Origin of the sequence: Stanieria cyanosphaera PCC 7437, assembly GCF_000317575.1 — a bacterium.
In the GTDB taxonomy this organism is placed as follows: Bacteria; Cyanobacteriota; Cyanobacteriia; order Cyanobacteriales; family Xenococcaceae; genus Stanieria; species Stanieria cyanosphaera.
The window spans coordinates 4292639-5041209 of sequence record NC_019748.1; the positions used below are offsets into that span (position 1 = coordinate 4292639).

At 35.9% G+C, this 748571-nt stretch carries 687 protein-coding genes, 8 tRNA genes, 1 other RNA gene, 15 pseudogenes and 1 riboswitch (1 of these 712 cut by a window edge); of the genes and pseudogenes, 350 read left to right on the top strand and 361 right to left on the bottom strand.

What is annotated here, in order from left to right; genetic code table 11:
• The 7 genes and pseudogenes from STA7437_RS18665 to STA7437_RS18695 form a co-directional block, all read left to right on the top strand.
• Positions 1-2175, top strand: a pseudogene (locus tag STA7437_RS18665) (Swt1 family HEPN domain-containing protein); it begins 1221 nt to the left of the window's first position.
• Positions 2176-2442: 267 nt separating this feature from the next.
• Complete coding sequence (locus STA7437_RS18670) at positions 2443-2790, top strand: hypothetical protein (protein WP_015194941.1); 348 nt, start codon at positions 2443-2445, stop codon at positions 2788-2790.
• A gap of 325 nt (positions 2791-3115) precedes the next feature.
• Positions 3116-4078: a cysteine synthase A gene (gene cysK, locus STA7437_RS18675; RefSeq protein ID WP_015194943.1), complete on the top strand. Its 963-nt coding sequence runs from the start codon at positions 3116-3118 to the stop codon at positions 4076-4078.
• 134 nt (positions 4079-4212) lie between these two features.
• Positions 4213-4482 carry a glutaredoxin 3 gene (gene grxC / locus STA7437_RS18680; RefSeq protein ID WP_015194944.1) on the top strand — a complete coding sequence of 90 codons (270 nt, stop codon included), beginning with the start codon at positions 4213-4215 and terminating at the stop codon, positions 4480-4482.
• A 15-nt stretch (positions 4483-4497) separates the two neighbouring features.
• Positions 4498-5475 carry a glutathione synthase gene (gene gshB, locus STA7437_RS18685; RefSeq protein ID WP_015194945.1) on the top strand — a complete coding sequence of 326 codons (978 nt, stop codon included), beginning with the start codon at positions 4498-4500 and terminating at the stop codon, positions 5473-5475.
• A 178-nt stretch (positions 5476-5653) separates the two neighbouring features.
• Positions 5654-5956, top strand: coding sequence for a DUF2499 domain-containing protein (locus tag STA7437_RS18690; RefSeq protein WP_015194946.1), 303 nt, complete (start codon positions 5654-5656; stop codon positions 5954-5956).
• 3 nt (positions 5957-5959) lie between these two features.
• Positions 5960-6259, top strand: coding sequence for a DUF3593 domain-containing protein (locus STA7437_RS18695; RefSeq protein WP_015194947.1), 300 nt, complete (start codon positions 5960-5962; stop codon positions 6257-6259).
• A gap of 51 nt (positions 6260-6310) precedes the next feature.
• On the opposite strand, the gene STA7437_RS18700 is transcribed toward STA7437_RS18695, so the two are convergent.
• Positions 6311-7144 carry a hypothetical protein gene (locus STA7437_RS18700; RefSeq protein ID WP_015194948.1) on the bottom strand — a complete coding sequence of 278 codons (834 nt, stop codon included), beginning with the start codon at positions 7142-7144 and terminating at the stop codon, positions 6311-6313.
• A 111-nt stretch (positions 7145-7255) separates the two neighbouring features.
• A complete protein-coding gene (locus tag STA7437_RS18705) occupies positions 7256-8050 on the bottom strand; it encodes a type 1 glutamine amidotransferase (RefSeq protein ID WP_216087181.1) in 795 nt (264 codons plus the stop codon).
• A gap of 146 nt (positions 8051-8196) precedes the next feature.
• Between STA7437_RS18705 and panB the strand changes: the two genes are divergently transcribed.
• The 3 genes from panB (at position 8197) to STA7437_RS18720 (ending at position 12008) form a co-directional block, all read left to right on the top strand.
• Positions 8197-8973 (top strand): 3-methyl-2-oxobutanoate hydroxymethyltransferase, encoded by a 777-nt coding sequence (gene panB / locus STA7437_RS18710; RefSeq protein WP_015194950.1) that lies wholly within the window; start codon positions 8197-8199, stop codon positions 8971-8973.
• Between the two features lie 90 nt (positions 8974-9063).
• Positions 9064-11481 carry an exonuclease domain-containing protein gene (locus STA7437_RS18715; protein WP_015194951.1) on the top strand — a complete coding sequence of 806 codons (2418 nt, stop codon included), beginning with the start codon at positions 9064-9066 and terminating at the stop codon, positions 11479-11481.
• Positions 11482-11720: 239 nt separating this feature from the next.
• Positions 11721-12008, top strand: a complete 288-nt coding sequence (locus STA7437_RS18720; RefSeq protein WP_015194952.1) for a DUF2288 domain-containing protein — start codon at positions 11721-11723, stop codon at positions 12006-12008.
• Positions 12009-12123: 115 nt separating this feature from the next.
• On the opposite strand, the gene argS is transcribed toward STA7437_RS18720, so the two are convergent.
• Both argS and STA7437_RS18730 read right to left on the bottom strand, forming a co-directional pair.
• Positions 12124-13881 (bottom strand): arginine--tRNA ligase, encoded by a 1758-nt coding sequence (argS, locus tag STA7437_RS18725; RefSeq protein WP_015194953.1) that lies wholly within the window; start codon positions 13879-13881, stop codon positions 12124-12126.
• A 383-nt stretch (positions 13882-14264) separates the two neighbouring features.
• The gene (locus tag STA7437_RS18730) at positions 14265-14579 is read right to left on the bottom strand and encodes an Hsp20/alpha crystallin family protein (RefSeq protein ID WP_015194954.1); all 315 of its coding nucleotides are present in this window, start codon (positions 14577-14579) and stop codon (positions 14265-14267) included.
• Between the two features lie 798 nt (positions 14580-15377).
• On the opposite strand from STA7437_RS18730, the gene STA7437_RS26650 reads away from it, so the two are divergent.
• Entirely contained in the window at positions 15378-15554 is a 177-nt protein-coding gene (locus STA7437_RS26650) for a hypothetical protein (RefSeq protein ID WP_015194955.1), read from the top strand.
• A gap of 204 nt (positions 15555-15758) precedes the next feature.
• Here STA7437_RS26650 and STA7437_RS18735 read toward each other — a convergent pair whose 3' ends face one another.
• The 4 genes from STA7437_RS18735 to STA7437_RS18750 all read right to left on the bottom strand — a co-directional run bounded on the left by STA7437_RS18735 (position 15759) and on the right by STA7437_RS18750 (position 18983).
• Positions 15759-16379, bottom strand: coding sequence for a Crp/Fnr family transcriptional regulator (locus STA7437_RS18735; protein WP_015194956.1), 621 nt, complete (start codon positions 16377-16379; stop codon positions 15759-15761).
• Between the two features lie 46 nt (positions 16380-16425).
• Positions 16426-16956: a hypothetical protein gene (locus STA7437_RS18740; RefSeq protein WP_015194957.1), complete on the bottom strand. Its 531-nt coding sequence runs from the start codon at positions 16954-16956 to the stop codon at positions 16426-16428.
• A gap of 178 nt (positions 16957-17134) precedes the next feature.
• On the bottom strand, positions 17135-17473 hold the full coding sequence (locus STA7437_RS18745; protein WP_015194958.1) for a P-II family nitrogen regulator: 339 nt from the start codon (positions 17471-17473) through the stop codon (positions 17135-17137).
• A gap of 76 nt (positions 17474-17549) precedes the next feature.
• Positions 17550-18983: a sensor histidine kinase gene (locus STA7437_RS18750; protein ID WP_015194959.1), complete on the bottom strand. Its 1434-nt coding sequence runs from the start codon at positions 18981-18983 to the stop codon at positions 17550-17552.
• 271 nt (positions 18984-19254) lie between these two features.
• Here STA7437_RS18750 and coaD point away from each other — a divergent pair, with 271 nt between their 5' ends.
• On the top strand, positions 19255-19746 hold the full coding sequence (gene coaD, locus STA7437_RS18755; RefSeq protein WP_015194960.1) for a pantetheine-phosphate adenylyltransferase: 492 nt from the start codon (positions 19255-19257) through the stop codon (positions 19744-19746).
• 283 nt (positions 19747-20029) lie between these two features.
• A complete protein-coding gene (locus tag STA7437_RS18760) occupies positions 20030-20638 on the top strand; it encodes a hypothetical protein (protein WP_015194961.1) in 609 nt (202 codons plus the stop codon).
• Between the two features lie 2 nt (positions 20639-20640).
• On the opposite strand, the gene recJ is transcribed toward STA7437_RS18760, so the two are convergent.
• From recJ to STA7437_RS18775, 3 genes are all read right to left on the bottom strand, one after another.
• Positions 20641-22626, bottom strand: a complete 1986-nt coding sequence (gene recJ, locus STA7437_RS18765; RefSeq protein WP_015194962.1) for a single-stranded-DNA-specific exonuclease RecJ — start codon at positions 22624-22626, stop codon at positions 20641-20643.
• Positions 22627-22804: 178 nt separating this feature from the next.
• Positions 22805-24250 (bottom strand): LCP family protein, encoded by a 1446-nt coding sequence (locus STA7437_RS18770; RefSeq protein WP_015194963.1) that lies wholly within the window; start codon positions 24248-24250, stop codon positions 22805-22807.
• A gap of 257 nt (positions 24251-24507) precedes the next feature.
• Positions 24508-24867 (bottom strand): hypothetical protein, encoded by a 360-nt coding sequence (locus STA7437_RS18775; protein WP_015194964.1) that lies wholly within the window; start codon positions 24865-24867, stop codon positions 24508-24510.
• 45 nt (positions 24868-24912) lie between these two features.
• Here STA7437_RS18775 and STA7437_RS18780 point away from each other — a divergent pair, with 45 nt between their 5' ends.
• From STA7437_RS18780 to STA7437_RS18815, 8 genes are all read left to right on the top strand, one after another.
• Entirely contained in the window at positions 24913-25533 is a 621-nt protein-coding gene (locus STA7437_RS18780) for a molybdenum cofactor guanylyltransferase (protein WP_015194965.1), read from the top strand.
• Between the two features lie 51 nt (positions 25534-25584).
• Complete coding sequence (locus STA7437_RS18785; protein ID WP_015194966.1) at positions 25585-26490, top strand: tRNA (5-methylaminomethyl-2-thiouridine)(34)-methyltransferase MnmD; 906 nt, start codon at positions 25585-25587, stop codon at positions 26488-26490.
• Positions 26491-26763: 273 nt separating this feature from the next.
• Positions 26764-27789, top strand: coding sequence for an HD-GYP domain-containing protein (locus tag STA7437_RS18790; RefSeq protein ID WP_015194967.1), 1026 nt, complete (start codon positions 26764-26766; stop codon positions 27787-27789).
• Positions 27790-27869: 80 nt separating this feature from the next.
• A complete protein-coding gene (gene glmU, locus STA7437_RS18795; RefSeq protein ID WP_015194968.1) occupies positions 27870-29237 on the top strand; it encodes a bifunctional UDP-N-acetylglucosamine diphosphorylase/glucosamine-1-phosphate N-acetyltransferase GlmU in 1368 nt (455 codons plus the stop codon).
• Between the two features lie 239 nt (positions 29238-29476).
• Positions 29477-29818 (top strand): hypothetical protein, encoded by a 342-nt coding sequence (locus STA7437_RS18800; RefSeq protein WP_015194969.1) that lies wholly within the window; start codon positions 29477-29479, stop codon positions 29816-29818.
• 54 nt (positions 29819-29872) lie between these two features.
• Entirely contained in the window at positions 29873-32218 is a 2346-nt protein-coding gene (locus STA7437_RS25055; RefSeq protein ID WP_015194970.1) for a MotA/TolQ/ExbB proton channel family protein, read from the top strand.
• The gene (locus STA7437_RS18810) at positions 32215-33009 is read left to right on the top strand and encodes an OmpA family protein (protein ID WP_015194971.1); all 795 of its coding nucleotides are present in this window, start codon (positions 32215-32217) and stop codon (positions 33007-33009) included. The genes STA7437_RS25055 and STA7437_RS18810 overlap by 4 nt, the downstream gene beginning before the upstream one ends.
• A gap of 2 nt (positions 33010-33011) precedes the next feature.
• A complete protein-coding gene (locus STA7437_RS18815; protein WP_015194972.1) occupies positions 33012-34520 on the top strand; it encodes an EH signature domain-containing protein in 1509 nt (502 codons plus the stop codon).
• A gap of 114 nt (positions 34521-34634) precedes the next feature.
• On the opposite strand, the gene hemB is transcribed toward STA7437_RS18815, so the two are convergent.
• Entirely contained in the window at positions 34635-35621 is a 987-nt protein-coding gene (gene hemB / locus STA7437_RS18820) for a porphobilinogen synthase (protein WP_015194973.1), read from the bottom strand.
• A gap of 160 nt (positions 35622-35781) precedes the next feature.
• Between hemB and ssrA the strand changes: the two genes are divergently transcribed.
• Positions 35782-36165, top strand: a transfer-messenger RNA (tmRNA) gene (ssrA, locus tag STA7437_RS25570).
• A 73-nt stretch (positions 36166-36238) separates the two neighbouring features.
• Here the strand turns inward: ssrA and STA7437_RS18825 are convergent.
• Positions 36239-36592, bottom strand: a complete 354-nt coding sequence (locus tag STA7437_RS18825) for a hypothetical protein (RefSeq protein ID WP_015194974.1) — start codon at positions 36590-36592, stop codon at positions 36239-36241.
• Positions 36593-36939: 347 nt separating this feature from the next.
• Here STA7437_RS18825 and STA7437_RS18830 point away from each other — a divergent pair, with 347 nt between their 5' ends.
• Both STA7437_RS18830 and STA7437_RS26655 read left to right on the top strand, forming a co-directional pair.
• A complete protein-coding gene (locus STA7437_RS18830) occupies positions 36940-37179 on the top strand; it encodes a hypothetical protein (protein WP_015194975.1) in 240 nt (79 codons plus the stop codon).
• Between the two features lie 286 nt (positions 37180-37465).
• Positions 37466-37624, top strand: a complete 159-nt coding sequence (locus STA7437_RS26655; RefSeq protein WP_171815462.1) for a hypothetical protein — start codon at positions 37466-37468, stop codon at positions 37622-37624.
• A 144-nt stretch (positions 37625-37768) separates the two neighbouring features.
• Here STA7437_RS26655 and STA7437_RS18835 read toward each other — a convergent pair whose 3' ends face one another.
• Together STA7437_RS18835 and STA7437_RS18840 are read right to left on the bottom strand one after the other, a co-directional pair.
• The gene (locus STA7437_RS18835; RefSeq protein WP_015194976.1) at positions 37769-38596 is read right to left on the bottom strand and encodes a 2OG-Fe(II) oxygenase; all 828 of its coding nucleotides are present in this window, start codon (positions 38594-38596) and stop codon (positions 37769-37771) included.
• Between the two features lie 190 nt (positions 38597-38786).
• Positions 38787-39902 carry an ABC transporter permease gene (locus STA7437_RS18840; RefSeq protein WP_015194977.1) on the bottom strand — a complete coding sequence of 372 codons (1116 nt, stop codon included), beginning with the start codon at positions 39900-39902 and terminating at the stop codon, positions 38787-38789.
• Between the two features lie 80 nt (positions 39903-39982).
• On the opposite strand from STA7437_RS18840, the gene STA7437_RS18845 reads away from it, so the two are divergent.
• On the top strand, positions 39983-41587 hold the full coding sequence (locus STA7437_RS18845; protein ID WP_015194978.1) for a hypothetical protein: 1605 nt from the start codon (positions 39983-39985) through the stop codon (positions 41585-41587).
• Between the two features lie 168 nt (positions 41588-41755).
• Here STA7437_RS18845 and tnpA (STA7437_RS18850) read toward each other — a convergent pair whose 3' ends face one another.
• Positions 41756-42226: an IS200/IS605 family transposase gene (gene tnpA / locus STA7437_RS18850; protein WP_015194979.1), complete on the bottom strand. Its 471-nt coding sequence runs from the start codon at positions 42224-42226 to the stop codon at positions 41756-41758.
• 13 nt (positions 42227-42239) lie between these two features.
• On the opposite strand from tnpA (STA7437_RS18850), the gene STA7437_RS18855 reads away from it, so the two are divergent.
• The 4 genes from STA7437_RS18855 to STA7437_RS18870 all read left to right on the top strand — a co-directional run bounded on the left by STA7437_RS18855 (position 42240) and on the right by STA7437_RS18870 (position 46166).
• Positions 42240-43586 carry an IS200/IS605 family element transposase accessory protein TnpB gene (locus STA7437_RS18855; protein WP_015194980.1) on the top strand — a complete coding sequence of 449 codons (1347 nt, stop codon included), beginning with the start codon at positions 42240-42242 and terminating at the stop codon, positions 43584-43586.
• A 308-nt stretch (positions 43587-43894) separates the two neighbouring features.
• The gene (locus STA7437_RS18860) at positions 43895-44659 is read left to right on the top strand and encodes a Tic22 family protein (RefSeq protein ID WP_015194981.1); all 765 of its coding nucleotides are present in this window, start codon (positions 43895-43897) and stop codon (positions 44657-44659) included.
• 21 nt (positions 44660-44680) lie between these two features.
• Positions 44681-45571, top strand: coding sequence for a peptide chain release factor N(5)-glutamine methyltransferase (gene prmC / locus STA7437_RS18865; protein WP_015194982.1), 891 nt, complete (start codon positions 44681-44683; stop codon positions 45569-45571).
• A 1-nt stretch (position 45572) separates the two neighbouring features.
• Positions 45573-46166, top strand: a complete 594-nt coding sequence (locus tag STA7437_RS18870; protein ID WP_015194983.1) for an L-threonylcarbamoyladenylate synthase — start codon at positions 45573-45575, stop codon at positions 46164-46166.
• A gap of 9 nt (positions 46167-46175) precedes the next feature.
• Here STA7437_RS18870 and STA7437_RS18875 read toward each other — a convergent pair whose 3' ends face one another.
• Positions 46176-47510, bottom strand: coding sequence for a cytochrome P450 (locus STA7437_RS18875; RefSeq protein WP_015194984.1), 1335 nt, complete (start codon positions 47508-47510; stop codon positions 46176-46178).
• Positions 47511-47759: 249 nt separating this feature from the next.
• Here STA7437_RS18875 and STA7437_RS18880 point away from each other — a divergent pair, with 249 nt between their 5' ends.
• The 4 genes from STA7437_RS18880 (at position 47760) to STA7437_RS18895 (ending at position 49446) form a co-directional block, all read left to right on the top strand.
• Positions 47760-48368 (top strand): sigma-70 family RNA polymerase sigma factor, encoded by a 609-nt coding sequence (locus STA7437_RS18880; RefSeq protein ID WP_407696431.1) that lies wholly within the window; start codon positions 47760-47762, stop codon positions 48366-48368.
• Between the two features lie 24 nt (positions 48369-48392).
• Positions 48393-48785 (top strand): hypothetical protein, encoded by a 393-nt coding sequence (locus STA7437_RS18885; protein ID WP_015194986.1) that lies wholly within the window; start codon positions 48393-48395, stop codon positions 48783-48785.
• Positions 48786-48828: 43 nt separating this feature from the next.
• Positions 48829-49323 carry a Spy/CpxP family protein refolding chaperone gene (locus STA7437_RS25060; protein WP_015194987.1) on the top strand — a complete coding sequence of 165 codons (495 nt, stop codon included), beginning with the start codon at positions 48829-48831 and terminating at the stop codon, positions 49321-49323.
• Between the two features lie 42 nt (positions 49324-49365).
• Positions 49366-49446 (top strand) — tRNA-Leu (locus STA7437_RS18895).
• 281 nt (positions 49447-49727) lie between these two features.
• On the opposite strand, the gene STA7437_RS18900 is transcribed toward STA7437_RS18895, so the two are convergent.
• The 3 genes from STA7437_RS18900 to STA7437_RS18910 all read right to left on the bottom strand — a co-directional run bounded on the left by STA7437_RS18900 (position 49728) and on the right by STA7437_RS18910 (position 51461).
• Entirely contained in the window at positions 49728-50333 is a 606-nt protein-coding gene (locus tag STA7437_RS18900; protein WP_015194988.1) for a chorismate lyase, read from the bottom strand.
• Between the two features lie 68 nt (positions 50334-50401).
• Positions 50402-51043, bottom strand: coding sequence for an imidazoleglycerol-phosphate dehydratase HisB (gene hisB / locus STA7437_RS18905; RefSeq protein WP_015194989.1), 642 nt, complete (start codon positions 51041-51043; stop codon positions 50402-50404).
• A gap of 37 nt (positions 51044-51080) precedes the next feature.
• Positions 51081-51461, bottom strand: a complete 381-nt coding sequence (locus tag STA7437_RS18910; protein ID WP_015194990.1) for a hypothetical protein — start codon at positions 51459-51461, stop codon at positions 51081-51083.
• Positions 51462-51785: 324 nt separating this feature from the next.
• Between STA7437_RS18910 and STA7437_RS18915 the strand changes: the two genes are divergently transcribed.
• Entirely contained in the window at positions 51786-52400 is a 615-nt protein-coding gene (locus tag STA7437_RS18915; RefSeq protein ID WP_015194991.1) for a M23 family metallopeptidase, read from the top strand.
• Between the two features lie 161 nt (positions 52401-52561).
• Here the strand turns inward: STA7437_RS18915 and tnpA (STA7437_RS18920) are convergent, their stop codons facing one another.
• Entirely contained in the window at positions 52562-52969 is a 408-nt protein-coding gene (gene tnpA, locus STA7437_RS18920; RefSeq protein ID WP_015194992.1) for an IS200/IS605 family transposase, read from the bottom strand.
• A 31-nt stretch (positions 52970-53000) separates the two neighbouring features.
• On the opposite strand from tnpA (STA7437_RS18920), the gene STA7437_RS18925 reads away from it, so the two are divergent.
• The 8 genes and pseudogenes from STA7437_RS18925 (at position 53001) to STA7437_RS18955 (ending at position 60415) form a co-directional block, all read left to right on the top strand.
• The gene (locus STA7437_RS18925; RefSeq protein WP_041619576.1) at positions 53001-54167 is read left to right on the top strand and encodes an RNA-guided endonuclease InsQ/TnpB family protein; all 1167 of its coding nucleotides are present in this window, start codon (positions 53001-53003) and stop codon (positions 54165-54167) included.
• Positions 54168-54261: 94 nt separating this feature from the next.
• Positions 54262-55356, top strand: a complete 1095-nt coding sequence (locus STA7437_RS18930) for a tyrosine-type recombinase/integrase (protein WP_015194993.1) — start codon at positions 54262-54264, stop codon at positions 55354-55356.
• Positions 55357-57030 carry a tyrosine-type recombinase/integrase gene (locus STA7437_RS18935; protein ID WP_015194568.1) on the top strand — a complete coding sequence of 558 codons (1674 nt, stop codon included), beginning with the start codon at positions 55357-55359 and terminating at the stop codon, positions 57028-57030. It begins immediately after the preceding gene.
• A gap of 127 nt (positions 57031-57157) precedes the next feature.
• Positions 57158-57340, top strand: a pseudogene (locus STA7437_RS27750) (DUF6262 family protein); the annotation flags it as partial.
• A gap of 45 nt (positions 57341-57385) precedes the next feature.
• Positions 57386-57865: a hypothetical protein gene (locus tag STA7437_RS18940; protein WP_041619578.1), complete on the top strand. Its 480-nt coding sequence runs from the start codon at positions 57386-57388 to the stop codon at positions 57863-57865.
• Complete coding sequence (gene dnaB, locus STA7437_RS18945) at positions 57858-59171, top strand: replicative DNA helicase (protein WP_015194566.1); 1314 nt, start codon at positions 57858-57860, stop codon at positions 59169-59171. The genes STA7437_RS18940 and dnaB (STA7437_RS18945) overlap by 8 nt, the downstream gene beginning before the upstream one ends.
• Positions 59172-59265: 94 nt before the next feature.
• Positions 59266-59496: a hypothetical protein gene (locus STA7437_RS18950; RefSeq protein WP_041619580.1), complete on the top strand. Its 231-nt coding sequence runs from the start codon at positions 59266-59268 to the stop codon at positions 59494-59496.
• A gap of 31 nt (positions 59497-59527) precedes the next feature.
• The gene (locus STA7437_RS18955; RefSeq protein WP_015194995.1) at positions 59528-60415 is read left to right on the top strand and encodes a HEAT repeat domain-containing protein; all 888 of its coding nucleotides are present in this window, start codon (positions 59528-59530) and stop codon (positions 60413-60415) included.
• A 125-nt stretch (positions 60416-60540) separates the two neighbouring features.
• Here the strand turns inward: STA7437_RS18955 and STA7437_RS18960 are convergent, their stop codons facing one another.
• The 4 genes from STA7437_RS18960 to miaB all read right to left on the bottom strand — a co-directional run bounded on the left by STA7437_RS18960 (position 60541) and on the right by miaB (position 65452).
• Positions 60541-61797 carry an FGGY-family carbohydrate kinase gene (locus STA7437_RS18960; protein ID WP_015194996.1) on the bottom strand — a complete coding sequence of 419 codons (1257 nt, stop codon included), beginning with the start codon at positions 61795-61797 and terminating at the stop codon, positions 60541-60543.
• A 364-nt stretch (positions 61798-62161) separates the two neighbouring features.
• The gene (locus STA7437_RS18965) at positions 62162-62824 is read right to left on the bottom strand and encodes a gamma-glutamylcyclotransferase (protein ID WP_015194998.1); all 663 of its coding nucleotides are present in this window, start codon (positions 62822-62824) and stop codon (positions 62162-62164) included.
• A gap of 337 nt (positions 62825-63161) precedes the next feature.
• Positions 63162-64037: a diacylglycerol/lipid kinase family protein gene (locus STA7437_RS18970; protein ID WP_015194999.1), complete on the bottom strand. Its 876-nt coding sequence runs from the start codon at positions 64035-64037 to the stop codon at positions 63162-63164.
• Between the two features lie 41 nt (positions 64038-64078).
• Entirely contained in the window at positions 64079-65452 is a 1374-nt protein-coding gene (miaB, locus tag STA7437_RS18975) for a tRNA (N6-isopentenyl adenosine(37)-C2)-methylthiotransferase MiaB (protein WP_015195000.1), read from the bottom strand.
• A gap of 292 nt (positions 65453-65744) precedes the next feature.
• Between miaB and STA7437_RS18980 the strand changes: the two genes are divergently transcribed.
• Positions 65745-66497 (top strand): SIMPL domain-containing protein, encoded by a 753-nt coding sequence (locus tag STA7437_RS18980; protein ID WP_015195001.1) that lies wholly within the window; start codon positions 65745-65747, stop codon positions 66495-66497.
• A gap of 345 nt (positions 66498-66842) precedes the next feature.
• Here the strand turns inward: STA7437_RS18980 and STA7437_RS18985 are convergent, their stop codons facing one another.
• From STA7437_RS18985 to STA7437_RS19020, 8 genes are all read right to left on the bottom strand, one after another.
• Positions 66843-68582, bottom strand: coding sequence for a diflavin flavoprotein (locus STA7437_RS18985; protein ID WP_015195002.1), 1740 nt, complete (start codon positions 68580-68582; stop codon positions 66843-66845).
• Positions 68563-69096 carry a phosphate-starvation-inducible PsiE family protein gene (locus STA7437_RS18990; protein ID WP_015195003.1) on the bottom strand — a complete coding sequence of 178 codons (534 nt, stop codon included), beginning with the start codon at positions 69094-69096 and terminating at the stop codon, positions 68563-68565. Before STA7437_RS18990 ends, STA7437_RS18985 begins: the two co-directional genes overlap by 20 nt.
• Positions 69097-69229: 133 nt before the next feature.
• Positions 69230-70960, bottom strand: a complete 1731-nt coding sequence (locus STA7437_RS18995; protein ID WP_015195004.1) for a diflavin flavoprotein — start codon at positions 70958-70960, stop codon at positions 69230-69232.
• Positions 70961-71160: 200 nt separating this feature from the next.
• Complete coding sequence (locus STA7437_RS19000; RefSeq protein ID WP_015195005.1) at positions 71161-72342, bottom strand: aldo/keto reductase; 1182 nt, start codon at positions 72340-72342, stop codon at positions 71161-71163.
• 229 nt (positions 72343-72571) lie between these two features.
• Positions 72572-73948 carry a coiled-coil domain-containing protein gene (locus STA7437_RS19005; RefSeq protein ID WP_015195006.1) on the bottom strand — a complete coding sequence of 459 codons (1377 nt, stop codon included), beginning with the start codon at positions 73946-73948 and terminating at the stop codon, positions 72572-72574.
• 20 nt (positions 73949-73968) lie between these two features.
• Positions 73969-74538, bottom strand: coding sequence for a hypothetical protein (locus STA7437_RS19010; RefSeq protein WP_015195007.1), 570 nt, complete (start codon positions 74536-74538; stop codon positions 73969-73971).
• Between the two features lie 185 nt (positions 74539-74723).
• Complete coding sequence (locus STA7437_RS19015) at positions 74724-76229, bottom strand: UDP-N-acetylmuramoyl-L-alanyl-D-glutamate--2,6-diaminopimelate ligase (protein ID WP_015195008.1); 1506 nt, start codon at positions 76227-76229, stop codon at positions 74724-74726.
• Between the two features lie 90 nt (positions 76230-76319).
• Positions 76320-76586 (bottom strand): glutaredoxin family protein, encoded by a 267-nt coding sequence (locus STA7437_RS19020; RefSeq protein WP_015195009.1) that lies wholly within the window; start codon positions 76584-76586, stop codon positions 76320-76322.
• 389 nt (positions 76587-76975) lie between these two features.
• Here STA7437_RS19020 and STA7437_RS19025 point away from each other — a divergent pair, with 389 nt between their 5' ends.
• The 4 genes from STA7437_RS19025 (at position 76976) to STA7437_RS19040 (ending at position 80940) form a co-directional block, all read left to right on the top strand.
• Positions 76976-78334, top strand: coding sequence for an MFS transporter (locus tag STA7437_RS19025; RefSeq protein ID WP_015195010.1), 1359 nt, complete (start codon positions 76976-76978; stop codon positions 78332-78334).
• A 9-nt stretch (positions 78335-78343) separates the two neighbouring features.
• Positions 78344-78574 carry a hypothetical protein gene (locus STA7437_RS19030; RefSeq protein ID WP_015195011.1) on the top strand — a complete coding sequence of 77 codons (231 nt, stop codon included), beginning with the start codon at positions 78344-78346 and terminating at the stop codon, positions 78572-78574.
• Positions 78575-78751: 177 nt separating this feature from the next.
• Positions 78752-79300, top strand: a complete 549-nt coding sequence (locus tag STA7437_RS19035; protein WP_015195012.1) for a methanogen output domain 1-containing protein — start codon at positions 78752-78754, stop codon at positions 79298-79300.
• The gene (locus tag STA7437_RS19040; protein ID WP_015195013.1) at positions 79297-80940 is read left to right on the top strand and encodes an ATP-binding protein; all 1644 of its coding nucleotides are present in this window, start codon (positions 79297-79299) and stop codon (positions 80938-80940) included. The genes STA7437_RS19035 and STA7437_RS19040 overlap by 4 nt, the downstream gene beginning before the upstream one ends.
• A 198-nt stretch (positions 80941-81138) precedes the next feature.
• Here the strand turns inward: STA7437_RS19040 and STA7437_RS19045 are convergent.
• Together STA7437_RS19045 and STA7437_RS19050 are read right to left on the bottom strand one after the other, a co-directional pair.
• Positions 81139-81211: transfer RNA gene (locus tag STA7437_RS19045), tRNA-Arg, on the bottom strand.
• 168 nt (positions 81212-81379) lie between these two features.
• Positions 81380-82171: a hypothetical protein gene (locus STA7437_RS19050; protein ID WP_015195014.1), complete on the bottom strand. Its 792-nt coding sequence runs from the start codon at positions 82169-82171 to the stop codon at positions 81380-81382.
• Between the two features lie 297 nt (positions 82172-82468).
• Between STA7437_RS19050 and STA7437_RS19055 the strand changes: the two genes are divergently transcribed.
• The 5 genes from STA7437_RS19055 (at position 82469) to STA7437_RS19075 (ending at position 86450) form a co-directional block, all read left to right on the top strand.
• A complete protein-coding gene (locus tag STA7437_RS19055; protein ID WP_015195015.1) occupies positions 82469-83971 on the top strand; it encodes a hypothetical protein in 1503 nt (500 codons plus the stop codon).
• A gap of 145 nt (positions 83972-84116) precedes the next feature.
• A complete protein-coding gene (gene psb34, locus STA7437_RS19060) occupies positions 84117-84296 on the top strand; it encodes a photosystem II assembly protein Psb34 (RefSeq protein WP_015195016.1) in 180 nt (59 codons plus the stop codon).
• 128 nt (positions 84297-84424) lie between these two features.
• Positions 84425-84973, top strand: a complete 549-nt coding sequence (gene psbP, locus STA7437_RS19065) for a photosystem II reaction center PsbP (protein ID WP_015195017.1) — start codon at positions 84425-84427, stop codon at positions 84971-84973.
• Positions 84974-84982: 9 nt separating this feature from the next.
• On the top strand, positions 84983-85579 hold the full coding sequence (locus STA7437_RS19070; protein ID WP_015195018.1) for a Maf family protein: 597 nt from the start codon (positions 84983-84985) through the stop codon (positions 85577-85579).
• 37 nt (positions 85580-85616) lie between these two features.
• Complete coding sequence (locus STA7437_RS19075; protein ID WP_015195019.1) at positions 85617-86450, top strand: SWIM zinc finger family protein; 834 nt, start codon at positions 85617-85619, stop codon at positions 86448-86450.
• A gap of 57 nt (positions 86451-86507) precedes the next feature.
• On the opposite strand, the gene STA7437_RS19080 is transcribed toward STA7437_RS19075, so the two are convergent.
• Both STA7437_RS19080 and STA7437_RS19085 read right to left on the bottom strand, forming a co-directional pair.
• A complete protein-coding gene (locus tag STA7437_RS19080) occupies positions 86508-87200 on the bottom strand; it encodes a rhomboid family intramembrane serine protease (RefSeq protein ID WP_015195020.1) in 693 nt (230 codons plus the stop codon).
• A gap of 583 nt (positions 87201-87783) precedes the next feature.
• A complete protein-coding gene (locus STA7437_RS19085; protein ID WP_015195021.1) occupies positions 87784-88173 on the bottom strand; it encodes a hypothetical protein in 390 nt (129 codons plus the stop codon).
• Positions 88174-88314: 141 nt separating this feature from the next.
• On the opposite strand from STA7437_RS19085, the gene queA reads away from it, so the two are divergent.
• Together queA and STA7437_RS19095 are read left to right on the top strand one after the other, a co-directional pair.
• Positions 88315-89430 carry a tRNA preQ1(34) S-adenosylmethionine ribosyltransferase-isomerase QueA gene (gene queA, locus STA7437_RS19090; protein ID WP_015195022.1) on the top strand — a complete coding sequence of 372 codons (1116 nt, stop codon included), beginning with the start codon at positions 88315-88317 and terminating at the stop codon, positions 89428-89430.
• Positions 89431-89437: 7 nt separating this feature from the next.
• Positions 89438-90367, top strand: coding sequence for a lysylphosphatidylglycerol synthase transmembrane domain-containing protein (locus tag STA7437_RS19095; RefSeq protein WP_015195023.1), 930 nt, complete (start codon positions 89438-89440; stop codon positions 90365-90367).
• 9 nt (positions 90368-90376) lie between these two features.
• Here STA7437_RS19095 and STA7437_RS19100 read toward each other — a convergent pair whose 3' ends face one another.
• The 5 genes from STA7437_RS19100 to STA7437_RS19120 all read right to left on the bottom strand — a co-directional run bounded on the left by STA7437_RS19100 (position 90377) and on the right by STA7437_RS19120 (position 95625).
• Positions 90377-90823, bottom strand: a complete 447-nt coding sequence (locus tag STA7437_RS19100) for an EVE domain-containing protein (RefSeq protein ID WP_015195024.1) — start codon at positions 90821-90823, stop codon at positions 90377-90379.
• A 6-nt stretch (positions 90824-90829) separates the two neighbouring features.
• On the bottom strand, positions 90830-91999 hold the full coding sequence (locus STA7437_RS19105) for an NAD(P)/FAD-dependent oxidoreductase (protein WP_015195025.1): 1170 nt from the start codon (positions 91997-91999) through the stop codon (positions 90830-90832).
• 220 nt (positions 92000-92219) lie between these two features.
• Entirely contained in the window at positions 92220-94250 is a 2031-nt protein-coding gene (locus STA7437_RS19110; RefSeq protein ID WP_015195026.1) for an FAD-dependent oxidoreductase, read from the bottom strand.
• A gap of 277 nt (positions 94251-94527) precedes the next feature.
• Positions 94528-95337, bottom strand: a complete 810-nt coding sequence (locus STA7437_RS19115) for a prepilin peptidase (protein WP_015195028.1) — start codon at positions 95335-95337, stop codon at positions 94528-94530.
• 81 nt (positions 95338-95418) lie between these two features.
• The gene (locus tag STA7437_RS19120) at positions 95419-95625 is read right to left on the bottom strand and encodes a hypothetical protein (RefSeq protein WP_051036071.1); all 207 of its coding nucleotides are present in this window, start codon (positions 95623-95625) and stop codon (positions 95419-95421) included.
• Positions 95626-95885: 260 nt separating this feature from the next.
• Here STA7437_RS19120 and mtnA point away from each other — a divergent pair, with 260 nt between their 5' ends.
• Both mtnA and STA7437_RS19130 read left to right on the top strand, forming a co-directional pair.
• Entirely contained in the window at positions 95886-96950 is a 1065-nt protein-coding gene (mtnA, locus tag STA7437_RS19125) for an S-methyl-5-thioribose-1-phosphate isomerase (protein ID WP_015195030.1), read from the top strand.
• A 232-nt stretch (positions 96951-97182) separates the two neighbouring features.
• Positions 97183-97635: a hypothetical protein gene (locus tag STA7437_RS19130; RefSeq protein WP_015195031.1), complete on the top strand. Its 453-nt coding sequence runs from the start codon at positions 97183-97185 to the stop codon at positions 97633-97635.
• Between the two features lie 179 nt (positions 97636-97814).
• Here the strand turns inward: STA7437_RS19130 and hemF are convergent, their stop codons facing one another.
• A complete protein-coding gene (hemF, locus tag STA7437_RS19135) occupies positions 97815-98840 on the bottom strand; it encodes an oxygen-dependent coproporphyrinogen oxidase (protein WP_015195032.1) in 1026 nt (341 codons plus the stop codon).
• A 192-nt stretch (positions 98841-99032) separates the two neighbouring features.
• Between hemF and STA7437_RS19140 the strand changes: the two genes are divergently transcribed.
• Complete coding sequence (locus STA7437_RS19140) at positions 99033-99521, top strand: hypothetical protein (protein WP_015195033.1); 489 nt, start codon at positions 99033-99035, stop codon at positions 99519-99521.
• Between the two features lie 107 nt (positions 99522-99628).
• Here STA7437_RS19140 and STA7437_RS19145 read toward each other — a convergent pair whose 3' ends face one another.
• Together STA7437_RS19145 and STA7437_RS19150 are read right to left on the bottom strand one after the other, a co-directional pair.
• Positions 99629-100138 (bottom strand): pentapeptide repeat-containing protein, encoded by a 510-nt coding sequence (locus tag STA7437_RS19145; protein ID WP_015195034.1) that lies wholly within the window; start codon positions 100136-100138, stop codon positions 99629-99631.
• A 10-nt stretch (positions 100139-100148) separates the two neighbouring features.
• Entirely contained in the window at positions 100149-101402 is a 1254-nt protein-coding gene (locus STA7437_RS19150; RefSeq protein WP_171815463.1) for an LCP family protein, read from the bottom strand.
• A gap of 499 nt (positions 101403-101901) precedes the next feature.
• Between STA7437_RS19150 and STA7437_RS19155 the strand changes: the two genes are divergently transcribed.
• Both STA7437_RS19155 and STA7437_RS19160 read left to right on the top strand, forming a co-directional pair.
• Positions 101902-102963, top strand: coding sequence for a mannose-1-phosphate guanylyltransferase (locus STA7437_RS19155; protein ID WP_015195036.1), 1062 nt, complete (start codon positions 101902-101904; stop codon positions 102961-102963).
• A 367-nt stretch (positions 102964-103330) separates the two neighbouring features.
• Entirely contained in the window at positions 103331-103966 is a 636-nt protein-coding gene (locus STA7437_RS19160) for an L-threonylcarbamoyladenylate synthase (protein ID WP_015195037.1), read from the top strand.
• A 15-nt stretch (positions 103967-103981) separates the two neighbouring features.
• On the opposite strand, the gene trpE is transcribed toward STA7437_RS19160, so the two are convergent.
• From trpE to STA7437_RS19175, 3 genes are all read right to left on the bottom strand, one after another.
• Positions 103982-105511 carry an anthranilate synthase component I gene (trpE, locus tag STA7437_RS19165; protein ID WP_015195038.1) on the bottom strand — a complete coding sequence of 510 codons (1530 nt, stop codon included), beginning with the start codon at positions 105509-105511 and terminating at the stop codon, positions 103982-103984.
• A 102-nt stretch (positions 105512-105613) separates the two neighbouring features.
• The gene (gene psaD / locus STA7437_RS19170) at positions 105614-106042 is read right to left on the bottom strand and encodes a photosystem I reaction center subunit II PsaD (protein WP_015195039.1); all 429 of its coding nucleotides are present in this window, start codon (positions 106040-106042) and stop codon (positions 105614-105616) included.
• Between the two features lie 100 nt (positions 106043-106142).
• Positions 106143-108212, bottom strand: coding sequence for a DICT sensory domain-containing protein (locus tag STA7437_RS19175; protein ID WP_015195040.1), 2070 nt, complete (start codon positions 108210-108212; stop codon positions 106143-106145).
• A 331-nt stretch (positions 108213-108543) separates the two neighbouring features.
• On the opposite strand from STA7437_RS19175, the gene STA7437_RS19180 reads away from it, so the two are divergent.
• The 4 genes from STA7437_RS19180 to STA7437_RS19195 all read left to right on the top strand — a co-directional run bounded on the left by STA7437_RS19180 (position 108544) and on the right by STA7437_RS19195 (position 111470).
• Positions 108544-109395 carry a M23 family metallopeptidase gene (locus STA7437_RS19180; protein WP_015195041.1) on the top strand — a complete coding sequence of 284 codons (852 nt, stop codon included), beginning with the start codon at positions 108544-108546 and terminating at the stop codon, positions 109393-109395.
• A 161-nt stretch (positions 109396-109556) separates the two neighbouring features.
• Positions 109557-110102 (top strand): late competence development ComFB family protein, encoded by a 546-nt coding sequence (locus STA7437_RS19185; protein ID WP_015195042.1) that lies wholly within the window; start codon positions 109557-109559, stop codon positions 110100-110102.
• 79 nt (positions 110103-110181) lie between these two features.
• Positions 110182-110838, top strand: coding sequence for a sigma-70 family RNA polymerase sigma factor (locus STA7437_RS19190; RefSeq protein ID WP_015195043.1), 657 nt, complete (start codon positions 110182-110184; stop codon positions 110836-110838).
• Between the two features lie 113 nt (positions 110839-110951).
• The gene (locus STA7437_RS19195) at positions 110952-111470 is read left to right on the top strand and encodes an anti-sigma factor family protein (RefSeq protein ID WP_015195044.1); all 519 of its coding nucleotides are present in this window, start codon (positions 110952-110954) and stop codon (positions 111468-111470) included.
• 298 nt (positions 111471-111768) lie between these two features.
• On the opposite strand, the gene STA7437_RS19200 is transcribed toward STA7437_RS19195, so the two are convergent.
• From STA7437_RS19200 to STA7437_RS19225, 6 genes are all read right to left on the bottom strand, one after another.
• Entirely contained in the window at positions 111769-112107 is a 339-nt protein-coding gene (locus tag STA7437_RS19200; RefSeq protein ID WP_015195045.1) for a hypothetical protein, read from the bottom strand.
• Between the two features lie 206 nt (positions 112108-112313).
• Positions 112314-113498 carry an NAD(P)H-quinone oxidoreductase subunit H gene (locus STA7437_RS19205; protein WP_015195046.1) on the bottom strand — a complete coding sequence of 395 codons (1185 nt, stop codon included), beginning with the start codon at positions 113496-113498 and terminating at the stop codon, positions 112314-112316.
• 126 nt (positions 113499-113624) lie between these two features.
• The gene (locus STA7437_RS19210) at positions 113625-116333 is read right to left on the bottom strand and encodes a glycoside hydrolase family 10 protein (RefSeq protein ID WP_041620200.1); all 2709 of its coding nucleotides are present in this window, start codon (positions 116331-116333) and stop codon (positions 113625-113627) included.
• Between the two features lie 436 nt (positions 116334-116769).
• Positions 116770-117780 carry a GTPase ObgE gene (gene obgE / locus STA7437_RS19215; RefSeq protein WP_015195048.1) on the bottom strand — a complete coding sequence of 337 codons (1011 nt, stop codon included), beginning with the start codon at positions 117778-117780 and terminating at the stop codon, positions 116770-116772.
• Between the two features lie 113 nt (positions 117781-117893).
• Complete coding sequence (locus STA7437_RS19220) at positions 117894-118565, bottom strand: Mo-dependent nitrogenase C-terminal domain-containing protein (RefSeq protein ID WP_015195049.1); 672 nt, start codon at positions 118563-118565, stop codon at positions 117894-117896.
• A 63-nt stretch (positions 118566-118628) separates the two neighbouring features.
• The gene (locus tag STA7437_RS19225) at positions 118629-119378 is read right to left on the bottom strand and encodes a ComF family protein (RefSeq protein ID WP_015195050.1); all 750 of its coding nucleotides are present in this window, start codon (positions 119376-119378) and stop codon (positions 118629-118631) included.
• Between the two features lie 76 nt (positions 119379-119454).
• Between STA7437_RS19225 and STA7437_RS19230 the strand changes: the two genes are divergently transcribed.
• The 6 genes from STA7437_RS19230 (at position 119455) to blaOXA (ending at position 123910) form a co-directional block, all read left to right on the top strand.
• On the top strand, positions 119455-119811 hold the full coding sequence (locus STA7437_RS19230) for a ferredoxin-thioredoxin reductase catalytic domain-containing protein (protein WP_015195051.1): 357 nt from the start codon (positions 119455-119457) through the stop codon (positions 119809-119811).
• A 7-nt stretch (positions 119812-119818) separates the two neighbouring features.
• Positions 119819-120214, top strand: coding sequence for a DUF309 domain-containing protein (locus STA7437_RS19235; RefSeq protein ID WP_015195052.1), 396 nt, complete (start codon positions 119819-119821; stop codon positions 120212-120214).
• 125 nt (positions 120215-120339) lie between these two features.
• Positions 120340-120783: an LptA/OstA family protein gene (locus tag STA7437_RS19240; RefSeq protein WP_015195053.1), complete on the top strand. Its 444-nt coding sequence runs from the start codon at positions 120340-120342 to the stop codon at positions 120781-120783.
• Positions 120784-120906: 123 nt separating this feature from the next.
• Complete coding sequence (gene lptB / locus STA7437_RS19245; RefSeq protein WP_015195054.1) at positions 120907-121635, top strand: LPS export ABC transporter ATP-binding protein; 729 nt, start codon at positions 120907-120909, stop codon at positions 121633-121635.
• Positions 121636-121675: 40 nt separating this feature from the next.
• Positions 121676-122842, top strand: coding sequence for an LptF/LptG family permease (locus tag STA7437_RS19250; RefSeq protein ID WP_015195055.1), 1167 nt, complete (start codon positions 121676-121678; stop codon positions 122840-122842).
• A gap of 225 nt (positions 122843-123067) precedes the next feature.
• Complete coding sequence (gene blaOXA / locus STA7437_RS19255) at positions 123068-123910, top strand: class D beta-lactamase (protein ID WP_015195056.1); 843 nt, start codon at positions 123068-123070, stop codon at positions 123908-123910.
• Positions 123911-123938: 28 nt separating this feature from the next.
• Here the strand turns inward: blaOXA and STA7437_RS27755 are convergent.
• Positions 123939-124079, bottom strand: a pseudogene (locus tag STA7437_RS27755) (GNAT family N-acetyltransferase); the annotation flags it as partial.
• On the opposite strand from STA7437_RS27755, the pseudogene STA7437_RS25575 reads away from it, so the two are divergent.
• Positions 124076-124354 (top strand): annotated as a pseudogene (locus STA7437_RS25575) (cation transporting ATPase C-terminal domain-containing protein); the annotation flags it as partial. The pseudogenes STA7437_RS27755 and STA7437_RS25575 overlap by 4 nt on opposite strands.
• Before the next feature lie 55 nt (positions 124355-124409).
• On the opposite strand, the gene trpC reads toward STA7437_RS25575, so the two are convergent.
• Positions 124410-125294, bottom strand: a complete 885-nt coding sequence (gene trpC / locus STA7437_RS19265) for an indole-3-glycerol phosphate synthase TrpC (protein WP_015195057.1) — start codon at positions 125292-125294, stop codon at positions 124410-124412.
• Between the two features lie 67 nt (positions 125295-125361).
• On the bottom strand, positions 125362-126795 hold the full coding sequence (gene lpdA, locus STA7437_RS19270) for a dihydrolipoyl dehydrogenase (protein WP_015195058.1): 1434 nt from the start codon (positions 126793-126795) through the stop codon (positions 125362-125364).
• A gap of 499 nt (positions 126796-127294) precedes the next feature.
• Between lpdA and STA7437_RS19275 the strand changes: the two genes are divergently transcribed.
• On the top strand, positions 127295-128500 hold the full coding sequence (locus STA7437_RS19275) for a GspE/PulE/PilB domain-containing protein (protein WP_015195059.1): 1206 nt from the start codon (positions 127295-127297) through the stop codon (positions 128498-128500).
• Between the two features lie 118 nt (positions 128501-128618).
• On the opposite strand, the gene STA7437_RS19280 is transcribed toward STA7437_RS19275, so the two are convergent.
• The 7 genes from STA7437_RS19280 to STA7437_RS19305 all read right to left on the bottom strand — a co-directional run bounded on the left by STA7437_RS19280 (position 128619) and on the right by STA7437_RS19305 (position 136641).
• The gene (locus STA7437_RS19280) at positions 128619-129047 is read right to left on the bottom strand and encodes a CAAD domain-containing protein (protein WP_015195060.1); all 429 of its coding nucleotides are present in this window, start codon (positions 129045-129047) and stop codon (positions 128619-128621) included.
• Between the two features lie 224 nt (positions 129048-129271).
• The gene (locus STA7437_RS19285; RefSeq protein ID WP_015195061.1) at positions 129272-130141 is read right to left on the bottom strand and encodes a 6-pyruvoyl trahydropterin synthase family protein; all 870 of its coding nucleotides are present in this window, start codon (positions 130139-130141) and stop codon (positions 129272-129274) included.
• 101 nt (positions 130142-130242) lie between these two features.
• Entirely contained in the window at positions 130243-130962 is a 720-nt protein-coding gene (locus STA7437_RS19290; RefSeq protein WP_015195062.1) for a J domain-containing protein, read from the bottom strand.
• A 282-nt stretch (positions 130963-131244) separates the two neighbouring features.
• Entirely contained in the window at positions 131245-132942 is a 1698-nt protein-coding gene (locus STA7437_RS19295; RefSeq protein ID WP_015195063.1) for a CocE/NonD family hydrolase, read from the bottom strand.
• 286 nt (positions 132943-133228) lie between these two features.
• Positions 133229-134188, bottom strand: a complete 960-nt coding sequence (locus STA7437_RS19300) for an isoaspartyl peptidase/L-asparaginase (protein WP_015195064.1) — start codon at positions 134186-134188, stop codon at positions 133229-133231.
• A 174-nt stretch (positions 134189-134362) separates the two neighbouring features.
• A complete protein-coding gene (locus STA7437_RS25580) occupies positions 134363-134515 on the bottom strand; it encodes a DUF2256 domain-containing protein (protein WP_015195065.1) in 153 nt (50 codons plus the stop codon).
• 122 nt (positions 134516-134637) lie between these two features.
• The gene (locus tag STA7437_RS19305; protein ID WP_015195066.1) at positions 134638-136641 is read right to left on the bottom strand and encodes an NAD(P)/FAD-dependent oxidoreductase; all 2004 of its coding nucleotides are present in this window, start codon (positions 136639-136641) and stop codon (positions 134638-134640) included.
• Positions 136642-136803: 162 nt separating this feature from the next.
• Here STA7437_RS19305 and STA7437_RS19310 point away from each other — a divergent pair, with 162 nt between their 5' ends.
• Complete coding sequence (locus STA7437_RS19310) at positions 136804-137037, top strand: hypothetical protein (RefSeq protein WP_015195067.1); 234 nt, start codon at positions 136804-136806, stop codon at positions 137035-137037.
• 969 nt (positions 137038-138006) lie between these two features.
• Here STA7437_RS19310 and STA7437_RS19315 read toward each other — a convergent pair.
• The 3 genes from STA7437_RS19315 to STA7437_RS19325 form a co-directional block, all read right to left on the bottom strand.
• Complete coding sequence (locus STA7437_RS19315) at positions 138007-138963, bottom strand: lysylphosphatidylglycerol synthase transmembrane domain-containing protein (RefSeq protein ID WP_015195069.1); 957 nt, start codon at positions 138961-138963, stop codon at positions 138007-138009.
• Between the two features lie 263 nt (positions 138964-139226).
• A complete protein-coding gene (locus STA7437_RS19320; RefSeq protein WP_015195070.1) occupies positions 139227-140663 on the bottom strand; it encodes a YcjF family protein in 1437 nt (478 codons plus the stop codon).
• 143 nt (positions 140664-140806) lie between these two features.
• Positions 140807-140880, bottom strand: a tRNA-Met gene (locus STA7437_RS19325).
• 733 nt (positions 140881-141613) lie between these two features.
• Between STA7437_RS19325 and STA7437_RS19330 the strand changes: the two genes are divergently transcribed.
• Positions 141614-141904 carry a hypothetical protein gene (locus STA7437_RS19330; RefSeq protein WP_015195071.1) on the top strand — a complete coding sequence of 97 codons (291 nt, stop codon included), beginning with the start codon at positions 141614-141616 and terminating at the stop codon, positions 141902-141904.
• Positions 141905-142070: 166 nt separating this feature from the next.
• Here the strand turns inward: STA7437_RS19330 and STA7437_RS19335 are convergent, their stop codons facing one another.
• On the bottom strand, positions 142071-142856 hold the full coding sequence (locus tag STA7437_RS19335; protein WP_041619587.1) for an MBL fold metallo-hydrolase: 786 nt from the start codon (positions 142854-142856) through the stop codon (positions 142071-142073).
• 178 nt (positions 142857-143034) lie between these two features.
• On the opposite strand from STA7437_RS19335, the gene STA7437_RS19340 reads away from it, so the two are divergent.
• A complete protein-coding gene (locus tag STA7437_RS19340; RefSeq protein ID WP_015195073.1) occupies positions 143035-143412 on the top strand; it encodes a response regulator in 378 nt (125 codons plus the stop codon).
• A gap of 62 nt (positions 143413-143474) precedes the next feature.
• Here the strand turns inward: STA7437_RS19340 and STA7437_RS19345 are convergent, their stop codons facing one another.
• Complete coding sequence (locus tag STA7437_RS19345; protein WP_015195074.1) at positions 143475-144071, bottom strand: (2Fe-2S) ferredoxin domain-containing protein; 597 nt, start codon at positions 144069-144071, stop codon at positions 143475-143477.
• A gap of 20 nt (positions 144072-144091) precedes the next feature.
• Positions 144092-144355, bottom strand: a complete 264-nt coding sequence (locus STA7437_RS19350) for an Asr1405/Asl0597 family protein (protein WP_015195075.1) — start codon at positions 144353-144355, stop codon at positions 144092-144094.
• A 249-nt stretch (positions 144356-144604) separates the two neighbouring features.
• Between STA7437_RS19350 and dpsA the strand changes: the two genes are divergently transcribed.
• A complete protein-coding gene (dpsA, locus tag STA7437_RS19355) occupies positions 144605-145156 on the top strand; it encodes a DNA starvation/stress protection protein DpsA (protein WP_015195076.1) in 552 nt (183 codons plus the stop codon).
• Between the two features lie 447 nt (positions 145157-145603).
• Here dpsA and shc read toward each other — a convergent pair whose 3' ends face one another.
• The 4 genes from shc to gshA all read right to left on the bottom strand — a co-directional run bounded on the left by shc (position 145604) and on the right by gshA (position 151304).
• Positions 145604-147520, bottom strand: coding sequence for a squalene--hopene cyclase (gene shc / locus STA7437_RS19360; protein WP_015195077.1), 1917 nt, complete (start codon positions 147518-147520; stop codon positions 145604-145606).
• A gap of 225 nt (positions 147521-147745) precedes the next feature.
• Positions 147746-149329, bottom strand: a complete 1584-nt coding sequence (locus STA7437_RS27875) for a peptidoglycan DD-metalloendopeptidase family protein (protein ID WP_015195078.1) — start codon at positions 149327-149329, stop codon at positions 147746-147748.
• A 327-nt stretch (positions 149330-149656) separates the two neighbouring features.
• Entirely contained in the window at positions 149657-150127 is a 471-nt protein-coding gene (locus STA7437_RS19370) for a tRNA (cytidine(34)-2'-O)-methyltransferase (protein WP_015195079.1), read from the bottom strand.
• Between the two features lie 19 nt (positions 150128-150146).
• Positions 150147-151304 (bottom strand): glutamate--cysteine ligase, encoded by a 1158-nt coding sequence (gene gshA / locus STA7437_RS19375; protein ID WP_015195080.1) that lies wholly within the window; start codon positions 151302-151304, stop codon positions 150147-150149.
• Between the two features lie 401 nt (positions 151305-151705).
• Here gshA and STA7437_RS19380 point away from each other — a divergent pair, with 401 nt between their 5' ends.
• The 5 genes from STA7437_RS19380 (at position 151706) to frr (ending at position 155016) form a co-directional block, all read left to right on the top strand.
• Positions 151706-151891, top strand: a complete 186-nt coding sequence (locus tag STA7437_RS19380) for a hypothetical protein (RefSeq protein ID WP_015195081.1) — start codon at positions 151706-151708, stop codon at positions 151889-151891.
• A gap of 234 nt (positions 151892-152125) precedes the next feature.
• Positions 152126-153016, top strand: a complete 891-nt coding sequence (gene speB / locus STA7437_RS19385; RefSeq protein ID WP_015195082.1) for an agmatinase — start codon at positions 152126-152128, stop codon at positions 153014-153016.
• A gap of 74 nt (positions 153017-153090) precedes the next feature.
• Complete coding sequence (locus STA7437_RS19390) at positions 153091-153645, top strand: thioredoxin family protein (protein ID WP_015195083.1); 555 nt, start codon at positions 153091-153093, stop codon at positions 153643-153645.
• A 113-nt stretch (positions 153646-153758) separates the two neighbouring features.
• Positions 153759-154481 (top strand): UMP kinase, encoded by a 723-nt coding sequence (gene pyrH, locus STA7437_RS19395; RefSeq protein ID WP_015195084.1) that lies wholly within the window; start codon positions 153759-153761, stop codon positions 154479-154481.
• Positions 154468-155016, top strand: a complete 549-nt coding sequence (frr, locus tag STA7437_RS19400; protein WP_015195085.1) for a ribosome recycling factor — start codon at positions 154468-154470, stop codon at positions 155014-155016. Before pyrH ends, frr begins: the two co-directional genes overlap by 14 nt.
• Before the next feature lie 61 nt (positions 155017-155077).
• On the opposite strand, the gene rpiA is transcribed toward frr, so the two are convergent.
• Together rpiA and STA7437_RS19410 are read right to left on the bottom strand one after the other, a co-directional pair.
• Entirely contained in the window at positions 155078-155788 is a 711-nt protein-coding gene (rpiA, locus tag STA7437_RS19405) for a ribose-5-phosphate isomerase RpiA (RefSeq protein WP_015195086.1), read from the bottom strand.
• A gap of 193 nt (positions 155789-155981) precedes the next feature.
• The gene (locus STA7437_RS19410) at positions 155982-156437 is read right to left on the bottom strand and encodes an RNA recognition motif domain-containing protein (RefSeq protein WP_015195087.1); all 456 of its coding nucleotides are present in this window, start codon (positions 156435-156437) and stop codon (positions 155982-155984) included.
• A gap of 535 nt (positions 156438-156972) precedes the next feature.
• On the opposite strand from STA7437_RS19410, the gene STA7437_RS19415 reads away from it, so the two are divergent.
• The 15 genes from STA7437_RS19415 to STA7437_RS19480 all read left to right on the top strand — a co-directional run bounded on the left by STA7437_RS19415 (position 156973) and on the right by STA7437_RS19480 (position 170148).
• Complete coding sequence (locus STA7437_RS19415; RefSeq protein ID WP_015195088.1) at positions 156973-157170, top strand: NblA/ycf18 family protein; 198 nt, start codon at positions 156973-156975, stop codon at positions 157168-157170.
• Positions 157171-157209: 39 nt separating this feature from the next.
• Complete coding sequence (locus STA7437_RS27470) at positions 157210-157341, top strand: hypothetical protein (protein WP_281169235.1); 132 nt, start codon at positions 157210-157212, stop codon at positions 157339-157341.
• Positions 157334-158212 carry a universal stress protein gene (locus STA7437_RS19420; RefSeq protein ID WP_015195089.1) on the top strand — a complete coding sequence of 293 codons (879 nt, stop codon included), beginning with the start codon at positions 157334-157336 and terminating at the stop codon, positions 158210-158212. The genes STA7437_RS27470 and STA7437_RS19420 overlap by 8 nt, the downstream gene beginning before the upstream one ends.
• Before the next feature lie 215 nt (positions 158213-158427).
• Positions 158428-158763, top strand: a complete 336-nt coding sequence (gene psb28 / locus STA7437_RS19425) for a photosystem II reaction center protein Psb28 (protein WP_015195090.1) — start codon at positions 158428-158430, stop codon at positions 158761-158763.
• A gap of 131 nt (positions 158764-158894) precedes the next feature.
• Positions 158895-159404, top strand: a complete 510-nt coding sequence (locus STA7437_RS19430; RefSeq protein ID WP_015195091.1) for a MogA/MoaB family molybdenum cofactor biosynthesis protein — start codon at positions 158895-158897, stop codon at positions 159402-159404.
• 67 nt (positions 159405-159471) lie between these two features.
• Complete coding sequence (locus STA7437_RS19435; RefSeq protein WP_015195092.1) at positions 159472-160863, top strand: NAD-dependent malic enzyme; 1392 nt, start codon at positions 159472-159474, stop codon at positions 160861-160863.
• Between the two features lie 53 nt (positions 160864-160916).
• Positions 160917-161687, top strand: a complete 771-nt coding sequence (locus STA7437_RS19440) for a M15 family metallopeptidase (RefSeq protein ID WP_015195093.1) — start codon at positions 160917-160919, stop codon at positions 161685-161687.
• 23 nt (positions 161688-161710) lie between these two features.
• Entirely contained in the window at positions 161711-162130 is a 420-nt protein-coding gene (locus STA7437_RS19445; RefSeq protein ID WP_015195094.1) for a hypothetical protein, read from the top strand.
• Between the two features lie 73 nt (positions 162131-162203).
• Positions 162204-163025, top strand: a complete 822-nt coding sequence (locus tag STA7437_RS25070) for a hypothetical protein (protein ID WP_015195095.1) — start codon at positions 162204-162206, stop codon at positions 163023-163025.
• Between the two features lie 62 nt (positions 163026-163087).
• A complete protein-coding gene (locus tag STA7437_RS19455) occupies positions 163088-163852 on the top strand; it encodes a hypothetical protein (protein WP_015195096.1) in 765 nt (254 codons plus the stop codon).
• A 106-nt stretch (positions 163853-163958) separates the two neighbouring features.
• Positions 163959-164696 carry a hypothetical protein gene (locus STA7437_RS19460; RefSeq protein ID WP_015195097.1) on the top strand — a complete coding sequence of 246 codons (738 nt, stop codon included), beginning with the start codon at positions 163959-163961 and terminating at the stop codon, positions 164694-164696.
• Between the two features lie 170 nt (positions 164697-164866).
• Positions 164867-165175 (top strand): YkvA family protein, encoded by a 309-nt coding sequence (locus STA7437_RS19465; RefSeq protein ID WP_015195098.1) that lies wholly within the window; start codon positions 164867-164869, stop codon positions 165173-165175.
• Between the two features lie 308 nt (positions 165176-165483).
• Positions 165484-165879 carry a glycine cleavage system protein GcvH gene (gene gcvH, locus STA7437_RS19470; RefSeq protein WP_015195099.1) on the top strand — a complete coding sequence of 132 codons (396 nt, stop codon included), beginning with the start codon at positions 165484-165486 and terminating at the stop codon, positions 165877-165879.
• Between the two features lie 168 nt (positions 165880-166047).
• Positions 166048-168960: an aminomethyl-transferring glycine dehydrogenase gene (gene gcvP, locus STA7437_RS19475; protein ID WP_015195100.1), complete on the top strand. Its 2913-nt coding sequence runs from the start codon at positions 166048-166050 to the stop codon at positions 168958-168960.
• Positions 168961-169071: 111 nt separating this feature from the next.
• Complete coding sequence (locus tag STA7437_RS19480) at positions 169072-170148, top strand: acyl-CoA dehydrogenase family protein (RefSeq protein WP_216087065.1); 1077 nt, start codon at positions 169072-169074, stop codon at positions 170146-170148.
• 89 nt (positions 170149-170237) lie between these two features.
• On the opposite strand, the gene STA7437_RS19485 is transcribed toward STA7437_RS19480, so the two are convergent.
• From STA7437_RS19485 to STA7437_RS19520, 8 genes are all read right to left on the bottom strand, one after another.
• The gene (locus STA7437_RS19485; protein ID WP_015195102.1) at positions 170238-171308 is read right to left on the bottom strand and encodes an AI-2E family transporter; all 1071 of its coding nucleotides are present in this window, start codon (positions 171306-171308) and stop codon (positions 170238-170240) included.
• Positions 171309-171432: 124 nt separating this feature from the next.
• Positions 171433-173100 carry a CTP synthase gene (locus STA7437_RS19490; RefSeq protein WP_015195103.1) on the bottom strand — a complete coding sequence of 556 codons (1668 nt, stop codon included), beginning with the start codon at positions 173098-173100 and terminating at the stop codon, positions 171433-171435.
• A 218-nt stretch (positions 173101-173318) separates the two neighbouring features.
• A complete protein-coding gene (mtnB, locus tag STA7437_RS19495; RefSeq protein ID WP_015195104.1) occupies positions 173319-173939 on the bottom strand; it encodes a methylthioribulose 1-phosphate dehydratase in 621 nt (206 codons plus the stop codon).
• A 109-nt stretch (positions 173940-174048) separates the two neighbouring features.
• Positions 174049-174519 carry a thiol-disulfide oxidoreductase DCC family protein gene (locus tag STA7437_RS19500; RefSeq protein ID WP_015195105.1) on the bottom strand — a complete coding sequence of 157 codons (471 nt, stop codon included), beginning with the start codon at positions 174517-174519 and terminating at the stop codon, positions 174049-174051.
• A gap of 138 nt (positions 174520-174657) precedes the next feature.
• Complete coding sequence (locus STA7437_RS19505) at positions 174658-175029, bottom strand: DUF4359 domain-containing protein (RefSeq protein WP_015195106.1); 372 nt, start codon at positions 175027-175029, stop codon at positions 174658-174660.
• A 9-nt stretch (positions 175030-175038) separates the two neighbouring features.
• A complete protein-coding gene (locus STA7437_RS19510; RefSeq protein WP_015195107.1) occupies positions 175039-175743 on the bottom strand; it encodes an Npun_F0813 family protein in 705 nt (234 codons plus the stop codon).
• A gap of 259 nt (positions 175744-176002) precedes the next feature.
• The gene (locus STA7437_RS19515) at positions 176003-176875 is read right to left on the bottom strand and encodes a hypothetical protein (protein WP_015195108.1); all 873 of its coding nucleotides are present in this window, start codon (positions 176873-176875) and stop codon (positions 176003-176005) included.
• Positions 176876-177063: 188 nt separating this feature from the next.
• A complete protein-coding gene (locus STA7437_RS19520; RefSeq protein WP_015195109.1) occupies positions 177064-177540 on the bottom strand; it encodes a DUF4112 domain-containing protein in 477 nt (158 codons plus the stop codon).
• Between the two features lie 317 nt (positions 177541-177857).
• Here STA7437_RS19520 and STA7437_RS26660 point away from each other — a divergent pair, with 317 nt between their 5' ends.
• Positions 177858-178025, top strand: a complete 168-nt coding sequence (locus STA7437_RS26660; protein WP_015195110.1) for a hypothetical protein — start codon at positions 177858-177860, stop codon at positions 178023-178025.
• 79 nt (positions 178026-178104) lie between these two features.
• On the opposite strand, the gene STA7437_RS19525 is transcribed toward STA7437_RS26660, so the two are convergent.
• The 6 genes from STA7437_RS19525 to STA7437_RS19550 form a co-directional block, all read right to left on the bottom strand.
• On the bottom strand, positions 178105-178875 hold the full coding sequence (locus tag STA7437_RS19525) for an SDR family NAD(P)-dependent oxidoreductase (protein ID WP_015195111.1): 771 nt from the start codon (positions 178873-178875) through the stop codon (positions 178105-178107).
• A gap of 64 nt (positions 178876-178939) precedes the next feature.
• Complete coding sequence (locus tag STA7437_RS19530) at positions 178940-179716, bottom strand: energy-coupling factor ABC transporter ATP-binding protein (RefSeq protein WP_015195112.1); 777 nt, start codon at positions 179714-179716, stop codon at positions 178940-178942.
• 32 nt (positions 179717-179748) lie between these two features.
• On the bottom strand, positions 179749-180540 hold the full coding sequence (gene cbiQ, locus STA7437_RS19535; protein ID WP_015195113.1) for a cobalt ECF transporter T component CbiQ: 792 nt from the start codon (positions 180538-180540) through the stop codon (positions 179749-179751).
• A 7-nt stretch (positions 180541-180547) separates the two neighbouring features.
• The gene (gene cbiM / locus STA7437_RS19540) at positions 180548-181186 is read right to left on the bottom strand and encodes a cobalt transporter CbiM (RefSeq protein ID WP_015195114.1); all 639 of its coding nucleotides are present in this window, start codon (positions 181184-181186) and stop codon (positions 180548-180550) included.
• A gap of 50 nt (positions 181187-181236) precedes the next feature.
• Positions 181237-181722, bottom strand: a complete 486-nt coding sequence (locus tag STA7437_RS19545) for a carboxypeptidase-like regulatory domain-containing protein (protein WP_015195115.1) — start codon at positions 181720-181722, stop codon at positions 181237-181239.
• 86 nt (positions 181723-181808) lie between these two features.
• Positions 181809-182669, bottom strand: a complete 861-nt coding sequence (locus STA7437_RS19550) for a hypothetical protein (RefSeq protein WP_015195116.1) — start codon at positions 182667-182669, stop codon at positions 181809-181811.
• 505 nt (positions 182670-183174) lie between these two features.
• On the opposite strand from STA7437_RS19550, the gene rpoD reads away from it, so the two are divergent.
• Complete coding sequence (gene rpoD / locus STA7437_RS19555; RefSeq protein WP_015195117.1) at positions 183175-184293, top strand: RNA polymerase sigma factor RpoD; 1119 nt, start codon at positions 183175-183177, stop codon at positions 184291-184293.
• A 269-nt stretch (positions 184294-184562) separates the two neighbouring features.
• On the opposite strand, the gene STA7437_RS19560 is transcribed toward rpoD, so the two are convergent.
• Positions 184563-185672 (bottom strand): calcium/sodium antiporter, encoded by a 1110-nt coding sequence (locus STA7437_RS19560; protein WP_015195118.1) that lies wholly within the window; start codon positions 185670-185672, stop codon positions 184563-184565.
• A gap of 405 nt (positions 185673-186077) precedes the next feature.
• Here STA7437_RS19560 and STA7437_RS19565 point away from each other — a divergent pair, with 405 nt between their 5' ends.
• The 5 genes from STA7437_RS19565 to STA7437_RS19585 all read left to right on the top strand — a co-directional run bounded on the left by STA7437_RS19565 (position 186078) and on the right by STA7437_RS19585 (position 191296).
• The gene (locus STA7437_RS19565) at positions 186078-186488 is read left to right on the top strand and encodes an Npun_F0494 family protein (protein WP_015195119.1); all 411 of its coding nucleotides are present in this window, start codon (positions 186078-186080) and stop codon (positions 186486-186488) included.
• A 70-nt stretch (positions 186489-186558) separates the two neighbouring features.
• Positions 186559-188052 (top strand): cobyric acid synthase CobQ, encoded by a 1494-nt coding sequence (cobQ, locus tag STA7437_RS19570; protein ID WP_015195120.1) that lies wholly within the window; start codon positions 186559-186561, stop codon positions 188050-188052.
• Positions 188053-188059: 7 nt separating this feature from the next.
• Positions 188060-188299 (top strand): 2Fe-2S iron-sulfur cluster-binding protein, encoded by a 240-nt coding sequence (locus STA7437_RS19575; protein ID WP_015195121.1) that lies wholly within the window; start codon positions 188060-188062, stop codon positions 188297-188299.
• A 322-nt stretch (positions 188300-188621) separates the two neighbouring features.
• Complete coding sequence (locus tag STA7437_RS19580; RefSeq protein ID WP_015195122.1) at positions 188622-190238, top strand: Hsp70 family protein; 1617 nt, start codon at positions 188622-188624, stop codon at positions 190236-190238.
• Positions 190239-190498: 260 nt separating this feature from the next.
• The gene (locus STA7437_RS19585; RefSeq protein ID WP_015195123.1) at positions 190499-191296 is read left to right on the top strand and encodes a WecB/TagA/CpsF family glycosyltransferase; all 798 of its coding nucleotides are present in this window, start codon (positions 190499-190501) and stop codon (positions 191294-191296) included.
• Here STA7437_RS19585 and STA7437_RS19590 read toward each other — a convergent pair.
• The 4 genes from STA7437_RS19590 to STA7437_RS19605 form a co-directional block, all read right to left on the bottom strand.
• Entirely contained in the window at positions 191282-191974 is a 693-nt protein-coding gene (locus tag STA7437_RS19590) for an urease accessory protein UreF (protein WP_015195124.1), read from the bottom strand. The two genes, STA7437_RS19585 and STA7437_RS19590, sit on opposite strands and share 15 nt — an antisense overlap.
• Positions 191967-192413, bottom strand: coding sequence for an urease accessory protein UreE (ureE, locus tag STA7437_RS19595; protein WP_015195125.1), 447 nt, complete (start codon positions 192411-192413; stop codon positions 191967-191969). Before ureE ends, STA7437_RS19590 begins: the two co-directional genes overlap by 8 nt.
• 589 nt (positions 192414-193002) lie before the next feature.
• Entirely contained in the window at positions 193003-194103 is a 1101-nt protein-coding gene (locus tag STA7437_RS19600; protein WP_015195126.1) for a hypothetical protein, read from the bottom strand.
• A gap of 259 nt (positions 194104-194362) precedes the next feature.
• On the bottom strand, positions 194363-195238 hold the full coding sequence (locus tag STA7437_RS19605; RefSeq protein WP_015195128.1) for a dienelactone hydrolase family protein: 876 nt from the start codon (positions 195236-195238) through the stop codon (positions 194363-194365).
• Positions 195239-195514: 276 nt separating this feature from the next.
• Between STA7437_RS19605 and STA7437_RS19610 the strand changes: the two genes are divergently transcribed.
• Positions 195515-196105, top strand: coding sequence for an Hsp20/alpha crystallin family protein (locus STA7437_RS19610; RefSeq protein ID WP_015195129.1), 591 nt, complete (start codon positions 195515-195517; stop codon positions 196103-196105).
• A gap of 220 nt (positions 196106-196325) precedes the next feature.
• Here the strand turns inward: STA7437_RS19610 and STA7437_RS19615 are convergent, their stop codons facing one another.
• The 13 genes and pseudogenes from STA7437_RS19615 to STA7437_RS19670 all read right to left on the bottom strand — a co-directional run bounded on the left by STA7437_RS19615 (position 196326) and on the right by STA7437_RS19670 (position 208758).
• A complete protein-coding gene (locus STA7437_RS19615; RefSeq protein WP_015195130.1) occupies positions 196326-197285 on the bottom strand; it encodes a DUF362 domain-containing protein in 960 nt (319 codons plus the stop codon).
• A gap of 254 nt (positions 197286-197539) precedes the next feature.
• Positions 197540-198793: a methionine adenosyltransferase gene (gene metK / locus STA7437_RS19620; RefSeq protein WP_015195131.1), complete on the bottom strand. Its 1254-nt coding sequence runs from the start codon at positions 198791-198793 to the stop codon at positions 197540-197542.
• A 76-nt stretch (positions 198794-198869) separates the two neighbouring features.
• Positions 198870-199637 (bottom strand): HAD family hydrolase, encoded by a 768-nt coding sequence (locus STA7437_RS19625; RefSeq protein WP_015195132.1) that lies wholly within the window; start codon positions 199635-199637, stop codon positions 198870-198872.
• A gap of 93 nt (positions 199638-199730) precedes the next feature.
• Positions 199731-200729, bottom strand: coding sequence for a 30S ribosomal protein S1 (locus tag STA7437_RS19630; RefSeq protein WP_015195133.1), 999 nt, complete (start codon positions 200727-200729; stop codon positions 199731-199733).
• Positions 200730-201155: 426 nt separating this feature from the next.
• On the bottom strand, positions 201156-201692 hold the full coding sequence (gene nrdR, locus STA7437_RS19635) for a transcriptional regulator NrdR (protein ID WP_015195134.1): 537 nt from the start codon (positions 201690-201692) through the stop codon (positions 201156-201158).
• Positions 201693-201882: 190 nt separating this feature from the next.
• Positions 201883-201978, bottom strand: a complete 96-nt coding sequence (locus tag STA7437_RS19640) for a photosystem II reaction center protein T (protein WP_013321375.1) — start codon at positions 201976-201978, stop codon at positions 201883-201885.
• A gap of 228 nt (positions 201979-202206) precedes the next feature.
• Positions 202207-203739, bottom strand: coding sequence for a photosystem II chlorophyll-binding protein CP47 (gene psbB / locus STA7437_RS19645; protein ID WP_015195135.1), 1533 nt, complete (start codon positions 203737-203739; stop codon positions 202207-202209).
• Positions 203740-204029: 290 nt separating this feature from the next.
• On the bottom strand, positions 204030-204356 hold the full coding sequence (locus tag STA7437_RS19650) for a hypothetical protein (RefSeq protein WP_015195136.1): 327 nt from the start codon (positions 204354-204356) through the stop codon (positions 204030-204032).
• Between the two features lie 220 nt (positions 204357-204576).
• Positions 204577-206277 (bottom strand): putative bifunctional diguanylate cyclase/phosphodiesterase, encoded by a 1701-nt coding sequence (locus STA7437_RS19655; protein WP_015195137.1) that lies wholly within the window; start codon positions 206275-206277, stop codon positions 204577-204579.
• A gap of 115 nt (positions 206278-206392) precedes the next feature.
• Positions 206393-207352 carry an aldo/keto reductase gene (locus STA7437_RS19660; protein ID WP_015195138.1) on the bottom strand — a complete coding sequence of 320 codons (960 nt, stop codon included), beginning with the start codon at positions 207350-207352 and terminating at the stop codon, positions 206393-206395.
• 140 nt (positions 207353-207492) lie between these two features.
• Positions 207493-207627 (bottom strand): annotated as a pseudogene (locus tag STA7437_RS27765) (sensor histidine kinase); the annotation flags it as partial.
• 39 nt (positions 207628-207666) lie between these two features.
• Positions 207667-208094: pseudogene (locus tag STA7437_RS27770) on the bottom strand (response regulator transcription factor); the annotation flags it as partial.
• 10 nt (positions 208095-208104) lie between these two features.
• Positions 208105-208758 (bottom strand): response regulator, encoded by a 654-nt coding sequence (locus STA7437_RS19670; RefSeq protein WP_015195139.1) that lies wholly within the window; start codon positions 208756-208758, stop codon positions 208105-208107.
• Positions 208759-208829: 71 nt separating this feature from the next.
• Here STA7437_RS19670 and STA7437_RS25585 point away from each other — a divergent pair.
• A pseudogene (locus tag STA7437_RS25585) lies at positions 208830-209009 on the top strand (Txe/YoeB family addiction module toxin); the annotation flags it as partial.
• 7 nt (positions 209010-209016) lie between these two features.
• Here the strand turns inward: STA7437_RS25585 and STA7437_RS19675 are convergent.
• Complete coding sequence (locus STA7437_RS19675; RefSeq protein WP_015195140.1) at positions 209017-210123, bottom strand: sensor histidine kinase; 1107 nt, start codon at positions 210121-210123, stop codon at positions 209017-209019.
• Positions 210124-210155: 32 nt separating this feature from the next.
• Between STA7437_RS19675 and STA7437_RS25590 the strand changes: the two genes are divergently transcribed.
• The 23 genes from STA7437_RS25590 to STA7437_RS19785 all read left to right on the top strand — a co-directional run bounded on the left by STA7437_RS25590 (position 210156) and on the right by STA7437_RS19785 (position 225680).
• The gene (locus tag STA7437_RS25590) at positions 210156-210320 is read left to right on the top strand and encodes a type II toxin-antitoxin system HicA family toxin (RefSeq protein WP_071882343.1); all 165 of its coding nucleotides are present in this window, start codon (positions 210156-210158) and stop codon (positions 210318-210320) included.
• A 121-nt stretch (positions 210321-210441) separates the two neighbouring features.
• Positions 210442-210573, top strand: coding sequence for a type II toxin-antitoxin system HicB family antitoxin (locus tag STA7437_RS27475; protein ID WP_281169236.1), 132 nt, complete (start codon positions 210442-210444; stop codon positions 210571-210573).
• 145 nt (positions 210574-210718) lie between these two features.
• The gene (locus STA7437_RS19685; protein WP_015195141.1) at positions 210719-210952 is read left to right on the top strand and encodes a ribbon-helix-helix domain-containing protein; all 234 of its coding nucleotides are present in this window, start codon (positions 210719-210721) and stop codon (positions 210950-210952) included.
• A complete protein-coding gene (locus STA7437_RS19690) occupies positions 210934-211278 on the top strand; it encodes a type II toxin-antitoxin system PemK/MazF family toxin (protein ID WP_015195142.1) in 345 nt (114 codons plus the stop codon). Before STA7437_RS19685 ends, STA7437_RS19690 begins: the two co-directional genes overlap by 19 nt.
• Before the next feature lie 90 nt (positions 211279-211368).
• On the top strand, positions 211369-211593 hold the full coding sequence (locus STA7437_RS19695) for a DUF433 domain-containing protein (RefSeq protein WP_015195143.1): 225 nt from the start codon (positions 211369-211371) through the stop codon (positions 211591-211593).
• Positions 211577-211903: a DUF5615 family PIN-like protein gene (locus STA7437_RS19700; protein ID WP_015195144.1), complete on the top strand. Its 327-nt coding sequence runs from the start codon at positions 211577-211579 to the stop codon at positions 211901-211903. Before STA7437_RS19695 ends, STA7437_RS19700 begins: the two co-directional genes overlap by 17 nt.
• A gap of 275 nt (positions 211904-212178) precedes the next feature.
• Entirely contained in the window at positions 212179-213864 is a 1686-nt protein-coding gene (gene kdpA / locus STA7437_RS19705; RefSeq protein WP_015195145.1) for a potassium-transporting ATPase subunit KdpA, read from the top strand.
• 222 nt (positions 213865-214086) lie between these two features.
• The gene (locus STA7437_RS19710) at positions 214087-214563 is read left to right on the top strand and encodes a GNAT family N-acetyltransferase (RefSeq protein WP_015195146.1); all 477 of its coding nucleotides are present in this window, start codon (positions 214087-214089) and stop codon (positions 214561-214563) included.
• A gap of 100 nt (positions 214564-214663) precedes the next feature.
• The gene (gene kdpB, locus STA7437_RS19715; protein ID WP_015195147.1) at positions 214664-216751 is read left to right on the top strand and encodes a potassium-transporting ATPase subunit KdpB; all 2088 of its coding nucleotides are present in this window, start codon (positions 214664-214666) and stop codon (positions 216749-216751) included.
• Positions 216752-216785: 34 nt separating this feature from the next.
• Positions 216786-217055, top strand: a complete 270-nt coding sequence (locus STA7437_RS19720; protein ID WP_015195148.1) for a potassium-transporting ATPase subunit F — start codon at positions 216786-216788, stop codon at positions 217053-217055.
• Between the two features lie 40 nt (positions 217056-217095).
• The gene (kdpC, locus tag STA7437_RS19725) at positions 217096-217707 is read left to right on the top strand and encodes a K(+)-transporting ATPase subunit C (protein WP_015195149.1); all 612 of its coding nucleotides are present in this window, start codon (positions 217096-217098) and stop codon (positions 217705-217707) included.
• Positions 217708-217952: 245 nt separating this feature from the next.
• Positions 217953-218387, top strand: a complete 435-nt coding sequence (locus STA7437_RS19730; RefSeq protein WP_015195150.1) for a GNAT family N-acetyltransferase — start codon at positions 217953-217955, stop codon at positions 218385-218387.
• Between the two features lie 243 nt (positions 218388-218630).
• On the top strand, positions 218631-218855 hold the full coding sequence (locus tag STA7437_RS19735) for a hypothetical protein (protein WP_015195151.1): 225 nt from the start codon (positions 218631-218633) through the stop codon (positions 218853-218855).
• 2 nt (positions 218856-218857) lie between these two features.
• A complete protein-coding gene (locus STA7437_RS19740) occupies positions 218858-219127 on the top strand; it encodes a type II toxin-antitoxin system RelE family toxin (RefSeq protein ID WP_015195152.1) in 270 nt (89 codons plus the stop codon).
• 182 nt (positions 219128-219309) lie between these two features.
• Entirely contained in the window at positions 219310-219561 is a 252-nt protein-coding gene (locus STA7437_RS19745; RefSeq protein WP_015195153.1) for a hypothetical protein, read from the top strand.
• Positions 219536-219895: a type II toxin-antitoxin system PemK/MazF family toxin gene (locus tag STA7437_RS19750; RefSeq protein ID WP_041619594.1), complete on the top strand. Its 360-nt coding sequence runs from the start codon at positions 219536-219538 to the stop codon at positions 219893-219895. The genes STA7437_RS19745 and STA7437_RS19750 overlap by 26 nt, the downstream gene beginning before the upstream one ends.
• Positions 219896-219920: 25 nt before the next feature.
• The gene (locus tag STA7437_RS19755) at positions 219921-220223 is read left to right on the top strand and encodes a HigA family addiction module antitoxin (RefSeq protein ID WP_041619595.1); all 303 of its coding nucleotides are present in this window, start codon (positions 219921-219923) and stop codon (positions 220221-220223) included.
• A gap of 93 nt (positions 220224-220316) precedes the next feature.
• Complete coding sequence (locus STA7437_RS19760) at positions 220317-221441, top strand: universal stress protein (RefSeq protein WP_015195156.1); 1125 nt, start codon at positions 220317-220319, stop codon at positions 221439-221441.
• A 152-nt stretch (positions 221442-221593) separates the two neighbouring features.
• Entirely contained in the window at positions 221594-221899 is a 306-nt protein-coding gene (locus tag STA7437_RS19765; RefSeq protein WP_015195158.1) for a hypothetical protein, read from the top strand.
• 303 nt (positions 221900-222202) lie between these two features.
• On the top strand, positions 222203-224209 hold the full coding sequence (locus tag STA7437_RS19770) for a tetratricopeptide repeat protein (RefSeq protein ID WP_015195159.1): 2007 nt from the start codon (positions 222203-222205) through the stop codon (positions 224207-224209).
• Positions 224210-224227: 18 nt separating this feature from the next.
• Positions 224228-224512: a DUF427 domain-containing protein gene (locus STA7437_RS19775; RefSeq protein WP_015195160.1), complete on the top strand. Its 285-nt coding sequence runs from the start codon at positions 224228-224230 to the stop codon at positions 224510-224512.
• Between the two features lie 277 nt (positions 224513-224789).
• Positions 224790-225389 carry a superoxide dismutase gene (locus STA7437_RS19780; RefSeq protein ID WP_015195161.1) on the top strand — a complete coding sequence of 200 codons (600 nt, stop codon included), beginning with the start codon at positions 224790-224792 and terminating at the stop codon, positions 225387-225389.
• Between the two features lie 75 nt (positions 225390-225464).
• Positions 225465-225680 (top strand): hypothetical protein, encoded by a 216-nt coding sequence (locus STA7437_RS19785; RefSeq protein ID WP_015195162.1) that lies wholly within the window; start codon positions 225465-225467, stop codon positions 225678-225680.
• Positions 225681-225692: 12 nt separating this feature from the next.
• Here the strand turns inward: STA7437_RS19785 and STA7437_RS19790 are convergent, their stop codons facing one another.
• Entirely contained in the window at positions 225693-226280 is a 588-nt protein-coding gene (locus tag STA7437_RS19790) for a Uma2 family endonuclease (RefSeq protein ID WP_015195163.1), read from the bottom strand.
• Between the two features lie 336 nt (positions 226281-226616).
• Between STA7437_RS19790 and STA7437_RS19795 the strand changes: the two genes are divergently transcribed.
• Positions 226617-227081 (top strand): DUF29 domain-containing protein, encoded by a 465-nt coding sequence (locus STA7437_RS19795; protein ID WP_015195164.1) that lies wholly within the window; start codon positions 226617-226619, stop codon positions 227079-227081.
• Positions 227082-227426: 345 nt separating this feature from the next.
• On the opposite strand, the gene STA7437_RS26980 is transcribed toward STA7437_RS19795, so the two are convergent.
• Positions 227427-227570 (bottom strand): hypothetical protein, encoded by a 144-nt coding sequence (locus STA7437_RS26980; protein ID WP_216087066.1) that lies wholly within the window; start codon positions 227568-227570, stop codon positions 227427-227429.
• Between STA7437_RS26980 and STA7437_RS27775 the strand changes: the two are divergent.
• Positions 227509-227817 (top strand): annotated as a pseudogene (locus STA7437_RS27775) (calcium-binding protein); the annotation flags it as partial. The gene STA7437_RS26980 and the pseudogene STA7437_RS27775 sit on opposite strands and share 62 nt — an antisense overlap.
• A gap of 45 nt (positions 227818-227862) precedes the next feature.
• Positions 227863-228447 carry a calcium-binding protein gene (locus STA7437_RS26990; protein WP_051036073.1) on the top strand — a complete coding sequence of 195 codons (585 nt, stop codon included), beginning with the start codon at positions 227863-227865 and terminating at the stop codon, positions 228445-228447.
• Between the two features lie 135 nt (positions 228448-228582).
• Here STA7437_RS26990 and STA7437_RS19805 read toward each other — a convergent pair whose 3' ends face one another.
• Complete coding sequence (locus STA7437_RS19805) at positions 228583-233853, bottom strand: nSTAND1 domain-containing NTPase (protein ID WP_015195165.1); 5271 nt, start codon at positions 233851-233853, stop codon at positions 228583-228585.
• A 265-nt stretch (positions 233854-234118) separates the two neighbouring features.
• Here STA7437_RS19805 and STA7437_RS19810 point away from each other — a divergent pair, with 265 nt between their 5' ends.
• Together STA7437_RS19810 and STA7437_RS19815 are read left to right on the top strand one after the other, a co-directional pair.
• Positions 234119-234361 (top strand): type II toxin-antitoxin system Phd/YefM family antitoxin, encoded by a 243-nt coding sequence (locus STA7437_RS19810; protein ID WP_015195166.1) that lies wholly within the window; start codon positions 234119-234121, stop codon positions 234359-234361.
• A complete protein-coding gene (locus tag STA7437_RS19815) occupies positions 234358-234735 on the top strand; it encodes a type II toxin-antitoxin system VapC family toxin (RefSeq protein WP_015195167.1) in 378 nt (125 codons plus the stop codon). Before STA7437_RS19810 ends, STA7437_RS19815 begins: the two co-directional genes overlap by 4 nt.
• A 47-nt stretch (positions 234736-234782) precedes the next feature.
• Here STA7437_RS19815 and STA7437_RS27480 read toward each other — a convergent pair whose 3' ends face one another.
• Positions 234783-234911 carry a hypothetical protein gene (locus STA7437_RS27480; protein ID WP_281169237.1) on the bottom strand — a complete coding sequence of 43 codons (129 nt, stop codon included), beginning with the start codon at positions 234909-234911 and terminating at the stop codon, positions 234783-234785.
• 79 nt (positions 234912-234990) lie between these two features.
• Here STA7437_RS27480 and STA7437_RS26665 point away from each other — a divergent pair, with 79 nt between their 5' ends.
• Positions 234991-235137: a hypothetical protein gene (locus tag STA7437_RS26665; protein ID WP_015195168.1), complete on the top strand. Its 147-nt coding sequence runs from the start codon at positions 234991-234993 to the stop codon at positions 235135-235137.
• Between the two features lie 37 nt (positions 235138-235174).
• Here STA7437_RS26665 and STA7437_RS19820 read toward each other — a convergent pair whose 3' ends face one another.
• Genes STA7437_RS19820 through STA7437_RS19830 form a run of 3 tightly spaced genes read right to left on the bottom strand, consistent with a single transcriptional unit; the run spans position 235175 to position 236476 of the window.
• Positions 235175-235513 carry a HepT-like ribonuclease domain-containing protein gene (locus STA7437_RS19820; protein ID WP_015195169.1) on the bottom strand — a complete coding sequence of 113 codons (339 nt, stop codon included), beginning with the start codon at positions 235511-235513 and terminating at the stop codon, positions 235175-235177.
• Positions 235500-235838: a nucleotidyltransferase family protein gene (locus STA7437_RS19825; protein ID WP_015195170.1), complete on the bottom strand. Its 339-nt coding sequence runs from the start codon at positions 235836-235838 to the stop codon at positions 235500-235502. Before STA7437_RS19825 ends, STA7437_RS19820 begins: the two co-directional genes overlap by 14 nt.
• 53 nt (positions 235839-235891) lie before the next feature.
• Positions 235892-236476, bottom strand: a complete 585-nt coding sequence (locus STA7437_RS19830; protein WP_015195171.1) for an HD domain-containing protein — start codon at positions 236474-236476, stop codon at positions 235892-235894.
• Between the two features lie 83 nt (positions 236477-236559).
• On the opposite strand from STA7437_RS19830, the gene STA7437_RS19835 reads away from it, so the two are divergent.
• From STA7437_RS19835 to STA7437_RS19845, 3 genes are all read left to right on the top strand, one after another.
• The gene (locus tag STA7437_RS19835; protein WP_015195172.1) at positions 236560-237063 is read left to right on the top strand and encodes a hypothetical protein; all 504 of its coding nucleotides are present in this window, start codon (positions 236560-236562) and stop codon (positions 237061-237063) included.
• Between the two features lie 97 nt (positions 237064-237160).
• Positions 237161-237748 (top strand): gamma-glutamylcyclotransferase, encoded by a 588-nt coding sequence (locus tag STA7437_RS19840; protein ID WP_015195173.1) that lies wholly within the window; start codon positions 237161-237163, stop codon positions 237746-237748.
• Positions 237708-238235 (top strand): acyl-CoA thioesterase, encoded by a 528-nt coding sequence (locus STA7437_RS19845; protein ID WP_015195174.1) that lies wholly within the window; start codon positions 237708-237710, stop codon positions 238233-238235. The genes STA7437_RS19840 and STA7437_RS19845 overlap by 41 nt, the downstream gene beginning before the upstream one ends.
• Here the strand turns inward: STA7437_RS19845 and STA7437_RS19850 are convergent.
• Positions 238232-238501 (bottom strand): YciI family protein, encoded by a 270-nt coding sequence (locus tag STA7437_RS19850; RefSeq protein WP_071882348.1) that lies wholly within the window; start codon positions 238499-238501, stop codon positions 238232-238234. The genes STA7437_RS19845 and STA7437_RS19850 overlap by 4 nt on opposite strands.
• A 54-nt stretch (positions 238502-238555) precedes the next feature.
• Between STA7437_RS19850 and STA7437_RS19855 the strand changes: the two genes are divergently transcribed.
• A complete protein-coding gene (locus STA7437_RS19855; protein WP_015195176.1) occupies positions 238556-239671 on the top strand; it encodes an alkene reductase in 1116 nt (371 codons plus the stop codon).
• Positions 239672-239708: 37 nt separating this feature from the next.
• On the opposite strand, the gene STA7437_RS19860 is transcribed toward STA7437_RS19855, so the two are convergent.
• Positions 239709-240002: an HNH endonuclease gene (locus STA7437_RS19860; RefSeq protein ID WP_015195177.1), complete on the bottom strand. Its 294-nt coding sequence runs from the start codon at positions 240000-240002 to the stop codon at positions 239709-239711.
• Positions 240003-240086: 84 nt separating this feature from the next.
• Here STA7437_RS19860 and STA7437_RS19865 point away from each other — a divergent pair, with 84 nt between their 5' ends.
• Positions 240087-240428, top strand: coding sequence for a hypothetical protein (locus STA7437_RS19865; protein ID WP_041619598.1), 342 nt, complete (start codon positions 240087-240089; stop codon positions 240426-240428).
• 260 nt (positions 240429-240688) lie between these two features.
• Positions 240689-240910 (top strand): DUF2188 domain-containing protein, encoded by a 222-nt coding sequence (locus STA7437_RS19870; RefSeq protein ID WP_015195179.1) that lies wholly within the window; start codon positions 240689-240691, stop codon positions 240908-240910.
• A 68-nt stretch (positions 240911-240978) separates the two neighbouring features.
• Here the strand turns inward: STA7437_RS19870 and pheT are convergent, their stop codons facing one another.
• On the bottom strand, positions 240979-243414 hold the full coding sequence (gene pheT, locus STA7437_RS19875) for a phenylalanine--tRNA ligase subunit beta (protein ID WP_015195180.1): 2436 nt from the start codon (positions 243412-243414) through the stop codon (positions 240979-240981).
• Between the two features lie 500 nt (positions 243415-243914).
• Here pheT and STA7437_RS19880 point away from each other — a divergent pair, with 500 nt between their 5' ends.
• Complete coding sequence (locus STA7437_RS19880) at positions 243915-245531, top strand: serine/threonine-protein kinase (protein WP_015195181.1); 1617 nt, start codon at positions 243915-243917, stop codon at positions 245529-245531.
• A gap of 17 nt (positions 245532-245548) precedes the next feature.
• Here the strand turns inward: STA7437_RS19880 and STA7437_RS19885 are convergent, their stop codons facing one another.
• The 3 genes from STA7437_RS19885 to ureA all read right to left on the bottom strand — a co-directional run bounded on the left by STA7437_RS19885 (position 245549) and on the right by ureA (position 247330).
• Positions 245549-246340: a phytanoyl-CoA dioxygenase family protein gene (locus STA7437_RS19885; protein ID WP_015195182.1), complete on the bottom strand. Its 792-nt coding sequence runs from the start codon at positions 246338-246340 to the stop codon at positions 245549-245551.
• A 264-nt stretch (positions 246341-246604) separates the two neighbouring features.
• Complete coding sequence (ureB, locus tag STA7437_RS19890) at positions 246605-246919, bottom strand: urease subunit beta (RefSeq protein ID WP_015195183.1); 315 nt, start codon at positions 246917-246919, stop codon at positions 246605-246607.
• 108 nt (positions 246920-247027) lie between these two features.
• Positions 247028-247330 (bottom strand): urease subunit gamma, encoded by a 303-nt coding sequence (gene ureA, locus STA7437_RS19895; RefSeq protein ID WP_015195184.1) that lies wholly within the window; start codon positions 247328-247330, stop codon positions 247028-247030.
• A gap of 60 nt (positions 247331-247390) precedes the next feature.
• On the opposite strand from ureA, the gene STA7437_RS19900 reads away from it, so the two are divergent.
• The gene (locus tag STA7437_RS19900) at positions 247391-248467 is read left to right on the top strand and encodes an AI-2E family transporter (RefSeq protein ID WP_015195185.1); all 1077 of its coding nucleotides are present in this window, start codon (positions 247391-247393) and stop codon (positions 248465-248467) included.
• On the opposite strand, the gene STA7437_RS19905 is transcribed toward STA7437_RS19900, so the two are convergent.
• The 7 genes from STA7437_RS19905 to tnpA (STA7437_RS19935) all read right to left on the bottom strand — a co-directional run bounded on the left by STA7437_RS19905 (position 248445) and on the right by tnpA (STA7437_RS19935) (position 254627).
• Entirely contained in the window at positions 248445-250172 is a 1728-nt protein-coding gene (locus STA7437_RS19905) for an NAD+ synthase (protein ID WP_015195186.1), read from the bottom strand. The genes STA7437_RS19900 and STA7437_RS19905 overlap by 23 nt on opposite strands.
• Positions 250173-250269: 97 nt before the next feature.
• The gene (locus STA7437_RS19910; protein ID WP_015195187.1) at positions 250270-250593 is read right to left on the bottom strand and encodes a hypothetical protein; all 324 of its coding nucleotides are present in this window, start codon (positions 250591-250593) and stop codon (positions 250270-250272) included.
• A 113-nt stretch (positions 250594-250706) separates the two neighbouring features.
• Complete coding sequence (locus STA7437_RS19915; RefSeq protein WP_015195188.1) at positions 250707-251003, bottom strand: isochorismate lyase; 297 nt, start codon at positions 251001-251003, stop codon at positions 250707-250709.
• A 104-nt stretch (positions 251004-251107) separates the two neighbouring features.
• Positions 251108-251866: an NUDIX hydrolase gene (locus STA7437_RS19920; protein ID WP_015195189.1), complete on the bottom strand. Its 759-nt coding sequence runs from the start codon at positions 251864-251866 to the stop codon at positions 251108-251110.
• Between the two features lie 157 nt (positions 251867-252023).
• A complete protein-coding gene (locus STA7437_RS19925) occupies positions 252024-252602 on the bottom strand; it encodes a nicotinate-nucleotide adenylyltransferase (RefSeq protein WP_015195190.1) in 579 nt (192 codons plus the stop codon).
• Between the two features lie 11 nt (positions 252603-252613).
• Positions 252614-253975, bottom strand: coding sequence for a nicotinate phosphoribosyltransferase (locus STA7437_RS19930; RefSeq protein WP_015195191.1), 1362 nt, complete (start codon positions 253973-253975; stop codon positions 252614-252616).
• Between the two features lie 244 nt (positions 253976-254219).
• Positions 254220-254627 (bottom strand): IS200/IS605 family transposase, encoded by a 408-nt coding sequence (gene tnpA, locus STA7437_RS19935; protein ID WP_015195192.1) that lies wholly within the window; start codon positions 254625-254627, stop codon positions 254220-254222.
• Between the two features lie 39 nt (positions 254628-254666).
• On the opposite strand from tnpA (STA7437_RS19935), the gene STA7437_RS19940 reads away from it, so the two are divergent.
• The 8 genes from STA7437_RS19940 (at position 254667) to STA7437_RS19970 (ending at position 266294) form a co-directional block, all read left to right on the top strand.
• Positions 254667-255815: an RNA-guided endonuclease InsQ/TnpB family protein gene (locus STA7437_RS19940; protein ID WP_015195193.1), complete on the top strand. Its 1149-nt coding sequence runs from the start codon at positions 254667-254669 to the stop codon at positions 255813-255815.
• A 94-nt stretch (positions 255816-255909) separates the two neighbouring features.
• Positions 255910-257004, top strand: a complete 1095-nt coding sequence (locus tag STA7437_RS19945) for a tyrosine-type recombinase/integrase (protein WP_015194993.1) — start codon at positions 255910-255912, stop codon at positions 257002-257004.
• A complete protein-coding gene (locus STA7437_RS19950; protein ID WP_015194568.1) occupies positions 257005-258678 on the top strand; it encodes a tyrosine-type recombinase/integrase in 1674 nt (557 codons plus the stop codon).
• Complete coding sequence (locus tag STA7437_RS19955; protein WP_015194567.1) at positions 258678-259514, top strand: DUF6262 family protein; 837 nt, start codon at positions 258678-258680, stop codon at positions 259512-259514. Before STA7437_RS19950 ends, STA7437_RS19955 begins: the two co-directional genes overlap by 1 nt.
• Positions 259507-260820 carry a replicative DNA helicase gene (gene dnaB / locus STA7437_RS19960; protein WP_015194566.1) on the top strand — a complete coding sequence of 438 codons (1314 nt, stop codon included), beginning with the start codon at positions 259507-259509 and terminating at the stop codon, positions 260818-260820. The genes STA7437_RS19955 and dnaB (STA7437_RS19960) overlap by 8 nt, the downstream gene beginning before the upstream one ends.
• 595 nt (positions 260821-261415) lie before the next feature.
• Positions 261416-261568, top strand: a complete 153-nt coding sequence (locus tag STA7437_RS26670) for a hypothetical protein (RefSeq protein ID WP_015195194.1) — start codon at positions 261416-261418, stop codon at positions 261566-261568.
• Between the two features lie 223 nt (positions 261569-261791).
• Positions 261792-264815, top strand: coding sequence for an exonuclease subunit SbcC (gene sbcC / locus STA7437_RS19965; protein ID WP_015195195.1), 3024 nt, complete (start codon positions 261792-261794; stop codon positions 264813-264815).
• A 387-nt stretch (positions 264816-265202) separates the two neighbouring features.
• Positions 265203-266294 carry a D-alanine--D-alanine ligase family protein gene (locus STA7437_RS19970; RefSeq protein WP_015195196.1) on the top strand — a complete coding sequence of 364 codons (1092 nt, stop codon included), beginning with the start codon at positions 265203-265205 and terminating at the stop codon, positions 266292-266294.
• 138 nt (positions 266295-266432) lie between these two features.
• On the opposite strand, the gene STA7437_RS19975 is transcribed toward STA7437_RS19970, so the two are convergent.
• The 37 genes from STA7437_RS19975 to rplC all read right to left on the bottom strand — a co-directional run bounded on the left by STA7437_RS19975 (position 266433) and on the right by rplC (position 292980).
• Complete coding sequence (locus STA7437_RS19975) at positions 266433-266927, bottom strand: chemotaxis protein CheW (protein WP_015195197.1); 495 nt, start codon at positions 266925-266927, stop codon at positions 266433-266435.
• A gap of 34 nt (positions 266928-266961) precedes the next feature.
• The gene (locus STA7437_RS19980; protein WP_015195198.1) at positions 266962-270108 is read right to left on the bottom strand and encodes a hybrid sensor histidine kinase/response regulator; all 3147 of its coding nucleotides are present in this window, start codon (positions 270106-270108) and stop codon (positions 266962-266964) included.
• 14 nt (positions 270109-270122) lie between these two features.
• Positions 270123-272954, bottom strand: a complete 2832-nt coding sequence (locus tag STA7437_RS19985; protein ID WP_015195199.1) for a GAF domain-containing protein — start codon at positions 272952-272954, stop codon at positions 270123-270125.
• Positions 272955-273140: 186 nt separating this feature from the next.
• A complete protein-coding gene (locus STA7437_RS19990; RefSeq protein ID WP_015195200.1) occupies positions 273141-273704 on the bottom strand; it encodes a chemotaxis protein CheW in 564 nt (187 codons plus the stop codon).
• On the bottom strand, positions 273688-274050 hold the full coding sequence (locus tag STA7437_RS19995; protein WP_015195201.1) for a response regulator: 363 nt from the start codon (positions 274048-274050) through the stop codon (positions 273688-273690). Before STA7437_RS19995 ends, STA7437_RS19990 begins: the two co-directional genes overlap by 17 nt.
• 9 nt (positions 274051-274059) lie before the next feature.
• Entirely contained in the window at positions 274060-275253 is a 1194-nt protein-coding gene (locus STA7437_RS20000; RefSeq protein WP_015195202.1) for a response regulator, read from the bottom strand.
• A 736-nt stretch (positions 275254-275989) separates the two neighbouring features.
• Positions 275990-277102 carry a peptide chain release factor 1 gene (prfA, locus tag STA7437_RS20005; protein WP_015195203.1) on the bottom strand — a complete coding sequence of 371 codons (1113 nt, stop codon included), beginning with the start codon at positions 277100-277102 and terminating at the stop codon, positions 275990-275992.
• A 120-nt stretch (positions 277103-277222) separates the two neighbouring features.
• Positions 277223-277468: a 50S ribosomal protein L31 gene (gene rpmE / locus STA7437_RS20010; RefSeq protein WP_015195204.1), complete on the bottom strand. Its 246-nt coding sequence runs from the start codon at positions 277466-277468 to the stop codon at positions 277223-277225.
• Between the two features lie 36 nt (positions 277469-277504).
• On the bottom strand, positions 277505-277918 hold the full coding sequence (gene rpsI / locus STA7437_RS20015) for a 30S ribosomal protein S9 (RefSeq protein WP_015195205.1): 414 nt from the start codon (positions 277916-277918) through the stop codon (positions 277505-277507).
• A complete protein-coding gene (gene rplM, locus STA7437_RS20020; protein WP_015195206.1) occupies positions 277918-278373 on the bottom strand; it encodes a 50S ribosomal protein L13 in 456 nt (151 codons plus the stop codon). The genes rpsI and rplM overlap by 1 nt, the downstream gene beginning before the upstream one ends.
• A 41-nt stretch (positions 278374-278414) precedes the next feature.
• Positions 278415-279257, bottom strand: a complete 843-nt coding sequence (gene truA, locus STA7437_RS20025; RefSeq protein ID WP_015195207.1) for a tRNA pseudouridine(38-40) synthase TruA — start codon at positions 279255-279257, stop codon at positions 278415-278417.
• A gap of 15 nt (positions 279258-279272) precedes the next feature.
• Positions 279273-279623: a 50S ribosomal protein L17 gene (gene rplQ / locus STA7437_RS20030; protein ID WP_015195208.1), complete on the bottom strand. Its 351-nt coding sequence runs from the start codon at positions 279621-279623 to the stop codon at positions 279273-279275.
• A 15-nt stretch (positions 279624-279638) separates the two neighbouring features.
• A complete protein-coding gene (locus STA7437_RS20035) occupies positions 279639-280628 on the bottom strand; it encodes a DNA-directed RNA polymerase subunit alpha (RefSeq protein ID WP_015195209.1) in 990 nt (329 codons plus the stop codon).
• 80 nt (positions 280629-280708) lie between these two features.
• Positions 280709-281101, bottom strand: a complete 393-nt coding sequence (gene rpsK, locus STA7437_RS20040; RefSeq protein ID WP_015195210.1) for a 30S ribosomal protein S11 — start codon at positions 281099-281101, stop codon at positions 280709-280711.
• Positions 281102-281149: 48 nt separating this feature from the next.
• A complete protein-coding gene (gene rpsM, locus STA7437_RS20045) occupies positions 281150-281533 on the bottom strand; it encodes a 30S ribosomal protein S13 (protein ID WP_015195211.1) in 384 nt (127 codons plus the stop codon).
• Positions 281534-281594: 61 nt separating this feature from the next.
• Positions 281595-281708 (bottom strand): 50S ribosomal protein L36, encoded by a 114-nt coding sequence (gene rpmJ, locus STA7437_RS25600; RefSeq protein ID WP_015195212.1) that lies wholly within the window; start codon positions 281706-281708, stop codon positions 281595-281597.
• A gap of 108 nt (positions 281709-281816) precedes the next feature.
• The gene (gene infA, locus STA7437_RS20050) at positions 281817-282041 is read right to left on the bottom strand and encodes a translation initiation factor IF-1 (protein WP_041620229.1); all 225 of its coding nucleotides are present in this window, start codon (positions 282039-282041) and stop codon (positions 281817-281819) included.
• Between the two features lie 143 nt (positions 282042-282184).
• The gene (locus STA7437_RS20055; protein ID WP_015195214.1) at positions 282185-282739 is read right to left on the bottom strand and encodes an adenylate kinase; all 555 of its coding nucleotides are present in this window, start codon (positions 282737-282739) and stop codon (positions 282185-282187) included.
• A gap of 152 nt (positions 282740-282891) precedes the next feature.
• Positions 282892-284202: a preprotein translocase subunit SecY gene (gene secY, locus STA7437_RS20060; protein WP_015195215.1), complete on the bottom strand. Its 1311-nt coding sequence runs from the start codon at positions 284200-284202 to the stop codon at positions 282892-282894.
• Between the two features lie 123 nt (positions 284203-284325).
• A complete protein-coding gene (rplO, locus tag STA7437_RS20065; protein WP_015195216.1) occupies positions 284326-284772 on the bottom strand; it encodes a 50S ribosomal protein L15 in 447 nt (148 codons plus the stop codon).
• A 24-nt stretch (positions 284773-284796) separates the two neighbouring features.
• A complete protein-coding gene (rpsE, locus tag STA7437_RS20070; protein ID WP_015195217.1) occupies positions 284797-285327 on the bottom strand; it encodes a 30S ribosomal protein S5 in 531 nt (176 codons plus the stop codon).
• A 28-nt stretch (positions 285328-285355) separates the two neighbouring features.
• On the bottom strand, positions 285356-285718 hold the full coding sequence (rplR, locus tag STA7437_RS20075; protein ID WP_015195218.1) for a 50S ribosomal protein L18: 363 nt from the start codon (positions 285716-285718) through the stop codon (positions 285356-285358).
• Between the two features lie 3 nt (positions 285719-285721).
• Entirely contained in the window at positions 285722-286261 is a 540-nt protein-coding gene (rplF, locus tag STA7437_RS20080; protein ID WP_015195219.1) for a 50S ribosomal protein L6, read from the bottom strand.
• 18 nt (positions 286262-286279) lie between these two features.
• Positions 286280-286681: a 30S ribosomal protein S8 gene (gene rpsH / locus STA7437_RS20085; protein ID WP_015195220.1), complete on the bottom strand. Its 402-nt coding sequence runs from the start codon at positions 286679-286681 to the stop codon at positions 286280-286282.
• Positions 286682-286714: 33 nt separating this feature from the next.
• Positions 286715-287260, bottom strand: coding sequence for a 50S ribosomal protein L5 (rplE, locus tag STA7437_RS20090; protein ID WP_015195221.1), 546 nt, complete (start codon positions 287258-287260; stop codon positions 286715-286717).
• A gap of 94 nt (positions 287261-287354) precedes the next feature.
• Positions 287355-287702: a 50S ribosomal protein L24 gene (rplX, locus tag STA7437_RS20095; protein WP_015195222.1), complete on the bottom strand. Its 348-nt coding sequence runs from the start codon at positions 287700-287702 to the stop codon at positions 287355-287357.
• Positions 287702-288070: a 50S ribosomal protein L14 gene (gene rplN / locus STA7437_RS20100; RefSeq protein WP_015195223.1), complete on the bottom strand. Its 369-nt coding sequence runs from the start codon at positions 288068-288070 to the stop codon at positions 287702-287704. Before rplN ends, rplX begins: the two co-directional genes overlap by 1 nt.
• A 32-nt stretch (positions 288071-288102) precedes the next feature.
• A complete protein-coding gene (rpsQ, locus tag STA7437_RS20105; protein ID WP_015195224.1) occupies positions 288103-288348 on the bottom strand; it encodes a 30S ribosomal protein S17 in 246 nt (81 codons plus the stop codon).
• Between the two features lie 8 nt (positions 288349-288356).
• Positions 288357-288572 (bottom strand): 50S ribosomal protein L29, encoded by a 216-nt coding sequence (rpmC, locus tag STA7437_RS20110; RefSeq protein ID WP_015195225.1) that lies wholly within the window; start codon positions 288570-288572, stop codon positions 288357-288359.
• A 3-nt stretch (positions 288573-288575) separates the two neighbouring features.
• Entirely contained in the window at positions 288576-288995 is a 420-nt protein-coding gene (gene rplP / locus STA7437_RS20115; RefSeq protein ID WP_015195226.1) for a 50S ribosomal protein L16, read from the bottom strand.
• A 69-nt stretch (positions 288996-289064) separates the two neighbouring features.
• Positions 289065-289784, bottom strand: a complete 720-nt coding sequence (gene rpsC, locus STA7437_RS20120) for a 30S ribosomal protein S3 (protein ID WP_015195227.1) — start codon at positions 289782-289784, stop codon at positions 289065-289067.
• Between the two features lie 29 nt (positions 289785-289813).
• Positions 289814-290176 carry a 50S ribosomal protein L22 gene (gene rplV, locus STA7437_RS20125; protein ID WP_015195228.1) on the bottom strand — a complete coding sequence of 121 codons (363 nt, stop codon included), beginning with the start codon at positions 290174-290176 and terminating at the stop codon, positions 289814-289816.
• Positions 290177-290202: 26 nt separating this feature from the next.
• Positions 290203-290481, bottom strand: a complete 279-nt coding sequence (rpsS, locus tag STA7437_RS20130) for a 30S ribosomal protein S19 (RefSeq protein WP_015195229.1) — start codon at positions 290479-290481, stop codon at positions 290203-290205.
• A 28-nt stretch (positions 290482-290509) separates the two neighbouring features.
• Complete coding sequence (gene rplB / locus STA7437_RS20135; protein WP_015195230.1) at positions 290510-291337, bottom strand: 50S ribosomal protein L2; 828 nt, start codon at positions 291335-291337, stop codon at positions 290510-290512.
• Positions 291338-291398: 61 nt separating this feature from the next.
• Positions 291399-291701 (bottom strand): 50S ribosomal protein L23, encoded by a 303-nt coding sequence (locus STA7437_RS20140; RefSeq protein ID WP_015195231.1) that lies wholly within the window; start codon positions 291699-291701, stop codon positions 291399-291401.
• Positions 291694-292326 (bottom strand): 50S ribosomal protein L4, encoded by a 633-nt coding sequence (gene rplD / locus STA7437_RS20145; RefSeq protein ID WP_015195232.1) that lies wholly within the window; start codon positions 292324-292326, stop codon positions 291694-291696. Before rplD ends, STA7437_RS20140 begins: the two co-directional genes overlap by 8 nt.
• A gap of 12 nt (positions 292327-292338) precedes the next feature.
• Positions 292339-292980 (bottom strand): 50S ribosomal protein L3, encoded by a 642-nt coding sequence (gene rplC / locus STA7437_RS20150; RefSeq protein WP_015195233.1) that lies wholly within the window; start codon positions 292978-292980, stop codon positions 292339-292341.
• 657 nt (positions 292981-293637) lie between these two features.
• Between rplC and ndhN the strand changes: the two genes are divergently transcribed.
• From ndhN to STA7437_RS20165, 3 genes are all read left to right on the top strand, one after another.
• The gene (gene ndhN / locus STA7437_RS20155) at positions 293638-294114 is read left to right on the top strand and encodes an NAD(P)H-quinone oxidoreductase subunit N (RefSeq protein WP_015195234.1); all 477 of its coding nucleotides are present in this window, start codon (positions 293638-293640) and stop codon (positions 294112-294114) included.
• A gap of 101 nt (positions 294115-294215) precedes the next feature.
• Entirely contained in the window at positions 294216-294773 is a 558-nt protein-coding gene (locus STA7437_RS20160) for a salt stress protein, Slr1339 family (protein WP_015195235.1), read from the top strand.
• 99 nt (positions 294774-294872) lie between these two features.
• A tRNA-Gly gene (locus STA7437_RS20165) sits at positions 294873-294943 on the top strand.
• Between the two features lie 358 nt (positions 294944-295301).
• Here STA7437_RS20165 and ilvN read toward each other — a convergent pair.
• Positions 295302-295823 carry an acetolactate synthase small subunit gene (gene ilvN / locus STA7437_RS20170; RefSeq protein WP_015195236.1) on the bottom strand — a complete coding sequence of 174 codons (522 nt, stop codon included), beginning with the start codon at positions 295821-295823 and terminating at the stop codon, positions 295302-295304.
• 84 nt (positions 295824-295907) lie between these two features.
• Complete coding sequence (locus STA7437_RS20175; RefSeq protein ID WP_015195237.1) at positions 295908-296831, bottom strand: alpha/beta fold hydrolase; 924 nt, start codon at positions 296829-296831, stop codon at positions 295908-295910.
• A 214-nt stretch (positions 296832-297045) separates the two neighbouring features.
• Here STA7437_RS20175 and infC point away from each other — a divergent pair, with 214 nt between their 5' ends.
• A complete protein-coding gene (infC, locus tag STA7437_RS20180; protein ID WP_015195238.1) occupies positions 297046-297576 on the top strand; it encodes a translation initiation factor IF-3 in 531 nt (176 codons plus the stop codon).
• 41 nt (positions 297577-297617) lie between these two features.
• Here infC and STA7437_RS20185 read toward each other — a convergent pair whose 3' ends face one another.
• Positions 297618-298499, bottom strand: a complete 882-nt coding sequence (locus tag STA7437_RS20185; protein WP_015195239.1) for an alpha/beta fold hydrolase — start codon at positions 298497-298499, stop codon at positions 297618-297620.
• A 49-nt stretch (positions 298500-298548) separates the two neighbouring features.
• Here STA7437_RS20185 and STA7437_RS20190 point away from each other — a divergent pair, with 49 nt between their 5' ends.
• Complete coding sequence (locus STA7437_RS20190; protein ID WP_015195240.1) at positions 298549-298992, top strand: acyl-CoA thioesterase; 444 nt, start codon at positions 298549-298551, stop codon at positions 298990-298992.
• Positions 298993-299036: 44 nt separating this feature from the next.
• Positions 299037-299735, top strand: coding sequence for a hypothetical protein (locus STA7437_RS20195; RefSeq protein WP_015195241.1), 699 nt, complete (start codon positions 299037-299039; stop codon positions 299733-299735).
• A 46-nt stretch (positions 299736-299781) separates the two neighbouring features.
• Here STA7437_RS20195 and STA7437_RS20200 read toward each other — a convergent pair whose 3' ends face one another.
• From STA7437_RS20200 to STA7437_RS20215, 4 genes are all read right to left on the bottom strand, one after another.
• Complete coding sequence (locus STA7437_RS20200) at positions 299782-300783, bottom strand: PFE-CTERM domain-containing protein (protein ID WP_015195242.1); 1002 nt, start codon at positions 300781-300783, stop codon at positions 299782-299784.
• Positions 300784-300835: 52 nt separating this feature from the next.
• The gene (locus tag STA7437_RS20205; protein ID WP_015195243.1) at positions 300836-309076 is read right to left on the bottom strand and encodes a SpaA isopeptide-forming pilin-related protein; all 8241 of its coding nucleotides are present in this window, start codon (positions 309074-309076) and stop codon (positions 300836-300838) included.
• Positions 309077-310268: 1192 nt separating this feature from the next.
• Positions 310269-313001, bottom strand: a complete 2733-nt coding sequence (locus STA7437_RS20210) for a tetratricopeptide repeat protein (RefSeq protein ID WP_015195244.1) — start codon at positions 312999-313001, stop codon at positions 310269-310271.
• 296 nt (positions 313002-313297) lie between these two features.
• Positions 313298-314260 carry a PFE-CTERM domain-containing protein gene (locus STA7437_RS20215; RefSeq protein ID WP_150109094.1) on the bottom strand — a complete coding sequence of 321 codons (963 nt, stop codon included), beginning with the start codon at positions 314258-314260 and terminating at the stop codon, positions 313298-313300.
• A gap of 305 nt (positions 314261-314565) precedes the next feature.
• Here STA7437_RS20215 and STA7437_RS20220 point away from each other — a divergent pair, with 305 nt between their 5' ends.
• Both STA7437_RS20220 and STA7437_RS20225 read left to right on the top strand, forming a co-directional pair.
• Positions 314566-314763, top strand: coding sequence for an NAD(P)H dehydrogenase subunit NdhS (locus STA7437_RS20220; RefSeq protein ID WP_015195246.1), 198 nt, complete (start codon positions 314566-314568; stop codon positions 314761-314763).
• A 70-nt stretch (positions 314764-314833) separates the two neighbouring features.
• A complete protein-coding gene (locus STA7437_RS20225; protein ID WP_015195247.1) occupies positions 314834-315502 on the top strand; it encodes an HAS-barrel domain-containing protein in 669 nt (222 codons plus the stop codon).
• 58 nt (positions 315503-315560) lie between these two features.
• Here the strand turns inward: STA7437_RS20225 and STA7437_RS20230 are convergent, their stop codons facing one another.
• A complete protein-coding gene (locus tag STA7437_RS20230) occupies positions 315561-317228 on the bottom strand; it encodes a transglutaminase domain-containing protein (protein WP_015195248.1) in 1668 nt (555 codons plus the stop codon).
• 183 nt (positions 317229-317411) lie between these two features.
• Between STA7437_RS20230 and STA7437_RS20235 the strand changes: the two genes are divergently transcribed.
• Positions 317412-320174 carry a cation-translocating P-type ATPase gene (locus STA7437_RS20235; RefSeq protein ID WP_051036075.1) on the top strand — a complete coding sequence of 921 codons (2763 nt, stop codon included), beginning with the start codon at positions 317412-317414 and terminating at the stop codon, positions 320172-320174.
• 44 nt (positions 320175-320218) lie between these two features.
• Here the strand turns inward: STA7437_RS20235 and STA7437_RS20240 are convergent, their stop codons facing one another.
• The 4 genes from STA7437_RS20240 to lspA form a co-directional block, all read right to left on the bottom strand.
• A complete protein-coding gene (locus STA7437_RS20240) occupies positions 320219-321424 on the bottom strand; it encodes a glycosyltransferase (protein ID WP_015195250.1) in 1206 nt (401 codons plus the stop codon).
• A gap of 14 nt (positions 321425-321438) precedes the next feature.
• Positions 321439-323079 (bottom strand): glycosyltransferase family 39 protein, encoded by a 1641-nt coding sequence (locus STA7437_RS20245; RefSeq protein WP_015195251.1) that lies wholly within the window; start codon positions 323077-323079, stop codon positions 321439-321441.
• Between the two features lie 549 nt (positions 323080-323628).
• Positions 323629-331968: a hybrid fatty acyl-AMP ligase/type I polyketide synthase gene (locus STA7437_RS20250; RefSeq protein ID WP_015195252.1), complete on the bottom strand. Its 8340-nt coding sequence runs from the start codon at positions 331966-331968 to the stop codon at positions 323629-323631.
• Positions 331969-332129: 161 nt separating this feature from the next.
• Positions 332130-332606 carry a signal peptidase II gene (lspA, locus tag STA7437_RS20255; RefSeq protein ID WP_015195253.1) on the bottom strand — a complete coding sequence of 159 codons (477 nt, stop codon included), beginning with the start codon at positions 332604-332606 and terminating at the stop codon, positions 332130-332132.
• A gap of 151 nt (positions 332607-332757) precedes the next feature.
• Between lspA and typA the strand changes: the two genes are divergently transcribed.
• From typA to STA7437_RS20270, 3 genes are all read left to right on the top strand, one after another.
• Positions 332758-334554 carry a translational GTPase TypA gene (typA, locus tag STA7437_RS20260; protein WP_015195254.1) on the top strand — a complete coding sequence of 599 codons (1797 nt, stop codon included), beginning with the start codon at positions 332758-332760 and terminating at the stop codon, positions 334552-334554.
• Positions 334555-334667: 113 nt separating this feature from the next.
• Entirely contained in the window at positions 334668-335324 is a 657-nt protein-coding gene (locus STA7437_RS20265) for a DUF3386 domain-containing protein (protein WP_015195255.1), read from the top strand.
• A 115-nt stretch (positions 335325-335439) separates the two neighbouring features.
• Entirely contained in the window at positions 335440-335676 is a 237-nt protein-coding gene (locus STA7437_RS20270; RefSeq protein WP_015195256.1) for a NifU family protein, read from the top strand.
• 140 nt (positions 335677-335816) lie between these two features.
• Here the strand turns inward: STA7437_RS20270 and STA7437_RS20275 are convergent, their stop codons facing one another.
• The 3 genes from STA7437_RS20275 to STA7437_RS20285 form a co-directional block, all read right to left on the bottom strand.
• Positions 335817-336077, bottom strand: coding sequence for a hypothetical protein (locus STA7437_RS20275; protein ID WP_015195257.1), 261 nt, complete (start codon positions 336075-336077; stop codon positions 335817-335819).
• 470 nt (positions 336078-336547) lie between these two features.
• Positions 336548-338038, bottom strand: coding sequence for an Asp-tRNA(Asn)/Glu-tRNA(Gln) amidotransferase subunit GatB (gene gatB, locus STA7437_RS20280; protein WP_015195258.1), 1491 nt, complete (start codon positions 338036-338038; stop codon positions 336548-336550).
• 284 nt (positions 338039-338322) lie between these two features.
• Positions 338323-339612, bottom strand: coding sequence for a glucose-1-phosphate adenylyltransferase (locus STA7437_RS20285; protein ID WP_015195259.1), 1290 nt, complete (start codon positions 339610-339612; stop codon positions 338323-338325).
• A 195-nt stretch (positions 339613-339807) separates the two neighbouring features.
• Between STA7437_RS20285 and STA7437_RS20290 the strand changes: the two genes are divergently transcribed.
• The gene (locus STA7437_RS20290) at positions 339808-340248 is read left to right on the top strand and encodes a SufE family protein (protein WP_041619600.1); all 441 of its coding nucleotides are present in this window, start codon (positions 339808-339810) and stop codon (positions 340246-340248) included.
• A gap of 47 nt (positions 340249-340295) precedes the next feature.
• On the opposite strand, the gene STA7437_RS20295 is transcribed toward STA7437_RS20290, so the two are convergent.
• Positions 340296-340814 carry a transcriptional repressor gene (locus STA7437_RS20295; RefSeq protein ID WP_015195261.1) on the bottom strand — a complete coding sequence of 173 codons (519 nt, stop codon included), beginning with the start codon at positions 340812-340814 and terminating at the stop codon, positions 340296-340298.
• A gap of 271 nt (positions 340815-341085) precedes the next feature.
• Between STA7437_RS20295 and STA7437_RS20300 the strand changes: the two genes are divergently transcribed.
• Entirely contained in the window at positions 341086-341415 is a 330-nt protein-coding gene (locus tag STA7437_RS20300) for a hypothetical protein (RefSeq protein ID WP_015195262.1), read from the top strand.
• A gap of 333 nt (positions 341416-341748) precedes the next feature.
• Here the strand turns inward: STA7437_RS20300 and STA7437_RS20305 are convergent, their stop codons facing one another.
• The 3 genes from STA7437_RS20305 to STA7437_RS20315 form a co-directional block, all read right to left on the bottom strand.
• On the bottom strand, positions 341749-343209 hold the full coding sequence (locus STA7437_RS20305) for a hypothetical protein (RefSeq protein WP_015195263.1): 1461 nt from the start codon (positions 343207-343209) through the stop codon (positions 341749-341751).
• A gap of 214 nt (positions 343210-343423) precedes the next feature.
• Positions 343424-344614 (bottom strand): glycosyltransferase family 4 protein, encoded by a 1191-nt coding sequence (locus STA7437_RS20310; protein ID WP_015195264.1) that lies wholly within the window; start codon positions 344612-344614, stop codon positions 343424-343426.
• A 152-nt stretch (positions 344615-344766) separates the two neighbouring features.
• Positions 344767-346428, bottom strand: a complete 1662-nt coding sequence (locus STA7437_RS20315; RefSeq protein ID WP_015195265.1) for a DUF2079 domain-containing protein — start codon at positions 346426-346428, stop codon at positions 344767-344769.
• 383 nt (positions 346429-346811) lie between these two features.
• Here STA7437_RS20315 and trxA point away from each other — a divergent pair, with 383 nt between their 5' ends.
• Together trxA and STA7437_RS20325 are read left to right on the top strand one after the other, a co-directional pair.
• Positions 346812-347135, top strand: a complete 324-nt coding sequence (gene trxA, locus STA7437_RS20320; protein ID WP_015195266.1) for a thioredoxin — start codon at positions 346812-346814, stop codon at positions 347133-347135.
• 162 nt (positions 347136-347297) lie between these two features.
• The gene (locus tag STA7437_RS20325; protein WP_015195267.1) at positions 347298-348368 is read left to right on the top strand and encodes an LOG family protein; all 1071 of its coding nucleotides are present in this window, start codon (positions 347298-347300) and stop codon (positions 348366-348368) included.
• A 43-nt stretch (positions 348369-348411) separates the two neighbouring features.
• Here the strand turns inward: STA7437_RS20325 and STA7437_RS20330 are convergent, their stop codons facing one another.
• Positions 348412-348708: a hypothetical protein gene (locus STA7437_RS20330; RefSeq protein WP_015195268.1), complete on the bottom strand. Its 297-nt coding sequence runs from the start codon at positions 348706-348708 to the stop codon at positions 348412-348414.
• A gap of 781 nt (positions 348709-349489) precedes the next feature.
• On the opposite strand from STA7437_RS20330, the gene STA7437_RS20335 reads away from it, so the two are divergent.
• The 4 genes from STA7437_RS20335 (at position 349490) to STA7437_RS20350 (ending at position 352851) form a co-directional block, all read left to right on the top strand.
• Positions 349490-350740 carry a lipid-A-disaccharide synthase-related protein gene (locus STA7437_RS20335; protein ID WP_041620237.1) on the top strand — a complete coding sequence of 417 codons (1251 nt, stop codon included), beginning with the start codon at positions 349490-349492 and terminating at the stop codon, positions 350738-350740.
• 123 nt (positions 350741-350863) lie between these two features.
• On the top strand, positions 350864-351247 hold the full coding sequence (locus tag STA7437_RS20340) for a hypothetical protein (protein ID WP_015195270.1): 384 nt from the start codon (positions 350864-350866) through the stop codon (positions 351245-351247).
• Positions 351248-351291: 44 nt separating this feature from the next.
• On the top strand, positions 351292-352041 hold the full coding sequence (locus STA7437_RS20345; protein ID WP_015195271.1) for a class I SAM-dependent methyltransferase: 750 nt from the start codon (positions 351292-351294) through the stop codon (positions 352039-352041).
• 21 nt (positions 352042-352062) lie between these two features.
• Positions 352063-352851 carry an ABC transporter permease gene (locus tag STA7437_RS20350; RefSeq protein ID WP_015195272.1) on the top strand — a complete coding sequence of 263 codons (789 nt, stop codon included), beginning with the start codon at positions 352063-352065 and terminating at the stop codon, positions 352849-352851.
• Positions 352852-352931: 80 nt separating this feature from the next.
• On the opposite strand, the gene STA7437_RS20355 is transcribed toward STA7437_RS20350, so the two are convergent.
• Both STA7437_RS20355 and STA7437_RS20360 read right to left on the bottom strand, forming a co-directional pair.
• Positions 352932-353759, bottom strand: a complete 828-nt coding sequence (locus tag STA7437_RS20355; protein ID WP_015195273.1) for a beta/alpha barrel domain-containing protein — start codon at positions 353757-353759, stop codon at positions 352932-352934.
• 310 nt (positions 353760-354069) lie between these two features.
• Positions 354070-354390, bottom strand: a complete 321-nt coding sequence (locus STA7437_RS20360) for a hypothetical protein (RefSeq protein WP_015195274.1) — start codon at positions 354388-354390, stop codon at positions 354070-354072.
• Between the two features lie 252 nt (positions 354391-354642).
• Between STA7437_RS20360 and STA7437_RS20365 the strand changes: the two genes are divergently transcribed.
• The 4 genes from STA7437_RS20365 (at position 354643) to STA7437_RS20380 (ending at position 357619) form a co-directional block, all read left to right on the top strand.
• On the top strand, positions 354643-355263 hold the full coding sequence (locus tag STA7437_RS20365; protein ID WP_015195275.1) for a vWA domain-containing protein: 621 nt from the start codon (positions 354643-354645) through the stop codon (positions 355261-355263).
• A gap of 176 nt (positions 355264-355439) precedes the next feature.
• Positions 355440-355745 carry a putative quinol monooxygenase gene (locus STA7437_RS20370; protein ID WP_015195276.1) on the top strand — a complete coding sequence of 102 codons (306 nt, stop codon included), beginning with the start codon at positions 355440-355442 and terminating at the stop codon, positions 355743-355745.
• A gap of 57 nt (positions 355746-355802) precedes the next feature.
• Positions 355803-356699, top strand: a complete 897-nt coding sequence (locus tag STA7437_RS20375; protein ID WP_015195277.1) for an AEC family transporter — start codon at positions 355803-355805, stop codon at positions 356697-356699.
• Between the two features lie 92 nt (positions 356700-356791).
• Complete coding sequence (locus tag STA7437_RS20380) at positions 356792-357619, top strand: SDR family oxidoreductase (RefSeq protein ID WP_015195278.1); 828 nt, start codon at positions 356792-356794, stop codon at positions 357617-357619.
• A gap of 48 nt (positions 357620-357667) precedes the next feature.
• Here STA7437_RS20380 and STA7437_RS20385 read toward each other — a convergent pair whose 3' ends face one another.
• The 4 genes from STA7437_RS20385 to efp form a co-directional block, all read right to left on the bottom strand.
• Entirely contained in the window at positions 357668-358300 is a 633-nt protein-coding gene (locus STA7437_RS20385) for a GerMN domain-containing protein (RefSeq protein ID WP_015195279.1), read from the bottom strand.
• Positions 358301-358397: 97 nt separating this feature from the next.
• Positions 358398-359261 (bottom strand): LmeA family phospholipid-binding protein, encoded by an 864-nt coding sequence (locus STA7437_RS20390; RefSeq protein ID WP_015195280.1) that lies wholly within the window; start codon positions 359259-359261, stop codon positions 358398-358400.
• A 10-nt stretch (positions 359262-359271) separates the two neighbouring features.
• On the bottom strand, positions 359272-359760 hold the full coding sequence (accB, locus tag STA7437_RS20395; RefSeq protein WP_015195281.1) for an acetyl-CoA carboxylase biotin carboxyl carrier protein: 489 nt from the start codon (positions 359758-359760) through the stop codon (positions 359272-359274).
• A gap of 116 nt (positions 359761-359876) precedes the next feature.
• Positions 359877-360434, bottom strand: a complete 558-nt coding sequence (gene efp, locus STA7437_RS20400) for an elongation factor P (protein WP_015195282.1) — start codon at positions 360432-360434, stop codon at positions 359877-359879.
• A 214-nt stretch (positions 360435-360648) separates the two neighbouring features.
• On the opposite strand from efp, the gene STA7437_RS20405 reads away from it, so the two are divergent.
• The 4 genes from STA7437_RS20405 (at position 360649) to STA7437_RS20420 (ending at position 367114) form a co-directional block, all read left to right on the top strand.
• Positions 360649-361782 (top strand): peptidylprolyl isomerase, encoded by a 1134-nt coding sequence (locus STA7437_RS20405; RefSeq protein WP_015195283.1) that lies wholly within the window; start codon positions 360649-360651, stop codon positions 361780-361782.
• A 236-nt stretch (positions 361783-362018) separates the two neighbouring features.
• A complete protein-coding gene (gene thiL / locus STA7437_RS20410) occupies positions 362019-363011 on the top strand; it encodes a thiamine-phosphate kinase (protein WP_015195284.1) in 993 nt (330 codons plus the stop codon).
• A 329-nt stretch (positions 363012-363340) separates the two neighbouring features.
• The gene (locus STA7437_RS20415; RefSeq protein ID WP_015195285.1) at positions 363341-365332 is read left to right on the top strand and encodes a GAF domain-containing sensor histidine kinase; all 1992 of its coding nucleotides are present in this window, start codon (positions 363341-363343) and stop codon (positions 365330-365332) included.
• Positions 365333-365434: 102 nt separating this feature from the next.
• A complete protein-coding gene (locus STA7437_RS20420) occupies positions 365435-367114 on the top strand; it encodes an ABC1 kinase family protein (protein ID WP_041620242.1) in 1680 nt (559 codons plus the stop codon).
• Between the two features lie 206 nt (positions 367115-367320).
• Here STA7437_RS20420 and STA7437_RS20425 read toward each other — a convergent pair whose 3' ends face one another.
• A complete protein-coding gene (locus STA7437_RS20425) occupies positions 367321-367878 on the bottom strand; it encodes a hypothetical protein (protein ID WP_015195287.1) in 558 nt (185 codons plus the stop codon).
• Between the two features lie 329 nt (positions 367879-368207).
• Here STA7437_RS20425 and STA7437_RS20430 point away from each other — a divergent pair, with 329 nt between their 5' ends.
• From STA7437_RS20430 to STA7437_RS20530, 21 genes are all read left to right on the top strand, one after another.
• Positions 368208-370376, top strand: coding sequence for a Tex family protein (locus STA7437_RS20430; RefSeq protein WP_015195288.1), 2169 nt, complete (start codon positions 368208-368210; stop codon positions 370374-370376).
• 75 nt (positions 370377-370451) lie between these two features.
• On the top strand, positions 370452-372227 hold the full coding sequence (locus STA7437_RS20435; RefSeq protein WP_015195289.1) for a ShlB/FhaC/HecB family hemolysin secretion/activation protein: 1776 nt from the start codon (positions 370452-370454) through the stop codon (positions 372225-372227).
• Between the two features lie 530 nt (positions 372228-372757).
• Positions 372758-375589, top strand: a complete 2832-nt coding sequence (locus STA7437_RS20440; protein ID WP_015195290.1) for a polysaccharide biosynthesis protein — start codon at positions 372758-372760, stop codon at positions 375587-375589.
• 239 nt (positions 375590-375828) lie between these two features.
• The gene (gene murJ / locus STA7437_RS20445) at positions 375829-377205 is read left to right on the top strand and encodes a murein biosynthesis integral membrane protein MurJ (protein WP_015195291.1); all 1377 of its coding nucleotides are present in this window, start codon (positions 375829-375831) and stop codon (positions 377203-377205) included.
• Positions 377198-378328: a glycosyltransferase family 4 protein gene (locus tag STA7437_RS20450; RefSeq protein ID WP_015195292.1), complete on the top strand. Its 1131-nt coding sequence runs from the start codon at positions 377198-377200 to the stop codon at positions 378326-378328. The genes murJ and STA7437_RS20450 overlap by 8 nt, the downstream gene beginning before the upstream one ends.
• Complete coding sequence (locus tag STA7437_RS20455; RefSeq protein WP_041620246.1) at positions 378325-379428, top strand: glycosyltransferase; 1104 nt, start codon at positions 378325-378327, stop codon at positions 379426-379428. Before STA7437_RS20450 ends, STA7437_RS20455 begins: the two co-directional genes overlap by 4 nt.
• A gap of 21 nt (positions 379429-379449) precedes the next feature.
• On the top strand, positions 379450-380760 hold the full coding sequence (locus tag STA7437_RS20460; protein ID WP_015195294.1) for an O-antigen ligase family protein: 1311 nt from the start codon (positions 379450-379452) through the stop codon (positions 380758-380760).
• 177 nt (positions 380761-380937) lie between these two features.
• A complete protein-coding gene (locus STA7437_RS20465) occupies positions 380938-382404 on the top strand; it encodes a DUF4091 domain-containing protein (protein ID WP_216087067.1) in 1467 nt (488 codons plus the stop codon).
• Complete coding sequence (locus STA7437_RS20470; RefSeq protein WP_015195296.1) at positions 382401-383582, top strand: glycosyltransferase family 4 protein; 1182 nt, start codon at positions 382401-382403, stop codon at positions 383580-383582. Before STA7437_RS20465 ends, STA7437_RS20470 begins: the two co-directional genes overlap by 4 nt.
• 53 nt (positions 383583-383635) lie before the next feature.
• A complete protein-coding gene (locus tag STA7437_RS20475) occupies positions 383636-384787 on the top strand; it encodes a glycosyltransferase (protein WP_015195297.1) in 1152 nt (383 codons plus the stop codon).
• Positions 384788-384824: 37 nt separating this feature from the next.
• Positions 384825-385445, top strand: a complete 621-nt coding sequence (locus STA7437_RS20480; RefSeq protein WP_015195298.1) for a sugar transferase — start codon at positions 384825-384827, stop codon at positions 385443-385445.
• A gap of 50 nt (positions 385446-385495) precedes the next feature.
• Positions 385496-386569 (top strand): hypothetical protein, encoded by a 1074-nt coding sequence (locus STA7437_RS20485; protein WP_015195299.1) that lies wholly within the window; start codon positions 385496-385498, stop codon positions 386567-386569.
• 27 nt (positions 386570-386596) lie between these two features.
• Positions 386597-387511 carry a phytanoyl-CoA dioxygenase family protein gene (locus STA7437_RS20490; RefSeq protein WP_015195300.1) on the top strand — a complete coding sequence of 305 codons (915 nt, stop codon included), beginning with the start codon at positions 386597-386599 and terminating at the stop codon, positions 387509-387511.
• 35 nt (positions 387512-387546) lie between these two features.
• The gene (locus tag STA7437_RS25080) at positions 387547-388326 is read left to right on the top strand and encodes a hypothetical protein (RefSeq protein ID WP_015195301.1); all 780 of its coding nucleotides are present in this window, start codon (positions 387547-387549) and stop codon (positions 388324-388326) included.
• A 21-nt stretch (positions 388327-388347) separates the two neighbouring features.
• Positions 388348-389403: a peptidoglycan bridge formation glycyltransferase FemA/FemB family protein gene (locus tag STA7437_RS20500; RefSeq protein ID WP_015195302.1), complete on the top strand. Its 1056-nt coding sequence runs from the start codon at positions 388348-388350 to the stop codon at positions 389401-389403.
• Between the two features lie 28 nt (positions 389404-389431).
• Positions 389432-390556 (top strand): glycosyltransferase family 4 protein, encoded by a 1125-nt coding sequence (locus tag STA7437_RS20505; protein ID WP_015195303.1) that lies wholly within the window; start codon positions 389432-389434, stop codon positions 390554-390556.
• A gap of 108 nt (positions 390557-390664) precedes the next feature.
• Positions 390665-391639: an NAD-dependent epimerase/dehydratase family protein gene (locus STA7437_RS20510; RefSeq protein WP_015195304.1), complete on the top strand. Its 975-nt coding sequence runs from the start codon at positions 390665-390667 to the stop codon at positions 391637-391639.
• Between the two features lie 41 nt (positions 391640-391680).
• Entirely contained in the window at positions 391681-392691 is a 1011-nt protein-coding gene (locus STA7437_RS20515; protein WP_015195305.1) for an MraY family glycosyltransferase, read from the top strand.
• Between the two features lie 69 nt (positions 392692-392760).
• Positions 392761-393891, top strand: a complete 1131-nt coding sequence (locus STA7437_RS20520; RefSeq protein WP_015195306.1) for a DegT/DnrJ/EryC1/StrS family aminotransferase — start codon at positions 392761-392763, stop codon at positions 393889-393891.
• A 259-nt stretch (positions 393892-394150) separates the two neighbouring features.
• The gene (locus STA7437_RS20525) at positions 394151-396745 is read left to right on the top strand and encodes a polysaccharide biosynthesis tyrosine autokinase (protein ID WP_015195307.1); all 2595 of its coding nucleotides are present in this window, start codon (positions 394151-394153) and stop codon (positions 396743-396745) included.
• Positions 396746-396915: 170 nt separating this feature from the next.
• Entirely contained in the window at positions 396916-397278 is a 363-nt protein-coding gene (locus tag STA7437_RS20530; protein ID WP_015195308.1) for a hypothetical protein, read from the top strand.
• 60 nt (positions 397279-397338) lie between these two features.
• Here STA7437_RS20530 and pdhA read toward each other — a convergent pair whose 3' ends face one another.
• Together pdhA and dtd are read right to left on the bottom strand one after the other, a co-directional pair.
• The gene (gene pdhA / locus STA7437_RS20535) at positions 397339-398370 is read right to left on the bottom strand and encodes a pyruvate dehydrogenase (acetyl-transferring) E1 component subunit alpha (protein ID WP_015195309.1); all 1032 of its coding nucleotides are present in this window, start codon (positions 398368-398370) and stop codon (positions 397339-397341) included.
• A gap of 211 nt (positions 398371-398581) precedes the next feature.
• On the bottom strand, positions 398582-399037 hold the full coding sequence (gene dtd / locus STA7437_RS20540) for a D-aminoacyl-tRNA deacylase (protein ID WP_015195310.1): 456 nt from the start codon (positions 399035-399037) through the stop codon (positions 398582-398584).
• A 129-nt stretch (positions 399038-399166) separates the two neighbouring features.
• Here dtd and STA7437_RS20545 point away from each other — a divergent pair, with 129 nt between their 5' ends.
• From STA7437_RS20545 to STA7437_RS20600, 13 genes are all read left to right on the top strand, one after another.
• Positions 399167-399355 carry a hypothetical protein gene (locus STA7437_RS20545; RefSeq protein ID WP_015195311.1) on the top strand — a complete coding sequence of 63 codons (189 nt, stop codon included), beginning with the start codon at positions 399167-399169 and terminating at the stop codon, positions 399353-399355.
• 178 nt (positions 399356-399533) lie between these two features.
• Positions 399534-400511 carry a tetratricopeptide repeat protein gene (locus tag STA7437_RS20550; protein WP_015195312.1) on the top strand — a complete coding sequence of 326 codons (978 nt, stop codon included), beginning with the start codon at positions 399534-399536 and terminating at the stop codon, positions 400509-400511.
• 114 nt (positions 400512-400625) lie between these two features.
• Complete coding sequence (panD, locus tag STA7437_RS20555; protein ID WP_015195313.1) at positions 400626-401051, top strand: aspartate 1-decarboxylase; 426 nt, start codon at positions 400626-400628, stop codon at positions 401049-401051.
• A gap of 162 nt (positions 401052-401213) precedes the next feature.
• Positions 401214-402908, top strand: a complete 1695-nt coding sequence (locus STA7437_RS20560; protein WP_015195314.1) for an iron uptake porin — start codon at positions 401214-401216, stop codon at positions 402906-402908.
• A gap of 99 nt (positions 402909-403007) precedes the next feature.
• A complete protein-coding gene (locus STA7437_RS20565; protein ID WP_015195315.1) occupies positions 403008-403766 on the top strand; it encodes an SDR family NAD(P)-dependent oxidoreductase in 759 nt (252 codons plus the stop codon).
• Between the two features lie 707 nt (positions 403767-404473).
• Positions 404474-408787 (top strand): amino acid adenylation domain-containing protein, encoded by a 4314-nt coding sequence (locus STA7437_RS27485; protein WP_015195316.1) that lies wholly within the window; start codon positions 404474-404476, stop codon positions 408785-408787.
• Positions 408788-408812: 25 nt separating this feature from the next.
• A complete protein-coding gene (locus STA7437_RS20575; RefSeq protein WP_015195317.1) occupies positions 408813-411497 on the top strand; it encodes a response regulator in 2685 nt (894 codons plus the stop codon).
• Positions 411498-411602: 105 nt separating this feature from the next.
• Positions 411603-411743, top strand: a complete 141-nt coding sequence (locus STA7437_RS27780) for a four helix bundle protein (protein WP_407696432.1) — start codon at positions 411603-411605, stop codon at positions 411741-411743.
• Between the two features lie 201 nt (positions 411744-411944).
• Positions 411945-414140, top strand: coding sequence for a response regulator (locus STA7437_RS20580; RefSeq protein ID WP_015195318.1), 2196 nt, complete (start codon positions 411945-411947; stop codon positions 414138-414140).
• 27 nt (positions 414141-414167) lie between these two features.
• A complete protein-coding gene (locus tag STA7437_RS20585; RefSeq protein WP_015195319.1) occupies positions 414168-414539 on the top strand; it encodes a response regulator in 372 nt (123 codons plus the stop codon).
• A 6-nt stretch (positions 414540-414545) separates the two neighbouring features.
• On the top strand, positions 414546-416267 hold the full coding sequence (locus STA7437_RS20590; RefSeq protein ID WP_015195320.1) for a SpoIIE family protein phosphatase: 1722 nt from the start codon (positions 414546-414548) through the stop codon (positions 416265-416267).
• Positions 416268-416335: 68 nt separating this feature from the next.
• A complete protein-coding gene (locus tag STA7437_RS20595; RefSeq protein WP_150109095.1) occupies positions 416336-416917 on the top strand; it encodes a DUF6272 family protein in 582 nt (193 codons plus the stop codon).
• 82 nt (positions 416918-416999) lie between these two features.
• On the top strand, positions 417000-417344 hold the full coding sequence (locus STA7437_RS20600) for a slr1659 superfamily regulator (RefSeq protein WP_015195322.1): 345 nt from the start codon (positions 417000-417002) through the stop codon (positions 417342-417344).
• Between the two features lie 7 nt (positions 417345-417351).
• Here STA7437_RS20600 and cysH read toward each other — a convergent pair whose 3' ends face one another.
• The 7 genes from cysH to STA7437_RS26675 form a co-directional block, all read right to left on the bottom strand.
• A complete protein-coding gene (cysH, locus tag STA7437_RS20605; RefSeq protein ID WP_015195323.1) occupies positions 417352-418110 on the bottom strand; it encodes a phosphoadenosine phosphosulfate reductase in 759 nt (252 codons plus the stop codon).
• A gap of 215 nt (positions 418111-418325) precedes the next feature.
• A complete protein-coding gene (locus STA7437_RS20610) occupies positions 418326-419486 on the bottom strand; it encodes a hybrid sensor histidine kinase/response regulator (protein WP_015195324.1) in 1161 nt (386 codons plus the stop codon).
• Positions 419487-419556: 70 nt separating this feature from the next.
• A complete protein-coding gene (locus STA7437_RS20615; RefSeq protein ID WP_015195325.1) occupies positions 419557-420003 on the bottom strand; it encodes a response regulator in 447 nt (148 codons plus the stop codon).
• A complete protein-coding gene (locus STA7437_RS20620; protein ID WP_015195326.1) occupies positions 419975-422257 on the bottom strand; it encodes a sensor histidine kinase in 2283 nt (760 codons plus the stop codon). The genes STA7437_RS20615 and STA7437_RS20620 overlap by 29 nt, the downstream gene beginning before the upstream one ends.
• Positions 422258-422689: 432 nt before the next feature.
• Positions 422690-424144 carry a 2-succinylbenzoate--CoA ligase gene (locus STA7437_RS20625; RefSeq protein ID WP_015195327.1) on the bottom strand — a complete coding sequence of 485 codons (1455 nt, stop codon included), beginning with the start codon at positions 424142-424144 and terminating at the stop codon, positions 422690-422692.
• Positions 424144-425781 carry a Ppx/GppA phosphatase family protein gene (locus STA7437_RS20630; RefSeq protein ID WP_015195328.1) on the bottom strand — a complete coding sequence of 546 codons (1638 nt, stop codon included), beginning with the start codon at positions 425779-425781 and terminating at the stop codon, positions 424144-424146. The genes STA7437_RS20625 and STA7437_RS20630 overlap by 1 nt, the downstream gene beginning before the upstream one ends.
• A gap of 291 nt (positions 425782-426072) precedes the next feature.
• Positions 426073-426237 carry a glutathione S-transferase family protein gene (locus STA7437_RS26675; protein ID WP_171815465.1) on the bottom strand — a complete coding sequence of 55 codons (165 nt, stop codon included), beginning with the start codon at positions 426235-426237 and terminating at the stop codon, positions 426073-426075.
• 51 nt (positions 426238-426288) lie between these two features.
• Here STA7437_RS26675 and STA7437_RS20640 point away from each other — a divergent pair.
• Together STA7437_RS20640 and STA7437_RS20645 are read left to right on the top strand one after the other, a co-directional pair.
• A pseudogene (locus STA7437_RS20640) lies at positions 426289-426904 on the top strand (IS607 family transposase).
• Positions 426905-426941: 37 nt separating this feature from the next.
• Positions 426942-428168 carry an RNA-guided endonuclease InsQ/TnpB family protein gene (locus STA7437_RS20645; RefSeq protein WP_015195329.1) on the top strand — a complete coding sequence of 409 codons (1227 nt, stop codon included), beginning with the start codon at positions 426942-426944 and terminating at the stop codon, positions 428166-428168.
• 42 nt (positions 428169-428210) lie between these two features.
• Here the strand turns inward: STA7437_RS20645 and STA7437_RS20650 are convergent, their stop codons facing one another.
• Complete coding sequence (locus STA7437_RS20650) at positions 428211-428681, bottom strand: glutathione S-transferase (RefSeq protein WP_083856874.1); 471 nt, start codon at positions 428679-428681, stop codon at positions 428211-428213.
• 43 nt (positions 428682-428724) lie between these two features.
• Here STA7437_RS20650 and hisG point away from each other — a divergent pair, with 43 nt between their 5' ends.
• Positions 428725-429363, top strand: a complete 639-nt coding sequence (gene hisG / locus STA7437_RS20655) for an ATP phosphoribosyltransferase (RefSeq protein ID WP_015195330.1) — start codon at positions 428725-428727, stop codon at positions 429361-429363.
• A gap of 163 nt (positions 429364-429526) precedes the next feature.
• Here the strand turns inward: hisG and STA7437_RS20660 are convergent, their stop codons facing one another.
• Both STA7437_RS20660 and STA7437_RS20665 read right to left on the bottom strand, forming a co-directional pair.
• Entirely contained in the window at positions 429527-430111 is a 585-nt protein-coding gene (locus STA7437_RS20660; RefSeq protein ID WP_015195331.1) for a hypothetical protein, read from the bottom strand.
• Positions 430112-430175: 64 nt separating this feature from the next.
• Positions 430176-431498: an ABC transporter substrate-binding protein gene (locus STA7437_RS20665; RefSeq protein ID WP_015195332.1), complete on the bottom strand. Its 1323-nt coding sequence runs from the start codon at positions 431496-431498 to the stop codon at positions 430176-430178.
• 233 nt (positions 431499-431731) lie between these two features.
• On the opposite strand from STA7437_RS20665, the gene STA7437_RS20670 reads away from it, so the two are divergent.
• On the top strand, positions 431732-433234 hold the full coding sequence (locus STA7437_RS20670; protein WP_015195333.1) for a sensor histidine kinase: 1503 nt from the start codon (positions 431732-431734) through the stop codon (positions 433232-433234).
• A gap of 11 nt (positions 433235-433245) precedes the next feature.
• Here the strand turns inward: STA7437_RS20670 and STA7437_RS20675 are convergent, their stop codons facing one another.
• Entirely contained in the window at positions 433246-434646 is a 1401-nt protein-coding gene (locus STA7437_RS20675; RefSeq protein WP_015195334.1) for an ATP-binding protein, read from the bottom strand.
• 114 nt (positions 434647-434760) lie between these two features.
• A complete protein-coding gene (locus tag STA7437_RS20680) occupies positions 434761-435675 on the bottom strand; it encodes a histone deacetylase family protein (protein ID WP_015195335.1) in 915 nt (304 codons plus the stop codon).
• Between the two features lie 215 nt (positions 435676-435890).
• Between STA7437_RS20680 and STA7437_RS20685 the strand changes: the two genes are divergently transcribed.
• Both STA7437_RS20685 and STA7437_RS20690 read left to right on the top strand, forming a co-directional pair.
• Positions 435891-437933, top strand: coding sequence for a hydantoinase/oxoprolinase family protein (locus STA7437_RS20685; protein WP_015195336.1), 2043 nt, complete (start codon positions 435891-435893; stop codon positions 437931-437933).
• A gap of 273 nt (positions 437934-438206) precedes the next feature.
• Positions 438207-438641 (top strand): hypothetical protein, encoded by a 435-nt coding sequence (locus STA7437_RS20690; protein WP_015195337.1) that lies wholly within the window; start codon positions 438207-438209, stop codon positions 438639-438641.
• 9 nt (positions 438642-438650) lie between these two features.
• Here STA7437_RS20690 and STA7437_RS20695 read toward each other — a convergent pair whose 3' ends face one another.
• Positions 438651-439031, bottom strand: a complete 381-nt coding sequence (locus tag STA7437_RS20695; protein WP_015195338.1) for a hypothetical protein — start codon at positions 439029-439031, stop codon at positions 438651-438653.
• 282 nt (positions 439032-439313) lie between these two features.
• Between STA7437_RS20695 and STA7437_RS20700 the strand changes: the two genes are divergently transcribed.
• A complete protein-coding gene (locus tag STA7437_RS20700) occupies positions 439314-440648 on the top strand; it encodes an oligosaccharide flippase family protein (RefSeq protein ID WP_015195339.1) in 1335 nt (444 codons plus the stop codon).
• Here the strand turns inward: STA7437_RS20700 and STA7437_RS20705 are convergent.
• The 3 genes from STA7437_RS20705 to STA7437_RS20715 all read right to left on the bottom strand — a co-directional run bounded on the left by STA7437_RS20705 (position 440632) and on the right by STA7437_RS20715 (position 443943).
• The gene (locus tag STA7437_RS20705; protein ID WP_015195340.1) at positions 440632-440838 is read right to left on the bottom strand and encodes a hypothetical protein; all 207 of its coding nucleotides are present in this window, start codon (positions 440836-440838) and stop codon (positions 440632-440634) included. The two genes, STA7437_RS20700 and STA7437_RS20705, sit on opposite strands and share 17 nt — an antisense overlap.
• 106 nt (positions 440839-440944) lie before the next feature.
• The gene (locus STA7437_RS20710) at positions 440945-441454 is read right to left on the bottom strand and encodes a cupredoxin domain-containing protein (protein ID WP_015195341.1); all 510 of its coding nucleotides are present in this window, start codon (positions 441452-441454) and stop codon (positions 440945-440947) included.
• A 158-nt stretch (positions 441455-441612) separates the two neighbouring features.
• Complete coding sequence (locus STA7437_RS20715; RefSeq protein WP_015195342.1) at positions 441613-443943, bottom strand: heavy metal translocating P-type ATPase; 2331 nt, start codon at positions 443941-443943, stop codon at positions 441613-441615.
• 244 nt (positions 443944-444187) lie between these two features.
• Between STA7437_RS20715 and STA7437_RS20720 the strand changes: the two genes are divergently transcribed.
• A complete protein-coding gene (locus tag STA7437_RS20720; RefSeq protein WP_015195343.1) occupies positions 444188-445177 on the top strand; it encodes a methyltransferase domain-containing protein in 990 nt (329 codons plus the stop codon).
• 348 nt (positions 445178-445525) lie between these two features.
• Here STA7437_RS20720 and STA7437_RS20725 read toward each other — a convergent pair whose 3' ends face one another.
• From STA7437_RS20725 to STA7437_RS20735, 3 genes are all read right to left on the bottom strand, one after another.
• Complete coding sequence (locus tag STA7437_RS20725) at positions 445526-445963, bottom strand: hypothetical protein (protein ID WP_015195344.1); 438 nt, start codon at positions 445961-445963, stop codon at positions 445526-445528.
• A 37-nt stretch (positions 445964-446000) separates the two neighbouring features.
• Positions 446001-446375 (bottom strand): phasin family protein, encoded by a 375-nt coding sequence (locus tag STA7437_RS20730; RefSeq protein WP_015195345.1) that lies wholly within the window; start codon positions 446373-446375, stop codon positions 446001-446003.
• A 175-nt stretch (positions 446376-446550) separates the two neighbouring features.
• Positions 446551-448155, bottom strand: a complete 1605-nt coding sequence (locus tag STA7437_RS20735) for an NAD(P)H-quinone oxidoreductase subunit 4 (protein WP_015195346.1) — start codon at positions 448153-448155, stop codon at positions 446551-446553.
• Positions 448156-448771: 616 nt separating this feature from the next.
• Here STA7437_RS20735 and STA7437_RS20745 point away from each other — a divergent pair.
• A complete protein-coding gene (locus tag STA7437_RS20745) occupies positions 448772-449194 on the top strand; it encodes a DUF29 family protein (protein ID WP_015195347.1) in 423 nt (140 codons plus the stop codon).
• Here the strand turns inward: STA7437_RS20745 and STA7437_RS20750 are convergent.
• Complete coding sequence (locus STA7437_RS20750) at positions 449191-449784, bottom strand: GDSL-type esterase/lipase family protein (RefSeq protein WP_015195348.1); 594 nt, start codon at positions 449782-449784, stop codon at positions 449191-449193. The genes STA7437_RS20745 and STA7437_RS20750 overlap by 4 nt on opposite strands.
• A gap of 9 nt (positions 449785-449793) precedes the next feature.
• Positions 449794-451221 carry an FAD-binding domain-containing protein gene (locus STA7437_RS20755; RefSeq protein ID WP_015195349.1) on the bottom strand — a complete coding sequence of 476 codons (1428 nt, stop codon included), beginning with the start codon at positions 451219-451221 and terminating at the stop codon, positions 449794-449796.
• Between the two features lie 210 nt (positions 451222-451431).
• Here STA7437_RS20755 and STA7437_RS20760 point away from each other — a divergent pair, with 210 nt between their 5' ends.
• Positions 451432-451611 carry a hypothetical protein gene (locus STA7437_RS20760; RefSeq protein ID WP_015195350.1) on the top strand — a complete coding sequence of 60 codons (180 nt, stop codon included), beginning with the start codon at positions 451432-451434 and terminating at the stop codon, positions 451609-451611.
• Between the two features lie 135 nt (positions 451612-451746).
• Positions 451747-452490 carry a DUF561 domain-containing protein gene (locus STA7437_RS20765; RefSeq protein ID WP_015195351.1) on the top strand — a complete coding sequence of 248 codons (744 nt, stop codon included), beginning with the start codon at positions 451747-451749 and terminating at the stop codon, positions 452488-452490.
• Between the two features lie 48 nt (positions 452491-452538).
• Here STA7437_RS20765 and STA7437_RS20770 read toward each other — a convergent pair whose 3' ends face one another.
• Entirely contained in the window at positions 452539-453702 is a 1164-nt protein-coding gene (locus STA7437_RS20770; RefSeq protein ID WP_015195352.1) for a DegT/DnrJ/EryC1/StrS family aminotransferase, read from the bottom strand.
• Positions 453703-453766: 64 nt separating this feature from the next.
• On the opposite strand from STA7437_RS20770, the gene STA7437_RS20775 reads away from it, so the two are divergent.
• The 4 genes from STA7437_RS20775 to STA7437_RS20795 all read left to right on the top strand — a co-directional run bounded on the left by STA7437_RS20775 (position 453767) and on the right by STA7437_RS20795 (position 458143).
• On the top strand, positions 453767-454540 hold the full coding sequence (locus tag STA7437_RS20775; RefSeq protein WP_015195353.1) for an ABC transporter permease: 774 nt from the start codon (positions 453767-453769) through the stop codon (positions 454538-454540).
• A 122-nt stretch (positions 454541-454662) separates the two neighbouring features.
• Entirely contained in the window at positions 454663-455232 is a 570-nt protein-coding gene (locus STA7437_RS20780; RefSeq protein ID WP_015195354.1) for a Uma2 family endonuclease, read from the top strand.
• Between the two features lie 699 nt (positions 455233-455931).
• Complete coding sequence (locus STA7437_RS20790; protein ID WP_015195355.1) at positions 455932-457053, top strand: THUMP domain-containing class I SAM-dependent RNA methyltransferase; 1122 nt, start codon at positions 455932-455934, stop codon at positions 457051-457053.
• A gap of 58 nt (positions 457054-457111) precedes the next feature.
• Positions 457112-458143: a cysteine hydrolase family protein gene (locus STA7437_RS20795; protein WP_015195356.1), complete on the top strand. Its 1032-nt coding sequence runs from the start codon at positions 457112-457114 to the stop codon at positions 458141-458143.
• Positions 458144-458323: 180 nt separating this feature from the next.
• On the opposite strand, the gene STA7437_RS20800 is transcribed toward STA7437_RS20795, so the two are convergent.
• Entirely contained in the window at positions 458324-459052 is a 729-nt protein-coding gene (locus tag STA7437_RS20800; RefSeq protein ID WP_015195357.1) for a hypothetical protein, read from the bottom strand.
• A 399-nt stretch (positions 459053-459451) separates the two neighbouring features.
• On the opposite strand from STA7437_RS20800, the gene STA7437_RS25085 reads away from it, so the two are divergent.
• On the top strand, positions 459452-462601 hold the full coding sequence (locus STA7437_RS25085) for a carbohydrate-binding protein (RefSeq protein ID WP_015195358.1): 3150 nt from the start codon (positions 459452-459454) through the stop codon (positions 462599-462601).
• Between the two features lie 87 nt (positions 462602-462688).
• Here STA7437_RS25085 and STA7437_RS20810 read toward each other — a convergent pair whose 3' ends face one another.
• Positions 462689-462892, bottom strand: a complete 204-nt coding sequence (locus STA7437_RS20810; RefSeq protein WP_015195359.1) for a hypothetical protein — start codon at positions 462890-462892, stop codon at positions 462689-462691.
• A gap of 128 nt (positions 462893-463020) precedes the next feature.
• Here STA7437_RS20810 and arsS point away from each other — a divergent pair, with 128 nt between their 5' ends.
• Positions 463021-464031, top strand: coding sequence for an arsenosugar biosynthesis radical SAM (seleno)protein ArsS (gene arsS / locus STA7437_RS20815; RefSeq protein ID WP_051036077.1), 1011 nt, complete (start codon positions 463021-463023; stop codon positions 464029-464031).
• A gap of 77 nt (positions 464032-464108) precedes the next feature.
• Here the strand turns inward: arsS and STA7437_RS20820 are convergent, their stop codons facing one another.
• Positions 464109-467270: an efflux RND transporter permease subunit gene (locus STA7437_RS20820; RefSeq protein ID WP_015195361.1), complete on the bottom strand. Its 3162-nt coding sequence runs from the start codon at positions 467268-467270 to the stop codon at positions 464109-464111.
• Positions 467271-467362: 92 nt separating this feature from the next.
• Complete coding sequence (locus STA7437_RS20825; protein WP_015195362.1) at positions 467363-468697, bottom strand: efflux RND transporter periplasmic adaptor subunit; 1335 nt, start codon at positions 468695-468697, stop codon at positions 467363-467365.
• Positions 468698-469081: 384 nt separating this feature from the next.
• Between STA7437_RS20825 and STA7437_RS20830 the strand changes: the two genes are divergently transcribed.
• A complete protein-coding gene (locus STA7437_RS20830) occupies positions 469082-469660 on the top strand; it encodes a TerD family protein (RefSeq protein ID WP_015195363.1) in 579 nt (192 codons plus the stop codon).
• A 3-nt stretch (positions 469661-469663) separates the two neighbouring features.
• On the top strand, positions 469664-470254 hold the full coding sequence (locus STA7437_RS20835) for a TerD family protein (RefSeq protein WP_015195364.1): 591 nt from the start codon (positions 469664-469666) through the stop codon (positions 470252-470254).
• Positions 470255-470257: 3 nt separating this feature from the next.
• On the opposite strand, the gene STA7437_RS20840 is transcribed toward STA7437_RS20835, so the two are convergent.
• The 3 genes from STA7437_RS20840 to STA7437_RS20850 form a co-directional block, all read right to left on the bottom strand.
• Entirely contained in the window at positions 470258-470830 is a 573-nt protein-coding gene (locus STA7437_RS20840) for a salt stress protein, Slr1339 family (RefSeq protein ID WP_015195365.1), read from the bottom strand.
• 117 nt (positions 470831-470947) lie between these two features.
• Positions 470948-471685 (bottom strand): WecB/TagA/CpsF family glycosyltransferase, encoded by a 738-nt coding sequence (locus STA7437_RS20845; protein WP_015195366.1) that lies wholly within the window; start codon positions 471683-471685, stop codon positions 470948-470950.
• 72 nt (positions 471686-471757) lie between these two features.
• Complete coding sequence (locus tag STA7437_RS20850; protein ID WP_015195367.1) at positions 471758-472087, bottom strand: YbjQ family protein; 330 nt, start codon at positions 472085-472087, stop codon at positions 471758-471760.
• Between the two features lie 262 nt (positions 472088-472349).
• Between STA7437_RS20850 and STA7437_RS20855 the strand changes: the two genes are divergently transcribed.
• The 4 genes from STA7437_RS20855 to rlmN all read left to right on the top strand — a co-directional run bounded on the left by STA7437_RS20855 (position 472350) and on the right by rlmN (position 478606).
• Positions 472350-473279 (top strand): ADP-ribosylglycohydrolase family protein, encoded by a 930-nt coding sequence (locus STA7437_RS20855; RefSeq protein ID WP_015195368.1) that lies wholly within the window; start codon positions 472350-472352, stop codon positions 473277-473279.
• A 153-nt stretch (positions 473280-473432) separates the two neighbouring features.
• Positions 473433-475874 (top strand): HD family phosphohydrolase, encoded by a 2442-nt coding sequence (locus STA7437_RS20860; protein ID WP_015195369.1) that lies wholly within the window; start codon positions 473433-473435, stop codon positions 475872-475874.
• A 338-nt stretch (positions 475875-476212) separates the two neighbouring features.
• Complete coding sequence (locus STA7437_RS20865) at positions 476213-477481, top strand: inorganic phosphate transporter (protein ID WP_015195370.1); 1269 nt, start codon at positions 476213-476215, stop codon at positions 477479-477481.
• 63 nt (positions 477482-477544) lie between these two features.
• Positions 477545-478606: a 23S rRNA (adenine(2503)-C(2))-methyltransferase RlmN gene (gene rlmN, locus STA7437_RS20870; RefSeq protein WP_015195371.1), complete on the top strand. Its 1062-nt coding sequence runs from the start codon at positions 477545-477547 to the stop codon at positions 478604-478606.
• Here rlmN and STA7437_RS25615 read toward each other — a convergent pair.
• Positions 478527-478814, bottom strand: coding sequence for a hypothetical protein (locus STA7437_RS25615; RefSeq protein WP_015195372.1), 288 nt, complete (start codon positions 478812-478814; stop codon positions 478527-478529). The two genes, rlmN and STA7437_RS25615, sit on opposite strands and share 80 nt — an antisense overlap.
• A gap of 285 nt (positions 478815-479099) precedes the next feature.
• On the opposite strand from STA7437_RS25615, the gene menB reads away from it, so the two are divergent.
• On the top strand, positions 479100-479933 hold the full coding sequence (gene menB, locus STA7437_RS20875; protein WP_015195373.1) for a 1,4-dihydroxy-2-naphthoyl-CoA synthase: 834 nt from the start codon (positions 479100-479102) through the stop codon (positions 479931-479933).
• A gap of 251 nt (positions 479934-480184) precedes the next feature.
• On the opposite strand, the gene STA7437_RS20880 is transcribed toward menB, so the two are convergent.
• The 4 genes from STA7437_RS20880 to STA7437_RS20895 form a co-directional block, all read right to left on the bottom strand.
• The gene (locus tag STA7437_RS20880; RefSeq protein ID WP_015195374.1) at positions 480185-480475 is read right to left on the bottom strand and encodes a hypothetical protein; all 291 of its coding nucleotides are present in this window, start codon (positions 480473-480475) and stop codon (positions 480185-480187) included.
• 264 nt (positions 480476-480739) lie between these two features.
• On the bottom strand, positions 480740-481348 hold the full coding sequence (locus tag STA7437_RS20885; RefSeq protein ID WP_015195375.1) for a DUF721 domain-containing protein: 609 nt from the start codon (positions 481346-481348) through the stop codon (positions 480740-480742).
• A gap of 236 nt (positions 481349-481584) precedes the next feature.
• Positions 481585-482970 carry a phosphomethylpyrimidine synthase gene (thiC, locus tag STA7437_RS20890; protein ID WP_015195376.1) on the bottom strand — a complete coding sequence of 462 codons (1386 nt, stop codon included), beginning with the start codon at positions 482968-482970 and terminating at the stop codon, positions 481585-481587.
• A gap of 6 nt (positions 482971-482976) precedes the next feature.
• Positions 482977-483072, bottom strand: a riboswitch (TPP riboswitch).
• A gap of 82 nt (positions 483073-483154) precedes the next feature.
• Positions 483155-483637 carry an Lrp/AsnC family transcriptional regulator gene (locus tag STA7437_RS20895; protein WP_015195377.1) on the bottom strand — a complete coding sequence of 161 codons (483 nt, stop codon included), beginning with the start codon at positions 483635-483637 and terminating at the stop codon, positions 483155-483157.
• A 241-nt stretch (positions 483638-483878) separates the two neighbouring features.
• On the opposite strand from STA7437_RS20895, the gene hppD reads away from it, so the two are divergent.
• The 13 genes from hppD (at position 483879) to fahA (ending at position 499454) form a co-directional block, all read left to right on the top strand.
• Positions 483879-484967 (top strand): 4-hydroxyphenylpyruvate dioxygenase, encoded by a 1089-nt coding sequence (gene hppD, locus STA7437_RS20900; RefSeq protein WP_015195378.1) that lies wholly within the window; start codon positions 483879-483881, stop codon positions 484965-484967.
• Positions 484968-484985: 18 nt separating this feature from the next.
• The gene (locus STA7437_RS20905; RefSeq protein ID WP_015195379.1) at positions 484986-486179 is read left to right on the top strand and encodes a homogentisate 1,2-dioxygenase; all 1194 of its coding nucleotides are present in this window, start codon (positions 484986-484988) and stop codon (positions 486177-486179) included.
• 90 nt (positions 486180-486269) lie between these two features.
• Positions 486270-487190 carry a hypothetical protein gene (locus STA7437_RS20910; RefSeq protein WP_015195380.1) on the top strand — a complete coding sequence of 307 codons (921 nt, stop codon included), beginning with the start codon at positions 486270-486272 and terminating at the stop codon, positions 487188-487190.
• A gap of 99 nt (positions 487191-487289) precedes the next feature.
• A complete protein-coding gene (locus tag STA7437_RS20915; protein ID WP_015195381.1) occupies positions 487290-488273 on the top strand; it encodes an SDR family NAD(P)-dependent oxidoreductase in 984 nt (327 codons plus the stop codon).
• Between the two features lie 126 nt (positions 488274-488399).
• A complete protein-coding gene (gene kbl, locus STA7437_RS20920) occupies positions 488400-489611 on the top strand; it encodes a glycine C-acetyltransferase (protein WP_015195382.1) in 1212 nt (403 codons plus the stop codon).
• Between the two features lie 99 nt (positions 489612-489710).
• Positions 489711-490985, top strand: a complete 1275-nt coding sequence (locus STA7437_RS20925; RefSeq protein WP_015195383.1) for a threonine ammonia-lyase — start codon at positions 489711-489713, stop codon at positions 490983-490985.
• Positions 490986-491502: 517 nt separating this feature from the next.
• Positions 491503-491682, top strand: coding sequence for an NblA/ycf18 family protein (locus tag STA7437_RS20930; RefSeq protein WP_015195384.1), 180 nt, complete (start codon positions 491503-491505; stop codon positions 491680-491682).
• Between the two features lie 82 nt (positions 491683-491764).
• Positions 491765-493873: an AMP-binding protein gene (locus STA7437_RS20935; RefSeq protein WP_015195385.1), complete on the top strand. Its 2109-nt coding sequence runs from the start codon at positions 491765-491767 to the stop codon at positions 493871-493873.
• Positions 493866-495056, top strand: a complete 1191-nt coding sequence (locus STA7437_RS20940; protein WP_015195386.1) for a thiolase family protein — start codon at positions 493866-493868, stop codon at positions 495054-495056. Before STA7437_RS20935 ends, STA7437_RS20940 begins: the two co-directional genes overlap by 8 nt.
• A 103-nt stretch (positions 495057-495159) precedes the next feature.
• The gene (locus STA7437_RS20945) at positions 495160-495837 is read left to right on the top strand and encodes a 2OG-Fe dioxygenase family protein (protein WP_015195387.1); all 678 of its coding nucleotides are present in this window, start codon (positions 495160-495162) and stop codon (positions 495835-495837) included.
• Between the two features lie 125 nt (positions 495838-495962).
• Positions 495963-497219, top strand: a complete 1257-nt coding sequence (locus tag STA7437_RS20950; protein ID WP_015195388.1) for a cysteine desulfurase-like protein — start codon at positions 495963-495965, stop codon at positions 497217-497219.
• Positions 497220-497238: 19 nt separating this feature from the next.
• The gene (locus STA7437_RS20955; RefSeq protein WP_015195389.1) at positions 497239-498117 is read left to right on the top strand and encodes a hypothetical protein; all 879 of its coding nucleotides are present in this window, start codon (positions 497239-497241) and stop codon (positions 498115-498117) included.
• Between the two features lie 5 nt (positions 498118-498122).
• Complete coding sequence (fahA, locus tag STA7437_RS20960; protein ID WP_015195390.1) at positions 498123-499454, top strand: fumarylacetoacetase; 1332 nt, start codon at positions 498123-498125, stop codon at positions 499452-499454.
• A gap of 207 nt (positions 499455-499661) precedes the next feature.
• Here fahA and STA7437_RS20965 read toward each other — a convergent pair whose 3' ends face one another.
• The 3 genes from STA7437_RS20965 to STA7437_RS20975 all read right to left on the bottom strand — a co-directional run bounded on the left by STA7437_RS20965 (position 499662) and on the right by STA7437_RS20975 (position 503815).
• The gene (locus tag STA7437_RS20965) at positions 499662-500858 is read right to left on the bottom strand and encodes a glycosyltransferase family protein (protein WP_015195391.1); all 1197 of its coding nucleotides are present in this window, start codon (positions 500856-500858) and stop codon (positions 499662-499664) included.
• A 422-nt stretch (positions 500859-501280) separates the two neighbouring features.
• Positions 501281-502309 (bottom strand): dihydroorotase, encoded by a 1029-nt coding sequence (gene pyrC / locus STA7437_RS20970; protein ID WP_015195392.1) that lies wholly within the window; start codon positions 502307-502309, stop codon positions 501281-501283.
• 159 nt (positions 502310-502468) lie between these two features.
• Positions 502469-503815 (bottom strand): MFS transporter, encoded by a 1347-nt coding sequence (locus STA7437_RS20975; RefSeq protein WP_015195393.1) that lies wholly within the window; start codon positions 503813-503815, stop codon positions 502469-502471.
• A 251-nt stretch (positions 503816-504066) separates the two neighbouring features.
• Between STA7437_RS20975 and STA7437_RS20980 the strand changes: the two genes are divergently transcribed.
• The 3 genes and pseudogenes from STA7437_RS20980 to STA7437_RS25620 all read left to right on the top strand — a co-directional run.
• Positions 504067-504837, top strand: coding sequence for a peroxiredoxin-like family protein (locus STA7437_RS20980; protein WP_015195394.1), 771 nt, complete (start codon positions 504067-504069; stop codon positions 504835-504837).
• Between the two features lie 79 nt (positions 504838-504916).
• Entirely contained in the window at positions 504917-505738 is an 822-nt protein-coding gene (locus tag STA7437_RS20985) for a sulfite exporter TauE/SafE family protein (protein ID WP_015195395.1), read from the top strand.
• Positions 505731-505922 (top strand): annotated as a pseudogene (locus tag STA7437_RS25620) (molybdate ABC transporter permease subunit); the annotation flags it as partial. The gene STA7437_RS20985 and the pseudogene STA7437_RS25620, both read left to right, overlap by 8 nt.
• A 48-nt stretch (positions 505923-505970) precedes the next feature.
• Here the strand turns inward: STA7437_RS25620 and sixA are convergent.
• The 3 genes from sixA to STA7437_RS21000 form a co-directional block, all read right to left on the bottom strand.
• The gene (gene sixA / locus STA7437_RS20990; protein WP_015195396.1) at positions 505971-506465 is read right to left on the bottom strand and encodes a phosphohistidine phosphatase SixA; all 495 of its coding nucleotides are present in this window, start codon (positions 506463-506465) and stop codon (positions 505971-505973) included.
• A gap of 115 nt (positions 506466-506580) precedes the next feature.
• Positions 506581-507819 carry a DHH family phosphoesterase gene (locus tag STA7437_RS20995; protein ID WP_015195397.1) on the bottom strand — a complete coding sequence of 413 codons (1239 nt, stop codon included), beginning with the start codon at positions 507817-507819 and terminating at the stop codon, positions 506581-506583.
• Positions 507820-507932: 113 nt separating this feature from the next.
• The gene (locus STA7437_RS21000) at positions 507933-508430 is read right to left on the bottom strand and encodes an HNH endonuclease (RefSeq protein WP_015195398.1); all 498 of its coding nucleotides are present in this window, start codon (positions 508428-508430) and stop codon (positions 507933-507935) included.
• A gap of 286 nt (positions 508431-508716) precedes the next feature.
• Between STA7437_RS21000 and alr the strand changes: the two genes are divergently transcribed.
• Both alr and nadC read left to right on the top strand, forming a co-directional pair.
• A complete protein-coding gene (gene alr / locus STA7437_RS21005; RefSeq protein WP_015195399.1) occupies positions 508717-509880 on the top strand; it encodes an alanine racemase in 1164 nt (387 codons plus the stop codon).
• A 172-nt stretch (positions 509881-510052) separates the two neighbouring features.
• Entirely contained in the window at positions 510053-510910 is an 858-nt protein-coding gene (nadC, locus tag STA7437_RS21010) for a carboxylating nicotinate-nucleotide diphosphorylase (RefSeq protein ID WP_015195400.1), read from the top strand.
• A gap of 1 nt (position 510911) precedes the next feature.
• Here the strand turns inward: nadC and STA7437_RS21015 are convergent, their stop codons facing one another.
• The 7 genes from STA7437_RS21015 to deoC all read right to left on the bottom strand — a co-directional run bounded on the left by STA7437_RS21015 (position 510912) and on the right by deoC (position 520029).
• Positions 510912-513035, bottom strand: a complete 2124-nt coding sequence (locus STA7437_RS21015) for a putative bifunctional diguanylate cyclase/phosphodiesterase (protein WP_015195401.1) — start codon at positions 513033-513035, stop codon at positions 510912-510914.
• Positions 513036-513077: 42 nt separating this feature from the next.
• The gene (locus STA7437_RS21020) at positions 513078-513467 is read right to left on the bottom strand and encodes a response regulator (protein ID WP_015195402.1); all 390 of its coding nucleotides are present in this window, start codon (positions 513465-513467) and stop codon (positions 513078-513080) included.
• Between the two features lie 12 nt (positions 513468-513479).
• On the bottom strand, positions 513480-515465 hold the full coding sequence (locus STA7437_RS21025; RefSeq protein WP_015195403.1) for a GAF domain-containing sensor histidine kinase: 1986 nt from the start codon (positions 515463-515465) through the stop codon (positions 513480-513482).
• A gap of 329 nt (positions 515466-515794) precedes the next feature.
• Positions 515795-516940 (bottom strand): glycosyltransferase family 4 protein, encoded by a 1146-nt coding sequence (locus tag STA7437_RS21030; protein ID WP_015195404.1) that lies wholly within the window; start codon positions 516938-516940, stop codon positions 515795-515797.
• Positions 516941-517010: 70 nt separating this feature from the next.
• Positions 517011-518408, bottom strand: coding sequence for an MFS transporter (locus STA7437_RS21035; RefSeq protein WP_015195405.1), 1398 nt, complete (start codon positions 518406-518408; stop codon positions 517011-517013).
• Between the two features lie 50 nt (positions 518409-518458).
• Entirely contained in the window at positions 518459-519346 is an 888-nt protein-coding gene (gene recO / locus STA7437_RS21040; protein WP_015195406.1) for a DNA repair protein RecO, read from the bottom strand.
• The gene (gene deoC, locus STA7437_RS21045; protein ID WP_015195407.1) at positions 519343-520029 is read right to left on the bottom strand and encodes a deoxyribose-phosphate aldolase; all 687 of its coding nucleotides are present in this window, start codon (positions 520027-520029) and stop codon (positions 519343-519345) included. The genes recO and deoC overlap by 4 nt, the downstream gene beginning before the upstream one ends.
• Before the next feature lie 217 nt (positions 520030-520246).
• Here deoC and STA7437_RS21050 point away from each other — a divergent pair, with 217 nt between their 5' ends.
• Together STA7437_RS21050 and STA7437_RS21055 are read left to right on the top strand one after the other, a co-directional pair.
• A complete protein-coding gene (locus STA7437_RS21050; RefSeq protein WP_015195408.1) occupies positions 520247-521140 on the top strand; it encodes an alpha/beta fold hydrolase in 894 nt (297 codons plus the stop codon).
• A 102-nt stretch (positions 521141-521242) separates the two neighbouring features.
• A complete protein-coding gene (locus STA7437_RS21055) occupies positions 521243-522325 on the top strand; it encodes a class I fructose-bisphosphate aldolase (protein WP_015195409.1) in 1083 nt (360 codons plus the stop codon).
• A 273-nt stretch (positions 522326-522598) separates the two neighbouring features.
• On the opposite strand, the gene STA7437_RS21060 is transcribed toward STA7437_RS21055, so the two are convergent.
• The 3 genes from STA7437_RS21060 to STA7437_RS21070 form a co-directional block, all read right to left on the bottom strand.
• Positions 522599-523381 carry a 4'-phosphopantetheinyl transferase family protein gene (locus STA7437_RS21060; protein WP_015195410.1) on the bottom strand — a complete coding sequence of 261 codons (783 nt, stop codon included), beginning with the start codon at positions 523379-523381 and terminating at the stop codon, positions 522599-522601.
• A 77-nt stretch (positions 523382-523458) separates the two neighbouring features.
• Positions 523459-524061, bottom strand: a complete 603-nt coding sequence (locus STA7437_RS21065; protein WP_015195411.1) for a HEAT repeat domain-containing protein — start codon at positions 524059-524061, stop codon at positions 523459-523461.
• Positions 524062-524101: 40 nt separating this feature from the next.
• Positions 524102-525382 carry a HEAT repeat domain-containing protein gene (locus STA7437_RS21070; protein ID WP_015195412.1) on the bottom strand — a complete coding sequence of 427 codons (1281 nt, stop codon included), beginning with the start codon at positions 525380-525382 and terminating at the stop codon, positions 524102-524104.
• A gap of 320 nt (positions 525383-525702) precedes the next feature.
• Here STA7437_RS21070 and ilvB point away from each other — a divergent pair, with 320 nt between their 5' ends.
• The 5 genes from ilvB to STA7437_RS21095 all read left to right on the top strand — a co-directional run bounded on the left by ilvB (position 525703) and on the right by STA7437_RS21095 (position 530399).
• Entirely contained in the window at positions 525703-527562 is a 1860-nt protein-coding gene (gene ilvB, locus STA7437_RS21075; RefSeq protein ID WP_015195413.1) for a biosynthetic-type acetolactate synthase large subunit, read from the top strand.
• Between the two features lie 268 nt (positions 527563-527830).
• The gene (locus STA7437_RS21080) at positions 527831-528670 is read left to right on the top strand and encodes a prephenate/arogenate dehydrogenase (protein WP_015195414.1); all 840 of its coding nucleotides are present in this window, start codon (positions 527831-527833) and stop codon (positions 528668-528670) included.
• 100 nt (positions 528671-528770) lie between these two features.
• Positions 528771-529571, top strand: coding sequence for an ion transporter (locus STA7437_RS21085; protein WP_015195415.1), 801 nt, complete (start codon positions 528771-528773; stop codon positions 529569-529571).
• Positions 529572-529586: 15 nt separating this feature from the next.
• Positions 529587-530006 carry a hypothetical protein gene (locus tag STA7437_RS21090; RefSeq protein WP_015195416.1) on the top strand — a complete coding sequence of 140 codons (420 nt, stop codon included), beginning with the start codon at positions 529587-529589 and terminating at the stop codon, positions 530004-530006.
• Between the two features lie 24 nt (positions 530007-530030).
• Positions 530031-530399: a DUF2237 family protein gene (locus STA7437_RS21095; protein WP_015195417.1), complete on the top strand. Its 369-nt coding sequence runs from the start codon at positions 530031-530033 to the stop codon at positions 530397-530399.
• 276 nt (positions 530400-530675) lie between these two features.
• Here the strand turns inward: STA7437_RS21095 and STA7437_RS21100 are convergent, their stop codons facing one another.
• The 4 genes from STA7437_RS21100 to STA7437_RS21115 form a co-directional block, all read right to left on the bottom strand.
• Positions 530676-531626: a glycosyltransferase family 2 protein gene (locus STA7437_RS21100; protein ID WP_015195418.1), complete on the bottom strand. Its 951-nt coding sequence runs from the start codon at positions 531624-531626 to the stop codon at positions 530676-530678.
• A 180-nt stretch (positions 531627-531806) separates the two neighbouring features.
• On the bottom strand, positions 531807-532622 hold the full coding sequence (locus STA7437_RS21105) for a SirB1 family protein (RefSeq protein WP_015195419.1): 816 nt from the start codon (positions 532620-532622) through the stop codon (positions 531807-531809).
• 466 nt (positions 532623-533088) lie between these two features.
• Positions 533089-534639 carry an FAD-dependent oxidoreductase gene (locus STA7437_RS21110; protein ID WP_015195420.1) on the bottom strand — a complete coding sequence of 517 codons (1551 nt, stop codon included), beginning with the start codon at positions 534637-534639 and terminating at the stop codon, positions 533089-533091.
• 303 nt (positions 534640-534942) lie between these two features.
• Positions 534943-536076, bottom strand: a complete 1134-nt coding sequence (locus tag STA7437_RS21115) for a TRAP transporter substrate-binding protein (protein WP_015195421.1) — start codon at positions 536074-536076, stop codon at positions 534943-534945.
• Positions 536077-536179: 103 nt separating this feature from the next.
• Here STA7437_RS21115 and STA7437_RS21120 point away from each other — a divergent pair, with 103 nt between their 5' ends.
• The 4 genes from STA7437_RS21120 to STA7437_RS21135 all read left to right on the top strand — a co-directional run bounded on the left by STA7437_RS21120 (position 536180) and on the right by STA7437_RS21135 (position 540783).
• Positions 536180-536818, top strand: a complete 639-nt coding sequence (locus tag STA7437_RS21120; protein ID WP_015195422.1) for a TRAP transporter small permease subunit — start codon at positions 536180-536182, stop codon at positions 536816-536818.
• 9 nt (positions 536819-536827) lie between these two features.
• Positions 536828-538171 (top strand): TRAP transporter large permease, encoded by a 1344-nt coding sequence (locus STA7437_RS21125; RefSeq protein WP_015195423.1) that lies wholly within the window; start codon positions 536828-536830, stop codon positions 538169-538171.
• Between the two features lie 299 nt (positions 538172-538470).
• A complete protein-coding gene (locus STA7437_RS21130; protein WP_015195424.1) occupies positions 538471-539091 on the top strand; it encodes a DUF1003 domain-containing protein in 621 nt (206 codons plus the stop codon).
• A gap of 207 nt (positions 539092-539298) precedes the next feature.
• The gene (locus STA7437_RS21135; RefSeq protein WP_015195425.1) at positions 539299-540783 is read left to right on the top strand and encodes an alpha-amylase; all 1485 of its coding nucleotides are present in this window, start codon (positions 539299-539301) and stop codon (positions 540781-540783) included.
• Between the two features lie 93 nt (positions 540784-540876).
• On the opposite strand, the gene STA7437_RS21140 is transcribed toward STA7437_RS21135, so the two are convergent.
• The 4 genes from STA7437_RS21140 to STA7437_RS21155 form a co-directional block, all read right to left on the bottom strand.
• The gene (locus STA7437_RS21140; protein WP_015195426.1) at positions 540877-541296 is read right to left on the bottom strand and encodes a secondary thiamine-phosphate synthase enzyme YjbQ; all 420 of its coding nucleotides are present in this window, start codon (positions 541294-541296) and stop codon (positions 540877-540879) included.
• Positions 541297-541359: 63 nt separating this feature from the next.
• Positions 541360-543054 (bottom strand): GUN4 domain-containing protein, encoded by a 1695-nt coding sequence (locus STA7437_RS25090; RefSeq protein WP_015195427.1) that lies wholly within the window; start codon positions 543052-543054, stop codon positions 541360-541362.
• A complete protein-coding gene (locus tag STA7437_RS21150; RefSeq protein ID WP_015195428.1) occupies positions 543051-544025 on the bottom strand; it encodes a S1 family peptidase in 975 nt (324 codons plus the stop codon). Before STA7437_RS21150 ends, STA7437_RS25090 begins: the two co-directional genes overlap by 4 nt.
• Before the next feature lie 89 nt (positions 544026-544114).
• Positions 544115-544648 (bottom strand): COP23 domain-containing protein, encoded by a 534-nt coding sequence (locus STA7437_RS21155; protein WP_015195429.1) that lies wholly within the window; start codon positions 544646-544648, stop codon positions 544115-544117.
• 126 nt (positions 544649-544774) lie between these two features.
• Between STA7437_RS21155 and ubiE the strand changes: the two genes are divergently transcribed.
• The 5 genes from ubiE to STA7437_RS21180 all read left to right on the top strand — a co-directional run bounded on the left by ubiE (position 544775) and on the right by STA7437_RS21180 (position 550604).
• A complete protein-coding gene (gene ubiE, locus STA7437_RS21160; RefSeq protein WP_041620283.1) occupies positions 544775-545506 on the top strand; it encodes a bifunctional demethylmenaquinone methyltransferase/2-methoxy-6-polyprenyl-1,4-benzoquinol methylase UbiE in 732 nt (243 codons plus the stop codon).
• A 69-nt stretch (positions 545507-545575) separates the two neighbouring features.
• Positions 545576-546778, top strand: a complete 1203-nt coding sequence (locus STA7437_RS21165; RefSeq protein ID WP_051036129.1) for a DUF445 domain-containing protein — start codon at positions 545576-545578, stop codon at positions 546776-546778.
• Between the two features lie 200 nt (positions 546779-546978).
• Positions 546979-547407 carry a GGDEF domain-containing protein gene (locus STA7437_RS27000; RefSeq protein WP_051036080.1) on the top strand — a complete coding sequence of 143 codons (429 nt, stop codon included), beginning with the start codon at positions 546979-546981 and terminating at the stop codon, positions 547405-547407.
• A gap of 453 nt (positions 547408-547860) precedes the next feature.
• Entirely contained in the window at positions 547861-548937 is a 1077-nt protein-coding gene (gene acsF, locus STA7437_RS21175; protein WP_015195432.1) for a magnesium-protoporphyrin IX monomethyl ester (oxidative) cyclase, read from the top strand.
• Positions 548938-549278: 341 nt separating this feature from the next.
• Positions 549279-550604 carry an RNA ligase family protein gene (locus STA7437_RS21180; protein ID WP_015195433.1) on the top strand — a complete coding sequence of 442 codons (1326 nt, stop codon included), beginning with the start codon at positions 549279-549281 and terminating at the stop codon, positions 550602-550604.
• A gap of 88 nt (positions 550605-550692) precedes the next feature.
• Here the strand turns inward: STA7437_RS21180 and STA7437_RS21185 are convergent, their stop codons facing one another.
• The 7 genes from STA7437_RS21185 to STA7437_RS21215 form a co-directional block, all read right to left on the bottom strand.
• Complete coding sequence (locus STA7437_RS21185) at positions 550693-550902, bottom strand: hypothetical protein (protein ID WP_015195434.1); 210 nt, start codon at positions 550900-550902, stop codon at positions 550693-550695.
• A 53-nt stretch (positions 550903-550955) separates the two neighbouring features.
• Entirely contained in the window at positions 550956-551768 is an 813-nt protein-coding gene (gene larE / locus STA7437_RS21190; protein ID WP_015195435.1) for an ATP-dependent sacrificial sulfur transferase LarE, read from the bottom strand.
• Between the two features lie 95 nt (positions 551769-551863).
• Positions 551864-553084: an ATP-binding response regulator gene (locus tag STA7437_RS21195; RefSeq protein WP_015195436.1), complete on the bottom strand. Its 1221-nt coding sequence runs from the start codon at positions 553082-553084 to the stop codon at positions 551864-551866.
• 159 nt (positions 553085-553243) lie between these two features.
• Entirely contained in the window at positions 553244-554017 is a 774-nt protein-coding gene (locus STA7437_RS21200) for an ABC transporter permease (RefSeq protein ID WP_015195437.1), read from the bottom strand.
• Between the two features lie 89 nt (positions 554018-554106).
• Positions 554107-554922: an inositol monophosphatase family protein gene (locus tag STA7437_RS21205; protein ID WP_015195438.1), complete on the bottom strand. Its 816-nt coding sequence runs from the start codon at positions 554920-554922 to the stop codon at positions 554107-554109.
• 307 nt (positions 554923-555229) lie between these two features.
• On the bottom strand, positions 555230-555703 hold the full coding sequence (locus STA7437_RS21210; RefSeq protein WP_015195439.1) for a CYTH domain-containing protein: 474 nt from the start codon (positions 555701-555703) through the stop codon (positions 555230-555232).
• Positions 555704-555744: 41 nt separating this feature from the next.
• The gene (locus STA7437_RS21215; protein ID WP_015195440.1) at positions 555745-558906 is read right to left on the bottom strand and encodes an alpha-mannosidase; all 3162 of its coding nucleotides are present in this window, start codon (positions 558904-558906) and stop codon (positions 555745-555747) included.
• A gap of 693 nt (positions 558907-559599) precedes the next feature.
• On the opposite strand from STA7437_RS21215, the gene STA7437_RS21220 reads away from it, so the two are divergent.
• Entirely contained in the window at positions 559600-559854 is a 255-nt protein-coding gene (locus STA7437_RS21220) for a hypothetical protein (protein ID WP_015195442.1), read from the top strand.
• Positions 559855-559915: 61 nt separating this feature from the next.
• Here the strand turns inward: STA7437_RS21220 and aroF are convergent, their stop codons facing one another.
• The 3 genes from aroF to rpsO all read right to left on the bottom strand — a co-directional run bounded on the left by aroF (position 559916) and on the right by rpsO (position 561906).
• Complete coding sequence (gene aroF, locus STA7437_RS21225; RefSeq protein ID WP_015195443.1) at positions 559916-560974, bottom strand: 3-deoxy-7-phosphoheptulonate synthase; 1059 nt, start codon at positions 560972-560974, stop codon at positions 559916-559918.
• A gap of 176 nt (positions 560975-561150) precedes the next feature.
• Positions 561151-561618: a PAM68 family protein gene (locus tag STA7437_RS21230; RefSeq protein WP_015195444.1), complete on the bottom strand. Its 468-nt coding sequence runs from the start codon at positions 561616-561618 to the stop codon at positions 561151-561153.
• An 18-nt stretch (positions 561619-561636) separates the two neighbouring features.
• Positions 561637-561906, bottom strand: coding sequence for a 30S ribosomal protein S15 (rpsO, locus tag STA7437_RS21235; RefSeq protein ID WP_015195445.1), 270 nt, complete (start codon positions 561904-561906; stop codon positions 561637-561639).
• A gap of 271 nt (positions 561907-562177) precedes the next feature.
• Here rpsO and STA7437_RS21240 point away from each other — a divergent pair, with 271 nt between their 5' ends.
• Positions 562178-562696, top strand: coding sequence for a DUF29 family protein (locus tag STA7437_RS21240; protein WP_015195446.1), 519 nt, complete (start codon positions 562178-562180; stop codon positions 562694-562696).
• 56 nt (positions 562697-562752) lie between these two features.
• On the opposite strand, the gene STA7437_RS21245 is transcribed toward STA7437_RS21240, so the two are convergent.
• From STA7437_RS21245 to STA7437_RS21250, 3 genes are all read right to left on the bottom strand, one after another.
• Positions 562753-564012: a BaiN/RdsA family NAD(P)/FAD-dependent oxidoreductase gene (locus tag STA7437_RS21245; RefSeq protein ID WP_015195447.1), complete on the bottom strand. Its 1260-nt coding sequence runs from the start codon at positions 564010-564012 to the stop codon at positions 562753-562755.
• A gap of 30 nt (positions 564013-564042) precedes the next feature.
• Positions 564043-564216, bottom strand: coding sequence for a hypothetical protein (locus STA7437_RS26680; protein ID WP_015195448.1), 174 nt, complete (start codon positions 564214-564216; stop codon positions 564043-564045).
• 202 nt (positions 564217-564418) lie between these two features.
• Positions 564419-564754 carry a hypothetical protein gene (locus STA7437_RS21250; RefSeq protein ID WP_015195449.1) on the bottom strand — a complete coding sequence of 112 codons (336 nt, stop codon included), beginning with the start codon at positions 564752-564754 and terminating at the stop codon, positions 564419-564421.
• Positions 564755-565045: 291 nt separating this feature from the next.
• Here STA7437_RS21250 and STA7437_RS21255 point away from each other — a divergent pair, with 291 nt between their 5' ends.
• From STA7437_RS21255 to STA7437_RS21265, 3 genes are all read left to right on the top strand, one after another.
• Positions 565046-565252, top strand: coding sequence for a hypothetical protein (locus STA7437_RS21255; RefSeq protein WP_015195450.1), 207 nt, complete (start codon positions 565046-565048; stop codon positions 565250-565252).
• Between the two features lie 31 nt (positions 565253-565283).
• Complete coding sequence (gene accD / locus STA7437_RS21260) at positions 565284-566210, top strand: acetyl-CoA carboxylase, carboxyltransferase subunit beta (RefSeq protein ID WP_015195451.1); 927 nt, start codon at positions 565284-565286, stop codon at positions 566208-566210.
• Between the two features lie 127 nt (positions 566211-566337).
• Positions 566338-566694, top strand: a complete 357-nt coding sequence (locus tag STA7437_RS21265) for a hypothetical protein (protein ID WP_015195452.1) — start codon at positions 566338-566340, stop codon at positions 566692-566694.
• 60 nt (positions 566695-566754) lie between these two features.
• Here the strand turns inward: STA7437_RS21265 and STA7437_RS21270 are convergent, their stop codons facing one another.
• Positions 566755-567363: a TIGR04282 family arsenosugar biosynthesis glycosyltransferase gene (locus STA7437_RS21270; RefSeq protein WP_015195453.1), complete on the bottom strand. Its 609-nt coding sequence runs from the start codon at positions 567361-567363 to the stop codon at positions 566755-566757.
• A gap of 75 nt (positions 567364-567438) precedes the next feature.
• On the bottom strand, positions 567439-568641 hold the full coding sequence (locus STA7437_RS21275) for an argininosuccinate synthase (RefSeq protein ID WP_015195454.1): 1203 nt from the start codon (positions 568639-568641) through the stop codon (positions 567439-567441).
• Between the two features lie 509 nt (positions 568642-569150).
• Between STA7437_RS21275 and STA7437_RS21280 the strand changes: the two genes are divergently transcribed.
• Positions 569151-570191 carry an isocitrate/isopropylmalate dehydrogenase family protein gene (locus STA7437_RS21280; RefSeq protein WP_015195455.1) on the top strand — a complete coding sequence of 347 codons (1041 nt, stop codon included), beginning with the start codon at positions 569151-569153 and terminating at the stop codon, positions 570189-570191.
• Between the two features lie 223 nt (positions 570192-570414).
• Positions 570415-572445, top strand: coding sequence for an NAD-dependent DNA ligase LigA (gene ligA / locus STA7437_RS21285; protein WP_015195456.1), 2031 nt, complete (start codon positions 570415-570417; stop codon positions 572443-572445).
• A gap of 53 nt (positions 572446-572498) precedes the next feature.
• Here the strand turns inward: ligA and STA7437_RS21290 are convergent, their stop codons facing one another.
• Positions 572499-573083, bottom strand: coding sequence for a nitroreductase family protein (locus STA7437_RS21290; RefSeq protein ID WP_015195457.1), 585 nt, complete (start codon positions 573081-573083; stop codon positions 572499-572501).
• Positions 573084-573462: 379 nt separating this feature from the next.
• Here STA7437_RS21290 and STA7437_RS21295 point away from each other — a divergent pair, with 379 nt between their 5' ends.
• The gene (locus tag STA7437_RS21295) at positions 573463-574110 is read left to right on the top strand and encodes a response regulator transcription factor (RefSeq protein WP_041620286.1); all 648 of its coding nucleotides are present in this window, start codon (positions 573463-573465) and stop codon (positions 574108-574110) included.
• A gap of 192 nt (positions 574111-574302) precedes the next feature.
• Positions 574303-574375 (top strand) — tRNA-Thr (locus STA7437_RS21300).
• A 269-nt stretch (positions 574376-574644) separates the two neighbouring features.
• Here the strand turns inward: STA7437_RS21300 and groL are convergent.
• The 3 genes from groL to STA7437_RS21315 form a co-directional block, all read right to left on the bottom strand.
• Positions 574645-576309: a chaperonin GroEL gene (gene groL / locus STA7437_RS21305; RefSeq protein ID WP_015195459.1), complete on the bottom strand. Its 1665-nt coding sequence runs from the start codon at positions 576307-576309 to the stop codon at positions 574645-574647.
• A 262-nt stretch (positions 576310-576571) separates the two neighbouring features.
• Positions 576572-578629: a prolyl oligopeptidase family serine peptidase gene (locus tag STA7437_RS21310; protein WP_015195460.1), complete on the bottom strand. Its 2058-nt coding sequence runs from the start codon at positions 578627-578629 to the stop codon at positions 576572-576574.
• A gap of 40 nt (positions 578630-578669) precedes the next feature.
• Positions 578670-579245, bottom strand: a complete 576-nt coding sequence (locus tag STA7437_RS21315) for a hypothetical protein (protein WP_015195461.1) — start codon at positions 579243-579245, stop codon at positions 578670-578672.
• A gap of 194 nt (positions 579246-579439) precedes the next feature.
• Between STA7437_RS21315 and STA7437_RS21320 the strand changes: the two genes are divergently transcribed.
• Positions 579440-580168 (top strand): superoxide dismutase, encoded by a 729-nt coding sequence (locus STA7437_RS21320; RefSeq protein WP_015195462.1) that lies wholly within the window; start codon positions 579440-579442, stop codon positions 580166-580168.
• Positions 580169-580326: 158 nt separating this feature from the next.
• Here STA7437_RS21320 and STA7437_RS21325 read toward each other — a convergent pair whose 3' ends face one another.
• Positions 580327-580746, bottom strand: coding sequence for a hypothetical protein (locus STA7437_RS21325; RefSeq protein WP_015195463.1), 420 nt, complete (start codon positions 580744-580746; stop codon positions 580327-580329).
• Positions 580747-580821: 75 nt separating this feature from the next.
• On the opposite strand from STA7437_RS21325, the gene STA7437_RS21330 reads away from it, so the two are divergent.
• From STA7437_RS21330 to STA7437_RS21340, 3 genes are all read left to right on the top strand, one after another.
• Positions 580822-581097, top strand: coding sequence for an acylphosphatase (locus STA7437_RS21330; RefSeq protein ID WP_015195464.1), 276 nt, complete (start codon positions 580822-580824; stop codon positions 581095-581097).
• A 276-nt stretch (positions 581098-581373) separates the two neighbouring features.
• Positions 581374-584586 carry a UvrD-helicase domain-containing protein gene (locus tag STA7437_RS21335; RefSeq protein WP_015195465.1) on the top strand — a complete coding sequence of 1071 codons (3213 nt, stop codon included), beginning with the start codon at positions 581374-581376 and terminating at the stop codon, positions 584584-584586.
• Between the two features lie 312 nt (positions 584587-584898).
• Positions 584899-585783 (top strand): sulfotransferase, encoded by an 885-nt coding sequence (locus STA7437_RS21340; RefSeq protein ID WP_015195466.1) that lies wholly within the window; start codon positions 584899-584901, stop codon positions 585781-585783.
• Positions 585784-585885: 102 nt separating this feature from the next.
• Here the strand turns inward: STA7437_RS21340 and STA7437_RS21345 are convergent, their stop codons facing one another.
• Complete coding sequence (locus tag STA7437_RS21345; RefSeq protein WP_015195467.1) at positions 585886-587112, bottom strand: pentapeptide repeat-containing protein; 1227 nt, start codon at positions 587110-587112, stop codon at positions 585886-585888.
• A gap of 394 nt (positions 587113-587506) precedes the next feature.
• Here STA7437_RS21345 and STA7437_RS21350 point away from each other — a divergent pair, with 394 nt between their 5' ends.
• The 4 genes from STA7437_RS21350 to STA7437_RS21365 all read left to right on the top strand — a co-directional run bounded on the left by STA7437_RS21350 (position 587507) and on the right by STA7437_RS21365 (position 591412).
• Entirely contained in the window at positions 587507-587872 is a 366-nt protein-coding gene (locus tag STA7437_RS21350; protein WP_015195468.1) for a hypothetical protein, read from the top strand.
• 212 nt (positions 587873-588084) lie between these two features.
• Entirely contained in the window at positions 588085-588279 is a 195-nt protein-coding gene (locus tag STA7437_RS21355) for a DUF2281 domain-containing protein (protein WP_015195469.1), read from the top strand.
• Positions 588264-588593 carry a type II toxin-antitoxin system PemK/MazF family toxin gene (locus STA7437_RS21360; protein WP_015195470.1) on the top strand — a complete coding sequence of 110 codons (330 nt, stop codon included), beginning with the start codon at positions 588264-588266 and terminating at the stop codon, positions 588591-588593. The genes STA7437_RS21355 and STA7437_RS21360 overlap by 16 nt, the downstream gene beginning before the upstream one ends.
• A gap of 404 nt (positions 588594-588997) precedes the next feature.
• On the top strand, positions 588998-591412 hold the full coding sequence (locus STA7437_RS21365) for a GH116 family glycosyl hydrolase (protein ID WP_015195471.1): 2415 nt from the start codon (positions 588998-589000) through the stop codon (positions 591410-591412).
• Between the two features lie 266 nt (positions 591413-591678).
• Here STA7437_RS21365 and STA7437_RS21370 read toward each other — a convergent pair whose 3' ends face one another.
• Positions 591679-592227 carry a DUF4334 domain-containing protein gene (locus STA7437_RS21370; protein WP_015195473.1) on the bottom strand — a complete coding sequence of 183 codons (549 nt, stop codon included), beginning with the start codon at positions 592225-592227 and terminating at the stop codon, positions 591679-591681.
• Positions 592228-592486: 259 nt separating this feature from the next.
• Here STA7437_RS21370 and STA7437_RS21375 point away from each other — a divergent pair, with 259 nt between their 5' ends.
• Positions 592487-592684: a hypothetical protein gene (locus tag STA7437_RS21375; RefSeq protein WP_015195474.1), complete on the top strand. Its 198-nt coding sequence runs from the start codon at positions 592487-592489 to the stop codon at positions 592682-592684.
• A pseudogene (locus STA7437_RS21380) lies at positions 592681-592943 on the top strand (ParE family toxin-like protein). The gene STA7437_RS21375 and the pseudogene STA7437_RS21380 overlap by 4 nt, the downstream one beginning before the upstream one ends.
• A gap of 189 nt (positions 592944-593132) precedes the next feature.
• Here STA7437_RS21380 and STA7437_RS21385 read toward each other — a convergent pair.
• Positions 593133-593579, bottom strand: a complete 447-nt coding sequence (locus tag STA7437_RS21385) for a tellurite resistance TerB family protein (RefSeq protein WP_015195476.1) — start codon at positions 593577-593579, stop codon at positions 593133-593135.
• A gap of 414 nt (positions 593580-593993) precedes the next feature.
• On the opposite strand from STA7437_RS21385, the gene STA7437_RS21390 reads away from it, so the two are divergent.
• The 4 genes from STA7437_RS21390 to metH all read left to right on the top strand — a co-directional run bounded on the left by STA7437_RS21390 (position 593994) and on the right by metH (position 598882).
• Positions 593994-594251 carry a hypothetical protein gene (locus STA7437_RS21390; protein WP_015195477.1) on the top strand — a complete coding sequence of 86 codons (258 nt, stop codon included), beginning with the start codon at positions 593994-593996 and terminating at the stop codon, positions 594249-594251.
• A 1-nt stretch (position 594252) separates the two neighbouring features.
• Entirely contained in the window at positions 594253-594648 is a 396-nt protein-coding gene (locus tag STA7437_RS21395; protein ID WP_015195478.1) for a type II toxin-antitoxin system VapC family toxin, read from the top strand.
• A 150-nt stretch (positions 594649-594798) separates the two neighbouring features.
• The gene (locus tag STA7437_RS21400; RefSeq protein WP_015195479.1) at positions 594799-595014 is read left to right on the top strand and encodes a hypothetical protein; all 216 of its coding nucleotides are present in this window, start codon (positions 594799-594801) and stop codon (positions 595012-595014) included.
• Positions 595015-595312: 298 nt separating this feature from the next.
• Entirely contained in the window at positions 595313-598882 is a 3570-nt protein-coding gene (gene metH, locus STA7437_RS21405; protein ID WP_015195480.1) for a methionine synthase, read from the top strand.
• Between the two features lie 92 nt (positions 598883-598974).
• On the opposite strand, the gene STA7437_RS21410 is transcribed toward metH, so the two are convergent.
• From STA7437_RS21410 to STA7437_RS27490, 3 genes are all read right to left on the bottom strand, one after another.
• Entirely contained in the window at positions 598975-600021 is a 1047-nt protein-coding gene (locus tag STA7437_RS21410; RefSeq protein WP_015195481.1) for an AI-2E family transporter, read from the bottom strand.
• 228 nt (positions 600022-600249) lie between these two features.
• Positions 600250-600657 (bottom strand): tetratricopeptide repeat protein, encoded by a 408-nt coding sequence (locus tag STA7437_RS21415; RefSeq protein ID WP_015195482.1) that lies wholly within the window; start codon positions 600655-600657, stop codon positions 600250-600252.
• 360 nt (positions 600658-601017) lie between these two features.
• The gene (locus STA7437_RS27490) at positions 601018-601149 is read right to left on the bottom strand and encodes a hypothetical protein (RefSeq protein WP_281169241.1); all 132 of its coding nucleotides are present in this window, start codon (positions 601147-601149) and stop codon (positions 601018-601020) included.
• On the opposite strand from STA7437_RS27490, the gene STA7437_RS21420 reads away from it, so the two are divergent.
• From STA7437_RS21420 to STA7437_RS21435, 4 genes are read left to right on the top strand one after another with little or no spacing between them, the layout of a single operon-like run.
• Positions 601148-601963 carry a TVP38/TMEM64 family protein gene (locus STA7437_RS21420; protein ID WP_015195483.1) on the top strand — a complete coding sequence of 272 codons (816 nt, stop codon included), beginning with the start codon at positions 601148-601150 and terminating at the stop codon, positions 601961-601963. The genes STA7437_RS27490 and STA7437_RS21420 overlap by 2 nt on opposite strands.
• Before the next feature lie 46 nt (positions 601964-602009).
• Positions 602010-602252, top strand: coding sequence for a hypothetical protein (locus STA7437_RS21425; protein ID WP_015195484.1), 243 nt, complete (start codon positions 602010-602012; stop codon positions 602250-602252).
• On the top strand, positions 602249-602665 hold the full coding sequence (locus tag STA7437_RS21430) for a PIN domain-containing protein (protein ID WP_015195485.1): 417 nt from the start codon (positions 602249-602251) through the stop codon (positions 602663-602665). The genes STA7437_RS21425 and STA7437_RS21430 overlap by 4 nt, the downstream gene beginning before the upstream one ends.
• Before the next feature lie 25 nt (positions 602666-602690).
• Complete coding sequence (locus STA7437_RS21435) at positions 602691-604259, top strand: mercuric reductase (protein WP_015195486.1); 1569 nt, start codon at positions 602691-602693, stop codon at positions 604257-604259.
• A gap of 52 nt (positions 604260-604311) precedes the next feature.
• On the opposite strand, the gene STA7437_RS21440 is transcribed toward STA7437_RS21435, so the two are convergent.
• Positions 604312-606240 carry a S9 family peptidase gene (locus STA7437_RS21440; protein ID WP_015195487.1) on the bottom strand — a complete coding sequence of 643 codons (1929 nt, stop codon included), beginning with the start codon at positions 606238-606240 and terminating at the stop codon, positions 604312-604314.
• Positions 606241-606379: 139 nt separating this feature from the next.
• Here STA7437_RS21440 and STA7437_RS21445 point away from each other — a divergent pair, with 139 nt between their 5' ends.
• Complete coding sequence (locus STA7437_RS21445; RefSeq protein ID WP_015195488.1) at positions 606380-607441, top strand: Mrp/NBP35 family ATP-binding protein; 1062 nt, start codon at positions 606380-606382, stop codon at positions 607439-607441.
• 191 nt (positions 607442-607632) lie between these two features.
• On the opposite strand, the gene STA7437_RS21450 is transcribed toward STA7437_RS21445, so the two are convergent.
• Positions 607633-608817 (bottom strand): MFS transporter, encoded by a 1185-nt coding sequence (locus STA7437_RS21450; RefSeq protein ID WP_015195489.1) that lies wholly within the window; start codon positions 608815-608817, stop codon positions 607633-607635.
• 66 nt (positions 608818-608883) lie between these two features.
• Between STA7437_RS21450 and STA7437_RS21455 the strand changes: the two genes are divergently transcribed.
• Positions 608884-609684: an aminotransferase class IV gene (locus STA7437_RS21455; protein WP_015195490.1), complete on the top strand. Its 801-nt coding sequence runs from the start codon at positions 608884-608886 to the stop codon at positions 609682-609684.
• Between the two features lie 56 nt (positions 609685-609740).
• On the opposite strand, the gene STA7437_RS21460 is transcribed toward STA7437_RS21455, so the two are convergent.
• Positions 609741-610094 carry a DUF5615 family PIN-like protein gene (locus tag STA7437_RS21460; RefSeq protein WP_015195491.1) on the bottom strand — a complete coding sequence of 118 codons (354 nt, stop codon included), beginning with the start codon at positions 610092-610094 and terminating at the stop codon, positions 609741-609743.
• A 10-nt stretch (positions 610095-610104) separates the two neighbouring features.
• Positions 610105-610347 (bottom strand): DUF433 domain-containing protein, encoded by a 243-nt coding sequence (locus STA7437_RS21465; RefSeq protein ID WP_015195492.1) that lies wholly within the window; start codon positions 610345-610347, stop codon positions 610105-610107.
• A 355-nt stretch (positions 610348-610702) separates the two neighbouring features.
• Between STA7437_RS21465 and STA7437_RS21470 the strand changes: the two genes are divergently transcribed.
• On the top strand, positions 610703-610969 hold the full coding sequence (locus tag STA7437_RS21470; RefSeq protein ID WP_041619607.1) for a hypothetical protein: 267 nt from the start codon (positions 610703-610705) through the stop codon (positions 610967-610969).
• A gap of 437 nt (positions 610970-611406) precedes the next feature.
• Entirely contained in the window at positions 611407-613233 is a 1827-nt protein-coding gene (locus tag STA7437_RS25105; RefSeq protein WP_171815466.1) for an Ig-like domain-containing protein, read from the top strand.
• A gap of 367 nt (positions 613234-613600) precedes the next feature.
• Here STA7437_RS25105 and rpmA read toward each other — a convergent pair whose 3' ends face one another.
• From rpmA to STA7437_RS21490, 3 genes are all read right to left on the bottom strand, one after another.
• Entirely contained in the window at positions 613601-613873 is a 273-nt protein-coding gene (rpmA, locus tag STA7437_RS21480; protein WP_015195495.1) for a 50S ribosomal protein L27, read from the bottom strand.
• 34 nt (positions 613874-613907) lie between these two features.
• Positions 613908-614288, bottom strand: coding sequence for a 50S ribosomal protein L21 (gene rplU / locus STA7437_RS21485; RefSeq protein ID WP_015195496.1), 381 nt, complete (start codon positions 614286-614288; stop codon positions 613908-613910).
• A gap of 160 nt (positions 614289-614448) precedes the next feature.
• On the bottom strand, positions 614449-615459 hold the full coding sequence (locus STA7437_RS21490; protein WP_015195497.1) for a DnaJ C-terminal domain-containing protein: 1011 nt from the start codon (positions 615457-615459) through the stop codon (positions 614449-614451).
• Between the two features lie 292 nt (positions 615460-615751).
• Between STA7437_RS21490 and STA7437_RS21495 the strand changes: the two genes are divergently transcribed.
• Together STA7437_RS21495 and STA7437_RS21500 are read left to right on the top strand one after the other, a co-directional pair.
• Positions 615752-616633: an alpha/beta fold hydrolase gene (locus STA7437_RS21495; RefSeq protein ID WP_015195498.1), complete on the top strand. Its 882-nt coding sequence runs from the start codon at positions 615752-615754 to the stop codon at positions 616631-616633.
• 122 nt (positions 616634-616755) lie between these two features.
• Positions 616756-617079, top strand: a complete 324-nt coding sequence (locus STA7437_RS21500; protein WP_015195499.1) for a DUF6679 family protein — start codon at positions 616756-616758, stop codon at positions 617077-617079.
• 13 nt (positions 617080-617092) lie between these two features.
• On the opposite strand, the gene STA7437_RS21505 is transcribed toward STA7437_RS21500, so the two are convergent.
• From STA7437_RS21505 to STA7437_RS21515, 3 genes are all read right to left on the bottom strand, one after another.
• On the bottom strand, positions 617093-618748 hold the full coding sequence (locus STA7437_RS21505; RefSeq protein ID WP_015195500.1) for an MBL fold metallo-hydrolase: 1656 nt from the start codon (positions 618746-618748) through the stop codon (positions 617093-617095).
• Between the two features lie 169 nt (positions 618749-618917).
• Entirely contained in the window at positions 618918-619040 is a 123-nt protein-coding gene (locus STA7437_RS27495) for a hypothetical protein (RefSeq protein WP_015195501.1), read from the bottom strand.
• A gap of 117 nt (positions 619041-619157) precedes the next feature.
• Positions 619158-621086, bottom strand: coding sequence for a cation:proton antiporter (locus STA7437_RS21515; RefSeq protein WP_015195502.1), 1929 nt, complete (start codon positions 621084-621086; stop codon positions 619158-619160).
• A gap of 351 nt (positions 621087-621437) precedes the next feature.
• Here STA7437_RS21515 and STA7437_RS21520 point away from each other — a divergent pair, with 351 nt between their 5' ends.
• Positions 621438-623066, top strand: coding sequence for an ArnT family glycosyltransferase (locus STA7437_RS21520; protein ID WP_015195503.1), 1629 nt, complete (start codon positions 621438-621440; stop codon positions 623064-623066).
• Between the two features lie 161 nt (positions 623067-623227).
• Here the strand turns inward: STA7437_RS21520 and STA7437_RS21525 are convergent, their stop codons facing one another.
• Positions 623228-623614, bottom strand: coding sequence for an AbrB family transcriptional regulator (locus tag STA7437_RS21525; RefSeq protein WP_015195504.1), 387 nt, complete (start codon positions 623612-623614; stop codon positions 623228-623230).
• A 230-nt stretch (positions 623615-623844) separates the two neighbouring features.
• Between STA7437_RS21525 and STA7437_RS21530 the strand changes: the two genes are divergently transcribed.
• From STA7437_RS21530 to STA7437_RS21545, 4 genes are all read left to right on the top strand, one after another.
• Complete coding sequence (locus STA7437_RS21530; RefSeq protein ID WP_015195505.1) at positions 623845-624288, top strand: Rrf2 family transcriptional regulator; 444 nt, start codon at positions 623845-623847, stop codon at positions 624286-624288.
• 16 nt (positions 624289-624304) lie between these two features.
• Complete coding sequence (locus tag STA7437_RS21535; RefSeq protein ID WP_041620294.1) at positions 624305-624697, top strand: GFA family protein; 393 nt, start codon at positions 624305-624307, stop codon at positions 624695-624697.
• A 153-nt stretch (positions 624698-624850) separates the two neighbouring features.
• Positions 624851-625846: an adenosylcobinamide-phosphate synthase CbiB gene (gene cbiB / locus STA7437_RS21540; RefSeq protein WP_015195507.1), complete on the top strand. Its 996-nt coding sequence runs from the start codon at positions 624851-624853 to the stop codon at positions 625844-625846.
• A 176-nt stretch (positions 625847-626022) separates the two neighbouring features.
• A complete protein-coding gene (locus STA7437_RS21545) occupies positions 626023-626232 on the top strand; it encodes a hypothetical protein (protein WP_015195508.1) in 210 nt (69 codons plus the stop codon).
• Positions 626233-626339: 107 nt separating this feature from the next.
• Here STA7437_RS21545 and STA7437_RS21550 read toward each other — a convergent pair whose 3' ends face one another.
• Positions 626340-628145, bottom strand: coding sequence for a GAF domain-containing sensor histidine kinase (locus STA7437_RS21550; RefSeq protein WP_015195509.1), 1806 nt, complete (start codon positions 628143-628145; stop codon positions 626340-626342).
• A gap of 253 nt (positions 628146-628398) precedes the next feature.
• Here STA7437_RS21550 and STA7437_RS21555 point away from each other — a divergent pair, with 253 nt between their 5' ends.
• Positions 628399-629028: a pentapeptide repeat-containing protein gene (locus tag STA7437_RS21555; protein ID WP_015195510.1), complete on the top strand. Its 630-nt coding sequence runs from the start codon at positions 628399-628401 to the stop codon at positions 629026-629028.
• A 127-nt stretch (positions 629029-629155) separates the two neighbouring features.
• Positions 629156-629767: a Uma2 family endonuclease gene (locus STA7437_RS21560; RefSeq protein ID WP_015195511.1), complete on the top strand. Its 612-nt coding sequence runs from the start codon at positions 629156-629158 to the stop codon at positions 629765-629767.
• A gap of 211 nt (positions 629768-629978) precedes the next feature.
• On the opposite strand, the gene STA7437_RS21565 is transcribed toward STA7437_RS21560, so the two are convergent.
• Positions 629979-630926 (bottom strand): DNA-methyltransferase, encoded by a 948-nt coding sequence (locus STA7437_RS21565; RefSeq protein ID WP_015195512.1) that lies wholly within the window; start codon positions 630924-630926, stop codon positions 629979-629981.
• A 162-nt stretch (positions 630927-631088) separates the two neighbouring features.
• On the opposite strand from STA7437_RS21565, the gene STA7437_RS21570 reads away from it, so the two are divergent.
• From STA7437_RS21570 to STA7437_RS21585, 4 genes are all read left to right on the top strand, one after another.
• Positions 631089-632996, top strand: a complete 1908-nt coding sequence (locus STA7437_RS21570) for a hypothetical protein (RefSeq protein ID WP_245562059.1) — start codon at positions 631089-631091, stop codon at positions 632994-632996.
• Positions 632997-633124: 128 nt separating this feature from the next.
• Positions 633125-635209: a DNA cytosine methyltransferase gene (locus STA7437_RS25945; RefSeq protein WP_015195514.1), complete on the top strand. Its 2085-nt coding sequence runs from the start codon at positions 633125-633127 to the stop codon at positions 635207-635209.
• A 450-nt stretch (positions 635210-635659) separates the two neighbouring features.
• Complete coding sequence (locus tag STA7437_RS21580) at positions 635660-636193, top strand: universal stress protein (RefSeq protein WP_015195515.1); 534 nt, start codon at positions 635660-635662, stop codon at positions 636191-636193.
• Between the two features lie 37 nt (positions 636194-636230).
• Positions 636231-636680 (top strand): hypothetical protein, encoded by a 450-nt coding sequence (locus tag STA7437_RS21585; RefSeq protein WP_015195516.1) that lies wholly within the window; start codon positions 636231-636233, stop codon positions 636678-636680.
• Positions 636681-636790: 110 nt separating this feature from the next.
• On the opposite strand, the gene STA7437_RS21590 is transcribed toward STA7437_RS21585, so the two are convergent.
• Positions 636791-637234 carry a pentapeptide repeat-containing protein gene (locus tag STA7437_RS21590; protein WP_216087069.1) on the bottom strand — a complete coding sequence of 148 codons (444 nt, stop codon included), beginning with the start codon at positions 637232-637234 and terminating at the stop codon, positions 636791-636793.
• Between the two features lie 166 nt (positions 637235-637400).
• Between STA7437_RS21590 and STA7437_RS21595 the strand changes: the two genes are divergently transcribed.
• Positions 637401-639113: an aconitase/3-isopropylmalate dehydratase large subunit family protein gene (locus tag STA7437_RS21595; RefSeq protein WP_015195518.1), complete on the top strand. Its 1713-nt coding sequence runs from the start codon at positions 637401-637403 to the stop codon at positions 639111-639113.
• Positions 639114-639241: 128 nt separating this feature from the next.
• On the opposite strand, the gene STA7437_RS21600 is transcribed toward STA7437_RS21595, so the two are convergent.
• Positions 639242-639613: a hypothetical protein gene (locus STA7437_RS21600; protein WP_015195519.1), complete on the bottom strand. Its 372-nt coding sequence runs from the start codon at positions 639611-639613 to the stop codon at positions 639242-639244.
• 352 nt (positions 639614-639965) lie between these two features.
• On the bottom strand, positions 639966-640445 hold the full coding sequence (locus tag STA7437_RS21605) for a cupin domain-containing protein (protein WP_015195520.1): 480 nt from the start codon (positions 640443-640445) through the stop codon (positions 639966-639968).
• Between the two features lie 94 nt (positions 640446-640539).
• Here STA7437_RS21605 and STA7437_RS21610 point away from each other — a divergent pair, with 94 nt between their 5' ends.
• Positions 640540-640905, top strand: a complete 366-nt coding sequence (locus tag STA7437_RS21610) for a winged helix-turn-helix transcriptional regulator (protein ID WP_015195521.1) — start codon at positions 640540-640542, stop codon at positions 640903-640905.
• 4 nt (positions 640906-640909) lie between these two features.
• Here the strand turns inward: STA7437_RS21610 and STA7437_RS21615 are convergent, their stop codons facing one another.
• From STA7437_RS21615 to STA7437_RS21630, 4 genes are all read right to left on the bottom strand, one after another.
• On the bottom strand, positions 640910-641245 hold the full coding sequence (locus STA7437_RS21615) for a hypothetical protein (RefSeq protein ID WP_015195522.1): 336 nt from the start codon (positions 641243-641245) through the stop codon (positions 640910-640912).
• Positions 641246-641591: 346 nt separating this feature from the next.
• Positions 641592-642980 (bottom strand): glycoside hydrolase 100 family protein, encoded by a 1389-nt coding sequence (locus STA7437_RS21620; RefSeq protein ID WP_015195523.1) that lies wholly within the window; start codon positions 642978-642980, stop codon positions 641592-641594.
• Between the two features lie 303 nt (positions 642981-643283).
• A complete protein-coding gene (locus STA7437_RS21625) occupies positions 643284-643940 on the bottom strand; it encodes a glutathione S-transferase family protein (RefSeq protein ID WP_015195524.1) in 657 nt (218 codons plus the stop codon).
• A 424-nt stretch (positions 643941-644364) separates the two neighbouring features.
• The gene (locus STA7437_RS21630) at positions 644365-644883 is read right to left on the bottom strand and encodes an outer membrane protein assembly factor BamD (RefSeq protein ID WP_015195525.1); all 519 of its coding nucleotides are present in this window, start codon (positions 644881-644883) and stop codon (positions 644365-644367) included.
• 78 nt (positions 644884-644961) lie between these two features.
• Between STA7437_RS21630 and STA7437_RS21635 the strand changes: the two genes are divergently transcribed.
• The 3 genes from STA7437_RS21635 (at position 644962) to STA7437_RS21645 (ending at position 648875) form a co-directional block, all read left to right on the top strand.
• Entirely contained in the window at positions 644962-645423 is a 462-nt protein-coding gene (locus tag STA7437_RS21635) for a hypothetical protein (RefSeq protein ID WP_041619609.1), read from the top strand.
• Between the two features lie 565 nt (positions 645424-645988).
• Positions 645989-647143 carry a UDP-sulfoquinovose synthase gene (locus STA7437_RS21640; protein ID WP_015195527.1) on the top strand — a complete coding sequence of 385 codons (1155 nt, stop codon included), beginning with the start codon at positions 645989-645991 and terminating at the stop codon, positions 647141-647143.
• A gap of 598 nt (positions 647144-647741) precedes the next feature.
• The gene (locus STA7437_RS21645; protein WP_015195528.1) at positions 647742-648875 is read left to right on the top strand and encodes a glycosyltransferase; all 1134 of its coding nucleotides are present in this window, start codon (positions 647742-647744) and stop codon (positions 648873-648875) included.
• Positions 648876-648935: 60 nt separating this feature from the next.
• Here the strand turns inward: STA7437_RS21645 and STA7437_RS21650 are convergent, their stop codons facing one another.
• Positions 648936-654449, bottom strand: a complete 5514-nt coding sequence (locus STA7437_RS21650; protein WP_015195529.1) for a translocation/assembly module TamB domain-containing protein — start codon at positions 654447-654449, stop codon at positions 648936-648938.
• A gap of 237 nt (positions 654450-654686) precedes the next feature.
• On the opposite strand from STA7437_RS21650, the gene STA7437_RS21655 reads away from it, so the two are divergent.
• Positions 654687-654905, top strand: coding sequence for a DUF167 domain-containing protein (locus tag STA7437_RS21655; RefSeq protein ID WP_015195530.1), 219 nt, complete (start codon positions 654687-654689; stop codon positions 654903-654905).
• A gap of 72 nt (positions 654906-654977) precedes the next feature.
• Complete coding sequence (locus STA7437_RS21660; RefSeq protein WP_015195531.1) at positions 654978-655724, top strand: DUF554 domain-containing protein; 747 nt, start codon at positions 654978-654980, stop codon at positions 655722-655724.
• Here the strand turns inward: STA7437_RS21660 and STA7437_RS21665 are convergent.
• The 3 genes from STA7437_RS21665 to STA7437_RS21675 all read right to left on the bottom strand — a co-directional run bounded on the left by STA7437_RS21665 (position 655721) and on the right by STA7437_RS21675 (position 662606).
• Positions 655721-657862, bottom strand: a complete 2142-nt coding sequence (locus STA7437_RS21665) for an argonaute PAZ domain-containing protein (RefSeq protein WP_015195532.1) — start codon at positions 657860-657862, stop codon at positions 655721-655723. The genes STA7437_RS21660 and STA7437_RS21665 overlap by 4 nt on opposite strands.
• Positions 657863-657930: 68 nt before the next feature.
• Positions 657931-658521, bottom strand: a complete 591-nt coding sequence (locus STA7437_RS21670) for a transposase (RefSeq protein ID WP_015195533.1) — start codon at positions 658519-658521, stop codon at positions 657931-657933.
• A gap of 95 nt (positions 658522-658616) precedes the next feature.
• Positions 658617-662606 (bottom strand): magnesium chelatase subunit H, encoded by a 3990-nt coding sequence (locus STA7437_RS21675; protein ID WP_015195534.1) that lies wholly within the window; start codon positions 662604-662606, stop codon positions 658617-658619.
• A 311-nt stretch (positions 662607-662917) separates the two neighbouring features.
• Here STA7437_RS21675 and STA7437_RS21680 point away from each other — a divergent pair.
• Positions 662918-663073: pseudogene (locus tag STA7437_RS21680) on the top strand (DNA-3-methyladenine glycosylase 2 family protein); the annotation flags it as partial.
• A gap of 7 nt (positions 663074-663080) precedes the next feature.
• Here STA7437_RS21680 and bcp read toward each other — a convergent pair.
• On the bottom strand, positions 663081-663548 hold the full coding sequence (gene bcp, locus STA7437_RS21685) for a thioredoxin-dependent thiol peroxidase (RefSeq protein ID WP_015195535.1): 468 nt from the start codon (positions 663546-663548) through the stop codon (positions 663081-663083).
• A gap of 209 nt (positions 663549-663757) precedes the next feature.
• Here bcp and STA7437_RS21690 point away from each other — a divergent pair, with 209 nt between their 5' ends.
• Complete coding sequence (locus STA7437_RS21690; RefSeq protein WP_015195536.1) at positions 663758-664045, top strand: hypothetical protein; 288 nt, start codon at positions 663758-663760, stop codon at positions 664043-664045.
• 54 nt (positions 664046-664099) lie between these two features.
• On the opposite strand, the gene STA7437_RS21695 is transcribed toward STA7437_RS21690, so the two are convergent.
• The 16 genes from STA7437_RS21695 to STA7437_RS21770 form a co-directional block, all read right to left on the bottom strand.
• The gene (locus tag STA7437_RS21695) at positions 664100-665032 is read right to left on the bottom strand and encodes a phosphoribulokinase (protein ID WP_015195537.1); all 933 of its coding nucleotides are present in this window, start codon (positions 665030-665032) and stop codon (positions 664100-664102) included.
• Between the two features lie 242 nt (positions 665033-665274).
• The gene (locus STA7437_RS21700; protein ID WP_015195538.1) at positions 665275-665769 is read right to left on the bottom strand and encodes a chemotaxis protein CheW; all 495 of its coding nucleotides are present in this window, start codon (positions 665767-665769) and stop codon (positions 665275-665277) included.
• 12 nt (positions 665770-665781) lie between these two features.
• Complete coding sequence (locus STA7437_RS21705; protein ID WP_015195539.1) at positions 665782-669582, bottom strand: hybrid sensor histidine kinase/response regulator; 3801 nt, start codon at positions 669580-669582, stop codon at positions 665782-665784.
• A 69-nt stretch (positions 669583-669651) separates the two neighbouring features.
• Positions 669652-672102, bottom strand: a complete 2451-nt coding sequence (locus tag STA7437_RS25110) for a methyl-accepting chemotaxis protein (RefSeq protein ID WP_015195540.1) — start codon at positions 672100-672102, stop codon at positions 669652-669654.
• 124 nt (positions 672103-672226) lie between these two features.
• Entirely contained in the window at positions 672227-674620 is a 2394-nt protein-coding gene (locus STA7437_RS21715) for a methyl-accepting chemotaxis protein (protein ID WP_015195541.1), read from the bottom strand.
• A 91-nt stretch (positions 674621-674711) separates the two neighbouring features.
• Positions 674712-675269, bottom strand: coding sequence for a chemotaxis protein CheW (locus STA7437_RS21720; RefSeq protein ID WP_015195542.1), 558 nt, complete (start codon positions 675267-675269; stop codon positions 674712-674714).
• Positions 675270-675295: 26 nt separating this feature from the next.
• Positions 675296-675661, bottom strand: a complete 366-nt coding sequence (locus tag STA7437_RS21725) for a response regulator transcription factor (RefSeq protein ID WP_015195543.1) — start codon at positions 675659-675661, stop codon at positions 675296-675298.
• Between the two features lie 82 nt (positions 675662-675743).
• A complete protein-coding gene (locus STA7437_RS21730) occupies positions 675744-676946 on the bottom strand; it encodes a response regulator (RefSeq protein WP_015195544.1) in 1203 nt (400 codons plus the stop codon).
• Positions 676947-677167: 221 nt separating this feature from the next.
• On the bottom strand, positions 677168-677689 hold the full coding sequence (locus STA7437_RS21735; protein WP_015195545.1) for a chemotaxis protein CheW: 522 nt from the start codon (positions 677687-677689) through the stop codon (positions 677168-677170).
• A gap of 26 nt (positions 677690-677715) precedes the next feature.
• Positions 677716-680187 carry a methyl-accepting chemotaxis protein gene (locus STA7437_RS25115; protein WP_015195546.1) on the bottom strand — a complete coding sequence of 824 codons (2472 nt, stop codon included), beginning with the start codon at positions 680185-680187 and terminating at the stop codon, positions 677716-677718.
• 39 nt (positions 680188-680226) lie between these two features.
• Complete coding sequence (locus tag STA7437_RS21745) at positions 680227-680715, bottom strand: chemotaxis protein CheW (RefSeq protein WP_015195547.1); 489 nt, start codon at positions 680713-680715, stop codon at positions 680227-680229.
• Positions 680716-680731: 16 nt separating this feature from the next.
• Positions 680732-683770 carry a hybrid sensor histidine kinase/response regulator gene (locus STA7437_RS21750; RefSeq protein ID WP_015195548.1) on the bottom strand — a complete coding sequence of 1013 codons (3039 nt, stop codon included), beginning with the start codon at positions 683768-683770 and terminating at the stop codon, positions 680732-680734.
• 56 nt (positions 683771-683826) lie between these two features.
• Entirely contained in the window at positions 683827-686265 is a 2439-nt protein-coding gene (locus STA7437_RS21755; RefSeq protein ID WP_015195549.1) for a methyl-accepting chemotaxis protein, read from the bottom strand.
• 190 nt (positions 686266-686455) lie between these two features.
• Positions 686456-686818, bottom strand: a complete 363-nt coding sequence (locus STA7437_RS21760; protein WP_041620308.1) for a response regulator — start codon at positions 686816-686818, stop codon at positions 686456-686458.
• A 47-nt stretch (positions 686819-686865) separates the two neighbouring features.
• Entirely contained in the window at positions 686866-688113 is a 1248-nt protein-coding gene (locus tag STA7437_RS21765) for a response regulator (protein ID WP_015195551.1), read from the bottom strand.
• Between the two features lie 358 nt (positions 688114-688471).
• Positions 688472-689809 (bottom strand): response regulator, encoded by a 1338-nt coding sequence (locus STA7437_RS21770; RefSeq protein ID WP_015195552.1) that lies wholly within the window; start codon positions 689807-689809, stop codon positions 688472-688474.
• 209 nt (positions 689810-690018) lie between these two features.
• Here STA7437_RS21770 and STA7437_RS21775 point away from each other — a divergent pair, with 209 nt between their 5' ends.
• Both STA7437_RS21775 and STA7437_RS21780 read left to right on the top strand, forming a co-directional pair.
• Complete coding sequence (locus STA7437_RS21775) at positions 690019-690282, top strand: ParB N-terminal domain-containing protein (protein ID WP_015195553.1); 264 nt, start codon at positions 690019-690021, stop codon at positions 690280-690282.
• A gap of 45 nt (positions 690283-690327) precedes the next feature.
• Positions 690328-690981: a helix-turn-helix domain-containing protein gene (locus STA7437_RS21780; RefSeq protein WP_015195554.1), complete on the top strand. Its 654-nt coding sequence runs from the start codon at positions 690328-690330 to the stop codon at positions 690979-690981.
• A 145-nt stretch (positions 690982-691126) separates the two neighbouring features.
• Here the strand turns inward: STA7437_RS21780 and STA7437_RS21785 are convergent, their stop codons facing one another.
• The 7 genes from STA7437_RS21785 to murA all read right to left on the bottom strand — a co-directional run bounded on the left by STA7437_RS21785 (position 691127) and on the right by murA (position 694996).
• A complete protein-coding gene (locus STA7437_RS21785; RefSeq protein ID WP_015195555.1) occupies positions 691127-691246 on the bottom strand; it encodes a photosystem II reaction center protein J in 120 nt (39 codons plus the stop codon).
• Positions 691247-691294: 48 nt separating this feature from the next.
• On the bottom strand, positions 691295-691414 hold the full coding sequence (locus tag STA7437_RS21790) for a photosystem II reaction center protein L (protein ID WP_015195556.1): 120 nt from the start codon (positions 691412-691414) through the stop codon (positions 691295-691297).
• Between the two features lie 8 nt (positions 691415-691422).
• Positions 691423-691557 (bottom strand): cytochrome b559 subunit beta, encoded by a 135-nt coding sequence (gene psbF / locus STA7437_RS21795; protein ID WP_015195557.1) that lies wholly within the window; start codon positions 691555-691557, stop codon positions 691423-691425.
• Between the two features lie 28 nt (positions 691558-691585).
• On the bottom strand, positions 691586-691831 hold the full coding sequence (gene psbE / locus STA7437_RS21800; RefSeq protein ID WP_015195558.1) for a cytochrome b559 subunit alpha: 246 nt from the start codon (positions 691829-691831) through the stop codon (positions 691586-691588).
• 96 nt (positions 691832-691927) lie between these two features.
• Positions 691928-692923 (bottom strand): photosynthesis system II assembly factor Ycf48, encoded by a 996-nt coding sequence (locus tag STA7437_RS21805; protein ID WP_015195559.1) that lies wholly within the window; start codon positions 692921-692923, stop codon positions 691928-691930.
• Positions 692924-693105: 182 nt separating this feature from the next.
• Positions 693106-693453 carry a rubredoxin gene (locus STA7437_RS21810; RefSeq protein WP_015195560.1) on the bottom strand — a complete coding sequence of 116 codons (348 nt, stop codon included), beginning with the start codon at positions 693451-693453 and terminating at the stop codon, positions 693106-693108.
• A 208-nt stretch (positions 693454-693661) separates the two neighbouring features.
• Complete coding sequence (murA, locus tag STA7437_RS21815; protein ID WP_216087070.1) at positions 693662-694996, bottom strand: UDP-N-acetylglucosamine 1-carboxyvinyltransferase; 1335 nt, start codon at positions 694994-694996, stop codon at positions 693662-693664.
• 172 nt (positions 694997-695168) lie between these two features.
• Between murA and STA7437_RS21820 the strand changes: the two genes are divergently transcribed.
• Both STA7437_RS21820 and STA7437_RS21825 read left to right on the top strand, forming a co-directional pair.
• Positions 695169-695253 (top strand) — tRNA-Leu (locus STA7437_RS21820).
• Between the two features lie 57 nt (positions 695254-695310).
• Positions 695311-696102: a TrmH family RNA methyltransferase gene (locus tag STA7437_RS21825; RefSeq protein ID WP_015195562.1), complete on the top strand. Its 792-nt coding sequence runs from the start codon at positions 695311-695313 to the stop codon at positions 696100-696102.
• Here the strand turns inward: STA7437_RS21825 and STA7437_RS21830 are convergent.
• Entirely contained in the window at positions 696061-696633 is a 573-nt protein-coding gene (locus tag STA7437_RS21830; RefSeq protein ID WP_015195563.1) for a hypothetical protein, read from the bottom strand. The genes STA7437_RS21825 and STA7437_RS21830 overlap by 42 nt on opposite strands.
• Before the next feature lie 366 nt (positions 696634-696999).
• Here STA7437_RS21830 and STA7437_RS25120 point away from each other — a divergent pair, with 366 nt between their 5' ends.
• On the top strand, positions 697000-697914 hold the full coding sequence (locus tag STA7437_RS25120) for a calcium-binding protein (protein ID WP_015195564.1): 915 nt from the start codon (positions 697000-697002) through the stop codon (positions 697912-697914).
• 273 nt (positions 697915-698187) lie between these two features.
• Positions 698188-700344 (top strand): polyphosphate kinase 1, encoded by a 2157-nt coding sequence (gene ppk1 / locus STA7437_RS21840; RefSeq protein WP_015195565.1) that lies wholly within the window; start codon positions 698188-698190, stop codon positions 700342-700344.
• Positions 700345-700349: 5 nt separating this feature from the next.
• On the opposite strand, the gene STA7437_RS21845 is transcribed toward ppk1, so the two are convergent.
• The 6 genes and pseudogenes from STA7437_RS21845 to STA7437_RS21865 form a co-directional block, all read right to left on the bottom strand.
• Entirely contained in the window at positions 700350-700748 is a 399-nt protein-coding gene (locus STA7437_RS21845) for a response regulator (RefSeq protein WP_015195566.1), read from the bottom strand.
• A 431-nt stretch (positions 700749-701179) separates the two neighbouring features.
• Complete coding sequence (locus STA7437_RS27785) at positions 701180-701380, bottom strand: chlorophyll a/b-binding protein (protein ID WP_015195567.1); 201 nt, start codon at positions 701378-701380, stop codon at positions 701180-701182.
• Positions 701381-701825: 445 nt separating this feature from the next.
• Positions 701826-701951, bottom strand: coding sequence for a hypothetical protein (locus STA7437_RS27500; RefSeq protein WP_281169242.1), 126 nt, complete (start codon positions 701949-701951; stop codon positions 701826-701828).
• A gap of 15 nt (positions 701952-701966) precedes the next feature.
• Positions 701967-702260, bottom strand: coding sequence for an ImmA/IrrE family metallo-endopeptidase (locus STA7437_RS25125; RefSeq protein ID WP_051036082.1), 294 nt, complete (start codon positions 702258-702260; stop codon positions 701967-701969).
• 142 nt (positions 702261-702402) lie between these two features.
• Positions 702403-702582, bottom strand: a pseudogene (locus tag STA7437_RS27790) (type II toxin-antitoxin system HicA family toxin).
• Positions 702579-702795, bottom strand: a pseudogene (locus STA7437_RS21865) (type II toxin-antitoxin system HicB family antitoxin). The pseudogenes STA7437_RS27790 and STA7437_RS21865 overlap by 4 nt, the downstream one beginning before the upstream one ends.
• A 333-nt stretch (positions 702796-703128) precedes the next feature.
• Between STA7437_RS21865 and STA7437_RS21870 the strand changes: the two are divergent.
• Positions 703129-703614, top strand: coding sequence for a hypothetical protein (locus tag STA7437_RS21870; protein WP_015195569.1), 486 nt, complete (start codon positions 703129-703131; stop codon positions 703612-703614).
• A 70-nt stretch (positions 703615-703684) separates the two neighbouring features.
• Here STA7437_RS21870 and STA7437_RS21875 read toward each other — a convergent pair whose 3' ends face one another.
• A complete protein-coding gene (locus tag STA7437_RS21875; protein WP_015195570.1) occupies positions 703685-704257 on the bottom strand; it encodes a DUF3124 domain-containing protein in 573 nt (190 codons plus the stop codon).
• Positions 704258-704301: 44 nt separating this feature from the next.
• Here STA7437_RS21875 and STA7437_RS25635 point away from each other — a divergent pair.
• Positions 704302-704583 (top strand): annotated as a pseudogene (locus tag STA7437_RS25635) (acetamidase/formamidase family protein); the annotation flags it as partial.
• A gap of 43 nt (positions 704584-704626) precedes the next feature.
• On the opposite strand, the gene STA7437_RS21880 reads toward STA7437_RS25635, so the two are convergent.
• Positions 704627-704698 (bottom strand) — tRNA-Asn (locus STA7437_RS21880).
• A 140-nt stretch (positions 704699-704838) separates the two neighbouring features.
• On the opposite strand from STA7437_RS21880, the gene STA7437_RS21885 reads away from it, so the two are divergent.
• Positions 704839-705336, top strand: coding sequence for a hypothetical protein (locus tag STA7437_RS21885; RefSeq protein ID WP_015195571.1), 498 nt, complete (start codon positions 704839-704841; stop codon positions 705334-705336).
• Between the two features lie 32 nt (positions 705337-705368).
• Here the strand turns inward: STA7437_RS21885 and STA7437_RS21890 are convergent, their stop codons facing one another.
• The 4 genes from STA7437_RS21890 to STA7437_RS21905 form a co-directional block, all read right to left on the bottom strand.
• The gene (locus STA7437_RS21890; protein WP_015195572.1) at positions 705369-706205 is read right to left on the bottom strand and encodes a M28 family peptidase; all 837 of its coding nucleotides are present in this window, start codon (positions 706203-706205) and stop codon (positions 705369-705371) included.
• A 271-nt stretch (positions 706206-706476) separates the two neighbouring features.
• The gene (locus STA7437_RS21895) at positions 706477-706863 is read right to left on the bottom strand and encodes a hypothetical protein (RefSeq protein ID WP_015195573.1); all 387 of its coding nucleotides are present in this window, start codon (positions 706861-706863) and stop codon (positions 706477-706479) included.
• Between the two features lie 94 nt (positions 706864-706957).
• Positions 706958-707812, bottom strand: a complete 855-nt coding sequence (locus STA7437_RS21900) for a DNA-formamidopyrimidine glycosylase (protein WP_015195574.1) — start codon at positions 707810-707812, stop codon at positions 706958-706960.
• Between the two features lie 267 nt (positions 707813-708079).
• The gene (locus STA7437_RS21905) at positions 708080-708724 is read right to left on the bottom strand and encodes a DUF6391 domain-containing protein (RefSeq protein ID WP_015195575.1); all 645 of its coding nucleotides are present in this window, start codon (positions 708722-708724) and stop codon (positions 708080-708082) included.
• A gap of 312 nt (positions 708725-709036) precedes the next feature.
• On the opposite strand from STA7437_RS21905, the gene STA7437_RS21910 reads away from it, so the two are divergent.
• The 3 genes from STA7437_RS21910 to STA7437_RS27795 all read left to right on the top strand — a co-directional run bounded on the left by STA7437_RS21910 (position 709037) and on the right by STA7437_RS27795 (position 710149).
• Positions 709037-709561 (top strand): GNAT family N-acetyltransferase, encoded by a 525-nt coding sequence (locus STA7437_RS21910; protein WP_015195576.1) that lies wholly within the window; start codon positions 709037-709039, stop codon positions 709559-709561.
• Between the two features lie 68 nt (positions 709562-709629).
• Positions 709630-709703: transfer RNA gene (locus tag STA7437_RS21915), tRNA-Pro, on the top strand.
• A gap of 281 nt (positions 709704-709984) precedes the next feature.
• Complete coding sequence (locus tag STA7437_RS27795; protein WP_083856876.1) at positions 709985-710149, top strand: transposase family protein; 165 nt, start codon at positions 709985-709987, stop codon at positions 710147-710149.
• Here STA7437_RS27795 and STA7437_RS26295 read toward each other — a convergent pair.
• From STA7437_RS26295 to STA7437_RS21950, 6 genes are all read right to left on the bottom strand, one after another.
• The gene (locus STA7437_RS26295) at positions 710075-710620 is read right to left on the bottom strand and encodes a hypothetical protein (RefSeq protein ID WP_015195577.1); all 546 of its coding nucleotides are present in this window, start codon (positions 710618-710620) and stop codon (positions 710075-710077) included. The two genes, STA7437_RS27795 and STA7437_RS26295, sit on opposite strands and share 75 nt — an antisense overlap.
• A gap of 348 nt (positions 710621-710968) precedes the next feature.
• On the bottom strand, positions 710969-711457 hold the full coding sequence (locus STA7437_RS21925) for a hypothetical protein (RefSeq protein WP_015195578.1): 489 nt from the start codon (positions 711455-711457) through the stop codon (positions 710969-710971).
• Positions 711458-711463: 6 nt separating this feature from the next.
• Entirely contained in the window at positions 711464-711646 is a 183-nt protein-coding gene (locus STA7437_RS21930; RefSeq protein WP_041619618.1) for a hypothetical protein, read from the bottom strand.
• Positions 711647-711767: 121 nt separating this feature from the next.
• Entirely contained in the window at positions 711768-711965 is a 198-nt protein-coding gene (locus tag STA7437_RS21935; protein ID WP_041619619.1) for a hypothetical protein, read from the bottom strand.
• Between the two features lie 640 nt (positions 711966-712605).
• Entirely contained in the window at positions 712606-714330 is a 1725-nt protein-coding gene (locus STA7437_RS21945; RefSeq protein ID WP_216087071.1) for a ShlB/FhaC/HecB family hemolysin secretion/activation protein, read from the bottom strand.
• 220 nt (positions 714331-714550) lie between these two features.
• Complete coding sequence (locus STA7437_RS21950; protein ID WP_015195581.1) at positions 714551-718498, bottom strand: two-partner secretion domain-containing protein; 3948 nt, start codon at positions 718496-718498, stop codon at positions 714551-714553.
• A 280-nt stretch (positions 718499-718778) separates the two neighbouring features.
• Between STA7437_RS21950 and STA7437_RS21955 the strand changes: the two genes are divergently transcribed.
• Positions 718779-719093: a hypothetical protein gene (locus STA7437_RS21955; protein WP_150109096.1), complete on the top strand. Its 315-nt coding sequence runs from the start codon at positions 718779-718781 to the stop codon at positions 719091-719093.
• Between the two features lie 376 nt (positions 719094-719469).
• On the opposite strand, the gene STA7437_RS21960 is transcribed toward STA7437_RS21955, so the two are convergent.
• The 3 genes from STA7437_RS21960 to STA7437_RS26685 all read right to left on the bottom strand — a co-directional run bounded on the left by STA7437_RS21960 (position 719470) and on the right by STA7437_RS26685 (position 720502).
• On the bottom strand, positions 719470-719889 hold the full coding sequence (locus tag STA7437_RS21960; protein WP_015195583.1) for a type II toxin-antitoxin system VapC family toxin: 420 nt from the start codon (positions 719887-719889) through the stop codon (positions 719470-719472).
• Complete coding sequence (locus STA7437_RS21965) at positions 719889-720191, bottom strand: helix-turn-helix domain-containing protein (protein WP_015195584.1); 303 nt, start codon at positions 720189-720191, stop codon at positions 719889-719891. The genes STA7437_RS21960 and STA7437_RS21965 overlap by 1 nt, the downstream gene beginning before the upstream one ends.
• Positions 720192-720361: 170 nt before the next feature.
• Positions 720362-720502 (bottom strand): hypothetical protein, encoded by a 141-nt coding sequence (locus STA7437_RS26685; RefSeq protein WP_171815467.1) that lies wholly within the window; start codon positions 720500-720502, stop codon positions 720362-720364.
• A 107-nt stretch (positions 720503-720609) separates the two neighbouring features.
• On the opposite strand from STA7437_RS26685, the gene STA7437_RS21970 reads away from it, so the two are divergent.
• The 8 genes from STA7437_RS21970 (at position 720610) to STA7437_RS22005 (ending at position 727113) form a co-directional block, all read left to right on the top strand.
• Entirely contained in the window at positions 720610-720909 is a 300-nt protein-coding gene (locus STA7437_RS21970) for a hypothetical protein (RefSeq protein ID WP_015195585.1), read from the top strand.
• Between the two features lie 47 nt (positions 720910-720956).
• Positions 720957-721301, top strand: a complete 345-nt coding sequence (locus STA7437_RS21975) for a hypothetical protein (RefSeq protein WP_015195586.1) — start codon at positions 720957-720959, stop codon at positions 721299-721301.
• A gap of 290 nt (positions 721302-721591) precedes the next feature.
• A complete protein-coding gene (locus STA7437_RS21980; RefSeq protein ID WP_015195587.1) occupies positions 721592-721975 on the top strand; it encodes a hypothetical protein in 384 nt (127 codons plus the stop codon).
• Positions 721976-722250: 275 nt separating this feature from the next.
• Complete coding sequence (locus STA7437_RS21985) at positions 722251-722430, top strand: hypothetical protein (protein ID WP_015195588.1); 180 nt, start codon at positions 722251-722253, stop codon at positions 722428-722430.
• 167 nt (positions 722431-722597) lie between these two features.
• Positions 722598-723434 carry a hypothetical protein gene (locus STA7437_RS21990; protein ID WP_015195589.1) on the top strand — a complete coding sequence of 279 codons (837 nt, stop codon included), beginning with the start codon at positions 722598-722600 and terminating at the stop codon, positions 723432-723434.
• 273 nt (positions 723435-723707) lie between these two features.
• Positions 723708-726308, top strand: a complete 2601-nt coding sequence (locus STA7437_RS21995; protein ID WP_015195590.1) for a CHAT domain-containing protein — start codon at positions 723708-723710, stop codon at positions 726306-726308.
• A gap of 107 nt (positions 726309-726415) precedes the next feature.
• On the top strand, positions 726416-726778 hold the full coding sequence (locus tag STA7437_RS22000) for a type II toxin-antitoxin system RelE/ParE family toxin (RefSeq protein WP_015195591.1): 363 nt from the start codon (positions 726416-726418) through the stop codon (positions 726776-726778).
• Complete coding sequence (locus tag STA7437_RS22005) at positions 726778-727113, top strand: helix-turn-helix domain-containing protein (RefSeq protein WP_015195592.1); 336 nt, start codon at positions 726778-726780, stop codon at positions 727111-727113. The genes STA7437_RS22000 and STA7437_RS22005 overlap by 1 nt, the downstream gene beginning before the upstream one ends.
• Before the next feature lie 58 nt (positions 727114-727171).
• On the opposite strand, the gene STA7437_RS22010 is transcribed toward STA7437_RS22005, so the two are convergent.
• The 7 genes from STA7437_RS22010 to tnpA (STA7437_RS22040) form a co-directional block, all read right to left on the bottom strand.
• Positions 727172-727954, bottom strand: a complete 783-nt coding sequence (locus STA7437_RS22010) for a DUF928 domain-containing protein (RefSeq protein ID WP_015195593.1) — start codon at positions 727952-727954, stop codon at positions 727172-727174.
• 59 nt (positions 727955-728013) lie between these two features.
• Positions 728014-728433: a hypothetical protein gene (locus STA7437_RS25130; RefSeq protein WP_015195594.1), complete on the bottom strand. Its 420-nt coding sequence runs from the start codon at positions 728431-728433 to the stop codon at positions 728014-728016.
• Between the two features lie 162 nt (positions 728434-728595).
• A complete protein-coding gene (locus tag STA7437_RS22020) occupies positions 728596-730542 on the bottom strand; it encodes a sensor histidine kinase (RefSeq protein ID WP_015195595.1) in 1947 nt (648 codons plus the stop codon).
• A 159-nt stretch (positions 730543-730701) separates the two neighbouring features.
• Positions 730702-731364 carry a response regulator gene (locus tag STA7437_RS22025; protein WP_015195596.1) on the bottom strand — a complete coding sequence of 221 codons (663 nt, stop codon included), beginning with the start codon at positions 731362-731364 and terminating at the stop codon, positions 730702-730704.
• Between the two features lie 590 nt (positions 731365-731954).
• The gene (locus tag STA7437_RS22030; RefSeq protein ID WP_015195597.1) at positions 731955-732458 is read right to left on the bottom strand and encodes a hypothetical protein; all 504 of its coding nucleotides are present in this window, start codon (positions 732456-732458) and stop codon (positions 731955-731957) included.
• A 198-nt stretch (positions 732459-732656) separates the two neighbouring features.
• Positions 732657-735647 (bottom strand): Hsp70 family protein, encoded by a 2991-nt coding sequence (locus STA7437_RS25135; protein WP_015195598.1) that lies wholly within the window; start codon positions 735645-735647, stop codon positions 732657-732659.
• Positions 735648-736000: 353 nt separating this feature from the next.
• Positions 736001-736414, bottom strand: coding sequence for an IS200/IS605 family transposase (gene tnpA, locus STA7437_RS22040; RefSeq protein ID WP_015195599.1), 414 nt, complete (start codon positions 736412-736414; stop codon positions 736001-736003).
• Between the two features lie 66 nt (positions 736415-736480).
• Between tnpA (STA7437_RS22040) and STA7437_RS22045 the strand changes: the two genes are divergently transcribed.
• Positions 736481-737671 carry an RNA-guided endonuclease InsQ/TnpB family protein gene (locus STA7437_RS22045; protein ID WP_015195600.1) on the top strand — a complete coding sequence of 397 codons (1191 nt, stop codon included), beginning with the start codon at positions 736481-736483 and terminating at the stop codon, positions 737669-737671.
• A gap of 167 nt (positions 737672-737838) precedes the next feature.
• Here the strand turns inward: STA7437_RS22045 and STA7437_RS22050 are convergent, their stop codons facing one another.
• Positions 737839-738096, bottom strand: a complete 258-nt coding sequence (locus STA7437_RS22050; protein ID WP_015195601.1) for a hypothetical protein — start codon at positions 738094-738096, stop codon at positions 737839-737841.
• Between the two features lie 314 nt (positions 738097-738410).
• Between STA7437_RS22050 and STA7437_RS22055 the strand changes: the two genes are divergently transcribed.
• The 5 genes from STA7437_RS22055 to grpE all read left to right on the top strand — a co-directional run bounded on the left by STA7437_RS22055 (position 738411) and on the right by grpE (position 744713).
• A complete protein-coding gene (locus tag STA7437_RS22055) occupies positions 738411-739442 on the top strand; it encodes a C39 family peptidase (RefSeq protein WP_015195602.1) in 1032 nt (343 codons plus the stop codon).
• Between the two features lie 23 nt (positions 739443-739465).
• Entirely contained in the window at positions 739466-740029 is a 564-nt protein-coding gene (locus tag STA7437_RS22060) for a hypothetical protein (protein ID WP_015195603.1), read from the top strand.
• 158 nt (positions 740030-740187) lie between these two features.
• Positions 740188-742308, top strand: a complete 2121-nt coding sequence (locus STA7437_RS22065; RefSeq protein WP_015195604.1) for a dynamin family protein — start codon at positions 740188-740190, stop codon at positions 742306-742308.
• On the top strand, positions 742301-743902 hold the full coding sequence (locus tag STA7437_RS22070; protein ID WP_015195605.1) for a dynamin family protein: 1602 nt from the start codon (positions 742301-742303) through the stop codon (positions 743900-743902). Before STA7437_RS22065 ends, STA7437_RS22070 begins: the two co-directional genes overlap by 8 nt.
• Positions 743903-743963: 61 nt before the next feature.
• Entirely contained in the window at positions 743964-744713 is a 750-nt protein-coding gene (gene grpE / locus STA7437_RS22075; protein WP_015195606.1) for a nucleotide exchange factor GrpE, read from the top strand.
• A gap of 326 nt (positions 744714-745039) precedes the next feature.
• Here grpE and STA7437_RS22080 read toward each other — a convergent pair whose 3' ends face one another.
• Complete coding sequence (locus STA7437_RS22080) at positions 745040-745711, bottom strand: response regulator transcription factor (protein WP_015195607.1); 672 nt, start codon at positions 745709-745711, stop codon at positions 745040-745042.
• A 2-nt stretch (positions 745712-745713) separates the two neighbouring features.
• Complete coding sequence (locus tag STA7437_RS22085; RefSeq protein WP_015195608.1) at positions 745714-746355, bottom strand: hypothetical protein; 642 nt, start codon at positions 746353-746355, stop codon at positions 745714-745716.
• A gap of 527 nt (positions 746356-746882) precedes the next feature.
• On the opposite strand from STA7437_RS22085, the gene petL reads away from it, so the two are divergent.
• Positions 746883-746978 carry a cytochrome b6-f complex subunit PetL gene (gene petL, locus STA7437_RS22090; RefSeq protein ID WP_015195609.1) on the top strand — a complete coding sequence of 32 codons (96 nt, stop codon included), beginning with the start codon at positions 746883-746885 and terminating at the stop codon, positions 746976-746978.
• 37 nt (positions 746979-747015) lie between these two features.
• Here the strand turns inward: petL and STA7437_RS22095 are convergent, their stop codons facing one another.
• Entirely contained in the window at positions 747016-747918 is a 903-nt protein-coding gene (locus STA7437_RS22095) for an ROK family protein (RefSeq protein WP_015195610.1), read from the bottom strand.
• 9 nt (positions 747919-747927) lie between these two features.
• Positions 747928-748449: a peptide deformylase gene (def, locus tag STA7437_RS22100; RefSeq protein WP_015195611.1), complete on the bottom strand. Its 522-nt coding sequence runs from the start codon at positions 748447-748449 to the stop codon at positions 747928-747930.
• Positions 748450-748571 lie beyond the last annotated feature (122 nt).

Sequence of the window (748571 nt, forward strand, 5' to 3'; positions counted from 1 at the left end):
CTAGTAGTGAGTATTCCCGCCTCGGATATTGAGATTGGTGGAGACAGAGGTAAACAAGCTTTAGAACGTCTTAAAAATGCTATTGGTAGAGTAGAATCGCCTTGGCGACCTGCTACTGCTGAAGAAAGCTTTCACATCGTTCGCCGTCGCTTGTTCCAAGATATTACCGACCCTAACTTATTTACTGCCCGTGATACCGTCATTAGAGCATTTAGCCAGATGTACCGCGACCAAAAAACAGAATTTCCAGCAGAATGTCGGGAAAAAGATTACGAAAGAAGAATTAGAGATGCTTATCCGATTCATCCCGAATTATTTGAGCGTTTATATGAAGATTGGTCGAGTTTAGATAAATTCCAGCGCACTCGTGGAGTATTGCGCTTGATGGCAAAGGTTATTAGCTATCTGTGGCAAGAGAACGATAAAAACTTAATGATTCTTCCTGCTAACGTACCGATGGCAGATAGTCAAGTACAGTCAGAATTAACTCGCTACCTAGATGATAACTGGTTGCCTATCATTGATAAAGATGTAGATGGTACTAACTCTCTTCCTGTTGATCTTGACCGTCAACATTCTAATTTAGGACGCTATTCTGCCTGTCGTCGGGTAACGCGAACTATCTACATGGGTTCAGCACCACTACAAAAAGCTGCTAACAAGGGATTAGATATTCGCCGAATCAAATTAGGCTGTACCCAACCAGGAGAAAACGTTGCTACCTTTGGCGATGCTCTACGCCGACTCACCAACCAAGCGACTTATCTCTATGTTGATAGTAGCGATCGCTATTGGATCGATACCCAACCTAATGTTACTCGCACTGCTATTGACCGTGCTACTCAGTATAGAGAAGACCAAACCTGGGATGAAATAATTAGAAGACTCAAGCAAGATAAAGAAACAGGTGATTTTGCTGGAGTTCATATTGCACCAAGCTCATCATCTGATATTCCTGATGAATCAACGATGGGAGTAAGATTGGTGTTACTCCATCCCAACTTGACTCACAGTAGCAAAGTCGATAACAGTAATGCCTTAATAGAAGCCAAACAGATACTAGATACTAAAGGTTCTGCGCCTCGTTATTGTAAAAATTTGTTGATTTTTCTGGCTCTTGATGGAAGTAAACAAGAAAACTTGTTTCAAAGAATTAATGAATTCTTAGCATGGGATTCCATTGTTACCGATAAAGAGGTTCTCAATCTCAATCCATTTCAGAACAAACAAGCAACAGCTAAACTAAAAGATGCCGACAACACGGTAAAAATGCTGTTACAAGATACTTATCAATGGTTACTCGTTCCTGATCAACCAGAACCTACAGGAGATATTGAATGGGAAGAATACAGACTTCAAGGAAAAGATTCTCCTGTTCTTCAAGCTAGTCGCAAATTAGTTAACGAAGAACATCTGATTATTACTTATGCTGCTGCTCGTTTGACTCTAGAGATTCTTAATGATTATGTGTGGAAAAATTCTAACCACATCGATCTCAAAACTCTCTGGAAATATTTAACTAACTATCTTTATCTACCACGACTCAAAAATGAACAGATTTTAAGTAATGCGATCGCTGAGGGAGTAGCAAATTTACTCTGGAATGAAAACTTTGCTTACGCTAATGGTTATGACGAAACCAAACAGAAATATTTGGGTTTAGAAGTTGGTAAGCATATTACTCCTACTATGAGTAGTTCATCTTTATTAGTTAAACCTGACGTAGCACAGCAACAGATAGAAGAGGACACGTCCCTGGAGCTTGGCTCCAGGGCTCGTGATGTCCGTGAGGAACGGTTAGCCCAAGCAACAAGTTCGCCAGTCTTGTCCTCAACTTCAAATGGTAGTAATAATGGCAATCAAACAATTGTACCTCCCTCTCAACCTACCATTCGACCCGCTCTAGACCAAGAACAATCTCTAACACCTACACAAAAGAAAAAGCGACGTTTCTATGGTTCGGTAGAGTTAAACTCATTACGTTTAATTGGTGATGTTCAGCAAATAGCGGACGAAGTAGTCCAGCATTTAACTAGCCTTAAGAACGCCAAGGTCAAAGTTACCCTTGAAATTGAAGCTGAGGAAGAAGGTGGAATACCAGATAGTGTTATTCGCACAGTGAGTGAAAATTGTCGAACCCTTAAGTTTAAATCTCAGGAGTTTGAAGAAGAATAAGAAAAAACTTTGAGATTAATAGCTTAATTAGATTTGGCAATAATTTTTTTAATTCTTTATGATTTAGAGGTTGGATAAATGTTAAACAAAAGCTGCAAAAAGTAAAATGCCGACAAAGATTAAGCGCTCGCGCCCTTTGTAAATATATTCAAAACTTAGGATAAGTTTAAATAATAATCTGTTCCAGACAATCCTCTATCATATAGATATCGTCTTCTTGTATCAACCAAACCGCAACAAACTTCAATTAAGCAACCAAACAAGACTATGAGTTCCTCAAATAATCAAGATTGGCAACGTCGTATAGAAGAAATAGAAGCCGAAATCAATTATAGTGAATCTAATACTCATCAAGAAAGCACTGAAACAGTTCGTCCTCACGTAGAAATTGATCGCTCTCAATCAATAGAAAAATGGCTTAATTTCGCCAAAGATTGGTTTAACAATTTATCTTCAGAAGGAAGAATAGCAGTAGGTGTAGTAGGGGTTTTAGTCAGTTTTTCTATACTCAGTAGTTTTCTTCGCCTGATTAGTTCTTTGGTAAGTATTGCTATTCTGGCAGGCTTATTATATTTCGGTTATAAGTTTTTCCTCAATTATTCCCGAAAGGAATAAAAACATTGTTTCATTAATGTAAAAAATACTAGATATTTTTTGCCAATTTTGAGGTTGGTATTGTGGTGCTTGTTTAATTAGTTTTGATTGATAAAATATTTTGATTAATTTGCTCATTTAGCAAGGTTTTTGAACTCGATTGTAAAAATTGTTTTTAATTCGATTTCAAACAAACAAGGCTAATTGGTCAAGCCCTTGTGATAGATGTAATATTTTTTGAGCAGTTTAATAAAGCCAAAAATTTTAGTTGAATTGGTAATCAAGCGTTAAATAATTAAGAATAAGGTACAGTCTTTTTTACACAAACAATTACAAGAATTTTGCTATGCGTATTGCTAACAATATTACTGAACTGGTCGGTCGTACTCCTCTAGTACGCTTAAATAGAATTCCTTTTAGTGAAGGCTGTTTAGCACAAATCGTCGTTAAATTAGAAAGCATGAATCCCGCAGCTTCGGTAAAAGACCGTATCGGAGTTAACATGATTAATGCTGCCGAAAAAGCAGGATTAATTTTTCCTGGTCGTACAATTTTAGTTGAACCAACTTCAGGCAACACTGGGATTGCTTTGGCAATGGCAGCAGCAGCTAAAGGGTATCAATTAATTTTAACTATGCCCGAAAGTATGAGCTTAGAAAGAAGACTAATGCTCAAAGGATACGGGGCAAAATTAGAATTAACCCCTGCTAAAGAAGGTATGAAAGGGGCAATTAGCAAAGCAGCAGAATTAGTAGATAGTATCCCCAATGCTTATATGCTGCAACAATTTAATAATCCAGCCAATCCAGAAATTCACCGTTTAACTACCGCAGAAGAAATTTGGACAGATACCGATGGAGAAGTTGATATTCTCATTGCTGGAGTAGGTACAGGCGGAACAATTACAGGGGTAGCAGAAGTAATTAAACCCAGAAAACCAGAATTTAAAGCGATCGCAGTTGAACCAACTGGCAGCCCCGTGCTTTCTGGTGGTAATGCTGGTTCTCATAAAATTCAGGGAATTGGGGCGGGTTTCGTGCCTGAAGTTCTCAATTTAGATTTAATCGATGAAGTGATTACCGTTACTAATGAAGAAGCTATTAATTACAGTCGTCGTTTAGCTAGAGAAGAAGGCATTTTATCAGGTATTTCCTCTGGGGCTGCTCTTTACGCAGCAATTAAAGTAGGTAAACGTCCTGAAAATGCTGGCAAGCTGATTGTGATGATTCAACCAAGCTTTGGCGAACGTTATCTCAGTACACCTTTATTTCAAGATTTAGAGGAAGAAAAATCAGCACTACAAGTTTAAAGCTAGTAGAGACGCGATCTATCGCGTCTTTACAATTACCAACTTATCCGCCGATCAACAATCAACTATTAACAATGATTAAAATAAATGCGGTATAAAGATTAAAGTAACATTACTTAACACTCAAACTCACTATGACAGCAACAGTAGAAATTTACACTTGGAGTCGATGTCCTTTCTGTATCCGTGCTAAAGCCTTATTGGATCGTAAAGGAGTTGAGTATACCGAATATTGTATTGATGGTGACGAAGATGCCAGAGCTAAGATGGCACAACGAGCTAACGGTAGAACAAGTTTACCCCAGATTTTTATAGACGATCGCCATGTTGGTGGTTGTGACGATCTTTATGACTTAGAAAGTCAAGATCAATTAGACCCTCTGCTTGAAGGCAGTGCAGCATAAAAAAGGAAATAGGGCGTGAAATTAGCATTTATTATTGACCCCATCTCGAAACTCGATCCTGGACACGATACCAGCGTCGCTATTATGGAGGCAGCCCAAATTTTAGGACATCAGGTTTGGATTACTCAAGCGGATAGCTTATCAATTATTGAGGGGAAAGCTTGGGCAAGACTTTCTTCCTTAGAATTAAAACCAGTTCAATTAGTTGATGGATTGTGGCAAGCAGATCGGGATTGGTATCAAATAGGCAATAGCTTCCTGACTGGTTTAGAAGAGATGGATGCAGTGTTTATGCGTACCGATCCGCCCGTAACTATTCCTTATTTATATGCTACTTATATCTTGGACTTAATCGATCCGAATAAAACTTTGGTGATTAATTCTCACCATGGTTTAAGAACGGCTAATGAAAAGATGTATGCTCTTCAGTTTCCTACAGTAATTCCTGAAACCATTGTCAGTCAGGATAAATCTGTGATTACCAAATTTTTGGAAACCAAACAAAGAGCAGTTTTAAAACCGTTGGGAGGCAAAGCAGGAGAAGGAATTTTATTCTTAGCAGCAGGCGATCGCAATTTTAACTCTTTGGTTGAAATTAGTACCAAACAAGGAAAAGAACCGGTGATGGTACAGGAATACTTGCCAGCAGCTAAAGAAGGAGATAAAAGAATTATCTTACTTAATGGTGAACCAATTGGGGCAGTCAATCGTATCCCTACTGGTAATGAATTTCGAGGCAATATGGCAGTAGGTGGTAGAGTTGCTCAAACAGACATTACAGAAAGAGAAAAAGAAATTTGTAGAGTTATTGCTCCCAAACTACTAGCAGATGGTTTGTATTTTGTCGGTATTGATGTGATTGGTGGTTATCTGACTGAAGTAAATGTTACCAGTCCCACAGGAATTAGAGAAGTAGACCGCCTCAACAATGTAAACTTGGGAAAACAAGTAATTCAATGGTTAGAAGAGTATTCCCAGCGCAGTGGCAAATAATAGAGTAAAGGATGAGAGAGGGGGAGAGACGGACAAACGGAGCAAACTAGTATGATTAAATATCGAAGCTACCCTACACTCGAAGTTCCCCTGCCCTTCAAAGTGATAACTGGTGTACGGGCAAGGCAGTACCTTGCCCCCTACTGATAACTGATAACTGGTAACTGGTAACTGAAAAATGCACGCTCTTTCAATTCCCACTTGGATAGTTCATGTCTCTAGCGTCATCGAATGGATCGCTGCAATGTGGTTTATTTGGCGATATGGAGAGATTACAGGAGAAAAATACTGGTATGGTTTATCTTTTGCCATGTTACCAGCCTTAATTAGTGCGATGTCTGCTTGTACTTGGCATTTTTTTGATAATTTACCATCGCTTGAATGGTTAGTAACTTTGCAAGCAAGCACAACAGTGATCGGAAACTGCACTCTGTGTTTAGCTGCTTGGTGGATTTGGCGTTCTTCTTTACAAAAACAATAATCAATGAATAAAGATAGTTTATTTGCTCTGTCGCTGTTTCCTTATCTTGGTTTTCTTTGGTTTCTAACGCGATCGCAAAAGACTCCTCGTTTAGCTTTAATTGGCTTTTATATGTTGCTTGTGTTTGTCGCAGTTACTATTCCTGCTGGTATTTATGCTAAGGTTCATTACGGCAAAGCCTTAGCTAATGTTGATTGGTTACATGGTAGTGCAGAAGTATTTTTAACCCTTTCCAATATCTTGGTTGTGTTGGGTTTTCGTCAGGCAATTCTAGACCGACAGAAGCAGATAACAAATAAATAAAAATAAATAGATATGGACGTAGCACGCTACGCCCTAATAGTTTTTGATTGATTAAGTTTCTAGCGGAACAAAGATTTGTTCTTCTTCTAAATATCGCCAAGCAACTCCTTCAGGATCTCGACTTTGACTCCATTCAGGAAAGTCTGGTTGACTTTTACGCCTGCCGACGGTGCTAGAGTGAACTTCTAGACGATCAGATAAATCAGCTTGAGATAAGCTTAAGCTAGATTGTTCTGTGGTGGTTGCTGAATCTTGGGGTTGGGTTTCGGTTGCAGTTGCTGCTGGCATAGGAGCATCTACCTGGATTGATTCAGCAGAAGTAGATGGTTCTGGTTCTACTTGAGTAGTAGTTTGGTTTTGTTCTTGTTTGGCTTTTTGTTCTGCTAATTCTCGAAACAGAGATTTACTTGGTGGTTTACTAGCAGATCCAGCACTAACTAATTGCGGTGTAGTTGAAGTTTCTTCCTCTTCATCATCAAAATCACCAAAAGGTTCGCTGTCGTCAAAAATTCGACCAAGCGCACTAGCTGTAGGAAAATAATAAACTACGCCTTTGTCTTTTATTTGTTTAGGGGCAACACCGTATTCATCGGCTTTGCGTTCGAGGAAAACTTTAGCACTTCTCGAAGTAAGGTTGGCTACTACGGATAAATCTAAGGGTGTTAAATAACCTTTGTTATCCCTAACTAATTGATTAAAGTAAGGGTTAACTTGGGCAGACCATTTTTCCCACTGATAATTTTGCCAAGCTTTCCAAGCAACAATTAATAGGGCTAAGATTAATAGTACTAGCCAAAACTTATACAAAACCAGCACCACGAAGGCGACAGGAATAATTAAAATCAGAATGCCAGCAGAACTATTATCTAATACTCTTCCAGTCATGATTCTGGTTGCAACTTTTTGTTTAATTGCATTGCATGGTTAATAATTGCCAATCTTAAGACAAATTGCGTTGCATTGCACGCAAGGATGGCAAAGATTTATAACAATCAACTAAATTGTTGCATTGATGTTAGATAAATCTAGACGTTGCAACATTGCTTTACGGGCTGCAACAGCTAGGTTATCTTCTAGTTTAGTTAAGGAAATTTCTTGTTGATATTTTTGTTGCAAGGAAGTTTTGATTAACCAATCAGCTAGAAAAGGATTTTTTGGTAACAATGGGCCATGAGAATAGGTAGCGATCGCGTTGCGGTAAAATGCTCCTTCTGTGCCATCTTCCCCATTATTACCATAACCTTTGATTACTTTACCTAATGCAGCAACATTATTTAAATAGGTTCTTCCACCGTGATTTTCAAACCCAATTACTAGAGGTTGAGTACCTAAACTAGTTTTTAAGTCTTCTGCTAAGGGAGAAGCGGTAATTTCAAACACCACATTGCCAATACAACGTTTAGCATCAATTCCAGGGTGTTTACTGACTAAATCTAATAATCCTAAACCTTCTATTTTTTGTCCTAAAGCTGGTTCATAATAATGCCCTAATAGTTGAGGCGAACCACAAGTAAATACTCCAGGTGTACCAGTTTCGATTTTAGCTTTTAAAGCTTTAGCTTTTTCACCTTTTAAGTCGCGCATGACAATTTCTTGTTGACGATCTTGCGCGCCTCCACCAACAATGATATCTACTTGTTTAAATTGCTCTGCATCTGTTTGCCGATCTAGAGGTAAAATCTTTGCTTGGATACCTCGCCATTGACAACGCCGTTGCAAACAAATTACATTACCGCGATCGCCATAGGTACTCATTAAGTTAGGATAAAGCCAGCCAATTGTCAATTCCATCATTTACCCAAATTCCCACAAATCAAGAATTCAGTTTAACCTCTACAATCAAAATGTAGCTAACATTTCAGTTACCAGTTACCAGTTACCAGTTACCAGTCAGTAGATATTATCTAATATTGACAACTTACGATTTATTTTTTTATATGGCTATTACAATTCAACAACTCCAGAAATGGAAACGACAAGGGCGTACTATTGTTAGTCTGACTGCTTGGGATTATCTGCTTGCTAAAGTCTTGGATGAGGCAGGAATAGATTTGATTTTAGTAGGTGATTCTTTGGCGATGGTAGCTTTGGGACACAGTACGACTTTACCTGTTAGTCTAGAAGAAATGATTCATCATGCTAAAGCCGTGAATCGAGGAGTAAACAGGGCTTTAGTTGTCTGCGATTTGCCGTTTTTAAGTTATCAGGAAAGTGTTTCTCAAGCAATTCATTCGGCAGGAAAAGTTTTAAAAGAAGCAGGAGTAGGTGCAGTTAAAATTGAAGGGGGAAGTCCTCGTATTATTAATACTGTAGCTGAACTGACTGCGATCGGTATTCCTGTGATGGGACACGTTGGTTTAACTCCTCAATCTGTTCATCGTCTCGGTTATCAACAGCAGGGAAAAACTGTTGAAGAAGCTAATCGAATTATTGATGAAGCGATCGCTTTAGAAAGAGCAGGAGCTTTTGCGATTATTTTAGAACATATTCCTGGGGAATTGGCAGCAACAATTACGGCAGAAGTTACTATTCCTACAATTGGTATTGGTGCTGGGGTAAAATGCGATGGACAAGTCTTGGTTACTGCTGATTTATTAGGTTTATCGGATCGTTTACCACCTTTTGCTAAGTCTTATCTCAATTTAAGGCAAGTTATTACTAGTGCTGTTAAAGATTTTGCTACAGATGTTCAAGAGCATCATTTTCCTGAGTAAAATAGGCGTTCAAAAAATGCGTCCACAGATGAACGCGGATGAAGTTATTGTTTAGTGATGTTTTTTGTTGATAGTTGATGGCAATTAACAATGAATAATCAGCAAGATTTTTTAATTGTTGATACAGAAGGAAAGCATCAAGTAAATGAAATTGCTGTCATTAATAGTCAAGGTAATTTAATCTACGAAGCTTTTGTTCAAGAATATGCTGCTCACGATCACATTAAGTTAAATCGTAAACCTCTGCAACAAATTATTCTTGAATTTAATAATTTAGCACAGAATAAACTATTAATTTGTCATCATGCTGACCACGATTTTCAAGTTTTACAAAATAGTTTTATTGCCGTAGAAGTTCCTTGGCAAAATTTTCAATTTGCTTGTACTTACAAGTTAGCTAAAAAATATTTTCCCAATCTAATCAGTTATTCCCTTGAATATCTTAGTAAAAAACTTAATTTAAAGGTCAAGCAAAAATATTTTAATTCTCAACAAGCACATTCAGCTAGATACGATGCTGAATTTACTTATCAATTATATTGGAAAGTTATGGAAGAAATAACTATTAAAAGATTACAGAATCAACCCAATCCTTTTGGGAGTAGTAGAGTAGATACTCCTTTTCAAGAACATCTCGATTTGACTTCTATTTATAACAATCAATTTGCCACTTTAAAATCCATTATTACTGATATTAAATACGATCAAAATCATCAAAGTAAAGGAGTTATAGTTATTGGTGAGCCAGGAACAGGAAAAACTCATTTAATGATGCGATTGGCGCAAGAAGTACTCGAAGTTAATCGGTTACTTTTTATTCGTCAACCGAATAATCCAGATGCAGTTATTTATCATACTTACAGTAGAATTTTAGAATCTTTAATTGAAAAAGTAACTCAAAGCAATTACACCCAACTAGAATATTTACTAGCTAATAGTTTTAGAAAAATAATTCAAAATAATCTCATCGATAATACCAATCAAAAAGATCAATTTATTTTAGCTGCAACTCAAACTAATCCTCTCGAACTTTATGATAGTTTAGGCACGGATGGTACTCAGAAAAAACGCGACTATTGGCAACACATTGAAAAAAGAACTTTAGAATGGTGGCTAGAACATTATGGTGGAGCAGGTTATTCTTTAGAAATTATCAAAGGTATTATTAAGTTTTGTAGTTATTCAGATTTTAATTATAAAAAATTAGTCACTCGATGGCTAGCTGCTGATGAACTAGCACCAGAAGAACTAGATAAAATAAAATTAAATAATTGGAATGAAGAAATCAGTAAAGAAAATTTTTCTTTAGAAGCGATCGCGGTTCTGAGTAAGCTTTCTCTTTTAGATGAACCTCTAATTATTATTTTCGATCAACTAGAAGGTTTAGGTTTAAAGCATCACGAAAAATTGCTATTAAGTTTTGGCGAAGCAATTAAAGAAATTTTTACTCATGTCCCAAATAGTTTGATTATTTTTAATTTGTTTCCCAGTCGTTGGCAACATTTTCAACAGATTCTTGATGGCTCTATTGTAGACCGTATTTCTCAATATCAAGTTACCTTAGAGAAACCGAATTATTCAGATTTAGAACAAATTTTACAACTAAAAGCAGCTATCATTGATTTAGATGTAAAAACTTTATTTACCGAGCAAGAATTAGTAAATATTTTAGCAGGTAATTCTATTCGTGCAGTTTTAAATCGGGCTGCGGATTATTATCGTTATAAAGTCAATCAAATTCCTTTACCACAATTATCTTCTCAATCTTTAACTCATTCTTTAGCTTCAGAAGAAACAATTTTACCAAGAATTGAAAAATTAGAACAGCAATTTACACAGTTGCAAAAATTATTAGCTAATTTAGCTCAAGCTTTTAGTGGTTTTACCAATACATTAGCTGTAACAAATAAACAAGAATTACAATCAAACGAACCTAATAATTATCCTACTAATCAAGAAGTTATTGATTATCTAGAAACTCAGAAAAAGTTATTAGAACAAGACTACGATAAACTACAAATTATTAGTGATAGTGATGATATTGGTAAGTTAAAAACTATCATAGAAGCTTTTCAAACTATTGTTAATTTAGAAATAGATCATTTGAGGTTAGGTAAAAAAAAGATTCCCGATCATCTGGTAGTCAAAAAAACAAACTACACTCTGGTAATTGGATTTTTACAAATAGATGGTACTGCTTTTACGACTCGAATAAAAAACTTTAATGAATTAGTAATCAATCATAAAGAAATTAGATTTTTACTGCTTAGAGACAATAGAAAACCTAAACTTACAGGTAAAGTTGCTCAAGAAGAAATAACCAAATTAAATAATTCTGCTAATGGAAAATTTTCTCTAATTGATCGCGATAATAGAATTAGTTTTGAAGTAATTTATCGCTTAGTTACAGATATTTACAATCGAGATTTTGATGTATCTTTGGTAGAAGCTTTTAATGCTCTTAAACAACAATTAAATAATTATTGGCTAATTAAACTAATGCAATAAAAAATGTAATCAATTGGATTTAAAATTGCCTTTCTGTTTATTATTTATACCGACGTTTTTTAATTTGGTATTAATTTATGTTAAAGCTTTTCTTGTTTCTTTTACACACAAACAGGTCAAACTAATAAATTATCAGTACTCTCTATGCTTCGGCGTAAAAAAATCCAAACTTGTAAATTATCTAATTTAGTTTTAGGATCAATCAAACTACCGAGCAGTTTAGTAAAACTCTATAAATAATGCCAGAACTTAAAGATAGATTAAAGGATGAATTAGCTGAAATTAATTGGCAAGATTTATTACCTCATGCCAAAAGAGATGTAGTAATTGTTGTCAAAAAAGAATTAAATATTCTCGATGTTGCAACTGCGATCGCACAAGACAATTCGATTGCTGTCAGTAATTGGATCGAACAACAATTAATTTCTAAACCATCTTCAGAACAATTAACTAACTGGAATGGTGAACCTAATAAACAGTTTTGGACTTTAATTATTCAGCCTTTTGTTGTCATTCAAGAAATCTAATAATTTCATTTATAGCTATTAAATTCACAAAAAATCAACCCAAAAACATCACTAAACAATAACACCATCGGCGTTCATTAGTCTAAAAGCTGTGGACGCATTTTTTTTCTTTCAACTACATCCTTTCAACTACAGAAATCCCCAATAAAGATAAACCTAATTTAATAGTTCTAGCAGTCAAATCTGCCAAGATTAATCGAGAGGTGCGTGAAGGTTCTTCTACTTGTAAAATAGGACAAGATTCATAAAATTGATTGAACTTTTGACTCAGTTCATAAATATATAAACACAGACGATTAGGTAATAATTCTCGCTCAACTTCTTGAATTATTTCTCCTAACTGCAAAATATGTTTAGCTAAAATAAGTTCTGTTGATTCTGCTAAAACAATTTTGGTATGTGTTCCTAATTTTTCAAAATCAATTTCACCTTTACGACTAATACCTTGTACCCTGACATAAGCATAAAGTAAATAAGGTGCAGTATTACCTTGAAGAGCTAACATTTTTGAATAACTAAATTTGTAATCTGTAGTTCGATTTTGACTCAAATCTGCATACTTTACTGCACTAATCCCAACAGTTTGAGCAACTTGATTAATAAATTCTTCTGTTTCTTCTCTACCCTCTTCTTGCAATCTTGATTCTAGATCATTACGTGCTTGAATAATTGCTTCATCTAATAATTCTTTTAGTTTAATTGTTTCCCCAGAACGAGTTTTTAATTTTTTGCCGTCTTCACCTAAAACTAATCCAAAAGGTACATGAACAACTTCTACTTTTTCAGGTAATATTCCCGCTTTTTTAGCTACTTGAAATACTGCTGCAAAATGATTACTTTGCCCTACATCTGTAACATAAATAATTCTTTCTGCATTATCTTGTTCAATGCGATATTTTAATGCAGCCAAATCTGTAGTTGCATAGTTATAACCACCATCAGATTTTTGCACAATTAAAGGTAAAGGTTCACCTGCTTTATTAGTAAATCCTTCTAAGAAAATACATTTTGCACCTGCATCTTCTTGTAATAAACCTTGTTGATCTAATTCAGCTACAATATCCGCCAAAAAAGGATTATAAAAAGATTCTCCTCTCTCAGTTATTTTAATATCTAATAAATCATAAATTACTTGAAATTCTCGACGAGATTGTTCGCAAAGTAATTGCCAAGCATGACGACTTTCAGAATTACCTGCTTGTAATTTTACTACTTCGTTTCTGGCAGTTTCCTTAAACTCTTCATCCTGATCAAAACGAATTTTTGCTTTCTTATATAAACTAACTAGATCCCCTAAATCTAAAACATCCGCAGTTGTTAAAGCTTCTGGATAAGCTTCTTTGAGGTAAGCAATTAACATCCCAAACTGAGTACCCCAGTCTCCTACATGATTGAGACGTAAAACATCATGTCCTCGAAATTCTAACACATTCGCTATCGCATCACCGATAATCGTAGAACGTAAATGTCCTACGTGCATTTCTTTAGCAATATTGGGACTGGAAAAATCTACTATAACTTTTTGTGGCGATGGTACTGGTTCAATTCCTAAGCGTTGATCAGCTTGAATTAAACTTAATTGAGTAACAAGATAATCTGGTTTAATTGTAAAGTTAATAAAACCAGCACCAGCTATTTCTGGCTTTTGACAAATTTGATCTACTTCTAGTTTAGCAATAATTTTTTCCGCGATCGCTCTTGGTGCTAGTTTCAGTTGTTTAGCTAATGGTAAAGCAACATTCGATTGATAATCACCAAATTTAGGATTGCTAGCAACCGCCACTAAAGGATCTACATTAGCTAACTCTTCACCAAAAGCAGCTACCAAAGCTTGACTAACAGATATTTTAAGCTGTTCGAGTAGGGAATTCATAAAATCAGAGTTTGAAACTGACAGAGCAAAGATTCTAGTCGAGGTAAAAACTTAATTTATCATTCTCACTCTACTTAGGGAAACTTTTTTCTAGACTGAATTAATTATAAAATTTAAGCGATCGCATTTTATCTTTGGGAAGATCACGCTTGCAGAGTGCGTTAATTTTCTCTAGATCAGCTTATAACTATACTTAATTATTTTACTTTACTGCTACAACAATCTCCACTACCAATTAAATTGCTTTCACAATTTAACTTCTCACACTATTGGTCTAACCCAGTCCAAATGATTAAGATTTTTTCCTAATTTCAGGAATAATTAAATACCAACCATACTCTTACTTAACTAGCTTCAAACAAACTCAAAAAAATAGCAAAACTTTAACAAACTTTGGGCATAGTTATTGTTAAGATACCATCGATTAATTCTGCGATCGCTTTATGGTGACAGACTGGCATCGGTAAAGGAATAATCCTTTCAAATTTCCCATAATGCAATTCATGACACAAGTAATCATCGTTTTCTTGGTCGCATCTTTCTGTATGTTCTCCTTTAATGATAACTGATTCTTCATCAACATGAACTTGTAATTCTTGAGTTCTTACTCCAGGAATTTCTACTTTTAAAACTAGCTCTGTTTTTGTTTCTTGTAAATCGATAGCGGGTGACCAACTTTTAAGATTTTTTGTCAACATCTTAATTTACCCTCCAATCTGATAATTTGAATTTATCTACCCATGATTAGTTTAAAAAAACAATGTGAGGAAATTGTGGATAAAATCTTAACATTTTTTTGATAAGTCTTGATCTAACCATTGTGATTCAGATAAAATTGCTTTAGTGATTTTTTTTTAATTAAATCCTTTTGTTTTGACTAAAAAAATAAGTGATTGAATTCAATTATTTCTAATAATTTAGTAAAATAGTACTGAGTAATATCACTCAAAAATTTGCTTTAACACATAAATCTTAAATAAAAAAAAATCTTTTAAAGTAATAATTGTTAAACTTTGAGGATAAATAAATTGAATTGAGTAAAAAAAATCAACTAACTTTAGATAATATTTAATAATTAAGTTAAAATCTTTTTAGAACCCAAAAATAACTTGCTAAGTTTTTGTTTATTGATCCTGATGTTGGTGTTGAGCCGACAATGGTAAAACTTTAGACAATTGACAGTATTGTTTTGATACCACTTTGATCGTTAAATAAATTACCTTAGCAACAATAATTAGAAATCTAGTTAAAATCAAACAACATCTTGTTTGTAATCACAACTAAATTGCTTGCCACAGAGTAATTAATTTTTGATAATTAAAATTCACTAATTAAGAGGAGACTAATTTTTGTGCTTATTTTGTCTTAACAAAAAGCTCACCAAAGTTTAACCAGACTAGTTGAGCAAAAAAAAATCTCATAATCATAAAAAAAATGTAACAAGAGTTACAAACTTTTGAAACTAACACTTTTTAAACAATAATTATTTACTACCAATGAATTCCAATCTGATCAATCGTTCTCAACCAAACCTCCAGCGTAATTTAGAATCAATTAATCCTAATAGTAATAATTTTGATTTTGAACTTTGGGCGATCGCCGTACGTCGTCAAATGTTAACTGTCTTTGAGCCAGAAGTAGTCACAGAAACTAAGCTTGACGAAGAAGAATAACAATTTATCCCATATATAATCTGAAATACTCTAAAGTTTGCTAAGTAATCAAAAGTAGAGGAAGTAGGAGTCTTAATTTGTAGCATTCATTATTAGATTCAAGATAACTAATACTACTTAAATAACACAAAAATATCCTACTCAAGCAGAGCAGGATTGATTGTAATTTTAGCCTTAATTAGTTACTAAATTGCTACTTAGGAATTAATTACTGATTTTTAAAACGTCTTTAACGACCAAATGGCGATCGCGATCAACAACAATTAATCCTCTAGTTTGGAAATCCCCTAACATTCTAGTCACAGTAACTCTAGTAGCACAAATCATATCAGCTAAATTCTGATGAGTAAAACGTACAGTGAGACGAGTACCATTAGTAACAGTTTGTCCAATTTCTTGCTTAAGAAGCAATAATAATTCCCACAACCGGTCCTCAACTTTTTTTAATCCCGTAATCGTCAACAAATGTTCCGCAACAATTAAACGACGACTTAATTGTTCTAAAAGAATACGACTAAAATGAGGATAATTTTCTAAATCTTGAGGAGAAAGCCATCGCACATATACATCTGATAAAGCTTGAGCGCGATCAATACCAGTATGCTCTAAAATATTACCAAAAGCTGTATTTCCTGTTGCCCAACCCAAAGTTATTTCTTCACCTTTCGCATTAATTCTACTAAGTTGCACTACTCCTCGATAAACTTGCCAAAAACCTTGATCAAATAAAGGAATTTCTTCGCCTTTTTCATAAAACTGTAGTAAAAGCTTCTCTTCATTTAGATCTAAATAAAGTTTTGATGTTATTTGATTTGCGAGTAGCATAATGGGCAATTATTTCAGCTTAAAAAAGTTCCAATTCGAGTCTAAATTATTTTGGTAAAGAAATAATAATTAACAGGTTAAGCTTTGGAAATTTCTTTTTGATAACGGTTAAAAATCTGAGCCATAATCTGGCAGGATAATCGTAAAAAGTAAAAATATCACCATAAGCTAAACTAGCATTTTGATGATGTAACCAATGACGTTCAGGAGTAGTAATAAATAATAATCGACAACAAAATTTAATTACTGGGGAAGTCTGCCAATCAATTATTGAAACGTGTCGCCAAACTACGTGTAATTCACCTAAAATTAAACCCAAAACTGTCCCAAAGGTCGAAATTTGCCAAAACCAAGGTACAAAAATAAAATAAGGTAAAGCACCAAGCATTCCATCCAACAAAACTAAAGGATTTCTAGTCAAAACTGCATAATGAATAAAACTACGGTTTTTACCGTGATGAACTAAAGTATGAAATTTGCCAAAAACGTGTTCTGGAACATGATACAAAAAAGTAGATAAAAAATCTCCAATTAATAATAATAAAAATGCGACTAAAAAAATATTTACAACCGACATAGCTAACTCCTCACTCACAGGGGCTAGCTTAATTAATCAAAGTTAAAATTGTTTTAAGCTTGCTTTAAATTTATTAATTTATAGCAGTCAAAGCAAAAATTAAGAGATTCTCTATTTCCTTAGTTTAAGATTATGATATCTTCGCACTATAGTTCGCTTGCTATACTAGGAAAAAAAATTACATCGCAGCAACTCCTTGTTCACTAGTTCTAATCCGAATCACATTATTAATAGGACGGACAAAAATCTTACCATCTCCAATTTCTCCTGTACGTGCAGCTAGAGAAATTTGCTGAACAATATAATCGACTTGTTCGTCATCAACTACTACTTCAACTTTAATTTTAGAAGCAAATTCTACTTTGTATTCATTACCTCGATAACGAGTAGTCACACCTTTTTGATTACCAAACCCTTTTAATTCTGAAATAGTCATACCAATAATACCTACATTAACCAAAGCTAACTTAACTTCTTCTATTTTGTAGGCATGAATAATTGCTTCTACTTTTTTCAATTTTTTTTACCTCTAAACTTTTGACTCACTATGATTGTGTTTAATTTTATAGTAATAAATTAATTTATTAAAACAGCTAATTATAATTAATTGGAGTATCAACAGGCAAAGTTAAAATAAATTTAGCTCCTTGTCCTGGTTGGCTAAATAATTCTATTTTTCCTTTGTGAGCTTGTACGATCGCTTTAACAATTGCTAATCCTAAACCTGTTCCATCAGAATTTCTACTGTTAGTTCCTTTAATAAAACGTTCAAAAATTTGTGATTGTTCAGAAAAAGAGATTCCTGTTCCTGTATCAGTGATCCAAAAACGAACGTAACCTTGATTTATTTCTGAACCTAAAGCGATTACATCAGTAACTTGTGTGTGTTTAGTTGCATTTTGTGCCAAGTTAACAATTGCTTGGATTAATCGTTGACGATCTACTACGATTAAACCCGAGCCAACTTGCTCCAGATGCCAGTTTCGATCTGCTAAAACTGTAGACCTATCATACATTTCTTCAGTTAACTTACTTAATTGAACAGTTTCTAAATGCAAAAAATTAGGTTGTTCTGATTTAGCCAATAACATCAAATCTGCTACTAAACGACTCATCCGCTTTAATTCGTCCATAACTAATTCTAGGGTTTGACGTTGTTCTTCAGGAGTAGAGCCGATTAATTCTAGATGTCCTTGAATAATAGTAATTGGCGTTCTTAGCTCATGACTAATATCATTAAGAAAATGTCTTTGATTATTAAAAGCAGACTGAAGCCTATTCAACATTTCATTAAAAGTCATGCTTAATTGAGCAATTTCGTCCTTTCCTTGAACAGGAATACGTCTTTCTAAATTGGTTTCACTAATAGCCTGAGTAGTATTAGTAAGTAGATACAAAGGAGCTAATATTTGTCCAGCTAAAATCCAAGCCAAAATAGTAGTGCTAATTATTACAACAATAGTCACCTGGACAATAATCAGAGTCGCTTCATCAATTTCCTGGCGTTCATATCCAGCAGCAACTGCCACAACAAATACGCCTCGAACTTTTCCATTAATTTCGATGGGTTCTGCTAAATAGACAATTTGATCTTGATAGAGATAAATTTCTCCAAGCTCAGGCTCAGTAAGTGTTCGCCAATGTTGAACTATCTTTGAATTGCGATCGATTGATGGAGGTAATGCTAATGGACTCGAATAATAAAGACCGTCTGGAAGTAACGTGATGTAATATTCATTAGCTTCGGGAATATTGCGACTGAGAAATACGTTGAAAATAGCAGTAATATTTTCTCCAAACGATTGTGCTGTAGTTGGATTTTTTCCACTGATTAAAAGATGTAACTCTTGTACTTCTTGTTCGAGAGCTTGTTCGATTCTTTCTTCCAGACGCAGCAGTAAAACTCGTCGAATAGCGAAAATTGCACCGGAAAAACCAATCAGTATCAGTAGCAAATATACTGCCATAATACGACCTCGAAATCCAAAAGAAAAACTATCCCAGAACCAAAAGCGATTTTTTTTCATGTTTAATATTTTGGGACTCGATCTCAATGTACTTAAAACTTTACTGTTTTTGTCGACAGCACAATACAGCCATTAGGGATAAAGGTTGTTCGATTGTTGATTTTAAATAATTTTGATTGAGTAAACAGTACAACGCTGTTCAAAGTCGTGCTTACGTTCACTGCATCTGGGCAGTCAAATAACTGCAATTCTTATTTTTAACTAAAAGATATTAGTCTTACTCTTAATTAGTTATAAGATCAATTGCCGATCGCTTAAAAAAAATATTTCAATGATTGCTCTTTATCCAGGAAGTTTCGATCCCATTACTTTTGGTCATCTCGATATTATTGAACGAGGTGCTAAATTGTTTGAAAAGGTAATTGTAGCGGTTCTTTCCAATACGAGTAAACAGCCTTTATTTAGTGTAGAACAAAGAGTTAAGCAAATTAATATCTGTACTCAACATTTATCCAATGTAGAAATAGATAGTTTTTTTGGTTTAACTGTTGATTATGCCAAAATAAGTCAGGCAGGAGTTTTATTAAGAGGTTTGCGAGTTCTGTCTGATTTTGAAAAAGAATTACAAATGGCTCATACCAACAAAACTTTGTGCGAAGAAATAGAAACTGTATTTTTAGCTACTGCTAAAGAATATAGTTTTTTAAGTAGTAGTGTTGTTAAAGAAATTGCTCAATTTGGTGGCTCAATCGATCATCTTGTTCCTGAAAATGTTGCTCAAGACCTTTATCTGCATTATCAAAATATTAACCTTAAGTATTGACTTTTATTAATTTTTTTTTTCAAAATGAATAATTCCATCACTAAATGCTTAAATTTATTATATTTAACTTAATCTTTTCTGTTTTTAAACAGTTAATAAAGTTATTTTTTAAGTCAAACAAGTATGACTTACTTAAAATCTTAAGCATCTTTTGATTATTAAAAAATAGCTGTTTTTTTGGATTAAAACTTTCAAAGTTTTTTAATTTTAAAATTTAAATAAAATTTTCTGCAAATTTCTAAAATATTAGTATACAATGAACAATTTATAATCTAATTTACTAATGCTAAATTCATATCCTTCTCATCATTATCAATCTCCTTCTCCAACTCATAAAAGGGTAGAAAATCCTCAAACACAACCAGAATCAGATTTAAAACTAGAAAGAGAATTAGATGTTCTAAAACATTTAATTTTGAATGGAGTTAATCTACCTTTTTCTAAACTAACTATTATTGACCGCTATCGTCTCCTCAAGCAACTCGATTTAATTAGAAACCTATTACCTCAAGCTTTAAATCTAGCAATAGATATTTTAGAGCGTCGCCAAGAAATTATTGAAGAAGCAGAAAATTATAGTCAAAATTTGGTTAGATCTGCTCAAGAAAAAGCTAGTAAAATTCTGAGTGAATCAGCCATTATTCATCAAGCTGAATTAGAAGCAAATACATTAAGATATCAAGTACAACAAGAATGCGAACAATTACAACAACAAACTCAAGCAACCATAACTCATTGGCGAGAATTAGCTATGGCTGAATGTAGAGATATTCAGACTGAAGCAGATGATTATGCTGATGCAGTTTTAGATAATATTGAACAACAACTTCAACAAATGCTTCAAATTATTATTAATAGTCGTCAGCAATTAGAAGAAAATAGAGAAAATTAAACTTAATTTTTTTGAGCTTGATCTAAAGCTATCTGAGCAACTTGTATTAATTCTTGAAAATAAGGTTGAGTTAGATCAACTTGTTTTGCATTAGCTCTATTTGTTCCCAGTAAACCCGTGTTTTTTCCTGGTTCAACCGCGAGGATTTTTCCTTGTTCATTTCTAATTCTTAATTCATTCAAAGACAACCACCAACTGCAAGCATAACTTCTACCTTGATAATTAAAAACTGCTTTTTTAATCTCAGAAAAAACTTGATGAATATTTGGTAATCTTACTCCCACTATTTCTAGCTCTACAGCAATGTTTCCTTGCCAATTGTTTTCTTTTAATTTATAAGCAAGATCGAGACGATTAGGTAAAGGAAAATAATCTTTCCAACGCCAGGCGATCGCTTTAAGTTCTTGGTCTGAATTTTCTTCTTGTAAAATTAATTTGAGATGATTACTGCCAACAATTTTTTGTTCTTTAAGTAAAACATTAGCTGTCCAAAATACAGGAACATCATTCCCAATTCCCCAAGGTTGTAAACTCTCAATCTGCTGATACAAAGGTAAACTTATTTGCTCAAATTTAACTTGCGCATCTATTTTAATTAAAGGTTTTAGATGTTCTATTTTTAAACATTGATGAGCAAATTCACTTAACCTGGCTTGAAAAGATTCTAAATTACTAGCAGCTAAACTAAATCCTCCCGCTGCTTTATGTCCCCCGTATTTACCTAATAAATCCTGACAATAATTTAAAGCTTCAAAGATATTAAATTCCTCAATCCCTCTTGCCGAACCCCGAATTTTAGAAGGATCTTCTTCTTCATAAGTGCCGATAAAAACGGGTACTCCATAACGTTCTACCAAACGAGAAGCAACAATACCAATCACACCATGATGCCAGTCTTCTTTGACAACTACTAATACCCTTGCCTCTTGCCAAAGTATCGGTGTCGATTCAACTAACCAAATCGCTTCTTGTTCAATTTGTTCGCATAATTCCTGACGTTTACGATTGATTTGTTCGCATTGCATTGCCCTCTCTAATGCAATTCCAGAATCATCAGTTGTTAATAATTCAATCACAATTTGTGGATCAGCAAGTCTACCCACTGCATTAATTCTTGGCCCTAATTTAAACCCAATATCATCTGGTTTTAATTGTTTTTGTTCCTCACTGATTCCTGCTACTTGCATTAAAGCTTGAATACCTTCTAATTGAGAATTAGGTAACTGTCGCAAACCTCTTTTCAACCAGCGACGATTCACCCCAATTAAAGGTGCTAAATCAGCAATTGTTCCTAACGTAAATAACTCTAAAATTTGATTAGTTAAACCTTTTAATTGCCCCAAACTTTGGGCAGTAGCTACGGCTAAAATATAGGCTACTCCTACTCCTGCTAATCCTCGATAAGGAGAAGTTTCTGACAATAATTTAGGATTTAAAATAGCATCGGCAGGAGGTAATTTTTCAGGCAAATCATGATGATCGGTAATAATAACTGTCAACCCTAACTCCACAGCGTGCAGAATTGGTTCATAAGCAGAAATACCATTATCAACTGTTAAGATCAAACCTACATCCGTAGCTGCAAACTCCTCAACAATTCGATTGTTAATTCCATAACCATCCTTCATCCGACTGGGAATCGCATAATCAACATCCGCTCCCAAATGCTTTAAGGCACGTAATAATAAAGCAGTGCTAGTCATCCCATCCGCATCATAATCACCACAAATCGCAATTTTTTCCCCTGATGCGATCGCTTGACACAGCAACTCTACACTGACGGCTAAATCAAGAAATTCCTCTAACGGAGAAGGTAAGTTTTGAGATTCTGGTTCAACATATAAGTGAGCTAATTGAGTAGTATCAATTCCGCGATTAACAACCACTTGACTAACAATTGGCAAAAGATTTGTTGATTGACTGATTTGCTGAACTAAATCTGATTGGGTTGGCGCAATCTGCCATCTTTGCTTAGGTATATTAGTCATCGATTGTTAATATTAGCTACTGTTAAATAATTATCATATTGACCAAGCAAGTAAGAATAATTGATGAATTGTTCCTAAAAGATAAAAAAATAATTAAGCCTAACAAGTTAGACTAAATCCGATGAATAAAGTACATTTATTGGTTAGCAGGATAAATTAGCCTAAAATCCTTTAAACTCTAAAGATGATTAACTACATCATCAGAATAAACTTTGTTTTCTAGATTATTTTGATAAGTCTGCCAATCCTGACCAATTTGAATGGTCACATCTGAATCTAAAACACCAGTACTCTCTATTAAAACCTCTCCTAAACCTAGACTACGACGAAGAGAGGTAGCAGCGCGATCGTTTCCCCCTTGAGCAATAATTTTTGTTTCTGCTAGTGGTTCATGCCAAGCTTCACTCACATAAACCCTAGTATAACCAGCTTGTCTTAAGCTATTTACCATTGCTTGTTCAGCTTCGGGATTATTAATACTATCTTGAATTGCTACTCTAGCATTACTATAGTCTTGATATCCTTCGGTTAACTGATAATCACTAGTAACCACATCAAAATGTTCAGTCACTAATTGTTGAATACGGTTTTCATTCGGTAACCAATAACTAACACCTGTTCTACCATCGCCACTAAAATCACCAGGCAACATCAGCATTTGCACGTCACTTCTTTTAGTGCCACTAGCAAAATCTCCTAAGGCCATCAATTCTTTGACCGTAAGATTTGTATCAATATGAGATTGAATTACGGAAAGTATTTCGGGAATTTTAAAAATAGTAGCAGGTTGTAATGTCTGTTCTACAACCGATCGCATTAACATTTGTTGTCGTTGTACTCTAGAAATATCCCCATAAGCATCATAGCGGAAACGTAAAAACTGTACGGCTTTATCTCCATCCAGATGCTGTCTACCTTTTTTGAGATCGATATAAAGATGCTGACTGAAATCGTTATATTTCATGTCTTTGGGTACATCAACTGTGACTCCTCCCAAAGCGTCAATCAACTTTTCTACTCCTTGGACATTAACTCGCACATAACGATCAATGTTTATACCCCCCAATAACTCGCTAACTGCTGCTGCGGTTAAAGCAGGTCCACCAAAATCATTAGCAATATTAATTTTTTGTTCCCCATGTCCTTCTAAATTAACTTTGGTATCGCGGGGAATAGATAGCACTGTTAATTTTTGTCTTTCTGGATCGAAGCGCAGCAATAACATCGTATCGCTCAAACCATCAAAAGAATTAACCAAAGCATGATATCCAGCTTCTTCTGATAAAGAATCGTCAATATCCGAAGTAAGAACTTTAATACCCAAAACCAGAATATTGACAGGACGGGACAATTCAGGTACTGTCAAATTTCTTTGAGCGACAGTTTCTTCTTGACTGAACACTGCTTTTTGTTGTGGTGTTAGTTCAGTTTGTTGTAGAGGCGAAGATACCGACCAACTAATTGCTAAAATAGCTCCAGCTACAGCAGAAACCACCGATAATCCTGTTAAACCTATGCCAATTAAAACAGCGCGTCCTCGTTTTAACTTTTGAGAACGAGGTTTAATTCTCGGTTTATATTGTCTTCCAGAAGGAGTAGATTGATAAGCTTTTCTTACTGACACTGGTTTCCTCACACTTGCAAAATAAATTAAAATTGATTTTCTCAAATAATGCTAAGTATTTATACACATAAATCCCAAGTTTAATCAAGACCAATAGGATAATTACTGCATCAACCTCATTAAATAGAGCTAATTGAACTTGCTTTGATAATGGCAAGAACTTCTAAATAAATAATTAAAAAAAATTAAATTAATTTCTTTTGATTTTAACTTGATAGTTCCAGAATGACAGCAGGTACTCCCTCAATTTAGGCTCATTATTTACGTCCAATTGAATTGAACAATTTACTAATTAAAGGCAAATCGATTGATTTTCCTTTAACTAAACGCAACATTAAAACTACAAAAGTTAGAAAATAACCAGTAGTAATTAAAGCATTTAAATAAAGCAGCCGAAAAGCTAATAATTCATTTGCTTGAATTGAACCTAAATTAAGTAATAAATATATTAATAACCAACTCAAAGTTAAAATAAGACATAATCGGCTAGCTTCTTGTTGTTCTCGGTGATAATTGGGGCGAGTAATTGTCCAAAGAGAAGGAATAATTCCTACCACAGGCAAAAGATATAGCCAAAGTTGTAATTGTCTTTCTGTGATTAATTCTGGTTTATTCATCTTGGTTGAGTTGCTAGCGAATTGGTATTTAAAAAATCACTATTCATGAAAAAAGATTTTAGGCAAATTACTACCGCTATTGTGTTGGCAGGTGGTCAAAGTTCGCGGATGGGAAAGGATAAAGCATTGCTAACCATTAGCAATAGTAGCTTACTAAATCAAATTTGTACTCTAGCTCAACAATGTGCCAGTCAAGTATATATTGTTACTCCTTGGAAAGAAAAATATGAACCTATTGTTCCCACTGGATGCACATTTATTCAAGAAACTTTGCTATCTCCAAATCATGATTCTAATAGTCCTTTAATTGGTTTTGTCCAAGGATTAGAACAGGTAAAACAAGAATGGGTATTATTGCTTGCTTGTGACCTACCTCGATTAACTTCTACTGAGGTCAAACAATGGTATAATTACTTACCAGAAATCCCTGAAAATGCGATCGCTCTTGTTCCTCGTCATCCCGCTGGTTGGTGGGAGCCTTTAGCAGGTTTTTATCGCCGTAGCTGTTTATCTTTATTGAAAGAGTATCTTGCTCAAGGTGGTAAATCTTTTCAAGGTTTTTTAAATCAACATTGTGTAGCTCAATTACCAATTAGCGACTGGCAAATATTGTTTAATTGTAACACTCCTGAAGAGCTAGAGATTATAAAATTAGAGCTACAATAAACAATAGCGGTTTTGGCTCAACTGAAGCATTATTTTGGATCGCTCGTACTGATGAACGACAATTCTTTAATTCCTCAAGAAACTGAAGATGGTTCTTATACTTTCTTTTCAGATGAATTTAATGAAGCTTTTCATTCTCACTACGGAGCTAAACTAGAAGCCGAAGTTAAATTTGTCGAACCAACTCAACTAAAAATCAAAGCCCAACAATTATCTACTATTCATCTACTCGATATTTGTTATGGTCTTGGCTATAATACTGCTGCTGCCTTAGACGCTATTTGGTCAATTAATCCTTATTGTCGAGTAGAATTAATTGGTTTAGAACTAAATCCTGTAGTTCCTCAAAATGCGATCGCATTTCAACTTCTATCTTCTTGGCACGAGCCTATTCCTCAACTACTAACAGAATTAGCAACAACTCAACAAGTTAATCATCAATTTTTCCAAGCCAAACTCTTACTAGGAGATGCCAGAACTACAATTAAGCAAATTCTGCAACAGCAATGGCAAGCTGACGCTATTTTTCTTGACCCTTTTTCACCGCCAAAATGTCCGCAATTATGGACAGTAGAATTTTTAAATTTAGTTGCTCATTGTTTAAAACCTACAGGTAGACTAGCTAGTTATTCTTGTGCAGCAGCCTTCCGTAATGCCTTATCTTTAGCTGGTTTAAAATTCGGCTCTACTACTAGTGTAGGCAGAAAAGCCCCTGGAACGGTAGCTAATTTTTCGGGAGAGGATTTACCTTTGATCTCGCTTTTTGAACAAGAACATCTCCAAACTCGCGCAGCTATTCCCTATCGCGATCCTACCCTTGCAGATGTTGCCTCACAAATTCGACAAAGAAGAAAACAAGAACAACAAAGCAGTACACTTGAATCAACAAGCCAATGGAAAAAACGTTGGTTGAAATCAATTAATTTTTCATGCCAGTCAGTAATTTTAACTAATTAATGGAGATTGATTAGTAATCAATGTCAAAAATATTAACCCAATGTCCGTAGAAAAGCCGATTTCAAATGAAGAGAAAATTACCATAATGATAAACACAAATATAAAAAAAACCGATATACAATCTTTTATTTCTTGCCTAGCTCGTCAGACTCAAGCCATGCTTGAAGCATTAATCTATCTAAATTATTACTTCACACTTGTTTTGGTACAGAGACTGAAGAACTGAAAAAATTTACTAATGGCGATCAAAATTCTTCAGTAAAAGAGATAATGATGAATCAAATATCTGGCTTACGGTCCACTAATATTAATTTTTCTGCGGTGAATCATTCTAATTATGCTTCGGCTAGGATATTAGTTATTGATGATCATCCTCTTAGTCGTATGACCGCAGTAGATCTGTTGTCATTGGATGGTTATGAAGTACTAGAAGCAGACGGAGAATCTCCAATTGTCGATTTTGTCATTGAACACAAACCAGACTTAGTTCTGCTTGATGTCATGATGTCTTATTTAGATGGCTTTGAGATTTGTCGGCAATTAAAACAAGACGAGCGAATTAACGGTATACCAATTATTTTGATGGCGGTAGCAGATAATCGAGAATATCGTCGCAAAGGAGTAGAAGTTGGTAGCGATGATTTTCTGATCAAACCTTTAGACCGTTTTGAACTCGCTACTAGAGTCAAATCCTTAATTCAGCAAAAACGCCTTAATGAAGGTTTGGATCAAACTGAACAAGTATTGTTTTCTATTGCTAAAGCGGTAGAAAGTCGTTCTTCGGATAGTGGTTCTTGTGCAAGAATTGCCTCATTAGCCCAAGCTTTCGGCGAATATTTACAACTTTCCGAAGCAGAAATCAATAATTTGGTTTTTGCTGCTCACCTTCACGATATTGGCACAATTGCTATTCCTGATGCAGTGATGCTTAAAAAAGGCGAATTAACAGCCAACGAAACGGATTTAATTCGTCAACACGTTTTGATTGGTGAAAAAATCTGTCAACCCCTCAGAAACCGTCGTGGAGTCTTACCCATTATTCGCAATCATCACGAACGCTGGGATGGTAGTGGTTATCCAGATGGTTTAGTAGGTAAAGAAATTCCTTATTTAGCACAAATATTTCAAATTTTAGATATTTATGACGCTTTAACCAGCGATCGCCCTCATAAACAAGCTTACACTCCTGCTCAAGCGATAGAAATTATTACAGAGGAAACTAGTAAAGGCTGGCGAAATCCCAAAATTGCTGAGGCATTTACCGCTTTTGTGCAAACTACAATGCAGCATCAAAACTAATAATTTTTAACGAGTTTTTGCGATCGGGTCTAACTACAAGCTATACTCCAATCGAATTAACTCAACTCGATCTCATAAGCATGGTAGCGGTAGCAATATTAGCAGCAGGGCGGGGAACCCGCATGAAATCTGATTTACCCAAAGTATTGCATTCTTTAGGAGGGCGATCGCTAGTTGAACGAGTACTAGATAGTTGTCGTTTACTCCAACCAGAAAGGCAAATTGTCATTATTGGTTATCAAGGAGAACAACTCAAACAAGCCTTAAGTTCTCGTCAAAACGTTGAATTTGTCGAACAAACAGAACAATTAGGTACAGGACACGCAATTCAACAACTATTACCTCATTTACACGGATTTGGGGGAGATTTATTAGTTCTTAATGGTGATGCTCCTTTGTTACGTCCAGAAACTTTACAACATTTAGTTGAAGTACATCAAGCTGGACAGCACGCAGCAACTCTTTTAACTGCTCATTTACCCAATCCTTCTGGTTATGGCAGAGTATTTTGTGACGGGAACAATTTAGTTAATCAGATCGTTGAAGACAGAGATTGTAGTACTGCTCAAAGGCAAAATCGTCGCGTTAATGCGGGAATATATTGTTTTAACTGGCAAAAACTAGCCGAAGCATTACCAAAACTTTCTACAGATAACGATCAACAAGAATATTATTTAACTGAAGTAGTTGATTATCTTGCTCCAGTTACAGCAGTAGATGTAGAAGATTATTTAGAAATTGTTGGTATTAATGACCGTAAGCAATTGGCTACTGCCTACGATATTCTTCAGGCTAGGATTAAAGACAATTGGATGAAAGCAGGGGTAACCATGATTAACCCCGATAGCATTACCATTGATGAAACTGTTCATTTAGAACCAGATGTCATTCTCGAACCTCAAACTCATTTACGGGGTAACACTAGCATTGCTACTGGTAGCCGAATTGGACCAGGTAGTATGATCGAAAATAGCCAAATTGGGGAAAATGTCACGGTTGTATATTCAGTAGTAAATAATGCTGAAGTTAGTGCTAATACTCAAATTGGTCCTTATGCTCACTTGCGTGGTGACGTTAAAGTAGGTGAAAGTTGTCGGATTGGAAATTTTGTTGAGTTGAAAAAAGCAACCCTAGGCAATAAAACCAACGTTGCTCATCTTGCCTATCTTGGTGATGCTACTTTAGGGGAAAAAGTCAATGTAGGCGCAGGTACGATTACTGCTAATTATGATGGTGTAAATAAACACCCTACCGTCATAGGCGATCGCACTAAAACTGGAGCTAATAGCGTTATGGTAGCTCCGATTACTTTGGGACAAAACGTTACAGTAGCTGCTGGTTCAGTAGTTACTAAAGATGTTCCTGATGATTATTTAGTAATTGCTCGCGCTCGTCAGAAGGAAATACCTGATTGGCAATTACCAACTAATAGTAATCCGCAAAAATAACTTATTTCTTGTTTTTAATCGAGAAAAAATCGGCATCTCTTTAACTCTGAGTATGCCGACTAAACCTCATGAAATCAAAAAACCATAACCCATCGATAACTCTATCCGTGTTCATCTGTGTTTATCTGTGTTTATCTGTGGACACATTTTTTACTTATTAAGAAAATATTAAAATAATTAGTAACTACGTGGTTTGAAATGGGAACTCTTTAAATAGACAATTATTTTCAAACTAGCGTATGAAACTGTTAAACCCATCAATAGAACAGTTAGTTCAAGAAATAGTAGCTGTAAATCACGCTTGGAAAGAAGCAAAAGAAATATTTAATGATTCTGCTTCGCCTTTGGTAACATCTTTAAGAGACTTAAAAACACGTTTGCAGATAAGATTATTGCGTACTTATGCACCAAAGCAAGTTTATTTAGCTGAAGATCGAGAAACCGAAAGTGAAGAACCACTATATGGTTTGCTTCTTGTTAATTCAATTGAAAACTGGAAAGACGCTGCACATATTCCAGTAAGAGTAGTAAAAGAACATCTTTTAACTGAAGAAATACAACGCTACATAAGATTTCATTAGTTAAATATATCAAAATTTTACAACAACAGAATTATTTAAAAACAGGAGTAAATAATGGTACTTTTGCTCAATAACTTACTACTCAACGTAGTTTTTGTTGCTTTTATTTTTGCCGTCGCAATTTGGGCTATATGGACAGAGATAAAATCTGTTAATGATTATAAAAAAGAGTTGAAATTAACTGAAGAAGCAACCGAATGTCTTAAAAAAAATCAATTAAAACAAGAAATACCACATCAAGAAGTAGGAGAAGAAATTAGAAAATGGTTATTTAATCATGTTGATGGTCAACTTGAAAGCTCAAAATTTATTCCAAGAAAAGAAGATAATCGTTTTGTCTTGTTATCTTATCCAACTATTTTAAGTAAACCAGTACCTCGTAGCACGGTTTATTTTGTACCTACATTACTGACAACTTTGGGTATTTTTGGAACTTTTTTTGGTATTTCTGTTGGTATTTCGGGAGTAAATCTTGGAGAGTTAAATGATGCTTCGTCACTATTAACTACAAGTACTCAATTGCTTTCGGGTATGAAAACTGCTTTCTTTACTTCTTTAGCAGGACTTTCTGGAGCAATACCCTTAATGTTTATTATTGCTCGTCAGACCAAACAAAAAGAAAGAAATCGTAATCAACTGCGAAAATATTTAAGCGAGGTTGCTTTCTTAGAAACTTCCGAACGTCTTCTTTCCCGTTTCGATCATACCTCTAGTCGGGATGCTGCTAAAACACTAGAAGAGGTTGCAAAAAATCTTAAAGGTTTAAGTCAATTTCATCCCGATGCGATTGGCAATGCTGTAAAACAGGCACTTGCTTCAGAAGACAGTCTTTTAGTTCAGCAGTTAAAAGAAATTCAGAAATTACAAAAAATACAGAACGAACAATTTAATCCAGACTCAATTGCTCAAGCAATTAATCAAGAGCTTAAGTTATTAATTAATCCTATTAGTCATAAATTAGAAAAAATCGATCATTTAGTAAAAAATACTACTAATTTACCTCAATTAACCCCAGAAGCGATCGCAATTAAAACAAAACAACAACTCGAACCTCATCTAACTAAGTTACTAGCGAATACTACTAATTTACCTCAATTAACCCCAGAAGCGATCGCAATTAAAACAGCAGAACAATTTCGGTTAATTATCACACCGATTTCTCAAGATTTAGGCAAAATTAGGGAAATACAAGAAACTCAAAAACAAACTGTTGAATTATTAGTTCAACAACTCCGCAATGAATTAATTGAACCAGTTGTTGAGCGGTTAGATCAAAGTGCTAACTTAACTCAAGAAGCTTCTGAAGCTGTTAGAGAACTGAAAAATGAATTAGGCGGTATTACTCAAAGTTTAGCAGGAGCAGTCGAAACGATTCAAATCTTCCAAAAAGACACTCTTACTGAACTTCAACAATTTGCTACTAGCTTACACATTATTCTCAAAGATTTTCGTGAAGAAACTAAAGGTGTTCTAGAGCAAGTGGGTTCAGAAATTAATCAAGCAGTTGCTCAAAGTGTAGCTGGTATGGAAGCACAGAGACAAGCTTTTGCTGAAAGTGCCAATAAAGCAGCTAAAACCTTCCGAGGCATCAGGGAAGACTTGGAATCAGCATTGTCTACTCAAGCGGAACAACAAAAAGCAATGCTAGAAGGAGTTGAGTCTCAGACTAGACAGATTTTATTGGAAACAACCGCAGCTTTCCAAGATCAATCAAATACTTTAAAAACAGTTGGACAAGAAGCTTCTAGTTTAATGAATCAAGCAAAAGATAATCTGCTTGGTACTTTAAGCAATATCGATCTAATGCTGCAAAATACTCGTCAAACTGTACAACAAGAGTTAGAAAGATTCCGCCTCGACTATCAAGCTGCACTGTCAGAATTTTTTACTCAACAAAATAACTTACTCAACGATACTCTAGGTCAACAGCGTGAAGGATTAGCTCAAGTAGTTGTCAATTTACAACATACTTTCGATGAAGAAATTCAGAAACGCCAAGAAATGAGCGAACAAGTCAATCAAAGTTTAGTAAAAATCAAACATACAGTAGAAACGGTTAGTAATCTTGCCAATACCTTTGGATTAACTTCTGGTGAACGTTTAGGTCAATTAACGGAATTGGCACGAACTATTGGAAATGAAGCACATCGGGTAGAAAGAGCTTATCAAAACATGACCAATCAATTCAACGAAGCTCTTACAAAAGGAAATAAAGAGCTATTTGAATATCTTCAGCAAGCTAAGGAATCTTATAGTAACAATCTTACAGAATTAGACCTAGCTGCTGCTCAAGTCTGTCAAAAACTTGACCAAAATTCTCACGGTTTGATGAGTGTAGCGCAATATTTAGTAGCTGCTGCTAATGAACTGAAAAACGGTCAAGGGAGCATTGAATCATGAATAATTTCCCTGACTATGAAATAGAAACGGAATCAGAAGAACAGGATTCTGGAGTCTATCTATCTATTAGCGATTTAATGTCCAGTGTATTGATGATTTTTGTTCTTTTATTTATTACTGTACAAATTCAACTTCAAGCAAAAGTTAATCAAGTAAAGCAACTAGAAATACAACTTCAGGCAGAAATTGACAAAACAAAAAAATTAGAAATACAACTCCAAGCAGAAATTGACAAGGCAAAACAGTTAGAAATACAACTAAAAAAATATAAAAAAGCAGTTGATGAACTACCAATTAGAATTCTTAACGCTTTAGAAGGAAAAATAGGAGGAAAAGGTTTATTTACAGTCGATCCAACCACAGGAGATGTTAGTATAGGCGATCGCATTTTGTTTGATGAGGGAAGTGCTGAACTTAAACCAGAAGGTAAAAAGTTTCTTCAGCAATTTATCCCGACTTACAGCAACATCATTTTTTCTGATAGTATGTTTGATCGTCAAATTACTCGTGTGGTAATTGAAGGACATACCAGTTCCAAAGGTTCTGATAAAGAGAATATGGAATTAAGCTTGCGTAGAGCTTTAGCTGTTTCTGATTATATTTTGTCTAATCAATTCAAGTTTTCTACTAAAGAACGTTTCAAAAAGAAAATATTAGCATCTGGTCGTGGTGAAATTGATGCTAACCAAAAAATCGATCACTCAAGCGATCGCAAAGTTGTTTTTCGTTTTCAATTTCGCAGAGAAAATTTTGAACAATTTCTTCAGTCAAACAATACTAACAAAAAATAATAATGAATTTTCATTTTTCTCAATTAAATTTACCTCCTCTAACTCAAGTTCGTTGCGAAGAATTAATTAAATTAGCAGGAAATAACATTAATAATAATTTTCCTCAACCACTACAAATTCCATCTTGTATTACTCAAAGTTTCATAACTCAACCTCGTAGCATAGACGAAATTATTTCGGACATTCAACATGGTCAAATTGACCAAATAACTTTACTGGAGTGGATTTATTGCCTTTATCTCAAACAGAAATGGGATCTACAAAATCCAGAACAAGCAGAAAACACTTCTGAAGCAATTTGGCAAGCAGCAAATGATAATGCTTGGTTAAAGCATCGTTTATTTTGGGATTTAATACTTAATTATAATGAAGAGAATCAAACGCTAGCTTCTTCTTTAATTAACAGCTTTAGTATTTTTATTCCTAAAACTAATTCAGAAAAAGTATCAGTACAAATTATTGATGTTTTATCTAAACCATTCCCTGCTCCCGAACTAGCTAAAATAAGCTGGCAAAATTTACTTACCCCACGACAACTTTTAAACAATTATCAACTTCCTGATAAAATTGATGCTGTCAAAGAGGCTTTCAACTATGTTGCTATCCAATTTACAAAAGCTAAAAATCCTAGCAAACAACAAATTGAATGGTTGTTGAATTGTTTAAAACAAATGTCTAGCGAACAAGAATTAAAAACAGTAGATTATTTACTTATTAATACTTCTCCAGAAATAACCCACTCTCACCCAGAATTAGCTACTTGGATATCTCAAAATTATGGTTCAGGTGTGATTAATTCCCGTTGGAATGAACTTTCTTCAACTGCCAAAAATGCTCTTAAAAAATGGATTGGTGCAGTTAATTATCGAGATTTTCAAAAATTAGTTGATGTTATCTTAAAAAAATTATATTTACAAGAATACGAAGCTAAGCGACTGAGAAATAGAAAAGAATTTTGGGCTAATTATAGCGATCGCTTTGAACGAATTCGGATTTTATTACCTCAATCTTCTGTTAAAGTTTTAGGAAATAATTTTGCCGATCAAGATATCAGTATTTTAGTTGAAGATGGTAGCAGTCCAACCGAAGTTTGTATTTTTGATTTTGGTGAATGGTTTATTGTAGAATTTTTTCGAGGTAATGGTAGCGAAACTCGTTTGTTTAAAAATGATTCTATTGTAGAAAAAAAACTTTTTCATTCTCATGAATTATCTGTCAAAAGATTGCGCTGCCTGGGTGGAGAAATTCACGATCACGAATTTATATGGCAATATTATTGTGAACAATGGTTAAGAAAAAATAATATTCGTCCAAATCAAGGTACACACTATTTTATTGGTTTACCTGATAGATATAGCAAGTATCATTCTCAAACAGGACTACCAGAACCTTCTTTTGAAAATAAGCAAAAACGAAGCTACAAATTAGAATATTGGCAAAGAGAAATTAATAGATTAGAACAAGAAGCTAAACGATTTTGCCAAGACAATCAAATTTTTCAATCAGTTTAAAAGACATTTGCGCTTGCTTAACTACAATAATTTTTTTAGATGTTTGTGTAGGAGTAATTCATGAATTACCCCTACTTAAAACCCAAAATATTTATTTAATCGCCCTAGATATTTTTACGATTCATTCAGCCAACGCACCGCATCTTTGGCATGATAAGTCAAAATCAAATCTGCCCCTGCACGTTTAAAACTTGTTAAAGTCTCTAAAGTTACTTTTTTCTCATCAATCCAACCATTGAGTGCAGCAGCTTTAACCATTGAATATTCACCAGAAACATTATAAGCAGCTACAGGTAAATTAGTGATTTCTTTGACTCGCCAAATAATATCCATGTAAGATAAGGCAGGTTTTACCATTAGCATATCCGCCCCTTCAGCAATATCTAATTGAACTTCTTTGAGAGCTTCTTTGCCATTGGCAGGATCCATCTGATAAGTTCTGCGATCGCCAAATTGAGGAGAAGATTCAGCAGCATCACGGAAAGGACCATAATAAGCAGAAGCATATTTAGCTGCATAGGAAAGAATGGGAGTGTCTTGAAAACCAGCTTCATCCAATCCTTCTCTAATCGCTTGAACAAATCCATCCATCATACCTGAAGGCGCAATGATATCTGCCCCTGCTTTAGCTTGAGAAACAGCCGTTTTTTTTAGTAAATCTAGGGTTGGATCGTTTAAAACTTTACCCGTTAAGTCTCCTACTTCTAAATAACCACAATGACCATGAGAAGTATATTCACACAAACAAGTATCAGCAATCACTACTAAATCTGGTACAGCTTCCTTAACAGCAGTTGCTGCTTTTTGAACAATTCCACAATCATGCCACGCACCAGTAGCATCGGCATCTTTATTTTCAGGAATGCCAAAGAGAATAATCGCGGGAATTCCCAAATCGTAAACTTCTTTAGCTTCTTCCACAATCTTATCTACCGACAGTTGATACACTCCTGGCATAGATTTGACTTCTACTGCCACTGCTTCCCCTGGTACGGCAAAGAGAGGATAAATTAAATCATTAGCAGTAAGCACTGTTTCTTGCACCATACGGCGCAATTGAGAATTTTGACGTAAACGGCGAGGGCGATTAATAGGAAACATGATCGTATCTGGATTTACTTATCGAGTGATTTTGCAACACAATTTAATTAATATAAAGTGATCTTCTCGCGGAAAGATACCAAGATTAGTACTACTCAATCTTTTGTAACGTTGTCAGTTTTGACTAAAATCGCTACAATGATTATTAGAAAATGCACAAGGGGCCGTAACGGTTTCGACAGGTTGGCGAAAGCTAACCCGTGATACAGGTCGAGAGGGAGTCAACTCTCGGAAATCCAGGCTCAAAACAAAAAAGTAACTGCGAATAACATCGTAAAATTTGAGCGCCAGGCGGTATTAGCCTAGGTCTAAACTAGACTTGCTCGCTTTTAGTTTGACTCCGTTAAGGACTAAAAGTTTAACCCCAACGGATGCATCTTTTATTTGCCTCTGGTCAATTAAAAGGTAAAGACTTTACTAGAGAATCCCGCCATCAGGGATAAGAGATGGTTCCCGCTCTGAGGATCAGAAGAGCTAAACCTGTGAATGAGCGGAAAGTCAATATCCAGTCTGGACAGCAGTTCGACTCTGCTCGGCTCCATAAAAATTAATATGGTAAATTGTCTAGCTCACTAGTCTATAGTTGGTGTGACAATAAATTAAGCCAAATATAATTGTTATTTTGCTTCAGAAAAATTATAAACGTCTACAAGTATAGAGTAAGTAGCATCTTTACCAGTATTGCGCCATTCTGGTTGATTTTGTTCAAGAATGCGGACATTTGGTTGAGAAAGACTTAGTTGATAACTATCATCAGTTAATTCCCCTCCTCCTATGGCAAAATTCCAATCTGAGGAATTTCTGTTTTCTAATCCTTTTAAGTAACGAGCTTGATCGTCTATTGGTATCTCATGACCCTGATGATCAACTACTGTATCAGTTTGTGCCTGAGTAGTTTTAGCTGATAAATTCAGTTCCAATAGGCTAGAGATAAGAAAAATAATAGCGATCGCGTTAATGATGTTACCCATTTGTCGATCTACTAATTAAAACTATACTCTTATGCTAATACAAGACACTTTTAATGGAATTAAATTTACAACAATGTCATGATTTATTGAAATAATTCTCATTACACCAAATAAAAATAATTTATTAAAACTAACTCTTGTGATAATTAAAATAATTTACCATCAAACATAAATAATACTTTTATTTTTAATATCTATTACTCTAAACCTGTGCTAGCGTGAAGGTATTAGCAAGAGAAATTACGTAAATGAAAGAAAAACTATTATTTTCTAGATATTACTAAATTTAAGAGCAACAAATGACCTAAAGTAATGCGTAATTTTTCAAGATTAACTAAGGAGGGCTTATGTTTTTAAAACATAAACAAAGTGGTGATTTAGTAGAAATTTTAGAGATGGAAGAGATTTATGATCCTTGTAAACAATCAATCACGGGTCGATTTCATGCCGGTGAAGAAATGCAAGATCCTGAAACTTTTGCCAAATCCAATTTAATTTTTCCTTCAGGTGAATCTTTACCTCTGTGCTGGTTAGATCCTAAATATCAAGAACATTTATCTTCTCAAAAAACTGCAAGCAATGTTTAATAAAAATTAAGAGCCAATGGTGTCTTACTAATTAAATACATTTGTCTTGTCAATCATCCTTGTCTATTCACTGTCCCGAGACAATCTCCAAACTTAGACGACCGCATTAGTTGACTTAATAAGTTTCATTGTTGTTTGGTTAAAAAATCGGTACATTATAATTTTCAGATGACTCTCGTTACATCGAAAAAACGAGAGTTTTTTTATTTAATATCAAATTGCTAAATTTTTGCTACAGATTGTTAAGCGATGTAAATTGGAAAAATAAGTATCTAGGCAAAATTAATTGTGTACTTTAGGAATCAAAAGCTTAAGGAGCAAAGGAGAAAAGAAAAATATACAAAATTTATTTAATCAGGAGTATTTTGAATCTGCTTATGGCGATCTCAATGTTTATTCAGGAGAGCCGTTTACGGTTCAAGGAACAGTTTCTTGGGAGTTTTAACACCTTTAAACGACCACAATCTTTCTTAATTTTATTTGGAACTCAATCCGCAGGGATGCAACGGCAAAAAATTTAACCCTAATGTGCCGAGACAAATTAGGGTCTAATTTAAAGCGTAATCTTCTTACAGTATGGAATTAAACATTAAGATGGACTATTACCGCTCCATTTTTTTAAGATGTTTTTAATCTCCCTTTTTCGGTCGGATGCCCATACTAACGGTGTACCAAATTTAGTAAATAAAGGCATAGGAACAGGAGTCCAATAGTAGATTGAAAGCAATTTACGACTACGATCTTTAGGACAAGATAGCTTATTAGGTGCGCCATGCATTGTTTCTATCGTTGTCGGAAAAATCACAGTGCGGTTAAAAAAGGGAGGATAACTAACTTTATTTTCTGGGTTTTTGTGGTCTCCAAGAACTAATTCACCTCCCCAATTAGGATCCCAATCTCGGTTCAAATAGATCAGCAGATTAATTCGACGAATTAATGGTAATGTAAAGTGTTTGGTATAGTCGGCGTGCATTCCTAACCAGCCACCTTGATACATTTCGTGTAAACCAGCACCATGAAATACGGGGTCGCCGACAAGGTTGTCAAAACCAACAATTTTTTGTAATTCATTAATAAATTCGCCTGAACTTAACCACAAACATAAGAGTTGGGTGAAGGTAGATAAACCATTAATACCCCGTGAAGTTGTCTTTAATTCATGTTCTGTATCCCAAATTAGCCAATCTAGTCTTTGTTCAGCTTGGGGAAATTCAGCGACGATTCGATCGAGTACTTCAGGATCAAAAAGATCATCAATCACTAAATGAGGATAAGGTTTTCCTTGAGAATACGCTTGTTTAAAAGACTCAGATTCATTTTTGAGACGATCGCTTACCTTATTAAATAAGTTTAGATTTATTGAATCTAAATTGGACAGATTGGTTTCTGTCTTCACTGCATCAATTTCAATGGTCATAGACTATAATTATTAGATTTAGGAAATTGACTTTTTATTATAATTCAGAAATAATCAGACGCGATCTCGCGAAGCGAGGCGCTGCGCGATCTCGATTCAATAAAAATATTTTTGTGTTATAATTAGGTCTTTTTTTTATTTAAAAAACTTTGTTTGCTTCAGCAGATTTAAAATTGCCGAAAATTAATTTTTATCTTTGTAAATTACGAGGATCGAGGGCATCCCTTAAACCATCTCCTAATAAATTAAATGCTAATACTGTCAAAATAATTAATAAAGCAGGAGTCCAAATTAACCAAGGTTGAAGAACTAAAATAGAAGCATTAGTAGCTAAAGAAAGTAAATTGCCCCAACTAGGATCTGGTTGTTGAATTCCTAGACCAATTAAACTCAGAACAGATTCGGCAACAATAAAGCCAGGTACAGCTAAGGTAGCAGAAATAATAATATAAGTAGCAGTTTGGGGAAGAACATGACGAACAATAATATAAAAAGGATTAGCACCCATTGCTTTAGCTGCTTGAACAAATTCCTGTTCTTTTAAAGATAATACTTGTCCTCGGATTACTCTAGCTAATCCTGACCAACTAATAAAAGAAGTTATTAAAACTATTAATAAAAAACGCTGTGCGCTACTCAATCCAGCAGGTAAAACTGCTGCTAAAGCTACTAATAAATATATGCCTGGTATAGTCATTAATACTTCTACCAAACGCATTAAAATAGCATCACTCCAACCCCCAAAATAACCAGAAATTCCGCCAATCAACATTCCTAAAGGAAAAGAAATAATAATTCCTACTAAACCAATAAATAAACTAATTCTGCCACCAAAAATAATGCGACTAAATTCATCTCTGCCTTGTTCATCTGTACCTAAAAGATTGATTTTTCCTGCTCCAATTGCACCAAATAAATGACGTTCAAGAGGAATACCTGGAAAGATAGTAACTTCTTCAAATTGAGGTGGTAACGGTAATCTAATTTGAAATAAGTTATAGGGTTTACCTTTGACAAATAAACGAAGTGGTGAAGGTTGTTGCCAATCTACTTTTAACTCGCGATCGCCTGTATCTAAATCTGTTGGCCCCAAGGTGGTAGGATAAACGTGAGGACCAAGAAATTTTCCTTCAGGAGTACGCCAGTAAATGGTTGTCGGTGGTAGTAAAGAACCATCAGTTTGGGAATCATAAGGATTATAAGGCGCAACAAAATCAGCAAAAATTACAACTAGATAAAAAACTATTAATAAAATTGCTCCAAAACGAGCAAGAGGATTGTGTTTGAGTTTCCGCCACCAGTCCATAAGTTAACCAAACTGAAAATATTTATCTTTTATTTTTACTGTAGTTTAAACTATGGGTTTGATTGAATGCGTAGAAGTTCATGAATAAAAATCTTTTAGCCCAAGAAGCTTTAGCCCAACTACCTAAAATCCTTACTCTTCTAGATCGTAATCCTCATAGTCCAACTTATGGCTGTTTTGATCGTAATTTTTGGCAGTATAAAATTATTGATTTTCCGAGCGGAATGTCTCAAGAGTTTGTCTATCCTCTAGCTTTGGCATATCATACCAAAATTGAGCATAATCCTTTTTACCAACAACCAAATCTTAAAAATTGGGTAGAAGCAGGAATTCTTTACGCAGCAAAAAGTTCTCATCCAAACGGCTCTTGTGACGACTATTTTCCCTACGAAAGAGCAGCAGGTGCAGCAGCTTTTTCTCTACTTGCTTTTATTGAAAGTTATACTTTAATGGAATTAGACAATCCCCAATTGTTAAGTTTCTTTGTCAAACGAGCAGATTGGTTAGCTCATCATCAAGAAAGCGGTAGGCTCACTAATCATCAAGCTTTAATCGTACTTTGTCTAGAATTACTGTCGAAACTTTTAAAAAGCAGTCGCTGGAATCAAAGCAAACAAGAACGTTTAGAACAAGTATTAGCTTGGCAAAATCCTGAAGGTTGGTTTCAAGAATATGAAGGTTGCGATCCAGGTTATCATACTCTCACAATTTCTTGTTTAGCTCGCATCTATGAATTAAATCCTTGCAACCGATTAAAAGATGCCTTAGCTAAAGCAGTTATTCTTGCTGCTCAATTTGTGCATCCTGATGGTTCTTATGGAGGAGAATATACCAGTCGCAATACTTACAATTTCTTTCCTCACGGTTTTGAATTGGTAGGCAAATGGCTACCAGAAGCGTTGAGTATTAACGATCAATTTTTACAAGGATTAGCTAATGGTTTAGCACCTTGTTATGCAGACGATCATATTATCGGTCATCATACCTGGAATTATTTACTAGCTTGGCGAGACTTTGTTGCTGATAGACGAATGATCGAACCTCGTCCTCAAGGACGTTTTTGGTTACAAGAAGGAGGAATTTTAATAGACCGACGTGAGGATACAGAATTATACTTAGCTTTAAATAAAGGAGGAGTATTTAAATTATTTCATCAAGGGAAATTAATTGCTTCAGATACTCAATTTTCCTTACAGGTGCAGGTTGGAAATAAAATTAAAAATGCAGTAGGTCATTTAGTTAGTAATTATCAAACAGTTGTAGAAGCAGACAAAATTGTGATTAAAGGTTCATTGGGTTGGGCAAAACAAAAACAAATGAATCCTCTAAATTTAATGGTCTTGAGAATAGTGATGTTATCTGTTGGACGCTTCTTTCCAAATTTAATCCGTCAAATTTTACAGAAAATTCTCATTACAGGTAAACAAAGCGCACCGTTTCGTTTTCAACGTCAATTGCAATGGCAAAATGGTTATTGGCAAGTAATAGATCAACTCTGGGCTGATACTTGGGATAATCTTATTTCAGTTGGAATTGGCTGCGATCAAACTTCTATTTATGTAGTGATGAGTCGTACTTTTCAACTAGGACAATTGCAACCTTGGCTAGATCTAACCGAACAAATCAAACAAATATCTCCTGGTGAAACTTTTTTGCTACAACGTGATTGGGGAAAAAAAGCTTAAAAATTCTTTAAATTACCAAAATTTTGAAGTAAGTATGATGGTAAGCTCTTTTTTTGCTTGGTTTACCCGCTTATAATTAGCTTTACTTAATTAATTGGCTAGTTGCGATCGCAATATTAGACTTTAAAGATTCTTTTTTTCTAATTTGAGCGAATTCGGCCGCGCATCCTACTCTTCTACCGCAGGTGAAGAGTTAGTTAGCGGTGGTCTGAGTCTAGCGGGTTCGTCCTGATTCTCTATATACTTTAACAACGTTTGTATGTTAGCCCTTCCACCAACAGAAATAATACAATAAGCCCGATTCCAGAAGTATGACTTCCAATAGTACTGGTTTAAATGCTCTGCATATTCGTTTCGCATTCTTCTAGAAGATACTGACTTTAAATTTTTAACTAGGTCAGCTAACTGTACAGTCGGCACCGCTTCAAACAAGACGTGGATGTGGTCGCCCTCCCCTCCGAATTCGATTAGTTCGCAGTGCCACTTCAAAAGTAAGTCTTTAAATATTTCTTCTAACCGTTCTAGCATCTCTCCTGTAATACATTTATGCCTATATTTCGTAGACAACACTAAATGGTAGAAAAGACGATAAGCACTATGATTATTAGTTTTTAGTCTTGCAAATTTAGATGACTTCATTTATGATTGCACCATGGATAATTTAATTATACGGTCAGATAACTGGGATTTAAATCCCAACAAAGAACAAATCCAGTATGCTCTTGATACCGAAAAAGTTTATCGTCAATTTGCCAGAGCATTAATCGGTGTCGTGTATACTCATTGGACTTTAATAGCTAACGCTTCTAGTCCTTGTGCTGCCGTAGAAAAGTTAATCCATAAGACGAACAAAAATCCTAATCCGCGCTATCAGTACTTTACCTGTAACTTCTACAAATTTCCTTCGTACCTTAGACGGGCAGTTATTCAAGCAGCTATTGGACAAGTATCCTCTTTTGTAATTAGATACCGACAATGGCTGTCTGGTGACAGGAAAAGGAGAGATGCTAATCCACCAAAACTAAATGCAGTAACCAATTTGCGTACAGTCTTGTACCAAGGACAATGCATTCTCTTCCTAAAAAACAGCGTAAAAATTAAGTTGTACAAAGGAAAAGATTGGAGTTGGGAGACTATACCTGTTAAAAACACAGGTCAGCGACATTTGCTACCTGAGTCTAAAACAATGTCCCCCAGTATGATGGTTACAAATACTGGTATCTCGCTCTCAGTACCGTTCAAAATTAAACCACCGCAAACACCAAAAGTCAAAAAGGTTTGCTCGGTAGACCTGGGAATTAATACAATAGCAGTGGCTTCAGTCGTAAATCCCAATGGCACTGTGACGGCACGTAAATTCTTTAACTCTTGTGCCGCCGACATAGACCGAAGAGATAAGCGATTGCAAGCCATCCGCAAGAAAGCTCGTTTAACGATGGGTAAAACAGGCAAGTTAACTAAAGGCTTTTGTCGAGACATCTACCGCAAAGCTCATAACATTAACAAGCAAATAGCCCACAAAGTTTCTAGAGAACTAATTAACTTTGCTACTACCAATGGTGCTGCAGTAATCGTCTTCGAGTATATGACAGGATGGAAACCACGAGGAGGTAGACGAGGTTCGACCTTAAGACAGAGATTTCATGGGTGGTTAAAGAGCAGTATCGTTTCTTTAACGACTGAAAAATACGTAGAGCTAGGCGGAAAAACTAGCCAAGTCAATCCTCGTGGTACATCTAGCTGGGCATATGATGGCTCTGGAAAAGTTAGAAGAAACAAAAAGAACTATGCTCTAGCTACATTTGCAAGCGGTAAAAAATATAATGCCGACCTTAGCGCATCGTACAATATCGGTGCTAGGTATTGGCTAAAACTCGTTCGGAGAAATCGCAACGAGTCTGGTATGGGCCAAAGTACCCAGCCAGAACAGAGAATGCCTGGTCTACTCTGCCAATTATGGTCGGAGATAGAAGCCGCTTATGTACCCGAAGGGTCATGAGCAGAGCATTCACAGTCAATAAGCTATCATAAGCTGAAATAAAAACTAGATCAATTTCAATAGTACATAAATTTTAAAGTTGAATCATATAACACTTTTTAAGTATTTATTTTGAAGGAACACTAAATTCTCTTCAACAGTCTAATTATTAGTTTGACCAAGGAAGGAAACAAACACCCTTCACCAAGCTAAAAATGCAGTCTGATTGAAGTCAAGAAATTGTTCTATCTTAAAGGTAAATAATATTCTCTAGAAAATTACCATTTTACATACACAATAAAAAAACAAAATTGAACAAAGACAAAATCATGATTAACTCTTTATTTCTGCGCAGTGTCACTTTAGGCTTAATCGGAACAAGTTTAATTGGTTTAGGTTTAGGTCAAAATTTGAAAGCTTGGGCTTTACCTACTGAGCAAATCGTTGAAAAACTTAACCCAGTTCCAGTTTTTACCGTGGCTGATGAACAAGGAGCTCCTTTAGTTGCTTCTGGAGAAGATAACGCTAAAGTAGCAGGCGTATTTATTAGCCAAGCAGATGCTAATAATTTTATTAGTCGTTTACAAACACAAAATCCCGATCTTGCTAGTAAAGTTAAGGTAGTACCTGTCTCTTTAGGAGAAGTATATAAGTTAGACCAGGCAAATCAAGCCCAAACTAACAGTCTGAATTTTACTTATGTTCCTACTCAAACAGAAGTAGAGTCAGCTAAAACTATTTTGAGCCAAGATGGCAAACAATATCAAGGTGGAGTACCTTTGTTTGTTGCTAAAGGTGGACAAGATGATGGTTATTTAACGATTGAAAGAGACTCTGAGCAAGTAATTCCTTTCTTTTTTGAGAAACAACAGCTAGAAAGTGTTATTGAAAAATTTAAACAACAAAAACCAGAATTAGCAGATACTGTCGATATCGAAGTTGTTTTATTAGAAGGGGTAATTGATACTCTACAAAACAGTAATGATGCCATGTTGAGCAAAATTGTGCTAGTGCCTACTGCTGAATCGATCAAATTTATTCAAGAAAATGTACCTGCTCAAGAGGGACAAACCGAAACTCAGCCAGCACAGTAAACTAAACTTTTATTTAATTCTATGCTCTCTGGGCAAGAACTTTATCTTTGGCGTAAGCAAGCTCAACAAGAAGCATTAGCTGCCAAGGTATCTCCACAGGAAGTAGACTGGTTGTTACAAGAATTATTAGGGTTGAGTAATTTAACTCTTCGTTTAGAGTTGTTTTGTCAACAAACAGAAGTTTCTTCAACTCAGTCTCTTCAACAACTAACTGATTTGTGGCAAAAACGTCTTCAAGATCGTTTACCAATTCAGTATTTAGTTGGAAGAGTACCTTGGCGGTATTTTCATCTCAAAGTATCTGCTGCTGTCTTGATTCCTCGTCCCGAAACTGAGTTAATGATTGATTTTGCTCAACAAGCTATTGAGAATAGTAATTGTTCTAATCTTAGTTTGGGTAATTGGGTTGATTTAGGAACTGGTAGTGGTGCGATCGCTTTAGGTTTGGCTAGTATCTTACCTCAAGCAAAAATTCATGCGGTAGATGTTAGTGAAGCTGCATTGGCAATAGCTAAGGAAAATGCTGAAAATTTAGGATTTTCTGAGCAAATTAGTTTTTATCAAGGCAATTGGTGGTATCCTTTACCACATCTTCGAGGTAAAGTTAGTGGGATGGTTTCTAATCCTCCTTATATTCCCACTGATGAACTTGAACATTTACAGCCAGAAGTATTTAAACACGAACCTCTGCTAGCTTTAGATGGAGGTGCAGATGGCTTGGATCATATTCGTTATTTAGTCCAAGAATCGGCTGATTATCTCCATTCAGGTGGGATTTGGTTAATTGAAATGATGATTGGACAAGCACCAATTGTCGCTAAAATGCTATCTGAGACAGGAAATTATCACAATATTCAAATTTTTTCCGATCTAGCAGGAATTGAACGTTTTGTTTTAGCTTATCGTTGTTAACATGACTAGAGTTTCTCAAGAGGAATTAGTTAAAGGAGTTGCGTCTGGAAAAGTTGTCAGTTTTCCGACAGATACTGTACCAGCTTTAGCCGTTAAACCAGAATTAGCGAAACTAATCTTTCAACTCAAACAACGCCCTGCAACTAAACCTTTGATTTTAATGGCTGCCTCAATTGAAGAACTTTTACCTTATCTTGATGGCAGCGATGCAGAATTGGCAAATTGGTTGGAAATAGCTCAAAAATATTGGCCAGGAGCTTTAACTCTGGTGTTACCTGCTTCTGATTCAGTTTCTTCGACAATTAATCCTACTGACTCTAAAACAATCGGCATCAGAATTCCTCATAGCGCGATCGCATTAGAAATTTTAAGACAAACTGGGGTATTAGCTACCACTAGTGCTAATTTTTCTGGAAAACCCCCTTTAGAAACTATGGAGGCAATAGAGCATAATTTTCCAGAGGTGTTAGTACTTCAAGATGATGGTGTTAAGGAAGATCAACCAATGGGTAGCGGACTCCCTTCAACCGTAGTTCAATGGACAGAAGCAGGATGGCAAATTTTGCGTCAAGGCAGTATTGAATTATTTTTGTAAAGCTATTAGCTAAACGAGAGGAGAAAATTTGATTTTAAGCCCATCACGAGGATGAGGAGTAGGAATAGTAAGTAATTCTAAGCTTTGATTGGGTAAGAGTTCCCATTGATAATTTTTTAGTAACATCGAGGCAAAAATCCTCATTTCCAAACGAGCAAATTCTTTGCCTAAACACTCTCTTAAACCACCACCAAAAGGAATATAAGCAAAACTAGCTTGTTTATCTTCTGCTTTATCAGGGGAAAAGCGGTCAGGAGCAAAGCGATCGCAATCGGGATAAACTGCTTGATCTTTATGGGTTTGAGCAATTTGATATTGAATATTCCATCCTTGAGGAATTTGATAACCTTGGAATTCAAACGACTCGATTACTTCTCTAAAACCACCACCAACAGGAGGAATAATTCGCATTACCTCTTTTAAAACTTGTTCTAAATAAGTCATCTGTTTAAGATTTTCCAGAGTGAGAGGAGAAGCAAGAGATAATTGTTGTTGTTCCTCACGAAGTCGTTGTAAAACTTCTGGATGTTGGGCAGTCAGTAAACAAAAAGATGCGATCGCAGATGTGAGGGTTTCATGTCCAGCAAAGAGTAATAATAAAACTTGGTCTTTTAATTCTTCTAAACTAAGGCTATTTCCCTCTTCATCTTTGGCTTGAATTAATAATCCTAAAGCATCTTCGCCTGGATTTTTTGCTTGTTGACGTTTGACAACAATGTCTTCAATGTATTGAAGTAACTTTTTACGACAATATAATGCCTTACCAAATTTAGTCCAAGGAAGAGGAATCGCAAGAGTAAATAAACCAGCACACCATTCTTCAAAGTACTCTCCTAAAGGCGTTTGTGAACCACCGTCAGTACTAACCAACAAACTGCTAGCAATATCAAAAGTATAATTTCTTAATTCTGGATACCAAGTAAATGTATTTAGCTTTTCCCACTTGTTGAGATATTCTTGAGTAATATGTTCCATTGTGGGGATATAACTAGCTAAAGCTCTCGGTTGAAAAGCCTGATACAGTAATTTACGACGAGAAGTATGAAAATCCCCAGTTTTGACAGCTAAAGATGTTGAGCCTAATAATATTTTGGTACTTTTTGGCCAAGTAGCAACCACATATTTATTTTCGTTCTTAAATAAAAAAGTATTTGCTTCTGCACCAACCATCACTACCGTTGGACGACCAAAAAGACTTGTTTTAAACAGTTTACCGTATTTATTTAATCGTTTTTGATTAAAATTTGGGTCGGTAAAAAAGCTAATTGTTTCCCCCAGTAAGGGTAAACCTAAATTTCCAGGTGGTAAAGAAAGAGATTGTTTTGTTTTTTGGGAAATAGTCATGATAATAACAAATTACCAACCACAACTTAAAAATTTAATTGAGCTATTTTATTTTGTGCAAGAATTTAAATAGTTAGCAACCTCAATCAATTGTTCTCATGTAAAAATGCGATATCGCTTTAATCTGTAGATTGACAAACAGATTGTTGTTTGTGTTGGTAATTGGATTTAATAATTGAACCTTTTGGTTTTTGTTTTGGTCTAAAAAGAAGAATAAACTTTTGTTAGGAATTGGCAGTTGTGTTAGCCATCAACCAAGCTAGTATTAAAGAACTAGAAACAAAGTCAATTACAGATGAGCAATTAGTTAAAGGCTGTCAACAAGGAGACTGCCATTCTTTTCGTTTATTGTATCGCCGTTATCAGCAACGAGTTCGTTCAACCCTTTATCAACTATGCGGTTCAGAAATGCTAGAAGATTTAGTTCAAGAAGTGTTTCTAAGAGCTTGGAAAGGATTACCCCAACTACGAGAGAGTAGTTATTTTTCGACTTGGTTGTATAGAATTAGCTGGAATGTTGCAAGCGATCGCAGAAAAAAGTTAGCCAAACATCAACCACAACTTAATCAAACTAAGTCTAAATTTGACTCCGATGAATCAAACTTAAATCTAACCTCTTCTAGTTCTCAGGATACACCAGACCTGATGCGTTTACATTATCAAGATTTAGTTCAAAGAGGTTTACAAACTTTAAGTCTTGAACATAGAGCCGTTTTAATTTTGCATGATTTAGAAGACTTACCCCAACAAGAAATTGCCCAAATCTTGAACATACCTAAAGGTACAGTAAAGTCAAGGTTATATTATGCTAGAAATGCACTCAAAAAATTTCTTCAACAACAAGATATATGCCTTTAGTTTTTTTACTTAGGTACTAAAGTTATGACTAAATTACCATCAGATGACGATCATAATCTCATTAATTTTTTAAAACAAAATCGACCTTATACTCCTCAAGAAAAAGCTGGTTTTGAAGATGAATTAATTAATTTAGTACATCAAAAAAGTTTTTTTGAACATAAACAGATCGAACCTTTAGTCTGGCTTTTTCCTGGTATATTTTTGTTCGGTGTCTTGGTAGCAATTAATAGCGAACAACCTTATGGTTATCGGTTTGCTATTCGAGAGTCCAAAACTACCCCTTCAATCACTGACAATAGTGAGGAATTAGAAACCTTTTTAATTAATAGTTGGGAAAATACTATTTATCCTAACCATACCACCGAACAAGTTATTCAAAAAAACTCAGATTTATCGTTCTCCTCAGTTAAATAATGGCAACATTACGCTTAATTATTTTGAAATCTAAAAGTCAATTATGGTGATGCGCTATTTTCCTTTGATTGCTTCTGCTGCTTTTTTAGCTGCTGATAGTTTTCCAGTCTCAGCTACCTACCAAAACTCTTCACTTCAGATATTTTCGGGTAGTCAGATTAATCAACCAAGCTTATTTGAGCGTAGTGTGCCACAAATGACTATTCCATTCCACCGCAACAATAACTTGCTCGAACAATTAGATTTCAGTTTTGAGCAAACAATGGAAATTCAACAAATTAGTAGTAATTACCAGACTATCATTAATCAAAAACAGCAAAAACTTTTTCTGGCACAAAAAGAGTTAGTTAAGCTGATCAAAGAAGATGATCTTCAATTAATTCGTGCTAAACATCAAGAAATTCTGCAACTGCGCCAAACACTAGATCAATTAAATTTTGAAAGTCTTTTAGCAATCAGAGAAGTGCTAACCCCCTCTCAGCGTCAAGAATTTACCCAAATTATGGAATCTCGACAAGTTAACTCTCAACAAAATTAACTAATTAAACTTTAAATGTGATAAAGTTATAAATGCCCGTGCGCGGATGTGGTGGAATCGGTAGACACGCACGCTTGAGGGGCGTGTGGCTTTGCCATGCGAGTTCGAGTCTCGCCATCCGCATTAAATTTATTTCCCTATAGCGTCTAGCTTTCCCCCATCTTGCCTAGCAAAATAAACGCTTCATACACTCACTTATTACTCAATCTATAGGGTTTAAAGTATTTCAAAAAGGCAACTTAAAAGTGGGGTTTGAGAATGGGATTTCGTATCAGGACGCCGAAGCGCTTTTGTACAGACGTTTCATGTTCCCAAGGGTGCGAAGCAACGTCTCTACTTTTTACTTTCTGCTAATAGCCGACAACAAAAATTGACGGTATTGGTACAGAAAAATACTGGCTTGGTTAACGCATTTTTCCTAAATATTTAGATAAATAAGGAGAAAATACTTCATAAATTAAAGTTAAAGGTTTACGATCATGCCAAAATAAGTAATGACGACCCCAAAAAGGCCCTTTTTCTCCAAAAGCCAGTTCTAAAGCTCGACAGTGACCATAATAAATTCCTTGAACATCTCGATACAACTCAGTATGTAAACGAGAAAGACTTTCCCAAATAGGTAGAGAACGATTTTGTAAATATTCATCAACATGATTCGCATCCCACCAAGAAGCTGCATAAGCTAATCTTTGACCAGAGGCAGTACGTAACCATACTTGTCTTCTTAGTCGAGGTTCTGATATGGCAGCAATTCCTTCAGGCGCACCATCATCATCAGTTCCAATTAAAGACATATCAATCACATCAACTTCGGTTGGTTCCCCAGTTAGTAGTCTTAGGTGACGAGTCGGAGAACCATCTCCTAGTAATAAAATTTGCCAAGTAGGTGCTAATTGACTGTGAGGCAGTCCTTGTTTGACAATTTCTTCTCCTCCTTGCCAAATCGGTTGGAGAGAGTGCCATTTAGTAGTTCTAGGTAAGAGATTTTGTGGTTTAAGATTTGCAGTCAAAGTTCTTTACAAAAGTTTATTTTTCTTTAAGCAGATCGTAACGCTTTTTCTTGACTTTTTCTGCGGTTTTATAAAACTCCTTTCGAGCTAGGAATAGCACCAGCGCGCCTGGGATCTATTTCTACCGCCATCCTGAGAGAACGAGCAAAAGCTTTAAAAGCAGCTTCAATAATGTGATGAGAATTGATTCCATCTAGTTGACGCAGATGAAGAGTCATTTGTCCATGATTAACTATAGCAACAAAAAATTCTCTCACTAATTGAGTATCATAAGTACCCACTCTTTCGGTGGGAATAGTTAAACCATAACTGAGATGAGGTCGACCAGAAAAATCTAGTGCCACTTGAATCAAAGCTTCATCCAAAGGAGCGATAAAATGACCAAAACGAACGATTCCCTTGCGATCGCCTAAAGCTTGAGTTAAAGCTTGACCTAAAGTAATACCCACATCTTCATTAGTATGATGATCGTCGATTTCAATGTCACCTGTAGCTTTAATTTCTAAATCGATTAAACCGTGAGAAGCAATCTGATGCAACATATGGTCGAGAAAAGGTACTCCTGTGTCTACCTGACATTTTCCTTGACCATCTAAATTCAACTTTACTGCCACATCAGTTTCTTTAGTCGTCCGTTTCACTGAAGCGATTCGGGAAGGAAATAAAATTTCTGATTGCTCATCGATAACAGGACGCTGACTAACTTGCATTGTTAAAAAACCTCATTAATTAATTTAATTTTAATACCTAAGCTTGACCATCTTGATGACCTAAAATATAGACACCGCAACCTATACAAGCCATAATACCCAAGCTGAACGACCAACTTAAACCCAGACTAAGTTCTAATCCCCAATTACAAAAAAATCCTGCTACCAAAAAAGGAACAATACTAAATACCGAAGCGTAGAAAGCATTTTGTGATTCTCTGGCAGCGCGAGTAGCTTCAAATTCTTCTACAGAAGTATACAAAGAACGCTCGGCAAAATTAAACCACCGCGTTAATTGGTCAGTAATCCAATCTTTAAGAGAAGCAAAAGTAAGATAAAGAACCAAAGACCACAGACAAGCAGACGCGATCGCAACTGTATCTATCTGAAAATCAAAGGGCAAGATTTCATTAAGCATAATTTGCTGGTATTGCTACCAAATTATTGGGTAATTAAGTAATTATTCAAGAATTTTAACAAACCTCTTCCCCATAGACCTAATTTCTCTTGGTGTTATTACCTAATTTTTATCTTGCCGATTCGATAATTAGATTGTATATTAGGAAAGAATATTGATTAATGTGTATATTAATTTAAATATCTGCTAATTTTTGCGAAAAAACTACTATAAAAGCGGTTTTATTGACTCAATCTTTACATTACTCTGAATGAATTTAAGTATGACTATTACCAGTTGATTGTTGTAAAAAAAACTTTCAACTAAATTCACTTGGCAATCCAAATGACCAACGTTCTCAAGTTTAAGTGGTATCGCTCGATCTTATTAGCTTTCTTCGCTTTATTAATTTGTTTGGGATTAAATAATTTAAATCTACAGCCTACCCAAGCAACTAACCCTCCAAATCCAGACTCGATTGAAGTTGCTCAGACTGCGTGGCGATACGGTTCTTTTCCAGTAGAAAACTTTCAATCTTATACTTCTGCTTTTGGTTATCGACTGTCTCCTGTTGATGGTCAAAGACAGTTTCACAATGGTTTAGATATGGCTGCTCCCATCGGTAGTTATGTCAGAAATTGGTGGACAGGTAAAGTAATTCAAGTCTCCGATCATACTGCTTGTGGTACTTCTGTAATCGTAGAATCGGGCCCTTGGCAACACGTTTACTGTCATTTGGAAGGTCATGTTGAAACGGGAGCTAAAGGAAGTTATTTAATTGACCGCAATGGTGGATTACAGATTTGGCAAGGACAAGAAGTACCTGTCGGATCGAGAATTGGACGTGTGGGTATGACTGGACGTACCACAGGGCCTCATTTACACTGGGCTTTAAAATACAACGGAAGTTATATCGATCCTGCTTTAGTACTGAAAGAAATGTTTAAGCAACAGGCGTAAGTATCTAGGCAAAATTAATTGTGTACTTTACAACATTCTCGCCCCGTTCCCTACCCTACTTCGTTGAGGGTAGGGAACGGGGCGTTGCTATCGGGCTGCAGTGAATTCAGCCCACAGCCCCTCGGGATAGCGAACTAATTCGATGGCTCGATGCCTGAGAATTAGTCTAATGGTGTATCTTGCTCCTCGATATATTTCCTCAGTCTTTCTATCGTTACGCCACCACAGGAAGTAATATAGTACGAGCCAGACCAAAATACAGGTTTGGAATAGGTTTTCGAGACTTCAGTTTCAAATTCTTTTCTAATTATTCTACTAGATGCGCTTTTGAGACTAGCTACCAGTTGAGAGATATTGTTGTCGGGGTGAAGATCGATTAAAAGATGCACGTGATCTGATTCTCCATCGAACTGAAGCATCAAGCTTTTTTTCTTCTTGCAGATGTTTTGAAACACTTCAGTCATTCGAGCAATCATCGCAGAAGTAATTACCTTACGACGATATTTAGTCACTAGAACTAAGTGCAAATGAATTGAATAAACCGAATGCGAACCCTTGTTAGGTCTCATGTTATACTAGCTACAGGTCAGTTGGGTAACTATGTTAACACGGCGCATTACATTTAGGCTTTATCCTTCTACTGCTCAAGAACAAAAAATGTTCTGGGCAAGAAGAATGCACGCCTACTTGTATAATGCAGCAGTAGCTAACCGCAAAACTCAATATCAAAAATTTGCTCATTCAGTAGATTACTTTGAGCAACAGGCATCATTACCAGGCTTCAAAGAAACTTGGATTGAGTACAAAGAGTTAAATGCTGGTTCTTTGCAAGCGACATTAAAGCGTGTCGATTTTGCTTTTGTTAGATTCTTTCAAGGATTAGCTAAATATCCTAAGTTTAAGCCATTTAAAGCTTATTCTGGATGGACATACCCTGATGCTCGTCAAGGTTTTAAAGTTCATAGCAGTGGCAAAAATGGTTATCTAGAATTAAGAGACTTGGGTATCATTATTCAAATGAGAGGACAAGCTCGTATTTGGGGTCAACCTACTACTTGTACGATTGTCTACCGCAATAGCAGATGGTATGCCAGCGTTACAGTTAAATGCTTGCCAACCAGAGAAACAGGGAAAGGTAGTATTGGACTAGATTTTGGTTGTAAAACGGCTGTTGCTATGAGCAACGGCATTCTGGTTGAACCATCAAAATTTTTGACTAATACCCAAAATCAAATAAACCGATTATCTAAGCAACTAAGGAGAAAACGTAAACCAGAAAAGAAAAAACATAAAGCCTCTCGCAGATGGAAAAAAATACAGGCTAAAATTTCTAAACTCAAGAAAAAAGTAGCCAATCGCCGTCAAAACTGGGTGCATCAAGTGGCAGTAGATATTGTTCGGAGTAATTCCCTCATTGTCACAGAGAAACTTCAAATCAAAAATATGACCAGAAAAGCATCCTCTGGCAGCAAAAGAAAAAGACAGAAGACGGGTCTTAATCGTTCTATGCTTGATATCGGAATAGGTATGCTTAGAGATGCCATCGCATATAAAGTCAAAGAAGCTGGTGGAGTATTTCTCGAAGCTCCTACTCAAAGTTTAAAACCAACACAGCGATGCGTTAAATGTTGGGAATTAACCAAAAAAAGCTTGAGCGATAGGCTTCATATTTGTTCTAATCAAAGTTGTCGGCATACCGAAGATCGAGATATTAACTCAGCCCAAGTATGTCTCTCTTGGGCGCGGGGGCAGGTTATACAACATTAATTTAATATATTAAACAACAACAACAAAGGCAAGATAATTGCCTTTTTTAACGTTTTGTGTAAATATAAATCTTGATAATTACACAAAGCATATAATGAGAGTTCAGAAGGTCAATATTCGAGGTCAAACCAGTTGGGTTTTACTTAGTGATGACTATCTTCCTATCGAACCAGTCACAGATTATCTGCAACACCTGATGGCGTTAGGCAAAGCACCAAACACGCTGAAGAACTACGCCCACCACTTGAAATTATTCTTTGAGTACTTGGAAGCTTACAGTCTCGACTGGACACAATGTTGGGAGAAAGAGTTAGCGGAATTTATGCTCTGGCTACAATTACCCGATTCTATTCCTGGTGTTCCTTCTATTGCCCCACAAACGGCAAAAAGGACGGAAAAGACAGTCAATATCATGATGAGTGTGATTTATCAGTTTTACGAGTTTCACGCCCGAAATCAGAGGATAGAAAGCCGAGAACTGTATCAAACTAGCTACCCAGTCCAGAGAAGGTATAAGTCACTTCTCTATGAGATGAAGAAAGATAAGAGGGTAAAAACTAAGAGATTAAAAGTCAAAGAACCTAGAACTTTTCCTGGGTGTTTAACTAAAGAAGAAGTCCAAACTTTAGTTGATAATTGTGCCAATCTTCGGGACAAGTTTTTAATTGTACTTCTCTATCACTCAGGTATGAGAATTGGGGAAGCTTTGGGGTTACGCCATAGTGATATTCACAGTGAAATGGGATTGAATGAAATCCATGTAATTCCCCGTGATGATAATCTCAATGATGCCAGAGTCAAAGATGGTGAAACAAGAATTATTAGCGTACCAAGACAAACAATTCAAGCTTATGAAAATTACGTTTTAGATGATGATTTTCCTGATGTAGATTCTGATTATGTCTTTATCAATATGTGGCGTAATGAAATCGGTTCGCCCATGAGATATTCTACTGCTCAAAGTTTATTTAGAAGGTTGAGTGAAAAAACAGGAATTGAAGCCACAGCACATTTATTAAGACATACCCACGCTACAGAATTAATTAGAGCAGGAATGGATTTAATTTATGTTCAAGAACGCTTAGGTCATGCCAGTATCCAAACCACAATTGATACTTATGTGCATTTGTTAAACAAAGACCAAAAAGCTGCTTACAAACAGTATTTAGCTAAGTGCGAGGAAGATTAAATGCAAAAAATATCGATATCAAAGTCTAAAGACAAAGAAATAGTTTGTCCTAGATGTTGCAGTATAAAAGTAAAAACTTGGGCAAAATCGAAAGCAAGACAACAATATAAATGTGATGATTGTGGTCGTTTCTTCTATAAAAATCCAAAATTACAGTCTGCTAAAGATATATTACCTTCGGATATTACTCCCAAAGAAATGCGAATATATGATATATGGGACTTAAGAGTTTTTGGGAAAGAAGCAACTACTGGAGGTTTATATACAGCTAATTTCTCAATGATTAATCCTGAATGGTTTAAAAAAACTGTGAAAGATTATATCTGGTATAATTCTTCGCAATATAGCACCAGCGAGCTTTTAAGAAAATTAACAGAGTTTAGACGTTTTTCACGATATTTAACCGAAAAAAGAGCGACAGTAAAACCGCAGGATATAGATAGATTATTAGTGATTGAAGCAATTAATTATGCTTCTCAAGACTTAAAAGTATCTAAATCATTATCTATCTTTATCACTACATTAAAGTATTTTTTTGAATTTTGTAATTCTAACAATCTCATAGAGATTAGCAGTAAACAATTAATTTTTGAATCTGATTATCCTAAAGCTGAAAGAAAAATAATTAAAGAAATTCCTTCTGATGTCATTAAACAGATACGTCAACATCTTGATTCTCTTCCAAAACCAATAAAAATAGCAATTAGTATTCTTATTGAAACGGGAATGAGAATATCAGAAGTATGTAGTTTAAAGCTAAATTGTATTAGCCAAGATTCAGATGGAGATTGGTGGGTTAGTTTATATAGAATAAAGCTTAAAAAAGAAGACAGATTATTTATTAGTAAAGAATTAGCTCAAAGTATTTTACAACAGCAAGAGTTTATTAAAAATAACTTAGGAAGAGATTTTAGCTATTTGTTTTGCAGCACAGAAGGTAGTGGATGGTTTGCATCCTATACTAATACCCCAAAAAGAAGGGCAAGTGTAAAAAGAGAACTTTCTCATTTTATTCCTGTTAAAAAACTTATCAAACAACCTTTAATAAGAGGATATCTTCATCAATTGGCTCACGAACATAACATTACTGATATTTCTGGTGAAATATATCCTGTTTGGAAGTGCCACAGATTTCGTCATACTCATCTAACAGATTTAGCTAGAAAAGGTATGGGCATCGCTCACATTATGCAGCGTGGCGGTCATGCTTCTCCTTCGATGTCTATGCACTATATTCACCTGACTAATGACGACCAGAAAAAGAAAATGAAAGAAGTGTGGGACAATACCCACTTCAACATGGAAGGTGAAATAGTAGCACCTGTTAATCCTGATTTAGACACAGCAGAAATGCAATGGATAAAGAAAGGAATGGGAGTACAAACTACAGATAATGGTTACTGTACTTTACTCTGGACACAGACTTGTCCCCATCAAGATTTACCTTGTAAAAGCTGTGGTAGTTGGGTAACAACTTTAGACTTCTTAGATAGCCATAAACAGGAATTAAAAGAGACAGAAAAAATTATCGAAAATGCTCGTCAAAAAGGCTATCAAAGACAGATAGAAAAGAACGTTCCCAGAGCGGAAAGACTCAAGAGAATTATCTCTGGAATGGAAAAACACAAAACCATGAGAGGTCTTGGTCATAATGAATGGGAGGAGAAAGAATAATGTCTCGCCCTAGTAACAACTCTAAAGGCAATCCAGAGCTATTAGTCAAAGCAGCAGCAGCTAAGAAAAAGATGCAGAAGAAAGACTGGAAAAAGCGATTCAACAAGTCTTAGATTCTGGAGAAACTATTACTTTTAACGCCATAGCAGAAGCAGCAGGATTATCTGTTAGCTACCTCTATAAATATCCTGAGATTAAAAATCGTCTTGCCGAACTACGCAACCAACAAAAAGCAGCTATTGGAGGAATAGTAAATAAAACTCCTCAGTTTCAACCAGCTACAGACAAGTCTAAAGCGGTAATTATTAGTAAATTACGACAAGAAAATCGTCGGTTACGTAATGAAAACGAAGACTTGAAAAAACATATTGAAATAGCTCAAGGTAAAGTTATCGAACTGCGTCAAGTAGAAGCAGAAAATAATCGCCTAAAGGCAAGAATAAAAGAGTTAGAACAATCTTTAACTAATGCCAAAGTCACGCCAATTAATCAGAAAAAACAGAGTGATATTAGCTCCAATATTCTGACTCAATTACAAGTGGTAGGAGTTAAGTTAAATCCTACCCTGACTAAGACTATTCATACAGCTTCAGATGAAATAGTATTAGATGCGATTGAAGCTTTAAAAGACCAACTTACTAAACAAGATATTCCTAATGCTGGTGGTTGGTTGAATAAGGCAATTCAAGAAGGTTGGACTAAATCTGAAACTATTCATCAACAACCAAATCAACCCGAACAAAAGATAGTTAAGGCTGGCGACAAACCACAAAAAGAACAAGTTAGTTTGACTCAACTTAAGAAACTAAGCAGTATTTTTAACAAAGATGAATGATAATCATTTACCTCCCACTAACATTGAAGCTGAAGAAGCTATCTTAGGAGGAATATTACTCGACCCAAAGGCAATTACCATTGTTGCTGATATTCTACCAGTAGAAGCTTTTTCTATTTCTACTCATCAACAGATATACAAAGCAGCACTCTTGTTACATCACAAAGATAAGCAAGTAGATTTGATGACTGTTTCTACTTGGCTATCAGACCATAAATTACTGGAAAAAGTTGGAGGTACAACTAAATTAGCACAACTGTTAAATCGTACTGTATCAGCCGTTAATATTGACCGCTACAGTCTCTTGGTTTTAGATAAGTATCAGCGTCGTCGTTTAATTGCTGCTGGTCATGAAATAGTCGATTTAGGATACGATACAGCAATAGAATTAGAAACAGTCTTTGACTTCGCTGAATCCAAGCTCTTCGCTCTAACTACTGATAAGAAAGATAAGTTTACTACTGAACCAATTAATGACTGTCTAGCTGATATCTTCAATGAATTAGAACAAGGTTCATTACCTCTTTTTTCTACTGGTTTAACCGACTTGGATTCTTTAATTGGTGGTTTAACTAAACAGGATTTAATTATTGTTGCAGCACGTCCGAGTATGGGGAAGTCTTGGTTTGCTTGTTACCTGGCTAATCACATTGCTATTAAAGAGAAAAAGCCAGTAGTCTTCTTTTCTGCTGAAATGTCCAGAAAACAGTTGACTAAGAGATTTCTAGCGATGCACACGGGCATTGACTCTCAAAGATTAATGAACAATGTCATCTATGAAGATGAGATGGATTCTTTAGTTAATGGTTTGAGTAATTTAGCTGAATTACCCATCGAGATTAATGACACTCCAGCCGAACAATTAACCCCTGCTAAAATTCGTTCTGAGTTGAGGAAAATCCAATCGAAAAGAGGAGAACTAGGATTAGTTGTACTGGACTACATTCAGAAACTAGGAGACAGAGCAGCAGGGAATAGAGCGCAAGTTATCGGCAAATATAGTGGGGCTTGTAAGGATATTGCCAAACAGTTTAACGTACCATTTGTTGTCTTAGCTCAAATTAACCGAGGTGTTGAATCTCAAAGTAATAAGCGTCCTGCTATGGCTTCCTTGAAAGACAGTGGAGATATTGAACAAGACGGCGATCTTCTTTTAATGCTTTATCGAGATGAATATTACAAGTCGGACACTGAGGATAATGGAGTGATGGAAGTAATTGTAGGGAAGAATCGCAATGGTGCTACTGGGACTTGTAAGGTTTTATTCGACCCATCAGTCGGAGCTTTTTGTGACTATACAAGCTAGAATGGTTAGCGTTATATAATTTGACTAACTACTCTAGCTTTGCATAAAATATTCACAACACTAAAGCTTATAATCAGCAAGCTTTATAGGCGTTATGGGTGTGATAAGGCAGGAACTGTCCTCGTTTCAGACTGCTGATGAGTCTAGCTCTACTAAAAATCCCAAAGTTAAACACTGCGGAGGTTTTCAGCAACTAGCTCAAGTGAAGCGTCAGAAACTTCAGGCGCAAAGGAGAAAAGAAAAATATAAAAATAAATTTACTGAAGTACTTAAGAAAAATGAAGTTGCTCAACAACAAGTAGGAAATGATTTCATTTCGTTTTAAAATCTAGCTTGTCTAGATTTATGGAAGTCTGATGAGTAATCCCGTAACTCAATTATCCGAGACAGAAACTGATGCTTTGTTGAAGAAAGTCAATCAACAATTGAACCTCAATAGTTTTGATGTTAACGATCATCAACTGATTCAACAAATGGTTGAATGTATGGGAGATCCGCGAGGTTTAGTTAGACTTGGATTTGCGGAAGCTTTGGGTGTAGTTGGTTTCCCAGCAGTTCCTTTTTTACGAGAAGCTTTAGCTCATCATTGTAATCCAGTAGTACGTAGAGCAGCAGCTAAAACCTTAAATCTAATTGCCGATCCTACGGCTATTCCTACCTTGATTGATGCCGTTTTAAATGATGATGATGTGGTTGTTAGAGGTTCGGCAGTTGGTGCATTGGCTCAAACAGGAGAAGCATCAGTACCACCATTAATTGATATTTTAGCGTCTCCAGAAAGTACTGAAACGATTAAAGGTCATGCAGCCTGGGCATTAGCTTTTATTGGTAATAAAGCTAGAGAACAATTGTATCAAGCATTTAACTCTGATTCAGCAGAAGTACGTTCGGCGGTAGTAGGAGCGATCGCAAAAGTAGCAGAGGAACAACGAGAAGAACGCGCTTTAAATTTATTGATTGATTCTTTACAAGATCCTGCCAGTAGTGTTAGAAGTGAAGCAGCAGCAGCTTTAGGTAATTTAGCCGAGCAATCGGCAATTCCCGATTTACTGAAATTATTGCAGCATAGTGAAGGAGAAAGTCGTAAAGCAGCAGCTTTAGCTTTGATGAAAATAGGCGATCCTGCTGTTTTAGAATCATTACAAACTGCTTTGGAGCGTGAATCAGAAGCAGCTATTCAACAGATAATTAAGTTAGCTATTACTCAACTAGAGAAGAAATTAGAATCAGATGATTGGAATTAAGCACAGAAATTTAATTTATTTTGATTGATTCAGTGGAAAAAATATGTGCTTGTATCTATCGGGATAGGAACAATAATTACTTTGTCATAATCTACAGAAGAAATTAAGCAAATATTGAACTGACTTTAAACAGCAAGATTTAGTGCGAGTAATGCCGTACCATAAGCAGCTTCTGTATTAATTGCTGAAGTTACTGGTACTTGTAAGTAGCGTTGACGAATTTTACTCCAAGTTAAATTTTTTGCGCCTCCTCCTGCCGTATATACTTGAGTTAATTTATCTGCACCTAGTTGTTGTAGTTTTTGATAGCCAAGAGCTTCAATTCTTGCCATACTTTCTAATAAACCATGTAAAAATTCTACTCGATTGCTGGGACGAGGTTGTAGTTTGGGTTCTAAATTTGGATCGTTAATTGGAAAGCGATCGCCTTGGCTCAATAAAGGATAATATTCTAAAAGGCTTGGTTGTTGGGAGTCTATTTTTTGAGAAAGATTAATTAATTCTTCGTCGCTAAAGAAGTGTCTTAAAACAGCGCCTCCTGTATTCGAAGCACCGCCAGTTAACCATAAGCTTCCTAATCGATGACTATAAATTCCTGATGAGGCATCATCTATTTTAGTTGTGCTGAGTAATTTTAAAACTAAAGTAGAGCCAAGGGAAGTAACTGCTTCTCCTGGTTGACTAGCACCACTTGCTAGAAAAGCAGCAATACTATCGGTTGTACCCGTACAAACTAAACAATTAGGAGATAAACTAAAGCGATGATCGCAAATATTTGGAGTAACGGAGTCAATTATTGTTCCAGGAGCTAGTATTTGGGGTAATAAATTACTAAAAGGCAAATTTTGTAGCCAATCGGGATAGCAAAGTCGTTCGACATCGTAACCTAATTTTAAAGCGTTATGATAATCGCTAATTCCTAACCTTCCATGTAATAAAAAAGCTAACCAATCAGCTTGATGTAAAAAATATTTAGCTTCAGTAAAGACAGTTTGTTTAGACCACCAAATTAATTTTGCCAGACTTGAAGTAGCACTTACCACAATTTGATTGTCGTTAGTAAGCTTTTTGATGGTTTCTAATACTGTCACTCCTCGTCCATCATTGTATAAAATTGGTTCATCTAAAGGATTACCATAAGCATCACATAATAACACTGTAGCGGAAGTTCCATTAATTGCGATCGCTTGAAGTTGTTTACGGATCTCAAGAGGAATTTGTTCAATTAATGAATATAAGGCTGTTTGCCAACTCAAGGCTAAATTATTTTTTGATAAATGCTCTAAAGAATACTGTACTGTTAGCAGTATAGTTTTGTCTCGCTCAATTACAATTCCTCTAGCACCAGAAGTACCAAAATCAATTCCTAAATAATAGTTCATCAACTATTCTCAAAATATTGTTGTCTTTTACTATGAAGATATTAAATTTTCTGTAATAAAAAATACATTATGTTAAAAAAAGCTACGATAGAGATAGAGCAAAATCTCCTCAATAGCAAGTTTAATCGCAGGAGGAAAAGTTATGACAGTCGAACTGAGTCAAGCTTTGTCAATCATCTTAGTAATTTCTCTAGCTTGTATAATTCTCTCTCCAATTCTTTGGTGGATTTTACCTAATCGCAGACAATCAATTTAATTGCTTTATCCTGGTTAATTGATGATGATTGAGACCTACGGTAGTGCGCTTCGCTTATGTTAATTGTTAATTATTCATCCCTCATAATTAGTAATTAGTCACTGCTAACTAAGATAATTGTTTAAGAGCAACTTGCTTGTGAAGATGAAATAAATGCTTATCCTTGATCTCAGCAGCACGTAACCCCTCAATAGTTTGGTGAAGATATTCCGCAGCAGAACCTAATTGTCCCCTAGCAGTAGCAAGACAATCAACAATTATTTCGGTAGATAAATTTTTAGCATAAATTGGCGTGTTAGGATTAATAGTAAAAGCGATCGCATTAATTACTTGTTGTCCAAAAAACACTTTTACCCAACGAGGAATATAAGAATCTGCCACCATTTCTCGTCGCCATAATAACAATAACTCTTTTTCAAGATGCTCGGCAGCGATAGAATAGGCAACTCCTTGACAGCTACCACCCCGTTCTAAACCTAAGACTAATCCTGGATTTTCTGGTGTACCCCGTCCTATCGGTGTCCACAAACAAAAACGTCGATGCCAACCGTAAATTTTACCAATACAGCGATTTTCATAGCGGATACAAGGATTCCAAATTAATGAACCATAACCAAATACCCATACTTCGGAAAGATTGGGTTTTTGGTGCAAAATTTCCTGAATCGATTGTTTTAACTGGTCTTCAGTTAGGATAGGTAAATTTAAAGCTGATTTAATTAGGATTTTTTGTAAAAGTTGAGATTTAAGATCGGCGCGAGTCAATCCCATAGATAAAATTAGTCAAAACAAATGATGTTATTGTAATGGCTAAAGAGAATTTTTGATTGCAACTTTGTATACTATGTATTAACTATAGATTAGGGTAATTTTATTGATCCTAACTTGAGCTTGGACTGTCATTGTTATACTAAAAACTCTAGAGCTTGGTGTTGTAAGTATACTTGAAGCGTATCTGGTGTAGTTTGTTGAATTTTATTTATATCCTGAAAAGGGTTTTTATCATTAGCCCAAAGCTTGCTGTCTAAATGGACTTCACTACCTTCCCATAGCAGTTGTAAGTGTTTCCCTCTACGTATAGTAAAGTTGGGGACTTTTTCTTCCCCATTTAAGCAACTTGCCAGATAATGCTCAAAGGTTTTTCGTTCTTCTTCGCTAACAAAAACAACGTCAAAGTATCCGTCGCATGGACTTCACTACCTTCCCATAGCAGTTGTAAGTGTTTCCCTCTACGTATAGTAAAGTTGGGGACTTTTTCTTCCCCATTTAAGCAACTTGCCAGATAATGCTCAAAGGTTTTTCGTTCTTCTTCGCTAACAAAAACAACGTCAAAGTATCCGTCGCCAGGATCTGCTGAAGGTGCAACACAAATGTTCGGACCAATATTTTGAATATTCATTGCTTCTATAAGTAGATAGCGACCAGAACAGTCTTGTCCGTCAAGTGTAACTTGCCACGTTTGTGCGCGGTAATTGCCAAGCATTGCTTTAAATGCATTAAGATCGTATTTCAATTCCTGATCACAACTACTGAACGAATGATCTTCTTTAGCAATTGAAACTAATGGCATCATTTGGGGAAACATACCAACACCCATAGCTTCAATGAAGTGCGTCGTACCCCAAGGAGCTTCTACTACACCTACATCAAACTTTTGGTGAGTTGCTGAAGTCCATCCAGCAATTAGCTTTTCTAATGAATCAGTTATACCGAGTGTCTTGGCTATATTATTAGCAGTACCAAGTGGCAATATCCCGATAGGAATATTTCTTCCGCTCAGATGTTGAGCTACTTTATCTATCGTACCATCTCCACCCGCGATCGCGACTAATTCACCTGGTTCAGAAAGTGCTTGAGGAAAATCATCTTCATCCGTAGATTGATAGGTAGGATCGTATCCTGCTTCTCGCAGTATCTGCAACAGTTTTTCTTTTGAGTGCTGTCCTTGCCCTGCGGTAGGATTATGCATTAAGGTTATATGCATGGCTTAGTATTAACAGACATTAGTTTGATTAAGATGTTGAGCTAGTTGCTACAGACTCCAGAAACTAATTTTTTATCCACCACTTCTCCAGTTAAACTAAAAGCGCGTGCTTCAGTTATCTTGACTTTGACTGTTTTACCTTGTAACTCTTCAATCTTACCAGGAAAGAAAGTGAGACGATTGCCTCTGGTTCTACCCATTACTTGAGTAGGATTTTTCGGATTTTCTGCTTCAACTAGAACTTCTTCGATCCGACCAAAATAACGTTCAGATCTTTCTGCTGCTTTAGTTGCGACTAAATGATTTAATCTTTGCAAGCGATCGCTTTTTACTTCCTCACTTAATTGATTATCCCATAAAGCTGCTGGTGTGCCAGGACGAGGAGAGTAGGCAGCAGTGTTTAATTGATCGAAACCAATCTCTTCGACTAGTTTTAAAGTGTTTTCAAATTGTGCTTCTGTTTCCCCAGGAAAACCAACAATAGCATCAGCACTAATGGCAGCATCGGGCATATATTGACGGATTTTAGCAATAATGGAGCGATATTTTTCTTGAGTATAACCACGCTTCATTGCTTTAAGGACTTCGTTATCTCCTGACTGAAAAGGAATATGGAAGTGTTCGCACACCTTTGGTAATTCTTGACAAGCTTTAATTAGTCTTTCGGTAAAGTAACGAGGATGACTGGTAGCAAAACGAATTCGATCTATACCTGGAATATCATGAACATAGTAAAGTAGATCGGTTAAGGTGTGTTGATGTCTTCCTGTTTCAGTACTACCAGGTAAATCTCTACCATAAGCATCAATATTTTGTCCGAGGAGAGTTATTTCCTTGTATCCTTGTCGTCCTAATTCTTCCATTTCTGCCCGAATTGCTTCAGGAGTCCGAGATTGTTCGACCCCTCTTACGTTAGGTACAACGCAATAAGAACAACGTTCATTACAACCATAAATTATATTCACCCAAGCAGTAACTGTACTATCCCGACGGGGTTTGGTAATATCTTCAACAATATGAATTGGTTCGGTAGCAACTACTTGATTGCCATCAAATACCTGTTGAAGTAAATCTTCCAGTCGATTAGCGTGTTGAGGTCCCATGACCAAATCTAATTCTGGAACGCGTCTTAATAGTTGTTCTCCTTCCTGTTGGGCAACGCATCCAGCTACAATTAGAGTTAAATCAGGCTGTTCGTGTTTTCTTTTTGCTTGTCTACCTAAATAAGAATAAACTTTTTGTTCGGCATTATCTCGAATTGTGCAAGTATTGTAGAGAACTAAATCTGCTTCATTGGGGTCTTCTGCCCATCGAAATCCCATTTCTTCTAGGATACCTGCCATGCGCTCAGAGTCGGCTTTATTCATCTGACAGCCGAAAGTAACAATGTTGTATCGTTTGCTGGCTTTATCCATAGCAATCTTATTGCGAATTGTATCTAAAAGAAATATTTACTTAAATTTTTTAAAGCAAGTTCTCTATTATATCATAATTTTATGCTCAGGAATATACTTGATTGTTGGTCTGATTGTTTCTCAGTAGTTCCACTTCATTAAACATCAAATGTTATTTTTCCTACCTCCTCTACTTCCGACACTTTCCATATTTTATAAATAATTAGGTTGACTTACTTAGAACCTTTTTAAGGAACTTAGCTTACAGTTGAATCGTCATTGATCGCAAGCTACCTTTTGTGGAGCAAAATAGATGAAAGCATCTTCGGGACTAGAGCATTTTCCACAATTCTTTGCTGGATTAGCTGTACTCTCTTTTTCCTTGGTTGTGAGTTCTTTTATATTTTCCAAAGCAATTAGTGACTTTAAACAAGCCAATGATGTTTTGGTAGTAACTGGTTCTGCTAAAAGACCAATTCAATCAGACTATATTATTTTACGTTTTTCTGTATCTAGCCAAGAGCCAACTGCACAAGCTGCCTACCAAAGCTTGAAAGTTCAAATGGAGAAGTTACAAGCCTATTTGCAAGAACAACAAGTACCAAATGATGTTCTTACTTTAAGTACTATTCAATCTGAATCTATCCCAGAAATTACAGCAAACGGGAGTGCAACGGGTGCGATTTTGGCTTATCGTCTAATTCAGCAATTGGAAATTCGTTCCAATGAAGTAGAAAGATATGCGAAACTCTCTCAGCAAGCAAATGAGTTAATCAACGAAGGAATTAACCTAGTTGTCGATCCTCCCCAATATTTATATACCAAACTCAGTCAACTGCGGGTAGAAATGGTTGCTGAGGCAACTAAAGATGCTAAAGCTAGGGCTGAGGCGATTAGTCAAAGTACTGGCAATCAAGTTGGTCCGATCCGAAGTGCTACAACAGGTGTATTTCAAATTACATCCCGTAACTCAACGGATGTAAGCGATTATGGGATTTATGATACTTCTTCCCTGGAAAAAGATATTACTGCTGTAGTATCGGTTCAGTTTGCGATCGCGAATTAATTAAACCTCTCCAGAAACCCTTATTTTTGCACCCTTTCATAATAGTTTCAGCATAATTATTGGAGATGTCTATTGAGTGAACTCCTCGCGAATTAAGTGAGTGAATCTAAAGAAGTATTTAATGTGTAACTAATTCATTTGTCATAACTATGGCTTTTTAGTCAGTTTCTATACAGATAAGATCTAAACTGGTAAGGTAGGCAAAAGTATTTTTAATCAGGTTATTAAATTAAATTTGTGTTTTGCCCACCCTAATCTTTGAATCTGAAACAAAGTCAAGCTATTCTCAATCAACAATCAACAACAAAGAAGATATTACACTTAAACTAAGATAATCATTCTAAATTAATAATGACTGCCAGATTTACGATGTTGAATTGCAGTAATTCCATGATTTTCTAGAACTTCACCACAATCAATTACCGCATAAATCAAAGTTCTATCTCCTGATTCCATCCGACTATGAACGGTACATTCTAGATAAGCTAAAGCTTCTTCAATAATTAAACAACCATTGCTAGCAGTTTTGGTATTTAAATTGTTAAAAGAGTTACTACTTTGATAGGAAAAGTTTCTTCTGACATTTCTACCTTCATTGAGGATATTCAGGACAAATTTATCGCCTGGATTTCTAATTAAATCAGCATTTTGTTCTTTGGCAACGGCAATCATCAAACCAGGAGGATTAAAAGTTGCTTGAGATACCCAAGAAGTGAGAACACCGCTATGTTGGTTATCATGAAAAGTAGTTAAGACACAGAGAGAACCGACAATTCTACCGACTGCTTGTTCGGTGCGATCAATTTGAGTTTCTGTAACAGCTTGTTTGGGAGTACGTAATTTTTTGGTTTTTTTCAGTTTTTGAGTAAATTCTCTTCCTGCTTGTTGGCATTCTTCTAAAGTAGTAGCAGTAGGACTAAAACGGACACGAATTGGTTCAAATCCCAAGCTGTAATGAGCATCTCTTAGTTTATTTTCTAACACATCGATCGCTTCACCACTCCAACCATAAGACCCAAAAACCCCTGCTAATTTAGTTTTGGCTGCGTTAGCGAGGATAATTCCTAAAGCAGTTTGAATTTGAGTAGGTGCATGACCACCTAAAGTAGGCGAACCGATGATAAAACCATCACAAGTTTGAATTGCTTGGGTAATTTCTTCAGTTGAAGCAAGTTCACAGTTAATTGATTCTACCGCTACTCCCGATTGTACCAATCCTTGAGCGATCGCATTAGCCATAGTTGCGGTATTACCATAAGCAGAGGCATACAAAAGAACTACTTTTAATTCTTGAGCTTTTTGCTGTTGACACCACTGACGATAATCATAGCTAAAGCGACTGAGGCTATATTTAATTAACGAACCATGAGCAGGAGCATAGATTTTATTCGGAAAAGCCGTAAATTTGTCTAAAGCAGTTTCTAACTGTTTGGTTTGGGTGGCGTGAAGACAATCAAAATAGAAACGACGGTCTTGGTCTAATTGTTTCCAATTATCATCAAAAATAGGTTCATCGCACAAATGTGCGCCAAAGAATTTATCCGTGTAGAGGATTTTACTTTGAGGATCGTAAGTACAAAATCCATCTACCCAACGAGGAGTTGGAACACTAATAAATTGTAGTTGATGTCCTTGTCCCAAATCTAAAGTATCCCCTTCTCTAACTACTTGAATGCGAGTTTGCCATTCGGGAAAAGTTAAGGCTGCTTTGAGGGCATTAACTGCTGGTTTAGAACAAATTATTTTCGCCTGGGGTGCTTTTCCTGCTAATACTTGTACCGTTGCCAAGCGATTGGGATTAACGTGCTGTAAGATGATGTAATCTAATTTGTGCCAGTTAAAAGATTTTTCTAAAGTTTCCAGATAAATTTGCGTAAAAGATTGTCCTGGTGGATCGATCAAAGCGATTTGATCTGCTTGAATCAGATAGGAATTTGAAGTTGTACCTTTTTGACGAGAATATTCAATTTCAAACTTTAATCTATCCCAAGTACGCGATCGCAATACTTGAGTATTATTGCCAATTGTTGCTACTTGAACGTCTCTTGTTTTAGCTGGTGTTGGTTTAATAGTTGCTTGTACCATGATTTTTAATTGTTGATTGTTGATTGTTGATTGCTTGTTTTTTGTATCTTTGAGATATTTTTTGTTCTGGATCGATGCCTTCAAAGGTAGGAGGTAGCCAAACTCGGACTACTAATAAAACGGCTAAAACTAATAAAAAGGAACAAGTTGCTAATACCTGAGTCCAAGGTGTTTCTAAAATTCCTTTGACAATGATTTCTCTTAAAACTGAAACAATGGAAACTTCGACGGCAACTCCAATCGAAACTCGATGTTCTTGTAAGTAAATGATTAATAATCGAAATAATTCAACTAAAATCAGCAAAAACAAAATATCTGCTGTAACTTCGGTAAAATTTAAAGGCGGTAGCAGAGAAATAAACATCTCTTGCAACTGAATTACCATGAAGCTGAATAAACCGATACAAAGTGAGACAATAATTAAGTCTTGGATAAATTCCAAAGCTCTAACTACTCCACCACTATTGAGTAATTTGTACCAGGGAGTTGGGGAAGTGTTAATCAGTTTTTGCATTGTAGTTAGTTAATTGTTGATAGTTTGTCCACAGCCTTTACACAGATAGAGTTATCGGTTGGTATTATTTTTTTGTTGATCGCGCTACGCGCACCTTCGGTGAGGTTGATTATTCATCCCTCATAATTAGTAATTAGTAATGATTTCCTACTTTGCGATGGTGAACTGCAGTTAGGGCATCTAGTTTGGCTACTCTGCCAGTTTGCACAGTACTATAAACTATCCAGTGATCACTACATTCGATGCGACTGCTAACTTCGCATTCAATATATGCAAGAGATTCAGCAATGATCGGTGAACCGTTATTAGCAGGTACAGTTTTAATTCCTTCAAATCTATCTGCACCAGGAGGAAAACGTTTGAGAAAATGTTTAACTAAGCCCTGATAATTACCTTCTTCCAAAACATTTAGCACAAAACGATCGCCGATGTGTAGAAAAGATTCAATTGCCCTGTCTTTAGCTACTGCGATCGCAATTCCTAGGGGATTCAAACTTGCTTGGGTTATCCAAGAAGCAACCATCGCACTGGAAATTTCACCTTTTTTGGCAGTAATAATATACAAGCCGTTGCTGATTCTGCCTAAAGCTTTTTCTAAACTGTTATCAATGGCTTTAATTTGTTTAACAGTGCGATCGCGGGTTAACCATTGTCCTAAATCTGTACCAGCTTCATCGCAGACTTGATTAATGATTTGAGTGGGAGATTCTTTGACTAAAATGGGTGGAAATGCTTCAGTTAAGCCGATTTCTTGAAATTTATTGCGTAAAGGATAAATGGGTTCATCTTCTCCGCCACCAGATTCAAATAGTGCGACCGCTTGTTTACTGTGTGCTGCTGCTAAAATAGTACTGAGAATAGCGTGGGCGTTTTGGTTTGATTGTGGTGGCATACCAAGGACTAAACCTGCTGCTTGGGAAACTAATTCCCTTACTTCTTGCGGTTCGGTATCGTTCCAATCGACTAATTCTACTGCAACTCCTGTTTTAGTAATCCCATGCGCGATCGCTCTAGCTAAATAATCACTGTAACCATAATCTTCACAATAAAAGATGGCAACCAAAGTATCTGTTTTAGTTTGTGCCTGACTCCATTGGCGATAGCGTTCAACTAATTCACCACGATGGTATTGTAGTAAAGGGCCATGTCCTGTAGCAATTGTACCCAAGGAAAGTTTTTCCATTCGTTTGATGGCAGCTAAAACTGAACGGGCATTGGGTTTCATTAAACAGTCATAGTAATATTCAAAGTCTGCCTCAATTAGTTCTAAATCCTCATCAAAAGTAGGTTCATCACAATAATGCATCCCAAACGCATCGCAAGTGTAGAGAATTTGAGTTTGATAATCGTAAGTAAAAATTGTATCGGGCCAATGTAAATTAGGAGCAGAAACAAATTCTAATTGATGTCCGTTACCTAAATCAAGGCGATCGCCATTTTTAACTATTTGATGTTTAAATGACTGATGCACCATGTTTTCTAAAAACTGAATTGCTACCTTCGCACCAACTACGGTAACTTGGGGTGCTAACGCCAAAACATCTTTAACCAAACCACTATGATCGGGTTCGGTATGACTAATAATTAAATAATCTAGTTGAGATAAATCGATTAAACCTGTAAGTAATTCAAGATATAACTGACGAAACTTAGCGTGAGAAGTATCAACTAAAGCTAACTTTTCCCCTTGAATGATAAAAGAATTGTAGGTTGTACCGTTTTGTAAGCCAAATTCAATATCAAAGCGATCGCGATCCCAATCCAGACAACGAATCGCAGTAGTTTCTGGCGCAATCTCGACAGTCTGTAAAGTCAGTCTACCAGTAGATTTAGCTGTTTGATCGATATCTGTGAGTGCAACCATGAGTAACTCCTTAGAAAGTAGTTTAAATTTCTTAAGGTTTCTTCTTCTATGTTTACGTGCAACTCACGGATTTGTAAAATGCTTATTTTTTAATACATTGATTAGTTATGCTTATTATTCATAGAATCAAGTATATGGATAATAAAAAATATATACACAAAAATCAATTAATGCAAGCAATTAATCAAAACTATAATGGCTTAACTTCTAGAAAGACGCTGTACTGCTTGACCCCCTAATAAATGATCTGCTTCGATTAATAAATCAGGAATTTTATCTGCATGAGGACTATTTTTTAGACAAGGTTGCAAATTAAACTGTTTAACTCGATCCGCTTTTGCACCTGGAAACCAATGCCCACCATTACCCAAAAGGTTATACCGCATCTTGGCATACTCTACCATGTCATAGGCTAGAGCTAAATTTCTCAACCATAAAATCACAGGGATATTAATCTTACCTGGTGTTTCTTCATAATTAGGTAACCCTACATTCCAAGTACGTACCCATTCCGATCCCAAAGTTGCGATCGCAGCTTGTTCAAGTCGTTCTACAATTGGTGATAAAATTGTTTCTGCTTGGTCTAGCAAAGATAGTGCTTTAAGATGTTCATCAAAATCTGATGGTCTAGCAGCCCCTAAACTAAGAGTATGAACTTGAGGATGGGACAAACAAAATAAATCGTTAAATACCATCGGACTGAGAGGCTGACAGAGTTGCACTAATTTCTGAGGCGGATCGTAGAGTTTTCCTCCTTTATCAGAAGGACTAATAATAAATACGCCCATATCTTGACATTGGGCAGCTTCGATGGCTAACCAATTATTTTGATTGATGTAATACCAATGAAGATTTACATAGTCAAATTGTCCTGTTTCAATCGTCTTGATAATAATTTGTGTCGATCCGTGAGTTGAAAAACCAATAAATCTCACTTTGCCTTCTGCTTGCAATTTTCTCGCTTCATCTAAACATCCTCCTGGGCGAAAACTCTGTTGAAAAGTTTCCTCATTATTGATGCCATGGAGTCCTAATAAATCAACATATTCTAATTTCAAAAATTTGAGAGATTGATGAAATTGTCGGCAAAATTCTTTCGGATCAGGTTGAGGAGATATTTTGGTTTGAACAATTAGTTTTTCTCTGGGTAATTTGGGTAAAATTTTACCTAGTTGCATTTCCGAACTTCCATAACCTCTAGCCGTTTCGATATGATTAATCCCAACATCAAAGGAACGACGAATAGTTGCCTCCAGATTGCGTTGATTATCTCCAGGAATTTGCCATTGAGGTAGATCTTGCCATTTGTATTGATATCTCATGCCCCCACAGGAAAACACTGGCATTTGTAATTCTGTCCGTCCAAACCGTCGATACTGCATTGTCAGTCAAAAAAAAATATCACTAAAAGTATCAAGTTTATCTTAATATTTGTTTTACAATTAAGGTGAGTTAGCTTAAACATACGATCTAGAATTTAAACTTCAAGCTAATAACTCAATTTATTTTGTGGTGAACTAAATTGAAATTTTATGGCGATTTATTAGCAAAAATATGCTGGAGCAATTACTCCAGCCTTTATAACTAAAAATTATTTCAAGTTGCAACTCGTTAATTAAAATTAAACAAAAATGTTCTAGCAAAAAAAGCTGAGACTATAGTAAGTAATAACACTAAAATAATAATAGCCCAGTTTTTATATTTGTTAGTTTGAGTTTGCTTAGTTGTTAATCCTTGTTGTTCTTTTAATTGAATTTGTAAATTATCTAACAAAGTTTCTTGCTCTTCTAAGTCATTTTGAAGCGTTTCGTTACTAGCTATTGTTTCGGACAATTGTTTTTCTAATTGACTATTTTGTTGTTGTAAGTTTTCTTGATTGTTTTTTTCGATTTGAAGTTTTTGTGTTAGTTGATTAATATTATTTTCTTGTGTTTGTAACTTCTGTTGTAGTTGCTCATTATTTTGTTCCTGTTGTATTAGTTGTTGTTTAATTTGAGTAAGATTATCTTCTTTACTTTGTAATTCTTGTTGTAAGTTACTAACAGATTGTTCTCGTTCAGTTAGCTGTTGTTTTAAGGTTTGGTTTTGTCCTAATTCTTGTTCTAAGACAGCTTGTTTTTCGGCTAACTGTTGCTGTAAATCTTTGCTAGATTGCTCTTGAGTTTCTAACTGTTGTTGTAATTGATTAATTTGTTCTGATTGTTGAGTAACTTGTTGTTGTAATTGAACCAAGCTATCTTCTTTACTTTGTAATTCTTGTTGTAAGTTACTAACAGATTGTTCTCGTTCAGTTAGCTGTTGTTTTAAGGTTTGGTTTTGTCCTAATTCTTGTTCTAAGACAGTTTGTTTTTCGACTAACTGCTGCTGTAAATCTTTGCTAGATTGCTCTTGAGTTTCTAACTGTTGTTTTAGTTGAGCAAGATTATGTTCTGTGGTTTGTAGTTGTTGTTGTAAATTATTAGCAGATGTTTCTTTTTCGGCTAACTGTTGTTTTAACTGACTAATTTGTAGTTCCCAATCTTCAGCTAATTTCTTTTTCTTTTCGTTATTTTTTATTTGTTGAGCTTTTTCTAATTGTTGTTCTTGTTCTTTTAGTTGTTGCTTAATTTTTTCAATCAAATCATTTTTTGTTTCTAAATCTTTGTTTAATTGGGAAATATTTTCAGTTTGTTGAATTATTTTTTGATTTAACCCTTCAATATCAGAAATAGTACTAGTTTCAGGAGCAACTCCACCAGTTAAGACTGTAATCTGAGGATTGTTATCAATAGATTCAAAAGCAATAGTTTGATCTGCATTTGTACTAGCGATCGCGAGAGTTCCATTAGCTAAACTTTCAATTAATTCTGATTTATTTAAACCAGTTGCCTTCACTATTTTATTAAAATTTTCTAAAGCCGAAGGTGTTAAAGAAATGCCAATTTGTGATTTTCCAATGAGATCTGAAGCTGAAGATTTAGTAGCGGTTGCGCGTTTTTTTCTTGCCATAATATTTACCTCCGAATGCTTTAGTTAAGAACAATTGTGCTGAAATAATAAGATTTTATCAATAAAGCGACTAAAGCTATTAATGCTAATGATAACAAGACATTACTGATTAAATTATTGCTTTGATTATTTCTTTCTAAAATTATTTGCTTTAATTGTTCTTCTAACTGACTAATTTGTTGATTTTTAGCAGATAGTTCTTGTTGTAAAGATTGAAATTGATTATTTTGTTGTTTTAGTTGTTCAATTTGAGTTTGGTATGATAGCAGTTGTCTTTGCAACTGAGAATAAGCTTCTTGATCGACTACATTTTCTGACTGGATTTGACTTGATTGACAACTAGAAAAAGATAAATTTTCTGCTTGATTGCTCGCTTTCGATTCTGTATCAAAATTAATATTTTCTTTAGCTTCAACAGCAGCAATTGTAATCTCGCCTTTAGCTATTTTTTCAATCAAATTAGATTGAGATAATTTTAGCTGTTTAGCAATTTGTTCTAAGTTACGAAAAGTGCTTGGAGAAACAGGAATATTTAATTTTGTTTTAGTTACTGCTGAATCTCGCGAGTTACGACGTCTTCCCCTAGCCATATTATGTCTATTTTAGTCACAAAGAGACTGTGAAAATTAGTATATGGCAGTAGGTGTAATTAAGATAGCCAGCTTTATAATTAAGTAATCATTCTTATAAATTAGTCTGTTTGGTTCAATCTTGCCAAAAAAAAAGGGCAATTTCAAAAAACCAATTTTCTTTTTGCCCTGATTTATCGTAATAATTAATAAATTAAATTACTCAAACGAGTATTTAATGCTTCTCTAGCTTGTTCGCGGTCATCAAAATGAATTTTTTCTGTTCCTAAAATCTGATAATCTTCATGCCCTTTCCCTGCAATTAACACTCCATCTCCTGGTTGTGCATCACTAATTGCCAAATAAATTGCCGAAGCGCGATCGCTAACTACAATAGAATTAGCAGACTCAGGAATACCTGCCAAAATATCAGCTAAAATCCTTTGCGGATCTTCGGTACGAGGATTATCTGAAGTAACTATCACTACATCGGCTAAATCAGCAGCGATTTTACCCATAAGGGGGCGTTTAGTGCGATCGCGATCTCCTCCACAGCCAAAGACACAAATCATTCTGCCTTTAATAAAAGGACGTGCTGCTGTGAGAAGATTTTCTAAACTATCGGGAGTATGAGCATAATCAACAATCACGCTAACATCTTGGCGATCGCTAAATTGCACTCTTTCCATTCTGCCTGGCACACCGTTAAATTGAGGCAAATGTTCGGCAATGGTAGCTAAATCAACACCTACATTTAAAGCTGCGCCTACTGCTGCTAGTAAATTAGAAAGGTTAAATTGACCGACTAATGGCGAACTAAAAGGTATTTCGCCAACAGGAGTATGTAAAATACCGCTAACTCCATTAGGTTGATAGTTTAAATTGCTGGTACATAAATCAGCCGAAGAATCGCTCACACTGTAACTCCATACCCGATTGCGATCCAACTTTTTAATCAAACGCTCACCATAAATGTCATCTAAATTAATAATAGCTTTGCCTGGGAGATATTCAGGACTAAACAATAAAGCTTTGCAGCGAAAATAATCTTCCATATCGCGATGATAATCGAGATGATCTTGAGTCAAATTAGTAAAAACAGCCACCTCAAAAGCACAATTTTTCACTCTTCCTTGCGCCAAAGCATGGGAACTTACTTCCATGACTGCATATTTATTGCCTGCTTCAACTGCTTCAGCTAGCTGAGATTGCAACTCAACTGCAAACGGAGTAGTATGTAGTGCAGTTTGTTGATAGCCAAGCCAACGAGTATAAAGAGTACCAAATAAAGCTGTCGGTAACTGAGATTTACTTAAAAAATATTCAATCAGATGAGTTGTCGTAGTTTTGCCATTCGTTCCTGTTACTCCGATCAACTTAAGTTTTTTCGCAGGATATTCATAAAAAGCAGCAGAAATTGAAGCACAAGCAGCCACCATATCTTCCGCCTCAATTATACAAGCATCCTGGTTAGGAGGTTGTTTAGCTACTGCTTGAGGAGTAACCAAAGCTGCTACCGCACCTGCTGCTACTGCACTTTGCCAAAATTCACCTCCATCTACTCTTGTACCTGGCATCCCAATAAATAAATCTCCTGCTTGACAAGCATGAGAATTGGTACACAATCTTTTGACTTCGGTATCTAAAGCAGAATGTTCGGAGATTTTTCTCACACCAGAAATTTTCAACAGTAACTCACGCAGTTTCATCATTTTGATTTTTCAGTTGAGTAAATTTGGATGATTGGATGATAGATATTATTAGCTTGTTCCTGATTGATTGTGGCTATATTTGTAGATTGATTAAATTAAATATTTCTGTAACATTTGTTCCAATTGTTTAACAGAAGCGCGAGGAGAAAGACGGGGTAAGGGCTTTTCTCTATCTTGTAATTTTTGACACAGTACAGGAATTTCATATTGGTAAACAGCAAACCAATCTTCCCTAGTAGTAATATCACGAATTTCTAAAATAAATTTGGGCTGATTTACTTGAGTTAATTTTTCTTGTAATCCTTCACACAAATGACAGCCAGGCTTACTATAAAGAATTAAAAACGTTGAACCCATTGAAGATAATTGTATTTAAATATTTAAAATTATATATTTTTTGTTACTAACCAAGTTAGACTTAACCTTACTAATTACATGAGTTATGGCAATCCTCGAAGATTTGTGAACATAAGTTATTATCAAAAGGCAGAAGTCAGAAGGCAGAAAGTATAAAGTAGGTTAATATTTTTTCATGAATGATTGAGTACTGCTATATAAATAATTTATAAAAATAATTAAGTTTAGAGATTGTTCGTTAATTAAAAATTGCTTTGTTTTGCGCACGGAACATTTAAAATTAAACAATCGTCTAAAAACTACTGCTTATTTTTATCGCATCAAACGTAGCTTACGGGAAAAGAAAATATCTGCTACGTTAACTTTTTGGCTCATAACATTAAACAAAAATGACAATAGAAAAAACAAACAAGCAGACTCTGAGTTTCTGCCAACTCTGGAATATGAGTTTTGGTTTTTTTGGTATTCAATACGGTTGGACTTTACAAATAGCTAATACGAGTGCTATTTATGAATATCTTGGAGCTAATGCCGAACAAGTTCCTCTTCTTTGGTTAGCTGCACCGCTAAGTGGTTTATTTGCTCAACCAATTATTGGTTATTTTAGCGATCGCACTTGGACTTGTATTGGTAGAAGAAGACCTTATTTTCTGATTGGTGCTATTCTTAGTTCGATCGCACTAGTTTTAATGCCTAATTCTCCTAGTCTGTGGATTGCAGCAGGTTTGTTGTGGATTTTAGATACTTCTTTTAATATTAGTATGCAGCCTTTTCGGGCTTTTGTATCTGATTTATTACCCAAACAACAAATTACTAAAGGATATACAATCCAAGGATTTTTTATTGGCTTTGGAGCAGTTATAGCTTCTTTAACTCCATTTTTTCTCAATCACTTTTTTGGCATAACTAACAGCAGTACTTCTGAACATACAATTCCTTTAACTGTAAAAATATCCTTTTATTTAGGCGCAATCATTTTATTATTCACTGTATTTTGGACTATTTTTACTACAAAAGAAAATCCTCCAAACACCATTGAGCATAATAGTCAATCTACAAATCAATCATTGACAATTATTGGACAAGAAATTCTGCTCCTCATTAAAACCATGCCTAATACTATGAAACAATTAGCAGGCGTGCAGTTTTTTACGTGGTTAGGAATGTTTTGTGTCTTTCTCTATTTGCCAACTGCGATCGCTCATCATATTTTTGGTGCAATAATAGAAGGTTCTCCTTCATATACGGCGGGAATTGAATGGGCAGGATTTTGTATTGCTGTTTATAACGCAGTGTGTTTTATTTTTTCTTGGTTTATTCCGAAAATTGTTCGAGTTACCAGTCGTAAAGCAACCCATTCTTTGTGTCTCTTCTGTGGTGGTTTAAGTACTATTTCTTTGTTATTTATTCATAATCAGTATTTGATTCTAATACCCATGATTGGCTTTGGTATAGCCTGGGCTAGCATTTTATCAATTCCTTATGCAATTTTATCTGATAGTTTGACAACCAAAAATACAGGTTTTTACTTAGGTATTTTCAATACATTTATTGTAGCTCCGCAAATTGTAGCTTCTTTAGGTTTGGGTTGGGTGATGGTGAACTATTTACATAGCGATCGCTTATTAGCGGTAGCCTTGGGAGGTGTTTGTTTAGTTTTAGCTGCCTTCCTAGTTAAAGGAGTTGAAGATCCTGCAAACAATAACCAGATCGATCCAGAAGTTACTTGTTGCGATCTTATTTCCTAAAAGTCTTAAATGCAGTTTTGTAGAACTAGGCTTCGCTTGACTGCTTTATTGCTCAATTTACTGAGATATATTTTACTTCTGCACCCTTGGGCCTCTACCTGTTTAAGAACTGCTGTAGCTAAATCAAAAAAAAATCAGACTGTACTTTGCGATCTCGGCACAGCCGAGGCGCGTAGCGATCGCTATAGTTTTCTCCTAAAAGATTGGACTACCATTTTAAAGCACCTTAATCAAATATAAGTAGTAATAGTAGCGTTATTAGTAGCTCGGTTTTTTTGAGTATTATTGCCAAACAAAACAATCTTAAAATTAATACCCATTTTTAGTTATATTAATGTGTCACTACTGAAATTAATATGTCACTTTAATGGCATTTTTAAATAAAATTCTGCTTAACTTTATTGACGCGATATTACTATGAATAGTTTGACTAAGGCTGAAACACCAATCAAAGATATCACAATTGCTCTAGAACGAGATGTGTTTTTACGTACCTTAATTCGAGAGTTAGCAGGTACATTACAAGATATAGTCGGTTTAGAAGAAGCGTCAGGATTTATTAGTGTAGTGGGTCAAAACATGGGAAGGCAAATCAACCACGACTATAAAACGGCTCTAGAAGTATCTTATCTAACGCGAGAACAAGTAGCTGATGTTTTGGTAGATTTGAAGAAGCGAATCCAAGGTGATTTTTATATTATTGAACAAACAGATGAAAAAATTGTTTTAGGAAACCGTGTTTGTCCATTTGCCGAAAAGGTAATTGATCGCCCGGCAATGTGTATGATGACTTCTAATGTTTTTGGTTCTATTGCAGCAGAAAATTTAGGGTACGCCAAAGTAGAACTAAAAGAAACGATCGCAATGGGTGCGCCTGAATGTCAAGTGGTCGTTTATTTAAAACTCACACCAGAAGCAGAAGAAACTCAAGGAAGAGAATACTTTAAGGGAGACAACGAGGGATGACCCCCGAACAGTTTCTCGAATTCGCTAGACCCCTACCAGAACCTATGTTCCTAGTTACAAGTTCTGGTCAAATACTAGCTGCCAACCTTTCATTAACTAAGATTTTGGGGCTAAATCGTCAAATTATTCAAGAAAAGACGCTCTTTGAGGTTTTCAGCGATCCTGCCGATAAAATTAAACAGTATCTGCGTGCTTGCTCAAGCAGTAGAGAAATGGTAATTGGCTCATTAACGTTGAATAATAATGGAGAAACTTATTTATATCGCTGTGAAGGTGCGGTAATTCGCCCTTGGTCACCAGAATCACCAGCACTTATTTTGTTGCGCTTCAAAAATAGGGAATCCGCTAGTAGTCGATTTACGCTGTTAAACAAAAAAATTGATGAATTAGCCAAAGAAATTCGACAACGCCAACTAGCAGAAGAAGAACGAGCTAAACTTCTGGTGCAGGAACAGAAAGCACGAGCAGAAGCTGAAAAGCTTAATCGATTGAAGGATGAATTTTTATCAAATGTTTCTCATGAATTACGAACTCCCCTGAATGCCATTCTTGGTTGGTCTCAGCTTCTTCGCACGAGAGAGACAGATGAGGTAACCAGAAATCGTGCTTTGGAAACAATCGAGCGCAATGCTAGATCTCAGGCGCAGTTGATTGATGATCTTTTAGATATTTCACGTATTATTACAGGTAAGATTCGCCTCAATGTACAAACGATTCAGCTATTGTCAGTGATTGAGGCAGCAATTGATACAGTAAGACCTGCTGCCGATGCCAAATCCATTCGGATTCAATCGGTGCTAGATCCAGCAGCAGGACCAGTTTTAGGTGACCACGAGCGGTTACAGCAAATCGTTTGGAATCTCCTTTCCAATGCGATCAAATTCACACCTAAACACGGGCGAGTTCAGGTTTACCTACAACGCATTAATTCTCATATTGAAATTGTCGTAACAGATACGGGTCAAGGTATCAGTAGCGAATTCCTTCCTTACGTCTTTGAACGGTTTCGCCAAGCAGATATTTCCATTACTCGTTCCTTTGGTGGACTGGGGTTGGGTTTAGCTATTGTCCGTCAATTGGTAGAGTTGCATGGTGGCACAGTTCATGCTGAAAGCCCAGGACCAGGACAAGGCGCAACGTTTACAGTAAAACTTCCACTGATGGCGGTTAGAGCGACAGTAATTGAACCAGAACGGGTGCATCCAGTGGTAGGAGGCAGCGTTCCTTTTAACTGCTCCTCTCAACTAGATCAATTGAAGATACTGATTGTAGATGACGACCCAGATATGCGGGATTTACTGATCTACACAATCGAAGTTTGTGGAGCAGAAGTCATTGCAGCAGCTTCAGCAAACGAAGCAATCTTATTATTGAGCGAATCTTCACCACCGTTTGATATCTTAATCAGTGATATCGGAATGCCAGATCAAGATGGTTATGCTCTGTTGCGTCGAGTCAGAAGACTAGAACCACAACGGGGAGGTAAAATTCCTGCGATCGCTCTAACCGCTTATGCCCGAACCCAAGATCGCACGGCTGCCCTTTTAGCAGGCTTTCAATCCCATATTGCCAAACCCGTTGAACCTGCTGAATTAATCGCAGTGATTGCAAATTTGGCTGGACGAATTAGAGATATTTAAGACAACCATAAAGCTATTACTGCCCCGTTGTCCGAACCATTGAGTTTAGATACGTATTTAAAGAGTTGATGAAGTAGCTTGATTTGAGTTTTTGGGTAGGAGTAGAGTGGTGACTAATGGACGGATTTTGGACGGATATCGTCATTCTAAGGTACTAGGTTGTAGGCAAAAGTCCTACTAGCTATATAAACTATTTTACGGGTGCAGTAGGACTCGAACCTACAACCTACGCCTTAGAAGGGCGGTGCTCTATCCATTGAGCTATGCACCCAAACAGAAACTATTGTATCAGAAGCTAGTGGCTCTATTTACGGAGCTACCTATTTAAAGAGTAAAAACTGACCGTGTTTAACCACGGCTTTTTATTATACAGGATTTATTTAAAATGCAACAATCGGCTTTCTAAATCTGCTAAGAAAGCCAAGTAGGTAGTAATTATTTATTGTTCAATTCTGACTCGCTTCGTTACCATTGTAATCCCGTCTCCCCTGACTAAAATTGCAGACAACCAATGGTTTTCAGGTAGACGAGGAGCAGTTACCAACTTGTAAATCCCGCCCGCAGGTAAAGCTTCTAGTTCAAGATTACTAGGATTTAAATAGCGATCGCTTCCTGTTGGCTCTTCTACTGTTGCACCTAATAAAACCTTATCTTTTAGGGGTTCGGTGACCACTACATCAAAATTATATTTTTCTCCTACTTTGACTGTTTCTGGTGCAATAACCTCTACTTCAGGAGGATTATCCCCCGTAGTTATTTGAGTTTGCTCAGATAAAATTTCTTGGCGAACTAATTTTTGCTCTTGAAAATACTGACGAGAGTGTAAAGTTGTATCAAGGTTCATCGTTCTACCCTGAGATTGACTTGTCCCTTGAATTTGAGTTACTGTTTCAGCTACTAATTGATCTCCTGTTTGTTGCCAAGATTTAATTGTTGTGGTGTATTGCAATTGAGGATAAGTCTTCCATAGTGAAGTTAAAGCTTGAGAAAGAGAAGTAGGAGTTAAACCGTCTGTATTAGTAAAATTAGGGCTGTAATATTCCATTACTGCTTTTAAATTTTGATTGTTAGCAGCCGTATCGATTTTGGTAATAGTTTCTTGTAGTGCTGCTGGTGCATTCGCAGAATTTTCTGCTCGGATTGAATTATTTACTCCCCAACTAAGTAATAAAAAGACTGACAAGCCTAAAGATTTAACCCAGTCGCTAGATAATACATTTCTTTTTTTCATAGTCTTGATTTGGCTTTGAGCAAAGTTTATAGAATCTTTAACTTATTAAAACAGATTCTTAACGCAACCTTCATTCTTGCGGGTTCAAAAGAAAGCACAATAAAATAAAAAAGTAGGTAAGAAAATTTGAGCAAATATTAAATAAATATAAAAGTTATTTTTAGGGAGGTCTAATTTTTTTATTGAAATAAACATTCATAAGTGAACTGCATCAGTCGTCAGGATTGTTGCAAAAACTTAAGTTTCTTCCGCTCCAAATTAACTTTAAATTTCTCCCTCACACAGCCACAGAGAACAATGAAACTTATACTAACCAGGCTTCTCTCTGGCAGTATTTTGTGCTGCCTTTGTTTAAATTATCCTGCTTGGGCAGAATCAATTTATTCTCAACAATCAAAACCAACTGAGCCAATCTTTTTATCAGCAAAAACACTGAGCGATCAAAATTACTCAATTTTAGCTGCTGATTCAGATTTAAATTATCCAACTCTTAAATATTTTCTCTCGATTGATAACACAAAAGACATTTATAGAATTAATAGTATAGATAATTGGTCTGTAAATCGCAATAGTTTTAGTCCTAATTTAATTACTTCTGATTCTAAACCTTTATCTTTAGAAAAAGCTCCTTTTACTTATCATCAACAACAAGGAAATCTTGTTTTAGGATTTCAAAATACTTTTTGGTCAAGCGAAAATAAAGAAAAATATTGGGGTTTAACTGCGGTTGAGACTTGGGGAGCGGAAAACAATCATAATTTAGTTCAGTCTAATTCTTCTTTTCCTTCTTTACCAAAGGGAACTAGTTCCTTGACGGTTTCTGGTGGCGGGAAAAAAAATCTTATCGAAAAAACTGATGTCTTGGGAGAATTTCCTGATTTTCGCGGTGGTGTTGCTTTTCAACAAGGAGTATCTCAAGACGTTACTGTAGGTGTTGGTTTTGTTTATGACAATTTAGTTTTAGGTTTTACTCAATTATCTTATAAACCAAGTAACTTACCCTTGCAAACCAATATTTCTGTAAAAACAGGAAAAGAGGGAATTGAGTTACATTCTCATCTCAACTTTAAGCCATCTGATAACTTTGTTTTGAATCTTTATACTGATGAACAGGAACAAAAATTCGATCTCAAATGGGGAGTCGCATCTGGTTTAACTTTGACAGCTAAGGGGAACAGCGAACAAGATTCTCTTGAGGCAGCAATTGCATCTGAGAATTTTGTTTTAAACTTTTATACTGACGAGCAGGAACAAAAATTCGATCTCAAATGGGGAGTTGTATCTGGTTTAACTTTAACAGCCAAGGGAAATAGTAAAAAGGATTCTCTTGAAGCAGGAATTAAATTTGCTGTCAAAAATGAAAATTTTGCGCTTAATGCGATCGCGGGACTGGACAATCAGAATAATTTCCAGTGGAATATTACTTCTCAATTTGACAATTTAAAATTAGCTTATGTAAGTAATACATTCAAAACCCACTCAGAATTGAGTTACGATGTTTTAACTTTAAAAGACTCAGGTTTAATTTGTTCTCTGTTTGTTAACTATGAAAGTCGTGAAATTAAAAAGAACGATGAATATTTAACAATTGCAGGTTGGCGAGTCGCTTCTGGCGAAAAATTTGGTAATCATCAAAATAGTTGGCAATTTAACTTTGGTTATGGCGTTGGTTCCCAGGGGAAAGGAGTTGTTGCTTCTGCTGCTACTGCGGTTTCTTCCGATTTATTTTTGAAACTGACTTTGCAAGAAGTATCAGTGGTTTCTAACGAATTAAATTTTAAGTTAGAACTTGGAAAATAATTAAGTCTTAACCTTTGCTGCAATGATTTTTTTGGTACTTAGCAGTAGATAGACAAAATCTTATGTATATATTTGTTGTACGATCTAGTGAAATAAGACTAAGATTTATCAAGATTTACAACTAAAAATTGAGAGGTTTTAATTCATGCCATATACCGAAGAAGACGGGGGAAGACTCAATAATTTTGCTGTCGAACCAAGAATGTATACAGCCGAACCCCCGACTAAAACTCAACAACGCAACTATTTAGTTTTTGGCGTACTTGCTTTGTTGTTGATCGGTGGAGTAATTTCGGTAGCAGTGTTTGCTTCTAACGCAAGTTAAACGATTAGAAAAAAAATTAGTACGATCAACCCCGTGTTTTACAAACAGTTGGCTAGCGCGGGGGAATTTATATTTTTTTTGGTGTAAGTAAATTATTAAATTCAAAATTGGAGGGAAATAATCGTCAAATGTGGAAATCTTTAATTGCTAGTTTATTAATAGTTGTAAGTATAGTTCTTTCTAGTTGCTCGGCAGGAGTTAGTGGATTACAAAGTTATGTTAATCCTAGTCAAGGATACGAATTTCTTTATCCCAACGGTTGGATTCCAGTTGATTTAAAAAAACCTTCTCCTGGTGTAGATGTAGTATTTAGAGATTTAATTGAACGTGGTGAAAATCTGAGTGTAATTGTTAGTGATGTTCCTGCTGATTCTACTTTAGAAGAACTGGGAACTCCTTCGGAAGTAGGTTATCGTTTTTTTAAAATGATGAATAATCCTGAGTTTGATCGTCAGGCTGAATTTCTAACGGCTGAATCGAAAGACAGAGATGGAAAAACTTATTATCTTCTAGAATATGAAGTAGAATTACCCAATCAACAACCAAGACACAATGTTGCTAGTGTGGCAGTTAGTCGGGGTAAGTTGTTTACTTTTAATTTGTCAACTACTACTGATCGTTGGTCAAAAGTTCAAGACACCTTTGAAGTAGCTGCCAGATCTTTTACAGTTAGATAATTGTTGCTTGTGAGTGTACCAGTTTTTGTTTTAGCGTCAGCTTCTCCTGCCCGAAAAAAATTGTTGCAATTAGCAGGAATAGAACCCATAGTTTGCAGTAGTAATTTTGACGAATCTCAAATACAGTCTGAAGATGCAATTGAATTAGTCGAGACTTTGGCTAAGTGCAAAGCTGAAACTGTGGTAAATCAATTTTCTGATGCTTTAATTTTGGGCTGTGATTCTGTGTTAGAAATAGCAGGAAACATTTATGGCAAACCAGAATCTCCCCAAGACGCGATCGCTCGATGGCAAATTATGCGCGGTAAAGTAGGAATATTGTATACAGGTCATGCTTTACTAGATTTAAGACAAAATCAACAACTGGTTAGTTGTGGCATTACAAAAGTTTATTTTGCTAACCTTAGCGGTCGCGAAATAGCAGCTTATGTTGCTAGTGGAGAACCGCTTAAATGTGCAGGTAGTTTTGCTTTAGAAGGAAAAGGCGGATTGTTTGTTGAGAAAATTGAAGGCTGTCATAGTAATGTGATTGGTTTGAGTTTGCCTTTGTTGGCGCAAATGTTGGCACAATTAGGTTATAGTGTCACCGATTTTTGGCAAAGTTAATCTTTAATCAGGACAACATCAACGTGGATTAAAAATTATGGAATTAGCAAACCGTCAATGGTGGGTAGAACGTTGGTTGGAATTACTTGATTCTTATCGTTTTAAAAAACGTCTCGAACGAGGTAGAAACTACGCCAGAGAAGGTAATGTTCTCAGTATTGAGTTTGTGGGTTCACAAGTATTAGCCAAAGTGCAAGGAAGTGAAGCCCAACCTTATCAAGTATCATTGTCCCTAGCTTCTTTTACTGATGAAGATTGGAGTTTTATTACTCAAACAATGTCTGAAAAAGCAATTTTTTCGGCTCAATTATTAGCTGGAGAAATGCCTGCCAATATTGAAGATGTCTTTACGGCAAATGGTTTGAGTTTATTTCCTTTTTCTTTAACCGAAATTCGTTCCCGTTGTAGTTGTCCTGATAAAGCTAATCCCTGTAAACATATTGCTGCTGTTTATTATCAATTGAGCGATCGCTTTAGTGAAGATCCTTTTGTTTTATTTCAACTGCGAGGACGTACTAAAACTGAAATTTTGGATACACTTCGGCAATTACGTAGCAATAAAGTTAATTCTGAATCAAACACTTCTTCATTAGACTCAACCTCAGATGTAATTGCGACAGAAAAGTCATCTCAATCAACCAAAACAAAAACTTCAGAAAACACTGATTTAAAAAATTTTTGGCAATATAACGAGCCTTTAGAACCCTCTTTAGTAGTTATTACTCCTCCTACTGAAGGTAAAATTATTTTGGATTTGTTAGGAGAAATTCCTTTAGCTACTGCTGATGCCGAAGCTTTGAAACAATATTTAATTCAGGTTTATCAAACTACTTCCCAACAGGCAATTATGACGGCTTTAAATCGAGATTGAACTTAAAAGCTAGTAAGTAGATTGATGTACAGACGTTCTATGGAACGTCTCTAATATTTAACGAGGTCGAGAGCGATCGCTAAACAAACCTAATAGAGGCCCCAAAATCGCCCCAAAAATAAACCCCCCTGCGTGCGCCCAATAAGCCACCCCAGCAGTATTCTCTGGTAATCCTAAAGAAGCAACACTACTAAAAGCTTGTTGAACAAACCAAAAACCCAGAAAAAATACCGCAGGAATTCTAACTGTAGTAATAAAAAAACCTAAAGGAAGTAAAGTCAAAATTTGCGCTTTGGGATATTTTAAAATATATGCTCCCATCACACCTGCGATCGCACCACTTGCACCAACCGTAGGAGTAATAGAATTCATATCAAAAAACCAATGAGTTAAACCAGCTAAAATACCACAACCCAAATAAAAAAGCAAAAACTTGAAATGTCCCAAAGAATCTTCAATATTATTGCCAAAAATCCAAAGAAATAGCATATTAAAGCCGATATGAGCCAAACCACCATGCAAAAATTGAGAAGTAATCAGGGTTAAATATTCTGGTACAGGTTGGTTAGAAGGAGAACCAGCAAAACTCGCACTTAATTGTCTAGGAATAACAGCATAAAGCTGAAAAAAATCATTTAATTGAGAACCCAAAGACACTTGGTGGATAAAAACTGCAATATTTATGCCAATTAATACGTAGACAACTACTGGCGTTGTGTAGCTTGGATTATCATCATTTAAAGGTATCATTAGTATTTTTCCTGGAAATATTTTTTAAATGTAATATTTTTAGCTTAAGCTTGTATTTTAAACAACAAAGTTAATAACGCGAACCTGTACCGTAGGAAATTTTCCTAGGAGGTTCGCGTTGGCTGATGGAATCAAGATTTGATCCTATTTTACACTGCTGAAATTTGATTGCTATGGTGGTTGTCTGGAATAAAGGTTCGCGTGCAAAAATTAAAACCACCAGTGGCAAAGTTAAATATCTTGGCTAAAAAATTGTCAAATGTCGTCTTGCTGCGCTGACAAATTATTTGATTGCAACGCTATTAGATACAAAATTTTTACAGTAACAAGCGCTTCGACGTGTCACCGACACGTCTGTACAAAAGTAAAACTAATTTCTACTACAGAAACAATCGAAATGGTGGAATAATTGCTCATTTATCAGCTATTGACTATACCCTTAAACCTGTGGCGTTGGTGAATGAAGGTCTGATTGATTCACCAACGCCAAGTATATTTTCGCTCTCATATCCCACCAATGATATTGTCCAGTTAAATAATCATTTAAGATGATTTCTTCAAGACAAAAATAGGACATGGAGATTCAAGCTAAGGTTTCTGGACAATAGCCTAATCCCCTGGTGAATTGCTGACGAAAAGCTTCTATTTCTTTAGTATCAGGCATTCCGTGAGCTACTACTGCTACTTGATAGCGACGCATGACTTCTACAGGAGACTGTCCTGTTTCTAGACTCCAAAATACCATCTGCAAGCGCATTTCTGGGTCATAAGTAATACCTAATTCACTCATAAATGCTCTAAAATCACCATGAAGCTCAGGAGTAAGAGATTGAGGAAATCTAACTTTAACAATCCAGCCATCAATCTGATGAATAACAGTAATTGAAGCATTTCGGGCGTGCTTCATAATCCGAAGATAATTGATTGTCCGTAAAGTCAGACTGGCATTAGCTAGAAAGTAGAGGTAATCCATAAACAATTTACTGAAGCTTTACTTAATCTAGTGTCACAAAAAATTAAACCCTTCGCCTAGGGGAAAAGCACCCGATTTTCTTGGCGTACTATAGGGGAAATCACCCATTTTTCACAATCAAATTGAACTACTACTTACAGTATGAATCTAGATAAATTGCTTTCTAGCTATGGCTACGAACTACCTTCAGAATTAATTGCTCAAACTCCAGCCGTCCCAAGGGATAGTTCCCGTTTATTAGTAGTGAATTCACCTACTACCCAATTTCACAGTCGTTTTTCTGAGCTAATTGATTGGTTATTACCAGGTGATCTATTAGTTCTCAACAATACTCAGGTGATTCCGGCACGTTTATATGGTCATAAGGCTACAGGCGCACCTGTGGAAATTTTACTTTTAGAAGAGAAAAAAAACAATTGCTGGTTAGCTTTGGTGAAACCAGGAAAACGTTTTAAGTTGGGAACAGAAATTTATTTTGATTCAGTTGACAAGAGTGTAACTAAGGAAGCAGAATTTAAAGCTCAAGTAATCGAGCGAGATGAAGCGACAGGAGGAAGAATTCTACAATTTTTTTGTCCTGAAGGTAGATCTTTTTGGCAGATGTTAGAGGAGTTTGGGCAAATTCCTTTGCCTCCCTATATTAATCCTGATTCTTTTCCATCAGAACCTTCAAATTCGTTATCGCTGTCTTCACAATATCAAACTATCTTTGCTCAACAACCAGGAGCGATCGCAGCACCAACGGCAGGATTGCACTTTACTGAAGAATTATTGCAAAAATTACAAGCTAAAGGTATCAATCAAGCTTATTTAACTCTTCATGTAGGAGTAGGGACATTTCGCCCTGTGGAGGTAGAAAATATTACCGATCATGTGATGCATCAAGAATGGATTGAATTGCCATTAGCAACTGTCGAGCAAATTAACGCTACTAAAGCTAGAGGTGGAAGAATCATTGCTGTAGGAACAACTGTAGTTCGCGCTTTAGAAACTGCTGCCAAAGCTTCTCAAAATCAAACATTAAAGCCGTTTCGTGGTAAAAGCGATCTGTTTATTTATCCTGGTTATCGTTGGCAAATTGTTGATGGTTTAATTACTAATTTTCATCTACCTTATTCTAGTTTGTTGATGTTAGTTAGTGCTTTGATTGGTAGAGAACGTTTACTAGCTTTGTATGATGAAGCGATCGCAAAACAATACCGTTTTTATTCTTTTGGTGATGCCATGTTAATTTTGCCTGAAGCTAAACTAGGTTAATCGTTTTATGAAGCAAATTATTGCCCCACTCAAACCCTATTTACGTTGGTTTATTTTGGGTGGAAGTTTGTTTTTTCTGCTCAAAACTTTTAAGGATCGCTTTGCAGAAGTCACGACTATTAAAGTAAGTTCTCAAGGATGGTGGCTACTAGTAGCTGCTTTAATTATTACGTTGGTAGCGCATATTTGGTCTGGTTATGTTTGGACTTGGATTTTAGCAGTTTTTCGGCAATCTTTTAATCGATGGTGGGGCATTAAAATTTATTTGATTACTAATATTGCTAAATATTTACCTGGTAATATCTGGCATTTTTATGGACGTATTTCAGCCGTTTCTAAGGCGGGAGGTTCTTTAGGAGAAGCTACTTTAAGTGTTTTACTAGAACCATTATTAATGGCAGCAGCAGCTTTACTCATTGGTTTAGTTAGCAGTTTGATGGGTTGGGTTCACACCAGTTTTAGTATTCAAGTATGGAGTTTACAAATTCTGGCTTTAACTACTGTCTTGATTGGTATTCATCCACGAATTCTTCAACCAATTTTGCAGCGTTTAAGTCGTAGTAAAGCACAATTAACTGAAGGCAATCAAGTTCACCTTCATACGTATCCTCTTCTGCCTTTAATAGGAGAAATTGGGTTTGTTTTATTGAGGGGAGTCGGATTTATTTTGACTGTTTTCGCTTTATATTCTTTTACACCCCAGCAAATACCTAGCTTAATGAGTGCTTTTAGTTTTGCTTGGTTACTAGGATTAATTGTTCCTGGTGCGCCTGGAGGGATAGGTGTATTTGAAGCAACTGCGATCGCTATTTTAGCTGATTCTCCTATTTCTCAGGGAGTTATTTTAGCTGCGGTCGCTTGTTTTCGTTTAATCAGTATTTTAGCAGAAGCGATCGCTGCTGGTTTGGCTTGGTTACTACCTCAACTTAACAACTAGACAATTAATTTAAAAAGTCAAAATTTTTTCAGCAATTTTTTTTTCTATCGGCATTACTGATAATCGATTACCTTTTTTAATGACTAATAATTGCTCCTCACTAAACTCTTGTTTTAATTTACTCAAAGTAATAATCTCAGGAAAAATTTGCACAAATTCAACTAATACTGTTTGCCAGCGAGGAGATTCTGAAGTTGATTTAGGGTCGTAATATTGATTGTTAGGATCGAATTGAGTAGGATCGGCAAGATTATTTTTAACTATTTTCATCAAACCTACTATGCCAGGATTTTTAGTATGAGAATGATAAAAAAAAGCTAAGTCTTCTAGCTGCATTTGTCTTAAAAAATTTCGAGCTTGATAGTTACGAACCCCTTCCCAAATTGTTTGTTTTTCCTGAGCTAAATCGTTGATGCTATAAACATTGGGTTCGGATTTCATTAACCAATAATTCATTTTTGTTTATTGACAATCATTATTTAACTGAACAATAATTTGATCTTTTTTTCCTGCTACCCAATTAGCAAAACGTCTGGCTAAAGGAGGAACAAAGACTAAAGGGCTAGTAAAACCATTAAAAACATAAACTCCTGACCAATTTTTGACATTACCAATTACAGCAATTGAATTAGTTGTAAAAGCCACTAAACAATGATGAAAATTTCCTGGAATTTTTTCGACGAAAGGTAGAATCTTAGCTACTTGTTGGCGAATTTTTACTTCTGCTAAACTTTGATCAAACTTGACATTTGGATTAGTGATAATCCCACTAATTTGACCAATACATAAACTACCATCCAGAAACTGAACTGCACCTGCATCTAAAATAGATTGTATCGGTTGATCATCTAATCGATCCCAAAGAGATTGTTGTTCGATTTCACTAGCAGTTGCTTCTAAGGCAAATCTTTGTTGTCTGGCAGGCATAATAATAGAACGCAGCTTAAAATCTACAGGGGGAGTTGTAATCAGTTGGGCATGGGTAAAATAATTTTTGACTACGATATCAGATTGTTTAAGTAGTGAACGAGTTAAACCGCCTGCACAAACTACAGTATTAGCAGCGTAATAAGTATTTTGAGAAGTGACTACGCCTTGAATTAAATGTTCACTACCGAGTAATTTAATCACAGGTTCGTAGACAATTGTGCCTCCCAAACGAAGAAAAGCTTGTTGATAAGCTTGGGCAGTTTTTTGCGGATGAATATGACCATGAGGTAATTTTAATATACCCGCGATCGCTTTAGGATTTAATAATGGTTCTAGTTCACAAGCTGCTTGGAGATCTAAAAGTTCAGGAGTAACGGCAAACTGAGAGTAGTTTTGCAAGATTTGGATAGGATCATCTTCCTTGTCAATGGTTAAAACTAAATCTAATTCTCTAAATTCTGTATCTGCTTCTAATTCTTCGGATAAATTGCGATGTAACTCGATTCCTTCTTGACACAGTTGACGAGTTAATTGATTTGTTCCTGACCAATAAGCCAAACCACCATAACTGTATACAGTAGCATTATTAGGAACTACATCTTTTTCAAGCAGAAGAACTTTAAATTTTTGTTTACTCAGTTCGTAAGCAAGTGCCGAACCAGTTATTCCTGCACCAATTACTATCCAATCGTAAATTGTCATTAATTGTTATTTGAGCTTGTTACTGATTTTGTTTTTTACCAGAACAATCTTACGATCAAGACTAGTCTTTTGTTGTAATTATATTAGACATTACCCACAAGAGCGATCGCTTTTACTTACAAAAATTTCTTATCTCAATTAATGAGAAGCAAACTAATTCTCCGTGTCTCCAAGTCTCCCACTCATTCTTAACCATTAAATTAAATGATTAACAGCTTATCTAACGCCAATCATCCCAAGATTGATTAAAAATAGAAGTATTCGGAAACGCAGTTGGATTGCCACTTTCATTAAGTTTTTTCTGAAGTGCTTGTAATTCTTTTTCTTTTAAATAAATCTCGTCTACCATTTGATAAGGTAGAATTCCCTGGTCTAAAGCAAAAGCTGCCGTCATGCCTGCTGCTACACCAGAAGACCATTCAAAGGAATGTACCCGATAAGCTGCTGCTGCAATATGACTTGTCGCAATACTTTTACCAGAAACAATCAAATTATCGATTTTTTGAGGAATCATCGACCTAAACGGAATTTGAAAAGGATAAGCTAGCCCTTGTCCTCTTCTTTCTCCTGCTTTTTCTGTATTACCCGGTTTTTCAGCAGGAGATTCACTCATACAGGGATGAAAATCAATTGCGTAATGACCAATACCTACAGAATCAGGATAAATTGTCGAACGAGTTCGGCGTTTTAAAGAATCAATATCAGCATTTCGATTAAAAACAGCTTCTAAACCATCAATTAACCGCCACAAACTACGATAAGTTGTTGGAGATAAAGTATTGCGGTAATATTCATCCCGATAATCAATTCGCGAAATATCAATTTCAGAAATTGTAAATCCTTGAGAATAACCAGGATAAACTCTACCAATAATTCTTCTGCCTTCCCTCATATAAGGATACTTAGATAAACCATGAACTGTACCCATTGGTGAATCTAATCCAGTTAGTAAACGATTATTAGGATTAGGTTTTTTAACCCCGTCTCCCAATTGAGAATCAGTTGTTCCTTCTACCAACCAATAAAAATAACCGAGGGCGTGATCCTCTCCTTTTTGTAAAGTTTCTGTCCGTAAACCGCCCATCCAACCATCTGGTTCTAGTTGTCCTGTTGCTTGGAGTTGTTGGCGAGTATAAACTAAATTATCTTTTGCTGTTCCTGGACGATAATCATTGCCCCAAGTCCAGTTTTGCATCGAAATATCGCCAGGAGTTGGTTTTGTGAAAGAAATTCCCCCAAATTTATCTGATTGTCCTTTTTTTGGACTCCAAATTCTTCTATAGGTAAATACCAAATCAAAACTTGCCAGTCGTTCTAATTCATAACTGTAATATTGATGATGCTGAAGATAAAAAGGAGGCATTCTATGAACTTGTGGTTCTTCTGTTGCCTCCATCGCAAAGGTATAGGTAAATCCTTGAGTACAGTAAGGATCGTTTGTAAAACTAGAAGCAGAAGGTTCATGAGAAGAAATAGGGTCGATTCCTAAACGATAAGGAACATCTGCTAAACCAATGATTTCTCCTGTTTCAGTAGCCTCGATAACGTACCAATTTGTAGGTTGTTGAGAAGATTTTGGTACAAAACGAATAATATTTTTTTCAAAACGCTCTGAATCTTCATAGGTATATGCGTCTTCAATCGTTTGGGAAAGAGGTTCGGTGTTGAGAGGTGCTGTATTAGGTGCTGGTTGGTGTTGAATGGCAACTGCGCTAGTGATTTGTTGCCCGCCATTGACAGTATCAATATCTAAATCTTTAATTACCGTAGAAGGAAACCACTTTAATGTTCCATTTCCTTTTTTGGCTGCGTCTTGAAGTTGTTGCGAGATAATAGTGTGGGCATCATTGGGCAAAAAACAAGATTGACTAACCCAACAATCTCCTGGATTTAATTCACCGTAAAATTTCTCAATTCTTTCTCTTAATTCCAAATAACCACGAGGATAAAATAGTTGGGCGCGTTGAGTATCTCTTTCATCTAAAGCAGATGTTCCTTGAGAAGAAATTTGTCCTCCCAACCAATCGGTAATCTCTGTCAAACAAACAGTTTTTCCTGCTAGTAAACCTTCATAACTAGCTGCTGCCCCTGCTAAACCTCCTCCAACGACTAAAAGATCACATTCTACTGTTTGGTCTGGATTTGGTGATGAGGTTGCCGAGAGAGGAACAGAGAATGATTCATAAACAAATAAACTTAAAGACAGAGTAACAAAGTGTTTAAGCCATTGTTTGGTTGGTTTATAGATCATTATGCTTTTAAATTTTAGAACAATTAGTTTAATTTTTTAGCCAATTAGTTATAGCAGTACAAAAAAACATTAGGACATTATTATTGCTCGTAGGGGCGATTCATGTCTCCGAAGGTGCAGCGAAGCGGTCACCCTTACGATATTTTTGTGTCCCAACCCTATGACGTAGTGCTATAGTTATCCAAACAAACATTTCTAGCATATTAATAAATTCCTTGAGTTATTTTGTCTTAATCTTTTACAAAAATGTACATACTAAAACTTGATAAATCTTTAGTTAAAAAAAGCTTAAATAAAAAGATAAAAACCAATCACCCCAAAACAAAGTTAATGCTCCTCCTAAAGCTAAAAATGGTCCAAAAGGCATTGGTTGTTTTTGATTAAGTAAACCCAATCCCATCGCAGTAATTCCTATCAAAGCACCAACTCCACAAGCTAAAAAACTAGATAAAAAAACATATTTCCATCCCAACCAAGCTCCAATAGTTGCCATTAATTTGCCATCAGCATCACCCATAGCTTCTTGTTGAAAAATAATTGAGCCAACGATTCGGATGATTTCTAATAACCAAATACCTAATACTACACCCCCAATACCAAACATTAATTGATTGATAATTCCCGTTTCTCTTGCAACTTGCCAACCAATAATTATTTGAAATACTAATCCTAAAACTAAACCTGATTTAGTTAAAGAACTAGGTAAAGTCATGGTATCAAAATCAATCAAAGATAAAGTTAATAACCAACTAAGAAAAGTCCAATATCCTAAGGTATTAATACTGTAGCCAAATCGCCAAAAAACTAGTAGAAAAATAATTCCTGTGGCTGCTTCTACTAAAGGATAACGACTAGAAATAATAGTTTTACACCAACGACAACGACCTTGTAACCATAACCATCCTAATATTGGTACATTCTCAGTTTTACCTAATTTATGAAAACATTTAGGACAACGAGAAGAAGGATAAATTAATGAAATACCTGCTGGTAAGCGATAAACGACTACGTTTAAAAAGCTACCGATCGCAGCACCAAATGTCAAGACAAAAATACTGGCAATTACGTTTACTAGCGTTTCTACCATAGTCGTAAAGATTTAAATTGTAAGTGCTACGTTAACAATGCCCACTTACAACTTAAAATTTACAATTCGCCTGAAAATTGCTCAGTACATTTCTGCTTCTATTTGATTAATATGAATAAAACATTCTCCTGGTAACAAAATAGGCTTATCTCGGAAAATTAATTGGCCTCGATGAGTATCTCTATCTATTGCTACTCCAAATGGTTTTCGATTCATCTTAGAGTGCAAATTACAATAAGTGCGATAGATTCTCCTAGCTGCTTTAATTAAATTGGGGTCTAAAAACATAGACGATTCCTCTGCCTGACGATTATGGCTTGGACGTACCGATGAGTAAGGCACTTTAGCGATCCCAAAAAGATTCTGTTCCAATTTAGCTCAATTTTGGAACTAACATAAAGTTATAAAATGTGAACTTATGTTGCGCAGTTTTGGGAACTAAACAACTTAGTGTTGTAAAGAGTTTGTTCTAAGATTGTCAAGAGTTTAGTTACAAATTTAAAATTTTAAAAAGATCATCAATCCTTTTCTCTTCAATCGGTTATTCTATGACATCTTCTTCCGTCAATCATATTTATCCTGTAATCTGGCAAAACGACAAAGTTTTCCTCATCGATCAAACTCGCTTGCCAGGAGAATATAGCGTAGTAGAAATCAGTCTTTGTGAAGACATGGCACAGGCAATTCGGACAATGATCGTTAGAGGTGCGCCTGCCATTGGTGTAGCTGCTGCTTACGGAATGTATTTAGGAGCAAAAGAAATACAGACAACAAATCGCGAAGTTTTCCTCAAAAAATTAGAGAAAATTGCTCAATTATTACGAGAAACTCGTCCTACAGCCGTCAATCTTTTTTGGGCAATCTCGCGAATGCTCAAAATCGCTTATGAATCGGTTGGTAATGTTGAACAGATTAAGGCAATTTTACTAGAAACGGCTCAAGCTATACAATTAGAAGATCTCAAAACTTGTCAAGCGATCGGTGATAACGGTTTAATTGTACTGCCAAGCGAACCAACCAAATTAACAATTCTTACCCACTGTAATACTGGTTCTTTAGCTACTGCTGGATATGGTACAGCTTTAGGAGTCATTCGTTCTGCCTGGCGAGAAAATCGTTTAGCAAGGGTGTATGCTGATGAAACTCGTCCTCGTTTACAAGGGGCTAAATTAACTGCTTGGGAATGTGTTCAAGAGGGTATCCCTGTTACAGTCATTACAGATAGTATGGCTGCTCATTGTATGCAGCAGGGTATGATTGATGCAGTGATTGTTGGAGCGGATCGGATTGCTGCTAATGGAGATACTGCTAATAAGATTGGCACTTATTCTTTAGCAATTGTCGCTCAAGCACATAATATACCTTTCTTTGTTGCAGCACCTTTTTCGACAGTTGATTTTAGTATTAGTGATGGTAGTCAAATTCCGATTGAAGAAAGACATCCTTCCGAAATTTATCAAATTGGTAATACAGAAATTTGTGCCTCGGGTGTAGAGTTTTATAATCCTGCTTTTGATGTTACCCCTGCTAGTTTAATTAAGGCAATTATTACAGAAAAAGGAGCAATTTCTCCCCAGGAAATCATTAATTATCGTCGAGAACTTGCAATTTAGCTAAATTAATATAGTGGTTCTCAATTTTAGAGATACAGTGTTTTTGTTAATGGTTGATTGTTAATGGTTAATGGTTAATTGCTACTTGCTACTTACTAACTGATTACTGATAATTGTTAATGAAATATAGAATATAAATATTTGTACAATACAAATGTGTCTACGATTTGTTTTTAATTTTTATTTAATCAAGAATAGATATAATCAACGATCAAATTATAATTAGAGCGCAATGTCAAAATTTGAAGAATTATGTCAAGTTTATGCCAAGGCGAAACAGGAAGCAGCAGAAAACTGTCGAACTTGTCAAGATTTTACTGATGTTTTTGTTCAAAAAATGGGTGAATATTTTGACTGTTCTTTTGAGCAAGACAACATTTCTTTTGATGATCAAGGTACAATGCACTTTCAAGTTTTATTGACCTTATACGACAATCCTGAAAATTTGGAAGAGTCTACAGAGGAAAAAGTATCTATTTCTTTATCTGTAAGTAAAGTTATTGATAATTATATTGTGACTATTTTTCCTTGGATGAAAGAATTTAAATTATTTTGGGATGAGTTTAATAAATTTGAGGAAGTGTATGAATTTATTTTTGAAATAATTAAAGAATCTTATATTGGGAGAAGAAATTTTTTTTCAGAAGATTATAAAGATTTTCATAATATAGGATGGGAATTTTAAATTTTATTTGTGGTTTAATCTGAATGTTTCAATTCTAATTTTAGATCAGCAAAAATATCCATAGATACACACAGATAAACACAGGTTTAATTTTGTTAATACCTCGGCAATGATAATAATAAAAAAAGTAGGTTCAGCTTTTTACTGAACCCAATCTAAAAAAATTTTTATTTTGTTGATTAAACTGGTTGCCAATTAGCCCAATCTTGAGGCTTGAGAAATGTATTATATAATTCTGCTTCAGGAGTATTTGGTTCGGGATGATAATTATATTCCCAACGAACTAGAGGAGGTAATGACATCAAAATTGATTCGGTACGTCCATTCGTTTGTAAACCGAAGATTGTGCCTCGGTCATATACTAAATTAAACTCGACATATCTACCGCGACGATAGAGTTGAAAATTGCGTTCACGATCGCTGTATTCAGTATCTTTTCTTTTTTCTAAAATTGGTACATAAGCAGGTAAAAAGGCTTTACCACAGTCTTGTACAAAACTAAATAAGTCTTCCCAATTACGAGGTTTAATTTCTTCTAAGTCCCTACTATAGTGCGCTGCTTTTCCTTGTGGATCAGGTCCTCGATACAATTGTCCTTGTCCGTCTTGATAGTCGAAAAAGATCCCACCTATGCCTCTAGTTTCTTGACGATGTTTGAGATAAAAATATTCGTCACACCAGCGTTTAAAGACAGGGTAATATTCCGAATTATGGCGATCGCAAGCACCTTTGAAAGTCTTGTGAAAATGGGCTGCATCTTCTGCAAAAGGATAGTATGGAGTTAAATCTGCACCACCACCAAACCACCACACAGAGCCAGCTTCAAAATAGCGATAATTAAGATGGACTGTGGGAATGTAAGGATTACGAGGATGAAGTACCATTGAAGTTCCAGTCGCATAAAAACCATGTCCTTCTGCTTCGGGACGTTGTTTGAGAATTGAAGGTGGTAGTTGATGTCCCCAAACTTCAGAAAAATTAACACCGCCTTGTTCTAAAACTGCCCCTGCTTGCATAACTCGCGATCGCCCACCACCGCCTTCTTCTCTTTCCCAGCTATCTTCTCTAAATTTGCCTTCACCATCAGCTTGTTCTAAACCAGTACAAATTTCATCTTGTAGTTGTTTCATAAACTGACTCACTCTTTCTTTGGAGTCAGCAGGAGGAATAAAGGTATTGGTTATGTCTGTTTTGATAGCTGTCATTGCTTTATTGCTCAATTTGCTACGTTTAAAAGTATTGAAAAATTGTATATGCTCAAACTAATACTGAACCAGAGTAGAGGTATGGAGAGGTTAGAAACGCAAAATATCTTAATATACCCAAGACTGATCTCAGTTTAATTTTAATCGCCTACAATATGTGCCTAAGCATTTCAAGATCAAGAGGAGAGAGCTATGATTTTTTGTTTTTCCTTCAAACTCTTTGCCAACAGAGGAAAACTCTCCTGCAAATTTTTAGTATTCAAAACCTATCGTGCCGTCAGTGATGCACCTGTTGAAATTCTCTGGCAAAAACTAATCGATTTGGCTGACGTTTCTTGGCATCCTTTGTTTGCTAGTACAAATGTTCCGAGAGGATTAATTGCTAAACCTGGTTTAATTTATCAAGTAGTCACTCGCTTGACTCCCATTCCGATCCGAATGTTTGTGGAAAATGTACGTCCACTAGAATTACTCAGTATGAGGGTAATTGCGATCGCAGGATTAGAACAAAGAATAACTTATCAAGTAGAATCTACCCTTTGTGGTAGTTATATTTCCTATTCAATTACCCTCAAAGGTTGGTTATCACCGATCATGTGGTGGTTGATTCGTCCTTATTGCGATCGCGTTGCTACAGAATTAGCTCATGCAGCAGAAAATGGTTTAGCTTTAGATAGCTAATCTACAGTTATCAGTGACCAGTTACTAATTACTAATTACTAATTACTAATTATGAAGGATGAAGGATGAATAATTAACAATCAACCATTAACCATTAACTTATCGAACTATCGACAACCCAAACTGTCTCTGGTGGAAACTCCTGTGGTAGGATTTACACCTTCTGCCCGTTTACAAAGTAGATAAATTTGATAGCGATCAAGAATTGAATCGGAAAAATCTGCCCCAGTAATAGTAGCACCATCAAAATTAGTACTGGTTGCTACTGCCTCACGAATAATGGCATTGGTAAGATTAGAATTATCTAAAGCCACTCGATCCATTAAAGATTTAGTCAAATTTATTTCTGCTAAATTAGCGTTAGAAAAAACTGCTTTGGTTAAAATCGAATTACTCAGATCTGAACCTTCAAAATTTGCGCCTCTAGCATCAGCAGCAGCAAAAACCGCACCAGCTAAATCTTTATGAGAAAAATCTTGATCGCGTATTTCACTATAAGTATAGTTAACTGCACTTTCTTGCGCTAAAGCTGGGTGCGCATCTAACAAAACCCACAAAATGGCTAAAGAAAAAATAATGACTAAAGCTAATAAACTGCGGAGGAGTTTAACTAGCATTCTCTTGTAATCAATAGCGAATAAAATCATCTTCTACATTAAGATATTGAGCATCTTCTCCAATGCGAATTGTCAATTCAAAATTGGCATCGCTAGTAGGAGATAATTCTAATCTACCTAAACCCAAGCTTTTTTTCAGATAATCTGCAAAAGCGATGTTTCCTCGTTCAACAATAATTTCGGTTTGATTTAAATTGATTGGAAGATGATCGATCAAATAAACATTGCGAAAATCTCGTTGTTTAAAAAAATCAAGCAGACGACTAGCTAATTCTGGATTATCAGTGGTATTTTGTACTGCGATCGGAAGATTTTTTAATTCTAAGGAATAGTTAGTTTCCGCAGAAGCAATCTGAGCTAAATGATCATTGTCAAGCATTTTGACTGGTAAATCAGTTTTTTTAGGCTGATATTTGACATATTGTGGCACTATAGTTAAATTAATTTGTTCTGGTTCTAATTGATGAATAAAATTAGCTATAGCTAATATTTCTGCTGAAGTTAAGTTAGTATCAATATATTGTTTAAGGCTAGAAAGAATTTTAGGAATATTATTTGTTAATTCAGGAGAATGCCAATATTGATGCAATTGTTTCAAAAAAATCTCTTGTCTTTGCCAATTGGATAAGTCATTTTGATTTTTGTGAGGTTGTTGCCTAAGTTGAGTCAGAATAGTTGGATTAACATCTTTTTTTGTAATAAACCAATTATTTAATTGTTCTAAAGCCAGATAGGAAACTCTAAAATAACCATCAATAGTTAAAGGTTGGTTAGGTGAAACTCCTAAATCTGTAAAATTGTCACTAACTACTTGAGTTAAAAACTTAGCTCCACCATAACGATTAGCATTACTAATATTAGTTTGACCAATTCCAGAAATTTTTACCTGACTATCGTTAGGGATACTAATAACTCTAAGAGTTTTTTGGTGAGGTTTAAATTGTAATAGTAAAATTGTTTTGCTTGAACCAGTAAAAGTAGGAGAGTAACGATCAGAAACACTTTTTACAGGTTCAATTCCAATAAAAAGAATATTAACTGGTTGCTCAAAAGAATTAGGATTCAACTTGGCAACGGATTGATTTGGTGATAAATTAGAAGTTTTCGTTTGCTCGATAACTGTCATGATTGCATGATTAATTGGGTCAATTGAAGTTAAGCTTGCTCCAATTATTCCAGAAAGAATGGTAGTCAAACTGACAATAACTCCCCAAGATAAACCATTACGAAATGATAATAATTTTTGATGTCGATTAAAATTCAAGTTAATCTGATTTTTTTGATAAAAAGAATATTTTAAGTGTTTTAGCATTAAAGCAATTATTTATCAATGCAATCTTATTGACTCAATCAGATTATATTTGGATTAAGGGTATATCTAAATCAGTTATCAGTGACCAGTTACCAGTTATCAGTTATCAAATAGCAAGTTACCAATCAACCATCAATCATCAATCATCAACAATTAACAATTAACCAATAACAAACACCAGAATGTTGGCTGTACTTCATTACCCTCAGTAAAGCTTTAAGTTTAAACAATATCCCGATGATGAATTTTTTAATTGGATTAAAATAGCCAGATTTTTTACTAAAAAAACAGATAATTGAGAGTAAACTTTTAATTTTATTGTATTTCAGTTAAAGTTCATTTACATTACAATCATTCACTTCTGATTTGTCAATGATTTTAAGTTAATCGTAGTCAAAACAGATAATGAGAAGCGAAGATAGGAAAGATTGATACCCGAGGACAAATGGGAATGGAGACAAAGTTAGTACCAATCATTCTAGCTGGCGGAAAAGGAGAACGTTTTTGGCCACTCAGTCGCAGAAAAAAACCCAAACAATTTTTGTGTTTAGATGGTAGTGGTAGAAGTCTTCTGCAAGCAACTGCCGATCGCTTGTTAGATTTGGCAGGAGGATGGGAAAACCTCTGGGTAATTACTTCGGCTTTGATTGCTGAGGGTGTAATAGAACAATTACCCGAACTTCCAAAAACTAATTTATTAGTTGAGCCAGAAGGCAAAGATACTGCTGCTGCTGTAGCTTGGGCAACTCTAGAAGTATCAAAAGCTCACACCAAAGACGCAATTTTAGGATTTTTTCCTGCCGATCATTGGATTGGTGATTGTCGAGCTTATCTTAAAACTTTACAAGCTGCTACTCAACTCGCTAAACAACAAGACGCGATCGTTACTCTTGGTATTAAACCCGATTATCCTTCCACTGGTTATGGTTATATTGAGCAAGGAGAGACAACAGGAAAGTTTGATTCTTTAATTGCCTATAAAGTCAATCGTTTTACCGAAAAACCCGATCAATCTACGGCTCAATCTTTTATTGAAACTGGGAATTTTAGTTGGAATAGTGGCATTTTTATTTTTCGCTCTCAAGTTGTTTTAGATGAATTAACTGTTCATGCTCCCGAAATTATTCAACCTCTTATTCAAAAAGGACAAGCAGCTTATTCTCAATTAGAGAAAAAAAGTATTGATTATGCTTTGATGGAAAAAACTCAGTTGGCTTACGTTTTACCTGCTAATTTTGGGTGGGATGATCTTGGCGACTGGAATGGGGTAGAACGACTGCTTAAAGGAAAAGAAGATAATGTTGAAATGGCTACTCATCTTGGTAAAGATACCAAAGGAACAATTTTATATTCTAGCGATCGCGAAGAAGTAATTGTGACGATTGGGTTAGAAGATGTGGTTGTAGTGCGAGACGGCAATGTCACTCTGATAGTTCATAAAGATCGTACTCAAGAAATCAAAGAAGTAGTTAAATCGCTGCAACAAAATCCTCATTTTGAACATTTACTTTAAATTATTAGTTCAGTAGAAAAAACTTGATTTTTATAAGGAAGAAACTCTTGAATTTTGCAATTTTTCTAGAGCTTTTTCTTTTTTTTTTATAACTATTATTTAAGAACCAGAGGTTTGCTCATACTTTGCACTCAAAGAAGTCCGCTGGCGCAACAAGCGATCGCTGTACGACAGCGATTGTAGCAATTATTATTATAAAATTTTCTAATACTAAAAATTGAGACTACTAATCGAATTGATTGGTATCACAGCTTATTTTGGTAATAACTCTATCTTTTGATAGAAGTATGTTCGTAAAATTAGCATTTAAGATTTGAATACTGTATAAGCTGATACGATTAGCTCGCAAATCTTATAAAAAAAACTAATGATACAACAAGCAGTTCAAAAAAATTGGCAGTTAGTACCCGAAATCAAAAATCGTCTACAAGCAGGAGAGGTCATAATTCTGCCAACAGATACAGTTTATGCTTTAGTCGTCGATGGTAATAATCATCAAGCTTTAACCAAACTTAGACAGATTAAACCCCCTACATCTCCTCAACCTTTAACTATATTCACTCGTCGAGAAAAAGCTGAACAAGTAGTAATAGTCAATCGAGCAGCAGAGGAAATGATGAGCCATTTTCCTTATCCTGTAACGATGATTATGCCAGCTAAACCTTCTTTATCTGAAATTATTACTGATGGTTACAAAAGCGTATTTGTAGCTTGTCCTGACCGCTTTATTTACGATTTAGTCAACGAACTACCCTTTCCTTTAGTAGGACTTGCTGCTTCTTTTGCAGACACCAAAGTTACTGATGCTAATTTAGCTCAACGTTTTTTTGGCGACAAAGTTTCCTTGATTGTTGATGGTGGTCAATGCAAATATGGTCGCAGTGGAACTTTAATCGACTTTACTGTAGAAATGCCTACTATTATGACCTTTGGCACAGTTTCAGTTGATGATTTAAGACCTTTAGTTTCTCAAATCGTTTTACCTTCTCATCTGATGAAATAATTTCTGTCTGAGATTCTAGTTAAGACTACGAATTGCTTCTAAAAGTCCCCTAGCTTTGTTAAGAGTCTCTTGGTATTCTTGTTCAGGAACAGAATCAGCTACTAAGCCAGCCCCTGCTTGCACAGATACTAAATGACGGTTGTTTGATTGGGGACGAACTACCATCGTTCTGATTGTAATCGCGCTATTTAGTTGTCCTTCAAAATCATAGTAGCCATAAACTCCTGAATAAGGACCACGACGTTCTGGTTCTAATTCGTTAATAATTTCCATTGCCCGAATTTTAGGCGCACCACTAACTGTACCCGCAGGAAAACAAGCTTTAAGTAAATCCCAAGCCGTTTTATTGGCTTCTAACTCTCCAATTACATTACTCACAATGTGCATCACGTGGGAATAGCGTTCAATCACCATCAATTCGTCTACTGTAACGCTACCTTTGACACAAACACGACCAAGATCGTTACGTCCTAAGTCTACTAGCATTACGTGTTCGGCAATTTCTTTGGGGTCTTGTAATAAATCTTCTGCCAATGCTCGGTCTTGCGTTTGGTTGATTCCTCTTTTTCTTGTTCCTGCAATTGGTCTAAGGGTTGCTTTAATTTTGTTATTTTCCCAGCGTTCAGCTTTGACCATCACTTCTGGAGATGAACCAATCAGTTGCCAATCATTAAACTGATAATAAGCCATATAGGGAGAGGGATTGACTACTCGTAACGAACGATACAAATTAAAAGGATGACCAGTGTAAGTAGTTGATAATCGCTGCGATAAAACTACTTGAAAAATATCTCCTGCCCGAATGTAATCTTTGGCTTTTAGAACATTCTGACAAAATAATTCTTCAGAGGTGTTACTAGAATAAGTTAATGGTGGTTGTTCTGTATATTGATCTGTGGCTTTCCACTCCAAAGATTTAGCTTCTACTGGCAGCGGTAATTGTAATTTTAAAACTAATTTGGCAGCGCGATCGCAAGCCTCTTGATAAGCTTGTCGTACATCCGTGTTTGTCTCTCTGAGATCCGCATAAGCGATCGCCCAAATTTTACGTTTGACCTGGTCGAAGATAATCAAATTATCAACCTGCATCCAAACACCATCAGGTAAGTCTTCGGAAGTTGGCTCATAAACTGGTACTCTTGGTTCAATCCAACGAATTAATTCATAACCCCAAACCCCAAATAATCCGCCGATCCCTGGTGGTAATTGAGGCAATTTTACTGGTTTAATTGGTTCAAGGCATTGAGCCAAAATTTCAAACGGATTACCATTAAAGTTTTTAACCAACCCATCTCGATACGTTTGAGTGGTTACTTCTCCTCTAGCTTCTAGTACCCAAACAGGATCGCAACCGAGAAAACTATAACGACCAAGGGTTTCTCCGCCTTCAACTGACTCTAATAAAAAACTATAGGGTTGACCTGCACAAACTTTATACCAAGCCGATACAGGTGTTTCCAAATCCGCGACTAACTCTTGATAGACAGGTACAAAATTGCCTTGCTGGGCAAGGGCAGAAAACTGAGTAAAATCGGGGAAAATCATGACGGTAATTGGGGACTAAAAATTAGGGACTAGGCATGAAGCAATAACAAATCTTATCATCTTCCTTCCAGTCTCTAGTCATTAATCCCCATAAAAATAAAATTAAACTTCGTAAGTAGCTTTACCAGAGAATTTTATGGTTGCTGGATTAGGATTATCACCAATTTTTCTGTCAATTTTGCCGTTGTATTCACGACCTTCATTAACTTTTTCAGGGAAAACACCATCAGCAGGATGAAGGTATTGAACTTCCCCATTGGGATAAATGCGGTAAATTTTATAATTTTCAATTTTGGGTTTAAATTTAGTCCGCAGTTGAGCTCCCATAGCAATACATTGCTCTTTACGAGCTAAATAAAGGATATTATCACCTTCATTCATAGTTGCTGCGCCACCAGTGGGCATTTCAAATACCTGTTCTTTAGGACTCGTCCAGGTAATGGCGTATTTTTCCTCTACTTGTGCTTTATAAAGTAAACCGCCAGTGCTGCCACCAAATTGAGGTGCTTTTCCACTAAGTTGTTCTGCCATAAGAAAATTTCTCTCACAGATATATTAATTGGATATGTAGGGAATGCTATCACTGAGTCTGTGTCCTTCTCATAGCTCTGTCAAGAACTGTAACAGTTTGTTAGTTTTTTCTTTGAGTGTTATGTTTTTTTTGCGATTTTGGTTTTTTCGTAGGTTGGTTGAACTCAGCCGTAGCTTGATTATCGCCCAGACCCTCATTAAAAACAGGAATAGTAAAATGAAACTGACTGCCTTGATCCCTTCCTTCTGATTCTGCCCAAATTTTCCCACCCCAATTTTTGACAATTTGTCGGCAAATCGCCAATCCTAGACCTGTTCCTCCTGCACTACGTCTTAAAGCTCCTTCTTCTTGATAAAATCGCTCAAAAACTGTTTCTAAGCGATTTGGCTCGATACCTCTACCTGTATCAGTGATTGTGACTTCTAATTTGTTACCAACTTTAGGTTTAGCTGCAATGGTAATTTGTCCCTCACTGTTAGTAAATTTGCAGGCATTATCGAGTAATTTTGCTAATACTTCTACTAGCCATTCTCCATCTGCTTGTACCAAAGGTAATTCAGCAGGAGTCAGATTTACAATTTGCGGTAGTTTTTTTTGACTAAGACGCGATCGCACGTTACTGATTGCCAATTCAATACATTCATTGATTGATAAGGCTTCGCTATTCCACTCGACTCTGCCACTTTCTAGACGAGATAAAGTCAAAAAATCTTGAATCAGATTACGCATTCTTTCCGCATCAGCTAAAGCAGTATTAAGCATCACCTGACGTAATTCAGGAGACATATCGGGTTCGCTAGCTAAACTTTCTAAACAGACTTGAATGGTTGATAGAGGCGTACGTAATTCATGCCCTGTAATTGCCACTAAATTAGAACGAGTACGGTCTAATGCTTCTAATTGTTCGTTGAGGTCTTCCAGATTAGCATAGGATTCTGCTTGAATCAAAGCTACTCCCACTTGAGTTGCGATCGCGTCTACTAAGGCTACATCGTCTTCCTTCCAAACAATCGGAACTTCATCACAATGATGTAATTCCATCATGCCTAATAATCGGTCTTGATACAAAACTGGAACTAACAACCAAGAAGAAATCGAACAAGTCTGTACTAAATTAATTAAATATTCTCCTGTACCTTGTTGCCAAGCCTGTTGATTGATTCTAGGATCTAGACGAGTATCATCAATTCTTAAACTATCTCTTAATTCAACTACTTCTTCAAATAAAGGATTATTTTTTAACTGCCAAGTTTGTCCTTTAACCGATTTTATGCCTGAACTGATAAATTCATGATTAATAATTGCTGCGCTATCTTTTTCACTACAGCGATATACCAGACACCGACAAACGTTTAAACCTTCTCCTAGTTTTTGCACAGCAACTTGTAAAATTTCTTCCGTATCTAAAGAACGTCTAATTGCATCAGTTACTGAATTTAATAACTGTTCTTTTTGTTGTTTAATTGCTAAAGATTTATTTGCTTTAAGTAGTTTATAATGACCCGCTTGTAAATAACTTACTAATCTTTGAACAAAAGGATCGGGATTATTATTTTCTAGTTTTTTTAATTCTCTTGGTGAAAGTTTTGGAGATGATTCAATTGGATTTGTTGCCAAATAAATTTTGCGTCCCCGCTCAATTTTTTGATTTAATTCTGGTCGATATTTTAAAATACGTTGCAAAAGAAGATCGGCAGCCTTAAGACTAATTTGGCGCTCAAAAGTCCAGATACCTTCAAAACGACGACTATTATCCATTGCCGAACTAGTTTGTTTATCATTTAAAAAGTTAGTTTTTTCGTGACAAATCAAACAGCTAGCGTAATCTTCTCCAATCACCACCAAATGCCATTCTTGCGCCAAACTATCAGTAGGCTCAAAAGCAACTGTTTCATAGACATGAGAACTATGCTTAAATTCAGCTTCTGGTGCAGCTAAAACGTAAACTTGGTCAGTTTTTTGGGCAATACGTCGATAACGATGGGCTTCTTGACGATAAAAACGTTCTTTTTGAAAAGAAGCAATAATCAAGGGTGAGTCTGAACTTGCCAAAACTCGATCTTCCATCGCGTGCGATAAAGCAGTCAGAGAAGATTTAAAGTACATTTGTGGTCGCCAACTGGGAAAATGTTTCAGTAGCTGAACTACCACAGACTTAGATATGCTCATCTATAATTTCTTCTTGAAATACGAACCAATTTTGCATCAGCAACCATAGTCCTCAAACCCAACAATTACATATACATAAAATTTGCCATTAAAATTAATAGATTGATTTGAAATAGTTAGGAATGAGAGCATGGATTAGAGAAGTGCGAGCAAGCCTTGCTCCAAGGGAGACTAAGTTTGCTTGTTTTTTGTTTTTGCTCCCTATTGAACATCCTACAAAAAACTGTCTCCTTTCCTTGACTAAAAAATTATAATTCTCAACAATTACTGAGATTCTTATTTAGGTGGAATAAACTATTGACTGTTTCCATTGTCAACAACACAGGTCACTATGTTATTTAGTTTTAAACCTAGTCTAACTTGGATTAGCACCCTTTTATTGCTGACTATTGCTGCTCCTTTAAAAGCTTTAGAAGTTAAAATTACTCCTGCTCAACCTCAACTAGGCGATACAATTTCTGTCATTGTCAAAACTGACTCTAGTTCTCAACCCAAAGTTATGGTTGAACAACAAGAATATCCAGTTTTTTCTTTAGGCGATCGCTATCGAGCTTTACTACCTACTTCTCCTCTCAATCAAGCTGGTAAGTTAACTATTCGAGTTCAAGGTGATGGAGAAACCAAAAACTTGGCTGTTTGGCTCAAAAATCGTTCTTTTTCTGTCCAAAGAATCACTTTAACAGGTAAAGCTGACCGAGAAGCCACCGAAACCGAATTGAATCGAGTTGCTCAATTCAAAGCTTTAGTTACACCCCAAAAATATTGGCAAGGTTCTTTTATTAAACCTAATGCAGGTAGAATTTCTACTGAGTTTGGGATACGTCGTTATTACAATGGTGTTTTTGCCCAAGATTATTATCACAGAGGCGTAGACTACGCTGGAGCGACAGGTTCTTCAGTAGTTGCTCCTGCTGCTGGTGTAGTTAAATTAATAGGTAAAGAAGCAGAAGGGTTTCAAGTTCACGGTAATACTATCGGCATCGATCATGGTCAAGGTGTAGTTAGTATTTTTCTTCATCTTCAAGATATTTATGTCCAGGAAGGAGATGTAGTCAAGGCAGGGCAATCAATTGGAACAGTTGGTTCAACTGGAGCATCTACCGGTTCGCATTTACATTGGGGTCTGTATGTTCACGGAGTCTCGGTCGATCCAGTTCCGTGGCGATTCGGTGAAATTAACTAGAAAAAATGAGAATGTGGCTTAAATTAGTGAAGTTTATTTAGATTAAATAAACTTTTCGATAAAAACAGTAATTTAATGACGCCATTTGCGATTTTCTGGGGAAAGATTAAGATAGTCAGAAGCATTATTTTGAAATTTACACTGCCACAATTTGGGAAACTATGGGGATTCAAGCAATAGTACAACAGGCTCTTCAAGACGGCTATTTAACTCCAAGCATGGAAGCAGAAGTCGGAAAGATTTGTGATACCGCAGCAGAACTGTCGGTTGAAGAGTATATGGCTTTGGATAAATTAATGGGAGCTTTACTCACAGGGGAAGTTGTTGCTGTTCCTCGTAAACAGTTTATCAACGTGATGGAAGAATTAGTACTCAGCCAAGCTATTACCCGTGTTGCTGAAATTGAACAAACTAGCGAAGAATCTCTAGATGTAGGAGATATTGCTGCTTATGCTCTTAATCGCTTGCCTCCTCTCTACGCTACTACCGAAGAAGGTGCTAATTATCAACGGCAACGTGCCAGAGAAGAATTACAAGATTTGATCAATCAACAAGTTAATGATGCTATTGCCCGTTATCTAGACCGTCCTACTTTCTTCCCCGAAAGACAAGCTCTTAGCAAAACTAGTCATTCCGATCTTGCTGGTCAATTAAGTAATATGCTCAAAGATTATGCTCCTGATTATGAGCAAAAAGCAAATTTCTAATTAGACAATCAAGGAACTTTTTTAAAAAAATTTGGTCTAGCAACCAAGAAACCCTATCTAGATTTTTGTAGATAAGTACATGAGTCAATCTCTTCCTGTATCATGGTCAAGAGTTGAGGTGACCGATCCTAAAAACCTTGTGTCTCCGGAAAAACTCTCTAACTATGATCTGATTGTGCGCTGTCAGGAAGGCTCTCAGCCAGACCGATCCGCGTTTGCTGAATTATTGCGTAGATACCAATCTCACGTTGACCGCTTACTCTATCATCTTGCTCCTGATTGGCAAGAGAGAGCCGATTTAGCTCAAGAAGTATGGATTCGTGTTTACCGCAATATTAATCGTTTACAAGAACCAGTTAAATTTAGGGGCTGGCTAAGTCGCATTGCCACAAATTTGTTTTATGACGAATTACGCAAACGAAAACGCATAGCCGAACCAGTCTCTTTAGATGCTCCCCTTTCTATCTCTGATGGAGAAATTAATTGGGAATTGCCGTCAGATTATCCTAGTCCTGATGACGATTTGACCAGAAGAGAATTTTATGACCAACTTCGTAGAGCGATCGCAGATTTGCCAGAAGCTTTTCGTACTACTATTGTATTACGAGAAATTGAAGGTATGGCTTACGAAGAAATAGCAGAAATTACAGGAGTATCTCTAGGTACAGTAAAATCTCGAATTGCCAGAGCGAGATTAAAACTACAATCGGTATTGCAAAATTATCTTGATGGGTAGTATGTTGGTAATAGGACAAAAAATTTTCTGGCACAAATACAGTTGCTTTGGCAGTAATTTTTTCCCTGCTTTTTAAGCTCAATATTTAAGTTCTACCCAGTGGTGATGTAAGAATGACATCTAAGTTTGACGATTTTGAGTCGAGTCACAAATTTTATTTGAGTGATTGGGAAGGTGAAAATACTACACCAGATTGCTTTGAATTATTGAGCGCATATTTGGATGGCGAAGTAACACCCCAAGAACGTCAACAAGTACAAGATTGGTTGGATAATGACCCCAAAATCAGACAAATTTATCATAAACTACGCCAACTGCACTGCAAATTTGAGAGTATTCCTATACCAACTAATCAACAAGTTACAGCAGATTTGTCAGTTAATGTCTTTCAAGCAATAGACCGTTCTCAACGAAAACGGCGACTTTTGTATTGGGGAGGAAGTGCAGTAGCTGCTTTATTTGTAGCAGTCATATCTGGTTTGTCTTCTGGAGAAAATTTAGGGTTTAAGATGGCAAACTCTGTAGAGAAACAAAATCATGAATCAATTATGGTAGCTGTGGCAGTAAATAAACCTGCTGTTAAAATTCCTAAAGCATCGGTTTCATCATCTAATTTGACTGATGAGCAATAATTTGATGTATTTGATTACTTATATTGCTTCTTAAAAAATATTTACGCCTCAAAAAACTCAATCCCGTCGACAAAAAGTAGTGTCAAAATTAATAATCAAAAAAAATCCTTAACTATCGTGATTAATATCTATAATTAGTTAAGGATTAAAAATGTTTTTATATAGCGATTCTTAAATTTGTCAGATCAGCATAAGACATTGACAAGTTTTCAATTAATAATTAACCATCAACTATCAACAAAAAACTAAGATATTGACTATATTTCATTAATGTAAGAAACGCTATATATAAAAGCAACTAGTATTTAAAATATTGAGAAAAATCATTGCCACTATTTTGTAGAGAATTTTGATTGACACCTTGAGTAATATTGTTGTTTTGACCAATGGCTGCTGCTGAATTGGAAGCACCTTGAATAGATGTTTGAGTAGAAGGAGAATTAGTATAACCATCAAAATCAAATTGATTTTGAACCGAGTTTTGATTGACATCTTGACGAATGTGGTTTCCGCTACCAACTGCGATCGCAGAATTAGACGCATTTTGTTGAATAACCTGTGTTTCTTGAGCAAAAGCAGCTAAAGGAGAGAAAGTTAAAGCAACAGTAGCTAAGATACCAAAAGTAGATGTTTTCATGATTTCTAGACCTCAATAATTAAAATAGTGATTATTTACTTTGTTTTGTCACAATCTTAGATACGTTTAGGTTTAATTTACTATGCAGCTACCCAGTACAATCAATTAATTTGTGATCAAAGCCATTTAATTGGATATTAAGCCCAAAAAAAAGGTAGGTTTTATCCCACCTCAAAAACATTACGTTATTAAAACTATCGAAAGCATTAACGATCAACTGAACCCATAATAATGTCAATACTTCCTAAAATTGGCATAATATCAGCAACTTTTACACCTTTAAGTAGATGAGGCAAAATTTGCAAATTGTTAAAATCGGCTGCACGTATTTTCCAACGCCAAGGGAAAACATTGTCATTACCAACAATAAAAATACCTAATTCTCCTTTGCCACTTTCGAGACGGACATAATGTTCGCCTGTCGGAATTTTAAAAGTAGGTGCAACTTTTTTAGCTATATATTGGTATTCAAAATCATTCCACTTAGATTTACGACCTTCTGCCATTCTTTTCGCTTCAAGATTCTCATAAGGACCGCCTGGCAATCCTTTAAGTGCTTGACGAATGATTTTAACCGATTCTCGCATTTCACGAATGCGAACTAAATAACGAGCAAAGCAATCACCAGCAGTTTCCCAATGAACTTCCCAATCGAAGTCATCATAACATTCGTAATGATCAACTTTGCGCAAATCCCACTTCACTCCAGATGCTCTTAACATAGGACCAGAAAGTCCCCAGTTAATTGCTTCTTCACGAGTAACTGTACCTACACCTTCAACACGACGACGGAAAATAGGATTATTAGTAATTAATTTTTCATATTCGTCTACTTTGGGATCGAAGTAGTCGCAGAAATCTTCACACTTATCTACCCAACCATAAGGTAAATCAACAGCAACACCGCCGACGCGAAAATAGTTATTATTGACCATGCGGTAGCCTGAAGCAGCTTCCCAAAGGTCATAAATCATTTCCCGTTCTCGGAAAATATAAAAAAATGGAGTTTGCGCGCCAATGTCAGCCATAAATGGACCTAACCATAATAGATGATTGGCAATACGGTTCAACTCCAACATAATGACGCGAATATATTGAGCGCGTTTTGGTACTTCGATACCGGCAAGCTTTTCTGGAGCATTAACTGTAATTGCTTCATTAAACATCCCTTCTGCATAGTCCCAACGACTAACGTAGGGTACATACATGACGGTAGTGCGATTTTCTGCAATTTTTTCCATACCCCGATGAAGGTAACCGATGACAGGTTCGCAATCGATTACATCTTCTCCATCCAGAGTCATGATTAAACGCAATACGCCATGCATTGAGGGATGATGAGGTCCCATGTTAAGAACCATGGGTTCGGTTCTAGTTTCGATTTTTGCCATAAACTAAGCGTTCCCTCAACAAGAAATTCACAAATAATTGCTGCTACTTTTTATATATCTTATCGGGTTTGGGTTGAACAAAACTGTGTCTCTGTTTTCTATACTCAATGATTACGGTAAGGTAATCTAATTGATGGTTATTTTTGGAGTTTGATTTAAAACTCTTCTTTCTCCATAACTGAGAAGACGGTTAAGAGTGTCTAAGCGATTTTGCCAGACTTGTACTTGATAAGCACTAATAGTTTTATCTGCTTCCATCCACTCAGGAAAATCCCGACGGAACGAATTAAGAGCTAATTGGGCTGAGAGAAAATGCTTTTGAGAAGGTTCATCGGCTAATTGTTGTAAATTTAAAGCTAAATTATCTGCTTTTTTTGCCCATTGTTTTAAGCTGATTTCATCTAAAACTAATTGATTATTACTGAGAGCAAAATTCCATTCTTTTTGCAAATTTTGATAGCGAGATACTGTAGCTTGAAAAGGCTGACGATGGGGTAAAGGTTCTTGAGTTTGAGTTGTCAAACGTCCTTGAGTTCGACTGAAAATCTGTTCCAAATTAGAATTAAAATTCTCGGCTGCAAACAAAGCGTAGCCTTCTGTGGGCATACCTCTTAATAGCTGCATTTGATCTACTGCCACAACATCAGGAAGATTAAGTAACCTAATTCCTGGTAAAAGTAGTGCCGAGCCTTGACTAGATGAATTCCAAAGTGGACTTGCCAATTTTTCTAACTCTGAAGTGTCCATAGCATAGGTCATTGGGACTAGTAAATCAATCCATCCTTGTCTAATCCATTCTTCCCAGTGTTGTTGTATTTGATCTAAACGCTGTTGCCGAGGCATCGGAAATACGGCAGTCGATAGAATTAAATCAGGACGTTTTTGTTTCAAATCTTGAGAAACAGTTTGTACAAAACTATCAATTTGTTTAATCCTAAATCCAGTCCATTGTGACCAAAGAGGATCGCTTAATTGTAGTTTGACGGGATCTACTCCTGTTAGTTGTTGAAATTGCTGTCTGGCAGCAATCCCATAACCATAACTTTTACTACCAGTGTGACTTTGAAAAGGATAACGGATGTAATCAAGCTGAATTCCGTCTACTTTGTAGCGAGTAGCAATTTCTTCTAATAACAAAGAAAGATATCTTCTCACTCCAGGATTGGCTGGGTCGAGAAAAGCTTTACCAGAATTATAATGAAACTTATTTCCTTCTCGGTCTGGGTTTGCCCAGTCAGGATATCTAGATAGTAATGGCCCTAAATAATCTTGGGGTAAATTAAGGATCAGATTGTGCCGTTGGTTACCAGCAGCAAAAGCCCATACCCAAGCGTGTAGTTCCATGTTGCGTTCATGGGCGAGTTTGACGGCTGACTCAAGTGGATCCCATCCTCTGACTAAAGGATTTTGTTGGGGGGCAACTCGACTCGGATAGATTGTATATCCCGCGTTAATTGTTTCAAAAAAAACTGTATTGATTCCTGCTGTTGCCAAACGGTCAAAGATTTTGGCTAAATCTGACTCAGATCTAGCTTTGACAATTGTGCCACGGTCAAGCCAAATTGCTCGAATTTCTGGTTGTGCTACTTGTCGATCGGTGGGATAGTTATCCCAAAGATTGCGCCGTGTATCTTGCCATTCTCGTTTAGCGCGAAGATAGTCTCTTTGTGCTAGTAGACTATGAAACTTGTTGAGATTGGCTTTGGCTTCTTTGAGAGCTTGATGAGCTTTACTATTTAAGGAAATAACCTGCTGATTAGAAGACTGAACAGTATTGCCTTTGGTTTGTGGACTAAGTACTGTTTCAATATTGTTTGAGGAAACTAACTGTCGATTAAAAAACTGATAATTATTTTGTTTACTTTGTTGACTAAGTACTTGTTCGATAACTTTTTCCGTAGAATCTCCAATATTGCTAGCGTTAGCATCAGCAGTAAGCAGTGTACTGGCAAAACGATTAATTAAACCCTCTAATTCTTGAGTCATCGTTGCTGCTTGTTCTGGTGCGATCGCATTTGAGGGTGGAATCAGATTGAAGTTGGATTGTGGTGAAGGAGGCTGAATTTGCCAACCTGGTAGAAAAGGTCTTGATTCTTCAATCGATAAGCTGTTAGGGTTGCAAGGTTTTGGCTGTTGATAACCTTCAGGGTTGAATTGTCCATAGGTGCTGATGCCATAACGATTGAGTGATGCCTGTAACCAAGCGCTATCCATCGAAGCAGGAGCAACGGTATCGACTCCCCAACGCCAACCCAAGAAGGTAGAGTTGTTGGTAACAACGGCAGCAGCAGGATTACCATTAGCTAACCACACTGCTGCGGTTTGACTCTCGACGTTGGCAGGAATTACAGCACCACCAATAAATGTACGAGAAAGTTGTGGTCGATCATACCATTCTGAAGGGCTGTTAGCAGATAGTTCTAGAGTTGAAGGTGAAGAAAGAGAAAATCCCCAATAAGCTCCAAAAAGCGATCGCAATTGAGAACGAACTTGCGGTTGTGAAAGGTTTCCTGTCGGCCCGGTCACAATTACTTTGCCACCGCGATTCATCCACTGTTCTAAAGCTATGGCTTGAGAGCCTGTTAAATTTTCTACATTGGGTAAGAATAAAACACTAATATTACCCAAATCTAACTCTCTTTGCCAATTAGCTGTATCGACGATACAATAATTTACCCCTACTTGTTGTAAGCGGTTGGTAATTTCTGCCCATTGTCTAGCATTTTCTTGGCTTTTCACTACTCCCAAGACTTCTGCTGTTGCCAAGGTTGGTGTAAGTACTATACTCCACGACAGGAGAACAGACAAAATAGCGATCGGATTTTTGGCATTGATTACTCGTAAAAGAGCTAGCTTGAAACCAAGTCTTTGCCAGGAACAACCACTTACTACCACAAATTTCTCCTTCTACCTGATTGTTTACCAGTCTTTTAGCTAATTTGTGACCGCGGAAACGCGATGGGGCTTATAAAGTGCGCACACAGCCCCTTGTGAACGCAGGCTACGCCTATCATAAGCGGAGTACCGTTCACTAAAAATTACAAACACCCATTATAATCTTCTCTCTATCAAACTGTTTGAGTTGAAGAGGAGATTCTGGGAGGTAAAATGACTAGTAAATAGCATTTAATCAGAATTACACAAAGTTTCTCTGAATGATGTAGATTAATATACCTAAGTTTGAAAAAATTCAGTTTAAAAATCTGATTAAAAGCTTAATTTTAATTTAAGTTTTGAGTAAAATCTAAAAAAAAAATTAATCTCAATTTGGCTAAACTTGAACAGAAAACTCAGTTGTTTCTAAAGTAGACCAGACTGTTTGTAGTAGGTTATTTAATCCTGAACCAGTTGCAGCAGAAATGGTAAAAATCGGGTCTTTAGTGACTTGCTTCATTTGTGCGATCGCATCAGCTAAAATTGCTGGTTCTACCGCATCAATCTTATTCAAAGCAATTATTTGTGGTCTTTGAGCTAATCCTCTGCCATAGGCGATTAATTCGGCTTGAATAGTTCGATAATTACTAATAGGTTCTTCGGCAGTAGCATCAATTAAATGCAACAATAAACGAGTTCTTTCGATATGACGTAAAAAATCATGACCCAAACCAATACCTTCGGAAGCACCTGCAATTAAGCCAGGAATATCAGCAAAAACTGTGCCATCTCCTGTCGGTTTTTTGACTACTCCTAAGTTGGGAATCAAAGTTGTAAAAGGATAATCGGCAATTTTAGGACGGGCAGAAGATAAAGCAGAAATAAGTGTAGATTTACCTGCATTAGGTAAACCAATAATCCCCACTTCAGCAATTAATTTCAATTCCAAACGTAAACGCCGTTCTTCTCCTGGTAATCCTGGTAAAGCGTGTTCTGGCGCACGATTTCGATTGCTAAGAAAATATTTATTACCTAAACCTCCCTTGCCTCCTTCTGCCACACAAAGAGTATCACCAGCATTAACTAGATCACCCAATAACTCTTCTGTATCCGCATCATAGATCATCGTACCGCAGGGAACTTCAATAATGCGATCGCTTCCCTGCGCTCCAGTCCGATTATTAGGACCACCTCTTTTGCCGTCGTCGGCTTTAAATTGACGAGCATAGCGAAAATCAAGCAAAGTTTGTAAATTTTCTGCTGCTAATAAAATTACCGACCCGCCTTTACCGCCATTACCACCAGCAGGACCGCCAGCAGGAACATATTTTTCTCTTCTAAAGGCAACAATTCCATCGCCACCTTTTCCTGCGATTACTTCTATTTCTGCTAAATCAATAAATTGCATTGAAATATGATTGATAGTTAATTGTTAATGGTTGATTGTTATATGGTTAATTGTTAGTTATTCATCCTTCATAATTAGTAATTGGTAACTGCTCACTGGTCACTGATAACTGTTTAAATGTATTCAGAAATATCTTCACCGCAATCGTCAGCTAAGTAGGATAAAGAACGAAAACGCAAACTTACTAACTGCTCGTAAAGAGGATTAAGCTTACACAAAGGGGGAATATGAGCAATTGTACGTCCAAATAAGTTAATGTCTCTCTCAAACGGACATTGAGAAGGAATTACTTTGCAGACAAATCGAGCCAAACGGGGGTCTTGAACTTCCATGCCATCAAGCCAATCTTTGACTGGATGTAAAACGTCTAAACGCGGTTGAGTTTGTTTAGCAATTCTTTCAGAAGTACTTTCCTCTGGACGATAAAGAGTATTTTCTAAAGATTTAAGAGCTTCTATTTCTAGATTTAAAGCTTGGCTAAACTGCTGTAACAATTCATATTCAGGAGCAGAATAAACTCCATCAGCCACAGCTACCAAGACAGCCGTTCTTAAAAAGTTTTCAGCCGTTTCAGGGTCTTTGCCTAAAGCAATAGCTAATTCTTCAGGTTTGATCGGCTCTAACCGCTCAAAACTATCAAGATTGGCTAATTCTCTAGTTAACTGAGCAATTAACTCTTCTTCTTCAGGATCGTAATGTCCATCTGACCAAGCGATAGTATATAAACCTCGTAACCAAGCAACAATTTGGCTATCAGTATAAATAGATTGAGTTGTACTAGTCATAAAATTATTAAGCTAACCTTGCTCTTATATCAATCCTATCGTTTTCAAGTCTTTCTCTAAATACTAAGAAGTGAATTTTGGGGTAGCGATTACCGCCATTCCATAAACTTTAATGTTGTGTTTGCGTAAAACGTTTGCTGCTTGTTGAACAGTTGTTCCAGTAGTATAAATATCATCTATCAATAATACAGGAAGTTGAGGTTGTTGTTGTTGCCAAACTCTACCAAGAGTAAAAGCGTCTTGAAGGTTTTGTTTTCTTTGAAGAGGAGTTAGACCAAATAAAGCAGGAGTATCTTTAATTCTAATTAAAGCATTGGCGAACAAGCGATCGCTTGTAATCTGACAAAACCCTTGAGCAATTAATTCTGCTTGGTTAAAACCTCTAATTTTTTGTTTATTTGGATGTAAAGGAATGGGTACAACAATTAATTTTGCTCGTTTTTTAGCCATACCAGCATCTAACCATGCTTGACCTAACCATTGTCCCAACAGAATACCTAATTCAGCTTGGCGGTCGTATTTGAGTTTGCTTAAGGTTTGTTTTAATTGTCCTTCATATTTGCCCCAAGCAAAGTAAGGTAGATTGCCTGTCCACGTAGAACTAGAGGTTGATAATTGAAAGTTGTGTACTTGTTTTTGACAAAATTGACAGAGAATCGTTTCTGAGTGACGTTGGCATAAGCAACAAGGAGACTGAAGGAATAAACTAAGTAGACTTTTGAGCATAGAACCAGGAGAAAGGGAGAAAGGGGGACAATAACCGTCATCACTGGTAACTGATAACTGATAACTGGTAACTGGCGTACTTCCCATCTCAATAGCCAATTTGTCTTAGAATAAACAAAATAACTCACAAAAATTTGTTTATCTACAACAAGGTTTAAAAACTATGAGTACAGCTATAGATCAGGATAAAATCCTAGAATCAATGAAGAATTTTGCCGAACAGTACGCTAAACGAACTGATACTTATTTTTGTTCCGATCTTTCTGTAACTGCGGTAGTAATTGAAGGGTTAGCTAGACATAAAGAAGAACTAGGCGCACCTCTTTGTCCTTGTCGTCATTACGAAGATAAAGAAGCTGAGGTAAAAAATACTTTTTGGAATTGTCCCTGTGTACCAATGCGTGAACGCAAAGAATGTCATTGTATGTTGTTTATTACTGATGATAATGAATTTGCTGGAGATGAGCAAAATATCGCTCTTGAACTAATTAAAGAAGTTCGTGACAGCATGAAAGCATAAAAAAATCATGGCATTGCAAGAATTTTGGCAAGGTATAGAACAATTTAATCAACAAGAGTTTTATGCTTGTCATGATACGTTAGAGGCTCTTTGGCTAGAAGCTGTTGAGCCTGACAAAAATTTTTATCAAGGTATTTTACAAATTGCTGTTGCTTGCTACCATTTGGGTAATCAAAATTGGCGTGGTGCAGTTATTCTTTTAGGAGAAGGAATTAAACGATTAAGTAATTATCAACCTATTTATGAAGAGATTGATGTAGCTAGTTTAATCGAAGAAAGCAGTCAACTTCTCCAACAACTACAACAAATTGAACCAGAACACATCCAAGAATTTACCCGACAGTTAAATCAAACTAATTCTAACTACAAATTACCGATGATTATGACAATTAATCCTAGTTAAAATTAATGATTTTCCCAGTTGCTCTACACTAGATGGGAAACATACCATAAAATGTATGCGTCTAAACGCTTGAATTACTACTAAAAAAGTAACAAGCAAATATATAAGTTATTTTTTTGTAAATTATGATGATGTCGTCGCTATTTTTACGTCAGAGATTATCGCAATTTTTATCAATCGCAGTCGCGAGTACAATTATTTTTGCTACTCCTTCTAAAAATTTGCAAGCTCAAACTCCCACTCCAGGGGGAGGCATTACTATTCGTTCTGATGTTCAAGAAGCTAATTCTGAAACAGGAGTTTTTACAGCCAGAGGAAATGTTCAAATTAACTACCCAGCTAGACAAATTCAAGCTACTTCAACCCAAGCTCAATATTATAGTCGAGAGCGTCGTTTAGTATTAAGTGGCAATGTTTATGTAATTCAGCAAGGTAACAGTATGCGTGCTGAAACTATGACTTATTTGATTGATGAAGGAAGGTTTATTGCTGCTCCGAAAAGTAATCAACAAGTAGAATCTACTTATTTGGTTTCCGAGCCAAATTCTGCTATCGAAAACAACAATTAATCAATAATTTGGAGTAATAAAATTTAGCAAGCTAAGCAAGTAAATCATCAAATCCTATCCCTATCTCACCGCCACCAAGTCTTCCACTCATTCCTAACCAGTCAATTAAATGATTAACAGCTTATGGCTCTGATCCTGGAAAACATTCACAAAAACTATGGCAAAAGAGTGGTAGTCAACCGAGTTAATCTCAGAGTTTTACCAGGAGAAATTGTTGGTTTACTCGGGCCTAATGGAGCAGGAAAAACTACAACTTTTTATATTGCTACAGGTTTAATTAAACCCAATGAAGGTAAAGTCTGGCTAGAGGATCAAGAAATTACTACTTTACCGCTTCATCAAAGAGCGCGTTTAGGAATTGGTTATTTAACTCAACAAGCAAGTATTTTTCGTAATCTTACTGTTAAAGATAATATTCAATTAGTTTTAGAACAAACTGGTGTACCTCGTCCGGCTCAATCAATTCGTTTGCAACAACTACTTCAAGAATTTCGTCTCGAACAAGTAGATCGAGTGATGGGTTCTCAAGTATCTGGTGGAGAAAGAAGAAGAACCGAATTAGCTAGAGCCTTAGCAGCAGGAATGAACGGCCCAAAATTCTTACTACTTGATGAACCCTTTGCAGGAGTAGATCCGATTGCTGTTGCTGAGATTCAAAGTATTATTGCTAGTTTAAGCGATCGCAATATGGGTATTTTGATTACCGATCACAATGTACGAGAAACTTTAGCTATTACTAATCGTGCTTATATTATGCGAGATGGTCAAATTTTGGCTTCTGGTACGGCAGAAGAACTTTACGCTAATTCCTTAGTGCGACAATACTATTTAGGCGACAATTTTCAGATTTAGTAATCATCAATCTTTTGATTTGGCTGTAATTTTTAGGCTTATGAATATTGGTAAATTCAAATTCTTAGCTAAGTCTCATCTCGGTTTATATGTGATGGATTTATATATTGTTAAAGAATTATTCTTACCCTTTCTGTTTGGAATGGGAATGTTTACGTCTTTAGCATTATCGATTGGGACTTTATTCGATTTGGTACGAAAAGTAACAGAATCGGGATTACTGTTGAGTGTTGCCATTCAAGTTTTATTTCTTAAACTTCCTGAATTTGTAGTCTTGGCTTTTCCGATGTCGATGTTGCTAGCAGCTTTAATGGCTTATAGTAGACTTTCTAGTGATAGTGAGTTGATTGCTTTACGTAGTATTGGCGTTAATATTTATCGTTTACTTGTTCCAGTAGTAGTATTCAGTTTCTTTGTCGTTTTAATTACTTTTGTGGTTCATAATTTTGTTTCTCCTGCTGCTAATTATCAAGCTGAATTAACCTTAGAAAAAGCACTAGATAAAATTGAACCTTCTTTTAAAGAAAGAAATATTATTTATCCAGAATATGGCAAAGTAGAACTTGCCGATGGTAATAAAGAAACTGTTTTAACTCGTTTGTTTTATGCCGAAGAGTTTGACGGACAACAAATGAAGGGTTTAACTATTCTTGAGCGATCGCAAGTAGGAGTTAATCAAATTGTTACTGCTCAATCTGCTACTTGGAATATTTCTGAAAACACTTGGGATTTTTTTAATGGCACAATTTATTTAATTGCTAATGATGGTTCTTATCGAAATATTGTTCGTTTTCAACATCAAAAACTAGCTTTACCTCGGACTCCTTTAGATATTACTAAAGAAGGTAGAGATTACGGACAAATGAATATTTTGCAAGCTCAAGAATATTTAAAGATAGTTAAATTAAGAGGCGATGATAAAAAAGTTCGTAAATTAGAAGTTAGAATTCAAGAAAAAATAGCTTTTCCGTTTGTTTGTTTAGTTTTTGCTTTAATTGGTGCTGCGATCGGTACTAGACCACAAAATACTAGTAAAGCAACTAGTTTTGGTATTTGTGTTGGTTTAATTTTTGCTTATTATTTACTTTCATTTATTATTAGTTCAATGGGTGTTTGGGGAGTACTATCTCCTTTTTTAGCAGCTTGGTTACCTAATATTTTAGGTTTAGCAGCAGCAGGATTATTAATAACTAGTTCATCTCGTTAATTTTAATAAATAGTAATGAGATTGAAAGCTTCTTTATTCAAGAGATCGCGAGACAAAATTTTTGATAATTTTGGTCACTTTGATTAATATCAATTTAATTGAATCGTAAAAAAGATTGAATGAAAAAAGTAATTCTTAAAAAGACTACATTAGAAATAGTTAATACTCATAATTAGTATTCCCACATAATATATAATAGCGATTCGCTTGAATAGGAAAAGAATAATGAAAAAACTGCTCAGTCTGTTATTGCTGTTGATTTTGGCTGTAGTTGGGAGTTTGGTAGTTGAAAACCATGAGGTTTATTCTCAAACCGAGCCTCCAATAGAGCAAAGAATTGATTTTAAGCGTCATTTTGATGATTTAGGCGTAAATGGCTCGATTATCATTTATGACCTCCAAAGCGATCGCTTTTATCAACATAATCCTCGTCGCAATAACACCGCGTTTCTTCCTGCTTCAACTTATAAAATTCCTAATTCTTTGATCGCTTTAGAAACTGGCGCAATCAAAGATGATGTTGCCGTTTTGACATGGGATGGCATTGAAAAAGGTTTGAATGGTTCTCCTTTGAAAGAATGGAATCAAGATTTAAATATTCGTCTTGCTTATAAGTATTCGGCAGTTTGGTTTTATCAAGTGCTGGCGCGTAAAATTGGGCATCAAAGGATGCAAGATTTTGTTAATCAAATTCAATACGGCAATCAAAACATTGGTGCAGAAGAATATATTGATAACTTTTGGCTAGATGGAGAATTAAGAATTACTCCTCAACAGCAAATTGCCTTTCTTCGTCGTCTTTACCAAAATGATTTGCCTTTTTCCCAAAAAACTATTGATTTGGTCAAAGACATTATGATTGCCGAACAAACACCCGATTATATTCTTCGGGCAAAAACAGGATGGGCCACTTCTGTAACACCTAATATTGGTTGGTATGTGGGATATTTAGAACAAAACGACCAAGTTTATTTCTTTGCTACCAATCTCGATCTGAATTCAGAAACCGATCCAGCAGTAAGGCTAGAAGTTACGAGACTGTGTTTACAGGATTTAGGTCTTCTGTAATTTGTGTCTTTAATGCTGATATTTATTATTAGAGCTTTTTTAAGTATTTAGCAACTGGAAATAATCGAAAACTTGCTTTTTCATAAGTGTGACGTGCTGCGGAATGACCAGGATCACCTCCAGTCTCAACCATAGCAACAGACATCCCAACTTCTTTCATCTGTTTTAGTCTGGTGGAGTCATGGTTATAGTTTTGCCCAATTACAAGAAATTAGTTCGGCAATTTTATCTCATTCTGCTGATGCTAATACTACTGCGATTTATCAACAAGCAACTACCTTAACTTTGGCTACTATTGTTGCCTGTCAAGATGGTAATGTTTCTGCTTGTCGTTCAGAAAAAGTTTCTATTTTTAAATTAGGTTTTTTCAGTAATCGTTTAATTTGGATTGGTATTCTAACTGAATGGATTTTGATTTTAAGTATTATTTATTTCAAACCTTTGATTAATAATAAATATCGAAAAGTGTCAAAATAGGGTTAGGATTAAATCATTATATTTAATAACCAAAAAGCTCATAAATAGCTTGTTCTGGATCGCTTTGTTTAACCAAAGATTCTCCGATTAACACTGCATTTGCTCCTGCTTCTTTGACAAAATTCAAATCTTCTGAATTATGCAATCCTGATTCACTAACTATTAATATATTTCGTGAATTAATAACTTCTTTTCTAGATTTTAAAAGCTCATTAGTAGTTTGTAAACTAACAGTAAAATTTTCTAAATTGCGATTATTAATACCAATTAAATCGACTTCTTCAATTGCTAAAACTCGGTCTAATTCTGCCAAAGTATGAACTTCAATCAAGGCAGTCATACCTAAAGCTTTAATGATTTTAGTAAAATATTTTAAATCTTGATTTGATAAAATTGCAGCAATTAAAAGAACCGCATCCGCTCCTTTAGCACGAGCAAAATAAATTTGATAAGGATAAATAATAAATTCCTTACAAAGTAAAGGTAAATCTATTTCTTGTCTAACTAAACTGAGATTGTCAAAACTACCTTGAAAAAACTTTTCATCAGTTAAAACCGAAAGACAACTTGCCCCACCAGCTTGATAAGCTTTTGCGATCGCAACAGGATTAAAATCTTCTTTAATTACTCCTTTAGAAGGGGAAGCTTTTTTAACTTCAGCAATTAAAGCAGGATCAGTTTTGCCATTTTTTAAAGCAGCTAAAAAATTATTCGGTGGCGCTACAGTAGCTACTTGCTGACGTAATTCTAATAAAGGCAAGCGATCGCGCATTTTTGCTACTTCAGTTTCTTTATACCACACAATCTCTTCTAAAATATGACGCGGTTTGGCATCGGGAAGATTGGCTTGATAAATTACTTCTCCTGTATTGACTTGAGGGTTTGGATTAATTCTTCTAATTTGCATTTGTTTCTAAAATATTGATCATTAATTAAATTTAATGGGCGTTTAGCCAAACGCCCCTACAGATTTACTACACACCAACTACCTGGGCGCGTTTGTATGCCTCATCTAAAATTTCGGAAAGGGTAGGATGGGTATGAACATTAAAAGCAAGATTTTGAACAGATTCTCGTTTCGCGATCGCATTAGCAGCTTCTTGAATCAAATCGGAAGCATGAATCCCAATAATATGTACACCCAATAATTCACCAGTATCCTTACGATAAATTATTTTTGCCATCCCTTCGGTTTCCCCTTCCGCTAAAGCTTTAGAATTACCTTTATAGTAAGTTTTAGCAGTAGCAACGGTAAATCCTTCTTGTTGACCTAATTCTTTCGCTTGAGTTTCAGTCAAACCAACATAACTAATTTCGGGATGGGTAAAAGCTGCTGCAGGTATACAACGATAATCAATTTCTTTCGTTCTACCACAGATATTTTCTACTGCTACTACACCTTGTCCAGAAGCAGCATGAGCCAACATCATCTTACCAGTCGCGTCGCCTACAGCCCAAAGATGAGAGATAGGTTCACCATCTCGAATGACTTGCATTTTATCATTAACAGGAATAAAACCACGTCTGTCAATTTCTACTGCCAGAGATTCTAAGCCTAAGTTTTTCGTGGCAGGAATTCTTCCTGTAGCTACCAAACAAGCATCTACTTCTAAAACTTCAATAACTTCTTTGGTTTTAGCATCTGTTAATTCGATTACTACTGGTGTCCCTGGAGTAACCTTAGTCGCGAATACTCCCGTATAGGTTTCAATATCACGAGGATTAATTAAAACTCGTTGAGCAATTTTAGCAATTTCGGGGTCAAAACCAGGCATTAAATTATCTAATGCCTCAATCATCGTTACTTCGCATCCCAAGGCAGTATAAACATCAGAAAACTCCAAACCGATGTAACCACTACCAATAATTGCAATCCAGTTGGGTAAAGATTCTAATTTAACCGCCTGATCGCTAGTAAAAACCGTTTTCCCGTCTATTTCAATTCCTGGAGGTACAAAAGGAATCGAACCAGGGCAAAGCATAATATCTTTAGCAGTAAAAGTTTTCTCCCCTTGATCCGTTGCCACAGTCACCTTTTGTTTACCAGCAACTTTACCCCAACCGCGAATAATATCTACTTTCAGGCGAGTCAAACTATTAGTTAAATCATTTTGAATTTTACTAACTAAATCCAACGCATGGGCTGCAATAGTTCCTCTGTCAAACTGTACTCCTTCCACCTCAATACCCAAATCCTTAAGATGATGGGTATCTTTAAACTCTCTAACTCTCCCAGAAGCAGCTAGTAAAGCTTTAGAAGGGATACAACCACGATTAACACAAGTACCGCCCATATCTCCAGCTTCAATAATCGCTGTTTTCAAGCCACATTTAACTGCGTGTAAAGCTGCACCATGTCCGCCAACACCAGCACCAATAATAATTAAATCGTAATCAAATTCGCTCATTACTTTTTCTGCTATAGTTTGCTGCAATCTTTTATTTTAGTGTCACGCGGTACACCCAAGTTGAACTCGGGTGTCTGCGCTAACTCGTCATTCCACCAGTCAAAAGTACTCCGCCCTGAAATGATAGGGACAGACCCAGAAATTAGCTTATTTTTAAGTTAAATTAGTTTTGATTTTTTTTCTAATCAAAAAATTCTGGTTTGGTAAAGGTGGTCACAATCTAGAAGAATTGCTCAAAATTAACCTTATTGCTTCACTTAACTTCATTTTTTGCTCTATTTTTGAGAAGAATAAAACCTATCTAGTCAAAAAGCAAAGCTGGTAAACGCCATCGAATCTGATCAATTAAACGTTTTAGCTCATTGGTGAGAAAGAATTTCACTGTAGTAATCTTATTGGGTATTTTGGGTAAATTAAGTTTAGATCAAACCTATATTTCGTTTTATAAAAATTTCTACCTAAATTAAACTAAAGCTTTTCTGGGAGTGTACCGCTAAGGATGTCCTCTTACAACAATCAATCTTCCAATCAAAATCCCAATTTTGTCGACAACTTTTCCGATCATCAAATCAAATCTTTAAATTTAGATATAAATAAGATTTTTGAGTTAATTAGCCTGATCTTACCTTTAGAATGTTGCCTTCACTATCAAGTTTTACCTCTTCAGCTTCAAAATCAACATCTAACTTTAGGAATGGTCAATCTTGAAGATGAATCTGCACTCAATTTTATTGGTTTAATTATTAATTCTCTAGGTTATACTCTACAAACGAAAGAAATTGCCTATGATGAGCATCAATCAATTTTAGCAGCCTATCTAAAAGCTAATCCTGAAAATCAAAAAAAATCAAAAGCTAGAAAATTAGACCGCAATTCTAAGCTAACTGTGATGACTTCTTTTTCTGAGCAAAATTATTTAATTAATTCTGATTCTAAGTTGACTGTAGCTGATACTTCTGAAAACTTAAATAATTCTTTTAATTCTGACTATAAACCAACCTTGGCAGAAAATCCACCAGAAAATAAACCCGAGCATTCTAATTCTAATCTCCACGAAAGAGCAACTTTAATCGTAGATCAACCAGAAGATCATAATCTTCAATCAAACCTAAAACCTCAAAAATCAGCCAATAATTTAGACATAGAACCTCAACATTTATCAGAATCAGCAGATTTTTTAGCTAATTTAACTCCTCAGCAACTTTGGCAAGAGTTATTAGCCCGAATTTTAAACGGAGGAATTGGTAGACTTTTTTTAGAAAGATATCCAGAATATGGCAGAATTATTTGGGGACAAGATGGAGTAGTTCAATCTTCATTAAATGAAGTATCGATTCAAGTTTTTCAAGCTATTATCAACCAAATTAAAGCTTTAGCTAAACTGCCTCCTATACCTGTAGATAAACGCAAAAAAGTCGCCATAGAAAAATATTATCAACACGAACGTTTATTATTACGTTTAGAAGTTTTCCCTGGTCAATGTGGAGAAGAATTAACTTTACAAGTTTTACGTAGTCAAGCTCTTCAATATTATGAACAGAAACAAATCAAAAAGATGACCGAACAGGCTATAAGTTTGGCAGAACAATTAGAAAAAACTTTAAAGAGAATTACTGCTTGTGCCACTTCTAGTGAGCTTGAAGATTGGCAAAATATTATAGAAATGCAGCAAGTAATTATCCGAAAAATGAAGTTATTAAAATAATCAATAAAATAATCCCCAGAATTAATTCGTGGGGACTAAAAAATTTTGAACAGAATTTCCCAATTAATGTAGTTTAAGTCTGGTTAGATTTTTATCTACATTTATGGAAAAATGCTACTTATATGTTGGTGGTTTCATTGCCCAGAACTTGTTTTTTCAAAGCATCAAATTCAGTAACTAACTCTTGACGAGTAGATTCTTTTAAAAGATACCGATAAACAAACCAACCAGTATAGCCAAGACCAACTAGTTCAAACAAAGGAGCTAAAAGAGGAATATCATTGATCGCATCAAGGATAGCTAAAGTTAATTTAACTGCTACGATCGCACCAAACAATAATCCTAAATTAATCAGAAGTTTTCTGTTATCTGAGATAAACTCTCCTAGATAATCATATAACTTTGATAAGAAATCACTCCCTACTTCGATCCATTCTTGCCAGGGTTTATCTGCTGGTGAGGGCTTCGCGGGAGCAATCATTCCAGCTGTTTCAGTATTAAAACCAGAAGGGTTTTGCACATCTATTTTTTGAGCTTCAGATTCCATTTTCAGCACTCCTTTGGTTATATGGAACATTTTATTAGTAGTTAGCTTGCGATCTAAACAATTCGTTGACTAACTTTTGCCCATATTATCAAACACTTCTTCTTGCTTAGTGGCATTATCAAAGCAAGTATTAATAGTCCTTAAAAAATCACGAATAGTATTGTACCCGAATCGAACTAAATATTTATCTTTACAGCTTGCTGTAACTGTTTAACTGACTTGGGTTAAACGGCTACAACTGGCTCTTGCTGCTGCAAAAAAGTAACATTTTGTTGCGAACGACGGCAATAAATTTCGCAAGAGTTGTTTGGACTCTCAATCAATTTAACTTTATCTAATTCTGCTCCTAAAGTTTGAATGGGCTGTTGTAACAATTGAGTAATATAAACCGCAATATTTTCAGCCGTTGGTACTACTTCGGCAAAGTAAGGAATATCTTTGTTGAGAAAAGTATGATCAAAAGGTTCTATTACATAATCATCAATAATTTTTTGTAAAGCTCCTAAATCAACTAGCATACCAGTACGTTGATCGATTTCTCCTGTTACTGTAACCTCTAGATGATAATTGTGTCCATGACCGTTAGGACGAGCGCATTTGCCGTATATTTCGGTATTTTCTTCAAAGCTGAGGTTAGGTAAAGCCAAGCGATGAGCAGCACTAAAATGAGTTTTAACAGTTAAAGACGCTTCCATATCGTTTCCTTGATAATCTGCCCAGAGTTCGGGATGTTCAAATAATTGAATATTGACTAAAGGTAAATAAGGTGCTAATTTTTGCCAGATGACTCGGGCAATATTTTCTGTAGTAGGTAGAGTTTGTTGAAATTCTGACCAAACTTCATTTAAATAAGCGTAGTCTAACTGACTAGTCACTTCTTTTTTGATAACTTGTTTGACATGAGATAGATTTTGTACCATCCCATAGCGGTCTAATTCTCCTTTAAGAGACACATAAAGAACATAGTTATGTCCATGCCCAGGAAAACGACTACAAGCCCCAAACAAGCGTTGATTTTCTTCTGGATTTAGTTCTGGTAACCAATAACGATGACTAGCAGAAAACTTAGCTCGACGGTTAATGATACAAATCATTTTTTATATTGCGCGATCGCGATTTTATGTAAAGTTAAGTAAATATTCTTCTTTTTCAGGATAAACTAATTTTCAACATAATTTCAGAATCAGTGTTTCAACTAAATTAAAGATTTAATTGCTTCTTGTGCTTGCCAACGTAATCCTTGAGCAATTCTAAAAATTTCTTGTCCAGTATGAAGATAATGATCGTCGTAGTTGAGAGTAAACCATTCTAATTCTCTAATCCCATCACCAATCTGAGTAAGGCAATAGTACATATTAGCAGCTACTCCAGCTAATTTAGCAGGATTTGGTTGAGAGCTAAAAATGTTTGAAGCTTTTTGCCAGTAATTACGACAATTTTCTAAATATTCACAGAAATTATCCATTAATTCTTGGTCGAAAGGATCGGCTGCTAAATAATCGATTTCAGTTTCTAAAGGATTAATAATTAAACTAATTAAACGATTGATTGGACGATATACTTCTGTGAGCCATTGATGGTATTGTAGTTCTTCTTTTTTGCCTGCTTGTCGATAACGTTGATATTGTTGGTTGGCGTGAGTTGTTCTTTCTTGACGATTGATTACGGAATTAAGAGTTTGTCCAGAATCTAGTTCTAGATCGTAAAGACGGCGACTTTGGGGGTTACTGAGGATTTCATAGGCAGCATTCAGAGCAATAATTTTATTATGGTCAGCATTCTGATTTTGACTATCTGGATGAAATACTTTCGCTAAACGTCGATAAGCTTGTTTAATTTCTTGTTGAGTAGCTTTGTCGCTCACTTCAAGAGTTTGATAATGATTTTGGCTTACACCATTTTTTGATAAATTCATAAAATAATATCCTGGTAATATTAAAAAGAATTCTTATCATTGAAGTTGTTGCTTGAAACTGCCGATCTATCTTCTTTCTAGCTTTGAGAATCAAACAGGCATATTAGATTGTAGCAAGCCTAGTTTTTGTAGCGGTTTTACCGTTTAGAAAAGCCAAAAAAATGATAATTTAGTTGATATTTTGCTTAATTGTTGCGAAAAAACCGCATAAAAATTAAAATTTCGATTTTTCAGTTGACAATTGCCACCAACGCGATCGCATTACCCAATGACAACAGCATTTCAAAGTACAGATAGTTTAAGCTGTGAAGGAAAATCTAAACTAGAAGAAATCTTTAAAGTAATAATTTGAGCTTCAATTAAACGCGTTTGATCACTTAAGCTTCCTGTACCAGGGTTGACAGGATAAGCTGGAAAACAAGCTGCACTTAAACTAACCCTCAAGGAGTTTCCTAAAGGAATCAGTATACAAGTGGGTTGTAGCGGTATTGTAATTGGTGTTTGTGGTGTATCTACTCGGATATATCCTTGCGTAAGATTGAAAACTTTGCTATCGGGCGTGACTTGAGATAAAACTGCACAAAGATCGAAACTTGGAGTATCAGCAGTACAATAAACTTCTATAATAACTGTTCCTACTAAGTGCAATTCTTGTTCTAAAGGTGCAGAAGTATAAGTCAAAATATCGCTGCGACAATCTAAACTAGAGCGTTCAAAAGAACCACCTGGAAAAGTTGCATGACCACCCAAGGCAGGTACTGGTCGCCAAGGATCGTGAACTAAAATATCAGTACTACTAGGAAAATGATCTTCTGTTGTTTCTAATAAGTCAGTTGCTAATAATTCTTGAGTAGATAGAGAGTCCGAAGCGATTTCTTCTTCATATTCCCACAACATTCCGCTATCTTCTCGCATCGAAGCTAAACCATCGCTAACAAAGTAGTAAATTTTTTGTTTTTGACTAGGAAATTCTTTCCATTCACACCATTGGTTACTACCCATTTCAAACAAACAGATTGGAGATTCGTCTAAAATTCCTGTATCTTTTCTTTTTAAAAAATAATCGAACCAGCGAATTTGGGCTTCATCAATGGGGTTTTGTGCTTCACTACCATAATCGATACTGCCTAATTTTCTACCCCAAGGTAGATGCGCCCAGGGCCCTACAATTAGATGTTGAGGAAATCTACTTCTATCTGTCATAGCCTGATAAAGATTCAGTGTTCCTCGTAAATAAGGATCGAACCATCCGCCAATGTGTAGCATTGGTAAATCTACATCTTGAATGAGGTTTTTGAGCGATCGCTTTTGCCAATATTGATGATTAGGATCGTAGTATTTTAACCAAAGATGATAAAAGGAATCTGGTGCTAATTCATTAAGAATATCGGGACTGGCAGGAATGCGATCGCTTAAGGGTAAACTGTGAGAGGCTTGATACAATCGGTAATAAGCTGTTTCATCTCCCTTTAAACGGGCAGTTTCCGCAGCTAATTGAATCGCCCAACCTAAATTTGCTTGTAAACAAAACGCGCCATTTTCATACGCCCAATCGTGATAAAGATCGTAGGCAACCATGGCGGGACAAATTACTTTTAAAGCTTGGGGACGTTCTACCGCAGCGTATAGTTGAGTCATGCCCTGATAGGAGAAGCCATACATCCCTATTTCGCCCGTACTGCCTGGTAGTTGAGATACCCAATTAATCGTATCTAACCCGTCTGCTATTTCATGAGTCAATAAATCAAACTCTCCTTCAGAAGTACCTCTACCCCGTACATCTTGAATTACTACCAGATAACCTTGGGCTGCATACCAGCTAGGATGGGCATAAACAACTGTAGAAGCGATCTTTCTGCCATAAGGTTGTCGCATCAACAGGATCGGTAAATCTTCCTTGGTATCTGGACGATAAATATCTGCATCCAATCTCACTCCATCACGAGTGTACATAGATACAGTTTCTTGTTTAATTTTCATTTTTGTTTACAGTGACGGGAATTAGATCGGGTTCGCCTAAACAGTTGAATGTAATGATTGATAAGGGGACAGAGGGACGCGGAGAGGATTTATTTTAAGTTATTATCAGGACTTGATCTTACAGCATTTTTCAAAGCACTTTTAGTTCTTTGAGGTCTATCTTGGCATCTTGATGAAGGTCAAATTCTTGACTCATTGCTTCAACGTTAGAATTGCTAAGCCGAGGCACGAAGTGATCGCTGTTTGTTCAAGCCACCGATTGTAGTCTTGTATTTGTTTCATTGTTTTATAATTGATAACCGACTAATTCATCGTCTACCCATTCCAAAGTATCGTCTATTTTCTCACCATCATGATAGGCAGCCAAAAGCACTTCGCTGGTTTTTCCCCAAGCAATTTCTCCATTAGCAGCAATGGAAATAGCCCCCAACTCTCGTTGACGTTGAGAAGCTTCTTGCATCGATTTCAATATGGCTTCTTTGAGGGATAAACCATCAGTAACCCGAATAACAATTTTAGCTGCTAGACATTCATCAATAATATCTTCACCAATACCCGTACAACTAACGGCTGCAAACTGACTAGCATAATTACCAGCAGGCATAGCCGAGTCACTAACTCGACCAATTCTTTCTAACCCTTTCCCACCTGTAGATGTTCCTGCTGCCAATCTTCCCTGGGCATCTAAAACCACTACCCCAATTGTGCCTCGGCGTGCTTCATGAGGTAAAGCCAATTCTTCTTCAGCAATTACTCCTGCCATTTCCTTGCGGAAATTATCTTTTCTTTCCTGCATCCACTCTTGTAAACGTAAATCTGTAAGCGGATCGTAGATGGGAAAATTGAGTTCTCTTAATAATTCTGCTGCACCATGATCCGATAAAATGCGATCGCTTTCGTTTTGTAAGGCTTTAGCTAATTCAATGGGATTGCGGACACGAGAAACATTAATGACACCACTAAAACGTTGGGCTGCACCATCCATTAAGGAAGCACTCATGCGTATTTGTCCATCGGATTGTAAAACTGAACCTGTACCAGCATTAAAACGAGGTTCGTCTTCTAAAAGTTGACATCCTTTCAGCACTGTTTCGGTAGCACTTGCACCATTAAGGAGTAGACTATATATCTCTTCTACAATTGAGTGAAGACAGTTACGAACTGCTTCCAATCCTCCTTTACTTCTAATATGACCACCTGCGCCACCGTGAATAATTAATTTTGGTTGTACCTGATTGGATGACATAATTTTCTCTAACTAGCAAAAAAAATACTGTCTAAGTAATTTAAGATACTGAAAGACAGTAGAAGAATTGTGATTTTAGAATTTTAGCTGATTTACATTTGCTGCTTAAAATAGTTATCTATGAAAGGATCATGAATTGTATTTAGTAATACAGTTTTTATTTAAGTAATTTTTTTAGGTATCATTAGAACGACGACGACGACATCTTTCTGAACAGTATTTAACTTCATCCCAACATTTTTCCCATTTTTTTCGCCAGGTAAAAGGTCGACCACAAACAGGACATATTTTAGTTGGTAAATCTGATTTTAAACGTTGACGTGACATAGATAAATTAAAACAAAATTTTGAAAAAACTATCTTAGCAGTAAATAATTAACAGACAAATAATAATCGTACAGACGTAGCATGCTACGTCTCTGCTGCTAGCTTCGGTAGTCGCCTTTAGCCTAATATTTTAACTGATAGTTTAAACTCAATAACTTTAACCACAAGCTGGGATATTGTTTTTCTAACCAAGGTTGGGATTTTTTCAACCAACCAGCAAACCAATTTCCTAGGAAAAGTTTTTTCACCGCATCAAAACTAAACGCCCAATAAGAACCCAACCAACGAAGTAAGTCTTGAGTACCTGCCATTTGCCAAATCCACCATAATAAAGCAGGGTTTTGTCTAGCTGCGACTAAAGCTAAACGGGTAAAGGTAAACCAATCGGTACGATCTTTAATAAAAGTATCCGCTACTTCTGGTGGTTGAGCAGCAAGCAAACCAAAAAAAGTATTCAACATTGAATTAATTCGCTGTGGAGGTAAAATTTGATGAGTAGGTACCATCATTCCCTTAGAAAATAGCCAAGTAACCGAAATATTGCTTTGATAAGCCCGAATTTGGTTTAAATCTTGAGCAGTCAGTAAATCATGTTTAAGGGCAGTGTCAAGTAAAGTAGTTAAACGTTCTAAATTACGAACCAGAGAACCAAAACCCGTAAAAATTAAGGGAGATTGTAAAGAAGCTGCATCGCCAATTGCCAATAAACGATCAAAAGCGACAGTGCGATCGCTATTACTGGTGCTAAAATGACCTGGTATATAACCAAAAGTTGCTTTTTTCCAGACCAAGTCTTCCATATTACAACGGCGATACTCTGGCAGAATCGTAAAGAAGTCTTCGTACATTTCTAGTAATGAACCAGGATTTTCGGGATGTACTTGATGATAGTGAAACAGATAAAAAGTTAATTCTCCATTCCCTCCAGGAAATAACTCCCAAATCAGTTGTCTACCACGAGAAATATCTCCATGAGAATTCAAAACATCACCGTATCTTGAATCCCAAACTTCTGGGGCAAATCCGCTTTCAATTACCGCCCCTACTGTCGGACAAACACTATCAAAAGCACGTCCACCATTTAATTGCCAAGCAATTGGGGAAGCTGTACCCATCGCATCTATTAGTAATTGACCTTCGACTTGTTTTTCGGTTTGCGTAGTAAGATCTATTAATTGAACCGTAACTTTGCGATCGCTAATATCTGCCCTAACAAACTCAGTTTCATCCCAAATCACACCACCAGCTTTTCTTAACTTATCTCCACAGACTTTTAATAATTTTTCTGCATCAATAGCAATATTGAGAACTTTAGGTGTATGTAATACTGGGGCTTTTAAATGAGGAGGATTATTGGCATCAAAAAATTTACTAAATCCATCCAGATATTCTTTAGCAATTACTTCTTCAAATTCTTCAGACGTAAACAAACCTAAATTAATCAAACTCTGAAACTCATCACGAGAAATATTCCATTCCCGATTCATCCTACCAAAAGGCAATCTTTCTACTAATAAAACCCGATAACCTTTTTGTGCCATCACCGCAGCATGAATGACACCCAACGCGCCCCCAATATAGATTAAATCAAACTGTTCATTTCTTTGTCTACTGGTTTGTTCTTCTGCTACTTTAAAAATTACCTGCTTTGGCTGTTGGGGATTACAAACACTTTCTCGCCAACGTTGTTCCCACCAATAAACACGATTGAGATCGTATTCTCCATGAGGCATTTTTTGAAAAAAATGAACTGTTTGAGGATAGTAAGGCTTTAGCGCCTCAAAAATTGACTGTCTAGTTAAGTCTATGGCAGGAGGTGCAGGGTATTGGGGAGGAAAATCTTCACGAAGAGCTTTGACGAGTTGTTGTTTAATTGAAACAATTTCCCTAATAGGTTTTTCTCCCCATTGAAAAATTTTCAAGTATGTAGTACGCTGTACAGACCATACAAAGATTGACAACTCACTATTTAATTGATTCGCTTCGGACGGTGAAGAAAATTGTAGACGAATTCCATCTGGAGTCGCTATTTTTTTACCTAGCTGAGGTTGCCACTTTTGTTGTAGCCAAGTGCAAACAGCATTAGTATCTGGAGTTGGAACTTCGAGATAAAGTATTTCTTTCATTTGCAAATTATTAATTTAAGCTAAATTAGGCAAAAAGACGCAGTCAGGTTGACTAAAAATAAGTTAAACTTGCCAAATATTAATTAACTGACCATATATAACGAAAAATTACTATAAAAACATAATTTTTAATTTATTGTGAATTTTATTGATGAGCTAATTATGAATTATCCCATTCCAGCTACCCCAGAAGAAATTTTTGCTTTACGAGAACTTCCGATTGATGAAGAGTTAATCGCTACAGCCGTAGCTGGTATAGTTAAAATTGCTCGGCAACAAGGACAATCTTTAGAAGAGTTGCAAGCGGAAGTTTTACAAGATGATAGTTTGCTAGACGGATTACAGCGTAAATGGTTAAGTAATTTGCTCACTCAAGCTTGGCAAATGATTACTTAACGATTTTTCTTTCAAAAATATTTTCGGTTTAGCGATCACAGTAGCATCAGCGAGAAGCCATTTTTCCGTTGTTCAAAACATGACCGATTTATTCTCATCGTTTTTTTTTCCTGAGATAAAAAGATTAAATTTAACTCACTCCGCTTTCTTCATGAGCTTTTGAGTAATAGAGGCTTAGCTTTTTGATTGATTTGATTCTTTTTAAGAGTTAAAATACTATTCTCTCCGTGTTTTTATGTAATTGACTCAAATTATTTTTTTAAAACAGTAGATTTACGGTGTAACTTCTAAATACATAATTTTATATTTATTGTAAAAATCAGTAAAATTACGGTGTAAATCGTCAAAAGATAATTTCATAATTATTGTTATCAGAAAAAACCAACAATTTAAACAGCTAAAATTAATAGTAGTTTTTAATTGTTTTTCAATCAGTCAAAAAATATATAGCTTGACCTAGGATTTGACTAGTTATATGAAATAAAAAAAGAATGCTACATATCAATCTTAGCGTCGCTGAGTCTTCTTCTAACCGCGTCAGCCATTTGTAGCAAGCATTTAAGTATTTCATATTAGAATAGCAGAACGATGTGCTTATCTAGTGAAACTTAACTAAGCTTTGATGCAAATCATTCTAATTATTTGATTTGCTCTAGGTTTTTTATTGAAACAAATTTTAGTTGCTTTAGATGATTGAAATTTAAAGCATAATGGGATTCTACATCTCATTTTTCACCTGTTTACTCAAATTTTCTTTAGCTATAAATTGCGACAGATTTGAGGTATTTACTATGAAAAAATGTCCTTGTTGTCAAGATATTTTACTTCGCTGTATTTATCGTTCAGAAATGACTTGGTTTTGCCCTAGTTGTAGACAACAGATGCCTAGTTTAGATTCTATATTACAATCAAATCAGATTAGAAAAAAGCAAAACACAGTTATTAAATAAAATTCGATTTAGTTAATTCTTAATTAGTTTGATTGAATTTTTTAGCAGTTGCTAACATTTGTCCCAGAAAAGGCAATCCGATTACAGCAGGAAGAAAATAACGAGAAGTACAAAGTAATCCTAAAGCTGCTGCTGTTGCTTGATTAAAATATGGTTGATAAAAGAAAATTAAAGCTGCATCGCGTGTACCTACTCCTGCAAAAGTCAAAGGTAGCAAACCAGCTAAAATGGATAAAGGGGAAAGAGCTAAACTAGCTATAAATGGTGCATAAGCTTTAAGGGCGATAATAAATAACCAGATTTGTAATAAATGAAGAAACCAAATAAAAATAGATGTAACAGTAATTAGTAATAATTGTTGTTTGTTGTCCCAAAAATAATGATGCATCTCTTGCCAAGCAAGACGCATATTGTTTAATTTTTTAGCAAGTTTTCGGGGTGCTATTTTCGCTGATAATTTAAAAAATAAATCTGCAAATTGATGTGAAGATAATAATAATATCCCAATAATTAATCCGCCTGTGATGATTATTGTCATTAGCCAAAATAAATGATCTTTAGCGGGATAAACAAGTAAGCCAAATACGCACCATAAAAGTAAGGATAATAAATCACAAGCTTTTTCAAAAATTACGATTGCTAGGGAAAGAGAACCGCTAACATTATTTCTTTCGCGCATAAAATAAGCTTTGGCAATATCTCCCATCTTGGAAGGTAAAACCATATTTAAAACGCTTGACCCCAAAATTAAACGATTTGCTTCGATAAAGCTTAAATTTTTCTCTTGAGGAATTAATTGTTGTAGTCTCCAGGAGGTAAATAACGTCAAAGGAATGACCATTCCTAAGCTGATTATCATCCAAAAAAGATCGCAGTTTTTAAATATTGCTAATAATTTGGTTAACTCTATTTGGGAATAAATAATTATTAAGATAGCAACACTAATAACTATAGAAATAAATCTTTTTAAATTCATGTTATTCAATAATTAAGTACATAAAAATTAACTTGAATTCAAAATATTTTATAATAATTTTGTTTGGTAAAAGTTAGCTTTGTAAAGCTTTTCAGTCTTATTCAAGCTTGGGTGAGCCAAACGCATTTAGTATGACATATTATTTGTTTTTATAAAAATATAAATAAGGGCGAACCACTGTTCGCCCCTACAGAAAAATTATCTGTTGTTTGTTTGTTTCAAATTGATGTTAGCTTTGCTTGCTTACCTCAACCTAATATTTTTTATGCTGAAGGTGATAATTCTCCAGATAAGCGATTAACAGTTTGTTTGACAAAGTTTTGTAAGAAAGCAGTACGTTGATTTTGTTGGAATACTTGTTGCAATTTATTGGTTAATTTTTCAAGATTGATACCATTTGTATCTTCTAAATTAATCTCTTGTTCTTGTAAGTATTCAATCACACTTAGTCCAGCAATGCGAGTTAAATAAGCAGCACTTACCCCCTGTACGGCACTACCAGCAACATAAGTCCAGGCATTGGTTTTGAGTAGTCCAGCGATCGCATTTGTGGAGAGTTCAACTAATCCTAACTGCACCATCAATTTACCAAGAATACCAGCAGCGTTTTGTGCTTGAGACAAAGAAAATTTTTGTTGATAAATACCACTTAAATCTACCAACATCTGAGTGTTGACTGCTGCTGTAGCTAATAAATCTAATGCTGCTACGGGATTAGCAAAAGCTGTCGCTGCTGCAATCCATTGATATTGTTCAATTATTGGTAAAGAGCGATCGCGTCTGATTTGGTTTAAAATTTCTTTAGCTTGTTGTTTGAGTTGAATTGCTTCTCGCCAAGTAGTACTAGCAATTAATTGTTCTTTTTCTTCATTTAGTATGGTAGTTAAACGATCCACTAAATCATTAATTTCTGGTGGTTGTGTTTCTAACCATTCTTTAGTTGAACCGTCTTCTTGTTGTTGACGTACTTTAATTGGATTAGGTACAGCAGCGATCGCAAAAAGATCTGTTGAAGGAATAATTTTTGCTACTCTTTGTTGTATTTGTTGCTGAATATAAATTCTTTCTTCTAAAGCATACTGGTCTTGCTTATTAAAAACTAATAAAACTCGCTGCCGAGATTTGACTAACTGTTGCAAAATTTGCCATTGAGATTCAGTTAAATCACTAGCAACTACAAAGAAAACTAGATCTGCAGCTAAAGCAATTTCTCTAACTTCTTCTTCCAATAACTCTGCATCTGATAATAAAGCTTTAGTTTCTACCCAATCAATTTTCTGCTCGTTTGCTTGATTTTCTAAAATCTGTTTGAGACTTGTTTTACCTACATTTTTGCTTCCAGTAACGACAAATTGCAATTCTTGCCGTTTTAAATGCTCAGGTAATTGATTTATTTTTTGTTTCAGATTAACAATATCTAATGTAGGAGCTTCTGTTTCAATAGAACTAACAATTTGATTAACTTCTGCCAAAGCTTTTTCAATATCTTCGGGTTGAAGAGGTTGTAAAAGTAACTCTGATATTTGTTGATCAGATTGATTTTGTTTATACCACCAAAAACCACCACCAAGAGCTATTGTTCCTAAAGTTGCCCATTCCCCAATCTCTGCCAATGAATGATGCAAACTATTCCATAACCATAAAGCAAAAGTTAAACCTACTCCTGCTACTAAAATAGGCTTGCGTATTTCCACTGTCATTTTCCATTCCCTCTGTAAAAGATTACCCAGACCGCTACCAGCTTGGCACAATTACCTTGTCTATGGTAGATTCAAAAAATTTTCCCTCTAAAAAAAGATCCTACACTTTTCTCAAATGTAGGAGCTAAATAATTTTTTTTTAATGGCGGGAGGCGGATTTGAACCACCGACCTTCGGGTTATGAGCCCGACGAGCTACCAGGCTGCTCTATCCCGCGTCGCCTTATCGAGTATAACAAATACTCTAAAAAATAACAAACTTTTTTTTCTCGAAATTTACGTCTAGGACAAAAATGCTATTCGTTTGGCATTTGGAATTTGAAAAATCATACCAAATGCGATTGACAAATATACTAAAACTCTTAAACCTTATTAACTCCTGCCTTCTGCCTTCATCTAGCTACATCCTTTACATTTAATTTCAGTAATTTCTCTACTTATCTTGTCTAATAATTATCAACAAAAGGTGATCATCATTAATTTAACGTAAGTATTTATCTCGTCCTTATTAAAAATAAAAATAAAGCTTATAAAAATTAAAAATTAAGCAAGAGTAACTTGAGCGTTAATACTGAATCTATTTTGATATGTTAAAATCAGTATAAAAGTAGATTTTTCAGTTAGTTTTGATAAAAATTAGTTTTAGTTTCAAGTAAAAAATGAGGAAAGCAAGCTAACTTCTTGGTTATTATTACGGAAGTAATCTTACTATAATTTTTTTTTCTTTTCCCTAAGCTTCAAGATTTTTTATTACAACTAACAATAAGTAACTTTGATCAATCAGATTTGAACAGGCTTTAAACCCTTTAAATAAATAAGAATCAAGAGGACTACTTTTTTGTAAAAAAGTTCCCTAAAATTTTTTTTTATTTGAAGTAATTTCTATCAAATTTTTTACTTTTTACTCTTAATCTTAGAAAACCAAAAGAAGAAATCTTGACAGTAAATACTATGAAACTTCAATTAAAAGCTCTCTCTGTAATCTTAGGTTTGACAGCATTATTAGGTGCTTGTAGTTCTGTTAATAGCAGTACTCCTTCTACCACAACTCCTGAAGATTCTGTTCAACTTGAATCTACTGAAACTGAAACTCCTGAAGGAACTGTAGTTGAACCTGCTGCCGAAGTTGAAACCCCCGAAGAAACTGCTACCGAAGGAACTGTAATTGAACCTGCTGCTGAAGTTGAAACCCCCGAAGAAACTGCTGAACAAATGACACCAGAAACAGAACCCGCCCAATAAAAGACTGACACCACGAATAGACCATAGTGTCAGAAATTAATAGTTGATTTTTGTGTATAGTCTCCCTAATTTAGGGAGATACTTTTTTTTTAGCAAATATTGAACGGCTTAGAACAGAAATTTTGTTTTGATTTCATTACATTTTGTTAAATTACATTGCACTAATTTAGTTATTTACAATCGGTTGTCGTCGATTTAGTTTTAATTCTAAGGTTCTGCCTGATTGAGGATTAATTGCTTGAGTTGAAAGATTCTTTTCTTCTAGTAGAGATTGAAACTTTTCTACGCTTCCTTCTTCATCAATCAAGGATATTAACAAACCTTCAAAACTAACATCTCCACCTGCTGCTGTAGATAAAATATATTGAGGTTGCAACCACTGACAAGCTTTTAAAGCAGACTCTTGCCCTTTTATTACCGCACCTACTAAAGGAAGTTTTAAACTAATAATTGGGGTGATAATTACGTCAATTGATGCTAACTCTTGGAGAGACTTAGAATGATATCCGTGAGGTTCGTAATAAATGCTTTGATGAGTTTCTAAGCCTTTAATAATATAAGCATTCTCAACTAAAGTTGGACCAATTGGAGAACCAGGAAGAGCTTTAATTTCAATTCGATTTTCTAGATTAAAAGCTTCACCGTGAGTTAAGGTCGTAATTTGAGTGTAGCCTAATTCTTTAACGACTTTGGCAGCATTAGGAGAAGCTACCACAGGAATATTTCGATCTAATTGTTTTAGGGTAGGAGGATGCGCATGATCTTCTAATCCTTGAGACAGAAGAATCAGATCGATATTTTCTGGAATAGGATAGGATTGATTTTTTTTTCCTTTAAATAACCAAGGAAGATTGCCAAAGACTAAATGATCTACTAACCAGGGGTCAAGTAAAATTCTTTTGTTTTCAAATTCTATCAGCCAAGAATTGCTATCAAAATAAGTTAAATACATATTAAAGTTTTTAGTTAACTGCTTATCTATTGTAAACATTTGTGTTTTTGAGCAGGATCACTTTTAGATAGAGCAAAAAAATTATTTTGTAGTTAATTAAATATCATCCCTAGTTTTTCCCGATCGCTTTTTACAATCAAGAACTAATGTGCTGATTGATCAAAACAGGAGCAAGATAGTGAGTAAATGTGTTCTAATTGTTGATGATGAAGACGATGTTCGTGCTATTGCTAAACTAGGATTAGAAATGGCCGCAAATTGGACAGTACTTACCGCTAGTTCTGGTCAAGAAGGTTTGAATGTAGCTGCACAAAACCATCCTGACGTGATTCTTCTCGATTTAATGATGCCAGAGTGGGACGGTAGTTATACTCTTAAACAATTAAAGGAAAATCCAGATACTCAAAGTATTCCTGTAATTTTATTAACAGCCAAAGTTCAATCTCCTCTTCAAGAAAGTTTGGCTAATCTTGAGGTAGCAGCAGTTTTTACTAAACCTTTTCGTCCTTTGCAACTACCAGAACAAATTGAGCAGGTTTTAGCTAAAACAACCTAAAACTTACAATAATTTTCAATTAATTAAAATACAGTCAATTAGTTTTGTTCTTCTGTCTGATTTCAAACTAGATGCTTATCTATTAAAAGAGGAACTTGCTGTGGTTGGACTTTACTGTAATGAGTTTTATCTGGCATCATCACCAGATTTGGTCCTTTTTTACACTGTTTGAGACAACCAGTAGTTTTGATTTGAACTTGACTTGTTAAACCGCGATCGCGAAGGCTTTCTTCTAGCAACTCACAAACTGCTTTTCCTCCTCTATTCCAGCAGGTTGATTTTTTGCAGACTAATACTTTAGCTTTTGGTTTGGTAGATGAAGTGGTCTGTTCTTGTGCTTGATTTAAATAACCAACTGCTAATTTAGATTGAATCAAGTTTTCTTGCTCTTGGCGATCTACTAAAGTAACTGCTTGAGCTTTGTATTTTACTTTTCCATTTTTCCAGCTTTGTTTATATTCTCCCTGAATTTGTACCTTACACCCTAACTGTAATATTTGGCTCAAGTTATTCCCGATTTGTTTAGATACTTTGATCCAATATTCACGGCGATCAGTAGCTATTTTAAGATATTTAATTCTATTGTCAGGTTTAATAATAATATCTACTAATTGTCCGACTAAATCAAACTCTGAAACTAAATATTCCGCTCTAGACATAGTAAGCTCCTAATTTAAATTTAATTTTTTGGTTGATCGAATTTTATTTGCCAGCAATTTTCTAACCAGTGCATCAATTCGTAGCGAGATGCAGTAACTTGTCTAGCGACACTCCATAGTTGAATTGCTGTTTTAGTACTATTTATTTCTATTTGCAAAGGTTGATTAGAGCCACACTGACACTCAATTTCTAATGCTTGCAGTCGATGATATACTTGCCATCTCTCTGCCCACTTAACATTAACAACTTGCTGTGTTGCTAAATTCTGATGATTATTACCCATTTTAAATATTATTTAATTATGCTTATTGAGAATTAAACTCATTAAAATTCAACTTAAAAATAGTATAACCATTAAACGATAATAAATGTCAATAAACTGGAAAACAAATTTTGAGTTAAAGACGAAAATTACTAATAAATAAGGTTCTTGATTACCTGATTTGATAATTCTTTTAGAATCTTCTTTGTGATTTTGTGTTAGGGTTTAAGTATTATCAATAAGCCTGCCTAAATGAAAGGAGAACACACTATGGCTACTACTCAAGGTTTAGTAAGAGCTTTTGGCGAGGTAGGTAACAATCCAGTCATGCTGGACAAAAGCGTAACTGAGCCGATTTGTGAAGGTTTAAATCTTGTTTTAGCTAGTTTTCAAACACTGTACCTACAATACCAAAAACATCATTTTGTAGTTGAAGGGGCTGAATTTTATTCTTTACACCAATTTTTTAACGAAAGCTACGATGATGTTCAAGAACACGTTCACGATCTAGCCGAAAGATTAAATGGACTGGGAGGTGTTCCTGTAGCTAATTTAGCTAAACTAGCGGAGTTATGCTGTTTTGAACAAGAAGCTGATGGTATTTATCGTTGTCGAGAAATGGTAGAACACGATTTAGCAGCCGAACAAGAAATTATTCAATTAATTCGTCGTCAGGCAGCCCAAGCAGAAAGTTTAGGCGATCGCGCTACTCGCTATTTATACGAGAAAATTCTACTCAAAACCGAAGAAAGAGCCTACCATCTCGATCATTTCCTTGCTCCTGACAGTTTAACGTTAGGTTTTATCCAAACTTCAAATTAAATAGACTAAAACATCATTTACAAGCGATCTATTCTGTAGGGGCAATTATTGAATTACCCCTACACAAAAATAATTTGTTGAAAATACAACGCTTTTTAGTGACCAGTTATCAGTTATTAGAGACGCGACATGTCGCGTCTCTACACCAGTTACCTTCTGTCTTCTACTGTTTACTTTGATTATTCGCGACCGCGGATGCGCCTCGCTCGTGGACAAAATCGCGCTTTTGTACAGACGCTTCATGTTCCCGAAGGGTGCGAAGCAACGTCTCTACTTTTGTACAGACGTAACATGTTACGTCTCTACTTTTTACTTCTGCCTCCTGCCTCTTGCTTTTTACCCATCAACCATCAACAAACGAAATGAACTGTATTTCATTTAATTAACAAACGCTATATTGTTTAATTTATTTTAATCTGGCTCGCATTATTGACATAAACTAAAAAACTATTTCATTAACTTTTGATAACGTCCTAAAGCCAGAAGAGGAAAATATTGCTGATAAAGATGGTATTTTAGATAAAAATGACAGGGAAAACCAGTACCAGTAAATTCTGCTTCGTACCAAGTTCCATCATTATTTTGAGTAGCAAGTAAGTAATTAATTCCTGTTTCTATCGCTGATTGAGCATTAAAACCTGTGGCTTGATAAGCTGCTAATAAACCGATTAATGCCCAGGCTGTTTGGGAAGCGGTACTAACTCCTTTGCCTTTTAAGGTTTGATCGTGATAACTACGACAACTTTCTCCCCAACCTCCATCAGGATTTTGACAACTAACTAGCCAAGTTGCACCCCGATCAATTTCAGTTTGATAATCTTTAGGTGCAATTACAGCCAAAGCAGACAATGCCCCACTTGTACCATAAATATAATTTACTCCCCAACGACCAAACCAACTGCCATCGTTTTCTTGTTCGCTAATTAAATAAGCAATAGCGCGATTAACTTGGTCTGCTTTCATGGCAAGATGATACTGTCCTAACATTTCCAATACCCTAGCGGTTACATCGGCAGTATTCGGATCTATCATGGCTTTTAGATCACCATAAGGAATGAGATTGATCCAATCTTGATCATTATCAATGTCAAAAGCAGCCCAACCACCAGCCCGACATTGCATAGTTGCCATCCAGTTCACACCACGAGCGATCGCACTTTGTTTTTGAGCTTCGTTTGGTAGTTGAACTTCTGCCAATCCCATTACTACGACAGCAGAATCATCTAAATCGGGATAAAAACGATTATCAAATTCAAATGCCCAACCGCCAGGCTTTCCTTGTTTGTTTTTGACTGCCCAATCCCCATAATCAAGAATTTGTTTATCTAATAACCATTGTCCACCCCTAACTAAAGTCTGATGATTTGGTGGTAAACCAGATTCAACTAAAGCTCGTAAACACCAAGCCGTATCCCAAACAGGGGAAACACAGGGTTGAACCCGATAAGAATCTTCAGTTTCAATGGCAAAGTTATCAATTGCTGCTAATCCTCTTTGAATAATCGGATCATCTACTTCATAATCTAGAGTGCGTAAAGCCAAAAGAGAATTAAGCATAGCAGGAATAATGCCACCCCAATCTCCTGTAGCTTCTTGTCTTTCTAACACCCATTTTTCCGCAGCTTTTAATCCTTCTTCTCGAAAAGGAACTAGATTGAAATTTTCTGCTAGTTTACAAGCATCATCTAACCATAAAAAAACATCTGTCCAATCGTTGTTACGAGGTAATTCGTAGCGACAATTATTAACTCCCTCTGCATACAATTCATCTAAATTGATCGTTATCTTAGTCACAAAAATAGGCTTGCGATCAAAAACAATCAATAAAGGTACTGTACTTCCCCTCGCCCAACTAGACATTTCATAAATAGTGAAGGGAAAATGCTCGGGTAACAGCATGATCCAAGGTGGAATCGAAGGAAGCCCCCGCCAGTCATAACAACCAATCAACGCTAGATGTAGTTTGGTAAAAATGCGAGTTTTACTAATGCCACCACGTTGCAGAATAAATTGTTTAGCTTTAATCAAGGCTGGATCTTGGGCAGCAACTCCCAATAATCGTAACGCCATGTAAGCTTCTACCGAAGTACTTAACTCTCCGCCATCACCGTAATAGAGTTCCCAACCACCATGTTCTCTTTGTTGCGATCGCAAATAAGTTTCCGCTTTCTGTAGTGCTTGTGATCTAGTTTGATCAGTTCCCCAAATTTTGTGTAGTAAAATGACTTCGGCGGTAATCGTTACATTTGATTCTAATTCCGCCCACCAATAACCATCAGGATTTTGAATCGATAATAAATAATCTTGACTTTTCGCGATCGCAAATTGAAGTTGATCTTGAGTTACTAGATCTTGAGTTTGCATTGAGCTTCCTTCTACTCTGACATCAATAACCTCTAGCAAGTTATCACAAAAAATTGTTTATAGCAGTTCTCACGCTCTATGAGATACATACGTTCGATACTGATTGAGCGTTGATAGTTCATCCACAGCTTTTACGCCGAAGCGCTTTTTACTTCCTGATGAAAAGCCACATCTACTCAAACAATTGAGCCAACGTGGCGATCGCTATAACTTGATTCTTCGTTGTTATTTAGTTGGTAAAAAAGCAATTGGGTTAACCGCAGTTTCTCCGTTAGGACGTATTTCAAAATGTAGATGAGGTCCTGTACTAAAACCAGTACTACCCATTTCTGCAATCAGTTGTCCTTGTTCTACCTGTTGTCCACTACTAACTAAAATTTTATTGTTGTGAGCGTAAAGAGTTACACTTCCATCGGGATGTTTTAGTTTAACTAAATTGCCATAACCTCCAGAATTCCAACCAGCAGATACAACTTCCCCAGTAGCAGCAGCCATAATAGGAGTACCAATTGGGCCAGCAATATCAATTCCTTGATGCATTCGACCCCAACGCCAACCATAACCAGAAGTGAGTGTTCCTTGAGCAGGCCATAAATAACCTTCAAATTGAGCGGGACTATTAGGTAAATATTCTTCTGGAGAGGATAAAGGAGGTAAGTCTGGATTAATAGTTGCTCCAATCTGGATTGTTAAATTTTGATTATATTTATTGACATTAGTAGCAGCAGTACTGATCAAATTGGTTTGAGTATTTCTAGTTTGAGTTTGATATTGTTCTCGCAGTTGATCTAGATCGGCTCTTAGTCTAGCAATATATGGGTCTTGAGTAACTGGTAAGTCGTTTGTCTTCGTTGATGCAACGGAAGCAACTGGTACTGATTGTGAAGCAGACAAATTAGTAGGAGATTGTAAGCTAGAATTATTCTCAAAAGTACTTTGCCTTCTCACAGCAGAGCTTGCTTCGACTTCGTCAGTATTAGAAACTTGTGGTTTAGGAATAATTAACTGTTGATTAACGGCTAATAAATTAGGGTTACTCAGTTGGTTAGTTTGAATTAATTCCTCAGAAGAAGTGTTAAAAAGACTAGCAATTTTAAAAAGAGTATCTCCTGGTTTAACTGTATAGATTTGTTTGGCAAGATCTTTTTCAACACTTAAAGAAGGTAATTGAGGAACACTGTGAGGACTTTGATCCAGATTAGAAAGAATAACTACAGTTGTCTGTGGTTGAATCTGAGCATTGGGACGGAAATCTGAAGAATTGGCAGAAGGTATGTCTGCTATTTGGATGGTTTGTTCTGCGTTGAGGAGTCCTAATTGCTTTTGTTTAAGTTTATTTAAAAGGGTTGGTTGTTGTGGCGAAGCAACTGTAGAGGATAAGGGTAATGAAGAGATCGCAGATTGATTGGGAAGCAAAACTTCTGAATCTAATTTGGGTAGCTCAACAATTTGAGTATTTAGAAAAATTTGGGCTGATGAAATGGGTTGTACAGTAATTAAATTAGGAATATTTTGAGTTAAAAAAATTGGTTCTCTCGAACTTGATAAAAATCGGTCACTCACAAATGGTTCTACCGCAGCTTGAGCTTTTTGCTGGTGATACATTAAAAACATACCAGTCGTACTCAAAGAAAATAATAAACTAAACATTGCTGCCGAATAGGTGTTTTTGCGATCGCAGGTACTAGGTCGTTCAACAGTCCCGTCTGATGGAACTGGTGTTCTCCAGTGAGGCTCTTGATTAATTGGCTCTGGATGAGATGCTTCTGAGATAGAAAGATTTGAAGCAAAGGGACAATTCTGCTGCATACTTCTAAATTCCTTTTTCAGGATAATTTCCTCAAACTAATTACTTACAAAAAACTGTTTTGATATTTGATCAAAACTAGAATGATATTAAATTTATCCGACCTTTTAGGTTTTTGGTGATCGTAAAAGATTGGTTTATAAAAGATACTTATAAAACTTAATTATTTCTAGGAAAGATTAACCTGAAATTGCAAATTAGACAAGAGCCTGATTAAGTTCTTAATTTCGATAGTCAACGGATTTGCTTCAAGATTCTTGAGAGGCTGTGTACGGAAGAATTCCGCACGATAACAACGCCCCGTCGCTTTACTTAGAACCGTTGCGAAGCTAGACCCGAGTTCCTAGGTCAAGTTGACGACGAGCTTCAAATAGCCCAATTGTCACACTAACTGAGAGATTTAAGCTTCTTACTTCTGGTTGAGAAATAGGAATATAAACTTTGTAATTACAAAAATCTAGTACTTCAGTTGGTAAACCAGACAATTCACTACCAAATAGCAACCAGTCGTCAGCTTGATACTGACAATCTAAATAATGAGTAGTACCACGAACAGTAAATCCTAGTAATCTACCTCCTAATTGCTGATAATTAGACCAGAAAGCTTGCCAATCTTGATGATAATGCAGATTAACATAAGGCCAATAATCTAATCCCGCCCTTTTTAAATAGCGATCGCTAATTTCAAAGCCTAACGGCCCTACTAAATGAAGTTCTGTGTTGGTAGCAGCACAGGTACGAGCAATATTGCCAGTATTAGGAGGTATTTGTGGTTGAACTAGAACAATACGAAGCGACATTTGGACACTTTTTGCTAATTTAAGCAACTAGAATAGTTTGACATAATTTGTCTTCTAATTCTCTTTCTTGTTGTTCTGTCGTTTGAATCGCTTGCTGAATAATGTCTTTGATGTCTGTTCCTTGTTGATGCAGTTTTAACCACTGTTGAGCAGTATTGCCATTACGTAAAATTTTGTTTAAAGGCAATAAGAAACAACTATAACCACGATTTTTAGCTATGGGTAACACCTGTTGATAAAGTTCGCTAATCCAATCGCTGGCTTTGATTTTTCTGCCATCTTGCCAATGGGTTAATTGAGCATCTAAACTATCACGAGCAACTGCTAACTCATTTTCTGCCGTCACAGTAATCAAATCTTCTGCTAAATGAGTGTTAGATAAGCGACTTTGTTGTAGAGGGTCAAGCATAGGATTGTCTAGCATTTCAATTAATCGAGCTTCCAATAAAGCAGTAATTGCCAGTAAAGCGATCGGATCTACTACTAAATCACAAATTCTTAGTTCTAAACGATTAAGATTATAAGGTCTGCGATCGCCATTGGGTCGAACGGAATTCCAAAGATGACGAACGTTTTTCATTGTCCCAGCAGCAAGTTGTGTTTCCGTCCAATTGATAAAATGTGCGTGACTTTCAAACAAAGGAACATTTTCTGGGGTTTGAGGAAACATTTGCCAACGAGTTGAATGAAAACCTGTTGCTTTGCCATCTAAAAAAGGTGAAGCAGCACTCAACGCTAAATACAAAGGAGCTTCTACTCTAATCAGACGACAAGCTTGGATTAATTTTTCTGGTTCAGCAATACCAATATTAATATGAATACTCGCCGTAACTACTTTAGTTCCGTAGCTTTGTTCGATATAGCTATGATAGGGATTATTGGGGTCAGAACGTTCAAAGCGACTACTATCTCCTAGGGATAAAGTACTACCAGGAATCAAAGTGTAGTTACCCAGACTTCGTAAATAACTCCGCAAAGTTTGTCTGGGTTTTAAAATGGCACACAACAAACGGTCATAATTACAAAAAGGAGCAGTAGTATATTCCACATTGCGATTATCCGGTTCACGGACAAAACCGTCCAAATTTTTAACAATTTGGTCTGATAAACCAACTACCTCGCCTTGAGGTGTTCCTGTGTAAATTTCAATTTCAAATCCTTTGGATAGCAGTACCATGTTTCCTCTCTACAATATGGAAATATCCCAGTCTAGTTTGGTCATTAGTTATCAGTCATCAGTCAGGAGTTAAATTAGCTCTCAAATGAATAGAATCAGAGGCAAGCACTGCTTTTTCCAAACTGTGAATTCTTTAACATCTATCACGTTAGCAACCTGCTCTTTTACTCTTTCTAGTTTAAAAGACAAGTACAGTTTAAATAAATTGATATCTTTGATAAAAAAAATCAATAGTTATTGATACTCATTAATAAATGAACCGCAAATCCAGATTTAATCAGGTGTTTGGCTTGAATGACAGTTCTGAAATTGACCTAATTGACTAAACCTAATTTCTTAAATAAGCTAAAATCCCAAATTGGTGTGAGTTACATAAAATAATTAATAATTCTTTTAGTCCTATGTCGACTCTGTTGTCTTCTCCAGTCAAAAATTCAAGCGATTATTCTGTAGCAACAATTAATACAGAAAGATTGACCAAATTTTATCAAGCTGATCAACAAGTAAAATACCTGCATCTTCAAGCAGAAATTGAAGTACTACTGCAAGAATTACAAACAATTAAAGAACAAAAACTCATTAAGTAACAATTAATTGGTTTTTGCTCTAATTAGCAGCTTAAAATAATTTAGCGATCGCTTGTAGGTTCATTTTTGATTGTAGTTATCAAGCGAACACTTTTGGTTGTTGGTTTTCAAAGAGTTTTTCAGATGCTCGTTAATCAGGATAAGAGATGCTTTTCCTTTGACGTGAGGTTATGGCATTGCCCATAATCTCATTAATTAACCCTAAGTTTAAATTAAAACATATTTAAATAAATTATGAAACAATTTATTGGTTTAGAAGCGCAAGCTACCTATGCTGAAGCAAAAACAATAATCTTACCGATTCCTTACGAAAAAACCACTACTTATCGTCAAGGTTGTCAACATGGTCCGCTCGCAATTCTCGAAGCATCAGACCAATTAGAAGCCTATGACGAAGAAATTGAAGTCCAAACCTGTATAAAGACAGGCATTTATACTCATGAAGCGATCGCAGATACGACGAGCGACCCCTCTTTGACTGCGGAAGTGATGTTACAAGTTACCACTGAAACAGTAGCAAAACTAATTGCGGATGGCAAATTTGTCATTGCTTTGGGTGGTGAGCATAGTATTACCGAAGGTGTGGTGAAAGCCTATCGCCTAGCTGAAAATGAGCCTTTTACCGTCATCCAAATTGATGCTCATGGCGACATGAGGCACGAATACGAAGGTTCGATTTACAATCATGCTTGTGTGATGCGAAGAGTTTTAGACATGGGTTTACCCACCTTACCCATAGGCATTCGCAGTATTTGTCAAGAAGAAGCCACTTTAATCAAAAATCAGCAAATTCCTGTGATTTGGGCTAGAGATATTTATTATCATTCCGATTGGATTGAGAAAGCGATCGCTAAAATAACCACAGAAAAAGTGTTTATCACGATTGATTTAGATGGGATCGATCCTAGTTTAATAGGTGGAGTGGGAACTCCCGAACCAGGAGGATTAAATTGGTACGAATTAACTAGGTTTTTAAAAACCGTCTTTACCAAATATCAAGTAATTGGCTGTGACGTAATGGAACTCGCTCCCCAACAAGACTCAGTAGTCTCCGAATTTACTGCTGCCAAATTAGTCTATAAATTAATTGGTTATCAAGGTTTAAGCCAGGGTTGGTATAACTAACTATTTGCAGGTTCGTCAAATCACTCTTAGATTATTAGTGGTAAATATTATTTACTTATGGGAAATCTTATTATATGACAGTAGCTTGTAATCTTGTGGGTGATTATGCTCCTGATTTTGAATTACCAGGAATAGACAAGCAAGTTTATCATCTTGGTCGTTATTTGGAAAAATTTAAAGCCCTTGGTGTCGTTTTTTTGGGCAACAATTGTCCTTATGTCAAAAAATATTTAGAACGTCTCAAACAAATTCAAGCTGATTTTGCAACAGATGGTTTTACACTGGTGGGAATTAATTCCAACGATACCGACGGAACGATTCAAGACAGTTTTGAAAGTATGGAAAGTTTTGCTCAAGCAAATCAGTTAAATTTTCCTTATTTGCGCGATCCTACCCAAGATGTTGCTCGATCCTTTGGTGCAACAGTTATTCCCGAAGTATTTTTATTAGATAGTCAAGCAGTTATTCGTTACGCAGGCAGTATTGATGATTGTTCTGAATCAGCCGCTCAAGTCACCAATAATTATTTACGCAATAACATTTCCGCTTTACTCGCAGGAAAAGAAATTAGTCCTACCTATATTGAACCAATTGGCTCTTCAATTATTTGGCGAGCAAACAAATCGTAAATTCCTTCAGCAATTTGGCAACTTCTAACCGAACAAAGAAACAACAAATGACTAAAAACTGGTATGTTATGGGGAGGTAAATCACAAGCAAGATCGAGGTTATTTTTCTAGGGATGAGTTACCAGCGGGTTTTATTAAAACTGAGCGGTGAAGCATTAATGGGTGAACTTGGGTACGGCATTGACCCAAAAGTAGTTTCCGAAATCGCTCAGGAAATAGCGGATGTAGTCAATAGTGGTGTACAAATCGCTGTTGTCGTTGGTGGTGGTAATATTTTTCGTGGAGTCAAAGCATCTGCTGCGGGAATGGATCGAGCCACGGCTGATTATATTGGTATGATTGCTACTGTCATGAATGCCATGACGTTACAGGATGCTTTAGAACGAATTGGCATCCCCACCAGAGTCCAAAGTGCGATCGCAATGCAAGAACTAGCAGAACCTTATATCCGTCGTCGAGCTATTCGTCACCTTGAGAAAGGTCGGGTAGTAGTTTTTGGTGCAGGTTCGGGTAATCCTTTTTTTACCACAGATACCACCGCAGCTTTGCGGGCAGCCGAAATTGATGCAGAAGTGATTTTTAAAGCAACTAAAGTAGATGGAATCTACGATGCCGATCCGAAAATTAATCCCCATGCTCGTCGTTATCAAAGTCTTACTTATGGTCACGTACTAAACCACGAACTAAAAGTTATGGATAGTACCGCGATCGCCCTATGTAAAGAAAACAATATTCCTATTCTTGTTTTTGATCTTACCGTTGGAGGCAATATTATTCGTGCCGTCAAAGGTGAACCTGTTGGAACTATTGTGGGAGGTTTTTGTGAAGTTAGCTGAAATTAAAGAACATATGCAAAAGACTGTCGAGGCAACTCAACGGTCTTTTAATACTATTAGAACCGGACGTGCTAATGCTTCGTTGTTGGATCGGGTGGTAGTAGAATACTATGGTACGGAAACACCATTAAAATCACTCGCTAATATTAGTACTCCTGATGCAACTACGATTGTGATTCAACCCTATGATAAAGGTAGTATGGCGCAAATTGAAAAAGCCATTACCATGTCAGATTTGGGTTTAACTCCTAATAATGATGGTCAAGTAATTCGACTGAATATTCCACCTTTAACAAGCGAACGCCGTCAAGAATTAGTAAAAATGGCGGGAAAATTAGCTGAAGAAGGAAAAGTCGGTATTCGCAACATTCGTCGTGATGCGATCGATGCGGTACGTAAACAAGAAAAAAACAGTGAAATTTCTGAGGATGAAGCCAGAGATTTACAAGACCAGATTCAAAAAGTCACCGATGAGTATACTAAAAAAATTGATGACTTACTAAGCGCAAAAGAACAAGATATTTCTACAGTATAAAAAAATTAAACTTTTACGAGTAGGGACAATTTGAAGCAAAGTCCCTACTTTATTTTTTAGATTACATTTCGCGGATAACTGGTTGATCGTCTTTAATTTCGCCAATCAAAATAACATCAGCTACACCTACAAATAATCCATTTTCTAAAACACCAGGAATATTATTAATCGTTTTTTCTAATTCAGCAGGATTATCAATCTGCTCAAATTTGACATCAACGACCAAATTACCTTGATCGGTTACAACTGGTCCAGCTTTCTTGATTCCCATTCTTAGTTCTGGTTTACCGCCCAATTTGGCTAAACTGCGCATCACTGGTGCAATTGCCATCGGAATTACTTCGACAGGAAGTAAAAAAGTCGAGCCTAATTTATCTACCAATTTATTGCCATCAACCACGACAATAAATTCTTCTGCTAAACTATCTACCACTTTTTCGCGGGTATGAGCAGCACCACCGCCTTTGATTAAGTTTTTTTGGGGATCGACTTCATCTGCACCATCAATTGCAATGTCGATTTTGTCTACAGCATCCAAACTTGTCAACGGAATGCCATATTTTTTTGCCAATACTTCTGCTTGAAAAGAAGTAGGAATACCAACAATATTTTTAATTTCCCCTTGTTGTAAACGCTTGCCTAAATACTCAATGGCATAGGCTGTGGTTGACCCCGTTCCGAGTCCTACAATAGAATTTGATTTAACACGAGCAGCAGCAGCTTTACCTACTTCTTGCTTCATTATTTGAACAGGATCGCTCCTTTCAGCCATTGTCAATAACTCCTTATATTTGTTTGTTAATTTAGTTTTTTATTGAAGGAAGGCAAATCAATTCACACTGAAAAACTGAATTTTGCCTCCTTTGGCTAGATTTTTCACCGTTTTTGCTCATTTTGAGTTGAACTGTAAAAAGAAGGTAACTGTCAGAAAACAAGTAATTGACAGTCCTTGAAATTACAGTTAGCTAATTATTAGCTGCTGCTAGCATTTCTTTGAGTTTAGCTAGTTCATCAGCCCAACGAGGATCTGGTTGAATCGAGTCTGACTGCTGAGTAGTTTTATTGCTTGGTTTTTTACCGCCTCGCTTAGTGGTTTTTCGCTTGGGAGAAGCAGTAGTAGGACTAGTTGTTCCTTCAGTCGCTGCTTGATCTTCCTTAGTTTTGCCTTTTGAACGAGGTAAAGCTTTTTCAATTTTTAGGCTACTGTCCATAAAAGACTGACCATTATATTTCTCAATAAATTCGTCAGCTACTTCATCGGTAGGAACTGTAACAAAAGCAAACCCTCGACATTTGCCAGTTTTACGATCTTTAATTACTTTAGTAGAAACTTGGTCTCCAGCTTCAGCAAACATTGCTGCTAAAGCATCGCGTTCGATTGGTTCTTTGGGCAAATTACCGACGTAAAGACGAACAGACATGAAAAATTACCTCCTGATATAAATCCATCTCAATCTGACGTACACAACAAACATTTTTTTAGTTGCGACTGAGCCAAAATAGAATAAATTCGCCAAAGATGTTCTCATAGGATTGGTTCTTTGGCAAATTGTTTCAAGTTACAAAATATTGACTCTGTCAAAATACATTACCCTCGAAAAGCAGGTTAGTTAGAGTTTGATCGTACCTTTAACTAGCCAAATTCCTCCTCAAGAGGATTTACCTGAATTTTAGGTCTATTTTGATTATTACAGAATGTTTACACTATTAGTCAATTTATTAGTGATTATTTTCAGGTAAAAACTCTCAATTATTATTGTCAGTCTAACATTTATACCCTTATATCTATATGTACATCTTGTCAATTTGTTGTTACATTACTTGATATGGAGAAAAAAAAATGATTTCATTGATTCAACGTTCGCGGGGCTTATAGGGTGGCAAACCAAGAGACGCTTTGCGTATAAAGCTGCTACACAGCCTCTGGCAATTATCTAGTGACTAGGAGTTTAAGTTATGTTATCACCGATAAATCTATCTTTAGAACAACAGTTCAATCTCCGCTCTTTTGAAGCTCAAGTTCAACAAATGAGTCATGAACAAGCTCAAGAGTTTTTGATTACACTTTACGAGCAAATGATTGTTCGAGAAAATATGTATAAAGAGTTTATTAAACATCAATGGGGATTAGACTCTATCTTGGAACAACCATAAATTAAATTACTGATTGTCCACTGAGGAAACCTCCTTCTCTTGCCATTTTCTGAATTAGAAACTAGCTGGGGATGTTGGGGTGAATCGGAATTATTAGTTAAAAATTCTCAACGAAGAAAACTTTTTTTTGATAGGGTTAAGGGAAAAGGTAATTTTCCTGGTTATGTTTAATAGTTGTCTAATCTGTACTGATTTTAATGATGGTTTGCATCGCCTCGTTAAGTTCGTTCCCGATTTAGCTCAGAGCGGTTTAAAAAGAATTGTTTTTTTTCATAGTGTGCCTTTGTGGGAAGAAGGGGAAGTACCCCGTATAGACAAAGAAAAAATTCAAGCAGCTAAACAAAGATTATCCGAAGCATTAGAGCAAGTTCCCGAAGGAATAGAAGTTAAAATTGAAGTAGTTTCAGGAAAACCATTAGACACTATTCCCAAAATTTTAGAGGCTAATTCAATCGACGTAATTCTTACAGGTACACCGATTCGGAGTTTACTACAAGAAAAATTTTTTGGTAGTACTAGCGTTGGTTTGGCAAAACAAACTGCTCAACCACTAATGATCATTCGTCCTCAACTGATTAGTACTTATACTGAAGAAGAGTTATCTTTACGGTGTCAGCATTTGTGGCGATATCTGCTTATTCCCTACAATGATGGTCCTTCAGCGCATTATTTGCTTGAGCAAATCAAACATTATGCTCAAAATCGTCCTGAAAAGTCTTTTCAAAAATGCTTGCTGATTTGGGTGATTGATGACAGTACTAGACAAGGAATGTTGGCTAAATATCGTGTTGAAGAAGCACAACAAAAGTTAAAAACTGTTAAAGCTCAATTAGAAGAGTTAGGGATAGAAGTACATACTGAAGTAAAAGTAGGAAATCCTCTTCAACAAATACTCGAAACGGCTTTAGTTTTTGATCTTAGCGCGATCGCGGTTGCTACTGACTATCGTAATACTCTTTTACAATGGACTGTTCCTAGTTTGGCTAATGATGTTTTGCGACGTAGTTGGTTTCCTGTGCTGCTATTTTCGCCTAAAAATTAATTTAGGCTATTTTTCACGTTAATCAAATACAGTCAAAATCTTGGTATTAATGTTGATGGTTGATTATTCATCCTTCATCATTCATAACTGGTGTAGAGACGTGTCGCCGACACGTCTCTACTGCTAACTGAAATGACTGGCGCAGGAACAAAGAGCAATTTATGAGATGATGAAACAATAAATCTAGCACCAAAAATATCAAGACAAACTTAATTATGGCAGAAATTCAATTTTCTAGAGGTGTAACAGAAGAAGTTATTCCTGATATTCGCGTTACTCGTTCTCGTACTGGTAATAGCGGTACAGCTACTTTTTATTTTGAATTCCCTAAAATTTTGAGTCAAGAAAGTACTGATGAAGTAACTGGAATGTACTTAGTTGACGAAGAAGGAGAGATTGTTACTAGAGAAGTTAAAGGAAAATTTGTTAATGGCAAACCTACAGCAATTGAAGCTGTTTTAATTATGAAATCTGCCGAAGAATGGGAACGTTTTATTCGTTTTATGGATAGATATGCAGAAGAACACGATTTAGGTTTAACTAAATCATAGTTGAGATTTGGGGATTGTTTATTGTTAGCAACAATGAACTTTTTCCCCTGTATTAAATATATATATTATTAATTTTAAAATTGCTAGTTATCAGCAAATAATTACCCAAAATAAATGATAAATAACTAGATATGAATTCTACTCCTCATCCAGATAAAGATTTTTGGGAAATTGCTGGTGCGGTGATTACTATCAGCGATACTCGTACCATTGAAACCGATCACAGTGGGCAAATTATTCAGCAACTTTTGCTTGATTCTGGTTATCAGGTGGCAGCATATCAAATTGTTAAAGATGAACCAGAACAAATTATTACTCAATTAATTCAATTGAGCGGTCGCGATGATTTAGATGTTTTAATTTTTAATGGCGGAACAGGAATTGCACCTAGAGATACTACCTATGATGCGATCGCGACTCGTTTGGAAAAGACTTTACCAGGATTTGGAGAGTTGTTTCGTTGGTTGAGTTATCAAGAAATTGGTTCAAGAGCGATCGCGTCACGAGCAATTGCAGGAGTTTATCATCAAAAGCTGATTTTTTCGCTGCCTGGTTCTTCTAATGCGGTTCGACTGGCTATGTCGCAGTTGATTTTGCCTGAGTTATCTCACTTGATCAAACAATTGCAAGGCAAATCATAAAATAACCTTTCGATACAGTTTATGTTTGGGTTTTATTTTTAGAATAAGCAAAAATTTAATTTGATCAATGGTAAATTTAAACCCCAGTGCCAGCTATAGTTTAACTGTTCAACTTGAAATTCCTAATCGTCCAGGGGCTTTGGCTTCTGTGATGAGTGCGATCGCTTCAGTGGGAGGAAGTTTAGGAGATATTTCTCTTCTGCAACGTAACTTAAAATATACTCAACGGGAATTAAGTATCGATGCTTCTAGTAGTGAACACGCAGATAAAATTATTACCGCCATTGAAGCTTTACCGAGTGTCAAGGTAATTAGTTATTGCGATCGCACTTTTGCGATTCATCAAGGGGGAAAAATTTCGATGGTGAGTAAATTGCCCCTCAAGTCACAATCAGATTTGGCAATGGCTTACACTCCTGGAGTTGGTAGGATTTGTCGAGCGATCGCAGATGAGCCTGAACAAGTTTATTCTTTAACGATTAAAGGTAATACAGTTGCGGTGGTAACTGATGGTAGTGCCGTTTTAGGATTAGGAAATTTAGGGCCCCAAGCTGCCTTACCTGTAATGGAAGGAAAAGCTTTACTCTTTAAAGAATTTGCCAAGATTGACGCTTTTCCCATCTGTTTGGCTACTCAAGATACAGAAAAGATTATTGAAGCAGTTAAAAATATTGCTCCTGTATTTGGTGGCATTAATTTAGAAGATATTGCTGCGCCTCGTTGTTTTGAAATCGAACAAAGATTAAGAAAAGAATTAGATATTCCTGTCTTCCACGACGATCAACACGGTACAGCGATTGTTAGTTTAGCAGCATTGTATAACGCCTTAAAATTAGTCGGAAAAACCCTTGAAGAAATTAAGATTGTCATTAATGGTGCAGGGGCTGCTGGAATTGCGATCGCTAATTTATTTAAAAAAGCCGGAGCAACTACAATTTGGCTTTGTGATTCCAAAGGTATTCTTTCTCAACAAAGAAACGATCTTAGTGAAGAAAAAAAAGTCTTTGCCGTATCTACTAGTGGTACTTTAGCCGATGCGATGCATGATGCCGATGTTTTCCTTGGTGTTAGTGCGCCTGGAGTGGTAACACCAGAAATGGTTCATACAATGGCATCCCAACCAATTGTAATGGCAATGGCCAATCCAATTCCTGAAATCCAACCAGAATTAATTTATGATGACGTGGCTGTCATGGCAACAGGAAGAAGTGATTATCCCAATCAAATTAATAATGTTTTAGCTTTTCCTGGAGTATTTCGGGGTGCATTAGATTGCCGAGCTTCAGGTATTACGATTAATATGTATCTGGAAGCAGCAAAAGCGATCGCGGCTTTAATTAATTCGGAAGATTTAGACCGAGAACATATTATTCCCTCTGTCTTTGATCCTAGAGTTGCCGATGCTGTAGCTAGTGCTGTCAGACAAGCAGCCCTACAAGATGGAGTTGCCCGTAAATAGGGAACTTTCCAGGGGGAATTGTCGACCATTAAATCCACAATCTCCCAAGAATTATGGATGATATTCCAGAAGCAATTCGAGAAAAAGTAGATAAACAAAAGTCTACCACCATACCTTTAAATCTAATTTTAGCTGGAATCTTTAGTTTAGGCGTGACTGCCTTACTAATGAGTTTTTTCTTATCACGTTCTAGCGTCGAAGTTGAGAGCAAAATACCAAGTTCTCCGACTCCTCCACCCTCAGTATCAGCACCACCAGCTAAACCCAAACCTTCTCCCCAACCAGCTTCTGAAAAGATAGAAAATGTACTTGGACATTTACCTTATCAGGAAATTTCCCCTGATCAACTCAGTTCCATTACTGCCGATGGCAAAATTCGTCTCGAACAAAAAGCAGCCGAAAAATTTATCGAAATGCAAGCAGCAGCAGCAGCAGAAGGAATTAGTTTAACACCTATTTCTGGTTATCGTTCTATTTCCGAGCAAGATTACTTGTTTTTTGGGGTCAAAGCCGAAAGAAGTCAAAATACTAGCAAAAGAGCAGAAGTTAGTGCGCCTCCTGGTTACAGCGAACACCACACTGGTTATGCGGTCGACATCGGTGATGGTAAAGTACCTGCAACTCACGTCAGTCCTGACTTTGAAAACACGGCTGCCTTTAAATGGTTACAAAATAATGCGGGTCGCTATAGTTATGAGTTATCTTTTCCTCGTAACAATCCTCAAGGAATTAGTTACGAACCTTGGCATTGGCGTTACGTTGGCGATCGCAAAAGTTTAGAAACTTTTTACAAAGCTCGTAACCTCAAGCAGCCTAATAATTAATTATTAATTTGACTCTTAAATGTATGACAGCAATTGAAGAATTCAAAGCCAAAATTAAAGCTGGAGAAGTTTTTGATGCCCTAACTCTAGCAATGAGTGAAGCAATTGAGTTAAAAATTACTACTTGGGTATCTTCTTCAACGATGGATTTTCCCGAAGATGAACCCCAACCCGGTTATCGTTTACGTACCAGCATTAATTTGGTAGATGGCAAAGTTGAAAACGAAATTGGTAGTGAATTTATCGGCAATTCCGATTATGAAGCAATTCAACAATTACATCTAGAACAAGTCAAACAAGGACGAGAAATTTTACTTAAAAATCTTGAAAGTCTGCAAAAGATGTTTGTGGTTCTCACGGAAACTTTATCAGAATTACCCAAAACTTCATTTCCGCGATTACAATCGAAACCAGCAGCTTTATCGTCTTCTCAGACCGAATAAGATCAAAATTAATTTATGTAAGGGTTTGGCATTGCCAAACTTTTACTGAAAATCATTAATTAGGAGAATTTTTATGGCAGCCAGTGCAGAATTTAAACAAGCTCTAAGAGCGGGACAACTAACTGAAGCTTTTGTGATCGCGATGAGCAAAACTCCAGAATTAGAAATTACTACCTGGATTGCCTCTCCCAATCAAACTCAGTCTACTTCAACTCAACCCCAACCAGGACATCGTTTACGTACCCAAATTAATTTAGTTGCTGGAGAAATCAAAAACGAAATCGGCGATCGCTTTATTCATAATGACGCTGATCAACAAGTTCATCAATTTCATCTCGATCAAGTATCGAGGGGTCATCAAACTATTAAACAAAATTTACTCAGTCTACAACAGATGTTTCGTTTGATGGCAGTTTTACAAAACTATCAACAGAGTGGAGAATACCGCGAATTAAATTGGTCACCTGAAGCTCAATCGCCTCAAAATGTTCATGACCAAATTTCCCAGTCAATGTCTATTGATTCTAATTCTGTTCAATTAAATTCAGCTTCTACTATTAATCAACTTGAAGTTGAGGAACAATTAAATCGCGATCGCTATTCTACTACTTTTATCAGTGCCGAAGAAGATGATGATGAAACTAATTTATTATCTTTAGAGGATTTAGAAGCAGAGCCTGAAGATCAAGCTATCAGACAATCAGTAGAAGAAGAATGGGGAGAATGGTTACAAGAAGAGGATGATGATTCAGCAATGGCAGCAGATATTTTAGATATTGACTCTTTAGAATTAAATGAAGCTGCTCGTTGGGATGAACTTGATAACACCGAATTTTTACCCAATACTTCAGCTAGATTTTTTGACAAAAATAAGCCAAATTCCAATCATCCTTAGTAATAGCAGTTTAATAAATCGAGAACTATACTTGAAAGAATTAAAATTTTTATACTAAAGCTGTGAGCGCAAACAAATATTCAACAGCTATTGAGCAAAATAACGATCGAGGTAAACCTCCTCACTCAAAATTTCAACAGTGGCTCAACTCTTTAACAGATTCATTAGGAGAAGTTACTGCTCTAGAAATTAATACCACTTTTGTTGAAGAAATTACCAAAGAACAATTTATTCCTTGGCAAGTTTATCAAGAAATATATCTCATTTCTCGGCAACAGCTTCAACAGATTCAGATTCATTCTGATTTATGCGATCGCTATTTACAACTTCGTCGTCAGTTAGAATTAGCCTACACTTTACTTTTAATCGATCCTGCTTCTGAGTTTTATGACTCAGAACAAGAAGCTCAAGCCAAACAAAATTTAACTATTCTTAGTCAATCTAATTCTGAATGGGAACGTCTTCCTACTCAACTTCCCGAGCCGATTCCCGATCCTACTAAGCAAACAACTGTTTCGGTTTTTAATCTTTTAGATAATTATTATTTTTTACGAACTCTACGCCAGCTAGCAACTGTTAAACAAAGTTTAGATCAACAAAATCAACTTTTAAATCTTAAAAACAATAACTCTCCTGCAATTTATGCTCAGACTAAAATTCAGTTAGATGGGAAAATTTTTAATTGTTATTCTCAAGCTATTTTGACTCATCCTCATCAATCACAAATTTTAAATCTGCATCAAAATAGTATTTTTTGGGGTGAAAAACAATGGTCTTCACTTTTTAAAACTATTATTAATTTGATTGCTAAAAAAAAGAAAATATAGCGAGTTTATATTTTTAGAGATACAGTTCATTTCCTTAATTTTTGTTAATTGTTAATTGATGTACAGACGTAGCACCGCGTAGTCTCTACTGGTAACTGATAATAGTATGAAATCAGATTCGTGGATTCACATTGAAAAAATTCAAGTTAGTCGTCAGCAAAATTTACCTAACCGCGTTTGTTTTCAATTTAATGAAAATTTGCTGAGAGAAATACAATTATGGCAAGAAACCAATCGCAAGTTTCAGTTTGCTTCGGAAATTTTAACTGATTTTCGTTCCTATGTTTTACTAAATCATCAAAATAATTTTTCTGTTGAACTAAACTTTTGTTCTTTTTATCAACAAGACGAAGAAAAAACTGCCGTTATTCAAAGCACAATTTCTTTAGATGGAAAAATTGTTCAACAAATTCGCCATGATTACTTGCAAGAGTTTCAATTACTCCAACGAATTATCAATGCTCATTATTGGGTGATTGAACAAATGTTAAATCAACTCAAACTAAAATCATCAAGTAAACGCACAGGGTTGGCTTCTAAAAGTCGCAAGAAACAAACCTCTCAGTTCGCACGTCACCTTGCTCAAGAGAGCCAATTGTTGTCTTGGGGTTTATCTTTAGGTTTAACAATAATTGTAGTTTTAATGTTAATTGTAGCTTCAATTAATTTACCAGTTATTTTAATAATCACTGTTTTATTTGCTCTTTTAGCCCAAGTAGTTATTAAAAATTTTTTATTATCTAATAGCTCTGATTTAGCTTTACAAAAACTATTAAGTAAGAGATTTTTATCATCAACTAAAATAAAAAAGATTAAGTTTAATTATTTGAACAAATTAAAATAAATTTTATCTTTCAAAATTAAGTAGAGAGCCTTCCTGAATTATCTCTATCTTTTGATAGACTAATTAAGAATTAATATAGTAGTTACCGCAATTATTGGATGAGGTTATCCACACTAGGAAAATCAGAGCAATTTGTCAAAATAAAAGCAGGTTTTAATTAGGAAGAAACAATGAAATTTTCTCTTACCTCTCTTTACAACTGGTATCGTAACGCAATCCGCAACCCTAAATATCGCTGGTGGATCATTCTTGGTACTTTAATTTATTTAATCAGTCCTATTGATATTTCACCTGATTTTATTCCTATTGCAGGTCAAATTGATGACTTTATGCTCGCGACTTTATTAGTAACAGAACTATCTCAATTATTCTTAGATAAATTTAAATCTAATAAACAAGACATTGGAGTATCTCAAGAAAATGTTGGCCAAGATGTGATCGATGTAGAAGTCGAACCAGTTTCCACCCAAAAAAGCTAAATTTTAGCCTCGGTGTAACCAGTGTTTTTTGTCGATCTATGCATAGATTTTTCTAGTTTTTTTTTGGGATTGATTACAATCTCAGCAATTAAAATTATTCTTAAAGAAATTAACTGTGGGGGATAGAAAATTTTCCTCCGTATATTCAACCATAGTGTTGACTATTTTGGCTGCTTAAGATAAATTTTAATGTCTCTCTTAAATTACCTAGCCATAATGCTCGCCAATATGGTTAAACTAGTCCATAATTTGCGGTTAAATCCAAAAAACAATGTAAACTAAATCTTACTTACGAATGAGGACGTAAGATGGAACTAGAATATCCTGAAGACTTAAAATACTTGGACACTCACGAATATATTCGTTTAGAAGGAGAGATTGCTACTATTGGAGTGAGTGCTTTTGCGATCGATCAATTAGGTGACTTGGTTTTTCTCGAACTGCCAGAGGTGGGAGATGCTTTAGAAGTAGGAGAAAGCTTTGGTAGTATCGAATCTGTTAAAGCAGTGGAGGATTTGTATCCCCCCGTGTCTGGAACAGTAATAGAAAGAAATGAAGCTATGATCGAATCTCCAGAGTTAATTGCTGATGATCCTTATGGAGAAGGTTGGTTAATCAAAATTAGGGTAGAAAATCCTGATGATGATATACCCGATGCTTTATCTGCAAGCGAATATCGCGCTCAAGTAGAAGGAAACGATTAAATCAATCCTCCCTCAACTAATTTTTGGAAAAATATCTGAAAATTTTTTATTTCCTATTCTAAAAAAATTTGCTAAGGTTTGTAACAACATACCTAATTAAACATTAAGTGGTAGCGTCAAGAACCAAATTCTCGATGCGCCACTATTTTTCTAATTAAACAGACTCCTATGCTTGATTTTGATATTAACTACCATCAAACAACTATTAATAATTCGACTGATAATTTAACACAAGCAAAATTAAAGCTCACTGATAATTTTATTGCTAGACACATCGGTCCTAATTCTACAGAAATCGCGCAGATGCTCGCGGTATTAGGATACAAAAATTTAGATGAACTAATTGATCGCACTGTCCCAAGCGCTATTCGTCTGCAAGAATCATTGAATTTACCTGAAGCGAAAAGTGAAACTCAAGCTTTAGCTTGCTTGGGTGCGATCGCGTCTCAGAATAAAATTTATCGTTCGTTTATGGGGATGGGATATTACAACTGTATCACCCCACCAGTGATTCAACGCAACATTTTAGAAAATCCTGGTTGGTACACAGCTTATACTCCCTATCAAGCAGAAATTGCCCAAGGCAGACTTGAAGCGTTACTCAATTTCCAAACCATGATTATTGAGTTGACTGGGTTAGAAATTGCGAATGCCTCTTTATTAGATGAAGGTACGGCAGCAGCCGAAGCGATGAGTATGAGTTATGGTTTGTGTAAAACTAAAGCTAATGCTTTTTTCGTATCTGATGCTTGTCATCCCCAAACTATTGAAGTTGTTAAAACGAGAGCTTTACCTTTAGGAATAGAAATAATTGTCGGCGATCATCGTACCTTTGATTTCGCCACGCCTATTTTTGGCGCATTAGTTCAGTATCCTGCCACAGACGGTACTATTTACGATTATCGTGAGTTTATTAAACAAGCACACACAGCCAAAGCTTTAGTCACTGTGGCAGCAGACTTACTCAGTCTTGCTCTATTAACTCCCCCTGGAGAATTTGGAGCAGATATTGCGGTAGGAAATAGTCAACGATTTGGTGTACCATTAGGTTATGGTGGTCCTCATGCAGCTTATTTTGCTACCAAAGAAGAATATAAACGGCAAATTCCTGGAAGAATTGTTGGAGTATCTAAAGACGTTCATGGCAAACCAGCTTTAAGGTTAGCCTTACAAACCAGAGAACAACATATTCGTAGAGATAAAGCAACCAGTAATATTTGTACTGCTCAAGTTTTACTTGCCGTAATCGCTTCGATGTACGCGGTTTATCATGGGGCAGAAGGAATTAAAAAGATTGCTACCAGAGTCCATCAATTGACTGTGATTTTGGCAGCAGGAATCAAACAACTGGGATATTCAATTGCTTCCGAATCTTTCTTCGATACTTTAAAAATAGAAGCAAGTAATGCCGAAGCGATCGCCATTGTAGCAGAAACAGAAGGAATTAATTTAAGATTATTAAGCGGTCGCGCTTTAGGAATTTCTCTTGATGAGACTACTACTTTAGATGATTTAATTGCCCTCTGGCATATTTTTGCAGGAAAAAACAAATTACCTTTTACCGTTGAAGAATTAACGAGCGATTCTTCTTTACCAGAATCATTATTACGTACTAGCGACTATCTGAGCGATCCAGTCTTTAACCGTTATCATTCGGAAACAGAATTACTGCGTTATCTTCATCAATTAGAAACCAAGGATTTATCCCTAACTACTTCCATGATTCCCTTGGGTTCTTGTACGATGAAACTTAATGCTACAGCAGAAATGCTCCCCGTCACTTGGCAAGAATTTGGAAATATTCATCCGTTTGCGCCCCTTTCCCAAACTCAAGGTTATCAAAAGCTTTTTGCTGATTTAGAAGCATGGCTGGCAGAAATTACAGGTTTTGCAGGAGTTTCCTTACAACCAAACGCTGGTTCTCAAGGAGAATACGCTGGACTACAAGTAATTCGTCAATATCATCAAGACAGAGGGGACGAACATCGTAATATTTGTTTAATTCCCGAATCTGCTCATGGTACAAATCCGGCCAGTGCGGTAATGTGTGGCATGAAAGTAGTTGCGGTAAAATGCGATCGCGAAGGTAATATCGATCTTGAAGATTTACAAATTAAAGCAGCCAAACACAGCGACAACCTAGCTGCAATTATGGTAACTTATCCATCTACTCATGGGGTATTTGAACAAGAAATTACCGAAATTTGCGCAATTATCCATCAATATGGTGGACAAGTTTATATGGACGGGGCAAATATGAATGCCCAAGTTGGTTTGTGTCGTCCAGGGGATTTTGGCGCAGATGTTTGTCACCTCAATTTACACAAAACTTTCTGTATTCCTCATGGTGGAGGAGGTCCAGGCATGGGACCAATCGGGGTAGCTGCTCATTTAATTCCCTATCTTCCCGCTACTTCTCTCTCTTTTGAAGATTCTAAATCAATTGGTTTAATTTCTGCTGCGCCTTGGGGTAGTGCTAGCATCTTGACTATTTCTTGGATGTATATTGCCATGATGGGGGCAAAAGGATTAACCGAAGCTACCAAAGTAGCCATTCTTAACGCCAATTACATCGCTAAACGTCTCGAAGCTTACTATCCAGTTTTATTTACAGGGAAATTCGGTTTAGTCGCCCATGAATGTATTATTGATTTGCGTCCTCTCAAAAAGCAAGCTGGTATAGAAGTTGAAGATGTTGCTAAACGGTTAATGGACTATGGTTTCCATGCACCCACTGTATCATGGCCAGTAATCGGGACAGTAATGATCGAACCAACTGAAAGCGAATCAAAAGAAGAATTAGATCGTTTTTGTGATGCCATGATTGCTATATATCACGAAGCAGACGCGATCGCAAATGGTCAGATCGATTCTGTGGATAATCCTCTCAAAAATGCCCCCCATACGGCTGAATCATTAATTTGTGGTGAATGGAAACATCCCTATTCTCGCGAACAAGCAGCTTATCCAGCACCTTGGACAAAAGAACACAAATTTTGGCCTGTGGTAGGCAGAATTGACAATGCCTACGGCGATCGCAATTTAGTTTGTTCTTGTGAAGGTATGGACGCTTATCAATAGTTATCAGTTATCAGTTACCAGTAGGGGCGCAGGGCAATGCGCCCTTAAAAAGTTGAGTGCTATTAAATTAAAATACTGGTTTTTGTTGATATGAGGAATGAACAATTAACAATGAACAATCAACAACAAGAACTATTAGAAATTGCTCAACAATATTTACAGCAAGAAATCGCCCCAAAAGCCAATCAAATCGACCGCCAGTCAGATAAACTGCGAGTAGCATTACAAGGTTTAGGAAAACGAAATCTTTTGGCTCTCAGAGTACCAGAAAATTTAGGCGGTGCTGGTTTTAGTGAAATTGAATATCGACAGTTTCAAATTGCGATCGCATCAACTTCTGGTGCGTTGGCTTTTTTACAAACTCAGCATCAAAGCGCGGGTTCTTTTTTAGTCGCTAGTGAAAACCAATTTCTTCAGCAACAATATTTACCTCAAATGAGTAAGGGAAAAATCTTAATTGGAGTTGGTTTTTCTCAGTTACGTCGACGTGGTAAACCTATGATGCAAGCGAGGGAAGTTGAAGGTGGCTATTTGCTTGATGGTGAAGTTCCTTGGATCACAGGCTTTGATTTTTTTGATCAATTTATCATTGGTGCAGCTTTACCCGATGGTAGAGAACTTTATGGACTACTTCCGCTACAAACTCAAACACAGGATACTTCAGGAACAATTCTTCTAAGTCAACCAATGGAATTAATTGCCACAACTGCTACTAATACAGTTAGTGGAAAGATCAAGCAATGGTTTTTACCTGATCAACAAGTAGTTTCAATTAAACCACCAAATTCAATTCATGAAGGTAGCAAAAAAAATATTTTGCATCACGGCTTTTTTGCCATGGGATGTGCCTATGCAGCCTTAAATCTACTCAAACAAATTTATCAAAAAAAACAACTTGCTTTTTTAGAACAATCTTGGCAACAGCTTGATCGAGAATTAACTATCTGTAAAAAGAAAACTTTTCAAGTTATTACTCAATCTAATTCTTCAGATCAAGAAAAACTGCAACTCCGTGCTTGGGCAATTAATTTAGCCGGGCGTTGTAGTCAAGCAGCCATTATTGCTACTAGTGGTGCAGCTAACTACTTGAACAGTTCGGCGGGAAGAATTTATCGAGAAGCTCTATTATTTAGTGTTTCTGGACAAACTACTGATGTCATGGCAGAAAGTCTCAAACAATTGCTATAAATAACTCTAGCAGATAAAAACCGTGAAAAGTTTGCCCACCATCTCAACGCTTTCTTAACAGATAGACATTGCGCTTCTCGCTCACAAAGCTAAATCTCTTTCGCTTCTTTTAATAGTTTTGGTTTAGTGTAAAGATTTTCTAATAATACTGATGCACCAGCTACCCATGGTGGAACAATTAACGCACCCAAGATTCCTAGTACTTGCGCTCCACCTAAAACAGCAAGCAATTGATAAAGAGGATGCACTCTTACTGAAGAACCTACTAACAGAGGATCGAGAACATAGGTTTCTACATTTTGAATTACTACAAACAGTAAGAAAACCCAAAGAAACGTCCAACCTCCTTGAGCGATCGCAGCAATTAAAGCAGGAACTGCACCCAAAATTGGACCAAAAAAAGGAATTAGGTTGGTAAAACCAGCAATTACGCCTAAACCGAGAGCAAATTCTGATAAGCCTAAAATTCCCAAACCTAAACTAATCGCTACACCCAAAATAGCCGAAACTAAGATTCTACCCTGAAGATAGCCTCCCATTCGTCTGGCAACTGGTTCAATTTGGGCAGATAAACGTACATCCCAAGGATAAGGAAACAAATTAACTATTCCTTGTAATAAAGTATTTGAGCCAGATAACATATAACCAGAAAATAGTAATGCCAACAAAAAACCCAAGACACTGCCAATAATTCCTCTAGTAACACCATAAGAACTAATCAGCAATTGTTGACTAGAACTAATTACCCACGCAGTTAATGCCTGGGGATCGAATAATTGATTGATAATAGTAGGAGTATCCGCTTCACTCACACCAAAACGCAATGCTAATCTTTCTAATAGCGATCGCACAACTTCTAAATAAGATGGTAATCTGTTAATAAAATTTTCAATTTGTTGGGCGACTGTGGGACCAATGATTAAGCCAATTCCTGTTAAAGTGGCGATTAAACCAAGATAAACCAGAATTACGGCTAACCAACGAGGAATACTGAGTTTTTCGGCTGTTTTAATGATCGGTGCTAAAGTAGCAGCAATGACGATTGCAATCATCAACACGACAATGAGATTTTTTAATTGCCACAACAGTACTAATAGCGAACCGACAGCAGCTAGTAAAAGTACATTGGACAAAGAAAGAGTTAGACGTTGATTGGACATGAATTCAGTTATCAGTTATCAATAGAGACGTGTCGGCGACACGTCTGTACAGCAGTTATGAATTATGAGGGATGAATAATTAACAATTAACAATTAACCATCAACATTCATCTATTAATAACTGTTAATGATCAGCAACTAAGATTGATTCTTCAGATGCGGGAAAGCTGAGATCTAAATGATTCATCTTCAATGGTTTTTTTGCCAAGGCAGCTTGAACAAATCCTAAAAATAAAGGATGAGGAGTGCTAGGGCGAGAACGGAATTCTGGATGAAACTGAGTTGCGATAAAAAAGGGATGATCTTTGAGTTCAATAATTTCGACTAAGCGACCATCAGGAGATGTCCCACTAATATCGTATCCTGTTTCTAAAAAGAGATTGCGGAAGGCATTATTAAATTCGTATCGATGGCGATGACGTTCGTAAACGACTTCTTGTTGATAGAGAGAAAAGGCTAAAGTATCGGTTTTGAGACGACAGGGATATAAACCCAATCGCATTGTGCCACCTAAATCAACTACATCTTGTTGTTCGGGTAGAAGATTAATCACTGGATTAGGAGTTTCTGGTTCAAATTCTGAACTATTAGCTTGTTCAAGATTGGCTACGTTACGCGCCCATTCAATTACGGAACATTGCATCCCTAAACAAAGTCCGAAGAAGGGGATTTTATTTTCTCTAGCATAAGCGATCGCTTCTACTTTTCCATCTACACCTCGATGTCCAAATCCTCCTGGTACGATAACACCACTGACATCTTGTAAATATTTGTCTGCCCCATTAGCTTCTATATCTTCAGCATTAATCCAACGTAAATTAACTTCACTTTCTGTAGCGATCGCAGCATGACCCAAAGCTTCTACTACTGAAAGATAAGCATCACTAAGTTGAATATATTTACCAACAATCGCAATATTAATTTTAGTCTGGGGAGAGTTCATCCGTTCAACTAATTTACTCCAGCCTGATAAGTCTGGTTGTCTTAATTCTAGTTGCAATAATTCTAAGGTTACTTTGGCTAATCCTTCCTGTTCTAAAATAAGAGGTACTTCATAAATACTACTTGCATCGCGAGAAGTAATAACTGCTTCTACAGGTACGTCACAAAATTCTGAGATTTTATCTTTTAAACCTGGTTTCAAAGGGCGATCGCTACGACAAACTAAAACATCAGGTTGTATCCCAATCGAACGTAATTCTTTAACTGAATGTTGAGTTGGTTTGGTTTTCATTTCACCGGCAGCAGGAATCCAAGGAATTAGGGTAACGTGCATATAAACTACGTTATTTCTGCCCACATCCTTACGAAACTGACGAATTGCTTCTAAAAAAGGTAAAGATTCAATATCTCCGACTGTACCGCCAATTTCAGTAATAACGACATCAGAATTGGTGTTTTTAGCTACGCGATGAATTCTTTCTTTAATTTCGGTAGTAATATGAGGAATGACTTGAACAGTTCCTCCTTGATAATCGCCTCTTCTTTCTTTGTTAATTACTGCCTGATAAATTGAACCTGTCGTAACGCTATTGAGTCGCGACATAGCAGTATCAGTAAAACGTTCGTAGTGTCCTAAATCTAAATCTGTTTCAGCACCATCATCAGTAACAAATACTTCTCCGTGTTGAAAAGGACTCATCGTACCTGGATCGACGTTAATATAGGGGTCGAGTTTGAGAATTGATACAGAGTAATCTCTAGATTTGAGTAATCTACCTAAACTAGCTGCAACAATCCCTTTCCCAATACTGGAAACTACACCACCAGTTATAAATACAAATTTAGTCATTTTGATTCCCCGAAGTCCTCCGCTTCATATCATATCGATTCTTTAAACTTAATATTGATTTTCTGATGCTGTTGTTTTAAATCAACTGATATTAACATCAAAGCTCAATGCGCGATCGCGCTAGGAAAATTTTTAATATCCTTGTCGACGTAATAGCTAGATACAAAAGCTTTAACTTATATTCTGCAATTTATTATGCGCTGGTATTTTTGAATTGATCACTGATAACTGTAATTGCGAGCAGCTAAAATATAACGAAAAATATATTCAACTATTTCTAGATAATTTTGAGTTTCTTCTGGCGATCGCCCCCAGACGGTTACCCCATGATTGCGAATGAGTAAGGCAGGAATCTCAGGAAGAGCGATTGTAAAGCGATCGTATATTGCTTGGGCGATCCGAGGTACTTCTAAATAATTTTCAAACAAAGACATTTTCACTTGGGGATCTTCTTGCCAAACTCCTAATCCTTTAATCATCTCTAAAGGAGGTAAGGAAATTGCCTCGTGATTACTTAAGTTGGAAACGAGGTTAGCTTCTACCGAATGAACATGATAACAAGCTTGTGCTTCAGGAAAAAGAGTATAAATAACTTGATGAATACTAGTTTCTGCTGAAGGGCGATTATCAGGATGAGACAATTCCATCACTTCCCCTGCTAGGTTAACTCGGACAAAATCTTGTTGAGTTAATTTACCTTTAGATTTTCCACTAGCAGTAATCCAAAAACTTTTATCGTCATGACGAATCGACAAATTACCTGCCGTACCAACCATCCAACCCTGCTGATAAAATTGACGGGCAGCAGTAATCAAAGTTAAAAGGCGATCGCTCTTCATTAAATTAATTTTGCTTCTATGATTAATCTAGAGATTGCTTTGCTTTGCATGGTAAAAAGAAAAATTATGATCCCACTCTCCTAGTCAATTGATATTCGAGATCAATACCTTAATTTAATCGGCATCGTCCTGCTGAATCTTTCACTTGTTCGCGCTGGGCTACAATGGTAGCTAAATCTGGTCTACCTGTAAGTTTTAATCTCCAGTTTGCCCAAATTCCATAAAGCCAATCCGCTACAGCACCAATAATAGGTAATTTAGTAATAGCATAAAGCCAACCCATGCCTAATTCTTCATAAACCCGTCGAAAAACTTCCACATTTTTAATTACTGTACCATCGGGTAAGACTGCATGAATTCTTCCCATTGCAGTTTCATAATCAATTCCGCCGTTTGCTTCTGGAGTATAATCACGATCGGCAATATCTACAAAAGCAACTATTCCTCTACCTGCATCGCGTTGCTGCAAAAAATTAACTTCCCGCAAACACAAAGGACACTCACCATCATACAAAAGTTTAATTTTCCAAGTAGTGTTAGATTCTGGTTGTGCCTCAAACTGGTTTGAAGATAAAGTCATGAACTATCTTTACATTTTTTAAAAGTACTCTATTGGTTATTTTGACACTCCGCGCAATAAATTGACGCGGATTCTTGGTTCATAGATTCAACTTACTTTGACAGGCATTACTGCCAACCAAAATAGAGATCAGTAAGATCATTCAGTTTTTTTGAAGGTAATAAATTTACCAAATAATCCTGCGGTTTGATATTGTCGATTAGCTATATTTGTTGTGTAGAGACTTAATAAAATTAAATTTTGTCTTTGAGTATTATTATCAATGATTTGTTTAACACTTTCTTTGCCTAAATTCAATCCTAACCCTAATCCTGATTGACAAAGTTGGCTTAAGTTTTGATTGGCAAAATCAAACCATTTTTTTAGTTGAGAGTTGTTACAAAAATCTTGAGGAAGTTCTCGAATTATTTGTTCAGAAGCATATTGAACATATTGTTGCTGATTCGGATTAGTAAAAGTCATAATTCCTATGCCTAAAACTAAAGCGAGTATCCCAATAGTTTTATTCATTATGAGTAATTAAATACTACAAAGATTAACAAATTGCATACAACAATTGAGAAATTCAGGCTCATTGTATTCGGGTAGCTCCTGGAAAATTTCAAGAATTTCTTCGACAAAACTTGTATTGTTAAAGTATTTGGTAGCTAGAAAAATTAGTGAAGAAAATATTTGTTTAACTTGTTCTTGTTCCCAAGATGGTAATTGATTTTTGTTGAGAGGGTCTACCATCAGTAAAGAGTTAATTTTTTCTAAAGATTCTGTTTCAGGAAGATTAGATTTTTGAAAAATTTTGATTAGTTCTTGTTTAAAATTTTCTTTGTGTCGATTTCCCATTAAATCTTCAATATCAGTGAGTAAAATTTGAACTATTAATAGAGTAGCCTGAGTAACATATAAATTTTTAGCAGTAGTAAATGTTAATGTTGAGTTTTCACTCTCGCTCAAACTTGGCTCTTTTATTTCAGATATTGGTAAAACTTCGCTCCAAACACTAAAAATGTCTTTTTCATCGAGTAATATACATTGTTTTTGATGTTTATCAAAATAATTTTTACAAAAATTTAAGGCATTATCTTGCAAAGTTATTTTAAATGAAATATTGAGCTTTTCATAGGTTTTATTGTGATAAGTAAAAGTTAAGATTTGAGTATTTGATTCAGAGAGTTTTGTTTCAGAAATTTTAACATTCTGTCGTTGAAGAATTACAATTACTTGATTCATAATCAATAGTTTTTAAATTGAAAACAAGTTGTAGCGTTTCTCAGATTAATGAGATACAGTTCATTTTACTGGTTGAGCATTGATAGTTGAGACCTACGGTAGTTCGCTTCGCTTATGTTAACGGTTGATTATTCATCCCTCATAATTAGTAATTAGTAACTGGTAATGGTGTACCTCACCAAGAGCGAAAAAGACTACATCTAAAACATTGAGCGGTTATTTTTGTCTTCTGACTTTTACTTAAATTGTAGAAATAAAATTAGCGTAAACGCTTACGAGAACGATTAGATAAGTTATATTCTAAAGCAGCACCGATCGCAAAAAGAACACCGCTAACTGTCCAAAAACATTCAATTATTCCACCAGTTGTATAACTATCATGAGTAACAATATAGGCATATCTAAGATCTGCTAAATAATGAACAAAAATAGCACAACCAATTGCCATCCAAGTCTGAGAAAATTTGCCTCCCCAAAAAGTTATTACTATCGTTGCTGCTAAAACTAAAATAAATATATCTCCAGCAACGTAAAATAGATTGAGTGGGCTAACAATTGGTTCTAAAAGTTGTTCTGTTGCAATTACCCATCCAGGTGCTTTTTCTACAACTTGTTCAGTAATAGCGGTCGAAATTTCTACCTCAACAGTGTCTGAAGGAGAAGAAGTCCACCAACCTAAACCTATCGCGATCGCAGCAACTAAAATAATTGTTCCCCATTGCCAAGGCATTAATCTAACTTTCCGAAACATTACAGCTAGAATCATGCCTCCAATTAAAAACACATAAAAATTCACAAAAAACAAATCTGCTAAGGTAATGTTAGGAGAACGTTCTAAAATTACTTCCCAGTAGAGAAAAATTAAATCCCCTATAAAAAAAGATAAAGTTCCGATTGCTAAACAAAGCCAAATCATTCTATCACTGATAATTTTAGGATGAAAATAGTTACGTAAACACAAACAACCTGCACCTAAAAAGGCTAAAAGTTCACAAATATAAGAAGTAATTACATACCAAGTTGGTGCGCTTTGACCAAAGAAAAAAGCCAAAAAAAATCTTAATCCAGCTATAGCAATTCCTGAAGAAATAACTAATTTTAAGCTGAAATCAGATAAAATACTTTTAGTCATAAAATTTGATTTCTTAATTAAGACTACTCTGTTTTACTCTGAATTAAAAACTACAACAAGAGAGAATTAATTATAGATTTGTTTAATCTTATTAAATAAAATAACAACTATAAAATTGTTCTTAAAAAATCAATCAACTATCAACAATTAACCATAAGCTTGACTGTATTTCATTGATATGAAGAACGTCAATTAACTAAGACACCCCACAACCAATGAATTACAAATACCGTCAAAGCAGCAAATCCAATTACAATAATTGCCAACACCAAAATTAATCCTACCAAAAAAATGCGATCGCTTTTTTGATTTAAACTAGTTAGATGTAAATGACTTTCTAATAAAGCGATATTTTTAACATTCGCTTTCCAACCAATATCAAACAAATCACCTACAACTGGAACAGAACCAGCTACAGAATCGAGTAAAATATTTCCTACCATTTGCCATAAAACTGCTTTGGGTAATCCCATCCGTGCTGCCTCAACAACAATATAAGCTCCTAAAGCACCCGTTACAGTATCGCCACCACCAGGCAATAGTCCCAAAATCGGATCGAGTCCAATTCTATATTTAGTTCCTGGAATACCGATAGCGTTATCAAGCAATTGACTAAGACGACGAAGACGATCAAGTTTAGTCACAGAAGGTATAGTTTGTGGCATAAATGCAAATAATATCGAGCATAGTTTGATTCAATTATTTTTTCACCACTAAAATTCAAAATTCAACTATCTTTTGATAGCTTTGCTTGTTCTACCAATCAATCTAGATCACTGTTTCTGGTAAGCAACTAAAACAAGTATATGAAAGATTATGAAGATCTTTGAGAATATTTGCTTAAATATGGGAACTTTTGTCTTCACTTGAGCTTCAATAAAGGAAAGAATTAGTTTTGAAACAATTGCATAGAGCCGAATTCTGAACCCTATTATTAGGACAGTGAGGGCAAGTTTTAAGTGTGAGGTGTGAGGTAGGTAAGATGTTATGGTATGAAGGCAAAAAAGTAACTCTCGATCTTGTTGTTGGATTGACGATTAGTGTTATCGCTTTGGGTACAGTAGATAATGCTCGAACTCAAAACTTAGCTAATGATAATCATTCGTTAAAAACTGTTAGTGAACAGCTTGTTTCACTCCGCAACAAATAATCTTAAGTGCAATCATTATATTTTTGCTCAAAACTGAGCGGGAAAGTGTTAGTTTACTCCCGCTTAGTTGAAATTTGATCTACCAAGGTAAAACACTGCCATCCCAACTAAAAAATTTACCACTATCATTAAGATTCAAGTTTGATAGTACTATCAATAATTGATTGACAGTTCTTTCTACAGCAAACAATTTGTTTGAAGGAACATTTTTTTGAAAAGGTTGGGAAAGTTCGGTATCGGTTGTGCCTGGATGAAGAGTAACAACAATAGTTTGAGGACATCTTCGACTATACTCTATTGCTACTGTTTTCATAAACATATTTAAGGCTGCTTTGGAAGCACGATAACCATACCATCCTCCTAGTTGATTATCACCGATACTACCAACTTTGGCGGAAATAGCAGCAAAAATACTAGGTTGTTTGTGTCGCAACAAAGGTAATAAATATTTAGCTAATAAAACCGAACCCATACTATTAACTTGAAAGTAGCGGATTAAATGTTCGGGTTCAATTTGTTTAAGACTTTTTTCAGGTTGTAGTTTATCTTCGTGAAGAATACCAACACAGTTAATTACTAAATGAAGTTGAGTGATTTCTGAATTAATTTTGGCTACGGCTGTAGCTATTTGTGATTCATTAGTAACATCTAAACCAAGAATAACTAATCGATCGCAAAATTGTTCGGCTAAAGAGATTAATTCAATTGCAGATTCTTGATCGCGATAGGTAGCATAAAGTTTATTAATTCTAGTATCTAATAATAACTGACGCACAAAACCTAGACCGATACCTCGACTAGCACCAACAATGAGAACATTAAGATGGTCAATTCCAGCTAAAACAGTCATGAAGATCAATTTTATATTTAAATTTTTATTGCTTTCGTTCATGTGTCGAAGGTACTCAGACTTCTCACGGCGAACCCTGCTTTGACTTCGTAAGAGAATGAGGCACTTCTAACCCATTGGCTTCCATTAAAACCCGATCGCTCATAATTTTAGCAGGCAAACCATCCGCTACAACAGTTCCTTGATTCAGTAGAATAACGCGATCGCATATTTCTAAAATTAATTCTAAATCGTGGGAAGATATCATAATCGTTTCTGCCGAAGTTTTTAAAAAATCGATTAATCTTCTTCTTGAGCGTAAATCTAAATTAGCACTAGGTTCATCATAGAGTAAAATTTTGGGACGCATAGCTAAGACTGATGCGATCGCCACCATACATTTTTCACCACCAGAGAGTTGATGAGGAATTCTGTCTGCTAAATGACTCACGCCTGTTAAAGACAGTGCTTCATTGACACGATGTTGTACTTCTTGAGGAGACAAACCCATATTTTCTGGTCCAAAAGCAATATCATCTCTAACAGTAGGACAAAATAATTGGTCTTCAGGATTTTGAAAAACTAAACCAATTTCTGAACGAAACTCTCCAGGTTTTACTAGGCGATCAAATAATTTTATTTCGCCATAGCTAGGAGTCATAACTCCACAAAGATTTAAAAATAAAGTAGTTTTTCCTGCTCCATTAGCTCCAATTAAACCAACACTTTCTCCCAGACCAATTTTTAAATTAATATCAGTTAAAGCTGAATAATTTTGCTGATAATTAAAACACAAATTACTAACTTGCAACGCTGTAACATTTAATTTATTTTGTGGAAAAATTCTAGTTAGTTCTTTCATTCGACTTGGAGCAATAAAATAAAATCAGAATTCTAATAATTAATAGACAAAAATACTTCGGCTAAAACTAATGATAATGCTAACAACAAACATATCATCATAGCATTAAAACTATATCTATCTCTAGTGATATTTTTAATGATTACTCCAGAATTTTTTGGTTTATTTTGATAACCATAACCTCGTAAAACCATAGCTTGATAAACTCGCTGAGACTGCTCGTAACTTCTAATTAATAAACTACCAGTTAATTGAGCTAAAATTCTTAAATTACGGTAATTAAGTTTTTTACTGTCAAATCCTTTTAGTTTGATTGCTCTTTGCATTGTTACTAACATATCACCCAACTGTTCCAAATAACGATACGCCAATAAAGTCATATCTACCATAATTGCAGGAAGTCCCAACGAGCGTATTGCTTTAATACTAGTTAAAAATGGTGCAGTTCCAAATAAAACCAAACTAACAGTTAGAATACAAAAAAAACGAACAGAAACCAAAAAAGTTGCTTGTAATCCTTCTTGTTTAATTGTCAACCATCCCAATTGCCAAATTACAGTATCTCCTGCTAAAAAAGGAAGTAAAATTACTACACTTAAAATAAACCAGCCAGGATAACGTAATCTAGAAATCAAAAAAGTAAAAGGTAATTTAGACAAACCATAAATAATACCAGCAATTAATAAAATAACTGGCAATAAAATAAGTTTTTGCACAAAAGCAAAAGCAAATATTAATCCTAATAAACCGACAAATTTATAGGTCTGTCGCCATTGATGAATTGGAGAGTTTAAATAAGCATATCGATCTAAAGCTAGCTTCATTAGTCAATCACCCTTTCAGAATTTCGGGTTTAACTTTATCTAAAAACACAACCAACATCATCGTAAAAATTCCTTCTAATAAAGCTTGAATCAAATACCCAACCAAAGAAAACAAAATTAAGTTTTTTTCAGTTTGTACATTCAAATCTTGAGAAATGTTAGTAATTGTAATGACGACGAAAATTAAGGCTGATAATCCTAAAGAAACCGCACCAGCTAAAGCAGCTAAAATTCTCGTCCACAACTGTTTTCTATGATTAATACGATTTCTGAGTTGAAACAAATGATAAGCCAATAAAGCAGGAATACCCATCATGGCAGCATTAACACCTAAAGTAGATAAACCGCCATGCTGAAACATAACCGCCTGAAAAAATAAACCAATCAAAATAGCAGGAAAAGCATAATAACCCAAAATAGTTCCCATCATGCCATTTAAGACCAAATGAAGGCTAGTTGGTGGCAGAGGAATATGAATTAAAGAAGCGACAAAAAAAGCTGCTGTTAGTAGCGATGCTTTAGGAATTTGTTGAGAAGGATTAGTGGTACGGTTAATTTTGCGTAGACAATACCAAGTAACACCACCAGTAAGAGCATAACCAGCAATACAAAGACTTGGAGGAATAAAACCATCAGGAATATGCATTCAATTAGCCAAAAATAACAATTGCCAGTAGTAAAACTACATCCAAAACATCATTGTTGTGGTGCTTTTTTTCGAGAGAAAAATAAAGCTGTGCCGATAAATCCCCAAATACCAACCGCAGCCATTACTATTTTTTGTACAGGATTATAAATAGCATTATTAGAAGAAGCTAGCTCTTGGGAATTATTTGTTTCTGTTTCAGAAGCTAAAATTGCATTTTCGGGAATCGTAATTATTTTGCCATGTCCAGCTTGACGTACTTTGACATCCCAGTTACCCGATTGCTCACTATTCGGGACAAAAACAAATTTTCCTTCTTGATCGGTTGTTCCTGTCAACCAGGGACGGCTAGGATCGTTAGGAGCATAAATTACTACTTGAGCATTACTCATCGGCGTACCATCATCGTAAGTAGCTTGAATTTCTAATGCTTGAGTGGAACTATAACCAATTTGCGCACCGTGAGCTAAAACTTGCTTGCCATTTCCTAACATAGGCAATAAAACTATCAAAATTAACCAATTCCTCTTATTCATAACTAATTGATTGCTACCAATTTAAAATTGTAGAGTTTAAATTCTCGAGCTACCTGATTTTCCCCTAATTTCCTCAAGAATTTCAATTATTGGGATTTAATTGCACAATGTCCTTCTCCGACATGAGCTAATCCTGCGATCGCATTTTGCCATTTTTGATAATTGTCTGGAGATAATCTTTCTTGAAGTTGACTTTGATCGACTTCTAATTTTCCTGCTGTGGCTAACTCAGCTAATGGTTGAAAACCCAATGCTTCTTGATTCAAGACATCTGTAGCTGATGCTGATTGATCTCCGAATAAGTGATCGAAATGAAAAGTAGTTTCTAATTCTCCTGTGGCATCTGGTTGGACAATTCCTTTTCTTTCTTCTCCCACAAATTCACCGCAAACATATTCAACTGGATAATTAACTCCAATTAAAAAGTTAATTGTTTGACCATCTTTTTCTGCTATTCCATCCATATAAATTGTTTGTCCACTAGCAGGAGCATCTTGCGCCGGAACTAACTTCCAACTTGAAGCATTATACGTTCCTACAGGAGCTTCAGTTTGATTCACTACAATGGGTTCAGCTTCTGCTTCTCCTTCCGCTAAATCAACAGTTTTGTTTCCTTCCAAAAGAACAACTTCTTCTTGAGGTTTAATTTCCTGCTTGGTTTCTGGATCAAAAGGAGCTTCCGTTACATAAGCTTTGACATCCGCTAACGTTACATAAAGATGATTGAAATTTATTTGCCAGCCATCCTTAGACACAAAACCTTGACGGACAAAATCTTCACCATTTGCAACTAAAGTTAACATTCCTGTTTCAGCAGCAACCGCCTCAGTTTCATTTTTGTTAAGATTTGTTGACGGACTACAACTACTAAGCCAGGATGAAGCAATTGCGATCGCGCCGAAGGCGAGGCACTGCGTGATCGCAATTAGAATTGAGAATTTATTCATGCTGAAGTAAATAATTACACTAATATCTTTTAGTCTTCTAAATTACATCAGCCTTTTTCAATGCCCTCCTAGGGGATTTTAGCGTTTTTTTTGCCTTTATTTAATCTTTGAATCTTTAGTACAAGAGTTTGCCCAAAACTTGATTTTTAAAAGAATATTTTTATCTGTGCCATTCTTTCGTTAAATTACTTACAATGCCAAAGAGAGATCTATTAAAATTTAGTTCAAAGTTTCTTTACAATTTTCATGAATAAACAGCATAATTCCTGCGAAAACTTCACCACATTTCCAACAATCGAAGCTAAAATCGGAAAGAATTATGTTTTTTTAGTTGAAAATACCCAAAGCCAAAATTGCTTAATTAAAACTAAGCTAAGGGAAGGGGAATTTTTAGTGCTTACGCCTATTATGTGTTAGCACATTGATTAGATTGAGGTTGAGCCACAACCAAAAATAAATACAGTTAATTTTGACAAATTTACTGAAGGAGCAAGAGGAAAACGGCATGACGCAGGCAAATCAAGTACTAGCGACCATTGAAGAGCCAAAATTAGGTTGGGAATTATTAATTGATGAAGACGTTAGCGATAACGAATTAGATGTAGAGCTAGAAGATGCAGAGACTGTTAAAACAGCATTAACTGCTGCTCGTCGTGGAGAACGTGGTCGTAAAAAACCTTATACTGAAGATTCGATTAGGATTTATTTACAAGAAATTGGTCGAATCAGACTCTTACGGGCAGAAGAAGAAATTGAATTAGCTCGGAAAATCGCTGACTTACTTGAATTAGAAAGAATCAGAGAGCGGATGGCAGATCGTCTTGAGCGCTATCCTAGTGATGCTGAGTGGGCAGAAGAAGTTAACATGAGGCTGCCTGAATTCCGCCGTCGTTTATTCTATGGCAGAAGAGCGAAAGATAAAATGGTTCAATCTAACCTGCGTCTGGTTGTCTCAATTGCCAAAAAATACATGAATCGTGGTTTATCCTTCCAAGATTTAATTCAAGAAGGTTCTTTAGGTTTGATTCGAGCAGCCGAGAAATTTGACCACGAAAAAGGCTATAAATTCTCTACCTATGCTACTTGGTGGATCAGACAGGCAATTACCAGAGCGATCGCAGATCAATCTCGGACAATTCGTCTTCCTGTCCATTTATATGAAACTATCTCTCGAATCAAGAAAACTACCAAACTTCTATCTCAAGAAATGGGACGTAAACCTACCGAGGAAGAAATTGCTACTCGGATGGAAATGACGATTGAGAAGTTAAGATTTATTGCTAAATCTGCTCAATTGCCTATTTCTCTAGAAACTCCTATTGGTAAGGAAGAAGATTCTCGTTTGGGAGATTTTATCGAAGCTGATGGTGAAACTCCAGAAGATCAAGTCTCAAAGAGTCTGTTGCGAGAAGATCTAGAAAATGTGCTTGATACTTTAAGCCCTCGCGAACGAGACGTACTTCGTTTACGTTATGGTTTAGATGACGGAAGAATGAAAACTTTGGAAGAGATTGGACAAATCTTCAACGTTACCCGCGAGCGTATCCGTCAAATTGAGGCTAAAGCTTTGCGTAAACTACGTCATCCCAACCGTAACAGCATTCTTAAAGAATATATTCGTTAAGTCAAATCAATCTACTATCGTTTCCGCGTTGGCGGTAAGCGTGACGGGGCGTATCAACCGATGAGGTTTTCTCATCGGATTGCCCTTTGATATGAAGTACTTTTGATATAGTTACACCTTAGTAAATAAAAAGTAGAGACGTTGCTTCGCACCCTTCGGGAACATAAAGCGTCTGTACAAAAGCGCGAAGCGTCAGAAGCATGAACGAAGGAGCAAAAAAAGGGGCAAGCCCCTGCCCAAGAATTTTATAGAATAAAGCGAACTTGAGATCACAAATGTCTATCCATTTTTTTCTTACGTCTGGCTTGTCGTTCCTGTAACATAGCTGCAACTAAAGTAATTACAGTCAAAGGAATCACAAAGAAAAGCATGATAGTAGTGTAGACAGGTAAACTATCGTGATTAATAGCATTTAAAATTAGGTAACCAACGTAAGCCAGATAGTAAAAAACAAATAGTAATCCTTCCCAACGATTAATTTGATTACCAGAATAAAAAATTGGTAAACAGGCAAAAGCAACTGCGATCGCTACAGGAACATCAAATTCTATAATAGATTCAGAAACATTGAGTCCATTTGGTGCAACTATTCCTGCCAATCCCAATACTGCCAAAATATTAAAAATATTACTTCCCAAGACATTACCAACCGCAATATCCCTTTCACCACGAAGACTAGCAATTACAGAAGTAGCAAGTTCGGGTAAAGAAGTTCCTGCCGAAACAATGGTCAATCCAATCAACAAATCACTGACTCCCAAAGCCCGAGCGATCGTGGTTGCTGAATCAACAAGCCAACGAGAACCTAATACTAATAATCCTAAACCACCAACAATAAAAACTAAATCTTTGAACCAAATTATTCTAGAACGTTCGCCAGTATAACCATATTCTCTAGTAAATTCATCTTGCTCAGAATTATTGTTTGGTTGACGACTTTGATAAACCAAAGAAAGCGTATATATAACACCCCCCACAAAAAAAATAATTCCATCTACTCGACTGATTTTGCCATCTAGTCCAAACATCAATAGAAGAATAGATACCCCAATCATAATTGGTACATCAGAACGAATTAACTGTCTAGTTACTATCAAAGGAGTTACTAAAGCAGACAAACCAAGAATCAATAAAACATTAAAAATATTACTTCCCACCACATTACCAACCGCCAGATCTGCTTGCCCAGCCCAACTAGACATGACACTGACTGCCATTTCTGGAGAAGAAGTACCATAAGCAACAATAGTTAGTCCAATAATTAAAGGGGGGATACCTAATATCCCTGCTAAATTAGATGCTCCCTTGACTAATAATTCTGCACCAATAACTAAAAGTACCAGTCCACCAAATAAAATTAAAAATGTTATTAAAGTCATACAAAAATATCAATATTTTCAAAAAAATGTTAAGTTATTTTGTTGAAAAATATAGCTTGAAACTGGGTTAAAACAGTTTTTAGGTAAAGCTTTGATAAAAAACAGTTAATTAACCTATCTTTCCAAATTCTTCATCAAAAAACAAAGATCTGATGTTTGCTTGTTTAACCAAAACTAAGTGGAATATAATTCTCTATCTGCTCCTTCAACTTATAAGTTCCGTAAATTTTGCCAATCTTAGGAAACCAGATAAGGGTTCAAGCAATAAATCTTGACATAAACTATTTAATAGTTAAATTTCATGCTGAGTTTATTCACCAAAATAAAAGTATTTTTTTTTAAGATGAATGTATAGTTTTTTATTAAATCACAATTAAGATTATTAATTGCTAATTATATAAAAAAATGAGTTTTCTTCCTGCTAGAGCTAAACAATCAGTTTCTTATTCCAGTTTAACTATCACAAGAGCAGAAATTGCTTTATGTTGTTCTTCTTTCAAGTTAAGTTTATTCACCGCTATGCTCAATCACGGCGTACCTTTGCCAACTATTGCCGAGTCTAGCGGGTTGCAAAATAACTACACAAAAAAAGCTTTATCAGAAAATCAAGCAGAAGCACAATTAATCTGGCTGATTAAGGTTGGTGTACTCAGAAGAGAAGTAGATGGGCAAGGATTGACTGATAGTTTTCGTCTTACTCCTTTAGGAAGACAAATTGTAACTAAATGGGAAAAACAGGGTAATAGTTTGCCGAACCCTACCATGTCTGAGCGTATTATTAATCTGTTCAATCGTTGGTCAAGATTGTCACTATAATTTTCAAGCAATTCAATCTGCGTTGGTAATTGTTATAAATGTGATAAGTTTTTCAGCAGGGGATTAATCGATGAAAGCGATCATGGTGGTAGGAACAACCTCTCATGCAGGAAAATCATTCCTAACTGCTGCTTTGTGTCGTATTTTAGTAAGACAAGGTTGGCGAGTAGCTCCTTTTAAAGGACAAAATATGGCTTTAAATGCCTATGTCACGCCAACAGGAGGAGAAATTGGCTACGCACAAGCAGTACAGGCATGGGCTGCGGGAGTAATTCCCCGAATAGAAATGAATCCGATTTTGCTTAAACCACAGGGTAATATGACTTCTCAAGTCATTATTAAGGGCAATGCGGTAGGAGTTGTTAAAGCAACAGAATATTATGAAAAGTATTTTGATCTGGGGTGGGAGGTAATACAAGAGTCTCTTTATCGCTTATCAATTGAGTTTGATTTATTAGTTTGTGAAGGGGCAGGTAGTCCCGCAGAAATTAATCTCAAACATCGGGATTTGACTAATATGCGGATCGCTAAACATTTAAATGCTTCAACTATCTTAGTTGTCGATATTGAAAGAGGCGGAGCTTTTGCTCATGTAGTTGGTACGTTAGAATTACTTGAGCCTGAAGAAAGAGCCTTAGTTAAGGGAGTTGTAATTAATAAATTTAGAGGTAATAAAGAATTATTAACTTCAGGAATTGAATGGTTACAACAACGTACTGGTGTTCCTGTTTTAGGGGTCATTCCTTGGCATGATCAGATTTTTCCTGCGGAAGATTCGCTTGATTTATTAGAGCGAAGAATTCATCAACTAAATCGAGAACTTAATATCCATGTCATTCGCTTACCAAGAATTGCCAACTTTACTGATTTTGATCCTCTAGAATCCGAACCTACAGTTAGTATTAAATATATTGGTTTAAAAGATTCTCTGGGACATCCTGATGCGGTGATTATTCCGGGTTCTAAAACTACAATTGCCGATCTACTGGCTATGAAAAAAAGTGGCATGGCTGAACAAATTCAAGAGTATGCAGCAGCAGGAGGAACTGTTTTAGGCATTTGTGGTGGTTATCAAATTTTGGGAGAAAGAATTATTGACACTGAAGGATTAGAAGGAGAAAGTGGAGAATTTCAAGGATTAGGTTTGCTTCCAGTTCATACTGTAGTTACAGCTAATAAAATTGCTCGTCAAAGACAAGTTATTTCTAAATTTCCCCAAGCAGGGTTACCAGTTGATGGTTACGAAATACATCAGGGACGTACTCGTTTACTCAATTATAAAAATAGAGATTTGACTAGTGAATATCGTCCTGTTTTTGATGATACTGGATTAGGATTGGTTGATCGCAGTTTATCAGTTTGGGGTTGTTATCTTCATGGTATTTTTGACAATGGCCCTTGGCGACGTTCTTGGTTAAATCATCTTCGTAAACAGAGGGGAATGGCTTCTTTACCTACTGGGATTTCTAACTATCGAGAACAACGAGAAGCAGTTTTAAATGATCTGACTAATTTGGTGGAAGCTAATATTAATTTAAAACCAATTTTGCCTAGTCATTATTAGGAGAAATATGACTGTCACAATTCGCTTTTTACCTGATAATATTACCGTGAAAGCAGAAACTGGAGAACCAATATTACAGGTGGCGGAACGGGCTGGAGTGTTTATTCCTACTGGTTGCTTAATGGGTTCTTGTCATGCCTGTGAAGTTGAATTAAATGATGGTACTGCTATTTGTGCTTGTATTAGTTCGGTTCCTATTGGCACTAAAGAACTCACTATTAATTTATATTCTGATCCTTTATGGTAATTTAATTGTTTGTTAAAACCTGAACTTGGTTTTAAGCTGGAGCGAGTCGAAGGTACTCTGTTATATAGCTGATCAGGGCGGAGATTAAAATTCTGCCCACAGTCTTTTTAAATTTGCCTTTTGAAAAATGCGATTCAATTCAGGAGACGCAAATCAATTATTAACAAAACCCAGAGGTTTACTGTAATCTTAAACAGTGAAAAATGCTTATAGCAATCTGGCTTTGATCCTACTATCTAAACGCTACCAAATAAATGATTAGAATTTTGTTGAAGGCTACTAGAATGTTATTCTACGAGTTAAAGACAATTATCTAGATAGAATGAGCGTTACTTCTATTGAGAACAATGCTTACGCAATTGATTTTGGTACTAGCAATACAGTTGTTGCTCGTTGGAATTCGGCAATTGGTGCAGCAGAGACAGTAAAATTATCTGGATTATCGCAATTATTAGCCAATAATCCTCCTTTAATCCCTAGTTTGGTTTATGTTAAAGATGCTAGTCGAGGTAAAGTAATTTTAGGACAAGCAGTACGCGATCGCGGTTTAGACCAAACCAATGATGCTCGTTTTTTCCGTAGCTTTAAACGAGGTATTGGTACTGAAATTCAAGGTTTTTTACCCGAATTAGACGAACAATTAGTTACTTTTGAACAAGTAGGGGAATGGTTTCTCAAACAGTTAATTGCACAACTGCAAGACGATTGTCAAGCTAATCTACAATCTTTAGTTTTAACTGTACCAGTTGATAGTTTTGAAGCCTATCGCCTTTGGCTAACCGACATTTGCCACTCTCTTAGTGTCGAACAAATCAGAATTTTAGATGAACCTACCGCAGCAGCTTTGGGTTATGGTGCAGCCGAACAAGAATTAATTTTAGTAGTTGATTTTGGTGGCGGAACAGTTGATTTATCTCTAGTTCAATTGTCACGCCAAAGTCAAGCAACTCAAGGTTTTATTCTCAAATGGGGTCAAAAATTCCTTGGCGAAAGTTCTTCTCAAAAAAAGGCTACTGCACGGGTATTGGCTAAAGCTGGTCAAAATTTAGGCGGAACGGATATTGATCATTGGTTGGTAGATTATTTTGCAGCTACACAAGGTTTAACCAAATCTTCCTTAACTACCCGTTTGGCAGAAAAGTTAAAAATTCAGCTTTCGACTCAACAGGAAGCTAGTGAAGTTTATTTTAATGATGAAACTCTCGAAAGTTATCAATTAAATTTAGACCGTTCTGGTTTAGAAAAAATTCTTCAACAACAACAATTTTTTGCTCAACTTGATGAGTTAATGACTCAGGTATTACAACAAGCAAGGCGAAACGGCATTGAAAAAACAGACATTAACGCTGTTTTATTGGTAGGTGGTACAGTACAAATGCCAGCAGTGCAAAACTGGATCAAACAATATTTTGATCAAGACAAAATTAGTTGCGATCGCCCTTTTGAAGCGATTGCCACTGGCGCATTAGCAATTGCTCAGGGTATTCAAGTTCAAGACTTTCTCTATCACAGTTATGGCATTCGTTACTGGAATCGGAAACAAAATTGTCATAGTTGGCATCCAATTATTCAAGCCGGACAACCTTATCCAATGGCACAACCTGTAGAATTGGTTTTGGGAGCTTCGGTAGAAAATCAACCGAGTATCGAATTGATTATTGGTGAAATGGGTGTCAACAATGTAGGTTTAGAAGTTTATTTTGATGGCGATCGCTTGATAACCAGAAGTAATAACGACCAAACCATGACGGTGAAACCACTGAATGACAAAGCAGGCGCAAGAACAATTGCTCGATTAGAACCCTTAGGTAATCCTGGGAGCGATCGAGTTAAAATATCTTTTTGGGTTGACCAAGAGCGTTATCTACGACTTTCGGTGGAAGATTTACTGACTCAAACCATGTTATTAAATAATCAGATTGTCGCAGAATTAACTTAAGTATCATTACCGTAGTATATACTTAAATAGAATTCCTTAAAACTAGGAAATTTCAAGGTAACAATCAAGACTGTTAACCTTTATTTACCAGTTAATTTTGTACTATATTGCCGAGTATTAGTAATTATTAGGTATATTAACTCAAAGGAATGTTTTTAAGAAGCATTACTTTGCAAAAAAAGTACCTAGTAACATACATAACTTTTTAAAAACCAACCTATTTAGATCAAAGAATATACAATACTTGGCGAGGTACGACTGTGGAACAAATCAATATTTTAAGTGTTTTAATTGACAATTTTAGTATGGCTGAGTTGTTAGAAAAACTCAGATATGGAGGTGTAGTTTTTACTCCTAATGTCGACCACATCATCAAATTACAAAAAGACCGAGATTTTTATCGCATTTATAAAACGGCTGATTACCGAGTCTGCGATAGTCAATTGTTATTGTATGCTTCTAAATTTCTTGGCACACCCTTAAAAGAAAAAATATCTGGTTCTGACTTATTTCCAGCTTTCTATTGGTACTACCGTAATGACGAAAACGTCAAGATCTTTTTATTAGGCGGTGTAACACAAGATGTAGTTGAAGATGCTCATCAAAATATTAACGATAAAGTTGGGTGCAATATGGTGATTGCTTCTTATTCCCCACCCTTTGGTTTTGAAAAAGACGAAATCGAATGTCAAAAAATTGTTCAGATGATTAATAATTCTGGAGCAACTGTTCTCGCAGTAGGTTTGGGCGCTCCTAAACAAGAAAAGTGGATTTATAAATACAAAGACCAACTACACAATATCAAACTATTTTTTGCAATTGGTGCAGCGATTGAGTTTGAAGCTGGTTACCGTCAGCGCGCACCCAAGTGGATGAGTATGGTTGGTTTGGAATGGTTGTTTAGATTAATGTTAGAACCCAAACGCCTTTGGAAAAGATATTTAGTAGAAGATTTGGCTTTTTTCGTGCTGATTATGTTACAAAAACTAAATTTACGTCCTCTTAGAAGAATGCGGGGAATGAGCGCACCTTGGAGCAGAAAATTAGCTGCGAAATAAACGAACGTGTTGATGTTGGTGAGTCATACTTGCTAATCCTAGACCAAAACTACAATTACAGAGGTCATCATCTGATAAAGAAATAATTGTTGTTGTTGCTTTAACAATGTCTTGATTAAGTTGAAACAATAATTTTTGACCCTTAGTCTGACCGAAAGGAATCACTCTTACTCCTACACTAATCAAATTTGCCGTCCAACTTTGTAAATAACCGAGTAAAGCATTCTCGGAACTCAACTGCCAGCAAGCAGCACCAATGCCAAAAGCAACGCAATAGTTACATTGTCTACCGAAAATTTGAACTAATTGTTCGATGGGAAGCAACTTCTTGTCAGTTTGTGGTTGTAATTCCCTTAGTAATCGTAAAAGAGAAGTTCCCATTTGCCAACTTTGATATCGTAATTCTGAAGATTCTTTAGCAGCACTACTCCAACTATTCCAATCATCAAGAGCCTGAACATCTCCTACTTTTAAACTGAAATAGGCTCTCAGCATAATTGCTGCTTCAAGACGGATCGCACCATAATTTAATTCTCTTTTTAACCACAGAGCTAAAGAGTCGGCAGTAGAAATTGCTCCTTGAGTAATTAAAGATTCTAATCCTTCTGAATAACTATACGCTCCTAAAGGTAAACTAGGACTAGTTAATTGAAGTAAAGATAAAATTGTTTCATTCATAATTGTGAATATGACCATAAGCCCCTATTTCTGGCTGAAAGGGAGCTATTTCTTCAATAACTTCTAAACCTAATTGAATTAATAAAGAAGATAAAACTGAATCGGGAGAAATTCTGAGATAGTCAGAAGTAATTTCTAAGGCTACATGACGATTGCCTAAATGATAAGCTGCTTTGATTAAATCTAAAGTAGTTTTGCCCCGAATAGTCATAACTGGTTCTGGTTTGGCCAAAACTCTTACAATCAGTTCTCCTGTTTCTGAACGCAACAAATTACCATCGTGAAGAACTGTTCCTCTAGGTAAATAGATATATATATACTGATTAGGAGTAAGTTCTAATTTTTGTCGCGATCGCTTTCTTTCTTCAGCAGTTAAAGAGATTGTCCAGGCTGGTTCTATTTTTTCTTCAGTGGAAAAACATTCTGTTAACCTAATCATAAAATAAATTTTGACAATAATTAAACAAAAAAATTCAGGATTAAAAAATAAAAAAATTAATAATTTTTAGTCAAGTTTAATATTTTCAAGAGAATAATATGGCTGAATTTTATTAAATGAGGGATACTAAAATTAACGGTGTGATTGAGAGGAATAGTGCGATGTGGGAAAGATTATTATTAGCTATTGCAGTAACTTTTTGTTTGTGTTTTTTGGTTCAATTAAGCGGAAATTCAGCAAAACCAACATTTTTTAGAACAAATTTTCGCCAAACTTCAAGTTTCATTTTTAGCATTCCGGTTTTCTCTCGATAACAATAAATTTTGACAAAAGATGGTTTTAAAACTAATCAGATTTAGTACAAATTTATTTAAAGAGTGTTATTGCTGAATTGAGAATATTACTTCAACAAATTTTAAAAGACAATCTTTGTGTTTAATTATAGTCTTGGATCTGTGTTCTGCCTCGGTATTGATACCAAAGGGTAAAGAGATCAAGACTTTTTTTTATCGTTTATCACATGAATAAAATAGAGTCAAAACTATGGTTTGTGTTGATTTATAAATCAATTTATCAATTACCAAAACTATTAAAATGGCATTTGAACTCCCATTTTAGGAGTAATATTGCCGTTAGCATCTAAATCGGCACTCACGCCAATTGAACCAATCCCCATTTTTGTTTTCCAAGAAGCAGTTCCTCCCAAAAGATTAGTATCATCATCGATTTTGGCACTCACACCAACTAAACCAACTCCAGTATCTATCGTTAGTTCTACACTACCTTGAGTAAAATTAGCTTGTTCGTCAAAATTACCATTCAAACCAACCGAACCTAAAAATAATTTAGTTTTCCAAGAAGCATTTCCTCCGGTAAAGCTCGTCTCATCATCAAAATTGCCACTTATTCCGATTGAACCAAAGGAAGTTTCGGTATTCCAAAAAGCATTGGTACTGATAAAATTAGCTTGTTCGTCAAACTTGCTACTAACTCCGACTGAACCAAGGGAAGTTTTAGCTTGCCAAGAGGCATTACCACCAGTAAATTGCGTCTCATTATTAAAATTGCCGTTAATTCCAATTAAACCAAGGGTGGTTTTAGCTTGCCAAGAGGCATTACCGCCAGTAAATTGCGTCTCATTATTAAAATTGCCGTTAATTCCAATTGAACCAAGAGAGGTTTTAGCTTGCCAAGAAGCATTACCGCCTGTAAATTGCGCTTGAGCATTAAGATTGGCATTGATATTTAAAGAACCAAATTCAGTTGCTGTCTGCAAAAAGGCTTTCCCACCAGTAAAAGTAGCTTCTTTGTTAAAATTGCCGTTAATTCCAATTGAACCGAAAACAGTTTGTTGTTTCCAACCCGTATTTCCTGCCGTAAAACTGGCTTCTTCAGGAATAATCAGAGTTTTATCTACTCTAAGAGGTGTAAAGTTGGTAGCGGTTGGTGGTGTAATAGTAGTTGAAGTTTGGCTGAGTCTGACAGGAGTAAAATTTTGGGCAGTTGGTGGTAAAAAATTGATTTGGCGAACAAACTCACCATTAACTGCGACAGAATTCAAAAAAGTTACCATCTCCTCGGCAAGATTACCGTTGTAATCAACTAAATTGTTGAACTCGGCACTAACTTGAACTGGTTCAATGAAACTTACTGAGGTTGTCAGAAGAATACCCGTCGTAATTAGCCACATTGATATAAATCTCCAATCAATCCTATTTTATAGCCATTTTTGCTCTCACAATCTTGAAATTTAGCTAATGCTTGGCGAGAGACTGTATTTGTATAACAGTTTAATGCGATCGCTGAACAAGTGTGTTGATTTAAGACATGATGTTTTGTGATCAATCAACAACGATTAAATTAATTATTCCCAATCTTGGTGTTAGATTTTGTAAATTTATGGCTAAACAAAAAGCTGATGCGTTAGAGAAATGTCAGAGTCCAAAAGCTTATTGTAAATTTTGTGCCAAAAAGCTAATCGTTTCAGTCCAAGCCTTTTCAGCAGCTTCAGGAACATAGCGATCGCCAGAAGGATTAGCAAAAGCGTGTCCTGCATTTTCATAAACTTGAATATCTGCTTGCTTACCTAATTCTTTTAAAGTAGCTTCAAACTTTTGTACTGTCGCTAGAGGAATACTTTCATCTTCTGCCCCAAAAATCCCTAAAATAGGCATAGTAAGGGTACTTAATTGCTCTTTGGTAGCTTCACCGATTTGACCGCCATAATAAATAACCGTTGCATCTAAGGCTTCAGGAAATAATAGTGCAGTTTGTAAAGACCAACTACCACCCAAACACCAACCAATTGAGCCTACTTTTGGGGCTTGTAGTTTTTCTGTCAGATAAGTGTAAGCTTGCTGTAAATTCTCCTGAGCTAAGGTAGGATTTTGACTTACTGTAGTCATCAATTCTTTGGCTCGCTCTGGTGATTGAGCAACTTGCCCGTTATACAAATCTACTGCTAGAACGTGATATCCTTCTCCCGCTAGTCTTCTAGTAACCGCTTCAATATTGTCATTAAGTCCCCACCATTCATGAATGGCAATCACACCAGGTAAACCATCAACTGCATTTTGAGGACGAGCCAGATAACCAGTTATTTTTTGCCCATTAACCGTAGCATATTGAACTTGTTCGGTTATTACAGGAGTAGCTGGTTCAGCTTGAGCCAAGGCTGTGGGAATAGGACTGTCATTTTGATGTACTGCTGCTAAAGATAGTGCTTGATCGCGACTGCTATTATACAGATTGATACCAACTAAAAAGACAAGCGACAATAATCCTGTAATCAGGAATTTCCAATTAAAAAAGCGAGAATTGATCATAATTGCAAGTATAAATAACTCAAAAAGAATATCTAAACCGAACTGAGCGATTACAGTTTTCCCTACTCATTCTAATCATTTTTGTTTGGGAGGACACGGGGCGCGAATTTAGTTCGCGCGTTTAAGATATCCGTGCAGAAAACCACACTTGGTAATGGAAAACAACCACACTTACATTTTTTTATCTCTCTTAATAACATAAGAATTGAAGTTAAAAATAGTTGATGTAACCAATCAATTAATCGAGTAAGTATTCATATTAAAAGAGAAAGAGTTATGACAATTATCCGTTATAATCCTTGGCAAGAAATTAATTCTTTACAACGTCAACTAAACCGTCTTTTTGATGAGAACGGTATGTTTGAGGTTGCCTCATCGGAACGCATTCCCTTGCTCGGTCAGCATTCCCTTGCGCCTTACGTCGGCGTGGGGTCTGACCGCTTACCGCCGACGCGGGGTCGTTCCTCCATTTCAGCCGTCCGTGATGCTTTAACTCCTAATTCTTGGGGTGAATTTTCTAATCTAGCTAAATTTCCTGCTGCTGAATTGACTGACACTGAAGATGCTATTCATCTCAAACTTGAAGTTCCTGGGATGTCTGCTAAAGATTTAGACATTCAAGTAACAGTAGACCATGTTTCAATCAGTGGCGAACGCAAATCAGAAACTAAATCTGAAGAAAATGGTAAAGTTCATTCCGAATTTCGTTACGGTAAATTCTCTAGAGTAATTCCTTTACCGGCACGAATTCAAAACAGCAACGTTACTGCTGAATACAAAAACGGTATTCTCAACTTAACTTTGCCAAAAGCTGAAGAAGAAAAGAATAAAGTCGTCAAAGTCAATCTTGGTGAAACTACTGTGTAATTTTTTCAATCCAAGGAATAGTTCTATAAAATAGTAGAGGCAATTCATGAATGCCCTCTACCGTTTTTGATCCCGATCAAGAGTGAGATTCACTATAATTAAATAAAAAACCGCCTCTAGATTTGGGCGGTCTGAATAAGCAATCGGAGGGTAATAATAGCTTAAGCTTTAATAAGCTCCGTTTTTGTAGCCAATTTAACTAAAAACCCTCTTGTATGACTTATTTTGAGGTATAAGTTTTAATTGGTTCTTGGATAAAGCGAATATAAAAATGTTTAAAAGTGGAACGAAGTACACGAGGTAAGCCAAAATCAATCGGCATCAGCGCGTCAGGTAATTTCCAATCCTCAATCTTTAAATTTATCGGATGCTGGTAAGGAAATTGTATTTGAGCTAAATCTGAACAACATCCTAACTTTGATTGCGCCACAATGGTAGGAATTAATTCAGGATTGACATTCAAAATTTCTGCGATCGCAATATCTAAAGCAAACACATCAGCAGATGCACCTAAAATTCCTAATTGACGCGGTTCTCCACCACTAGGGCCATTTCCTTGATGACCAATGATTCCATCAACAATAGTTAAACTAGGCGCGATCGCTTTGGCTGTTTCTACTAGCATCTCACCAAAACGGTGGACATCTTTACCTGCTTCCATGTGCCACCATGCCTTCATTTTACCTGGCACACAACCAAACAAATTTTTTACTCCCATCGTCAAAGTTAATTGCAGATGAGATTTGATTTTAGGTAAATTGATCACCACATCTGCATCCATCGCTTCTTTAGATAAACGCAGATGATCGAAACCATTACTTTCTATTTGATACCGTTGACCATGAAATTCAACGATGGGCAAATTTAATTCTTCAACTAGAGGCAAATAACCATTCGCTTTAGCAACTCCTTTAGCACTACCAAAAGCGGGACTATCCCCTAAAAAAGGTTTACCACCAGCTTCTTGTACCAATTGAGCGAGACAATAAACTATTTCAGGACGTGTAATACATTCCTTCGTCGGACGACTACCCGTTAATAAATTGGGTTTTAATAAAACGCGATCGCCTTCTTTAACAAAAGCGTTAATTCCTCCTAAAGGTTCAATTAAATATTGAATTTGTTTACGTAATTCTTTTAACTCGTAAGATTGAGCGCGGATTAAACTGACGGTATACATTAGAGCTTATCAATTAATACAGTTACCTTCCAACATAACTGTAATTGCTTCAAAAAAGAACTTCCTACCCAGTAACTCATAGGATAGGAAGTTTTCAAAACAATAGTAGTACGAGTAGAGATTAAGACATGATTGAACTTATTCAGGATTTGATTGTTCCCAACGGGCTAGGTTTCGCACCTTGACGACCCTGCCACATAGTATTTGTGTCCTAACTCTTTAGCGTATCGCTATAAAATTTAATAATTAACAGCTTAAGCAAGCGTACCAGACAAAGACTGTTCTTTAAGCAAAGTTGCTTTGTCAGTTTTTTCCCAAGGTAAATCTAAATCATTTCTACCAAAATGACCATAAGCAGCGACATCTTGATAGAAACGACCACCTCTTTCAGAAGGTAAACGACGCATATTTAAAGTCTGAATAATCCCAGCAGGACGAAATTCAAAATATTCTTTAACTAACGTCAAGAGTTTCTCTTCTGAAACTTTACCCGTTCCAAAAGTCTCTATAAAAATACTTACAGGTTTAGCTACACCGATCGCATAACTGACTTGTACCTCGCACTTATCAGCTAAACCAGCAGCGACAATATTTTTTGCCACATAACGACAAGCATAAGAAGCACTGCGGTCTACTTTAGTAGGGTCTTTACCCGAAAAAGCACCACCACCATGACGAGAATAACCACCGTAGGTATCAACAATAATTTTTCTGCCTGTTAAACCAGAATCTCCTTGAGGCCCACCAATCACAAATTTACCCGTCGGATTAACTAAAAAACGGGTATTTTGGTCTGGTTTGACACTCAAATCTCCAAAAACAGGCTGAACTACTGCTTCCCACAGGTCGGTTTTAATTTTATTTTGAACTGCACTACCTTCGGTAATTTCGCCAATAGTTTCGGTATGCTGAGTAGAAATTAAAATCGTATCAATGCCGATGGGTTGTCCATCTTCATAGATTACGGAAACTTGAGTTTTGCCATCAGGACGCAAATAAGCTAATTCGCCAGTTTTACGTACTGCTGCTAAACGACGAGACATCCGATGAGCTAAACTAATCGGCATCGGCATTAATTCAGGAGTTTCATTGCAGGCAAAACCAAACATAATGCCTTGATCTCCTGCACCAATTTGATCTAACTCATCCTCACTAAGTTCTTCACGCTGTTCTTGAGCAGCAGTTACACCTTGAGCAATATCTGGAGATTGTTCGTCTAATGCAACCAAAACAGAACAGCTATTAGCTGAAAAGCCATTTTCTGCATTAACATAGCCAATTTCGGCAATTTTCTGACGAGCTAAATCGACATAATTAACATGAGCTTGAGTACTAATTTCGCCTGTAATTAACACTAAGCCTGTGTTGACAACGACTTCTGCTGCAATGCGACTATGATGATCTTCTGATAGTAAAGCATCGACAATAGTATCAGAAATCTGGTCGCAAATTTTATCGGGATGACCTTCGGTGACAGATTCCGAGGTAAATAAATAACGACGGGACAACTATATTACCTCACTTAAATACAAGAAGTACAAAATTTTCAATTAAATTAACCTTATATAATAATGGTAAAATTGATTAATGCAAAACCTGAATTTGTTCCCAACAACCGATCTCGCTCCCAGCGAGGCACTTAGTAATCGCTACATCAGCTTTTTTTAGATGAGTCGCCTCAAAGCCATTCCAAGCAATTCCAATCGTGCCTGCTGCACCTGCTGCTTGAGCCATAATTATATCTCCTTGAGAATCTCCAATCATGACAGTACAGCTAGGCTCAACTTCTAATTTTTGACAAGCTTGAATAAATAACTGGGGATCGGGTTTAGTTAATCCGCGATCTGTACCCATCGCTAGTTGAATATAATCAGATAGTTGATGAATTTTCACAAATTCTTCTACTTTAGCTGTAGAATCAGCAGAAAGGATTCCCAATTTTAACCCGACTTGGGACAATAATTTAATTAATTCTAAACTGCCTGGAAACAGAGGCGCATTAACCGCAGTTTTCTGACAATATCGATCTGCTTCAACAAAAGCATTAGCTGCAATTTGTTTTGACTTAAACCAACTACATCCAGTTTCCGCAATATAGGCAGCAGCAGCAATCTCGTTTTCCTGACGACTGCCAACTGCCATCAATCCCGTCGGATCGAGAAAATTATTATCAATTCCAAAAGCCATCAACAAAGGTTCACCAATTCCAGGAATTTGGGCATCAATGATCCGCGCTCTGGTAATACCTAACTCTCTTAAAAAATTATGAGAATCTTCTAAAGTACCATCTTTATCAAAGATAATTGCTTGAATATTATTCCAGGCGCGATCGCAACATTTAATGGTGACCAAAAATTTATTGCTCCTCTTAAAAAGTTTTGATAAAAAAAAGAGGGCTTGATCCCTCAAGTATTTTTACAATCACTTTAATTTGAAATTAATTTTTTAGTCTTCTACGGCAGCAACCATTTCTTCTTCAGAAATCTCTTCGGTGGCATCTACTGCTGCGGTCTCTTCTTCTCCTTCCAAAGTCAATCCTTGTGCTTCAGCTAGTAGTTTCTGACGGTATTTTTCAGCCATTTCTTCTGCTTTTTCAAATACCAAATCTCGATTCTTCAACATATCTCCTGCTTCAGGTTCGAGTTGCTTCGTAGATAAAGAAATACGACCTCTTTCCGCGTCTAAGTCGATAATCATCACTTTCAGTTCATCATTGACATTGAAAACGCTATGAGGAGTATCAATATGGTCGTGAGAAATTTCTGAAATGTGTAGCAACCCACTTACACCACCAATATCAATAAATGCTCCATAAGGCTTGATTCCACGAACTGAACCTCTAACAACTTGACCGACTTCTAAACCATTCATCTTGCGTTCGACTAATGCTCGACGATGGCTTAAAACAAGACGATTGCGCTCTTCATCTACTTCTAAAAACTTCAGTGGTAAATCTTGTCCTACTAAATCTTCTTTAGCTTCTTTAGCACTAATATGAGAACCTGGAATAAAACCCCGCAATCCTTCAATTCTTACTAATGCTCCACCTCGATTTGTTGCGAAAACATTTGAGCGTACAGTAGCATCCTCCTGTTGAAGTTGTCTAACTCGTTCCCAAGCACGCATATACTCGATACGGCGAATCGAAAGAGTTAATTGTCCATCTTCATTTTCATCTGTAAGAATAAAAAATTCTCTGGTTTCATTTGGCTGAAGTACTTCAGCAGGATCATCGACTCTGTTAATCGACATCTCTTGGATAGGAATATAGGCAGCAGTTTTAGCACCAATGTCAATCAGAGCGCCTTTAGGTTCTACGCTAAATACTGTTCCTGGAACAACATCTCCAGGGCTAAAATGATAATCATACCGATCTAAAAGGGCAGCAAAATCCTCGTGTGTAAAACCAATATCTCTTGTGACGTTTTCTTTCTGATTGATCATGTGTGTTTATTGTCCTTGTGATTATTATCTCCTTGGTTAGCGTGCCTCCTGCTGATGTACACTCACTTTATACTGTGCAGCCTACACCTACATTGAGTTTTTTACCAACTTCTCTATCCCAAAAAAATTGGAGAATGATTATAAAGTAATAGTTTGTACTCAATGAGAAGAATTGTAGCCAAACTCTATTTACTTATCTTACCTTGTTCTGAAATTCATAACCGTCTTTGATAAGCATTTTAAAAGTTAGCAGGATGTGTGCTGGCATTGGCTAATTAGCCTTGATGTCAGATAGTTATACTTACCTAACTGGTAAAGTATAAACACAGAATTAATATCATATCCTAAAAATAACAGTTTTTAATCTTTATTTTTGTCAATGAGCAACCTCAAACTACTATTGACATCACCTAATCATTAGATTAGTTAAGAAATGCAATCCAATAAAGGAGTTGAAGCATTTTGCTGTTCTAAATTTTGCCAAATGTTATCGTCTTCTGAATTGTTTAAATCTTCTTTTTGTAAATGATTAAGAGTTTCAACAAAATCTTTAATGCCTTTAAACTTACGATAAACAGAAGCAAAGCGAACATAAGCTACTTCGTTTTCCTGACGCAGATATTTCAAAACTAACTCACCAATTTCATTGGTAGTAAACTCTCTTTCAAAACTTTGTTGTAATTGAGCTTCTATTTCATCTACAATTGCTTCAATTCTTTTATAAGTTATTTCAGTTTTTTCACAAGCTCGAATCATTCCCCGAATTAATTTAGAACGATCAAATGATTCTCTATTACCATCTCTTTTAATTACCGTAATTGGTACAAATTCAATTCTTTCATAAGTTGTAAAACGATGCTTACAGCGTAAACATTCTCTTCTTCTGCGAATACTTTGCCCACCTTCTGTAGAACGAGATTCTAAAACTCGACTTTCGGTACTTTGGCAATATGGACATTGCATGATAGCTACCAATCTAAACTACCGTCAGACTCCGATTTAGTTTTTTTATTTAGATTGCCTAAGCAATTTTTAATTAATCAAAACAAAATCTGAGCCGTAATTATATCTTACTTCTACCTAGAAGATAAAAAGTAAAAAACGGCTCAGTCTATTTAATCAAATTAAAACTGTTTAGTTTTGAGTAAGTTCTTTATTTTTCAATGCGAGGAGGTTCGCGAAACGCTATGGCAAAGAAGAGAACAGCTAATGCCATAGTTAAAATTAAAATATATGCAACGCTTTCCATTGTAAAAATTTCCTAATTGCGTCAATACGGTAGTTGGACAATCGGAAAAAACCTTTGAGTCTTTCACCGTCAATTTATAGTCTATCAAGAAAACAATCAAATAATTGTCTGGTTGACTAGTTAGTCATTACTTTTTCTCAAACTGAGAGAGAAGTAAGGTAAACAATCAAGCTTATAACTTACTACTCTCCCTGAAATAGGTATCAAGCTGTAAACAGAAAACCTATTTTAGATAGGTTGTCCGCGACGAGTACTTTTATCGCCAACTTTTTGATAAAAGCCCCATTCTACTTGTTCTGCTTCTAATTCTGGGTCAACACCAGCAAAGACATCTCGATAAAGAGTACGAGAACCATGCCAAATATGACCAAAGAAGAACAATAAAGCAAAGCAAGCATGACCAAAGGTGAACCATCCTCTGGGACTAGTGCGGAAGACACCGTCAGAGTTGAAAGTCTCAGTGTCAAAAGCAAAAGCTTCGCCTAACTGAGCTTTACGAGCATATTTTTTGACTACAAAAGGATCGTCAAAAGTTTGTCCGTCTAAAGCACCGCCATAGAAGGAGACAGTAATACCAGCTTGTTCAACACTTAGTTTTGATTCAGCACGACGGAAAGGAATATCTGCTCGAACTACACCATCAGAATCAGTTAGAACAACAGGGAAAGTTTCAAAGAAATTAGGCATTCGACGAACGTTCAATTCTCTGCCTTCACTATCTTTAAATACTGCGTGTCCCAACCATTCTTGAGCAATTCCATCACCGCTATCCATTGCTCCAGTACGGAATAATCCACCTTTAGCGGGACTATTACCTACATAGTCATAGAAAGCTAGTTTTTCAGGTATTTTTGACCAAGCTTGAGAAAGAGTATTGCCCGCAGCTAGGTTGTCTTCTACACGGCGTTGAATTTCGGTTTGGAAATAGCTTTGATCCCATTGATAACGAGTAGGACCAAATAACTCAATCGGAGTTGTAGCACTCCCGTACCACATAGTTCCTGCAACTACAAAAGCAGCAAAGAAAACAGCAGCAATACTACTGGAAAGTACAGTTTCAATGTTACCCATTCTCAATGCTCGATAAAGCCTTTCTGGAGGACGAACACTGAGATGGAATAAACCAGCGATAATTCCAACAACTCCAGCAGCAATGTGGTGAGCTACGACACCCCCTGGATTAAAGGGATTAAATCCAGCCGGTCCCCATTCAGGTGCTACTGGTTGAATGTGACCAGTTAGTCCATAAGCATCGGATACCCACATACCAGGTCCCCAAAGACCAGTTAAGTGGAAAGCTCCAAAACCAAAGCAAAGTAGACCAGATAGGAACAAGTGAATCCCAAACATTTTGGGTAAATCAAGCGCAGGTTGACCTGTACGAGTATCTTGGAATAGTTCTAAATCCCAATAAACCCAGTGCCAAACTGCTGCTAGGAACAACAAACCAGATAAAACGATGTGCGCAGCAGCAACACCTTCAAAAGACCAAAAACCTGGATTAACTCCAGTTTCTCCAGTAACGCTCCAGCCACCCCAAGAGCCAGTAACGCCTAGGCGTGCCATAAATGGTAGTACAAACATACCTTGACGCCACATGGGGTTGAGTACGGGATCGCTAGGATCAAAAAGAGCTAGCTCATAAAGAGCCATAGAACCTGCCCATCCTGCTACAAGAGCAGTATGCATTAGGTGTACGGATATTAAACGTCCTGGATCATTAAGAACGACTGTATGGACTCGATACCAAGGTAGTCCCATTGACTACGCTCCTCCTGTTGAGTGTTTTTGTCTACTTAGACTTTTTTTATTTGTAAGTTGGTTTATACGCTAAATCTCTTACCTGAAAACAGGATTTTGATTGTCAAATTCACTTGGTTTAAATTAAAACTAGATTATTTTTGACTGGATCAAAATGCAAGAGTTTAGACTTATCAAGGATGCCTTGAAATTTCTGTTTATTTAAAGAAGTGTAACTATTGTTAGAACCTATTGCAAGCGTTATGAATTCCAATCGCCCAAAGGTTAAGAATTATTACAAAAAATTAAAGTTATAATTTATTTTGATTAGAGACTGAGGTAACTAAAATTTCTGATTGAGCTAGAATTTCAATCACCTGCTCTGCGGTAATGAGGCGTTTTAATACTACTTGTCCAATATTTGGTGAAGCTCCGTTAAGATTTTGAGTTGGTTTAACTTCGACCATAATGACGGCATCTTCTACTTGATAAAGCCATAAAGTTTCTTGTTGTTGAACAATTCCACAATTAAGACGTTTAATTTGTGGCTTACGTCTCCAACTGTTTTCATCCCAAAGTCCGCCGAATTCCCAGACTCTGGTATAAGTCCATCCATCTGATAGAAAAAAGTATTTCACTGTAAATATTTACTGAGTGAGACTATAGTTAAGAGCAAGTAATAAATTTAATTTATCTGAATCTAAGTATAAAAGGTAATTGTTATGTCCATTTTTTAGATAATCAAAAAAATTTAGTTGCCTTAGTTGGAATTAGGCTTGAACAATTACTAAGTTGTAAAGATATTAAATTTTAATTTTTCATTGCTATTAAAATTAGATCGAAAACTGTTTAATTTCTTTAACTAGCGGTTTCCTCAAGCTGGCGATAATAAGAAGATAAGAAACGAGCGAGGTTATAAGCTGAAAGCGGTTTACTAAAGTAGTATCCTTGAACTTCTTGACATCCTTGTGCCTTTAAATATTCAAGTTGAGCCGAATTTTCTACTCCTTCGGCAGTAATATGCAAGTTTAAACTTTGAGCTAAAGCAATAATTCCTTTGGTAACGGCAGTATTATCGGGATTAGAAGGCACATCAAATAAAAAAGAACGATCTATTTTCAGAGTATCAATGGGAAACTGTTGTAAATAACTTAATGAAGAATAGCCAGTCCCAAAATCATCTAGTGAAAGGTTAATACCTCGATTTTTTAATTGTTTTAATAGTCGAATGGTTTGGTCAAAGTTTTCTACAAATAAACTTTCAGTAACTTCTAATTCTAAATAGCTAGGATTAAAACCAGTTTCTGCCAAAATTTTATCAATTTTTTTAATTAAATTGCTTTGTTTAAATTGGCTAACTGATAGATTAACTGATATTCGCAAGGATGGTAAACCTTCTTGCTGCCAAATTTGTTGTTGAATACAAGCACTTCTAAGAACCCATTCACCTATGGATAAAATTAGTTTCGTTTGTTCAGCAATTGGAATAAATTCGGTGGGAGGAACAAGTCCTAGTTGAGGATTTTGCCAGCGTAAGAGAGCTTCTACAGCAACAGGATAATTATTGGCAAGGTTGATTCGAGGTTGATAGTGAAGAAATAATTCTCCCCTTCTTAGAGCGTATCGAAGCTGTTCTTTAATTGCTAATCTTCTTTGAAGTTTGTCATTATTTTTAATTGAATAAAATTGGCAGTTTTGATGTTCTTCTTGGCGAGTTTGATAAAGGGCAGTGTTAGCATTTTGTAAAAGCTGTTCGACTGTAATGCCATCAAAGGGATAAACAGTAATACCAAGTTTAGGATTAGTAAAAATTTCTTTTCCAAACAAAGAAAAAGGTTTATTTAATAACTCTAGTAATTCTTGAGCAAAAACATTTAAATCGTCAAAATTCTTCAAGTTTTTTTTAATAATTCCAAATTCGTCTTCAGAAAGATGAGCAAGTAGAGCATTTTTTTGAATTTTATTCGCTAGTCGCAAGGCAATTTTTCTTTGTAATAAATCGCTAATTTTACGACCTAAAATACTATGAATATCTTTAAAGCTAGTTAAATGGACAATAATTACACCAATTTGTTGATTTTCATTAGCTTGAGCTAAGGTTTGTTGGAGAAGATTTTGAAATAAATGTTGATTGGGTAATCCAGTCAAATTATTGTAATTTGTTGTGTAACGGATTAATCGATCTAATTGCTTGATAGTTCGATTGGTATTTGCCATTAAAGTACCTACCTCATCATTAAAATAAGTTGGTAAGTTAGGTAATTTTTTTTGTTCAAGATAATGTTGTAATGCTTGCGAAGTTAGCTTTACTGGTGCTAACAGATGATGTAAGGCATAAAGAGTTGCTATAGTACCAAGTAAAGTAGCGATTATAGCGATCGCGAGAAGATGAATAGTCGCAGTTAAGGTTAATGAATGAGAGAAAACTACATAAGCCAAGATTGATAGAAGTGGTACATGAGTGCCTACAAAGGCAATCAACATAATTTTACTTTTATAAGTTTTGACACTTTTAAAGCGAGAAATTAAAGCATAGAGGTATAGACTTCTATCATTCATTTTTTTTTATAAAGCAAAAAAAACCGAAATACAGCGATATTTATTCCATAAAATATCTTTAAATAGACGGTAAAAGTCTAATTATTAATTAATTGTTTAGGATACTGGCTTTTTTTTACCAATTCCACATTACTGGATTGTTGTCCAGATAGTCTGTAACCTGTCTTCCAATTGCATCGATTGTTTGAATTTCTGCTTGAGAAAGTTTAATTTCTGTAGCTTTAGCATTAGCTGTTGCTTGAGTAGCATTGCGTGCGCCTGCAATGGCATTTGTTTGTGGTTGAGCAATTAACCAAGCTAGAGATAATTGAGCTAAAGTACAATGGTGAGCTTGAGCAATTGGGCGTAGTTGATCTAAAGCTTGTTGAGCGCGTTGATAGTTTTCTGCTTGGAAAAGTTTATTTTTGGCGCGGTGATCTCCTTCGGCAAATTGATGATTGCGGTCACATTTACCTGTGAGTAATCCTTGAGCTAACGAAGAGTAAGCTAAAATAGAAATATTATTTTCGATACAGTAGGGCATAGCATCGGTTTCTACTTGTCGCCAAAATAAAGAATAGGGTGGTTGTAAGCTATCAATTCTGCCATATTGAGAGGCTTCTTCTAATTGGTTACGAGAAAAATTAGAAACGCCAATGGTTCGGATTTTTCCTTGTTGTTTGAGATGATTTAAGGCATTCATGGTTTCTTCAAGGGGAACTAATTGTGTGTTAAAAGAACCAGAAGGCCAATGAATTTGGTATAAATCAAGGTAGTCTGTTTGGAGATTGCTTAAAGAGCGATCGCAAGCTGTTATTACTTCTTCATATTTTAGGTGATTGGCAAAGACTTTGGAGGCATACACTACTTGATCGCGGACATCGGATAATGCTTTGGCTACAATTTGTTCGGAATGTCCTTCACCGTAAATTTCTGCTGTATCTACAGTAGTTATTCCTGCTTCAAATGCTGCACGGATCGCTTGGATACTTTGATCGTCTTCTATTCCTACCCACATTTTTTTACCTGCTTGCCAAGTTCCCATTAAAATTGGGGTAATGTGAACATCTGATTGTCCAAGTTGTCTTTGTTCCATGATTTAAGTTTTGCTTTAAATGTATATATGCTAGTAAATAATTCGTAGAATATTTTATTTTTTAAAGTTTGAATTTATAAAATTTTTTGGAATATTTTGCTCAATTTTGTTGCTCTTTAAGCAATTAAGACTATTAAATATCACAAAGGAAAATTATTCTTTTTTCGAGGTAAGCGAATCGTAAAGATACTTCCTTGATGAGCTTGTACAATTGATGATGCGATCGCAAGTCCTAAACCAGAACCACCTGTCTGCCGAGAGCGATCGCTATTAATTTAGTTTTTGTTCGGCTTTAGGTATTCCAAAATTAAGCAAATACTATTAGTAGAATAATCTAAACCTAAATTACCTAATTGCAATTGTTGAGGTTCTAACTGAGGCGATCGCCTTTGTCAAGCTCGTAATCTAGCGAGTAATTCTAACATCCCAAAAGGTTTAACTAAATAATCATCCGCTCCTGCATCTAAACCAGTAACTTTATCTGCCATACTGTCTTTAGCCGTTAACATTAATACAGGCAAAGGATTATTTTTTTTCTCAATCTTTTTAATAATTCTACACCTGATAACCATGGTAATAACCAATCAAAAATAGCCAAATTATATTGAGTTTGTGGTGTATCTAAATAGTCCCAAGCTTCGATGCCATCTTGAATCCAGTCAACTACATAATTATTTTGATTGAGGGTGCGTTTAATTGCAACACCCAAATCTTCTTCATCTTCTACTAATAATAATTTCATTGAATTAAACCTATTGCTCGATAATTACTAATCCCTGTTGAATTGCCATAATAGCTGCCGAAGTGCGATCTCGTACTTCTAATTTTTGTAAAATAGCATGGACATGAACTCTAACCGTCCCGATCGTAATGTGGAGTTGTTGGGCAATTTCATTATTGCTTTTTCCTGCTGCAATTAAAGCTAAAATCTCTGTTTCTCTGCTTGTTAGAGGATTATTTTCATTAGTATCTTTCACAGAATAAGATTGAAATGCTGCACGAATTTCTGAGGTGATCGCTGCATCCCACCAAGAAGCCCCCGCAGCAACCGAACGCAAGGCTAAAATCAAGGTTTCGGCTTCAACTCCTTTGAGACAGTATCCCGACGCACCTACTGCAATTAACTGTTCGATTAATTGTTTTTTAAAATGGGAAGTTAAAACTAAAATGGGTATATTGGGATGTAATTGTTTGATTTTACGACAAGCTTCTACTCCGCCTATTCCTGGTAAACCAACATCGAGTAAAACCACATCAGGTAGATATTGATTGGTTAATTCTACCGCCATTTCTCCATCGCTCGCTTCGGCTAAGATTTCGATCCCTGCTTCTTGTTGTAATCTCACTACCAGTCCGAGGCGAAATAGTTCGTCATCTTCTACTAGCAAAAGGCGAATTGTATTCATAACGATAGTTAAATTTTTGCAGCCAATATTTTTGACCGTACAATATATTGTACCGATAGAGATTTAGAAATGTTCTACAACTGATTGCAATTATAAAACAAAACCCCTATCAACCTCCCTATGAAAAATTATTAGGTAACTTAAAAGGTTACTATTCAAGGAGAATTAATATTAAGCATCGTCTGATTTATTCTGTGAATGATGTCACTAAAACGATTAGAATTATTTCTGTTTGGTCGCACTATGAATAAAAACTGATTACTCGGCAATAGCTGGTAAACGAAAACCAAACATTGCACCTTGAGGTAAGCGATTTTCTGCCCAAATTGTACCTCCATGAGCATAAATAATTTGTCTGGCTAAATATAATCCTAAGCCTGAGCCAGTAGAAGCACGAGCAGAAAAATTATCTTTACTTGAATCATTGCCTCCTTGATAAAAACGCTCAAACAAATGAGGTAATTCGGTTGAGCTAATTCCTTTACCACTATCGAGAACTTTGATGACATGAAATTCACCATCACTAGCTAAGTGTATTTCAACTTTGCCATTACGAGGTGAGTGATTGATCCCATTAACAATTAAATTATTAAAAACTCTTTGTAGTTGCAAGGCATCCCCATTCACAAAAAAACGAGAACGAAAATTAGATTCATTATGAGTCAAGAAAAGATAAACTTGACGGGTTGTAGCTAGATTGGTTAAGTTAGCAATTACTTCCGATGCGATCGCACTTAAATCTATAGTTTCGCGTTTGAGTTGAATTCCTTCAATATCATTCCGATAAACATCCAATAGAGTTTGCACTAATTCCAAACTAGAGCGATGGGAATTACTCATCATGGTTAAAACTTTAGCTTGGGTAGGAGTAATTGCGCCAAATTGCCCATTTTGAAAGGCGTTAATAGTTTCAATCGCCCCTAGTAAGGGAGTTTTGAGATCGTGAGTTAGGGTAGAAACGAAATCTTCTCGTAAAATAGCTAATTGTTGTTGAGTGCGTAATTGAGCTTGGGAACGAGCTACTGCTTCTTCAGAGTAACGATTGCGAATACTTAACCAACCCGTAACTGCTAGTGCCATGACAGCAATTAATCTATTAGCGATCGTAGCAGGATTGTGCGGTTCGAGGTTAGGGAAAAATAAATTAAAAATAGTTAAAGCGATCGCGCTTAAGGTAACTCGCCAGATAGTTTTAGTACTTAAATTGTGATTTGCCAGCAAAATTGTTCCCGTATACAAATAACCAAAGACATATTCTGGTGGGGTAGTGTATTCCAAAATAATTACGCTCGCAAAAGTAAGAATAATTAGCCAAACAATGCGATCAAGACGATTGATAAATTGAAAATATATTTGACATATCATGAAATATATGCACTAAAAAAGACAAAACAGATGTGCCGAAGAAAATAAGAGAATTGAAAGCAATGCTTCTCAAAGCTGGTTTTGAATTGATGCCTAAACGAGGTAAAGGTAGTCATGCAATATATCAATATCCTGGGACTACGATTAGAGTAAACTTACCTGGAAAAGATGGATCGAATGCCAAATCATATTCATAAAAACAAGTAAAACAAGCTATACAAAGAGCAAAAAATGAATCATAAATATCAAATTACTATTGCCTGAAGTCCAGAAGATGAATGTTATTTAGTTTATCTTCCAGATTTTGCTGATGAGATTATGCAACCTGTTACTTATGGAGAAACCTATCAAGAAGCTTTACAATCTGGTTTGGAGGTAATGGACGAACTGATATTACATTTACAAGCTGAAGGAAAACCATTACCAGTAGCTAAATTAGTGTCGGCTTAATCTAATTTTATCAGGATAGATGGCTACAAAAAACTACAATTTTGCTTTAGTTGATCGCTTCGCTTTATAAAATATTGTGTTTTATATTTAATTTGCTTAGACTAAACTAGTAAGTATGATATTTATCATACTTAAGTCTAAATTTATGCAAAAGAAAATTGCTATTACTATAGACGAAAATTTATTAGCAGAAATTGATTATTTAGTAGAACAAAAAATATATCCTAATCGTTCTCAAGCAATAGCAGCTAATCTTGAAGCTAATCGAAACTTTCTACGTCGTCAAAGATTTGAAATTGAGTGTGCCAAACTCGAACCAAAAGAAGAACAAGAGTTTGCTGAATGGGGAGGATTTGACGATTGGATGGAAGAATATTGAGAAGAGAAATTTATTGGGCAAATTTAAATCCTATACGTGGTAGAGAACAAGGTGGAAATCAACCAGTATTAATTATTAGTAATAATATTTTTAATCAACGTTCTGGAACAACGGTAATTCTAGCAATTACGAGCGTTAAACTTAGAGTAAAATATCCTTTGATTTTAGAATTAGATTGCTCATCTTTACCTAAACAATCTTGGGTTAAAATTACTCAAATTCGTACTATTTCAAATGAAAGAATTGGAGATTACATCGGTCAAATAGATATTGCACAGATGAAAGAAATTATTTTAGCAATTGACGATCTAATTGGAGAAGATTAACAGATAATTGAGCGCGATCACTTTTTTCAAATTTTTTCGCTTCAAATATCTAGCTATGATATATAAATAAATCGTAACTAGATTTGTGTCATGACAACTAAAAGTGATGTCATTGTTAGCGATCCAGAACTTATGGGAGGAACTCCTGTATTTAGAGGAACTCGCGTCCCCATTAAAAACTTAATTGATTATTTAGAAGCAGGAGATTCACTAGATACATTTCTCGATCATTTTCCCAGTGTTACTAAACAAGATGCCATATCTGTTCTAGAATTGGCTAAGGAAATGCTAATTACTTATGCGCATCCTGCTTGATGAGTGTGTTCCTAACCCTTTAAAACGAGAATTTGCTGATTTAGATATTAAAACAGTCAGAGAAATGGGATGGTCGGGAACAAAAAATGGAGTATTACTAAAATTAATATCTGAGTCAGAATTTACTATTTGGCTAACGAGTGACCGTAATATAAAATACGAGCAAAATCTACAACAAGCCGGTATTGCAGTAATAGTTATGGTAGCCCGTACAAATCGTATTTCCGATTTATTGCCATTAATCCCAAAAGTACGTGAAACTTTGTTTACTGTTAAGCCAGGGGAATTAATTGAAGTTGGTAGTTATTGAGTATTACAAGTGTTTTAATTTATATCATAAAGAAACTGAACTCAAAAGCGATCGCTCTTCAACCTTAAATCTATCTATTTTTACGTTACTAATAATAATTAAAATATTTCTTGATTCGTATATATATCTCCTATAACTGCAAGTATATACATCTATATTTAGATTTAAATATTAGTAAATAGACTAAAAATTATAATAATTGATAAATTGTCAGCTAATCGAAATCTTGAAATAATTATTTTATTAGACCGCAAATAAATTTTTGCTTTGATAAGATGATTCAAGGTTTTATTCAAATAGCTTTGACGCTATTAATTGTAGTTTTAATTGTGCCGTGGTTTGGCAATTATATGGCTCGTATTTTTCTAGCACAGAAAACTATTTTAGAGCCGATCGCACAACCACTTGAAAAATTAATTTATACAGTTGGTGGTATTAATTACCAAAAAAATATGACAGGTTGGCGGTATGCCAGAAGCGTACTGATTAGTAACCTAGTTATGTTAGTATTTGTGTTTTTAATCCTAATTTTTCAGGGCCTTTTACCTTTAAATCCGACGGGTTTAACTGCACCGAGTTGGGATTTAGCTTTGCATACAGCTATTTCTTTTGTTACTAATACTAATCAACAGCATTATTCTGGAGAAACTACTTATTCTTATGCTTCCCAAATGTTCGCTTTGGGATTTATGATGTTTACTTCCGCAGCAACAGGAATTGCTGTCGCGATCGCATTTATTCGTGGTTTAACAGGCAATCCTTTAGGTAATTTTTATGTAGATTTAACTAAATCAATTACTCGTATTTTATTACCAATCTCAATAGTAGGTGGTATTGTCTTATTAATCTTAGGTGTACCAGAAACTTTAGCCCCACCAGCAGTTGCTAATACTTTAGAAGGTGCAACTCAATATATCGCTAGAGGGCCTGTTGCTCATTTTGAAATTATTAAACAATTAGGGGAAAATGGCGGTGGTTTTTTTGGCATTAATTCTGCCCATCCCTTTGAAAATCCGAATGGTTTTTCAAACTTAATTGAAACCGTAATTATGTTAGTTATTCCTACCTCTTTAATTTATACCTACGGAGTTATAGCGGGAAATAAAAAACAAGGTTGGCTAATATTTGGGATGGTATTTATTATTTATGTAATTTTAATTGTAATTTCAGCAGTAGGAGAATATTACGGCAACCCAATTATTAACAATTTTCTGGGTACAAATGCACCTAATTTAGAAGGAAAAGAAGTTCGTTTTGGGTGGGCGCAGACTGCTTTATGGGCAGTGACTACGACAGGAACGATGTGTGGCGCAGTTAATGGAATGCACGATTCTTTAATGCCGACTGGTGGTTTTGCTACTTTATTTAATATGTTTCTACAAATAGTTTGGGGTGGACAAGGTACGGGTACAGCGTATTTATTTGTGTTCCTTATTTTAACTGTATTTCTAACAGGTTTAATGGTAGGAAGAACCCCAGAGTTTTTAGGAAGAAAAATTGAAAAACAACAAATCGTTTTAGCTAGTGTGATTTTGCTAGTTCATCCCATTGCTGTTTTAATTCCCAGTGCGATTACTTTTATTAATCCAGACACTTTAGCAGGTATTAGTAATCCTGGTTTTCATGGCGTTTCCCAAGTTGTTTATGAATATACCTCCGCAGCAGCTAATAATGGTTCGGGTTTTGAAGGCTTAGGAGATAATACTGTCTGGTGGAATCTTACCGCAGCAGCATCAATGATTATAGGAAGATATATTCCCATTGTTGCCTTACTTTTACTCGCTGATAACATGACTCGCAAACAACCAGTACCCAAAACTCCTGGAACTTTGCGTACCGATACAACCTTATTTACTGGAGTTACAGCAGGAGTCATTTTAATTCTCGGCGCACTTACCTTTTTCCCAGTCTTGGCATTAGGGGCAATTGCTGAAGGATTTGAAATCGCTAAAAATTTATAAGATCGAAGCTAACAATTCAAGGAGAAAAATAATGTCCCTGCAACTATAACACTACGTATTTAGGTTAGGACACGCAAATCTTGTCAGGGCGAGAGCGCCAATCGCCCCTACGATTTACAATAATGTCCTAATCTTTCTTTGTACTGCTATAACTATCGATTATCCTGAAAACTTGCCCGATGCGATCGCCCTCAACAAAGAAGAATTATCAGACATATATCAATGCCTATAATCAAGCAAATTCAGCCTCATCAAACAGCAGATGTCAAAAACCTTATCTTTCAAATTTGTCAGGAATTGTTTGAGGCAACACCAAAAGTAATTCAAACTTACGATCCAATGTTAGATATTGATCGCGTACAAGTCGATTATTTTGATCGACAAGGTACGTTTTTGATAGTGATGGATGAAAACACTGTAATTGGATGTGGAGGAATTAAACGCTTAAATGATGAAATTTGTGAGTTAAAGCGAATGTGGTTGCAGAAAAATTATCGAGGACAAGGATTAGGTTTTCGACTCGCGAAGATGCTTGTAGATTTTGCTAAAAGAACAGGTTATAAGCGAATCCGTTTAGATGTCTTTTCTCAAGAAAAACAAAGATTGGCGATCTCTTTTTATCAAAAACTAGGCTTTTACTTTATCGATCGCTATAACGATAGTCCCTGCCAAGTTTTTATGGAAAAAATTCTTGGTTAACTGTTTCTTATATAACTAAAACCATTGATGTTGATATTTTGCGATCGCAGAAGTCTTTCAGATAGCTACTAATTAACTATTATTCGACACAGATAAAATTATGACCGTCAACAATCGCCCGATGGCAGCAACAGGTACGCGCCATCAACAAAATAAACAGAAAAAAGTCAGCAACAAAGGACTTTATCAACGCGCCTTTCAAGATGCTTTTGTCAAACTCAATCCCAAAGTGATGTTAAAAAATCCCGTCATGTTTGTGGTTTGGGTAGGCACAATTATTACTGCTTTACTAACAATTAATCCAGATCTTTTTGGCAGTATTCCAGGAGAAAACCAACGCTTCTTTAACGGTTTAGTTACCGTAATTCTTTTCCTCACTATTCTCTTTGCCAACTTTGCTGAAGCAGTCGCCGAAGGAAGGGGGAAAGCCCAAGCAGACTCTTTGCGTTCTACTAAATCCGATACTACCGCTAGAAAAGTTTTACCCAGTGGAAAGATTGAAGAAGTTAGTTCTACCAATCTGCATAAAGGCGATATTATTCAAGTAGTTGCAGGAGAAATCATTCCTGCTGATGGTGAAGTAATTGAAGGGGTTGCATCCGTTGATGAATCGGCAATAACTGGAGAATCTGCCCCCGTTCTTAAAGAACCAGGTTCCGATATGGCAAGTTCAGTTACGGGAGGCACTAAAATTATTTCGGATGAGTTAAAAATTCGAGTATCTTCCGATCCTGGTAAAGGCTTTTTAGACAGAATGATTGCCCTGGTAGAAGGGGCAGAAAGAACTAAAACTCCTAACGAAATTGCCCTCACGGTTTTACTAGCAGTCTTGACTGAAGTATTTCTGATCGTCGTCGCAACGATTCCCCCCATTGCTAATTATGTGGGTTCTCCTGTGGGAGTAGTAACTCTAATTTCCTTGTTAGTTGCCCTCATTCCTACTACAATCGGCGGTTTACTTAGTGCGATCGGAATTGCAGGTATGGATCGGGTAGCGCAGTTTAACGTCGTAGCGACATCGGGAAGGGCAGTAGAAGCTTGTGGAGATATTAATACCTTAGTACTAGATAAAACGGGAACGATTACTCTAGGCAATCGTTTAGCGGAACAGTTTATTCCTGTCAACGGACATACAGAAGCAGAATTAGCCGAAGTCGCTTTAGCTGCTAGTTTATTTGATACTACTCCCGAAGGCAAATCAATTGTGAAACTCGCCGAAAAACTAGGGGCAAAAATTACATTTGAACCCCATTCCGCAGAAGGGATTGAATTTTCTGCTAGAACTCGTATGAGTGGTACAGATTTACCTAACGGTAAGGAAGTTAGAAAAGGGGCGATTAATGCGATCAAAGGTTTTGTGCGTTCTCGCGGTGGTGAAGTTAGTTCAGATTTAGATGATGCTTACGAAAGAGTTTCCCGTCTCGGTGGTACGCCTTTGGGTGTTGCATTAGACGGAGATATGTATGGGGTAATTTATCTCAAAGATATTATCAAACCAGGAATGCGCGAACGTTTCGATCAGTTGCGTCGTATGGGTGTTAAAAGCGTGATGTTAACTGGAGATAACCGCATTACCGCTTCAGTGATTGCCCAAGAAGCAGGAGTTGATGATTTTATTGCCGAAGCTACCCCAGAAGATAAGATTGCCGTCATTCAAAAGGAACAGGAACAAGGTAAGTTAGTCGCGATGACGGGAGATGGTACTAATGACGCACCAGCTTTAGCACAGGCTAATGTGGGGTTGGCAATGAATACAGGTACTCAAGCAGCGAAAGAAGCAGCCAATATGGTGGATTTGGATTCGGATCCGACTAAGTTAATCGATCTCGTTACTATTGGGAAGCAGTTATTAATAACTCGCGGTGCGTTAACCACTTTTTCTCTGGCTAACGATATTGCTAAATACTTTGCCATCATTCCCGCCATGTTTGCAGCAGCAGGAATTGGTAGTTTGAATGTGATGGGTTTGACAAGTTCTCAATCGGCAGTTTTATCTGCATTAATTTACAACGCTTTGATTATTCCCGCTTTAATTCCTTTGGCTTTAAAAGGGGTAAAGTTTAGACCTTTAAGTGCCAATCAATTATTAACTAGAAATATTTTACTTTATGGTTTAGGTGGAATTATTGCACCTTTTATAGGAATTAAAGTTATTGATTTACTTATTACTGGAGTTGGTTTGAGTTAAGTAATAGGTAATAAGTTTTTACGAGGTATAAATCATGAAATTAAATAAAACGAATGAGTTTTTTCTAACTAATAATACTATCGAAACAATTCAAAATATACGCGATCGCTTTCTGAAAAATCCTTTAGCGATAGTCTTATTGTTAACCATGAGTTTGAATTTGGTTATTGCCCCTGCGGTGATGGCTGCTTCAGGTAATGAAATTACTAAGAATACGGCTTACGCGATCGCTATTTTATATTGCGTAACTATAGCCTTATCTATTTATTTATTCACCGTAATCTTTCAACCAGAAAGATTCTAATTTAGTATCAATTTAATTTTTGACTTTTGACTTTTTAACTATGTCTATTCTTCGCGAAACAATTACAGGCATTCGTACCACTTTTATCTTGTGGTTATTAACGGCTTTAATTTATCCATTTCTCTTAATACTAATCGGGCAATTTATCTTTCCTTATCAAGCAAATGGTAGTTTAATTACTAATGCTCAAGGGAATATTATCGGTTCGGCTTTAATCGGACAGAATTTTACAAGCGATCGGGCAAGCCTGGCACTGCGTGATCGCTATTTTTTAAGTCGTCCTAGTACTACTAATTACAGCACTGGCGATGATGCCAAACCTACTGGAGTCAGTGGCGCAAGTAATTTAGCCCCAAGTAATACCGATTTAACTAAAAGAGTTCAAGAAACTATTACCCAATTAAAACAACAAGGAATCGAACCAACTGCTGATTTAGTTTATACTTCTGGTTCGAGTTTAGATCCTCACATTACTCCCGAAGCAGCTAAAGCACAGATACAAAGAGTAGCCAAAGCTAGAGGATTAGATACTAATCAAGTAGAATTTTTAGTTAATAAAAATACTGAAGGGAGATTTTTAAGTATTTTCGGCGAACCAGGAGTTAATGTTTTGACACTTAATTTAGCTTTGGATAATTTAAATCGAAGTTAGATTTAATGATAGTTATTCTTTTGTAAGAACTGTTGGTAAATATTTTGTTTTCCTAATTCTCACTGAAATCCTTACGCGACAAAAGGAACATATTAATACTAAAAAAGGTAATTATACGGAACAATTTTGTATAATAAACTAAATAGTCGAGCTAATCTATCTTTTCGTTGAGCTAGTAGCTGAAAAGTTATCTGTAAGCGTCAAGATATCTTAGACAAGAGATTACTGTATCAGTAGCATTAGCAATGGTTTTTGAAGAAGTTGAGTATCGAGATGAGGTAGAGTTGCCCCGCGAGCAGGTAGTCAATCTTTATTCTCAGTGCGGATGGTCATCGGCAGAAAAGCCGGATGCACTGTTATTCGCCCTTTCAAACTCGCAAACAGTTATCTCGGCGTGGCATCAAAATTCGCTAATTGGACTCGGTAACGCTATTTCGGATAGGGCATTAGTTGTTTATTATTCTAACTTATTAGTGTTGCCATCATATCAAAACATGGGTGTAGGGCGAGAGATTATGAAACGTCTTCAAAGTCGTTATATTGATTTTCATCAGCAAATATTGCTGGCGATCAACAGTGCTGCTCCATTCTATGAAAAACTTGGTTTTAAGCACTCACGGGGTGTTAGACCAATGTGGATATATGATGACAGTGACATTGATGCTGTCAAAAAACAATAGCTTGCTAGGGTAGTCGGCGATCACTAAGAGGTTATCTGTGGCGGGTGATTGAGAAGTTTAATCTCTTCGTTTCACTAACTATTTGACAATTTTAACTATCTGGTAACAATCGATGTTCCCTCGATCCTTTGTCGCGGTCAGCTTCGCTGGCTGCGGAGCAGATCGCTTTTAAATAATTTCACAACGAGTAAAATCAATTGAAGTTAAACTTTAAAATACTATAGTTTTGATTGCTATTGAACTATGACTAAATTACTCCAACAAGTTATTGCTCAAATTGAAAAACTTCCACCCGACAAACAAGATGAGATTGCATCTCGACTTCTAGCAGAATTACAAGAAGAAGAAAGATGGGATACCCGTTTTGCTGCTACGACTGATGAGCAATGGGATCGGATGGCTGCAATAGTGCGCGAGGAAATCGATAAGGGTGAAACTGTTCCACTTGATGAAGTTTTTCCAACCTGAAAATGAAATCAAGTGTAACCAAAACTTTTCGTAAGCGACTGAGTGAACTTCCTAAATCGATTCAAGAACAAGCTGTTAAAGCTTATGCACTGTGGAAAAAAGATCCTTATCATCCCAGTCTTCAATTCAAACGAGTCAGTCAACGACAACCAATTTATTCTGCTCGTGTCACTATTAGCTATCGTGTTTTAGGCTTATTGGAGTCCAACCATATCTACTGGTACTGGATTGGCACACATGATGAGTATGATGAGTTGCTGAAACGGATGTAGTTAATTTTGGGTACCATCTCTTGAAAGCTGCGATCGCTTTTAAATAATTTCACAACGAGTAAAAGTAACTAAATATATATCTTGACGTTTAATGCAGCTTAACAAGTAGTAGTAGAGTGGGTTCAAAAGTGAATTCTTGCTCAAGTTATAATTCTGTTAGGTATAGGATTGAGGGAGAAAAAATGCTAGTAAGTGTTGAAGGGATTTATCGCAACGGTCGTGTAGAACTTACAGAGAATCCCAATAATATGCCTGAAGGGACTTTCGTAATTGTTACCTTTGTGACAAAGAATGATATAGATTTAGCATCTCAAGGAATTGACCGAGAGCAAGCAGAGGCTCTACGCGCCAGTCTAACGACTTTTTCAGATGATTGGGATAGTCCCGAAATGAGCATTTATGATAACTATGACGCAGCCAAAGCCAACTCTTAATCGGGGTGATGTTGTTTTGGTTCTGTTCCCAAATTCCAACCTAAGTTCTGCAAAGACACGACCTGCATTAATCGTACAAGCGGATGATTTACAGACAGGACTATCCCACATCATCGTTGCTATGATTACTAGCCAAATGTTTCGAGCAGGGCATCCCAGTCGCGTTACCATTTTGCTAAATTCGCTTGAGGGGCAGCAGTCAGGTTTGCTCACAGATTCAGTTGTCATGACTGATAACCTGGCAACGATTGTAACATCAGCAGTTTATCGTGTGATTGGCTCATTACCAACATCAGAGATTGATGAAGCATTGAAACACACTTTGAACTTGTAGCGATCGCTATAAAATAATAAAAAAAATGAACAAAAACAAGCTAATGCCAATTCATCCTGGTGAGGTGCTTTTAGAAGAATTTCTGAAACCTATAAACTTGAGTCAAAATCAAATCGCTCTAACTATTCGAGTTCCTGCACGACGTATTAATGAAATTATTCACGGCAAACGACGTATTACAGCAGATACGGCTCTTCGTTTAGCACGTTATTTTGATATGTCGCCCCGATTTTGGCTGGGATTGCAAATGGATTACGATTTAGCTGAAGATGAAATTGGAGAGCAACTGAAAAAAGATGTAGCTGTAATGGCAAGTAAAAAGGAATAAATTTTCAATGGTAATACTTTAATAGAGTACAACTCAAAATTAAAATATCGGATTTACTGAAGGCGGTTTGGTTACAATCGAACAACTTGAATTATGATTGAAGGTAATAAAATAACCGATTCCTCTGCCTACCAATTCTTTCAACGACGGGGTAAACATAGAATCTACATTGGAATGTCTCCAGGTGTCGGTAAAACTTATCGAATGCTACAAGAAGCTAAAGGATTATTAGAAGAAGGAATTGATGTAGTTATTGGGTTACTAGAAACTCACGGCAGAGAAGAAACCGCCGAAGCAGCATCAGGATTAGAATTAATTCCTCGTCAGCAAATTAAACGAGGCAATCATACTTTAACTGAAATGGATACGGAGGCGATACTGAAGCGTCAACCTCAGTTAGTATTAATCGATGAATTAGCTCATACCAATGTACCAGGTTCGCAGCGAGAAAAACGTTATCAGGATGTAGAGGTAGTTTTAGCAGCAGGAATCGATGTTTTTTCTACGGTAAATATTCAACACTTAGAAAGTCTAAACGATCTAGTAGCAAAAATTACTGGAGTGGTAGTCAGGGAAAGAATTCCAGATCGAATACTAGATGAAGCTGATGAAGTAGTGGTAGTTGATGTTACTCCAGAAACTCTACAAGAACGTTTGCGGGAAGGTAAAATCTATACCCTCGATAAAATAGAGCGATCGCTACAAAATTTTTTTCAACGACACAATTTAGTTGCGCTGCGAGAATTAGCCCTCAGAGAAATTGCCGATAATCTCGAAGAAATTGCCGAATCTACTACTCCAAAAGATAAATACTGTAGTATTCAGGAACGAGTTTTAGTTTGCATCTCAACTCATCCTAATTCGTCTCATTTATTAAGAAGAGGGGCAAGACTCGCCAGTCAAATGCGATCGCGTTTGTATGTTTTATATGTTAATAATCCAGACCGTTTTTTAACTAAAGATGAGAGTTTGTATTTAGAAATGTGCGAAAAGTTGTCTGAACAAATAGGTGGGGAATTTATTAGGGTCGATAGTAATAATATTACAACAGCGATCGCTCAAACTGCTAAAAAATATTTTATTACTCAAATAGTTTTGGGACAAACACGCCGATCTCGTTGGCAATTATTGTTACGTAGTTCTCCAGTTCAAGAGTTACTTAAAGTTCTTCACGATGTCGATCTACATATTATTGCTACAAATAATAACAGCAGATAGTTGATTGCTGATTGATATTTTTTTTATTCAAATGGATCGATCTATTTCATGTATGGCTCTTACAATTGCGATATCTACAATATCAAACCTCTAGCCTTAGATTTAAATGCAGTAGCAGTCGGATCTGCTTTTGCTTACGAAGACTTAATAACTTGTATCGCACAGATCGTTTGTTTGCTGAGGTAAGTTCTCAATTTGCTCTACGTTTTGCAGCGATCGCGAATACTTTCGGTACTCTAGGTTATCCTCAACGTTTTGATCCCAATCTTTTAGCTGAGGTAGGAATAAAAGCTAGTGAAGTCGAAGAGGATGGCACAATTGTAACTTTAGGAATTGGGATGAGACAGCAGATTGGTTATCAAAGTGTTCTAGATTTAGGAATAGAAGGCGATCTTGCTGGCAATAATGGGGAACGGAGTCAGCTACGTCTAGTAGCAGGTTATTCTCTAGCTTTTTAACTATTAAAATTGCGCTTTTTTCGTGTAACAGCGAAATAAACTCCGGCTTAAGTAGTACACGCTAATGAACGATAATAAAGTGACGTTCACTGTATTTTTTCAAATATTAATCAGTTATTTTACAACTTGAAGATTCAGTAAAAACATTGAACTTTTTAACAAATTTTTGTTAGATGGTAGTGTAATTACTGATTTTTTTTTGTATCTTAGTAACAATTAGATACAATAATTTAATTTTCTATTTAATAATCCGTAAATATACTTAAGCAATAGTGTTCCTTAGCAATCAATTATTAGTTAATTATGTTTAAGCTCCTGAAGACTTTTTTAGAGCCTCAAGTCAATTCTAAATTATCGCCTAAATCAGAGGAAAAGCTTTTAGCCCAACCAGATCATAATTTTGAATCACAGCTTAAACAAGCGGATGATTTTCATCAACAAGGTAAGTTAAAAGAAGCAATTACTCTTTATCGTCAAGCTATCGAACAAACATCTCATTTGGCTGTTAAATATCCAAAATCATCGATTAATCTACAACAAAACAATAATCTCGCTTTAGCTTATGAACAATTGGCAGCAGCTTATAAACAAAGAGGAGAAATCGAACAAGCAGCTAATTATTACCGACAAGCAATTGTATTTAAATCTTTAACTTGGCAACAATCAAAGCAATCTCATCAATCTAATTCTGAATTAGTCATCAACAAATTACTAAAAAAAGATAATTTACTCAAGTCTGCTTTTGCTTTTCAACCTTTATCCGCAGAAACTAAGCAAAAATTGCTTAATCTTAACTCTAGACTAGCAGAAAACAATTCCTATCATTCGCTCTTTTCTGGAGTAGACAATCAAATTAATAGTCAGCAAACTATTACGATTAAATGGGAAGCTGCTCAAGTCTATTTACAACAAGCATTAGATTTTTGCGATCGCCATAATTGGCATCAAGCTGCGATCGCTTGTCAACAGGCTACCCAACTATGTCCTAATTTAGCCGAAGCTTATAAAATCTGGGGCAATGCTTTACAGCGAATGGGAAAAACCGCCGAAGCAATGGATTGTTATGCTAAAGCAGTAGAAATTCAACCAGATTTGGCAGAAGTATACGCTAAAGTAGCTAGTCTTTATGCTGGGCAACAAAAATGGCACCAAGCGATTGAATATTATCAAAAAGCAATTATTATTAAACCTACTTTTGCTGAAGCTTATCAAAATTTAGCTCAAATTTCGCAACAGCTTAATCAACCAGAGAAAGCTCAACTATTTCACTCAAAATTTTTAGAATTAGAAGCATTAAATCACCAAACTCAAACTAATGTTCAATCATCTTTGCCCAGTTCTAATTTACTACCATCTCAATCAGTAGTAACCTATCAAGAAATAGCCAAAAATTTAGAAAAACAAAGCAATTGGCAAGAAGCTGCTCGTTATTATCGTAAAGCTTTAGAATTAAATTTATCTCAACCAGTAGCTAATTCAACTAATAATTCTCCAAGCACGCCTCAATTAGCTAGGCTCAAACAAGTTCAACAATTATTACATCAAAGTTCGGACGAAGTTCCTAATCAAACTACTCTGCTAACATCGGTTTCTGAAACGAGTGCAAACACTGCCTCTCCTGTGCGGGAAGCAAGTTCCCGCACCCGAGACACTCAATCCAGAACAAAACAACTAGATAAAGCAATTGAACGTTATCAAAAACAAGCTCAATTAAAACCAGATTCTGCCAAAATTCAATTAGATTTGGGTAATTTGTATGCTAAGCAACACCAATGGCACATAGCAATTAATTGTTATCACAAAGCCCTCAAGATTAATTATCAATCTGCTGAAGCTTATTGGTATTTAGCCGATGCTTTAGAAAAAATTGGGAAAACTTCTGAAGCTCTTCAACGTCGTTATCAAGCACTAAGTCTAAAAACAGATTTAGCTCCAGCCTCAGAACACGTTTATTTGGGTAAATTACTACAAAAACAAGGAAAACTAGACCAAGCAGTGATTTGTTATCGCCAGGCAATTGGCTTAAAACCACAATTTATTCCAGCTTATTATCGTTTAGGACAAATTTTAAGTTTGGAAGGCGAAAAACAAGAAGCGATCGCTTGTTATCGTCAGGCAATCAAGTATGATCCTCACAATGCGGAATTATATTTTCTTTTGGGTCAAGAATTGGCAGAAGAAAAACAATGGCATCAAGCTGTTCAAGCTTATCGTCGTGTTTTAGAACTCAAACCAACTTATCCTCAAGCTTCCTATCGACTAAACTATGCTTTATCAGAAAAATTAAAGTTAGATTTACAGAAAAGATAATTACAACAAGGAATAAAAATGCCTAAAGCAATTTGGAATGGTGCAATTTTAGCCGAAAGCGATCGCACTTTAGTAGTAGAAAGAAATCAATATTTTCCTCCTGACTCAATTAATCAAGAGTATTTTCGCCAAAGTAATACTCATACAACTTGTCCTTGGAAAGGAGAAGCTAGCTACTATACGATTGTGGTTGATGGTCAAGAAAATAAAGACGCAGCTTGGTATTATCCTCAAGCTAAAGAAAAAGCAAAACATATAGAAGGTTATATTGCTTTTTGGCGTGGAGTTAAAGTAGAAGTTTAAATTTGAAGTGTTTCCGAAGCTACTGCTTAAGCAGGCAGGGGTTGATTTTAATTAAGCAATTCTGACTCGTATCTAATCCCCCTCCCCAGGATGAGGATTTTGCGTGATTCCAGATTGCGATACTATCTGACTGCGAGTCAATTAAGCAAATCTTGCTTTGTAAGGATTGAGCTTGTTTGAACTTCGTTAATTTGCCTACGGAGTTATCACAAGTAGACAAATACTCTTAAGTTTTACTTTTCCGATTAGCCAAGTTATTTTGAGAGGACGAACAATCATGGCATACGAATTACCATCTCTTCCCTATGACTACACAGCTTTAGAACCGTATATTTCCAAAAGCACTTTAGAATTTCATCATGATAAACATCATGCTGCGTATGTTAATAAGTACAATGATGCAGTCAAAGGAACTGAACTTGATAGTAAATCGATTGAAGAAGTAATTAAAGCGATCGCAGGAGATTCTAGTAAAACAGGACTTTTCAATAACGCTGCCCAAGCTTGGAATCATACTTTTTATTGGCAATGTATGAAACCTAATGGTGGCGGTACTCCCACACGAGAATTAGCTAAAAAAATTGAAGCTGATTTTGGTGGTTTCGATCAGTTTGTTGAAGCTTTTAAAGATGCAGGTGCAACTCAATTTGGTAGTGGTTGGGCTTGGTTAGTCTTAGATGGAGATAAGCTCAAAGTTACCAAAACTTTAAATGCTGATAATCCTTTGACTAGTGGACAAGTTCCTTTACTAACTATGGACGTTTGGGAACACGCTTATTATCTCGATTACCAAAACAAACGACCATCTTACATTGATGAGTTTGTCGCTCATTTAATCAACTGGGACTTTGTAGCTCAAAATTTGTCTGCTGCGTAGATACAAATTAACTGAGGGTTGGGTATTGCCTTTACCCTCCCTGGTTAACTTTCTAGTCATGGAATTATTAAAATCATGACCGATCCTCATTATCCTAAAATTATTCTTTCTTTTCCTTATCGTGGGTTCAAAATAGAGATTGACCGCACGGAGTTAGACGGACAGGTGATTTATGCTGCCTGGGCAAATTATGACCGAGGTTGTGCAGTTGCTGTACCCAGTGCAGTTAGTCGGCTCGAAGCGATCAAAAAGGCAAAACAATGGATCGATAGAAGACTGCAACAAGTTTGAGCTTTAATTTAATTAATTACTAAAAATTTCGGTTAAATCTAAACTAAACCCAGGTAAGACATTTTCTCCTGATAAGGTTTGAGGATGATTCAAAATTTCTACTGAACTTTGGGAACGATATATTTCTACTGTTTTAGCTTCGGGTTCGATTAACCAACCAAGCTTAACGCCATTATCTAAATATTCTTGCATCTTTGCTTGTAAGTCTTCATATCGCTGGTTTTTAAGATCGCTAGGACTTACCAACTCAATCACAAAATCGGGAGCTATGGGAGGAAATCCATCTTGTTGAGATTGAGTCAACTGATTCCATCGTTCTAGTTTAATCCAACTAACATCAGGACTTCTTCTCGCTCCATTGGGTAGAACAAATAGAGTAGAAGAATCAAATACTTCTCCAGTACCATCTCGATCCGCCCAGTTTCTCAACTGCTGTGTCAAGCGACTATTTTTTCTTCCTGCCGTGCCACCCGTAGGACTCATGATAATTAATTCTCCAGTTTTAGTTAACTCCAATCGTGCTAGTTGTTCGGTGGATGCCAGTTGCTCGAACTGTTCTGGAGTTACGCGAAATCCTTTGGGAATAGAGATTGTCTCCATTGACATCTTTCTCCAGCCAATCTTGTTAATAACTATTTTAGATTAGGTTCAATTACAAATTAAACGATCGCGTTTAGATAAATTAGGATTATATTCTAGATAATTATTAAGGCGATCACGCAGTGCCAGCGAAGCGATCACTTTATAATTAATTTATTTTACTTTCTCTTATTATACTTTTGTAATATGGCTGAGTATCATATTTAAACTCAAGGAATGATTGCTAATAATTATTGATACAGATCGCTTAATTAAATGACTTTAAATAGTTTCAAAGTTTTTCTTATAATTCATTTATTCAGAAAAAAGAAAATAAAACAATACTGAAGTATAAATATGACTGCTCGATTGTCATCAACTACCGATACAAATAATCTCTACTCGCGCGATTATTATCTTTGGCTATCACACACTGCACAACTAATCAAAGAAGGCAAATTTAATGAGGTAGATGCAGTTAATTTAGTTGAAGAAATTGAAGATATGGGCAGAAATGAGCAACGAGCGATTGAAAGCAATTTGGTAGTTGTGTTGCTGCACTTACTTAAGTATAAATATCAGCCAGTTAAAAGATCTAATAGCTGGAAGGCTAGTATCAGAGAACATCGACGGAGATTAAGAAAAGCTTTTTCTGCTAGTCCCAGCTTAAAACGTTATTTTAAAGAAGTTTTCGATGAATGTTACCAGGATAGCAGAGAACAGGCTGCTGATGAAACGGGATTACCCCTTGATACTTTTCCAACTTTTTCTCCTTTTACTCCAGACCAAATCCTCAATCCCGACTATTTACCTGAAGAGTAACATGACTAATACCAAATAATTTCTATTTAATTAAACTGATTTTTGCTCTTTGCTGCGATCGCGTATGTGCCAGCCTTCGGCTGAATGATAAAATTAAAATTTTTAATTATCTTCCTTATTCTATGTGTTTCAATTCCCAGTTGTTTGTTTGTTTATAAATTTTTCGCACCTGATTTTAATGAAAAGCAATGTAAAACTGTTAGAGAAAACTACAAAAAAATACGTATTGGAATGAATAAGGAAGAGGTTTTATTACTAAAATGATATTTATGTTGTTAATACTACTAGCGATCTAATCACTGAAAATACTGGTCAGGGTACAGATACAGTTTATTCAAACACCACCTATACTTTAGGAACTAACTTAGAAAACCTAATTCTGACTGGCACAACTGCTATTAATGGAAAGGGAAACGCTCTTAACAACATACTAACAGGCAACAGCGTAAATAATACTCTTGATGGTGATGGAGGTGTAGATACGCTCATCGGCGGTGCTGGTAATGATACTTATATTGTAGACACTACAACCGATGCAATTACAGAAAATGCTAACGAAGGTGTCGATACTGTCTCTTCCAGCATTACTTATATTTTAGGCACTAATTTAGAAAATCTAACCCTAACTGGAACGAGTGTTATCAATGGTACAGGTAATGCCTCTAATAATACGCTCAAAGGTAATAGTGCGAATAACATTCTTAATGGTGACGCTGGCAATGACAATCTCTCTGGCGGTGCTGGTAATGACACAATAGATGGTGGACTGGGTAGCGATCGCTTGAGTGAATCTGGTAATTTCAATTTTACTCTCACCAATACCAGTTTGATTGGCAATGGAACTGATGTTCTAATTTCTATCGAAGCTGCAACTCTAACTGGTGGTAGTAGCAATAACATCCTGGAGGCTTCCAATTTTACTCTCGGTGCTGTCAACCTTAATGGTAATTCGGGCAATGATACCCTCGTCGGTGGCACTGGCAATGATACATTAATTGGAGGAAGTGGTAATGATAGCCTCTCTGGTAGTGCTGGTAATGACCAATTTATTTACAATACAAATGCAGCCTTTACTACTAGTGCAGTAGGAATAGATCGAATTGCAGACTTTGTTGGTGGCACTGACAAAATTGTACTAGATAAAACCACCTTTACTGCACTGACTAGTATCGTAGGTAGTGGATTTAGTGTTGCTAGTGAGTTTGCTGTTGATACTACAAATGCATTTATCGTTTATAGTAGTTCTACTGGTAACTTATTTTACAATCAAAACGGAGTTACAACTGGTTTAGGTTTGGGCGCGCAATTTGCTACTGTAAGCGAAATTCCTGCTTTGAGTACTAATGATTTTATTCTTCAGGCTTAGTCGAAGCACGCTGCTTAATTAAATTTATTAATTAAACTGATGTTCTGAAGTTACTCGAAATTCTTTGGGTATAGAGATTGTTTGCATTAATATTTTTCTCCAGTTAACATTTTTTATAATTATTTTAGGTTCAATTCAATTACAAATTGAACGATCGCTTTTAGATAAATTAGGATTATATTCTAAATAATTATTAACGCGATCGCATTCTGTGGTTAATAAGTTATCTAAGTTTAAATTCCACCAAAATAAACCTTGTTGTTCGTCGGCACTAATTAAAGTTTGACTGTCATTACTAATAGCTAAACTATTGATTTGTGAAGAATGTCCTTGGAGAGTTTTTAATAAACTATTATTAGTTAAATCCCAAAGTTTAATCGTACCATCGGCACTACTAGAAGCTAGGATATCGTCGCGATCAATAAAGTCAAGACCTGTAATACCATCTTGATGTCCGCTTAAAATTTGTGAGGATGAATTTTGCTCTTTTATCTGCCACAAACGAATCGTATTATCCCAACTTCCAGAGGCTAAAAGTTTGCCATCTTTGCTAAATTTTAAAGACGAGATAGCGAGATTATGTCCTGATAAAGTTTTTAATAATTTACCTTCTACATTCCAAATTTTAATAGTTTTATCATAACTACCAGAAGCAATTAATTTATTATCAGGACTAATGGCTACAGTTTTAACACTATCTTGATGTCCTTTTAAAGTTCTTAAGATTTCAGCTTGATCATTATTAAGCTGCCATATTTTAACTGTTCGATCTTCACTACCTGAAACTAACAACTGACCATTAGAACTAAACGCAATGCTATTTACTCCATCTTGATGACCTTGTAAAGTAGTCAGTAAACTCCCATCTGTTACTCGCCATAATTTAATAGTTTTATCCCAACTAGCCGAAGCTAAAACTTTTCCATCGGGACTAAATTTTAAATCAGAAATTGTAGTTTGATGTCCTGGTAAAGTCCGCAGTAATTCTTTAGTTTGATCAGGATATTTTTGCCACAGTTGTATTTTGCCATCCCAACCAGCAGCAGCATAAATCTCTGGAAAAGTAGGAGAAATGGCAACACTATAAATTCCTCCTGCTTCGGATGCAGATAAATTATTAATTTGCCAAATTTTGACTGTCTTATCTACACTAGCTGATGCTAATAAATAAGATTGAGTTTGATTTTTATTGCCATTTATTTCTATGGGACTAAAATTAAGATCGGTAATTTCTCCTCGATGTCCCACTAAAACTTGTTGCAGAATACCATCTTTATTCCAAATATTAATTCTGCCATCAGCCGTAGCAGTAGCAATTAATTGATTATCGGGAGTAAAAGCAACACTATTAACCTGTTCTTGATGAGAAAAATAATTAATTTGCTTACCATCTTTGACTTGCCAAAGTTTAACTTCGCCATCACCACTAGCAGAAATTAACTCATTACCATCAGCACTAAATTTTACTTGAGTAACTCGGTCTTGATTTCCTGTAATCGTACGAATTTCTTTACTAGTTTGGTTATTTATTTCCCATAACTTAATCTGATTATCTTCCCCACCAGAAGCGAGTAAATTATCTGAAGCAAAATCAATTGTATTGACCCAACCATTATGACCAGATAAAGTAGTAATTAAAGTTCCATCTAATTGCCATAATTTAATTGTTTTGTCGCGACTAGCAGAAGCAATTATTTGATTATCTGGACTAAAAGCAACATCAGTTACCCAATCTTGATGTCCTGTTAAAGTTTTTAAAGGTTCAATTTGATTGTTTTGAATACGCCATAATCTGACAGTTCCATCTGCACTAGCTGAAGCCAAGACATAATTATCCTGTGATAAGTTTTCATCACTAACTAAAGAAGTTGTTCCTTCTTGATTTAAATTAGAAAGATTAATCTTACCGTTGCTAAAAGCTAAATTGGTAACTCGATCTTGGTGTCCTGTTAAAGTTGCAATTAATTCACCATTTTCATGCCAGATTTTAATAGTCTGGTCATCACTAGCCGTAGCAATCAGTTTACCATCAGGACTATAACTTACAGTATTAACTGTTTGACTATGACCTTGTAAACGATTCAATTCTTGAGTATTATCTAGAGCTTGTTGTAAAGTGCTAACTGTTTTTACTTTAGTCGTTTCCCAATTATCTCTACCAACAAAAGTTTGACCCCAATTGCCAATTTTATTAAATTCTTTTCCTGCCTTAATACTGGTCAGAATTGATTCTAATTGTTGATTAGATAATAATAAAGCTTCTGCCGAACTAGTAAGAGTATTAATATTTTCAATTTCTGCCAAAACTTTTTGACGATAAGCTAAACCACCAAAAGCGGTTGCGGCTAAACCTAAAACTCCTAAAGTAGCTGCGGTAAGTTGGGCGCGTCGTAACCTTCTTTTCGCTTCTTTTTGTTCGGCTTCCCTTGCATCAATACCCGCTTCAATAAATTCTCTGGCAACTTCAGTTAATTCATCGGTGTATTTAATATAAATTTCTTCTGCTTCTCCTAATCGAACTCCTCGTAGTAAAAAGTCGGGAGATTTACCTTTTTGAGTCCAAAGTAGTGCTGCTTGTTCGATTTGCCTCTGCGCTCTTAATCTAGCTCGGTTTTCCTCTAACCACCACCGTAAAGTTGACCAATGACGAATGAGAATTTCGTGAACTACTTCGATAGTAGCTTCTTGTTTCATCGCTTCTAACAAGAGTTCATCATCATTGGCAGGGGTATCACCACTACGACTTTGCCCCGATCCTGAGTGAATTCCTTGGTCGAGATTAACTACAATTAATTTAGCAGCCATCAAAGCTTGTAAAGTTCTAGCTACTAAAGGTGCAGGATATTTAGCTACCACTAAATCTGATTTACTAATGCGACGGCGAGTATCTTCTGTTCCTTCTCCTAATTGAGTTAAATTAAGAAAAATCCATCTAGCACAAGCTTGGGCTTCAGGATCGAGATTTTCGTAGACTTCTTGCGCCCGTTTTTCTAACGCACCCTTCATGCCACCCAGTTGTTGATAAGCAGAGAGGGTTAACTTTCCCGCCTGACGATTTTCCCATAATTGTTGAAGAACAAATTGTAATAAAGGTAAGTCGCCTGCGGAACGATCTAAATCTTGTAATAATAATTCTACTAATCCCGATTCAATTTTTAACCCTACCTGTTCGGCTGGTTTAATTATCGAACTTCGATAATCATCTTCGGTTAAATAGGGAGGAACTAAAACACTAGATTGTTGTAAGATTTGTGCCAATTCGGAAATTTCCAAACAAGTAGCCACAAAATCCGCCCGAACTGTTAAAATTAGCTTAAAGCGATCGCCTGCAAATTTAATCGCTCCTAAAATTAATTCTAAAAAGTTATTACGGTCGGTAACTCCTGCTAAGGTAAAGATTTCTTCAAATTGATCGATTACCAGTATTACCACTGGTTCACTGCGACTGCGTAACCATTGCACAAAACCTTCTACACCTTGATAAAGTAAGCCTTCGATTTGTAGCTGTTGTTGAGCTTTTTCTTTTTCAGTCCCACCATCAACCAACGTCCGTGCTAGAGTTTGAATGGGTTTTTGTCCTGGACGTAAACAACTAATCCACCATTGTTCACTACCTGGTACTTGTTTACCTTGACGCAGTTGAGAAATTAATCCTGCTTGAACTACTGAGGATTTACCCGAACCAGAAGCACCGACAACAGCAATGGTCGAGCTATGATTAACTTGAAGCAGTAATTTTTGAATTAACGCATCTCTACCATAGAAATATTGGGCATTTTCTTCAGTAAAAGCTTTTAAGCCCATATAAGGGCAAATTCCCAGGTCATATACTCCCGAATCATCTTTATTGCCGTTATTAGTTTTGCCTGGTAAAACCTCAATAACACCTCTAGTACCCGATAACCAAATCTTGGGAATTACTTCTGTACCAGCTAATTGAATTTGTAATTGAGTAATCCAAGCAGCCACAGGAAACCCCGATTGTTGATCCGCTTTTGCCAGTGTTTCCAATAAAGCTTGGGTAAATTGTTGCGAATTAGATAGATTAGAAGCAGCAGCAATCAAACACTGTCCGCGATCCGATTCCAATCTTAAATCTTCCACCCATTCTGCAATGGAACTCGCCCCAGGACAATCTAAAATAATAATCTGTTGAGAAGCACGAGAATTACGTAAAATTTTTCTCAACCAAGAACGAGATAACTTGACTCCATCTCTGAGAAATAACCAAGACTCTCCCGTTTCCGTTTCCTTAATTAATCCACGGAGGTATAAAAATACAGTACTAAGATCGGTTTGGAGTACAGTATTCTGAGAAACTTCCGCATCCAAACTTCTTGCGATCGCGCTTCGTACTTCAGTCCAGTTTGTATCGGTTTGGGGGAAATATTCTAAATTAAAGCCACCAGTACCCCTTAAAATCTTACTTAAGCCTAATGTTGTCTGATTAATCCCCAATCCATCAATTACCAAAGCCTGACGGGGATTACTAAAACTATGATCAGTTGAACGTTTACCTAAAATTACCTTACCAAAACCTTCAACAATGCGTTTCGGAGTTTGCAAAGGATATTCAGAGTTTAATTGCCTTTCACCTCGACTACTTTTTTGTTGATTAATTAAACGAATTTGTTGATTAGTCTTATCGATGTAACGCAGAGTTTGATGATAAACATATTGATACAAAGCATCTGCCTCAATCATCCCAACCGAATCGGCTGCTTCTCCTCGTAAACCTCGCATCAAATAATAAGTAAATACGCCGTGTCCTAATTCGGGAAACTCCCACGATTGCTGAGTCTGATCGCAAGAAAGCAAAGCATAAAAGCCTTGACTCTGGGCTGCCTTTTTCCTTAAAACTTGTACCAATTGCGTAGTAGGATTAGGTAAAGTAGATCCTTCGGTGCCTCGCAAAGTCATCCCACCACTGTGACAAGCATCCAACCAAACTAACTGTTGACTAGCTGCACATTGACCCAAACATTGTAATAATTCCTGTAAAGGTAATCCTGTTTCTAATAATTTATCTGTATAAGTATCAGTTAGACAAAGAACTACTTTTTGAGTTGAAGCTTCTAAAATTCCGTGTCCAGAAAAATAAAATAAGATCGTATCCTGCGGTTTAGCTGTATTAACAATGTGTTGTAAAGTGTTTCGTACCTGAGTAACCGTTGGTTTCTGGTTGGCAAAATCGTGATGAACTATAATTTCCCTGGCAGGAAAGGTTTCTGTCGCTTCAGTTAAAGCCTCTCCCAACCCTTGACAATCTAAAGCAGAATATTGCAGAGATGGTAAACTCTTTTCATCCTGATACTGATTGACTCCAACCAAAAAAAGCCAGAGTTTTGCTATTTCTTGTTTAGAAACAGCTTGAGGACGGGGTTTAGCAACAGCACGAGGACACATTAGCTTACCAGTTACTTTTAAAGTCAGTATATATCTCTAGGTGTAATATCTCAGTTTTATGCAGTGATGTTCTTAAGCTTTTGATCAAGACTGTTCGCAGATTTTGCAATATATACAACTACTAGTGTTAAAAGAGTTGCTATTTAAGTTTTTGAACTTTTGGTTGATTAGTTTAATTAGCAAATTATTATTAATGTTTATCCCGATCTGTTATTTAAAAACTTCTTCTGCTTTATAATTAAACTAAGTCTAGCTAAGTCATAAAATGAAAATAACTAACATCCATGAAGCGAAAACTCATTTATCTCGCTTAATTGAATTAGTAATAGCTGGGGAAGAAGTCATTATTGCTAAAGCAGGAAAACCATTGGTTAAATTAATTCCTTATGAGGCAACAAAACAACCTCGAACACCTGGAAGCTGGGAAGGAAAAGTAATAATGTCTGATGATTTTGATGAAGAGTTACCCGATCAGATTTTGGCTGGTTTTTTAGGAGAAGAAGAGTGAAATTACTTCTTGATACTCATACTCTTATTTGGTGGCTAACTAATCATCCAACTCTATCCCAAGCTGCTAAAAAGGCTATCTCTAATCAAGATAATTTAGTTTTTATATCGGCTGCATCAGCTTGGGAAATTGCAATTAAAAAATCTCTGGGAAAATTAACTGCTCCAGATGATTTAGAAGTACAAATTGAAAGTAATAATTTTCAACCATTACCTATTACCATTACTCATGGTTTGGCCATCGAAGAACTTCCTAATCATCATAACGATCCTTTTGATCGTATTATAATTGTTCAGGCTATTTGTGAATCTATGACTGTTGTTACAAGAGATAAAAAGTTTAATTTATATAATATTTCAATTATCAAAAGTTAACTGATAAAATTAATAATTAACTTTAAGTAATTGAACTAGCCTATAGATTAAAACTGTAGAGCGATCGCTTTTTGAAAAGCTGCACCTAATCGCGATCGCATTATATTTAAAATATTAAAGACAGAATAATTATGGCAACAGCTATAGCCTTTCTCGCTCTTGGTGAGGTACACCATTACCAGTTACTAATTACTAATTATGAGGGATGAATAATCAACCATTAAAAATCAACTATCAAAGATTGATAAGTCAGCTATGATCGCTGCTGGTAGTGGTGCAATTGTCGGTGCAGCAGCCAGTAGTACGATTGGCGGTATTGGTGTTGCTGTCGGTGACACGGCTTTTGGAGTGGGAACATTAGCAGGTTTAGCAGCTTACGGGATTGGAAAAGCATTAGATTAAGTGACAGCTTCAAACTTTGTTGTTGAATTAGGTGCAGCTACCTAAAATCTGGAAATAAACAATTAAGAAGTTCTAAAAGCTCTGGAATATCTTTTTCAACAACATCCCAAAGAGTAGTTGCATTAATTTTATCGTATTGATGAACAAGGATATCGCGCATTCCAGCTATATCTTTCCAAGGGATTTCAGGATATTGTGAACGAAATTCTGGTGATAATCGTTTAGTTGCTTCCCCAATAATGATTATTTGGTAAAGAATCGCTGATTGTTTTTCTTCGTTAGTCGCCAAGACAGATTTATCCATTCCTTTAGCAAATTGCAAGACTCGGTTTGCTGCGTTGAAGATATCGAGAAGTGATGATTTATCTCTGTTCATAAATTACTTGTGCTGTTTTTAAAATTTCGTGGCGACGAATCCAGTTTTCACTATTTTCAATAGATTCTTTTAGGGCTAGATCTACTCGTCTTCCTGTAGTTTCTTCTAATTCATGCTTAATTTTAGCCAGTGTTAATAATCCCTGCCGAGCATTAGGTGCAAAGCGAATTAAAATATCAATATCACTCTGAGCATGAAATTGATCGCTTAACACAGAGCCAAATAAAAGTAGCTCGGTAATATGCCACCGTTGGCAGAATTGAGCAATTTTTTCGGTTGATATTCCTAAACGTGTTTGGATTTGAGCATCTAATTCGACCGACATATCAATTTTAGAAGTAGTTACCGACAAATATCTTGGCTAGTTTGATAATAAATTCAAATTTGCTCTAATTGTTTTACCACGCGACCGCATTCTTCAGTAAGAAAATTAGAACCTGCTTGTCGATTCACTTCAATTAAAGAACGATAATACCATAGAGTTCCTTCTCTGCCTCCTGTAAAACGACTCCAAATATCATTTTCTCCTCGATGCCAGTCAGCTAAAATTGAACGAGCGTTATGTAATTTATCTGCCATTGAGACTCTTCGCACTTGGGGAGAAGCATGACGCATTTTCTCAATATAATTTTGCTTTCTTGCTTGCCAAGGCGGTTTGGGAATAACTTCAGCATCGGTGCAAGCGTTGACTATATTCACTACTGTTTCACCAAACTTTTCCCGAATTTCTTGACGGGTTTTGTCTCCGCCTTGGTCTTCTATGGCATCATGTAATAAAGCCGCAATCGCTTCGTCTTCGTCTCCTCCATCTTCTATTACCAAGGCAGCAACGCTAAGAAGGTGGCTGATATACGGAACGCCACTACCTTTTCTAACTTGTTGAGCATGGAGACGAGTAGCATAAACTAAAGCTTGTTCAAATCGATTACTAAGTTTGGTTGTTTTTTCAGGGTTTAAAGTCATTTAATTGTTGAGAACAGTTTCAGATGAATTAGACCAGAATAACTATTTTCTATAATTAAATTATTAATGTAAATTTCAGCAACATGAATTTAATCTCGGCTACTTTAATCGGGATAGTAACAATTATTAATCTTATTAATTTGCCCGTTGTCCTTAATCGCGAATTGATAGTCAAACCAACCAATAGTTTAGTTAATTTAGCTCAAATAGATCCTATGAGACGTTTTGATCAATTTTGGCGCAATCAAACTGTTAACACTTCAGTGCAACAAAACTCAACTACTATTACTCTAGATAGTCGAAATTTATCTAGCTCACATTACTTAAAGATTATTACCAATAGTACAAAAATTACAGGTACAATTACAGTTAACGATCGCAAGTTAATTAGTTTAAATAGTTCTGAAACTTCTCTAGATTTAGCTCCTCGTTTAGTTAAAGGAATGAATACTATTGAAATTGTCGGGAATTATTCTCCTAGTAATGCCAATGTAACCATTCAATTTTCTGGGGTTGGTAATTCTATCACTCAACAAAGTAGTGGCAGCGGGATTCTCCAGCATAAATTAATTATTAATGTGCGTTAACATTTTGATATTTGTTAATGATTGTTAGACATTACTGTATCTAGAGATTAAGCTGAGTAAAATTAGCATAAAATAACTCAAGTTATGTTAATTACTTATGAACTGGCAGCAGAAACAGTCTTTAGGCAAGCATCCCTTTAAAAAAGAACGAGAACCAAGTTTCTACTACTTTGCCTACGGTTCTTGTATGTGTCCTGTAGATTTAAAGCGATCGCTAGGAGAAGATACCCATCATTATGTAGTTGGGAAAGCTGTACTTTCAGGATATCGTTTAGGATTTTATCGTCGTTCTCTACTACGCAACTGTGGTGTATTAGACATTATTGCCGATACTCAATCTCAGATCGAAGGAGTATTATATTACTTGCCTTGGCGGTTAAGCGATCGCTTAGATGAAAGAGAAGAAGTTCCTCGTCGAGGTTATCGACAAGAATTTGTCACAGTTAAAAGTCATAGTAGCTCTTACGAACAAGTTCGCACTTATGTAGTAATTGATAAACTAACTCAAGAAATTCCCCCTAATGACTGGTATTTTCAAGTTGTCTTACGTGGTGCTATTACCTGTGGATTGTCAGAGGAATATTGCTGGCAATTATTCAATCATATGCATCAATTACAAACAAAACAAAATAGTTATTTGCTAGATGGTAAAGAGGAGCAAACAATTGTCAGACACGCAAGTTAACGAACCCAAATTACCAAAATTACCCACCTCAGCGATAGAAAACGATCCCGGTATTAATGCAACTACCGAACATTGGTTTGAATATCCAGTCAAAGCTCAACCCCATCATACAGATTACGCTGGGATAGTTTGGCATGGTACTTATCTAACTTGGATGGAAGCAGCTAGGGTAGAATGCCTGCGTTCGATTGGGATAGAGTTTGCCGATCTAGTAGCTCTTGGTTGCGATTTGCCAGTAGTAGAGTTATCACTTAAATATCATCGTCCTGTCCGTTTAGGAATGTCAGCCGTAGTTAAAACTCGTCTTACCGAAACCGAAGGAGTCAGAATTCACTGGGATTATCAAATCCAATCTCCTGAAGGAGACGAACTTTATGTAACAGGAAGAGTTACGTTAGTAGGAGTTGATCGCGAGAAAGGTAAAGTGATGCGTCAACTGCCACCAGACGTGAAAGATGCCCTCACCAAATGGAGCAAAGCTCGCTAAAACGCTTGAATCCATTCTTTAATTTGATATTCAGTCCAAATGCTGTTTTGCCAATAGGGATCTGATTCGATTAACTGCCTGACTAAAGTTTCTGATTCTGCCTCATAAATTCCAAAAACCTTAGTATTATCTTTAGTTGGTCCAAGAGTAATTAAAATACCTTGTTCTTTTTGTTGGGCAAGTCCGTCTAAATGTGCCTGACGATAAGGAGTTCGTTTTTCTAAAGCGTTATCGCAATAACTACCCCACATAATATATTTCGGCATAATGATTTATGGTTGATCTTTTCTCAACAAAATCATATCAAGTTGTCTAAACCAATGCCTATTTCAACAAATTCTCCCCATTTACTCAGTTATTTTAAACTTGGAGATTTAGCTCTCAAAAATCGGATAGCAATGGCTCCCCTAACGCGATCGCGTGCAGGAAAAGAACGCCTTCCCAATGATTTGATGGCAGAATATTATGTTCAAAGAGCTTCAGCAGGTTTAATTATTACAGAAGCAACTACTATTTCCCCACAAGCCAACGGTTGGCAACATACTCCTGGAATTTACACCGACGAACAAACCCAAGCTTGGCAAAAGATTGTTGACGCAGTCCATGCTCAAGGAACACCAATTTTTCTACAACTTTGGCATTGTGGCAGAGCTTCCCATAGTAGTTTTCAAGAAAATAATCAATTACCAGTTGCACCAAGCGCGATCGCAATTCAAGGAGAAGGTATTCATACTCCCAAGGGTAAACAGAATCACGAAATACCGAGAGCCTTAGAAACTGAAGAAATCCCAAACATAGTCGAAGATTATCGTCGTGCTGCCGAAAGAGCAAAAATAGCTGGTTTTGATGGCGTAGAAATTCATGCTGCCAACGGCTATTTGATTGATGAGTTTTTGCAATCTAAAACCAATCACAGAAGCGATCGCTATGGAGGAAGTTTAGAAAATCGCTACCGTTTTCTGCAAGAAATTGTTGAATCTATCTTAACTGTCTGGTCTAGCGATCGGGTTGCCGTCCGCTTATCTCCTAATGGTAATTATAATGATATGGGTTCGCCAGACTTTCGTGAAACTTTTCTGTATGTAGCAAAACAATTAAACAGCTATGGATTAGCTTATTTGCATCTTGTCGATGGTTTAGCTTTTGGTTTCCACGAACAGGGAGAACCAATGACTTTAGCAGAGTTTCGTTCAGTATTTGATGCACCTTTAATGGGTAACTGTGGCTATAGCCAGGAAACTGCCGAAACAGCAATTGAAGAAGGAAATGCAGACTTGATTGCTTTTGGCAGACCATTTATTAGCAATCCCGATTTAGTTGAGCGTTTTGCCAACAATTGGGAATTAAATCCTCCCGCCGAACAAAATATCTGGTATTCGTTTGATTCAGAAGGATATACTGATTTTCCTTTTTATCCAGAAGCACAAGCAGTGTAATTTATTAATTTATAGCGACACATCCAGTAGGGATAATTCATGAATTATTCCTACTACTTTTCCGATGTACTGTAACTTTTTTGTGGGGAGTTTGTTTCTTAACCCAAGCCAAAAATTTTTGTAGTTGAGGCTCATCTTTTAATGTTGATAAAGTGTTTAATTCTTTAGCTAGCTTTTTGTTGTCGAATAAAACATGGATTTGTTTATGACAACCAGAACAGATATCTATGGTTGGACTTGGAGCTAGTTTTTTTCTTTTGGTTTGTTGTCTGGGAATTAAATGATGAACTGTTAACCGTTCCATTTCCCTTTCACATAACTGACATTCCATATTTGTTTTACTTCAGCTATTTTGATTAAATTTATGTCTTCCTTTGGGAAATATAAAACTGGAAGATTTATTAATGACAAAAAGATGAGATTTTTACTCAGACTGATTGGTTTAGCTTTGTTACTTTTAGGAATTTATTTTTTAGGACAAAATATTTACTTTACTACTAATGTTTATCCCTATTGGTGGCGCGGTATTGCTGCTGATACTTCTATTTTATTCCTAAGTGCAGGAGTTTTAATGTTCTTTGTTTTACCCAGCCGAGATAAACTTTTAAGTCTTTTCGCTATCGCTATTGGAATTATCTTAATTTTTGCTAGCAGTCGAGCTATTTTAAATCCTACTAGTCTTTGGCAATTTGTTCTTTCTTTAGCTAGTTTTGTGGGTGGATATCAGTTGTTTACTACAGGTCGTCTCAATATTTAAATTTAAAGGAAAAAGTAGGGGTAAATTGGTTGTTTCTCCTACAAATTTTTTTAACTCCGCAAAGTTACTTCAAACTCCTTGACTAGAATAGCGCGGATGTTTGATGAACAAGTTTAATACTTCTAGCTACTGTTTCTCTCTTGTGGATGATGTTAATCGATCAAATAGTGTTTTAAATAGGTGTAATTGTTGAGAGATATCTACCCCTTCAATTTTGGCTCAACTGTGCCGCAAAATTTCGATTTCAAGGAGATAGTTCTATGCCTTGGACATATGATGATTATCCAACTTCTATGAAAAACCTAACCGCAGAGGTGCGACGAAAAGCGATTGATATTGCTAATGCGCTCTTAGATGATGGTTATGAAGAAGGACGTGCCATCCCAATTGCTACTGCCCAAGCAGAAAAATGGGCAAAAAATCGGGATAAGCAAATTGCTAAAAAAAATACTGGTGGTTCTACAGGTCAAGCCGTTGAGTAAAAATGACTTCCCTTAGTCAAAAAAAGAGGGTCTGGCATTGCCAAACCCTAATTATAAATAGTTTTTTTTTAACTACGCAAAGTTACTTCAAACTCCTTGACTAGAGTATCGCGGACTTTTTGATGAACGGGTTCAACATCTTCATCAGTCAAAGTGCGATCGCTTGAGCGATAAATTAGACTAAAAGCTAAACTGCGTTGTCCTTCAGGGACATTTTTACCTTTGTATTCATCGAATAATTCGACTTTTTCTAATAATTTACCTCCTGCCCGATTGATTACTTGAGCTATTTCGGCTACGGATAAAGTAGTAGAAGCAAAGAAGGCTAAATCTCTCTCTGTACCTGGATAAGCAGAATAAACTTGGAATTTTGGTGTAATTACTTCTTCCTGACTCAAAACAGCAAGTAAAATATTGAAGTCTAATTGAAAAACATAAATTTCATTGGGTAAATCCCGTTGTTGACGCAACTGAGGATGTAATTGCCCAAAAATACCAAAATTTTTCCCCTCTAACCACAAAGAAGCGGTGCGCCCTGGATGTAGTCTTTGATCTGTACTATCTGAACGATAGAATATCGTTAAACCAAGATTAGTAAACAAACTTTCCAAAATACCTTTAGCTTGATACCAACTCATTGGTGCAGGTTTTCCGCCTCTAGTCCAACTACCTTGGGGATAAAAATCTCCGCCCATAATTCCTGCCACAGCATCGGCCTCTTGAAACCCTGCATCAGAATTCCAAAAAATGCGTCCAATTTCAAAGGCATTGAGTGAACCGTTGCCTTGAGACTGATTGTACTCAAAAGCATCGATCAAACCAGCAATTAAATTGGTTCGTAAAGCCGAATATTCGGCAAAGAGGGGATTAGCTAAGGTAACTTCTCCTCCTGTGGGTTTAACCAAAGAATAATGTACTACTTCAGTTAATCCAACACCACGTAATAAGGCTCGTAATTTATTTTTGATCTGATAATTAAAAGAAAGATAACCAGGTTCAGTTTTAGCAGGTAAAGTATCACAGAAGCGATCGTAACCATAAAGACGAGCTACTTCTTCAATTAAATCAATTTCTCGCTCCAAATCCCGATAACGATAAGAAGGAACAGTTACTTTCCAAGTACTCTCTTTGTCTGGAATTAACTCCAACTGACAACCCAAAGCACTCAGAATTTGTTCTACTTCCTCAACTTCAATCTCACCAACACCATTTTCCCGCTTAACTTGACCTAAAACCTGATTAATTCTGCTTAAACGTAACTCAATCGAACCACGACTAGCAAAATCTGGACGAGCATCAGCCACAGTTTGAGCAACTGCCGTACCTCCAGCTAATTCTTGTAACAATGCGATCGCTCTAGCTACCGCTAAGTCTAATTCTACTTGATTAACTCCTCGTTCATAACGAGTAGAAGCTTCCGAACGTAAATTTTGACTTCGTGCTGAACGACGAATGGTAACTGATTCAAATAAGGCAGATTCTAAAACCAAATTAACTGTTTGATTGTCAACTTCCGTATCTTCTCCGCCCATCACACCAGCTAAAGCTACAGGTTGATTATTTGCGGTAATCAGAAGATTTTGAGGATTAAGTTCTCGATTTTGACCATCAAGAGTAGTTAAACTTTCTCCTGCCTCAGCAAAACGCACCCCAATAGTTAAAGCATCGTTTCCAGCTACCCTTTGTAATTTTTCGCAATCAAAAGCGTGAAGAGGTTGCCCCCATTCCAACAACACATAGTTAGTCACGTCTACCACATTATTGATTGGACGCACTCCTGCTGCTTGCAATCGCCATTTCAACCAATTGGGAGAAGAAGTTAATTTTACTCCCTCAATAACTGTACCTATATATGCTGGACAAGCTTGGGAATCTTGAACCTCAATCTGGATTTGAAGATTTTGAGCAACTTCATCTTGGGGAATATCAGGAAGTTTTAAAGTTGCACCTGTTAAAGCTGCCACTTCTCTAGCTATTCCTACCATCGATAAAGCATCAGCCCGATTGGCAGTAGTCGCCAAATCTAAAATAACATCATCCAATCCTAATAAAGGTCGAACATCTTGACCTGGTTGAAGGTTATCTTCAGTAAAAATATGAATACCATCAGATTCTTTTTCTAACCCTAATTCGGTTAAAGAACAAATCATTCCTTCCGAAGGAACACCTCTTAACTTAGTTCGGCGCATTTTCAGATCGATGGCAGGTAAATAAGTTCCTAAAGTTGCCACAGGAACAAAAATATCTGCCCTCACATTACTTGCGCCACAAACTATATTTAAGGGCGCATCTCCTCCTACTTCTACTTGACAGACACTTAATTTATCTGCGTTAGGATGAGGTTCTTTTTGAACAACTTTGCCAATAACTACTCCATCAGCAAAAGTCCGCAGATCCTCAATCGCTTCGACTTCAAAACCCGCTATAGTCAATATTTTACCTAACTCTTCCGCCGTTAGGTCGACATCTACTAATTCTTTGAGCCAATTTAAAGAGACGCGCATTTAGTTTTTCTTGATTTGTCAATACAACGATTCTGTAAGCCAAGATTTCCTCGGGACATTTTGCAGTCAATCTTTAGCTTAAATATTTTAACTCTAGCAAGTAAATTTACTGAAACTGTATTGTCAATTAATTTAGTTTTTAAACTAAGTAAATTAACTATTAATAACTTAAGCTTCGGTAAAATTACTGATTTTTTTTTAATTTTTCACTTAAATAAAAGCTGTTTAATTAATGACTAGATAAAACAATCCCTAAAAACACTGAAGAGATTTTTTCTTTAAATAATTTACTGAGATTTTTTAGTACCAAATAGGTAAAAAATAGTTCGTAATTTCTTCTTTTAAATCTCTTACCTATTTAAAAAAAATTAGGATATGCTTGTGATTGAATAGCTGAAAACTTGTAGTTTACAACAATTAATCTTAAGCTTTTCGGCTAAAAAATTAATAAATCTGAAATGAGAGATTTATTGCTAGACAGAGCCTTATGGGTATTTTGAATGAGCTACTGCCTAAATCCTTCTTGTCCAAAACCAATTAACAACCCCAAAGCAAAAATATGCCAAGCTTGTGGTTCAAAATTATTATTACGCGATCGCTATCATTTAGTCAAAGGGTTAGGGAAAGGAGGTTTTGGTGCAACATTTCTCGCTGCTGATATTTCCCTGCCTGGCAATCCTTTATGTGTCATTAAACAATTACGCCCCAATACAGACAATCCTAATTTCCTCTCGATGGCAAGACAATTATTTGAACGAGAGGCAAAAACTTTGGGTCGAATTGGCAGTCATCCCCAAATTCCTAGACTATTAGATTATTTTGAAGACCGCAAACAATTTTATTTAGTTCAAGAGTTTGTTAAAGGTAATAATCTTCAACAAGAAGTTAAAAAACATGGTCTTCTTAACGAAGAAAAAGTAAGACAAGTCCTCAAAGAAATTTTAGTTATTCTCAAAGATATTCATAATCAAAAAGTAATTCATCGAGATATCAAACCAGCTAATATTATTCGTCGCGAGATTGATGATAAGTTAGTTCTGATTGATTTTGGAGTGGTTAAAAATCAAGTTAATACGGTAGCATCCGATAACAACAACACTGCTTTAACTGCTTTTGCTGTCGGTACACCAGGTTTTGCTCCTCCAGAACAACTAGCTATGCGTCCTGTTTATGCCAGCGATATTTATGCTCTTGGAGTTACTTGTATTTATCTGCTGACAGGTAAAGCACCCAAAAATATGGACTGTGACCCCTTAACAGGAGAAATTAATTGGGACAAATATCTCAACGTGAGTGAGAGTTTTTCTGAGATTTTGCATACTATGCTAGAAGTATCAGTTAAAAATCGCTACAAAACTGCCGAGGAAGCCTTACAAGCTTTAGACATTGAAAATCATCTTGATAGCTTATCAGAAAGCATGATTAGTTATTCTAGCGGTAATATAGATCCTTTTAGTAATTCTTCAAGTCGAGGTAATCGTTCTACATCTCGCATAGCTGATAATATTCGTTCTCGCCACACCAGTATTAACCCTGCTGCCAAACGAACTATTGCCGGTCAAGATTTTAAAAAAACTCATAGTAATCGAACTAGTTTTAGTCGAGGAACTTCGATTGGTAAAAATAGCTCAGATTTCAAAAAATCAACTTCCTTTGGAACGAGTGCTTATGATTTGAATAGACCAGTTAAATTAGAGGCTCAAGCTTTACTAGATTATTACTCCACTGGTAGAAGAGATTTTAACCAAAAAGACCTCAGTCAACAAAATCTGGAAAAAGCTAACCTAGCTGGAGCGCATTTTCATGAATCTAAGTTTATTAAAACAAATTTACAAGGAGCAGATTTATCAGGAGTAGATTTAAGTAGCGCAGATATACGACAAGCTTTATTACGCAATGCCAATTTATGTAGAGCTTATCTTTATTCTGCCAATTTAGAAGGAGCGGATTTACGAGGCGCAGATTTAAGTTTTACTCAATTTTCGGGAGCTAAATTAAAAGGCGCAAACCTTTGTGGTGCAAATCTTTCCAATGCCAATATTACGGAAGCACAACTGAAAGAAGCTAAAACTAATTGGATGACAATTTTACCAAACGGTAGAAGAGGTTTGTGGTAGACAGTGAGTTTATGCAATTAAAAGTTCATTTTAAAATTCATAGCAAAAATTTGCTGTTGATGTGATTGCAAATCGTGCCTCAGTAAATACTTTAATTTAGGAGTAGCTTGCTCAATAACTTCTTGACGATAATTAAATAAATTATTTTCTAAAGGATGAATAAATTGAGGTGTATAGTTACCTAAAATTGAAACTCGTGGTTTTTGGGTATGATTCACTGAAGTATCATGCCAACAAAGTCCATGAGAAATAATAGCTGTTCCTGCTTTTCCTGTTATTTTGATAGCAGTTTTTTCAAACTCTTCAAGCTCTGGTTTAATGGCTAATTTTTGACTGTGGGGAACAAATAATGGTGCGCCATTATCTTCAGTAAAATCTTCAACCATCCAAATAACTTGTATTTCTAAAATAGGAGATCGGGGAAAAGGAGAAGACATTGCCCAATAGGGGTAATCTACATGAACTCCCATTCTTTTAGCTCCTGGATGGAGAATATGAGCAGAAAATCCTCCTAAAATTAAATTTTGTCCCAGGATAGTTTCTACTATTGATAGTACAGTAGGATGCTGTACCATTTTTTCAAAAATTTTCCCCTGATAAATCAACCCATATAATCTTTCTTTTTGTTCCTGAATTACTAATTTTCCTACTTTTTTTTCTTGTTCAGCTAATTCTAAAATCAAATTACTAGCAGTTTTAGCTTCTGCTTGAGTGAGTAAATTAGGTAGTAAAACGTAACCTTTACCGTCAATAATTTCCTTGGCTAAATTAATAAAATCTGAAGATAAAGTTGGCTTATTAGTTATCATAAAACTCAAAATTAATGGATTAGAGACGTAATAGATATAGCGTTTCTTATTCTCATGAGGTACATTAGCTCCCTGGTTTTGGTTGAGACCTACGGTAGTGCGCTTCGCTTATGTTTATGGTTAATTGTTAATATTTAATTGTTGATTATTCATCCCTCATAATTAGTAATTAGTAATTAGTAACTGCTCACTGATAATGGTGTACCTTATAACTTTGAGAATTGCTATATATTACGTCTGTACAAAAGTTAAGCTATTGGTGATTTAATTTGAGCTTAATTGACCATTAATCAAGCCGTTAAAACCATAAATTTCACGACTTCCTGCGATCGCAACTAATTCTACTTCTTTTTCGTCTCCTGGTTCAAAACGTACTGCCGTACCAGCAGGAATATTTAATCGCATTCCTTTAGTCCGTTCCCGATCAAATTGTAAAGCGGAATTAACTTCATAAAAGTGAAAATGAGAACCTATTTGAATAGGGCGATCGCCTGTATTAGCTACTGAAATTTTAATTGTTTCTCGCCCTTGATTTAATTCAATTTCTCCTGGTTGAGTAAATATTTCGCCTGGAATCATTTTTTTCAGTTATTAGTTATCAATAATTTGCTTTAGAAGAAGAGGAGAAGAGGACAACATTAGTATTATTGTTAAAAATTTCTCCCTTACACCTCTGCACTCGGTTTATCACCGAATGGGATTATGTACAGTTACTAATTTAGTACCATCAGAGAAGGTAGCTTCGACTTGCACTTCAGGAATCATTTCTGCAATTCCCTCCATGACATCATCCTTGGTTAAGAGAGTTGTACCATGACTCATTAATTCGGCAACGGTTTTTCCTTCTCTTGCACCTTCTAAAATAGCAGCAGAAATATAGGCAATAGCTTCTGGATAATTTAATTTTAAACCTTTGGCTTTTCTGCGTTCTGCTAGTAAGGCAGCAGTAAAAATCATTAATTTATCTTTTTCTTGAGGTGATAATTTCATATCAAGGGAATTAGTTGATTTTTCTCCTAATATTTGTTTTAGGAGATCAATTTTGGAGTTATGAAACTAAATTTTAAACTACCACCGTGGTTTGTAACTGGATTAGTTGTACCATTGATTATTTTGAATGGTTGGCTGTTATTGATAGTCTTTCAATATTTTCAAGCAATCATCAGTAAATTAATTGTTGCGACTTTACTTTCTTTTATTTTGGATTATCCTGTCAGACAACTAGAGAAATGGCATGTTAAACGTAGTGTAGCTGTTTTGATTGTTTTATTATGGGTAGTTTTGTTACTGGTAATTTTAGGTGTCACTTTAATTCCTTTAGTAATTGAGCAATTAAATGCTTTGTTAGAACGTTTGCCTAGTTGGTTAGAATCGGGTAGACAGCAACTAAATTCTTTAGAAACCTGGGGAACTGAGCGTAATTTACCTGTAAATGTTACCGATATCTCATCAGAATTATTAGGAAGAATTTCTCGCCAATTACAACAAACAAGTGGACAAATTGTTGGTGGTTTATTATCAGCCTTAAGTAGTATTTTGGATTTGATTTTAACTATCGTTTTAACTTTTTATCTCTTGCTTCATGGCGAAGAACTTTGGGAAGGATTTTTTCAATTTTTTCCTCAAAATTTAGCAATTAAAATTCCTAAAATTTTACAACAAACTTTTCAAAATTATTTTATTGGTCAAGCTGTCGTAGCTGCTACTATGGGAATCACTATGACAATTGCCTTTTTGATTATTCAAGTTCCTTTTGCTCTATTATTTGGAGTAGGGGTAGGAGTAATGGCCTTATTTCCTTTTGGTGGTGCTTTAAGTATTGGAATAATTAGTTTTTTAGTTGCTCTGAATAGTATTTGGTTGGGACTAAGAGTTTTGGTAGTTGCCGTAATTATTGAACAAGTAATTGAAAATGCGATCGCGCCTCGTTTATTGGGTGGTTTTACAGGACTAAATCCTGTTTTAATTTTATTGTCTTTATTAATCGGGGCAAAAATTGCTGGTTTACTTGGTTTGGTTTTAGCTGTACCTTTGGCTAGTTTTATTAGGAGTATTGTGATCAGTTGGAAAATACCAATAATTACTGCTGAAGAAGTAGAACAAGTTAATTTACTAACCAGCGACTAGCAATAGGCATTCGCCAACCCGTACCAAAAGCGCGATCTGTAATTTTTAAACCAGGAGGTGCTTGTCGGCGTTTGAATTCGGCACGGGCAACCAATTTGATCACTTGATGAACAACTTCTGAGTGATGTCCAGATTGAATAATTTCTGGTTCGGATTGATGCTGGCAAATCAAACGGTCGAGAATATCATCTAAAATTTCATAAGGTGGTAAAGAATCTTGGTCTAATTGCCCTGGTTTTAATTCGGCACTGGGTGGTTTATTAATGGCATGATTGGGAATAATTTCTTGATGGCGATTTAACCAGCGACAGAGGGAATAAACACGAGTTTTGGGTACGTCGGCAATTACTGCTAATCCACCATTCATGTCTCCATAAAGAGTACAATAACCTACTGCCATCTCTGATTTGTTACCTGTGGAAAGAAGTAAATAACCAAATTTATTTGCGATCGCCATTAATAAGTTACCCCGTATCCGTGATTGAATATTTTCTTCGGCAATACCAAATTCTGTGCCTGTAAATAAAGGTGCTAAGATTTGGTCATAAGCTGACATTGCTTCTTGAATCGGGAATTGTTCGTATCTAATTCCTAAATTTTTGGCTAAAGCTACGGCATCAGTAATGGAATGATCCGAACTATAGGGAGAAGGCATTAATACCCCTAACACCCGATCCGCACCCATTGCTTCTGTTGCGATCGCAGCTACTAAAGAAGAGTCAATTCCTCCACTTAAGCCTAAGATTACTTGAGAAAAATTACATTTGTGAGCGTAATCTTTGACTCCTAGGACTAAAGCAGCAAAAATTTCTTCATTTTCATCTAAAATCACCCCTTGTTTATTTATAGGAGTTAAAGCAGAAAGGTTTTGTTGAATCGGATCAAATTCCACTATCACTAAATCTGATTCAAATCCTTTGGCATGAGAAACAATTTCCCCTTGTCGATTGAAAACCACACTATTCCCGTCAAAGATCAGATCATCATTAGCACCAACTTGATTAACGTAAATGATTGGTAACTTATATTTTGTTGCAGCGTGATGAAGAATTGCTTCTCGAAGTTTTTGTTTACCTACACTATAAGGAGAAGCAGATAAGTTAACCACGACATCTACACCTAAATAGGCTAAATCTTCAATCGGATTAACTTCATAGTTGCGTTTGCCCCAAAATTGTTCATCATTCCATAAGTCTTCACAAATAGTCACTCCTATTTTCAAAGAAGATTCTTCAGAAAAGGAATCGTCAAGATCCGAAGCAACTGCATTTTGATGAGAAAGAGCAAAATAATTAGTTTCGTATCCCGATTGAAAATAACGATCTTCATCAAAAACATCGTAACTAGGCAAAAGACGTTTGTGAAAAATATGCTGGACTTTGCCTTCATCTAATAATGCCATACTATTAAATAAAGGTTTTTGTCCCTTAGAAGTAGCAGAAGGATTAGCTTCCACAGTACCTACTAAAGCTGCCATTCCTTTCGGTAATTGTTGTGCGATCGCTTCTAATTGTTGCTGCATCGATTCCACAAACCCAGGATAAAGTAATAAATCTCTGGGAGGATAACCACAAAGGGATAATTCAGGAGTCAACAGAAGACGTACTCCTTTTTTAGCTGCGTTATTAGCTACGGCAAGAATTTTTTTAGCGTTATTGACAAGATCGCCAATGGTAGGATTAATTTGAGCTACGGCTATTTTCATAATATTTATATCAAAATACAAAAATTTTTAGGCTTTTAAATAAGTTTTGTCTTAATTATTAATTATTTATAGTTAGTTGACTTACTTTTTTAGAGTTTTAAACCAATATTTTGTCTTGCAAAATTTCCAAAACTTTATGATAATTTTCAGGAGTAATTGCAGGTTTGATCCATTCTCCATCATCAATTAGAATAAATTTATTTTTGGCTGGACGAAGTAAATCTAAATGAAACCAATAGGGAGTTAAATCCATACCCCACAGTCTTAACTTACCTTGGAGTAAATTCAATTCTTCTTCTTTTATACTTTTAATCCGATCATAAGTAATTGTTTTGCTAATACCTAAAGGAAAATAATACCAATGGATAGTAATCGATTCATCATCACAAATAATATATCGATCTGCATAAAGAATAGTCATAATTTTAAAATCATTATTGGCTAACTAAATTAAGGGGTGATTTTTTACTTATAAAGCTTTTCAAGTTTTTGCACAGTTGTTTGGTTGTAAGTTCTAGTCAAATATTAAATAATTTATCGGTTATTTTGCAAAGACTGTAACTCTTCATTAATAAAATAATTAACTAAATTTTGATACATCTCTTCAATTACATCAGGATTTAATCCTGCTGACTCTGCCCAAATTCTTCTTTGTGTTAACATTGCTTGCAATCTTTCTGGGGCTTTAACGCTAATTTCATTAGTTTTAAACTTAGAAGCTACTTTGACATATTCAAATCTTTGTCCTAGCAGATTAATTATGTCGCGATCTAGTTGGTCTATTTCGGTTCTGATTTCTTGAAGATTTTGACATTCTTTTGGTGATTTCATTTTATATTTTTTTAGAAAATGTTTAAATTAAAAATAAGAAAATTTGACTTTATTAAACCAAATTTAGATAATTTTATGTCAAAAAATTTAGTTTTATTTTTCATTTAAATAAAGACCAATGGCTTATCTTTTAAAGGAGCAAAAGCTTCTGCATCGAATCGATATAAACTTGCAGGACGACCAGCACCACGACAAACTTTTATCCCTGTATCTAATAAAAATCCTAACTTTAATAAACGAGAACGAAAATTAGAATAATCTGAAAAGTTTTCTCCTAAAATTGTACAGTAAAGTTGATAAACTTCATTCAAAGTAAACTCTTCTGGCAAGACATCAAACGCTACTGGACTATATTCTAATTTGTTACGTAAACGACGATAACCATACTCTAAAATTTGATTGTGATCGAAAGCAAGTTGAGGAACTTCTTTAACTTGATACCAAGATAAATTAAGAGCAGGTTTAGCAATAATTTTTGCTTCTTCATATCTTAATAAAGCAAAATAACTAACAGATAAATAACGTACTCCAAAACTTTCTGGTGCTTCTCTAGGATCTCTACCTGGATCACCAAAAGTATAAAGTTGTTCTAAGTATAAATTATTGGCTTGAATTTTCTCAGCTAATGTTCGATAAGCAGCAGCTTGTAAAGATTCTCCTTGCCGAACTAAAGTACCTGGCAAACTCCAATAATTACTAAAAGGTTCTTCTTTTCTTTTACGTAATAAAACTAATAAACGATTATGTTGAGTATCGACTGAAAAAATAACATTATCTACCCCAACTTTAAAATCTGCTAATGCGCTGTTTACTTCTGAAACTTGATGGTTAGATTGTAAAACTACTTCAGAATTAAATTTCATTTTTGATTGATTATTAATAGTTCATTGTTGATGGTTAATTGTTTGTTCACAGATGAATACGGATGAAGTTATCGATTGGGTCTTATTTTTTTTAATAGTTAAGACCTACGGTAGTGCGCTTCGCTTATGTTAATCGTTGATTATTCATCCTTCATAATTAGTAATTAGTCACTGTATTATATAAATGTTTTTGGGTAATATAATTTTGTACCGCAGGAGTGATTACTTGTTGATCGCCTTCTCGACGATAATCGGTAGAAGAAACTTGAGGTACATTTAATGTTGCGATCGCGTATTTTCCTCCTTTTTTACTAATCGCTTCTAAATCGGTTTTTGTAATACTATATCCAGGACGCGGTACGATCAAAAGTTGTACTTGGGTAAATAATTCTTCAATGCGATACCAAGTTACTATTTGTTTGACTAAATCTGAACCAATTACTAAAGTAAATTCTGCCTCTTCACCCCAAATTTTCCTAGCTTTTTTAACTGTAATTAAAGTTTTGCGATCGCTTAATTCTGCTTGAAGTAAAATCTTATTAGGTTGAGCAATTTCTGCAATGGCTAATCGTAACATTTCGGTACGATGTTTTAAACTAGTTTGATGTTCCTTAAAAGGATTATCTGATGCCCAGACTACTACTAGATCGTAATGCTGTGCTAACCAACTTAAGATATTTTGATGTCCAGAAGTAGGCGGATCTGCACTAGTGCCAAATAAAGCTATTTTTGTCATTGATGATTAATTTAATTTTTAATAATTAGCGGTTGATTGGTTTGTAAGCAAGCATTATGTAGAGATTTTAAAGCATCAGAGATGGTTACTGCGATTGATTGAGGATTACTAATTTGACGGGTTGGTTTTGCCAGACTTGCCACAGTATTAGCAGTACGTTGACGAATAGCAGTTAAGGTTTCTGGTGGTTGTAATCTGACACCATCTTTCATAATCAGTTGTAATAAAGATTTTTCTCCTGATTTTGGTGCTTCTGTAGCTAATCCCAATCTATCTTGAGCAATTTCACCATCGATAATCTGACGAAAAATTTGTTTGCGACCAGGATAAGTGGCTTTACTGCTAGACTGTTTCATTGTGGGAATACTATCTATTTCTACTAACTTATAAACTCCATTGACTGGTGTACCTGTTACCAGTTGTGTGCCGATGCCATAACCATTGATACTTGCCCCTTCTTTTTGCAAGCGATTGATTTCCCATTCATCCAAATCTCCACTAGCAAAAATCTCGATCTCAGGCAATAAAGAACGTACTTGTTGAGATAACTCTACTAAATCACCAGAATCAATTCTGACACCACTAACCTCAATCTTTTTCTGAGCTATTCTTTTGGCAGCAGCAATGGTATCGTAAGTATCAATTAACAATGGTGCTTGGGGAAAATAATGATCAAAAGCTTCAAATGCTTGATCTTCTTCTCCTGATAAAGCTGTAATTGCCATAACCAAAGCATGAGCCATTGTACCACTGGGTTGCTGTTTTAATTTTAAGGCTGCTAAAACATTGGAAGTACTATCAAAACCTGCTGCTAACGCTGCTCTAGCTGCCCACATCGCTCCTTGAGGGCTGAAAGCTCTTCTTGCGCCAAATTCTAGTAATTTTGCCTCCTTTCCTGCAATATCTCGCATTCTGGCTGCTTTAGTAGCAATCATCGTTTGATAATTAATTGTATTGAGTAAGTAAGTTTCAACCAACTGCGCCTGCCATAACGGTGCTTCTACTCTTAAGATTGGTTCGTTGGCAAAAACTGCTTCTCCTTCCAAAACAGCCCAAACATCTCCATCAAATCTTCCTGACTTCAATAAAGACCAAAATTGTGCTGGTGCATGAGCAAAGATTTCTGTAGCTTGAAGAGCTTCGATTTGAGTTTGATTAAACTGCAACTTCTCTAAATACTCCAACGCCTGAGCTAGCCCCATCGCAATCAAATAACCGAAGTTAGAAGGCAACTTACGAACAAATAATTCAAAACTAGCCCTGCGATCGGCAATTTTTTCCCCTGTGTAACAGGCTGCCATCGTCAATTGATAAAGATCGGTCAATAAAGAATAATCTTGGGAAGAAATTATTAGTTCTTCTTCTGGTATCATAGTTTTATTAGTGGTAATCTAACCTTATTATGGTAAATAATACCATAAATATTAAAGTAAAAACCAATCTTTACGAAAACAAAAAATTCTAACAGATAGCAATTCTTGAACGTCAGCGCGTCAGTCCCTAATCTCAGCGAAGCGGATTAGGGGAGGACAAGACTGCCGAACCAAGTTCGGCAGCTTGATATGTCCGTAAGGATAGCGCACCAATCAAGAGGTTCGATGCCTCGCAGATTGGTACTTAATTAGTAGGTTTATCTTGGTTTTTAATGTATTCTTTAATTCTCTCTATTGGTGCGCCTCCTGTAGAGGCAACGTAATAAGACTTTGACCAAAAAGAAACACCTTGATAAAACTTAGCCACTTGTTCAGGAAATTCTCGCTTCATTGTTCTACTTGTCGTTGCTTTTAATGAGCCTGCCACAGCAGATATTGAGTTTTTAGGGTGGAAATCTACTAAAGCGTGTACATGGTCGGACTCACCAGAAAACTCAATTAATTCACAGTCCATCTTCCTACACACCTGCCACACCATTTCTCTCATCCTTTCCAGCATTTGAGCAGTAATAACCTTACGTCGATAGTGAGTGACAAAAACAAAGTGTAGTCTAACACTAAAAACACTGTGAGAACCTTTTCTAGGTTGCATATTGACAAGGTATAGCTGCAAATAATAATAGAACTTATTATGGCGACTAAACGAATTACTTTCAGGCTATACCCAACTAAAACTCAGAACCAGCAATTACATTACTGGCGCAAACTTCACTGCTTGCTATATAACGCTTGCGCCTATCACAGAAAAACTTCTTACAAGCGGTTTGGTAAATCAGTTAGTTATTACGACCAGCAAAATTGTTTACCTGAGTTTAAGGATTGTTGGGCAGAGTACAAAGAATTGGGTAGTCATGCCCTACAAGCTACAGTTAAACGAGTAGATTATGCGTTTACTAGATTCTTTAAGCTGAAGTCTGGCTATCCTAAATTTAAGAGTTCTAGATTTTACAAAGGATGGACTTATCCTTGTAAAGCTGGATGGAAAGCTTGTAGCTCAGGTAAAAATGGTTATCTCAAGCTAACCAACATCGGCAATATCAAAATGCGAGGGCAGGCTCGTGATTGGGGAATACCAAAAACTTGTACGATGATGTTCAAACAAGGTAAATGGTACGCCTCAATTACTGTTGATTGCTTACCATCCCGTCTTCAAACCGATAAAGGTGCAGTAGGCCTTGACTTTGGAACTTATCATGCAGTAGCCGACTCAAACGGGAATGTAATAGATAATCCTAGATTTATAAAAAGCGCACAAGCAAAAGTTAATTCTATTGCTAAACAAAGCCGAAGAAAAAGACCACCAAAGAAAGGTGTTAAAGCTTCTCGTAAATGGAAAAAAGCCAATAGAGCAGTAGCTAAAATACAAGCCAAGGTTGCCAGACAAAGACAGGACTGGCAGCATAAAGTAGCAGTAGAGATAGTTAGCTGTAATAGCCTCATTGCTACAGAAAAACTAAACTTAAAAGCGATGACTCGCAAGTCCAAAGGTAAGCGAAAAAAACAGAAATCTGGCTTAAATCGCTCTCTTTTAGATGTAGGGATTAGTAACTTAAAAAGTCTAATTGAGTACAAAGTTACTGAAGCTGGAGGTTTTTATATCGAGATACCAACTCAAAAAGTAAAACCTTCTCAGACTTGTCCCAATTGTGGTCATCAAAAGAAAAAAGCATTGTCTGAGCGTATTCATAGCTGCGAAAAATGCCTCTACACTTGTGATAGAGACGTGGCATCAGCTATTGTTTGTCTCAACTATGCAAGGGGGCAGGTTATACAACATTAATTTAATATATTAAACAACAACAACAAAGGCAAGATAATTGCCTTTTTTAACGTTTTGTGTAAATATAAATCTTGATAATTACACAAAGCATATAATGAGAGTTCAGAAGGTCAATATTCGAGGTCAAACCAGTTGGGTTTTACTTAGTGATGACTATCTTCCTATCGAACCAGTCACAGATTATCTGCAACACCTGATGGCGTTAGGCAAAGCACCAAACACGCTGAAGAACTACGCCCACCACTTGAAATTATTCTTTGAGTACTTGGAAGCTTACAGTCTCGACTGGACACAATGTTGGGAGAAAGAGTTAGCGGAATTTATGCTCTGGCTACAATTACCCGATTCTATTCCTGGTGTTCCTTCTATTGCCCCACAAACGGCAAAAAGGACGGAAAAGACAGTCAATATCATGATGAGTGTGATTTATCAGTTTTACGAGTTTCACGCCCGAAATCAGAGGATAGAAAGCCGAGAACTGTATCAAACTAGCTACCCAGTCCAGAGAAGGTATAAGTCACTTCTCTATGAGATGAAGAAAGATAAGAGGGTAAAAACTAAGAGATTAAAAGTCAAAGAACCTAGAACTTTTCCTGGGTGTTTAACTAAAGAAGAAGTCCAAACTTTAGTTGATAATTGTGCCAATCTTCGGGACAAGTTTTTAATTGTACTTCTCTATCACTCAGGTATGAGAATTGGGGAAGCTTTGGGGTTACGCCATAGTGATATTCACAGTGAAATGGGATTGAATGAAATCCATGTAATTCCCCGTGATGATAATCTCAATGATGCCAGAGTCAAAGATGGTGAAACAAGAATTATTAGCGTACCAAGACAAACAATTCAAGCTTATGAAAATTACGTTTTAGATGATGATTTTCCTGATGTAGATTCTGATTATGTCTTTATCAATATGTGGCGTAATGAAATCGGTTCGCCCATGAGATATTCTACTGCTCAAAGTTTATTTAGAAGGTTGAGTGAAAAAACAGGAATTGAAGCCACAGCACATTTATTAAGACATACCCACGCTACAGAATTAATTAGAGCAGGAATGGATTTAATTTATGTTCAAGAACGCTTAGGTCATGCCAGTATCCAAACCACAATTGATACTTATGTGCATTTGTTAAACAAAGACCAAAAAGCTGCTTACAAACAGTATTTAGCTAAGTGCGAGGAAGATTAAATGCAAAAAATATCGATATCAAAGTCTAAAGACAAAGAAATAGTTTGTCCTAGATGTTGCAGTATAAAAGTAAAAACTTGGGCAAAATCGAAAGCAAGACAACAATATAAATGTGATGATTGTGGTCGTTTCTTCTATAAAAATCCAAAATTACAGTCTGCTAAAGATATATTACCTTCGGATATTACTCCCAAAGAAATGCGAATATATGATATATGGGACTTAAGAGTTTTTGGGAAAGAAGCAACTACTGGAGGTTTATATACAGCTAATTTCTCAATGATTAATCCTGAATGGTTTAAAAAAACTGTGAAAGATTATATCTGGTATAATTCTTCGCAATATAGCACCAGCGAGCTTTTAAGAAAATTAACAGAGTTTAGACGTTTTTCACGATATTTAACCGAAAAAAGAGCGACAGTAAAACCGCAGGATATAGATAGATTATTAGTGATTGAAGCAATTAATTATGCTTCTCAAGACTTAAAAGTATCTAAATCATTATCTATCTTTATCACTACATTAAAGTATTTTTTTGAATTTTGTAATTCTAACAATCTCATAGAGATTAGCAGTAAACAATTAATTTTTGAATCTGATTATCCTAAAGCTGAAAGAAAAATAATTAAAGAAATTCCTTCTGATGTCATTAAACAGATACGTCAACATCTTGATTCTCTTCCAAAACCAATAAAAATAGCAATTAGTATTCTTATTGAAACGGGAATGAGAATATCAGAAGTATGTAGTTTAAAGCTAAATTGTATTAGCCAAGATTCAGATGGAGATTGGTGGGTTAGTTTATATAGAATAAAGCTTAAAAAAGAAGACAGATTATTTATTAGTAAAGAATTAGCTCAAAGTATTTTACAACAGCAAGAGTTTATTAAAAATAACTTAGGAAGAGATTTTAGCTATTTGTTTTGCAGCACAGAAGGTAGTGGATGGTTTGCATCCTATACTAATACCCCAAAAAGAAGGGCAAGTGTAAAAAGAGAACTTTCTCATTTTATTCCTGTTAAAAAACTTATCAAACAACCTTTAATAAGAGGATATCTTCATCAATTGGCTCACGAACATAACATTACTGATATTTCTGGTGAAATATATCCTGTTTGGAAGTGCCACAGATTTCGTCATACTCATCTAACAGATTTAGCTAGAAAAGGTATGGGCATCGCTCACATTATGCAGCGTGGCGGTCATGCTTCTCCTTCGATGTCTATGCACTATATTCACCTGACTAATGACGACCAGAAAAAGAAAATGAAAGAAGTGTGGGACAATACCCACTTCAACATGGAAGGTGAAATAGTAGCACCTGTTAATCCTGATTTAGACACAGCAGAAATGCAATGGATAAAGAAAGGAATGGGAGTACAAACTACAGATAATGGTTACTGTACTTTACTCTGGACACAGACTTGTCCCCATCAAGATTTACCTTGTAAAAGCTGTGGTAGTTGGGTAACAACTTTAGACTTCTTAGATAGCCATAAACAGGAATTAAAAGAGACAGAAAAAATTATCGAAAATGCTCGTCAAAAAGGCTATCAAAGACAGATAGAAAAGAACGTTCCCAGAGCGGAAAGACTCAAGAGAATTATCTCTGGAATGGAAAAACACAAAACCATGAGAGGTCTTGGTCATAATGAATGGGAGGAGAAAGAATAATGTCTCGCCCTAGTAACAACTCTAAAGGCAATCCAGAGCTATTAGTCAAAGCAGCAGCAGCTAAGAAAAAAGATGCAGAAGAAAGACTGGAAAAAGCGATTCAACAAGTCTTAGATTCTGGAGAAACTATTACTTTTAACGCCATAGCAGAAGCAGCAGGATTATCTGTTAGCTACCTCTATAAATATCCTGAGATTAAAAATCGTCTTGCCGAACTACGCAACCAACAAAAAGCAGCTATTGGAGGAATAGTAAATAAAACTCCTCAGTTTCAACCAGCTACAGACAAGTCTAAAGCGGTAATTATTAGTAAATTACGACAAGAAAATCGTCGGTTACGTAATGAAAACGAAGACTTGAAAAAACATATTGAAATAGCTCAAGGTAAAGTTATCGAACTGCGTCAAGTAGAAGCAGAAAATAATCGCCTAAAGGCAAGAATAAAAGAGTTAGAACAATCTTTAACTAATGCCAAAGTCACGCCAATTAATCAGAAAAAACAGAGTGATATTAGCTCCAATATTCTGACTCAATTACAAGTGGTAGGAGTTAAGTTAAATCCTACCCTGACTAAGACTATTCATACAGCTTCAGATGAAATAGTATTAGATGCGATTGAAGCTTTAAAAGACCAACTTACTAAACAAGATATTCCTAATGCTGGTGGTTGGTTGAATAAGGCAATTCAAGAAGGTTGGACTAAATCTGAAACTATTCATCAACAACCAAATCAACCCGAACAAAAGATAGTTAAGGCTGGCGACAAACCACAAAAAGAACAAGTTAGTTTGACTCAACTTAAGAAACTAAGCAGTATTTTTAACAAAGATGAATGATAATCATTTACCTCCCACTAACATTGAAGCTGAAGAAGCTATCTTAGGAGGAATATTACTCGACCCAAAGGCAATTACCATTGTTGCTGATATTCTACCAGTAGAAGCTTTTTCTATTTCTACTCATCAACAGATATACAAAGCAGCACTCTTGTTACATCACAAAGATAAGCAAGTAGATTTGATGACTGTTTCTACTTGGCTATCAGACCATAAATTACTGGAAAAAGTTGGAGGTACAACTAAATTAGCACAACTGTTAAATCGTACTGTATCAGCCGTTAATATTGACCGCTACAGTCTCTTGGTTTTAGATAAGTATCAGCGTCGTCGTTTAATTGCTGCTGGTCATGAAATAGTCGATTTAGGATACGATACAGCAATAGAATTAGAAACAGTCTTTGACTTCGCTGAATCCAAGCTCTTCGCTCTAACTACTGATAAGAAAGATAAGTTTACTACTGAACCAATTAATGACTGTCTAGCTGATATCTTCAATGAATTAGAACAAGGTTCATTACCTCTTTTTTCTACTGGTTTAACCGACTTGGATTCTTTAATTGGTGGTTTAACTAAACAGGATTTAATTATTGTTGCAGCACGTCCGAGTATGGGGAAGTCTTGGTTTGCTTGTTACCTGGCTAATCACATTGCTATTAAAGAGAAAAAGCCAGTAGTCTTCTTTTCTGCTGAAATGTCCAGAAAACAGTTGACTAAGAGATTTCTAGCGATGCACACGGGCATTGACTCTCAAAGATTAATGAACAATGTCATCTATGAAGATGAGATGGATTCTTTAGTTAATGGTTTGAGTAATTTAGCTGAATTACCCATCGAGATTAATGACACTCCAGCCGAACAATTAACCCCTGCTAAAATTCGTTCTGAGTTGAGGAAAATCCAATCGAAAAGAGGAGAACTAGGATTAGTTGTACTGGACTACATTCAGAAACTAGGAGACAGAGCAGCAGGGAATAGAGCGCAAGTTATCGGCAAATATAGTGGGGCTTGTAAGGATATTGCCAAACAGTTTAACGTACCATTTGTTGTCTTAGCTCAAATTAACCGAGGTGTTGAATCTCAAAGTAATAAGCGTCCTGCTATGGCTTCCTTGAAAGACAGTGGAGATATTGAACAAGACGGCGATCTTCTTTTAATGCTTTATCGAGATGAATATTACAAGTCGGACACTGAGGATAATGGAGTGATGGAAGTAATTGTAGGGAAGAATCGCAATGGTGCTACTGGGACTTGTAAGGTTTTATTCGACCCATCAGTCGGAGCTTTTTGTGACTATACAAGCTAGAATGGTTAGCGTTATATAATTTGACTAACTACTCTAGCTTTGCATAAAATATTCACAACACTAAAGCTTATAATCAGCAAGCTTTATAGGCGTTATGGGTGTGATAAGGCAGGAACTGTCCTCTCCAGGCGTAGATGAGCCTACCTCTACTTGGTGCGGAAGCTTCAAGCAAGTAGCTCAGATGAAGCGTCAGAAACAGCTAGCTCAGTCGAAGACGGCTAGCTTGTAGTTCATTAAATCAGTTATCGGTTAACCATCAACTATGTAATTGATTGGATAAATAAATCACTTAAAAAAACTTAAAAAAAACAAACAATAAAAATAACTATTATCAACAAGCTTCAACAATTGTTGCGGTCTCAACTAAATTCTCAGAAATACTCTCATAATTAAATCATGAGTCTTATGTAAATTTCAAAATTATCCTAAAGCAAGGAATTATTAAGTGCAATAGATTTTATTATTTTTCTATTATTTATTCGTTGCTGTTTAGGAAAAATTGGATTAGAAAAACATAAACGCTGTCGAGCTTATTTACAACCTTTCTGTATTGAGATTTTGCAGTTTATCGTTAGCAAAATTCGAGGTAAAAATTATGATTGTTGAGCGTAACTTAAAAAAATTCATCCAATATCTTACTGAAGCTTTTGCGCGAATTTTTGGACCTAATGACGACGAATATCCTGCGATTGGAGTACAGCCTTTTGAAGGAGAAATTTATCAAACAAACTCCAGAATAGATTGGTAAAATTTAAGTAAACTAACCTAATTAATCTTAATCATTAGAGACGTTCTTTTCAGAATGTCTCTAAATTTTTTGTTTATTATTGATTTTGTCAGGTTTGGTAAGAATTTGACAGTACTAAACCCCTACTTATATTAAAATTTATAAACTAAACTTTGAATATTCTCGTAGACTAGAAAACAATGCAAATATACTAAATAGCTCTTGAGGATACTTTCAGTAAAGCATGATTCCTTTACAACTAACGCTGAAAAACTTTCTAAGTTATCGTGAAGCAACTTTAGATTTTCGAGGATTACATACTGCTTGTATTTGTGGGGCGAATGGGGCAGGAAAATCTTCTTTACTCGAAGCAATTACTTGGGTAATTTGGGGAAAAACTCGTACAGCAACAGAAGATGATGTGATTCATGCAGGAGTAAATCATGTGCGAGTTGATTTTGATTTCATTTGTCATCAACAAACTTATCGCATTATCCGCAGTAGATCTCGGGGAAAAAGTAGTGCGTTGGAATTTCAGGTGGTAACTGAGTCGGGCAGGTTTCGTTCGATTACTGCTAAGGGAATGAAAGCAACTCAAGAGGAAATTACTACTGCTTTAAAGTTAGATTATGATACGTTTATTAATTCTGCCTATTTAAGACAGGGAAGGGCAGATGAATTTATGTTGCGTCGTCCAAGCGATCGCAAACAAATTTTAGCAGATTTATTAAAATTAGATCGTTATGAACAGTTAGCAGTACAGTCAAAAGATTTGGCTAAAGAATATAAAGGACAAGCAGAACAACTGAGACAAAGTATAGTTTTATTAGAAGAACAATTAGCGCAGGAAAAGTTTACACAACAGGAATTAATTAGTTTAGAAACTCAAATTAATCAACTGCAACAATTACAAGAACAAAATAGTACTCGTCTACAAGATTTACAAGTAATTGAACATCAACGTCAAGCCTGGGAACAACAAATTACAGTTCAAGAAACACAATACCAAAATCTGCTTCAAGATTGCGATCGCTTATCAAAAGATTTAAATTTCTTACAAATTCAATTACAGCAACTAGAACAATTAATTGCCCAAGAACCAGAAATTGTTCAGCAGTATAATCAATTATTAAGTTGGCAAGAACAAGAAAAAGATTTTTTAGCTAAATTTGCCACTTATCAACAGGTACAAAAGCAATTAACTCAATTAGAACAACAATTAAATCAACAAAATAATGAATTAAATTTACAAATTCGTCAGGTAGAAACTCGTTTAGAAGCGGTTGAGCAACAAGAACAAGAAATCGAGCAAGTTTTAGCTCGTTCCTCGGAAGTAGAAGCAGGTTTAGAACAACTCAATCTCCATCGTCAAAGATTAGTAGAATTAGACCGAATTCAACAATATGTCGCTCCTTTATTACAACAAAAAAACAATCTGCAACTCGAAATTGAAAAAACAGAAACTAAACTCAATGTTAAACTAGAGCAAATTCAACAAGCTTCTGAACAGTTAGCTGAACAAATTGCTAAAGTACCACAAATGCGTCAGGCAGTCTTAACTATCGACGCTCAAATTGACGAACTAGATAAAAAGAAAGTTTATCAAAAAAGAGTTAGAGAAAAAGGAGAAGAAAGAAGAGATTTTCAAACAACTTTACAAGCAAATCAAAGAGTTTATGAAAGACAGTTTCAAGAATTACAACAAAAACTAGATTTATTAGGTATTCCCGAAGCAGTTTGTCCTTTATGCGAAAGAGAATTAGATGAACATCATCGCAGTCATGTAATTGATAAAACTCAAAAACAACAAAAGGAAATTCAAGAACAAATTTGGGTAATTAGAGAACAGTTAGCTGCTTGTGAAAGAGAATTACAATTATTAAGAAAAGAATATAAACAATTAGACCATGAATTAACAACTTATGACTCTCTGCAATTACAAATAGGACAATTAGAAGCTCAATTAGAAGCAACAGGAGAAATTCATAAACAACTTAAAAATATTAAAGCAGAACAAGAAGAATTAGAAAACTTATTAGGAACTGGTAACTATGCTCAAGAATTGCAATTAGATTTAACTCAACTAAATAATGAAATAAAAAATTTTAATTATGATGAACAAACTCATGCTTTAGTTAGAGGAGAAGTAGAACGTTGGCGATGGGCAGAAATTAAACAAGTAAAAATCGAAGATGCTAAAAAAAGACAAGCTAATCTAGAAAGCCAAAAACCACAATTATTAGAACAAATTCAATCTTTACAACAAGAGATCAAACAATTACATACCACTTCAGAAATTCAACAACAAATTGAACAAGTACAACAAACAATTGCTCAATTAGGTTACGATCAAACTCAACATCAAAACCTTCTTACTCAACTTCGTCAGGCTCAAACTTGGTACGTACGCTATCAAGAATTAACTCAAGCCAAACAACAGTATCCCCAATTGCAAATTCGTCTGCAAGAATTACAACAATTATTAGAATTAAGATTACAAGATAAAACTGTTAGTCAAACACAAATTGATAATTATATTACTCAACGAGAACAAATTAACGATTATCGCCAGGAAATTAAAACTTTAGAACAACAAATTCATCAACGTCGTCAACAATTAGATGAATTAATTATTCAAACAGGAAGATTACAACAAACCTTAGTTCAAATTAAAGAACTTAAAAATCAATATACAACTAACTGCCAACAACTCAAAGAAATTGACAAAAATTATCGAATTTATCAAGAATTAGGACAAGCTTTTGGTAAAAATGGCATTCAAGCTTTAATGATTGAAAATATCTTACCGCAACTAGAAGCAGAAACTAATCATATTTTAGCTCGATTAACTGGAAACCAATTTCACGTTCAATTTTTAACTCAAAAAGCAGGTAAAAGTAGCAGTAAAAAAACTACTAAACTAATCGATACTTTAGATATTTTAATCGCAGATGCTAGAGGTACTCGCCCCTACGAAACCTATTCTGGTGGAGAAGCTTTTCGGATTAACTTTTCAATTCGTTTAGCCTTAGCAAAACTTCTAGCACAAAGAGCAGGAACTTCTCTACAATTACTGATAGTAGACGAAGGATTTGGTACTCAAGATAGTGAAGGTTGTGAAAGATTAGTTGCAGCCATTAATGCGATCGCATCGGATTTTGCCTGTATCTTAACAGTTACCCATATGCCTCAATTCAAAGAAGCCTTTCAAACCAGAATTGAAGTTTATAAAAGCGATCGCGGTTCTTTATTACGTCTATCTAATTAATTAGTATAAAAATGCAAAAGATAAATGTGTACAGATGCATGGAAGTAATCAAAAATTACCGTGTTTTTCAGTTGAATAGAACACAACTAATTAACTTTTATACTTCTGCCTTCTACTTTTTACTTCTCAATCCAGTTTCTCTGTACTTCTATCGAAAGTATCACGTCAAAAGTAAGACATAAATCTTAAAATATTCTGTGTTTGCAAAATTGGTATTTTTGATTACCTAATTATTGCTAAAAATTAAATACCTAAGCACAACTATTTACACAATGCATGATTTGGTTAGGTATTAGGTAAAAGCTCAAAGGCTTTATTTTCGCCCGCATTAGCTGACACCGATAACCTATCTCAAGCATGGAATTAATTTTGTACAATTACTAAATTATGACGACAAGCAAAATATTTTCGACAGATCGACTCGAATCTTCTTTACAGACTCCTTCTTTATCAGTTTTACATCTAGTTGGTTCTGCTGTCTCCCAATTTTACTACAAATTGTCTCTGATCTATGCACGGGAAGTAGTGCAACCAGCAAAGGTAAGAAGTTATTACGCCGTAGTGCATCCCGATGGTTTATGGCAACTTGGTGAATCTTTAGACAAACTATCTGCTAAAATACCTTTTCCAACAGCGATCGCTCGATTACCTCAAGTCGATGTAGTTGTGCCTCATATGTTTTGTTTTCCTGGAATGACTAGTTATCGAGCCTTGTTTGAAGATATTGTAGGTATTCCTGTAGTAGGTTCTAGAGCAGAGTGTAACGCATTAGCTACTAATAAATCTCATACCAGAAACATCGTATCATCTGTAGGCGTTCGGATCGCAAAAGCACAGCAATTTAAAAGAGGCGATAGTTTAACTATCAATTTACCCTTTGTCGTCAAACCAAATTCTGAAGATAATTCGATGGGGATAACTCTAGTCAAACAAGAATCTGAAATCGAAACTGCTTTGCAAATAGGGTTTGAATATGATGATGTTTTGTTAATAGAAGAATACATCCCAGGTAGAGAATTGCGCGTTGGTGTAATCGAAAAAGAAGAGGAATTATACGTTTTACCTGCAATTGAATATTTATTAACCGAAGACAAACCAATTAGAACTGTAGATAGTAAACTAGGCACTAAATCTGATGGAATGCTCTTCAGACAACCAGTAAATATTGCTTGTCCAGCTAAAATATCTCCCGAATTATGGGATAAACTAGCTGAAGCAGTCAAAAATGCTCATTGTGCTTTAGGATGTCGCGATTATTCCCTCTATGATTTTCGCATCCATTCAGAAACTCAAGAACCCTATCTGCTAGAATCTTGTTCTTTTTGGTCGTTTATCAATGCTAGTGTATTGTCGAGAATGTTAGAAGCAGACAATCAAAAATTAGAAGAAGTAGCATTAATGTTATGGAACAATGCAGCCAAACGAACCCGTGTAGCTTGTGGTTCTTTATTTAAATATACTAACGCTGATCATAATTAATTTTTTCTACTCAATTAAAGCAAATTGCTTTTAAGATAGGCCAAGAAAGAATAGAGTACAAAGAAAGATTAGGACGTTATAGTTATCTCCTAGTCTCCTCGTCAGCTACAACATCTAGTTGTTTCAACAAACCTAAGATCAAACTGTTCCAAGAAGAAACACTTTAAGCAGTTTATGTTCTTGTGTATCAGTTAAAATTGCCATTTGTTTGACAAAATTAAGTTCAATAACGTGACGGTAAGATAATGGTACAGTACGAATTGAATTCAAAGGAATATCAATCAACGTAGGAGAATGCTCAACTAAAAGACCGAATATCTCTTCTGTTTGCGTCATGGTTAAAATTAAAAAACGTTGTAGACCACAAATTTTTTCTATTTCATTTCCTTCTTCGAGATGATTTAATTTGTATAGTAAATCTACAACTGTGATCGTTCGATCTTCTAAATCGACAATGCTAATACCTTCTTTACTGGGGCTGTTAATCGGGGGACAGGGAAGAATTTTAATCACAGCCTCAATTGGAAGAGCAAACCAATAATCTTTAATCGAAAAAATAATTGCTCGTAAGCTAGCTTGAGCAGAATCGGTTTTGTTAAACAACCTCTGGCGAGGAGAAAACAGATTGAGCATAAAAATAGAACCTATAAATATAAAATAATTAAAATCAAATCTGAGAAAAATTGATTAGTTGAGCAAGAGTTTCTAAAAGTTCTTGATTAGAATAGGGTTTGGTTAGGTAAAATTTAGCTCCCAATGACAAAGCAGTTTGACGGTGTTTGGGAGAGCTACGACTAGTAAGCATAATTATGGGAACTTGAGATAAGCTACTGTCATTACGGCAATAATCAAGAAACTCAAAACCATTCATGACTGGCATTTCGACATCACAAATTACCAAAGTGATTTCGGGATTTTCTTTAAAGTAAGCGATCGCTTCTTGACCGTTTCCTGCTTGGATTACTTGATAACCACCTTTTTCTAGGGTAAGTTTTAAACTTTGTCGTTGAACCACTGAATCTTCTATGACCAAGATTTTAGGAACTTCAGCAGCATTTGAAATAGTTGTATTGTTTGATTTTTTAATTGCTTCTGTTAGCATTAATAAATTTGGTTGAGAAGCAAAAACAGGTTTTAAACTAGTGTTTACTTTGACCGCAGAACTAGAAATTACATTGCTTCTTTGAGCGTCAGCAACTAATTCGACAGGATTAATTACTAAAGCAAGACTACTATCGCCTAAAACGCTATAACCTTGAATGTAATTCGGTAAAGCAACTATATTACCAAGAGTTTTAATAACCAATTCTTGCTCAGTTAAAATCTGTTCTACTTTTAAACATAGTTTTTGGTTGTGAATCTGTAACATCAACAAAGGCTGAAACTGATTTTGTTGCTTGAGAGGAAAGAAACTAAGCACAGAACCATCTTTTTCCGAAACAAGAGGATACTCATACTGAAGTAAATCAGCAAAAGCACAAATAGGAATAAGTTCTGGATTACTTTCATTGCCCCAACGCAAAAATGTTTGTTTTTGTCCGCTTAAAGTAGTTTGAGTGTGGATTTGTTGTGGTAAAGGTAAAATAATCTGGTTAATTTCTGTAGATAGAAGAGCGTAAATGATATTTTGATTTTGACAAAGCAATAAACGAGCAGTAGTTAAAGAAAGAGGCAATTGTAAAACAAAAGTTGTTCCTTGACCTAATACAGAACGTACAGAAATAGAGCCTTTAAGAGCTTGCACCTGATTCCACACTACATCTAAACCAACACCGCGACCGGATAAATCAGTCAGGGTTGAGGCTGTCGAAAATCCTGGTTTAAATAAAACTTCGATTAGTTGAGCTTCTGAAGCATTAGCAGCTTCTAAAGGAGTCATGATTTGGCTTGCGATCGCTTTAGCACGAATGCTTTCCCAGTTTAACCCGCCTCCGTCATCTTGAACTTCAATAGTAGTCAAATTGCCTTGGTGATAAGCGCGAATATTAATTTGTCCAGTTTCTGATTTTCTTTGTTGAAGGCGAACAGAAGTAGATTCTAATCCGTGAGCATAGGCATTCCGAATTAGATGAAGTAGAGGGTCATAAAGTTTTTCTGCGATCGCTTTATCTACCATTACTTCTGTACCTCTCAACTTGAGAACGGCAGGTTTACCATGCGTGGCAACGAGTTGTTGTAAAAGGCGCGGAAACCGATTGAATACCGTACTCAAAGAAACCATTCTTGCTTGAAATAGTTCTTCCTGAGCGTGATTAAGGAGTTGTTTACGTTTACTGATCTGAAGATGACTTTGCTGAGACACTTTTTCGATTGTTTCGATTCGCTGACCCAGTTGCATGACGCTTTCTGCTAAGGTTTGGAGTAAAAGATGCAGTTCGCTGTAAACATCCATCTCCAAAACATCAAATTGAGATACCTTCTGCTGAGGAGAAGAGAAAGACGAAGATGGCAAAAATACTCCCAAAGCTTGTTTTTTTTGTAGAGAATAAGAATGAAGTAAATATTTGTCAGACCAATCCTGTATGCGAGAAAGCTGTTGTTGACAAAGACGAAATTGCTCCAAGGCTTCTACAGTAAAACGTTGTAATCGCTCAGATTGTAAATTTTGTTGATTTTCTTTAATAAAAAGTTCCCCTATCGTATGATTAAGCCGATCAAGTTGCTCAATTGCCACACGTATACTAGGAAGTGTTTTCACTATCTGGGGAGAAGGATTTACAGAAGTTGCTTCAGCATTATTAGTAGTTTCAGCAGCAAAAATTGAAGGTTCTGTTTTACCTGTCCAAATTGACTGAAGAATTTGATCGAGCGGAGAATATTTAGCTCTAGTTTCTACTAACTCTGCTGTTGGCAAAATACTGTTTTCAATAACCGTCTCAGCTTCTGATTCTATTGGTTGTTCTAGCAGAGTAAAATCTGACTCCAAATTGTTAGTAGTATTTACCATAACTAGTTCAGCATTTTCTACTTCTACAATAGAGTCAAGATAAGGAACAATTGCCTCAACATCTAAATTGCAAGAGGGTGTTAGAGATTCTGTCCATTGACGTAGTTCGCTCTTGACTTCACCACCGCGATCGCGCTCTCCTGCTACAATCGAGGTCTTAGCTTGGGTAAAATTTTCTAACGCTGCCTGAGCAATGGGGATGACTTGATCGGGGTGTTGTGCTAATGCCTGAAGAACGGTTTGAGCAATTTCCTGTAATCCTGGTAAACTATAGGAAGCTCCCAAATCGATCAAAAACTCTGCCTGAGAGCGAAGCAATTCTTCGATCTGCTGGGGTTCGTTATTAGCAATAACTGCTGCTAGTTGTTCTAGCTCTTGAGGAATAGTTTCGGTAAAAATTGAGCCAACTACATCAAAACCAAGTTCTTCTGAAGAAAAAATGGGTGCTTCTCGCTCTAAAAAATCTCCTAGTCTAGTCCTTAATTGCTCAAAAACTGCGGTGGTTTGTTCTAAGACTGCAATTTCATCAAAAGCAAAATCAGCTAAAGTAGCGGATAAAGGAGTACGCAAACATTCATAACCTTCCAACAACAGCGAACCTAATTCAGGGTCAATTTCTAGTTCAGGAGAATATAAAGCTTCAAAAACATCCTCCAATTGGTGAGCAATAGCCTGAATAGTTTCTAACTCAATGCTAGCAGCACTTCCTTTAAGAGTATGAGCGCTACGCATTAAAGTATGAACTTTATCGACCGTTTTTTCCTCTAACAAACTAATTAAAGTCTCTTCAATTGTTTTTAATAAGTCTGGAACTTCAGCCAGAAAGTATTGGTAAAGTTCCTCTCTCTCATCTGAATCGATACTCATAACAATAATCCTGATTAATCTACTATGAACTGACTGACGCTAGTTTGTAGTTCTTGAGAAGTTGTCAATAGTTCTTGAAAAGATTGAGAAATTACAGTTGAACTTTCAAGAGTATTTTGTGCCAGTGTAGAAACTTCGGTCATAGCTTGCGTTAAGCTTTGAGACTGCTGACTTTGAGTCATAGTTGTTCGAGAAATTCCTTCTACAAGTTCGCTAATCTGATTAGTAACAGTAACAATTTCACTCAGACTTTGACGAGTTTCGTTGACCAAATTAGACCCCTGAACTACCTGAGTAATACCAAGCTCCATCGTTTCAGTTACTTCTTTGATGCCAAGTTGAATTTCGTCAACCAATCGTTCAATTTCTGTGGTTGCGTTAGCAGATTGATAAGCTAATGAACGAACTTCATCGGCTACAACAGCAAAACCTTTACCATATTCGCCAGCACGGGTTGCCTCGATCGCTGCATTTAAAGAGAGTAAATTAGTTTGAGTAGCAAAGTTTTCAATTAAATTGACTACCTTAGAAATCTTTTGCGAAGCTTCACCAAGACGTTTAATTTTTTTAGCTGTTTCAGAGACAGTTTCTCGCATCTCTAAAATACTGTCTACTGTTCTTTCCATTAATAAATCACCACTATTAACAGTGCGGTTGGCTTCTTGAAGTGCCTGTTCAACTTTTTGAGCATTAGCTGTCACTGCCTGAGTGGAAGAAACCATGAGTTGTAGTTCTTGTAAAGCTAGTTGTAAACGCTCTACCTGCTGTTGAGCTTCGCTAGATAATTTAGTCACTGATGTAGTATTATGATCAGAAGTCTGACTAACGCGATTGGCAGTTAGCTGAACCTGCCTGACTAACTCCCGCATAGTTTGAATAGTAGTATTGTAGCCATCAGCGATCGTGCCAATTTCATCATCAGATAAAGGAGCTCGAACGGTAAGATCTCCAGAGAAAGAAGGCTCTAAAGCACGAAGAACTTTTAAAGCTCCTTGTTGAAGCTTTTCTCTTTCGGTTCGTTCTCGTTCAGCGACTTCGCTCAACTGCTGTTCTTGAGAGCGTACCTGCACAAGATAGGCTGAAAGTTGTAGAGTAACACCAATTTGAGTAGCAACCTGCTCTAAAATTGCCCGTTCAAAAACTTCCCAATGACGAACACGATCATTTTGATAAATTCCTAAAAGTCCCCAGAGCTTTTCTCCCTGGAAAATTGGCGCGATCGCATAAGCTTTAGTACCCCATTGCTCTAAAAGCTCTAAGTGGCATTGGTTATAATCTTCTTGATAAATATCGTTTACCATAAGAGTCTCACGGCGAACATAACGTCCTCCTTGAGTTTCTTGAAGATAAGTATCTCTAACCTGAGCTAGTTCCGTTCCAACTAGCTTTAACCAATTACTGCCCACAGACTCAACGATGAATTCTCCTGTCCAGTCAGGATAAAAGCGAAAAACTCCAACTCGGTCTAACTTCAACACTTGACGCAGTTCGCTAGCAGCAAAGTTTAAAATAGTATTGGTATCGGTACTTTCTCCAGCTAGTTCGGCTAAACGACTTACCAATCGCGCCGAAAATTGCACAATCGCAGTTTCTCTTTCGTTGCTTTGTACTAATTCGTGATCGTGCTTGTGAATTTTTTCTAGCAATTGTGCTTGTTGCACAGCTACGGCTAATTGGTTGCCAATCTGCATCATCAAATCAATTTCCGATTGATGCCAGTGACGAGAACTGGAGTTTTGATAAGAAGCAAACAAACCCCACAGTTTCTCTCCTTGGAAAATCGGGACAATTAAATAAGCTTTAGCTTGATATTTTTCTAACAACTCTACATAACAGGAGGAAAAATCTTGGCTATAAATATCCTCTACCGCCGAAAATCTTTGCCCCCTAACATATTCTCCTCCTTGAGTGTCGCGCAAAAAGCTATCCGGTTCATCATTATTTTGTTCAACCAACAAAGACACCCAACCGCTACCTACCGATTCAGCGACAACTTTTCCACTCCAATCAGAATTAAATTGATAGATTACAGTTCGGTCTGCTTGTAGCAGTTTTCTTACTTCTTGAGTAACCGTTTTAAAAATAGTACTTAATTCCGAACAGTTGCGAATTTTTTCCAAAACTTTATTACAAGTTTTTTCCCTAAGAGCATCATGTTCTCGCCCTGAAACTATTTCTGTATAATGAATGGCTAAACTTAGTTCTTTAATGATTCGCTCGACTAAAATAATATCCGTTTCTTGCCACTGACGAGGGCGATCGCATTGGTGTATCACCAACAAACCCCAAACCCCTTCAGAGTCAACCTGTGCTGTATTAGTTTTTAGCAAAATTGGCAAACTCAAAGATGCTTTAACTTGAAATTTTTCTAGCAATTGCATCTGATAAGGAGTAAGTCTAGTTTGGGCAAGATCTTTAATGGTTACTATTTGGTTTGAGTAATCTGCTGCTTGTTGAGCGCCAAAAACCAAACAAGGAAGATTTTCTTTCCAACTAGGAGTCCAACCTGAAACTAAAGATTCAGCTATTACTTGACCACTAGTACTATTGTTGAAGCGATAAATCAAAACACGGCTAGCTTGTAAATCCTCTCGAAGGGCTGCTACTGTTGTATTTAATAAGCTGTCGCGCTCAGTTAATTGATGAATTTGCTGGCGAATTTTTTCAAAACGAATTTGCTCTTGTTTAAATAAACTAGTTTCTGTTGTTTGTGACCAATCAGTTTGAATTGGAGAATCTTGATTTGATTGTTGAGATTCTAATACTTTTGCTTCTTTTAAATATTTGTCAGCAGTTTGCTCTACGTTCGAGATTGATTCCATAGATACTTCATCTGGTTTATTCATAAAACACCTTTTTGTTTGGTAGTTAATAGCTAAAAAAATTACAGCGATTTTTAGTGGAATAGAACACACTTAATCAACTTTTTTCATCTGCTTTTTGCCTGCTGCCTGATATCAATGATGTGGTTCAAAACGGATCGAGTCTGCTTAAACTTCGTCTACTAGGCACGAAAACCGCTGGAAATAAAATTAAGTTTGCAAGACAGTAGTAATCGCTCGAACATCTAAGAGCATTAAAGAATTTCCGTCAGCATCAAGAAAATAACCTTGTAAAAAACCATGTAATGGTTCAAGCGAACTGAGTTGGGAAACGCTACAACAAAATTGACGCTCATAAATTTCAATTCCTTTAATTTGCTCAACTAAAAGCCCGATCTTATGGTTGTGGTTTTCTAACTCCACCAGCAGTACCATGCCAGATTGAGGCATAGGCGATCGCCGACTCCAATGTACTGCTCCTAGTAAATTTGCTAAATCTATGATCCAAATTGCCTCTCCTTGCCAATTCATTATTCCTAATAAAAACTCTGCTATTTGAGGAACTGGCAAAATTTCTTTAAGAGTTACATCGACTACTCCACGCAAATCTGAGAGGGAAACTAAAGCATTAATTTCTGTATTAAGACTAAATTTGAGAAATCTTTCGCCATTTTGCTGCAATCTATTGCCAAACTGAAGCATTTCTTCGCTGTTTGCCAGTGAAGTAAAAGCCTTGGTTGCTGGAAGCAAAGTTTTCTTATTTGATAAATTCATTGACTGTCTGTAGTAATGTAGTTTCATCTACTGGTTTGGTCAAATAAGCATCAGCACCGCTCATTTTGCCCCAAGTTTTATCAACTTCCTTATTTTTGGTTGAACATATTACGATGGGAATTGTTTGAGTTTCTGGGTTGGCTTTAAGTTTTCGACAAAGCTCAAAGCCACTCAATCCAGGTAAAATTACGTCTAATAGAATAAGATTGGGTTTTTGTCTTTTTAATATCAGTTGGGCTTCTTCTCCACTACGAACCCCAAGCACAGAAAATCCTTTTTTTTCTAACAAGCTAGTCAACTTTTCTGTCTCTACTAGACTATCTTCAACTAAAAGAACTTTATTCATAATTCAGATTTATTTTTTTATGGCTAAAAATTTGTCAAGAATGTTCAGAACTAATTCGGACTCTACTGGTTTAGAAAGAAAATCTGTTGAACCGACTAACTTGGCTCTCATGCGATCGACTAGACCATCTTTACCTGTTAAAATCACAATTGGGATATTTTGAAGGCTTGGAGTTCGCCTAAGTTGAGCGCAAAGTTCGTAACCATTAATGATGGGCATTAACAAATCTAAAAAGATGAAGTCAGGCTTATTTTTTAACAGTGTCGGGATTACCTTAATCGGCTGCTGAATACAAATAAAGCGATAACCTTGTTTAGTAATAATTTTTTCTAAAGCCTGACAGATCAAAGGACTATCATCAACACAAGCTATTAAAGGTGATTTTTCTAAGGAATTTGAGTTGGCAGTGTTTTCTTGCTCAATAACTTGAAAGTCAGAGCTTTTAACGATAGGAACACTAGAAAAAGAAATCACACCTAGATCGACTAATGGAATCAGGGATTGAGTTAAACTAACGATGTTTTGCCGACTTTTAAGTGCTAAATCTCTTAGATTTTGTGTTCCATTGATTAAGGAAATAACTTGTTGTTGTTCCCTAGAAATAATTTGTTTTTGGAGTTGTGTTGGTTGTTGAATGATGGGAAATAAGTTGGGTGAATAAGCTCCCAATCCCACACCTTGCCATTGCTGCCAAGCTTTGGTAGCTTTTTTGAAAATTATTTCTGTTTCTATAAAAGGTAAAAGCAACCCCAACTTGCTATTAGGATCGTTAAAATTAATTTCAAAAGATAAGCGATCGCGAGTTTGATTAATATATTGAAGAATATCAAACAACACTTCAATTGCTACATTGATCATCAAGCTAGTAAGCTGCGTTTTTTGAATTAATTGCTTTCTTTGTAGCTGTACTAAAAACTCACATTCTTTATTTTTTGAGGTTTGAGATTCAAATTTTTTCAATTCAGTTTTAACAATTTCAGGACAACAAAACGTCAACTGTCGCTGAAATCGATTCTCTAAATTGCTTTCGCCAGTGCTCCAACTTAAACGTCCAAGACGAAAATTTAATGTCCAACTCAAATCTGTAGTGGTCTTGACTTTTAAACTTCCGCTATAAGCTGTTTCTTTTAACTGTAACAACTTAAATTGCAATAAATTAGATGTTATATTTTCTGAGCTTAAATCTGGCTCTAGTTGCTGCATTATAATCTCCTCATATTTATTTACTCTAGTTAATCTCAAACCAAGTAAATTAATATATTTTTTCTTTCTATTTATAATTCCCAAATATTTAAAAAAAATATCAACTTAAGCGCACATTTTTGAGTTTAAAATTTAAACCAAAATATTGCTCAAGCATTAAAAAATCTAATGTTAAATTAAGTAACAAATAATTTAAAGGAATTGAAAAATTAGTTAAAAATAAGCTTAGTTTTGAGCCTAAAAATTTTTATTTTAATTACTGTTAGTCTAGGTATTATTGCTGGTTTATTATATTTATTTTCAATAAAAGATTTTAAATTTGTTATGAAGAAGAGATAAGATTTAAATATTTAAATTGAATAAGAAAAAATTACTAGTCACCAAATATAATTTGAAATAAATTTGTTTTATTTATCTATTTTTGATTACGTTACTTCAAGATGTAATATGTATAGCAGTACATTTTTAGGTTAGAACATCATGATCTTGCTCTAAAAACAACAAATAACTTTTTTTAGAGCTACTGATTAAGGATTAAAAGCGCGATCGCTTCTGCGCCTCGCTCCTGGGCGAGATCGCGCTATTTAACTATTGATTGCTCAGATGCAGTGAACGCAGGTACTGCCGAGATTCTTCAGTTCCTTTCCCATTCGAGGAGTTTATCCTCGAGCAAAGCGAAGGATTCAGAACGGGTGTACCGTTCACTTGAAATTAAAAGCGATCGCTTTTGACTAATTTAATTCAAAGCTTCTGCTGTATCAGGAGAATTGGCAAGTGCAGCTAATCGCTCTTGTTGATCTTGAGAAATACAAGATTGAATCATGTCTTCAATATTACCTTCCAACGCACTGGCTAAAGCAAAATTTTGTCCTAATCTATGATCAGTAACACGATTATCTTTGTAATTATAAGTACGAATTTTTTCTGAACGCGCTCCCGTTCCTACTTGAGATTGTCTTAAACCTCTAACTTCTTGTTGTTGTTCGGCTAACTTCATATCGTATAATTTAGCTCGTAAAATTTGCATCGCTCGTTCACGGTTTTGTAGTTGCGATCGCTCTTCGGTACAAAAAATTCTAATTCCTGTTGGTTTATGAATTAAATCGACTGCCGTTTCTACTTTGTTCACGTTTTGTCCACCTGCACCACCGGAACGAGCAGTTTTCAATTCAATATCTTTGGGATCGATTTGTACTTCTACTTCATCGACTTCTGGCATAATTGCTACTGTAGCAGTAGAAGTGTGAACTCTTCCCCCTGCTTCGGTTACAGGAACTCGCTGGACTCGATGAACTCCCGCCTCAAATTTAAGCTTACTATAAACAGAATCTCCCTGAATTTCTAAAATCGCCTCTTTAAAACCTCCCATATCAGCCAAAGATTCACTGACAAGCTTGACATTCCAGTTTTGCGATTCCGCATACCGAGAGTACATTCTTACCAAATCACCAGCCCAAATACTCGCTTCATCACCACCAGTACCAGCCCGAATTTCCAACATAATATTTTTATCATCATTAGGATCGCGAGGCAGCAATAAAATTTTGAGTCTGCTTTCTAGTTGATTGATTTTTTCCTCTAATTGATCAACTTCTAAAGCTGCCATTTCTCTCATTTCAGAATCACCACCAGCTTCTTTAAAAATTTCTTTAGCACCAGCTAATTCTTCGGTTGCTTTTTTCCATTCCTCATAAGTATTTACAGTTTCTTCTAGAGAAGAACGGATTTTTGCTATTTTTTGTAACTCATCTGGATTAGTAGCAATGTCAGGATCTCCCAAACGACGAGTTAATTCTTGATAAGTTTGTTCTACCGATTTTAGTTTTTCTAATAAATAAACTTCAGCCATGATCGATAACTCCAAAATGCAATAGTTAATTGTTTTAATTGAGATTTACAGAAAATAAATACAACAAACCCAGCAGCCAAAAATGAAGCAACTGCTGGGAAAATAAAAAAAATTAATTTACTATTTTTCTTTGTTTGAATTAGAAGCGTCGGATTTACTATCAAGCATCCCATATTTCCGCAGAAAGCGATCAACTCGCCCTTCGGTATCAATGATTTTTTGAGTTCCAGTAAAATAGGGATGATTTCCAGACCAAACATCAACATTAATTTCTGGTTGAGTCGAACCTACTGTCATAACAACTTCGCCATTACAAATGACTTTCGCTTCAGGATACCAAGTAGGATGAATATCAGGTTTAGGCATAATTTCAATCTTTGTTTTATCTTCCTAAGTATAATTTTATCGTTTCGAGTATTGAGGTGCTTTACGGGCTTTGTGTAAACCGTATTTTTTACGTTCTTTAGAACGGGGATCGCGAGTTAAATATCCTTCAGTTTTAAGTGGTTGTCGATTGTTAGGGTCTTGTTGACATAAAGCTCTTGCTACACCTAGTTTAACTGCATCAGCTTGTCCAGTTAGACCACCACCATGAGCATTAACTAATATATCGTACTCGTTTTCAAAGCCTAAAGTTTCTAAAGGAGCTTTGATCCCTTGAAGATAACCGGGAATACGATTAAAATAATCTTCTCCTGGTTTGTTATTGACAACAATTTGTCCATTACCAGGTACTAAACGAACTCTAGCGATTGAAGACTTACGACGACCAGTACCCCAGTAAACTACTCGGTCTTGTGATTCTGTTGTTTGCATTATTTACCTCCGACAGGAATAGTATTGATATTTAAAACTTCTGGTTGTTGTGCTTGGTGTGGATGTTCTGAACCCGAGTAAACTTTTAACTTAGTAAATAGTTTTCTACCCAAAGAATTTTTGGGTAACATCCCTTTGACTGCTTGCTCAATAATTCTTTCAGGAATACGAGTTTGAAGTTGCTCGAAAGTTTCTACTTTCATCCCTCCAGGTCTACCAGAATGACGACGATAGAGTTTTTGGCTGCTTTTTCTCCCTGTAACCACAACTTTATCAGCATTAACCACAATAACAAAGTCACCTGTATCCATATGAGGAGTAAAAGTTGGTTTATTTTTTCCTCGTAAAATGATAGCGATTTCCGAAGCGAGACGACCTAAACGTTTCTCGGCAGCGTCAACTACATACCATTTTTGTTCTAAAGTTTCTTGAGTGGGTAAAGGAGTTTTATTCATTTTCTTGAGAATATTTAGTGGATTAGTTTAAGATATTTAGTTTAATGAGCTAGGGTAAAACTTGGTTGAGTATCGTACCAGACTTGTTTTGGGAAAGGAAATTCTGGATAACCCACTCTCAACAAGCATAACCCTTTTGCTGGGGCAGAATACTTAACTTCTTCTCTTCTTTGATTTTGCCAAAGTTCGGTAAAGTCTTCTGGCGATCGCTCTGTTGTTCCTACTTCTATCAGCATTCCTACTAATAGTCTTACCATGCCATACAAAAAACCATTAGCTTGAATCTCTAAATTAAGAAAAGAACCGTTACGATAACATTCCGCCTCTTGTATATCTACCCAAGAATGTTTTCTTTGAGAACCAGAACGTCTAAAAGCAGCTAAATGATGCTTTCCAATCAAAGGATTTAAAGCAGTTTGAATGAGAGATTCTTCTAAAGGAGTTTGGTAATAATGCCAACTGACAGAATGAACAAATAAATTAGGTTGTTTATCTGTATAGATGGTATAACGGTAACGTCGCCACAAAGCAGAAAAACGAGCGTGCCAAGTAGGGGATACTTGAGCGGAAGCTCTAATTAGTATATCTTGTGGCAATTTATTATTCAGAATTTTTGCCCATTTGACAGCAGGAATTGGACCTACATATTCAAAATGAGCTACTTGGGCTGCTGCATGGACTCCTGCATCGGTACGTCCTGCTCCATGTATTATTACAGAATGACCAACTACAGAAGCTAAAGCGATTTCTATCTCTTCCTGTACAGTTCTTTGATTAGGTTGTCGTTGCCAGCCATGAAAATTTGTTCCCAAATACTGAATTACCAAAGCAACTCTTTGGACCGAATCAGGATTTTTAATCAAATGTTGTTGATGATTAATCATCCCTCCTCAATCCATTTACACTAACTCGATAATTGCCATTTCTGCGTTGTCTCCTCGACGACGCTTGGTTCTGACAATTCGAGTGTAACCTCCAGCGCGATCGCTATAACGACTATTGACTTCTCTGAATAGTTCGCTAACTAAATCTTTATCGTAAAGATAAGCTAGAGCTTGTCTTCTAGCTGCTAACGAACCATTTTTTGCCAAGGTGATCATTCTTTCAACTTCTTTGCGTACTGCTTTGGCACGAGTTAAAGTTGTAGTAATTTGACCATTACGGATAATTTCTGTTGCTAAAGAACGCAACAATGCCCGCCGTTGATCGGCTGGCAATCCCAATTGTGGAACTTTACATCGATGACGCATTCCGAGTTATCTCCTTTATGTTTTAGCTGATTTTTCTTGAGGTAAAGTAATTCCCAATCGTTTACGTAAGGCTTCAATAACTTCATCTGCCGATTTTTGACCAAAGTTTTTAATTTCTAAGAGGTCTTCTTGGGTATAATCCAACAAATCTGCCACAGAATTAATTTGCGCCCGTTTCAGACAGTTATAAGCTCTAACGGAAAGTTGTAGTTCTTCAATGGGAATTTGACTAGTAGGATCTTCGTCTTCAATATAGTCGTCTTGAATCTCTTCTAAAGTTAAGTCTTTTAGAGGATTGAACAAGTCTACTACTATTCCTGCTGCCTGAGATAGAGCTTCTTCAGGCTTGATACTGCCATTAGTCCAAATTTCAAGCATCAGTCTTTCTCTGATTCCTGAACCATCTACGCGAGCATCTTCAACGCTGTAATTGACTTTAGTAACAGGCATAAAGACAGCATCAATTTGCAGAAAATCTAAAGAGCTTCCTTCTTCTCTACCTCTTTCAACCGCTCGATAACCTTTGCCTTTTTCAATCCGAAATTCCATCTCTAAGGTTGCTCCTTCGGCTAAAGTAGCAACATATTGATTAGGATCGACGATTTCGATTTCTGAAGGCACATCGAACTGACCAGTGGTTACTGTTCCAGGTCCGGTCGCGACCAAACGACCAATTTGGGGCTGATTGGTGTAGCTTTTGAGGACAATTTCTTTCATGTTTAGAATAATTTCTAAAACGTCCTCTCTTACTCCTTCAATCGTGGCAAATTCGTGGGTAGCAAAACCAAACTTATGTTCTTGTCTGTTTTCATCTTTTGCCATTCCCCCACCAATCCGAATTGCTGTGACAGCAGCCCCCTCTAAATTTGACAATAAAACTCTTCTTAGAGCATTGCCTAATGTAGTCCCTTGACCACGTTCGAGAGGTTCGAGAACAAATTTGCTATACTGATTTTGATTTTTTAGAGTCTTAGACTCAATACATTCGATTTGAAATTGCGCCACAGACTGACCTCCCTTCTGCTTGACAGCGAACTGTAAACAGCACGAATTACTACTGAATTACTAACCTGGTGCTGGTACTGTTATACCCTACGTCTTTTTGGTGGACGACAGCCGTTATGAGGAATAGGGGTAACATCACGAATTAGAGTAATTTCTAAACCAGCAGCTTGAATAGCTCTAATCGCTGTTTCTCTGCCTGCCCCAGGTCCGCTGACCATAACTTCTATTTGGCGCATTCCTTGTTCCATCGCTCTTTTAGCTGCACTATCAGCAGCAGTTTGGGCAGCAAAAGGAGTTCCTTTTTTAGCCCCTTTAAAACCACTAGACCCTGCTGATGCCCAAGAGACAACATCTCCTTTCGTATCAGCAATAGTCACAATTGTGTTATTAAAAGTAGATTGAATGTGGGCAACTCCGTTAGGAACATTCTTTTTTTGTTTTTTTGCGCCGCTTTTTTTCTTTGGTTGCGCCATATTACTTCGCTATTGTAGTTACTAAAATCAATTGAACTAAATTGGTAATTATTTTTTGCCTGGGGGTTTTTTCTTGCCTGCGACAGTCAATTTTCTACCACGACGAGTACGAGCGTTAGTACGAGTTCTTTGTCCTCTTACTGGTAAACCCATGCGGTGACGACGACCACGATAAGTCCCAATATCTACTAAACGCTTAATGTTCATTGCTTCCCAACGTCTCAAATCTCCTTCGACTTGATAGTTGGTTTCAATATGCGATCGCAAGGTAGCGACATCTTCATCAGATAGATCTCTGACCCTAGTATCAGGGTTAACCCCCGTTGCTGCTAATATTTCTTGAGACCGCGATAAACCAATCCCGTAAATATAAGTCAGCGCGACTTCAACACGCTTGTCACGGGGGAGGTCTACGCCAGAAACTCGTGCCACGTTTTTTTTCTCCCTATTGGTTTTGTTACTACTAATCTTTTATTGTCTTGGTCAAAAATAACTAACCCTGACGTTGCTTATGTTTCGGATTATTACAAATCACCATGACACGACCGCGACGACGGATGACGCGGCATTTTTCACACATTTTTTTTACTGATGGTCTAACTTTCATGCCTAATTTTGGCAACACTGCAAGCTTATAATTTTATTTATATTTTGCTCTTATGTCAAATGTTATTATCCCGCAAATGATGATAATATCACTTCAAATATCTGCAATTTATTTATTTTTTAAGCGATAAGTAATTCTGCCTTTGCTCAGGTCATAGGGAGTTAATTCTACTTTAACTCGGTCTCCAGGCAAAATTTTGATATAATTACGCCTAATCTTACCCGAAATATGAGCAAGAACATTAAATCCATTATCTAAATCAACCCGAAACATAGCGTTAGGAAGAGATTCAGTAACTGTCCCCTCCATTTCAATCAAATCTTGTTTAGCCAAAGTTTTTTCCTCCGTTAGTTCAAAACTGTTACCTTTGATTGGTAATAACAGTAAAAATAATCGCACAGATATAAATTCTAGCCTGTTTAATAAATCTTATCAAAAGGCTAGTCCTATTATTTATTATTAATGCCTAGCTAAACTTAACTATCCATTACACTTCTTAATAAAGAAGTAACATTTTCCAAATTTAAATCGCCATTGACAACTTTAAGCAAATCACGCCGACGGTAGAAGTCAATTACTGGAGCAGTTTGTTCGCGATAAATTTCCAAGCGACGGCTAATAGTTTCTTTATTATCGTCTTTTCTACCTCTAGCTAGCATTCGCTCAATTAAAACTTCATCAGGCACTTCTAAATTCAAAACAAAATCGGCTGATAAATTTATTTTTTGTAAAAGTTTTTCTAAGAAAGCAGCTTGACTGACATTACGAGGAAAACCGTCTAAAATCCAGCCTTTTTCTGTATCTGATTGACCTAAACGTTCTTCTATAAGGTCAAGCATCAATTCATCTGGGACTAATTCCCCTCGATCCATATAACTCTGAGCTTTTTTTCCTAAAATAGTTTGTTCTTTAACTGCTTGTCTAAGAATATCGCCAGTGGAAATATGGGGAATATGATAAAGCTTAGATAAAATTTGAGCCTGAGTGCCTTTTCCTGCGCCAGGTGGTCCTAAAAATATTAATCTTTTCACTATAATTGTTACACGGCTATCAAAAGAGCTTGGGTAAAAAGGTTAAAGACTAAAACAGTTGAATAAGTTTTTAATCTTGCCCTTTTCCCTTGTACTTTCTTAGTTTGGTGTCCTCCAAAACCTTTTATTTACTAAACTAAGGTTTCTCAAAATTACTGTTTAACCATGCCTTCATAACGTTGAGAAATCACATAAGTTTGAATTTGTTTGGCTGTATCAATTGCTACCCCTACTAAAATTAAGAGTGAAGTAGCTCCTAATCCTCTAAAAGTGGTAACTCCGGTAGCTCCTTCAACCAAAGTAGGAACAGTTGCCACAATACCTAAAAAGATTGCTCCTAAAAAGGTTAAGCGATTTAAAACCTTTTCTAAATAAGTACTAGTTGCCTTACCAGGACGAATACCTGGAATAGAAGCTCCCATCTTCTTAAGATTTTGAGACATATCTACAGGATTAACGATTAAAGAAGCATAAAAGTAACTGAAAAATACGATCAGCAATAAATAAAAAGCTACATAAGTCCAGTTACCTGGTTGTAAAGCGATCGCAATTTGATTGACAATTTGACCAACTGTACCTTCACCACCCACAAATCCTGCTAAAGAAGAAGGCAAAATTAATACTGCCGAAGCAAAAATAATGGGCATAACTCCGCCTTGATTGAGTCGCAAAGGTAGATAGCTAGTTCTTTCCCGATATAGCCTTCTGCCAACTTGACGACGAGCGGAAATAATTGGAATACGACGAGTACCTTCTTGAACAAACACAATCCCGATAATCATTACCAAGAAAACCAGGAGCAGAATTACCACTTGAGCAACGGCTTCTCTGCCACCTTTCTGGGCAAATTCAATAGTTTGACCCAATGTTTTGGGCAATACAGCTACAATATTCACAAAAATGAGTAAAGAAGCTCCATTACCAATTCCTCGTTCGGTAATTAATTCCGATACCCACATCACAAACATTGAACCAGCAGTTAAAGCAACTACAGTTTCAACTACAAACCAAATTCCTGGAGTTGTAGCGTAGGGACGAAGTAAACCAATCGTAATTCCTAAACTCTGTATGATTGCCCAACCTAAAGCAACATAACGAGTTATTTGGGAAATTTTTCTTCTTCCTGCTTCTCCTTCGTTTTTTTGTAAGTCTTCTAAGGAAGGAATTGCTGCTGTGAGCAACTGCATAATAATAGAAGCATTAATAAAAGGTAAAATTCCTAAAGCAAAAATACCAAGAGCAGAAAGTCCACCTCCAGTAAAAATATCTAAAAAACCTAAAACTGGAAGATTTTGAATCCCGGCTGCAAATTTCGCTCGATCAATACCAGGTACAGGAATAAAAATACCTAAGCGTACTAATATTAAAAGACCAATGGTGACAAGCAGCCGACCTCTAAGACCCGCTGCTTGCGCCATTTGTAAAAAAGTTTCTTGTGCGGTTGGCGTTTTATCTCGAACCATGAAAGGTTACCTCTGGTTTGATTTGATTGGCAATTAAATAAGTTTTTTGATGGTAAATCTTATTATTTTTTTTTGTTTTGTTACCTTCAAACTTATGATATACCAAACGCAATAACTTTCTAATTATTCAATTATTTCACAACTGCCACCAGCAGCTTCAATTTTTTGTTTAGCACTAGCTGTAAAAGCTGCTGCTTTCACGACCAAAGCGACATTTAATTCCCCATTGCCTAAAACTTTTAGAGAACCATCATTACTGGTGACAATACCATTGGTGATTAATGATTCTAATGTTACTTCACCATTAGCTGGCAAAGTATTTAATTGACTTACATTAATCGTGGTGTATTGTTTAGGATTAACTAAAGGAAAATGTTTTAGTTTAGGAATTCGACGATAAAGCGGCATTTGTCCACCTTCAAAGCCAGGTTTAGTTCCCGTTCCAGAACGAGATTTTTGACCACGCATCCCAAAACCACCACTTGCTCCTTGTCCCGCAGAAATGCCACGACCAATCCTACGTCTACGTTTTTTCGAGCCAGGTTTGGGAGTAAGTTCGTTTAATTTCATAGAATATTTTCCTCAAAAGATCGATTAAGCATAGATTTGCTCAAGCGTAATACCTCTTTCTTTAGCAACTTCTGAGAAAGCGCGTAAAGTTTCTAAAGCGTCAATAGCTGCTCTAGCATTGTTAAGAGGACTATTAGAACCCAGTTGTTTTGCCAAAATGTTCTTAACGCCTGCTAATTCCAAAACTGTTCTGACAGCACCACCAGCGATTACACCAGTACCAGGAGCAGCAGGACGCATAAATACTCTAGCTCCGCCAGCAGCACCATTGATAACATGGGTAATCGAGTTAGATTTGGTTAAAGGAACTTCGATTAGTTGTTTTTTCGCATCCGCTACACCTTTGCGAACGGCACCAATCACATCTGCTGCCTTACCAACTCCAACCCCTACTTGTCCTTTTTCATTGCCAACTACAACTATGGCGCGAAAACTGAGTTTTTTACCACCTTTGACAACTTTACTAACACGGCGAATTTGAACTACTCTTTCTTGCCAATTAGTTTCTTTTTCTTTGGCACGGTTTCTTTTTTTCCGTGACTGAGTCTTTGCCATAATTTGAGTTCCTCTTGATGTTGCTTGGTTAGAAATCTAAACCTGCTTCGCGAGCAGCTTCAGCTAAAGCTTTAATTCGACCATGATAAAGATTACCGCCTCGGTCAAAGACTACTTTGGTTATTCCTTGCTCTAATGCTCGTTGAGCAACTAATTTACCTACAGCAGCCGACGCTTCGCAAGTAGCACGAGACGATAATTCTGTTTTTAAACCAGAATCTAGAGTAGATGCTGCTGCCAAAGTATGTTGAGCAACATCATCGATTATTTGAGCATAAACATGCTGATTAGAACGAAACACAGATAAACGAGGACGTTCGGCAGTGCCATTTACTTTTCTGCGTATTCGTTGATGACGACGTTGTACTAATTGTTTACGAGAAGACTTCATAGTTTATTTCTTACCTGTTTTACCAGCTTTACGTCTAACAACTTCCCCTAAATAACGAATCCCTTTACCTTTGTAAGGTTCGGGAGGACGTACCGCTCGAATTTTAGCAGCTACGTTACCAACAACTTCCTTATCAATACCGCTAACAGTAATTTCAGTATTTTTCTCTACTGCTACCTGAATCCCATCAGGCATAGTCATTTCTACTGGTTTACTGTAGCCAACGTTGAGGGTTAATTTTTTGCCTTGAGCTTGGGCGCGATAACCTACACCTTGAATTTGCAGACGCTTTTCAAATCCATCGGCTACTCCAGAAACCATATTGGCAACTAGAGTACGGGATAGACCGTGACGTTCACGTGCTTTGCGAGATTCGTCTTCTGGAACGACCAGTAGAGTTTCTCCTTCTTGTTTAACGGAAACGAGGCTTGGTAATTCTCGCTCCAAAGTTCCCTTGGGACCTTTAACTGTAACGTAACGTTCTTGAATATTTACTGTTACTTTATTGGGAATCGGAATGGGACGCTTGCCAATGCGAGACATGAATAATTACTCCTTGTACTACCAGACATAACAGAGGATTTCACCGCCAATTCCCTGACGACGAGCTTCGCGGTCTGTCATCACCCCATGAGAGGTAGAAATAATTGCAATACCAATGCCACCAAGGACACGAGGTAAATCTTTTTGTCTTGAGTAAACTCGCAATCCTGGTTTGCTTACTCGTTTGAGAGTGTTAATAATTGGTTGACGATTCTTCCCTTTATATTTAAGGGTAATTACCAAATATTTTTTGATGCCTTCACCTGATTCTTCGTAGCCATCTATAAATCCTTCACTAGCAAGAACTTGCGCGATGCTACGAGTCATGTTGGTTGCCGGTACTTGGGTAGTTGGATGCTTGACCATACAGGCATTACGAATGCGAGTCAGCATATCTGAGATAGTATCGTTTGCCGCCATTATTACTTACTTTTAGTCTCCTGATACTAAGGATTAATTATTGCGGAAGGGCATTCCCATTTCTTTGAGTAATGCGCGACCTTCTTCATCAGTATTAGCCGTTGTAATGATCGAGATATCCATGCCTCGAATTTGGTCAATACTGTCATAGTCTATTTCTGGAAAAATTAATTGTTCTCTGACACCAAGACTATAGTTACCTCTACCATCAAAACTTTTGGGACTGACACCACGAAAGTCTCGAATCCGAGGTAAGGCTAAATTAATCAAACGATCAAGGAAAGCATACATTCGTTCTCCTCGTAAAGTAACCATGACCCCTACAGGCATTCCTTTACGAATTTTGAATCCTGCGATCGCTTTTTTGGCTCTAGTAACTACTGGTTTTTGTCCAGTAATCACACCTAACTCATTAATAGAGGATTCAAGAGCTTTAGCGTTTTGAGATGCTTCTCCTAAACCACGATTAACAACTACTTTGATTACTTTAGGAACTTGATGAATATTCTGATAATCAAATTGCTGTTGAAGCTTAGGTACGATTTGTTCTTGGTAAGTTGTTTTGAGTTTTTGTACCATTTTGTTTACTTACTTTCCTTTCCCTGGGCTTGGTCAGGGGTAGTTATGATTTAAATATGACCACTTTAAGAAAGATTATTGGTAACTGAAGCAATTAATCGATAATTTCTCCAGTTTTTTTGAGCATACGTACTTTGCGACCATCTTCGGTGAAAGTGTAGCAAACTCGACTAGCAACTTTCTCTTTAGTGGAGTAAAGCATGACGTTAGAACTATGAATAGGAGCTTCAAAGGTAGCAATTTGACCTGATTCTCCTTCTTGTTGAGCTTTAACGTGTTTAGTTCTAATGTTGACTCCTTTAATCACCACTTGACTCGATTGGGGTATTGCTTGTAGAACTTCGCCTACTTTGCCTTTATCGCGACCAGAGATGACTTGAACAGTATCACCTTTTTTGACATGCATTTTGGGGTTTTTAACCTGATTTTTTGAATTTGCCATCAGATTACCTCCGGAGCCAGAGAAACAATTTTAGTAAAGTTTTTATCTCTTAGTTCTCGTGCTACTGGTCCAAACACACGAGTTCCTCTAGGATTACCATCGTTGTTGATAATTACAGCAGCATTATCATCAAAGCGAATACTCATACCGCTTTCGCGTCGTAAAGATTGCTTCGTACGAACAATAACCGCTCTAACGATATCTGATTTTTTGACTGCCATATTGGGAATGGCATCTTTGACAACGGCAATGATCACATCACCGATGCCACCATAACGACAATTACCAGTTCCAAGCACCCGCAAACACATCAGCTTACGAGCACCACTGTTATCGGCAACATTGAGATAGGTTTGTTGTTGTATCACGGTCTGAATCTCTTCTAGTTTGAGAAAAAAGATTAATCTTTTGCTTCAAGAATTTCAGCGATCGCCCACCTCTTAGTACGGCTGAGAGGTCTAGTTTCGCGAATTTTTACGCGATCGCCAATTTTACATTGATTATTTTCGTCGTGTACTTTATATTTTTGGGTTTTAACAACGATTTTGCCGTATTTTGGATGAGGAGAGCGGTTTTCTATGGCAACAACGACGGTTTTATCCATTTTGTCGCTTACCACTAATCCAACTCTTTCTTTGACTGCCATAATTTAATTTACTCCTCTGTCGCAGCTTTGAGTTGACGTTCTCGCTCAACAGTTAGTAATTGAGCCAGACGATGTTTAGTATGTTTAAATAAATGAGGTTTTTCTAAACGGCGAGTTGCTTGTTCTAGTCTTAATTGAAAAAGTTCTCGTTTAGCTGCCAAAACTTCCTCAGCTAATTCTTCTTCGCTTAATTTCCTAGCCTCTTCTATACTTGGAAATGCCATAGTTTAGACTAACTCCTCTTCGCGAGTAATAAACTTGGTTTTAATTGGTAGCTTTTGAGCAGCTAAACGCATTGCCTCGCGGGCTACTTCTTCAGAAACACCAGCCATTTCAAACATAATTCGTCCTGGTTTGACTACGGCTACCCAATATTCGGGAGAGCCTTTACCAGAACCCATACGAGTCTCAGCAGGGCGCATGGTTACTGGTTTATCTGGAAAAATGCGAATCCAGATTTTACCACCACGACGAACATAACGAGTCATTGCTCGTCGAGCTGCCTCGATTTGACGAGAAGTAATCCAACAAGGTTCTGTAGCTTGAAGAGCAAAGTCACCAAAGTTAATGGTACTGCCTCGATAAGCCATGCCTCTCATCCGCCCACGTTGCTGTTTGCGAAATTTGGTTCTTTTAGGACTTAACATAGTTGGTCTCTAGCTATTATTGTTTGGTCGATTTTGAGTCAATTATGCTAGTGGTTGCAATCGGGTTGACTATTCTGAACGGTCTTCAAATTTCTGACGACGACGTTGGCGACGGGGAGCTTGATTAGGAACAGCAGCAGGAATATCTTCCTGTCCTGGAATAATTTCCCCTTTAAATACCCAAACTTTGACCCCTAAAATTCCGTAGATAGTCAAAGCTGTGCGATAAGCATAGTCAATATCGGCTCTAAGAGTATGTAAAGGAACTCTACCTTCCCTTACCCATTCTGTACGAGCAATTTCGGCTCCATTGAGACGACCACTAACTTGAATTTTAATTCCTTGGACTTCTGCTCGTTGAGCTCTTTGAATTGCTTGACGAACAACTCTACGGAAAGAAACTCTTCGTTCAAGTTGCTGAGTAATGTATTCAGCAATTAAAGCTGCATCAGCGTCAACTCTAGCTACTTCAATTACATTAATTCGGATCTGACGGTTATTACCAACTGCTTCTTGTAATTCAGTACGTAATTTCTCAATTCCAGTACCACCACGACCAACTACAACACCAGGTCTAGCAGTATGAATTGCCAAATCAATCTGGTCAGCTTTGCGCTCAATTCTGATTTGAGAAATGCCTGCATTATTTAACTCTTTGGCTAAATAATTTCTAATCAGATGGTCTTCTTGAAGTAATTCTGGATAACGTTTGGTGTCGGCATACCAGCAAGACTGGTGGTCTTTAGTAATACCTAAACGAAATCCAACTGGATGTATTTTCTGTCCCACAAATATTTCCTCGTCAAGACTTGATTGAACTATGGCGCGGTCGCTTCAGGAGCAACGACTACAGTAATATGACAGGTAGGCTTACGAATTTGATAAGCACGACCTTGAGCTCTGGGACGGTATCGCTTAAAAGCAGGACCGCCATCTGCATAAGCTTGACTTACAATCAAGCTGCTAGGATCTAGTCCAGCGTTGTGTTCAGCATTAGCAACAGCAGAACGCAATACCTTGAGGATTGGTTCACAAGCTTTGTAAGGCATAAATTCGAGAATAATCAATGCTTCTCGATATTGACGACCGCGAATTTGATCTAAGACTCGCCTAACTTTATAAGGAGACATTCGGACATAGCGAGCGATCGCTTTTACTTCGTTGTTACTATCTATCGCCATAATTTGCTCTACATGATTAATTATCTTTATCGGCGAGCTTTTTTATCGCTCTTAGCATGACCTCGAAATGTACGAGTAGGAGCAAATTCTCCTAATTTATGTCCAACCATTTGATCGCTCACAAAAACTGGTACGTGCTGACGACCATTGTGAACTGCAATAGTATGACCTACCATTTGAGGCAAAATAGTAGAAGCTCGCGACCAAGTTTTAATAACTTCTTTTTTGTTTTGCTCGTTTAGCTTTTCAATTTTTGTAAGCAAGCTATCTGCAATAAAAGGACCTTTTTTTAATGAACGACCCATAATTTTTCCAAGTGAAGAATAACTATCTTTAACGGCGACGACGAACAATTAATTTATTGCTAGGTTTGTTGCGCTTGCGAGTTTTAACTCCTAATGCCGGTTTACCCCAAGGTGTTACTGGACCACTTCTACCAATGGGAGCGCGTCCTTCTCCACCTCCGTGGGGGTGGTCTACAGGGTTCATCGCACTACCTCTAACCTCTGGTCTTTTACCAAGATGACGAGTACGTCCTGCTTTTCCTAGTTTGATGTTTCTAGCTTCGGCGTTACCTACTTGCCCAATGGTAGCGTAACATTCTTTACGAACCATTCTTACTTCTTTAGATGGCAGTCCAATGGTGACGTAATCTCCTTCTTTTGCCATTACTTTGGCAGCAGTTCCAGCAGCACGAACTATTTGTCCACCTCTGCCGACTCTAAGTTCTACGTTATGAACTGTTTCTCCTAAAGGAATTTTGCTTAAAGGTAAAGCATTACCAATTTCGATGGGAGCATCAGCCCCAGACATAATTGTCATGCCTACTTTGATCCCAGCAGGTGCAAGAATATAACGTTTTTCGCCATCTTCATACTGCACTAAAGCAATGCGAGCATTACGATTGGGGTCATATTCAATGGCAATAATTTCTGCGTTGATATTATATTTATCTCTCTTAAAATCAATTTGACGATAGAGACGTTTGTGTCCACCACCACGGCGACGACTAGTAATTACGCCACGATTATTACGACCTTTGGCTCTATGTTTATATTTAGTTAGAGACTTTTCGGGTTTAGTCTTGGTAATCTCAGCAAAATCTGAAACTGTAGCTTGACGAGTTCCAGGAGTGTATGGTCTAAATGAACGAATACCCATAATCAAATTTTGGATTTAGGACTTGCGCAAAAGCATTTCGGCTATTTTTCCCTGTTCAAGTTTATACTTCAGGGAACAGAGTAATTGAATCTCCTTCTTGTAAGGTAATAATTGCTCTTTTGTACTGAGGTTTATAGCCTAGAAATCTACCTACTCGACGTTTTCTCCGAGGTAAACGAAGAGTATTAACCTTAGTTACAGTGACATCAAATAAACTTTCTATCGCTGCTTTAATTTCTGGTTTAGTAGCTTTAGGCAAAACATCAAATACATATTTGTTTTGCTCCATTAACAAAGTTGCCTTTTCTGTCACAATCGGTTTGATTGTTAAATCGGCCAAATAGCGAGGATTATAGTTAGTCACGATATACCTCCTGGATTTGCTCTAAAGCATCAGTAGTCGCAACAATTTTATTAGCTTCTAAGATGTCGTAGATATTCAAGTTAGTTGCTTTAAGCAGTTTAAGATTGCTAAGATTACGCACCGAAAGATAAACGTTTTCGTCAATCTCAGTTACAATCAACAAAACTTTGGCTTCTGCTTCTACGCCCCATCTTGCCAAAGCTGTAACAACTTCTTTGGTTTTGGGACGAGCAAGTTGCTCGGCAAAATTTTCTACTACTATTAAATCTTCGGCTCGACTAGTAAAAGCGGTTCTTAAAGCCAAACGCCTTTCTTTGCGGTTCATCTTGACACTAAAGTCTTTTGGTTTCGGTCCAAAGATGACACCACCACCACGCCACAGAGGAGAACGAATTGAACCAGCCCGAGCGCGCCCAGTTCCTTTTTGTCGCCAAGGTTTGCGACCACCGCCTCTTACTTCTGCTCTAGTTTTACTAGAGGCAGTACCTTGGCGGGCGTTATTCATTTGTCTCACTAAAGCTCGATGAACAATATGAGACGCATTTTCTTCTCTAGCTACTTTTAATTCTAGGGTTGCCTCGCCGACATTTTCCCCTTGCCAGTTTTTGACTATACAATTAACCATAATTGTGAGTGGTTATTTTTTTCCGACGATATTACTTGGAGCAATACTTAACAATGCTCCTGCTTTTCCAGGAACGGCTCCTTTGATAAGTAGAAGATTTTTTTCAGAATCTATTTCTACTACCGTAAGCTTACGAATGGTTACTTGACTAGCACCATAACGACCTGCCATCCTTTTTCCAGGATAAACACGACCAGGAGTAGTTCCTGCACCAGTTGAACCAGGTAAACGGTGATTTTTTGAGCCGTGAGACATCGACCCGCGTTTGAAGTTATGACGTTTTTGATAACCAGCAAAGCCTCTACCAATGGTAGTACCAGTTACATCAACGATTTCTCCAGCACTAAAAAGCTCGGCGTTAATTGATTGACCAAGCTCAAAAGAAGAAACATCATCGATTTGATATTCTTTGAGATGGCGTAAAGGCGTAGCTCCAGATTTCTTTAAATGACCTAACTCAGGTTTGTTTAAAGCCTTTTCTTTTACTTCTCCATATCCAATTTGAATGGAGTTGTAGCCATCTGTTGCTTTGGTTTTAATTTGAGTAATGACACAAGGACCAGCTTGAACAACGGTAATGGGGATGGCACTACCCGTTTCCTTGTCAAATATTTGGGTCATGCCCAGTTTTGTGCCGAGAATGCCGACAGCCACAGAATTTAGCCCCTTTTTTTACTAAACAACAGTTTAATAGTTGAGCCAAGGTGACGACTCAATTTTGCTACTGTATTGACAGTGATGGAGGGTGAACTAAGTTCCACATTTCCAGTCACTGTATTGACAAAAAAAACATCTTGTTTACCTAAACTTTTTTTTACCCTTAGATAAAAATTATTCGGGTACATAGCCAACCGCCATTAACAAGATGTATAGCAGCAATCTTTTAATATAGGTATTTTGAGCTAAGATTTACTACCAGATTTTTGGATTTTATTCCCATCAATCTAGATTTATATTTACCTTTGACCCGAAAGACTTAAAGAATTAGCTCTTCAGTATCTTGAGGAGGTAAAAGATGATGTGTTTTTTTGTCAATATTACTGCTCAAGTTTTAACTTTTAACAGTAATTTATTTTTAATACTAGCTAGACCAAGCAGTTAGCCATTAAAATTTAACTAAGTTGCTTTGATTGTCTGAGAGCTAATATTTTTGTGTGAGCTAAATTCATAAAAGTAAATTTAGTCACGATCAGACATTATAAACGATAGCGAGTTGTTTTTGCAAGAAAGGATTCGCTAATACTTGAACAAGTTTTAAAATATATAATCAATCAGGAATCAAAATAAGTATTTATAACAATAGTAAGTAATATGGCACTGATTACCACTGGAAAGTCATTTATCCGCGCTCTAGAGAAATCAGGAGCTTTAGGCTTATATGTTCCATTAGAGGGTGGCTCTGAAGGAAGATATCAAAGGCGTTTGAGGGCTGCTGGCTATCATACAATTAATTTGAGTGCTAGGGGATTGGGCGATTTGGATGCGTATTTAATGAGAGTTCACGGTGTTCGTCCACCTCATTTAGGGAAAAAAACCATTGGACAAGAAGCTGCTGTAGGTCATATTTATTATGTACCTCCTGTTGCAAGTTATCAGTTGGAAGAATTACCAGATAATTCTAAAGGGTTGGTACTGTGGATTATGGAAGGAAATATTTTATCTCGTCAAGAGATTGAATACTTGATTAATTTACCAAAAATTGAGCCTCGGATTAAAGTAGCTTTAGAGTTAGGAGGAGAGCGTTATTTTAACTGGAAACCTTTATCAGAAACTTTAATAGCAGCTTAGTTTGGCTTTCTACTTAAGCAAGGGCTAATAATTAAATACCATTAATTGATTGTACCCTTGCTTAAATAATGATTGTTGTTTGAAGCTTGGGCAAATTGATAATGAACGAAATGGATGAATTACTCGCTCAAATTAAAACAGAATATCAAGAAAACGAAGAAACTCAATCGTTGGGTGACAATGTAAGTTCGTCAGTGCGATCGCATAAAGAACTAAAAAGCAACCCTACGCCAGCTTTAGTGAATTCACCAGCAGAAGCATTATTAGACGCTTTATTAGCAGAAGTAGATCAACAATCAGATCAATCTGAACTATCTCAGAAAAATAATTTTTCTAAACAAATCTCTTCGCCATCATTGCCTCAATCAACTAATAAACATGATTTAATCAGTCAACTACAACAAGAATATCAAGCCAAAGAGCAAAAAGAGCAAGAGTTACAGCAGCAAGAACAACTACGTCAACAAAAACAACAAGAGCAAAAAGAGCAGAGACGAAAAGAGGCATTAAAAGAAAAAGCTCAACAGTGGCTCAAAAAATTAGAACCTAATTCTGAAGAAGGTTTGTGGTTTGAAGAGTTTGCTTATAATTATGAATCGAAATTAGTAGCAGCAATGGATTATTTGACTGCTCTTGATGAAGTTCATTTTCATCATTAAAATTATCTTTTCAAAAAATTTAAGGCAATAGGCTTGACATCATCCCAATATGTAGTGTTATTATTACCTATGCTGTCAACTAAGCAATCAATTCTTTATGCGGGTATAGTTTAGTGGTAAAACCTTAGCCTTCCAAGCTAATGATGGGGGTTCGATTCCCCCTACCCGCTCTTGAGATCAAACTCCCACTAACCTTGTCATTTAAGGTTTTACCAACCTCACTAACTACTAACTGATCGCAACTTGATCTTTTACTACGACCACTTGACACCCAAATCAAGCTACTTCATCAACTCTTTAAATTAAGGTCTAATCTGTGAACATATAGTAAAAATGACCAAATCTAAGAACTTGGTTAAATCTAGCAGAAAGGAATCTGCATTTGTATATGATAGGATATTTGACTAAGCTCTTAATTTATGAGCTAAAATTTGGGGATGTCTTGTCCCCTATGCCAAAAAATTCCCCGCTAGAAGAGCGATCGCTTTCACCGAGTTTATCATACCTTGATTAACCAACGCTGATTTTTTAATATACTTTAGCTTCCAAAGATTTAAGATATTCAGTATTAACTCCTGACTCTCTTACCAAAGCTATTTTGCCAGTGCGAGCAACTTCACGAATACCAAACTTATTAAGCATCTGAATGATCGCAACCATTTTACCAGGATCGCCCACAACCTCTACAGTAACAGTATCTTCAGACATATCAACAATCCGAGCGCGGAAAATATGAGCAATTTGAATAACCTCTGCTCTTCCAGAAGCAGGAGCATTAACTTTAACCAACATTAACTCGCGTTCGACACTAGGAACTTGAGTGATATCTTGTACTTTAAGAACGTTAATCAGTTTATATAATTGTTTAATTAATTGTTCAATAATGCGATCATCTCCTGGTACTACCATCGTAATCCTAGAGATACCTACTTGTTCCGCTGGTCCAACTGCTAAACTTTCAATATTAAAACCACGACGGGCAAATAAACCTGCAATCCGAGTTAAAACTCCTGCTTCGTCTTCTACTAAAACTGAGATTGTATGTTTCATCTGAAAATCAAACTAAAAAATTAATCGTTCCGTTCTATTCTATATATCTTAATATCTTAATTTAGGAAAACACTTCTCTAGAAATTATTTAATGTCTTCCTGAACTACGGGAAAATGGTGACTTAACCAATCTAATAAAATTTGGTTAAATTGCTCAGGACACTCATCGTGAGGACAATGACCAACTTGTTCTAAAGCTATTAAGTTGAGATTCTGATTGAGAGGAGCAATGTTAGCAGCTAAAGCAAAAGGAATCATGCGGTCTTGACGACCCCAAACTAAGAGAATAGGAATATTCAATCGAGGTAAAATTTCTGTAACAGCAGGAGCAAATTGAGGTCTTCTAATGCGTTGAAAAAGACGGTAAAAGGTTTGAGCAGCCCCTTCATCATAAGCAGGATTAGATAGTATAGCAACTAATTCATCATCGATCGCATTTTGAGCGCAATAAGCAACTCCAGCCCAACGACGAATTGTAGTAGGTTGTCTTACAAATTTAAAAATAGTGTTGATTAGCCAAGGGGAAGCTACCAAATTTTCTATTCCTGTAACTATTGGTTGAAGAGGACGAGGAATTGCTGCTTGACGGAGAGATACATCGGGCAAACTGAGCATTACCAAACCCGTAACCATTTCGGGATAAGTAGCTGCTGCGGTCAAACAAACCAAAGAACCGATGGAGTTACCGACTAAAACTACAGGTTGAGCTATAAAAGTTTGCCAAAAATCATGAAGTTGTTCTACCCAAAGATTAATGCTGTAGTCAACTGAAGCTTTACGAGATGCGCCAAAACCTAAAAGGTCTAAGGCATAAACTGTTTGGTGTTGACTCAAAACAGGAAGATTGAATCGCCAGTGTTCGATACTAGCACCAAAACCATGAACCAAAATCAGAGGTGTATTGCCAACAAAATTATTTCTGAAATAAGAGTAGCGAGTTTGCCAACCACGCCAAACCCAGTCTCTTTGATTTCCAATTCGTTGTGACCAATTGATAGTTATCGTCAAAGTAAACTTTAATTTAAAATTATTTACATTATGATAATTTTATCGCTCAAAGTCTATCTACTCATAGCTTGATAGTTGAATGCATCGTAGGTTAAATTGGAAATTAAACCTAAATTAATAATTTGGTTTTTGACAAAATTAGTACAATGTCAAGTAAATATATTTTATCTATTTTTTAGTTAACTAAACCAAAAGAAACAATCGACATACGCCTGTGAGAGAAAAAAGACGCAACGATCGCGATCTAGCTAAAATCAACGAAAGAATACGTTTTCCTAAAATTCGTGTTATTGACAGTGATGGTTCTCAACTGGGAATTATTACGCCTCAAGAAGCCTTAACCAGGGCTGAAGAACAGAATCTAGATCTAGTTCTAGTCAGCGAAACAGCAGATCCCCCTGTCTGTAAAATCATGGATTATGGCAAGTATAAATACGAACAGGATAAAAAATTAAAAGAAGCCAAGAAAAAACAGCACAATGCTGATGTTAAAGAAGTAAAGATGCGTTACAAAATTGAAGAACACGATTACAATGTGCGCGTCAAAAATGCTGAACGTTTCCTCAAATCAGGAGATAAAGTTAAAGCAACAGTTAGTTTCCGAGGCAGAGAAATTCAACACGCGGATTTAGCCGAAGAACTACTCAAACGCATGGCAACTGATTTGGAATCTGTAGCCGAAGTGCAACAGGCACCAAAACGAGAAGGTCGTAACATGATGATGTTGCTATCTCCTAAAAAATAAAATTGGTTATTTTTAGGGGCGCACGGTGTGCGCCCGACTTGTTAAACAAAATTAGCAATTGCTTCTGCTGTGATTTTTGGCTGTTCTAGATGGGGAACATGACCACAATTAGGAATCCAGACTAATTCACTGTTAGGAAGCAGTTGCTTAAATCTAGGAGCATCTTTAGTGCCAAGAATTCGGTCATTTTCTCCCCAAATAATCAGTGTTGGTTGCTCAAGTTGATTGAGTTGAGTTGCAAAAGAGCCGTAACCACCACTTTTGGTAAATTTAATTAAAGCCTGATGCCAATTAACAGATTGCAGATGTAAAGCAGCACAAATTTGAGCATCTAAAGAAGCATAGCTTTTGTCATAGTAAGCAGACCTACTAATATTTTGACGAATTTTAGGATTGCGAAGAAATTCGGCAGCAAAATAATCTAATGGTGAAAACATAAATTTACCAATTGCAGGAGGATTTGTTAAACCTGCACTGTCGATCAAAATTAATTTGCTGACTATTTCTGGATAGTTAAGTGTAAAATCGATTGCAACTGCACCTCCCATCGAAGCACCTACGAGAATGATTGGTTGTTCAATCAAAGTTTTCCAAAAATAGTAGAGATGAGTTCTGATTTGAGTACTACTAAAGTTTAAATCTATTGGTCTTTCAGTAAAACCAAAACCTAATAAATCTACTGCCCAAGTCGTTTGTTGTTGTGCAAGTAAGGGAAAAAGACGGCGAAATTCTAATAAAGAACTATCAAAACCATGTAAGAGTACAATAGGTGTACCGCCATTACCAGCTTGAACATAAGCGGTAGGAATTTTTAGAGGGCTTAAAGGAGTTAAAATTGAATGTTGTTGAATTTGTTTAGCGAATTCAATCGAGCTTGCTTCGGTAAGATGATTAACTTGAGTGGGAAGAAAATCAGGAAACATTAAATCTTAAATTAGAGAGAGGATTCTAAAACTAAAAATAACAAAATTAATGGTTTTTGCTTATTCTCGTAGAATTTATCTAGCTGATACAGATGCTGCTGGAGTGGTTTATTTTGCTAGCCTCATGAGTATCTGTCACCAAGCTTATGAAGAATCTTTGGCAATGGGGGGAATTAGTTTACAAGATTTCTTAGCAGACTCTTCTGTAGCAATACCAATTGTTCATAGTGAAATGAGTTTTTTTCGGCCGATTTTTTGTGGAGATAAAATCACAATTAATTTAACAGCAAAACAATTAAACAAACCAGAATTTGCGATCGCATATCAAATTGTTGCTTCTGAAAAAAAGTTAGCCCAAGGAAGCACCCGTCACGTTTGTATCAATCCTAAAACTAGAATCAAAATTCCTTTACCAGAAAATATCATTCAGTGGCTTAAGCTGGTTGCTGAGGAAGATAGCAGAGGAAAGGATAACCCAAAAATTAAGAGTTAAGATCGATAAGTTTTTGATTATTCTTAGAATTGGGAGAATAACGAGTGGTGCATTGGCTAAAATTTCTGAGTGTCAGCCTATTGATTTGGGTAATCAATACTCCTTTAGCTGCACAAAATTCACAACCAGACTCTAAGCCTCAAACACCCAGAATTGACGTACCTCCAGAAATTATCAAAGATAGCCCTGTCTTACAACGCTGGTTAAAACAAGTACCCAATGTACTAGAAGATATTCGTCAAGAGCCTAGTTTTCGTACTCGTTTACAGTTGGGTTTTGTGTTATTCCCTTCTACAGATGATGCAGCAGGAGTTAATCTTGCGATCAAAGATATTTTTTTAGGGCGTAGTGGTTTAACTCTAAGTGCTGACTATCAAGCTTCCTTGAATGGCAATCGCACTGCGGTTGGAACAAATGTACATTATTTTCTGTTTCCTCTTGGTAGCTATGTTAATCTTGCTCCTTTAGTTGGTTATCGTTACATTAAAAGCAATGATTATTTTACTGATGGTGTCAATTTGGGTTTACGTTTGATTTTCGCTTTATCCCGTAGTGGCGCGGCCGATTTTTCTCTTTCCCAAAGTTTTATTGCTCCTGGTAGTAACGAAGAAGTAGGAATTACTAATCTTTCAGTTGGTTATGCTGTTGCACCCCAACTTCGTTTATCCACTGAGATTGAAAAACAAAACTCCCGTCAAGATCACGAGAGCAGAGTAGGAATTAATTTGGAATGGATGTTTTAACAGTAGGGACAATTCATGAATTGTCTCTACTACGTCTCTACAATTATCAGTTATCAATTTGTTCTATTTCAATGGAATTATTAGATTGAAATCTAGAGCGCAAGCGACCACATCCAAATAAACCACCGATAATAAACAAACCCAAAGTAGGAGAAAATTCAAAAGGAACTTGTTGTACATTAAAGTTGTCAACTAACAAAGCCGAACTATTACTTACTCCATCAACATCTATCACACCAAACCCAACTCGATAAGTTCCAGGTGTTAGAGTTAAATTACTTGAAGTATAAGCTGCATAAGGATCGGTATTAGTGGCAAAATCTGTATCATTAGAATCTAAAGTAGGGATATTACCTGTACTATCTTCTAAAACAAATACCTGTTCATATCCCGAACTGCTGGTAATTGATATAAATCCATAATCTTTATTACCTAAATCTCCCGCGCCGTCATTAGTCAAAAAATCCCAATTGAATTTGATAAAAAAATCAATTGGGTCGCCATCATTACCAATTGTTATATCTTGATAAATAGCAGAACCTTCTTTGGGTGTACGTCTTAAAACGGGATTCCCATTAGTACCATCGTAAGTAACACCGCCAATTTTTCGGTAAATCGAAAAAGCGTTATCCGACAAACCCAAAATACTCTGCAAATTATTGGTATTTTCTAAACTTGCGCTAATTTGATCCTCACCCGATACATTAAAAGTTCCTACGGGAGTAGGAGAGTCATCATTGCGAGGTAATGTATCACCATCATCATCCAAACATTCTCCTGTCTGAATCGTATTAGGACAAGCAGTAGTAATTACCGCTTGGTTTGCATTATAAGGAGCGACACTACTATAGGTTCCTTGAAGGCTAATATTACCTGCTCCCTCCCAGCCATCACCAAATCCATTACTAAAATCAACAGGCTCTTCAAAATCTCCATTAGAAAAAGTTACAGAATAAGCTTGAGTAGGACTAACAATAATAATGTTAGTTAGACCAAGAAAACTAGCAATGCTGGTAATACGAATCAAATTTTTCACAGAAATAGACATAAATTTTTCTTTAGACTAAAGGACAAAAACAGAGAAATAATTCCGCTCTAATTTAAATAATGAAATCTCTTGAAGTCTGCAAGTTAGCAACATCAACTCCTCGAAGGAATACTATGTCTTTGTGATACAAATCACCAACAGTTGATTCATCTCCAGCATCAAAATCAATTTGCACAATAGTACTAGCACCATAGGTAGGATGGTTAAATCCTAAAAGTTCCACATAACCTTGAGTGAATGGATCTCCAGTTGTATAGTTAGTAACTTCATCAACCAAAATTTGACTGAGATCAATTTTGTCTTCTCCAGGAGTAAAATCGGTAATTGAATCTAAACCATCACTGGTTTCGTTTAAGAAATAAGTGTCGTTTCCAGTCCCACCAGTTAGAGTATCTTCGCCTTTGTAACCGATGATGACATCATTACCAGGACTAGCAGTAAAGTTTTCAGCACTATCTGTACCTTTTAAAAAGAGTTTATCTATGAAGTCATTACCTGTATCGGATTCACCAGCAGTTAGATCAACAGTGAGGAGATTGTCGTTATCGACATTAGCTGTTTCTAAGTCAGTATCTAAAACACTATCATCAATACTGTCGAGTTCATTAACATCACCATAACCAGCTAAGTTAGTTTGACGAACTTGATAAGTACCAGGAGCAACTCCTGTAAAAGAATAAATACCATTAGAATCGGTAGTAGTAGTAATCGGGTTGCCGTTGCCATCAATAACTGGGTCACCATTATTATCTAATAGTTCGAGGGTGACTCCAGAGAGAGAATTATCTCCGATATTATCATCATCTGCTGCATCGGCTAGTACTTGACCACTAATAGTACCTGTTTGTTCGTCAACGAAGTTGTTACCTGTGCTGTTGCCAGCATTGAGATTAACAGAAATATTATTGAGATTGCCACCATCAATGTCGCTGACATCCAGGTAGCCTGACAGGTTGGTTTGTTTAACTTGATAGTTGCCTGGTGCTAAGTTGGCAAAGCTATAGCTACCATCGGATGCCGTCGTAGTGGTGGTTGGTTGTACTCCTGCTAAAGTTGAGTTACTGTCAATGGAGTTGCCACTGCTATCTAACAACTCGATTGTCACTCCAGATAGTGGGCTATCACCTGTATTGTCGTTGTTGGTGTCTGCTAGTACTGTACCGCTAATGCTGCGGAGTGGTTCGTCGATGAAATCATTTCCGCTATCAGTTTCATTAGCATTAATAGTGACAGGGATCAGATTATCATTGGTGTTAGTGTTGGTAGGAGTATCATCACCAGCATTAGTACTATCTCCATCACTGACGCTGATGTAACCACTTAAGTCAGTTTGTTTGACTTGATAGCTTCCTGGTGTAACATTACTAAAAGTATAATTGCCGTTGCTATCAGTAGTAGTAGTAGTCGCTTGAATTCCTGAAGTATTGGAATCGCTATCAATGGAGTTACCACTACTATCTAACAGTTCGAGGGTGACATTATTTAAGTTGACATCGCCTGTATTGTTGTTGTCGGTGTCGGCTGAAACGTTACCTGAGATTGAACCATACTGTTCGTCAATAAAGTTACGTCCAGTGACTGCTCCACCTGCGGTAACATTAATGTTGGTAATTAAATTGGGGTTACCACCATCGACATCACTAACATCACCATATCCAGTCAGGTTGGTTTGACGAACTTGATAAGTACCAGGAGCAAGATTACTGAAAGTGTAGTTACCGCTAGCATTGGTAGTAGTAGTAGTCGCTTGAATTCCTGCGGTGTTAAGGTCACTATCAATGGAGTTACCACTACTATCTAACAGTTCGAGGGTGACATTATTTAAGTTGACATCGCCTGTATTGTTGTTGTCGGTGTCGGCTGAAACGTTACCTGAGATTGAACCATACTGTTCATCAATAAAGTTACGTCCAGTGACTGCTCCACCTGCGGTAACATTAATGTTGGTAATTAAATTGGGGTTACCACCATCGACATCACTAACATCACCATATCCAGTCAGGTTGGTTTGACGAACTTGATAAGTACCAGGAGCAAGATTACTGAAAGTGTAGTTACCGCTAGCATTGGTAGTAGTAGTAGTCGCTTGAATTCCTGCGGTGTTAAGGTCGCTATCAATGGAGTTACCACTACTATCTAACAGTTCGAGGGTGACATTATTTAAGTTGACATCGCCTGTATTGTTGTTGTCGGTGTCGGCTGAAACGTTACCTGAGATTGAACCATACTGTTCGTCAATAAAGTTACGTCCAGTGACTGCTCCACCTGCGGTAACATTAATGTTGGTAATTAAATTGGGGTTACCACCATCGACATCACTAACATCACCATATCCAGTCAGGTTGGTTTGACGAACTTGATAAGTACCAGGAGCAAGATTACTGAAAGTGTAGTTACCGCTAGCATTGGTAGTAGTAGTAGTCGCTTGAATTCCTGCGGTGTTAAGGTCACTATCAATGGAGTTACCACTACTATCTAACAGTTCGAGGGTGACATTATTTAAGTTGACATCACCTGTATTGTTGTTGTCGGTGTCGGCTGAAACGTTACCTGAGATTGAACCATACTGTTCATCAACGAAATCATTGCCTGTAGAAGAACCTCCTGTCGCCAGAGTTACATCGATGAGGTTATTATTTCCGTTGTTATCGCTATCTTTAACACTGCTATAACCAGCAGGATCGGTTTCAGCGACTTTATAGTTACCTGGTGCTACATTGGTAAAGCTATAATTACCATTGCTATTGGTAGTAGTAGTGGTAGGTTGAATTCCTGTGGTGTTGGGGTCACTATCAATAGGATTGCCATTGCTGTCTAATAACTCGATAGTAACTCCGGAAAGAGGAGTATCTCCAATATCATCATTGTTAGTATCTTTTAAAACTGTACCACTAATAGTTCCTAGTTGTTCGTCAACGAAATTGTTACCGCTATCAACTTCATTCGCTGTTATAGTGACAGGAATTAAATTATCGTTGGTATTAGTGTTAGCAGGAGTGTCATCATTACCGTCTGTGGTGTCTCCATCACTGACACTACCATAACCAGTAGGGTCAGTTTCTTTTATCCGATAGCTTCCTGGGGTAACATTACTAAAAGTGTAATCACCATTGCTATTTGTAGTAGTAGTTGTTGGTTGGACTCCGCTTGTATTAGGGTCGCTATCGATCGCATTACCACTACTATCAAGTAATTCAATAGTAACTCCAGAAAGAGGAGTATCTCCTGTATTATCATTATTGGTGTCTGCCAGCACTCGTCCAGTAATAGTACCGCTAGCATCATCATTCAGGATCGTCCCAACACCCTGAGAGTCGATAATCGTGGCATTAGTAGCATTGGAAAGATTGACAAAGAAGGTTTCATCGGCTTCTGGAGGTGTATCTCCGTTGATAGTTACCGAAATCGTTTTACTGGTTTCGCCACTGGCAAAGGAAAGAGTGCCACTGGTACTGACGTAATCGTTATTAGCGGTAGTAGCAGTGTTGTTGGCAGTAGCGTAATTAACGGTTACTGCGCTGGTAGTCAAACCACTGCGGGTAACTGTAAACGTTAATATTTTAGTACCGCTATTTCCTTCAGTAACACTGACATCATTAATGGCAAGAAGAGCGATATTATCATCATTGAGGATCGTCCCAATTCCCTGAGAATCGATAATTGTGGCATTGGTAGCACTGGAAAGATTGACAAAGAAAGTTTCGTTAGGTTCTACGGTAGTGTCGCCAGTAACATTGACAGTGAGAGTTTTAGTGGTTTCGCCAGGGGCAAAAGTTACTGTACCAGTGGCAGAAGTATAATCGCTATTAGCTATAGTAGCAGTGCCGTTGGCAGTAGCATAATTGACGCTTACGGTTTGACTGCTGGCATTACTCAAACTGACAGTAAAATTAAATTGCTTAGTATTGCTGTTTCCTTCAGTAAGACTGACATCGCTAATGGAAATGCTGGGAGTTGGATCATCATCAGTAATCGTACCCGTTCCTGTATCGCTGGTGTTACCAACGCTACCACTAACGACACTCTTGACTCCGAGAATAAAAGTTTCATTGGGTTCGTCTGTTGAATCGGAAACAGAATTAATTCGTACTTTAATGTTGGTGTTCCCGGCAGGAATAGTTACCCGACTACCGTTAGTGCCACCTGCTGCAATCCAATTTGTACCGCCATCAGTACTATATTCAAAGCCATTAATTTCGTAGTCGCTGATTCCTGTAGCCGTGCCGTCAGTAGTAGCTAAGTCGAGAATGATATCGCTAGTGCTAGCAGTAGAGAGACTGACATCAAATACTAGTAAATTGCCTTCGGTTGCTGTAGCATCGCCAATAATGACATTGGGAACAGTACCATTGTTGAGGTTGAGGGTAGTACTAGCAGTATCAGTAACGGTATTTTCGTAACCTTCTTTGGCAGTAACATTAAGAGTATAGTTTCCTATTGTACTTGGAGGAGTCCAAGCATATTCGTAAATCCTTTTTCCATCGGTGGTAGTGTCAACATCGCTGGTACTGGTGAGGTTAATAGTACTTAGATTATTGTTATTAGGATCGGTGATATTTATAGCTAGTCCTGTAATATCATAATCACCAAAGGGGTCTTTTACTTGGACGCGCAGATATACGGTATTTCCGTTGGAAGCAGCATTAACTAGATTACCTCCACCATTAGCATAGGAATTATCGTAGATACCAATAGAGGTAATATCAATAACGCTTCTGGTAGCTAAATCGATCTTGGAAGGATAAGTATTGCTATCGGAAAGAACAGTAAAATTGAGATTAGATTGATTGTTGGTAATGTTTAAACTGACATCTTGTCCAGTAGGAATAGTAACATTGTTGTTAAGAGTACCCGTCCAAGTAACTAAGTAGACTCCGCCTCCTTGTGAAACAACAGAAGTGGGGTTACTAAGGTTAAGTAAAGTTCCAGAGTCATAAGTAACAGTGGCAGCAATATTGGAACTAATACTAGGCGTACCAGTACTAGCATTAATATAAGCACTAACAGTAACTGGTTTACCAGAAGGCATCTCAAAATCTGATTTCATTGAGATGGACTGGTTGAATGTGGTACTAATGATACCAGCATTAATATTAAAATTGTCAAAATAAGCTATGTCATTGGCTTCGTTCCAGTTACCAGAATTATTTTGAATCTTAATGGTTGTGTCGTTAGAAATGTAACTAGAAATATCAAAAGTAGCACTATTACTAGTAGTCCCTGTATAAGTACCTAAAACTGTGAATGTACCAGTAGACGAATTAGAGATTAAGACTTGGATTGATTCTTCTAGACTAGATGTTTGCCAGTCATAACTTAAAGTAGCTTTGGAATGACCACTTAAGTTAACACTGCGTTGAATGGCATCAGTAGTACCAGCTTGTAAAAATTGCAGCCTTTGGGTATTAACACGAATTTGTCCACCAGTGGCAGTATTATCATCGCTACTCTCACTCCAAGCAGCTTTCCAGCCTGTTCCACCTGTATAGTTACCAGTACTAAAATTATCGCTAGCAACACTAGTAATACCTAGATTACTACTTGTAGACGTGGTAGTATCGTTAGTAGTAACAGGATTGATGCGGTCTAAATCACTAACGCCGGATAGATAGAGAGTTTTGGTTTGGGTAGGAATGTCAACGGGAGCATTAACCGCAATAGTTAAACTATTCTCATCGGAATCGACTGCTGCGGAGTTGGTGATGCCAGCTAAATTTCCATCGTAGGGGTTGTTAACCAACATCCGGAAAGTAACACTCGCAGAACCTCCTACAGGAACGTTACCAATGTTTAGACCGTCATCAATATTATTAAAAATATTGTCATCATCGAAGGGAAAAGTCGTACCAGAGGTATCATCACCAATGTTAGTACCGTCTATTTTGGTACTACTACTTATATAAGTAGTGCCTTTAGGAATGATATCACTGACATTGACATTGCCCAGAACGACTACACCATCGTTTTTGATATTAATAGTAAATTCAATGGTGTCTCCAGGATCGACATTACCGTCATTGTTAACATCATTAACTAAAGCAAATTCTTTCCAAGAGTAGGCAATGGGTAAAGGTAGAATTTCTGTACCTAAATCTAGGGAAGTTCCTCCCGTATCTGCGTTGGCATCTTGTCCCCAAGCACCTGCCAAATTTGTACCATCAACGGTGTAGACTCTAATTCCCGATTGGTCGAAGTCATTGTTTTTGGTATCGGTAATTTGAATTGTTTGTAACGTGCCAAGGTTGAAGCTCGCATCGTACTTAGTACCATTGATATCGGTATTGAGAGCTACACCATCTCCGTCGTAATCGACATAAATGGTTGTGGGAGCAGTTGCCATTACCCAAAGAGGATTACCGTTGTGATTTTTAGCACCGTTACCGGGAGCCCAACCAACCTGTATGATAGGTGTCAAATTTTCTTCGGGAATGAGACTAAAACCCCAATCGTGTGCGCTATTTTCACTATCAAAAGCTGTGGTAGCAAAAAAGGTATCGTTAATGTTGGTAGTATAAAAATACGCCCCAGAATTAGTAGTTAGACGATGACGGACAGATGTTCCCGCCGGAACAGAAACATCTGTCGTACCTTGTTGAGTTTGAGCCTTAACGGTAATAGAACCGCTAGTAGCAGGGTTGTAGAGATAAACATCAGTTGGTTTTCCTGATACTACCGTTCCTACTGGAGTATAGTAACTGTTGCCCCATTGATTTGTAGGAACAAGAGTATAGGCACGTGTAGCATAGGTAGAACCAATGTCACCTGTTAGTAGGTGAGCTTGGATTGGGTTAGAGCCAGTAACCTGTGTACCAACAAGAACTCCGCCATTAAGAAAATAGCTTTGACCCTCGTTAATGGTAGTAGTTATAGTACCATCGGCAACGTTATCTCCAGTAGTGTCTGCACCGGTAATGGTCAGAGTGGTATTATTTTTTGCGGCGGTAACAAACAGAGCAGTATATTCAAAGTTTACGGAAGAGGAAAAGTTTTCTCCGACAGGTACTTTATATGAAGTACCCCATTTACTAGTGTCGTAAACGTTAACTGATTCCGCAATCAGAGTTCCGCTAGCACCCGTACTACTATTCTGTGTAGGCCAATAGGGACGAGAAATAACAATGGCTTTAGATGCGCCAATTTTATCTTCGCCATCATAGTCAACGACACTGCTAGTAGTCGAAGGATTAACACTATTTGTTAAACTGATGATGTTTCCTGCTTTAAGTACATCTGTAGTGTATCCTGGTGCAATGCCATTACTAGGATCGTTGTCGCCCCAAATTTGCGTATTGCTTTGGGTGGGGTTACTAAGATTAGATTCGTAACCATTTTCCCAATGGTCGTAGTAAATAATAGTATTGTTAGTGGAAACCGTGATGGAAATTACGGTATTAATATCAGTTGCTGAGTTAAAATTCGATGTTGTATTAGTAGCAACTGCTTTAATTGCAGTTAAAATATCTGCTTCTTTTTTGGGAATATAGAAAAACTGTACGGCGGGGTTAGAGTCGGTGAAGTGATGGGTTGCTACTTCGCCTGAATTTAAACCAGTGGCGGTTAGTTTAAAAGCCGAGTTAGCGGAGTCGTCGGGGTTGACATACCAAGTCGTCTGGAATTTACCATCGACTTTGCCATCTAAATCTTCTGCGCCACCATCGGTAACTTGCCAAGGTTCGTGTCCACCACCTGTATTAGGTATGTTGTCGGTGTGTAGGACTTGAAGTTCGATAGTTTCTCCAAGGTCAAAATTGCTGCCAGTAATAATTGCCGTAGCACCAGGGGGATAGTCGTCTAAGTCGGTGGTAACTGTAGCGGAATCGACATTGAGGACTAAATTAGCTTCAGCTTGAACAGGAATTGAATTGCCCAGTGATAATCTTTCTTGAAGGTTGAGAGTTTGAGTTTTTGGTAGATATTGGTAGAGATAGACAGTCGCGTCGTTAGTAAAAGCCTTGTCTGATTCGATTAAGGTTTTAAGATAGGGTTGAAGCTCATCTGACTCAAAAGCTGTAATTAAATGTAAATTATTAATATTTTGAGACGACGATAGTATTTTGGTAAGGTCATCAAGATTGTCTTCAGTTAAATCCACTGTCTGAATTTCAGCTTCGGAGACAATATTTTTTAATAAATCACCGTTTTCCAGTTCAATGACTTCTGCGTCTGGAATTTCTCCTGTCAGAAAAGATGAATAATTAGAGAGATTGGAATCAATTAAAATTAAATGTTTAGTTGAATTTTGATCAACTGAGTTTTTTCTGCTGGAATAGTTATTTTTTTTTGCTTGAGACATATAAAGATTACTAATTAATAAGTTAGTTAGTTTATTTCTTTGATCCAACTGATTAAGATTGATAGATTTAGGGATTTGCTAGCATTTGAAATTCAATAAAGTTGTCGAAAAATAAAAATTGACTTTTTACATAATTTTTGGTTCGAGCAGTTCTCAAATTTATACTGTAAAAATTTACCTGTAAGGAAATACATATGAAGAGCAAGAAAATTTAAATCAAATTTACTTGAATAAACTGAGAAGTGTTACATAGTTTATTGTTTTAAAAAATAAAAACGTTAGATGTAAAAGTCACTGGTGTTTGTTCCGCGTTATATTTTCAACAAGTTTATTGCTCAATCACAATTTGTTTGAGATTTCGATCAATATCAAATGCTATTTGCTATGTTAAACAACGATTTTACAAGTCACATCAGTAAAAACAACAATTACATTGAATTAAACCCAAAAACTTTATTATTCTAAAAATAATGCTGAAATAAGCAACATTAACTAGTTTGAATAATAAAAAAAAAATGTTATGGCTTATTGGTACTAGCGTTTATAAAAGCCAATGATTATTCACTATTAAGGCTATTACATCTTAAAAATTAAAGGATAAATATTGACAAAATTGAATATATTATTGTTGACTAATAGTCAGTAAATTTATTTAAATAATATCAAGCAGAAAAAATTGATAGCAAAAATTTTGTAAGATTGAATAGCTATTAACACCTACGTAAAATACTAGGACTTTAACTAAAAAATGTAATGTTATACTTACAGCAGTTTTCGTGCTTAGTAGACTACATTTTTGTATTAGGCAGAAGGTAGAAGGCGTGATAAAAAAAAGTTATTAGTTCTGTTATCTTCAACTGAAAATCGTAATAAAAAAAATATTGATACTAAGTTGCGTATTTTAATGTAATTCTGAAAGCCGTTCACTTGGTTTGAGGGTAAACTTCAGGAAGTGAAAAATCTTGCGAGATACTTTGCTTCGCTCAGTATGACAAAATTAGACTTTTGATTGTAAATTAATATGATATTGCGATACGTTATCGGGTTAGGACACAAAAACTCTTTAAATCTATGAATTCGTTTTACTAGACTTCTTGCGAAAATAAATTTCAAATCAAAACTAATAGCTTCTGCCTTCTGCCTCAATTCAACCAGATTTTGAAAACTTATGCCAGAAGTCTACTCTTTTCTGTTAATCAACCTCTTTTCCTTCAATTAATTCCCAGAAAAGATCGTTTTGAGCGATGCCATCAAAGCTAAGATCGATTCTGGCTTCGTTACGATATTTAGGATCGAGGGTAATTGCTTGTTTGAGATTTTCTACCGCTAATTCGGCTTGACTTTGCAAAGCATAACAGGTAGCTTTAAGATAATAAGCGATCGCATAATCTGATTTGATGGCAATAGCGCGATCGCAACTGTTAATGGCTTCTTCGTATTGTTCTAACTGACGTAAGCTTTTTCCTCGATATTGCCAAGCTTTGATTAATTCTGGTTGTAATTCTAGTGCTTTGTCGTAGGAAGCAATGGCATCTTGATATCTTTCTAACATATCTAATGCCATACCCCGATTCATCCAAGCGACAGCATCTTCTGGTTGAATTTGTACGGCACGATCAAAGGCTTGAAAAGCTGGTTCGTTTTGCAGTAACATTCCCAAGGCGACACCTTTGTCTACCCAAGCTTGATGATAATCTGGTTTTAGTTCGATTACTTTATCGTAGGCAATTACTGCATCTTCATAGCGTTTTAGTCTGCTAAAACTAATTCCTTTTTGTAACCAAGCGTCTGTATTGTTAGGATTATTTTTAATTGTATTATTAAATGCTGCGATCGCGCCTTCATATCGTTGTAATTCTTTGAGGGCTAAACCTCTTTGATACCAAGCTTGCTCATAATTTGGTTGTATTTCTAGGATTTTATCATAAAGAGCGATCGCGTCTTCGGCTTTTCCTGCTGCTAATAAATCATTACCTTGTTGAATTAATTCGGCAGGATCAAAGAATAATTGAGGTTGATTAATTTTGGCAGTTTCTAATTGTTTGTTGAGAGTTTGTAAGTTATTTTTTAGTTCGGCAACAGCTTGTTCGGCGATTTCTGATGGAGTAATTTTAGCTAATTGTTGTAAGATTTGCTCTTTTTGAGTAGTGGCGTTACTTTCTAACTGACTTAATTGTTGAGCAAAGTCGGTTTCTAATTGTTTAAAAGTAGAAATAGTTTGTTCTTGACGTTGTTGTAATTGTGCTTGGAGTTGGGAAAATTGAGTGAGAATTTCTTGTTGTAATTGTAACCAATTTTGTTGAGTTTGACTCGATTGATCTTCCAATTGCGATCGCTTTTGATTTAACTGTTGTTTAAATTGAGTTTCTAATTGTTTAACGTTTGCTTCAATTTGTTTAATTTGTTCTTGACTAACAGTTTGAGCTTGAGTTAATTGAGTGGTAAGTTCTGTAGTTAACTGATTTAATTGTTGTAAATATAAATCTTTTTGTTGTTGAGCTTTTTGTTCGATTTCTTGATAAATTTGAGTTAGTTTTTCTGTTAACTGTGATTCTAATTGTTGTAAACCTTGACCCCAATTTTCTTGACGTTTGGTAGCAGTAACTTTAATTTTTGCTAACTCTTCATTTAAATCAGAAGCGGATTTTTGAAAAGTTGTTAAGAATTCCTGTTTTTGATGATTAATTTCTGTCTGAATTTGATTCAGTTGAGGTTGAAATTGAGAACTTAATAGATTTAGATTAGCAACAAGGGTATCTTTTTCTTTTTGAACTTCTGTTTGAATATTCATTAACTTTTGAATAACTTTGCGCTCTGCCTGTTGCCAGTTTTGAGCGATTGTATCTTTTTGTTGTTGTAGTTGTTGTTTCAGTTGATCTAATTGAGGAGTAAATTCAGCAGTTAATTGTTCTAAATTTTGATAATGAGAGGTTTGTCGTTGTTCGACTTCAGTTTGCAGTTTGGTTAATAAAGCTTTGAATTCAATAGTTAATTGTTCTAAATCATCAGAAGAAGAAGTTTTTTGTTGTTCAATTTCGTTTTTGAGCTTAGTAAGTAAAGTATTAAATTCAGCAGTTAATTGTTCGAAATTTTGATAATGAGAGGTTTGCTGTTGTTCAGCTTCAGTTTGAAGTTGATTTAGTAGTCGATCAAATTGTTGATTAGATTGATTAAGTTGTTCTACAATTGAATCTTTATGTTGAGTAACTGTTAAAGCGATCGCCTCAAGTCGACCAGGAAATTCTTGACTTAGTTGTTGAAGATTTTGAATAACTTGATTTTGTTTTTGTTTTGCCTGAATAGTTAATTCTTCAATTTCTTCACTATACTGATTCGTAAATTTGGCGAGATTTTGTTGCCCTTCTTTAGTTTGATTTTTGATCGTTGTAATACTTTGTTGTTGCAGTTGAGCTAATTCCGATAAAAGTTTTGATACATCCGCTTTTTTTCCGTTTAATTCTTGGTAAAAAACCTCTGTTTGTTGGGCAATTTTTTGATTTAATTCTATATTACTTTGTAAGATTGCTTGAACTTGCTCTGTAACTTGTTGAAGTTGTTGTTTAGCAGTAGTTAATTCTTGAAGATTTTTACTAACTAGATGAGCAACTTCCCGAGCAACAGATCTTCGCAGTAACCATAAAGAAGCTAAGACACCTGTTAATAAAACCGCTAAAGATACTAAAATAACTAAATTAAACTGAGTAAGAGTTCGGTTAAAAATCCGATTAGCTTCTGCTTGAATTTGTTGCTGAATTTCTGAGTTTGGTGTAGTTGGTGTTTCGGTAGTAGTTTGTGCCAAAATTGGTTGAGAAGTAGCTGCATAAAACTCTTTTGCATTAGCCGTACCAACAGATAACAGAAAAGCTGTTAACATCATGGTAGTTGATGACGTTAAAGAAACTAGATTGGAATGTTTGCGTTTCATGAAAGACTACCTCAATCTGTTGGCATGATTTATCTGGACAACTACATCTAGAGTAATCAAAATTATCTCACTATTGCAGACTCTTGATTCAATATAGTGTACACATCGCTAATAGAGAGAGTATCTTCACAAAAACCAAAAAAAATAACCACAACATCAAACGCAAGCACATATGCGCCAGCGGACTTCTTTGAGCGTCGAAGGGAGTTAACCTGTGGCTTTATAATAAACTGTTGCAATGCTATTGGGTTAATTTAAAGCTCAGTAGCTAATTGTGATTCGCAAATCAATAACAATTAAGGTTTTTGGTTTTTCCAAACACTCCAAGCTTTTTTAGTGCCGAATATTATTCCTACTGCGCAAATACCAAGACTAGGAGAAAATTCAAAGGGTATAGTATAAACTTCACTATCTACATCCCAACCGATATCTTCCATTCCAGCATAATCAAGTCTTGTCATTAGTTTGCGAGTTCCACTCGTAATGGTTGTATCCATTGCAGTTTCTAAACCATCAATTGTGACACTATCATGCCAATGTCCACCATTTAAAGGAACTAAACCATTATGTATTTGTTGAGATTTACTACCAGTAAAATTCGTTCCTGATACTATACTATTCCAATTACTACTCGTTCCAAAACCCATCACATGGGCAATTTCATGAATAGCTACAGATACAAAATCGGCTTCATCATTGTCTAATCCAGTTTGATCTGAGCCAAAGTGCCATTTTGTTCCATTGGGTGAAGTACTAGCATTGTATTCTAGATCGAATGAAATTGAGCCTCCCCATAAAGAAGCTTCTGTTTTTCTAGCTTCGTATGCTAGATGTAAGCTACCATTCGGATAATATCCAATCGAATGACCACCGTTTGTTCCAAGTCCCAAAGTGTTAGAATTTAGTTCATCGGAACCGACAAAAATCAGAATTTCATTTTGAGCAATTGTTCGATTAGTTAATGATATGTTGGTGGTTGTATCGCTCGGATCTGTAAATGCAATGCCGAAAATTTCTCCTGAGCTTGGCTGAAGTGCTGGTAAGCTATCATTAATATAATTTTCAAAATAACTAGCAGCTTGATCGAGAATGTTTCGCCGACCATAGTTTGTACCACTAAAAAAGCTATTATCATCGTAAGTATAATCAAAATTAATATTAATCGCTTCAGCCTTTTGAATTTGTCCAACCAATGATTGTAATGACAACACAGTCAAACTTGAACCGAATAAGAGACGTGAATAGTAAGGAGAAAACATAAAATTAATACCCTTGCTAAAAGTCATCTAGTAATTAACACTCATTAATCAATCAAATCCTCCATATGGACATTTGATTAGCTAGGAAACAGTTTGGTACCAAATTATTTATTTATTTGATTTCATGAAGGTTTTTAGCTAGATAATTTTAGTTTTCCCAGTTGTTTTACTTAAATTACAAAAAATTTAACTAGTTTTTAAAAAGAAGGTTACCAGTCTCGCCAACAACGAATTGCAAAGAGACTATGGAGTAGCAGCGATCTTTGATAAGCTAAATAAAAAAAGTTACTTCAGATTTGATTATTATGGCAATTATTCTTCCTGGTACAACAGTTAAAGTGATTAACCCTGATGATACCTATTACAAATTTCAAGGATTGGTACAAAGGATTGATGATAATCGTGTTGCAGTGTTATTTGAAGGAGGAAACTGGGATAAGCTAATTACCTTTAAACTGTCTGAGTTAGAAGCAGTCGATTTAAGCAAAGGTAAGAAAAAATAACTAACAGTGAAAGAAGATGCACTTATAATAATGCTAGTTAGAATAAATAGTTAACGCATTAAGATTATTTATGCGTCTTCCCTTACCTCAATTTGCTGTTGATAATCGCCATCCGCACCATATTGCTGAAGTAATTGAAACAGCAACTACACAATTTTTAGCTCAATGTTTAGAACCAGACGATTTAAATTTTCCCAAAATGCCTCCTTTTGGCAGTTGGGTTAAGTCTATTGATGAAGAATCTGGTAATAAAATCTATGCGGTTGTTACCTATGTAACTACTACACCGATTGATAGTATTCATCGTGCTAGAGCTTTGGGTTTGAGTTTAGCAGAATTACGAGAACAACAGCCTCAAATCTTTGCTATGCTCAAAACAGAATTTAAAGCTGCGATCGTGGGATTTGAAATGCCTTCTGTTTCGGGAAATGGCAATAGTCATCAATTAGGTCACTCTTATCAATATTTACCACCTCGTCCTCCTCAAATTCATCAAAGTGTCTATCATTGTGAGGCAGTAGAAGTAATTAATTTTACCGAAAAACTAGATTTTTTAAGAACACTACTTCAAGTCAAAGATGTACCAGTAGAATCTTTAGTAGCAGCTTCGATTAGAGAAGTATATCGCTTACGTCAGGCAAATCGAGATTGGTTAGTTCAAGTAGGAAGAAATCTGAGTATTCTATTAAAAGATGATTACGATCGCTTGCGTTATATTCTCAGTCAAATTCATTGGTAACCAGAGGCGTTGTTGAAAAGGAATCAATTAGATTTGAACCACAACGCCTAATCATTGATTAATCGGGTGATAACTCTGCCAAAATAGTAAAACGCACGTGGTTAATTGCCAATTCACCAATAGAAACTTGTTCTTTATTAACTACAACTCCTTCACTTTTCAGAACTTCAAAAGGTACACCCTTAGACATTTCTGCATGATACCAAGCTAGTCCCATAAAAAAGCGAGTTGGATAGGGACCACCTTCAAAGATATCATCGGGATTAGATTCCATCGGTAACCAACCTATCCCAGGTAAATAAAACTCCATCCAGACATGATTGTAATCTGGTAGAAGAGGAATTCCTTTTTGGTGAGGATAAGGCGGACATTTATAACGTCCAACTGTTCGACAAGCAATGTTATTGAGACGACATAAAGCTAACAGTAATCCTAAATATTCGCCACAGGAACCAACACCACGTTTGAGAACAATATGGGGTGGATCAATATGAGGTTTAATTCCGTAAGATAATTTGTCGTAGACATAGTTACGAATACTGTATATCTTTCTAAGAATATTGGTTTCTCTGCCAATGGCATCTTCGGCAGCACGACGAATAATTTCTGTATCCATTGCTAAATCGTCGTCATCTACTAAGTATTTTTGACGAAATTCGTTCTCTAGTTCGGGTAATTTCTCACAATCTCGCGGTTTAATCTGATATTTAATACTCCAAACTTCTAACGTCGCTTTCCAACCAAAAACATAGCGGTCTTCTGATTTGAGGACATCAAACTTAAACACAGCTATTCTTTGTCCATCCTGAATTTCTTCGGTAAAAGGTAACCCAATTGGTTCAATTTTCCTAATTTTTTGTCGGTCAGTTTCTGCTGGTAAAGCAATGCGCCACTCTACGTCTTTTAATTCAATCGGATCGAGGGGAGACATTTCCTCGGCATAAGACATCTCGACCAAATAACCATTAGAAAGAGAGTAACGCTTTTCTGGGTCGTAGTGGAAATAAAGTGGATGAATAAAAGTGCGATCGCGATATTGTAATTCATAATTAGGATTAGCATTGGGATTATCCCGAATATAAATTTCTCGGTCAGCATAGGCAACGTAGAGAGTCTGCTTTCCTGTGGCAGGATCGAGATAAAAAGCTAGTCCTGTGGGAGCTTCAAAGGGAGTTAAAACACTAAAAATTGTTTTTCCCGTAGCTCGTTCTAAACAATAAACTGTTTGTTCTAAATCGTCAGTCAACCAAATTTCTTCGTCTCTCACGGCAATATTTTCGATGCCAATGCCTGGACTATAAAGATGAGTAATTTTTTCTTTGGTTTCGCGATTGTAGATCAGAATTTCTCCTGTTTTTTGGCAAGTGACATAAATAGTTGACTGCCAAACTGCTATGCCATCGGCGCGATAAGATAGTCTGACAAATAATTCTGGATTTAATTGAGGATCTGCTAAGTCACAATAATAAATACTATCCTCGGTGGTAAACCAGAGAAGATTGTCTGCAATTGCTAGTCCCGTTGCACCAATAAAGTTTGACCAGTTTTGAGAATTGACAATGATAGTGTTATCGGTGTGAGGATCGATTTTTAATAAATAGCCATTTCTAGAATCAATTGCCCATAACAAATCTTCATAAAAAGCAATGCCATAAATCGAGCAAGCTGCAATTGGTCTAATAGTTTTGCCGTCAAAAGGAAGTGAATTCGCTGAGTTAAGGATCATGCTCGGTGAATCAATCAGTATTAGATATATTGTGACTATTAAAAGACTATCTTTGTTGTCAAAATTGATCCCAACTCATAGGTAGTTTTTCATATTTGAGTCCGAGAATTGAAGTTTATATAATTAAATATCTCTGACTACTACCCTGAGTCTTTTGTGAATTCCCTGAATAATAATTTTTCCATGCCTGAAACTCAACTGCCTTGGCATACTCAATCAATAGATTTTACCTTAAGAAAACTTAATACTAATCCTGAAATTGGTTTAACTAACGCAGAAGCAGAACAACGACTCAGCCATTATGGTAAAAACGAAATTCAAGAAGAGGCTGGTAGAAGTAGTTGGCAAATTTTACTCGACCAGTTTCAAGATATCATGCTCCTGATGTTGATTGGAGTAGCAATTGTTTCGGGAATTTTAGATTTAATTAATATACGAGGAAATAATTTATCGGCAGAAGAAATTCCTTTTAAAGATACGATCGCAATTTTAGCAATTGTCATTTTAAATGGGTTGTTGGGCTATTTGCAAGAAAGTCGTGCTGAAAAAGCTTTAGCTGCCCTAAAGAATTTATCTTCTCCTAAAATTCAAGTCTTACGAAATGGTCAAAGAATTGAAGTAGATGCACCTAATCTCGTACCAGGAGATATTATTTTTCTTGAAGCAGGTGATCAACTTTGTGCTGATGGACGAATCATTGAAGCTTCTAATCTTCAAATTAGAGAATCTGCCCTCACTGGAGAAGCAAATGCTGTGAATAAATACCCTCTGGCAGAAGGTTTAGCTGAAGAGACGGTGTTGGGCGATCGCGTTAATCAAGTTTTTACTGGTACAGAAGTATTACAAGGGAGAGGCAAAGCAGTTGTTGTCAAAACGGGTATGGAGACGGAATTGGGTAAAATTGCCCAGATGCTGCAATCGGTAGAAAATGAACCGACTCCTTTACAAAAGAGAATGGATCAATTAGGACAGGTTTTAGTTACCTCTTCGCTGGTGTTGGTTGCAGTAGTAATTTTGATTGGAGTTTTACAAACAGGTTGGAGTCGAATTCAAGAATTAGTTGAAGTTTCTTTGTCAATGGCAGTAGCGGTAGTTCCAGAAGGTTTGCCTGCCGTGATTACAGTTACGTTGGCGTTGGGTACACAACGAATGGTTAAACGCAAGGCGTTGATCCGTAAATTACCTGCCGTAGAAACTCTTGGTTCAGTAAATACTATTTGTTCGGATAAAACTGGAACACTAACACAAAATAAAATGGTTGTTCAGCAAGTAGAAGCTGTTCAACATTCTTGGTTCATTACAGGGGAAGGTTATCAACCCACAGGAAATTTTCTCAATTTACAGCAACAAACAATTCAAGCTTCAGATTATCCTGAACTACAAACCTTATTAACTGCTTGTGTTCTTTGTAACGATGCAACTTTATCTCAAAACGACCAAGGACAATGGCAAATTTTAGGAGATCCAACCGAAGGCGCATTACTATCCTTGGCAGGAAAAGCAGGTTTCAATCAACAAACTTTAAATAGCAGAATTCAACGAGTAACAGAGTTTCCTTTTTCTTCAGAACGCAAACGCATGAGTGTGGTGTGTCGCAATTCAGAATTGGTGATGTATACCAAGGGTTCTCCTGAATTAATTCTAGAAAGATGTCAATTTTACCACCAGGGCAATGAAATCTTACCCCTAACTGTACAAGAAAGAAATCAAATTCTGCAAACTAATAATCAAATGGCAGCCAACGCTTTAAGAGTGTTAGGTTTTGCCTACAAACCCCTTACAGAGATACCAGCAGCCGAAGAAGAAGAACACACCGAACAAAACTTAATCTGGTTAGGTTTAGTGGGAATGTTAGATGCACCCAGACTAGAAGCCCAAGAAGCTGTGGCAAAATGCTTACAAGCAGGAATTCGTCCAGTAATGATCACAGGAGATCATCAACTGACAGCTAATGCGATCGCACAACAACTAGGCATTGCTAAACCAGGAAATCATATTCTTAGTGGTCAACAATTAGAACATTTATCCCAACCCGAACTCGAACAAGAAGTCGAACAAGTCAATATTTATGCCCGAGTTTCTCCTGAACACAAACTTCGTATTGTTCAAGCTTTACAGAAACAGGGTAAATTTGTCGCCATGACTGGGGATGGAGTCAATGATGCACCAGCCCTCAAACAAGCAGATATTGGCATTGCCATGGGCATTACAGGCACAGATGTAAGTAAAGAAGCCAGTGATATGGTTTTGCTAGATGATAATTTTGCTACTATCGTCGCTGCTACAGAAGAAGGAAGAGTTGTTTACAGTAATATTCGTCGTTTCATTAAATATATTTTGGGTAGCAACATTGGTGAGGTAATTGTGATAGCTACTGCACCGATTATTGGTTTGTCAGGCGTACCTTTGTCTCCTCTCCAAATTCTGTGGATGAACTTAGTAACCGATGGATTACCAGCCCTTGCTTTAGCAGTTGAACCTGCCGAACCAAATATTATGAAACGTCCTCCTTTTAGCCCCAAAGAAAGTATTTTTGCCCGAGGCTTGGGGGCTTATATTGTTCGGATTGGAATTATCTTTTCAATTATTACGATTACTTTAATGGTCTGGGCATATAATTCGGGACAAGAATCAGGTAATCCCAATGCTTGGAAAACGATGGTATTTACTACTCTTTGTCTTGCCCAGATGGGACACGCTTTAGCAGTGCGATCGCATGAACGTTTAACGATTGAAATTAATCCTTTTTCTAATCCTTATTTATTAGCTTCTGTAGTCGTAACTACGTTATTACAGTTAATGTTGATTTATCTTGAACCTCTACGAAAGTTTTTTAATACAGAATTATTAACAGCACAACAGTTATTTATCTGTCTTGGTTTTAGTAGTTTAATTTTTGTTTGGGTTGAATTTGAAAAATTATTTATGCGTTGGTTTAAAAAATAAGATTTATAATTAATATAGGGACGTAACATGGTACGTCTCTACAACTATTTTTGAGCATCAGTAACCCGCCAACTAAGTTTAAGATTAAACCAAAAATTCCACAGAGTTACAGCAGCGATCGCGATTAGTTTGGCTAGATATTCATTAACTCCTAAAACATTAAATAGGAAATTAACCAGCAACACATTTAACACTAAACCAGTCAAACAAACTACATTAAATTTCAGTAATCGTTTGATTCTTTTTCCCATACCTTTTTGGCGACTAGAAATATCTCCAAACGTCCATAAATCATTCCATAAAAAGTTATTAATAATCGCTACTTCGGAAGATAAAATTGCGCTGCGAGTTAAAGCCAATCCTAGAACAGTTCTTAAAACGTAAAATACTCCCAAATCAACAAAAACACCACTAAAACCTACCACACCGAAACGCAAAAATCTTTTAACCGGCCATAAATCAAATCTTAATCTGAGTAAATGTTGAATATATTCAATATATTGTTTCCACGTAACTTTACTCGCCCCTGCTTGTCTTTCTCGAAATACGTAACCTACTTCCCCAATCCAACGAATTTTACCTCTACCAGTTACTTCAATCAAGATTTTATAGCCAACGGGAGAAAGTGGTTTGCCCACAATGGCATCTCGTCGTACCATAAAATAACCACTCATGGGGTCAGAAAGACGACCAATAACTTCGGGAAGAATAATTAATCCTAACATTTGCGCGCCACGAGATAAAAAACGACGCACTACACTCCATTCACTAACACCACCGCCTTCAACGTGACGACTAGCAACCGCTAAATCTGCACCTTGTACCATTTCTTGCCATAGTTGTAGCAGGATTTCAGGGGGATGTTGTAAATCTGCATCGATTACACCTAAAATTTTGCCTCTAGCTACTTGCCAGCCTCGAATAACCGCCGTAGATAATCCTTTTTCCTGTTCTCTACGCATTACTCTTAATTGGGGATATTGAATGGTTAATTCCTGTGCCAGTTTCCAAGTACCATCAGGGCTGTTATCATCTACTACAATTAGTTCGTATTCTCCTGGAATGATACTATCGAGTAATTGACTGAGAATTTTGACAATTTCTTGAACGTTTTCCCCTTCATTGTAGGTAGGAATGATTAAAGAAAATTGCAGGGATGAAGTTACGATTTCTTCTGTATAGCAAACGGGCGATGAGGCGACTTCTAATATGCCAGAAGGAACGGGAAGAAGGTTAGAATATAAACTCATATATTTTAAGAATATTAACGATGTTGATAAAGACTAGCGGTGAAATGATCTAATTCCCAAGTTCCTAGTAATCGCTGTTGTTGGACTAATTGAAACTGGGGTGCTAAAACTGCATCGATTTGTTGTTTTTCAATCGTGGTTGCTGGTTTTCCCCATACAGGGCGATCGCTTTTTAGCCAAAGCAGACGTGAATATGATTGCGATCCTGTAGTCAAAGTATTGGCTAAGGCAGGAATTAATTTAGTAGTAGGTTGGGCAAGTAACATTACGGAGGAGTCGGAAGGTAAATAATAAGCTAAACGAAGAACGTGACCCCAAGCATGAGAATTCATTACAATTAAGCTAGTTTGGGCTGGTTCTTGCTCAATTATGTCCGCAATTTGCTGAAACATCCACCGATGACGCAACGAGAAATCAGCAGTACCAACAGTTAAATAAAAGAAAAGTAGTCCGACTGCTGCTAGAGTTTGCCACTTTCCCGAGGCTTTTTCGATCCACGCAGCTATTAACAATAAACAACCAGGTAGAATAAAAATTAGCGATCGCCCGAAACCAAAACCAACGGTAAATTTTCCTGAAATTACATCTACCGCAACCATCATTAACAGGGGTAAGATGCCAAAAATGAAAGCTACGAATAAAATTTGTCTTTGATTGTGTTTAACTAAACTGTAACCACAACCAATCGCGATCGCAACTGCACTAACTCCTGTTACAGTAATCAAGACTGGAGGTAAAATATTTGCCCAATCACCGATTAATAAAAGATTCCCAAAAGTCTGTAGCATTTCTTCAAGATGCTGCCAAGTTGTTGCTAACAAACCACCAGAAGCAGCAAATCTGTTTAAATCTGCATTATTTAATTGTTGTCTTGTTCCCCACAGTAACCAAGGAGTAGTAATTAATATTCCAGTACTTAATAAAAAACCGTAGTATAACCATCTTTTGCGGTCTAACAACAATACTAATACTCCTAAACTAGCTACCCAGAATAAGAAGTAATAGAAAGTCATAAATCCTGCTGTGACAGAAAAAACAAGAATCAAACTCCAAATTACAACTTTTTTAGTTTGTTGAGATGTTGTTACTGCTTTAATCGTCTCCAAGATTGCCCAGCCACTCAATACCGTCCAAAAAACGAGAGAACAATACATTCTGACATTGAGAGAGTGAAACAAATAAAAAGGATTTAAACCCAATAAAGCAGCTAAAAGTAAACCGCCACGATGTCCAAGTAAATGTCTACCTAAACCATAACTACAAGATATTGCCCCAATACTATAAACAACTGGTAGACTACGCATTGCTGCAACCGAATTACCAAATAAACGCAACCATAGATGTTGTCCAAGATAAAACAAAGGTGGATGGGGTTCAGCTACCAAACCTTTTAATAATTTTTCTCCTGTTTGAAGAACATCTCCAAAACTATTTTCTATAGGTAACGATAATAAAGATTTATAATTAGCTAATAAAATAGGTACATCAGAAGGATTTTGATAAAGTTTCTTTTGTCCTGTGACTAAGAGTAAAGATAAAACTTCGTCATACCAAAATTCTCGACTTTCAAGATTAATAATTCGGAGAATTACAGCTACTGAAACCGCGCTCAACAGTAACCATTCCCAAGGAAAATATTTTAATAATTTAGGCATAATAAAGCCTCATTTTTGTTATATTAATTGTCAAAATATAATTGGTTTTTAATAGTTTTTTTTATTTCTCAATCAGATAGAAAAAATCGATCTACTTGCAAAGTAGATGTTCTTTTTTTACTTTGTTATCAAATAAATTAATTTAAATTTTCCGAATTTTTACCTAATTCGCTACCAGTATAATCTCACTACTCAGAAGATTGCCAACCCTTGATTATGAAGTTTTTGTAAATTATTTTCTAGAAATTGTAATTTTTTTTATACAGCTATTTTCAGTTAAATAGAACCCATACATTAAATAAATAGCTATCAACTATCAGCGTTACAGTAATCAGTACAACAGACTTTTCTCTAAAACCTATTACTTATTACTTATATAGCAGTCTATCCAATCGAAAACTGCTGTAAGTTACAAGTAGAAGCAATTCATGAATTGGAGGGGCTGTCCCTCGAACTTGATTCGAGGACTGGGAAGGCTACGCCACCCTTCGGGAACATAAACGCCTGAACCAAGAGACGCCCCGTCCTCTACAACAATTAACCATCAATCTAAGGAATCAATTTATTAGTTAAAGCTACGGCACTACTAATAATTTTTGCCAACGCTGAAGGTGCTTCTAAAGGTAAATTATGTCCACCAGGAATTACAACTTTTTCCGCATCAGGCATGGCAATTTGTTGGGCAGATAAATCTTCTTGACGATTAAAATTACTCTTATCGCCGTAAACTAAAGTAATAGGGGCTTTGATGCGTTTGAGTAATCCCAAATAACGCGATCGCTCGATGCCATTATAACCAACACCAGCCCTCGTACGTAATAAAGCTGCCCAACGCCATCTCACACCACCTTCGCAGGGTTCGGTAATTCTTTCTGCCAGTAACATTGCCAAGGCTTTAGAAATAGCTGGAGTTCCTTGACGTAAACGTTCTGCTGCTGCTTCAACATTAGGAAAGACTGGATGTTCGGGTGGCGAAGCTAGGTAATCGAGATGAGTAGCTAATTGTTCTGCTGTTTGCTCTTCTGCTACTTCGCTCGGTAAAATTGTTTCGACTAAAACTAAATTATTAATTTGCTGCGGACGAATACTAGCAAATATTGCAGCTACTACTGAACCTAAAGAATGCCCCACTAAAGTAAAGGCTCGATCTGCTAAATTTTCGACAATCGCGTCAATATCTGCCAAAAAGTCGAGTAAATTGTAAGAACCGCCCTTACCGACGTGATCCGAACGTCCATGCCCACGTAAATCTGGTGCAATCACTCGATAACCTTTTTGAGCCAAACGAATCGCTACTTCTGACCAAGCTGCACCTTGTTCGAGGATACCATGAAGACAAACTACTAAAGGTCCTTCTTCTGGTCCCCAACTACATAAGCAGATCCTTAAACCCCTGACATTAATTGAAATTTCGCGCATCTCTTGATGTGCAGTTGAGTTGATTTCCTCTTCAAGTAATTCATAATTTAGTTGGCGGGCAATAGTTTGAGTTAATGTGTCTAAAACAATCGGTAATCTGATTTCTCGCCAAGCATTAGCTAGATTGGCATCGATTTGTTTGTGGTTGAGGAAATTGGGATCGCCGACAGACATACCTGCGTTATTGACTCCATCCGTCATGCGCTCACCTTGATAGGGATTTAAAACTCCTGGATCGAAAGGAATAGCCAAAAAGTCGCAAACTTCCCGCATCACTTTTTCTGGTTGGGCGACTAATTCTTCATAATGAACTAAGAAATAGCGATCGCTACCAATTCTAGTTTTTAAATCAAGAATATTTTGATTACTATTACTCCAGATCGATTCTGCTACATGGTAAGGATTACTATCCCCTGCACCAATTAATTTATCCATGCGCATTCTGGCAAAAGATTCGATCATGGCATAGGGATGACGAACTAAATGAATGTATTTAGCGTTGGTAAATAAAGCTTCTGCTTTGGCTAGAGTTTCTTGGTTGTTAGCGTAAGTGGGAGATTTATCAACTAAGATGCGATCTCGCCCTTGGCGAGGCGCGGAGCGAGAGGTTCGCTCTCTGCGGTCGCGATCGCCTGCCAGTTGTTGCAGCAGTTGATAAACATCTCTGACGGAAAGATTTTCTTTGATTAAATTGGCAACTAGTTCCTGACTTGCTTGGGCATCTATACCTTTTAAGCTCATAAAGGCTCGTTTTAGCCCTTCTCCTAACTGAGATATTCCTAATTCTTGTTCCCTCTCACTCATAGTATCGAAAGGAAGTAAATGCAATTCGGGAGGAGAACAAAGCTGAGGATGCCCTGCTAACATTACCCTGAGTAGAGTTGAACCTGCCCTTGGACTAGAAAGAATAAAGGCAATGGGAGAAGAAAGAGGGGGCTGTAAAGAAACGGATTTTTTGGTGTGGTTGCTCTTTTTATTCTGATTTAAGAGATCAGAAACAGAATGATGGTTATGTAAGAGCGAACCGCGGTTCGCCCCTACTGATTTATCGTGGGTTTTAGTAAATTCGGCAGCTAAGTAACCAGCTAAATGATCAATGCGTGGACGTTCGTAAAATTCTCTTGGGTAAAGCATCAGTTGCAAGTCACCCTTGAGTTGATTAATGGCTTCCATTAGCATCAAAGAATCCATGCCAAGGTCTAATAAACTATCAGTAGTGGCAAGTTGATTAGGATCGACTTGTAAAATTTTTGCGATCGCACCTTGAAGATAGTTAGTTAGGTATTCGGTTCTTTTTTCTGGCTCAATGGCTAATAAGTCGTCAAAAACCTGTACTTTTGCAGAAGATGCTGCGGTTTCTTCTAAACTTATCAACTCAGCAAAGAAATTAGACTGTTTTAAAGGCGGAAACTGTTGACTTAACTCTTGCCAATCAACTGATAATACTCCTATTTGAGCATGATTAATCTTACTACTTAATAATTGCTCTAAAACCGCTAACCCTGATTGAGGTTCAATCAAATGTAAACCTTGACGATTAAACCCTTTAGCAGCAGCCATTCCCGAATTAGCCCAAGGGCCCCAATTAATACTAAGGGCAGGTAAACCCTGGGCTTGACGCACAAGAGCGATCGCATCTAAACTAGCATTAGCTACGGCATAATTACCTTGTCCTGGTGAACCGATTAAGGAAGCAACCGAAGAGAAGAGGACAAAGAAATCTAAATCTAGATGTTGGGTTGCTTGGTGCAAATTCCACGCCCCAATAGTTTTGGGTGTGATTACTTGCTCAAATCTCTCCCAAGTTTGATTCTGTAATAAACCATCATTCAATACACCAGCAGCATGAATAATTCCTTTTAAAGATGGATATTGAGCAATTATTTGGTTTACTGCTTCTAAATTAGTAATGTCAGCTTGAATAACTTGAACCTTTGTTCCTTTGGTTTCTAATTTGTTGATAATTTCTTGGGCTGCTAAAGAAGGTTTATTTCTACCTACTAAAATTAAATTTTTAGCTCCCTTATCTCCTAACCATTGGGCTAATTTTAACCCTAATGCCCCCAAGCCTCCAGTAATTAAATAAGAATCAGAATTAATTTTTAATGATTGTTTTGATAACTCTAATTCCTGTAATCTAGCTACATAAATCTGTTTATTTCTAATTGCTAAATAATCTTCTTTTTCAGAATAATTAATTGCAGTAATTAAACTATCAATTTCCTCAGTTGAAAAATTATTACTTAAATCAACTAAACCACCCCAATACTCAGGATGTTCTGACGCGATCGCTTTTCCTAAACCCCAGAGACAACTTGAGATGATTGCCGATTGATTAATTGGTTCATTAATATTTTGACTACCTTTAGTTACCAACCAAATTGATGTAGTAATAGATTGCTTAAATAATTCTTGAACTAAGGATAAAATACTTTGGCAATGTTTTTGGTAGTGAGTAATAATTACTCGATCAGTTAATTGTTCTTGATGATCAACTAAATCATCTAAATAAATTATTCCTGCTATTTGCTGATTTTGTCGAAAACAATCTACTATTTTTTCAAGAGATTCTTGTTCATTAACTAATAAACATTGTTGCTGTTTTGCTTGAAATTGTTGAGCAACTTTTGTTCCTAATTCCTGATTTTCTGTCCAAATAATCCAAGTTTTAGCAGTAATTGTTAAATCATTAATATTTAGCTGTTGCCAATTAATTTTATAGAAATCAATTTTATTATTTTGAATTGGTAATAATTTTCTAGCTGTATTAACTATATTATTTTGGTTTTTTCTTTCCAACCAGTAACTTTGACGTTGAAAAGGATAAGTAGGTAAAGCAACTTTTTGACGTGAATAATCTTGGTCAAATTCCTGCCAATTAATTTTTAATCCTTGACTATACAATTCAGCCAAATTGTGCAAAATTTGCTGCCAGTCCTGTTTTCTGGGACGCAAACTAGGCAACCATAAACCTTGAGTTTTAGTTACACATTGTCGCCCCATTCCGAGTAAAATTGGTTTAGCCCCAACTTCTAACAAAATCTGAGATTTTTCTTGCTCTAAAGATTGCATTCCTTGAGCAAATTTTACTGGTTCAATGACATGATTAATCCAATATTGTGCCGTGGTTATTTCTTCTGTAATTATTTTTCCTGTAACGTTAGAAATAATCTGAATTTGAGGCAAAGAATAAGTTACTTTTTCAGCAACTTTAGCAAAATCAGCTAGAATTGGCTGCATCAAAGGAGAGTGAAAAGCATGAGAAACATTGAGCTTTTTAGAATTAATTCCTTGAGATTCCAACTTAGAAATAATCTGTTGTAAAGCTGTTTCTTCTCCAGAAATGACAATGTTTTGGGGACTATTAATTGCAGCAATTGAAACTTGTTCTGAATAACCTTCAATTACCGATTGAACTATCGATTCATTAGCAAAAACAGCATACATTGCCCCTTGCTGAGGTAAAGCTTGCATTAACCTACCTCGTTCGGCAATTAGTTGCAAACCATCTTCTAAACTAAATATCCCTGCAATAACTGCTGCGACATATTCCCCAACACTATGCCCCATGACTAGATCAGGTTGAATACCCCACGACAACCATAATTGTGCTAAAGCATATTCGACTGCAAAAATAGCTGGTTGAGTATAAGCCGTTTTATGTAAATCTTGTAAGGATAATTCATCAATTATTTCTACATTGTTGGGATACAGAACCTCAATTAAAGATTTTTCTAAATAAGGTTGTAAAATTTGGTCACAACGATCTAAAGCTTGACGAAAAGTTGGCTGAGTTTGATAAAGTTGATAACCCATACCAATATATTGCGAACCTTGCCCTGTAAATAGAAAAGCAATTTTAGTTCGGTTATTTTTATCAACTAAACTGTAATTTAATCGAGTTATTTTATTGTCTGTCTGAAAATTAATTAATTTGTTGATTAAATCATCCTTAGACTCAGTAACAAGTGCCAAACGATGTTCAAAATGAGTTCTACCTGTATTAGCTGTATAACAAAAATCTGCTAAAGAAATATCAGAATTATTTTGTAAAAACTTGGCATAGTTTCCTACTAATTCTTGCAAAGCTAGTTCATTTTTAGCAGAAATAGTGAATAGATGAAGGGGACGTTCAATCAATTCAGAATTTTGGGTTTGCTTGTCTGCCTCTTGTAAAATTACATGGGCATTAGTTCCCCCAAAACCAAATGAACTAACTCCTGCTAATCTGGGTTTGTCTTCTACTTGCCAAGGTTGTAAATCATTAGGGATTTGAATCGGAGTCTGAGCGAGATTGATATGAGGATTTAATTGATTAAAGTGTAAATTAGCGGGAATAACTTGATTTTGTAGACAAAGAACAGTTTTAATCAAACCAGCAATCCCTGCTGCTGCCTCCAAATGCCCAATGTTAGTTTTAACTGAACCCAAATAGCAAGTTTGATTCTCTTTTCTGCCCTGCATTAAAACATTTTTAAGAGAATTAACTTCGATAGGATCTCCTAACTTAGTGCCTGTACCATGTGCCTCAACATAACTAATATCTCCTGCCTGTACACCAGCATTAATCAATGCTTGACGAATAACTGCTTGTTGTGCCAGTCCATTAGGGGCAGTTAAACCATTACTTTTACCATCTTGATTAATTGCCGATCCTTTAATAACTGCTAAAATATTATCGCGATCGCGCCTTGCCTCTTCAAGACGTTTTAAAATAATTACACCACAACCTTCACCCCTGACATAACCATCAGCTTCGGCATCGAATGTCTTGCAACGTCCATCTCCTGCCATCATCCCTGCTAAAGAAAACGTTTCGGTTAATTCTGGAGATAACATCAAGTTTACCCCACCCGCGATCGCAACTTGACATTCTCCCTGTTTTAAACTTTGACAGGCAAGATGAACCGCTACCAAAGAAGAAGAACAAGCGGTATCTAAGGTTAAAGAAGGACCTCGTAAATCTAAACTATAGGAAAGACGATTAGCTGCAATACTATGGGCATTACCCGTCCCTGCATAGGCATCTATTTCAGTACCATAGTGTAACTGTAATTGAGAATAGTCACTACTACTAATCCCAATAAATATCCCTGTAGCACTGCCTGTTAATTGTTCGCTAGCAATGCCAGCATTTTCTAAGGCTTCCCAACTAACTTCTAACAATAACCTTTGTTGGGGATCCATTCTTTGGGTTTCGCGGGGAGTAATGCCGAAAAATTGCGGATCGAATTGATCGACATTTTCAATAAATCCACCCCAATCTTCTCCCTGCCAACGTCCTTTAACTTTAGAAATAGCATCCTTACCATCTCTCAATAATTGCCAAAATTCTTGCGGATTATTTGCCCCTGGAAAACGACAACCCATCCCGACAATGGCAATGTCAGAATTAATTAACTTTTGATTGATATTTTCTACATCTATTTCCTCTTGCTCTTCTTGTACCAAATAACTAGCTAAACTAATAATATTGGGATAATCGTAGATCACAGTTGGTGATAATTTAACTTCCAACCAATCTTCCAAATCCGCCGATAATCTAACAGCTTGAACTGAATCCAAGCCTAAAGTTGCAAAAGGTTCTTGTATATCTATTTCACTAACATCTACACCCAATCTCTGGGCAATATTTTCTACTAACCAATTTTGAATACTAATTTGTTTTTGACTGGCAACTGGTAATTGATATACCGATGAATGCATACGGGCGAACGGCTGTTCTCTCCTACCAGACTGCCACTCGCCGACAACTTGCAAACTACCTTCTAAAAAACCAGCCTTACAAGCATGACGTTGAATCTTACCGCTTGATGTTTTCGGAATACTACCAGTTTTGAGTAAAACTATTGCATAGGGATTTAATTCATGTTGTTCTGTAACTGCTTTACGGATGGCTTTAGTTACTGCTGTTACGTTTAACTTACGCAGATAACTCCGCTCAATTTCTTGGACAATAACTAACTTTTCTTCTCCCTCAATTTCCACCGCAAAAGCAGCACTATTGCCAGCACGAACCGCAGGATGAGCGTTATCAACTGTTAGTTCAATGTCTTGAGGATAATAATTACGTCCACGAATGATAATTAAATCTTTTAAACGACCGGTTACAAATAATTCCCCTGCTTGTAAAAAGCCTAAATCACCTGTTCGTAACCAAGGCTTTTCCCCTGTTGCTAAACTAGCTTGAAAAATTGTCTCCGTTAGTTCTCGATTCCGCCAATATCCCTGGGCTACACTTGCACTATTAACCCAGATTTCCCCAATTTCTCCTTCCGAACATTGAGTGAAGGTATCGGTATTAACTAAGATTAACTGTTGTTGTTGAATATTTTGACCACAACCGACTAAAGCGGTAGCCATTTCTGAATCAGTAGGCGCAACTGCTCGATTTTCTTCTATAGCTAATTTATCAAAACTTTTTAAAACTGGTTCAGCTTGTTTATTGCCTCCAGTGATTAATAAAGTAGATTCTGCCATCCCGTAACAGGGATAAAAAGCTGCTTGTTTAAAGCCACAAGAGCTAAAATATTTACTAAATTGCTCAATAGTTTCCGCCCGTACTGGTTCAGCCCCAGAAAACGCTAATTCCCAGCAACTGAGATCAAGAGTGTCTCTTTGTTCGGGGGTAATCTGACTTACACAAAGATCATAAGCAAAATTAGGACCACCGCTAGTATTTGCCCGATATTTAGAAATAGCCTGTAGCCAACGATAGGGGCGTTGTAAAAAACTGACAGGTGCCATCATATACATCGAGACACCGACATAAATAGGTTGCAGAATACAACCAATCAAACCCATGTCATGATAAGGCGGTAGCCAAGAAACCCCAATATGTTCGGGAGTATTTTGAAAACAACGATTAATTGAGAGTGAGTTAGCAATAATATTGCTGTGGCTAACCATTACCCCTTTCGGGTTACCTGTCGAACCACTGGTGTATTGTAAAAAAGCCAGAGTATCTTCTGTGAGGTTAGGTTTGCGCCAATTACTAGCCAGTTGAATCTCAATTGTATCAGTAGCAATAAATTGAATTTCCGTTTGGTTATTTTCTTGGAATTTAGTTTCGATTTTTTCTTGAAGTGCTTGAGTAGTCAAGGCAAAAGTCGCTTCAGCATCGGTAACAATTGCCAGTAAACGCTCAATCGAACGATTAGCACGAGGAGGATAAGCAGGTACAGCAATGACACCAGCATAAAGACAACCTAAAAAGGCACTGATAAATTCTAATCCTGGCTGATACAATAACAATGCTCTCTTACCTTGAGCATGATTCTCTTGTAATCGAAATGCGATCGCACGAGCTTGTTGTTCTAATTGTTGATAAGTTAGGCTATCTAACTCCGTTTCTCCATCCTGCAAAAAGGTAAAAGCAGTTTGCTCGGGCTGCTTGGCTACTCGTTCTGCTAATACTTCGACAAAGGTATACTGCTTACTCAATCGACTCCTCTCTTTGATGCCACCCATACAGCTAGATATCCTTAACTAGCTTATCTAAAAGCGAGATAATTTGTTATTCTTGCTTTGAAAATAAAAATTCTTTGACAAAGAATAACCGATCAAAATAGAAAAATATAGTAGGAAATTTTATAAGCTCGAAGCAAAAAAAAATTCTACCAAAGAGAGATTTATCTTTTACTTTTTTGAGTAGGGGTAGTGGGCTTAAAACTAGCAATCAGCAACAAGACAATTCCAACATTGATAAAAACATCAGCTAAATTAAACACAGGAAATTGAATTAAGCGTACATCTAAAAAATCTACTACATAACCGAAAATAAAGCGATCAATTCCATTACCCAATGCCCCAGCCAAAATACACCCATAACCTAGTTGTTCTAATAAGGGTAGTTTAGGACCGCGCCAAGCTAGAATCATTAACCCAATACTAACGGCTAAAGATAACCAGCGTAACCATCCTACTCCACCACGAAACACACTAAAAGCAGCCCCCGTGTTGATGACATAAGTAAAATGAAAGACTCCTTGCCATAAAGGTAGAGTATTCCCTACTTCGGTAAAGCTTTGTACTACTAAATATTTGGATAACTGGTCTACAATTAAACCAACAATGGCTACTAACCAAAAGGCACTGTTTTTTTTCATCGGTGATTTTTTTCTGTGTCAATGTGATTATCTCAATTTTTCTTGGTTATTAAAGACCAATGACTAGCAAACAAGGTTACTAACCTGAGTTATAATTATTAAGAAATTTTGCGCCAACGATACAAACTATTTCAGTTCATATACCAATCCTATGTCTCTTCTTCCAATTCGCAACGTTGCTATTATTGCCCACGTCGATCACGGCAAAACTACTTTAGTTGATGCGCTTTTAAAACAATCGGGTATTTTTCGAGAAGGAGAAGACATCCCAGATTGCGTAATGGATTCTAATGACCTCGAACGAGAACGAGGTATTACCATTTTGTCCAAAAATACTGCGGTTCGCTACAAAGATACTCTGATTAATATCGTTGATACTCCTGGACACGCTGATTTTGGTGGTGAAGTCGAACGGGTTTTGGGTATGGTTGACGGTTGTATCCTGATTGTCGATGCTAACGAAGGACCAATGCCTCAAACTAGATTTGTCCTCAAAAAAGCTTTAGAAAAAGGGCTACGTCCGATTGTAGTAGTTAACAAAATCGATCGCCCTAATGCCAATCCTGATACTGCTGTAGATAAAGTTTTCGATCTGTTTGTCGAACTCGGTGCCGATGACGATCAATGTGATTTTACTACTCTTTATGCTTCTGGTATCCAAGGTTATGCTAAAGAATCTTTGGATGAGGAAGGGGTAGATATGCAACCGTTGTTTGAAGCAATTATTCATCATGTTCCCCCACCAGTAGGCGATCCTAACAAACCCCTACAATTACAGGTAACGACCTTAGATTACTCTGATTATCTAGGTCGGATTGTGATCGGTAGAATTCATAACGGTACGATTAAAGCAGGACAACAAGCAGCTTTAGTTAAAGAAAATGGCGAGATAGTCAAAGCTAAACTGACCAAATTAATGGGATTTGAAGGATTATCTCGGGTTGAGCTTCAAGAAGCTAGCGCAGGTAATATTATCGCCGTATCTGGTTTTGCTGATGCCAATATTGGTGAGACAATCACTTCTCCAGACGATCCTCAAGCGTTACCTTTGATTAAAGTAGACGAACCTACTTTACAGATGACTTTTTCTGTCAATGACTCTCCCTTTGCGGGTTTAGAAGGCAACTTTGTTACTTCCAGACAATTACGCGATCGCTTGTATCGAGAATTGGAAACTAATGTCGCTTTACGCATTGAGGAAACTGATTCGGCAGAAAAATTCTTAGTTTCGGGAAGAGGTGAACTACATTTAGGCATCTTAATCGAAACCATGCGAAGAGAAGGCTATGAGTTCCAAGTTTCTCAGCCTCAAGTAATTTATCGCGAAATTAATGGTCAACCCTGTGAACCTTTTGAATATTTAGTTTTAGATGTTCCTGAAGAAGCAGTTGGTAGTTGTATAGAACGTCTGGGACAAAGAAAAGGAGAAATGCAGGATATGCAAACGGGAGTTAACGGACGGACTCAGTTAGAATTTGTCATTCCTGCACGAGGTTTGATCGGTTTCCGTGGTGAATTTATTCGTCTCAGTCGCGGTGAAGGAATTATGAATCATAGTTTCCTGGAATATCGTCCGCTATCAGGAGAATTGGAAACTCGTTACAACGGTGTAATGGTTGCTTTTGAAGAAGGTGTTGCTACCTTCTATGCCCTCAAAAATGCTGAAGATCGAGGTGTCTTCTTTATTACGCCAGGTACTAAAGTTTACAAAGGCATGATTGTTGGCGAACACAACCGTCCTCAAGATTTGGATTTAAATGTCTGTAAAACCAAACAATTAACTAACCATCGTTCGGCAACAGGCGATGAATTGGTACAATTACAAACTCCTGTAGATATGAGTTTAGAACGAGCATTAGAATATATTGGGTCAGATGAATTGGTAGAAGTAACTCCCCAATCAATTCGTCTTCGCAAGATCAAAGCTAAAAAATTAGCTCAACGTTAATAACCTAGGGGTAATTCATGAATTACCCCGACTATAGTGCTGATTCCCGTACCTTGCTCAATTCCAAATCTTTTTAAACTAGATTTAAGAGTAAATTTTGCATTTAATCAATTATGACAGAGAATAACCTAGCCCGCGATCGCTTTCGTGCAGCTTATGAAAATCGCTATACTTGGGACGAGCAATTTCCAGGTTACACAACTGATTTAGAACTCAAACAAAGCGAGGAAGTCTATACAGCAAATATTCGTGTCAATAGCGATTTGTCTGTAGAAGTTACAGGAATTGAAGACGAACAAGTTAAAGAAAGCGTTTATAACCAAATGCGGGATATTATTACTCACCGCAAACGCAACTCTTTTGAACAGGCACACGGTAAAAGCACTTTTTCTCTCGGTGAAGAAGATGCTACTGGTGCCGTAGAAATTTTGGTTAAAGGCGATGCTATGGGTTCTAATTATAAAATCCGTGGTACAGAAATTTGTCAAGTCAGCCGGGTGATGGGACCAATTGCTTTTGTGATCAATACTAATGAAAGTCTCGACACGGGCAATGGTTACGTTTCCACTGGTTATAATGCGATCTTCCGTGATTCTAAAACAAATGAATTAAAAGGCAAACGAGAATTTAAAGAAAGCTACGAAAAATTTGGTAATTACTACCTTCCTACGGAACAAATCATCGAATCGATTGATAAAGAAGGTGAAAAAATAACCACAGAGTTCATATTTAGTAATATCAAATTACTCGAACCTGCAACCGTCGTTTAATCGCGATCGCTATCTGGTTAATTTAGGTAATATAGATAACTTTGAAATTCTTTAACCTGTAAAGGTTAGGATCGAAATAACTGGATTAGTAAAACCTTAAAAAGGATAATCGATAATGTCATTAGCACTAACTGAACAAAACGTAGAAGAAGTTCTCGACGAAATGCGCCCTTATTTAATGGCTGATGGTGGTAACGTCGAGTTAGTCGAAATTGAAGGTCCAATTGTTAAACTAAGATTGCAAGGTGCTTGTGGTTCTTGCCCCAGTTCGACGATGACTTTAAAAATGGGAATTGAACGCCGTTTAAGAGAAAAAATCCCCGAAATTGCCGAAGTAGAACAAGCATTATAATTTTTCGTAGGGGCGGTTCATAAACTGCCCTTACATTTAAGCAACTTTTCTCCTCGAACTTTGAGTAAGTATCAGGTTTATAGTTATTTCAATTTTAAAAATAAAAACAAGATTTGGTCGAAGGTTGAGGCAAATAATAATTAAGGATTTGGAAAGAAAAATACCCTTGCCCCAGCAATCAAAATACCTAAAACAGCAGTTGCTAAGATGACAATTAATGACCAAATCTGACCACGCTGAGAGCCTTCCATTATTGTTAATTTGGTTTCTACTACTACTAATCTTTTGTCAACTGAATTAAGCTGGTCTTTTAAGTCGTCTAATTTTTGGTCAAGTTTATCAATTTTGTTGTCAATTTTCTCTAGTACTTTGACTAGATCGGTTTCTAGGTTGAATGCCATAATACAGCAAGAGAATATACATCTAAAATTATACCTGCCCGAAATTGGGCTGGTATTTTTGTAAGTTTATTTTTTGAATGTTAATTAACGATCTGGTAATAATTAAAATACAACTATTTATATTTTTGTGTTGCTGAAAATTATTTGCTTTCTTTGATATAGCAATTCTTAAATTGATGAAATAAACCTTTACCAGTGGTTAGTAGAGAGGGAATGATCAACAATCAACAATTAACCATCAACAAAAAAACAGGATATTGACTGTATCTCATTAATGTGAGAAAAGCTAGATTTTTTTATAAAATATCTTTAATAATAAAATAAACAATTTTAAATCTTTTTAATTATTTTGTTGAACCGATGTAAATCTCTAAAATTATTAAACCCTTGCTCTACTGAACAAGGGCAATGTGTCGTTTTTCTATCTTAATAAATTTTACCAAGATATTAATATACTAAAATTACTTAATTTACCCTGGTAATTTTTGGTCTAGTAATTGATTGGTTAATTTGGGATCTGCACGTCCACTGGTTTTCTTCATCACCTGTCCGACAAAGAAACCTTTAAGGTTAGTTTTTCCACTACGGAATTTAGCTAATTCGTTGGGGTTAGCAGCTATTACCTCATCAATAATTTTTTCCAACTCTCCCGTATCAGAAATTTGAATTAATCCCTTGCTTTCGACTAATTTTTGAACTGAACCACCTTTGGTTAAAAGTTCTGGTAAGATATCCTTGCCAATTTTTCCGCTAATAGTACCTTTGTCAATTAATTGAATTAATTCAGCCAAATTTTCAGGTTTGAGAGCAATTTCTGTAATATTTAAACCACTATTCTTTAAATATGCAGCAATATCACCCATGATCCAATTAGCTGCTTGTTTGGCATCCGCACCCCCACTTACCGCAGTTTCAAAATATTCTGCCACAGAGCGATCGTCAGTTAAAACTCTCGCATCATAAGCAGATAATCCTAATTCTGACTCATAACGATGTCTTTTACTTGCTGGCAACTCTGGTAGTTCCGCTTTCCAAGTTTCTAGTTGAGTATTTGAAACTTCAATTGGTGGTAAATCTGGTTCGGGAAAATAACGATAATCACTAGAACCTTCTTTAGAACGCATACTAATTGTGCGTCCAGAACCTTCTTCCCACAGACGAGTTTCTTGGATAATTGGTTCGCCGTTTTCAACTGCTTCTATTTGACGTTCAATTTCGTAATCGATCGCTTTTTGAATGGCACTAAAAGAATTCATATTCTTAATTTCTACTTTAGTCCCAAATTCTGTTTGACCGACAGGACGAATAGAAATATTGACATCGCAGCGCAGAGAACCTTCTTGCATCTTACCGTCGCTAATACCCAAATAAAGCATAATGCGACGTAATTCTTGAGCGTATTCTGCTGCTTCTTTGCCCGAACGTAAATCTGGTTCGGAAACAATTTCGAGCAACGGAATACCAGCACGATTAAAATCTACTAAGGAATAAGTCGAACCAGAAAGTCTGTCACTTCCTCCGTGAGTTAATTTCCCTGCATCTTCTTCCATGTGTAGACGAGTGATGCCAATTCTTTTTCTAATTGGTTCAGAATTAGGTTTCTCCGCAATTTCAATTTCTAGCCAACCATGTTCGGCAATAGGCAGATCGAATTGGGAAATTTGATAATTTTTCGGTAAATCGGGATAAAAATACTGTTTACGGTCAAATTTGCTATAAGGTGCAATGGTACAGTTAAGAGCTAAACCTGCTTTAACAGCATATTCGAGAACTTTTTCATTCAAAACAGGCAGTACCCCAGGATATCCTAAACAAATAGGAGAGATGTTGGTATTAGGATTATCTGGATCGAACTTGGTAGATTCGCTGCTAAAGATTTTGGTTTCAGTATTCAGTTGACAATGAGTTTCTAAGCCAATGATTGCTTCGTATTCTATCTTTTTCGGTGCAGCAGTAGTCATAGTTTGTAGCTGGATAGTAAGTATCTATAGATTTTTTATTGTATCTGCTGGCAAGATAGAATAAGCATTGAGTTAAACTAAACCGAAGAGTCAGCTAGAGATTTAGGCAAATGAAGAATAATTTCTTTTAGTTGATTCACACAAATAAAAATTGCAGCTAGCAGCGAATAAAGAAATTAAATAACTAAAAAAACAGAAGGAAAAGGTCAAAAGAACAAAATTAGAATTTATTTTAATTTAATGTTCCGAATCTTTTTTCCTTCTGAAAATAAAACTGTTTTGGCTTAGATTATTGTTCCATCGGGGATAGTGGCATTTTTTAAAACTACAACTATACCGCTACGAATATAAAAACCTTCGCTTTCTCTTTCTGCCTCTTCAATGCCCTCTTTATTAATAATCTGCACGTTACGCCCAATCCGAGCATTTTTATCAATAATCGCTCGCCGAATTGTACTGCCTTCACCAATTCCGACAGGTATACGTCCCTCGCTTAAACCAGAATTTCTTTCGGCAAAAGGTTCATAGAAATCAGAACCCATCAGGAGAGTATCTTCAATGATACAGTCAGATTCAATTCGAGTCCGAACTCCTAACACAGAATGATGAATTCGACAATTTTTGAGAATACAACCCTCACCAATCATGGATTCACTCACCTGGCAATTGAGCATTTTACTTGGCGGCAAATAACGAGAACGGGTGTAAATGGGAGCTTTCTCATCATAAAAACTAAAAGGTGGCTGAGGCTGCTGAGTTAAAGCCAAATTTGCGTGATAAAAAGCTTCTATAGTTCCGATATCTTCCCAATAACCATTAAAAAGATAAGCTTGAACATTATGATTTTTAGCAGCAGCAGGAATAATTTCTTTGCCAAAATCCGTTTGTTCTAAGTTTCGTTTGAGTAAATCCACCAAAACGTCTTTTTTAAATATGTAAATCCCCATAGAAGCAATATAGGGTTTTTGTTTCGCTTCTTCAGGTGTCAACCCCAAAACGGTAGTATCTACCTGCATATTTTTGAGTGCTTCTCCTTTCGGTTTTTCGCTAAAGTCAATTACTCTACCTTGAGAATCAATCTTCATCAAACCAAAACTAGAGGCAGGTTTTTCATCAATCGGCACAACAGACAAAGTAATATCAGCCTTAGTATCTCGATGACGTTGAATGAATTCACTATAATCCATTCGATAAAGATGATCTCCTGAGAGAATTAAATATTCATCAATATCCCACTCTTCTAAAAGATTTAAGTATTGCCTTACTGCATCGGCTGTACCTTGAAACCAACGAAAGCCCTCAGCAGTTTGCTGTGCTGATAGCACTTCGACAAACCCTTCGCTGAAGCCAGAAAAAATATAACTTCGATTGAGATGTCGGTTTAAAGAAGCCGAATTGAATTGAGTCAAAACATAGATTTTTTGAATTTCTGAGTTAATACAATTACTAACAGGAATATCTATTAGGCGGTATTTACTAGCTAATGGTACTGCTGGTTTTGCTCTTAATTTAGTTAATGGATAAAGACGAGTACCCGCGCCTCCTCCAAGAATTATGGCTAATACTCTTTTCACAAAAAAAACCTCGTGACTGCCTATTACCTCTCAAAATCAAGTTTATCTGACAAAGGAACTCATTTAAGTAAACTCAAAACAGGTTTTTCTGTGATTGCTCAAAAAATACCGAGCTAGAAACTGAGGAAATGTTAATATGAGGCTAGTCCTAGACTTTATGTAATTGTTCTAGAAATATTTAGTAGTATTCTAATTATCTCGTCTATGACCACACCTCTGCCTCCAAATTTAGAACGAATTGTCGAACGTTTTAAACGTCGTTCTAATCCAAAACAGCGTTATGAGCAATTGCTTTGGTATGCCAAAAAATTGCCAGCCATGCCAGAAGAAGATAAAATTCCAGAGAATAAAGTTAATGGCTGCGTTTCTCAGGTATACATTACTGCTAATTTGGAAAATGGAAAAATTAGGTATCAGGGAGATTCTGATGCCCAATTAGTGAAGGGTTTAGTTGCACTACTTATTGAAGGGTTAGACGGTTTAACTCCTGAAGAAATAATTCAAGTAACTCCAGACTTTATCGAAGAAACAGGTTTAAAAGTGAGTTTAACTCCCTCACGAGCTAATGGTTTTTATAACATTTTTCAAATGATGAAGAAAAAAGCTTTAGGATTTCATTTGGGAATGTCTGCTTAAAATCCTAACGTGGTGGAGTTAAAGTGAAGTATTAATTTAATAAGGAACTATTGGGTTTGTAATTTTTTACCTCCAGAAATAGCACGAGTACAACACCAGTTACTAGGCAAAGCAGATGGCCATCCCATTCTCAATGCTTCTGGACAAATAGTCATTACTGTCAACTGACAGTCAATGAGTTGAAATCCTTCTTTTTCACATTGTTTGAGACTGTGTTTTAAGATTGAATCATCTTTAAATTCAATGGTGTTGTTACATTGAATACAAACAATATGATGGTGATGATGAGGATAGGGTTGATTTAATTCATAGTGTTTGTGTCCTTCGGCTAATTCTAATTCTCGGAGAATTCCCATTCGTGTCATTAATTTTACGCTACGGTAAATTGTTGATAGACTGATAGACTCTCCTCGATTGTCCAACAAACCGTGTAGTTCTTCTGCGCTTAGATGATTTCCCTTGGGTAAATTTTGAAAAACGTGTAAAATTTTTTCTCGCTGAGGTGTCATCCGCCAACCTTTAGCGTTCAATTCAGCTTTGAGAGAAGTTGCATTGTAATGAGGCATTTTAAAGTCGCTTTCAGTCGAGTATATCTATTGACAATGATAATTGTCTAGGCAATTTATTTGCAACAAACTAAATTAATTGATAATCATTTGCAAGTTGTTAATGTTCTCAATCGAGGATTTGTGGTTCACTGTGGAATCAAATTAATTTTTTTAAATTGGCACAAATTTTTTTTATAGCTAGAGATTAAAAAACTCTTTAGAACTATCGCTATCAGACAATTTGGAGCGTAAATCGTAAGTAACAAGACTAATTTAGGAAAAAACTTCAATGTCTGAATTTCTCGATTTTCTTAAACATAAATATGCCTACGTCGCTATTGGTGAATTTAAACCTGGTAGATTTGCTGAAGCGCAAAAACTCTATGAAAAGGCTGTTTCTACTTATACTACTGGCTTTAAAGGAGCATATTTGCTGCAAAAACCAGGAACAGATGAAGGGATCGCTGTGATTATGTGGGACAAAATTGACGATATGCAAGATAATGTCTCAGAAGCTTATGAAGCTATATTGAAGCAGATGTCTCATTTGTACAAGACTCCACCTACTACTTCTTTTTATGAGGTATGTAGTGAGATAGGTACTGAAGCAAAAGTTTAATCAATTGGTTATTAGTTGTTTAACTTTTTACTAAAGGACAAAACTTGAAAAGAAATGTAGAAAAAGGGTTTGATGAAAAGTAACTATGCTTAAACATTAAACCCTATCAAAAGAATAATCTTGGTGAAAAATACCAAGAGAAACAATAAATTTTAGGGTGAAGAAAATTTATTATTGTTTTGAGAATTAATAAAATGCGATCTCGGCGAATCCGAGGCGCGGAGCGATCGCAATTGCTCATGATCCTCTACATTTTTACCTGTTCGTTATTCCTGGTTGGAGTAGGCAAGAAATTAAAATTATAAAAAAGTTTTTAGAAAAATTTGTTAGGTTTTAATCTTTAATTTTATGTCTGATAATAAGTTGCTGTTGTTTGGAGTTACCAGCTAAAGAACGATTGGCATTTAATTGTATTTCAATTTGTACACCTGGTTCGAGAAATTCTTGTGGAATTGGTAACTGACCTAATTTGATGACAAAGTTATCTCCATCGCGATTAATTAACTTAGGAGGTATTTTTCCTTCAAATTTAGTGCGATAATCAAAGGAACGACGGAATATACCACCATCATCGGAATTGCTGACACGATATTTAACAGAAAAATCTGTTGAAACTACATCCGATTGACTTGCCTTATCAATTAAATTTAATTGAAGATTAGTTCCTTGACCAGATAATCCTTCGCTTTTCAATCGAGTGGCATCTTTAGCGCGAACAGCATTAAAGACAAACAATTCTGTAATCTTATTTTGTTTGGAACTAGTAGTTTCTAACCAAAGGTCTTCAGGAATACCAATTTCAGCATCGTTTGCTCCTTTTAAACTCAGTGTAATTTTTGAGTCGGCAAAATCATTGACTGGTTGAGGTGCATCCCAAACCATTAAAACTGTATGTTCATGACGAGCTACTAATTCTTGATAGCGATCGCTTATAATTGAACCAGGAGCAAACAAAGCAGTTGCATTATCGTGAGTTTCCCAGATATTTTTAGATAAAGTAAAACCTCGGTCTTTGAGTTCTGCGATCGCAATAGTTGCAGTAGGTTGATCGGGTGCTAGAGATTTATCTAAATTAATTAGAGTAATAGTACCTAAACTTCCTACTCTACCTTTTCTACCGTTACGACCTAATTGACCATCATAGCCTTCTTGACATTTAAATTCGCTAGTAGTGCAATTGTAGTCATCACTACCAGGTTTCCCTGAACAAGTTGGTTGATTCCAAGCAGGATTTGAACATTTACAACCTTGTCCTGGTTCTCCCCCTTTACCTGGTTCTCCCCCTTCACCACCAGAAGCAATAATAAAAATTTGTTTGAGATCTTCTTTATTAGTAGTATAAACAGTTAAAGAACCTCCATTACCACCATTACCGCCATCACCGCCATCGCCTCCATTGCCACCGTTAGCACCTTGAATATTGCGATTGAAGTCTTTTGGTTGTTCTTGACAATTGGCGTTAGCACCAGCACTACCATTAGTACCAGCATGACCGTTTTCTCCCGCTAAATCTAAAGTCATAGGAGAACCATCGGCAAAAATAGTTAGACTGTCGCTGTTTCTACCATCTTGACCCTTTTCTCCAGATTGACCATCTTGACCCTGTTTGCCAATTTTTTCGATTTCCGCAGCTTGACTGGGGAACGCCAGTGGCAGTAGGCTTTGCCCTTGCAGAGCAGAGTACCTGTCACTAGTAGAGAAACAAATAATTGACGGTGAGGTAGCAGTTAAAAACTGAGGAAAAGTAACAATCGCGATGAAGAGAGTAAATTTACCCCAGAAACGTACTTTCATACTAAATTGGCTTGATTACACTTTCGCTATTGGTATGCCATACTTTTTCCTAATTGTCGAGATTTTGTTGGCTTTTGTTAAAAGAAATTAAAGGCAGGAGGCAGAAGGCAGGAGACAAAAAGTAAAAAGTAAAAAGAAAGAATATTTATTTTTGTTCCCTGTTCCCTAATAATTAATACTGGTAACTGGTAACTGGCAACTGATAACTGAACAATTATTCCCAAGTACATTGCGTCCGTTCGTGTAAAATGCGTCCATAAACTGCTTCGGTGGCAACTGCTAGTTTTTTCCAACAGAAACGAGTTGCTAAAGATTGATAAGCATTATCGATCAACCACTGGGCGTAACCAGGATTTTTGAGAACTTCTAAAATACCCCAGGCGAGGGAATTGGAATTGTTAGCATAGGTCACAACCCCTGTTTTGGTATGTTGTACTACTTCGGGTAAACCACCTGTATCTGAAACCACAACTGGAACTTTTGCTGCAAAACTTTCCAAAGCGACAATGCCAAAAGGTTCATAGAGAGAGGGAAAAACAGCACAATCAGCAATGGTTTGAAACTTATCTAAATCATGGTCAGACATAAAACCTGTAAAGTAACAATGATCCCAAATGCCTAAATTCCAAGCTTGTTGTTTGAGATGATCGGTATTACCACCACCAATAATCACAAATTTAACGTGACCCCCCATTTCCCTGAGTACTTTTGGGGCAGCATTAAGTAAGACAAATACACCTTTTTCATAAGCCATGCGACCGACATAGTACACTATTTTTTGACGGTCTTCGGCAAAACGACGGCGAAAACTAACTCGATCAAAATTATCCGCTTGTAGTTTTTTTTCTGGACGAATGCCATTGTAGACAACATCGATTTTATCCCAAGGACATTGTAAAGCTCGTTCAACTTCATAACGCATATACTGACTACAAACAATTACCCGCCAAGCTTCGTAAGCGAGTTTTGTTTCTTTGCCGTGAATATATCTTTGTTCTTCAGTGTAAATTCCGTTGTAACGACCATACTCAGTCGCGTGAATGGTAGCTACTAAAGGAATTTTGAAAAGATGTTTGAGAGCGATCGCAGCATCTCCAACCAACCAATCATGGGCATGAATCAGATCGAAATTGCCTTCTTCTGTAATTAATTTCCCACCATGATTACCCATGCTTTCATTCATATTAACGACCCAGTGGAAAAAGTCATAACTTCCTGCCACAGATACGCGATGAATATGAACTCCATCTACTATTTCATAGCGAGGGGCTGAACCAAATTCAACAGTGAGTAAATGAATTTCGTGTCCTAAGTTAGCAATTTCTGGATACAATTCTGCAACATGACGTGCAATCCCACCGACAATTCGAGGCGGAAATTCCCAAGCTAATACTAAAATCTTCATCAACCCCATCCCCACGCTTACTCTAATTCTCTAATTGGATACAAATTTACATACTTATGGCAGTTTATCAAGAGGAGATCGAGTTGGTTGGTAACAATTACCTAATATATTTGGATTTTTTGACAGGTGGGGCGCAGATACGCCCCTGGCGTTCACGATCTGCTTGACGACGGCAGACTTAGCCTCTCACGATAGTTTTGCCAAGCTGCGCTCTTGTCGGGATTAGAATTGGCTCCTTTTTGTAATAAAATCACTCCCTGATTAAAATCGATAATTCCGTATTCTTGGTTATTGGTAACCCGTTCAATTAATTCTGTAATCGTTTGTAAAGCAACTCGATCTTCATCAAAAGCTATTTGATAACGTTGTAGTTGCCATAAATCGGCGATGATGTAATCTACTGTTTCGACGTTACCCGCATCGTTACGAAATTCCAATCCAGTTAAGCGAATGATGGCTCTACGTCCAGAAAGATGAGGTATTAAATAGGTAGTAGCGGATACACTCGCATCAGGTGGAATTTGTTTTAAAATTGAGCGAATTTGAGGTACTCTGTGCCATTGTTCGGGGAGGGAAACATAAACCCAAGGTTGAATAGAATCAGGGATGAGGAACGAAAGAGTTCGACTGGGATTAGATGTAATGGTAAAAAATAAAGATAAAACAATACAAATAATCCAGAAACGCCGAAACTGAGGCAAAAGTTTGCGTGGTTGATAAGTTTGGATTGGTTGTTGAAAATTTCCAAATCTTTCTCCACCCCACCAAAGAATTGCGCCATAAAACAATCCTGGTGTGACACTCATGGCATAACGAAGGGAAATTGCTAAGACGGTTTGTCCTTGTCCTAAAAATAGTTTTAATAAAGGAAAAGTAGCAATACTCCAAGCAGCAGGAGAAACGGCAGGAATAAAAGCTAAAGGTAACCACTGTCCTAGTAAATATTTAATTGTCGGAAAAAAAGGCGTAAATAATTCCATAATTAAACGCCCAGGGTTAAGCAACATATTTTTAATAATTTCTAGGGTAGAAGCTTCCTCTCCCTCGGCGTATTGTCCGAATCTTTCCAACATAAATCTTTTAGAAATGTCATCGGAAAATAAGGGCATAATCAGGTTAGTCAAGGCGATGATGTAGAGAAAACTGAGACTAGCTAAAATTAAACCTGTGCGAGGATGGCGTTTGCTTAAAACTAGATAAACTCCCACTCCAAATAAAGTTATGCCACTATCTTCCCTAACAGCTAAAGTTAAAATTGCTAGCAACCAAAATAGCCACCACCAGCGTTTTTCCATCGCTAGTAACAAACTAAAGATAAACAAGGGAATTTGGGAAATATCGTGAAAATTAGCCAGAGTAGGCCCTAAAATTGTATTGGCGCAATAAAAACTAATTGTAATTAATACTGCGATCGCAGGTTGAACATAAATTCTTGCTAAGTTATATAAAACTAACCCTGCTGCGGTAACTAAGGTAACTTGCAACACCGTTAGAGTAGCAGGATGGGGAAACAGATAGTAAATCGGCAACCACAACAGCAAAGCAGGCGTAAAATGCTGTCCTAGGCGATGATAATTAACATCAGGTACTTCGCCACTATGAACTACGTTAGTCGATAGTTGAGAAGAAAGTGTACTCTCAAAAAAACGCCCATGAATTCCATTCCAAAAAACTTGGTTAAAAATGCCTTGGTCGTAAGAAGAATAAAAACTAAAATGACGATTGAGAGTCAAACTTAAGGTACAAAGAAAAAAAGCGATCGCAGCAATGATAGCGATCTTCAATCCTTGATTTTTGTTTAATTTAAATAACATTATTTACCTTAATATCGTGGTAGTTGACCGATATTTAAGCTACTACTTCACCAAGCTGAAAAAATTCTAAAACTAATGTTAAGAATGTGGTAAATTTTTTGCTAATTTCTACTGAAAAACCCAACAAATTCAAAGTTCTAATCTAGAATAGAAAAGGCGGAGACGAAAGTTTCCGTTCACTCCTCACACCACACTCCGCCCGAGATCAAATGCGGGCGGTTACCTTTTTTTAGGAAGATAATAGCAGAATGATCAATCAAATGAACAGATTAGATTAAAAATTTCTTCAAACTTATCCATAGTTTAGATTGCTTGAGATTGGTTTTTGCTATGATAAAATCTTGTAAAATTAAAGGAAAATCTTAAATCAAGGATATATAGGAATGTCAGCAGCTACAGCAGTGACAGATTCAAGTTTTACGCAAGAAGTATTAGAGTCCGATGTTCCTGTTTTGGTAGATTTTTGGGCTCCTTGGTGTGGTCCTTGTCGGATGGTTGCACCAGTTGTAGATGAAATCGCCGAACAATACGAAGGACAAGTAAAAGTAGTAAAACTTAATACTGATGAAAATCCCCAAGTTGCTAGTCAATATGGAATTCGTAGCATACCTACTCTAATGATTTTTAAAGGTGGTCAGCGAGTAGATATGGTGGTAGGTGCAGTACCTAAAACTACTTTAGCTAACACATTAGAAAAATATCTTTAGTTCTTTCTAATTTCAGCTTCAGCTAGTCTTATTACACTAATGCTGAGGCTGATTTTACTGCATAAATTATTAAGATTTGTTTAAAAAGTAAAATTGGATACAGCTACAAAAAAAAGCAAAAATTTGGTCTACAATCAAAATACAGCCACGACAGCATAATTTATGGCTTTATCTTCAGACCAAAACAATTTAGATAATTTATTGTCTCAAGAGCTTAATGATCTAATTCATCATCTGCCTCATCACAAGCATCGCAAATTGATTGAACGTTCTTTAGCAGTATTGATTAGAATTGCGGGAAAAGAAATCGATCGCCTTGATTGGAAAATATTAGCAGCATCGTTAGAAGATTTAGAAAAAGGATTTCAAACTTTTTATCCTTATCGCCACACTCGGAAAATTTCTATTTTTGGTTCAGCCAGAATTGCATCTAATACGCCAGAATATCAAATGGCAGTTGATTTTGCTCGTTGCGTCACTCAGTTAGGTTTTATGGTGATTACTGGGGCGGGTGGTGGTATTATGCAAGCAGGCAATGAAGGAGCAGGTAGAGAAAATTCCTTTGGCTTGAATATCAAACTACCTTTTGAACAGAATGCCAACAATTTAATTCAAGGCGATGGAAAATTAATTAATTTTAAATATTTTTTCACTCGTAAATTGTTTTTTCTTCGGGAAAGTGATGCGATCGCTTTATTTCCTGGTGGATTTGGTACTCAAGATGAAGCGTTTGAAACCCTTACATTGTGTCAAACTGGCAAATATGGACCAGTACCACTAGTATTAATTGATCGTCCTGGTGGAGACTATTGGCATAGTTGGAATGAATATATTGGGAAGCGTCTTGTTATTAGAGGATTGATTAGTTCTGAAGACCCCAGTTTATATACTATTACCGACCGCTTGGATGTTGCCTGCAACACGATTAGAAATTTTTATCGAGTTTATCATTCTTCTCGCTATGTCGGTCAACAATTTGTTATGCGTCTTAATTCAGAATTATCTGATGAAATAGTAGACCAATTAAATCAAGATTTTGCTGATATTTTAACTCACGGAAAAATCGAAAAAAGTACCGCTTTACCAGGAGAAAAGTGGGATGAAAGTGTAGATTTACCTAGGCTAGTTTTTTATTTTAATCAAAAAAATTTGGGTCGTTTATATCAAATGATTGCTCAAATAAATCAATTAGGTTTAGTTTCTTTGGCAACGGAACATCCTGAAATTAAGTAATTATATGTTGATGGTCAATTAATAACTGTAGATACGTAACATATTACGTCTTTACTTTACGCCATGCTTGATAAAGCCAATTGAGTACAATTATAATTTGTTGAGTTTGTTTTAATTGTAATTGTAACAGTTGATATTTTTGTCGAACCTGAGCAAGATTGTTTTTGTTTTGAATCAAGACATTAGGAGTAGTGACTAAAATAGAATGAATAAAAATTTCACAATTGTTTAATTCATGAGCAATTAAACTTAATTTTTGGCGTAATTGCCAAATTTTAATAGCTAAATATAAATTAAATAAAGTTATGATTAAATTAACAATAATTGTAAAAATAAGCATTATTTTCCCATTTACTTGGGTTAATTAACTATGTTATAGCAGTTCTCACGCTCTATGGAGTACATCCTAAAATATGGATTTTTGTTGATTGTTTATCGTTAATTGTTAATTGTTAGTCGCTACGCGCACCTTCGGTGAGGTTGATTGTTGATCTCTCATAATTAGTAATTAGTAATTAGTAACTGATAATGGTGTACCTTACTAAGGTGAGAAACGCTATATCTGTTAGAGGTAAGAGTTTTTGACACTCCCACGGGTGAACCGCGTGGAATTCTCGCCTCGCAACCTCTTAGCTAGTACAGCCTAATCACTTATACCCCGCCAGACCGATTACGCGAGTATTTTGGTTTAAACTCCACTGGCTGCCCGACAGTAGAGGAGGACTCGACGGCGACGGGGCGTACAAGGTTCCGAGGAGCCCTCCTGCACACAGCCGTTCAGGTTTCCTCGCCGTATTGAAGTCCGTGAGGACAATATTGTGGCTTATTGCCGAAAAAATATATTTGGCTTATTTAAGGAAAACCTTGGCAAACCTCTTGTTCAGCGTCTTCTAGTATTTTGGTATATACCAGTTCGACGCACTGACACGCCTACTTCTGGGCTTTTGAGTAGTAGTATATCATAGTTGAGCGAGTGCGGTCTTGAGCGAGAGGGATGCCGAACTTGGTTTGAGTCACACGCGTTGACGGCAGATTTATCACTTCGCCTTGTAGTTTTTAAAGGACATTTGAAAAGATTATTTCTGATAAATTACTTTTACTAGATGATTTGGATTAAATTTATGAAACTACTAGTTATAAGTAATGGTCACGGAGAAGATGTTATTGCTGTTCGTATTGTAGAAAAACTTAAAGTTAATCTTCCTAATTTAGAAATAGCTGCTTTACCAATTGTTGGTGAAGGTAATGCTTATATTAAAAATAATATTGCCCTGGTCGGTCAAGTAAAACAAATGCCTTCTGGTGGTTTTATTTATATGGATAGTAAACAATTTTGGCGCGATCTTCAAGGTGGTTTACTTAAGCTAACTTTAGCCCAATTGAAGATCATACGACAATGGAGTAAAAGTGGTGGTTTCATTTTAGCAGTAGGAGATATTGTTCCTTTATTGTTTGCGTGGTTAAGTAATACTAATTATGCTTTTGTTGGAACTGCTAAATCAGAATATTATTTAAGAGATGAACAAGGATGGTTAAACCGTACTTCTTGGTTAGAACGCTGGTTTGGTTCAGTTTATCTGCCTTGGGAACGTTGGTTAATGAGTCGCGATCGCGCCTTAGCAGTTTTTCCCAGAGATGATTTAACTGCCGAAATTTTAAAACAGTGGTCTATTCCTGTGTACAATTTTGGTAATCCAATGATGGATGGTATTGGTGAAGTAACAGAGATAAAAAAGTTAACAAGTTTAGCAGAAAAACAAACTCTATCTATTTTATTACTACCTGGTTCAAGAATGCCAGAAGCTTTAAATAATTGGCAACAAATTATTGACGCTACTTCAGAAGTTATTAAAACATTTTCATTACAATCAATTCTTTTTATTGCTGCGATCGCGCCAGGTTTAGAGATTTTACCTTTTCAAGAGTATTTATTGTGTCAGGGTTGGAATACAACTTCATTAGCAATTAATTCTCTTCCTATTAATGACCCTCAAGCTGTTATCTTTAGTAAAAAAAATGCTAGCTTAATTCTCACTCAGAATGCTTACAGCGAATCTCTACAACTTGCCGATCTAGCGATCGCAATGGCGGGTACGGCAACCGAACAATTTGTTGGTTTAGGTAAACCTGTCATTACTATGCCAGGAACAGGGCCTCAATTTACAGCTGCTTTTGCCGAGGCGCAAACTCGTTTATTAGGGATTTCAGTTATTTTAGTCGAAAAATCGAACCAAATAGCTCAAAAAATGCTATGTGTACTAAATAATGCAAAATTACTTGAATCTATTGCCATTAATGGTCAACAAAGAATGGGAAAACCAGGTGCTGCTGAGAGAATTGCTGAATGTTTACAACAAGTATTGTTGAAATAATTTAAAACTCTTCAATTATTATTATGTTAATTTTAGTTAACAATGCATAAAAAGCCTTATCTTAGCCAGAGTTAAACAACAAGTAAATCGTTTTAAACTGCTAATAATATTTTTGAACTATTAATGGCTGAGATTAAAAACGCAACCTTAAAGATTATTAATCAAAAAGATTTGGTTGAAATTAAGATTGGCTGTCATGTTTTTTGGACTCAAATGGAGTTATTCCTCAAAACAGAATATATTTTAGAAATTTATTTAAACGCCAATACTTTTACTAAAAATAGTTTGTTTCAAAAGTTTTTTGGTGATTTCAATTATATTCCTAACTTAATTAGTCCTGGTGAAGAAAACCCTTACTTGTTTCAAAAAAAATTAAACCTTGCCTTAAATGAACTAAAAAAAGAGTATCAGTTCAAGAATTTTACAGCTTTTTATGCTAGCCTAAAACTTTATCCCAAAATCAATGAATCAATTGCTGTTACTAATACAGTACAACTAGAGCTTTGAGAGCTTTTTAGTTATCAATAAATAATCAAATATTAAATTAAACAATGAATTTTCAAGCTCAATCAAACTATCAAATTTGGCAAAATAAAGATTTAGCTCATACTTATTTATCAGGAGTCAGAAGTGCGATTCCTTTAGCAAAAGAACAAATTGATTGTCTGTTGAGAATTATTAATCTAACTCAAATAAAAGTTAGTAATTTTTTAGATTTAGGTTGTGGAAATGGTATTTTAAGTCAAGCAATTTGGCAACAATATCCTCAAGCTACAGGAGTATTACTAGATTTTTCTGAAGCCATGCTACAAGAGGCTAAAACTAATCTAAATTCAAAAGTTTATCATGGTATTTTTATTAAACAAGACTTTGGATTAACTCATTGGACTGATGCAATAAAACAATTATCTCCTTTCGATGTGATTGTTTCTGGTTTTGCTATTCATCATCAGCCAGATGAAAGAAAAAAACAAATTTATCAAGAAATTTATCATATTCTTAAACCGGGCGGAGTGTTTTTAAATTTAGAACACGTTATTTCTCAAAGTAACTTTGGAGAAGAAGCTTTTAATGAATTATTTATTGAGCATCTTTACGCTTATCATCAACAACAAAATTCCACTCAATCAAAAGAAGAAATAGCACAACAATATTATCATCGACCTGACAAACAAGCTAATATTTTGGCTAGTGTAGAAAATCAATGTAATTGGTTAAGAGAAATTGGTTTTATCGAGGTGGATTGTTTTTTTAAAATCTTTGAACTAGCCTTATTTGGTGGAGTTAAAGCTAAAAAATAAATTATTACTTACTCAAATCAGATGAAATCGATTGTTAAAAAAGCAACAATATTATTATCTACTTATTATGCTCATATGCTTGAGTATCGAGCAGAGATTTTTTTGTGGGCATTATCAGGTTCGTTACCGATTATATTAATGGGAGTTTGGATTCAAGCTTCCCAATCTGGTAATTTTGGTTTAAGTTCTGTTGATTTTGCTCGCTATTTTTTTAGTATATTTTTAGTTAGGCAATTTACTACAATTTGGGTAATTTGGGAATTTGAGCGAGAAGTAATTGAAGGAAAACTTTCTTTTCATTTACTACAACCAATCGATCCAGTTTGGCATCATGTTGCTAGACATTTAGCTGAAAAATTAACTCGAATTCCTTTCATGTTTTTATTTTGTGGTTTATTTTTTCTGCTTTATCCCGATTCTTTTTGGATACCAAGTCTCAAAAATATTTTCTTATGTAGTCTGGCAATTGTGATGGCGTTCACTTTAAGATTTATTATTCAATATACTTTTGCCATCTTTGCTTTTTGGACAGAAAGAGCTAGTGCAATTCAACAATTTTGGTATTTATTTTATATTTTCTTATCAGGAATGATTGCACCTTTAGAAGTATTTCCTCCTGGGGTGAGAACTATTGTTGATTGGACTCCGTTTCCTTATTTGATGCATTTTCCTGCAGCACTTTTAGTAGGATTACCAACAGATTTTGTTCGTAGTAGTATGATTGTTTTAGGATGGGGAATAATCTTTTTTGTTGCTAATCGTTGGTTATGGAGAAAAGGATTAAAACAATATTCGGGAATGGGAGCTTAATTAAATACGGTTTTTTGTTAATAATTAACGAAATATAAATTTTGCGATCGCTTTAAAAAAATTCTAGAACACTTTAATACTTATGAAAATTTTTGAGTTATTCGATTAACGAAATCAGAAGCTTGAGAAATTAAATTTTCTTCGCAACTAATTTGAGAATTATTTTGTTGTTCAACTGCCTTAATAATTTCTGCTAAATCTGCGTTTCCTTTTCTCGCACCTAATCCATTAATTGAACACTCAATTTGTCTTGCACCAGTAGCTAAAGCAGCGATAGAATTTTCAACGGCTAAACCAAGATCATTGTGACAATGAACTGAAATTATTGCTCGATCTATATTGGAAACTTGATTGACAATCTTAGAAATTAAATTATAAAATTCTTCAGAAGATAAAGTTCCAAAACTATCAGGAATACAAATAGTTTTTGCACCACTATTAATTGCTAATTCTACTGCTTGACAAAGAAAATCTAGTTGAGCATTAACTGCATCGAAAGCTGACCATTGAATATCATCACAATAGTTTCGAGCTAAAGTAATACTATCTTGAATTAACTCTAAAATTTGTTGCTGGTCAAATTTAGATTGTATTTTAGTATTAACGTTAGTATAAATATTAATTCTTCCTCTAGATGCTGGTTTAATAGCTTCACCCAAAGTTTCAATTTCTTTAACTTTAGAACCAGCTAATCCACAAACAATAGACTTAGTAATTACTTGAGAGATAACAAAGACTTCATCAAAATCTTTTTTATAAAAGCCTGGATAACCAACTTCAATAATATCTACTTTTAACTCTTCTAATAGTTGAGCTAGTTGCATTTTTTGCTTAAGATTGATAATGACACCTGGAGTTAATTCTCCATCTCTCATCGTTGTATCAAAAAGAATTATTGGAGATTTCATTTTAAATCGTAATCAAATCTCAATTAACTAACTTTAGATTAATCATAATAAATTAAACAAAATAATTGTTAACTATCATAATTAAAAGTTGATTGCTATCCAAGATAAACAATCAACCCTCAACATAAACTTATCAATTTTAACGTTTACTACTAACCGATGTAGCAATGCTATACTTTCAACTGAATAAAGTATGATTGGTAATTAATACAATTTAAATTTTAAACCTATTACCAAATCTCCCTTATTCAACCAAGATAGCTATATTTTGTTTCTTATCTACTTTGATCTGACAAAGTTTTATTAATCATTAGCCGGCTGCTTGAGCAGGTTTTTGACTAGATGTTCTACTTATACTATTACTAGTGCGGGTAGATGCATCTTCTTCCATTGGTGCAAACTCAATGTGATTAAATAAAGTAGTCACAAAAGCAAATAACAAAAAGGGTAGAGATAAAACTAAAATAATCCCTACGGTAGCTAAAGCGTAAATTTGTCTAGTACTACTCCACAATGCCAAAGTAGTAGCAAGGCTGATAAATATTACAATCAACCATACAATAATCTGACCGTAGATATCGCCAAAAGTCAGAGTACAGATCATCCGATATTTATGCAAATCTTTATCCATGATTGTTTCTGATAATTCTCCTATTATGATTAGGTTAACGCTAGGAAGTTTAATCAGATGATATTTAAATATTTTCCAAAGGGTTGCAACATCTATTTACAATTTACCTAAACTGTCAAAATTTGTTTCAATTCTTAATTCTGAGAAAATTTTTGATTTTTTAGCCTTTTGTTGTTCATTGTAATAGGCTGTATAAAGAACGGGATACTTCAGGAATGTCCTGTCAATCAATTACAATGAGGGAAGAGTAACATGACGGCAAGTTCAGTGGTAGAAGGACGTGACTATACGTTAATTATTGACAAAAGTGGCAGTATGTCCACTAACGATCAACCAGGAGGAAAAACTCGCTGGGATGCAGCACAAGAATCTACTCTTGCTTTAGCTAGAACTTGCGAACAAATCGATCCAGATGGAATTACTGTCTATTTATTTTCTGGTAGATATCGCCGATACGATAATGTAACTTCTGATAAAGTCACTCAGATTTATCAAGAAAATGAACCGATGGGACGTACTGATTTAGCTAGTGTACTTCAAGATGCAGTAGACAACTATTTTAAACGAAAAGTAGCAGGAGAAGCTAAACCCAATGGCGAAACCATTTTAGTTATTACTGACGGCGAACCTGATGATTATAAAGCTGTCATGAGAGTTATTATCGAAGCTTCTCGTCAAATTGAGCGTGATGAAGAATTAGGTATTTCTTTAATTCAGGTAGGGAAAGATCGTAAAGCAACTCAATTTCTTAAAGCTTTAGATGATCAACTAGAATCTGCTGGTGCCAAGTTTGATATTGTCGATACAATCACGATAGATGATATGGAAGATATGACTTTAGCAGAAGTGTTATTAAACGCTATTCACGACTAAGTTTAAAAAGCGATCGCTGTGCTGTTGTTTGACAAGACATCAAGTTGAACCTTTGGCATTATTTTAAGATTTAATTAATCATTGTTTCTGTCTTGTTTATTAAAACTATCTAAGCTTTGCTCAAGCGCGATCGCTTTTCTTTCATAGTAAATATTAAGATATTTTAAATGATCAATATGTCTCAATCTGTACGAGTAGTTGCTCGTGTTATTGCTCTTCCTGACAAAATAGAACAACTGAAAGCAGTTTTAATGGAACTAATTGAACCGACTCGCGCTGAAGTTGGATGTATTCAATACGATTTATTGCAGAATACTTGCGATCCGACAGACTTTACTTTTGTGGAAGAATGGACTTCAACAGCAGCTTTAGAAACTCATCTTACTAGTCCTCATCTTCAGAAAGCTATTAACAAAATTAATGGTTTAGTCGCTCAAAAACCTGATATTCGTCGTTACGAACACATTAGTTGTGATTCTTAATTGATAATTGTACAGACGCGATATGTTGCGTTTTTACTGCTAACTGTAAACTTACCAATGCTTCCTCTTCTTCCTGCGGTTCTTCCTGTTAGCTTAATTATTTTAATTGGTTTTATTGCTGGTCGCACTTTACCATTAGATAATCAAACCGTTTCCAAAATAACTTTATATGTTTTATCTCCAGCCTTAGTTTTTGACAGTTTATACCGAACTACTCTTTCACTTAAAAGTACTCAAGATTTATTAATTGCTTTTGCTTTAACTTCTTGTACAACTTATTTATTAGTTTGGGTAATTAACAAAATTGGGAAACTTACACCTTCTTTACAAAAAGGTTTAATTGCTACGACAATTTTTTCTAACAATGGCAACATCGGTCTTCCTGTCGCTAATTTTGCTTTTGGCGCAGCAGGATTAGAACGAGCGGTGCTTTATATGATTGGTTCAAGCATTCTAATGTTTTGTTTTGGTCCTGCTATTCTTAAAGGCAAGGGACTTGATTATAGTACTCGTTTGATTTTAAAACTTCCTTTGTTTTGGTCAATTTTAGCAGCAGTTGGTTTACGTTTATTATCGTTTAAATTTCCTTTTCAAATTGATTTGGCTATTCAAGAATTAGGACAAGCTGCAATTCCTGTAGCTTTAGTTTTATTGGGAATGCAATTGTCTCATACTCAATTTGAACTAAGAATTAAAGAAATTTTTGCTGCAATGTTACGTTTATTGGTTGCTCCTTTGATTGCTTATTTTATTGGTTTAAATCTTCATTTAGAAAGTTTAAATTTGCAAATTTTAGTCTTACAAAGTGCGATGCCTACCGCAGTTAATTCTTTAGTTTTAGTCACTGAATTTGGTGGTGATGCCAATTTTGTTGCTCGCTCGATTGTGACTTCTACTGTGATGAGTTTTGTAACTCTTCCTTTAGTACTATGGTTATTGTCAATTTATATTTAATTAAAATTAAAACTAATTTATTAATTATTTAAACCCCAATCAACAAAAACCAAGATATTTTTGGTATTTTATCTCTCATTATTTAAAAATAAATGAAACCAAATTTTCAAGAGCAACACGCTATTATTACTGGAGGTTCTAGTGGAATTGGTAAAGCTACAGCCAAACTTCTAGCTCAACTAGGTGCTAATATTTCTATTATTGCTCGCGAACCCTACAAATTATCTCAAGCACAACAAGAAATTCAAGCCTCAACTATTAACTCTCAACAACAAGTTTTAACCTTTGCTGCCGACGTTAGCGATCGCATAGAAAATGAAACTGCAATTCAACAAGCGATCGCTCATTTAGGTAATCCCGATCTCTTAATTACTTCAGCAGGGATAGCCCATCCTGGTTATTTTACCGAAATTCCGCTCGAAATCTTTGAAAAAACTATGGCAGTTAATTATTTTGGCTCATTATATACTATCAAAGCCGTAATTCCTGCAATGGAAAAGCAAGGAAAAGGTCACATCGTCCTAATTTCTTCTGGTGCTGGTTTAATTGGTTTATATGGTTATACTCCTTACTCTCCAAGTAAATTTGCCCTGAGAGGATTAGCTGAAGCCCTCAGAGGCGAGTTAAAACCGAAAAATATTGCAGTATCGATTGTTTATCCTCCCGATACCGATACTCCACAACTGGCAGCCGAAAACCAAACCAAACCCGAAGCTACCAAAAAGATTACCAAAACTGCTCAAATTTGGCAACCAGAAGCTATTGCTCAAGAAATTATTAAAGGAATTAATCACCATCAATTTGCGATCGCACCAGGATTAGAAATAAATATCTTAAATCGCTTTCATAGTTTAATTGCGCCTTTATTAAATTGGTATTTTGATCGCATTGTTGAGCAAGTTAATCAATCTGCTAAGTGAAATAAATTAACTACAATTGGTGATGTCTTCTTTCCTCACTAAAATATTTTATAAACTAAAGTTAGTTTCAAAATCTTTTCTAGTTATCGGTTGATTAATAATTAATCCTTCGCCACCCAAAGTCTCTAAAGGTTTTCCTTCTACTTCAATCCATACCTTTGCGTCCGGATTTAAACTTGTCGCAGTATAGATTACTTGAGCTAATCTACCGCTCATAGCAGCACTACCGCCACCAGAAGTAAACTCTTGAGAAAGATTAATCCGAACGCCATCGGGTTTGGTTTGCAATCCAAGTAATTTGGTTTCTTTAGGAATAGTGGTAGTATACTTCTCACTATCAGGTCCTGACAGCAAATTTTTAAAAGCAGTTTCCAATACCTGATTTGGTTGTACCGACTTTTCAAAAGTCAAGGTAGTAGTAACCAATTCAATTTTATTTTCGGTAGGATTGAGCCAACAAATTTCTACTTGTTTTTCTTGCTTGACTGGTTCAGAAGTAACAGGAGGTTGAACTTCAGTAACAGGAGGATCATTAGCAACAGGAGGAACTGAAGATTGGTTACTCTGCTCCATAGCATATTTTGCCAACCAAGCTGTACCTCCGCCAAGGGCTAAAATAATACCTGCGATGCCAGCTACTAGGGGAAGAGAAAAACGACGACTTTGTTTCTGATTATGCATAGTAGTTTTCCTAATTGAGAAAAAGCTGCTGATTAGTAGTCGAAATTATAGATAATGTAGTCGAAATATAGATAATAAAGTTGCACTAACTCAACTGTTATTTAATCGAGTTTACTAAATTTGAGTCAAAAGTTTCCATTCTGACAAAACCTGCTAGTGCAATTTGCTGTTGATCTATTTCTAATTGTAAAAGTCGAGCAAAAATCCCGTTTTCCTCCAAAGTATTTAAATCTAAGCGATCGCTTATTCCTTGAGCAAATCCCGTTAACAGTCTAGCCGACATTGGACGACCATTTACGATACCAATCGGCTCAACTAACTCTATTTTTCTTCCTGCTACGGTTTTTATCCCCCACTCCAGCTTAAGATTTAATTCTGATTTGCTTTCCTCATCATCTGTTGAACAACTTTGAACCCGATTTTGATGAGCAAAAGAACGACATAAACTAACAGCCAAACTCAAACGATTGCCGTCTTGTAATTCTAGACGAGGATTGATTAACTGATAACTAATAGAAGAGCCTGCTTTACGAGCTATCAAACGATTTAAAGCTTCTTGCAGTTGATTTTGTATTGCTGGTGACTGCAAAGCTCGATTGAGGTCTGCTTCAGTTAAAATTATGCGTACTCCTCCTTGTAGAGGTTGATTTAAAGAAGTTCGCAGTTGTTCTAAATTACCTTTTGATAAATCTTGTAGCTTGACATCGATTGAGTCTGTTTCCAATTCTAAGGTATCAATTCTTAATCCTGGTTGGACTTCTACACCCCGACTCGCCAGTTTAATTCCTCCCAACTTACCAAACACTAGTTGATAACTGGGAGAATTTTCAATTCTAATTGCTAACTCTTCTACCTTGGTCAAATTAGCACTCAAATTATTACTGGCAAGACGTTCAATCGCCCAACCTCCAGGAACTAAAATCGAAAAAAATCCTGCAAGCAGAATGGTTAAAAGTTCCATTAGTAAAAATTTAATCGGGATTAACCCACATTAAAGTTTGTCCGTATTCTACTGGTTCACCATTTTGTACCAAGATTTCCATCACTTGTCCAGAAACTTCAGCTTCAATTTCATTCATCAGCTTCATTGCTTCTATGATACAAACTGTCTGGCCTTTACTAATTCTATCTCCTGTATCGACAAAAGGTGATTCATCTGGTGCAGGAGCGCGATAAAAAGTTCCTACCATAGGAGAAGTAATTTCTACCCATTTTTTATCTATTGCAGGTGCTGGAGAAGTTTCTGGAGTAGAATTTGATAAAACTACAGATTTAGAAGGAACAGGAGGCGGAACAACTTCCGTTACCCCAGGAGTTACTATTGTAGTTGCTGTAGGGGCAATATTTGTCCCCTTGCGTACCATCAATTCAAACTCGTCACTTTTTAAGGTTAACTCTGCAATATCAGTTTGAGCGATCGCTGATAATAACTCTCTAAGTTCTTGAAAATTTATAGACACAAACTATACAACCTAAATTTCTAGCGACTGGTTAGGTTTCGGAGCAATTATATTTTAGCCCCAGCAACCATAATTAAGAGTTGATAACCAAGAAGATAACTCCAAAAAAAATAGAGTTATTCCCTTCCTAAATAAGAGCCATCGCGAGTATCGACTTTAATTCTTTCGCCAATGGAAATAAATAGTGGTACCATTACTTGCGCTCCGGTTTCAACTATAGCGGGTTTCGAGCCTCCTGTCGCAGTATCTCCCTTTACGCCAGGATCGGTATCAACTACTTCTAAAACTACCGAAGTAGGTAAATCAACTTCCATAACTTGCCCGTTCCAAAACAGCACATTAACTTCCATTTCTTCTTTAATGTACTGGACGCGATCGCCAATTTGAGCCGGAGTTAGCCGAGCTTCTTCGTAAGTTTCCATGTCCATAAAGACAAGATCATCTCCTTCTTTATAGGTATGTTGCATCGTTCTTTTTTCTAAATTAGCTTGAGGAACAGTTTCCCCCGCCCGAAATGTCCGTTCAACAACACTCCCTGTTTGAACATTTTTTAACTTAGTTCTTACAAATGCAGAACCTTTACCTGGTTTAACATGAAGAAACTCTACTACTCGCCAGACAGAACCATCTAACTCGATGCTTACGCCAGTGCGAAAATCATTACTAGAAATCATGCAGCTCTTAATACCCAGTCTAGAAAGATCAAAATTCCATTCTACCTGATGAGTGGGTCTCTCTTAATTTAGTAACAATAATAAAAATATTTATGCTTAGTTACTCTTAGGTTTGAAGTTAATAGTAAAGAAATGTTGACAAGAGTAATTAAGAACTAAGAACATACACCTTAGTATGCTTTCTTCTGTGTGAGTAAGAGCAATTAATAAATTTATGAAAACTAAAACAAAAAGTTGGTATCAACTTTTACTCAAAACAACTACTGCTGCTATTTTAGCTCTGCTAATGTTTTTGAGTAGCAGTTTGGTGAATCATCAGAGTGATGCTTTAGCTGGTAGTCGTAAAAGTATGTTGGCACAAGGGGATGCCATTACTGATCCATTAGCGATTCTCAGATATGCTCTTCCAATTGATAACGATACTGTCAGAAAAATCCAAGCAGATCTAGAAGACATTTCTAATCAATTACGTGGTAAACGCTGGGGAACAATTAGTCGGGATGTCAAAGATGCTAAAAATCTTTTAAATTATCGTCGCGAACAATTATTAGCGAGTATTCCGGAAGAACGTCAATCGCAAGCCTCTGCTTTACTAGAACAGATTAATACAGGCATCAGCAAACTTGAATCAGAATTAGAAGCCAAGGATAAAAATGCCATTTCCGAAACTAGAGCGGAAATACTCAACCAAATCGGACAATTAGAAGCTTTGATGGTAACGGGATTTCCTTTTGCCATACCAGAAGAATATACGAACTTACCTCAGTTGCTTGGTCGAGCTACCGTAGAAATAACCACTACCAAGGGAGATTTAACTATTGTAGTTGACGGTTATAGTGCGCCGATCAATGGTGGAAATTTCGTCGATTTGGTACAAAGAGGTTTTTATGACGGTTTGAATTTTATCCGTGCTGAAGATTTTTATGTCTTACAAGCAGGAGATCCTCCAGGCGAAGAGGAAGGTTTTATCGATCCTAAAACTAATCAATATCGAGCAATTCCTTTAGAAGTCTTGGTTAAAAATGATCCTGAACCAGTATATGGCGTTACTTTAGAAGAACTTGGTCGTTATTTAGACCAACCTGTACTGCCATTTAATGCTTATGGTGCAGTAGCTTTAGCTCGTCCAGCCAATGATCCTAATGGTGGTTCTTCTCAATTCTTTTTCTTCAAGTTTGATACCGAATTAACTCCTCCTGGTTATAACTTGATGGATGGACGTTATTCTGTCTTTGGTTATGTAGTTAAAGGAAAAGAGGTGTTAGAAGAGTTAACTGCGGACGATAAAATTATTTCAGCTAAGGTGATCGATGGTTTGGATAATTTAGTTCAACCCAAGGCTGGCTAGCAATAACTTCCGTCGATCATAAGGGGATGGTTGGGTTTGACTAGCAGAGGTGAAGGGAAGCTTCGGGTGCGACAGAAGCAACAACAAGCCTAGCGCAGCGAATCTATCTGTGAATGGTGAAGGTGCAATAGGAGAATTTACAAACAATAATAGTAGGTTTCTCCAGACCCTTCACTTCTATTTTTGACTAAAATAGCCCTACCTTATATCTCCAACCTTCTTTTTTTTCTCTAAAAATGCAGTTAGTTAAAGATATTGGTGAACAAGGATTACTCGCCAAACTACAGCTTTTTTGTGACGCTGAGATTGTTGGTGATGATGGGGCAATACTAGCTCTTCAACCTAAACACCAATTAGTGGTGACAACAGATGTCTTAGTTGATCAAATTCATTTTTGCGATCGCACTACCACTGCTTTTGATGTGGGTTGGCGTGCAGCAGCAGCTAATCTTTCAGATTTGGCAGCGATGGGAGCTAGTCCTTTAGGAATTACAGTTGGTTTAGCTTTACCTGGAGAAGTTACTATCGCTTGGGTAGAAGAACTTTATCAGGGTTTATTTGAATGTTTACAGCAATTTAATACTCCAATTGTCGGAGGAGATCTTTGTCGTTCTTCTGTCACTACGGTTAGTATTACTGCTTTAGGGGAAGTCACCCCAGATAAAATCATTCGTCGTAGCAATGCTCAAGTCGGTGATGCAGTCGTAATTACTGGCTATCATGGGCTTTCACGGGCTGGTTTAGAATTGTTACTCAATCCTACTTTAGGTAAAAACCTTGACCGCCAAGAAAAAGAATTTTTAATTCAAGCTCATCAAAAACCTCAACCCAGATTAGACGTAATTTCCAAGCTACAAAAAATTGATTGTTCCTCAATAGAGATCGCAGGAATGGATAGTAGTGATGGTTTAGCCGATGCTATTGTACAAATTTGTCGTTCCAGTAAAGTTGGTGCCATCATAGAAGCAAATACAATTTTACTACAGCCTAGTTTGTTTAAACTAGTTGACTCAAAGCAAGTTTGGGAGTGGATCTTGTATGGCGGAGAAGATTTTGAGCTAGTTCTTTGTTTGCCTTTTCAATTTGCTCAAGCTTTAATTAACCAGTTAAATACAGGTGCAGCTATTATTGGACAAATTACTGCTGAAGAACAAGTAGTTTTGACAGATAGTAACAAGTCAAATTTTTCCCAAGTATTAACTTTAGCTAAAGGATTCCAACACTTTTGAATTTTAATGTTTAATTCAAATGAAATCCAAAAATTACTAGCATTGCGCTGGTAGAAATAAGCTCAAAATGGGAATGCTAGGTCTGTAAGGAGCAGTTAAGCGAGTTTGTTGAATAGCTTAAGTCTAAAGCCAACAAACTTTGAATTGTGAGGAAGTGATCAATTTAGACAAACGTTAAAATGGTCTATTCAATTTTTTGAATCTTCTTCATCTACTTGACAACCTTGACGGAGTGCGCTCCGCGCCCCGTCTGGGATAACAACCTTAGCGTTGATAAGCTGGGGAAGACCCCTCACCTGATTTAGGAGCAGGAATATTTAGCTGATACTATGCCACATTTAGCAGAATCATATCAGATTAAAGAACAAATAATTCAGGTCATCTTGACTGACTCCAATTCCCAAACTATCTTGTCTCATATAGCCGGTCAGATAGGTAACTTTTTTCAGGTTGATGGTTGTGCTGTCATTTACACCCCTAGTACTTCGGCTAATAACAGTCAAATAGGTATTTGGTCTGGACAAAATTTCACGCTTGATTGCCAAGCAATATTAGATTTTTATCAGCAGTTTGAGCATCGAGATTCTGATCGTGATCAAGGCATGGAAGTTTCTTGTACACACAACCCTTTATCTAGCTGTGGACTCCATCTATTCAAAGACAGTTTAAAGAAGTCTTTTGCGAGCGCAGATTTAAGTAAAGAATCTCTCAGTTGGTTAACAATTGAAGAGCGAGAAAAGTTTCCCATTCAAGCTTTATTAGGCATGGTTATTAACGACCGCGTCAAGGGAGCAATTTTACTATTTAAATCTCAGCCCTATCAATGGAATAGTTCCGAACACTTATTATTGCAATCAGTTTCAGAATCCGTGGTAATTGCTTTTTCTCAAATTCAACTACAACAACAAGCACAACTGAAAACTAGATATCAAACTCTCCTCAACCACCTCAGCAGAGAAATGAGTCAAATATCAGATTTAAATTCTTTGCTGAATTTAACTTTGGCAGAAATTGGCAAAGCTCTTGGGGTAGATCGTGGTCTAATTTTCATGCTTAAATACAAAGACCCACTCTTGGCACAAAAAAACCGTCATCGACTTAAAGCTACCGTACAATTGAATTATCATTGGTTGCAACAACCATCAAGCGATCGCCATAAGCTTAATTATTCTTTTAACTTAACTGATTCTGCTTGGCTTGAACGAGCAATTCAACAAGCACCTCAACCATTAGCAATTTCGGATCATGCCGTTTTTCCAGATTTTAGCGACCCTAATTTACCCGAATTTTTTAGAGCCGAGAATTCGTCTTCCTTGTTAATTATGCCTCTAATGGGAAGTGTAACTAGCGAATCTCAATCTTCTTTAGTCTTAGGATTTTTAGTATTACAACAAAATCAACCCAGATTGTGGTTGAGCGATGAATTAGATTTAATTAACTGGATTGCTATTCAAATTAGCACTTCTTTGATTCATCAACAAACCTTAACTCAAGTACAGTCAATTGTTGAAGAAAGAACGGCTCAACTGAAATGGAGTTTGGATGTTCAAGCGAAATTATCCGAAAAAATGCGCCAGCAAATTGACCAATTACGGCAATTAAACGAGCTTAAAGATGATTTTCTTAGTAGCATGAGTCATGAGTTAAAAACTCCTTTAACAAGCATGAAGATTGCCATTAAGATGTTACGTCAACCTCAATTATCTGAAGAACTGCGAGAAAAATATTTAAATATTCTTGAACAGGAATGGCATCGGGAATATAACTTAATTAAAGATTTGTTAACTCTACAACAAGTAGAATCAGGCGAATTTAGTTTCCATCCTCAAGAATTAAATTTAAACCAAATTATTGGTGAATTGGCTGAAGCTTTTACTAAAAAATGGCAGTTTGATAAAGGATTAACCCTCAAAACTAATTTGTCTGACTCAGAACTTAAATTTTATACTGATTCTGAAAGTTTACAGCATATTTTAACGGAATTACTATTAAACGCTGGTAAATATTCTGATCCAGATACTACTATCGATTTGCAAGCAGAATGTCATCCGACTTTGCAAGGACAAACCATGACTATTGTAATTGTCAATCGTGGTGCTGGTATTACACCAGAAGAATTACCTCATATTTTTGATAAGTTTCGTCGAGGCAAAGGAGTTACGAATCGTGCCGTACCTGGTACTGGTTTAGGTTTGGCTTTGGTAAAATATTTAGTCGAGCATCTCAACGGCTCAATTGAGGTTACTAGTGAACCAGTGGAGCATTCTACCGTGTTTTTAACTACTTTTACGATTAAATTACCTCAGTTGCAAATAGTTTAATGGCTTTAGTTATTAAAGCTATACTTTATACTTGTTAAATATTAATTACCTTAAAAGTGAGCATAAGAATAGCGAATTTTTATGAATCAGCAGGGCAAAATCATGCTTAAAAAGACCAACCTGCCTCAGTCATCTAAGGCTAATTATCGCTATTCACCATTTACTCGCCAGTTAATGATCTTTCAGGTTGCTATCAGATTACTTTTGTTTTTGTGGCAAGATCGATTAACTGGAAATAATTCTAGTCGACAAAGACATCGAAGAGCGAAATGGTTGGTTAAAAAATTGCTGATTTTAGGGCCAACTTTTATTAAAATTGGACAGGCTTTATCAACTCGTGCTGATCTGATTCCTTTAGAATATGTGCAGGAATTAAGTTTATTACAAGACCGAGTTCCGCCTTTTAGTTCAGAGTTAGCAGTAGCAGTAATTGAAGCAGAATTAGGGAAACCTTTATATACTTTATTTAGGGATTTTGAATCAATTCCTTTGGCTGCTGCTTCTTTAGGACAAGTACATAAAGCAAGATTGCATACAGGCGAAGATGTCGTTGTTAAAATTCAACGTCCTGGTTTAGAAGCATTATTTAATCTTGATTTTGAACTTTTACATCGTTTAGTTAGATTGGGTAATCGATTTTTGCCTAAGCTAAGAAAGTATAATTTGGAAGCAATTTATCAAGAGTTTTTTGAGCTTTTATACCAAGAAATAGATTATATTCACGAAGGAAAAAATGCCGACCGCTTTCGAGAAAATTTTAGAACTTATAATCGTGTTTTAGTACCTCAAGTTTATTGGGAATATACAACTAAAAAAGTTTTAACTCTTGAATATGTTCCAGGAATCAAAATAGACGATCGCCCTACTTTAGAAGCAAGTCAAATAAATACAAAAGACGTAATTCAATTAGGTATTACTTGTTATCTTAAACAACTATTAGAAGATGGCTTTTTTCAATCGGATCCCCATCCAGGAAATATGGCAGTAAGTCGCAGGGGAGAAATTATTTTTTATGATTTTGGCACGATGGCAGAAGTTAAAGCGATCGCACAAGATCAAATGGTAAAAACTTTTTTTGCTGTTTTAAAAAAGGATACTGATGAAGTAATTCAAACTTTAATTTATATGGGGTTAATTGAACCAGTTGCAGACATGACTCCAATAAAAAGAATGGTTAATTTTTTATTAGAAGAATTTCGAGATAAACCAATTGATGTAAGAGCATTTGAACAGTTAAGTGGTGAAATTTATTTAATGTTTGAACAGCAGCCATTTCGTTTACCACCACAAATGACTTTTATTATCAAATCTTTAACTACTTTGGATGGGATCGCTCGCGCTCTCGATCCTCAATATAATCTTTTAGCAGCAGCACAACCTTTTCTCAAAAATATTGCTTTTACTCAACAACAGGGAAATTTATTAGGAACTTTAGCTAAGCAAACTAAGAATTTTATTCAATATAAATTAAATCAACCAAGTCGTACTGAGTTATCAATTAATCGTTTGGAATCTCGTTTAGAATTAGGAGAATTGCAAGTCCGTGTTCGTTCTTTAGAAAGCGAGCGTGCTTTAAAAAAAATTCAGTTAGGAATTAAAAGTTTAATTTATACTTGTTTAGCAGGTTTCACTTTAATTGCAGCAGCAATTTTGTTGGTTGGTACTTATAAACAAGTTGCTTTAATTTTGTTTGGTTTGTCAGGTTTGTGGTTTTTATTATTATTAAAATCTTTAATTAATTTAGCTTTTCAAGAAAAAGTAGATAAAATTATTCAAAAATAATTGTTAATTTCTAGTTGATAATTGATAGAAAATCCGATTACCAAATTACACATTTATTAATGCCCATGACTGAAAAACAGCAAGGGTTGTACAATTATTGTTTGTAGGTTATGTAAATAAAATTTGGTATGATAACTTGTAACAAACATTTTCAACGATTTGTTCAATATAAAATGGTGATTATAATTGAATATTTTTGCTTTAGACTAAGGGTTATCATCATAGTCATGTGCAAGTGAAAGAGAAAATTTTACAAGTTGCTCATATTCCTCCTGCTCCATAATTTCATTCTGTTCTTCAATTTCTGCTTCAGTTAAACCGAATACAGCTTTTCTAACTTTTGTAGCTAGATTTTCCAAATTTTCTTCAAATGAATGAGTACTGAATAATTCTAAATCTTCACAATCATATTTACTTGCTTTTTCCTCTATCTGTTTCATAAAGTCAATGGCTTTGTTTTCGCTTTCAATAAACTTTAATCTAAAATATTGATCTTTTTCTTTTTCAGTTAAAATATGTAAAATATAATACTTTGATGTTAACCCTTCAGGAAGCAAGCAATTAAATAAAAATCCAAATTTACCTTTATAATAATCGTTTAATGTTTTGAAAACATCCCATAAACAAGATAAATAAAATTCTTTTGGATAATTTTTATTTTCATCTTCAAAAGAATCTACATCTAAAAGAGATTGCCATTTATATTTATCCAATAAATGTTTGAGGTAAAATAACTGTGATGGTGGCAATAGTTTCTCATCCATATTTTTTATTTTTTCTAGTTTTTTACATTAATAAGAATAATTTGATAAATCTAATCTAACTTTTGACTAGGAACTAGTTGTGCGATCTGGATCGCATCCAATTCGAGATATGCATTCATGAATGATATTATTTAGATATCTCCGAAAACGATACAAAGTTTGAGCTGTATTATTTAAAATTTCAAGCGATCACGTATGATAGCTGTAAGAAAAACTAGATGAATTATTGTTAAAATTATCTGCTGATATTTTGGGTTATTTAGCCTAAATCTTTTAATTTACCGACTAAATTTCCGTTACTGGTTATCAGTCAACTATCAACCATAATTATGATTGACATCGAACAAATTATCTCTACAGAATATTCTTTACCTCGACAAAATGTTAGTAATGCTTTAGCTTTATGGCAAGAAGGAGCAACTATTCCGTTTATTGCTCGTTATCGTAAAGAAAAAACTGGTTCATTAGATGAAGTGCAACTGAGAAATATTTTTGAACGCTATACTTATTTAACCGAATTAGAGCAACGCAAACAAACTATTTTAGATGCGATCGCTTCTCAAAATAAATTAACAGAATCTCTCCACAATCAAATTAATACTTGTCTCAATAAAACTGAATTAGAAGACCTTTATTTACCTTATAAACCAAAGCGAAGAACTAAGGCTACTATTGCTAAAGAAAAAGGATTAGAACCTTTAGCTCTATTAATTCAATCTTATAATCAACCCAAAACTTCTCCTAATCTATCTTTAACTCAAGCAGCAACTCAATATGTTGATGAGTCTAAAGGCGTAAAAACCGAGGAAGAAGCCTTAAGTGGAGCAGCAGATATTTTAGCGGAATTAGTAGCAGAAAAAGCAGAAATTAGAGCTTATTTACGTGATTATTTGCTCAAACAAGGTGTTTTTGTGGCTCGGATCAAAGATGAGCATCCCGAAGGCAGTACTAAATACGAAATGTATCGCAACTATCAATGCAGCCTCAGCAAAATTCCCCCTCACAATATTTTGGCTTTGTATCGAGGAGAAGCAGAAGGCATTTTAACAGTAGAAATTGCTTTTGAAGAAGCAGAAGTATTAAATTATTTAGAATCACAAGAAATTAACACTAAAGTAGTAGAAATTCGCGATTTTTATCGTAAAATGCTCAAAGATTCTTTTAATCGTTTGATTAAACCTGCTTTAATTAGAGAAGTAAGAGCGGATCGCAAACAATACGCTGACAACGAATCAATTAAAACCTTTGAAGCCAATTTACGCAACTTATTGTTAGCACCTCCCGCAGGAATGAAACCAACTATGGCTATAGATCCTGGGTTTCGGACTGGTTGTAAAGTAGCAATTCTCGATCAAACAGGGCAATTTCTGGAATATCAAGCCATTTTTCCCCATTCTGGTGACCAAAAACGACAACAAGCTGCCAAAATAATCATCAGTTTAATTAACAAATATCAGATAGAATTAATTGCGATCGGTAATGGTACTGCTTCGCGAGAAAGCGATCAGTTTATTTCAGAAATTTTTCAAGATTTAAAGTCTAAACCTATTAAAGTAATTGTTAATGAATCTGGTGCTTCTGTTTATTCTGCTAGTGAAGTAGCACGCGCTGAATTTCCCGATTTAGATGTTACTGTTAGGGGAGCAATTAGTATAGGCAGAAGATTACAAGATCCTTTAGCAGAGTTAGTTAAAATTGATCCCAAATCAATTGGAGTGGGACAATATCAACACGATGTCGATCAAAAATTACTTCAAACTAAATTAGCCGAAACTGTAGAAAGTTGTGTTAATTATGTAGGAGTAGATTTAAATACTGCCTCTAAAGAATTACTAGTGTTTGTTTCAGGAATTACCCCAACAATTGCCAATAATATTGTTAGCTATCGCAATCAAAAAGGTAAGTTTAATAATCGACGAGAGCTACTAAAAATTCCTAAACTGGGAGCAAAAACTTTTGAACAAGCAGCAGGTTTCTTACGCATCCGCGATGGTGATTTTCCTTTAGATAATACAGCCGTTCATCCTGAAAGTTATCCCTTAGTTAAAAAACTACTGACTGCTTTAAACATTCCTTTAGAACAAATCAATCAAGCTGGTAATCGCCTCAATAACCTTAATCTTAATCAATTTATTACTGATACAATTGGTTTACCTACTTTACAAGATGCGATCGCAGAATTAAAAAAACCTGGTAGAGATCCTAGAGAACAATTTCAATACGCAACTTTTAGAGCAGAAATTACAGAAATTACCCATCTTAAACCAGGAATGATTTTAGAAGGTATAGTCACTAATGTAGTGAATTTTGGAGCTTTTGTCGATCTTGGTGTGCATCAAGATGGATTGGTACATATTTCTGAATTAGCGGCTCGATTTGTCTCAGATCCTAATGAAATTATTAAAGTTGGTCAGGTAGTTAAGGTCAAAGTTTTAGATGTTAACGAAAAATTAAAAAGAATTGCTTTATCAATCAAAGCTGTTACAAATCTCAATTAACATGACTTAGTTTCAGTATGAATAACTAGATTGTTTGGAGAACTTTTAATCTGAAGCTGAAACATTAATTTAATCATGACTACAACCAAGATTGGCTGGCAACGGTTGACACTTTTTTCAAAATTTCAATGTGTTAAACTTTTCTCCTTTTGGTTGTCGGGTTTAGCTTGCTTAAGCCATAATCTTCAACCTCTTAAAGCAGAAGTTAATAATTTAGGCAAAATCCCCAAACAACTTCAACAGCCATTAAATCTACCTCAAAATTCAGAATCTCTCTTGAATGTTTCTCCTGCTTCATCTTTACTACCTACACCACCAAATATTCCCCAATCAATTATTGTCAAAAAATTTAAAGTCATTGGCAGTACAGTTTTTACTCAACAAGAATTAGCAGCAGCAACTGCATTTTATCAAAACCGTCCTTTAAGCTTATCCGAACTTTTTCAAGCTCGTTCTGCCATTACTAAATTATATAGCGATCGCGGTTATCTTAATTCTGGTGCTTATATTCCTCCTCAAGAACTTCAAAACGGAGTCGTTACCATTGCTATTAAAGAAGGAGAGTTAGAAGGAATTAATGTGACAGGGACTAAACGCCTCAATCCTAATTACATTGTTTCTCGTTTGCAAACTGCTGGTCAAACACCAGTTAAAGTAGAAGCTCTTTTAGAAGCATTACAAATGCTGCGCCTGAATCCTTTAATTAAAAATATTTCGGCAGAATTATCAGCAGGTGTTCGTCCTGGTACAAGTTTACTAGAAGTTCAGATCGAGGAAGCAGATGCTTTTAGTGTAGAAACAACCTTTGATAATGCTCGTAGTCCTAGCGTCGGCACAAATCGTCGTCAAATTGGTTTAACTCATAAGAATTTGTTTGGTTTTGGTGATCAATTTTCTTTTGGTTACACCAATACTGATGGTAGCGATGCAATTGATTTAGCTTATGCTCTACCACTCAACCCCAAAAATGGTACGCTCAAGTTGGCTTATGGTAATAACTCTAACAATGTCATTGAAAAACCTTTCAATCCTTTAGATATTGAATCCTTATCCCGTTATTATGAATTAAGTTGGCGACAGCCTTTGATTAATCGACCTAATCAAGAACTAGCTTTAGGTTTCTCTTTTTCTCGTCAAGAAAGCGAAACTTCTTTATTAGACATTCCCTTTGCGTTGTCTCGCGGTGCAGATGAAGCAGGAAAAACCAAGATCTCTGCGTTACGTTTGTTTCAAGAGTTGGTTAATCGAGACGAACAACAAGTTTTTGCGTTAAGTTCTCAATTTAGTATTGGATTAGATTGGTTTAATGCTACTTCTAATGAAGATCTTCAGACATATGTAGCATTTGACTCAAACTTAGGTGATGTTTCCTCTCCCGATAGTACCTTTTTTGCTTGGCGAGGACAATCTCAATGGGTGCGTCGTTTAGATGAAGATTTTCTTTTGTTACTACGAGGAGATCTGCAATTAGCCACCACTGCCTTAGTACCATTAGAACAATTTCGTTTGGGTGGAGTAGATAGTGTCCGTGGTTATCGTCAAGATTTATTGTTAGGAGATAACGGCCTATTTGCTTCGGCAGAACTAAGAATTCCACTCTTCCGTGTCCAAAAACTCGATGGAATCATGCAATTGACTCCCTTTTTCGATCTTGGTACAGTTTGGAATAGTGATGATGTTCCAATTGAGCAAGATTTTCTGTCTGCGGTAGGAATTGGTTTAAACTTTTCAGCAGGTAATCGTCTTAATGCTCGTCTCGACTGGGGTATCCCGTTGGTGAATTTAGAAAACTCAGGCAATTCTTTACAGGAAAACGGAGTTTATTTTTCAATCAATTATAATTTCCTTTAAGCGATTATTTGTTGCAAATTTGTATATTCACTCACATTGATTGGGTGGAAAAAGTAGTAAATACGATTCTTAATTAAAAATAAGTTTATTTTTAAAATAATATTTATCAAGTTTAGTGTATATTAAAAATTGTCAGTTTTTAACATTTTCATTTTTTAATTATCCAAACAAAAGTAAATTTTTTGTAAACTAAAACACTATTAATTTATGAAGTCTAAATTAGGAGGTTGATGAATTACTGAGGTTTTTTTGTGAATTTAAAACTTCAATTAAATAATTAATGATTAACTCAGAGCCAAATTTGGCTCTTAAAAATAAAATAAAAATAAAAAATAAGTAAATATACTTGTAGTACTCAGTAGATAATTAGTGATTTATCAATGATTATTACTTTAGTAGCTTATTTAATATAGATTTGCGTCAATGCATTTCTACTACTACATTGACAAAAGCTAAACATAATTGTTTTCTTTTGTTTAACCACGAACTCAAAACATTAGATCTCACAAGCTTATAAGGAATCAAAGTCTATGATAGCTCGGCTTGGTCAAAAGCTTTTGACGCTTAATAACCGTCACTTTTTTTTCTTAGATGCAATTGTATTTTCAATTACTCCTTTATTAAGCATCATTCTTAGACTAGATGGTTTTACTGCTCTAGAAGAATACAAATACGGACTAATAATAGCAACTTTACTTTCTTTAATTGTTAAGTTAACTATTTTTTCTAGTCTTGGTTTTTATAAACGTTATTGGCGATATGCCAGCATTGATGAATTATTACAAATTGCTTGCCTAACAGTTGCAGCAGTAATTGTAGAGACTATTATTTTAAGTATTCTCCAATATTTTATTAGCTCACCTAATTATTTAGTTCCCCGTTCCCTACCTTTGTTAGATGGGATTTTGAGCTTAGTTTTAGTAGGGGGAATTCGCTTTAGTATTCGTGCCACAGAAAGAGCGAGTCAAAACAAAAGAAAATTTACTAAACGCGATCGCATTTTGATTGTTGGTGCAGGAGATGCTGGTGTATCACTATTGCATGAAATCCAAAGAAATCCTAAATTAGGACTTGAACCAGTAGCTTTTCTCGATGACGATCCTTCAAAATTAAACCTCAAAATTCGAGGCATTGTCGTAGTTGGGAATCGTTATGATTTGCCTGAAGTAGTTTCTACTTATAATATTCGGCAAGTCATCATTGCGATGCCAACAGCTTCGGGACAAATAATTCGCGAAATTGTCGATATTTGTCAAGCACTAGGAGTTAAAACCAGTACCCTACCTGGAATTCAAGAAATTCTCAATCATCCTAGTCATCAGATTAAAGTTAATAGTGTTCGAGATATTAATATTGAAGACTTACTCAGAAGAGAACCAATTCAAACTGATGCAGAAAAAGTCTTTCAGTTTTTAGCAGGAAAGAAAGTCCTAGTTACAGGTGCTGGGGGTTCAATTGGTAGCGAACTTTGTCGACAAATTTTTCGTTGTCGTCCCGCAACCATCATTTTGGTTGGACACGGTGAAAACTCTGTGTTTAATATCCAACAGGAATTAGAACAGATCTTACAAATTTTGCGCCAAGAGCCTAAAAATAGTAAACCAATACCCATTTTAATTCCTTTTATTGCTGATTTACGCTTTAAATCGCGTCTAGAACAAGCTTTTAGAAAATTTAAACCAGATATAGTTTTCCATGCTGCTGCTCACAAACACGTTCCTTTAATGGAATTAAATCAGTCAGAAGCAATCACGAACAATGTAGTTGGTACTAAAAATCTGCTTGATTTGGCAATTGAGTATCAAGTGCAGAATTTCGTGATGATTTCTACTGATAAAGCGGTAAATCCTACTAATGTCATGGGAGCTAGCAAAAGAGTCGCAGAAATGTTGGTACTAAAAGCTGCTCAAACTAGTGGTAAACCTTTTGTTGTAGTTCGTTTTGGTAATGTTTTAGGAAGTAGAGGCAGTGTAGTTCCGACTTTTCAAAAACAGATTGCTAAAGGCGGACCGATCACAATTACTCATCCTGAAATTTGTCGCTACTTTATGACGATTCCAGAAGCAGTGCAGTTAGTATTACAAGCTGCGGTTTTAAGTCGTCAAGGGCAAATTTTTATGCTTAACATGGGAAAACCAGTCAAAATAGTCGATCTAGCCAAAGATTTAATTCGTCTTTCAGGTTACGAAGTTGGCAAAGACATTGAGATTATTTTTACTGGATTGCGTCCAGGAGAAAAACTATACGAAGAATTACTGATTCCTGGAGAAGAATATGAACAAACTCAACATCAAAAACTGTTGATCGTCAAAAACGCTAATGAGATGATTCCAGAGAATTTAGATTTAGCGATCGCAAGACTTTGTCAAGCAGCAACAAAACATGATGGCAGTTTAATTTTGTTCTTATTGGAACAGGTAGTTTCTGGTTACAAACCCAATTATTTACCAGAACAAGAACCTAAACATAATAATCGAACTCAATTTAGCTTGATTAATTCTAGTGAAACTTTAGCCGAAATAAATAATAAAATCTTAACTATTGCTAATTTTAATCGACTAAAAACTCAAGACTTAGAACAAGCTTTACAACAAGTTATTAATCGTCAAGAATTACGTTTATATTATCAACCGATAGTTAACTTAGCTACAGGACAAATTTGTGAATTTGAAGCTTTAATACGCTGGCATCATCCTCAGTGGGGAGAACTAACTCCGATTAAATTTCTTCCTTTAGCTGAAGCTTCTGGTTCGCTGATACCAATTACAGAATGGGTCATTAAAGAAGTCTGTCGCCAACTTTATACTTGGCAAAAAGAATTTCCCAATCAACAGTTTTGGAGTGTCAGTATTAATATTCCCAGCATTCAAATTTTGCAACCGAATTTAATCAGACATATTAAATCTTGTTTAAAACAATATGATTTAAAACCTCAGAGTTTAAAACTAGAAATTTCTGAAAATGTCCTGCGAGAAAATCCCTATAGCGCAATGGGAATAGTTTCTCAATTACATAATATTGGGATTCAATTGCAGATCGATAACTTTGGCAGAATTTGTCCGCTTTATAACCAGTTGCACTCTAATTTACTTTACAAACAATTTAACAGAATCAAGATTGATCGTTTTCTAATTAATCGCATTGATAAAGATCTCGAAAGTTTTGAAATAGTTAGTTCTATTGCCAGTAATATAAACAACTTCGGATTAGAAATTGTGGCTACGGGAATTGAAACGAAAATGCAATTACAACAATTAGGAGAAATAAATTGTAGTCACGGACAAGGTTATTTCTTTTCTAGACCAATGACCGTTCAACAATTGCCGAAGTTGCTGCTTGAAAATTTAATACCAAGTCTTTAAATACGACGTTTCTTAATTCTCGTAAGGTAAATTAACACCTTAATTTTTGTTAATAGTTGATAGTTAATGGTTAATTGGCAGAAAGTAAAAAAAAGGTAAAAGACTTAATCTTATTACCTATTCCCTATTAACTGATAACTGGTCACTGATAACTGATAACTGAATAATGGTGTATTTCTGACTTCGAAAATTGCTATAAACCAACAATAAATAGGAAAATTGAGGTGAAGTAAAAGTAGATGAAAATCGAATTGCGATCGCAAAAGATCTTCGATTTATGGAGTAAGTTAACTCGTGGTTCTATCAATAAAAAAATTTTTGGAGCTGCTTTAACTGTTGGTATCTTAACTGCTTTAGTCAAGTTTATTTCTGTAGGTAAAGAACTAGTAGTTGCTTGGAAATTTGGCACTGGAGATCAATTAGATGCATTTTTAATTGCTTTAGTCGTTCCTTCTTTTGTGATTAATGTAGTTGCTGGTTCGTTCCAATCTTCTTTAATTCCTGTATACATCAAAGCTAGAGAGCAGGAAGGACGAATAACTACTCAAAAATTGTTATCAAATATCTTTATTGTAGCGACAATATTTTTAATAGCGATCGCAATTGCTACAGTTTTGATGACTCCTCTCTATCTACCCTTATTGGCATCGGGTTTTTCAACCGAAAAATTAGTTTTGACTGAACGGTTAATTTGGGTAATTTCTCCTTTAATTCTCTTATCTGGAATTGTCAGCATTTGGGGAGGGGTTCTGAATGCAGGAGAACGTTTTGCTCTAGCTGCTTTCTCTCCTGCCACTACTCCCATTGCCACAATAATTTTATTATTCGTTTTTCCTGATTGGGGAATTTTTGCTTTAGCAATAGGGTTACTTTTGGGCAGTCTGGTCGAAATTGCTATTTTAGGCATCGGTTTGCGTCGACAAAAAGTGGAAATAATACCGCGATGGACAGGATTTGATGGTAATTTAACGGAAGTTAGTCGCCAATATTTACCAGTGGTTACTGGTGCTTTTTTAATGTGTAGTGCTAACTTGGTAGACCAATCAATGGCAGCCATGTTACCAGCAGGAAGTGTTTCTGCATTAGGCTATGCCAATCGTGTCATCGCTTTACCTTTAACGTTAATTACTCTAGCTTTAGGTACGGCGGTTATTCCCTATTTTTCTAAAACTATTGCTCAAAAAAATTGGACTCAAGTAGAACGTACTTTTAGATTGTATTTAAAATTAATTTTTGTCAGTACGATTCCTTTGACAATTGCTTTTATAATCGCCTCTAAACTGATAGTTCAATTATTATTCGAGAGAGGTTCTTTTACTGCAGAAGATACTAATATAGTTTACCCCATTCAAATTTGTTATGCTTTGCAAATTCCTTTTTATATTGCTGCAATTTTTGTAGTTAGATTAATTAATTCTTTGGGTATCAATTATTTTTTAGCCTGGGGATCGGCGATTAATTTAATTTTTAATATTGTTGGCAATTATGTTTTGATGGCTTGGTTAGGGGTCAAAGGAATTGCTTTATCTACTAGTTTGGTTTATTTAATTTCTTTTATTTTTTTATATGTAGTAACTAACAAACATTTAAATAAAATATGTTTGCAAAATGAATGAGGACAAACTTAACATCACATTAGTAATTTCAACTCTAAGTAGCGGAGGAGCAGAGCGAGTTTTAGTTTTGTTAGCCGAAGGTTTAATCGCTCAAGGACATCGAGTTACTGTGGTAACTTTTTCCGCTCAAAATAGCGATTTTTATCAATTACCGCCAGAAGCATCTCGTTTAGCTTTGGGAATTATGAGCGAGTCAGCCAACCCAATTGAAGGTTTGATTGCCAATATTCAAAGAATCGGCAGCTTAAAACGTGCGCTCAAATCGACTAAACCGAATGTAGTTATTTCTTTTTTGAGAATAACCAATATCTGTACGATCTTAGCTTGTTTCGGCGCAAAATATCCTGTGATCGTTACTGAACACAACGACCCACAAGTTTTTTCCTATGGCAAAATTTGGGAAACTCTACGACGCTGGACTTATCCTCAATCATCGATGGTAGTCAGTGTTAGTAAAGGAGTAGATAGCAGCCTGAAACCTTTATCGGCAAACAAACGTGCTGTAATCTATAATCCCATTGTAATTGTTGAAAAGACCCAAAGCGATCGCCTTCCAGAATCGGTAGACTCTAGCAAAAACTGGATTGTCAGTATGGGTCGCTTAACCGAACAAAAAGGATTCGATTTATTACTTCAAGCTTTTGGAAAAATTGCACCTTTGTTTCCCGATTGGCAATTACTAATTTTGGGAAAAGGAGAACTGCGAGAAGAGTTAGAAAATCAAAAAAATGCGCTCGGTTTAACCAACAAAGTCGTTTTTACGGGAGCTTTAACCAATCCTGTTCGGGTTTTGAAACAAGCTAAATTTTTCGTCATGGCTTCTCGTAATGAAGGCTTTCCAATGGCTCACGGTGAAGCATTAGCTTGTGGCTTGCCAGTCATTGCAACCGATTGTCCAAGCGGTCCCAGGGAAATGATTCGCCATGAAATAGATGGAATTTTAATACCCAATGGAGATGTATCGGCGTTGGCTACTGCTATGAAAAGTTTGATCACAGATGAGCAAAAACGACGAAGATTGGCTGCTAAAGCTCCAGAAGTAATTCAAAGATTCAATCTAGAACGAATTGTTGAAGAATGGGAAAGTTTGATGTACGGATTAATCAAGGAAAAAATTCAATGACGACTAAAAAACGAATTACTTTTTTTCTAGATGCTCTTCATGGCGGAGGAGCGGAAAAAGCCGTAGTTAAGATGCTTAAAGGCTTATCTCAACGAAATGATTTTGATTTAGATTTGGTTTTAGCTAAGTTAGAAGGCCCATATTTAGACCGCGTACCGAAACAAGTCAGAATCGTTAATTTGAACACTGGCAGAGTTATTACAGCTTTATTTCCTTTAATCAATTATCTCCGCCAAAATCGACCCTGGGCATTAATTGGCAATATGGGTCATGTTAATGTTGTCGCTACGTTGGCTAAAAAACTGTCTGGTATTGATACTAAATTGGTTTTAGTCGAGCAAAATACTTTATCGGCTAGTAAAAGTAACTTAGCAAGAGCAAATTTAGTTCCGCCATTGATGAAATGGCTTTATCCAAGTGCAGATTTAGTTGCTGGGGTTTCTGATGGTGTAGCTAGAGACTTAGAAAATTGTTTGGATTTTCCTACAGGAATGGTTAAAGTCTTACATAACCCTATTGTCGATGACGAATTATTTGCTAACGCTACAGAGCCTTTAGAACATCCTTGGTTTGGCGAAAATCAGCCACCAGTGTTTTTAGCCGTAGGCAGATTGAACCCTCAAAAAGATTTTCCCAATTTATTACAAGCTTTTGCCATGGTTAGACAGAAAAAGTCAGCCCGTTTGATTATTTTGGGCGAAGGAGAATTACGTTCTCAACTAGAAGCAATGGCTATTGATTTGGGAATTAGTGAGGATGTCGCGCTACCAGGTTTTGTGAAAAATCCTTATGCATACATGAGTCGTGCTAGTTGTTTTGTTTTATCTTCTCGCGAAGAAGGATTACCGACAGTGTTAATTGAAGCGATGGCTTGTGGTTGTACTGTAGTTTCTACAGATTGTCCTAGCGGGCCAGAAGAAATTTTAGTCGGTGGTAAATATGGATACTTAGTTCCAATCCAAGATTCGGTTGCTTTATCTGAAGGAATGTTACAAGCACTAGAACATCCTTTAGCTCAAACAACTTTAATTGAACGAGCAAATTGTTTTTCGATTGATTCGGCAGTCGAGCAATATTTGTCTTTTTTAAATTCTATATAATTTGTTTTTTATAAAATAAAAATGAATATTGATTTATCTAAACCACATTTTTCTAGTTCAAATAGGTTTTTATTAACTTATCAATGTTTTATTGCCGTAGTAGCTATAGCAATTTTTTTTACGAAAGCAGATGTATTTTTAGAAAGAAAATATGGAGTACCAATTGCACCTTTGCATTGGATGGCAATCCTCGCGATCGCAATTATCCCTTTAGTTTTAAATTTAAAATCTAAATTAAATTATTTTCCTAAACCTATTTTAATTTGGAGTGGTTTTTATCTAGCCATATCCTGTTTTGGATTGTTAATAGCATCACCTAATGTACCAGGAATACCTTTTGAAACTACTATACAAGATTTAGAAACTAGATGTTTAGCCATCTTTTTTTTATTAATCATGTCGGTTTTATTTACTACCGATAATTTTCGCGTTTTTACCTGGGCAAGAAAAGCTTTTTTCTTAGCAACTTTCTTGGCAATTTTTACGAATATTATTGAATTTATCAATCCCGAAACTATGAAGTTACCTGAATCTGTTGCAGGTAGGGCAGCAGGTTTTTATGTTAATGCTAATGAATCAGCAATGGGATTAATTCTTGGCATGATTTTTAGTATCGTTTTAATTAGTAAAAATTATCGTTTATTGTTTGTTTTATCAGTTTTATTCGGCATATCCCTAACCTTTTCTAGAAGTGGTTTTTTAGGATGGTTTATCGTCATACTGATGTTTAACTTTCACCATCTAGTTAAACGTAAGCAGATTACTTCTCTATTGATCGGAATATTTTTATTGTTTACTACCTTTTTTACTCAAGCAGATAATTTAGCTTATCTTACCAAACCTGATGGTACTTATGTTTTTAATAGTGATACGATCGCTCGAATTCAATGGTTAAAAAATCCAGTTGGGACTGATGATCCTGATCGTAATTCTCGTTTGAATTTGGCTCTTGAGGCTTGGCATAAATTTGAAGCCCATCCTTTTATCGGTAATGGTTTGAGTTCTTCGAGAGAAATAAATAGTCCTTTAAAATTAGAAGAAATCGACCGTTATGGAGAAAGACCTCATAATATCTATTTAGTTAATTTAGTCGAACATGGTTTTTTAGGAATGTTAATTTTTCCTAGTTTAGTATTAGCAATTACTTGGCAAGCAAGAGGTTCAATCAAAGCTTTAGCTCGTACATTTGCTATTTATTATATTATTGTCGGTTTTTTCACTCATACAGTTTTATATGATAATTACTCTTTACTTAGCCTGGCTTTTATTGCTTGTTTGAGTCGATATAGTAATATCAAAGAAAAGAAAAAGTTAATTATAAATAATGTTTAAATTAAGTGTCTATAACTTGTTTGTTTACTATTTAGATGTTCTATTTTATCAATGAAAATTTTTTCTTTCTTTACAAACTTTCGCTGGTTGACAATTATCTTTTTAACAATTTTATTAATACTGGTTAGAACCAAAAATTTGTCATCGAATAATCCGATTGTTTGGGTAACGAGTAACATGGAAAGAATTGGATTAAACGAGCAACCCAACTCTAAATTTAAAAATACTATAGAGCTTTATGCAGCCCGAGGAGAATATGAAGCTTTTCAAATTGTAGTTGGCGCACCAACAAAAAACGTAACTAATGTTAATGTTTCAATTTCTGATCTTTCCAGTGCTAATGAGCAAATTATTAGTAATAAAAATATTACTTTGTATCGAGAACATTATCTTTATATAGACCAACCTAGTACTCAAGAATGGACAAATAATTTAACTTCACGAGTTGGATGGTATGCAGACGGTTTGATTCCTTTTCTCAATCCAGAAACAGGCAAAGACTTAACTGGTGCAAATTTAGATGCAGTTCCTTTTGACCTCAAAAGTGGTGAAAATCAACCAATTTGGGTAGATATATTCGTACCTAGAAACACAAAAGCTGGTCAATATAAAGGTACTTATACAGTAACAAGCGATCGCGGTAAGTTTACAGGAGAAATTAGTTTAACTGTCTGGAATTTTGAATTACCGTTACAACCTTCTTTAAATTCTTCTTTTAGTTTTTGGGAACAAACCAATCAGGAAAACTACATTGAATTGCTTCAGCACAAAATCATGCCGAGAAACGATCTTGATACTATCAAAGATCCAGAATTAATTTCTCAATGGGGTTTAACTTCGGTTAGTCTTCCCTTTTGGAGTGGAGCAAATTATCACAATTGTCGAATGAAACCTGCTCCTTCTTTAGAAGACATTCGTGCTGCTGCTGAGCGAAATCAATCTAATTTACTGAAATATATTTACTCTGTAGATGAAGTTGACCATTGTCCTCAACTATATTCTGCCATTAAAGAATGGGGCAAAAATATTCAACAAGCTGGAGTAAAACATCTGGTAGTCATGACTCCTGTCCCCGAAATTGATGATTTTGTTGATATTTGGGTCGTACAACCTCAATGGTACGATACCGCGACTAACAGAATCAAAGAAGCGATGAATAAAGGAGATCAAATTTGGTTTTATTCTGGTTACGACGCTACTTACTCTCCTCAATGGACAATTGATTCTCAACCAATTGATTTTAGGATTGGGCAAGGTTTTATTAGTCAAAGTTTAGGCATCAAAGGAGTTTTGTATTGGCGCATTGACGATTGGACAGACGAGCCTTGGGAGAAAGTACCAGTATATGTTCATGGGGAAAAGAATTTTCCAGGAGAAGGAATGTTAGTTTATCGAGGAACAGAAGTCGGACTTAAAACAATTGTTCCTTCAATGAGATTGAAATGGATTAGAGAAGGAGTAGAAGATTACGAATACATTGAAATATTAAAGCAATTAGGGTTAGAAAAATGGGCTTTACAAGTAGCTCGTGATGTTGGTGCTGATTGGAGAAACTGGACCAAAAAACCAGCAGAATTAGAGTTAGCTCGAAAAAAATTAGGTGAAAAAATTAATCAAATCTATTCTCAAACTAAACAAACATGAAAAAACTTTTGATTGTTGCGACAATTCCAGAAACTTTAAGCTGTTTTCTTGCACCATTTGTAGAACATTTTCGTTCCCAAGGCTGGCAAGTTGAGGGCATGGCTCAAGATATTTCTGCTAATGCTCAATGCTTAAGTATTTTTGACCGAGTTTGGGATATTAAATGGTCGCGTAATCCTTTAGACCCCAGAAATCTTGTAGTTGCCGTACCCAGAATCAAAGAGGTAGTCGCTCAGGGAAATTACGATCTAATTCATGTTCATACTCCCGTGGCTGCCTTTGTTACTCGCTACGCTCTTAGAAATTGGCGTAAATCTAAACAATTTAAATTAATTTATACTGCTCACGGATTTCATTTTCATTCAGGCGGTAATCCTATTACCAATACCATTTTTTTGAATTTAGAAAAACTAGCAGGAAAATGGACAGATTATTTAATTGTGATTAACCGCGAAGATGAAGCAGCAGCTAAAAAATATCAAATTCTACCTTCAGAACAAATTTACTATACTCCTGGAATTGGTGTAGATACAAATTTTTATAACCCCGATTTAATTTCTTCTCAACCAATTACTAAAGTACGTCAAGAATTAGGATTAACTTCAGAAGATAAATTGTTTTTAGCAGTAGCAGAATTTACTCCTAATAAACGTCATCGAGATATGTTACAAGCCCTGGCAAAACTAAATCGTTCTGATGTTCATTTAGCTTTGGCTGGAGATGGTTTGATTCAAGAAGAATTAGAACAATTTACGTTCCAATTAGGATTACAAAAACAAGTACATTTTTTAGGTTTTCGTACTGATGTACCCGTGTTAATTCGTGCTGCTGTTGCTACCTTGCTTACTTCCAAACGAGAAGGTTTACCTAGAAGTATTATGGAAGCTTTGTGTTTAGAAACTCCTGTCATTGGTACTGATATTCGAGGTATTAGAGATTTATTGTCTGGAGGTTGTGGCATTTTAGTCAAAGTAGGAGATGTTGATGGATTAGCCAAAGCAATGAATTGGATCATTGAACATCCTCAAGAAACTGCTGAGATGGGTAAAAAGGGACGAATTAAAATGACTGAATATGACGTTCGACAAATTATTGACTTGTATCAAAATATCTATAATCAAACCACAAATCAAGCAAATAACTATCAAAAAAATAATCAAAGTATGGTATTAAAATAAATAAATTTTGTTAAAAAATAAATTTAAAAAACTTTTAAGGCAACCACAAATTTATGAAAATCTTATTTGTTATTACTGGATTAGGAACTGGAGGAGCAGAAATGATGCTCTATAAAATTTTATCTCGAATTAATCGGGATAAGTTTGATCCAATAGTTCTTTCTTTGATGGATCGAGGAACATTTGGCGATCGCATTGAGGCTTTAAATATTCCTGTTTATACCCTAAATATAGGGCGAGGACAGTTACCTAACCCTCAGATCATCTGGAAATTAGTTAAGCACATTCATCAACATCAACCAGATTTAATTCAAGGTTGGATGTATCATGCCAATTTAGCAGCACAAGCAGCTAGTTTTTTATCTTTAAAAAAGACTCCTGTTTTATGGAGTATTCATCATTCTATTCCTGATTTAAAATTAGAAAAACCTAGTCTACAAGCTATTATAAAACTATCTGCCCTAACCTCTAAATTTATTAAAAAAGCTGTTTTTTCTTCTCAAACTAGTCAATTACAACATCAAAAGTTAGGCTATCCTCCAGGAAAAACTTATTTGATTCACGATAGTTTTAATACTGATTTATTTCAACCTTCCTCAGAAGCCAAAATTAGTGTTTGTCAGGAATTAAATATATCAACAGAATCTTTATTAATTGGTTTGATTGCTCGTTTTCATCCCATGAAAGATCAAGACAATTTTTTACAAGCAGCTTCCTTAATTACTAATAATTATCCTGAAACACATTTTATTTTAGTTGGACCAGAAGTAACTCCAGAAAATTATTTTTTATCTCAGAAAATTAAAGAATTAAATCTCGGCAATTGTGTTCACTTATTAGGAGAACGTCACGATACTCCTCGTTTAACTGCTGCTTTAGATATTGCAACTTTATGCTCAGCTTTTGGAGAAGCTTTTCCTAATGTTGTAGGCGAAGCGATGTGTTGTGAAGTTCCTTGTGTAGTTACAGATGTTGGCGATGCAGGTTTAATTGTAGGGGATGTAGGTAAAGTCATCCCGCCTAAAAATTCAGAAGCATTAGCTAAAGCTTGGCAAGAAATGATCGAATTAGGAAACGAAGGCAGAAATAATTTAGGCAGACAAGCAAGAGAAAGAATTGAGCAAAACTTCTCTTTAGATTCAGTTAATTCTGCTGTTCATAAATACGAAAATTTGTATTTAAGCATTTTAGCTAATAAAAATTAAGTCGATTAATAATAAATTTTTTTCTGATATTTTTATCATGTTGATCAGTCAAATCATTAAATATCTTTTAGACCGATTAATTGCTGCGATCGCTCTACTGCTTTTTTCTCCTGTAATTTTGTTTGTTGCGATCGCTGTTTATCTTAACATGGGTAGTCCAGTCATCTTTGCCCAAAACCGTCCAGGGAAACATGGTCGTATTTTCAAATTTTATAAGTTTCGTACCATGACCGATGCGCAAGATGCTGAAGGCAATTTACTTCCCGATGAAGAACGTCTGACAGAGTTTGGTCAGTTTCTCCGTCGTACTAGTTTAGATGAACTACCTCAACTTTGGAATGTTTTGAAAGGAGACATGAGTTTTGTTGGTCCTCGGCCTCTATTGGTACGTTATCTAAACCGTTATACCCCAGAACAGGCTCGTCGTCATGAAGTAACACCAGGAATTACAGGCTGGGCGCAAATCAATGGTCGTCGTCAATTAGATGGAGATTGGGAAAAGAAATTTCAACTCGATGTTTGGTATGTCGATCATTGGAATTTATGGCTAGACTTAAAAATTTTGTTAATGACAATTTTGGTGGTTTTCAAGCGTGAAGATATTAGCCAAGAGGGTCATGCTACGGGAGAAGAATTTTTTGGTAATCAAAAAAGTTAGTAGAGATGTAACATGTTACGTCTGTACAATTGAACGCAAATTTTTGAACAATGCAAAGATGGGAAGTTGGTTCGGATTTTGATTGGTCAGAAAAAATATTAATGTCATCACCATCATCTTTTTGGATGCCCAATCACTATCAACTATTTTCGACTACAACAGCTAGCCTTTTAGCTCTTAAACCTTTACTGCAAAAACAATCTCAACAACGAATCAGAATTCATGTACCATCCTTTTACTGCATGAGTCTAGTTAGTAAATTACAAACTGCTTTTGAGGTTCATTGGTATCAAGATTTACCAACTAAATTTGCTCCTGATTTCAATAGTTTGAAAGTATCACCAGGAGATGTAGTAATAGCAGTTAATTTATTTGGCATCAAAACACAACAACTCTGGCAAGAATGGCAGCAACAAAATCAAGATGTGATTTTAATTGAAGATCATACACATGATCCTGTTTCTAATTGGGCAAAAAATAGCACTGCCGATTATGTAGTTGCGTCTTTGCATAAAACCCTTCCTATTCCTGATGGAGGAATCTTTTGGTCGCCTAAAAATCTACCTTTAACTAAACCTTTTGGTCATGAATCTCCTGGATCTTATAAAAGATTGACTAGCATGATTTTAAAGCATAGTTATCTTAATGGCTTGGCAGTTAATAAAGATGATTATCTTCAACTGAGTGTTGAGGGTCAAAATGAACTAGATGATGAAACTAATTCAGTTATTTCAGCTTTTACTAAGAATATTTTAAATTTTCTTGATCTTGACAAGTATCGCCAACAAAGAGCAAGCAATATTAGTGAATTTATCCAGTTAAATATTCAAAATCCAAGTCTTTATTGGCAACCTTTATTTGACAGTTGGTCAGCCGAAACTGTTCCGTTTAATAGCATTATAGTTTGTTCAAATCAACAAATTAGAGATAGTTTAAGAAGATATTTAATTAGTCACAATATTTTTCCTGCGATTCACTGGCGACAGCCAGACCAAGGAGTTGCTTTTGATGATTTAGATGCGATCGCTTTATCAGAAAAGATTTTAACTATTCCTACCGATCAAAGATACAATTCTGATGATATTTTTCGTATTTTTGAAATTCTTGATAATTTTCATCCTTAAACAATAATCATACAATCTTAAAAAAATATGAACGAATCTTTAAAAACTAAATTAGTTGAAAAAAATCAATTCAAATTTTATTTATCTTCTCAACAACTAGAATTATTACCCACAGATGAAGAAGTCAGTTTTTATCAAGAACATGGCTGGTTTATTACTAAACAAAAAGTTATTCCAGATGAAATAATTGACCAAGCAATTATTGGCAGTCAAAAATTTTATCGAGGAGAAATAGATGCAGAAATTCCCTATAAAACTGGCTATAGTGATTGGAAACCTGGAGATGGTGATGCAGTTCGGAATAATCAACACGTTTCTTATCGCCAAAAAGAATTAAAAAAGCTAATGCTTCAACCAATCATTGGTGCGATCGCAGCTAGATTAGCTGGTACAACAGAAATTAGATTATTTGAAGATACCCTAGTTTACAAAGCTCCTGTAACTAAAGAAAATGAAGGGGGTGTAGTGGGATGGCATACTGATTATTCTTACTCTTCTAACTGTACATCCAAAAAAATGCTTTCCGCTTGGATTCCATTTCATGATCTCAGCCTGGAAAGATCACCATTAATAGTGATCGATGGCAGTCATAAATGGTCAAACACAGAACATTTACGTTATTTCAATTCTCAAAATCTTCAACAAATAGCACAACAATTTGCCCAGGAAGGAAGAAAAATTGTAGAAGTACCAATGCTGTTAAAAAAGGGTCAAATTAGTTTTCACCATAGTTATACAATTCATGGTAGCTATCCCAATCACTCCAATCTTCCTCGTCAAGCATTTGCCCTATACTTACAAGACCGAGATAATCATTATCAACCTTATTGGAATAATGGTGTAGAAATTCATCATTTTTTAGAATCAATGTGTCGCAAATTGCCTAACGGAGAACCAGATTTTAGCGATCCTGATATTTTTCCTGTCATTTGGTCAAAATAATTCAATTACAAATATCAAAAAAATTCAAAACTATTATGATCTTCTCTAACCAAAAAAATCTTCATAATCCTGCATCCATTAAAAGAAAAATTTATCTGTTTGTAAGTGAAAGGACTTTTCCCGAACTGATTAAGGAGATTTTGAATAACGGTTTTCCTTTATTTCGTCGATTAGTAGGCTTATACTTTGATAAAAAATTTGATCGCAAATATAACGTTGATACTTGCGGTTCTATTCATTTGCAGGAACTTACCATAGATAGCAACAATGTTAAATCTGGTACTATTTACGATCCTATACCGATTAAAACCCTTAAAACTCTCTTTTCATATCTTCCTTACAATTTAAGTGAATATAATTTTATAGATTTTGGTTCTGGAAAAGGACGAGCTTTATTGGTAGCTTCTGACTATCCTTTTCGCAAAATTATCGGCGTTGAATTTGCTCATGAGTTACATCAAGTTGCACTAAGTAACCTTGAACAGTACAACAATCCGAAACAAAAATGTTTTGATATTGAATCTATTTGTGTTGATGCAGTTAACTTCCCCATTCCTCAGGGCAAATGTCTATTTTTCTTTTTTGCTCCTTTCGGTTCGGATATTTTTTCAAAAGTAATAGAAAATATTCAGAAATCTTATACTGATTCTCCCAGAAATATGTTGATTTTATATGTTACAGACCCGATCACAGACCCGCTTCCTGTTGATGAAATTAGAAGCTGTAGTTTGTTTGAAAAGATAAATGGAGGCTATCTCCCTTTAGATCTAGCTCAAAGATATACTCTGTATTACGAATTGTATCAAGCCAACTAAGATGCCATTTCACCTATAACAATGAAATCTCAAATAATAGATCTATTTAATCCTTTATGGCGAGAAATATTACAACAAGTTCGCCATGATATTTATCAACTTCCAGAATATATTGCCTTGGAAGCAAGTAGAAACAGTGGGTTACCAGAAGCGATCGCTATTTTTGACAAAGATCAAATATTTTTTGTGCCTTATTTACTCTCTCAATACGAAGAAGATATTTTCGATCTTAAGTCTCCCTACGGTTATCCAGGAATTTTATTAAGTTCAGCAGCGATCGCTTCTCCAGAATTTATCGCTCAAGCTTGGCAGGAATTTAAGGAAATTTTGTACCAAAAAAATGTCTGTTCGGTTTTTTTAAGAATGCATCCAATTCTGAACGAAAACTTTGAGCAACTTTTTCCTCCAGGCAGTTTTACTCCCAATGGAGAAACGGTTTCCATCGATCTGAGAATTCCCGAAGCTCAATTATGGTCCCATACACGCAAAGGACACAAAAGTACAATTAATAAAGGCAAAAAATTAGGCATGGAAGCAAAATTTGTGCCAATAGAACCATATATTGACGAATTTACCACAATTTATCAAGAAACAATGGCAAGAGTCCAGGCTACTGATAGTTACTATTCTTTTGACCGCAACTATTATCAGCAGATGTCCCAAGCTTTGGGAGAAAAACTACATCTGTGTATTGTTGAATATGAAAGCGAAATAGCCTGTGCAGGTTTATATACAGAAGTTTGTGGCATTGTCCAAAGTACTTTAGGAGGTACAAAAGATAAATTTGTTCATCTTTCTCCCAGTAGTTTAGAAACTGATTACGCTCGCTATTGGGCGCATCGACGCGGTAATGAATTTTTACACTTGGGTGGTGGCGTTGGTGGTACAGAAGATGCTGTTTATAACTTTAAAGCAGGTTTTTCTAAGCTGAGACATCAGTTCAATACAATGCGATTAATTACTAATCAAAAAAAATATGATTATTTGGTTCAATTGCGAGCTAAAAAACTGAATATTGCTCCTGAAAAACTTTATCAATCTAATTTTTTTCCAGCCTATCGTGCTTTTTTTAATTAACAGTTATTAGTTTAAATCAAAAATTTTTATGAAAATTCTTTTTCCTATCGCCAGGGCAGATACAATTGCTGGTGCGCAAGTTCATGTTAAAGACTTAGCGATCGCTCTTCAACAAGATCGACATCAAGTTTTAGTAGTTACGGGAAAAACAGGAATCTATAATCTAGTTTTAGAACAAGCTGGAATCAAATCGATTGCTTGTGAAACTCTAGAACAAAAAATTTCCCCGATTCAAGATCTTGCTTCATTAAGGTTTTTAATCAAAACGATTCGTCAGTTTCAACCTGATTTAATTGCAGCCCATTCAAGCAAAACAGGAGTGTTAGGACGATTAGCTGCAAAAATAACCAATAAACCTTGTGTTTTTACTGCTCATAATTGGTCTTTTACCTTAACTTTAACTGAACCCGGTCGTACAATCTATCAAGTGATTGAACAATTTTTAGAACCTTTAACAGCTAAAATTATTTGTGTTTCCGAATCCAGTCGCCAAATTGGCATCAAATCAGGAATGAATCCAGAGCGATTAGTAACTATTTACAATGGAATGCCAGATATTTCTGTACCTTTCCAAGTTAATCTCAGTTACACTAAACCAATCAAAATTTTGATGGTAGCTAGATTTGCTCAACCGAAAGATCATTTTAGTCTCATTAAAGCATTTAAAGACATTCCAGCAGCAGAATTAATTTTGGTAGGAGACGGACCTGATCTAGAAAAGATTAAAACTCAAGTTGCTCAATGGGGAATAGCAGAAAAAGTCAAGTTTATGGGATTTTGTAATGATGTTGCAGATATTTTAGCTCAAGCGCAAATTTTTACCTTAATATCTGATTCTGAAGGTTTACCTTGCAGTATTATCGAAGCTATGCGAGCAGGTTTACCCGTAGTAGCTTCTGAAGTAGGTGGTATTCCAGAAATAGTCCTTGATAAAGTAACTGGTTATATTATTCCCAGAGGCGATGTCAATCAACTACACCAACGACTGTTAGAACTAGTTAACAATGCTCAATTACGTCAAAATATGGGCAAAGCAGGTCGTCTAAGGTATGAATCAAATTTTACCTTTGAGCAAATGTATCAAAAAACTTTAAAAGTATACGAACAAGTGATTCTTACTGGAAAAATTACGGGAAAATACTTACATAGTTAGGACTTACACAGTAAGAACAAAATTATGTCATTCTGAACACCAGTGAAGAATCTAAAACCTTTATTTTACGTAAGTCCTGATAGTTATTTAAAACTCGCTTAATAAGTTATGAAAGTTTTAATTACTGGCGCAACAGGTTTTATCGGTAGTCATTTAATCCCTAGATTAAACCTAATCAACAACTGTCAACTGATAGCAGCAATTCGTAATCAAGATAGTCAACCAAAATTATCAACCACAGTAAAAACAATCATTGTGGGAGAAATTGATGGTGATACTGATTGGAGTCAAGCTCTTATAGGAATAGATGCCGTAATTCATTTAGCAGCCCGCGCTCATATTTTACAGGAACAAGTTCCAGACCCAGAAGCAGAATTTATACGAGTCAATACTCAAGGAACAGCCAATTTAGTTCAACAATCAATTCAAGCAGGAGTAAAACATTTTATTTTTATTAGTTCTATAGGTGCAGTTGCTACTTTAAGTAATCAAATTTTGACAGAAGAAACTCCACCCCAACCAGATACAGCCTATGGACGCAGCAAATTAAAAGCTGAACAAGCTTTAATTGAATTAGCAAGTAATACTAATATGACTTGGACTATCCTTCGTCCTACATTGGTTTACGGTGCTGGTAATCCAGGCAACATGGCAAGTTTACTTAAATTAGTTAAATCGGGTTTACCCTTACCGCTCAAATCAGTCAAAAATCGTCGTAGTTTTCTCTATGTCGGCAATTTAGTTGATGCGATCGCTATTTGTTTGACTAATCCCCATGCCAAAAATCAGCTATTTTTGATTAGTGATACCCAAGCTCTTTCTACTCTAGAATTGATTGAGCAAATTGCCAATTCTTTAAATACCCGTTCTATTCTTATTCCTGTGTCTCCTATGGTGTTAAAATTTCTGGGTTATTTGGGAGATTTAATTACTTATATAATCAAGCGAAAATTACCTATTAACAGTGTAATTATTAACCGATTGTTAGGCTCTTTGGTGGTAGACAGTAATTATCTTTATAAAACTCTTAATTGGCAACCACCTTACACAATTAAACAAGGGATTGCTCAAGGTTTACTATAGCAATTTTATTTGATGTATAAATTAATTTTGCTCACCTACTTATGACTATGATTGTTTTATTAATTTTAAGCTTTACTTTGAGTGTAAATATTACTTTTGTACTCAAAAAATATTTTAATCAAAAACTTCTCGATATTCCTAATGAACGAAGTTCTCATCATAAACCTATTCCTCGTGGAGGTGGCTTGGGTTTTTTGCTCGCTTTTACTATTACAGGATTTATTGTTACAGTTTTAATCAATTTTTTTCCTCAAATTACTTCTCAACAATTATTTAACTTAAACTTTGTTAAATTCTTAATTGCGATCGCGCCTGTAGCTATTATTGGTTTTATTGATGATCGCGGTGACGTACCTGCCCGAATTAGATATTTAGTGCAGTTAATTACAGCAATTATTATTATTATTAGTTTTGGTGAAGCACCTCTTCCTAAACTATCAAACTTTGATTCGGTTAATTTTTTGATTACTTTTAGTTTTACCCTAATCGGCATTACCGCCCTGATTAATTTCTACAATTTTATGGATGGATTAGATGGTTTAGTTGCTGGTGTTACTACTATTCAATTAAGTTTTTTAGCCATTTATCTTCATCAATCCTGGTTATGGTTACTTGTGTCCGCTTTAATCGGTTTTTTATATTGGAATTGGTCACCAGCTAAAATTTTTATGGGAGATGTAGGTAGTACCGCATTAGGAGCAACAATTCCGATTGCTCTTTTAAATAGTAGTTATTCTAACTATCTCCAAGCTTGGTCAGCTTTTAGTATTACTTTTCCCTTAATTGGAGATGCCATTTATACTCTGCTTCGTCGTTTTTGGCGAGGAGAAAATATATTTCAAGCTCATCGCAGTCATCTTTATCAACGTTTACAACAGTCTGGTTGTTCTCATCAACAAGTTGCCTTAATCTACATGGGATTAACTTTACTTTGCGCTATTGTTGATAGTGTGCTAGGGTTTGAGGGAATCAAAATCAACTTAATTCTTAGTTTAATGGCGATCGCTGTTGGAGAAATTTATCTGCAATCAAAAACTCCACTGCAAACTTGACTATACTTGATCAATCAAGAATAAAATCAGCTTAAAAATATCAACTGTATCAGTACAAAAGATAAACACATGACTAGACCGATTCTACTCTCTACCCCCCATATCGGAGATAGAGAATTGGAATTTGTTCGAGAAGCTTTTGACACTAATTGGATTGCCCCAGTAGGACCTCATGTAGATGCTTTTGAACAAGAATTTTGTCAAACAATTGGTGCAAAATATGCAGCAGCATTATCTTCTGGAACAGCAGCTTTACATTTAGCTCTTAAATTAGTTGGAGTTGAACCAGCAGATGAAGTATTTTGTTCTACCTTGACTTTTGTCGCTAGTGCTAATCCAATTATTTATTTAGGTGCAACACCTGTTTTTATCGATTGCGATCGCGTATCTTGGAATATGGATCCTAATTTATTACAGGAAGCTCTAGATCAACGAGCTAAACGAGGAAAATTACCTAAAGCAGTAGTTTTAGTTCATTTATACGGTCAAAGTGCTGACATCGAACCAATTTTAACAGCTTGTAATCGCTACAATATTCCTTTGATTGAAGATGCAGCCGAAGCTTTGGGTGCAACCTATCAAAGCAAATCTCCTGGTACGATGGGACGGATTGGAATTTTTTCTTTTAATGGTAATAAAATTATTACTACTTCTAGCGGAGGAATGTTAATCTCCGAAGATGAAAATTTAGTCGCCAAAGCTCGTTTTCTAGCAACCCAAGCTCGCGACCCTTTTCCTCATTACGAACATTCTGAAATAGGTTACAACTACCGTCTAAGTAATGTTTTAGCTGGTATTGGTCGTGGTCAATTGCTTGTGCTTAAAGATAGAGTTGCAGCTAGACGACATAATTTTTCTCTTTATTACCAAGCATTATCTAATTTGCCTGGAATAAAATTTATGCCTGAAGCTTCTTATGGCAGATCTACTCGTTGGCTTACTTGTATTACCATTGACCCTAAAAAATTTGGCAGTGACAGAGAAAAAATTCGTGATCAACTACAGCAACAACAAATAGAAACTCGTCCTGTTTGGAAACCCCTTCATCTACAACCAGTATTTAAAGATTGTGAATGTATTAATGGTGCCATAGCACAAGAATTATTTGAAACTGGTCTTTGTTTACCTTCGGGTTCTAATTTAACTGAAACAGATATTTATCAGGTAATTGATGCGATTAAACTTTGTTGTACTTATTAAAATGTAGTTTTTTACACCTTTTTTTTTTAATATAGCCATTTAAGCGTTAACTAAAGATTAAATAAATTTAACCATTAACTTTTCGCTCAATAAAGATTAAGACAAAATCCAATTTAAATTTTCAGTAAATACACTAAAGTTTGTTCTTTTCGTTTATTATACTAGGATAAAATCTGCGTAGAGATACCTAAGTATTTTACTGAGGTCTAAAAAATTCATAATTGGATTTTTTGTTCTTATTTTTTAATTAAAAACTTTTATGGAATCAACCAAAATTAACCATTCAACTTTTGAACCTAATTTAATACCTTTAGTTATTAAACGTCGATGGTTACCTGCATTAACAGTTTTTACTTCTATTTTAACTCTTGGCATAATTGCAACCAATTTCAAAAAACCTATTTATTCAGCATCCGGAGAATTACTTTATAAAAGAGTCAACCCAACTTATTCTCTGATTAATCCAGCAGCAGAACATCAAGAAAGTAGTTATAACTTAAAAAGCGATCCTTTGACAACTCAATCGGAAATTCTTCGTTCTAAACCTGTTGTTAAAGAAACGTTAGCTCAATTAAATTGGCAAGATGAAAAAGGTAAGCCTATAAAACCTGAGCAATTTCTGGAAAATTTTGACGTTAAAAATCTAACGGGTACAGATATTTTGTCAGTTTCTTATCAATCTCAAAACCCTCAAAAAGCTGCTGAGGCTACTAATACTTTAATTTCTGTTTTTCTACAACAGAATATTGCAGCTAATCGAGCCGAATTAGTAGCTGCTCGCAAGTTTCTTGAAGAACAATTACCCAAAGCACAAGCAACAGTTGCTAACGCTGAATTAGCTCTACGGAATTATAAAGAAAAAAATAAAATTGTCTCTTTAGAAACAGAAGCACCTAAAATTGTTGAGTTGGTTAATCGAATACAGCAACAAATTATTGACTCTAAGGCAGAAATAGCCAAAATTAGTAATGAATCCAATACTTTAAAACAAAAATTAGGGATGGATTCCAATCGAGCAGCATTAATTACTAATCTTAGTCAGTCTCCTGCTGTTCAAGAAGTATTGCAACAACTTCAACAAGTAGAATCAGAATTAGCTCAGGAAAAAAGTCGTTATACAGATAATAATCCTAAAATCGTTGAATTAACAGAAAAAGTTCAATCTCTTAAAAGTTTACTCAACCAACGCATACAACAAATTTCAGGCGATCGCGTTAACTTACTTTATGGTAATCTTCAAAACGGACAACTACAACAAGAACTAACATCCAATTTAATTCAGCTAGAAGCAACTAATCGTGGTTTAGTTAATCAAATAGCTGAATTATCTCAAATCGAAACTGACTATCAAAAAAGAATCAATACTTTTCCTCGCTTAGAGCAACAGCTAAAAGCTTTACAGCGAGAATTAGAAGTGTCTCAATCCACTTACGCTTTACTACTACAAAAATTCCAAGAAGTCAGAATTGCAGAAAATCAAAATACAGGTGATTTTCGCGTTGTCTCTGAAGCAGTTGTTCCAGCAGAACCAGTTCCCTACAAAGCGATTAGCTATCTAGCTTCAGGATTATTAGCTACCCTAGTAGCAGTAGGTACAATTTACCTGTTAGAAATACTTGATAAATCGATTAAAACTCTTGAAGAAGCCAAGCAGATTTTTGGTTATACATGGCTAGGTATTATTCCTGCTGCCGAGCAATCTAAACTACCAGAACTAAGCAAGCAAGAAGTAGATCCTTTAATTCCTAAACTATTTGTCCGAGACTATTCTGCTTTTGCGATTAGCGAATCTTATCGGATGCTTCAATCTAACCTTCGGTTTCTCAGTTGCGATCAAAAAATTAAAACTATAGTTGTTACCAGTTCAGTTTCCCAAGAAGGTAAATCTACCATTTCTGCTAATTTGGCTGCTGCAATGGCTCAAGTAGGTCATCGAGTTCTTTTAATTGATGCCCATTTACATCATCCTATCCAACATCGGATCTGGGATTTATACAATAACTGCGGTTTAAGTAATCTAATTGCTGAACAAATCAATCCAAGCTCGGCCATTAAAGAAGTTATGCTCAACTTAGATGTACTGCCGTCAGGAGTTATTCCACCTAGCCCAGTAACTTTGCTTGATTCGCAAAAAATGATTAACTTAATTGATTTTTTTGCTACACGTTATGATTTCGTAATTATCGATACACCTGCTTTAAATTTTGCACCTGATGCGTCGATTATTGGCAGAATAACTGATGGGATTTTATTAGTAGTCAAGCCTGGAGTTGTTGATCAAACTAACGCCAAATTTACTAAAGAACTTCTAGAACAATCTGGACAAAATGTTTTAGGTATTGTCGTTAATGGTGTAAGTCCTACCTCAGAGCCTCATGGATACTATTATCATAGTCTTGAACATAGACTAACTAAAGAACAACCAAAATTATTAGGACAACCAAAAGAAGAATTATGGGAAACTATTTCTCGTCTAGCAAGAGAATCTAAACAGAAAACTTCTTTCAATTCCACAGTTAATTTAGAAGAACTAGATCATACTCCCATAGAAAAATTAAAAGAAATTGTTAATCAATTTCAACGAGATTTAGATATTTTAACTAAACTAGTTAAAGAACAAGAAGAAGAATTGTCTCTACAACGCCAAACTGTCAAAAGGTTACAAAGAAAACTTAATATTGCTACAGATCAAGATCGTTTTACCTTAGAACAAAAACTTGCTCAAGAACAAGAAATAAGAAGTATGCTTGATGAAACATTAGTTGGTCAGCGACGCAACTTAGAAAAAAGAAAAGAAATTTTGCGCCAATATCAGCAAATCTTATCACTTAGACAAACTAGTTTGAAAGAATAATTTTTCCTGATTTTATATATAAAATACATTACTCTCTTTATCAATTTAGTTTAACTGTATCTTGCAGGGAACGACAATGAATGTCAAAATTAAATCAAACTGCTAATTATTAAGAGAAAATAAAAAAAAGTAGATAACAAGTTTATTGGTAAAACCTCGGAGATAATTTTATGACTGTTGAAAACGTAGAAACTAATGGCAATCAAGTTCAAACAGTAGAATCAGACCACCATACTGACGAACAACAAGCAAAAACTTTAAGCTTATCAGTACACAAAAATACTTTACTTCCTGGTAATCGTCCTGTTGAACCTAGTCATCTCCAAGTAGTTAGTACTTATTCTTCAGTAGGTGCTGCTCGTCCTATCGTTAAAAGTGGGATGAAAATTAGTAACTCCTTAACTGTTTCTGGTACCAGACCGATCGCGGTTAGTACTTTAAAAGTCAGCGAAACTTACTCAGTTATGGGCAATCGTCCTGTTGCTTCTAACGAAATTGATGATCCTTCTACTTTAATGGGATACATTGATTAAATTTAACCAAGTAATCAAAGGCATGGCAGCAGCCATGCCAAAAACTCTTCTTCAAAATTTTTAATCTTCAGCAAAAATATAACGATGTAACTCGCTAGGAGATGGTTCGGGACTAGTTTCAGCAAATTGAACCGCCTCATCAATTTCAGCTTGAATCTTTTTCTGAATTTCTTTGAGTTCTTCGCTGCTGGCTAAACTATTGTTTTGAAGATATTTAGCAAATCTTTCAATCGGATCTTTTTCTGCCCAATATTCTTTTTCTTCTGGAGAACGCAATTCATCAGGATCGGCTAGAGAATGACCACGAAAACGATAGGTTAACGCTTCAATTAAAGTTGGCCCCTCTCCTGCACGAGCGCGAGCGATCGCTTCTTGAGCAACCGCACGAACTGCTAATACATCCATACCATCAACTTCATAACCAGCCATATCAAACACACTGGCTTTTTTGTAGATTTCTGGTTGAGAAGTAGCTCGTTCATGAGCCATCCCAATTGCCCATTTATTATTTTCTACTACATAAATCATCGGCAACTTCCACAAAGCTGCCATATTCAAACATTCAAAAAATTGACCGTTGTTGCTTGCTCCATCGCCAAAAAAGCAAACTGATACTTGATCAAAATTATCATCTCCTAAAGCTTCTCTACGATATTTACTTTGAAAAGCTGCCCCTGTAGCAACAGGAATTCCCTCAGCTACAAACGCATATCCTCCCAGTAGTTTATGTTCGGCAGAAAACATATGCATCGAACCACCGCGACCTTTACTACAGCCTGTTTCTTTACCAAATAACTCTGCCATGACTTCGCGAGCAGGTACACCAGCACTAAGAGCATGAACGTGGTCACGATAAGTACTACAAACATAATCTTGGTCTGGTCGCAGAGCTTTAATTACTCCTGTAGAAACTGCTTCTTGACCGTTATATAAATGGACAAAACCAAACATTTTGCCTCGATAATACATTTCAGCACACTTATCCTCAAATAAGCGTCCTAAGACCATGTCCTCATAGAGCATCAATCCTTCTTCTTTAGTAATTTTTATAGAAGTAGAATCGAATTTAGGTAAAGTTCTTTCAGCACACATAGAGTCTGTAGTATTTTTATAAAACACAAATAACTATTCAATCATAAAACAAGCTGTCTAAGCTGATAGACTAACTACGATTGTTGTTGTGATTAAGGTGTAGTTTTTCAAATAACTTTCTTAATTGGTAGTGCGATCGCTTCGCGCCTTGGCTGCGCCAAGATCGTAAATATTGTAGGTTAGGTTAAATCAAGTGCAACCCTCACAAATTTTAATTATTACTTTCTCGTTCTAATAACAAAGTAACAGGGCCATCATTATCAATGCTAACTTGCATCATTGCACCAAATTTTCCTGTGGCTACCTTTAATCCACTTTGTTTTAATTTATGAATAAATTGTTCATATAATATTTCTGCTAAATCGGGTGATGCAGAATTACTAAAAGAAGGACGACGACCTTTGCGACAATCTCCATAAAGAGTAAACTGACTAATTACTAATAGTTCTCCATCAATCTCGACTACCGACTTTTCCCATTTACTACTATTAGAATCTCCTGGAAATAACCTTAACTCTAGACATTTACGTGCCATCCAATCTAGTTCTACTTCTGTATCGCTAGGGGCAATTCCTACTAGTAAATTTAATCCTTTGCCGATTTTACCGACAATTTCTCCATCTACAATTACCGAAGAAGATTTAACTCGCTGAATGACAACCCGCATGATTTTTTTTCTTATCAATGCTCAAAGATCAATTTGTGATTAAACAATTATTCAAACATAATTTAATCAACTAGGTTAAGATAGATTATAAAATAATTAATATATTCAAATAAAATTAAAGGTAACTTTATGGATAGAGGAAAAATTGTTGCCATTATTACTGGGGCAATTTCTATTTTAATTGCGATCGCTTATTTGATTGTGGTTCAGTTACTTGATTTTCGCGGAGAAATGATTCCCGCACCAGTTAGTCAATTACCAAGTGGAGAAACTCTATTTTATTTAGTCAATTGGTTGTCTAAGTTTATAGGTGGCTAAAATTTTGAGCTTTGATTGTAAATGAATAAATTGTTGAGTAAATAAACTTCAGACTCTTCTTTTTTCATAATTGAAAAATTTAATTTTCAGTTAAATTCACTGATTCAAATCACCATTAAATCAAACTTCAAAAGCTATAAACAAAACAATTAGCCAACCTAACTTAAGAGATAATTGTATGAAAAATAAACTCTGGTTAACTTTTGTTTGGTTATTTGGTTATGGCTTAGTTTTTCCCAGTCAACTATTAGCAACTCAGTTTAATAATTTAGCTTCAACAAAACAATCTGCTTGGTTGGCTTTAAATCAGATTTATAGTGTTGTTGAGCAAGTTAATAAATTAACAGAAAAAACAACTTGTAAGTTAGATGACGATCAGATTAAACCTAATAACTATCAAATTTGGCTTAATCGAGGCATTAATCTGCAACAGTTTAAGAAGTATCAAGAATCAATTTTATGTTTTGACCGCGCTTTATTAATTGAACCAAATTTAGCTTCAGCTTGGTTACGTCGTGGAATTGCTTTAAGTCACCTTCAAAAATATCAATCAGCAAATTTATCTTATCAACAAGCACTAAAACTAAATCCTGATGATTATATTAGTTGGTATAATCAGGCTTATGCGTTGACAAAATTAGGTAAATTTAAATTATCACTTATAGCTTACGAACAAGCAATTAAAATAAAACCTGAAGAACACTTAGCTTGGTATTATCGCGGTAAAACTCTCGAAAAAATTGGTAAATATAATCAAGCGATCGCATCTTATCAACAAGTTTTAAAAATTGAACCAGATTATTATTTAGCCTGGTATAGTCAAGGAAATTTATTGACTAAACAAAAACGTTATCAAGCAGCAATTATTGCATATCAACAAGTATTAAAAATTAAACCAGAAGAATATTTAGCTTGGTATAATCAAGGAAATCTTTTCTTAACTTTAAAACAATATCGACAAGCGATCGCAGCTTACAATCATGCTATTACCATTAATCCCGAATACGAACAAGCATGGAATAATCGTGGTGCTGCTTTTGAAGGATTAAAACAAATCAATCAAGCGTTAGAATCTTATAATCAAGCCTTGCAAGTTAATCCCAATTATCAAACACCTCTCAATAACCGTCATCGTTTATTAAGTAAAGGAATATAAAAGCTTAACAATAATCTATACAATAATTAGATCAACTGGTTACCGATCACTGATAAGCGATCACTGATAATTAATAGCGGTTTATCATATAAAACAGCAGTATCGAGAGAATCAATGGCAACAATCAGATTAATGCACGCTAAACTTCATCGTGTGAGGGTAACCGAAGCAAATGTCAATTATGTCGGAAGTATTACTATTGACCAAGATTTGATGGACAAAGTGGGCATTTTACCCCTAGAAGAAGTTGATGTAATTAATCTCAATAATGGCAAACGTTGGTCTACTTACGCAATTCCTGGTAAAGCTGATACAGGGGAAATTTGTCCCAATGGTGGTGCAGCCTTATTATGTCAACCAGGAGATCTTTTAATTATTATCGCTTATGAACAACGCGATCGCGAAGAAGTAATGCAAAACGGACATCAAGCAAAAGTATTAGTCGCCGACGAACAAAATCGTTGTCAAGAATTTATTTATCAAGGTCTTAATCCAGAAGACAATCGATTACAATTTTATTCTTCTTCAACAAAATCTTAGAAAGGATTACGGATACTATCAACGTCCAAATTAAACTGACACAATTTATGAAATAATAACAAGCTTTAGATTTTGTAACTAAAAACTGTTATTTCTACCTATTAAGTGGGAACTATACAAGTGGTTTTAACTAGCTATGGATTAGCTAGATTGAGGAGTGATATGAAAATTAACCAGCTTGTTACAGTTCAGAATGTCAGTAATCAGAAACGATGGCAATTACAATCAACTACCATTTTATGTTTGGGAACAGCTTTACTTGTTTGCCAAGGAGGAAATGCTACTGCCATCGAAGTAGAAAATAATCAATCTCAAAAAACGGCATCGGTAACCACTCATGAAAATTTACTTAAACAAATTGATCGCTACAATCAAAATCAATCCTTCTCACAGGTAAGTAATGTCTCTCAATTACGCGATGTTTCTCCTACAGATTGGGCTTATGAAGCGTTACGCTCTTTAGTAGAACGCTATGGTTGTATTGTTGGTTATCCTAATCAAACTTTTCGTGGTGATCAATCTCTTTCTCGTTATGAATTTGCTGCTGGTTTAAATGCTTGTTTGAATCAAATCGAAAGATTAATTGCTGCTTCTGAGACGGTAACCAGAGAGGATTTGGATAAGTTGCAAAGATTGACAGAAGAATTTCAAAGCGAATTAGCCACTCTCAACGGTAGAGTAGATCAATTAGAAGAACGTACTACTTTTTTAGAGGATCATCAGTTTTCAACCACTACCAAATTATCAGGAGAAGTAATTTTTAGTTTGGCTAGTATTTTTACTGGAGATGATGCTAATGGTAATGAAGTAGATCGAATTCCAGTTTTGGGCGATCGCGCGAGGTTAGCATTTAATACTAGTTTTACAGGCGAAGATTTACTCCTAACTTTCTTCTCAACTGGTAATTTTCCTTTTTTTAGTGATGTTACCAATACTTTTGAAGGACAAATCGGTTTCAGTGAAGATGTTGACAATAATTTGAGGTTAATTACCGCATCCTATTATTTCCCTCTTGGCGATCGCACTCAAGTTGTAGTTGAAGGTTTAGGTGGTTTTGCTTACGATTTTGCCGATACAATCAATCCTCTAGATAGTTACGATGATAGTGGTAGTGGCGCAATTTCTTACTTTGGCAATCGTAACCCGATTTATAATCAAGTTGCTGGTGCAGGTATCGGTACCAGAACTAATTTGGGAGATAACTTTGAAGTTAGTTTAGGTTATTTAGCTGGTGGTGCTAGCGATCCATTAGAAGGAAGCGGTTTGTTAAATGGCCCTTATTCTGCTTTAGGACAAGTAGTTTTTAAACCTAGTGATAGCTTCAAGTTAGGTTTAACCTATGTTCATGCTTATAATGCTAGTGACACTTTTGCAGGTAGCAATTTAGCTAATTTTCGTACTTTTACCGAAACAGAATTTGGCGAAGCAGTACCCACAGTTGGTAACTCCTATGGTGTAGAGGCTTCGTGGCAACTTAGCGATCGCTTTGTTCTCAGTGGTTGGGGTGGTTATACCAATACTCTTACTCTTTCTACTCTCAACGGTACAATTGACCGTGGTAGTCTTGATATTTGGAACTGGGCTGTTACTCTAGCTTTCCCCGATCTTGGTAAACAGGGGAATTTGGGAGGTGTTGTAGTTGGCATGGAACCCAAAGTAACTGATTCTAGTGTTCAACTAGCAGGACTTGATAATACAGATCAAGATACGTCTTTGCACGTAGAAGCTTTTTATCAATATCAACTTACAGATAATATTGCGATTACTCCTGGAGTCATTTGGCTCACAGCACCCAATCATAATCAAGACAATGACGATCTTGTAATTGGTACACTTCGTTCTACCTTTACATTCTAGCGATATTCAAATTACGAAGAAATATCTGTTAGTGTCCTGTTCTCTTTTCCCCATTCTCTTTGTTTTTTTTGTACCAATACTTAAAAGGAAAACTTTTTTATGAAAAGATTAGCCAATAAAGTTGCTGTAATCACAGGTGCAGCTTCAGGGATTGGTGCAGCAACAGCAAAACTGTTTAGTTACGAAGGAGCTAAAGTCGTTATTGCTGATCTTAGAGCAAAAGAAGCTGAACAAACCGCAGCTAGTATTCGTGACGCTGGTGGAGACGCGATCGCTATTCCTACAGATATTTCTAATGCAGAGCAAGTACAAGTACTGTTTGAGAAAACAATTGATATCTACGGTTATCTCAATATTTTACATTGTAATGCTGGTGTCTTAATGATAGGTTCTGCTGACACTCCATCTGATGAACATTGGTACAAAACTTTGTCAGTTAATTTAACAGGGACTTATCTCTGCGTTAAATACGGTATTCCTAAACTAAAACAAACTCAACACAGCACCATAATTATTACTTCTTCTGTATCTGGATTGATGGGTGAACCAGATTTAATGGCTTATGACACAGTTAAAGGAGGGTTGGTGAATTTAACCAGACAATTAGCTGTTGAATATGCCAAAGATGGTATTCGAGTCAATAGCGTTTGTCCAGGATGGATCGATACTCCTTTTAACGATCCTATTTATGAATTAACACCATTAGATGAATCTTCCTTAGGAGAAATTATTCCTCTAGCACGTCAAGGTACTCCAGCAGAAATTGCTTATGCAGTTTTGTTTCTTGCTTCTGAAGAAGCTTCTTATATTACAGGACATAATCTTGTTGTTGATGGAGGCTTAACCGCGAAATTGTAACCAGATGTCAAATATGCAATCCTTTTTATTATTGGTGATCAAACAATTTCCACGTTCCTATAATCTGAAGTTCAATTGATCAATTGTCATTCTAAACACAGTGCAGGAAGAATCTCGCAAGATACTTGATCTTACTTTCTGCTCAAAAGTTTTTGGTTTGGGCAGAATTTTTTTTTGTATGAATAAAATGTAAAGAAAACAAAATTAGATATTTTATACAAATATACTGATTGTGGTTTTTAACTAACATAAAAATTACAATTATAACTTTTTAAGTAAATTTTCTATTTAAATAGGTTATTGGTTACGATTGGACTCTCGACTTTATCTTTTGTTTAAATAATTAATCAAATTCTCAATTGACAATTTATTGACTTTTTATTAAACTAATTTTTAAGTTAAGTAATTTTTCACGCTTTCTCTTCAAATTCATTTTATAACTGCTTTAAACAAAACATTATTTGATTACTATTTTTTAAGGGGTTTGTCACTAAGACAAATCACCAATAATTATATTAATTAATCACACTTGTTAACTGGATAACCATTGAACATTGATAGTTAAGAAATATGTTTTGACTATCTATATATTTGTTTGAGTAATTAACTACCAACAAAATCACTATTTTTAGTGGTTAATACCCCAACCATAATTTTTATATAAATCGCTTAATCCTTCTTCCTAATAACTAATCCAGGAAAAACAAATGTTTGAAGCAGTTAAAGATATGTGCATTCATCAGTTAGTAGAAACTCAAGTTGCAAAAACGCCTGATGCAATAGCTGTTATCTTTGAAAACCAACAACTGACATACCGAGAACTCAACGAAAAAGCTAATCAACTTGCACACTATCTTAGAAGTCTAGGTGTTCAACCAGAAACATTAGTAGGAGTCTGTGTAGAGCGATCGCTTGAGATGATCGTTGCACTTTTAGGTATTCTTAAAGCTGGTGGTGCTTATGTCCCTCTAGATCCTGCTTATCCTCAAGAGCGATTAGCCTCCATAACTGAAGATGCTCAATTTCCAGTTTTATTAACTCAGAAACATTTAACAGAAGCACTTCCTCAACATCAAGCACAAACAGTCTTTTTAGAAAAAGATTGGCAAATATTTTCTGAACAATCAATCAATAATCTGATTAACGAAACAAAATCAAACAATCTTGCCTATGTACTCTACACATCGGGTTCTACAGGTAAACCCAAAGGCGTAGCAATTGAACATCGTAATACAGTTGCTTTAATTGATTGGGCTACAAGATTTTTTACTTGCGAGCAATTACAAGGAGTATTAGCTTCTACTTCAGTTTGTTTTGATCTCTCTATATTTGAAATATTTGTAACTCTGAGTTGCGGTGGTAAAATTATTTTGGCTCAAAATGCGCTTCAATTGCCTAAACTGATAGCAGCTAAAGAAGTCACGTTAATTAATACTGTTCCATCAGCGATCGCAACTTTGTACCAAATTCATGGTATTCCCAAATCAGTTAATACTATCAATTTAGCAGGTGAGCCTCTACAAAATTCTTTAGTACAAAAACTTTACCAGCTAGATCATATTAGACAAGTTGTAAATCTTTATGGCCCAACAGAAGATACAACTTATTCTACTGTTGCCGTAATTCCAAAAGGATGGGATCAAATTCCTCTAATTGGTCGTCCAATATCCAATACACAGATTTATTTAGTAGAATATCCAGCCCGTAGAAAAAATGATCCACTTAAACTTGTTCCTGATGGTATAGAAGGAGAAGTATATATAAGTGGTGCAGGTTTAGCCAGAGGCTACCTTAATCGTCCAGAATTAACTGCTGAAAAGTTTATTACTAATCCCTTTAGTAACGAACCCGATGCCAGACTTTACAAAACTGGAGATTTAGCGGTTTATTTACCTGATGGTAATCTTAAATATCTTGGTCGTATTGATCATCAAGTCAAGATTCGTGGCTTCCGAATTGAAATAGGAGAAATAGAAAGTGTTCTTATTCAAAATCCCGAGGTAAGAGAAGCTGTAGTTGTTCCTAGAGAAGGTGAATCTGGAGATAAAAACTTAGTTGCTTATGTTGTTCCCAAAACCGAATCAGATAATTCAGAACTATTAACAGTAACAGATTCTTCTCTTAACGAAGAGGTTCAACAATGGATTAAAGTATGGAACGACACTTACAGTCAGTCTTCCGATAGTTGCGATCCTACATTTGATTTCACTGGTTGGAATGATAGTTTTACAGGTTCGCTCATGTCAGGCGAAGAAGTTCATGAATGGGTTGATTGTACTATTGAGAGAATTCTCTCTTTCCGCCCTCAAACAGTATTAGAAATTGGTTGTGGTATGGGGCTACTGTTATTTCGTCTTGCACCTCACTGCACCCATTATTCTGGTATAGATTTATCCGCCGAAGCTATTAATCATATTGAGCAAAGATTAAGCAAAGAAAATCTTGATCATGTTGATGTAATAGCTAAACCAGCCCATGATCTAGAAGAATTTGAACCAAAATCTTTTGATACTATTATTATTAACTCGGTTATTCAGTACTTCCCAAACATCAATTATTTAGTTCAAGTTTTAGAAAAGGCTGTTAAATTGGTCAAACCAGGAGGTCGAATTTTTATCGGTGACGTTCGTAGCTTACCCCTCCTAGAAGCTTTTCATACTGGAGTTCAACTTGCTCAAGTTCCTGATTTTCTTCCTTGTGACCAACTCAAACAACGTATCCAGACAAGAATCGCTCAAGATAAAGAGCTTGTTATTCATCCTGACTTTTTCCATGTTTTAAAACATAATCTTCCTCAAATTAGTCAGGTTGAAACTTTACTGAAGCGTGGTCATACTCAAAACGAATTAATTAGATTTCGTTCTGATGTAATATTGCACGTTGAAACTAAAATAGAAACAATTAGTGAACCTTTATGTTTTGATTGGGAACAACAACAGCTATCAATTCCCAAAATTTATCAATTACTACAAGAAAATAAGCTAGAAACTCTCAGAATTACCAACATCCCTGATGCAAGAATTATTGCGGAGGTCAAAGGAACAGAAATACTGGTTAGTAATAACAAACCAGAAACCGTAGAAAAACTAAAACACCGCATCCACGAATTGTCTCAATCAACGGGAATTCATCCCGAACAATTTTGGAGTTTGTCGGAAAAGTTTCCTTATCAGGTTTACATCACTTGGACAGAATCCTACGCAGTTGGCAAATATGATGTAATCTTGCAACCTAAATCACAAACTCAACAAAATATTTTAGCTTTACCAGAACCAGTATTAGAATTCAAACCTTGGAAAGCTTATGCCAATAATCCTGTTCAAGAAAAAAATACTTTAATTCCCAAACTCCGAGCGTTTTTGAAGGATAAATTACCTAAGTATATGGTTCCTTCTGCATTCGTAATGATGGAAAGTTTACCCTTAACGCCCAATGGCAAAATTGACCGTCGCGCTCTACCAGACCCCAAAAAAGAACGACCAGTTTTGAATGAAGATTATATTGCTCCTTCAACTCTTTTAGAAGAACAGCTTGCTGAAATTTGGTCTGAGATTTTAGAAATTGACCAGATTGGCGTTAAAGACAACTTTTTTGAACTGGGAGGACATTCTCTTTTAGCTGCTCAAATGCTCGCTCAAGCAGAAGAAGTAATTGATGTTGCCTTACCTATTTTTTATTTACTCAAAGAGCCAACCATTACCGGATTAATCGAAGGAATAAATGTTGTCCAAAATTCTGGCTCTGCTTTTCCCATTCAACAAAAAGCTGAGATTGATTGGCAATTTGAAACTACCTTAGACCCAACAATTCAACCCGAAATACCTTTTATTGAATTTACTTCTGAACCTGAACATATCTTTTTGACTGGTGCAACTGGTTTTCTTGGTGCTTTTTTACTCGATGAACTTCTCAAAGAAACTTCAGCCAATATTTACTGTTTAGTCCGTGCCTCAAATTTTGAAGCAGGACGACAAAAAATTCAAGCTAATTTAGAACGTTATTTACTCTGGAATTCTGAAATAGCTTCGAGAATTATTCCTGTGATTGGAGATTTATCTGAGCCTCTCTTAGGATTAACTAAGGAACAATTTCAAACATTGGCTAGTAAACTTGATCTAATTTATCATGCTGGTGCATTTGTCAATTTAGTCTATTCCTACGCTTCCCTAAAACCTATTAATGTACTGGGAACTCAAGAAATTTTACGATTAGCTAGTTTAGGCAAAGTTACTCCTGTTCATTACATTTCCACAATCGATGTACTTAAGCCTCTGACTAATTTTGGTAAGAAAGTAATTGGAGAAAATGAACATCTTGATTCTGGTCAAGAGGTAGATAAAGGTTATACACAAACTAAATGGGTTGCAGAACAACTGATTATTGCTGCTCGTTCTAGAGGAATCCCCACTTGTATTTACAGACCTGGAATGTTGACTGGTCATAGTCAAACTGGCGCATCCCACACCAATGATTTGATGTGCAGAATTATTAAAGGGATCATACAGCTTGAAGCTGCACCTAATTTAAATCATTGGGTTAACTTAATTCCAATCGATTACGCTAGCAAAGCAATTGTTCATCTGTCAAGACAGCACAAATCTTTAGATCAAGCTTTTCATATCGTTAATCCTGAACCTTTGCCTTGGAAAAAACTTATTGAGCAAATCAGAGATTTGGGTTACAACATTCAACTACTTCCTCATCAAGATTGGCAAGCTAAACTACTTAACTTAAGTAGTGATGCAGATAATGCATTGATTCCAATGCGATCGCTTTTTACAGAAAAATCTGAAAATCAGATGACTTATCTCGAAACTTTTCTTTCAACAGCCAGAGCTTTTGATTGCCAAAACACTCTTAATGGACTTGCCAAAACTTCAATTATTTGTCCTTCTATTCATACCAATCTTCTAAAAATTTATTTTTCCTACTTTATAAAAAATGGCTTTCCATATCCTGACGCTCAACCAAACACCAAAATGTTAAAAGTCGGCTCTATTGGGGAACTATTAAGCATATAAGTAGATTTAAGATTTTTATAAATTTATGGATAGGTCTATACGCAATTCTATTGGTTCAACCTTATTTTTCTATGTGCTAGGTGGTGCTTTAGTAGGTTTAGGAGGTATGTCCTATTTCTTTTATCAAGCCTTAGAAAATCGTGCTACGCAAGAAATACAAAGTAATCTCAGCACTCAAGTTAAATCAATAGAAGGAAAACTTGGTAGAGCAGAACAAACCATGTTAGGGCTAGTGGCAGGAATTAAAAGCCTCAATTATTTAGGAACCAAAGATCCAGATGCCTATGAAAAAATGATTTTAGAAGTTGTCAAAAAACGTTCATCTTTAACGATGGGTACAGGTTTTGGACAAGCTCCCTATAAAGTTCTGCCTAATCAAAAATTTTATTGGCCTTACTTTTTTCTCGATCAAAATATTTCGGATCAAGTTGGTCAACCTTTACCACCTCCTTTTGATAATATCAGGCAAACAGATGTCTGTGAACTAGACTCTAGCTGCGTCGAGCAAGAATACTATACTTTACCTGTTGCAGCGAATGGTTCTATCTGGATGGAACCCTATGAATGGGCGGGTATAGCTCTGACAACAGTTACTGCTCCTGTATTAAATATGGAACAAGAGCTAATAGGTGTTGTTGGATTAGATGTTAATGTTACTGCCTTAACTGAAGAAATTGAAGCACCATCTCGTTGGGGAAGTGGATACTTTATGATTCTAAGTGAAAACGGTAATCTACTTGCATATCCTCCAAATTCACAAAAAGCTAAGGATTTGGCAACTTATAAAGATATTCCAGAACTACAAGCTGTGTGGCAAACAATTGGCAAAAGTGACTCTGGACTTTTTGTGCTAGAGGGGAACTACTGGGCATATCAACATATAGAAGGAACTAATTGGCTGATGTTAGCAGCAGTTCCTCAATCAGTTGTCTTACTTCCTGTACTTGCTATTGCTCTGGGAGGCGCATTGGGTGCAGGTGCTATTTTGGCTTTTGTAGTATTTTTATTTGTTCACAGACTTAACTCTCGTTTACAACCAATTCTGGAAGAGTGCCAAAAGTTAGCACAAACAGATAATAACAATGAAAAATTACAAATAGCAGGTGCTGATGAACTAGAAGTTTTAGAACATTCTTTTAATCGCATGACTGCTCAATTAAAAGCCTCTTTTGAAGAATTAGAACTGAGAGTAGAAGAAAGAACTGCCGAATTACAACAAGCAAAGTCAGCAGCCGATACTGCCAATCAAGCTAAAAGCGAATTTCTCGCTAATATGAGTCATGAATTAAGAACTCCTCTTAATGGCATTTTAGGCTATGCCCAAGTTCTTCAGCAATCTAGAACTATGTCTGAGAAAGAGAAAAAGGGAGTTGATATTATTAATCAGTGTGGTTCTCATCTGTTGACTTTGATTAATGATGTTCTGGATCTTTCCAAAATCGAAGCTCGAAAAATGGAACTACATGGAACAGAGTTTCATTTTCCTTCTTTTATTCAGGGAGTTGTTGAAATTTGTCGGATTAAAGCTGACCAGAAAGGTATTGCTTTTGTTTATCTAGAAGAAGGTCAATTACCAGTTGGTGTTCAGACTGATGACAAACGTTTACGTCAAGTCTTAATCAATTTACTCAGTAATGCAATTAAATTTACTGACGAAGGCACGGTAACTTTTTTAGTTTACTCTCAAAAAGTAGAAAATAGTCAAGAAAACCAATTTCTTTATCGTCTTCGTTTTCAGATAGAAGATAGTGGGATTGGTATCAGTCCAGAGCATTTAACCAAAATCTTTTTGCCTTTTGAACAGGTAGGAAGTGTCGAAAAACAATCCGAAGGAACAGGACTAGGATTAGCTATTACCCAACAAATTGTTGCCATGATGGGCAGTACCATTCAAGTAGTAAGTGAATTAGGAAAAGGTAGTACTTTTTGGTTTGATGTTGATTTACCAGAAACTACAAGTTGGATCAAATCTGCTAAGTTAGTCTCCGAAGGTATTATTGTAGGTTTTAAAACTAAGATTTCGTCTAGCGAACTAACTTCTGACATCGAATTTTCAGCTTGTACACTTGATCAAAAACGGAAAATTTTGATAGTAGACGACCGCTGGGAAAATCGTTCTGTAGTCATGAATTTACTAGAGCCATTGGGTTTTGAAGTTTTAGAAGCAGAAAATGGTCAGGATGGTTTAGATAAATTTGCTCAAAACCAACCAGATTTAATCATTACTGATATATCAATGCCAATTCTGGATGGCTACGAAATGCTTTCCCAAATACGTTCTTCTCCTCAAGGACAAGATGTAGTAGTAATTGTGTCTTCTGCTAGTGTTTTTGAAAGTGACAGGCAAAAAAGTTTAAATGCTGGAGCTAATGACTTTTTGCCCAAACCCATTCAAGCTGAAAATTTGTTGACTTCGTTACAAAACCTCTTAGAACTAGAGTGGATTTACGAAGAAACTAAATCAATTGAAACATTGGCTCAAACAAATGATGTTATTTCTAATACTACTGATATTGTTCCACCATCTACCGAAGATTTAGCTTTACTTCTCGATCTAAGTCGTAAAGGTTTAATTAATAATGTTCTTACTGAGATTGAACGTATTGAAAAACTAGATGCCAAGTTTATTCCTTTTGTGTTGCAGATACGCAAATTTGCTGAAAAATTTCAGCTTAAACAATTACGATCATTTATTGAGCAGTATTCATAAAAATAAAACAAAAAAAGGGAATAGTAAATGGGGAATAGAAAACAAAAAAATATAAATGATCTCAATGATTTTAAAGATTTAAGAATCTGGCAATAAGGGATAGAAATAGCAGAAAAATATTATTTATTAACCAAGTATTTTTTTCAAGAAGAATTATATGAAATAGTTCAACAAAGCAGAAAGTCAGCAGTATCTATTTCCGCAAGATGGGAAGCGTTACACAGCCGAATACCTCAGATTTATTAATATAGCTCAAGGTTAAATTAATGAATTAGAAACACATTTAATAATCTCTCAATGAGTAGGATTATGTGATTTAAAAAATTTAGAATTTATCACCTCATTATTAAAACAAGAAAGTCGTATGATTACGGCTCTAATTAAAAAACTAAAAAATAAACTTATTCCCCATTTTTATTCAAATTATTATAAAGAATCGAGGCAAAAATGACAGTTAATCCAGTTGGGCAAAGTATTTTAATCGTCGATGATAATCCTAATAATTTAGAAGTACTTTCAGAAACTTTAATGAGTGCAGGATTTCAAGTTGCCGTCGCACTTGATGGAGAAACTGCTATTGAGCAAATCGAGTATCATCAACCAGAGCTAATTTTGCTCGATATTATGATGCCTGGAATTGACGGTTTTGAAACTTGCCGAAGAATTAAAGCAAATGCTGCTACTACCGATATTCCCATTATTTTTATGACTGCTCTCTCAGATACACAACACAAAGTCCAAGGTTTTAGTCTGGGTGCTGTCGACTATATTACTAAACCTTTTCAACAAGAAGAAGTAATAGCTAGGGTTAGAGTCCAACTGCAGCTACGTAACTTGAGTAGAACTATGGACCAACAAAATAAAATTCTTAAAAATGAAATTTCACAACGAGAAACGGCGGAGAATTCTTTAATTAAGCTTAATCAAGAATTAGAACAACGCGTTCAAGAACGTACGACTAAATTACTAAAAACTCTTCAACAACTTCGACACACTCAAGTTAGATTGCTACAACAAAAAGAAGAATTAGAAATTAGGGTTCAAGAGCGTACTGCAGAACTAGCCAGAAGTATTACAGAAGCAGAAAAAGCTCGTACTGAAGCGGAAAAAGCCAATCAGTCAAAAAGTACTTTTCTAGCTAATATGAGTCATGAATTACGCACACCTATGAATGCCATCATTGGTTATAGTGAAATGTTGATGGAAGAAGCAGAAGATCTTGGTCAAGAAGACTTTCTTCCCGATCTTCATAAAATACATGGTGCTGCGAAACATCTTTTAAGTTTAATTAACGACATTCTTGACTTGTCTAAAATTGAGGCAGGCAGAATGGAACTTTATCCAGAACATTTTGAGGTTCGCAATCTAGTTGAAGATGTAGTTGCGACAATTCAGCCTTTAGTTGAAAAAAATGGTAATCATTTAAAGATCGATTTACCCGACAATTTGGGTACGATGCATACAGATTTGATTAAAATTAGACAGAGTTTATTTAATCTTTTGAGTAATTCGTGTAAATTTACAGAAAACGGGACTATAACTCTTAAAGTTGAGCGATATCTCAATTCGGGACACCATTGGCTGAGTTTGCAAGTTAAAGATACAGGCATTGGTATGAGTCCAGAACAATTGAGTAGATTATTTCAAGCTTTTACTCAAGCAGATGCTTCTACTACTCGTAAATATGGAGGAACTGGTTTAGGGCTAGCAATTACTAAACGGTTTTGTCAGATGATGGGCGGTGATATTGTGGTCGAAAGTCAATTTGGCAAAGGTTCTACTTTTACGATTCACCTACCAATCGAAGTTAAGAAATTAGTCAAATCAGGAAAAGGCGATCGCAATGTTAAACAGTTGGATACTCATTCAGCAGGTCAAAACACTATTTTAGTAATTGATGACGATCCTACAATCCACGATTTAATCAGCCGTTTTCTTTCTAAACAAGGATTTAAAGTTGTAGCTGCTACTAGTGGACAGGAAGGGTTGCGTTTAGCTAAACAACTCCAGCCACAAGCAATTACTCTTGATGTGATGATGCCTGAAATGGATGGTTGGACTGTTCTTGCTGCGCTTAAAGCTGACCCAGAATCATCTCATATTCCTGTAATCATGATGAGTATTGTCGATAATCAAAACTTGGGCTATGCTTTGGGTGCTGCTGACTATCTACTCAAACCAATTAATCGGCAACAGTTAGTCTCAGTTTTACAAAAATATAGTTTAGAGTATTTTGCCAATTCAGTTTTGGTTGTTGAAGATGATGACAATACAAGAGAAATTATAGCTCGTCAATTGATTAAAGAAGGTTGGCAAGTAACAGCCGTAGAGAATGGACGTAAAGCTTTAGAAGCGATTAATCTCCAAACTCCAGATTTAATTATCTCTGATTTAATGATGCCAGAAATGGATGGTTTTGAATTAATTCACGAACTTCGTCAACAAGAACAATTACGCTCTCTTCCTGTAGTCGTTTTAACTGCCAAAGACTTGACTCAATTAGAACGTCAAAGATTACAGGGACACGTTAACAAAATTTTTCAAAAAGGTAGTTACACGAGCGAGGTTTTGTTGACACAATTACATAATCTTCTATCAGAAGCAATTTCTCGACAGAGTAGTAAACAAGTTGCAGTAATCTAATTCCCTATTCCTTATTTCCTTACAACTATGGCGAAAATCTTGCTAGTTGAAGACAATGAAATGAATCGAGATATGCTTTCTCGAAGATTAGAACGTCGAGGATACGAAGTTGTTATTGCTGTCGACGGTGCAGAGGGAGTTGCTATGACGATTTTAGAACATCCCAACCTTGTTTTAATGGATATGAGTTTACCAATTATGGATGGATGGGAAGCGACTAGACAATTAAAAGCTAATCCTGAAACTAACAACATTCCCGTAATTGCTCTGACTGCTCATGCTATGTCTGGCGATCGCGAAAAAGCCTTTGAAGCTGGCTGTGATGATTATGATACTAAGCCGATAGAGTTGTCTCGTTTACTAGAAAAAATTGCCAATCTTTTGGCAAAATATCAATAATCCTTAATGACTACTGATAGCTGTCCTCCATTATCTTTGCTTGCTCATCTGCGTCACGAACTCCGTACGCCGATTAATGCCATTATTGGTTACAGTGAAATGCTGCTTGAAGAATTGGAAACAGAAGATACAGCAGCTTTAAGTGCAGAATTACAAGTCATCAGAGAAAATGGAGTTCAGTTGTTGGCATTGGTCAATACTCTTCTTAACTCTTCTCAATCAGAAAATGACCAACTTAATCTGAGTCTCTCGGTTCTAAGTCAAATTACTCTTCAATTAGAAATACCTGCTCAAACAGTTATTAATTGCAGTGGACAACTTTTAAAACAAGCAGACAGTGAGTTTGTCTGCGATCTCAATAAAATTTATACTGCTGCCGAAAATTTCCTCAAAATCTTGGCTGAGCTTCCTAATTTTTCTCAACCACAATTATTAATTAACCAAACTTATCCTCTTTCTTTATCACAGTCAAAACCTGCGAGCAATTCTGATTCAAATTCTGTAATTTCCTTAACCAACCAATCTGAAGGAAAGATTTTGGTGGTAGATGACAACCCAACTAATCGCGATTTACTTTCTCGTCAGATCAAAGCACAAGGTTATCAGGTAGGCACAGCAGCTAACGGACAACAAGTCTTAGAACTGATCCAAACAGGAGAATACGATTTAATTCTTTTAGACATTATCATGCCAGAGATGGATGGTTATCAAGTTTTAAAATCTCTTCGTGATAGTCAATGGCGATATATTCCTGTAATTATGATTTCGGCTCTCGATCAAATTGATAGTGTGGTCAAATGTATCGAAATGGGAGCAGAAGATTATTTAGCCAAACCTTTTAATCCAGTGCTGCTAAAAGCACGTATTAGTGCTTGTTTGGAGAAAAAAAGACTACGAGATCAACAAGCGCGTTATTTAGAGCAATTAGCTCAAGCTAATCAAGAAATTACGAACTTAAATCAACGTTTGCAAGCAGAAAATATTCGCCTTAGTGCTGAATTAGATATTACTCGACGTTTACAACAGATGATTTTGCCCAAAGAGCAAGAATTGAGTCAACTTGATGAGTTAGATATTGCTGGTTTTATGGAACCGGCCGAAGAAGTGGGTGGAGATTACTATGATGTTTTGCATCATGATGGCAAAGTTAAAATTGCGATCGGTGATGTGACTGGACATGGACTCGAAAGTGGTGTTCTTAGCATTATGGTACAAACTGCCGTCAGAACTTTGATGGAAAATAACGAAACAGATCCGATCAAGTTTTTAGAAACGCTCAATCGCACAATATATAAAAATGTTCAACGAATGAATTCTGATAAGAATTTGACTTTTTGTTTAATCGATTATCAAGCCGGTCAGTTAAATTTGAGTGGACAACATGAAGAGATTATTGTCGTCCGCGCTGGTGGTGAAATTGAGCGAATTGACACAGTTGATTTAGGTTTTCCACTTGGATTAGAAGAAACGATCGCTGATTTTATTGTTTCTGCTCAGATCAAGTTAAATGCCGACGATGTAGTTATTTTGTATACCGACGGTGTGACTGAAGCTGAAAATACATTGGGGGTGCAATATGGTTTAGAAAGATTGTGCAATGTAGTTAAACAAAATTGGTACAAGTCTGCCAATACAATTAAACAACTTGTGATTGAAGATTTACGTTTATATATAGGCGGACAAAAAGTTTATGACGATATTACTTTGGTTGTTCTTAAACAAAAGTAACTTGCTAATTAAAATGTAGTCACTAAGTAAAAACATTAGCTTTTATGAATTGTCAATCTACAATTAATATGGATCAGGTATTTGGAGATTTTCTGGAAAATTTACCTTCAAGTCAAGAATATTTAATAGTAAGTTTTTCTCCTAGTTCTGTATCGTTACAACAAAGATGGCGCAATAACGGTTTATCTGCTGATTTTTTAGCAGATTATCTCAGTAGTTTTCTGGCTTGTAATGACCAAGAGTCTGATTCTTTAATCAAACAAGTGGAAGCTAAGGATGCTATTAGTTATATTGCTAATGAGTTGTTAGAAAATGCCATGAAATATACTAATCAGTTATCTTCAGCACCTATTAGTATCCGAATTTGTTTAATTGAGCAGAAAATTATTTTTCAAATTACTAATAGTATTCATTGTCAAGCGGTTATTAAGTTTCAAAAATACATCAAAGAGTTGCTTTCTTTTGATCCTTATGAATTATATCTTCGTAAGTTAGAAGATAACAATACAGAGGAAAATGCAGCAGTATCTGGTTTAGGATTTTTAACGATGGTAAATGATTATGGTGCAAAGTTGGGCTGGAAATTTGATAGCTTTGATGAGCAATCTGAAGAAATGACAGTAACTACGATGGTGCAATTGGCAATGTAATTTAATTGATTTTATATTTATCTTAAAGACTAAAAACTTCCCTTAAAAATATTAATATTTAGTAATAGTAAAAAAAAATCCAATGGAAATTAAAACCGAAGACTATTGCGTAAGTTATGATCCTCTGACTACTGCCATTTTTTGTCAAGGATCACTTAGACTTAATGGAACGGAGGAGTATTCTCCTATTTTGCAGTTGCTTTACGATGTAGTTGAAAAAGAACCAACAGAACTTACTCTAGATCTAAAAAATTTAAAATTTCTCAATAGTTCGGGAATTAGTATGCTCTCGAAATTTGTAATTGAAGTACGTAAAAAAAGAAATATTCAAATGAATGTAATTGGTTCAAAAGAAATTACCTGGCAAAGTAAATCTTTAAAAAATTTACAGAGATTAATGCCTTCTCTTAAACTCGAATTAAACTAAAGCATGATTAGAGATTACTCGAATCAAGACTTTCTAATTCTCCAGGAGTTTGAGGTAGATGTAAACCGCATTCTTGTTTAAGTCCACGAAAACGAGTATCACGTTCGTGAGAATCATCTGTTGTTAAAGGACGACTAGAATGCCAATCACCTACTGTTACGTAGCCTAGGTCAAAATAAGGATGATAAGGTAAATCGTGAGTGGTGAGGTATTGATAAATATCGCGAGAATGCCAGTCTAAAATTGGATAAATTTTGTAGCGATTTTCCTGTTGACTGATAGGAGCTAAGTGTTGACGATGTTTAGTTTGCTCTCGACGTAATCCAGCTAACCAAGCTGCTGCATTTAATTCTGTTAAGGCTCTTTGCATTGGTTCTACTTTACGTAGATAATCATAGCGATTGAAAGCTTCAACATCGTTTTGTTCCCAAAGTTTTCCGTATAATGCTTCCATGCGAGCAGGACTAATAGAAGATTGATATACTTTGAGATTAAGGTTTAATCTAGTAGTTAATTCTTCAGCAAATTTGTAAGTTTCAGCAGGTAAATAACCGGTATCTACCCAAATAACGGGAATATCAGGAATAACTTGAGTGACGAGATGTAACATTACTGCTGCTTGAATACCAAAACTGGTACTCATTACCAAGCGATCGCTAAAAGTCTGATTTGCCCATTTGATCAATTCTGTTGCGTCTGCGTTGGCTAATTGTTGATTAATGGTAACTAAATCTAACTGTGGTTGTTCGATAGTAATACTTGTCATGAATTTAGACTCTAGTGTAATTAACTTGGTACCGATACTGTTATTGTTGTAGAGATGATTAAAAAAACATTGTATCAGTTGATTCGAGATCAAGCTCGTTACTATTTTAATTGAAGTTGGAATTTTTACCGTTCTATTCTAATTTTGATGGAGTTTACTAGAAGCTATGGTTTGAATGTGCTTTGGTAAAGCTGAAATTGCCAGATAAATATAGGTTAGTTATGTTTGATTATAGGTAAAGTCACAGTAACTACAGTACCAATTCCTTCTTCACTTTGAAACTCAATTGTGCCTTTTTGAACTTCTACACATCGCTTAACAATTGCTAAACCCAAACCCGTTCCAGGTATTCGGCGAACATTACTACCACGATAAAAAAACGTAGATAAATGTTTCAATTCATCGGCTGGAATTCCTATTCCTTGGTCTTCGATTCTAAACAGTGCGATTTCCCCCTGTTTAATTACTTCAAATTTAACCATACTATGTTTAGGGGAATATTTTAAGGCATTAGTTAATAAATTACCTAAAATATGTTGTAATAAATTTTCATCCCAAATTGTATCCTGAAAATTTCCGTCAATTGTAAAAATAATTTGATTTTGTTGCTCTAAATTAAGCTGTAATTTCTCAAGCAGATTACGGCAAAATAATTCTAAATTTAAATTTTTGGGTTGATAAGGTAATTGTTCTGAATCTGATTTACCAATAAATAGTGCTTCTTCTAAAAGTTGAGCCAAGTTTTTACCTGCGGAAAGAATGTGTTGCAAAAGCATGAGTTTTTTTTCTTCAGGTAATTCATACTTGTTTTGTTGTAATAAACCCGCAGAAGCGATAATCGTAGTTAAAGGGTTACGAAAATCATGAGAAAACATCGCCACAAAATCGGATTTAAATTGATTAATTTTTTGAGCTTTAATTAATTGAGCAGTTTGTTCCCGTATTTGATGCTCTAAAACTTCATTTTCTTCTCTTAAAACTTCAGCAACTCGTTTGCGTTCAATTGCATATTGTAAAGAACGAACCAATCCTTCAACATTAATACTACGTTTAACTAAATAATCTTGCGCTCCTTGTCTGACTGCTGCGATCGCTAGTTGGTCGTCATTAGTATTAGTCAAAACTACCACTGGTAAATTAGGAGCTTGCTGAATAATCGACTTTAAAGAATCCAATCCTTGACTATCTGGCAAAGTTAGATCGAGTAAAATGACATCAAAACAACTTTGCTGCAATTGTTGGAGAGCTTCTCCTAGTCTTTTGACATGAACTAAATTAAACTGATTAAGACCGAAACTTTTGAGAACTTCATGAAGCAGTCTTGCCTCTGCTAAATCGTCCTCTACCAACAAAATTTTTACTGCATTTCCAGGCATACGTTTATACTCTTGCTATTACTCCTGGATTTTAAAACGCTTTCAATTTCTATTCTAGGTTAATTATCTTTTATTCAGAAGGTAGAGTTACGGTAGTCAACCAAAATTCTTCAATTCCTTTAACAATTTTGAAAAGTTCGTTTAAATTACGAGATTTAGTAATGTAGCAGTTGACGTGCAAGTCATAACTTTGAATCACATCATCTTCATTTTTAGAAGTAGTTAAAACAACTACAGGAATTCGCTTTAATTTGGGATCGGTTTTGATTTCAGCTAAAACTTCTCGACCATCTTTTTTGGGCAGATTGAGATCAAGTAAAATTAGGTCGGGACGAACAGCATCAACATATTCACCTTCTTGGCGTAAATATGCCATAGCTTCCACCCCATCCCTAACAGCTACGATTTGATGTGGTACGGAACTATTTTTGAGGGCTTCTTCGATTAAACGAATATCGCCTCGATTATCCTCAACTAAAAAGATAATTTTACAGTTTTCGTCCACTTCTACGGTCACGATCGCGTCCTCCTACAGGAATGGTAAAGTAAAATGTTGCTCCTTTACCTAATTCTGATTCTACCCAGATGTTTCCGCGATGACATTCCACTATTTTTTTACAAATGGCTAAACCCATGCCTGTACCTGGGTATTCATCTCTGGTATGAAGACGTTGGAAGATCACAAAAATGCGGTCGTGAAATTGGGGATCAATGCCAATGCCGTTATCGGTAACGGAAAATAGCCAAGCATCTTCAAGTCTTTCTGCACCAATATGAATTCTGGGAGATTCTTGACTGCGGAATTTGATCGCGTTACCAATCAAGTTTTGAAACAGTTGCATCAATTGCGTTCCATCAGCCATTACTGTTGGCATAGGTTCGCAGGTAATTACCGCATTGTTTTGTTTAATTCTTCTTTGTAAATTGGTAAGAGCTTGTTCTAAAGCAAGATTTACATCAGTTAGAGTAAATTCAATTCCTTGTAAGTCAACTTTGGAGTAAGCTAAAACATCATCGATCAAAGTTTGCATTAAGCTTACCCCTTCAACTGCAAAACCAATAAATTCTTTGGCATCTTCGTCTAGATTTTCGCCGTAGCGCATTTCTAGAAGTTGGACATAATTAGAAACGTGATTTAATGGTTCTTGTAAGTCGTGGGAAGCGACATAAGCAAAGCGTTTTAATTCTGCGTTAGAACGTTCTAAATCTTTAGCGAGTTGAGCTAATTCATCTGCCTGACGAAGAATGATATTAACGATCGCTTTTCGTAATTCTAAAGCAGCCGTAATTTCCACTGCTTTCCAGGGTAAAGATTTGAGACGAACGGTTTCTTTCCACAATTCAAAGGATTTTCTCGGCGAAAGTTTGATTTTTCCGTCGGTGTGTTTAGTTTCGTAAGCTTGATTCGGATCGCCTCCCCAATTAACTGTTTGAATTACTTCTGGTCGAAACCATAAAACATAGTTACGTTGAGAAATGGGAATGGCTAGTAAACCACTGGCAACATCTTTGTATTTATCGGCATCAGCGTAAAGACGAGCCAGAGAATCAGTACAAAATACCTCTTCTTGAATATTATTTCTGAGCCATTGTACTAGATAATTGAGGTCTTCTTCAGAAGGGGTTTTGCCAATCAGTGTCCAGTTACCACCATCACAAATAGCTGCTCCTTGAGCATTGGTAAGATCGAGTAAATTAGGGTCGCCTTTGACCAAACCATCGACGAAATTATCAGATTCAGCTACATAATCCATCAATTTTGAATGAATATAAGCAAGTTTCATCCGATAGTCATAGTCTTCCGTTTCTTCTTTGGTGGAAATTTCTGAAAAAATTACTCTGCCTAGAAATTCACAAGCTTTCCGTAACTCGTAAGGAACGTGTTTAGGAGTTTGATGATGACAAGCAATTAGACCCCATAATTTTTGGTCTTTGATCAAAGATATCGTTAAAGAAGCTCCGACTCCCATGTTATGAAGATATTCTAAATGACAAGGAAAAGCACTGCGGAGAATTGAATGAGTTAAATCTAGAGGGCGATCGCTAATAGGATTGATAGCTGGAATCATTTCCACTGGTTGGGTCTGAGCATCAGGAATTAAGCGAATCCAATTATAACTAAACAATTTTCGGGCTGGTCGCGGAATATCCGACTCTGGATAGTGTAAACCTAAATAAGACACTAAATCGCTTCGTTTTTCTTCAGCAATAACGCTACCGTGATCGTCTTCATCAAATTTATACAACATGACACGGTCAAAACCTGTCACTTTACGAACTTCTCTAACAATAATTTGACAAAAATCGTGAAGATTAGTAGTTTTTTCTAATTGAAAAATTGAAGCTCTAGCTAAATGGTAAAAACTCAAAAAAGGAATATTTTCTTGAGCTAAGGCTGGTTCTAATTCTAAAATTAATAAATTATCGCTATTGCGATGAAAAACTGCATCAAAGACAACAAAATCATCTCCTTTAGTCCTTGCCCAAACTTTAGTAGGATTAATAAAATCAAAATTTTCTGCGGTCAAATTAGTTTTTAGTTGTTCTACCTGAAAAGAATCTAAAATTTCTTCAAGTTTTTGCCCCAAAACCTCGTGAGGATCTCGATTAAAAATAGTAGCAATATTTTGACTAACTTGGATAATTTCTAAATCTGGTTCAGATAGAACAAAAAGCACTCCGTAAGGCTGAATTTGATTAATAATATGAATTGGTTCTTGATCCAATTTTATTAAATTTTTTGATTTTGTATCCAAATTCATTGCTGTCATGATAAGCCCCTACTATCTAAGATAGTCGTGATTTGAGGCAATTCTTGCTTTAATAAAATATTTAACTAGTTATTAGTCTTTTGCTTCCAATAGAAAATTTTGATGCTTAATAAATCTGTAAAAATCTAACTCTACTCCCAACAAATAACAGCAAATCTAGTTAAACTTAAACAGTTAATTCAGACAAAATACCAAATTTTCTCTTGCTAATGTTGCGTATCCTACAGACTAAATTTAAATATCCTACTAACTTTTAAGAACTGCTATTGAGCATTTAAGAACATTTGGCTAGTCTAGTGATTGGTTGTAAAGATTATCATGCAATTCTTAACTCTTCAAAATATCTTCTTTAAATTTTGCAAGTTTTGACAACTGAGTAGATCGACTCATCAGCATCTTTTGCTCGAACAATATATGATCATTTACTCTTCATTACATAATCTTTCTTTGTACTGCTAGATCTGCTATGACTACTATTTCTAAAATTTGTTGATAGTTAATTTTGCCTTGTTGATTACGGGGTAAACAATCAACTGAAAACCAAAGTTTAGGATGTTTATATTTACTCAATTGCTGTTGTAACTTTTGTTGAATTAATTTTTCTGAAACATCTAATTTGCTTGGTACATATACCGCAGTCACCACTTGTCCCCAGTGACAATCTGGTAAACCAATCACACAAACATCTTTAACTAAACCAGTCGCCAAAATTGCTGCTTCTACTTCTAAGGGAAAAACATTTTCTCCACCAGTAATAATTTTTTGACTGCTTCTACCTATAATATGAAGATAACCTTGTTTGTCGAACCAACCGAGGTCATCTGTATTAAGTATTTGATTGGGATTGAATTGAGGATAATAACCCCAAGAAAGAGAGTTACTTTTAATAAAAATCTGTCCAATTTTTCCGTTTATTAGTAATTGTTGATTGTCGTCAATTATAGTTACCTGGGCATGGGGTAAAACTTGACCATTACTATTATTTCCTGCTAAAAAATCTTTTGGTTGAAGAGTGACAATTTGAGAGGCAGTTTCGGTCATTCCATAACTAGGTGCTAACGCAATTCGATATTTTCTTGCTCGATCTAATAAAGATTGCCAAGCCGGTGCGCCTCCTAACAATACTGTTTGAAAAGAAGCTAACCAATGAGGATTAGACTGTAAAAGAAATTGTAATTGAGTAGGAACAAGAGAGACAAAAAATTCTTCAAGATCAATATTAGGTTGCTTGCCTTGTTTTAGGTTTTGATAAGGAAAAATAATTAGTTTTCCTTTGGTAAGAAAAGAGCGCATCAATTGCATTAAACCACTAACGTGATAAAGAGGTAAAAGGCAACAAGAATTAATAGTTTTGATTTGAAAGTATTGACAAAATCCTTGAACTGAAGCGGTTAAAGTTGACCACGTATGGATAGCAAAACGAATTTTTCCTGAGGAACCTCCCGTCGGAATCATAATTAATGAAGAATTATTTGGAGTAGATAAACTTGTTTTGATTTTTGATTGAAAGATATTTTTAGGATTATCTAAATTCTGATTTTTTGTTGATTGTTTTTGCCATTCATGTAAAAGTTTAATTTTATTTTCTATCCATATTAGATCGGGGTCAACTAGCTCAAAAACTTGTTGCCATTCTGATTTTTGCCAATCAGGATTACACAGAAAAATATAATTGTTAGTAATAATACTCGCAAAAAAACTAGCAATAAAACTTCTAGGATTTGTTTCGGCTAATAAAATATTTAAAGGTAGCTCTTTCTTTGTTTGTAATTGCTTTAATTGAATAATTTTTTGATTAGTTAAATTTAAAATTGCTTGAGCTTCCCAACCAATTAACCAATCTTGTTTACTTTGTTCAATTAAATCATTCCATAACTGCTGATTCATCAAGATAAACTAGCAATAACTTTAATACCATACTCTTCTTCAAAAACTACTTTTTTATAATCTAAGCTCCAAAGTTCTAAAGCACAATCATCACCTAATTCTGAGGCAATTAAATTTAAATAAAGAATTTTGGTATCTTGGTTGTAAGTACATTTTACTTTTGCGATCGCGCCTTTCTGGCGACGGTCTAATGCTACAGCTAAACGCAAAATTGCACTTAATTGTTTAATAATTAATTGAGATTCTTTTGATGGTATTTTTTGATAAGCTTCGTGTTTTTTCTTTGGTTTACTTTTACGATGATAACGAGCAATATTAGCAATTAATTCTAACTCTAATTCATTGAAACCTAAAATCTCAGCATTACGAATTAAATAGTAAGAATGTTTGTGATGGGATGAATGACTAATATAAATGCCACAATTGTGTAAAATTGCTGCACTCCAAAGTAATTCCCTCTCCAAACTGCCCCAATTATGTAGAATTTCTTTGGTTTGATCGAAAATACTCAGAGCAAAATTAGCTACCCGTTCGCTAAAATCTAAATTAACTTGATATTTATGGGCAATTTTATAAATATTTCTTTCTCTAACTTCATTTTGGTAACGCAGACGATTATTAATCAAGCCATGAGTTAGCATCCAATCGACAATCATTCCTTCTCGTAGCGATCGCTCGGAAATGGTAATTGAGTCGAAATTAAGCATTGTCATCACTTCTAATAAAATAATTGCCCCAGGAACAATGATTTCCGCTCGTTTATCAGAAATTCCGGGTATGGCAAAGCGTTCCTGATAAGTCATCCCTGCTAATTTTTTGACGATCTCTTTTAAGTCTTTACGACTCAATTGATAACCATTGAGGGGGTTGGGGGCTATACCTTGTTTTTCTAAAGCATGAACTACAGCTAAGGTTTCAATCGTACCCGATGTACCAATCAGGCGAGGTGTTTCATTTAATTGCAAATTCTGCCAAATTTCTTCAACGGAACGTTCTAACATTCCTCGTACATAAGCACGCAAATAATTCAATTCAATTTCACTAATCGGATCGCTATGAACAAATTCTGCCGTTAAACGGACAGCCCCGATTTTAGTACTACTTAAAAAACGAGGTTCGTGAATATCTGCTAAAACCAACTCCGTCGAACCACCCCCAATATCCACAATCACATGAGGATGTTCGCCAAAATCCATTCCTGACAAGACACCAAGATAAATTCTCCGCGCTTCTTCTTGCCCAGAAATAAGATTTACAACAATTCCTAATTCTGATTCAATCTGTTGTAAAAAAGCTTGTCCATTACGCGCTTCTCTTGTCGCACTAGTTGCTACAGCAATAATTTGTTCAGCACGTAGACTATGAGCTAAATCCTTACAACGTCGTAAAGCAGCCAAAGCACGAGCGATCGCTTCAGGAGTCAAATCACCAGTCTTCGGATCGCGATCTCCTAACCTAACGGTATCTTTTTCTTTAGCTATAATACTAAAAGCTGGTAGATGCGGTTCAACTTGTACAACTACCATGTGAATAGAATTAGTCCCGATATCAATCGCAGCAATAATTGGTTTACGCAAACCGTTGCCATTAAAACTAGGTGATTGTTCAGTCTTAACTTGAGAGATGGAATTAACCATTTTAGCTTAGAGATTTTGTTAAAAGCGTCGCGGATAAATATATTTACAGAAAAGATCACGTTATGGTAATGAGGCAATCAAATTACACTCTTACCACTTGCGAAGAAAAATATTAGAAATATATTCTCACGGAATTATCAGCAAATATTATCTAATTAATAAAAATCTTTTTTGTTTCAAAAGAAGCTCAATTATTTTAAGTAATCATTGACTAAACGCGATCGAGAGCGAAGCTGTCCGCGAAGTGCCTCGCGCTTGAGCGAGATTGCTGCTTGACTAACCTTTCCAAATCTAAACTTTAAACTGAGGCAAAATCTCTTCTTCTTGACAACCAGCTTCAATCCAAGACTGCATTTCTGGCATTTGCCAAATTTGCTCGGCATAAGCTTGTGAAACCCTATCCAACTGTACTCCATAAGTAACAAAGCGAATTACTACAGGAGGCTGAATAAGCATTGATTTTCTTAACTATAATTCTCTATAGTTATTCATTATGGTTAAGTTTAGTTGTATAGAGTTAAAGAGTTTGCCAAACTAATTAACAAATCGCCATCGACACTAAGAAGATGGGACAGAGAGGGTAGGCTTAAACCAAGTCGCAGTACAGGTAACCAAAGGTACTATACAGACGAGGATTTAAGGCTAGCTCTAAATATAGATTTACCTAGAACAACTGGTAAAACAATAGTGTATTGCCGCGTATCTTCTAAAGGTCAGTCGCCAGAATTAGCTAATCAAGTACAAGCTATGGAGCAATTCTGGTAATTGTCAAGGTCTTCAAGTAGATGACTGGATTAAAGAAGTCGGAGGCGGTCTTAACTTTAAGCGTAAGTTATTCTTAAAACTAATGAAACAAGTACGTATGGGTGAAGTTGAAACAATCATTGTAGCCTATAAAGACCGTCTCCGTCGCTTTGCTTTTGACTTTGTAGAGGAATTTGTTAGTTGGTATGGCTGTAAAATCCTTGTTGCTAACTGTGAGTCTTTATCGCCTCAGCAAGAAATGGTTGAAGATTTAATGGCTATTATCCACACTTTTAGCTGTCGCCTTTACGGTCTTCGTAACTACAAAAAACAATTAAAAAAAATAGTCTACTCTTCTTTGGAAAATCCAGATAAATAAGGCTAAACTTTTTCATATAGACAAGTTTACGCTTCTAATGTTTGCAGTTAAAAGGAAATTAAAACTCAATAATAAAGAGAAAACCGTAATGGCTAAACAGGCTGGATTCTCCCGTGTTGTTTATAACTATGGTTTATCTTTATTCTGGGATTCTTTAGACTGCAAGGCATCAGATAGCAAACGATTAGGTGAGATTAAAAAGTGTCTGACTAATATAACTAAGAAGCGGTCAGAGTACGCCTGGATGAATGAAATGTCGTCTAGAGTTTACCAGAACGCTTTTAGGGACTTAGCTAGTGCTTTTAAGCGTTGGCGTGAAGGTTTAGCAAATAAACCCACGCAGAAGTTAAAGAAGCATGGGCAATCATTTACAGTTGATAGTTCTAATGGTGTAGTTTTAGTTCCAGAAGGTAAAGTAATAAAAATACCAACGCTTGGAACATTCAGACTACAAGAACCATTAGCTGAAAGTTATATCGCTCAGACTTTTACTATTAGTTATAAAGCTGGTGATTGGTACGTATCTTTTGCAGTTAAAGCTGAAAGAATAGCACCAATCGTTCATGAAGTTTATGATCAAACAGGCATCGACCTAGGTGTCACCTGCTTTGCCACATTATCAGATGGGACTGAAATAATAGCTCCTAAGCCATTCAAACAAGCGAAAACCAAGCTGGCTAAATTACAATATCGAGCTAGAAATAAACTGTTAGGTAATAAAAAGCAGGGGATTAAAGCCTCTAATAATGCCAAGAAATACTTTCAGAAAGTAACTAAATTACACGCGAGAACGGCTAATATTCGGCAGGACTTTTTACAACAAACTACTACCAACTTACTGCGTAAGTACCATACCTTGAGAATAGAAGACCTTAATGTTAAAGGTATGATCGCTAATCGTAAGTTAGCATCTGCCATTAGTGACTTAGGATTCTATGAATTTCGTAGGTTATTAGAATATAAAGTTAGCTGGTACGCTGGTTTTGTAGAAATAGTTGATAGATGGTATCCAAGTAGTAAGCTTTGTAGAAAGTGCAATGAAAGGCATACTGAATTAAAGCTGAAAGACAGACTGTTTATATGTCCTACCTGTAATCATACTGAATCGCGAGATTTACAGGCAGCGATTAACCTAGCTAATACACCTGAAGAATTTATAACAACTAGGATAGGTTCTATCCGAAGTAACGCCTGCGGACTAGATAGTGCCGACACTTCTAGGATGAAACAGGAAGTAAACACTATAGTGGATAGCTATAGATAAGTTTTATGGAACAGCAAACATCGCATCAGCAATAGTAAAATTTCAAAACAAAAAATCACCTTCAAAACCGAATTTTTGCCGACAATCTCGCCAAATAAAAGTAATTCTGGCAATATCTACTGCTACTTGCGGATTCATTCCTTTTCCTGGTAATCTAGCTCGACAATTCATCGGCATTGAACTACGTAGATTTAAAAATCCTGCGTGCATTTCGCTACTTACTGAACGAGCGATCGCCCTTGCCGTAGACTCTTGAGGTAAAATATTACTATCAAAGTTTTCCGCTAAATATTCACAAATAGCCAAAGATTCCCAAACAGTAATTTCGCCATGATGTAGAATTGGAACTTTTCCCGCTGGAGAATGTTGCAGTAATTGTTGTTTACTATTTGGTTGATATAAAGGAATCCGAATTTCCTCAAAATCCAAACCGATCTTTTTCATTACTAACCAGGGACGCAATGACCAGGAAGAATAGTTTTTGTTCCCTATAATTAATGTAAGCTTAGTCATGTATCTTATGAGTTGGTAGTTATTCGCTTAAGTTAAAAATTACATGATTACTATTGCTTTACCCAAAGGTGCGTTGTTAACTGATAGCATCGAATTATTTAAACAAGTTGGTTTAGATTTTAGTGCGTTTCTCGATAAAAGTAATCGTCAATTACAAATCAGCGATCCTACCAACACCGCTACTGCTTTATTGGTTAGAGCGCAAGACGTTCCCGTTTATGTAGAATATGGACAAGCTCAGTTAGGTATTGTTGGTTATGATGTTTTGCGAGAGAAACAGCCAGAAGTAGCCAACTTAAGCGATCTAAAATTTGGTTATTGTCGGATGTCGGTAGCTGTACCAAAAACGAGTAGTTATCGTAGTTCGGTAGAATTACCGCCTAATGGTAGAGTAGCCTCGAAATTTGTTAACTGTGCGAGGGAATATTTTCGCAAAATAGATTTACCGATAGAAATTGTACCCTTATCTGGTTCAGTAGAATTAGGACCAATTACAGGTATGTCTGAGGCAATTGTTGATTTAGTCTCAACAGGAAAAACTTTAAAAGAAAATGGTTTAATTGAAATTGATATTTTGTACGAGAGTACAGCTAGATTAATTGCTCATCCTTTGAGTTATCGGCTCAATCAATCTGAGTTACACAATTTGATTACTAAAATACGCAGTTTAATTGATTCTTAACTCAAGATAGCGTTTCTTATTCTGGTGAGGTACATTAACAACTGAGACATAAGGTAGTGCGCTTCGCTTGTGTTAATGGTTGATTATTCATCCAATTAGTAATTAGTAACTGGTAACTGCTATAAGTTACTAAGGCGGGTTTGATTCCCGCTTTTTTTAGTTGTTAATTAGAAACCTCTGCCATTTCAATGACGCGATCGTCATAATCTTTAACTAAAAAGTTTAATGGTTTATCACGTCGAATTTTATATCGTAAACGTCGTGCTTGTATTCTTAACAAAACTTCTTCTAAACAATCATGGTCAAAACAAACGTGACGTTGACGACTTTTAGTCCCTAGGCTAGCACCTGAAATGACGTGGAGTTGAGTATTTTTTTTGAGTTGATACCAAAGTCCATCCGAAGCACCCAAACTAGGATTAGTCGCAGTTGTTGACATATATAGAGGATCGATCGCGCCTGCGCCTAGTGTTTGTTCATAATTGTAATAGTACTGTAGCGGTACATCAGCAGTTGGTAGATCTAATAGACCTTCATAAAATTGTTGGGCAACTTTGAGATCCGAAACCATGATTGTATAAACTTTGGGCGCACTACTAAGAAACATCCACATTGCGCCAGCATAGGCCACCAATAGCATTACCATAATGCCTTGAGTGGAAAATAAACTATCTATGGGGATAGATGGTAAAAATGCACCGAAATAATTAGTCATCAACAGGTTAAAAGTCACAGTAGCTATTGTCATCGTCAACTTCTGATTAGAATTTTAATTGTTTTCGTTGACTGACTATATTGTACCTATTTAGATTTTAATTACGAAAAATTAGTTCCAAACGTTGTTGAGATTTGGCTAAAGCGGTTTGGGGTGTTTCTTTTCCTAGTAGAACGGCTTCGATCGCTCTGCCCAAATTTTCCGAAAGACGATTATATTGGGGAATAATTGGACGCGATCGCGCTGTTTTCATCTGGTCTAAAAATACTTTTAAAACAGGATTTTGAGCAATAAATTGTTGATATTCTCTACTTTGTTGAGATTTGAGATTAATAGGTAAATAACCTGTTTTTAATGCCCAATTAGTTTGAAATTCTTCACTTAAAATATATTCTAAAAATGTGAGGCAAGCTTTTTCTCTTTCAGAAGTAGTTTTAAATACAAATAAATTTTCACCACCAATTACCGCAGCTTGAGTTTTATTAGCAGGAATAGGAAATACACCATAATCTGTGTTTGTTTCTTGCAATTGTCCTAATGTCCAAGGACCAGTTATCTGCATCGCTGCTGAACCCGCTAAAAAACTATCTAATTCGTATCCTCTTTCTGGTGCAGATAAAATGGCGAGATTTTCTTGAACTAAATCTGCACCAAATTGTAATGCTTCAATCGTACCTTGATTAACTAGATTAGGTTGATTTTCTGTTAATAATTCTCCACCTGCACTATAAATAAAAGGCAACCAAGTAAATACTGTCCATTCTCCTTTGCCTAAAGATAATAAAATACCATGTTGATCGATACGGCGATCGCCATCAGTATCTTTGGTTAATTTTTGTGCTACTTGTTTCAACTCTTCCCAAGTCTGGGGTAGATCATTAATTCCTGCTTGTGCAAATAAACTAGGACGATAAAAAATGGCTGCATTATTAGTAGCAAAAGGAACGGATAAAATATGCCCATTTAGTTCCATCGAAGGAAACATTGCTGGATCAATTTCTTGGCGAATCGGGGAATTATTTAACCAGTTTTCTACAGGGAAAAGAGCGTCTAACTGAGCTAATTTACCTGTAATTTGAGGCACAAACCACAACAGATCTGGTGGTTGTTCACTAACAGTAGCAGCAAAAATCTTAGGTAGCTGGGCATCCGGTTGACCAATATATAATGCTTCTACTTCTATATCTGGGTGAGTTTGATTAAAGTTGCTCACTAATTGATTAAAGACATCCCGATTTTCTGGAGGATTAATTCCGTGCCACAGAGTTATGTGGACAATGTTGTCGTTAGTTTTAACTTGGCTTTGACAACCAGTAATTAAAAGCAGAAAGAAACTTAAAAAGCTACTAATAAGTAAAATTTGGCAATTTTTTTTAGTAGATTTAATCTTGAGATTAGCTAAAAATTCAAGGAATGACATAACTAGATTAGAAGAGATTACTTCTGGCGAAAGCAAGTTAAATTCAAGCGATTCTCTTCTTGCTGATTAAAAACTTAGAGTGGAAATCGCTAAACTTTAGTTCGGTTTTACTGCTTTCTATTAACTACTGGGACTTGTACTATAAAAACAATAATATGACAATACTTATCAAGATATATTTGATATTTGGGTATTAATAAGAGCAGTGTGAAGTCCGAGGAGGTCGAATAATAGTGAAGACGTGGTTACTGAAAACGCTTAGTGATATTTTCAATCGCTATCAAAAGATCGAGGAAAATTCTTTGACGATTGAGTCTTCTCTGACAGTAACCAGTCAGCAGTTAGAGCAAAATCTCAATGAACAAAGAAAATTAGCCGAATTAAAAGCTCAAAGAGAATGGTTTGGCGCGATCGCAACTGTCGAAAAAATCCTTTTATCTAAACTAAAACAAAACAATTGCCTTAATCAAACAAAACAAGGATTAATTTTTTCTGCTCCTGTCCCCATTTTAAGTAATTTAGCTGTTGTATCTCACTTTCATACAGGAGTTTTTACGCCTGATGCTTTTAATCCCAGAGCGTTGATGCCTTGTGCTGCTGAGACAAAAATCGAACCAACTCCTGAACCTTGCTCAATTTTAGAATTACCCTTACTTCCCAACGATCCCATCGCCTTAGAACAATTTTGTTTGATTTTAACCAACGAGTTTGGGTTGGTAATGGTTTTGGGAGAAGATGAAAAAGGTCTTCCTACCTTTCATTTTTCCTTTGAACCCGAAATAATTCAACTAACTTGGGCAACCTTGCGATCGCGATTAGTTTTGGCTAATTATCATCAATTATCAAAATTAGACCGTTTAGTTCGGCAATTTACTCCCCCAATCCCTGATTATCGCTTAGTTAGTCATTTTAGCCGTCAATTACTCAAACATTTACCCGATTTAACTGCCTTAGCAATCAGTAAAACTAAACCACAAGAAACGGTTACTCATCCTGAAGGGGAAGTGCTGGAATACAAAACTAACTTTTCTACTCCTACCGTTAGTAGTCAGTTAGAAATGGACTTGTTACAAGCTCTTACCCACGAAATTCGGACTCCTCTGACTACCATTCGTACCTTAACAAGACTGTTGCTGAAAAGGAAAAAAGATTTTCAACCTAATGTAATTCAGCGTCTACAAACAATCGATCAAGAATGTACGGCACAAATCGAACGAATGGAACTGATTTTTCGTGCAGCAGAATTGGAAGCAACTCCTCCTACTAACAAACCAGTTAATCTAGTACCTTTTTCCCTCGAACAGATCTTTCAACAAACAATTCCTCGCTGGCAACAAGAGGCAAAAAAACGAAATGTTGAGTTAGAAGTAACTCTACCCAAAAAATTACCTAATATTGTCAGCGATCCTGCGATGCTCGACCGAGTTTTAACAGGATTAGTAGAAAATTGTACTCGCAATTTACCTACAGGCGGACAAGTTCATGTCAAAGTTTCCACTGTGGGTAACCAACTCAAACTGCAAGTCTTATCTCAAGCTAGTCTTTCGAGTAATCCGCTCAAATCTCTCGGTCAATTATTAATGTTTCAACCCGAAACTGGATGTTTAAGCTTGAATTTGGATGTAACTAAAAATATTTTTCAAGCTTTAGGTGGAAAATTTACTGTCAGACAAAGACCAAAACAAGGAGAAGAATTAACAATTTTCTTACCTTTAGGCAGTTCTGGTTCAGTTTAATAGTTTTGCCTTTAATTGTCACTCAACTCTGCTAATGCAATTGGTAGCGATACTTTAAAGATCGAACCTTTTCCTACTTTACTGCTGACCGCAATTGAACCACCACATTTTTGTACGAGTTGTTGAACAATAGTTAAACCTAAACCTGCACCAGAAACTTGTTCGTTTTCTGTGCTTCTAATTCGATAAAAACTATCAAAAATCTTAGTTAATTCTTGAGCATCTATTCCTATACCTGTATCGCTTACCGCTAGTTCAACAAATTCATTATTTAAACTAGCTTGAACGAAAACTTTACCTTGAGCAGGAGTAAATTGAAGACTATTATTTAGTAAATGAATAATGATTTGCCTAAGCCAAGAACTAGGACAAGCTACAGCAGGTAAATTATTAGGAATAGTATAGCCTAATAAAATTTGTTTTTCTTGGGCTAAGGGTTGATAGGTACTGACAATTCCTGGAACTAAATCTTCCAGCTTAACTGAGTCCACCTCAAAAGGAATTTCTAATTGTAATAATTCCAGCAAACCAGAAATCAAAGAATTTTGACGATCGCATTCGTAATCAAGTATTTCTAGATAACGTTGACGTTGTTCTCCTTTGATTTGTTTTGATTCTAGTAAACTCAAAGCAGTTTTCATTCGAGTAATTGGCGAACGTAATTCCCGCACTAATTGATTAAGAAATTCAGATTGTATTTCTACAAATTGAGCAAAAGTGTTAGTTTTACTTTGATTGTTAGCTAAATAATTGAGAGAATTGTGTAAAGTTTCTGTATATTCTATTTGTTTACGTAATAAATCAGTAATTAGTTGAGTTTCTTCTCCATTTTCATTATAATTTTTGTTTGGTTCAGGCAAGGTGATTTGATTTATTTCTGGTTCATGAATTAACTGATTTAGTTCATTAATCACAGTTTTAATTAAACTTGATTCAAAACTTAAAACTGCTTTTAAGTAAGGTTGTTGGACTCTTTTATTGTTTAATTCTGTCGAGATTTTTGCTTTTTGCCACTGAGCCAAAATCAAACAAGATAACTGAGGGGAAACTACAATCAGAAAAGATTCTTTTTTGAGCCAAGCATTATTAACAATTTTGATTGGTGTAATCTTAGTTGTTAAGTGACTCTCCGGCAATAAAAAAGCTGGATGATTTTTGGAGCTACCATACCAATAAATATGTTTAATATTATCTTGTTGTAAATACTTTTCTATTTCTCCTAACCAAGTTTTAGTCTGAGGTAATTTGAGCCAAATTTCTGTTGAGATTTGTCTTTCTTTTAAAAGCTCAAGAGTTAAAGTTAAATAAGATTGAAAAATATTCGGACTAATTAATAATTCTTGCCAGGAATTAGATGCTTGTTGAACTAGTTGATAAACGGATAATCCGTGGACAGTAAAAGAAGAACTCATGTGTGTAACAGTTATTATGGTTGAGAAATGTCAATACCAAAAAATACTTAATCTGAGCAAAATATGGTATGAGTTGTAGAGTGCAAGAATTATAACTATCTTAGCCGAAGATATTTAAAGACAACAGTTAATTGTGGCAATTACTGATTTTGCCAATGCCTCTAAATGATAGCCACCTTCTAAACCGAATAATAAACGGCGAGTAATTGACAATAAAAATTTGGTTAGTACACCATAATCTTGAGGTTGTAAAGCAATTTCTGCTAAAGGATCTAAAACATTGGCATCGTATCCTGCACTAACAATTAATAAATCTGGTTGAATTTTAGTTAAAAAAGGTATTACTTGTTGTTCAAATGCCGATTGATATTCGATAATCGTACTGCCTGCTACCATTGGGATATTAAGCACATTTTGATGTAATCCGCGATCGCTTGCTTCCCCCGTGCCTGGATAACAGGGATACTGATGTAGCGAACAATAGGCAATTTGAGGATTATGTTCGACAATTGCTTCTGTCCCGTTACCATGATGAACATCCCAATCAAGAATTGCAACTCGATTAATTCCTGGTTGTTGTAAAGCGTAATTAGCTGCGATCGCAGCATTAGAAAAAAGACAAAATCCCATTCCTGTTTCAGAGGTAGCATGATGTCCAGGGGGACGTGCCAAAACAAAAGCAGGATTATTGTGATTCAACACTAGATCTACTCCGTCTAACCAAGCACTAACCGCGAGTAAAGCAATGTCGTAACTACGAGTTGAAATAGGAGTATCTAAATCTAAATAACCACCTCCACTTTCGGCAATGTGTTGTACTATCTCAATATATTTCTGAGTATGAATTGCTTGGATATAGGGTAAGACTTCTCTTTCAGTGACGGGGGTTGGCAGTTGCCAGTTTATTTGATCATGCCAAGCAACTTGTTGTAATGCTTTGACTATCGCGTTAAGACGAGCAGGTTTTTCAGGGTGACCATAGCCTGTATCATGTAAAAGAAAGTCTTCTGAATAAATTACTGGAAACATAATTAATCTAGTTCAAAAGTTTAAGAGAGCTATCTTTCTTTAATATTTACTTTGTTCTTCTCTTCTTACTATTTATTTTTTTCAATCCTTCATCTGTTTTTATTGAGTGACAATTTACCTAGTTGACTGGGATCAAAATAAGCTTAATTTTAGCTCTAATAAATTGCTAGCGATCGCTTTTTTAAAAAATTTAGATCATTTTATTTATATTAATTATGACTTTTACTTCTAATTCTGTTCCAGGTTGGCAATTTTGGATTGATCGCGGTGGCACTTTTACAGATATCATTGCCAAAACTCCTCAAGGTAAAATTATTCTCCACAAATTACTTTCAGAAAATCCCGAACAGTACACTGATGCACCAATCCAAGGTATTCGATATCTGATGGGCATTGCCAAAGATGAACCAATTCCCACAGCAGAAATTCAAGTAATTAAGATGGGTACAACCGTTGCGACTAATGCACTTTTAGAAAGAAAAGGCGATCGCGTTGTTTTAGCTATTACCAAAGGTTTCAAAGACGCGTTACGGATTGGTTATCAAAATCGTCCCGATATTTTTGCCTTAGAAATTATTCTGCCAGAAATGCTTTATGAAACAGTTGTCGAAGTCGAAGAACGTTATGATGCTCAAGGTAATGAATTAATTCCCGTTAATACTAGTACAGTTAGAAAAGATTTACAAACTGCTTACGATGCAGGGATTAGAAGTTGTGCCATCGTGTTAATGCACAGTTATCGCTATCCTCAACACGAATTAATTGTAGGCGCGATCGCTCAAGAAATTGGATTTACTCAAATCTCGATCTCTCATCAAGTCAGTCCTTTAATTAAACTGATTAGTCGAGGCGATACTACCGTAGTTGATGCCTATCTTTCTCCCATTCTGCGTCGTTATGTTAATCAAGTTAAAAATCAATTGCATCATCCCAAACTGATGTTTATGCAATCTAATGGGGGATTGGTAGATGCCGATTTATTCCAAGGTAAAGATAGCATACTCTCTGGACCTGCGGGTGGAATTGTTGGTGCAGTCAAAACTTGTCAGATGGCGGGATTGAATAAAATCATCGGTTTTGATATGGGAGGCACATCCACCGATGTCAGTCACTTTGCAGGAGAATACGAACGCAGTTTTGAAACCGAAGTTGCAGGAATTCGATTGCGATCGCCAATGATGTCTATTTACACTGTTGCTGCTGGTGGTGGTTCGATTTTACAGTTTGATGGCAGTAGATATAGAGTTGGCCCTGAATCTGCTGGTGCCAATCCCGGTCCTGCTGCCTATGGTAAAGGAGGTCCTTTAACCGTCACTGATTCTAATGTCATGATTGGCAAATTACAACCAGATTTTTTTCCTCAAGTATTTGGTAAAAATGCCGATTCTTCTTTAGATTTAGCAATAGTAAAACAAAAATTTCTCCAACTTGTTGAACAAATTGGTGACCATCGCACACCCGAACAAATTGCTTCTGGTTTTTTAACTATTGCTGTAGATAATATGGCAAATGCGATCAAAAAAATCTCTCTTCAAAAAGGTTATGACGTTTCCGAATATACTCTTTGTTGTTTTGGTGGTGCAGGAGGACAACACGCTTGTTTAATCGCTGATGTTCTAGGAATCAAACAGATTTTTATTCATCCTTATGCAGGAGTTTTATCTGCTTATGGAATTGGTTTAGCTGATCTTAGAATTATTAAAGAAAAGTCGGTAGAAGCTCAATTAACCGAAGAATTATTAACAGAATTAACCAATGTTTTTTCTAAATTAATTAAAGTGGCTAAAGCAGAATTAAATCAACAACAAACCCAAGAGACAAAAAAAATTAAAATTTTACAAAAAGTTCATCTTAAATATCAAGGTACAGACTCAAGTTTAATAGTTGATTTAGATAGTATCCAACAGATGAGAACACAATTTGAACAGACTCATCAACAACGCTACGGTTTTATGATTGAAAACAAAGCTTTAATTGTTGAAACAGTTTCTATCGAATTAATTTGTCCTACCTATCAACCAGAGGAAATTGAAATTCAACCAACCAGAAACACTCCACTTCAACCAACTGCTACAGTAAAAATCTACACTGCCGATACTTGGTATGATACCCCTGTTTACGACCGAGAAAAATTACAACCAGGAGACATGATTAACTCTCCAGCTATTGTTATTGAACCCACAGGAACTAACGTAATTGAACCAGGTTGGCAAGGAAAAATCAGCGATCGCAATGATTTAATTTTACAAAAAATTTAATTCTTCATTAAAACTTAATAATTTTGTTTCTATTTACTTCTTATGCTTTTCAAGCTAAAGGTTGAGCATATTCCTTCACTATTGCTCAACATAACCTTTTTACTTTTTACTTTTTACTTTTGTACAGACGTAACATGTTACGTCTCTACTTTTTACTTGATTCCATTAGGGACTGTTAAAAAACTGGAACAACCGATATATAAAAGCGTCTTTAAGCCTAATAAACTAATAGTAGCTTTTAAACTCAAATCATAGCGGAAGCTGTAAAAATGTATGAAAAAATTCAGTAATTTAGTTAGTGCTATTAGTTTGACTCTATTTATTTTGGTAAATAGTGCCAATAGTGTTGCAGCTAAACCAATAGGAAATGGACTAAAGTTTGATACCAATACTCAAACTATTCAAGGACAATCGGGAGGTTCAATCGATAGTAAAGGCTGCGGTTTTATTGCTAGCTCTCCCAACTATGTAATTGATTTACCTCAACGCCTTGATTATATGCGCTTGAGTGTCCAGGCAACAGGAGGTCAACCAACTTTATTAGTAGTTGGGCCACAATCAGGAGACACTCTTTGTGCTTTGGGAGACGAAGTATCAGGATTTAAACCAGAAATTTCTGGAGTCTGGGAACCAGGACAATATCAAATCTTTATTGGCGATCGCACTGGAGCTAATTATCAGTTTACTCTAAATATTTCAACTAAATAAAAACTATATTTAATCTTCTAATTGTTGTACTGATACTTCTACCGCATCTACATCAATTGTTCCTGGAGGAGTTATGCGATGGAATTTACCTCCATCTACCTGAAGAGGTTCACCACAATTAGGACATTTAAATTCTGTATTTTTAAAACCAGTAAATTCATAACTACATACTGGACAATTATCTTGAATTAAATTACGTTTTAACCACCATTGCAAGCCCCAGAAAGCTAATACTGGTGTAATTAATAAAAAAGCTAATAAAATTAAAAACCCATTAACAATCCAGCCTAAGCCAACTGAACCTAATAAAACAGCAATTAGAATCAAAGTCAGCCAACAGCCCAAGCCAGAAATATTGTATTGAAGCAGTTTACTGAAGTTATCATTCACAGTTTTCTTTGAGGTTAATTTGTAAGTTACTTGTTTTTATCCTAGTGCAGATTGGTGGTTGTTTTGGAAAATCTAAACTTAACTGTACATATCTAAACTTTTTTCCATTGTTACTCTTATTACAATCGTGCCAGAGCAAAAGTAAAAATCACTGACCTTTATTTTGCAAACATTTCAGCTTCGGATGAGATGTTTTTTTTTGCCTCTACTCGATTCACTTTTCTTGAGTTAACCTATGTAGCACTTTGCAGTTTTAGTTTTACTCTTGACGGAGAATCATTTATGAAAAAATGGCTTGCTCAGTATGTAGGCAAGGATGTAGAGCAAACCGAATTATTTCCTCTCTTATTTCGAGGTGCTGGAGTAGCCTTAGCTTCACAATTATTAGGTGCTGGGATTAGCTATTTTACACAAGTTTTGTTAGCCAGATGGATGGGAGCAACAGACTATGGAACTTATGATTACATAATTGCGATCGCGACTTTGGTGGGTTATGTAGCAGGATTAGGATTACCCAATTCTATGTTACGCTTTATACCTGAATACACTGTCAAGCAAGATTGGGGAAGATTAAAAGGCTTAATTTTGTCTAGTTGGGGAGTAGTTCTGTTGAGTAGTTTATTACTCGCCGTAGTTGGTAGTACGACTGTTGCTTGGCTTTCTCAAATTAGCTCTCTTCCCAGCGACAGCATTAAATTTGGATTGTGGACTGTACCACTTTTGGCTTTAGTCAGACAACAACTAGAAATGACTAGAGCAAGTAAACAAATTGCTTTAGCTTATTTACCATCGGCTGTTTTTTTGCCTTTATTAGTAATTTTTGGTTCGGCTTATTATGGTCAAGAGCTTACTAGTAAATTAGCACTAATAATCACAATGGTTAGTTTAGCAGTTGTCATAATTGCTCAATTGTGGTGCTTTAAGGTTTGGTTTGAGAAAAAATGTCATGCGATCAAGTCGATTTATGTTCCCAAAGAATGGTTAGCGGTTGCTTTTCCTTTGTTACTTAATGATGGCGCACACATGATTTTATCCCAAACCGATATTCTCATGATTGGTTCAACTCTGGGTTCGTTTCAAGTGGGAATTTATACTGCTGCACTCAAAACGTCTGCTTGGGTAGGCTTTATTCTAGTTGCTGTTAATGCGATCGCAGCACCAATGTTTGCTACTCTATATACTCAGGGAAGACTGAAAGATTTACAAGAACTCGTTGCTAATATAGCTCGTTGGCTATTTTTCCCTGCTTTATTGATAGCGATCGCACTAATAATTAATGCTGATGCAGTGTTGGGTTTATTTGGAGAAGAATTTGTAGCAGGGCGTTGGGAAATGACTGTTTTGATAGCAGGACAACTAGTTAATGTTGGGGCTGGTCCGGTAGGATATATCATGCAAATGACTGGATATCATCGTCAATGCGCGTATGTAGTTTGTTGTAGTGCGTTCTTAAATCTAATTCTAAATAGTATTTTGATTCCTATGATTGGAATTTTGGGTGCTGCGATCGCAACAGCTATCACCATGGCATTATGGAATATTTGGTTGCATCAGTTAGTCGTGAAAAAGATTGGAGTTCAACCTTCAATTATTTCTGCTTTTAAACTAGGAAGATAATATCCATCGTATTAGGCATGATCATTGTACGTTCAAATAAAAATTCGCTGTAGTCAGCTAGGCTGTCTAGTCCTAAAGAATTAAGCGAAATTTCTGCTACTAACCAAATCGTAGTTTTGAATAAAAGCTTTTTCCACTTAACATTCATTAATCTTTGCCTATTTGCTAAACAACCTGTTCGCTTAAGCATTTCTTAATCTTGTTTGTAGTTATGTAAACAAAATTAACATTGTTGTGTAACAAATCGCAATATTGTTTTTACGGATTCAAGCTCAATTAAATCAATTGCCTAATTGCTATAAAACTTCAACGACTCCCCGAAACATATTCATACCGCAGGTAAACTCGTATCTGCCAGGTTTTTGGGGTGTAAATTCAATTGATGTAACTTGGTTGAGGGGTAAGGTTTGAGCGGTCTCAAAGTCAGGAAAACGTACTTCTTCAAGACAACTACTAGCATCTTGGCGGTCAAAGTTTAATCGTACTTTTTGACCCAATCGAACTACAATCTGACTGGGTTCGTAACCACCATCGACAGTAACTGTAATCTCTTGAATGTTTCCCTTTGTAGTTGCTCGTGCTGATTTAGGTTTACTTAATAAAAACCACCATAGTTCTAAACCAATCAATCCCAATCCACTAACCGTAACAATAATCTTATTACTTAATGGCTGTTCAATCCTTTGAAACTGTGCTTTAGGTTGGTTCATTTGGTGAGGCATTTGGGCGAGTGCATTACCTGAAGCAATTCCTAAGACAATTCCCAAACTTGCTATGCTAAAGGCGATCGCTTTTTTAGTTGCCATTGTTAAACCTCCTATAATATCGCTCCAGAAATTACTCCAAGCAAAAATCCAAATCCTGCCCATGTACTAAAAAAGATAATTGTTTTCATATTGGTAAGCTATTTTAGAAATTGTTTTCTTTTTCTTTTTTACCTTCTGACTTCTAAAGGGGCTGTGACTCAAACAAATATTTTCGGTTGAAAGTTACGCAAACGCAGGGCATTGGTTACCACCGATACCGAACTAAACGCCATTGCTGCACCAGCAATAATCGGACTAAGCAACCAACCGAACAAAGGATAAAGAATTCCTGCTGCAATGGGAATGCCAGCTATGTTGTAGATAAAAGCAAAGAAAAGATTTTGACGAATGTTACGAATAGTAGCGCGACTTAGTTGAATGGCAGTGATAATTCCCTGTAAATCACCAGAAATTAGAGTAATATCACTAGCTGCGATCGCGACATCTGTTCCTGTACCAATTGCCATGCCTACATCAGCTTGTGCTAAAGCTGGTGCATCGTTAATCCCATCACCCACCATTGCTACTATTTTGGCTCGGGCTTTTATTTTTTTACTCTCCCTATCTTCCCCTTTCCCTCGCTCCCCTTCTTCCTGAAGAGAAGCAATAACCGATGCCTTTTGTTCGGGGCGTACTTCAGCAAATACGCGCTCAATTCCTACTTCACGGGCAATAACTTCGGCAGTACGGCGATTATCTCCAGTTAACATGACTACTTCTAAACCCATTTTTTGTAAGGCTCGAATCGCTTTAACTGAAGAGGGTTTCACCGCATCAGCAATGCCCATAATGGCTTCAATTTTTTGCTCTACAGCAATCCAAATAACAGTTTTACCAAGATACTCCAATCGTTCCCAATCTTTTTGTAAGTCACTAGTATCAATTCTCAACTCGTTCATCCAACGATGCGTACCAATTTGTATCCATCGATCTGAGACATAACCTTGCACACCACTACCCGCGATCGCGACAAAGGAGCGAACTCTCGCTTCAAATTCTTTTGCGTCGTGTAATTCAACCTTTTGAGATTGAGCATACCTAACTACCGCTTCGGCTAGAGGATGTTCTGAATTTTTTTCTATAGATGCAGCAAGACGTAAGATATTTAATTCGTTACCATCTGTAATTCCTCGAACAGTGACAAAATCGGTTACAGTAGGTTTACCTTGGGTAATCGTTCCTGTTTTATCAAGTACGATCGCTCTTAACTTGTGCGCCATTTCCAGACTTTCTGCACCTTTGATCAGAATACCGTTTTCCGCTCCTTTTCCCGTTCCCACCATAATTGAAGTGGGAGTCGCCAAACCAAGCGCACAGGGACAAGCAATAATCAACACACCCACTGTCGTAATCAATGCCATCGTTATATTTCCCATGATGTTGTACCAGAGGATAAAAGTAGCGATCGCAATGGCAATTACCGCAGGAACAAACCATCCAGTCACGCGATCGGCTAAACTTTGAATTGGTGCTTTTGAGCCTTGTGCTTGCTGAACTAATTTGACAATCTGGGCTAGAAAAGTATCTTTACCTACTCTGGTGGCTTTAAACTTAAAACTACCAGTTTTATTAATCGTTGCGCCAATAACTTCATCTCCAGGATGCTTTTTCACAGAGACACTTTCACCTGTAACCATCGCTTCATCAATGGTGGAAGCACCTTCAACAATTTCGCCATCAACGGGAATTTTTTCCCCTGGGCGTACTAAGATAATGTCTCCAAGAATCACTTCAGCGCTCGGGATATCTATTTCTTGATGATTACGAATTACCCGTGCTGTTTTGGCTTGTAAACCAATCAATTTACGAATTGCTTCTGAAGTTTGTCCCTTGGCGCGGTTTTCTAATAATCTTCCTAGTAAAATCAAGGCAATAATTACTGCTGCTGCTTCAAAGTAGACATCAGGTGTAAGTCCCTGGGTGATAAACCATTGAGGCAAGAAGGTAGGAAATAAAGAATAACAGTAAGCTGTACCCGTACCAATTGCCACCAGCGTATCCATGGTTGCCGTATGGCGTTTTAAGGCTTTCCAAGCATTGATAAAGAAAGACGAACCGCACCAAAATAGTACTGGTGTAGTTAGTACTAATTGTAGCCAGGAATGGTGCATCCATGCAGGAATAAAATGAATGGGTAATCCTGTCATCATGGGTAGTGAACCAATCACCAGAATGGCACTGATAATACCGCTCACCCACACCTTACGAGTTAATTGGCGATTTTCAACTTGTCGTTCTCTTTGTTCTGTATCATCTTCTGGGGCAAGTATTTCATCTTGCATAGGTATAGCTGAATACCCTGCTGCATCGACTGCATTCTGAATCGCTGCTATGTCGGTTTGGCTAGGATCGTAAATAACGCTAGCAAGTTCTGCACCAAAATTAACACTACATTCATTTACACCTTGAACTGAGGCAATTGCGTCTTCAACGTTTTTGGCACAAGAGGCACAACTCATGCCTTGTAGTTTTAAATTAGTATTTTCCATTTCTCACCTCCTAGCTTGAAATTAAATAGACTGGGAGACTTTTTTTAAGTAACGGTATAACCTGCTGCTGTAATTACCTGTGCAATGGCATCAGGTGATTCTCGTGTGTCAATTTCAACCAGTTTATTTTTAGGATCGGTTGTTACAATTGCTTCTGGATCGATTGCTTTAATGGCTTTGGTAATTGTTTCTCCGAGTGTAGTAATGAGATAAAATTTTTAAGAAATGTTAAAACTATATTTTCATGAATTTGTTTTATTCGTTTTTTGCACTTCTGGTTGTCCTACTGATTTTGGGGATTGTTTTCTATTTCATTACCGCTCGCCGTTATCAATCGTCTGACTCTGTAGCTAATTCTTACGACGAATGGACTGAAGACGGTATTCTAGAATTTTATTGGGGCGAACACATCCACTTGGGTCATTATGGTTCACCACCGCAACGAAAAGATTTTATCACTGCAAAACTTGATTTTGTTCATGAAATGGTCAAATGGGGAGGTTTAGATCGATTACCTCGTGGCACAACTCTTTTAGATGTTGGTTGTGGTATTGGTGGAAGTAGTCGTATTTTAGCCCAGGATTATGGTTTTTCTGTCACAGGTGTAACTATTAGTCCTCAACAAGTCAAACGCGCCCAGGAGTTAACCCCTGAAGGAGTTGATGCCAACTTTTTCGTAGATGATGCTATGCAACTGTCTTTCCCCGATGCTAGTTTTGACGTTGTTTGGTCGGTTGAAGCTGGTCCCCATATGCCAGATAAAGCTGTTTTTGCTCAAGAATTAATGAGAGTATTAAAACCTGGTGGAATTTTGGTTGTAGCTGACTGGAATCAAAGGGATGAGCGCCAAAAACCTTTAAATTTCTGGGAAAAACCAGTTATGAAACAATTATTAGACCAATGGTCACATCCTGCTTTTTCTAGTATTGAAGGCTTTTCTGAGCTTCTAGTAGAGACAGGATTAGTTGAAGGAGAAGTAATCACCGCAGATTGGACACAAGCAACATTACCTTCTTGGTTAGATTCAATTTGGCAAGGTATAGCTAGACCTCAAGGATTAGTGCGTTTTGGTTTATCTGGTTTCATTAAATCTCTACGAGAAGTACCTACCTTATTACTGATGAGGTTAGCGTTTGGCACCGGTCTTTGTCGATTTGGAATGTTTCGCGCTGTAAGAACTAATTCTTTAGAGCAAACCAGTAAAACTGTTTCCCAACAAACTGCTCAAGTTTAAATATCATACTTTTAGCTCTTGAACAGCGATCGCTATTGAGCCAACCTGAGATAAGTAAAAATCTAGTAACGCATACTATTTGCGATCGCTATGCTGGAGAGTTTAATCTCCCGTAAATAGTATTTTAATGGAGGAAGCGATAGAAACTCCATAACGTTCTAGAATACGTAGTTGACTGTCTACACATTTGACATCGCTCTCCTTCAATGTGTAGTAAGGGAACACAGCGATAAAACTTCCCTACAGTAATCATCTATATTAATAGAGTAACAACAATTTCCTGGTTTAAATCTTAAGTAAGCATAAAAATACTAAGAAATAGACATTAAATTATTAAAGTTCTTTCTCTCAATTAGAAGTATTATTACGATTACCTTCCCAATCTGGACAATTTTCATCATCCCAACCATAAGGATGCATGGCGCAAACTAATAAATTCTCTCCGTAGACTACACCATGATAATTACAACAACCAATACAAGCAGGATGATGTTTGGCGGTAGGTAATTCTTGACGCATGAAAATAAATTCTGAATCATTCGTCAGAGCTTCTAAATCTTCAAACAGAATTTCTTCTACTTCACTACCAGCCTCAATAATCAACTCAAAAAAATCTTGTACGTATTGATCTATTTCGATAATAATAGTTTCTTGTACTTGTTCAACAACAGTTTCTATTTTTTCACCAACTTCATCTGTAAAACTTTCTACTGCTTTACCAACTTCTTCAAAAAACTGTTCAACTTCTTCTGCTGCCGTTGCTAAAATCTTCCACCAGTCTGTCATTTTTCTTGATTAACCAGATTATTTTAATTAATCGACTTTATTCTTGTTTTAAACGACGTAATTCTGCTTGCAAAGATTCAACTTGCTCGCGTAAATTATCAATTTTAGGTTGTGAATTTGCTTGATTATTTTCCTCTTCGTCAGAAAGAATTTCAATTTGACGAGGTTGCTTAGGTTTTGTATCTTCTTGAGCAGGATTAACACTGTCTTGTTGAGCTTGTCTAACCAAATCATCAACAAATTTACGCGCTTCTTCTGTGTTAAGCTCTCCTCTAGCAATCATTTCATCAGCTAATTTTTGAGCTTGACTTCTAAGTTCATTAATAGTGGCACCAGCTTTTTCTTGGGCATAAGAAGCAACTCCTACTCCCAAATAAAATGCTTTTTTTACCAAATCGTCAAAACCAGGCATAATCATTTCCTTTTTGGTAACTCGAATTACTCCTATTTACAGGATAGAGGGCAAAGGGAAAAACTGGCTATCTATTTCTAGTTTTATAGGAAAATATGATCTACAAAAAAATCCAGCTACAAATTTAAATCAGTTAGCTGGAATGATTTTAAGTTTTCTTGATACTCTGATTTTATTACTTTGGTAATTGAGGTGCAATCAAAGCAGGAGATTGCCAGGTATTTAAAAGACTAGCATTAAGCAATGGTTCTTGTTGTTGTACGATTACAGGTAAAGCAGATCTGACTTTGGATGCTACTTCTACAGTTTTCAAATCATAAGTACTAGTAACTAGCTTAGGATACAAACCGATCGCAATAATCGGAATTAACAAACAAGCAGTAATAAAGATTTCTCTTGGTTGAACATCTGCTTGATAATTGTCAATTTTGAGTTGAGGGTTACTTTCTCCATAAAAAACTTGACGCAACATTGAGAGGAGATAAATTGGAGTTAAAATCAAACCTACGGCAGTTAAGAATGTTACTCCTACTTTGAAAGCAGAGCTATAAACATCGCTAGTTGCCACACCGAGGAAGATTGATAATTCGCCTACAAAACCACTCATCCCTGGTAAAGCTAAAGAAGCCATTGCACCTGCGGTAAATAAAGCGAAAGTTTTTGGCATTTTCTGCGCCATTCCTCCCATTTCATCCATCATTAGGGTATGGGTACGTTCGTAAGTTGTACCAGAGAGGAAGAAAAGAGCAGCAGCAATTAAGCCGTGAGATACCATTTGTAATACTGCCCCATTTAAACCGAGATCAGTAAAAGAGGCAATCCCAATTAATACAAAACCCATGTGAGAAATAGAAGAAGATGCTAATCTGCGTTTCAGATTAGTTTGTCCAAAGGCTGTAAACGCACCGTAGACAATATTAATTACACCTAAGATAACTAATAGGGGAGCAAATTTAATATGGGCGTGGGGTAAAGTTTCAACATTGAAACGAATCAAGCCATAACCACCCATCTTTAGCAATACTCCTGCTAAAATCATCGAAATTGGGGCAGAAGCTTCACTATGGGCATCGGGTAACCAGGTGTGGAGTGGAAAAATCGGTAATTTGACACCAAAAGCGATTAAAAATCCCACATAAGCCAGCAATTCTAAGGCTAAAGGATAGTCTTTTAAACCTAGTTGAGTAATATCAAAAGTTACGTTATCTCCATAAAATGCCATTGCTAAACCAGCAACTAAAATGAAGATGGAAGCTAAGGCAGTATAGAGAATAAATTTTGTTGCTGCGTATTGACGTTTTTTTCCGCCCCAAATTGAAATTAGTAAATAAACGGGAACTAACTCAATTTCCCACATTATGAAGAATAATAAGAAGTCTTGCGCTGCAAATACTCCAAGTTGCGCACTAAATAACACTAATACTAAAAAATAATATAGTTTTGGCTTATGACTCACTTTCCAAGAAGCCAAAATCGCCAAAATGGTAATTAAGCCCGATAAAATAATTAACGGCATCGATAAACCATCGACACCGACTGACCAATTTAATCCTAATTGAGGAATCCAAGAATAGGTTTCTGTAAGTTGAAATTTAGTAGTTTCAAGACTATAGTTATCCCAGAAGGCATAGACCATTAATGCTAGATCTATTAAGCCGACGCTCAAAGCATACCATCTTACGGTTTTCCCTTCTTTGTCAGGAATCAGGGGAATTACAAGCGAGGCGATTAAGGGAAAAATAATTGTGGCTGTTAACCACGGAATTTGAATAATTTCCATAATGTTAAGCACATATACTTAATGCTATTTCTTGATATTATATTAAGTTTTGTAAATAAATGACAAGTTAAAAATACAAAAATGGAGATTTTTATCGCTTAAACTTTGACTGAAACAACTAGAACTTATACCAGTTGAGCGCTGGGAAGCTTGGTCTTCAATTGCAGTGTTAGAAGTTGTTACAATATCATTTAGTAGTAAATTAGGTTTTGCTTCGTTATATATTTCTGCCATTGATAGCTTTTTTCTCGGTCGCCTTCGGCGCAGCGAAGCTGGCCGCGAACGAAGGGAGTGAACCCCTCGCTCGTTGCGACTGCGAACACGCTTCCCGAAGGGTGGCATAGCCTAGTGCGTCGAAGACTAGCAGACCCCTTTTACTGAACTACGATTATGAATTAACGTCTAAAGTAATGCATCGTCCACATTTTTGTGTGAAAATTATCTGACTGAAAAGCTTCGATTAATTAAATATGCGTTATTTTGTTTGTTCAAAAAAACAATATACACTTTGTTTTATTTTAAAAAATATTAAACCTGAAAGATTTTATAAGTTGAATTTTAGATAGAACTTGAATTTAGTTAAAATTTAAAAATATAATGCAATGAGAGTTAAAAAATGGAAGAATTAATAGAACTTAGAAAAAGTATAACTTCTGGAAATTATCAAAAAGCATTAGAAATTGTTGACGAACTCGAAACAATGTCTAAAGAAGATAAAGTAGAAAGGATTTATAGCTATGCGATTATTTTATTGTTACATTTAATCAAAAAAGAGGCAGAAAAAAGAACTACTAAATCTTGGGAAGTCTCAATTAAGAATTCAGTAGAAAGAATTAATAGAATTAATAAACGACGTAAAAGTGGTGGTTATTATACCAACCAAGAAGAGTTGCAAGAAATTATTGATGATGCTGTTCTTCCTGCTTTAAGAAACGCATCTTTAGAAGCATTTGAAGGAACACGTAGCGAACAAGAAATATTACAAATAATCGATCTAGATTTAATTAAAAATAAGGCTTTAGAAATGTTAGATTACTAAAACCAATTTAACCAAGCTGGCCAATTTTGAACTAAAGAAGCTAATTCTGTATAGCCTGCTTGATTAGGATGCGCGCCATCCCCAGTCTCGACTTCAGCCATCCAAACCGATGATTTTGATAAAGTAGTTAAAACATCTAAATAAGGAATCTGCAATTCTTGACACAAAGCAGCAAAATGTTGAGCAAGAATTTGAGTACGCTGATTTTGTTCGTTATCTAAAATAGGAGGCGGACTAATCATGAGAACGGGATATTTTTGTTTAGCAGTGGTTAAAATCTGCCTTGCATTGGTAATAGATTGAGTTAATTCAACTCTTAAATGACCATTTTCTAAGGTAGTGTCGTTGGTGCCAAAAGAAAACACCAGGCGATTATCACTATAGATTGGCAATCTTCTAACTATTTCACTTTGCCATCGACGAGCAAGTTCCGTACTAGTTTCCCGACGAATTCCTAAGTTGTAGTAAGTTACTGCATAACTCTTTTGAGAGAGATTAACACACAATCTTCCTGTCCAACCAAGATGAGTAGAATCTCCCGTACCATTAACAAAAGATTCGCCTAAAAAACAAATACGGATATCATGCATAGCTTCAATCTATTTCTGACTTTGGTATAACTCTTTAAATTTTCTTTGTTGTATTTTATGGTCAACAATTGGTTGAGGATAATCGCATCTTTCTCTTTCAGATTTGGAAATTTTGCCAGTGACTAAATACTCATTGTCTACTGAACTTAATTCGGGTAACCATTGTCGAATATATTCTCCTTCAGGATCGTATTTTTGTGCTTGAGAAGCAGGATTAAAAATACGTAGAGGTTTAGGATCCATACCACTAGAAGCACTCCATTGCCAACCACCATTATTAGCGGATAAGTCTCCGTCGAAAAGTTTTTGCATGAAGTATTTTTCTCCCCATTGCCAGTTAATAATCAAATCTTTGGTTAAAAAACTAGCAACAATCATGCGACAACGATTGTGCATCCAACCTATTTCATTTAACTGACGCATGGCTGCATCAACGATAGGATAACCTGTTTTGCCTTCACACCAAGCTTGAAAATAATCTTCGTTATTCTCCCAAGGAAAATCTTTAAACTCTCTTCGATAAGCACCCTGTTCTAGTTCAGGAAAGAAGTACATACAATGTTGATAAAATTCTCGCCAAGCTAATTCCTGTTGCCAAGAACGAATATTATCTCTAGTTTCATCGCTGCGACAGTTTTCATGAGCTTCTGTACTAGCTTCCCACACAGTCCGAATTCCAATCGCACCAAATTTTAAGGCTGCACTTAGTTGAGATGTACCGTCTACGGCAGGATAGTTTCTTTGTTCGTCATATTCGTTGATCGCACGAGAACAAAATTCTACTAATCTTTCTTTAGCTGCCGTTTCTCCAGGTGCAAGAATTAACGGGTTATCCCAAATGTAACCTAAATCTTTGGCGGTAGGTAAATTAATGACTCCTGACTGTTGAGCTTGATTAAATTCTTCGTCAGTTAAATTTTCAAATTGGTTCAATTTTGTAATTGCATTCTGTTTTTTTTGCTCAATCCAGTTTTTCCAAAAAGGAGTATAAACCGTGTAGGGTTGCTGGGAAGATTTGGTTAATATTTCTCCTGGTGCGTGTAAAAGCTGATCCCAAAGAGAAGAAACTTCAATACCTTTTTCGGTTAATGCTGCTTTGACTTTTTGATCTCTAGCTTTAGCATAAGGTTCAACATCCCAATTCCAAAATACTGTCTTAGCTTGAAGGGTTTCGGCGAGTTGTGGGATGGTTTGGGTTGGTTTGCCTTTGATAATTAATAATTGACTACCTGCTTGTTGATAACTCTGCTGCAACTGTTGCAAACAGCCAATCATATAAGTAACTCTAGCTGGTGCAACGTCATCTTTGGTTAACAGATTTTCATCGAGACAAAATACCCCTACTATTTTAGAGCTTTGTTGACGGGCTGCTGCTAATCCGACATTATCAGTGAGTCTGAGGTCGCGACGATGCCAAAACAAAATTAAACTAGACATTATTACTTGATTTGTTCACCTAATTGTCTGTTTGTTCATCCTAACTAACTCTCAATAGAAAATACTTTGACCTAAAGTAAATGTTTTTTGCTGCGATTTAAGCAAATAATGTTTTGTTTAATCTTCTCTCAAATTAGTAACATTCGTTACAACAGAAAATAATAAAATAAAGTAAGGGAACTTATTTGAAATTATTGAGATGATTAGAAAATGAAAACTTACGAAAAAATTGAAATTATTCGCCCTAGTTGGTGTCAAGCCGAACAGCTAAAAATAATTTTTTTGGTGATTGTGTCTTCTTTAGCAGTAGGATTGATTCCGATTATTTATAGTGTCAGTATGTCTCAACCAGGGGATTATTCACCCATTCGAGCCACAAGTACTCAATAATTTGTGATTGATTGAAAGAAATTAAGTAGTTTATTGAGGAATAGCAAAATTTTGTTTGATTAGTAGCATAAAGGGGGCGCTATAAGATAGTCTAATTGCTACTGAACAAATTACAACTAGATACATAAGTAAATTATGACGATGCATCCTCATCTCAGAAAAGCCTTTGAGCAAAACAATGCTCTGAAAGTAATTAGTGGCTTAAATAATTTCGATGGTGCGCGAGTAGCAACGATTGTCAAAGCAGCAGCAGCAGGCGGAGCGACTTTTGTTGATATCGCTGCCGAACCTTCTTTAGTTGAAAGTATTCGTCAACTAATTAATTTACCAATCTGTGTTTCAGCCGTAGAACCCAAATTATTCGTAAGTGCAGTAGAAGCAGGCGCAGACTTAATTGAAATTGGTAATTTTGATAGTTTTTACGCTCAAGGAAGACGTTTTGAAGCACCTGAAGTTTTAGATTTAACCTACAAAACTCGCGCTCTTTTACCTGATGTAACTTTGTCGGTTACTGTTCCTCATATCTTGGCTTTAGACGAGCAAGTACAATTAGCAGAAGAATTGGTTAAAGCGGGAGCTAATATTATTCAAACTGAGGGTGGTACTAGCATTCATCCTACTCATCCTGGCGTTCAGGGATTAATTGAAAAAGCTGCTCCTACTTTGGCTGCTACTCATGCGATTTCCCGTGCAGTTGATGTACCAGTATTGTGCGCTTCTGGTTTATCAAGTGTAACTGCTCCTCTAGCGATCGCGGCTGGAGCATCTGGAGTGGGAATTGGTTCGGCAATTAATCAACTTGATAACGAAATTGCTATGGTAGCTGCTGTTCGGAGTATTGTCGAAGCTCTAGCTCATCATCATCAAGTTAGAGTCTAATAATATTTCATGAAACGGCTGTCATTGGTTTTGTTTCATCAATAATGACTAATGATTGGGTAAAAAGGATAAGCAATCTTTGAGGCAATAAGCTACTTGTTGCTGTTCCTCCGTTTCAATTCCTGGAAATAAAGGTAAAGATAATACTTCTTGGGCAGCTTGTTCGCATACGGGCAGTTGCCCTTTTTGATAGCCTAAAGATTGGTAAACAGGTTGAAGATGAAGAGGCAATGGGTAATAAACCATCGAAATTACTCCCATTTGTCCTAGCTGAGAACGAATCAGATCTCTGGTTAGTTCAGATTGATTAAATAAATCTGGGATACGAATAGTATATTGATTCCAGACGCTTTTTCCTTCAAGTAGAGTTTTAGGTAGTTTTAAAGCAGGAAGAGGTTGTAAAATTTGTTGATAATACTGGGCTGCTTCAGTACGTTGTTGATTCCACTGTTCTAAATAACGCAATTTAATTTGTAAAATAGTAGCCTGAAGCGCATCAAGACGACTATTTAATCCTGTGACGAGGTGACGATAACTTATTTTCTGATCGGATTTACGTTCTAAACCATGTTCTCTGAGTAATCTTACTTGAACAGCTATATTTTGATCATTAGTAGTTAAAGCACCAGCATCACCACAAGCACCTAAATTCTTGGTAGGGAAAAAACTAAAACAACCAATATAACCGATGCTACCTACCTTGTGATTATGCCATTCTGCTCCGATCGCTTGAGCGCAATCTTCAATCACATAAAGATTATGGCGATCGGCAATTGCCATTAACCGCGTCATATCAATCGGTTGCCCAAATAAATGCACGGGAATAATAGCTTTAGTTCTTTCTGTAATAGCTGCTTCGATTAGATTTAGGTCTAAATTAAAAGTATCGGGATTTATATCTATAAAAACAGGTTTTGCACCCACTCTAGTAATGACTTCTGCTGTGGCGATAAAAGTAAAAGAAGTAGTAATCACCTCATCACCTTGACCAATATTTAAGGCTCTTAATGCCAGATAAAGAGCATCTGTACCTGAATTACAGCCCACACATTCACTAACACCGATATAATTAGCAAACTGCTGTTCAAAATCTGTAACTGCTGTACCGCCGATATAACGACCAGATTTTAACACTGCCAAAACAGCCGTAGCTAGTTCTTGTTCAATTAGTTCGTGTTGTCTGGTTAGATCTACAGGGGGAATTTGCTTCACTGGTTTTACTCAACCTAAAAATTTATACTTATGAAACCAAATTTTGTGACTAACTTAAAGTATCGTGGATAATTTCATTGCACTCGATGTTACCGATTTAATTTTGGCACTAGGAATTATTGGCATTGCGATCGCACTTTCCCTGTGGCAAAAATTAGGTTTAGAAGGACAGTTACTTTATAGTGCAGGAAGATCATTATTACAGTTAATGGTAGTCGGGTATATTTTAGAGTTTATTTTTGCTCTTAATACTTCCTGGTCAGTCATGTTAATTATAGGAGTGATGATCTCCATTGCTACGGTTGTTACTCGTAACCGCATCGGTAAAAAGATTCAAGGTTTGTTTCCCATGATTTGGCTTTCTTTGGTTGCTAGCAGTAGTTTAACCATAGGCTATATTATCCTGCTAATTATTCAACCGCCCACTTGGTACGAACCTCAATATTTAATTCCTTTGGTGGGGATGTTATTAGGTAATGCGATGAATGGTGCTTCCTTGGCAGGAGAACGTTTAGTTAGTACCATCAAGCACAATCGTTTGGAAATTGAAACCCATTTGTCTTTAGGTGCTACTCCCAAACAAGCTATTACGACTTATCAAAAAGATGCCATTCGTGCTGGTTTAATTCCGACAATTAATCAAATGATGGTAGTAGGAGTAGTAAGTTTACCAGGAATGTTTACAGGGCAAGTTTTAGCTGGTGGTAATCCTTTAGATGCAGCTTCTTATCAAATTTTAATTCTTTTTGCGATCGCATTAACTAATTTGACGGCGACTTTCTTAATTACTGAAAGTGTTTATCGTCGATTTTTTAATCAAGATGCTCAATTAATCTAAAAATTTGCTTAGATTTTATTAACAATGGCTCAAACAACATGATGTTTTAAATATTCTTACATAATTAATTGCACTGATTAAACTAGGATTAAAACAAAAACAGTGCAGTTGGTATCCCTACTATGCAATTACAAGCTCATAACTATACTCCAGAAGAATATCTGAAGCTAGAGGAAGAAGCAGAATACAAAAGTGAGTACCGCGACGGAGCAATCATTCCCATGACAGGAGGAACGACCAATCATAATGAAATCTCAGGCAATCTGTATAGCAATTTAAAATTTAATCTCAAAAAACAAAACTATCGCGTATACATAGCTGACGTTAGATTGTGGATACCTCGCCATCGCGTCTATATTTATCCCGATGTCATGTTAATTCAGGGAGAACCTATCTATGCAGATAAAGGTACGACTACAGTGACTAATCCTGTGATGATTGCGGAAATTCTTTCTCCTTCTACTCAAAATTACGACCAAGGAGATAAGTTTACTTATTATCGCTCGATTCCTGAAATGAAGGAATATATTTTGATTTCACAGCAAAAATATCATGTAATGCAATATGCTAAAACGGAGTCGGGATGGTTATTATCTGAATATGAAGCAGAAGAGCTTGAGATTGATTTGACTTGTGTCGATTTAAAATTGGAACTAGCAGATATTTATGCAGGAGTTGATTTTAGTAACTGATAGTCTCGTGTATTAATCAGAATTCAGAAGTCCGAATCAAGTTAATAAGAATTACTATTGTTTAAATTTAAAGCAGCTTAGATTGTTACAGAGTTAGTGATAGAAGTGCTGCTTTGTTGGTTGAAACCATCGAATCTTTTGGCTAAATCTGGCAGGTTAACCTGTTGCAATATTTGCTCAAGTTCTTGATCGCTAATACTATAGCTGTTTTTAAAGATACTTTATTTGTTATCCAAAAAGAATTCCAAGACAAGAATGAGCAACTGATTCGACAAAAATTTCTTGTCTATTTTTTGCCTCTAGTTTTGATTTTCGGCTATTTAAGTAAACTTTATTCTCTTATAAAGTATCTGGAGAGCTTGAAAAATCATTTTTATACCTATAATCTTACGAATGGATATTACGTTTGAAACATTTACTGTCAATGGTTTTAATGTTGAATCTAAACTATGGCACTACGTCTTAGGGTTAGGACACAATAACCTTGTAAGGGCGATTCGCGAATCGCCCTTACGATCAATGTAATATCCTAATCTTTTTTTGTACTGCTATAAAAAAATAATTAACGTTTTTTTGATACTGAAATTTACCTGTGTATTAATTGGTTTTCTAACAAGCAACAGTTTTATCTATAATAAAATTTACTGCTTTTTTTTGAAAAAATTTTAATAAAATTTATAATTGACCGCTATCAACAACATGAATAATTATTTTGCTACAGTTGCTCGTGGTTTAGAAGAAATTGCTGCTCAAGAATTAGAAAAAATAGGAGCAAAAAATGTTCGTCCAGATTTTACTGGAGTTTATTTTCAAGGAGATCAAACTTTACTTTATCGAGTTAATCTTTGGTCGAGAATAATCTTTCGAGTTTTAGTTCCAATTGCTGAGATAAAAAGTTATAATGCCGAGCAATTGTATCGCAATGTTCAGAATATTGATTGGTCAGAATATCTAAATCCAGAGATGACTTTAGCTGTTAATTGTACAGGAAAAAATTCTAATCTCAATCATACTCATTTTACAGCATTGCAAATAAAAAATGCCATTGTTGACCAACAACAAAAACAATTTGGTGAACGTTCCAATATTCAAACCGATCATCCTGATTTATTAGTTAATGCTCATATTAATAACAATTTTTGTACGATTAGTTTAGATAGTTCTGGTTCGAGTTTACATCGCCGAGGTTATCGTCCTGCGATGGGACTAGCACCTTTAAAAGAAACTCTAGCTGTTGCCTTATTAGACATGGCAGAATGGAAACCTAATTTACCTTTTTTAGACCCTTTATGTGGTTCGGGAACTTTACCTATTGAAGCAGCTTTAAAAGCTTTAAATATTGCTCCAGGATTGTCGAGAAAATTTGGTTTTCAATCGTGGTTAGATTTCGATTCAACTCTTTGGCAACAACTTATTACTGAAGCAAAAAACAATCAATTAACTCAACTTCCTCAACCAATTTTTGGAAGCGATCGCGATGCTGATGTAATTGAACTAGCACAAATTAATGCTCAAAATTGTGGTTTAGAAAATCAAATTGAATTTTATCAACAAGAATTAGCAACCATTGAAGCACCAACTTCAGAAGGCGTTATTATCTGTAATCCTCCTTACGGACAAAGAATAGGAAATACAGAAGAGTTAGGAGAACTATACAAGTTATTAGGAGATATTTTTAAACAAAGATTTAAAGGATGGACAGCTTATGTTTTAACAGGCAATAAAGAATTATCTAAAAAAATTGGCTTAAGAACTTCTCGCCGTCTTGCTGTTTACAATGGTTCGATTCCTTGTACTTTACTAAAATATGAATTGTATTAAGTTATATTATTTAAAAAATTGATTACCTAATAACAAAATATTTGTACGAGTTTGAATTATGATTTCATCAAATATTAAACAAATACTTATTCCTAATTTCTTTAATGCCGAAGAAGTAGATAAAGTGTACCGAGTACCTTATCAACAAAGAGCAAGAGAAGCCAAACTTTGGGCAAAAGAATATGATATTCAATCAGCATTAGAAGATAAAACCCGTGTTTGTCTATTATTAATCGATGTACAAAATACCTTTTGTCTTCCCGACTTTGAATTATTTGTTGGTGGTAAATCGGGAATAAGTGCTGTAGAAGATAACGTGCGGTTGTGCGAATTTATCTATCGTAATTTAAATGTAATTACCGAAATTATTCCGACGATGGATACTCATACAGCAATGCAAATTTTCCATCCAATTTTTTGGGTTGATAAATTAGGTAATCATCCCGAACCCGCCACCATGATTAGTTTAGAAGATGTTCAAACAGAAAGATGGAAAGTTAATCAAGCGATCGCATATAGTTTAACTAATGGTGATTACGAAAAATTAGAAAAATACGCTCTACATTATGTAAAAAAACTGAGTGAAGATGGCAAGTATCCTTTAACAATTTGGTTTTATCATTCCATGTTAGGAGGCATCGGACACGCTTTAGTTTCGGCAGTAGAAGAAGCAATTTTTTTTCATAATCTTGCTAGAAATAGTCAAACTCATTTTGAATTAAAAGGTAGTAATCCCTTAACCGAAAATTATTCGGTTTTGTGTCCCGAAGTCTTAAGCGATGCTGATGGTAAATCCATAGCTAATAAAAATACTAACTTAATTCAAAAATTACTTGATTTTGATGCAGTAATTATTGCAGGACAAGCTAAAAGTCACTGTGTTGCTTGGACAATTGACAACTTATTAACCGAGATTCAAACAATAGATATTAACTTATCTAAAAAAATTTATTTGTTAGAAGATTGTACTTCTCCTGTTGTTATTCCTGGAATTATAGATTTTACCGAGCAAGCTAATTTAGCTTTTCAACGTTTTGCCGATGCAGGAATGAATATTATTAAATCGACATCTTCTTTAGCTTTAAATTAATTATTCTTAGTTAAAAGAAGTTGTTATGAATTCAAGAGACTGCTAAATTTACTTGAAAAACGAAAATATTATAATTAAAACAATCCCACTCAAAATTTTTATACCAAGTAAAATAGTAACGCTTATAATTGTTAACCTGGAAGAATTTTAGCACCTGTTAATTTCATTAAAATCTTTAGCCTACTCTTGACAAGAATTGCGATCAATTACATAAACTTTAAATGCCCAATCAAGAATTGATTCTGAACATATAATAGCTTGCCAATGCTCTTTCCAATTAGAAGATAGTTTTAAATATTTAAATCTAATCAAGTAAACCAAGTAACGAAATTTGTGAATGACATATCTAGAAAATAAATATCTTTTGTATTGAGATTTATTGTTAAAAAAATTTAATGCTTTGATTTGTGGAATTTCTGCTAACTTTCGTTTTTGATGAGTATTTAAATCTAAATAATCATTTGCTAATCTGATAATTGTATCAATTTCATCATTAAATTCAATTATAATTTTTGAAAACCAAACTTTTGATTCTAAAGCCAATCTACTAGCTAAATAACCTGTTAAAATCCCTGAACCAATACTTTTACTAGCAACTGTTAAATATTTAGTTAATGACTCGCTTAAATTTAAAGATATTTCATTTTCCATCGCTTGAAATAAAGTTTCAATTGCCGACAAACCAATCGGATGATTATTAGGCATTAAATTAATCATTGTCTTTTTGATTTTAGCTAATTCATGGTTCTTAAATGATTTACCAACAAGATCGTAGAGATCGTCTAACTGAAAAACTAGTTCAACAAGTTTATAAATATTTTTAAAATCTTCTTCAGAAAGAGTAATATGATATTGCTCTAAAATATGTTGGTAAAGTTTTACATAAGCTAAAACACTATCTTTATTCATTTTGTTTTACCGAAGACTTCACTTCTTTAGATTAGAATAACGAACGTATCAAGAATACTGCTGATAACTTTGAACAATAGTCATAAAATTAATTAAAAGCGATCGCTGATGCCTTGGTTTAAATCAGTTAATTTTGTTTAGGATCATAAAGTTTTAAAGCTCAAAAAATATTTCTAATCCATAATTAAGATAGATAATTTTAAATTTCAAGATAAAAGTTTTTAACAAAAGCACAGATTAGGTCAAATGTTATTAATGTGCTGAGGAGAAGCTTGAACGTGAAAAAATAATCAAAAAGGCAAATATTAATCAAACAAGTGTTTGCCGAATATGAGTTTGTTTTGAATTGAGACATAGCTCAGACATTAACATCCGATCTAACTCTGTAAGGAGGATGTAATGAATAGCAATTCGACTAACTCCAATAATGAGGAGAATCAATCTGCGGTTTTTCAATTAACTAATAATGATACTAGTGATTATAGTCCGCAAATCTCAGGTAACAAAGTTGTTTGGCAGGGCGACGATGGTAACGATTCTGAAGTTTATCTCTATAATCACGATAGTGGAACTGTAGTACAACTCACTGATAATGATACTAGTGATTATAGTCCGCAAATCTCAGGCAACAAAGTTGTTTGGGAAGGCTACGACGGCAAAGATTCGGAAATTTATCTCTATGATGGCTCTCAAACCATTCAACTGACTAACAATGATATCTATGAATCTAGTCCACAAATTTCAGGTAACAATGTAGTTTGGTCAGGCTACGATGGTAACGATTCAGAAATTTATCTCTATGACGGGACTCAAACCATTCAACTGACTAATAATGATACTAGTGATTATAGTCCGCAAATCTCAGGCAACAAAGTTGTTTGGGAAGGCTACGACGGCAAAGATTCAGAAATTTACTTTTATGATGGTACTAATACTAACAAACTAACTGTCAACGGTACAGGCGATTACAGTCCACAAATCTCAGGTAACAATGTAGTTTGGTCAGGCTACGATGATAACGATTCGGAAATTTATCTCTATGACGGTAATCAAACCATTCAACTGACTAATAATAATACTAGTGATTATAGTCCACAAATTTCAGGTAACAATGTAGTTTGGTCAGGCTACGATGATAACGATTCCGAAATTTATCTCTATAATGGCTCTCAAACCATTCAACTGACTAATAATAATACTAGTGATTATAGTCCACAAATTTCAGGCAACAAAGTTGTTTGGGAAGGTTACGATGGTAACGATTCAGAAATTTATCTCTATGATGGCTCTCAAACCATTCAACTAACCAATAATGATACCAGTGATTATAGTCCGCGTATCTCAGGTGACAAAGTAGTTTGGCAAGACTACAACGGCAACGATTCGGAAATTTATCTAAATTTTAATCCTTTTCTTGTTCCTGGAGAAATTCAAGGAATTAAATGGCATGATCTCAATGGAAATGGTCAGCAAGATGCAAGTGAACCTGGTTTAGAAGGTTTGACAATTTACCTAGATCAAAATCAGAATAGTCAACTTGATCAAGGAGAAGTTTCTACTGTCACGGATGCTAACGGCTTTTATTCCTTCACCAATTTACACTTTGGTAATTACACAGTTGCTGAACAACTTCCACCTAGATGGCAACAAACTTATCCTGTTGGAGTTGAATACGAATGGTCTGATAGTACTCAACCAGGAGGTATTTCTTTTAACTGGGTAGATATCTCTTCTGTTGGTACAAAATTGAATTTGGGTGATGACGATTACGCAGAAGTTGCCTTACCGTTTAACTTTTCTTTCTATGGAGAAGAATACAACAGCATCAAAATTTCCTCAAATGGATATCTTACCTTTGGCAAGGATGCAACAAATTACTACAACTCTTGGCTTCCGAGTTCTTATGATGCTAATAATTTGATCGCACCATTTTGGGATGATTTAAATCCCAAGGTTGGAGGCTCGATTTACTATTATTACAATCCAACAGAAGAACAATTCGTTGTTCAATATCAGGATGTTCCTCGTTACGAAGTTGAAGGTTCTTTAACTTTTCAAACTATTCTGAACTCTGATGGAACTATTGTCTATCAGTATGACAACCTGAATGCCACTTTTAATAGTGCCACGGTTGGTTTAGAAAACGCTGATGGTACAAAAGGAACTCAAGTAGCATACAACGAGAACTATTTGAATAATGACTTAGCTATCAGTTTTAGCCCCGTTATTAATCCTAAAAATTATACAGCCCATGAAGTCTCTATTGGTACTGGCGAAATCATTAAAAACCTTAATTTTGGCAATCGTTTAACAGGAATTCGGATCGAAGCCGAAGATTACACCAAATATTACGATACTACTACTGGTAATATAGGTGGAGTTTATCGCAATGATGATGTCGATCTTGGTGTTTCTGAAGATGTTGGTGGCGGATATACTGTAGGCTGGATTGATTCGGGAGAATGGTTAACCTATAACGTTAATATTCCTGAAACTTCTACCTATCAGTTGTTTGCCCGTGTTGCTTCTGGACTAGATAGCAATCACAGTTTGAGTGTTTCCATTGATGGACAAACTACGACGTTAAATTTTAATGGTACAGGTGGCTGGCAATCGTGGTCTGATGTCGCAGGTGCAAACCTTAATCTAACTGCTGGTAATCACGAACTGAAACTAGATTTAGGAACTTCTGGTTTTAATGTTAACTACATTGATTTAGTTCCCGCAGCAGGAATTCGGATCGAAGTTGAAGATTACACCAACTATTACGATACTACTGCTGGTAATATAGGTGGAGTTTATCGCAATGATGATGTCGATCTTGGTGTTTCTGAAGATGTTGGTGGCGGATATACTGTAGGCTGGATTGATTCAGGAGAATGGCTAACCTATAACGTTAATATTCCTGAAACTGGTTTGTATCAGCCTATTGTTCGTGTTGCTTCAGATGTAGATGCTACTCATAGTCTCGATATTTCCATTGATGGACAAACTACGACGTTAAATTTTAATGGTACAGGTGGCTGGCAGTCTTGGTCTGATGCGATCGCAAAAATTCTAAATCTAACTGCTGGTACTCATGAACTAAAAATTAATCTGAATAGTTCTGGTTTCAATCTTAACTACATTGACTTGCTTCCATATATTGATTTAAATTTAGAAAGCGATGTTGCCACAGACACACTGCTCGGAAATCTCGCTCAAACTTCTCTAGTAGGCGATTCTAATAACGATTTGCTGACAGCAGAAAATGATTCGGATCATCTTCTTAGTGGTAGTCAAGAAAAAGATGTCTTTGTATTAGGTAATGTTTTTGAGCCTTATTATGCTGCTAAAGGTTGGGAAGATTACGTTCTCGTTACCGACTTTGCTAGCGGTGATGTTCTTCAACTTCATGGTAGTGCCGATAACTATTATCTTGGTGCTTCTCCAGAAGGTTTACCCAAAGGAACAGCCATTTTTTGGCAAGGTTCAGCAGATGAAGCGATCGCTGTGGTTGAAGATGTTTTAGATCTTACTATAGATAGCAATTCCTTTGTTTTTATCTAAATTTGAAATAAATTAGTTAAAAATTGCTTCAGCAAAAGTGAGGAGTTCACTCTATTCGCTTTTGCTTAGAATTTAAACATAATTACTCTATTTCGCAGCATCAGATTCTTTTGTTTGATCTTTCATGACAATTATCCCCATAAAAGCAAAAGTTCCACCAATCAAACCTAAAATTAGCCAGAGTAAGAAATTATAGCCTTTGTGCTTGGCTAACAACGCTGCGATCGCACCAATAAAGCAGTGAAAGATTAATAGCGGATAGACGGCCGGATCGAGTGAGAAGTTTGACATCAAAATTATTTCTATACTGAGGAATTATAGTAATAATATAACGATGATGATAATTTAAGCTATTTAACTAATAATTCAGGCGATCGCAGCAAGTGAATTTCTTTGGTCAATCTTATCAAACAACTATAATGTTAACAACTAATCAAAAAATTGATAATTTAACAGTAACGCCTTTTGCTCAAAAAATTGAGTCTCCTCTACAGAAACAAAAAATTACTGTATTACAAATTAATTTAGGCAAAAAATGTAATCTTGCTTGTACTCATTGTCATGTGGAAGCAAGTCCAAAACGCACTGAAGAATTATCTCCAGAAATTTGTCAACAATTAATTGAAATAATTAATCTTTTTCCTCAAATAGAAACAGTAGATTTAACTGGTGGTGCGCCAGAGATGAATTATGGTTTTAAACCAATAGTTGAAGCAGCTAAGCAAGCAGGTAAACAAGTTATTGTTCGTTCTAATTTAACGATTTTTTTTGAAGCTGGATTTGAAGATTTACCTCAATATTTTGCTGAAAATAAATTAAGGGTAGTCGCATCTTTACCATGTTACCTAGAAACCAATGTTGATAAACAAAGAGGCGCAGGAGTTTATCATAAATCTATTCAAGCTATTCAAAAATTAAATCAATTAGGTTATGGCACAAAACCAGAATTAATTCTAGATCTAGTTTATAATCCTGCTTTACCGAATCAGAACAAATTTTCTTTAACTCCCGATCAAAAGAATTTAGAACAGGATTACAAAGTATATTTATTAGAACAATTTAAGCTTAAGTTTAATCATTTATTTACTATTACTAATCTTCCAGTAGGAAGAACTAAACAATATTTACAAAGACAAAATTTAAAAGATTCGTACCTCAAGTTTTTAGAAAGTAATTTTAATGGAGTTACTGTACCTAATTTAATGTGTATCAATCAACTTTCAATTGATTATTTAGGAAATGTTTATGACTGCGATTTTAATCAGATGGAAAATTTAGCTGCTACTGATTTTAAAGGTAAAAAATTAACTATAGATAAATTGTTAGAAGCAAAAAGTTTAGATGTAATTAATCAAATTAAAACAGCTAATTATTGTTATGGATGTACGGCTGGAAATGGCTCTAGTTGTGGCGGTTCTTTAGTAAAATAATATTTACATAAAAAATTTGTAGGGAGAATTCATGAATTTTCCCTACAGGCAATTGAAAAGTAGCAATGTGAATATTTTTAAGACATTAGTTTAGAGACTCGTATTTCTAAACTTTTAATCACAATATAAATAGAAGGAACTAAAAACAAAGTTAAAACTGTTGCAAACAGTAGTCCTCCAAAGACAGCAGTACCTAAAGACCAACGACTAGAAGCACCTGCACCAGTAGCAATTACTAAAGGAAAAAACCCAACTAAACTAGAAATTGCGGTCATTAGAATCGGACGAAAACGTTCTCTTCCAGCTTTAATTGCTGCCTTAACTAAACCTAGTCCTTGTTCTCTTAATTGGTTAGCATATTCAACAATTAAAATGGCATTTTTACTAGCCAAACCAATTAACATTACTAATCCAACTTGACAGTAAATATTGTTATTAATGATCGGCCAAATACTACCCGTTTGAAGTAGATTAGCTCGAAACCAAATAGCTGCGATCGCACCAAAAATAGCTAGAGGAACAGTTAACATAATAATCAATGGATCGACATAGCTTTCGTATTGTGCAGCTAAGACGAGAAATGCCATGACTAACCCCAGGGCAAACACTAAAGTAACTTGACCGCCTGAATTAACCTCTTCTAAAGCTGTTCCTGTCCATTCGTAACCCAATCCAGGGGATAAGGTTTGAGCAGCAACTTCTTCCATTGCTCGAATCGCTTGTCCTGTACCGTATCCAGGTGCAGGAGAACCTTGGATATTAATAGAGCGAAAGAGATTATAGTGGTTAATAATTTGTGGGCCTGTAAATTCTTTCAGTGTAACTAAGTTATTGAGCGATATCATTTGGTCATCTTGAGAACGAACATATAATTGACCGATATCATTAGGATTGGAACGAGCATCTGATTCTGCTTGCACGTAGACTCGATATTGTCTTTGTCCGAGTACAAAATCATTGACGTAACTAGAACCCAAATAGGTTTGTAGGGTAGAAAAAATATCATCAATATTAATATTAAGAGCTTTAGCGCGATCGCGATTAACTTCAACTTCAATTTGGGGAGTATTGGCTGCAAATTGAGTAAAAGCTGCACCTATTTCTGGTCTTTGGTTGGCTGCTGCTATTATTTGGTTAGCATTTTCAACTAATACAGATAGAGGTAAACCGCGACGATCCTGAATTTGCATTTCAAATCCGCCAAAGCTACTCAATCCTCTTACTGGTGGAGCGTTGATAGCAAAAGCTCTCGCGCCTGTAATATTTTGAAATGCACCATTAACCTGACCTAGAATAGAATAGACTGATTTAGATTCGCCCTTTCTTTCTGACCAGGGTTTGAGTTTGGCAAAGACAAAACCACGATTACTACCATTGCCACCAAAACTAAAACCAGAAAGACTAAAGTAATCTTGAACTTCTTCAATTTTGTCTATTTCTGCACTCACTTGTTCCATTATTTCTTGAGTGTAGTTAAGAGAAACTCCATCAGGAGCTTGAACAATGGTAAAAAAGTAACCTTGATCTTCTTCGGGAATAAATCCTGTAGGAACGAGATTGTATAGAAAGATCGTAAAGATAAACATAGCAGCAAAAGCAGCTACAACAATATATCTAACCGATTTTCTAGTTAAAAAAGTAATGCTTTTGGCATAATTAGTTTCAGTCCAACCAAAACCCTGATTAAACTTATTAAAAAATGAACCTAATAAACCTCTACGTTCATCTTGGGGACTTAATAATACACCCGACATCGTGGGAGTAAAAGTCAAAGCATTGAAAGTAGAAAGTGCGATCGCAAAAATAATAGTTAAAGCAAATTGTTGAAAAATTACTCCTGTTGAACCAGGAAAGAACGCAACAGGCAGAAATACTGCTATTAAAACTAAAGAAGTTGCAATGACTGCTCCACTTAACTCATTCATAGTGTCAATCGCAGCTTGAACAGGTTTGATTCCCCGCTCAACTTTTGTAGCGATCGCTTCTACTACCACAATCGCATCGTCAACTACTATTCCTGTAGCCAATACCATCGCAAACATGGTTAAAGTATTAATTTGGAAATCAAATGCCAAAAGAAAAGCAAAAGCTCCTACCAAACCAACAGGAATCGCGATCGCAGGAATAATCGTTGTTCGCCAATCTTGCAAAAAGATAAAAATAATTAGGACTACTAAAGCAACAGCAATAATTAAAGTCCAAACTACTTCTTCTAAAGAAACTTCCACAAATTCAGTAGTATCAAGGGCAAGCTCATAAGTCAAGCCTGGAGGAAAATCTTCCGCCAATTCTGCTACTTTCGCGTTGACTGCTTTAGCAACATCGAGGGCATTACTTCCAGGAAGTTGAAAAATACCCAACCCAATTGCAGGATAACCATTATATTTAGCAGCAGTATCATAATTTTCTGCGCCTAATTCCGCTCTGCCGATATCTTTGAGTCGAACTAAACCTCCCTCTTCACCAACCTGAATTACCATCTCCTCAAATTCATTAGCAGTTTCATACCTACCCTCTGTGCGTAAGGTAAACTCATACCTTTGATCTTCAGGTGCTGGTTGTTGACCAATTTTTCCTGCCCCCAACTGAACATTTTGTTCTTGCAGGGCATCAACCACATCTTGAGCAGTTAGATTTCTCGCTGCTAAAGCAGCAGGATCGAGCCAAAGACGCATCGCATAACGACGTTCACCAAAAATTCTCGCTCTACCTACCCCTTCAACCCGTTGCACTTGATCCGCAACATAAGTATCTAAATAATTACTCAAAAACAAGTCATCATATTCGCCATTTTTGGCATAAAAAGCGATCGCCATAAGTAAATCTGGAGAAGACTGAACCACACTCACCCCAGTTTGTCGAACTACACTAGGCAAACGAGGTTCGGCTAAAGCAACTCGATTTTGAACATTGACTTGAGCCAGATTGCGATCGCTTGAGACGGGAAAAGTAACATTAATCGCACTAATACCACTATCATTAGTACTAGAAGAAATGTACTGCATCCCCTCCACACCATTGATTTCCCGCTCAATAATAGTAGTAACTGCATTTTCAGTAGTTTGAGCGTCTGCCCCAAGATTAGTAGCAGAAACCTCAATCTGAATTGGAGCAATTTGCGGTAATTGAGAAATCGGCAACAAAGGAATTGCGATCGCTCCTATTAAAACAATAATGATCGAACAAACTGTTGTTAAAACAGGTCGCTTGATAAAAATATCGGCAATACTAAGTAACATGATTATTTAAAAGTTAGTTTAATAGCTATTCAAATCAAGAGAGGCAATAGGTGCGGTGATTTGATTAAATACTAGGTTTCTCCCCCTCTCCCTCAATTATTCTTGCTAGTCAAAGACTCTGGATTAATCGGAGTCCCATCAGATAAATTTAAAATCCCCGATACTACTAATTTTTCTCCTGCTTCTATACCAGAAATAACTTGATAAGCTTGTCCTTGAATTTCACCTAAAGTCACAGGTTTTTGTTTAGCTACTAATGTAGTTTTGCCATCTTCTCCTGTTTGTTCCTGGGCAACAAAAACAAAATTTTGTCCAGCAATTCGGGAAACTGACTCAGTAGGAACTAAGACACCTGATTGTTGCGACCAAATTACCCTAGCTTTAACAAATTGTTCATCAACTAAATTGCCATTGTTAGGAAAAGTTGCCTTAGCTAAAATCGATTGTTGAGTACGATTAACTTGAGGAGCAATAAAACTAATTTTACCTCTAACATTAGCTTGACCGGATTGATCGACAATTTCGACTGGTAATCCCGGTTTTAATTGAGATGCCTGTTCAATCGGAACATTCAAATTCAACTCCAGAGTGTCATTTTGAGTAATATTAGTTAATTCTTGTCCAGCCTCAATATAATCTCCTACTTTGGGAACAATATTACCCACTACACCGTCAATCGGAGCAACCAAACGGTTATAAGACAAATTTTCTTGAGCTACTCCTAATTGAGCTTCAGCCTGATTTTGAGCAGCTTTTTCTCGGTTGATTGCTGCCTCAGCAGCTTTGATTCCTTCTTGGGCAGCTACTAGATTTTTTTGTGAAGCATTAAGAGCTTGTTCTAAAGCATCTTGTTGAGCTTGAGCCGTTTTCAAATCTCGGCTACGTTCATCCAAAAGTTGTTTAGATTCTGCGCCTTCAGTAACCAAAAATTCAACTCTCTTTAAATTTTCCTGAGCCAACTCTACTTCCGCTTCTTGCTGACGTAGATCTGCTTGTTTTTGAGCGACATCTGCTGCTGCTGCTGCCTCTTGTGCTTGAGCAGTTCGCAACTGTGCTATGGCATTATCGAGATTAGCTTTTTGGATATTAATATTAGATACTGCTGCATTAACCTCTTCTTGCGCTTCTGTTAATTGAAGTTGAATTAAAGGTTGTCCTTGGCGAACTGCTTCTCCTTCTGTAGCCGAAATAGAAACTATTCTGCCATCGACTTGAGAAGCTAAAATCACTCTTTGTTTAGCCGTTAAACTACCAACAAACTCAGAACTATCTCTAATTGCAGCACGTTCTAAGTTTTGCAGTTTTACTGGCACTGCTGGAGGTTGAGTTGCTTGAGGAGGCTCTTGTTTGCTACAAGCAGCAGTTAACAAAGTTACTGTGACAATTAGAGCAAATAACCTACCCCTAACCAAAGGTCTGTCATTCATTAGTTATTTATTACTATTAATAATATTTACAGTTTATAAAACTTAACTTTTATTTGCTAACTTAAAATAAATCAAAAATCCTGAATTTGCTATTCACCTTTAGAAAGATATTTTGTCAACTGTGATTTAATCAATCTTGGGCTTGATAATATTACCCGAACAGACCCCAAAAAATCTTGCAAGTTTTTGCTATTTTTAATAAGTTCTTGCTATTTGTAGAATTTTCAAGACAAATTAATTTACAATAAGCTTTTATTTTAATCTAAAATTATAAAGCGATCGCGTAATTGAAAAATTATTATTCAGTACTTATGGTAGAGGTAAACACAGTTCAAAATTGATATAAATTTACATTAGTGATTCTAAATTTATAGGCAAAAAGATATGGCTATATCTCTACAAAAAGGACAGCGAGTTTCACTAGAAAAAGTAGCACCTGGACTAGAAGCGGTTTTAGTAGGTTTAGGATGGGATATCAATCGAACAGACTCAGGTGTAGATTTCGATTTAGATACTTCTGTTTTCCTGTTGGGAAGTAATGAAAAGATTTTGACAGAAAACCATTTTATCTTTTATAACAATCCCAAAAGCCCAGAACAACCTCCTTCGGTAGAGTATATGGGAGATAATAGAACAGGACAAGGAGAAGGGGATGATGAAGTAATTCTAGTCAACCTTACCAAGATACCAAATGAGGTTGAAAAACTAGTATTTACAGTTACGATTTATGAAGCAGATCAACGCAGACAAAACTTTGGACAAGTACATAATGCATTTGTAAGACTTGTAGATGTGAAAACCAAACAAGAAGTTTTGCGCTATGACCTAGCCGAAGATTATTCCATTGAAACTGCATTAATTATGGCAGAGCTTTATCGCAAAGATGGTACATGGCGAATGAGTGCAGTTGGCGCGGGTTATCAAGGAGGATTAGAGGCTTTATTAAATCGCTACCATAGTTAAACAATGACGATTAATTTACAAAAAGGACAACGCATTTCTCTGAAGAAAGAAGCTCCTAATCTGACTAGACTTATGTGTGGTTTAGGCTGGGATGTAGCCAAAAAAGCTGGTGGTTGGTTTAGTTCTTCTCCTAATTTTGATTTAGATTCATTTGTAATTTGTTTAGATCAAAATCAAAAGTTAACTGATAAATCAGACATTATTTATTTTGCTAACTTGAGACATTCTTCAGGGGCTATTACTCATTTGGGAGATAACTTAACTGGCGATGGACAAGGAGATGATGAGCAAATTATTGTAGATTTGCCCAAAGTTCCAGATAGACTAAGTAAGTTGCTTTTTTTAGTTAACATTTATGAAGCCCAAAAAAGAAACCAAGAACTTTCTCAAGTAGACAATGCTTTTGTCAGATTAGTTGATTTGAATAATAATCAAGAAATTGCTCGTTATCAACTTTCTGGAAGTCAGTATCAGAATAAAAATGCCTTAATTTTGGGAGAAGTTTATCGACATGATAGTGAATGGAAAATGGCAGCTATTGGAGAAGCTTTTCTTGCCAAAGGAATAGGAGATATTGCTAAAAAATACATCTAAAAACTAGATTGATTTTAAAGTTGATAAATAACTAATAGCTGCTTCTAATCTTGAAGGATATGATTCAGCAAGCTCATTAAACCACATACCTTCGTCCGAATTAGGATCGAGGTTTTTTAACCATTGTTCTGCTTGTTGAACTAATTGTTTGTGCTGTAATTGTTTTTGCTGTTCTTGAATAATAATTTCTTGTTTATTTCTGTTATAGTTTAACTGCTCTTGAGCTTGCTGATGAGTTTGTTTATTTTTGTACTGAGCTTTGATTGACTCAAAAGATTCATTTAGTTGTGAGTTATTTTGAATAATCTTAGTATTTTTTATTTTAGCTGAAGATAAATTTTGCTTCTGTTGGTATTGTTGTTTAATTAAATCAAGAGATTCATCAACTTGAGACTGAGCTTGAGTTATTTGATTTCGATTAGGTTCTTTTGACTTTTTATTTGTCTTTAATTCAGATTTAACCTCATCAAGCAAATTTCCTATTTCGCTACTATAATTTGGGGGTAAACTATCAGAATCCTTATATGTAGATTTTAATTCATTTAATAAATTATCTAAGTTTTGCTCGGAGTTCATCGTCAAAAATAATTTAAATTTAAAGTTGTTTTAATTTAATTGCTTCTTTCCTAATTATAAAAAATTATCACAACTATCAGTAGAAGCAATTCATGAATTGCCCCTACTCAAAAAAAATTATCTTAAAGAACGCCAAAAGAACTGAGGTAAAGCGAGCATTCTTTTCCATCGCCAAGGTTCTTGATATAAACGATAAGACCATTCAAGATGGTTATCACTTAACCAAGCAGGTGCGCGAGATTTGTAACCTGACCAAATATCAAAACTACCACCTACACCAATCCAGATAGAATTAGGACAAAGATGACGATTTTTTTGAATCCAAAACTCTTGTCGAGGAACTCCTAAACCCACGAGAATAATTTGAGGTTGTTGTGCTTGAAGAGTTTGTTGCCACTGAGCTTGTTCTTCTGGAGGGAGATAACCATGCTGGGCAATAATTTGCAGCTTAGGGATTTTTTGCTGCCATACCTTAGCTGCTGTTACTGCTATGCCTGGTTTACCGCCATAAAAAGCAACAGAATAAGTTTGAGCTTGATTTTCAAGGCTAGCCAAAAAAGATTCGGCTAATTCTATTCCTGGACAACGTTGTATTTTGTGACCACGTAAACGCAAATAAAAAACAATTCCAGAACCATCAGGAATTACAAATTCGGCATTTTGGATGATTTCGGCTAGCTCTGGTTCTTTTTCTGCCAACATTGCCATCTCGGCATTAAGTGTGACTACATGAGTGCCTAATTGACGATTAAGTCGATTGACTAGCCATCCTTGATAATCATTAAGCAAATGAACTGAGACATTTAATACTGGATAACGAGGCGGAGAAACTAATTGTTCTTGTGAGTGGGACATAATATTCTTAGTTGAATAAAATCTGACTTAAACAAAAAACTCAAATTTTAGGAAATAATTCCAAGTTTTTGTTCAATTTCTGAGTTTAACTGCCGTACCGCTTGCAGTAATCAGTAGTAAAGCACCTTGACTATCGACGTTAATTGTACCTGTATCAATTTCAATTCCGATAATGGCATTAGCACCTAAAGCTTGAGCGCGTTGTTTTAGTTCTGCAATTGCATTTTGCTGTCCTTTTTCAAAAACTTTTTCATAGCTACCAGTACGACCGCCGATAATATCTCGAATTCCAGCAAAAAAGTCTCTTAAGGCATTGGTTCCGTAAACGACTTCAGCAGTGACAATACCTAGATAAGCTTCAACAGTGTAACCTTGAACAAGATCAGTAGTAGTAACTATCATGGGTTGAAATTTTTAATGATTATGAAATTATCGTATCAAACTGCTTTGCCTACTCATGATGCTTTTTGTTCAATCAAAGCCAATATTTGAGCCAAACAAGCTGAAAAAATGACAAGTATTTTTAGAATTGAATATCATTGATCAAGAATTATCGGGCTATTTGTTGCCATTTAATTGAGTCTTTAAGTATATTTTCTGAGTTTTTTCAAATCGTTTTGTCATACTATGACCACAAGAAGTAAGCTAAAAAACAATTAAACCAATGAACCGCTATTCACTGTTAAACAGATTTCAAGGTGCGTGGCTAGGTAGTGCGATTGGGAAAGCTTTAACTAGTAATTTGCAAGCATCAGATTGGCAAAAAATAACTTATGCTCAAGCTTCTGAAGGAATGTTAGCTGGTGAAAAAATAGCTCAAATTCTCTGCAACTGCGAAAGAATTGAACAACTCGATTGGCAAAAAATAGCTTTGGAACTAGAACTGGAAAAACTAAGTCATTGTAGCGAAGAAGTAATTTGTGCAGTTTTACCGTTAGTGCTGTTGTGCCATGACAACTTATATTTGTTTAAAGAGCAATGGCAACGATTATCGTTCTTTGCTCACCATTGTATAGAAGTTAAAGAAGCTATTTACTTTTTCAGTAAAGCGATCGCTTTGATTTTAAGAGAAAAATTAAATTTTACTGACGGTTTCGACTCCATTATATTAGATGTAGGAGAGCCAAGAGCTTTTTTGGTTAAACGGTTAAATCAAGCTCTAATCCTGTCATCTCAGGGTAAAAGCTTACAAGAAGTGGTGGAGGAGTTAGACCAAGAAGATCAAAGTCATCCGATGCAAAATGCGATCGCTCTAGCTTGGTATTGTTTTCAATCTAGTCCAGAAAATTTTTCTCTTTGTATTCGTCGAGCTATGAATACAGGTTCTCAATGTTTAACAGTGGTTGTTCTTACAGGAGCTTTGGCGGGAGCATATAATGGTAGAACTGGAATTCCTCTTAGTTGGCGTTTGGCAAGTCAAAACAATGGATGTTACCGAAGGCTCGAACAAGAATCTCAACGTTTACTTGCTACTTGGTTAGGGATGTATCAGCCAAATCTTGAGACAATTTCTACATCAATTGTTGCTGCTGCTGGAGTTATTCAACCACGAGCTTCTCTAAAAATAATTTCTCAACAGGAGCAACCAACCTGACAAGACATCCTCGACGTTTCTCCCTCTCAACAAAATTCTAATTTATTAAAACAATAAATTTTTTTCTTTCACTCTTGGTTACAATACTACTTCTAGATTTTTTAAGACGCAATTTAATTCAAGCAGTGCCAATGTTTTAGATCTCCACCCATTATGAAAAGCTTGTCTTTATTAACTGAACAACTTGAAGCTTGGCGACACAAACATCAAAACCGATGTAATTTAAATTTTTGGTGGAGAGCCAAAGCAAGCAACAAACAACTTACGGTAGTCTCGCCTCAGCAACTCTCTCAACAACGAACTATCCGTCGACGGCATCGTCAAAGAAACGCTCTAGTAATTTTATTAGTTTCTTTAATTTCCCTTACTAGTGTAGTTGGTTATCGTTTTTATAATCAGCCTCAGTTAGCTGTAGGTACAATTGCTCCTGTAAAAATTGAGGCTCCTCATGATGGACAATTTGAAGACCAAAAAACTACTACAGAAAAACGAAAAGAAGTTCAAACTGGTATTGTACCTATCCTCAGAAATAATCAAGTTGTTACTGGACAAATTAAATTAAATTTAGCTAAATATCTGGAATATATTGAACAAATTCGCCAATTATCTGCTCCTTTTCCTTTTTTAGACCCACAAAAAATTTCTACAGAAAGTCAACACTATCTTCGTTCAATTTCAGAAGCAGAATTAGATACAATTTTAAAATTTGTTGAGAATAAGCAACCATTCACAAAATCACTGCAAGTTAACCCTGAACTAACTAAAGTAGTGACTGAGCTACAATCTTATGCTGATAATCACTCATTAGAAGAATTTGAAGCTTTAGCAGCCAAAATTACTTTAGCTCGTTATCGTTATGCTCAAGCTTGGAAAAAACTTGAAGCTAAACAAATTAATCAATTTAATGAACAGGAAATTAATACTTTAATTAATTTAAATAATTCGGTTTGGGCAACTACTAAAACCAGTATCATGCAAGCAGCAGAAAGGATTCTCACTCAAGGAATTCCTCCTGGTATGCCTTCTAATTTGCTTGAAGAAGCAGTTAATATTCAACTAAATCCAGAAATACCTCCTCAAACGGCTCATTTAGCTAGTAATTTACTACTTTCAGTTTTACAGCCTAATTTGGAACATGACCGTGAAGCCACTAAAACTATGGCAGAAAAAGCTGCTTTAGCAATTGAACCAGTAGTGGTAGAAATCAAACAAGGAGAAGTCATAGTTGATCGCGGGGAAACTATTACTCAAGCTGATTTTGTTCTTTTGGATGGTTTTGGGTTGAGTCGTCGTACTACCAATTGGACTGGTTTAAAAATTTCGGCAATTCTGGTAACAACTTCTGTATTTACTTTTTTATTAATTCAGCAGCGAATTCATCGTTCTTTACGTCAGCGAGATTATGTTTTGCTTTGCTTGCTGAGTTTGAGTTCGCCAATTATGGTCATTCTCAACGTTCCTTATAATAATTTACCTGCTATTGGTTTATTGGTTAGTAGTTTTTACAGTCCTGCCTTAGCTATTTGTCAGATTAGTTTGTTAACAGGATTGTTAACTTTTAGTAGTACCAGTATTAGTTGGGAATATTTACTAGCTAGTACAGCAGGAGGTTTATTAGCAGCAGCGATCGCGGGAAAATTGCGTTCTCGTGAGGCATTGGCAAGATTAGGCATTATTGTTGGTCTTACTCAAGGTGGAGTTTACCTGTTTACTAATTTGATTGTTAGTGCCACTCCTACAACTATTTGGTCTGTCGTTTTGCCTGGAGCGATTTTTTATGGTTTAACTGGTGTCGCTTGGAGTGTAGTTGCCTTGGGAATCTCTCCTTTTTTAGAGCGATTGTTTGATGTGGTTACTCCTATTCGTTTGGCAGAACTTTCTAATCCTAATTTACCTCTCCTCAAAAGATTGGCAACCGAAGCACCAGGAACTTTTCAGCATACGATGTTTGTCGCTTCTTTAGCGGAAGCTGCTGCTAGAGAATTAAATTGCAATGTTGAATTGATTAGGGCTGGTACTCTGTATCATGATATTGGTAAAATGCATGATCCTCTAGGATTTATCGAAAATCAGATGGGAGGTCCTAATAAACATGATGAAATTGATGACCCTTGGCTTAGTGCTGAAATAATTAAAAAACACGTCACCGAGGGTTTAATCATGGCACGCAAGTATGGCTTACCTAAAGCAATTCGCGATTTTATTCCCGAACATCAAGGTACTTTACTTATTTCTTATTTTTATTATCAAGCTAAACAGATTGCAGAAAGACAAAGCACGATAGTTTACGAATCTGATTTTCGTTACGATGGTCCGGTTCCTCAATCGCGAGAAGCAGGAATCACGATGTTGGCTGATGGTTGCGAAGCTGCTTTGCGATCGCTTAAAGATGTAACTCCTGAACAAGCTTTGAGTATGATCAAAAAGATATTTAAAGCTCGTTGGCAAGACCAGCAATTAGTAGATAGCGGTTTAAAATATGAGGAATTACCAGTAATTGCTGAAGTGTTTATTCGAGTTTGGCAACAATTTAATCACAAGCGAATTGTTTATCCTAAAGGTGCATTAGATGCTAGACCTTCAAATGGAAAGTAAAAAGTAAAAAATTTTCAGGTATTCAACTAAATAATACTAAATCCGATTAATAAAGTACACTTATTGGTTAGCAGTATAAATTAGCCTAAAATCTTTCTGCTTTCTACCTCGATGCGCTTGCGTCCTTTGAGGTTTCCTCAAAGGCGGTCGCATCGCTACCTTGACTAACTTTTTAAGTATTGTATCCAAACAGGATTTAGTATGATTATGACTTGAATTTGATATTTAATCTGATTGAAAATAAATTAGTAACTTTCAGTCTTTAGATAGATTTTAAATAAACTAAACTTTAACTAATTTAAAATCAATTTCAATAAATATTATTAGCGAGAATTATTTTGTCTTTAGGAATTATTTTTCAACTTAGTTTAGTTGCAATTTTAGCTTTTTATGTGGCTTGGAATTTGGGAGCTAATGATGTTGCTAATTCAATGGGAACTTCGGTAGGCTCAAAAGCAATTTCTCTCAAACAAGCCTTAATTATTGCTGGTATTTTAGAATTTACTGGTGCTATTATTTTTGGACATGAAGTATCAGCTACCTTAGCTACTAAAATAGCTAATCCAGATCTTTTTAGCGACCAACCTCAACTATTTGTGTTGGGAATGGTATCAGTCTTAATTGCCTGTGGTTTATGGTTACAAATTGCTACTAGCAAAGGTTTACCCGTCGCTTCTTCTCACGCTGTCGTAGGAGCGATCGCAGGTTTTAGTTGGGTTGCTGTTGGACAAAATGCAGTAGATTGGAGCAATATTGGTTTTATTTGTTTAGGTTGGTTGGTTACACCTATAATTAGTGCGATTATTGCTGCTTTTTTTTATAACTTGCTGCAAAATTATTTATTAAATACTTCTGATTCTCTTACCCGTTTACAAGAATGGATTCCTTGGTTAAGCAGCAGTTTAGTTGCGATTTTTAGTGTGATCGTTTTACCAAGAATTTGGCAAGAAAATATCTTTCAATCTTTTCCACTTCCGCTTCACGATCTTTCTTTATTAGTTGGGGGAACAGGCGCGATCTCTATTAGTTGGTTTAGTTGGCAGCAGTTAGAAAAAGCTAAACAAAGCCATACAGAAAAAAGAGCAGCTTTAGAAAAAATTATGGCAAAATTTCAGGTATTTAGTGCCTGTTTTGTCGCTTTTGCTCATGGTTCTAATGATGTAGGTAATGCGATCGCTCCTTTAGCAGCTATTGTATATGTGTTTAACTATAATACTGTTCCCATTAATGGGATTAATATTCCCGCTTGGATTTTAATTCTTGGTGGTTTAGGAATTGTAGCTGGTTTAGCTGTTCAAGGTAAAAATGTTATTACTACTATTGGAGAAGATATAATCACTCTTGTTCCTAGCAGTGGATTTTGTGCCGAACTTGCCACAGCTACCACAATTTTGTTAGCTTCTCGAATTGGTTTACCTGTTTCCACTTCCCATGCTTTAGTAGGTAGTGTAGTTGGGATTGGTATATTGCAGAAAACTCAAAAAGTTCAATGGCAAACAATTAAATCAGTTATTCTCGCTTGGGTAATTACTCTACCTGCTGCTGCTATTTTAGGCATAATTAGTTTTAGTCTCTTGCGCTTAATCACACTCACCAATTATCAGTAGGGATAATTCATGAATTATCTTTACACCAATTCTAGTTAACCATCAAATATTAACTAAATTATTATGAATATCTCTACAAAAAATAAACCTGCTTCAATCAGCAACCAAGAATTTTTATTAGGAAAATCTTTAACTCAATTAACCGACTGGGTACAACAACAAGGACAACCTGCCTATCGTGGTAAGCAGTTACATCAATGGTTATATCAAAAAGGAGCGCGATCGCTCTTGGAAATTTCTGTTTTTCCGAAACAATGGCGGGAATCGATGGCAAATTTTCCGATTGGGCGTTCTACCATTGATTATCGCAGCATTGCACCCGACCGCACTCGCAAATATCTTTTACGGTTGCAAGATGGTTTAACCATTGAAACCGTCGGTATTCCAACTGATAAACGTTTAACTGTTTGTGTTTCTTCTCAAGTTGGTTGTCCGATGGCGTGCGACTTTTGTGCTACAGGAAAAGGTGGTTATACCCGCAACTTACAAGCTAGTGAAATTGTCGACCAAGTTCTCACAGTTCAAGAAGATTTTGGGCAAAGAGTTAGTAATGTCGTGTTTATGGGCATGGGAGAACCCTTAATTAATCTCGAACAAGTAGTAACCACAGTGCATTCTCTTAATCAAGATGTAGGCATTGGACAAAGAAATCTAACAATTTCAACGGTAGGATTACCTGGCAAAATTCGTCAACTAGCTCAACATCAATTACAAGTTACTTTTGCGGTTAGTCTTCATGCTTCTAATCAAAAATTACGAGAACAACTCATACCAAGTGCCAATCATTATCCTTTAGAGCAATTATTAGAAGAATGCCGAGAATACGTCACTATTACCAGTAGAAGAATAACCTTTGAATATATTCTCCTCGCTGGTGTCAATGATCTACCCGAACACGCAGAAGAATTGGCTCGACATTTACGAGGTTTTCAAACTCATGTTAATCTTATACCTTATAATCCAATTCAAGAAGCTCATTATCAACGTCCTAGTCAACAGCGAATTACTCAATTTACTCAGATTCTGAAGCAAAGAAAGATTGCTGTTAGCGTAAGGTATTCTCGCGGTTTAGAAGCTGATGCTGCTTGTGGGCAGTTGCGGACATCTTTAAACGAGATGCGCTAAAATCGGCTGTAATTCCTGGGGCATAGGCTTCAATTACTCTGGCTGTATCCAAACATTGTATTAATAAATAATCACAACTACCGCAGGAAGTCCTTCTGATCCGACTTTGGGTACAGTGAGATCTTTCTGCCAAATCTCCACAGTTAGGGCAACGAATTATTTGTAATTTATTCATTTTTTTTCCTCGATCAACAACAACAATATTCATTTTTTATTGATATTTGTTTAATTATTTTTTGATTTTATTTTTAATAAACTGTTTTATTATAATTGCTATTGTTTTTTTGATCCCATTTTTTATTAAAACTTTTTCAGCGATCCCTGTCGTTTAAACTACTAATTCGATTTTTTTTGACAAAATCAACCTGAATTAATTTCGTTAATAAAATTTACTGGGTAAGTTTGGTTTATTATCCTAAAATTCCTGACTTGCGGTAATATTCCGAAAGTTGTATTTTTTGTAAATTCAAGCCTAAGAGCGATCGCGGTAACTATGGAATTTGAATGGCAAACAGCCAAAACTTATGAAGATATCCTTTATCAAAAATGGGATGGTATCGCCAAAATCAGTATCAATCGTCCTCATAAACGAAATGCTTTTCGACCTAAAACTGTTTTTGAAATGTATGATGCTTTTTGTGATGCCAGAGAAGATAGTTCTATTGGTGTGGTTTTACTCACTGGGGTAGGCCCTCATACTGATGGTAAATACGCTTTTTGTGCGGGAGGTGATCAAAGTGTGAGAGGAAAAGCAGGTTATCTTGACGATCAAGGAGTTCCTCGTTTAAATGTTCTCGATCTACAACGTCTGATTCGTTCTCTTCCTAAAGTAACTATTGCCTTGGTAGCTGGTTATGCGATCGGAGGTGGTCATGTGCTTCATCTTTTATGTGATTTAACTATTGCAGCAGATAACGCTATTTTCGGACAAACAGGACCAAAAGTTGGCAGTTTTGATGGCGGTTTTGGTGCTAGCTATTTAGCTCGGATTGTCGGACAAAAGAAAGCTCGAGAAATTTGGTTTCTTTGTCGTCAGTACAACGCTACCGAAGCTTTATCAATGGGTTTAATTAACTGCGTTGTTCCGATACAACAATTAGAAACAGAAGGAATTAAATGGGCAAAAGAGATTTTAGAAAAAAGTCCCATTGCCATTCGTTGTCTCAAAGCTGCTTTTAATGCAGACTGTGATGGACAAGCTGGTTTACAAGAACTAGCGGGTAATGCAACTTTGCTTTATTACATGACAGAAGAAGGAACGGAAGGAAAACAAGCATTTTTAGAAAAACGCCCTCCTGATTTTCGTCAGTATCCTTGGTTACCTTAATTTCAAACTAGATAGCGTTTCTACATCAAACTGATTCAATTTATTTCACTATTTGAACCTTTATTTGTTACTTAAATAGAAATGCTATCAAACTAAATTTGTAGTTGTTTTCTCAATTTTTTGTTTTAAAAACCAGAATACTTAACTTTTGAGTCGCACCTAAAAATCTTTAGATTGGATGCGACTCTACTTTAAATTTTTTTCAACAAATGAGTTTTATTAATGATCTTAAAAATGGGAATTGACTTAAACTAATTTTTATTTGGTAAGAGCTTTTTGATATCGACAGTTATGTTTTCAGAATGAGTTGTTTCAACAGCAGAAAGTTGACTAGTACAATTTAGTGAAAACGTGTTTTCTAAAAGTAATATTTCTTCAAGATTGTCCCAAGGAGAGTCAAAAGGAGAAGAAGCTAGTGAACAAGCAATCCAATTACTTTCAACTGGTACTCCTAACCTCTGGCAAGAGCCTCCTCTACGCCCTTCTGAATTGTAATAACGGCAATAACGACAAGCAGGAGTATTAAAACTTGCTTTTTTCATTGGTTTTATTAAGCTCAAACTGTTTAACCCACATCTCTATTTTGCTTAAAGCCAAAAGTCCTAATTATGCAATTCCAACTATTATCCTGTATAGCTTTTAGCGATCCCCAATCCCTATTTATTTTTTATATTCTCTTTATTATTGGTTAATAAACAGATACAAGCTTTTAAATTTAGTAGTGGTTAATACAATTAGTTTTAGGTAGATCTAACTATAAATAGTTTCAAATTGATAGGGATCAAAGTAAATTGAATTATTTTAAGTCAATCTTGATTTTTTTTTTGTTGTTTATTTGCTTCTAAATTAGCTGTAAGATGATGAGATTGAGCAGCCCATTTCTGGCTAATACAATGGCAACATAATTGCCAACGTTCTAGTTCTCCTATGGGAGTTGGGCAACTGCATTGAGGACAAGCAGGTAACCGCTGCGATCGCTCTTGCAGAATTTTTTGCCAACGTTGCACGGCAGTGTTAAGGTCTTTAGCTGGAGTAGAGTTAAGAATATTACTTTCAGTTTGACTAATTTCAATCTGGCTGGGATGAGATGATTGGGTAGAATTGCTTGGTGAATTTTTGCTTTGATACCAATGTTGAGGCGAATAACGAATGTCTTTGAGAACAAAAGATAATTGATGATTGAGTTTTTGAAGTAAAGAAAATCTTTGTAAAGATAATTCTTGTGCCAAACTATAACTGGAAATAGCCACCCAAAGAATTTGCCTGGAAATATATAAAGGGCGGGTATGTTGGACTAATTTTTGGTCTATTACTTCTTGCCAACAGTTCATCACTTGGCGATACTGTTGATACTGTTCCCAACCTGGTTGTTGTTCGAGTAGGGCAATAATGCGATCGAGGGAATTAAAAGACATCAGTTGATACTAAGTTGCGCTCTAATATGTCATTCTGAATGGAGCAAAGCAAAGTGAAGAATCTCGCAAGATACTTCGCTTCGCTCAGTATGACAAAATTAGACTTTTGACTCCAACTTAGTATAAGATAATTCAGAATTAGTGAGCTAACTCTATTGTTCAATATTTCAACTACAAAAAAGGGTAAGCTACGAGCAGCCTACCCTCAAAACAATCACAAAAAAATCAATCCAGACTTAACTGTGAGCTAGAGTTTCTTTATCTTTTTCTTTAGCTAAAAACTTTTCCAACTCAGTTAATGCGTCGGCATCAACTTTAGTCTGCATCGGACAGAATTTAGGCCCACACATCGAACAAAATTCAGCAGTTTTGTAAATATCTGCTGGTAAAGTTTCGTCGTGATATTCTCTGGCGCGTTCAGGATCGAGGGATAATTCAAACTGACGTTTCCAGTCAAAATTATAACGAGCCGTAGAAAGCTCATCATCTCGATCTCTAGCACCAGGACGATGACGGGCAATATCAGCAGCATGAGCAGCAATTTTGTAGGCAATTAAGCCATTACGAACATCTTCTGCATTAGGTAAACCTAAATGTTCTTTGGGAGTGACGTAACACAACATTGCTGTACCATACCAACCAGCCATCGCTGCTCCGATCGCAGATGTAATATGATCGTAACCAGGAGCTATATCAGTTACCAAAGGACCTAAAACATAGAAAGGTGCTTCACTACACTCTTCCATTTGTTTTCTGACATTAAACTCAATTTGATCCATCGGCACGTGACCGGGACCTTCTACCATCACCTGTACATCATGTTCCCAGGCGCGACGAGTCAATTGTCCTAAAGTTTTGAGTTCCGATAGTTGTGCCTCATCCGAAGCATCATGGGTACAACCAGGACGCAAAGAATCCCCTAAACTGAAAGAAACATCGTATTTCTTAAAAATCTCAATAATCTCATCAAAATGGGTGTAAAGAGGATTTTGTTTGTGATGATGTAGCATCCAGCGAGCAATAATACCACCACCGCGAGAGACAATTCCAGTAATGCGATTTTTTACCAAGGGCAAGTATTCAATTAGAATACCTGCATGAATGGTCATATAGTCTACGCCTTGTTGAGCGTGTTTTTCAATAATGTGCAGAAAATCATCAGGAGTGAGATTTTCAATCTTGCCATGTACACTTTCTAAAGCTTGGTAAATTGGTACAGTGCCAATGGGTACAGGAGAAGCATTAATAATTGCTGTGCGAATTTGATCGAGATTACCGCCTCCAGTAGACAAATCCATCACCGTATCAGCACCATATTTTACGGCTAAGTTCAATTTGTCTAATTCTTCACTAAGATCTGAAGAGTTCGGAGATGCACCGATATTGGCATTTACTTTACATTTAGACGCAATACCAATACACATCGGTTCTAAATTAACGTGATTGATATTAGCGGGGATAATCATTCTTCCTCTTGCTACTTCATCGCGAATTAGTTCGACTGGAAGATTTTCTCGTTTGGCAACGTAGTGCATCTCTTCAGTGATGATTCCCTGACGAGCGTAGTGTATTTGGGTAACATTACTTTGTCCACTCCGCTTGGCAACCCATTGTGTTCTCATATTTTTTTCCTCAATAAACAGCTTCCCTCCGCTGGTATTACCCAGTATCAGGTTCTAAGGGACTATCTCAGCCTGGCACTTCAGACACCCCTAGCTATGGTTAGGAATTGTATCACTTTGCCACTGTTGATGGAGCAATCCTAGCTATGATAAAAAATAAAATTTTTTAAGTACTCGACATTTTCTAATCCAACGGTAATGAAGTTGAAGCTTTGACTTCATTAAGAACGATACTAGTTCTGATCTTATCTACACCTGAAATTGGGATAATTTTCTCGCGTAGTAACTTCTCTAGATGCTGGTGGTTGGCAACTACAAATTTTAAAAGATAATCAAATTCTCCCGCAAGATAATGACATTCTAAAATTTCTGGTAATTCTTGTACTTGGGTACAGAAATTATTGACACACTCTGACTGATGATGAGTGAGAGTAACTTGAGCAAAACAAAGTAAATCCAAACCTAAAGCTTCGCGATTGACCAAAGTAACATAGCGGTCTATTGTCCCCTTTTGTTCGAGCTTTTTCAGTCTTTTTTGGAGTCCAGGGGCTGAGAGATTGACTCGACGAGCTAATTCTGCACTGCTGATGCGACCATCTTCTTGTAACAAACGCAAGATAGCCCTATCCATTTCATCCAACTGTTCTAGTGGCTCTTTGGGATTCAAGGTCAATTTCCTTTGAATAATATTTTTTATCTAGCTTAGTTCATTTTTAAAGCTGAATCAAGTTTTTAAAGAAACGATCTATACTTAAATAAGAGTAATAGTTATTTTTTTTATTCTAATCACTTTAATTAAGTTAATAATCAAAACCGAGTTATAGTCTTCTCTAATTTATTTGCATCAAGAAATTAATCATCAAAAGCAGATCAAATACTGACGATACCTCGGGAAGGGAGGAATTCCCATGAGCGAAATTTGTCGGATCAAATCCTTTGATCATCTCGAATTTTACGTTGGTAATGCTAAACAAGCAGCACATTTTTATAGTCAAGGTTTTGGCTTTACTAATACTGCTTATCGAGGTTTAGAAACAGGAGAGCGCAAAACGGCATCCTATCTAATGGAACAAGGTCAGATTCGTTTGGTGTTGAGTACAGGGTTGAGTGGAGATGATCAAATTTGTCAAAGTGCGATCGCTCATGGTGATGCTATAGCTGTAATTGCTTTGGAAGTTCCTGATGCTGTTCGTGCTTACCGTGAGACAACTAAGCGGGGTGCTAGGGGAGCTATTCCACCTACTGAAGAAGAGGATGAACAGGGAGTATTTCGTTATGCAGCCATTCATGCTTATGGTGAAGTTTTAATTAAATTTGTAGAAAGAAGTAATTACAAGGGAGTGTTTGCTCCTGGTTTTGTACCAAGAAAATCAGCTACTGGTAAGGGTGTGGGATTAACCCGTATCGATCATGTGGTCGGCAATGTTGAGTTGGGAACGATGGAAAAGTGGGTACAATTTTTTGCCGAGACAATGGGTTTTGAATTGTTAGTTCATTTCGACGATCAAACTATTGCCACAGAATACTCTGCCTTGATGTCTAAGGTGATGCAAGACGGAAAAGGCAGCATTAAACTACCGATTAATGAGCCAGCCCAAGGCAAAGGTAAGTCTCAAATTCAAGAATACTTGGATTATAACGGCGGTGCTGGAATTCAACACGTAGCTTTCGCAACCAACGATATTATTCAAACGGTATCTCAACTTAGAAATTCAGGGGTAGAGTTTTTGGCCGTACCCCCAACTTATTACGAAAACATTGACAAAAGAGTAGGCAAAATCGATGAACGAATTGAGAAACTGGCAGAGTTGGGAATTTTGGTAGACCGCGATAGCGAAGGTTATTTGCTTCAGATTTTTACCCAACCAGTAGAAGACCGACCAACACTATTTTTTGAAGTAATTCAACGCTGTGGTTCTCAGGGATTTGGGGAAGGCAACTTTAAGGCTTTATTTGAAGCCATTGAGCGCGAGCAAGTACGAAGAGGCAATCTCTAGGAATGTGGAGTCAAAATTATGAGTTACTATTACAAACTGGGCAGCATTCCTCACAAACGTCACACTCAATTTCGTCAGCCAGACGGTTCTTTATATCACGAAGAACTAATCGGAACTCTGGGTTTTTCAGGGGTTCAATCTTTACTTTATCACCTGCGTCCACCTACCCAAATCCAACGAATTGTTTGGAAACAACCAACAGAAATCATCTATGAAGAATCAGCACCTTTGTATCCTCGTCATCTGCGCACCAACACTGTATCACAAAGAGGAGATGCGATTTGCGAAGCAGGCGCGGACGCGATCGCGTCTCGTGTTCCACTTCTAGGCAATGCAGATCTTTGTATCTCAATTGCTCGACCAAGCGAACCGATGCAGTATTGGTATCGTTTTGCTCATGGGGATGAAATTCTGTTCATTCATGATGGTAGTGGCATCTTAGAAAGTCAGTTTGGCATCCTTCACTATCAGCCAGGTGATTATTTGGTAATTCCCACAGGCATTCTTTGGCGCATTTTACCCGATGCAGATGTCGAACAACGAATGCTAGTGCTGGAAACATGGGGACATATTCAACCTCCCCGACGCTATCTCAACGAGTACGGACAATTTTTGGAAACATCTCCCTATTGCGAACGAGATCTTCGTCCACCAGAAAAGCTAATTACCTATGACGAGCGAGGAGAATTTGAGGTTCGCGTTAAAGCCAGAGGTGGGATAACTAGTTACCTCTATCAACATCATCCCCTAGATATTGTGGGCTGGGATGGACATCTTTGGCCTTTTGCTCTCAATATTGAGGATTTTGAACCGATTACAGGACGAATTCACCAGCCTCCGCCAGTACATCAAACCTTTGCAGGTTCTGGCTTTGTGATTTGTTCGTTTGTCCCGCGTTTATTTGATTATCATCCTTTAGCTATTCCTGCTCCTTATAACCATGCCAACGTCGATTCAGATGAAGTAATTTACTACGTTGAGGGCAATTTTATGTCTCGTCTAGGTACTGAGCGAAGCTCGATTACTTTTCATCCTAGTGGTATACCTCACGGGCCTCATCCAGGAAAATATCAAGGATCGATTGGAAAGGAACGAACCGATGAAGTTGCGGTGATGATCGATACTTTTCGACCACTTAAGTTGACCACGCAAGGATTGCTTTTTGAGGACAAAGACTATCCCTATAGCTGGAGTGAGCCGATCAATATCTAGTTGACTGGTTGAGGTAAAGGCAGATGGCAGGAGGCAAGAGGCAAGTTAAATGTGGATGAGCTTAATTGTTAAATCGGGAGCAACTTTAGAATGATTATTCAAACTCTAACAAAAACTTCAGGTAATTTAACCGTTTCGACGCGGATACAGGAACGTTTAGGTCGAGGAGAATTAACTCAGAAACAGGTAGAAGAATTTCAAAATTTTCTTGCTGAGGTTGATCGCCGTTTATTGCATCATCGTATCATTATCGATAATAGATATACTAAATGGTTCAGTCGGGGTAAGGCAACAGACGCACAATTAAGACACTTTATTCGACAATTTTCTGTCTTTTCCAATCAATTTCTGGTAGCAGCCTTACTCAAAACAATTAACGCGCCTACTCTGCAACAATCGCGGTCTAGTCGAGAAATTTTACTCAACGAACTAGGAGTAATTTACCGCAATCCCAAACCACAGATGAACAGTTCCACTTCTTTAAGCGAGGAGAAAAAAGACCGCGAAGGTGACCCCGAACTAGTCAGCACTGAAGGAACAGTAGATGGAGGTATTTGTCGTTTTCGTGCTGCTCATTTTGAATGGTTATTGGGAGTAGCTGAAGGACTAGGACTAAGTTTTGCAGAGATTGGTAAACGCAAACATGGCAGACCAACAACTTTACATTTCTGCGATCAATTAATCCGCCTTTACGGTAGCGACGATCCGCAGATTGCTCAAGGAGCTAGTTTTGCAGTTGAAAATTGGGCAGCAGCAGGTTTTTGGCAACAACTAGAAGATGGTTTATCCGCGATCGCACAAACTAGGCACCCAGAGCTGCGTTTAGCCTTTTTTACTTGGCACAACCGCGTCGAAGCACAGCACGCAGGACATACGTTGGAGGAACTGGAGGAAGTTTACTTTCAACCAAATTTTGATCAAGAAAAGTTTTTCCAAGGAGGGCAAGAAATTCTCAAAGCGATCGCTGTTTTTTGGGATGGTTTGAGGAGCGACCGCTCTTACTGTTTCTAGTGCAAGAAGGCAGAAGATTAACCTCTTGATGACAAGGTTTTCTCGTTAAATTGACTGGCTAGTGATTTCTACCTGCACTAAATAAATTCTGGAAGATGGATGGATACTATTGTGGCAAAAACAATTTTAGTAACTGGGGCGACAGGTCAAATTGGTAGTGATCTGGTTAAGGAGTTGAGTAAACAAGATAAAAATACTCAAATTATTGCCAGTAGTCGGCAAGCAAATTCTAATCTAGAAAATGAATCACTTGTCTATCAAGTTTTAGATGTAACAGATAGTCAGCGACTTCAAGAAATTATTAAATGGTATGGGGTGGATACTATCTACCATCTAGCAGGAATTTTATCTGCCAAGGGAGAACGCGATCGCGAGTTATGCTGGAATGTTAATATTAATGGACTTAAAAACATACTCGAAGCAGCCCGAACCTATCACCTGAAAGTTTTTTCCCCTAGTTCTATTGCTGTATTTGGAACGAATACTCCTAAATTTAAAACACCCCAAATAACCATTAAAGAACCTTCCACAATCTACGGTATTACCAAGGTGACGGGGGAATTACTCTGTCAATATTACGCTCATCAATTCGGGGTCGATGTCCGTAGTCTCCGTTTACCAGGAATTATCAGTTATAACACTCCTCCAGGAGGAGGTACGACTGATTTTGCTGTAGAAATATTTTATCGAGCAATGACACAAGGTAGCTATACCTGCTTTGTTCGTCCAGAAACACGCTTGCCCATGATGTATATGCTAGATGCCATTAAAGCCATCCTGGAATTGATGCAAGCAAAATCGACAGCGATAAAAATACGTTCCAGCTACAACATTACTGCGGTAAGCTTCTCGGCAGCAGAACTAGTTGCCGAAATTCAAAAACATCTCCCCGATTTTACTTGCGACTATCAGCCCGATTTTCGTCAGGCGATCGCGGATTCTTGGCCTTCAGTAATCGACGATTCCCAGGCACGAATTGATTGGGGCTGGCAGCATAGCTACGATCTGCCTGCTATTGTTGCCGATATGCTTGGACATCTTTCTCTTAAGCTAGGGAAGGTCAAAGTAAAAAGTAAGAATTAAAAGGGCAGAAGCAGAGGTTGAATATGCAATTTAAATGAACAACAGCTTATCCTTTATTACTTATTACCTATTACCTATTACCTATCACTTAATTATTTATTACCTAATTATTTGGACATTTAACTTATGTTTGCCACCGCCACCGATATTTTTCAATCAAATCTCGATGAGATCCGCCAATCAGGACTTTATAAAGAAGAGCGGATGCTGATTTCTCCCCAAAATGTCAAGATTTTAGTTCAAGAAGGTCGAGAAGTACTAAATTTTTGTGCCAATAACTATTTGGGACTGGCGAACCATCCCGAAGTAATTGCTGCTGCTCAAGAAGGTTTAAATAAATATGGTTTCGGCTTATCATCGGTGCGTTTTATCTGTGGCACGCAAACCATTCATAAGGAATTAGAGGGTAAGATTTCGGCGTTTCTTGGTACGGACGATACAATTTTGTATAGTTCCTGTTTCGATGCTAACACTGGACTTTTTGAAACCCTTTTAGATGCTGATTGTGCAGTGTTGAGCGATTCCCTAAATCATGCCAGTATTATTGATGGCATTCGTCTGTGTAAAGCCAAGCGGTATCGTTTTGCTCATAGTAATCTGGAAGAACTAGAGCAAGGACTACAACAGGCACATTCTGCCAAAATTCGCCTGATTGCTACCGATGGTGTTTTTAGTATGGATGGCGAGATTGCTCAACTGAAGCAAATCTGCGATCTTGCTGATCAATACAACGCCCTAGTGATGGTCGATGATAGTCATGGCACAGGCATTTTAGGTGAAACAGGACGAGGTTCGATTGAGCATTGCGGAGTGATGGGAAGAATAGACCTTATTACCAGTACCTTGGGAAAAGCTTTAGGGGGTGCTACAGGAGGTTTTACTAGCGGACGGAAAGAGATGATTGAGCTATTCAGACAGCGATCGCGACCCTATTTATTTTCTAACTCTGTCGCCCCGATGGTTGTCTATACCACCCTGAAAGTGTTGGATTTGTTAAGCCAAACTAATGATTTACGCGCACCGCGAAGCGGATCCCTTCGGGATCGCTTGATGGAAAATACGCGCTATTTCCGTCAACATATGACTGATTGTGGTTTTAAGATTGCACCTGGCATTCATCCCATCGTGCCGATTATGCTTTATGACGCACAATTAGCTCAGTATCTGGCAAGGGATTTATTAAATGAGGGTATTTATGTAATTGGCTTTAGTTATCCCGTTGTTCCTTTAGGAGAAGCTCGCATTCGTGTCCAAATTTCTGCTGCCCATACAAAAGAGCATCTTGATCGCTGTATCGATGCCTTTGTCCGTGTTGGTAAACAATATGGGGCAATCTAAGATCGTATCCTGTTGAATAGTCATGTTATCGGTGGGAGAAGGCAGAAGGGAAAATAAAGGCCTGAACAATAGAAGTTTATTACTACTAATTAGACGGATATGAACATCAAGCTTGCTACTTTTAGACCGCCAAACTTAGAAAACATTCGCCAGGCAGCTAAGACGATCTTGGCGCAAGCGTCTGATACTCCCTGTCGTTATTCGCGACATTTATCAGAAATGGCAAAAGCAACAGTAATTCTTAAAATGGAAAACCTACAATTTACAGGTTCTTTTAAAGATCGGGGTGCTTTAGTAAAACTACTTTCCTTAACTGCTGCACAAAGGAAGCAGGGAATTATCGCGATGTCGGCAGGCAATCATGCCCAGGCAGTTGCTCATCAAGCTCAACGTTTAAACATTCCCGCCGTGATAGTCATGCCTTGTTTTACACCTAATATCAAAGTAGAAAGAACTCGCTCCTTTGGGGCAGAAGTAATTTTTCATGGTGAAACTTTAGATGATGCCATCATTTTAGGTAAACAGATTGCTCAGGAGAAGAACTTAAACATCGTCCATCCCTATGACGACGAACAGATTATTGCTGGACAAGGAACGATCGCTTTAGAAATGCTTACCTCTCATCCCGATCTAGAAGTTCTGTTAATTCCCGTAGGCGGTGGTGGTTTAATTGCAGGTAATGCGATCGCAGCAAAAAGCCTTTGTCCTCAGATCAAGATTGTGGGCATACAAACTCAACGCTTTCCTTCGATGCTACAAGCTTTACAAGGCGAACCGATTATCTGCGGTAGCTCGACTATTGCGGAAGGAATTGCCGTTAAAACCCCAGGAAAACTAACCCTATCAATTATCCGCGAGTTAGTCGATGAGATTCTGCTGGTAGACGAAGATGAAATTGAAGAAGCGGTGCGATTACTCTTGGAAATGGAGAAAACAGTTGTCGAAGGAGCAGGTGCAGCAGGATTGGCAGCTTTAATTAAATATAGTGAGAGGTTCGTCGGGCAGAAGGTGGGCATCATTCTCAGTGGTGGTAACATTGACTTGCCTATCCTTGCAGAGATTGTACAACGCAGCATGGTTCGTTCTAATCAACTAGTACGACTGGAAGTTGAAATTAGGGATGTGCCTGGTGCTTTAGCAGAAGTGGCTAGGTTGATTGGTGAAACTAAAGCCAACATTATCGAAGTGCGCCATCAAAGGGAATTTAGCTGTCTACCATTACACTCAGCAGAGTTGGAATTAGTAATGATGACGCGAGGAGTTGCTCATTTACAGCAAATTATTGAAGTACTAACCAAAGCAGGATACAAGACTCGTCTACAATCGATCTGTGGAACAAGGGGCGATCGCGCTTCTACTCTTAAGTTTGATTAATAAGCGATCGCGTACGTGCCTCGGCTTTGGTGAGACCGCTTTGCTCAAAATGCTAGGAAACCATCTTTTTTATGATTATTTATCATAATTAAATATTTTTCTTTGAACCACTAAAAATGATATTTATCAAAGTATTCCAGACGCGGAAATTTTGATGATTAAATTAGATGCTATAAAAATATTGAAAGATAAAAAAAATTTATACTTCCTTTAACTTAAACAGGCGAGCATCATTTTTATAAGATTAAAGACTAAATGTAAATATAATCAAAATACAACCTTATTAGCTCGATCCCTTTTTATAATTTATTAATTTTTCCTGGTATTAATTAGTACTATGGGATTAATTATTCGCTATAATAGTAATGACTTGAGAATTACAATTTAACGATTATTACTAAAAGTAATAGTTTTTTTAGTAACTAAATAAAAAGCTTGTTATAGGCTCAATACCTAATTAGAGATTAGTTTTAAAACAGGCTATTCAAGAGCTTTTGCACAATGCAGAGGTGAAATTATGGACGCATCAGAAGAACAAGGACTCAGCTTAGAGCAACAATTTAAATTAGAAGTTTTAAAAAAAGAAATCGACGGACTAAACAAAGAACAGGCGAGAGAATATTTGCTACAAATATTTAGGCAAATGATGTTGCATGAGAATTTATGTAGAGAAATGCTCAAGCAGTGCTACCTGTAGTGAAAGCATCTCATTTTAGAAGAAAAATTGAAGCAAAAGCAAAGCATAACGCTGGGTTAAATCTTTTAGAAGGTTGATAGCCATGGCAAAGCACATATCGCTCGATCAGATCGTCAAATGTGGGGTGAACCAAACAATAGCCACCGCGATCCTACCACAAATTAATCAGTGGCTTATTTCTTTACCAGCGGTGGAATGCTGGCAAAATATCAGCCAAACAATACTCAAACCTCAGCATCCTTTTGCCTTACACCAACTTCTTTATGAGACTGTCTTCTGTGACTGGAACACTAGTCAAGGCAATCCTCCAGCTTGGTTTCCTTCTAAGGAAGAAATTGCAGCTACCAATATTGCTGCCTTGATCATGAAACTCAAAATAGCTTCTTACTCAGAACTTCATAATTGGTCGAGTAAAAATCGTGCTGAGTTTTGGGAAGTGATGATTGAACGACTAAATATTTGTTTTAGGGAAAAATATACTCAAATTGTCGATTTTTCTCAAGGGATAGAATCACCTCAATGGTTAGTAGGTGCGCGTCTGAATATTGTCGAAAGCTGTTTTCAAGCACCTAGAGATGACACTGCCATTATCTTTCAAAAGGAAGGAGACTCTTTATCTACTCTTACTTATGAAGAACTTGAAACTCTCACCAATCGAGTTGCCAATAGTTTGAGAGACAATGGCTTTGTTCCTGGTGATGCTATCGCGATTGCTATGCCCATGACTGCTGAATCTGTTGCTATTTACTTGGGTATTATTAAAGCTGGTTGCGTGGTAGTCTCCATTGCTGATAGTTTGGCTGCTGAGGCAATTGCCACTCGTCTGCATCTATCTAAAGCCAAAGCAATCTTTACCCAAGACTATATTTTACGTGCTGGTAAACAGTTGCCCCTCTACTCCAAAATAATCGAAGCAGATGCGCCTCAAGCGATCGCAGTCAAAACAAATTCATCTTTATCGGTTAAATTGCGTCAACAAGATTTATTTTGGACTGATTTTCTGACTTATAAAGATCAATTCACTGCTTTTTCGGCTCATCCTCACGCTCATACTAATATTCTGTTTTCTTCGGGTACTACAGGAGAGCCTAAAGCTATTCCCTGGAATCAGACTACGCCAATCAAGTGTGCTGTAGACGGACATCTACATCATGATATTCATCCACGAGATGTAGTAGCCTGGCCGACTAACTTAGGCTGGATGATGGGGCCGTGGCTAATCTACGCTAGCCTGATCAACCAAGCAACTATAGCTCTCTACTATGATGTCCCAACTAAGAGAGGATTTGGTCAGTTTGTCCAAGATGCACGGGTAAATATGTTGGGGGTAGTACCTAGTTTAGTAAATAGCTGGAAAGTAACTGACTGTATGCAAGGATTGGATTGGAGTGCGATCAAAGCCTTCAGTTCTACAGGGGAATGTTCTACGCCCCAAGATATGCTCTTTTTAATGTCTCTAGCTGGATACAAACCAATTATTGAATATTGCGGTGGTACGGAAATTGGTGGTGGCTATCTGACTGGTACGCTAGTACAACCATGCACTCCTTCGATCTTTACTACTCCTGCTTTGGGTTTAGACTTGGCTATCTTTGATGAAAATGGTCAACCTGCCGACAAAGGAGAAGTATTTATTATTCCCCCTTCAATAGGACTTTCTACCGAATTATTAAATCAAGATCACCATCAAGTCTACTTTGCTAATACTCCCTCTATTTCCCTACGCCGTCATGGCGATCGCATTGAGCGTCTGTCTAACTCTTACTATCGCGGACATGGTCGTGTTGACGATACGATGAATTTGGGTGGTATCAAGGTTAGTTCGGTAGAGATAGAACAAGTTCTTAATGCTGTAGAGGGAGTCAGCGAAACTGCTGCGATCGCGGTTGAACCTGCTCAAGGAGGCCCCAGTCAATTAGTAATCTACGCTGTAGTCACGCCTAACTTGAACACAGACAAAGAAATACTCCTGATTTCTCTACAGCAAGCAATTAAGCAACATCTCAATCCCTTATTTAAAATACACGATTTGGAGATCGTCGAGGCTTTACCCCGTACTGCTTCTAATAAACTGATGCGTCGAGTCTTACGCGATCGCTATAGAACTAATTCTGACGAAGTGAACGCAAGCCCTGTCGTTTTACGGCAGGGTACTGTTCATCAGAAAAATTTCAATAAAATGTATGTTTGAAGTCTATATTGTTTCAGCAGTTCGCACTCCCATCGGTCGGTTTGGTGGTGTGTTGGCGAATCTATCTCCAGTAGATTTAGGTGTTTATGTGATGCAAGCTGCCTTAAAACAAGCGGGGATATCGGGAGCAGCTTTAGACCTTTATATCTTTGGCAATGTTTTAAAAGCGGGACACGGACAATTATTGCCCCGTCAAGCTGCACTTAAGGCTGGAATTCCTAATGTTGTTAATGGCTATGCAGTCGATCTAGTCTGCTCTTCTGGTGCGATCGCCATAATTAATGCAGCTACTGCTATCCGTGCTGGCGAAGCAGATTTGGTTCTCGCTGGTGGGATGGAATCGATGTCCCAAACTGGTTTTTTTCTCTCTCACCGAGCTAGATGGGGCTACAAATTACTTTCAGATAGATCAGAACCGTTAAAAGATTTGTTACTCTACGACGGATTGACAGATGCTACTACTGGCGAAAGCATGGGACAACAAACCGAGCGGTTGGTTCTCGAATATGGTTTCAGTCGTCAAGATTTAGATGAAATGGCTCTTTGTTCTCACCAACGGGCAGCAGCAGCAACCAAGCGCGGTAGTTTTCAATCTGAGATCGTCCCAATCGAAGTTACAACTAGCAAAGGCACTCAACTAATAGAACAAGATGAAGGAGTTCGTCCAGATACAACTTTAGAACGTCTTGCTCAACTTCCTTCTGCCTTTCAAAAAAATGGAGTTCTCACTGCGGGCAATAGCAGCCAAATCTCAGACGGAGCAGCAGCCTTGATTTTAGCTAGCCAGTCGGCATTGGAACGTTACGAACTAAAACCCATTGCTAAAGTATTGGGAGGTACATGGACTGGTGGAGAAACTTGGCGTTTTCCAGAGTTGTCAATCTGGGCCGTCAAGAAACTGTTAGAAAAACTCGGCAGATCAATAACTGATTTTGATTTGTTTGAGAATAGCGAGGCATTCGCCATTAACAATTTACTTTTTACCAAAATATTTGATGTTGCTATAGATCGCCTGAATATCTATGGAGGAGCGATCGCTTTAGGGCATCCCATTGGTGCTTCTGGAGCGCGAATTGTAGTTACTTTACTCAACGCTCTTCAAAAACAACAGCTAACTTTAGGTTTAGCTTCTGTTTGTCATGGTACAGGTGGAGGCACTGCGATCGCATTTGAGCGAGTTTAATCTGACTGGTAATTTCAGGTATGGTCAATTGCTGTTACATGATTATGATTCATTTGACTTAAAAATCAGAATAACTTTTACCTAATCAATAGAGGTCATTATTATGCAAAAGTCGTTAACAAACAAAAGATTTAATTGTCTTACAGATTATGCTTTGGAAACAATTAATGCTATCAATCTAGATAGACTAACTTATTTCTTTGGCAATCTATTAAGTGATCCTTATCTAAAAGAAAAATATCGTTTTAGGCGTTTATCTCGTTTCCAAATAGTTGACAATAAAATAATTAAATTACCCCATAACTATCTATTTCAGAGTAAAAAATATAATCCTTTACTGGGAGATATCATTAGAGAATATCCCGAAATAGAAGACGAACTAATCAAACTAAAGGATTTTGCCAAAATTGTTTTAGAATTTTCTGAATTTTGTCAGCTTTGCTCAGACTCTAATGAAATTGCAGTTCATCAGATTAGAACGACAACATCTGCTTGGCAAACAGGTCAACCTGCTCCTGAAGGAATTCATCGAGATGGAGTAGATTTAGTAGGTATTTTCTGCGTTAATCGACACCAGATTGAAGGAGGAATTACATCTCTTTACCGCTCTAAAAACGATCCACCCGTGCTTTCTAAAATTCTCAATCCTGGAGAGTTTTTAATCTTTAACGACGAGCAATTTTTCCACTACACATCGGCAATTACGGCTCTACGTTCCCAATTAGGAATTAGAGATGTATTTGTGCTTACTTGCCCTGGATTGCTACCTCCTGCTAATTAATTACAGCAGTTTTCAATTAGGTAAAAATCGCTTTGAAGTTCAAAGTTCATTTGCAATTAATAGTAATAAGCTCGTTGAGATCTAGGAAGGTAATTTAAATACAAAGTATTTTACAGGAGTCAGCTATGGTTGGTTTAGACCTTAAAAAGATACGCGCTCAGTTTCCAGCACTCGACCAAGAAATTAACGGCGAACCTGTAATTTTTTTTGATGGCCCTGGTGGTACTCAAGTACCTGATTCGGTAATGAAGGCGATGAGCGACTATCTTCGAGTATCTAACGCCAATGCCCACGGAGAGTTTGCTACTAGTAGACGAACTGATGAACTAATCGATTCTGCTCGTTTAGCTATGGCAGATTTCTTGGGGTGTAGTCCCGATGAGATTGTCTTTGGTGCAAATATGACCACGCTGACTTTCAGTTTGAGTAGAGCGATCGCACGGGAATTAAAACCAGGGGATGAAATTATTGTGACGCAACTGGATCATTATGCCAATGTTTCTCCCTGGCTAGCTTTAGAAGAACAAGGGGTAGTTATTCGGACTGTCAATCTTAATGTTGAAGACTGCACCTTAGATTTAACTGACTTGAAACAAAAAGTTAATGAACGGACAAAATTGGTAGCGGTTGGTTATGCTTCTAACGCTGTCGGTACAATTAATAATGTGGCAGAAGTAGTAAAAATAGCTCATGCTGTTAATGCCCTAGTCTTTATCGATGCAGTTCATTATGCTCCTCACGGTTTAATTGATGTTAGGGAGCTTGATTGCGACTTCCTAACCTGTTCTGCCTATAAGTTTTTTGGCCCTCACGTAGGCGTTCTGTATGGCAAACGGAAACATTTTAGTCGGCTGCGCCCTTACAAAGTTAAACCCGCCCCAAAAGAAATTCCTGCTTGTTGGGAAACTGGGACTCTCAATTATGAAGGACTAGCGGGAGTAGTAGCTACAATCGACTATTTAGCCGATCTCGGTCGTCAAATTTTGCCATCGGTTGAAAATCGTCGTACTGCGATAGTTACGGCAATGACAGCAATTGCTAACTACGAACGAGAACTATGCCAACATTTAATTACAAAATTGTTACAGATTCCTGGTTTAACTTTTTATGGGATTAGCGCTCCTCAAAAATTTAATTGGCGGACTCCCACCGTTGCAATTCGATTGAGAGAACAAACTCCCTATGCTGTTGCTAAGGCGTTGGGCGATCGCGGTATTTTTACTTGGCATGGCAATTTTTATGCCCTTGGACTTACCGAGCGTTTGGGCATTGAGTCGAGTGGTGGATTGCTTCGGATCGGTTTGGTTCATTACAACAGCATTGCAGAGATTGATCGTTTGTTAACAGCATTGCTTGAGATTGCAGCTTTACCTACGGTTTAAATATAGAAGTTGATTCCTCATGTTCTCATCCTTAAAAGCACTTCTTGGAACGATTGTAGACTACGCTGGACTTTTCCCCCCAGCCAAACTTACACTGAGAGACGCGATCGCTCTTTACGCTCGATACCTTCAAACTTCTGATCAATGGATGTTAGGTCGCTTTGTTCTGCCACTATCTCAATTGCAAGACTTGGAAAAACTTGTAACAGATGTAAATACTATAGTTAATCATTGGTTACTCAGTGTGATTCTGTCTGAAAATTGGGAATTAGAACTGAAGCAAATTCAAGCTTTTAATTACAGAAATAAAATCCAAATCGCATCTGTAGAATTTCCAATACTTTCACCTGAAGAAATAAGTAGAGCCATATTCCTTATTCCTAATGAAATTGAATCATTTTTTGAAATTCCTTTATCCGAAAATTTAGAGACATATTTATCTGTGTTAAAGGGAACAAAAGCATCGGCTAAAATTCGTACAGGAGGACTCAATGTCAAAGCTTTTCCCTCAGTAGAGCAACTATGTCGATTCATTTTTGCCAGCGCAGAAGTTCAAGTTCCTTTTAAAGCAACTGCGGGACTGCATCATGCCTTACCAGGAAAATATCCCGTCAGCTATGAACCCGATAGTCTTTCTGTTGCCATGCAGGGTTTTATTAATGTTACGCTCTTAGCAGCGTTAGTCTATTGGCAAAAAATAACTCAGCAAGAAGCAGTACTAGTGCTGCAAGAATCATCCAGCGAAAGTTTTCAATTTCAGGAAGATCATATTACTTGGAATGACAAACAACTAACCACTTCAGAAATAAAACAAAGTCGTCAACTTTTTTACCGTTCCTTTGGTTCCTGTTCCTTTCAAGAGCCTTTAGATGAGCTTGAGTCGTTATCTCTAACCTAAAGCTAATGAATCGTTCAATTAATCACACTCACGATCCTAATTTACGCAGTTGGGTAGAATCAGCCAATCAAACAAAAACTGATTTTCCCATTCAAAATTTGCCCTTTGGCATATTTCGACCTCGAAATACAATTGAAAAGCCCCATATTGGTATAGCAATTGGTGAGCAAATTCTCGATTTATTTGTATGCCGTGAAGTTGGACTTCTTCAAGGACTGCCCGAACGTTTACAAGAAGTTTGTCTGGAATCAAACTTGAATGAATTAATGGCTCTGGGAAATTGGGCAACATCAGCATTACGCGATCGCTTGAGTTTACTGCTACGATTAAATGGATCAAACCCACCTTTAGATCAGAAAATACTTCTACCTATGACTTCGGCAGAGTTACTATTACCTGCCCAAATTGGTGACTACACTGACTTCTACGCCTCTATTTTTCACGCCACTAATGTAGGCAAACTATTCCGTCCCGACCATCCCTTACTACCAAACTACAAATATGTTCCAATTGCTTATCATGGACGTGCTTCTTCGATTATTGTAAGTGGCACGACGATCAAACGACCCCAAGGTCAGCAGAAAAGTCCCGAGGAATCAACTCCTATTTTTGCACCTTCTCAACTTCTAGATTATGAAATGGAAGTTGGTTTTTTTGTTGGTTCTGGCAATAAATTAGGACAACCTATTACTATTGACAAGGCAGAAGAACATATTTTCGGACTTTGCTTACTCAACGATTGGTCAGCACGAGACATTCAAGCTTGGGAGTATCAACCTCTTGGGCCTTTTTTAGGCAAAAGTTTTGCGACTACAATTTCTCCTTGGGTAGTAACTTTAGAAGCTTTAGCTCCTTTTCGCTGTCCTGCTTTTTCTCGTCCTGAAGGAGATCCCTCGCCTTTGTCCTATTTATATTCACAACTGGATCATCAACTGGGTGGAATTAATCTCACGGTTGAGTTATTGTTGAGTTCCGCACAGATGCGCGCTCAAAAAATGAAGCCATTGCGTTTAAGTCGAGCTTCCTTTGGGCAAATGTACTGGACGATCGCTCAGATGCTGACCCACCACACTAGTAATGGCTGCAATCTTCGCTCGGGAGATCTGTTAGCTAGTGGCACTATTTCGGGTGCTGAAGAAGGCTCTCAAGGCTCTCTGCTCGAAATTACTCGACTTGGTTCTCAGCCTATTGAACTGCCTACTGGGGAGGTGCGGTCTTTCCTCGCTGATGGGGATGAAGTGATTTTGCATGGATATTGCGAGCAAAAAGGCTCTGCCAGAATCGGTTTTGGTAAATGTAGGGGTATGGTTTCATCTCGTCTGACGGATCAAGTTTAAGCCTTCTTAATTGATCGTTATCAATAGATTATATATACGCGATCGCTCATTTAAAATAGCACGATATACCAATCCTTGAATAACCAACTCTAAGAACTGGAGACACAGGAAAGCTTACTTCTATTTATATTCGCGATCGCGATCACAATTTGATTGAGTTATTATTTACAACTAAATTCGCCGATTGTGACTTTTAACTCTTCAAAATTAGGGTTCAGTACGATCTAAAGCTGTCGTTAATTCTTGCATGATGCCATCGATCGCTACTTCAATGCGTCGCCATTCTGGAATCAAAGGCGCTCCAAAGGGATATTGATGAAAATCGTCAAAAGCCGTATCGAGAGCATTGGCAAAAGTTTCCACCGCAGTTAATTCAAGATGTAAATCGTAGGCATTTAAGTCATGCATTTCTGCAAAAGCTTCATATACTCCAACTACACCACGAGCATGATTCAAATAAGTCAATTTTAGAGTCCGAAAAAATTCTCGACTGAGTATTATTCCCTGAGAAGAAATTTGAGCGAAGAAAGTCCGAGCAATATCACCAACCATTTTCTGGAGTCCCAGTTGAGAACCACTACCTATTTCTTGGTGTTTATGGTCATAACGATTAGTTAACTCTACTTGACAGATGCGGGGTACTCGAATCAGACGATAAACTTCTGAGAGTATTCCTACTTCGATACCCCAGTCAGAAGGAAATTGCATTTCCCGAGCAATACTAGTAAACATGGCAAATTCTCCTGCTAGAGGATAGCGAAAATCTGACATATATTCGAGAAAATCTAAATTGCCCAAAATCTCCCGCAGAGAACGAACAAAAGGAAAATAAAACAGACGCACGACTCGACCGTAAAGGCGATCGCCATAACGAGCATAAAATCCTTTAGCAAATTGATAACGAAGATGTACGACCGAATAAAGCAGACGTACCATAAAAAGACGATCATAAGTTAGGATGTCCGCATCGTGAAAAGCCAGAACAGCTACTTCTTCCTTAGCGAGAATATATCCTAAGGCAGTCCACACCGCTCGACCTTTACCGCGAGGTCCTAACGGAAGTAGCTCATCAATTTGTTTAATTACTTGTTGTACTTCAGGATTATCATTCCAGAGTAAGCGTCCTTTATCTCCTAAAAGAGCGACAATTTCTTTAGCTCGATGAAAATCTTCTGCATTTGCCCGATCTAGACTGATGTAAACTTTTTGAATAAATTGCATTTGCGATAACTCTTCGATGATATGAGCCATTGCAGAACTGGCTAAATCACTAAAAAGAGCAGGAATAAGAACTCCGATTGGAATACGAGTAGATGCTTGTAAGAGACGTTCTTCCATGGCAACTAGTGTCTCTTTTTGTAAAAGCGTAAAGGTGGGAACGTAATTGATATGAAAATCGGGCATATTCTGTTGTTAGTGAAGTAAAAATTAGTTTTTAGAGCTAGGTGGCGATCGCTTTTCTGGAAGCAACAAGCACTATAGATTTGGCAATCCTTTACGCATGAACCCTCCAGAATTGTGAGAAAGATCGAATAGTTAACGGCTTAGATTTTTGTTGTAATTAAACACAATCAAACTGAAAGAAAGATTGCACTTGCCAAAATTGAGCAAAACTAAAAAGCAAAAAACTTATACCAATTATCACGCATTCGCTGGATTCATTTACCAATTAATAATTATTAAAATTAAATCTCGAATAACTTGAGATGTTTAGCTTTTGACTTTTAACTTCACACTAAGTCTCTTGATTAATGCATAAGAAATAGTATAAGCAGTATTGTTTCCATAACACTATCATCTAAATTAATTATTTTTGTCATGCTAATTTAAACCATTTGCCATCTTATCTCTTGACCTGCCCATAAGGGAACGAGTCCAGATTCAGGAAATGGAACTTCATCGGGAATACGCCAGGTTGTTTTGGTCAAAGCAATCTGTTCGCTATTGCGGGGGAGTTGATAAAAATCTGCTCCATAGAAACTGGCAAAAGCTTCAAGTTTATCGAGAGAATTAGCACTCTCAAAAGCTTCTGCGTATAACTCCATGGCGTGGAGGGCTGAATAACAACCCGCACAGCCACAGGAACTTTCTTTGCTATTGCGGGGATGGGGTGCGCTATCAGTGCCTAGAAAAAACTTGGGATTGCCAGATGTTGCTGCTTGCAAAAGTGCCAGGCGATGCTCTTCTCGTTTCAAAATTGGTAAACAATAAAAATGGGGGCGAATGCCACCTTGGAAGATAACGTTACGGCTAAACAATAGATGTTGAGGCGTGATGGTTGCAGCAATATTGTTAGTCGCTAGGACAAACTGCACAGCATCGGCGGTGGTAATGTGTTCGAGTACCACCCGCAGGTTGGGAAATCGCTCCTTAAGAGGGATCAAATGTTTTTCGATAAACACCTTCTCGCGGTCAAATATATCCACATCTCGGTCTGTCACTTCCCCGTGCAGTAATAAAGGTATGTCTACCTGTTCCATCATTTCAAAAACGCGATCGCATTTCCGAATGTCCGTCACACCGAAGTCTGAATTGGTGGTTGCACCCGCAGGATAGTATTTTACCGCTTTGACAAACTGGGATGCTTTGGCTGCGATAATTTCTTCGGGGCTGGTATTGTCGGTGAGGTAGAGGGTCATCAGTGGCTCAAACTGTTTGCCAGCGGGAATTGCTGCCATAATGCGACCGCGATAAGCAGCAGCATCAGCTACCGAGCGTACTGGAGGCTTTAAATTCGGCATGATGATGGCGCGGGCAAACTGACGTACTGTATGGGGCAGAACTGCTTTCAGTGCCTCGCCGTCCCGTAGATGCAGATGCCAGTCGTCGGGTCTGGTTAAAGTAAGATTTTGCATTTTTCTATCATAAAACACCTAGAGATAGGACGCTGGCATGAAGAGTTTAAATTTTTTCAGGGGCTTAGATGGTAATGATTACAATCTTTACTGTAAAAATTTTTAGGTACATAGACAGTAAAGTAACGCTAATGATTTAAATAAGAGGCAATCGTCGAGCTAGGAGATACGCTGTCGTAAGAATAAAGAAACCATTACCTGCCTCAACATAGCAAATCCTACAAAACTTTCATGTCTTGGTTCACGAACAAAGAGTAAAGGTAAGAGCGCGATTATTCGCAAGCAAGAAGAAAGGATAAATAATCCAGGTAGACCGCCAATGTAAGCAGTCTGAGCTAAAATACCACCTGTTGTAGCACCTAGTGCGCCACTCAATCCACCAAGAGCAGCAGCGATCGCAAAATAACTCGAAGGTTTATGAACAGGTGCAATTGCCATTTGTAGATTGTTGTTACAAAGATCGATCGCTGAGACAGTTGCGCCAGTAAAAAGATAGAGCAAAGGTAACCAAAATCTTGTCGAGAGGAACTCGCCGTCAATTCCTAACCACAACCAAGGCAAAATAGAGACTACCATTCCTATTCCAATTAAAATAGAACGGTTGCCAATGCGATCGGCTAACTTCCCCCACACTACTAGCATTAAGACGTTTGCTCCTGCCGTCAAACTGCTGTAAAAAGTAACCCAACTAAGAGCCAAACCTAGATCTTTAAGTAGATAGATATTGAAAAAAGGTGCGCTGGAGTTAACAGCAAACATCCATAAGCTGTTAAAAACAAGAAATTTGAGAAAATTAGCGTCTTGGAAAACAGTTAAAAATGTTGGTGTTTGTAGGTCGTTCTTAATAGTATTAGTTCCTTGTTGTGGATTAACATCCGTCATCAACAATTGAAAACTCACACTAATTAATCCTGCCACTACAGCTACGGTTAAAATTAACCCATAACTTTCTACAGTACTAACTTGCCAGCGAGACACTAACAAACCCAACAATGGTACAGATAACAAATTAGTCAAATTAGCTGCACTGTTACGAAGTCCAAAATAACGACCTCGCAAACGACGAGGCACTAAAACAGCCATCCAACTAGTCCAGTTAGCAATTCCTAAAGCACCAAAAGTGTGAGCGAGAAAAACAACTACCAACGTCAACTCTATTAATCGATGCGAGCGACACCAACCTCTTTCAAAGCCGATTGTTGCCATAGCTAAAAGCAACCACAGTAATCTAGCAGGAACAAAGATACGTAAATTGTATTGACGACGACTGAGCGATCGCTCAGCCAAAATTGCTCCAAGTGGCTGCCAAAAATGAGCAAACATCGGGATGGCTGAAAGCATTCCTATCTCTAAGCTGTTAGCACCCAATTCTAATAAAAAATTGCTCAGTAAAATTTCAGCAGTGACGCAACCAAAAAAAGCAGAAAAAATGCCATCATAAGTTGAAGCTTTTAGACTGATGCGGATATCTTGTTTAGAAAGCTTTGTTGCAGCACCAACATCCATTTCCAAGGTGTTGCAGTTGTTGGAAGATACTTGAATTTCTGCGATTGCTGGATACTCCGAACTAAAATACAGCTAAAATTTAACTCAAACAAAATCTTTCCCATGTTTGTGCATACAAATATTAATCGAGCATTTTTTCAATAAGAGCGATCTCTTTAATTAAGTTGATTGAAAATAATTATAAGTTCACCGATACTTCATTCAAAGAGTAAGAGAAAATAATTTAGAGCCTTTTTAGCCATTTGAGCGTAATGAATGTTTATTCTATTTTGAGTCAGACTCAACGACTACGGATTAGTGACGGAGCGATCGCCAAACTTTTCGATGGTTGCTCTTCAGCAAATCGTTTACTCATACTTATTTGGTCACAATTAGGAGATTTTGACAGCCTAGAATATGCTTGGTGGCTAAAACGAGAGTCGCAACAAATTCAAGCGCAGGGAATAACAATTAGAGCGATTGGCATTGGCGATCGCCACGCTGGTCAAAAATTTTGTGAATATACTGGATTTCCCCAGGAATGGTTATTTGTCGATCCCAAAGCAGAGATACATCAACAACTGAACCTTTATCAAGGTTTATCTGTTAAACTTCCTTTTTTTTCAAGAGGACAAAATACTTGGCTTTCTCTAATGTTAATGTGTGCTGGCATTGGAAGTCCTGGCACTTTATCCGAAGTTTTTCGTGGTTATAAGGGAGATAAAAAAGCACCTCAATTAATTGGTGATGATGAGATTGTGCGTGCCAAACCCTTACCACCAATAAAAGGTTCATTTTTTAAATTAGCAGGTGGAAGTGGTTTTCAGCGTCCATTTGAACTGGCAACTCTACGATTGCGAAATATGACAGAAGTTTTGGGTAACTTCTCAATCTACGTTCCTCAGTCGGCTTATTTGACTCAACGGGGAGGAACTTTTCTGTTTGATCGAGATGGAAATTTATTATATGAATATCGCGATCGCGGTATTCTGGGTTTTGCAGAAAATATGAGCCTTCCCTTATCTTTTTTAAATGATCAATAATTCATGATTACTGAAGCTCAAACTATTTTTGAAGAATATGATTTAATTCCAATTAACAGTCAACCATGAAATCTATTTTATGTGGCACAAATATCATCGCCAACTTGCTTTTGCTATAGCAATTCCCATTGCAATTTTAGGTGGCTTAATGGGTTTAGGGGGTGCTGAATTTCGCTTACCAGTCTTAGCCGGTTACTTGGATTATTCTGCCCGTCAAGCAGTACCTTTAAATTTAGCGATCAGTTTGGTAACAATTGTTTTTTCCTTATTTATTCGTAGTAAAACCCTAGCATTTAATTCTCTAATACCTAATCAACCGATCTTATTGTCTTTAATTGTTGGCGCAGGAATTTCTGCTTGGTTGGGTGCAACTTGGGCAAGAAAGCTTTCTAATGAACAGTTAGAAAAAATTATTTTAGTATTTTTAGTTTCCATTGGTTTGGCTTTAATAGTCGAAGCTTTTTTACCAGAAGCTTTACCAGCAATTGTTCCAGACGTTTTATTTTTGCAGATTATATTCGGAATTATTTGTGGTTTGGCAATTGGCTTAGTTAGTAGCGTACTGGGTGTAGCAGGAGGAGAATTAATTATTCCAACTCTTATTTTTGGTTTTGGTTTAGATATTAAAACTGCAGGTACAGGAAGTCTAATTGTGAGTTTACCGACAGTAATCGTTGGCATTGTTCGCTATATTCAAAAACAAGCTTACAGCGATCGCGTTATTTTTAAAAATACTGTTATCCCAATGAGTTTAGGCTCAATGATTGGGGCAATTTTAGGAGGGATGCTAGTAGGAATAATCTCTGCCAGATTACTCAAACTTATTTTGGGCTTAATTTTAATTATTTCTGCTTTTAAAGTGTTTAATTCTCTTAGTTTTTCCGAACACCGAAGAGATTAATACTTTTTCTTGTTGGTTGGCAACTATTAGTGAAACTCAACACCGAATAACTTTGTATCTTAAATTAAATCAACCCACTCATGATTCTGAAGATTACCATATCCAAGCAGAAGTTTTTAAAGATAAATGGCTAGAATTAAAAGAACGTTCTTTGCCTTGGAAGATTCAACTTAATCCACTATGAATTATGCTGTTGCAAGAATGAAAATAATAATAGCGATCGCTATTTGAGCTAAATCAACCACTTAGGAGAAGTTAACAGAAACAATTCGCTTTTACCTAAAGGATTTTCAATCTTTGGTACATTTAAGCCCACAATACCAGCTTTTTTAACTACAATTTGTTCTTTAACAGTTCCCCATACCAACATTTCTGTCCAATTTCCTAAATCTGGCTGATGACCAACTAAAGCCAACTTACAATTTGAATTAGGCTCAGAAAACTGAGAATACCACTCTAACCACTTATTAATATCACTATCAGGTGCAAGAGATTCAAAAATTTCGATTTGATTAGTTAAACCAACTTTTTGAAAAATTTCTGCCGTTTGATGCGCTCTTATTAAGGGACTAGTTAAAATTAGGTCGAATTTCAAATTAATTGCTCGTAATTTTTCAGCTACTTGTTTAGTTTTAATCCGACCCTTTTCAATTAGTGGACGCTCGTCATCATTAGTATAAGTACCTCGTTCAGCAGCAATACCATGACGAATTAAATAAACTTCCATCTTGTTCAGTTAGCAGTTACTAATTACTAATTATGAGGGATGAATAATCAACCATTAACAATCAACAAAAATCAAACTATCCGACTAGATTTCATTTAATTAAGAAATGCTATATTTAGTCAGTTTGAATCACATCATCATCAGGATTAACCAAACGCAATAGTTTTTGTTTAATTTGAGTATCAAAAACTTCCCATTTGAGTTTAGCGTAGTCAGAATTATCATTAAAACTACCTAAAAAACCAACAGGAATTTCAAAACCTCCCGCCATGTGGCGACCACCACCAAAAAATCTGCCATAATTATCTTGACCAAACACTTCTTTAATAAATTCATCAGGATCGAGCGTAAGTTTGGTAGTTCTCAAAGAACCAATCACTACTTCAATATCATCATCTTCGTCGTGAACAATTCCATAAACTACTGCGGTGTGAATATCTTCTTCAGTCACCAAAAAATCTGCTGCTTGAGGAATGGCATCGCGGTCATCATAGCGTAAATAACCAACACCTGCGATGGAAAAATTGTTTTTGATCATCCGATTTCTCAAAGATCTTTCAATTACATCCATCACTCGACGTGAACGGGCAGATTGTAAAACAGCGTTGAGTAATTGAGAATCATAAAAACGACTTAGATAAGCAGCAGCGAGGAAATCTTCTTCTTGTGCTTGCATTAAACGGTTAGTATCCGACCTTAAACCATGCATTAACGCCGTAGCACATTTGATATGCTTGGTATTACTGGTGTTGAAGTTTAACAATCCTTCTTGTAGATATTGAGTCAGAATTGTCGCAGTTGCTCTTGTTTGCGATCGCAAATCGATAAATTCGGCAAGCAAATCTTTTTGTTTGCTGTGGTGATCAATTACTACTACCAAGGGTATTTTAGCTTGTTCGATAATCGGAAAAAGTTGGCTGTTAGTACCTTGACTATCAACTAAAACACAACCTTGATAAACCGATAAATCCTCAGCTTGAAAACTTGGTGCGGTTTTACGTTTAGCTGGTAAATTTGTCAATTTAACTAAGGCAATATTTTCTTGATGAGATAAAGTTCCAGAGTAAACAATATCGCACTGAATTTCATATTTTTCTGCAATTAATTGATAAGTCCACGCACTAGAAAGAGCATCGGGGTCAGGAAAATCTTGAATAACAATAATTTGCCGTTCTCCTCGATGTTTTTCCAAAGTTTGTTCTAATTTTTTAACAATTTGGCTTAAATCGCGGTCAGATTGTTCTTCTCGATTAAGATTTGTTCCTTCTAAAGGCAAATTAATTATTCCTGGATTTGCAGGAGTTTTTGTAATCGTAGAATTGTGATTGGAGGAAGTGTTTAATTTTGATGGCATATTAAAATTATAAGCAATTTATAAATTACCGAATAACACGGTAAATATACATTTATGTCTATCTGAGGTTTGAGTTTATCATGAACTAAACGATTGTATAGTATGGTCTTATTTCAAATTCCAATGACATATTTTTTCCATTCTTGGTTATGATTGCCTTGGGTATACTTGACAATTTCAAAATGAAGGCTACTATGGGGTCTGCGGGGTTGAGTCAGAAGAGACATATTAGCTTCTTTTGGTGTACGACTGCCTTTTTTGACATTACAACGCACACAAGCTGCTACTAAATTTTCCCAAGTATCTCCTCCACCGCGAGAACGGGGAATAACGTGATCTAAAGTTAATTGCTCATTTTTCGCCCTACAGTATTGACAAGTATGACGATCTCTTTCTAGAACGTTACGACGAGTTAAAGGAATTTCTTTATAAGGAACTCTAACATAGTAACGAAGTCGAATTACCGTCGGTAGAGGAACATCGGCATAAAGGAACCTGCCGTTATGTTCGAGTTGTTCCGCTTTGCCCTTTATAAGTAGTACAACCGCCCTGCGCCAACTAGTGATATTGAGCGGTTCGTAAGAGGCGTTTAGCACCAGAACCTTGCCCATTGTCCGAGATATGATAGTTTATCACAGATACTAGCACAGAGAACCAGATTTCGTATGCTTTCTCCTATAATCAGTTCTAGCAAAGAAAAATCATTATGTATTCAGTACTTTATGCAGAAAGCAGAAAACTGTTAATTGTTGATTGTTGATGGTTAATGGTTAATTATTCATCTCTGATAATTAGTAATTACTAATTACTAACTGATAACTGAAATACCTCTTGACCTTCTCAATTTCTAGTCTAATATTTGTGGATAAAGATTGGGTGTAGAGGAGTTAATTATTTATGCTTAGTTGGCAACCAACTACTGGGATTGAACAATTATCTTTGGTAAATCGTCAACGAGCTTGGGTAGAGATTGATTTAAAAGCTTTAGCTCATAATGTACGTCAAATTAAACAAATTATTTCTCCTGCAACAGAATTAATGGCTGTAGTCAAAGCAGATGCCTATGGACATGGTGCAGTTACTGTAGCTCAAACAGCATTAGCTCATGGTGCTTCAGTTTTAGCGATCGCGACTTTGGCAGAGGGGATCGAACTGCGTCAAGCGGGAATTAATGCGCCCATTTTAATTTTAGGGGCAATCAATACGGCTGAAGAAATTAAGGCAGTGGCAGCTTGGCAATTAGAACCAACGATTTGTAATCCTCAACAGGCTCTAATTTTTGCCGAAACTTTAGCTCGTAGTCAAAAAAATTTGGCTGTTCATCTCAAACTTGATACAGGAATGTCTCGTCTTGGTACTAACTGGCAAAGTGCAACAGAATTTGTCAGACTGGTTCAGCAACTACCTTATTTAAGTATAGCTAGTATTTACTCTCATTTAGCTACTGCTGATGAACTAGATCCTACCATCATGAAATTGCAACAACAACGATTTCAATCAGCGATCTCTCAACTGAAATTAAATCATCTAACACCCCCCTGTTTGCATTTGGCTAATTCGGCTGCTACTTTAAGCGATCGCAGTTTAGATTATGATCTTGTTAGAGTTGGTTTAGCTTTGTATGGACTTTATCCTGCTTCTCATCTACAATCTACAGTCGCTCTCAAACCAGTTTTACAACTGAAGGCGAAAATTACTCAAGTCAAACAAATTGCTGCTGGTACAGGAGTTAGTTATGGACATCATTTTGTAGCGGATCAAGATTTAACTATCGCTGTAGTCGGAATTGGTTATGCGGATGGTGTCCCTAGACATCTTTCTAATCGTTTAAAAGCGATCGTTCGTGGTCAATTGGTACGTCAAATTGGGACAATTACAATGGATCAATTAATGTTAGATGTCAGCGATTTACCTAATTTACAACCAGGCGAAATTGTTACTTTGATTGGGAAAGATGGAGATTTTGTTATTTCAGCAGATGATTGGGCAAATACTTTAAATACAATTTCCTGGGAAATTCTTTGCGGTTTCAAACATCGATTACCGAGAGTGAATATTTAATTCAGTTACCAGTTACCAATCAACTATCAAAAAAAAATAATACCAACCGATAACTCCATCTGTGTTTATCAGTGTTCATCTGTGGACAAACAATTAACCAAATCAAAGATGCAATTTGACCGCATAGCAGCTTAAAATCTAACATACACCAAATTGAGTTCCAAAACTTCTGATGAAAGCCGTTTTACCTGCCCAAATAATTTTAGAACCTCTTTTACGTCAATGGTTACTTGAAGATATTGGCAGAGGCGATCGCACTAGCGCAGGATTATTTAGCGGGGAAGTCAAGCAAGGTAAGGCGGAATGGATTGTTAAAGAAGAGGGTGTCATCGCAGGATTACCAATTGCAGCTAGAGTATTTCAATTATTAGATGAGAACGTTAATTTCGATCCGATAATAGCAGAAGGAGAATTTTGTTCGTTAGGGACAATTATTGCCAAAATTGACGGAAATCAGGAAGCTTTATTAACTGGAGAGAGAGTTGCTTTAAATTTAGCCATGCGTTTGAGTGGGATTGCGACATTAACGAGGAAATACACTGAACAAATTGCCGATTTACCCACCAAACTAGTAGATACTCGGAAAACCACTCCAGGGTTAAGAATTTTAGAAAAATATGCTACTCAAGTTGGAGGTGCGGTTAATCATCGCTTGGGATTGGATGACGCGGTGATGATCAAAGATAATCATATTCAAGCAGCAGGAGGAATTGCTAGCGCGATCGCACTTTTACGGGAGAATATACCTTATCCTTTAACAATTGAAGTGGAAACTAGCAATTTAGAGGAAGTACAAGCAGCTTTAGAACACGGTGCAGATATTATTATGTTAGATAATATGTCCCTGGAAATGATGACTCAAGCGGTTCAACTGATTCGTAATCAAAACAGTCAAATCAAAATTGAAGCATCGGGCAATATTACTTTAGCAAGAATTCGCGCTGTAGCAGAAACAGGAGTTGATTATATTTCTAGTAGTGCGCCAATCACAAGATCTTCTTGGTTAGATTTGAGTATGAGAATGATTTAGATTAGATCAAGTGATGATTTTCTAATAATTTAGTTGCCTCAGCAGCAGGTAACGGCTTACTAAACAAATAACCTTGAATGTATTCACAACCGATATTTTTAAGTAAATTTTTTATTTCTTCTGTTTCTACTCCTTCAGCTACTACAGTAAGGTTGAGTCCTTTTCCCAAAGCTATAATGGCATTCACAATTGCTAAATCTTGAGAACTAGTAGTTAAATCTTTAATAAAAGAACGATCTATTTTGAGGGTATGAAAGGGAAATTGTTTGAGATATCCTAAAGAAGAATAGCCAGTACCAAAATCATCCATAGACAGAGTAATTTCTATTTTATTTAATTCTGTAAGAATGGTTTTAGCTAACTCTACATCACGCATAGTGACGCTTTCAGTAATTTCTAATTCCAGATAAAATGGTGATAATTGAGTCTGCTCAAGAATATTGATAATCGTCGTGACTAAATTGGGTTGCTGAAACTGACGCACAGATAAATTAACTGATATCTTGATCGCTAATAATCCCATTTCTTGCCAAAGTTTATTTTGAGCGCAAGCAGTTTGAAGTACCCATTCACCAATAGGAACAATTGTGCCATTTTCCTCTGCTAAAGGGATAAATATTTGAGGAGAAACAAATCCTAATTGGGGATTTTGCCACCGTAAGAGAGCCTCCATTTTGACAATCTTACCAGTCATCACATTAACTATAGGTTGGTAGAAAAGAAGCAATTCTTCTTGTTTTAAAGCAGAATGCAACAGATTTTCGATTTTTAAAAGATTATTTACTTGAGAATTAATAGTTGGATCGTAATATTGATAGTTATTTCGTCCTTGTTGTTTAGCTTGAGATAAAGCTGCATCGGCATTTTTCATTAAAGTTTCGACATTTGTACCATGTTCAGGATAGATAGCTATGCCTATACTAGTGGTTAAATGAATCTGTTTATCTTCCAAATAAAAAGGAGGTTTAAGAGTTTCTAAAATTTTTGTAGCGATCGCTTCAGGATATTTTTGACTATTAATTTTGGGTAATAGTAGCGTAAATTCATCTCCTCCCCAACGAGCAATTAGCTCCTTTTCTCTAACACAGTCTTTCAAACGATGTACTACTTTTTGTATTAACCGATCTCCTGCGGTATGACCTAAAGTATCGTTAATAACCTTAAATCGGTCTAAATCAACAAACATTACTGCCAGTCTATCGGAATTTTGTTGAGCTTTGGTAATAGCTTCAGACAGTTGACAAGTTAAGATGCTGCGCTTAGGTAATTCTGTTAAAGTATCATAAAAAGTTTTTTTAAGAGCGATCGCTTGAGATTGTTCTCGTTCAGTAACATCTCGAAAACCCCAAACAAAGCCAACAATTTCTTGTTCTAGTCGTTGAGTTTGAGAATAACATTCTAAGATTTTGCCATTGTTGAGTTGCAAAAGCTCGTGTTTTTGTGGATGAGATTGAAAGTTTTGTTTGGTTAAATCGCAAGTATAAGGTGCTACTAGTTGCTGAAAAACTCGGGTAAAAACTTCATCACTATTGTTTTCACCGATATAAGAATTAAGTTCCCAAATCTTAGCAAATTGTTGATTAAAAATAATGATTTTGCCTTGATTATCTAAAACCAAAATCCCATCATCAGTAGCTTCCAAAGTTGCTAGCAGCAGATTGAGAGATTTTCGTAGTTTTTGGTTAGTTTGTTTCAATAAAATATTTTGCTGTACTAATTGCTGTTCTTGTCCGTAGCGTCGCAAGGCTTCCTTAACGGTTAAAATCAAATCGGTTTCATCCCAAGGTTTAGCAATATAGCGATAAAGTGCTGCTGCGTTAACGATATTGCCAACAGAATCAGCCTCAGCTTGTCCAGTTAAAAGAATTTTTAAGGTTTTAGGGTAAGAAGCATGAAGTTTAATTAAAAACTCATCTCCAGACATTTCTGGCATTGTTTGATCGGAAATCACCAGAGCAATGGAAATTCCTTCAGCTTCAAGCTCTGCACACAACAAAAGTGCTTCTTGAGCGCTAGTAGCCAACTCAATGTCATAATCTTTACTAATATTGCGTTTTAGTTGTTCTTCTAGGCTGGTTAGAATAATTTCTTGATCATCAACACAGATAATCGCTGTTTTAATCATTACGTCGATACTTCTCTATATAAATCTAGTCTTGAGTTTTATTTAATCTAAGGCTGAAGTAATAATTTGATTTAATTCGGCTTCTGTCCATGGTTTGTATAAACAAGCATAAAGATTTGCTTGCTTTCTAGCTCGCTCAATAGCAATTTCATCGGCTTGTCCAGTCAGCATTACAGTTATGATGTTAGGAAAACGCTCATGCACTTGAGTCAAAAATTCATCTCCTTTAGTTTTGGGCATTAACCAATCAGAGACAATCAAAATTATATTAATGTTGTCAGCCTTTAATTCTTCGATAATCTCCCAGGCATCAGCAGCACTTTCTGCTACTTCATAAATATAGCGATCGCCAAAACTTCGTTTAAGCTGTTCTTTCAAGCTCTCAAGAATGGTTATTTCATCATCGACACAGATAATGGCAGATTCAGGCATAGTTTTGTTGGATTATTGATTAATCGTTGATTGCTCATTATTTATAGGCAACCAAATACTGAATTTAGTATGTCCTGGTTGACTTTCAACGGCAATATTACCTTGATGTTTATCAATAATTTTTTGACAAATATGTAAGCCTAAACCCGTTCCTTCTCCTGATGGCTTAGTTGTAAAAAAGGGTTCAAAGATCTTTGCTTGCGATTCTGAAGCAATACCAGAACCAGAATCAACGATTTCAATTTTGACTCCATCATTTTCTGTGGTAGTACTAATAATTAATTTGCCTTGTTCTTTCATGGCATGAATCGCATTATGAATCAAGTTGGTCCAAACCTGAATCAATTCATCAGGATAACCCCAAATATCCATGACACTTTGATAATTACGAATTACCTCAATTTTATACTTGAGTTGATTGTGATAAATCTCCAGTGCAGTTTCTAATCCTTCTGTTATTTGGATCAATTGTTTATCATCATTAACTCCAGAACGAGCATAATTTTTGAGCGCAAAAACGACTTTAGAAGCTCTTTCTACAGAAGTAAGAATAGTTTGATTGTTACTTCCCAAACGAGTCAAATTATAAGCAAGTTCCAAAATCCAATCTACTTTAGAATGTTTTAGTAGGGGCAACAATGACTCTATTTCTTCGTAAATCCCGATATCAAATAAAGTGTCGGCAATGTTGCGACAATTATCGATCTCATACTTTTGTAACTGTTGTTGTAGCTTCTTTTTTAGAGGACGTTTTTCACTAGAAGTTAAAAATGGTTTACTAACAAAAGTTTGGCTAACTAGATTAAAAAAAGTTTCCTGTTCTTGATCATTGAGTAAGTAATTAAGATGAGGAAGTTGGGTTAAAGTTTTGTCGATAGCTTTATTAGCATTATCTGCCGAAGTTTTAATCGCACCTAAAGGAGTGTTAATTTCGTGGGCTATTCCTGCTACTAATTGACCTAAAGCTGCGAGTTTTTCTTGATGAATTAATTGTTTTTGGGTTATTTTAAGTTCTTTTAAAGCTCTTTTCAGATTTTCTGTCTTTTTTTTGAGTTTATTGACAAATTCTGCTTGTTGTAGAGCTATAGCTAATTGGTTAGCAATTTGGATCATCAACTCAATTTCTGAATCTTGCCAGATACGCGTACCATTGTTTTGATATGCTCCCAGTAAACCCCAAAGTTTTTGTTTTTGAAAAATCGGTACGATTAAATAGGCTTGGGCTTGATATTTTTCGAGGGACTTGACATAACAGTCAGGAAAACCTTTGCTATAAATGTCATCTACTGCCGTAAATTTTTGCCCACGAGTGTACTTTCCTCCCTTGGTTTGCTGAAGAAAACTATCGGGTTCGATTAGATCCCCTTTAGACCAATTTCTGAGGATACAGCGATCTAGAGAGATGCGATCGCCTTGTAAAATTTCATCGTTATTTTGCTCGATTAACAGAGAAACCCAACCAGCACCTACTGATTCAGCGACTACTTGACCACTCCAGTCGGGATTAAATTGATAAACTATTAAGCGATCGCTCTGTAACACTCGACGCATTTCTTCAGTAGTTACCTTAAAAATTGTATTGGTATCTTGAGAGCGACGCACTTTATCGATAATAGTTGCTGTAACTTTGGCTCTTTCGGCGACAATTGTTTCTAATTGAACTTTTTGTTGAGATTGTGTCTGAAATTGTTGTAAAGCTAGAGTTTGAGTAGTAATGGCTTGGTCGGCTTTTCTAACTATCAAAAAAAGCACAAAATAGAGCGAATCTAAAATAAGGGAATTGACTAAAATAATTAAAGACTGATGACGATAAAATGTCACTAAAAACAGGATTGCAACGAGAAAAGCAACCAAACTTACCAGGGAGAAATATTGGAAAAGTTTCAATTGATGTCGATCTTGAGTCGCTGGTATTCTAAAGTCTATAAGTTGATCCTGCTGCAACTGGCGTTCCCGAATCAAGGTTAAAGTAGGAATTGAATTGTTATAATTACTCATCGCAAGATGATTAGAAATTATCTATTAGTAGACTTTTAGTATTCCCTTAAAACAAAAGAATTTAACGCAATTCTTAAAAATTAATTAATTTTTTGCGCAGAATTGTAAATTTTAATAGTTATATATAGCAGTACAAAGAAAGATTAGGACATTATTGTAAATCGTAGGGGCGATTGGCCAATCGCCCTGACAAGATTTGCGTGTCCTAACCTAAATACGTAGTGTTATATTAATTAAAAATCCTGTGAAAGCGACTACTCAGTGCCTCGCTAGTTTTTTTTTGATGTCCTAATTTATGATTTAACGTGTACTGCTATAATTAGAATTCTTTATCTACCACTAAGCTGAAACTGTCTTTTTTCTAAGACCTCTGCATAAAGCTGCTCTAGTTTAGTTAAATTTTGACTCAAAGTATATTTAGCTAAAACTCTTTGTCTACCCTTTTGACCCAATAAACTAGTCATTTCAGGATGATCTCGAAACAGAGGCAGAATCGTTTTTAATTGAGTAGTTACCCCTTGAGTGTCAAGCACAATTCCTGCACCACCAGCTAAAACCTCACCATCAGCCCCTGCATCAGTGGCGATAGATGCGATCGCACAAGACATAGCTTCTAGCAGAGAAAGAGATAAACCTTCTACTAAAGAGGGCAAAATAAAGACATCAGTAGCCCGAAGGATATCAATGCGACGTTCTTCTTCAGGCACAAAACCAAACCAAACAATATTATGTTCTTTACCATAAGCAGGTTGAAGAGAAGCTCTGAGAGGGCCATCGCCAACGATTAATAATTTACAATCTTCTCCCATCGGACAGTACTTCCAAGCTTTGAGGAGGGCTTCAACATTTTTTTCAGTAGCGATCCGCCCTTGATATAAAAACAGATGTTTAGTTTTTAATTGGTACTTGAGATTAGAATAACCAGGAGAATATTTTTGTTCGTCTACCCCATTAGGAATGACTGCTACTCGCTCGTCTGGTACTCCTAGTTTAATGAGTAAATCTTTTTGAATCTCAGAAAAGACAATTACACAATCGTAGCGGGCTAAAAACGGCGCATAAAGTTGATAAGTGAGGTATTGAGTACTAGATTTGAGGTTGCGAATTTTGCTATCAAAGGCGGGATGAAAAGTCGCCACTAAAGGTAAATTAAGTTCTTCACAAATTTCTGGTAATAAAAAATCTAGAGGCGAAAGAGTCAAAGAAGCATGAACTAAATTTGGTTTCAGTTCCTTGAGCGATCGCATTAAGACTTTACTCGATTTGAGTGTCGGAATAGTATAAACCTGTGATTTATAAATAAACGGTAAAAACACTTCTGGACAATTGGGCCAGCTTTCTTGTTGACTTTCTTCTTGGGCAAAATGCAGGAAACTGACCTGATAACCTCGGTCTAGTAGTGAGTTTGTGATTTCTCGACCATAAGTAACGTTGCCACAAAAAGGCGATTTTTTTCCCAACCAAGCGATATGCATTCAAATGCTCTTTTATAAAAAGCGACAAAAAATAAAGTTACTAAACATTAATAAATGATAATTTACTATCCTATTCGTCAACTTTATTAAGATTGATTTTGCCTGTATGGGAAATATACCAGGTTAAGACCCCTCCTACCAGAGCTAAAGCTGCTAAACCAAAAAATACTGACTCTAAACCAAATCTAGCTTCGGCTTCGGCAGCTAGAACCAAAGGAAGAGACAAAGCAATATTAACCGCGTTGTTTTGCAGTCCAAAAACTTTACCACGCATATCTGAAGGCGTTTCTGACTGAATAGTAGTTTGCATCGGAATACCTACTAAAGCAGCAAATCCTCCTAATAAAGTTGTCATGATTAAAGCTAACCAAAGGTTTTGAGTAGACCAAGACAAACCTACCAAACAAATAGCCACCCCAAAAGAACCAACTAAACTTAATTGAGCGTGGGTAAATTTTTGACCTCCATGACCTAAAATGGCAGCACTAGTAGCCATTCCTACGCCTGCAGAAGCAAGTAAAATGCCAAACTGGGCTGCTTCAATTTGAGGAATTTTATCCGCCATACTCACTGCTAAAACAGCCAAAGCAGCAAAAACCGAAAAAAGAATCACTAATTGAACTAAAGCATTGCGGACACGACTATTTTTGCCTAAATACTTGATTCCGTCCCAAATATCCTGAAATACGTGAGGACTTTCTGGGGAAAGATCTTGTTGTTTTTCTTCCGTTTTGAGGGCAATTAACAGAATTCCTGCGATCGCATAAGCACTACCTACTAATAATTCTTTGCCAATTTGCCAGGGCAATCCTAAATGTTGGGCTAAAGTTTCAGTTACTGCTAATAAAGGCTCTCCTACTGCAAATCCCACAATCAGTAACGCCATCATGGTGGTAGTATAAAGAGAATTAGCTGCTAAAAGATGATCTCGCTTAACAATTAGTGGAATTACGGCTTGTTCGGCTGGTGCAAAAAACTGAGTTAGAGTCGAGACTAAAAAAGTAATCCCCAACATCAGCACAAATCCTAAAGGCAATTGTCCCAAATTATAGTTTTGCTCTTGAGCTAACCATAACAAAGGCGGTAACAACAATACCAAAATTCCTCTCAATAAATTAGAAATAACTAATACAGCTTTTTTTGACCAACGATCAACATACACTCCTGCTAAAGAACCAAATAAAACCGCAGGAATCGTAAAAGCTACCATAATTGGGGATACCCAACGACCAATTGGTTGATTTGGTGCTTGAAACTGACTGGAAACAATCGCAATCATCAAAACTAGATAAATTTTATCTGCCAGTTGGGAAAAAATTTGTCCACTCCACAAAGTTAAAAAACGTTTGTTTTTGAGGACAGGAATAAATCCTCGATTGGCATTTGATTCAGAAGAATATTGATAAGAATTTTCTGCTATTTGAGTGACAGTTTCTTCATTTTTTTGATTAGATTCCGATAGTCGCATTCTACTTTATTCAACTTAGTTAAACTACAGTTAGTAACTAACCATTGATTTTAAAATTCTACTAAATACAATTCATCTATTAATGAAGCAGAACGTATTGAACTGCCTAAATGATATTCAGCATATTCTCTTAAAATTCGCTCTATTCTAATCCAAGCTAAATTAAGAGAATCAACTGAAAAACTTGGATAATTATTAATTAATTCTCGAGTTGGTAAACTTTCACCACTAAGATTTTGAATCAAAGTTAATTCTAATCCATTTATTTTATAGTTAATGGGGTTAGTCAAATAATTATTATTATGAGTTTTTAGGTTAATAATATTGTTATTATGAGATTTTTTTGCTCCGTTTTGTTGAGGCAAGTTTAAAGGAGACAAATCGACAATTCCACCACTCAAAAAACTAAAACCAACTTGCCAATTAGAATAAGCAAAATTGGGTAAAAGCAACTTTTGAGTCAGACAACAAGTATAAACTTGAGGAGCAATTCCCGCTAGTGCTAAAAAATGAAATACTGCTTGAGCTAGGTAAGCATAAATATTTAGTTGATTGTTTAATTGTTCAATTCGTCGTAAATGTTCTTTGAGTAGTTCGTATAATTCAATTTGAGACTGTTCGCTCAACGCTAAACTCAGAACTAATTCTGCTAAATATTGGGCAGCCGTTAATTTACCCAATTCCTGGCTTAAACCTGGATAAGTATAAATTGTGTCTGCTTGAATAATTTTATCTAAAGATCGCCCCTTGACTATCAGTAATTCATTAATTACGAATAACTCACTTCTACCTCTTAAGCGAGATTTATATTTTCTTGCCCCAGGAGCGATCGCACTAAGTAAACCAAATTCAGCAGTTAAAATTGTCACTAAGCGATCTGTTTCCCCTAGTGGCATTCCTTTAAGATTGATTCCTGTTGCTTTATAGGTTTGATTCATGTTGGAGAATTATTAAATTCCTGCTTTTGTTGATGAACTAAATCAATCCCGCGAGATGTTCCTAATCTGGTTGCCCCTGCTTGAATTAATTCGATTGCTTGTTGAATTGTTCTAATTCCTCCAGAAGCTTTAATCCCTACTCTGCCCTTAGAAACCTCCCGTAATAATTGCACATCAGCTACCGTTGCACCACCAACCCATCCTGTACTAGTTTTGAGGTAGGCTGCACCAGCATCCATACATATTTCTGCTGCTAATCTTATTTCTGTAGGAGTCAGTAAAGAAGTTTCGAGAATAGCTTTAACAATGCTTCTTGTCTCTTCACAAATTTGAGCAATTTCTTGATAAATTTGATCTGATTCCCCCAATTTTAACCAACCCAAATTAATTACTACATCTAACTCTGTCGCGCCATTGTCTACTGCTTCTTGTGCTTCATAGAGCTTTGTAGCTGAAGTAGTTGCTCCTGTAGGAAAACCAATTACAGTACAGATCTGAGTTTTTTTACCATGAAGGATCTCAGCAGCTTGTCGAACCGCAGTAGGGTAAATACAAACCGCAGGAAAATTGAATTGTAAAGCTTCCTCACAACACTTGACTACTTCTGGGGTAGTCGCAGTAGGTTTAAGTAAGGCATGGTCGATGTAAGTGGCAATATCTATCTCTAAATCATTTACAGGCATTGCTGCAATGTCTAAAATTACTCTCTTTATTATTTTCGCAGAATTTTAAGAAAATTTAATTAATAAGAGAATTAAAAGCTAATTTGGTCACTGTAGAGACGTAACATGTTACGTCTCTACTGGTCACTGGTCACTGGTCACTATAAAATACTTTCCAGAAAATATTAATTTTTGTATCATCAAAACAACTAGACTTAGATCAAACTAACTTACAGTTGTGACTACAAAACAAATTTTTTTAACGGATAAAATTGAAAAACTAGCCTGGATTTGGCAGGGTCACTCGATTGAATACACTGTCATGGGACAAGGACAGCCTTTGTTGCTAATTCATGGTTTTGGAGCTTCAATTGGACATTGGCAAAAGAATATTCCTGTTTTGGCAAAGCAAGGTTATCGAGTGTTTGCGATCGATCTTTTAGGTTTTGGTGGTTCAGCTAAACCATCTTTAAATTACACTTTAGAACTTTGGCAAAGTCAAATTAAAGATTTTTGGCAAACCCATATTAACGAACCGACGGTTTTTGTTGGGAATTCAATTGGTGGTTTGATTAGTCTAATGCTGATTACTGAACATCCCGAAATAGCAGCAGGAGGAGTGTTAATTAATTGTGCAGGAGGATTAAATCACCGTCCTGATGAATTAAATTTCCCTTTACGATTAATCATGGGTACGTTTACTAAGTTGGTAAGTTCACCTGTGAGTGGGAAATTTATTTTTAATAATGTTCGTCAGAAAACTAGAATTCGCCGTACCTTATATCAAGTGTATCGCGATCGCACTGCGGTAACTGATGAGTTGGTCGAAATGCTTTATACTCCTTCTTGCGATCCTAATGCTCATCAAGTGTTTGCTTCGGTAATTACTGCGCCACCAGGGCCAAAACCTCAAGATTTATTACCTAAGTTGCAACATCCTTTATTAATTTTATGGGGTGAAAAAGATCCTTGGACACCTATTAAAGGCGCAAAAATTTATCAAGACCTCACTTCAACTAATTCTCAAGTAGAATTTCATGCTATTCCTAGTGCTGGTCATTGTCCTCATGATGAAAAACCGAAGGTAGTTAATCAATTAATCTTAAACTGGCTAGTTAAAATAGGACTTTAGTTAAAATATTAAAACGAGAAAACTATCTTGAGACAGAACTTAGATCATCAAAGTAATAGTCACAATAAAAGATAAGCAGCAATAACTAAATCACAAACTGCCATGACTGTTACTTTTTCTCCACAGAAATCCTTTCTCTCTTGGTTAGGTGATGAAGCAGAAGATTTATTAACCTATCAAGCTAAAATATCTCAAAATTTGCTTAATTTACCAGGAGCAGATTTTGTAGATCGTGTGTTTGCCAATAGCGATCGCAATCCTCAAGTTCTTCGTAGTCTGCAACAACTTTATTCTACAGGTAGACTTGCCAATACTGGCTATCTTTCTATTCTTCCTGTCGATCAAGGCATCGAACATTCGGCAGCAGCTTCTTTTTCACCTAACCCTACTTATTTTGACCCAGAAAATATCGTTAAACTTGCTCTAGAAGCAGGGTGTAATGCCGTGGCTACTACCCTAGGTGTTTTGGGAATGGTGGCTCGTAAATACGCCCATCGTCTTCCTTTTATTGTCAAACTCAATCACAATGAACTACTAACCTATCCCAATCAATACGATCAAATTATGTTTGCTTCAGTCGAACAAGCTTGGAATTTGGGGGCTGTGGCAGTCGGGGCGACAATTTATTTTGGTTCACCAGAATCTACTCGACAAATACAAGAAGTCAGTCGTGCCTTTGCCCGCGCCCACGAATTAGGAATGGCTACTATTCTCTGGTGTTATCTGCGTAATGATGTATTTAAACAAGACCAAGATTATCACGTCGCAGCCGATTTAACAGGACAAGCTAATCATTTGGGAGTGACAATTGAAGCTGATATTATCAAACAAAAATTACCCGAATGTAACCGAGGTTATCAAGCAGTTGTTAAAGCGACGGGAAAAAAATACGGTAGAACTGACGAAAGAGTTTATAGTGAATTAACCAGTGAACATCCTATCGATTTAACTCGCTATCAAGTCCTCAATTGTTATGCTGGACGCAGTGGTTTAATTAATTCTGGTGGTGCTACTGGTAAAAATGATTTCGCGGAAGCGATACGGACAGCAGTAATTAATAAACGGGCTGGTGGTTGTGGTTTGATCTCTGGAAGAAAAACCTTCCAACGTCCTTTTGAAGAAGGAGTTCAATTATTTCATTTAATTCAGGATGTTTATTTATCTTCTGAAGTAACGGTTGCTTAAAATGTAGGAAACAAAAACTAATACCAATTTGATAAGTAATAGGTAATAAGTAATAAGTAAAAACTGACCTCTGACTTCCAAACATCGACCAAGTCTCTAGACTCTTTGCTAGAAACTTCAGGGTTTCGCTTTTGCTAATTAGTTTGAGGCACGAAACCCAACCAAATCTTATTAATGTTGGGTTTCACTATCGTTCTACCCAACCTACCAAGTCTCTTGTTAATGCATGAAAATGGTATAACAACCAATTCCAATCGATAACTCTATCCGCGTTCATCTGCGTTTATCAGTGGACATAATTTTTCCTGCCTCCCAAAAACAAATTTTTGGTTGATTGTTATTAGATAAGGTTTGTTCCACAGCAACAGTAGCAATGTAATCAGAATCAGGGATAAAGTTCTCAATTAACCAATTCTGGGCAATTTTAGTATTGCCATGAACTGATTGCAAACTGATGCTTTGATCTGATTTTATTAAAAACTCAATTTCAGCAAGAGAATCAACTAAACCTTCACCAGTTGCTTTAAGATAAGCTTCTTTAGCTGTCCAAAATTGCAAAAAAACTTGTTGTTGTAAATTGAGGTCACTATTAGTAATTAACTTATATTCTCGCTCGGAAAAAAATCTTTGAGCGAGTTTTTCTACATCAGAAATAGCTCGTAGATGTTCCAAGTCAATGCCAATTTTTTGATTAATACTAAACCCGTACAAAGCTAAATCTTGAGAATGAGAAAGATTAAACTGTAGCCCAATTTTATTTAAATTTGCTGCTAATTGAGGCTTACCACGAGAACTATATTCAAACTCAATAAACTCGCTTTCAATCTGAAGATAAAAACTAAGAATTTTTCTTAAATTACCTCTAGCAGCAATAAAACGGTTTTTAAGATGGGGAAAACGAAAACGATTAGCACGCGATCGCTCATCTTCAGAAAGAATCTGTTCTAATTGTTTTATTTCTTCAGGCAATAAATTTAAATTAGCCCGCCAAATATGAATTTCATTAGTTGATAAACTTAAATTAGTTGGAGGAGTTGCCCAAACAGGTACTTTCATCAAATAATATTAAAATTTGACTTATATCTTTGGTAACTGATAACCGTTAAAGCCAATTCTAGAATGGCTATACTTATTTAACTATTAAATTTAATTACCTGTTCCAAACGAGATAAAGCACTAACAGCTAATTCTTTGACATAGGGGTCGACAGTTTGATCTTGAGATAAAGAAGATAAAACATCTAAACCTCTAGGATCTCCTAAAGAACCTAAAGCATTAACAACTGCTACTTGTACCAAGAGATTCTCAGAAGCGATCGCAGCAGTCAAAATGTCAAAGGCTTGTTCTCCAAAGGTTTCGATCGCTCCTACACTAGATAGTTGTACCATCGGATTGGGGTCTTCTAGTGCTTGTTGCAAACTAGTTAAAATTTGACTGAGAAATCGTTCTTCTTCATCTTGATTGGAAATACTACTTAAAGCATTAATACAACTAGCTTTGGCTAAGGAATTGTCAGTTTGATTAAGTTCTTTTAATAAAGCGGGAACAGCATCTAAACCAATTAAATTAAGAGTTTTGACTACTGTACGTCGATAATCTGCATCTTCTGAATCTAAAACTTCTATTAATTGATTAATAGTTTCTTCATTGTATTCTTCAACTATTTGCTGCATAATTCGTTCGCGAACTATGGGATTTTTATTTTTTAAATCGGGATATTTTTGATTAATAGACAATTGATTGATCCTCAATTAACTTTGTCTACAAAAACTGTAATTAATTGTTAATGCTAGCTATTTGATTGGCTTTAGTTTTAATTAATAAGTCTGCATCTTCGGTAGCTACTTGGCAACTAGAATAATCTCCTAATTGTTCTAAGGCTAATAAACAAGCGTATTTAAGATCGAAAATAGAAGTAGTAAGAGCATTTTTTAGTAAAGGAATTGTTTCAGTAGCACCTAAATGTGCTATGGCGATCGCTGCTGCTGCCCGAGATTTTTGAAACTGGGGTTGATTGTTGTGTAAAGCTTCAATAATAATTTCTTTGGCGGGTTGATATTGAAGCCAACCGAAGAGTTTAATGACATGATAATGCGCTCCATAATCATTATAAGCTTCGGCTTGATATGTTTCCATTAAGGCTTCGGGTGCTTCTTGAGGATATTCTTCTAGTAAAGTTTGACTAGCTAAATAACAACGTCCAAAATCAGTATGATAAAGTTCGCGAATGAGAAATTCTAAACTCGGTTTTTGGTCGTATTCATGTACCATTTCTAAGTCTTGAGGACGATCGCGTATGACTTGATCTAAACTAGGTTCAACTTGAGTAAAATTAATTTCCCCCTCAGCTATTCCTTTCTCTGCTAACAATCTTATTCCCCGCAGACGAAACACGATGGAAACAGGACATTTAGCTATATCCTTAAGGGCAGGATAATATTTGGCATCGATTAAATCTTGAATACAAGCGCGTCTAGCATTAACACTAGAATGTTGTAAAAACTCAACTACTCGCCCGATTTTACTATAATCGCCTGTTAAACGAGCCACAGTTGCGATCGCGGTACTGGCAGTTGGTTCATCTTCAGAATCGGTTAAGGATTGAATTTTAGCTAAGGCAGGTTGATAGTTAAATTTAGCTAAAGTTTGAATAATTAAACGGTAATTTTGTCCTGGTTTATCCAATAAATTAGCTATTTCTGCCAAAATAGAACGCTCCTCAGTTCCAATTTCCCCAATTGCCCAGACAGCATTTTCGACAGTGTAAGCATCCTCATCAGCTAAACAAGCTTGAATAATAGGTAAAGCTTCTTTCGCTTTTAATCTGCCCAAACTCTCTACAGCTTTACGCCTAGCAATCCGATGATATAGTTCGGGATTAGGGTCTTGAATTGTTTCAATTAAAGCATTAATAGCGCGAGAAGTAGGAAAATTAATCAAATGAGAAGCAGCCACATAACGCTCCGATTGATCTTCTAATTCAGCTAAAGGCTTTTTTAATAACGCGATCGCTTGGTCTTCGGTTAAATTAAATATATTAAAAAATCTTTTGTCCATCGAGATTAAAATCTTGATTGCTTACTAGTAATTGAATAAATACCACAATCTCGCAGAGTTTCTAATCCAGTTCATTAATCATAATATTTATCCTAAAATGTCACGAAACTGTGAAATAAATTCCCTTCTAAATTTAATTAGCTAAAATAATCCCATTAGCCAAAAGTCCCAAAAATTCTTTGATGTAAACCCTCGACAGAACTAACAAATTCCTTTAAACTAGGAAAATTTGGATATATCAATTTCTTTCATTTCGTGTTGCATCATAGACAACAAATTCTAAGATAATTATTAATTAAGCAAGTTAGACGGTTTGCCTCGTGGTTTCAATAAGCGTTCCTCAAAGCCCACACTCTACTAACATTCCCCAACGTCGTACTGGAGCTTATGCTCTGATTGATAGTCTCTGTCGTCACGGCGTTAAGCATATTTTTGGCTATCCTGGGGGTGCAATTCTACCTATCTACGACGAATTGTATCGTGCTGAAGCCAGGGGAGACATTCAGCATATCTTGGTCAGACACGAACAAGGTGCATCTCATGCAGCCGATGGTTATGCTCGTGCTACTGGTAAAATAGGTGTTTGCTTCGGTACTTCTGGGCCAGGTGCAACTAACCTGGTGACAGGGATTGCTACGGCGCACATGGACTCAATTCCTTTATTAGTTATAACTGGACAAGTCGCCCTTAGTGCGATTGGTACTGATGCCTTTCAAGAAACGGATATTTATGGCATTACCTTACCGATAGTTAAACATTCTTATGTGGTTCGGCAACCTCAAGATATGGCAAGAATTGTCGCAGAGGCTGTTCATATCGCCACAAGCGGTCGTCCGGGACCAGTATTGATTGATGTACCAAAAGATGTCGGTTTAGAAGAATTTGATTATATTCCCGTTGAACCAGGACAGGTAAAATTACCAGGTTATCGTCCTACTGTCAAAGGTAATCCTCGTCAGATTAGTGCAGCTATCGAATTAATTGAAGCAGCAGAAAAACCTTTACTGTACGTTGGTGGTGGTGCGATCGCAGCAGATGCCCATAGTCAAATTCAGGAATTAGCCGAACGTTTTCAAATCCCAGTTACTACAACTTTAATGGGAATTGGGTCTTTTGATGAACACCATCCTCTGGCACTGTCAATGTTGGGGATGCACGGTACTGCTTATGCTAACTTTGCTGTTAGTGAATGTGACTTGTTGATTGCAGTTGGGGCAAGATTTGATGACCGCGTAACAGGGAAATTAGATGAGTTTGCTTCCCGCGCTAAAGTAATTCACATCGATATTGATCCTGCCGAAGTAGGTAAAAACCGTACTCCCGAAGTACCCATTGTCGGTGATGTACGTCAGGTACTAGAACAAATTTTGCAGAGGGTTAGAGAATTAAATCTTCCTACTAACACTGAACAAACCAAAGCTTGGTTAGAAAGAATTAATCGTTGGCGTGAGGATTATCCTTTGGAAGTGCCTCGTCACAAAGATAGTTTATCTCCCCAAGAAGTAATTGTTGAGATTGGTAGTCAAGCACCCCATGCCTATTACACTACTGATGTTGGACAACACCAGATGTGGTCTGCACAATTTTTGAAAAATGGCCCTCGTCGTTGGATTTCTAGCGCAGGTTTAGGCACAATGGGTTATGGAATGCCTGCTGCAATGGGAGCAAAAGTTGCCTTACCTGATGAAGAAGTAATCTGTATTAGTGGTGATGCGAGTTTCCAGATGAATTTGCAAGAATTGGGAACTTTGGCGCAATACGGTATCAATGTCAAAACTGTAATTATTAACAACGGTTGGCAAGGCATGGTGCGTCAGTGGCAGCAAGCTTTCTACGGAGAACGTTATTCTTGTTCCAATATGGAAGTCGGAATGCCTGACTTTGAAATCTTAGCTAAAGCTTATGGTATTAAAGGCATGGTAGTTCAAAACCGTGAGCAACTAAGGGATGCGATCGCAGAAATGATTGCCCATCAAGGACCAGTTTTAGTTGATGTACGAGTTAGAAGAGATGAAAACTGTTATCCAATGGTTGCGCCTGGCAAGAGTAATGCTCAAATGCTTGGTTTACCTCAAAGAAATAAATTAGACCAAGCGATCGAGTTAATTTACTGTAGTAATTGTGGAGCAAAAAATCCTGGTACTAATCATTTCTGTCCTGAATGTGGTACTAAGCTTTAACAGTGACCAGTTATCAGTGACCAGTTATCAGTAAGGATGTAGTTTGTTGCTACGTCCTTATTTATTTGGTGCAGTTGTTTATGAGTTAGTTAGCATCTAATTTGTGGGTTCAAATGAGAAAAAGGTAAAAGTTCAGAAAAATTCTGAATATAAAATTTAAATGGGCAATAGCTTGAACCTGTTTATTTAAAGATTAACCTTCTCTCAAATGCAGTAAAAGAACCAAGAAACACAGATAATGACAGTGGAGTTTTTGTGACTACAGCTTATGAAAATTGGGATTGTTGGTTTGGGTTTGATTGGTGGTTCTTTGGGGATAGATTTACGAACTCAAGGACATCAGATTTTAGGAGTATCTAGAAAGGAAACTACTTGTTTGATTGCCGTAGAAAAAGGTGTTGTCGACCAAGCTAGTACAGATTTGAAACTTTTATCTCAAGCAGAAATCATTTTTGTATGTACACCAATCGCTACAATCATCTCTACTGTCAAAGAACTTATTCCTTATCTTAATCCCAATGCGGTCGTTACTGATGTTGGTTCTGTCAAAGGTGCGATCGCAAAACCTTGTTCTCAGTTATGGTCTAATTTTGTTGGTGGACATCCTATGGCAGGAACAAGCGAACAGGGAATTGATGCAGCAGTAGCTAATTTGTTTGAAGGGGCAGCTTATGTTTTTACTCCTACCGCCCAAACTAGAGCAACCGCAGTAGAAAAATTAACCCAAATTGCTCAATCTCTGGGAGCAAATACTTATATCTGTTCTCCCGAAGAACATGACCGCGCTGTTGCTTTAATTTCTCATTTACCTGTGATGATCAGTACTAGTTTGATTGCTGCTTGTTTAGGGGAAGAGGAGGTAAAAGTATTAGAATTAGCTCAACAATTAGCAAGTTCTGGTTTTCGTGATACCAGTCGAGTTGGTGGTGGTAATCCTGAATTGGGTCTGATGATGGCACAATATAATCGTTTAGAATTACTGCGATCGCTTTATCAGTATCGTCATAGTTTAGACGGAATAATTAAAATCATTGAACAAGAAAATTGGGAAAATTTAGAGCAAATTTTGGCAACGAATCAACAAACTAGACCTCAATTTTTGAATTAAGCTAGCAAATTTTAGTAAATTAGTTTATAAAAAAAAATCCGTATATTTGCAATTTATTTGTTTAAAATAAAAATGATAATTAAGAGAAAATCTAATTTTGATGCTTTTACTCAGGAAAAAGATTGCTCTTTATTTTGATAAGGTTGAAACTACTACAGGGTTAGTAATCAATCTACTTATTTTGGGATTAATTTTACTTTCTTCATTAATTTTTATTCTTGAAACTTATCCTCTTGCTCCTAACATCATAGTTAAGTTGGATTGGTTAGATACAATTATTTTAATTATTTTCACTATTGAATATATTTTACGGTTCTGGACTGCTGAAAATCGCTATAAATTTTTCTTCAGTTTTTTTTCTTTAATAGATTTTATTTCTATTTTACCTTTATTGATAGAATGGATAGATTTTAGATTTTTTCGTATTTTTAGATGGTTCAGAATTATTAGAATTATTCGTTTTTGGCATATAGGTTTTAAAATACTAGGTATCAAAGCTGAAGATAATGTTATTTATACTCGGATTTTTCTAACTGTTTTTTGTTTACTTTTTGTATATGCTGGTTTAATTTATCAAATAGAACACCAAGTTAATAGTGGCAGTTTCAAAAACTTTTTTGATGCTTTTTATTTTGTGGTTGTTACAATGACAACTGTAGGTTATGGTGATGTAACTCCGTTATCAGATTCGGGAAAAGCTGTAACTTTACTAATGATTTTAACAGGAGTCTTATTGATTCCTTGGCAATTTGGTGAATTAATCAAGCAACTACTCAAAAATAAAAATTTGGTAGAAAATGAATGTTCTGAATGTGGATTATATCAACATGATTCTGATGCAATTTTTTGTAAGAGATGTGGAACTATTTTGAAAAAATCAACAGAAATTATCAATAATTAAAATTAGGGGCAAATTATGGAAAGGGGTTTATTCTGGTTACCTTTATTAGGAGTTTTTATTTGGTTAGCTTGGAGTGGTTGGAATGAATATCAAAAGGTAGAAGGTTATCGAATTTGGTCAGAAAAGTATGATAAGGCTAAATACGATTTTTTGGCAGTTTTAGGTAAAAAAGGTAGTGAAATCACTTGGGGGAATCCTACTCGCCAAGGAATTCTGAATTTAAATAATTTTTCGTTATTAGATGTTCAAAAAATTGATTTATTAGTAGGAAACCATTCTATTGAAAATTTAGATAATCTTCCTGACAAAGGAAAACCTGTCTTAAACTTTACTTTGAATAATAATAATTCGATTAAAATTCCTTTTACTGACATTAACTTAGCTGCACAATGGACTAAATATTTACAACAAGAATGGCAGCATTTAAAACAATAATCAAAATAATTGAGGTAAAAAGTAATGGAAAATTCACGCAATGTACTTGGTAACGAATTAGAAATTTGTTGTGGCTCTCCTGTAACTGGATGGTATCGTAATGGTAAATGTGAAACTAATCTTAGCGATCGCGGTGCGCACGTTATCTGTGCAGAAATGACAGCAGAATTTCTTGAATTTACTAAAGCACAAGGTAACGATCTGAGTACGCCAGCACCAATGTTTGATTTTCCTGGGTTACAACCAGGCGATCGCTGGTGTTTGTGTGCCAGTCGTTGGAAAGAAGCGTTAGATGCTGGAGTTGCACCACCAGTTGTTTTACCAGCTACAGAAGAATCTGCTTTAAATTATGTCAGCCTCGAAGAATTAAAACAAAATGCCTTAGATGTTTAAATTGTAGTTGAATATCTCGATTGTTGTTAATGATTAATTGTTACATAGCATTAGTATTAGAACATGAGCGAGAAGTACAGCAAGAACAGCGATCGCATTACCGAGGTGATCCTGCTATAAACATAAAATTTTGAATTGATGAAATACAATCTTGACAAATATCATCGAAAATCTATCCGATTAAAAGGATATGATTACTGTCAAGCAAGACAATATTTCATAACTATTTGGACTTATCAAAAACAATGTTTATTTGGTGCAATCATAAGGTGATTTTCAACTTTTAACTTGCTCAATTTGCTTCATTTCTTGATAGGCAGCATAAACACCTTGTACGTTATACCAATTTAAAAAAATTCGAGCGATTTCTAAGGCAAGTTGGGGTTTTCCAAGATTAATTAACCATTGCAACAAAGGCTTCATTGTTTTTTCGTTTAAATTACCACCCAAAGATAAAATTCCCCATAATAAACGATGCAAGAAAGTCATTTGAATCATCATCCGAACATCCCAAGTTGGATGTTTTTGATAGAAAACAATTCCCATTCTGCCTCGTTCAATTTCTTTATCAATTAACTGAGGAATTTGATTTAAATTAAAAGGGGGATGCCAATGATAACCAACTGCTTCAGGACATTTAATTAACTTTAATCCTAATTTTTTTAAACGAACTCCTAATTCTAAATCTTCCCAACCATACAGTTGAAAACGAGTATCAAATAGTCCAGCTTCTACTAACCATTTTTTGGCGATCGCGACATTTCCTGTAGCAAAATAAGCAGCCGAAAAATCAGTAATTTTATAAGGTTCAGTAGTAGGATTTTCAAAGTTAGCAGTATTAATTACCCAACCATAAGTAAAGACGCGATCGCTTCCAAGTTTAGCTTTTCCTGTTACTAAAGCATCAGCATGAGCCTGAAGAAATTTTTCTGTAACTACCAGATCACTATCAATAAAAATAATTGTATCACCTTGGGCATGATTAACTCCTAAATTCCTCGCAGCAGCAGCACCTTGATGAGATTGAATTAAAGTTTTTACATGAGGTAAATTAGTTTTAAAATTACTCAACCAAGTTAATGTTTCATCGATTGAACCATCATCAACAACAATAATTTCGTAGCCTTCAACTTTATCATCAGTTAAATGTTGAGATTCTAAAGCTTGTAAACACTTTTGTAAAATTGGTAAACGATTATAGGTAGGGATAATAATACTAAAAAACATTATTTTATAGCAATTTTTAAATTCTTGAGATCCATCTAGAAGATTTATTAGTTATCAATTAACAAAAAACACTACCAACTGATAACTTTATCTGTGTTTATCTGTAGACAAATAATTAACTATCAACCAAAAACTAAAAGCTTGTTCATATTTTATTAATGTAAAAAACTTTATAAATAATTAGCGAATTTTGGCAAGCAACAAACGAATCATATCCGCATCCTCTGCATTAGGCAACATAGCCAAATAATATTCCAAATCCAAACAAGCCTTATCCCACTGATCCAATTCATAGTAGAGTAAACCGCGATCGCGTAATTCGTTAGGATTATCTGGAAACAGCATTAAAATTCCATCAATTGTAGCTAAGACTTTACTAAATTGCCTTTGATTTAAATAAATATATTTTAAATTAGTCAGCATTCTAGCTAAAATTTGTCTATTACTAACGGCTGCTAAAAACCGAGGTTCTAATTCTATTGGTTTTGGATATAATTGTTGTAATCTTTCAGCACAATCTTGTTGAAATAAAATTTCGCCTTGATTAAAAACATCAACAAATATTCCCACTTCTTCAAACTCTGGACGAATTAAAAAATGTCCAGGCATTCCAATACCTACCATAGGGAAATCAATTCGTTTAGCAATTTCTAAATACAAAACTGATAAACTAATAGGAATACCAGTTCTACGATCAATTACTTCATTTAAAAAACTATTAGTAGGATTGTAATAATCTTGCTGATTACCTTTGAATTTTAAATCATCAAAAAGATAGTTATTAATGGTATTAATTACTTTGAGCGGATATTTTCTTTGTGGTAGTCTTGCTTTAATTTCTTCCGCTATTGTATTTAACTTATTGAGATATTCTTCTATATTGAGACTGGGATACTCAGCTTGAGCATAATAAAGTGAGGCTTTTGCTAAATCAATATCTTCATCTGCCCGATTAATTTCTTGATAAAAATTTTGCCAAGCTAATTGATAATCCATTGGTTATTTATAAAGCAATTTGTTTAAGTATTTAGTAATTATTTTAATATTTATAGCAGGCACATTGCAAAATCAAGCATAAAATAGCAATGAAATCTGTATTTGCTCAAGTCTTGATCTCAATGTGTTTAACTCGAATTTAGATTAATTTAAATTTAAAATTCAAAAGTAGAGAATTAATTTATTACATCTCTACAAAAGTTTTATGTTTTTCAGTTTATTAAAAGTGTCTACAATTTCTGTCTCAAAACCACAACTAAGTACCAGGGCAAAATTAAATATAAAATAAAGCTTTCATTGTTCTTTTCTGCACCCAAGTACTTCTGCTTCCTTTGCATTTTTCTGTTTTATAATTAGTTACGCTTATCTACTTAATATAAGGTTTAAAAGCCCTTGCCTTTATACACCCCTTACTTTTCTTTAGCAGTAAATTAAGTGTATAGTAGTTTATTTGATCTAATTAAAATTAGTATTTATTAACATGAAAATCTCCACCAGAACCATATTTCCAAGCATCTAACCAACGATGATAATAATACTGCTGAGTAGGAGATAAATAATTAACTAAAGGTTGGATTGATTTTCCGAGAGGATAAAAACCACTATACAATGCCAAATTCAAATAATGAATGCTCCAATCAAGTAAACCATTGATGCCAACTTTGGGTAAAATTGGTAACACTAATTTTGGATTAACTAAAGGCAGAGTTCTTGCTAAAGGAGCAAATTGAATTACATCTTGAAGAAAAGGTTTTAGTACATCATCACCAAGATGATTCATAACAGCAAAAACGCCATTCATTAAATCATTAATTTGATTGAGATTGACTTTTTCATTGATACCAACACTCATGGTTTTTTGAAATAACCAAGTAACAGAAATATTTGGTTGATAAGGTTGAAGTAAAGCTAAATCTTTACTTTTTAAACAATCTGATTTTATTGCTTCATCAATACCAGAAGTTAGTCTTTGCAGATGTCTAACCATTGCACCAAAACCACCAAAACTAACAGGAGATTGACTACCGCTACTATCACCAATTGTCAAAATACGATTCCAGGTTAAATGCAAAGGACTTTGACGATAAGCAGGAAAAAAACCAAATAAAAATCTCTTAAAATCTAGTTGTGATAATTCAATATTTTGATACTGAGGTAATAATCTTAAATACTCATCCATAAACCATTCTAAATTAGGTCTAGCTGGCTCGGCATCTAGATAACTAAACATATAAGTAGTGCGTCCATCTCTGGCAGGAAAAGCTTCCCAAAAATACTGACATTGATTAATGATAGGTGTAAAAGAATAAATCAAATCTCCTGTAGAATTTTCTTGATACCCTTCAGCACAACTACCGACAACTACACAAATACCTTCGGGTTTAATTCCTTTTCTAGCTTGTTTTACTATCGGGGAAAAATGCCCCATACCATCAACTAACAAACCAGTTGTTAACTTAAATTCTCCTGCTTCTACTAAAACCCCATCATTATAAACTGTAGCTTTAGTAAAAGGAGTTTGTTCTAATAATTGTCCACCAGCTTGTAAAAATTTTTCTTTTAGTTTAGCGAGTAAAAATACAGGATCGACTCCAATATTAAGAACATCTTTAACCCAAAGTTCTTCACCACCCAAAAAACCAATCCGAGCAGGATTATATTCAGTTGCAATTGCTTGATTTAACTCAGATTCTGTTAATAATTCTAATTCAATAAAAGTTTGTAATTCCTGACGAGAGATATTCCATTCTTGTTCTCTGCCTTTAAGTATTCCTCGCTCAATTAAAGCAACTCGCCAACCTAATTTAGTACAAGCAGCACCCAATAAAATCCCCAAAGTACCACCACAAATTACCAAATCCCAATCAGTTTTGCCCAAAGATTCATTACTAACATTAACAGCTTCGGTAGGATTAATTTGCTCTTTCCGAAAAACATTCCAAAAGCGATCCGCACTTTGTAATCTTTCCCAAACGCCATCATTTCGCTGCGCTAAAATTTGTTCACTTAAACCCATAACCCGATTCCTATGCTTTTAATAATATGAAATACTTCAATTTTTGCTACGGTTCGGATCGTTTTTTAGCTTTTAGCTATACGCTCTTAGCTGAACCTCATCTAAAATCAAACTATTGGTAGCATTCTTTTTTACATTTCATATAAATATATTATTGGCAAGAAATAGTACAGTTATCAGCCAACAGTCAAGACAATTGGTTGATAGTTGAAGCAAAAAATAATCAGTTTATCTAGAACTAAACTGGTAACTGCTGTACAGACAATTCATGAATTGTCCCTACTGGTAACTGATAACTACTCCTTATTGTTTCATCTTAGAATAAACAAAGTTAGTAAAACTACCTTGATTAAGCCGATCCCAAGCATAAATGCGATCGCGAAATTGTTGCCATTCTCCATATATTGCTTTAAAATCAGCATCTTTAGCAGCAAACTGTTCGTAAATATCAAAAGCAGCTTGTTGTGCTGCGGTTAAAATTTCTTCACTGTACGGGCGTAGTTGTGTACCAGCTTCAATCAGACGTTGCAGAGCTTCATTGTTACGAGCATCATAACGGGCTAACATAGTTGCATTAGATTCGTAAGCAGCAGTTTTAATTGCCTCTTGGTATTGGGGGGGAAGTTTATTCCACTCGTTTAAATTAATTTGTACTTCTAAAGTTGCCCCTGGTTCCCACCAACCTGGATAGTAGTAAAATTTTGCTATTTTATTTAGTCCCAGTTTTTCATCATCATAAGGTCCTACCCATTCTGTAGCATCAATTGCGCCTGTTTGTAGTGCTTGAAAAATTTCACCACCACCCAAAGTTTGGACTGTTACGCCCAATTTTGCCATTACCTGCCCACCTAACCCAGGAATCCGCATTTTTAACCCTTGCAAATCTTTGAGGGTAGAAACCTCCTTGCGAAACCAACCACCCATTTGTGTGCCAGTATTACCCGCAGGAAACTGAATAAGATTAAATTTGCTGGCATAGATTTCTTGTAATTTAGTTAAACCGCCACCTTCGTATAACCAAGCATCTTGTTGTTGAGCAGTAAACCCAAATGGAACAGTTGTACCAAAAGCTAAGGCAGGACTTTTCCCAATGTAATAATAAGAAGCAGTATGTCCACATTGAACTGCACCTTGAGAAACCACATCTAACACTTCTAAAGGAGGGGCAATTTCGCCAGCAGCACGGGGAGAAATTTTAAACTTACCGCCAGTTAAAGCTGCTACTCGATCCGCTAAAACCTGTGCGCCACCAAAGATTGTATCAAGAGAAGGAGGCCAACTAGTTGCCATTTGCCATTGCAGATTGGGTAAATCAGCTATTTCATTATTTGCTGTGGAAGATTGGTTTTGTGCAGTTTGACAGCCACCAATAATAGCTATTCCCGTTGTGGCAACTGCTGCTTGAGAAGCATATTTTACAACAGATCGACGTTTCATAACACTCCCTCACGAAATATTTTTTCTCAATATATATGTCAAGGTTAGTGATTTAGGTAGAATGAGTTATTTAATTTAATTAATTAATGCTCAAAGGAGATTTATGCGACCGCGACCGAAGGGAGTGAACCCCGCCTCAGCTTTGCTAAGCTCGCTACTTAAAATTTCTCAAGCGATTGATAATTGTATTGAAAAGCTTGACTGGTTGCTCAACTGGTTAGTTTTATTAGCCGTTGGCATCGGTTTTTATAATGTCATGGCTCGTTATCTAGGGCGATTTATCGGAGTAAAGTTATCCTCAAACGCCTTAATTGAATTGCAATGGTATTTATTTTCAATTTTATTTTTACTAGGATTTGCTTATATTCTCAAACATGGCGATAATGTGCGAGTAGATTTTTTTTATGGAAGATTGAATGAACGACAGCGATCGCTAATTGATTTTTTAGGTACAGTATTATTTTTAATTCCTTTTTGTTTAATTGGTATTTGGGTAACCTTCAATCCTGTTTTAAACTCTTGGGGACGTTTACCCGATGGCAGTTGGGGAACATGGGAAATTTCTGGTGATGCCAATGGATTGCCCCGCGCTCCTATTAAAACTATGATTCCGATTGGTTTAATTTTGTTACTGTTACAAAGTATTTCTCAAGCAATCAAATATCTAGCTGTTTTGTTGGGTTTTCAACAGGTAGCCGAACAAATACGTTTAGAAACTTCCGATCATACCAAGATTGAATAGGAGACGAGAATGGGTTTTGAGTGGCTGGCAATTGTGATGTTTGTAGGCTTCTTCTTCATTTTGATGAGTGGCTATCCTGTTGCCTTTTCTTTTGCTGGTACTGCAATTATTTTTGGTTTGATTGGTTTGGGTGTTGGTGCTTTCGATCTCAATCGACTTTTGCTATTACCCAACGTCTGGTTTGGCACAATGTCTAACTTTACTCTGTTGGCAATTCCCTATTTTGTTTTTTTGGGTGCAGTTTTAGAAAAATCAGGATTAGCAGAAGAATTATTAGAAACCATTGGCATTATATTAGGAAAATTAAAGGGTGGACTTGCCTTAGCCGTAATCTTAGTAGGAACGATCCTCGCTGCTACCACAGGCGTAGTGGCTGCTACTGTCATAGTAATGGGAATGTTATCTTTACCTGTCATGTTGCGCTACGGCTATGATAAACAATTAGCTTCAGGAGTCATTGTTGCCTCCGGAACTTTAGCCCAATTGATTCCCCCTAGTCTAGTTTTGGTCATTCTCAGCGATCAAATTGGAGTTTCTGTAGGAGATTTATTTTTAGGAGCATTAATACCAGGATTAATGTTGTCTGGTTCTTATATGTTATATGTGGTAATTCTGGCAATGGTTAAACCAGAAATAGTACCAGCTTTACCAAAAGATCTTGTTATTCCCAAAGGCAAGGCTTTATTAAAACAGATAATTAAAGCAGTTTTACCACCATTGTTCCTAATTTTTGCAGTTTTAGGCAGTATTTTCTTTGGTTTAGCCACTCCTACGGAAGCAGGAGCAGTAGGAGCAGTAGGAGCTTGTCTTTTAGCAGCCATCAACCAACGCTTTAACCCTAAATTGCTTAGAGATGCAGCCCACGCGACAGCAGTGATTACTGCTTTAGTATTGATGATTCTCTTTTGTTCTTCCTTGTTTAGTTTAGTATTTGATGCTCTGGGAGGTAAAACTTGGATTACTAACTTACTAACCAGTTTACCTGGAGGCTTTTGGGGATTTTTGTTTGTTAGTAATATTGCTATTTTTCTGTTAGGAGTTTTTCTAGAATTTATTGAAATTTGTTTTATTGCTATGCCTTTATTTGTTCCTGCTGCTCAAGCTTTAGGAATTGATATGGTATGGTTTGGGGTAGTGATGGCAATTAATTTACAAACCGCTTTTATCTCTCCACCTGTAGGTTTTTCTCTGTTTTATCTTCAAAGTGTTGCTCCTAAAGAAATTAGTACTATTGAAATTCACAGAAGTGCGATTCCATTTATGGTGTTGCAGTTTATTGTCTTGATGATTGTAATTATTTTTCCTCAAACTGTACGCTGGTTAATTGATGCTTCTGTAGCTACAAGTATTTAAGAGCAAATTACAACAAAATGATTAATCAGTAAATTGTTTAATATACTCTTTGATTAGACTATAGCAGTTCTCACTTCTTTAGAGGTACACCTTAAAATACTGGTTTTTGTTAATGATTGAGACCTACGGTAGTGCGCTTCGCTTATGTTAATTGTTGATTATTCATCCCTCATAAATTAGTAATTAGTAATTAGTAATTAGTAACTGGTCACTGATAACTGGTGTACCTTACCAAGATGAGAAACGTTATATCAAATCCGATCTGTTAGTAAATTTGTCAATCAAAAGTGTTATTTAAAATGATTTCTAAACCAGAAAAATCAGATTCTACTACGTCAAAATCGCCTGCATCTATTTATATCGATGGCAAAAAATATCCACTATCTGAGCAAGTTGTTAAAAATATTGAAACAATCATTGGTTTCCAGACAAAACAAGAACGCAATATTCCCATTCACGAGCAAATTTTAGACAAAATAGCATCTTTTTTCGGGAAATCTATTTTTTTATATCTACAACTAATTTTTTTTATTACTTGGGGACTCTGTAGTCATTTTACTCCACATTTATTACCTTGGAATTTTCCTAAATTTAATCTAGAAGAAATGGGAGTTGATATTGCATCTTTGCTAATTGCGACAGGAGTATTAGTACAACAAACTCGTCAAGATAAATTAGCCGAACAGCGATCGCATTTAAATTTACAGATTAATTTATTAACAGAGCAAAAAATTGCCAAATTAATTGAGCTAGTCGAAGAATTACGTAAAGATATACCAATAGTTCATAACCGTTATGATTGGGAAGCCGAAATGATGAAAGAAGCTACCGATCCTCAAATTGTTCTCGATATTTTGCAAGAAAATCTAGAACAATCAACTGAAGAACAAAAATTAGATCAAGAAAATTCTAATCAATAGCTACTTTGTTGTTATTCGTTATGACTGCACAGATGCATAAAAATCTATCTTGAGATAGATTAGAATATTCTGGTTTTGTGTTAATTTAAATTCGTTTGGCGACAGCAAGCTAAATGAATCTCAGGATAAATTCGCTGCAAGGTTTGCCAATTTTAAAATTTTCAAAATTTTATAGATTAAATTGCTTTGCATAAAAGGGGTTTTTTCATGACCGAATTTAATGGTGTGATGATGCAATATTTCCACTGGTATAACGAGCCTGATGGCAGCTTGTGGAATGAATTAGCCGAAAATGCAGCGGATCTAGCCAAAGCAGGTATTACTGCCGTGTGGCTACCTCCAGCCTACAAAGGTACAGCAGGTGGTTACGATGTTGGTTACGGTGTCTACGATATTTTCGATCTTGGTGAATTCGATCAAAAAGGCTCGGTAAGGACTAAGTACGGTACTAAAGACGAGTATGTTAGAGCCATTAAAACTGCTCAAGAAGCTGGCATACACGTCTATGCAGATGTGGTACTAAATCATAAACTTGGTGGTGACGAACAGGAAGAAGTTGAGGCAACACCTTTTAACCCCAATGATCGACATCATGCCATTGGAGAAATGCAAAAGGTTAAAGTATGGACACATTTTACTTTCCCTGGTCGTCAAGGCAAATATTCTAGCTTAGAGTGGCATTGGTGGCATTTTGATGCTGTTGACTACAATGCTTATGATGGCGATGCTAATGCCATTTATTTATTTAAAGATAAAAAATTTGACGAGCAAGTAGATTTAGAACAAGGTTCTTTTGACTATTTAATGGGTTGCGATCTGGATATGGAACATCCAGAGGTAAGAGGCGAACTCAAATATTGGGGCGAATGGTATATGGATACCACCAATGTTGATGGTTTTCGCTTCGATGCCGTCAAGCACGTTAGAGCAGGATTTTTCCCCGAATGGCTCAATCACTGTCGCAACTATGCTGGCAAACAACTATTTGCAGTAGGTGAATATTGGTCTAATCATATTGAAGCTTTGCATCATTTTATCGAAGTTACTGGTGGAGATGTAGCTTTATTTGATGCCCCTTTACATTACAACTTCAGTGAAGCTAGTAAGGCGGGAAATAACTACGATATGCGTCAAATTTTTGACGGTACATTAGTACAACAGCAACCTGCTTTAGCTGTCACTTTAGTAGAAAACCATGATTCTCAACCCTTACAGTCTCTAGAATCTGTAGTTGAAAGTTGGTTTAAACCCCTAGCTTATGCATTAATTTTATTAAGAAGAGATGGTTATCCCTGTATCTTCTATGCCGATTATTATGGCGCGCATTACAAAGATACTGGCAATGACGGACAAGAATACGAAATCTGGATTGATCAACATCAGTGGATTATTGATAAATTTTTATTTGCTCGTCAAGAATATGCTTTTGGCGACCAGTATGATTATTTCGATCATGCTAATTGTATTGGTTGGACACGTCTCGGCGATGAAGAACACCCAGGCGGAATGGCTGTGGTGTTAAGTAATGGCGGAGAAGGTACTAAATGGATGGAAGTTGGTAAGCCTAACCATACTTACATTGATCTTACCGAACATATCAAAGAACCTATTGTAACTAATGATAAGGGTTGGGCAGAATTCCGCTGTCCAGCAGGTTCAGTTTCGGTTTGGGTACCCAAATCAGCTAATTAAAAGCAGTCTAGTTTAATCTGGTGCGTATGAACGCATTTTAGCTCTTGATCTGTAGGGGGAATTCATGAATTCCCCCTACTCATTGATTATTGATCAATTGCCACTAATGTGGACAAATATTTCCCGTTGATGACTTCTTTGACGATGTTCCCAAAGATAAATTCCTTGCCAAGTCCCTAACACTAATCTATTTCTAGCAATTGGGATTTGTTCCGAGGTATGAGTTAAAGCAGAACGAATATGAGCAGGCATATCATCGGGACCTTCAGCATTGTGAATGTAGCGCATAGGATCTTCTGGAACTAATTTCGCTAAAAAATTAGATAAATCTGTTAAAACGTCAGGGTCAGCATTTTCCTGAATTACTAAGGAGGCAGAAGTATGACGGACAAAAACGGTACATAGTCCCATTTCTACGCCTGATTCGGCTACTATTTGTTCTATTTGACTTGTAATCTTATGGAGAGCTTTCCCTGTGGTTTTAAGTCTAAGTGCTTTTTGATAATGTGTCATTAGATTTATTTTGTAAATCTATCAAAAATAAATTTTATTAGAGTGAAATCGCGATAAAAATCTTTAAAAAGGCTGATTATTGGTTGGTTTAGCAGGTGTTTCTGTCTGAGGTTTTTCAGGATTATTACCTGGCTTGTTTTCTGCTACAGAATTCAAATTACAACGGGCAAACAAGTGTTTAATTACATTCTGTTCTTCTTCAGATAAGGCAAACCACCATGGTAGATGACCTTTTGGTGCTTGGGTAGGATCAAAGTCTAATTGTTCGTACAATAAATAGCCACTACTGCTAGCTACATCACCTTTTTTCCAACCTACAGAAGTAGCAAAACGTCGCCAAGTTTCAGTCGAAAAATCACCTTGGTCATTAACACTATTCCAAATTTCTTGTTGAGGAGTAAAACCAAATTTACCACCGCTATATTTACGCCATAATTGATCGATGGTTTGAATATCCGTACAAGAAAATTCGGCAATAGTTTTTAGTTCAATGAACATATGGGGATTGCGATTTTTGGCTGTTTTGACAATTTGTTCAATTAGTTCGTAGGTTTGACGATCCGCTTCTTCCCATTTTCCTTGCTCTAAAAGATCACTCAAAGGAGCGTAATCTATTCCGGTTCTAGCAGAGATTAAGGTTGTGCCTATTGTACCTAACGAGTTAAATTCTTGATTCGCTTGGGTTGGTTGGGTTGCTTGATTCGTTTGAGCAGGTTGAGTTGGTTGGGTTGGTTGAGTTACTTCAGGAGAAAATTGATTACCTGAAGAAGTAGGGGAACTAAAAGTAGGGATAGAAGAAATTGTAGTTGAATTTTGCTGTGGTTTTGGCGGTTGACTATTTACAGGCGGAGTAATTGATGGTGACTGTGGTTGATCTGATAAAGATTGAGAATTATTTGACGAAGAATTAGAATTATCGTCTGGAATAATATCTATCACAATTTCTTGGGGAGTTTGCTCGTTAGAAGGAGTATCCGCAACAGTTACGTTTGTTTCTGGTTGTTGAGGTGTTGTTACTGTGGTTTCTGGTTGTTGAGGTGTAGTTGCTGTAGTTTCTGGTTGAGGAGTAGAATTAGGTGCAATTGCAGTTTGGTAAGTATCAATCGGAATTGCGTAATTGGAAGTACCAAAAGTACGAGCATGAATATTAGCTTCCCCGTGAATACCAATTAACATACCATTTTTATCTAAAACAGGACCGCCACTCATCCCTGGAAAAGCTTCGCCATTGTAAATTAAAGCATAACCATTTTCAGTTGGTTTGGGTAAAATACCAACTAAATTAGTCGTAAAAAAGCGATAATAGCGATCGCTTTCTTGCTTTAATTCTCCAGGATAACCTGCAAAATAAATACTTTGACCTTCGTTTAGTAGGGCAGAATTACCAATTTCAGCAGTTTGATAATTTTGGTTGGTATTAAATGTCAAAACAGCCAAATCTAAACCTGATAATTGTTTAACCGATTGTGTGTCAACCTGATGCACTCTTCCATCAATCGTTTCTACTGTATATTGACCAGAATTTTTGACTACGTGCCAGTTCGTCAATACGTTATAAGTTTCTCCCGACTGTCCAACAATTACACCAGAACCAATCCCGCTACCATCAATACGCACTGTAATTTGTTTGGCGCGCAGACTAATTTGTTCTGGATTTAAAGCCTGAGATATAACTGTTTGTGCCACTGTTAAAGTGGGTGAGGTTGTAGCGAGTGCTACTCCAATCAAAGCTGCGGTGATGGTATGAGAAAATTTCATTGTTTAGCCTCCGATGGGTCTGATTCTCCAGGTAACTCTCTACAATTTTTTTTTGCTTCTGCTTCTGCTTGCATTTTAAAAATCAATTCGGCAGTATTGCCATTTTCTTCTGAGTCTTCAATGATCACAGACACAGCAGCATCCTCTGAAGCTAAAGAAGATTGAACCGAACGATTTAGTTGTAAATTAGGCTGAATTTCCGTAATTTTTTCGACTGGAATGGCTAAACTGGAACGAGTAATTAATTCTTGTAAAGGAGGACAAGGTTGGGAACCATCGGCAAAGAAATCGGGTGCTTCCCACAAGGGATAAGCGTGTTTACCATTAATTCCTACTACTTCTCCTCTACTGTTGACCAACGGGCCACCACTCATACCTTTTTTTACGTCGTTAGTGTAACCAATTTGGTAACCTTCTTCTAAAGCTTTGTCTAAGATTACGGCAATTCTCCCTGTTTTTAAAGTAAATTGGGTTAATGGGGTTAATTTTGTCTGAGGAGTAGTAATTTCGTCTATTTGGGCGGGAAAACCAGCAGCAAAAATTGGTTCTCCTACTTTAAGGTCGGCAGAATTACCTAATCTAGCGGTTTTATAATTCTGATTACTACGAAAACGTAACAAAGCTAAATCGTATTGCTTCGATAATGAGTTTGAAACAACTGTGGCTTGATGTATTTTGCCGTCGGAAGTTTGAATCTGATAAGGAGCTTTGCCTGCTCGCAAAACGTGTTGATTAGTAACAACAGTATAACCAGATCCTTGATGATTGATAATTATGCCCGAACCAAGAGCCTCTATTCCCCATACTCTAACAGTAATTTCGGCAGTGTTGTGAGTGATTTGCGTGAGGAGTAAATGTGGAGAAGCCGAGGCAAGAGTTTTTGAGGATAATCGAGAAACGTCTCCTGGTAACAATAAGCCTATGCTGGCAAGGCAAATTAACAACTTGACAGCTTGGGGCTTGAAATCCATAAATCGCCTTTTAATCGTGCTAATTGATTAATTTTTTGACGTTGCTCTTAGTAACCAGTCATAATTTCATTCCAGACACTTCTCGATGTTTATTTATCAACGGGAACTGTTTCAAGAAACTTTTCCATGTCGACGTAAAATTCGCCATCTTGATAAAATCCGGCATCATCGTTGCTGAGGACGATAGTTTGTCCGCTGACACTCCGACGAAAGTCGATTAATTGAATTAGTACTTCTTCTGGATCTGCTCCTGGTTGTAAGGTAATTAAAACATTTTTATCTGGGCAAGTTCCACCTCGATTTTCAGCAACACAAATCACTGGTTGACGGTTAACATTGCCAGTACGAATGTATTTAAGACTCCCATTATCGAGAAACTTTTGGAATCTTTCAGAAACTGCCGAACAACGAGATTCAGGAGTCCATTGGGTTGAAACAGTTCTCACCCAGTTAATTAAGGTTACTCTACCTCTAGGAGTATTAACAAAAGTATTCCAACCGCCATTAAGTTTGGCACAGTAATAAGTATTATTTTTTGCCGAACTAGCTTCGGGATGAGCAATGGTAACACCCAAAGCTACAGCTAATCCTGCAAAAATTGCAAATGTTGATTTAAGTTTCATGGTGACTTTACTTTAAACAACTTTGAACAAGCTTACTTTATATTCCGAAAATATACTTAGCATCATAATTTTAGCTAAAATTGTTACTCTTTTGTATTGCTATTGTTAATGTCTTGTAATCTAGTTATGAATCAAGAGTCTACTCCTCAAGCTACGGAAATCAAAGCTCTATTTGACCGTATTGCGCCCATATACGATCGCTTGAATGATTGGTTAAGTTTGGGACAGCATCGCATCTGGAAAATGATGAGTGTAAAATGGAGTAATCCTCATCAGGGCGATCGCGCTTTAGATCTCTGTTGTGGTAGTGGAGATTTGGCAATGATGTTGGCGAAACAAGTTGGTGCAACTGGTCAAGTAATTGGTGTAGATTTTGCTTGTTCTCAACTTGCGATCGCGTCTGCTCGACATCAACGACTTAATCCTAATTTACCAATTAGTTGGCTAGAAGGAGATGCACTCAATCTTCCGTTTTCAGACAATTATTTTGATTGTGCGACGATGGGCTACGGCTTACGCAATCTTACTGATATTTCCCTTGGTTTACAGGAGTTATACCGAGTTCTCAAACCTGGTGCAACGGCAGCTATCCTTGATTTTCATCGTCCCCAAACAGCGATCGCGCGTACTTTTCAACAATGGTATTTACAAAACCTTGTCGTTCCTACTGCACAACAGTTTGGTATGACCGAAGAATATGCCTATTTGATTCCTAGTTTAGAGCGGTTTCCCACAGGAGTAGAACAAGTCAAACTCGCCCGTGAAGCGGGATTTGAACAAGCTACTCACTATTTGTTTGCTGGCGACATGATGGGAGTATTAGTCATTACTAAAGGGAATAGTGATAATAGAACATAGGTAATCCTAAAATCGACAATTCATTATTGATTAATTACGACCTTGGAACTTGCAAATCTCTGGTTATTGATGGTTCCTCCTATAGCAGGGAGTATTATTGGTTATTTCACTAATGATTTAGCCATCAAAATGCTATTTCGTCCCTACAAAGCAATCTATTTTGGCAAGCGGAGACTACCTTTTACTCCTGGATTAATTCCCAGCAATCAGGAGCGTCTAGCTCAAAAAGTTTCTGATACAATCATGGGGTCGTTGCTTACCCCAGAAGAATTACAAAAATTAGCTGAACGATTGCTCAAAACTGAACGAGTAGAAAGTGCTTTATCATGGCTATTAAAACTTGCTCTTGACCAAGTTCAATCTGATAAAGAACAAAAAACAGCTAAAGTGTTAGCTAATGTTTTAAAAGATTTATTTGGACAATCTTTACCTCGTCTACTTAAAGTCTTAGCCCGTCGAGAAGATTTTTTAGAAGAGCAAATTAATCAAATTTTTGATCAAATTTTATTAGATTTTCAATTAAGTGATGCTCAAGCTAGACAATTTTCTGATTGGCTTTTAGAAGTAGTTTTGCCTCCAGATCTTTTACGTAGAGGTATCATTGATTTTCTAACTGATCGCAATATTCAAATTATTGATGAAGGATTTCGAGAAAAATCTAGTGGTACTTATTGGGTAGTTGCCAATCTGTTTGGCTTGCGTAATAGTTTAATTCGTTTACGAACTTTTTGTATTGATGAAAAAGAAATTACTAATGCTCGCTTAAAAGAATTGATTTTTTCTTTAGAAATTCGTAATCGTTTACGAGATTTATTTCAAAATCTTTCTTTACAAAATCTACCTGTGGCTACTGTGAGACAATTTCGTAAAACTACTCGCGAAACTGTACGTAATTATTTACAAAGTCGAGGGTCAGAATTTATTCAAGGTTTGGGAGATTCAGTTGATTGGAAAAATGTAGCAGTTATAATTATTAATCGCTTACGTTCCTCAGCAACTGTTAATAATTCTTTGGGAATAGTTAGTCAAGAATTAGCTTTAATTTTGGAGCGTTATTTGGAAAAAGATTTAGAAAACTTAATTACTCAAGTTATTCCCATCTTATCAATCGATAAAGTTATTATTGAACGCGTCATGGCTACTTCTCCTCAAGAATTAGAAGATGCTATTCAAGGAATCGTTAAAAATGAACTACAAGCGATCGTAAATTTAGGAGGTATTCTTGGATTTTTGGTTGGATTAGTGCAAACAATTTTAATGTTGTTTACTTAAAACAAATTAATGATAATTGTTAATTTTCTAAATCGATTACCGCCAAAATTAATTCTTGGTTTTAGTTTAGTTTTAATCGGATTGATTGGCGCGATCGATTATGTAATAAAGATTGACATTGCTTTGTCTATTTTTTATTTGTTGCCAATTACTTTAATCAGTTGGTATGTAGGAAAAAGTGGGAAATTGTTAGCTCCATTTTGAGTACTATTAGTTGGTTTATAGCCGATTTACACGCTAATGTTTATGATTATTTTTGGCTTCCCTATTGGAATGCTTCGGTTAGATTAGGTTTTTTTCTCATTACTGCTTCCCTACTCGCAGCTTTAAAACAAGCTTATGAAGAACAACAAAAATTAGCTAGGACTGATTTTTTAACAGAATTAATTAACCGAAACTTTTTTTTAGAATTATTACAACTTGAAAGTTTACGTTCTTTGCGATATCAAAGACCTTTCACTCTCGCTTATTTAGATATCGATGATTTTAAACTAATTAACGATCGCTATGGACATCATCATGGGGATAAGTTATTAAAAATAATTACTCAAACAATTAAAAAAGAAATTCGTGCTACCGATATTTTTGCTCGTTTAGTAGGAGATGAATTTGCTTTATTATTACCATAAACTAATTATGAATCTGCTCAAATTGTTTAAAAAAAAGTTTCTCATTGCTGTCAACAAACAACTCAAACAGAATTTTCCTTAGTTGGTTTAAGTATTGGTGCCATAACTTTTATTCAACCACTAAATTCAATTTCTGAAATGCTCCAAAAAGTCGATTTATTAATGTATAAGGTTAAGCAAGCAGGCAAAAATAATTTTCAACATGAATTAATATAATGTTTTTTTTTAAGTTTTGTTAATATTTGATAGTTAATTTTTCATCGTTCATTATTCATTGTTTAGTAATAATCAGTAACTGGTAACTGCTCACTGATAACTGGTAACTGGTTAATATTCGTTAACTAATCGCGATAATAGTCTCTCAATATTGCAAAATGTAACTTTACGAGCCTAAAAACTGCAATTGTTAAAGCGGTCTAATTTAAATAACCACCAGTTAACTATTTGAAGATAATGGTAGATAGTCTAAAAAAACCCCAGTTTGAAGAAATGCGTCCTGGGATTAAAGTCCCATCACAAGAAACAATTCTTACTCCTCGTTTCTACACTACAGATTTTGAAGAGATGGCAAAAATGGATCTCTCAGCTAATGAAGACGAGTTGAGGGCTATCTTAGAAGAATTTCGTACCGACTACAATCGTCATCACTTTGTGCGAGATGAAGAGTTTAATCAATCTTGGGATTGTATAGATGGCGAAACTCGTAAATTATTTGTAGAATTTTTAGAACGTTCCTGTACTGCCGAGTTTTCTGGCTTTTTACTTTATAAAGAATTAGGTAGACGTTTAAAAGACAAAAATCCTCTTTTGGCAGAAATCTTTACCCTAATGTCGCGAGATGAAGCTCGTCACGCTGGTTTCCTCAATAAAGCGATGTCCGATTTTGATTTATCTTTAGACCTCGGATTTTTAACCAAAAGCCGTAAATATACTTTCTTTAAACCCAAATTTATTTTTTACGCTACCTATCTCTCTGAAAAGATTGGTTATTGGCGTTATATTACTATCTATCGTCATTTAGAAAAACATCCAGAAGATAGAATTTATCCCATCTTCCGTTTCTTTGAAAATTGGTGTCAAGACGAAAATCGTCACGGAGATTTCTTTGATGCCATTATGAAAGCGCAACCCCAATTCCTGAATGACTGGAAAGCTAGACTCTGGTGTCGCTTCTTCCTCTTATCAGTTTTTGCTACTATGTATCTCAACGATACTCAGCGTGCTGATTTCTACGCTTCTATCGGTTTGGATGCGCGAGAATACGATAAGTATGTCATTGAAAAAACTAATGAGAACGCAGGCAGAGTTTTCCCTGTTATTCTTGATGTTAATCGACCAGAATTTTATAACCGCTTAGAAACTTGCGTAAGCAACAATGAAAAATTGAGAGAAATTGATAGTTCTAACGCTCCTCAATTGATTAAAGGATTACGCAAATTACCTTACTACGTTTCTAATGGTTGGGAACTTTTGAAGTTGTATTTAATTAATCCAATTCGTGTCGATCATCTGGAAGGAACTGCTCGTTAAATTATCAGCTTTTACTGTTGGCTGACTAAATTTGGTTCTGTGTTATGCAGAACCTTTTTTCTTTTAAAGTTTTAAGGTTAAATTAATATCGTTGAGCAAAAGTCTCTAGATAGATAACAAGCCTGACTGTTGAGAATTGGTATAAGTTATAGCGATACGTCAAACATAAGTACACAACAATAATGTAATTTTTAGCAACATTATATATTTGAAAATAATGCGACCGCGTGGTGCCAGTCGACGGCTGGCTGTATTTATTGTTTGACTTTTGTAATCTTTTTGTAGTATAAATATCTGACGGGAAGCTACAAATTGATTTTTCCCGAAGGAAGTTGATTGCAATGAGTGTAATTGCAATGAGAGTTAGTGATGTTCGCGCACATCCTAATGCAGACGCTTTGCGTATTTATATTATGGAAGTACCCAATCAGATCGAAGCCTGCTTCGAGTCTAATCAAGTACAAATAGTTGCTAATTTAGAGAATATATATCAACCAGGAGATCTTGTCGCCGTAGCGTTAGGTGGTTCGGTGTTAAAAGATGGTACTAAAATTAAACCTTGTAAGCTGCGGGGTGTTACTTCTCATGGGATGGCTTTGGGTATTGTTGATGCAGAATTAGGTGAAGATCTTTCAGAAGTTTATTGTCAGTCAGAGTTAATTGATACAGCAACTAACTCAGAAGATAAGCTAACTTTTCAAAAATGGACGAGTATTGAATTGCTCCATAATGTAAAGCGTAATTTGGATATTTTGGGTGAGGCTGTTACGATTACTTATCGCGCTAAAGTTAAATTACACGGTACAAACGCAGGAATTCAAGTTACTACGGAAGGAAAAGTAGCAGCACAAAAAAGAAGTCAAATCATTACTTCTAAATCTGATAATGCAGGTTTTGCTGCTTGGGTTGAAAATAATTTAGAATATTTTTCTGCTTTAAGAACTTCTGAAAATCTCGCGATCTTTGGCGAATGGTGTGGTAATAATATTCAAAAAGGTGTTGCCATCTCCCAATTAAAACGCAAAATTTTTGCTATATTTGCTATTCAAATAGGAGACGATCTTATTACGCCTAAAAAGCTGGAAGTTCGTCCCGAAAAAATTTCCCAAATGTTACCCAAGCATGAAGATATTTTTGTACTTCCTTACTATGGTGCAGCTATTACTTTGAACTTTGGGAATGAAGAACAATTAAAAGCTGCTGTTCATACTATTAATGAGATGGTAGAAGCTGTAGAAAAATCAGATCCTTGGGTTAAAGCTACTTTTGGCATCGAAGGGATTGGCGAAGGTTTAGTGATGTATCCTGATACCAATTCGATAGTTGAAAGAGCAAATTATACCGATTATATGTTTAAAGCTAAAGGTGCTAAACATCAAGTTATCAAAACTGCAAAACCTGTGTCTATTGCTCCTGAAAAAGTCGAAAATATTGCTCAATTTGTCAATCTTTTTGTTACAGAAGCTAGACTACAACAAGCAGTAACAGAAGCTTGTGACGGACAATATGATTTGAAGCGAATGGGTGATTTTCTCAAGTGGTTTGCTTTAGATGTGCAAAAAGAAAGTGTCGCTGAATTAGAAGCTGCTGATTTAACTTGGAAAGAAGTCAATCAGTCTTTAATGAATGAGGCGAAACAGTGGTACAAAGCCCAAGGTATAATTTAGTTCAAATGAATTACTTCATAGTAAAAATAACTGTGATGATCGCTTTCTTTTAACAAAATCATTCAAGTGTTCTTGCTATGCTTTAACTTTAATCACTGATTATTTCAAAAAATAAAGGAGGGTTAAATTCCCTCCCAGATGATTGATTATTTTGTTTGTTTTGCGAGTTATCTTGTAATTTTTGGCGGAGCATTTGTTGTTGTTTACGGAGTTGTCTTGCCCTAGCAGAACCACCTTTTCCTTTGTCATTGCGACCCTGACGGCGTGGTGATTCCCATCGCTTTAGTCGTTGTGCCACAGTTATTCACCTTTAAATTAATTTACTACTTGATCTATTGTAGTATATTGTGTTTATTTGGACAAGCTTAAAACTTGATTCAATTTACCACTGCGATAACCTTCGAGATCGAGAGTGACATACAGAAAACCAAGCTCTTTAAATTTGCTAACTAATTCAGGTAAATTAACCTTCAGGATGAATTCTTGAATTTGTTCACTAGGTAATTCTATTTTGGCAGTATCTCCGAAACTACGAACTCGTAAATTTTGATAACCTAATTGCCGTAAATAAATTTCTGCTCTTCCTACTCTTTGTAATTTAGCAACCGTAATTTCTTCTCCGTAGGGAAAACGGGAACTTAAACAAGGTTGTGCGGGTTTATCCCACCAAGTAAGTCCCAAATAACGAGAAATTTCTCTTACTTCCATTTTAGTTATACCCAATTCTGCTAAAGGCGATCGCGCTCCTCTTTCTTTAGCTGCTTGAATTCCTGGACGATAGTCTTGTAAGTCGTCGGCATTTACTCCATCAACTACGTAAGGATAACCTCTAGCTATGGCTAAGGGTTTTAAGGTGTCATGAAGTTCACTTTTACAAAAATAACAGCGATTGGTAGGATTGGAAGTATAATTGGGGTTGTCCATTTCCTGAGTTTCAATTAACTCGTGTTTGATCCCAATTACTGCTGCTTGGAGGCTTGCTTCTTCTAACTCTTCTGGTAATAAAGAAGGAGAAACTGCTGTGATTGCCAAAGCGCGATCGCCTAAAACATCATAAGCAATTTTGGCGACTAAAGTACTATCTACACCACCAGAATAAGCGATTAAAGCTCGTTCCAGATCTTGAAATAAGCTGGTTAGTTGCGTTAATTTTTCTTGAATCATTATTCCTAAGTAATCAAGAGGTTATAACAAAACTATAAAAGAATTTTTAGACTTAGGAGTATCAGTTGTTAATTAACCATCAACCATAAACAAGGTTATAATTGATTTTTTTCCAGACGAGGTATAGATAAAGTAAAACAACTACCCTTACCAATTTCTGAGGCAAGAGTAATATCACCACCATGCAGTCTCGCTAATTTTTGAGATAAAGCTAATCCTAAACCAGTTCCTTTGTGAAGACGATGAAGAGGGGTATGAATTTGTTGGAAGGGTTGAAAAAGTTTTTGACAGTCTGCTGGAGAAATCCCAATTCCTGTATCAATTACAGCAAATTTAAGCATATTTTTGTGGAACTGTACTTGTAATGTAACCGAACCTTCTTGAGTAAACTTCACTGCATTAGAAAGTAAATTAACTAAGATTTGTTTTAAACGTAATTTATCGGCTACACAAAAATCTACTTTTTTATCAAGGTTCAGAATTAAATCTATTCCTTTTTGTCGAGCTTTGTCTTCAACAATAGCTAAAGAAGCACGACAAATATCTTCGACTGCTAAATTTTCTAAAAACAATTCTTCTTTTTGAGCTTCTAATTTTGCTAAGTCTAGATAGTCATTAACTAACTCTAAAAGATGTTCTCCTGTGCTAGCAATACCACTAATATATTGCATTTGTTTAGCATTAAGAGAACCATAAATTTCTTCTTTTAACATCCGAGCAAACCCTAAAATTGCTGCGATGGGATTGCGAAGTTCATGATTTAAATGAGAAATAAATTCTTGTTTGGTAGCTTCAGCTATCTGCCACTCACGCTTTTCTTGTTCTAGTTTTTTAATATATTCTTCTTGTTGTTTTTTGACTTCAAGTTGTTGTTGATAATGAAAAAAATTAATTAATGCTTTTTCTAAAATTCGCGGTAGTTTATGAAGTTTGTGTTTTAAAACGTAGCCACTTACTCCCGATTGAATACATTGAGTAGCTATTTCATCTCCCAATAGCTCTGTAATCAAAATTAAAGGGATTTTGATAGGATTAGTCAGCCACCAATCTATTCGCTCTAAGGGAGACTCGCAAATAAAATCATTTTCAGATGAGCAGTAATTGTATAAAATAGCATCATAGACTTGATTGTCTAAATAAAGATAAGATTCTTCAACATTAGTAGCTTCATAAGTAAAACTTATCTCGGCCGTTTCTAATGTTTTAATGATAGCTTCTAGCTCAGTAACTTCGTCTGTCAAAATTAACAGATTCACATTGTTGATCGAATTAAGTTTGGGTGCTAATTGTAAACTCAATCCAGAACTATTAAACATAAAAAATTGCTTGGTCTAGGATTGAACTTAGTTCGGTAAATCTTGGTGAGATGCTATTTATAATTTATATTGTATTGATATCGATGATGTAAATTTTGGGATTGATATTAATCTTTTTTTAAGAAAAGTCTTCTTGAATGTAATTTAGCCTTCTGTTTTCTAAAACTCTTTTTGCGAGAAAATAATCATAGCAATGGTTAAAAGTAAAATGGTATACAGAAAACCATAAAGAGCATGACTAAATAAATCGGTATAATTCGGTAATAAACCATAAACAGCCTCATTTTTAAGATCGAGACGAGATAAATCTGGTAATACTAAATACAAACTGGTAGTTAAAGTTTCAATGCTTTCATTCTTGCTTAATTTACCTAATTCTACTAAGTCTTGACTAAAGTGTCCCATCAAATATACACCAAAACTTAAGAGAGTTGCCAAGATAGAACTAGTAAATACACCGAAAAGTATTGCAACTGCTACTAATAAAGATAACTCTAGCAAAAGGTAACCAGCAGAAATTGCTAAAGCTACCAGAGGATAATCAATTGCAGAAAAGCTCATCATTGCTAAATAAATTGTCATCATAATTCCTACCATGACAGCTAATACTGCAACTAATCCTAAATGTTTGCCAACAATTAATTCGGCTCGACTAATTGGTTTAGGAATTAACATTAGTAGAGTACGCTTTTCAATTTCTTTATTGATTAAACTTGTACCAACAAAGATCGCTACTATTACACTTAATAGAGCAATTGCAGCAATACCAAAATCTAGTAAAATTTTTTCGTGAGTACCCGCAGCAATTTCTGGAATTAATCGAACGGCAAGAATTAGTAATAAGGAAAAGAAACCAACAAAATAGAGAATGCGATCGCGGATTACTTCTTGGAAACCGTTTTTAGCAATAGTAAATACTCTTACTACATTCATGGTTTATTTCGTCAGAATAAAATTATCTCAGGATTTACACTGTTTATATTTCCCTGAAATCGCGACAAAATAATCATGGTAAGTAAAAACTAATTCGATTTGCCTAAAAACTCTACTAAAGGTAAAAACTCTGTAACTAATTCCGCTCGACTGACGACTAAACAAGGTAAAGAAATATTTCCATAATTTTGACCAATTTGCAGCGGAAAAACGGGTTTTGAGTCTAAAAAGATAAATTTACCACCAGCAGCTTGCACAATTACCCACACTGCTGCTAAATCCCAGATTTTTGGAGTTGCTTCTACTCCACCGATCGCTGCACCCGCAGCTACTAAAAGTAAATTGTAACTGGCAACGCCAATCATTCTAATTTTACAAGGAAAAGGATTTTTCAGTATTTCAGTACTACGAGCGCAGAGGTTAAAGAGATGACTTTTGCTTGGAGAGTCTTGATTGGTATGAATTGGTTGATTATTTAGATATGCACCTGTAGGTATTTCTAATCCAGAATTGCCACCCCAATAACCGTAAAAAGATTGTCTCAGTTGAGGTAAATAAACAAAACCAAAAACTGGTGTACCCTCATACAATAATCCTAGGGAAATTCCCCAGATCGGTACACCACGAGTAAAATTAGTTGTGCCGTCAATCGGATCGACAATCCAACACCATTGAGAATCAGGAAAAATTTGGGTGGTTTCTTCTGTTAATACCCCATGCTCGGGGAAAGTATTAATAATTGCTGTTCTTAGTTCGTTATCAGAAGAGCGATCGGCTTTAGTAACTAGACTACCATCTTCTTTTTGAATTGCTTGTATTTTTCCAAAATCAGCTATCAAGCGATCGCCTACTGTTTTAGTTGTAGTTTGGCAGAATTGTAAAACTTTGTCCCAAAAATTTTCCATATTTAATCTTGCTTTGCTTCGTTTTTGAGTGTATCAATCTTTAGATCACGAGTTGTTAGCGATCCAATCCAAAGCGTTATTTCATTTTTACCTTAATAATTAAAGAACAATAACAACTCCAAGATATATACTAAAGCTTTAGTTTTTTTTATTAGTTCAGGTGATAGTTGATAGTTGATTGTTGAGACCTACGGTAGTGCGCTTCGCTTATGTTAATGGTTGATTATTCATCCCTCATAATTAGTAATTACTAATTAGTAACTGGTAATGGTGTACCTCACCAAGAGCGAGAAAGGCTATATATCACTTAATGTTTTCTTGTCCATTTACTGTAAGGATGCTTAATTAAATTAGAATTAAAATATTTGGGATCAGTTACTTCACGGTCAATCCAATCTGGTAAATGAATCAATTGATTTTCTGATTTCAATTCTACTTCGGCAATAATTAAACCTGCATTTTCGCCAAAAAACTCATCAACTTCCCAAATTAAATCTTGATATTTTATTTTATATCTTTTCTTTTCAATCAAAGGTTTAACACAGAGATTAAGTAGCATTTCTTGAGCATCTTCTAGAGGAATAGGATATTCAAATTCTGTTCTAGAAATACCAATTCTTGGTCCTTTAATTGTTAAATATCCTTGGTTATCAATCAAGCGAACTCGAACAGTTTGATTGCCTACTGTCGGTATATATCCTTGACGATAAATTATTCCTGTTGCTAAAGTACGCCATTGTTCTCCTTTAACTAAATATTTTCTTTCTATTTCTTTTGGCATAAACAATTTTCCTGATTTCTGAAAAGTATTTTAAATGAAAGTTAACTCATTTTTAAGCTGATAATTTGCCAAGGTTGAACTTGATAAGATTTAGGATGAGTCAAAGCAGAGGAATTAGATATTGATTGCTCCAAAAAATCAACTGGATATTTTATATTTAAATCTAAATCTCCTTGTAAATATAATTCGGTTGTTTTTCCATGACATTCATAACAACGTAAAATCAAATTTTTTGTTTCTCGATCTGGTTTGAGTGCCATCAAAATTAAATTTTCTGCTGATAAATCTAAAAAACTTCCTACAGGAGATAATTGTTGTTCTTTTGAAGAAATAATATTTATATTAATTACCTGAAGCGGTATATTTAATTCGTAACTTTTATGAACGGTTCTTGCTAATTCCCAACTACCTATGTGAGGATAAATAGCATAAGTAAACTGGTGTATTCCTTTGTCTGCCGTAGGATCTGGCCATAAAGAACTACGAAGCAAGGTTAAACGTAATTGATCGCTTTGACTATCGTAACCATATTTACAGTCATTAAGAAGGCTAACTCCATAATTTTGATTAGAATCGGTTAAATCTGCCCATTTTAAAGCTGGTACTTCCCATTTTGCTTGTTCTACTTTGGTTTGAGGCTCGGTAGCACGTGCGATCGCACCGCAAGCAATTTCATAAGTAGCATAATCACTGGTTAGATTAAAAGGAAAAGCAGCTTTGACAACTACCTGAGTTTCTTGCCAGTTTACTACATTAGTGATTTTTAGAGAAGGAGAATTGGTTTGCAGAAGATAATCTTGAGTAAATTCTGATGAACCTAATTTTCTGATTACTCGTAGACGTTGTTGTATTGTTCCGTAGTCTAACCATTCAATCGCAATTAATTCTGCAGGTGGTAAGGGATATTGTTGATAATTAGGATCGATATCCCAAGCATCCCAATATTGTCCTCGATCGCGATAAGCTTGTAGTTGATTTCCTGCACCTTGGAGTATTTCTTTTTGATTAGTCTTGTCAAACAGACTATCTAAATCTCCTGTGGTGGGATTGACTTTTACTTTCAGGTATTGATTTTCAAGAATAAAATGATTCGGAAATGAATTTGCATGAGTGACTTCACTAGCAACTAACCAAAACAGACGATAACCAACCGAAGGAATTGCCTCTGCTAGAAATAATAATTGATTGTCGCAACTAAGTTGAGAAGGCAGTTTATTTCCTTGTAAGTCGTATACTTCCCAATTAGATTTAGTCGCAGCAATACTAACAACTTCATCTCGCTGCCAATTAAGAGAGTTAAAAACCACAATTGGTTTTGCATTAGGTTGAGGCGGTGCAGGTAATTTGATTTGAGACGCGATCGCACTTAAAGCTTGTTTAAGGATGGTTTCCCCTATTTCTATTGCTGCTTGCCAATCTCGATTTGCTTCTGCAAATACTTCAGGAATCGATGTTCCAGGTAAAATGTCGTGGAATTGATTGAATAAAACTTTTTTCCAAGCAATCTCAATTAATGATTGCCAGGGTTGACTATTGACAAAATTTGGGTTACTATCTAGATAATGGGAAAGTGTGCCGCAATCGAACCTGTTCTCATTAATGGTACTTGCGAGAGTTGCAAACAATTCTGCTTGATAAAGTAATCCTTCACAATAACGATTAAACTTTTTCTGATCAGAGTGGGTAGTATAGCAACCACGATGAAGTTCCAGATATAATTCATCCTGCCAAGTTGGAAGAGAAAGCTTGGTTTGGTTGATTTTGGCTAGATATTGAGAGGCAGTAGTAAATTGAATTCGAGGAAAGAAAGGAGAATTATTCCACTTTGCTGCTACTTCTAACATATCTTTAGTAGGGCCTCCTCCATGATCACCCACTCCAGGTAACCAAAAGATATCTTGCAATCCTGTTTGAGATTCCCATTCAACTGCATAATTAGTCATGGTGATGGGATTAGTATCCATTACACCTGTAACATTAGGAGGAGACATCAAGGTTAATAATTTGGTGCCGTCAGGAGATTCCCACCAAAAACAACCATAAGGAAATTTAGTTGTATCATTCCAATGCAACTTACCTGTCACAAAGTAATCGATGCCAGCACCTTTAAGAATTTGAGGTAACTGCCAACTAAAACCAAAACTATCAGGTAACCAAGCAATTGTAGCAATTTGTTCAAACTTTTCTGCTAGATATTTTTGACCATAAAATAGTTGACGAATAATCGATTCACCACTGATTAAATTAACATCGGGTTCTACCCACATTCCTCCTAAAATTTCCCATTTTCCTAGCTTAATTGCTTTTTTAAGCTCTGAAAATAGCTCTGGTCGATTTTGCTCAATCCATTTATAAAGAGCAGAAGTAGTATGACCAAAAGTAAGATTAGGAAACTGTTGTTGTAAATTTAAAACAGATTGAAAAGTTCTTTCGGCAACTTGATAAGTTTCATTTGTAGTCCATAACCAAGCCATGTCTAAATGAGCATGACCAAGAGGATAAAAACAACGTTGTTTAATATTTTTAGCTAAAGGTAATAATCGCTGACGTAAATGATTGAGATGGCGATTAAACTCCTCAGCATCAAGAACTAAATTCCATTTTATTTTTTCAATTTCGCTAGCGAGTACAATTAATTTTTCTGGTTCAAATTGATTTAAATATTTAGAGAGAATAGATAATTCGGTTGCTACAAAACCAGGATCGATTTGATTATAATTACTCTCATAAACACAATGCGATCGCATTAATGCACCAATGTCATGTCCTGGACTAATTAAGCGAATAGCAATTACAAATTCTTCACCAGGTTGAGCATTATTAGTTAATAAAATTCTAGTAGAAGAATCAAACAAGTCTCCTTGTTGAACCAACTTTCCGTTAACAAAAATTTGGGCATCTTCTGCCCACCAAGTTAGAACTAAACGCAAATTTAATCCTGTTACAGGATAGTTTTGTAGATGTTCAGGAACAATAATTTTTTGAGCTAACCAATAAATTTTACGTCCTTTTTCCCAAACAATATATCTTCGCTCATTGAGTACAATATTTTGCCATTCATTTAAATTTAATGCTATTAAGTTCTCTGACTCAAATGCAAAATCAAAATTTGTATAATGCCAATTATTTTGAAGATCAATTTTAGTCAAGGCTGATAATCTTTGTACAATTTGAGTGATTTGAGCAATTAGAAAATCAGACATAATTAATTATAAAAATTGTGCTTGATTAACAATTTTACTTTCAACTCAACAATATTTTGTTATCTACCATAATCTTGAAGAAGATACTTGTTAATACGCGATCGCTAACAATAATTTGATGTAATTGTAAGATATAGGGATTGAATTAAGTTCGTTTACATAATGACATTAAATATAAATTAAGTAATAAAATTTTATTTTATGGTAATAATCCTTTGATTTCAAATAATTATCTTTACTTAGTAAAATCAAACAATTAAAAATACTATAATTTCTTAATTTTTAATATCAAATTGTTAAATTTATGCTCCGAATAAATTTATGTGCTGGTTGTGCAGGGCTAATATGAAATACTTTAAAATTTGCTACAGATGAAAAGTAGAGGAAGTAGGAGTATTAATTTGTAGCGTTCATGTTTGGATTTTATATAAACTTCTACCCAAGATTTGCAACAAAAAAAAATAAGCTCTTTCTAATTAATTATTAAAATAAACTTAGTTATTCAAAAAAAATTTATTTCTCTTTATCTCCAAAACTTGCCATACCTTGAAATAACATTATTAAACCAGCAATAACAATAAATAACGCTAACCCACCAAACAATAAATCTAACGATTGATAATTCTCCATTTGCCTCTTTTGATTAAATCTATAACAATATGTAAAGCAATTTATTTTTTAGTTAATCTGATTATGTTTAAAGTAGTTTATCAAAATAGCGAGCAAGAGTTTGAGCGTTGGACAGAAGCTCTAGATTATGCTAAAGCCTTAATTCCTAATTGTAAAAGCTTATTTGCAGATATTCGGATTTATCACGAAAAAGAACTAATTTGGATTTACAGCCGTTCTCATAAATATCCACAGTATATCGGTGCTGGAACTTATGATAGATTAGCCCGTTTGTTTATTTTAGAAACAATGGAGGAAGAAGAGGAGAAAAGGAGATAACAAGAAACCTAGTCTTATTATTAATTACTCTTCGTTACTCCTCTGCTCCTTCGTTAGTCTTTTAAGCGATCGCCATAGGTGATTCTGCCCAACGTCCCATGACTTTAGCCATTACTTCCAACTCTTGCATTAAATGGTCAAAACGTTCGGGAGTAAGAGATTGAGGGCCATCGGAAAGAGCCTTAGCTGGGTTGGGATGTACTTCGATCATCAAAGAATCAGTTCCTGCTGCGATCGCAGCTTTTGCCATATCGGGAACATATTCTGCTTTACCCGTACCATGACTAGGATCGATCATTACTGGTAAATGAGTCAAAGAACGAAGAACAGGTAAAACTGACAAATCGAGGGTATTACGAACATAATGCAGATCAAAAGTACGAATACCTCGTTCACAAAGAATAACGTTAGGATTACCTGCTGCCAAAATATATTCAGCTGCCATCAACCATTCATCGATAGTAGCAGACATACCGCGTTTTAATAATACGGGTTTATTTTGCGCTCCGACTTTTTTTAACAGGGCAAAATTTTGCATATTTCTTGCCCCTACTTGAACAACATCGGCGACTTCTGCTATTTTTTCCAAATCAGCAGCATCCATTACTTCCGTAATAATTCCTAAACCAGTCGCTTCTCTAGCTGCTGCCAACAATTCCAAAGCACTTTCACCATGTCCTTGGAAGGCATAAGGAGAGGTGCGAGGTTTATACGCTCCTCCTCTCAAAAACTTTGCTCCTGCTGCCTTGACTCGTTTGGCTGTTTCAACGATCATACCTTCGTTTTCAACCGAACAAGGGCCAGCTACAACTACGACAGGATGATTCTTGCCAAAACTTACTGCACCATCGGGAGTTGGAACAATGACTTGACTTGATTCTCCATTACGAAATTCTAGACTAGCTCGCTTAAAAGGTTTTTCTACACGTAATACCTCTTCAATCCAAGGGCTAATTTCTTGTATTTGTAAAGGATCTAAAGAAGCTGTATCACCTACTAATCCGATCACTACTTTATGTTTACCAATAATTTTTTCTGGTGTTAGTCCCCATTCTTGGAGTTCGGTGCTGACACGTTCTATTTCCAATTCTGGAGAACCAACTTTCATTACGACAATCATATCTAAGTTCCTTAAGGATGAAGACGACCAAAAAACGATGAATTATGAAGATGAAGCCCGAATTTTGAAGTATTTGTTTTGATCATTCAACTTTTAGGATTCTCGATTCATCGCTTCACTATAGAAGACATGGTAGTCATTTTTCAGTTGGAATTGGAGGATTAAGCTCAATAAAATTAATCTTCTTGGGTAGTTTTCCGCGAAGCTTGCCAAGCAGCAATTGTTCGTTGCCAATTAATTTTAAACTCTTCTATTCCTAACCAAGTACCTGTGCGTTTTTCATCCCAAGAAGCAGAAAGAATGCCGTAACTTAAACCAATCATTCCGATCCCAAAAAAGCTAATGCTAACGATTAGAGGAACAAAGGAAGGCAATTCTAATAAATCATTAGTTTTTACCACGTAAAAAAGCACAAAGGACAACATTCCCAAACCAGTGGGAACAGTACAGAACATAGCCATTCGGCGAGCCATGCGCTTACTCACTGCATTAGGAATAGCTCCAATACTAGCTTCAGATTTAGTTGCTGTTTTGGGTGATTCCGCTACTGTATTATTTACAGCAGCAGGTTCTTTTTTGGGCTTTTTTTTCTTATTTTGACGGGGTTCAAAAGGAAGACGACCCCGTTTTGATTCAGAAGACATAATTTTTTAGGTAAATAATTAACGGCGAATACCTAAACGAGCAATTAGTTTTTGATAACGTTCTTGGTCTTTATTTTGAATGTAAGACAGGAGATTTCTACGACGACCAATCATTTTCAATAGTCCACGACGGGATGAGTGGTCTTTATCATTATTTTTAAGGTGTTGAGTTAGTTGATTAATTCTCTCGGTAAGAATCGCAACTTGTAAATCAGCAGAACCAGTATCGGTTTCATGAATTTGATATTCGGACATCAATTCTTGTTTACGTTGTTGAGTTAAGCTCATAGTCTCAGTTAAGGTTTGTATAACACTGCAAACTACTATGTTACCATCGTTTTTTTGATAACTGGAGTGTTGAAGCGAGAAAAAATAGAATTTATGCAAAGGAAAGAGCAGTATTGGTTTCAGTCAAATTAAGACTTAGACTTTTCACCTCTTGTGTAGTCTATTTGTTCTAACATATTAATAAGTAATTAAATACTAATTTTTACCGATCTACCTTAACGTAATGATGATCAATTCAGTCTTCTGAGAACATATAAATAGGTTTAATATTATGGTTCAAGAATTAATCGATCTCAGGCAAAGTATAGTTGAAGGACGCTATCAAGATGCACTGGAGATTGTTGATGAATTAGAAGGAATGGGCAAACAAGCAATTTTACGTAATCTTGAATCTTTTCTAGTTCGCCTCTTAATTCATTTAATTAAAAATCAAGTAGAAAAACGCTTAACAAATTCTTGGGCAGCTTCGATAAGTGATTCGGTCAGACAAATTAAAAAACTCAATTTAAAAGACAATAAAAAATCTTACTATATTGATCAAGATAACTGGTCTGAATATTTAGAAGAAGCTTTTGAAGTAGCAATTTTAGAAGCTAGTATAGAAGTCTGTGGTGGTACATATACTCCTATTCAATTGGAAGAGATTGTCGACAAAGAACAAATTATCAAAACAGCGTCGTCTTTAATAAATTTTTCTTATCAATATTCAACTAAAGATTTATTGTCTGTTATTAGAGAATATTTTATTAATTTACCTGGAGGAAAAGAGTGGCTAGAAAGAAGAATATAAAGTCTTATTATTTCCTTTTAAAATAGTAAAATTGAAGAAAACAATAAAAGTTAGTTTTATTTATTAATTTGCTTCGCAGGCCCACAGCATAGGCGCAATGAGATATCATTTCCAGCTATCCAAGCAGTTGTCCAAGCATTTTGAAAGTTAAAACCACCTGTAACGGCATCAATGTCTAAAATTTCACCAGCAAAATAAAGTCCTGGACAGATTTTACTTTCCATAGTCTTAAAATTTATTTCTTTGAGATTAATACCTCCACATGTAACAAATTCTTCTTTAAATACTCCTTTACCTTTGATTTGATATTGTCCGCGAATAATTTCTTCTGTTAATTGATGCAGTTCTTTTTTACTTAATTCTGTCCAAGTTTTTTCTGGATTAATGTCAACGTAATTAACTAAATTGTGCCACAACCGTTTTGGTAATCCTACAGGACAATAATTTAAGATTTTTTTTCGAGAATGAGTAGTTTTAGTTATTAGTAATTTTTCTTTAACGGTTTCCAAATTTTCTTGAGGTAACCAATTAATTTCTAAGGGAAGTTGATAATTATGTGCTGCTAAAATTCTAGCTCCCCAGGCAGATAATTTTAAAATGGCAGGGCCACTAACTCCCCAATGAGTAATTAGCAAAGCTCCTGTTTGTTCTAATTTATGTTTCTCTGAAGTTAATAAACGAACTCGAACAGAATCTACACTGACTCCTGCTAAATCTTGCAAACGACTATCTTTCAGATTAAAAGTAAACAAAGAAGGTACAGGAGATTCAATAGTATGTCCTAAATTTTTTGCCCAAAGATAACCTAATCGATTGCTACCTGTTGCTATTAAAACGCAATTACATTTTAAAATTTCTCCATTTTTTAGCTCTATTTGAAATTGATTATCTGTGGGGTCTTTTCTAATGTTTTGAACAGCAACACCTGTTTTTAAAATTACTCCTACTTGTTTAGCTTCTTCAATTAAACAATTAACAATAGTTTCGGAATTATCTGTAATGGGAAACATTCGCCCATCGCTTTCTGTTTTTAATTTAACTCCCCGAGATTCAAACCAATTAATTGTATCTTTTGGTTGAAAACGAGCAAATGCACTCCGTAAAGCTTTTCCTCCCCTGGGATAATTTTGGATCAATTCAGCCAGATCAAAACAGTGATGAGTTACATTACATCTACCACCACCAGAAATTCTGACTTTTGCTAAAGGTTGACGAGCAGCTTCGAGTAAAGTAACTTTCAAATGAGGATTAGCCGTAGCACAAGCAATGGCACCAAAAAATCCTGCTGCACCACCGCCAATTACTATTACATTCATGAGTTATTTGTTGAGAATACAAAATATTAATTAAAATCTTCTAGTTTTGGCAATTCCCCAAGTTAAACCAGAACCAATAGTTATTAATAACAAGATTAAAATAATTCCTCCTGGTAAAAAAGAAAGAATCCCAAAGCCTCTAAGTAAATAGACTAGAGCAAAAGTTGCTGAAGAAATAATAAATGTTTTGAGAATTATAGACATTACTTCTAATTAATCAAACTAAGATTTATGGTAGCAATTAGCTAACTATAACAATCCTATTTAATTTGTGAATATCATTAATTTTTTTATTAAAAATTTATAAGTTAGGAAAAAACATCTAGATCTATAAAAAAAAATTGAGGTCATTTAATGACCTCGGTATAGCAGAGTAAAGAGAGTTTATGAATTTTCTGAACGAAAATTAGTAAGGAAAAGCAGGAACTTCAAAGTCAGATTGGAATTGGTCAGCATTGTTATGAACGCCTTGATTAATTACGTTGCCTTCACCGACTGCAACACCAACGTTTTGACCAGCTTGAACAGAGGTTTGAATTTGAGGATCAACGGAAAAACCTCCGATGCCAACTTGAGTTTGAGTTAAATCGTTAGAGACAGTTTGATCGACGATATTTCCGTAACCTTGAGTTAATGCGCTATTTGAACCAGCTTGAACGCTGTTTTGAGCTTGTTGGGCAAAAGCAGCTACGGGAGAAAGAGCTAAAGCAAGAGTGGAGATGATGAGAGCAGTTTTTTTCATTTTTCTAGACCTCTAAGGTAATTAATTTTTTATCTTCACTCTCTAGTTATGTCAGACTCAATCATTTTATGCAGCTAGAACCAAAAAAAATAAAATTGTTTTCTGGCAAGCTTCCTCATTCGATACAAAGCAAGGAAGCATAAAATCGGGAAGATTAGTTCAAAAAGGTGACCAGATTTTTTTTATTTTCTCTTTCCTTTAAAATAAACTTAAATCACATCCAATTTATCTATTAATATACGCATCATTAACCAATAACTTTTTAATTAGAGTTGAAATTCAGATAAAACCGTGTCTTGGATTACAGTAAGGATGACCAAAGCTCGCTGGGAGGCAGAGTTAATGCAACAAATTTTAGCAGCCTATGATATTCCCAGTCGTGTTATTGATATCGGTGTAGGTATATACTTCGGACAGGGAAGTCAAGCAGCTTTACAAGTTCATACTAAAAATCAATGGACAGCCTTGCTATTATTGAGTTCCCCTGAAGATCATTAAAAAGCTTAATTGAGAAAATAGTCTTAAGAATATGTCTTTATTTGATTGGTTTGCCAACATTAGAAAAACAGAACCCGCAATTCAAACTAAAAAAGAACGGGAAATTGCTGACGGACTTTGGACAAAATGCCAAAAATGTGCCACTGTTGCCTATACTAAGGATTTCAAAGCAAATCAGTTAGTTTGTAGCGAGTGTGGATATCATTCGATGGTTGATAGTGACGAACGCATTCGCCAGTTAATTGATACTAATACGTGGAAACCTCTAGCTGAAGAAATTAGCCCTACCGATCCGTTAGGATTTAAAGATCGTAAACCTTATCGCGATCGCATTACTGAATATCAGAAAAAAACTGGTTTAACTGATGCGGTAAAAATCGGTACTGGTTTACTAGATGGCTTACCTGTTGCTTTAGGAGTGATGGATTTCCGTTTTATGGGCGGTAGTATGGGTTCTGTAGTGGGGGAAAAACTTTGCCGTTTGATCGAACACGCTACAGCAGAACGTTTTCCTGTCATCATTGTTTGTGCTTCTGGTGGCGCAAGAATGCAAGAAGGAATGTTGAGTCTAATGCAGATGGCAAAAATTTCTGGCGCACTTCATCTTCATCAAGAAGCTAATTTATTATATATTCCTGTTTTAACTCATCCTACTACTGGTGGTGTGACTGCTTCTTTTGCTATGTTAGGTGATTTAATTATCGCCGAACCTAAAGCAACGATCGCTTTTGCAGGAAGAAGAGTTATTGAACAAACTATTAGAGAAAAATTACCTGAAGGATTTCAAACTTCTGAATATTTATTACAACATGGTTTTATTGATGCGATCGTTCCTCGTACTCAATTGAAAAGAACTTTGGCACAATTAATTAGTCTTCATCAACCTTTTTATCCTTTGATGTCTCATTTAGAATATACGAATAATGATAATCATCGGGCTATGCATCAAGCTATTTAGCTCAATGACTACCTAAACTGAATTAATTTGATTTTTATAAAGGCAGTTGTTGCCTTTTTTTGTCTGTATAACTATTCAAATTTGTAGCTACCATAAGCTTAAACCAGTTAGCATTTGAGAGCGAGCAATGTTTGGAAAACCCCGTGAACCACAAAAACCAGAACAGCCTAACTTACAAGATATTAAACTTTCAATTCCTCAACCCGAACCAGTAATTACGCAACAAGATACTGTGCTACAAAAAGAAAAAGAACCTGAATTAGAGGAAAAATCTGAATTAGTTCTGGCGGTAGAAAAAATTAGTCGAATTGTTTCTCCTTATTTCATCGTTGTTGTTGGTTTATCTTTATACGAAAAAAACTTTTTGATCGGCACAATTTTAATCGTGGTTGGCATTTTATCTTTACTAAAAATTTCCGCCAATGATGTAGCGAGATTTTTTGAATGGTTCAAAGATTTTTTAGGATTGGGTAATAGTAAATAATTAAAAACCGTTATCAGTAGAGACGCGACGTGTTACGTCTCTACACCAGTTATCAACCTTTTATTGATATTTTTGCCAAATTGACAAATCTTCAGGACGATCTATATCTCGTAATTGAGGAAGATAACCAATATTTAGACCTAATTGTTTGGCAATTGCTTCAGTTTGTGCCAAAACGCGACCGCTTCCCCAACTAATATTTTTAAATAATTCAGGTACGAGGCGATTTAACCCAATTAAGTAATAACCGCCATCTTCAGCAACACCTAGAACTAAATCTTGCTGTTGAAGTGCAACAAATGCTGTTTTTAAAATTAATGAATTGAGATCGGGACAGTCTATTCCAATGATGACTACTTTTTGTTTTCCCCTATTAAATGCTTGGGCAAAAGCAAACTCCATTTTTTTGCCTAAATCTCCTGTAATTTGGGAATAATAGGCTATATTTTTACCTAACCATTCGCTCATCAATTGGTGATTACCACCTGTAAAATGAATTTCTATTTCTACAGAACCAAATTGTTGCAGTTGCTGAACCTGTTTCAAAGTATGTTCTGTCATTTGACGTTGTAAATTTGCTGCACCTGTTGCACCTAATACCGGAATCATCCGCGTTTTGGTTTTGCCAGGTTCGGGATAACGACTAAAGATGATTAGGCATTTTTCCATAATCAAGAAGTTTCAAAAAGGATGAGGTGTCAAAAATCTTTCTAACCCCATCCCTACTCAAATGATGATTAAAGCTTATCCTTTAGTTTTTTGCGCCCAAACTTTAGTAGGTAGACCCCAAATATAAATAAAACCTTCAGCAGCTTTGTGGTCGAATTCGTCGTCTGCACCGTAAGTAGCTAAATCGGGAGCATAAATAGAATTATCCGATTGACGACCGACGATCATGGCATTTCCTTTAAACAATTTAACTTTGACAGTACCAGAAACATTAACTTGAGTAGTTTGAATAAAAGCATCAAGAGCAGTTTTTAAAGGACTGTACCATAATCCTTGATAGATTAATTCACTATAAGTTTGTTCAATGCCTCGTTTGTAACGAGTGACATCTCCAGTTAAAGTAAGACTTTCTAAATCCCGATGAGCGTTAATTAAGACGAGTAAAGCAGGAGTTTCGTAAATTTCCCGCGATTTAATCCCGACAACACGGTTTTCAATCATGTCGATTCGTCCTACTCCGTGTTTACCAACGATGTCGTTTAATTGAGAAATCAGTTCAATAGGATTGAGCGTTTTGCCATTTACACTAACAGGAATTCCTCTTTCAAAACCGATTTCTATATATTCTGGTTCATTCGGAGTATCTGCGATCGCTCTAGTCATCGCATAAATTTCTTCTGGGGGTTCTGTCATGGGATCTTCTAACGGTCCTGCTTCAATACTGCGTCCGAGTAAGTTGCGATCGATACTATAGGGAGAAGATTTTTTAACAGGAGATTCAATCCCAAATTTTTCTCCATAAGCAATAGTTTCTTCTCTACTCATTCCCCATTCCCTCGCTGGTGCTAAAACTTTTAGCTTGGGATTGAGTGCCATAATGCCGACATCAAAACGAACTTGATCGTTTCCTTTACCTGTACAACCATGTGCTACAGCATCCGCTCCATATTTTTCGGCAGCATCGACTAATAATTTGGCAATCAGAGGACGAGCTAAAGCTGTGGAGAGGGGATAACGATTTTCATAAAGAGTATTAGCACAAATGGCAGGAAAAGCATAATCTTTCACAAAAGTTTCTGTGGCATCTTCCACCAAAGATTCTACCGCTCCACATTTTAAAGCTTTCTCTTGAATTGGTTTGAGTTCTTCTCCTTGCCCCAAATCTGCTGCTAAAGTGATTATTTCTTTGACACCCCATTCATTGATTAAATAAGGAATACAGACAGAAGTATCTACTCCGCCAGAGTATGCCAGCACCACTCTTTCCGCGCGACCCATAATATTTATTAACCCTATACAACGACTAATGCGCTATTTTACCTAAAACAGAGCAACAACATTTGATAACCACAGACTATTTTCATCATGTTAATTAAATAATTCGTTCTTAGCAAAGCTTGATTTACGTTGCTAATACTTGCACTTGAGGCTCTCGAAAGATGCTTAAATGAGTTCTAAGTATGTCAAAAATCTCTCATGCTTTTTCTGCTTAGTAAAAAAACATTGTTAAACCAATTATTTGTGGTCTTGCTTTTTTTACTTGCGACGCGATCGCTTCTGCGCCAGCGAAGCTGACCGCGCACTCGCCCTTTGAGGACTAATTAAAAGTATTAATCAAACTAAGTAAGCTCAACCATACAAATTTCAAAACAATAGTGTCTTGAAAAATACTTTTTTTACAATCTTTTATTCAAGCTGTTAGTTTTATAAATTAAATGTTTTTGAACTAAGCTAAAAATTATTAACTAATATCCAATTCAAATCAAAATTTATACTTTTATGTATTAATGAAAAAAGAATACCAACTTACAGTCTTACCTGGAGAAGGAATCGGTACAGAAGTTGTTGATGCTGCTGTCTTAGTTTTACAAGAATTAGCTAAAATTTATCAATTCTCTCTAGATATCAATTATGGTTTAATCGGCAAATCAGCTTATCAACAATTAGGAAATTATTTTCCAGAACTTACTGCTAAATTATGTCAAAATTCTGATGGAATTTTATTTGGTGCAGTTAGTCAAGGAGGATTATTAGAATTAAGAAAAAGATTTGATTTTTATCTCAATGTTCGTCCCGTTCGTCCTCTTCTTAGTTTATTAGATAAATCTAGTCTTAAAGCTGAGAAATTAATTGGTGTAGATCTTCTTTTTGTTCGAGAATTAGTGAGCGGAATTTATTTTGGTGCAGCAGGAAGAGGAAAAGATGAACAAGGTGATTATGGTTATCACACCATGAAATATTATGATTGGGAAATCAAAAGAATTGCTCGATTTGCTTTACAAAAAGCCCAACAAAGAAAAAAATTACTAACAGTTGCTCATAAACAAAATGCTTTACCTCATCTGCCTTGGAGTGCTTTAGTAAAAGCAGAAGCACATAATTTTCCCGATGTTAAAATTGAACCAATGCTAGTTGATACTTTAGCCATGCAGTTAGTTATTAATCCTCAACATTTTGATGTTATTCTAGCTGGTAATTTATTTGGAGATATCCTCAGCGATCTTGGTGGAGCTTTAGTCGGCTCGATAGGTTTATTAGGTTCAGCTAGTATTAATGCCAATGGTTTTGGAATGTACGAACCAGTTCATGGAACAGCACCAGATTTAGCAGGAAAAGGCATTGCTAATCCTTTAGGAACTTTTAATGCGGTAGGATTAATGCTACAACAATGGGGAGAAAATCAAGCAGCCCAAAAGCTAATCCAAACCCAAGAAAATTTATTAGCAAAAGGTTATCGTACAGCCGATTTATATTCTCAAACTGAATCAGAAATATTAGTTAATACCAAAACTTTTACAAATCTTTTTATTCAAGAAATGTATCAATAATACTTTTATTAATTCGTAATATAAATTTAGTAATTTGAGCTTGGAAAGCACACCCGTTATCACTTATCAACCATTAACACTACTAACCAATAATTCCATCGGCGTTCATCAGTGTAAAAGCCGTGGATATTTTTTATTACATCCAATTAAATTGCTTATTCTTCTTCTTAAAAGTACTAATATACTAGATTGGTAATTGTTAATTTACTGTAGAGCAATAACCGTGACAGCAACACCAGAAATTCAACAAAAAGTAGTTCAACTGAAACAACAATTAATTCAAGCAGGATATGCTTATTATGTCCTGGACAATCCGATTATGGAGGATGCTGTCTATGATCAACTCTATCGTCAATTACAAGATTTAGAAACTCAATATCCAGAACTAATTACTCCTGATAGCCCAACTCAACGAGTTGGAGATCAACCCGCTTCGCAATTTACTTCAGTTAAACACAATATTCCTCTCTATAGTTTAGAAAATGCTTTTAATCAGCAAGAATTAGCCAAATGGCAAGAAAGATGGCAACGACAAGCACCAGATGTTCAGGATTTTGCCTATGTGTGTGAGTTAAAAATTGATGGCTCTGCTTTGGCTTTAACTTATGAAAATGGCATTTTAGTTCGAGGCGTTACTAGAGGAGATGGAGTGACAGGGGAAGATATTACTCAGAATATCCGTACTATTAGAACTATTCCCTTGCGACTCAATTTAGATAACCCACCCTCTATAGTAGAAGTAAGGGGAGAAGCTTTTTTACCCATCGCAGTTTTTGAAAAAATTAATCAAGAGCGGGAACAATCTGGAGAAGCTTTATTTGCTAATCCTCGTAATGCTGCTGCTGGTACTTTACGACAGTTGGATGCTAAAGTCGTCGATAAACGTAAATTGAATTTTTTTGCTTATACTTTGCATCTTCCCAATCATCCGAATCATCCTACTTCTCAATGGGAATCTTTAGAGTTATTACAAAAAATGGGATTTCGGGTAAATCCTAACCGTAAATTGTGTAAGTCTCTAGCAGAAGTAGAAGAATATTATCAAGAATGGGATACAGCTAGACGTAATCTTTCTTATTTAACCGATGGAGTCGTCGTCAAACTCAATAGTTACTCTCTACAACAAAGATTAGGTTTTACTCAAAAATTTCCTCGTTGGGCGATCGCACTTAAGTATCCAGCCGAAGAAGCTCCTACTATAGTTAAGGATATCATTGTCAATGTCGGTAGAACTGGCGCAGTAACCCCAATGGCTGTGATGCAACCAGTTCAACTAGCAGGAACTACCGTACAAAGGGCAACTCTTCACAATAGCGATCGCGTTTCTGAATTAGATCTCCGTATTGGCGATACGGTAATTATCCGTAAAGCAGGGGAAATTATTCCTGAAGTAGTAAGGGTAATGTCTCAATTGCGCCCTCCTGATACGCAACCCTACCAAATGCCTACTCATTGTCCCGAATGTAATTCTCAATTAATTCGTCCGAAGGGAGAAGCAGTAACTAGATGTGTCAATAGTTCTTGTCCAGCTATTTTACGAGGGAGTCTAATTCATTGGGCTTCCCGTGATGCTTTAGATATTAGGGGTTTGGGAGAAAAAATTGTTGTCCTTCTCATAAAACAAAACCTAGTCAAATCTATTGCCGATCTTTACTCTTTGGAAATAGAACAAATTGCTGCATTAGAAAGAATGGGACAAAAATCCGCCCAGAAATTGCTTAAAGCGATCGCTGATTCTAAAAATCAACCCTATGCTAGAGTTTTATACGGTTTAGGAATTCGCTATGTTGGTAGCGTTAATGCCAAATTATTAGCTCAAAACTTTCCCACCATTGAAACCTTATCCACCGCATCTGTAGCATCTTTGGAAGCAGTTTATGGAATAGGAGAAGAGATTGCTCAATCAGTTTTCCAATGGTTTAGAATTCCTGCTAATCAACTTTTAGTATCAGCTTTACAAAAAGCAGGATTGCAATTTAAACACCATAATTCTTCGAGCAAGACTCAATCTAATCTAACTGCAAATACTTTTACTGGTAAAACTTTTGTCATTACTGGTACTTTAACCACCCTTAAACGTAATGAAGCCAAAGATTTAATCGAACAAGCAGGAGGAAAAGTAACTAATTCAATTAGTAATAAAACTGACTATTTAGTAATAGGAGAAAATCCAGGTTCTAAATTAGCTAAAGCCCAAGAACTTAATATTCCTCAACTTGATGAAAATCAACTTTTAGAGTTACTTAAAACTTAAACTATAATATTTTTAAATCTTCCAAAAATCCCTAAATTAAGTTTTGCTAAATTTTAATCAAACCATTCTACTTTTTGCTTAATTGGATCGCGACGACTTGTCAGACTAAGGCGATCGCTATACCCTAAGTATAAATAACCAAGACAATAATCTTGTTGTTCCAGACCAAGGAAATCTTTTAATTCTTGAGTATAAGTCACTCCTCCAGAACCCCAAAAACTGCAAATACCATAGGCAGTAGCTGTTAAAGCCATGTTTTGTACACTACAAGCTACTGCTTCTATTTCTTCAATTTCAGGTATTTGTTCGGATATTTGTCGTTTCATACAAATAACAATTACGTGAGAAGACTTAAGAATATTTGTCTTCATTCTTTCATACTTTTCTAGTTTGAAATTAGTATTTTCACTCAGTTTTTTATATAAATCTGCTTGAAAGTTTGCCAACTTTTCCAAACTAGAACCAGTAAAAACTTTAAATCTCCAAGGCTGAGTTAAGCCATGGGTAGGAGCCCAATTAGCATTTTCTAAAATTTCCCAAACTAGAGAATCTTCTATTCTTTTTCCGTTAAAACAACGAGGTTTAGTCGAACGACGCGTTCTAATTAATTCAGTAATTTGTTGAGTAAAATCAGACATATTAAAACATTAACTTTTTCTTTCAGCAAAACCTATGTTAGATATCTTAAGAGTAATTATACTTAGATTAATAGCACAAGACAGATCGACAATAATCAGAGTATTATTGATTAGTTGATTGTACTTTTGCGGTTATCAAAACTTAAGGTTAATATCACCTAATCAAGATTGATACCAAATCCGTGTTTACAAAAAACAATCAAATTAAATGATCGACTCAATATTACTATAGTGTAATTCCTATTACTTGCTTGCTTATGTCTAGTTAAATTAACAGATGCTTAAAAATAGATATCAGTAAGACCCCTCGCATTTCAATAAATAATATGGGGAACAAAAAATGCACACAGAAATAGCAGCAGAATCAAAAGTGTTACTTATGAAAGAAAACTCTCAAAGAGATAGTAAAAAATTACTACTTATTGACGATGACCCTAACCTAATCTTACTGGTTAAAGACTATCTTGAATTTAGGGGCTATAACGTCATGACAGCAGAAAATGGGAGAGAAGCTTTAGATTTGCTAGAGCAGAGTATCCCCGATATGATTATTTGCGATGTTATGATGCCCGAAATGGATGGTTATTCTTTAGTTCAACATATTCGACAAGAACCTCGGACAAATAGAATTCCTGTACTGTTTCTGTCGGCTAAAGGGCAAAGTCAAGACCGAGTCAAAGGTTTAAACGAAGGTGCTGATGTTTATATGGTTAAACCTTTTGAACCAGAAGAATTAGTAGCACAGGTAGAGTCTTCTCTCAATCAAATCAAACGTTGGGAGCAAGGTCGTGCTAGAGGCATAGACGGAGTAGCAACAATCCAAGTTCCCCATAATGTCGAACTCACTCCAACAGAGTTAAAGGTAGTGCAGTTAGTCGCTAAAGGCATGGCTAATCGTGAAATTGCTGAACAACTTAACGTCAGTCAACGGACAATTGAAAGCCATGTTTCTAATATGCTCAACAAAACTAGCTTAAATAACCGTACTGAGTTAGCACGTTGGGCAATTGAAAGTAATATGGCTTAAATCGAAAGCATCAGTTATCTCTTGGCAAATCAAATTAACTAATTGGATCATCTTACTGATATCTAGGGTAACCATAAGGTTGCCCTCAGATTTTGTCGGTTGAGAACAATAAAAGGTGTCTGAGAATTAAAAAGCCAGATAATTAAATAACCTTGCTATTTTTTAGATATCTGTATATAATTAATTCTTGTTGCTGGTGTAGCTCAGTTGGTAGAGCTGCTGATTTGTAATCAGCCGGTCGCGGGTTCAAATCCTGTCACCAGCTTATCTGAAACCCTTGACGTTTATTACAACCCAGCGTCTCTAGCCCTGAGCTAACTACTTAGAGATGAATTGGGATTTACATCTATTCCCCAACTATTCCCCAAATACGTAGTTTAAGTCAATCCTCTTCATCAATTCTTTAAATTCATGTCTAATCTGTAAAGGCATGAAAAGCTATAAGCTCATCTGAGCTAAAAAACAACAGCCTGCTGAAACCAACAGACTGTTTAACAATTAATTAGGCTTAAGGATCATAGGTTAAATCGAGCATTACATCATGCCCATACCACCCATGCCACCCATTCCGCCCATTCCGCCCATGCCATCCATACCACCAGGCATTGCGGGAGCTTGAGGTTCGGGTTTTTCTACTACTAATGCTTCTGTAGTTAAAACCATACCAGCAATAGAGGCTGCATTTTGTACCGCAGAGCGAACTACTTTAGCTGGGTCAATAATACCAGCAGCAATCAAATCTTCTAATTGACCAGTTAAAGCATTGTAACCAACGTTAAAGTCCGTATTTTTAACTCGCTCAACAATAACTGTTCCTTCTACTCCAGCATTATCAGCTAACTGACGTAAGGGAGCTTCCAAAGCTTTAGCAAAAATATCAGCAGCAACTTTTTCTTCGTCGTTGCTTAATTGATTTTTAAAATCAACAACTTTATTCGCCAAATGAATTAGAGTTGTACCACCGCCAGGAACAATTCCTTCATCTACCGCAGCTTTAGTAGCGTTAAGTGCGTCTTCAATACGAAGTTTGCGGTCTTTGAGTTCGGTTTCAGTAGCTGCACCAACTTTAATAACAGCAACACCACCAGCGAGTTTAGCAATGCGTTCTTGTAATTTTTCTGCGTCGTATTCGGAATCAGTTTCTTCTAATTGTTTGCGTAGTTGAGCAACTCGTTTTTGAATTTCTTCGGTTTTACCACCACCAGAAACAATTGTAGTATTTTCTTTGTCAATGGTAATCTTTTCAGCTTTACCTAGCATCTCAAGAGAAACCATTTCTAGACTCAAGCCGATTTCTTCAGAAATCATTTGTCCACCAGTTAGGATGGCGATGTCTTGAAGCATTTGTTTACGGCGATCGCCAAAAGAAGGAGCTTTGATCGCAGCTACATTTAAAACACCACGAGCTTTATTAACAACTAAAGTAGCTAAAGCTTCACCTTCTAAATCTTCAGCAATAATTAATAAAGGTTGACCGGAACGAGCAACTTTTTCTAAGACAGGAACTAAATCGGCGATCGCACCAATTTTCTTATCAGTGATCAAGATTAAGGCGTTATCAAAATTAACCTGTTGTCTTTCTTGATCAGTAATAAAATAAGGAGAAATATAACCGCGATCAAGTTGCATTCCTTCAACTACATCTAATTCTGTAGCTAAAGATTTTGATTCTTCAACGGTAATCACGCCATCTTTAGTTACTTTATCCATCGCCTCAGCGATCATTGCCCCGATTTCTTCGTCATTACCAGCCGAAACGGTGGCTACTTGTGCGATCGCATCTCCTGTTACTGGTTTGGCTACAGCTACGATTTCTTTGACTAAATAAGCAGTGGTTTTTTCCAAACCTCTTCTTAATGCTACAGGATTAGCCCCTGCGGTGACATTTTTTAAACCTTCTTTGATTAATGCTTGAGCAATAACTGTTGCGGTAGTTGTACCATCTCCAGCAATATCTTTAGTTTTAGAAGCGACTTCTTGAATTAATCTAGCACCAGTATTTTCTAAAGGATCTTCTAATTCAATTTCTTTGGCAACGGTAATTCCATCGTTAACGATTTGGGGTGCGCCAAATTTCTTTTCTAATAAAACATTGCGCCCTTTGGGACCAAGAGTAATTTTAACTGCATTAGCTAGGGAGTTTACACCCTTTTCTAACGATCTTCTTGACTCTTCCTTAAACGAGATAATTTTTGCCATAGAATTTTGTCTTGAAATTTGATCGTGTTTCCTTATGCAAATTTAGCACTCTTAAAGAGAGAGTGCTAAGAAATTTATTAAGATCGAGCTTTAAATTTTCAAAGCTTTGCTATTGCTTGGTTTTAAGCCTAAAAAGTTTTCTGGCTTGGTCAAATTTACCATCTGTCAAGCAATAATTATGGGTGTTTTCCTTACCCAAATTACCGTACCTTCTAAGCTGCATCTAATTTTTCGGTTGATTTACCTGTAGAGACTTAACAGGTTACGTTTCTACTTTCAGATTATCAACTAAAAAAGCCCATTGATCGGCAATTTCTTCGATAATTTTGGCTGTAGGTTTGCCTGCACCGTGTCCAGCTTTGGTTTCAATGCGAATCAACACGGGATTATCTCCTGCATGGGCTGCTTGTAAAGCTGCTGCAAATTTAAAACTGTGGGCGGGTACAACTCTGTCATCGTGATCGGCGGTAGTAATCATAGTTGCTGGATATTTTGTTCCTGATTTGAGATTATGTAAAGGAGAATAGGAATATAGTGTCTTAAATTCTGACTCATTTTCGGGACTACCATATTCAGAACACCACGCCCAACCGATGGTAAATTTATGGAAACGCAACATATCCATTACTCCTACTGCGGGTAAGGCTGCTGCAAATAAGTCTGGACGTTGAGTCATACAAGCACCGACTAATAAACCTCCATTGCTACCACCAGCGATCGCAAGTTTGCTAGAGGAGGTATATTTATTAGTAATTAACCATTCTGCTGCTGCAATAAAGTCATCGAAGACGTTTTGTTTGTTCTCTTTCGTGCCTGCTTGATGCCATTCTTCACCGTATTCACCACCACCTCGTAAGTTAGGTACGGCATAAATGCCTCCTAATTCCATCCAGACTAAGTTAGCAATAGAAAAGTTGGGGGTAAGAGAAACGCTAAAACCACCGTAACCATAGAGACAAGTGGGATTATTTCCATTTAGTTGTAAGTCTTTTTTGTGGGTAATAAACATGGGGATATTTGTTCCATCTTTACTAGGATAAAAGACTTGTTTGGTTACATAATCATTGGGATTAAAATCTACGGTTGGCTGACGAAAGATCGTACTTTTTCCTGTTACCAAATCGTAGCGATAAATAGTAGCGGGAGTAGTAAAACTAGTAAAAGCATAAAAGGTTTCGGTATCGGTTCTTTTGCCATTAAAACCACCCGCAGAACCAATACCAGGTAAATCTACTTCACGAATAAAAGTACCATCTAAACTAAAAATTTTAACCTGCGATCGCGCATCTTTGAGATAATCAGCTACAAATTGATTATTAAGTGTAGCAATTCCTCCGAGAGTTTCTTCGGCTTCGGGAATAATTTCTTGCCAGTTATTTTTATCAGGACTATTAATATCAATTGCAATTATTTTTCCTTTAGGTGCATCTAGATCTGTTCTAAACCAAAAAATTGAATCATCGTGATCAATCAAATCATAATTGGCTTCAAATTCATTAATTAATTCAATGATTTCTGATAAGGGTTCTTGTAAATCTTTGTAGAAAATCAAATTTTTTGGATCGGTACCGCGCCAAACACTAATTACTAAATAACGTCCATCTTCTGTAACACTACCACTAAAACCCCATTCTTTTTGGTCAGGGCGATGATAAATTAAAATATCTTCAGATTGTTCTGTTCCTAACCGATGATAGTAAAGTTTTTGATAATAATTAACCTCTTCTAATTTAGTTTTTTCATTAGGTTCATCATAGCGACTGTAAAAAAAGCCTTGATTATCTTTTGTCCAAGATGCACCAGAAAATTTAATCCACTTGAGATGATCGACTAAATCTTTTCCTGTTTCCACATCTCTTACTTTATATTCAATCCAATCCGAACCAGCAGTTGATAAACCATAAGCCATTGATTTTCCATCATCACTAATTGCTAAACTAGATAAAGCAACTGTTCCGTCTGCTGATAATTTATTTGGGTCTAATAATACTTTTGGTTCGCCGTCTAAAGATTCTAAAGTATATAAAACACTTTGATTTTGTAGACCATCATTTTTAAAATAAAAATAGCGGTTGCCTTCTTTAAAAGGAATACCAAATTTTTCATAATTCCATAATTGAGTAATTCTATCTTTTAATTTTTCCCTAATTTCCAGTTGAGATAAATAACCAAAAGTAACTTCATTCTGTGCCTCAACCCAAGCTTTAGTTTCATCACTATCAGGATTTTCTAACCAACGATAAGGGTCTTTTATTTCTATATTAAAAAAGCGATCGCGCTCTTCAGTTTCCTTACTCAAAGGATAATTAAAATTAGACATGATAACCAAGTAATAGATATTTTTTTTGAATTAAATTATCTTAATCAATCCTAGTCCATAAAGCCAATCCGCCACCTCTACCTCTAGCAGCAATCAGACGATCTTGGATTAAAAAATAAGCAAAAAAAGCTTGTTGATTAATTTTTTCTTGATAAAACTTTTCTTCTTTTGATTTACCAGACCTGATATAACCTTGATAAATTTTGAAGTTAAATAATTTGACAATCATTTGGGTAAAATCAAAGGCTAAAATATTTTTTTTAATTAAAAATTTGATTGGGCCTGTCAGAGATAAAGTTAAGCCACCAACTTCAACACAATTATTAACTCTACCTTGTTCTTGATCTAAAAAATATGTCAAAGTAATCTTAATAAACTTAGGAATATATTTACCAGCACCCAAAACAATACCAGCCTTTTGTCTAGTTTTTTTTGTACCAGTAATAAAACATAATCGCCAAGTACCAATTAATTGTTCAAAAGAAGCAGAACTTTTTCTTTGTCTTGCTTCCTTTTCTGCTTGTAATAATGCCTCAACTACAGTATCCGAATCAGGCAAATTTGAGCTAGTTAAAAATGAATTAGCAACTTGTTCAAGAAGAGATAAATGTTCCATGCGATCGCTTTGTTTAGATTAAAATTTTAATAGTTTTATATTTTTTTTCTATCGATTCGGGTTTAGAGACTGACAATAATTATAAATTTGTGAACATAAATTTTCTCAAGAGTCGATTTAGCTTCCTAATCTTTATAATCTTTAGTATGAGATACAATTCTCTTATTATTCGCTGAAATTTAATTAATTTAAATATGTCTCTTAATCGACGGAATTTTTTCTTAATTTTAGGCGCAACTACTGGTGCTGCGATGTTTGGAACTTTCCCCAAATTAGCTATAGCACAATCTTCCGATGCAGCTAGTGACAAGCCTTTTCAACTACCTCCTCTTCCTTACGCTTACGATGCCCTTGAACCTTATATTGATGCAGAAACGATGAGGTTTCACCACGATAAGCATCATGCTGCCTATACAAAAAAACTCAACCAAGCAGTTAATCAATATCCAGAATTAGCCAATCAATCGGCTGAAGACATTCTGCGAAATATGGATACTGTTCCCGAGGATATTTTAACAACCGTTCGTAATAATGGTGGTGGGTACGTCAACCATGCAATGTTTTGGCAAATTATGAGTCCCGATGGCGGAGGAAATCCCACAGGAGCGATCGCAACAGCAATTACTGAAACTTTTGGTAGCTTTGATGCTTTTAAAGAACAGTTTAATGAGGCTGGCAGCAAACAGTTTGGTAGTGGTTGGGCTTGGTTAGTTTTGGATACTAATAACCAATTGCAGGTAATGAGTACTCCCAATCAAGATAGTCCCCTGATGGATGGGATGTATCCAATTATGGGTAACGATGTTTGGGAACACGCTTATTATCTCAAATATCGCAATAAACGAGATGAATATTTGACTCAATGGTGGAATGTTGTTAACTGGGAAGAAGTAAATAAGCGTTACGAACAAGCGATCGCTTAAAACTTATTCTTAAATAAAATGATTAATCTTCACTTGGTCTAAAGATATTTTTTAGTCATAAAGCGGTCGCGCTCTTCAGCAATTATTAAAACTGTTACATCCCAATTCAGAAAAGACTTAATCTCAATCTTTGCAGGTGAAGATTAATTTTAGCAAAATCAATTATTAAGTAAATTCTTCAAAGATTCAATCGACAGCCCCATTTCCTGACTAGTTTGCTTTAATGCTGTCTGAAAACCGCTCACATCCGTGCTGTAACCACATAACTGCGCTGCTTTTTTAATGCCAGAAGAAGCATTTGCTCTAGCACAGTCAATCAACTCCGCACCAGTGAGGGGTTCTTCTCCAGAGAGAAGCTTTTTTCTAGATTCACCCCAAAAAGCACTTAGAGTACAAATTTGCTCGTCTTCCTTATGTTTAACTGACCAGCGATAAATAACAGATTGAGGATCAATTCCAACCTCAATTAATTTAGCCCCCATATAATATTGCATTTGGCTAAGAGTTTTTTGTTTTAGTTCTAACGGCTGATTCTTTTTGATTGTGCGGTCAAGATGAGCTTGAGTAGGCTTAGGCATTTTTAATTTAAAAAGTTTTTCTCTCTATTGTTACTTTACAATGGTTATTCAAAACTGTGACATCTTGAAATTGAGATGAAAAAGATCAGAGCAATAGTTTCAGGACAAGTACAGGGTGTAGGATTTAGGATGTCTACTCGCTCTCAAGCTAGACAAATAGGAATTGATGGATTTGTCCGAAATTTGAGCAATGGCAATGTAGAAATTATGGCAAAAGGAGAAGCCCAAAAAGTAGATCAGTTTTTGGAATGGGCTAAGTCTGGACCACCGTCGGCGGTAGTTAACAAGCTGGAAGTAGAAGTTCTGGTTGATGATGGTGAAGAATTTGATGGTTTTGAAATTCGTAAGTAAAAATTAATTTATTTTTAGGTCTAAATAATCATAATTTAGTTAATAAAATATTCTAGACAAATAAGCATCTAGTTTGTTTAAAAGAGTCTTATGTCTTAACCTAAAAGTTTACTGCCACAGCATAAGTAGTCGTGCAAAATTAATTATTTAGTAGAGACAAGGCAAAAGGTAAAAAGCAGGAGGAAATTTAAAATGTGTAATTAATTATGTAATCGTACTTGTACACTAAGACGAGCAGGTTTGTAACAATTAAAATTGAATTTTTATTTAATATTTATGGCTAACAATTACTTAACTCCGAATCAACAACTTGCTGCTTATTTACCTACTAGTGTAGTAGTTACGGCTGGTGCTGGTACGGGGAAAACTCATATGTTAGCAGAGAGGTATTTGTATTATTTAAAAGAAAAAAATTTATCTCCTTTAGAAATAGTTGCGGTTACCTTCACAGAAAAAGCAGCTAAGGAATTGCGATCGCGGATTAGAATTTTAATTAGTCAACAGTTACCTCAACGCACAGATATTTTAGCGGAGTTAGAAGCAGCAACAATTAGTACGATTCACGCTTTAGCTAGTCGAATTTGTGAGGAACATCCCTCAGTAGCAGGTATACCTGCTGATTTTACAGTTATTGACGATTTAGAAGGAAAAATTTGGCTTGATGAGGCGTTAGAGTCGGCTTTAATCCGTTTACCACCACAAGTTTATCAGTTGATTCCTTTTTCTTTAATGTCTAAGGTAATGAGTGGTTTATGGACAGATCCCTATACGGCGACTAAAGCTTTACAACAAGGTATCCAAGATGGGAATACTTTGATCAGATATGCACGAAGGGAAGGTTTAAAAAAATTAGTTAATGATTCAATTTGGACTAAAACATGGTCAATTTTATCTCAGTATCAAGGACAAGTAGGAGATAAGTTAGAAATTATTCGGCAAGATACTTTAGTTGCCATGACGGAGTTGGAAGATGAAGAAAATGTTGATAATGCGATCGCATTTTTAACTGGAATTAAGCTTAGTGTTGGCAGTAAAAAAAGTTGGCAAGATGACGGTTTTAGAGTTGTTAAAGAAGCTCTAACATCCCTACGAGAGTTAGTCAAAAAAACTATTCAAACAGGATTGATTACTCTGACTTTGACTGAAGCGGACGAACAATTGAAACAATTACTTCCTGCTTTAACTGAAGCTTATCAAGATATTACTAATTATTTGGGCAAATTAAAATGGCAAGCTAGATTATTAACTTTTAGCGATTTAGAAATTTATGCCCTCAAAGCTTTAAGAGATCTGCAAGTACAAAAATATTATCGACAAAGATGGCAAGTTTTTTTAGTTGATGAGTTTCAAGATACTAACCCTACCCAGGCAGAATTACTACAAACTTTAACCAAAACAGCCCAATTAACCATTGTTGGTGATGTTAAACAGTCGATATATGGTTTTAGAAGGGCAGATCTGAGAGTATTTAAACAATTTAAACAAAAAATTTTGAATAATAACGGTCGAGAAGTTATCCTCAGTCAAAGTTTCCGTACTCATCAACCCTTACTGAAACAAATTAATCAGATTTTTGCACCCTTATTAGGAGATTTACATCAGGAGTTAAGAAGCGATCGTTTTTTAGAGGCGGAGGAGAAGAGGGGCGAGGAAGAAAAATATATTCAAGTTTTTGCTGTCGAAAAACATCCTGATAGTAGTAAAAGTCAGCGTCTACGGGTAGAAGCGTATCATCTTGCTCAAAAAATCAAGCAAATGTTGGCTGAAAAAATTCCTGTTTATGACAAGCAAACCCAACAATTACGCCCTATTCAACCCCGAGATATCGCAATCTTAACTCGAACTTGGTCACCTCTTCAATATTATGAAGAAGCTTTAGCAGCAGCAGGAATTCCTGTCGCACCTTCAGGCGGTGGTAATTTATTGGTTACTAGAGAAGCTAAAGATACTTGGGCATTATTACGTTTTTTGGTCGAACCACAGGATAATATTGCTTTGATCGCAGTTTTAAGAAGTCCTTTTTTTGCCATTAGCGATCGCATTTTATTTCAACTGGGCATCTCAAAAGAAAGTAAAATTGATTGGTGGGAAACAATTGCCTCTGCCTCACTACCTGAATTGGAACATCCTGTTAAGGTACTTTCTCAACTACTACAACTGCGTTATCAAGAAGCACCTTCGCGTTTAATCCAAATTGCAGATCGTTTAACAGGATATACCGCAGTTATTGCTAATCTATCAGGTGCAGCGAGAAGAATGGCAGACTGGCAGGGATTTCGGGAATTGATTACAGAATTGGAACAAGGTACAAATGATCTGTTTGGGGTGGTACGTCGTCTCAAACGTCTTTATGATAGTGAAAGTGAAATTGCTCGCCCTGCTTTAGATGTAGGTAACGCTGTATCTCTGATGACGATCTTTGCAGCTAAAGGATTAGAATGGTCAGTAGTTGCGATCGCAGATTTAAGTAGGGAACGTCCAAACATTTCTCAACCGATTTATTTTGATTCTTATTGGGGAGTTGTTTGGCAATGGGAATTGGCAGGAGAAACTCAAACACCAGCCCTTTATACCTATTTAAAATTTTTACAACAGCAACGAGAAGAACAAGAAGCACTGCGTGTTTTGTATGTAGCTTTAACTAGAGCAAGAGATTACCTTTTTTTAAGCGCAACTGAACCAGATCAAGGAGATTTAAGCAGATTAAAACCTGGTTTAGATGTAGCCAATCTTCAGATTGAAACTGTTTCTTTTACTGGCGAAGCAGCTTTACCTCCTTTACCTCCCGTACAGACGTTCCATGTCACCTCTCTACCTCCTTTATTAATCGACTCGGTTGGTTCTGGTATTTTTGAACTACCAGTTACCGCTTTAAGCGAATTTAATCGTTGCCCTCTCCGCTTTCAATATCGTTTTTTAGAAGGGCATCCAGGAATTGGGGAAGGAATTGCTTACGCCTCCCAAGTAGGAACGCTAGTACACAAGGCTTTAGAATATGATATTTTTGAAGTAGAAAAGTTAATGGCTTTTGCAGATCCAAGTTGGAGTCAAGCAGCAGCAGCAGAAGCGATCGCTCTAGCTAGTCGATTTTGGCAACATCCTCAATATCAATCTTTTTATACTACAGCAATAGCAAAAGAAGCAAAAATTACCCTACAAATTCAACAAATTACTTTTACTGGTGTGATCGATTTAGTAGGAGAAAATTGGATCTTAGACTATAAAAGCGATCGTGATATTAATCCTCAAGATCACCGTTTTCAATTGTGGGCTTATGCTCAAGCTTTAAAATCTCAACAGGCACATATAGCCTATTTAAGACATGATTATGTACATAGTTTTTCGCAAACAAAATTAACTGCAATTACTGAAGAAATAGAAAGTTTAGTAAAAAAAATTAATGCAGGTAATTATATTGCCAATTCTTCCTCAGCAAATTGTCAGATTTGTCCTTATTGTGCTTTCTGTGATTTCGCCCATTTAGATTAAATTTATTTAGTTGATATTAATAATTAATTATACTTGCTACTTAAATAAATTCTCATGTAGTCGTGTTACATATAGACCACACAAGATATCTGTCTCTTGCATTTCTCAAGGAAAACTGCTAGTTTATTATTGCTAAAGATATGCATTTAGACTACATATTTTTTTTTAAGCTTTTACTTTCGGTGTTCGGTAGAATTGAGCTAAAGCAGGTTCGCCATCGGCGGGGAAATTTAACGATGTCTATGGTAATTTGCAACATCTTGAGTCATCCCTATACGTTTAACTCTAGTCTTTTCTTAACCGGTAACATAAATGCGTAACAACTTATCTATTTTTTTAAATATTAGCAATAATAAATTCAGCGATTCTCAGCTATATTATCAATACAAAAAGTTAGAGAGAAAACTCATAAATCTCTGTGAAATAATTGTTGAAAAAAAAATTATTTCCGGAAAACGCGATTATAAAAAGTTTTTAATACTTTGTCGTAGTCGAACAGGCTCAAATTTTTTAGTTAGTTTACTACAATCTCATCCTCAAATCAGAGCTTTTGGCGAAGTTTTTACAGAAGAAGAGCATATTTATTGGGGATATCCTGGTTATAATTCAGAGCAAATTTTACAACTAAGAAAAAATAATCCAATTGAATTTTTAAATAAGGTAGTGTACCGTGAAACATTTCCTTTGGTATCGGCAGTAGGATTTAAATTATTTTATGATCAAGCAAAACGAGGGCAGCAAAAAAATATCTGGGGTTATTTACAGAAAATGTCAGATGTGAAAATAATTCATCTGAAGCGAAAAAATATTTTAGAAGCTCATGTTTCTCATAAATTAGCAGAAAGAAATAATCAATGGATTTTATTGGACAATCAAAAAGAGTTGATGCTCGAACCAATTGCTTTAGATTACGATGAATGTTTACAAGCGTTCGAGCAGACTAAAATTTGGGAAACTGAATATGAACAGTTTTTTGCTAAATACAAGCATCCTATTCAAACCATATATTATGAAGAGCTAGTTAGTAATACACTGCTCATCACTAGAGAGTTACAAAATTTTTTAGAGGTAAATTATTGGTTTTTAAATACTTATACAAAAAAACAAAATCAAGTTTCCTTGCGAGATAAAATTATTAATTATGATGAGTTAAAAGACAAATTTAGTAAGACGATCTGGAGTAAGTTTTTTGAATAATTTTATTTTTTTTATAGCAGGACTAAATTATTCATAAAAAATCTTAATTTTTCTTTTTCTTGAAAATAATTTAGATTCACAAATCAAAGAGAATTAATATAATTAATTTTGATTAGGAAAAAGATTTTCTAATTGTGGAGGTTCAAATAAAGGCTGATTATTTTGATAACGCCAGAAAATATAAGAAAATACTATTGCTAAAATAGTAGTTATTAAAACAAAAATACAAGTTAATTCCAGTTTAGATATTTGATGTTTTTTTTGAATTGGTTGAAGTTCTACTAATTTAATTTGTGTATCGTTTTCTTTGATATTTTTACTAATTTGAGTTCCCAAATCACTAAAAGAGTTAGGATAAATTTGAGTAGTTTGCTCTTTAATGACACCAGATAAATTAGCTGATTTTAGATTAGTTTGATCAAAATTCGCACTAACTAGATTAGCTTGAGCCAAATTAGTTTTCGTCAAATTAGCTTGAACAAAATTGCATCCTTGTAAATCAGAATTACCAAAATTAGTTTTAGTTAAATCAGCTTCGGAAAAATCAACACCTTTAAGATTAGCATTACTCAAATCTTCACCAGTTAAATTTTTTTGTTTTGCTCCTTGATTTACTAGTTCCCAAATTAAATTACATTTATGATCGAGGAGGGTTTGATGATTAATTTTGGTGGCTCGGAAATTGACAAAATCTGCGATCGCGTCTCTTAAATAAGCACCAATTAAAGAAGCATGACTAAGATTAGCAGAGGTTAAATTAGCATGACTTAAATAAGCATTTTCTAAGTTTGTTTTGTATAAATTAGCAGCAGTTAAATTAGCTAGATGAAGATAAGCTCCATTAAGATTAGCATTACTAAGATTGGCGTGATTTAAATTAGTATTGCTCAAATCGCTATTACTCAAATCAACTTGAAATAAATTAGTATAAGTTAAATTGAGATTGCTCAAATTTTGATTAGCTCCTCCTCCATTAACAATTTCCCAAACTTTTCTTGGTTTATCATCTAATACTGTGTCTGAGTCAATGATAGTTTGTTTCAAAATTGCTAAATCTAGATTCGCTCTGGTTAAATCAGCTTGACGTATACTAGTAGCAAGTAAATTTGCTCCTTGCAAATTAGCATCAATAAGTTGAGCATGATCCAAGCAGGCATAACTAAGATTTGCTTGACAAAAATTAACCTGTTGTAGATTAAAATCTCTCAGATTTATTTGATATAAATTAGCTTTACTCAAATCAGGAATAACTTGAGGTTGTTCTTGTCGCCATTGATTCCAAACTGCTACTCCTTGGTATAGTAAAGCTAAATGTTCTTCATTTGCCATACTAAATCAAATCCTCAAATCAGAGTTTTATAGATCAATTCAAGTCTAATCAAATAATAAATAGTTTGGTAATAATTATTAAATAATCTCTACTATAAACATACTCAAATGTTTGTTAATGGTTAATTGTTGATTATTCATCCCTCATAAATTAGTAATTAGTAAAGTAAAAAATTGGTCGCTGATAACTGATAATGGTATACCTTATCAATTGAAGAAATGCTGTATCAATGCTTCTTAAGCTTAATTTAAATGGTAATTTTTAATAAGTTTGCAATATGATAATTGAATTTATCTGAAAAATCTATAAAGATAACACAAACCTTTAAGCACGGAGAAACACTTTAGAATAACTGTTCTACAATAAGCGTAGACAAAACCTCAATCAGAAATTATGTTAGATTTTGAACCAATTTTTGAATTTTCTCGGCAAAACTGTGGTGCTATCTGTGCTTTTTTAGTCCCAGCTAATTTAATTACAACTTTAGTCAATTTAATTTTGTTAGCTAAACAATCTTCTCTCTCCAAAGTTAGGTTGACTGTCGCTTTATCTATTGTCTTTGCCTTGACTTTGTTTTTACACATTTCTACCTGGTTTATGATCGGTGTTGTTACGCCAGTTACGTTTATTTTGCTGACATTGGGTAGTACTTGTTTAGCAGTGAATTTTTTAGCAATTATCTATCAACCACAATTCCTTCAATTAGTTCGATTAGCTAACGAAAGACTTGCTCCAAAAGCACGTTCTCAGGAAAGCTAAGACTCATAAGCGTTCTCGCCTATGGCGAGGCGCATCCCCGACGCTTTTATGGTTAAACTTCGATTGAGTATTTTAAAATGTTAAATTTATAAAAACTTAAACGAACACTTATCGCTTATACAAATGTAATTTACTTTTTTTAAACCTTAAAACTTCAAGGAAAAATTAATATCAAATATAATTGAATACAGGAAAGTTAGTTATTCAAAACGATGAATGCAAAAGAATCTCTGGTTCAAGAGATAGAACAAATTCCTGAATCACTTTTACCAGAAATACTAAACTTTATTCAGTTTCTCAAATATAAACATCAACAAGAGCAACGAGAAACTGCTTTACTTAGCGAGTCAATATTAGCTAAAGATTGGTTAACTCCAGAGGAAAATGAAGCGTGGCAGCATTTGTAAAGGGAGATGTAGTAATTGTTCCTTTCCCTTTCTCCGATCTAAGCCAAGCTAAACGCCGGCCAGTTTTAGTTATTGCAACCTTCACAGGAGATGATTTAATTCTTTGTCAGATTACTAGTCAAGCAGTGACAGATAGTTATGCTGTAGCAGTTACTAACAATGATTTTACAACTGGCGGACTAAATCAAAACAGCAATATTCGTCCTAACCGATTATTTACCGCCGATAGAGGACTAATTCTTTATAAAGCAGGACAATTGACAGCAAATAAGTTAAAGGAAGTAATTGACAAGATTATTAATATTTTGCAATAAAGTTTTGAAAAATGAAGTGTATGCGCTCCCTTTTTTACTGATAAATTTCTCGCTATTCTCTTCGTCTATTGAAAGTCTAGATTAAAAGGCATTAATAAGTTCTAATCATAGAAGCGATCGCGTTCCTCAAGAGCGAACCTCTCACACAGTGCCTCGGCTACGCAGAGATCGCAGCTAGAGCTAATAGATTCAACATTTGCAATCTTAAGTAAGTAAGTCAACCTAATTATTCATAAAATATGGGAAGTGTACAGACGCGAAATTTCGCGTCTGTACGGAAGTAGAGGAGGTAGGAAAAATAACATTTGATGTTTAATTAAGTGGAGCTACTTATCTCAGCAAAATTCTGGTTGATCGCAGATTTTATTGTTATCCTAATCTTGCCTAGTCGCTAATTTAAGTATATGTCAGCCAACCAAACATCTTTGACTCAGATTCCTGATTGTGCTTGGAAACGTCCTCTCGGTAAAGGATGGGAAAAACCTTACACAGTTCGCTACAGCAGTAATTTGGATGATGGTGCTTGGCATGGAATGCCTTTAGGTGGTTTTGGTGCGGGTTGTATCGGTCGTTCTCATCGCGGTGATTTTAATCTTTGGCATCTGGATGGTGGTGAACACGTTTTTCGTTCTCTTCCTGCTTGTCAATTTAGTGTATTTGAAAGCTCGGAAGCTAAAACTCAAGCTTATGCTCTCTGTACCGAACCTCCTGAAGATGGAACTTTATCTCGTTGGCAATGGTATCCGAAAGAAAAAGGAAACTATCACGCTCTTTATCCTCGCAGTTGGTTTGAATACCAGGATGTTTTTCAATCTCAATTGACTTGTGAACAGTTTTCTCCGATTTGGGCAGAAAATTATCAGGAAAGTAGTTATCCTGTCGCTATTTTTGACTGGAATGTTCATAATCCCACAGATAAGCCGATTACGCTTAGTATTATGCTGACTTGGCAAAATACGGTTGGTTGGTTTACCAATGCGATTAAATCTCCCACTGTGAAAGTCAGGGATGATGGTAGTCCAGTTTATGAATATCAACCCAAATGGGGAGATAGTACGGGAAACTTTAATCAATGGATTCAAGATAACTATCGCGTTGGTTGTTTACTCAATCGCATTCAACCCCATGCAGAAATTCAGGAAGGTGAAGGACAAATTGCGATCGCGACTGTAACTAATCCAACTTTAGAAGTATTTTATCTCAGTCGTTGGCATCCTGATGGTGATGGTGCAGATGTTTGGGATTATTTTGCAGCAGATGGTTCTTTACCAGATAGGCAAGATGAAACCCCTGCAGATCCTGGGGAACAAATTGCCTCTGCGATCGCAGTACGTTTTACGGTTAATCCAGGTAAAACTCGTCAAATACCTTTTGTTTTAGCTTGGGATTTGCCTGTAACAGAATTTGCTCAAGGAATTAAATATTATCGTCGCTACACGGATTTTTTTGGACGTACTGGTAATAATGCCTGGAGTATTGTTAAAACTGCTTTAAAACACAGCGATTGGTGGCAAGAAAGTATTCAAGCTTGGCAAGAACCGATTTTAAAACGTCAAGATTTGCCAGATTGGTTCAAAATGGCGTTATTTAATGAATTATACTTGCTTACCCAAGGTGGTACTCTTTGGAGTGCAGCAACCGAAACCGATCCTATCGGACAATTTGGGGTACTAGAGTGCATGGACTATCGTTGGTATGAAAGTCTTGATGTGCGTCTGTATGGTTCGTTTGGTTTAATGATGTTATGGTCGAAGCTAGATAAGTCGGTTTTAGAAGCTTTTGCTAGAGCGATTCCGAAAGGAGATGATACTCCTCGTATTATTGGTTATAATCGGGCGCAAGCGATTCGTAAAGCAGCAGGAGCAACTCCTCACGATCTCGGCGCACCTAACGAACATCCTTGGCAAGCTACTAACTACACTTCCTATCAAGATTGTAATCTGTGGAAAGATTTACCAAGTGATTTTGTTCTACAAGTATATCGAGATTATGTACTAACAGGATCAAAAGACAGCGAGTTTCTCTGGGAATGCTGGGATAGTATTGTTGTCACTTTGGCATATCTTAAAGAATTCGATCTCGATGGAGATGGTATTCCTGAAAACTCTGGCGCACCAGATCAAACCTTTGATGATTGGAGATTACAAGGAATTAGTGCCTATTGTGGTGGTTTGTGGATAGCTGCCTTAGAAGCTGCGATCGCAATTGGTCAGATTTTAATGACTCATCCTCCCATGAATCCTAATTTACAACCACCAGACTATCCTCAAGGTATTGAAACTGTAATTAATCATTATCGAGTATGGTTACAACAGGCGCGATCGCTTTATCATGATACTTTGTGGAATGGTGAGTATTACCGTCTTGATAGTCAAAGTAATTCTGATGTAGTGATGGCGGATCAACTTTGTGGTCAATTTTACGCCAGATTATTAGGATTACCTGATGTCGTCGAAGAACAATACACTAAATCTGCTTTGAAGAAAATTTATCAGGCTTGTTTCCTAAAGTTTCATAATGGCAAATATGGCGCAGCAAACGGAGTTTTACCTGATGGTAGTCCAGTAAATCCTAATGATACTCATCCGTTGGAAGTATGGACGGGAATTAATTTTGGTTTGGCAGCTTTTATGTTGCAAATGGGAATGAAAGCAGAGGCGTTTCAACTAACAGAAACTGTGGTAAAACAAGTATATGAAAATGGTTTACAATTTCGTACTCCTGAAGCAATTACTGCGGTTGGTACTTTCCGCGCTAGTCATTATTTAAGAGCAATGGCGATTTGGGGTATTTATGGAATTTTAGTTGATTGGAAGTAATTTAGTGGTTCTCAGTTGAATGAAATACAATTAAGCTGACAAAGTTTATTTCTTCCAAGGCAGTTTTGTTCCCATCTCTGTCCACGCTGAAAATATTAAATAAAGAATCAAAAAAGCTACACCTAATAAAAAGGGAACTACGTCATTATCCATAATTTTGGTTAGACTAATTTATTACCAATCAATTTTTTTAGACTCTAATCAATTTATCTCCCTATTTCTAAGAGAGAAAAGTTTTGGTCATCAAATAGAGAAGGTCTGTAAAATTAAACTAAGACATCTCTTTTTAAGACAAAAAAGAATGGTTGCTGCATTCCTTTGAAATCCATTAAACCCAAGACTATATTTTCATCTACTTTCCTAAAAACATCATTAATTGGCAAATAATCATAAATCATAGTTGCGCTAATTTTCTGACGATGCTCCATCATCCTAATTCTTGCTTTACTTTCCTCCGTTTTCATCATTGGATTCATAAAAGTAAATACAGATTTCATTGCTTCATTTCTGGGAATTGGAAAACGAAGTGTTAAGTTCATTAAAATTGGATTTGGATCGACCTTAAAAATTTTATTATTGCTATCTAAAAACAACAAAGGATGAACTTGCTCTGGGTTAATAAATTCTTTGCCATACCAGTTAGCAGTTTCCAGTAAACCATCCATCGGATGATTAGTGTGAAAACCAGAACCCTTCCATCTACCGATCATGAAATCTAAATCTACCGTATCTAATTCGTCAAAGAGTTGCAAAGCTTCTTCTGTAGTGGTTTGCCCTTGTTGTTGAATCGTCTGAAATTTTTCTAAAATATTCATCTTTTTTCTCTACAAAAAATGAAAATGCTTTAATTATTATAGTAAAATGTTGATTTGTAGCCTAACTCGGTTGCTTTGATTACTAATAACAAAAAAAACACTACTTGTTTACGCGATCGCGCCTTTGATCAAACCTCTTCATCTTCTATTCTCAGTAGCTATCAAAAGTAACTACACTGTCTTGTTAAAATTAGCCTAATCCTATTTATCGCTCAAAATACAACAATGTCATCACCAGTAATTAATACTGTTAATTAAAATGATGGAGTCTTTACCAGAAGACAAACAAAATAAAATTGTCGAACATTTAAGAGAATATATTCAAGATTTGCAAGACGAAGAAAAATGGAACAATTCTTTTAACAAAACTCAAGATAAATTGATAGCTGCTGCTAAATTAGCTAAACAACAAATTGCTGAAGGAAAAGCCAAACCAATCGATTATAATCAGCTATGAAATCTCAAACTCTTCCTTCTTTTTGGGATAATTATAAATTGCTTACAGAAAAAACTAGGCGCAGCGCAAGGAAAGCTTATCAATTATGGAAAAAAAACCCTCTCTTCCATCTTTGCATTTTAAATGTATTAATAGTTAAGAGAATATTTGGTCAGTTAGAATTAGTCGTAGTTATCGTGCGATCGGTATTTTAGATAATGATACTGTAACTTGGTTTTGGATAGGTAATCATGATAATTATGAAAAGTTTTTTAGTTAGTTTGCCTCTCTATAAAAAAAGCCCATTGCCTCATAGAATAGAGGTTGGGGCTAGATAAAACTATCAAATATTTGTAATACTCACTTGAATATTAATATTGATTTTGATAATTTAAATTAAAAATGTTAGTTATAAAATGAATTAATTATAATTATTCACCATCTAACTAAAATTACTCAAGTTTTAAATTTATCCTTTATTTTTTATAATCATAACTTTGATTATTTGATTAACTGTTTCCTGAGAAATTGATAAAGATCTACAAAGTTTAGATAAAACTGCTTCTTCATCATCAGAAACTTCACCATCAGAAAGTATTAAATCAGTTGCCACGGCAAAAACAGTTTCATGTAAATATTCTGGAAGAGATGAAACCGCAACTTTTAATAATGAATCTACTCCTTGAATTTCAATAATTTTCATTAGTTTGTTAATCATTCTAGAAACATGATCGCTAGGATAACTTTGAAACAATTTCATTCTATATAAAGTTGCTACTAAACTTTGGATTTCTTCATTAGCAAGATATCCGTCAGCAGCAATTGTAGCTAACATAATTCCAGCAAAAGACTCTGCTGGACTTAAATCAGTATTGCTTTTAGTTCTAACACTGGAAAAGTTGTCAAATAAACCCATAACAAATTTGTTGAAAATCTTGTAGTGTTCATTATTTATATTTCCCAAAATGTTAAACAAAGTAACATTTATGTAGATAAAATTATATATTTCTAATGTTTTAAAAATTTAAATAAATACTTGACTTTATCTTTGCGCAAGAAAAAAACATCCACAGATAAACACAGATAGATTTATCGCTTGGGTTTCAAAGCAATCTAGAGATAAACTACCCTTTTCCCAAAACCTACCCATATAATAAGACTTAATGTAAATTCACCTGTTGATCCGCAGTCGCGAACCATGAACAGTAACTTTCTCAACCGTCTTAACAGTAGCGATCGCCATGTGTTAGTATTTGATGGTGGGATGGGTACAAAGTAAGCAAGTACAAAATATATAGATAAACCATTAAATAATACTTAGTTCAATAAAATGAAAGTTAAAGGAATTATACGGAATAACAGTATTGAGCTATTGGAAAATATATCTATTGCTGAAGGGACAGAAGTTACTATAGAAATTACCGAATCTTCTTTAATTAATCGAGATAGCCAATGGCAACAACTCCAAAAAGTTATTGGTAGTTGGAAAGATAATTTAGAGATAGATGTAATCTTTAATGAGATAGATCAAGAACGTCACAAATATCATGGACGAGATCTCAACTTTGAAGATTTTGAAGTAAGTTGATATGTATTTATTAGATACAAATATTTGTATTGCTATTCTCAAAAATAATTTAAAAGTTATTCAACAGTTTCAGCTAAAATATAGTGATTGTTATCTTTCTTCCTTGGTTTTAGCAGAACTTTATAAGGGTGTTTATTATTCTAATCGGGTTGTTGAAAATCTCAATACTTTAACTGAATTTGCTGACGCTTTACCTACAATAGATTTTGATAACAAAGCAGCTATCGAATTTTGCAAAATTCAATTTGAACTTAGAAAAATTGGTAAAGCGATAGGAGAATTAGATGCTTTAATTGCTGCTGTTGCTCGTTCTCGACAAGATATTGTAGTTACTAATAACACTCGTCATTTTATTAATATTCCTAATTTACAGTTAGAAAATTGGTTTGATTCCTAATTTTATTAAATGCGATCTCGGCAAAGCCGAGGCGCGGAGCGATCGCTTTTTAAATCAACCTCTTCATCTTCTATTCGCAATAACCATCAAAAGTAACTACACTGTCTTGTTAAAATTAGCCTAATCCTATTTATCTCTCAAAATATAACAATGTTATCACCAGCAATTAATATCGAGTCTTTACCAAAAGACAAACAAGATAAAATTGTTGAACATTTAAAAGAATATATTCAGGATTTGCAAGACGAACAAAAATGCAAAAATTATTTTGACAAAACCCAAGATAAATTAATAGCTAGTGCTAAATTAGCTAAACAACAAATTGCTGAAGAAAAAGCGACACCAATCGATTACAATAAGCTATGAAATCTCAAACTCTTCCTTCTTTTTGGGATAATTAATAGATCGCCTACAACAACTCTAAAAAATAATCTAAATCTATTCTTGCTTGCTTCAAAATTTTTGCTAAAGTTGATCGCTTTACGGGTTTGTGGACTGGTACTGTGATTTTAAGAGTTTCGTTAGGTAGTCATCCACAGATAAACACAGATAGATTTATCACTTGGGTTTCAAAGCAATCTAGAGATAAACTACCCTTTTCCCAAAACCTACCCATATAATAAGACTTAATGTAAATTCATCTGTTGATCCGCAGTCGCGAACCATGAACAGTAACTTTCTCAACCGTCTTAACAGTAGCGATCGCCATGTGTTAGTATTTGATGGGGCGATGGGTACAAACTTGCAAGTACAAAACCTCACTGCTGAAGATTTTGGTGGTGCGGAATATGAAGGATGTAATGAATATCTGGTACACACTAAACCAGAGGCGGTGGAGAAGGTACACCGAGGTTTCTTAGAAGCTGGTGCAGATGTTATTGAAACTGATACTTTTGGTGGAACATCGATAGTTTTAGCTGAATACGATTTAGCAGATCAAGCGTATTATCTCAACAAAACCGCAGCCGAATTGGCTAAAAGACTGACGACAGAATACTCTACACCAGAAAAACCTCGTTTTGTGGCTGGTTCGATGGGTCCTGGTACTAAGTTACCAACCCTAGGACATATTGATTTTGATACGCTTCGGGATGCTTATGTAGTGCAAGCAGAAGCTTTGTATGATGGTGGCGTTGATTTGTTGTTAGTAGAAACCTGTCAGGATGTTTTACAAATAAAAGCAGCCTTAAATGCCATTGAAGAAGTCTTTGCGAAAAAAGGTGCGCGTATTCCCCTGATGGTTTCGGTGACAATGGAACAGATGGGAACGATGTTAGTCGGGACAGAAATCGATGCAGCGTTAGCGATCTTAGAAAGATATCCGATCAATATTTTAGGTCTAAACTGCGCCACAGGCCCAGATTTGATGAAAGATCATATTAAGTATCTATCGGAACATTCTCCATTTATTGTGTCCTGTGTACCTAATGCAGGTTTACCCGAAAATGTAGGCGGACAGGCGCATTATAAGCTTACGCCAATGGAACTGCGGATGTCTTTGATGCACTTCGTCGAAGATTTGGGAGTGCAAATAGTTGGTGGTTGTTGCGGTACTCGCTACGAACATATTCAAGCGTTGGCAGAGATGACGAAGGATTTAAAACCGAAAGAACGTCGGCCCCATTACGAACCTTCCGCAGCTTCTATTTATAGTACTCAACCCTATATTCAAGATAATTCTTTCCTCATTGTCGGGGAAAAATTAAACGCCAGTGGTTCTAAAAAATGTCGAGAACTCCTTAATGTAGAAGACTGGGATAGTCTTATTTCGATGGCGAAGGCGCAGGTAAAAGAAGGCGCGCACGTTTTGGATGTCAACGTAGACTACGTAGGTAGAGACGGGGAAAAGGATATGCACGAACTGGCATCCCGTCTGGTGAATAATGTTACTCTTCCTCTCATGCTTGACTCCACCGAATGGACGAAGATGGAGGCGGGGTTAAAAGTAGCTGGTGGTAAATGTATCCTCAACTCAACTAATTACGAGGATGGGGAAGAAAGATTTTTCCAAGTCTTAGAATTAGCTAAAAAATACGGTGCTGGGGTAGTTATTGGTACTATCGATGAAGATGGTATGGGACGAACTGCCGATAAAAAGTTTGCCATTGCTAAACGTGCTTATGATGCAGCAGTAGAGTATGGTATTCCTCCCCATGAAATCTTTTTCGATCCTTTAGCGTTACCTGTATCTACTGGTATTGAAGAAGATAGGGAAAATGGTAAAGCAACAGTCGAAGCAATTAAAAGAATTAGAGAAGAGTTACCAGGTTGTCATATTTTATTGGGTGTTTCTAATGTTTCCTTTGGTTTAAATCCTGCTGCGCGACAAGTATTAAATTCTGTCTTTTTACATGAATGTATGGCAGTGGGTTTGGATGCAGCTATTGTTAGTGCCAATAAAATTTTACCTCTCTCTAAAATAGACGAAGAACATCAACAAGTGTGTTTGGATTTAATTTACGACAGACGAAAATTTGATGGTGATATCTGCACCTACGATCCTCTTGGCGAATTAACAACTTTATTCGCAGGAAAGAAAGCTAAAAAATCCGAAGCAGTTGATAAGAACTTACCCATTGATGAAAGACTAAAACAACATATTATTGACGGAGAAAGAATTGGTTTAGAAGATGCTTTAAATGAAGCTTTACAAAATCATCCTCCCTTAGAAATTATCAATACTTTCCTCTTAGATGGCATGAAAGTTGTCGGAGAATTATTCGGTTCGGGACAAATGCAATTACCGTTTGTATTACAGTCGGCACAAACTATGAAAGCTGCGGTAGCATATTTAGAACCTTTTATGGATAAAGAAGAAGCTGATGATAAAGGTAAAGGAATTTTTATTATTGCAACAGTTAAAGGCGACGTTCATGATATTGGTAAAAATTTAGTCGATATTATTCTATCTAATAATGGTTATAAGGTAATTAATTTAGGGATTAAGCAACCAGTAGAAAATATAATTCAAGCTTACGAAGAACATAAAGCAGACTGCATTGCCATGAGTGGTTTGCTCGTAAAATCTACTGCCTTTATGAAAGATAATTTGGAAACTTTTAATGAAAAAGGTATTACTGTTCCTGTTATTTTGGGTGGTGCTGCTTTAACACCCAAATTTGTTCATCAAGATTGCCAAAATACTTATAAAGGTAAAGTAATTTATGGAAAAGATGCTTTTGCAGATTTGCATTTTATGGATAAATTAATGCCAGCAAAAGCTGCTGGTAATTGGGATGATTTGAAGGGGTTTTTAGATGAATTTGGTGATGGTAAGGGCAAACCGTTCGCCCCTACAGAAAATGGAGGAAATGGCAAAGTTTTTGGTGATGCAAATCCTGATACTATCTTTGTTGATGAGGAAACGAAACAACCAGAACCAGTTGCGATCGATACCAAACGTTCAGAAGCAGTAGCTGTCAATATATTTCGTCCGACTCCTCCTTTTTGGGGAACAAAAATCATTACACCAGAAGAAATTGATTTAGAAGAGGTATTCTGGTATTTAGATTTGCAAGCATTGATTGCTGGACAATGGCAATTTCGTAAACCAAGAGAACAATCAAGAGAAGAATACGATCAGTTTTTAGCTGAAAAAGTTTATCCTATTCTAGATCAATGGAAGCAACGGATTATTGCCGAAAAATTACTACATCCTACAGTAATTTATGGTTACTTCCCTTGTCTGGCGGAAGAAAATTCTCTGCACATATACGACCCGAATGATTCTAAAATAGAACTAGTAAAATGGGATTTTCCCCGTCAAAAATCTGGTCGTCGTCTCTGTATTGCCGACTTCTTTGCGCCTGTAGAAAGCGAGAAAATGGATGTTTTCCCGATGCAAGCGGTAACAGTAGGCGAAATTGCGACTGAATACGCTAAAAAACTTTTTGAAGGTCATGATTATACCAATTATCTGTACTATCATGGCATGGCGGTACAAACAGCAGAAGCTTTAGCAGAATGGACTCATGCCAAAATACGCCGTGAGTTGGGATTTGGCGATGAAGAACCAGATAATGTTAAAGAAGTTTTGCAACAAAAACATCGTGGTTCTCGCTATAGTTTTGGTTATCCTGCTTGTCCGAATATTGCGGATCAGTATAAACAATTGGAGATATTAGATACTCAAAGAATTGGTATGTATATGGATGAAAGCGAACAATTATATCCAGAACAATCCACTACTGCTTTTGTTACTTATCATCCAGTGTCTAAATATTTTAGTGCCTAATAACTGAATTTAAGCAAACAATATAAGATGTCATAGTTTTTCCTATTTTGTCTTATATTGTCTCAGTCTTTTAGAACGGATATATCTCTGCCTCAATTGTGGGTTTGATTTTGCTTCCAATGATTCAAAATATCCTTAACTAAAACTTCTTTAATCCAAATTTGCGAGACAATTAGTAGCGGAATAGCTAGAAATAAACCAAGAAAACCGAAAAAACTAGCAAAAACGACCACTGCTAAAATTGTAAATACTGGCAAAAGATTGACCTCTTCTTTCATGATTAAAGGAACTAAAATTAAACTTTCCACCTGTTGAATCACAATATAAAGCAAAATCGTTGCTCCAGCTTTCCAAGGAGCATCTAGTAAGGCAAATAAGGTTGGTGGAATCACACTCAAGGTAGGGCCGACGTTGGGAATAAATTCTAATAAACCTGCTAAGACGGCATTCACAAAAGGCAATGGTACTCTCAGAATCGATAATCCGACAAAGGATAGAAAGGCGATGACAAGCATCGTAATGAGTGTACCTCTAATCCAACCTACCAAAGAAATTTCGCACTCAAATAGAATTTCATCAACGCGCCTTCTGTAAAAGGCAGGAAATAATAAGATAAAAATGCGTCGGTATTGCGTGGGATCTGCCAAGAGCATGATGGTTAGAACCAAAAACAGCAATATATTTAGGACAGCACTGAGAGAATTATTGAGGAGTACAAAAAAGTTACTGAGGAGTTGGGAAATCCACGTTTGTATTTGTTGAGTTAGATTTTCTAAACCTCGAAACTGTTCAAACTGTTCTAACATCGAACCAGGAATTACAGATTGCAGCCATTCAATCCAAGTACGCAGTCGTTGGGATACTTGTGGCAGGATATTAACTATTTCTTGTAACTGAGTGACCAAACGTGGCACAATCAAGGCAAAAAAGCCAACTATAATCGCTAATAAGATAATTATGGTGATAGCGATCGCAATTCCTCGTTTTACTCGCGATTGTTGTAGTCTCCGAACCACTCGGTTTAAAATGGTTGCTAAAATGACAGCAGCAAATACCAAAAGAACAACTTGCCTGATTTGCCACAGAATGTAACAAGAAACAATTAAAACAATTAAACCAAGCCAATGCTTGAAACGCACAATTTTACCTCCATTAACGAAGTCGAAGCAGGCTCGGTTTTTCCAGCTTTTTCAACTTCGTAAGTAATTATCTAACGAGCGAATGCAGCCAGCATCTGGCTAAGTGTATAGAGAGAGTTTCAATCTAACTTCACAAAGCGGAATAATTTTAAGCCGTTCTGTCGGTCAGACAAAAGCTAACTAAAATATTATCAATAAGCTGAATTGTTGAACACATAATAAATTTAGTTAAGCGATCGCTTTACTGGCAACAAGCTGTTTTTTTAACCAGATCTTTTCTTTAGCATGAAGATAACAAGGATCGGCAAAAATTGCGATCGCGCGCTGATAAGATGCTAGGGCATTGCCATATGCTTCTATTTCAGCCAATAGTAACCCTCGGTTAAACCATGCTTGATGATACTCTGGTTGAATTGCAACTGCTTTATCATAGGAATTAAGGGCTTCGGCAAAGCGTTTCATGGCACTTAAAGCATTACCTCGATTATTCCAGGCTTTACTATAATTACGATCCAGTTCAATCGCACGCTCAAAAGCAGCCAGGGCTTCTCCATATTGCTGTTCCTGACAAAGAGTGCAGCCTAATGAATCCCAATATTTCGGACTTTGAGAGTCTTGTTTAGAATTGACCATCATAAGAATCTTTGATAAAAGATCATTATTACATTATGTATTGCCCGTGCTTTAGTTTGACACCCGACTTCTTATTATTCGATGAATCCTAAATAGACCTAGTTGTTCTTAAGATTATTTTTTGATTAATCTACTCATTTTTTTTAGGTTCTTTTCACAAAATATTGCTCATCGAGTCAGCTTATTTTCAGTTTATTTAGCAAAGATAATAAGTAACAAAAAAAAATTCAATCCGTGAAAAGAAATGAAACGTTTTATGATTGCTATTTTATTGACATTAACAATTTCAGGAATATGCAGAAGAAATAGCTGCTACTAATACTAATTCTATTCCGTAACAATGTAGAACTTACTCCATTTAGTTTAGTAACTAATGGCTATTAAGTCTATTTTGCCAATCAAAAAAATCTTAGCAAAGATCATACATAAAAATTCAGTAAAATTTGCGATCGCTTGAGTAAGCTTAGCATCAGATAAAATTAAATCGTGTTCCATGCTAGCACCAAAAATGCCTAAAACCATGAACCATATTTTTGCCAGAAACCGACCAAAGTTTTTTCGACTAACTATCTTAACTTTAGTAATTTTTGGTATTACTATTTTGTTTGCTGCTAACCCTGCTTTGGCACAAGAATCTTCTGGGGGTATTGGTTTTAATCCTCAAGAATGGTTACGCAGTGCCTTGGAGTGGATCGATAGTGTTGGTGTGGTTGGAGCGATCGCTTTTATTTTTCTTTATATAATAGCTACTGTGGCATTTTTACCAGGTTCGATCCTGACTTTAGGGGCTGGTGTTGTCTTTGGTTTAGTCTTAGGTTCATTATATGTTTTTATTGGTGCTACGTTAGGAGCTACGGCAGCTTTTTTAGTGGGACGTTATCTAGCTAGGAGTTTGGTTGCTCAAAAAATTGAAGGCAATCAAAAATTTAGCGCGATCGACAGGGCAGTTGGACGAGAAGGACTTAAAATTGTTCTTTTGACCCGTTTATCTCCTATTTTTCCCTTTAATTTGTTGAATTATGCCTACGGAGTTACTGGAGTTTCTCTGAAAGACTATGTAATCGGTTCGGTGGGAATGATTCCTGGAACGATTATGTACGTCTATATCGGTTCTTTAGCTGGTAATCTTGCCACCATCGGTACTGAAGCTCAAACTGCTAACCCTGCCTTACAATGGACAATTCGGATCGTGGGTTTGATCACTACGGTAGCGGTCACCCTTTATGTAACTAAAATTGCTCGTAAGGCTTTAGAAAATGAAGTCCTAGAACCTAAAAGCGATTCAAATAAACGATTCGATCTTAATTAGTTAATAAATTTACAATTAAAGGGAAAAAGCAATGGAGAGAGGAGCAATGGAGTTAAACCAAATAAAAAAACAAGCATTGGAATTACCGATTCGCGATCGCTGGCATTTAGTCCAATCGCTGCTGATTTCCATTCAACAAGAAACGCTGTTATCTATTTCTCCGAGTCCAACAGTCAAACCTTTAACTAACCTCGATCCTTGGACTCAAAGTTTAATCGGTGTAATTGAACTGAATGAAAAAGAGGCTACAGAATCTTATGTAGATTATCTGGAGGAAAAATACAGTTGAAGCGGGTGTTGTTTGATAGTGATGTACTATTAGATGTTTTGGCTCAACGTCGAGATTTTATTGTCGCTTCTGCACTGGCGTTGGATACGGTGGCACAGGGAAAAGTTCAGGGCTATGTTTCAGGTCATGCTGTGACCAATATATTCTACATTTTACGTCGTCAAATTGGTAATAAAGCAGCCCGTGAACTGATATCAAGATTATTGCAGCGTCTTCAAGTTGCTAGTGTGACAGATGAGGTAATTCGGAGGGCTTTACAAAGCTTTATCGCAGATTTTGAGGATGCAGTCACAAGTGAAACGGCAAAAGCTGAGGGTCTGGAATTAATTGTGACACGAAACAAATCTGATTTTGTAGCTTCTTCAGTTCCAGCAATGCTGCCAGAGGAATTTTTAGCAACTTTATCTGAGTAATTTAAATAAAAAAATCAATAAAATTATGTCAAATTCAGCTTTTGAGCAAGTAACAGTTCTCCCAATGGACGAACATAATCAAAAACTCGTTTCCTATGTTCATCCAAACGATTGGGTAAATCCGCAACCAGCAAATTGTTATGATTTAGTTGTCATAGGTGCGGGTACGGCTGGATTAGTTGTCGCAGCAGGAGCAGCAGGTTTAGGTTTAGGTTTAAAAGTTGCCTTGATTGAAAAGCATCTAATGGGTGGAGATTGCTTGAATGTGGGTTGCGTCCCTTCCAAATGTATCATTCGTTCTGCTCGCGTTGTTGGCCAGATGCTGAAGGCAGCAGCTTTTGGTATTAACCCTCCCGAAACAATAGAGGTTGATTTTCCTACGGTGATGGCAAGAATGCGAAAACTGAGGGCTGCTATCAGTCATCATGATTCCGCTCAACGTTTTCAAAATTTGGGTATTGATGTATTTTTGGGAGCGGGTCGTTTTTTAGGTAACAATGCTATTGAAGTTGGCGGTAAGACTCTCAAATATAAAAAAGCTGTGATTGCTACAGGAGCAAGAGCCGTACGCCCTAAGATTGAAGGGATCGAAGAGGCAGGTTTTTTGACCAACGAAACAGTCTTTTCTCTTACCGAACGCCCCAAACGTCTTGCTGTTATTGGTGGGGGGCCTATTGGATGCGAAATGGCTCAGGCTTTTAGTCGCTTAGGATGTAAAGTGATTCTGTTTCACCGATATTCTCATCTTTTAAATAAAGAGGACACTGATGCTGCTGAAATTGTCCAAACTAATTTTATTCGGGAAGGAATTGAGTTAGTCCTAGATTCTCAGATACAAAGAGTCGAAAAAACTCCTGAAGGAAAAACACTATACTATACTTGCAATGGTCAAACCGAATTAGTCACCGTCGATGAAATTTTAATTGGGGCAGGACGCGCACCTAATGTGGAAGGATTAAATTTAGAAGCAGTGGGAGTAGAATACGATCGCGCCAGCGCAGCGCTTCGCGATCGCAACGGGGTTAAAGTCAATGATTATCTTCAGACAACTAATCCTAAAATTTATGCAGCAGGGGATATCTGCATGAATTGGAAGTTTACTCACGCAGCCGATGCAGCAGCACGGATCGTGATTAAAAATACGCTCTTTTCTCCCTTTGGTTTGGGACGTTCTAAGCTCAGTAGTTTGATCATGCCTTGGGTAACTTATACCGATCCCGAAATTGCTCATGTAGGGATGTACGAACATGAGGCTAAAGAACGAGGAATTGAGGTTAATACAATTAAGATTTTGATGAGTAATGTTGATCGGGCGATCGCTGATGGAGAAACTGAAGGATTTGTCAAAATTCATCACAAACAAGGGTCTGATAAAATTCTAGGCGCGACAATTGTTGCTCCTCATGCGGGAGAAATGATTAGTGAGGTGACGACGGCTATTGTTAATAAGGTCGGTTTGAGTGGTTTATCTGGCGTAATTCATCCCTATCCAACTCAAGCAGAAGCAATTAAAAAAGCAGCCGATGCTTACCGTCGTACTTTACTAACACCGACCTCAAAAAAAATCTTGGGATTACTGACTAAGTTTTCTTAACTATAGATCATTTTTAAGAGCGATCGCTCTTCGAGTTGCTCTCAAACAATCTTTAATCTAAATTAAAAATATTGATTGGTTCAATAGCATCAGCAGGTTCAAAACCAAAGACACGAGCATAAAAATAAAATTCGCTATCCAATGCTTTCCTAATATTTTCTGCTTGCCTAAAACCATGCCCCTCCTCTTCAAAAGTGACGTAAGCGGTAGGTAAACCTTTAGCTTTAATCGCTTGAAACATCATTTCTGCTTGATTGGGCGGAACAACTTTATCCTGCAATCCTTGAAAAAAGATTACGGGAGTTGTCAATTGTTCAGTAAAATGTATGGGCGATCGCTCTACATATAAATTCTTTTCTGCTGGATAAGCTCCAATCAAACCATCTAGATAACGAGATTCAAATTTATGGGTATCTTGAGCTAAAATTTCTAAATCACTAACACCATAGTAACTTGCCCCTGCTTTAAAGGTATCGCGGAAGGTTAAAGCTGCTAAAGTGGTATAACCGCCAGCACTACTACCAGAAATAACTAATCGATTGCCGTCTACTTTTCCTTGTTGTACCAAGTATTTAGCTGCATTAACACAATCATCAATGTCAACAATGCCCCAATTTTTTGTTAATCTTTGACGATACTGACGACCATAACCAATACTACCGCCATAATTCACATCAAGATAACCAAAACCTCGACTTGTCCAATATTGAATCCGTAAACTTAAACTAACTGAGGCCGATGCAGTTGGTCCTCCATGACTTTTTACGATTAAAGGAGGTAATTCTGTTGCGGGTGCAGAATAATCTTTATTTTTGGGTGGATAGTACCAAGCATAAGCAGTGAGTCCATTTTCGGTTGGAAATTGAATTGCTTCTGGTGCAGAAAGATAACCAGTATCTAGTTCTAATTCTCCTGTAGTTTTAAAAATTTCGCTTACTTCAGTTTCAGGATTAAATTTAACTGCTGCGGTGGGTTGAGTAGGATATCCTGCAATAAAAACTACTTCTCCTTGATCGGTAGCTTGAACAGAAGAAATTTCAGTATAAGAAGTTGTAATTGGATAAAATTGTTTAGTTTCAGGATCAATTTTACCTAGATGCCAACTACCATTCTGAGAATAAGCACAGATAATTAAATTCGAGTTAACCAGATCATAAGTAGATAAACCAAATACCCAGTGAGGATAAGCAAATTCTGCTGCCATCTCAACAACAGGTTCTATTGTACTATCATGAAGATAGCGATAGAGATTCCACCAATTATTGCGATCGCTAGAAAAATACAATGTACCATCCTTAGACCATTTTGGTTCACAGATAGATTCTTGGTCACCACCAGCAATTAACTTAGCTTCCTCTATTCCTTCTGAATTAATCTTTGCTAACCATAAATAACTACTATCCCAAGGCATTGAGGGATGATTCCAACTCAACCAAGCAAGTTTTGTTCCATCTCGACTCAGACGAGGTGAAGAATAAAAATCACTTCCAGAAATTAAAGTTGCTACTTCCCCAGTGGTTAAATCAATAGTAATTATGGTATTCTCTGGTTCTTTGCCTGAATCAGAATGATTTTCACAAACACAAATTAAACGATTTCTCTGACGATCTAAAACGAAATCTGCAAAACGTCGATTTGATTGGGCGGTTAAAGGTTGCGGTTGACTACCTGGAGTATGATAATAAATCCTGTTATCAACAAAATTAGAAAAATATACTATTCCATCCGCAACTAAAAATGCTCCACCACCATATTCATGTACACGAGTACGAACATTAAAAGGTGCAGGAGTAACATCTTCTACCATTCCTTCCCCAGTACGTCTAACTAAAAGATTACGACCTTTTTCTGTTGGTCGTATTTCCAACCAGTAAAGATCATCGCCATCAACTGTTACTGCACCAATTCCAATTGTAGTTGAAACAATTAATTCAGAAGTAATAGGAGATTGCCAAGTTCCGTAGAGTGAAATTCTGTTCATAGACTTTTTTGTATTCTTCCATAGTAATTTTCCCTTAGAAACGATCGCGATTCGTGACAATCAACCTTTAACATTTATAAGTAGGTACTAATTCTTAATCCAATCAAGCTTTCGTAGCTGCACACAGGAGAACTATAAAATGCTCGATACTCAATCGGTTTTAGAAGTCTTACGCCCAGTACAAGACCCAGAATTACAGAAAAGTCTGGTAGATTTGAATATGATTCGCAATGTTCAAATTGAGGGTGACAAAGTTAGTTTTACTTTAGTTTTAACTACTCCCGCTTGTCCGTTGAGAGAATTTATAGTCGAAGATTGTCAAAATGCTGTCAAACAGCTACCTGGTGTCGAATCAGTAGAAGTAGAAGTGACTGCCGAAACACCTCAACAAAAATCTTTACCCGACCGTCAATCTGTCCCAGGCATCAAAAATATTATTGCTGTTTCTAGTGGTAAAGGAGGGGTAGGTAAAAGTTCTGTAGCAGTTAATATTGCGGTTGCTTTAGCCGACAAAGGTGCAAAGGTAGGGTTATTGGATGCCGATATTTATGGCCCTAATGCGCCTAATATGTTAGGACTCGGTAATGCCAACGTCATGGTTAAACAAGGAACTAACGGGGAAGTATTAGAACCTGCTTTTAATTATGGAGTTAAGTTAGTCTCAATGGCGTTTCTAATCGATCCTGACCAACCTGTAATTTGGCGCGGACCAATGTTAAATGGAATTATTCGTCAGTTTCTTTATCAAGTTGAATGGGGAGAATTAGACTATTTGATTGTAGATATGCCTCCAGGTACAGGAGATGCCCAGTTGACTCTAGCTCAAGCTGTACCGATGGCTGGTGCAGTGATTGTCACAACTCCTCAAACTGTATCTTTGTTGGATGCTCGTCGTGGTTTAAAAATGTTTCAACAACTAGGGGTTAATGTTTTGGGAATTGTGGAGAATATGAGTTATTTTATTCCTCCAGATTTACCGGAGAAAAAATATGATTTATTTGGTTCTGGTGGTGGTGAAAAAACTGCTCAAGAACTCAATGTACCTCTACTGGGTTGTGTTCCTCTAGAAATTAGTCTTAGAGAAGGAGGAGACAAAGGTATTCCAATTGTGATTGCTGAACCAGACTCAGCCTCGGCTCAAGCTTTAGTGTCTGTTGCTGAACAAGTAGCAGCTAAGGTTTCGATCGCAGCTTTTGCTTAAAAGAAACAAAAATCGCGAAAACATTTTTGCATCACAATGAGATCGTTAAAATTGAGGGTAACAGGTGAAGCTTTGTCAGTCAACACTGAATTTTGTTGATAGTTTGGTACAGAAAATGATTCCTTTACCTTTAACTAAACTGATAACTGTTGTACGGTCAAGGCACTGCCTTGCCCGTGCGGGGGACAATATCAATCTTCTTGTATTTTCAATTGCATACTGAAAGCGATCGCGAGTAAGGCTAGTAAAAAAGATACTGTAGTACCGATCGCGCCTATATTAATAGTTATTTGTTGTGGTTGGGGAAAAACAACATTAAAACAACTAATTCCTGCTGCTAAACCACCAAAATATAAACCTGTTCCCAATCCCGTATCTTGATGTAAAACTAAACTAAAGACAAATGGAACAGAACTATTTAAAACTAAACTTAAAGCAAATATAAGGATTATTAAAATCATACCCAAGATAATTTGATTGGGAACTAAAATTAATAGTTGTAAACAAAAAATAGTTACTGCTAACCCAACTAGCATTCCGAAAGAATTACCTAATTTTGTTGCTAATTTACCCGCAGGAAATGCAGCTAAACCTAAAGCAATAAAAAATATCATTATTGCTAATCGACTATGATCTTGTCCTATTTGTAGAGAAAAGACATTATTGAGAGTAGGAGTTAAAAATCTAATTCCCCAAGCAATGCCAAGACCTATAGTAAAAATCAAAGCAAAAATTGGTAAATAAATTGATTCTAATTCATGATTATTAATCATAGCTCGTTGAGGAGGATATAACCAGCGAATCAAGGCTACGGCAGCGAGTAAACTAATTGAGCTAATCGTAAAAGTAAAGCTTTCTCCTAATTTTAAAATTAAGTTATGAACATCAAATTGTAAGGCACTAATTATTGTTACTACTAAAGTTAAAACACTAGCAGCTTGAGCAAGTTTTTCTGGTGGAGCGCAACTTCTTAATAAAGCTATAGTTGGAACATAACAAATTGCTGTAGTTACTGCCCAAGAGATCGCAATTGTAGGAAATAATCTGCGCCAAATCGGATTAATCTCCCCTAAAATAACTAAAACAGGTACAATAATCAAGAAAGCTGAAGCTAGAATTGCTGCAATGACAATCATTCGTATTCTTGTACCAAAACGTCGTTGTTGTCGATCCGAAAGATAACCAAATACTGGTTTAATGAATGCTGCTAAGGCGTGTTCAACAATTAAAATCGTAGTAGCTAAACTCGTACTTAAGCGCAACTCAAATATTAAAGCAGGAAGATAAAGATTGTAGACGATATAAGTTAAGGTAATCGCTCCTTGGACTGCTGCGATCGCCCAAACTTTTGACCAAAGAATATTATTTTTAGTCATTTGATAAATCGTATCTATATGAAAATACTATTTATCAGAAAACCTTTAGCAAAATTGATAATTTAAATGTATTGGTACGATGGCAATTTCATTGAGCATGAAACGCTACAAATTAGTATTAATGAACCAGGTTTATTGTATGGAGCGACAGTTTTTACTACCATGCGAGTGTATGAGCAGTCACTAGATCATCCTTTAACTCATTGGCAAGCTCATTGCGATCGCCTTTGTCAAAGTATTCAAGCTTTTAATTGGCAACAACCTGACTGGCAAAGATTAAAACAAGGTGCAGAATTATTATTAACTCATTATCCCATTCTGAGGATAGCAATCTTACCCGATGGTAGAGAATTAATTACAGGGCGTAATTTACCTGTAGATTTACTAGCAAGACAACAGCAAGGAATCACTGCTTGGGTAGCTGAAGATAATTTATTTCGTCGCGATTTAGCTGCACACAAGACAGGAAATTACTTAGGTTCGTATCTAGCTTTACAAAAAGCTCATCAATTAAGTGCTAAGGAAGCCATCTTATTAGATAGTAATGGTAATTGGCTAGAAACTAGTACTGGTAATTTATGGGGTTGGTGCAATGGTTGTTGGTATACTCCTGCTTTATCAGTAGGTATTTTACCAGGAATTATTAGAAGTCAACTTTTAACCTGGTTGGATAGTCAAAATATATCTGTCCAAGAAAATATTTGGACTCCTGATTTTGTTCGTAGTTTAGAGTTTATTGCGTATACTAATTGTGTAGTTGAAATAGTAGCGATTACTAAATTTATTAAGTTTCAGTGTGATTGTAATAAGTCTGTTTCTGTAACTAAAATTAAATATTTAAAAAGCTATTTTATGAGAAGAAACTAAGAAGATGAACATTGTTTACCCTATTGTAATAGGTATAAATTTTTGGAAATGTCTATTCAATCAAAACGATTACGAACCCGAAATTTGTTTCTTAGAGCAATAACAATTTTGCCTTCAAGTAAATCTTGAGTATGATACTGCAAAACATCTTCAAGTAAGAGTTCTCGTTCTCTTCGGGGTAAATTTTCTAATCTTAGAATTCCACAATGAGACTTTTGCTGTTGCCAAATCATTTGTTCAAAATCATTATCAGTAGTTACGATTACTCGTTGTTCTCGAATTGCCCATTCCAGAATTGTCTCATCTTTCATCTGTGGGTTAACATCGCTAACATAAGCGATATCATAACCCTTGTTTACTAACCAATTTCCCAGAGAGCGACTAGCATTAACATCAATTAAAAATTTCACAATTTATTTTCTATGCGGAAACTCTTTCGGTAATTTCTTCCTTATCCACCAATTGATAAGCATAAAATAACGCAGCTTGTATATCTGCTAGTTCTAATTCGGGGTAATCTTCTAAAATTTCTTCAGTTGTTGCCCCTTTAGCTAATAGTTCCAGGATCATAGCGACAGAGATTCTTAAACCACGAATGATAGGTTTACCCGCAAGCACTTTAGAATTAAAGGTAATACGACTTAGTAGATTTTGATTGTTCATAATTTCGATAGCTAATAATTCTTTATTTTAGTAAGTTTTAATAGCTTTAATTTTTTATTGTACTTAAATAATACAATGGGACAAAATGCAATAAACGAAGCAAAAAACTTTCTTGAGGGAATTACCTTTCAAGATTTTTAAAAAGTCAGTGTGATTTAAATCATAGTATTTTTGTGATAAATCTTAAATAATTTAATGATTATTTTTTTTCTGTATTTATTGAATTTTAATTAATTGATCGGTACTACTTAATTTAGTTCATACTTACTTTATATTATTTTTTAGTATAAATAGCGATGCTGATTATTTCAAATCAAGAAGATAATTTGAAAAAAGTCAAATAATCAATATGAATATGAAAAAAATAATTTATCTTTCTGGAGTTGCTTTAACTTTAATGGTTCAAGGAGTAGCTTTTGCAGAAACAGAAAAGATTAGCCAAAAAGATTTTCAACAAATAGTTTGTTCTTACATGAAAGATATTGGTAATAAACAAGAAGCTTTAACTAAAGTTTTTGCTGATACTGGAGCATTTCTTACTTCCCAACAAAAAGAAACTTTGAAAAAGTTAGCTACTGAACAACTAAATTCTCAAAGTTATTGCAGAGGATTTAGTTCATAACTTTGAACTGGTAATACATCAATTAATAAATTGCGCTTAAAAAAAAAATCAAAAAAAGTTATTTGTTTTTAAGAGTCGGATTTATCTTGCCGACTCTTTTGTTTACTCTAAGTAACTTTACTGATCTTTTAAATAACTACTAAAAATTAAAATTATCTCTTTTTGACCACTTCACTATTTTTTCATAAAAATGATTGAAAACTAATGAGCTTTATCTATTTTTTATAATCAAAAATCAGTGTTTTCATTAGTTTACTTTTACAAAACATAATTGTTAATTTTGAAAATAACTAAAGCAATTAAGTAAGCATTTAGATTTATTTTCTACAAACACTAACTAAAAAAAAAATATTAATTCTCAAAAGGATTCGGTAAGAAGAATGTTTAATCTTATAAAATTAAAAAAATTGACTGCTATTAGTATCTTAGCTATTTCAATGACAGGGACATTTGTAGTCCCGTTAGGACAAGCAGCAAACGAAAATGCTCCGGGACAAGCCAAAAAAGCTTGTAAAAAGAATAATAATGGAATTGGTAATAATTATGATGTTGAGTACACTCTACGTAATAAAACCTTTACTATTAGAATCGACCCTGGCAACAACGGTCAAATGAACAAATTTAGGAGTGATTTAGCTGCTGCAAGTGTAAAACCCAAATATACTCAAACTGAAATTGACAGTGCAGTTGCTCAAATTTATGATGCTGAGAAAAACGCTAAAAACGGTAACAATACAAACTGTCCATCAGGCAGCGTTGGCACTGACTATAGCACCTTATACGCTACCATCAGTGATTTTCCTTTCTACAGAGCAGCTTCTGATCCTACCATATTCCATAATACAACCTACCCTAATGGCAAAAAGGGTGTAGATGCATTTCAACAATTTGTTAATACAGAATCTAGTGCTTTAAACCTAGACCAACTCAATGCTAGAAGGTTAGACTCTACTAAGTTAAGGCTTAATCAAGCGCAAGACCTTAAAGTTTATTTTATTAACGAAGGTGCGAGTTATCGTAATCAATTACAATTAGTTACTTCTGGTGGCACTAGCATTAATGGACTAGTTTTTAGAGATGGTAGTGAAGGTAGTGGTCCTAATGTTTTACGGATCGGAGATTATGTCGGTCTTGGTACAGTTGCAGCAGGAACTACTTTAGATTTTCGGTTACGTGCTAATGGAGCCAATAATAGTAATCCTGATGTTTGGTATGCAGATGTAAGTAAGAATGTTGATAAGCAACAGCACGTGATTGCTTATGAATATGAAGGCTACTTAATTTTAGCTTGGGAAGACCTTTATGGTGGTGGTGACAAAGACTACAATGACATTGTTTTTGCCATAGATATTGGTAAAAGTAACTTGGCAGCGATTCCTACTGAACCTGCCGTCAACAAACCTCCTGTGGCAAACAATGATACAGCGATCACTCCTTATAATACTCCTATCACCATTGATGTGATGGCGAATGATAGTGATCCTGAAAAACAGGCAATTAATATTACTTCAGTTACTAGCCTCACTGGTGCTACAGTGCAAGTAGCAAATGGTAAGGTAGTTTATACTCCTAAGTTGAACTATCATGGAACTGATACTTTTACCTACACCATTGCTGATACTAGTGGCGCGACAAACTCTGCTATCGTTACTGTAAATGTCAATCCTAAGACAAATAATCCTCCTACTGCAGGAAATGATAGTGCAACAACAGCTTACGCTACACCTGTAACAATCAACGTTAAAGCTAATGATAGTGATCCTGACGGTGATCCTTTAACTATCACTCTCAACCAACCTCTTAACGGTACAGTCAATCTCAGTGGCGACCAAGTAGTTTATACTCCTAATACTGGTTATTTTGGAACTGATACCTTCACTTATCGTGTTGCAGATCCAGATGGAGTTTCAGCCGAAGCAACTGTTACAGTTACAGTGACTCCTAAACCTAACGGAAGTCCTGAAGCACAAGATGATATTAGCTCAACAGACAAAAATCAATCTGTAATAATCCCTGTTTTAAGTAACGATAGCGATCCTGATGGCGATACACTAACTGTTACTGTTGGTAACTCTTCTAACGGTAAAACCACAGTTAATTCAGACAATACTGTAACTTACACACCTAACTCTGGTTATGTAGGAAATGATAGTTTCACTTACACTATTTCCGATGGTAAAGGTGGTATAGCTACAGCTAATGTAACTGTCACGGTTAACTCAACGAACAATCCACCAGAATCAAAACTAGAGTATGCTGACTAAATTAATACTCCATTAAACTAGGAAATATCAAAAGCGATCTGCATTTACAAATCGCTTTTTTTTGCTATTTTATATAGCTCCACTTGACGCTCCTCTGCCTTTAGGCGAGAAGATTCTTGGTTCAGTGACTCATCATAACCTAGCAGGATTTCTCCAACTAAACTAGAGGACGAATCTCCCCAACCGTGAGTTAGAGTGCGCCCCACCCTACTTAATCCCAATTGTTAATCTAGTTTTAAAGCGATCGCTTTTTGATTTTTCAAGGGTAGCTGATGCTAAATTAATGTGGACGAAGGGCTTGTGGGCTGGAGTTTTACCCCCAGCACGTTTCCGAACGATGTCTGATTCGACTTCCTCAGAACAAACTTTAAGCAGCAGATTCTTCAGTTACAGGATAAACGCTAATTTTTTGCTTACTTTTAGTTTTATATTCAAACTTAACTACGCCATCAATTAAGGCAAACAAAGTATCATCATTACCACGACCAACATTTTTACCAGGATGAAACTTAGTTCCTCTTTGACGAACTAAAATGCTACCAGCAGTAACTTCTTGACCACCATAGCGTTTCACTCCCAATCTTTTAGAATTAGAGTCGCGTCCATTACGAGTACTACCAGTTCCCTTCTTATGAGCCATGTTTTACTCCTATCTTCTGATTTAATAAGTAATTTTATTCAGCTACAACTTCAACGGGTGCTGTTGCTTCCTCAGCCTCAGCCGAGGCTATCACAGAGCCATTCATGCTAATCGAGTTAACCATGAAACGAGTAATTTCTTGTCGGTGTCCTCTTTTTTTACGGGTTTTCTTCTTAGGTTTCATCTTATAAACGATGACTTTTTTCCCGCGTCGATGCTCCATAACTGTACCTTCTACTGTAGCTCCTTCAATAAAAGGTTGTCCCACAGTAACTTGATCGTCGTGACTTACCAACAAAACTTTGTCGACGGTATAGTCAGCATCAGGATCGACGTGTAATAGCTCAATATCGTAAAAACGACCTGGTTCAACCCGTAGTTGTTTACCACCAGTTTCAATAATTGCGTAAGTCATAAAATTGCATTAACTAAAATATTGCCGTACAGGTAGCCGACTAATTTTTTTCAAATCAAATTTAGTCCAGCTTTTGGATGCCTTTACCTGTTCCGAGCAGGAACTTAGACACACAATCTCTTATTATCTTAAATAAAAATTACTGATGTCAAGTTATTTTTTATAATGTAACCTGTCGCAAGTTACTGCGGGGATTATAATTGCGAATAGACCGAATTTGTTCGTAATATTCTCGTTCTTTAGCACTAATTTGACTGGGAGTAGCAATCAGAATATGTACTAACTGATCGCTACGTCCTCCTTTAGGAAGTGACCATCCTTTTCCTCTTAGACGTAGAGTTTGACCAGAACGAATTCCAGGTGGAACTTTCATTGTTACTAAACCATCAGGAGTAGGTACTTCAATTGATGCGCCTAAAACTGCTTCATCAGGAGTAATGGGAACTTCACAAGCTAAATTATCTCCCTCAAATCGGAAAAAAGTATGGGGTTGTATTTCAACGTTGAGATAAAGATCCCCTCTAGCCTGATTATAAGGACTTGGTTGTCCTTTGCCCCGAACCCGAATTCGACTACCTGGTTTTGCTCCTGGAGGAATACGAACATCTACCATTTCATTACCAAGATTGAGACGTTTGGTAACACCGTTAAAAGCTTCACTCAAGCTAAGACGAATAGTTGCTTCTCGATCTGTAGCAACTTTTTGATTGCCAAAACCTTCAAAATCGCCAAAACCACCAAAATTACTACTATAACTACTGCCTCGATTCGCCGAGGTATTATAAGAGTAACTACGCGAACTACTAGTATTCCCAGAAGTAGAAAAGCGACCTAATAACTCATTAATAAACTCTTCAAAATTACCATATTGACTGAAATCGAAATTACCAAAATCAACTCCAGTTCCACCACTACTAGACCAACCACCTTGACCAGCTTGTTGCCAATACTGACCAAATTGGTCGTACTTGGCGCGTTTTTCCGAATCAGAAAGAACTTCATAAGCTTCACTAATTTCTTTAAACTTAGCTTCTGCCTGTTTATCGCCGGGATTGCGATCAGGATGATATTTGAGGGCAAGTTTACGGAATTGTTTTTTTATTTCCTCTGGATTAGCGGTTTTGCTCACCCCCAAAATAGCGTAATAGTCTTTAAAATCCGTGGAAGGCATTGATGGCGATCTCCTTGACAATAGTTACTTGCTGACAATAATTAGAAATTTTAATAAATTTAAAGTTTAGCCTGACTATAAATTAACAGAAATGTCAAGATAAGGAAGTACGGTTCTTACCACAGTCCCATAATCGCAAAACCGTATTTTAATTACTTTTTTGCTCGAATTAGCTTAAAATCGCGATCGCTCAAGCAAAAATTTGGACTGTTAAGTACTAATAATAAATTGCTTGATTTTTCCTAGTCTCTACTTTTCTCGATCTTAACTAATGAAATGATAGGATAGGAGTATGCCAACTATAGACATTTTGGGGGTTCCTCACGTATACGAGCTAACACCTTGCACTGCCAAATCTCGCACTCCCGTCTTAGTTTTTATTCATGGCTGGCTTTTGAGTCGCCACTATTGGCAGCCCATGCTCGATCTGCTTAGTCCAGAGTATCAATGTTTACTTTATGATTTGCGTGGGTTTGGTGATTCACAAGTATTACCAAATCTAGATTCAACCAATAGCTTAAATAACAACCTTAATTATACTTTGGCTGCCTATGCAGAAGATTTGGATTTGTTATTACAACATTTAAGTATAGAAAAAGTTTGGTTAATTGGTCATTCTCTAGGAGGAAGTATTGCTCTTTGGGGAGCTAAAACAATTGAACAAAAAGTTGAAGGAGTAATTTGTTTAAATTCTGGAGGAGGAATTTATCTCAAAGAAGAATTTGAACGTTTTCGCTCTGTAGGTCAGCAGTTGGTAAAATTTCGCCCTTATTGGTTAAGTAAACTGCCTTGGTTAGATTTGATTTTCGCCAGGATGATGGTTGCTCGTCCTCTGACTAGTAGTTGGGGTCGTCAAAGATTAATTGATTTTGTTCGAGCTAATCGACAAGCTGCATTAGGTGCGCTGTTAGATTCTACAACAGAAGCAGAAGTTCATCTTTTACCCAAAATTGTGGCACAACTACAACAGCCAGTTTATTTTCTAGCTGGAAAACAAGACCAGGTAATGGAATTAAAATATGTTCATCACTTAGCTAGTTTTCATCAACTTTTTCAACAAAATTATAGTAATGTAATTGAAATTCCTGATTGTGGTCATCTCTCAATGGTAGAACAACCAAAAGTAGTGGCAGAAATTATTGCCAATCTTGTGTCCCAATCTCAGTTAACTTAACTAGGTATTTTTGTATTTAACTAAAATCATCATTTAATTCCCTCAATCATTGTGTCACAATAGCATTAAGGGAAAAATTCAAAAAGATTAAGATTGAGGAGTTACTCGTACAGGAGAAACCCATGCTACACCGCAAGATTTATCAACTCTATCAAGATGGTCGTGAAGTTTGTATTTTCTTGCGGGATCAGCAACGCTGGATAGAAAGCGGTCGCATTGTTGATTTCGAGGGAGATCTGGTGACTATTCGCTATGAAACTGAAGAAGAAGATGAAATTAGTTCTTGGGAAGAAATGGTACGTCTCGAAAGTATCGGTGCTGTAACTCAAAAACTAGCTTCTGTCTCGAAGTTAAATTCAGAATTAGCTGTTTCCGATGATTGTCCAGAAGCTGAACAGATTTATCCTCAATTTCCCGAAGCTAACTCGGAGTGGCAACAGGAATAAAGCAAGCTAAAAACTAAGATTCTTCCAGACCATCTTCCGATGATAAAGGCTCAAATACTGGACAACAGCCTTCTGGAATAACTTTAAAACCGTATAAGGGTGAAATACGATTCAAACAACGTTGGTTGGCGTAATAATAGCAATTGTTACAGCAATCAACGTCTTCTGGTGTTTTTGGTTCAGTACTTTGACTTAATAATTCTCTTTGAGAAACGCCTCTTAAGACTAATTCTTCTCCTTGCCAACGAGCTTCGACTATGCCAGTATCGGCAAAATTATTCCAACGAGAATCGTTAATTAAAGTATCAGGCAGAACCACAGTAATTACAGAACCAACTTCATTTAATTCTCCTTCGTAATAACTAGGAGGCGTTGTCGCTGGCTGAATAAAGCGATCGCTTAAATGTAATTCTACCAAATTACCCACCGAAGGCGAATGAAGTTGGTAACGGTTGCGTAATTCTTCTAAGCTGGTTAGATCCATTAAATAATTAGGAGAACCATGCACAAAAATGACGTGTTGCGGTCGTAAATTATGAATTAATTGAGTGGTATTACGTCCATCACTATGTTCTGCAAGCAGATAAGTTTCTAAGGCAACTTTTGAGGAAGATTGATTAGCTAGTTGAGCAAAATCTACATCAAGATATTTTTGGGCAGATTCAGCTATTAAGATTAGCCAATCGCCCCAAGTATCATTTAAGTATTGTTTAAGATTGGCAGTATCATCGACTAACAAAATGCAAGGAAATTTACTTTCCATCAAGTCATTGTTATTAGTCAATCTTCTCATGCGAGGACAAACCCGTTCGTCCCAAAACAAAGATTGATGTTTGGCAAAATTTTGCACTGCTAAAGGAAGTTGTGGCAAAAGTTCTAAATAAAGATCGCAAGCTGAAGCGATTTTGCCATCAACCCAAATATCTAAATCACGACCAGTAAACTGATGATGAGAGCGTAATAATTTTAGAATTTCTTGTCCTAAACCAATGAGCGGTACAGGTAAAAGAACATTACGTCCCTCCGCAAGAGCTTGATCGATTCGCTCCATTAATTGTTTTTCTTGTTGACGACGGTGGGAATGACGAACTGTACCATAACTTCCTTCAACAATCAAAATATCAGGAGCTATACCTCTTAAATCTTCTAGGGATAAACCTTCGACTAATTGAAAATTTGAAAGAGAAAAATCACCTGTATAAAGTAGCTTATAATTGCGCTCTGGAGTGGCATAAGTCAATAAAATTGCTGCTGCTCCTGGCAAATGTCCTGCTGGATATAATTGAAAACTGAGGTCTTCTGCTAATTGGACTTGCGATCGCCAGGGAACAGTTTGACACCAAGAAATACTGTTTGATTGTTGTTCATAAATAGATAAAAGTTTGGCAGTCACCTCGGTAGTATAAATAGGTAACTGGGGAAAACTTTGATGTAAGGCAAAAAGACTGCGACAATGATCGACATGAGCATGAGAACAAATAGCGAATTCGGCAGGTGGTGTTTTTTGTCGTTGAAATAATTTAATGTTCTCTAAACCACAGTCTAAAATAATGCGATGCACTCCCATTTTTACTAATAAACAAACTCCTTCATCACTATGACCAACACCATAGGGAAGACAAGATAAAGAATTTGTATTAGTTGCGGGTACTGTGCGACGCTTATTCATGAAGTCAGCCCCTATCGATTTTAAAAAATGAACAAATCAGTCCTGTAATTGCAATTTAAGCTAATCACATCAAAAAGCTCAAGGGGCATTAATTAAGTTGAGCAACAATTGTGACAATTACTCGTGATTGGGTAAAATTAGCTAAACTCTGACACTCAAACTGCTTGTATCAGTGAGCAGTACCGTTACCATCGTAATTATCAGAGTCATAAAATCCATTTTTAGTCCCAAAAAACAAAGAAGCAACGATAAATAGACCAGACAAAACTACCATTAATAATTTGACATCCATAAGTATTTTTCTATCTTATTAGAATTCTTACTACCTATGATAGTGCTAGTAATTTGGCTTAATTATTCAAAAAATCTATTTATTTCAGCTTTGAACTTAAAAATTAATAATCTACCGTTAGGGTAAAACTTCTGATTTAGTTGATTCTGAGGTTGGAACTACAGCAGGAGCGATCGGTATTTCTTCTACTTCTGGAAGCTTTTCCAAAGCTAAGCGAGAAGATTGGTTACCACCAGAAAGCCTTTTTAATAATTTTGGTCTAGGATCGTGGAGCAGATAAATAATTTCATCTCCTAGTTGCCATTCCTCTGAGGCTTTGACTACTTGTAAATTTTCTTTACGCTTAACTAATAGAGGTAGCAGTTCGCCTGAGCGAATCAAAGCTTGCAAATGAGCTTGTTGAAAGGTTAATTCTGGCTCTCGCAGAACAGTTTTTCCTAACTTCACTTGTCCCTCGCTGAGATAATTATTCCAAACTTTAATTGGAAGTTGAGCAATAAAAGCCTGACTAACTTTACTTTTACTATTACTATTATTGAGATTACTTTGAGGAAAAATTGCTAATACTTTTGGAGGCTGAAATTCTTCTACTGCTCTTTGGGCTAAAACTAAGTTTACTTCTCCATTATTGGTAAGAGCGATAAAAGTTCCCATCGAGTTAATTCCTGCTTCAGTAAGAACTTCTGAATCAAGTCCACTACTTTGAAAAACAGGTAAATCTTCTGCTTCTGCTTTGCGACAAGCTTCGCGATCGGTATCAATCAAAACAACTGATTCTCCTGCTTCCTTAAACAGACGGGCAAGTAAACGTCCTAAATAATTACAACCAACAATAACTGCTCCAGTTGCTTCATGAGAAGTAATTTGTAACCAATTAGCTACTAACCTTGCTGTTAAACCTTGTAAAAATACCGTCATCATGATCGTAAGAAAGACCAAGGCTTTAATTGCATCTCCACCATTAATTCCTTTATCCGTAAGTAAAATAGCAAATAAAGAAGCAACAGAAGCAGAAACAATTCCTTTGGGAGCAATCCAAGCTAAAAATACTTTTTGTCGCCAATTCAACCCACTATTCCAAGTGCAAAATGCCACGCTGATGGGACGAACAATCAGCATCAAAGCAAATACCGATAATAGACTTCCCCAACCTAAAGCAAAAACACTATCTATTGATAAATCTGCTGCCAATAAAACGAATAAAACTGAGACGCAAAGAACTGTTAATTGTCCCTTAAATCGTTTGAGTAATCTTTCTTCTGGAAGGGAGGAAGCTTTGACAACAATACCAGCTACTACCGTTGCCATTAGTCCAGACTCACTTCTAATTGTTTGTGAAAGAACGAATAAACCCCAAACTCCTGCCAAGACAACTAAATTTTTTAAATCTTCTGACAAGAAGTTAGCTTGTTTGAGCAATAAACCAAGCAACCAGCCACCAGTAACTCCGATCAGCGCACCAATGCCTAAGCGTAAAATTAGTCCACTGACTATCGTAATCGGTGCAGCATTACTATTTAAGATTGTATTAAGTACTACTACGGCTAAAATTGCTCCTACGGGATCAATTAAGACACCTTCTCCTTCTAGTAAAGTAGCTACTTGTCGATCAACCCGCACTTGTTTGAGTAAAGGACTGATGACAGTTGGACCTGTAACTACTACCAGAGAAGCATAAAGAAAAGATATTGACCAAGGAAACTCTGCTAAATAATGAGCAGAAATACCACCACCGATTAAAGTAATCAATGTTCCGATGGTAACTAGATTACGCAAGCTTCCTGAAACTCGATCTAAATCGCGTAATTCTAAGTTTAAACCTCCTTCAAAGAGAATAATGGCGACTGCTAGAGCGACAAGAACTTCTAAACCCATCCCTAAATGATGAGGATGAAGAACATCTAAGCCATCGGATCCTAAAAGAATTCCGAATAGTAATAAAAAAACTATACTAGGTACTTTAAGATATTCGGCAATAACTTGTGCGCTAATGCCGGCAAGAACGGCAATAACTATTTGTAGAGTTAATTCAAAAGATCCTTCCATAAGCCAATCGATTATAAACGTTCTGGCGCGGGTCTGAAAATTTGGGATCGAAAAGTTGCTAATATTTCAGACAAAAAATTTAAACTAGAGTAGATGTTTGTCAATAAAACTATAAATAAAAAAATAAATGATTTATTTGGGGTATTTTAACATTTTGGTTCTGCTAAGCTGTTGACTAAAAAAATTTCACGTTTTCTTTTGCAGAGAATAAACTATTAAAACTATATCAGTAAAAACTGTTAACAATTAAAACTACAATTAGGCAGTAAATCCTGGCAAAATTAAGTGGTAAAAATTTAACCACCTTAATATTAATTGTTATCTTAACAATTTAGTCGATCTTAATTAATTATGTCATCTCATCAAACTTCTCTTTGGAAACGCTCTCAAAATAAACTACGTCAAGAAGAACAGTGGCTAGAATATTTTTGTATTGTTGGTTTATTATTGGCATCCTTACTTTTATTTAGTATCAATTTGGGTAGTTTACCTTTATTAGATGGAGATGAAAGTACGATCGCTCAAGTCGCTAAAGAAATTTGGCAAGCTCCTGAAAATTCTTGGCGTTGGCTTTTTCCTACCCTTTGGAATCAACCTTATCTCAATCAACCTCCTCTGATTCACAACTTAATTGCTGGGGTATATGCGATCGCAGGTATTAATGAATGGACGGTGCGTTTTCCTTGTGCCTTACTCACTGCTATTTCAGTAATTTTACTTTATGGCATTGGTCGAGAAATTTTTGTTGCTCGTATTCCAGCTTTGTTTTCAGCATTAATTTATCTAACTTTACTTCCCATAGTCCATTACGGACGTTTAGCTGTTTTAGATGGCCCTTTACTTTGTTTCCAATTACTTACTTTTTGGTCTATTCTACGGGCAAGAAGGGATTTACGTTGGACTTTTATTGCTGGAATTAGTTTTAGTTTAATTTGTCTGACCCAAGGAATTATAGGATTGTTAGTAGGGCTAATTGTTTTAATATTTTTAGCTTGGGATACTCCCCGACTCATTACTTCGATTTATCTTTGGAGTGGAATAATTTTAGGCAGTATACCAGTTCTGTTCTGGTATGTAGCTCAATGGCATTATTATCAAGATTTAGTGTTTGATTGGAAAAGTATTATACAATCCTGGGCAAGAATTTGGTCAGTAGTTGAAAGTAATCCGAAGTTTCCTGGTTATTATTTCGTTGAAATTCTCAAATTTACTTGGCCTTGGTTAATTTTTGCTATTTATGGTTGGAAACTAGCTTGGGAAAATCGTCATTGGGGTTGGGCAAAACTGATCTTAGTTTGGAGTGGAGTTTATTTTGTCGCAATTTCTTTAATGGCAACTAAACTGCCTTGGTATATTTTACCTATTTACCCTGCCTTGGCTTTGGCAGCAGGAATTAAACTGTATCAAATTTATAATTTACCAAGCTATATTGTTTATCCTCGTCCCTTGATTGTAGTTTTAAGTTTATTCGCTTTTATTGCTAGTGGGACTGGCATTTATGTGATTTGGCAAGAGAAATTAGAACTGTCTCTTTTATTGATTTGTGCTTCAGTAGCAATTACTATGACAGTCACAGCTTTATTGATAGCAAAAAGAGAAGTACAATTTATCTTTTTATTATTTTGGGGTACTTATATTTCTCTTTTTTTGTTAGTTAGTTCCTCCCACTGGCTTTGGGAATTAAATCAAGCTTATCCTGTTAAACCTGTTGCCCAAATAATCAAACAATATGTACCTAAGAACCAAATTGTTTATACCTCTTTTAGCTATAATCGTTCTTCTTTAAATTTCTATAGTGAACGTCAAGTAGTTGCTGTAACACAAAACCAACTTCAACAATACTGGCAAGAATTAGCTAATTCTTATATGTTGATCGATCACTCTACTTTAGAATATTTATCGATACCAAAGCAAAATCTCGTTCCAGTTATTAATGACCAGTCAGTTGATTGGTTTTTGGCAATAAAAAATTTAAAATAAACCAACCAAATACTATTGAATAAATTTAATTAATTATGAGACGCCGTTTAGTTAATTTTCACTAAACAACGTCTTTTTGAATAAATTATGACTCTAACTATCACTAATTAGTAGGATTGACTTGAGTTGTATCGCTATTATTTTTTTAGCTTGGTAGTTTTTTACTCTTGTTCGTCAGCATCAAGTTGACGAAGATGAATATGTTTTCTACCTAAAGTTATTTCAAATTCATCTCCTGGTTTTAAACCCATTTTTTTTGTATAAGCAGAACCAATCAATAAATTATGGTTAGACTGTACACTAATACGATAACTAGCAGAACGACCACCTCTTCCTTGACCGTTAGAAGTGCTATCTAATTCAATTCCTTCTGCATCAATCAAAGCATTAAGAAATTTCATCATATTAACTCGTTCTACCCCATTTTTAGTAACGGTGTAATAGCCACACTCTCTTGCTTTTTCTTCTTTAGAGAGATTGCCTAACTCCTTTACTTTGATAAGCAACTCTTGTCCTGTTAAAGGTTGCGGTTGGTTTGTTTTTGCCATCAACTTAAACTAAAACTAATAGGTGTTTACAGATTTGCTTCTAAAATAAGAATGCAAAGATAATAATATCTTACTTTGCTATCTATATATAAAACTATCTTACACTCATTAAGCAGAATTAATTAAATTTTAATCTAGATTAATTGAATTAAATAGCTAAATTATTATTGAATCTGTAAAAAAAAATTTGAGTTATTGATAAATGTTTTACTTAGAATTGAAAACAGAAGATGAAATTAACAACTAAAGGTCACTATAGTGTAAAAGCATTGTTAGATCTTAGTTTGCAACCAGGATACGGGCCTGCATCAGTGAATGCGATCGCACAACGTCAGGATTTACCTGCTCCTTATTTAGAAAAATTATTGATGGAAATGAGGCGTGCTGGATTAGTTAATTCAGTTAGAGGATCTCAAGGAGGTTATCAATTAGCTTGTCAACCAAAACAAATTTCTTTAGGGCAAATTTTGTCAGCAGTAGGAGAAAATATTAATCCTTTATCTAGCTATACACCTGATATAAATGTAGCTGAAGATTGGGTAACTTTTAGTTTATGGCAAAAGTTAAACCAAAAATTGAAAGAAGCGTTATATAGTATAACTTTGGCAGATTTATACTATGATGCTCGCAGTTGGCAAGCAGCCCAAGGAGAAGAAAACAATTTTATTGTTTAATGACAAAATTAAAGCAATGAGTGAAGAGAAAAAGTCAGTTATTTATCAAGGTGGTTGTCATTGTGGCGCAGTGCGTTTTCAAGTAGTAGTTGATCGCTGGGAAGTAGAAGACTGTAACTGTTCAATTTGTCGTAAAAAAGGTTTTTTACATTTGATTGTACCACCAAGCAATTTCACTTTACTTAAAGGAGAAAAATTTTTAACTACTTATACTTTTAATACAGGGACAGCTAAACATACTTTTTGCTCGATTTGTGGCATTCATTCTTTTTACTATCCCCGCTCTCATCCTGGGTGGATAGATATCAATATTCGCTGTTTAGACGAGAATGTAATCTCTCAATTTTTGGTTAAATCTTTTGATGGGATAAACTGGGAAGAAAATGTTCATAAAATACAAAATAACTAACTGATAACCCCAATTAAGATCGGGCTAGTTAATCATTGAAGAGTTGAAAGCATTCTAATTTAATGTCAAGATTTATTTTGATAGTTAAAAAGACTACTTTAAGTTTGTCAAAAAAACAAAGCCTTTAACGTTATTTTTATAAACTGGTCAAAAATGCTGTCACCAGAACAGGTATTTTTAGTCTTACTGCTTGCAGCTATTTGGGATTACTTAATTGGCGATCCTCGCTCTTGGCTTCATCCTGTTCAAGTCATGGGTTGGATCATTACTAAATTTACTAAATTGATCCTCAATTTGTATCAGCAACCGAGGCAACTTCGCCTGCAAGGAATTTTATTGAGTTTACTCTTAATTTTTGGTAGTGGTGTGTTTGGTTGGTTGATTGTTTGGGGAAGCAATTTAATTAATTTTTGGTTAGGGATAGTAATAGCAACAGTTGTGCTAGCCAGTTGCTTTGCAGGAAAAAGTTTAACCCTAGCAGCAGAAGATGTTCTTCAAGCTTTAGTCGAAGGAGATCTTAAAACGGCTCGTTTTCGTTTAAGTTTTTATGTAGGTCGAGATACAGATAATTTATCTGAGTCAGAAATATTACGGGCTATCTTGGAAACTGTAGCAGAAAATACGGTTGATGGCGTAACTGCACCTCTGTTTTATGCGATTTTGGGCGCATTTTTACCGGGAGTAGGTAGTGTTCCCTTAGTTTTGGGTTATAAGGCTGCTAGTACTTTAGATTCGATGATTGGTTATCGTCATGAACCTTATACAGATTTAGGATGGTTTAGCGCGCAATTGGAAGATCGATTGACTTGGGTTCCTTGTCGTTTAACAGTTCTAACTTTGGCATTGTGTTCGGGAAAACCCAAACAAGTTTTAGCTTTGTGTTGTCGAGATGCAGTTAAAGATCCTAGTCCTAATTCTGGTTGGAGTGAAAGTATTTATGCAGCAATTTTAGGGGTACAGTTGGGAGGAGTTAATACTTATCAGGGAATAGTAAAGCAAAAGCCATTATTAGGTGAGGCGATTCATTCTATTACCCCAGAAACGGTTAAACAAGCTTTGGGATTAACTCGTTGGTGTTTTTTGTTGTGGCTTGCGATCGCGTTGGGTTGTGCAATTATTGTTTACAATTTTAATTTATCACTAAACTAACCTACAAAGTCTTTAATTATCAGGGTTGTAACCAAGGTGTGTCTAACGTGAGTAGAAAAATATTTTAATATTTGTAACGTAAAAGAGCAAACCACACCCAAAAATATAAAAACATTATTAAATAAAAAAGGTGATGAACTAATTTGTAGTAGTAGAGTGACTGAAGGAAGGTAATCATGAATTCAACAATACTACGTCTGCTTTGGTCTACTATCAGCAAAATACAGACTGAGACAATTATCGATTGGAGCGATACAAAACTCACTTCCTATGTGATCGAGAGACTTCAACAAGAAATCTTACTTAGCTCTCACGAACGAGAAAAGGTAGAATCTTACCTGAATACTAAAACGATGCTAATCCGAGATTTAGCAGAATATGCCTGAATTAAAATGCTAACTTGATAAAATACTGACAATGTTTCTTTGAAAGAAAACGCCATCAAATTTCAAATTAGTTCATCATTGTAAATTTAACTTAATTTAATTACCTTTTAGGCTTGGTTGTTAGTTTCTAAAGGAAATTGAAGCGTAAAAGTGGTTTGACTAGCTTGACTCTCTACCTCAATAGTTGCGCCTAAAAGCTCCACCAATTTTTTAACTAAAGCTAATCCGATTCCAGTTCCACCATATTGCCAAGGATCGTGACTGGGAATCCGATAAAATTTTTCAAAGATGCATTTTTGTTCTTCTGAGGCAATTTCTATGCCAGAATTGCTCACACTTAAATTAAGTTTGTTTTGTGTCGCCCAAGCAGAAACTGTGATTGTCTCTCCCGCAGGGGTGTACTTACAAGCATTATTAAGTAATTCGTTGACGATTCGTTCTAAAAGAGAAAGATCAGATTCTAATAAAGGTAATTGGGCTGAGAGATTAATAATTAATTGCTGTTGATGATATTGAGTTTGTTCTCGGAAAGATTCTACAATGGTGGGCAGCCAAACTTGAAAATCGATCCATTCGGGAATCAAAGTAACATTATCCGCATCGATATAACAAAGAGTCAGTAAATCGTTAACTAGTTTATTTTGTTGCCTACAAGAGTTTTTAAAAATTCTAAATACTTGCTTAAAGACACGAGACTCAATTCTCTGTTGATTACCAGTTTCAATCAGTTTTTCTAGAGTTTGAGAAGCAAGCATAATACTACTCATGGGAGTACGTAATTCATGGGAAATAGTTTTGAGAAAATCGTCTTTAAGATTGTTAAGTTTTTCTAATTCCTTGACTTGTGTTTGAGCAGTTTCGTAAAATCGAGCTTGACGAATAGCGATCGCACATTGATTAGCAACCTGTTGTACCAAACGAATCTCAAATTTATCAAATATTTTTTCTCTAGGTTTCAATAACCACAAATTTCCTAAAATTCCTTGGTCATCAAAAATTGGGCAAACTAATCGAGTAGCTTGAATTTTTTTCGGACTGAGTTCGGGAATTCTTTCAACAAATTGTAAAGTTTGTTTTTGTAAAAGTTGTTGATATAGTTCAGGAAAATCAGCTACTTGCCTAACCAAACCTTGGCAAGTAAGAGAAGTAGTTGTATATTCATAAGCAATAATTGCTATTTCTTGAAGGGGATCGTAAAGTTCAATTTTACAACGTTCAATTTTGAGAACTTTGGCCAGTTCTTGAGTAACAATTTGCAAAATTTGTCCTTCATCTAAACTGTCTCTAACTTTTTCTGTAACTCGCCTAATTAAAGCTTCAAACTGTAAAGCCTGTTGCAGTTGACTAGTTCGCTGTTTAACTTTTCTTTCGAGGTAAGTATTGAAACTTTGGACTTGTTGATAAAGTTCAGCTTGTTGAATTGCAATTCCTACTTGAATCGCTAATTGTTTAAGTAGTTCTACTTCGGCTGATTGCCATTTACGAGTGCCACTACACTGTTGAGCAATTAATAAACCCCATAACTCTTCTTCTGCTACAATCGGCACTACTAAATTGGCTTTCACTTCAAGATTAGCTAGTAAATCGACGTGACAAGGAGATAAATTGGCAGCATAAATATTTTCTATAACTTGAACTCTTCCCTGTCGATATTGTTGGATGTGATTTTTCGTAAAACAGGGGTCATGAATTTTTTTACCGAAAATAGCTTTCCAAGGCGAAGCTAAGGATTCAACTACAATTAGTCCACTCCAATCTGGTTCAAAGCGATAGATTAGGACTCGATCGCTTTGTAAAAATTGTCTAACTTCTTCTACAGTTTGATTGAGAATGACATCTAAATCTAAAGACTGCCTAATCCGAAGAGCAATAGCTGCTACTAATTTCTCTCTTTCAGTCTGTAAAATAAACATTTCTTGATTTGCTCTCGAGTTGGAGTCAGGCAAAGATTAATTTTTATTTTTTGAGACTACTTGTTCTAACAATTTAATACTTTTTTAATATTTAGACTAAAAATTTAATAATTTGTCATATCCAGTAAAAAAATAAAGCAGGGAATTATTAATAAAAGCTTAACTAAGTATTTATACCCAAGTTTTTTTGTTAAATTTTATTAACGAAATTAAGGAGGCATTTTCAATCAAGTTTTAAAGCTAACGAAAAAGAATGAACACAGAAGAGTTGCTGAGACTTTATGCAATGGGGGAAAGAGAGTTTAGACAAGTTGATCTTTCTTATCGGGTGTTACGAGGAGTAGATTTACAAGCAATTAATTTTAGTCAAGCAAATTTGACAGGAGCAGATTTTAGAGAAATTGACTTAACTCAAGCAATTCTGTGTGAAGCTAACCTCAGTCAAACTATACTAATTGAAGCTAATTTAACCAAAGCGAATTTAGAAAGAGCAGTTTTGTACAGAGCATCGTTACAATTGGTAAATTTAAGTCAAAGTATTTTAACTGAAGCTGATTTAAGAGAAGCTAATTTAACAGAAGCACTGTTATATAAAACTTCTTTGGGAAAAGCTCAATTACAAGGAGCAGTTTTAAACCGAGCTATTTTGCAAAGAACATTTCTACGAGGTGCAAATTTAAGTCAAGCAATTTTGTCGCAAGCAAATCTACAAGAAGCAAATTTGACAGATGCAGATTTAACAGGAGCAAACTTGAGAGGTGCAAATCTACAAGGAGCTTTTTTAGTGGAGGCGAATTTATTTGAGGCTTCTTTAGAAGAGGTGAATTTAGATAAAGCAATTTTAACAGGTGCAATTATGCCTGATGGAAGCATTTACAGTTAGGATAATTCATGAATGATCCCTACACTTTTCTGCACAAGAGGTTCGCTGACGCAATCGCTAATTTATTTTTTTTGCGATTTTCTAAAATGTAATTATCTTAAATTAGACAAAAACTCTTTTTATTTTTATGACTTCGGCAATACTAGATAGTTTTCCTCAAATTAACCTTCAAGCTAAAGATCCTGAAGAAAAATTTATTACTTCGGGAGTAAGTTGGGAAGCTTACGAAACATTATTAAACGCCTTAGGAGATAGTTCTGGTTATCGTTTGGCTTTTTTAGAAGGAATTTTGGAAATCATGTCTCCTAGTCGCCGTCATGAACTAGACAAAAAAAATATTGGTAGACTCTTAGAAGCTTATTTGGAAGAAAATCGAATTCGTTTTTGGGGATTAGGATCGACTACTTTGCGTAAAGTAGACAAGCAAGCAGGTAAAGAACCAGATGAATGTTATTGTTTTGACATAGATAAAAATATTCCAGATCTGGCGATTGAAGTTATTTATACTAGTGGTAGTGCAAATATTTTAGAGATTTATCAACGTTTGAGTGTAACTGAAGTTTGGTTGTGGCAAAATAATCAGTTTGAAATATATTATTTGCAAAATAATAGCTACGAACAAAGACAACAAAGTCAATTATTACCTAATTTAGATTTAAGTTTAATGGCTCAATACGTAACTATCAGCGATCCTTTAGAAGCAATTGTTGAGTGGCGTAAACAAATTAGAGTTAACTAAATTATATGAAATAGAAAAAATAATGCTACACATCACAAAGAGGCAAGAGGCAGGAGTTAAATTTTTTATTCCTCATTTCTCTATTTGTAGTAAGCATTTAAGTATTTCATATTACTTTTATAGCAGCAGAGACAGGAAAAACAATCAACAATGAAATATTAACAAAAATCATGATTTTGACGACATTTTATTTAATTAAAAATCACTAAAACTACATTTTCCATTCATCAGGAACTTGACTAATTTTTTCTTTTCCTGTTGGTTGATAAACTGGTTTTCCCATTGGTCTAGTAACCAGAGTACCGTTAAAATAAGCTTTAATTCTTTCTGTGGCGATTTCTACATATTGTGGTTCTTTTTCACAACCGATTGCCTTACGATTATGTTTAAGAGCAGCAATCAGAGATGAACCTACACCAGCAAAAGGATCAAATACCCAATCATTTTCATTGGTTAAGGCTAAAACACATCTTTCAACTAACTCAACAGGATATTGACAAGGATGAATAGTTTTCTCAGGATGATTTGATTTTACATTGGGAATTTCCCAGACTTCTTTTGACCATTCTTCTAAAGCAATTTGCCATAAATCTGAAGGGTTTTTTCCGTTAGGATTACCCGAAGGTTTACCTTTGTTTTTTCCTTTATAGTGACGTTTACCTGGATATTTTGAAGGAACTCTAACTGCATCTAAGTTAAAAATATAATCTTTACTTTTAGTAAACCAAAGAATAGTTTCATAACGACCAGAAAATCGTGATTGAGCGTGTAGTCCATGCCCAAAATGCCAAATAATTCTATTTCTGAGCAAAAAATTGTATTTTTTAAAGATTTGATAATAGAAAATATCTAAAGGAAAAACTTCTCCTTTCTCGACATAATTGCCAACTTGCCAGCAAATACTACCATTTGATTTTAAAACTCTTGCTAATTGCTCAATAATTGGTTCTTGTTGTTGCAGATAATTCTCAATGGAAATACGTTTTTCATAATTTTTGCCGAGGTTATAAGGAGGCGAAGTAACTACTAAAGTAATTGAGTGATCGGGAAGAGTTAATAATAAATCATGAACATTCCCTGGATAAAGTACTAACTGATGATCTGAATTAAATTCTGTTTCAATTGATGTAGTTTTTTCAAAAGTAGACAGATTATTCATCCAACTTGGAATCTCAAAGCTGCTTTAAAACAATAACATATTAGTAAAAATAAGCTTTGCTAGAAAATCTGAAGCAAGCGAAAGATTGAATTAAGCATTGATAAGCGATCAATGATCGAGTACATTCAAAACGGACAGCATGAGTATCTGAATTAAATTCAGGTGAGGTGTCCTCCAGAATACTTTGAGGAAGTGAACGGCGATCGCATGAGATTTATTTTTTTTCTCCTCTGCAATGTAACAATTTTGGTAGTTGCAGGTGTAAGTTTGGCTGGTGAAGTTTCGTCTCCTACATTGAATACAGAAGTTGATCCATCCAGTGAAAAGTCAGAAATCAAATCATCACAAGATACTCAATTTACTTTTACTGTCAGTCCATTAGTTAATCAATTATTTACCCAACCTATCAGTAGGCATTTACAACAAGGGGAAGTGGTAATTAATTTTGATAGTAGATTGTTTTTTCTGCCTGATTTAGTTCCTGACAATGGCATAGATGATTCAGATACTGCTTCAAATTACAATACTGGTTTTAGTTGGGGGATTAGTGATGAGTTGGAACTTACTTTACAATTTCAACACGTAGATAGTAGTTCTCCTGCCCGTCAAGGTAATTTTACTTCGGAACGTACTGAAGATAATGAGGCAGCTTTAGAACTTAAACAAAAGTTATGGCAAAATGCGTCGGGTACTCAATCATTGAGTGGGGTTTTTTCTGCTTCTTGGGGTACTCGCGGTTTTCGTTTGACTGGAGGAGGTACAACTACAGAGGTTAATAACCGTAATATCTATACTGCCGTTCATTTACCTTTTACTGCTACGGTAGATCGAAGGTGGCAATTCACTGTATCTCCTACTCTGGCTTTTTTTAACGAAGAAAATGCCGAGTTTTTTCAACGTTTACCTAATGATGATAGTTCTTTTGGGACTGTTTTGGGATTAGCTGGTGCAGTTTCCTATACAATTAGTCCGAAATTAACCTTATGGGGAGATGTGTTTCTACCTCTGACAGGAAATAACAGCATTAGTCGAGAATCAGGTGAACCGGATGATGCGATCGCGTATAATGCAGGTTTACGTTATTTTGTTAATCCTCGTTTAGCTTTAGATGTTTATGCTTCTAATACTTTTGGCAGTATTGCCCCTCTATCTTTAACCGCAGATCGAGATTTAATGGCATTGGGAACTAATATAGTTTTTATGCCCGATCTTTTTGCTGTTAATCGTCGTCAACCCGATAGGTTTAATTCTCAATCTCAGGTTGATAATACCCCAATTACTACTGATGGATTGGCTTTTTTTGATGGCGGAACTTTATCGAGTGGGCAATTTTTATTTAATCTGCAAGGAGGTAGTCAAGGACTATTAACTTCTTTAAGATATGGTGTGTTAAAAGATTTTGAAGCAGGAATTTATTTGGATTATATTTCAGGAGAAACAGACGAATCTGAACAAGGGTTAAGTGCAAAAATTCGTTTACTTAATCAGGCAGAAAATCAACCTTTAACTGCTAGTTTAGCTACAACAATTGGCATTGGTAATCAAGTTTTAACTAACTTTGCGAATAATGACCGCCAAGACTTTGATCGTCGCAATTTGAATAAAGAAATTCCTCTTTTTTACCCTGGCGCAGATGATGGACTACAAGGCAAAGAATTTATTTTTACGTTATCTTTACCTTTACATTATCAATTTCAAAACGATGCTGCGGTTTGGTTGACACCAATGGTTGGTTACTTACAACGCAAAGGAACTGAATTAATTGGTTTTAATGTTGGTGGTTCAATTCCTTTAGGAAAAGAGTTTAGTGTTTTAGGAGAAATTGGAGCAAATTTTGCAGGAGATGGCAATGCTTTTATTGGTAATAGTTTACAAAATGAAATTCCTTGGAATATAGGTGTTCGTTGGCAACCTTTATCTTTATTCGGTTTAGAATCTTCTAATGATAATAGTAATCCTCAACTAGAATTATATTTAACTAATCGAGTTGGTTTTTCTACTTGGCATCAACTCCGCGTCCGCGATCAAAATGAAACCGCGATCGGATTGGGTTTATCTTTACCGTTTTAAAAAAATTACTTCAACTGGAAAATAATAATTTACTCGCATAAAACATACTTTCAAGTGGTATATTTAAAGTCTTTGAAGTTAGATATAAAATTTATCTAAGATCAGAAAAAATTTGATTGATTACTGTTATGAAAATTGTTTCACTATTTAGTGGTTGTGGAGGAATGGATTTAGGATTTATTTGGTCAGGCTATCAAGTAGTTTGGGCAAATGATATCGACCACTATGCTTGTGAAACATATAAATTAAATATTGGCAATCATATTGTCGAAGCCGATATTTCTCAAATTGATTTTTCTTCTATTCCCGATTGCGATGTAATTTTAGGTGGTTTTCCCTGTCAGGATTTTTCTATGATTTGGAAACGAAAAGGAATTGAAAGCGATCGCGGAAATCTTTATCAGTATTTTGTTAAAGCAGTAGCTCTCAAACAACCTTTATTTTTTGTAGCAGAAAATGTTAGAGGATTGTTAACAGCAAACAAAAGAAAAGCTATTCAAAAAATTATTAAAGATTTTGAAAATTGTGGTTATAAAATTAATGCAGATATTTACAATTTTGCCGATTATGGCACCCCACAACTCAGAGAAAGAGTTTTGATTATTGGTATTAGAAAAGATATTGATTTTAATTATAAAAAGCCACAATCCACTCATAATAACTATGTTACTGCTGGAGAAGCTTTAAGAGGAGTAGAAAAGGCAATTTATAATAATGAACCTCTTAAAATTAGACCCAAAACCACAAAGATTTTAGAGCTAATTCCTGAAGGTGGGAATTTTCAATCTATTCCTAAAGATTCTCCTTATTATGTTAAAGGAATGATTTCTCATGTTTATAGAAGATTAGATCGTAACAAACCTGCAACTACTATTATTGCAGCAGGAGGTGGAGGAACATGGGGATATCATTTCTCTGAACCTAGACCTTTAACTAATCGAGAAAGAGCGCGTTTATTTGGTTATCCAGATGATTTTAAATTTATAGGCAAGATAGCAGATGTACGCAGACAAATAGGTAATTCAGTATCTCCTGTAGCAATTAAAGTTGTAGCAGACGAACTTAAACAGATTTTTGAATCTAAACAAAACAAACCTTTGAAAAGTTTAAAAAAGCTGACGCAGACAAATTTTAATCAAAATGGGTTGTATCAATATCAACAGTTGCAATTACCTTTAATATTTGAAAAATATTCGGCTAAAAAAGAAAAAATTCTAGAACTAACACAAGAAGAAGATATGATGCCCAGTAGTCGTGTTTATACAGCTTCTAATACAATTAAACAACAATATAATCTTGTCAGCACAATTAATAACGAAGAAACTGATCTATTATTTATCAATGAAAATACTTATTTAACTCCAAATCAAGCTTTAAAATTTTTTGAGTTATGCAAAAGAGATATTCAACCAAAAGATTTAGAGTTTAGAAGAAAAAACAACCTCAAAATAGGAGATGAAACTATTCAACCAGAAATAGTTTTCCAAAGAGTTAGGGGTTCTCGAAATCGACTATGCTGTCAATTAAGAGATTTAGAAAACTATATTCTCAAAATATACGAGCATTCAATAGATTTAGAATATAATGACGCTAAAATTGTCATTGAAAATTATGATGAAGTTCTTCATAGGTCGAAAAAACATGGAATGAGAGGACAGCGAAACTTTACTGGAAAAATTGAAGATGAAGTCAGAGGCAAGCTAGCGGAGCATGGTTTTAGTAAATATCTCGCCAATTTAAATAATATTGAATTCCCTGTCGACTACTCTACAGTAAGTGATTCTAATACAAAAAGAGATGCTGGAGATTTTACTCAAGTAGTTATAAATTATCAAATGTATGATATTCCGCAGCAATATCATATATCTTTAAAATCTACAAACGGTAACTACTTAGCAATTCCACAGCATGAAATTGACTGGGAAGGAGAAATATTCGTGTTAGTCAAACTGCATATTAAAGAAACATTTTTATATCAAGCAATTAAAGCGGGTCTACAATTAGCTCAACTTAATCTTAATGAAAACCTTGGTTGGTTAGAAATCCGTGGTTTTATTAGTAAAAACGATTTTAAAAATAGCTATGTAAGTAAAAAATTACCAGATGGAACAGAGCTAAGTTATCCTAACTATATCAAAGCACCAATACAGTTAAATCAAAATATTAGTCAATTAACAGATTTGCTAGAAACAATCAAAAAATTAGTTCTTTAACTTTTTTATTAACTAATATTTTCAATATATAAAATATAATTAATTTTTATAAAGAGGCAGAGGCAAATAGCCAGCGTCTCAGAGCTTTAGTCAAACCGAGATCGCCAAGAAAACATCATCGCTGAAGCCAAAAAATAGATACTCATAATCTTAAATCACATAATCAAGTAAAAAAAGATTGCAAACTTACCCTTAATTCTTCAATTTAAGAGATGATAAAAATATACTTAAACATACCATACTAACTGCAATCTAATTCAAAGCTTAAGATAAGTCAGTAAATTAGTAGTCTTTACATAATTAATTAAACTAGAAAATTACCCGAGTAAAACTAACTAAAAAATAGCTCAATTTCTTTAATTGAATTAAGTTTTTTTGGTGATAATTAATATATTTTAAAATTATTTAACTTCCGTGATTTATAACTAGTAAAAATTGGAGGTAAAGTTTATGGTTTTCAAAAAAATCTTAATTGCCTTAGATCGTTCTTCTCAATCAGCAATGATTGTCAAACAAGCTTTATTTATAGCAGAAACTCAAGGCAGTCAACTGATGCTGTTTCACTGTCTAGATCTGCAAACTGAAGAAATAAGTCCTGTGATTGGGATTGGGACTTTAAGTGATGTTAATATGTACAATACTTTTCAGCGATTGCATCACGAAAGTCTACAAAAAGATCTTGAACAAGTCCGAGATTGGTTAGCAACTTACTGTGAATATGCTTCTGCTAAAAATATAACCGCAGAATTAGATTATCGAATTGGAAATCCTGGGGTTTTAATATGCGATCGCGCTAAAAATTGGGGTGCAGATTTAATTATTCTTGGTCGTCGAGGGTACAGTGGTTTGTCAGAATTAATTATGGGTAGTGTTAGTAATTATGTTACTCATCATGCTCCTTGTTCTGTATTAATAGTTCAAGGAATTCAAGCTGAAGAAGACGAAGAATTTTCTCAGGAAATTTCAAGCAATATAACTAATTAGTTTAATTTAGTTTTAATCTTTAATTGAGGTCACAAAAATGAATACTAAAGTTAGTTATCTAGAAAAAATAATTGCTCTGTGGACAGTTTTTTTATTAGGAACTATCTTTCATACCCAGTTAGCTTTAATGCCTCTTTTTCATGGTCTAGATGTTAGTCATGGGCATGGGGAAGCAGCAACAAATATTAACGAGATTACTTATATTTTATGGTTAATGTTAGCATTTTTTCTGTTACCAATGCTTGCTATAGTTGGTACTGCTTTTTATAATTCTTACCGTTACCGAAGCATTCATTTTGGTTTAACCGTGGTTTATTCAATCATGAATTTTTTTCACGTAGTACTTGATTTGTTTGTCGATCCAATCGCATGGTATCAAATTGTTTTGATGGTAGTTTTGTTTTTAATTGGTATTATTTTAAATGTTGTTTCTTACCAATGGATGCAACAGGGTCATCATCGGATCAAACTATCTCAATCGAGTTAAATAAACTCAAACCCGCTTAAACTCCATTAGTAAAAACACCTAAAATCTTTGTGATTATAAAATTATAATTATGGTAAATTAAACGGATTTGATCTTATAAAGCGATCGCTTTAGCGACTTAACCCAGTTACTCCTTCCAAATCTGCATCGGTAAACTCTGCATTGGTCACATCAGCATTAGTTAAATTTGCACCTTCTAGATCGGCTTTGGTAAAATTAGCTCCTGTAAGATTAGCTCCTGTAAGATTAGCTTTTTCCAAATCTGCATCAGTTAAATTTGCCCCACTAAGATTAGCATTACTTAGATTGGCTTGGTCTAAATCTGCATCGATTAAAATGGCATTACTGAGATCTACACCATTAAGATCAGCTTTTTCTAGATCAACATCTCGCAGATCACAACCTTGACATTCTCGCGTAGATAAAAGACGATTAATTAGCTCGTTTTGATTTGGATTAGCCTGAGCTATTGTAGTAGTTTGTAAAGATTTTAGATTAGCTGCCTGAGTTGTTTCTGTTTTGTAGTAGCAGATACTCAAGCCGGAGGCTAACATTGTGATTGCAAATAAAGTAATTTTTTTTTGAGTAGTTATTATCATATTAGTTTAGAAAAAATCTCCGGTTGTTTAATATTTTTTTATTTTATAAAGTTAGTTATTAACAGAAAATCTTGCCTAAGATTGAAATATTTTTGATGAATAACTTAATTGAGCCAAAAAGATGAATAAGTTTGAAAACATTCTTTATTTAGGAGACGACATCAATACTGATGATATTATTCCTGCCAAACGAGGCACAAATGGCGATCTAGAACACTTGGCAAGATATGCTTTAGAATATCTGATTGGAGAAAATAAATTAAAAGAATACAATATTATCGAAGCTGGAGATAACTTTGGTTGTGGTTCGAGTCGAGAATACGCACCTTTAGCAATTAAAGCAGCAGGAATTAAAAAAGTTCGCGCTCGTTCTTTTGCAGAAATTTTTTATCGCAATAGTATTAATATCGGTCTAAATTTAGAAATTATTGGCGAAAATCAAAACAATTCTGTTATTGAAGCTATTTCTCAGGCAGGGGGTTTAATTGCTTTTAATCAACAACGTCTTCAGGGTAAAGTTACTATCCCTCCTAGTCACACCAAACCTCGCCCGATGACAATAGCAGAGAAATTGTTAGCCAAAGCTTCGGGAAATCAATACGTACAACCAGGAGAAGTAATTTTTGCCAAAGTAGATTTAGCTATGTCCCATGATGCGATCGCTTTTCCCGTAGGACAATTATTTTATCAGCATTTTGGTCAGGATGCTAAAGTTTGGGATGCTAACCGTGTTGTCTTAGTTGCGGATCATTTTATTCAAATTAACGAGATCAGGAAAGATTTAGGCGCAGTTGAGATGTATCAAGGCATGGTTGATTTTGCCAAGCAGCAAGGTTGTCATTTATTAGATTTAGTTGCTTCAGGAGAAGCGCAGGGTATTTGTCATGTTTTATTACCCGAACAAGGTTTCATTCGCCCAGGCATGATTATTGCTGGCACAGACTCCCACAGTTGCACCTATGGTGCTTTTGGGGCATTTTCCACTGGAGTAGGTACTACTGATATGGCAAATATTTTTGCTACAGGCGATCTATGGTTGCGTGTTCCTGCTACTTTATTGTTTGAGTTATCAGGTAATCTTCCTCAAGATATCAGCGCGAAGGATATTATGCTGTTTATCCTTAGTCAAATTGGTTGTCATGGTGCGACAGGTAAAGTAATTGAATTTCGGGGAAGTATAATTGAACAGTTATCGATTGATGAAAGAATGACTCTTGCCAACATGGCGATCGAAGCTGGGGCAATCTGTGGTTTAATAGCACCTGATCATAAAACTATTGAATATCTTCAACAAAAAAGTACAAAAAAAGAATTTAATATAGTTACCAGTGATCCAGATACAGAGTACGAACAAGTTTATCAATTTGATCTCAGTAACTTAGAACCTCAAATTGCCCGTCCACCCAAACCAGATCAAGTAGTTAATATTAGTGAGTTAGAAGAAATCACAATCACTAAAGCTTTTATTGGTTCTTGTACTGGCGGTAAACTAAACGATCTTGCTCAAGCTGCCAAAGTATTAAAAGGACACAAAGTTGCTTCTCAAGTCAGTTTATTTGTTGTTCCTGCTTCTCAAGAAGTTCGTCAACAAGCTGAAAAATTAGGATATTTAGCAATATTTCAACAAGCAGGGGCGCAAATCCTTAAATCTGGCTGTGGTGCTTGTATTAATGCAGGAATAGGCGTTCTAGAGCGAGAAGAAATAGGTATTTATGCAACCAATCGCAATTTCAAAGGACGTAGTGGCGATCCTACTGGAAAAAATTATTTAGCTTCTCCCAGAATAGTCGCAATTTCAGCCATAAAAGGTAAAATTACTAACCAGATTGATTGATATGAATTTGAGTTCGACGAAAATTTTCATGAGTTCTGAATGATTCAGATGTTTAACGGTTTTATGGAATTGCTGAGTGCTAATACCGTCTAACTCAAGATTATTGAATTCATCGAACTCACGTTATTTTAGTTAGCTAGGTTGTTTTGATAATCGCCAATTTTATTGTTGGTATTGCCTTTAAGACCCATTTTCTGTTTACTTAAAGATTCAGAATCAAGGTTTTCTACTTCTTTCTGGGCATTTTTAGTACCTTCAGTAAAAGTATCTTTTGCACCTCCAAAAGCATCTTTAACTTGAGTCGGTATACTTCTGGTTTCAGTACTAGAACCATTAGTGTTTCTTTCCTGTGCATAAGATTCTGCTTCAGCAGTTAGTGAATTTGCTGTAGCTGGTACTGAATACAAAAGATTACCGAAAACTAAACCTGTTAATAAAAGCGCAATAGTTAATAAGTTAGTGAATTTAGCTTTTAAAGTTTCTAGAAAGTTTCTGTACATTTAATTCTACCTTCCGATTTTACGTTTCAGAACCAAGCATTTTTTCTCAGCTAGAAAAAAATACTTATTGTGTACAGTTTACATATAAACAAAGATTGAATAGACAGTAATCATCCTTTAGTTATAAAAATTTAATTCAACACTATGGCTGATGTATTGCGATTAACCTCTATTTTCATTAAATTTATTTAGATTTGTTATCTTTTTTGAGCAGGTATAGATTAATTGTGTATTAGTAAAAAAAATATTTCCCAATTATAAAAAAACTTTAACTCATCAATATTTGGGCTATTTACAAAGTTTTGATCCAAATTTTGCAGTTTTAAGGTTAACCTACAAAATACTTCCTTTTCTATTCAAGTTTTTGTTTACCAACCCAACTAACTCGTTTATCAACCCCAAAACCGTCTTCAATGGTATCACCTATATAAGAATTCGCTCTTGACTGAATGACAATCCAACCAAGTAATTCGGTATCTGAAATATTTCGTAAACAGCGTTCTCCTTCCGGATCAACTCTTACAACTGTTCCTTCTCGAACTGAAAATACGCAATCATCAACTTGAAATTCCCCTTGACCCCGAACAAAAATGTAAATCTCTTCATTTAAGCGGTGTTTATGATAAAAAGGTATGGATGTTTTCGGCGGAAGATTGTTTAGCGAAATTTCCGCGCTGGTGAGATTGAGTAGTTCTTTGAGAAATACTTTGCCTTCAAGTTTAAGTGGGTTGCTGGTTGCAGCAAAAGTATACTGGGATAACTGCTCAAAAGTTCCTAAATCTACAGTTGTAAAGTTGTTTCTTGTTTTACAAGTTGATAGAAATTGATTCATAATTATGACTTTTAAATTGCAAGTTAAAATTAATCATAACCAGAATAACTTGTAAAATGCAAGTAGCACCATCATTAATTTTTAGATTGTAGTAATGACACAACCGCGACGCTCTTGTTGTCCGATAGCTTGTACTCTAGATTTAATTGGCGATCGCTGGACTTTATTAATAATTCGGGATATGATGTTTTTTAACAAACAGCGATTTGAAGAATTTTTAGCATCTCCTGAAGGAATTTCAACCAATATTTTAGCCAATAGGCTTAAATTACTTGAAGAATTAGGTTTAGTCGTCAAACAGCCTTACAGCAATCATTCTCGCAGAATGAATTATCAATTGACAGACAAAGGAAAAAGTCTTCGTCCTTTACTGAAGACTATTGCTAGCTGGGGATTAAAAAATCTTTCTCAAACCCAAATTTTTGAACAAAATGAAAACTTAAACCAAACCCTGGATTAACTTTTTATTTATTTTTTCCCTCTACATTTTTAAGAAACACTTGTTCATGATCTGGTAAAGATTGATTTGAATCAGCTTTGTTTGCTAAAGAATCAAGTTTTTTTTGCGCCTCATTTCTTGCTTTGTCAATTAATTCTTCACCACTTTCACTTTTACCAAATTGCTCTTTTACACCTTGGTCATCTTGGACAACTTTATCTGCTGCTTCCCTAGTTTTTTGCGCAGTTTCTGAATCTACTTGTCCTGCAAGAGCTATATTAATCGGTTGAAAATTAAAATCGATAATAATGGTCAAAAAAAGTGAGAAGACAATTAAGGCTAGTGTGAATAATTTTCTCATAGTTATTTTTAGTTGTTCAATTGTTCAAGGGATTTCAAGGTGATATACAGTATATTTTTAAGCTTCTAGTATCTACTAGCTTTAAACAAAGTTTGAAGTTATCCTAGATTTTTTAAGGAATCAAATATTTTTATTGATAATTAGATTGAAGAAGCTCCAGTCAATATTTAACCAAAAACTTAACTTCAAGAAATCAGTCCTGAGTTAGAAGAAATTTTGGTTGCTCAATTCAAACGCTTTGATTTACTTTTTTTATTGTCTAAAAACACCAACAAACTTGACTGTAAATTAATGAAATATTCAGCCCAAAAAATAACTATGGATTTTTCATAATCAAACTCAAAAATTAATCATGAGAAATCCAATCCAAATATTTGCGGTCTCGGCTTTGCCGAGGCACGGAGTGATCGCTTAATAACTCTTGAGACAGTAAAAAACTTCCAACTGTCCAAATCTGGTATTTTCTCGCTTCTTTCCCGATTAAACGACCATTTTTACCATCATAATATTCTGCCCACTCATCTTGAGGCAAACGTTTGGCAGCAGTATCTAAAGCTCTTTTAGCAATTTCAGGGCGGTCATATTTTAAAGCAACTGCTACTAATTGCCAAAGTAAAACAGGCCAATTGCCTCCATTATGATAAGACCAAGGACGGTTTTTTGGGTCACAACCAGTTAAAAGTTGCCAATCTCGATCTTTAAGAGCAGGAAAACAAATTTTCATCGGCATAAAACCGATTAAATCTTTCCATTTTTTTTCAATAGTATTAAGAATAGCATGAGCTTGAAATTCTGTCACTAAAGAAGACAAAATTGCCATTAAATTACCCAAAGAAAAAAAGCGACAATCTAATTGAGAAGGACCTAAATTACCAACTAAATATCCGCCATCTTCTGGTAACCATTCACTCAAATCTGCATAGGGAATAGATTCCGAATAAATATTAAATTGATTTAAAACATTTTCTCCATATTCTTCTCCTTTGTAGCGATAAATAACATTTAATCTTTCTAAATCGAGCCAATAATGATGGCGAATATGACTAACTAAAGGAGATACGCGATTATCAATTGCTTGATGAGTATTAGCATTTTCATTATTATCTAATAAAAGTTCTTTAGCACAGCGTAAAGCCGTATAAAATAGAGTTTGAATTTCTAAAGGATGTCCATTAATTCCCATCCGACGGTCAATCATACACGCTCCATCAGGAACTAATAAAGTCGGATACATATCAAATCTTGCCGACAAACAAAGTTCCATAATTAAGCGAATGCCTTTTTGCATTTCAGGACTATGAGCTAAAGAAAATTCTCCTGTCGCTCTAACATAAGCTCGTAATAAAAACATCCACCACAAACAAGAATCAACAGGTGTTACTCTACCGATCGCATGATCACCAAAATCTGCTTGTAAATATTGATCACTACTCTGATGAATAACTTTAAAACTAGCAGGCATTACTCCTCTACCTGGCTCTAAAAAATCTAATTGTTTTTCTTTAATTTGTAGCTTTAAAGTATGGATTAAAAAATTACGAACAATCTCCGTTTTTCCTTTAATTAAAAATGCTAAAGCTGCGGGAATAAAATCACGAATAAAACATTGGTCATAGTTTAAAGCAGGCGTTTCGCGATCGCAAGCAGCTACTGTGCCTATAGGAAGTTCATAATAATAAATAATTGATTGTTCTAGAATTTCCCAAGCTTCAGTAGTAAGATGCTCAATATTCATAACTATTAGTTATTTTTGGTTAATCGAAATATACAACGGTTTTAATTTTTTCGAGCTACAGTTTAACATTTTGCCTGTTAGTTAATTGTTAATTGTTGATTGTTGATTACTACTTTGATCCTTCGCGATCGCGTTTCTGACGCTGCGCGCTTTGATCCGTCGTTTCACGTTTCTGACGCCGAAGCGCTTTTGTACAGACGTTTCATGTTCCCGAAGGGTGCGAAGCAACGTCTCTATTTTTTACTTAATCTTTGCTAACTGGTGTACAGACGCGACATGTCGCGTCTCTACTGATAACTGATTCTACCTTCTCTGTAAGATTGCTTTCATAATCGCTTTAGAAGTCTCAATATCTTCTGGTGTAGGTGCAGTTTGTTGCCAACTGCTACGCTGCTGTAGATTTTCACACCATTGATTAACTTTTGGATAAGGTTCTAAAGGAATACCTAATAATGGAATAGATGCTACTGCTGTTCCCGCTACAATATCAGCATAGGTTAATTTTTCTCCAATAAAATAAGGCTCATTATCATCTAAATTGTCTTCAAAATATTCTAAAGTTGTAGCCATTTTTTGTTTGGCTTGTTCTAATTTTTTTTCTTCAACTTGTACATCCAACATATCCTTCATTAAAACGATTGAAGCTGGTGGTAATTCATTAACAGTAACTAATTCAATTGTGCGTACTTTAGCAATAGCTTTTGCTTCGGTTGGTATAAAAGAAGGATTAGGATATTTAGCTTCTAAATAATCTAAAATTGCTAAGGATTCAAATACAGTAAAATCATGATCTATTAAGACAGGAATATGATGAAAAGGATTTAGTTTAAGAAAATCTGGTTGAAATTGATCTCCATTCAGTTTCATTAAAATTGGTTCAAATTCTAAATTTTTTTCGAGCAAGGTTATCCAAACTCTACGAGCATTAACTGAAAGACGAGAATAATAAAATTTCAACATTAATAATCTCCTTTTTTTAAAATAAGCTCAAATTGCTAAATTTCTGCTATAAATAAATTTAAGTACTGATTTGGTATTACCAAACTCTTACCTAGTAGCAGAGCAACGAAGTTTTTGTTTACTTTTTCAAATTTAAAACAAGGGAATACAGTTTCCTGACGTTTTTTTAATTGTAAAAGGATAGTCTGGAAAATCTAAACTCTTAATCTTTGCATAAGATTGTATTTGATAACTTTGTTTTTTTTTGCACCAAACAACCAAAAAATTATCAAACTGGTAAATTATAACTCTTCTTAAATTGGTGAGATTTAGTAAGCATAATTTGAAAGCAATTAACATAAGCGAAGCGCACTACCGTAGGTCTCAATCATTACCAAAAACCACAATGTTAGACTAGCTCTTCAAGTATTGAATGAGCCTATAGTTATTTCCATAAAAATAATCCGCACAATGTTAAAATAATTATTAATAAAGCAAACCAAATAAACTGATTATCTTTCGTATTAACTTGGCTTAAATCGACTGGTTCATCAGAAAGTTTAGTTTGATGATGATTATTTTGTCTTTGATTTTTTGCCGTTACATACTGAGGTTGATCGTTACTAGTTGCAGTGAGATCAGGAATTTCGCTCATCCATTCTTTTGGTCTTTTTAGTTGTGGTGCTTGAATAATATAAAGAACACGTTTAGCTTGTTGGCGAATTTCTGGATGAGGATGATTACATAAATCTTGACATAAAGCGATCGCGTCTGGTAATTGACCAGCAGCTTGATAAGCCATAACTAGCCAAATTTGGGCTTCTCCGCCTAAACGAGTAGATTTAGCAACCAGTTCTTTAGCTTCTTCCAAGTATTGAACGCTTAGATTATATTCTCCTTTTTCTAAGGCATTTTTTCCTGCTTGATAACGAAGACGAAACTTTTCCTGTTGTTCTGCTGTCATGTTTTCTATCGGAGTATTTACTGATGTTGCCCTACATTAGAGATACCATGAATAATATAAGTTTATTAAGTAAAAGAAATGAATAGCAAAACCAAAATGGGGATAAATTGTTTTAAAACTTGTACTCCGATCGCTTTAGTTATTAGTACGATGATCGCAACGGAATTAGTTGCTAATGCACGACCTCCTCATATCCCATTACCAGCAAGTAATCCTAAATCAAGTATATATTTTGGGGGTATTTCCTCTCCTACGCCACCTAGATCTTTAAACGTTACTCCTAATCCTTTGCGCCAAAATTATTACGATTCTTATGACAATTCTAACTCTTATTATTATTCTGATTGTCCTCAAAATGAAGGAAGATTTGTTCCAGTTAAACGAGGTAGAATTTACAATCGAACATTAATTAATCCAACCATTATTAATTCTGAAATTTCTGATTCAGTAATTATCGATCCTGTAATTATTAATCCTAGAACTAGAACTTATAGAACTCCGGCAGTTAATCGGTCTTATATTCGAGTGACATTTGAATAATTGTTCACAGTTAATTGCAATGAGCAAAAAAATCTGATTAGGTGTAAGTAGATAAAATTAGAAACTCAACATATTACGTTCGGACAAAAGTCTTTTTTAATGAGAATGGAATGTGAAACAGCTTATCTCAAATAAAAAATTATGAAGTTGTCATCAGTTGAGGATTGAAGTGCAAACTCTACCTATAATGGGTTACTCAACTGAAGCTAGTCGTCCTCCTGTTTCCAAGTTTAGACTGAACGAATCGCACTTATAACTAAAGTTTAAATCCCGCAAGTAAAAATTTAAATTATGTGTCTAATCTGTAAAGGCTAAAACAGCCCTGCGCCGTGATTTGAGCAAATTTTTAACGATAAGTTTTTTAAATACAAATCACCTTCTTTACTAAATTTTTAATATCTATTGCTGAAAAGAATTAATAATCGAGATTGTAGCCTTTAGAAGTAAAGCAGATTTAGTGATTATCATATTAATGAGCTAAGTAAAATGAGCAAATCATTGGTTGAGGGAGTACCAATACCTGATAAATTTAGCGAATATCAGCAGATTAATTTATACATTTGTTATGAAAGTTTTGGTTATTGGCGGTGACGGTTATTGTGGTTGGGCAACAGCCCTATATTTATCCAATCGAGGCTATGAAGTTGGTATTTTAGATAATCTTATCCGCAGACATTGGGATGATAAACTTGGCGTAGATACGCTAACACCAATTGCTCCGATTCAACAACGAATTCGACGTTGGCAAGAGTTAACAGGAAAATCAATTGATTTATTTGTTGGCGACATTACTAACTACGAATTTTTAAGTAAAACCCTTCATAAATTTGAACCTGAAGCGATTGTTCATTTTGGCGAACAGCGTTCCGCACCCTATTCAATGATTGATCGCGAACACGCTGTCTTTACTCAAGTTAATAATGTAGTGGGGACGTTGAATATCCTTTATGCGATGAAAGAGGATTTTCCCGACTCTCATCTAGTCAAACTAGGAACGATGGGTGAATATGGTACACCCAATATTGATATTGAAGAAGGTTACATTACTATCGAACATAACGGACGCAAAGATACCTTACCCTATCCGAAACAACCTGGTAGTTTTTACCACCTTTCCAAAGTCCATGATAGTCACAACATTCATTTTGCCTGTAAAATTTGGGGACTACGTGCTACCGACTTGAATCAAGGGGTAGTTTATGGTGTTTTAACCGAAGAAACAGGCATGGACGAAATGTTAATCAATCGCCTCGATTATGATGGTGTATTCGGTACTGCTTTAAATAGATTCTGTATTCAAGCAGCCATTGGTCATCCCCTGACAGTCTACGGTAAAGGCGGTCAAACTAGAGGTTTTTTAGATATTAGAGATACAGTTAGATGTATGGAAATTGCGATCGCAAATCCTGCTGAAGCTGGACAATTCCGCGTCTTTAACCAGTTTACTGAACTGTTCAGTATTGGTGATTTGGCAATGATGGTCAAAAAAGCTGGTGTCGCGATCGGATTGGATGTAGAAATTAATCATCTCCAAAACCCTAGAGTTGAATTAGAAGAACATTATTTTAACGCCAAAAATACTAAATTACTCGATTTAGGTTTACAACCTCACTATTTATCTGATTCTCTCTTAGATTCTCTGCTCAACTTCGCGACAAAATATAAAGACCGTGTAGACATGAATCAAATTTTACCAACAGTTTCTTGGCGTAGAGGTTAATTGATTAATTTAGATTTACCTCTTGGCTAAAATTCTCTCCAATCTAGATTTATTTACTTTTTTCAATCCCTCAAGGAATTTTGAAATTAGGTTACAAAAGCGCGTAATTTAATTTCTTTACCATAGTGTCTCCCCTAACAGGGGAGAACTAGAGGGATAATTAGCTCCATTTAATTAAACATGAAAGAATCTTGATTTGGGGAAATTAATTTAACGGTTAATTAGGTTGACTTACTTAACAAAAAACATAAGTACCAGGGCAAAACTAAATATATCCCTCTTCGCTGTTTCCTTGGTTTAAAATTGTGATGTCTGCGCACTATAGTTTGCTTGCTATAAAATAAAAACTTTGATTTCTCTTCTGTTGCACCCGAAGCACCGAAAGCTTCCTTTACTCATTATTAATAGAAGTTCGCTCAACTAAATTTCTTAAAACTATTGCTCAGATTCTGACACAATAATAATTTAGAAAATATATCTAAAATTTGTTCTCGAACAAAATTAATTAGTAATTATTTGTTGATTTCTTTCCAGTTAGCTACTTCGCTTTTGGTTGTGAAATTAGTCAAAATCTACAATTTTTGTTTTTTAAAAATTTATGCGTATTGCCCTTTTTACAGAAACATTTCTCCCTAAAGTTGACGGAATTGTTACTCGTCTGCGTCATACTATTGAACATTTACAACGCAATGGCGACCAAGTTCTCGTTATAGCACCTGAAGGCGGTTTGACAGAATATAAAGGGGCAAAAGTTTACGGTGTACCTGGTGTACCTCTTCCTTTGTATCCCGAACTAAAACTCGCATTACCTCCGATTGGAACAAAAAATGTTCTGGAAAAATTTCAACCAGATTTAATTCATGTAGTCAATCCGGCTTTTTTGGGAATTAGTGGGATATATTATGCCAAAAATCTCAATATTCCTTTAATTGCTTCTTATCATACTCATTTACCTCAATATTTACAACATTATGGTTTGGGTGCTTTAGAAGGATTGTTGTGGGAACTGCTCAAAACTGCCCATAACCAGGCACAATTAAATCTTTGTACTTCCACTGCAATGGTAGAGGCATTAGAAAGTCGTGGCATTGAAAGAGTAGACTTGTGGCAAAGAGGGGTAGATACTGAAATGTTTCAACCTCAGCTTAAATCTGCTCAAATGCGATCGCGTCTGTCTGAAGGCAACCCTGAAAGTCCTCTTTTACTATACGTTGGAAGGGTATCTGCCGAAAAACAAATCGATCAAATTAAACCAGTTTTAGAAGCAATTCCTGAAGCTCGTTTAGCGATCGTTGGTAATGGCCCTCAAAGAGAAGCACTAGAAGCCCATTTTGCTGGAACAAATACTTATTTTGTTGGTTATTTGCAAGGATTAGAACTAGCTGCTGCCTACGCCTCGGCAGATGCGTTTATTTTTCCTTCTCGTACAGAAACTTTAGGTTTAGTTTTACTTGAAGCAATGGCTGCTGGTTGCCCTGTGGTAGCTGCCAACTCTGGCGGTATTCCTGATATTGTTACTGATGGAGTTAATGGTTATTTATTTGAACCCGATGATCCTCAAGGTGCAATTACGGCTACACAACGTTTACTCTCAGCTAAAGCAGAAAGAGAACAACTCAGAGAAAATGCCCGTTTAGAAGCGGAACGTTGGGGTTGGGCTGCTGCTACACGTCAGTTACAAACTTATTACAGAGGTATAGTTGAAGCGCAATCTTTGCCTTTTGTAGCTTAAGATTGTTTGTTCTTTCCAAGTAGGGATAATTGATGAATTATTTCTACTCAAAAATCAATTCTAAAATCTCAATTCGTATTCAATGACACCTCTAGTATCATCTTCAAAATTACTTGAACCTCGAATGATGAAATTGTCGTTAAGACGATAGCGAAAACCAAATTGAGCAGGCAGATCGGTATTGAGAATTTTGAGTACAGAAAAAGAAATATTATTAGTTAAATCGATCGCAGCTTCTCCAGCTAAACCAATAATGCGATCGCCTTCTCGTTTTTGGTCGATAATTTGAGTGGGAAAGAGACGAAATTCACTCAAGCCAAAAGCATCGCTAAGTACTGTATTGAAACTACCAAATAAGGCTGAACCAGCTAAGTTTGCTAGTCCTAAAGTACTATCTCCTCGACCTAAAGTATCAACAAAACTTCCTCCTAAAAGTGCTAAGATTTCTGTTTGACTACGGGGAGGACTACTGGTTAGTTCAATGCTATTAGTCAGTTGACTAGCTAATCCTTTGACTCTAGCGGAAATACGAACAGTTTCTAAAGTTCCAAAGCTAGAGGCAGGAATATCATTAATTTCAGCAGAAAGTGGATCGTTAGGAATTGGACTGCGAGTAGTTTCTACGGCTGAACCAACTAACCTAACATCTAAATAAGGATCGAGTCCATTGTTACGCGAGAAACGAGCGGTATTGGGATAGCCTCCTGCTAAACTTAATTGAGTGGTAAAAAGATTGACTTGACCACGTTTAAGAGCAATAGTTCCTTCTGGGAGAGGGAAATTAAAAGTTCCATTGATCGTAATTTTGCCTGTAGCGGTAAAGTTTGAGATTGGAGGTTGAATGATTTGAATATTTTTTCCTAATTGGATTTGTAGGTTTTTGTATTCAGTTAAAGCAGCAATGCTGTTATCTTCGACTATAGTTGCATTCTCAGCCGTTGTAGTAGTATCAGCAATCAGAATAGAGCCATTCGTCAAAGTTAAATTTCCTGTCAAATCTGGTTCTACTGCCGTTCCCAGAATTTTGAGTTGTCCTGCTACTGCTCCTTCGTATAAACCTTTAAGATCTACTATTAAGTTATTAAGATTAATAGTTAAAGGATTTTTTTGAGTTTGGTTTTGAGTTAGTGGAAGAGTACCCATTGCCGAGATCTTGCCACCACCAAAATTACCTTGGAAACTTTCTACTTGAATGCGATCAAAGTTGAAGTTGATTTTGCCATTAACTTGAGTCAAATAAGCATCGGGTAAAGATCTAACTGCTATTTTTCCCTGATTAACAGAGGCTTTTCCTTTGGCGACTAACTTAGTAGGACGATTTTTAGCTTGGTCAAAATTACCAGAAATATCGAGACTAACTTCTCCTTCACCATCGATCCAATTTACTTCTCCACGAGAAAGAATATTGAGTAATGCCAATCCTTCGTCGGTGACATTCAGTTGTAAATTCAAGCGATCGCTATCGGGAATAGTTTTAGAAAAAGGTAATTGATAGGGAATACTACCTGTAATCGTTAGTGGATCGGCATTGGGAGCAACTACACTACTGGCAAAGAAGTTTAAACGGGAATCATTGTAACTAAAACTACCTTGGGTTGATTGGATCGAAGTTTGATTGATAGTTGCGTCGTTAACATTAATTTCACCTCTAGCTTGGGGATTAGCTTGACTACCTGCTAGGGTTGCACTAGCATTAATATTTCCGCCAAAAACTAAATCTGGGGGTAAATTAACAAATTTTTCAATTAAACTAACAGGAACATCGAGTAATCTTAATTGACCTGATTGAGTTTCACCACCAAAACTTCCTGAAAAAGCAATTAAACTGTTATCTGATTGAATACTAACGGGTAACAAAGTCAGAATTCCATCTTGTAAATTACCATTAGCAATGATTCTTTCAGCAGTAAATTGTCCCCATTGCCATTGTCCGCCCTGAAAGTCAAAATCTGCTGTAATTCCTTGGTTTAAAGAACCATTAAAGCTTAGTTTGCCATCAAATTTACCAGTTAAGGTTTTTAATTCTGGAACAAAAAATTGGTCTTGTTCATTTTGCTGCGCTGAATTTAACTTAGCTTGAATTTCTGCCAACTTTTGCAATTGTTGAAAAATTGTCGCCTTGGGTGTACCTACAGTAAAGAGAGATTCAGGCGGTTGAGGAGCAGAAGGTAAAGGAGGTTGGTATAAATCTTTGGTTAAACCATAGTTGCGATCGCCCCAACCTTTGGTTAAATCAGTTAGTTCAAAAATTTCTAAGGCAATTAGTACGTCTTGAATTTGTCCTTGTTCAACTGTAATGTCTCCTTTAAAGGCAAAATCGTCTGGTTGTTGAATTACATTGCCCGCAATTTGATAAGTGCTTTCTCGTTGTTGAAAGCGAACATTTTCTAAAGCAAAATTACCATTAGCATAATCAAAATTTCCTGTCAAGCGATCGCCTTTAATCCGACCTAAGATGGGATTGGTGATGACAATGTTTTCTCCTGATGTTGCTAAAGTATTGAGGTTAGTTATAAATTCTCCTGATAGCGTTCCTGTTAAAGGTTGTAGGGCAACTTGTTCAGGTATATTAAAATCGGGATTTTTGACGGCGACAGTTTTTAATAACTCAACTGGAACATCTCTAGCTTGGATTTGAACAATTTCTCCTGTGCCTGTACCTACTACATCCAGTTGTTGATGTTGCAGCAGGAAAGACTCGGGGAGAAAATTTTCTCCCAAAACCAATTCAATTTTGTCTTGATTGTTGCCACGAGATGCTTGTTGTCCATTATCAATTGCGAGTCTTGCCCCCTCAGTAGGCATCACGGAAACTGTGCCTTGTAAAGTAGGATCGAAGATCAGATTTTCGACTACAAAGTCACGTACCAGTAAATCTCCTTCAATTTCCATCGCTGAAGGAATTCCGCCAATTGTTCCTGTAAAATCTACTCTACCTGAATAATCTAAATTAGTTGCCCAACTGGGAAGAGTAAGACGAATTTTGTTAACATCAATCCATTGGGCTTGGTTCACATCAAAGTTGAAGTCAGTCACGGCTGCTAATTTATCGGGAATATCGCTAAAGAAAGATTTGTCTAATTCCAGATAACCAGTCGCATCTAAACCATCGCCTTTTGCCTGTAAAACATCTAAACGTCTGCCATCCCAAGTAATTGCTGCACTAAAAGGTTGTTCGAGTAGATCGATTCCTTGACTAAAAGAAAGATTCCCCTTAGCTACTACCGCCGTCGGACTAATATTATTAACATTTCCCGTAACATTTAATTCTCCACCTAATTGTCCATTTAATTCCAACTCATCAGAATTAGGATCGGCAAATAAACTTAGATCGACTCCTTGCGGAATTACTAGGGTTTGAAATCTGCCATCAGCGATCGCAAGATTATTAAGATCAAACACTCCTTCAGGAAGAGTTAAACTGGCATCACCTTTAGCTTTAATGCCTTCGGGAGTAATATTATCTACCGTACCCGCAACTTGAAAATTACCATTAACTAAACCTGCAAATTGCTCGGGAGTTTCAGAATTTAATTCTTTTAATTGAAGATTAGTCGCTTGGGCAAGGGCATTCCAATTATTACCTCTAATCTCTAATTTATTTACCTTAACATTGCCTTGAGCTAGAGTTAAATCACCAAAACCATCAATGATTGTTTCCGTATTCGGTTTACTCTCCACCTTTCCTGTTAACAGAAAATTACCACTCAAATTATCATTAAATTCTGAAGGAACTTCAGGAAATAATCTTTGCAGACGAAGATTCTCAGTATTTAAAGCTGCTTGCCAATTACCATTATTTAAATCAATTTCAGGAATAGCAATTGTACCCCCAACAGTAGTTAAATTTGCCTTACCTGTAGCCAAGATTCGATCTATCTCAACCGCATTGTTTTTACCTGAAACTTCAAACACACCATCAACTAAACCCTTAGCAAGAGTAGGCGCACTATCCTTACCAATCGGCAGACTACCAAATTCTACTCCATTGGCTTGCAGTTGCGATCGCCATTGACCTGCGCCATAATTGAGGTTATTAACCTCGACTGTACCATTGCCCAGCGCAAAATTACCCTCACCATTAACCACTCTTAAAGTAGCCAAATCATTAGCTTGAGCTAAAAATCTGGCATTTCCAGCCATATTCCCAATATTGACAGGTAAATCATTGTTGTAACTACGAGCTAGTTTTGTTCCTGGAATATTGTTCGCTGCCACATCGAAAATCAGATTTTGTTTTCCCGCTAGTTCGATAGTGCCATTGCCTTGAACTACCCCACCAATTTTGGGATTACCTTGAAAAGAACGAACATAGAGATTATTGCCAATCAAATCTAAGTTGGCTGTAATTTTATCAAAATCTACGCGATCAATTCGACTAGGAGTAGTAGTTGCAATGGCAAAACTAGTTACAGGATTCAACAATGAACCTTTAATCGCAATATTTCCTGCGATTTTACCTTTAATCGGAATTGGAGGTGGTTCTAACTCTAAAGCTTCAATGACTTTCTGTGCTTCAACAGGATCAGTTTTAGCAGTGAGTTGATATTCTCCTGGTTCATTAAAATCCAAACTACCATTGACGACTCCCGTAACTTCACCAAAATTAGTTTTAACCCGATCAAAAGTAACTTCAGAACCTTGAAAATGTAATTCTCCATTACTATCTACAAATGGTTTAACTAACTCAGGAATTTGTACAGTTGCCTGATTTAATTTTGCCGTCCCAGTAAGATAAGGTAGAGGGTCATTACTAAGTTTAACGCCAATTTCGCCATCGACTGTACCTGCTTCAATTCCTAAAGGTAAAGCGAGTAAATTACCTATTTCTGTTCCTGCTAATTCCTTGCCAATAACATTCAAATCGATAATATCTGTTTCAGTATTTCCCTCTCCAATTACATCAAAACTTCCTCCTTGATTTAACTTTCCTTCAACATCAAACTTAATTAAATCTTGGTCAGTTAAAATCTGAATTACACCTTGATTAATCTGACCTTGAACTTGAGGCTGTAATTGTTTAGTCTCTTTATTACGAGCTACTAAAGTAAGATCGGCTTGTTGAAGAATAACCCTTTGAACATCGACTTTAAAACCTTGTTCTGAAGATGAAGCAGTACCAAAATTAGTTGGTGTCCAAGTACCTTTTTCATCTTGTTCAATATAAATATCGGGTTTAACTAATGTAAGGTCTAAAGCTAATCTTTGTTTGAGTAAAGAGGTTAAGGATTTCCAATCAACTTTAACTGCCTCTACAGAAACAGTATCAGGATTATTTTCTGTTGCAGGAATAATACTTTCGCCAAAACGTGCCGAAGATAAAGATAAACTTTCTAATTGACCAATCTCTATCGGGCGATGAAGATAATCACCAACTTCTTGTTCAACTAAAGGTATCAGTTTACGAGAAATTAACCACCACCCATAGGTTAAACTGACCCCAGTACTTGCTAATAAAAAAATACCTACTCCCACTACTAGTTTTAGCCATTTACGAGATTGAGCAGGAGAAGGGTGATCAATTTTTGATTGTTCAGATTCTTTTTCCCAATTATCAGGGGATGGTTTTTTCATCTTTATGTTTTAATTAACAAGTAGATATTACCTTATTACTATGTCGTTCAAAATATAGAGCAGTTTTTAATTAAATCAACTTCAGCCAATCGTGGAGTTTATTATAATTTATAAATATGAAATTATAAATATTTTTAGCCTGATTTATAAACAAATTAATTAATAATTATAACTAAATTAATCGATAAAATGTTAAAGATATTTTTTTAAATTAACAACTTATTAAAACAAACAAAAATGAAAATTTCGATAAAAGTTAAACCAAATTCTCAGCAACAAAAAATTGAAGAATTAGCTGATGGCAGTTTAATAATTCGTTTGAAATCACCACCGAGAGATGGTAAAGCCAATCAAGAACTAATTGAAATGTTAGCCAAGAAATTCCAAGTTGCCAAATCACAAATTACGATTAAAGCTGGTTTATCCAGTAAAAATAAGTTGATTGAAATTGTTTAGCAATAACTTGACAAAAGCTATTTTAATTTTAGCGTTAAGCAAAAATCTCAGTTAAATTTTTTTGTTAACTTAATGACACTAGATTTCTGGTTGAAGACAAGTGGGACTTGGATCAATATTCTGACAGTATTAATCGGTACGACTATCGGCTTAATTTTTCGTAAACGTATCCCTCAGAAAATTCAACTAATTATTACTCAGGGGGTGGGTTTACTAACTCTTTGGATTGGTTTTAGCATGACTAATAACCTCGCTAAAGTACAAGCAGGAAAAATCGATGGCACAATTTTAGGCTTGTTTGCCATTATTTTAGGAGGTGTTATCGGAGAATGGTTAGAAATTGAAGATAAATTAGCCAACATCGGTAATTGGTTGAAGCAAAGATTTCGAGGTAAAGGACGATTTACAGAAGGATTTGTTGCTAGTAGTTTACTTTTTTGTGTCGGCCCAATGACTCTAGTAGGTTGTCTTAATAATGGTTTAACTGGAGACAATACTTTACTCTCTCTCAAAGCTACGATGGATGGAATTGTAGCAATCGCTTTTGCGAATATCTATGGTGTTGGAGTTGGTTTTTCTTTATTAGTAATTTTATTCTATCAAGGAGGATTATCTCTGCTAGCAGGATTATTAGCAAATGTTATCAGTGATCCAGCTAATGATCCTCGGATTTTTTTGGTTACAGGAGTAGGAGGGTTAATGATTATTGGGATTGGAATTAACTTATTGGAAATAAGCAAAATTCGGGTAGCTTCTTTTTTACCAGCGATCGCGATCGCGCCGATCGTTTATCAGTTAATATATTCTTTAAATATTTAAGCAAAGAAAATTTTTTGACGATCAATTCCTTGCAAAACTCCCACTTCTCCTATTCTTTGAACTATTTTTGCCATTTTGTCAGCAAAATGAATTACATAAGGTAAGCGACTAACAGAATAACCACTAGCTGGATTAAGCAAACAAAGGCGATCGATTTGTCTAGCTAAAATTTCTAAGGGTGCATCACCATAATCTCTCAATACTTGTAAAGGACGCGCACTTCCTCCTGCTTTTGCCTCAGAAGTAACAATTCGGAAAGTTTCACCATCATGAGAAAGTACTGCTGTTCCTGGTAAAACATCAATTAAATTACCTGATGTTTGCTTAATCACTGCCATTCTTCCCGCACCACTTTTTCTGACTCCTAAAAGATCGACAGCAATGTGATCTTGTTGAAGAAGAGCGATCGCGCTTTCAAATTCGTCACGTTGTACAATGCCATCTCGCAGTAACAAGATTCGTTTAGGAAGTCGGTTTTCTATTCTTTGAAATCTATTGATAATATTCGCAACAGTATTTAAAACCGCTTGTCCGCTTAACTTTTCTCCTGGTTGTGCTTCGGGTAGTTCCCAACCCAAACTCTGTCCGTTCGCTAAAATTGCAAAAGCACTAGTTCCGTAATACAAATTTCTATTTGTTCCTGCATCAAAACCAATTACTAACTCTGCTGCATATTCATCTTGTAAAGGTTCTAATCCGACTGGTTGCCATTTTGCCTTAAGCAACAAACCTAAAATAATATTAACTGCTCGATAATTGTCTGGTTTAGACATTGGTTGCATAAACTGAAGAGCAATGTTCGCTTCCAAAGCTTCTCTTTGAAGTCGAGATTTTTCCGTGTTTTGTAGCCAAGGAGTAATTACTAAAACTGTGTGAGTTCCTTGGTTTGCCCAATCTTGCCAAAATTGTTTACGAGTTAATAAACTATCGGGTAAATCAGTTGTTTTCTTAGCTGGTTCTAATAAAATATCTACACCACTTTTTTGAGCTAAATCTTCTAGCTTATTTCTAATCAATTCTGACCAATCACCATTTCCAGTTAAATCTAAACAACCGAATTGTTTTTCTCCTGTACGAAAACAACCTTGTTTAAAACTTGCTTCCGGTCGATAAACTTTTTTGGATTTAGTTATTAGCAAAGGAAATTTATTTCTCAACATAATTCCCTCGGCTTTTTGAGGATTTATTTGTTTCTCAACATGATATATTTTACTAGCAAGCCATTTAGCAATATCTCTTCCTCGGTCAAAACGAACTTGAGAAGATTGACGAATCTGTTTAAATACTTTAGCTGCTTCTTGTGAACCTCGATCTTGTAAACAACTCAACATTTCCATTGTGATGCTAGGTTGAAGTCGAGTAGAAAGATGAGGTATTTCTTGATTGCCTTTGCTACTGACGTAAACCACTTTTGCATTGCTAATTTCTGTTTCTTTTGCTTGATTATTCTCTAGATTTCGATGATAATCAGCTAAACTTCCCGAAGGTATCATAACAGTTTCAGGATTTTCATCACTAATTCTCTCAAATTTCCAAGAGCGATCGTTATAAGTATTGCGAACCCAATTTATTGATAGATCCGGATAAGTTTGCAGCCATTGCTCAAGTGTCCAAGAAGTATAAAAACGATGATGAATATCAATTTCGGTAAGAACTACTCCTGAATGATGAATAGAGATATCTAAACAAACTCCTGTATGAACTTCCCAGCCTAACCCTTGTAAAATAGTCTTATCTAAATTCCACCAAATAAATCCTCCTTCTGGCGAATTTTCGAGCCGATACTTTTCAGATGTTTGTCGAAGTTTCCAACCTAACCAACGTCTTTCTAATCTTTCTAAAGCTTCTTTTTCGTTAGAGTTATTTAAATCTAATAATTGTGTACCTTGTGGTTTTAAAAGCCAATTTTCACCCTGTAAATATCGCTCTGCTATTGGTTGCTTTGTAATAATTGTTGAACCAAATCTTACTCCTGGTGTGCCAATATTCCAGGTAATTCGATTAATTGCTGAATATTCTTTTCCTGGTTCTGGAGAAGGATTAAATGTGTAGGTGTAAGTTTGGACAGTTCTTTCAGCTTCAGTAAGACGTTTAACAGGAAAACGATTGAGAAAAACTTCAACAGCAGAATTATTCATTAAATCAATTAATTTTTAATAGCTCAAAATTATATCTATACTTTTATTAGTAATCAAGATTATTCAAATCACTTATTTTCTTTAGGTTTAAGTGATAAAATATTTGGATTATTTTTATCTTCTGACCATTTGAGAGGATTATTAACAATATATTGGCGAATGTTATCTAAAGAACCATCATTGCGAATAATGTGTTCATAAAATCTCGGTTGCCAAGCAAAATTATTATAATTATTCTGTTTACACCATCTTGTTACAGAAGATTTATAAGAACGGATAATTGTACTAAGCGAACCAGATTTTGGTGACAATTTTGACATTATTTGCGATAAATCATCATCATTGGGTGTAGAGACGTTCCATGGAACGTCTCTACAGGGGTTATCGGGATTATCGATCACTATAATTCCGTGAATATGATTGGGCATAATGATATATTCATCTAAATAGATGTATTTTGAATGCTGGGGTATTTCCAACCAAAATTTTTGGGCAATTTTACCAACAGAAGATAATTGCATTTGATGATTAACAATATTACCAAAATAGCTAATTTTTTGATGGGTACAAATTGTCACAAAATAATAGCCATTAGCAGCATAATTTCTATTAGGTAGTCTGATTGATTTACTACGATATTGGTTTTTATATAATGTCATGGCTGCACAGGGGACATTAAATATTGTAGAGACGTTCCATGGAACGTCTCTACTCTACACATCGATATTATTAGGCTACCCAGATTAATTATAAATTATTCAATTCCTTCGATTTTGTCTTCAACTTCCTGATACAATTCCCGCAATCTGTCTAGGTTTTCTTCAGAAGTTTCCCAGTAACCACGACCATTAACTTCGAGTAGAGTACCGACAATTTTACGGAAGGAGTTAGGATTGAGGTTCATCAGACGCTGACACATTTCAGGATCATCAATAAAGGTAGTGTTGACATCTTCATATACCCAATTATCAACAGCATCAGCCGTTGCACTCCATCCCATGGTATTAACTAATCGTTTGGAGAGTTCGCGGACACCTTCGTAACCGTGACTCAGCATTCCTTCGTACCATTTGGGATTGAGTAGTTTGGTACGGGCATCTAAACGAACGGTTTCGGAAAGGGTACGGATCTGGGCGTTAGCGGTGGTAGTATCGGCGATGAACGCAGTGGGTTTTTTCCCATCATCGCGTAAGCTTGCTACTACTTTGGTGGGGTCGGAATCAAAGTAGTGAGATACGTCAGTCAGACTAATTTCTGAAGAATCAAGGTTTTGGAAAGTAACTTCCGCAGTTTTGAGTGATTTTTCAAAAATCTGACGATTTTCTTGCATTATTCCTGGGTTATCAGAATTAAAAGCGAAGGATTTACGATTGAGGTACATATCCTGTAATTCTTTTTCTTCTTCCCAAGTGCTATTTTCAACAGCAAGGTTGATATTAGAGGAGTAAGAACCAGAAGAATTGGAGAAGACACGGGTTGCTGCTTGACGCAGATTAATTCCCATTTCTTCAGCTTGTTCTAAAGCGTGTTTGCGAACGAAGTTCATTTCTAAAGGTTCATTAGCTTCGGCTGCCATTTTGACGGCTTGGTCTAACAAGTTCATTTGATTGATAAACAGATCGCGGAAAACACCAGAACAGTTAACTACTACGTCGATACGAGGACGACCTAATTCTTCTAAAGAAATTAATTCCAGTTTATTCACCCTACCTAAGGCATCGGGTACGGGACGCACACCTACCATCCACATAATTTGGGCGAGAGATTCACCGTAGGTTTTGATGTTATCTGTACCCCAGAGAACACAAGCGATGGTTTCAGGATATTTTCCGCCATTATCTAGCTTTTGTCGTTCTAAGAGACGGTCTACGACGATTTTTGCTGATTTTACTGCTGCTAGAGTCGGGATCGATTGAGGATCGAGGGCGTGGATATTTTTTCCTGTAGGAAGAACGTTGGGGTTGCGGATGGGGTCGCCTCCGGGTCCCGGTAAGACGTATTCTCCTTCTAATGCTTTTAGCAGTCCGCCTAATTCGTTATCGGCACAAATCTGTTCTAGACAAAATTCTAGATATTCAAACAGGGGTTTGAGTAGTTCAGAATCGACGTTTTTGTAACCATGTTCGTGTAAAGCTGTAATCCAAGGTGCTTTTTTACCCAGATTAAAGAAGTTGAGTTTAGAAATCATCGAAACTCTTCCTTCGGCATCGATTTGGGCTTTAACTAAGGCAGTCACAGCAGCGCGAGTTGCTTGAGTAATTTCTTGAAATAGTTGAACGTCTGCTAAAACACCACGATCATTATTAGCGTAGATTTCTTCGATATCTCTGCCGATGCTTTGGGCAATGATACGAGGTAAAGAAACAATTTCTTCTTCTTCTCGATCTAAAGAAGCTATATTAACTAAAGTTGCGATCGCTTCTTCGGCAGTAGGTGGTTTACCGATGACGTGTAAGCCACAGGGTAACAAGCGAGATTCGATTTCCATTAGTTTTTTGTAAACTAAACCGACGATAGTATCCCGTTGTTCTTGAGTCATTTCTTTGGCATCGGTTTCGGGGAGGGTAATGTCTTTGTCTAGGTTGACAATGCGACATTTATCGATAATTGTGTCGACAATTTGGATACCTCTTCCACCGTCTTTGAGGGTTTGGTAAGAACCTATTAATTCACTTAGTTCTTGTAACCCTTTATATAGTCCTGCATTTTCTGCGGGAGGGGTCAAATAAGAAATGGTTTCGGCATAACTGCGACGTTTAGCAATGGTTGCTTCCGAAGGATTGTTAGCTGCGTAGTAATAGATATTGGGAGTACTACCAATCAAACTATCAGGATAGCATTCTCCAGACATACCCATCTGTTTTCCTGGCATGAATTCTAGAGAACCATGAGTACCGAAGTGTAGTACTGCATCCGCTTTCCAAATGCTTTCTAAGTAGGTGTAGTAGGCTGCAAAACCGTGGTGGGGAGAAGCGGAACGAGAGAATAGTAACAACATGGGGTCGCCTTCGTAACCAAAGGTAGGTTGTACCCCAATGAAGACGTTACCGAATTCCTTACCGTAAATTAAAAGGTTTTGTCCATCACTATTAAGATGTCCTGGCGGTGGCCCCCAATTTTCTTCTAACTTAACTGAATAGGGAGTCAATCTTTCATACTGTTGAACCGACATCCGATAGGCAATATTTAATTCAGGAGAAGCGTATTGTGCCTGGGCATCATGAATGACTGCTTCCATTAATGCTTGCGGAGAGTCGGGTAAATCTTCAACATCGTAACCATTCCCTTTAAGGGCTTTCATTACTTCATAAATCGACCCAAACACATCCAGGTAAGCAGCAGTTCCGACATTTCCTTTATCAGGAGGGAAACTAAAAACTGTAATCGCTACTTTCTTCTGTAACTTAGGCTTTTTACGCAGAGTTGCCCATTTCATTGCTCTTTGTGCGATCGCTTCAATCCGATCCTGTAGGGCGATCGCTCTACCTGTAGAACCATCTCTACCAGATACAATAATCGGTTCGATTGCCCCATCTAGTTCGGGAATGGCAATTTGTAAGGCGACTTGAACTGGATGTAATCCTAGTTCGCTGGCTTCCCATTCTTCAGTAGTTTGAAAGACTAAGGGTAGGGCAACCATGTAGGGACGGTTGAGGCGTTTTAAGGAGTCAATTGCTTTGGGATGATCTTGTCTGGCGGGACCTCCTACTAAGGCAAATCCTGTCAAAGATACCACTACATCTACTAAGGGTTGGGGTTCAGTTCCTTTAAGGGTATCCCAGAAATAAGTATCGACTGGTTTAGAAAAGTCTAAACCACCAGCAAAAACGGGAATTACTCTCGCACCCATTGCTTCTAGTTCCTGTACCATCGCTACATAATGGGCATCATCTTGGGTAACTAGGTGAGTACGTTGTAATACTAAACCGACACAAACGGCTAAAGGATCTTTTAAATCTTCTGAAATATCTTGACGACTATTAAACCAGTTGAGGTATTCTTTGACATCCTCAAACATCTTTGGTGCTAAAGGATGCCAGACACCCATGTCTGGATATACTATCGGTTCGGCGTAAGGAACACCTCTACTTACTGTTTTATCTTTATAAACATATTTATCAGCCAGCATCAGCAGGAAGTTTTCTAAATTCTTTGAATTCCCTCCTAACCAATACTGGAAACTCAACATAAAGTTTCTAGCATCCTGTGCTTTTTCCACAGGTAAGTATTTTAAAACATTAGGTAAAGTACGCAATAACTTCAGCATCGCATCCTGGAAAGAAGCCCCAGAATTTTCTTTCCGCTTACGCATGAACTGAGAGATCGCACTTTTGGATTGCCCTAACTGTGCCATCGAAAAGCTACCTAATTTATTGAGGCGCATTACTTCAGGCATTGAAGGAAAGATAATCGCAGCATCCAAGCGATCGCGGTGAGGTTGCACTGCTGCGACTACTTTTTGTGCCAAATCTTCGATAAAAATGAGTGAAGCAATAAATATATTAGCTTCCGCTACATCTTCCTTAAAATTGGCGTAATTTTCTTCATCTCTTAATTCTTCAATTAAGTAACCACTCAGTTCAATCGCTAAATAAGGATTATTACTATTGATTGACCTAGCTGCTTCGGTAAGCGTACTCTGATATTGAGGCTCTAGCACGACATAGACCACCTTAAGTAAGTCACGTCCATTAAGTGCTTCAGGGGTTACGCGACGAATGGTGGACTTGACGTGAGTGAACATATATTGATTCTCCTTAAATTTATGCTGGCGAATTGCAATCAGATTATGTTCGGGTAAGATGATTATTTTTTACCCAGATTAATTATGCTCTGTTAAGTGTTTGTATCAAAAAACGTTGTGCAAATGTCAGCATTACGCTGATTTGACACAATTCGATAAAAATTATGAAATATTTTGCAACAAATATTGACAAATTATGTGAGTGTTTACTGCAGTATTTTTAACAAATTTTAATAAAATAAATATTGACGTTATTTATATTTTGTGTTATAAAAACTGGATTAAACTTCAAACGCTGGAATGTTTTTGCCAAAAGAGATTTAGCCTTGGCGATCGCTGTACAAAAAATTAAAAATCTTCCTACTCGTCCGACACCGATACAATTAGAATTAATAGCTGAAGCTTGGAAACCTTGGCGTGCGGTTGCGACTCAAATTTTGTGGCATTATTATTTAAATTGCAAATAAGTAATTATTAATCGAGATTTGCTGGCAATTTTTTCAACACAGCTTCAACATGACCTTTAACCCGAACTTTGTCCCAAATATAAGCTATTTTTCCTTCTGGATTAATTAAAAAAGTCGAGCGCACTACTCCCATGTATTCTTTACCCATAAATTTTTTTAGTCGCCAGACACCATAAGAATCAATAATTTGATGTTCTGGATCGCTGAGTAATTGAATTGAGAGTTGATGTTTATCTATAAACTTGCCATGAGAAATTTCTGAGTCAGGACTAACTCCTACAATTTTTGCATTTAATTGATCAAATTGATTTTGATAAGCACTAAACTCTTTTGCTTCAGAAGTGCAACCAGGAGTATTATCTTTAGGATAAAAATACAAAACTAACCATTGATTGGCAAAGTCTTGGAGGCTAATAAGATTACCATTTTGATCTTTAGCCGTAAAATTTGGTGCTGATTGTCCGATTTCGGGCATATTACTGCTTAATTTTGTAATTTGTACTCAATATCGACTTTTTTAATTTGATTTAGATGATAAATATGTTTTTATAGTTTACTAACAGAGTGAATCACCACATTTAATTAAAATTATCTTTCGAGAGATTCAGATATTAAAAAGAGATGTTAGCCTAAAAAAGCATTAACCAAACAGTTGTTTTGGCGTGAAAGAAAGGAGCAGCAATAATGGAATCCCCTCTTGATTGTACGAGTGCTAACTTTGAGAAAGTTGCGATCTCTAGATTCCGCTCTTTAGTCAAAGAACTTCCTGAAACCATGAAAGTTTTTCGAGAACCTTGGGGTTGTTCGACGGTAATTTGTCTTGATTGTGAAAACTGTCCTCAGTGGTGTTCGTATCTGCAAGAAAATTCCAGTTTTCTTGTTCAGGCTGTTATTAAATTAGGATTGGCTAATTCAATAATTTTTAGAATGGGAAAAAAAACTCTTGGCTGGATCAGAATTGATCGCGACTAATCATAGCCAAGTTTTACTTTTTTCTCAAATTAAGCTGAGGACTTCAAAAAAAAATCAAGCTAAAGCTCTGAGCATATGGTAGGTAATGAGTAACTGAGTCAAAGCAAGAGGATAACTTTGTAGTGTTTCTCCTGTTGTTCCGATTACTTTACCAATTTCTTGATTTCCTTCCAAACTACAAAATTGACCTAAATAAGGAACATCATTACACATAACCCTTTCTAATTCTTTGACTTGCTCGACAGTGGCATGACCGTCAATTTCTAAAATATCAACAGGTTTACCCATATCTCGGTCTAAATCAAGCCTAATCGCAGAACCTAAATGATTACCTTCCGCGGTTAAAATGCGAGTAAGATCGGGATGAGGAATAGTCGGTCTGAGGATTAAACGAACATTAAGTAAAAGATTATTTTGCTCAGATTCTTTACTGGGAGGATAAAAACTAACCACTACATCAGCCCACTGACGTTGAGGACGAATATAAGCTTCTGAATCGGGTTCTCGTTGTCGTAGTTGCTCGATTACTTGTTCTTCAGTATAACCTCGTTTACGTGTATCCCTTTTAATTTTCCAGGTAGCACGTAAAGATTCCGGAGGAGCTAGATAAACTTTGACATCATAGCTGTCACGCATCGCACGAGTGGAATAGCCTAGTAATCCTTCCACAATTACATATTGACTTGGTTTAATATATTCTGGTGGATCGAATTCCCCCGTACTGTGATTGTAAATTGGTTTAAGAATCGATTGTCCGTTACGCAATAAATTGAGGTGTTGTTCAATGATGTCTAAATAGTTACAATCTGGATGTAGTGCAGATATTCCTAGTTCGGCTCTTTGGCGACGGTCGTAACGATGATAATCATCTGTACAGATTACTGTTACATTTTCTTCTCCCAAGACTTGAGCAATTCCCTGTGTCAGAGTTGTTTTACCAGCAGCACTATCACCAACAATACCAAGGACAATTGGTCGATTATTCATAATTCTATCTAATAGTTTTATTTATTTCGTAGAATAACATTCTGGTTGCTTTAAACAAGATTCTCATGATTGAATCTTTACCTTTATTATTTACTCTCAACTGTTGGTAGCGAAATCGCAGTTGGTTAATTTCTAATGTTCGATAGTGCTGTAAATATTTTTTTGACTACCCAATAAATTTTAATTTTTTGAACTTTGGCAATACGCGCCCAAATGCGGATGTCAAATACAGATATAATCATCTAAACTAAACGATCTATATCTAGGATAAAAATAGTAAGATTTGATTCAGATTCTTGAGGTACAATCGCAACATGACTAGCAATCTCTAAAGTATCAGCATGACGATAAGAGTTTGGTAAAACCCGAATTTGAGCAAGACTTACTTCTAACAAAATTGGAGTTTTCATTACAATTATCCCTAAAGGTTCACCTGCAATCCCTTTACCACTGAATGCCTTCGTGATAACAAAATAGCCTTGAGATTCAGACTCGTTTAGCTGACTAGTTTTAAATAGTTTCTGGTGTAAATCGACAATCGTGATTTCTTCGTCACCTAAATGACTAATACTAACGTGACTTAATCCACTACCGTAAGTCGGTTGATACCTAATTACTTTTTTAACTTGTTCGACAGGTAAAGCTAGGGTTAACTTTCCCATCTCAAACACCAATAATTTGAGAGTACCAGCAGAAATAGTTGTTAAATTATCAGTTGCGATCGCTTTTGCTAACATATTAACCAAAATTTAATTACGAATCAGATTAAGAATGGCTGGGAAGAACTCTTCTTCGACATAGGGTTTAGTAAAATAAGCTATTGCTCCTAATTGTTGAGCTAAATTACGATGTTTTTCGTTGGTGCGTGAAGTAAGCATTGCTACAGGAATTTTGGCTAACTTTACTTCTTGACGGCGAGCGGTTAAAAACTCAAAACCGTTCATATTAGGCATTTCAACATCACAAATAACTAAGTTGACTTGAGGATTTTGTTTGAGTTGTTCTAAACCTTCTTGTCCATCTCTAGCTTGTAAAACTCGATAACCCTTCTTTTCTAAACTTAATGCCATGGTTTTTCTTAAAGCTGAAGAATCATCAATGACTAAAATGGTTTGAGTTGGTAGAGTTTTGGGAATAGCAATAGTTTTCTGCACAGAAGGGTTTAAGATTTTTTTGAGTTCGACGAGAAATTCTTGTTCGATATAAGGCTTGGTAAAATAGGCATTAGCTCCTAATTGCATCGCCAAACTTCGATGTTTGACTCCACTACGAGAAGTCAGCATCACAATAGGAATATTGCTTAATTCAGAATCACGACGACGCACTCCTAAAAATTCAAAGCCATTCATATTAGGCATTTCAATATCACAAACGATCAAAGCGATCGCAGAATTTTTGCGATATTGTTCTAAAGCCTCTCTTCCGTCTTTAGCTTGAACTACGCGATAACCACTTTTTTCCAGACTTAAAGCCATAGTTCGCCTTAAAGCAGTAGAGTCGTCGACAATCATAATAGTTGGTGATTGAATCGTCTTGCTTGTAGCTGGAAGAATATTAGTTGATTCTGTTGAAAGTATTGAATGATCTAATTCTGCTGTTGTTTCTGTTAATTCTTCTGAGGCAACAGAAATATTGCTAAATAAAGGAGTAGTAGTTCTAGTGGTATCGTTGCCTTGAATTCGGTCAATTAAAACATTGCCATTGATCACAGGAATCAAAGTACCATCTCCCATGATCGTACAACCATAAATATAACTAGGAGGTGTCAATACTTTCCCAAAAGGTTTAATAACTAATTCTTGTTCGGTAATTAAAGAGTCAATTTCTAAAGCAAATAGTTGTTGTCCTTGACGCAAAAGCAACAGAGGTAATCCCCAATCTTTAGGTGCAGCAACCGTTTCAAAAGCTTTGCTTCTTAAGTTAACTGGAGGAAGTATACAATTGTAGTGAAGTACTTCCTTAAGACTATAAATTGGGATTAATTGCTGCTTCAATAAGAAAAATCTTTTGCGACTTGAAACTTTTATTTGTTCCTCAGTAGGGATAATAATTTCCTCAATGTTATCGGAAGGCAAGGCAAAAGCTGTTGAACCCAGAGAAACAACTAGCAATTTGGCAATAGTTAAAGTTAGAGGCAATCTCAGGGTAAAAGTTGTTCCTTTACCTGGCACAGAATTAACCTCAATTGTTCCTTTGAGTGCCAAGATTTGAGAACGAACCACATTCATCCCTACCCCTCTGCCAGAAATTTCGCTAACTCGATCCGCTGTTGAAAAACCTGATTCAAAAATCAAATTGAATAATTCTTGTTTTCGAGCGTGCGTAGCTTCTTCGGTCGATAATAATCCTTGTTTGACTGCTTTATTAGCAATTTTGGTTAAATTTAACCCTTGACCATCATCTTTGACTTCAATTACAGTCTGGTTACCTTGATAATAAGCATGAATTTCAATTTGTCCTTGTTCAGATTTACCTTGCTGTTGGCGGATTTCTGGAGTTTCAATGCCGTGATCGAAAGCATTCCGTAATAAATGCAAGAGAGGATCGTATAGTTTTTCTAAAACTGCTTTATCAACTAAAACTCCTGTGCCAGTCATACTGAGATTAACTGGTTTTCCGTATTGATTGGATAAATCCCGTAAAGTTCGAGGAAAACGTTGCAAAATTTGCTCTAAAGGCAACATTCTTGCCCACATCAACTCATCACGCATCTGTGACAGCATTTGACGCTGTTGTTCGATGGTTTGATTAGATTGTTTAGCAAACAAAGTAATGTCTTCGACACTTTCTTCTAGCTGCAACATTTCTTCTAAAATGCCTTGTAGCAAAGAGTGCAAATGACCATAACTATCCATTTCCAAAGAATCAAAATCTGTTGCTTCTCCGACTTGCCGAGAATTAATTTGAGGATGAGCTAAATTGTAGCGTTCTGACTCAATTAACAAGCGATCGGATAAATCTCTTAATTTGATTGTAGTGTCTTGAAAACGGAAAAATTTACGAACTAATACTTGTAAGTTATCTTGTAGCTGCTCGTTTTGCAAAGATAAACTATTCCGATTAATTACTAATTCACCAATCAGATTATTCATCCGTTCTAAACGATCTAACCCAACTCTCACAGTCAAATGGGTAGGAACAACAGGTTGATTTGTACTGACTTGAACTGGTTTTGATTGAACTTTAAGAGGTTGATTTTGCTTGGTTGTAGGCAAAAGGGAAGTAGTATCTTCTTCTAAAGAAGGTAAATGTTCAAAAATTTGTTCAATTGATTCAATTGCTGCTTCTAGATTTTGTGGAGGAAGTTCATTTACTTGAGAAGATTGTGGTTTTTCTTGCTCGTTGTTAGTTAAATCAACCGCACCGAAAACATCATCTAAAGAGGGATTATTTTCTACATTTTGAGGTAATCCTAAATCTGTTTCTGTTTGAACTTCAACTGAACCAAAAACATCGTCTAAAGAAGGATTGGTTTCAAGATTTTGAGTAAATCCTAGATCTGTTTCTGTTTGAACTTCAACTGAACCAAAAACATCGTCTAGCAAAGAATTATGACTATCAATGGCACTATCTAAAATCACCTCTTGATTAACAGAAAAATTATCAGTCAAGTTTTCGCTAATCGTTTCTCCCACAGTATTAGGTTGATCTACAATTTCGTCAAATAAATTTTCAAAAGAAAAATCATTAGTGGTAGATAATTCGTTCTGTGGGGTAATTGTCGATTGAAATAAATCCTCACTAACAAAATTATTATGAACGTTACTTTCCGTAAGTGCCAATAAAGTAGGAGATGGTTCTCCACCTCTTTTGCGATCGCCTGCTAAAACTTGTTCTCTTGCTTGTTGACAATCAGCGATCGTTAGTTGCAGAATGTCTAGTTTTAGTTCTGGATATAGATTGAGTGCAGTAGTAGCAGCTTGAAGAATTTCGGCAAAGCCAGACAAATTAAATAGTTCGGCAAATCCGTTGAGTAGATCGATTTGTGCATTCAATTCACCAATCACATCATAGTTGTCAGGATTAGTTAATACTTCGTAGAGATGAGTAAGAGATTGGGCTACATCTACTTCAAAGATAGAAGCAACAATATCGACTCCTAAATCATTAGCACTAGGAATATAATTATCGGATTCTTGTAAAGCATCTCCTAACAGAGTTTCTAACTGAGCAAAGATTGGTTCGGCAGTAACTAAGGCAAATTCTGCGTCAAAACTGCCCATTTCCATTTGTTCAACCAAAGGATTTTTCAAGCAATCGTATGCCTGTAGAAGTAAATTTTCTAGTTCAGGATCGAAGTTAACTTTTTCACTATAAAGAGCTTTAAAAAAATCTTCTAAACGATGGGCTAAGGTTTTAATCGCATCTAATTCAATACTAGCTGCCCCTCCTTTAATTGAATGAGCAGCACGCATCAACTCGTGAACCCTAGGCGTACTATGATCTTCGCGCAGATTAAGTAAACCTGTTTCTAGTACCTGCAACAGTTCTTGAGCTTCTTCGATAAAAAACCGATAAGCTTGATCGCGGATATCAGGATTAAGAGACATGGTTTGCTGCTGAGGTAGAGTTTCTAAATAGTTAACTTAAGATTTCCCATCGACAAGACAAAAACTCAACTAGGTTTTAAACTTGCCAAAATGTTGTTTTAATTGTTCCGTTACTTCACTCAATTGGCAGAGCGAAGCTGATAATTGAGTTACTGATTGAGTATTTTGGGTAGCAGTCATAGCTGCATCGGTAATATTGTGCATAACTGATTCAGAATTGACTATCTGTTGATGAGAAGCAAGAGCGATCTCGTCAACTAACTGTTGAAGTTCACTAGTTGCATTAGCTACTTGACTTAGGCTTTGACGAGTTTGTTGAACTAATTCTGCTCCTGTTTTCACTTGATTAGTACCTTTTGCCATGACTTCAACTACTGCTTGAGTTTCTTGCTGGATTTTGGCTACTAAATTTTCAATTTCCGCACTCGCTCCTGCTGACTGAGTGGCAAGGGTTCTGACTTCATCTGCAATGACAGCAAAACCTCTACCTTGTTCTCCTGCTCTAGCTGCTTCAATCGACGCTTTCAGGGCAAGTAAATGAGTTTGAGCAGCAAAACGAGCAATTAGATTAACTGCTTGAGAAATTTCTTGCGAAGAATCTCCTAAAAGTTTTATTTTTTCAGAAGCGACATCTACGGTTTCTTGAATGAAATTAATTTCTTCTACGGTACTAGCGATCGCGAAATTTCCTGCTGAAATTTTTAGATTAGCTTGTTTAGCAATTACTTCGGCTTGAGAAGCATGAGTCTTAACCAGATAATTGGCTTCATTAAGCAGTTGAATTTCTTTTTGGGTTTGATTAATTTTTGCTGCGTTTTGGACTGTTTCTGTGGTCAAGTTTTGAATTATTTGTTGATTTTCTATAGCATTTTCTTCGACATAAGCAACTGTAGTTTTAAAATTAGAAATCAGTTGTTGTAAATTTTCAATACTCATGTTGTAAGCTTCAGCAATTTTGCCAATCTCATCACTAGTAAGATTAGCTCTTAAAGTTAAATCTCCTGAGTACAAACTTTGAATTTTTTGGATTAAATTTAATACTTCTTGTTTTAATTTTTCTTGAGCTTGATTTTGTTTTAAGTCAGCATTTTGTTGTTGTTGTAAAAGAAAATCACGAGTTGCAGCAAAACTTAATTGATAAGCTATTTGCTCAACAAAATCGATTTCTTGTGGTTGCCAATGACGGGGAGTGGCACAACTTTGAATCATCAAAAATCCATCTAATTTTTGATTAACTAATACTGGTGCAACTAACATTGCTTGTACTTGCCATGATTGTAATTGTTGCTGCTGAGATTTTGATAGTAAAGCTGTTTCAATTCTTTCTATATTTTGAACTATACTAAATCGATTTTTTGGCAGGTAATCTTCAACTTTGAATGAATTTCCTAAAATTGAAGCATAGTTAGTAGTTATTGATTCAGCAACAATTTCCCCTTGTTGTAAATTATTAATTTGGCAATAGACTACTCTGTCTGTTTTAAGTGCTAGATTAATTTGTTGAACAAGAGTTTCTTTAAGAATTAGATCATCTAAAGACTGATTGGTTTTAATAATAATTTCTTTAAGAATTTTTGCTTGTTGAGCTTCGGTTTTTTGTTTTTGTAATAATTGTTGAAACTTAATAATTAAATTATTAAAATTATGCCTTAAGCTTTGGGTTTCTAAAGTATCTTTGCCTTGAACTAATAAATTAAGCTCCCCTAAAAATACTTTTTCGCTAGATTTAACTAAATTACTTAAAGGTTTTACAATTTGACTAGTAGCCAAGACAATAATTATAGTTACTATTGTTCCTAATAATAAATTTTGAAAAATCAAATTTGCTCTTAATTCTTGATTATATTTTGCTAGTTCTGATAAATCAAGTGAAGAAACTGCTACTAAATCAGTGTTAGCAATAGGAAAGAAAGTATAAAAACGATTTTGATAAATGAAAGATACAACTGATTTGGCTTGATTGACAATAATTTTTTGATAAAGGTCTTGTTGTTTTAATTGATTTTCGAGTGATTCGACATTATTTGATTGAATTAATTTAGCAGTAGCAATTAAATTTTTACCCCCAATAATTTCTTGATTTTGATTAATTTCTTGACCATTAATAGTTTGTAAAGCAACTTCTGTCTGTGCTGAAATGATTTGAAGACTACGAGATGCTAAATTTGCATCAGTTTTAGATAAACTAGTGCTAATTAATTCAAGTGTTTTGTCGATATTAAATTTTTCCTGAACAAGTTGAGTAGTAGTTTCCCCAACAAAAATAACTTCATTTTCTAGTTGCAATTTAACTTTTGCTTCTGTTTGTTCTTGAATCTGAAGATAATTAATTAAATTAGAAAAAGCTAAACTTCCTAATGCAGTAGGTAAAATAATTAATAATAATTTTTTTGATAAACTAAGGTTATTTTTTTGAACAGATTTTTTAGAAGTAATTTGATTATTCTGAAGAGCAGAAAACTCATCCACAGAAAGTAAACTTTGATGAGAATTTTTAAGTTGTACAGGAGTCTGAGTCATTTCGGTTATTAGTTATCAGTTACCAGTGATCAACAAGATTTTTTAAAATTTCCCGCTTTTAAGAGAGGGAAAAAACGTCACCATTTCAAAAAATTTTTGACAATTAAGCTCAGAATATTAATAGCTAGTTAACTTTGAATTTACTAACACTTTCTTGTAACTCTTGAGCTACAGTTAATAATTCTTTGAATAAGTTTGATACTTGGATCGCTTCAATCTCGGTTTGTTCCGAAACCGTTGCCACTTGTGACATTGTTTGACTCACTACTTCAGAGTCTTTTGATTGTTCGATAGTAGCTTGAGCGATCGCATTAACTAATTGATTTATTTGATGACTAACCGTAGTAATTTGATTCAAAGACATCCGAGTTTCATCAATTAATTTAGTTCCCGTCACTACTTGTTCAGTACCTGCTTCCATCGCTGCCACTACTTCATTCGTTTCTGCTTGAATTGCTGCCACCAAAGTTTCAATTTCTGCCGTTGCTTCTGCCGATTGACGAGCAAGCGATCGCACTTCTTCTGCTACTACTGCAAAACCTCTTCCTTCTTCTCCAGCATGAGCAGCTTCAATAGAAGCATTGAGAGCAAGTAAATTAGTTTGATCGGCAAAGTTACCAATTAAGTTGACTACTTTGGAGATTTTTTGCGAAGATTCCCCTAAACGTTTTACTTTTTTGGCAGTTTCAGCTACTGTTTCCCGAATTGCCACAAATCCATCAACAGTTCGGTTCATAATCTGATCTCCCGTCTCAACCGTAGCAGTTGCCTGTCGAACCGCAGCTTCGGCAGCTTCAGCATTAGCTGCTACTGCTTGGATTGATGCTGTCATAGTTTTAATTCGTTCTAGAGCAGTATTAATTTCTTTGGTTTGAGCAGACGCGCCAGCAGATAGCTCTTGAATAAATATTTCTTTAGTACTAGTAGTAGTAGCAACTTGTTGAGCAGCAGTTTTAACTTTAGTTACTAACTTCCGTAGACTTTCAATCGTAGCATTATAAGAGTCAGCGATCGTGCCAATTTCGTCTTCTTTGACTTGAGCGCGGATCGTCAAATCCCCTCTACTAACGGGATCTACTTCCATTAATAATTCTAAAGCTCTTTGTTGTAGTTCTTCTTTTGCTTTTCGTTCTCGATCTTGAGCGATTTGTTGCTGCTGAAGTAATTTTACTCGCTCAAATGCATTACTAATTTGACTAGCAACTTGCACTAACAAATCAATATCTTGCTCTTGCCACGTTCTAGGTTCAGCACATTGATGAGCAATCAACAAACCAATCAATTTCTCACCAGTTACTACACCAACAGTCATCACCGCTCGAACAGCAAAAGGTGCTAACATTTGTAAATAACAATCGCTTAAATCTGCTTGATCAAGATTAGCGATAGTTTGAATGCGACCATTTTGATATTGTTGTGCATATTGTTCGGCAAAACAAGGATCGTTAAGACCGCTTCCTTTAATTTCGGGATATCCTGCTGCAACTGCTTCAGCAACAACTTTCCCTTGCCAATCATCATCAAACTGATAATAGATTACTCGATCTGCTGCTAATGCTACTTGACTCTCTGTAACCGCTATTTGAAAAATTTCTTTCAATTGGAAAACTTGAGCGATGCGAACAGCTATTTCCTTTAAAATACGAGAGCTTTGAGCCTCTTGTCTTAATTTTTCTTCGTTTGTTTCAATCGAATCAGCTAGGATATTGAAAGTACTAGCAAGCAAACCAATTTCATCAGTAGTTCCAACAGTAGCTCTAGCTTTAAGATTACCTTCAGAAAAATCTTGAGTAACTTGCTGTAATTGTTGAATCGGAATTGCGATCGCGCTAGCTAAAATTCTAGTAAATAACAATAGTAAAATTATTACTATTAAAGCTAAAATTAATTGAATTAAAATACTGCGCCAAAGAATACTATTAATCTCATTGGTTGAACTACCATAGACGATTACTCCTACTATTTCACCCTTAAAATTGGTAATAGCTTTGGCAGCCAAAGCATATTTTTGATTGTTTACTTTACCTATTTGAGTAAGAATTTGTTTTGGTTGTTTGCTGACTCGATTTAGTAATAAATTCTCAGCAATTAAAGATTGATTAGTTTTGGTAAGAGAACTAGCTAAAATAAATTCTCCAGTAGATTGACGCAAGTAAATTGCACTATAAGTATCATTGTCATTAAAAGCACCGACTACATTTTTAACAATTTGAGATTTTCCATTCACAAAATCTTCTGGAATTAAAGCTTCAATTGTTTTTGTTCCTAATTGAGCTTGTTGAAATAATTGAGCTTGTAAACTTTGACGAAGAATGATTGTTCCAATACCCAAAACTAAAGCCAAAGCAGCAAAACTTAACCAAGGAATTAAACTTGTTTTCCGATTAATAGAAAGATTATAAAATTGCTTGAGCCAAGCATGATAATTTTTTTTTACTTGACTATATTTTGAGTAATTGATTGAGTTAGAAAAAAGTGAATCTACCTCATTATTAAATCGAGGAGGAATTTGAGTCATAATCAAAATGGTAAATAAAATAAGCGATCGCGTTAAATAACTTAAGTTAGAAAAAACTATAGAAAGTAAGAGTTAGTAATAACAAAAAAAATTAAATTTTAAACATAGCAGCTAAAATAGCATTGCCATCGAGAGTTAAAATCATTTCGCCATCTTCTCTGAGCCAATAACCTCGCAAAAATGGTGCTATTTCAGTAGTAATTGCAGCACCAGGAGGAGATTGAACCAAATCAGGATTACACCATTCAATATCTTCTACTCTAGTAACAACTAATCCCAAGCTAGTTTTTTCGCTCTGTTGTTCCTTAATTTGCTCAGTTGTTTTGGTAGACAAAACGATCGCGGTACAATTAGGAGTAGTATTTTCTTGTTCGTACCAAGCATTCAATCCAATTAAATTACCTAAATCAAGCATCCAAAGAATTTCACCCCGCCAATTATGAACTCCCATAACCCAAGCGGGCATTTCGGGAATTGGAATAATTTGAATGAGATCAATTTTGAGAACTTCAGTGATTTGCTCGACAGGGAGCATAATTTTGGTGTCAGGTTCAAGATAAAATTTCAAAAATTGCTGCTGTTTAGCTTGATGAGGCATAGCCTCTGAATCAGAAAATAATAAATTTTGATTACTGGTAAAATCTGACACGACAATTTTTGCCTTAATTTTTGATTTTAACTTTGAATTAATGCTCTAACTGTGCGCACCAACTCTTCTTGATCTACTGGTTTAGGTATATAGGCATCTGCGCCCTGTTTTTTGCCCCAAAATTTATCCATTTCAGTTCCTTTAGTTGAACACAAAATAATCGGGATTTTACTTGTATTGGTTTCTCCTTTAAGTTCTCGACAAATTTCAAAACCACTACGTCCGGGTAAAACAATATCTAAAACAATCAGATCTGGAAGAGCTTGTTGAATCTTTTCTAAGGCTTCTTCTCCACTAGTAGCGATTAAAACAGAAATACCCATTTGTTCAAGACAACTGGTTAAAATAGCTCTTTCCGTAGCAGAATCATCAACGATTAGGGCGTGTCCCATTGCAATCACCTCAATCAGCAATTAATTAAGCGAATAGATATTATCTATAGTTCCCTGAAAGGAATTTAAAGTAACGTTTGAGCTAGACTTTTTGATTGAGATATTTATCGATAACTCCCAAAACTAAATCTTTATCTACTGGTTTATTAAGAAAGTCAGTAGAACCAACCATTTTTGCTCTTACTCGGTCTATCAGTCCGTCATTACCAGTCAGAATGATAATTGGAGTAGTTTTAAAACAAGATAATTTGCGTAATTGAGTGCAGATTTCATAGCCATTCGTATTAGGCATAATCAAATCTAAAAAAATTACATCGGGTTTACGATTTAAAAGTACCGCGATCGCTCTCAAACCATTCGTTTCTGATAGAAACTGATAACCTGCTTCAGTAATCACTTTTTCCATCGTTTGGCAAATACTAGGGCTATCATCAATACAAGCAACTAAGGTGCGACGAGGAGTAACTAAATTAGATATTTTGTGGGCTAAAGGAGGAATGGAAACTGGTGGTGGAATATCATCAACCGAAACCAATTGTACTAATTCAGATTGCACATAAGGCAACAAAGAGCGAGTCACAGTGACAAGATCCCGCTTCATGCGAACACTGAGATCCCGTAAAGTTTGCTGCCCGTCTAGTAGTTGAATCAGATTTTGATAAACTTGAGCAGAGGTTTTTTGTTTTAAAGCTTCTGGTTGACGAATTATTGGTGCTAGATCAGGAGAGCGATCGCTTAGTTTGGCGTTTTGCCAAGCTTCCCAAAGCCGATAAGCTTCACTCATTAACTCTTCTGCATCAATTAAGGTTAATCTCGTAGATAAAAGATTGTCTTTAATGATTTCAGCAGATATTTGTAATGCTTGATTGATATCAAATAAAATTTCCAGAACAGTGGCTTTAATTACATTATCAGCTTGTTCGCGAGTAACTTTATTTTGAGCAATCCATAAAGATAAAAGTTGATATTCCCAAGAAATTCTACTTTCTTCTAAAGATAAACTATTTAATTCTGCTTGAATTTCAGATAAATGATTTAGCTTTTCAGGACAATAGGCAAATAAATGCCTTCTCCATCTTCTTACTGAGTGTTTACCCCCAGCAGCATACATAATACGACCAAGATAAAAGTAAACAATCCAAGTTGTACTTTGAGAATCACTAATTAATAGTTGACCGCTAAATTTAGCTCGTTTTAACGATTCAAATAACTCGGTTTGTTTAGCTAGAGTAAATTGTTGAATCTGAATACGAGTATGACTAATTCCATCCTTGGCAGTCGTCATTACTAGTTTCCTTTCCGATAAACAATTACAGGAAATTTTGCTCCTTTAGTTTTAGAGTTCCCGAAAACTATCTGAGAATCAACAATTTGCTAAATTAATAAATTTTAATAGATAATCCAAGATATTTTAAAGAGTCAAATTAGTTTAAAAAATTGATTTTAAAAAAGCTTTATTAATTGTGTTTCAATAATTAATTATTAACCATGATTAATTGCTGTTAGTTAAATTAATTGGGAAGTTTCAAGAATAAAAATAGGAGGATGGTCTGGTAAATCAATAATTTGAGAACTAACACCTTGAATATTACCTTGAATTAGATAATTTTCTGGTAAAGCTTTAAAAGCTGATTGAGTCACATAGCGCATGATTGGTTGAGAATCAATTGGTAATCCAATTAAATCTTGTTTTTGACTATACAAAATAATTAGATATCTTCTTTGTTGCAAATCTGATAAAGATAATTCTGACTCAGTTTTTTCTGAAAAAAGTTCTAGTTCTGGAGCGTTATTAAAAATTCTTTGACCAACATCAATTACTAATATTTCTTTATCTTCGTATTTCGTGATACTAATACCTGTTTTGTGAGGGTCACCATAAACTTCACCCAAAAGAACCACTTTTTGAATTGTTAAAATTGGTAAAGCAAACCATTCCCGACGTAAGCGAAAAGTAATCATTTGTTGGGTAACTTCTTGTTGTTTGTTGGCAAAACGTCGAGAGCGTAGAGTAGAAAAAATAGCCATATATAATTAAATTAAAAAACTAATTATTAAACTTTAAAAGTACCAACAGATGCTTGTAACTGTTGAGCAATTTTAACCGTTTCTTCTAAAGAAGAAGACACATTATTAGAAGCACTAGAAGTACGTTGAGAAATCTCAGCAATTTTTTCCATTAGTTGAGTAACTGTTTGAGAAGTTTGAACTTGAGACACTGTAGCACTAGAAATTGATTGAAGTAATTCGTCAATTTGACGGGAAACTTGAACAATTTGCTCAAGACTTTGTTTCGTATTTTCTACTAAACGTGTTCCTTCAACTACCTGAGCAGTACCAATTTCCATTGCTGCTACTACTTCTGCGGTTTCTTCTTGAATGCTTTCAACAATTTCTTCAATTTCTTTAGTAGCTTCAGCAGATTTAGTTGCTAGTTCCCCTACTTCTTCTGCTACCACTGCAAAACCTCTTCCTTCTTCTCCTGCACGAGAAGCTTCAATTGAAGCATTGATCGCAAGCAGGTTGGTTTGCATGGCAATTTGGTTAATTAAAGAAACTACTTTAGAAATTTCTTGAGAAGATTCGCCTAATCTTTTGACTTTCTTGGCTGTAGCTGCGACAGTTTCTCTTAGCTGTAAAATACTTTGTACTGTTTGTTCAATCGCTTCTCCACCGATGGTAGCAGAAGTCGAAGCATCACGGGAAACTTCAGCAGCTTGTTGGGCGCTATTGGCTACTACTTGAATCGAGCGAGTCATTTCTGCTACTGAATTGAGAGTTTCGTTAATTTGATGAGTTTGTTGAATTGTTTCTTCTGTTACTTGACGAATTGCATCTTCGTTAACGCTTACAGAAGTATTTACGTTATTAGTAGCTTCTTGTACCCGCGTAACAATATCTCGTAAACTTTCTATAATTGAGTTGAAAAAATCCGCAGCAATTCCGATCGCACCTTCAGTAATATTAGCTCTAACAGTTAAATTACCGTCAGATACGCCTTCAATGTCTGTTATAAATTGTAATAGTTCTTGTTGGAGAGCTTCATTTTGTTGTTTTTGGTTTTCTCTTTCCGTTTCGGCTTGTTGTTGTCTACTTTGTGCTAATAATTGTTCTTGTTCTCTACTATTTTCTAAATTAATGATCATTGCATTAATTTCCTGAGAGAGAATTCCTATTTCATCTTGTCGCTGAATATTATTTAATCGTAGACCTTGTTCTCCACTACTTACTCGTTGAACAAATTTAGCTAACCGTTGTAGAGAATCTGAAAAAGATTTGGTGATGGGAATTAAAATAATAGTGATTAGAAGTAAAATTGTACCTGCAACACCATAGCCTGTCAAAGCGATATTCATTAATCTTTGGTTAAGCTCAGTTTTTGGCTCTCCCACATAGGCTATGCCAACGGGTTTAGCTTGTTGAGGGTTAAGTAGTTTTTGATGGTCGTATAGAGGACTGTAACCCGTAATATAATCAATCCCAATGATATTAGCAGCACCAAGAAAATCTTGTGTCTGATTTAAAACTCGATCCGCTACTTCCCGAGAAACTCTTGTTCCAATCGCTCTAGTTTGTTTATCTGTATAAGGAACATTAGTGGAGACGCGCCAATCTTGAGCAAAAATAGTAGCTGTAGAAACACCTGTATTTTGTTTGAGTCGGTCTACTAGCTCATAGTTACGATTTAATAAAGTACCAACAATAGCCGTTCCGATTAACTGATTATTGACTTGAATTGGTTCTACTGCCAACATAACAAAGCCTGTTTTGCCTTGCTCAGTGTTATATGTTTCTTCAGGAAATGGTTTTTTAGCCTCTGGTAAACCTTCTATCTTTTGTTGGCGCAAACCAATATTTGCCTGTTCTGCTAGTCCTAATTGCTGTAATAATTTTTCTGGTAATAATTCTAATCCTGATAAAGAACGTTTTTGATTAAGAGTTTGTTTGACGATTGGCAACTCGTCTAGTTTAATTCCTGTTGACGGAGAAACTGAACGAAATTTTGTTATGAGGGATTTTTCTTCAGATGGTAAGGAGGAATAAGTAGAAAAATCTTCATCAATAATTTGAATATATTGAGCAACCGTTTTTCCTTGGGCATCAGTAATTAAATAAAAACTTCGGTTAGGATCTAGTTCTTTAACGGAAGCAATAATTTGATTTAGTTTGTTTAATTCGGTAGTTTGTTTTTCAATCTGATTAAGATTAATCTCACTTTGTTCTACTGTTTTATCTAAAATAATTGCGTTTTTAGCGATGTTATTTTGTTCTACTGAGATGGTTTGGTTTAAAAATTTTAATTCTAACTGTAAAACTTTTTCTAAATCCTGAACAGCAAGTTTTTGTGCATTCCAGATGTTAATTTGAGTTATGCTAATAATTGGTAGAGTAATACTACCGATTAACATTAAAATTAATTTATTACTAAACTTTAAATTATTCCATCTTTGAACTAAATTATTAAATAAAAAACTAAATTTGGGTTGCTCAGATAAAGATAAAAAATTGTTGTGTTGGTTAACCATAATAATAAATTTAAATTAAACTAAAAAGTAAGTCATTAGTTAGTTTTGATGTAAGATTGGAGAATTTACAATTGCTTCGGCATCAAGTACTAATACAATTTCGTTTTGCTGCAAAGAACAACCTTGAAGATAAGGGATTAAACCAGGAGAAACATTGCCAATAGGAGATTGAATTTCTTCAATTGTTAAACGCATTACTCCTTTAATATCTTTGACAATTAATCCTAGAGATACATTAGCTGCCTGGATAATTGCCAGATGATATTGTTGTAAATTTCGCTCAATTGCTGGCATTTCAAGCATTTGTGGTAAATCAACTACCCAAAACACTCGGCTACGTTGATTGAGCAAACCAACAACGCAATCAGGCATATTAGGTATAGCTGTAATCCTCCGAGTAGATACCATTAGTACTTCTTGAGCATTTTTCATTGGTAAAACTGCGTTAAGATCTCGTGTTAATTGGAGACGCAAATAAGGTTGTGGAATTGATTCTGATAATGATTCTGTTAAGTTAAAAGTCTGCATTGTTATTTATGGTTGATTAAACCCTTGTTATTTCTTCTAGAGTTTTAAGTAATTCTTGTTCTTTAAAAGGTTTACTAAAATAGGATTTTGCTCCTAAACTCATTGCCAATTTTCGATGTTTGTCCCCGCTACGAGAAGTCAACATGATAATGGGAAGATGCTTGTGATTAGGCTCAGATTTAATTCGACTTAGGAAACCAAAACCATCAAGACGAGGCATTTCAATATCAGAAATTACTGCATCTATTTTGGCTCCCGTTTTAAGTTTTTCTAGTGCATCTTGTCCGTCTTTAGCTTGTTCAACCCGATAATTAGCTTTTTCTAGAGTCATTGCCAAGAAGCGACGAACATTAATCGAATCATCAACTACCATAATTGTCTTTTTCCTAGAAGCGGTAGTTGAAGGTATTTCTTCTGGAAAATTGCCAGCAGAATGAGATGAAAGTAAAGACTTTCCTTGAACATGGCGGTCGTTATCAATCCAACCAATAAGAGCGATCGCGTCAATCAGAGGCACAACTCGACCATTTCCCAAAATAGTACAACCAGTAAAACCTCGCGGTAAAGGAATATTTCCTTCCACCTGACGAATGGTAACTTCTTGTTCTTGCCAATAACGGTCAACCAAAATACCTACTAAATCGTTACCTTGAGCAATCATTAAAATTGTCGGTTCATCAATAGCAGGAAGATCATCAACCTCGTTATTAGCTGAGTAACCAGAAGAAGAAAGATTAAGCCATTGATGTAAACGAATTAAACGCACAATAAATCCGTCCCAATTAAGCACTTCTTGTCCAGCAGCTTGTAGCACCATTTCGGGTTGGAGTACAATCATTTCTTCGACTACGTTGGTAGGCAAAGCTAACAACATTCCGTTACTTTCAACTAATAAAACCCGCACTACAGAGAGGGTAAAAGGTACAGTAATAGTAAAGGTTGTACCAACCCCAAAACTAGTATTGACGTTGATTTTGCCATTAACTTGTTCGAGATTGGTTCGGACTACATCCATCCCTACTCCTCGACCAGAAAGATCTGTTATTTGCTCGGCTGTACTAAATCCAGGCTCAAAAATAAGCTCTAATAAATCTTCTGGTTTAGCTCTAGTCAAATCTTCTGGACTAACTCCGATGGAAATAGCTTTGGTTTTAATTTTTTCGAGATCGATTCCTTGTCCATCATCACTAATACTAATAACAGTTTGATTACCTCGATGGCTAGCACTAATAGTAATTACTCCTCGTTCAGATTTATTGTTAGCGCGACGTTTGGCTGGTTCTTCAATGCCATGATCGAAAGCATTACGAAATAGATGTAACAGAGGATCGTTAAGAGCTTCGAGGATTGAACGGTCAATTAAAGTAGAAGCACCACGTATTTTGAGTTCTACTTTTTTGCCATACTGCATTTCCATATCGCGTAAAGCGCGAGGAAATCGTCCTAACAAGTCGGCAATAGGTCGCATCCTAACTTGATTGATTGCGCCTTGCATTTGTTTAGTAGTACGGTTGAGGTCGCGGGCATTCTTTTGAGTTTCTTCTAGACTAATTTCAAGGTCTTTGGTTACCTCTTGAATTTGAACTACAGTTTCCATCACTTCTTGGGATAAAAGATGGATATCGCTGTAGCTATCCATTTCAAGGCTATCAAAGTCTTGTCGTTGAAGAGGATTGATAGTAATAGTTGAAGAGTTGGATAAATTAGTGTTGACAATATTGGTGGCAAACAAATCAATAGCAGAATTTTTGACAATTTGAGTCATCACCGCTTCGGTAGCGACTTTATCGTAGGCAATTCTTAATTTAAAGTTCGATTGTTCGAGATTTTTAATTCTTTGGGTAAGTAAGAGGATTAGATGACGTAAACTTTTGAGTCTTAAATCTAAACCATTTCTTTCGATAATAACTTCCCCAAACAGATCGCTTAACTGTTCTAGTTGTTTAACCGAAACCCGAATAGTTTGATCGCTGACACTTTCTTGGGGTTGAATTTCTGGCGAGGATGAGGATGAAACAAAATTATTTTGAACTGGTATTGATTCTTCCGAAGGTCGAGAAACAAATTTGGTGGTAGATTGAAGGGTAGCTGGTGAAAAAGATTCGAGTGGTTCGTCGGGAGTTAGATCATCTAAAGAAGAAAATAGCTCTAACGCCTCTTGTTCTAAATTATTAGTATTTAATAAAGAATGAATAAAAGTAGAATTAGGTAATTCTTCGCCAAAAAATTCAGACTCAGTTAGGTTAAAACTATCTGTATCTACTGTCGAAAATTCAAAATTACTCAATGAATTGAGTTCTAATCGATTAGGCAAAACTTCTATTTGACCAATTAAAACTAATGCTTGCGATCGCCTCCATTCTTGCAGAGCAATTTGAGCAATTTCTAATAACTGTTCTGGATTAGCTTCAATCTGATCAATGACTGATTGACACAGTTCCCCAAAAGCTGGCAAATCAAGTATTTCGCTTAAACCTTGAAGTTCTTGAGCAGCTAAAAGTAATTCTTCTAATAAGTTAGTTGTAGCTGGAGATTCAAAACTGTTTTCTAATTTTTGCAAAAGTTCTTCTACTTCTGTCTCAAAGATGAGAGTACTCATATCTTCTCCCATTTCAGCAGAGAGGAGAGCAGCAGCATCTTCTGGTTGAGGATCGCCTAAACGTTGATGTAACTGTTCAAAAATCGGATTAACTGTTTGTTCTAGCCAATGTTGCTCAGGATTTTGTTGCTTACGATTAACGGCAATTATTTGACGAAGAAAATCAACAGTAGATAATAATAAGCTTTCTAAGTTGCTGTCGACTACTTCTTTTTTTCCGACTTTGAGTATTTTAAAAAAGTCTTCAAGGCGATGTGCTAAATGACTCAACTGTTGGAAGCCCATCATTGCTGCACCACCTTTAATGGAATGGGCTGCTCGTAAAACCCCATCCATTGTCTGGGAATTAACCTTTCCCGCAGCTAATCCCAATAATCCCGACTCCATTGTGTCTAAATATTCTTGTGCTTCTTCGAGAAATTGAAGTCGTACCTGAAGTTCTTTATCGTCTGACATATCTACCCTGTCGTTAATTAAGCTAAGGTTTAGTCCACTTTCTAGCTACTAGAACTTCATTCATCGTTTCCAGTCTTGAATGTATTTACAGACGCTTGTAGTTGTCTAGCGATCGCTACTGTGTTTTCTAGAGAAGAAGAAACTTGTCGAGAGGCTGTAGAAGTATGATCTGATACCCGAGCTACCTGTTCCATTAATTGGGCGACAGTTTGCGAAGTTTCAGCTTGAGAAACAGTAGCACTAGAAATCGATTGCACTAATTCGTCAATTTGTCGAGATATTTGAACAATCTGTTCTAAACTTTGTTTAGTATCTTCCGCTAAACGAGTACCTTCGACTACCTGAGTAGTACCAATTGCCATCGCTTCAACTACTTGCGCAGTTTCTTTTTGAATTTTGGCGAGAATTTTTTCTACCTCTTTGGTTGCTTGGGCAGACTGAGTAGCTAATTCTCCGACTTCTTCAGCAACTACAGCAAAACCTTTTCCTTCTGCGCCTGCTCTAGCTGCTTCAATACTGGCATTAATCGCAAGAAGGTTGGTTTGCATAGCAATTTGATTGATTAAAGAAATAACCCGTGAAATCTGTTGAGAAGCATCTCCTAAGCTTTTAACTTTTTCGGCTGTTTCGTCAATGGTTTGGCGCAGTTGTAAAATACTGCTAACAGTGCGTTCCATACTTGCCCCACCTGTTTCTGCCTTGGTTGCAGCAAGTTGAGTAACTTGTGCTGCCGTTTGGGCATTGTCTGCTACTTGTTGAATTGAACGAGTCATTTGTTCGACAGACATTAAGGTTTTACCAATCTTTTCTGTTTGTTGAAGGGCTTCTTCAGCAAGTAGCTCAATTGCACCTTGATCTTTACCAATCGAAGTATTCACTTTTGTCGCAGCTTGTTTAACTTGACTAACTACTTCTCGTAAACTTTCAATAATGGCATTAAAAAAGTCTGCAACGATACCTATTTCTCCTTCATTAATCCGAGAACGAACAGTTAAATCGCCACTAGCTGCACCATCTACATCTCCCAACAATTCTAATAGTTCTTGTTGTAAATTTTCATTTTTTTCTTGCTGTTGATGAGCAAATAATTCTGCTTGTTGGCGAGCTTGTTCTAATTCTTGAAGAGATTCATTTTGTTGTGAGAGTAACTGTTTTACTTGAGTAACTAAGTTGTTAAAACTAAATGCTAAAGTTCTCGTTTCAATTGTACCTTGAGGCTCGGCAATAATATTCAAGTCTCCTGCTGCTACTTGTTCTGCTTTATCGACTAAATCTTTAATTGGAGAAGCAATTTGACGGGCAAGCAGAATAATGATCACAGTTGTACCTAACAACAAAAGCATAGCGATTAAAAGAAAAACTCCAATTATTTCGTTCCCAGCACTTACTATTTCTTCATTATTTATTGAAACAATCCCAACTAAATTACTATTAGGAATAGGTAGTAATTGATAAACTTGCTCTTGATAAAGAAAAGAAATAATAAAAAAATTTTTTTCCTTGGCTTGACCAAATTCTTTGATTGATAATTTTTGTAGCTTACTACGATTTGGTAATTGATTAATAATTTCTGTACTACTTAAATTTTTTCTAGTTCCATCTTTTATAAAAGTTGCAACTGTAGCAATTTCTTCACCACCAATTAAGTTTGGTTGTTGTTGCTCTGTTGTGGCACTTTTACTAATAGTTTTAATTACTTTTTGGGTACTAGTATCTATAATTTGAATTTGCTCTGTATTATTAAGACCAATATATTTTAAATAAGCCTCGATTTGATTAAAAGCTTGGAATGGTAAAACTGCTTTAATTACTCCTAAAAATTTTCCTGATTTTGGTTCACGAATACTATGAACTAAAGGAAAACTAAAACTATTAGCCGATTCGTCAAAGCTTGATTCACCTATAAATTTATTTTGGGAATTAGCTAACTGCCACCAACTTTCGTCTCTTTGAACAAAATCAGAAGTGGATTTACTATAAGCAACATTAAAACCATTTTTTTCCGTAATAAAAATTTCACCAAAGCCATTATTTTTTGCCGTGCTTTTTAAGTAATCATTAAAAATTTGATTGGTTTGCAGTAACTTAGTAGCAGCAAAACGTTCTTCTAGTTCTTTAATGTTCAGTTGGAATAAATTATCTATTCTTATTTTTTCTTCCGCAGCCAAAACTGAACTAATTACATAAGGATTTTCTGCGATCGCGTTTAAACTATTTAATGCATTAGTTAATAATTCATCGGTCATTTGACTGGTTAACAAAGAATGTTCTATCAACTGCTGATTAATCCTTTCTTCGGCAGATTGATGAATTATTTGATAAGCAATACTACTAACAATTATTAAAGGCAGTAAAGCTACGGTAATTACTGTTCTAAGTAAATAAAAACTAAGATTACTTTCAGATTGAGTTACAATTTTAAATAAATCAAGATTTTTAGTAAAATTAGTTTGTTTGTGTTTTTTTTGATTGGGCTGAGAATTATTCTGAGTCATAAATTAATACAAAACAACTCGATAATTACTAAAATTTTCAAGGTTAATTTTGAAAGTTAAAACAAGAACGCATTGAAAATAATTTAATAACAACTAACTTCTCCATCTCAACAAATAAAAAAATAAAAATTCTAAATATAATGCGTTAATTTTTTTTTAACGCAGCACATTTCAAATATAATTTACTTAATTAGATATTAATTGATTGAATAGCTTCCATAATTTCTGTTTCAGTAAAAGGTTTAGTTAAATAAATATCGGCCCCTTGTTTCATTCCCCATAAGCGATCAATATCCTGATTTTTAGAAGTACAAACTACAATACGTAAATTTTGAGTAGTAGGATTTTTTTTCAGACTGCGACAAAGCTCGAAACCATTCATCTCTGGCATGACTACATCAGTAATAACCAAATCGGGATTATGTGCTAAAGCTTTTTCCATAGCCTCTTTGCCATTATTAGCTTCAATAACCTGATAGCCAGCTTTACGTAAATATCCACAAATTAATTCTCTAGTAGAAGGGGTATCATCAACAACTAAAACAGTACTCATTTTTTGTATAAACTCCATAAAAACTATTAGAATAGAAATGACTTTTTTTAAGTTAAATACCTAAAAACCATATTCAGCAAGTCTGATTGAGTAAAAGGTTTGGTCATATAATCAGTCGCTCCTGCCATTCTGGCTTTAGCTCGATCTATTAATCCTTTATTACCAGTAACCATTACAATTGGTGTGTCTTTAAAGGCTGAATATTTTCTAATCAAAGAGCATAACTTATAACCATCAATATTGGGCATTCCTACATCTAACAAAATTAAATCTGGTTGAATTCTAATAATTTTCATTAAGGCTTTTAATGGTTCTGTAATAGGAAAAACTGAAAAGTCGTCTCGCTCCAAAAATCTAGTAATTTCATTAAGAATGGTTGGACTATCATCTATGCAAACTATTTTCCATTGTTTTTGGGAAAGAGCATTATTTGGTAAATCTGGTATGTTAATTTCATCTGCATCACTAATAGTTTGTTGTGACAAAGATCTGCTAATAATTGCTAAATTTTCTTGAGAAAACTTTGGTATTTGATCAAAAGGTGGTTGTGGATCTCTTAAGATAATATTTTTATTAGCAATTAAAGGATAAAATTTTTTAACCAACATCAGTTCATCTTGGTTGAGTATAGCTGATAATTGACGAAAATTAAATCCTCGAAGAATTTTACCAATTTTTTGTTGTTCAACTGTAGCATCTGGTTTACTAAAAAAATATGGACGTTGATATAAAGAAGAAATATGAGGAGTAAAACTTTGCCAGATTTTGAGCTTTTTTGATGTATCTTCAATTAAAGTAGATAGCTCAAATGAACAAAAAATTGGGGTAAATTTATTATTTTTATTAAATTCATTTTGGCAATTATTAGGTAATAAAATATAAGAATCAAAAACTTCTTTGATTAATCTATCAATTAAAATATTTGCATATTCTTCAGTCAGATATTTTTGCTCGATTAACCAGCAAATTGATTGATAATCTGGAGGTAATGCAGCAGAAGTTTCAATTTCTGTTTCAAAAGACAAACGTAATGAAGAACGTACCTCATTTTTTAAAGTAGTCGCTTCGTGACTTAAACGACGTAAATGACGCTCTAGTCTTTCAAAAGGATCGATGGAATTACTTGCATACGATATTTTTCCTTGATGAAGATAAATCCAATAAATTGAATTATCATTTATTACTTTTAAATAGCCATTAGCTTGATTATTTGATAATTCTGCTAGCGAATCGATAGGATAAATATTGATTGAATCTGTTTTGTTATTAATAGCTTGAGAAGAAAATTGATTCATAAGTGAGTTATCCTCAACAGGTCTTGATGACCAGACAATATTTAATACTTAATCAATAAGTTAGTTAGATTTAAAATATATTAATAATTAAAAATATAAGTAATTAAACGAGTTGACGGGGCGTACAAGCCCCTCACAAAATTAAAATTATTACTATTTAACAGTGACGAAATAGAATTTATTAGATAGTGACATTAATTATAGTTCCCCAAAATTGCAGATAAATAACATCATTTCATTTCTAAATGCAATTTTTGTCTTGTTTAAAACATCGTTTAAGTAGTTTTAAATACTACAAAATAATGAAAATTTTTTTGTTGATGAGTTTAAAAATTATGGCAATTGAGAAAAAGAAACCCTAGTTCACAGAGTTGATAGCGGTTGTTGGAGTAAGATGTTTCTTAATCAAATCGATAATTGACTTAGCTTCGATCGCTTGATTAAATAGCTCTGAGCAGCCTACCATTTTAGCTTTGACTCGATCAATCAAATTAACGTTTTGACAAAAAACAATAATCGGCACATTTTGAAAACAAGATAATTGACGCAATTGAGCGCACAATTCGTAGCCATTAACTTCTGGAATATTCCAATCGATCAAGATTAAGTCTGGTTTACGTTCTAAAAAAAGTGCGATCGCGTTCATTGGATTATGTTCACAGATGAAATTATAGCCTGCTGTAGTGACTATTTTTTCCAGAAGCTGACAAACAACCAGATTGTGATCGACTAAGGCAATTAAAGTATTATGATTGTCTGGAGTTGTGTTTGATAATGGATTTTGTAACAATTGGTCTTGAGGAGCGATTTTCGATGTAGAGATGGCAATAGGAATAGTCAAATCTGATATTGGCACCAAATCTAATAATCCTAATTGCAGATAAGGAGCAAGTGAACGAGTCAGTAACAGAACATCAGTTTGTTTTTGAACAGCAATATCTCTTAAAGAATGTTTTCCATCTATAAGTCGAGTTAGTGCTTGAAAAGTTTTTGGTGAAGTATTTTCTTCTAATTTTTCCAAATTTATAATGATTGGAGCAAGATTAGGAGAACGTTCTCCTAAATTAGCTTCTTGCCATACTTGCCAAATTTTCCAAGCTTCAATAATTTGTTGCTCAGAATCAATCATGGCAAATTGCTGAGGGGCTGTCCCCCGAATCGAACTGTTAGATAAAGTTTGTTCGCGTGGGTTCAGATGGTAAGTTATGTCTCCTGCTTGAGTAATATCAAAAAAAACTTCTGTGGTGATTGACCGAATCATTTTTAGAGCAGTTTCTCGATGAGCCTTACCTTTTTCTACCCACAACCCTAGTAGATCATAATCCCAAGTAATTTCAATTTCTTTGGTTTTTAATTCGTCAAAATACTTTAATTCTTCAGATAATTGATGAGCTAAATGAGGAAAATTGACTGCCAGATGTCTGCGCCATCTTCTAACAGTATGTGTTCCTCCTGTAACGTAAACAATTCTTCCCCAATAAAGATAAAATATCCATTCTTGTTGTTGCTCATCTCTAAAAACAAGCTGACCGCTATAGCCATTTTGTTTTAAGCCTTGAAACAATCGAATCTGTTTTGAGGCTACAAACTCTTCGATTGAAACTAAAGATGGAGTTTGATCGCTATTCATGGTTACCATTGCTCCATTGTTAAGTTTTGCCTCAACTCGATTGTAGAATAACGACGATTTTAACATAGGAAAAAATATTGACAATTTGATTAAACAGTGAGTTCAAAAAAGACTTGATTCCAGTTTTTTTCATGTTATTTACTACCAACTCATCTTACAAAGCTATTTTTTTGGTTGGCTTTTTCACAGAAAAATTGTCTTATTTTCTGTCTTGACTGTATAATCAAACTCATAATGAGTATGATTTTTTGGGAAGAATTATCAAATAGGCAAAAATGGTTCAGATCAAAAATATCCCGTTGAAGCAAATCTATCGACCTTTACCACGGCAAACTGATTCCCATAAAGTGGAACAATTAATGGAATCGATCGCCTCGATTGGTTTAAAAGAACCAATTGATGTTTTAGAAGTAGAAGGAAAATATTACGGTTTTTCTGGTTGTCATCGTTTTGAAGCTCATCAACGCCTAGGCAAAGAAACGATTAAATGTCGAGTACGTCAAGCTCCTCGTTCGGTTTTACAAAGACATTTAGCTTAATACTCAAAAACTAGTTATGGAATAATAAATCAATTGAAGATTACCATGAGTGAATTTTTATATCAAAAAAATCATGAGTTACTTCAACATTTAATGACTCAGGCAAATATTGCTGATGTAGAAGAACTAAGTCGTCTTTCTGGTGTTTCTATTTGGCAGTTAAATAGACTTCAATATGGTTTAATCACCAAAATGCAGCTAGAAACACTTTTAAAAATTGCTACAACCTTAAAACTACCGCTCAATAAACTGATTGAAACTTTTGTTGAGCAATCCAATTTAACTGATGTTTTAGCTCAACCGGAACCAGATTTAGTCAACTTACAACAAGAATATCAAAAATTACAACAACAACTCTCGAGACAGCAAGAACTTCTCTATCAAGAATTTCAACAGGAAAGCATCCAAACTTTAGAATCTTGGTTATTACAATGGCCGACAGCAGCAGTAGCAGTACACAAAAATCCTCAACTATCAGCAGAAAAATTATTACCATTAGTTAAGCCAGTCGAGCATTTATTACAACAATGGGGGATTGAAGCGATCGCATCTGTCGGAGAAGAATTGCCTTATGATCCAATTTGGCATGAATTAATGAAAGGTTCGGCGCAACCAGGAGAAATGGTTAAAGTTCGTTACGTTGGTTATAAACAAAGAGATAAATTATTATATCGAGCTAGAGTTAGTCCTTTGGAATAAAAATCTGATTAATCAGCGAAAAAATACCGCCAGTTTAAGATTTGACTTTGGAGGAGGGAGAAGAAGCCTCGCCTAATCCAACCGAAGTATTAACCGGCGGTTTTTTTACAAAAAAAATCATCCAAAAGTAGTTTCTAAGCAAAGTTTACATTGCAGAACCTACACCAGCATAAGCACCATAGAAAAAGATGCCAACTACGGTAATTACACCTAAACCTGCCACTGTGGCGACAATCCACAAAGGAATTCTTCCTTCTGCAAACATAATTTTTTCCTCCTAATTGCTGTTAAATAATTAAATCATTAAATCCAATTAATTAAAGAAATAACTGGAGAATAAAAGACCAAGAACAGCAATCAGCAATAATCCTAAATAAAGAGAAGTGCGATTAAGTTCAACTGGTTGTCGATTGGGATTAGTATTTCTTTCCATTGATTCTCCTATCTGTGAATAAATTGCATTGCTGCGATCGCACCTAAAAAGAAAACGGTGGGAACAGCTAAAGTATGAACCGCTAACCATCTAACGGTAAAAATAGGGTAAGAAACTGGTTGGTTAGGATTATTACTAGTCATAGTTTTTTACTAATTTTTTCTCAACAATCTATTGGTTAAATTCCTTAATTTGTTCGCTAGCACTATAGCGATCGTTAATAATGGGTAATTCTAAACGGTCTTGAGTAAAGTATTCATTAGGACGGGGAGTACCGAAAACATCATAAGCAAGCCCAGTACTAACAAACAACCATCCTGCAATGAATAACATTGGGATAGTAATACTATGAATTACCCAATAACGAATGCTAGTAATAATATCTGAAAACGGACGCTCTCCAGTTGTACCTGCCATTAATTTGACTTCTCCTCAATTAGAGTTTTACAAGATAGTTTACATGATTAGAAACCGATTAGTTTCTTAACTATTGAAGTTAGATTTTAAACTACTTTAGGTAGTGGGTTCGTATTTAAGCAAAACTCCTCTTTCTCCAAGGACAAATCCTTGTTCAGGAGACAAAAATACTACTTTATAGAAATTTGAAGGAACTTCTTCTACTTCTCGATCTTTTTGCCAAGTTTTACCAGCATCAAAACTGGCAAGTAAATTACCACTTCCTCCAGCTACCCAAATCTCTTCAGGATTACGATAGGCAATATCTAGTAATCCCCAACTGGTAGAAAATTCAGGATAAATTGGTTCTTGCCAAGCTTCAAAATCTTCAGGTTCACTAAATTGAATTTGTCCGCCACGAGCTAAGAGCCACAAACTATCATCGGAATTAAAACCCATGTTTTGGAGACGACGGGAAGAGGTACGTTGATGGGGAGTCCATTCGGTTTGACCTGGTTCCCAAGTAGAATAAAAGTTTCCTCTGGCAGAAACGGCTACATATTTACCATCAGCAGAGCGATTAATATGTCGTGCTACCCCTACTGCTCCTTCAACTAAAGCTTTCCAGGTTTTCCCGCCATCAGTAGTTTTGTAAATTGCTCCTAAATCGGTGACCATTTCTGCTGAAGCAGTGCCTAATGCCACAATTCCATCAGGTGCGCCAGGTAGTTTAGAGCTTAGAGGAATTCGTGACCAAGTTGTCCCACCATCTTCAGTATGTAATAAGATAGAAGGCTTTCCTACAATCCATCCTTCTTCTCCAGCAAAACTAATTGCTGAAAAGGAAACTTTTTCGTCTTCTAAATTTAAAACTTTTTGTTGCCAAGTATTGCCACCGTCGGTTGTTTCAAACAAAGAAGCTTGAGTTCCGACTAGCCAACCGTGGTTTGAATTGTCAGTAAAAGCAATATCGGACAAAATAGCTTCTGTCGGTAAAGTTTTAATTTGCCAAGGATTGTAGCTTACAGAATTAAGGTCACTACAGCTAAGACAAAGTATAGAAATAGTTATTAATATTGCGATTTGTTTCAGTCTTCTCAGAAATAAACTCATAAACATTCCATAACTCGTGAAGAGAAGCGATTAAGATAAGCTCTCGTTTGACTATTAAATTAAGCTCAAAATTGTCAACATAAGTGCCTCTACTTTCTAAATTTCGGCTAAAAAAGAGCGAAAAGCTATAAATTTACTTTATTTAGTAGTAAAGAAACAGAAGCAAGCTTATATTTACCTAGTTAATTAAGAGCGTATAAACTCATAAAGAATAAAAATCCTAGAGCTAATGCTCCAAAAATTAATAGATTCTTTTGACCTGGAGTTAGGCGATTTACGCCAAAACCATAGTTGAGATTTTCTGCAAATCCAGATGGAGCTCCTTTAGCGCCAATGTTGACAAATTGAGTTTTACGCGCTTTACATACTGGACAACGCCAAGTATCGGGTAAATCTGTAAACAAAGTACCTGGAGAAATATTAGTTTGATTATCTCCTTTAGCAGGCTCGTAGACATAACCGCAAGAACGGCATTCATAACTAGCTGGAGCTTGCTCGGCTAAAGTTTTTTCTTGACCTGGATTGCTCATATAAAAGAGTGGGTTTGGTAAAAACCCCAATATCTAGAGTTATCTATTTGAAACAAATATTAAAATATCTATTAAGAATTATCGCATAAAAGTGACGGGGAACTAGGAACAAGGAATTTTTGCCTTTATCCCTGTTCTTAAGTTCCCCAATTTCTCAGCATATCTTCAGTTGAGATTTTTTTCTAGGATCAAGCCAACCAGCCTATTCTCAAGTAGGATTAATTCGTTCGAGTGTTGCTCCTAGTTGTCGTAATTTTCCTTCGATATTGTCATAGCCTCGGTCGAGATGATGTAAACCCGAGACAATAGTTGTTCCCTCGGCTGCTAATCCCGCTAAAACCAAGGCAGCAGAGGCGCGTAAATCGCTTGCCATGACTGGCGCACCAGAGAGAAACGGAACACCCCGAATTAAAGCATGGTTGCTTTTAACTCGAATATCTGCACCCATTCGACTTAACTCGGCAACATGACGAAGACGATTTTCAAAAACGGTTTCACTGACGACACTATTGCCTTCACTAATACTAAGTAAAGCCATGAATTGTGCCTGCATATCGGTAGGAAATCCTGGATAAGGCAGAGTTTCAAGATCGGTTGCTTTTAATTGCCCAGGAATAATTCGCAAACGTTCTGCTTCTTCAGCAATAACTTGACAACCGATATCTTGTAATTTGGCGATAACTGGGGCTAAATGTTCGGCAATGACTGGATATAAGGATATTTCTGAACGAGTAATTGCTCCTGCGACTAAGAATGTTCCTGCTTCAATGCGATCGGGAATAACACTATATTTTACAGGATATAAGTTTTTAACTCCAGAAATAATAATTGTATTAGTTCCTGCACCGCTAATTTTTGCGCCCATTTGACAACAAAAGTTAGCTAAATCGACTACTTCTGGTTCTTGTGCAGCATTTTCAATTTTGGTTTCTCCTTCTGCTAGAGTTGCTGCCATCATAATGGTTTCGGTAGCACCAACACTAGGATAGTCAAGAAAAATATTAGCTCCTTGAAGTCTTCTATTTCTACCAACCACATTGGCATGAACAATTCCCGACTCAATGCGAACATTAGCTCCCATTGCTTGTAAACCTCGGACGTGGAGGTCTACCGGTCTAGCTCCAATAGCACAACCTCCTGGTAGGGGAATGCGAACTACACCAAATCGACTGAGTAAAGGACCAATAATAAAAAAACTTGCTCTTAATTGGGATACGATGTCGTAAGGAGCTTTAGTGGGATCAATATCAGTAGCGTTAATCTCAAAGATATTGTCTTTTTTAACAATTTTTACACCTAGAGCTTTAAGAAGCTCGCTCATTCGCTTAATATCTACTAGATCAGGTACATTATGGAGTTGAGAATCTCCCTCACACAGCAATGACCCTGCCATGAGTACCAAAGCAGAGTTTTTGGCTCCACTAATTTTTACTTCTCCTTGCAGAGATGCTTTACCAACAATTTTTAATCGGGGTTGGTCTTCTGCTGAGACAAGTGGAGTTTGTGTTAATTTTAGAGATAGGTTAATGGCTTTATCCTCCAAACTCAATGAGAAAAAATTAAACAATTAAGTAGTTGAGAAATAAGAAAAATTTGGTTTAGATTCTACCTGAAATTAACTAAACTAATTGAATGATTGAGAATGTAATTGTTAAATGCTTTCTTGACATAATTTGTTGGCTAAATGATAATGGTAATTTGTGTGTAGATATTTTGCGGAACTGGCGGAATTGGTAGACGCGCTAGATTCAGGTTCTAGTGTTCGTTTAGAACTTCCGGGTTCAAGTCCCGGGTTCCGCATTTGCACCTAAGTATCACCTTGTTTTCTAGGATTCGTCAAGGGTTGGTGGCAAGGCAATGCTTACTAGTATTAAAAATCCCCTCATCAAGCAACTTCGTAAACTTCATCGTAGTAGAGAAAGACAAAAGCAAAATTTATTACTACTAGAAGGAACTAATTTACTTACAGCAGCTTGTCAGGTAAATTACGAGCTTATTACAGTTTGTTGTACTCCTAAATGGCAACAAAATCATCCGCAATTATGGCAGAAAATTTTTCAACAAGCACTAAAAACAGAATTAGTTTCTCCAGAAGTTTTAGATGCGATCGCAACTACAATTAATCCTGATGGCATAGTAGCAACAGCAGTCAGAAAAGTACCACAGAGACTAACTCAAGAAAAAATCAGTTTGGGGTTAGTATTGGAAAGGCTACAAGATCCTGGTAACCTGGGGACAATTATTCGTACAGCAGTGGCAACCAATGTAGATGGTATTTGGTTGAGTCAGGATAGTGTAGATTTTGATAATCCTAAAGTATTAAGAGCGTCGGTAGGAGAATGGTTTAAGTTACCGATGATAGTCAGTCAAAATCTGGCGGAGGAAATCAAGCAATTGAAACAACAGGGTAATCAAATAATTGCAACTTTACCTCAAGCAACAATGACATATTGGGAAATAGATTTTCATCGCCCTACAGTTATTTTACTTGGTAATGAAGGGGCGGGATTATCCGAGGAATTGATTGGGTTAGCAGATTGTCAAGTTACAATTCCTTTGAGTAATCAAGTAGAATCTTTAAACGTGGCGATTACGAGTGCTTTATTATTATACGAAGCTCAACGACAGCATCAAAGTTATATTTTTTAATTTTAGATCACTAGTATTGTGGAGGCTGTTGGCATAAATTTCATCTAGTTTTTCTAAAAATGAAAATAATTCATCTGCTGGTAAAATAGGTAAATCGTCTTTTCGTTTAGCTACAGCAACACTATTGTTGTTAACTAATTGCTGTCTAGCTTTGGTCTGAGTAGTTGAGATTGGAAAATAGATCGATATAGTATATGGGTTACCTAAGTCAATAGCGATTTCTGGTTTAGAACCTCGCTCCAATTTAAGAAAAAGATCTAGTTCTTTTTGTTTATCTCTGATTTCTTGGTATCGTTTTAAGACAGAACGAAAATTTTTTTTAGTAACTTTTTCTTTTAATGCTTGAGAAAGCGATCGCCATAAAAGAGAACCGATCTGCCGAATATAATCTGTATCATAGTCCAAAATTACAGCAATTTCTTCATAAGTTTTTCCCTGCCAAGCATACAAAAATACCATCTCTTGAAGATCATTAAGACCTTTTGGTTCAAAAGAGGATTGTAATATTACTAGTGCTTCTTCAAAGTTCATTTATATAGTTAGTTAAATAAAAATTTGGAAAGTTTGAGGCTTTCTAAATATTAACTAGGTTTAAATCTTGAATTTTATGCCAAATTTACTTTTTGCTCATAAATATTTACAAAATCGCTTAATTTATTCTATAAAAACCTAATAGATCAAAATATCTCACTTTTTCTCACAGTAAAAACTAAACAAATAATTTATTTAGTTAGATAAGAGTGATTTAAACAGTTAGAAGTTATCAAAAACCTAAGGTTAACTAAACTGTTTACTTATTACTCGTTTTACAAACAGTAGAGATAATTCCTGCCAGTAAAAATATAGCCAAGGAATTATTTCTCTTTAATTTTATTTTACCGATTTGGAGAAAAATAAATGGCGATAGGTGAACCTAACAATAAAATTGCCGATGCTAATGATAGTGGAATTAATCCTAAGGGAGAAAAAAGCTTTGACGAGAGTAGTGTTATAGACAATTCTCGAGATGTAGACTTAATTAAATTTGAACTGAAGAAGGGACAAGTAGCTATTATCGATGTTGATGTCGATCCACAAGCATCACCAGAATTAGATTCTCAGTTACGAATAATCAATGCTGCTGGTAAAGAAATACTATCAAGTGACAATAATGCTGCTATTGATGAAACATTAGGAAAAGATTCTTATCTAGAATTTACCGCTCCTGCTAACGGTGAGTATTATGTGGGTGTAAGTGGAAAAATAGAAGGTTACGATCCTGTAACTGGAAATATACAAACCAGTTACTCCAACTCGGGTAATTATGACCTCTCAATAAACGTCTTCAATGGAATTAAAGGTACAAATAATTCGGACAATCTTAAAGGAGCTAATCAAGATGATTATATTACAGGGTCGAAAGGAAATGATACTCTTGTAGGCGGAAACGGGAATGATTTTCTTACTGGTGGAGACGGAAACGATCTGCTTCAAGGAAATAATGGCAGTGATACTCTCACAGGAGGAGCAGGGAATGATAAACTTGAGGGAGGAAAAGGAGATGATTTCCTCAAAGGTGGCAACGGTAGCGATCGCTTGACTGGTGGTGACGGTGCTGACCAGTTTATTTTAAGTTTAACTCAGACTGGAGAAACTATTACAGATTTTAAAATAGACCAAGATATATTGAGAGTAACAGGTGTTGCAAGTTTTGACGATCTTGATATTACCCAAGTTTCTGGCAATGCTGTTATTAAAGTTGAGAATACGACTTTAGCTACAGTAGAAAAGGTCGATATTGATAACCTGACTGAAGATGTTTTTCTTTTTTGATTTTTAAAAGATAGTTTTTTGGCAGTTTAGTAGAGCAATAAAGAAAGCGAAATTTTTGCTCACTTTAGCTAAATCTAACTAGTTGAAGTGGAAGCAAAATTGAACCTCGATCTGTTTCACGCTCTACTATTTTTGGTCAATTTTACCTTCCTTAACCCTTTCTTAGGATCGCTTTGCTACTCTAGCATGATGCTGACGCTCAAAAAAACTAGCTACTATTTGTCTAGAAACTCAATTTTTACCTCATACTGCTAGAGACTTGCCAAAACAGTCATGACTACTACTAAAGATACGACCAAAGCAATCGATCTTAATGACCCTAAATACTATTTCAATCGCGAACTAAGTTGGGTAGAATTCAATCGTCGAGTCTTGCATGAAGCTATAGATTCTAGAACGCCTTTATTAGAAAGACTCAAGTTTATGGCGATTTTTAGCTCTAACCTGGATGAGTTTTTTATGGTCAGAGTAGCAGCTTTAAAACAGCAAGTAGAAGCAGGAGTAAGGAAACTAACACCAGATGGTCGCACACCAAGTCAACAATTGCAAGATTTGAGCGATCGCTTGAAACCTTTAGTTCAGCAACAGCATCAACATTTTGAAAAGGTTTTGAAACAAGAGTTGGGAAAACAAGGTATTTATTTCCTTGATTATCTCGATCTCAACCAAGAACAAAGAACTTATCTCAATCGCTTATTTGAAGAAAATATTTTTCCTGTACTCACTCCATTAGCGGTTGATCCTTCTCATCCCTTTCCGTATATTTCTAACCTTAGTCTTAATTTAGCAGTAGTAGTTAAAGACCCAGAAACGAAAGAAGAATTATTTGCCAGAATTAAAGTTCCTAAAGTATTACCTCGATTTGTGGCTTTACCAGAAGAGTTGCGACAGCGCCAAAAAGGCAAGCCTTCTCATTGGACTGGTGTTCCTTTGGAACAGATTATTACTCACAATCTAGAATATCTTTTTCCTGGGATGAACATTCAGGAATGTTATGCCTTTCGAGTGACTCGCAATGCAGATATTGCCGTAGAAGAAGATGAAGCTGATGATTTATTGCTGGCAATTGAACAAGAATTACATAAACGTCGCATTGGTGGTTCGGCGGTAAGAGTAGAATTGCAAGCTTCAACTCCAGAAAATGTTCGTTCAACTATTATCGAAGAATTAGATTTAAGTGAACAGGATGTCTATGATGTCGATGGTTTATTGGGACTTGGAGATTTGATGTCCTTGATGTCTTTACCCTTACCAGAATTGAAAGATACGCCTTGGCATTCGGTTTTACCGCCACGATTACACCGATTACAAGAATTAGATTATCTAAATAATAATGAAGATGGGGAAGATTTTTTTAGTTTGATTCGAGAAAGTGATTTATTAGTACATCATCCTTATCATTCCTTTAGCGGTACAGTACAACGTTTTATCACCCAAGCAGCCCACGATCCCAATGTCTTGGCAATTAAAATGACTCTGTATCGTACTTCGGGAGATTCCCCAATTGTTAAAGCTTTGATTGCTGCTGCGGAAAATGGTAAACAAGTAGCTGTATTGGTGGAATTAAAAGCCCGTTTTGATGAAGAAAATAATATCCTCTGGGCCAAGAAATTAGAAAATGCTGGTGTTCATGTAGTTTATGGTTTAGTCGGCTTAAAAACCCATACCAAAGTAGTGTTGGTTGTCCGCCAAGAACAAAACAAAATACGTCGTTATGTCCATATTGGAACGGGTAACTATAATCCTAAAACAGCCAGAATTTATACAGATTTGGGTTTATTAAGCTGTAGAGATGATTTAGGAGCAGATTTAACTGATTTGTTTAATTTTCTTACTGGTTACTCTCGCCAAAAATCCTACCGCAAATTATTAGTTGCACCAGTTAATTTACGCGATCGCATGATTGCTATGATCCACCGCGAAATAGAACATTGTCAAAAAGGTGGTACAGGTAGAATTGTTGCCAAAATGAATGCTTTAGTAGACCCACCTGTGATTAAAGCTCTCTACCAAGCTTCTCAAGCAGGAGTTCAAATAGATCTAATTATTAGAGGTATTTGTTGTCTGCGTCCTGGAGTTGAAAAACTTAGCGAAAATATTCGGATTATTAGTATTATTGGTCGTTTTTTAGAGCATTCTCGGATTTTCTACTTTCACAATGGTGGACAAGAAGAAGTTTATATTGGTAGTGCGGATTGGATGACTCGAAATCTTAGTCGCAGGGTTGAAGCTGTAACACCGATTGAAGAGCCTGAAATTGTTCAAGATTTACAAGAAATTCTGGGAATTATGTTGGCTGATTCTCGTCAAGCTTGGGAATTACAGCCTGATGGCAGTTATATTCAAAGACAACCTGCTGAAGGTAGTCAAGCTCAAAGTACTCATGAGATTTTGATGGAGATGGCACAGCAATCTATTAGAACAATTTAAATTAATTATTCTGCCAAGGTTTGTAACCAATTGTCTAAGATTTTGATTAATTTGTCTAAGTCAATTGGTTTACTTAAATAATCATCCATTCCTGCATCTAAACATTTTTGGCGATCGCCCTTCATCACATGAGCAGTTAAGCCGATAATGATGGTATGGCGTTGAGATTTTTCTCGTTGTCGAATTACTCGGGTAGCTTCATAACCGTCCATTTCTGGCATTTGGCAATCCATTAAAATAACATCGTATTGTTGTTCTTCTAAAAGAGCGATCGCTTCTTGCCCATTACTCACCCAATCTGGTTGATAACCAATAGCTTGCAGCATAATCATTAATAATTCACGATTATCTGGATAGTCTTCTACTATAAGCAAGCGAACAGATTGAGAAGATTTGGTCATCATTTTTGCAATGGTTAAGGTTAATTAATTATGGATTTAATTAATTTGTTAGGCGGTTTTGATTATTTTAAAGTAAGACTAAAATAGCTTTTATTAATATGACCAATATATTTTAAAACAAAATTGATTTTCTGCTTACTTATTTTTTCTACACAAACATTTGGACACTTTGAAGAAAAAATCTATAAAAAGATAGATGTATATTTTCAGAATCTTACTAAATATTATTTAACCAAATAATTAAATAGCGTTATTTTTTGAATCAATTATGTATGTCAAATTTTAAAGTAATTTTTATAAATTGTTTGTCGAAAAAAATAATTTGATTTCAATTAAAAAAAAAATTAATCCAAGTCAAATTTTATGATTGACTCAGATTAATTCTTAGCAACTATTAGATTGCTTTCTCCGAAAAGGATAAATTGATCACATAATTACATAAAGCCAAGCCAGTGAATAAAACTTTGTCCTGTACTCAACTCAATAATTAATGCTAGTAAAAAACCAATCATGGCTAATCTACCATTCCAAATTTCGGCACTAGGATTAGAACCAAATTGAAACTTAGTAGCAAATTCACCATATTTGCGTTGTGCTTGGTCAGCATAATAGTTGTTTGTCTCTTGATTTTCCATAATTCCTAATTTTTCCCAAAACTTCAGTTAACAATTTGTTACTTACATATTTAAGTTAATAAAAATTTATGAACTTGTTTTCTATCTTTGGTTATAGATTAAAATTTTTTTAGGTATTATTTGATACTTTTTTGACAGCAATTGACTAAATTAGTCAAATGTTTTAGAAAATTTGGTTTTTTAATCTAAGTTGACCGAAAAGAATACTAAATATCAATTTAGGAATGTTATTTATTTAACAAAAAAAAATAAGTATTCAATGATAATTTAATGAGATGTGTAGTTTTTATCAACGCTATCTTTCTATTACTAGTAAAGATAGAAAAAATGACTATTTTCTTAGGTGTCAAAGCTACTAGTTTGAACGCCGATAATTTTGTTAAAATATGGAAGTATTAGGGTAGCAAGGAAAGCATTGCCACCTTTTTTTATAAATAATCTTAATTTATTTTTGATTGGGTGCGTTTTTGCCCAGATAAATTTGTTTAGAAAATTTAGGTACAATAATCCAATTGAGAAGTTGAAGACGAACTTTAAGATTAGAGATAGTTACACCCAGTTCATCTTTCATTGCCTCTAAATGTCTTCAATTAGTTAAATCCCTTCCTCTTGCAGATTCTATTAGCTTATACTTTGGCATCAATAAGCAACTAGCAAAATACTGAGCCTGCCATTCTCTTTCTTTTAAAGATTGAGAACTACGGCATAAAAAAGGTTGAATTTCTGTGTCGTTTCTATCTATATATTTTTCGACTACTTGTTGATTGATATGTAATACCCAGTGTCCAAGTTCGTGAGCAATTGTAGATTGTCCAAATCCACCTTTTAAGCCAGAAATATTTGAATTAATCACAATTTCTTTTTGAGTAGGGAAAATCATTGCTGCGATTTCTCCTTGCTCATCAGCAGAAATACTATCCCATACAATCCCTAAAAAAACTTTTTTAGCAAACTCAGGAGAACGAGCAGGAAATATGTTTCTTAATTAATAGCGATCGCGTTACTGCTCTTTCGGTGTCGCACTATTCGGCATTTAAGCTTTTGAGGATTTTTTTAGCTAAAGCTTCTTTAATCTCTGGATGTCTCGGTATAGCTTCAACAACTCCAATTTAAGGGTTAATCCAAAGGGAATGAGAAGCACCTTCTCGTTTAAGATAACAACCAGCCTTATGCAACTTTTTTTCTAATTCTTTACGTTTCATGGAATTGAGATGGTTTCCTCAATTGCTTCTTTGGGTAGCCCCTTCTAATATCTGCCAAACATCTTCAAGAATGAGTTGAATGGCACTTTTCAAACTTTCTTTAGCTTCCTCGATAGTTTCACCTTGACCATTTGCACCAGGAATTTCTGGACAAATAGCCCAGTATCCACCTTCTGTTGCTGTCTCAATGATTGCGGTCAACTCTGCTTTCATATAAATTTTCTGAGATGTTCACCTTATTATTAACTATGATAGGATTTCTGAATTTAAGTTTAATTCGCGAGGGGTTCGCTCATCAAGTGCGATCGCTTTTATCTTTACATTCTAATTTTATATTTTATACGGGGATACACTAAACGAAGCCTCACTGCACAGTACCAGTCTAAATTCTTCAATTTAGTAGATTCACGGATGAGTAAATTTGCCGAGATGAATAGAATAGACGAGTTAACACTTAATTAATTTCATCGATCAAAGTGACTAACTAAAACTAAAGAAAAAAAATTGCACTTCCTATCCCATTAATCACACAGGTAAAAAAAAACCATGAAAAAGATAACCTATCAAGCTACATTAGGTGAATTAGCTCTTTTAGTTACAACTACCGACTATAGCAATCCTGAACTCGCTGAAAATATGCTTCAGTTTGGAGTTAGCGCTCCGATAGTCTTAATTTCCAACGGTGCAAAAAGCAAATTTGGAATGAAAAAAATTACTGTTAAAGATGGAACAAAAAGACTTAATTTGGCTGCTAAAAATCCAGAAATCGCCAAATTAGTTGCACAAGTTATTCTTATGGACGATTCCGTAGAATATGTTCCAGAAATTATTAAGGTTAGTCCATCTGTTAATAAGATCGATGAATATAAATATCATGATATTTATAGTTGGAAAAACGAAAAAAGAAATATTTCTGAGCATTGTACAGCAGAAAATTTGGGTAAAAAATATGGAATCAGAGTTCAATATCTCTATCCTGTAATCAAAGGCAAAATGAAATCTGCTAGAGGTTGGAGCTTAGTCGAGGTTTAACTTTTGACACATTCGCTTTACGAGGGTGCAAGCTTTTGACTTTTAATTTTTAACTTAACCAAGATAAAGTCTATTGTTCAGGTTGTAGTTCTTGAATAACACGACCAGAAGTAACAAATGAGATGCCTTGTTGCGATCGCGTAGCAATCATTAATGCTTCGATGACAGGTTCTGTAACTTGCTGATCTGCAATCCATTCTACAATAAAATTTGCTCCTGAACCTCCAGTTTCATCTTGCTCGGGAATAAAAAAATCTGTGCTTGCTAATGGGGCAAGTTGAAGATTACCTTGGGTATATTCTTTGACAAGTTTTCCTCCCGAATTGTAATAGCGAACAGAGCGAATGATAATCGGATGATTCAAGCTAGTATTCTGAATACTCAAGGTTATGGCTAAAAAATATTTTTGTCCATTTCCATGGTAAGCATGAGAGTAAACAGGTACATAAATAATTTGTCCCTGACTAATTTTAATTGTATTAGAAGTAACGGATACACCTTCTTCATTTTCTTGAATGCGCGTTAAAGTATTAGTCTCAGAAGATGAATTATTAGGATTAGATGAAATATTTTTTTGAGCGTTACAGGCAGCCAAGAATAGTACGCTTATTAAAACAATAATGACAACTTTCCACTTGCTCATGGCTTTAATACTCCTGTTTAGATCAACGCTTTCTCTCATTATTACTTTTAGCTAAGTCGAATAAACGAGAAGCAGAATTAGTCAAAAAAGGAGAACCTCGGTGGAAACCGGCTATTCCCCCTCTCGCTGCTTTACCTAATCCTGAACAAACTGTCTTAGGAACTCTTAAAGGCACAGAATTTGATAGGGTTGCTGCCGAAGCTGCACCGACAAGGGAACATAGCAGTAACTTTGATCTTAAAAATCTTTCTAAAGGATCGCGGATTTATTTTCCTGCCGTCGAAGGCTACGGTGTACACACAAGTCAAAGTAAACTATCAGTCAGTTAATTGTATGTGAAATTTGTTGCCTGATATAGGCAAACAGAAACTCCCCAGGTAGGATTTGAACCTACGACCAATCGGTTAACAGCCGACCGCTCTGCCACTGAGCTACTGAGGAACGCTCGTAACAGTTAATAACTTTAGCGTAAAAAAAAATGTTTGACAAGAGTTTTTCCTAAATTTTTTTCCAACTAAATCTAGCGATTAACTATCCAGAAGAGATATCTTAGAAATGATAAGTATTTTTAAAATTTCCTAATGCTAGCGGATCACCATAAAACGGTCTATTTATCTTTTATTTCGACGGATTTGCCTCTTTGGAATATTATTGAAGCTAACGCTTCACTTTATCAAAAAGATCGCGATCGCTTTCATTTATTATTAAATCAAAAGACTCTTTCTCCTTTACCTACTGTGCTAGCTAATTCGGAAAATCATTCCCATGATGAGTTTCATGAGGGATTACTTTGGTTAGAAATTTCACCTTATCGAGTAATTTTAACTATGCAAAGTAAAGGTAAATTAAGCTATCGTCATTTTTGGGAACGAGGAATATATGGGATTAGTCGTTATTGGTTAAATAATTTAAATAACGATTCTCCCGAAAATAACGGTTCTTTACGCTTACGAAATTTTACTCGTTATCTTAAACTAGAAGGAACTCCCTCACCAACAAGTTTGCAAGTAGAATATGAATTGTGGTCAAGCCGATTGCAACTTGGGTCTTATGTTTTGCATTTGGATATCGATCATTAAAAAAATGCCGAATAATTATCAGTTTTAACTTATCAAAGAGAATAAATCCCTTCAATTAAACCCTGACAAACCTTCGTTAAAAAATCTAAATCCAAAGTTTTGATCGTATCACTAGGTTGATGATAATGAGGATTGCGTAAAAAAGCTGTATCTGTCATCATCATGGCAGCATACCCTCGATCCCAAAAAGGACTATGATCGCTTAATCTAGTCTGACTGACCAACTTACCTTGATTGAAAACTGGTAACCACTCACAAGGAGTATGTTTACGTATCCGACTGCTTAAACGCATCAGATCAGGAATAGTGCTTAAATTACCAACTAAAGTAATAAAATCACCTGTTGAAGGGTAAAAATATTTTAATCCTGGAGGGTAACTTTGAGAACCTTTATTGCGATCGCAGTAGCCCAACATTTCTAACGATAACATCAATCGCAAGGGTTGATTTGCCTCCTTAAGAGTTTTGGCGTAAGCAGTACTACCTAGTAAACCGTACTCTTCTAAATCAAAAGCTACCAATCGAAGCGGATATTTAGCAGGTTTGGTGGCAAAAACAGAGGCTAATTCTAATAAAACAGCGACTCCTGTTGCATTATCATCTGCTCCTGGTGTTCCTGGTACAGCGTCATAATGGGCTCCAATTAAAATAGGTGGTAAGTTAGATTGGTTAGTTGAATCAAGATTAAGAATTAAATTTTCATAGCTTTTTGCTCCGACTAGAAATTCATGAATTTCAACTTCTCCCCATTGAGATAGTTGTTGACGAATATATTGTTTAACAAAAAAATGACCCCCTGAAGCAACATAGGGATCTCTTTCTCTAACAATTTCTAATAAATGATTATAAAGACGTTGTTTTAAATCCATAGATTACATCAAATTAGCTTCAATTACATATATCCAGCTAATATATATCGCTGTTATCTAGACTTGATCTTGATATTTACTTAAATAATTAACATTTTAAATTCCTGACCTTTGTACTCTGAAAGGAAAGATATTAAGAAATCGTTTCTACTGATGTACAGGAAAACAGTCGTTCGCGCCTAACGCTACAATTGATAAGCGCTCAAGGTTAGATTTACTAATCAAAACTATTTCAAACAAGACTTACTTGAGCAAAATTAATATTTGTTAATCATATTTTTGAAGGGGGTTCAATAGTTGCGGGAGATAAAGCAACAGCTTTAGCTTGCAAAATCTGAAAAACTTTTGCTTGATTATCTGGAGTAATTACCGATTTGACTAACTCACCATCATCAATTACGAGCGCTTTATTCTTGAACAAACGCTTAGGATCGAAAGAAGACCAATAAACTTTTGGAGCATTGTTTCTTTCGTTTACATTAGTCAAACTACCCCAAATTTGAGAAAGTCCAGACCAAATAGTTAATTTTTGCTCACTAATACTATTAATCTGACTATAAAGAATTACTTTATCTCCTCCTAAAGGAGCATAATAATCTTTAATAGTAATGGCTTCCTCATCACAAATAATTTGTCGATCCTCATATAAAATAGTCATAAGAAACCAAAAGAATTTTTTACTATTTCAATCATCAAATAATTTTCCTTTTGTTACCAGTATCGTTAGTTAGATTTTTGGTCAATCATTTTTTTTAGGAATTAATTTGACAATAAGGACAAAAATGAGCAGAACGACCATTTAATTTAATTTTTTCAATCTTGTTGCCACAAATACGGCAGGAATAACCACCTCTTCCATAAACCCAGGCAGCATCACCATAATTACCACTAACTCCCAACAAATTTAAAAAATCACTAAAAGTAGTTCCACCTTTAGCTATTGCTGCTTGTAAAACTTCGATAATTGCAACATAAAGCTTTTTAATTTCTGTGTCGGTCAATTCAGTTGCGATCGCAGTTGGTCGAATCCTACTTTTAAACAAAGCTTCATCTGCATAAATATTACCAATTCCTGCTACTAATTCTTGGTCTAACAGCAAAGTTTTAATATTACGACGACTCTTACGTAATTTTTGACTAAAATAAGCTAATGAAAACTCTTCTGCAAAAGGTTCTGGTCCTAATTTTTGTAAACCTGTGATAATTTCTGCTGGTTGTAAACCAGGTGGTACATACCAAACTTTTCCAAAAGTGCGCGTATCAACAAACCTTAATTCTTGATGGTTAGCAAAAAACAGTCGAATACGAGTGTGTTTCTGTAAGAGTTCTGATTGTTTCACCCACAACAATTGACCAGTCATACGAAGATGCACTCCTAACCAACCTGCTGGTTGTGCAGAAGCAGATTGAAGTTGAGCTAATAAGTATTTACCTCGTCTTTCCCAACTGGCAATTTTTTGATCAACTATTCCTTGTAAAAATTCTGCTTCAGAAAGAGGGTAGGCAAGAGTTCTTGATAATAAAACCTCCCCACCCTCAATTGTTTGTTTGACGGTCAACTGATGAAGACCTTGACGTACCGTTTCTACTTCTGGTAGTTCTGGCAAGCTAAAAACTATCCTTTGATTAAATACAATTAAAAATAGCCTATCAGTCTTACCTAAATTTTAAGAAGGATTTATTTAACTTTGTCTCGTTCGCCTTTGGCAAAGTTATTATTTTTCACACCACACTACCAAAATTCTGATACCAAAAGAAATCATTACGAAGAACTTTAACTTTACCTCTGCGTTTAATTGCCATATATCTTGTTTTGTTTTAAACATCAAAATATGAGCGGATCGTCATCGTCTTTTCGCTCCAGATTTTAAGTTTTATGGCGAATTTTGCCATTTTACACTAACAAAATGGGCTGGACGACCCAATTGGTCAGTAGTTTGAGCAATTTCCTTAATTTTAAGATTAAACGGAATTGACGTAGTTAAATACTTTTGTACTGACATACCAATTTCAGGTGCTATCCAGGCAGCGGTAGTAGTTGCAATTCCTAATCCAACTAGTTGTCCAATCGGTTCTCGTGGTAACAATAGATAAGTTGTAAAGATCATGCCTGTAGTGAGCAACATAGCTACTGAAACATTAGTACCACATCGAGGGTGAACAGCTAAGTCCCATTCTCCTTTGAGTAGACGATTCAAAGCAATCCCAACTGCCCTTTTAAGATTCAAAGGATGAATATTACCATAAAGATAAAAACCTTTTTCAGTTGATAGTCCGCCAATTTGTTCATTATCTCTCAAATCGCGGAGATCGCGCTGAGGAGAAAAACTTCGTTCTAAATCACTTAAAACCCATACAGTAGCGTGTTCAAGAGCGTGTACTTGACGAATTAACAAAAATTCTTTTAAACCAGGGATAAAACCCAATTGTTGCAATAATTCACTATCCTGAGCAGGATGAGGAGAAAAAAAATCAAAATTCCAGAAATTGCCACTGTGGGCAGAAGCTGCATTGGTCATAGTTGTATAATCTTTGGATCGCAAACTATCCCGCTTGGGAACACTACTTAAGGTTGTGATTGTGGTTTAGTGTCTTACAGTTTTGATCTTATTGTAATCTTATGGATTAGCTGCTATCTCCAGATTTTGTAATTATCTTAAGTTTACTAATTAGTAATAAAAATTTTACGGAAGTAAATAATTAAACCCACTACGACTTGACTTTTTTCGGAAAAGATCTGCTTTTACTGCCAAAAATGGACTAAGATATCTGGGATATGCAATGAGAATTTCTCAAAGCAAGGTTATTAAACGTGGTATAGCCAGATTGGCATGGTTTTTTGGAAAAAATTGTTTAACAACACTGAAACCACTGCTAATTCAACAACTAGCAGTTTCGAGGGTGAAGTGCTAAGTTCATCAGATATGGATGTTTCTCAATCTCGAATTGTCTTTAGTACAGAAAGAGATCTAGACCTCTACGAATTAGAGGAACTTTGCGATCGCGTGGGCTGGGCTCGCCGTCCTTTGCGTAAAGTGAAAAAAGCTATCCAACATAGCTTTTTAGTCGTGTCAATGTGGGAAATTAAAGGCAAGAAAAAACGTTTAATCGGTTTTGCTCGTGCTACTTCAGATTGTGCTTTTAATGCAACAATTTGGGACGTAGTAGTCGACCCCGATTTTCAAAGTCAGGGTTTAGGCAAAGCAATGATGAAATATACGATTAAAAAACTTCGTAGCGCAGATATTAGCAATATTACTTTGTTTGCCGATCCTCAAGTAGTTAATTTTTATCGCCGATTAGGATTTATGGTCGATCCAGAAGGAATTAAAGGAATGTTTTGGTATCCTGATTAGTTCGATGGTTTTTTGAGATTGAGTCTAGTTTTATTTCCTCGATTGAGTTATACTAGATTAGCGGTCTACGGGATGTAGCGCAGCTTGGTAGCGCGCCTGCTTTGGGAGCAGGATGTCGCAGGTTCAAATCCTGTCATCCCGATTTAATCAAACCTGCTCACTGACTCCAAAGCAGCCTCTCACCAATCTTGCTAACTACTTAGAGATGAAGTCTGAGAAGTGTACAACACCCATTTTGCACCCAAACACTGAGATAAAACAATCCTCTTCATCAACTCTTTAAATATATGTCTAACCTGTAAAGCTGTGGGACCATACAACCATTGGGTAATTTTGTCAAATCCGACGGAGGTATCATCAGGGCAAACGCATATTAAAAAATTAAGGGATATTGAAAAGTGAACCTTAAAATAACTGTTCAAGATGAATTCTTCAATCAATTCATCAGCGTCACTACTGAAGCATTTTGAAAACCTAGAAGACCCCAGAACTGATTATTTAATTGAACATAAACTACTCGATATTATAGGTATGACAATTTGTGCCGTAATCTGTGGAGCAGAGACTTGGGTTGAGATCTATAGCTAATGGTAATGTTTGACGTGAATCAGAGGGTGGAGAAAAGGCAAAGTAGTTGAAAAACTGAGGTATTTTTTCATGTTTTAATTTACCTAAAATATTTGCTTCTTGTTCAAATAAATAAGTTACTTGTTGTAGTTGGGATTCTGTTAAGGTTTGAGCAGGACATAGTTGTTTGAGAACACGCTCGTTTTTTTCTCGAATACTTTGACCAGGTGTCTCCAAATCGTATACACGAAATGTTCTACCAAACCCACCCTGACCCAATAATTCAATGGGTACAAAGTGATTCTGCAAAACCAAATTCATTCCGCAAACGCTACACCTTTGTTCTGCTGGATTTTCTAACAATTGTTCTTCTTCTATTTCATTAATATGGAGCGATAATTCTCCAAACATGAGGGGACGAGTGCAGCAAACTGAAATTGTGGAAGAAGAATTTGGAACATTTGAATTGAGTATATTTGTAGTAACTGTCATCAGTAAGACCTACTTGTAATTTTTTCTTGTTGCTTATCTCTACTCAAAGCGAATATTGTGCAATTATTAAGAAATATTTTTAATGAAACAGAATTAACAGTAACTAAAGTGATTCTGGGAACAAATTGCTTATATTTCGCAGAATAATTGACCAAATTTTTATTTAAAAGGAAGAAAATCTTAAATAAGTACTGAATCGAAACTTAACAGTAATTAATGTTAATTAAAATGTAGTGAGATAAATAACTGACGATCGCTTGACCGAGCAGATTGTTGAGGTCGAGATTGAGAGGGATGAGGCGGTCAGAGAGCTAATTCAAATAACGGGCTTAATGTTGCATTAAATAGTTAAAGCGATCGCTGTAAAAGGTTGTTAATAAATTCAGACCGCCTTAAAAATTTTCTGATAAATCGTACTTTTGAGATTTCTTTTTTATATAGCTCTAAATCAAAAACGAAAGGACCAAAATCAGAATAATCCCAGTTTCTTCTATGGGGTTGTTCAAATCGATCCCAGATGACACGATTCTTTTCTACTCTAATTCTTGTAGCAAGTGGCCAGCACCCCGAACAACCGCAAGTACAAATAAGTAACTCAGTTTTATCGTATTCTTCTCCATATTCTGGATGGCGACCTAGAAAAAAGTCTTCAGTGTATCGTGTATCAGGGCAAATATATTTTCCTGCCGAATCACCAGCAAATGGCAATTCAAACTCCTCGACCATCTCGATAAAGGAGCGTCCATCAACGTATAAACCGATATCGTAATCACCTAGATCGTTTTGGCTTTCATTTTCATCAATTATAGGTTGGCATCGAATTTCAAAGTGGTTCATTTAACTTTAGCCTTTTATTTTGTTTGAACTATAAAAATAAAGATTAGCGATCGCTTTTGACTTTGATAATGGTGGAAGAGGAAATAATATTGTTTTCAGATAAGTTAGTTGATTATTACTTAAATCTAAAATTCTGGAATCTTGTTTTAATGCTTCATCAATAATTGCTTCTATTTTACTGTTATACATTTTTAATTAAATCCTTTGTTTTAGTTAGTTAGTTGTGTCTTAAATCTAAAAAATTTAAATTAATTAAATGAACAATACTTTCTGGTATTTCAGTTAGAAGCATATAACTTAAATCTAGAACTTATAGATTAGTTAGTTGACTAATACTATCTGGTAAATAAGTTATTAATAGATTATTTGCTAAACATAAGTGAGTTAAATTTGATAATTGTCCGATGCTATCTGGGAGATAAGTTATTGGATTATTACTAAAATCTAAAATTCTAAAATCTTGTTTTAATGATTCATCAATAATTGCTTCTATTTCACTGTTATACATCTTTAGTTAATTCCTACAATAATTAAATCAATATCTGCAATATTCAAAACTAAAATTGTTAACAAGGCGAATATTTTTATAAGTAGCTGTCTGCTCGTCTTTCTTGCTTAATTTTAAATATTTTTAAAGATAAACAAAAGTTTTTGTTAATAAAAAAGTCGTCAATCTGAATTAAAATATAGAGTAACCAAACTAGATTAACTATCGCGTCTTTGTCTGCGATCGCTTAAGACGTTATGCAATGCCTCAATTAAACCATCGGGTAAATTACTTTCCAGATTCTCTAGTAATTGTTTACCCATATCTTCAATACAGCATATTTTAAGCCTAATTTATCTAAAAAACGATTAATTTGTTTGAATTTGGTAGCCATAGTAACCTCTACTTGTTTCCTTTTTGCTTTATAAAAATAAGAATAAACAAAGACAAAAGTAAAAACACTAGGTTTTTGTGCAAACTTATTCGTTGATTTTGACAAGGAATCTGGCAGAAAAATGCATGTATGATGAACGATCTGGTAAGAAGCAACAACTGCAACGATGCTTAGTTGAAAAATTAGATACTTTTGGAGACATATAATATCTGGAGCAAAAATCTGGAATTTATTGTCAAGTGCGATCTCGCTCCGCACCCTTTTGAATTAAAATGGCTGATAGTTTAAAGAAAAATGTAAGCCATCTTCCTGTAACGATTTTTGACTACGCTCGACAGCTATTAAGGGAATTCCGTAATCAATCTGTAATCTAAAATTATTAGTAATCGACCAGTTGATGCCAAGCCCAAAACTAGCTAGAGTAGAATGATTGGGGTTTGGTTCGCGATTATTCCAACCAGTACCAGCCTCCACAAAAGGTATTAGCTGAATTGAAGAATTTGATGTTAAAGGAAAGCGAAGTTCGACAGAACCAGAAACACCATTATCCGTGACTAATTGATTTTCTGGGTAGCCTCTAACCGTATTAATCCCACCAAGACTAAATTTTTCAATAGAAAGTAAAGAATCTGGAGTCAATTGACCGTTAATTCTAGTAACTAGTAAAGTACCTGACGATAATTGCCGTACCCATTGAAATTGTCCCAACCATGCAAAAAATTGACCGTCAGTACCAGTATTATTGACCGTAGCATCAAAGGCATCGATGCCAAAACTAAATTGAGAACGTGCAGCTAACACGCTATTAGTCTTGCGATCTAGCCAATCTTGGGAAAAGCGTATTGCGGTTACGTTGGATTTACCATCTTCTGCTCCTTCAGAAAAAGAAAAAGGTTCGCCGAGTAAAAAGCTCTTACTACGACGTAAATCTAATCCGAGAGCGATCGCAAATTCAGTGTTGGGAGTTTTGTAAAAAGGTTGACGGAAACTGAGGGAAAAACTCCTGGTTCTACTTTTGATGTTTAAATCTCGAAATCGATCTTCAATAATCCGACTATCGCTATTATCGTAGCCGAAACTGAGAGTACCATTATGGGAATTGAGGGGAATGGAATAATTAAAGTTGTAAATGTCGAGTCCTTCGGTAATACCGTATTCCCCACTCAAGCGATCGCCAAAACCAAGTAAGTTATTTTGAGATGCAAATATGCTAAATTGTGCCGAACCAACGCTGCTAGGACGGTAATTATCTCCACCTATTCCAGCTTGAAAAGTAGGAGATTCTTGTAGATCGAGGATTAAAATATTTCGTCCTGGTGTCTTACCTGCGGTTAATTCTGCGCTCAGGCGTTCGATTAAAGGGTCTAAAAGCAGTAATTTTAATCCATTTTCTAATTGATAGCGATTGAGGGGAGTTTTAGTAGCAAGTTGAAGGCGATTTCTGATATAGTCTTGCCGTAAACGTTTTAATCCCTTGATTTCGATTTTTTCTAGTTTTCCTTCTATTACTTGTATCTGGATAATGCCACTATTGAGATAAGAATTGTTGAGTAAAAATGCTCCCGAAGTGACATAACCTTGATTAAGATACAGTTGAGTAATTTTAGAGCGAAGACAAATTAAATCTTCAAAGGTTACTCGTCGATTTTCTAATTTTTGAACTTCTCGCTCGATCTGAGATTGTAAGACGGTATTACCCAAGACTTCAATTTTTTTAACCAAGATGCGAGAGCGATCGCTTCGCTGCTCGCTGGGAGCGAGATCGCCTGTTGTTGAGGAAACACATTGAGAAGGTTGTGATGCATTGGGAATTTGAAAATTTGGGGTTGGTGAAGAATCAGGAGAGGGAGGAGTCAGACGGGGAGATCGCTTGGGGATAGTTTGTTCGATAATGTTGGGAGTATTGGGGGGAATTTTTTCTGGAGGGGACTGTGCTTTGGTAGTGGAAGCTATAGTAAATACAGTAGCAAGACTAGAACCTGAAACTGTCATCCACTTTATCAAACATTTTGCATCACTCATCAGTCGTCGCGGTCTAGTTGAATCAAAATATAGATACGTAACTTTTTAAATCCGTACCAAAGCCAAAGAACAAAAAAGACTAAGAAACATCTTACAGTGAAACAGATTGGATCGATCTAGTTTCTGTTTCAAAGTGCATCGGATTTTGGCTGAACTTAACGGAGTAATTTATTGAATAATTACAACGAGATTATGGAGAACATTCTCGACTCAAGATCGTTTCACCATTTTCTAATTGGTATAATCCAGTAGGTTCGACAATCGGATCGCCTGGTTGCCAAGAGCGATCGTTGGTTTCTATCCCGCGGACTTCTCCTGTAGGAAAGTTAGAATTGCCCGCATCTTCTGGAGTGGCAGGTAAACCACCAGTTCCCGTAATGATAAATTTACCTTCCTGTTTTCTGCTGGGAACTACGCAACTATTGGCAATAAGATTTTCAGTATTAAGAGAATTATCTGGTAAATCGGCTAGACTGTTTTCAATAAAACTGACATCGGGAATAGTAACAACTCCAGATACTGCACCCGTAGCATTGAGATCGGCGCGATCGTTGTTATTAAAGAAGTTATTGGCTGAATTAGGTTTAATTTTAGAAGAATTTGAATTAAAACTCGAACCAAAATAAGCGGGAGTATCTAAAATAATATTTCCTCCTCTTCCTCCTTCGGCAAAAGAAAAGATATCGCTGTCATCAAAGGCGATAACTGCATCGGCAGTTATATTTATATTCCCACCGTTGGCATTACTGCTAGCTTGAGTGGAAATATCGCTGTTGCGGAGGATTAGATTATTGCTAATTTGAAGGTTAATGTTACCGCCAGATAGGGAAGTTGAAATATCTGTTGAAGGTATATTTAATGCTTCAATCTTGGAATTATTATCCAAATTTATAGAATTAGCATTTACAGTTATGTTTCCTGCATAACCTAATCCTAAAGAACGACTAGTTAATATTGCCTTATCAGTTAAAAATAATGAATCTGTAGTAATGTTGATATTTCCAGCAATACCAATACTTTCTACATCTGTAAAAATACCACTAGGTTTGTTGTTTGGGCTATTACCAGACAAGTCAATATTTTTCTTAGCATAAAGTGTAATATCACCACCAGTACCTAAAATTCCACTTTGGATAAAATCATCAAAAGTTTGTTTAACTCCAGATTGTAACTGTGCGCCGTTGGTTAAAAATATTGAGTCTGCCGTAATATTTACATCTCCAGCATCACCAATACCTCCAGCGTTTACGTTACTAAAAACATAACTATTGTCGAAAGATACAACACCATTTTGCGATTGAACTGTTAAATTTCCAGCATTTCCTCGACGTTCGGTAAAAGTGTTTATTTGAGAATCATTTACAAAAGAGATGTTATTAACAGCATCAATTGAAATTTCTCCAGCATTAATTTCAGTTTTGGGAGTGGTAGTAACACTGGCATTAGAAACTGTTAAAAGAGAATTATTAAAAACTATCTCTTGAGGAGATAAGGTTTCTCCAGATATATCTGATTTACCAATTAAGATTCGACCTAATTTACCACGACTAAAAATTGAGGTATCTAAAATTTCTATTTTTTCTCTGGCATTAAGCCTGACATCTCCCGAAAATCCAATGTCAGAATTAGTAGTACTTATTTGAGATTGATTAATAGTAATTGTTCCAATTAGGTTATCTTCTGCAACTTTAAATGTAATTTTACTAAAATTAAATCCATCTTGATCGTTAATATCAGTAGTTTTTGTAGTTTCTGTTCTACTTTCTATTTCACTGCCAATAACGTTAATATTATTGCGAGCATTAATTGTAATGCTACCTGCTAAATCATCTGCATTAGAATTAGTAGTACTGAGTCGATTAGAAAATTCAGGATTATCTTCTGTTCCCGTTCTTGTTCCTTCAAGTTTGACTTGAGATGGTGTTATTGAGTCACCGATAAAAATACGACCGAAATTACCTTCTGCTGAGATTCTACTATTTTTAATAGAGATTTCATTGGGAGCATTTAACTTAATATCTCCTGAATATCCAGTGCCAGTATTTTCGGTAGTTATAGAAGAGTTATCGATACCAATTGAACCTTGTGTAGATGTAATTTGAATTTTACCAAAGCGTTCGGGATCTTGAATATAATTTTCGCTGTCATTAAAAATGAAACTATCTTTAATATTGATAGAATCATTTGAAGAGTTGAGAAAAATACGTCCAAAAAAACCATCACTTAAAATTACGCTATCGTTGGTAATTGTTAATTTATTTTTGGCATTTAAATTAATATCTCCTGCAAATCCAGTTCCAGCATTTTTACTATTAAGCGAAGCATCATTTAGAAAAATCGAACCTTGAGAAGTAATTTCAATATTGCCACCATTACCAACAACATCTTTTTCGATATCCGTAAAAATACCACTCGTTCCGCGATCGCTACTAGAGATAGTTACATTATCTCCACCATTAAGTGTCACATTACTACCATTGCCTTGGTTACTTTCAAATACACCTGATTGAATTTGCGCTCCATTAGTCAAAGATATAAACTTAGCAGCAATGGTAATGTCACCCGCATCTCCTTCTGCTTGACTTACATTTTTACTTCCAACATTACTAAAAATGCCACCTGTATCTAAAAAAACGTTTTCAGTAGCATCAATAGTTATATTTCCTGCATTACCCTTACCAAAAGTGCTATTGGTTATTTCTCCACCGTTAGTTAAGAAAAAATTTGTGGCATTAATTTCAATATTTCCTCCATTTCCTTCAGCACCATTTCCTACAGTACTTCTAAGTCCACTTGGAAATTGATTATCATCATTAGATACACCATCGATCGCTACATTACCACGAGCATTGACAACTATATTTCCTGCATCCCCAACTCCTCCAGCAAGATTATTTTCTCGATCTGCTTGACGAACAATCGTTTGTATTTGCGCACTTGTATTTAGGTAGAGATTACCAGTATCAATTGTAATTTGACCACCCTTGCCTTCTGCTCCAGCATTTACATTACTGAAGATATCAGCATTGGACAATCGAACATTATTACTAACATCAATAGTTATATTTCCTGCATTACCCTTACCAAAAGTGCTGTTGGTTATTTCTCCACCGTTAGTTAAGGAAAAATTTGTGGCATTAATTTCAATATCTCCTGCGTTTCCTATTTCTACTCCAGCATCAAGAGTACTGGCATCTATTTCAACTGCACCTGTAGCATTAAGAATAATATCTCCCGATTGCCCTCCAGGTAAACCAGTCTCAAAAAATGTTCCTGTCTGTAGTTCGCTACTACCAGATATTTTTAAATTGCTAGCATTAACGGTAATGTTACCGCCCTCTGTACCACTAACATCAACAAAAGCTTCTTGAGTGAGAAATACATCTCCTCTAGCTACACCTTCGGGAAAAGTCAAACTACCATTATTATTAATACTAACTTTTCCTAGGGCTGCTAATCCTCCTAATTGGACATTTCCTGCTGGTGCTGTTATATTTCCTCCATTGAAACTGACATTACCACCAATCAAAGAAATATTATTTCCAGGTTGTATTTGTAAACCAATATTATTATTTGCTATAGAATTATTTGAGATCGCACCAGGAGCAATTTGATTGAATAAATAAGCAGAAGGATTAATAGTTAATAATCCAGGAGATTCTGGGTTATCTGCACTAAAATTACCCTGTTCCCCAAACTCTATACCATCGGCAGTAGTAGCAGCAAACGAACCCTGTACATCTAAAGAAGCACCTTCCCCAAAGATAATTCCATTGGGATTGATTAAAAACAAATTAGCAGCACCATCTACACCCAAAGTTCCCAAAATATTAGAAACATTATTACCCGTAACGCGAGAGAAGATATTAGTTACAGCATCTGGATTAGCAAAATATACTCCTCTACCTGCATCGACATTAAATTCTTGAAAAGAGTGAAAGAGATTTTGTCCTCGAATTGCACCACCATCTATTTTGTCACTCGTGGCATCTCTAGTATTAACTACCGAACTTTCATTACCCAAAGTATTATCTGGAACGATCTGGGAGAGAACGCGATCGCTGTTGAAGATTAAGATGCCACTAACTGCAATCCTACCTAACCAACTAAAAGCTATCCTGCCAGAAATTCTTTTCATGCCGTTTTCCAGACTTTTCTAAATTCTCTAGCTTAGAGAGCGATCGAGTCAAGTCTTTATCAAGATCGATAAAAGTGAATGCACTTTTGTGCAATTAAGTTGACAGAAACGGTTAGTGTTTTTAACTCGTTCTTTTTTTATTCTTCTAGTTATAGAGCAATTTATCAATTAAATATTAACTCTTTCAACCAAGACTCCTATGCTAAACAACACAAACAAACCCCATAAAAAATTCTGGCAAATTCGTTTATTTTTCGGAATAACAACGTTTTGTTTTTTAATGCCGTTAAACGTGCCTGCTTTTTCTTTTCCTGTAAAGAATGCTCAAAGCGAAACCCTTATTGCACAAATTCCTGTAGTACCAGTCTCTGTCTCCGTTACTTCTCAGGGATACGATCCATATTGTGGTGCCTATCGAGCAACGGTTCAAACGCCTAATAATACTTATTCTGTATGCTATTACAAAGAACAGTCTACTGAAGAAATGAGTGGCTCGTATACTTTGTATATGTACGACCAAGAAAATGGAACATGGCTCTACTTCACCAATGGCTATGATAAATGGTATACCGCGAATCAGCCAGTTATGATGTAGCTAAACAATAGAAAAATTATTTATGCAAAAAAAGAGTTACAAGCATAAATATTTTTCTTCATCCCCTGTTTTCATCTATAACACTACGTATTTAGGTTAGGACACGCAAATCTTGTCAGGGCGATTGGCCAATCGCCCCTACGATTTACAATAATGTCCTAATCTTTCTTTGTACTGCTATACTTAAAATTCCGTTATCAACGAATAAGCTTATTGATAACAGTCTTCCGAACCTAAGAGACTGTTTTCTTAACGCGATCGTTTATAAAAAACTTATTTTTTCTATCTTAAATATTACCCCTTGTAATCTGAAACGATATAAGCGATCTCGTTCAAGCCTTGACGTAGCCGAGATCGCATTTGAGGGATATAATTATCAATCGACCCAATTTTCAATTTTTAAACCAGGAATTTGTTGAAAATGACGTTTATTTCTAGTTACTAAAGTAGCTCGATTAGCTAAAATTATGCTGGCAATTAATAAATCTGCTCGTCCAATTTTACGATATTTAGAAACTGCGTTCAATCTCTCAAATTCTAATGATGCTGCTTGACTAATTGGTACGATTAATAACTGATTTAATAATTCTTCTGTACGAAATAATAACTCTTGAGCTTTAAGTAAATTTGCTCCAGCATCGGCTTTTAGTAAACGATCTATTCTTCCCCGCAAAATTTCAACTTTGGTAATAATCGTAATTCCTACATCTACATCTTCTACTGCTGCTAGTTGTCTGGCAACATTGGAATTTCCATGATAGAGATGGGTAAGAGTATCGGTATCTAGCAAATACATTACACATCAGCTAGATAATCGCCGATTTCCGAGCGTCCCCTTTCTCGATAAATACTTTCTCTCAATTGTGCCAGAGAATCATCATCGACAAAAGCACCAGCTTGATTAAGGAGAATCGAACGGCTATTTTGAGAACGTAACCAGTCATCAATTGCTGCTTTTAAAAATCTCCAGTTATCTTCAATTTTACGACCTGGAATATTACCCCTAGCTGCCTGATTTAAAACTGTTTCAATTGGTAAGCGTAAGTATTCTGAAGTTTCTTCTAAGGTAAGAACATCGGGAATGCTAATTTTGTCCATGATTTAGCAAGTTTACTATAACGATTTGATAGTAACAGAGAACTAGTTTTTCTTTCCATCATAAATGCGACGCTTCATTGTTTGAGAAAAGATGCGCTTGACTTTGCTCCTCACAATCGTGTCACCAAAATGTAGATAACTGTCAGACTACCCAACCAAGAAAAGCTATCTTACCAGAAATTCTCTTGATGTTGTTTTCCAAACTTTTCCTGAATTTTCCAGGTTGGAGAGCGATCGCGCATTGCTGCTGCTACGCAGTCGCGCCAATTGTCTTCACCAAGATCGATAAAAGCAAATGTACTTTTGTGCAATTAAGTTGGCAGAAACAGTTAGTGTTTTTAATCTGTTCTTTTTTTATTCTTCTAGTTATAGAGCAATTCTAAAAACAAATTTTAATTTTATTAAGGAGCTTTCAATCATGTCTAACTTCAAAAAAATGCTAATTGTATTGTCTACTAGCTTTGTACTTTTTATTCCTTCCTCAAAATCTGCACAAGCACAAAATGTAGTGTCAGCAGAGGAATTAAATCAGCTTTCACTTGATGAAGTAAAAATTTATCGCGAGCAAGTAGATTTCCAGCGCGAGGCTGTTGTTGGAAGTTGCCAAAGTTCCTCCATTCAACCAATCAGTTGCGAAATCATGAACGATCAATATCATACTTTTTTGATGAATTTGGATAATTATATCGAGCAAAGAAGAATTTTAGAAGGACAATAATCAACCAAAATATAAGATTTTAATAAAAAAATAAATGGAGAAAAAATATGTTAAAAAAATTAAGCCTTAATTCTTTATTAACATCAATATTCTTACTACCAACCTTAGCAATAAGTACTTATAAAGCCGAAGCACATCCTTTAGATTTCACTTTTCGTAATTTAACTGCTTCTCCTGTTTCACAATTGTACGTATCTTCTACTAATACAGATAGTTGGGAAGAAGATGTTTTAGGAAGAGATATATTATCTAGTGGTCAGTCAGTTGATATAAATTTTAATGGTGATTACGATAGCTGTCTTTTTGATATTAAAGCTGTCTTTCCAGACGATAGTTATCAAGAAGAATATGGATTTAATCTTTGTGAAACTTCTCAAGTTACTTTAGACTAAAATTATTAATTTTAATCTTTAAGTGATTGAGACAATAATTAAGCTAATATAGAGAGCCAACAAATTTTGTCGCACCATAAATTTTCAATTTTTCTAGCCCTAAAACCTTACAACACTCATCAATCGATGGGTGTTTTTTTTATCGTTAAAATCTTTATAATCTTCCCTGCAATTTTGTGCAAATAAATTGACATAAACAACTAGTGTTTTTATTTAATTCCTCTTTTATTCTTTTAGTTATAGAGCAATTTTAAAAAACAAATCCTAATTGATTTAAGGAAATTTCAATTATGTCTAACTTCAAAAAAAAGGTTATTATAGGTAAATTTTATCAATGTGTTATTGGAACTATTTTTGTGATTATTGCTTTAGATTTTCCCTTAAAAGCCAATGCAGAAATTCCACCAATTGAAATTCCCACTGTTCCTCAAGTTGATACTACTGCCTTAAGAAATGGAAGTTTGGTAATTCAATTATGCAATCAGTATATGTACCAAGCAAGTATTAAACCTAATAATCTAGAACTCCAGACACTTAATCTTAATTGTCAAAATATAAAAAACCAATATATACAATGTATAATTACAAGTCCTCCCGAGAATTCATTGCAGTGTATGGAAAACTTGTCTGGATACGCAGAAAATATTCTGCAATATCAACAGTATCTTCAGTAACTTTTATAATAATTAGTTGACAAAAAACAATAATTTTTCTCTTGTGTAGGCATCGAGCTAGCGGTGCCTTTTTAATTTTTTTAACCTAAATTATCTCAAGCTATTTTTCTATCTTGCAGTTTTCTGCATTGATCTTGTCTAGATCGAGCAATTAAGTTGACATAAAAGATTAATGTTTTTACTTGTAAATAACTTTATTCTAATAAATATAGAACGGTTAAATAAACAAACAACCTTCGATTTTTCAAAAAAAATCTAATAAAAAGGGAAAAATAATGATTGAATTTTTATCTTGTTTAAATAATAATGTCGATTTTAATGTTGCGCTCCAAGAAGAACTTAGCCAAAATAAATCTTCTCAAGAAAAAACATCTAAAGCTTTGACTTTAGCAGAGCGATTAATCCGCCTAGGCTATTTATTAATTTTTCCTGAAAATCATAATTTTAAATATTAATTGTTGCCGAGCTACTAAGAGTAAATAACAAATAAATGTTTTTAAAGTTTTGTTAACTCTAAAAAGCGTAACAAATAATATTTTATTAACAATAATTTTTCTAGAAATACCAATAAATAATTGTATTTTTCACAAAAAATAAATCTACTAAAATTGAGAGGAAAAATATGGGACACGGAGATAGTTGGCAAGCAATCAATCCAAATCTAGATATCGATGAAATCTGCTGCAAAATAGGACAAGCAGCTAAAATAGATGATTCAGTCTTTTTCCAGGAAGTCGATGACACGGAAACTATAAAAGAAAAAGTTGCTGTTGGTTTGAGTTATGCTGAAACTCCTTTACGCTATTTTATGCTTTGTGCCACCAAATTTATACCAGAAGCAGATGAAGAAACGACTTACTATGTTTATAGTGCATTTCCTTGGTGTGCTGAGGGTATAGTAAGTTCCTTAGAAGTTTGTGAAGTCGGTGATTGGTGCAATCCAATTGAGGGACGTATTAAAGCATCTACTTTAGGGGGAGCTAGTATCAATTTTTTCGACCCTCATTATTATAAAAACAAACAGAAATACCAAGTAGGTAAACATTATAATTTTTCCCTAGCAGGATTAGTTTATAGGTTGCGAAAAGCAGAGGAAAAGGTTATCGAACTAGATCTTAATAGCGAACTAAAAAAAATTTTAGACCCTAATTTGTCTTTGGAGCCAGGCGACTTTACTAGTATGCAGATTTCTACACGAGGTTCGTGTTTCTTCTATCCCCATGAAAAATATTTTGATGATGTTAGTTTTCGCGCTCCAATTGAGGCAATTGAGTGTTTTAATTTCGATGGAATTAAATTTTATCAACTCAAAGTTTTTTTGATAAAAGAAGATGAAGAACATACATTACCCGTTTATCTTTATGCTTCTGAATATGTATTAAAAGATTACGAACCTCAAGTTGGTGATGATATAGAAGGAGAAATTTGGTTACAAGGAAATTTAATAGACTTTGACTAAAATTTTTAAATCATTAAAATTTATCAGTACTCATAAATATTATGGGTGCTTTTTTATTTAAAAGGTCAAGAGATCGTATTCGTAAATCTTCAATTAATATTTTGCTTTCAAGTTTAATTTAATAGAGAATACAACAAATATTAAACTAATATCTCATAATTTGAGCGAGATTAAACGGTTTAAATAATCTTTTTTTTTAAAGAAATACTGAGATTGAGCCAAAAGATCGCTCAATTCTTCGTAAAATAACTCAAAAAGCTGGAAACTCGATCAATGTTTAAACGCTTCTCTAGATTTTGGGTTCGCTGTTTTCTTCCTCTTTTATTTTTGAGTAGTTTTACTTTTTGTTTGTCGTTGAGTGTTCCTCTTAAAGCAACACCAGTAAACACATCTACAGAAGAATTAGTACGGCAAGGAGTGGAATTATATAACCAAAGTAATTTTTCAAGTGCGATCGCCTTGTGGGAAAAAGCTTTAAAAACTTATCAAAATAACCAAAATAAGCGAGCAGAAACTATAGTTCTAGAAAATTTGGCTAGAACTTACCGAGAAATCGGACGAATCGATCTCGCTTCAGATTACTGGCAAAGTGCGATCAATAATTACACGTTATTAGGAGATACTCAACAAGTTGGTAGATCTCTGACCGAACAAGCCCAAGTATACAATCTTTTAGGACAACACAGAGGTGCGATCGCACTTCTATGTGGAAGCGAACAAAATTGTTTTCCAGGTACTGCTTTACAAATTGCCCGTCAGCAAAAGGATTTATTGGGAGAGATAGCAGCTAAGGGAAGTTTGGGAGAAACTTATCGCCAACAAGGAAATTACCAAGCAGCAGTTAAGTATTTAGAAGCTAGTTTAAAACTTGCCGAAATTAATCATAAAAAAACATTTTATCTATCGGCGTTAAATAGTCTCGGTAATACTTATAGTAGCCTCGCTCGAATAAATTATCGTCGTGCCGAATTGGCATCAGGAAGAGGAGACGAAGAAGAATCAAATCGACTCAAACAAAAAGCAATAAATCGAGATCGGCAAGCATTAGCAAGTTTTCAAAAAAGTTTACAGCTAGCTTCTCAACCAAAAAATTCTTTCAGTCAGATTAAAGTTTTGCTAAGTACCCTACCTATTAATTATCGCCTGGATAATGATCATCTCGCTGCCCGACAACTACAGCAAGCTCTAACCTTATTGAATACTTTACCAGAAGGAAGAGATCGAGTTTACGCAACTATCGAGTTGATTAAATTATTACAACCTCCGACTAACAATTCCCTTCAATGTCTAGAATCAAATTTACATCCTCAAGCGATCGCTCTTTTAGAACAAGCTGTTTCTATCGCTCAAAATCTCCAGGATAATCGCGCTCAATCTTTTGCTTTTGGGGAATTAGGGCATCTTTACGAATGTCGCCAGGAATACAAGCTTGCTTTACAATTAACCCAACAAGCTCGTTTAGCTGCCGAACAGGGTTTGGAAAACAAAGATAGTCTCTATCAATGGGAATGGCAAACAGGAAGAATTTTCAAAGCACAAGATAAACAACCAGAAGCGATCGCAGCTTACGAAAAATCTCTAGAAACTCTCGAAAGCATTCGGGATGCTTTATTAACTGCTAATCAAAATCTACAATTTGATTTTCGCGATCGCATCGAGCCTATTTATCGAGATTTAATTGCTCTTAAGTTAGAACGTGTTCCCACCCTAAGTTCAATCCAAACAGAACAAAATTCAATCACTAATTTAAATTCTGCTCTCGATAATATAGATGCCCTCAGACTGGCAGAGTTACAAAACTATTTTGGTAACGATTGTGCAATCGCAGAATTTAACCGAGCGACTACTCTAACCAGTACGGATAAAAATACTGCCATTTTTAACTCAATTATTTTACCCAATCGCACGGGAATTATAGTGACTTTTCCCTCCTCTACCAAAAAAATTACCTGGATCGAGCGAGATCGAGAGAGTCTCAGACAAGAAATTATTGAATTTCGTCGGGGTTTGGGAAGGTTTTTTGATGAAGTGTACGATACCGGACAGGCAGAAAATATCTACAATTTACTAATCGCACCCTTTGCTGAAGATCTCGAACGCGAAAAGATTACAACTTTAGTCTTTATTCAAGATGGAATTTTACGCAGTATTCCGATGGCAGCACTTTACGATGGCAAACAGTTTTTAATCCAGAAATATGCGATCGCGACTACTCCTAGTTTAAAACTTACTAATTTTAGCCCGAGCAATCGTCAACAGTTAAAAGCATTAGCTTTGGGTTTTGATCGAGAAGCTAAAGTAAACAATACTCTCTTTCCCGCTTTACCTCAAGTTACTGAAGAAGTAAAAAGTATAGAACAAGAATTAAAAGGAAGTAAGAAACTATTAAATCGAGAATTCACCCGCGATCGCCTACAACAAGAATTAAATCAAACTACCTATCCTATTATTCATATTGCCACTCACGGCGAATTTGGAGCCGAACCAAAAGATACTTTTTTAATCACGGGCGATCGACGCAAACTAACAATCTCCGAACTAGATCGAATCCTTCGCAACACTCCAGAAGGAGCATCTGAAATTCAATTACTAGCTCTAACAGCTTGTAAAACAGCGATCGGCGATGAACGCTCTGCTTTGGGATTGGCAGGAGTAGCCGTACAAGCAGGAGTAAAAAGTGCGTTGGCTTCTCTGTGGGCAATTAACGATACCATAACTGCCCAACTCGTTCGAGATTTTTATGCAGCTTTAGAAAATCCCAATCTCAATAAGGCTGAGGCATTACGACAGGCTCAAATTAAACTGATCAAAGAAGGAGATTATTCTCACCCTGCTTACTGGTCTCCTTTTATTTTGATTGGTAATTGGTTGTAGCGACGTGTTTAGTATAACTTCTCTTGTTTTTTCAAAATTCATAGTGTTTGTGTGGCAAAATAAGAGATTGAATTTATAAGTAAATACTTATAAAATGGAGAAAGTGATTGGCAAATGGTAATGATATCAAATTAGTTATTTGGATGGGAGATAGCCTCAAACAAGTCAAAAGCTTCCCAGATGCTGTACGTCGTGATATTGGTTCATCTCTGTATGATGCACAAAAAGGAGATAAACCAGACAACGCCAAGCCTCTTAAGGGAGTAGGCAATGGAATTTTTGAGATTGTTACACGATTTGACTCTGATACCTACAGGACGGTTTACGCGATACAAATTGGAAACTGCATTTATGTCCTTCATGCTTTTCAGAAAAAATCGCCCAAGGGTATAAAGACGGCACAGAAAGATGTCGATTTAATTAAAAAACGTTATAAGCAAGCACTTGAGATCTCGAAGGAGTCAAACTAATGAGTGAAGAAAACACGCCAATCGAATTTATCAAAAGTAGTGGCAATGTTTTTGAAGATCTGGACTTAGAAGACGCAGAAGAACTATTGATTCGTGCCAAACTGGGTTATACTGTCCGCCAAATATTAGAAAGTCGTCATTTAAAACAGCAAGAAATTGCGACTCTTTTGAAGATTAAACAACCAGAAGTATCTAACCTAATGAAAGGTAAGTATCATCTATTTTCTGAAGGTCGCTTATTTGGTTTCCTAAATAAACTGGAACAAAAAATAATTATTCAAATTGCTCAACATCGTACTGGAGAACCATTACAAGATGTTACTTTAGAAAAGTAATAAAAAGAATGCAAAGTAGCCCGCACTCAATTTGACTAGAAAGTCTCGCGTTTTTGGGTTACGGTAATTGAGAAGAATTTTGGCGTGTTTGTACCTGAACAATCTGCTCTATTTTTTCCTTTTGTAGAACAATATTATCGTTTGAAGGTGTTTCTGTTTCTACTAAATCCTTCAACAAAGCTAATTGTAAATCTTTAGCTTTTAATGGTTCTGTAGTGTTTAAAGTTTCTGCCCAAGCATCGTACCACAATCCAGAAGTAGCATAAACATCCGCTCTAGCAAGTGGTTGTTTGACGGTAGCTAGTTGCTTTTCTAATTCTGGTGGAGTAGTAACTACTTCAATTTCAGCTTTTGCTTCCAAAGCTTGAGATGTTTCGTTGGGATCACAAATCAAGACTACTTTCCAAAGATACTTTTGTCCGACAGATAAACCTTGATCTTGTTCGGGAAGAGATATTTTCATAAATCCTGGAGAACTTTGTAAACTAGATCGGTAAATCCTTTCAAGTTTCTTGTCAGCATCTTGTCGATATAGATGAAATTCTAAAGGATAAGATTTAGTGTCTGGGACATACCAGACAAAAGTAGGATGAGCAGAAACAGTTTGTCCTATATAGCTTTGAGGAGCGATCGCGGTTAGTTTTGTTTGAGTATTACTACTACATCCCCCCGTTCTGGTAGAGGTAGTTCCCTCAGCATTGGCAATAGATGGATTTGAAGGTTTTTTATACTTGGCTAGAGCTATAGTTGGAATTGTTATAAATAAGCTTATAAAAAGTAAAAAAAGCCAAGATCGATATTGATGTTTATATTTATAAAATATTTGCTTCGGCTTATTCATAATTATTTTTGTAGACACAATTTAATTGATACTTTCTAATTATTATTAAAAACTAAAACTTACAACCGCGAACCACGCCAGGGAAATTTTTGTTGAGAATTTTCCAAATTCCAGTAGCCATTGAAATTAGAAAAGTCTTTGGAAAAAACGATTGTCAGATTTCCCGTTCCGTATTTATCATTCCATCTACAGCTAATCAAACCAATTTTGATTGATTGACACTCAGATAAAGCACCAGAAACGGTCGAATGTTTTTCTCTCATTGTATAACTACCAATTAGTTCATTTCGAGCAACTAAATTAAATTCTGTCGTTCCCCTTGTTAGAGTACCTGCATTCCAAATAAAACTTTGATAATTTCCTGTTGCTTTTTTTAGCCAATTATTTTGAGATTCTGCTTTTGTAACTATACTGTAAGTAATGACCATTAAAGAGAGAGATACTACAGTACCGAAAATGTATTTTGAAGTTTTTAACATAAAATATTGACTTAAAAATCTTGTTTTTTTGTTTTCAACTATTTTATTAAACAATAATTTAAAAGCTGCTTAAATAAACTTTTATGCCAAAAAATCTGTAGTTTTAACCCAAAAAATTTGCATATTTATGCAAAAAAAATAAAACAATAATAGTACAAATAGCTAGAAAAACCAAAACCAACTTTTATTAACCGCCCAGGTTAGTTCGCAAACAGTTCCTTTGGGAAAATTAGGACGACGCTGAAATTTTCCTCCCAATTGCCAAGCTAAGTTTTTTGCAGCTTTTGAACCCCATCCTCCAGTTTGTCGCTGCTCTGTTTGCCTTTCAATCTCAACTCCTATACCGTTATCTTCAACACGGATAAAATTTTGTTCCTTTTCTTGTCCGCAGCTTACTTTGAGACGAGTTACGCCTTCGGCATATTTGCCTACATTAATTAGGGCTTCTTCTAAAAATCGACATAGATCGCTTTTTTGTTCGAGAGATAGTCTACTTTCATCTAATTCTTTAAAATTAGGAATTCTAACTTTGATAGTAGGAAAACAGGGTAAATCTCTCCTCATAACTTCATCATAGGTTTGATAGAGAATATCTTGAAGTGGATTTTGCAGATTAATTTGCACTTCATTGATAAAAATGATATTTTCGCTTCTGATCATTTCCCTGCTAATCGAATCCCGAAGTTCCCGCAACTCCAGGTCTAATTGTTCTGATTGGGATACTAAAATATTTTTATCTTCGGGGGAAACAAAATTAAATTGTTTTAATTTACTCGAAAGTTGAGCGAGAGTTTGCAGTGGTTGAGCGTGAATAGCATCAAAAATACGTTCGATACTCTTTTGCCGATCTTGCGATCGCAATTTTAAATATTCCAACTCCTGTCGATAACGATAGAAAAGTGAAGCCGTCAAACCAGCAGCATTAATTGATAGTACCAAGAGACTGGGAATGACAGGAATCCACCAACCTAATAACAGCGCGCCATAACAAATCCCGATTAAAATAATTCCCGTGATGCCCAAACCGACAAAAATCGACCAGGGCGATCGCAAAAAACGACTCAAACTAATTCCGATTAAACCCCAAAAAATAATCCAGACATACTCCCAACCATCTGTCCAGGTTTTAATTAAAGGTCGTTGTTCTAAAACCCCATTAACAATTTGACTAATAGCATGAGCTTGCAATTCGATTCCGTATACGAAGGGACGATGAGGAATTCCAGGAACATTAATAATATCTTTAGCGGTTAAAGTAGTAACTCCAATTAAAACAATGCGATCGCGAATTAATTGTGAGGAAACTTTACCATTTTTAATGTCTTCGAGAGAAACAATTGTAAAAGGAGTTTGGTTGCTACGAGGATTTAATAAGATTTGATTGCCCCCACTATTTACACGAACATAGGCACCAGAGTTGGGTTGTAAACGAGGTAATGCCTTATCATTAAAAGCAATGCTCCATTCATCATCAGGAACATTCTCCATCGTCCATCCTTGTTTGGCTAAATAAATTTGTGCCAGCTTTATTATCAAAGATTCTCGATACTCTCCCTGAAGATTGGAAGTGCTTAATACAATACGTCTGAGACTACTCTCGTCGAGAACAGCATCAATAAAACCAACCCTTTCGGGAGGTAAAGATGGTGGAGGTTTAATAATATTACCCCCACGATCTGGTAAAGCTTTATCAACACCGATTAAATTCTGATATTTCTGCCAAACTCTAACTAATCGAGCGTATCCCTCGGCATCTTCGGGAGGAACTGGTAGATCTCGAATAATATCTACACCAATTACAGCAGGATGATTAGATGCTATTTTTTCGATCAATGCGGATAAATCGCGGTCGGGAATGGGATAAGTTTCAATTTTTTGAACATCTTCTTCATCGATCCCGACAATTAAAATCCTTTCATCGGTAGGTTCGATTGGACGCAGACGTAAAAAGCGATCAAATGCTGCTAATTCTAAAAACTGTAAATTGCCCGTTACTCGCGCCAAGACTATCAAAGAAATTACTAAGATTCCAGGCATTGCACCTATGCGCCAGATGATTAATTCTTGTTTGAATTTTTGTTTCAAGCTTTGCCAAAAAAAAGGATTCATATTTAATTCTAATTATTAGTTCAGAAGTCAAGTAAAGCTAAAGCGAATTAGAATTATTGATAAAAATACTTGACTATTAAATTGGAAAGTTTGCCAAAAAAGTTAGCAGCAGTTTGATTAGTACTGCAAAAAATATGTATTCTCGAAAAAGTTCTTTTTTTAATAACTGATAATGCCAATTTCTATTAATTTGAGTAGAGTTTGTATTTTCAAATCCTTTCCTGTTTCTGGATATACTTCTATTGCATCTCGAATTTTTGTCCAGTAATGGCGGACTGTACTTTCGGATCTGTGCATTTTTTTAGCAATTGTCGGATCGTCGAGTCCTTCTTCAAATTTAAAAGCGATCGCCGTAAGCCAATCTTCTCTCAATTCTAAGCTTCTAGGACGTAATTCGCGAGGAGTCCAACATTCTCCTTGCAAGGCTAAATTTACTCTAGTCAGCATTTGTTGAAGAGTCAGACTTTTATTGGCGACACAAAATCCACCTTGATGTTCGTCAATAGCAGATTTGAGCAAAATTAATCTTTCTGGTTCTATACTCTGTACGACAATGTTTAGATTAGGATATTTTTGGAATAAAGTTCTCAATAATTCAATTCCTACCTCAGACTGAGGTAGTTGTTCGTAAGATTCTGGAATTACTAAATCTACAATTGCCAAGTCGTAATTAAAACTATTTAACTGTAGAGTTGCTTCTTGTTTGGTTTTAGCGCGATCGATAACTGCATTGGGATATTGTTGTTCGAGCGCATCAATCGTTCCATTTAAAACCGTTTCATGGTCATCGATCACTAAAATTTTAATGATAGCTTGATTCATTTTTAATACTCCATAGTTCGAGAGGATTGATATAGAGGTAATCGATTGACAGTTGTTGTCATTGTCTTTCGTACCACCATTGCAGAATTTGTTTTTTGATGTTTGAAAATGCGTAAAATCTATACTACTAACTGTAGAGTAAACGATTGAAGTTACTAAATAATGGTTCGTTTCTGCTAGATTCATTGCCTATATTTGTAAGAAAATTGGCAGAAAACGACATTTACTTTTTTTGGCGTTAGTAAATTAAATTGATAATTTTGAGATTAAACCATCTTCAAGCTTTCTCAGAGAATTTATGACTACCCAGTAGTCTTTAGACGACTTTTACTATTAGTCAGGAAATTATTTTCCTAGCGCAGTTATTAAGATACTTTAGTTAGTTGATATATAGTAATCCTATTTGACAATGGAGAGTTATTGCTTGTGAGTGTCCTCTGTCATTGGCTATTCTCTAAAATGATTTGAGATTGTTATATTAGTCGAAGCAAAGATTAGGACATTCCCCGTTCGTTATTCCCTTAATTTAAGCTGGCGATGTCCGCGCACTACAGCTTGTTAGATATATGATTGACTGCTCCTGATTAAAATTAAGCTCCAGAAAAATATACCAAATATCCGATCCATGAAAATATACCAAATAAAATCCAAAGAACTTCTCTGATTGTAAAAGAAGTATTAATAGGTAAATGAGATTGTTCTTGTTCCCAATAATAGTTAGCTGCATTGAGAAGAGGTAGTAATGGTAAAAAACTAAGAATCCCAATCAGATCATTATGGGAGAACAATAACACAACCCCAAAGCTCCAATAAAATACAGTTCCCCAAAAAGCAGATGATTTTTTTCGATAACCTTCCCTCTCCGCAACCACAAAAACTTTTTTATACAATCCATACATAAAAAAAGGAAACAAAATAGAGCGTAGCCAACAATTAATATTTAAATTTTCTCTGTCTTTAAGAAATTTCCATTGCTTATGACCCCAAGCATATGCATAAAATCCATAAGTAATAACATATAAGATACAGAATTTCCAAATTGGCATTACATTAGAAAACTGCTGAGTTTTAATTGAAGATTTAGTCTGAATCATTTTTATTCTCCTTAGTTATTTTGAAAGTTATTTAAAATTGATTAAAAGATATTGAAAGTTTTATTTATTAAAATTTAAGAATATTTTTGACTTATCTATTAATAGTTAAATTTAAATCTTGATAAAATAAAAAACGAGACATTTTGGCTAAACAACAATCGTTAAATCTAGTAAATATTTAATTAATACAGATTAGAATTAATTAAGTTGCCAAATTTTAATAACTCCGTCTTTACTACTACTAGCAATCGTCGAACCATCAGGAGCGATCGCCACAGCACAAATTGATTCTGAATGGTCTTTGAGGGTAGCAATTTCTTGTCCACTATCTAACCGCCATAATTTGATTGTTTGATCGCGACTACCACTGATTAAGGTATTGCCATCTGGAGAAATCGCTACAGAAGTCACCCAATTTTCGTGACCCTGAAAAGTCCGTAATAGTTTTCCAGTATCTAAATCCCAAAGCTCGATCTTGTTATCATTACTGCCACTGACAAAATTTCTTTGCTTGGGATTGATTGCCAGACAACGAACCCAATCTAAATGCCCATTTAAAGTATTGATTAATTTTCCGCTCGCCAAATTCCAAACTTTGATGGTATTATCTCGACCACCACTAATTAAAATTTTTCCTTCAGGATCGAGTGCTAAACTATATACTGAATCTGAATGTCCGACCAAATTGTGAATAACTTTTCCTGTATATAAATTCCAAACTTTGATGGTTTTTTCGCGACTGCTGCTAATTAAAAATTGATTATCAGGGCTAATGACAGTCGCATAAACTGAGTCGGTATGACCTTTAAACTCACGAATCAAATCACCATTTTTGAGATGCCATAATTTAATTGTTTTATCTAGGCAACCACCCGCGATCGCCAACCCATCAGAACTGATAGCTACAGAAGTGAAATAAGTAGTGTCGCGTTTCCAAAAGCCTGACTTGCGAGTAAACTCATGTACTAGCTCCCAGTTATCGAGATGCCAAAGTTTAATAGTTCCATCGTCACCAGCACTGGCAAGATTTTTGCCATCGGAACTAAAAGTTAAATCAGAAACAGAAGCTAAATGACTTGTAAGAGTTTTAGTGCATTGCCAGTCAAAAAATATAACTAAATTCTGTTGACTGCGGAGATGCAGTGAACGCAAGCCCGAAGTGTTTCCCACCCTATCATCGGCGGAGTACCGTTCACTCAACTGTGGTCGATTGATTAATTTTAATCGCTCCTCAACTGTAGTTGTCAGTCTGCCAAACGAATCTATCTCCTCAAAAACTTCTTTTGTAGTTTGATAGCGGTCTTTAGGCAGGTAAGAAACCATGCGGGTAAGAATTTGAGCTAATTTACTATCTACCGATGCAAACTGCTGCCAATTTAGTTCTTCTGTACTGGAGTCTGAGTGTTCTAATTGTAGTTCTAGCGCACTAATTCCCGTCAGTGCCGAGATACCAATCATACCCAAAGCATAGAGATCGGTACTAGGAGAAGCTTGACCTCTTTGTTGTTCTGGAGGCATATAACCCATAGTGCCAATAGATGAAGTAGAAATAATCTTTCCTGAATTAGTAGTTATACGAGAAGCTCTAACTTGCTTGACTGCTCCAAAATCTACTAATACTAATTTGTTATCTATTTTGCGTCTAATTAAGTTATCTGGCTTAATATCTCGGTGAATAACGTTGTTTTCGTGGACAAAAGTTAGTAATTCTAAAACTTCTTTCAACAACTCGATAACTCGCTCTTCGCTCCAACGCTCACCTGGTAATAATTCTAAACTTAAAGAATGTCCTTCAACATATTCTTGGACGAGATAAAATTTTTGATTTTCAATAAAATGATCTAAAAGACGGGGAATTTGAGGATGATTTCCTACTTTTCCCAATACTGCTATTTCTTGAAGGAAAAGACGTTTGGCAGTTTCCCATAACTTGGCATCATTTACTGGCTGTAATTGTTTAATCGCACAGAGAGGATTACCTGAAAGCTTGCAATCTGAAGCTAAATAAGTTTTTCCTTGTCCTCCTCTACCAAGTTGTTTTTGAAAAGCATATCGCCCATTTAATAATTTTGTTGAATTGGGCTTTGAGTTGACCAAACTCGAAGTTTTGGCAAAATTTGTGCCATAAATCGCACCTCCCTGACAAACTGCCAATTCTGGTTCGTCTACTAATAAAGGTGAATGCCCTAATTTTTTCTCTACAACTTCTTGGATATAGGGAATGCGACAGCTACCTCCTACCATTAAAACTCGGTCGACTGCTTGCCAATCAATACCCGCATTTTGAATTAAGCGATCGCAAATGATGATAGTTTCTTTAACCGAAGAAGCAATCATTTGATTAAAAACGGTACGGGTTAGTCGATACTGTTCTATTTCTGTCCCAATAGGAATACAGACGGTTGCCTCTTCTGTTTCGCTCAGTTGATGTTTGAGATCGATACAATATTCGGAGATGCTGATTCTCGTTCGCCATGCTTCCCTATCTTCGAGTTGTTTCCGTAAAGCGGGACTACAGCGATTTTTTAAGTCTTGATAAATAGCACGGTCGAAATCCGTACCACCACAATGCTCCAATCCCATCGGTTCGGTTATAATTTGATATCCAGAACCCTTTTTAGTAATCAAGGTAGCATCAAAAGTACCGCCACCGAGATCGTAGACGAGAATTGTCTCTCCTTCTTTAAATTGTGCTTGATTGTGATGAGCGTAGTAAGTAGCTGCTGCGACTGGTTCTACCAAAAGCTTGACCGAGGTAAATCCTGCCGTTTGGGCTGCTCGTTCCATTAATTGGCGTTTGTATTGCTGATAGGTGGCAGGGATAGTAATTACAGCATCGTTAACTGATGTTTTTCCTAGTGCTGCTGCCATTTTTTCAGCTTCGCTTTTGAGTTTTCTAAGTATTTCTGTGATTAATTCTTGGGGCAGAAAAAAGCGATCGCCTAAAGGATAAGGTTGACTGATTCCTAATTCTCGCTTAAATTGCTGCCGATATCTGCGGAGATCCCGCAGTCGATTGTTTTCTGCTGCTTGTCCGACTATGATTTCTTCCTGTTCGGTTAAATAAACACTAGAAGCAAAAGAGTATCCTTGTTTTAAAGGTTCTTTGACAACCCTCAAGTGATTTTCTATCACTAGGGCTGCACTAGAATTACAAGTACCAAAATCAATACCTAATAAAATATTCATCGCTAAATAAAATTAATTATCTAAAAGTAATAGTCTAAATAGTTCGATGCTTTAATTAGACCATCTACTAGTAGCGAGTAATAGGACATTTACTGTCAATCTAAATGTAGATTTCAGCCAACTTATACCAAATAGAAAAAATAATGCGACAGATATCGTAAGGGAGAATTGCCTCTCTAAAGGTGCAGAAGGAAACCGTCGCGCCTACGCAATTCGGCTTTCCGTGGTTTAGCCTAGTAGCAGAGAAACGGTCAGCGAAGGCTGGCACTACGTGACCGCCTCTACCCACAAATAATTTATCTATTGTGAGCGAGAAGACTCTCACCTAGGCGTGACGAGATGATAGCGAACCTTCATTGAGGCGAGTCTTGATTTTGTACATACTTTTTAAGTTGCTCAATAGTTACACCACCACAACTTGCTACAAAATAAGCACCTGTCCATAGCTTCTTACCTCCCCAATATGTCTTAGCTAATTCTTGTTGATAATCCTTCCATAGGTTCTTACAAGATGTTGACTTTAAATTAGATATTAAACCACTCAATAGTTTGTGAGGTGGATAGCTAATTAAAACGTGTATATGGTCAGCCTCACCATTAAACTCAATTAATTTAGCATCCCATTTTTCCAAGACAGATTTGAAGCTGGCTTCTAAATTAGACAACATCTCGCTAGTAAGGACTTGGCGACGATATTTAGTTACTAAAACTAAATGTACAGTGAGATTGTAAGTAGCTCTACGAGTTTTGTAATAACTAGTTTTCACTGAATTGACGAGTGAGACACTGAAAATGTACAATTAATATAACACATCTAGAAAAGGTCGAACCAGGTGTTAGTTTACGAATTCAAAGTTAAAGCTAATAAGCATCAATGCCAAGCTATTAATGAAGCCATTCGTATTAGTCAATTCATTAGAAATAAATGCTTGCGGTTGTGGCTTGATTCTTCTAAAGAAGATAAAATCAATTGCTTTGCTTTGAATAAGTTGACCAAGGTTTTAGCTGATAATAAAGCTGAGTTTCCTTTCGTTGCTAACCTTAATTCAATGGCTAGACAAGCTAGTGCAGAACGGGCTTGGTTTGCTATTTCTAGGTTTTACGATAACTGTAAGAAAAAAATAACTGGTAAAAAGGGATTCCCTAAGTTTAAGAAAAACTCTAGAAGTGTTGAATATAAAACCTCTGGTTGGAAGCTCTCTCAAGACCGTAAATATTTAACTATTACTGATAAAACAGGTATTGGTGGATTAAAACTGATAGGAACTTACGATTTACATTACTATCAAATTGAGCAGATTAAACGCATTAGATTAATTAAGAGAGCAGACGGGTATTATGCCCAGTTTTGCATTGACCAAAAACGGTTAGAAGATTGTACACCAACACACAATGCGCTCGGCTTAGATGTTGGTCTAGAGTCTTTTTATACCGACTCTAACGGAGATAAAGTTGAGAATCCTAGATTCTTACGCAAAGCTGAGAAGAAATTAAAACGTCTTCAGAGGTCTTTAAGTCGTAAGCGCGGAGGTTCTAACAACCGTAGTAAGGCAAGACAAAAACTAGCTAGACAACATCTTAAGGTAAGTCGCCAGCGTAAAGACTTTGCTGTGAAGCTAGCAAGGTGCGTAATGATATCTAATGATATCGTGGTGATTGAGAATCTTAATATTAAAGGTTTAGCTAGAACTAGGATGGCTAAGTCAGTGACTGATGCTAGCTGGTCATTGTTCAGACAATGGTTAGAGTATTTTGCTAAGGTCTTCCAACGAAAGTTAGTGGCAGTCAATCCGAATTACACAAGTCAGGATTGCAGTAGTTGTGGGGAAAGAGTCAAGAAAAGTCTCAGTACTAGAACTCATATCTGTGAGTGCGGTATAGTGCTTTGCCGTGACCACAATGCTGCTATAAACATTTTAAATAAAGGATTAGACGCGGTAGGGCGTACCGAGTCTTTAAACGATTCTGGACAGATTAACCTCTGTTTAGTGAGTGAAAGCTTGCTAGATAAGTTAGCTGGATGAAGGAAGAATCTCTCGTCTCTGGCGAGAGAGCGTCAATTAATTTGGTATTAACTTATCAAATTCTGCTGAAACTGTTATGCATTTAAACTGTGATGCAAATATTTCATTACCACTTATTCAGTCTGGGTTATGGGTTTTAATAATACCTAATTCAAACAATTAACAGCTTAGTCTCGCTTTAGACAAGAACCAACCAAGACAATTGCAATTCCTCCACCGATTACCCAATAAAGATTATTTTTGCATGGCTCATTTTGTAAACATGCATAGGTAGCTGCTCTTGTTATACCATTTGTGTTTTTAACTATAAATGAAGTCAGAGGTTTGCTAATATTAATAGCTCGTGCAGATTGAGCATTAAAAATAATATTTGTACAAATGATTATTGGTATTGCTAAGGTTGAAATAAAAAATTTTGTTTTCATTTTTGCTACTCTAATTAATTGTTATTTTTGTACTGTTAAGCTTGAATTGATCGATATTAAAGAGAATTAATTATTTAAAACTAATAGCTCAAGTAGCTTAATGTTTTTATTTGACCATTTACCAATAAGAACGAACAGGACGATTTCTGTCAATCTAGGTGTTGTTTTTGACCAACTGAATTGCCTGTTTATGCAATAAAAGTAGCAGAAACGATCCTTTTTTAGGCTAGTTAATTTTTCTATATTGAGGGTTATAGACAGCAGTTTTGTTTTGAAAAAGTCTGTAAATTTCAATAAATAGGAAATAAAAGGATATGTACGAAGATTTTGGCATAGATATAAGCAATTCTACCGAATTAATCACCTTAGATCTTGATGGTGATGGTGACTATGAAAGTACGGCAATACCCTATGACGCTGACGGCGATGGCGTAGAAGGAGGATACCTAATCGAATCTGATACCAATAACGATGGTATAGTTGATGGAACGACTATTGCCTACGAAATCGATAGTAATGGTGATGGCATTATTGATTCTTGGCGATATGATAACTATGAAAATTATTGGGAAGGGCAAGCAAACCCAAATTCAATCGAGATAGTTGGATTGCCTGAAGCTGAAGACCCGATTCTAGCTTCTTCTCAAGATCGATTTCTTCTAGAGGATGATTTTATTCCAGAAGATAGTTTATTACCAGAAAATGATTTTCTTCCAGAGGATAGCTTATTCCCAGAAGATGAATTTCTTCCAGAAGTAGAATTAGTAGGTAATCCCGATAGTGACATAGAAAATTGGCATCAACAAACTTATCCAGATACCTGCGCGATAGTTTCTCAGGAATTCATTCTCGACGAACTAACTGGAATGGATTTTTCTGAAGAACAATTACGTCAAGAAGCGATCGATAAAGGTTATTACAGTCCTGGTTACGGTACTTCCCTAGATAATTTAGGTAGGTTGCTGGAAGATTACGGTTTTGAAGTAGAACGTACCCAAGATAATACTTTAGAAGACCTCAGTGCCAAGCTAGAGAATGGAGACAAAGTATTAGTCAGTCTCGATGCTGATGAAATTTGGAATCTCGGTCAAGATGATTACCAAGAAGACTATTTAGATGACTATTCCGAATCCTCTGGATGTATTCCAGGTCAAGATTGCAACCATGCCGTACAGGTAATCGGTATCGATTATAGCGATCGCAATAATCCCATGGTTATTCTCAACGATCCCGGTAGTCCTAATGGTCAAGGCACAATGATTCCCGCCGACGAATTCATCGATGCCTGGGCTGATAGTAATAGCTACATGGTATCCACTACAGGTCGCACGATTCAAACCGTTTAATTAATAAATCTTAAGAGGTAATCATGAATAATTCTTCCACTCTAGTTCCCCAAACCGAAACCATTGGATATACCGAAAAATTGCTTAAAAACATCCGCAAGATGTCGGTTGCCCGTCAACTAATTCCAATGGAAGCATCTACTGGTTGGTCGATCCCCTTACGTCAAGAAGGAAAAGTTTATCTAATTGTGCCTTTTTTCAGCACCAATCGTAATTCAGAAGGTCAAATTGCCCTTTTTCCTCCTTTTGCCACCATTACCGTTGATTGGACGAATCAAGTTCCCGTAGAATACGTCGATTTGCGTTTCAAAAATCCCGCACCAGAATTAATCTGGACAGAACCTGTAGGTACTTTTCCCCACGCTCGGGTTAGCAGGATGAAGGTTAAAGAGTACGAACAGAAACGGCGAGAATTGCTGAGTATGTACGATGAAATGTTGTCAACTTTAGTTGAGGGTAATTCTTTTTCACAGCAGTGGATAGAACGCTTTCAAGAGTTATTGAGTTTACTGCTCGAACCCGATCTCGAACCTTATTATCGCGCACTAGCTCCCAAATTTTTCGCTCGCTTTCTCGGCAATTTCTAAATTATCAAACTCCTTCGGGGCAAGGAAGAAGGACGGGGCTTTTACCTTAAGAAAAAAGGAAAAAGTTAGTTATCCATCGATCTTTTTCCTTATTCCTTAAAGAGCGAAGCTTTGGTCATTAATTAAATTTATATTATTTAGAAAATTTAGTATGAATTATGAATAATAACACCACTTTTTATCGACAAAAACAACAACTTTTATCTCTTTTTCAAAAAGCTATTAATTTAGCTAAAGAACGCCAAGAACTAGCAACATTAACTAGATTAAAAAATGCAGCCCAAAATCTTATTAACGGCAAATTAATGGCTGTGGTAGCTGGTGAATTTAAACAAGGAAAATCTAGTCTTCTCGACGCTATTTTAGAAGAACCCGCTCTTTTTCCTGTAGATCTGGATATTGCTACTAATTTAGTCTCTACGATTGCCTATGGAAAGAAAGAAGAAATTACTGTTCTCTGTGGCGATTTTGATAGACCCGAAAACATAATTATCGAGCGGTCGCAAATTGCCGATTATGTTACCGAAAAAGGAAATAAAGACAATCACAAACAAGCACGAATATTATCAATCGAATCTCCCAATCAAAAACTAAAAGAAGGTTTAATTTTAGTCGATACTCCTGGTCTGGGTAGTTTGAATATCGAGCATACCCAAGCCACTAATACCTTTATTGTCAATGCGGATGTAGTTCTGTTTGTGAGTGATGCTACCGCACCTTTATCAACCAAAGAATTAGATTTTATTAGGAATATACATAAAAATTGTCCTCATATTATTTTTATTGTTACCAAAATCGATGCAGTCAAAAACTATCAAGAAATAGTAGAAAGCAATCGTCAGAAGCTTGCTAAGACTTTACAACTTGCTCAAGAAATTATTCCTATTATTCCAGTTTCTAGTCGGACTAAACTTGCTTATTTAAAATCTCAAGACCCGGAAGATCTCGAAGACAGTAATTTTGAAACTTTGGAAAAACAATTGTGGCAACTTCTCAACCAACAACGCGGTAAAATCTTATTGAGTCGCGCTCTCAATGAATTAGCTGATAACTTAGCTAGTATGCAGTTACCTTTGCAAACTGAATTTCAAAGCTATCAAAAAGATAATCAAGAAAAATTAGATGAATTAGAAACTCAACTTCAAAAAGCTCAAAATCGCTACAAAAGTCTTTCGGATCATAATTCTCAATGGTTAACTCAATTAAACTACGGTATTCAAGATATTCGTAAGAAAGTTTTGGCAGGCAATTTCGAGCGAGGAGCAAGACAAATTCGCTTGAGAATGCAAAAATATCTAGACGATCCTCGTTTACTTGCTGAACCTCAACAAATTGCTAATTTGATCGTTACAGATGTTAATAATTTTGCAATCGGTTTGGGGAAAGAAATTGTAGCCGATGCAGAAATTCTTCAAAGTAAAATTGAGTTTTCTTCTCAATTAAATTTAAGCACCTTTGAAATAGGCGATTTATCTATTAATTCTCCTTCTCCCGACCTCAGTCAAGTCGGACAGGGAGAACAACTGAATTGGTGGAAAAAAACTGTTGTTATAGGACGAAAAGCTGCTTCTCATTCTGGTAGTGTAACCTTAATCGGAGGTACAATTGGATGGATTTTCGGCGGTGTATTTGGTTTTTCTGTCGGTCAAAAATTTAGTGATTTTGCAAGAAACGGAAGATTAATTGGTGCAGCAGTTGTGGGAGTCTTGAGTATACCTGCCTCTTGGAAAAAAAGCGTCAAAGAAATTAATCAACTAGAACTTAATAATCTCAAAAAGGAAGTAGCAGAAATTATCAAACCTTTTACGGAAGATAGTTTGAGTTATTGTCGAGACAATCTCGAGCGAGGGCTGATCGGTCTAGAACGTTATCTGCAAACAGAATTAAAAGAAAAAATTCGCCTAGGAAAAGAAACTTGGGAAAAAAGCTTACAATCTTTACAGCAGGCGCGTAAATTGTCTAAAGATAAAATTAGCCAGAGATTATTTGAGATTAAAGCTCCTCTACAACAATTAACTCAACTGCAACAAGCCACCGAAACACTCGCTCAAAAAATTTTAATACCTAATCTAATAACTGTTAGCGATCGCTCTTTTCCTCAATCATCCATAGCAAAAATCAAACAAACCGATCTTACTTCATTTGCTTCATCTTACGCTCTCGGAAGTACCAATTCAAATGAAGATGAAACACGCCAAACTCGAAATGAACAAAAGAGCGTAAATGTAATCACTATGTCAACAGCTAGTAATGATTTTGGAGACTGGGCTAATGGCTAAAATGCTCTCATTACGGGAACAAGCAAAAGAATTTTTTGAATTTGCCCTGCAACAAACTTGCAGTCGCGCTTCTCTAGAAAAACTATACCATCTCATCCGACAATGCGAGTATCAACTAGAACAACCGATGCGCGTGGCAATTGTGGGGAAAATTAAAGCTGGTAAATCAACTGCTATAAATGCTTTACTCGGTGAAGCTTTGGTAGTTACGGGGACGGTAGAAGCTACTTTTAATGTTAACTGGTTACGTTATGGGGAAAAATCTTCTTTAAAAGTGCATTTTAAAGATAAACGTCCGCCAGAAACTAAATCTATTTCGGAACTTGCCGATTTAACCAAAAGAAGCGATCGCTCTCATCAATACCTCCTCAACATTGCCTATATTGAGGTCTTTTATCCCAACCCTATTTTGCAAACTTTTAATTTAATTGATACACCAGGATTAGAATCTTATTATCAAGATGATTCGGAAAATACTCGTCAGTTTTTAAATTTACATGGTAAGAAACTCTCAGAAATAACTCAAATTGAAACAGCTAAAGCAGATGCAGTACTTTACTTGTTCAACCAAAGTGTGCATACAGCAGATGCAGTAGCGATGGAAGAGTTTCAAGGTTCGAGTTTAGGTAAAATAACCCCAATTAACGCGATCGCAGTTCTGACTAAAATAGATTCTTATTGGCAAGAAGCAAATAATCCTTTAACTCAAGGAGAAAAAATTGCCCAACGTTTAATGTCAGAATATCCTCAATTACGCCATTTATTTCATACTATCCGCCCGCTCGCTGGTTGTTTGGCTTTGGGAGCGCAAACTTTAGCTAAAGAAGAGTTTGAGACACTTAAGAGATTAGCCGAATTGTCAGAAGAAAGATTAGAGCGTTTGCTTCGTACAGTTGAAAGATTTACTAGTAAAGAATATCCTGAAGAACCCCAAATTCCTCAGAAAAGCGATCGCTCTTCACTTCTAGACAGATTGGGACAATATGGAGTGTTTTTAGCTTGTCAGTTATTGCGAGAGCAAAATTTAACTCAGTTAGAATTACAAAAAAGATTGCTCGATGCTAGTGGTGTTCCTCAACTTAAACAACTAATAGTTTCTCATTTTGGCAATCGTGCTTTTTTAATCAAATTTAATACTGGATTGCAACAAATCAAAGCAGCTTGTTTTCAAATTCAGCAAAACTGCGATCAAGATGAGAGATCGACTTGTGAAACCCACGATCTGCAAGCAGTTAACAAAATTTTAGCTAAAATCGAAGAAATTGAAATTAATGCTCACGATTTTCAAGAATTAAAAGTTTTACGCAGTTATTATCTAGGAAAACTAGATTTTCATCCCAATGAAGTTCAACAACTTTTAAATATTACTGGTGAAAACGGTACATCCTGCGCTGAAAGACTCGGTAACCCTGAAAGAGCGACTGTTGCAGAAATGCTAATTATTGCCAAAGAATCTATGTATTATTGGCGTTCTAGAGCTAATGATTATATTAATTCAGACACCCATACTCTCGAAGCTGCTCGAATTTTATCTCTTTCTTTTGAGAGAGTTTTTTATCGTCTTAGTAAAGCGAAAAAATACCTCTATTTATAGCAGACAATATTTGATCGACAATTTCTCTAGACTAATAATTTACAAACATTCATTACTAACCATGTTAAAAATATTTTCTTCTTTAAGTTCATCTTTTCTAGAAACCATATTTCCTTGGCTCGAATATACAAAATATCTAGAAAATTTAAAAATATTAGCTTTAAAAGCTGAAAATCAAGCTCGACATCTGAATCAATTATCGCCCTTAGTATCACACACAAAGTTTGACGACCCTTTAGATATTTTGAAAAGTATTTGTAATTTACTCGAACGTTTAGATGATAGTAATTTTAATAAGCAAAAACCCAATCGACAATCAAAGCTAAACCTAGTTAAACATAATACTGAATCGAGAGAAATTAAACCGAATTTACTAGCCAATTTAGAACCAGATTGGTCGGCTTCAAAAGAAAAATTAATTTTGATAGATTCAGAAAATATTGACAATCAAAAAAAGATTAATGATGCTTGCGAATCTAAAAATTTAGAACTCTTTATTACTATCCAAGAGTTAATAAAAATACGAGATTGGATTTTATTTGCTCGGTCTGAAGAGACATTAAAGGAATCAAAAATATTACAAGAAATTGATCGCCAGTTAGAAGGTGTACTGATAAAAGAAAATGTTTTCTGTGTGGAAAAAGGCGATCTTTTTGACAGTCAAATTCAAATAATTGTAGGAACGACAAATACCGAAGAGTCTAGCAAACATAATTATATTTGTAGTACTGTTAGACCTGGATATTTTTTCTATGACCAACTTATTCGCCTGCAAGAAGTAATTGTATATGTCTTTGAAGATGGTTGTTGATAAACAAGTACACAAAATTAATTAAACAAATTGCTAATAAAAATCTCTGTGCGGGACAAAAAAGAAAAGGAAGGCTTGCCAAAGTAAAAACGAAAAGGGTGTGATTAAAAGTAACTATACCTTAATCACACCCTATGAATCAGACAGACAACTCGCGATTTTGAGGCAACCTAAAAATGCGTGTTCTCATTAATCTACTTCGACAAACTTTGAAGCCTTATTTGAAATAACATGGCGCACGCTTGAGTTTATTTCGCTTTATTTTTGATTGCTTTGCTTAAGGTAAAGATAGAGGTAGTTCATTCGATTACCTCCAACTTAAAAAATTAGTCGATTAAACCTTCTTCTTTAGCTTTAATTCCAGTAAGGATACGAATATTTTTCTCTTCTTCTGGATATACTTCTAGAGCATCTTGAATTTTTGTCCAATAATGACGCACGGTTCTTTCTGCTACTCTCATTCGATTGGCAATTTCTTTATCTTTTAATCCTTCAGCAAAAGCTAATTCGAGAAGTTTTAACCATTCTTCTTTTACTTCCAAACCGTTACGCATCTCTTTGGGAGTAAAAACCAATCCTTGTAACGACCAATCTATTTTGGTAAGTAGTTCTTGAAGAGTAGCACTTTTATCTACTACAGTAAAACCTCCTTCGTGTTCGTAAATATTGGGTTTTAGCCTGACTAAAGTTTTAGGATCGGCACTTTGTACGACAATATTGAGAGTGGGATATTTTGTTAACAAGGTTTTGAGTAATTCAATTCCTTTAGTAGGTTCGGCATTATCCCCATGTTTGAGCGGAAGCGATAGATCTACAATCGCGAGATCGGGCTGAAAACTGTTGAGTTTTTCTAAAGCATTTTCTACTGTTTGTGCTTGCCAAATTTCTGCTTCTGGATACTGCTGTTGAATGATACCAATAGTTCCTGTTAAAACTGATTGATGATCGTCTACTATTAAAACTTTCATGACATTTTGTTTGACGGCAGCTTTACTCATAATTATTTATCTCCAATACTTGATTGCCAATGAAAATACCAGGTAACCGATAGCTCTTGACGTTTATTGAAGCACTTTCCTAAAGTCAAGATTTGAAATGATTCTTGTAGATAGTTTAATTCTTGAGCATTACAAGAACGAGCTAGACTTATTGCATCTGGATAAGAAATCTGAACTTGAAGCTCATTTATACCTTCAAATTGTGACAAACTTATTTTTACTAAGGTTTGTTGCTCAATTGTGGCGAGAGATATTTTGAGTAATTCATCTAGAAAACTTAAAATTAATCCAGAATTGTTTGATTGTTGTTGCCATTGTTGGGGAAGATTTAACTCTAGTTTTATCTCTTCGTTATTAATTGCCCATTTTTGAAGTAGATGTCGAATGGCTAGAGGAAAACTATCTTCCAGAAAAGGTGGAGATAAGCGATCGCTTAAATTTTTGAGTGAATGATGAAAGTCTTCTACTTTCTTAAGCCAATTGAGGCAAAGTTGTTGGGAAATTTGTCGATTGTCGATTAAAGACAATTCTATACTGCGACGTACGGCAAAAGAATCTTGTAGTAAACCATCTCTAATTTTAAAAGCTTCCTCTGACAGTCGCTGTAATTGTCTTCCATACCACCATTGCAGAACTTGTTCCATAATGTTTGAAGATGCATAAAATCTATACTAATAACTGTAGAATAAGCGATTGAAGTTGTTCAATGATGGTTCGTTTCTGCTAGATTCATTACCTATACTTGCCATAAATTTGGCAGAAAATGACATTGACTGCACAGATGCAGTGAACGCAGGCTAGGGGTCGTCTGCCGAACTTGGTTTGCCACGGGGCGTACAAGGTGCTGGACGCGCATTCAGCACACAGTCGCTCTGCTTGTTAACCCCGCACCGTCGACGGGCGACGGTGTACCGTTCACTTTTTTTTAAGCTCAAATTAAGTTTATTTTTTTGTTCATTGCCAATCAAAAATTATGACTAAATTTTATCGCCCGAACTGTGGTTGATTAGTTATTTTGGTTCGTTTTTAAGTTTATTTACAGCAGAGGAAAGCCCACGCTAACTCTTCGATTATAGTGTTGGGAGTAGTCACGCTGATTGCTTTTAGCTTGACACCACAATGGTAAAATAACCAATAAAACAATTTTAAAATTATTCTAAGGAGATTGTTTATGGGTGGCGTAATTTCTTTTGTACTGATTATTGGTCTTTACACGGGAATTGCTCTTGGTTTATATTTTGGTTTCCGTGCCATCAAATTAATTTAGTTCTACTTCGGTTTAGGACGTAGTCTTCTACGTCTATCTATCCTGATTTAGCTGCTAACATTTGCCAAGCTAACTTTGCTGCACCTACCATTCCTGCCTTATTACCTAATTGAGCAACTAACAATTCCAAGTCAACACGGGAACTAGGTAAAACTCGCTTTTCAATTTCAGCTAAAGTGGCAGGCAAGAAAAACTCCGCACTAGCACTTATCCCACCGCCAATAATAATTGCTTCGGGAGTTAGCACATAGATTAAACTAGCTAATCCTATACCCAACAATTTACCATAACTTTGCCAAAACTCTAACGCCTCGCGATCGCCTGCCTGAGCTAATTTACCTAACTCTACTGGTTGTTTTCCTGTAGCACGACGAATTGCTGCAATTGAAGTATATTGCTCTAAGGAGCCTTGATTACCACTGTTACAAGGATATCCATCGGGGTAGAGAGTAATTAAACCTAACTCTCCAGCAGCACCAAGATGACCAGTAAACAATTTACCATCTAGGATAATTGCACCACCTACTCCTGTCCCTAAAGTTAATAAAATTAAATTTTTAAATCTTTTCCCTGCGCCCAACCAAGCCTCGCCTAAACCAGCACAATTAGCGTCATTAGCTAAAACTGTTGGGAGTGCTGTTTTGCTTTCCAACCAATCAGCGAGAGGAACATCTTGCCAACCAGCTAAATTAATAGCTACTTGAGCAATCCTACCATTAGCATCTGTGGGACCTGGTGTACCTAAACCAATTGCCTGGCAATGATTTGTTTGATTTAACTTGATTACTGCTAGAGCGATCGCATCTATCACTGCTATCGGTGTTGAGGGTTGAGGAGTAGGGATGGAGGTAGATTCTGTACAAGTCCCATCTTGCAGAAAACAGCCTAATTTAATTGCTGTTCCTCCCAAATCAATGCCAATGACCGACAACTCACTCATAATTTTGGTTTAAAAAACAATTTTTTGATATTCTTCTTCGGTATACAAATCTTGATTACTATTGAGACGGTCTAAAAATACCAACCCATCAAGATGATCTAATTCGTGCTGAAAAATACGAGCGACAAAATCAGTCAATATTTGGCGTTGTTTTTGACCTTCTCTGTTATAGTACTCTACTTCAATTGTTTGATAGCGACGAATTAATCCCCTTAAACCTGGAATACTAAGACATCCTTCCCAATCTTGAACTTTTTCCTCACTATAAGCAATAATTTGAGGATTGATCATTACAGTTGGTTGCATCATCGGCGCGTGAGGATAACGAATATTTGGGCGCGAAGCGATCACAAATACACGATAAGATTGAGATACTTGAGGTGCAGCAATGCCTACCCCATTAGCTGAAGCAACAGTTTGAAGCAGAGAATCAATTAACGCAGAAAGATTTGGATCGTTAAAATTTTCTATCAGGCGTGCTTTTTGTCTAAGAATAGGATTACCAAGTTGAGCAATTTCTAATTGAGTCATAATTGTATTTGGTGTTGCGATCTTGTGTTGTGCAGCAGAGGCGAAGGCGAGATCGCACTCTGACAATTAAATCTAAATATAGATCGTACTATTTAGTTTTGGGATACTGCCCAACTGATAAA

Coding starts and splice junctions, on each gene's coding strand:
- STA7437_RS18670 (WP_015194941.1), top strand. CDS start 2,443: ATGAGTTCCTCAAATAATCAAGATTGGCAACGTCGTATAGAAGAAATA.
- cysK (WP_015194943.1), top strand. CDS start 3,116: ATGCGTATTGCTAACAATATTACTGAACTGGTCGGTCGTACTCCTCTA.
- grxC (WP_015194944.1), top strand. CDS start 4,213: ATGACAGCAACAGTAGAAATTTACACTTGGAGTCGATGTCCTTTCTGT.
- STA7437_RS18690 (WP_015194946.1), top strand. CDS start 5,654: ATGCACGCTCTTTCAATTCCCACTTGGATAGTTCATGTCTCTAGCGTC.
- STA7437_RS18695 (WP_015194947.1), top strand. CDS start 5,960: ATGAATAAAGATAGTTTATTTGCTCTGTCGCTGTTTCCTTATCTTGGT.
- STA7437_RS18700 (WP_015194948.1), bottom strand. CDS start 7,144: ATGACTGGAAGAGTATTAGATAATAGTTCTGCTGGCATTCTGATTTTA.
- STA7437_RS18705 (WP_216087181.1), bottom strand. CDS start 8,050: ATGGAATTGACAATTGGCTGGCTTTATCCTAACTTAATGAGTACCTAT.
- panB (WP_015194950.1), top strand. CDS start 8,197: ATGGCTATTACAATTCAACAACTCCAGAAATGGAAACGACAAGGGCGT.
- STA7437_RS18715 (WP_015194951.1), top strand. CDS start 9,064: ATGAATAATCAGCAAGATTTTTTAATTGTTGATACAGAAGGAAAGCAT.
- STA7437_RS18720 (WP_015194952.1), top strand. CDS start 11,721: ATGCCAGAACTTAAAGATAGATTAAAGGATGAATTAGCTGAAATTAAT.
- argS (WP_015194953.1), bottom strand. CDS start 13,881: ATGAATTCCCTACTCGAACAGCTTAAAATATCTGTTAGTCAAGCTTTG.
- STA7437_RS18730 (WP_015194954.1), bottom strand. CDS start 14,579: ATGTTGACAAAAAATCTTAAAAGTTGGTCACCCGCTATCGATTTACAA.
- STA7437_RS26650 (WP_015194955.1), top strand. CDS start 15,378: ATGAATTCCAATCTGATCAATCGTTCTCAACCAAACCTCCAGCGTAAT.
- STA7437_RS18735 (WP_015194956.1), bottom strand. CDS start 16,379: ATGCTACTCGCAAATCAAATAACATCAAAACTTTATTTAGATCTAAAT.
- STA7437_RS18740 (WP_015194957.1), bottom strand. CDS start 16,956: ATGTCGGTTGTAAATATTTTTTTAGTCGCATTTTTATTATTATTAATT.
- STA7437_RS18750 (WP_015194959.1), bottom strand. CDS start 18,983: ATGAAAAAAAATCGCTTTTGGTTCTGGGATAGTTTTTCTTTTGGATTT.
- coaD (WP_015194960.1), top strand. CDS start 19,255: ATGATTGCTCTTTATCCAGGAAGTTTCGATCCCATTACTTTTGGTCAT.
- STA7437_RS18760 (WP_015194961.1), top strand. CDS start 20,030: ATGCTAAATTCATATCCTTCTCATCATTATCAATCTCCTTCTCCAACT.
- recJ (WP_015194962.1), bottom strand. CDS start 22,626: ATGACTAATATACCTAAGCAAAGATGGCAGATTGCGCCAACCCAATCA.
- STA7437_RS18775 (WP_015194964.1), bottom strand. CDS start 24,867: ATGAATAAACCAGAATTAATCACAGAAAGACAATTACAACTTTGGCTA.
- STA7437_RS18780 (WP_015194965.1), top strand. CDS start 24,913: ATGAAAAAAGATTTTAGGCAAATTACTACCGCTATTGTGTTGGCAGGT.
- STA7437_RS18785 (WP_015194966.1), top strand. CDS start 25,585: ATGAACGACAATTCTTTAATTCCTCAAGAAACTGAAGATGGTTCTTAT.
- STA7437_RS18790 (WP_015194967.1), top strand. CDS start 26,764: ATGAATCAAATATCTGGCTTACGGTCCACTAATATTAATTTTTCTGCG.
- glmU (WP_015194968.1), top strand. CDS start 27,870: ATGGTAGCGGTAGCAATATTAGCAGCAGGGCGGGGAACCCGCATGAAA.
- STA7437_RS18800 (WP_015194969.1), top strand. CDS start 29,477: ATGAAACTGTTAAACCCATCAATAGAACAGTTAGTTCAAGAAATAGTA.
- STA7437_RS25055 (WP_015194970.1), top strand. CDS start 29,873: ATGGTACTTTTGCTCAATAACTTACTACTCAACGTAGTTTTTGTTGCT.
- STA7437_RS18810 (WP_015194971.1), top strand. CDS start 32,215: ATGAATAATTTCCCTGACTATGAAATAGAAACGGAATCAGAAGAACAG.
- STA7437_RS18815 (WP_015194972.1), top strand. CDS start 33,012: ATGAATTTTCATTTTTCTCAATTAAATTTACCTCCTCTAACTCAAGTT.
- hemB (WP_015194973.1), bottom strand. CDS start 35,621: ATGTTTCCTATTAATCGCCCTCGCCGTTTACGTCAAAATTCTCAATTG.
- STA7437_RS18825 (WP_015194974.1), bottom strand. CDS start 36,592: ATGGGTAACATCATTAACGCGATCGCTATTATTTTTCTTATCTCTAGC.
- STA7437_RS18830 (WP_015194975.1), top strand. CDS start 36,940: ATGTTTTTAAAACATAAACAAAGTGGTGATTTAGTAGAAATTTTAGAG.
- STA7437_RS18835 (WP_015194976.1), bottom strand. CDS start 38,596: ATGACCATTGAAATTGATGCAGTGAAGACAGAAACCAATCTGTCCAAT.
- STA7437_RS18840 (WP_015194977.1), bottom strand. CDS start 39,902: ATGGACTGGTGGCGGAAACTCAAACACAATCCTCTTGCTCGTTTTGGA.
- STA7437_RS18845 (WP_015194978.1), top strand. CDS start 39,983: ATGAATAAAAATCTTTTAGCCCAAGAAGCTTTAGCCCAACTACCTAAA.
- tnpA (WP_015194979.1), bottom strand. CDS start 42,226: ATGAAGTCATCTAAATTTGCAAGACTAAAAACTAATAATCATAGTGCT.
- STA7437_RS18855 (WP_015194980.1), top strand. CDS start 42,240: ATGGATAATTTAATTATACGGTCAGATAACTGGGATTTAAATCCCAAC.
- STA7437_RS18860 (WP_015194981.1), top strand. CDS start 43,895: ATGATTAACTCTTTATTTCTGCGCAGTGTCACTTTAGGCTTAATCGGA.
- prmC (WP_015194982.1), top strand. CDS start 44,681: ATGCTCTCTGGGCAAGAACTTTATCTTTGGCGTAAGCAAGCTCAACAA.
- STA7437_RS18870 (WP_015194983.1), top strand. CDS start 45,573: ATGACTAGAGTTTCTCAAGAGGAATTAGTTAAAGGAGTTGCGTCTGGA.
- STA7437_RS18875 (WP_015194984.1), bottom strand. CDS start 47,510: ATGACTATTTCCCAAAAAACAAAACAATCTCTTTCTTTACCACCTGGA.
- STA7437_RS18885 (WP_015194986.1), top strand. CDS start 48,393: ATGACTAAATTACCATCAGATGACGATCATAATCTCATTAATTTTTTA.
- STA7437_RS25060 (WP_015194987.1), top strand. CDS start 48,829: ATGGTGATGCGCTATTTTCCTTTGATTGCTTCTGCTGCTTTTTTAGCT.
- hisB (WP_015194989.1), bottom strand. CDS start 51,043: ATGCAAGTTAGTCAGCGTCCTGTTATCGATGAGCAATCAGAAATTTTA.
- STA7437_RS18910 (WP_015194990.1), bottom strand. CDS start 51,461: ATGCTTAATGAAATCTTGCCCTTTGATTTTCAGATAGATACAGTTGCG.
- STA7437_RS18915 (WP_015194991.1), top strand. CDS start 51,786: ATGACCAACGTTCTCAAGTTTAAGTGGTATCGCTCGATCTTATTAGCT.
- tnpA (WP_015194992.1), bottom strand. CDS start 52,969: ATGAGACCTAACAAGGGTTCGCATTCGGTTTATTCAATTCATTTGCAC.
- STA7437_RS18925 (WP_041619576.1), top strand. CDS start 53,001: ATGTTAACACGGCGCATTACATTTAGGCTTTATCCTTCTACTGCTCAA.
- STA7437_RS18930 (WP_015194993.1), top strand. CDS start 54,262: ATGAGAGTTCAGAAGGTCAATATTCGAGGTCAAACCAGTTGGGTTTTA.
- STA7437_RS18935 (WP_015194568.1), top strand. CDS start 55,357: ATGCAAAAAATATCGATATCAAAGTCTAAAGACAAAGAAATAGTTTGT.
- dnaB (WP_015194566.1), top strand. CDS start 57,858: ATGAATGATAATCATTTACCTCCCACTAACATTGAAGCTGAAGAAGCT.
- STA7437_RS18950 (WP_041619580.1), top strand. CDS start 59,266: ATGGGTGTGATAAGGCAGGAACTGTCCTCGTTTCAGACTGCTGATGAG.
- STA7437_RS18955 (WP_015194995.1), top strand. CDS start 59,528: ATGAGTAATCCCGTAACTCAATTATCCGAGACAGAAACTGATGCTTTG.
- STA7437_RS18960 (WP_015194996.1), bottom strand. CDS start 61,797: ATGAACTATTATTTAGGAATTGATTTTGGTACTTCTGGTGCTAGAGGA.
- STA7437_RS18965 (WP_015194998.1), bottom strand. CDS start 62,824: ATGGGATTGACTCGCGCCGATCTTAAATCTCAACTTTTACAAAAAATC.
- STA7437_RS18970 (WP_015194999.1), bottom strand. CDS start 64,037: ATGCATATAACCTTAATGCATAATCCTACCGCAGGGCAAGGACAGCAC.
- miaB (WP_015195000.1), bottom strand. CDS start 65,452: ATGGATAAAGCCAGCAAACGATACAACATTGTTACTTTCGGCTGTCAG.
- STA7437_RS18980 (WP_015195001.1), top strand. CDS start 65,745: ATGAAAGCATCTTCGGGACTAGAGCATTTTCCACAATTCTTTGCTGGA.
- STA7437_RS18985 (WP_015195002.1), bottom strand. CDS start 68,582: ATGGTACAAGCAACTATTAAACCAACACCAGCTAAAACAAGAGACGTT.
- STA7437_RS18990 (WP_015195003.1), bottom strand. CDS start 69,096: ATGCAAAAACTGATTAACACTTCCCCAACTCCCTGGTACAAATTACTC.
- STA7437_RS18995 (WP_015195004.1), bottom strand. CDS start 70,960: ATGGTTGCACTCACAGATATCGATCAAACAGCTAAATCTACTGGTAGA.
- STA7437_RS19000 (WP_015195005.1), bottom strand. CDS start 72,342: ATGCAGTATCGACGGTTTGGACGGACAGAATTACAAATGCCAGTGTTT.
- STA7437_RS19005 (WP_015195006.1), bottom strand. CDS start 73,948: ATGGCAAGAAAAAAACGCGCAACCGCTACTAAATCTTCAGCTTCAGAT.
- STA7437_RS19010 (WP_015195007.1), bottom strand. CDS start 74,538: ATGGCTAGGGGAAGACGTCGTAACTCGCGAGATTCAGCAGTAACTAAA.
- STA7437_RS19015 (WP_015195008.1), bottom strand. CDS start 76,229: ATGATGAAACTGCGTGAGTTACTGTTGAAAATTTCTGGTGTGAGAAAA.
- STA7437_RS19020 (WP_015195009.1), bottom strand. CDS start 76,586: ATGGGTTCAACGTTTTTAATTCTTTATAGTAAGCCTGGCTGTCATTTG.
- STA7437_RS19025 (WP_015195010.1), top strand. CDS start 76,976: ATGACAATAGAAAAAACAAACAAGCAGACTCTGAGTTTCTGCCAACTC.
- STA7437_RS19030 (WP_015195011.1), top strand. CDS start 78,344: ATGCAGTTTTGTAGAACTAGGCTTCGCTTGACTGCTTTATTGCTCAAT.
- STA7437_RS19035 (WP_015195012.1), top strand. CDS start 78,752: ATGAATAGTTTGACTAAGGCTGAAACACCAATCAAAGATATCACAATT.
- STA7437_RS19040 (WP_015195013.1), top strand. CDS start 79,297: ATGACCCCCGAACAGTTTCTCGAATTCGCTAGACCCCTACCAGAACCT.
- STA7437_RS19050 (WP_015195014.1), bottom strand. CDS start 82,171: ATGAAAAAAAGAAATGTATTATCTAGCGACTGGGTTAAATCTTTAGGC.
- STA7437_RS19055 (WP_015195015.1), top strand. CDS start 82,469: ATGAAACTTATACTAACCAGGCTTCTCTCTGGCAGTATTTTGTGCTGC.
- psb34 (WP_015195016.1), top strand. CDS start 84,117: ATGCCATATACCGAAGAAGACGGGGGAAGACTCAATAATTTTGCTGTC.
- psbP (WP_015195017.1), top strand. CDS start 84,425: ATGTGGAAATCTTTAATTGCTAGTTTATTAATAGTTGTAAGTATAGTT.
- STA7437_RS19075 (WP_015195019.1), top strand. CDS start 85,617: ATGGAATTAGCAAACCGTCAATGGTGGGTAGAACGTTGGTTGGAATTA.
- STA7437_RS19080 (WP_015195020.1), bottom strand. CDS start 87,200: ATGATACCTTTAAATGATGATAATCCAAGCTACACAACGCCAGTAGTT.
- STA7437_RS19085 (WP_015195021.1), bottom strand. CDS start 88,173: ATGGATTACCTCTACTTTCTAGCTAATGCCAGTCTGACTTTACGGACA.
- queA (WP_015195022.1), top strand. CDS start 88,315: ATGAATCTAGATAAATTGCTTTCTAGCTATGGCTACGAACTACCTTCA.
- STA7437_RS19095 (WP_015195023.1), top strand. CDS start 89,438: ATGAAGCAAATTATTGCCCCACTCAAACCCTATTTACGTTGGTTTATT.
- STA7437_RS19100 (WP_015195024.1), bottom strand. CDS start 90,823: ATGAATTATTGGTTAATGAAATCCGAACCCAATGTTTATAGCATCAAC.
- STA7437_RS19105 (WP_015195025.1), bottom strand. CDS start 91,999: ATGACAATTTACGATTGGATAGTAATTGGTGCAGGAATAACTGGTTCG.
- STA7437_RS19110 (WP_015195026.1), bottom strand. CDS start 94,250: ATGATCTATAAACCAACCAAACAATGGCTTAAACACTTTGTTACTCTG.
- STA7437_RS19115 (WP_015195028.1), bottom strand. CDS start 95,337: ATGGTAGAAACGCTAGTAAACGTAATTGCCAGTATTTTTGTCTTGACA.
- STA7437_RS19120 (WP_051036071.1), bottom strand. CDS start 95,625: ATGTTTTTAGACCCCAATTTAATTAAAGCAGCTAGGAGAATCTATCGC.
- mtnA (WP_015195030.1), top strand. CDS start 95,886: ATGACATCTTCTTCCGTCAATCATATTTATCCTGTAATCTGGCAAAAC.
- STA7437_RS19130 (WP_015195031.1), top strand. CDS start 97,183: ATGTCAAAATTTGAAGAATTATGTCAAGTTTATGCCAAGGCGAAACAG.
- hemF (WP_015195032.1), bottom strand. CDS start 98,840: ATGACAGCTATCAAAACAGACATAACCAATACCTTTATTCCTCCTGCT.
- STA7437_RS19140 (WP_015195033.1), top strand. CDS start 99,033: ATGATTTTTTGTTTTTCCTTCAAACTCTTTGCCAACAGAGGAAAACTC.
- STA7437_RS19145 (WP_015195034.1), bottom strand. CDS start 100,138: ATGCTAGTTAAACTCCTCCGCAGTTTATTAGCTTTAGTCATTATTTTT.
- STA7437_RS19155 (WP_015195036.1), top strand. CDS start 101,902: ATGGAGACAAAGTTAGTACCAATCATTCTAGCTGGCGGAAAAGGAGAA.
- STA7437_RS19160 (WP_015195037.1), top strand. CDS start 103,331: ATGATACAACAAGCAGTTCAAAAAAATTGGCAGTTAGTACCCGAAATC.
- trpE (WP_015195038.1), bottom strand. CDS start 105,511: ATGATTTTCCCCGATTTTACTCAGTTTTCTGCCCTTGCCCAGCAAGGC.
- psaD (WP_015195039.1), bottom strand. CDS start 106,042: ATGGCAGAACAACTTAGTGGAAAAGCACCTCAATTTGGTGGCAGCACT.
- STA7437_RS19175 (WP_015195040.1), bottom strand. CDS start 108,212: ATGAGCATATCTAAGTCTGTGGTAGTTCAGCTACTGAAACATTTTCCC.
- STA7437_RS19180 (WP_015195041.1), top strand. CDS start 108,544: ATGTTATTTAGTTTTAAACCTAGTCTAACTTGGATTAGCACCCTTTTA.
- STA7437_RS19185 (WP_015195042.1), top strand. CDS start 109,557: ATGGGGATTCAAGCAATAGTACAACAGGCTCTTCAAGACGGCTATTTA.
- STA7437_RS19190 (WP_015195043.1), top strand. CDS start 110,182: ATGAGTCAATCTCTTCCTGTATCATGGTCAAGAGTTGAGGTGACCGAT.
- STA7437_RS19195 (WP_015195044.1), top strand. CDS start 110,952: ATGACATCTAAGTTTGACGATTTTGAGTCGAGTCACAAATTTTATTTG.
- STA7437_RS19200 (WP_015195045.1), bottom strand. CDS start 112,107: ATGAAAACATCTACTTTTGGTATCTTAGCTACTGTTGCTTTAACTTTC.
- STA7437_RS19205 (WP_015195046.1), bottom strand. CDS start 113,498: ATGGCAAAAATCGAAACTAGAACCGAACCCATGGTTCTTAACATGGGA.
- obgE (WP_015195048.1), bottom strand. CDS start 117,780: ATGCAATTTATTGATTTAGCAGAAATAGAAGTAATCGCAGGAAAAGGT.
- STA7437_RS19220 (WP_015195049.1), bottom strand. CDS start 118,565: ATGACTAGTACAACTCAATCTATTTATACTGATAGCCAAATTGTTGCT.
- STA7437_RS19225 (WP_015195050.1), bottom strand. CDS start 119,378: ATGGGAAGTACGCCAGTTACCAGTTATCAGTTATCAGTTACCAGTGAT.
- STA7437_RS19230 (WP_015195051.1), top strand. CDS start 119,455: ATGAGTACAGCTATAGATCAGGATAAAATCCTAGAATCAATGAAGAAT.
- STA7437_RS19235 (WP_015195052.1), top strand. CDS start 119,819: ATGGCATTGCAAGAATTTTGGCAAGGTATAGAACAATTTAATCAACAA.
- STA7437_RS19240 (WP_015195053.1), top strand. CDS start 120,340: ATGATGATGTCGTCGCTATTTTTACGTCAGAGATTATCGCAATTTTTA.
- lptB (WP_015195054.1), top strand. CDS start 120,907: ATGGCTCTGATCCTGGAAAACATTCACAAAAACTATGGCAAAAGAGTG.
- STA7437_RS19250 (WP_015195055.1), top strand. CDS start 121,676: ATGAATATTGGTAAATTCAAATTCTTAGCTAAGTCTCATCTCGGTTTA.
- blaOXA (WP_015195056.1), top strand. CDS start 123,068: ATGAAAAAACTGCTCAGTCTGTTATTGCTGTTGATTTTGGCTGTAGTT.
- trpC (WP_015195057.1), bottom strand. CDS start 125,294: ATGCAAATTAGAAGAATTAATCCAAACCCTCAAGTCAATACAGGAGAA.
- lpdA (WP_015195058.1), bottom strand. CDS start 126,795: ATGAGCGAATTTGATTACGATTTAATTATTATTGGTGCTGGTGTTGGC.
- STA7437_RS19275 (WP_015195059.1), top strand. CDS start 127,295: ATGTCCTCTTACAACAATCAATCTTCCAATCAAAATCCCAATTTTGTC.
- STA7437_RS19280 (WP_015195060.1), bottom strand. CDS start 129,047: ATGGAATCTGAAGCTCAAAAAATAGATGTGCAAAACCCTTCTGGTTTT.
- STA7437_RS19285 (WP_015195061.1), bottom strand. CDS start 130,141: ATGATTTGTATCATTAACCGTCGAGCTAAGTTTTCTGCTAGTCATCGT.
- STA7437_RS19290 (WP_015195062.1), bottom strand. CDS start 130,962: ATGAATTTATCAAAAAATGGTGTAAGCCAAAATCATTATCAAACTCTT.
- STA7437_RS19295 (WP_015195063.1), bottom strand. CDS start 132,942: ATGAAAATTAAACAAGAAACTGTATCTATGTACACTCGTGATGGAGTG.
- STA7437_RS19300 (WP_015195064.1), bottom strand. CDS start 134,188: ATGTCATCCAATCAGGTACAACCAAAATTAATTATTCACGGTGGCGCA.
- STA7437_RS25580 (WP_015195065.1), bottom strand. CDS start 134,515: ATGTCACGTCAACGTTTAAAATCAGATTTACCAACTAAAATATGTCCT.
- STA7437_RS19305 (WP_015195066.1), bottom strand. CDS start 136,641: ATGAAAGAAATACTTTATCTCGAAGTTCCAACTCCAGATACTAATGCT.
- STA7437_RS19310 (WP_015195067.1), top strand. CDS start 136,804: ATGAATTATCCCATTCCAGCTACCCCAGAAGAAATTTTTGCTTTACGA.
- STA7437_RS19315 (WP_015195069.1), bottom strand. CDS start 138,963: ATGAATTTAAAAAGATTTATTTCTATAGTTATTAGTGTTGCTATCTTA.
- STA7437_RS19320 (WP_015195070.1), bottom strand. CDS start 140,663: ATGACAGTGGAAATACGCAAGCCTATTTTAGTAGCAGGAGTAGGTTTA.
- STA7437_RS19330 (WP_015195071.1), top strand. CDS start 141,614: ATGAAACTTCAATTAAAAGCTCTCTCTGTAATCTTAGGTTTGACAGCA.
- STA7437_RS19335 (WP_041619587.1), bottom strand. CDS start 142,856: ATGTATTTAACTTATTTTGATAGCAATTCTTGGCTGATAGAATTTGAA.
- STA7437_RS19345 (WP_015195074.1), bottom strand. CDS start 144,071: ATGTCTAGAGCGGAATATTTAGTTTCAGAGTTTGATTTAGTCGGACAA.
- STA7437_RS19350 (WP_015195075.1), bottom strand. CDS start 144,355: ATGGGTAATAATCATCAGAATTTAGCAACACAGCAAGTTGTTAATGTT.
- dpsA (WP_015195076.1), top strand. CDS start 144,605: ATGGCTACTACTCAAGGTTTAGTAAGAGCTTTTGGCGAGGTAGGTAAC.
- shc (WP_015195077.1), bottom strand. CDS start 147,520: ATGCAAACTCAAGATCTAGTAACTCAAGATCAACTTCAATTTGCGATC.
- STA7437_RS27875 (WP_015195078.1), bottom strand. CDS start 149,329: ATGCAGCAGAATTGTCCCTTTGCTTCAAATCTTTCTATCTCAGAAGCA.
- STA7437_RS19370 (WP_015195079.1), bottom strand. CDS start 150,127: ATGTCGCTTCGTATTGTTCTAGTTCAACCACAAATACCTCCTAATACT.
- gshA (WP_015195080.1), bottom strand. CDS start 151,304: ATGGTACTGCTATCCAAAGGATTTGAAATTGAAATTTACACAGGAACA.
- STA7437_RS19380 (WP_015195081.1), top strand. CDS start 151,706: ATGTCGACTCTGTTGTCTTCTCCAGTCAAAAATTCAAGCGATTATTCT.
- speB (WP_015195082.1), top strand. CDS start 152,126: ATGAAACAATTTATTGGTTTAGAAGCGCAAGCTACCTATGCTGAAGCA.
- STA7437_RS19390 (WP_015195083.1), top strand. CDS start 153,091: ATGACAGTAGCTTGTAATCTTGTGGGTGATTATGCTCCTGATTTTGAA.
- pyrH (WP_015195084.1), top strand. CDS start 153,759: ATGAGTTACCAGCGGGTTTTATTAAAACTGAGCGGTGAAGCATTAATG.
- rpiA (WP_015195086.1), bottom strand. CDS start 155,788: ATGGCTGAAAGGAGCGATCCTGTTCAAATAATGAAGCAAGAAGTAGGT.
- STA7437_RS19410 (WP_015195087.1), bottom strand. CDS start 156,437: ATGTCTGTTCGTCTTTACGTCGGTAATTTGCCCAAAGAACCAATCGAA.
- STA7437_RS19415 (WP_015195088.1), top strand. CDS start 156,973: ATGTTATCACCGATAAATCTATCTTTAGAACAACAGTTCAATCTCCGC.
- STA7437_RS19420 (WP_015195089.1), top strand. CDS start 157,334: ATGTTTAATAGTTGTCTAATCTGTACTGATTTTAATGATGGTTTGCAT.
- psb28 (WP_015195090.1), top strand. CDS start 158,428: ATGGCAGAAATTCAATTTTCTAGAGGTGTAACAGAAGAAGTTATTCCT.
- STA7437_RS19430 (WP_015195091.1), top strand. CDS start 158,895: ATGAATTCTACTCCTCATCCAGATAAAGATTTTTGGGAAATTGCTGGT.
- STA7437_RS19435 (WP_015195092.1), top strand. CDS start 159,472: ATGGTAAATTTAAACCCCAGTGCCAGCTATAGTTTAACTGTTCAACTT.
- STA7437_RS19440 (WP_015195093.1), top strand. CDS start 160,917: ATGGATGATATTCCAGAAGCAATTCGAGAAAAAGTAGATAAACAAAAG.
- STA7437_RS19445 (WP_015195094.1), top strand. CDS start 161,711: ATGACAGCAATTGAAGAATTCAAAGCCAAAATTAAAGCTGGAGAAGTT.
- STA7437_RS25070 (WP_015195095.1), top strand. CDS start 162,204: ATGGCAGCCAGTGCAGAATTTAAACAAGCTCTAAGAGCGGGACAACTA.
- STA7437_RS19460 (WP_015195097.1), top strand. CDS start 163,959: ATGAAATCAGATTCGTGGATTCACATTGAAAAAATTCAAGTTAGTCGT.
- STA7437_RS19465 (WP_015195098.1), top strand. CDS start 164,867: ATGAAATTTTCTCTTACCTCTCTTTACAACTGGTATCGTAACGCAATC.
- gcvH (WP_015195099.1), top strand. CDS start 165,484: ATGGAACTAGAATATCCTGAAGACTTAAAATACTTGGACACTCACGAA.
- gcvP (WP_015195100.1), top strand. CDS start 166,048: ATGCTTGATTTTGATATTAACTACCATCAAACAACTATTAATAATTCG.
- STA7437_RS19480 (WP_216087065.1), top strand. CDS start 169,072: ATGAACAATCAACAACAAGAACTATTAGAAATTGCTCAACAATATTTA.
- STA7437_RS19485 (WP_015195102.1), bottom strand. CDS start 171,308: ATGTCCAATCAACGTCTAACTCTTTCTTTGTCCAATGTACTTTTACTA.
- STA7437_RS19490 (WP_015195103.1), bottom strand. CDS start 173,100: ATGACTAAATTTGTATTTATAACTGGTGGTGTAGTTTCCAGTATTGGG.
- mtnB (WP_015195104.1), bottom strand. CDS start 173,939: ATGAAGAGCGATCGCCTTTTAACTTTGATTACTGCTGCCCGTCAATTT.
- STA7437_RS19500 (WP_015195105.1), bottom strand. CDS start 174,519: ATGACTTTATCTTCAAACCAGTTTGAGGCACAACCAGAATCTAACACT.
- STA7437_RS19505 (WP_015195106.1), bottom strand. CDS start 175,029: ATGAATAAAACTATTGGGATACTCGCTTTAGTTTTAGGCATAGGAATT.
- STA7437_RS19510 (WP_015195107.1), bottom strand. CDS start 175,743: ATGAATCAAGTAATTGTAATTCTTCAACGACAGAATGTTAAAATTTCT.
- STA7437_RS19515 (WP_015195108.1), bottom strand. CDS start 176,875: ATGACTAAAAGTATTTTATCTGATTTCAGCTTAAAATTAGTTATTTCT.
- STA7437_RS19520 (WP_015195109.1), bottom strand. CDS start 177,540: ATGCCACAAACTATACCTTCTGTGACTAAACTTGATCGTCTTCGTCGT.
- STA7437_RS26660 (WP_015195110.1), top strand. CDS start 177,858: ATGTTATGGTATGAAGGCAAAAAAGTAACTCTCGATCTTGTTGTTGGA.
- STA7437_RS19525 (WP_015195111.1), bottom strand. CDS start 178,875: ATGACTGTTTTAGCTGGAATTGACCATCTTAATGTTCTCATTGTTGGT.
- STA7437_RS19530 (WP_015195112.1), bottom strand. CDS start 179,716: ATGAAAGAACTAACTAGAATTTTTCCACAAAATAAATTAAATGTTACA.
- cbiQ (WP_015195113.1), bottom strand. CDS start 180,540: ATGAAGCTAGCTTTAGATCGATATGCTTATTTAAACTCTCCAATTCAT.
- cbiM (WP_015195114.1), bottom strand. CDS start 181,186: ATGCATATTCCTGATGGTTTTATTCCTCCAAGTCTTTGTATTGCTGGT.
- STA7437_RS19545 (WP_015195115.1), bottom strand. CDS start 181,722: ATGAATAAGAGGAATTGGTTAATTTTGATAGTTTTATTGCCTATGTTA.
- STA7437_RS19550 (WP_015195116.1), bottom strand. CDS start 182,669: ATGAATAAATTCTCAATTCTAATTGCGATCACGCAGTGCCTCGCCTTC.
- rpoD (WP_015195117.1), top strand. CDS start 183,175: ATGACGCAGGCAAATCAAGTACTAGCGACCATTGAAGAGCCAAAATTA.
- STA7437_RS19560 (WP_015195118.1), bottom strand. CDS start 185,672: ATGACTTTAATAACATTTTTAATTTTATTTGGTGGACTGGTACTTTTA.
- STA7437_RS19565 (WP_015195119.1), top strand. CDS start 186,078: ATGAGTTTTCTTCCTGCTAGAGCTAAACAATCAGTTTCTTATTCCAGT.
- cobQ (WP_015195120.1), top strand. CDS start 186,559: ATGAAAGCGATCATGGTGGTAGGAACAACCTCTCATGCAGGAAAATCA.
- STA7437_RS19575 (WP_015195121.1), top strand. CDS start 188,060: ATGACTGTCACAATTCGCTTTTTACCTGATAATATTACCGTGAAAGCA.
- STA7437_RS19580 (WP_015195122.1), top strand. CDS start 188,622: ATGAGCGTTACTTCTATTGAGAACAATGCTTACGCAATTGATTTTGGT.
- STA7437_RS19590 (WP_015195124.1), bottom strand. CDS start 191,974: ATGAATGAAACAATTTTATCTTTACTTCAATTAACTAGTCCTAGTTTA.
- ureE (WP_015195125.1), bottom strand. CDS start 192,413: ATGATTAGGTTAACAGAATGTTTTTCCACTGAAGAAAAAATAGAACCA.
- STA7437_RS19600 (WP_015195126.1), bottom strand. CDS start 194,103: ATGTGGCTAATTACGACGGGTATTCTTCTGACAACCTCAGTAAGTTTC.
- STA7437_RS19605 (WP_015195128.1), bottom strand. CDS start 195,238: ATGATCAATTCTCGCTTTTTTAATTGGAAATTCCTGATTACAGGATTA.
- STA7437_RS19610 (WP_015195129.1), top strand. CDS start 195,515: ATGACAATTATCCGTTATAATCCTTGGCAAGAAATTAATTCTTTACAA.
- STA7437_RS19615 (WP_015195130.1), bottom strand. CDS start 197,285: ATGTATACCGTCAGTTTAATCCGCGCTCAATCTTACGAGTTAAAAGAA.
- STA7437_RS19630 (WP_015195133.1), bottom strand. CDS start 200,729: ATGATCAATCAGAAAGAAAACGTCACAAGAGATATTGGTTTTACACAC.
- nrdR (WP_015195134.1), bottom strand. CDS start 201,692: ATGCAATGTCCATATTGCCAAAGTACCGAAAGTCGAGTTTTAGAATCT.
- STA7437_RS19640 (WP_013321375.1), bottom strand. CDS start 201,978: ATGGAAAGCGTTGCATATATTTTAATTTTAACTATGGCATTAGCTGTT.
- psbB (WP_015195135.1), bottom strand. CDS start 203,739: ATGGGACTACCTTGGTATCGAGTCCATACAGTCGTTCTTAATGATCCA.
- STA7437_RS19655 (WP_015195137.1), bottom strand. CDS start 206,277: ATGAATGATAGAAGTCTATACCTCTATGCTTTAATTTCTCGCTTTAAA.
- STA7437_RS19660 (WP_015195138.1), bottom strand. CDS start 207,352: ATGGAACAAAGACAACTTGGACAATCAGATGTTCACATTACCCCAATT.
- STA7437_RS19670 (WP_015195139.1), bottom strand. CDS start 208,758: ATGAATACAATTCGCCTTTTGCTAGTAGAAGATGACGAACTATTTCGC.
- STA7437_RS19675 (WP_015195140.1), bottom strand. CDS start 210,123: ATGATATGTCAAATATATTTTCAATTTATCAATCGTCTTGATCGCATT.
- STA7437_RS27475 (WP_281169236.1), top strand. CDS start 210,442: ATGCAACCTGTTACTTATGGAGAAACCTATCAAGAAGCTTTACAATCT.
- STA7437_RS19685 (WP_015195141.1), top strand. CDS start 210,719: ATGCAAAAGAAAATTGCTATTACTATAGACGAAAATTTATTAGCAGAA.
- STA7437_RS19695 (WP_015195143.1), top strand. CDS start 211,369: ATGACAACTAAAAGTGATGTCATTGTTAGCGATCCAGAACTTATGGGA.
- STA7437_RS19700 (WP_015195144.1), top strand. CDS start 211,577: ATGCGCATCCTGCTTGATGAGTGTGTTCCTAACCCTTTAAAACGAGAA.
- kdpA (WP_015195145.1), top strand. CDS start 212,179: ATGATTCAAGGTTTTATTCAAATAGCTTTGACGCTATTAATTGTAGTT.
- STA7437_RS19710 (WP_015195146.1), top strand. CDS start 214,087: ATGCCTATAATCAAGCAAATTCAGCCTCATCAAACAGCAGATGTCAAA.
- kdpB (WP_015195147.1), top strand. CDS start 214,664: ATGACCGTCAACAATCGCCCGATGGCAGCAACAGGTACGCGCCATCAA.
- STA7437_RS19720 (WP_015195148.1), top strand. CDS start 216,786: ATGAAATTAAATAAAACGAATGAGTTTTTTCTAACTAATAATACTATC.
- kdpC (WP_015195149.1), top strand. CDS start 217,096: ATGTCTATTCTTCGCGAAACAATTACAGGCATTCGTACCACTTTTATC.
- STA7437_RS19730 (WP_015195150.1), top strand. CDS start 217,953: ATGGTTTTTGAAGAAGTTGAGTATCGAGATGAGGTAGAGTTGCCCCGC.
- STA7437_RS19735 (WP_015195151.1), top strand. CDS start 218,631: ATGACTAAATTACTCCAACAAGTTATTGCTCAAATTGAAAAACTTCCA.
- STA7437_RS19740 (WP_015195152.1), top strand. CDS start 218,858: ATGAAATCAAGTGTAACCAAAACTTTTCGTAAGCGACTGAGTGAACTT.
- STA7437_RS19745 (WP_015195153.1), top strand. CDS start 219,310: ATGCTAGTAAGTGTTGAAGGGATTTATCGCAACGGTCGTGTAGAACTT.
- STA7437_RS19750 (WP_041619594.1), top strand. CDS start 219,536: ATGACGCAGCCAAAGCCAACTCTTAATCGGGGTGATGTTGTTTTGGTT.
- STA7437_RS19755 (WP_041619595.1), top strand. CDS start 219,921: ATGAACAAAAACAAGCTAATGCCAATTCATCCTGGTGAGGTGCTTTTA.
- STA7437_RS19760 (WP_015195156.1), top strand. CDS start 220,317: ATGATTGAAGGTAATAAAATAACCGATTCCTCTGCCTACCAATTCTTT.
- STA7437_RS19770 (WP_015195159.1), top strand. CDS start 222,203: ATGTTTAAGCTCCTGAAGACTTTTTTAGAGCCTCAAGTCAATTCTAAA.
- STA7437_RS19775 (WP_015195160.1), top strand. CDS start 224,228: ATGCCTAAAGCAATTTGGAATGGTGCAATTTTAGCCGAAAGCGATCGC.
- STA7437_RS19780 (WP_015195161.1), top strand. CDS start 224,790: ATGGCATACGAATTACCATCTCTTCCCTATGACTACACAGCTTTAGAA.
- STA7437_RS19785 (WP_015195162.1), top strand. CDS start 225,465: ATGACCGATCCTCATTATCCTAAAATTATTCTTTCTTTTCCTTATCGT.
- STA7437_RS19790 (WP_015195163.1), bottom strand. CDS start 226,280: ATGGAGACAATCTCTATTCCCAAAGGATTTCGCGTAACTCCAGAACAG.
- STA7437_RS19795 (WP_015195164.1), top strand. CDS start 226,617: ATGACTGCTCGATTGTCATCAACTACCGATACAAATAATCTCTACTCG.
- STA7437_RS26980 (WP_216087066.1), bottom strand. CDS start 227,570: ATGAGCGTATCTACACCTCCATCACCATCAAGAGTATTATTTACGCTG.
- STA7437_RS19805 (WP_015195165.1), bottom strand. CDS start 233,853: ATGTGTCCTCGTGCTGTTGCTAAACCCCGTCCTCAAGCTGTTTCTAAA.
- STA7437_RS19810 (WP_015195166.1), top strand. CDS start 234,119: ATGAAAATAACTAACATCCATGAAGCGAAAACTCATTTATCTCGCTTA.
- STA7437_RS27480 (WP_281169237.1), bottom strand. CDS start 234,911: ATGGTGTACCTCACCAAGAGCGAGAAAGGCTATAGCTGTTGCCATAAT.
- STA7437_RS26665 (WP_015195168.1), top strand. CDS start 234,991: ATGATCGCTGCTGGTAGTGGTGCAATTGTCGGTGCAGCAGCCAGTAGT.
- STA7437_RS19820 (WP_015195169.1), bottom strand. CDS start 235,513: ATGAACAGAGATAAATCATCACTTCTCGATATCTTCAACGCAGCAAAC.
- STA7437_RS19825 (WP_015195170.1), bottom strand. CDS start 235,838: ATGTCGGTCGAATTAGATGCTCAAATCCAAACACGTTTAGGAATATCA.
- STA7437_RS19830 (WP_015195171.1), bottom strand. CDS start 236,476: ATGACTTTAAACCCTGAAAAAACAACCAAACTTAGTAATCGATTTGAA.
- STA7437_RS19835 (WP_015195172.1), top strand. CDS start 236,560: ATGAATTTAATCTCGGCTACTTTAATCGGGATAGTAACAATTATTAAT.
- STA7437_RS19840 (WP_015195173.1), top strand. CDS start 237,161: ATGAACTGGCAGCAGAAACAGTCTTTAGGCAAGCATCCCTTTAAAAAA.
- STA7437_RS19845 (WP_015195174.1), top strand. CDS start 237,708: ATGGTAAAGAGGAGCAAACAATTGTCAGACACGCAAGTTAACGAACCC.
- STA7437_RS19850 (WP_071882348.1), bottom strand. CDS start 238,501: ATGCCGAAATATATTATGTGGGGTAGTTATTGCGATAACGCTTTAGAA.
- STA7437_RS19855 (WP_015195176.1), top strand. CDS start 238,556: ATGCCTATTTCAACAAATTCTCCCCATTTACTCAGTTATTTTAAACTT.
- STA7437_RS19860 (WP_015195177.1), bottom strand. CDS start 240,002: ATGGAATGTCAGTTATGTGAAAGGGAAATGGAACGGTTAACAGTTCAT.
- STA7437_RS19865 (WP_041619598.1), top strand. CDS start 240,087: ATGAGATTTTTACTCAGACTGATTGGTTTAGCTTTGTTACTTTTAGGA.
- STA7437_RS19870 (WP_015195179.1), top strand. CDS start 240,689: ATGCCTTGGACATATGATGATTATCCAACTTCTATGAAAAACCTAACC.
- pheT (WP_015195180.1), bottom strand. CDS start 243,414: ATGCGCGTCTCTTTAAATTGGCTCAAAGAATTAGTAGATGTCGACCTA.
- STA7437_RS19880 (WP_015195181.1), top strand. CDS start 243,915: ATGAGCTACTGCCTAAATCCTTCTTGTCCAAAACCAATTAACAACCCC.
- STA7437_RS19885 (WP_015195182.1), bottom strand. CDS start 246,340: ATGATAACTAATAAGCCAACTTTATCTTCAGATTTTATTAATTTAGCC.
- ureB (WP_015195183.1), bottom strand. CDS start 246,919: ATGATTCCAGGCGAAATATTTACTCAACCAGGAGAAATTGAATTAAAT.
- ureA (WP_015195184.1), bottom strand. CDS start 247,330: ATGAAATTATCACCTCAAGAAAAAGATAAATTAATGATTTTTACTGCT.
- STA7437_RS19900 (WP_015195185.1), top strand. CDS start 247,391: ATGAAACTAAATTTTAAACTACCACCGTGGTTTGTAACTGGATTAGTT.
- STA7437_RS19905 (WP_015195186.1), bottom strand. CDS start 250,172: ATGAAAATAGCCGTAGCTCAAATTAATCCTACCATTGGCGATCTTGTC.
- STA7437_RS19910 (WP_015195187.1), bottom strand. CDS start 250,593: ATGACTATTCTTTATGCAGATCGATATATTATTTGTGATGATGAATCG.
- STA7437_RS19915 (WP_015195188.1), bottom strand. CDS start 251,003: ATGAAATCACCAAAAGAATGTCAAAATCTTCAAGAAATCAGAACCGAA.
- STA7437_RS19920 (WP_015195189.1), bottom strand. CDS start 251,866: ATGAAATTTAATTCTGAAGTAGTTTTACAATCTAACCATCAAGTTTCA.
- STA7437_RS19925 (WP_015195190.1), bottom strand. CDS start 252,602: ATGACAAAAATAGCTTTATTTGGCACTAGTGCAGATCCGCCTACTTCT.
- STA7437_RS19930 (WP_015195191.1), bottom strand. CDS start 253,975: ATGATACCAGAAGAAGAACTAATAATTTCTTCCCAAGATTATTCTTTA.
- tnpA (WP_015195192.1), bottom strand. CDS start 254,627: ATGCAACCTAGAAAAGGTTCTCACAGTGTTTTTAGTGTTAGACTACAC.
- STA7437_RS19940 (WP_015195193.1), top strand. CDS start 254,667: ATGGCGACTAAACGAATTACTTTCAGGCTATACCCAACTAAAACTCAG.
- STA7437_RS19945 (WP_015194993.1), top strand. CDS start 255,910: ATGAGAGTTCAGAAGGTCAATATTCGAGGTCAAACCAGTTGGGTTTTA.
- STA7437_RS19950 (WP_015194568.1), top strand. CDS start 257,005: ATGCAAAAAATATCGATATCAAAGTCTAAAGACAAAGAAATAGTTTGT.
- STA7437_RS19955 (WP_015194567.1), top strand. CDS start 258,678: ATGTCTCGCCCTAGTAACAACTCTAAAGGCAATCCAGAGCTATTAGTC.
- dnaB (WP_015194566.1), top strand. CDS start 259,507: ATGAATGATAATCATTTACCTCCCACTAACATTGAAGCTGAAGAAGCT.
- STA7437_RS26670 (WP_015195194.1), top strand. CDS start 261,416: ATGATTGTTGAGCGTAACTTAAAAAAATTCATCCAATATCTTACTGAA.
- sbcC (WP_015195195.1), top strand. CDS start 261,792: ATGATTCCTTTACAACTAACGCTGAAAAACTTTCTAAGTTATCGTGAA.
- STA7437_RS19970 (WP_015195196.1), top strand. CDS start 265,203: ATGACGACAAGCAAAATATTTTCGACAGATCGACTCGAATCTTCTTTA.
- STA7437_RS19975 (WP_015195197.1), bottom strand. CDS start 266,927: ATGCTCAATCTGTTTTCTCCTCGCCAGAGGTTGTTTAACAAAACCGAT.
- STA7437_RS19980 (WP_015195198.1), bottom strand. CDS start 270,108: ATGAGTATCGATTCAGATGAGAGAGAGGAACTTTACCAATACTTTCTG.
- STA7437_RS19985 (WP_015195199.1), bottom strand. CDS start 272,954: ATGAATAAACCAGATGAAGTATCTATGGAATCAATCTCGAACGTAGAG.
- STA7437_RS19990 (WP_015195200.1), bottom strand. CDS start 273,704: ATGAATTTATCAAATAAGAAAACTTTGCTTCCAGCAACCAAGGCTTTT.
- STA7437_RS19995 (WP_015195201.1), bottom strand. CDS start 274,050: ATGAATAAAGTTCTTTTAGTTGAAGATAGTCTAGTAGAGACAGAAAAG.
- STA7437_RS20000 (WP_015195202.1), bottom strand. CDS start 275,253: ATGCAGCAACTAGAGCCAGATTTAAGCTCAGAAAATATAACATCTAAT.
- prfA (WP_015195203.1), bottom strand. CDS start 277,102: ATGGCTGAAGTTTATTTATTAGAAAAACTAAAATCGGTAGAACAAACT.
- rpmE (WP_015195204.1), bottom strand. CDS start 277,468: ATGCCTAAACCTGATATTCATCCTACTTGGTATCCTGAAGCGAAAGTC.
- rpsI (WP_015195205.1), bottom strand. CDS start 277,918: ATGCAAACAACAGAATCACAAGACCGAGTAGTTTACTGGGGTACTGGT.
- rplM (WP_015195206.1), bottom strand. CDS start 278,373: ATGAATAAAACTCCTTTACCCACTCAAGAAACTTTAGAACAAAAATGG.
- truA (WP_015195207.1), bottom strand. CDS start 279,257: ATGATTAATCATCAACAACATTTGATTAAAAATCCTGATTCGGTCCAA.
- rplQ (WP_015195208.1), bottom strand. CDS start 279,623: ATGCGTCATCGATGTAAAGTTCCACAATTGGGATTGCCAGCCGATCAA.
- rpsK (WP_015195210.1), bottom strand. CDS start 281,101: ATGGCGCAACCAAAGAAAAAAAGCGGCGCAAAAAAACAAAAAAAGAAT.
- rpmJ (WP_015195212.1), bottom strand. CDS start 281,708: ATGAAAGTTAGACCATCAGTAAAAAAAATGTGTGAAAAATGCCGCGTC.
- secY (WP_015195215.1), bottom strand. CDS start 284,202: ATGGTTCGAGATAAAACGCCAACCGCACAAGAAACTTTTTTACAAATG.
- rplO (WP_015195216.1), bottom strand. CDS start 284,772: ATGAAATTAAACGAACTTACTCCCAAACCTGGCTCGAAAAAACGTAGA.
- rpsE (WP_015195217.1), bottom strand. CDS start 285,327: ATGGCAAAGACTCAGTCACGGAAAAAAAGAAACCGTGCCAAAGAAAAA.
- rplR (WP_015195218.1), bottom strand. CDS start 285,718: ATGAAGTCTTCTCGTAAACAATTAGTACAACGTCGTCATCAACGAATA.
- rplF (WP_015195219.1), bottom strand. CDS start 286,261: ATGTCTCGCATTGGCAAGCGTCCCATTCCGATTCCCAATAAAGTAACA.
- rpsH (WP_015195220.1), bottom strand. CDS start 286,681: ATGGCGGCAAACGATACTATCTCAGATATGCTGACTCGCATTCGTAAT.
- rplE (WP_015195221.1), bottom strand. CDS start 287,260: ATGGTACAAAAACTCAAAACAACTTACCAAGAACAAATCGTACCTAAG.
- rplX (WP_015195222.1), bottom strand. CDS start 287,702: ATGGCAAATTCAAAAAATCAGGTTAAAAACCCCAAAATGCATGTCAAA.
- rpsQ (WP_015195224.1), bottom strand. CDS start 288,348: ATGGCAGTCAAAGAAAGAGTTGGATTAGTGGTAAGCGACAAAATGGAT.
- rpmC (WP_015195225.1), bottom strand. CDS start 288,572: ATGGCATTTCCAAGTATAGAAGAGGCTAGGAAATTAAGCGAAGAAGAA.
- rplP (WP_015195226.1), bottom strand. CDS start 288,995: ATGTTAAGTCCTAAAAGAACCAAATTTCGCAAACAGCAACGTGGGCGG.
- rplV (WP_015195228.1), bottom strand. CDS start 290,176: ATGGCGATAGATAGTAACAACGAAGTAAAAGCGATCGCTCGCTATGTC.
- rpsS (WP_015195229.1), bottom strand. CDS start 290,481: ATGGGTCGTTCATTAAAAAAAGGTCCTTTTATTGCAGATAGCTTGCTT.
- rplB (WP_015195230.1), bottom strand. CDS start 291,337: ATGGGTATTCGTTCATTTAGACCATACACTCCTGGAACTCGTCAAGCT.
- rplD (WP_015195232.1), bottom strand. CDS start 292,326: ATGGTTAATTGTATAGTCAAAAACTGGCAAGGGGAAAATGTCGGCGAG.
- ndhN (WP_015195234.1), top strand. CDS start 293,638: ATGGCACTGATTACCACTGGAAAGTCATTTATCCGCGCTCTAGAGAAA.
- STA7437_RS20160 (WP_015195235.1), top strand. CDS start 294,216: ATGAACGAAATGGATGAATTACTCGCTCAAATTAAAACAGAATATCAA.
- ilvN (WP_015195236.1), bottom strand. CDS start 295,823: ATGAAACATACAATCTCAGTTTTAGTAGAAGACGAAGCAGGAGTTTTA.
- STA7437_RS20185 (WP_015195239.1), bottom strand. CDS start 298,499: ATGTTTCCTGATTTTCTTCCCACTCAAGTTAATCATCTTACCGAAGCA.
- STA7437_RS20190 (WP_015195240.1), top strand. CDS start 298,549: ATGGTTTTTGCTTATTCTCGTAGAATTTATCTAGCTGATACAGATGCT.
- STA7437_RS20200 (WP_015195242.1), bottom strand. CDS start 300,783: ATGTCTATTTCTGTGAAAAATTTGATTCGTATTACCAGCATTGCTAGT.
- STA7437_RS20205 (WP_015195243.1), bottom strand. CDS start 309,076: ATGTCTCAAGCAAAAAAAAATAACTATTCCAGCAGAAAAAACTCAGTT.
- STA7437_RS20210 (WP_015195244.1), bottom strand. CDS start 313,001: ATGAAACGCAAACATTCCAATCTAGTTTCTTTAACGTCATCAACTACC.
- STA7437_RS20215 (WP_150109094.1), bottom strand. CDS start 314,260: ATGTTTTCTCCTTACTATTCACGTCTCTTATTCGGTTCAAGTTTGACT.
- STA7437_RS20220 (WP_015195246.1), top strand. CDS start 314,566: ATGGCAATTATTCTTCCTGGTACAACAGTTAAAGTGATTAACCCTGAT.
- STA7437_RS20225 (WP_015195247.1), top strand. CDS start 314,834: ATGCGTCTTCCCTTACCTCAATTTGCTGTTGATAATCGCCATCCGCAC.
- STA7437_RS20230 (WP_015195248.1), bottom strand. CDS start 317,228: ATGATCCTTAACTCAGCGAATTCACTTCCTTTTGACGGCAAAACTATT.
- STA7437_RS20235 (WP_051036075.1), top strand. CDS start 317,412: ATGCCTGAAACTCAACTGCCTTGGCATACTCAATCAATAGATTTTACC.
- STA7437_RS20240 (WP_015195250.1), bottom strand. CDS start 321,424: ATGAGTTTATATTCTAACCTTCTTCCCGTTCCTTCTGGCATATTAGAA.
- STA7437_RS20245 (WP_015195251.1), bottom strand. CDS start 323,079: ATGCCTAAATTATTAAAATATTTTCCTTGGGAATGGTTACTGTTGAGC.
- STA7437_RS20250 (WP_015195252.1), bottom strand. CDS start 331,968: ATGGGTGGCATCAAAGAGAGGAGTCGATTGAGTAAGCAGTATACCTTT.
- lspA (WP_015195253.1), bottom strand. CDS start 332,606: ATGAAAAAAAACAGTGCCTTTTGGTTAGTAGCCATTGTTGGTTTAATT.
- typA (WP_015195254.1), top strand. CDS start 332,758: ATGTCTCTTCTTCCAATTCGCAACGTTGCTATTATTGCCCACGTCGAT.
- STA7437_RS20265 (WP_015195255.1), top strand. CDS start 334,668: ATGACAGAGAATAACCTAGCCCGCGATCGCTTTCGTGCAGCTTATGAA.
- STA7437_RS20270 (WP_015195256.1), top strand. CDS start 335,440: ATGTCATTAGCACTAACTGAACAAAACGTAGAAGAAGTTCTCGACGAA.
- STA7437_RS20275 (WP_015195257.1), bottom strand. CDS start 336,077: ATGGCATTCAACCTAGAAACCGATCTAGTCAAAGTACTAGAGAAAATT.
- gatB (WP_015195258.1), bottom strand. CDS start 338,038: ATGACTACTGCTGCACCGAAAAAGATAGAATACGAAGCAATCATTGGC.
- STA7437_RS20295 (WP_015195261.1), bottom strand. CDS start 340,814: ATGCCTCATTACAATGCAACTTCTCTCAAAGCTGAATTGAACGCTAAA.
- STA7437_RS20300 (WP_015195262.1), top strand. CDS start 341,086: ATGTCTGAATTTCTCGATTTTCTTAAACATAAATATGCCTACGTCGCT.
- STA7437_RS20305 (WP_015195263.1), bottom strand. CDS start 343,209: ATGAAAGTACGTTTCTGGGGTAAATTTACTCTCTTCATCGCGATTGTT.
- STA7437_RS20310 (WP_015195264.1), bottom strand. CDS start 344,614: ATGAAGATTTTAGTATTAGCTTGGGAATTTCCGCCTCGAATTGTCGGT.
- STA7437_RS20315 (WP_015195265.1), bottom strand. CDS start 346,428: ATGTTATTTAAATTAAACAAAAATCAAGGATTGAAGATCGCTATCATT.
- trxA (WP_015195266.1), top strand. CDS start 346,812: ATGTCAGCAGCTACAGCAGTGACAGATTCAAGTTTTACGCAAGAAGTA.
- STA7437_RS20325 (WP_015195267.1), top strand. CDS start 347,298: ATGGCTTTATCTTCAGACCAAAACAATTTAGATAATTTATTGTCTCAA.
- STA7437_RS20330 (WP_015195268.1), bottom strand. CDS start 348,708: ATGCTTATTTTTACAATTATTGTTAATTTAATCATAACTTTATTTAAT.
- STA7437_RS20335 (WP_041620237.1), top strand. CDS start 349,490: ATGAAACTACTAGTTATAAGTAATGGTCACGGAGAAGATGTTATTGCT.
- STA7437_RS20340 (WP_015195270.1), top strand. CDS start 350,864: ATGGCTGAGATTAAAAACGCAACCTTAAAGATTATTAATCAAAAAGAT.
- STA7437_RS20345 (WP_015195271.1), top strand. CDS start 351,292: ATGAATTTTCAAGCTCAATCAAACTATCAAATTTGGCAAAATAAAGAT.
- STA7437_RS20350 (WP_015195272.1), top strand. CDS start 352,063: ATGAAATCGATTGTTAAAAAAGCAACAATATTATTATCTACTTATTAT.
- STA7437_RS20355 (WP_015195273.1), bottom strand. CDS start 353,759: ATGAAATCTCCAATAATTCTTTTTGATACAACGATGAGAGATGGAGAA.
- STA7437_RS20360 (WP_015195274.1), bottom strand. CDS start 354,390: ATGGATAAAGATTTGCATAAATATCGGATGATCTGTACTCTGACTTTT.
- STA7437_RS20365 (WP_015195275.1), top strand. CDS start 354,643: ATGACGGCAAGTTCAGTGGTAGAAGGACGTGACTATACGTTAATTATT.
- STA7437_RS20370 (WP_015195276.1), top strand. CDS start 355,440: ATGTCTCAATCTGTACGAGTAGTTGCTCGTGTTATTGCTCTTCCTGAC.
- STA7437_RS20375 (WP_015195277.1), top strand. CDS start 355,803: ATGCTTCCTCTTCTTCCTGCGGTTCTTCCTGTTAGCTTAATTATTTTA.
- STA7437_RS20380 (WP_015195278.1), top strand. CDS start 356,792: ATGAAACCAAATTTTCAAGAGCAACACGCTATTATTACTGGAGGTTCT.
- STA7437_RS20385 (WP_015195279.1), bottom strand. CDS start 358,300: ATGCATAATCAGAAACAAAGTCGTCGTTTTTCTCTTCCCCTAGTAGCT.
- STA7437_RS20390 (WP_015195280.1), bottom strand. CDS start 359,261: ATGGAACTTTTAACCATTCTGCTTGCAGGATTTTTTTCGATTTTAGTT.
- efp (WP_015195282.1), bottom strand. CDS start 360,434: ATGATTTCTAGTAATGATTTTCGCACTGGCGTAAGCATCGAGTTAGAT.
- STA7437_RS20405 (WP_015195283.1), top strand. CDS start 360,649: ATGAAAACTAAAACAAAAAGTTGGTATCAACTTTTACTCAAAACAACT.
- thiL (WP_015195284.1), top strand. CDS start 362,019: ATGCAGTTAGTTAAAGATATTGGTGAACAAGGATTACTCGCCAAACTA.
- STA7437_RS20415 (WP_015195285.1), top strand. CDS start 363,341: ATGCCACATTTAGCAGAATCATATCAGATTAAAGAACAAATAATTCAG.
- STA7437_RS20420 (WP_041620242.1), top strand. CDS start 365,435: ATGCTTAAAAAGACCAACCTGCCTCAGTCATCTAAGGCTAATTATCGC.
- STA7437_RS20425 (WP_015195287.1), bottom strand. CDS start 367,878: ATGGATGAGAAACTATTGCCACCATCACAGTTATTTTACCTCAAACAT.
- STA7437_RS20430 (WP_015195288.1), top strand. CDS start 368,208: ATGATTGACATCGAACAAATTATCTCTACAGAATATTCTTTACCTCGA.
- STA7437_RS20435 (WP_015195289.1), top strand. CDS start 370,452: ATGACTACAACCAAGATTGGCTGGCAACGGTTGACACTTTTTTCAAAA.
- STA7437_RS20440 (WP_015195290.1), top strand. CDS start 372,758: ATGATAGCTCGGCTTGGTCAAAAGCTTTTGACGCTTAATAACCGTCAC.
- murJ (WP_015195291.1), top strand. CDS start 375,829: ATGAAAATCGAATTGCGATCGCAAAAGATCTTCGATTTATGGAGTAAG.
- STA7437_RS20450 (WP_015195292.1), top strand. CDS start 377,198: ATGAATGAGGACAAACTTAACATCACATTAGTAATTTCAACTCTAAGT.
- STA7437_RS20455 (WP_041620246.1), top strand. CDS start 378,325: ATGACGACTAAAAAACGAATTACTTTTTTTCTAGATGCTCTTCATGGC.
- STA7437_RS20460 (WP_015195294.1), top strand. CDS start 379,450: ATGAATATTGATTTATCTAAACCACATTTTTCTAGTTCAAATAGGTTT.
- STA7437_RS20465 (WP_216087067.1), top strand. CDS start 380,938: ATGGAAAGAATTGGATTAAACGAGCAACCCAACTCTAAATTTAAAAAT.
- STA7437_RS20470 (WP_015195296.1), top strand. CDS start 382,401: ATGAAAAAACTTTTGATTGTTGCGACAATTCCAGAAACTTTAAGCTGT.
- STA7437_RS20475 (WP_015195297.1), top strand. CDS start 383,636: ATGAAAATCTTATTTGTTATTACTGGATTAGGAACTGGAGGAGCAGAA.
- STA7437_RS20480 (WP_015195298.1), top strand. CDS start 384,825: ATGTTGATCAGTCAAATCATTAAATATCTTTTAGACCGATTAATTGCT.
- STA7437_RS20485 (WP_015195299.1), top strand. CDS start 385,496: ATGCAAAGATGGGAAGTTGGTTCGGATTTTGATTGGTCAGAAAAAATA.
- STA7437_RS20490 (WP_015195300.1), top strand. CDS start 386,597: ATGAACGAATCTTTAAAAACTAAATTAGTTGAAAAAAATCAATTCAAA.
- STA7437_RS25080 (WP_015195301.1), top strand. CDS start 387,547: ATGATCTTCTCTAACCAAAAAAATCTTCATAATCCTGCATCCATTAAA.
- STA7437_RS20500 (WP_015195302.1), top strand. CDS start 388,348: ATGAAATCTCAAATAATAGATCTATTTAATCCTTTATGGCGAGAAATA.
- STA7437_RS20505 (WP_015195303.1), top strand. CDS start 389,432: ATGAAAATTCTTTTTCCTATCGCCAGGGCAGATACAATTGCTGGTGCG.
- STA7437_RS20510 (WP_015195304.1), top strand. CDS start 390,665: ATGAAAGTTTTAATTACTGGCGCAACAGGTTTTATCGGTAGTCATTTA.
- STA7437_RS20515 (WP_015195305.1), top strand. CDS start 391,681: ATGACTATGATTGTTTTATTAATTTTAAGCTTTACTTTGAGTGTAAAT.
- STA7437_RS20520 (WP_015195306.1), top strand. CDS start 392,761: ATGACTAGACCGATTCTACTCTCTACCCCCCATATCGGAGATAGAGAA.
- STA7437_RS20525 (WP_015195307.1), top strand. CDS start 394,151: ATGGAATCAACCAAAATTAACCATTCAACTTTTGAACCTAATTTAATA.
- STA7437_RS20530 (WP_015195308.1), top strand. CDS start 396,916: ATGACTGTTGAAAACGTAGAAACTAATGGCAATCAAGTTCAAACAGTA.
- pdhA (WP_015195309.1), bottom strand. CDS start 398,370: ATGTGTGCTGAAAGAACTTTACCTAAATTCGATTCTACTTCTATAAAA.
- dtd (WP_015195310.1), bottom strand. CDS start 399,037: ATGCGGGTTGTCATTCAGCGAGTTAAATCTTCTTCGGTAATTGTAGAT.
- STA7437_RS20545 (WP_015195311.1), top strand. CDS start 399,167: ATGGATAGAGGAAAAATTGTTGCCATTATTACTGGGGCAATTTCTATT.
- STA7437_RS20550 (WP_015195312.1), top strand. CDS start 399,534: ATGAAAAATAAACTCTGGTTAACTTTTGTTTGGTTATTTGGTTATGGC.
- panD (WP_015195313.1), top strand. CDS start 400,626: ATGGCAACAATCAGATTAATGCACGCTAAACTTCATCGTGTGAGGGTA.
- STA7437_RS20560 (WP_015195314.1), top strand. CDS start 401,214: ATGAAAATTAACCAGCTTGTTACAGTTCAGAATGTCAGTAATCAGAAA.
- STA7437_RS20565 (WP_015195315.1), top strand. CDS start 403,008: ATGAAAAGATTAGCCAATAAAGTTGCTGTAATCACAGGTGCAGCTTCA.
- STA7437_RS27485 (WP_015195316.1), top strand. CDS start 404,474: ATGTTTGAAGCAGTTAAAGATATGTGCATTCATCAGTTAGTAGAAACT.
- STA7437_RS20575 (WP_015195317.1), top strand. CDS start 408,813: ATGGATAGGTCTATACGCAATTCTATTGGTTCAACCTTATTTTTCTAT.
- STA7437_RS20580 (WP_015195318.1), top strand. CDS start 411,945: ATGACAGTTAATCCAGTTGGGCAAAGTATTTTAATCGTCGATGATAAT.
- STA7437_RS20585 (WP_015195319.1), top strand. CDS start 414,168: ATGGCGAAAATCTTGCTAGTTGAAGACAATGAAATGAATCGAGATATG.
- STA7437_RS20590 (WP_015195320.1), top strand. CDS start 414,546: ATGACTACTGATAGCTGTCCTCCATTATCTTTGCTTGCTCATCTGCGT.
- STA7437_RS20595 (WP_150109095.1), top strand. CDS start 416,336: ATGGATCAGGTATTTGGAGATTTTCTGGAAAATTTACCTTCAAGTCAA.
- STA7437_RS20600 (WP_015195322.1), top strand. CDS start 417,000: ATGGAAATTAAAACCGAAGACTATTGCGTAAGTTATGATCCTCTGACT.
- cysH (WP_015195323.1), bottom strand. CDS start 418,110: ATGACAAGTATTACTATCGAACAACCACAGTTAGATTTAGTTACCATT.
- STA7437_RS20610 (WP_015195324.1), bottom strand. CDS start 419,486: ATGCCTGGAAATGCAGTAAAAATTTTGTTGGTAGAGGACGATTTAGCA.
- STA7437_RS20620 (WP_015195326.1), bottom strand. CDS start 422,257: ATGACAGCAATGAATTTGGATACAAAATCAAAAAATTTAATAAAATTG.
- STA7437_RS20625 (WP_015195327.1), bottom strand. CDS start 424,144: ATGAATCAGCAGTTATGGAATGATTTAATTGAACAAAGTAAACAAGAT.
- STA7437_RS20630 (WP_015195328.1), bottom strand. CDS start 425,781: ATGGTTAATTCCATCTCTCAAGTTAAGACTGAACAATCACCTAGTTTT.
- STA7437_RS26675 (WP_171815465.1), bottom strand. CDS start 426,237: ATGCTTATTCAGCCTCCTGTAGTAATTCGCTTTGTTACTTATGGAGTA.
- STA7437_RS20645 (WP_015195329.1), top strand. CDS start 426,942: ATGTTTGCAGTTAAAAGGAAATTAAAACTCAATAATAAAGAGAAAACC.
- STA7437_RS20650 (WP_083856874.1), bottom strand. CDS start 428,681: ATGACTAAGCTTACATTAATTATAGGGAACAAAAACTATTCTTCCTGG.
- hisG (WP_015195330.1), top strand. CDS start 428,725: ATGATTACTATTGCTTTACCCAAAGGTGCGTTGTTAACTGATAGCATC.
- STA7437_RS20660 (WP_015195331.1), bottom strand. CDS start 430,111: ATGACAATAGCTACTGTGACTTTTAACCTGTTGATGACTAATTATTTC.
- STA7437_RS20665 (WP_015195332.1), bottom strand. CDS start 431,498: ATGTCATTCCTTGAATTTTTAGCTAATCTCAAGATTAAATCTACTAAA.
- STA7437_RS20675 (WP_015195334.1), bottom strand. CDS start 434,646: ATGAGTTCTTCTTTTACTGTCCACGGATTATCCGTTTATCAACTAGTT.
- STA7437_RS20680 (WP_015195335.1), bottom strand. CDS start 435,675: ATGTTTCCAGTAATTTATTCAGAAGACTTTCTTTTACATGATACAGGC.
- STA7437_RS20685 (WP_015195336.1), top strand. CDS start 435,891: ATGACTTTTACTTCTAATTCTGTTCCAGGTTGGCAATTTTGGATTGAT.
- STA7437_RS20690 (WP_015195337.1), top strand. CDS start 438,207: ATGAAAAAATTCAGTAATTTAGTTAGTGCTATTAGTTTGACTCTATTT.
- STA7437_RS20700 (WP_015195339.1), top strand. CDS start 439,314: ATGAAAAAATGGCTTGCTCAGTATGTAGGCAAGGATGTAGAGCAAACC.
- STA7437_RS20705 (WP_015195340.1), bottom strand. CDS start 440,838: ATGCTTAAGCGAACAGGTTGTTTAGCAAATAGGCAAAGATTAATGAAT.
- STA7437_RS20710 (WP_015195341.1), bottom strand. CDS start 441,454: ATGGCAACTAAAAAAGCGATCGCCTTTAGCATAGCAAGTTTGGGAATT.
- STA7437_RS20715 (WP_015195342.1), bottom strand. CDS start 443,943: ATGGAAAATACTAATTTAAAACTACAAGGCATGAGTTGTGCCTCTTGT.
- STA7437_RS20720 (WP_015195343.1), top strand. CDS start 444,188: ATGAATTTGTTTTATTCGTTTTTTGCACTTCTGGTTGTCCTACTGATT.
- STA7437_RS20725 (WP_015195344.1), bottom strand. CDS start 445,963: ATGACAGACTGGTGGAAGATTTTAGCAACGGCAGCAGAAGAAGTTGAA.
- STA7437_RS20730 (WP_015195345.1), bottom strand. CDS start 446,375: ATGCCTGGTTTTGACGATTTGGTAAAAAAAGCATTTTATTTGGGAGTA.
- STA7437_RS20735 (WP_015195346.1), bottom strand. CDS start 448,155: ATGGAAATTATTCAAATTCCGTGGTTAACAGCCACAATTATTTTTCCC.
- STA7437_RS20745 (WP_015195347.1), top strand. CDS start 448,772: ATGGAAGAATTAATAGAACTTAGAAAAAGTATAACTTCTGGAAATTAT.
- STA7437_RS20750 (WP_015195348.1), bottom strand. CDS start 449,784: ATGCATGATATCCGTATTTGTTTTTTAGGCGAATCTTTTGTTAATGGT.
- STA7437_RS20755 (WP_015195349.1), bottom strand. CDS start 451,221: ATGTCTAGTTTAATTTTGTTTTGGCATCGTCGCGACCTCAGACTCACT.
- STA7437_RS20760 (WP_015195350.1), top strand. CDS start 451,432: ATGAAAACTTACGAAAAAATTGAAATTATTCGCCCTAGTTGGTGTCAA.
- STA7437_RS20765 (WP_015195351.1), top strand. CDS start 451,747: ATGACGATGCATCCTCATCTCAGAAAAGCCTTTGAGCAAAACAATGCT.
- STA7437_RS20780 (WP_015195354.1), top strand. CDS start 454,663: ATGCAATTACAAGCTCATAACTATACTCCAGAAGAATATCTGAAGCTA.
- STA7437_RS20790 (WP_015195355.1), top strand. CDS start 455,932: ATGAATAATTATTTTGCTACAGTTGCTCGTGGTTTAGAAGAAATTGCT.
- STA7437_RS20795 (WP_015195356.1), top strand. CDS start 457,112: ATGATTTCATCAAATATTAAACAAATACTTATTCCTAATTTCTTTAAT.
- STA7437_RS20800 (WP_015195357.1), bottom strand. CDS start 459,052: ATGAATAAAGATAGTGTTTTAGCTTATGTAAAACTTTACCAACATATT.
- STA7437_RS25085 (WP_015195358.1), top strand. CDS start 459,452: ATGAATAGCAATTCGACTAACTCCAATAATGAGGAGAATCAATCTGCG.
- STA7437_RS20810 (WP_015195359.1), bottom strand. CDS start 462,892: ATGTCAAACTTCTCACTCGATCCGGCCGTCTATCCGCTATTAATCTTT.
- arsS (WP_051036077.1), top strand. CDS start 463,021: ATGTTAACAACTAATCAAAAAATTGATAATTTAACAGTAACGCCTTTT.
- STA7437_RS20820 (WP_015195361.1), bottom strand. CDS start 467,270: ATGTTACTTAGTATTGCCGATATTTTTATCAAGCGACCTGTTTTAACA.
- STA7437_RS20825 (WP_015195362.1), bottom strand. CDS start 468,697: ATGAATGACAGACCTTTGGTTAGGGGTAGGTTATTTGCTCTAATTGTC.
- STA7437_RS20830 (WP_015195363.1), top strand. CDS start 469,082: ATGGCTATATCTCTACAAAAAGGACAGCGAGTTTCACTAGAAAAAGTA.
- STA7437_RS20835 (WP_015195364.1), top strand. CDS start 469,664: ATGACGATTAATTTACAAAAAGGACAACGCATTTCTCTGAAGAAAGAA.
- STA7437_RS20840 (WP_015195365.1), bottom strand. CDS start 470,830: ATGAACTCCGAGCAAAACTTAGATAATTTATTAAATGAATTAAAATCT.
- STA7437_RS20845 (WP_015195366.1), bottom strand. CDS start 471,685: ATGTCCCACTCACAAGAACAATTAGTTTCTCCGCCTCGTTATCCAGTA.
- STA7437_RS20850 (WP_015195367.1), bottom strand. CDS start 472,087: ATGATAGTTACTACTACTGATCTTGTTCAAGGTTACACTGTTGAAGCT.
- STA7437_RS20855 (WP_015195368.1), top strand. CDS start 472,350: ATGAACCGCTATTCACTGTTAAACAGATTTCAAGGTGCGTGGCTAGGT.
- STA7437_RS20860 (WP_015195369.1), top strand. CDS start 473,433: ATGAAAAGCTTGTCTTTATTAACTGAACAACTTGAAGCTTGGCGACAC.
- rlmN (WP_015195371.1), top strand. CDS start 477,545: ATGAATATCTCTACAAAAAATAAACCTGCTTCAATCAGCAACCAAGAA.
- STA7437_RS25615 (WP_015195372.1), bottom strand. CDS start 478,814: ATGAATATTGTTGTTGTTGATCGAGGAAAAAAAATGAATAAATTACAA.
- menB (WP_015195373.1), top strand. CDS start 479,100: ATGGAATTTGAATGGCAAACAGCCAAAACTTATGAAGATATCCTTTAT.
- STA7437_RS20880 (WP_015195374.1), bottom strand. CDS start 480,475: ATGAAAAAAGCAAGTTTTAATACTCCTGCTTGTCGTTATTGCCGTTAT.
- STA7437_RS20885 (WP_015195375.1), bottom strand. CDS start 481,348: ATGTCTTTTAATTCCCTCGATCGCATTATTGCCCTACTCGAACAACAA.
- thiC (WP_015195376.1), bottom strand. CDS start 482,970: ATGAGAACACAATGGGTTGCCAAGCGGAGTGGACAAAGTAATGTTACC.
- hppD (WP_015195378.1), top strand. CDS start 483,879: ATGAGCGAAATTTGTCGGATCAAATCCTTTGATCATCTCGAATTTTAC.
- STA7437_RS20905 (WP_015195379.1), top strand. CDS start 484,986: ATGAGTTACTATTACAAACTGGGCAGCATTCCTCACAAACGTCACACT.
- STA7437_RS20910 (WP_015195380.1), top strand. CDS start 486,270: ATGATTATTCAAACTCTAACAAAAACTTCAGGTAATTTAACCGTTTCG.
- STA7437_RS20915 (WP_015195381.1), top strand. CDS start 487,290: ATGGATACTATTGTGGCAAAAACAATTTTAGTAACTGGGGCGACAGGT.
- kbl (WP_015195382.1), top strand. CDS start 488,400: ATGTTTGCCACCGCCACCGATATTTTTCAATCAAATCTCGATGAGATC.
- STA7437_RS20925 (WP_015195383.1), top strand. CDS start 489,711: ATGAACATCAAGCTTGCTACTTTTAGACCGCCAAACTTAGAAAACATT.
- STA7437_RS20930 (WP_015195384.1), top strand. CDS start 491,503: ATGGACGCATCAGAAGAACAAGGACTCAGCTTAGAGCAACAATTTAAA.
- STA7437_RS20935 (WP_015195385.1), top strand. CDS start 491,765: ATGGCAAAGCACATATCGCTCGATCAGATCGTCAAATGTGGGGTGAAC.
- STA7437_RS20940 (WP_015195386.1), top strand. CDS start 493,866: ATGTTTGAAGTCTATATTGTTTCAGCAGTTCGCACTCCCATCGGTCGG.
- STA7437_RS20945 (WP_015195387.1), top strand. CDS start 495,160: ATGCAAAAGTCGTTAACAAACAAAAGATTTAATTGTCTTACAGATTAT.
- STA7437_RS20950 (WP_015195388.1), top strand. CDS start 495,963: ATGGTTGGTTTAGACCTTAAAAAGATACGCGCTCAGTTTCCAGCACTC.
- STA7437_RS20955 (WP_015195389.1), top strand. CDS start 497,239: ATGTTCTCATCCTTAAAAGCACTTCTTGGAACGATTGTAGACTACGCT.
- fahA (WP_015195390.1), top strand. CDS start 498,123: ATGAATCGTTCAATTAATCACACTCACGATCCTAATTTACGCAGTTGG.
- STA7437_RS20965 (WP_015195391.1), bottom strand. CDS start 500,858: ATGCCCGATTTTCATATCAATTACGTTCCCACCTTTACGCTTTTACAA.
- pyrC (WP_015195392.1), bottom strand. CDS start 502,309: ATGCAAAATCTTACTTTAACCAGACCCGACGACTGGCATCTGCATCTA.
- STA7437_RS20975 (WP_015195393.1), bottom strand. CDS start 503,815: ATGGATGTTGGTGCTGCAACAAAGCTTTCTAAACAAGATATCCGCATC.
- STA7437_RS20980 (WP_015195394.1), top strand. CDS start 504,067: ATGAATGTTTATTCTATTTTGAGTCAGACTCAACGACTACGGATTAGT.
- STA7437_RS20985 (WP_015195395.1), top strand. CDS start 504,917: ATGTGGCACAAATATCATCGCCAACTTGCTTTTGCTATAGCAATTCCC.
- sixA (WP_015195396.1), bottom strand. CDS start 506,465: ATGGAAGTTTATTTAATTCGTCATGGTATTGCTGCTGAACGAGGTACT.
- STA7437_RS20995 (WP_015195397.1), bottom strand. CDS start 507,819: ATGCCATCAAAATTAAACACTTCCTCCAATCACAATTCTACGATTACA.
- STA7437_RS21000 (WP_015195398.1), bottom strand. CDS start 508,430: ATGGGCAAGGTTCTGGTGCTAAACGCCTCTTACGAACCGCTCAATATC.
- alr (WP_015195399.1), top strand. CDS start 508,717: ATGCTTAGTTGGCAACCAACTACTGGGATTGAACAATTATCTTTGGTA.
- nadC (WP_015195400.1), top strand. CDS start 510,053: ATGAAAGCCGTTTTACCTGCCCAAATAATTTTAGAACCTCTTTTACGT.
- STA7437_RS21015 (WP_015195401.1), bottom strand. CDS start 513,035: ATGATTAAAACAGCGATTATCTGTGTTGATGATCAAGAAATTATTCTA.
- STA7437_RS21020 (WP_015195402.1), bottom strand. CDS start 513,467: ATGCCTGAATCTGCCATTATCTGTGTCGATGATGAAATAACCATTCTT.
- STA7437_RS21025 (WP_015195403.1), bottom strand. CDS start 515,465: ATGAGTAATTATAACAATTCAATTCCTACTTTAACCTTGATTCGGGAA.
- STA7437_RS21030 (WP_015195404.1), bottom strand. CDS start 516,940: ATGCATATCGCTTGGTTGGGAAAAAAATCGCCTTTTTGTGGCAACGTT.
- STA7437_RS21035 (WP_015195405.1), bottom strand. CDS start 518,408: ATGCGACTATCGGAATCTAATCAAAAAAATGAAGAAACTGTCACTCAA.
- recO (WP_015195406.1), bottom strand. CDS start 519,346: ATGAATCAAACCTATAAAGCAACAGGAATCAATCTTAAAGGAATGCCA.
- deoC (WP_015195407.1), bottom strand. CDS start 520,029: ATGCCTGTAAATGATTTAGAGATAGATATTGCCACTTACATCGACCAT.
- STA7437_RS21055 (WP_015195409.1), top strand. CDS start 521,243: ATGACTGTTACTTTTTCTCCACAGAAATCCTTTCTCTCTTGGTTAGGT.
- STA7437_RS21060 (WP_015195410.1), bottom strand. CDS start 523,381: ATGAAAGTACCTGTTTGGGCAACTCCTCCAACTAATTTAAGTTTATCA.
- STA7437_RS21070 (WP_015195412.1), bottom strand. CDS start 525,382: ATGGACAAAAGATTTTTTAATATATTTAATTTAACCGAAGACCAAGCG.
- STA7437_RS21080 (WP_015195414.1), top strand. CDS start 527,831: ATGAAAATTGGGATTGTTGGTTTGGGTTTGATTGGTGGTTCTTTGGGG.
- STA7437_RS21085 (WP_015195415.1), top strand. CDS start 528,771: ATGCTTTTACTCAGGAAAAAGATTGCTCTTTATTTTGATAAGGTTGAA.
- STA7437_RS21090 (WP_015195416.1), top strand. CDS start 529,587: ATGGAAAGGGGTTTATTCTGGTTACCTTTATTAGGAGTTTTTATTTGG.
- STA7437_RS21095 (WP_015195417.1), top strand. CDS start 530,031: ATGGAAAATTCACGCAATGTACTTGGTAACGAATTAGAAATTTGTTGT.
- STA7437_RS21100 (WP_015195418.1), bottom strand. CDS start 531,626: ATGTTTTTTAGTATTATTATCCCTACCTATAATCGTTTACCAATTTTA.
- STA7437_RS21105 (WP_015195419.1), bottom strand. CDS start 532,622: ATGGATTATCAATTAGCTTGGCAAAATTTTTATCAAGAAATTAATCGG.
- STA7437_RS21110 (WP_015195420.1), bottom strand. CDS start 534,639: ATGGGTTTAAGTGAACAAATTTTAGCGCAGCGAAATGATGGCGTTTGG.
- STA7437_RS21115 (WP_015195421.1), bottom strand. CDS start 536,076: ATGAAACGTCGATCTGTTGTAAAATATGCTTCTCAAGCAGCAGTTGCC.
- STA7437_RS21120 (WP_015195422.1), top strand. CDS start 536,180: ATGCGACCGCGACCGAAGGGAGTGAACCCCGCCTCAGCTTTGCTAAGC.
- STA7437_RS21125 (WP_015195423.1), top strand. CDS start 536,828: ATGGGTTTTGAGTGGCTGGCAATTGTGATGTTTGTAGGCTTCTTCTTC.
- STA7437_RS21130 (WP_015195424.1), top strand. CDS start 538,471: ATGATTTCTAAACCAGAAAAATCAGATTCTACTACGTCAAAATCGCCT.
- STA7437_RS21135 (WP_015195425.1), top strand. CDS start 539,299: ATGACCGAATTTAATGGTGTGATGATGCAATATTTCCACTGGTATAAC.
- STA7437_RS21140 (WP_015195426.1), bottom strand. CDS start 541,296: ATGACACATTATCAAAAAGCACTTAGACTTAAAACCACAGGGAAAGCT.
- STA7437_RS25090 (WP_015195427.1), bottom strand. CDS start 543,054: ATGAAATTTTCTCATACCATCACCGCAGCTTTGATTGGAGTAGCACTC.
- STA7437_RS21150 (WP_015195428.1), bottom strand. CDS start 544,025: ATGGATTTCAAGCCCCAAGCTGTCAAGTTGTTAATTTGCCTTGCCAGC.
- STA7437_RS21155 (WP_015195429.1), bottom strand. CDS start 544,648: ATGAAACTTAAATCAACATTTGCAATTTTTGCAGGATTAGCTGTAGCT.
- ubiE (WP_041620283.1), top strand. CDS start 544,775: ATGAATCAAGAGTCTACTCCTCAAGCTACGGAAATCAAAGCTCTATTT.
- STA7437_RS21165 (WP_051036129.1), top strand. CDS start 545,576: ATGGTTCCTCCTATAGCAGGGAGTATTATTGGTTATTTCACTAATGAT.
- acsF (WP_015195432.1), top strand. CDS start 547,861: ATGGTAGATAGTCTAAAAAAACCCCAGTTTGAAGAAATGCGTCCTGGG.
- STA7437_RS21180 (WP_015195433.1), top strand. CDS start 549,279: ATGAGTGTAATTGCAATGAGAGTTAGTGATGTTCGCGCACATCCTAAT.
- larE (WP_015195435.1), bottom strand. CDS start 551,768: ATGATTCAAGAAAAATTAACGCAACTAACCAGCTTATTTCAAGATCTG.
- STA7437_RS21195 (WP_015195436.1), bottom strand. CDS start 553,084: ATGTTTAATAGTTCTGGATTGAGTTTACAATTAGCACCCAAACTTAAT.
- STA7437_RS21200 (WP_015195437.1), bottom strand. CDS start 554,017: ATGAATGTAGTAAGAGTATTTACTATTGCTAAAAACGGTTTCCAAGAA.
- STA7437_RS21205 (WP_015195438.1), bottom strand. CDS start 554,922: ATGGAAAATTTTTGGGACAAAGTTTTACAATTCTGCCAAACTACAACT.
- STA7437_RS21210 (WP_015195439.1), bottom strand. CDS start 555,703: ATGCCAAAAGAAATAGAAAGAAAATATTTAGTTAAAGGAGAACAATGG.
- STA7437_RS21215 (WP_015195440.1), bottom strand. CDS start 558,906: ATGTCTGATTTTCTAATTGCTCAAATCACTCAAATTGTACAAAGATTA.
- STA7437_RS21220 (WP_015195442.1), top strand. CDS start 559,600: ATGTTTAAAGTAGTTTATCAAAATAGCGAGCAAGAGTTTGAGCGTTGG.
- aroF (WP_015195443.1), bottom strand. CDS start 560,974: ATGATTGTCGTAATGAAAGTTGGTTCTCCAGAATTGGAAATAGAACGT.
- STA7437_RS21230 (WP_015195444.1), bottom strand. CDS start 561,618: ATGTCTTCTGAATCAAAACGGGGTCGTCTTCCTTTTGAACCCCGTCAA.
- rpsO (WP_015195445.1), bottom strand. CDS start 561,906: ATGAGCTTAACTCAACAACGTAAACAAGAATTGATGTCCGAATATCAA.
- STA7437_RS21240 (WP_015195446.1), top strand. CDS start 562,178: ATGGTTCAAGAATTAATCGATCTCAGGCAAAGTATAGTTGAAGGACGC.
- STA7437_RS21245 (WP_015195447.1), bottom strand. CDS start 564,012: ATGAATGTAATAGTAATTGGCGGTGGTGCAGCAGGATTTTTTGGTGCC.
- STA7437_RS26680 (WP_015195448.1), bottom strand. CDS start 564,216: ATGTCTATAATTCTCAAAACATTTATTATTTCTTCAGCAACTTTTGCT.
- STA7437_RS21250 (WP_015195449.1), bottom strand. CDS start 564,754: ATGAAAAAAACTGCTCTCATCATCTCCACTCTTGCTTTAGCTCTTTCT.
- accD (WP_015195451.1), top strand. CDS start 565,284: ATGTCTTTATTTGATTGGTTTGCCAACATTAGAAAAACAGAACCCGCA.
- STA7437_RS21265 (WP_015195452.1), top strand. CDS start 566,338: ATGTTTGGAAAACCCCGTGAACCACAAAAACCAGAACAGCCTAACTTA.
- STA7437_RS21270 (WP_015195453.1), bottom strand. CDS start 567,363: ATGGAAAAATGCCTAATCATCTTTAGTCGTTATCCCGAACCTGGCAAA.
- STA7437_RS21275 (WP_015195454.1), bottom strand. CDS start 568,641: ATGGGTCGCGCGGAAAGAGTGGTGCTGGCATACTCTGGCGGAGTAGAT.
- STA7437_RS21280 (WP_015195455.1), top strand. CDS start 569,151: ATGAAAAAAGAATACCAACTTACAGTCTTACCTGGAGAAGGAATCGGT.
- STA7437_RS21290 (WP_015195457.1), bottom strand. CDS start 573,083: ATGTCTGATTTTACTCAACAAATTACTGAATTAATTAGAACGCGTCGT.
- STA7437_RS21295 (WP_041620286.1), top strand. CDS start 573,463: ATGAAAGAAAACTCTCAAAGAGATAGTAAAAAATTACTACTTATTGAC.
- groL (WP_015195459.1), bottom strand. CDS start 576,309: ATGGCAAAAATTATCTCGTTTAAGGAAGAGTCAAGAAGATCGTTAGAA.
- STA7437_RS21310 (WP_015195460.1), bottom strand. CDS start 578,629: ATGTCTAATTTTAATTATCCTTTGAGTAAGGAAACTGAAGAGCGCGAT.
- STA7437_RS21315 (WP_015195461.1), bottom strand. CDS start 579,245: ATGGAACATTTATCTCTTCTTGAACAAGTTGCTAATTCATTTTTAACT.
- STA7437_RS21320 (WP_015195462.1), top strand. CDS start 579,440: ATGTCTCTTAATCGACGGAATTTTTTCTTAATTTTAGGCGCAACTACT.
- STA7437_RS21325 (WP_015195463.1), bottom strand. CDS start 580,746: ATGCCTAAGCCTACTCAAGCTCATCTTGACCGCACAATCAAAAAGAAT.
- STA7437_RS21330 (WP_015195464.1), top strand. CDS start 580,822: ATGAAAAAGATCAGAGCAATAGTTTCAGGACAAGTACAGGGTGTAGGA.
- STA7437_RS21335 (WP_015195465.1), top strand. CDS start 581,374: ATGGCTAACAATTACTTAACTCCGAATCAACAACTTGCTGCTTATTTA.
- STA7437_RS21340 (WP_015195466.1), top strand. CDS start 584,899: ATGCGTAACAACTTATCTATTTTTTTAAATATTAGCAATAATAAATTC.
- STA7437_RS21345 (WP_015195467.1), bottom strand. CDS start 587,112: ATGGCAAATGAAGAACATTTAGCTTTACTATACCAAGGAGTAGCAGTT.
- STA7437_RS21350 (WP_015195468.1), top strand. CDS start 587,507: ATGTTAGATTTTGAACCAATTTTTGAATTTTCTCGGCAAAACTGTGGT.
- STA7437_RS21355 (WP_015195469.1), top strand. CDS start 588,085: ATGAATGCAAAAGAATCTCTGGTTCAAGAGATAGAACAAATTCCTGAA.
- STA7437_RS21365 (WP_015195471.1), top strand. CDS start 588,998: ATGTCAGCCAACCAAACATCTTTGACTCAGATTCCTGATTGTGCTTGG.
- STA7437_RS21370 (WP_015195473.1), bottom strand. CDS start 592,227: ATGAATATTTTAGAAAAATTTCAGACGATTCAACAACAAGGGCAAACC.
- STA7437_RS21375 (WP_015195474.1), top strand. CDS start 592,487: ATGATGGAGTCTTTACCAGAAGACAAACAAAATAAAATTGTCGAACAT.
- STA7437_RS21385 (WP_015195476.1), bottom strand. CDS start 593,579: ATGGGTTTATTTGACAACTTTTCCAGTGTTAGAACTAAAAGCAATACT.
- STA7437_RS21390 (WP_015195477.1), top strand. CDS start 593,994: ATGAAAGTTAAAGGAATTATACGGAATAACAGTATTGAGCTATTGGAA.
- STA7437_RS21395 (WP_015195478.1), top strand. CDS start 594,253: ATGTATTTATTAGATACAAATATTTGTATTGCTATTCTCAAAAATAAT.
- STA7437_RS21400 (WP_015195479.1), top strand. CDS start 594,799: ATGTTATCACCAGCAATTAATATCGAGTCTTTACCAAAAGACAAACAA.
- metH (WP_015195480.1), top strand. CDS start 595,313: ATGAACAGTAACTTTCTCAACCGTCTTAACAGTAGCGATCGCCATGTG.
- STA7437_RS21415 (WP_015195482.1), bottom strand. CDS start 600,657: ATGATGGTCAATTCTAAACAAGACTCTCAAAGTCCGAAATATTGGGAT.
- STA7437_RS21420 (WP_015195483.1), top strand. CDS start 601,148: ATGCTAGCACCAAAAATGCCTAAAACCATGAACCATATTTTTGCCAGA.
- STA7437_RS27490 (WP_281169241.1), bottom strand. CDS start 601,149: ATGGAACACGATTTAATTTTATCTGATGCTAAGCTTACTCAAGCGATC.
- STA7437_RS21425 (WP_015195484.1), top strand. CDS start 602,010: ATGGAGTTAAACCAAATAAAAAAACAAGCATTGGAATTACCGATTCGC.
- STA7437_RS21435 (WP_015195486.1), top strand. CDS start 602,691: ATGTCAAATTCAGCTTTTGAGCAAGTAACAGTTCTCCCAATGGACGAA.
- STA7437_RS21440 (WP_015195487.1), bottom strand. CDS start 606,240: ATGAACAGAATTTCACTCTACGGAACTTGGCAATCTCCTATTACTTCT.
- STA7437_RS21445 (WP_015195488.1), top strand. CDS start 606,380: ATGCTCGATACTCAATCGGTTTTAGAAGTCTTACGCCCAGTACAAGAC.
- STA7437_RS21450 (WP_015195489.1), bottom strand. CDS start 608,817: ATGACTAAAAATAATATTCTTTGGTCAAAAGTTTGGGCGATCGCAGCA.
- STA7437_RS21455 (WP_015195490.1), top strand. CDS start 608,884: ATGTATTGGTACGATGGCAATTTCATTGAGCATGAAACGCTACAAATT.
- STA7437_RS21465 (WP_015195492.1), bottom strand. CDS start 610,347: ATGAACAATCAAAATCTACTAAGTCGTATTACCTTTAATTCTAAAGTG.
- STA7437_RS21470 (WP_041619607.1), top strand. CDS start 610,703: ATGAAAAAAATAATTTATCTTTCTGGAGTTGCTTTAACTTTAATGGTT.
- STA7437_RS25105 (WP_171815466.1), top strand. CDS start 611,407: ATGACAGGGACATTTGTAGTCCCGTTAGGACAAGCAGCAAACGAAAAT.
- rpmA (WP_015195495.1), bottom strand. CDS start 613,873: ATGGCTCATAAGAAGGGAACTGGTAGTACTCGTAATGGACGCGACTCT.
- rplU (WP_015195496.1), bottom strand. CDS start 614,288: ATGACTTACGCAATTATTGAAACTGGTGGTAAACAACTACGGGTTGAA.
- STA7437_RS21490 (WP_015195497.1), bottom strand. CDS start 615,459: ATGCCTTCCACGGATTTTAAAGACTATTACGCTATTTTGGGGGTGAGC.
- STA7437_RS21495 (WP_015195498.1), top strand. CDS start 615,752: ATGCCAACTATAGACATTTTGGGGGTTCCTCACGTATACGAGCTAACA.
- STA7437_RS21500 (WP_015195499.1), top strand. CDS start 616,756: ATGCTACACCGCAAGATTTATCAACTCTATCAAGATGGTCGTGAAGTT.
- STA7437_RS21505 (WP_015195500.1), bottom strand. CDS start 618,748: ATGAATAAGCGTCGCACAGTACCCGCAACTAATACAAATTCTTTATCT.
- STA7437_RS27495 (WP_015195501.1), bottom strand. CDS start 619,040: ATGGATGTCAAATTATTAATGGTAGTTTTGTCTGGTCTATTTATCGTT.
- STA7437_RS21515 (WP_015195502.1), bottom strand. CDS start 621,086: ATGGAAGGATCTTTTGAATTAACTCTACAAATAGTTATTGCCGTTCTT.
- STA7437_RS21520 (WP_015195503.1), top strand. CDS start 621,438: ATGTCATCTCATCAAACTTCTCTTTGGAAACGCTCTCAAAATAAACTA.
- STA7437_RS21525 (WP_015195504.1), bottom strand. CDS start 623,614: ATGGCAAAAACAAACCAACCGCAACCTTTAACAGGACAAGAGTTGCTT.
- STA7437_RS21530 (WP_015195505.1), top strand. CDS start 623,845: ATGAAATTAACAACTAAAGGTCACTATAGTGTAAAAGCATTGTTAGAT.
- STA7437_RS21535 (WP_041620294.1), top strand. CDS start 624,305: ATGAGTGAAGAGAAAAAGTCAGTTATTTATCAAGGTGGTTGTCATTGT.
- cbiB (WP_015195507.1), top strand. CDS start 624,851: ATGCTGTCACCAGAACAGGTATTTTTAGTCTTACTGCTTGCAGCTATT.
- STA7437_RS21545 (WP_015195508.1), top strand. CDS start 626,023: ATGAATTCAACAATACTACGTCTGCTTTGGTCTACTATCAGCAAAATA.
- STA7437_RS21550 (WP_015195509.1), bottom strand. CDS start 628,145: ATGTTTATTTTACAGACTGAAAGAGAGAAATTAGTAGCAGCTATTGCT.
- STA7437_RS21555 (WP_015195510.1), top strand. CDS start 628,399: ATGAACACAGAAGAGTTGCTGAGACTTTATGCAATGGGGGAAAGAGAG.
- STA7437_RS21560 (WP_015195511.1), top strand. CDS start 629,156: ATGACTTCGGCAATACTAGATAGTTTTCCTCAAATTAACCTTCAAGCT.
- STA7437_RS21565 (WP_015195512.1), bottom strand. CDS start 630,926: ATGAATAATCTGTCTACTTTTGAAAAAACTACATCAATTGAAACAGAA.
- STA7437_RS25945 (WP_015195514.1), top strand. CDS start 633,125: ATGAAAATTGTTTCACTATTTAGTGGTTGTGGAGGAATGGATTTAGGA.
- STA7437_RS21580 (WP_015195515.1), top strand. CDS start 635,660: ATGGTTTTCAAAAAAATCTTAATTGCCTTAGATCGTTCTTCTCAATCA.
- STA7437_RS21585 (WP_015195516.1), top strand. CDS start 636,231: ATGAATACTAAAGTTAGTTATCTAGAAAAAATAATTGCTCTGTGGACA.
- STA7437_RS21590 (WP_216087069.1), bottom strand. CDS start 637,234: ATGTTAGCCTCCGGCTTGAGTATCTGCTACTACAAAACAGAAACAACT.
- STA7437_RS21595 (WP_015195518.1), top strand. CDS start 637,401: ATGAATAAGTTTGAAAACATTCTTTATTTAGGAGACGACATCAATACT.
- STA7437_RS21600 (WP_015195519.1), bottom strand. CDS start 639,613: ATGTACAGAAACTTTCTAGAAACTTTAAAAGCTAAATTCACTAACTTA.
- STA7437_RS21605 (WP_015195520.1), bottom strand. CDS start 640,445: ATGAATCAATTTCTATCAACTTGTAAAACAAGAAACAACTTTACAACT.
- STA7437_RS21610 (WP_015195521.1), top strand. CDS start 640,540: ATGACACAACCGCGACGCTCTTGTTGTCCGATAGCTTGTACTCTAGAT.
- STA7437_RS21615 (WP_015195522.1), bottom strand. CDS start 641,245: ATGAGAAAATTATTCACACTAGCCTTAATTGTCTTCTCACTTTTTTTG.
- STA7437_RS21620 (WP_015195523.1), bottom strand. CDS start 642,980: ATGAATATTGAGCATCTTACTACTGAAGCTTGGGAAATTCTAGAACAA.
- STA7437_RS21625 (WP_015195524.1), bottom strand. CDS start 643,940: ATGTTGAAATTTTATTATTCTCGTCTTTCAGTTAATGCTCGTAGAGTT.
- STA7437_RS21630 (WP_015195525.1), bottom strand. CDS start 644,883: ATGACAGCAGAACAACAGGAAAAGTTTCGTCTTCGTTATCAAGCAGGA.
- STA7437_RS21635 (WP_041619609.1), top strand. CDS start 644,962: ATGAATAGCAAAACCAAAATGGGGATAAATTGTTTTAAAACTTGTACT.
- STA7437_RS21640 (WP_015195527.1), top strand. CDS start 645,989: ATGAAAGTTTTGGTTATTGGCGGTGACGGTTATTGTGGTTGGGCAACA.
- STA7437_RS21645 (WP_015195528.1), top strand. CDS start 647,742: ATGCGTATTGCCCTTTTTACAGAAACATTTCTCCCTAAAGTTGACGGA.
- STA7437_RS21650 (WP_015195529.1), bottom strand. CDS start 654,449: ATGAAAAAACCATCCCCTGATAATTGGGAAAAAGAATCTGAACAATCA.
- STA7437_RS21655 (WP_015195530.1), top strand. CDS start 654,687: ATGAAAATTTCGATAAAAGTTAAACCAAATTCTCAGCAACAAAAAATT.
- STA7437_RS21660 (WP_015195531.1), top strand. CDS start 654,978: ATGACACTAGATTTCTGGTTGAAGACAAGTGGGACTTGGATCAATATT.
- STA7437_RS21665 (WP_015195532.1), bottom strand. CDS start 657,862: ATGAATAATTCTGCTGTTGAAGTTTTTCTCAATCGTTTTCCTGTTAAA.
- STA7437_RS21670 (WP_015195533.1), bottom strand. CDS start 658,521: ATGACATTATATAAAAACCAATATCGTAGTAAATCAATCAGACTACCT.
- STA7437_RS21675 (WP_015195534.1), bottom strand. CDS start 662,606: ATGTTCACTCACGTCAAGTCCACCATTCGTCGCGTAACCCCTGAAGCA.
- bcp (WP_015195535.1), bottom strand. CDS start 663,548: ATGCCCGAAATCGGACAATCAGCACCAAATTTTACGGCTAAAGATCAA.
- STA7437_RS21690 (WP_015195536.1), top strand. CDS start 663,758: ATGGAATCCCCTCTTGATTGTACGAGTGCTAACTTTGAGAAAGTTGCG.
- STA7437_RS21695 (WP_015195537.1), bottom strand. CDS start 665,032: ATGAATAATCGACCAATTGTCCTTGGTATTGTTGGTGATAGTGCTGCT.
- STA7437_RS21700 (WP_015195538.1), bottom strand. CDS start 665,769: ATGTTAGCAAAAGCGATCGCAACTGATAATTTAACAACTATTTCTGCT.
- STA7437_RS21705 (WP_015195539.1), bottom strand. CDS start 669,582: ATGTCTCTTAATCCTGATATCCGCGATCAAGCTTATCGGTTTTTTATC.
- STA7437_RS25110 (WP_015195540.1), bottom strand. CDS start 672,102: ATGACTCAGACTCCTGTACAACTTAAAAATTCTCATCAAAGTTTACTT.
- STA7437_RS21715 (WP_015195541.1), bottom strand. CDS start 674,620: ATGACTCAAATTCCTCCTCGATTTAATAATGAGGTAGATTCACTTTTT.
- STA7437_RS21725 (WP_015195543.1), bottom strand. CDS start 675,661: ATGGGACACGCCCTAATCGTTGATGATTCTGCTACGGAAAGAGCTATT.
- STA7437_RS21730 (WP_015195544.1), bottom strand. CDS start 676,946: ATGACGACTGCCAAGGATGGAATTAGTCATACTCGTATTCAGATTCAA.
- STA7437_RS21735 (WP_015195545.1), bottom strand. CDS start 677,689: ATGGCTATTTTTTCTACTCTACGCTCTCGACGTTTTGCCAACAAACAA.
- STA7437_RS25115 (WP_015195546.1), bottom strand. CDS start 680,187: ATGGTTAACCAACACAACAATTTTTTATCTTTATCTGAGCAACCCAAA.
- STA7437_RS21745 (WP_015195547.1), bottom strand. CDS start 680,715: ATGCAGACTTTTAACTTAACAGAATCATTATCAGAATCAATTCCACAA.
- STA7437_RS21750 (WP_015195548.1), bottom strand. CDS start 683,770: ATGTCAGACGATAAAGAACTTCAGGTACGACTTCAATTTCTCGAAGAA.
- STA7437_RS21755 (WP_015195549.1), bottom strand. CDS start 686,265: ATGACTCAGAATAATTCTCAGCCCAATCAAAAAAAACACAAACAAACT.
- STA7437_RS21760 (WP_041620308.1), bottom strand. CDS start 686,818: ATGAGTACTGTTTTAGTTGTTGATGATACCCCTTCTACTAGAGAATTA.
- STA7437_RS21765 (WP_015195551.1), bottom strand. CDS start 688,113: ATGAATCAATTTTCTTCTCAAGCTATTAATAACAAAACAGATTCAATC.
- STA7437_RS21770 (WP_015195552.1), bottom strand. CDS start 689,809: ATGTTAAAATCGTCGTTATTCTACAATCGAGTTGAGGCAAAACTTAAC.
- STA7437_RS21775 (WP_015195553.1), top strand. CDS start 690,019: ATGGTTCAGATCAAAAATATCCCGTTGAAGCAAATCTATCGACCTTTA.
- STA7437_RS21780 (WP_015195554.1), top strand. CDS start 690,328: ATGAGTGAATTTTTATATCAAAAAAATCATGAGTTACTTCAACATTTA.
- STA7437_RS21785 (WP_015195555.1), bottom strand. CDS start 691,246: ATGTTTGCAGAAGGAAGAATTCCTTTGTGGATTGTCGCCACAGTGGCA.
- STA7437_RS21790 (WP_015195556.1), bottom strand. CDS start 691,414: ATGGAAAGAAATACTAATCCCAATCGACAACCAGTTGAACTTAATCGC.
- psbF (WP_015195557.1), bottom strand. CDS start 691,557: ATGACTAGTAATAATCCTAACCAACCAGTTTCTTACCCTATTTTTACC.
- psbE (WP_015195558.1), bottom strand. CDS start 691,831: ATGGCAGGTACAACTGGAGAGCGTCCGTTTTCAGATATTATTACTAGC.
- STA7437_RS21805 (WP_015195559.1), bottom strand. CDS start 692,923: ATGAGTTTATTTCTGAGAAGACTGAAACAAATCGCAATATTAATAACT.
- STA7437_RS21810 (WP_015195560.1), bottom strand. CDS start 693,453: ATGAGCAATCCAGGTCAAGAAAAAACTTTAGCCGAGCAAGCTCCAGCT.
- STA7437_RS21825 (WP_015195562.1), top strand. CDS start 695,311: ATGCTTACTAGTATTAAAAATCCCCTCATCAAGCAACTTCGTAAACTT.
- STA7437_RS21830 (WP_015195563.1), bottom strand. CDS start 696,633: ATGAACTTTGAAGAAGCACTAGTAATATTACAATCCTCTTTTGAACCA.
- STA7437_RS25120 (WP_015195564.1), top strand. CDS start 697,000: ATGGCGATAGGTGAACCTAACAATAAAATTGCCGATGCTAATGATAGT.
- ppk1 (WP_015195565.1), top strand. CDS start 698,188: ATGACTACTACTAAAGATACGACCAAAGCAATCGATCTTAATGACCCT.
- STA7437_RS21845 (WP_015195566.1), bottom strand. CDS start 700,748: ATGATGACCAAATCTTCTCAATCTGTTCGCTTGCTTATAGTAGAAGAC.
- STA7437_RS27785 (WP_015195567.1), bottom strand. CDS start 701,380: ATGGAAAATCAAGAGACAAACAACTATTATGCTGACCAAGCACAACGC.
- STA7437_RS27500 (WP_281169242.1), bottom strand. CDS start 701,951: ATGAAAGATGAACTGGGTGTAACTATCTCTAATCTTAAAGTTCGTCTT.
- STA7437_RS25125 (WP_051036082.1), bottom strand. CDS start 702,260: ATGATTTTCCCTACTCAAAAAGAAATTGTGATTAATTCAAATATTTCT.
- STA7437_RS21870 (WP_015195569.1), top strand. CDS start 703,129: ATGAAAAAGATAACCTATCAAGCTACATTAGGTGAATTAGCTCTTTTA.
- STA7437_RS21875 (WP_015195570.1), bottom strand. CDS start 704,257: ATGAGCAAGTGGAAAGTTGTCATTATTGTTTTAATAAGCGTACTATTC.
- STA7437_RS21885 (WP_015195571.1), top strand. CDS start 704,839: ATGCTAGCGGATCACCATAAAACGGTCTATTTATCTTTTATTTCGACG.
- STA7437_RS21890 (WP_015195572.1), bottom strand. CDS start 706,205: ATGGATTTAAAACAACGTCTTTATAATCATTTATTAGAAATTGTTAGA.
- STA7437_RS21895 (WP_015195573.1), bottom strand. CDS start 706,863: ATGACTATTTTATATGAGGATCGACAAATTATTTGTGATGAGGAAGCC.
- STA7437_RS21905 (WP_015195575.1), bottom strand. CDS start 708,724: ATGACCAATGCAGCTTCTGCCCACAGTGGCAATTTCTGGAATTTTGAT.
- STA7437_RS21910 (WP_015195576.1), top strand. CDS start 709,037: ATGGTTTTTTGGAAAAAATTGTTTAACAACACTGAAACCACTGCTAAT.
- STA7437_RS27795 (WP_083856876.1), top strand. CDS start 709,985: ATGAATTCTTCAATCAATTCATCAGCGTCACTACTGAAGCATTTTGAA.
- STA7437_RS26295 (WP_015195577.1), bottom strand. CDS start 710,620: ATGACAGTTACTACAAATATACTCAATTCAAATGTTCCAAATTCTTCT.
- STA7437_RS21925 (WP_015195578.1), bottom strand. CDS start 711,457: ATGAACCACTTTGAAATTCGATGCCAACCTATAATTGATGAAAATGAA.
- STA7437_RS21930 (WP_041619618.1), bottom strand. CDS start 711,646: ATGTATAACAGTAAAATAGAAGCAATTATTGATGAAGCATTAAAACAA.
- STA7437_RS21935 (WP_041619619.1), bottom strand. CDS start 711,965: ATGTATAACAGTGAAATAGAAGCAATTATTGATGAATCATTAAAACAA.
- STA7437_RS21945 (WP_216087071.1), bottom strand. CDS start 714,330: ATGACAGTTTCAGGTTCTAGTCTTGCTACTGTATTTACTATAGCTTCC.
- STA7437_RS21950 (WP_015195581.1), bottom strand. CDS start 718,498: ATGAAAAGAATTTCTGGCAGGATAGCTTTTAGTTGGTTAGGTAGGATT.
- STA7437_RS21955 (WP_150109096.1), top strand. CDS start 718,779: ATGCCGTTAAACGTGCCTGCTTTTTCTTTTCCTGTAAAGAATGCTCAA.
- STA7437_RS21960 (WP_015195583.1), bottom strand. CDS start 719,889: ATGTATTTGCTAGATACCGATACTCTTACCCATCTCTATCATGGAAAT.
- STA7437_RS21965 (WP_015195584.1), bottom strand. CDS start 720,191: ATGGACAAAATTAGCATTCCCGATGTTCTTACCTTAGAAGAAACTTCA.
- STA7437_RS21970 (WP_015195585.1), top strand. CDS start 720,610: ATGTCTAACTTCAAAAAAATGCTAATTGTATTGTCTACTAGCTTTGTA.
- STA7437_RS21975 (WP_015195586.1), top strand. CDS start 720,957: ATGTTAAAAAAATTAAGCCTTAATTCTTTATTAACATCAATATTCTTA.
- STA7437_RS21980 (WP_015195587.1), top strand. CDS start 721,592: ATGTCTAACTTCAAAAAAAAGGTTATTATAGGTAAATTTTATCAATGT.
- STA7437_RS21985 (WP_015195588.1), top strand. CDS start 722,251: ATGATTGAATTTTTATCTTGTTTAAATAATAATGTCGATTTTAATGTT.
- STA7437_RS21990 (WP_015195589.1), top strand. CDS start 722,598: ATGGGACACGGAGATAGTTGGCAAGCAATCAATCCAAATCTAGATATC.
- STA7437_RS21995 (WP_015195590.1), top strand. CDS start 723,708: ATGTTTAAACGCTTCTCTAGATTTTGGGTTCGCTGTTTTCTTCCTCTT.
- STA7437_RS22005 (WP_015195592.1), top strand. CDS start 726,778: ATGAGTGAAGAAAACACGCCAATCGAATTTATCAAAAGTAGTGGCAAT.
- STA7437_RS22010 (WP_015195593.1), bottom strand. CDS start 727,954: ATGAATAAGCCGAAGCAAATATTTTATAAATATAAACATCAATATCGA.
- STA7437_RS25130 (WP_015195594.1), bottom strand. CDS start 728,433: ATGTTAAAAACTTCAAAATACATTTTCGGTACTGTAGTATCTCTCTCT.
- STA7437_RS22020 (WP_015195595.1), bottom strand. CDS start 730,542: ATGAATCCTTTTTTTTGGCAAAGCTTGAAACAAAAATTCAAACAAGAA.
- STA7437_RS22025 (WP_015195596.1), bottom strand. CDS start 731,364: ATGAATCAAGCTATCATTAAAATTTTAGTGATCGATGACCATGAAACG.
- STA7437_RS22030 (WP_015195597.1), bottom strand. CDS start 732,458: ATGATTCAGACTAAATCTTCAATTAAAACTCAGCAGTTTTCTAATGTA.
- STA7437_RS25135 (WP_015195598.1), bottom strand. CDS start 735,647: ATGAATATTTTATTAGGTATTGATTTTGGTACTTGTAATTCTAGTGCA.
- STA7437_RS22050 (WP_015195601.1), bottom strand. CDS start 738,096: ATGAAAACAAAATTTTTTATTTCAACCTTAGCAATACCAATAATCATT.
- STA7437_RS22055 (WP_015195602.1), top strand. CDS start 738,411: ATGTACGAAGATTTTGGCATAGATATAAGCAATTCTACCGAATTAATC.
- STA7437_RS22060 (WP_015195603.1), top strand. CDS start 739,466: ATGAATAATTCTTCCACTCTAGTTCCCCAAACCGAAACCATTGGATAT.
- STA7437_RS22065 (WP_015195604.1), top strand. CDS start 740,188: ATGAATAATAACACCACTTTTTATCGACAAAAACAACAACTTTTATCT.
- STA7437_RS22070 (WP_015195605.1), top strand. CDS start 742,301: ATGGCTAAAATGCTCTCATTACGGGAACAAGCAAAAGAATTTTTTGAA.
- grpE (WP_015195606.1), top strand. CDS start 743,964: ATGTTAAAAATATTTTCTTCTTTAAGTTCATCTTTTCTAGAAACCATA.
- STA7437_RS22080 (WP_015195607.1), bottom strand. CDS start 745,711: ATGAGTAAAGCTGCCGTCAAACAAAATGTCATGAAAGTTTTAATAGTA.
- STA7437_RS22085 (WP_015195608.1), bottom strand. CDS start 746,355: ATGGAACAAGTTCTGCAATGGTGGTATGGAAGACAATTACAGCGACTG.
- petL (WP_015195609.1), top strand. CDS start 746,883: ATGGGTGGCGTAATTTCTTTTGTACTGATTATTGGTCTTTACACGGGA.
- STA7437_RS22095 (WP_015195610.1), bottom strand. CDS start 747,918: ATGAGTGAGTTGTCGGTCATTGGCATTGATTTGGGAGGAACAGCAATT.
- def (WP_015195611.1), bottom strand. CDS start 748,449: ATGACTCAATTAGAAATTGCTCAACTTGGTAATCCTATTCTTAGACAA.